This is a genomic window from Bradyrhizobium sp. 186, assembly GCF_023101685.1.
Lineage (GTDB): Bacteria > Pseudomonadota > Alphaproteobacteria > Rhizobiales > Xanthobacteraceae > Bradyrhizobium.
In genome coordinates this window covers 2342254-3257441 of the sequence record NZ_CP082164.1, presented here as the reverse complement: position 1 = coordinate 3257441, position 915188 = coordinate 2342254, and the positions used below count along the sequence as shown (strand labels likewise).

Sequence of the window (915188 nt, the reverse complement as noted above, 5' to 3'; positions counted from 1 at the left end):
CGTTCGCCGTTTTGGCTGTAGACCAGCATGGCATCCTCGAGGCATTTCTCGATCGGAATGCTGCGCGTCATTGCCGCGGCGTCGGCGCCTTCGGCCACCACCCATTTGGCCTCCGGCTTCAGCCCGGCCTCCTGGAGCACCAGCTTCAGGCTCACGCCCGTCCATTCGGCACAACTCACCAGACCCACGAGGTCCGATGCCGTCCTGCCGTAGGGCTTGCTGTAGCCGGGATTGCCGGAGCATTCGAGGAAGTGGATGCGCGACTCCGACGGGAAGCGCCGCAAATCATCCATGGTGACGCTCAGGGGACGCTCGACCAGGCCGTGAAGCATCAGCCGGTGCTGCGCCGGATCGATGCTCGGAACGCCGCCATGATGTCGCTCGTAGAACAGCCCGTTCGGCGTGATGATGCCATCGAGCTCCTGCAATGGCGTCCGGCTGGACGCCGAGATGTACTGCTTGAGCGTCTTCGAGATGTTCTTGACGACGCCCTTCTCGAACGGCGACGGCGTTCCATAGGGCTGGCTTCCGACCGGCGCGCCCGGCGCCTTCATCCATTCGGGAATGTTGGGCGGAAGGTTGTTCGTCTCCGCGGCCGCGAGGGTATCAGCGCCGAGAACGGCGCCTCCCACCGCTGCGGTGCCGCCTAGTAGAAAGCGACGTCGTGTCGCCCTTGCGGATTTGTCATCGGCATCGATCGTGCTGCTCATTGCGGACCCTCGGCTGAATCTCGGCCCACATGAAACCTTCTGACGGCTGCATTTGCAATTCGCAGCTATTTCAAAGGTAGGCGATTTCGATCAGGCCTGACCTAAATCCGCTGGTCGCGACAGCAGTTCCTTTCCTTGCAGCGCACAAATGTCGCCGCGTGCCTGCCTTACTCACCAGGTGCGATCGCATTGCTGGGCGTAGGCCGGTCGGCGATCTGCTGGCCGAACAGGCTGCCGATCAGCTCGACCGCGGTGCGCGCGGTCCGACCGCGCTCGTCCAGGAACGGATTGAGTTCGACAATGTCGACCGATCCCACCAACCCGGAATCGTGCAAGAGCTCCATGATCAGGTGCGCCTCGCGATAGGTCGCTCCGCCCGGCACAGTGGTGCCGACGCCCGGCGCGACGCAGGGGTCGAGGAAATCGACGTCGAAGCTGACATGCAGTACCCCATCGCTCGCCCTGACGCGCTCGATCACGCGCCGGATCAGCACGGCGACGCCGAACTCGTCGATCTGGCGCATGTCGGCAACCCTGATCCTGCGCGCGCGCATCAATTCCTTTTCGAGCTTATCGATCGAGCGCGTCCCGAACAAATCGAGCCGGTCGGGATCGATCGAGGAACGGGGATCATCACCCAGCAAGCCGTCCAGGCCAGGCTCTCCGCACAGGAACGCCGCCGACATGCCGTGCATGTTGGCGGTGATCGTCGTCTCCGGCGTGTTGTAGTCGGCATGTGCGTCCAGCCAGAGCACGAAAAGCTCGCGACCGCGCTCCTGCCAATGGCGCGCCATCGCGTTGACCGAGCCCATTGACAGCGTGTGATCGCCACCAAGGAAGATCGGGATCGCGCCGGTCTTGGCGATCTCAGAGCCGCGACGGCTCAGCACGCGCGTCCAGCGCTGGATTTCTCGGTAGTGATTGGCTTTGTCGGGCGGCCTGTCGAAGAGATCCCTGACCTCGGCGATGGAGAGATCGCCGTAGTCGACGACCTCGAAGTCCAGGCTCTCGAGCAGTGTCGCAAGGCCGGCGGTGCGCAGCGCCGCCGGGCCCATCAGGGTGCCGCGCTGCGAGGCTCCCATGTCGATGGGCGCTCCGAGCAACGCGATGCACCGGGCTCGATCCAGCATGGTCCGATCGGTCACGGCAGTCTCCTGACATCAGCAAGGTTGCGCCAGCCTAACAGAGATTCGCGTCCGCCGTTTCACGGGGTAGTTCGACGAAAGAACGTCGCGTGAGGATGCATCCGGGAACAAAATCCCGCACCCCGAATTGCCAATCCAAGGCCGGCACCCGCCGTACACCACGGCGCCAGTCGCGGATAGCCAAAGGTCGTTCGACCCGCTGTTCAAAACGAGCGCTCGCGAGGATAGCCAAAGGTGCCGGCCTCATTCACCGCATCAGGAGCGGAGTTCACGAACTTGAGCACGGAAATTCCGCAGTCCACGACCCAGCCCGGCATGGCCGAGCGCACCATTGACGCAGCGACCGATGTCTCCCACACGATAGGTGAGGTCGCGGGAGGCCTGCATGCCGCTGTCGACCGCTTGACGTCGGTCATCGACGAAGCTCGAAAGCCGGGTAAACCGCTCTCGACGCTCGCAGCGATCACGCGCGAAGCGCCCCTGGCGAGTCTGTTCGTCGCTTTCCTCTTTGGTGTAGCGGTGGCGCGCCGGCGCTAGAGCCGAAACGAGCCCGTCAAGCAGCGCTGATGGCCTCGCGTGCAGCCGCGAGAAATTGCCGCTTAAACATCTCGGCAGGCATCGGACGGCCGAAGAAATAGCCCTGCCCTTCCTCGCATCCCATGCTGACCAGGAAGTCAGCCGTGGCGCGGTTCTCGATACCTTCGGCCACAACCGTGAGCCCGAGCTGCTTGCTAAGTCCGATGGTCGAGCCGACGATCGCTGCGTCGTCGGAATCTGCGAGCAAGTCGAGCACGAACGACCGATCGATCTTGAGTCCGTCGAGCGGAAATTTCTTCAGATAGCTCAGGCTTGCATAGCCAGTGCCGAAATCGTCGAACAGGACGCGGACACCGAGCTCCTGGAGCCGCTTGAACATGTCGAGCACGCGGCCTTCGTCGTGCAGCAGGATATCCTCGGTGACCTCGAGCTCGAGCAGCGACGGCGCGAGCCCCGTCGCATCAAGTAGCACCGCAACTGCATGCGCGAGATCGCCGGAGTGGAGCTGCGACGGCGACAGGTTGATCGCGACGCGCACGCTATTGCCCGACAACTCCCACGCACGCGCCTGCCGACAGGCGGTCTCCATCACCCAATTCGCGATCCGCTCGGACAGCGCTGAGGTGTTGACCACCGGCATGAACTCTCCGGGCGACACATAGCCACGCACGGGATGTTTCCAGCGGATGAGCGCCTCGGCCCCGATCAGACTGCCGTCAATCAGGCGAACCTGGGGCTGATAGAACAGCTCGAACTCGTCGCGATCCGCGGCAAGCGCAAGCTCGCTCTCCAGCGTCAGCCTGTTCTCCAGCTCCTGTCTGATGTTGCTTTCGAAAATCACATGGCCGCCGCGGCGTGTCGCCTTTGCCCTGGAGAGCGCGAGATGACCGTTGCTGAGGAGATCGTCCGCGCCGCGCCCTCCTTCCGGATAGACCGCGACGCCGATACTGATCCTGACGCGGTGCTGGCGCGTGCCCGTTGCGAGCGGCGCTTCGAATGCACGCGCGATGCGCCCGGCGAACTCGGCAATCGGCTCGCTGCCCCCTGCGCAATCAAGCGCGATGGCGAATTCGTCGCCGCTCAGTCGGGCGACGATCGCCGTTATTCCCGCCTCGGTCTCCAGGCGTGCAGCAACCGCCCGCAGCACGAGATCGCCGGCCGAATGCCCGAGCATGTCGTTGATCTGCTGGAAACCGTCGAGCCCGAGTACCAGCAGCGCGACCTCGGAAGACCGCCGCTCCGCCGCGGCGATCAGACTGGCGAGCCCTGCATGCAGGGTGCTGCGGTTGGCAAGACCTGTCAGCGCATCATGTTCGGCGAGATATCTGACGCGCTCCGCCTCCCGCTTGCGCACGGAGATGTCGCGCAGGATCGCGCCATATTGAAAGCCATCCGTTCCTTGCCAGCCCGAGAAACTCGCTTCGACGGGAAAGGTTTCTCCGTTCTTACACCGGCCTTCGAACTCGACGACGACGGCCCCGCCGGGGACCAGGAGCGCTTGACGGGCTGCGTCGCGCATGGCGAAGGGCCTCGCGGCGCCATCGGCCGGGCTCGCGCAGAGGATTTCGAACGGACGCCCGATCATCTCGGCCGGCATGTAGCCGAAGATCGCGCTGGCGCCGGGATTCCACACCGTGATGCGGTGATCCTCGTCGGTGCAGACGAGGCCGTCGCCGAGCGACATCGCAATGCGATGAAATCGGCTCTCGGCGATACGCCCCAGGAGGCTGCGAAAATCGATTTCGTGGAGCGCAATCGCCGTCAGGTAGGCGACGATGGCAATGTGGAATAGCGATGTGTCGATGACGAGTGGCCACCTTGCCTGAACCAGTGCTGCGACAAGTTCGACGCTTGCCCCGGCGGCGAGGAGGATCGCAACGCGGAGACCCGGCGCGAGGCGGCGCCATGAATACATCATCAGCAGGCAGATCAGGCCGAGACCGAACATCATGCCGACATCGGATGTCCAGCGGAGCGTCCGATGCTGCAGAATCGATTCCGCCGCGAGCGCCTGCAGGACCGGCCCCGAGACGATGCCGCCATTTGGGACGCTGAACCTGTCGCCGAGCTCAAGCGCGGTGGCCCCGACGATGATCTTCTTGCCCTTCAGCGTGGCCAGAACCCCGGCATCGCCGCGCCGCACGTCGACATAGGAGACACGCGGAATGGAGGCCGCACGAATGCTGAAGTCGATCAGGAAAGGAGGCCGCTGATTGGCGTCTTGTCCGGCCAGCACGACGGCCATCGACGGCATCAAGGCGTCGCCGAGTTTCTCGCCGAACGGATAGCGGCGAACGAGCCCATCGGATTCGACCGCGACATTGACGACGGCCGGCCACGACTGGTTGCTGAACGGCTTCAGGGGGCGATTGATATGAGCCGCGCCGCCATTCGGCACCGGCTGCTTGAATGACGGCAGGACCGTCGAGCCGCCAACGTCCCGAAGCGCCTTGATGAATGCCTCGTCGGATGCTGGATCCGATGGCGTGCTGAAATCGACGTCGAAGGCCACCTCCTGGGCGCCGGCGCCCTCGAGCCTGCGCAACAGCTCTGCGTGCAGCCTGCGTGGCCACGGCCAAACCCCGATCTGGTCGATCGAAGGCGCGTCTATGGCCACCACGACAATGTCGCCGCTGGCCGCACGCGATTGCCAGGCGAACCGCAGGTCGGTGAGCGCATTGCGCAGCGAAGCATGCCATCCCGTCGACAGCACGACCGCCAGCGCGATCACAACCAGAATATGCGGCCGATAGCGTTTCACGTTGCTCCCCCTGCACTGACGGCGGATGCCGCGGAGTGCTCCCCCTATGTCGACAGCACGGTTCTAGCGATGGCCCCTGCCCGAATACCCACCGTAGTGGTGGCCGTTGTTGCCGTTATTCCCGTTCCCGTTATTGCCATTATTGCCCGTGCCGCCGCTTCCGTTGCCGGTCGCACCAGTCCCGCTGCTTCCGCTCGCCGAACTTCCGCCCGACACGTCGCTGGTCGACCCGGCGGTGGTCGCAACGGTCGTTGTCGCACTTGATGAAGCTGAGGAGGCGCTCGCCGCGGACGCGCTGCTGCTCACGGTGACCGCTGTCACGGCGGAGCTGTTGGCAGTCGTTGTCGTGGTACTCGTCTTCGTATCGCTCCACACCGTGTCGGTGCCGGCATTGGCGGCACTGCGCACCCGCCCGGGCGCGACGGCGCCATGGGCGAGACCCTGCGTGACCTTGTGGAAGTTGAGTTTGACCTCGCCGAGCGAACTCGAGATGCGCACTGTGCCAGACTTCGGCTGCGGGATACCGGCCGCCTGATGCGAATGCGCTGGCGCACCCGCCGCCTTGGTCCCCTTATCGATCGCGCCGAGCGCATGTATCGCATGGCCGTTCGCCGCATTGCGCGGTGCCGACAGTCCCGATTTCGGCACGGGAATCCGCTCGATCGCAGAGGCGCGCGGCTTGCCCTGCTCGATCGGATTGAAGGTCCCGGCGCCGCTCAGGCTGAGACCGGGCTTGCCATGCTCGAAAGCGGTGGCCGCTTGTCCCGGCATGACTTGTGCGATCTGCCCCGTCTTGAAGTCGGAGACTTCGACCTGGCCGCGGAGCACGCCGACCTTGGTGCTGCCGGCGCCCACCGTGACGCTGAACTGCGTTCCCTTGACCACGGCGGCGAGGTAGGGCGTCTCGACCTCGAAATGCTTGACGTTGCGCTTCTCGACCTCGAGCAGGATCGAACCTGCCTGCTGAATGATGGTGGTCGAGAGCCCCTCCTTCTTCTCGGCCGGCAAACCGACCACCGAGTTGGGAGAGATCAAAATCGTTTCCTCGCCGTGGACCAGTAGTACCCGCCCGTTGCGTCCAGTGCGGATGGTGTCGCCGGCCTTGAGCGTCCCCTCCTCAGTCAACGACACCTGCTGCGCGCCGTTGGCCGCAACCCAGACCTCGCCGGAGGACTTGCTGACCGACCAGACGCCATCCTCCGCAGCGGATGCAACGGAAGCCATTCCCAGGATCAGCGCTGCCATCAAGGCGCGCCGCAGTCCAACTCTGCCCAACATGACGATCCTCGTCTTCGCTACAGCGGGACCTGAGGCGTACCTGTAATGACTCAAGATAGAATTAGCCGGAAACGGTAAGTCCAGCTGTCGCATTAACCTTTCATTGACCATAAAAAACTATGAAAAATCATGCGGCTAACGAACCTTTACCGGCTCGAGCGGAATTCTCCGTCGAACTACGCAGAACGGCCTGCGCAAGGCTTGGCCGGATGGTATTTAGTTGCCGCCTTCGCGCTGCTGGTGCCGACTTTTGCGGGAATTCCGCAGGCACTCGCGCAGCAGGCGAACCAGCCGGGGTTCGATCCGCGTCAGGCCGAAAAATATTTTGAGAACCAATCCGAGCAAGAATCGCTGAACCGGCCTCCGGTCAAGCTCCCCGCGGTCGGCCAACCCAACACCGCCGGTGACACCAAGCCGCAATTCGTGCTGCGCGGCGTCAACGTCAGCGGCGCCCACGCCGTGTCCCGCGATCGCATCGCCGCGGCCTATCAGACCTATCTCGGCAAGAACGTCTCGCAGGCCGACCTCGCCGCGATCGCCGGCGCGATCAGCGAGCTCTACCGCGCCGAGGGATTCCATCTGAGCCGGGCGATCGTGCCGCCGCAAGACATCGCCGACGGCCGCGTGCAGATCCGTGTGGTCGAAGGCGCCATCGTGCAGGCCGAGCTGAAAGGCGACGGTGCCGAGCAGTTCGGCGTCCGGCCGATGCTCGGGCCTGTTCTGGCCGAGCACCCGTCGCGCCTGGCAACGCTCGAACGCCAATTGTTTCTGATCAACGGCAGGCCGGGCGTCCGGATCACCGATACCGCGCTGGAGGAGATCGGCGGCCCGACCGGCCGCTTCCGCCTCACCGTCTACGTGAAGACCTGGCACATCTTCACATCGTTCGGTCTGGACAATCTCGGCTCATCGTCGGTCGGCCCGTGGCAGACCTACGCGACCGGTGCGTTCAACTCCTACCTCGCTCCCGGCGACACGCTGGCGGTCAATCTGTCAACTATTGCCAACGATCCGCGCGAGCTCGGATTCACCCGGCTTTCTTATGACGCGCCTGTCGGCGTCGACGGCGTGCGTCTCGGTGCTTCCGTCCTTTACAGCGCGGTCCGGCCGGGCGACGCCCGGCGCCTCGACAGCGACATCACCACGACCGAGGCTTTCGAGGTGCGGGCAAGCACCGTGCCGTTCATGTCGCAATGGTCGGCGCTCACGTTCACGCTGGCCGCGACCGCCAGCAATGTGTCGGAACACGATCTGTTCGGCCCCTGGTACAACGACCACATCAGGACCGCGAGCCTGACCGCCGACTACCGGCTCCAGGATCGCTTCGGCGGCACCAATTTCGCGACACTGACCTTTCGTCAGGGCCTCGACATCTTCGGCGCCTCGCATTTCGACGACGATCTCCTGTCGCGCGACGGTGCCTCCTCCAACTTCTCCGTGTTGAACTTCTGGTTCACGCGCTACCAGACGCTCAGCGACGCCTTGTCGATCAAGATTTCCGCAGTGAGCCAGACCGCATCGCGGCCGCTGTTCACCTCGCAGCAATTCTATCTGGGCGGCGCAGCCTTCGGCCGGGGTTACGGCGCGGCCGAGATCAGCGGCGACAACGGTCTTGCCGGCTCGCTCGAGCTGCGCTTCGACCAGAAGCTCAATTTCCGCTACTGGAGCGGCTATCAACTCTACGCCTTCAGCGACGCCGGCGCGGTCTGGAACGACGGCTACCGTCTCAGCGATGGCCTGTCGCTGACATCGGCCGGAGCCGGCGCGCGGTTCTTCCTTTGGGACGATATCCAGGCCGATTTCGGCGTCGCCGTTCCCTTGAGCTATCGGGCGCCGGACAACGAGCGCCGCAGCCCGCGCTTCCTGTTTACGCTTTCGAGCGCCTTCCGGCTCTGCCCCGAGCGCGGCAAGACCGGCTGTCTCTAGCCGCGCAGCTTTTCCCTGCGGGACATCCCTGTGCAGCTCCTTTGGGACTCTTCTCACAGACTTGCCGAAATTTAATCCCTTATCCTGTTCACGATCGCTCGATCTACGGGGCGCAATATCTATTTTCAGTGGAAAGTGATCGGGACGGAACCATGAAGAGGGTGTTTGCAATTCTGGCTTTTCTCTGTGTCCTTGGGGTGGGCCAGTATTTCGTCGTCAGCAAGTTCGCGATCCGCCACGAGACGCAGACGTGGTTTGACGCCTCGCGCCAGCGGCCGATCTCGGTCGAGGTTGCGGTGCGGCGCGACTACGAGACCAAGGCCAATCTCGGCCTCTGGAAGCTTCCGCTCGCCATCATCAGCAACGGCAACACCGTCAAGGCCACCGAGTATTCGTTCCTCGCCAACGTGCTTGCCGCACGCGGCTATCTCGTTGCCAGCATCCAGCAGGACTTGCCGAGCGATCCGCCGCTGATGACCCAGGCCGGTCAGCAATATGTCGGCCGGCGCGAGGTCTATATCCGCTGCGAGGCCAACATCCTGTTCGTGCTGGGAGAACTGAAGAAGCGGCACGAGAACGCCGATTACGACCACGTCACCCTCGTCGGTCATTCCAACGGCGGCGACGTCTCCATGTATGTCGCCCATCAGCATCCCGAACTGGTCTCGAAAGTGATCACGCTCGACAATCTGCGGGTGCCTTTCGTGCTCAGCGACAGCATGAGGATCCTCTCGTTCCGCTCGAAGGATCCGCATTTCGTCACCGATCCCGGGGTGCTGCCGTCGCCGGAAGAAGCCAAGGCGCGCGGCATCGACATCGTCCATACCGGCGCGCAGCATTCGGAGATGAGCGATCGCGGTCCCGACTCGGTCAAGCAGAAGATCCAAGAGACGCTCGACCACTTCCTGCGCGACAGCGCCAGCAGCACGCTCGCGCCAGCCGATACGAGAAGCCCGATGATCATGAACCCCGGGGACTACTGACCGGCTGCCTTGCGCCAGATCAAGGCGCGTCCCGTCCGCGCGCGATACGAAATCCGACCAATGTCGGAGAGGCACGTGTCGCACTATATCGAAAGCCTTGCCCCGCCCGCAGTGAGGACGCCAGGGTTCATGCGTCACCTCTATCGCTTGGCCCGCAGGCTACTGCGGTCGATCATCGTGCGTATCGACCTCTCACAATTTCCGCCATCGTGCTGCGGTTGAGCTCGGCGTTTTTGCCACGTGCAAAAAATGCAAATCCCTGCCGGTTGAACCGACAGGGACCAGCAGAAAGGATGATGGACGGCGAATGGGACTCATCCGGTGGCCCATCATGGACCTGCACCGGAATTGAAACGCGCATCTCGCCGCCCCGCAAGATCAATTTGTGAGCAGGCGACAGCTGCGCGCTGATCAGGACTTGTCTTTGCCGGGCTGCATGAAGTTGCCGGTCATCTGGCGCATATGGTCCCCGGCATTGGTGAACTGGCTGCGCAGGAATTCCGACTGGATCCGCATGGCTTCCTGAAGGTCGGTGGCATGAACGAGCTTGCGGGCGTGCTCGAACGCCGCCTTCATGTTCTGCTCGGTGAAAGCGAGCGCCTGTTTCGACACGTCCGTGCCCGCTCCGGGAACCGACGTCATCGATTTGGTGGCGGCGTCGAAAAACATGCCGAAGGCCTTTTCAGCCTGGTCGATCGTCTTCTCGGCCAAGTCGCGCAATTCGGCCGGAACTTCGAGCTTCGGTTCGATCATGGTCATACTCCTCCCTTTTTTCCCTGATTATCACATTTGTCGCCCCTCGTTCCAGCGGCCGAGTTCGGGCAACGCCCGCGCGGGGCATCCGCCTTCGGTTGGGAAAAGGGGGACAAAGTGTAATGCCGGCGCGACGCTTGGCTCAGGACAGCGGGTGTTCGGGAAGGGGTTCGTCGGTGGCGAGGTCTTCGACGAGCTTGATGACCTCGAAACGCTGCCGGGGCGCGAGCTTGAGAAACGCACGCAGCAGGCGCAGGCTTTCGACGGTGCTGGTTGCGGGCGCGCCGAGCTTGAGGTGCAGTTCAGCCGCGAAATTCATGTTTTTCATCGCGTCCCTATGACAAGGATCGGCCTTTCTGACGTAGAGGCCTTACTCGAGAACCGACCGCCGTAACCGAGCGCCATGGCAACGACGAGCTCTCGGCCAGGTCACCCCGGCAGGTTAGCACGCTGAACTGCACATCCGATCGGACGGCTCAACCCGGCAGGTTGCAATTATGACAAGGAACAACCCCTTCGGCAAGCCCAACCGACAGCGTAGCGATGCTTCATCTGCATCGCAGCGCGGCAATTCCGGATAACAGGAATATGGAGCGCCGTCACCCACCTGCGTCAAGAAGCGGCATCAATCCCCCACGCAAACCTCGATCGCTGTCAATCGGCCCAGCGTTTCGCCTTGTGTCCCTTGTGAACGGAGATTGGGCAGACCCGGGCTAGTGTTTCTTCAGTGTATACACGTAATTGTTGAGTGCGACCTCGGCGGTTGTATCATCGACATAATGAATGTCGATCTCGCAACCGGTTTCCAGCGTCTTGATCCGGGCACCGTTGAAGCCGAGCGAAGCGGCGAGGGCCGTAGGATCGACCTTCTTGTCCGCCCTCTGCATCTCGTCCAATGCGCCCTGGAAGATCATGTCCGGACCATAGTCCTTCACCTTGTGCTGCGGCTTTGCACAGGCAAAGGGGCGCGGGCCTGATATCTCTCGCGCTTTCAGGACAATCGCCTTGCCCATCAGCTGTGTCCGCTCAGTATCGTCAGGCTCGCGCTGAGGATCAGCCCAAGGCGCGACCACCACGGTCGTGACTGTCCAGCTTCCGACGTAGAAGGGATCGGCGGCCACGGCGGTGTCTGCCGTCCCCAGAGACACGAGAAGGCAAACGGTGCCAGTGAATTTCATCTGATGAGCCCCCCTTCGGCTCTCGGCTTGGACTCGCCTTTCGCATCAAGGTTCATCCTTCCGATATATTTCGGCCCATGAACCGTTGTTCAAGATCGAGCGACCAAGCGGGTGCGAACAGCCACGCAGACCACGGGCGCCATGGCTGACGAACTCCTCGATTCGGGCGCGCGACAGCACCAAAGGACGACGGCATGCTTTCTCGCTGTGATCTCATCAAGGGCGCCGCGGTCGCGCTTCTCACCCTCTCGATACAAGGCGCATGGGCGCAGGAGACGAAGATGAATCTGTTCAAGATCGTCACTATCAAGGACGAGATCGTCATCGGATTATCGGCGGAGGAGCTTCAGACGTTCGGCGGCAATGATGCGAGCGCCGTTGCGCACGCGCTGGCACAGAAGGGCGATCTCACCGTCTGGCAGTACAACGTGCATCGCGGCCCGAACGGCGAATTGCAGCAGGCGCCGACCGCCAGGATCGGGCTTCTCGCCAACGCCTCGCTCCGTGTCGAACCCTATACGACGCCCTATCAGATCTTGCCGCATCCGTGAGGGGCGGCGGCGCGCCGGCGATGAAAGCTGCCGGCGCGCTCCTGATCATCGACGAGACTCGGGGCGCTGTGCCGTGGCTTCCGTTGCAAAACCGTAGAGCAGCGCCAGCCGGTCGAGGCACTCACGAAAGCGCCGCGCAAAATAGTCGTTCCAGCGCTGGGTGCGGACGGCGCGGCGCTGTCCGATCTGGTCCATGGTCAGGCCCAGCACCAGCACGTCGTGCACCAGCGCCGCGCCGTCGGTGCCGAGCTCGCGCTCGACCCGATTCAGCCGCAGCACCGCCTGGCGCTGGCTCTCCGTGACAGGCTCGCGGGTCCGCGCGCCATCGACATATTCGCGGGTCGGATCCACCGCCTGAGGGCCCCGCTCCGCTCTCTCCCAATCGCTCTGGAACGCACGGCCGCCGCGATATTGCGTCTCGTCGATCTGGTGATGCGCGTGCAGCCGGCCGAGCGGATCGCTGCGGATCGACCGTAGAGCCAGGATCTTCTCGCCCGGATCGAGCGCCAGGGGATTGTCGATCTCGATCTCCGCCACCTCGGCATTGAACGGCAGTTCGCGTGACCGCCGGTCGTGGAGATTTGCCAATCGGTAGGATTTGTTGCGTCGGGCACGTGCCACTCGGATACTCCTTGCGAAATAGACGATTGAACGGGTGACAGCGCCGTCAGGCGGCGGAGACGAGCTTCAGCACGACACGACCCGCGTTGCGCGCGGAGGCGCTTCCGGGTCGGCGCGTCAGGCGGAGATGGGGCGCGCAATAGCTCGAGCCTGGCTGGCGCGGATGACCGCAGAAGGTGATCTCCTCCCCATCCCTGTCGCCGCCATAGGGATAGCGGCAGTCGACCGGTCCAAGTTCGACCAGAGGAACCAGGCGCGGTTGGACGCCAACACAGTGCAACCTGACCGGCGCCGCCGGCTTCAGCGCGGATTTCGGCGGCAGGTTTAAATACGGCAACGCTGCATGGCGCGGCGAGAGCAGACAGGACTCGCCGTGCAAGGACGGCACGATCGACGGACTTGTCACCCGTGTGGGCGCTGCAAGTCCGAGCCGCTTGGCGCGGCCGACTACCGCATTGCGTGTGTAAGCCGTTCCAAATCTTGCGTTAATCTCCCTTCCGATTTCCGCATAGGACATCCCTTTGAGAAAATAGTCGCGAAGCGCGTCGGAGTGCTCCGACGGCCAATAGCTCGGTTCCATGCTGCTGTCCTGTGATGCGCTTCTCTGATCGCACGATCTGGAGGCGAAACGTACATTCCGGTATTCCGAAACATAAGTCAAGCAACAATTCTGATATTCATAATTGCATCAATTCCGAATTTCGGATTACAAGAGGCAAGACCATGGGCAATCGAGGGAATCACCATGTTGGACGTTGCAATGATCGAGCGGGGCCTGGAGAAGACGGGCAAGAGCAAGGGCGGCCTGGCCGCGGCCATGGGCGTGCGGCCGGGCGCGGTGTCGGAGATCCTCGGCGGCGAGCGCCTGGTGAAGGCGTCGGAAATTATTCCAATCATGGAATATCTCGAGCTCAATCTTGCGCCGATCATGGGCCGGGTCGGCGCCGGCGCGGTGATCGAGCCGGACTATGAACAGGTTCCTCCCGAGGGGCTTGGCGATATTGCGCTGCCCTTCCCGATCATGGAAGAGACCGTAGCCTTCGAGATCGTCGGCGATTCGATGCTGCCCAAATACGAGAGCGGCGACGTGATCGTGGTCTACAAGGACCAGCGCCACCCGCTGTCGAGCTTTTATGGCGAGGAGGCCGCGGTCCGGCTCAAGACCGGCGAGCGCTACCTGAAGACCATCGAACGGGGGAAAACCCCCTCCGTCGTCAATCTCACCAGCTTCAACGCCAAGCCGATTGTCGGCGTGAAGCTGGACTGGGTCGGGGAGATATGCATCTCCATGCCCAAGGGCCAGCTCGAGCGGCTGCGCGCGAAGTCAGCGCGCCCCCGCAAGAAGGGCAAGTAGGCGCCCGTCGGGCGATTTCCGATTTTTAGAAATTGAACTTCACTTGTTTCCGTTTTTCGGAAATACTCTATGCCGTGCTCCCGACCATGGAGCACGGCAGGATCATTCCATGCAGTATTTCGTCGTGATGATCGACGATGGGCGGCGCGGCCGCGAAGCGGTCGTCGATCCCGAGATCACCCGGCGGGAGGTCATCTCCCGCATCGCCTCAGGGGAATACCGCAACATCTCGTTCATCCACGAGGTCGTGGAGAGTTCGGTCGAGGACGTGACCGAGGCCATCCTGACTGAGGCCGCCCTCCCCCAAATCCAGCCTGACGATATCGATCTCCAGGCGATCCGGCTCGATCACGCCCGCGACTTGCGCAAGCACGAACGGACGTAACGCAGGCACTGACGGCCTGCGTCACGAGCCGGCTGGACATTACACCAGGAGCACAGTTGATCCCGTGGTCTTGCGCGCGGCGAGATCGGCATGCGCCTTGGCGGCGTCCTTCAGCGGATAGGTCTGGCGCACCTCGATCTTGACCGCACCGGACCTGACGACGTCAAACAGCTCGCCGGCCATCGCGACCAAGCTGTCGCGCTTGGCGGCGTAAGTGAACAGCGTCGGCCGCGTGACGTAGAGCGAGCCCTTCTGCGCGAGCAGGCCGAGATTGAGCGGCTCGACGGCGCCGGAAGATGCGCCGAACAGCGCGGCGACGCCGAGCGGCGCGAGGCAGTCCAGCGATTTCAGGAACGTATCCTTGCCGACGGAGTCATAAACGACCGGCACCTTCTTGCCGCCGGTGATCTCGTCGACCCGCTTCACGAAGTCTTCGCGGGTATAGATGATGACGTGGTCGCAGCCATGCGCCTTGGCCAGCTTCGCCTTCTCGTCGTTGCTGACCGTGCCGATCACGGTCGCGCCGAGATGCTTGGCCCACTGGCTGAGGATCAGGCCGACGCCGCCGGCGGCCGCATGGAGCAGGATAGTGTCGCCCGCCTTCACCCGATAGGTCTGCCGGATCAGATATTGCGTCGTCAGTCCCTTCAACATCATCGCAGCCGCGGTCTTGTCGTCGACACCGTCAGGCAGCTTCAGCAGCCGGTCGGCGGGGATCAGTCGCGCCTCGGAATAGGCGCCGAGCGGCGAGGCGCCATAGGCGACACGATCGCCGGACTTTAGATCGGTGACGCCGGGCCCGACCTCCTCGACCACGCCGGCCCCCTCGCTGCCGAGGCCGCTTGGCAATTGCACCGGATACACACCCGAGCGGTTGTAGATGTCGACGAAGTTGAGACCGACGGCGGTGTGGCGGATACGCGCCTCGCCCGGTCCGGGCTTGCCGACACTGACTTCCTCCCAGACCAGAACTTCAGGACCGCCGGTCTTGTGAAAGCGAATGGCATGCGTCATGGGGTTGCTCCCTTATCGTTGCAGTGAAGGTCCGTGGAAAGCGGATCGGTCTGTGAAATAGGCATTTGGTCCGCCCGTTACAGTAGAGAGCCGTAACAAGAATGTCACAGCGCACGGCAAACGTCCGCCGTTCCTCCTCTGTTCGAAAGAGTTGATGACGGCGTCGGCGCCACCGGCAGTAGATTCTGCGCGGGGTTTGGTGGTCGCCTGCGAAGGAGAACCGAGATGCCAGCTTATGTACAGCATCATCAGGACATCGATATCGCGCCTGTGAATTGCCCCTCCTGCATGGGGTTCCTGCCGATGTATGTACGCGAGGTCGAGCCGCATTGGAGCCTTGCCAAGATCGACTTCGTCTATGAATGTGCCGATTGCGGCGCCGAGGTGAGACAGACGATCCGCAAGCCGGAGTTGCTGCAGCACTGATTGCGCGATCGGCCAATCGCTCTAGTATTTTGCGCTAAGCGGAAAAAGCGGCCGTTCGCGCGGGTCTGGCCCCTCCCAAACGAGGCTTGTTCTTTGCCGGGAACGCAGGCAGAACGAGCCTCAAGCAAGACCTTTGGGAGCGCCCATTCGTGGCTGAACAGAAGCCCTCGACTGCGATCGAGGCAGTGGAAAGCGGCCTCGCTGCGCAAGGCTACATCGCGAGCCGGCAGATCGCGACTGCAGTCCATCTATCGCAACAGATCGAGAAGCCGATCCTGGTCGAAGGCCCCGCGGGCGTCGGCAAGACCGAGCTTGCCAAAGCGATTGCCGCCTGGCGCGGCATGAAGATGATCCGCCTGCAATGCTACGAGGGCCTCGACGAAGCCAAGGCGCTCTACGAGTGGAAATACGCCAAGCAGCTTCTCTATACCCAGATCCTCAAGGACAAGCTCGGCGAAGTCCTTGGCGGCGCGCAGACACTGCGCGCCGCGCTCGAGCAGCTCCACGATTTCGGCGACGTGTTCTTCTCCAAGGAGTTCGTCGAGCCGAGGCCGCTGCTTCAGGCGCTCGAGCAGCCGGGCGGCTGCGTGCTCCTGATCGACGAGATCGACAAGTCGGATGCGGAATTTGAATCGCTGCTGCTGGAGATCCTGTCCGACTTCCAGGTCACGATCCCCGAGCTCGGCACCGTCTCCGCGATCACGCCGCCGACCGTGATCCTCACCTCCAACAGCGAACGCGATCTCGGCGACGCCCTGAAGCGGCGCTGCCTGCATCTGCATATCGGCTTCCCCGAGCAGCGGCTGGAGGAGCGCATCGTCGAGAGCCGCGTACCCAGCATCTCGCAGACGCTGCGACGGCAGATGGTCGGCTTCATCCACGAGATCCGCTCGCTCGACCTGAAGAAGCTGCCCTCGGTCAGCGAGACCATCGACTGGGCGCGCGTGCTCGTGCTGCTCCAGGCCGCCGAACTCGACACCGAGATCGTCAAGGACACGCTCAATGTGCTCCTGAAATACGAGGCCGACATCGAGGCGGCTCAGCCCCAAATCACGACCTTCATTGCCAAGGCAGCACGATCCAACGTCTTCGGTTGACGCCGATGCGCGAGAATATCCATCGTTTCTTTCGGGCGGCGCGCGGTGCCGGCGTCCATGTCTCGCCTGCTGAAAGTATTGATGCGATGCGCGCGGTCGCGCAGGTCGGCTTGTCCGACCGTGCCATCCTGCGCGACACGCTGCTTCTGACGCTCGCCAAGTCGCAGGATGAGAAGCTCGCGCTCGGCGACTGTTTTGATCTGTTCTTCAGCCAGCCGGAGCCGCGGCAAGAACAGCCTGAGGCCAACAGCAACGACACTTCGCAAGACGCGGATCAGTCTTCCTCATCCGGCCCCGCCAGCGATGCGGGCGGCGGTTCGCCTCCCGCAGAATTGGGCCCCCTCGCCCAGATGCTGCTGTCGCAAGATCGCAATTCGATCGCAGCCGCCATCGCCAGCGCCGCCGGCGCAGCCTCTCTGTCCGACATCCGCTACTCCACGCAGCGCGGCATCTTCTCCAGCCGCATCCTCGACGCCATGGGCCTCCAACGCCTGCGCGACGATCTCGACGAGCTGACCGCGACCAACCCGGCACTGGCCGAGCGGCTTCGGGCCGCGCTCGATGCCTTGCGCGAAGCCGTGCGCGACACCGTTGCGCAGGGGCTTGCGCTCTATGCCCGCGAGGAGGCCGAAAACCTCCGCAACGAGATCCTGCGCAACGCGCCGCTCGCGCGCATCGAACGGCGTCAGGTCGCGGAGATGCGCGCGCTCATCCGCCAGATCGCGCGGCGCCTGCGCGAGCGCTATTCGAAACCGCGCAAGCGTCAGCGCCGCGGCCATCTCGACGTCCGCCGCACACTGCGTCGCAACGCGGCCTGGGGCGGCGTCCCCTTCCTCACTGCGTGGAAGCGCAAGCACCGTGATCGGCCGAAGATCGTCGCGCTCTGCGACGTTTCCGGCTCGGTCGCGCAGGTCTCCGATTTCTTCCTGCTCCTGATACACTCGCTGCATGAAGTGGTCGACGACGTCCACTCTTTCGCCTTCTCCTCGCATCTGATCGAGGTCAGCGACATCCTGGAGTCGAAGTCGCCGGAAGAGGCGATGGCCGAGATCATGTCCAAGGTCGGCTTCGGCTCGTCCGACTATGGCTCGTCGCTGGTCGATTTCGAGAAAGATTTCATGAGCACGCTGACACCGCAGACCACGGTGATCGTGCTCGGCGATGCCCGCAGCAACAACCTCGACCCGCGCGCCGACATCCTGCGCCGCATCTCCGAACGCTCGAAACGGCTGGTCTGGCTCAATCCCGAGGGACGTCTCGCTTGGGGCTTTGGCGACTCGGAAATGCCGCGCTACGCGACCTTTTGCAGCATCGTGCGCCAATGCGCCACCGCCCAGCAGCTCGAGCGCGCGGTGTCCGATATCGTGGCGACTTATCAGTAAGCCGCGATCGGCTCGCCTCTGCCGTCAGGCGGCCGTCAGTTCGACCCGGACGAGATTGCACTCCCGAAAGTGATACGCGATTTCGTCGAGCGCGCGCTGCTCCCACTCTTCCGCCTGCGCAAGCCAGAAAACCCGGCGCTCCGAATCCAGCGCGGCGCGCTCCCGGCACAGGAATTCCTGACTGCGAATTTCCGCCAGCCTGTTCATGCACTCACACTCCTGTCGTGTGAAGCCCAATCACCACGAATCAGCGTAACAGAGTCCCCAACCTCTCGTCTTATGATTTTCTGTGCATATCGCAACGCAGAATGGGACAGCGGTTCTTCCCGTGCACTGCGGTAGCTGCCGTCGCACGATCAAGAACAAATCATCAATAAGTGATCGGAGATCGGGACGATATTCGTCTGCAAACGATCTTAAACTCTTGTGACGCAACGCGGCAATTCGTGAAGAGACGTTCTAAACAGCTCAACGAATTCCGGACTCATTGTCGTCGCATGGTCTTCATGCAGCGCCGCTAACAGGGGGCGCGTGAACGTTACTATCGTTTGAGGCAACATGAGCAACGACGTCGACTTCGATCTCTCGCCGGACCAATGGGAGGCGTTGCGCGCGCTTCGCAACCCGCTGCCGAACGGTCGCCTCTTGAAGGCCTATGTTGTCGAAGGGCTCGTCAAGCTTGGACTTGTCGTCGTTAACGACGGTGTACCTGCGATGACGCCGACCGGGCGTAAGGTGCTGGTGCGCGGATCGTGTCGGCTCTTGGATCTGGTGGCCTAGGCTTTCGCGACGTCCGGGCATCTCAAAAGATCTGTGCGATCACGACCGCATAAGCGATGAACACCACGCCGAGGCCCCAGACCATTGCAGGAATCCGCGATCGCCGGCCCATCGCAACCTCCAATGCGATATAGCTCAGCGTCCCCAGCGCCATTCCGTTGATGAGATTGTTGGTCAGCACGGTGACCAGCAGCGTAAGCACGATGGGCACGGCGTTGACGAGATCGGTCATGTCGATGCGGGCGAGGCCCTGCATCATCAGCACGCCGACGAGCACCAGCGCGGGCGCGGTTGCTTGCGGTGGAATGATGACGAAGACCGGCCAGAAGAACAAGGCGAGGCAGAAGAACGCCGCGACCGTCAGCGAGGTCAGGCCGGTGCGTCCCCCGGCCTGCACGCCGGTGATCGACTCGATATAGGCCGTCACCACAGACGTGCCGAGCAGCGGGCCGACGATGGACGCCGTCGCATCGGTGGCGAAGGCGGCGGTGGCATTCGGGATCGAGCCATCCGGGCGGCGCAGATTGGCGGCACCGGTCACGCCGATCAGCGTTCCCAGAGTCGAGAAGAATTCGGCGCACAGGAAGTAGAACAGCAGCGGCAGCGCCACGACGAAGTGACTGACGAGGTACCCGACGTCGAGTGCCATGAAGGTGCTGGTGGGCCAGCGCGGCCATGAAACAATCGCCGACGGCACCGAGGTCACCATCTTGCCGTTTGCGCCGGGAACGAAGAAGCCGATCAGGGTCAGCACGGCGATCGACAGGATGAGCCCCCCTGGAACACGTCGCGCCACCAGCACCGGCGTGAGCAGCAGACCTGCGAGCGTCAAGAGCACCGGCGGGCTGCGCAGCGATCCCATGGCGATATAGGTCGAGGGGTTCTGCACCACGAAGCCCGCGCCGCGCAGCGCAATGAACACGATCAAGGTGCCGACCGCGGCCTGGATGCCGACCTTCAACGCTTCGGGAACGTCGCGTGCGACGCGCTCGCGCAGCTTCGACAGGCTGAGGATCAGGAACAGCACGCCCGTAAAAGCGACCATGGCGAGCGCGCCTTGCCAGGGCATGCCCATCTGCTTGACGATCACATAGGTGAAGATGACGTTGGAGCCCATCGCCGGCGCAACGGCGAGCGGCAGGTTGGCCCAGAGTCCCATCATCGCCGAACCGAAGATGGCGGCGAGTGCGGTGGCGCTGACGAGATCGGCGCGATCCATTCCGGCATTGGACATGATCGCGGGGTTCACCGCGATGATATAGGCCATCGCCGCGAACGTGGTCGCGCCCGCCATCACTTCCCGGCTCACGCTGGTGTCGCGCTCGGTGAGGCGGAAGATGCGGTCGAGCAGGCCTGTGGCCGAGTTCGACGTCGGCTCTGCGGAAGCCGATTGCGGCGGCGTCATCTCGTTCATCGCGGTCGCTCCTACCAGACCACCGGGTGCGCTTCGCCGGTCTGCACGTTGATGAACCCGAGCGGCGCCTGCTCGCAGGGCGCGACCAGCACCCAGCTCCAGGGCGCGCAGGTCAGCGTCGCGAACATCAGGCGTTCCGGAAATCCGGGATACCAGCGCGGCCGGAAGGTGGGCTCATACATCCAGTCCACCTTGCGGCCCTCCGCATAGAGCGCCTGCATGTCGGCATCGAGCACCTGCGCCGAGCGACAGCTCATCAATCCGCCAACCTCGAACCGCACGGTGGCAACGAGCTCGCCTTCGCGCACCAGCGCCCATCCGCCTTGACGTTCCACCAGCGCGTTCACGGCCTTGGCCATCGCGGCGTCGGACGAGCCGACCACCCAGATGTTGTGCTTGTCGTGCGCGACCGAGCAGGCAAGCGCGGTGTCCGGCGTGCGCGGTCCGCAGCCACGCCAGAACATTTTTGCAACCCGGCCGTCGCCGGAGAAGCGATCGACGATGGCAAACTTTGTGATGGCCTCGCTCTCATCGCGCTGCACGGCGCCGCCACGCACCGGCAGCTCGAGGGTGTAGAACTCCGGATGCCAATGGAACGGGCGGATCACGGCGGCTTTCATCGTGGTGCGACCGGGTGCGCCCGGCAGCTCGAAGTCCTCCGGCTGGATCTCGCGCTTGATATTCACCGTTCTGGTTGCCCAATCGGGCCAGGAGATTTCGGGAACCTTGCCCAGGTAGCGTTTGCCTTCGGACACCTGCGCGCCGTCGGCCCAGACCTCGGCAATGGTCAGCTTGGCGACATCCGAGAGCAGCACGACATCGCCAAAACGCCCCGGGGCGAGACTGCCGACGAACGGCGTGATGCGCATGTGCCGCGCAGGATTGATGGTCAGACACTGGATCGCGACTTCCGGCGCGAGACCCGCTTCGATCGCGACCCGCGCGTTGTGATCGCTCGCGCCGAGCTCGAGCGTATGGCTGGCGCTGCGGTCGTCGGTGGTGAAGGCGATCTGCGACCAGTCCTGCAAACCCTTGGCGAGCAGCCAGGCGACGATCTCGGGCATGGCGTAGACGCGCAACTCGATGAAGAGACCGCGGGTGAGCTTGTCCCAGGTCTCCTCCGGCGTCTGCACTTCATGGTCGGAGGCGAGCCCCGCCGCGGCAAAGGCGTTGATGGATGGCAGGTCCCGCAGACCGGAGGCATGCCCTTCGACGACGCCGCGGGCCGCGAACGTGGCCTCGATCATGCCCCATAGCCGCTTGTAGGACGGATTGTCGGGATTCCAGACCGCCGGCCAGTCCATCACCTCGTCGAGCCCGGTGACCATCAGGCTCTCGCTCATGAAGCTCGCCTGCTCCTCGCGACCATACCAGCCGCCGCCCCACTCATAGGCCGTGGGCGGCACCGCCGATCCGGGTTGCGGAAAGATTTTTAGCGGCGATCCGCGACGACGTGCCTCGAACCAGAATTCGAGATTGCGTGCGCCGTTGACATTGGAGAATTCGTGGCTCGCCTCGCACGTCCAGGTATTGCCATGCGGCAGCACCAGCGCGGCCTCCCATTCCGGCGTCAGATGCGAGCTTTCGATATGCTTGTGCACCTCACCGAAGCCGGGAACGGCCGCCAGATCGGGCCGATGCACGCGTTCGCGGACTTCGCCGGGATAGCTTCCGGCCGGCCCGACCCATGCGATCCGTCGGCCCTTGAACACGATCTCCTGATCTTCGCTCCAGGTGCGACTGTGCACGTCGAGCAGCCGGCCGACCCGCAAGCTCCGATCGGCCGGGCGGCGGCCGAGCGCCGTCAGCACCAGATCCTGCCGGATGCGAACCTCATCGGCCGCGTTGATCAAGAGGTCGTCCGGCATCTCGTTCGAGGTTGTCATGATCTGTTGCACCCTATGACGGCTCTCTCGCGGCGGCTCGTTTCCGCGGCGACTTGCCAGCCTTGTCGGAATGCAGCCGTGCCGCGGCAGCGTCGCGCTGCCGGATTTCCTTCAGGAGCGTCGTGAGCGCCCAGTCGATCGTGTCGGCAATCTCGGCACTCGACATGCCGAAGTCTTCGCGCAACGCGCTCCAGGCGAGCACATTGTTGAGATAGGCTGCCAGCGCCTCGGCCTGGCGAACCTCCTTCGGCTTGAGGTGCCGCACCAGAGGTGCCATCGCCTTGCTGTGCTGGTCGATCAGGTGCCGCCGGAAGCCAGCCCGCACGCTGCGGCCGACCCGGGTCATGGCAATCGCGCGCGCCAGATTCGGATGGCGATCGAAGCTCTTGCAAAGCTTGCGAAAAATATCCGGCAGTTCGTCCGGTGAGGAAAAGGGAACGTAGCCGAAGACATTGTCTTCGATCCACTCACCGGCCGCGGCAAACAGCTCCGCGCGGGTCTTGAAGTGCCGATAGATGGTGCGCTCGGCAACCTTTGCACGCCTGGCGACGGCAGCCATCGAGACCTCGTCGGCAGCATCATCCTCAAGCGTCTCGACGAAGGCCGCAACGATGCGCTGCCGCGTCAGCTCGGCATATTCGTCGCGAAGATTTGGGCTGTGTCGCTTTACTGCACTCATGTCATAACTCTGACATCGGCCGTCGCGGCGGGTCAAGACGACATTCGAGGCACCTCGCGCCTCAATAATATGCGGGGTACGCCCGCGTGCGGCGCGATGGCTGTGCAAGACGCCCACAGGGCTCCCAGAGATCGGGACCAGCAGACACGACCGCCTGAGAAATGGCCTTTTGCTGTCCGTAAAAATCGGATTTGCTTGGCTCCCGATAGATCACGCGGGCGCGTCGCCAGCGGTTGCATCCAGCAAAGGAGCTGATCATGAACGAACTTCAATCATGAACGGGCTTGGCGGGTTGAACAAATCGCCTGAGGGCGTCGTCATCGGGCTCGTGCAGTTGCAACTACCGAACGTCGTGACCCGGGCCGATCTGGCAAGGCAGACCGAGCGCATCGTCTGGATGGTCGGCAAGGCTCGCCGCAATCTCTCCACCATGGACCTGGTGGTGTTCCCCGAATATTCGCTGCACGGCCTCTCGATGGACACCAATCCCGAGATCATGTGCCGGCTCGACGGGCCTGAGGTCGCGGCTTTCAAGCAGGCCTGCATCGACAATGGGATCTGGGGCTGCTTCTCCATCATGGAGTTCAACCCGCACGGCAATCCCTACAACTCCGGCCTGATCATCGACGACCACGGCGAGATCAGGCTCTACTACCGGAAACTCCACCCCTGGATTCCGGTCGAACCGTGGGAGCCGGGCGACCTTGGCATTCCCGTGATCGAGGGGCCGAAGGGCGCTAAGATCGCGCTGATCATCTGCCATGACGGCATGTTCCCGGAGATGGCGCGGGAGTGCGCCTACAAGGGCGCGGAGATCATGATCCGCACCGCCGGCTACACCGCGCCGATCCGTGACGCCTGGCGCTTCACCAACCAGGCCAACTCGTTCCAGAACCTGATGGTCACAGCCAATGTCTGCATGTGCGGGTCCGACGGCTCGTTCGATTCCATGGGCGAAGGCATGATCGTCAATTTCGACGGCAGTGTGCTGGCACACGGCACCACCGGCCGCGCCGACGAGATCATCACCGCCGAGGTGCGGCCCGACCTGGTGCGCGAGGCGCGCATCAATTGGGGCGTCGAGAACAACATCTACCAGCTCTGGCACCGCGGCTACGTCGCGGTGAAGGGCGGCGCAATGGACTGCCCCTACACGTTCATGCAGGACATGGTTGCGGGCACCTTCCGCCTGCCATGGGAGGATCAGGTCAAGGTCACCGACGGCACGTCGTGCGGCTTTTCGGCACCGACGCGGATGTTTGGCAAGACGGCGAAGGCGGCGGAATAGGCCGTTTTCGGCGAAACCCGCGACCTTCTGGCACGGTTGTTGCTCCTTTTGAGGACCAAGACGTCGTCAAAACGGGGGAGTCATCATGTCGACCATTGCAGCGGCCCCAGCGGCCGAGCGCAAGCCGCTCTACACATCACTGTTCGTCCAGGTTCTGGCGGCGCTGATCTTCGGCATTATCCTCGGCGTGGCTGTCCCGGACTTCGCCATCAGCCTCAAGATCCTCAGCGACGCCTTCCTGAAGCTGATCTCGATGATCGTGGCGCCCATCGTGTTCTGCGTCGTCGTCCACGGCATTGCCGGCGCCGGTGACCTCAAGAAGGTCGGCCGGGTCGGCGTCAAGGCGTTGCTTTATTTCGAGGTGATGACGACGGTCGCGCTTGTGGTCGGCCTTGTGCTCGCCTACCTCTTCGGTCCCGGCCATGGCATGAACATCGATCCCTCGACGCTCGACGCCAAGGCCCTCAACACCTATGCCGACAACGCCCACAAGCTGCAGGGCGGCGGCATCGGCTCCTTCCTGCTCAATGTGATCCCGAGCACCTCGTTCGACGCCCTGTCGCGCAATGACGTGCTCCAGGTCCTGTTCTTCGCAGTGCTGTTCGGCGTCGGGCTCGCGCTGGTGGGCGGCGAGAAGGGCAAGCTCGTGACTTCCATTATCGATGCCGCCTCGACCGTGCTGTTCCGCGTCATGGGACTGATCGTTCGGGTCGCTCCGCTCGGCGTGCTCGGCGCGGTCGCCTATACCGTCGGCAAATACGGCGTCGGCTCGCTGAAGCAGCTCGTCTCGCTGGTGATGCTGTTCTATGTCTCGGTCGGCATCTTCGTGCTCGGCGTGCTCGGCAGCGTGATGGCGCTCGCCGGAATCAATATCCTCAAGTTCCTCTCCTATCTGCGCGAAGAGCTGACCATCGTGCTCGCCACCGCGTCCTCCGACGCCGTGCTGCCCCAGATCATGAAGAAGCTGGAGCGCATGGGGGTGAAGGACTCCGTCGTCGGGCTCGTCATCCCGACCGGCTATTCCTTCAACCTCGACGCCTTCTCGATCTATCTGACGCTGGCCGTCGTCTTCATCGCGCAGGCGACCAACACGCCGTTGTCGTTCGGCGATCTCCTGCTGGTTCTCGGCGTCTCCCTGATCACGTCGAAGGGCGCCCACGGCGTGCCGGGCTCGGCGATCGTGATCTTGGCCGCGACGCTGAACGCCGTGCCGAGCATTCCAGCGATCGGACTCGTGCTGGTGCTCTCGGTCGACTGGTTCATCGGCATGGCGCGTGCGGTCGGCAACCTCACCGGCAATTGCGTTGCGACAGTGGTGGTCGCCGCCTGGGAAGGCGACCTCGACCGCGCCAAGGCAGCCAAGGTTCTCGATGGTGGGGAGCTGGTGGATGTGACCGCGGGGTAACGTCCGCGGATCAATCATTCCAATGGAGCAAGGGCGTTCCGAACGCCCTGCTCCAGACGGAAAGGAAACGCGGAAACCAGGAATGCGCCACGGCGCCCTTGTAGGCCCAGGTGCGATACTTCAGGCCCTGTTCCGACAACAGCTCCTGATATCCGCCGTGGACTTCAGTCGCGGTCCGAATGTCCCTCAATATCCCTTGAGCGCAGGACCGGTAGATGTCGCGACCCGAAAATTGATCGTAGTCCAGCATGCGATCGGCAAATTCGACGTTGAACGTCGGCCAGGAGGAACGTCCCTGGTAGGCGGGAGCCGCAATCTTGTGGATCATCTTGTTCCGCGGATTATCCGCGGACACCAGGAAGTGGGATGTCCCGGGTATGCGAAACCGCGGTTCGGCGATGACTAGGTCCGTCGTGGCCGCAAACAGCGCGCGTTCGCTCGCCTCGTTCAGGTCCCAAAATCCGCGATGCACGCTGACGAAATCCAGAGCAATCGAGGACACCGGAGAACTCGCCGGGCCATCCAGGGAATGCCTGATATAGCCGCTCTTGCCGAACAGACGGAGAAGGTCCCCTTTGTACTGCGAGAGCTCGCGCCCGAGCAGCGGCTTGAGCTCATTCTCGTCGACGACTCCGAGCCGCACGCCCCACACGAACGTCGTGTAGACGCAGGCATTGGTGACGAAGCGCCTGCGTTCGGCGCGGGTGTCCGTCGCCGCGGAACGAGGCGCGCTGACGTCGCAAAGCAAATACCGGATGCCGTCGTCATGGAACGGCTCCAGCTCGCTTGCGAGCTGCAAGATCGCCCGTTTCAGGTCGACGCCGTATTCGGCCAGCAACAGGCGGCCGGCATGAGCGCAATGTGACATCGCCAGATAGGACGACGCTTTCTGGTCAGCAGCTATCATCTGTTGCAGACCGGCGAGAATTCCGAGCAGCGTATCTGAAGGGCGCGAGAAATAATTCACGCCGAGATACCGGGCGCGTCCCGCCGGGACGATTGTCGTCGTGACGACGTTGGCGCGAACCGCCTCCAGCATCAGGCGAACGCTCTTTTCAATTAAGCGAACTCGCCGGATCGCATCCTGCGAATCCATGACGGTTTCGGGATCGAGAACGTCGGGATAGAACCAGGCGAAGTCGCGCGGGTAATAGGCCGATGCATGCGGCGCCCCGGTGACGAGAAAGGCCTCGGTCACCGAAAAGGCACTGTCCATCGAGTGCCGGTAAAGGTCCTCGATGGCTGATGACAGATGATGCGGCTTTCTCAGGAACCGATCGCCAAGAAAATTGACCGCCTGAAGCGCGTTGGCCACAAAGGTAGCGGCCGCGCCCTGGTAAAACCGGTTTTCACGATGTGACGGAAAGGAAATATCACTGTTCATATGCGTCGTCGAATGATGTCTCGTGATCCTGGAGCTGGCCGTCACTATTCTAAACGTGCCTGATTCGTGTCTCTACCCCGTGACTTACGGGCTCGCCTTACCCTTCCCGCGGCCTGAAATTCTCGATCACCCTGAGCAGAACCCGCGCGCCGGCGTCGGCGTCGGCGAGCTCGACATGCTCATCCGGATGATGGCTGATGCCGCCGCGGCAGCGGACGAAGATCATGCCGACATCGGCGATGTCAATCATCGCCATGCCGTCGTGCCCGGCCCCGCTCGGCAACTCGAACACGGGAAAACCTTCCCCAGCAATCGCCTGCGCGATCTGCTCCTTCAGCCAGGGCGCGCAAGGCGCGGTGCGATTCTCGTGGGTGACGTCGAGCTGAAGCGACAGCTGCCGACGTTTTGCGATGGCCTCGATCTGCCTGACGACATCGGCCACCGCGCGCTTGCGATGCATGTCGGTCGGTGCGCGCATGTCGATGGTGAACGACACCTCGCCCGGAATGACGTTGGTCGCGCCGGGCTTGGCGTGGATATAGCCGACGGTGCCGACCAGCCCGCTCTCGTCGGTCCGGCAGAACTGCTCGATCGCACCGATGCATTCGGCCGCGCCGGCGAGCGCGTCGCGTCGCAGCGCCATCGGCACCGTGCCGGCGTGGCCGGCCATGCCGGATAGCCGTGCGGCTAGCCGCGTCGCGCCCGCGATCGCGGTGACTACGCCGACGGGCAGGTTCTGTGCTTCCAGCACCGGTCCCTGCTCGATGTGCAGCTCGAGATAGGCAAGCAGCTCGCGCCGCGCCCGGGCGGCCGCGCCGATATGATCGGGGTCGAGACCGAATTGCACGAGCGCATCGCGCATCGAGACGCCGTCCCGGTCGCGCGTAGCCAGGACGCTCTCATCAAACGTTCCCGCCACCGCGCGGCTGCCGAGCAGTGTCGAGGCGAAGCGCACCCCCTCCTCGTCGGCAAAGCCGATCACCTCGATCGCGAACGGCAGGCGCTTGCCGCGGCGGTTGAGGTCGGCGACGCAGGCGATCGCCGTGATCACACCCAGCGGCCCGTCCCATTTGCCGGCATCGCGCACGGTGTCGTAGTGCGAGCCGAGCATCAGGCAGGGCGCCCCCGGCCGCTCGCCTTCGTAACGGCCGCAGACGTTACCGATCGCATCGAGATGCGCGCTCATGCCGGCCTCGCGCATCCAACCCTGGATGAGGTCCGCTGCCGTGCGCAGCTCCTTGCTGAGATAGATGCGGGTCAGCTTGTCGGTCTCTTCCGAGATCGCACCAAGCTCATTGATCCGACGCACGATCTCTTCGCCGAGCGATGCATTCTGAACGGCGTTACCAGCACCCATCTCGGCGAGCTTCCATCCTCTAGGCCGCGGCAGCGGCGGCCACAGCGACTATCGATACAAGTTCGGTGCCAGCAAAAATCACGTGGCCGGCACCGTCCCAATCAGCGCGTGGTTAGCATGGATGCGGGTAGCCGACAGACCGTCCAGTGCCGTCATGCACGCGGAGGATAGCCGGTTAAGACTGCTTAACTCCATTGCATACAACCCAGAAATATTGCTCACAAATTAATCTGCCGCTTTCCTCGTCAGGATTCATGTTCGTATATATAGACAGCAATTTCAGTAAGTTACATCAAAATGCACGCTTCATAGTCTCTGGCACGAAGCTTGCGACATCTTGTTCCGGGCTCCGCCAGACCGGTGTAGCCGCGAGACTAAGGCGGTCCGTCCGCCAAGGGAGCATCCAATGGATTTTGGCAGGATTTCACGACGGCATTTGTTGCAAGGCGGCGCGGCCCTCACCCTCGGCGCGGCGGCCGGCGTCCGCCCAGCCTTCGCGGCCGAGACGACCATCGGCTTCATCTATGTCGGCTCGCGCGACGACTACGGCTACAACCAGGCGCATGCGCAAGGCGCCGCGGCGCTGAAGAAGATTCCCGGACTGAAAGTCGTCGAGGAAGAGAAGGTGCCGGAGACCGACGCAGTCGAGAAGACGATCGAGTCCATGATCAATCTCGACGGCGCCTCCCTGCTCTTCCCGACCTCGTTCGGCTACTACAATCCGCACATGATCAAGCTGGCCAACAAGTTCCCGAAGCTGCGCTTCGAGCACTGCGGCGGCCTCTGGTCGGACAAGGATCCGAAGAACGCCGGCAGCTATTTCGGCTATATCGACGAAGCTCAGTACATCTCAGGCATCGTCGCCGGCTACACCTCCAAGAGCGGCAAGCTCGGCTTCGTCGCCGCAAAACCGATCCCGCAGGTGTTGCGCAACATCAATGCCTTCGCGCTCGGCGCCAAGCTCGCCAACCCGAAGGCCACGACGCAGGTGATCTTCACCGGCGACTGGTCGATGCCGGTCAAGGAAGCCGAAGCAACCAACAGCCTGATCGACCAGGGCGTGGATGTGCTCACCTGTCACGTCGACGGTCCGAAGACGATGGTCGAGAACGCCGCGCGCCGTGGCGCCATGGTGTGCGGCTATCACGTCAACCAGTCGCCGCTCGCGCCGAAGGCTTATCTCACCGGTGCGGAGTGGAACTGGGAAGCGCTATACCCGAAATTCGTCAAGATGATCGCCGCAGGCGAGAGCATCCCGAACTTCTATCGCGGCGGCCTCAAGGAAGAAATCGTCAAGACCTCGCCCTACGGCGAAGCGGTCTCCGCCGAAGCGCGCAAGCATGCCGACGACGTCAAGGCAAAATTCCTGTCCGCGGACGGCTACGCCATCTTCAAGGGGGGACTGCTCGACAACAAGGGTAAGACGGTGATCGCGGCTGGAACCGATCGCAGCCAGAAGGATCCCGAACTCGAGAAGATGGACTATCTCGTCGAAGGCGTGATCGGAGCGACTTCGTGACAACGGAATCGGTGGATCCCGCTGCAGCGGTCGGGACAATTGCCCCGGCCGCCGATGCGGGATTTCTCCAGCGCCACGGCGCGACAATTGAATACATCATGATCCCGGGCGCGGCGCTGGCCGGCGCGCTCGTGATCTTCGGCATCTTCGTCGCAATGTTCGGCAAGAACCCGCTCGATCTCTATTTCTACATGTACTACGGCGCCTTCGGCACCTGGTTCTCCTGGCAGAATACGCTGACGCGCGCAGCACCCTTGATCCTCACTGCGCTCTGCACTGCGCTGCCGGCACAACTCGGCATGGTTATCATCGGCGGCGAAGGTGCGCTTCTGATCGGTGCACTGACGGCGACGAGCGCAGCTATCGCGCTCCAGGGCATGCCGTCGTTGGCCGTGCAGATCGCCATGGTCTGTGCCGGCGTCATCGGGGGCGGTCTGTGGATCATGCTCTCCGGCGCGCTCCGCCAATACCGCGGGGTCAACGAGACGATCTCGAGCCTACTGCTCGTCTACATCGCGCTCGCGATCCTCAACCATCTCGTCGAAGGCGTGATGCGCGATCCCGCCAGCCTCAACAAGCCGTCAACGCGCGAGATCGGCGCCGCCAACATGATCGGCTCCATTCCCGGCACCGACGTGCATTGGGGCCTCGTGTTCGGCCTGATCGCCGCGATCGCCGCCTACATCCTGATCTATCACACCGTGTTCGGCTTTGCCGCGCGCGTCGCCGGCGGCAACATTCGCGCAGCGAAGATCGTCGGCCTCGGCGTCAGCAAGCTCATCCTGACCATCTGCTTCCTCGCCGGCGGCGCCGCAGGCCTCGCAGGCATGGTGGAGGTCGCAGCGGTGCAGGGCCGCACCAACGCCAATCTCGCGGCGGGCTACGGCTTCACCGGCATCCTGGTCGCCTTCCTCGCGCGGCAAAATCCGCTGGCCATCATCCCCGTCGCCATCCTGCTCGGCGGCATCAGTGCCAGCGGTGGCCTGTTGCAGCGTCGCCTGGGATTGCCCGATGCATCCGTGCTGGTGCTTCAGGGCATCATCTTCGTCTTCGTGCTGGCAAGCGATGCGCTCTACGGCCGCATCGGATTCCTGAAAGGCAAGTCCTGATGGCAGACGGATCGATCGGGCTCTGGACCGTCCCGCTCGCCGTGCTGGGCGGCGCCGTTCGCGTCTCGACGCCGTTCCTGTTCGTGAGCCTGGGCGAATGCATCACCGAGCGTTCGGGGCGCATCAATCTCGGCCTCGAAGGCACGCTGGTGATGGGCGCGATGAGTGCCTACGGCATCTCCTATCTCACCGGCTCGCCCTGGCTGGGCGTGCTCGCCGCCGGCATCACTGGCGCACTTCTGGGCGCACTGCATGCCGGAATCTGCTCGCTGCCGCGCGTCAACGATATCGCGGTCGGCATCGCGCTGATGCTGTTCGGCACCGGGCTCGCATTCTATCTCGGCAAGCCGCTGATCGAGCCTACCGCACCACGACTGCCCGCGATTGATTTTGGCTGGTGGAGCGACATGCCGCAGGTACGCGCGGCGCTACGCGTCAACGTGCTCTTCCTGATCGGTGTCGCCCTTGCGCCGATCCTGTACTGGGCCTTCCGCACCACGCGCTGGGGCCTGCTGATCCGCACCGCCGGCGAAAGTTCCGATGCTGCGCGCGCCATGGGCTACTCCGTGCTCCTGATCCGACTGCGCGCGACCATGGTCGGCGGCTTCCTCGCCGGCATCGGCGGCTCGTTCCTGTCGCTGTTCTATCCCGGGAGCTGGAACGAGGGCCTGTCATCGGGCCAGGGCATCACGGCCGTGGCGCTCGTGATCTTCGCGCGCTGGGATCCAATGCTGTGCCTGTGGGCCTCGCTCGCCTTCGGCGGCGCCGCAGCACTGGGCCCGGCGCTGCAATCGGTCGGCGTTACCTCCGGCTATCACCTCTTCAACGCCGCGCCCTACATCCTGACACTGGCCATCATGATCATCACCTGCTCGCCGAAGCGGACGCTGACCGGCGCCCCCGCTGAACTCTCGATCACACGGTAACACGCGGCACGCAACGAGGTCGTCCATGCCCGAGCGCTACATCAAGTCCGAACCTTATGCCTGGCCTTACAACGGTGATCTCCGGCCTGAGAACACGGCGCTCATCATCATCGACATGCAGACCGACTTCTGCGGCGTCGGCGGCTATGTCGACAAGATGGGTTATGATCTCTCGCTGACACGGGCACCGATCGAGCCGATCAAGAAGCTGCTCACCGTCATGCGCAGCCAAGGTTTTCACATCATCCATACGCGCGAGGGCCACCGCCGCGATCTCTCCGATCTTCCCGCCAACAAGCGCTGGCGCTCGCGGCAGATCGGCGCCGGCATCGGCGATCCCGGCCCATGCGGACGCATCCTGGTGCGTGGCGAGCCCGGCTGGGACATCATCCCGGAGCTTGCGCCCCTGCCCGGCGAGCCCATCATCGACAAGCCCGGCAAGGGCTCGTTCTGCGCGACCGACCTGGAGCTGATCCTGCGCGTGCGTGGCATCGAGAACATCGTGCTGTCAGGCATCACCACCGACGTCTGCGTCCACACCACCATGCGCGAGGCGAACGACCGCGGCTTCGAATGCGTACTGCTGCACGATTGCTGCGGCGCGACCGACAAGAGCAACCACGAGCATGCGCTGAAGATGATCAAGATGCAGGGCGGCGTGTTCGGCGCGGTCTCGACCTCGGATGCATTCATCGGAGCGATTTCGTGATCATCGGCGAAACGCCACCACCCAGCGGCGCCTTCGGCGTCGACGCCATCGCCATGACCATGCGTTTCGGCGATTTTCTTGCGTTGGACAATGTCGAGCTGAAAGTGCGGCCGGGCTCGTTCCACGCCCTCCTTGGCGAGAACGGCGCCGGCAAATCGACGCTCGTCAAATGCATCATGGGCTACTACCACGCCACCGAAGGCGACATCCTCCTCGGCGGTCGCGAGCAGGCGATCGGCAATCCGAAGGACGCCCACGCGCTCGGCCTCGGCATGGTCTATCAGCACTTCACGCTGGTGCCGGCCATGACGGTCGCGGAAAACCTCGTGCTCGCGCGCGACGACGTGCCGGCCGTGGTGGACTGGTCCAAGGAAATGAAGGAGCTCCAGGCGTTCCTGGCACGCATGCCCTTCAAAGTGCCGCTCGGCGCCAAGGTCTCCGACATCTCCGCCGGCGAGCGGCAGAAATGCGAGATCCTCAAGCAGCTCTATTTGAAACGCCGCTTCCTGATCCTGGACGAGCCGACCTCGGTGCTGACACCGGCGGAAGCCGACGAGGTGCTCGGCATGCTCCGCGACATGGTCGTCAAGGGCGAGTTGACCATCCTGATGATCACACACAAATTCCGCGAGGTCATGGCCTTCGCCGACGAGGTCACGATCCTGCGCCGCGGCAAGCTTGCCGGTCAAGGCAAGGTGGCCGAGCTCACGCCCGATGCTATGGCACGCACCATGATCGGCGCCGAGGAGCTGACGGTGCAGCCGCCGCGCACCGGCGAAGCCGGCCAGGCCAGGCTCGAATTGGAAAAGGTCCGCGCTCTCGACGATGCTGGCGCTATGGCCGTCCATGACGTCTCGCTCACGGTCCGTGCCGGCGAGATCGTCGGCATTGCCGGCGTCTCCGGCAACGGTCAGCGCCAGCTCGTCGAGGTGCTGGCGGGCCAGCGCGCCGCAGAGAGCGGCGAAATCCGCGTCGCGGGCGATCCTTATCGCGCCAGCCGCGAGCAGATGCGTCGCCACAAGATGTCGCTGTTGCCGGAGGAGCCGCTGAAGAACGCCTGCGTCGGCGGCATGAGCGTCGCCGACAACATCGCCTTCCGCGAGTTCGATCGCGCGCCCTTCGCCAGCGGCGGCTGGTGGCTCAATCGCAGCGCCTTCCGCGACGACGCCAAGAAGAAGATCGGGCAGTACAAAATCAAGACCCGGACGCCGGATACGCCGATCTCGGCGCTGTCGGGCGGCAATGTGCAGCGCGCCGTGCTGGCCCGTGAGCTCGGCGACGATGTCGAAGTGCTGATCGCGGCCAATCCTTGCTTCGGCCTCGACTTTGCGGCAGTAGCGCAGATCCACGCCGAGATCATGGCCGCGCGCAATCGCGGCGCCGCCGTGCTGCTGGTCAGCGAGGATCTCGACGAACTGCTTGAACTCTCCGACCGCCTCGTGGTCATGTTCCACGGCGAGTTCGTATACGAGGCCCGCACCAGCGAGGCCGACCTGACCGTGGTCGGCCGGCACATGGCGGGGCACTGACCGCGGAGCATCAATGGACGGCCAAACCGAACGCGACGAACAGCTTTTGCGCCTGTCCTTCGCGGTCGCCCGCCGCTCGCTCAGCCATGGCAACCACCCCTTCGGCTGCATCGTCGTCGATGGGGACGGCAAGGTGCTGATCGAGGCCGAGAACGGCTACATGCCGGATCACGACGGCACCGCCCATGCCGAGCGCCTGGCGGCAACGCAGGCCTGCCGCACGCTCGGCCGCGAAGTGCTGGCGAAAGCCACGCTCTATTCCTCCGCCGAGCCCTGCGCGATGTGCGCCGGTGCGATCTACTGGGCCGGCATCGGCCGCGTCGTCTATGGCCTCAGCGAGCACCGTCTGCGCGGCGTCACCGGCAACCACCCGGAGAACCCGACGCTCGACCTGCCCTGCCGCGAGGTCTTTGCCAGCGGCCAGCGACCGACGGAGATCGTCGGGCCTATGCTCGAGGACGAGGCCGAAGCACTGCACGACGGCGTGTGGACGAAGTAGACGGCCCAAGCGAGCTGCACCGCCTCGCCCCGCTCTTGCGGGGAGAGGATTGTGGTGAGGGGCTGCTTCCGCAAACACGATGCGATCCGGCCTCTCCCCGCAAGCGGGGCGAGGTGAAGAAAGAAAGCAGAATGGCGCCGCGCGGGACATGCGCGGCGCCATCGTTGTAGCTTGGAGACCTTCAGTCGATCAGAACTTCACAGTGACGCCACCGTAGACCGTCGACTCGGTGCAGCTCTTGGTGCTCTGGCCGGTCGGGGCGATCGTGCAGACGCCAGCCATGGCGTTGTGGTCGAGGCCGAACTTGTTCTGCCAGTAGCGGTAGGCAACCCAGAGATCGACGAAGTGCGAGTACTTGTCACCCCACACCGCCTTCGAAGCATCGAAAGTCAGGCGGATCGGTTCGCTGTTGAGTTCGGTCTTGGACTTGGTGCTGAAGATGCCAGTGCCCGAGAGCGCAGGAAGGCCGTTCGAGTCGCCCTTCGGGCCATACCAGCCGGCGCGGCCGCTGATCGACCAGAACTGCATGTTCGGCGGCAGGAAGCCGAGGTCCATGTAGTAGTTGATTTCGACGGCCCAGGTCGGCTTGTAACTGACGTTTCCGTCCGAATTACAGGTCACGCCCGCCACGCCCGGTCCGAACAGGCCGCACTGGGTGAAGGAGTTGTGATTCAGGAACTCATAGTACATCAAGGGCGCGACGTTGAAGTAGCCCTTGTAGGGAAGGTCGAAGGCGAACTGCAGACCGGCGACGACGTCGCGCTTGGCGGGCGCGAGGAAGTTGTTCTCGGTGTTGGCATCCATACCGACTTCGAACGAGATGTTGTGCAGCGGGCCCATGGTGAAGGTCTTGGTGTTGAACAGCTCGTTCCAGCCGAAGGTCGAGCGGAACAGGCCGTAGATCTCGGTTGCGCCGGCGCAATCGCCGACGCCGCCGGTGATGGTCACGCCGGGCGCGACGCAAGGCGAAGCCGGGTCGTTATGACCGGACTTGAACATCGAGATGGTGAAGAAGTTGGTGCCGTAGGCCCACAGATCGAAGTGCGTGAACGAATAGACCTGCTTGGCGGTGGTGCCGTTGATGCTGCCATCCGGACGGACGCTCCACATGCCAGGATCCGTGCCCTTGGGCATCCAGGAGAACGACACGCGGTTGTCAATCACGAGGAAGAACGGGAGATCAGGCACTTTCTTGGCGGCCTTGACCGGCAAATCTGCTGCCTGAGCCAAGCCACCGGTGGCGAGCGTAGCAAGTGACAGCGCCGCTGCTGCAATTGCCCTGAAACGAAACGACATCCTGAATACCCCCAAGTTTGGACACGTAAAAATGAACGTCCCTTGGGTGCGACACTTGCGCTGATCTCCCGGAGTGAGAAGCCTCAACTTTTTTCAAGGCATGCCGCTTGTTTCGGCAGCAGGCGGCGCTTCATCGCGAGATCTCGAGGTTTTTTCGCGCTGTCCTCACCTGCGAGCGACAAGGCGATGCCGGCCATTGCCGAACATTCCCGTTTGATTTCGTTTGTCTTTTGCGTCGGGAGAACGACACGGACACGATCGTTGCCGATGACTGTGATTGCAGTCCGTCATTGCATACGCGTGGTGGCGCGACCTTGCTCAACTTCACGTCAAGCCTGCATAGCGGGTTCCGATTTGGCTTGAATCGTCACAAATTTGCAACAGGCCTTGCTCGCACGGCGCGGCCGCGACGACTGTCCGGAGAGCGGTTGGCAGCGATCGACACCCGGCGAGAGGAGCTACTCGCGAGGCCTGCCCACCTGCCGAAGCGTTGAGCAAGGGATGACGCTTTTTCGCACCTTACGCCGCGGTTCAAACTGGCCCACAATTGAGGCACTTCATCCCATGCAAGCGCATCAGCGAATGTTAGATCCGACGCCTAACGGCCTGCATTCCGGCGAGTCCCCGCTGCTTCAAACGCTCGGGCTCACCAAACGCTATGGTGATTTCCTCGCCAACGATTCCATCGACATCGACATTTGGCCGACGCAAATCCACGCGCTGCTTGGCGAAAACGGCGCCGGCAAGTCGACGCTGGTCAAGGCGGTCTACGGGCTGATCCAGCCCAGTGCCGGCGAGATTCGCTGGCGCGGCGAGCCGATCGTGCTGTCCGGTCCGTCGGAAGCGCGCAGCCGCGGCATCGGCATGGTGTTCCAGCACTTCTCGCTGTTCGACAACCTCACCGTCGCCGAGAACGTCGCGCTCGGCCTCGACGGCAAGGAGTCCTTCAAGGACATGTCGGCGCGGCTGGAGCAGGTGTCGAGGACTTATGGTCTGCCGCTCGATCCCAGGCGCGAGGTCTGGCAGTTGTCAGTCGGCGAGCGCCAACGCATCGAGATCGTCCGCGCGCTGATGCAGGACCCGAAATTCCTGATCCTGGACGAGCCCACCGCGGTATTGACCCCGCAGGAGGCTGATCAGCTCTTCATCGTGCTGGGGCGGCTCAAGGCCGAAGGCCGCGCCATCCTCTATATCAGCCACAAGCTCGACGAGGTGAAACGCCTCTGCGACACCGCGACGATCTTGCGCGGCGGCAAGAAGGTGCAGACCTGCAATCCCAGGCTCGAGACCGCGGCTTCGCTCGCGCGCATGATGGTGGGCGGCGAGATCAAGGAGGTGAAGGCCGCTGCTGGCCGGCAGACCACCGTGCCGCGGCTTGTCGTCAACGATCTCTCACTTGCGCCAGACGAAGCGCATGGCGTGCGGCTCGAGCACATCTCGTTCGAGCTGAAGGGCGGCGAAATTCTGGGCATCGCCGGCGTCGCCGGCAATGGCCAGGACGAGCTGTTCGCTGCGCTGTCCGGCGAGCGGCTGTCGAGGGACCCCGGCACAATTGTGATCGAAGGCATCGCCGCTGGCCACCTCTCGATCACCCGGCGGCGCAAGCTGGGCGCGGCTTTCGTGCCTGAAGAGCGGCTCGGCCACGGCACCGCGCCGCGCATGAAGCTGTCGGAGAATGCGCTGCTCACCGGGCACGCGGCCAGCGGCATGGTTCATCGCGGTTTCATCGACACGGCGGCCACGCTGAAGACCGTGGACCGCGCGACCGAAACCTTCGACGTCCGCAAGGCCAAGCGCGATCCGGAAGCCGCGAGCCTCTCCGGCGGCAATTTGCAGAAATTCATCGTGGGCCGCGAAATCCTGCGCAACCCGGCGGTGCTGGTGGTGAGCCAGCCGACCTGGGGCGTCGATGCCGGCGCCGCCGCCGTGATCCGCCAGGCGCTGCTCGATCTGGCAGTCGCGGGCGCCGCTGTGCTGGTGACCAGCCAGGATCTCGACGAGCTCGCCGAGATTGCCGACCGCATCGCCGTGATGTTCCACGGCCGGCTGTCGGAACCGCTAGCTACCAGCGAAGCGACGCGCGAGAAGCTCGGCCTGTTGATGGGCGGAAGCAGCCTGGAGCCGAAGGAGGCCGCGCATGCAGTTGGTGCTTGAGAAGCGCGCCGAGCGCTCCAACACGATCGCGCTGGTCTCTCCGCTGATCGCGATCGGCTTGACGATCGTGACCATGACCATCCTGTTCGCGATCCTCGGCAAGAACCCGCTTCTGGCGCTGCATGCCTATTTCATCGCGCCCTTGACCGACAGCTATTCGCTTCAGGAGATCGCGGTGAAGGCGACGCCGCTGGTGATGATCGCGATCGGGCTATCGCTCTGCTACCTCGCCAATGCCTGGAACATCGGAGCCGAGGGGCAATTCCTGATCGGCGCGGTAGCCGGAAGCTGGATCGCGGTGAAGACCCAAGGCACCGACGCCGGCGCCTGGGTCCTGCCGGCGATGTTCGTTCTCGCAGCGGCCGCGGGTGCGCTCTACGCGCTGATCCCGGCGATCTGCAAGGTGAAGTTCGGCGCCAGCGAAATCCTGACCAGCCTGATGCTGGTCTATGTCGCCGATCTCTTTCTTGATTACCTCGTGCGCGGGCCCTGGCGCGACCCGCACGGCTTCAACTTCCCGACCACGGCCGAGTTCGATCCGGTCGCAACGGTTCCGCTGCTGATCGAAGGCGGCCGGCTGCATCTCGGCTCGATCATCGCGCTGCTCGTCGTCGCGGCGGCGGCGATCCTGCTCGGGCGAACCATCAAGGGATTTGAGATCCGCGTGGTCGGTGCCGCGCCCCGCGCCGCACGGTTCGGCGGCTTCAACGCCAACCAGCTGATCATCCTGACCTTCGCCGTCTCCGGCGCGTTAGCGGGCCTCGCGGGCATCGTCGAGGTTGCGGGCCCCGTCGGCCACCTCCAGCCCGGCATCTCGCCCGGCTACGGCTTTACCGCGATCATCGTTGCTTTTCTCGGGCGATTGAACCCGCTTGGAATACTAATTGCAGGTCTTTTTCTCGCATTGACCTTTATCGGCGGCGAGCAAGCGCAGATCGCGATGAAGATCCCGTTGGACGTCACCAAGGTTTTTCAGGGCATTCTGCTGTTCTACGTGCTCGCCTGCGATTCCCTCATCCTCTACCGCTTCAAACTGGTCTTCCCGAACCGTCAGGTGGCCCGTGGAACTGGTTGAGGCCATCATCCTGGCAGTGCTCGCCGCCTCGACGCCGCTCCTGATCGCGGCGACCGGCGAACTCGTGACCGAACGCGCCGGCGTGCTCAACCTCGGCGTCGAGGGCATGATGATCGTCGGCGCGGCCTGCGGCTTCGCCGGAGCGTGGTTGACCGGCTCGATCTTCATCGGCGCGCTGTTCGGCATCGTCGCGGGCATGTTGATGTCGCTGATCTTTGCGCTGATGGCGCTCGGTCTTGCCGTCAACCAGGTCGCAACGGGTCTCGCGCTGACCATCCTGGGCGTCGGCCTGTCGGGCCTGATCGGTGCCGGCTTCGTCGGCGAGCGCATCACGCCGGCGGTACATCTCTATATTCCCGGCCTCACCGACATCCCGCTGATCGGCCGCGTGCTGTTCGGCGAGGACGCCTTCGTCTATTTCTCGCTGGCGCTGATCGTCGGCGTCTGGTGGTTCCTGTACCGCACGCGACCGGGTTTGATCCTTCGCGCCTGTGGCGACAACCACGTCTCAGCGCATGCGCTCGGCTATCCCGTGCTGCGCATCCGCACCTTCGCCGTGATGTTCGGCGGCGCCTGCGCAGGCCTTGCCGGCGCCTATCTGCCGCTCGCCTACACCCCGTTCTTCATTCCCGGCATGACCGCGGGCCGCGGCTGGATCGCACTGGCACTGGTCGTGTTCTCGTCCTGGCGGCCGGGCCGGCTCGTGGTCGGCGCCTACCTGTTCGGCGCGGTGACGATCCTGCAACTGCACGCGCAGGGCTGGGGCGTCGGCATTCCTTCGCAGTTCATGTCTGCGTTGCCTTATCTCGCGACCGTCATCGTTCTGGTCCTGCTGTCCCGCGCGCGCACCGGCGGCTCGACCGCACCGGCCGCGCTCGGCACCGTGTTTGTGCCTGACCGCTGAGTTTGATTTCCGCGGCGTGCGCGATGGGGCGCGCACGTTGCGGATTGTGGCTTTCCCCGACTGTTTGGAGATTGATGATGAGGAAAACACTTCTTGCGCTGGCTGCCTGGCTTTTGCTTGCCGGGAGCGTCAGTGCAGCCTCCGCCGCCGACAAGCTGAAAGTCGGCTTCATCTATTTGGGTCCGATCGGCGACCTGGGGTGGACCTACCAGCACGACCTCGCGCGCCAGGCGCTGGTGAAGGAATTGGGCGACAAGATCGAGACCACCTATCTCGAGAACGTCCCCGAAGGCCCCGATGCAGAGCGTGCGATCGAGCAGCTCGTCCGCGCCGGCAACAAGCTGATCTTCACCACGTCGTTCGGCTACATGGATCCGACACTGAAGGTCGCGAAGAAATATCCCAACGTGCATTTCGAGCATTCGACCGGCTACAAGCGCGACAAGAACATGTCGACGTACTCGGCCAAGTGGTACCAGGGCCGCTACATCCAGGGCCTGATCGCAGCCAAGATGTCGAAGTCCGGCGTGCTCGGCTATATCGGCTCGTTCCCGATTCCCGAGGTCGTCTCCGGCATTAACGCGACGATCGTCGCGGCGCAAACCATCAACCCGAACATCAAGGTCAAGATCATCTGGGCCAACACCTGGTTCGATCCGGGCAAGGAAGCCGATGCCGCAAAGGCGCTGATCGACCAGGGCGCCGACGTCATCATGCAGCACACGGATTCGCCGGCGGCGATGCAGATCGCCAGCGAACGCGGCAAGCTCGCCTTCGGCCAGGACTCCGAGATGATCAAATTCGGGCCAAAGACCCAGCTGACCTCGATCCTCGACACTTGGGGCCCCTACTACATCGCGCGCGTCAAGGCCGAGCTCGACGGCACCTGGAAGTCCGAGGATACCTGGGGCGGCCTCGACAGCCACATGTTCGCGATGGCGCCCTACACCAACATGCCTGACGACGTGAAGAAGCTCGCCGAGGATGCCCAGGCGGCGATCACCGCCGGCAAGCTGCATCCGTTCAAGTGCCCGGTCGTTGGGCAGGACGGCAAGCCGGTCGAGTGCAAAGGCGGCGATCACCTCGACGACGGCCAGATCCTCGGCATGAATTTCTACGTCAAGGGCATCGACGACAAGCTGCCGGGCAAGTAGCACGCTTCTTGCATCGCAAAAATCACCTGCTCCTCCCGGAGGAGGTTTGGAGGGGGTGGCCAGAAGCACCCGGCACTTGTGGTCGCCCCCTCTTTCTATTCCGTCGCTATCCCGCCTGCATCGCCCGAGCCGCGGAACTGTGGCGGCGGACAAGGTCAGGGACGTCCAGTCCCGGGATCGCGCCGTCGATCACCGCCCATTTTCCCGCCACCATCACACGATCGGCCCGATGCGCCCCGCACAGCACCAGTGCGGCCAGCGGATCGCCGTGGCCGGAAAAGCGCAGCTCGTCGAGCTTGAACAGCGCAAGGTCGGCCGCCTTGCCGGCGGCGATCGCGCCGAGTTCCGGCCGGCCCACGCACGCTGCCGAGCCCTGGGTGGCCCAGCGCAGCGCATCCTTGTGGCTGACCTTCGTCACCCCGTAGCGCGCCCGTTGCAGCAGGAACGCGGCGCGCACCTCCTGCATCAGGTTCGATCCGTCGTTCGAGGCCGAGCCATCGACACCGATGCCGATCCCGACGCCGGCCTCTTCCATCTCGCACACCGGACAGCAGCCGGAGGCCAGGAGCTGGTTGCTACAGGCGCAATGGCTGATGGTCGTCTTGGCCTTGCCGAGCCGCTTCATCTCCTCGGCGTTGAAGAAGATGCCGTGGGCAAGCCAGGTCCGCGCGTTGAGCCAGCCGCACTGCTCGAGATAGTCGAGCGGACGGCAGCCATACATCTGCTGGCAGAACTTGTTCTCGTCCTCGGTCTCCGCGAGATGAGTGTGCAGGCGAGCGTCGAGCTTGTCGGCGAGATCTGCGGTGGCGCGCATCAGCGATGTCGTCACCGAAAAGGGCGAGCATGGCGCGAGCGCAATCTGTACCATCGCGTCAGCACCGCGCTGGTGATGCCTGGCGACCACGCGCGCGCTGTCCGCGAGGATCGTATCCTCGTCCTGCACGACGCTGTCCGGCGGCAGGCCGCCGTCACGCTGCGACAGGTTCATGGAGCCGCGCGTGAGCAGCACGCGGACACCAAGCCGTTTTGCAACTGCAACCTCGATATCGACGGACTCCTCGAGCCCTGCCGGAAACACATAGTGATGATCCGTCGTCGTGGTGCAGCCCGAGAGGAGCAGCTCGGACATTGCCACGGTGACGCCGAGCTCCAGCGATTCCGGCGTCATCTTCGCCCACACCGGATAGAGCGCCTGGAGCCAGGGAAACAGCTCGCGGTCCATCGCCGCCGGCAGCGCCCGCGTCAGCGTCTGGTAGAAATGATGATGCGTGTTGATGAGGCCCGGCAGCACGACATGCTCGCCCGCATTAAACACCGCGATATCTGGAGTCGCAGGCGTGCCGCCGGCCGGCACCAGCTCGATGATCCGGCCGTCTTTCACCACGATCCCGCGCTCGGCGCCGTCGGCGAGGATGGCCAGGGGATCCCTGATCCAGGTCGGCTTTGCGTCGCTCATGATCCTGCTTCTCCTCACATCCGCCGACGGCGGGCCTGCAAGGCAGAGGCCAGCCCGATCGCGTTATTGCTGCAACTTGTTGTTGCGACTTGGCGTCCGACTTGCAAGACTTTGCCGTGGAGCAAATCATCCGCTGGAAGCGCTGGCCTCGCCATGGACTTGAATACCATCACGACAGTGGCCCATCCGCAAACGCGCACGCAACTGCCCGTTTGGACGCCAGGTGATGCTTGGCTGGCGGGCGGCACCTGGCTGTTCTCGGAACCGCAAATCCACCTGACACGGTTGATTGATCTCACCGATCTGAAATGGCCGGCGTTGACGATCACGGACAGCCACCTCATCATCGCCGCGACATGCACCGTCGCGCAGCTCGATGGCCTCGCCTGCCCCGCCGACTGGCTCGTGGCACCACTGATCAGCCAGTGCTGCCGCGCCTTCCTCGCTTCCTTCAAAGTCTGGAAGACGGCGACGGTGGGCGGCAATATCTGCATGTCGCTGCCGGCGGGACCGATGATCTCGCTCACCTCCGCGCTCGACGGCGTCTGCACCATCTGGAAGGCCGGCGGCGGCGAACAGAAGATTCCCGTCGCCGGCTTCGTCACCGGCAACCAGCGCAATCGCCTGGCTCCGGGCGACCTGCTGCGGCAGATCGATATCCCGCTCGCCGCTCTGAAGCGCCGTCCGGCATTTCGCCAGATCTCGCTGGCGCCGGTCGGGCGTTCCGCAGTGCTTCTAATCGGCAGCCTCGATGCCGATGGCACGCTGACGCTGTCGGTGACCGCATCGACGGTGCGCCCGATTCAATTGTCGTTTTCAACGCCACCCGATGCCAGCGCCCTTCGCGCCGCGATCGAGCAGCAGATCGCTGACGAGTTGTACCACACCGACATTCACGGCAAATCGCTCTGGCGCAAGCACATGACGCTGCGGCTCGCCGAGGAGATCCGCGGCGAACTGCTGGATACCACGCGGCCATGAGCTTCGAGATCAACGGCAAGCCGTTTTCGCAAGAGCCGCGCGCGGGCCAGTGCCTGCGCACGTTCTTGCGCGAGCTTGGACATTTCGGCGTGAAGAAAGGCTGCGACGCCGGTGATTGCGGCGCCTGCACCGTGCTGCTCGACGGCGAGCCCGTGCATAGCTGCCTGATCCCCGCCTTCCGCGCCGAAGGCCGTGCCGTCACCACGATCGAAGGGCTCGGGGGCGACAGCGGCACGCATCCGATGCAGCAGGCCTTCCTCGACGCGCAAGGGTTCCAGTGCGGCTTCTGCACCGCCGGCATGATCCTGACCTGCGCCTCGCTGAACCAGGCCCAGCGCACGGATCTCGGCGTCGCGCTAAAAGGCAACATCTGCCGCTGCACCGGCTATCGTTCGATCGAGGATGCGCTCCTTGGCAAGACCAATGTCGAAGAGAGCGTGGAAGCCGGTGCCGCATTCGGCCGCAGCCTGCCGGCGCCTGCAGGCCCTGACGTCGTGCGCGGCCAGGCGCGCTATACTTTCGACACCGAAATCGACGGCCTGCTGCACATCAAGCTGCTCCGCTCGCCGCACGCGCATGCGAAAATCGTCGCGATCGACAAATCGGCGGCGCTGGCTGTCCCCGACGTGCACGCGGTGCTGACCCATGAAGACGCGCCGTCGATGCTGTTCTCCACCGCGCGGCACGAAAACGACTGGATGGACCCCGAGGACACCCTCATCCTCGACAACGTCGTCCGCTTCATCGGGCAGAAGGTTGCCGCGGTCGTTGCCGAGAGCGAAGCCGCCGCCGAAGAAGCCTGTCGGCGGCTGAAGGTCGAGTACGAGATCCTGCCCGCGCTGATCGATCCCGAGCAGGCGATGGCGCCGGGCGCGCCAGTCATTCATCCCGACCGGACCACTGCGAACCGCGTCGCCGACGCCCAGCGCAACCTCGTCGCGGAGACGCATGGTGAGTTCGGCGATGTCGCAACGGCACTCGCTACCTCTGCCGTCACCTTCGAGGGCACCTTCCACAGCCATCGTGTGCAGCATGCGGCGCTGGAGACCCATGGCGGCCTCGCCTGGCTCGATGATTCCGGCGTGCTCAACGTCCGCTGCTCGACCCAGGTGCCGTTCCTGACGCGGCGCGCGCTATCCGACATCTTCACGCTTCCCATGGACAAGGTCCGTGTGTTCTGCGAGCGCGTCGGCGGCGGTTTTGGCGGCAAGCAGGAGATGTTCGTCGAGGACATTTTGGCGCTCGCGGCGCTGAAGACCGGACGGCCGGTGAAGCTCGAGCTCACCCGCGAGGAGCAGTTCATCGCGACCTCGACGCGACACCCGATGCGGGTTCACATCAAGGCCGGCGCCGATGCAAACGGCAAGCTCACCGCGCTCCAGCTCGACGTGCTCTCCAACACCGGCGCTTATGGCAATCACGCCGGCCCCGTGATGTTTCACGCAGTGTCCGAATCCATCAGCGTCTACAACTGCCCGAACAAGAAGGTTGACGGCGTCGCCGTCTACACCAACACGGTGCCTGCCGGCGCGTTTCGCGGCTATGGCCTGCCGCAGACGCTGATCGCGGTGGAAGCTGCGATCGACGAGCTGGCGAAGCAGCTCGGCATCAGTCCCTACGACATGCGCCGCCGCAACATCGTCAAGCCCGGCGACCCGATGCTGGCGCCGCCCCCGTCCGAATATCACGACGTGCTCTACGGCTCCTACGGGCTCGACCAGTGCCTCGACCTCGTCGAACGTGCGATGCAGGCGGATAACCCGCAGCCTGACCCATCGCCGGAGTGGCTGATCGGCGAAGGTATTGCGCTGACCATGATCGACACGGTACCCCCGGCGGGTCACATCGCTGACGCGATGATCGCGCTGCGCGATGATGGAGGCTTCGATCTCACCATCGGCACCGCCGAATTCGGAAACGGCACCAGCACCGTGCATCGGCAGATCGCCGCGACAACGCTTGCGACTACCGTCGACAGGATCTTCCTGCGCCAGTCCGACACCGCCCATGGCGGCCACGACACCGGCGCCTATGGCAGCGCAGGCATCTTCGTTGCCGGCAAGGCGACCCACGCAGCGGCCCTGCGGCTTGCGACCGAACTGAAGGCTGCCGCCGCAGCCGCCTGGCTTTGCGACGCTGGGACTTGCGTGCTCGAGGGCGAAGCCGTCGTCAGCGGCGTGCGACGGATGTCGTTTGCGGAACTGGCGAAACTCGCGCGCGAACGCGGACAGCCGCTTGCGGCGGCCGGCAATTCCGGCGGCACGCCGCGCTCGGTCGGCTTCAACGTCCACGGCTTTCGCGTCGCCGTGAACAAGGGCACCGGCGAGCTCAGGATTCTCAAGAGCGTACAGGCGGCGGATGCGGGCGTCGTCGCCAACCCCATGCAGTGCCGCGGTCAGGTCGAGGGCGGCGTGGCCCAGGCGCTCGGTGCTGCGCTCTACGAGGAGATGGTGATCGACGCGGACGGCCGCGTCACCAACCCGAAATTCCGCGACTACCACCTGCCGTCCTTGGGCGACGTGCCGCGCACTGAAGTCTTCTTCGCCGACACGTCCGACACGATTGGACCGCTGGGCGCGAAGTCGATGAGCGAGAGCCCCTACAATCCGGTCGCCGCCGCACTCGGCAACGCGATCGCGGACGCTACCGGCATTCGTTTCACTGCGCCGCCCTTCAAGCCGGACCGGCTGTTTCCGGCGCTATACGAGAAGTTCGGATGCTAGCTGCCGCGATAGGTCGAGTAGCTCCACGGCGTGACCAAGAGCGGGACGTGGTAGTGGCTTTCCGGCTCGCTGATCGCAAAGCGTAACGGGATCTCGTCGAGAAACGGCGGGTCGGACAGCGGTACGTTGCGCTCGGCGTAATATTTGGCAACGCTGAATTTGAGCTCATAGCGGCCGATCGGCAGCGGACGGCCGCCGATCAGCGGCTGGTCGGTGCGACCATCGGCATTGGTGACGGCGCGCGCAATCACGCGGTTCTCGCCGAGGCTCGCGAGCTCGACCAGCTCGATCGCGATGCCGGGCGCAGGCCTGCCGGCATGATTGTCGAGCACATGCGTCGACAGCCGGCCATGCACCTTCAGTCTGTCGTCGGCGACGACGAGCTGATCGAGCCGCAGCGCTGAGATCCGCCCGATCTCCTCGATCGCGCGTCGCGTCTCGGTTTTGGTGATGTTGAACAACCGCGTCTCGAAGTCCCGCAGGACGGAATCCTTGGTGTGACGGCGCACGCAGACGATATAGGGGAAGCCAAATTTCGCGCGATAAGCATTGTTGACGCGCTCGAACGCGGCGTATTCGGCCTCCGACAGCCGATCGAGGCCGGCGCTGTTCTGCTCGTCGGTCGATTCCGCGGTAAGGCCCGCCGCGCGCTGGGTCTTGTTGGCGAGATCGGGATGCGCCCGGATCAGCGCCAACTGCACCTCGGGTTCAGCGCTCTGGATCGCCGCCATCAGCGCGGTGTGCAGCTGAACAACGCCGGCAAACGGCCGCTGTTCGGCAAGCTGCTCGGCGATCCACGGCGAATATTCGACGACGTTGGCGAGCGCGGTGACGAAATCGGCCTTGCTTGCGGCATTGAGATCGGAGAGCGAGATCTGCGACATTGTCCCCTCACCCGATCTCGAACGCGTCGGCGGCAAGATCCGCGTGCTTGTCGTGCCAATGCTGGGCAATCTGGAGCCGCGTCGGCACCCAGACGCGTTCGTGCTTGCCGATATAATCGAGGAAGCGGATCAGGCCTGCGGCGCGGCCGGGCCGGCCGGCGAGACGGCAGTGCAGCCCCACCGACATCATCTTCGGCGCGGTCTCGCCCTCGGCATAGAGCACGTCGAACGCGTCTTTCAGATAGGTGAAGAACTGCTCGCCTTCCGCAAAGCCTTGCGGATTGATGAAGCGCATGTCGTTGGCATCAAGCGTGTATGGAATGATGACCTGCTTGCCCTTCGCGCCCTTGACCCAATAGGGCAGATCGTCGGCATAGGAATCGCAGAGATAGAGGAAGCCGCCCTCCTCCATCAGCAGACGGTTGGTGTTGATCGAGGATCGTCCGGTGTACCAGCCGAGCGGCCGCGCGCCGGTGGCCTCGGTGTGGACGCGGATAGCCTCCGCGATCTCGGCGCGCTCCTGCGCCTCGGTCATGTCCTTGTGCTCGATCCACTTCAGGCTGTGGCTCGCGATATCCCAGCCACCCTCCTTCATCGCGGCGACGATTTCGGGATTACGCTTCAGCGCGGTGGCGACGCCGAACACCGTGGTTGGCCAGTTGCGCGCGGTGAACATCCGCCACAGCCGCCAGAAGCCGGCGCGCGAACCATACTCGAACATCGACTCGATATTGGCATGGCGCTGGCCGACCCAAGGCTGCGCGCCCAGCACGTCGGACAGGAATGCCTCCGAAGCGCGGTCGCCGTGCAAAATGTTGTTCTCGCCGCCTTCCTCGAAATTGACGACGAACTGCACCGCGACCCGCGCATGACCCGGCCATTGCGGATGCGGCGGGTTACGGCCGTAACCGCGGAGATCGCGCGGGTAGCGGGGCTCCGTCACTCAGGCTTCCTCGAAGCGGATCGGGAGGGCGCCCTTCCACAGCACGCTCTTGCCGAGGGTCGCGAGATTCTCCAGGCCCGAGGTCAGCGTGATGAAATGGTTGCCGGCGAGCTGGCCCATCTTGCTGGCGAAATGCACCCCGCCATAGGCCAGCAGGATCTCGGTCTCGCTGATGCCGCCGGGATAGAGGATGATCTGGCCGGGCGCGGGATAGCTCGTATGGTTCTCGTAGCCGACGCCGAAATCGAGGTCGCCGAGCGGCATCCACACGCCCTCGCCGCTCCACCGCACATGGATGATGTGGCTTTCGAACGGCAGCGCTTTGCGGAACGCAGCAACGGTTTTGGGCGCAAGCTGCTCCTCGAAGCGGGCATCGAAGCGGAAATCACCGGCGCGGATAACGAGTTTGCTCATCTCATCTCTCTGGATCGGGGGCGGTGGCCCCACGGGGAACTTTCAAGCAAAGAGCATTCCGGAGGGCTTGGCGCAAGTAGCGCGGCCCCTCACCTGCGGTCGTAGGACCAGCCGAAAAGGCCGCTCCGCCGAACCTCCGGCTCCGGCTCGGCGGCCGGCGCGGGCGCCTCCTTCAGTTCCGCCTGCGGCGGGGGCGAAGGCGGTGCCGGGAGGTTCTCGCATTTCATGGAGTAGACCAGCTTGCCGTCCGCGGTCCGCCCGATCGGGGCGCAGGGGTCGGGATGCGCCGCCGTGGCCTTGGGCGTCAACTTGACTTGCGCCGCGGCCGGCGAGGCGATCAGCAGAAGGACCAGCAGATATTTCGACATCGTTGTCGCTCAAAAACTCGATTTACCCCATTCAACCGGATTGCCGGGGGCAAGTCCATCGGCCGCGCAGGCGCGATTGCCGAATATTTAGCCGAGACCAAAAAATTTGCTCGCCCCATCGTGATGCCAACGCTGCTGATATTTAGCAGGACGCATCGCCATGTCACCAGCGACGACGAATACACCAGATACCTCTCACAGCCGGAGCGTCGTCACGGGAGAAACAACGATGCGAACGACCTTCACCATTCTCGGCGCCACGCTGATTGCCGCCGTCACCATCCAGACCGCCTCGGCGAACGACCGCCATCACGTCCGCAAGGCGCAACCCGCGCCGATCACCCAATCGGTGCGCGACTCCAACGCCGCCATCTGGCCGTCGCAGCCGACCGCGCCGGACTGGTCGCGCTACGCCAACGGCGCCATGTCGGCGCCGGCGGGACGGTGATGTGAGAGGCGGGGTGCTCTGCGTGTAACGAGCACTCCGCCATGTCGCCATCGTCGCCCTGACCATCGCCGGGATGACGGTGAGAAACATTTGAGGGCAATTCAATCCCCTCGAGATCACGGGCGCAGGCCCCTGAAAAATCGACTCGGGCGGCAGTCGTTTACCTCGCTTTCGAGGCGCCTCGTCCGGTCGAACGACAATCAGTAGGGTCGATAATAGTTGCCTGGACCACCATAATAGCCATAGCCCCGATCGTAGTAGGTGCGTGGGCCGCCGTAGTAATAGTTGTTCTCGTAATACTCGCGACGCTGGCTCTCAGCGATTGCGCCGGCGATCAAACCTGTTGCCGCGCCCATGAAAGCAAGGCCTGCTGCACTTGGTCCCCGACGATAATAGCGGTGACGCCGGGCAGCGCTGAAGTCGGTCACCGCGGACGCGTTCGAGCTTCCGGCAACCGCATTCGCAGGTGTAGTCGATGCTGCGCGGGATGGCGATGCGGAAGCTGCGAGGGCGAGGCTCGCAACCGCAGCCAGAACGATGTTGCGGCCGCCTGCTGAAATCATGGGTCCAATACTCATTTTGACCTTCCTCTGTTCTCGCCCGAAAGACATATGCAAACGCTAAATAATACGCAAACCACTGAAATGGTTTCATAATCGCGGCAATCTGCCACGCTTTGAACGATTGTAAACCGAACAACCAGATCCAGCTTGCCCGATCCAACCTGAGCGGATAATGAACAGCCGCGCCGTTTTTCGGTCGCCGTAAGCGTTTTACGTGAACCAACGCATCAACCGACGCCGTCGGGATCGATGCCATTTTTCCGGTTCAACGTGACTGACGCGTCCTTTTCCTCAAGAGAAATCAGATGATTGCGGTTCGCAAACTGCCGGCGCGCTATGCGCCGATCGTCATGCCTTTGGTGCTTTCCATCGTCATGACGGCCGTGGTGTCGATCATTTCGACACTCAGGAGCCTCGGCGCAACGCCGGCGTTCCTCGCGACATGGCCGGGCGCCTGGGGGCTGTCATGGCTCGTCGCCTTTCCGACGCTGCTCGTGGTCCTGCCGATGGTCCGCCGGGTCGTGGCCCGCCTCGTCGCTTCCCCATCTCAACCAGGCCAATAGCCGGCGCGGACGGCGGTGCATGGAGCCCGCCGTCCCGCTTCCAGATTGCTCACCACCTTGGATCAAGCTTCCACACTTCTCGCTTCACCCGTCGCGCTGTCGCGACATCTTCCGCTGCTGCTCTACATCGCCTCGCGAAGCCTGTCGGAATTCTCCTATCAGGTCGCGACCGTGGCGGTGGGCTGGCAGATCTATGCACTGACCGGCAGCGTCTTCTATCTCGGCCTTGCGGGTCTCGTGCAGTTCATTCCGAGCGCCCTCCTCGTCTTCGTCGCCGGACACGCGGCCGACCGTTATGACCGCAAGCGCATCGCCCAGCTCTGCGAGCTCGTGCAGGGCCTCGCGGCGGGCTATGTTGGCGCGCGGCTGCTCGCCGATGCGCTCACCGCGCCTGACCTCTTCATCGTGCTCGGCGTGTTCGGGCTGGCCGGCGCCTTCGAGAGCCCGGCGTCGTCTGCGCTTCTGCCGGCCGTCGCGCCGGAAGCCATGCTGCAACGGGCGACCGCGTTGGCGACCGGCGCCTGGCAGGTCGCCGCCATCGGCGGCCCGGCCGTCGGCGGGCTCGCTTATGCAATCTCGCCCGGCGCGCCATTCGTGCTGATGGCGGCGCTGTCGCTGATCGCAAGTGCCTTGAGCGGCATGATTCGAGCCGAACGTGTTGCGACTTCCGAGCACGAAAGTCTGGACGGATTGTTCGCCGGCCTGCACTTCGTGCGCAGCAATCCCGCGATCCTCGGCACGATCTCGCTCGACCTGTTCGCGGTCCTGCTCGGCGGCGCCACCGCGCTGCTGCCGATCTATGCCAAGGACATCCTGCAGGCGGGACCCTGGGCGCTCGGGGCGATGCGGGCCGCGCCCGCGATCGGCGCGCTGCTGATGACCGCGGTGATCGCGCGACATCCGATCGCACGGCGCGCGGGACTTCGGATGTTCCAGGCGGTGATCGCCTTCGGGCTCGCGACCATTGTGTTCGCGCTATCGCAGACCGTGTGGCTTTCGATCGCCGCACTGGTGGCGATGGGCGCGGCCGACACCATCAGCGTCGTGGTCCGCGTCGCGCTGGTGCAGCTCGCGACGCCGGATGCGATGCGCGGCCGCGTCGGTGCCGTCAACTTCCTCTTCATCAACGCCTCCAACCAGCTCGGCGAATTCGAAAGCGGCATGGCCGCCGCCCTGCTCGGCGCGATGCCTGCGGCAGCGCTCGGCGGGATCGGTACGATCGCGATCGCACTGCTGTGGATAAGGCTGCTCCCGGCATTGCGCGAGGTGGACCAGTTGGAATGAGCGAGGATCGCGCGACCTCTAGGCCCGGTAGTTCCAGTATTTCTGGAGCGCATCGCCCACTGTGCGCGATTACGACAACGCGCCCAGCACGCCGCGCGTGGCCTTGTCGATCTCCTCGACATAGCGGCGGCGGGCGAAGGTCTCGGTGAGGAAGCCGACCACCTTGCGGCTGTCGGTGGAATCGACCACCGCCAGCATTTCGGCTTCCGCCTCGTCGAACACCGCCATCGCCGACTTCACGTTCATTTCCGGGATCAGCACGATGTCGGTCAGGCGCGCGAGCTCGATCACCTGGATGTCATCGGCGATGGTATCGAGGTCGCTGGAGAACAGGTCTGGCAGCAGGACGAGGCCGACATATTCGTCGGCGTTGTTGACGATGACGATTCCGGGCCGCGATCCCAGCGCGAATTCGCGCCGAACGGCGGCGATCGTCGTGGTCGACGGCACCTTGCCGACATCGGAGCGCATCAGACGCTCGACGGTGAGGTTGCGCAGCCAGCCGACGTCGTTGGCACTGCGGATGGTCTCGCCACGCAGATGCAGGCGCCAGGTCGAGAAAGAATGGCCGAACATGAAGCGCACGCAGATCGAGGTGACGATGCAACCGGCGAGCACCACGGCGGTGACGTCGACATTGCGGGTCATTTCGAGCACGAGGAACGACATGGTCAAGGGGCCGCCGACGATGGCGACGCCGAGCGTCGCCATGCCCGTCAGCATCGCGACCAGCGGATCGATCACGAATTCCGGGCTGATGAGCAAAAGGACCGCGGCGAAGAATTTTCCGATCAGGCTGCCGACGAACAGCGAGGCGAAGAACAGACCGCCGCGGAAACCCGAGGCGAGCGAGATCAGGCAGGCCGTCAACTTCAGGGCGATGATGATCGCGATCAGGCCGATCGTCATGTCGTGAAACAGATCGAGCACCATGGCGCCGTGGCCGGCTGCGAGGACCTGCGGTGTGACGATGGCAAAGCCGCCGACGATGAGACCGCCGATCACCGGGCGCAGCCAGATCGGCAGCCAGGCGAACAGGCGCTCGAACGTCGAAGACGACCGCATCACCGCGATGCCGACGCCGCTGGTGACCAGTGCAAGCCCGATCAACGCGAGATATTGCTCGACGCCGACAGCACTGACCTTCGGTATTTCGAGGGAATATGGCGCGCCGCCGAGCCATTGCGCAGTCAGTGCGCCGGCGAGCGAGGCCGCCAGGATTGGCGCCGCGCTGCCGACCGAATAGACGCCGACGATCAGTTCGCAGGCGTAGAAGGCGCCGGTGATCGGCGCGCCGAACGCCGCCGCGATCGCCGCAGCGGCGCCGCAGCCGACGATCAGGCGAAGATCGGTGCGGCGGAGATTGAAGAACTTGCCGAGCAGCGAGGCGATGCCCGAGCCGATCTGGGTATAGCCGGCCTCGAGGCCGACCGAGGCGCCGCAGCCGTTGGAGATCAGCGTCTGGCTCGACACCACCACGCTGTCGCGCATCGACAGATTGCCGCCGCGCAGTGCATTGGCCTCGATCGGGTCGACCGCACTCGATAGTTTCAGTCGCCGCCGCGACCATTCCATGATGCCGAGCGCCAACCCGCCGAGCGCAGGCGCGATCAGCGCCGCCCAGGGACTGATCCGCGCATTGGCAGACAGGCGGACGTCGATGGGAATGCCGTAAATCACGACGTGAGCGATCTGCGCGATCTCGGCCATCAGCGTTACGATCGCACCGGCCAGCGTGCCGATCACGAGCGCGAGCGGGATCAGGTAGAACTCGTTGCTGCGCAAGAGCGCGCGCAGGCGAGCCATGACGCGGTTCGATCCCTTGCGATCGACGATATGTCTGATCCGCACCAACACCGACTGCCTGCCCTATCCTTCCGACAAGCCGTAGCCGGACATGCGCTGGCGGACCCGCTCGATCTCGGCGCTCGAAAGCAACGGAGGTTTTCCGATCTGGAGGCAGCCGTGATATTGCCGCGCCAGCGTCTCGACCTCGACGGCGAGCCACATCGCCTTGTCCAGCGTCTTGCCGACCGCGATCATGCCGTGATGGTCGAGCAGGCAGGCGAGCCGCCCCTCCAGCGCCCGCACCGCATGCTCGGACAGCTCCGCTGTTCCAAAGGTGGCATAGGGTGCGCAGCGGATGCTGTCGCCGCCGGCTGCCGCGATCATGTAATGCACCGGCGGGATGTCCATGCCCATGATCGCCAGAATGGTCGAATAGGTCGGATGGGCGTGCACGACGGCATTGACGTCGTCGCGCGACTTCAGGATGTCGCGGTGGAAGCGCCACTCGCTCGACGGTTTCCGATTGGACGCATGCGAGCCGTCCATCGCCATGAACACGATCTGCGCGGGCGTCATGGCGTCATAGGGCACGCTGGTCGGCGTGATCAGGAGCCCGTCCTTGTGCCGAACGCTGATATTGCCCGAGGTGCCCTGGTTGATGCCGAGCGCATTCATGCGGCGGCAAGCGTCGATGATGGCCTGTCCCTTGTCGAGCTCGTCCGCTGTCATCGACATCTCGATTTCCCGGCGATGGGCGTTTGTTAGACGGGAAGTACGTCAAAGCAATATAGCAGTGCAAGAGAAACCGGATCGGACCGTGCATCGCCTTGCCCGTGTCCCGATTGACCACGAAATATACGGTAAAATCAATAAATTAACAGATTGACGCAGCCCTACGACAGGCTCGCCCGGACGGCAGCGATGCCGTTGATCACGAACTGCACCGAATAGGCCGCGAGCAGCATGCCGAGAACGCGCGAAAGCACGGCATTGCCGGTGCGCCCGAGGGTACGCGCGATCAGGCTCGCGGAGGCAAAGCAGAGCATGCACAGCAGGCAGACGGCGAGAACGACGGCGATGATGATCGCCAGCCTTGCCCCATAGCCGGCATCGCCCGTCAGCAGCAGTGTGGTCGCGATCGCGCCGGGACCGGCCATCATCGGGATCGCCAGCGGAAACACCGCCACGTCGGAGGCATGCTCGGAGGTCGCCTTGTCGGCCTCCCGCGCCTCGCGGTGCGGACGGTCGCCGAAGATCATCTGGTAGGACACGCCGAACAGGAGAAGCCCGCCGGCGATCTGGAAGGCGGGGATGCCGATCCCGAGCTGGCGCAACAGCCAGTTTCCGATCATCGCGATCACCACCAGGATCGAAGCTGCGATGAGCGGCGCGCGCAGCGCTATCGTCCGCTTGACCTTGTCGGGCATGCCCCCGGTCGCGGCGAGGAAAGCCGGCGCAAGGCCGACGGGATCGACCACCAGCAGCAGCGTCACGAAGGCGGATAGGGCAAAGTCGATCATGTCTCGGTGTGCTCCTTAGACGCAGGAACGATGGCTGCCGGACTGGCTTAGCCCGGGAGAACCGCTTTGCAAATCACCCGGAGACGAACAATGAGCGATAGCGGAATCGGAATGCTCCTCGGCCACCTCTCGGCCAACCTGCTCTGGCTCTGGTTCATCGGCGCGTTCCTGCTCGGCGCCGTGCTCGCCTATGGGGTGGCGAAGGCGGGCCGCCTCCGGCGCAGCGAGCGCGCACGGCTCGACCGCGACACCGAGGCGCTGCAACGGCAGGAAGACCCCTACAAGCGTCCGAGCTGACCGGTCGCGGCTCGCACGTCGTGTCGCTTGGAACCATCGCTTCCTCAAAGTCTTTATCGGCTGAGGATTGAGGAAGCGCATGCCTTCCCGTGTCGCCTCAAGAGGAGGATTTATGGCCAAACGAGCGAAGAAACGCACAACCAAAAAATCGTCGGCGCGCCGCGCGCGTCAGGCACCGAAGATGCTGAGCGACCTGTTTCTGGCAACGCTGAAGGACATCTATTTCGCCGAGAACAAGATCATCAGGATCCTGCCGAAGATGGCCAAGGCCGCACATTCGAAAGACCTTGCCGCCGCCTTCAACAAGCATCTGCGCGAGACGCAGGGCCATGTCAAACGGCTGGACCAGGTCTTCAAGATGCTGGGCAAGCCGGCGCGCGGCAAGCCGTGCGAAGCGATCAACGGCATTACTGACGAAGGCGCCGAGATCATGAAGGAGTTCAAGAACGCCCCTGCCCTCGACGCCGGCCTGCTCGCTGCGGCGCAAGCCGTCGAGCACTACGAGATCTCCCGCTACGGCACGTTGCGCACCTGGGCAGAGGAGCTCGGCATGCAGGACGCAGCAAGGCTGCTGCAAGCGACGCTGGACGAGGAAGAGGCGACCGACCACACCCTGACCGAGCTCGCCACCTCCGTGATCAACCTCGAAGCGGAAGAGGAATACCGCGCCGCGGCCTAAGCCGCGCCGGCCAATTGTTGCCGACGGCGCCACGGAACACATCCGTGGCGCCGAGACGGCTGACTACAAGGCCACCCTCCGATCAGAGGGCCAGGCATGCTCCGAACGCGCGCTGCTGGATTTCCGGGGAACCATCCCCATATGCTGAATTTCCAATTGCAGCGCCTTCCCCCGAGTTTGCCATGCAACGCAAAAATCCCCTCGACTGGATGCTGTCCGAAGCCCTGGACTCGCTGACCCGCGCCGAACGGATGCGCCAGCAGTTCGGCCGCCAGGAAGCCTGCTGGGAACCCCCGATCGACGTGCTCGAAACCGAGCATGAGCTGTTGATCCTGGTCGCGCTTCCCGGCGTCAATCCCGACAATGTCGAGACGGTGATCCATGACGGCGTGCTCGTCATCTCCGGCCAGCGCACGCTGCCGCCGGAGCTTCGCAACGCCCGCATTCACCGGCTCGAGCTGCCGCAGGGCCGCTTCGAGCGGCGCATTCAGATCCCCCTTGGCCGCTACGCCATCAGCCGCTTCGTGATGGACGGCTGCGTCGCACTGCGCCTCGCCAAATCCTGAGGTCGATCATGGCCACCGAACAGATGAATACCGCCCAGACCAATTCCGACGTGAAGATCCCCGACGACGCGCTGATCATCATCCCCGTCCGCGACATGGTGCTGTTTCCCGGCGCGATTGCGCCGATCGCGATCGTGCGGCCGAAGTCGGTCGCCGCCGCGCAGCAGGCGCTGCGCGAGCAGCGGCCGATCGGCATCGTCTTGCAACGCAATCCGGAGACCGAAGAGCCGGGTCCGGACGACCTCTACCGGGTCGCGACCATCGCCAACATCGTGCGCTACATCACCGCGCCCGACGGCACCCATCATATCGTCTGCCAGGGCGTGCAGCGCGCCCGCGTTCTCGACTTCCTGCCGGGCACGCCGTTCCCGGTCGCGCGGGTGCAGCAGATCCCGGAGCCGACCACGAGCTCGCCGGAGATCGAGGCGCGCGCCTTGAATCTGCAGCGCCAGGCGATCGAGGCGATCGAGCTGCTGCCGCAGGCGCCGCCCGAATTGGTCGCGATGTTCCAGAGCACCACAGCGCCCGGCGTGCTGGCGGATCTGGCGACCTCGTTCATGGACATCAAGCCGCAGGACAAGCAGGAGGTGCTGGAGACCATCGACCTCGCCTTGCGCGTCGAGAAGGTGTCGAAGCGTCTGGCCGAACGGCTGGAGGTGCTGCGTATCAGCAACGAAATCGGCCAGCAGACCCGCGCCAGCTTCGACGAGCGGCAGCGCGAGGCGATCCTGCGCGAGCAGTTGGCGACCATCCAGCGCCAGCTCGGCGAAGGCGACGGCAAGGCGGCCGAGGTCGCCGAGCTGACGGCTGCCATCGCCAAGGCCAAGATGCCCCCGGAGGCGGACGCGCACGCCAAGAAGGAGCTGCGCCGGTACGAGCGCATGCCAGAAGCCGCCGGCGAAGCCGGGATGGTCCGCACCTATCTCGACTGGCTGATCGAGCTGCCCTGGGCGCTGCCCGAGGAGAAGCCGATCGACATCAAGGAGGCGCGTCGCATTCTCGACGCCGATCACTTCGGCCTGGAGAAGATCAAGAGCCGGATCATCGAATATCTGGCGGTGCGCAAGCTAGCCCCGCAGGGCAAGGCGCCAATCCTCTGCTTCGTCGGCCCGCCCGGCGTGGGCAAGACCTCGCTCGGCCAATCCATCGCACGCGCGATGGATCGCCCCTTCGTGCGCGTCAGCCTCGGCGGCGTGCATGACGAGGCCGAGATCCGCGGCCACCGGCGCACTTATATCGGCGCGCTGCCGGGCAACATCATCCAAGGCATCAAGAAGGCAGGTGCGCGGAACTGCGTCATGATGCTGGACGAGATCGACAAGATGGGCCGCGGCGTGCAGGGCGATCCGTCGGCTGCGATGCTGGAGGTGCTCGACCCCGAGCAGAACGGAACGTTTCGGGACAACTATCTCAGCGTGCCCTTCGACCTGTCGCGCGTGGCGTTCATCGCGACCGCCAACATGCTGGACCAGATTCCGGGTCCGCTCTTGGACCGCATGGAGCTGATCAGCCTCGCCGGCTATACCGAGGAGGAGAAGATCGAGATCGCGCGGCGCTATCTGGTGCGGCGGCAGCTCGAGGCCAACGGATTGACGGCCGAGCAGGCCGAGATCGAGCCGGAGGCGCTGAAGCTGATCGTCAAGGGCTACACGCGGGAGGCCGGCGTGCGCTCGTTGGAGCGCGAGATCGGCAGGGTGTTTCGGCATGCCGCGGTGCAGGTCGCCGAGGGCACGGCTACGAAGGTCGTGGTTGGCCCAAAGGACATCGCCACCGTGCTCGGCCAGCCGCGCTTCGAGGGCGAGATCGCGCTGCGCACCAGCGTTCCCGGCGTGGCCACCGGCCTTGCCTGGACGCCGGTCGGCGGCGACATCCTGTTCATCGAGGCGACGCGCGTGCCCGGACGGGGCAATTTGATCCTGACCGGCCAGCTCGGCGACGTCATGCGCGAGAGCGTGCAGGCCGCGCTGACGCTGGTGAAGAGCCGCGCCACGCAGATTGGCATCGATCCGTCGCTGTTCGAGAAGAGCGACATCCACGTTCACGTCCCGGCCGGCGCGACCCCGAAGGACGGGCCGAGCGCGGGAGTCGCGATGTTCACGGCACTGACGTCGCTGCTCACCAACCGCACGGTACGCAGCGACACCGCGATGACCGGCGAGATCTCGCTACGCGGCCTGGTGCTGCCGGTCGGCGGCATCAAGGAGAAGGTGGTGGCGGCAGCGGCCGCCGGATTGAAGCGGGTGATGCTGCCGGCGCGCAACAAGCGGGACTACGACGACATCCCGCAGAGCGCGCGGGACAACCTCGAATTCATCTGGCTCGAGCGCGTCGACGAGGCCATCGCCGCGGCGCTCGAACCAGCCGAGGCCAAGGTCGAGGCGGCGGAGTAAAAGCAATGAAAGAATTGTTGGAAAGAGCGAAGAAATCGCGGAAAGCGCAGCGGCTGCGCCGATTGCTCGATCGCGCGATCGACCGGGTTCGCGATGCGCTGGCGACACCGGAGCCGCGGCTTCAGCCGGTCCCGGTGCGAGTGAAGCGCCGCAAGGGCTGATCCCCTCCGTCTCAACCCTCGCGGTCGTTCAAGATAAAAGGCCCCCTCCTGGGAGGGGGCCTTTGCGTTCTTAGCCCACAGCGTCCTTGGCGGCCTTGACCGGGCGGGCGCGGACGATCTTCCGGGCCGGCTTGGCCTTGAACATCATCTCTTCACCCGTGAACGGGTTGGTGCCCTTGCGCGCCTTGGTCGCGGGCTTCTTGATGACCACGAACTTGGCGAAGCCCGGCACCAGGAACAGGCCGTTCTTCTTCAGCTCCTTGTGGCCGACATCGGTCAGAGTCTCCATGACGCTCTTGACGTCGCGCTTGGAAAGCTCGGTGGTGGTCGCAATCTTTTCGATCAGCTGCGATTTGGACATTTGGGTTGGCATCGTGTCTCCTCTGATTCGTTGGCGGTTGCATATTAGACCAACCGTTGAAGGCCTATAGCCTTCTGCACAGTTTTGTCGCGGTTTTACGGGCTTTTTTGGCCCCCTGTGGCAAAAAACCCTGCTTTTTAGCCACTTCCTGAGCGGAAGGAGCCTAGGCAGTGGATTTTGCCTTGTTTCAAAGGCCCGCAAGCCGCCTTGCTAAAGCTGATTCGATGCTTTCGACAAGCGACGACCGGCCTCTTTATGCGAGGCCGGTCGCGATTCACCCTAGAAAATAAGGCTAGATGCGCTCGATGATGACCGCGGGCGCCATGCCGCCGGCGGCGCACATGGTGACGAGGCCGCGCTTGAGGCCGCGGCGTTCGAGCTCGTCGAGCACGGTGCCGATCAGGATCGAGCCGGTCGCGCCGATGGGGTGGCCGAGTGCGATCGAGCCGCCATTGACGTTGACCCTGGCGCGATCGAGCTTGAGATCGCGGATGTATTTTTCCGCCACCACCGCAAAGGCCTCGTTGATCTCGAACAGATCGATGTCGTCGATGGTCAGCCCCGCCTTCGCCACCACCTTGCGCGTGGCCGGCACCGGCGCATTCAGCATCAGCGTCGGGGAGTCGCCCATGTTCGCCATCGCAACCACGCGGGCGCGCGGCTTCAGGCCATGCGCCTTGGCATAAGCGGGCGAGGCCAGCAGGATCGCGGCCGCACCGTCGACGACGCCCGACGAATTGCCGGCATGGTGCACGAAGTCGATCTTGAGGTCCGGATATTGCTGGAGGATGAGACCACGATAGGTCGTGCCCTTGTCGTCGAGCGCATAGTCGGCAATCGCGGGGAATGCGGGCTTGAGGCTGCTGAGCCCTTCCATCGTGGTCTGCGGCCGCGGATACTCTTCGCGGTCGAGTGCGAGGCTGCCGTCCTCGCGATGGACGGGCACGAGGCTCTTCTTGAAATGGCCGTGCTCGATCGCATGCGCCGCGCGCTTCTGGCTTTCGAGCCCGAGCGCATCGACGTCCTGCCGCGTGATGCCTTCCATGGTCGCGATCGCATCGGCGCAGACACCCTGATGCGACTGCGGATGCCTTGCGCGCAGCCGCAGATTGCCGCTGTCCATCATCATCGGGCCGCCGCGGCGTCCCTCCATCGACATCATCTCGCAGCCGCCGGCGATGACGAGGTCTTCCGTACCCGACATGATCGAGGCCGCCGCCATGTTCACGCTGGTGATGCCGGAGCCGCAGAAGCGGTCGAGCGTCACAGCGCTGGCGCGCACGTCATAGCCGGCATCGAGCGCCGACATCCGCCCGAGATCGCCGCTCTGGGTCGCGACCTGCGCGCTGCAGCCCCAGACGATGTCGTCGACGTCGGCGGTGTTGATGCCGGTGCGGTCGGCGAGCGCGCGCAGCACGGTCGCCCCCAATTGCTGCGGATGAATGCCGGACAGCGCCCCCTTGCCGGCCTTGCCGACGCCCCGCGGGGTCCGGCAGGCATCGATGATGAGTGCATCGGTCATTGGCGTTATCCTCTTTTTGAATGATTGGGGTCGTTTTGAATCAGGGGGAGAACGGAGTCAATGCGCGCCGGCGCGCTCCTTCTTTGCAAAAAAGTGAAAAACAACCCCATGCAAAGTAGAAACGCGGTTGCCGGACGAGGCGCGGTGACGCCCGCGAACCAATTGATAGGTCGGGCAAAACAACGGCAATCGCGCAATTTCGCTTTAGTTCGCTCCGCTTGCGGCGAAAGGCGAAGATCACACCCCCGCCGCGTTGTTCGCGATCACGTTGCGATAGAAGCTGGCGCTGAGCTTTGGCGTGCGGACCTGCGTGTCGAAATTGACGTGATAGAGGCCAAAGCGCTTGTTGAGCCCGAACACCCATTCGAAATTGTCCATCAGGCTCCAGAGGAAATAGCCGCGCACCGGCACGCCCTCGGCGGTGGCGCGCTGGAGCTGCGATAGATAGTTGCGCAGGTACATGATCCGGTCGGTGTCGTAGATCTTGCCGTCGGGCATGACCTGGTCCTCACCGGAGGTACCGTTCTCGCTGATATAGATCGCGTCCGTCTTCCAGATTTTTGCAGCTAACTTCGGCACCCAGTAGAGCGTCTCGGGGCCGACGCGAAGCCAGTCCGAATTCATGTGCGGAAACGATTTTGGAATCGGCAGCGGCATGAAGCCCGTGCCCTCATCGGAAGCCACCACGTAGTTCTGCGGCGCGTAGATGTTGAGGCCGAGGAAATCGACCGGCGAAGAGATGATCTTCAATTCCGCGTCGGTGAATTTCGGCGCGTTCGCGCCCGCGAATTTGAGGAAGGCGTCGGTATACCGTCCCTCCATGATGACGTTGAGATAGCCGGCATTCATCTCGCGCAGCGCGATCTCGGCAGCGCGGACGTTCTCGGGCGTGTCGATCGCGGGCGCGCAGGCATCGATGTTCTCGGCCGGACCGACACGCGTGCCGCGGCGGCCATGGGCGCGCACCGCCTGCACCGCGAGCCCATGCGCGAGCGCGCTGTTGTGCCTGATCTGGTTGACCTCGGCTTGCGGCAGCGTCACGCCCGGCGCGTCGATGCCGATGCCATAGCCGAAATGGACGAAGCGGCCGCTCTCGTTCAGAGTGAACACGTTCTTGACGCGATCGGTCAGATGCTCGGCGACATAGGCCGCGTAGTCGCCAAAAATCTTGCAGGTCTCCGTCGAGCGCCAGCCTCCGAAGCGGTCCTGGAGCGATTGCGGCAGGTCCCAATGATAGAGCGTCAGCCACGGCTCGATGTCGTTCTTCAGGAGCTCGTCGACAAGGCGATTGTAGAAGTCGAGCCCCTTCGGGTTCGGCTTGCCGTCGCCGTTCGGAAACACACGTGGCCAGGCGACCGAGAAGCGGTAGGCCTTGCAGCCGAGCTCCTTGATGAGCGCGATATCCTCCTTGTAGCGGTGATAGTGCTCGTTGGCGCGGTCGCCAGTGGAGCCGTCCTCGATCTTGCCGGGGATACGGGCGAACCTGTCCCAGATCGAGGCCCCTCGCCCGTCCTCGTTGACGGCGCCCTCCACCTGATAGGACGAGGTCGCCGTGCCCCAGACGAAGCCCGCCGGGAAGTCGCTGCCGCCACGCGGCGCCGAGTCCGGTCTGGCCTCGGCGACCTCGAGGGGGCTGGCTATCCCGGCTGCGGACAATCCCGCGATCTTCGCGAACTGGCGACGCGAGAGCTTGTCCGACATTGTTGCTGCTCCGCTTCCATCGTTTCGGGCCGGCACAATGAACAGTTCCGACCGATTTGAGAAGCGACGTCCCTGGTTGTCTCGACTGCAACCGACGCTCACATCTGTCGTCTCCGACGTGGAGCGCCGAAAAGGCATTATCGGACCAAACCATGGTTTAGCTTGATAGAACCCGGTTCCTAAGGTCTCATCCGGACGGCTTGCACCGAAGCGAATCGGACGCGCCCGTGTGGATACCGGGACTTTCTGTGTCCAAGGCATGAAACTCGCATGACAAGGCACCGGGAGATCCGTAACTTTTCGCTTTGAAGGCGCACGAGGGGACAGGGGTGATTCACGCTGGCGTAAGCCCGATGGCGTTACGTGGTGATCGGCACGGCCAAGATGTCGTTGCCGGCCTTACGCCAGGCATTTCGTTCGCTCTGGTGCGACATGCGCCGCGAGAGATGCTGCGTGTTTTACGGTGCGGCCCTACCGTCACCGCGGAGATCCACTGGCCGTCGGGAGAGGCAGGCCTCTTCCTGCGATGCCGTATCGAGCTGAGCTCGAGAGACCAGTGGCGGTTCCGGCATCGGCGGCACGCCCATCAGGCTGCGAACCATCAATCATCTCAATTGGCGATCCTTGCCATGACATTGCTGCTCGCCGTCTGCGGCTGGAGCGTCGGCGGAGCCGAGGGCATGCGGCGGGCGCTGTTGGGAAGCACGCCGCGTCCCGACGAAGCGATCATCTCGCGCGAGAACGTGTATCGCTGGTTCGGTGCCCGCCTGCTGTCCCCTGCCGAGGTGCCGGCCCTGTTCGCCATTCTGACAAAAGTTTGCAGCCGGGCCGGGCTGGTGCAACTGCCGGATCTCTATTGTCTGCCGGCACCGCGCGACATGAATGCCTATGCACTCGGCGGACCGGAACGCAGTGCCATCGTGTTGACCGAAGGCCTGCTACGCGGCATGACGCGCGACGAAATTGCCGGGATATTAGCCCATGAAGTCGCTCATATCCGCAACAATGACGCCTGGACGATGGGCTGGGCGACAGCGTTGCGACGCGCGATCGATTGGACCTCGCTCGCTGGTCTCGCGCTGCTGCGAACCAGCCATCATCACGGTGGCATGACATCAAGCCGGCCATTGGCGATGCTGCTGAGCGCAGCACCAACTCTCGGCCAGCTCCTCGGACTTGCTCTGTCGCGCGTTCGCGAACTGGATGCAGATGCAACGGCGCTCGAACTGACTGGCGACTCGCGAGCGCTCATCGCCGCACTCGACAAGCTGGAGCGCCATCACACCGGCTCTGCACCAAGCCGCACGTCCGCATTCGTGCATGATCCGGTGCGCTTGCTTCGCAGCCATCCCGCCACCTCCGAGCGCGTCGGCACATTGCTCAACCTCGCCTATTAGCATTCGCTGACGTTGACACCGATGCACATCGGAAGGCTCGCTGACCAGGCAAAGAGTGCTGACGAAAATCCGCGCGGCTTGAAATTTTTGCGGAGTTCGATCGCCGCCAAAATATCGCCGCGCTTTCGCGAAACTATTTCGACGTAAGAACGTTTTTCGCGTCTCTGCTCATTGCAGAACTGGGGAGTAACCAGCATAATTGCCAAGCGTTCGAGCGGACGTAAGACATAAATGATAAATGGCTGGCCACCGTGCCAGCGAGGAAAATCCGCTCCCACCTTTTTCGACGGCTATCATTTTGCCGCTCTAAAACATCTTACCGTCGGCTTGTCACCTTGAGGGGACGCAACTCGCGCCTTCCAGGCGGGTGATATTGCTTGCGGCTGAGACTTCCGTGCCAAGCATTTGAACTTGAAGGTCCAACGCCGTCGCACCGGCGTGACGAACCGTTATTGCCCGCGAAGGGGTCGCGCATGCGACCGGCCTTGGCAGGATTTCGGGCTGAGGGCACCAACCATCGCAAGGAGGCCAAGCGATGACGTATTATGACACCCTGCAACAGAACCTCGCGCATGGTTCGCCATTCGGACAGTTCGGTCCGCAACAATGGGGATCGGGAGCATTCGGTTCGCAAGGCGGCCAACAGTATGGAGGTGGCGGTCTTGGATTAGGCCAGGCGGCCTATGGACAGCAATACGGGCAGTTCGGCGGTCAGCCGACCTTTGGCGCGTTTGGATATGGCCCCGGCTGGGGCGGCGGGCAAATGGGCGGGGGTCAACAGCCCTGGGGCGGACAACAGCGCCAGCTTTCGCAGCAGGACGTGAATGAGGTCGTGCGGCAATTGGTACCGGCGCTGCCTCAAATTCTCGCGCAAGCTCAAACTCCATTCGCAGGAATGGGCTATGCGGCTTACGGCCAGGCGCCGCGGCAGCTAAGTCCGCAAGACGTGAGCGAGGTCGTGCGGCAGATCCTACCCATCGTGCCGCAGATCGTGGGAATGCTGCAAAGCCAGCCCCAAATGCAGCATTCGGCCATGCACGGCGGTCCCGGTCAGGGTCAATTCGGTCTCGGCTATCCCACGCAGACTCAGCCAGCGCAGATGTGGGGTACGCAGTTCGGCGCGCCGCAGTTCCAGGCGGCATTCGGCGGTCCGACGGGCCTTGGCCAGCAGCGACAACTGACGCAGCAAGACGTCGCCGACATCACCCGCCAGCTGATCGGCGTCATACCCCAGGTCATCGGCAACCTTCAGGCCTACGGCCAGCAGCGGATGATCTGACCGCGCGGTAAGGCGCGACCGCCGCCCAAAGCGGCGGTCGCGCCTGCCGTTGCGCACGCTTCCTCCGAAGGAGAACCCTCATGTCGGATTCTAATCCCTCCGCCGCATCCGCGTCACAGCGCCACTACCCAGACATTCAGCAGCTCGTGGGCCTGCTCAGCAATTTGATGCCGCTGCTCTTGCGCCTGCAGTCGCAAACGTTCGAGCAGCCGTTCCGAACCGTGCCCGGCAACTTCCCGATGCCGAACCCGGTGCTCGAACATCAGGCGGCGGAAAACATGATCGGAGACATGATCGCAGAATCACTGCGCTCGCTCTCTGCCTATCTCGAGGCCAACGCGGCACAGCATGCCGGCCTCGAAAACTGCATCTCGATCGTCACCCAGGCAGCCAACAAGTTTACCGAGCGGGATTTTGCGCAGGCCTTCAACTTGATCTATTTCGCCTATCGCGCGATCGAAGCCGCCCGCGCGGCCGATCCCCGCCTTCCGTTGCTGCGACAGGCCTCGATCGATCGCACGCAATCTTCTATCCACTGAAATCAAAGGAGGCGACGCCATGGCAACAAGTCCAGATGATGCGCGACCGACCTCGAGCGACAATCGACGTAAACCAGCGCGCAGCACTCAATACATGATCGCGCCAGCGGGCCCCGGCGTCAGCGCTCAAACGCTGGCCGAACAACTCAACCAGTTCGGCAACATCCTGTGGACCCATGACCAGCGCGGCGTCAGTGGCCCGCCAATTGCGATCGTGCGCATGCCTGACGAAACCGCCGCCGCGTTGCGCCGCTCCACGGCCGGCAGCTTGATCATCGAGCCGGACAGCCATCTGCGAGCTGCGTCCTTTGCCCGCCCGGCCTCCTCTTTCATGCCGGCGGCCACGACGATGACCGCGCTCGGGCCGGACTTCAAGGTGACGATCCGGGTCCTCAGCGAAGCAGGTGCGCCTGTGGAACAAGCAACTGTGCAGCTCGTCGGCGAGCAGGCGTCAGTTCAGGGACGGACGGACCGTGATGGCAACGTCGATCTGACTCTGCGGGACGAAATGCCGGAAACAATCGCCGCCATTTTCGTCAGCGCACGCTCCGGCCATTGGGGTTTGTGGCAACAACAGCCCAATATCGAGGCCGATGCGGTGAACACCCTCACCCTGAAACCGTTGCCGCTACCTGGCCGGCTGGATTGGGGCGGCGAAGCGATGCGCTTCGATCAGATTCCCGGCCACTGCCGTGGAGCTGACGTCAAGATCGCGCTCATCGACAGCGGCGTGGCGACCAGCCACAAGCAATTGGTTGACATCAAGCACGGTATCGATGCCCGAAGTGGCGAAGATCGCTCATGGTCGAAGGACGTCACTGGCCACGGCTCGCCTTGCGCAGGCATCATCAATGCGGCTGCGCAGGCAGATCACGGCATCCGCGGCTACACCCCGGACAGCGAGCTGCATGTTTGCAAGCTTCCCCTAGATGCCCGTTGCAGCGACCTGATCGCGGCGCTCGATGATTGCCTGCAAAACGGCATCGACGTGGCGTACGTCGGAGTCGGTTGCGAGCGCGGCTCCGTGCTGGTTGAGCAGCACATTGCCATGGCCAAGCAGCAAGGCGTCAGCATCATTGCCGCTGCCGGCAACTCCGGAGAGGACGTACTGTTTCCGGCCTGTTCCCCGCATGTCATGGCAGTCGGTGCGGTCGGACGGATGGGAAGCTTCCCGGAAGACAGTCCGCAGGCGGCGCAGGCCGCAGCCGCCACTGCGGCGGCGGGCGGGTTGTTTGTACCGCCGTTTTCCTGCCGCGGGTCCGAACTCGACCTGTGCGCGCCCGGCGTTGCGGTCATTGCCTGCCAGTCACCGGACGGCTACGCCGTCTGCGACGGCACCTCGCTCGCAGCGGCTCACGTTGCCGCGCTTGCAGCCTTGATCCTCGCCGACCACGCCGACTTCAAGGGCACCTTCATCGCCAAGGATGCCCACCGGGTCGAACGGCTGTTCCAAATTCTGAAGGATACGGCGCAGCCCATCGGCCATCCATGGCAGACCGGAGCCGGGTTGCCGGACGCAGCCCGCGCGCTTGGCGTCTGGTCTGATCAGCGGCCCCTTGCCATGCCTCTGAATGCGGGATTGCGCGAGATGCGCAGCGCCATTCGGCAGCTCGATCGGATTCCATTCGGCGCAAGCCAGGCGATGATATTCGAGCCGCCACGCGGCCCGGCCAACGTGACGCGGCTTCCGCTGAATCCGGCCCCTCTGGCGTTCCAGGCTGCCGGCGGGGGAACAGCGACGGTGCATGAACTCAGAGCAGCGATGGCGCTCGCGGGTCTAGCGGAAGGACCGTAGAGGATGATCGGGCCCCCGCACGCAGTCCTAGAACGTCACCCTCATCCCCGCATAGAACGCGCGCGGCCTGGCCGGGCTCAGTGAACGCGGGTCGCTGAAGTCGGCGCCGCCGCTGGTGAAATTAGGCAAGGCGGTCCTGTCAAAGAACTGTCCGTACGTCGCATACCGATTGTCGAAGACGTTATCGACCTTGCCGTAAAGCTGAACGTCCTTCGTCACCTGATAGGAGGTGTGGAGATTGAACACGGTGTAGGACGGCAGCTTCGCATACTGGTTGGACTCGTCGCCGACCACATATTGGCTGGAGACGTAGAGCGCGTTGCCGCCGACCTTCCAGGCGTCGGTCACGGCATAGTCGATGCCGAGCTTGACGCGATGGCGCGGGACCGCGGGGATCTGGTTGCCGGGCATGACCTGGATGTTGCCGTCGGCGTCGGCAAACGGACTGTTCGAGCCGAGGGTCAATGCGTCGAGGAAGCGGGCATCGACGAACGCGTAGCTCGCCTGGAACTGAAGCGTCGGGGATTTGATGTTGACCTCGGCCTCGAGCCCCTGCCGCCGTGTCCTGCCGACGTTGGAGAAATAGCCAAAGCCGGTGCGTCCGGGAACGGGAATGGCGAGAATGTCGTCGTAATTGGTGGCGCGGAAGCCGCCGATCTTCCATCCGAGCGAGCCGATGTTCAACTCCTTGGTGCCGCGGAAGCCGGCTTCCACGGTCTTCGACACCACCTGCTTCAACGGCGGGTCGGAGACCAGAAACGCCGCAATGAGACAGGGATTGTTCGGATCGGAGCAGCCGAGCTCCAGCGGTGTCGGCACACGGTTGGCCTCGGAATAGCCGGCATAGGCCGTCAGCTCGGACGTGATCTTGTAGGTGCCGCCGATCACCGGATTGAAGCGGGTGAAGATGTGATCGCCGTTGAGCGCGGTCCCGAGCTGATCCTCCAGCGAGATGCGCGCCACGTTGAAGCGTCCGCCGCCCGTGATGGCGAACGCGTTCGTGACGTTGAATGTGTCCATCGCGTACAGACCGTTATATCGGTTGACGGTCCGCAGCGAGACAGGACCGGCAAGGCCGGTGTCTGGCGTGCCGGTAGGCCCTAAGAAGACGCCGCTGCCGCTGACGACATAGTTCTCTCCGATCGAACCGATCTCGGCGGTGGCATTGTAGCGCGTCACGCTGGCGTCATAGGTCGACCCAACCACGAAGCGGTTGTCGTGCCCGAACAGTTGATCGACATTCGTGGCCTGCCCCGATACGCCGAAGCTGGTCGAACGTATCGAGCCCCGGTCGATCTCGCCGAGGATCGTTCCAGACGCAAAGGGATTGGCGAGCTGCGCGCCGTTCCCGCCATTCGTAGGCGTGGTGTCATTGCCGAAGCACAGCAGCCCCGCAGCTGCGCACTCCTGCACGTCGGTCGGATTGCCGTCGACGTGCTTCTGCTCGAACCTGCGCACATGCGCCGTGCCTTCGAGCGTCCAGGTCGGCGTCGCGTCAGCCTTTGCGGTCAGGTTGAGGTAGCCGACGCGATTGCTGGTGGTCTGCGGTGTCGTGTAGGTCGCGCCCCAATATTTATCCAGCAGCTCGGCCGGAACGGTGGCGCTGGCGCCGAAATCGTTCTTGGCGAGCCCCATGTTGACGTGGAATTCGCTGTCGCCGGCCTTGTAGCCGACATCGCCGTAGAAGCGCCGCACGTCCGACTGTGAGAAGTTGCGGAAGCCGTTGTCGTGCAGGCCTTCGAGCGCGGCATAGACGGCGTAGTTCTTCTCGACCTGCTTGCCCCACTGCGCCGAGCCCTGGATGCGGCCGAACGAGCCGCCCATGGTGTCGATCTCGGCGCCCTGATAGGTGAACCCATCCTTCATTTGCAGGTTGATCGCGCCGCCCAGTGCATTGAGGCCGAAGGCGGGATTGTTGGTCACCAAAGTGACCGACCTGATCGCGGCCGTGGGGATCAAGTCCCAGTTGACGGCGTCGGAGAAGGCTTCATTGATGCGGACACCGTTCTGGTACACGGCAAGGCCTTGCGGCGTCCCGGTCACGGGCGAGGCCACAAAGCCGCGGAATTCGACATCCGGCTGAAACGGATTGCCGGTGACCTCGCTGATGTTGACGCCGGCGATGTTGTCGCGCAGCGCGTCGGTGACGTTCAGCGAGCCCGTGCGCTTGATCTGGTTGGCGTCGACGGCGTTGATCGCCGACGGAACCTTGTCGACCTCGAGACCTCTGCCGGTGCCCGGCGACGTCGGGTAGACGTAAAGCCTGTTGTTGGGCTTCGCGGAGCTCGCGGAACGGGCCGGCGTTCGCGGCGCGCTACGCCGCGGGGTGGGCTGTGGCGCCACCACCTCGATTGCGGGCAGGTTTTGAACGTTGGTCTCTTCGTCCTGCGCGGCCCCGGCGCCCGTCCCGAGGACGACGCCAGACACCAGCCCCGTCGATACCCAGGCAATCAACAGCCTTCGCACGCCCATCCCTGCCGTCCCATCCGCAAATACACAAGTTTGTCTTTTGCGGCTGCTTTGAATTTCGCCGTTTGGTTGAGACGAGTGTAGTCGGCCGTCACACGCGCGCCAGCCACAAAAGGTCGGGCGATATCGGCGCCCATTTTCCCGAAGAATTCGGGAATTATTCCCGATCGCCTTCAATGCGATCAGGCCGGCGCCGTCGGAACCAGCGCCTCCACGGTCACGCCGCTCTCGCCGGAGGCGACGCTGAGCGTCCCGCCCAGCGCCAGAATCCGCTCGCGCATGCCGACGAGGCCGAAGCCGAGCTTCTGGCCCGGCTCCATGCCCCGGCCGTTGTCGCTGACCCGCACCCGGGCGCAGCCGCGGCCGTCGCGATTCGGCGGCTCAACCGGCTCGATGACGACATTGACCGAGGTCGCGCCGGCGTGACGGAACACGTTGGTGAGCGCCTCCTGCACGATGCGGTAGATCGTGAGGTCGGCGGTCTCGCCGGTCGGGCCGAGCGCTGACGAGATCGTGGTCTCGATCGTGACCTCGGGATGCGATTCCCGCCACAGCCGCGACAGCGATTCGAGCGCCTGCCGCAGGCCAAGCTCGGCGAGGCCGACCGGCCTCAAGCGCTCCAGCACGCGTCGGGTGAATTGCTGAAGCGCGTTGATCTGCTCCAGCAAGGCGCTGCCGTGCTTGCGCACGGCTTCCGCGCTCGGCGCACGCCCGTCCGCAAGCTTCGCCAGCGCGCTCGCATGCGCGCGCAGCGAGAACAGATACGGCCCGAATTCGTCATGCAGCTCGCGCGCGATTTCCTTGCGCTCCACGTCCTGGAGCGACACCGTACGCTCGGCCAGACGCCGCTTGTCCTCGACCGCCTCCCCGAGCGTCGCCGCCAGATGATTGAGCTTGGTGCAGATCGCGGCCAGCTCGGGCGCGCCGCCCGGCATGACGCGCGCGTCGTAACGACCTCCTTCAAGCTCGGCCATCGTTTGCGCCAATGACCGAAGCGGCGCGAGCGCCCGGCCGACCACCATCATCATCACCAGGAACAGCGCGAGCGCGATGACCGAACCGACCTCGAGCTGCGTGACGATAGCGTCCCAGATCTCGGCGATCTCGTCGTTGGGGTGCGAGGTGATCACGAGCGAGCCCGGCTTGCCGTAGACCCTGACGGGCACGCTGACCGCGGTCTGCTCGGGATGGACCAGGCTGACGAACCAAGCCGGCGGGCCGCGGGTGTCGTCGTCTTCCTCGGCCCGCGGCGGCGTCAGCGGGGTCCCGGCGCCGTCCCTGAGCGCGATGCTGACATGGCGCAGGCGGCTAAGATCGCGCGTGATCTGGTTCAGCCTGGCGTCCGGATCAGGCGCCTCGTTGAGGTCCGCAACGATCATCTCGATGAACTCGCGCGCGAGCCGGATCACGCTCTGGTCCTCGGCCTGCACGCGCGGGCCCGCCTCCGCGACCTGGCGGCCGATGTTGACGGCGAGCCCCAGCGCCAGCAGCAGCGCCAGCAGGAGGTTGATGCGCCCGCGCAAGGATAGGTTTTGCCACATTGGTATCGCCCGTGCCCCGCGAAGGTTTGCCCGCCCTGCCCGATAACGTTGACAGACCCGAAGCGCCCGATATCTAATCGAAAGCGTACAGCAATCCTGGCCGGGTTGCATGACCCGACATGAGACGCGCTCACATGCGTCTCGTTGGATCACGCAGCGCGAAGCAGGCCGGGACGCTGTCGCGGGGAACGCCTATGCGAATTCTGATCGTCGACGATCATCCTATCGTCGCCTCCGGCTGCCGCGCCGTGCTGGCTGACGAAGGCGAGATCGAGATCCTGGAGGCTGCCGACGCCGAAGACGGCGAATGCGTGTTCATCGTCGAGCGCCCCGACCTCTGCGTGATCGACATCAACCTGCCAACCGTCTCCGGCTTCGAGCTGGCGCGCCGCATCCTCGACCGCGCGCCCGAGGCCCGCATCATCATGTTCAGCATGAACGACGATGCCGCCTTCGCCGCGCGCGCGATCGAGTGCGGGGCGAAGGGCTATGTCTCCAAGACCGGCGACCCCGACGATCTTGTCGAAGCGATCCGCACCGTCGGCAACGGCGGCACATATCTCCCGAGCGCGATCGCGCGCAGCATCGCCTTCGCCGGGCCTACGCTGGCGCAAAACCCGCTGTCGAAGCTGAACGCGCGCGAGATGGAGATTTTGCGGCTGCTTAGCGCCGGAAAGAGCCTGTCCGAGATCGCCTGGCTGGTGCAGTCGTCCTACAAGACGGTCGCCAACACCTCCTCGATCATGCGACAGAAGCTCGGGGTCAAGACCTCGGTCGAGCTGGTGCGGCTGGCGATCGACAGCGGCGTGGCCTGACTTAGCGTCCGACTTGGCGCGACAGCCGCCACAAATTCGGTCACACAAGCGTTGCAATGTTGATGTGGTTAGATGCCACGGAGCCCAAGGCATGACGATTCAGACTGTCTCGACCAACACATCCCATGGCGGCATGCAGGGCGTGTACCGCCATGCCAGCCAGGCGACCGGAACCGACATGGTGTTCTCGGTCTATGTTCCCCCGCATGCGGACGGCGCGAAGCTGCCCGTGGTCTGGTATCTCTCCGGGCTCACCTGCACGCATGCCAATGTCACCGAGAAAGGCGAATTCCGCCGCGCCTGCGCCGAGCTCGGCCTGATCTTCGTCGCGCCCGACACCAGCCCACGCGGGCCCGACGTGCCCGGCGATGCCAACAACGCCTATGATTTCGGCCTCGGCGCCGGCTTCTATGTCGACGCCACGCAAGAACCTTTTGCACGCAATTATCGCATGTGGAGCTATGTCACCGACGAGCTGCCGAAACTCGTGGCGAAGACTTTTCCGGTCGACGCGAAGCGGCAATCGGTGATGGGCCATTCGATGGGCGGTCACGGCGCGCTGACGGTGGCGCTGCGCAACCCGCACCGCTATCGCGCGGCGAGTGCGTTTTCCCCGATCGTGGCGCCGTCGCAGGTGCCCTGGGGCATCAAGGCGCTGACCGGCTATCTCGGTCCCAACAAGGATTCCTGGCGCAGCCATGACACCGTAGCGCTGATCGAGGACGGCGCGAAGTTTTCGGGCTTTCTCATCGACGTCGGCGATGCCGACAATTTCCTGAAGGAGCAGCTTCGCCCCGAGCTGCTGGAAGCCGCCTGCACCAAGGCCAACATCCCGCTGACGCTGCGGCGGCAGGCGGGGTATGACCACAGCTACTACTTCATCTCGACCTTCATAAGCGACCACCTGCACTGGCACGCGGAGAGATTGAAGGGGTGAGGTCGCTCTCTCTTCTGCCTCTCCCCGTTCTTACGGGGAGAGGGTTGGGGTGAGGGGCTGCGTCCGCAAAGACGGTGAAAGTTCGATTCGCGGAGAGTCCCCCTCACCCGGAATTTGCTCACGCAAATTCCGGCCTCTCCCCGCAAGCGCGGAGAGGCGAAGAAGCTACTCCGGCTTCCCGTAATTCGGCGCCAGCAATCGATTGCGGATGAGATAGCTCATCGTGCGGGACCAGGACTCGTCGGTGTTGCCGCGCATGTCGGCGCTGGCGACCGTGATCATGTTGCCGGTCTTCACGTCGCGCAGGTAGATGTTGAGATTGATGATCAGGTTCGAAACCTTCTGCACCATGCCGGTGATCTCGAGGTCCGCGCCCAATTGCCCGGCGAGCTTGAGATCGCAGTTGCCGCAGACCTACAAATTGCTGTGACGGGCGGCATCCCTGACAGGCCCGATGTCGAGCATCTGGAACCTGCCTGAATCCGCCAAGGCCTTGCGGAGCTGCTCGCTGATGCGGTCGAGGCGCTCCAGCTCCGGCTTCGAGCCGTAGAACTCACCGGGAAGGCTGGTGTCGATCAGCTCGAAGTCGAACACCGCAAGCTTCGGCGGATCGGCGAACGCGACTGACGCCGTCAACAGCAAAACGATAATCGAGAGCAGCGCTCGCATGAACGTGATTCCAGCCATCGCGCGCGCGAGGACGAGGACGAAATGCGGGGTTGCAAGCCGGGCCAAATCGGTCATGCTTTAGGAGAAACAATTCTCCACCTGCGGTCAAGCCGGGGAGACGTACGGAGGAAGCATGATCCGATGGTTGCCTGGCCTGATCGTCTTGAGTCTGGCCGCGCCGCAAGCGCTCGCGGCGGACCCGGTCCAGATCGGCGTCGGCTATCTCGGCGTCGCCGGCACCAGATCGACGCTGTCGCTGATCGAGCAGCCCGCGGAGAATGACGGCGTCGCCGGTGCGCGGCTCGCGATCGAGGACAACAACACCACCGGAAAATTCCTCAACCAGCGTTTTGCGCTGGAGGAGCGCCGCATCAGGGAAGGCGAGGATGTGGTGCAGGCCGCGACCGACCTCGCCGCGCGCAACAGCCTCATCGTCGCCGATCTGCCGGCGGACGCGCTCCTGAAGGTCGCCGATGCCTTGCGCGACCGCGGCACGCTGCTGTTCAACGCCGGCGCGATCGACGAGCGGCTGCGCGAGGCCGACTGCCGCGCCAACGTCATCCACACCGCGCCGACGCGATCGATGCTGGCGGATGCGCTCGGCCAGTATCTGGTGTGGAAGCAATGGAAGCGCTGGCTGCTCGTGGTCGGCTCGCATGACGAGGACAAGCTGTTCGCCGATGCGCTCCGCCGCGCCGCGACGCGGTTCGGCGCCAAGATCGTGCAGGAGCGCCACTTCGAGGACGCCGGCGGCGCGCGCCGCACCGATAGCGGCGTGACCCTGATCCAGCGCCAGATGCCGGTGTTTACGCAAGCTGCGCCGGCCTATGACGTGCTGGTCGCCGCCGACGAGAGCGAGGTATTCGCAGCCTACCTGCCCTACCGCACCTGGGATCCGCGGCCTGTGGCAGGCTCGGCCGGCCTTGTGCCGCGGAGCTGGGACGCGGCGCAGGACCAGTGGGGCGCGATCCAGATGCAGAACCGCTTCATCAAGCTGAATTCGCGCCGCATGACCGCGCTCGACATGCAGGCCTGGACGGCGGTGCGCATGATCGGTGAAGCCACCTCGCGCACCAATTCGGGCGACGTCAAGAAGGTCACCGATTTCATCAGGGGACCGGACTTTTCCGTGGCAGCCTTCAAGGGCACAAAGCTGACCCTGCGCGACTGGAACCTGCAGCTTCGCCAGCCGATCCTCCTGGTCGACGGCCGCATGGTGGTGTCGGTATCGCCGCAGGAAGGATTCCTGCACCAGGTCTCGGAGCTCGATACGCTCGGTTACGACCGCCCGGAGAGCAAATGCAAGCTGAAATGAGGATGCGGATGTTGCGCATGTGGCGTGTTGGGTTGCTGGCCGGACTGGCGCTCGCGGCGGCGCCGGCGCATGCATTCATCGCCTATGTCTCGAACGAGAAGAGCAACACAGTGTCGGTGATCGACACCGAGAGCTGGACGGTGACCAAGACCATCAAGGTCGGCCAGCGCCCGCGCGGCATCGAGTTCACGCGCGACGGCAAGTTCGTGATGGTCGCGGTCGGCGACGACGACACCATCCAGGTGATCGACGCCAAGACGCAAGCGATCGTGGACAGCCTGCCCTCCGGCCCCGACCCCGAGCTGTTCGCCCAGGACGCCGCCGGCAAGATCCTCTATGTCGCCAACGAGAACGATAACACGGTGACCGTGATCGACCTGGAGAAGCGCGCGCGCCTTGGCGATATCCAGGTCGGCGTCGAGCCCGAGGGCATGACGATCAGCCCCGACGGCAAGACGCTGATCAACACCTCGGAAACCACCAACATGGCGCATTTCATCGACACGGGCTCGCGCCAGATCGTCGCCAACGTGCTGGTCGATGCGCGGCCGCGCTTTGCCGAGTTCAGGCATGACAGCTCGGAGCTGTGGGTGTCCTCCGAGATCGGCGGCACCGTCTCGATCATCGATCCCAAAAAGCATGAGGTGATCGGCAAGGTCACCTTCGAGATCCCGGGGCTGCGGCGCGAGGCGATCCAGCCGGTCGGCATCGGCATGACCAAGGACGACAAGACCGCCTTCGTCGCGCTCGGCCCAGCCAACCGCGTCGCCGTGGTCGACACCGCCACGCGCAAGGTGACGAAATATCTGCTGGTGGGACAACGCGTCTGGCACATGGCGTTCACGCCGGATGAAAAATACCTGCTCACCACCAACGGCGTGTCCAACGATGTCTCCGTCATCGACGTTGCCGCGCAGAAGGTGATCAAGACCATTCAGGTGGGCGAACTGCCCTGGGGCATCACGATCGCGCCATGACAAGCCCTGCTCCCATCGCCGAACCACACGAGACTGCGCCAAAGGCCGATCCGGCCGCGGTGCCGGCGCTGTCGATCGACGGCGTCAGCCATGCCTATGGCCCGCGCCGGGCACTGATCGACGTCTCCTTCAACGTCGCGCCGGCGAGTTTCACGGCGCTGCTCGGGCTTAATGGCGCGGGCAAGAGCACGCTGTTCTCGCTTGTGACGCGGCTGTTCGGCATCCAGTCCGGCCGTGTCGGCATTTTCGGGCACGATGTCAGCAGCACGCCCGGCGAGGCGCTGCGGCTACTCGGCGTCGTATTCCAGCCGCGCACCCTCGATCTCGATCTCTCGCTGACGCAGAACCTGCTCTATCACGCAGCGCTGCACGGGATCAGCCGGCGCGAGGCTGGCGCGCGAGCCGCCGAACTGCTCGATCGCATTGGCCTTGCCGATCGCGCCGGCAGCAAGGTGCGCGATCTCTCCGGCGGGCAGATGCGCCGGCTCGAGATCGCACGGGCGCTGTTGCACCGGCCGCGGCTGTTGCTGCTGGACGAGCCGACCGTCGGCCTCGACGTCAAGGCGCGCGCCGACATCATCAGCCATGTCCGCCAATTGGTGACGGAGCAAGGCATCGGCGTGCTCTGGGCCACGCATCTGTTCGACGAGATCACGGCCGGCGACGACCTCGTGGTGCTGCATCAGGGCAAGGTGCTGGCGCAAGGACCGGTCGGCCACGTGATTGCAGAAGCCGGCGCGCAGGACGTCAACACCGCCTTCATGCGCCTGACCGGCGCGCAAGTGATGCCGGGAGGCGGCGCATGAGCAGCATCACCGCCCGCGACACGCCACGCGGTTTCTCGTTTGCCGAGTACATGACCTGCCTCACCGGCATTGTCTGGCGCGAGGGCCTGCGCTTCCTGCATCAGCGCGAGCGCTTCGTCTCCGCGCTGGTGCGGCCCCTGGTGTGGCTGTTCATCTTTGCCGCAGGCTTTCGCCAGGTGCTCGGCATCTCCATCATCCCGCCCTACGAGACCTACATCCTCTACGAGGTCTTTATCGCACCCGGGCTAATGGCGATGATCCAGCTCTTCAACGGCATGCAGTCCTCGCTGTCGATGGTCTATGACCGCGAGATGGGCAATATGCGCACGCTGCTCGTGAGCCCGCTGCCGCGCGAGTTCCTGCTGTTCTGCAAGCTGCTCGCGGGCACCGCAGTGTCGCTGCTCCAGGTCTATGCATTCCTGCTGATCGCCTGGTTCTGGGACATCACCCCTCCGCCATCAGGCTATCTCACCGTGCTACCGGCGCTGATCCTGTCCGGATTGATGCTGGGCTCGCTCGGGATGCTGATCTCCTCGGGCATCAAGCAGCTCGAAAACTTTGCCGGCGTGATGAATTTCGTGATCTTCCCGATGTTCTTCGCCTCCTCCGCGCTCTACCCGCTGTGGCGGGTGCAGGAGGGCAGCCCCTATCTCTATTATGTCTGTGAGGCCAATCCGTTCACCCATGCAGTCGAGCTGATCCGCTTCGCGCTGTATGGACAGATCAACTGGATCTCGCTGGCCGTGGTCACCACCTGCACAATCGTCTTCATGATCGGGGCGATCTATGCCTATGATCCCTCGCGCGGGCTGGCGCGACGTGGCCCTGCGGGAGGTGAAGGATGATGGTCCGGATCGTAACCATGACCGCCGTGGCGCTCGCAGTCGCGAGTACAGCCGCGCGCGCGGCCGATCCGCGCTATCCCGACTGGCCGTGCACGCAGGCAAAAGTTCCGGACATCTCGCTCGCGGCCGTATGGGCTGGCCCTGCGCTCGACGACGTCCAGAACAAGTGGAAGGACGACGAGAAGGTCAGCGCGCTGGTCTCAAAGCTGTCGGCGCGGAAGACGCCGCTGGACGAGGCCGAAAAGTCGGTCAAGGAATTCTTGACGGGCTCGGCTAGCGACAAGACTACAAATGCAAAACTGCTGTTCGCGGGCCTGTTCGACACCCTCAACGCCCAGCGCTCCCAGGTCATGAACGGGCTCGAACGGGTCAGCCGCAAGCAACGCGAAGCCGCCGACAAGATCCGCGACGAGACGATTCAGCTCCAGTCGCTCCAGAGCGCGACGCCGCGCGACGAAACCAAGGTCGATGCGCTCAGCAACCAGTTGGTCTGGGAGACCCGCATTTTTGAGGACCGTCGCAATGTGGTGCGATTCGTCTGCGAGGTTCCGACCGCGATCGACCAGCGGCTGTTTGCGCTCGGCCGCCTGATCCAGCAGGAAATGGAATAGCGTCAGTTTCGCTGACGGCTCTCAACAGGTTCCCGCTATCTCCGCGCAATCGTTAATCTTTGCCGCGCTATCTGCCGGAACCAAATCGATCTTGGATGTCTTGTCGAAGTGAAGCTCGAATGCCGGGAGGCCTTGATGGGAACAACAAGATTTATCCTCGCGGGCGCTGCGATCATCACCATGCTCGCATCCAGCGCCTTTGCTGACGACATGACCGGAATGGTCACCAGGATCGACCGGCTCAACGGCACGATCTCGATCCAGCAAACGCAGAAGGGAACCGTCGGCGGCAGCGCAGGCGGCGCCGGCGCGCTTCAGGAGTACAAGGCCAAGGACGCCGCGATGCTCGACACCGTCCATGCCGGCGACAGGGTGAGCTACTCTGCGACCGACACCAACGGCACCGGAACGCTGACGAAGCTCCAGAAGCAGTAGCGCTGATCGGGCGATGACTACTGATCGGGGCGCGGCTCGGGCTGCGCCTCTTCGGTGGGCAGCTTCGCGCGCTCCCAGCCGTCGGTGCCGTCTGGATACCAGGCGATATTGGAATAGCCGTCAGCCAGCGCGCGCTTGGCGGCATTCCACGACATCCAGCAGTCGGCCAGGCAATAGATCACGAGCAGCGCAGCCTTGTCGCCGTGCGACGCTTGCGCCAGGCTGCGGCGAAAATAGCCGTCCATGGCCGAGGGGAGCGCGCCGTACCCAGTATCCGGCAGCCAGATACTGCCCGGGATGTTCTTGCGCGGCGCCTCACGCCAGACTGTGCCCTCTGGAAGGTTCTTCGGTTTCGGCGGGCGGGGCATCACATCGATGAAGGCACCGCCCTTCGCCCTCCAGATCGTCTCCGCCTCCCCCGTCGTGAGCACGCGCGCGCCTTCGAGCGTCGCCGGCACCGGCGCGCGGTAATTGTCGGTGCGAAAACCCTCGGGCTCGAACGGCTGCTGCTGCTGCGCCAATGCCGGCACCGCCAACGCGGCAACGACGAGCGCAGCGGCAAGAGGCCGCCTCATGGCGTCTTCTTGGCCGTCTCCGCGCCGAGCGGCCGGTCGCTCTCGTCCAGCAGCGGCACACCGAAGTCGAGCAGGATCTTGTTGATCTCGCCCTGGTTCTCCTGGATCAGCTTGTTGAGCTGCCGTTTCCAGTTCTGGTCTGCGGCCCGCACGCCCATACCGATGCGGTAGACCAGCTTCGGCCCGGTGGTTTCCTTGACCAGAGGCGTGACGTGAAGCGCGCCGGCCTTCTTCGCATAGAAGCCGGCCATCGGTCCCCACAGCACGCCGGCGTCGATCTTGCCGGCGGCGAGATCATCAATCATCGCCTGCGCCGAATTGTCGAAGCGCGTGTCGATCATCAACGGATAGGGCTTTGCGTCGCTCATCAGACCGGCAATCGCCATATTCGTCGCTGGCGGCGTGCCGGCGACGATGCCGACATGCTTGCCCTTCAGCCTGGAGTCCTCGAGCGTATCGACGTTCTCCAGCCCGCTGCCCGTCTTCGCGACCAGCGCATAGCTCGTGCGGTAATAAGGATTGGTGCCCTGCACGAGGTCATCGCCCTGCGGAAAGCCCATGATGACGTCGCAGCGGTGCGCGCCCAGCGTCATCTTCACGAAACCGGTGGCTTGCGGGAAGAAGACATAGTCGAGTTTTTTCTGGAGCTTGTTCGCGAACAACTCGGCGAGCTTGTTCTCGAGCCCCTCACCCTTTTCATTGGAGAACGGCAGGTTGCGCGGATCGGCACAGACGCGCAGCACGTTCGGGTCGACCAGCTCGAACGAGAGGTCGGCACTTTCCCTCGTTTGCGCGAGGGCAACGTCGCCGATCGCGCAAGACGCCGCCATCACACACAGCGAAAATAACCAGCGACGATGTCGTCCGGCCTCCTTCATCGCGCTTCCTCCATGTTTTGTCCGAATGCTATCCATGCAACGCACGGACGCATCATGTTTCGCCAACTTTGTGCTGGCTTGACTTGTTGCAGTGCAATGCGGCAAACCCCTTGGACTGAGGCGGAAAAGTGTCTCACGTCGCTTCAATGATTGCAGCCTTGTCCCTGCTGGGACTGACGACGCTAGCACGAGCCGGGCCGGCCGAATTGCCTGTAAGTGAAGTCGCGCCGGGAATCTTCGTCCATATCGGCGCCATCGCACTGATGACGCGGGAGAACGAGGGCACCATCGCCAATGTCGGTTTCATTATCGGCGAGGACGCGGTGGCCGTGATCGATACGGGGGGCAGCGTGCGCGAAGGCGAGGCGCTGCTCGCCTCGGTACGGGCCCGCACCAGCAAGCCTGTCCGCTACGTCATCAACACCCATGGCCATCCCGACCATGTGTTCGGCAATGCGGCCTTTGTCACTGAGGGAACCAGCTTCGTCGGCCATAGCAAGCTGCCGCAGGCGCTCGCGACACGCGGGCCGTATTATCTCGACAATTTTAGACGCATCATGGGCGACGAATTGATCTCCCCGGTCAAGATCGTGCCGCCCACGCTGCTCGTCACGGACACGCTAACGCTCGATCTCGGATCGCGCCGCCTGACGTTGCGGGCTTGGCCGGCTGCGCACAGCGACAACGACCTCACCGTGTTCGACGAGACGACGAAAACCCTGTTCGCGGGTGATCTCGTCTTTCTCCGCCACATTCCGGTGATGGACGGCAGCCTCCGCGGCTGGCTCTCCCTCCTCAAGGAGCTGGAGACCGCTCCGGCGGTCCGGGTCATTCCCGGTCACGGACCCGTGAGCGACTGGCCTGCCGCGTTGGCCGATGAACGGCGTTATCTCTCGACGCTGCTGTCCGACGTCCGCGCGCTCAACAAGAAGGGCGAGCCGATCCGGGCGGCCGCGGACAAGGCGGCCGCGTCGGAACGGCCGCATTGGGAGCTGTTCGACGACTACAACGCCCGCAACGCAACCGCAGCATTTTCGGAAATTGAATGGGAGTAGCGGGCGCGCTACGATGCCCCATGGGATCAGCTATCCTGACCCAGGGATCAGCTACGCTGACCCAGGGATTACTGCTTCGTCCGCGCGGGACCACGACCATGATGGCACACAATCTCCGCCGGACCTTGATCGCCGCGCTGCTCGGCATCGCCTTCGCCACGCCAACGCGCGCTGAGGAGGCCTATGATCCCTGGCCGGGCCTGGTACAGGACATCTTCAGCAATCGTCCGATGCAGGACGGCGCCGACGTCATCGGCATCGAAATGCCGTATCGTGCCGAGGATGCGGCCATCGTGCCCGTGACCCTGCGCAGCAAGTTGTCACCGGGCGACAGCCGCCGCATCCGCGCGATCACACTGGTGATCGACCGCAACCCCGCGCCGATGGCGGCGAAGTTCGAGCTCGGGCCCGACGCCAACGTCACGGAAATCTCCACCCGCGTGCGCGTCAACAATTATACCGACGTGCATGCGGTCGCCGAGCTCAGTGACGGCCAGCTCTATGTCTCGAAGACCTATGTAAAGGCGTCCGGCGGCTGCTCCGCGCCGGCGGGGAAGAACGCCGAGGAAGCCAGCAACCGGCTCGGCCAGATGCGCTACCGGCAATTCGCGCGGGAAGAAGCGCCAGCCAGCCGCATCCGGGAAGCGCAGATCATGATCGGCCATCCCAACAATTCCGGCCTCCAGATGGACCAGGTCACACAGCTCTATATCCCGGCCTTCTTCGTCGACCAGTTGAAGCTCACGCAGAACGACAGCCTCGTGCTTTCGATGGAAGGCGGCATCTCGATCTCGGAAGATCCCAATCTGCGCTTCACCTACGTCTCCAACGGCGCCAAGCGTTTTCGCGCGGAAGCCAAGGACACGGACGGACATTTGTTCCGCAATGAGTGGGATGTGGAGAAGCCGGGGACGTGAGGGGCGCCGCGCACGCTGAATTGCCCTCTCCCCTTGTTGCGGGAGAGGGTGGATCGCCGCGTAGCGGCGGGACGGGTGAGGGGTTCACGCACATCTCGCGACCGAATATGCTGACAGGCCCCCTCATCCGGCGCTTCGCGCCACCTTCTCCCGCAAGGGGAGAAGGGAAAGCACCGTCTACGCGGCCACAGCTAGAAACACCTCACCTCAGCCTCGGCCTGCGCACGCCTTAGATCATTCACCGCCGAATTCGCCTGCTCCGAGGTGCGGAACTGGACGCCGAGATTGCCGCGGACCTGGGACATGCTGAGCGCGGTCTCCGCAGTGACGTAGCGCTCGTAGGTCACGATCGAGGCGACCACGTCGATCGAGCAGGAACATTGCTCGATCGCCTGCCGGCTCTCACCATTGGCTTTCATGCAGCCATAGACATATTCGGCACGCGCCGAGGTGGGATAATCATTGGCTTCCTCGGCTCGCGCCACGCACGCGGTCGCCGCCAGCACCGCCAATGCGGCGACAATCGGTCGTAGCTGTCCCGCCAGATTCATGAGCGTCCTCCCGCTGGTTGCGACGAAAGCTATGCTATGCGTATTGTCTTGAAAAGAACTCCCTTCGAGGAAGCGGCTCACAAGGTGACGAGATTTCTTGGTCGAACTTTTGCGCTCGCGGTGACGCTGGCGCTGACACAGGTCGCAACCAGCCGCGCCGCGGACACGATCCGTCTTGCGGTGCAGAAAACCGGAACGTTCTCCTGGGAGCTGGCGACGATCCGCGCCAGCGGTCTCGACAAGGAGGCCGACCTGTCGTTGGAGGTCACCGAGCTTGCGAGCCCCGAAGCCGGAAAGATCGCGCTCCGCGCCGGCAACGCCGACATCATGCTGTCGGACTGGCTGTGGGTGTCGCGCGAACGCGCGCTCGGCGCCAAGCTGACCTTCTATCCCTATTCCAGCGCGCTCGGCGCGGTGATGGTGCCGGCCGCCTCGCCGATCAAGTCGCTCGCCGACCTCAGGGGACGCAAGCTCGCCGTCGGCGGCGGTCCGATCGACAAGAGCTGGCTGCTGCTGCAAGCGCGGATGAAGCAGGACGGCATCGACCTGAAATCGGAGGCGACCATCGCCTATGGCGCGCCACCTCTGATCGCCGCCAAGACGCTCGACGGCGAGATGGATGCGAGCCTTAATTTCTGGAATTTCTGCGCCCAGCTGGAGGCCAAGGGCTTTCGGCGCCTCGCCGGCATCGAGGACATTCTGCCGAATCTCGGCGCCAAGGGAGCGGTCTCCGCGGTCGGCTATGTCTTCGACGAGAGCTGGGCTGCGAGCCATCGCGATGCGGTAGCACGCTTCATCGCCATGACCCGCAAGGCCAAGCAGCTGCTGGTGACATCGGACGCGGCCTGGGAGAAGATCGCGCCGCTCACCGGCACGACCGACGCCACCATGCTCAAGACCTACCGCGACCGCTATCGCGACGGCATTCCGCGCCGGAGCATTACGGACGAGGAGGCAGACGCGCGCGTGCTCTACCGCGTGCTGGCCGAGACCGGCGGCCGCGATCTGGTCGGGCCGGCGGCCGAGCTCGATCCCGGTACCTTCTATCACGCAGTCCCTGGAGACTGAGGTGCTGCGTCTCATCTCGTTTACCCTGTTTCTCGCGATCTGGTGGACCGCCGCGCTGTTCGTCGGGGGCCCAAAGCTGCCCTCCCCGCCGGCCGTGCTCGACGTCATGATCGCCCAAGCATCGAGCGGCGCGCTGTTCCTGCATCTCGGCGCCACGCTCGCGCGCGTCGCGCTCGCCTTCGTGCTGGCGATGTCGCTCGGCAGCGCCATCGGCTATCTGATGGGGCGGGTGAAGCTCGCCGACCGGCTCGGCGATCCCTGGCTGATCCTGCTCTTGAACCTGCCGGCGCTGGTCGTGATCGTGCTCGCCTATATCTGGGCCGGGCTGACCGAAGCGGCCGCGATCACGGCAATCGCCATCAACAAGCTGCCGACCGCCGTCGTCACCTTGCGCGAAGGCACCCGCGCGCTCGACCGCTCGCTCGACGAGATGGCGACCGTGTTCGCGATGCCGCGCTGGCGTGCGTTCCGCCACGTCGTGCTGCCGCAGCTTGCGCCCTATGTCGCTGCCTCTGCACGTTCGGGACTGTCGCTGGTGTGGAAGATTGTGCTCGTTGCAGAACTGTTGGGGCGGCCGAACGGCGTCGGCTTCGAGATCGGGGTCGCGTTCCAGCTGTTCGACACGCCGCGGCTGCTGGCCTATTCGCTGACGTTTGCTGCTGTCGTGCTCGTCATCGAGACGGTGCTGGTGCAGCCGTTTGAGGCACGCGCAAGTAGGTGGCGCCCCCGTGCGGCTTGAGATCAATATCTCCGGTAAAACGTTCAGGAGTGCCGCGGGCGAAACGCACGAGGTGCTCGCGCCGGTCAAATTCGCGCTTGGTTCCGGCGAGGTCGGCGTGCTGGTCGGACCGTCCGGCTGCGGCAAGAGCACGATGCTGCGGATCATCCTCGGCCTCGATCGCGACTTTCAAGGGGCCATCTCGCGCCCGCCGGACGCCCGCATCGGCATGGTGTTCCAGGAGCCGCGGCTGTTGCCGTGGCGCTCGGTCGAGCAGAATGTGCGGCTGGCGGCGCCCGGGATCAGCGACGCAAAACTGTCCGAGCTGTTCAGGATCCTCGAACTGGAGCAGCATCGCAGCCACTTCCCCGGCGAATTGTCACTGGGGCTGGCCCGCCGCGTCGCACTCGCCCGCGCCTTTGCGGTCGAGCCGGACATTCTGGTGCTCGACGAGCCCCTGGCCTCGCTCGACGACGCGCTGGCCGGCCGATTGCGCGACGAGATCGCGACGCTGGTCGCCAGCCGGCCCGTCACGACGCTACTCGTGACGCACAGCCTGGACGATGCGGTGCGCCTCGGCGATCGCCTGTTCTTCCTGTCGCCGCGCCCGGCGCGCATTCTGGCCGAGGTACCCATCGGCATCCCGCGCGAGGCACGCGGCGACGCCGCGATTGCCGCGATCAAGGCCGGGCTTGCGCGGCGAGCCCAGGGTGAACAGGGCGGCGAACGCGCCGGGCGAGATGTCTCATAGGCAGCCGCGCGGCGCGTGTGCTAAACAGGCCGGCAGCGGAGCCTGACGATGAGACGAACCGTTGCTCTGACGACGCTTGGCTTCGCGCTCGTCGCGACCATGGCGAGCGCCCAGGACATGATGCGTGACGTCGACCTCACCTCGCCAGCCATGGTCTCTGCTGAAATGAGCCGGCAGGAGGTCGAGGCCGTACTGGCCAAAGCGAGCGCCGGCGCGCCCGCCGACTTCACCGGCACGCGCTTGTCGGGGCTCGATCTCTCGGGGCTCGATCTTTCCAGGGCGGTGCTTCGCACGGCACGGCTCAACAAGACAAAACTCGGCGGCGCCCGTCTTGATCGAGCGATCCTCGATCAGGCGTGGCTTCTCGACGCGGATCTCACGGGCGCGAGCCTGAAGGGCGCCAACCTGTTCGCCGCTCAGATGGCGCGCGCTCACCTCGACGGCGCTGATCTGACCGGCGCGCGCATCGCAGCCGATCTCAGCGGCGCGAGCCTGGTCGGCGCCTCGATCGCCGATGCGCATCTCGGCGCCGACATGCGCAACCAGTCGATGGGGTTGATGCGCGCCGTGCTGCGATCGGCCAATCTGGAACGGTTGAACGCGCGCAACGCCGACCTGTCGCGCGTCGATCTCGAGTTTGCCTCCCTCAGGGGAGCCGACCTGACCGGTGCGTCGCTCCGGAACGCCCAGCTCGGCGGCGCCGACCTGACCGGGGCGACCGTCATCGACACCGATTTCGAGGGCGCCGATCTCACCTCCGCCAGGCTGATTGCACCGATCGGCCTTGACCGCGCCAAAAATTTCGACAAGGCAAAGAACCGCGAGCGCCTGATCAGGCAATAGCGGCGTCGCCTTGGGAGGACGATTTGATGCGTTGGGGTCTGGTGTTGATCGCGTTGCTGGCGTTTGCCGGCGAAGCCGCCGCGCAAAGCAAGGGCAAAGGCATCCGGCTCTGGAATCTGACGACGGAGACGATTTCCGGCTTCCAGCTCTCACCGGCCGGCAAAACCGACTGGGGTGCGAACCAGACCTTGAACGACAAGGACAAGGAGGTCGACCACGACGAGCGGCTGCCTATCACCGGCGTCGAGCCCGGCCGCTACGACGCCAAGGTCAGCTATCCCAATGCGCGGCAATGCATCGTCCGCGACATCGAGATCAGGGCGGACGCGGTGTTCTCGATCGCCGACAAGGATCTGAAGGACTGCACCAAGTAACGCGGGCGCGTCACGCCTTGTCGTTCGGGTGCGGATATTCGCAGCGCCAGCGCACCGCCTGCCACTTCGGATGGTCGCCGATCCACTGCGCGATGTAGGGCGGCGCGGCCATCGCGCATTGCGTCGGCGATCCCGCATAGGAAAACACCAGATGCTGCTCCTCGCAGGTCGCAGGCGAGAGTAGCGCGCACACTGTCAACACAAGATCTATCGGATTCATGCCGGGATCCTCGCGCAAGGGCGATCAAAGTTTAGCACAAAAGGCTACGCTCCAAGGAGCGGGAAGTTTCAATCCGGCGTGAGAAAAGGGCTGGGCACCGGGCGTTCGCCTCAGTGTCCTAGAAATTCACCCCGAACACCAGACGAGCCTGGTGGCGCTCGAAATTGACGAGGTCGAGATTGGCGGCTGATCCGGCCGGACGTCCCCAGGCCTGCATGCTCCAGCTCAAGGTGAGACGGGAACGCTCGGAGAGCTGGAAATAGGCGGTGGGACCAACGAACAGAGCCTGGCCCGCGAACTCGCCAAGACCAATGCCTTCATACCGCCGGAAGTAGCGCACTTCACCACCGAGCAGCATGTTTGGGCGGACGCGCATCAGGCCGGCAAAGGCGGCGCCGATCGTGGAGCTCTTCTCGGACAGCCCCGCCATCTCGAAGCGCGCCCATTCCGGCTGATAGATCAGGTTGAGCGCGCCGATGGCGAAGTTCGGAATGAGTTCGCGATCGAAGGCGAGCGTGAAGTCGGTGCCGTACATCCGCCCTTTCGCGCCGCTGGTCTCGTCGATGCGGTCGCCGTGGAGCTCGACGGCAACGGTCAGCCCGAACGGCGCGCGCTCGCGATCGAGCAGGCGATAACGCAGGTCGAGCGAGGCGCCCTGGAAGTTGAGCTGGCGGCGGTCGTCTATATCGGGGACGCCGGTGATGTCGTGCAGCGTGGCGGTGCCACCGACCTCAACGCGGAAGTTCGGCAGCGGCACAACCTCGATCTCGACCTCCTGCGACAGCGCGCGATAGGTTCCACCGCCCTTGCCGAACCGGCCCGTCGTCTGGCTCTGGAGTTCACGCTCGCCGGGATTGCCGATATCGGTGCCGATCATGAACCCGAAGATGTGCTCGGTATCAAAGCCCTCTTCCGCTTCGGCGCGCGCCGGTGCAAGCGCGACGCTGCACGCAACCGCCGTCCAAAATCTCAAAGCTGCGACGCGCATCCCGTTTCCCGAAGGCGCGCGCCGCTGTGATGCGGCAGCAGCGCTGACCAGCGTCAGCGTAACATACTGAGGAACGAGCACGGGTGAGATTTTGGAGGAAGAGTGCGCGAGCCCGATCAAGTGTGAGACTTTGCATCGACGCCAAAGCGACGGCCCAAGTCGATGTCGAGCGAAAGCGACCCGAACACTGCCGCGGCTTCGACGGCGTTTGCCTTCGAAGCCGCGGCAGGTCGTCAGGTAGTCCTACTTGCGCGAAGCGCAGGCGTACATGTTGATTTCCATGCCGACCGGCACTTCCACGATCTTCGGAGCTTTCCAAGCCATTCGGGGTCTCCCAAGGGATTGAGCGCGACATCGCGCCGACCAAAACCTAGGGCTGCGTCAGGTGCAGCGCAAGTCTGGATTCGAGGACGGAATACATCTGCCGCGATTCTCCACGCCGACACTTCTCTCTCGGACAAGAGATGTTCACTCTCGGGCAAAAGCCGCACCTTGTGCGATGCACCGCCGCCCCTTTTCGACTCGCGGGCAACGGCGGTCTTAAACGGCAGTCTTAACAGTCCTTGTCGGCCACTTGCGGACTGGACTTCGCGCCTTCCGCCCGCTCAGCCGCGGTCGGCTGGCCCTGCATCTGCCGCTGCGCATCTTCAGACGACGCTGCTGCTTCGCCGCTTGCACGATTCATCGTGCTGGTCGGCGGATGCTGGCTGGTCTCACTCGTCGAACTCTGCGACTGCGCCGCGCCGACGGTGACGGGACCGGAACCAGCATCCTTATCGGTGCTGGCGCTGCCGGTGTTGCAGGGACCCGCGATGGCGACACCGGCGCTCAGTGTCAGGATCGCGCACGCAGCGAGAACGGATCGTTTCGTGTTCATCTGCATCACTCCTCTTCTCCCGCCGCGCTACCCCGGCGCCGAGCGGGACCTTGCGGAAAGAACAGGCCGGGCAGCTCGAGGTTCCGAACTTCCAGACGGAATTACGCCCGGTCCGGGTGACGGGCACTCATCGCAGCAGCCGCAGCAGGCTGCGGCCGGCGCGCGAGTTCAATTCCTTCGCATCCAGCGTTCCGTCCTTGTCCGGATTGGCCGCGTTGAAGCGCTGCTCCACCACCGACAGATATTCATCCAGCGTGAGCGTCCCGTCGCGATCGGGATCGGCCGCAGCGAGCTCCTTCGCCGTCAGCCGTCCGCGCAATTCGCGCGTGTCGAGCGTGCCGTCGTGATCGGAATCGAGCTTTGCGAACAGCGCGGCCGCAGCCTTCTTCACCTCGGCAAGATCGAGCGTGCCGTCGTTGTCGGTATCGAACATCTTGACGGCGTTGCCGGAGGCCGACCAGGCCGGACCGGACAGCAGTGCAACCGTCAACGCAAGCGCAACAGAGCGACGCGATATCATCAAAACCTCCCGTAACAGTGCTTCCCGATTCGAGCGGGACCGAGATAACATAAGTCCCCAAGCGGCCGCCGGTTCAAGTCTGGAATTGCAACCGGCGCGCTCTACAACTTTCGGAACCCGACCACGTGAGCCCGGCGCTTCACGCCGCGGAATTTCGCCAGCGCCTCCGCGCAAGCCAACAATCGATAGCCGTAAGGTTTCTGTAAGGTAACTTGCATCTGGCGTCCAACATATCGGCACGGCGCTTACGACTTTCGTATTGACGCGTTTTGCTTTCCGACCGACTGTTGCAATCGCAGCGTCAAGAGGCGCGCATATTGGGAGGAACGGATGAAACGCTTTGCGATGGCCGCGAGCCTCGTCATGCTTGCATCGACGTGTGCAAACGCCCAGACCACCGAGCAACTGGTCAAGGGGGCGACCGATACATCGAACGTTCTCAACTACGGGATGGGCTACAATCTCCAGCGCTTCTCGACGCTGAACCAGATCAACAAGGACACCGTCAAGAATCTCGTCCCGGTCTGGAATTACAGCTTCAACGACGATCGCAGCGAGGAATCGCAGCCGTTGGTCTACCAGGGCGTGATCTACGTGACCTCTCACAACGCGACCATGGCGGTCGACGCCAAGACCGGCAAGCAGATCTGGAAGAGCAAGATCGAATATCCGGCCGAGACGCCGCGCATCGTCTGCTGTGGCATTATCAATCGCGGTGCGGCGCTCTATGACGGCAAGCTATTCCGTACCACGCTCGACGCCAACGTGATCGCGCTCGATGTCAAGGACGGCAAGGAGCTATGGCGGCAGAAGGCCGCCGACATCAAGGAAGGCTATTCGATGACGGTGGCGCCGCTGGTCGCCGACGGCGTGGTCATCACTGGTATCTCCGGCGCCGAGTTCGGCACCCGCGGCTTCATCGACGGCTGGGATCCGGCAACGGGCAAGCATCTCTGGCGCACCCATTCGATCCCCTCGCCGGACGAGCCCGGCGGCGAAACCTGGAAGGGCGACACCTGGAAGCTCGGCGGCGGTTCGACCTGGATCACGGGTTCTTATGATCCCGAGCTGAACACGGTCTATTGGGGCATCGGCAATCCCGGCCCGTTCAATTCGGCGGTGCGTCCCGGCGACAATCTCTACACCTGCTCCGTGCTGGCGATGGATCCCAAGACCGGCAAGATCAAGTGGCACTACCAGTTCTCGCCGAACAATCCGTTCGACTACGATTCCGTCGCCGAAATGGTGCTCGCCGACATGAATGTCGAGGGCAAGCCGACCAAGGTGCTGATGGATGCCAACCGCAACGGCTTCTTCTACGTGCTCGATCGCACCAACGGCAAGCTGCTCGCGGCCAATCCTTACGTGAAGGTCAATTGGGCAACCGGCGTCGACATGAAGACCGGACGCCCCGTTGAGACCGACGTCAGCAAGGACGCGCGCGAGGGCAAGAAGGTCACGGTCTATCCGTCGATCCTCGGCGGCAAGAACTGGGAGCCGATGTCGTTCAATCCGCAGACCGGGCTGGCCTACGCCAACACGCTCGCCTTCGGTGGCAGGTACAAGACCGAGCCCGTCACCTTCAAGCAGGGTGAATGGTATCTCGGCATGGACCTCACCGATCTCTGGGAATGGGGTGACGGTCCGCGCGGTCATCTGAAAGCGATCGATCCCATGACGGGCAAGGCGAAGTGGGAAGCACCAAGCGACATCCCGCGCTTCTCCGGCGTGCTGTCGACCGCGGGCGGCGTCGTGTTCTCGGGCGCACTGACGGGCGAGTTCGAGGCCTTCGACGCCGACACCGGCAAGAAGCTCTGGCAGTTCCAGACCGGCTCCGGCATCGAGGGGCAACCGGTGACCTGGCAGCAGGACGGCGTGCAGTATGTCGCCGTGACGAGCGGCTATGGCGGCGTCTACTCGCTGTTCTCCGGCGACGAGCGGCTGGCGAAGGTGCCGCCCGGCGGCTCGCTGTGGGTCTTTGCGGTCAAGCAGTAACGGCAAGACGTGCTGAGAGAGGTGTCTCACAAGACGGCGGCGGTTCTCGCCGCCGTCGCGGTGCTGACGGTCGCGCTTGCGGCGACCGTTCGTGCCGCCAACGAATCCGATGGCAATCCCGTGCAAGTGCAGATCGACCACGGCAAGTCGACCTATGCCTCAAAATGCTCGCACTGCCACGGCCCCAACATGATGAATTCCGGCACCATCACGCCGGACTTGCGCGCATTTCCCGACGACAGGACACGCTTCATCACCACGGTGAAGAACGGCAAGAACAACAAGATGCCGCCCTGGGCTGACATTCTCAGCGACGACGAGATCGGGGATCTCTGGGCCTTCATCTCGAGCCGGAGGAAGCCATGAAGGGCTGGCGCGTGGCATGGAGCATTGCCGCGATCCTCGTAGCGGCGGCAACGGTCGCTCACGCCGCCGACGATCCGCTGAGAATTTGTCTCGACGAGGATCGGCCGCCGCTCTCGGTGCACCACCGTGGCAAGCCGGACTCCGGTTTCGACGTGCTGCTGGCCGAGGCGATCGCGGAGCGGATGGGACGGCCGGTGGCCATCCAATGGTTCGAGAACAAGCTGGATGAGGATTCGAGCCCGCAGCTCGAGGCCAATGCGCTATTGTCCGACGGGCGCTGCTCACTCGTCGGCGGCTACGCGCTGACGCAGGATTCGCTGGTGGTCCCGGGCATGAAGACGGCCCGGCTTCCGGATTTCGCCGGCGCCACGCGCGAGGACCGGCGCCGCCGCGTCGCGCTCGGCGTGCTCGCGCCGAGCCAGCCTTACGTCTATTCGCCGATGACGGTCGTGCTCGGGCCAAAGGCGCGCGGCCGCAAGATCGGCGAGATCGGCGATCTTGCCGGCCTTCGCCTCGCGATCGAGAGCGGATCACTGGGCGATGCCATCCTGATGACCTTCGACAAGGGGCGCCTGATCGATGGCATCACGCATCTCGTGCCCGGCCGCGGCGACCTGCTCGGGGCGCTCAACCGCGGCGACTATGACGCAACGCTGATCGACCTCGGCCGCTTCGACGCCCATCGCGCCGCCCATCCCGACACCGCGATCACCGCCTCCGGCTATTATTATCCGATCGGCGCCAATCGCGGTTATGTCGGGCTCGCGCGCGACCCTGCCCTGATCGACGCCGTCAACAAGGCGCTGACCGGGCTCGCTGCCGAAGGCAGGATCGCCGAATTCGGCAGGCAGGCGGGGCTGACTTATCTGCCACCGCGGGAGCCCGCGATCCTCGGCGACGTCTGGACGAAGATCATTCAGCGGTGATCTCTCGGCCTCGACCGGCAAGCTGAAGCAGCGGGCCACCGGAGCGTTCGTCGGCGTCCCGCTCGGCTTCCTCGCCGGCATCGCGCTGCCGGAAAGCCGGATCGGCTATGCGCTCGCGGTTCTCGCTGCCACCCTCACGCTGATTTCGTTCTCCCGCTATATCGTCGTTTTCGGCTTGCGGTGCTTCTTCATTGCTCTGGCCGCGTCCTTTGCCGGCGGCGCCAGCGGGATCGCGGAGGAGCGCGTGGCCAACGTGATCACGGGTGGCGCGTTCGGCCTCATCGCGGTGGCGCTGACGGAGATTGTCTGGCTACGCGTCTTGCGGAAAGCCAGATCGCCCGAATGACGCGCGAATGAGCGCAGCGGTGTCATTCGAATGCGCCAATCTGTCTCGCCTCTCGCCCATGGCGGACGCCGCATGATGCAGTACCCTCGACAAAAATTCAGGAGGGAATCATGTCCGCAAAACTCGATCGCCGTCACTTCATCGCCGCCGGCAGCACCGCCATCGCGATGCCTTTGCTCTCCCGCCGCGCCTCGGCGCAAAGCCCGTGGCCGTCGCGGCAGATTCGCATGATCTGCAGCTATCCTGCCGGCGGGCAGACCGACCTGCTCGCGCGCGCATTCGGCGAATTCATCTCGAAGCAGGTGGGAAAGACCGTCGTCGTCGAAAACAAGCCCGGCGCCTCGGGCGCGATCGGCACGGCAGAGGTCGCCCGCGCGGAGCCCGACGGCCACACCGTGCTGTGCTCGATCTCGACCACCTACGTCATGAACCGGGTGGTGATGAAGAATCCGGGCTACGACATGGACAAGGATTTGACGCTCGCCAGCGTCATTCCGGGCGCGGGGCTGCTGCTGGTGGCGAACCCGAAAACCGGCATCAAGACGCTGGAGGACTTCGTCGCCTTCGCGCGCAAGAGCGGCAAGGTGAACTTCGGCACCTATAGCGCGGGCTCGGCCCCGCATATGACGATCCACGAGCTCAATAAGCAGTACGGCCTTGCCATCGAGCCGATCCACTATCGCGGCGAAGCCCCGATGTGGACGGGAATGCTGGAAGGCACGCTCGATGCCGCGATGGGCAGCTACACGGCAGCGCAATCCGTCTTGCAGAGCGACCGTGGCACCGTGTTCGCGGTGCATTCCAAGAAGGTCGCCGCGATCCCTGATATTAAGACCCTGCCCGAGCAGGGCGCGACGTCAAAATTCTTCACCGTGAGCGGCTTCACCGGCTGGGCCGTACCGAAGGCGACGCCGCAGCCGATCGTCGACCGGCTGGCCGAGCTCTGCGTGGCCGCCAACAGCGATTCCAAGGTGAAGCAGGTTCTCAACACATTCGTGCTCGAACCCGCGCTCGGCTTCAAGGAGACGAACGCCCTGTATCAGCGCGAGCTGCCGATCTGGCTCGAAAGCGCGCGGTCTCTTGGCCTGGAGCCGGCCTGAGCCCGCGAGGGATCGCGCAAGACGCCGGCTCCGCCCTCGCAGCCGGCATCCGACCAAAGCCTAGTGTCGGAAACGCCTTTGCGCGCTATGATTGTACGCCGCTGGAAGACGCTCACCGGTGCGGACAAGAAAGGCCGATCGCATGAGACCTAATGCCGCTGCCGTAGCCGCCATGGTCATCCTGCTCTTCCCGATGGGCTATTTCTTGCTGGCCTCGCCGGCCTTCCTGCTGGTGAAGCTCGACATCCAGCCTGTCACCCAGCTGTTGCGCGGGATGTTCAACGCCCATTTCCGGATGATGAGCGTTGCCGGCGTCGTCGGGGCGATGGCTTTCATCGTGGCCGGTCATCCGCTTTTCGCGGCAGGCGTCGGCCTGATTGCGGCCTTCGCGATCTGGGGACGCCGCTGGTTCATGCGACAGATGGATGACCAGCTCAGCGCCAGGGATGCGGGCGATGCCGATGCGCTGTACCGGCTGCGCCGGCTGCATTGGGGCGGAATGCTGTGCAACGCGGTCCTGATCGCCGCTCTCTTGGCCAGCATTCCCTACGTTGCCACAACGACGTGAGGGAATCGCGCGCCGACCACAAGCGATCCATGATGAGCCGCAGCGCGACTCTCGCCTAGATCGTGATCCGGAAAAGTGCGTAGCAGTTTTCTCTCGCGACAAACGCGGAACGCGTTTGCGCGGAGACCATGCTCAAACCATCACCTGAAGCGCGATGACGTTTCATCCCAATCTCATCGCGCTTTAGTGCTTGTCCACGGCAGCGGCGCCCTGCTGCCCCTTGTGGATCGAGGACGGCACCACGCCGAAATATTTCCGGAACACCCGGCTGAAATGCGATGAGCTGGAGAAGCCCCAGGAGAACGCGACATCGGTGATGGTCTTGCCGGCGTGGGCCTCGAGCTCCTGGCGGCAGTTCTGAAGGCGCGCTTGCCAGATGTAATCGCTCACCGTGGTGCCGCGCTCGGAGAACAGCATGTGTAGATAGCGCTTGGAGCAGCCGAGCTCGGTGGAAATCTCGTCGATGCACAGATCCGGATCGCGCAGGTGCTCGCGGATGAAAAATTGGGCACGCACATACATCGCCTCCGGCCCGACGCGATCGAGCATCGTGTCGGCCTCGCGCAGCGGCAACAGCAGCAGATCGATCAGCGAATCGGCGACACCGACCGCGCTGTTCGCCGACAGCTTTGCCGCTTCGTCGAACGTGGCATGGACGAAATCATGAGCGATCCGCCCCGTCCCCGTGCGCGACGACAGCTTGCAGGCGGGCATCCGTTGCGACGGGAATCCGCGGTCGCGCAGCAGCGCCTTCGGCACGATCACCACGTCGTGGCGCGTGAAGGCGGGGCTGATGATCGAATGCGGACAGGAGACGTCGTAGGCGATGATGTCGCCCGGGTTCAGCTCGATGTGGCGGCCCTCCTGCTCGAAATAGGACACGCCGTAGGTCTGGAAGTGGATCTTGATGTAGGGATGCTCGTTGGCCTTCGCGCGCGCCAGCGTGTGCGCGATGCGATGTTGGCTGACCTCGATCTGGCAGAGCTTGAGGCGCGAAACGGTAGTGTAGTCGATGCGGCCTTCCAGCGAGGACGCCTCCAGCGGATCGACGTCGAAATGTCCACACAGGCTCGTCAGCCCGTCGATCCAGCTCTGGATCTGACGCTTCGGCGTCATTCCGGTCGTCGAGAGCGTGTGAATTGTGTCGGACATTAATCCAGCCACTGCCTTGATCCGGAGATTCGACGCGAATCGCGACCAGCGCTGCCGGAGCCCTCAGCCATGATTGCGTGACGTTTACCTCAAATTTGGGCGGTCTTTTGGAACGTGCGCCATCGTTCCATTGCCACCCTTGAAACTTAATCCTCCGCCTTAGTTGCACCGCCGTCAAGGGGAACCTGACCCATTGAGTGCGGCGCCAAGCGATGTGGAAGCCGCTGAATTCGCTACTGCAAAATCAAAAACTTCACGTCCGTGCGCTGTCGAGCAAACCGCCTTCTCTCTTGGGCAAGTTTCCCGATGGCGAAGTCGTTAGGAATTACGGCAGGAACAATAAGAACGGGCCGCTCCTGCACGCGGACCTGTAGCTCTCATCCGGAGGAGGAAACAGCACAGCATCGTTTCTGGTCCCAATCGTGACCGCCCTGCACGAGCAGACGCTGGACGCAAAGCCCGGCGATTAAGCAATGCTTCGGAAACAATAAAACGAGATCAACGGAGGAATGACTATGCGCAAGGTGCTACTGGCGACCTTTCTTGGCTCCGCGGCGGCTCTCGCTGTCGGCAGCGCTTCAGCCAATGACGAGCTGAGCAAGATGGCGCAGAACCCGAAAGACTGGGTGATGCCGGCGGGCGATTATGCCAATACCCGCTTTTCCAAGCTGAACCAGATCAACGCACAAAATGTCGGCAAGCTCCAGGTCGCCTGGACCTTCTCGACCGGCGTGCTGCGCGGCCACGAAGGCGGACCGCTGATCGTCGGCAACATCATGTACGTGCACACGCCTTTCCCGAACAAGGTCTACGCTATTGACCTTTCGCAGGAGAACAAGATCGTCTGGAGGTATGAACCCAAGCAGGATCCGAACGTCATTCCGGTGATGTGCTGCGACACCGTCAATCGCGGCGTCGCCTATGGCGACGGCAAGATCTTCCTGCATCAGGCCGACACGACCCTCGTCGCCCTCGACGCCAAGACCGGTCAGGTTGCATGGACCGCGAAGAATGGCGATCCCGGCAAGGGCGAGACCGGCACTTCGGCGCCGCTGGTCGTCAAGGACAAAGTGCTGATCGGCATTTCCGGCGGCGAGTTCGGCGTTCAAGCTCATATGTCGGCCTACGACATCAAGACCGGCAAGCTGGCCTGGCGCGGGTATTCGGAAGGGCCGGATGACCAGCTTCTGGTCGACGGCGAGAAGACCACCGCGCTCGGCAAGCCGATAGGCAAGGACTCCAGCCTCAAGACCTGGCAAGGCGATCAGTGGAAGATCGGTGGCGGCGCCACATGGGGCTGGATCTCCTACGATCCCGAACTGAACCTAGTCTACTACGGATCGGGCAACCCCTCGACCTGGAACCCGAAGCAGCGTCCGGGCGACAACAAATGGTCGATGACGATCTGGGCGCGCAATCCGGACACCGGCGCGGCCAAGTGGGTCTATCAGATGACGCCCCATGACGAATGGGATTACGACGGCGTCAACGAGATGATCCTCAGCGATCAAACGATCGGCGGCGCGCCGCGCAAGCTGTTGACGCATTTCGATCGCAACGGCCTTGGCTATACGCTCGATCGCGTTACCGGCGAGTTGCTGGTCGCCGAGAAGTACGATCCGAAGGTGAACTGGACCTCCGGCGTCGACATGGACAAGAGCTCGCCGACCTACGGCCGTCCGAAGGTGCTCGACGCAGCTTCGACCGACAAGGCGGGCGAGGACCACAACGTGAAGGGCATCTGCCCGGCCGCGCTCGGCACCAAGGACGAGCAGCCGGCGGCCTACTCGCCGGACACGCAGCTGTTCTACGTTCCGACCAACCACGTCTGCATGGACTACGAGCCGTTCAAGGTGAGCTACACCGCGGGCCAGCCTTATGTGGGTGCGACGCTCTCGATGTATCCCCCGCAGGGTGAAAGCCACATGGGCAATTTCATCGCCTGGGACGGCAAGACCGGCAAGATCGTCTGGTCGAACAAGGAGCAGTTCTCGGTCTGGTCGGGCGCGCTCGCAACCGGTGGCGGCGTGGTGTTCTACGGCACGCTCGAAGGCTACCTGAAGGCGGTCGACGCCAAGACCGGCAAGGAGCTCTACAAGTTCAAGACTCCTTCCGGCATCATCGGCAACGTCACGACCTATGAGAACGGCGGCAAGCAGTATGTCGCAGTGCTCTCCGGCGTGGGCGGCTGGGCCGGCATCGGTCTGGCGGCAGGCCTGACCGATCCGACCGCCGGTCTCGGCGCAGTCGGTGGCTATGCAGCGCTGAGCAACTACACGGCTCTCGGCGGCACGCTGACCGTGTTCTCGCTGCCGGCGAACTAGCCTCAGCCCGTATCGTCCCGGCGCGTGGATCAGCTCCACGCGCCGGCTCGTCTCCACCGAACGCCCCGAGGAAAATCTCTTGCGTAAAATCTGCTCTGTCATTGCTGCGATGGTCTTCGTTGCGTCTGGAGGAATTGCTGTCGCGGACGGCTCGGGCGACCCGACTGCCGTCAAGCAGAACGAAAGCGGCGAATGGGTCGATAAGGAGGGCAACCCGACCTACAAGGTCTCGGCCGACGGAAACGTGGACTGGTACTCCTATTCCGGATACCGCCGCTATCACTCAGACTGCCATGTGTGCCATGGCCCGGATGGAATGGGCTCCACCTACGCACCGGCGCTGAAGGACTCGCTCAAGACCATGAGCTATGCCGATTTTCTCGGCGTCGTCGCCTCGGGCCGCAAGAACATCTCCACCGCCGCGGAGAACGTGATGCCGGCGTTCGGCGACAATCCGAATGTCGCCTGCTACATGGACGATCTCTACGTCTATCTGCGTGCCCGCGCCAACGAGGCCTGGGGCCGCGCACGCCCCGGCAAGCACGAAGACAAGACGAAGGCCTATACGGAAACGGAAGATTCCTGCATGGGCAAGAAGTGAACGTCCGGAGTTACGGCCAGATTTAGTTCTTGGCGTCTCCAGGAGAATATGAGGAGTCTACGATGAAGACACGTGCCGCCGTCGCCTTCGAGGCGAAAAAACCGCTCGAGATCGTCGAAGTCGATCTGGAAGGACCGAAGGCCGGCGAAGTCCTGGTCGAAATCAAGGCGACGGGCATCTGCCATACCGACGCCTACACGCTCGACGGCTTCGACAGCGAGGGAATCTTCCCGTCGATCCTGGGACATGAGGGCGCCGGCATCATCCGCGAGATCGGCGCGGGCGTGACCTCGGTGAAGCCGGGCGACCACGTCATTCCGCTCTACACGCCGGAATGCCGGCAGTGCAAAAGCTGCCTGAGCCAGAAGACCAATCTCTGCACCGCGATCCGTGCGACGCAGGGCAAGGGCGTGATGCCCGACGGCACCAGCCGCTTCTCCTACAAGGGCAAGCCGATCTATCACTACATGGGCTGCTCGACCTTCTCGAACTTCACGGTGCTGCCGGAGATCGCGGTGGCGAAGATCCGCGAGGACGCGCCGTTCGACAAGAGCTGCTACATCGGCTGCGGCGTCACCACGGGCGTCGGTGCCGTCGTCAATACCGCCAAGGTCACGCCAGGCTCAAACGTGGTCGTGTTCGGGCTTGGCGGCATCGGGCTCAACGTGATCCAGGGCGCCAAGATGGCCGGCGCCGATAAGATCATCGGCGTCGACATCAACGACTCCAAGGAGGAATGGGGGCGCAGGTTCGGCATGACCGATTTCGTCAATCCCAAGAAGATCACCGGCGACATCGTCCCGCACCTTGTCAACCTCACCGACGGCGGCGCCGATTACACTTTCGACTGCACCGGCAACACCACGGTGATGCGCCAGGCGCTGGAAGCCTGCCATCGCGGCTGGGGCACTTCCATCATCATCGGCGTTGCGGAATCCGGCAAGGAGATCGCCACCCGCCCGTTCCAGCTCGTCACGGGACGCAACTGGCGCGGTACTGCCTTCGGCGGTGCGCGCGGCCGCACCGACGTGCCGAAGATCGTCGACTGGTACATGAACGGAAAGATCCAGATCGATCCGATGATCACCCACACGCTCAAGCTCGAAGACATCAACAAAGGCTTCGACCTGATGCACGAGGGCAAATCCATCCGTTCAGTCGTCGTGTTCTAGCTTAACCGTCACACCCAAGGAGGATCGACCCATGACTGTTGCACTCCACCCCTCGATCGACAACGGCATCAAACAGGGCAGCGGCAGTTTTGCCGGCGGCACGCTGGCCTGCAAATGCAAGGACCATCAGGTCAAGGTCGGCATCAAGGGCGACGTCGCCCACAATCACGCGTGCGGCTGCACCAAGTGCTGGAAACCGCAGGGCGCGATTTTCTCGGTCGTGGCCGTGGTGCCACGCCAGAACGTCACCGTGCTCGAGAACGGCGACAAGCTTCAGATCGTCGATGCCTCGGCAGTGATCCAGCGCCACGCCTGCAAGGCCTGCGGCACGCACATGTACGGCCGCATCGAGAACAAGAACCATCCGTTCTACGGCCTCGACTTCATCCACGCCGAACTGTTCCAGGAGCAGGGCTCAGCGGCGCCGCAATTCGCCGCCTTCGTCTCCTCGGTGATCGAATCGGGTGTGAAGCCGGAGCAGATGGCGGGAATACGATCCCGGTTCAAGGAGCTCGGGCTCGAGCCCTATGACTGCCTGTCGCCGGCGTTGATGGACGCAATCGCGACCCACGTGGCGAAAGCCAAGGCCGCTTGAGCATCAAGGCTGCCTGACAAGGCCGCTAGACCTTCGCCCCGTCCGCTCGCTGGCCCCGACATCGCCAGCGAGCTGGATGGGCGCGGCTTCCGGATGATGGCGACGATACCGGCCCCTCGCTCCTGATGGACTTGCGAGAATCGTCGGCTCCCTCAGTCCTGGTCTCTGAATGACTGCGCAGTGTCGCCAACTTCCGCTTTGAAGCGCGCGCCCTGCGTTTCTCCCTCCCTCGACTGAGGCATCCTGCTTCGTCCGCACAGTCTCTGGCGGACGAAGCTTTTTTTCGTCAGGACGCCGTTGCGGTCGTGCAAAGTACGCGACGTCTCGGCGCGCCCTGCTTTTGACAAACCCCAGATGCAATCTGTTCACGTCAAGAACACCCGGCTGTGAACGCCGGGCCGCCTCGATCCCTGATACGATCGGGGGCGTCACGATACCGCGCGCAGTTCAATTAATTAAGAACAAAAGGGGAGGTATCGAGCACATCCGAACATCGCGCTTTGCATCATCGCCCTCCGCCGGGATCTGCCCGCGCGGGACGAGTGGCGAGATACGGGACCGAGATACGGGACAACGAGACGCACGGACTACGGCGCCGACCGACGTCGGCGAATCCTGAATCGACATGCTTATGAAGAGCGAGGGACGATCATGATCAAGGTGAAGATCAACGGCCAGGAACAGAGCTGGGACGGCGACCCGGATCTCCCGCTACTCTGGTTCCTGCGTGACGAGGCCGGGCTGACCGGCACCAAGTTTGGCTGTGGCCAGGCGCTATGCGGCGCCTGCACGGTCATCGTCGACAAGGAGGCCGTGCGCGCCTGCATCACGTCGATCAACGACGTCGCCGGGCGCGAGGTCACGACGATCGAGGGGCTGCATCCGAGCGGGGATCACCCAGTCCAGAAGGCCTGGCGTCAGGTCAACGTTCCCCAATGCGGCTTCTGCCAGGCCGGCCAGATCATGCAGGCGGCCGCGCTGCTGATGGACAATCCAAAGCCGTCGCACGACCAGATTCGCGAGGCGATGTCGGGCAACATCTGCCGCTGCGGCTGCTACCAGCGCATCGAGAACGCGGTCCATCTCGCATCGACGGGGGTGTGACATGAATTTCATCGACAATCCCGGCAAGCTCCGTGGCTTCGAAAAGAACGTCAAGGTCGAGAAGGTCTCGCGCCGCAGCATCCTGAAGGGACTCGGCATCACCGGCGGATTCGTGCTCGCCGCACCCGTGATGTCGCGGCAGGCTTTTGCCTATGAAACCGGCGCCGGCAAGATGCCGCATGGGGTCGTGGTCGATCCGCGCGTCTTCGTCGCGGTCGCGCCCGACGGCACCGTCACCATCCTCGCCCACCGTGCCGAGATGGGCACCGGCGTGCGTACCAGCCTGCCGCTGATCGTGGCCGAGGAGATGGAAGCCGACTGGTCCAAAGTGAAGGTACAGCAGGCCCATGGCGACGAGGTCAAATTCGGCAACCAGGACACCGACGGCTCGCGCAGCACGCGGCACTATCTGATCCCGATGCGCCAGATCGGCGCTTCAGCCCGCACCATGCTGGAGCAGGCCGCCGCAAAGCGCTGGGGCGTGCCGGCGACCGAGGTCAAGGCCGTGAACCACGAGGTCGTCCACAGCGCGAGCGGACGCAAGCTCGGCTTCGGCGAGCTCGCTGCGGACGCCGCCAAGGAATCGGTGCCGAGCATCGAGGGTCTCAAGCTGAAGGCCCCCAAGGACTTCCGCTATCTGATCAAGGGCCAGATCGGCATCGTCGACCTCCACGACATCACCACCGGCAAGGCGGGTTACGGCGCCGACGTGCGGCTGCCCGGCATGAAATACGCGGTGATCGCGCGGCCGCCAGTGACCGGCGGCAAGCTGGTCTCGTTCGACCCGGCTGAGGCGATGAAGGTCTCCGGCGTCGAGAAGGTGATGCAGGTCCGCGGCTGGCCGTGGCCGTCGAAATTCCAGCCGCTTGGCGGCGTCGCCGTGATCGCACGCAACACCGGCGCAGCGATCAAGGGCCGCGACGCGCTGAAGCTGGCGTGGGACGACGGCGCAAACGGCAAATACGACTCGGTCGCCTACCGCAAGGAGCTCGAGGAGGCCTCGCGCAAGCCCGGCCTCGTCCTGCGCAAGGAGGGCGACGCCGACGCCGCGCTGAAGGGCGCCGACAAGATCATCGTCGGCGAATATTATCTGCCGCATCTCGCCCATGTCAGCATGGAGCCGCCGGTCGCAGTGGCCGACGTCAAGGGCGACAAGGCGGAGATCTGGGCACCGGTGCAGAGCCCGGGCGGCACCCGCGAGGACGTCGCCAAGACGCTCGGCATTCCCGAGGGTAACGTCACCGTCAACGTCACGTTGCTCGGCGGCGGTTTCGGCCGCAAGTCGAAATGCGACTTCGCACTGGAGGCGGCGCTACTGTCGAAAGAGCTCGGCGCGCCGGTGAAGGTGCAGTGGACGCGTGAGGACGACGTCCGCCACGACTTCCTGCACACCGTCTCGGTCGAGCGGATCGAGGCGGGACTCGACAAGAGCGGCAAGGTGATCGCCTGGCGCCACCGCAGCGTGGCCCCGAGCATCGCCTCGACCTTCGCCGCGGGTGCAAAGCACCAGGCGCCTTTCGAGCTCGGCATGGGGCTCGTCGACATGCCGTTCGAGATCGCCAACATCTCCTGCGAAAACCCGGAAGCCGCAGCGTTTACCCGCATCGGCTGGTTCCGCTCGGTCTCGAACATCCCACGCGCTTTTGCAGTGCAGTCGATGGTCGGCGAAATCGCGCATGCGACCGGCCGCGACCAGAAGGAGACGCTGCTCGCACTGATCGGAAACCCGCGGATCGTCAAGCCTGCGGTCAAGGACATGTGGAACTATGGCGAGCCCTATGACAGCTACCCGATCGACACCGCACGCTTGCGCAAGGTGGTCGAGCTGGTCGCAGAGAAGGGCGAATGGGGCCGCCAAGTGCCCAAGGGCCACGGCCTCGGCATCGCCGTGCACCGCAGCTTCGTCAGCTACATCGCGACCATCGTCGAGGTGGCCGTCGACGACAAGGGCAAGCTGACGGTACCGCGGGTCGACACCGCGATCGACTGCGGCACCTATGTCAACCCCGAGCGCATCGAGTCTCAGATCGAGGGCGCGGCAATCATGGGCTTGAGCCTCGCCAAATATGGCGAGATCAGCTTCAAGGACGGCAAGGTGGAGCAGAAGAACTTTGACGACTTCCAGGTCATCAGGATGGACGAATCCCCGCTGGTGACCAACGTCTACATCGTGCCGCCCGGGCCCGACACGCCGCCGAGCGGCGTCGGCGAGCCCGGCGTGCCGCCGTTCGCGCCGGCGCTAATGAACGCCATCTTCGCCGCGACCGGAAAGCGTATCCGCAACCTTCCGCTCGGCAAGCAATTGGAGGCCTAAAGCGCCATCAGCGCTTAGGTTATCGTAAGGAGCATGATCTTTTCGGAAAACCGCTGCACACTTTTCCGGATCATGCTCTGAAGGGGACCACAAGGTGGCCTCGCGCCGTTTCCATCGATCTCACAGGAGCAGATCGATGACCAACATCTCAGGGGCGCTCGCAGTCTCGCTGCTGTCGGGCGCCTTTTCTTTGTCTACCGCGGCCACGTTCGCCCAGAGCAACACCACGCCGCCGGCCACGGCCACGCGTCCGGCCACGCCGGACCAGAACTCGATTCCCAACGCCAACGCAGCCCGTTTCAACCACCCAGACCACCGGACAGACCAACCCGGATCCCAAGGTTCGGGAGATGAACCGGAAGGAGAAGGACAAGGTCGAGCGCCACGGTAAATGAACGGCGGTTGATCGCCCATGCAAAATGCGGCGGACGTTTGGTCCGCCGCATTCGCTCGCCCCCTCGTCGCTCCGCCTTCTTCGATCCGCCGCGGAGCTACTTCTTCAGTGCGAACACCCAGATGGCGCCGCCCTGCGGCACATTGGATTCGATGCCGATATTGTTGGTCGCGAGCGCGTCCTGGATGCGCTGCGCGTCGACGCCCCAGCCCGACTGGATCGCGATATACTGGGTGCCGTCGATCTCATAGGACACCGGCATGCCCATGATGCCGGAGTTGGTCTTCTGCTCCCACAATAGCTCGCCGGTCTTGGCGTTGAAGGCGCGGAAGTTACGGTCGTTGGTGCCGCCGACGAAGACGAGATCGCCTGCCGTCGCCGTGACGGAGCCGAACAGCTGCGATTTAGGGAAGTTGTGCTGCCACACCTTCTTTCCTGTCGTGGGATCCCAGGCCTGAAGCTCGCCAAAATGGTCCGCGCCCGGCTTCGCGATCAGGCCGATGTCCTCCGGCTTGGTGCCGAGCCAGAGCTCGCCCGGCTTGAGCGGGAGCTTCTCGCCGGTAAAGCCGCCGCAGAAATTCTCGTTGGCGGGCACGTAGACGAGGCCGGTCCTCTGGCTGTAGGCCGCCGACGGCCAGTCCTTGCCGCCCCACAGCGACGGGCAGAACTCGACGCGCTTGCCGACGACGGGCTTGTGAGCGGGATCGGCGATAGGCCGGCCGCTCTCTGCATCGATGCCCTTCCAGACATCGGTGGAGACGAACGGCCAGCCGGCGACGTAGTTGATCTTGGTCGGCGTGCGCTCGAGCACCCAGAAGATCGCGTCGCGGCCCGGATGGACCAGGCTCTTGATGTTGCGCCCGTCGCGTTGCAGGTCGATCAGCATCGGCGCCTCGACCTCGTCCCAGTCCCAGGAATCGTTCTGGTGATACTGGTGATGGGTCTTGATCTTGCCGTTGTTGGGATCGAGCGCGAGCACCGATGAGGTGTAGAGATTGTCGCCGGGATGCATCTCCCCGGGCCAGGGTGCCGCGTTGCCGACACCCCAGTAGATCGTCTTGGTCTCCTTGTCGTAATTGCCGGTCATCCAGGCCGAGCCGCCGCCGTTCTTCCAGTCCTCGCCCTGCCAGGTGTCGTGACCGGGCTCGCCCTCACCGGGGATGGTGTAGGTCCGCCACAATTCCTTGCCGTCCTTGGCGTCATAGGCGGCGACATAGCCCCGTATACCGAACTCGCCGCCGGAGCCGCCGACGATGACCTTGCCGTCGACGATCAGCGGCATCAGGGTCATGTACTGACCCTTCTTGTAGTCCTGCACCTTGGTGTCCCACACCACCTTGCCGGTCTTGGCGTCGAGCGCGACGACATGGTCGTCGGTGGTGGCGAGGTAGAGCTTGTCCTCCCAGAGGCCAACGCCGCGGCTGGTTGGATGCAGCTGGAACAGATCATCGGGGAGCTGCCGCTTGTAGCGCCAGTACTCGTCGCCGGTCCTGGCGTTCACCGCGATCACCTGCCCCATCGGCGTTGCCACGAACATCACGCCGTTGTTGACGATCGGCGGTGCCTCATGGCCCTCGACCACGCCGGTGGCGAAGGTCCACACCGGCGTGAGATTTTTCACGTTCGAGGAGTTGATCTGGTCGAGCGGGCTGTAGCCCTGCCCGTCATAGGTGCGCCGATAGAGCATCCAGTTGCTTGGCTCTGGATTCTCCAGGCGCTGCGCGGTGACCGGAGAGTAGTTCTCGATCGGGCCCGCGACGGCGGCGGTGGAGGCGAGGCAGGTGAAGGCGACGAAGCCGGACAGTAACCATTGCTTCCTGGTCATGGACGTTCCCCTTTTTCATCCGTTTTGAATTCGTTTGGTGAATTCTTGTCGTTGTTCTCGTCACCCGCGCGTTAGCGGATGCGGCCTCTCGTGACGCGGGCACAACCCGCACCGTCCATCATCCTGGCTGCGCGCCACCTACCTTTCCGACGAAGTTGCCGGCGACGCTGAGCGAGCCGTCAGCGAGCGTCAGCGGCAGCGCGGCGAGCCGCCGCGGCGCCGGCCCGAACACCACCTGCGCGCCCGCGCGGGGATCGTATTCGGAGTTGTGGCACATGCATTTGAACACCTCCTTGTCGCCGACATCGCTCTTGACCCAGGCGGTGACGGGACAGCCGGCATGGGAACAGATCGCCGAATAGGCGATGATGCCGTCGATGGCGCGCGCGCGCGTCTGCTCATCGAGCTCGGCGGGATCGAGCCGGATGATCAGGATCTCGTTGAGCCGCGAGGCACTGCGCACCACTGAAGTCTTGGGATCCTTCGGCCAGGCATGTACCGGCGGCGAGCCTGGCGGCACATCCGCAGCGGTGACGACCTTTCCTTCTTGATCGCCTTCGGAGAAGACGAGCAGGTCACCCTTTTTGGGCCGCTCGTCGGAGCCCGGCGGATCTTCACCCGCGCGCGCTTGCGCGGAACAACCGAGGCAGGCGGTTGTGGCGAGCGCACCGAGCAGGAGCGTCCGCCGCGTTTGCTCCGCACACGCGCCGGCTTCAGGTTCCGCAGCACTTTCGGATGACGGAGATGACGTGATGATGTTTGACGATGAACTCGGCATGCATGCTAGCAGGCGCTGGAACTCTGCCGAAAAGAAGGCAGAGAATTTGCGCCGCAGTGCATCATTGTGGCTTTGCTCGCATTGATTGAATGCAAATCGGTGCATTCAGGCGCAATTTTCAATTGCAACGTCTCGCCGCGCGATCGGCATGACGATTTTGCAGATCAGACCGATGATGTGGGAATTGGTGCAACGCGCCAACGTGGGCCGCGATGTCAACGGACATCAACGGCTGCGCGTTTCTCAGGCAGGCATCTGGTATTTCAAGATCGGAGCACGTGACGCGGCGAGGCGATGCGGCCTGCCACGGTTGCCGATGCCATTTCAAAACTGTCGGCGATGCGCCGTGCCTTGTCGATGAACAGCGGAGCCGCCGCCGGCGGACAGACCTCGCGCGCGGTCTGCTCGAACAGATCGAGCCAGCGATCGAAATGATGACCGATCAGGGTGAGCGGAAGATGCGCCCGCATCGGCGAACCGTGATAGCGGCCGGTCATCAGCACGACCGAGGACCAGAAGCCTTTGAGTTTGGCGAGGTGCTCGTCCCAATCCTGCACTTTCGCAAACACCGGGCCCAGCAACGCATCCTCGCGCACGCGGCCATAGAAGCGGGTGACGAGTTCCCCGATCATCTCTTCGGTAATCCCGGTACGTTCGATGGCGTCCTGGACCAGCAGGTTCCGCCGCCCGGCCGCAGCTTCCCGCTCGGCCTTCAGTCGATCCGACATATTCTTTTTATCCGTTTGTTGTTCCCGCAGCCGCCCGTGCAACATTGTCGGGCCAATCGCGCGCGTCGTCTTTGTCGCAGCGCAAATTTGGTCGCAGCGCAAATTTGCGGGACCAGGCGGCGGGAGCGCCGAACGCCCCGCCGCCTGCGCCATCGTCAGGCGCCGTAGGTGTAAAAGCCCTGCCCGGTCTTGCGGCCGAGATGGCCGGCATCGACCATTTCCTTGAGCAAGGGGGCCGGACGATATTTGGGGTCGTTGAAGCCCTTATAAAAGACCTCCATGACCGAAAGCATGGTGTCGAGCCCGACGAGATCGGCGAGCGCCAGCGGCCCGATCGGATGGTTGCAACCAAGCTTCATGCCCGCATCGATCTCCTCAGCCGATGCGATCCCCTCCTGTAGCGCGAAGATTGCTTCGTTGATCATCGGGCAGAGGATACGGTTGACGGCGAAGCCCGGACTGTTCTTGGCCGTGATCGCCACCTTGCCGACGCGCTTGGCGAAGTCGAGCGCCTTGGCGTGGGTGTCGTCGGAGGTCTGCAAGCCGCGGATGAGCTCGAGCAGCGCCATCACCGGCACCGGATTGAAGAAGTGCATGCCGATGAAACGGTCGGGACGATCGGTCGCGGCGGCGAGCTTCGTGATCGAGATCGACGAGGTGTTGGTCGCAACCAGCGTGCGCGGCGATAGCGAGGCGCAGAGATCTTTCAGGATCTTGACCTTGAGCTCCTCGTTTTCGGTCGCGGCCTCGATGACCAGGTCGCAATCGGCAAGCTTCGCCCGATCGGTCGTGCCGGTGATGCGTTTCAGCGTCGCCTCGCGATCCGCCGCCGACATCTTCTCCTTCTTGACCAGCCGCTCGAGGCTGCCGCCGACGGTGGCGACGCCGCGGCTCACCGCCGCATCGGAGATGTCGACCATCACGACCGAAAGACCGGCCGCGGCGCTGATCTGCGCGATGCCGTTCCCCATAGTCCCTGCCCCGATGATGCCAACGGTTTGGATCATTTGCTTCATATCCTTCTCATCCTGCGGCCCGTGCCAGCACCGGCTAGGCCCTTGTTCCTGTATCAGGACCTACCACCGCCGCCGGGCGGGTGCGACCTGATCCTGCCCCTTCCTTAAAGCATCCATCGCGGGAATAAAGCCGCCGTTCCGTCGCGAAAGGGCACAATGGCGTTCTCGCGGCCTGTTTGGCCGATTTCGTCTCTCGATTGACATGCGGCCATTATTTCGATATTCGTTGAATTATGGAAAAGACAGACGCTGTTGCAGCGCTCGCCGCGCTCGCCCAGGACAACCGTCTCGACGTCTTCCGCATGCTGGTCCAGGCCGGGCGCGACGGCATGAGCGCCGGTGCGGTCGCCGAGGCGCTGGATCTCGCCCCCAACACGCTGACGTTTCACTTCGACCGGCTGCGGACGGCCGGCCTTGCCACCGTCCGGCGCGAGGGTCGCTCGATGATCTATGCGGCGCGGTTCGAGACCATGAACGCGCTCGTCGGCTTCTTGACCGAAAATTGTTGTGGCGGCGCTTCATGCGCTCCCGCCACGGCCTCCAAATCCGCGCGAAAACGCAGCAAAGTGCCCGCCTGAAAGGACAGACCATGAAGCGTTTGCATGTTCACGTATCGGTCGATGATCTTCCCCACTCCATCGGGTTCTACTCGGCCTTGTTCGCAAGCGAGCCCGCGGTCGTGAAATCCGACTACGCCAAATGGATGCTCGAAGACCCCCGCGTGAATTTCGCGATTTCGACGCGCGGGCGGGCGCCCGGCCTCGATCATCTCGGCATCCAGGTCGAGACCGGCGATGAGCTCCAGGAGGTCTACGCGCGGCTGCGCCAGGCTGGCGGCAACGTCATCGAACAGGGGCAGACGACCTGCTGCTATGCGAAGTCGGAAAAATCCTGGATCGACGATCCGGCCGGCATCGCCTGGGAAACCTTCCACACCAAGGGCGAGAGCACCGACTATGGCGACGGCAGCGGCGAGAACGGTGCTCGGGTCGCCCATGAAAAGCAAGAGAAGCAGTCGGCTTGTTGCGCGCCGCAGGCGGCGAAGCCATCGCAAGCCTGCTGCTGAAGGTCTTCCCCATGGATGCGATCATCTACCACAATCCCGACTGCGGCACGTCGCGCAACACGCTCGCCATGATCCGCAACGCCGGCATCGAGCCGCACGTGATCGAGTATCTGAAGACGCCGCCGTCGCGGACGCTGTTGCGGCAGCTCGTCGCGCGTATGGGGCTCTCGGTCCGCGAACTTCTTCGCGAGAAGGGCACGCCCTATGCGGAGCTCGGGCTCGGCAACGCGGCGCTGACCGACGATCAGCTGCTCGATGCGATGATGGCGCATCCAATTCTGATCAACAGGCCGATCGTGGTCACGCCGAAAGGCGTGAGACTTTGCCGCCCCTCCGAACTGGTGCTGGATCTTCTGCCGGCGCAGCACGGCGAGTTCGTCAAGGAAGACGGCGAGCGCGTCCGCCTGGATCGCAGCACCTGATGCCAAGCCTCGCGCAACGCGCCTTCGCGGAATGGCTCGGGACGGCATTCCTGCTCGCCGCGGTCGTCGGCTCCGGGATCATGGCCCAAACGCTCTCGGGCGGAAACGTCGCGCTGGCGCTGCTGTGCAACACGATCGCCACCGGCGCCATCCTCGTCGTGCTGATCCTGATGTTTGCTCCCGTATCGGGCGCCCATTTCAATCCAGCGGTGACGCTGGCACTCGCCTTGCGCGGCGAAACGGCGTGGACGGACGCCGCGATCTACATTGCCGTACAGATCGCGGGCGCGATCGCCGGCGTCTGGATCGCACACCTGATGTTCGAACTCCCCGTCCTGCAGCTTTCGCTGGCGGACCGCACCGGAGCCGGACAATGGCTCGCCGAGGCGGTAGCGACCTTCGGTCTGCTCATGGCGATCTTCGGCGTCGCGTCGCGAGCACCCGGCTCCGTTCCCTACGCCGTCGGCCTCTACATCACGTCGGCGTACTGGTTCACGGCATCGACGTCATTTGCCAATCCGGCGGTCACCATCGCCCGATCGCTGTCCGACACGTTCGCAGGCATCGCCCCGCAGGGCGTACCGGCGTTCATCGCCGCTCAAATTGCCGGGGCCATCCTTGCCATTCCGCTCGCACGGTGGCTTTGGGGCGGCCCCTCCGTGAAGCAAGGTGCCCCGCCGCTGGCGTCCTGAAGCCGGCATCACGCCGTGCGCCCTTCATTTCCGGACAAATCGGGTTTCCAAACGGATTCCCCTGAGTATTCTGTGAATCGCCTGTCGCGGGAAGGACCGACTCTGCGGCGGTCGGGGCTGGCGCCTGCCTACGGAATGCGACCGGTCCACTGTTTGCTCCAGACAACGACACCGCAGGGACCAGTCCGTGACGCGCCTCCGCAGCTCTGACATCGACGATCCGGGGGCGCGTGGCCGGACAGCGAAGTTCATGCGCGGATGAACGATTTCGCGCGCTCCATCGCCGCCGCCCTCTCGCTTATCGGCGAGGTCGACGCCGAGCTCATCGGCATCGTCGCATTGTCGTTGCGCGTCAGCCTGACGGCGAGCATCGTCGCGCTCCTGATCGGCGCACCCTTCGGGGCCTTTCTTGCCATCGCCCGCTTCCGCGGGCGGCAGGTCATCATCGTGCTGACCAATGCGCTGCTCGGCCTTCCGCCCGTCGTGGTCGGGCTTGGCCTCTATCTGCTGCTGTCGCGGTCCGGTCCGCTCGGGGCGGCCGGCCTGCTGTTCACGCCGACCGCCATGGTGATCGCGCAGACGCTGCTCGCCACGCCGATCGTGGTGGCGCTGGTACACAGGCCGGCGAGCCTGCTATGGGCGGAATATGGCGATCTGGCGCGGATCGACGGGCTGTCGGTCCTGCGCAGCATCGGCCTGCTGTTCGCGCTTGGCCGGACGTCACTGCTGACGGCCTTTCTCGCGGCCTTCGGGCGCGCGATCGCGGAGGTCGGCGCCATCATCGTCGTCGGCGGCAACATCCGCGACTTCACGCGCACGATGACAACCGCCATCGCGCTGGAGACCAGCAAGGGCGACCTGCCGCTGGCGCTCGGGCTCGGGCTGATCCTGCTCGCGCTCAGCGTGGCAGTGTCGACCGTCGCCTTCCTGCTAGTGGGACGCGTTGGGGAAAAATAGCTGCTCGCCACCGACCTTGTAGCCGGCGATCGCGTCCTGTCCCTTCGGCGAGATTAGCCAGTCGATGAAGGCCTGCCCGTCCTGCGCCTTCACGTTCGGATGCTTGGCCGGATTCACCAGCACGACGCCGTACTGGTTGAAGAGCCGCTTGTCGCCCTCGGTCAGGATCGCAAGATCGCCGCGGTTCTTGAACGACAGCCAGGTGCCGCGGTCCGACAGAACATAGGCGTTCGACGACGAGGCCATGTTCAACGCCGGGCCCATGCCCTGACCGATCTCGCGATACCAGTTGTCCTTGCCGGCGGCGACGTCGACGCCTGCCTCCTTCCACAGCCTCAGCTCGGCCGCATGGGTGCCGGACTTGTCGCCCCGCGAGATGAAAGGCGCTTTCGCGGCCGCGATCTTGCGCAGCGCCTCGGCGACGTCCTTGCCGCCGGTGATCTGCGCCGGATCGCTCTTCGGTCCGACGATAACGAAATCGTTGTACATGACGTCGAAGCGTTTCACGCCCTGCCCTTCGGACATGAACTTGTCTTCGGCGGGCCTGTCATGGACGAACACCACGTCGGCATCGCCCCGCCGCCCGATGTCGAGCGCCTGGCCGGTACCGACGGCAACGACCTTCACATTGATGCCATCGGCTTTCGAGAACAGCGGCAGCAGATAGCCGAACAGGCCGGACTGTTCCGTCGACGTCGTCGAGGCGACGGTGATCGCGCGATCCTGCGCGAACGCGAGTGTCGACCAGAACAGGACCGCTCCGATGGCGGCAATTCTTCTCATGCGGCGTCCTCTCCCGATGTCGGGCGTTCCAGATTGCGCTCGGGAGAATGCCATAGGGAACCCCGACGTTCGGCGCAACGAACTTGAAGCGATCCCGACTGGACCCCGATGAGGAACGTGCTCTCCGCACGCAGGTAACCTGCAACGAACTCCAGGAGTGCCTCATGAGGAAGATCATTTTAACATCCGCATGCATCATGGCGTTGGCCACCGGTGGCGCCTTCGCGCAGACACAACCTGCCCCGGGCGCGTCCGGTCAGGGCGAGGTCGGCCCCTCGTCGCGAGGTCCGGCGACCAAGGGAATGACCACGGGCCGGTCATCGAACATGCAGAATGAGGCTGGCAGCAGCAAGGCACGCAGCCGCCCAAAGCAGGCAGCAGCGATACCAACAACATGGGCAGCCAGGCCGGCGGCGGCGCGGGCTCCGGGAAGTAGACCGGATTCGAAAAAGCCAGAGAGGGGGCGTTGCCCCCTCTGCTCGCAGAGCTTGCCTATTGAAGGAAATCTGCGCGCGGAGTGACGATCATGCGCCGCATCCCGGTTCCCAAAGTGGTTTGCAGCGCATCACGCGCGGAGCATTGCACTCGCGGGCGGACGTATTCGGAAGGCAAGATAGAAGTCACCGCTCGCGCGCGATGGATGCGTGGATGTTCTGCAATTGGTCCCACCTACATTGACATCGGTGTGACCGCCGGGGCAGTTTTTTGGATTGCTGGCGAATCAGCGATTGCCTCACGTCGAGTATCTCTTGGACAACTCCCAGTGCTTTCGAGACTGATATCGCTGCTGCGCCGCATCCCCGCGGTGAAATGGGCATTCACCCGGCTTCGGCCGTCGCCGCACGGCGACGTCGCGCCGGTCGCCGCAACCAATGCTTCTGCCATCATTGCCGATATCGACAAAGCCGCTCCGGCTATGAGCATCAGCACCGCACCGGTGCGCGATGACGCAGACACTGCGGTCGCGGGACATGACACGGCTGTTTCTGTCCTCGCGGAGAGCCCATCGGCCGCGCCGTCCGATATCAACATCAGCGATGATTCATCTCGAGCCGCGCTCTCCGAAGTTGAGGTGGTCACCATAGAGGAGGCTTCGGTCCCTTCTGTCGATGTCGAGAGCGAACCGGCTGAAGTCTCTAATCTCTTCGTCAGCAGCGATACATCCTCTGGCGTCCCGGCGGAAGTTGAGCCCGTCGTCGCCGACGAAACGCCTGTCTTCCTCGTCGACGCCGAAGTCTCTTCAGCTGACCCCAGCGTCGCGATAGAGATCGAGCCGATCCCTGCAAACGATCCTCCAGTCGTCGCCGCGGAGCCCGTAAGCACCGAGCCGTCTCCGGCTCTTGCGTCTCCCTCACCGGAGATCTGCAGCGCACCGAAGGCCCCTGCAAGAGTCGCCGAACCGATCGATCGCGCCTCGCTGATCCGGCGCCGCTGGGCGGAAACCGGCATCAGGATGTGGAATCCGCGGCTTCACGGCACCGGCGATGCCACGCTGAACATCCAGGGACGCGTCGAGCTGCTGCCGCCCGCGCCCGGCGAGACCATGCCGCAATACGACAAGCTGGAATTCAAGATGCTCGGCGGTCAGATTGTCTGCGAGGGTGTCATCGTCGAGGCGCCCGCGCATGCGAGCCAGCGCAGCTTTACCCGGCTCACCGAGCCGCGGAACCCCGACCGGCTCCGCGAGCCGATGCGGGAACGGCAGGCCGCTCTCGCCTGAGCCTTTTTCGCTGCGACGATGCTCCCCATATGGTAGGCTGACGTCTTCGACATGGGAGATCGCATGCCCGCAAAATCGTTGCGATTGATCGTGATCGCCGCCCTCTGCTTCTCGCAGGCAACTTTTGCGGCCTCGGGCAAACGCCCGCGCCATGTGCCGGCAACCGCTCCCGCCACCGATCAGGCTGCGCCCTACAAGGCCGACCGGCTGTCGTCTTCGCGCGGCGAGACCATCCTCAACACGCCCGGACAGACCACTGTGCTCACACGACAAGTCCTCGATGACAAGAACGCGACGAGCCTCAGGGACGCCATGCGCTCAACCGCCGGCGTGACGATCGGGCGCTAGGCGCTTAGATCATGATCCGGAAAAGTGCGAAGCGGTTTTCCGAAAAGATGATGCTCAAGCAACAACCTAAAGCGCGATGATGATTCATCCTCATCTCATCGCGCTTTAGGCCGAACTTCCCCTTGAGTAGCGACGTAAGCATTTGAGCTGGCGTGTAATTCCAGCGGGCGTGACGGCGCGTCTGCCTACATTATGGGGCGATAGGAATGCCGAGCCGATTGAAGACGTCTTGTTGTAGTGGGGTTGGACTTGTGAGCATAGCGGCCGGGGCGTCCTGACCGATGCGAACGATGTTGCGTGTGAGCGTGGCGAGATCCTGCAACAGCGTTCGAAAGCTGTGCACGGGCCGGCCATCGTGGGTGTGCTTGCGATTAGCCTTGGTTCTGGCCGCGGCCGAGACTCTGGCCTTGGCGACGGGCGAGACGCGCGCGGCGTCGGCGGCCTCGCGGTCGTGATCGTCGAACAGGATCGGGGCCAGCGCGCGGCGCATGTGCCAGACGATGTAATAAGCGAGCATGCAGAGGAAGACGTGGGCGCGCACGCGGCCAGCGAGGCGATGGTGGATCGGGCGCACCTCCAGTTCGACGGTCTTGATGGTGCGGAAGGCGCGTTCGACCTGGGCCAGGCTCTTGTAGGCACGCACCGTGGCGGCGGTGTCGAGGTTCTCGGCCGGCACGTTGGTCCGTAGCACATAGAAGCCGTCGAGCGACGCTTCGTTGGCGATGGCATCCTCGATCCGACTGAAGTCGAACGAAGTGTCGGTGATGGCGAGGTGGAAGTGCTTGGCCATCTTACGCTTGCCCAGCACGGCGCCGACCTTCAGACCGATCTCATCCTCGCCGCGCAAGGGGTTGCGCTGACGCTGCACGGCGGCCTTGACGCGGGCGAGATCCTTCTCGGTCGCCGCCAGCAACTCGCCGCGCTTGCGCCGACGCTCGTCGGCCAGATCCGGGTTGCGGCACACGATCAGGCGCTCGCCGGGGAAGTCGGGGGACGTGATCTCGGCCATATCGCGATCGTCGAACAGCGACAATTGCAGCGGGCCGCCGTCCTCGGCGAGCTTGCGGATCGCCGGCGCCCGCAGAGCGGTGATCCAATCGAGCCCGGCCGGCATCAGATCGGCTTCGATACGGGCGCTGGTGATCATGCCGCGATCGCCGACCAGTACCACACGCGACAGCTTGAAGCGGGCCTTCAGTTTGTCGACTTGCGCGGCCAGCGTGCTCGGGTCGGCGGTGTTACCTTCGAACACCTCCACCGCCACCGGGCAGCCGTCGGCGGCGCACAGCAAGCCGAACACGATCTGCAGCTTGTCGGAACGACCGTCGCGGCTGTAACCATGCCGCGCCAATTCGCAATGTCGCCCCTCCAGATAGCTGGAGGTGAGATCGTAGAGCACCAGCGAGCCGTCATGCAGATGGCGCTTGGCGAGCGTCGCCTCGATCCCCGGTTGGGCCGTGCCGAGCAGGTCGAGCGCTTCGTAAAGCTCGTCCTCGTCGACGGCGCTGAGATCGAGCAGTTCGCCCAGCGAATGCGCCGCCGTCGCCTCGCTGAGCTGGCGCGCCGTGGCCAGCTTGGCGGCCGGTTCGATCACCCGTGCCACGATCAAGGCCAAAGCCAGCCTGGCCAACCGTCTGGGCTTGTCCGGGACAAGGCGATGCAGTCCGAGCTGGCGCGCCATGCCGAGCACCGCGGCCACGTGGCCGTGCGGCAGCGAGCGCTCGATCCGCAGTTGCTCGGCCGGCGAGACCAGCTCCTCGCCTTTCAGGACGCGGCGCAGCGCATCGATCTTCTCATCCGGCCAATGCGACAGGTTGGCCAGCGTGCGCGACTTGATCTTGTCGCCCTCGCGATAGCTCTCGCGCAACAGGATCGCGGGCGGTGAGTTGCGGTTGGGAATGCGGGCGACGAACATGCCGGAATCGAATCACGGAAACCTGCCATTCGCAAGCCAAAAATCATCATTTACATGCCTACAAAATCAGCCCGATCCAAACTTCTCAAATCCTCTCAACGCTCTAACAAAAATCCCGAGGGGAAGTTCGGTTTAGGGAATCGGATAGCCCTTCCAGACCCACTCCAGCGCCGACGGCAGCGTTTGCGCGATCGTCGGCCGATCGACATGCTTGGCGTTGCGCACGAACAGGAACTGATAGTGGTAGCCCTTCTCCGCCAGCACTTTCGCCATCAGCGCGTTCGACAAGGTCCAGTCGTGCATGCCGTCGGGAATGGTGGGATTTGGATAGAACAGATCCTGGTCGCCGCCGAAGAACCAGAAGCGGATCGGCCTGGCCGGTGAGCTCAGGATCAGCGGCACGCCGGGCGGCTCGGCCGGTGTGAGTACGCCCGCCTTCGCGATGAGGTTGGGAGTGGCCGGCCCCGGCCATGCGCTGTGATATTCCCACGCGCCGCCGCGCAGCGAAGGATCGTGCGGCCATTGCTGGTTGACCATGGTCGGCGAGAAGGCCAGCACGCGGTGATAGAGATCGGGATAGAACCATGCCATGGTGAAGGCTGCCACGCCGCTCGAGCTCAGCCCCATGGTCGCCCGCCCGTCGGGATTCCTGGTGAGCTTGACGTCGGCGTTCTTCTCGACCAGCGGTAGCACCTCGCGTTCGACGAACTGCGCATAGGTGCCCGACACAGCATCATATTCGCGCCCGCGCTGGCTGCCCTGCGCATCCTGTCCGCCATTGCCGATCTGGATCGCAATCATCGGCGGCACGCGGCGCTGCGCGATCAGATTGTCGAGCGTCGTGGCGAGATCCTTGTAGGCATTGGAGCCGCCGTCGCCGACCACGATGAACGGCGCCTCGGTGCCGCGGACATATTGCGCCGGCACGTAGACGTCGATGGCGCGCGACCAGACGCCGGGATGACTGGTGGTGACGATCATGTGCGACTTGTCGTCCGGCGCGGTGACGGTCGTCATGATCGAGGAGTTGGTGCAACCGGCGACGTCGTCGCGGATCAGGCCGGGATCATAGATCGTGCTGCCTTTCGACGAGAGCGTGAACGACTTCGTCGCCCCACGCGGCACGCCCTCTTTCGCGATGGTCTCCGGCGCGGGATTGTGAGTCGGACCGATGATGAAATTGCCCTCGGCGCCCTGGGGCGGCAGCATGCCGTCAGGCAGCTCGGTCGCGCGCGGATAATTGGGGTTCGAGGGATCGCGGGTCGGCGGCGACGTCTTGAAGTCGAGTCCCGTCGTGTCGATGAAGAAAGCAGCTGCCTTGTCAGTGGTGTTGGCGCCGGGCGGGACGGCCATGTTCTGGGTCACGCAGGCTGGCTGTGCCAGCGCGATCGAGGTGAAGGAGACGACGGAAATCAGCGACCCTGCGAGGACGCACAATGAATTGGCCATTTCAGCTCCCGGTACTGACGAGTCTTGCTGGCTCGCCTTGAGACAAAGTATGCCGGGCCGGCCGCGCGCGGTCAAACAACAGCAGGCCGTGTTGCAGCGATAGCCGCCATGCTCAAATCAGACAGAGATCGTTATTCCGCGCATGCCCTGGAATATTTATGGGCATGAGGCGGTTGCTGCCGCACCTCGCGCGACGTAGCTTGCGCACCGGTCGAACCGCGCAAAAGTCGCGGCCGATCGAAACGACAAGAACACTTTGGGAGGCAAACTATGAGAAAGCTCACGGCCGCGCTGTGTGCGTTGGCACTATCCGCACCGGCTGCGCAGGCGCAGACCGTCAAGGATTTCCTGGCGGCGGTCACCAAGAAATGGACCACGCCGTTCGAGCCGTTCCAGCTCATCGGCAACATCTACTATGTCGGCACCGACGGCATCGCCGTCTACGTGATCAAGACCTCGCAAGGCCTGATCCTGATGGATACGGCGCTTCCGGAGTCGATCGGCATGATCAAGGACAATATCGCAAAGCTCGGCTTCAAGGTCGCCGACATCAAGTACATCCTCAACACGCACGCGCATTTCGACCACACCGGCGGCTTCGCCGAAGTCAAGAAGGAAACCGGCGCACAGCTCGTGGCCGGCGAGCGCGACAAGCCGCTGCTCGAAGGCGGCTATTATCCAGGCGACGAGAAGAACGAGGACCTAGCCTTCCCGGCGGTCAAGGTCGACCGCGCCGTCAAGGAAGGCGACAAGGTCACGCTCGGCGACACCACGCTGACGGCGCACGCAACGCCCGGCCACTCGCCGGGTTGCACGAGCTGGGAGATGACCGTCAAGGACGGCAATCAGGACCGCCAGGTGCTGTTCTTCTGTAGCGGCACGGTGGCGCTGAACCGGCTGGTCGGGCAGCCGACCCATGCCGGCATCGTCGACGACTACCGCGCGACCTACGCCAAGGTGAAGGCGATGAAGATCGACGTGCTGCTCGGGCCGCATCCGGAGGTCTATGGCATGCAGGCCAAGCGCGCGCAGATGAAGGACGGCGCGCCGAATCCGTTCGTCAAGCCAGACGAGCTTGCAACCTACGCGACCGGCCTGTCGGAGGACTTTGACAAGCAGCTCGCCAAGCAGACGGCGGCGCTCGAGGAAAAATGACGGCCATCATACTCCTCTTGACCTCTCCCCAGCGGGGAGAGGTCAATCGGGTGCGCCGGCTGACCGCGAGACAATATGCTGCACCGTGCGGTCGGCGACGCGCATGGTTAGCGGCTCGTAGCTGCGGTGATTGCGGATAATTACGCCTCGGACGCCCACTTCTTCCGCCGCATATCCTTAACGCGTCCTCACCAATACACGCGGCCGGAAACTTCTGCGGTAGCGCGCAACCTGCGTGGCTTTCTTGCGCCGAGCCCGTCTAACCTGCCCTTTACCCAAGCGGTGCAAGATCGCCCGCGTTTTCAGGGTATCCGGGGCGCGTATTGCAATGCCTGTTGCCGATTTGAAGTCTTACCTCGCAGCCGCGATGCGGCTGTTTCGCGTGCCGGCTAACAATCCGGACCTGACGCGTGCGCAGTACGACGCCTTCTCCAAGCAGATCCCGCTGCTCTACTTCATCCTAATCAGCAACACGATCGCGGTCGCCTACACCTATGTGAACGTGGCGCCGGACTGGCTGACGATGATCGTACCCGCCGTGCTGTCGGTGCTCGCCGCCCTGCGCACCTTCTGGTGGCTGCGCCAACGCCATCTCGTGCGCAGCGACGCCGACATCCTGCGTAATTTGCGGGCCACCAACTGGATGACTTTGCCGATCGGCGCCGGCTTCACCGCCTGGTCCTTCGCGCTCTACCCTTACGGCGATCCGTTCGCCAAGAGCCAGGTCGCCTTCTACATGGCCGTGACCGTGATCGGCTGCATCTTCTCGCTGATGCATCTGCGCTCTGCGGCGCTGATCGTGACGCTGGTCGTCGACGTGCCCTATGTGCTGTTCTTCTTTGCCACGGGCGAGCCGACGCTGAAGGCGATCGCGGTCAACAATTCGCTGGTGTCAGCCGCGATGGTGACGGTGCTGTTCATCTATTATCGCGACTTCGCCGATCTCGTCGCCAGCCGCAAATCGCTGCTGTCGCAGCAGGCGGCGACGCAAGCGCTCTCGGACGAGAATTTCCGTCTCGCCAATCTCGACTCCCTCACCGAGCTGCCGAATCGCCGCCGCTTCTTCGCCGAGCTGTCCAGCGCCTTCGGCGATGCCGAGCGCCGCGGCATTCGCCTCGCGGTCGGGATCATCGACCTCGACGGCTTCAAGCCGATCAACGACAATTACGGCCACTCGGTCGGCGACCGCGTCCTGATCGAGGCCGGACGCCGCGTCCGCGAGGTCTGCGAGGGTTTTGGCCCGCACAGCGTCGAGTTCGCGCGGCTCGGCGGCGACGAATTCGGCCTCGTGGTGTGCGGCGATCCCGACGATGACGATCTGATGCGGCTCGGCCAGCGGATCGGGGACCAGATCAAGCTGCCCTATCAGCTCGACACCGCCCATACCGGACTATCGTGCTCGATCGGCTTTGCGCTATTCCCGCACTCCGCGACGACGGCGGAAGCGCTCTATGAATGCGCCGACTATTCGCTCTATCACGCCAAGCGCCATCTGCGCGGTCGCACCGTGATCTTCTCGAGTGAGCTCGAGGCCGAGATCCGCAGCCGGGGCGTCATCGAGAATCTCTTGCGCACGTCCGACTTCAGCGCCGAGATGGAGCTGGTATTCCAACCGATCGTCGACGCCGTGAGCGAGCACACCGCAGGCTTCGAGGCCCTTGCGCGCTGGCACAGCCCTCGCCTCGGCCAGGTCTCACCGGCGGATTTCATCCCCGCCGCCGAGCGCATCGGCCTGATCCGGCCGCTGACGCAGGCGCTGCTCGTGCGCGCGCTTGCGACTGCGAAGACCTGGCCCGACGACATCCGCCTGTCGTTCAATCTCTCCGCTCACGATGTCTGCGCGGCCGAGGGCATTTTACCGCTGATTTCCATCATAGAGAAGAGCGGGCTTCCGCCGCGCCGGATCGATTTCGAGATCACCGAGACCGCCGTCACCTTCGACTTCGTGCGCGCGCAGCAGTCGATCGCCGCGCTGAAGGCGATGGGTTGCGGTATTTCACTCGACGATTTCGGCACCGGCTATTCGTCGCTGAGCCACGTGCACCGGCTGCCGCTCGACAAGATCAAGGTCGACCGCAGCTTCGTCGCCGACATCAACGACAATCCGGTCAGCCACAAGATCGTCAAGTCGCTCACCGGCCTGTGCGACGACATGGAAATCGCCTGCGTCGTCGAGGGCGTCGAAACCCGCGCCCAGCTGGACGGCCTGCGCCGGCTCGGCTGCGACTTCATCCAGGGCTACTATTTCGCAAAGCCCATGCCGCGCGATGCCATCGCGGACTACCTTGCGAAGGAACGCAAGCGCCTGGACGACGGCGCGGCGCGCGCGGCCAAGGTTGTGGCCTGAGTCACACCGCGCAGTAACGCTCCTGGATGTCCTTGTCCGCGAGCAGCGCGTTGATCCGCGATCCCGTCCGATCTCGACGCGATCGTACGCGACGCCGTCCAGACCTTCCTGGATGGCGCGAAGACGACGATGCCGAAGCTGTTGGGGCGCGACTAGACGCCTATTTCGCCAGGCTCGGCAGGTCGAGTCCGTTGGCGCGGGCACATTCGACCGCGGTCTCGTAGCCCGCATCTGCATGACGCATGACGCCGCTGGCGGGATCGTTCCACAGCACGCGCTCGATCCGCCTCGCAGCTTCCGGCGTGCCGTCGGCGACGATGACCATGCCGGCATGCTGGGAATAGCCGATGCCGACGCCGCCGCCGTGGTGCAGCGAGACCCAGGTCGCGCCGCTGGCGCAGTTGAGCAGCGCATTGAGCAGAGGCCAGTCGGACACCGCGTCCGAACCATCTCGCATCGCCTCGGTCTCACGGTTCGGGCTCGCCACCGAGCCGCTGTCGAGATGGTCGCGGCCGATCACGACCGGCGCCTTGAGCTCGCCGCGCGCCACCATCTCGTTGAAGGCGAGACCGAGCCGGTGACGGTCGCCGAGGCCGACCCAGCAGATTCGCGCCGGCAGGCCCTGGAACTTGATCCGCGCCTTGGCCATGTCGAGCCAGTTGTGCAGATGCCTGTCGTTGGGCATCAGCTCCTTCACCTTGGCATCGGTCTTGAAGATGTCCTCGGGATCTCCGGACAGCGCCGCCCAGCGGAATGGCCCTACGCCGCGGCAGAACAGCGGACGGATATAGGCGGGCACGAAGCCGGGGAAATCGAAGGCATTCTTCAGGCCCATGTCCTTCGCCATCTGGCGAATGTTGTTGCCATAGTCGAGCGTGGGAATGCCCTGCGCGTGGAAATCCAGCATGGCTTGGACGTGGTCGACCATGGACGTCTTTGACGCGCGCTCAACCGCCTTCGGGTCGGAGGCGCGCTTCGCCTCCCATTCGGCGAGCGTCCAGCCTTTCGGCAAATAGCCGTTGATCGGATCGTGCGCGCTGGTCTGGTCGGTGACGATGTCGGGCCTGACGCCACGGCGCACCAGCTCGGGAAAGATCTCCGCCGCATTGCCGAGCAAACCGACCGACACCGGCTTCAGTGTCTTCGCCGCGTCCGCCATCATCGCGAGCGCTTCGTCGAGCGTCGCAGCCTGCCGATCGAGATAGCCGGTGCGCAGCCGCATCTCGATCCGGCTCGGCTGGCATTCGACCGCGAGCATGGAGGCGCCGGCCATGGTCGCGGCCAGCGGCTGCGCGCCGCCCATGCCGCCGAGGCCGGCGGTGAGAATCCATTTGCCGGCGAGGCTGCCGCCATAATGGCGGCGGCCGACCTCGACGAAGGTTTCGTAAGTGCCCTGCACGATGCCCTGGCTGCCGATGTAAATCCACGAGCCCGCAGTCATCTGACCGAACATCATCAGACCCAAGCGATCGAGCTCGTTGAAATGATCCAGCGTCGCCCAATGCGGCACCAGGTTCGAGTTCGCGATCAGCACGCGCGGTGCGTCCGCATGGGTACGGAACACCCCGACCGGCTTGCCGGACTGAACCAGCAACGTCTGGTCGCTCTCGAGCTTCCTCAAGGAAGCTACGATCCGGTCAAAGCTCTCCCAGTCGCGCGCGGCGCGGCCGATGCCGCCATAGACGACGAGCTCGCTCGGGCGCTCCGCGACATCGGGATCGAGATTGTTCATGAGCATGCGGAGCGGCGCTTCCGTCAGCCAGCTCTTGGCGCTGATGTCGCTACCGCGGGGGGCGCGGATGGTGCGGTCGTTGTCCAGACGGCGGTTCATGCGGAAGGCCTCTTCAAGCAAGTAGAGGAAATGGATCGGTCGGAAGCGCAGCGATCGCGATGGCCGGCAACGAGTCGGCTTCGACGAGCGTAGCTGCTCTGGCGAGATCGTCCGCCATGTAGCGGTCGGCACCGAGCGCGGGCACCTGTTCACGCAGGGCGGCAATGACGGCAACAAGCGGCTTGCTCGTCGCATGCGGCGCACGCAGCGTGATGCCTTGCGCCGCGACCAGAAGCTCGATGCCGAGGATTGCGGCGAGATTGTCGGCCATGTCGGAGAGCCGGCGGGCAGCGTGCGCAGCCATCGAGACGTGATCTTCCTGGTTGGCGCTGGTCGGCGTCGAATCGATCGAGCAGGCGAGCGCGCGCTGCTTGTTCTCGGCATAGAGCGCGGCCGCCGTCACCTCGGCGATCATGAAGCCCGAATTGAGGCCGGGATCGGGCGTGAGGAATGGCGGCAGCCCGAAGTTCAGCGCCGGATCGACCAGCGTCGCGATCCGCCGCTCGCTGATTGCACCGATCTCCGACAGCGCAAGCGCAATTGCGTCGGCGGCAAACGCGACCGGCTCGGCGTGGAAATTGCCGCCCGAGACGATCTCGCCGGTCTCGACCAGAACCAGCGGATTGTCGGTGACCGCATTGGCCTCGACGATCAGCGTGCGCGCCGCCTGCATGATCAGGTCGATCGCGGCGCCGGCGACCTGCGGCTGGCAGCGCAGGCAATAGGGATCCTGCACGCGCTCGTCGCCTTCCAGATGCGACTGCCTGATGTCGCTGCCATCGAGCAGCGCCATCAGTGTTGCCGCCGCGGCGATCTGCCCGGCATGGCCGCGCAGCGCTTGAATCTCGGGACGGAACGGCGCCGTCGACGCCATGGCGGCATCGACCGACAGGGCGCCCGTCACAAGCGCGGCGCAAGCGAGGCGAAACGCGCGCAGCACGCCGGAGATGGCGTAGGCAGTCGAGAACTGCGTGCCGTTGATCAGCGCGAGTCCTTCCTTGGGTCCGAGCGTCAGCGACGTGAGCCCTGCGGCGGCGAGCGCCTCTCCGCCAGGCACTGTCTTGCCGTCGACGATCGCCTGCCCTTCGCCGATCATGACGGCAGTCATGTGCGCGAGCGGCGCGAGATCGCCGGAGGCGCCGACCGAGCCCTGCTGCGGCACCAGCGGATAGACGCGCCGCGCCAGCATTGCCTGCAACTGCTCGATCACCTCGCGGCGCACGCCGGAGGCACCGCGCCCGAGCGAAACGATCTTCAGCGCCATCATCAGCCGCACGATCGGCTCGGGCGTTACTGGCCCGATGCCGCAGCAATGCGAGACGATGAGGTTGCGCTGAAGCAGCGCGGTCTGGTCGGGAGGAATGCGCTTTGAGGCGAGCTTTCCGAAGCCAGTGTTGATGCCGTAGACCGGTGCGTGGGCCTGCGCGGCCTTCGCGACGATCTCCGCGGCCGCCTCGACGCGCGGCCAGAACGAGGGATTAAGCACGACTGGAGCGCCTGCCAGCACACACGCGAGATCGTCGAGACTGACCGTACCCGGTTTGACGACGATCGGTGCGCCCTGCTCCGTCACTGTCCCCTCCATACCCGGCGGTGCAGCGGGTTGAAGCCGATGCGGTAGACCAGCTCGGCGGGGCGCTCGATATCCCAGATAGCGAGATCGCACCATTTGCCGGCTTCGAGCGTGCCCGTTTCATGGAGCACGCCAAGCGCTCGCGCGCCTTCACGGGTAACGCCGGCAAGGCATTCGGCGACCGTCATCCGGAACAGCGTCGCGCCCATGTTCATGGCGAGCAGTAGCGAGGTCAATGGCGAGCTGCCGGGATTGCTGTCGGTCGCGAGCGCCAAGTGGACGCCGTGCTTGCGGAAAGTCTCGACCGGCGGCTTCTGCGTCTCACGTATGAAATAGAAGGCTCCGGGCAGCAACACCGCCACGGTTCCGGCCTTCGCCATCGCAGCCGCGCCGGCCTCATCCGTTTGCTCGAGATGATCGGCCGACAGCGCGGAGAATTTTGCGGCGAGCGCAGCACCACCGAGATTCGACAACTGGTCGGCATGGAGCTTGACCGGCAACCCGAACCCTCTCGCTGCCTCAAAGACCCGCGCCGTCTGCTCGCCGGAAAACGCAATGCCTTCCATGAAGGCATCGACGGCATCGGCAAGGCCGGCCTTTGCAACTGCCGGCAGCATCTCCTCGCACACCAGGTCGATGTAGCGGTCCTTGTCACCGTCCGCTTCCGACGGCAGCGCATGCGCGCCGAGAAAGGAGGTACGGATCGCAACCGGCCGCAGGCGGCCGAGGCTGCGCGCAGCCGAGAGTTGCCGCATCTCGGTATCGGTATCGAGACCGTAGCCAGACTTGATCTCGACCGTCGTTGCGCCCTCGCCGATCAGCGCATCGAGCCGCGGCAGTGCGCTTGCAACCAGGTCAGCCTCGCTTGCTTTGCGCGTCGCGGCCACGGTCGAGACGATACCGCCGCCGGCGCGCGCGATCTCCTCGTAGCTTGCGCCCTTCAGGCGGAGCTCGAACTCATGCGCGCGGTTGCCGCCATAGACGAGATGGGTGTGGCAGTCGACGAGGCCCGGCGTGATCCAGCGTCCTTCGCAATCGATCCGCTTGATTGCATCTGCATCCGCACGGAAGTCCGCCTCCGCGCCCACAAAGACGATATGGCCGCCGCGCGCTGCGATCAGGCCCTGTTCGATCTCGCCGAGATCGGGGCTGTCGCCGCGCATCGTGGCGAGCTGGGCGTTATGCCAGATCCAGTCGAAGCGCTCTGCCATGCGGATGTCCCTTCGCGGATGTCCCTACGCCCTGGGATGCTTGACTTATATGTCTAGACATATAATCGTGTCGTCGTTCTGTCCAGCCGGCATGGAAACATGACACGACTGCATTTTGCCTCCGCGCTCTTGCCTTTCGGCTGGGCCAATGACGTGCAGGTGGTCATCACTGCCGGCGCGATCGCTGCGGTGACGCCCGATGTGGCGCCAGCCGCCGGCGACGAGCGCCACGGAATCGCACTTCCGGGATTGGCGAGCCTGCACAGTCACGCGTTCCAGCGCGGCATGGCGGGACTGGCCGAGCTGCGCGGCGACAGCACCGATACGTTCTGGACCTGGCGCGAGACGATGTATCGCTTTGCGCTCGCGATGACACCGGACGACGTCGCCGCCGTTGCGACGCTGCTTTATGTCGAGATGCTGGAGCAGGGATTTACCCGCGTCGGCGAATTTCACTATCTCCACCATGATCGCGACGGCTCGGCCTATGCCGACCTCGCCGAGATGGCCGCGCGTATTGCGCAGGCTTCCGAGGCATCCGGCATCGCCCTCACCTTGCTGCCGAGTTTTTATGCGCATGGCTCATTTGGAGGCGCGGCGCCGCATGCGGGACAGCGCCGCTTCATCTGCTCGGTCGACCGGTTCGCCGCGCTGATGGCTGCCTCGCGCAAGGCGATCGCACAATTGCCGGGCGCCGGTATCGGCATCGCGCCGCACAGTTTGCGCGCGGTGACGCCGGACGAACTCGCCGCGATCATCCCGCTCGCGGATGGCGGGCCGGTGCATATTCATGCGGCCGAACAGGTCAAGGAAGTTGAGGATTGCCTGGCGTGGTCGGGGCGGCGGCCGGTGCAATGGCTGCTGGAGCACGCGCCCGTTGATCAACGCTGGTGCCTCATTCACGCGACCCACACAACGAATGAGGAAGTAGTCGCATTCGCCGGGACCGGCGCGGTCGCCGGGCTCTGCCCCGTCACCGAAGCGAGCCTCGGCGACGGCATTTTTCCGGCCCGCGAATTTCTCGACGCAGGCGGACGGTTTGGCATCGGCACCGACTCCAACGTGCTGATCGGCGTCGCCGACGAACTGCGCCAACTCGAATATGGCCAACGGCTTAAGCATCGCGAGCGCAACGTGCTCTCCGGCGGCGCCGGCGCATCGACCGGCCGCGCGCTGTTCGATCATGCGCTCGCAGGCGGCGCCCAAGCCCTCGCGCAGGCGACGGCCGGCCTTACGCCAGGCGCACGCGCCGATATCGTCACGCTCGACACCACGCATCCCTCGCTGGCGGGACGCTCGGGCGACGCCGTCATCGACGGCTGGATCTTTGCGGCCGGCAGCGGCGCGATCGATTGCGTCTGGGCCGGCGGCAACAAGGTCGTCGAAGGTGGGCGGCACAGGTTGCGCCAGGCCGCGCGCGAACGTTTCAACGCATCGGTGCGGAGGCTTGTCGCATGAGCCTGGCTACCGACGCGGCCGACCAGCCGACGCTCTACAAGCGCATTCGCGCCGACATCGAAAAGCGCATACTGACCGGCGAATGGCCGCCGGGCCACCGCATTCCGTTCGAGCACGAATTGGTGGCGCGCTATGGTTGCTCGCGCATGACGGTGAACAAGGCGCTGTCGGAGCTCGCCCAGGCCGACCTGATCGAGCGGCGGCGACGCGCCGGATCCTTCGTGCGCCGGCCGCAGCATCTGTCGGCGGTACTCAAGATCGCCGACATCGGTGCCGAGATCATTGCGCTTGGCCGCAGCTATGGTTACGAGCTGATCCATCGCAAGCTGCGCGCGGCGACTGCCGCCGATCGCGCGCGTCTCGGGGTTAAGAAGGCCTGCAAGGTGATCGCGATCGCCTGCCGGCACAGCGCCGACAATGTGCCCTTTGCCGTCGAGGACAGGCTGATCGATCTGTCGTCCGTGCCGGAAGCCGCGACCGCGGATTTTGTGCGCGAACCACCCGGCTCGTGGCTGCTTCATCATGTCCCATGGACGGAGGCCGAGCATACGATCAGCGCCGTCGTTGCGGACGATCGCGCGGCGGAAGGGCTCGACATTGCCGTCGGCGCGCCCTGCCTCGTCATCGACCGCTATACCTGGCGCAGCGCGCGCACGATCACCGCCGTGCGACTGCTTTATCCCGGTGACTCTCACCGCCTTGTGGCCCGATTCAAGGGAGGTTGAGAGCTGAATGTCGGCACAATTCGTGCAACGGTTCGGGCAAACGATCCAAGCATTCTGGATCAGCACGACGAGAACAACAGGACGTCAATCCATCGATCGGCAAGAGGACGACAATCATGCGTAATTCGAAAATACTCGCGACAATCATTGCCCTCGCCGCCTCCACTCCGGTGCTCGCCGACGACGTCAAGGTCGGCGTCGGTATCTCCGGATGGACCGGCTTCGCGCCGCTGACGCTCGCCAAGGAGGCTGGCATCTTCAAGAAGAACGGCCTCGACGTGACGATCAAGAAGATTCCACAGAAGGACCGGCATCTCGCCATCGCCTCGGGCGACGTTCAATGCGCAGCGACGACCGTCGAAACCTGGATCTCCTGGAATGCGAACGGCGTTGCCACCAAGCAGATCTTCCAGCTCGACAAGAGCTACGGCGCGGACGGCATGGCCGTGCGCAACGACGTCACCGCGATCAAGGAGTTGAAGGGCAAGACCGTCGCGGCCTCCGCGCCCGGCACTTCGCCTTATTTCGCGCTGGCCTGGATGCTCAAGAAGAACGGTCTTACCGTGAAGGACGTCACCGTCGTGAACCTCGAGCCGGCCGCCGCCGCACAGGCCTTCGTCTCCGGCCAGAACGACGCCGCGATGACCTATGAGCCGTATCTGTCGACGGTGCGCGCCGCACCCGACAAGGGCAAGATCATCGCCACCACGCTCGACTATCCGATGGTCATGGACACCTTCGGCTGCACGCCGAAATTCTTGACCGAGAACCCGAAGGCCGCGCAGGCGCTGGCCGACAGCTATTTCGAGGCGCTCGACATGATCGCCAAGGATCAGGCCAAGGCCTACGAGATCATGGGCGCCGACGTGAAGCAGTCCGGCGAGCAGTTCGGCAACTCGGCAAAATATCTTCGCTGGCAGGACAAGGCCGCCAACCAGAAATTCTTTGCCGGCGATTTCCTGACCTTCAACAAGGATGCCGCAGAGCTGCTGCTCGAGATCGGTATCATCAAGGCCGCGCCGAAGGTCGAGGACCTCTTCGACGCGAGCTTCATCAAGTAACCGTTTAAGAGCTGCCGGCCTCGCCTCGCGGCGGGGCCGGCGCATGGCTCGCCCACCACTCGGATGAATTGTTTGATGCGCCCTCTGGATCCCGTGACATCGAGGCAGCGCGCTGCCTATGGTCTTGCGTTCTTCGTGCTGTTCGTTGCCCTCTGGTCGTGGGCGACGTTCGGCGGCCATGTGTCAAAAACCTTCCTCGCCAACCCGCTGACGATGGTGCAGGAAGGCCTTGAGCTGCTCACCAAGCACGGCTTCTTGTTCGACATCGGCATGACCGTCTGGCGCGTTCTCGGCGGTTTTGTGCTGGCCGCGATCATCGCGGTGCCGCTCGGCGTGCTGATGGGCGCCTACAAGCCGGTCGAGGCCTTCCTCGAACCTTTCGTCTCCTTTGCCCGCTACCTGCCCGCCTCCGCCTTCATTCCGCTATTGATCCTGTGGGCTGGCATCGGCGAACTGCAAAAGCTGCTCGTCATCTTCATCGGCTCGGTGTTCCAGGTGATCCTGATGATTGCCGTGACCGTCGGCAGCACACGGCGCGATCTGGTGGAAGCGGCCTACACGCTCGGCGCCAGCGACCGCGGCATCATCCGCCGGGTGCTGCTGCCCTCCTCCGCGCCCGATATCGCGGAGATCCTTCGGCTGGTGCTGGGATGGGCCTGGACCTACGTCATCGTGGCCGAGCTGATCGGGTCGTCCTCTGGTATCGGTCACATGATCACCGATAGCCAGGCGCTGCTCAACACCGGCCAGATTATCTTCGGGATCATCGTTATCGGCTTGATCGGCCTCGTCTCCGACTTCCTGTTCAAGGCGTTCAATGCCTGGCTGTTCCCGTGGAAGCTCGCATGACGACGCTCGAGATCGAACAAGTTTCGCGAACCTTCCCCGCGCGCCACGGCAATGCGCCGACCAGGGCGCTGGAGCCGACCAATCTTACGATCGGCAACAACGACTTCGTGACCATCCTCGGTCCTTCCGGCTGCGGCAAGTCTACGTTGCTTCGCATCGTCGCCGGCCTCGACCGCCCGACCAGCGGACGTGTCGTGCTCGACGGGCGCGAGGTGACCGGTCCTGGCGCCGATCGCGGCATGGTGTTTCAGTCCTACACGCTGTTTCCCTGGCTGACCGTGCGCGAGAACATCGCCTTCGGGCTGCGCGAGCGCGGCGTGCCGCAGGCCGAACGCCAAAAGATTGCGGATGCCTTCATCCGCCAGGTCGGACTGTCCGGCTTCGAAAACCACTGGCCAAAACAGCTCTCCGGCGGCATGCAGCAACGCACGGCGATCGCCCGCGCGCTCGCCAACGATCCAAAGATCCTGCTGCTCGACGAGCCCTTCGGTGCGCTCGACAATCAGACCCGCGCGCTGATGCAGGAGATGCTGCTCGGGATCTGGGAACGCGACCAGAAGACCGTGCTGTTCGTGACTCACGACATCGAGGAGGCGATCTTCCTCGGCAGCCGCGTCGTCGTCATGAGCGCGCGCCCCGGCCGGATCAAGGCCGAGATCGCGGTGGACCTGCCGCATCCGCGCTCCTACAAGATCAAGACCACGCCCGAATTCGTCCAGCTGAAGGAACGGCTGGTCGAGGAGATCCGTACCGAGGCGCTGAAGGTTGCCGAACATGCCTGACAATCGTCCTCTCGCCAACGGCGAGCGAGTTCTCGCCGATCTCAATGCGCTGCGCGCCATCGGCGCCCACAAGACCGGCGTGCACAAGCCGACCTTCTCCGAGCCGCACAAGCAGTCGCTGGAGTGGCTGGTGCAGAAATTGCCCGAAGCGGGCTTGAGCGCCACAATCGACGGCATCGGCAATGTCTTCGGCACCACCACGACGCCCGGACGGAAGCTTCTGGCGGGGTCGCATCTCGAAAGCCAGAACTATGCCGGCTGGCTCGATGGACCGCTGGGCGTTGTCTACGCGCTCGAAGCCGCACGCGTGCTCAATGCCGATCCCTCGCTGCAAGGTGCGGTCGAGGTCGCCGCCTGGTGCGACGAGGAAGGACATTTCGGTCACTTCCTCGGCTCCCGCTCCTATGTCGGGCAAGTGACCGAGGCCGATATCGACGCCGCGCGCAACCGCACCGGCGGCCGGACCATGCGGGATGCGCTCGCTGACATGGGGCTCGCCGGACGCTCCCGCGTCTCCGCCGAGCCGGGACGGCACGTCGGATATCTGGAGGCGCATATCGAGCAAGGCGACGCGCTCGAAAGCGGCCGTCTCGCGATCGGTGTCGTGACCTCCATCGTCGGCATCTGGCAGTACCAGATCAATTTTGGCGGCGAGCAGAATCACGCCGGCACCACCCGCATGGCCGCGCGAAAAGATGCGGGGTTGGCACTGGCAAAGTTCTGCGTCGCGATCGACGAGCGCTTCCCCACGGCATGCGGCCCGCGCACGGTCTGGACCACCGGCTGCATCACGCTCGATCCAGGCGCGCCGAGCATCATTCCGGGGGCGGCCGAGATGCTGTTCCAGATCCGCGATGACGATCCAGCCGTCATTGCGCGGCTGGAGGAGTTGCTGCGGACGATGGCGGATGAGGTCAATGCTCAGGGCCGCTGCACCGTGACCGTCGAGCGGATTCGCACCGGCGCCCCAGCCATGATGAATTCCGGCTTCCAGGACGCGATCGAAGCTGCGAGCAAGGCCTTGGCGGGCGGACGATCCATCCGCATGCCCAGCGGCGCCGGCCACGACGCGCAGATGCTCGCCACGATCATGCCCGCCGGCATGCTGTTCGTGCCGTCGATCGGCGGCATCAGCCACCATTGGACCGAGAACACCGCCGACGCCGATATCGTCACGGGCGCGCAGGTGTTCGTCAACGCCTGCCGGCGCATCCTCGGCGGCTAGTCTAGAACGACGTTCCGCCGCCGAACCTGAACTCCTGGACGGTGTCGTATTTGCCCTTCGTCAGCGGCACGGCGTAGTCGAAGCGAAGCGGGCCGAACGGCGAGGCCCAGATCAGGCCGACGCCGACCGACGACCGCACCACGTTGCCGTCGTCATATTGCAGTCCGCAGGTCGGGCAGGCCGCCGTGCTGACTTCGCCAGTGGCCGACCAGGATGTCGGTCCCTGGTAGCCCCAGAGCGAGCCGGCATCGGCGTAGACCGCGCCCTTCAGGCCGACCTCCTTGGGCAGGAACCAGAACGGCATCTGCAGCTCCATGGACGCGCCCCAGTATTTCGTGCCGCCGAGGGCATCGCCGCTGGCGCCCAAGCTTGCATAGGTGATGTCGCGCGGACCGATACCGTTGGAGGCGAAGCCGCGCACGAGGTTCGGACCCATCTGGAAATGATCCAGCATGCGCAGATCCTGGTCGCCGATCTTGTTGAGAATGCCGCCCTGAAGATGGATCACACTGACGATCTCGGAGACCAGCGACGTGTAGTACTTGGTGTCCACCGCGGTCTTCAGATAGGTCACGTTGCCGCCGACGCCCGCGAAATCCTGCCTGAAGTCGATCAGTAGACCGTCGGTCGGGTTCTTGGTGTTGTCGAGCGTGTTGTAGTTCAGCGTGTAGCCCAGCGCCGAAGTCCATGTCGCGCCGTTCGCCAGCTCCTTCCGAACCGGCAGGCTCGACTCGCCGTCGCCGTAGCAACCGTATCCATAAACCCCCGAATCCGTGGAATTGGTCGGATCCACCCCACCCAGGATGCTCTTGATGTAAGCCGGCGTCGGATTGTAGGCCAGCGACGTATTGGACGCGTTGTTGTTGCAATTGTTATAGGCGCTGGCGAGCGTGATGCTCTGCTGATAGAGCGAGTAGCGGAGCTGGAGCGAGAGATCTTCGCGCAGCGCAAAGCCCAGCCGAGGCGAGAATCCCAGCGTGGTCACGCCGTAACTGGTGTAGCTGTTCGCCAATTGCTGGCGATAGGAGACGTCCAAGCCGAGGGCGAGGCGGTAATCGAGCAGATACGGCTCGACGAATGACAGCGATATTCCGCGTGAGTACTGACCATAGCTGACGGACGCCTTGCCGTAGAGCCCACGGCCGAGCAGGTTGCGCTCGGAGACCGAGACTTCGGCGAGCGCGCCGTCACTGGTGGAGTAGCCGCCCGAAATCGAGAAGTCGCCGGTCGACTTCTCCTCGAGATCGACGATCAGGATCACGCGGTCGCTGGAGGAGCCGGGCTCCGTGACGATCTTGACGCTCTTGAAGTAATCCAGGTTCTTCAGCCGCCGCTCGGCGCGGTCGACCAGCGCGCGGTTGTAGGCGTCGCCCTCCGAGATGTCGAATTCGCGCCGGATCACGTAGTCGCGCGTGCGGGTGTTGCCGCGGAGGTTGATACGCTCGATATAGGTGCGCGGGCCTTCGTCGATATTGAAGACCACAGCCACGGTATGCGCTTCGAAGTTGCGGTCACCGCCCGGGCGGACCACGGCGAAGGCAAAGCCGCGGCGCGACGCCTCGATCTGCATCTCCTCGACCGACTTCTCGACCGATTCGACGTTGTAGAGCGAACCGACGTTGACGCGCGAATAGGCGCGCATCGAAGTGGGGTCGAAGTTCGGAATGCTGGAGCGGAAGTTGACCGATCCGACACGATATTGCTGGCCTTCGTCGATCTTGAAGGTGACAAGAAAACCCTTCTTCTCGGCATCATATTCGGTCAGCGCCGCCACGACCTGCGCATCGGCGAAGCCATTCTTGAGATAGAAGCGACGGATCAGGTCGCGGTCGGCTTCGACCCGATCCGGATCGTAGATGTCGTTGTTGCCGAGAAAGCTGAGAAGATTGCTCTCGTGCGTCTTGATCACGTCGCGCAAGCGCGCCGCCGAGAAGGCACTATTGCCGATGAACTCGATCGACTTGACGCCGGTCTTGGAGCCTTCCGCGACCGTGAAGATGAGGTCGACGCGGTTGCTCGGTTGCTCGATGATCTCCGGCGTGACGCGCACGTCGTAGCGGCCGGAACGGCGATAGATCTCGGCAATTCGCAGCGTGTCGGACTGCACCATCGCCCGCGAGAAGGTCCCGCGCGGCTTGGACTGGATTTCGGCCGAGAGCTGCTCGTCCTTGATCTTCTTGTTGCCCTCGAACGCGACACGCCCGATCACGGCATTTTCCACCACCGACACCACGATGCCGCCGGGGCCGCGATTGACCTTCACGTCCTGGAACAGGCCGGTCGCAATCAGCGCCTTCAGACCGTCGTCGATGGCCGGCTGATCGAAGTGCCCGCCCGGGCCGGGCCTGAAGTAGGAGCGGACCGTATCGGCCTCCACGCGGCGATTGCCTTCGATCATGATCGCCTCCGCGGTCTGCGCCACTGCCGGCTGCGGCCACAGCACAAGGGGAAGCGAACTCGCAATCGATACGCCACTCATCACCACCGCGATCAGCCAGGCTCGCAAAACCGACATTCCACACCTCAAGAGCACCTACCTGCTCTGAAACGAAACGGCTGTGGCCGCGGTGTGGCTTTGAGATTGCTGTACTGTTTCCGGTCGTTGAATTTGATTGGCCCACTGCCGCACGAGCGCAGCGGCGACGACGATCACAACCTCCGTTCTGCGGCGAATGACCAGATATTGCAGCCGTTGCGCATGCATCCGCCCGCGCAGGCGCTCAGCAACATCGCGCAAAGAGTGAATTCTTTACAGGCCCTGAGGCCGATGCGAGAGGCGTCGGCATCAGGAAACTCACATGGAAAGTTTTTCGATGAACGCGATTGTCATGACCAGACTGGTGCTGGTCGCCGTCCTCGCCTCGACCGCCAGCTCTCATGCCGCCGCCGCCAGCAAGCGCGGCCGCCAACAGACGGCGCAGAGTACCGTGTACGAGTATGGTCCAGGCGGCCCCAACCGCTCATACCCGTCCGGCGCGCATACCCGCATCCATGTGAGCAAGCGGTCGTGGCTGGACGGAGGGACTGAGGTGCTGCCCGGCGAGCGCAAGTTCAGCGACTATGCTTTTCCACCCGGCACCTCGTTCGCCCGCGAGAACAACAACCGGCCGCTCGATCGCCAACCCCTCAGCCCTGCCTCGGATCTGGGCGGATTCGCACAAAGAATCCCGATCTCCTGGTGACGGGCTTGCAGCAGCCTTGGCAGCCCCTGCCGGCCCCGGGATACGGGGCAACATCTGTTTACATTCAGCAACATTCAGCCTGCCGAAACGCCACGATCGACCGGCTAGTGACCCCAGCCTCGCCCTCGGCGCGACCGGTCCCTCGGAGGGCCACGAGCGCTGCCACCCTTCTCTGGGGCCAGGCCAATGGATTTCAGCCGATTTGATGCCGTCACACTTGTTCGTCGTAGTCCCCGTGTCATCCGCAAAGGAGAATCATCATCCGACGCCCAGCCTGTTGCGCACCGCCCTTTCGCGCGCCGGATCAGTCTGCGTCGCGTTGATGCTGAGCGGCTCATTGGCCGGCTGTGCGGTCGGTCCGAACTATGCCGGCCCGCCCAGGCTGGAGCTTCCTTCGCACTGGAGCATCAAATCCGCCTCTCGACGGGAGAGCGGCAGGCTGGATCGCTGGTGGCTGCGTCTGCGCGATCCCTTGCTCAACCGGCTCATCGAGCAAGCCGCCGAAGCCAATCCGAGCGTCGCAAAGGCGAAGGCGGTCGTGCGCGAGGCGCGCGCAACGGTCCAGCAGACCACCGCAGGCCTGTTTCCTTCCGTGAGCGGCACGGGCTCGGTGACGGACAACAAGTCCAGCGCCGGGTCTGCCTCCGTCCTCGTCGACAGCGCACCCTATGCGCTTCACCAGGCGAGCTTCGATTCGAGCTGGGAGCTCGATCTATTCGGAGGCACGCAGCGGGGCATCGAAGCGGCGCTGCGCGGGGAGCAATCTGCCGAGAAAGATTTGCGCGACAGCCTCGTCACCCTGATCGGCGACGTCGCCGTCTACTATGTGGAGGCGCGGGGCTATCAGGCCCGAATCGCGCTGGCGCAACGCACCGCGGTGTCGCAGCGCGACACCGAGAAGCTCACCCGCAGCAAATACGACGCCGGGAGCGGTAACGCCGTCGATCTCGCCAAGGCAACCGCTCAAGCCGCCAGCACCGAAGCGAACGTTCCGACCTATCAGGCAGCGCTCGCGGCCGACGTTCATCGGCTGGGAATCCTGCTCGGGCGGCCGCCTGACGGCGTCGCTTCGCTGCTGGCGCAGTCCGCGCCCGTTCCTGCACCGCGCATGCCGCTGCCCGCAGGACTCCCAGCCGATCTCCTCTTGAGCCGTCCCGACGTGGTGAGCGCCGAACGCAAGCTTGCACAGGCCACCGCCAAGATCGGCCAGGCTGAAGCCGATCGATACCCGGCCGTGTCGTTGACCGGCTCGGTCGGCACCTCCGCGCTACGCGCCGGCGATCTCGCCAAATATTCCAGCGTCAGCTGGTCGGTCGGGCCCTCGGTCACGGTGCCGGTCTTTGATGCGGGGAAGCGCCAGGCAACGGCCAGGATTGCGGAAGCGCAACGCGACCAGGCGTTCGCCACGTTCCATTCGACCCTGCTCACCGCGCTTGAGGACGTCGAGAACGCCCTGGTTTCGCTGTCGCGCGAACGCGTGCGCGCTGCCAAGCTGACGGAGGCGGCGAAGAACTACCGCGAGGCGGCGCGACTGTCGCGATCGCTGTTCGAAACCGGCAGCGCGAGCTTCATCGACGTGCTCGACGCCGAGCGTTCGCTTTATTCAGCCGAAGATTCGCTGATCCAAAGCAAGGTCTCGGCCGCCAAGGACTACATTTCTCTCGCGAAGGCGCTCGGCGGCGGCTGGGTCGATCCGGTCGATATCTCGACGCCGATCATCGTAGACACGAACACGGGACCTCACTTGCGGGAGACGGTCAAGTGACTGACATCATCACCGCCAAGCGACTGAAGATCACCGCCGCCATGGTTGCCATCGTAGCAACGGGCGTTGTCGCGGCGACGCGCTTCCCGGGAGCATCGAGCAAGGCGCAATCCTATATCACCGCGCCGGTCACCGTCAGCGACCTCCGCGAGGAAGTGCTCGCGAGCGGCACGCTCAAGCCGGCGCGACTGACCGCGGTCGGCGCACAAGTGTCGGGCCGGATCACCGCGCTCAACGTTCGCGTCGGCGACGGCGTCAAGGCCGGCGACGTCATTGCCCAGATCGACCCCGTCACCAAGCAGAACGATCTGCGCACTTCGGAAGCGTCCCTGAAAAACTACCGGGCACAGAAGCTCGAAAAGGAAGCCGCGCTGGTGCTGGCCGAGGCCAATCTGGCGCGTCAGCAGGCGACATTGGCGCAGCGTGCCACGTCGCGCAGTGATTTCGACAGCGCGGATTCGACCGTGCGCCAGACCCGCGCCCAGATCATCGCCCTCGAGGCTTTGATCGTGGGCGCCGAAGCCAGCGTCGAGACGGCCAAGGTGAACCTCGACTACACCCGCATCACTGCACCGATCGACGGTACGGTCCTGGCCGTCGTGGTGCAGGAAGGGCAGACGGTCAACGCGGTGCAGTCCGCGCCCACCATCGTCGTGCTCGGCCAACTCGAGACGATGACCGTTCGCGCGGAGATTTCCGAGGCCGACATCGTCAAGGTCAAGCCGGGGCAGCCGCTCTACTTCACCATCCTGGGCGATCAGGATCATCGCTACGAGGCCCGGCTGGACCAGATCGAGCCAGCCCCCGAATCGATCAAGAGCGATGCGAGCTTCTCCTCGACGACCACGACATCGAGTTCGAGCTCGAGCTCGAGCTCATCAAGCTCGACCAGCACGGCGATCTACTACATCGGCGTCTTCAACGTCCCGAACAAGGATTTTTCGCTGCGGACCTACATGACCGCCGAGGTGCACATCGTCACCGGCGAGGCCAGGCGCGTGAAGGTCGTCCCCGCGCTCGCCTTGATGAGGAAGTCCGACGGCCGCAGCACCGTCCGCACTCTGAGCTCGTCGGGAGACATTCGCGAGCGCGAGGTCAAGACCGGCCTCAATGATCGCACCACTGTCGAGATCAAATCCGGCCTCGACGAGGGCGAGCGGGTCGTTACCGGCGAGGCGAACGAGACCCAGGCGGCATCGCGCGGAATGGCGGGCGGCCCGCCAGGGGGGCCCTGACGTGGCCGATCCGATCATTGCGCTCGAAAACGTCCATCGGGAGTTCGCGGCTGGCGACACTAAAGTGATCGCGCTCGACGACCTTTCGTTGAGCATCCAGCCCGGCGAGATGGTCGCGATCATCGGCTCGTCCGGTTCAGGCAAATCGACGCTCCTCAACATCCTCGGCGGCCTCGACCGTCCGACATCCGGAGCTTATCGCGTTGCCGGCAAGAACGTCTCCGAGCTTGACGCGGATGAACTGGCGGCGCTGCGCCGCGAGCATTTTGGCTTCATCTTTCAGCGCTATAACCTCTTGGGTGACCTGTCGGCCGCCGAGAACGTCGAGATCCCCACAATCTATGCCGGCACGAAGGCCCGGGAGCGCCGCGCGCGTGCCGAGCAGCTTCTCGCGAGGCTCGGCGTGAACGATCGTCGCGGCCATCGCCCGAACCAGCTCTCGGGCGGCCAGCAGCAGCGTGTCTCGATCGCGCGGGCGCTGATCAACGGCGCCGAGGTCATCCTGGCGGATGAGCCCACCGGCGCGCTCGACCGGCGCAGCGGCGAAGAGGTCCTGAAGATCCTGAAGGAGCTGCACCGCGAGGGGCGGACGATCATCATCGTCACCCACGATTCCGATGTCGCCGCCAGGGCTGAGCGCGTCATCGAGCTGCGGGACGGCAAGATCGTCGATGATCGCCGAACAGAGGCCGCAGACATATCGGAGCCGTCTCATCCGGCATCCCGGACCTCATGGGACAGCAGTCCAGGCTGGTCCGGTGTATTGCGGCGCCTGCGCGAGGCGTCGCGGATGGCTCTGGTGTCGATGGCCGCACACCGGTTGCGCGCTTTCCTGACGATGCTCGGCATCATCATCGGCATCGCCGCGGTGTCGTCCGTCGTCGCGCTCGGCAACGCTTCCCAACGCAAGGTTCTGTCGGACATCGCAAGCCTCGGCACCAACACGATCGAGGTGTTTCCGGGCAAGGATTTTGGCGACGCGCGCGCCGGCAAGATCAAGACGCTCGTCCTCGACGACGCCCGCGCGCTCGACCGGCAGAGCTTCATCGCCGGCGTCACGCCCACGGTCTCGACCAGTACGACGGTTCGATACCGCGGCAACGAGTCCAATGTGCTGGTCAATGGAGTCGGCGAGAGCTATTTCCAGGTCAAGGGCGCCAAGCTGGCGCAGGGTCGTCTGTTCGATACCGACGCGGTCCGCAACATCGAACGGCAGGCCGTCATCGACGACAACACCCGCAGGACCTTCTTCGCCGATGACCAGACCGCAGGCATCGGCCGCGTGATCTGGCTCGGCAAGGTCCCCTGCCGCATCGTCGGCGTCATCGCCCAGCAGCAGGGCGGCTTCGGCTCGAACCAGAACCTGTCGGTCTACCTCCCCTATACCACCGTGCAGGCCCAGTTCACGGGTGACCGCGCGCTTCGCAGCATCCTGCTCCGGATCAGCGACGAGATTTCGACCGCGCTGGCACAGGACGCCGTGACCACGCTGCTAACGCAGCGGCACAACACCAGGGATTTTGTCATCCTCAATACCGACGACATCCGCCGCACCATCACGAGCACGACGCAGACCCTGGCCTTTCTGGTAGCAGCGATTGCGGTCATCTCGCTGGTGGTCGGCGGCATCGGTGTGATGAACATCATGCTGGTGTTTGTCTCCGAACGGATCAGCGAGATCGGCGTCCGCATGGCAGTCGGCGCCAGGCGCAGCGACATTCTCCAGCAGTTCCTGGTAGAGGCGACCCTGATCTCATCCATCGGCGGCATCGCCGGCATTTTCATCGCGATCCTGCTCGGCGTCGCCATCAACATCGCGATGCCGGGATTCGGGGTCAGCTATTCGCTGTTCTCGATCGGAGTGGCCTTCCTGACCTCGACCGGGATCGGCGTCGCCTTCGGCTTCTTCCCCGCCCGACGCGCCGCCTTCCTCGACCCCGTTGTGGCGTTAAGCCGTGACTGACCGTAGGATTGCACCATGACCATAACTCTTCGGACGAGACAATCGTCCGCAAATCGATCAACGATCGGCACGCCCCATGCGATCTCATTCATGACCAACAGCACACAGACCGTTTTGATCGTCGAGGACGATCAGCAGACCCGCGAACTCATCTCGCGCTATCTGCGTGAGCATTCGTTCTCGGTCGCCGCGGTCACGAATGGCAAGGAGATGGACCGTTATCTGTCGCAGAACCGGGTCGACCTGATCGTGCTCGACCTGATGCTACCGGGAGAGGACGGCCTCAGCCTCTGCCGGCGTCTGCGCGTGGACTCCTCGACGCCGGTCATCATCCTCACCGCGAAAGGCGAGGATCTCGACCGGATCCTCGGACTCGAGATGGGAGCCGACGACTATCTGCCGAAGCCGTTCAACCCGCGCGAACTTCTCGCCAGGATTAACGCGATCCTGCGCCGGCAATCGAACGGGTTCGCGGCGGGACCTGCCGCAACGCGCCTCAAGTTCCAGGGCTGGTCGATCGATCTTCGATTGCGGGAATTGCGCGACCCCGAAGGCGCGCAGGTGCCGCTGACCAGCGCCGAGTTCGATCTGCTGCAGGCCTTCTGCGAACGGTCCGGCCGCATTCTTGCTCGCGACAGCCTTCTCAACATGACGCGCGGCCGTGCCGGAAGCGGCTTTGGCCGCAGCATCGACGTGCTGGTCAGCCGGCTGCGCCGCAAGCTCGACAGGACGGAAGGAACGTCCGTGATCAGAACCGTCCGCACCGGCGGCTACATCTTCACGCCGGTGGTGGAGGAAGCATGAGCCGGACCGCTGACTTCGTCGCGCTGTTCAGCTTCAGGCGGATCAGCGGGCAGATCGCCGCCTTGGTCCTGGTGTCGCTGATCCTGATCCATGTCCTGATTACCGGATATTTTCTGCTCAACCGGCCGAAGCTGCGGGCGGACAGGCCGCTGGAGCAATTCGAGCTGATCGCGAGGATCATGGCCAATACGCCGCGGCCGGCGCGCGGTCCCGTCCTGGAAAGCATCAGCCGAACCTTTCCGGCGCTGAGGCTCCAATTGAAAGAAGGCGTGTCCGCCTCCACCGCGCCATTGCTCGAGCGGACGCCCCTGAACATCCCGTCATCGCTGGATGGCCGGGCCGATCTCATTCGAGGCGCCGCGCCGGAAGACAATCGCATCTGGTTCTATTTGGCGAATGACGACGTGCTCGAGGCCACGATCGGATCGCCCAAGATGCCGCCGTTCGTCAGCGGCCTCTGGACGAGCACGCTGCTGTTCCTGGTGGCAAGCGTTACACTGCTCGGCGTCTGGGCCGGCCGCGCACTGAGTTCGCCCCTGTCGGCCTTCGCGCGCGCGGCGGAGGACTTCAGCTTGAACCGGTTGTCCGCGCCACTGCCCGAAAACGGTCCGGAGGAAATCAGATCCGCGGCAAGAGCGCTCAACCGGATGCGCGAACGCATCACCATGCTGATGAACGACAGAACCCGAATGCTCGCGGCCATCAGCCACGACCTGCGTACCCCGATCACGCGCCTGCGGCTACGCTCGGAATATATCGAGGATCCGGCACAGCGCACCCAAACGGTGCGCGACCTCGATCAGATGCAGTCGATGCTCGAATCGGTGCTCTCACTGCTGCGCAGTGAAAGCGCCGCCAAGCCGACATTGGTGGACGTTGCCGCGCTGCTCCAGATGGTCTGCGACCAGTTTTCAGATTGCGGCCACGCGGTGACCTATCTGGGCCCCGCCAGGGCCGCGTCCATCATGCGACCGGACGAAATCATCCGCGCAGTCACCAACCTGGTTGAGAACGCAACGCGATTCGGGACCGAAGTGGGGGTCGAACTGTTGATCGCCGGAAATCGGGTCGTCATCGACGTCTCCGACGATGGCCCTGGAATTCCCGACGAGAGGAAGGCGGCGATGCTGGAACCCTTCGTGCGAGGAGAGGAAGCCCGTACCATGGACGAGACGGCCGGATTTGGTCTCGGCCTCTCGATCGCGCAGGCGATTGTGACCGCGCATGGCGGAACGCTCCTGCTGCTCGACAACGAACCCAGGGGACTTCGCGTCCGCCTGCTGCTTTCTGACGCAGGCTGGAACGGCGCGGGCACTCCTCGGACATAAAGGCGCAGCAATCCTGGGGCATGTCGACCGCGCTCCTCTCCTGCTCCCCCGGAATTCTCATGCTCTCTGACGATAGGCCGGCGACACGCCTTGCGACCCGGCTCGCCTTCCTGGTTGCGGGCTTCGGCATCGCGTGCTGGGCGCCGCTCGTGCCGTTCGCGAAGGCGCGGCTTGCCGTCGACGACGGCGTCCTCGGATTGCTCCTGCTCAGCCTCGGTATCGGCTCGGTCGTCGCGATGCTTCTGACCGGCGTCATGAGCGCACGCTACGGCAGCAAACCCATCATCATCGCGGGCGGGCTCGGTCTGGCGCTGGTCCTGCCCCTGCTGGCGATCGCGAGCGCGCCTGCGACGCTGGCGCTGGTGCTGTTCGCATTCGGTGCCGCGCTTGGCTCCATCGACGTTGCCATGAACATCCACGCGGTGGAAGTGGAGCGCGCTGCGGGACGTCCGCTGATGTCCGGCTTCCACGCGCTCTTCAGCATCGGCGGCTTCGCCGGATCTACCCTGATGACATTATTGCTCTCGCTGCAGCTCGACGTGCTCACTTGCACGCTGATCTGCTCCGTCCTGATGCTGATCGCGATGCTGATAGCCTGGCCGCGCCTGCTTCGTTCGGCTCAGGTCCAGGAAGGGCCGTTGTTCGTGCTACCGCACGGATCCGTGCTCCTGCTCGCGCTGCTCGGTGCGATCACTTTTCTCGTCGAAGGTGCCATGCTCGATTGGGGCGCACTGCTCGTCATAGGCATCGGTCTCCTCTCCGAGGCGCAGGGCGGGGCTGGTTACATCGTGTTCTCGATCGCGATGACCGCCGGGCGGCTCGGGGGTGACGCCATCGTGGCCCGCGTCGGGGATCACGCGATATTATTCTGGGGGAGCCTGCTTGCGATCGCGGGCTTCGCTGTCCTGCTCACGGCCTCCGTTGCGGCTGTCGCCATGGGCGGCTTCCTCCTCATCGGATTAGGTGCATCGAACCTCGTGCCGGTGCTGTTTCGCCGGGCAGCCACACAGACGGTGATGCCCACAGGTCTCGCCGTCGCGGCCATCACGACCGCCGGCTATGCGGGCATCCTCATCGGGCCCGCCGGCGTCGGCTTCGTGGCTCGTGCTGGCGGGCTGCCGGCAGCGTTCTGGCTCCTGGCGGCACTGATGGGTCTCGTCACGCTTTCAGCGCGCATCGTCGTGGACCCGCGCCAAGCGGTGCAGCCCTTCTCGTCGTGACGAGGAGACTGACCTAAACTGCTCATTTAAAAGCACTATTTCCGTGCGGCGGGACCCATGTATCAGGCGACCCGATCGGAAAGCTGCCCGCCCCCACTGCTTTCGGCCAGTTTACTCGACGCCTCGATCTGATAGACCAGAAGAAACAATTTTCGACTCCCGTCGAGCGGGCAATGGCGCGTGCCAGATCGTACTGACGAAAACTCGGCCATTTCATTTGGGCCATTTCGGCTGTTTCCAAGGTCCCGGCTCCTGGAGAAGGATGGCGCGTCGCTTCATGTCGGCGGCCGCGCGCTCGATATCCTCATCTTCCTCGCCGAGCGCCCCGGTGAAGTCGTCGACAAGAGAGTGTTGGTCAAGCGTATCTGGGCCAACGTCAATGTCGACGAGGGCAGTCTGCGCTTTCACGTCGCAGCACTGCGCAAGGTGTTAGGCGATACCGGAAAATCTGCCCGTTATGTCGTCAATGTGCCTGGGCGCGGCTATTGCTTCGTCGCCTCTCTCGCTCAAGCTCCCCCGTCGGCCATTTCGCCCGTCGCCGAAGTCGCGCGGCCACGCTCCCTCCCGACGCCGCTCGCAAAAATGGTCGGGCGAGAGGAGGTCATCGAGAAGATCTCGAACGGGCTTTCGCTCCATCGCTTCATGACAGTGGTCGGCCCGGGCGGCATCGGCAAGACCGCGGTCGCGGTGGCCGTCGGACATCGCCGGTCGACGGACTTCGGTGGGCGCGTTTTCTTTGTCGACTTCGGTCCCCTGAGGGATGCTAACCTCGTTGCAACCACCATTGCCTCGGCGCTCGGACTGACCGCCAGCTCCGAGGATCCGATGCCGGGCCTGCTGGCATTCCTGAAGGCAAGCCCGGTCCTCCTGATCTTCGACGGTTGCGAACATGTGCTGGATACGTTGGCACCGCTGGTCGAGCGCATCGTTCGCGATGCGCCGCGGCTTCACGTTCTCGCAACCAGCCGGGAGTCGTTCCGGAGCGAAGGGGAGCGGATCTTCCGGCTGTTCCCACTGGATTGTCCGCCCGAGCGCGACGGCCTGAACGTCGCCGAAGTCCTCGCCTACCCTGCGGCCCAACTCTTCGTCGAGCGCGTCGCCCAGAGCTCAGGTCCGTTCCAGCTTACCGCAGAAGAGGCGCCCCTCGTCGCCAACATCTGTCGGCGCCTCGATGGCATCGCGCTTGCGATCGAGCTTGCGGCAGGCCGCGTCAATGCGTACGGCATCGCAGGCACGGCATCCCTGCTCGACAGTCGCTTTTCGCTGCAATGGCGAGGGCGGCGCACGGCTGTTCCGCGACACCAGACGCTGAGCGCTGCGCTCGACTGGAGCTACGACCTCCTGCCTGCGGCCGAGAGCGCCACCTTGCGACGACTGTCGGTCTTCGTCGGGCCCTTCGCACCGGAGGCGGCTGCCGCGGTCGCGTCCGGCGATGGCCTTAGTGCATCGGAAACGCTTGAGGCGATCGACAGCCTGGTCACCAAATCGCTGATCTCGCCGTCCGGCTCACGGGCGTTGCGCTATCGCCTGCTCGACACCACGCGCACCTATGCGCTCGGGAAGCTGAACGAGCTCGGCGAAACAAGGCAGTTCGCGCGACGCCATGCCGAGCATTTTCGCGACTTCTTCGAGCACGCGGAATCCGACACATCAACTCCGCTGCCGGAATGGCTGAGCATCTATGGCGCCGAGCTCTACAACGTACGCGCGGCGCTGGACTGGGCCTTCGCGCCCGACGGCGACTCTGCGCTGGGTATCGCACTGACGGCGGCCGCGGTCACCCTGTGGGTACGTCTTTCATCGTTCGCCGAATGCCGCGAGCGCGCCAGAACGGCGCTCGCGGCGCTCGGAGACACCGGCGGCGATGACCGTATCCGCATGCAGCTCCTGTCGGCGCTCGGCTGGTCGCTGATGTATGGCGAGGGGCGCGCGCGCGACGCGCGCCCGATCCTCGAGACGACCCTCGAATTGGCCGACCGGCTGGACGACAAGGATTTCCGACTGCGGGCGCTCTGGGGATTGTGTATCGACCAGTTCAACAACGGACAATTCGGCAAGGCGCGCGCGCTCGCCGATCGTTTTGCCAACGCGGCAGCGAACTCGTCCGACAAGACCGATCTCATGCTGGCGGATCGGCTGATGGCGGTGGCACTGCATTATCTCGGAGACCAGATCGACGCGCGGCTACGTATCGATCGGGTGAACGCCTCGCTGCATGTGCTGGTGGAGAAGCCCAAGATCTTCCCGCTCGATCTCAGGATATCGACGCAATACTTCCGGGCCCGCATTCTGTGGCTTCAAGGTCTGGCCGATCAGGCTCAGGCGCTCGCCGCCAGAAACATCGAGGAGGGCCGCGCCAACGGCCACGCGCTCACCTTTTGTAGCGTGCTGGGACAAGCCGCCTGCCCGATCGCGTTCCTGGCCGGCGATTTCGACGCCGCGGAACGCCACGGCACCGAGCTACTTGAACACACCGAGCGCCACGCAATCCGGCTGTGGGGCTTGTGGGCCCGAGCCTTCAACGCGGCGGTCATTGCGAAGCGTGGCGACGTCGCGACGGGCCTGTCGCTGCTGCGCGAAGAGCTCAATCGCGCCGGCGATGCGCGCTTCCTGCCACGCTTTCTTCCTCTCCTTGGCGAGCTTGCGGCGTGTTTCGGAGAGGCCGATCAGGCCGATCGCGGCCTTGATGTGATCGAGGACGTCTTGGCACGTTGCAACGACCGGCAGGAGCGATGGTATTTGCCGGAGCTGATCCGCATCAAGGGAGAGCTGATGCTCAAGCAGGCGAAGAATTTATCAGCTGCCGAAGGGTGTTTTGGCGAGGCCATGGAGATCGCGACGCAACAGGGCGCGCGCTTCTGGGAGCTGAGATGCGCGATCAGCATCGCGCGGTTCAGAATTGGACAGGGACGCAATGCGGACGCGTTGGAAATTCTGGACAGCGTTTGCGGATCTCTGACCGAGGGATCTCGCACCGCAGATCTGCGCAACGCACGCGGTCTGATCGAGCAACTCCGGCTCTGACCAGGCGCAGAGCCGGAGAGGCTTCAGTCTTCGCGTTCCGCATCATCCCGGAGCGGGCACTCAGTTCATCGGGCCCGAGGAATAAATCCGGGCACGCCAGTCTCCACCACTGCGTTGAACCTGACGTTGGTCGTGATCTGCTCCCGCATCTCGCGCATGGCCTCTTCAGGCAGGGCCGAGATGTCGAAGTTTTCCTGGATGCGCCGGGGATTGGTCGAAGTCGTCAGGAAAGCGGTGCCACGCTGGACAGCCCAGGCTAAAGCAACTTGAGCCGGCGTCTTGTGAACGCGCTCCGCGATGGCGGTGATCGCCGGGTCGGCGAGGACGTTTGGCTCCATGGCATGTCCCAACGCTGCAAACGCCTGCAGGACAATTCCATGCTCTCGACAGAAGTCGAGCATGCCCCATTCGGGAAGATACGGATGCGCTTCGACCTGCACCATGGCAGGCCTGATCCGCGCAACCGCAACGATCTCGCGCAGCTTCTCCAAGGTAATGTCCGACAGGCCGATCGACTTGCAGTGCCCCTCGTCGACGAGGCGCTCCAGCGCCCGCCATGTCTCCACCAACGTGACGCCTGAATCATAGATGACCCGACCGTGCTCGTCCCTCGGGTCCTGCTCGTCGCCCGGTTGAAAGGCAAATGGCGTATGGATGATGTAGCAGTCGATATCGTCGAGTTGCAGGCGCCGGCGACTGGCGTCGAAGGCAGGCTTGACCCGCTCCGGCCGATGATTGGTGTTCCATAGCTTGGTCGTAACGAACAGGTCCTGGCGCTGAAGCGTCCCCGCCTTGAACGCCTCTTGCAATGCATCGCCAACCGCCTCTTCGTTGCGATAGCGCTCCGCACAATCGAGATGTCGAAATCCCGCCTCCAATGCAGTCTTGGTAGCCTGCTTCGTCACGAGCGGATCCGGAATCAGCGTGCCAAACCCGACAGCGGGAATCGTCCCGGACCCGTGGGTGGGAATCCTCGTATAACGAAGCGTATCGGATAGTGTCATGCCTATACTCCCTGGTTCAGCCGGCCGCCCGCCCATGCGGCGCCGTCGAGTTCGACCGTTCGAAATTGGTAGATGCGACGTCATTTCAGGGCTCCACGGTCATCAACCGGCCGGCCGCGGCTTACGGAGGAAAAGCACGAGCGGGCTCACGACGAGCATGGCAAACATCAGGATCGCGAACTGGTCGATGACGGCGACGGTGGCCGCCTGGCGCGTGACCATGCCGTTGAGTGCAGCAAGGCCCGGCCTTCCGATCGAGCCTGCGACATGAGCAGCGACACGGTAGGGCGTGAGGTTCTTTGCGAGTGCGAGGTGCACGGCCTGCGTGTTGGCGTAGAAGAAGATCTGGACCACCGCGATGCCGATCGTGCTGCCATAGAGGCGCGACAGGTTGATCAGCGCGCTGCCCTCCGGACGCAGCTTCGGATCGAGCGTGCCGAACGCCGCCCTGGCGAGCGCCGGAATCAACATGCCAAGGCCGGCACCCTGGAGCAGGCCGGTCTCGACCACTGGCCGCCAATCCATCGCCGGAGAATAGCCAAGCATCAGCCAGTTGGCGTAGACCACCAGCGCCATTCCACCCATCAGGAACGGCCGGTAGTCGATTTGCGCCGGAACCAGGCTCGTCAGCACCAGCGCACCAACGAGCGCCACGCCGCGCGGAATGGTTATGTAGCCGGTGGTGTCGACGGGGTAATCGAGCAATTCCTCCAGCATCGGCGACGTCAAAGCCAAGGTCGGCAGCAGGACGAAGCCGAGAGCGAAGGAGATGACGGTCGAGAGGACGAGGTTGCGATCCCTGAACAGCGCAGTGCGGAGAAAATGCTCCTTGGTGGTCATGACGTGCACGATGAAGAGATAGAAGCCGAGGACCGAGGCTATTGCTTCGACGCTGATTTCCGTCGAGGCGAACCATTCCAGGCGCTCGCCGCGGTCGAGCAGCATTTGCAGCCCGATCATGCCGGAGGAGAACGTCGCCAGGCCGAAGAAGTCGAAGGGCTGGCTTCGCTCCGCCTTCTTCTCCCGGAGTGACAGCGCCATCGCCAGGAAGACGAAGCCCGCCATCGGCAGGCTGAAATAGAAGATCGACGGCCAGCCGTGGTATTCGCTGAGCCAGCCGCCAATGCTGGGACCGGTGCTGATGCCGAGCAACGAGCAGACCGTCCACGCCAGGCTTATCCGCGCCTGTCGCGCCGGCGGCGTCACCTCAAGCAGGATCGCCAGCGACAGCGGCGCGAGCGGACCGCTCGCCGCTCCCTGGAGGATCCGGGCCAGCACGAACTGGATCGATGTCGTCGCCAGCGTGTCGAGAACAAGGCCGAGCGCGAAGACGGCGACGGCGACTTGGTAAACCGCCTTCCGGCCATAGCGCCCCGCGAGCCACTGCGTGATCGACATGGCCACAGCGCTCGCCGCGATATACGAGGAGAAAATCCAGCCGACCTCGTCATTGCCCATCGAGAGTGTCGCCTGGATGTGCGGCAGAGCAGCATTCGGCACGGAGATATTGACGGCCTGCATGTAGGTCGCCATCAAGGCGGCCGCGGAGATTGCGCGACGGCCGCCGGCCGCCGCGGTCGATGCAAGAGCGGTACTCATTTGCCCTCCCTCGCGTGCGCGGGCTGGAGCAGATTCGGCCAAGTGCGGCGATAGCCGGTATCGACCCGCGCGGTCACACTGATGCCGGAGAACAGCGGCCAGTTCGGATCGAGATCATCGAGCTCGAGACGCACCGGCAGACGTTGGACGACCTTGACCCAGTTTCCCGTGGCATTCTCCGGAGGCAGGACCGAGAAGTCCGACCCGGTCCCGGGACTCATGCTGACGATATGCGCCTTAAACGTCCGATCCGGATAGACATCGACGTCGATCGTTGCTTCCTGACCTGGACGCATGTGGGTCAGGCCGGTTTCGCGAAAATTCGCCTCGATCCAGACCTGTCGGCTCGACAGCAGCGTGAACGCCGGCGCTCCGGCAGTGACGAAGCCGCCGATTTGCAGTTCGTCGACTTTCGTCACGATACCATCATCGGGCGAGGTCACGGTGGCATAGGAGAGATCGAGCCGCGCACGGTCGAGCTGGGCCTTGGCTGCCCGGACTGTCGGATGGCGATCGACATCGATATCCGGATCGCCGTTCAGCGCAACGATCGTGTTGGCGATCTGCTGTTCGATCGACGCGATGCGCTGGCGGGCTACCTTGAGGTCCCTGTCGGCTCGTTCATAGACCGCGCGCGGCGTGAAGTCGGAGGCGACCAGCATTTTCTTGCGGTCGAACTCGCGCTCGTCGAAAGCAGCCGATTCCTTCGCCGACTGCAGTTCCGCCTGTTGCTGGCGGTAGGTCGCCTTGAGGGCGTCGATCTGGAGGCGTGCACTGCCAAGCCGGGCGTCCGCCTGATCGACGCTGATCTGGTAGGGCTCCGGATCGATTCGGAACAGCACTTGGCCCTGCCGAACGCGCTCATTGTCCCGCACGGCGATTTCGACCGCCTGGCCGGAAACGCGGGCGTTAATCGTCACCTTCGCCGCGCGAACGAACGCGTCGTCGGTCGTGACGTATTGCTCCCGGGCGAGATAAATGGATGCGCCGAAGACCGCCACGACGATCGGCAGCGCGAGCATCAGGGGCCGCCGTAGCCGCTTCGCGAGCTCCGGTCCGAATAATTGCGCAGCAGCCTCGCTCCCACGGAAGCTCTTGCGACCGCCCACCCAGCCGGCGATTGGCGCAAAATCGAAACGCATCGAAAGCCTCATCTCTATTCATTTTTATAACGCTCGTTACAAATACTGTCCCATGGAACGGCAATCAAGTCCCCTCTATTGATTTTTATAACGATCCATACAAATATACGTAACGACGTAAGGCAGCCGAGGTTTTGACGATATGGCGGGAAAAAAGAGCGAAACGGGCCCTGCGCGGCGAGGGCGGCCGCCTGCCTACGACGCACAGTCAGCCCTCAAACGTGCAACCGAGACCTTCTGGAAGACCGGTTACTCCGGCACTTCGCTGGACAAGGTCGCAGCCGCCACCGGCATGAGTCCGCCGAGCCTCTATGCGGTATTCGGCAACAAGCACGCCCTCTATCTCGAGGCACTCGCGCGCTATTGGGACATCAGCCTGGCCGCGACCCGCGAGGCTCTCGCGGGGGACCATCCCTTGGATGAAGCGCTGATGCTTGCCTACGACGCGGCGCTGTCGATTTATTTTTCGGGCAAGGGACCCGCGCGCGGCTGCTTTGTGGTCGGGACCGCAGTAACCGAGGTCGCGGAAGATGCTGCGATCCGCAAAAGTGTTGCGACGGGACTTCGCGCGATTGACGCCGATTTCGAGGCACGTTTCCGCCTCGCGCAGGACAAGGGCGAATTGAAGCGCGAGGCCGATCCCGCGGCGCTCGCGATCCTCGCGTCGGCCACGATGCATACGATCGCGATCCGCGCCCGAGCCGGCGCTTCCCGAACCAAACTGAGGGAGGTCGCCCGGAAGGCGGTGACTGTGATCTGCGGATGACGACAATCTCGTACGCGTCGGTCATTGCGCCAATCCGGGAGACGGCTCTTTGGACCGACGCGGCAGCTTCCAGCCGGGACGCACAAAGTGACACGTATAGCCGTCCGGATAACGCTCGAGGTAATCCTGATGCTCGGGCTCAGCCTCCCAGAACTCGCCGACGGGCGTGACCTCGGTCACGACCTTGCCGGGCCACAGATGCGACGCCTCGACATCGGCGATGGTGTCTTCGGCGATCCTCTTCTGCTCGTCCGTCGTGGTGAAGATCGCCGAGCGATAGCTCGTGCCCCAGTCATTGCCCTGGCGATTAAGCGTGGTGGGATCGTGGATCTGGAAAAAGAACTCCAGCATGGTCCGAAAGCTCGTCTTCGCGGGATCGAAGATGATTTCAATCGCTTCCGCGTGGCCATCGTGATTACGATAGGTCGCGTTCTTCATCTCGCCGCCGGTGTAGCCGACGCGGGTTGAGATCACGCCGGGCTGCTTGCGGATGAGATCCTGCATGCCCCAGAAGCAACCTCCGGCCAAAACTGCGCGCTCTGTCGTCATGTGATGTGCTCCATTTAGTCAGCCCGGATGCCGCCGCCTTGCTGTGCCACTGCATGCAAGCGCGGATCATCATCGTCGTCATGATATTCGAGACCAAGCGGCCCGATCGCGGAAACTTGCGTGACGTATTCGCCGGCCTTCGCCCAGTGGAAATGCCAGGTCTCGCCGGGCAGGACGATGACGCTTCCGGGCGGATAGGCATTCACCTTGTCGCCGTCGAAGGTTTCGCCGAGCCCTATGTAGAAGACGCCTGACATGACCGTGTAGATGCGATCTTCCGGATGCTTGTGCGGCATCAGCCTGGTGCCGCCGGGCACCTTCACCCGGACCACATAAGGACCGGGTTCGGCGGGATGGCCGACCATGACGGCCAGCCGCGCGCCGGGCGGGAACGCCGGAAACGGCTTCCATGCAATATCCTCGGGCAGGATCGCCCGGAACCTATCTTCATCCGGCTGATGTTGGCGGGGCATGGCGCCGTTTCCTGTGTTCGGCTAGGTCAGCTTGGCGTCAAGCGTGATCGCGGCGTTGAGAACCTTCGAGACCGGGCAGTTCTTCTCGGCCTCGCCGGCGATGCGGGCAAAGCCGGCGTCGTCGAGGTTCGGCACCTTGGCGCGCAAGGTCAGTGCCGACTTGCTGATCTTGAAGCCCTTGCCCTCGGGCTCGAGCGTCACCGCGGCTTCCGTCGAGAGCTCGGTCGGTGTGAAGCCGGCGAGCTGCAGGCCGAAAGCCAGTGCCATCGTGAAGCAGCCGGCGTGGGCCGCGGCGATCAACTCCTCCGGATTGGTCCCCTTCTCGTTCTCGAAGCGGGTTTTGAACGAATAGGGCGTGTCGGCCAGGACGCCGGATTCGGCCGACAGATGGCCGTTGCCATCGCGACCGGTGCCTTGCCAAACTGCTTTTGCCTTACGGATCATCTCACTTCTCCTTGATTGTTTGCGGATCGTTCCAGCGCCGCACCGGCGCTCCGCACCGGTGGAAGGCGACTTCGGTGTCGCCGCCTGTCGCCCTTCCAACAGATCGAGCGCCGCAGCGGTTCCGTCAATTGCCGATCTGTCCGACGTGGAAGCCAAGCCGATTCTCGACGTCGCCGGCGCGGTGGAAGCCGCGCCCCATCAGCGCCTTGATCCTGCTCTGGCTCGCCGGACGACCGAGCGAGGCCAGGAACGCGTCCCATTCGGGCTTGATCTCGACATCAGGCGGCAGGCTAGCGACATCGACGAGGCGCTTGGTTTCGGCGATGGCGTCTTTGTCGAAGGATGCAATGCGCATCGCGAGCGCCTCGACGAAGCCATCGAGCTCCGCATCCGGCATCGACCGGTTCACATAACCGTAGCGTTCCGCGAGATCGCCGCCGATGTCATCGGCGCCGAGCAGCACTTCGAGCGCACGGCCGCGGCCCATCAGGCGCGGCAGCCGCGCCATCGGCCCGCCGCCGGGCACCAGACCCGCGCCGACTTCCCATTGCGACAGGATCGCCTTTTCGCGGCTGGCGAAGCGCATGTCACTTGCAAGGGCGAGTTCGCTGCCGACCCCAGTCGCACGGCCGCGGATCGAGGCAATGGACACGACCGGCGCGCGGCTGAGGCGCACGAGCATGTCAGGGAGCGCCTGAAGCCCCGTCGGCCCTGGCGGGATGCTCAGGGAGTCCTCCAGCGGTGCGAGGAAATCGTAATGCGTGATGAAGAAGCCGTCGACGGCACTGTCGAACACGACGACCTTCACCTCCGGGTCGGTCTCGATCGTGGTGATGACGTCGTTGAGCAGCGGAAGCTGCTTCGGGCCGAAGATGTTCACCGGCGGCATGTCGAAGGTGACACGCCAGTATGACGGCAGGCGCCGCTCAAGCCGTATCTCATCGGTCGTGAAGGTGCGTTCGGGGCGGTTCATGATGTGTACTCCTGACGTGTGTTCGAAGGGAGGGACGCGTGCATCCGCGCGTCCCGCTGATCTCAGATCGACTGGCGCAGCGGCCGGAACGCGGTGCGCATTTCCGCGCAGAACAGCCCGGGCTGCTCCCAAGCGGCGAAGTGTCCGCCTTTATCGAGGCGGTTGTAGTGGATCAGCTTCGGATAGGCCTTCTCGGCCCAGCTGCGCGGCGCGGCGTAGATCTCGTCCGGGAAGACGCTGACGGCGACCGGGATCTTGATGTGCTTGGGTTCGAAGAACACCAGCTTGTTTTCCCAGTACAGGCGCGCCGACGACACCGCGGTGTTGGTGAGCCAATAGAGGGTGATGTTGTCGATGACATCATCCCGCGACAGGCCTTCGGTCTTCCCGTCGAACACCCGCGCAATCATGGCAGCGCTGTGCGCGTCATGGTCGAGCATCCAGGAGGCGAGACCCGCCGGTGAGTCCACCAAGCCATAGAGCGTCTGCGGCCGGTTCGACATCTCGATCGCATAGCCGAGCCCGTGCTTGTAGAAATCGTCGAGTTGGTCGTAGGCGCAGCGCTCGTCGGACGAGAGACCTGCCGGCCGCGACCCGCCGGGCTGAAGCGCCTTGGCGATGTCGTCGGGAACGGTGGCGGGCATGTTGGTGTGAATGCCGAGCAATTCCGGCGGCGCCAGCAGCGCCATCTGCTCGGTGACGGCATTGCCCCAGTCGCCGCCTTGCGCGACATAGCGGCCGTATCCGAGCCGCTGCATCAGCACGACCCAGGCTCGCGCGACGCGCTGAGGATCCCAGCCGAGTGCTGTCGGCTTGCCGGAGAAGCCATGGCCCGGGAGTGACGGGATCACCAGATCGAACGCGTCCGCCGCTTTTGCACCGTGCGCAGTGGGATCGGTGAGCGGGCCGACGATCTTCATCTGCTCGATGATCGACCCGGGCCAGCCATGCGTGACGATCATCGGTAGCGCATTCTCGTGGCGAGAGCGGACATGGATAAAGTGGATGTCGACGCCGTCGATCTCGGTGACGAATTGCGGCAACGCGTTCAGCCGCGCCTCCATCTTGCGCCAGTCGTAGTCGTTCTGCCAGTAGCCCACGAGCTGCTGGACCGTCGTCAACTGCACGCCCTGCGATTGATCGGCAACGATCTCACGATCCGGCCACCGGGTCGCCGCCAGACGGCGGCGCAGTTCGTCCAGATCCTCCTCGGGTACGTTGACGTGGAATGGACGGATCGCGCCGCTTGCGGCTGCCTTTGCCGGATGCAGCGGCAGCAGGCTCGCGACGCTGGCGGCAACAGCTCCCATCGCGGCCTGGCTCAACAGTTGGCGGCGGTCAGGGTTGAGAATGTCGGTACGTACTTGCGTCGTCATGTTGGATCTCCCTGGCTTGGTCGGTGACGTCGACCGAATTCGAGATCGTCAGGTCGGTTCGTCTGAAACGACATTGGCGCAGGCACCCGCAATTTGCTCGTTATGGATTGTTAGACTGCGTTAGCCGTTGCGAGTCCGCGCGACGCAGAGGAAAAGCGATCGATGATGGGCGATGCGCGCAATGCACATGCAAATACGGCGCGATGAACAATGTCATCGCGCCGTGTTGGCTAACGTCAGGAGAAGCGTACGTATTGCGAGGGTTATACCGCCGCGATCAGAGACGCCCTGGCGCGATCGAGCGAATCCGCCTCAAGCTCGCTGGTCAGAAATTGCGCGCGTCGATTTCCGAACGACCAATCCTCATCGCTCGTCGTGACCATCGAGACAACCACATCGGTCGGCGCGATACCGCACTCTTTCGCCAAGCTCTCGCAGAGCGATCTCTGCAACTCACGATGGCAACGGCTGACCGGCTTGCTCGCGTACGATGTAGTCGGCGTACCAATCCGCCCAGTTCTCGTCATGCGAGCCAGTGCGCTTCTCGTGTTGGCCATGCGCCACCGCCGCGCGACGCAGCGCCCCTGCCAGTTCGCTCTGCGAGGTGAACGTCGTATCGCTCGCAGCGATACGCCCGGGCAGTCGTGCGGTAACCTCCTGGAACAGCCAGCCGTTGCCGTCGGGATCGCTAAACGATGCAAACGAGCTATAGCTGCCGCGCGTCGGGTCAGCGCCGTTGACCCGAACGCTACCGAACAGATAGGGCTCGTCCGGCCCGGCGTGAACATCGCCGCCACCGTGGAATGGTTCGCTCACCTCGATGCCGCGGCCGAGAATATCCTTCCGTGCCGCCTCCAGATCGGAGACGATCAGATACAATCCTCGCGCCGAGCCGGGCGCTGCGGCCGTGACGTTCTTGCCGAAGATCACAGAACAGGCCGAGCCGGGCGGCGTGAACTGGATCACGCGCCAAACGTCGCCCGAGGCAAAATCGGCGTCCAGCCTCCAGCCAAGGCGGGCGTAGAACGCCTTGGCACGATCGACATCCGACACGGGAATGACGACGATCTCGAGCTTCAAATCAACCCCACGAACCTTCGATGGCTTGGCATCGATTTCGCGATCTGTTCCGACGACTGTCATGTCGAACTCCTTGTTTGAAAGCGCGGGTTCGGTGTCGAAGCCCCCTCTGGGCACAACGTCTTTGGGGTCGACGGGAGAATATTGCTCGTTATGGGGGTGTGAGGGCCCGTTAGCTGTTGCAAGTGGCGGCAGAGCAAAACTCGGCCACCTTCAAGCAGCGGCCGGCATCACGATGGTCACCCGTGTCCCGCCCTGCCCCGCCTCGCCGTGCATCCGGGCGCGGATGCTGCGTGCGAGCCCTTCGAGGATCCGGCTGCCGGTGCCCTGAAGCGGACCGGTCGCGCCGATCCCGTTGTCGGCCACCGTGCAAGACCATGCGCCGTCGCGATTGGCCACGTCGATACGGATCAGTGCATCATTCTTGTTCGGAAACGCATGCTTTGCCGCGTTCGTGACCAGTTCCGTCAGCATCAGCGCGAGCCGATGACATTGCGATGCCGACAGCGCTCCGCTTTCGATCGCGGCCTCGCAGCGGATGCCCGCCGGCTCCAGCACGGCTCCCGAAAGCGCTTCGCACAGGCTTCCGAAGAAGGCCTCGACGGAGACTGTCAACAGGTCGTCGTTGTCAGACAGAAGTTGATAGAGCCTGCCGAACGCGACGATACGCCGCTCGAACCGGTCCACTGCGACCGACACATCCCTGGTACCGGCGCGTGTGAAATCGCGGCGGACTGACGCACCCAGCAGTGTCAGCGTATTCTTCATCCGATGGTGGGACTCCCGCAGCACGAGTTCCCAATCACGCGACTGATCGTCAAGATTGGCGACGTATTGAGATCGAGTGACGTTGTCGTTCGGCCGAGAGCCGATAGCGGGCATGATACCCTCCCCGTTGGAAGTACGACCTAACTCGACGGGGATACTGGCGGAGAGCTGCGGCTTACGCTCGTTAGACGTTGCAAGATTCTGTTATGATCGATGGCGTGGGAGGTTGTACGGCGTGAATGCCGCCTCGGCGGCCAAATGCTCTTCCGGATTTCCCGATAGCCGCATAAGCCGTTCGCGTTTAAACGAAATTTGCGACGTATCGTCATAGGACTTTTGGCTAGTCTTGGTCCCGTTGCGCGATTTCGCCGTTTTCGGCCGGTTTACTCAAGGCCTCGTTTTGGTAGATCAGACAAGTAGACAGCATCACTTCCCTTTCGCTGGAAGCATGGCCCGTGCCAGACACTAACGATCAGGACTCGGCCATTTGCTTTGGGGCCTTTCGGCTGTTTCCAAAGTCGCGGCTGTTGGAGAAGGATGGCGCTCCGCTTCACCTCGGCGGTCGCGCGCTCGACATCCTGATCTTTCTCGCCGAACGGGCCGGCGAGGTCGTGGACAAGCGGGAGTTGATGAAGCGCGTCTGGGCCGAGGTGAATGTTGACGAAGGCAGCCTGCGCTTCCACATCGCGACGCTGCGCAAGGTCCTGGGCGATGCCGGCGATGCCTCGCGCTACGTCGTCAATGTACCCGGACGGGGCTATTGTTTCACGGCACCGCTGCTCCGGGCTGCAACTTCGGAGAGCCGCGCGAACCTGCCGGTCTCCTCGCCTCGCTCGCTACCCTCACCGCTTGCGAAGATGATCGGGCGAGACGATGCCGTCGAGAAGATTTCCGCCGAACTTGCCCTGCATCGCTTCGTCACCATTGTCGGCCCCGGAGGGATCGGCAAGACCTCGGTCGCGCTCGCCGTCGCGCACGGCGAGCTTCCGGCCTTCGACGGTCAGGTGTGCTTCGTCGATTTTGGCGCGCTGACGGAGCCCAGGCTCGTTCCCGGCACGATCGCTGCAGCGCTTGGCTTGACCGTCAATTCCGAGGACCCGATACCAAGCCTGCTGACGTTCCTTCGCAGCCGGCGGATGCTGCTGGTCTTCGACAGTTGCGAGCACATCCTCGATGAGCTCGCGCCCCTGGCCGAGCGCATCGTGCGGGAGGCGCCCGGGCTGCATGTGCTCGCCACCAGCCGCGAGTCCTTTCGCACCGAGGGTGAGCGCGTCCATCGGCTGTTTCCGCTGGATTGCCCGCCCGAGCGCGACGGACTCAGCTTGGCTGACATCCTCGCCTATCCCGCAAGCCAGCTCTTCGTCGAACGCATTGCCGAGAGTCTGAGCGAATTCGAACTGAGCGAGGACGACGCGCCGCTCGTTGCCGATATCTGCCGACGACTGGACGGAATTGCGCTTGCGATCGAGCTCGCGGCCGGACGGGTGAACGCTTATGGAATTGCCGGCACCGCCTCGCTGCTCGACAGCCGCTTCTCGCTGCTATGGCGGGGGCGGCGGACCGCGATCCCGCGGCACCAGACCCTGAGCGCGGCGCTTGCCTGGAGCTACGACCTGCTGCCGGCAGCCGAAAGCGCGACGCTGCGCGGATTGTCGGTGTTCGTCGGGCCGTTCACGCTGGAGGCCGCTCTTGCCGTCGCATCCTGCCAGGGCATCAGCGAGCCCGAGGCGGTCGAAGCGATCTCGAACCTGCTCTCCAAATCCCTGATCGCGACCTCGCCTGCGGAACGGCGGCTGCGATATCGCCTGCTCGATACGACCGGCGCCTTCGTGGCGGACAAGCTTGTCGAGAACGGAGAAGCGGCCCGCGTCGCGCGCGCCCACGCCGAATATTACCGCGACTTCCTGCGCGACATCGCGCTGAAATCCATGGGCATGCAGAGCGCGGGCGGCTTCCTTCCCTACGCCGACCACCTGCCCAATGTCCGCGCCGCGCTGACCTGGAGTTTTTCGGAAGGCGGCGACCGCGCAGTCGGCGTGGATCTGTCGGCGTCGGCGGCTCAGTTCTTCCTCGAGCTGACCTTGCTGACGGAGTGCTACCGTTGGACCCAGCAGGCGCTGGCATCTCTCGATACGGCCTCGGTTGACAGCCGCCAAGAGATGACGTTGCAGGCCGCGCTCGGCGTCTCCGTGATGTTCACGCAGGGAAACACTGACGCGGTCCGCTCGGCGTTCACGCGAAGCCTTCAGCTTTCCCGGGAGCTCGAGAACCTGCACTGGCAGCTATGGTTGCTGCGCGGATTGCACATCTACCTGACCAGGGTCGGAGATTTTCACGGCGCGCTCGGAACCGGCGAGCAGGGCGAAGGCGTTGCGCGGAAGCTGAACGACCCCGCCAGCATGCTGAACGTGGAATGGATGCTGGGCGTGGCGCATCACCTGATCGGCAACCAGGACAAGGCCGTGCAGTTCTGCGAGAGCGCGATGGTGCACACTCCCGGCTCGCAGCGGCTGAATATCGGGCATCTCGGTTATGACGACCGTATCGTTGCATTGGTGGCGCTGGCGCGCGGGCTCTGGCTCACCGGCCGGCCCGATCGTGCGATCGAGGCGGCCAGATACACCGTTCGCGAGGCCGAGCAACTCGAGCAGCCGCTCACGCTCGGCATTGCCCTGATCTGGACGATCTACGTCTTTCTGTGGGTCGGCGACTGGGCCAATGCCGAAATCATGATCGAGCGGCTGATCAATCATGCAGAGCGGCACTTCCTCGGTCCCTATCACGCGGTCGGCATCGGCCAGAAGGGCGAGCTTCTGCTGCGCCGCGGCGACGTCGCCGGCGGCATCGAGCATCTTCGCCGCAGCCAGGCGACGCTGTACGCGACGCGGCACAGGATCATGACGACGGTGTTTGCGACCGCGCTCGCGGAGGGTCTCGCGTCCCAGAACGAGCCCGACGAGGCCCTGCGCACCATCGACGAAGTCATCGCCCAGATCGGCGACCACGGCGAATCCTTCGACATGCCGGAGATGCTCCGGGTCAAGGGGGATATCCTCGCGGGGGCAGGCAATGCCGCGGAGGCCGAGGGCTATCTTCAGAAATCGCTTGTCCTGTCGCGCCGGCAGTGTGCGCTCGGCTGGGAATTGCGCGGAGCCGTCAGCCTTGCCCGCGTCTGGCATCAGGCCGGGAAGGCCGGCGACGCACGCGCCCTGCTCGCGCCGCTCGTGGCGCAATATCAGGAAGGCATCTCGACCCGTGATCTGGTCGCCGCCAAGGGACTCCTGGGCTCTCTGAATTGAGAGCATCTTCAACGGGATACCGATAAATCGGGCACTTGCAACTCCTAACAACTTCTAACGCGCCAAGCCGCGCACGCCCCGCCATGGTGGTCACACTTCACGGTGGATTCGGCGAAACATGGCACTTCTTGACGATGCGATCGATGCCAGCGGCGGTTTAGCCCGCTGGAACAGTTTAAACCGGTTCACGCTGCATCTTTCTGTTGGGGGGACACTGTTCTCCAGCGCCGGACATGCCCGTGAATTCAAGGATGTCACCGCGGAGGGATCGACGCGGACGCAATCGGTCCGCTTCACCGGCATTACCGGGGGAGAACAGTCCGGCTCGTTTCAGCCGGACACGATCACGATCGAAAGCCTGGACGGCGAGGTGTTGCGGTCCTGGCGCAACCCGAACCTCGGATTCCTCGAGGTCGGCGCACACACGCTGGCGGACGAATTGCACCTCGTCTTCTTCTGCGGCGTGGCCATCTGGAGCTATCTGACTAGCCCATTCCTCCTCGCTCATCCCGATGTCGTGGTGGAGGAGCTGTCGCCCTGGCGTGAAAACGCCGAAACCTGGCGGCGCTTGCGGGCCCAATTCCCCCCACACCTCATCACGCTCGCGCCCGAGCAGATCTTCTTTTTCGACGAGAACGCCCTGCAGCGGCGGACGGATCACGATCTCTTTGGAATGAAGGTCGCACACTCATCCTGGGCCCATGACAGTTTCGGCGGCATCGTTGTGCCGACGCTTCGTCGTGCGCAGACACTCCGGCCTGACGGAACCGTGATCGCCAAGCCCGTGCTGATCGACGTCGAGATCTTCGACGCCGTCTTCGAGTAGCCGGCAGCGGCTCGCGGGCGCTCGCAACGTCTAACACTACATAACGAGCCAACGGCCCAACTTGGGTGCAGATTACGCTTGCGCGCGGCGAACCAATGCACGCTCGACGAAGACCTGCACCCCGGCGCGCATCTACCACGACGGAACGCATCATCCAGCAAGCGCAATCTAGGGAAAATGTGTCATGAAGGTATTGATGGTCATCACCTCGCACGACCAGTTGGGCAACACCGGCCGCAAGACCGGCTTCTGGCTCGAAGAACTCGCCGCCCCCTATTTCGTCTTCAAGGATTCCGGGGCCGAGATCACGCTCGCATCCCCCAAGGGCGGCCGCCCGCCGCTCGACCCCAAGAGCAACGAGCCCGAGTTCCGTACCGACCTCACGCTGCGCTTCGAGAAAGACGCGGTCGCCGAGGCCCAGCTCGACAAGACCGTTCGCCTCAACAGCGTCCGGCAGGAAGATTTCGACACTGTCTTCTACCCCGGCGGTCACGGCGCGATGTGGGACCTCGCGGAAGACAAGGACTCGGTCAAGCTGATCGAGTCGTTTCTCGCCGCCGGCAAGACAATCGCCGTCGTGTGCCATTCGACCGGTGCGCTGCGTCATGTCAAGACACCCGAGGGCAAGCCACTGGTGCAAGGCAGGGAGGTGACCGGCTTTACCAACGGTGAGGAAGAGGATGTCGGCCTCACCAAGGTGGTGCCCTTCCTTGTCGAAGACGAGATGCTGAAGCTCGGCGCCGTCTTCTCGAAAACAGCAAACTGGGGAATCCACGTCGTCAGCGACGGCCTGCTGATCACGGGGCAAAATCCCCATTCGTCGGGCCCGGCCGCGCAGACGCTGCTCGCCGCCCTGAAGCAAAAGGGCAAGTCGGCGGCGTAGACCGCGCATCGGGCGGCCGACCAGACTTTTTGGGTGCGGTTGCCCGCTTCTCTTGGAGCGGCCGCTATCCTTCCCCACACCAACTCTCAAGATGTCGATGGGCCTAGCGATATGAATATGCTGACCTTGCTGACTGTTTCGGCCACCATGGCCTGCATGGCACTTCCGGCATCGGCCCTCAATTCCAGCCGGCGCACGATCAGCTATCACACCGTCGAGATCCAGGGCCTCAAGATCTTCTACCGAGAGGCCGGGCCGGCCGATGCTCCGATCGTGCTGCTGCTTCACGGCTTTCCGTCCTCGTCGCGGATGTGGGAGCCGTTGCTGAGGAGCGACCGCGTGGCGAGCTGCCACGCGTCGTACAATGCAACGACCACAGGAGACACGCATGTCCGACAATATCAACCGTGAACGACGCCGCTTCTTCGGCAGCGCGGCCATGACACTTGCAGCAGCCCAGCTTTCGCTGAGCGCAACGGCCGCGGCGGAGACGGCGAAGCCGGTGAGATCTGCGAGCGCCATCAAGCCGAGAACCAATACGTCGTTCGCGTCCCTGAAGCAGATCGATGCCGGATTGCTCAACGTCGGCTACGCCGAGGTGGGTCCCGCGGACGGTTCGCCCGTGATCCTGCTCCACGGCTGGCCCTACGATATCTACAGTTTCGTCGATGTCGCGCCGCTGCTCGCCGCGGTCGGCCATCGCGTGATCGTGCCTTACTTGCGCGGTTACGGCACCACACGCTTCCTGTCCGACGCGACGATGCGGAACGGGCAACCATCGGCAATCGCGGCTGACGTCGTCGCGCTGATGGACGCGCTCAAGATCAACAAGGCCACGATCGCCGGCTTCGACTGGGGCGCGCGGACCACCAACATCATGGCTGCGCTTTGGCCGGAGCGCGTCAAGGCGATGGTCTCGGTGAGCGGCTATCTGATCGGCAGCCAGCAGGCCGGCAGGATGCCGCTGCCGCCAAAGGCAGAGCTTCAATGGTGGTATCAGTTCTACTTCGCGACCGAACGCGGCCGTGACGGCTACGACAAATATCGTCGGGATTTCTCGAAGCTGATCTGGCAGCTCGCTTCGCCGCAATGGCACTTCGACGACACCACATTTGAGCGCAGCGCCAGGGCTTTCGACAATCCGGACCATGTCGCGATCGTGATCCACAATTACCGCTGGCGGCTCGGACTCGCCGAGGGCGAAGCGAAATACGACGATGAAGAGAGGCGGCTGGCGCAGGCTCCCGTGATCACCGTGCCCGCCATCACGATGGAGGGTGACGCCAACGGCGCGCCGCATCCGGAGCCGTCAGCCTACGCCAAAAAGTTCTCCGGCCGATATTCGCACCGGACCATCAAAGGCGGTGTCGGACACAATTTGCCGCAGGAAGCGCCGGTCGCGTTTGCGGAATCGATTATCGCCGTGGCTGCGGACGCCTGATCGGCGTAGCGCCAGGGACCCCGATGACGCCGACTAACAGCGAGGTGTACGCATATGCCTGACCAATACCGCGACGACTGTCCTACGGCATTCAATCTCGCTCGCCGCGACGTGTTGCTAGGCGGGCTCTTGATCGGTGGGTTTGCCGCATTGCCAACGCTGGCCGCTATTGCGGCTCCGACTTCGTGGTCGGATCAATCCGCGGCGCGATTCATGGAAATTTCGTCTCTGCTGGTCCCCCATCGCCTCAAAGACGAGATCGGGAAGCGCATGGGTGCGGCGATGGGCACGTTGAATCCGTCGCTGTCGGAGCAAATTGACGGGCTGCTTTCCATCGCACGACAAAAGAACGCGGGGGTCGTCGAGGATTTCTTCGCCGACGTGCCGGAAGGCCCGCTCAAAGAGACTGCGCTTGCGATCATTTCCGCCTGGTATCTCGGCGTCGTAACCGACGCGCCCGATGCCGAGGTGTTCGCCTACGAGTATGCGCTGATGTACCAGCCGACTAGGGACGTCATGACCATTCCCTCCTACGCGATCTCCGGGCCGAACCGTTGGACCGCCGAGGCGCCCCCGCTGAGCAGCATGCCTGAATTTTGAACGCGGTTCTCTCGAACAAACGGGAATTGTCCAGATGGCCAGCGATTACAGTGCAGACGTCGTCATCGTGGGAACCGGCGTGGTCGGTTGCCTGATCGCGCAACAGGCTCTGGACGCCGGCTTGTCCGTGCTGATGCTCGAAGCCGGTCCTCGCGTCGATCGTTGGCGGATCGTCGAGAATTACCGGAACCTGCCGCCGAGCCTGCGGCTGTTTCACTGGAATGCGCCCTATCCGCCGAAACCGTGGGCGCCGCACCTCGAAACGCGCACGGCCAAAGAGCAGGAGCAATATCTTCAACTGGAAGGGCCGAATGCCCGCGCTTATCTCCAGGGCTATGTCCGCTATGCAGGTGGCGCAACGTGGCATTGGGCCGGAATCTGCTGGCGCGTGACGCCCGAGGACATGCGCCTGAAGAGCCTTTATGGGGTCGGCCGGGACTGGCCATTCAGCCACGAAATTATCGAGCCCTATTACACCCGCGCGGAATACGCGATCGGCGTAAGCGGTCCATCCGACCCGGCGCATCAATGGCCGGCGAATGGAAAACGCTCAAAACCCTACCCCATGGGACCAATTCCCTTCGGTCCCGGTGAGCATCGTTTCACGGAGGCCGCCGCGAGAATCGGGATGATCAACTTGCCAGCGCCTCAGGCACGCAATAGCGGCGTGTCCTACGACGGCCGGCCGGCGTGCTGCGGCAACAACAACTGTTTTCCCGTCTGCCCGATCGCCGCCAAATACGATGCGGCGACGGCCTTGCCGAAGATCGAGGCCAAGGGCGGCAGGATTCTCGCCAACGCGGTCGTCTATCGAATCGAGACGGGCGAGAAGAATGCGATCGACGCGGTTCACTTCTTCGATCCGGACAAGCGCTCGCACAAGGTCACTGCCAGACTCTTCGCGATTGCCTGCAACGGCATCGAAACGCCAAAGCTGCTGTTGCTGTCCAAGGACGAGCGCAATCCCAACGGCGTGGCGAACAGCTCCGATCAGGTTGGGCGCAACATGATGGACCAGCCCAAGCTCACCGCGGAGCTGGAGCTCAGAGAACCGCTATGGACAGGCGTCGGGCCGGTTCAGAGCAGCAGCATACTCAATACCACCCAGGGTGAATTCCGCAGCCGCTATGCCGGAGCGATGTTCCGTATGGAAAATTTCGCCCGCAGCCCGCTCGGCGCAGCCGCCGCGTTGAAAAAAGGCCTGGTCGGCAAGGCCCTGGATGCCGAGATCCGGCGGCTCTCCGCTTGCACGGCGAGATTGACCGTGGAGCACGAGATCCTGCCTTCAGCGAATAACCGATTGACGCTGTCCAGCCAGAAAGACTGGCTCGGCATCAACAAGCCCAACATCTATTACGACGTCGGCGACTATGTGCGTCAAAGCGCCGGAGAATACACCGTGCCGCGACTACAGCAGTTGGCAGCCGAACTCGGCGCCACCAAATTCCAGCTGTCCCCCGAGTTTCTCAACAGCGACCACATCATGGGCGGCTGCGTCATGGGGACCGAACCGGCGACGGCGGTGGTGGATGCCGACTGTCGCGCGCACGATCACCCCAATTTGTTCTTGCCTGGCGGCGGTGCGATGCCGAGCGCAACGGCTTCGAACAGCACTCTCACCATGGCGGCGCTGGCTCTGAAGGCGGCGGACGCGATCACCGACCAACTCAGGCACGGCTGATCATGGGCAACTCAAGTCACCACCTCAGCGTACTGCTCATCTGCTTCGCTGCAACCGCGGCCAGCACTTGTCAGGCCGCAGAGCCGCCGAATCAAACGGCTGCCATGATCAAGCGCGGGGAATATCTCGCAACGGCCGCCGACTGCGGCGCCTGCCACACCGCGCCAGGCGGCAAAGCCTTCGCCGGCGGACTCCCCATCCCGACGCCGCTCGGCACCATCTATTCGACCAATATCACGCCATCGGCTGATCTCGGGATCGGGCGCTACACGGAGCAAGATTTCTCGCGAGCGCTCCGTCGCGGCGTTCGGCGCGATGGCGCCAACCTCTATCCTGCGATGCCGTACACGTCCTATGCGAAGTTCACGGAGGAGGACGCACATGCGCTCTATCTGTACTTCACGCAGGCGGTAACGGCGGTCGAACAGCGTCCGCCGCCGACCCGGCTTCCGTTTCCGATGAACATCCGCGCGTCGATGATCGCCTGGAACCTGCTGTTCCTGGACTCGGCAACCTTTGTGCCAGACCCGCGTCAATCGCCGGAATGGAATCGGGGCGCCTATCTCGTGCAGGGAGCGGCGCATTGTGGCACCTGTCACACGCCACGCGGCTTTCTGATGCAGGAAGAGAGCAGCCGAGCGTTGTCAGGCGCACAGGTCGGGCCCTGGTACGCGCCGAACATCACGTCGGATCCGGTAAGTGGCATTGGGAGCTGGACCAAGGACGAGCTCGTCGCATACCTGCGCACGGGACATCTGTCAGGAAGGGCGCAGGCGGCCGGAAGCATGGGCGAAGCTGTCGAGGACAGTTTCCAGCACCTTGCCGCCGCGGACCTCGACGCCATCGCGACGTATGTCAGGACTGTTCCGGCCGTCCGCGATCCAGCCGACGGCATTTCCCGATTCTCGGCCGGAGAGATGTTCTCCGAACTCGCAGAGCTGCGCGGACGCGACGGCATCAGGTCCGATAGCGATTCCGATCCAAGCGGCGCAATGCTGTTTCAAGGCAATTGCGCCTCCTGCCATTCGGCTGAAGGACAAGGCAGCAAGGACGGTTACTATCCAAGCCTGTTCTCGAACTCGGCCACTGGCGCCAACAATGCGGCCAATCTCATTGCTACCATCCTGTACGGCGTGAATCGTACGACATCGGACGGACAGGCCTTCATGCCCGGCTTCGGCGGTCGCTCGACCGATGCCAATGCACTCAGCGATCGCCACATCGTGGCGCTGGGCAACTATGTGCTCACCCACTATGGGTCTGCCGGCACCGCCATCACCGAACAACAGGTCGCCGAGGGACGCCAAGGCGGCCCCTCCTCGCCACTGCTCGCGATCGTCCGCGGGAGCATGGCAGCCGGAGCGGTCGTCGTATTCTTGGGCATTGCCTTTTTCATCGCCCGCAGACGAAAGGTTTCCACCTGATGTCCAGTTCGGTCCGGCATGACTTTTCGGATAGGCGGGGATTTATCGACGTCGCGGGCTTTCGCTTCGACCCGATCAGGCAGCCCGCTCATTCAGCATAAGCCGTGCGGCCTTCAAATCGGCGGTCTCGAACCCCTCCGAGAACCGGTCATAGGTTTTGGCAAGTTCTTCGGTCGGATTTTGGACGCCCTGCCGGCCCCGAAGCCGCACGAGCGACATTTCCGTCCGCAGCCGCCAGGACAATGCGCCCTGTCGTTCGGCCAGTGCGGCCGACAAGGCAAGGCTTGCGTCTGCCGCTTCGAGATTTCCGCTGTGCGCTTCAAGCTCTCCCCGCAGACGCAACAGCTCGGGCATGTCGAACCCTCCGCCCTCCTGTTCGACCCGCGCAATGGTGTCGTGCAAGACCTCGAGCGCTTCTGGCAGCTGTCCAAGCCCCGCCAGACCCTGCGACAGCTCCACCACGAACGCAGACGCATAAAGCTCGTAGTGATCGGCATGCAGGCGCCGCAGCGCCGTCCGCAACCCTTCGATTCCGGGCTCCAGCTCGCCGCGGGCGATCATGGTCTGCGCGCGAAAGGCGGCGGTGATCGCCTCGAAGGGCGTCAGCCCATGAAGGCTGACATGAGCCGCCAGACGGCCGGTCATCGCCTCCACGGCGTCCCAGTCGCCGATCCATGTAAACAGTGTCGCGGACCAGCCGAGGGCAATGCAGTGCATGACGACGTCGCGCGGCCTGGCGTCGTCGATCAGCGGGCGAACGCATGCGACCGCCCGATCGGGAAACCCGCGCAACCACAAGACACGCGCAAGCGGAATCTGCGGCCGAAGTAATCCGGCTGGAGTCCGCGCAGCGCCACTTCGTCTCGCACGCCTTCCTCGAGATGAAACTGCGCCTCGATCTGATTGCCGACGAGATAGTGGGACACACCGAGGATGGCCTTTGCGCCGGCAACGCCCGCGGCGTCTCCGATCAGGCGCGCGTTCCTCTCAGGCTCGAGGGCGATCGGCAGTAACTGCCGGTATTTGCCGGTCCGGCGATAGAACATGTTGAGGCGCGCCAGTAGCCTGAACGTGTCGGCGCGATCGCCGCGCGCCTGCGCGATCTCCAGCCCGCGACGGAGCGCGTCCTCGGCCTGCTCGCTGTTGCGCTCCGTGAACATGGAGGCGTGGCCGAGCGCCGACTGGAGCTCGAGCTCCCATCGGCCGCCGCGGCCGGTGTCGTCGAGCATCGCAAGCGCGCGGCCGGACCAGATTCGCGCCTCATTGAGCAGGTTGAGCTCGACGAACATCCTCGCGCAGGCGCCTGCGAGCGGCACGCGCAGCTCGGCGCCATCGTCATTGGCATAAACCCATTGCAGCGCCGCGCGGGCATCGGCGAGCGGGCTCGCGCGCTCCTGCCGGCGGGAGGACTGATCGCCGCCGCCCTGTTCCGTCATACCGGCTTCGAGTACGTGCTGAACGTATTTTGCGTGCCGGCGCGCGGTCGCCTGCACCTCACCGCCGGCGCTGAGCCTCTGCATGGCATAGGCGCGCGTGGCATCCAGCAGCCGATAGCGCCGCGATGTGCCGTCCGGCCGCGACGATATCAGCGACTTGGCCACGAGCTGCTCCAGCGCATCGACGACGCCATCGATCGGCGCACCCTCATCGGCCGCGATCGCTATCGCGCCCTGGAGCGTGAAGGGACCTGCGAAGACGGCGAGCCGCTGAAGCGCGCTCCGCTCTCCTTCGCCGATCAGGCCGAAACTCCAGTCGAGCGTGGCGCCGAGCGTCTGCTGCCGCGGCGGCGCCGTTCGCCGCCCGCGCCACTCGAGCTGCAAGCGGCTATCGAGCAGCGCGGCCGTTTCTCGTAATCCATAGAGGCTGACGCGCGCGGCAGCGAGCTCGATCGCGAGCGCGATGCCGTCGAGCTTGCCGCAGATCTCCGCGAGAACGTCCGCATCCTCCTCCGTGATGTCGGCCGGATGCCCCGCCGCGGCGGCGCGATCGACGAAGAGGCGCGCAGCGGGATAGCTCAGCACTTCGCCAGCGCTGAGGCGGGCGCCCTGCGGCGGGCCCGGCAGCGCAGCAAGCTCGAAAATCTGTTCGCCTTCCACCGATAGCTGCTCGCGACTGGTTGCGAGGATGGCGATGCCGGGCGCCTCGCGAAAAATACTCTCTGCGAGACGCGCGACCCCGTCGATGACGTGCTCGCAACTGTCGAGGATGAGAAGAAGACGGCGGTTGCCGAGGAAGCTGACGATGCTGTCGGTCGGATCGGCGTCGTGAACGACGAGGCCGAGCACGGCTGCAACCGTACTCGCGACCAGCGCCACGTCCGTCAGCGGACCGAGATCGAGGAAATGAACGTTACCCTCGAAAGCCTCCCACATGTCGTGCGCCAGCGCAATCGCGACGGTGGTCTTGCCGATACCGCCGGGGCCTCGTAGCGTGACGAAGCGTTCGCTCAGCAGGTGCGCGGACAGTTTTGGCAGGACGTCGTCCCGGCCGATCATCCGATCCAGGCGATGCGGCAATGACGCAGCCGGTCTCTCCGGCCGCACAGGCACCAGTGCCGGCGCTGCCGCTCGCGCACTCCGTTGCACCGGGGCGGTGAAGCAGTAACCCCGGCTCGGAACGTTCGTGATGTAGCGCGCGCCGTCCTTGCCGTCGCCGAGCGCCTTGCGCAATTCGGCGATGTGAACCCGCAGGCTGATCTCCTCGACCGCGAGGCCCGACCACGCATAGCTGAGAATCTCGTCCTTCGGGATCACTTCGCCGGCGCGGCTGACGAGCAGGCGCAAAATGTCGATCGCGCGGCTGCCGAGCCTCACCCGCACGCCGTCCTTCTCGAGCAGCCGCGATCTCAGGGAAAATGTGGTGCACGACATAACGTCGAGCTGGGAGCGGCTTGGCAGAAGACCGCGAAGGACACCGAGCGCGATTACCTGTCGGTCAAGCTGGACGATCCGAGCTTCCCCACGCTCCGATCTACGCCACCCTCATCGAGGTGGAAGGCCAGGAAGGTCTCCAGCTCATCTGGTCCCGCCCCAGCCGAGATTGAGGCGCCGAGCCAGCGGCCCCGCCGAAAGGCGGGCCGTTTTGCCGCTGTGATCCCCGGTCACGGGGCTGTGACGTCTCTGGCGCATGTCATTCAAATGCATTACATTAGCCGCGAATAAAGGAGGTCGCTATGGCTTCGAATGCCCTTGTCCAAACCCGAATCGATGCGGACGTAAAGGAAAAGGCTACCGCGGTTCTGGAAAACATGGGTCTCACGGTATCCGACGCTGTGCGGATCCTGCTGACACGCACGGCTAACGAAGGGATGCTTCCGCTGGAGCTCGTGAGCAACAGCCAAGCTTACGATAGCTGGTTTCGTGAGAAGGTGCGCCAGGCGCTGGCGGATACCCGGCCCAATCTCGATGATTCCGAGGTCGAAGCGCATTTCGCGCAACGCCGTGCCGCTGCGCTTCGAAAAGCGGCGGAGCATGAACGGTGAAACTCGTCTGGTCGCGCTTCGCGTTGTCCGATCGCGACGGGCATTTTCAGCTACATCGAAGCCGAGAATCCCCGTGCCGCGGTTCATGTTGATGAACAGATTGCCGATGCCGCGCGGCGCCTGCTCGACTTTCCCGACAGTGGCCGGCCCGGGCGTGTCGCTGGCGCGCGCGAGTTGGTCATCCCGCGCACACCTTATGTCGCGGCCTACCTGGTCGACGGTGATACTGTTCGCATCTTGCGCGTGCTTCACGGCGCGCAGATGTGGCCCGACGAACTTACCAATGACGATTGATGCCGGCTAAGTACAGTAGTGTCCTGCGACCGGAGCTGGATCCCTTTTTGCGGCTATTCTTCTTAATGCTCCGGGTTCGGCGGAAGGGGTGTCCTGTCAACCTCATTAAAATCGCGTGCCTTTTCCGTCTGCGTCGCAAGTAATCTACGGTCCTACCCACGGTCAGTTTCGCAACCTCGCGACCGTAGTTTGCGGCCATTTCCCGCAGCGCAGCGGCCTCGCCAGGCGGGCTGCTCTCCGCCGCCAGATCAAGGCAGATGCGCTCCATGCGTGCGAGATCGTGATGTCGTGCTGATGTCCTCCCACGAGGCCGATCAGAGTCGCACCGCGGTTAGGCGTGAAGATGGATCCTAGAGGCGCCGCGACGGAGACGCGGCACCTCCTGTCGACCAATGGAGAATGGCGATAAACACGCTCGGCACATCGAAGGCAGACGATTTCGCGACCAAGCTCACATCGCCGGAGAATCTATCTGTGCTCGTGAGAAGCGGGACTGTTCGCAATGCGGCTGACAACATAAGCTTTGGCACGATGGCGTCGTTAGCCAACTTCGATGCTTCAAATGTGTTCGCTGTTATCGGACGGATCACTCCGGTCAAGCCTGGCGAATTTTCGCTCACACTGGGCCCGGGCGAAAATGCCGGCAGCATCAGCATGCATTTTGAGGGGACAGCCTGGAAGCTGTCGGGCATCACGCCGCCGCCCCGGGTCATTGCCGCCATGGTCGATCGGCTGCCGGCGCGTTGACCCCTTGCGTTCGCCCGCAGCTGCGGTTGGATCACGGCTTTTAGGATTGTAAATCCAAATGGCCATCCAATTGATTGTGGCGAAAGTTCTTAGAGACGAGCTTGCGTTGCGGGGCATTCAATCCCTGACCGCCGAAGCGTTAGAGGAAATCGTTGCTCACATCTTCGAACGTATTAGCGATCTCGAGCTGGAGCTTGCCGCGCGGGATTTCGGCATCTCCACGAGCGGCGACGACAGATCAACCGTACGCATACGACGAGGACCGCCTGATTGACGCATGCGCGCGGGCACGGCGAGCTCTATGATGGCGTTGCGTGAAGGTCAGGCGGCCTGCTGACCGGCGGGCTTGTCGGCTTGGCGCAGGAGCTTCCATTCCCAGGGCAGCAGTTCGTGCAGACGCGACGCGGGAAGATCGGCGATACGGGCGAGGACGTCGGCGAGCCAGGCCTTGGGATCGACGTCGTTGAGGCGACAGGTCGTGATCATCGTCAGCATGATGGCGGCACGGTCGGCGCCACGCTGGCTGCCGGCGAAGGTCCAGTTGCGCCTTCCCAATGCGATGCCCCTCAATGCGCGCTCAGCGCAATTGTTGGTCAAGCAGATCCTGCCATCGTCGAGGAAGCGGGCGAAGTCGTCCCAGCGCCTGAGCATGTAGTTCATAGGCTTCAGGACCTCGGAGGAGCGCGAGAGGGTTTCGCGCTCACGCAGCAACCAGGCGTGCATGTCCTCGAGAAGCGGCTTGCTCTTTTCCTGGCGCACGGCGCGCCGCTCGTCGGCGCCGCAGCCATTGATGGCGCGCTCGATCTCGAACAACGCATCGAGGCGTCTGACCGCCTCCAGCGCGATCGGAGAGACCGGTTTGCCCTTCTTACCTTCCCGAGCATTTTTCTCGATGTCAGCCAGCTCGAAGAAGCCCCGCCGCGCATGGGCCAGGCAAAACGCCGGTGTGATCGGCATCGCTTTCTTTTGCGGGTCGAACAGCGGCTCGAAGCCGTTGTAGCAATCGGCTTGCAGGATACCGGCGAAGGCGGCCAGATGCTTCTGGGGGTGCTCGCCTCGTCGGTCGCTCGAGGCGTAATAGACCGCCGCCGGCGGCGCAGGCCCGGCGAAGGGCCGGTCATCCCGCACATAAGTCCAGATCCGCCCGGTCGTGCACTTGCCCTTCGCCAGGATACGGATGGTGGTGTCGTCGCCATGCAGGCGCTCGGCCGCGAGTACATGGCGTTCGATCAAGTGGAAGAGCGGCATGACGGCAAAGGTCCCGTGGCCGACCTGGTCGGCCAGGGTCGACAACGGCAGGTCGATCCCCTCGGCCTTAAAGCGCGCGCTCTGGCGGTTGAGCGGGATATGCATGCCGAACTTGTCGAACAGGATCGTCGCCAGCAATTGTGGGCCGATGAAGCCGCGCGGCGTGGCATGGAACGGCGCGGGCGGCTGGCTGATCTTCTCGCAATCGCGGCAGGTGAACTTCTCGCGTACCGTCTCGATCAGCTTGAAGCGGCGCGGGATCTCCTCCAGCGTCTTGGTCACATCCTCACCGATCTTCGCCAGCCGCGATCCACCGCAGCAGGCGCAGCTCGTTGGAGCCTCAATGACGACGCGCTCGCGTTCGATGTCATCCGGCCATGGCTTGCGCACCGGCCGCTTGCGCGTGAAGGCGCGTACGCTCTGCGCCTTTGCCGCCGCGGCCTGCGCGGCGAGCTCATCCTCGCTCGCCGTGGTGACGAGTTCTTCAAGTTCCAATTCCAACTGCTCGATCAGCCGCGCCGTGCGCTCGGAACGCGGCCCGTACAGTTCGCGTTTGAGCTTCTCGATCCGCAGCTCGAGATGCGCGATCAGCGCCTCATTGTCCGACAGCTTCGCCCGCGCGTTGGCCGCTTCGGCTTGCCAATTGATGGCTTCGGCCTGTATCCGGCTGACCTTCGCCGCGGCCGCATCGCGTTCGACCTCGACCCTCAGCCGCGCGTCGCGTTCAGCCCGCAACGCCTCACGTTCGATCAACAGCGCCGCCTGGGCGCTGGCGAGATCCGAAGGAAGGTCATCCGGCTTCAAACTCATGAAGCCAGTGAATCAGATTTCCCGGTAGGTTCAATCGCAGAATGCTATCCAACTCGCGTTGGACGCAAAGTTTCTTGAGGATTCCGCCAGTCGATCCCAGATAGCAGGTAAGAAAGCTGCGCCGGAGAGATCGTCACGGCTTCACCGGCAGCCGAAGGCCAGATGAATCTTCCTCTTTCGAGTCTTTTTGTAAACAGGCACGCTCCCTGAGAATCGTGCCAGATGATTTTTATCAGATCTGAACGGCGCCCCCTGAAGCAAAACAAATGACCCCCCAGTGGGTCATGCTTCAAGACCTCCTGCACCTGCAAAGCCAGGCTCGGAAAGCCGCGCCGCATATCGGTATGGCCCGTCGCCAGCCATACCCGCACGCCAGAGGGGATCGGAATCATCGCAGCGCCTTCAACACCGCCGACACCAGCAAGGGCGGCGCCGACCCGCAAATCCTGATCCGTCCGCTCCCCGTCAATTCCACCACGATCACTTCACCGGACGGTGCCGCTTCCTTGATCGGCTCCGCTTCCATCGCCGCTTCCACAAAGCCCTGGTCAGCAAGGTCCTGGCGAAGCCGACGCCGCCAGGTGTAAATCAGCCCCGTTGAAATATCGTGATCCCGCGCAACCTGCGCCACACACGATCCCGGCGCAAAGGCCTCCGCAACGATCCGGCACCGCTCATCCTCGCTCCAACGCCGCCGGCGTTCCGGCCCCGTCAGCACCGAAATCTGACCCATCAATCGCTCTTAAGCTCGCTCTTAAACACGTGCTTATGAGTGCTCAATCCGCCTCTCAGAACAAGGCGGCCTTCATCGTGGGCGTACGATCAACCTGACGACCGGGTATTATGTCCGTTTGCGATCCACTGCGAGCGAAGCGGTGGTGGTTCGTATCACCGATCGCGGACCATGGGTCCGTGGCCGCGTCCTCGACCTCTCGCTCGCCGCCACGCGCAGCTGGGGGATTACGGATCGTGGCATGGCTCAGGTTCGTGCTGAGGTGTTGTAGCGGACGTCCATGGCCCTGCGAAAACACGCAACCGCCGCCCGCGCGCCCTTGCGTCAATGGTCCGGCTTTTGGCCTGAAACGAATCTGCCGTGCCTCTAAAGAACCCTGACGCTATCGCGGCCCTCGTATCGGCCCTCAGGCTCGTCTACGGAGACGAAGTCGCGCGAACCATGCTCCTTGAAGGTATGAGCCTTGCCACGCTGCTGGACGCGATGTTCTCCGCGCCGATAGCACATCGCGATGCCGTTCGATACGTCGCGACTGCCTTAGATGACTTCGCCGTTACACCAGAACTTGGCCCGGTCTGGCACCTTCGCTACCTGTATGATGACGAGCCCGGCTCATTTCGCGTCCTCGATATGGAGATAGCCACGCCGGCCGGTACGCTGTCCAGCAACGACCTTTGGCTTCGGCTGCCCGTCTAACGAGCTCGCAACCTCTGCAATGTGGCCCGTGCTGTCGACGATTAGCGAGCGCCCCGTGCGGTCCTTGACGGCCTTGTAGGTCTTGATCTTACCGGCCGGTAGTTCGTGGATCTGCGAGGAGCTCGCGGCGCGTAGCTTAGCGATAACGTCGTCCGACGTCAGGTTGCCGGAGAATTTCCCGGACAAGGACGACGTCGTCAGCGCCATCTTCCCCCCGAGCAAATCTTCCAGGCTATCGGGAGACTCCGCAAGGAGGCCAGAGACGAGATTGCCCGGCTTATCCGGTTTCTGGACGCGACCGAAAACCATATGGAACTGGAGCCCGACGACGAAGGCGACGACAGCGAGCTTGAGGACGACGACCCGGCAGAGGATGATCCAGCTTCTCGCCGTAACCATGCGCCTCAGGCTGGCAAGCTAGGCGTTGAGGGCCAGCATGTGCCTCGCAATGCTCGGCAAGCGTCTGTATCGGCTTTGAGCCTGTAGCCGAATGAATACGCCGCCGGGATCCAAATGCATTGTCCCGGCGGCGATCAGTCCAGCCCCGAGAGGGAACTAACAAAATCCCGGATATCCATCTTGCTAGCAAGGACCGTGCCAGGTTCATTTTGATGTCCGGATGATCGATGCCCCTTGTTCCCCGGCGCCCCTTCTTTGGGAACAATTGGCAATCGAGCTCATTGAAGGATGGCTCCGGCGCCGTTCCCCATGTAGTGGACGGCCTCAGCCTGCCTTGCCCACGGCTGCGGTCGTTTCCCTGCACCATCGGGAGCCCGATAAGAATTGCGGCAGACGCGCTCATCAAGAAGCTCCGCAGGAAGATGAACTAAAGGCCGCCTCCCATGGCGGCCTATTTCGTTTAGGCGGTTCACGCTGGCGGGCCCCCTGCACGCGGGTGTGATGATCGTTGAGGAAGCCGTGTGACGTAGTTCACAAGCGGCTTGTGTCACCAAGCGTAGCATGTGCGCCTCAACTGGAGGGAAGCGCCATGAAGATTAATTGGACGACCTCTCGATTGTTCGCACTGACATCCGCTGTTCTGGTAGCGGCTGGTGCCACTATGGCAATCGGCACTCCTCGCGGAGTCTTTGAACCAATGTTGGGCCAAGATTGGCAATGCAGCCGAACCATGCTTCTCGTGACCACCTGTTCTCACAGCCAAAGATCAGAATAAACGCCGACCAAAAGGCCCAGCTTGTGCGGTTGGAACACGATCGTCAATGTGCTGAAGCGAACAGAACATCGGTTTGAGGCTAGTATGCTCACAGTCGCTTGGCTCTAGACCCCAAGCACCTCCAGCGGCCCCGGCCTCCACACCCCAAAAGCCCCCCGGCCGGGGCCGTCTTTGCTCCGGCTATCGATATCCCATGGCGGCGATCGGCAGTCCGGCCCAATTGAAATCCGGCCGCACGTCAGCGCCGCGCCGGCCGCAGTCTCCGCAGACGAACCGTGGCTCGAGGTCGGACAGCCGCACATCGTCCGGCTGATCTTTTGAGCCTGCATGCCGTATCAAAGCGACATCCGAAGCACGTCGCAAATTATCAATCCCTTGGGCCTGAGAGCGACAGGCTGCGTGTCGTGGCTAGGGAGAAGTTGTGTTGGCGGGCCTTTCCGTCGTTTCCACCACGCCCACAGCTCGCGGCGGGCGATGCCCAGCAAGTCCGTATTTGCCCTACTTCGCTATTTCTCGGAGTGAGAGCCGCACTGTCTGCAATAGGTTGAACGCCAGGGATTGGGTCGTGCCGGCGCCGTGGGTGACCTCTTGCGGCAGCACACTGAAGTTTTTCTCCGGGTACAACAGCAGATCGACAAGAGCCTTCGCTTCGGTCGCATGAGCGATCAGGCGGTTTTACCCCGCTACCTGCATCTCGGCAAAAACTCCGCGGTACCTTCAGCATAGGAACGTTTCGGTCCACCCCGAATCCTGCTTGTGCAATCGATCCTTTGTTTTGTGGATCGACAGATGGAAAAAGCAGTCGCCTACGCCATCTCAGCGGTGCTCGTGGGTATGGGTATCACGATACTAGTCATTGGCCTGTCCTCCAGCTCGCCCGCTTTGTGGACAGTCGTCGCGCTCGTCCCCATCACGGTCGGGATCGTGAGCGCTTTTGGCCCCGTATAAGGATGGGGAAAACGGCCACTAGGTCAGCGTTTCCATGGTTCGAATCATATCAGGCTGCATCGACAAGCTTATAGGACCAGGTGTGGATGACGGGATGGCGATTGACGTCGTCGATGCCGGCCATGATGCGTCCCTTGAGTTCGTGCTTTGATGTCACTCGGATGTGACGCAGGACAGAGCGGGCAAACTTGGAGAAGAAGCCCTCGATGAGGTTGAGCCAGGAGCCGTGCTTTGGCGTGAACGTGAAGCCGAAGCGGCCTGCCGGTCGGGTGTCGAGCCAGGCTCTGGTTTCCCTCGAGATGTGTGCCGAATGATTGTCGAGGATCAGCTTGATCGCGGTGCTGGCCGGATAGGCGGCATCGAGAAGCTTGAGGAATTCGATGAACTCGCGGCTGCGGTGGCGATCTCTGACGAGCGCGTGGACCTTTCCGGTGAGCAGATCTATCCCGGCCAACAGGCTGAGCGTGCCATGGCGTTTGTACTCATGATCCCGCGCAAAGGTGGCGTGGATGCCGGGCTCAGGCGGCAAATCCGGCGCCGTGGTCGCGATGGCCTGAATTCCCGGCTTCTCGTCGCAAGAGACGATCGCCACCGGTTTTCCCCGCTTCTTGGATCTGGCAGGGGCTTTTTTCAGGACATCGACTTCACGATAGACGCACAGAACCTCCGCCATCTTCTGTTCGAACGCGGCGTCGCGATTTTCAAGATAGTAGCGCACCTTGTGCGGCTTGATTGCCTCTTGGCCGAGAAGCTTGCACACCGTGCCTTGAACCAGACGGGCGAGACATTCGTGCCCCGCCGCCGGTCCGTGCTCGCGCGCATGACGGGCCAAAAGCCGCGTCGTCCACAGCTCGTGTGGATAGCCGTGCTCCTTGGCCTTGTCGCACGCCAAAGACACCAACCAGGCCTTGGCCTCAGGCGTGATCACCGGCTCCCTGCCCGGTCGCGGTCGGTCGTCGAGTGCCGCCAGTGCGCCGTACGCCACGGCTCGCTCGACGCAGCGTTGGACCGTCTGATGGTGCACGCGAAGCCGTTGTCCCACGGCAAAGAACGATGGCTGTTCGAGGTAGGCGAGCAGCATCGCTGCCCGCGACACCCGGCTCGCCGGTTCCGTCCTCGACCGCGAAAGAGCCGTCAACACTTCAGCCTCCTCATCGGTCAGCGCCAACTCGACCGCTTGCCGCCACTTCGCCATGACGCCACTCCTCGTTCAGCCAAATACAAACGAGGAATCCCGCAACAAACCATCCGTTCCATCAGTGCCAATTTCATGGAATCGGTCGTCTAGGTCAGAATCATCTGCATTCTTCGAATCGGCCACTGTGCTCGCTCTCGCTGCTAATTTCAGAATTTGCGGGTACACGCGCGTGAGCCATTTCGTCTCTATGCTTCTGCTTGCCCTCGCCCTGACCTGACCTTGTGCTACGGGGTGGCAGCCTGGCGCCTGTCGGCCGGCAACGACGTCGATATCACTGCAACGATTCCGCATCAGGAATCGCACGCAGAGTATTTTTCCGCTTCCATTACGATCGCGACGTCAGACGAATTCAACAGGTGCGGAATTCCTGGGTCATACGGGAACGTGGGGATGCACCTCGCTTCTATGACGCCGCCGAATTTGAACAAGCCCAAAAGCGCTTAGGAGGCATTAAGAATTGGATCGATGATCAATTTCAAAACACCAGCGTCACGGCCGTTCTGGCACCGAGACTTGGAACCGGTCGTGGGTGAAGTATGAGATCGAACAAAGCCATAAGCGGGGAAAGCCGAAAAGCACTGGCAAAGGTCAGCTAATGGGATGGTCCGGCCGTGCTCCTGCCCCGCCAGCAAGCGAAGCTGGCAAGGGGCGCCACAGACAAGGAGCACGCCATGTCTCAGACACCCAATACCGCGATGGCCGTGATCGGCATCGATATCGGCAAGAACTCGTTCCACGTCGTGGGCCACGATGCGCGCGGCGCCATCGTGCTGCGGCAAAAGTGGTCGCGTGGCCAAGTGGAAGCGCGGCTCGCCAATATACCGCCTTGCCTGATCGGCTTGGAAGCCTGCGTCGGCGCACATCACCTGAGCCGCAAACTCGCATCGCTTGGTCACGATGCCAGGTTGATGCCGGCCAAATATGTCCGCCCCTATAGCAAGGGACAGAAGAACGACTTCAATGATGCCGAAGCGATTGCCGAAGCCGTGCAGCGCCCGACGATGAAGTTTGTGGCGACCAAGACCGCGGAGCAACTGGATCTGCAGGCGCTGCATCGGGTGCGCGAGCGGCTGGTGTCGCAACGCACCGGCATCATCAACCAGATTCGCGCCTTCATGCTGGAACGCGGGATCGCCGTGCGCCAGGGTATCGGCTTCCTGCGCACGGAACTGCCCACCATCCTTGCGACGCGCACCGATGCCCTGTCGCCACGCATGTTGCGTGTCATCGAGGAGTTGGCAGGCGACTGGCGCCGGCTGGATCAGCGCATCGACGGCCTATCCGGCGAGATCGAAGCACTGGCCCGTCAAGATCAGGCATGTTCGCGCCTGATGACGGTGCCTGGCATCGGGCCGATCATTTCGAGCGCCATGGTGGCCGCGATCGGCACTGGAGACACATTCTCCAAAGGCCGCGACTTCGGCGCCTGGCTCGGACTGGTGCCCAAGCAGATCTCGACGGGAGACCGCACGATCCTCGGCAAAATCTCGAGGCGCGGCAATCGCTACCTGCGCGTTCTGTTTGTGCAGGCGGCATGGGTTGTGCTGGTCAGGATCAAGACCTGGGAACGTTACGGGCTCAAATCCTGGATCGAAGCCGCCAAGAGGCGGTTGCACCACAACGTGCTGGCGATCGCGCTCGCCAACAAGCTTGCCCGCATCGCCTGGGCGGTGCTGGCTAAAGGACGCGCCTTCGAGCTGACGAGGACCGACGATGCAGGCGTCCGACCCGCTTGATCCTCGCGCCGTGCTCGGCGCGGTCAAGGCGCAGCCTGGCAACGCCGGAGCCCGCCGCAAGCCAAGCGCGACGGCCGGCCTTGACCGCCCCTGCGCGCGACGCGATCGACGCTCTGCGGGCCGGGACGAAGGAACGGCCCTTGGCTCGAACAAAGGAACTGCGCGATATGAGGAGCAGGCGATGACGTAACCCTATCAACAGTTTCCAGCCGAGGTCTGCGAGAGGATGAGACGAGATGGAGGTTCGGTCTTCCCGGCGCATGCGAACACTGGTGACCCAAATGGTCCAATCGAGGCCTGTCCGCTAATGAGAACGCACGCGCGCTGATATCCATGATGGCCCAGAGCAAATGCTCCAATCAAAGGCCGGATACATTGATGCAAGACCGCCCACCGCCAGCTCGGCGAAACCACTTGCAACGCACGGCCGGACCATACATGGGGTCAACAGCAGACCAAACAGGCCGCCAAGTGGCACCACCAACGATAGGTCAGCAGCTCTCACCTGAAGAACGTCCTCGGAGATGGCCGATTGGCATCACCAAGGCGGAAGCGTACGGTGGCCTCGCGCTTCAAAAATATCGAATTGATCGCTCCGTTCTTGCGAATAGTTGCGAGGAGTAGTCTCATGAAGCTTCGCGCGACGTTCATTATCGCAGCAGGACTTTCAATCCTCATTTCGATCGCCGCTCCAGCCAGAGCCGCTGCACCCAACTCCGAAGGTCAGATAAGAGGGTACGCGGGAACGGGGCAGTGATAGCGACGCCGGCATACTTCATGACGGCGGGCCCCTTTCCCGAGTGCCCCCGGCGAGGAGCTCCGCAGCTCTTGCGCGAGGGATCGAAGCCGGATGGGGTCGTGTATTCCCTTACAACCACCGCTCCGTGAGCGCAGCCTTCACGCGAGCCTGCGACGAGTTGAAGATCGAGGATCTGCATTTTCATGACCTGCGACACGAGGGAACTAGCCGTCTTTTTGAAGCAGGGCTCACAATCGAGAAGGTCACGCTTGTGACCGGCCACAAGGATTGGCGCACGCTGCGGCGTTACACCAAGCTGAAGCCGGAAGAACTCCACAAACTACAAGCCGCGCCACAACCATCTTTGGAAGATTTCATCCAAACGCTCTCGACCAGCGAGCCTGCGACGGCGACGGTCCGACAACGAGCCTAGACACCCTAGAGATCCAAGGCCCGAGAGTTGCGATCTTATGGCGCGCTCGGGGGCGGAGAAGATCTAAGAAATTTCAATGGCTTGCCGGGATGGCAAAACGGCGAAGTGCATGTCCGGCCTACAGGTACCTTTCAGACTCAATCACACCGTCGAGGGTTGGACGAGAGGTGGAGGTCGCGGCGGCGCTCAGGCAGGGCGGATTCAACGTCGCGGATTGAAGCGGCGGCGCCGAAAATGCCGAACCGGTTCGCCGAGGACCGCGTCAGTTCGCGACGCGCTCCTCCTCCTTCTTGGTCACGTGCCAGATCACGAAATGGTAGTGCGGGACGTCGACTCCGGGATGTCCCGGGTTGAAGTAGATGTTGACGTGGTCGGTCGCGCCGGCGAACGCCGGCGCCTCGAACGCCTTGTGATCGTCGATGTCCTTGATTGAAACCATGTATACGGTCGCTATCAGGCGGTCCTTACGGTCGAAGCACAGGAACGGTCCGAGCGGCAAGGTTTCGGGCTTCACGAACAGGATGCCGAGACTCGGAAAGAACTTCGGGAAGTTCACCAGATCGCTTACGCGCTTGTATCCCTCTCCTTCGGCGATCTTCCGTTGATTCTGCGTCGGACGAACGACGTGGTGTTTCGTATGCGCGGGACGGGCTCGGCGAACAGTCCTTCGAGGAGCCTCGGTCCTCCGAGGAGGCTCGGTCCTCGCCGCCGGCCGCGATATGGCTGGGGCGAAGGGATCCGGCATCCTCTGCGGCGCGGGCTGTTGGAACGGATCCGGCATGGTCCCCTGCGGCGCGGGCCCCCACCCTTGCAGGATCGGCTGCGCGCCGGGCGACACGGGCCCGACGGTTAAGGCGAGCAATGCAGCCAATCCCGAGGCGGCCAACCGATGGCGCATCTCGCAATCTCCCTTCGTTCACTTCGCCTTGTTGCGCTCCCGCCACCGCAGGAAGTCCCGGAACAGCGCTTCGCGGTCCGACTGATCGTTCGTTGGATGCTGCTCGAGAAAGCGGTCGAACGCTCCCTGCAACGCCTGACGCTGGATCCAGCGATCCGCAGGGCGAAAGCGCTGCCATCCGGGGAGCGGTTCCGCCAGGTTCACCTCGCGCCATCTCGGGTGATGGCCGTCCCCGAGAAATTCGGAGAAGCGCGAGAAGAAAGTCTGCACGAATGACTCGAGCAGCTGGTAGCGCTGGTTGCGGCTCGGCCAATTGTAGGCGAACAGGGCCGATTTGATCGCGATCGTGTCGACGCTTTCGTCGACCCCGAGGACCGACGGATAGTCCTCGTGATGCAGGGTCGAAGGCAGGTAGTCGCGCCGCAGCGGCGAGGAATAAGGAATCGGCAGGAAGCGAACCGCATTGAACTGGGCGTAGCTCGCCAGCGAGGCGACCGGCTTCGCCGAAACCAGCAGGGTGGCCGAGAGCCGCCCCTTGCGCATCTCGTCGAGCGCCGTTTCGAGGCTCAGGTTCGCTTCGTCGAATTTCACGCCCAGACTGTTGAGCACCTCGCGACCCAAGACAGCGCCGGCACTGCCTTCTTCGCCCAGATTGATTCTCTTTCCCGCAAGGTCGGCCAGCGTTTTGATTTCGGGCCGCGCGATCAGATGGAATTCTTCGCCAAACAGAACGGTGATGTAGACTAGCTTATCGCGGATGTCGCCAAGGGCCCTGGCGTCCCGGAGGCGATCGACCAGAACGACAGGCGCGATCGCCATGTCGGCGCCCGCCAAGGTAAGGACGTCGACGACGTTGCGGACGCCGCCGTTTCCAACTAGTGGCAGCACCCGCAACGCCATTTCGCCGTGTGGTCCGGTCTCCTGACCGGTGGCCAGCGTGGTCGCTATTTCCTGGGCTATGGTGAATTCGGTGCTTTGCGGCATGCCGGTAACCAATCCGGCCGTGTAGCGGCTCTCCGATACCGTCACCCCCTTATCGCCGCCGGCGCTCTGCTTGCGCGGAGGCGCCTTCGCGGGCTCGGCCAGAGACGTCTGCGCCGCGCATCGATCGACCAGTTCGCCGATCCCAGCCGTTGCGATCAATGCGGTAAACAGGCCGATCCGAATCGCTCTGCAGACGCTCATTGCTGTAAAACCTGTTCGGTCCGGATCGCCCCCTTCTCCGCCGGGGCGGCGCCGTGCCGTCACCTCGATCAACAGGCAATTCCGCCAGAGCATGACGGACGGAATGGATTCGTCTTGTCCCTCCAACGCATCCAAACCAGGGCAGTTCCTGCACTCGCAGGCGGCGTGCGCAAGGCGCGGGCCGAGAGGCCTGCCGCTGCGCCTCGCGATGCGGAAGCACCCCAAGTCGCACCCGAATAGGAGCGCATGACGGCAGACCGGCTGCAAGGTTTGAGGGGGCCGGATCTGGAAGAAATAGATCGTGTCCCGTGGCGTGGTGTAGCTGGCGGCGGGTCACCGCGTTCGCCGGCAAGGGCCGGGCCGGTCAGCTGGCGATAGCCGGAAGGCTGACGATCGGATCATCGCTCAATGGCGCGATGGTTTCCAGCGTCATGTAGCGGGCACGCTGGACGGCCCACTCATCGTTTTGCTCGAGCAGGATCGCGCCTATGAGGCGAACGATCGCATCCTCGTTGGGGAAGATGCCGACCACTTCGGTGCGCCGCTTGATCTCGCCGTTGAGGCGCTCGATCGGGTTGGTGGAGTGCAGCTTGGTCCGATGCTGCGGCGGGAAGGTCATGTAGGCGAGCACGTCGGTCTCGGCCTCGTCGAGGAAGCCGGCAAGCTTCGGCAGCTTGGGACGGAGCTGATCCGCGACCTTGCGCCACTGCGTTCGCGCGGCCAACGCTAAGATCGCCACCATCCACCACCAGCTGTCGCACATAAGGAATTGAACTTGTCACTTCCATTGCAAACTGGGTCTGAGTGCCTAAGTGCTCTTTCAGTTCCTCGACAGTTGCAAATAGATAATCCTCGGTCGATATGTGAACGTCTTTCGCGTTTTTCTTTAAAGTCGAGACGATCTCCGCTAGGTCCTCTAACCAAATTACTACCGGTCGATATGAGCGACCGAAGCTCTTTTGCTTTTTGAGCTTCTCCATATCGGCTACTGGCGCGCCGGGTTGAAATTATTGTCGACAAGCGCGCTCCGTTCACGATCCCCAAGGGTGTCGTCGGTGTTGAACATTGCCGCCACCTCGGCCGCTGATCCTGCCATTTTTCGATTTTCCATGTGTCCGCGTTAAGCGGGTATCATACCGGGATTGCAACTCGACGATATAGACGGCGGGGATGCTGTCCCCAGACTTCGCTTTTTGGATGGGAAGACCCGGCACCGTGCCGGGTCGCGCTTTGGCCTTGGCCGTCGCCTGCCGCTGCCCCTTGCTTCGCCTGTCCGCGCCGTGGTGCAAAAGTGGGGGCGCCCCTACTTCTTCGTGAAGTCGCCGAGCGAGTTGGCGGTGTGCGCGTGGTCCTGGCGCGCTGCCGCTGGTCGTCCGTGTCGCGGTGATGACGTGACGCGGTGACGGTGCAACCGTTGCACTGTTGCCGCCGGTTCGCGCTGCCTGCTGCTTGGAGAAACCGTCCCGTTTCAGGACCGTTTGCCCTGCCTGCCGCCGTCGTGATGCTGCCGCTGTTGTCGTCGTCGGTCGTGGTCGACGTGATGCGCGAGCGCTGGCGGGACCGTCGAAGGATGGTGACCCTCCGCAATCGTACCCTCTCAGCGAACCTTTCAATTACCCACAATTTCTGCACCGACTATGGCCCCCAGCGCGATGTCGGTCAGGCGCGATAGCCCGCGCCACATGACCGTGTTGCCGGGCGGAGGATCGTGGGCGCGGGCGAGATAGCCGCCGAGCCTGGCGATCTTGGCCAGGTAATGTGAGAGGGTTTTCCGTCGAGCTTGCGGTTTGTCATTCACGAGTCGATCGAGCAGGGCGATTTCAGTTGCGGTCAACGCAAGAGTCGGTAGCGCCCCTGGAGCTGCGCGATTGAGCATCGTCATCCAGAAGACCCGCCAACTGAGGATGCAAAAGACAGAGATCAGGTTGGTCAGACGCTGGGCGGTCCGGAGCTTCGATTCCTCAGCTTTGCAGCCCGATTTGAGGATCTTGTGGAAGACTTCGATTTTCCATCTTAAGGCATACCATTCGAGTTTCTCGATTGCGTCGGCGCGTGAGCCCACAGGCAGATCTGTAATCAGCTTCCACTCGATCTTCTTTCTGTTCTTCGGCGTTACGCGCTCTTCGGCATGGATCACCGTCAAGATCAGCGCAGGATAGCGCTTCTGCTTCCCAATTGGCGGCAGGACGCGAATCTTGCGATATCTGATCTCAAGGACGGCTTCATCGGGATCGCCGTTGTTGTTTCTGACGTCGATGCGATGCAGTCCTTTGACGGCGACCTCGTCCATTTCGTCGGCGATCGTGTGATCCCCATCCCCAGCCAAGCGATTAACGCAAGTCCTGATCACGAAATGCGTTCCAGCTTCGCGAGCCGCGCAGAACAGCTCATAGATGTCGCTCTCGCGATCACCGATATGGATGCATCGTCCCGGATCGCGCAGCAGCTCTGTGGATTGCCGGACATTATCCAGCCATCGGACGCTCTCCTTCTTCTCGATGGGAACGCGCGTCGGGTTGATCTTCTTTTTAAGCGCGGCAGTCCCCTTGAATTTCTTTCGGGTCCAGAATTTGACGGCCGTCAGTCCAAGCGGCAGCCCCTCGGTCGTTACCGCCAGGCTCGAGTGCATCAGGATGCCGCAAACCGTGTGCGATCTCAGGCGGCCGGCCTTGTCCCGGCCGCTGTTTATGCTCTTGGTGATCCCGATCGCGTCTGAGTCCTCCCTTCGATAGCTGAACTCGGTTGTATCATGGAGCACCAGAACAGCACCGCCTGTGGCAATCGTGCGCTCACGCGTCGATTGAAAGTGGCCTGCCAGAATGTCCGCCTCACTGACCCGGTCGTTGGAGAAAAAACGATAGGCAGCCTTTGTGTTGGCCCAATCCTGGCAAACCAGCGGAATGCTTTCTCCCATGGCGCTCCCGATCTGCGCCACCAGTTTGCGGAGCCGCTTGTTCAGGCGCTCGTCGGCAAGGCTGCAGCCCGCGAGCTCACGATCAAACCATGCGCCTGCTTCTCCGTCCATTGGCACCGCCCCCGCGAATCGGTGCCAGACAAGGAATCACGGTCGATTCCTGCGATGCAACAGTTTATGCGCTCCCTCAGCCCACTCGGCTAAATGTGGGTAATTGAAAGTCAGCGAACAGCGTTGCGGATAGAGGCCACGACAAGTATCAATGGAAGGACGGCAAACCACCAGATGAACACCGCCACGATGAACGTCCACAAGGTCGATACGCTGGCGACGATCACACCAGTTCGGTCGCCAGTCGGGTTCGGCTTACGCATGGACTTCCAATGCCCGATTGGAGCCAGAATGGGCGCGACCAGAAATTTCGCCCAGCCTACGCAAAGCCTCGTGACGAAGCCCGGCACCTTGGGAAGCCAACTGTTCGCGTTCTCAAGTGCGAGCACTAACATCGACGCGATCAACAAACCACCGGCCACCCAAGTGTAAGGCTCTCCGACCTTGCCTCCTTGAAGCCACTCAACGAACGCAATCGCAAAAAGTCCTATCATCGCTGGCAGCCCGACGATGAGATACAACCATGGCCGCTGCTCGCTGCGTTCTGTAGCGATCCCGTCATGCAGGCCGCCAATGAGCTTCGCGCTGCCAACAATCCCCAGTACGACGACCAACAAGCCAGCACTGATGAGGCTAACCATCCAAGCCCACTAAGGACAGCTCCCGCCCCGAAAAGAAGAACACATAAAATAAGAAATAGAAGGAAAGCTATCATTGCGTGTAGTCCCCGCCCGAGACGCTATCTTTAGTTGGCATGTGAGCCGCGCAGCAAGCCAGCGCAAATAGAGATCGAAGCCGGGACGCGAGCTGGCGCAAACTGTGAATGCGGCGGAGCGGAGTTGTCCGGGTCCTGTGGAGGCCGGAGGAACCCGCGGGGACCGCGCGACGGCCCGGTGCGAGGATATTTGCAATCGCGCATTCCCGACTTAATTTTATGCCGATCGGTACACAAAGGGCGGTGCACGATATGGCGTATGTCGAATACGGAAGCAGTGATCTTCATGGATTGGAACGCCGGGACCGGCACGAGGTTAGATGGATCACGCACCATCGCGGCGGCGTTGACCGCGCGCTGGATTGGAGGCAGCACATGATCATCGTGGACGAAGACGGCGAGATCATCGCCACAGCATCCGATGACCATACTCTAATCGGCGGCCACCACCGCCTCGCGGTGGCGGCCAGCCTTGGTAAAAAACTGTTCTGGCGAGATACCGGCGAACCAGTGAAGCTTGATAACTTCTTCAAGCATTATGGAAGTTCTCTTCGACATACAGCCTAAGCCGCTCGCCGAGCGTATCGTTGTTCGGATCAGCAGCAGACAAACGCTGCCGAGCCCATGTGCGTCTGGTGCCACTACCGGAGGTGACCCGCTTCCGATCATCAGTGCTGTCGTTAAAGGAGGGCCTTGGCAGGACGACGGGCGATAATGTCTCGCTCACTTGCCCTGCTGCTTGATCGCCCACAGCCGGTAGGCTTCGTCCTCGTAGGGATCATCACTGGTCGGCGGCGGGATCAGCTTGGCGCCCTAGCACTGTCCTAATTCGGACACTCGCAATTTGAAACTAGGACAGTGGCGCTGGTTGGTTTTGCTAGGTCCTCGGGCTAAATGACTTTCGTTTCCTCTCCACTTGCGCCCTCTAAGGGGGGACGACGGCCCTGCGGCGGCGGGGCCGTTTTTCTGACCACACTTGCGGAGGGATTAGGACAGTCGCAGGCGCTCGTTATGCACGCCTTCTACGTCGGCTCATAGGCCGGACCGGACGTTCACGGCCTGCCCCGCTGCTTGATCGCCCACAGCCGATACGCTTCCTCGATGTACGGGTCCGGCGCGGTCGGCGGCGGCACCAGCCTCGCACCTTCCTCGCGGAAGTGATCGAGACCACGACCCATCGTCTTGCCCTTCATCGTGTGCATGTCGAGAGCAAAGTCCGGTATCTCCGGCGCGAAGCCTTCGAGTTGGGCGCGAAGCCCTATCGCTGCACCGAAATGACAGCCGGCACGCGACTTCGGCGATCGGCACATCATGCGGATCGCATTCCCGGATTATCCGACGCCCGTCGTGCGCAACACGGACAACGGGCGCGAGTTGAACATGATGCGGTGGGGCATGCCGCCGCCGCCGTGCACAGGCGGCCCGCCAGTCACCAACATCCGCAACACATCGTCTCCGCACTGCCGCATACGGCCGAAGCCAGCGAACCGCTGTCTCGTGCCATTCAACAGACTGCGCACCCCAAAGCCGATTAAGGGAGGAACTTCGGGGCGACGGCCGCCATTTGATCCTGCATTCTGCGTGTCCTGCGTCCCGCTCTCTCATTGCGCGGCGGCGGTCGCGTCGGCACGTCGCGGTCACCAACGACGGACTCGTCTGCGAGTAGGTTATCTCGAATTGAAAAGTTCCAGAATTAACTTCCGGTCAGGACATCAAGCTTAACGCGCGACGTTTGTTGCGCTGCTATCGTATCGCGGATAACGGTTGATCAACCGCGAACTTTTTTTCTGATCTTTTGTCGCGACTGCCTTAAACCAAAGGCGTCAATTTATGATCAGGTATTCATCGTACAGCAGCACCAACTATCGCGATAAATCTCGCGAGAAGATCGAATGGCTCGACCCGCTCGAACGACAATATCGCGAATTGCTAGAGCTACGCAGGCGCGTGGAAGAGGCTGAGGCCGCGAGAGCGCCAAAATCGCGCGACACGCGACAATCAAAGAAACGGTGATGGCCACGCGTCTCGGAGACCTCGTGCCGATCTCCGGGCATGTGATGACCTCGCTTTTGCGCTCCAATAGACCAAGCAAATCTGGCGCGGCTGCCGACCAGAGTGACGGCCTTCGCTGGCATCTGGACTGAGTTCAACGGCGACCGTAGCACAAAGGCCGAGCCGATCCCCGGACCACACCTTGTCTATGGCTTCCTGACGACCACGCAAAGGCGATGCCGGTGATCCTGACGACCGACGAAGAGCGCGACGTATGGATGCGCGCGCCGTGGGATGAGGCGAAGGCGCTGCAACGGCCGTTGCCGGGTGATGCGCTTAAGATCCTGATGCGGGGCAAGGAAAAGGAGGACAGGGCTGCCGCATGAAGATCGTTCCAAAAGCGGGCCGCCTTTTGTCACATTCCGAGTACCTTCACACCACCCTGTTGCTGTGCAGAATGGAACAGAAACCATTGAGCTTCGGTTAGGAGCTGAGTGGAGGAGTAACGCCATGAGTAAGACTATTCGCGAGGCAGTCTTTCATCCCCGGATCATCACCGTAGGCGACCTTATCGACGAACTCTGCCGCTTGCCAGATACAGCTGCGGTTAACCTGCGCTGCCCCATGCTCGAACAAGAGTTTCGGTTTTTTCGTCTTCGAAAGCGGTCAAAGGACATCGTCGAAATCGAAATCAATGCATATCCGGAAAGTCCGTCGGTTGTGCCATCGGCCCGCTTGATCAGCTCACGGCGCTAGAGCGCCGGGCCCTCATCTGGGATGATCCCCCGATCGCTCGCGTCCGGTTCGGTTTGGTCGATGGCGACATCCTGTTCGTCTACGCCAAGGACGAGGACACCGCAGTGAAGATCGAGGACGGGTTCGCTCTGCACATTTCGATTATCGCCTCGAAGATACTTGAGCGCGAGATCAACATCGTGATGGTGTTGCCGAGACAGCTTGTGAACTGACAGTGGGCACACGACCCCGGTTGCCAGTCACGTCCGCTATAGGTCTGAGAACGTACAGCGGTATGGTTTCGGCTTTGGTCAGCTATGGGCCAGGGGACACTCGCCCAGGCTCGGTGCTCTACCTCTTTCGCGTGCGATGTTCAGCCAACCGGACCGGGGATCCAATAGTCCCCTGAAAGGGGCCTAACTCTTACGTCATTAATTACTCCGAGCTGGAGGCTTGGATCGAAATGGCGCATCGTCCGCTCATTGAGGTCAATGATGCGGCCAGGCAGTAGCGGCCCCACGTCATTTATCTTGACGATGACCTTCTTGCCTACAGCCTCAACGAGGGCATACTTCGGCCTCGCGCCAAATTGGACCCCACCAAATTTCTGACGCAAAGTTGTCCTGATGGCAGCCGCCCAGACAGAGGGATCATAGCGCTCGCCGGAGGCTGTGTTCGAGCCGCCCTCCCGCCATCCGGGCCGGAGCGGATTGTACATGGATGCTGCGCCAACGATCGCATCTCCAGAAGCGGCAGTGACGACGGCGCTCGAATGAACCGCAACGATTTCACTTCGAGCAACGGTAACAGAAATGGCAAGCGCAATCACGGCGCCGCAAATTGCGGCGCTCGAGCGGAACAGCATTCTAACTCCTTGACTGATTTTTTTGATCGTTTCGGTTCCTGATGTCGCAAACCTGGCGACGGAACCTGTGGGAGCCGGAGAGGTCCTCACACAGTCTTTTTAGTTCTCACCGACTAAGACAGAGATTGCGTCAGCAGCATGACTGACTAGAGCTTCTTCGACAGCGCGTGGCCCTGAGCGCCGACCGCTGGCCGGATGAGCTGAGGCTGTCGGACATTCGAGCCGCGCTCCGTCTGCTCGGTTTGCGGCGAGCGAGGTGCTGACGTGCGGCCGGCTTCAAATGGAATACTCCGCGCACGCTGACTATGGGTTTTCGGAATACGGCGAGATGAAAGGCGCACAGCGGACCGCCAAGCGCCGTGGCCATGGCGATTGCTAGACGTCCGATGGATTGCCGGCAGAGACCACCCGTAAATCCCCCAAGGCGCACTGGTTAAGTGGCGGCAGGTTGAGCGCCGCACCATGAAAATACAAAAACCAAAGCAATGGGCCGAGCGCGAGGTCCAGCAATTGTTCAAGCTGGCCCGGGCAGGCGCTGGCGTATCGAAGATAGCAGCCGAGCTGGGCCGTCACGCCGGATCAGTGAGGCGAATGGCGCGAACGATAGGGATACTGTTGAAGAAGTAGCCGTCGAGGGACCTCGTATGCCCCGCCAGAATGAGCGCAGCGCGGCTGACCTACAGCCCAAAACCGCGGCTAATCTCCCGCACAAGCCTGAACGCCGCGTCAGTATTTCGGCCGTAAAAGAACGCCTGATCGAACTGGGAGAGAATGCTCATCCCAAATAGCGCGATAGCAATGCCTCTGAACATGGTTGTGGACCGGGTTGAACGATGCAGCGCAAGTTCAAACGGCCCCAGCCGCAGGTTGGGAGGACAGCCGGGGCCGGCATTCCCATTCCATGTGCCGCAATCGGCGGTAATCGGCACGCTCCCAGCTAGCCACATGAAAGCTAACGAACTGTTTCGAAGGACCCGAATTCGGATCGAAGCGCTTCGATGTCGAATACGCGTGCTTCGTAGCGCAACATAGCCAGCGTCGCCCGTAATTGTACGGAGCCCGAAGTGAAGCCATTGCCGTTGCGTGTCGCCCATCTTTAGCATCTACTTCAGATTGATTTTATAACGATCCAATTTTCGGACGAGGTCCCCATGAGCGTTAAAGCCATGATGGCGACGATCCTCCAGAACCAACTGACGTTGCGCGGCGTGCATTCACTGACGCCGTCTGACTACGATGAGATTGTAGAACTGCTGATCGAGCAGCTCAGAGAGCTGGAGCTTAGCTTGGCTGCGCGAGAAGTAGGCGACAAGCACGAGCCGCAATAGCCTAATGAACGACCGAGGCTGGCAGCGGACTTTCGACGATCCGATCCTACTGCCAGATGGCCGCAAGCTGATCACGCTGCACGACGCCGCCACCTTTATCACGAAGCTGCCGAAGCGCGAGCATGGTGTGCCGGAATGGCAGGCCGCCATCGAAGCGCTGATGTTGGTAGTCAATCTCGGAGGCCCGACGATGTTCGCCCGCATCGGTGTTGTGCGTGCGCTCAACCGACATCATGAGCCGGTCATCAAGCCGCGCAAGAAGCGCGTGAGAGCATACACGATCGTCAGATGAAGAAGCGGCCCTGGATTGTAACGTCAACCGCGCCCTATTCGCAGCGCAAGCGCTTGTGCTGCGTGGGGCGCGGAGGTTGACGCTCGCTTTCTCTGGCCGCCAGGACGCTGGCACTGTTGGCGCTGACCCCGTCGGGCACTGGCACTATCGGCTCGGTCCTGTGGCGCTCGTGGTGCGAGAGGCCGTCTCGATCAACCCGACCTTGATGTAGACCCGCGCAGGCACCAGTCCCAACTCACGACTTGGTGAAAATCGGGTTAGGGCCTGATCAGCGAATAGGCGCAACGGAATTTCGCTTTGATGGGATGCGGCCCAGCCCATACACAACCGGTCGGCATGTAGCTCGTCCGCAGGACGCAATCCTAGAGAGAGTACGCGTCATAAGGTGGAGTGACGATTACATAAAGTGATTGATCGCCAACTTCGGCGTGATACTACGCGGCCTTCAAACAACTCTGGAGATCACGATAGTGGCAAAGAAGACTACCAAGCGCAAAGACTATACCAAGGACGACGTAAAGTTGCTCAAGGCACATTCCAAAGCCCGCACGCCCGTCGCCAAAGTTTCGAAACTAATGAAGAGGTCCGAAGGTGCGCTGAGACAGAAGGCTCTCGCTCTCGGTATCGGTCTGGGTCATCAGCGGTAAGCAAGCCGGAGAACGTGAAACGGCCCCGACGATAAAGCGCGCCGGGGCCGTTCGGATCATCAGGCACGGGTACATCCGCCGGCCTTCTGATCGTCGAGATCGCCGATTACCGCATCCGATCTGGCGCAGACTGTGACGAGGCTGCGGCATCAGTGTGATCACATTCGGCGCGAAAACGCTCGGCCGCCAGCTCGGCCTTACGCCACTCAGCGCGACGCCGATGCTCAATCGCCAACGCCTTGCGCGCCTCAAAGTCCCAGATGATCTTGTCGATCTCGGTACCGTCCAGCGTGCGCCTCATCCTCAGCAGAATGGACAAAGCCATCAGGAGATCGCGATGCGGCAACAACAGATCACGGGCGGCGACATCGCAATGCGCGATGAATGTTTCGATCGCCTGCTCGCTCTTGCAGAACAGCAGGGCCAGCTCACGCGCTTGCCGCAGATCATCGGCCGGCGGCTCAGGATCGCGGTCGCTCAGCAGCATTGCTTCGGCAGCCCGGCCGGCCATCAGCTCGACGCACTGGCTATAAACGCTCGCATAGACATCAGAGACCGACCTGCGATCTTCGCCCGGCTCGGGCATCACCGGAGCAAGCGCTTCTCGAACGTCCGACGCATCGCCGCCACCTTTCTCGAACGCCTCCGTATGGCTGACACCCCAACAGAGGCCCTCGTAACCGCGGGTCGCGTCTGGGTTCACGGTGACGCCACCAACCTCGTGCCCGAGCAGGCGCGCGCAAACCGCGTGCCCCGATTCATGAACCGCGATTCTTACATCCTCGTCGTAAGTGCGGCCGAGCGAAGCGAGGAGTTCGTCGTATTCATCGATCTCCTCATCGAGGCCGCCGCCGTTGTCGGTCGTGCCTCCGACGCCGGCAGCGGCCTCCGAACCGCCGAGAAAAGTCGCAGTCTGCGCGATGCCATCCTCGGCCGGGTTCCCTTTAGACATTGCCCAACACCTTCCTGTGCCTCACGACCATGCGCGCGTAGATCGCAGCGACGGTGTCACCGCCGGGTTGCGGCATCGCCCGGGCGATCATCTCGGCCACCGCGGCGGGAATGCGACCTTCGTCGTCGGGATCGATGATCCAGCCGTCTACTCTGTTGGTGATCCGGTGCGGCTCCCAGCCCGGCGGTGCGGCTTGCTTGGTCAAGGCGCGGCTCCTCGATGAGGGCTGCTTCGACGCCGCGGTCGAGCACGGTGCTCGGCGCCAGCTCGCGCGGGATCGCCTGCCGGCCCTGCCTGACCGCATCGGGCATGCTCTCAGCTCTGCCAGCGCGAAGTTCGCGGCAATTTCGATCTGGCCCATGGTGTTCTGGAGGAAGCCGGCCATCTGATGGGACTCAAAATGGAAGTGGCTGATCTCGGACAGCGCGTCCGCAAGCGCGCGCGACTGCGCGAGATAGTCCGGCAGCGCCGTCTCAATCGCAGCGACCTGCTTATGCAGCCTGTCCGCCGCCGCAGCACGCTCGATGCCCTCGCGTTCGGCGGCGAGCTGGCGCTCGGCTTCCGCCTTCTGTTGCGCCAGGACGGCGAGCACATCGTCGATGCCCGCTAACGCGGATGCTGCCGTGTCCACCGCGCCCTGCAACTTGTCGAGAGTGCGCTGATCGTCGAGATCGCCCGACAGAAGCGTCTGCTGGCGGGCGGTGGTCGCCTTCTCCAAGGCGTCCTGCGCGGCGGCGCGCTTGGCGGCGAGCTGTTCGCCGCGCGTGGTGAGCGAGACGACGGTGGTTTCGAGTTGCGTCATCGGAGATTTTCGGAAAGGATTTTTCATGCGGCAAGTGTATGCCGCCGCAATGTGATTTGCGTAGAGCCGGAGCGTGGTGCGCTCCACGCCCAGAGCTGTTTGCTGTGGCGCCCTCCACATTTTCGCATTTTCGGAGCGCGGGCTCGGCGGATTATTGGGCTCTAAAGCTGTCGCTTCAGCTTCACACAGGCGGTGTCCGCTTTGTCCTTGGAAGCTGGCATTGCAGCCGACACTCACAGCGCTTTGCACTGAGGCAGAAGTGGTGTAGCTTCTCTCGCGAGCTGCCATTAGGACGCGCCGACGTCCCATGTTTTTAGCGGCAGTGATGATGCCGTCGGCAGGCAAATTCCTAGACCTGTAATCTCTGGTCTGCTCAATCGCAGTCGAAAAACGAGACAACCCTCACATCGCGTGAGGACGCGTGAAGCGACATTCCGAAATCTCATATCAGGAGGTTACGATGGATCGGAAAACGTTTCTCGTCGCCAGTTTGGCCGCCGCATGCCTTGTTGCAACGTCCACACTAGTGCCAAGCACGGGGCACGCCCAAGCGGATGATCCGAGAGTGACGAAATCGATGGAAACATTAAGGGCCATGACGGCGAAATTGGGAGCTCCCAAGCTCGAAGGGAGAGAAGCCGTTGGGGGTAAAGACGCCCCCGCCTTGTATTTCGGCACGACTAAGATCAATAATAACTTTGACATCGTCGACGCGATTGGAAAAGAAGACGGCAAAGGGATGACCGCCACGCTGTTCGCCAAAGATGGAGGCGAATACGTCCGAGTATCCACAAGCGTGCCCAAACCCGACGGAAGCGGCCGAGCAGTTGGCACCGTTCTAGCCGGGCCGGCGCTTGAAGCGATGAAGGCGGGGAAAAGCTATTACGGCGAGGTGCCTATACTGGGGACGCCCTACATGACCGGGTATGAACCGATCAAGGACAGTTCGGGCGCCGAAATCGGCATCTACTACGTCGGCTACAAGAAATAGTTGAGCCGCCATTAGAGGCATTTTGGTACCCGATTGCACAGGCTCTCTCAGCCAGCCCGCACGCTGTTTCACATCCGGCGCAGCTTCTGCGGCCGCGACCAAATCGGCCAGAATTCCTTCAGTCGGTTCTCCGCTTTGACGCGCGCGGGCAAGCCGCCGCGATGCCTCTCGACGTAAGCGAGCAGCCGCGCCGTATCGATGATCCACACCCTCGCGCGTTTCTCGGCGATCGGACGGCGCGTCCGAGCCGCAAGATCAATCCAGTTGTAGATCGCCTGATCGGCGACCGTGCAAACGGTCGCGGCCTGCTCGACTGTCAAGAAGAGGCCCTCGCGCAGATCATCGATCGGATCGCCAGACCTGCCGAGCCGTCGCACGCAGTCTGCAAGACGAGCCGCGTCGCAGCTCGTCCTCACGACGGGCGTGCGCATCGGCGCGCATGGCCGTGTCCAACTCAACCAGCACCGCCATCAGCCGGCGTGCCTCACGGCGCCGGGCTTCCAGGTCCGGCAAGCGGAATAGGCTCTTGCAGCCGTTGTCGAACTGCTCAAAGAGAGCATCCAAGGCGGCTTCAGAAGGCGAGCGGGCACCGTTGTTGCGCCCCAGGTGCCGATCGATCGCGTCCATGATCGTTTTCATCCGCCATCGCGGTTGCTTCTTCTCGTATCCATCCGGCGCCACATGACGCAAGGCGCGGCGGACAGTTTGCCGGTCGAGTTCCAGCATGTCCGCCGCGCCGAATGCAGATACCAGTTTCACATTGAACTCCATCCGTTGTCGTTGTTGCTCTTGGAGTTTTCTATCCCTAGCCATACCGGGCGCGGCCGCGCCACCCGCATGGCCCTCCGGTCCGCAGAGGGACCCCGCGCTTGTACGGATGGCCGAACTTTCTCTTGGCGCCCTGTCGCCGGTCGAAGCCTGGTCCGCCGACATCGGCGTCGCCTGCGTGGTGGGGCGCCACGCCGCCGATGCCGGCTCCTGCCGGAGTTTGTCAACCCAGCGCCGCAGCACCGAGTCGCGCAGACCGAGCTCCTTGGCAACCGACGTGACCGAGCGACGGCTCGACACCACCAGTTCGACGGCCTGGCGCTTGTACTCTTCGGTAAACGACCGACGTTGACGTTCCATTCGACACCTCCGGGCTCAACGAGCTTACTACAGGTGTCCACTCATTCGGAGGAGGCTCAGACCCCTCCCGGCGCGGTGGCAAAGTGCCTGGGTGGGCGGGCGGCGCGCACCTCAATGATCTTACCGCCCGACCTCTCTGACAGTGGTCCAGTCCTCCGGACAGACGGACACCCCTATAGGGGTGTGTCCGTGTCCGTCCGGAAACGGACAAGCAGACAAGACCGGACATTGTCCGCTTTTGTCCGCTGTCCGCGCTCTGCTCAGCCATCATCGCGCACCAGCCAGACCAATCCATCGAGGCAGGCCGTCCGGTTGAACGTTTGCAGGTCGTCCTTGGCGCGCCGGAAAGCCCGATCGCGGTCCTCCTTCTTCTCGGCCGATGACAGCCCGCCGCGCTCACACGCGGTGTGCCACTCCTCCAGCGCCACGACGCGGACGTTCCGCGGGAATTCCTGCGATGCCGGCGGCGGCCGCCCATTGTCATTGATGCAGCGGGTCAGCAGTTCCATGGCGCGGCGTTGGGTACCGCTCAGCCCCTTCTTGCTCTTGGCCTCCTGCGTTGCCTCGGCCGCATCGTCCGAGATGATGGCGGTCGTGATGGCATCGCCGTCCTCGTCGGTGCCGAGCAGCGCGCTTTCGATTTTGTAGTGCGTGAGCGGGCCTTCCATGCCGTCGTTGATCTTGATGACGGTGGCAGTCTTGACCGCGCCTTCGCCGCCGCTGATCTGGACCATCAAGTCAACGTCGCCCGGGTTCGCGTTGGAGCCGCGGTGTCCCCGATCTTCGTCCTTGCCGGTGTGGCCGACGCACGCGATGTGGACGTTCGTCAGCTCCTCCACGCGCCGCAGGTTGGCGAGCACGACGTTCATATCTCTCGCCTTGTCCTCGTCACCGCCGCCGACAGCGATGCCCTTGCTGATCGTGTCGATGACGATCAGGCCAACCTTGCAGCAGAAGCGGGCCTCGGCCTCGCGGATCGTATCAACGATCAGCTTGATGCAGCTCTTGTTCTTCAGATCGATGACGTTGGAGGCGACGGCGATCGGCAGATCGGGCGCATCATACTTTCGCATATAGGCCGACAGGCGACGCTTGACCAACGCGCCGCGCTCCAGCGCGATGTAGACGACGCCGCAACGCTCTTTCGAGCGGTAGCCGCGCCAATCGCGGCCCAATGCCACGTAGAACGCCAGATCGGTCATCAGCACCGACTTGCCGACGCCGGGCGGGCCGAACCAATTCGAGGTCTCGCCGCGGGCCAGCACGAACTTCATGATCCAGAACTTCGGCGGCAGCTCGTTCAGCTCGTTGTAGTAGGCCAGCGCCAGTGCGCTCGACACCTTGGCCTTTGCCACGCGTTCTTCGGCTTCGCTGCGCTCCGCCTCCCGCCTCCCGCCTCGAACTCGTCCCACCTTTTGGTGCTTGTCAAGCAGGGCCTGCATATCGGTATCGGTCAGGCGGCCAGCCTCCCGCATCTGCGCGTCGGCATAGCTTCCAAATGAACTGAGATCGTCGCATCCCGCAGCAGCGGAGCTGTAGTTGCTGGGAGCGCCAGAGCCCGCCAACTTCGGCTTCGCCGGTCGCAAGTCGCACAACGTCTCGACCGAATAGGAAGGCGCATCGTTCTTGATCTGCACCGTCGTGAGTTCGGGGACATAGCCTTTCGCCCGTTTGTTCGCCGGGGGAAAGCTGATCGAGCCGCCGACGCGCACCAGGCGGTCGCAATTCTGCACTGCGTCACCCTCGAAACGCTCACACAATGCGGTGTTGGCGTCCTCGACATCTTTGGGCTCGGTGAGGGGCTCCCGGTTCAGGAAATGCACCTGAGCGCGAGTATGCGGGATGGTGCCGGTGGTCACCACGACGCCGGGCTGGAGTCCCTCACGCTGACAGATTTCGACGGCACGCTCGTAGTCGCCGGGCTCGTCGAGGTCGGTCCAGGAATAACGAGCGGCGCGAAAATGGACCTTACCCGCTCGCCCGGATTTCGGCTTGTCACCGTGACGCAGGGCGGCACCGACGTAGCAATTGCGGCCGCGCTCGTTCATCTTCAGGATGTACTCGATGATCGGCTCCAGATTGTGCGCCGAGAAGAAGCGCCACTTGATCGGGCCGTCCGGCTCGAGAACGCGGTGATCGCCGCGATGTTCGGCTTCAGGATTTGCGCGTGCGCGTTCATGGGCGCACCCCGCGCGTTTCGCCGAGGCTGCGGATGTGCTCCCTACAGGCTCCGATCAGGATGTTAGCTTGAGCCTCGGTGAGACCATATTCACCCCTGTGCTGCTGCTCCTCGTTCCACCAAGTCCGGAGATCATCCGCACTCTCGACGAGCGGAATGACCTTCAGCGCCAAGGCCACGTAGGCGGCTGCCTGGCGCTGTTGCTTCGATGGTTGTGTGTGCGCAGGCGCGATGGTATTCATCACAGACATTCTAAAAAATTCCGTGAGAGGATGATGGAGAGGCGGCTGGCGGGCCGCCTTTTCTGCGACTAGGCGACGCTGTCGACCACGACCTGCGCTGCAACGAAGAGCGACCGCCGTGCAATCGCGGCACTGACCCAAGACTCAATTTCGTTGGTGACCCAACCCACGCGCTTGGCGCCGATCAAAACGCGTTTCGGGAACTTGCCTTCCGCTTCGAGACGATCGATCTGCCGGCGACCAAGCAGAACGCCGCGATCGCGCAGTTCGGGAAATGACAGCAGCTTGCGAGCTGACATTGGTCGTACTCCTGCTTTCTAGAGTAAGCACGCCAATGCATTTCGACGTGCGCCCCAATGCGTCAGGGCGCATCTTAACTAGTACCCACTTTTCTTGGATCGTGAGTCGTGATTCAAGATATGGATGATCCCCGAAGCAAGAGAAGTCCACCTTTCGCGGAAAGATCGCAAGGTGCTTGAGGCGTGTTGTAGCTCGCCGGTGACGTTGCAGCGCGATTTGAAGCGAGCGCGGATCGTTCTGTTGGCGGCGGATGGGCGCAGCACCCGCTCGATCGCCAAAGAAGTCGGAGTCCAGCCGCGGATTGTCAGCCTTTGGCGGCACCGCTATGCCGATCATGGCCTTGAAGGGCTGCAAGACAAGCCGCGGCCCGGCAAGCAGCCGATCTATACGAAGGTCACCGACAAGCGGATTCTGAAGCTGCTGGATAAGCCGGCCCCGCAAGGGTTTGCGCGCTGGACCGGCCCTCTGCTGGCCGAGGCGCTCGGCGATGTTGACGTCCAATATGTTTGGCGGTTCCTGCGCAGCCACAAGATTGACCTCGCGGCTCGCAAGTCTTGGTGCGAGAGCAACGACCCGAACTTTACGGCCAAAGCCGCCGATGTTGTCGGCCTCTACGTCGCCCCGCCCGCGAAGGCCATTGTGCTATGCGTGGACGAGAAGCCCTCGATCCAGGCCTTGGAGCGAGCGCAGGGTTACCTGAAGTTGCCCAATGGCCGCGCCTTGACCGGCCAGAGCCACGATTACAAGCGGCATGGCACGACAACGCTGTTTGCGGCGCTTGAAGTCGCCACCGGAAAGATCATCGCGACGCATTCAAAACGCCGTCGCCGCGTCGAGTTTCTCGACTTCATGAACAGTGTCGCCGCGGCCTTTCCGGGCCGAAAGCTTCACGTCATCCTCGACAACCTCAACACCCACAAGAAGAACGAGCCCTGGCTCAAGGCCCACCCCAACGTGCAATTTCACTTCACGCCGACAAGCGCGTCCTGGCTCAATCAGGTCGAGGTCTGGTTCTCGATCTTGCAGGGGCAGTCACTTAGCGGCACCTCCTTCACAAGCCTCAACCAGCTTCAGGAACACATCGATGCCTACGTCAACGCCTACAACGACAAAGCCGAGCCCTTCATCTGGACCAAGAAAAAGGTCTGTCAACGCCGTTTCAAAGGCCGCCGTATCACTCAGCTCTGATTCCGAGTACTAGACCTAATTCGCGATTTGAGAAGTGAGTTATGAACGCCGAGCGCAAGCGGCTCAAGAAAGAGGCGAGCACCGAACGCTCCCGGCTGGAACGGCGGCTCGGCGAGATCGAGCGCGAGATGAAGCGGATCGTTGACTCTATCGTTGTCACCGGCATGCCGCCTGAACAGTTCGTCGCCCGGATGCAGGAGCTTGAGGCCGAGAAGGCCAAGGTCATCGCGGGGCTCGATGCCGCCAAAGCGACAACGTCATCGCCCTGCACCCCAAGGCGCTCGATCGTTACAAGCGCGCTGTTGTGGAATTAGCCGATCATTTGAAGCAAGGCACGCCGATGGAGTTCGCGACCGTCCGAGAGCTGGTGATGGCGATCATCGTGCATGCCAGCCCGAGCCGACCGGGCGGTGCTGGAACCAAAGCCAACGCTGAGGATGACCGGAGTGTGCGGATCGACATCAAGGGGCGCCTCGCCGCCCTTTGCGGCAATTCGGTCCTCTTTCCGAACATGGCTATGTCGGGGGGAACGTTGGTAGCGGGAGAGCGACTCGAACCCCCGACAGGGCGAGTTATTCACCATCACAGCCAAACCACGGTAGCCGGCACCGATCGCCTCGTCGCCGCCAGACTGATAAGCTTTCGCGTGAAAGCTTATCAGTCGATGAACTGACACCATTTTGCTCGAAACCTTATCAGTTTAAGATCTGCCTCCGCTCCGTATAATTTCCTATCAGGACTCCCGTTCGATTTCGTATCCGGTGGCTATCAAGACCGACCTGTGTCGTCGGGGGTTAGAGTCGGGAGAGTGCTACCTACATCACGGCTCACCGGCACGCAGCTAACCGGCCGACGTGCTAGGTCGATACCCATAGGCGAACGCGCGTGGCGTCGATTTCGAGCGTCTCGCCGCTGACGACCGATAGCATTTTGGGACCTGCTTCGATAACTGGTTTCTCAATCTCTTAGTGCCAATTAGACTTCGCTGAACTGAATACTGTCTCTTTCGCAGTCCGCCCTGAATGAGGCCCTCGCGTTTGCGTGCTCAAAGCAAAATGTTTTTCCTTTCTCAGTTGTCTCCACCCACCAATCTGATTTCTGATCGCGCGCAATATGCGCAGCATGTGTCCGCAAGCGATCTAGCTCTCGTCCAGATGCTCTGACGACTATACAATATGTCATTAAGCCCCCTATCATGTTGCACACAATCCACCCAACGCCCTAATAGAATGAGGCTGGACGCTGCCCTAATCGGGGATGATCCCACGTTCGCGCTTATCCATTAGCGTCCGCTCGATGCGCTCGGCTTGTTCCTTGGTCAAATTGACCGCCAGACTGATCCCCACCACCGCTGGCCCCCTACGTTGCCGATCGTAAACCATCCAGCCCTTGAACCCCTGGCGAACCAAAAACCTGGAGGCAGGAGACCCCTTGTCGCGCTCTGTCATCGCCGATCCGCTTGTTTGATCATCGGATCATCACCTCAATCCTTCAATGAGCGTCCTCCAGCCAAGCGCATCGTTCGCCGTTAGCAGCGAAGCGCCAAGGGTTGCCAAGTAATGTGGCAATTCGCAATCGGGATGCGTGTTCATATTGCCGACCAACGAGACGACCGAGTTCTTAAGATCGCCTCGATCGAGATAATCGAAGGCCCGTTGCTTGCACCGCTCGACATGCTTGTCGCGCGTCATGTCAATTCTCAGGGAACGTTGCATTTTCGCCTCCCCAACCGATGACTGCTTCCAATAGTGGAGTTGGAACGGAGCGGATTTGGCCTGTCTGTTTGTCGCAAGTGTGGGAATTAGGATACAGACGCATGTCGCGATTGCACCTGTCGGCGCCCCGGGCGACCGTGGAACCAAATCCAAGCCGATCCCCGGCCCGCACCTTGTCTATGGCTTCTTGACGACTACGACGAATGCGGCGGTCGAGCCGATCCATCCCAAGGCCATGCCGGTGATCCTGACGACGGATGATGAGCGCTATGTAGATGCACGCGCCCTGGGATGAGGCGAAGGCGCAACAGAGATCGCTGCCGGATGAAGTGCTCAAGATCGTGATGCGTGGTGCGGACAAAGAGGATAGAGCGGCACAACTTTGGTCGGTTAGCTTGTCATTGGGCCATCCAAACGCGCCAGCCCAGCCTCAATCACGACGATGTCTTCCTCGATCTGCTGGATAGTACTCGTGCAGTCGATCCCGGTGCACGCGTTGAGGTCTGCAATCAGTTTCCGGCGCTGCATCCGAAGCTCACCGAGAGACTTCTGGTCCTTGAGCGAAACGTAACCCTCCACGATCAGCCCAATAGCCCCTGACATCTCCAACACCTCCCGAGCCTCATTCATACCTTGCAGCAATCCCGCGTCCCGAGTTCGCCTAAAACGACGCCCCTCCGCAGACCGTGTGCGGCAGCCGTCAAATGGGAGCCCACGATCAGGCCGAGCCGCCTTAAGGTCAGGAGTGCAACGGGGTCACACAGCTCGATAGAAAGTCCGGCTCCCAATATCGCAATGGCGCGTTGCTCATCCGCGTCAAGATCAGCCCATGCGATGCCTTCCATCACGCGCCTCAAAGTTATCCCCGAGCGACATCTCAAAACCCAAACGCATGCCTGATTTGCCGCAGCATAGCCATGGCCGCGTCGGTGTACCGACCGTTGGTTAGGTATTGATCCAGTTGCGCTATACTAATCAGCGCCACAACTGCCACCGTGAAGCCCTTAAACATTGGGTCCCTCCTGCAAGAGACCGCCAACCGGGCGTATCGAAGTATTAGACTGTTCTCAGAATGCGCTGGCCGCTTATGGCCACCTATTTCTAAATCGTGACAGTGACCAGTAACCAATTCCTTAACCGGCGCGACGTTTGGATGGCGCGTGCCCTGGGGACGAGGCGAAGGCGTTGCTGCGAACGTTGCCCGATTGCGTGCTGAGCATCGCGATGCGTGAACCGATAAGCGGACATGCGCGGTCACGTCCGATGTCGGCCGGAGAACAGACATAGCAGTGGCTCGTACGCCGTTCTGCTAAGGGCCCAGGCCGTGTGAAAATCGCGCAGCTTGGGGCGCCGCGGCGCATTTCGCGACCGTCGAGCTTCTAATTCGGTGGAATCGACCTCCGGTCATCTCCGTGGCAACCAGGAGCTCCGTGTAGGCGCTGATTTGGTCGCGCAGCGACCGGCCTCACGCCTGCATCGCCTCCAGCAATCCACCTACGCCCACGATCATCATCACGCGCTTCATGTTGTAGGCGAGCACGTTGAGCGCCATCTCGGTGGCCACCTTTGGTAGCTTTTTCGTGAGCCCGTGCAATTCATCCAGCCAAACGTTCTCGAATCAAAGGTCATGACGGAAGATGGCCGGTCTCATATCGTGCAGTTCCTTTGTTCGAGCCAAGGGCCGTTCCTTCGTCCCGGCCCGCAGAACGTCGATCGCGTCGCGCGCAGGGGCGGTCAAGGCCGGCCGTCGCGTTTGGCTTACGGCTGGCTCCGGCGTTGCCAGGTTGCGCCTTGACAGCGCCGAGCACGGCGCGAGGATCAAGCGGGTCGGACGCCTGCATTGGATCGACCTCGCCGAGATTCGCGTCAGCACAACGGAATCACGCTTCGCGGCATGTCTCAACCGACTTTTGCAACAAAATCTGCCAGCAGCGATGCGTCGTGGTGTGGTCGGCCGCCCATTGGTTGACGAGCCGCTTGTCGCGCGGTGAGTACGCGAGGATCACCCAACCCGAACCACCGCCTTCCGCCTTGCCCATCGCTGCGAACTCGGATCGCCAGCGCTCCATACTGTCCGAAATCACGCGCGATGGCGTCGGCAAGAGGTCCACTGGACCTTGCGCCACCACCAAGCCCATCAAAATCGATTTCGTGGAGGATCATCGAATTTGAGGCGACTAGTTCTTCACGCTTCAATCCGTTGATGGCGAAATTCGGAGCCTTGGCGAAATCAAGCTCTGCCAGTTGGGTGCCAATCGCATTGAGGCGCTTCACCGCGCCGACATAGTTGTTCTCATAGTGGCTAACGAGCACCTTTTCCGAGATGCCCGTAATGGATTTCGGATCGAAGGACATCGGCTTGGCTTGATAGGGCATCGCTTTAGCTGCGGCCTGCAGGTTGCCCTGGGCAAGCGCCGGTGTTCCGGCAAGCACAGCCGTCGATGCTGCGGCTGCACTTACGGCCTTGAGAAAGTTTCGGCGTTCGGTGGTCATGGTCATCGGACTCTCCACGTGTTGATTGCCCCCGCATGGTAGAAGCCGCCCGTGCAGGTTCATGGCACGACGGCGCGGGTCTCCGCAGGTGCGGAGAACCGGATGCTCGCGGAAAAACGCACAGCAGTAGTGAAAAGTGCCAAAAGCGGCCGATCGCGAATTTCCATTTAAGCCAGATCCCGATCGCTTCGGGGCAAGACCTGCAACCAGGAGAGATGACCTCAGCGCTTTCTCGCGCCGAGGTCATCTTGTGGCCGGATGCTCAATCTGTCAGATGCCCGATCGCGATCAACATCGATCTACGACAGTCCATCAACCGCACACCTGACGGGGTTGCAGGTGCCAGCCATGCTTAGTGTGCACGCGTCGCTGGACCACGTAGCAACTGCCGTCGTCACCGTATGAATCGCTGTAGGCATACGGATAATAGCCACGCGGATAGTCGTAAGCGTAGTCGTCATAGTAGTCGTACGGGTAGAAGCCGAAGCCGAAACGCCGCCCGAAGCCGCGATCATGAAATCCACGGCCGTGGAATCCACCAGCACGAAATCCACCTCCGTGGAAACCACCGCCATCATGGAATCCGCCCGCCATGCCGCCACCATGGAATCCGCCTCCTCCGAAGCCACCACCATGGAAACCGCCACCGCCGCCGCCCATGCCGCCTCCGTGGCCGCCGCCACCGCCACGGGCCAACGCCATCGTTGGCGAAACCAGGCCAATGGACGCAACTGCCAATAACGCGATCACTGTCTTACGTAACATGACCATTCTCCGTCAGAGATATTTCGCTCCCAAGCAGGACCGGGCTTTCGACGTGGGAATCATCTTGGAGAATCGCTACCAGCTTCGACGAGTTCGTTACTCAACTCTCCGCGAGCCACGCCTGATTAAATTTAAATTTAGTGAAGGAGTTGTTCGCGGCGCGCGCGGCGCGGCCGAAGCGCGCGCCCACGGTTGCAGATGTAGCCTGATTTGGAATTTCGTAGCGAACATCTGCTGAAATTGAATCCGAATTGACCTTCCTGAATGGCGACTACGATCGCAACAATTGGCAGAACGGCAACGCGTCCATGGAACATCGTTGGCACCGTCACCATCGGATGCACCGCGACGCGATTAATGTATGCTGTTTTCAAAGCACCAATTCTCTGTCTGAGATAGGGTGCTGTCGCCGCGATGGGTGAGTCACCGCGCGACAGAGAACACCCCGCCGCCTTTCGCAGGGAAGCGGCGGGTGTGTTTCTTGCTTTTTTAGCTTGCTCGTCGCGAAGCCATCGGAACCCCACCCCTCTGTCGTCCGGCGGCTGACGTTTCGGGCATGGCCTTCACGCCGCGCGCTTGTCGCGAAGTGTGCTTAACGTGCCATTCCAAAGCTCGACCCGGGCCTTGATGCTGTTGCACGCGGCGCGCAGAGCCCGCTCGTCCCTTTGCGGCGAGCCCGCGACCAAAGCTTCGAGCAACTCTCGCCCCATTGGACCGTGACTGTCGCCATCGAGCTCGATGTGCCGCTCGATGTAGTAGATGAAATGACGCAAGGGATCGTTGTCGTTGCTCGCGGCAGGGAGCTTCGTTCTAAGCCTGCTGAACATCTCCGGGATGATGTCCTCGCGGCCGTAAAAGAATGCCGCTAGGACCTCTTCTGTCGACCCCGACTGGGCCAGCGCCATCGTATGCGCGACAAATACTTGCACATGAGGCGGCACACCGGTCCGCATCATAGCTGCTTCGACCGGAGTACCGACCCGCGCCAGCGAGCGAAACGTGTCGAATTGACGGGTGCTGGCGCCGACGTCCGCCATGGCGCGGAGGTAGAGATCGAGGTGGCTAACATAGGAGCCGTCCGGATCGACATCCGTTTCCTCGCCGATCACGATGTCGTTGATCAAGCGCGCAGCCTTAGTGTTTTCCGCCGGGAACCACGGCACTTTTGTGCACGTCAGGTCTTGCTGCAGCCGCTTAAGGAGCGACATGAAATCCCAGACGGCGAAGACATGATCTTCCATGAATCGCCGCAGATCCTCGACGGAAGCGACCTCCGCGTAAACGGGGTGATCCAGCAGCTGCGTGCGAAGGGTGTTGAGGCAGTAACGGTCCTGTTTCGGCATGTTTGACCTCTATTTCAGCATGTTTGACCTGAGCTCTGGTTGAAGTGTGAGCCCGGCTTCGGCGACCTAATCCCGTGCAGCTAACGTGCAAGTATCTCAGAGCCGTTCGTGCGCGCCGGTACTCATCAAAGTGCGTAATCGTTCTGTCCAGAATTATTCCACGCTGCGATTGGTGCTGTAACAACGACGTCAACTGCAAAAGTCCGCAGCGCGACGCCTGGGTTTGAAGCCGACGGGGTTTGTCGGCTGATGATCAATTTGATCAGACGTGATCGCTTACGTCCTCATTTTGGCTCACGTGCATGCGAGTCCCTTTGCGTCAGCGGACGGCTGCAGATAGCTCGACGTCTGCAAAGCAGTACGGTGCCGACACCGTTTGCAAGTCTACTCATGCATGCCGTTTCGGTCGCCAACCAATCGGGTTTTCGAGGATGGATGGTCCCATGCCACGAAATGCGGGCGAGAATGTCGCGCTGCCAACTCTGGATTATGAGACGTGGAAAGAACTCGTGCGCGCGATGGGCGGCCGGTTCAATCCGGAAGGTATCGATCCGAAGGCATTTATCGGCTGGCTGCGGCCCATGAGCGTCTTTGGGCTAACGGCAGCCGAGGTTAGTTCTAATGCTCAGCGAGTCGAGCGGACGCAGCGGGATGTTCGCCTCGATGGCGCGGACCACTACATCGCGATCTTTCAGGTCGCCGGCCAGTCCGCGATGACCCACAACGAACAGGCCTTGCGATGCGATGTAGGCGATGTCGTGCTGGTCGACGTGGCTCGGCCCGCGACGTTCTTTGCGAGCGTGGGGGCCGAGTTGTGGAAGTCCGTAGCCCTTGTTTTGCCGCGGCGGTCGCTCGTTTCCCACCTCGGATTCGAGCCACGCGGCGGGCTTTACCGGCGCGGCGGAACGGCTGCCGGGCGCCTCCTCCTTGATCTCATCCGGAATCCCGGCGAAGACGGAGGATCAGCCCACTCCTGTGCCAATTCCCACATGCGAATAGCTGTCTATGATCTTGTCGGCGCCCTCTTTGCACCGGTTGATCCGGCGCCGTCGCGTCATGCGGACAAGCTCTTCATGCGTGTCCGCAGCATCATCAAGGACGGTTTCGCGGATCCGGATTTTTGTCCGGACGAAGCCGCGGCGAGAGCGGGGATATCATTGCGCTATCTGCAGAAACTGTTCACGCAGCGCGGTTCGACCTGCAGTGAATTCATCTATTCGTTCCGTCTAGATCAGGCCGCACGTCTTCTGCATCGCCGGGCGGAGCTGGCCGGAAATCAACACCTCAGCGAGATTGCTTACGCTTGCGGCTTTCGCGGCTACGCACATTTCGCGAGAAAGTTTCGACACCGGTTCGGTCACGCACCAGCTGCACGTCCCGCAGGGTTTGTTCACGCCCGGCAGCAGCCCGAATGAGCGTGTGCCATCGGCTCACGACGACAGGTGAGCGATTAGCAGTCTTGGATAGTCCGTCAGATTCGCGTTGGCTTCCGGGGATGGAATAGCTCCTCGACGGATTGTTTCGGGTCCTTGATCCCGGAGCGATCGTTGCGATCGTTCTTCTGTGCCTCGAGCTTCTCCAGGAAGCGAAAACGGGGCGATCGGGTCGCGTGCCCCGATCGGCCTTGCTTTGTCATGCCGAAACCCTTTTGGCCGCCGTGCGTCATTTGATCACTAAGGAAAGCTGTGCGCCTAATCTCTCGCAACCGGGTAGCCGCCACGGGCCAAGCTAAAGGCGTGAGGTGGAGACGGTCACTTTGCAAGAACAGAATGCGGCAGCCGGCGCGCCTGCTACCCAGGAGCCGTTGTGAGCCGTCGGGAGTTCCAGTCAGGGGAGCGCGCGCTACCGCCTTTCCCCACACCCGATAAACTTGCGCTACCTCCTTCAATCATCCGCATGCAGTTCACACGACACTGAGCCAGCTCTTGAATTTCTTACGTGCGGCACCGACGGGGCGGTTCCGTCGCGTCGTTCTGACTGCGCGCCAATCACTTCCGGTTTACCCAGATAAGCAAACAATTTCAGAGCCGATCGGTACTTCGCGGGCCGACTTCGGACGCGCGCACCGGATTTCTTCATCAGCAAAATCCGAAGTCACTCGAATCAACGCACAGAATGAATCGCCGTTGAGGCATCTTTGCAGTAGCGCGACCGTGGTCTGCCCTCCATCTACCTATTATCTCGAGGAGACCCGAAATGAACAGATTGCTCACCCTTGCCCTGCTTGCCCTGCTGGTCGGCGCTACGGCCACCCCGGCCCCGGCGGCGAATGTTACGGAAACGGAATTGATGCAGGCGGCGACCGCGCTGGCTCAGCAATATGACGCCAATTACGCCGCCAAGAATCCCGCTGGCATGGCCGCGCTCTACGCCTCGGACGGCGTGCTGGTCGCACCGTCCGGCTCGATCGTGCGTGGCCGACAGGCCCTCACGACCTATTATGCCAGCCGCTTCGCCTCCGGTGCCCGGGGCCACGCGATCAAAGTCGTCGAAGCGCATGTCCAGGGCAATGGCGGGTACGGCCTTACCCAATTCACCGTCACGGTGCCGGGCGCGAATGGCAATCTTCGCGAAGAGCACGGCAGCATCGTCGTGGTCTATCGACGCGACGCCGATGGATGGCACATGCGCCTCGTCGAACCGAGCGTGCCGGAGTCGGCCGACCAATAGACGGCAGTGACAGCGCCCCGCAAGCGTTACGGCCGAGCGCGACCGCGCCTGAGGATGGATGCTTCCTGATGCGGTCAACACACCAGACCGTCACTGCATAAATATTTCGCATTCAGTCTCCATGCCGTGATGCTAGGAGTTCTCCCGGACCATCTGCGGCTGAACCGCCGTTCTCAGTGGCGGGATGCCCTTGGTGCTTGCCACCACCGGCGTCTCCTCCGATAGGCCCGCAGTCACCTCGATGCGACCGTTATCGGTGAGCCCCGTCTTGACGGCGAGGCGTGTGATGCGATTGTCAGTGATGGTGTAGACAAAGTTGCCGTCGCCATCCGAACCTACAGCCCCGGTGGGTACGGTAAGTGCATCGGGACGCCGGTTCATCTCCAGTGAGACCTCCGCATACGTGCCGGGATATAGCCGTTCCTCCGAGTTGGGAAGGTCGATCTCGGTGCGCATGTTGCGGGTCTCAGGGTCGAGATGCTGCGAGAAGCGAGTTACCTTGCCGATGAATGGCTTACCGTCGAAACCAGACGGCTTGACGATGGCCGGATCGCCGACGTGAAGGTGAGGTACGTCGTTCTCAGGAACGTCGCAAAACACCCGTATCGTATCGATCCGCTGCGTTGTGAAAAGTGACCCTGCGGACGGCGTCGTCCGCGTGGCCGTGGCGGCCTGGACCAAATCGCCCCGGTTCACCTGGCGCCGAGACACCACACCATCGAAGGGCGCCAAAATCTGCGTATAGGCGAGCAGAGTCTTGATCTTCTCCACGGTCGCGGTGGCAACGTCGACCTGGTTGGCCGCGAGGTCGCGGTTCGCTTCCGCAACCCCGAGATCTGCCTTGGCGATATCCGCATTGGCGTGGACCTGATCGAGTGTCCGGTCGCTGATGAACTGCCTTCCCTCGCCCAGTTGCTCCCGGTCTTTCGCCAAGGCGTTCTGAAGCGCTACGTCCGCCTTGTTGTGGTCCAGTTGGCGGCGCGCGCTCTCTAGCGAGCTTTTCTTGGATTCGAGCTCGGCCTTTGCTTCGGCAAGCTCCTGCTTCATTTCGGGAACGTCGATAACCGCGAGCACTTGACCTGCCTTGACGTGATCGCCGATATCGACGCGAACATCGGACAGGTATCCCGAGACCTTGGCGAAGAGATCCGCTTCCTCAAAGGCTTCGAGGGTGGCGTTAGTTTGGAGACGCTGTGCCACCGTAGCGCGGTGCGGACGCACAACCTCGACCCGCGGAGGACTTTCTGCTCTCTTTGAATTCACCGGCGATGGCGATGCCGCCAGATGCCAATCGGCAACGATGCTCGCCGCGCCGACGCCGACCACCACCACCAAGACCTTTATGCCCGTTCGACCTGTGAAATTCATGACGTTCCGCCTTTAAACTCGGGTTGTGGCTGTTCCGCTTATTCCGCCGCCCGAGCATGGTGTTCGGCGCGTCCGTCGTGACGATCCCACGCCGGCCCGAGCCGCTGCTCCGGCTCAAAATAGTGGCTATGCGGGTCGTCAGGATCGAGCGACGCGGAAACCGGAGCATGCCGTGACTGGAGCATGGCCAGGATCGCAGGCAGGATGACGAGCGTAGCGCATGTCGCGCCGAGAAGACCGCCGATCACCGCCCGCCCAAGCGGCGCACTTTGCTCTCCGCCCTCTCCCAGACCCAGCGCCATCGGCACCATGCCGGCCAGCATCGCGAAACTGGTCATCAGGATCGGACGCAGACGGCTCCGTGCGCCTTCTATCGCCGCCTCCCATGGTTCACGACCCTCGACCCGGCTGCGCTCGGCGAAAGTCACGAGCAGGATGGCGTTTGCCACGGCCACGCCAATCGCCATGATCGCGCCCATGAAGGATTGAATGTTCAGCGTGGTCCGGGTGAGCCATAGCATGAGCACAACCCCGGTGAGGACGGCGGGTATCGTCAACCCCACCGCCAGGGAAAGCCGGAACGACTGGAAGTTGGCGGTCAGCAGCAGGAGGATGACACCCACCGCCATCAAGAGTCCCAGACGCAGGCCTCCGAACATCTCCGCCATCGGCTGGACTTGCCCGCGCACGGTCACGTTCACGCGATCTGACGGCTTTCCCGTATCGCTGATCGCCTGCTGCACGCGGGCTGCCGCGCGACCCAGATCCTCGCCGTAGATATTGGCGCTGAGTGTCAGCATGCGCTGCATGTTGTAGCGATCGTATTCGCCGAGCGCCGTGCCGTCGGTCACGCCGGCCACATTGCGGAGGTCGATTTGTTGGCCCGACCGGCGAGCAATGGGAAGGTTCTTGACCTCCTCCAGGGAATTCATCTGGTGCTCGGGAATTTCGACCTGCACCTGATAGCCAATGCCGGACTTGGGATCGGGCCAATAATTCGCGGATGTGTAGCGACTGGATGATGTGCCCGCGACAACCGACTTCGCCACGTCATCCGCCGTCACGCCCAGAACGCCCGCACGCTCGCGGTCTACGGCGACCTTTACGGTCGGGTAATCGAGCTCCTGCTCGAATCCCAGGTCTCGCAGCGTCGGCACCTGTGACAATTTCGCTCGCAGCTTGTCGGCATATTGGCGGCTATCGGCGAGGTTCGGCCCACTCACTGCTACTTCGATCGGGGTCGGCGCGCCGAAGCTCATCACCTGGCTGACGATATCGCTTGGCTCGAATGAGAAGCGCACACCTGCCAGTTCCTGGGGCAATTTCTGACGCAGCCGCTCCTTCAATTCCTCGATGCCGATCCCGGCGCCGCGCTTGAGCTGCACTTGCAGCACCGCTTCCTCGGAGCCGGAACTCCAGAGATAAATGGTATTGATCGGGTAATTGGGCGGCTGCGTGCCGACAAAACCGAGACTGATGTCCACGTTATCCGGCCCGACCTCGCGCTTGATAACGTCGAGTGTCTGCAGCGCGATCTGCTCGGTACGCTCGATGCGCGTTCCCGCCGGAGCCCGGAGATGCAATTGGAACTGGCCGGTATCGACGATCGGAAAAATCTCGGTGCCAAGAGAGCCGCCGATCAGGAAAATGGTTGCGCCGCAGATCACGAGATAGGAGAGCACGATGGTGCGCCGTCGTTTCATGACCGCGCGCGCGAACTGATCGTACCTAGCCCGCAGCCGATCGAAAAACGTCTCTTGCGGCCCGTGGTGCGTGCTCGGATTGCGCAGCATCCAAACCGACAACACCGGCACAAAGGTACTGGAAAGCAGATACGACCCCACCATCGAGAAGCCGACTGCCAACGCCAGCGGCACGAACAGATTGTGCGCAGCGCCGGTCATGAAAAAGGCGGGAATGAACACCGCCAGAATGCAGAGCATGGCCACGAACCGGGGCAGCGTCGTCTCGGCGGTGGCCTCGCTCGCGGCACGGGCAAGGCTACGGCCGTCAGCAAGACGGGTGTGGATGTTCTCGATGGTAACTGTCGCCTCGTCGACCAGGATGCCGACAGCCAACGCCAACCCGCCCAGGGTCATGATGTTGATCGTCTGACCCGATACCCAGAGCGCCGTCACCGACGCGAGGATCGCGAGCGGAATGTTCAAGACCACGACGAGCGAACTGCGCCAATCCCGCAGAAACAGCAGCACCATGAGGCCCGTGAGCACCGCGCCGAGAGCGCCTTCGACGAACAGGCCCTGGATGGCGCGCGTCACATAGGGAGACTGGTCGAACTGGTAACTGACCTCAACATCATCGGGCAGGACGGATTGGAAGCGTGGCAAATTGCCTTTGACGGCCTGGACGACCGCGAGTGTCGAAGCGTCCGCTCGCTTGGTCACGGGGATATAGACTGTGCGGCGCCCATTCACCAACGCGTAGCCGGTCTGGATGTCGGCGCCGTCTTCGACCGATCCGACATCGCGGATGAAGATCGTTTGCGTTCCGTGCGAGCGGATGGGAATGTTGTTCAGACCCTTGAAATCCCCCACAACGGAGTTGACCGGCACCATTGGCATGAGGTTGCCGATCCGGACGTTACCGGATGGGCTGACCGTGTTACCGGCACTCAGCGCCTGCACCACCTCGTCCGGCGACATGTTGTAGGAACGCAGCTTCTCCGGATCCAGGCGAACGAGGATGGTGCGCTGGCTCGAACCAAACGGCGGCGGGGCCGACACGCCTGGCAAGGTCGCGAACAACGGGCGCACTTTGAAGAGCGCCGCATCCTGGAGCTCGGCGACTGTTTTCGTCTTGCTGGAGAAGACGAGGTCGCCGACCGGGACGCTCCCACCGTCGAACCGCATCACGAACGGCGGCACGGTTCCCGTGGGCATGAAAGCGCGGGCGCGGTCGACGTAACCAACCGTCTCGGCCGTAGCCTGCGCCATGTTCGTGCCGGGATGGAATTGGAGCTTGATCAGCCCGACGCCCTGAATCGATTTGCTTTCCACATGTTCGATGCCGGTGATGTAGAGGAAGTGGTACTCATAATAATTGACGATGAACCCTTCCATCTGCGCCGGGTCCATGCCGCCGTAAGGCTGCGCCACATACAGCACGGGCACCCCGATATCAGGGAAGATGTCCCGAGACATGCGATCGACCGCCAGAAAACCCACCAACGCGACGGCTATGACCATCGTCAAAAGCGAGATCGGACGTCGCAATGCAAACGACACCAAGCTCATCGTGACGCCTCAGCCGATTTCACCGCGCGGAGCGCGCCTCGACGGCACCAACGGAAACGAGCGGGACATTTCGGAGAAATACGGCTCATTTTTCTGCCCAAAAGCTCACCCCTCAAGGTTCAACGACCTCGAGCGGCGAGCAGAACTTGGACGGCGAGCCGTCTTAGAATGCCGGGAGTCTGCGGGCCCCGACGGTAGATGACTATCCAAGATGGCAATCAAATGCGGTCGTCTCAAGTAAACTTACTTTCACGTTCCTGAAATCCAATTTGTGGTGCAGACAAATCGTGGACCTATGTCTTGTAGAATGACGCGGCCGAGCGCCGAAAACGCAGTCATGCAACGAGTTGAGGAGATATTCCTCGCGCTGGCCGCCACTGCATTTCTGTAGACGTAGCGGCGTCGCATGACAGGTCCGCGTTCCGCTGGGTGATTGCACCTCTGTCCATGGTGTCAAGCCAAACCGCAGAAATTGTGATGGTCAGGCGCGACAGTCTTTTGAGTGACCGGTTTAGGTGCGGAATGACCTGCTCAAGATGAAGGCTAGAGATGCGCCAGATAGTGCGCGAGCGCGGTGATTTCCTCTTCGCTCAGGGGATAGGCGACATCCGCCATCGCCGCCACGCCACCACCGACTCGCAAGCTTGACTTGTAGTCATGTAGCGCTTTGACCAGGTAGTCCTCGCGCTGGCCGGCGAGACGCGCAACCGCTTTCGTTCCGGCAAATGTATCGCCGTGGCATGACGCACAGCGCCGTCCTGCGGCCGCCTCCGCACCTTTCCTAGACAAGTCGGGATTGTCATCGGGTGCGGAAGCTTTCGGCGGCGTCAGCGAGGCAAAATAGGCGCCGAGATTGCGAACGTCCTCATTGTTGAGTTGCTCGGCCATCGGCTGCATGACTTCGCTTTTCCGTGAGCCGCTGCGGAAGAACACTAGTTGCCACTGCAAGAAGGCATCGGGTTGCCCGGCTAGCGACGGAGTGTTTTCCGTGCCGGATATACCCGCTTCACCATGACAGGGGGTGCATACCGCCGCCTTTTCCTTGATCGTCTCGTCGGCTGCATTGGCAATTCCAGCCACCCCAACCATCATCGCGGAGGTCAGTAGCAAGGCGCAAAAGGGCATCTCCGCGACAATTCCATAAACCGTTTTCATGCCTGCCTCCAGTTCGGCCGCGCCCTTGAGTGAGTTTGTTGCCTCGGCAATAGAGTTCCGAGCAAGCAGCCGCTCTAAGTCGCCTCGGGCCGTGAAGGTTCCGAACCGCTCACAACAAGTTTCCCACGAACGTAGTGGCCGAACTCCCGCACGAATTTGTGATGCTCCCGTTCGAACGTCTATCAGTACGCGAGTCTGTTGCTGAAACTAACCACGAGCGACCCGAGCCCGATCGGTCGTCGGTAGTCCTTGCTCTTGCTTTTGCCTCGTGGCCAAATTATTAGATGCGAAGGGGAAATGCAGTCTCCCCTTGAGACCACGGTCCAAGCGCTGCGCAACACTCGACTTGTCGAGGAGACTTGCGCATGGACGACCGTAAACACTCCATTTCACCAGCAATCCTGTACGCACGGCACGGCTCCGAAGCGGCGCCAATCATCGTCGACGTGCGCCGCGACGCTGACTTTGCCGGCGCCGGAACGCTCGTGGCCGATGCGTTTCATCGCTCGCCGGACAACGTCGAAGAATGCCGAACTGATCTACCGAGCGGGCGCCAGATCGTCACCTACTGCATTCACGGATGTGAAGTCAGCCAGGGCGTGGCCGATGCATTGCGCCTCATGGGCATGGAGGCGGATTTTTTGGAAGGCGGTATCGCCGATTGGACTGAGCAGGGATTGCCGACCCGCCGCAACATCGGCCCTACCCCGAGCAAGTGGGTCACGCGAGAACACCCGAAGATCGACCGCATTGCCTGCCCTTGGTTGATCCGCCGCTTCATCGATCCGAATGCAGAGTTCATCTACGTTCCGAAGGATCAGGTCGTTGCGGTTGCCCAACAAACGGGTGGGATCACCTACGACATCGACGGCGTGGAATTCACGCATGAGGGCGAGCGCTGCTCGTTCGATACCATCCTGCGCATCTACGAGATCAATGATCCGGCGCTCGATCATCTAGCAACCATCGTTCGGGGTGCCGACACCTCGCGGCACGATCTGAGCCCTCAATGCGGCGGCCTGTTCGCGATCTCGCTCGGCCTCTCCGCGAACTTCCCGGATGACCACGAAATGCTGAATCACGGCATGGTCATCTACGACGCGCTCTACACCTGGTGCCGCTCTCTGCAAGCCGAGACGCACAACTGGCCGGCGCGCGCCGCGGGAGCCTGACGGTGCTACCGAAAAGCGACCTTATGAGGAGGCAAGCACGCTTCCTTGGCGTGCTGTTCGCGATCGCGTCTGCGACCTGCGACGTCGCACCCTTGCCATGAGTCCACAACGAACCAGTCATCCGCCCCCGCGCACCTTTCGGGGAGACGTCAACCCAAGGAGATTCCCATGACCATCAAAACCGAACGCCGAAGCTTCATTCAGGGAGCGGGACTCGTTGCTGCCGCCGCATCAGCAGCAACGCTGGCGGCGAGCCCTGCATTCGCCCAAACTAACCAACCGAACGGAGCCAGAACGATGCCATATCAAGCAAAACCCCTGTCACTCGACCCGAAGTCGATCAAGGGCATCTCGGAGAAGGTTCTCGTAAGCCATTATGAGAATAACTACGTTGGCGCCGTAAAGCGCCTCAACGCGATCGGCGCGCAGCTGGCCGAGCTCGATTTCACCAAGGCGCCGAATTTCATAGTCAACGGCCTGAAGCGCGAAGAGTTGATCGCCGCGAACTCGATGATCCTGCACGAGATATATTTCGACGGACTCGGTGGTGGTGCCGGCGCAAGCGGCGCGCTGGCGGAGGCTATCACCCGTGATTTCGGTAGCCTCGAGCGCTGGCGCGCGGAATTTGTCGCGATGGGCAAGGCAGAAGGCGGCGGTTCTGGCTGGGTGATCCTGTCCTACTCGCCACGCGACAAGCGCCTTGTGAACCAATGGGCGGCGGACCACACCACGACACTGGCCGGCGGTCGTCCGGTGCTGGTGCTCGACATGTACGAGCACGCCTATCACATGGACTATGGTGCGGCGGCGGCGCGCTATGTCGACATCTATATGGAGGCAATCCGCTGGGACAACGCTGCCAAGCTGTACGATCAGTACAGCCATGAAGGCTAGTGGTTGGGTGCGAGATATCTTGCGTAGAGGTGCACAATTTGCCGGCGATGCGGCGCGCTTACGACGGAGCTCGGTCATGAGCTGCCGCACGTCACAAATCCTAGCGCAACCAGAACAACATGCTCTGCATGTCGCAGTCGAAACCTGGGAAGTCGTAGCGCCATTCAAGTTTTAGTGACCTGTCCGGCTAGATCATTTCTTGCAAGCGTCGAAATATTTGCACCGCGCCGATGTTTCTTATGCTGATGACAGAAGCGCGAAGATCCTCGATGCCCAAGGCTGCCCTGGTCTCCCTTGCAACGTCGGTGCCTCCCCACGTGCTTTTGCAAAAGGACGTTCTGACGGCAGCCTGGGATGTCTTCGGCGCCCGCTTTCCTGAATTCGAACGGTTCTCAAGCATCTTTTCGAATACCGGAATCGTTAAGCGTCACGGCGTCAAGCCATTCGACTGGTATCTCGAACGACGAGGCTGGCCGGAACGCACCGAGGCCTTTCTCGAAGGAGCTGAAGCGCTATTTGTCGACGTCGCCGAGAAGGCGCTTGTGAGCGCACAACTTACTGGCGGCGATATCGAATCTGTCGTGACCGTCTCTTCAACGGGAATCGCAACACCAAGTCTCGAAGCGCGCGTCGCCCGCCGGATGGGTTTCCGGTCCGACGTAATGCGTGTACCGGTGTTTGGTCTCGGCTGTGCGGGCGGGGTTTCGGGTCTATCGATTGCGTCGCGCCTCGCCCAGGCTCGGCCAGGCGCCAACGTGCTGCTGGTCACGATCGAGCTCTGCTCTCTTGCACTTCGCCTGGACGAACTTACCAAGGCTAACATTGTGGCCGTGAGCCTGTTCGGCGACGGCGCTGCTGCAATCGTGCTGCGCGCGGGCGATGGCGGCGCGACGCAGATCGAGGCTGCCGGCGAACACCTTTGGCCGAATACGCTTGGCATCATGGGATGGAATGTCGACCCGGAAGGATTCGGCGTCATCTTTCGCCGCACTATACCTGACTTCGTCACGACGCATCTCAACTCCGCCGTGACGGAAATTCTCTCCAGCATGCGCCTTTCGATGGAAGACATTGACCGGTTCATCTGCCATCCCGGCGGCGCGAAGGTTATAGATGCATTGGAAGGCGCGCTCGCGCTCGACCAAGGAACGCTTTCCCATGAACGGCAGACTATCGCCGACTTTGGCAACATGTCGTCACCCACGGTATTGTTTGTGCTTGAGCTGGCTCGCGCGAAGGGGCTGCCGGCGCGGTCGCTGTTGACGGCGCTCGGACCCGGCTTCACCGCGAGCTGTGTCACGCTACGGCACGCTGCGTGACGTTTTCTGAACTCATCCTCGGCGTAGTCACGCTGCAGCGCGCCGGCGAACTCGTCCATTCACACTCTAACACTCGAAAGCTCCTGGCCGGCGGCGCCGTTGAGGCGGCACCCCGGCATTATCCGCTGATCGTCGCGGTTCATGCAGCCTGGCTGTTGTCGCTGTGGGTGTTCGGACACGATCAACCGGTGAATGTCGTTGCCCTGGCCGGCTACCTTATCCTTCAGTGCCTTCGCTTCTGGGTAATCCGGACGCTCGGCTCACGATGGACGACGCGGATTATTGTTCTGCCCGGACAGCCGCTCGTGTCGGCGGGACCCTATCGATTTCTGTCGCATCCTAACTATGCCGTGGTCGCTGGCGAGATCGCCGTGCTTCCGTTGGTTCTAGGTCTGCCGCTGCTGGCCGTCGTCTTCACCATCCTCAACGCTGCGGTTCTCGCGATCCGCATACGGGCCGAAAACCGCGCCCTCGCCGCATCCCGTGAGACATTGTGCGTGGCGCATCATGACTGAGCGGGTTACCGAGCCGAGTGCGGCTACGTGGCTTGGCTTCGTCCTGATGTGCCTTGGCATGTTCATGGCGATCCTCGACATTCAGGTCGTCGCCACTTCGCTGCCCACGATCCAGAGTACACTCGCCATATCGCGAGAGGCGATGAGCTGGATTCAAACCGCGTATCTGATCGCCGAGATCATCGCCATTCCACTGACCGGGTGGCTTACGCGCGCTCTGACGCTGCGATGGCTGTTCGTTATTGCGATCAGCCTCTTTACCCTCGCCTCCATCGGTTGCGCGTTCAGCGGCGGTTTTACGATACTTGTCTGCTTCCGCGCGCTTCAGGGCTTTGCTGGCGGCGTGTTGATTCCGGCAGTTTTTTCCGCTGTCTTCCTGCTGTTTCCGATCCGTTTGCATCCCGTTGCCACCACAATGGCCGGCATCATGGCCGTGCTGGCGCCCACGATCGGGCCGGTGGTCGGTGGCTGGATTACCGAAGCTTGGTCCTGGCATTGGCTGTTTCTGATCAATGTCGCCCCCGGCGTGATCGCCGCACTCGCCGCGCCAATGCTGCTCCCGAGCGAGCGGCCTCGGCTTTCTGATCTGACTACACTCGACGTGCCTTCTCTCGCACTTCTGGCGGTTTCGCTTGCAAGCCTGGAGATCGGACTGAAGGAAGGCCCGCAACATGGGTGGCTTTCTCCATTCTGCTCTATCCTGATCGTCCTGAGTGCTGCCGCGGCAACTGTCTTCGCCGTCCGAACACTCGGGGCCGCGTATCCGGTGGTCGAGCTATCGACATTCAGATCGCGCTCGTTTGCGATCGGTTGCGCATTGAGTTTCTTTCTCGGAGTTGGATTGTTTGGCTCGGTCTATCTCATGCCGGTCTTCCTTGCCTATGTTCGACATCATGACGCATTTGAAATAGGCACGATTATGCTCGTCACCGGCGTTTCGCAGCTGGTGACCGCGCCGATTGCCGGCACGCTGGAAAGCAGATTTGATCCCCGCTGGTTATCGGCGGTGGGGTTTGGTCTGCTCGCGATCGGACTGGGTTGCAGTGCATTCGAGAGCCGTGTCGCCGACTTCAAGGAAATGTTCTGGCCGCAAGTTTTGCGCGGCGTTGCGATCATGTTTTGCCTGCTGCCTCCGACCAGGCTGGCGTTGGGTTCGCTGACCGCATCACAGGTACCCGACGCAAGCAGCCTGTTCAATCTGATGCGAAACGTTGGGGGCGCAATCGGTATCGCGCTGATCGATACGATCCTTTATGGCCGCACCGGCGAGCACGCCGAAGCTCTGCGCGAGCGTCTGATTGCGGGCGATGTGACTGCGGCTCAGGCGATCGGGCTTGACCTGATGTTGTTTACCCACCGCCCTCCGGAGGTATCGGATGCCACGATTGAAGCCTATCTGCGTCCCATGGTCGAAAAGGCCGCGTTCGCGCTCAGTGCCAACGAAGCCTGGGCCCTCCTCGCTTGCGTGGCATTGCTCGGACTATTGCTCATTCCGTTCGCGGGTGGTTCATCGGAAGGCACTGATACGGGCACGGACCAACTTGGAACAACGAACCCATATTCGGAGAGGCCGCCTCCAACGCTGTAAGTATCAAAATGATAAGATGTGATCGCTGGCGCCGTCATTTTGGCTCATGCGCATCAAGGCCCCCCGGGAGGGCGTACTTGGTGTCGTGCGCATGGTCCGGCCGAAGTAAATCCGATTGGTTGCACTCTTACGCAGCTATTGCCCATGTCTGATCAGCACGTCTCGGCAAGCCGGGTGTAGCCTGGCGCGATTTTCCTTCAGGCAGGCCAGAATGGTAAAATCACCTTGATCCATCCACTTGCGACACAGTCGCTCAACGTCGTGGATGCAAGCCTTCTCGTCCTGGTCGGTACCAGCGTGCTGAGCAACGGTTTCGGTCGATAGGCTCGCGAGCAACGCCAGCGCCAGAAGAACTCTATTCATATGCGTACCTCCTCATTAACAGTCGTTGTGTTCAATGGTCGTGGAGCGCCGCAATGCAGCTTCATTCCATGACCATCGCATGGTCGCTACCTGCCTCCGACGCAGCACGCCGCAGCAACAGCACCAGCGGGATGGCGCCCAGCGAGAGAACCATCATCAGTTTGAAGTCGTCAATGTAGCTGATGATGGAAGCCTGGTTCTGGATGACCTGATCGAGGGCGGCCCGTCCTGAGGCGGTCCATGGGCTCCACGCGTGCGCGATGACGCTGTTCCTGAATCCGGGATTAACCGCCATGACATGGCTTCCGATGATGGCGTGGTTGATTTGGCCATTCCTGGTCAAAAGATAGGAAACGACGGAGATTCCCACGCTGGAGCCGACGTTTCGTGAGAGGTTGTACAGACCGGTTGCGTCGGGCCGCTGCTCTGGGGCAAGCGTGGCAAAGGTCACAGTGGTTAGCGGGACAAAAAGAAATCCAAGTCCCGCGCCCTGAATGAAACCGGTCACCGCGATCGTCCATTGCGAGACGTCGGGGGTCCAATCGGTCATGTCGAAGAGGGCCCACGCCGTCAGCAGCAGACCAATCACGAGGAGTATCCTGGTGTCGATCCGCCCCATCAGCCTACCGGCCGCGAACATGCAGACCATGGTCCCAATACCGCGTGGGCCCATGACGAGCCCGGCCGTGACGACGGGGTAGCCGGCGACTGCCGCCATCAGGACCTGCCGGCGCCCGAACTTGTTGACGAGAAAGCCGGATGGCGGAGTCATGATCGCGGCGGCCACAATGTAGGATGTCAGTACCCAATTGATCTGATCGGCGCTGGCCGAAACGCTCCCCTGTATGTAGGGAGGCGCGACGTTGGCGATTGTGGTATCCAACGCCTGCATGATCACGGCCAGGATCACGCAGGCCGTGATGGCCGGCCGGTTGATCGGCCGAGCCTCGACGGCGGTGGAATCAGTCATTTTCGCTTTCCGAGGACGAGGAGCTGAACAGGTCAGTGATGAAGCTGGGCAGTCCGCGCTCGTGTCCGGTGTCGACGTTCAATTCCACGCTCATACCGACGCGCAATGACGGCTTGTCAGGCGCATTGTTGACCCGGATGCGCATCGGAATGCGCTGGACAACCTTGACCCAGTTGCCGCTGGTATTTTCGGCCGGAAGCAATGAAAAGCTCGATGCCGACGCCGGGCTTATGCTTTCGACCGTGCCAACCCATCGCTTGCCAGGATAGCTATCGACGTCGACCGTCACCTTCTGTCCGGGCTTGACATAAGTCAGTTCCGTTTCCTTCGGACTGGCTTGAACCCAGACATGATCGGTTGACACGATGTTGAATGCTGTTGCTGCGGCGGCGAGATATTGGCCAGGCTGCAACGACGGCACGTTGGTCACGATTCCTGCGAAGGGTGCTTTGACAACGGTATGGGAAAGCTGGCGCGCGGCCTCGTTGCGCGCGGCCAGCGCATCCTTGTAGCGCGGATGATCCTCAATCGGCGCATCCGGATCGTTATTCAGGTTTGCGGCGATTCCGGCAAGTTGCGCTTCCAGCGAGGCCAGCTTCTGCTGCGATGCTTGCAGCGTATTGCGGGCCGCGTCAAACGTCGCCCGCGGGGTGAAGTCGTTGGTGATCAACTGCTGCTGGCGCTTGAAGTTGACATTGTTGAAATCGACATCAGTCTTGGCCTGTTCGACCTGACTCTGCATGTTGCGGTAGCTGGCCTGCAGCGCGACGAGATCGTTCCGGGTGTTTCCGATCTGAGCTTCAGCGCGATCCAGCGCCAGCCGGAATGGCAGGTCGTCCAGCTTGAACAGCACGTCGCCCTTCGCAACCTTCTGGTTGTCGTGAACGAACACGTCGGTGACAATCCCGGAAACGTCGGTGGACAATCCGACCATGTCGGCCTGGACGTAGGCGTTGTCAGTCGACATGACAGCGCCCCCCGTCACATAGAGATAGCCGCCGACCATCAGCGCCACCGGCAACAGGGCAAACATCAAAATCCGCTTTCGCGATTTTTTCGGTGCTCCCGGGGCGGCCGACGGAGGCAGGTGCTGCGGTTCGCCAGACGATTTGCGACGATCCGGCCGCTCTTTCGCTGTCGGCTCGGCGGCTGCATCAGTGTCTGGAGCATCCCTCGCCTCCGGCGGATGGCGCGTCAAACGATAGACCTTGTCCTCAGCGCCCGGTGGATCACTATGGAGGATGGCCTTTTCGACGTCGGCACCGTGCCGTTTGGGATTTACTTCGCCGGTACTACCCATGGCTTGCTCGCTTCTGTTTTTCCACCGAAGTCGCACGCTTCGGTGAGGTTGAATTTCAGAACTTTGAGGGTCTCCAGCAGGCGCAAACCGTCCGCCTCGGATAGACCAGTCAACGCCTCGCGGCGGGTGATGTCGCCGAGCTTGCGCGCCTGCGTCAGCTTTGGCCGGGCTGCCGGAGCAAGCCGGAGGATCCGGACCCGCCGGTCGGACGAATCCGGATGTCGTTCGATCAGTACGCAGGCCTCTAGCTTGTCCAAGATGCGCGAAAGGGTGATCGGCTCTATGTCGAGGAGTTCTGCCAATCCGCTTTGGTTGATGCCTTCGTTCTGGGCCAGGTAGGCCAGTGCCTGCCATTGCGATCGCGTCAACCCGGATTCGCGGGAAATCTGCTCAAACCTTTTCCTGAGCAACCGCGCGACTTCGTGCAGCAGAAAACCAAGGGTGGGGGATTCGACCTCCATGGTTCTTCTCCTACGTAAGCTTATGATAAGCTTGCTTATCTTTTTGATAAGCTTGCTTATGAAAATGGCAAGCGCGCGCCCCTTGCAAACACGTCATCGTGAAGGGGAAGGATCATCCGTCGCATATGAGCGCATGCTCAAAGAAGTTGCGACTGCCCTGCGTCGGCCGCTTGCGCCGCTTCTCCTTGAAAGGATCACAATGCGCTCCGATACGTCCTTCGGACGAATGCAGCTCTTACGACCGGCTCACGGGGCTGTGGTCCGAATTTCTCACGCGAAGAGCAGCGAGAGCCGAATCGATGACTGTGGAAGAGCGAGAGCAGCTCTGGGCAGAGGCCATGCGCGCCGAGCGGCGCGGCGAAGCCGTCGTATATGAGCGCATGCTCAAGGAAGTTGCGACTGGCCTGCGTCGATCGCTTACCCCGCGTCTCATTCGCGTGGGCTTCGGTGCGCATGAGACTGAAGATCTGGTGCAGGAGATACTCATAGGCCTGCACGGCAAGCGGCACACCTGGGATCCGGCTCGCCCGTTCCTGCCATGGTTACACACGATCGCTCGCTACAAGCTCATCGATTTCGTGCGCCACCGCCGAAATGACACGCGGCGACGTGTCGATCTGCCTCTTGACGGTTGGCTCGAAATGGTTGCCCCGCCGGACGAGACCAATCGCTCAATATGGGAGCTGGATCGCCACCTTGCGGTGCTGCCGGTTGGCCAACGCAAGGTCGTCCGGGCGATTGCGGTCGAAGGCGCATCCGTCCGCAACGTCGCCCAGGAGCTTGCGACCAGCGAGGGCGTGGTCCGGATGACGCTACACCGCGCGATCAACCGTCTTCTGCAGGCTGCGGACACTACTCCGATGAACACACGACGCTCAAGGAGCGGGCATGACGAGCACCGATGACCTCATTCATTCCCTTGCGAGCACGGCCGGCACGCCGCGGCGGGGCGCTTCCCTCCAGGCCGTCTTCGCGGTCACCGGTGCCGCGTCGTTGGCCTTCGCGCTCCTTCTCCTCTTTTCGATCATCGGCATCCGCCAGGACTTCGCCGATATGGCGGTCCGCATGCCGTTCGCGTTCAAGGTTGTCTTCGCAGGCGCCCTGGCGGTGGGGACGTCGGTCGTGGCGCTCTACGCCGCGACGCCCGGCGCATCCGCCACCGCACTATGCGCCCTATTGCCAGCGGTCATTCTTCTGGCTTGTGGTGTCATATTCGATCCAACCGGGTTTCCGATCATGGGGAGAACCGACACTGCCGTTGCCATCTGCGTGGGCCACATTCTTTTTCTTTCGCTGCCAGATATGATCCTGACCTTCGTCTTCATGCGGAAAGCCGCGCCGACGCAGCCCCTTTTCGCGGGAGCAGTCCTTGGAATGCATTCCGGATCTATCGGGGCTTTGGCCTATACCCTGGCATGCAGGAATGACGGCACGGCTTTTGTCGCGATCTGGTACGCAGTGGCTTGTGCCATCATGGCGGCCGTTGGCGCCATCGTTGGGCATCGTGTCCTGCGCTGGTGAGATAAAGCGCTGTGTCTGTGCCGATGCAGTCCGGTTCGGAGGATGCCGGCCCCCGGCCTATGCCACCTCTTTTAGCATCGACCGTGCTCCGCATTATCGCGGCAATGTCACGCTCCGGCCACTCAATCTTATGAAAGGTGGATTTCTCAGCACCGCGCCTGCATGCTCATCCATTTCGGAGTATCCAGTAGTTAATTCACGATTCGCAAACGCGATCAGGCGCTTGAATTGCTGGATCGCCTCTCTCTCACCAAGTGGGCTGTTCGCGCCATGTCCTGAGCCAGGCGCCGCTCCGTGCGGTCTCGCTGACGATGCGAAGCATCTCTGTCCGGGTGTCGAGCCTTGCGAACTCGGCGGCCATCGCGGTCGCATGCGCGCGAAAGGTAGGCTTTGCCAGAACGGTGCGGACAGCCTCGCCAAGAGCGCGCGGCGCAGGCTCGTTGGTGGCGAGATTGATGCCGACACCGGACCACGCAATGCGCGCGTTGACATCGGCCTTGTCTTCCGTCAGCCCGGCGGTGACGATCGGGATCCCGAAGCTCAACGCCTGGTTCACGCTGCCATAGCCGCCATTGGTGACGAAGACGTCGGTCTTGGGCAAAATCCATTCAAAGGGCAGATAGCTTGCCACTCGCGCATTATCGGGAATGGGACCCGGGATCGCATCGACTGGACGACCGCCTGCCGTCGCAACGACGAGCAGGTCGGGCTCCGTCGCGAGTGCCGCCAGGGTGGGGCGGACCAGAAGGCCAAAATCATGATTTGCCACCGTTCCCTGGGTGACCAGCACCACCTTGCGCGAGCCATCCAGATCGCGCGCCCAGGACGGTAGCGGCACCTGGTTCGGCATGATCGGCGGCGTGCCGACGAAATGCACCGTGGCCGGAACGTCACGCGGATACTCGAAGCCCGGAACCGAGAGCTGCATATAGGCATCGGCGAGCTCCACGACGGATTCGAACATGCCCGTCGACAACGGTCCGACACCAAGCTCTTTCAGGATCTTGTTCAGGCGAAGCGCGATTGGTTGGTTGACGATCCGGTCATAATCGCGCGCGATCGCCGCATATTCGTCGCGCTGCGCTTGGTTGCTCGCCGGCGGCAGGCCCAGGAAAAGTGGCGCGCCGTCATCGCGTCGCCAGTGCAGGATCGAGGTGCCGCAAAGAACGATCGGCGGTCGTTCCGAGCGCGGCCCAAGCAGCATCGGGACGACGCCGAACATCATGTCATCGCCAACGATGATATCTGCCGGAACATCGCGCAGGACCCGCCGCATCCCGGCATACTGCGCGGGAATGGTGTCGACAAAGATGCGCTCCAGGGCAACACGCAGCCATTCCGGGCCTGGGGCGATCTCCTTCAGCTCAGGGACGACCGCATGGTGGTCGCGAAGATCGAGATCAGCCTCCGGTGGAAAGGCCAAGAACTTTGCGCCAGTGCCCTCGATGCGCTGACGCAGCGCGCTTCCGGTCAAGAACACGACCTCGTGATGCTCTTCCATCAGGCTGCGGCCGATCGGTAGCAACGGATTGAGATGACCCGTCGCGGGCGTCGAAACGATGAGAACTTTCATGTACTTCTCCTGCTGTGAATCTCGGTGTGGAACGCGATCCGGCATTGCCGGAAGTCAATCCGACTTGGGTGTCTCAGTTTGGGGTGGGTTGGGCGCGGAAGAGCGTGACGACGTCCGCCCTTGCGCTTCAGCTTCGAAGTCGCGGAATGAGGCGGGTGGCATTCCCGCTGCCGATGGACTCCAACTCGACGGCGGACAGACCAGCGTCTTCCAACGTCTTGAACTGGCCCAGGCCGAAATAGGGATAGTCGGTGCCGTAGGTGATTTGAGACGCGGGCACGAGCTTGGTCAGAGCGGCCATCGTCGGCGCGCTGGTCGCGTTGGCGGTGTCGTAGTTAAGCCGCCGCAGTTCACCGAGAATCCCCTCGGGCGCGAACTCCTTCAAGTTCGGACGTTTCCCATAGAAGGCGTCGATACGACCGGCCATCATCGGGATCGTTCCCCCGGCGTGTGAGAACAGCCACCGGATCTCGCGCCATCGTGCAAAACCGCCCGAGAGCAGGAGACTGGTGACGCATCGCGTGGTGTCGTGTGGAACTGCAATGACCGCAGGAAACGTGCCGACGCTGAGGGTGCCGTAACAGTCGGCAACGAGGGGATGAACGTATACGACAGCGCCCCGCCGATTGAGCTCGTCGAACACCGGTTTGTATTTGCTATTGCCCAGCCACTTGTCCCCGTAGCTCGACTGGAGACCGACGCCGTCCGCCTTCAAGGTGTCGAATGCATATTCAATTTCCTTGAGCGTTCGCTCGATGTCGATCATCGACAGCGTCGCGAACAGGTCAAAGCGGCCGGGCTTCTCGCGCATCCATTCGGCCGCATAATCATTGCAGTCACGGGCCATTTGGCTGGCCCTCTCGGCATCGAGATCGAACCAGACCCCGGGGGTCGACGCGATCGACAACACCGCGGTTCGGATGCCCGCCTCGTCCATCGCTTCGATCGCCTTGCCTTTGGACCAGGCCACCTGAGAGGGAAAGTGCGGCACTTGGCGCGCCTCTTCCAATTCGAGCCACGCCTTCTGGTAGGCCGGTGGAAAGAAGTGGTGATGGGTGTCGATCAGCATCGTGCTCGGTGCCGCCGCTGATGGCTTCGCGAACAAGGCAGCAGCCACGCCAAGGGCAGCGGCGCCCTCGATGAAGCCGCGGCGCGACGAATGGCAATAAGTGCAAGTACCAGACTGGTGACGGCCGAATACGTTTGGCATGTAGCCTCGTTCAGGCACTGCTATGCCCATGTTGACCAGGTACGACCCAGATTGCCTTCAGGGCCGAGGCGACGATATCGTGTGAAGGTTGTCGAACAGCGCAGGGCCCGTGATCCGAGTGCCGAATTTAGCGGCCAGGGCGACCATGTCGGTAGGCTCAGTTCCGGCATTTCTTCGGAACAGTTCTTCGAGTCCTCCCGGGGTGAAGAGCACCAGCATCCGGAGGGGATTATCTTCGGAAGGATTGCACCAGGCATGCGCTACGCCTCTTCCGATGGTGACGGACGAACCGGCACCGACCTCCGCTCGACTGTCTCCATTTGCGATGAGCGCTTTTCCCTCCAGAATAATGAAGTGCTCTTCCTCACTATCGTGAGCGTGCATGGGCACACCGTTTCGCGGATCCGCGACAACCTCCAGCATCGAATAGGCACCGTTCACTTCTTCTGAAGTCGTTCGGATGACATAGCGTTCTCCGAGGGTGACCTCCGACCACCTGTCCTCGCGTTCTTGATCGTTCAAGGGTTCCTTGGAAGAGTTTTTCGGATTCATCACGCTTGCCGTTCTCGTTGTGAAGCCAAAAGCACCGAAATCGCATCAGGTTTCTCGTGGTATTTTCTCGTTACGAGTTCAACCAACTCCGGCGACCTCGATGGCCGGAATCGCCGCAACGTGCTCAAGCTCGACGGCATTACCAGGCCCGAATATCGGATGTGGACCACGCTCATGCTCGGCGGTGATCGGCGTGCGGCCTGCCGGCCACGGGTAGATGCGCTTTGCGGCAATCAGGGCAGCCTCAACGGAAAATGCCGTGCTCGGATGCATCGAAGCTGCATATGCGGCAAAGGCTTCCACGAAGAACGTAAACGCCGACCGCCAAAGCGCAACACCACGGCGATCGGCGCCCTCGTCCTCGCGACCGTTCCGAAGCTCTTTGGGAGGTTTTGTCTGAGCCGCGGGTATTGATGCGAGGCCGCTCGCGGTTAACGCCACGACTATCCTCGTACTCTTCATCGATCACACTCCGTGACTGGCCACGCCGGAAAAATTGCGTTGCCTTGAGCAGTTCGACCGAAGAGAACGCAACGCAACACGGTCACCGACACGTGACGAATGGCCTCGTGTTGAAAACATTCCCGTGAACTTGTTACGACCGCGCCAATGGCGACGAACTGGATGATGTGAACTCGCAACTGTTGGGCTGAAAGGAAGGGGCCATGGACTTCGCAACTTCACCGACCGTCAGCTTTGGCATTTTTGATCATCTGGATCATGCGGGCGGGAGCCTTCGCCAGCAGTACAACGACCGACTGGAAATCGCCGCGGCGTGCGACGAGGCTGGCTTTCGCGCCTATCACGTCGCAGAGCATCATGGCACACCACATGGTCTGGCGGCTTCACCCAACTTGTTCTTGTCCGCCGTCGCGCAACGCACCAGAACACTGCGACTCGGACCGTTGGTGATGCTGTTGAATCTCTATCACCCACTACGCGCTTTCGAAGAGATCTGCATGCTGGATCAGCTGAGCGGGGGCAGACTTGATCTTGGCATTGGCCGCGGCGCCGTCCCACTTGAACTTTCGTTTTTCGGTGTTTCGCCCGCAGACGCACAACATCGCTACAATGAAGCGGCTGAGATTGTTCTCAAGGCCATGGAAACCGATACGCTTACCTACACGGGCCGCCATTTCAGCATCTCCGACGTGCCGATTACGCTCTCACCCTTCCAAAAGCCCTATCCACCGCTGTGGTACGGGGCGATGAAGCCGGAAACAGCCCGATGGGCTGCGGAGAACTCGATCAACATCGCTTGTGTCGGAGAGAGCAGCGCGATCCGGGCAATTACGGATGCGTACCGGGCAAACTGGGTGGCTCGGCCGCCGCACTTGATGCCGCTGCTTGGTATGGTTCGCATTGTCGTGATCGCCGGGTCCGACGCTGAGGCGCGTGCTCTGGCCGCTCCCGCCTACGCGCGCTGGTTCAAGACATTCACCTTTCTGTCGCGCGTTGGCAATTTGCCCGTTCCGTCGAATCTGCCGAACTCGTTCGAGCAAGCCCTGGATGACGGTTTCTGCCTGGTCGGATCACCTTCCACGGTGCGAGAAACGCTCAAAAGCCAGATCGTTGAGGCTGGTGTTACATACGTCATGCGCCAACTCGCTTTCGGTGACCTGCCGCTCGCTGCATCGCTCCAGACAATCTCGGCCATGCGCTCGACCATCATCCCGGACTTCACTGGATGGACCAGTCAGACCGTATGAGGGCTGGCCCCAATAGCGAGGCTCGCGCCGGCACTACGATCAATCGCGATCCCCAAAGCGGGGGTTGAACAGGTATCACCCTCCACCCGCCAAAGAAGGTCATTCATGCCCAACACCACTCCAAAGCTACTTGCCGCCACAGTCCTGTGCGCTCTGCTGAACGTGTTCCCCGTGGCCGCGCAGCAAGGACCATCACGGATCCGCGGAACCATCGACAACGTCGACGGCAACAAACTCACAGTTACGGCGCGCGACGGTACAACGCAGAAGATCGGCCTGGCGAGCGACGTGGTCGTCACAGGTCTCGTCAAGACCACGCTCGCTGACGTGAAGCCCGGCTCCTACGTCGGCGTCACCGGAATGCCCCTACCCGACGGCAGCCAGAAGGCGATCGCGATCCATATTTTTCCTGAGTCAGCGCGTGGCACCGCAGAAGGCTTTCGCCAGTATGACTTGCGCCCGAACAGCACGATGACCAACGCGACCGTCGCACAGGAAGTCGATGGCAATGACGGCAAATCCCTCTCGATCAAGTACAAGGACGGCGAGAAGAAAGTCATCGTTTCCCCGGATACGCCGATCGTCAACTTTGTGGATGGCGCAAAGAGCGAACTGACGGCTGGCGCCAAGATCATTGCATTCGTCGCGAAACAGAGCGACGGCACACTATCATCGAAGCGCGTGCTGGTCGGTCGTGACGGCATCACGCCGCCGATGTGAGCCGCATTCGACAACAATCAAGAGTTCGACAGATCGGCGCCGCGACCGGACGCGACGGCGGCATCGTCTCTGCAAAAAGGCGCAGGCATCGGACGGTTGTCGTTGCCGACGCGAACAAGATCGGCGACGACAACATCTCAGCCCGCATGATTGTAAACTTTGCGAGGACAACTTCATGCTCACCCGCTTTCTGTTCAGCTTTGCTGCTCTTTCGCTTTTCGCGATTCCCGCGATCGCTCAGAATATTCCGGCCAAACTTGCGCCTCCGCAGGACGCACCGCTGGTCGGCAAGTACACCGCGAAAGGCGTTCAGATATATGTCTGCACCGTCAAAGGGGGCGGTAGCGAATGGAGCTTCAAGGCCCCCGAGGCCGAACTTATCGACGCGCAGGGCAAACCATTCGCCAAGCACTACGCCGGCCCGACCTGGGAAGCTTCCGATGGCTCGAAGATCGTTGGCAAGATTTTAGCGAGTGAGCCCGCTCCACAGACGGGCGCGATTCCTTGGCTGCTGTTGTCGGCAGCATCCTCTGGATCGGGGGTACTTGGAGGCGCGCGTTTCGTCCAACGGGTCAATACCTCCGGCGGAGTCGGCCCAACCGGCGCGTGTCCCACGGCCGGAACAGAGCGGCGTGCCGATTACACAGCTGACTACATCTTCTACAAGTGATTGGGTTCGCTGGCATCGGCTTGTAGCCAAAAACACAGAGCTCACACTCGCGGGATCCATCTTGCGGGGCTCCGTCAAATTTCTGCCTTCTTTAATTTCGAGCGATCCTTGATCTCTGGCACTCAGCGGAAATGGCCCGTTTGCCGAACGTCCGCTTCGCGCCAAAAGCGGCCGGCTCCGCGAGGCCCCATTTTGACCCCAAGCCGATTCTTACGCCGTTAGCAGTGCAGGGGTGCAGATGACCAAGACGGTGTGGCGGCAATGCTCGATCTCTTTGGGGCGGCCCTAGCCCGATCCTACTACAAACTTTCAAAGCATTGATTTGGAGCATACCCTGAGAGAGATCGCTCGTGGTTCAAGCGTTTTAGGGGCATTCCCATGGCTTGGCTCTTCCTGCTCGTTGCTGGCCTGTGTGAAATCGCCTGGGCGATCGGGCTCAAATTCACGGAAGGCTTCGCACGCCTTTTACCGACAATCGGCACAGTCGTCGCTATGGCGGCCAGTATTGGGTTCCTCGGAATCGCGCTTAAGTCGCTGCCGGTCGGTACGGCCTATGCGGTGTGGACGGGCATTGGCACTGTTGGCACCACGGCGCTCGGCATCTATCTATTTAACGAGCCCCTGACGTTGCTTAGGCTTACCTGTATCGGCTTTATTCTATTGGGCATAATCGGACTGAAAATCACCACTTAGGCGGAACGGTGCGACGAGACGTATTGGAAGTCGGCTCAAAAATAGCTCTTCAACGTGCCGCGCCGTCGGACGTCGAGCGTGGCGCAATGGAAGCCGCCACCAAATGCCGCATAGTGTAAGAACCCACAGAGAATCGGCTCGAATCCCCAATTCTCCAACGCACGCGTCATTGCAGTATGATGTGGATCTACGATGACGCGCTTCTCGTCGACCATCAGTACGTTCATGTTGAGCCATTTCCCGCATAGCGAAGTGATCCTGAGCATAGGATCGGTTATTGGGTCGGGCTCGGGGGCCACGAGGATGTCCCATCCTTTCAGGATGGCCGGAAGGTGGTTGACGTCTATGTATTCGGGATTGATCAGAATCTTGCCGGGCCCAAGCGGCAATATGGTGGTGTCGATGTGCATTGGATTGGGACAGCGGCTCTCAATCTCATGGATGCGATAACCGTCGCCAAGGTGGCGACGCAGCCATTCAATACCAGACGCATTGGTGACGTTGCTGCGGGTCACGAACAGGTCGCGCCCGCAGCGAAAGAAGTCGGCGGCGTCAAAGACCGGCTCGAATTCGGTGAGGATGTATGAGATCGGCTCGCCTTTCTTGGGGACGCGAAATTCTGGGTCGAACAGTTCGTCCGTCAGTTGAGGTCTGGGCGCGCTCGTCCACCGCGCGCCACGTTGGAAATAGTCCTTCAGAATCGGACGATAGGAATGCGTCTCGAAGTACCGACAGGGCCAAACCATTGGGGTTTCAATGATCTCGTCGCCGATCACGAGCATGCTGTCGCGCGGGCAGGAATTGCAGAAGCCGCGCGAGGACCATTCCGGCGTGCTGAAGCGCTTCCTGTGGTCGACGGCGTCCGGCCGCCTTACGATGATACCCAGCGACTGTAGCAGCGCAACCAAGCCATCAAGCTCACGCTGAGCCGGTTCGATCATGATCTTTGGGTAACGGAAGCCTGCGAACAGCGATTGGGCACGCGCCGCCATGCCCGGAATGTTGCAGGTGACAACCGGATGATCGGACGGGATAACCGCACCCTCAAGCCTTCCGACTATCACTTCCTCCAGCGTGCCCCACTCGTTGTGTGAGCTCACCGGAGAAACTTGGCCCGACGGGACGGCATCCGAACCGCGAACGCGTGTGACCATGTCCATGCATGAGGCCCTCTGTGCGCTACAACCGCCGCAGGTCCAGGGAGTTCCAGAGGTCCGACCGCGGTCGCCGGGTCGAGTCGCAAATCCTTGGTGTCGCCTGTTGGCTCTTAGGCGACCTCGTCATCAACTCGAATGTCCCGCTTTGCGCCAATAGCTGCCGATTTTGCGACTCCCGCAGGACCGGAGGAGCCGTTCTGAAATTCTTCGTTTCGCGTGCTCCACGGCGCGAAGGGATAGCCGCCCTCCATGCGTCCCGACCAAGCATTGGTGTTGAACTCGGCGCGCAGATGATCGGTGGCTGAGATGGTCACGGTGCGATCTATGGCGATGGAAATTCAGTGTAGTCCCGCTATCTTCGTTCTGGCCCGCCGTACTGTGGCGGCGATCTCAAAGCGAGGTTCACCATGATCTCCGACGCCATGACTTCGAAGTTCTGGATCTGGCGGCTTGGCGCGCCGCTCATCGCTCTTGCCTTGGCCGTCGTGCTGTCAGTTTCGACAGTGCACACCACCGAGGATGTCCACAAGGTCGGCGTGGTGTCCTTTGGCCTTTTCGGCGATCAAAGCGTGTTCCGAAGCGAGGCGACCGGTGCAGCCCAGGTCGTCGCGGATCGTTTCGAAACTGGCCCGATCGAGGTGCAGTACAATTCGAAAAAAGGTGGCAGCGCTACGACCGAAGCGCTGGCCAAGTCGTTGCAGGTTGCAGCCGGCCGCCTGGACGCCGAGAAAGACGTGTTGTTCTTGATTCTCACCTCGCATGGCTCGCCAGACGGCCTTGCAATCAAGGCGGGGCGGCTTACGCAAATACTCACACCGTCCCGTCTCGCAGAGATGCTTGGAGCGACCGGCGTGCGCCACAAGGTGGTGATTATCTCGGCCTGTTACTCTGGAGTCTTCATCCCTCGTCTCGCGAATCCCGACGTCTTGGTCATCACGGCTGCCGACTCCGATCATCCGTCGTTCGGTTGCGAGGACAAGGCGAAGTGGACTTATTTCGGTGACGCCTTCTTCAACGTCGCACTCCGGCGAGCCGAAAGCCTGACGGGTGCATTTGCCGGTGCGCGCGCGCTCGTCAGGAAGCGAGAGCTGCATAAGCATTTCGAGCCGTCGAATCCCCTGATGGCAGGTGGCGCAAACGTGCAGCCATTGCTGGTTGTGCGCCCTTGAACGATCGGCCACGCTCGTCGCCACCACCCCGGCTCGAAGGTGGTGACACCGAATACACGGTCCACCCGCGACGGCGGGATCTCGCCGGTGCGCACGGTCTCGAATACTGGCCTAAGCCCCGAGGTGGCATCTTTCAACCGTGAGCCAGGAGAAAGCCATGTCGCGCCGCGGCTCTGCGGTTGCTGACTGAGCGGCATCGACCAAATCCACAGGTCGCTCTGTCTCAAGAACCGCCGCCCTGCGATGTCGCCTTGCGGCCGCATCGCCGACAATAGCGTTCCAACGAACGTCGTTTTGCGCCAAGAACGGATGTACCGGGGCGACCTGACCCGACTTGTTGCCCGTCCGCTTTGCGACACGAGCGGTCGTTCCATAACCGTGCACTGCGGCTCAAGATTATGCAGCCAAGCGGCGCTCCTCCTCGGCCGCCTCTTGATCACTACCTGAAACCCTCTTCAGGAATCGGGCAAGAGCGGCTTCCCGTGAATCGCGGTCCAACGCGTAGGCAGTCTGCTTGAACTCAATGCGGTCAAGGAGCCTTTGAATGTAGCCTGAGATAGTGTCCGCGGCCATGACGGTGGGCTCCGTGCTTATCGGCCGTCTCTAAAGCACTCTTATCGACGCCGATAAGCTGCAACCGATACAAATCCTTGCCGTCAACCATGGTCAGGAACGACCAAGTGCCCTCCGGACCGACGAACACATAGCGGAAAGCCGGCTCGGTCCGGTGCAGGTACTTGAAGTTCGGAATCCTCAGATAGACATTCAAGGACCAATCAAGATGCCGCTGTCCGCGAACCTGGATTCCAAGCAGACTGCGCACCAAGCTGTCTGAGCCGTCGCAGCCGACGAGGTATTTGGCCTGAATTTGCTGAGATCTGCCGGTAACCTGATCGACCAAATCGACGGTCACGCCATCGGTATCCTGAATGAAGTTTTGCAACTCCGTCTGATAGCGAAGCTGGATCTGGGGAAAGGATCGCGCCCGGTCTTTCAAAATAGGGTCAAACCAAGTCTGCGGACACGGAATTGGACGCTCCGGGCTAAACGGAGACGATCGGTGTGTATTGAAGCTTGGCGCCAGGATGACTCGCCCGATGGGCTGGCCGCGATCTTACTTTTTGCGGTAGTCGCTCACGGCGTCCATTCCGCCGCGTTCTCAGCATCCTAGCCCCGCCGACGCGACCCGATGCCACCAGCCAGCACCATCACCCCGACTGCGCTGATCTTGCGTCACGCGCCGATCGCCGACTGTGCCCGTTACGACAACCTCAGGAGAACCAACTAATGGAGCGTACCCATATGCACGCCTCCGACGACGACATCGAACTTTTTCTTTTTGTACCCTCGCGCGACCGTGGGGCTAGCACGACAGCGGCTGGTGCCGGGTGGCGAACGGCGGCGGTCTGACCGCCGTTCGCGCGCAAGCGGATCCGGGGAATGACAGCGAGCCTACAAGGCCATATTGATGATGGTGCGCTGGGTGAACTCCTCGAGCCCCTCTTGCCCCATTTCGGTACCAATGCCTGATTGTTTGGATCCCCCCATGGGCACATCGGGTTGCACATCGAGATGCTTATTGATCCAGATCGTACCGGAATTGATCTTCGCCGCTACTTTCGCAGCACGGTCGAGGTCTGCCGACCAGACGCTGCCGCCCAATCCGTAGGGTGAATCGTTGGCTCGCGCGATCGCATCATCGACATCGGCATAGCGCAGAACCGGCAGGACCGGGCCGAACTGCTCCTCCTTGACCAGCCTTGCATCGTCGCCGATATCGCGCACGATGGTCGGTTGAACGAAATAGCCCTTGCCAGGCAACACCTCACCACCAGCCACGATCTTGCCGTTCTGCTTAGCCTCCTCCAGGAAACCCCGCACCCTCTCGAATTGCGCTTTGTTCTGCAGAGGCCCCATTTGGGTTCCTTGCTTTGTGCCGTCATCGACCACTATATCGCGGGCCAGTCGGCCAAGTTCGTCGCACATCTCGTCATATTGTGAGTCATGGACATAGACTCGCTTGATGGCGATACAGCCCTGCCCCGCAAATATGGTCGCGCTAGCAAAAAGTTTCGGTGCCACTTCTTTGGGATCGACATCGTCGAGGACAATTGCCGCATCGTTGCCGCCGAGTTCCAGCGTCAGCCGCTTCAGCGAGCCGGCAGCAGATTGCATGACCTTCTTTCCGGTCGCCGTCGAGCCGGTGAAGGTGACTGCGGCGATGTCGGGATGTTTGGTCAGCACGTCGCCTAGATCGTTGTTGTCGACGATGATATTGACCACTCCCGGCGGCAGTATCTCGGCGCACAGCTCGCCGAATCTCAGCGTCGTCAGTGGTGTTGTGGGCGCCGGCTTTATCACCATCGTATTACCGGTCAACAGAGCCGGCGCGGTCTTTACGATGAGAAGCAAGACCGGTACGTTCCAGGGGGTAATCGCCGCGACGATACCCAGCGGCGCGTGCTGCTGAATGACCCTTTGCGTCGCGTCTTCCTTTAGCACTTTGAGCGGCAGGTCCATAGTCGCGACATGACGCATGTGGTGGATCGCGCGGTTTACCTCCCATCCTGATTCCGGCAAGGGCTTGCCCTGCTCTCTCGTGAGAAGCCTAATGAATTCGTCTTTGCGCGCCTCCATTGCATCGGCCAGTTTGACGAGCAACGCTCCACGCTGGCGAATTGGCATCTTCGACCAGGTCGGGAAGGCGGCCTTGGCGGATGCGACGGCTTGATCCAATTGCGCCCGATCTGCCCGTGGGGCCATCGCAAGTACGTCCTCGGTCGCCGGATTGGTCACGGCCAGTTCGGCCGCGCCAGGGACCAGCTTGCCGTCGATAAGTAACCTGAACTCACTCATAGTACCTCCAGTTTGCAGCATCGATGGAGCGCCAGATGCTTTGCCTGAACAGCCCGAACGTGGAACCTTATTCGGACGTGACGCTTGGCGTAACTGTAGGCTATCAGCGATACTCAAGCTTTCACTGTCAGCTCAATCTGGCACAAAAGTGCTATTCGGTTCTGCGAAATGAACCGGGCGTTATGCCAAAGCGCCGGCGAAACTGCCGTGTAAGGTGGGAGTGGCTGGCGAATCCGGTCGCGAGCGCTATTTCCAGAATCGACGCCGAGCCAGTCTGAAGTTGCTCGCGGGCGCGCTCAAGCCTAACGTCACGCAGATACTGATGTGGTGTCTTGCCCGTCGCCGCGCGAAACATTCGAAGGAAATGAGCACGGCTGTATCCACTCTCATCAGCAAGCTCGGTGAGACTTAAATCGCGAGCGAATTCGGCTTTGATTTTATCCAATATACGGCGCAAGCGTGGCGCGGGTAGTGGATGTTCTGCCAACTTTATGGCTCCTTCGAAACAAGCGATGTGAAGAAATCTGCTGATTATTGCGTATGTGAGAGAATCTCCGTAGAGGCGCCCATTAGTCCCGCCTTCGTCAACCTCATACGCTGCGAGGTCTATGAGAGTTGCCAGCGCTCTGTCAGCCGTTCCCATATGCTCATAAAGCTTGCCTGACGCGCCTTCATCTGACTCATTGATCACGCGCTTAGCAGCCGCTGGATCAATCACACACGCAACAGCATTAAGGGAACCCCGCCCCCGGAGTGCGGGCATTCGCCCGGCCAATCCCAAGGAAAGAGTGCCGGGTCGTTTGACGAGGCGAGTGAACCTGCCAGGCCGGTATTCTCGTTCGGTTACTAGTGGTTCTCCTCGCCAGAGTACGGCGTGGTGATGGTCGAGAACGCCCTCTGCTTGGTCCACCGGTGGCGCGGTGCGCTTTTCAACGATAAGCCCATCCCAATTCAGCTCCAGACTTGAGCGACCTTGGATTGTAGAACCTCGAAACAGCCTGTCGATGGGTTCTGCCTGCGCTCTACTGCCACCCAGATCATCTATCCCAGGGGCAGGCAAATGATGAAGATTGCGCATCAGTTGAGCATCCTTCGATTACATGACCGGCAAATCCTATGATCGGTTCTGGGCTCATGCGGATTGCGTCCTGTCTGTGAAGTGGCCAGCTTAGAGTTCGGCAGCGGCACGACATTGATCAAGTTGCTGCCGATATCGACGTAGTCGCCCGGCTGCACCTGCCGCTCGCCGGTAACACCATCAAACGGCGCCACGATCTTGGTGTAGCCGAGCCTGAGCTTGGCTGCAGCCAGCGTTGCCTGACTGCGGCTTCGGCACGGCAGACCGGACGCGCGTCGTATTCAGCGAGCGTCTGGGTGTCACACCCGCCGATTATTGCGCAAACTTTCGAAGATCCGAACCACGCGGCAGCGGTTAACCCGGCGAGCATTGCGACATCGAGAGCGCTCATGCCTCCACCCGCCTAGGCCTTGCTCTTAGGCCGGCTGTATCGGCAGCCTTCTGATGCGGCGCCCCGTCGCCGCGAAAATGGCATTCGTGACCGCGGGGGCCACAGCGGCTGTAGCCGCTTCGCCCAAGCCGCCAGGATCAGCCGTGCTCGCCACTATATGGGTCTCGATTGGTGGCGTTTCATCGATGCGCAGCGGCGGATAAGAGTCAAAATTGCCTTGTTCGACTCGGCCGTCCTTGATCGTTATCGCGCCGCGCAGCGCAGCCGTGAGTCCGAAGATCGTTCCGCTCTGCATTTGGGCGTCGATCATCTTCGGATTGACCGGCAATCCACAATCCACCGCGCAGACGATACGTTCCACCCTCACATTTCCTTTCTCGTCGACGGCCACCTCCGCCACTTGCGAAAGGTAGCTTCCAAATGCGAACTGAAGTGAGACGCCCCTGCCCTTTCCGGGAGGCATCGGCTTACCCCAGCCGGCCTTCTGCACGGCAAGATTCAGGACCGCCAAAGCTCGGGGATTGTGAGCTAGAAGATTCCTGCGGAATTCGACGGGATCCTGCCTGGCCGCGGTCGCCAGCTCATCCATGAAGCTCTCGACGATGAAGACGTTGTGTACCGGTCCTACACCTCGCCAAAACCCGGTCGTAATGCCGGGCGGCTCGGCCCGAACGTATTCGACGAGAATGTTGGGAATTGCGTAGGGCGGCTCGGCAGCCCCTTCGATTGCATCGAAATCCAAACCGTTTTTGAACAGGGGCGGAGCAAACCGGGCCACGACCGAAGAGCCGCATACCCGATGGTGCCACGCGATAGGTCTTCCCGCCTCGTCGAGACCCGCCGATATCCGATCGTAGTAGTAGGGTCGGTATAGATCGTGCTGGATGTCCTCCTCGCGGCTCCAGATCACCTTGACGGGACCGTCGATCTGCTTGGCAATTTTGACCGCGAGAAGGGTACCATCTGGCTCAAGCCGACGGCCGAAGCCTCCACCCAAATACTGATTGTGGATCACAATGGCTTCCTTCGGCATTCCAGTGAGCGTCGCGACCGCCGCCTGCGTGACGGTGGGCTGCTGCGTGCCGACCCAGATTTCGCAGATGTCCTTCCGATAGTGCACCGTGCAATTCATCGGCTCCATGGCTGCGTGAGCCAGAAACGGCAACTCATAGACCGCGTCCAAACGCCGAGCCGCGCCGGAGAACGCCTGCTCGAAGTGGCCCTCGTTTCTCGCCACGACCCCCGGGCTTTCGGATGCCTTCTTCAGCTGCTCGACGAGCTTCTTACTATCTATCGAGGCGTTAGGACCGTCGTCCCACTGTATCGCGGCGGCTTCCAAACCCTTCTTAGCAGCGCCCATATGGTCAGCAACGACGGCTACCGCCTCATCGACCGCGACCACCTGATGCACACCCTTGATCGCGAGTGCCGCGCGCTGGTTCACGGCCTTAGGTCTTCCTCCAAGCACCGGAGATATTGCTATAGCCGCGACCTTCAGGCCCGGCAGCATCACGTCGATTCCGAACTGCGTTCGTCCACTGATCTTGTCGGGAGCCTCAAGTCTCTTCGGGGATGTTCCAATGAGACGGAACTGTCCTTGCTCCTTCAGCTTGATGCGATCGAGAGCGGGAGGTCCCGATTCGGCCGCGGATCGCAGCAAGTCTCGATAGGGCAGCGACCTAGCGCCCGACGGATGCAAAACCACTCCATCCTTGACGGTGCAGGCCGCCGGGTCGACTTTCCAACGCCCGGCCGCCGCCGCGATCAACATGAGGCGCGCCGCGGCGCCAGCTTGCCGAAGGGGTAACCAGAAACCCCGGATCGAGGCTGACAATCCTGTCGCCTGTAAATGTAGGAACGGATTGGCGTAGAGGGCGTCATTCGGAGGCGCGTGTTCGACCTCGATCTGGTCGAGCTTGACTTCGAGCTCCTCCGCCAAGAGCATAGAGAGCGAGGTATAGACCCCCTGCCCCATCTCGACTGACGGTATGGTCAAGCGTACGCGGCCATCGGGCTCAATTCTCACGAACGCATTCAAGACCGCGCCGCTATCGCTTCCATCAGCCATGGACCAGGACGGCAGGGCAACCGCCAGGGCGAGTCCCCCCGCCGCGGTCGCACCGACCTTCAGGAGCGCTCTGCGAGAGACTCTGGCTTCGTCTGCGCCCGATACTGGCCGCGTGAGCGTGTCGGTGGTTTGCCGCATTGTTAACGCCCTCCCTCGCTCGCGTATTTTATGGCAGCTCGAATGCGATTGTAGGTGCCGCATCGGCATACATTGCCGGACATCGCGTCGTTTATCTCCGAGTCCGTCGGGCGTGGATTGCTCGCTAGCAGCGCAGCTGCCGCCATGATCTGCCCCGACTGACAATATCCGCACTGAACGACGTCATGATCGAGCCAAGCCCGCTGCACCTTCCGGCCAGCAGGAGTCTCGCCGATGGCTTCGATAGTAGTCACTGCGGCCTCCCCGACACTGTCGACCGTGGTGATGCAAGATCGTGTCGCCGCGCCGTCTATGTGAACCGTACAAGCGCCGCAAAGCGCCATACCGCATCCAAACTTCGTTCCTGTCATCTTGAGAACGTCCCGCAGCACCCATAGCAGGGGCGTCTCGCCGTCCACGTCCACCTTATGCGACTTCCCATTTATCTTGAGAACGTATGTCATCCTGCACCAATAGCGTGTTGAGGAACGAGATCTATATTGCAGCCCGAAGGGACCGTCGCTCGCGGGATTGCTTTGATGCCCGCGTTATTGCCCCCAGTTTCGTCGATCCTGCTATGGATCTATCGGCGATAGGAGCTCGGCGTCACCCCCACCACCCGCCGAAAGGCTGTCGCAAAATGCGATGGATTCTCATATCCACATCTGGCGGCAATGGTCGGAATCGTTTCGTTCCGGCCCTTCAAGAGGCTCTTCGCCTCTTCCATGCGAAGGAAGGTCAGACGCTGTAGGGGAGTCTGCCCATACAGATTCTTGTACAATCTCAGCAGGTGGAACCGACTGACTCCTGCCTCGCGCGCCAGATCCTCCAGACTCACTGCGGACGCGAGATTCTCGCGCATGAAGTCTTCGACGTCGCGCAGCCGGCTGTCGCTCGTATTGCGGTAGTGTAGCTCCCCGTAGCCGCCGTGTCTGACCAAGAGATGGGCGGCCAACATCTCTCCCGCAGTCTGAGCATAAAGGTCTGGCGCGGATTCTTGAAACGCAGCGCTCAGGCTCAGCATCAGCCGGCTAACCAAGGGATCGCTGCTTCCGATGCCGCTCGGCAAGATCGGGGCCGCGGGACCTTTACGCCTGAGTTCTCGTGCGACGCGTTCGATGGTCGCGGCCGGAAGATGGAGTTGCAGGTTGCTGTGTGTCGTATTACCCCGCCATCGCAGTGTAGCGGCTTGTCCCGGAGCCGTCATACCAATGTGACCCGGCTCGGAATGAGCGTGCTGCCAACCGTTGCGATAGCGGACCTCCACGTCGCAGGAGCCACCGGTAACGAGAACGATCAAATGATCGCGAGTAGCGGGAGTTACGAATTCCTCGGCCTCTGCCGGATCCTCGTAGGCCCGGATCAGCAGCGAGCGCCAACCGGCTCGCCAGCTGCAGGCCGTCATTGTGGCGCGCAAGTGCTTGTGCGCATCGAAGCTAGAAATTATCGTCTCCAAGTCGGGTCTCCGCACAAATCATCCGCAATCTCGACTGGGTCGCGGTCATCGATTCGATCTTTGGCTCAATAGGCTAACAGCGGTACTAAATCTTTCACTGCCAGCTCAACCTCGCCCCGCATCCGAAGTGCTGGCAGCCGCCCTGCCGAAGATCGCTTTGCGGAGCAAGCGCGTAGCCGGGAGCCTGCCGCGGCAGAGTGGCGCGCTAGTCTTCGAGACGACTTGTTGAACGCCTCCCATGCCGAAGTGGCATCAGCTGCCCACGAGGTGATGCGGGGCATCAATTTCCATCGCGAAGACGGCGACGCCGGCATGGGCCATCGCCTTCGGCTCCGGCATTGTTGCCATGGGGATCCATGACCGCGGTCACGAGCGCCCGACTTCGCTTTGGCGCACTTCCTAATCATTCACTTTGGCACGTCATCCCGCCGCGCGTTCTGCCCGAACGCAACGACGCCGCCGCGATCGAAATGGCTGCATCGTTCGGCGAACTTGACGATCTCCGCACGAGCCTTGCGATCGCGCACCTTCATGAACGTCGCGAGGAGCACCGAGCATTCGTCGGTAAGAACTCTTCCCTCTCATTCATCAACTTGTCCACGATCATTAAACGAGGCTCCCCTCTACCGGTATGCAACTAGTCCAATTGTCCCGAGAAGGCAACGCCGGCGCCGTTGGCACTCTCGGCAAGATGTTCAGTTGTGAAAGATCCACTGGAGATGCCAAAGCGAAATAACGGGCGCCACAAGAATGCATGGATTGACCGACCGCCTCGGTCACGCACTATTCGTATTCTGCGATCGCGCAGTTGAACCAAAACGCGGTTGCTTCAGAGAATTATCGACATAAAAGGAGCTAGTCTCTTCGGACGACGTGTAAGCTGCTGCCACGACTGCATAACAACTACAGCATTCAGGCTCGATGGCCTTGCGATCGTCAACATGCAGCACGCCCCGCGTCTTTCGAATTAATCGTCTCTCTTCAAATCGAATAAGCGCTCCGGTCACACTTGCACGGCGTAATCCCAATACCGTCGAGAGATAGTCGTGCGTGACGGGGAGCACAGAATTACCAATGGCATCGCATGTCAGACATAGCCAAGTCGCAACCCTCGGCTCGCAGCTATGTCGTACACCACAGAATCCGGTCTGCGTACTGTGCACCGCGAACGCCTGGAGGTAGCGTCCGATCGCCTCTCGAACCTGAACACGCTCGTCCATCAATCGACGCAATTCATCGACCCGTATCCTGAGGGCTCTTCCGGGAAACAGTACGACGGATTGATGGACCGGAGGATATCCACCCAACAAAAATGCAGCGCCGATTACGCCCCGATATCCGACGATCGCAGCTTCAAGCAAACTTCCTCCAGAGCCGATTCTGTGCGAGATGAGGCCGGATTCGATAAAGTAAACATGGTCAACGCGCTTCCTCTGCTCTTGAATTATCATGCGCTCCTTCAACACAATCGGTTCAAGGTATTCACCCACGGCAGCGAGATCCGGCAGCGGAAGAGAAGCAAGGATTGCGTTTCGGACGATTGATCGCCCGCTCGATTGCTGAAGCATTTTCCCTCTCCGCGTTTCTTCAATCGTTTTTGGTGCTGTGCATTTGCTTCTCGAAGACTGGCAATTTGCCAGCCACAGCATGCCTTACGTTACCCGGCGCGGTCTCCGTACGCGGTACGACGCACCTTAAATTGTCATTGCCTTCGCTGCTTCACCACTCGGTCAGCTTACTCTTCGCGCTAAAGCGAATAGTCAACGCTCGGAGTGGCAATGAACGTCCTTCCTCAGATCACCGCGATCTGAGCGCCTAGTCGAAGATTTCGAAGAACCCGAGCTTCCGTTGCATCGGCGCATCATCGACTTGGAAGAGGAACGCGGCCTTCTTAGACGATTTGTTTGTCAGCTTTACCATCGCGTGCGTTGGCACGGCCAACGTGTCGCTAGCGGTTGCTGACAGCGTGACCGCATCGATCTCGGCGTCAACTTCGCCGTCGACAACATGCAATACCGCTGAAGAGGAACGTCGCCGCGGTTGCGCGATTTCGCCAGGCCGTAGCATAATCGCAGAAATTCCTAGCACCGGTAAGCATTCAAGGCCCGTCTGCGGATTGACATAAGCAAGTTGCACCATTTCGGCTCGATCAGTAACCGAAGCCATGGACTGAAGCGCTTCGCGGACTTCCTTCCATGGATAGCGCAACAGCGGATAGGCCGCACGTATTCCTTGAAGCGCTTGATACGGCACGAGGCCGGCCCGGCGGTAGTGTGTCTGTGATTGATCTGGCTGATTGCGTATCTTCTGAGGCGCACCTTCCAAGGCATAAGACGCCTCTTGCGCCAGCACGGTCGGCAGATCGAGCACATCGAGCCATATCACGGGACCTGAGCCTTCATGACAATGTTCATGCCAAAGCAGCGCAGGCGTTAGAATTAGATCGCCGCGCTCCATTGGCAACTTTTCGCCGTCGACGATCGTGAAGCCCCCGTCGCCTTCCACCACGAAACGAACGGCGCTCGGTGTGTGCCGGTGATTGGGGGCCGTCTCCCGCGGCAGGATCAGCTGAAGACCAATATAGATCGACGCCGTCGCCTGCATGTTTTCAAGGCCGAGACCCGGATTGGCCAGTACCAGCACCCGCCGCTCCGCCTTTTCAATTGGAGTGAGATCTCCTGCCTGCAACAAGCGCGTACGGACATCGGAATAATGCCAGATGATAGGCTTGGTCCGGCGATGCGGCGTACCTTGAGGCAACGCTCGCCGCAAGCTCGGCCAGAGCGGCACGAGATTGTGAGCCGTCAGACCCTCGACATACTCCCGCGGCAGTTCATCTAGCGTTCCAAGTGTCGTCATCGATCTCTCCCTTGCAGTGTCTATGCGTTACGCGAGTTACGGACTAACCGTGCCAGAGCCGTGCAATTCCTGACTCTCTCTCTCTCTCTCTCTCTCTCTCCAGAGTGACCTCATTGAAGTCGAAGGCCGAAAGAAATTCGGTGGTCGCAGTTTCATTTCTTCACAGCCGCGGACCAATCTTGGAGACAATTTTTCCAAGTCCGTGGATGCTAACCAAGCAGGTGTCACCCTCAACAAGCGGCCCGACCCCAGCCGGGGTACCTGTCATGATCAAGTCACCTGGCGCGAGTTCGACGTAACGGGACAGAATCGAGATAATCTCGGGAGTCGACCAAATCAGCTCGCCGAGATCGCCACTCTGCTTCAACTCTCCATTTACAGTGAGCGTGATCGCGCCTCGCTCCAGGTGGCCTACCTTGCTCACGGGATGGACCGGGCCGATTACGGCCGAGCGGTCGAACGCTTTGCCCAGGTCCCATGGACGACCTTTGTCGCGAGCCTCGAGTTGCAGGTCTCGCCGCGTCAAATCGTTCCCAACCGCATATCCCCAGACCAACGACAGCGCTTCGCTCTCAGGAACATTGCGGCCTCGCTTACCGATGACGGCAACCAGTTCAGCTTCGTGGTGAAAATTCTGGGTCTCGGTCGGATAAGGTATCGTCTCGTCGCTGTCGACGACCGCATCCGCAGGTTTCGTAAAGAAGAACGGGGGCTCACGATTTGGATCCTTACCCATCTCGCGCGCATGCGCAGCATAATTGCGGCCAACACAGAATATCCGCCGAACTGGAAGCCGGGCCTCCTCCTCTGCGACAGCGACGCTAGGCATAATTTGTGGATCAAAGACAAAGGGCATCATGTTTCTCACGGCTTATCGGGTTTAGGAGCGCTAGGGCGTGTACTCATAAATCGGGATGGTGCGGATCAGAGCGCGTTTGATGTCTGCTTTGCCCTTAACAGCAGTGCGAAGCGAACATCGCCGGAGGCCTGGGTCGGGCAAAAGGCGACGTTGCTCCGGCCGCCTCGGTGCTTTCGGCTCAAGGATCAAGAGCGTCATCCTGCTGTGGGGTCCTTTTCATCGGCGCTCGAAGTCGAACGACAATTTCGCCTGCTCGCTTACCGTCGTTAGCGATCGTATTGAGAGTTCGCCGGACTTCTTCCATATCTGGCGGTTGAGCGCTCAGCCAGTTTAACCCGGCCTCTGCATTGAGGATCGTCGCTGTGAGCGCGTCGACGACAGCACTTTAGGTGCGCACAAAATCCGCTGAGGTCTGCAATGGCGCTTCGCCCTTCGCGTCGCCTGGATTTCCCTTTGGTTCGCTGAAACAGGTGCGATGCACTTTGCGCCGCCTTAGACGCTGAACGACGTTTGCAGCCTTGCGGATCACATCGAGTACGAGGTCGGGCTGGGCCAGCTTGGGGACGCGGCTGCCGTCGGTCTCAAGGACAGTCGCGCCCATGCGTTTTGCGACAAAACGTTGAAGCTCCGGTTGCACGGCGCTGTCCTTGTCGGCCACGATGTACCAACTCTGCTTCGACTTCCAGGACATATCGCGCTCCTCTAGTGGGTTATGAGAACGCTTCGGCGCTGTCGGCCGGAGAGTCGCTCCAACGCCGACGCAACGAGTCAACTCCGCCCGGCCAGTTCTTCATATGCTCAGGCATCTGCGTCCTTATGAGTACACGCCCTAGTACGATGAGGGCGTGCTGCCGGTCATCACACTAGACGTTGGTGGCCCGCCACCGAGGCCATCCGTTCACTTCTAGAACCTGCTGCCAAAGTATCAGAGAGCCAGGTATTTCGTTTGAAGTTCGACATTAGCTAAAAGGTCGGCGCTGGATCCCGTCCAGGTAACCATGCCCTTTTCGATGAGGTGGTGCTTCTCCGCCAGCTTGCAGAGTTCCTCGACCTCTTTGTCGACGACCAGTATCGAGATGCCCGCTGACTTCAATTCCGACAATGTCCTCCAGATCTCGTCACGGATCACGGGCGCAATACCCTCTGTAGCTTCATCCAAAAGCAGAAGCTTGGGATTGAGCATCAATGCACGGCCAATCGCTAGCATTTGCTGCTCGCCGCCCGATAGCTGAAAGCCTGGCCGCGCGAGCCGTTCGCCGAGGCGAGGAAACAGCTTCAAGACAGTCTGGATCGTCCACTGCGAGCGTTGATCGCCACGCGCAGCCATTTCGAGGTTCTCTCGAACGCTAAGATTGGGGAAAATCTTTCGTCCCTCGGGAACGTAACCAATGCCAAGCCTCGCAATTTTGTGCGACGGTAGTTGCGTGATATCGACCCCATTGAAGACAATCCGCCCGGCCGAAGCATGGAGCGACCCCATGATCGTGCGCAACGTAGTCGTCTTCCCCATTCCGTTTCGCCCCATAAGCGTCGCGACTTGACCGCGATCCAGCGACAGCGAAATCCCGAATAGAACTTCGCTGTTGCTATACCCACCATGAACGCCGTCGAGCTCTAACATTCGATCACCCGCGTCGCCCGAGATATGCAGCCCGAACAGTTGGGTCCGACCGAATCACGCTCGGCAGGTCGGTTGCAACGATGCGACCATTGACGAGAACACTGATCCGGTCGGCCAAAGCAAATACGGCCGTCATATCGTGCTCGACGAGCAGTATCGTAAAGCGACGCTTGAGGCCTCGGAGAATTTCGGTTATGCGTGCGGTCTCCTGGCGCCCCAGGCCTGCCATCGGCTCATCGAGCAAGAGCAGCCGGGGCTGCATTGCGAGCGCCATCGCCAATTCGAGTTGCCTTCTTTCCCCATAAGACAGAGCCGATGCGAGCGCCCGTGCCCGGGAACGCAGTCCGATCGTATCCAGAGCCTCCAGCGCCGGCTCCGTCAGCTCGCTCTGCGATTCGGCTTCCTTCCAGAAGTGGTAGGAATGACCAAGCCGCGACCCAACCGCGACCATGACGTTTGCCAAAACGGAGAGCTCTGAAAACACCGAAATCACCTGAAACGAGCGCGCCAAACCTAATCTGGCCCGGTCGTATTCAGGAACACGTGTGACATCGCCTCCACCAAATTCGATGATGCCGCCATCTGGCTTTCGCTCACCCTGCAGCAAAGAGATCAACGTCGTCTTGCCGGCACCGTTCGGCCCTATCAAGGCATGGGTCTCTTCGTGGGCAACCCGCAAATTGACATTGTCCGTCGCTACAATGCCGCCGTAGCGCTTGCTAAGATTATGCGTCTGCAGAAGGCATTCACTCATGACTTGGCCTGCCGACTCGGGAGAAAATTTAAAATGGCTCCGACCAAGCCATCGTGAAGGAACACGACCACTCCAACGATGAACAAGCCCAGTGGAATCTGCCAATAAGTCGTCCATGACGACAATACGAGCTCAAGCATGAGATACGCGATGGCGCCCACCACCGGACCCCACGTGTGGCGGGTGCCGCCCAACACGATCATGACGATGAAATCTCCGGATCGGATCCAGGACATGTCGGCAGGACTGACGAACTGCTGACTGTTTGCCCACAAGCCTCCGGCGAGCCCAGCAAGCGCCGAGGAGATGACGAACGCCGCCAGCTTGTACCGGTTCGAGGCCAGCCCCAGGGCGACCACGCGTCGCTCGTTCTGAGCCATCGCGCGCAAAACGAGCCCGAACTTGCTTTCGCGGAGCTTGGCCGTGAATATCAAACAGGCGGCGAGCGCCCCGAGGCTGATGTAGTAAAATGGAATTCGATCCGTACTGCTGAATCCAGCAATGGTCGTCGTCGACAAAATCTGTAAGCCGTCATCGCCGCCGTAGTGTTGAAACGAAACGAAGAAGTAGTAGAGCATCTGGTTGAACGCGAGCGTGATCATGATGAAATAAGTGCCGCTCGTTCGGACTGCGACTGAGCCAAATAGCGCGGCAAACGACGCCGTCGCCAACGCCGCGCAGGGCAGAGAAATCAGAAGCTCAGAGGTACCCGGCAAGAAGCCAAGAAAGCTCTCTTGTGAGACGTCGTGATAAGCGAGGATCGCGACGGTATAGGCGCCGATGCCGAATAGTCCTGCATGCATCATGCTGATCAGACCACCCAAGCCAAGAATGATGTTCAAGGCGACGGCAACCATCGCGAAGATGATGACCCGGGTAAATGCCCGGATGATAAATATGTCGCCAGTCGCTTTCGAGATAAGCGGCACCAGAGCCAGTAGCACGACGATCGTGATGATGGGGCTGAAACGGCGAACTGCCGGCGCCACGAGGTCGTTCTGTGAGATCGCTAGGTCAGCCATGAGCGTGAACCAATCCTGCTGGCCGGAACGCAAGAATACCCGCCATCAAAATAAAGATGATCATGCTGCTGATCGAGGCGGGCAACAGCACTCGTCCGAAAGTATCGACGATGCCTATGAGAATCGCCCCGAATAGTGCGCCTTGCACCGAACCGATCCCGCCGATAACCGTGACCACCAGAGCGAGAATCAAGACTGGCTCGCCCATGCCGACCTGTACGGCCGTTACCGGCCCGGTCATGAGACCCGCTAATCCGGCCAGGGCCGCGCCCAACGCGAATACCGCTGAAAACAAGGCCTGCACATTGACGCCGAGCGCCTGTGCGGTGTCGCGATCGCTTGCACCCGCACGAACCCACATACCCGCCTTGGTCTTGACGACCAGGACGTAAAGGGCCGAAGCCATCAGAAGTCCGACCGCAATGATCGCAAGGCGATAAGCCGGGTAATCGACGCCGGGAAAGATCTTTACGAAGCCAGAAAAGAGAGAGGGGGCCTGCATGGGTAGGGCCATCGGACCCCAGATCATGCGGAATAGATCGCCGAACACCAGAACAAGCCCGAAAGTCACCAATACCTGATCCAGGTGGCTGCGAGAATAAAACTTCCGAAGCAACCCCAGTTCAACGAGCGCGCCAAGTGCTGCCGCGCCGGCCACGCCCCCAATTAGGCCCAGCACGAAGCTCCCGCTCAGCTTAACTATCGTGGCGGCAACAAAGGCACCGGCCATGTAAAACGTGCCGTGCATCAGATTGATCATGTTCATGATGCCGAACACCAACGTGAGACCGGCGGACATCAGGAACAACATGATACCCAGCTGTAGGCCGTTCATCAGCTGCTCTATGAGGAGTGCGGTTGTCATTTGCTGTCACCACTCACTTTGCCGCCTTCATGACGCATTGATCGGCGTACGCGTCTTTAACGTCAGACGCGATGAGGTCGTGAAGAACGGGCACGACTTCGCCTTGATCGTTCTTCGCGATCTTCATCAAGTAAAAGTTCTGGATCGGAAAATGATTCGTATTGAACTTGAATTCGCCTCGTACAGACTTAAACGGGATGCTTTCCAGAGCACCCTGGAATGCGGCCTTGTCCTCGATCTTGCCGCCAATTGCTGTCAAAGCGCCATCAATAAGGCGGCCGACATCATACGCTATCGCCGCATTCGGTGACGGCATCCGCCTGTACTCCTGCCGGAAGGCCGAGACGAACTCCTTCGATGCGGCGTTATCGAGCTGATCGCTCCAGACTGAGGGGGTCTTGACGCCGATGGCCGCATCGCCGATCGCTGGGAGGGTCGTCTGATCGAGCGTTGCCCCGCTTGCATAGAGGGGGATTCGCCCCCGCAATCCCGCTTCGGCATACTGCTTGAAAAAGTTGACGCCCATCCCCCCGGGATAAAAGGCGATAGCGGATTTCGGGTCCTTCGCGCGCAGAGCCGCGATTTCTGCCGAATAGTCTAGCTGGTTGAATGCTGTGAAGGTTTCGGTGATCGTGCCTTTGAAGTAGCGCTTGAAGCCGGCGAATTGGTCCCGACCACCTGGGTAGTTAGGCGCCATGAAATAAGCTTCCGACAAGCCCTCCTTCTGCATCTGAATAGCGATGCTCTCAGTGAGCGTGTCGTTCTGCCAGGAAACCGAAAAGAAATGGGGGTGACACTGGCGTCCAGCCAGCTGCGATGGTCCCGCAATCGGACTCAAGATAAATACGCCAGCGTCCAACGCCGGTTTGGCGACAGCCAATAGCACGTTCGAATAGTTGATGCCGGTGATGATTTGGACGCCATTGCTCTCGATCATCTTGTCGGCAAGCTGCCTTCCTTGGTCAGGCGCCGCCTTGTCGTCGGCGTAGAGGACCTCGACCTGTCGCCCCCCCAGTTGATTATTCGAGCTCTTCAAGGCCAGCTTGAAGCCATCGGCCAGTTCCTGACCAAGCACACCACTCGGACCCGAGAACGTTGTGATAAAGCCGATCTTGATCGGATCTTGTGCATGTGCGGCGGAAGGCATCAATACGGCGAGAGCCGCCGCCGAAAGAGCTCGTATCATCAATCGATCCCTGTAGATTCTGGTGAAAGCACTTCTCCCGAATTCCCGGCCCCACTTCACGGGGTATGAGGACCTACTCGATCGCGTTCCGCTTGATTCCTCGAACGAAGGTTTCGAAGGCATGAAGCTGCTGCTTGATCAAATCGCGCGTGGACCCATCGGTGAGCTCGCCGTGGCTGGCATCCGCCTTATTCTGCACGCCAGAGATGAAGACTTCAGGCTTGTTCAAAACGAGCCCTTCGACGAAGACGAGAATTTGGCGCAGATGGTATTGTGCCCTCACCCCGCCGAGCACTCCCTGGGAAGCGGATTGCAGAGCGATTGGCTTGTTCTTGAAGGGCTGATCGGGGAGCCGCGATACCCAGTCGATGGCATTCTTCAAAATACCTGGTATCGAGTAATTGTACTCCGGCGTTACAATTATTACGCCATCGGCCTTATGAATGGCGTCCCCGATCTGCAACACCACGTTGGAGAATCCATTGGCCTGCAGATCAGCATTGTAAGTCGGAACGGACTCAATCGAGGGCGCGGCCACGATCTTCATGCCCGCCGGAGCGAGCAATGGCAGCGTCCGAACCACCATTGCATTGAAGGATCCCGCACGCACGCTTCCACAAATTGCCAGAATTTCCATCAGAGTTGCTCCAAGATCTAGGTTCTGTTAGAGGTCAGCTTGCGGCACGCGCCGGGTATTTCAGCACGTTGTCTGAAACGCCCGCGCCGCTATCGTCCGACCGGGCTGTAGAGGCCAGCAAAAGATCCTCGTTTCGACGGGCTGCGACTCGACGACCTGCGCCACGCACGATGTCGATCAGGGCAAGGCAGTCTTCCGGCAGGACATCGTCGCGCCACGCGACGTGACCATCAGGACGAACCAGAACAAGCCGCCGCTCGTACAGAGCACAAGCGTGTGGATTTCGGATGCGGTGAACAGTCAGCGGGACATTACGTGCCGCTGCCGCACGCCGCAGCTCATCAACTGGAACATCTTCAAACTGAAGCAGAGTGAAGCCAGGTCCGAAGAGATCAATGATCGATTCTTGCGGCGACAACCACACGTGGGGAGCACGCGCTCCAGGAAATGAGGTTGGCTGATAGCCGTAAGTATCCTCCTGAGGCTGGACACTTCCGTCAGGTATGACGATGGGGGACGGATTGTAGATGTAGCCCAAGTGAACTCCCGGCGGATTCCACGCTTTGACATTCTCTCGCACCAAGTGCTCACCGATGGTCTTGCGAACTAGGGCGCCCTCCTCGGAAGGCTCATCGATCAGTTGATCGGCAGAGCCGTCCGAAAGCCGACGGTAGTTGGCCAGCGATGTTTCATTGCCTCGACTCGAGGCCGGACGTCGCTCGTAATCATAGCTGTCGAGCAGCTCTGGCCCGCCCCAGCCCTTGAGCACGGCCTCCAGCTTCCAGCCAAGGTCAAACGCGTCCTGGATCCCGGTATTCATCCCCAAACCACCATTCGGCGGATGAGCGTGCGCAGCATCGCCGGCAAGAAACACGCGACCATCCATGTATCGGTCGGCGATCGTCATTTTGCGAACCCAAAGAACTTTTTCTTCCACCGTGTACGGAATGTCACGACCGAAGCAACGCCGCACGTACGCAGGAATATCGGCCGTCTCCAGAGCAGTCTTATCGACACCGATAAGCTGCAACCGATACAAATCCTTGCCATCGACCATGGTCAGGAAGGACCAAGTGCCCTCCGGACCAATGAACACATACCGGAAAGCCGGCGCCGTCCGGTGCAGGTATTTGAAGTTCGGAATCTTGAGATAGACATTCAATGACCAATCAAGATGCCGTTGCCCGCGAATCTGAATTCCGAGCATACTGCGCACCAAGCTGTCAGAGCCGTCGCAACCGATCAGATATTTTGCGCGAACTTGCTGGGATCGACCAGTCATACGGTCGACCAGATCGACCGTCACGCCATCGGCGTCCTGAACGAAGTTTTGTAACTCCGTCTGATAGCGGAGCTGAATGTGGGGAAACGATCGCGCCCGCTCTTTCAGAATGGGATCAAACCAAGTCTGCGGACACGGAATTGCACGCTCCGGGCTGAACGGAGAGGATCGGTGTGTATTGAAGCTTGGCGCCTTCACGCGACCGAGTTCGTAGCCGTCCAGGTGGGTAACGAAGACATTGTCCAGCGGCTGATCGTGGGGGAAGCCCCAGTTCCAGATCTCATCCGTCACGCCGAGCTGTCGGCAAATTTCCATTGTGCGCACACCGACCTCGATCATGCGTGCGGCACCCAGCTTCTCAGCCCTGCGCTCTATTAGAATTGCTTCAAGGCCGCGTCGACCAAGGTCAGCGGCTAACGCGAGTCCGATTGGACCTCCGCCGACGATCAGAACAGGTGTTTCGATTGGCATGACGATACTCCAGTACATGTGCCGAAGCATGCACAGGGGTCTTGAAACTGTCAACAAAATCGAACAAAATGTTCGATATGCGAACAGGTGTCGAAAGCTCATGCCTAATACGGAGAAAAAGCACATGCCTAATAAGGATCGCGAACTTATCGCAGGCCTCGCAAAGGGACTCGCCATCATCGAGGCGTTCGAAACGTCGCGTGCGTCGATAACGGTCAGTGAAGCTGCCGAATTAGCCGGCCTGTCTCGCGCCGCAGCGCGACGGTGCCTTCGAACATTGGAGCTGCTCGGCCACGTCGAGGCCGAGAGCAACAAGTTCAGGCTGACGCCTCGCGTGCTTCGCCTCGCTCGGGCCTATGTTTCCTCGACGCCCCTACCAAGAGTCGTTCAACCGATCGTTGAAGCCATGAGCCAGCAACTCCATCACTCGATGACGGTCGCAGTTCTCGACGATATCTATGTCACGCTCATCGCTCGCACACTCGTGCACAGCACACTGTCGGGCGGCATGGCCCTCGGTACTCGTCTGCCGACCTATTGCTCTGCCAACGGTCGAGCTCTGATCTCCGAGCTCCCTGAACCGAAGGCCAAGGCGTTCTTGCAAAAGATCGACCTGCAAAAGCTTACGCCATATACAAAGACGAGTGTCGCAGAGATCGTTAAGGAGCTTAAGACGGTGCGGTCTGAAGGTTATGCCATAAACGATCAAGAGGTAGAGTTAGGATTGCGCAGCATTGCGCTACCGGTCCGGAATCGCCATGGTGTCATCATCTGTTCAGTGAGCATGTCGGCACGCGCAGAGAGTTCAGATCGAACTTTCCTGCTGAAAATGCTGCCGGAGCTTGAGGCTGCTCGCCGGCGCATAACTGCAGCTCTGTGACAGGCCACACCAATCGCCATCGTACGGAGCCACCACTGTCATGCGACCACGGCAAAGTCGGATGCAGCTCCTGCCAAGTCGATAGCCATCGCCGATCGGCCGACCGATGTCGCTCTCCGTGCTGAATGCTGGCGTATTTCGCCGCAAAACCGTTAGGCCGGTCTGACCAAATTTCGTGAACTCCATAACTGCACCAAATAATGCTGATCATCATCATTATTAATGATTACACTGTCATCGTGTCAAGGGATTCTAGAAGGAGCTTGACGGATGCGCTTAACTAAGGAACAGGCCGAACAAAATCGGCATCTCATTGTCGAAACTGCATCGCGGATGTTTAGATTGCATGGCGTGGAAAATGTCACCGTCGCCGACATCATGAAGGAAGCCGGCTTCACACATGGCGGCTTCTACAACCACTTTGAATCCAAAGATGAGCTGGCGGCTGAGGCTATTGCTTCTGCATTCGACGTTGTCGCAAACGATTTATGGGAAAAGCTTGCCTCCCGGAGGCGTTCACAGGATTCGCTTTCATCGTTCGTCGCGCGATACCTCAGTCCTCAGCATCGCGATACAAAATCTGGAGGATGCCCAGCATCGGCCTTGCCCGTCGATGCCGCGCGAAATGGAAAAACCGTTCAAACTGCTTTCGTCAAAGGCATTGAAACTTATCTCGATTTAATCGCCGCGCAAATGAATGGAGACGAGCAACAAGCAAGGCAACAAGCTATCGCGTTGTTTAGTCGCTTAGTAGGCGCAATGATGCTCTCCCGTGCCGTGAAAAAAAGTGACCCGACACTTTCCGACGAACTGCTCAGTTCAACGCGGAAGACCTTAAAGCTGAGAAACTGAGATATGCCGACGGCATGCTATAACGGTGTGTATTTCTTCGCGGCGTTTGCGGCGCCCCACCCATAGACCAGCGGCGATAGCCCGAGATCCGCGTTCATCGTCAGCGCGGCGAAACTGATATTGACCCGATCGAGCACACAGAAAAAATAGGCAAGGACGAGGAATGGAATCAGCCGGTATGAAATGCGAGAGACGGTTGATTGCTCGATATCGCCGCTCTCGGATGAAACCGGCGCATAGGTCGTAATGGCTTGGCTCAAGCGTTCCCCCTATTGGTTTTTCGAATTTTATCGGCCGTTCACGATCGGGGCGGAAGTCCTGTGCCGGACTCCCGTTACAACCGCGTCAATCCCGGAAATTCTGGCGCGAGACGTCGAGCTGCCGGACAAGCGCGGCATAGGTGTCCTCGCCAAAGCCGTGGTCTTTGTCGAAGCCCTTCGCGACCGCGGTCTGCGATTGTTGAACCGTCCTGTTGAGCACCGCCTCGTCGAGCGTTCGCAATTCCTGGCCCATCTTCATGGTGTTCACCTGCACCTCGCACGCCCGCTGCAGCTGATACATCCGAAAGAACGCAGCCGCAGCGGTTTCACCACAGGTCAGGAGGCCGTGGTGACGCAAGATCATGTAGCTCCTGTCGCCGAGCGATCTGACCAGCCGCTCGCGTTCGCTGAGGTCGATCGAGATGCCCTCGAAATCGTGATACGCAACCTGGCCGTGGAGCTGCGCGCCGTAGAAATTGTGCGGGGACAATCCATGCTCCGAGCAGGCGACCGTCACGCCTTCGGTGGTATGGGTATGCACGATGTAATGCGCATCCTGGCGCGCCGCATGAATCGCCGAATGAATCGTGAAGCCTGGTGCGTTCACCGGAGCAAAGCTGCCGTCGACGACACGACCCTCGACATCGATCTTGACGAGATTGGACGCGGTGATCTCGCTGTACATCAGGCCGAATTGATTGATCAGGAAATGGCGCTCCGGTCCCGGAACGCGCGCGGTGATGTGATTGTAGATCAGCTCGGTCCAGCCGAACATGTGGCAGATGCGATAGAATGCCGCCAGGTTTTCGCGCGCGACGCGCTCCTCCAGGCTAACATGGCCCGACTGGTTCTGTCCCAGCGGCGCCACATTGTGCTTGTCCATTGTAACGTCCTCCCTTTTGTTGCCAGATCATTCGAGGAAATCCGGCTGTTCTTTCAGGATGCGCGCGTAGAGCGACTGGAATTGAAACCAGCCGCTGAGCGGCGAACCGATGATGTGATGGGCTTGCTCCGCCGCTTTTTCAGATATTATCTTCAGCGGTTCGTTGGTTCTTGCCGCCGCGGCCTCCGCCAGCAACTGAACCTGGCACGAGCGATCCATGGTGATGAACCACCAGGCGCCCGAGGGATTGCTCCACTTGCTGGTTTAGCAGCGCGAATCTGACATGACCCGGTCGCGCGCATCAGGCCCTAACTGCGCCCAAGGCCGTGCTTTGGCCTTCCATGGCTAATACCATCCGCTCGAATTACAATCGAATGTCCTCGGACTCGCGAAACGCAGCAGCAAATGGCTCGGTTGAGCGCGCGCTCCTGGTCGCTCAAAAATACGTCGCGATGATCTATTTCGCCATCAAGTTCATCGACTTCTACCTTACATAGACCGCACTCGCCACGTCGACAGCCGTACATGACTTCTTGTTTCGCCACGATCAAAGCGTCAAGCATACTCATCTCTTCAGGCACCAACACCCGCGCCCCTGTCTCGCGCACAACGACTTCAAACTTGCCTGTTGGCAGCCGGCCAGAGCTTCCGAAGGTCTCGAACCGCAAGTGATGCTTCGGGAGACCTCGGCGATGCCAAGCATGAATGAGTTCGTCCATAAATCCGATAGGCCCACAGACATAGCAGATTGTATTACTATCTACCTGCTCGATAAGACGATCGGCCTGCGTACGTTGCCCGCCGGCACTCGCGTGAACAATTATTGCTCCTCCCAACAATCGTTCCAACTCGGCAATAAATGGCGCCCCGGAGGTCCGCCGGACGCAGTAGTGCATCCCGACCGATTTACCTGCTTCGTGCAGCGCTCGAGCCGCCGCGATGATGGGTGTTACTCCAATGCCCGCAGCGATGAGAAGATAGCGGTTAGCGCTATAATCCATTGGGAGGGAATTTCTCGCCCGCCGCACTCCTAGTCTCGCTCCGGCTTTCTGAGACCACATGTAGGCAGAGCCACCATGTCCGTGTGGGGCATGTTTGACAGCAATCGCAAAGCCGGGCTCATCGTCAAGCCGAAACATTGAGTAGGATCTCGTTTGTACCTGCCCCCCAACGAGCACCTCTACATCGAGGTGTCCGCCTGGCTCAAATGGAATGTTTTTTTCATCTTCCAGCACAAGCCTGAACGCCTTCACATCGGCTGCCACCTCTTCTACCGAGGCGACTAAGGCGGTTGCACGGTCCATCGAACTCTCCTTTATTCTGCCGGGGCAACTTGTAGGGTACCCTTGCTGAGGCCGCGCGCCGAATCTTGCTCAACTCTAGCCGCAAGAATTCGTCGGACCCACATCGCTCCCGCATCTATGTTCAGATTATAGAACTCTTTGTCCGGGTTCTCATCGATAGCCTTTTGCTGGGCAGTCAACACCACTTCGTCTTGGCGAAAGATCGCTGAAACATTCTGGTGCTGCGACTTCGTCAAGCGCTCGTCTTGAATGCGGTAGTTGCGGGGAAAGGACCAGAAGTATAGACAGCTGCTCTCACTTTCGGGAGTGACGGTGTTTACAACCATATGATTGATTCCCTGTGATCGATCTCCTTCTGGAGCGCCAGTGCCGGCCAGAGCGACGCCGCCGTCAATTACGATACTCGATGGGACTTGGAACGTGATGATCTGCCAACGATCGACGTTGCCTGGCTTGCCAAGTTGTTTCTTGAGGAATGGTGGTGGGTCAACGTTGAGCATCCACCGCGTCACGGTAACCGTGTCATTGGAGTGCGTAACCGAAAAGGGGGTTTCTGCGACAGAAGCGTCCCCAATCGAACCAGCATGCACGAATGTTTCGTGCGTAAGATCCATCAGGTTATCGAGGACGAGGCGGTAGTTGCAGGGAAGGCGGAGTGTTTCAATATCCCCGACCCAGTTCGAATCGTCCTGCCAGTGTAAGTCGGGAACTTTGCTCGCATCAGCAAGCGCCGGATCCCCCGTCCAAATCCACACCAATCGATGCCGCACGACGACGGGATAGGATCGAACACACGCAGAAGGGTTTATCATCTCTTGAGATGGCATGTGAATGCATCGGCCACCTGGTTCGAAGACCAGCCCGTGATAACCGCAGATCACATTGTCACCATCCAGTTTACCTTGAGAGAGCGGTACAAGACGATGCCAGCAAGCGTCATCGAGTGCTACCGGATGGCCATCAAGCCGCCGATATAGGACAATCTTCTTGCCGCATATCGTCCGGCTGAGAAGGTTGCGCGTTGCCTCGGCGTCCCAGCAAGCCGCGTACCACGCATTCAACGGAAAGGACTGAGTCATTGCTAGTCTCCATGTTCCTTCTATTTGCAACTATGCTTTGGGATCGACACTACCATGGCCCCTGCGTTCATCGCCCGCCTTGGGGAAACACTGAAGGCATCGAAGTGGCGGCGCCGGCTACACCGAGCGCCCGCTAGTTGATGCCGCAACAGTTGATGCCGCAACTCGGCCAACCCACTCACGTCGGATCATCAGATCCACGCCTTTGTCTGCTACCGCCATTGCAGTTGCATTGGTGTTGGAACTGATGATTTTGGGCATCATCGAAGCATCCAAAACGCGGACGCCGTCTACCCCCTTTACCCGCAGGTCCGGACCGACCACGGTGGACGGGTCGTCGACCCTTCCCATCCGGCAAGTACCTACCGGATGATAATTGCTCTCTGTCGATCGTTTCATGTATTCAACAAGATCATCATCGGAGACAACCGCAGATCCGGGCGACAATTCTTCTTGGATGATCGATGCAAGCGGCTCGGTGGCAAGGATTTTGCGACTGTACTTAAGGGCATTGAGCAGCCGCCTTGTATCCTCCGGATGACTAAACCAGTTCGGGTCGATCTCAGCATCCTCGTCCGGATTCGAAGAACGAAGCCTTACCGAGCCTCGTGATAGCGGCTTCACTAAATTGATCATCAGCGTGACGGCATCGCGCGGCTTCATCGGCAGTGTCGGCCACATGATGGCAAGCATATAGATTTGGATGTCCGCCTCGGCTTTTGGGTCGTCAAGATTGACGAACGCCATCGTTTCTCCGCCATTCGAAGAGATCGGTCCTCCTTTGAAAGCGATGTAGTTCATCAGATTCCGAAAGGCTTTGAAGCCCTTGTCTTCACCAAAATAGCCGAATGGGCCCTTTGTCGAGGAACATAAGAATACCTCATTATGGTCTTGCAGGTTGGAACCTACCCCCGGCAGATCAACCCTCACTTCAATGCCGTGCTGTTTCAGATGCTCGCCTGGTCCAATTCCAGAGAGCATAAGAATCTTCGGAGTGACGAAAGCTCCCGCAGTCAGCACGATTTCCCGCGAGGCAACGGCGAATTTGATTTTTCCACCCTCTTTGTACTCGACACCAGTGGCTCGCTTCCCATCAAAAAGGAGACGTCTGGCTTGGGCCTTGGTAACCAGAGTAAGGTTCTGGTTTCTAAGAGCAGGCTTCAGAAAGGCATCAGACGAACTACAGCGGACACCGCGGTAGGTGGTCGATTGGATGTAGCCTACACCGTTGAGCGTTCCCGCCGTAAAATCAGACGTGTACGGCACGCCCATTCTCTGCATAGTGCGCAAATACAGATTCGCCGCATCCACAATGTAAGGCGGATCTGAAACCCTCAGCGGTCCGTCACCACTGTGAGCGGCGTCCTCAAGGCGGACGTTCCCTTCTTGCTTCCGAAAATGGGGCACCATGTCATCCCAGCCCCAGCCGGCCATGCCGGACGCCTCGTTCCATAGGTCGTAGTCCTGTCGAGAGCCCCGGGTGTAAGCCATGACATTGACTGAACTTCCACCTCCCACCACGTTACCCTGAGGGATTGTGACCGAGCGCCCATTCAGATTCTGCTGAGATTTGGATCTATAGCGCTTCAAGAACGGCGATTTGCCGAACATTATCTTGAACGTGCCAGCGGGCATCCTGATTAAGGGACTGTCATCAGGCGGGCCCGCTTCCAAGAGCAAAACACGGAACCCATGCTCTGCTGCGAGGCGACTGGCCGCTACACAACCGGCACTTCCAGCACCGACAACAATGTAGTCAAAGGTCTGAAGCATTAGAATTAGAGCTCCGCAAAGTAGCCTTCTGGACGGAGAGATGGTTCTCTACGTTAGGCTGGGCACCATCTTGCGGCGAGTCTTCGCCGGAAGATGCCGCGCAGCGTCCGTCATTGCTTTTTGATGCTGAGGATGCGCAGGTGACAGAACTGTTTCAGCCCTTCCGATCCGAATTGGACGCCTACTCCGGAGTCCTTGTGGCCCCCGAACGGCACCGCCGATTCAACGCGCGCGCCATCAATGATATTCGGAAAGCCGTCCGAAATGCGGGCCTTAGACAAGGCGGCCGCACGCCGCGCTGCAGTCGAATTTGATCTTACAGCTTCGTTCATAAACTCGATCTCCTTTCATAGGAGCGCTCACACGGTAGATGCCGCACACCTTCGTTCTTAGTCATTTGCGCCCGAAAGAATCTCGCGGAGCGCTCACGCAGTTGGTTGTCTGTCGAGGTTAGCAGCAGCGGAATCCTTGGCCCGGCTTACGCAAGGCCCGCAGTTCGCCGAGCGCGGGTCTATCCATCGATAGGCCTCAAATGCAGCCGCTGCCTTTATCGAGTGAGCGCCTGCCTCTCCGTGAGTTCGTCATAGCTCCCGCCTCTCTTTTGTTATTCGCACTTTGCGGGACGATTTCCGGCTTGTTCGAAGCGAGCCCGTCGTGTGAGCGACAGCTCTGGACATATGAACAGAGCATGCATAGGGGTCTTGAAGCTGTCAACAATACCGAACAAAATGTTCGCTAAGCGAACACGAAAAGACATGCTTGCCTTGCAAAGGGATTGGCCATCATCGAGACGTTCGAAACTTCGCACGTTTCACTAACCGTCAGCGAGGCTGCCGAGCTAACTGGCCTTTCTCGCGCAGTGACGCGACGATGCCTGCTCGCATTGCAACTACTTGGTCATGTCGAGGCGGAGAGCAACAAGTTCAAACTGACGCCTCGCGTTCTCCGCCTCGCCTCGGCCTATGTTTCCTCGACGCCTTTGCCAAGAGTCGTTCAACCAATCGTTGAAGCTATCCGGACATCAACGTCCAGATCATCGTCGATTACGGTCTCGCCGACGTTGGCGCCGACCGGAACGATGCCGGCGTGCGTTTGGGCGAGCAAGTGGCAAAGGACGTGATAGCGGTTCGCATCGCGCCCGATATCGAGATCGTCGGGTCTCCGAACTACTTCAAGCGGCACCCTGCACCTCGGAAGCCGCAGCAGCCATCGCGCTTCGATGCATCGATCTAAGGCTTCCGACCTCAGGAACGCTGAACGGCTGGCGACTACTTCAGAATGGCAGCGAAATCAGGGTGCAAGTTGACGGCTCTCTCATCTTCAACACCATCGACATCATCCTCGACACTGCGCTCGATGGATTAGGAATCGCCTACCTCCCGCTGGATCAGGTCGACCGCCACATCGGCGCCGGGCGGCTCAAAAGAGTGCTCGACGAGTGGACGCCGCCGTTGCCGGGATATCACCTCTGCTATCCGAGTCGGCATCATAATTCCCCGGCGTTCAAGCGTTCAAGCTGCTCGTCGTCACGTTGCGATATCGTCCGCCGGAATCAAAATCGGGGTCGAAGCACCGTGTTCGCTCATGAGCGGTCTACGACGGCGTGAGAGTTGATTGGGCCTTTACCTGCAAAACTCTATGTAAGCTGCGTCGATCGGCAGGTCTCTGTTCTCGGCCGAAACCTCTCTAGCAAGACCCCACCTGACGCCGCGCGGGATTTGCCACCAGACCGCTTGCGAGGATCAGATGCGAAGCACCCTTCACGATTGCGGCAAGCGGCAACACCCGATCTCTGCGAAATGGTTTCCAAAACGCAAAAGGCGACCCTTCCGGGTCGGCTGCGCCGATATCGCAGGAATCGGTGGTCGCGGGGGAAGTGCAACATCCCCCACAAACTCGCTCCGCTTTTGATTTCCATCTTTTCCTAATAAGGTAGGGCTGGTGTTTGGACCGATCTGCTTTCGCAGGAAGACCTCGACAACCACGAATGCAACGGACCATTGGTCGCAACCAGCTAAGAGGCAACCTGCCCGTACGGTGGTGCTGGAAGCCTGGCTTTCATGGCCTCCGCATTTGGGATGCTTGTATCTTGTTCGACGAGCCCGACCGAGCTACGTCAACAGTAGGTATCGCAGCGTCGTCAACGACTATGACGCCGAGCAAAAGTTGGCATCCTCGTCGCTGCAAACAAGTGCAGTTTCTGTGACGCTGTCGAGTCGCGCCGCACCCCGCATGCTCGCGAGAGTCGCACGACAGTTCGGCTAATGCCAGATGGCGAACGGCGGTGATCTGACCGCCGTTCGGAAAAGCGGATGCGGGCAGCAACGAGGCTACAAGGCCATATTGATGATGGTGCGCTGGGTGAACTCCTCGAGCCCTTCTTGCCCCATTTCGGTACCAAAGCCCGATTGTTTGGATCCCCCCATGGGCACATCGGGTTGCACATCGAACTGCTTATTGATCCAGATCGTGCCGGAATTGATCTTCGCCGCTACTTTCGTAGCACGGTCGAGGTCTGTCGACCAGACGCTGCCGCCCAATCCGTAGGGTGAATCGTTGGCTCGCGCGATCGCGTCATCGACATCAACATAGCGCAGAACCGGCAGGACCGGGCCGAACTGCTCCTCCTTGACTAGCCTTGCATCGTCGCCGATATCACGCACGATGGTCGGTTGAACGAAATAACCCTTGCGAAGCAGTACCTCGCCACCAGCCACGATCTTGCCGTTCTGCTTAGCTTCCTCCAGGAAACCTCGCACCCTCTCGAACTGCGCCTTGTTCTGCAGAGGCCCCATTTGTGTCCCTTGCTTTGTGCCTTCATCGACCACGATATCGCGGGCCAGTCGGCCAAATTCATCGCACATCTCGTCATATTGCGAGTCATGGAATAGACTCGCTTGATGGCGACACAGCCCTGCCCGCAAATTTGGTCGCGCTGGCAAAAATTTTCGCCGCCACTTCTTTGGGATCGACATCGTCGAGGACAATTGCCGCGTCGTTGCCGCCGAGTTCCAGCGTCAGCCGCTTCAGCGAGCCGGCAGCAGATTGCATGACCTTCTTTCCAGTCGCCGTCGACCCGGTGAAGGTGACTGCGGCGATGTCGGGATGCTTGGTCAGCACGTCGCCTAGATCGTTGTTGTCGACGATGATATTAACCACTCCCGGCGGCAGTATCTCGGCGCACAGTTCGCCGAATTTCAGCGTCGTCAGTGGTGTTGTGGGCGCCGGGCTTTATCACCATCGTATTGCCGGTCAACAGAGCCGGCGCAGTCTTTACGATGAGAAGCAAGACCGGTAGTTCCAGGGGGTAATCGCCGCGACGATACCCAGCGGCGCGTGCTGCTGAATGACCCTTTGCGTCGCGTCTTCAGCACTCTGGGCGGCAGGTCCATGTTCGTGACATGGCGCAAGTGATGAATAGCGCCGTTTACCTCCCATCTTGATTTCCGCAAGGGCTTGCCCTGCTCGCTCGTGAGAAGCCTTATGAATTCGTCTTTGCGCGCCTCCATTGCATCGGCCAGTTTGACGAGCAACGCTCCGCGTTGGCGAATTGGTATCTTCGACCAGGCCGGGAAGGCGGCCTTGGCGGATGCGATGGCTTGATCCAACTGTGCCCGATCTGCCCGTGGGGCTACCACGAATACCTCCTCGGTCGCCGGATTGATCACGGCCAGTTCGGCCGCGCCAGGGACCTGCTTGCCGTCGATAAGTAATCTGAACTCACTCATAGGACCTCCAGTTTGCAGCATCCCGATGGAGCGCCAGATGCTTTGCCTGAACAGCCCGAACGTGGAACCTTATTCGGACGTGACGCTTGGCGTAACTGTAGGCCATCAGCGATCGGTCAGCTTTCACTGTCAGCTCAATCTGGCACAAAAAGTGCTATTCGGTTCTGCGAAATGAACCGGGCGTTATGCCCAAAGCGCTGACGAAACTGACGTGTAAGGTGGGAGTGGCTGGCGAATCCGGTCGCAAGCGCTATTTCCAGAATCGACGCCAAACCAGTCTGAAATTGCTCGCGGGCGCGCTCAAGCCTAACGTGAAGCAGATATTGATGTGGTGTCTTGCCCGTAGCCGCGCGAAACATTCGAAGGAAATGAGCTCGGCTGTATCCACTTTCATTTGCAAGCTCGGCGAGACTTAAATTCGCGAGCGTATTCGGCTTCGATTTTCTCCAGTATCCGGCGCAAGCGTGGCGTGGGCAGTGGATTTTCTGCTAACTTTATGCCTCCTTCGAAACAAGCGATGTGAAGAAATCTGGTGACTATTGCATATGTGAGAGAATGTGCGTAGAGGCGCCCGTTAGGCCCCCCTTCGTCGACCTCATACGCCGCGAAGTCTATGAGAGTTGCCAGCGCTCTATCAGCCATTCCCCCCACATGCTCATAAAGCTTTCCTGATGCGTCTTCACCTGCCTCGTCGATCACGCGCTTAGCTACGGCTGGATCTATCACACCCACCACAGCATTAGCGGAGCCCCGCCTCCGAAGTGCAGGCAGCCGCCCGGCCAATCCCAGGGGAAAGAGTGCCCGGTCGTTTGAGGAGACGGGTGACTCTGCCAGGCCGGTATTCTCGTTCGGTCACTAGCGGTTCTCCTCGCCAGAGTATGACGTGGTGATGGTCAAGAAACACCGTCTGCTTGATCCAAGGGTGGCGCAGCGCGCTTCTCAACGATAAGCCCGTCCCAATTGAGCTCCAGGCTTGAGCGACCTTGGATCGTGGACCCTCGTAGTATCGTGTCGATGGGACCTGCCTGCGCCCTACTGTCACGCAGATCAACTCTGCCAGGGGGGAAAATGATGAAGATTGCGCATCAGTTGAGCATCCTCTGATACATGACGAGTCCCGTGCTACAATCATGCTGGTACGGGGCCAGATGAAGCGAGCCTCCGGCGATGTGCGGGTGTTATCGCGGCGTAAACTGGACGGCGTCTCTCGCCAAGTTTAGGACCTTCGCGCAGCCATCCATCAAGGTATTGTGATGATCTGGTTTTGCAAGTCCTTGATCCGTTTCCTCAAATCGTAGCTCTCACGCCAAATATCAATTCCCAGCAAGCATTTGGCGGCACAACAAGTATCGAAAAGTGACGCCCGCGCCTTTCGCTATCGAGCGTTGGCTCCTGCGAGGAACGAGCGACTTTCTCAAACCGCGTTGCGGTCGATTCTCTATGCTGATCATCGCTAGAGTAACGAATGACCGACGATCTTGCCGCGCAGCACCTAGGCGGCGTTATGTACCCCTAATATGTTGGAACGAAAATCTGCGTCACACCACGCGAATTGCGCCGCCCGTAATGCGATGACTGTCACGGCGATGATGCGTTAGACCATCGCCGCATGCGGTTTGAGCTGCGTCTGGACCTTAGCTCCGCCCCGGAATCGACAGCCAAGCAGCGCGTCGCTTTTAGTATGTGCCAACTCGTGCCGTTGCTTTCTTCCAAGGTCACAACCGTCATATTCGCAGCAACAAGCAACATCGCGTCGACTGCATTTCGATCGCGGTCGAGACATTGTCGTGCTTGGAACCGCTTGCTTCACCGCGCATACCAAAAGGCCCCTGGCGGGCACGCCAGAGGCCTCCTTGGATTTTTAACTCAAGATTGGTGAGAGCCAGTTTCCTCCCGTGGTTTCATCGAGGGCTTACCAGTTGCGCTGAGCACGAAGGAGAAGGACGACGGAGTCCTGATCCTTCATCTCATACGCAGCTACCGGTTTTGCGGGCACTGCGATCAACGCGGCTGGGGTCACCGTACCGGAGTACTTCTGGTCAAGATGCGTCCAGAGCACGTCGGCTGAGAACGTCAGGTTCTTCACCGGAGTCCAGCGAGTGATCAAGCCGAGTTGAGAGATATTAAAGTCCGGATTGCAGCCCGCGAGGCCAGCCGAAGGAGCCAAGGTGCCGAAGAAACCAGCGCTGCAAATTGTCGACTTTGCAAGAGAGCCATATTGAACGCCAGCATATGCGCCGTAGATGGCCGTGTTCCAGTATGGGTCCCAATTGTGAGTGAATGCACCACGAAGGCCCCACGTCCTAACAGTTTCCTGCTGAGACCCGGTTACAAAGACCGTATCGTAAGCTTGGCCGATGCCAAGGCTCTGATAGACAACGCCGGAGCTGCCGTACATCGCAAAGGTGCTGCCCGCAAGATTCTGGAAGTTGTAGCGGGTCGCACCATCCGTATAGACTGCCTGGACGTTGATCGTGTCGCCGGTGCCCGTCGGGACGTTTTTGATCGACAATGCCAGCTGCGCTGCCCAACCCCACTTATCGTCGGGATGACCGGTCGGTTCTGACGCGCCGTAGTAACCTACGTGATTGTCTTTGGCAGCCACGGAGGCTTGGAACAGGCCCCAAGCCTGGTCCATCCGCACCATAGCGACGAGGTTCGGAGAGCGAGTACCGCCCGTGCTACCGGTGTTGCCATAGGATCCACTAAACAATCCGTAACCACCGGCACCACCCGGAGTGATATTGACGTTGCCCGCCTGATAATACTGGGTCACGTCTTCCGCGGAGAACGACGCTGTCACGCCTTGTCCGAAATCAGCAGTGTATGTGAACTGATTGACGCCGGTAACCGTACCGCCACCACCGACGAGACCATCGAAGTTGTTGCCCGGATAGCTGCTCCATGGAGCGTCGAACTGCGATAGCGCCTTACCCATAGTAAGGCCGGCGAACTGGATGAAGGCATAATATACACCGAGCGCGCCGCCGCCGGCATTTCCATCGGTGCCGTTGACCGATCCCGACCCCGAGCCGTACGGCGTTGCCGCGCCAGTGACCGGGTTAGTTCCAGCCCCGAGCGTTCCGGAGTACTGGGTTTGGCCGGTGCCGCTGTTAGAGCCCACGTAATTGCCAGTCGTCCAGCTGAACGCTCCGTCGAAGAACGTACGAACGACACCGTACTCCGTCGCAGTACGCGTATCGATGTTAAAGTCTTCTCGGGCGCGAGTGCTATAGTAGTTCGTAAGCCGGTTGCGCGCGCCGTTGGCCCCTTGAGAGGACACGTTGAAATTACCAAGGTAATCTGCGTTGGTTCCCAGCGCGGCATCGACGCGCAGGTATCCACCCAGCTTAATGCAGGTATCAGCGGCCGGGATATAGTAGAATCCAGCACCGTACAGAGAGCAGATCTTTACATATTCGACCGCCTTGGCCTTTACGGGAAGGTCGGCCGCTTGCGCACCACTAAAGATGGCGAGGCCTGCCACCGTGCCAAGAATTGCTCGCCTAAGGCTAATCATTCGGATCTCCAGTTTTCATGCGCGATCACGCCGCTTCGTCATTGCGCGTCGCAAGATGACTTCCACAATTCACGCTCGATCGATAAGGGATGCAAAGCGCGTGCTTTGACACTCCTTCTCAAGCGCGACGAATTGGCGTTACCCTCCTCGTGACGCAAGTGTCACAAATTTGATCGGTCATACTCGCGGGAAGTTGGTACGTAACGTACACTCCACCGCCGTCCACCTATCCACTGTGCTTTCGCGTCATCACGTTTGTACTAATCGTACGAACTAGTCGCGACCGAAGCTGTACGATTCATTGCAAGTTGGCCCAACCCACAACCCACACTTGCGCGGCCCAACGTGTTATTGTTGAAATAAGCCGAGACGAACCACACACTCCCTCTTCTTTGGAAGCGGATTCGAGGATGCGATGCTCTGATAAGCAGCCGTGCTTTGGAAATCCAGTGAACGCGACCCGTTCAAGCCTGTCGCATGCGGACACGCAGGCCGTCGATCACAAACAAGATCATCTTATCTGATGACGACCTACTCACGCGATACAAGAGCCTCGCTCCAGGTATCGCGCCGTCGGTCGCTGTGATCTAGATAGCCCCTCCGCAGCCGGTGCGGGCGCCCCAATCACATTTGCAATTGGCGATGTCCATGGCTGCTTCGACAAGCTGGCTATGCCTCATAGAAGCCTGCGATTCGATTAGAGCAGGACGATATGCCCGGTTCGTATTTGTAGGCGACTATGTCGATCGAGGGCCAGACACTAGGAGGGTCGTTGACTTCCTAATCGAAAGGCAGCCGCGCGGCAAAGATCAATTCATGTGCCTGCGCGGCAATCACGATGACCTGCTGATCCGAGCCGCCAAAAAGGAGCGGACGGATGCCGATCTCATTAATTGGTGGGGCAATGGCGGCGAACGGACGCTGGAGAGCTATGGTGTCGACGATCCCAGCGAGCTCCCTAAGGAACATCTTGCCTGGATCGATGCGCTTCCCATCAAATTTACTGATCATCGCAGGCTTTTTGTGCATGCGGGAATTCGACCCGGTATCTCAATCTCGGATCAGGACGAACAAGAGTAATGTGGATACGGGAGCCGTTTCTGTCCTCTCAGGCCTAATCACGGCACCTTCATTGTTCACGGGCATACCCCCACCAATTCGGGGTTACCTGAGCTGCGTCCGAATCGCCTCAACCTCGACATGAGCTGCACCCGGTTCGGTTGACACCCGCTTAAGCTAATCCAGCCTGCCGCTCGAACTCCATAGGGCTCAAATATCCGATCGTCGAATGCCGGCGTTTCGGATTGTAGAAGCGCTCAATATAATCGAAGACGTCGGCCTTGGCGTCGTCCCTCGTCCGGTACATTTTGCGCGCAGTCCGCTCGGTCTTCAATGACGAGAAGAAGCTCTCCATCGCCGCGTTGTCCCAGACGTTGCCTGACCGGCATCGAGCAGACGACGCCGTGATCGGCCATCAACCGCTGGAACTGCTCGCTGGTGTATTAGCTGCCACGATCGGAATGATGCAGCAACGCGTCCGGCTTGCCCCGTCGCCAGATCGCCATCACCAGGGCGTCGGTGACGAGCTGGGCCGTCATCGCTGCCTTCATCGACCAGCCAACCACACGGCGGGAGAAGAGATCGACGACGGCGGCCACATAGAGCCAGCCCTCCGCCGTCCACACATAGGTGAAGTCAGCGATCCATTTGCGGTTGGGAGCGGGAACTTCGAAGCTGCGATCGAGCACGTTGGGAGCGACGGCGGCAACCTGCGGCTCACCCAGATCCGGCGGCAGTCGACGCCGGCGCGGGCGCGCTTTAAGAGCTTGCTGCCGCATCAATCGTTCGATCCGGTGCAGCCCACACCTCATGGCACCGTACCTGGGCTCACGACGTTTACGCGGATCTTTCTATCTCTCAGATCGACGCTCCAGCCGCGAGCAAACGACCTGATCGCTGCCTTGGTCGCTCCGTATACGCTGAATGCCGGAATGCCCTTTATTGCGGCGATCGAAGCGTTCAGCACGATTGACGCTCCCTCGTCCATGAGCGGCAGCGCTTTCTGGACTGTGAACAGGGTTCCACGCACGTTGACGCCAAAGGTCTTGTCGAAGTGGGCCTCAGTTATCGAACCCAAAGGAGCGAATTCGCCGAGGCCAGCATTTGCGAAGAGAATATCCAAGCGACCTTTGGCTTTCTTGATCGTACGCATACGACGAAGACCGCCTGATTGAGACATGCGCGCGGGCACGGCGAGCTCTATGATGGCGTTGCGTGAAGGTCAGGCGGCCTGCTGATCGGCGGGCTTGTCGGCTTGGCGCAGGAGCTTCCATTCCCAGGGCAGCAGTTCGTGCAGACGCGACGCGGGAAGATCGGCGATACGGGCGAGGACGTCGGCGAGCCAGGCCTTGGGATCGACGTCGTTGAGGCGACAGGTCGTGATCATCGTCAGCATGATGGCGGCACGGTCGGCACCGCGCTGGCTGCCGGCGAAGGTCCAGTTGCGCCTTCCCAATGCGATGCCCCTCAATGCGCGCTCAGCACAATTGTTGGTCAAGCAGATCCTGCCATCGTCGAGGAAGCGGGCGAAGTCGTCCCAGCGCCTGAGCATGTAGTTCATAGGCTTCAGGACCTCGGAGGAGCGCGAGAGGGTTTCGCGCTCGCGGAGCAACCAGGCGTGCATGTCGTCGAGAAGTGGTTTGCTCCTCTCCTGGCGCACGGCACGCCGCTCGTCGGCGCTGCGGCCATTGATGGCGCGTTCGATCTCGAACAACGCATCGAGGCGTCTGACCGCCTCCAGTGCGATCGGGGAGATGGGTTTGCCCTTCTGGCCTTCCCGGGCGTTTTTCTCGATGTCGGCCAGCTCGAAGAAGCCCCGCCGCGCATGGGCCAGGCAAAACGCCGGTGTGATCGGCATCGCTTTCTTTTGCGGATCGAACAACGGCTCGAAGCCGCTGTAGCAATCCGCTTGCAGGATGCCGGCGAAGGCGGCCAGATGCTTCTGCGGGTGCTCACCTCGCCGGTCGCTCGAGGCGTAATAGACCGCCGCCGGCGGCGCAGGCCCGGCGAAGGGCCGGTCATCGCGCACATAAGTCCAGATCCGCCCGGTTGTGCACTTGCTCTTGGCCAGGATGCGGATGGTGGTGTCGTCGCCATGCAGGCGCTCGGCCGCGAGTACATGGCGCTCGATCAGGTGGAAGAGCGGCATCACGGCGAAGGTCCCGTGACCGACCTGATCGGCCAGGGTCGACAACGGCAAGTCGATCCCCTCGCACTTAAAGCGCGCACTCTGGCGATTGAGCGGGATATGCATACCGAACTTGTCGAACAGGATCGTCGCCAGCAATTGCGGGCCGATGAAGCCGCGCGGCGTGGCATGGAACGGCGCCGGCGGCTGGCTGATCTTCTCGCAATCGCGGCAGGTGAACTTCTCGCGTACCGTCTCGATGACCTTGAAGCAGCGCGGGATCTCCTCCAGCGTCTTGGTCACATCCTCACCGATCTTCGCCAGCCGCGATCCACCGCAGCAGGCGCAGCTCGTTGGAGCCTCAATGACGACGCGCTCGCGTTCGATGTCATCCGGCCATGGCTTGCGCACCGGCCGCTTGCGCGTGAAGGCGCGTACGCTCTGCGCCTTTGCCGCCGCGGCCTGCGCGGCGAGCTCATCCTCGCTCGCCGTGGTGACGAGTTCTTCAAGTTCCAATTCCAACTGCTCGATCAGCCGCGCCGTGCGCTCGGAACGCGGCCCGTACAGTTCGCGTTTGAGCTTCTCGATCCGCAGCTCGAGATGCGCGATCAGCGCCTCATTGTCCGACAGCTTCGCCCGCGCGTTGGCCGCTTCGGCTTGCCAATTGATGGCTTCGGCCTGTATCCGGCTGACCTTCGCCGCGGCCGCATCGCGTTCGACCTCGACCCTCAGCCGCGCGTCGCGTTCAGCCCGCAACGCCTCACGTTCGATCAACAGCGCCGCCTGGGCGCTGGCGAGATCCGAAGGAAGGTCATCCGGCTTCAAACTCATGAAGCCAGTGAATCAGATTTCCCGGTAGGTTCAATCGCAGAATGCTATCCAACTCGCGTTGGACGCAAAGTTTCTTGAGGATTCCGCCAGTCGATCCCAGATAGCAGGTAAGAAAGCTGCGCCGGAGAGATCGTCACGGCTTCACCGGCAGCCGAAGGCCAGATGAATCTTCCTCTTTCGAGTCTTTTTGTAAACAGGCACGCTCCCTGAGAATCGTGCCAGATGATTTTTATCAGATCTGAACGGCGCCCCCTGAAGCAAAACAAATGACCCCCCAGTGGGTCATGCTTCAAGACCTCCTGCACCTGCAAAGCCAGGCTCGGAAAGCCGCGCCGCATATCGGTATGGCCCGTCGCCAGCCATACCCGCACGCCAGAGGGGATCGGAATCATCGCAGCGCCTTCAACACCGCCGACACCAGCAAGGGCGGCGCCGACCCGCAAATCCTGATCCGTCCGCTCCCCGTCAATTCCACCACGATCACTTCACCGGACGGTGCCGCTTCCTTGATCGGCTCCGCTTCCATCGCCGCTTCCACAAAGCCCTGGTCAGCAAGGTCCTGGCGAAGCCGACGCCGCCAGGTGTAAATCAGCCCCGTTGAAATATCGTGATCCCGCGCAACCTGCGCCACACACGATCCCGGCGCAAAGGCCTCCGCAACGATCCGGCACCGCTCATCCTCGCTCCAACGCCGCCGGCGTTCCGGCCCCGTCAGCACCGAAATCTGACCCATCAATCGCTCTTAAGCTCGCTCTTAAACACGTGCTTATGAGTGCTCAATCCGCCTCTCAGAACAAGGCGGCCTTCATCGTGGGCGTACTCTTGATCTCCTCGAAGAGACGATCGAGATCGCCAACGTTAGCGATGTCACCTCTAATGCCCTTGGCGCTCGGCCCAATCGCGGCCACGGCCCTCTCGAGTTCGGCCTGTCGTCTTCCCGTGATGAAGACAAAGGCACCCTCCTCCGCGAACAGTTTTGCGGTCGCCAATCCTATTCACGCTAGTGCCGCCGGTTATTAGCGCGATCTTCCCTGACAATCGGTCCATGTGTTCCCCTCAACCATTCAACCCGCCAGCGGCCTCTGCAATGCATGCGTGAAGCTAAGGGAACATGTCCGAGGCTGATTGGACCTTTCTGAGAATTTTTTCTCAATTCACCGGTTTCCGTGTCATCCGATAAGGATAACGTTGAAGGAAACAGCCTGAGTATGGCCTCCCAACTTGGGAGGCGTCTGCTTTAAGGCGGTCATCGAACAACTGATAAGGTTTCGCGTATTACCTTATCAGTCGACCAACTGACTCCATTTCTGCGATTTGCTTATCAGTCCGCGACATCGGCTCCGCTTCCCTGAAAGCTTGTCAGCAGCGCCTGAAGGCAGAACGTTTCTCAATATCGGAAGCAATCTATTGCGGCGGAAGTGGCGGGCTATTCGAATCGCCTCTTCGGCGTTCGCAAAGCCGGCACGAGGAAGGCCCTTCCTCAATAATGACGCCGACGTAGGTTCGTCGAAGAGCATGACCTTAGGTTTCGTGCAGAGTGCCCGCGATCGCGACGCGCGGGATCAGCCCAGGGCACTTTGAACGTCGCGCGCCCGTCTGAGGTCAGCCGTTTCGGCTCCTTCGTCGAACCAACGGAAGATTGGTTCTAGCAGAGCGCGCGCCTCATCAGGCCTCCCTTGCGTCCGCCAGAGCTCTGCAAGGCTTGTGACGGCGCGTAGTTCCAAGGATTTGGCGCTTTGACCACGCGCCACTTCGATAGATTTCTTAAGATGAGATTCAGCCTCTCTTGTCTTCGATGGGTTGAGTACTAGAAGAAGTTGCGCGTTTTGCCGATGCAACTCTGATTCCCATGACCTGCCTGTCATGTCACTAATATCGACCAGGATTCCTTCGACAATCGATAGCGCGCTTTGGATTTCGCCCGCCTTGGCGTACAGGTCCGCCAGCCAGCTGACCATCATTGGAAGCATGAAGCCGACGCCATTCCGTCGCGCTTCGCCGAGTCCCAATGCCATTTCTTCCTGGGCCTCTCCAAGTCGGCCTAGTTCGCCGGCTGCTCGGCCTCGTGAAATTCTCGACAAAATTGCGTATAGCGAAAACCGCTGCTCCTGCGACATTTGAAAGCTTTTTTCGGCGCTTTCGAAGGCGAGGGCGGCCTCGCCGCGCAGGAGGTGCACAACAGACGTCATGTAATGAGCGAACGCCACGGTGTAGGGGTGGCCAAGGTCTTGACCCAAGGCAAGCGCTTCCGAAACGCGGGAAAGGGATTGATCCGGATAGCCCAGAAACCACAAGTCCCAGGACAGGAGCAGAAGTGAAGCCGCTTGGGGTTCCACCATGTAAAGATTGGATAAGGGCTGTTTTCCTTTGCCAATTGAGAGCTTGATCGACTCCGTGAAATGGTTCGCTGACGATCGGAAGTCCCCCATCGTCAATAACGTACTGCCCATCACTCTATGAGCCACCATCAGCGGCACGGGTTGGGACAATGCTCGTGACCGTGATAGGAACTCACCAGCCAAGCGGAGCGCATCGTCATTCTTTCCGCCCATCCAGGAGTGCCCCCACAACCCAAACAGGGCTTGGAAATACTCAGGGATATCGCCCAGTTGCAGGCATAAGGCATGGGCTCGCGAAAACGCTTCGCGGGTTTCCGCTGAGGCATACCCTTGAACGGCGATAAGCGGTATTCCCAATGCCAATTGAATGTCGATCTCTTGTTTGATCCGTTCAGGCGTTTCCTGCAAAGCACCCAGAAGCTGAAGGGCCTTTCGAAAGCTAGCAATCGCTTCGACGTTGGCGGAATGCGCGAGCGCGCCCTGCCCAGACTCGAACCAGCAACGAATGGCCGATTGGTGATTGCCTGCTTCTTGATGGTGATAGGCCAGGACTTGGGGTTGATTTTCGGCGAGCTCCGAAAAATCGTGCTGTAAGACTGCCGCGATGTCCGCGTGTATCTGCTGCCTCTTACTCCGAAGCAAGGAGTCATAGATTGCGTCACACAACAGCGCATGCTTGAAGGCGAAACGAAGGGAAGGTGAAATTCCCACTCGATAGATGATGTCGGCCTGTTCGAGCAACGAGAGGGCCGACAGCATATCGTCATCGCCCATTCGTGATGCGGCCGACAAGAGATCATAGGAGAACTCGCGCCCAATCACAGCCGCAATCTGTACAAGTCTGCGACTCGGCGCAACGCGGTCTAGCCGCTCCATCAATGCATCACTCAGCGTGTCCGGAACCCTGAGCGATGCTAGCTGTGGTACGCGCTCGAAAGTGCCTCGGGTTCGTAAGGGCGCGCTCATCATACTGCTCGTCAGTTCCTCTATGAATAGCGGGACGCCATCGGCCTTTGCAATAATTCGGTCGAGCACCGGCTGGGGCATGCTTCCTCCCTTCAAGATATCTCGGATCATCGCCTTAACTTCGGTGAGCGACAATCGAGTGAGCGAGTGCATGGTGGCGTTCGCACGCGTCATCCATGTGGGACGGAACTCGGGCCGGCACGACACAATCAGTAGCACGCGGGCGTGATCGATGCCGCTAATGATCGATTCAAGCAGCTCAAGTGTCGATGGATCTAGCCAGTGCGCATCCTCGAAGATGCAGAGCGTGGGGCGTTGGACAGAAAACGCCAAGATCATTTCGACAAGCGTGCTTATCGTCCTGTTCTTTATTTGCTGCGGCGTAAGACCGGATAGTTCCAGGTTATTTTCCAAAGGGATTGATAACAGTTTGGCAATGAGCAAGACCGGCTCTTTGGAATTATTGATTGATCGCGGAAGGTAAGTTGTAAGTTTGGCAAGTTTATCTGTCTCGGCACCGCGAGCTGTTAGTTGGGCTGCTTGTTCGATCTGACCGATCACCGGATAGAATGGGCTTTGACTATGATAGGGCGAGGACTGATGGTGCAACAAAACGTGTGGCTCCTGCTGAACATGCGATTTCAATTCGTGGAGGAGCCTTGATTTGCCGACCCCGGGAATACCCGAGAGCAATATGACCTGGCCCTCACCTTCTTTGACTTTCCGCCATCTATCGAGCAGCAAGCTCAGTTCGGTTGAACGTCCAATGAGCGGGGTAAGAGAGCCCGTATGCGCAGCCTCGAAGCGGCTAGCGGAATGTTTTGCCGAGAGCACGCGATACACGTGAAGAGGTTCACTTAGGCCTTTAAGTTCGTGGAGACCGACGTCCTGAAAATCAAACGCTGTCCATACGAGGCGCCTCGTCGATTCCGAGATGAGTACCGTGTTGGCAGCGGAAAGGGTCTGTAGACGTGCGGCGATATTGGGCGTCTCCCCCACAGCGTCCATCGACCATGTACCACTATCCCCAATCTCACCGACAACGACCGGACCCGAGCAAACACCCACTCGACAATTTAGGGTAACTGGCCCTGAAATCTTCGTAACTCCGAACACAATTTCCAGACTAGCGTGAACAGCGCGAACGGCGTCATCCTCGTGTGCGCGAGGCCAGCCGAAAAATGCCATCACTCCATCGCCGAAATAGCGGGCGACCTCGCCTCCATAGCGCGCAATTGCCGCGCTGCATTCTACCCGATACGCGTCAATGAGCTTTTGGAGATCCTCAGGATCCAACTTCTCCGATAGCTGTGTAGAGCCCACCAGGTCACAGAACATCACTGTGATCTGGCGGAATTCAGCTTCGCGATGTTTCTCAGAAGAGGGTGATACCACAGTGGCGCTTGCAACCGGCGTTGGTGTGCCGGTGGGCTGGCGCGCGGCCGTCAATGCCTTAATGGCCGTCAACAGCTTCTTGCGGTGGCCTAGAGAAGATACTCCCAGCTTTTCGAGATCATTTTCCGTCAAATCCAGCAGGACCGAGAAGTCGATATGGTTTTCAGCGAAGGTTTTGGCGTACTGGCTTAGACCGTGTCTACCCAGCCACTCGGCTAAGTCGGTGGTTGTTGTCCTCGTCATTGCAGAGGTCCTTGCCTACTGCCGTGGTCCATCAAGGAGCTGGGCCTCAGGCCGCCGTGTGTGGCCTTTGTCACCTAAACGCAGGAAACCTTCTCCGGCGCACGATATCATTTCCCGCACACAATATTACATCAGCGTTCAATTAACGCTGAAATTTCCTTATTCGGCGTCGAGGCACAACCGCAGCTCGGCGCGAGGACGCCACCCGCCGGTGCCCTACCCAGCTACCCACGGCGCAGTCGCGGCGCCTGATCGCTTTGAATCGCATCGTCCTATCACCCTATCGGGGGACCGGGCTCCATTCTCGTGCTTCTCGCCATGCCAAACTGGCGATGAACTGTTGCGCTGTTCCGCTCACGCTGCGGGCCGACGAGCGCCGCGCTTTTCACCCTACAAAGGATGTGAGCTGTGACGACACGGGAGCGCCTCTCCGAGCGCCTGCTCAAGCTCGTCAAGCATCTCCGCTTCGGATTTGAGAAGCTCGTGATTATATCCCTCCGCTAGAATCAGTGCCGATTCATACGTCTCCTGAACGACTCTGATACGATCATTCGCGGGAAGGGAGGCTACGAACTTGATGGTTTCTTCGACGTGAGTGGCCTCGCTTCCAAGGGAGCTGTGACTTCTGAGGAAGCGGCTGGCATCAATGTCACCCGGACAGATCGCCTGCACCTTCTCTATATCGCTTTCCTGCTTCAGCGCCGCGATGCGCTCCAGGCAGTAGGAATAGCCGATGCAGCCGATTGGATAGTCATGGACGCAGAGATCATCGAAGCGCTTACAGAGCGGCTTGATACCCTCCGGAATAAAGTTAGCGACGAGTCGCTCGCCGGGCACACCCAAGGCACGCAAATCCTTGAGCGCGAGCCGGTCGTGACCGGTCTCCTCCCGCGCACGCTCTTCCAAGTAGTCGGCGACCTCGGGCCTCCCCAGTTCGTTGAAGCGCCCGGCGGCGCGCCGGAGATTTCGAGGCGTGTCGACAGACGTGTGATACGCGCCCACCAAGGCTACGATATAGCCGACGAGCGTCGGGTCAGGGCGCGCGAGCTGCTTTTCGATTCGGGCAAATCCGAGATTTATCGCGCCGTCAAGCAGCCCGACCGTGCTGCCCGCTGAGCCGACACCTGTCATCTGTGCCGCGAAGGGATCTATGTTTTCTTCTGTGCCTCCGGGGGAATGAAACCAAACCTCTCCCGACTGGCGAGCGATGATCGAAATATCGCCCGTGACGTTGACCCACTCCGTGAGCAGCCGTGCCATTCGAACCTCCACTTTGGAGTGAACGCCCGTGTATTTTCGCTGGGATGCGACAAAAACTCACGCCGAGCCAGAGACACCCTGTCGCATCCGAGACGGATTGCAATACCGCTAAATTCCGTTCGGCGTGATGGCCATCAGCATCTTGGCCGTCTCAAGCAGAGGCGGCCCAGCAAGAGTCGGACGTGTGGGTCTCGGCAGCACAAAAACGACTCCGACAGTTCTGTCTAGGCCTGTGTCTGCCAAACTGAACCCAGCATCGTACTCGTCTTCCGTGATTACGATGGGTTTCTCCAAATAGATGCCCCGAGCCGCGAGGGCTGTTTTTGCTGCAGCCGAGCGCGCTAGGTACTGCGTCATGGATATCGTACCCGTACTAGGTGTGATCAGGGGATTGTTGGCGGGACCTGTCCATATATCGACGATCCATTGTGCGAGGACATCACTTTGGTACGAGAAATCAGCCACCTTATCTTCTAAATCGTCCTTCGCAGTGCCCGCCTCGTCCGCATAAATACCGCGTTTTTGCTTTTTATTTGAACCGGCCGCGTGCGCTGCTACGGGAAGCATTGCGCCGCCGGCGGCTCCTGCAAGGAACCAACGCCGATTGAAATTCGGTTGTGACTTGGTGTGCGAGGCCATGATCAATCCCTCCCTGCTAAAATCAGTTCGGTGTCTTACCGCCGCACCTCGTATTCTAGTTGTAAGTTTTCGTTCTGACAAGGCTGCTGCTACACTGCCCAATGCCCCCAGACCGTGGTTATATGAGCGAACAATTATGAGTACGTCCTAACTCGACTTTGCCCCATCGAAGCCTCCGTGCTGACGCTCGCCGCCGTGCCGCTGTTTGGAGACATGATGGCGAATTACCGCATTCTGCCCGTGGTAAGCTCTTACGAGTACACGTAAAGCGGTTGAAGGATTATCCCGCCTCTGATCTCGATGATTTGCATCATTAAGACGGCGGCGCACTCATGGGATGATCTTGATTCTTAATCTTGCGCCGGGGTGCGCTTCTCAGAATGCTAGAGACGACGCCCTCAAAATTTACCTGGGTCCATGACTTGGCCAGGATTTCATTCGTATGGCGACGATTGGTTTTTCAAACGGCACGGCATCAACAACCTGTGTCACACGGTCGATGTTGAGGACTTCTACGGTTATTCGCGTCAGTCGTGATGTAGCGAGTATGTCGGAATATAATCCGCAGGCTTGTTTCCGGCCAATTCGACGCCATGGTGATTAGGCCATTATCCTGCATTTGCAAACCGCTGACCTGCCTCAGGAAAAAAGGCAGCACATTTATCGCCTTTTTGGCGCTATGAATTTGCTCATCGCCCCGATGGTCGCGAGCGTCTCTTTCGCTCTCGAGTCAAACGGGAGACAAAACTCTGGTGATTCCGCAAACTGATAAGCTTTGCGACCAAACCTTATCAGTTCCGGGACTGGACGCGGTAAGTAGTACTCCGAGCGGTGCAGCGCCAAGATCTTTCAGACAGCGCGTGAACGATATAGGGCGGATAGGATATCGCCCGAGCAGTTTCCTTGATCAACTGCGTGCGCCGGCCGAATCGCAATGCCTGGCTGTTCCCGCCGAACTACCTGCACGACAGCGTGCTGGACTACTCTCTACTAGGATACGGAGCTTGATGCGCGCGTTGGCTCTTTGTCGTGGGACTCATAAGAGTGTCAAAACACACATATGATTGTCACGTTTTGCGGTGTGATCTCACCTTAACCACACCATCGGACCGAACGTCCTGGCTGGCGGACGTCTTGGCCCGCATCCGGCAGGTACGTCCTAGTCTAGGTTAGGACAGGGCTTCGACAAATCCGGCAGAGTGAAGTTCTCTTACTCGCCGTCAGTCATGTCCCCTTACATGTCGCGATGCTCTTGGCTCACCCGTAGGAGACGGACTCGGATGTTGGAGGTCGGCAATCGGATCGTCATGGTCTCGGGGGCTTCGCGCGGCATCGGACGCGGCGTCGTCGACCGGCTGCTGTCGGCGGGCTTCCGCGTATCGGCGGGGCTGCGCGACCCGAGCCGCCTCGCGGAGAGCGAGAGACTCATGACGCATCGCTATGACGCCAAAGACGCCAAGAGCCCGATTTCCTGGGTCAACGCAACGGTCGCACGGTGGGGCGGCGTCGACGCCATCGTCAACGCCGCCGGAATCAATCCGAAGGTCCGCGTCTCCGACGAGGGCGAGAGCGAACTCGATGAAATGTGGCGCGTGAACGTCAAGGGTCCTCTGCGCCTCATCAGAGCCAGCCTGCCTCATCTGGCCGTCTGCGGTCATGGGCGGGTCATCAATCTGGGGTCCCTCGCCGGAGAACGCGTGGGAAGCAATGTCGGCTACGCGATGACCAAGTTCGCCGTGGTCGCACTCACCCACGGCATTCGCCGAGAAGTCGCGCGGCCGGCATTCGGGCGACGGTGATCTGCCCGGGCTACGTTGCCACGGATATGACGGTGAATGACGACGAGATTCCTCGCCATGAAATGAGCCAGCCGGGCGATATCGCCCGCCTGGTAGAAACCGCGCTGATGCAGCATTTGATTGCGGCGGCAGCTCAAAAAGCCCGTGCTACGTGAAGGTGATCGAACTGGAGTGTGGTGGCGGTCTGATGGTCTGCCCCGTTCGCATCGAGAAGTGAACCGCGTCGGTCGAAGAACCGTTTATGCCATGCTGGCGATCGTAACCGCCGTGCTGATTGCTCGGGCCTTCGGGCTGCTGTGAAGGTCCGCCAGCGTGAACCGGCGGATGTTGTGGGCAATTGAAAGCTATCAAATGCGCCCGCCTGCTACTTGCTGAGCACCGCAGGGCGAGCCGCATCACAGATCAACAGGTGGCGTACCAGCCATCAGGAAACGGTAGCAGAGGCCAGGCGCCCGCGTTGTCGTTCGCGACCTCTGGCATGACGTTGATGGTTCCCGGCCCACTCAGACCCCTCTCAGTAGGAGTCGAAGAGGGGCACGCAGGAGGCGCACGCCCGCGATCAGGGGAGCGTTGTTCGGAAGGCTCTGCGCTGAAGTGCGTAGACTTTATCGAGGGCATAAAATGCACCCCGCGCGTTCTAGAATATAAATCCAAATATAAATAATTATATATATTAAATCTTTTGCTAGATCAATCTAAATGGTTAAATGGTTTAGAAGGCAGCTGCGTAGCTTTGACGCGCGTGCGTTTTGACTTTTGCTCGTGCCGCGGACTCAACAATGGCATTGTGGGAATCGTTGATGATCGCAGGAGCCCTGCCGGTAGGGTGCCGGCTCTATTGGTCTCCTCGTCAGCCGAAGGAAGGCGGACCGGGTCGATCGACCTCTAGACGAGCCGATCGATCTGCCGGCCTTGCCGCTCCTCAACTCCAGCCCAAAGAACAACGCATAGTCACCTACCTTCAAGCAGTAGCTCGCGCCGCTGCGCTGAGCTTCAGGAACGTATCGCGTCTATCGCGTGCGCAATCAGGATTGCAACGCTGACAGCGACGAGGATGACTAGCAGCCAAGTGATCACGTTCGTCTCCAGCCATGGAGTTGAACGCGCTCAACCGCGCACAGTCAAAAACAACCAGCCAAAAACCTTAATTCGGCGCAGGGCTGAGGTTTCAACGCAACTGTTGCGTCCGCTGTCGGCCCTATAGGCGGAATGCGAGGAGGAGAAGAACGCCAACAACGCACGCCGCGAGAAAGAGTAAGAAAATACCCACGGCACCCCCTGCTCATTAGGGATTTGCAAGTGAACTTATATGATCCGCGGGGGCAAGCCCAAGTTCCTCAGGCGCCCTCAACCAACCAAAGGAGCGGAAGCGCTGGCGGACTACGTCCGTATGTGGCGCCTCCATGAAGCGATAGTGTGGGGATTGGTCTGACAGAGCGCGTTGGCGCTTCCGCGAGCGTATTCGCACTGTCGTTTCTTGTGTTCGTGAGCGCGGCCCACCGACGCGTCAGCTGCGAATTCCCGGTGTTCCTCATTGGCTCAGATCATGCCCATAACAATGAAGAGCGCCATCTCGACCAGCATAATTGCTCCCGTCAGCGCAGAGATAAGAAAGAAGTCACCCAGGGACAGGAACTTCATGGTTCGCTCCCCATATGCCGAAGAAACGGCCCCCGCATCCGAGGGTAAGCAGGGGGCAGGACGGACGCTGGAGCCGCTTCTCGGAGAGCTTGACGCGTTCGTCCGGCGCCAAGGTACTTCCAAAATTAAATCCACATTTTGATTTTGTCTACATTTAATTCTGTTTCATTTTCGATTTTGTCTTTACTCCTCGCATTAAATAGTAACGTTATCGAGGGAATCGCAGGTTCTCGTGGAGTTTCTGGCATGCGCCGCTCCCCATCCATCGTGCCTCATGTGGCGGCGGACCAAGATGTCTACCTTGTGCTTGAGGACTTTGGCGACCGGCTCGGACGCGCTTGGTGCGAGACGGCGGAAGAGGACGGCAATCGTGCGACGCTCATACGGCACCTGATCGAAGGCCAATACATGCATCCCGCTCGCATCGTGGCCTTCAACACGACACAGGGATGGTCGCGCGATGTGACCGCGGATATCGCGGATGAGTTGCGCCGTCGTTTCGTCGAGCTTGAGGAAGTGGCCCCCTCCATGCTGGAATTCCTGGAGAGAGCGGCAAGGCGCGCAGGGACAGGTTCGTAAAATCCAGCCGAAGTGCTTATCTCCGGCTTATGCGCATGACGTACGGGGTTTGCTTGGCGACCGCCGGCAAGCAGGTCCCATCGGGACCGGACTGGATCCATGAAGTGAAGCACGACGGCTACCGGATAGTAGTCATCCGGGAGAACGACCGCGTGCGCCTGCTCTCCCGGAACGGCACCGATTGGACGAGGCGGTATCCCTGGAATCGCCGAGGCCGCACTTAAGAACGGGCAGAAGCACTTCGCCATCGATGGCGAGGCCGTTATTCTCGGCGTCGACGGCATCTCCGATTTCAACGCCCTGCACTCGCGCAAGCACGACCACGAAGTGCAGCTCTCCGCGCAACTGGTCTAGCAGCCTTCCGGAGGCATGTACTACGATCACGCGGTTTTCCATTTGAACGCTCATCGGGCCATTGAACGATCGGATACTGGAATACCAACTCGGCCGCCGTCTGTTCGCAACCTTCGTAAGATGGACATGGCGTCCAGGCTTCGCAGGCGAGCCGATCGGCAGCCTTCCGGGCTTCTGCTGCACGCTCTGCCTTCGCCCGAGCGGACGCTCCATAAGAACCCGTGCAGCGCAGGTTGCATTTGCCCCGCTTTCGACAACCGGCGCAGAAACGGCCTCAGCATCGGGGCAGCCACCCGTCAGATGCTGGGGCCGGTATGTTCACAAGCGAACAGTGCGATTTCTCCGGTTTATGGTAGGAGACCCGGGCGCTTGAAAGCGCACCCGTGTGCGCCTTGGCCCACGCACCCCCCTGCCGGCCCACATCCTCTCCTCGTCGCGGTCGGCTGGCCCGAGGCACAGAGAACGGCGCCAAGTATCCCGGCACGTCGCCGTTGAAAGAATCGCCAAGCACGACGGTCCCGGCGCGAACGCCAAGAAAAAGCCCCTAGCGATTTGGGAAGCAGATTGGGTGGAATCATGTACAGAGAGCAATTTGAGAACATATCCATCGATGAGCTGTGGGCTCTCCACACAGAGGTCGATGAGATTCTCGCTGCAAGGATAGTTGCCAAAAAGCAAGAGCTCGCGCGGCGGCTTGAGCAACTCCATCACACGATGGGCGACTCGATCAGCCGACGCTCATCAGCATCGGCTCGGAACCACCCCTGAGAATGGCACCGCCCCTGCCGCAACACCATGCAGCAAGACAAACGCCTCAGCATCTGCGGTGGTGTCGTCCTTCCGTCCAATGCCGCCGGTGGTCGCCAGCCAGAGGCTCATTAAGCCATACGCATCAACGGAATGATACGAACTCGGGACGCATTTTTGCGAATCGGGAACTCCGCCCCCGTTCACCGGATCACCGCCTAACGAGTGGTTAAGGAAGAGCGGATAGGGTGTTCGAGCGTTTTGCCAAAGCCGTTTAGGACCTGAGCGATGAAGGACCTAGGGGACAGATTAGACAAGTTACGTGCCAACGCCTCAGATTTCGCCCTCATGAGCAGGCGGACGAGCGACCCAGAAAAACGCGAATTGTTCAGGCGCTTGGCAGATGAGCTCGCAATTGAAGCTCTCGAGCTTGAGCAGGTGGTAAAGAGGCAGCGCGAGCGGTCAAGTCCCAGCGAACCGGGCAACGTGGTGATCCTGAGGCTGCCTGAGGGGGACTGACCACGGCTTCCCGAGGATCGATGGCCGGCGGCGAGGCGCCCGCCGTCTATTACCCGGAAGTTGCGCTTCACCCGAACCGGCTTGTTCGGCTCCAACGGCAGCACGGCATCAATCAAATCGCCAATGGTCCAGACACGGTCTGTGATGCCCAGCGCAACCGCTGGCGTGGCCCGCAGCGCCTCATGGACCCGGCAAACCCGCAAGAACCGTCAGACATCAGACGCAGCCGTCCAGCGCTCGATCAGGCGTAAAGCGATACTGGCGAGCAAAATCCCGAGCAACCCGCCAACGACCTTTTCGGACGCATCCAGCAATCTAGCATGGCGATCTGGCGTCAGCTTTTGCAACAATTCCAGCACCACTGCGCTACCAAGCACGACGCTGCACACCAGCGTCATCCGGTCCCGGTACGCGGCACAAAATGCGAAACCTAGGAACGCAAAGGCCGCGATGTGTTCGATGTTGGCCGAACTGCTCAGTTGAGGCCTGTCGTGGAATGGAGAGAGACTTGCGTAGGTGATGAAGGCAAGAGAAGCCCACGCCACGGCAACCGAAATTCTATACAGCATGCTAGTCCCGAGTTGTTGCCGCAATATACTTCAGCGCCAACCGGCTCAGGGTGGCTGCGGTTCTTCACCTTACCCCAGAACTTCTGCCGTCTGCGCGGGTGGAGGCCGGGTACAACTGGTAGGAGCACAAGAACGTTACTTTTCGTGATTGAACCAATTAATAGGTTTTAATTTATTTAATCTGATTTAATTTTAAACTGTCGCAATCGAGCCCAGGGGGACCTGATGCCCACAACAGAAGACGACGAAGACCGCCGGGAGTTCTTGAAGATTTGTGGCACGTTTGCTGCCGTAACCTCGCCAGCGATGACTTTGCTCTTGTCGACCTCGTTGACGTCAACAGCCATCGCACGTTCCGGCGCCCAAGACGGAGCAGGATATAGCGGCGGCGGCAGCAATCATTCAGTCTTCGACAATGATCCACACAGCTCGACCAAGGAGCCCTCGACCAAGGAAAACGCGACAGGGGAGCATTCATCAGCCGGCGGCGGTGGTGGGGGCTCAAGCGGGGTGGCGGCGAGAACGCGGGTGGCGCAAAGGGGTCCAAGGTCGCGCATTCCGGAGAGGAAGGCTCCCGATCTGGAGGTGGCGGCGGTAACAAGGCCTCCTCGGGGTTTGGCGGCCAGGATGGAGATGACAAGAAGAAAAAGAATGAGCGCGATTGAAAAGGACAAGTCGAGCGCCGCTTAGCTGTCTGGTGCGGGGAACATGCGCCATCTCAAGGTGCCAATCCTGGTTTTGGCATATGCGGTGATATCGCCCGCGTCTGCGCAAACCTGTTGCCCCACCGGCTGCGCGCCAGACGCCAATCGGTGCGTGAGCAGCGGTCCGCTGTGGACCAGATGCCTTCCTATCGCCTGCGCCGAAGATTCTCGAGGGCCGTCACGTGGGTCCGCGGTGCGCAAGCACCGAGCCGCCGTGCTCGCCCGCCGGCCAGCGCGTACCTACGTGGCCCCAGTTCAGATTCCCCCAGAGTGCGCATTGGTGAATCCGACCAAAGCGCAGGTCGGCGACGCGACCGCTCAATGCGTGAACGTGTTAACCGGAAATGCGCAGTTGCGGGATTGTTTTTTTGAGGACGACGCCGGTAAGGCCGAAGACAAAAGAACCGGTCTGAACTGCCCCGATCGCCAAGCTGCGCTGGCGAGGCAGTGTCTAAAGCGCTGCGTCAACTATGCATCCGATACGACACATTTGGTGTGTGCCGGCAGCTATCCCAACACGGTCTGGCGTGTGTCTTTTGGAGATATCTCAGGCCGCGCTCTCGGTTCCGAGCGTGTAGACCTCTGCGGCCCTCGGCTAAGAACGCTGCGGCAAGCTCCAACGCGCTGAGGTGCGCTGGATTCAGCCCTTCGCTGCCATCGGCTGGACAGACCGCCAACTGGAGGCGGCCCTGCTGGAAGTGACGTCGCGAGATCCGAGCGCACCATCGGGATGAACAAAGGCTCTCTTTGTGCGTCCCTGCCGTGGAGCTAGCTAGATGGCGCCAATCTTCACGCAGAGTGCATGGGCGACCATGAATACCGGGAGGGCGATCAAGAACCATACAATGGCGTCCGCGTCGCGATCTGGCGCGAACTCACGGTTCGCATCTGTCTCGCGGCTATGAGGAACTACAGAAAAGGCTTGGCTTGGTCGGGTGCGCTTGGCTGCGCGACGCAATAGCTGTTTGACGGTTGCTTCGCGCTTTTGCGTGATCTCCGCGCGTTCTTCTACGTCAGACATCAGCTTCACCTTCAACCCGATCTCTACTAGGAGCCTGTCCGAGTAATCGGATTTTTCTCGACGAAGCACAAGCGTCGTGATTCAAACGGCGGATGAGCAAGACATTTCGTCCTTGGGACGTTGATCAGGTTTGGCTGCTGCCGCCGTCGGTCCAGGATTTGGTGCCTCCCGGGCACGTGGCCCACTTTGTTCGCGACACGGTTCGCACGGGTTTGGACCTGTCGGCGATCATGGATGCCTACGACGAGGAGCGCGGCTTTCCGCCCTATCATCCTGGCATGATGGTGGCGCTGCTGCTTTATGCTTACAGCCAGGGGATCTACTCGTCGCGCAGGATCGCTCGGGGCTGCGAGGAGCGGCTGGATTTTGCGGCAGTAACGGGGATGCAGCGTCCGGACTTCCGCACGATCAGCGAGTTCCGCAAGCGCCATCTGGCCGCGCTATCGGGCCTGTTCCGGCAGGTCTTGAAGCTGTGCCGCGAGGCCGGCCTTGTGAAGCTTGGCCATGTGGCGCTCGATGGCACCAAGATCAAGGCCAATGCCGGGATCAACAAGGCGATGAGCTATGGCCGGATGAAAGAGGCCGAACCGAGGCTTGCTGCCGAAGTCCAACGCTGGTTCGCCGAAGCCGCTCAGACCGACAAGGCCGAGGACCGCCAGTTCGGAGCCTTGAAGCGCGGCGACGAGATGCCGGACTGGATGGCCAATAAAGAGAAGCGGCTCGAGAAGATCCGGGCCGCCAAGGCCGCGCTGGAAGCCGAAGCCAAGGCTGCTGCCGAAACCAAAGCCGCCTCGAAGCCGGACGACGACGGCTCCGGCGACGGCGGCAGGGGCCGGCCGGGACGCAAGTCCAAGCCTGTCACGGCAGAGCCGAGCGACAAGGCGCAACGCAACTTCACCGATCCCGACAGCCGCGTGATGCCGACCAAAAACGGCTTCATCCAGGGCTACAACGCACAGGCCGCCGTCGATGGCGCCCATCAGATCATCGTGGCGCACACGCTGACCAACTCGCCGAGCGATCAGGCGCAGCTCGCACCCTTGCTCGATGCCATCAAAGCCAATCTCGGGACGAACCCGGATGAAGCATCGGCCGATGCGGGCTATTGCTCGCAAGCCAATCTTCGCACGCTCGTTCGACGCCGGATCGAGGGCTACGTCGCCACTGGACGGCAAAAGCACGGCACCAAGGCGGCCACGGCAAAAAGGAAGCTCAAATCCGGCACGCTGATCGCCAGAATGAGCACAAAGCTCAAGCGCGCAGGCTATCGAAGCCGGTATCGATTGCGAAAACAGATCGTCGAGCCCGTCTTCGGCCAGATCAAGCAGGCAAGAGGCTTCCGCCAGTTCCTCCTGCGCGGCATCGACAAGGTCAAAGCCGAATGGGCCATGATCTGCACCGCCCACAACCTCACAAAACTCGCAGCAGCACGCTAAGGAGAAACTTGTCTCCAAAAAAACGCTCAGAACTCGATTCGCTTGATCCCAAGTCCATTACCGGGACAGGCTCCTAGCCGGCGAAATCGCTTCTGGCGGGCGGCAGCTGGCGGGCTGCAAACGATATGCCCGCCACTGGGCATTTAGTTCCCAACTACTTAACACATATGGAGAATTCCGGCCACCTTTGATAGCGAGTGTTGCGAGCCAGCTACAGCAACGTACAGAAGCGCGACGTACTATTCTTCGGGCAGGTGGGCGAGCACGCCAATTCATTGAACTCGTTATCTCTGGGGAGACTCGAATGAAGAAACTGATTGCGGCTGCGGCCGGAACACTAGTTTTAGGTCTGGCGGCTCCAGCCAGCGCGGCCGATCTCGCGGCCCGGCCGTACACCAAGGCTCCGCCGCCGATGGTCGCCGCCATCTACGACTGGAGCGGCTTCTACATCGGCATCAACGGCGGTGGCGGCTCAAGCCACAAGTGCTGGGACTTCGTCGACACTTTGGGCGGTGTGACGGGCGTTCCGGGTAGTCTTGTCGGTGAAGGCTGTCACAATGCGACCGGGGGCACGGTCGGTGGTCAGATCGGTTATCGCTGGCAGTCAGCGAACTGGGTGTTCGGTGTCGAAGGCCAGGGCAACTGGGCAGATTTCAAGGGCGACAATATCAGCGCGATCGCGGGATTCGGCCTTCGCAATCAGTCGAAAATTGACGCCTTCGGTCTGATCACGGGCCAAATCGGTTACGCCTGGAACAACGCCCTGTTCTACGTCAAAGGTGGCGCCGCCGTCGTCGGCGATCGCTACAGGACCTTTGACGTTGCAACCGGCCTTGAATTCGATCGGGCGAACGATCAAACCCGCTGGGGCGGGACGGTCGGCGCCGGCTTCGAATATGGCTTTGCGCCGAATTGGTCGGTTGGCATCGAGTACAATCACATCTTTCTCGAACGTCGTAACGTCGATTTCACCGGCTCCGGCAACTTCGCCGGCGCGGGACTTGGTGTCTTTACGCGCACCGAGCGTATCGATCAGAACGTCGACATGGGCCTCGTCCGCTTGAACTACCGCTGGGGTGGCCCGGCGATCGCGAGGTACTGAGTCGCTTCAGTCAAAAGAACAAGGGGCCGGCTCAAAGAGCCGGCCTTTTTCTTTGGGAGGCTCGAAATGACAAAAACCTACAGGCCAGTCATCCCGTCGCAGGTCGCCGCTGAGCTGAACCAAGCATTCGCTTCGGCTGAACCTCACACGATTTGCAAAGCCATCGGGAAAGCACTTGGCGACTTCAACGTCGCCGAAATGGCAAGGCAGACGGGTTTACAGCGGCAGAGTATCTATCGAGCCTTCCGAACCAACACACAGCTTCCAAACTTGTCAACCGTCCTTGCTGTGCTCACGGCCATGGGCTTGCAGCTCAAGGTAGTTCCACGCGTGGGCGCCGAAACCAAGCGCCACCGCGAAGCATCCGACGGCCATTGAAACACATTATTGCGGAGCCAACGGCGAATTGGACCGTCGTCGGCTTCATGGTTCTTCCCCCCTCGGAGTGTAGAAAGGCGCTTATTTCCCCTTCGCCTTCAGCCCCAACGCAACAAGCCGACGGATGGCGTGCGCCCGGGTAATCGTTTTGTCGGATGACGATGCTATCCAAGCATCAATCGCGGCAAGCTCGGCGGGGTGCCAGCGCTCGCCGACCTGGGTGCCGCGTCCCGTCGTGGCGGGCCTTCCCCTTTTCTTTTTAGTGGTAACCTGAATTGACTTAGCCATGAAATCGGGTTACCACAAAAGCAAGCCGAGGGGAAGCTGACACTTCCGCCTCGGCTCTAACCCACAACACGGGAGTGATCCATGATGCAGGCTAATCAAACACCTACTACACGGCGGCAATTTTCCAAATGGCTGGCGGCGGCTACGGCCGGCGCCGGAGCTGCTGCGGTGGTTGCGCCCGTGACCACGCTTGCCGCGGCGCCCCACGACGACAGCCCGTTGCTGCGGCTCCAGGAGCAGATATTCGAGGCGTGGTGGGCTGCCAATGAGCACAACGACGAGCTCCATCGACTGATTAAGGCTCGGGATGCGAAATACGAGCAGCTTCTCCAGGAAGAAAAGGCGGCGCACCAATTTCGGAGCGCGGATGACCGCTGGGCGTTCGTCTGGTCAATGCCGGAAGGCCGAGAGCTGGATCGGCTGATCACGTTGAGCGAGGAGCACCATGATCGAATGGCTGGCCTGATTGATCAGATGTGGGCCATCCCAGCGCTCACCGAGGCGGGCCGATCCGCGAAGGTGTCCGTGGTTCTGTCGTGCATTCTAGACTGGCGTAAGCCGGATGAGGAAATGGATTGGCGCGAGCTTATGGCGCGCCGGCTGTTAGTTGATCTCGTCGGCGGAGAAGAGGCGCAATCGTTCCGGGAGATCTACGCCTAGCACTGCTCGTTCCTCAGCAGCGCGTGAGTGGGCTCAGCGTCAACTGAACAGCCGATCTACGATAGCCCGCCGAGCGTAAATTCCCGGCGGGCTTTATTGGCGAGGGGTTCGCCAATGCAACGCTTCGAGACGCTTCGTTAGTCCTTATTCCCGATGCATCGTCAATGGTTCGGACCGTCCGAATGCTGCCTATGCTCTGAATACTGCCTCGGTGAATAACTGGCACCCAAAGGATTGAGACTACTGACCCTGGGGCGCATATCTATGGAAGTTCGCTCAGGTTGATTTGGGAGCGATATCCCCACTTTCAGGTCGCGGAGTTCAAAGACAATGAACGAGTCAGGAGTCGTCAAGACCTTGTTGGTTCGCCTCCCCTGCGATGTGAAGGCGTGGCTGTAGGATCGTCGGGCAGTCGGATGCGTGGTCCCTTGCCTAGCCGGAAAGATAGGTAGGTAGGCGCCAAAGTTGGAGGGATGGCCTTATGGATGGCGACGGCCTTGAGCCCTAGATCGTGGGCCCGCTGGAATATAGGAAAGGCGATTTCCGGATCATCCATATGCCATCCGACGACACCGTCCGCCGTGTAGCTGTTCGGATAAAGCTTGATGCCGACCGGCTTCAACTCTTCGACCTGCTGCTCGAGCGAGTCGAGCGCCTGCTCTGGAAATACGGGATCCACTCCAGCATAAACCTGAAACCGCTCAGGCCATCTTTCGCGGGCCTCCCGGGCTTTCTCTATGCTGCACCCGCCGTCCTTGAAAGCGTTTATCGGGGTGACATGATGACAGGCGAAATCGTAATCGCTTTCGACGAACAGCACCTTTGCGGTTTCCGCGAGCGTCCAGTTGCGCGCGAATTGCTCACGGGGAAGCCTATATCCCACTGGGGACAGGCCATAGTGGGCGCCATAGAAGGCGTCGACAACGCCCCGCGAATACCGGCCTGCAGCATAGTTGTCCTCTCGAAGATTTTAGCTGTGCGCCGATGCATCGGCGACGAATACGTCTTTAATCATCTATCTCTTCCTCCGCTGTCATCCGTCTCGAGAAACGCCTCGCGCCGATCGCCTCGCTTACTCTCGTGCGGTTTGAACACGATCCGCCTCATGCACTTATGCTGGTCCTGGCCGAAACCCCCTCGTACCAACGTGTCACGCTCGGCCGTAGTTGATATGGCGAATGCCTTTGCGGCGAAGTCGATTGTCACCAGCGCAGTGGCGTGTGGCCCGAGCCACCAAAGCCAGGCCGCCGGCGTCGGTAAGCTGATCGCGTCGACACGGTCGGGGTAGAAGGCGACGTAATCCTTGATCTGCGCCATCGCTTCAAACGGGGTCTCATAAGTCCACACCGCATTGAGCGAACGATCACCGCCAGCGGCAATGCTGTAATACGAAGCGTCGCCCTTGTAGGGGCAATACGTGCTGTGTTCGCTACGCGTGAGCGCGGCCATATCGACATCCCGACGGGGGATATACTGAACGGCCGGATAGGAGGCCTCGCGAAGGGTCAACGCATCGCTTGTGTCGGCGATAATTTTTCCGCCGATTGTGATCACGACGCGCGACGGGTTCGCTTCGATCGAAATGGGTGGCCGGGCCCCGGAATCTTCATCGGCTTGTCAGCCATGATCTGTGTCCTTCCGAGTTGGAAACGGTACCACGGCATCCAAAAACCGCGTCACGTCAGCGACGAACAAAGCGGGATATTGGTACTGCGACCCGTGATTGGAATCCGGATAGAGGATAAGCTGCGCGTTGGGCAGGTTCTGCTGAAGAATAAACGAATTCACGGTATAGATGATCACGTCATTGCTTCCGTTGATCACCAGCGCCGGTTGGGTAATCTCTCGGAGATAGTCAAACATGCCCGCGCGCGGAGCACCCCACTTGCTGATCGCCTCGATCTGCGCCGGCGCAACCTTCTCGTTGACGTCCGGGTCGCGATCCTGTTGGCGCAGGCGAAACCGCTCTAGAAATGCCCGGCCAGCAGCTTGGCTCTTCTCGGTCGGTGTGAAGAACACCCCAAGCCACACATCGTCCGGGTGTGCATATGTCGCGCCGAACACGGCCTCGGCCTCAGGCGTCAGGGTCGCCATGCCCTCGCCGCCCCGCGGCCCCGTCCCCACCAAGACCAGGCGGCGGACCAGACCAGGCTCGGCGAGCGTCAACGCCTGCGCGACGAGGCCGCCAAGCGAAAAGCCGAGGACGTCGACCTTGGCAAGGCCAAGCGCCCTGATGAACGCCGCCGCGCTGACCGCCATTTCTTCGACCGATCCCGGCACCTCCCCGCTCGAAGTGGAAATGCCCGCGTTGTTGAACAGGATCACTTCCCGCGTCATCGCGAGCCCATCAGTCACCGCCGGATCCCAATGGTCCATCGTACCGGTGAAGTGCTGATTGAAGACCAGCGGCACGCCGCCCGATTTACCGAAGCGACGATAGGCGAAGCGGTTGCCGTTGGCCTCTACGAACTGGGTCGGCGCGGTCTGGTGGGTATGAACCATTTCTGGACGGCTATGAATCATCATGGTCGCGCCCTCTTTACTCAGCCGGCACCGCGTCGGGTACGAGCGCCAGGGCTGCTCTCGCGCAATCGACGTCGTTCTGCACTGTGGGTGCCCCGCTGACCCCGATCGCCCCGACAATTTCGCCGTCCACCTTGATGGGAAACCCTCCACCGTAGGCCGCCACACGCGCAAGCGTGGGGATGCCGGCCAAAAGCGACGGGTCGTCCTGGATAAAGTTGAAAAAGTCCTGTGTGGAGACGCCGAACAGAGCTGTGTACGCCTTGTTCTGCGCAATCTCGATGGAAAGGATCGGGGCCCCATCCATCCGGCTGAAGGCTTTGAGATTGCCACCGTCATCGAGAATCGCCACGTTCTCGGCAACGCCAATTTTCCTCGCTTTCGCCACCGCTTGATCCACCATTTTCTGTGCTAGTTCAGAAGAAATGCTGTTTTTCTTCACCACGTTAGCCATTGGACTCCTCCACTTGATAAGTATTGCGCGTTGATCGGGTGTGGGTCGTAATAGTTGCGCCCGGACAGAATCAGTTGGCGGTGTGACCGCCGTCGACGTTGAGGACGTGACCCGTGATGAACCTGGCTTCGTCCGAGCCGAGGAACACGATGCCATCGGCGACCTCCTCCGAGAGGCCGAGCCGAGCGAACGGAACCTGTGTCGCCAGGGCCGCCTTGTTCTCTGCCGTGCCGGTGAAGCGGGTCAGCATGCCGGTGTCCGTGGGGCCTGGCCCGACAGCGTTGACGCGAATTCCCGACTTGGCGATTTCGAGCGCCACCGACTTGGTGATGCCTTCGACGGCGTGCTTGGCGCCGACATACATCGAGGCATAGGCCGCGCCCCTGTGCCCATAGGTCGAGGAGATGTTGATGATGCTGCCGCTCGCCTGGGCCTGCATGGCGCGCACTTCGTGCTTCATGCTCAGGACCACGCCGAGAACGTTGGTCTCGAACGTCGCGGCAAAGCTTTCCGCGGTCTGGTCCGTGATCGGACCGACCTGGCCTTCGGTGGCGGCATTGTTCACCGCGACATCGAGACGGCCAAACCGTGCGACGGTCTTGTCGACCATCGCGCGGACGTTATCCTCCTTGCGGACGTCGGCGTTGATGAACTCGGCCTCGGAACCGAACGAGCGCAGCTCCTTAACGAGCGCCTGGCCGGCCTCATCACGCCGGCCGGCAACGACCACCTTCGCGCCCTTCTTGGCGAAGGCGACGGCGGCGGCGCGACCGATGCCGGTAAGTCCACCCGTGATCAAGACAACTTGATTGCTCATATTAGAATCCTTTCTTGTCTTGGGCCGCCGGAAACCGGCGGCGTTGCCGGCCGGACGCGGCGGTAGTTCAGAGCCTTCCGCCAGCATGAGTTACGGGCGCCTTGAGCCTGCGGGCTTATCGGGCCGGACGCGAGTGAAGAGTTGTAAAAGCGGTGTTAATTTGCAGCGAGAAGCAGCTCAGCCGCTCGGCTGCCAAACGGCAGTGTCATGCGAGCTCGTCGATGACGCTTTTCGCCGTCCTCAAATCCGCGGTCGCGAACCCTTCGCTGAAGCGACCGTACACGGGCGCCAACAGATCACGCGCCTGCGCAATGCGGCGTCTCTCTCTCCACAATCGCGCGAGACTCGTGGCAGTACGCAGTTCCCAGGAATGGGCCCCCTGCTGCCGCGCGATGTCGAGCGATCGCAGCAGCGGGACCTCCGCTGCTTCGGCGGCGTTCGGGCCGCCATCTTTCAGAATTTGCATCCCCTTGGCGCGCAGGATCTCTGCAGCGCACCAGCCCGCTTCACCTGCCTCGGCGCGGGCGATTGTTTCCGGTCCAGTCAGTTCCTCGCGCAACGTGCTGAGCAAATCTGAATAAATTGGGCCGATTGCGGATGCGCGCAGAGAATCCAGGCGCTGCTTGAATTCGAACGTACCATCGTCGTCCCCGAGAGCCGCCACCTGTTCGTAGCAATATCTCCAGGACTGCCAATAGCCGAAGGAAAGATTCGCCGACTGCTTGAGTAACAGCTGCACATTACTTGTCGCCATCGCCATATCGCCATTCCAGAATGCGATCGGACAGGCCGCATATGCCAGCACGTAGCAAAGCGGCGGCGGGTATTCGAGCGAGAGGCCGTATGCGACACCCTCTTGGGCTATCGCAGCCGCCTGATCCGGGAAGCCCTGGACCCAAAGTATGCGCGCGAGATGGGAGCGTGCCGCCACCCGGTTGTCATATTCGTGGAAGCTCTTGTGTGCCGTTCGGATTACCGCGGCCGGATGGTTGAGCGTGCGGTCGGCATACAGACGCGCCTCCGCCTGTCTGCCCACGAGATGGAGCGCGAGCGCCATCATTCGATCATGTACGAGATCGGCCGCTTGGTCGCCCGATGTCTTAGCCACCTGGCCGAACCTCTCACAGAAGCTGAGGGCCGCACGATAGTCGCCTTGGACATAGCGTTCTCTCGCGAGTCCCCACAGTGCGCGCAGCGCGTACGTTGACGCGCCGAGGTGCTCGGCAATTTCGAGTGCCCTCGCATAGGCCGTGGCTATCTCCGGAACGATGCCCTGAGTATTGAAGATCGCCGCCCCAAGGGCAACGTTGATCTTCATCTCCAGTTCTGGCTTCGCAATCGAGGCAGTGGGGATAGCTTCCAGCGCCCGCTGCGCACGCTCCCGGTACTCTCTAACGAACGACAGCGCGAACCAGACAGGTGTTGAAGCGGCGGTCAGGGCAATTCCTAAAGACGCATCGCCAGCAGACGAGAAGGCCCAGTCCAGTGCGGCACGTACATCATCGATCCACCTAGCATAGTTCCTGAGCCATTCAGTTTTTGATTGTCTCTCCCAATCACGTTCCGCATTGTCGAGAACCGCGCAGCAATGCACCGCACGCCGCCTGGACATCGCTGCGTATTCGCCGCTTTGCTCGAGCTTCTCGGTGACGTAGGCGCGGGTGTTGTCGAGCAAGCGATAGTGAACTATCTCTCCGCTGACATCGGCCGTGATCAGCGACTTGGCAACCAGATTGGCAATGGGGTCGAACACATCCTGCGCACGGAGCTTCTCACAGGTGGCAACCGCGGTGGCCGAGGTGAGCGTAAAAGTTCCCCGAAAGATTGCCAAACGACAGAGTAGCACCTGTTCGGCCGTCGGCAGGAACTGATAGCTCCAGTCCAATGTCGCGCGCATAGTCTGGTGACGCGGCAATGCCGCACGGCGGCCCTTGGTCAAGACAGAGAGCTGATCACCGAGCCGATCAGCCAGTTCCTGAATGCCGAAGGAGTCAACCCGCCCCGCGGCGAGCTCGATGGCCAGCGGAATGCCATCGACCCGACGACAGATGTCGGCCACGATCGGCGCATTCGCATCGGTCAGCCTGAACGATTCCAGGCTCGCCATAGCGCGCTGAGTAAAGAGCTGGATGGCGGAGAAGGAGAGCGCCTCCGTGGCGGAGGGCGCGGGCGACACCGGAGGAATCTCCAAAGACGAAAGGCGGTGCACCCACTCGCCTGCAGCGCGCACGGGCTCGCGGCTGGTCGCAAGTATATGAACGCCGGGTGCCTCCGCGAAGATTCTTTCCGTCAGAACTGCGACGGCCTCAATCAAATGCTCGCAGTTGTCGAGCACGAGCAGGGCCTGCTTATCCTTAAGCAAGACAACCAGCTCAGCAAGCGGATCCTGGGAGAGGGTCTGGAATTCGAATGTCGAGGCTACCGCGGTGGGGACCAATTGAGGATTTGCGAGCGAGGCCAGATCGACGAAATGGGCACGATCCTTGTAGGAGTCGTCTAATTTTTGCGCCAACTCCAGCGCAACTGTGGTCTTACCGATGCCGCCAGCGCCGACTAGGGTCAGAAAGCGCTCGCGCGGCATGTGGTCCGCCAGCTCACTGACCACCCGGGCACGGCCGATCATCCGCGTCAGCGTTGGCGGCAGATTGTAAAGCCGCTCCCGTGCCGTGCCGTGGGCTGCAGGGGGGCCCTCACGCGTAACTGGCGCGACGAAGCTGTAGCCTCGACCAGGAACATTCGCGACATACCCGCCGACGGACTGGCCGTGTCCCAGCACCTTCCGAAGCGCACCGACATGCACCCGGAGATTTGTCTCCTCGACGAAAATGTTCGGCCACGCCCGGGTGACGAGTTCCTCCTTGCTGACTACCTCGCCGGGGCGTTCGACCAGAGCGATCAGAATGTCGAGTGCCCGACTGCCGAGCCGAACGGGTGCATTGCCTTCCAGCAGCATGCGCTGCGCCGGAAGGAGCCGGAACGGCCCGAAAGCGAGGACCTGAGTGCTGGCGTCCGCCGGATCGCCCATTCTGGTCCCTTTACACCGATTTACGCCGCTGTACCGATTTACGTCGGATCGTGGATCTAGGCTACCCCGGCCCCCGGTTGCTGTCTAACCGAGCCTGACGGCAAGCCGTGTTTGGTAGGTGAGTCCTCGGAGACCCGCCGGTTCCAGGTTCTGAGGCCACCGGCGCAACAACGCTTCACAACACTTTACTCGATCCGGCGAGGTGTAGAGCGCAATATTATCGGCGATCTATAGCTATGGAGCGATGTACATGAGCACCCCTGTTGTGCTGATCACCGGCGCCCTGACGGGCATCGGCCGTGCGACCGCCCTGGCCTTTGCGCGCGAAGGCGGCCGCATGGTCGTCTCCGGCCGGCGCCACGAAGCGGGCCAGGCCCTGGCCGCTGAATTGCGCAATTTGGGTGCGGAGGCGGAATTCGTTCGTGTCGACGTGCGTCACGACGACGAAGTGCGCAATCTGGTCGATCAAACGGTCGCACGTTTTGGTCGCCTCGACGTCGCCGTCAACAACGCCGGCACTGAAGGCAAGCCAGGTCCGGTGACGGAACAATCCGAAGAAAGCTACGCTGCCACGTTCGATACCAACGTGCTGGGGACGCTTCTGAGCATGAAGCACGAATTGCGCGTAATGCAGCCCCAAGGCAGCGGCAGCATCGTCAATCTGTCATCAACCATGGGCCAGAGAGGCGCGCCGGGCGCTTCCATGTATACTGCCAGCAAGCACGCGGTCGAAGGATTGACGAAGGCTGCGGCCCTCGAAGGGGCAGAGTTCGGTGTCCGCGTCAACGCGGTCGCGCCGGGTCCAGTCGAAACCGAGATGCTGAACCGGTTCACCGGCGGCGCCGACAGAAAAGCTGGCTTGATTGCGGGCGTGCCACTCAAGCGCGCAGGCAAGCCCGAGGAGATTGCCCGGGCCATCGTCTATCTCGCATCCGACAATGCTTCGTTCGTCACGGGCCAGATACTAGGCGTCAACGGCGGCAAAACAGCTTCGTGAAGCCCATGGATCACAAGGCCATCATTTTCCAACGCGCCCTCTATCTCGTAAACAGTATTGAGCGCACCTTCAGCGGATGAGGAACTTGAAGCCCGCAAGGTCGGCATCGCATGCCCAAGGTGCGTGCGTTTCTCGACTTTCTCGTCGAGCGATTCAGCGACGCTGGCGTAAACCTTGTGCTCTCCAATCAACGCATGTGAGTTGGCTCCCGGGCGCGCCGTTTGCGGGGAGCGCGTCCTCTCGGCAACCGAGCAATATCTCTTGTTGGCGTTTTTCGGACGTCAGCTTTTCGGTGAACGTCCGCTTTGCGTAGCTGCCAGGTTCATGATCGAGGAAGGGCGGCACTCGATCAAAGTGGTCGCGCAGGAAACCGGTTTTGCGGACCGCGAACGCATGCGTCGCGCGTTCATGCGGACCTTCGGCGTGCCCGCGGAGGCGCTGCGGAGGAACTCTCGACAGGCGGCGGTGGTGGCTGCCTGACTTTGGATCTAGCCACGGACGTCTGTCAGGATTGGCATCTGCGGAACACTTTGGGGATAAGCTGCCGGCAACCCCATTTGCGCCGTGTGTTGAAAAACTCGAAAATCGCGGGGCTCCGAAAATCTAGCAAATGTAGCGCATTGGCGATTTCTGCCGCTGCAAGGCACGGTAGAATCGATACGAGGGCAAGCGATCGCTTTTGCGGTAAATCGCCTATCGGCGCGGGGATGTCGCCTCCGATTTGGAACAAGCTGATCGTTCGCGTGGTAGTCACGTGGATGAAGGTGGAGCGGCGGAACGGGACGTGCTCGATGGCGTCGTCGTGGCGAGTACAAGCGTGGCGACATTCATCAAGATGATCGCCGCCGCGCCGAGATTGACGGCAAAACCAAGCCCCCGCATTGTCGCGATGCTGCCTAGCACGAGAGCCAGCGCGCCCATCGACAGGTAACCAAGCAGATAAAGCGCCGAGAGAATACCGCCGCGGTGATGCACCGGCGCCGCCGCGCTGATCACTTGCAGACCGCCGACAAACAGCAGGCTGTACGCGCCTCCGGCGGCGGCGGTCGCCAGCAGGTAGATCACCAGATCACGGAAGTTGACCGCCACAATGAGCAGCACCATGGCCAGTCCGGAGACCAGCGCGCCGACGATTAGCGCCGCTCGCGGCGAGAGAGACCGGGCGATGATTCCGATCGCTCCCATCATGATGGGAAATAGTGAAAGGACGGCGCCGTTGAGAAAGGCGTTGGGTGAGCCGATCAGGTCATGCTCAACTTGACCGCCGAGCGAGAGGACCAACACGCCGAACGTATAGGCCGCTACCATGGCGGTCGATGACACCGCGAAAGCCCGACGTACAGCCCTTGGAACGGATGGCATCCGTGAGCGCCAGTCGCCGCCCGCACTGCCAGATGTATGACGCGGCAAAAGCCACGTCCCAATCAGAAGGACGATGAGGAAAAAAGCAAGTACCCAGAAGCAAAGGCGCATCGGCCATGGCCCGTATTCCGTTAGGGCGCCGCCGAGCAGCAAAGCGGCCGCGAAGCCGATTGCCTGCGCGCCCATCGTGACCACGGCTGCACTCTTCGCACGTTCCGCGCTCGTGAACTCCAAAATCGCGGCGGTCGACGGGCTCGCCGCCAGGCCGACGCCGATGCCCATCAGCGCACGTCCGGCGAATACCCACCACACGTTAGGCGCGACCGCAAACAACAGTGCGCCGGCCAAGGAAGCAAAGAGGCCGGCCAACATCGTCGCGCGGCGACCAATTTGATCCGAAATTCCGCCGAAGCTGACCAACATGACAACGACGAAAATCGGATAGACAGCGAAGATTGCCGCCGTCACCGTATGGGTGAGATGCCATTCCTGGGCATAAAGCCCGTATGTCAGTGCAGGCGCTGCACTGGTCCAAAGCGTATGACTGACCACGCCTGCCGAAACCAACAGACTCGCATGGCGCCCGAGGACGAACGGTCCGTCCGCCGGAGGCTGTTTCCGGTCCGCCACGTTACGGCGGTCGGACGCAGGCGCCACCTTGATCATCGCTGTTGTCCTTGTGAGTTATGCAAAGTCTCTGGGATTCGGACCAGCATTGGTGAGGTGTGTCAGGTCAATCGTTTCCGGGCGCAGCCGTACGATGCGCCGGCCAGGTGCGTCGTCGCTATCTCCTGACTTGGTGATGGGCCAGATTACGAAGCGGTCCTGCCGCCGTTGACGCTGATGACCTGGCCGGTGATGAACGACGCCTTGCGGGAAGCGACGAACACGATGGCATCTGCGATCTCCGCGGGGGTGCCCACACGCTTGAGAGGTACTCCCGCGACCAGTCCGGCCTTTCTCTCGGCGGTGTCGGTGAACCGGTTCAGCAATTCGGTTTCGACGGGACCGGGCGCGATCGCATTGACACGAATGCCCGACGCCGCACCTTCGAGCGCCGCGGATTTCGTCAATCCCTCGACCGCGTGCTTGCTGGCGGTGTAGAGCGACGCACCCGGAGCGCCCCGGTGTCCCATGGTCGACGACAGGTTCACAATACTGCCGCTGCCCCGCGCCTGCATTACGCGCATCTCATGCTTCATGCTTAGCAGCACGCCGAGCACGTTGGTATCGAAGGTGGCCGCGTAGCTCTCCGCTGTCTGCTCCGTCACCGGACCGGGCTTACCTTCGGTACCGGCGTTGTTGACGGCCACATCGAGCTGGCCAAAGCGGGCCACGGTCTTGTCGATCACGTTGCGGACATCATCTTCGTGGCGCACGTCAGCGCGGATGAATTCGGCTTCCACGCCCAGGCTGCGGAGTTCCTGGGTCAGGGCATGGCCCGCCTCGTCGCGACGGCCGGACACGACAATCCGGGCGCCTTCTTGAGCGAAGGCTAGCGCCGTGGCGCGGCCGATACCGGTCAAGGCGCCGGTGATCAGAACAACGGTTGCAGTCATAAATGTTCTCCTGTGAGAAGCCGGCTGTGTTGGGGGAAGGATCTGCGGAAAGCATCGCGTCCAAGGCCAGGGCGACCCGCCATTACCTTGATCGCCTCCGAGGTGTTGGGGTGGCTCTGGCGCACGCTCGCTGTGTTATGGAATGATCCGCTCACGCCGAAAATCCGAAAACATCCGAAGGAACATCTCCTCGGTGTCCACTAGGTCGTGGAATCCGAAATGGCGGGCCTTGCTGGTATCGGAGACGATATCGTAATCCGATGCGAATACGCCGTCCGGGTAGCCCCACGCCGCAATCTCATCAAAGCGGAATTTCTGCAATCCGTTCTTTTCGACGATCTTTTCCCAGATCGGACCCTTGTCGGCCATGGACCGCGCAAGGTTGATATGTCGCGGCGGCGCCAGCTCCATCCCGAAGAAATTGGCGAACTTGGGCCACAGGTTCTGCCACCTGATGAGATCACTGTTGGTGATGTTAAAGGCCTGGTTGGCGCATTTCGGATCGGTTGCCATCCACTCGACGGCCTTTGCCAGAAGAGCGGCGTCCGTACATTGGTAAAGTGCAGTGTAAGCTCCCGCCTTGCCCGGAAAGCTGAGAGGCAGCCCCAGTGCCTTGCAGATGTTCGCATAGACCGCGATCGCCAGGGTCAGGTTCATCGGTCCTCCCGTGGAGAAACCGCAGACCGCGTGCGGACGCCCGACCGACCACGTCCAGCGCTTTCCTTTCTGGAATTCTTCGAGAAAGTCCTGCTGGTCGTAATAGAAATTCGGCGGCATGTGCCGCGGGTCGTCCTCCCTGGTCGGAGTCTTGTAGGGACCAAGGTGATTTCCATACCACCTGGTGCCCTGCGAGAGATGGACATGCTCGAGCGCAGGTGAGGCAGCCTCGACGGTCTTGATGAGGTTGAAGAACATGTTGGCGTTCGCCGATACCGTCTCGCCAGCATCCGGGCGCTCCGTGATTGCCAGATAGAACAGGTGCGAGATATTCGTGAGCGGCCCGAGCTTTGTCCGGCAATCAGCGGGGTCGAGAAGATCCACGGCGATGTGCCTGTAGTCACCGGGAATCCGCGGCTTGCGGCGCGACACCGCAACGACATCCCAGCCACCCTGCTCAAGCAGGTGAGCCAGCATGTAGCCGCCGGCCAGGCCGGAAGCACCTGTGACAAGTGCGGTACGCTTCGCCTTCGACATCTGTTCTCTCCTTTAGGTCACCCGGCCAAGACCGGGGGCCGAAATTTCACTTCTGCTGCTTCCATTTCGGTCTCGGCCGGTCAAACCTGACCTCGGCCGCCGTCGACGAATAGTTCGATGCCCGTGACAAAGCTGGAATCGTCCGAGGCCAGGAACACTGCTGCCTTGGCGACTTCGTCCGGCTCTCCTATGCGCCCCATCGGAATGGTGGCGACGATCCTTGCAATAAAGTCCGGGGACTGGAGATCCATCAGGGGCGTTTTGATCGGACCGGGGCTCAGGACATTCGAGCGAATGCGACGGTCCTTCAACTCTACGGTCCAGGTTCGCACCAGATTGCGAACCGCCGCCTTGGTAGCGCCGTAGGTACCGAAGGAAGCTGTGCCTTTGACGCTTGCGACGGAGCCGATGAGAATGATCGACCCTCCGTCGTTTATCAGTGGCAAGGCCTTTTGCACCGTAAACAGCGTGCCCTTCACGTTGAGATCGAAAAGCTTGTCGAAATGCGCCTCCGTGACGCTTTCCAAGGGAGCGATTTCGCCGATGCCCGCATTGGCGACCAGGATATCGATGTGTCCCTTCGCCTTCACGGTTTCGTAGAGTCGATCGAGGTCCTGCAGTTTAGAGACGTCTCCCTGAACTCCGGAAATGTTGCGGCCGATCACCTTCATGGCCTCTTCGAGTTCCTTCTGCCGGCGACCTGTTATGAAGACGTAGGCGCCTTCATCGACAAATCGCTTGGCCGTCGCGAAACCTATTCCTGCGGTGCCGCCGGTAATCACGGCCACCTTGCCCTGTAACTTGCTCATGATCGTCCGTCCTGCGTATCGCTTAGCTGATCTCGTCGACACGATCCGGGTAGAAGGCGACGTAATCTTTGATCTGCGCAATCGCCTCAAACGGGGTCTCATACGTCCACGCCGCATTGAGCGAGCGATCACCGCCCGCCGGAATGCTGTAGTAGGAAGCGTCGCCCTTGTAGGGGCAATACGTCGTGTGTTCGCTGTGCGTGAGCGCGGCCATATCGACATCCCGACGGGGGATATACTGAACGGGCGGATAGGACGCCTCGCGAAGCGTCAACGCATCGCTTGTATCGGCGATAATTTTTCCGCCGACTTTGACCACGACACGAAACCGGTTCGGTTCGATCGAAATGGGGTGGTCGGGCCCCGGAATCTTCATCAGCTTGTCGGCCATGATCTGCATCTTTCCAAATTGGAAGCGGTACCTGGGCATCCAGAAACCGTCGTTAGGTATTTCCGCGATCAATCGGCGAAGCTATCGCCGAACATTGGCAGACCGCTTTTCGACTCCGCGCGAGTCGCCTCGTCCTGAAGGACGTCCCAATGTTCGGCCAACACCCCGTCGGCGATGCGCACGACGTCGGCGGCGATCCAGTTTCTCGGGAGTCCAGTGCCAGAAAATCGTCCGTGGACGATGACAAAGTCGCCTTCGGCCACGATCACGCCCGGCTCATATTTGAGGGACGCGGGACTACCCTTGATGAGGTTGAACAGACCCTCGCGGCCCGGCTCGATGTGGGCGCTGTGCTGGACGTAGTTCGGCGACCAGAAGCGTTCAGCGGCCACGTAGTCTCGCTTGTTGAACAAGGTGTCGAATGCCTCAAGGACGAGCGCCTTGTTCCTTGATTCCGTTGACTGACTCATTTCATTCTCCTGATGACACCTGTTTGGGCACCACAGCGGATTACGCAGCCATGCTGGATCGGCTTGAAATGACGTCGTACCAGCGCTTCAGTGAACGGTGCTCGCTTGGAACAGGGGAGTTGATTGCCTTGGCGGCGAAATCCACCGTCACCAGCGCGGTGATGTCGGCGACGGAGAAGCGTTGGCCGGCCACGAAAGGGACCTCGCGCAATCGAGCGTCGAAATCGGCGAAGAAATTCTTCACCCGGAGCTTACTACGCTCCGCCAATTCGGGAATCTGCTCGTAGTCATGAGGTCCGGCGATCGCGCGGCCTTTGAGACCGGGCGCGGAATTGCGAATGGCTTCCATGACCGCGGCAAAACCTTCCAGTTCTGCACGCCGCTCCCACATCACGACCAGAGCTTTTTCCTCCGCCGTCTCGCCAAGCAACGGCGGCGTCGGATGGGTGTCTTCAATGTACCTGCAGATCGCCGGCACCTCGCCTATGGCGGTGCCATCTTCCAGCACGAGGGTAGGCACGACGCGGCGCGGGTTGATCGCGCGGTAGGCGTCGGAATGTTGCTCGCCTTTGCCAAGATCGACTGTGACGAGGGAGATCGAGAGTCCCTTTTCGGCGAGAAATATGCGCACGCGCCGCGAATTCGGTGAAGAGGCAGAATGGTGGAGTATCATCGCGCTTCCTCTTCGGACAGGAACAGGGAGACGTGCCGGACGAACCGCTCGGGATACTGATACTGCGAACCGTGATTGGCGTCGGGATAGAGGATAAGCTGGGCATCAGGCAGGTGCTGCTGAAGGATGAACGAGTTGACGGAGTAGACGATCACGTCGTTACCGCCGTTCACCACCAGCACCGCCTGGCGGATCGACTTGAGGTAGTCGTGCGCCCCACCGAAACGAATGCCCCATTTGCCCAAGGCTTCGAGTTGGGCGGGTGCCACCTTTCCGTTGACCTCGGGGTCTCGGTTCTCCTTGCGCAAGCGGAACCGCTTGAGGAAGTCGCGACCGGCCGCCTGGCTTGCTTCAGACCCGGTGAAATGGACGGCGAGCCAGAGGTGGTCGGGTTCTTCGTAGGTTGCACCGAAAATCTGCTGCGCTTCGGGCGTCAGGGTGGCCATACCCTCCCCCCCGCGTGGCCCGGTGCCGACAAGGATCAATTTGCGAACAAGGTCCGGCGCCTGGCCGGCGATCTCCTGCGCGACGAAGCCTCCGATGGAGAAACCCAGCACATCGACCTTCGAAGGGCCCAGCGCTCCGATGAAAGCGATGGCGTTGGCGGCCATACCCTCGATGGAAGTTGGCACTTCCCCTGAACTGCTGGAGACGCCGGCATTATTGAACAGAATAACTTCGCGCTCCTTCGACAGTCCGTCGATTACCGCCGGATCCCAATGGTCCATGGTGCCGGTGAAGTGCTGGTTGAAGACGAGCGGCGTGCCGGCTGCATTGCCAAAGCGGCGATAGGCAAAGCGGATGCCGTTAGCTTCGACGAACCGCGTCGGCGCGGTCTGGTGAGTGTGAATCATTTGGTCGGGCCTTTTTACTCAGTGGGTACCGCACCCGGTAAGAGCGCGAGGGCTGCTGTCGCGCAATCAACGTCGTTCTGCACCGTGGGCGCCCCGCTCACCCCGATCGCCCCGACAATCTCTCCGTCGACCTTGATGGGAAACCCTCCTCCGTACGCCGCCACACGCCTAAGCGTGGGGATGCCGGCCAAAAGCGACGGGTCGCCTTGGATAAAGTTAAAAAAGTCCTGGGTGGGGAAGCCGAACAGAGCTGTGTAGGCCTTGTTCTGCGCAATCTCGATGGAAAGGATCGGGGCGCCATCCATGCGGCCAAAGGCCTTGAGATTGCCGCCGTCATCGAGAATCGCTACGTTCTCGGTAACGCTAAGTTCTCTGGCTTTCGCCACCGCTGCAGCCACCATTTTCTGTGCTAGCTCAGAAGAGATGCTGTGTTTCTTCACCACGTTAGCCATTGGATTCACTCCTCACTTGATATGCACTGCGCGTTGATCGGGCGTTGGTCGTAATCAATCGACTCCCTTGCGCATCCCGGTCGATGAAGCGTGAACGGGAGTTGCCTTCAGTTAGCGCTGTGTCCGCCGTCGACATTGAGGACATGACCCGTGATGAACTTGGCTTCGTCCGAACCGAGGAACACGATGCCGTCGGCGACCTCCTCGGAGAGTCCGAGCCGACCGAGCGGAACCTGGGTCGCCAGCGCCGCCTTGTTTTCCGCAGTGCCAGTGAAGCGGGTCAGCATGCCGGTGTCCGTGGGGCCAGGCCCGATGGCGTTCACCCGGATTCCCGACTTAGCGAGTTCGAGCGCCACCGACTTGGTGATGCCTTCAACAGCGTGCTTGGCCCCGACGTAGATCGAGGCGAAAGCCGCGCCCCGGTGTCCGTACGTCGAGGAGATGTTGATGATGCTGCCGCTCTTCTGGGCCTGCATGACGCGCACTTCGTGCTTCATGCTCAGCACCACGCCGAGAACGTTGGTCTCGAATGTCGCGGCAAAGCTTTCAGCGGTCTGATCAGTGATCGGACCGACCTGCCCTTCGGTCGCGGCATTGTTTACCGCGACATCGATGCGGCCAAACCGAGCAACGGTCTTGTCGACCATGGCGCGGACGTCATCTTCCTTGCGGACGTCGGCTTTAATGAACTCAGCGTCGGCGCCCAGAGAGCGCAGTTCCTTGACCAGTTCCTTGCCGGCCTCATCCCGTCGGCCGGCAACGGCCACCTTCGCGCCCTTTTTTGCAAAAGCGATGGCCGCGGCGCGCCCGATGCCGGTCAAGGCTCCGGTAATCAATACGACTGGGTTGCTCATTATCCGGTTCCTTATGATTTCGCGTTTCCTGCCGACGGAGCATGGATTGTCCCGCCGGGAAGCCGATAAAAGGCCCTGCAGGTGCACCCAAGGGCACTTCCGTGACTGAGCAAGTAGGAACCGCTAGCGTCTTCGCCCAAGACTTTATAAGTTGGTTGGCATGCCTGAGAGATATGGAAGCCGAGATGGAACTACGGCACCTTCGTTATTTCGTCGCGGTCGCCGAAGAGGGCAGCCTGACGCTCGCAGCCGAAAAACGGTTGCACACCGCGCAGCCTTCGCTGAGCCGGCAAATTCGCGATCTCGAATACGAGGTCGGCGTTCAGCTGATGATACGCAGCGTGCATGGCATCGAATTGACTCCCGCCGGTCGGGCCTTTCTCGACCATGCACGGCTGGCGCTCACTCAGGCGGAGGCAGCTACGGAGGCGGCGCGGCGAGCTGCGCAACCGCCGCGAACATTGTTTGCGATCGGCTTCCTCACCGGCTATGAGATGGATTGGTTGCCGGCCGTGATGGAAATCCTGCGCGCCAAATTACCGAGCACTGAAGTCATCATCCATAGCCAGGACTCGCCGGATCTCGCAGCAGGTCTCACTCACGGAAAGATCGACCTCGCCTTCATGCGTCCGGAAAAACAGGCGTCCGGTCTGAAATTTAGGTTGTTGCGAAAGGACCCGCTGATCGTCCTGATGCCGCGCGATCACGTTTTGGCTGCTCGGAGCTCCATTCGCCCGCAGGACATCGTGGGCCAGACATTTATCGGAGTGTCCCCGGTCCGGGCACCGACCACGTGGGCTGCTATCAACGATTACCTCAAGCCTATCGGCGTGAAACCCGACCATCAGGCCGAGAACCTGGCGATGGGGATTTCGCTGGTGGCGTCCACCGGAGGTATCGGCCTGCTTCCGCTCTATTCTCAAAATCTGTTGCCGAAAACCGTCGTCAGCCGACCGATACGCGGTGCATCGCCAACGGTCGACCTGGTCATCGGCTATAACGAGGCGAACACGTCACCGCTTTTAAAATTCATTCTATCGAAAGTAGATGATTTGAAGTCTCGAGTACAAGGAGCGGCAGCCAATAAATCCTAGCTCCCGCGCAATGGTCGGACAGTTCGGAAACGATCCTGCAGTGATCCGGACGACCTTTTCATGTTCGCTCTTCTACTGGTCGAGAACAATTGCGGTTCGACCGGGCCAACGCGGCAGAGACATGGGTGATAAACCTCTACACCCATTCCGAGCGGGGCGCGCTCACTTCGACTGCGTACCAACGTTATACGAACGCGGCTTTTGATTCGAACCTCAATTCTACGCCCGCCGTGGGTTCCAGGAACTCCGACGGGTGACGATTGCACCATGCAGCGTGACCGTTCGCATGAGGAAGTGAATCAACTGATCCCTTGTCGGGCCCCGGACGACATCACTGATTTGCCGATTGTCCGCTTCGAGCAGAGGTGGTCATTCGGAAATTGTGAGGGAGCCAGACTGTTTGGTCGTTATAGGTGATACGCTCGCGATAGAGTGGCGCGCAGGGCGGCTGCCGCCGCGTGACAGTCTCCGGGAGAGCGACTGCACAACCGTGTAGAAGGTGGGTGTGAACAGCAAACCGAACACAGTGACACCGAGCATCCCGAAGAATACGGCCGTTCCCAGCGATTGGCGCATTTCCGCGCCGGCGCCGGTTGCGATTGCGAGCGGCACCACACCGAGGATAAAGGCCAGGGACGTCATCAGGATCGGGCGTAGACGGGTCCGGGCGGCGCGTACCGCCGCGTCTTCAACGGAGGCGCCTTCTTCCTGTGCCTGCTTGGCGAATTCCACGATCAGGATCGCATTCTTCGAAGCCAGCGCCACCAGAACGACGAATCCGATTTGAGCCAGGACGTCGACGCTCATGCCACGCAGCAGCAGTCCTGACACGGCCGCCAGCAGACACATCGGCACGATCAGGATCACCGAAAGCGGCTGACTCCAGCTCTCGTATTGCGCCGCCAGCACTATGAAGACAAAGAGCACGGAGGCGCCGAAGATAAGGATGGTCGAGTTTCCCGCCTGTTTCCGTTCATAGGCAAGGTCGGTCCATTCAAATCCGACGCCTTGAGGCGGCCGCGCGCAAGCTCGTCGAGCTGGCGGCGAGCATTCAGGCCATCAACGGCCGCATCCACATCGAGAAGATCAACGCCCTTCCTCTACACGCTCAAGGCCAGCGGGCCAGAGTTCGGTGCCGGCATCAGGTACGCCGTTGAGAACGGCTGGTTCGATCTGCATGAGAGCGGCACACATGTGCGGCTGCTTCCGCCGGGCGAAGATCAGTTGGCTACTCCGTAGGAACCGCACCGAGGCAAGCGCGCTTTGAAGATACCGCGGCTCTCGCAAAATTCCTCATTTTGCGCGAATTCTTTCGTCGGCCAAGGCGTGCCAATACTCTTTCCGACTATTTTCGTTCCGCGGAACATTCCGCTCAGCAGCAGCCGAGACGACTGCGGAGATACGAACAGGAGTTCAAGTCCGGCAGCATTAACGTTCTGAACTGCTCAACAACCATGGAAATTGGCGTCGATATTGGCTCGGTGTCGCATGTCATGATGACTAACGTGCCGCCGTCGATTGCAAATTACCGGCAGCGTGTAGGGCGAGCTGGTCGTCGAGGGCAAGATTGGTCGTTAGCGTTTACGTTTTGCAAAGATAGGCCCCTCGACAGAGATGTGTTTCGTGATCCCATCGGTTTTCTTCATCGAAGCGTCGTCGCTCCTAAGGTGGCTCTTGATAGCCGAGTGATCGTCCAGCGGCATGTTAATGCGCTACTCTTTTCACGTTTCGTCCTTAGCCTGCGAGCAGATGCGATAAAGATGAGGGCTGGCCCGTTTTTTGGTCTTCTCGCGGCGGCCGGCGCGGTCGAGGAAGTAGAAAATAGTGCCTCTCTCTTTTCGTCATTTGCTCGATCAATGATGGATAATCCGGAATTGGTCCAGGCTATTGAGAGGCTGACCGCAGGATCGATCCTTGAACGTGATCAAAGCGTGTTCGATGTCGCAGCCGAAAAAATGACCCGGGTGCGAGACGCGTTTGCGTCAGAATGGCGTTCTCTACAAGAATTGCGAACCGGAAGAGGCCCGGCTGATGAAGCGGCTACGCGCGGTATCACGATTCAGTTGCAGCGCCTTTGCGAAGATTACCTGCTCGGCGCTCTGGCGGCGCGCGGCTTTTTGCCCGGGCATGGCTTTCCGACGGGGGTCGTTTCCTTTGTGAGCCGTTCGACGGACCCAGAGGGAGAAACAGATCGCTCTCGATTCCGAGGATAGCGGAAAAGAAGACCCTCTGACCTTTGCGAGTCGGCAGGAGTTTGACCGAGATAGTATTTGGCGATGGGCGGGCGCCAAACGCTGCTTAGCACATCCGATTCTCCGCATGAACTCGCCGACGGCGCTCCCCCGGCGTCCAAGGAGGAGTCATGCCACCTCCGGAAAGCGGCGCGTAGGCTTCGGATCGTGACTACTAAGCAGTCCTCCATTTCCGCCTTCCGCGTCACTGCGCGCTGAAGGCGGCGCCTGAGCCGCGGCACGTCGTTGCAACCTTGGGGAAAACTCACCATTGGTCAGCCGCGCTGCGTTTTCCGAATCGACGCTCCGTGCTCGCTCATGAAGGCTTAGGAGTTCGGGGTGCTGACGTGAGCCAGTTTCTCTCCGTGCTGCTGCTACTGACGACGGTGTTTCTTACCGTCTGTTTTGGCGTGGCGGCTTGGCGCATCTCCGACGAGGGGGGCGTGGAAATTACCGGCCAAATCCCGCGCCAGTCCTACGGCTCGCGGCCGACGGGACATTAGGAACGTTTCGATCTCCCGGGCGTCGGATGGCAACAAATCCGCGCGTCGACCGATGGACAAAGCGGCTGCCTATGCGATCCCGGTATTCATCGTCATCTTCGGCGTCGCTATCCTTGTTGCGGGCATCAGCTCCAACTCGCCCGCCCTATGGACCTGTGTCGCGATCATTCTCATTGCGATCGGGGTCGTTAGCGCCTTCGGCGACTGCTAAGGATGCGTCCCACTTGTGGATCAGAATTTGGAACAAAGCTTCGAAGGATCGATTGCCGTTCCATGAAATGGATCGTCGGCATCCTTGCGGCCGTCCTGGTCTGCGTCGTGGTCTATATCGGGTCGGCTTTCGTCTCCGTACTAGCTCTCGTTTCGGCCGTTCGGAACGGCGACGCTAATCAGATCATGACTCGGACGGATATTCCCCGTGTCCGCCATTCCCTCGTTGATCAGCTAATCAGTGCCTACCTCGATCGGCTTGGGCAAAAACGCCCGGTGCGACCAATTGAGCGAATGGCGATAAACACGCTCGGCACATCGATCGCAGACGATTTCGCGACCAAGCTCACAACGCCGGAGAATCTATCTGTGCTCCTGAGAAGCGGGACTGTTCGCAATGCAGCTGACAACATAAGCTTTGGCACGATGGCGTCGTTAGCAAACTTCGATGCTGCAAATATCTTCGCTGTTATCGGACGGATCACTCCGGTCAAGCCTGTCGAATTTTCGCTCACACTAGGGCCGGGCGAAAATGCCGGCAGCATCAGCATGCATTTTGAGGGGACAGCCTGGAAGCTGTCGGGCATCACGCTGCCGCCCCGGGTCATTGCCGCCATGGTCGATCGGCTGCCGGCGCGTTGACCCTTGCATTCGCCCGCAGCTGCGGTTGGATCACGGCTTTTAGGATTGTAAATCCAAATGGCCATCCAATTAATTGTGGCGAAAGTTCTTGGAGACGAGCTTGCGTTGCGGGGCATTCAATCCCTGACCACCGAAGAGTTAGAGGAAATCGCTGCTCATATCTTCGAACGTATTAGCGATCCGAGCTGGAGCTTGCCGCGCGGGATTTCGGCATCTCCACGAGCGGCGACGACAGATCAACCTGACGACCAGGTATTATGTCCGTTTGCGATCCACTGCGAGCGAAGCGGTGGTGGTTCGTATCACCGATCGCGGACCATGGGTCCGTGGCCGCGTCCTCGACCTCTCGCTCGCCGCCACGCGCAGCTGGGGGATTACGGATCGTGGCATGGCTCAGGTTCGTGCTGAGGTGTTGTAGCGGACGTCCATGGCCCTGCGAAAACACGCAACCGCCGCCCGCGCGCCCTTGCGTCAATGGTCCGGCTTTTGGCCTGAAACGAATCTGCCGTGCCTCTAAAGAACCCTAACGCTATCGCGGCCCTCGTATCGGCCCTCAGGCTCGTCTACGGAGACGAAGTCGCGCGAACCATGCTCCTTGAAGGTATGAGCCTTGCCACGCTGCTGGACGCGATGTTCTCCGCGCCGATAGCACATCGCGATGCCGTTCGATACGTCGCGACTGCCTTAGATGACTTCGCCGTTACACCAGAACTTGGCCCGGTCTGGCACCTTCGCTACCTGTATGATGACGAGCCCGGCTCATTTCGCGTCCTCGATATGGAGATAGCCACGCCGGCCGGTACGCTGTCCAGCAACGACCTTTGGCTTCGGCTGCCCGTCTAACGAGCTCGCAACCTCTGCAATGTGGCCCGTGCTGTCGACGATTAGCCCGAACTTCCCCTTGAGTAGCGACGTAAGCATTTGAGCTGGCGTGTAATTCCAGCGGGCGTGACGGCGCGTCTGCCTACATTATGGGGCGATAGGAATGCCGAGCCGATTGAAGACGTCTTGTTGTAGTGGGGTTGGACTTGTGAGCATAGCGGCCGGGGCGTCCTGACCGATGCGAACGATGTTGCGTGTGAGCGTGGCGAGATCCTGCAACAGCGTTCGAAAGCTGTGCACGGGCCGGCCATCGTGGGTGTGCTTGCGATTAGCCTTGGTTCTGGCCGCGGCCGAGACTCTGGCCTTGGCGACGGGCGAGACGCGCGCGGCGTCGGCGGCCTCGCGGTCGTGATCGTCGAACAGGATCGGGGCCAGCGCGCGGCGCATGTGCCAGACGATGTAATAAGCGAGCATGCAGAGGAAGACGTGGGCGCGCACGCGGCCAGCGAGGCGATGGTGGATCGGGCGCACCTCCAGTTCGACGGTCTTGATGGTGCGGAAGGCGCGTTCGACCTGGGCCAGGCTCTTGTAGGCACGCACCGTGGCGGCGGTGTCGAGGTTCTCGGCCGGCACGTTGGTCCGTAGCACATAGAAGCCGTCGAGCGACGCTTCGTTGGCGATGGCATCCTCGATCCGACTGAAGTCGAACGAAGTGTCGGTGATGGCGAGGTGGAAGTGCTTGGCCATCTTACGCTTGCCCAGCACGGCGCCGACCTTCAGACCGATCTCATCCTCGCCGCGCAAGGGGTTGCGCTGACGCTGCACGGCGGCCTTGACGCGGGCGAGATCCTTCTCGGTCGCCGCCAGCAACTCGCCGCGCTTGCGCCGACGCTCGTCGGCCAGATCCGGGTTGCGGCACACGATCAGGCGCTCGCCGGGGAAGTCGGGGGACGTGATCTCGGCCATATCGCGATCGTCGAACAGCGACAATTGCAGCGGGCCGCCGTCCTCGGCGAGCTTGCGGATCGCCGGCGCCCGCAGAGCGGTGATCCAATCGAGCCCGGCCGGCATCAGATCGGCTTCGATACGGGCGCTGGTGATCATGCCGCGATCGCCGACCAGTACCACACGCGACAGCTTGAAGCGGGCCTTCAGTTTGTCGACTTGCGCGGCCAGCGTGCTCGGGTCGGCGGTGTTACCTTCGAACACCTCCACCGCCACCGGGCAGCCGTCGGCGGCGCACAGCAAGCCGAACACGATCTGCAGCTTGTCGGAACGACCGTCGCGGCTGTAACCATGCCGCGCCAATTCGCAATGTCGCCCCTCCAGATAGCTGGAGGTGAGATCGTAGAGCACCAGCGAGCCGTCATGCAGATGGCGCTTGGCGAGCGTCGCCTCGATCCCCGGTTGGGCCGTGCCGAGCAGGTCGAGCGCTTCGTAAAGCTCGTCCTCGTCGACGGCGCTGAGATCGAGCAGTTCGCCCAGCGAATGCGCCGCCGTCGCCTCGCTGAGCTGGCGCGCCGTGGCCAGCTTGGCGGCCGGTTCGATCACCCGTGCCACGATCAAGGCCAAAGCCAGCCTGGCCAACCGTCTGGGCTTGTCCGGGACAAGGCGATGCAGTCCGAGCTGGCGCGCCATGCCGAGCACCGCGGCCACGTGGCCGTGCGGCAGCGAGCGCTCGATCCGCAGTTGCTCGGCCGGCGAGACCAGCTCCTCGCCTTTCAGGACGCGGCGCAGCGCATCGATCTTCTCATCCGGCCAATGCGACAGGTTGGCCAGCGTGCGCGACTTGATCTTGTCGCCCTCGCGATAGCTCTCGCGCAACAGGATCGCGGGCGGTGAGTTGCGGTTGGGAATGCGGGCGACGAACATGCCGGAATCGAATCACGGAAACCTGCCATTCGCAAGCCAAAAATCATCATTTACATGCCTACAAAATCAGCCCGATCCAAACTTCTCAAATCCTCTCAACGCTCTAACAAAAATCCCGAGGGGAAGTTCGGATTAGCGAGCGCCCCGTGCGGTCCTTGACGGCCTTGTAGGTCTTGATCTTACCGGCCGGTAGTTCCTGGATCTGCGAGGAGCTCGCGGCGCGTAGCTTAGCGATAATGTCGTCCGACGTCAGGTTGCCGGAGAATTTCCCGGACAAGGACGACATCGTCAGCGCCATCTCCCCCCGAGCAAATCTTCCAGGCTATCGGGAGACTCCGCAAGGAGGCCAGAGACGAGATTGCCCGGCTTATCCGGTTTCTGGACGCGACCGAAAACCATATGGAACTGGAGCCCGACGACGAAGGCGACGACAGCGAGCTTGAGGACGACGACCCGGCAGAGGATGATCCAGCTTCTCGCCGTAACCATGCGCCTCAGGCTGGCAAGCTAGGCGTTGAGGGCCAGCATGTGCCTCGCAATGCTCGGCAAGCGTCTGTATCGGCTTTGAGCCTGTAGCCGAATGAATACGCCGCCGGGATCCAAATGCATTGTCCCGGCGGCGATCAGTCCAGCCCCGAGAGGGAACTAACAAAATCCCGGATATCCATCTTGCTAGCAAGGACCGTGCCAGGTTCATTTTGATGTCCGGATGATCGATGCCCCTTGTTCCCCGGCGCCCCTTCTTTGGGAACAATTGGCAATCGAGCTCATTGAAGGATGGCTCCGGCGCCGTTCCCCATGTAGTGGACGGCCTCAGCCTGCCTTGCCCACGGCTGCGGTCGTTTCCCTGCACCATCGGGAGCCCGATAAGAATTGCGGCAGACGCGCTCATCAAGAAGCTCCGCAGGAAGATGAACTAAAGGCCGCCTCCCATGGCGGCCTATTTCGTTTAGGCGGTTCACGCTGGCGGGCCCCCTGCACGCGGGTGTGATGATCGTTGAGGAAGCCGTGTGACGTAGTTCACAAGCGGCTTGTGTCACCAAGCGTAGCATGTGCGCCTCAACTGGAGGGAAGCGCCATGAAGATTAATTGGACGACCTCTCGATTGTTCGCACTGACATCCGCTGTTCTGGTAGCGGCTGGTGCCACTATGGCAATCGGCACTCCTCGCGGAGTCTTTGAACCAATGTTGGGCCAAGATTGGCAATGCAGCCGAACCATGCTTCTCGTGACCACCTGTTCTCACAGCCAAAGATCAGAATAAACGCCGACCAAAAGGCCCAGCTTGTGCGGTTGGAACACGATCGTCAATGTGCTGAAGCGAACAGAACATCGGTTTGAGGCTAGTATGCTCACAGTCGCTTGGCTCTAGACCCCAAGCACCTCCAGCGGCCCCGGCCTCCACACCCCAAAAGCCCCCGGCCCGCGGATCGCGCCTGTTACCTTCAGCACCTTGCCGGATGGGCAGGAGGCGTCCTTGACGAAGGCCACCTCATAGGGTGCCAGCCCGCACCCGCCGTCGCCGCAGCAACGCGATCCGCGCCCGCCGTCCGAAATTTTTGATGCGCCGCCGCGCCGGCGCCAGTATGCGCCGTTCGGTGATCGCGCCATAGAGCAAACCCAACGGCGCGGCAGCGTCAGCTCGATCCGAAATTCGAGAAACAGCTTATTGACTATAGCGGCAAGGAAAGCGCCGGCACTCTGGTGGTCGATACGCCGAACAAATTCCTGTATCTCGTCGAGGGCAACGGCCGGGCGATGCGCTACGGCATCGGTCCCGGCTTCACCTGGTCCGGCGTGAAGTCGATCACGGCCAAGCGCGAATGGCCGGATTGGACGCCGCCGGCGGAAATGATCGCCCGCCGCCCCGACCTGCCGCGGCACATGGAAGGTGGCCCGGAAAATCCGCTCGGCGCGCGCGCGATGTATCTGGGCTCGACGCTCTACCGCATCCACGGCTCCAACGAGCCCTGGACCATCGGCACCAACGTCTCCCCCGGCTGCATCCGCGTGAAGGACGATGTCATCGACCTCTACGGCCGCGTCAATGTCGGCACCAAGGTCGTGGTGATGTGAAGCGTCATGCTCTCGATGTGAGCCGTCAACTCCGCGTGCCGCGCCGGCTCGCGATGCGCGGCATCGAAGGCGTTGCGTGCCGCCGGCGTACACCTTCCAGCTATGGTCTATGCTCGCTGGCGGTGCCGCGTCGACCCGAGACGAGGGTCAACGGAGCAGCGACGACGAGTTGATGAATGGGAATGCGGTGCACGAGCGGAGCGGTTCAACCGCCGCGCCGACAGCTCCGCCTTCCTGACGCGCTCGTGCAGTCCCTCCAACTCATACAATTCGGTGATGAGATGTGTTGTCGCGTCGGTCAAGGTTGCAATGCGCTGCTGAAGTGGACTCATTTTTAAAACCCCGACTATAGCCAAGAGAGGCAGCCACATCGATGTGTGGCACGAGCAACGTGTTCTTCAAGTTGAACACCCATGTCCGAATTTGGAAATCCGGGAGTCTACGGCCGCGCGTGTCAGAGGGCGATTTCGTTTCTCATGGTGAACTCAGGCGCGTCCGGCAACGTTCAGCTCCGTGCAATCCAATAACCGTGCGCATTTGTCATATTATATCGAACGGCTTCTCTGCGTGCAGTGACACCGAAGGCGCTTGAGCTATGCCGATCGGGTAGGAGGAAGCCTCGCGGCTTCCTCCTACCACACCACCGTACGTACGGTTCCGTATACGGCGGTTCGTCAAGCACGATTGAGATGGCGGTGCAGTCCGATGAGGGACGGCAGGCCGAGTTGCGTGAAGAAGGCGGCGCGATAGGCCTCGTTCATGTGGCTGGCCCCGGCATTCCACCAAGGGCCCCGGCCGTTGGAGGCCGACCGCCATGCCCGCTCCGGATCGAGCCCGCGTTGCATCAAGCGCTTGAGGCGTGTCCGCGGTCGCTTCCACTGACGCCAGAGGACGCAGCGCAATTTGCGCCGCATCCAGCCGTCGAGTTCCTCGAACACCCCTTTGGCCTCCGCCAGCCGGAAGTATTGCAGCCAGCCGCGCAGGATGGGGGTTAGAGTTCTGGCGGTCGATGTCAGGGTTCGTCCACGCCCTTGGCGCAACGTCGTCCTCAGTTTGCTCCGCAACCGCTGCACACTCTTGGCCGCGACCCGCAGGCGCGGTTGTTTGTGGGCGGTCATGGTGTAACCGAGGAAGGTCCGCACCCAGGGACGGTCAACAGCACTCTTCGCTGCGTTGACCTTGAGCCGTAGCCGCTCGGTCAGGAAGCGCGCGATCGACGCCATCACGCGCTCGCCAGCCCGCCGCGTCCGCACGTAGATGTTGCAGTCGTCAGCGTAGCGTAGCGGCAGAAGGCGTGGCCTCGTCGCTCCTGAGTTTGCCGTTGGACTTCGGAATGAACACTCTCCTGATGGGGTCCGGTCGGTAGGTCTTTTCCCGGAGCGCAAGCGCCAGTTCGCCAAGCCACCGCTCCACGCCGTACGTCTCAATATCCGCGAAGTCCTGCCCATCTACTCCCGGTGCGCCCTTGTTGGAGCGACACTGCGCGTAGGCGTGTGCCAGAATGTCCTCACGGCTGATCTTGTCGTACAGCGCGTAAAAGCGACACCCGGCTTCTGCCTTCGCTTTCGCGTGCAACGCCTTCTGCAGTTTCTGAACAGTTTTCGGAGTTGATAGGTTGCCCAATCTCCAAATCCCTCACCACTTGTTGCGTCTGTCTTGAACTGAGGTCCCTTCCCTCCACCGGCGTTACCCGGCTTCCGCGGTAATACGAACCCCTCCGCCACCCCATGGCGCCCGACCTGTCCCTCGCGGGCGTTCGGTTGGTCATCGCTGACCACGCCACGGGGCCTCCCGTGTTGCGTACGCTTTCCTTGTGTACATGCCGCCGCCACTACCCCGGCGCAGCGTCTGAACGTATCCTTCGCTCATTTCGTCCAGACGTATCAGTCTTCCCCGAAAGGGTTGTCGGGTCGACCTGCGCATTGTCCTTTTCGAGGCTTGCTCGGCGTTCACTCGCGTTGCGGCCTGCACACTCGCGCTGTCACCAATTCGTGACACGCTAATCGAAGGCTTCAGCCACTTCGTTACCTCCATGACTGCTCCGATGCTTCCGGCTGGAGCGGTTGCCGGGTGGGGTTTGCACCCACTGGAAAACGCCGCCTTTGCACGGCGCACACCCAAGGCAGACATTGGCCCGGTCCGCGTAGCGAACGGCCTAGGCGGGATAGTCCCTTATCCTCTAGAAGCCGCCACATGGCGCATTCCGACACAGCGACCTTTGATTTTGCTACAATGCCCGCGCCACATGACCGCCGGTGGTTGGAGAAGAACTAAAGATGCCTTCCCTTGACGCCGCTTTGATCGTTGTTGCCGGGATCGCTTTGTTTGCGGCCTTTGTAAATGGTGCCCTTGGCTACGGGTTTTCGTCGCTCACCGTTCCGCTTGCGCTCATTTTTTATACAAATCGCATCCTCAATCCCGCAGTCGTTGTGATCGAAGTCATCCTGAACTGGTACGTTCTATTCATCAATCTGAGCGGCGTCCCATCCGTATGGAAAAGGGTGTTTCCTATTCTCGTCGGGATGTTGCCCGGTATCGCCATCGGGGCATTTGTTCTTTCTTCGCTTCAACCTAGTTGGATCAAACTAGGGACCTACGCGGTAATTCTGCCCCTCATCCTATTCCAGGCAGCCGGTTGGCGGAGGCCGATCCGGCTCGGCTGGTTGACAGGTCTCCCATTTGGAACGGGGCTGGGTATCCTGTATTCGGTAACGACCATCTCGGGACCTCCTTTAGCGATTTTGTTCAATAATCAAGGCCTGGTCAAAAATGAGTTTCGGGCCGGTCTCGCATTGGTTCGCGTGGCCGAGTCGAGCGTGACCGCCATCGTGTATTACCAGCTTGGCCTGTTTATAGCCGAAAGCGAGAGCCTCTTTTTGGTGTTCGTTCCCGCCGTTGTGGTTGGAATTCCGCTCGGCGCCTATGTCATCCGGCGGGTGGATTCCGAGACGTTTCGTCGGATATGCATGAGCTTTGATGCCTGGGTCGTCGGATTCGGTCTCTCCAGGGTGTTGATCGAACTGAATTTTATGCAAAGCCCGTGGGCCTACAGCGTCCTGGCCGTCACCATTTTGATAGACAGCTATTTGTTGTACATCTTTTTCACACTACGCAAAACGGCCTCAAGCGGATCACAAGCCCTGTGCGCTCCGCTGACACTCCGCGACCGGGGTGGCCCGGAGGATCGCATTCCTTCAGACATGACAGAACTTCCCCACGACCCGTTCGGTCTCCTTAACCGCTTGCTCGGTTACGTCATTGCGATCCTCGCCGTTGCGATGCTGCTATACACAATTCGCCTGCTGCCATAGAGCGGGGCAGCACCGATACAAACATCGCTGCTAATATGCGTGATGTCCCATGGCCCGTTCGAGACATGCCGGTCCGATCTGACCACGTCCGCTTGTCCGGTCAGACCGGAAGTCATCGCCTCAGGGGCAAGCCAACGCGATTGACCCACAGCCGACCTCAGTTGAGCGAAGCCGTCACCACGAAAGATTGCTGCGGGAATGTCAGCCGGCCGTTCGCCAGCATAGCGGGATCGAGGCGAGCCGCCGCGTCGTCGGCGATGGCGGCAATCTTGCGTTCACGCCCGGGACCATCCTCGCCCTTCAAAAGCGCAGCCATCGGGGTCGCCGTGAGTTGGAAGCGGACGTAATCCAGCGCTGAGGGAAAGCTAATTTGCTTGGATACGATCGCAACATTGACGTCCTCAAAGCCAGCCTGCCGCACCCAGTTGCCGAGCTCTTCGGCAGTGCAGGAAAGATGCTCGGAGCGTTTCGTCCGTGAGGACTGAGCTCCGAGAAAACTGTCGAGTGCCTGCACGAAAGCGTGCGCGGCTGGCGTTTGCTCAATGGCGCTGTAGACGCTGAGCCCGACGCGACCTCGCGGCTTGAGAACCCGGGCCATCTCTCTGAGAGCCAGCGGCCGATCAGGGAAAAATTGCAGTCCGAGTTGGCAGAGCACGACATCGAAACTATGCGCCTCGAATGGCAAGTTCAGCGCACTCCCTTCAATCCACTCGATCTTGGTCGATTTCGTCCGAGCCACAGTCAACATCGCCGAGTTGAGGTCTATGCCAACCAACCTCCCGACGTGCCCCCGTTCATCCAATAGCCGCGCCACGACGCCGGTTCCGCAGGCGACATCGAGTACGCTTTCCCCTTTGTCGTTCTGGTACGGTCGAGCAGATCCTTGGCCCAAATCGACGTGATGGCGGGGACGAGATAGCGCTCATAGAGCTCAGGGGCGCTGGCATTCCATCTGCCAAGTTTCACACGCTGCCATGACAACTTCCGAAAATGCCAGGGTGAAAACGCCAGAAAAGTAATGCCAGAAAAGGAATGAAAAAGTTATACCTGTGCTGGCCGATATGGCCAACCGGCACAAGGTCTCCGAAAACTCTGCTTGTGGCCCTTTACCGACATTCGAACTGCATCGCTCGAGCCAGGTGGTGGCAAGCTTTTCAAAAAGATGCAGTGGTACTGTCCCTTTGACCCCCAAATTCATGGTGATAGTGTCGTAACTCTGTCCGGGAGGACACAATGGGATGGTTTGACCGGCTGTTTGGAAGGACGTCGGCGCCTGCTACCCGACTCTTTGCGAGATTTAGGCGGAAATCACGGGCACCGACAGATCCTGATCTTCTGAAGATTGCCAAAGACCGAAAAAGGCATATTTCGCGAAGAGCCGTGAGAGATGAATATAATCGGCTGCTTTTGGAGAAGTACGCGCACGACAAGTCCTGATTTCTAATTCCATCCGGTGGTCCCACTACGTGCCAGCGAAGCTCTTCATCTCCGGCCGCTTCTTTCTCGCCTCGCTTATTGGCCGTCAGCGGGACAGGCTGACTGCCGCCATCGTGGTGTTTCGTCCATTACCCACCCGTTGAACTGTGCCTCAACGTTAAGTCGCGGGGAATGGTGCTGGATGGAAGGACGGGCGCGGGCAAAACCTGCCATTTTGAAGTATGTGAAATCGAAGGTGGCGCACTCAGTTGAGATTGACCCAACTGAACTGGCAATGAGCTACGTGTCCAATTCAGACGTTTTGCGTTTCCTGCAAGCCATCGGCGCGGACCTTGAGTTGACGTTCCAGGTTCTTTGGAAGCACGTCATTTGCATAGAGTTCATTCGGCTTCGCTTCAACGTCGAAAACGAAAGCGCCTCTCAGTCCGTTTTTGCGAAGATCGCGGAGCGCTTTCGGCGTGACGATCGAAAACAGAGGTCACTGAACGTAGACCCCTTCGAATATATGGTCGAGCGCACGTTGATGCGGCCGAGGGATATAATCGCGTTTGTGAATGAATGCCTCCGTCCCGCCCAAGGCAAATACGAGGTCCCGGCGACCATCATCAAACAAGCTGAAATCGAGTTCTCGCGCATTCGAAGGGAGGCGCTGGAGCAGGAGTGGCAAAGCGCCTTTCCCTCAATAAAGAAGCTTTTGGATTTTCTTGGTACGCGCAGATCAAGGATATTCCGCCGGCCATTGCCGCGAACCATGTGAACAACGGCTTGGTATGGGCGCTCGCCTTTGCGCCAATCGCATATGTGTTCGTTGATGTCGGCCTGCTTAACTACCAGAACAGCCATCCGGCAGACGACACATTTTTCGATGCCTTTCTATCACCGCTCAGTTGGCTCGTTCCGGTGTTGACGAATGCGGTGCTGTGCCTCGTCGATACAGAACAACTCAAGCGCGCCGGCTACAGCTCCGGTTGGCTGACGTTGTTCGCCCTGCTGCTGGCTCCCGTCTATCTCTTCGTGCGCGCGCAACGTTTGCGCCAGACGCCGGCCTACGGATTCGTCTGGATAGCATCGTTCATCGTCTCGATCATTCTGTGGGCAGCGTGACATGCATCCAGGCTCCCTCCATCGGACGACACCGCTCTCATAATCTTCCCAGGAATAGGCTTTCTGATTGCCGGCATCATCTACATCATGCCGAGCATCGTGGCATTCCGCCGCAACCACCCGAACCGCTGGATCATCCTCGTCATCAATGTCGCCTTCGGCGGCACGATCATCGGATGGGGGGTCGCGATGGTTTGGGCGATGCGGGCGGCCCATCGGGTGGACTCCGCAAGTAGCGGCGGGGAGTCAGGCCTCAACCTCTTCATCAACGACGTGAGGAAGATTCAGGTCGTTGACCCACCGCCTCTACCTCAAACATCCCTTTCGCATGAATTGGAGCGCCTTCACGATCTCCTTGTCAGAGGCGCGATATCCCGGACGGAATTCGATGGCCTGAAGGCCAAGCTGCCGGGTGGAGCTCCATCGCTCTGAGATGGAGCACCTGATCGAAGCTGCACTCTCAGGATGAGGCATTTGACATGACAGGCTGGACCATAGCCGCCTTTACCCATCGCCGTCGCCTGCGTCCCGCGAATGAGGACGCCGTCGCCGTCGATGCCCGTGTCCTGACCGGCGATATGAACGCGCCCATCGTCATGGCGACACCGGCCGATGGCTGCCTCCTGATGGTCGCGGACGGCATGGGGGCCACGCGCAGGGCGCGATAGCCAGCCGTGCGGTGCTCGACCATCTGGTTGCTGCCGCCGACCGGATTTCAAATCCGGAATCGTGCGCCGAGGCGATCAAGGACACTAATCGACATCTGTACGCGCTGATGCAGCAGCACGAAGCTAAGCGGAGATTCAAAACGCCTGATCTCGGACCGACGCCATTCAAGCTGAATGGCAAATTCAGCGGCGCGAGAAACCTCAACTGGGTGCGCGCTCTACGGCGTGACGCAGCCAGACCATTCCGCCTTCAAGCGTCTCGCAGTGCGTGAGCCGGAGCGCCTGTCCAGCACCAGGCCGATCACCTTCCGGACCGTGGTAGTCGATAATGCTCTGTGTTCCGGCGACGCCGTCCACGGCCGAAAAAATGAGCGTGCTGAATTCGTCGATCAGCCCGTGTTTGAGGAAGGCGCCATTGATGCTGCCGCCACCTTCCAGAAGCAGCTTCTTCACGCCGAAGGTCGAGCCGATGCGTTCCATCGCGCCGGGCAGATCATCGCCCTTGGGACCCGCAAACACATAGGACACGCCGTCCGCGCGCAGTTCTGATAGATGGACGTCGGAGACGTGCTCGCCGAGAACCGCCACGGCATGATCGCCACCCACATTGTCTTTACCGAACTGTACGCGCCCCGACGGGTCTATCCCGATGGCGAGCTTGCGGCCGTTGCGATTTCCGACATGCGCCTCGCGCGCCAGCTTTGGCGAGCTGGGGGCGCCCCGTGCAGATCCCTTTGCCATTTCGCTCATCGTCTTGCGGCCGACGATCCACCCATCGGCCTCAAAGCTTTCGTGAATCCTTTCATAGTGGCCGCGCAGGACATCGGACGACACGCCCGCTGCGGCGGATGTAAATCGGCTGGGATGAAGACGGCCGTCGATCGACGTACCCATATGGCAGATGATGTAGGGTCGCATAAGAGGAGACTCGCTCGGTTGCTCGACTAGGCGCAGATCGGGATCAGCCATGTGTTTGTGTCGGCCGCAAGGTTCTCAACGATAAGTGCACGCTGCGGTCCTATCTTTAGTTTACCAGCTTCACGGACCGACCACCGCACTAGCTACGATGCGCCTTACGATCACGCCTCCGTTTCACAGGGTGAGCATCGTCTTGATCGCGCGCCGTTCATCCATTGCGCGATAGCCTTCTGCGACCTCTGCAAGCGGCAGCGTGAGGTCGAAAACCTTGCCTGGCTTGATCCTGCCCATCAGAACACGGTCCATCAGGTCGGGCAGAAACGTCTGACCGGGGCCGGGCCGCCCAGCATGCGCCGTTGCGAAATGAACATCGCCTGGCCATCGAAGGTCACGCCGTGGGGCACGCCGACATAGCCGATGGAGCCGCCGGGTCGCGTCGAATCGATGGCCTGCGTCATGGACTCCTGCGTGCCGACACATTCCAGAACGGAATCCGCGCCGACGCCACCTGTCAACTCCTTCACGCGCTCGATACCGGCCGCCCCGCGCTCGGCCACGATGTCCGTCGCGCCGAACTCCCGCGCCAATTCCTGGCGGCTCTTGTGCCGGCTCATCGCGATGATGCGCTCCGCGCCCATCTCCTTCGCGGCCAGGACGCCCATCAGCCCCACGGCCCCGTCCCCGACGACCGCGACCGTGGATCCTCGCCGGACGTTCGCGGCATCGGCGGCGTACCAGCCGGTGCCGAGAACATCCGAAGCGGCCAGAAGATGAGGGACGAGATCGTTTCCGGGCATCTCGGCCGTGGCGACGAGCGTTCCATCGGCCAGCGGCACACGCGCGTAAGGCGCCTGAGCTCCCGTCATGAACTCCCGCTGCACACATGAGGAATGAAAGCCGAATTTGCAGTGCGGGCAGGTGTTGTCGGAGAGGCAGAACGAGCCGACGACGAACTGCCTGGGACGAACGGTTTTGACCGCGCTGCCTACTTCGACGACGACGCCGCAATATTCGTGTCCCATATGGGCGGGCGCATCCGTCGGCTGCAAACCGCGATAGGGCCAGAGGTCGGACCCACAGATGCATGTCGCCGATAGCTTGATGATGGCGTCCGTGGGCTTGACGATCTTGGGGTCGTCGACCTGTTCAAAACGGACATCGCCGGGGCCGTACATGACTGTCGCAAACATGGCTACTCCTCGTCTGTTAACCGGGTGAAAAATGCTCGATGCGCAGCGGAAACTTGCCTCGCTTGAGCAGCGGCCGCGGACCGTCATCGACACGGCCGAGCCGGATCAAGCCGCTCGAATATCTGTAGCCGCCATGAAAGAAGGCGAGATTGCCCCACGGCGCGTAGTAGCAGAGATCGCCGGCGGCCTCGTTCGAGAAAGGTCCGCTGCCTTCTTCCGTGAGCTTGCGCGGCAGATAAGCGATCTTCTCGTTGCTCGAATAATCGTCGATGCCGAGATCAAGCGGCAGCATCGTTGCGAAATCGCGAGCTGACGGGTTGTCCAGCAGCGTTACCGTGAAACCCTCTTCTTCGAAGCGGCAACGAATACGCATGGGCGCCGTCCCTCCTTGTCCTGTATTATCTGCCGTCATCTGGGCAAAGACTGACCGCGGCATGAAGACGCCCGCCGCCAGAGCGGCGGCAAATCGACGACGGGAGAGCCCATCGTGTGTGTCCGAGTTCATGTGCCCCCTCCTTCTGAATCGTCGGGTGCGCGCTGTCAGCCGGCGACCTTTTACTTCCGGTATTGCTCGTCGCTCACCTTCTCCATCCAGTCGACCGCCTTCCCGTCCAACGACTCCTGAATTGCGATGTGGCTCATCGCCGTCGTCGGGGACGCACCGTGCCAATGCTTCAGGCCAGGCGGAAACCAGACGACGTCGCCCGGCCGGATCTCCTCGATCGGACCGCCCTCCCGCTGCACCCAACCGAGCCCGGCGGTGACGATCAGCGTCTGCCCGAGCGGATGCGTGTGCCAGGCGGTCCGGGCGCCGGGCTCGAACGTGACCTGGCCGGCTCCTACGCGAGCGGGATCGGGCGCCTGGAACAAGGGGTCGATGCGGACCGTGCCGGTGAACCAATCTTCCGGGCCTTTCTGGGATGGGCGAGATCCATTTCTTTTGATGTCGATGTCCATTTGAGGCTCCTTCTGTGCTTCGGACGCGAATGCCCGCGCTCGGTAAACTCCGATCGCAGCGGCTGCGCCGCCGCAGATGAGCACGCCTCTGCGTGTGATCATCGCGTTCCTCCGCTTAGCGCAGCTCATATCCGGGCTTCTTGTAGATGGTGTCCCGCTTGCCGATGATGTCCGGCCTGTAGACGCTCTCTGTCCAGTCCCTTCGGCTCCACGTCTTCGATTCCAACCGAGACGGACTCTTCCCCATAGTTGAGCGTGCTTGTCACCGCATCGGCGACCGCTAGCGCGAGGGCTTGCTTCTGGCGCTCGGATTTGCCCGAGTAGAGCTTGACGATCACGTGCGGCATGAAAACTCACTCCTCTAGCGCTGGCGTTTTTCGAGCACGTCCTTGACGACGGGCGCTGCGGAGAACGCATTGGGCCAACCGGCATAGAACGCGAGATGGCCGAGCACCTCGCCGGCCTCCTCCCGCGTCAACCCGTTGTCCATCGCCCGGTTCAAATGGTAGGTGATCTGCGCGACCTGCCCGGTCGCGACGAGAGCGCTCACGGTAATCAGGCTGCGGTCACGGGGAGCGAGATCCGGTCTCAACCAGAGATCCCGAAAGAGCACGTCTGTCGTGTATTGGACGAGACTTGGCGTGATCTGGCCGAACTGCTCTCCGACACGTGTCGCCCGCTGCTTCTCCGCAGCCTCGTCGAGCGGAAGCTGCGGTCCTGAGGTCGGCGGGAGCTGGTCGTCCCCGATGCCTCGGCTCTTGAAGACGTCCCTTGCCGCGGGGATCGCATGCATCGCGTTCGCCCAGCCGGTGTAAAAAGCCAGGTGCGTGATGATCTCGGATATTTCGGTCGGCTTGACGCCGTTGCCGAGCGCGAGACCGAGATAATACGGCAGCTCGATGATTTGGTCACGAGCGATGAGAGCCGCGACGGTGACGATGCTCCGGTCTCGCGGCGAAAGACCTGGTCGCTTCCAGAGATCGCCCATGAGGACTTCCTGCGCATATTTCTGCAGAGCGGGGGCGACGGTGCGGACATCTTCCGATTTCGACATAGGATTCACTCCCTCTATGGGCGCCTGTTCCGCGGCGGCGGCGCCCCCGACTGCCAGACAGATCGAACATAAGGTCACTGCGAGCATTCTCATTTCGGTTCTCCTTCCGTCGTTGCCGGATGCGCCATCAGCCACGAGGCGACGACTGCGGCGCATAGGACGGTCGCCGCGCTGGCGAGGAATACGACGTTCAGCCTCGCCCCGGTCGCGATCAGTCCAAGCGCGGGACTCGCGAGACCCTGAGCAAGGTCGAGAAAGGCGGTGTAGGCGCCCATTGCGAGGCCGCGACTTTGCTCGGGCACGCGGCGCACGGCTTCGACGCCGAAGCCGGGGTAGACCAGCGAGAACCCGAAGCCAGTGAGCGCGGCACCCACCAAGGCCATTTCGGGTCGAACCGCCAGCCAGATCAGCGCCTGGCCGAGCGCTTCGACGAGCGCGCAGACAAGCGCGACTTTTGCCCCGCCGATCGCGTCTGCCAGATGGCTGAAGAATGCCCGCGCGAGAATGAAAGCGACTGCGTAAGCCGAGTAGGCGAGCCATCCGTTGGACCAACCTCGGCTTGCGAACAGCAACGCAACGAAGGTCGTGACTGCACCGAAACCCACGCTTCCGAGCGCCGACCCCAGGCCCGGCACCCATACGGCACCGACCACTTCGGCGAACGAGAAGCGGGCGTGCCGCATGGGAGCGATCGCTGGAAGGCGAACGACGAGAAGCAGGGTCGCGAGGGGAGCCGCGGCAGTAGCGAATGCAATCGCCGCAAAGCCGTAGGCGGCGTAGAGGGCGGCTCCGGCCGGTGCGCCGATCGCAAACGCGGCGAACATCGCCGAACCGACCCACGCGATGACCTTGCCCGTACTCCGAGAATCGACGAGCGCCAGACCCCAGCTCACGGCCGCCGTGATGATGAAGCTCTCCGCCCCGCCGAGCACGCCACGCCCCAGCAAGAGAATGGCAACCGACACTGATGGCGCGGCGCCGAAACCGAGCGACAGCAAATAGAGCAGTCCGGAGGCCGCGGCTGCGACCAGGCCGGCGATCACCCCACGCTTGGCTCCGCGGGCGTCCGCGTAGTGGCCTGCCCAGGGGCGTGAGACCAACGAGGCGGCGAACTGGCTGCCGGCGACGAGGCCGACCATGAACGTGCTCTGCCCCAAGCCATCGTGCACATGGACCGGAAGAACGGGCATGGCAATGCCGATGACGAGAAAGGCGACGAAGACCACCACCATGATCGGCAGCAGCATCGGGGCCACGTCCGACTTCGCGTTCTTCGCGGCCGTGGGCATCGATGGGTGTCCGGCTCTACCAGGCATAGGCGACCGGTGCCTCTCCACCGGGCCCCGGCCAGATCTCGTCCAACTTCGCCATCGTCTCGCGTGAAAGAATCAGCGACGGCGCCTTCAGGTTCTGGTGCAGTTGCTCGACGGTGCGAGGCCCGCTGATCGCGGCGGTGACGACCAGATTGTGGAGCAACCAAGCGAGCGCGACGTCGGAGGGCGCTTCGCCCAACTGGTCGCACAGCGCTTCGTAGGCCTGCAGTTGCGGACGCAGCCTATCGATCTGCACCTGAAGCTGCGGCGTCGCCCGGCGTCCTTCGGCGATCTTCCGCAGCACGCCTCCGAGCAGGCCCATGCCGATCGGGCTCCACGGAATGAGGCCGACGCCGAAGTGACGCAGCGCCGGTATCACTTCCAGCTCGATCGTGCGCTGTGTCAGGTTATAAAGGCTCTGTTCCGATGCCAGCCCGAGCAGGTTGCGTGAGGCGGCCGTGCATTGCGCGGTGGCGATGTCCCAGGCAGCGAAGTTGCTGCTGCCGACATAAGTGATCTTTCCTTCTCGGATCAGTTGCTCCATCGCCTGCCGGACCTCCGCCCAGGGCGTCGAGCGATCGACGTGGTGCCTTTGATAGAGGTCGATATGGTCGGTCTTGAGCCGACGCAGGCTGGCCTCGCAGGCGCGACGTATATGATAGGCGGATAGCCTGCGATCGTTGGGTCCGGTCTCCATCGGCTGGTACACTTTGGTCGCCAGGACGATTCGGTCGCGACGTCCGCCCTGCGCCAACCAGTTGCCGATAATCTCCTCGGATTTGCCGAACCCCTTCTCCATGTCGAGCGATTGCGGACCGCCATAGACGTCGGCCGCATCGAAGAAGTTGATGCCGCCGTCCAAGGCCTCGTCCATGATCGAGAAGCTGGTTTTCTCGTCGGTCAGCTCCCCGAAGTTCATGGTGCCTAGCGCCAGACGGCTGACCTTCAGGCCGGTTCGGCCAAGATGCGTATAGTCCATCGAAATGTCTCCTTTGATTCCAACCGATCGGGGCGTTTGGGTAGCTCCCTTCAGGGAAGTGCCACGCCGGTGAGTTCTTGAAGGCGGGCGACCAGCTTGTCCTGAAAGGACGCGTCCATCGCTTCGGCCGCGGGCTGCTGCGGCCTCAGGTGGTGCCAATAGCGGCCGCTGACCGTGGCTGCGGCGTCCGTACTGACGGTCAGCCAGCTCTGCGTGCGCTGTCCCGTATCGACGTCGACCGGAGCGCTCGCACCTCCCATCCGGGTGCGCACCCAGCCGGGATCGACCGCGTGGCTGAGGACTTGTGGCCAGCGCCGGGCAAGGAAGAAGGCCAGTGCCACGACGTGCAGCTTGCTTTCGGCATAGGCTCGCGCCGGATCCCAGGTGCGCTGCGTCCAGTCGAGATCGTGGAGGGAGCCTTCGCCACCACGGTGAAGACCGCTGTTGAGATAAACCAGACGGTCGGGGCGCTCGATCAAAGCCGTCAGCATAAACGGCGCCAGCGTGTTCACCGCCAAGATGCCCGCATGCCCTTCGGGCGTCGTGCCGCGGTCGGGCGCCGTGTAGATGCCGGCATTGTGGATGACCGCATCCATGCGGCCGATCGTGTTGACCTGATCGGCGACGTGGCGAGTCTCGGCAGCACTGCGCAGATCGCCAACCGCGATCCCGGCGACTTGGGGCACAAAGTCCGCAAGAGCCGCCGCGCGTTCGTTCGATCGAGCATGCAGGACGATCTCGTGGCCGCCGTCTAGAAGCGACCTTGCCGCCGCCCGACCGAGGCCGTCGCTGCTGCCGGTGATGAAGATGCGCGCCATCGATCCCGCCTGTTCGTCGTTCGGTTCCTACGACTGGGCGGCACCGCCATTGCCCTGCTCTTTCCGCGCAGCACTTTCCGCGCGGGCGTCGAATGCGCCGAACAGTGCGGAGGCGCCGAGAAGGCCTGCGCTGGCGAGGAACGTCGTTCGATACCCAGCGGCGTCGAACAAGAAACCGCCGCCTGCGGCTCCAAGCGTGATCGCCATTTGAACAACCGCGACCAAGAGCCCTCCGGCAGCCTCGGCGTCGTTCGGGAACCGATGAGCAACCCAGGTCCACCAGGCGACCGGCGCGCCCGTTCCGATCATGCCCCAGAGAGTGACCAAGAACGCCGTCGGCGCAGCGAGCGTTCCTACTGCGACCAGCCCACATGCGAGAGCCGCGAGCACCAGCGGCGCGAGTATCAACGTCATCGAGAGGCTGCTCGCGACCATCCGGCCGATCAGCCAAGTTCCGACTACGCCGGCGACGCCCATGCCGAGCAGCACCAGCGAGAGCACGGACACTTCAAGACGAGTGACGCTCTCCAAGAAGGGGCGCAGGTACGTGAACAACGCGAATTGCCCCGCGAACAGCAGCGCGACTGCGATCATGCCCAGGCGGGAACTCGGACGGCGTAGGACACCCAACGCGCTGGGCTGACGCTTGGCGCGATCGGACTGCATGGAGGGCAGCGTCAGCCATTGCCACGCGAAGGTGATCGCGGCAAGCGGCACAACCAAAAAGAACGCGCCGCGCCAGCCGATGTACTGGCCAAGGAAGCTGCCCAGCGGCGCGGCAATGGTGGTCGCAAGCGCGTTGCCGCCGTTCAGCATGGCGAGCGCGCGGGGCACCTGCTTTTCCGGGACCAGCCGCATCACGGTTGCCGCCGACATCGACCAAAAGCCGCCGATGACAACGCCGAGCAGGGCGCGGCCCGCCATGAGCGCGACGAAATTGGGCGCGAAGGCGACCAGCAGGCCTGACAACAGCATGAGAAGGGTCAGTCCAAGCAGCACTGAGCGGCGATCGATCCCACGGGTGATCGTTGCGATAAATAGGCTGGTCAGCACAGCAAACAAGCCGGAAACCGAGATCGCCTGGCCCGCAGCACCTTCGGTCAGATGGAGGTCGGAAGCGATCGGGGTCAGGATGCTGACCGGCATGAATTCCGACGCGATCAGCGTCGAGACGCATAGGCTTAGCGCAAGTACGGCGCTCCAGCCGGATTGCGCTGCGCCGCGCTCGAGCGCGGGGACGGGATGTTCAAAGATCGTTTGCTCTGCCACGCGGCCGCTCCGTTGAAAGCTCGCTCTCCAATTGCAGTCCCCTCTCGATCACTGCCTACCCCTGATCGAGGCCCTCAACCCCCACCGTGGTCCTGATTTAACGCGCGCATCTGCAGCGACTAGCCGCTATAATCGGCATGGACTTATAAATAGGTTTGATAAATGCAGAGCGGAAAGCTTGACGACCTCCTGGCCTTCGTGGCGGTCGCGCGGGAGCGCAGTTTCACGGGCGCAGCGGCCAAGCTCGGCGTGTCACAGTCGGCGCTGAGCTACACGATCCGCGAGCTCGAGGCGCGTCTCGGCGTACGGCTGCTGACGCGCACAACGCGCAGCGTCGCGCCGACGGAGGCCGGCCAACGGCTGCTTCGGATCGCAGCACCACGGCTCGAGGAGATCGAATCCGAGCTTGCGGCCATACGGGAGCTTCGCGACAAGCCGGCCGGCACGATCCGGATCACAGCCACCGAATATGCCGCAGATGCGATTCTGCTGCCGAAGCTTGCAAAGCTGCTGCCGAACTATCCCGACATCAAGGTCGAGATCGTCATCGATTACGCGCTGACAGATATCGTCGCTCAAGGCTTTGACGCCGGCGTGAGAAGCGGTGAACAGGTGGAAAAGGACATGATCGCGGTGCGCATTGCGCCGGACATGCGCATCGCCGTTGTCGGGGCTCCCTCCTACTTCAAGAATCGGCAGGCACCAAAGAGACCGCAAGACTTGATCGGCCACAATTGCATTACGCTGCGCCTGCCAACCCATGGCGGGCTCTATGCCTGGGAGTTTGAGAAAGGCGGTCGCGAACTGAAGGTGCGCGTCGAAGGCCAGCTCACCTACAATACAACGTCGCAAATCTTGAATGCTGCGCTCGCGGGAATGGGCCTTGCCTATGTCCCTGAAGGGTGGGCGCAGCCTTATCTGGCTAAGGGCCGCCTCAAGCGGGTTCTCGAGGATTGGTGCCTGCCCTACTCGGGCTATCATCTCTACTACCCGAGCCGCCGACAACAGTCGGCAGCATTTGCCTTAATGGTGGATGCGCTGCGCTACCGCGGCTGATAGCAGCTCGGCCGATTGATCAAACCGGCTCATAAGTTCATGCGAACCCGGCCATCTAATTCGGGGCTGACGCTCGGGTTAGATGTTGCTCCTCATCGCACGCCTAGTCCTGCGCTACAGGCCCGCAAGCGTCGCGACCTCAAGGGACAATCTGAGGAGCAGTTTCATGGAAGTGACCATCAACGGCAAAACCCACCAGGTCAAGATGGAGGCCGATACGCCACTCTTGTGGGTGATCCGCGACGAGCTTGGCATGACTGGCACGAAATATGGCTGCGGCATTGCCCAGTGCGGCGCCTGCACGGTGCTGATCGATGGTCAGGCCATCCGGTCCTGCGTCACGCCCGTCGGCAGCGCTGCGGGCCAATCCATCACCACGATCGAGGCCATCGCTGACGATGCGGTCGGCCGCCGCGTGGTGGACGCGTGGGTTGCCAACCAGGTACCGCAATGCGGCTATTGCCAATCCGGCCAGGTGATGGCTGCCACCGCTCTCCTGAAGCAGAACCCCAAACCCAACGACCAGGACGTCGCGGCCGCCATGGTCAATCTGTGCCGCTGCGGCACCTACAACGCCATCTCCGCCGCGGTCCGGCAGGTTGCACAGGGTTAAGGGGCCGCCATGAACAGTATGAATCATGATTTCCCTCCCGTCGCCGATTTGCCTGAAGGCCGACCAGTGAACCTGTCACGGCGCGGCTTTCTCGGTGCTTCCTTCGGCGCGCTGGTGCTTGGCGTGACGCTGCACGGCACCAAGGCGCTTGGGCAGAACGGTGCTGCGGCGGTAAAGGGGGCTCCGCGTGTGTCCGCCTTCCTGGAGATCCGCGCCGACAGCACCGTGTTGCTGCGCAGTCCCTTCGTCGAGGGCGGCCAGGGTGTCTCGACGGCGTTGGCGCAAATCGTCGGCGAGGAGCTCGATGCCGATCCGGTCCGCTTCACCGTGGAATGCGCGCCGCCCGGCGCCGATTATCTGCTGGTGAACGGCAACCGCTTCACCGGCGGAAGTTACTCGGTGCGATCGAGCTATGAGGTGATGCGCCGCGTCGGCGCCTCGGCGCGCCAAATGCTGCTGCAGGCTGCCGCCGCGCGTCTCCGCGTGCCACTCGCGAGCCTCTCCACCGAGCCGGGACGCGTGCGCCACACCGCTTCGAACCGCACAATCGAATACGGCGCGCTCGCTGCGGAAGCCGCCAAATTGCCCGTGCCGGAAAATGTGACGCTTCGAGCGGACAAGGATTTCCGCTGGATCGGCAAGCCAGTCGCTCGCCTCGACGTGCGCGATAAGTCGACCGGCAAGTCCACCTACGGCATCGACCTGAAGGTCGACGGCATGATGCAAGCGGCGGTTCAGCACGCGCCGCGCCTCGGTCTTGAACCCGCGACCTTCGCCAATGAAGCCGAGGTGAAGGCGATGCCGGGGGTGCACTCCATTCATCGCTTGCCCGGTGCGGTCGCCGTGGTCGCCGAGCGCTGGTGGCATGCCCGGCGCGCCGTCGAGACACTCCAGGTGACCTGGAAGGAGGCGACGTCGAGCACTCAGCGGTCGATGCCCGCGGACTTCTCGTCAGAGGGACGAAAGGCCCTGCTCGCGGCGACTCCAGGGCCCGGTATTTCCGCGGAGACGGCAGGGGATGCGTCCGCGGCACTTGGCAGCGCCGCGCGGGTGGTCTCGGCCACTTACGACGCGCCTTATCTGGCGCACGGCCAATTGGAGCCGCCCTCGGCGCTCGCACGCTGGAACGACGACGGCACGCTCGATCTCTGGTTACCCAACCAGGCACCCGAGATGTTCCAGACTGCCGCCGCGAAGGTTGCCGGTATCGCGCCCGAGAAGGTCAAGATCCATTCGCCGGTGCTCGGCGGCTTCTTCGGCCGGCATTTCCTGTACGAGACGGCCAATCCATTCCCGCAGGCCATTCTGCTGTCGAAGGCTATTGGGCGACCGGTCAAGCTGATTTGGAGCCGTGAGGAGGAGTTTTTGCGCGACGCGCTGCGTCCAATGGGCTTTGTGCGTTTCCGAGGCGCCCTTGATGCGAACGGGCTGCCGGCAGCCCTCGAAGCAGAGGCAGTCGGCGAAGGGCCGGTCGGCCGCTGGTTCGGTCGCAAGCCCGACACGGCGGATCGTTCGGCGGTCGAGGGCATCGCCGGCAAGCCCTATGCGATACCAAACCGCCGCATCGCTCAAGTCGTCGTCGATGACCCAGCCGTTCTCGGTTTCTGGCGCTCGGTCGGCCACTCCATGAACGACTTCTTCTACGAGACGTTCTTCGACGAGCTGGCCGATGCAGGTCAGCAGGACCCGTATCAGATGCGACTGCGCCTGCTCGCGGAGAAGCCGCGCCACAAGCGGCTACTTGAAGCCGTCGGCGAACTCTCGGGCGGCTGGAAGCGCGGTCCCTTCACGGCGACCGATGGCAGCAAACGCGCGCGGGGCGTCGCCATGGCGTCGCCCTTCGGCAGCGAGGTCGCGACCATCGCCGAGGTTTCGCTCAAGAACGGCGCGATCACCGTGCATGATGTCTGGGTGGCCATCGATCCCGGCCGGATCGTCAATCCCGCGATCATCGAGGCGCAGGTCAATTCCGCCGTCGCGCTCGGCCTGTCATCGGCACTCCTGGAGCAGGTGGTCTATGACAAAGGTGTCCCGCAGGCGCGCAACTTCGATGGCTATCCCATTCTTCCGCCGGAGCGGATGCCGCGTGTGCATGTGCGTATCGTCGAGAGCGGCGCTCCGATGGGCGGCATCGGCGAACCCGGTTTGCCCGGCGTGCCGCCTGCGGTGGCGAATGCGATCGCCGCACTGACCGGCCAGCGCGTGCGAAACCTGCCGCTGTCCAAACTCAAGTTCGGCGACATGGGGTAATAAGCGAAGGGGCCCGCGCTGGCCTTCCCGATCCAAACCCGCGCAGAATCACCAGAAGAGACGGCAGATGGAGCGAGGCTACCTGGACGATCTCAGAGCCTTCAAGGCGGTCGGCCGCGAACGCAGTTTCACGAAAGCTGCGGCGAAGCTCGGCGTCTCGCAGTCCGCGCTCAGTCACACGATCCGCGAGCTCGAAGGGCGCTTGGGGGTTCGGCTGCTTACCCGCAACACGAGGGGCGTCAGTCCCACGGAGGCCGGCGCGCGCCTGCTTCGAACTGTCGCTCCCCGGCTCGATGAGTTAGAAGCGGAGCTTGCGACCTTGGGCGAGTTCCAGAATAGACCAGCCGGGACCATCCGGATCACGGCGGGCGACTACCCGGTTCGGTGGATCCTCTGGCCAAAGCTGGCAAAGCTTCTTGCGAAGTATCCGGACATTAAGGTTGAGATCGCGCTGGAAAACAGAAACGTCGACATCGTCGACGAGCGCTACGACGCCGGCGTGCGTCTCGGCGAACAGGTCGCGAAGGATATGATCGCAGTCCGCATCAGCCCCGACGTTCGCTTTGCGGTCGTCGGCTCACCGTCGTACTTCGACAGTCGCTCCGCACCGGTGGTCCCTGGTGATCTGGTCGACCACAAATGCATAAATCTGCGGCTTCCCACCTATGGCGGGCTGTACGCCTGGGAGCTCGAAAAGGAGGGGCACGAAGTGAAGGTGCGCGTGCAAGGCCAACTCGTCTTCAATGGCATCTTCGAGGTGCTCGATGCTGCGGTTGCTGGCTTCGGCCTCGCCTACGTGCCTGAGGACCTCGCGCTGCCTCACATCGCGAAAGGAAATCTCACGAGAGTGCTTGAAGATTGGTGCGTCCCTTGGTCGGGGTATCATCTCTACTACCCGATCAGCCGACAATCATCGGCTGCATTCGACCTGTTGGTCGATGCGCTGCGTCACCGGGCGTAGTCCGGGCGCTTTTCAAAAAGCCGACCCTGTCTCTGCGTGCGCATGAGGCCTCGAATGATCGCACTCGTAAGCGCGATCACCCTCGACCCGGTATTATTGGGTCCACCAGGACCACATCTATTCGGTGAAGAAACTCTCTCCCTACTCAAAGCGGTTGGGCTTGAGGAAGAAAAGGAGAGAAAAACGGCTCCGTTCAGAGCATACGCGATGTTCTTGCGTCCTCCCGATCGCCACACATGGGTTCCGGGGGGTGACTTCGCCTTCGTCGTCCTTCAAGCTTCCGGAAAGGACGTCGAGAGCAGTATGCTCAAGCAGAGGGACGACAGCTCCAGGCGCAAAGCGGAACATGATCGTGGATGCGCTCGAAACCCGATCGGCATATAGCACATTCATCTCTATGCCCGTCTCGCGCAGCCCTAAGCCAGGCATCCTCTCGCCTTTGCGCGAGAGGATGCCTATGTTGCGGAGTACCTGCAGCGCCCCCAAAGCGACAATGGGAGGTATGCTCATGGATGCGCCTAGCAAGGAATTTGCGCTGGCGGGCAGCCTTGAGGAGCTGAAGCTCAAGGGGCGGCTCGTTGTGCACGGTGGCCATCGTCCGATCCTCGTCATCTACGACCGCGGGCGCGTCTTCGCCCTCGACAATCGGTGCCCGCACATGGGCTTCCCGCTCGAGCGCGGCAGCGTCGAGGACGGCATCTTGACCTGTCACTGGCACCACGCTCGCTTCGATCTCGAAAGCGGCTGCACCTTCGACCTGTGGGCGGACGACGTGCCGATCTGTCCGGTCGAGGTGCGCAATGGTGACGTCTGGGTAAAGACCACGTTCACGCATGCCGATTTCGCCGCGCACTGCCATCAGCGGCTTGCGATCGGCCTCGCCCACGACCTCGGCCTCGTCATTGCCAAGGCCCTGCATGGTCAGCTCGCGGCCGGCGTACCGCAGGCCGAAATCGTACGGGAGGTGGCTCTGTTCGGGGCGCAAAATCGAGACGGCTGGGGCGTGGGCCTTACGATCCTTACGGCACTCGCCAATATCCTGCCTGTGCTGCCGGAGGAGGACGCCTATCTCGCTCTATTCCACGGCGCACGCCGCGTGGCGGCGGACTGCGACGGCGAGGCACCGCGGCGGGAACGCGCGCCGCTTGGCAGCCGACCGGATCCGGCCGCGCTCAAACGCTGGCTGCGGCGTTGGACCAACGTGCGCCATCGCGAGGCGGCCGAGCGCACCCTGCTCACGGCGATTGCGGCCGGCTTCTCCCCGGCCGAACTCGCTGATGCCCTGTTCGCCGCCGAGACCGAGCGGGCTTTCGCCGACACCGGGCACTCGCTCGACTTCATCAACAAGGCGTTCGAGTGCCTCGATCTGATCGGCTGGCAACACGCGGCGGCTCTGCTGCCGACTGTCGTCGGTCAGATGGTAGCGGCCCGTGGCGCCGAGGAATCGACGGCCTGGCGCCAGCCCATTGATCTTGTTGTGCTGTGTGAGGAATCAACCAGCGAACTCGCGGACTTGTTCGCTGCCAGACGCGGAGTGCGTGACTGGTCGGCCCACGCCGCACTTGCTCAAGAGCTGCTCGGTGACGATCCGGCCAGGATCGTTGACGCGCTCAAGGAGGCGATCCGCGCCGGTGCCGCTCCAGCTGACCTTGGCCAATCCCTCGCGTACGCGGCCGCGCTCCGGGTGGCGCGCTTCGGCAATGCCAACGAGCATGCCGACTGGGAGACGGCGCATCACGTCTTCACCTACGCCAACGCAGTCCACCAGATGCTGACGCGCATCGGGACGGCCAACCTCGACGCTCACGTCACGGCCGTCCGCGGCGTCTTGCACGGAGCGATGGCGCTCTACCTTGCTCGCTATCTCAATGTGCCGCCGGCGCGCATCCCAGGCGACGGCGGCGAGCAGTTCGATGACCTGCCTGCGGATCCCGAGACGATCGGCGCCGCCTTGCTCGACGCCTTCGACCGGCAGAGACAGGTCGATCTCGCCGCAAGCCTGGTGGCACGGCATCTCACGCTCGGCCATTCGCCGCAGGCGCTGATCGTCACGCTCGCCCATGCGGTGCTGCGCGAAGATGCAGGCTTCCATGCCTATCAGATGCTGGAGGCGGGAGTCCGGCAGTTCGGCGCGTGGGGCGCCACGGACGAGGGCCGGCACATCCTCATCGCGGTTGCCCGCTATCTGGCGGCCCATTCACCGACCGAACGCGCGTCATTGCAGACAGCCGACATCGCCCGCCGCTTGATGCGGGGTGGCGAGTTGCATCAAGAGGTCGGATCGTCCTGACATGAACCTGCGCCGGCGAACCGAGACGCGCTTCCAGGTCAAGGCGCGATGCTTTATCGCCAATCGGACTCATGCAGCAATGAAATCTGTTGTGAAACAGTCGCTAGTCCCCCGTTCACATGCGCGAAGACCCACCGCGTGTACCGATCGCATGGCAAAGAGCCGGGAGAAAACAACCGCTGTTGATTTTGCTGCGCTTCTCTGAGTTTGGCGGAGAAGAAGGGATTGCCGCACAACTTTCAGAAACCCAACAAAATCAGGCACTTGCTGTTCGCCCGAGGACACCGTGTGTACCAATCCTGTGCCCCGAAGTCGACTGGATTTTCACTCCACCCACCGCTTTAGAATGCGTGCAGATTCGACGCGGTGATCTGATGACCCTCTCGCTATATCAGTTTGAGGCAGTGTTCCCTCCGTCTGCCCATCCACCCAACCCACCCGCCCTCCATCCACCGATCCCTCCCTTCGTCACCCTACCCATCCCTAGAACTGATCACCCTCTGCGCTTTGGGCAGAGAACCATTTCAAGCAGCAGTTGGTAATGGATTGGATTAAGATGGCGATAAACTGAGGCTGACGGCGAAGGTCGGTGCGACGCCCTAAAGTGACATCCGCACCGAGTCCGTTTCGTTCTCCTCAACGGACATGCGTTTGGACCGCCGGCACGTCAGTTCGGTGCCAAAAGCAGGTATCCACTAACGGCAATGCGCTTGGTTTCGCTCGAGGCGATGACCCTCGGGTTTCCCCTAGCCACACGATGACTTTGCGACCAGCTTCGCCTTCAGCAGCCGGCTTTCCGCATGGCGCGCTCTTGCACGGCGTGTTAGATTATCAGTTAGAGGAGTCCCCCGTCACCACCGTGGAGGTGGGACATGGACCTCGAGAAGTGGCTGCGCGGCTTAGGACTGCAGCAGTACATTGTGGCGTTTCGCGACAATGGCATCGATGCGGAGGTCCTGCCCGAGCTCACGGACGCCGACCTTGAGAAGCTTGGGGTCGTGCTTGGACATCGCAAGCGACTGCTGAAGGGGATTGCTGCGCTCGTGCAAGCTGCGACAATCGCTCGGACACCGTCGCACGTCGATGGCGCCGAGCGTCGTCAACTGACGGTGATGTTTTGTGATCTGGTCGGCTCGACGGCACTCTCAGCCCGGCTTGATCCGGAGGACATGCGCGAGGTGATCGGGACGTACCAGACGTGCGTCGCCGAGCTGGTAGGGCAACACGAGGGCTTCGTGGCCAAGTATATGGGCGACGGGGTGCTGGTCTACTTCGGCTACCCGCAGGCGCTTGAGAATGACGCCGAGCGCGCCGTGCGGGCTGGTCTCGCGCTGGTCGACGCCGTCGGAAGGCTGCAAACATCCGAGCGGCTGCGGCTCCGCGTCGGTATTGCCACGGGTTTAGTTGTCGTCGGCGATCTCATCGGTTCAGGGGCCGCACAGGAACGCGGGGTCGTTGGGGAAACGCCCAACCTTGCGGCCCGCCTGCAAGGGTTGGCTGAGCCGAATATGGTCCTGATCTCTGCCAGCACGCGCCGGCTTACGGCCGGACTTTTCCACTATGAAGATCTCGGTGCAGTGGAGGCCAAAGGCTTTGCCGAGCCGGTCAGGGCTTGGCGGGTACTGGGCGAGAGTGCCGTTGAAAGCCGCTTCGAGGCACTCCGGTCGGGTGAGGCGCCGCTCATTGGACGCGAGGCGGAGGTCGACTTGCTCTTGCAGCGCTGGGCGCGGGCCAAGGCAGGCCAGGGCCAAGTCGTCCTGCTCTCAGGCGACCCCGGCATCGGGAAGTCTCGCGTCTCGAAGGCGGTGCAAGAGCGGATCGAAAACGAGCCACACGTCCGCTTGCGCTACTTCTGCTCGCCCTATTATCGGGACAGTGCGTTGTACCCTCACGTCGCGCAGCTCGAACGCGCGGCTGGCTTTGAGCGAGAGGACCCGCCGGAGGCAAAGCTCGACAAACTTGAGGCGCTGCTCGCCCCGACGGCATCATCGAACAATGACGTGGCACTGTTCGCCGAACTGCTGTCCCTGCCTTCCGCTGACCGCTACCCGCTGCTGAACTTTAGCCCACAAAGAAAGAGGGAGGAGACGTTCGCCGCACTCCTGCGTCAGCTCGAGTTGCTCTCGCGGCAACAGCCGATATTGATGGTCTATGAGGACGTGCATTGGATCGATCCGACCTCCAGCGAGTTGCTCGACGCTGCGTTGGAGCGGGTCGAACGCTTGCCAGTGCTGCTCCTCGTCACGTGCCGTCCCGAATTCACGCCGTCATGGGCTCAGTACGTCACTGTGATTTCCCTCAGTCGGCTCAATCGTAATGATGGCGCGGCCCTTGTGGCGCAAATTGCGGGTAACAATCCGTTGCCGAGTGACATTTTGGCCGAAATCGTCGAACGGGCGGATGGCGTGCCGCTCTTCGTAGAGGAATTGACAAAGGCGGTGCTGGAGGCAGGCGGTGGCGAGGGTGACTCTCGCTCGTTCCTTGCGAGAACCCATTCAAGTGTTATCGCTGTTCCAGCAACGCTCCATGCCTCTTTGATGGCGCGGCTTGATAATGTCGGCACTGCTGCCAAGGAGATAGCACAGATCGGTGCTGTCATCGGCCGCGAGTTTTCCCAAAAGATTTTGAGCACGGCGGCGCGGTTGGATGCAGCCGAGCTGCACCGCGCGATAAACCGACTTTCCGAGGCGGGGCTGGTATTTCGGCGCGGCACATCGCAAGATCTCGTTTACACATTCAAACATGCGCTCGTCCAGGAGACAGCTTATGGCACACTGTTGCGCGGCAAGCGCCGTGAGCTGCACGCGCGCATCGCGCGGGCGTTGAAAGAGCAGCTTCCAGAGGTAGCGAACGCTCAGCCGGAGCGTCTCGCTCAGCATTGCACGGAAGCGGGTCTCACCGCCGAGGCGGTGCAATATTGGGCGGCGGCGGGACTTCGCGCCCTGGCGCGTTCGGCAAACGCTGAAGCAATCGCGCAGCTGAGCAAGGGCCTCGAACTGCTAGCGAGCCTACCTAATGGTGCCGAGCAGCACCGCCAGGAAGTCGAGTTGCAAGTCGCCCTGGGCGAGGCCCTGATTGCGCGGCACGGCTACTCGGCGCCGGCGACTGGCCGGGCCTATGCGCGCGCACGCGAGCTCAGCCGCGTAGCCGGCGATGACAAGCGGATGCTGCTGATCGGGTACGGGCAATTGGCCTTCCACCTCATACGGAGCGAATTGGGCATGGCCCGCGTGAACGCCGAGGAAATGCTCGCCTTGGCCCGGAGGTTGAACGACCCAGGCAGCTTGGCGATGGGGCATCACATGGTGGGCATGGTGGGCTTCTTTTGCGGCGAGGTGAGCACAGCGCGACCCCATCTGGAACGGGCTGTTGCCTTGAGTCACGACGCTGAGGAGTGCGCTTCCGTCTTCCTGTCCCCAAGGTTTAACCGCGCCTCCGCGTTGAGCTGGCTGTCCCTGGTCCTTTTTATTCTGGGCTACCCGGATCAAGCGCTGGTGCGCAGTAGCGAGGCCGTGGCGGAAGCACGGGGAATGCAACACCTTTCAACACTGGCCTACATTCTAGCAGCCGCGTGCCGGCTCCTGTTCACGTGTAGAAACCCCCACCTCGGTGATCGCGTCGATGAGCTAATGGCCCTGACCGCTGCGCAAGGATTTCCATTCTTCCATGCTATGGGGACCATTTACCGTGGCGGTGTTCGGGCTGACGAAGGCGATGGAGAGGGCGGGACTGAATGCGTGCGCCAAGGCTTGGCGGCCCTAAGCGCTACCGGAGCGAATTATACCCAACCGTTCTTTCGATCGGTGCTGGCCACTGCTCTCTGGAAGGCAAATCGAACACAAGAGGCGCTAATTACTCTGGATGAGGCGCTAGAGCGAGGGAAGACAACCGGCGATCGCTGGTTCGAGGCAGAGCTACATCGGCTCCAGGGCGACCTGTTGGCACGTTGCTCGGATCAATGCCACGCCGAAATCAGTTTTAGTCGAGCCCTCGCGGTTGCGCACGAGCAGGCAGCTAAGATGTGGGAGCTGCGCGCCGCCACCAGCCTAGCGAAGCTCCGGCGCGACCAGGGCAAGTCCAGCGAGTCTCGCCGTCTCCTCGCACCGGTCTACGGCTGGTTCAGCGAAGGGTTCGGGACGTCCGATTTGATCGAAGCTAAGATGCTGCTCGAGGAACTGCGCTGAGCGCGAAATCGGTGGAGGGACAGTTGGGGCGGCTCGACGGTAAGGTTGCGCTGGTCACTGGAGCCGGTCGCGGGATTGGCGCTGCGACGGCCAAGCGGCTGGCTGCGGAAGGGGCGAACGTTATTGTCTCCAACAGGAGACTCGAAACCGCGATTTCCGTGGCAGACTCCATCCGAGCGGCGGGACATGAAGCAACGCCCGTCCGCCACGACGTAACCGCTGAAGACGATTGGCAGGCCGCCGTAGGTCTAGCTGCCACCCGATATGGCGGCCTTGATGTGCTAGTCAACAATGCGGCGATGATGCTGGTGAAACGCACCGAGGACACGACGCTCGAGGAATGGCATGCCATATGCCGGGTCAACCTTGACGGCGTGTTTCTCGGCACGCGGACCGCCCTTCCGGTGATGCGGGAGCGCGCGAAGTATACGCTTCACGGAGGCTCGATCATTAATGTCTCGTCGGTGGGTGGGATTGTGAGCGCAGGAATTGCCTCAGCTTATTCAATGACAAAGGGCGGCGTTCGGCTCTTCACGAAGGGGACGGCCGTTGAGTTCAGTCGCCTCGGCTATCGCCTTAGGGTGAACTCTGTACACCCCGGTGTAATCGAGACCGAGATGGCGCACGAGCTGATCACGGGGGCCGGTCGCGTGCGGCCAGATCTCGATTCGAACAAGGTGGAGGGCCTGCTGATTGCAGCTCATCCGATTGGCCGGTTCGGAACCGTGGAGGAGGTTGCGGCGGCGATCCTGTTTCTCGCGTCAGATGATGCGGCCTTCATCACGGGCTCAGAGTTGATAGTCGATGGAGGTTACACCGCAATTTAATGCCTTTCGGTTTCTCTCAACCTAGCTCCTGGCCGCCTCGCCATATCTGAGCACTCTCGCGCGGCCCGTGAGCCGCCGGTATGCTACCGGTATCCACCCGCACAAAGCACGAAACGCGCCCCCGGTCTCATTTCGACCGACATGGGTGATCATTCGAAAGGGGCGACTGGAAAATTGTCAGCCACTACGTGTCGCCCAAGGTCGCTCCAAAGTAAGCATGTGGCCATGCCCAGAACGTCCGTTCAGGATCAATCTGCGACCAGCGGCATGTCCGCAACGGGTCCGCTTACCGATCAATAGCGAACATTACACTCGCGACTGTGGCGGCGCGGCCTTTTTCTTCTTCTCGGCAGACGCGCTGGTCGCCGCTACCATGGGAACGCTAAGAAATGCTGCAATGCAAACGCCGAGCGGAATCATGATCGTAGCTCCCCGCTCGCCCGCCAGCCTCAACGTGCGAGCACAGAATCGTTCGCCTTCGCATTGATTGTCACTACGACTTTGCGATGCGCTGTGACGGATGCCACCAGAGCTTGCGCTTAAGGGCCGCGGTTTCAGTATTTCTCTTCTTCGACCGTCAGTGGTTTCCAGTGCGTCGGCGGCTCTGGACTGATTACGCGGTTTTCGATGCCCGGGACGCGCGTGTTGGCAGACCAGGACTGACTGCCTTTGTGCCAAAATCCTTCCACATCGATCGACCAGTGGTCATTGTGCAGCAAGACGAACACCCCGTCTCTAGGTGCGGTGCTGATGTCCCGCCATTCGCTCATTGTGTGGGTCCTTCGCTTGATTCCCTTTTAGCTAATGCCTCAAAGCACGGCTTCAAGTCTATCGCGCTCCTCACTTGTGAGCAGTGCCGGCGGCGCCGTCGAATGCCCCACCTCATAAGGCTTGCAACAGGGACAGGACGTTGCTCCTTCACTCCGCCGCATCGATCACGCAGCCCTCGAGCGGCAAGGCGACGCGGCGCCAGACATCTGTAAGCGCCTCGGCCAGTTGATCGATCAAAATATCATCATGATGCGAGCGTCCCCTCAATCACGTCGATGCGCTGCATCACGCCCTCACGCGCCGCAATCCCGGCTCCGGCAGGGCCGTACATGCCGAGGCCGGTGTCGTTCGGGACCACATTCGACACTCCGGGCACGCGGACAGAAATGTCGCTCGATGATCTTACGGATCATCTTGAGCCTCCTATTTGAGCACCGAAAGAATATAATCGGGCCGCAATTTGGTTTGCTCCCGTCGAGCGATGGAGCCAATACCCGCGGCGAGACATGCACCATGAAAAAGCCGAGCAAGACAGCCGCTGAACTTGAAGCCGCTATAAAGGTGGAAATGGAGGATATCTGTGACCGGCCGACCGATATAATGATCTCCGTTCAGGCTGATGGCGATAGTTGGACGGCGAGAGTAGTGCAAGAAGGATCAGTAGACGACGCCGATCGTCGCCAAATGATCGAACAGATCGCTGCGCGGCTCAGAGCTGAATATGATTTGAAGGACTGAGGCTAACTCAGGACCTGGAACATGATCACCGACCCGGTCAGGTGCAACAGTTCCGCAGATACGGCGCGTCACTCTGGCACGTCTGCCTTGATAGCATTCGCGCTGCTGAATGGGCGACGCGGCGGGACCAACTGGCACCCCCGCCTGCACTGACTCGATCAGTCTCACACGGTCGCTCTCCGGCAATGCCGTAATCATCCCGGTGATCGGATTGAAGATTGGCGTCTGCGCCCGCCAGAAATCGTCGAAATTCGAAAAGGTCCGCGTAACGTCGATCGTCGTGGGTCGTGATCTCCTCCAAGCCTTCCCGAGCGAATAACGAATTAAGCGCTTCGAGGCTCGAGTCCCCGGTACCCGGTACTCGTGGCCCCCCGCCGATCTTGCGCATTTGCAGGGCTCAAAAAGGGGCGCCGGGCCGCGGTCTCGTGCGCTTGAGAATTTGATCAGCGCCGGAAGCGAGCGGGACCGATCCTGTCTGGATCGAGTCTGGCCATCACTGCGACTTGGGGCCGCGTTCTCTGCGCGCTGAACCTGAAATGTTCAGGCGCACTTTTGCTCCAATTGCCGCGCTAAATGCCCGTCGTTCTGTCTGAGTAACATTTGTTGTGGAGTGAGGGGCAACGTTTATTGTGGGCCGTCGCAAGGCCGTACGGAAAGATTACTAGCCCAGATCACCCTGGGGCCCAGCTCGGCAGCCGCATACCGGCGGGGAGGGCGCGTGCATCTACCGAAAGCGGAATCGCGGGACGAAACCGGCCGAAGAGTCCGATTCTATGTGGCTCTTGGCTTGGTAACGGCAGCGACGCTGATGCTGCAGATCATCGAGACCAGAATCATTTCCGTTATCTCATGGTACCATCTGGCCTTCTTCGTCATCAGTATTGCCATGTTCGGCCTGACCGCTGGCGCGGTTTTTGTCTATTTGCGCAGGGAGAAGTTCAGACCGGAGCAACTGTCCTACGACCTAGCCGTGGTGGCGCTGGCCTTCGCCTTAACGGCCGATCTTGCCATGCTCGTGCAATTGACGTTGGTGACAGGTGCTTCGCCGTCGCTCACCTCCCTGGTGGCTTGGGCAGAATTCGCGCTCTGTCTCGCCGTTCCATTTTTCTTTTCGGGCGTTGTCGTGAGCCTTGCCCTGACGCGCAGCCCCTATGCAATCGAAAAGGTCTACGGAGCGGATCTGATCGGTGCGGCCGCTGGGTGTATCGGTGTCCTCGTGCTCCTGAATGTGATGAGCGGGCCATCAGCGGTGTTGTGGGTCGGTGCGCTCATCGGGCTCGCGGCACTCGGCTTCGCCGGCTCCGGACTCGGCACCCTGCCCGAAGCCACTTCGCTCGGTCCAAGCTCTTTCGCTACCGCCGAAGCATTGTCACAGGCTGCCTACTCTTTGCGATTGCGAACACGCTCACGACCTATAGCGTTCGACCGACGATCATCAAGAATCACTTGGAAATGCCGGCCGATCTTGCGTACGATCGCTGGGATTCGTTTTCCCGCATCACCGTCAGTCGGAGCGAAACCGTCCCGCCGGCGATGTTCGGCGCCTCGCCGCGCTTGCCGCATTCGACCATTGAGCAGCGGGCGCTGAATATCGACGGCGGCGCCGGCACCGCCCTGTACCGCTTCGATGGAATCCTCGCGAACTTGGGGTTCCTGCGCTATGACGTGACCAACCTTGCCTATGCCATTCCGGACCTGAAAACGGGTGCCGTGATCGGCGTGGGCGGCGGTCGGGACGTCCTGTCGCAACGCCTCTTCGGTCTGAGTGACGTGACGGGCGTCGAGATCAATCCGATCATCATCGACGTCCTGGAGCGCCACTTTTCCGGCTATACGGCGATTGCCACATTGGATGGGGTGAAGTTCGAGGTCGACGAGGCGCGCAGCTGGTTTGCACGCACACCGCGGTCCTTCGATGTCATTCAGATGAGCCTGATCGATACCTGGGCGGCGACGGGCGCCGGCGCCTTCACCCTCACAGAAAATGGTCTCTACACAGTCGAGGCCTGGCAACGCTTTCTCAATCGGCTTAACCCAGGTGGCCTGTTCACGGTGAGCCGCTGGTACGCGCCCGGCGAAGTGAACGAGACCGGGCGATTGGTCAGCCTTGCCGTCGCAACCCTTCTTGCAAGCGGCGCCGCCGAGCCCCGCCGCCACCTGTTCCTCGCCGCAGCGGGGAAGGTAGCGACACTGATCGTGACGAAGTCGCCGCTCTCGCCGGCGGCGCGCAGGGCGCTCGAGGACGCCGCCAATGTCAATGAATTCACGGTGCTGTTAAGCCCGGACACGTCCGCGCCATCGGTCGTGCTCGAGAAGATCATCAGTGCTACGGACCGTCGCATGCTCGACCGGGCGACGACCGGCTTCTATCTCGACCTCACGCCGCCAACCGATGCACGCCCTTTCTTCTTCAACCAGTTACGGTTCGCCACGCTGTTTGACGCGGACGTGTTCTCGCACTTCACTCACACCGGCGTTTTCGCGGGCAACCTGATCGCGACGCTGACCCTTGCCATGCTCGTTTTGATTTCGGTCGCGCTGGTCGCCGCTACGATCATCGTCCCGCTGCAGCCGACGGTCAGAGAAGCCGGCTGGCAGCTGGCCGTGGGCGGCACCGTTTATTTCGTTCTGATCGGGAGCGGGTTCATGATGGTCGAGATCGCTCTCCTGCAGCGAATGAGCGTCTTCCTCGGTCATCCCGTCTACGCGTTGAGTGTCGTTCTGTTCAGCCTGATCCTCTGGGCAGGCTTCGGCAGCCTGGCATCCGAGCGCATGCGCCTTGCCGGAACAGGCAAGCTCTTAGCCTGGAGCGTGGCGAGTGCCGCTTACTTGTTTGCGTTGCCGTTCTGGCTGCCTCCGCTCTTGGTCGATCTTGATGGAGCGGGCCTTCTCGTTCGCGCCGGCCTCTGTGTTCTTGTCCTGGCGCCGGCAGGCTTCCTGATGGGCTTTGGATTTCCCACCGGCATGCGACTGGTCTCTGCAATCAGCGCGGGCCCCACGCCATGGTCCTGGGGCATCAACGGTGCCGCAGGCGTGCTCGCCGCAAGCGTCGCCGTTGCCACCAGCATTGTCTTCAGTATCGATACGACGCTCAGGGTCGGAGCCGCCTGCTACCTCCTGGTCGCCGCTCCCGCAATATTGATGTCCACCGGCGCCCGATCCAGCCACACCGCTCTCCGATCCCCGCACCCGAGCGAGCCCACGAATGTGTAGGATATCGGGCGGCGCGGCGCGACGCTGCAGCTTATGTCGCTGCGCGACGATTCCACGTTCGTCGAAGTGCTTTTCATGAACCGCGCTGCGTGCCTTTGGGGCGACCGCATCGATGTAGATGCGAGTGGCACCATCACGGTACCCCAAGGGCCGGGGCTCGGCTACGAGCCGGACGTTACCGGGTTTCGTGACCGGCCATATTTGGGCTTCTTCAGTAGCAACGTCGTCTTGCGAATTGCCGCGAGTTACGTCGCACGCGACGCGAGGACACGTCCCCGTGGCACACCATGATCTGACTGGGCATGCACTCGATCGCTCGGTCGAGGCAAGGCGGCGTTCAACTCTTTGCAAAGGTGACTCTGCGCGATCGCCTGGTCCTTGCGCGGCAGGGCAAGTCGGTCCCAGACATCGATCAGTGCCTTGGCGAGCGCGTCGATCAGGCCGTCGTCGTGATAGGGCGAAGGCGTGATGCGCAGCCGCTCCATGCCGCGCGGCACGGTCGGGTAGTTGATCGGCTGGATGTAGATTCCGTGCTCGGTGAGCAGAAGGTCGCTCGCCGCCTTGCAGTTCTCCGGATCGCCGACAAGGACCGGCACGATGTGTGTCTCGCTCGGCATGACCGGGAGGCCGGCCGCCGTAAGCACCGCCTTCGTGCGCGCCGCGCGGTCCTGATGCTGCTCACGCTCCCGGCTGGAGGTCTTGAGGTGGCGGATCGCCGCGGTCGCGGCGGCGCAGATCGCCGGCGGAAGGGCTGTGGTGAAAATGAAGCCGGCCGCGTAGGATCGCACAGCATCAACCACTGCGGCTTTGCCCGCAATGTATCCGCCGAGACAGCCGAACGCCTTGGCAAGCGTCCCCTCGATCACGTCGACGCGGTGCGCCGCGTCGTCGCGTTCCGTGATGCCGCCGCCACGTGGGCCGTACATGCCGACCGCATGCACCTCGTCGCAATAGGTCATCGCGCCGTAGCGCTGGGCAAGATCGCAAATGCCGTTGATGGGCGCGACGTCGCCGTCCATCGAATAAAGACTCTCGAACACGATCAGCTTCGGCCGTTCGGGCTCGGCCTGTTTGAGCAGCTCTTCGAGGTGGCCGAGATCGTTATGGCGCCAGATGTGTTTCTCTGACCCCGATTGGCGCACGCCCTCGATCATCGAGTTGTGGTTGAGCGCGTCGGACAGGATCAGGCAGCTCGGCATCAGCTTGCAGATGGTCGAAATTCCGGTCTGGTTCGACACGTAGCCGGAGGTGAACAGGAGCGCCGCGTCTTTGCCGTGGAGGTCGGCCAACTCGCGCTCAAGCTCGACCAGCGGATGATTGGTGCCGGCGATGTTACGGGTGCCGCCCGCCCCAGTACCCATGCGGGTTGCAGTTTCGACCATGGCGCCGATCACCTTCGGGTGTTGTCCCATGCCGAGGTAGTCGTTGGAACACCAAATCACGACGCTGCGCGGGCCGGCAGGCGAGTGCCAGACGGCATGGGGATAGCTTCCGGCGATGCGCTCAAGGTCGGCAAAGACGCGGTAACGCCGTTCGTCCCGTAACCGCGCGAGGGCGTGAAGGAAATAGCCGTCGTAATTCATGAGAGCCCTCCCCGCTGCGACGCTATCAAACGTCCGCGCAACACCCCTTGATCAGGACGCACTCTCATTGCGTCGACCGTCCCTGATGACTTGCATTCTCGCGCGTCTTTGCCATGGCGCTGCGCACGGCCTCGGCGATGCGGTCGCCTGGCGTGTTGGCGTCAAAACCGCGCACGAATCTGCCTTTAGGGTCCATTAGGTAAAGATAGGCGCCGTGGTCCATGACGTAGTCTTCAGCGCCCGGCCCACTCCTACGAGGTGCGTAGTAGACTCCATATTCCTGGGCAACGGCAGCGATCTGCTGCGCCGTGCCTGTGAGCCCGACGATCCTCGGATCAAATGACTGAGTGTAGTTCCCCATGACCGCCGGCGTGTCGCGCAACGGGTCGACTGTGATGAACAGCGGTTGCAGCTTGTCGGCGTCGGGGCCGAGCTTCCCGAGAGCGGCGGCAATCTCGAGGAGCGCCGTCGGGCAGGTATCGGGGCACGAGGTGAAGCCGAAATAAACCAGAAGCCATTTCCCAAGGTAGGCCTGCTCGGTGACCGTCGTGCCCTCAGGTGAGGTGAGCGTAAACGGGCCGCCGATCGTCACGGGCGAATTGGCAGCGCGTACGAGCGGTTGGCTCGACATCAACGAGATCACGAGAGCGATGCCGGAAAGGATCGGCAGCCCGGGAACCGACAGGGATATGAGGCGCCGACACATCGCGTGCCTCCGGATGCGCAAAACGCAGCGATCAATTGCTCCTACGGCCTGCCACAAACGTCCTTTTGTCGCACCATCGCGGGGTGCGGCTGTGGCGTGCAGATATCTCTTCTAAACGATTTTGCCCGCAACGTTTCATAAGCATTGCTTAAAGTCTCGCGAAGGAATTCTGATTTCCTAATCCGTGTAAAATGGCGGTTACATTCCTTTCGAAGAGGTTTCGTGCGGACATCGCAGACATCAACGAGAGCGCCATCATGACCAGCTTAGCCATCAAAAAATCGCCCATCGGGCTGTCGGTGATGGTCATTGCGGCGATGACGACGCCGGCGTACGCGTACGACGCTGGCACGGTCACGGGCGGCGGATCGATCACCGGCAAGGTCGTCTTCAACGGAACCCCCGGCACCCGCAAGGTCATTCCGACCAAGGACATCGAGGTGTGCGGCGGTCCTTACGAGGAGACGCTCATTCAGGTCGGGCCGGACAAGAGCGTGCAGAATGCCGTCGTGTATCTGACCGATATCGCGAAGGGAAAAGCCTGGCCGACGGAAGCCAAGAAGCCGGAAATCAACAACAACAAATGCAAATTCGAACCCAACATTCAGGTGATACGCGTGGGCGGCCTGGACGTCGTCAATAGCGATCCGATGCTCCACAACACGCACGGCTATTACGGTAAGCGCACCGTGTTCAACCTCGCTCTCCCCAATCAGGGTCAGAGAATTCCCGTCGAGTTGCCGCGGCCGGGCGAGGTGCGGATCGATTGTGACGCACATGGCTGGATGGAAGGGTGGGTCTATGTCGTCGACAATCCCTACTATGCCGTCACCGGCGCCGACGGCAAATTCACCATCTCCGACGTTCCGGCCGGAACCTACAAGCTGGTGGCGTACCAACCCCTCACCGGCCCGAACGAGCAGACGGTGCCCGTTGCGGCGGGGAAGTCGAGCGATCTGAATATCGAACTGAAGAAGGGCGCCTCTTCGGCTCAAGGCGGCTCCGGCGCGCGGTAACGGGCTTCTGCGGCTCGACCGGCGACAACCGAGCCGAAGAAAGAAGAAACAAGAATCCGGCGAGGTGGCAAACAGCCGTTCGCCTGAGCGAATGCCTTGTAACGACTAACGACGACACATCCCAAGGAGGAACCCCCCATGTCTGAACTCGACAAAGTTCGACGTGAGATGGCTACGGTACTCCAACAGGTCGGAGTGCGTCCTGACCCTTCGCTGCGGATTACCCGGCGCACCTTCGTTCACAAATCATGTCTGGTCGGGGCGGCGACCGTGGCTGAAACCTTCGCCTGGTGGCCGCTGCTCAACACCCTCGACGTCGCTTATGCCGCCGAGGCGCCCTTCAAGTTTGCCTGGATTTCCGACACCCATCTTTATCCGAAGTCGCTCAATACCCGCTTCGTCGACAAAGTGGTGCGTGCCGCCAAGGAGGTCCAGGCCATGAGTCCGCCGGCCGACTTCCTGATCTTCGGCGGCGACTTGGCCCAGCTTGGCAAGGTCGAGGAACTCGAGCTCGGTGTAGAGATCCTGAAAGAAATTAACATCCGCAAGGTCTTCATTCCGGGCGAGCACGATTGGTACCTCGACATGGGCAAGAAATGGGGCGAGCTGTTCGGTCAGCCCAACTGGACCTTCGATCACAAGGGCGTTCGCTTTGTCGGACTCGACACCGTCAGTCGCGGCCCGGACTATTGGACGGCGAAGAAGATGAGCCCCGAGGAGCGCATGGGTCACATGGCCACGCTTGACGGCACCGTCGCCGGTCCGTGGGCGGGTGTCGGCCGCGACCAGCTCGACTGGCTGGCAGCGACCCTCGCCAACTGGGATCGCAACCGGCCGGTCGTCATCTTCAGCCACAATCCGCTCTACGAGTACTATCCGCCGTGGAACTTCTGGGTGCGTGACTGGCGCGAGGTGAACGAGGTGCTCAAACCCTACACCAAGGTCACCAACATCCACGGTCATGTGCATCAGGTGCTCTACAACGAAATCGGCACCATGCGCTCGATCGGCATGCTGGCGACCTCATGGCCTTGGCCATACGCGCCGGAGGGGGTGCCGAAGCTGACGAAGCCGATGATCCGGGTCGACCCCGGAGATCACTTTGACGGGGTCGGTTGGGAGAAGATCGACGTCAGCGCCCAGGACAAAGTCGACGTCGAATACGTGATGTGGCGCAAGCAGGTGCTTGCGCAGTCTCCAGATGACTATGCGAAGAGCATTCCCGAGGTTTTGCGGCCCCGGGTCGCTGACAGTATGTGGCCATATTAGGAGGGATGGGCATGACCGCGTCGATAACATGCCGTTTCATTCTGTTCCGCGCTGCCCCGGCGGTAGCGCTTGCCGTCCTGGTCGGCCCTGCGGGTGCGCACAAGGATCCGGTGACGCCGCAGCTGCTGAACTCCTACCAGCAAGTGTTCATGGAGCAGGTCCGCAAGGGCGACCTGCTGTTCCACGGTGATGCCGCAACCGAGGAGGCGATGGGTGTCGTGTTGTCCAAGACGGGAATGGCCTGCGCTATGTGCCATCCCATGACGGCCGACACCCACCCCGCCACGTTCCCGAAGTACCAAGCGCAGATGGCCAAGTTCGCGACGCTGCGCGACATGATCAATTGGTGCATCGAGAAGCCCAACCAGGGAGAAAAGATCGCCGATGACTCGGACGCGATGAAGGCCCTGGAAGCGTACATCTATTGGTCGCAGAGCGGCTCGGTGTTGAACCCGGGCAAGTTCTGATTTCGATCCTGCGAAGCGGAGGCTTCGGGCGCGGGTCATTGCTGTCGAAGCTGCGTCTATCCGAGAACAGGAGAGAACGCATTAACAGACAAGCAAGGGGGAATGCTCCATGGCGGAGGTGTTTCCTGTAGAGAGACTGCGCGGCGGGTTCAGCGGCATCAACCTGGATGATCTGGTCGATTGGCGCGTGGTCCGAACTTGGCTCTATTGGGGCATGTTCTGGCTTCTCGTCACGCCATCGGTCGGCGTGGCGATTTCGGGTCTCTTCAATTATCCGGATTACCTTGGGACCAATAATCTAGGGCTGACCTTTGGCCGGCTGCGGCCGGTCCATGTCAATGGCGTCATCTTCGGCGCCTTTTCCACCCTCTTCATCGGCGAATGCCATTATCTGGTCCCGCGCCTCTGCGGGGTGCGAGTGCCATGGCCACAATGGGGCGTACCGCTGGCCTGGCTATATAACATCAGCTTGGCGGCGGGGCTTATCTCGCTGCCTTTCGCCCAGAATCACGGCCTGGAGGCGGGCGAACTCCCGCTCTTCGTCGAAATTCCCATCTTCATCGTCATCGCGGCGACGACGGCACAATTCCTCCTCACCATCGGGCAACGCCTCGAGTCGCCGCTCTATGTCGCGCTGTGGTATCTGATCGGGGCCTTCGTGTGGACGACGATGAATCTCGTGTTGGGCAGCTTCATCCTCCCCTACACAATCTCAGGCATTAACAGCGCCGCGTTCCACGGCCTCTACATCCACTACATTGTCGGACTGTGGATCACGCCCGCAGGTTACGTGCTCATCTACTATTTCCTGCCGGTCAGTGTGCGCAATCCGCTTTACGCACACCAGCTGTCGCTGGTCGGCTTCTGGTCGCTCGCGCTCTTCTATCCCTTCGTTGGCATCCACCATTATTTGTACAGCCCGATCGCCGACTGGGCCGAGACGCTCGCGATCGTGACCTCGATGTTGCTGATCATTCCCGTGTGGACCGTGCTGGTGAACTTCTTCGGCACCGTGAAGGGGCGTTGGGATGGATTCGGGAAGAATCTTCCCGCGAAGTTCCTGATCATGGGCTCGCTGATGTACCTGGCGGGTTGCTTCCAGGGCTCGACAGAGGCGCTGCGCTCGATCCAGCAGCCCACCCATTTCACCGACTTTGTCATCTCACACTCGCACCTCACGGTTTTCGGCACGTTCGTGGTCTGGGCGATGGGCGGTCTGGTTTACGTGTGGCCGCGCGCGTTCAACCGCGAGCTTTGGTCATGGACGCTCGGCAACTGGTCGTTCTGGCTGATCACCGTCGGTATTTCCACCATGGGTCTGGTGCTGACCGCAGGCGGTCTGCAGCAAGGGTTCGAATGGATGAATGGCACCGAGTGGGTCGACACCATGACCCGGATGAAGGCCTATTGGCTGGTACGTACCCTCAGCGGCATCACCATGGACATCGGGATGTCCTTGCTGGTCTTCAACCTCATGATGACGGCACTCACGAGGCCGAGCGCGGAGACGAGACCAGTTCCGTTGCCCGGCGTGGCTCCGGTTCCAGCTGGGGGAGCTGCGGAATGAGCGCGCGCTTCGTCGCCCTGGTGGCCGGCATCTTCTTCTTCTTCCTCGCTGTCGTCACCCAAGGCATCCTACCTTTTATCGAGCCATCAGCGCGGACCACCAACGTGACCGCCGTGGTCCGGACCGACTTCGGCCAGCTCAAATGGCTGTTGACAGATGCCACCGATTACACGCCGCAGCAGAAGCTCGGTCGGCAAGTCTATCTGCGCGAGGGGTGCTGGTACTGCCATTCGCAATACGTGCGTCCGGTGACCGGCGAGACACGCCGTTGGGGCCCGGTCTCCGAGGCCGGTGAATATGCCTACGATGTGCCGCACCTGTGGGGCACCCGGCGCATCGGGCCGGATCTGACGCGGGTCGGGCTCAAATACAGCGACGAATGGCATCTCGCGCATTTCTGGAATCCCCGGATGCTCTCGCCGGATTCGATCATGGCGCCTTTTCGGGGCCTGTTCGACACGCCCGCAGAGCCCGTCAAGATCGTCGATGACGCAGCCGGCAGTCGCAGCCTGGGAAAAACGCCCGTTACCGAGAAGCTGTTCGACTTCGCGAGCAAGGAACAGATCAGGCTCACGCCGAACGCCGACGGGCTCCTGTTTGTGCCGATGGAGGCGCGCGGCAAGGCTCCGATCATTGTGATCCCGAACAAGGAATATACCGGCGACACCGTCAACATCGCCGCCGAGACGGAAGCCCTGCAGGGTCTCATCGCTTATCTCCAAAAACTCGGCATGAATCGTGGCAAGTGGCGGGACCTGTTTGAGCCGCAGAAGCTCGAAGTCATGGATGCGACGCTGCCACGATCAAGCGAATGGATCGCCTACGGCAAGGAGGTCTATCAGCGGCGATGCCTCGGCTGCCACGGGGTGAACGGCGACGGTAATGGACAGGCTGCAACCTTTTTGTACAGGCAGCGTCCGCGGAGCTTCGCGGCGGCGGTTTTCAAGTTCAGGCTGACCAAGGAGCCGTTACCGACTGACGGCGACCTTCTGCGCACCATTACACGCGGCGTGCGGGGCACCGCGATGCCGGCCTGGCACGAACTGCATATAATCGACCGCCTCGCCGTCATTCAGTACATCAAGTACGAGCTGGCGGTCGACCGCGCCGATCCGGCAAAGCCCTATGCCTTCTTCACGGAGGAACCGCCTGGCCCGCCCTTGTACATCGGGCGGCCGCCCGCTCCGTCTGAGCAGATGCTCACTCACGCCAGGGATGTGTGGCGGAATGCGAAGTGCTGGGAGTGCCACGGCCAGACGGGGAAGGGTGATGGCGAGAAGGCTCCCGGGCTGAAGGACGACCTTGGCTTCCCGGCTAAGCCCGCGGACCTCACTGCCGGACAGTTCAAATCAGGTCCGGCGGTCGAGGACATCTTCCGCACCATGACGACCGGCTTGAGCGGCACGCCGATGCCGTCCTACCGGGACTCGTTGTCGGCGGAGGACCGCTGGGCGCTCTCCTACTATGTGCTGGCGCTGTCCGCCTACAAGGATCCGCTGACGGGCGAACCGCTGCCGATCGCCCCCAGCGATCGTACGGCGCTCAACGATCCCAAGCTCGAGGCCGGCACGCCGGACAAAGCCTACGTTCCAAGCGGACGCGCCGCAGCGAGCCGCGGCGGCGCTCACGCCCTCGCTGGTCCCAGCGGGAACGGCGTGGCCAAGCAACGGGCCGCGAAGGAGGAATGAGCGATGGTCATCTACTTCGAAATCGTCGGACCCTATATTGCCGCCTTGATGATGAGCCTCGGTGCGCTCTGCATCTTCATCTGGGCGGTGCTCTCCGGCGCGTTGACGGGAGGCGACGACGCGGCGATGCGATTCTATCAGAGAGAGGTGGGCGATGACAGAAATTCGGAACAGCGGCCCAGATAACCCGTCACGCCCCGAAGCGGAGGTGCGTGAGAACCCGCATCCTGAAATGGAGGAGTATGCCGGCGGCACCATTCAATCAATCCACGGCTACATCCCTGTGTGGCTGCTGGTTGTCTACATCGTCCTGTTCATCTGGGCGCTGTATTATCTCGTCGTCTATTGGGGTGGGCTGGGACCGGGACGGGTCTAGCGATCGCAGCCCACGCGCAAGCCGGTGACTGACTAATACCGGTTCGAACCAAAGGAGCAGGAATTGCTGGTTCAGAAGGAGCAGAAGGTGCTGGTAGCCAGGATCATTCTCGCCCTCGTGGCCTTGAATCTGCTGTTCCTGTTCACCGAGTTGGCCATGAACGTGGTCCGTGTCTATTTCGGCTGACCAGGAGGGCGCATGATAGAGAATCCGGTTTTTTCTCTCGCCGATGCGAGTGCGATCCAGATCATCGCGTTTGTCGGTTTCGCTATAGTCACCATCGCCTTCTTCGTTTGGGTCGCCTACCTCGCGCGGGGGTAGCGGTGCGAAGCGGTGCCGTCGCAGCATAAGCGTTGGTTGGGCAAGGCAATCTGCCAATGGCCGCCTATCTGGTGATCTTCGTCGCAGGGTTCGCAGGCAGCTTTCACTGCATCGGTATGTGCGGCGGCTTCGCCTGCGCGCTGGGCCACGATCCGCAGGGAGGCGGCACAACCGTTCTGCGCCATCTGCTGTACAACACGGGTCGATTGACAACGTACTGCTTTCTCGGCGGACTCGCGGGCGCCCTCGGTCAGGTCATATGCACGCCGCAGGGAACGACAGTCCCGCTGCTGACCGGTCCGCTTGACACCAGTCAGCGGATTCTCGCGATCCTCGCCGGACTGTTGATGATCGCCATGGCACTGCAGTTCTTTGGCCTGCTGCCACGTCTGCATCGCGTCACCGCTGACTCCGGTGCCAGTACGCTCGCGGCATCCCTGCGCAACCTGTTGACGGTGCCGGGACATGCCGCCCCGCTCGCGTTTGGCGTGTTCAACGGTTTCCTCCCTTGTCCGCTGGTCTATGCCTTTGCTGCCCAGGCGGCGAGCACGGCCGGAGCGCTGCCCGGCTTTCTTACCATGGCCGCTTTTGGGCTTGGGACCTTCCCCGCGATGCTGCTGATGGGCGGCGTCGGTCGCATGCTGGCGCCGGCGTGGCGGCAGCGTGGGGTGTGGCTGGCCGGCAGCTGCATCCTGCTGCTCGGTCTCGCCACCGTCGGCCGCGGCATTCTGCCCTTCGCCGCGCACATCGCCCATGGTTGGCCGGGAGGATATCCGGCATGACGGGACAGGACCACGCCCTGTGCAGCCATTGCCTGTTGCCGGTCGGGCGGCGGGCGATGCGACGCACGGTGAACGGCGAGGCTTGTGCATTCTGCTGCTACGGCTGCTGTATCGCCTACCAGGTCAAGAACGGCAAAAACGAGGAGTGGGAGGCCGCTTGGCTGTTGATCCGGCTCGGTGTTGGCGGTTTTCTCTCCATGAATATCATGCTGTTCAGCCTGCTCCTGTATACCGACGCCTTCGGCGGCGCAGATGCCGAGATGCTTCCCTGGATTCATCTCCTGCTCTGGCTATTCGCCACACCCGCGGTGATCATTCTCGGCGGACCGCTTCTGCGCGAGACGTGGCTCAACGGCAAGGAAGGGCGCCTGACCTCTTCGGCGCTGATCGTCATCGGCGTCGGCGCCGCCTATCTCTATTCTGCCTTCGCCGTCATCGAGCACAGCCCCAATGTCTATTTCGACACCGCGAGCATGGTACTGATGCTGTTCACCGTGGGCTATTATCTCGACGCCGTCGCGCGCGCGCGGGCGGCGCGTGACCTGCAACCGCTGTTGGCGGCGGAAAGCGAGTGGGCCACCGTGGTCAACGGCGACGGAGAGTGCCGCCGGCCGGTGCGCGAGGTTGGCCCCGGTATGTTGGTGCGGGTTCGGCCGGGAGAGCGCATTCCCGTCGACGGCGAGATCAAAGAGGGCGAATCGCACACCGACGAGGCCGTGGTCACCGGCGAAAGCCGGCAGATCGCCAAGGGCGTCGGCTCGGATGTGATCGCCGGCAGCATCAATCTCGACGGCCCGCTCCTGATCCAAAGCAGCGGCGTGGCAAGCGCGACCCGGTGGGCGCTGATCTGTCGATCGGTGCGGGACGCATTGAGCCGACGCAGCCCGAACCAGCGCCTTGCCGACACCATTGTCGGCGTCTTCGTGCCGATCATCCTCGTGCTGGGCGTCGGAACGTCGGTGTACTGGGCGCAGCACCTGCCGTTCGACCGCGCGCTGTTGATCGGCCTTACGGTGCTGGTGGTGGCCTGTCCCTGCGCGGTGGGGCTGGCGGCACCGATGGCCACCTCGCTTGGTATCGGACGGCTGGCCCGGCACGGCTGCCTCGTGCGCGACCCCGCCACGCTCGAGGCGCTCGCGCGCATGCGACTGATCGCCTTCGACAAGACCGGCACGCTCACCTCGGGTCAGGCGCGCGTTGTCGCCATTGACAGCGACGGCACCAGTGCCGACGAGGTGCTCGCGCGCGCCGCCGGGCTGGAACGCCACTCCGAACACGGCTTGGCACGCGCCGTCACTGCAGCGGCCGCTGCGCGCGGACTCGAGCCCGTCGCCATTCGCGACGTTCGGGTCGTGGCGGGCCGCGGCATCCGTGGCAGCTCAGACGGTCAGACGGTAGCGGCCGGCAGCGCCGCCTTGATGCACGAGTTGGGCTGGTCGCTGGTGCCAGATCTGGCCGAGCGCGGGCGATCGCGCGAAGCGAGCGGCCATTCGGTGATCTATGTCGGCTGGGGCGAGCGGGTGCATGCCGTGCTGTCGCTTGACGATACGCCGCTGCCAGAGGCCCGCGCGACCGTCGAGGCGTTACGCCACCGCGGGGTGCACGTGACGCTATTGACCGGCGACCTTCCGGCAGCCGCGCAGCGGATTGCCGCTGCGGTCGGGATCGAGAGCGGCGATATCGAGGCGGGCCTCGCGCCCGGGGCCAAACGCGCGGCGCTGGACCGGCGACGGCATGACCATGGCATGGTCGCGATGGTCGGCGACGGCCTCAATGACGCGCCGGCGCTGGCCGGAGCCGATGTCGGGATCGCCGTCGGTTCGGCAACCGACCTCGCCCGCGAGACCGCATCGGTCGTGCTCCCCCTCGGGGGGCTGCGGACGCTGCCGTGGGTGATCGACGTCGCCCGCGCCGTTCGCGCGATCATTCTCACCAACCTGGCGTGGGCGTTCGGCTATAATCTCATCGCCGTGGGTCTGGCGATGGCCGGAGTACTCTCGCCGGTGCTGGCGGCGGCAGTGATGGCCGGATCAAGCATCGTCGTGGTGCTGAATTCGCTGCGACTGGAGCGGCTGCCCGACCCATCGCCGATTTCCGAGCAACAATCAGCGGCCGAGGCGGAGAGCGCTCCTGCACCTCGCAGCGCCGCCGTTCCGGTCACTGCTGACCAAGTCATCCAAACGGGTTGACCACCCTCTAGCCGAACGTGTCATGCGTAAAAGTATCGTACCAGCCTTCCGCCTCGTGCGCGGCCCGGCGGCGGGTCTCGGCGCTTTCCTGCACCTGGCTGACGAAGCTATGGTCGATCTTGATCGTCCCGGCGGCGGGCTCGAAGCTGATGGCGTTGCTCACTGCATCGTCGGGGGCGAGAAAAGTGTAGCACATGTTGAACAAGTGAGGCGGAAGGCGCTCGGACCCGGTAAGTGCCCCGGCGATGGCAAAGGCACAGGCCTTGGCTTGGCTATTGGCAACAAAGGCCGACTTCGGCATATCGCCGGCGCTGGTCGCATCGCCCACCACATGGATTCCGGGCTGCAGCTTCGACTCGAACGTCACGGGATCGATTGGGCACCAGCCAGATTGATCCGCCAGGCCGATCTGCTGCGCGAACTGGCCGGCCATTTGCGGGGGTATGACGTTGGCGACCGCGGCCTTGAACGTCTCAGTCGCAGTCTTGATCGATCGCTCCCTCACATCGATTGCCTTTATCCCGCCAGTGAACTGGGCGGGTAGCCATTCGATCATGCCCCGATAGTGGCGTTCCCAGGCATCCAGAAATAGATCCTGCGAGTTGAAGCTATCTTTCGCATCGAGTATCAGGATCCTCGAGTGCGGTTTGTACTGTTTGAAATAACAAGCAACCAGAGAGGCGCGTTCGTAGGGGGCAGGCGGGCAGCGAAACGGGTTGGGGGGCGCGACGAGCACAAAGACGCCGCCGTCCTCCATGCTTTCGAGTTGCTGGCGCAGCAGCTTCGTCTGGGGGCCCGCGTTCCAGGCGTGCGGGATGACCTGCGTTGCCGCCTCGTCATACCCCGCGAGGGCGTCGTATTTGAAAGCGATGCCAGGGGCAACGGCGACGCGGTCGTAAGGCAGTTTTCGGCCACTCTTGAGCCCGACGGTTTTCGCTACCGGATCAATCGCTGCTACGGAGTCATGAATGACATTGATGCCGTATCGTTGCGCGAGTGTCTCGTAGCCATGCGAAAGCGACTCGAACGAGCGTAGCCCGACGAGATAAAGGTTGCTGAAAAAGCACGTCGTATAATGCGGCTTTGGCTCAACCAGCGTCACCTTAATCGTTGGCGCGGTGGCGGCCAAGTACTTGGCGACCGTGGCACCGCCGATGCCGCCACCGACGACGACAACCCTCGCCTTGGCCTCGCTTGCTGCCAATCGAGGGCCGAAGGCCGCGAGGGCCATTGCTCCCGTCAAGCAGCCGAACTCTCGACGCGTCCGGGGCTTCATGGCCTGACTCTACTTGTTCAGCGCAGCAAGATAGCGCGCCACGGTCGCGATTTCTTCATCACTGAGCGACAGGGCGACGGCGCGCATGATGTGGCTCGGGCGCTCACGCGATCTGTACGCAAGCATCGCGCGGGTGAGCATCTCCGGATCCATGCCGAGGATCGTCGGAATACCCCGGTCGCCGCCATCCGGACGATGGCAGGACGCGCACATCGCGGCGAGCTGAGCTCCGCCATCGCGGTCCGCTGCCTGGCTGCTATCCGCGAGAATAATCAACGAACCTGCAGCAATCGAAACGGCGATAATTTGGCGCATGCTGAGGCTGGCTCCATGGTATTTGCGATCGGCGATTCCTTTGCTCGTGGCGCGAAGCGGCATGGCGACATCAATACGACATCGTTAAGCGACAGTGAGGTGGTGCTCCAATGCGTAGGTGCCGCCGCCATCCTCTTCCCAGACGAACGCTAGTCGGCCGCTCTCGGTCGCGCGCAGGTAGAATTCTATAAAAGGATTCGCCGCAACGGCCTCGTGGAGATCGACGCTGAACACCACCACGTCATTGTAGCGGCAGGTAAACTTGTTGATGATCTTGCGCGGGATGACGTTGCCTTGGTCATCACGGCGCAAGCCGGTCTCCATCTGATGGCTGATCAGGGTCTTGACCGGAAATACCTCACCCTTCGCAGCGGCGCTTGGCACTTGCACACGGGGTGCCGGAGTGAACATTCTCCACCTCCTCACGGGATGTCACTTGCATCCGTTGGTGGCGACCTCGACCCAGGTCTCGGTCATCAGTAGCGCACCGTCGTTCATCTCCGCGACCGCCAGGACATATTGCGGTTGGGCGAGGCGAATGCGCATCGATATGCGAGGTTCGCTGCGTTGTGCGACAAAATGAAACGTGACAACCTCGACGAGCGGGTTTCGCGGCGCCAGCACAGAGACATGGTTGACGTGATCGGATTCGGTCATGGGACTGTCGATCGCGAGCGTGAGGGGCACGGTGTAGCCATTCGGAAAGACCCGCGGCATCACCAAATGAAGGCGCTCCGACGCGATCGGGGTTTTTCCGGTCAATTGTTTGACAAGTTCCGTCGCATCATCGCTCGGGGGCAGCGGTGCGGCGAGGGTGGCGCTCGCAAGTCCGGCGCTCCCCGCAACCGCGGCGGTCAAGACGGTTCGGCGCGTAAAACCGAGTGGCCTGGTTTTCTCCAACGCGAAATCTTCCTCCATCGTGTTAGCGTCGATCGGCTCAGAACTCCATCTCGCAGTGATGGTGGTCATGGTCATGCCCCGGCAAAGGTGGAGGCGGTGGCGTCGGCAGCTCGGCGACAATGGCCTCGGTAGTGATCAGGAGGCCGGCGACCGAGGAAGCATCCTGCAGCGCGGTGCGCACGACCTTGGCCGGGTCGACGATGCCCTTCGACACCATGTTGACGTACTCGCCCGACTGTGCGTCGAAGCCGTAGGCATACTGCTCCTTCTCGAGGATCTTGCCAACGATGATGGAGCCGTCTTCGCCTGCGTTGATGGCAATCTGGCGGGCCGGCGCGGAGAGCGCCTTGCGCACGATCTCGACGCCGGTCTTCTGGTCGTCGTTCTGGGTCTTGATGCGCTTGAGCTGCTCGGAGGCGCGGAGCAGGGCGACGCCGCCGCCCGGCACGATGCCTTCTTCAACCGCCGCACGGGTCGCATGCATCGCGTCATCCACGCGATCCTTGCGCTCCTTCACCTCGACTTCGGTCGCGCCGCCGACGCGGATCACCGCGACGCCGCCCGCGAGCTTGGCCAGACGCTCCTGCAGCTTCTCACGGTCGTAGTCCGAGGTGGTTTCCTCGATCTGCGCCTTGATCTGGGTAACGCGGGCCTCGATGTCGGCCTTCTTGCCGGCGCCGTTGACGATGGTGGTGTTCTCCTTGTCGATCATCACCTTCTTGGCGCGACCGAGCATGGCGAGCGAGACGTTCTCGAGCTTGATGCCGAGATCTTCCGAGATCGCCTGACCACCGGTCAGAACGGCGATGTCCTGCAGCATGGCCTTGCGGCGATCGCCGAAGCCCGGAGCCTTGACGGCGGCGACCTTCAGACCACCGCGCAGACGGTTGACGACCAGGGTGGCGAGCGCTTCGCCTTCGACGTCTTCCGCGATGATGACGAGCGGCTTGCCGGTCTGCACCACGGCTTCGAGCAGCGGCAGCAGCTCGTTCAGCGAGGAGAGCTTCTTCTCGTTGATCAGGATGTAGGCGTCGTCCATCTCAACGTGCATCTTGTCGGCGTTGGTGACGAAGTAGGGCGAGATGTAGCCGCGGTCGAACTGCATGCCTTCGACGACTTCGAGTTCGGTCTCAAGCGACTTGGCTTCTTCAACCGTGATGACGCCCTCATTGCCGACCTTCTTCATGGCATCGGCGAGGAACTTGCCGATTTCGGCGTCGCCGTTGGCGGAGATGGTGCCGACCTGGGCGATCTCCTCGTTCGAGGTGATTTTCCTGGAATTGGACTTGAGGTGCTCGACGACCGCATCGACGGCGAGATCGATACCGCGCTTCAGATCCATCGGATTTATGCCGGCGGCAACTGCCTTGACACCTTCGCGAACGAGGGAAGCCGCCAGCACGATCGCAGTGGTGGTGCCGTCACCGGCGACATAGGAAGTCCTCTTTGCGACCTCGCGCACCAGCTGCGCCCCCATGTTCTCGAACTTGTTCTCGAGCTCGATCTCCTTGGCGACGGTGACGCCGTCCTTGGTCATGCGGGGTGCGCCGAACGACCTGTCGAGCACGACGTTGCGGCCCTTGGGCCCGAGCGTAACCGTCACCGCGTTGGCGAGGATGTCGACTCCGTGCAGCATCTTTTCACGCGCCTTGACGGAAAATTTGACCTGCTTGGCTACCATGGATGTTCACCCATTCAATCGGTATGACTTCGTGGAAGTCTCGAGCATCCAAGTCCGGTGATGAATGTGCGCCTCTCCTTTTGTTTGTCCGCATAGCGCCCGTCGTTGGCAGAGTTCGCGCTTGCGGCGTCTTGCAGCGCGCTGACATAGACCCCTTGTCTCTCTCTCTGTTCGGAAGCTCCCGCTTCCCCTCAACGCGAACCTCTCCCGCTTGTTGGGTTGTTTACCCTGCGTAACAGGATCCTGCCCTGCGTAACAGGATCCTGCGCAGGATCGAGCCTCGATCGACAAGCAATAACTTTCGCATGGGAGCAGCCCATGCGTTCCGAGGGGATAAGACGCGCAAAAGCATTTTTTCATGCTGACGTTAAAAAGCCAATCAAGTTGCTTTGGCGCAGCATTAAGAATATCTTATCGGCGTGGTTACGATCCGGCAGCTACATTATCTCGATGCACTGGCTCGTCAGGAACACTTCGGGCGAGCCGCGAAGGAATGTTCTGTCAGTCAACCCGCCCTTTCGATGCAGATCCACGAACTGGAAGGAACTCTCGGTGTCGAATTGATCGAGCGGCGTCCGGGCGCGCCAATGTTCACCGAACTTGGCATCGATATCGCGGAACGTGCCAGAGCGATCCTCGGTGCAGTGCGCGACCTGACAGACTTGGCTCAACATAGAGCCAAAGTATTGAGCGGAACGTTGCGCCTTGGCCTGATCCCCACCCTGGCGCCGTACATCTTGCCGCGTTTGCTCCCGCAACTGGAACGCGACTATCCCGATCTGCGTCTCGATTTGGTAGAAGCACAAACCAAGGTGCTGCTCGCCGATCTCGAGCGTGGCACTCTCGAAGTGTTGTTGTTGGCGTTGCCGCTCAAGATGGCCGAGTTTGAAGTCGTCAATCTCGTGAGAGATCGCTTCCTCTTTGCGGTGCCCGCCGACGACCCCCTCCCGGAAACGGCGCGCGTGACGCCCAACGACGTGAAGAAGCGCAAACTCATTCTGCTGGAGGAAGGCCACTGTCTGCGGGATCATGCGCTCGACTATTGTGTCAAGGGGCGCTGGAACGTGGCCTCGAGCCTCAGTGCGACCAGTCTTGCAACGGTCATGCAAATGGTGGCGAGCGGATATGGCGCCACACTGGTTCCGGAAGTCGCGGTCGATGTCGAGTTGCGCGACGACCGAGTGAAGCTCCTTCGTTTTGTCGAGCCGCAGCCTGGCCGCAGCATCGGGCTGGCATGGCGCCGGACGTCACCACGCAAGGTCGACTTCCTGACCCTCGGTGAGACGGTGAAGAGCGCGCTAAATGCAGCCGTGCGGCCGCCCTGCGCCCGCCCCGCGCCTCGGTCTGCGAACGGGATCTAAGTAGGGCCGCTACCAAAAGGACAGAAGCTCGCGACCGGGGGCCTTTTCTTCACTCGTGCTTGCTGGCCCCGGGGCATCCTCGAGGGCGCCGGCCTGCCACCGGCGCCTTTTCCTTGTCGAGGGCAGCATACAGGCGTCGACCATCATGTCTCGCAAGGCGAGGGAGCCGGGAGCACGCCGTGCCCTCCGATGGTCTTGTAGATCGCTTTGGTCTAGCATGAAGCTGGGCGGCATTCGAACTTCATCCCGTGTGGATGGCGATCGTGCGGTCCGACCGCGAAGCTCCAGCGCGTACAACGGGCGGAGCCGCCTCCCGGGGCGGCGTCGGGTCCCCGTGGCCATGGGCCGTGCTGGCGTGGGCCGCGCTGCTGGTGGAGATCGTCGTGTCGTTCAGGCCGGCGGTCCCAGTCATCTGGGGCGACACGCCGTCCTTCGTGGAATCTGCGCTTCGCACGCTGGAGGCTGGAAGGCCGACCGTGGCGGGTGGGCGCGATCCGGGCTACCCGGCGTTCCTGGCCGTGACGTTCGCGTTCGGAGGCGACCTCGGAGCGGTGGTGCGCCTGCAGCAGGTGGCGTGGGCCGTCCTGATGCTGGCGCTTGCAGCAACCGCCCAGGCGGCGACGCGCAGCGCCGGTGGACTCGTGCCGATCATCCTCGTGGCGACGTATCCGGGCCTGCTGCTGTTCACGAACGTCCTCACCGCAGAGCTTCTCTTTGCGGTCTTCCTCAATCTGGCAATGGCTGGATTGCTCGTTGCCACCTGCGTCGGCAAAACTGCGCGGTCGCTGCCTCCATCCTGTGCGCGGCGCTCTGCGGCGAGCCATCGAACCGTTCTTTTCGACGAAGGTGCCCGGGCGCGGATCCGGTCTCGGCTTGCCCATCGTGCGGGCGATCGTCAAGCAGTCGGGTGGTCACTTCTCTATTCAGAGCAAGCCAGGCTGCGGAACAACCGTCGATATGTGGCTCCCGGTGGCGGAAGAAGTAGGAGCGATCGGCGTCGCGGCTTGACGGCGGAGCGCCGTTCGATCTGGCTAACCCGCCGGGCGCGAGCAGTGTTGCCGAACGAATGGCGTTACGCGTTGTGTGTCGACGGCGACTGGAGGCGATTCGCACCTGCTTCGTGTCTTCGCCATGCTCCTGGACTTGTTCCCACAAGCTGACTGAAGCTGCGAGTGAAGTGGCTTTGATCGCTGAATCCACATGACGTCGCGATCTCGGAGATTTGTAGATCGAAATCACCGAGCAAATGCTTGGCCCGTTCGATACGTCGCATCAGGAGCCATTTGTGCGGAGGCATTCCAGTACTTTGTCTGAATGCACGGGTCAGATGGCGCGTGGAGAGCCGACACTCCCGCGCGAGATCTTCGAGCGACAGGCCCCCGTCCAGATTGGTATCCAGGAGCTCCTTGATACGCCGTTCCTGCCAGCCTAGCCGAGATCACGTCGATCCGCGGCCCGCTCGGCTTGCCGCCGGGATGTGCGAGGCTTTCTACAAGCCCAGCACCTACAGGATCAACGGCATGAACACACGCATTCACTGCGACGGACAAAAGCTACCCTGATCTACCGGCGGACTGGCAATCTCTGGTCATACTAAGATCGAAAGCACGGTCCGGTATCTCGGCATTGAGGTCGATGACGCCTTGGCAATAGCGGAACAAGTTGATGTCTGAAATCTCCGGGCAGAGCGGACATGCTCTGCCCGTCCCGATATCACCACGTCCCATCTGGAGGTAATCTGTCGGCAATATTGACCGGCAACCACGCAGGAACTTTCTCCTCTGGGTGCCAACACGGGAGTGATAACCGAGAGAGGCTTACCTAACGCGATCAAAAGCTGAATTTTCGCGTTTCAGCAATCGTACAGACGCACGCCGACAACGGAATGACCCTGAATTTTGTCCAGTATCTGTACCGTAGCGCGTTCGAATGCAGCTTCACGCAACGTCGACGGAAGGTTTCCAGCATTCTTGTTCCTGAATGCGACGCCCCGCGATCAGCGAACTGATCCCAACTATTCCCGCCTTGCTCGCTTTCATCTCGGCGCTATCAGCTTGCAACGCCAGTTTCGCGGGAGTTAGGTCCAGCAGTGCTAGTGTGCCATCGGGCAGCACCTCTTGAACCGAGAACGCTGAGTTTTTTGTCCAGCCAACAATTGTGTCGCCTTCAACAACTGCGGACAGGTATGCGGAAATCACCGCACCGCCCGGTGAACAACGATCTTTGGCTCCAAGCGCTTTGTTCACGCTTATGGGCATCCAGCGGTTACCTCGCAGCAACAAGTGGCAACCAGCAATGCGCCGGCCCTGACTGGTCATGAGATACTCGCACTGAGTTTCGACGTGGGTTTGTTCGAGTCGGTGGGCCACACTGTTCGCGCAGCGTGATTGGAAACCTAGCACGAAAGTTATTTCCCGCTGACACTCGGGACGGTTGCGGCGCTGGTAGCCTTGGGGCAACTCTCAAGGGCTGCGTGAAGGCCGAACTGCGTACTGGGTCAAAAACCCCGATTTGACGCTCCGCCGACCGCTTCCGGTCTACCCCAATCAACGGACATCATCAGACCGGCCCGGTTGGTTCGGTTGTGCCAAGAGCCGACATATACGACAGCCATTGCGATTATTCGACCAGGCCCGCACTCGAGCGGCCCTTCCCCAAGGGTCGACGAGGCGCCAGCCTTGGCCAGCTGTAACATGGCGCTGACGATCGCCCGGGGATCCTTTTGTCGGTGGGCCTGACGTGTATCGGCAGAAGTGGCTCCCAGCAGGCCCACTCTTGGTCGGTCAGATCGTGACATCGCATGGCGCGCTCCTGCAATGGGCGTGGTAGAGCCTCTGCTCGGTGCTGGTCCAGAGCGACATCATGGAGATGGCGAGGTTCACAGGAACCTCGGAGGCTGACATTGCAAAAATAAAAGAAGAAGCCCCGAAGAGGGGCCTGCCCCTGACGAAAGAGTACGTCGTCAACTACACCGTACAGCCGATGGCATCGGGACAGAACTATGTGACGGTGCTGCCATGACATCCTTCCTTAAGACCGTTGGAACGATTCTGGCTTCTGGCCTGAGTTTCGCGTGCTCACTTGGTCTTTCGGTGGCACTCGCCAACGATCGACCAAACCGAGGTGTCGCCAGTGACCTATGGAAGACAAAAACCAACCTCAAGATCTTCCACGAAGGTCGCGTCCGACCTTTAGCCGATAAGAAGATTTTCGAAAGCCACTATCCGGCGGATACGTGCAGACTTTCGATCGAAGACGATGACCACCGCACGCAGCGCCTTCGCTACGACTGCCCCGCCTACTACCAAGGCAGGCCGATGTCGTTCACTTTCACTACGAATTACAGCTCAAATGATCTAATTCTCACTCGCGTCGAATCCAATGGGAAGCCGCTTGACGCCACCGCCATGTCCCTCTTTTCGGAAGACATGTCCCTTGATGGCTTCGGGTCCTTCCAAAAGCTTTTCGATGACGCACAGTTTTGGGACGTTTCGGTCCACACCAAAAATGGCCTCGCAATAAAGGGCAAATTCTACACGATCATCAACCATCTCAAGGACACCAGCTACGATTGCGTCTTAGACGCGCAGAAATTTCCCGAGTTCATCGTCCGCTGCAACACCAAAAATAGACAGCTTAGCGAGAGCGACCGGTGGTCCTTCAAATTCAACAAGATCAACGAAAAAGAGATCGAGTTGACGAATGCCCATGCCGAATTAACCGGCATGGAAATATCAGGTCCGAAAATCGAGGGGTTCGCCGATATCCTCTTCCGGCCTGAAGATAATCAGTCGCTGGCAGATGGCCTAAAGACGACCGCCACACCGGCATCCGGCTCAGCCGCGCCAAACCTTCCAATCGAACTCGCCACAAGAATCCGAGAGATCACCATTTCTTGTAAAGAGGACGGAATTCAAGTTTCGGCAGAACGAGAGCCAGGCGTCGCAAGAGTCGACTTAAACGGTGACGGGTCGCAGGACTTCCTTTTCGATTCCCAGCAAGTGTGTGGATCGTCACCAGGACACGGATGCTCGAACCGCGGATGCTACCTCGTCGCTTATAAGCAATTCGGACCCCGCGCCTATCGCAAGGTCCTGGAAGAACTCTATGACCGAGAACGCTTCATAAGCATTTCGAAAAACGGTCGCCTGAACCTAATCGTCTACTCGTCTCCTGGTGAGTTTGGCCGCTGCAAAAAAAGCCGCCACGAATCCTGCGACTACCGTTTATTTTGGAGAAATGGCGGCTGGGTCTGGCAGACTGTCGAGTGATCAAACACGCGATGTTGCCGCTTGTCGGGAGCCTTATTGAGGCCAGAACATCGCGAGTAAACGCACCGCTCCCGATTGAAGGCGCGACCAAGGAGCTCGTTTTCCGTCCCTTCGGAAGTATGGGCCGGCAAATAGCCGACTTCGGGAAGCACTGAAAAATAAGGACTTTTTGGCGAGTGAGAGGGGGATTGCCGCGCCAGCGACATAAGTTCAATAAAATCAGGCACTTCTCGCAAGCCCGACGACGTCGTGTGTCCCAAAGTCGACTGATTTCGCTCCACCCAGCGCGCGGGCAGCATGAACGGGATGCCTGCCTGGATGGTCATGCTAGTCCACCTTCGAGGCGCCAGCCCCGGAGATATAGCCTGTCTGCTAATTCAGCTTGCCCTTTTGGATATCGGGTGACGGATGTGTGGCCTTTGCCAAATTGCGCGCCTCCATCCGGTCAGCCATCATCCGAAGCTCATCCGCAAGAACGGTTCCTTTCGGAACCGGATAATCGTGGGAAATGCGATCATTCATATAGACGCGGAAAAATACTTCTTCCGCGGTCTCAACGATCTGCACGCGTTCGATGCCGGGAAGGCCCATGCTGTTTGCGGCCGAACTTCCAATCGCTTCCTCTAGCGAGGTCCTCAACGCGCCGATAAGGTCGGCCGTCTCTATTGTGCTTAGGGCGATTTCGTGTTCTCCGCGCTCATCGGTGAACCCAATAAGCACCATTCCATCGTCTGAATCCGTGTAGGTTATTTTCATAATCTTGGCCCTCATTGGGGTTACGACCCTGCTGCGATACGTGCCGCTGCCAACAGCCGGTGAAGTCCACGGGCTTCCTGAGCCTCAGCGCATTCACGTTCCCCCTCTTGGAATTCGGCACTCCCCGTGGGCGCCAACCACTCCTGCTGAACGTTACCTTGGCCTGACTGAGAAAATCCTGGAGGCGGCAAACGGCATCGCGAAAGACCTCATCAATCGATCTCGCAAATCAGCATCACGGGGCCGTCTACCCGCAATCACACCACTCTTGAACATCATTTCGAGTAGATCGAACGCCGCGAGCGCGGATAGTTCGTCAGGTCTCATGTTGCTCTCCGGGGATGGAAGAGCTCCTCGACGGACTGTTTCGGGTCCTTGATCCGAGAGCGGTCCTTCCGATCATTCTTTTTCGCTTCGAGCTTCTGCAGGAAGCGGAAGCGCGGCGATCGGGTCGCGTGCCCGGATCGGCCGTGCTTGGTCATGCCGAAACCCTTTTGGCCGCCGTGCGTCATTTGATCACCAACGCAAACGGTGCGGCTCATTTCTTGCCTCCGGGATGCCGCCACCGGACCAAGCTTCATGGCGGAGAAAGGATAGCCCTAATCAGCAAACGGCGCGAGGCTTCGAAGGCGGCCAGTGGCGACCAGGCATGTGGGAAATTCCTTCATTCCCGGGACGTGCTCAGGACGGCGACAGAGCCCATGACGGCCAAAGAGATTACGTCGGGCGTGCTGGCTGTGACGACTTCAACCTGCGGCCATTGCGACTGCCGCCTTCAAATCCCAGGAGCGCGAGCGAGGTGCGAGCAACCCGTTCGGACTGTATGTCTATGCTTTCGCCTGCACTTCGAACCGCGTAACTGGTAGGGCTCTATGACAAGGGCTCGGTTTTATGCATCCTTCCATTTGATCGAGCAGCCAATGGACGGCTTTTGATCAGCCGGCGCCACACCGGTGCTCGCAATCGCGCGCATGGCCTCGACAAGCTCTCGGGGCGCCCCAGCGCGGGGCGGAGTTGTGCGGCCTTCGTCGAGCCGGCCGCGGTACTTGAGCTTGCGGTCGGCGCTGTAACCGAAGAAGTCCGGCGTACACACCGCCCCATACGCCCGCGCGACTGTCTGGGTCTCGTCGTGCAGATAAGGAAACGGGAAACCATGAGCCTTCGCGAAATGCGTCATATTCTCAAATGAATCTTCGGGATAGCTCGCCGCATCGTTCGAACAAATCGCCACAAAGCCTACGCCCTCCAACATCAGCACCCGGGCGTCCGCAACCATGCGGTCGATCACCGCTTTGACATAGGGGCAATGGTTGCAGATGAAGACGACGACGGTGCCCTTTTCGCCCGCAAGGTCGTCCAGTGCGTAAGTCTTGCCGTCGGTCGCCGGAAGCCGAAACTCCGCCGCCGGCGTATCGAGAGTGACCTGGGTGGCTGTCATCGCCATCTCGCACCTCCTTGTGTCCGAAATATATGTGAATCGGTTCCAAAGTTTGACCCCTTCTGCTTCCAAACGGTGACCCGGTCTCGGGAGCAAAATCCTCTAGCCGTCGCGACTACTTGCACCGCGAATACTGGGGTCGAGGTTTGGCGCCGATCGGGTCAAAATGTCGTGCCGATTCACAGTATAGCTAACGCGAGTCGCCTTTGTTTCCGGTCGATCCGGTCGTCTCGCCCCGGCCGGCGTAGGAAATCCGCCAGATCGTTCCGCCGGTATCGTCGGCCACGAGTAGTGAGCCATCCTTCGCTACAGCGAGCGCCGCGGGACGGCCCCAGACCTCAGCTCGTTGTTTGCCCGACGCCCAGAATCCTGTCGCGAAGTTCTCGTAGTAACCCTCGGGCTGACCATTTCGGAACGGCACGCGCACCACTTTGTAGCCGGTCGGCTCCGAGCGATTCCACGAACCCTTGAGGGCGACGAATGCGCTGCCCTTATATTCAGGCGGGAATTGATCGCCGGTGTAGAAGACGAGATCGAGCACCGAAGAGTGAGGTTCGAACAGCAGGTCGGGCGTGATCGTCGCGTCCACCTTATCGGGGGCGAGTTTGGCGAAGCCCGGCTGCGGATGCTTGCCGATATAAGCGTAGGGCCAGCCATAGAATCCGCCTTGCTGCACGTGGGTCATATAATCGGGAGGGAGGCGATCGCCGAGACCGTCTCGCTCTTGCACGACAGCGTAGAGGTCGCCGGTATCGGGATGGAAAGCGAGTGCTGTCGGATTGCGGGTTCCTGACGCGAACGTGGTTTGATTGGTTCCGTCCTTGTCGAAGCGCTGGATGGTCGCTTTCGGCTCGGGCTCAACCCCGAGATTTCCCGAAGAGCCTACCCCCACAAAAAACGCACCGGTCTTTGGATCGATCGCGAGATGGCGGTTCTGATGACCCTGCGCGATGCCGAACACGCCCTTCTTGGTAATCAGCTCGGCGCCGTACGCGCCGCGTACAGGCTTGCGTGCTTCTGGCGGCACTTCGTCTGCGCGCTGCTGCACCGATCGACCGGCGCGGAGTGCACCGAGAACGTGCGGTACGCGCCAGATGCCGTCTTGATCAGCGACGAGAACATTGCCGTCCTGCCAAGCTAGGCCGTACGGTTTGTTGAGATCATCCACATGTCGATCGATCCATTTCGCGGGTCCGTCGCCTTCACTGCGCAGCAGAGTAAGATAGCCTGCGCTCTGCTCGGCAACCAGGACGTCGCCGTTGGGCAGCACGAGCAAACGCCGCGGATTGGTGAGACCTGCGGCGAAAGCCGTCACGGTGAACCCCGGTGGCACCTGTAGGCTTTGACCATTGAAGGGGACGGTCAATGGGCGATTGGTGACGACCGGCCCGGTCTTTGGCGGCGGCAGGTCAGACGGAGTAACCTGGAAGTGCCGCCCGACTTCGTGCTCGGCGAGGAAACTCTGCTGCAGCCGGTCATTATTAGATGAGTTTGCCTGCCGTTGCCCCGCCCCGGCGGCCAAGGCAAGCCCCGCGGCTATTGTCCCGACCAGTGCGAACAGAGAAGTTTTGGCTGACCTGATCATGGCTGGCCCATCCGTGAGAGTGACCCGTATCCAATAACGAACGGGAACGATCCGGGTTCGGGCCGAGGAGACCGTGTATACCAGTGTTGATTTGGCCCCTACCACCGCGCCATGATGCACCTAAATTGGTGCAGCGATCTGATGACCCTCTCGCCCCCCTCCATCCACCGATCTACCCAACCACCCACCTCTCGATCCGCTCGGCCAGCCTCCCCGCAATCCGCCTATCACCCACCCAGACTGCCTCTACAGATCCCTCTGCGCCTTGATCGAGGAAACATCCTTCGGACGGCAGGAGGATGAGCGATGAGTGGTCCTGACCTGACAGCGACCTCAACATTCGCGATGATGACGACCCGCGGAGCAAAGAAAGTTTCAGATGCGCTTAGCGCACCACCGCCACGCAAACGCGCGGCTGTATGGAATAAAGATCTGACACCCGCCCTGTGAATTGGAAACAACTAACGTTTTCCGAGAGCATCGCCCTTCATCTTCCAACTGTTCGCTTTGCCCCTCCAATTCGTCTCCCGAACTTAGAAGAACTCGCCGGGCCAACGACGCGGCTAGGCTGGAGGAGATCGAGAGGCAACCAAAAGAAGGCCTGTGCACAGTGCGCCGGAACACGTGGACAACCGGCGCGCCCGGCAATTTGCCCGAACGTTAGGCTGGCCATCGGGATTCGTCCGGCAGGAGCGATCTCAATGTTGATGTTCAAGGAACGGCGGCCTGCAATCCGGACGCTGCGGGGCTAGGCAATCTCCGTCCTCCAGGAGGCCGGCGCCATCCGCGAATGCGAGCAACACGGCTGGATGCAAGACCGCGCCGACCCGCATGCCCGCGAGGCGCCCTCGCCGCCGCCCATCAGGACCCGCCGCCCGGCGTCTCTTCTGAAGAGGCCGTCGCCGCCGTTCACGATGTGCTGGATTCGATCGGTGACGTCTGCCCGGAGTGCTCGCCCGACATGAGTTAGGCCATCAAGCGTTATGAATCCATGTGATACGCGCGCGACACAGGATTTGTTCCTCCATCAGGAACAAGAGTTTTGACTCCACAGTTTCAACCATGCGCATAGGCTCGGATTAACCGGGGCTGAGCTTTTTCATTGCCATCCAATTTTGAGCCCGGTGGGGCCGCTGGTCATATTCCCGGCGGCCCTTTTTGCTGAGCTGAAGCTTAGGCCGACTTGCGCTGTGGCCTGGCTGCCGGTTTCTTGGCGGCCGCTTCCTTGGGCTTCTTGCCTTCGATCGGCATCAGCATTTCCTTCTGCCCGGCTGCCGCCTTGCGCGGCTTCTTGGCGGTCTTGCCTGCCTTCGCCGGCGCGGCGCCGCCGACGCTCCGGCGCAGCGCCTCCATCAGGTCGACGACGTTGCCGGCGGCGGGGCGCTCCTTCGGCGTGATCGGATTGCCGGCGCGCTTCTGGTTGATGAGGTCGACGAGCGCCGTTTCGTACTGATCCTCGAACTTGTCGGGCTCGAACCGGTCCGACTTCTGGTTCACGATGTGCCTGGCGAGATCGAGCATGTCCTTGGTGACTTTGACGTCCTGGATCTCATCGAAATACTCCTCCTCGGATCGGACCTCGTAGCCCATCAGCCCCTTGTCGAGCGGCTTGAGTGCGATGATGTGCTCGCGGTTGGTCAGCACCACGCGCCCGATCGCGACCTTGTTCATCTCGCGGATGGTCTCGCGGATGACGGCGAAGGCGTCGTGACCGACCTTGCCGTCGGGCCTTAGGTAGTAGGGGCGGATCAGGTAGCGTGGGTCGATCTCGCTACGGTCGACGAACTCGTCGATCTCGATGGTACGCGTGGATTCCAGCGCGACGTTCTCGAGCTCTTCCTTCGTCACCTCGATGAAGGTGTCGGTGTCTACCTTGTAGCCCTTGACGATGTCCTCGTTGGCGACCTCCTCGCCGGTGTCGGCGTCCACCTTGGCGTATTTGATGCGGTGGCCGGTCTTTCGGTTGAGCTGATTGAACGAGATCTTCTCGCTCTCCGACGTGGCCGGGTAGAGCGCGACCGGGCAGGTGACGAGCGAGAGGCGAAGGAAACCTTTCCAATTGGCGCGGGGGGCCATTTACGCAGAACTCCGTTGTGGGCGGCTCGGACTCAAGACGATCAGGTCGGGCTAGTTCCGACACCGCAGCCGTTTGTCCCCGCGATCCATCCTTAACCAGGGTGCGGCGGCAGCGGAATCCGTGATCGGTCGCTTGACTCTCCGTGAACAAAAACGGAACATGGCATCCATGTCCGCCGCACCCGAGCCCTCCGTATCTCCCGCCGTCGACCTAGAGCTCGCGGCCGACCAGGCCATTGCGGCTTGCGGCGGCGATGCCAGGGAGACGGTCAAGGCGCTGATGGTGGCGATCGATTTCCTGGAGGCCCAGGTCGACGAACTTCGGGCGGGCGGTCTCGACGGGATATTCGCGCCGCCGCTACGACGTGCAGCGCGAGCGCAAGGAATGACTGCGATGGATGTCACCTACTATGTCGCGCTGCCTTCATGGCCGCCGACGACGGCGTCGCCGCGGGCGAGGCGGTCGAGTGTTTCAACCCGAACGCGGCCGTGATGAAGGCCGAGGCGTTTTCCCGGAAGCCCGGCATCGTCGGTGCGGTCGCCTTCAGCCGCTCCGGAGACCCGGCCACCGGCGATTTCGGCGACGTCCAGGTCATCCGCAAGTTCGGCAACGTTCCGGACGATCTGAGCGCGCTGTGAAACCGTCGCATCGGGTTCAGCTTTTCAAGTCGAACTGGGCGCGCAGCCTGTCCGCGATCGCATCGATCATCTCGGAGCGCCCCGCATCTTGCGGTCCGTCCGTCATGATCGCGATCTTCCAGGTGTCCTCGTGGGGCACGACCGAGATGGCGAGGTCCGTCGGCAACTCGCTGATGTCTTCCATCTCCAGTCGGATCGCGGCCTCGAGTTCTTCGCGCGTCTTCGCGGGTTTCTTCAAGCGTCCATCGCTGGTTGCGAGGGGTAACGGGACCGCCGCCTTTGGCTATCGGTGCGAGCTCATATCTGAACAGCGGGCGTGAGCCTTTGGCTCTCCGCTACAGGCGCGGTACTCAAACGGCGGGCGACGCTCCCTGGAGTCAAAGGCTTTGCCTGAATTGCGTTCCAACGGCCTCGATTACTTCGCTGGAGGCCTCAACGGGCTGTCGGTCCACTTGCGGACGGCGGGATCGTGCAACGGGTCGTCTTCGCAAGCGGTGCACACGTAGCGCTCCCGCCCCGTCTGGTTCTCGGGCTCGACCTTCATAGGCTTGCCGCACACCGGGCACGCTTTCCGGAATGGAAACGGCGCCTTCATCGGAATTTTCCCCTGCTGCCGCAGCTTAGCTGCCGGGCGCGGCGCGGATTCAAGCCGTCTGCGAAAACTTGCCCCGTGCCGGTGCGCTCTCGCCGCTTGTTGCGACGGTGGCGAACAGCCGGCCGGTCTAGTCCGGAAGCGAATGCTCAAGGAAGAAGCGCAGCATTTCCCTCGTCGCGTCCGGCCCTCGCGGATCGGTGTAGGAGCCGGCGGGACTGCCGCCCGACCATGCGTGGCCGGCACCGTGAATGCTCCAGTGCTCGGAGATCGTCCGCCCGCCCGCGTCGGTAAGGATGGTGCGGGTATGGGCATGCCCGTAGGGCACCTGTCCGCGAAACACCTTCGTTGTCGGACTCGTCACTTCGGCGGACTGCTCGAAAATTCGGTCGCCGTTGTTCGGATGCACCGTGGTGTCGCGATCGCCATGGAAAACGATGGTCGGCACGGGCGATGCGCCGTCCGCAATTGCTCCGGACCCGCCACCCCGCCGCATGGCGACGAAGGCGGAGGGAAGATCGCTCGCGGCCCCGCAGGCGAGGCCGGAATGAATGCCGACAGCCGCATACAGGTCGGGATACGTCGCTCCCATGATGGCGGCAGCGGCCCCGCCGGCCGACAGGCCTCCGACGTAGACGCGCTTCGGATCGATTGTATGGTCCCGCATGATCTGGCGGGTGATGCCGGCGATCAGCGAGGGTTCGCCCCCACCCCGCTGCTGATCGCCCGTGCGAAACCAGTTCCAGCACTTCGCCTGGTTGGCTCCGCTGGGCTGTTCGGGATAGACCACGAAGCAATTCTGCTCTTCGGCCAGGAAGTTCATCCGGGTGCCGGCGGCGAAATCATCAGGCGATTGGGTGCAGCCGTGAAGCATGACCACCAGGGGGAGCGATTGTCCCTGAGAGCGGCTTGGGATGAATAGCTTGTAGGTTCGCCTTCCCGCTGCGTTGCTGAAGGTGCATTCGATGAACCGTGTGCCCTCGGGCATCATATCGGACGTGGACGGCGGAGCCCGCCTGATCGGCCCTCGCATGCCGAGCCCGGACAGCTCTCTCACGCCGTCGAGCGGCGCGGGGCGTTTGCGTCGCGGAGGAGCGGAGGAAGCTTGCGTGGGCTGCCGGCTTTCCCTCTCCTCGACGACGTCGGCCTTCACGTCGATGGTTGGCGGCTCGAGCCTCGCGGGCGCGGTTCGGGCAGTGCTGCCGGACGTCGGTCCCGGGGCGCACTCGCCGTGGAGCATGCGTTGCAGGAGCGCGGTGGCCTCGACCAGCTGGCCGGCGCGTGTCAGGCGAGTGGCTTCGCGAACTACGTCCTGATTCAGCATCGCATCACCTCGTTCTGTCGGCGAGTGCGGTCTTGACCGCGGACGTGGCATGCAAGGCGCCAAGCACCGAGACCGAGGCGATGGTGGCGCGGGCAAGCTCGGGCGTGACGTCCTGGGCGATGGTCGCCAGGCCAAGAACATTGATATGCAGCATCTCGCCGGCGCGCCGCGCCGCTTCGAGATCCTCGCGGCTGTAATTCCGCAGCCCGAGGTCCAGGCTCTTCCGGGCTGTCGACTGCTTGACGACGTCTGCGTGGCGTTCGAGCTGATTGCGGATGGCCGTCCGAATGAAATCGGTCCGGTTTGAGTAGAACCCTTCCTGCACCATGAGATCGACGTGACCGAGGTCGACGTAGCCGAGGTTGACCGTGATCTTCTCCGTATCCGGGGTCCTGGGTCGCAGCTCGCGTACATTATCGGTCATCATAGCACCCATTTTTTGCCAGCCAGTGGGATGGTATATGGAGGTCATTTGGATGTTCAACGGGGACGTTCAAGGGGCCGGCAGAAACTCTGGGAGCTACATGGGAGAGCGGACAGAACCTTCCAGCGAGCGAAGGCGCTCTACCACGTCGCCATCAATCTCCTCGTGCACGCGCACCATCATCCCGAGAGCACCATCGCCTACGCACTCGACGGCATCCTCCCGCCCGGCATGCGCAAGCACGCCGGCAACGATGCGGCGCTTGTCGACTGGGCGGTCGTCGGCGACGACGTCGCCTCATCCATCGCCGCGGTCTCCCTCCCGGACGACGACACGCCCGACGAGACCGCCTTTCCCCTACGGGCTGTAGGGACGGAGCGATGATCGAGCCTCAAGAATGACGCCTCCTCACGCGCATGGAAGCCGCGCAAGCAGAGACGCAGCGCCGTCTCGGCGTCATCGAGCGCCAGATCGCGTCACGCGCCGAACGGCTGACGATCACCGACCGGGCGAAGCGCCGGCAGCGCGGCTGGAACGCATCGAGCTGGACGAGCGCGGACGAGCGGCTGTTTCAGCAGCATGTCGCTGAGCTCGCCTTGGCGCGTCAAGGCGAGATCGACGCTCTCACGCGCAAGCTCGATCGGCAGGAGACGGCGATCGCCGAGTTTCGGACGCGCCAGCGCGCCTTCGCCGCGTTGCGGTGAGTCAGGACGGACGTGATCATCCCAGCGCATGCGGCGCACGCGAACGCTCGCTGGCGACGTGGTGCTTTCGGCGGGTATGGCCCGACCTCTCACGGTTTTCGGCCCCCCGCTGACCCTTGGCCGTCACTCCCTCGGTTTGTGCTGCGGTCTGAACCGGCCGCGGTCCGCTTCAAGGGCAAGTCGCAAAGCGATCGACGGCCGCCGTCTCGCGTTGGGGGGCCGCGTTCTTCGCAGGCCTGAGGGCCCGCTCGCCCGCGACCCACCCATGCTCTCCTTGGCAGCCACCGCCCCCTGAAGCGGGCCGCTGAAGCCGGTTCTGGTCGACCGCACCCGAGGGAGCGACGACCAAGGTCCGATCGCTTCCCAAGGCGAAACCGAGAAAGGATCTCATCATGACCAAGACCGTCCGCTCCCCCCGCTCCTCCGCCCGTGTCATCCCGCTCCGCCGCGGCACGACGCTCGAAATGGTCCGCCTCGTCTGCCCCGACTCCGCACAGACACTGCGCATCTCCGAGAGCTTCGGTCTTGCGGTCCTGGACAGCGACGGCATCCGCGACTTGCACGAGCGGCTCGTCATCGAGACCGCCGACGCACTCAAGGATGGGCTGAGTGAACGCGCCATGCAGATCCACCTGCAACGGATCGTCGGTGCTTATGTCGGGTCGGCCCACGGCGCCGGCCAGTTCTACACCCGAGCAGTCACTGAAGCGCGAGATGCGACCGCCAACCAACGCCCTAAAATGGCCCTATCGTTGTTATGATCGGCCGTGCATAGCTCCGCAATGGACCGCCTCATAACGAGGCAAGCGGCTTCTGCGTCCTCAATCTTGGCATCCCGAATTTCCATCCGGCTATTATGTACAGAATCCCTCGCGTTACAACCGCAAGATGTGATCTCGGCTCGTCTGCTTCTCGCCCTTAGCTGCCTCTCTGTTTCTACCCCTGACATCGGCTTGCGGGGTGCGAACGGACCAAGCTCGAAGATGGCCGCTACGCCCGCAAGTGACCCAATGTATGGTCCGGCCGCGCGTTGCAAGAGGTTTCGTCAACCTGGCAGATGCGGTCTTGCATCAATGTATCCGGCCTCTGATTGGAGCGTGTTGTGCTCCGGGCCATCATGGATATCAGCGCGCATTCGAGCTAATTAGCGGACAGGCCTCGAAGGGGCCATTCGGGTCACCAGTGTTCGCATGCGCCGGGAAGACCGATTCTCCATCGTCGTCTCATCCTCTCGCAGACCTCGGCGGGTAAGGGATGTTGGTTACGTCATCGATAGCTCCTCACTTCGCACTGTTCCTTTGTTCGTGCCTGGCGGTCGTTCCTTCGTCCCGGCCTGCGCGCGCAGACGCGCCGCGCGCAAGGGCCGTCAAGGCCGGCCGTCGTGCTGTCCTGACGGCTTGCTCGACCGCTGCCAGGCTGCGCCTTGACGGCCCCGAGCACGGCGCGAGGATCAAGCAGGTCGGGACGCCACCTCATCTGTCTTGACGCACTCGAAGGCGCGCCCCTTGTTGAGAACCGCCCAGGCGATGCGGGCGAGCTTGTTGGCGAGCGCAATCGCCAGCACGTTGTGGTGCAATCGTTTCTTGGCGGCTTCGATCCAAGATTTGAGGCCATAGCGCTCCCAACACTTGACCTTGACCAGCACAACCCACGCGGCTTGCACGAACAGAACGCGCAGGTAGCGATTGCCGCGCCTTGATATCTTGCCGAGGATCGTGCGGTCGCCTGTCGATATCTGCTTCGGCACCAGTCCAAGCCAGGCGCCGAAGTCGCGGCCTTTCGAGAACACGTCTCCAGTGCCGATCGCGGCTACCATCGCGCTCGAGATGATCGGGCCGATGCCCGGGACCGTCATCAGTCGCTCGCAGCCTTTGTCTTGACGAGCCAATGCTTCGATCTCGCTGGAGAGGTCCTCAATGCGCGCGTCCAGTCGGCGCCAGTCTCCTGCCAGGTCCTCGATGATGCGCAACATGCGAGGCGCGAGGACATCGGTGCGCGTCGCGAGAATACCCGGCAACTCGGACCGCAGCGAACGCAGGCCTTGCCGCACGGCGATGCCCCGCTCCAGCAGGAACGCACGGATCTGATTGATGACGCCGGTACGCTGACCGACCAATCGCTCGCGCACGCGGTGCAGCCCCTGCAGGTCGAGCTGGTCGGCGGTCTTGGTCGCGACGAACTTCATGGTCGGGCGTTGGACAGCCTCGGCGATGGCTTCCGCATCACGGAAGTCATTCTTCTGTCCCTTCGAATAGGGGCGCACGTATTTCGCGGGCATCAGTCGGGCGTCATGGCCGAGCATTTGGAGCTTGCGACTGAGATGATGCGCGCCGACGCAGGCCTCCATACCGATTAAGCACGCTGGCAGGTTGGCGAGCCGTGCTTCTACCTGGCCGCGTGACCACTTCTGCCGCAGCACGATTGCGCCGCGCTGATCGTGGCCCACGATGTGGAACGAGTTCTTGCCGATATCGATGCCTATCACGGCGATCGCTGAGCTGAGTTTCTGAGACATGGCGTGCTCCTTGTCTTGGGCGCCCCTTGCCAGCTTGTCGTGCTGGCAGGGCCGGAGCACGGCCGGACCATTCCATTAGCGGAAGTGCTTCCTATGTGGGGGCCGAAACAGACGCAGGCCACCAAGCAGCGGTATGTCATGTCATATCGACGCTACCTTCATGATATCCAATGTTCCGCGAAAGATCATCTCGACTGCAACGTAGAGAATGACGGCCAGGCCGACGTAAGCAATCCATCGATGATTTTGCAGAAGGCGCGCAATAAGAGAAGCGGCCACGCCCATCATCGCAATGGAAAGCCCCAACCCGAAAATCATGACCACTGGATGCTCGCGCGCCGCCCCTGCGACGGCCAGGACATTGTCAAGCGACATGGAAACGTCGGCCGCAATAATCTGCCAACTCGCTTGGACGAGTGTCTTGCGGGGCTTGCTTCCTGCGATTGCTTCAGCAGTCTCCTTCGCACCTATAGGATTTGTGGAGGACGCGCGCAACTCTCGCCACATTTTCCAACACACCCACAACAGCAGGATCCCGCCAGCGAGCAGGAGGCCGACGATCTGGAGGATTTGCGTCGCTAACCCGGCGAACAGCATGCGCAGTATCGTCGCGGCAACGATCCCGATCACAATCGCCTTGACTCGTTGCGCCTGAGGAAGTCCCGCTGCGGCAAGACCGATGACGATGGCGTTATCGCCAGCGAGCACAAGGTCGATCAGAACGACCTGCAATAATACGTTCAAGACATCTGTAGTGAGAAATTCAAACACGCGTCGCACACCCCGGTGCCGGGAGAAATGGCCCGCTCTCAGCGCGGATTTTTGGTGGTTTGTATGTGTCTAATCGGTTCACCGATGCGTGTCGCAGTCCCGTGCCGCAGACAAACCGGGGCCGCTCTAACTCAACTCTAGTCCGACGTCGCCGGCTGTCAGGGGGCGTGGTGACTGTCTCCCATAGCCGGCGTGCCCGGATGTTGTTCGACCGGTTGCTCGAAAAACAGGGCCACTTGATCCGGTTCGCCAAGAATCGCCGCAGCGCAGCCCATCATGGTGAATGCACCGGCAATATCCCATAGCGTTACATTTTCTAACGCTATATTTTCTGACTTTGCCAGGGCCAAGAGGGCCGTGATCATCGCGTCTGAGAAAAGCAGAATGCTGAGCGCAGGCAAGACGAGTTGGGGATCCAGCAAGAGTATCATCAAGAATGCGGGAGCCGCGACAAGGATGCTCAACAGCGCGAATGTACAGAATGTGTCCCGCCAGGGCGCATTCCTGTTTGTCCAGCTTGCATGAGAAGCAATCATTTTGTCCTCCTGGATAGGAGCGCCTTATAGCGCCGCTAATTACTGAACTACTCCGGTCTGGATGACCGTTTGCCGACGTCTCCCCATTCAATGTTTTGTCCTATGCCGCCGACTCTCAATTAGCGTAATAACGCCAGCCGTCACCACGGCAATAACGACGACGGCTGCGAGCGCCTCGACCGAAGCCAAGGTCCCGTACCATTTGTTCCAGAGCTCAATCATGTGCTGGCCTCTCCCGAGAGCGCACCCCACGATCGATAAAATCCACTCTCTAGACGAACCTTTGCGATCAGAAAAACAATGGTACGCATCGTCGCGCGCGTTTTGACCGCGCGGCAACATGACTTATGCGGCGCTGATACGCAGGCGCCACCTCGGACGCGGTTCCAAGCTCCTCGGGCCAAAGTCGCAGGACGATCTAAAGCCCTCAGAACATTCACCCACTGGCGTCATAATTCGCGCCATGGATCAGCACGTCCCCGATATCGCCGCTATCCGCCTGCGCTGTAGGCCCTGGCCCAACTACGTGACCCAGGCTGCAATCGCGCAAGCGCTGGCATTCCTGTGAAGGCACTACGCAATTGAGAGCAAGGCCGACGTAGGTCAAGTGGACCCGCACTCGTTCTGCTCCGCCTGCTTGAGCTCGATAGCCCCTAAGTAGAGCGGATTTCGATCCTGACGCCGAAACGGCTGCAATGACGGAACCTGGACTACAAGCCCGGAGTAAGGCCGCCTCAGTTGGCGGTCTGTTCAAATTCGAATGTCGCCTGTTGTGCCGATTTTGTTGCAAAAGTCTTTTTTGGGGTGGCGCACGAAAATTCTTAGGGCCGCTGATGCGGTTTGCGCGCGGCGATGTGAGGGAACCATATCGTTTGATCCAAAATCGATCACGGACCTCCGTAGTGGCGCTGAAAAGCGGCGCAGCAGCAGAGAGGTCTCAAGATCGACTTTGGCGAGATTTTTGGGGTCGTTCGATTTTCGACTTTTGCAACAATATCGGCCCTTCGCGGACATGCCCCGATGTCCGGCTTAGGTCTGCAATGGGTTGAGAGCGGACAGCCTGATACTTTCCCAGCGCATCTTCCCGGCGAACATCTTCTCCGGTGGCGGCACGACATCGAACTGGAGCACCGGTCGGAGCAGCATCCCGGGACATGATCCGTACAATTATAGATTGTGAGCTAAGCCGACGTGAAGGGGAAGTATGTCTTTGCTGGGAATGGCGAGGGCGTCTGGATGGATTTCATTGAGCGTTGTTTTTGTGCGTTGCGATGACCGGGTTCATCGTTCTCGTCACCAACGTCGGATTGCTGTGCCTGCGTTGAGCGCGACGGTCTGTTCTATGTTGCCTTACCTGCTCTCCATCCCGGAACAAGTGGCGATCTGAAACGTTGCAACAACCGCTCTGACGGCCCCCGTCGGAGCTGTTAGACCCCCATCACGGCCTCAGCATTACCCTCGCTGAGGCCGTTTTTTTGTGCCGCGCTTGGATCGCCCGTCGAAATAAGAGAAGGCCGCCAGCGTGACTGCTAGCATGAACAATCCCAAGCCGCCCGTGATCGCCACCATCATTGCCACGGCGACGAACATGCGACCTAACTTTCAGCGGATCGGCGACTTGGTTGGCGGGAGGGATCGCTTGGTCTTCGCCACTTCGGCCTTCTCGAAAAACTCCAGAGCCAAGATATGCATGGCCTGTGCTTTTTCTGGATCAGACTCGGCGAGAGCGAACCGGGAGGCAACTTCGGCTTGCCTTAAATAGTAATCGACAGATTGCACCCGCCATTCTCCCGCGTGAAGGTGGCGGCTAACGCAACTTCAGAGCATTTGTTCCCGGCTGAGACGATCGAGCGCGAGGAGCAAACGAGGCCCGTTCGGGCCGGAACCAATTCGCCCCCTGTGCATTCTGGTAACGATCTACAAAGATCAGTAGCGCTGAAACGCAAAGGCCCCAGTCCTGGGGCCTTTTCGTACGTCCGGAAACACACCGCCGCCCGCTTTGAAATAATTGCAGGCGGCGCTGTCCAGCCCCGGGAGGAGATAGCCTCGCACCTCCGAACAACTCGTGGATCGGCGTATTCTTCGGCCGCCGCACGACGATCGAGCGCGACGGCCTGATGCGTCTCGCAGTCGAGGCATTTAACTTCGAGATATAAGTACATAGGTGCCCCGCATTGAGAGCGTCACCGAGCTGGGGCTGGCTGGGCAGGCCCTTTGAAGGCGAGCATACGCTTCGAAGTAAATAACGTACCGCAGTGATGCAGGCTTATCGGCGGGCCTTCTTGTGGATCGGTGCCGGGGATGGACTTCGCTCGGATGATCTCGTAGGGGGCGTGGCCTGCGCGAGGGCACGACAACCAAAACAAAGAGAACGTTGATCAGCAGCCACAACCCGAAAATGAGAAGGACAGTACGCACAAGGCCACGACCCTAGTAGTTTAATTTAAAATGTGTCGGTCACAGCCTAGCATTACAGTTGTCTTTTTGATTTGACGTGAGCGCGTTGAGCGGCAGCCTGATGAGCTCTGCGCCAGAATGACCATGCGATGACATGCGCGGGTTGGATCCGCTTTCGAGCAAGCCTGATGGCGATGCGGCGGATTTCCTGGATTGACCAACGGATCAGCGGCGGCGTGGGTGTGCTTTGGCTTTTGCCGGGGGGCGGCGTTTGGTTTTTTTGGCGGTGGCGGATTGGCGCGATGGCGGATCGCCGCCATCATGGCGAAGGCGAGCATCACCAGGGACACGTGGCGATGCCAGCCATGCCAGGACCTGCTCTCGTTATGATCGAGCCCGAACTCGTTTTTCGCGGTTTCAAAGCTGTCCTCGATCGCCCATCGATGGCCTTCGACCGCGACCAGCGTTTCAATTGATGTTCCCGCTGGGCACCAGGTGGTGAAGAAGGCGAGATCGCCATCGGCGATATGGCGACGGATCAGCAGACCGCGCGTCCATAAACCATCATTTGCGCTGTTGAACTGCTCGACCTCGAGATCGGCCAGTTCGAGATAACACCAGTCATGCAGCCTCGGTCCTTTGGTTCCGGCTCCCGCCGACAAGCGCTTCCAGTCGGACGGGCGCCGCGTCCGGGCGATGTCTTCGGCCTTGCCGGCGACCGGCTGTCGCTTGCCCCAGGATCGGAAGACATGAGAGCTGCTGACCCCGAGCACATAGCCTTTGCCTGCCCGCCGTAGCTGCTGTTCGATATCGCCAACACCGTAGACCGTGTCACCGGCAACCCACTTGAATGGTACAGACGCGGCTATCGCACGTGCGATCATTCTCGTCGCAAGCTTTGGTTTGGTCGCAAAGCCGACATCGGCAGGCACATATGCGGCTTCCAGACGATCTGGATCGTCAGTCCATTCCTTCGGAAGATACAACGCGCGATCGATGAACGCATGACCATGACGCGAAACGTAGGTAGCGAAGACGCCGATCTGGCAGTTCGTAATCTTCCCTGCCGAACCAGTGTATTGCCGTGCCACTCCGCATGACGCTTTGCCCTGCTTGAGAAAGCCGGTCTCGTCGATCACCAGCACCGCATCGTCATCCGCCAAATGCTCGATGACATAGTCGCGCACGATATCGCGCAGGGCATCAGCGTCCCAATCTCCACGACCCAGAATTGCCTGCTGACGCCATGGGCCAGGATCGCCAGCCGCCTCCGCGCGCATCCAGCCGGTCTTGCGCTGCTCATCTCCGAGCAGACCTTCCAGGAACAAGCCTGCATTCGTCGCCACACGCTCTTGCGTGAACAACGGACGTATCCGTTGCTTGATCTCTCGAAGCGACGCCGCCCACAACGCAAGCGTCTCCTCAACCGACGCGGCCCGCGTCCACGACATTCGAATCATGGTTGCCCATGGATTCAGACGCCCGCAAAAAAGGCAACTGTAATGCTAGACCGACGCAAAACCCAGGTCTGTCCGAACATTCATGCTGCCTGGGACCTGCTAAATCGGAACCCAAGGTTCTTTTTCAGCCAGCCGCGGCGATGACGTGTTGCGGATAGCGACGGCGGGCCGCCCGTGCGCAGCGGTGGTGGTGTGCCCAGCTCATCAGTGTCATCTCGGTCCCGGCTTCCGTGTTGCGGCTAATGTTCCAGTTCAGGAACGAGTAAGAAAAAGCGGCCTGCCTTTTGAAACTGTGGGCATGAGTCTCGCAACTGCCCTCATTACCGCTAGCATCCTCGTCGTTCTTGCGATCTACTTTTCGGCGGGTTTCTGCAGGGAGGGAGCGATGTCCTACACGATCGGATTTGTACGTAAGAACGAACGAGATGTTTGGGCGACCGAAACGCCGACAGCTCATCAAGCGGTCGCTATGATTGCGACACTTCAGGAGAGCGCAGAAGAGATCAGGTTCATCAGTTCGCCCCAAGAAGGTGAGATGGGCATCGAGATGCTCCTGCTGTTGGCGAAGGAAGAAGCTGAAGAATTGCCGAGGGGACGCTGACGCCAAAGAAGATCGGCTCGAAGCGAGGAGGAACGCCCGATCGATTGGGCTGCAATCTCTGGCAGTGTGGCAAGATACTCCATGGCCCGTCCGCATTTCGCGCAAATAAAGATGGGTGGATTGTCCTTGTCGTGGCCGCACGTCATGCCAAAGCCCGTCTGGAAGCGCGGTAAGATAGTTTGACCGGCTACGAGGCGCACCTCCGGTGGAGTACCGAGAGCTATCGGAATTTGGACGATCCCAAAATCAACGTAGGATCAGGTGCCGCCGCTCAGCTTCTTCAGCGCGGGGGCGACGTGTTGCCGGCGTTGGTGACCGGCGGTCCGCCTGTGCGCGGCGGTGGCAGCGTGCCCCAGCGCATCAGCACCATCTCGGCCGCGGCTTCCGTGTTGCGGATCACCCGGAGCTGGATTATCGGGGAAGACGCCGGGCATGGGCTATAGGTTGCCAACGTAGCGGTTGACCACGCGGAAGAGCGCGAGGATGGCGGCTCGGGTGGTGGTGACGGAATAAAGATTACAGATCATCCGTGTTTAGCGCTCCCCGGAAGCGGTCTGCCGGCTTGCGCGCCTCTGCCGCGCGCTCAGCGGCTGCTTCAATCAATGCTTCATAGAAGCTCAGGCGTTGCACCGGGAAAAACGTCAATGGTGAACGCTCTTTGTTAGGTCTCTTACGCTATTGTGCCAATTTTATCAGAACCCATCAGTTCGTGTGGCGACAAGGAGTAGTAGCTCCAGCTTGGCAGATAAAGCCCAGTGCCTTTGCCGAAATTATCAAGCAGTGCCGCCATATCGGCTGGGCTTGGCAAGGCAAGCATCGGTGCGATCCGCTTGAAATAACTTGCGGACCGTGCACGTGCAAAGATTTCAAATCGTGCTGACCGGCTGCCGACATAAACCAGTGTCACCGGAGACCATCGATTGTATGTCTTCCGCGCGACTGCCTCGGCCGCATCGCGGATAGCCACATGATCATAGTTGGCAAGCTCGGTCCCGCGCGAGCTGAACCAGCTCTTCGATAGTGGTAATCTGTTTTTCGAGGCCGGCACGGACGGCAGGGCCGCGTAAGCGGATTGTCACTTGATGAGCAGAGGTGAGAGCGAGTTCAACCAGAAAGATCACGCGACACAATTCATCCTTTGCTTTCGTTTCCAGTGCGACTGCCTCCATCCGATCGAAATGATTGATGCTCCGCCTCCTCCGGAGTCCCTGTACTATAGTTCGATGATCGAAGCGGGAATTTGAGGACGTTGCGCATCTTTGAGTTCCAATCCTTGAAACTGGCAATTCTCAGCGATCGAGGGCGACAGGCTTGAATGCCCTTACAAGTGCCCTTTCGAGCTTACCGTTCATCCCGCACAGGATATTGTAAGCCTCTTGTCTTGGCATAGTTGGCTTATATTGCCGGTGCTCGATCAACGCGGCGAAGATGTCGGATATTGTCAGAATGCGGACGATATCCGCGATACTTCCGCCGGAGAGTTGATCTGGATAGCCGCTGCCGTCGAGGTACTCATGGTGGTGTCGGACAGCATCAAGTATTTCGGCTGAGATTCCTTTTTGCGCCTTCAGAGCTTCATATCCGGCTGTAGGATGGGTCTCGATGAGCGCTCGTTCTCCCGCATCGAGTCGCGCAGGCTTGTCGAGAATCGCGAGCGGGATCTTGGCTTTTCCAACGTCATGGAACAGCGCGGCTTCGTGCAGGCGTTCGAGATCGGCCCTTCCTACTCCGAGGCTGAGTCCGAAATCGATGGCGATGCCCGTGACAAGCAGGCAGTGTTGATACGTACCTTCATGATGGCGGCGCACCGTTGCGAGCCAGTGAGTTAGACCATGTTCAGCGATATGGTCTGCGAGACTAGTGCCGGATTGTTTGGCACCTACCAGATCGACTGGCATCCCGCTCGTCATCGCCGCAAACAACGAAGCGATGGCACCTGCGGCAGTAGTGACAGCCTCCGATTCGCGACCAACCTCTGTTTGGCCGCTCGCTGCCCTGCGGCCCTGAGAAAGGGCCTGCAACAGCTTAGCGGCGTTCAGATTGCCTGACAGCACCAGCGTAGCCCCCAAGGCATATGCCTGTGACACACACACGTGAGCAGGACTCTCGATCAAGAAAATGCGCTTTCGGGTTTGCTGAGCCCCATCCAGCATGTTTTTCAGGGCAGGGATATTTTCGGTCGTACGCAAATCTACCCGTACGACTAAAGCTTCCGGATTTTTCGCCTTCAACGCGGCGTCACAGAGCAGGTTTGAGCTCACCGTGTGGTGATCACGTTCGAGAAAGGAGCGAACGCTCGATAGTTGCTTCGGATCGTCGGCGACTATATGGACCAACATAAGAAAGCACCACTCGGTCAAAAAAGCCGGGCCAAGGCGGCATCAGCTAACCCCAAAACGATCCTTGATCGTGCGGAGCCTCGTTCAGCCAGACGAGCGCCTCACGTGTCGCCAGCCGGACGAGTCTTTCTTCCGTCGGCGCCGATGAGACCTCTTTGGAGAGGTAGAGAAGGAAACCATGCGGGTCGCGAAAGAGCGCCTCTTTCGCTTCACAAGGCAGCAGCGACTCTGTATCGATGGCCGGAATGGTTCGTAAGCAGATCAATTCCATTGCGGGCGCACCAACGATTTCGGTTGCGGCTATTTCTTTTCACCAGTCATCGAGGATGGACGAGAACCATCTGGACTCAAAAAATGTATACCAACCTCCGATCCGTCTAGCCGGACCAACTCGCATCGACGGAAAACCAAGCCATTCGGTGACAGTAACAGGAAGAACTCTCGGGCTCCGAGCACGTCTGGTGATCCGTCTATCCGGAGTCTTGCACCCGATTCCGAAACATCGACGAGTATGCACTCGCGCCGCCATGTGCCGTCGGTTGCCAACAGAGCCGCTCGGCGTTCATGATCGAAGTGAACGCGCTTCGCTTCGCGCTTATCCCAGCCCATCGGCTTTAGTGCCTTTCACGCGGGACCCACTAAATGGTTTTCAACTAACTAGGAGCGACCGTGAGCAAAAAGCGCTGCTCACCGCGGCAATCGCATCCCCTGCACGACCTAAAATAACGGACGAGTACTTGGCGATAGTCTCTCGCGATAGTTGTTAAGGAGGGCTAAATCCCAACACCCGTGTGAATCCGGTGCAGGTCAAGCGAGGTGATTCCAAATGGTATTTGCAGCCGAACGGGGTTGAACCGCATGAAGTCGGCACGAGAGGACTCATTCAAAGCGGATCGAAACTCGGAATGGTCGAATGCAAGTTCTGAGGCTCAGCAAAATAGGTCCGACCGCGGCCGTACGACTACGGTATTTCGATGGAGAACATTGAATCCTTTCGCCGTCGTTCGCCGAATTTGCTCGGCTGGGATTTGAGGGGCCCAGCGACTAACCAACGTTGCCCTCAGGCGTTGGTCCGACGACGAAGCATGATGGGTTTCGCAAGCGCTCTACCCAGCCCCCCTACACCGGATCAAACGCCCGGATCGGCGGCAGATTGCCCGTAAACTTCTCCACCTCCACCGTCGTCAGCTGCCCCGTGCAGCCTTGCGCGAAGGATGAGGTGCCGATGTCGCGGGTGAGTACGTTTGGATTGCCGTGAACGCAGAGCGGCGCTTCGTCCTCGGGGTCCATCGGGTCGTACCAGGCGCCGGTCGGCAGTTGCACCACGCCGGGCGCGATGCCGTCGGTGACATGGACCGCGGCAAGGCAGGCGCCGCGGTCGTTGAAGAGGCGGATGATGTCGCCGTCCTTGATGCCCCGAGCATCCGCGTCACGCGGGTTCATGCGCGCGACCTCACGGCCGCGATGTTTTGCGGCAACCGAATGTCCGCCGAAGTCGAGCTGGCTGTGCAGGCGCGTCACCGGCTGGTTGGCAACGAGGAAGCACGGCGAGCCCGGCTTCGGCATGTCGGTCTTGTCGAGCCAGACCGGATGGCCCGGACAATCGGCATCGCCATGGCCCGCGATCTTCGCCGAGAAGATCTCGATGCGTCCGCTCGGCGTCGGCAGGGCATGAGCGACCGGATCCTCGCGGAAGCGGCGCAGCCGGCCGCCGTCGTCGGGCTGTTGCGGCACGACCAGGCTACCGCGCTGCCAGAACTCCTCGAAGCTCGGGGCCTCCAAGCCGCGCGCTTCGAGCGAGGCGCGGGTCGGCTCGTAGAGATGTTCCAGCCACTCTCTTGACGTGCGGCCTTCGGTGAAGGGTTCGCGCGCGCCGAGACGTTCGGCGAGATCGGCAAAGATCTCGTAGTCGTCGCGTGCCAGCCCAAACGGCTCGGCGATGCGGTGCATGGCGACCATCAGCGGATCGTTGCTGGAATAGCCGATGTCCTCGCGCTCGAGCGTCATCGTGGAAGGCAGCACGATGTCGGCGTGCCGGGCGGTCGCGGTCCAGGCAAGCTCATGCACGACCAGCGTGTCAACTTTCGCGAAGGCCTTGCGCAGGCGGTTGATGTCCTGGTGGTGATGGAAGGGATTGCCGCCGGCCCAGTAGACCAGCCGGATATCCGGATAGGTGCGCGTCTCACCATTGTAGCGATAGGTGCTGCCGGGATTGAGCAGCATGTCGGCGATGCGCGCGACCGGAATGAAATCCCTGACACCGTTGCGGCCCTGCCCCAGCGTCGGCCCCGGCACGTCGTTGACGCGGCGGCCGTAATAGCCGATCGCCCCTAACGAATAGCCGTAGCCGCCGCCGGCGAGACCAATCTGGCCGAGAGCCGCCGCCAGCACCATGCCCATCCACACCGGCTGCTCGCCGTGTTCGGCGCGCTGGAGCGAATGGGAGACGGTGATCAGCGCGCGCTTTCCGGCAAGGCGACGCGCGAGCTTGCGGATCGTGTTCGCGTCGACGCCGCAGATCGCGGCGGCCCATTCGGCGTGCTTGACCTGCCCATCGCTCTCGCCGATAAGATAGCGCAGGAAGACCGGCCAGCCTTCGGTGTAGCGATCGAGGAAGGCCTGATCGTGCAGGCCTTCGGCGACCAGCGTGTGGACGATGCCGAGCATCAGGGCGGTATCGGTGCCTGGCGTGCACGTCATCCATTCGGCACCGGCCTCGACAGGCAGATCGTCACGCAGCGGGCTGACCAGGATGAACTCGCAGCCGCGCCGGCGCGCCTCCTCCATGGCGCCGCGCTCGACATGCTTGCTGATCGAGCCGCCGGCCACCATCGAGTTCTTCAGCGCCATGCCGCCGAACGCCAGCACGATCTCGCTCTCGGTCGCGATCTGCTCCCAGGTCACGTTGCGCTTGGTGATGTCTTCATAGCCCGCCAAGATCTGCGGCAGCAGCACCGAGGACGCGCCCGAGGAATAGGAATTCACCGAACGCACATAGCCGCCCATCGCGATGTTGAGGAAGCGATGCACCTGGCTCTGGGCATGGTGGAGGCGGCCCGCGCTCGACCAGCCATAGGAACCGCCGAAGACAGCGCCGGGGCCGCGCGTGTCGCGGATGCGCGACAGCTCGTCCCCCAAGAGGTCGAGCGCTTTCTCCCAGCTGACGGAGACGAACTCGTCGCGGCCGCGGCGGTCGTCGGGACCGGGGCCACGCTCCAGCCAACCCCGGCGGATCGCCGGCTGGGCGACGCGCGCCTGGTGGCGCAGAGCACCGGGAAAATTGTCGATGATGCCGTTCGGATCTGGATCCCCCGCATACGCCCTGACCTCCAGCCCCGCCTCACTGTTCCGCGCCGAGAACACGCCCCAATGCGAGGTGTGCGGCTTGAAGCCGTCGGACAGGTCGAGGCCGGGGTCGGGAAAGCCAATCGTCTCGCTCATCATCTCGTCCTTATTCCAGGCCGGAGCCGTTCCCGCCGCATTTCGGGCGGCAGTATACCGATCCGCGCTCAGATGTCGCCGCGATCAGGGTTGACGGAAACGCAGGGCTCCAGCGCCAGGCGTCAGGACAAGCCTGCCACCAGCGGTCGTTGAAGGTGCTTGGCCATCAGTTCGGCGGCGTCGCTATAGCGCCGCGCATCAAGATGATCGAGCAGGCGCAAATGCTCGCGAATGTGTCGCCGCATCCCGTCACGATCAGCGAAACTGCGATAGGCGAATAGGCGTCGGATTGAGTTCACGCGCTTCAGCGCTTCGACGAAGAAGGGATTGCCGGCTCCGCGGATAATCTCCTCGTGAAACTCGCAGCCGGACTGATAGATTTCGCCGATGGTCATCTTTTCGAGTTCGCCATCCAGGAGGCGGCACTGGCGCTCGCGCAATCGTGAGATCACTCCCTGCGACAGCGCGTAGCGGGGCTGCGCGATCGCAGCCGGCTCGATCGCGGCGCGAAAGGCGAGCGCCTGGGCTTGCGCGGCGGGGCTGGCGACGGTCTCAGCAAAGCGCCAGCCATAGCCCGGCAGGCGCGCGATCCAGCCCTCGGCCGCGATGCGGTCAAGCAACCGCTGCAGCTCGGCCCGGCTCAGATCATAGCGGCGCATCAGCTCCGCCTCGGTGACGTCAGCCGGCAGCCGGCTCGCGAGCACGTCGCCCGCGATGGTCGCATAGACCTGCTCGCTGCGCCTGACTGCCGCGAGCGCCGGTTGGGCTGCGCCGCTCGTCGGATTCTTGGCCAGCACGAAGCCGCGATGCGGTTCGCCGCGCGCCAGCCCCGCCGCCTCGAGAGCCTTGAGGCCGAGCCGGATCGGCGCCCGTGAGAGATCCAGCGCATCCGCAAGCCGTTGTTCGACCAAACGATCGCCGGCCTTCATGCCTTCGCGTCGGGCGAGCGCCATGATCAGGCCGCCGAGGTGATCGGCACGCTCAGAACCACTGTTTCTGGCGGCGCGCTGTCGGGAACTGTCGGATGCCGTCATTGCAGTGCACGCAAAGTTTAGGGCTTGACAGACTGTCTCATGGATTGTTCTTTTATGCAACAATATACAATCGAGTAGGGGAGAGCTCCGATGGCACGCGCGCCGGATGTCCATATTTGCGAGGCCGCCCCCCGCGATGGCCTGCAGAACCTGGATATCTTCGTTCCCACCGAAGCCAAATGCGCGCTGATCGACACGATCGTCGCCGCCGGCGTGCGCGAGATCGACGCCGGATCCTTCGTGCCGCCAAAGGTCGTGCCGCAATTCGCCGACGTCGACGCGGTGATGGCGCATGCGCTCGAACACAAGACGGTGACGATCGGCGCGCTTGTGCCGAATCCGAAGGGCGCCGAGCGCGCCATCGCCGCCGGTGTCAAAGCCGTCTATTTCGTCATCTCGGCAAGTGAGACGCACAACCGCGCCAATGTGCGCCGCTCGGTCGAAGAGCAGATCGACGCGTTTCGCGCGGTTCGCGCCGCGATCGACGCTCGTCCAGTGGACCAGCGGCCGCAACTGATGGGCGCAATCTCCACCTCCTTCGGCTGCTCGATGGAGGGCGAGGTCAGCGAAGCGGCCGTGTGCCGGGTTGCGCGCGCCTTTGCCGAAGCCCGCGCCGACGAGATCGGGCTTGCCGACACCGTCGGCTATGCAACCCCAAGACTGATCGGCCAGATCGTGCAAGCGGTGCGGCGTGAGGTCGGATCGCAGATGACGCTGCGGCTGCATCTGCATGACACGCTCGGCGCCGGCCTCGCCAATGCGGTCGCCGGCCTCGAGGCGGGGATCCGCCGTTTCGATGCCGCGGTGTCCGGGCTGGGTGGCTGCCCCTTTGCCCCGGGTGCGCGCGGCAACATCGTCACCGAGGATCTCGTGTTCATGCTGGAGCGGATGGGCCTTTCCACCGGCATCGACCTCGATCGCCTGATGCAAACGCGCGAGATTCTCGCCCGCCACATCCCAGCAAAACATCTGACGGGGCATCTGCACGAGGCCGGCATTCCCAAGGTCCTGCGGAGGACGGCATGACGGCGGCTGCGCGCGAGACGGCGTCGGAGCTTCGTCCGCTGGCCGGCGTTCGTGTCATCGAGTTCAGCCAGATGGTGATGGGGCCGAGCTGCGGGCTGATCCTCGCCGATCTCGGCGCCGAAGTGATCAAGGTCGAGCCGCCCAAGGGCGACCGCACCCGCTATTTCAAGGGGCCCGCCGCCGGCTTCTTCGCCACCTACAGCCGCAACAAGCGCAGCATCGCGCTGGATACGTCGACCGCGGAAGGCCAGAACATCGCGCGCAGGCTGATCGAGAACAGCGACGTCCTGATCGAGAATTTTCGGCCGGGCCTGTTGAAGCGGATCGGCCTCGACTACGAGACCGTCGCTGCCTTTGCGCCACGCCTGATCTATTGCTCGCTGAAGGGCTACCTGCCCGGCCCTTACGAGAATCGCCTCGCGCTCGACGAGGTCGTGCAGATGATGGGCGGCCTCGCCTACATGACCGGCTTGCCCGACCGCCCGATGCGCGCTGGCGCCTCGGTCAACGATGTCATGGGCGGCATGTTCGGCGTGATCGCGATCCAGGCTGCGCTGGCCGAGCGGCAGCGCACCGGCCGAGGTCGCTACATCCAGAGCGCGCTTTACGAGAACAACGTGTTCCTGATGGCGCAGGCCATGATGTGCGAGGTGGTCAGCGGCCAGCCCTCAATCCCCTACTCGATTAAGGACAGCCCCTGGCCTGTCTACGACCTCTTCGACACCAAGGACGGCTCAAAGCTGTTCGTCACCATTGTCGGTGAAGAGCAATGGGAGGCGTTCTGCCGCGCCTTCGATCGCGAAACCTGGCTTCGGGATCCGCGCCTTGCGACGAGCAACGACCGCGTCGACCATCGCAGTTGGCTGATCCCCGAAATCGCGACGATCTTCAAGCAATGGACCAAGGCCGATCTCGCCGCGCGTCTGGAGCAGCTCGATCTTCCCTACGCGCCGGTGAACAAGCCCGGCGATCTCTTCGATGATCCGCATCTCAACCAGTCGGGTGGGCTGATCGACATTCGCCTGCCTGATGGCCGCGAGGCAAAGACGCCGCTGTTGCCGATCTCCATGGACGGCCGGCGCCTGCCCAACCGCTACGATCCGCCGCAGATCGGCGAGCACACTGACGAGATTCTGAGCGAGATCGGCATTTCCCCGGATGAGATCGAAACGCTGCGAAAAGCAGGGACAATCCGGCTCGCGCCATCCTGACGATTGGCGATCAGAACAGAACAACGGGAGGAGCACATGAGTATCACCAGGCGCCAGGTGCTGATCGCGGGCTCCGCATTGGCCGGCGCATCGCTGCTGCCAGGACGATTGCACGCGGAGGGCAAGCAGGTCTCGCTTGCGTTCGGACCGGTGTCACCGGTCTACGCCATCGGCATGATCGCGGAGCTGAAGGGGTACTTTAGGGACGAAGGACTCGATCCGAAGCTCATCACCGGCAATGCGGGCACGTTCGGCCGCCAGACGCTGGCGGCGGGACAGGCACTGTTCGCGCATGGCGACGCCAGCCATCCGCTCCAGCTCGGCGCGCGCGGCAAGCCCTGCAAGATTCTGCTCGCCACCGAGATGGTGTGTTCCTACGCCAACATCATGGTCCGGCAGGACCTCTACGAGAGCGGCGTCACCACGGTCGAGAAGCTCGCGGACTACAAGCGAGGAGACGGTGCCAAGCCGATCGTCGCCGCCACCGCCATAGGCTCGGGCACCTGGGTGTTCGGCACCTATGTATTCGAGGTGCGCGGGCTCGGCGGCAAGGTGAACTGGGTCGCCGGCGGCGGGCCCAACACGATGTTCCCCTCGCTCCAGACCAAGCAGTTCGACGCCATCATGGCGCCGCCGAGCTGGATCGTCGAAGTCGAGAAGAAGGGGTTTGGCAAGACGATCTACGACACGTCCAAGTCCGGCGTGTTCGAGAATGATTTCGGCGGCACGCTGCCCGTGCTCGTGATCTACGCGCTTCAGGACACGGTCGAGCAGGACAAGGCGATGGTGCAGGCCTACGTGAACGCGATCTACCGTGCGATGGCCTTCGTGAAGACGACGCCGCTCGCGGAGGTGCAGGCGCTGGTCACGCCGAAATATTTCTCCGGCATCGACCCGGATGCGGTCAGCGCCGAGCTCGGTTTCGACAAGTCGACCTGGGCCTATGACGGCGTCATCGACAAGTCCTCGTTCGAACGCGGTGCGAAGCCCTGGTACCGCAAGGGCACCGACATTCCCGAAACCCGATACGAGGATGTCGTCGACATGAGCTTCCTGCAGGCCGCCAGGGCGAAATACAAATGATGGCCGCACCCTGCCCGGGCCTCGCGCGCGAGAGAGACGACAACGACAGGGCGGCGACGCGCACGCGCATCGCCGTGAAAGGTCTCGCCAAACGCTTCAGCGCGTCCGGCCGCGAGTTCGTGGCGGTCGATGATGTGTCCTTCGAGGTCAAGCAGGGCGAATTCGTCGCGCTGCTCGGGCCATCCGGTTGCGGCAAGAGCACCATCCTCAACATGGTCGCGGGGCTGCTGCCGCGTTCGGGCGGACGCATCCTGATCGATGACGACACCGTCGAGACCGGCAAGGTCAACCCCATGGTGGGCTATGTCTTTCAGCGCGACACGCTGTTTCCCTGGCGCACCGTGGAGCAGAACATCGGCTATGGGCTGGAGATCGCCGGGCTGCCGAAGATCGAGCGCGCCCGGCGCGTCGCTTTGGCCGTCGAGAAGGCCGGGCTCGCCGGGTTTGCGCAGAGCTTTCCGCGCATGCTGTCCGGCGGCATGCGCCAGCGCGTCGCCTTGATGCGCACGCTGATCCTGGAGCCCGAAATCCTGCTGATGGACGAACCCTTCGGCGCGCTCGACACCCACACCAAGCTCGAGATGCACAAGACGCTGCTGGAGATCTGGGAGCGCGAGCGGCAGACCGTGTTGTTCGTGACGCACGATCTCGGCGAAGCATTGACGCTTGCGAGCCGCATCATCCTGCTCTCGGCCCGGCCCGGGCGGCTCAAGGAAGATTTTGACGTCGCGATCCCGCGACCGCGCGATCCGGTGGCCGTGCGCGAGACTGCCGAATTCGGCCGCCTCTATTCCCACATCTGGCATTCCCTCGGCGAAGAATTCCGCCGCACCAGGGCTGACTGACCATGCCCAAAAGCCGCACCGTCATCCTGTTCTGGCAACTGGCCATTCTCGTTTTTGTTCTCGTCATCTGGCAGTGGGGCTTTGAATGGAGCAAGGCGCTGCTGCCGAAGGCTTATGTGCCAAAGATCCTCGATCCCTATTTCGTCGCCAAGCCATCGCTGATCTGGCAGAGCTTCCTGCGGCTTGGCTGCTTTGCCGACGCCGGCGGCTTTGCCGCCTGCATCAAGGGCAATGACAATAACCTATGGATTGCCACGCTGGTGACGCTGAAGAACACCTGGTGGGGATTTTTGTTCGGATCAGCGAGCGGAATTGCGGCCGGCCTGATCCTCGGCCGCTCCGATTTCCTTGCCCGCGTATTCGGCCCCTACATCGTGGCGCTCAACTCGATCCCGCGCATTGCGCTGGTGCCGCTCGTCATCCTGATCTTCGGCCTCGGCGATCTCTCGAAAATCGCGACCGCTTGGCTGGTCGTGTTCTTCGTGGTGTTCTTCAACACGTTCGAGGGAACGCGCGCGGTTGATCGCGACCAGATCGCCGCCGCCCGTCTGCTGGGCGCCAGCGAGTTCACCGTGCTGCGCACCGTCGTGATCCCCTCTGCGCTCGCCTGGGTATTCGCTTCGCTCCTGCCGGCGGTGTCTTTTGCGCTGATCGGCGTCATCGTCGGTGAGTTCATCGGCGCCGAACGCGGGCTCGGCAAGCTCATCATCGAAGCCGAGGCGCGCGCCAACGCGAGTGAGATGATGGTCTCCATCTTCGTCATGATGTTCGTCGGGATTTTGCTGGCGGTCGCCGTCCGCTCGCTTCAATCCTACCTGCTGCGGTGGCAACCGCAATTCGAGCCTTCGGCATAAGGCCGACGCCAGCGGCATCGGGTCTGTGCTCGTGGCCAGCGATGTTTGCGAAGGCGCGGCGTAGTCCTTCCAATATCTGCGGCGGATATTCCAACCTTTGTGGCACACTCTGCCGAGGATGGCATGGTCGACGCCCATCATCGTCATTTGTCAGAGGGGCCATCGATGCAAAATCGTTGTAAGTGATTGATTTTGCCCGGTGGGCGCACCAGGGCTCGAACCTGGGACCCGCTGATTAAGAGTTCAAGACTATCCCGACTATCCCCCTTCTCTACGGCTTCTAAACGTACGCCGCGCTACGACGACAACTCGAGAAGCTCATTGTTTGTAGAGGGGCTTCTCGCATAGTTTGGCATCGCTCCAGCTTCCAGCGATTGCTGTTTCGCGCCCTTATTCGTGTTCCGAAGATGAACAGCCCAGGCAAAGGTTCTGTGAATTAGGACACGACGCAGAACGACAGCAGGAGCTCCGAACCATTGTTGACTGGCCACATGCGGGCGCTCCGCTTCCGTCAAACGTCTTCGCATCATTTGCGCGCATTTGCTGGCGTCCGATAAGCGCTTTTGATGGGCTCTAGGAGGGACGGAAGCCCGGCGGCATCGATCGCCAGACTCTGTCTTTGAGGCAATAGGCACGAGTTCCCTCGGGAATGTCTTCGGCGGCGCCACCCTCATATTGCTCGTAAAGGAGGGCCGGGACCAGCTTCCCTTTGACGATTTTAACCATATCGCCGCGTCGAATGTCTGCGCCGGCCGTTCTTGTCAAGACGGGCATGATCCCTCGCGAAGCGAACCTAGGATGCCAAACGAGCTTGTCGACTGGATTGGTTCGGTCCGAGGCTATCTCGAAGCGGGAAAGTGTTCCAATACCCGAAAGGGCTACTCCCCTGATCGGGCTGACTTCGCGGCCCTGATGTGGATGAGTTTCCGAGGAACCTGACCCGCGAGATCGATCAATCAGATGGAAGCGAGCCGCACAGGCGCTGGCCGCCTCCTTGCGATTCGATTTCTCGTTCATCCGTGCGAATACTACTCGACGCTGCCGCGGTCCATGGCATCCCCGTCACCATGGAAAGCGTTCAGTAGGCCAGAGCTGCGCGAAACGCTTCGATTCGGTAGGAAAGCCAAACGAGGGCGATCGCTCGACGCACACGAACTGATCGAATTGGTTGCGTATGCTGAGTCGAGGCTACCGCTCGCCGGGCAGCAGCGGCCCCGCCAACGCGCTTACAAAATGGCGAGGCCGCCTACTCTGCGGGCTCCGGTGCCTGAGCCTGGGCCCGAAGGCCGTCAGATTCTACGCCGACCGGGTGAGAATGATGATTGCTCGAAAGAGGCACCTACTTCGGAGCGTTCTAGTCTGTCAGACCGGCATCCTAATTCGGACAGCACCTCTTTCTGAAGCGGAAGCCCTGCGGAAGCGGCGCAGCCGGACGGACTATTCGACGGTCACGGATTTAGCGAGATTGCGCGGCTGGTCTACGTCAGTCCCCAGAATTGCCGCGCTGTGATAGGCCAGGAGCTGTAGCGGCACCGCAAGAGCCAGCGGCGCCACGCTCTGCGGCATATCCGGCAACTCCAGCACCGAGCAAGCACTGGATGCGGCGAGTGAAGCACCTTTCTGGTCGGTTAACAGGATAATGGGCCCTCCACGAGCGATCACCTCCTGCGTGTTCGACATGGCCTTCTCAAATGTCCTGTCGCTCGGCGCTATCACGATGACTGGCAGGTTCTTGTCGATCAGCGCGATCGGTCCATGTTTAAGCTCACCGGCCGCGTAGCCCTCTGCGTGAATGTAGGTTACCTCCTTGAGCTTGAGTGCTCCTTCCAGTGCCAGCGGATAATTGGTGCCCCGACCTATGAACAGAGCGTCGCTGGCCGTGGAGATCTTGCGCGCGAGCTCATGGACCTTCGGCTCCAGCTCGAGCGCGCGGGCCATATAGCTTGGAATCTCGGCAAGGCCTCGGACGAGTGAGCTCTCGTCTTCGGCCGAGAGCACGCCGCGACTGCGGCCGGCCGCGATTGCAATGCAGATCAACGTCGCCAGCTGACAGGTGAACGCCTTTGTTGATGCCACCCCTATTTCCGGGCCCGCCAACGTGGGCAATACGATATTGCTAGCACGCGCCATCGTCGAGGTTTGCACGTTGACGACAGAGAGAACACGCTGACCATGGGTCTTGGCGAATTCCAACGAGGCGAGCGTGTCGGCCGTTTCGCCAGACTGCGACACAAAAATCGCCAGATTGCCCGCGCCAAACGGAACGTCGCGATAGCGGAACTCCGATGCAATATCGATCTCGACCGGAAGCTTGGCGTACCGCTCAAACCAGTACTTCGCGATCAGACCGGCGTAGAACGCTGTGCCGCAGGCCACGATCGAGACGCGATCAATCGTCCCGAAGTCTACATCCACGCTCGGCAGCCGGATTGTACGGTTGCGATCGATATATTGTGCAAGCGTCTGCCCGACCACCTTCGGCTGTTCGTGAATCTCCTTGGCCATGAAGTGACGATGCTCGCCCTTGTGAACTGCCAGAGCCGAGAAAGCGATTTTGGCCGACGCACGGTGCAGACGCTCGCCGTTCACGTCGAGAAACTCGATTTGCTCTCGCGTAAGGACGGCGAGATCGCCGTCCTCCAGGTAAGCGACAACGTCCGTCAGAGGCGCAAGCGAGATCGCGTCCGAGCCCAGGAACATTTCGCCCCGCCCGTAACCGACGGCAAGGGGTGAGCCCTTTCGGGCACCGATCAGGAGATTCTCGTGCCCTTCGAACAGGAACGCGAGCGCGAACGTTCCGTTCAAGCGCGGGAGCACCTTACGCACCGCAGCGACCGGTTCGCATCCGTTCTTCCGCTCGCGGCTAACGAGATGCGCGACCACCTCAGAATCTGTTTCGCTCGTGAAGTGTGCACCAGCCGCTTTGAGCTCATTGCGCAATTCTCGATGATTTTCGATGATTCCATTGTGCACAAGCGCGACACCGCCAACCATGTGAGGATGCGCATTGTTCTCGTCGGGCCGGCCGTGCGTCGCCCAGCGCGTGTGACCGATACCAATGCGTCCGGAAAGCGGCTCCGAGTCGAGCCGACTCTTGAGGTTAGCGAGCTTTCCGACAGCACGACGCCGAGTCAACGAACCGGCCTCGAGAGTCGCAATGCCCGCGGAGTCATATCCGCGATATTCAAGCCGCCTCAGCGCATCCAAAAGGGGAGCAGAGGCTGGGCCCCGCCCGACGACACCAACAATTCCGCACATGGTCTGTCTCCGAGCATCTACCAACGGCCACACGAAGCGCAACCGCAATTGCGGGCAACTTCCCTAACTCGACGACAGCGCGCGACGCGCTGACCCTTGCCCTGCCCTGACGGGCATGCTTCAGCCTGCCCCTCAAGGCCAACTTTCTCTCGGCCGCCCGCGCGCTTGTCGAACATCGTTGACAACAGTGACGGACAGTATCGTGGGGCTGCCAATTCTAGCACACGCAGCCGCTGATTGTATGATCATGACGGAGTAGACCTCATGCCCATATTCACGCGCTGCACCTGGCCGCTCCACCGGCACGCTTGTGAGCCAGTTCGGACGGCACACGCCGTCCGAGCCGCCGCCGATCAGCATCTATCCACGCGCCGACTATTCGAGGCGCCGATCATCCGGTCGGTTTTGCCGCAGTTCGTTCGAGATTTCGACGGAAATGCGATTCAGCTGATGAAGCGCCGGAAGTCGCGTTAACCGGCGCAGGTTGAACCCAAGATGGTCTTTCCGAAACATCGAAAACAGTGTGACTCCCGCCGAATTCGTTGCCAGCGCATAATCCACGACAAATGCGGCAGCGATCTCGGTGAGGTCGCCCCGGTACCCCATCTCGTAAAGGCCATTCAGTATTTCTTTCTTCGCACCTATGCTCGCGACAAGCGGACCGAGGGTCGAAAATGATCCATAGGTAACAAACGTCACACTCCGCGCAGACTTCTTTGATCTCTGAAGATTCGGCTCGAGCGGATTATTGGCGATCTGCAGCAGCCGATATGGCAATGATTCATCGAGGCCATCAATTCCGACGTCGATATTGCCCGCAATCGAAATCGCGCGGGCCTTCCCATCCTGGACGATGCGCTCAAGCGCCCGAATGATGTCTTCACGGACCACTTCTTTGCGGGTTGGACGGTGGAGAGCAAGCACGTCAATATAATCCGTGCGAAGCCGTCTCAAGCTGTCGTCGATGCTTGTCTTGATCAACTCGGCTGATAACGGCACTTTGAATGGCTCTGGCCTCATGCCAGAAAGGCGCGGTTGAATTCCGGGAAACACCGCAAGAGAGGCGCGCGCTAACGGCTTCAGGAGTCGCATGGCCGCGGAGGTGTCGGATGGGCGCATCCCAACCTTTGTGCAGACGTAGACACTGCCGCGCTTCTTGGACGCGAATTGGCCCCAAATCGATTCGGCCATCCCGTCGCCGTACGAAGGCGCCACGTCGTACCAGGTTATTCCGGCGTGGTAAGCGCGTTCAAGCGCCTCGGTCCCCCTGCGAGCCCCAACGCGGCCTCCGAGCGACGCACAGCCGAAACCGATGCTCGATACGCTCTCGCCGAGAGCATCAACACAGACCGTCTTCAGCGCAAACACCCTTGACCATGCCGTTTGCGCTCAACTCGCTGATCTCATTCGTTCGACAGCGCGCACGTCCAAGCCGACCGCCACGTCGGTCACGCCCGCCGCTGAACCACTCTGCAGGTTTGCGCGGCTTCATCTTCATGCAAATGGAGGATGACGGGGTTCGTTTGGACATTGTACGTTGCGCTCTAAGTTGTCGCGGTGGCGAGGACGCGCGGAATATTCCGCTCGAGTGGTCACCTGCAGCCCAGCTCCGCGCTATCGTCGGATGCGCCCATTTGCGTAACAGCGAGGCGGCTCGGTTGAGAGTTAACTTGCTGCGATCAATTGCGTCTTACCCGCCGCTCGAAATCGATCCAACATGGACAGCGAATGTCATTGCGCTCAGAAGCAGTTGCCGACGACGTTCTGGTGACGGGAGTGGCGGGCTTCATCGGCTTTCATGTTGCGCGTCGGCTGCTCGATCAGGGGCGCCAGGTCGTCGGATTGGACAACATCAACTGCTACTACGACCCCGCCTTGAAGCGCGCTCGTCTCGGCATTTTGCGCGGCGATCCGCGCTTCTCCTTCGTGCAGATCGACCTCGGAGACCGGTCCGCGACTGCCGACTTGTTCGCAAAGCACCGATTTGCGAGGGTGATCCATCTTGCTGCGCAGGCCGGCGGTCATTTGATCTACGCGTCATCGTCGTCCGTCTACGGCGCCAATACCGAGTCGCCATTCTCGACGCGGCATAGGACCGACGACCACCCCATCAGCTTCTATGCCGCGACCAAGAAAGCCAACGAGCTAATGGCCCACTCTTATAGCCACCTTTACCGGCTTCCGGTCACAGGCTTGCGGTTCTTTACGGTCTACGGCCCGTGGGGCTGGCCAGACATGGCAATGTTCCTGTTCACGGATGCGATCGTAAAGGGCAAGCCAATCAAGCTCTTCAACCACGGCAGGATGCGGCGCGACTTCACCTATATCGATGACGTTACTCGCGTCATCTCTCGGCTGATCAATCGCGCTCCCGAGGACAGTGCGGATGCGGCGAATGCACCGGCCAAGCTCTATAATGTCGGCAATAACCGACCAGAAGCGCTGATGCACGTCCTCGATTCGCTCGAGAAAGAGCTCGGACGACCCGCCGCCAGGGAGATGCTGCCGATGCAGCCAGGAGATGTTCCGGAAACATTTGCCGACGTTGGCGATCTAATGCGCGATACCGGTTTTTCGCCGTCCACACCGATCGAAACCGGTGTGCGCAATTTCGTTCGGTGGTATTACGACTACTACAAGATATGACACTTCGGAGTTGACGTCTCTCCGAAAGCATCATCATTCGCAGCTTCCCGTTGTCACCGACTGATCGGAGTATCGGGATTGCACCATCTGCGCGGCGGTCCGTGATGGACGCCAGGCGAGACGTGCGAAAAAATCGCGGCCCCAGCGGGGGACTGGGGATTCGCAGGGCCGGGGCCGCAACACTGCACCGAAGTGGGCTCCGTCGGCGCAACCTGCACCGTAGTCCTCGAGGAGCCACTGTTCATTCTGAATTCGTGATCATGAAGGTCAATGTCGAGGTACCCATCAATGATGACGGGCCCTCCTAGAATGGCGGCTTGCTGTACGCCCCACTGTGGTGCGATGACCCCATCGTGATGCCTAGAGCTCGCTGCAGTCATCGGAATGTTCGCGTTCTCCGGAGACACCAATGCCGCGGTATTTCTTCCATATCCACGACGGCGATCCAGTGCTCGACGATGTCGGGTTGGATCTGCCCGACATTTTCGCTGCGCAGACCACGGCGATTGAACTGAGCGGCGAGATCCTCAAGCACGACGTGATGGATCCACTCCTGCGCCATATTTGCTGGCAAGTACAAGTCAGCGACAGCCCCGAACTTGGCGGCCGGTCGCTATTCGTCCTTCAGTTCTCCGTGGCCCGATAAGCGACAGAAACGCGGGTTTGCCGGCATCTGCGAACCTCAGTAGTTGTTCAGCTGCGCTTCGGCAAAATGCTCGCATATCGCGCTGCAACAGCGCGAGATGATGTCTTTAGCGGTCCCCAGTTGTCGGATCCGATCCAGCATGCGCTGCTTTGTCCTGCGCTGAATTGGCGCGGTCATCCTGCGAGATGACGAGGGCAGCAAGCGCCGTGCGATTACCTATTTCAAGCTTCTGGAAAATGTGGTGGAGGTGCACCTTGATGGTGCCGTCTGCAATGTTGAGCCGGCGACCAATTTCCTTGTTGGACAGACCACGAGAGACCAGGCGCATGATCTGCCGCTCGCGCTCGGTGAGCACCGCGAGCGCATTTTCCGGATTCGCACTCTGCTCGGGAGGCGCGGCCTGATCCGTGGGTGGTGACGGAATTACGTTTTGACCGTCGATAATTTCTCGCAAGCATTGCACCAAGGCTTGGCCCGTCATCTCCTTCAGAAGGACACTGTGCTCCGCGGCGGCGCCCGACAAAACAAGATCGCAATCCTCGCTGGCTGCGAAGAACACCAAGCGCGTCGATCGATTGTCCGAACGGTCGAGCGAGTTGTTCATCAGCGGGGTCAGCTCCGGCATTGATGCATCCATGATCGCAATGTCGGGTGCAAGATTCAGAATAGCCGCGATGCAGCTCGCAGCGTCGCCGCAGGACGCAACGATTTCAAAATCGGGTTCTGATCCGAGTACATTTTCCATACCATGCAAAACCACCGGATATCGGTCCGCAATAACTACAGTCGCACGACGCATCGGGCGCTCCTTGGTCTGCCGCCCCCAATTTCGGCGATTGAAGCTACAGCTCCCCGCCCTTGCCGCTCCAACATTGAATGATCAGACAAACTTTCAACAATTCTCAAAAACAATCCTCAAAAGTGTCATTCGGCGGAGCGAAATCTATGAGGCAAATGACTGCACGAGTCTGAGAGTGCATATACAACAAGTTTGTCGGGTCGAAGGGCCGTATGAATCCGGAGGTCAAGACCGTAGCCGCGGTCGAGCAATCTATCCAATTGGCCGTTTCGAAGCATCAACATGGACCAAGGCGTTCGCGAAGAGTCTACCAGCCCGAGCTCACGACGAACGTTCGGAGGTTGAATGAGTATTCTTGCTCGCTCTCAAGTCATTGTCCGACTACGGCAGCGCTGCTTCATTGTGGTCAACTAGCCTATAACGAAGGATATATAGGAAAAAGTGGAAAAAAGGATCTAACCTCTAGTAAATATTAACGAAACGCCGCACTTCGGCGATCGGAAGCTTGCTTTGCTTTGTTCCTTTCCTACGCGTTGTTCATTCATTGTGTCGTTGCGTTGGTTGCGGAGGGTAGTATGAGGAGGCGTCATTCCAGCAAAGTCGTTTTGATCGGACGAAACATTCTACTGCGAGAGGGAATTTCACGAATACTGCATGCGGCAGATTTCCATATCGCACTATCGGCCTCGAGTACCGATGAACTGCCGAGCACATTCCAAGCACACCAGCTCCTGTTTGTGATTGTCCACAACACCGACGAATTCGATCTAGCCCTGAAGCACATCGGATTTGTAAGGGAGCACTATCCAGACGCCCGCGTGGCAATTGTTTCGGACCACTACCGGCCGGACGAGCTGATTTCGGCCTATAAGGCCGGCGCCGGTGGCTATTTCGTCGACGTCAATTCATGCGACGCCTTCATCAAGTCCATCGAGCTCGTGACGATGGGCGAGACCGTGTTTCCCCCGGCATTTCTGTCATTCGTGCTTGATAGCGGTCCCCACTGCAAGCCTCAGCTGCAGCCAACGAGTGAGGAGCGATCAGATCTCCTCGTTGCGGCTGAGGAACGGATTGCGCCTCATCTATCACCGCGAGAGCGGGCGATTCTCTCCTATCTGATCGAGGGCAATTCCAACAAGTGCATTGCGCGAAAGATCGATATTGCCGAAGCTACAGTGAAGGTTCATGTCAAAGCTATCCTGCGAAAGATACGGGTCCAGAATAGGACGCAGGCCGCAATTTGGGGAATGAACAACGGATCACTGATACGGGTCTCGAATGGGCACGCGCTGGCGTTGTCAATCGATCGGGAAGCTGCTCCCAGCCTCGCGCCACGCGACCGCGGACCTCACGAAGCCGGCCTGTCCCAGTCGGATTAGCCTGGCTGACCGGTTCTGATGCGCATCAAGCCTGTCGGAAGTACCGGGCGGTGCCCGTACTCGCCCCGGAACGAACCGCGCCGGAATGATCTGTCGATCGAGAGGACCAGAATCTATTCGAGGATCACCAACGTTCCGCGAGGCGTTTCCTGCATTCACATGATGCGCGTTGAGAGTTAGCAGCTAGAAGCATTGTCGAACAATATCCCCGGTCGCCGCAGGAGTGTGGTGACCAGCAGGGCTCGAACATCATGTCCGCCGCTTGCCGACTTGGATGATCCAGGACCCCTTGCTTGTTATGGAGCATGATACAGATGTCTCCGTCCCCCTACACTCGAATTGGCTTGGCTAGCGCTGCGGTCGTCGTGCTCGCGTTGGCAGGCATTGCCGCCGCACAGACGCTGACAAAAGCGAAGCTTGCTGCGGCCAGCAGCCTGAACTTGCCCGACGATCTCGTTCCGGTCACCGACCCGGACACCGGCACCACGATCGTCCGGATAACGACCCCAGGACCCCTGGGCGCCGGCTTGGCCTGTCAACGAACCTATTGCACCCACCGATATTCGAGTGCACAGGCCTGGAACGCCGACCAAACTCTGCTTCTGATCGCCAACGGCTGTAACGGATTCTGCTTTCTTGACGGGCGGACATACGCTCCATTGTTCCGTCGGCAGCGCGAAGATGAGTGCGAATGGCACCCGCAGGACACTGAGCGCATGATATGCGTGATCGGGCGCAAGATCTCGCTCTGGACGCCGCGAACCAATGCCGAAGAGATCATGTTGATGGCCGAGGGTTATTGCGGCCTTCAGTTCGGACCAGGGAAGGGGAATCCTTCTCAGGACGGCCGGCGCGTCGCCGTGCGGGGCACACGTGCAGACGGCGTCGTCGTCGCATTCGCTTATGATCTCGTGAACCGACAGAAGTTTCCGGACATCGAAGTGGGAAAACTGCCCGGGCGAGAGGGCGTTTGCGAGATATCTTCCCTGGGCAGCTACATCAGATGCAGCCGATGGGTCGACGGAAAGGATGAGGCATTCATCTTTACAGTCGCGGGCGATCTGGTGCAGAGCTGGACCGAACATCATCGGCCGAGCCATGGCGACATGACCGTGGACACCGATGGACGCGAGGTATACGTCGGGATCAGCAAATCTGATCCCGACATATACCAGGTGATCAAGCGTCGGCTGGACGACGGCATGGTCACCGCCCTTGCTCCGCGTGGAGAGGCCTCACATGCGTCCACACGCGCAATCCACTGGCCCGGCTGGGTGATTCTAAGCTATGGCGGCGATCCATCCGAGATCGCCCAGCTACCAACGTTTGCGCCCTTCGCTCGGGAAGTCATCGCTCTACGAATCGACGGCAGTGGCGAATTCCGACGCACTTGCTGGTCGCAGCCCTGGGCTTAACCGGCCGAGAATGGGCATTCGTCGCACGATCATCGTAATTCCTTGCACTGCCTGTTAGCCGGGTGTTGGAATATTTATTCCGGGGGCACAAGGTGCGGTCGCATCGTCGAAATCCAGAAGATCAATGCTGTGCGGCTGTACGGGCCGCGGGCGGCCCGGACGGACCCGTTGCCCGATCGCGGACCCCACGGTTCGAGAAGTAGCGCGGCTCCGCTACGTTGCGATACCCACTATTTCGGAAGCCCCGTTCTCTTACCGGAGAGCAGCCCAACTCGACACTTCGCATCTTGACAGCTTGCCAAAGGCGCCGTTCGTAGGACCGAGCTCGAAGCTGCCGAGCAATAGAATTCGCTCGGCAGACGCGGAATCAACCGGTCCACTCGGTCGCGGATCCGAAACCGCCGCCGCCAGGCGTTTCCAGCGTTAGCCGCGAACCCGGCGCTGCCACGAGCGTTTCTCGCGGGTCTAGCGGCTCCCCGTTGAGCAACACACGGCCGGTGGCGCCCGGTTCGCCACCAAGCATGCCCGGTGCAGCTGTGCGCAGGCGATCAGCCATGAACGACATCGCCACCGGCTCATCAGCCAGTAGGTCGAGTTCGAAGACTTGTCCGTCGCCGCCTCGCGTCTTGCCTGCCCCGCCAGTCCCGCGCCGTAGCGCACGCCGTACGATCCGGATGGGCGCTTGGGATTCGATGACCTCGATCGGCGTATTGGCGAGGTTGCTGGGGAAGCTCAGCGCGGGCAACCCGTCCCCTTTCGCGCCGGCCCCCTGACCGCCGTTGAGGAACAGCGTCGCAGCAAAGCGCCGGCCTTCGTGCGCGCCGGCGAGCTGCACACACCACAACGGCGATCCCGCCGCGGCGCGAACACGGTCCGGAACCACATTGGCGAGCGCACCCATCACGGCGGTCGGCAGCAGATGGCCGGTCATGGCACGCGCACTCACTGCCGCAGGGAATTTCGGATTGAGGATCGACCCCAACGGCGCGGTGGTGGTGATGGGCCGGAACGAGCCGTCATTGTTCGGGACGGTGGGCGCAAGCACGCATTTGAGCGCATAGGCCGTGTAGGCAAAGGTGTAGATCGGTACGACATTGATGGCGCGCGGCAACTGCGGGGATGAGCCGGCGTAATCGACGACTAGCGCATCGCCCTTGACTGTGATCCGGCACCTGATCGTGACGGGCTCGATGAAGCCGTCCACCCCTGCCTCATATTCGTAGTCACCGTCCGGCAACGTCTGAATGGCGCTACGCATGGCGGATTCGGATCGCGCATACATTTCCTTACCGACCTCGACGAGATCGCATTCGGTCTCGTCGAGCATCTCGAGCAGGCGCTGCGCCAGCATACGATTAGCTGAAACCTGCGCCCACAGGTCTCCTAAGACCTGATCGGGGATGCGCACATTGTTGCGGATCATCTCGAGCAGTGTTTCGTTGATGGTTCCAGCGGCGATCAGCATCATCGGCGGGATACGCAGACCCTCCTCATAGAGGTCGCGGTTGCCGGGCGAGCGAAGGCGGCCGCCGATATCGGGCGAATGCGCGACACTGCCGGCAAATCCCACCACTATTCCGTCCCGAAACACCGGCATCGCGATGCTGATGTCGGGAAGGTGGCCCGTGCCGAGCCACGGGTCATTGGTGATCATGATGTCCCCGGGCTTCAGCGTGTCGCGCGGAAAACGTTTGAGAAAATGCCGCACGGTCTCGGGCAGTGTGCAGATGAACGAGGGAATGCTCTGACTCGATTGCGCCAGCAGCCGGGCATCGCGATCGAGCAGCACGACGGCGTAGTCGTTCGATTCGCGCACGATCGTCGAAAATGACGTGCGCACCAATGTTGCGGCAGCCTCGTCGACGAGGCTGACCAGCCTGGTCCAGAGGATCTCGAGCGAAATGGGATCAATCATCATTCGCCTCCCAGATGGATCAGCACACTGAGGTCGCCCAGCACTTCGACATCGGCCTCGACCGGAACGACGATGGTCGATTCCGACTCTTCGAGGATCAAGGGGCCGCGCAACCGCGTCCCGCTGCCGAGCGCGTAGCGGTCGTAGACCGGCACGTCCGTCATGTTGTTGGCTTGCGTGCAGAAGATAGCGCGATGGGCCTTGGGCCTCGCCGCAGACGGGGCGTTACCCGTGGGCCAGACGAAGCGCTTGATGTCCTGCCGCGTCGCACCGACAATGCGCCAGGTCACGACCTCCAGCGATCCTGCCGGCAGCACGCCGCCGTAACTGGCTTCATAAGCCTTGCGGAAGGCCGCATCGAGCTCGGCCTCGAAGGCAGGGGTGATGCTGCGCCAGGGGAAGGACACCGTGAGGTTCGCCCCCTGCCCGACATAGCGCATCTCGAGGGAAATCTGCCACACGACGTCGGCAGGACTCGTCAGTGCGGAATTGAGCTCCTGCTCGGCTTCGCGCTTGAGGTCCGCGAGTGTCGTCGCGATTTGCTGCCAATCGACCGTTTCCAGGCCTTGCGGCTTGGACCAGGAGCGGTCGACGCGGATCGGCGCCGCGAGGAATCCGAGACACGAGCCGGTCCCGGCCGCAATCGGGAACAGGACACGGGGCAAGCGCAGCTTGCGCGCAATCTCGACCGCGTGAACGGGCCCGGCGCCGCCCGTCGCGACCATGGTGAAGCGACGCGGATCCTGCGCCTTCTCCGCGATATGCACACGCGCCGCAGCCGCCATCGCTTCGTTGACGACGTTGAAAATGCCCTTGGCGACCTCCAGCAGCTTCAACGACAGACGATCGCCGAGCCGCTGTAGCGCGGCCTGGGTGGCGGACGCATCGAGCGTCATCCGGCCACCGAGGAAGAAGCCTGCGTTGAGATAGCCGAGCGTCAGGTCGGCGTCGGTCACCGTCGCACTTCTGCCGCCTCGTCCATAGCAGGCAGGTCCGGGATCGGCGGCGGCGCTGTCGGGCCCCACCGTCAAGAGACCGAGATCGCTGATGCGCGCGATGCTGCCACCGCCGGCTCCGATTTCGATGAGATCGATGCTGGCGATCAGAAGCGGCAGGCCGCTGCCCTTCTTGAAGCGGCGGACCCGGGCGGCCTCGAACGCGTGCACGATCGAGGGTGCACCAGCCACCACTGTGCAGATCTTTGCGGTGGTGCCGCCCATGTCGAAGGCGAGAACATCGTCAAACCCCGCGGCGCGCCCGGCATTGGCCGCGCTCAATACGCCACCGGCCGGCCCCGACTCCAGCGTCGTGATGGGCACCTCGGCTGCGATGCCGGCCGACGTCGAGCCACCACTCGACACCATGATGCGCAACGGCGCATCGATGCCGGCCTGCCGGAGCCGTGCCGACAGCTCGTTCAGGTATTTTGCGACGATCGGCTGAACAAACGCATTTGCCGTGGCCGTCGTCGTCCGTTCGTACTCGCGGATTTCGCGGGCAACCCGGGACGACAGCGAGATCGCGATATCCGGCAGAGCGGCCCTGAGCGCATCGCCCACGCGGATCTCGTTCTCCGGATTGACACAGGAATGCAGGAACGAGACCGCGACGGATTGAGCGCCGGATCGTCTCAGCTTCTCGACCACGGCGTCGATCTCCGCCTGGCCCGGCGCGGCAAGGACGGCGCCATCAGCGGCGATCCGCTCGGCAAGCTCGAACCGGTGCTCGCGCTCGACCAGCGGCTTCGGCATCTGGATGTCGAGATCGTAGAGATCGTAGCGCACCTCGCGGCCGATATCGATGACATCGGCGGTGCCCGCGGTCGCGACTAGCGCCGTCCTGGCGCCCTTGCGCTCGATCAGCGCATTGGTCACCAGGGTGCTGCCGTGAACGACTTCGGTCACGGCGCCCGACGGGCTGCCGCTTCCGTTGAACGGACGGACAGCGGCAAGCAGGTCGTCGACCACATCGGCAAGCGCCTCCCCCGGATCGGCCTGGGTCGTCAAGCGCTTGGCCAGCCGCACCTCGCCTGTGGCTGCATTTTCAATGACGCCGTCCGTGAACGTGCCGCCAATATCGATCGCAATCCGGTAGCTCATGAATATCGTCCACAATCCCTTGATTCGTCACGCAGGTCCCGGCGAGGTCCATCAACGCCCTTCAAATCTCGGCTTGCGCTTGGCCGCGAAAGCGGCCCGGCCTTCAGAGTAATCATGGCTGGCATAGACCTCGTCGGCCAACTTCTGACAGAGCGCGAGGTCCGCGGCCGCATCGCGTCGCAGCGCCTCGTTGATGGTCAGTTTCGCCGCAGCGAGGCTAAGCGGCGCCGCCATGGCAAGCTCACCCGCCAGGTCGGCGACCTCGCGGACAAGCGCCTCACGCGAAGCGGCGAGCCGATGCACGAGACCGATGTCCGCGGCTCTCGCGCCGTCAATCTGGCGCCCGCCCAGGACCATCTCCCGCGTGCGCGACGGCCCGATCACATCGAGTACCTTGACGATATCCTCGTAGCGATACGGCAGTCCCAGCTTGACGGCCGGCACCGCGAACCGGGAAGCCGGCGTGCAATAGCGGAAGTCGCACAGAAGAGCGAACTCCAGTCCGGCACCGAGGCAATGGCCGTCGATCATGGCGATGGTTGGCTTCGACAGTTTCGCAAGGCGTTCGCAGACGGTTCGTTGAAGCCCGTTGTAGCGCTCGATCTGCGCCGGCGTGCTGCGTACGTGGTCGAATTCGGAGACATCATTGCCGGAGCAAAAGGCGCGATCGCCGGCGCCGGTCAGAATCAGGACCCGTGCGGTCTGGTCCGCCGCAACCTTCTGCAACAGGTCCGGCAGCGCCTGCCACATCGCGAAATTAATCGCGTTGTGCTTCGCCGGATTGTTCAGGGTCAGCGTTGACACCCCGTCGCTTGTCGTGAGCTGCAAAGACTGCAAGATCATTTCACCGGTCCGGTAAGCCTAGATGACGTTCTGCGCGCGCAAGGAGGCGATTTGTTCGAATGTCACGCCGAATTCCTTCAACACGGCATCCGTGTGCTCTCCACGCTCCGGCGTCGCTTCGACCCGCCTCGTTCCGCGGCTGAGCGAAACGGGGCTGCGAATCAGATCAAGAGCGCCAAGCCTCTTGTGCTGCACCCGCAGACGCATATCGAGTGCTTCGACCTGGGGATCGGAGAACATCTCGTCGATGCCATAGACCGGACCACAGGGCACCCCGGCCTGGTTGAGGAGGCGGACCCAATGGCCGACCGGCTCCTGAATGAAACGCTCCTGAAGGATCGCGTTCAGCGCGTCACGGTTCTTCGATCGCAGCTCTTCCGACGAAAATTCCGGCCGGTCCACCACATCGCCCAGCTCCAATGCGGAGCATATCCGGCGCCACATGGATTCGCCGCCGCCCGCGAGGTTGAGCACGCCATCACGCGCACGAAACAGGCCTGTTGGAATGCTGGTCGGATGGTTGTTGCCGGCCTGTCCCGGGCGCTCTTTGTCGATCAGCCATCGCGTCGCCTGGAAATCCATCATCGCGATCTGCGCCTCCAGGAGGGAGGTGTGCACCCATTGACCTTCACCGGAAGCCTCGCGTTCCAGCAACGCAATCAGAATGCCGATGGCTGCGTAAAGGCCCGTCGACAGGTCCGCGACTGGAATGCCGGCCCGCACCGGCCCCTGCCCCGGCAACCCCGTCACGGACATCAGCCCGCCCATCCCTTGCGCGATCTGATCAAAGCCAGGACGGCGCGCATAGGGTCCGAACTGCCCGAAGCCCGATATGCTGGCGAGCACGATGCGCCTGTTCACGGCTCTGAGGCGCTCGTAGTCAATGCCGAGACGCTCCTTCACGTCGGGGCGGTAATTCTCGACGACCACGTCCGCCTTCGCAACGAGCGAATAGAAGAGCTCACGCCCTTCCGGCCGTTTGAGATTGAGGGTGATGCTGCGCTTGTTCCGGTGCGTATTCTGGAAATCGGAGCCGTCGCGTTCGCCGCCCATGCCCTTCGAGCTGTCGACGACCTCGGGTGCTTCGATCTTGATGACATTGGCACCCCAGTCGGCGAGCTGGCGGACCGCAAGAGGGCCCGAACGAACCCGCGTGAGATCAAGGACAGTGAAGCGCGAGAGGGGCATGGACACGGCGTATTCCTGGCGGTGCGCGCTCAATCGATCTTGATCTGCGCGGTTTCAATGACGTTATTCCACTTCGCGGTTTCGCCGGCGACGAACGCCTTGGCGTCCGCCACGCTGTTGCCGACGATGGCTGCGCCGAGCTTCTTGAAGCGCTCGACCACCTCCGGCTCAGCGAGGACCTTGCAAATGTCCGCGTTGAGCTTCCCGACCGTTGCGGGTGAAACACCGCCGGCAACCGCGATAGTGAACCAGGCCGTCGCATCGTATCCGGGAACGCCAGCTTCGGCGATCGTCGGCAGGGACGGCAGGCTCGCAGACCGGGCTGCACTGGTGACGCCCAGCGCGCGGACCGTGCCGCTCTCGATGAACGGCAATGCCGTCGGCAAATTCTCGAACATGAGCTGGATCTGCCCCGCGACAAGGTCGTTCAATGCCGGAGCGCTTCCCCGGTAAGGGACGTGCGTCAGATCCACTTTGGCTTTCAGCTTGAACAATTCCGCGATCATGTGCGTCGACGAACCATTGCCGGCCGATCCAAAATTGAGCGCGCCGGGCTTCTCCTTGGCCAGCGCCAAGAACTCCCTGACATCCTTCGCCGCAACGGACGGATGCACGATGAGCACGTTCGGAACCTCGGCAAGAATCGTGACCGGCTGAAGATCCCTGTTCGGATCGTATGGCAGGGTTCGGTAGATCTTGCTTGCGGCATGAATCCCGATCGTGCCGAGCAACAGGACCGAACCGTCGGCCGGCCCGCGCGCCACCGAATCCGCGCCGATATTGCCGCCGCTGCCTGGGCGGTTTTCGACCACTACCTGGTTGCCGGTGAGCGCACCAAGCTCTTGCGCGACGATGCGTCCGAGAACATCGGCCGTGCCGCCGGCCGCGAACGGAACGATCATGCGCATCTGATTGGCGCGAGCCGTTGAGAGATAGAAGGGGCTGCACAGGACGAAGGATAGAACGACCGAAATCAACCTCACCGTTGAGGCTCCTCTTGAAAGAGTAACGTCTATCCCGGCACAACCCGCGCACCTTGCGGGCCCGGAGCGATACTTGGCATAGCGCGGTTATCACGACCAATAGATTTGCGAGCCTGTACTATGCAGGAATGATATACATGCTTCAGAGCGGCCGGCGCTCCGGCCGGGTGAGGAGATCGCAAGCCCCGGCGTCCCCGGTCGAACGTTCAGCGTTTTCCGCTCCGGGATGGTCGCGGGTCGTTCCTGAACTGATCGCTGATCTGCGTGATGAACTCGGAAGCGAGGGCCGACATCGCGACGTGCCGGGGATAGGCTACGAATATCTTGACGCCAATCGTCGGCTTGACCGGGACCACGCGCAGCCGGTCCGAGAACACGGACGCAATGTATGGATTCACCACGCCGATTCCGGCGCCGACCTCGGCGAGACGGCAGATGGTTGCCGAATAGGTCGTTTCGATCATCGAGCTTGGCACCACCTTCGCCAGCGCAAGCGCCCGCCGCCACTCGTCACTCAGATCGTCCTGCCGGTCCAGTGTCAACAACGTCTCGGACTGGAAATGGCGCGGCCCGACATGCGCATGCGTCGCCAGCCGGTGCGAGCGGCTCATCACGCAGACCGCGGCCACCTGATCGACGACCTTGGTCTGGAGCTGCGCACCCTCGAGCTGAAGCGAATTGGTCGTGACACCGAGGTCGTACAGCCCGTTCAACAATCCCTCGCGGACGTCGTAGGAGCTGATCGTCCTGAGGGTGATGTGAACGTCAGGCTGACGAACCTTGAATCTCGCCATGACGGCGGGCATAACGCTCATGCCGAGCGCCGGCGTACAGGCCACGCGCAGCCGGCCGATGCCCGAGCGTCGCAGCAACGCCACCGTCTCTTCGATGGCCTCCAGGCCGAGAAAATTCCGCTGCACGGCCTCAAACAGCATGACAGCTTCTGGCGTCGGACGCAGTCGGCCACGATCGAGTTCGAACAGCTTGAGTTTCGCCGCCGACTGAATCTGTGCAAGCGAGCGACTGATTGAGGGCTGCGTCGTGTTGAGCATATTGGCAGCCGCGATCGTCGTGCCGGTGAGCATGACCGCGCGGAAAGCCTCGATCTGACGAAAATTCAGGCGCGGCGACACACCCTAGCCCCGGTTATGACGATGCGCCAATATATCCACAGCACGGGACGATATGGCAACCGGACGCAGCGCCGGCGCAGGGCAGCCGTCGGAACACGTTGGGATGATTAGATTTCTGCCGGCCGCGCCCGGCCTGCCGTCGGGGTTCGCCTTTAGCGAGGAACGTCCGCTACGCGCTCCAGCTTCTGCAAGCAACGCGTTGTGCGGACCACGGCCGGCATGTCCTCGTCCGGAAAATTGGTCTTCCAGTCGGTGACGCCGACCTCGCCGACATACATGTCGCCCCTGGAGTCCAGTGCGATGCCATGCGGCGCGAGGAATTTGCCGCTCGCAAGACCGGGGCCATCCTCGCCGCCGAGCCGCGCGATGCGGTTGCCCTTTGCGTCCACGATCGACAGCCGCGGGCCGAGATTGGGCACCTTGCGGTTGACGGCCATGGCGGGCCCGAGCTCGCCGATCACGAAGGTCGGGCTCTTGCCGCCACCGCAACAGCACAGCGCGCAGGGCCGGTGCAGGTTATTCCACTGCGTCTCGTATTTGCCGTTGCCATCGAACACCTGCACGCGGTGGTTCTCGCGGTCGGCAACGTAGATCCAGCCGTCGGCGTCGGTGACGATATTATGCACGATGTTGAACTGGCCGGGGTCGGTGCCCGGCTCACCCCAGCTCTTGATCAGCTTGCCGTCCGGCGTGAACTTGTGCACGCGGGCATTGCCATAGCCGTCGGAGACGTAGATCTCGCCCTTCGGCGACAGCGCCGTATGGGTGCAGCGATGGAAGGGATCGCCGCTCATGAATGGCGCCGGTTTCTCGGGGATGCCGATTGTCAGCAGCACCTTGCCGTCGGGCGAGCATTTGCGCACGGTGTGGTCACCGTCATCGGTGCAATAGAGATGGTCGTCCGCATCGATGTGCAGGCCATGGGCACGCGAGAACAGGCCTTCACCCCAGCTGCGCAAGAAGTTGCCCTCACGGTCGAGCACCACCATCGGATGGGCGCCGCGGTTGAACACGTAGATGCGGTCGCGGCTGTCGACCGCGACGGAGGCGACATCGGTGAGCTGCCAGCCATCGGGCAGTTTCGCCCAATAGTCGACGACGCGGTAGCGATGCTCCCCCGAGCCGAGAATGGCTGACACCTGATCTCCCATCATTGCGCGCTTGCGGCGCGTAATCGCTCAGGCAAAGGTGCAGCCCTTGCCCTCCAGCACCTTGCCGATGCCGGACAGCTCGAGAATATCTCCGCCGGCCTTGAGCGCCTTCATCACGCCGGCTTCCTTCTCCTCGCGTGCCGCCGACTTGACGCAAACGTCCGCAATATTCTCCTTGGGCACGATCACGACGCCGTCATCATCGGCACTCACGATATCGCCGGGACGGACGGCAATCCCGCCGATGACGATCGGCTGATTGATGTAGCCGAGGGTCTCCTTGACGGTGCCCTTCATGCAGAGGCCGTAGGAGAAGACGTTGAAGCCGGTGTCGCGCACCGCCGGTCCGTCGCGAACGCCGGCATCCGTGACCAGGCCGACAATACCCTTGGCGACGCAGGCCGTCGCCAACACCTCGCCGAAGCCGCCCTGCTCGGGATGATCGCCTGCGCTCACCACAAGCACGTCGCCCGGCTTGGCCAGCGAAATCGCCGTGATCAGCATCATGTTGTCGCCCGGATGGCAGCTCACCGTCAGCGCCGGCCCACAGGCGCGTATCCCGGGATAGATCGGCTTGATGCGGGAGCTCAGCGCGCCCGATCGCCCCTGCGCCTCGTGCAGGGTGGACGGAGGAAACTGCTTGATGCGCTCGACAAGTTCGGCGGCTGGCCGATCGAATGTCCTGATCACATGCACCATGGTAACCTCCTTGCGCCCACGATCTCCGTTACACCTCCATACCCAACCGCCTTGAGGCGGCAAATTCATATTTCAGGATTGCCGCATTGCGTTTCGTTATAGGTCGCGCGCATTGTCGCGACGTTTCACCCGTCGCCGACAGGTGGACGGCGGCCCCATCCCGATCGAAATGAATGTCCTTGCTAAGGTGTCGAGGCAAGCGGCTTCTGGAAGAGCCCTCCGGGCGAGGTGCCCCACCTTTCGCCGATGATCTCCAACAGAACCTTGTAGACGGCGAAAGCAGAGTCGGACAAAGCCGCATTGTCCGAGATACAGAGCGACATCCGAAGCGAGGCCGCAGGCGCATCGATCCTGCGAATGCAGAGCTCGTCCTGGTTCGGCAGCGCGTTCGCGATGGAGAGGGGCAGCACGGTGGCGCCCATTCCGGCCGCAATCGCGGAGCAGAGGGTCGATTGCGAATGGATTTCGGCGACAATGCGCGGCCGGAGCCCAACCTCGGCGCAGACCCGCTCGACCGCCTGCCGCAGAAAGGATTCACGATACGGAAGAATGAGGTCGAACTGCGCGACCTCCGCCGCGGAAACGCTGTCCGACTGCGGCTGCTCCGGAAGCATGCCGCGCGGCGCGACGAAAAAGAAGGGCTCCTGCATCAGCGGCTTGTAATCGAGACCGGTCACCGGACGATCGCCGTAAAGGACGGCCATGTCCAGGCCGCCTTTCAGCATCATTTCGCTGAGCACGATCCCGAAGCTGTCGTAGATGTGCAGCACGATGCCGGGAAAGCGTTCGCGGACCTGCGCCAGTAGCGGCGCCGCAAGTAATGTCGCCGAGCTGAGCGGGGCCAGACCGATCGTGACGTTGCCGGTCAACTCCGGCTTGTTGTCCAGAATAGCGCGCCGGGCCTCTTCGATCTGCCGCTGAATCGACTTGGCATAGCGATAGAGGATTCGCCCGGCCTCGGTAGGCTTGACTCCGCGGGCGCTGCGATCGAGCAGCTTGCACTTGAAATCCGCCTCCAGGCTCGCAATGTGCTGGCTCAAGGCCGGCTGCGCAACATTCAACACCTTTGCCGCGCTCGTCATGCTGCCAAGATCCACGACCTTGATGAATGCCTCCAAACGTTTCGTATCCAATACGGCGCCTCCGGATATCCAGACAGGGAGCAATGCAGCAGCAATAGGCTGAAGCTATGGGATCAGAAGGAAATGTTCTTACCACCTGGAACCTGAGGGGCCTATAGGTAGTGCTGCACTCGTCCGCCGCTCGCGTTGCAGCCGACGCCATTGGGGGTTGGACGGTAGCAGAGGAGCCCTGTGGATGGGATTTTCGGACTATCGAACGGCCCTGGTGACGGGCGCGTCCTCGGGGATCGGCGCTGCGACGGTTCGCCGCCTGAGTGCGGAAGGGCTCGAAGTTTACGCCGTGGCACGCGATGCCGCTCGCCTGAACGCCCTGTCCACGGAGACCGGATGCCGCCCCTGCGCCGTGGACATCAGCGACCTCGACGCGCTTGCGGCACTGGCGAAGTCAACCGAGTTCGACGTCCTGGTCAACAACGCCGGCCAGTCCCGGCGCGGCAATATCCTGGACACGACGCCGGAGGATGTCGATGCGCTCATCGACGTCAATCTGCGCGCGGTGCTGCATCTGACGCGGCTCGTCGTGCCGGGCATGGCGCGCCGCGACCGCGGCCATGTCGTCAACATCTCCTCCATCGCCGGCCACTACGCATTTGGCGGTGGAAACACCGTGTATCATGCCACGAAAGCGGGCATTCACTCGCTGTCGCAGCAATTGCGCGTTGACCTCTTCGGAACCAGGGTTCGCGTCACCGAGATTTCGCCGGCCCGGGTCGAGACTGAAGTTTTCGGACGGCTGCTGGGTGATCTGGCCGAAGCCAAGCGCCGCTTCTTCGACGATTATGATGCACTCCAGCCCGAGGACATCGCCAATTCGATCGCGTTCGCGGTTGGATCGCCGGCGCGCATGAATGTCGCCTTCATGGAAGTCCTGCCGACCCAGCAAGTCGTCGGCGGCCTCAATTTCGCGCAGAAGAGCCGGCCTCCGGCAGAGTAACGCATGAACGCCCCGAACTCGACCTGCCGTCAACGCGGAGCGTGACTGTGGACCTCCCCAAAATCGAACAACTCGTGGCTCTGGTTGCACGCTCCTCCATCGCGGAGCTGGACCTTACGCAGGACGGAACCCGCATTCGCATCCTCAAGCGCGCGTCTGCGGGAGCGCCCCCGGTCCCGGCACCGGCTCCCGCCCTCAATCGCCAAGAGAGCCCTCCTCCCGAAGCTCCCGCCTCGGCCACAGCCGACGTTGTCGTGCCCGCGCCGATGCATGGCGTCTTCTACCGGGCTGCGGCGCCGGATGAGCCACCGCTGGTCGAGGTCGGCGCGAGGATCGAGGCCGGGCAGAAGATATGCATCATCGAGGCGATGAAGACCTTCATCGACATCGCCGCCCAGGCCCCCGGTGTCGTGCTTGCCATCCTTGCGGAGAACGGTGACGAGATCGAAGCGGGGCAGGCTCTATTTCGGATCGACCCTGCGGGTTCCTCCTGATGTTCGACAAGGTCCTGATCGCCAACCGCGGTGAGATCGCACTTCGCATCCAGCGCGCCTGTCGGGCCATGGGTCTCAAGACGGTCGTCATTCACTCGGAGGCGGACAGCGACGCGCGCTATGTCGCGCTCGCCGACCAGGCGCTCTGCATCGGGCCGGCGCCTGCGAGCAGCACCTATTTGAATGCCGCGGCGATCCTGCTCGCCGCTGAAGTCAGCGGTGCCCAGGCGATTCACCCGGGCTACGGATTCCTCTCGGAGAGTGCAGAGTTCGCCGATCGGGTTGCGCGCGCCGGTCTCACCTTCATCGGCCCTCCTGCGGATTGCATCCGGACCATGGGCGACAAGGTCGCGGCCAAGCGCGCAATGCGGACGGCCGGCGTCCCTTGCGTGCCCGGGCCGGATAGCGCCCTGCCGGATGATCCGGCGGAAGTGCGCGCGATCGCGCGAGAAATCGGATACCCCGTGATCATCAAGGCCGCCGGTGGCGGCGGCGGCCGCGGCATGCGGGTCGTGCGCAACGAAGGCGGACTGGACGAGGCGCTCGCGCTGACGCGCGCGGAGGCGAGCAAAGCCTTCAAGAACGCTGCGGTCTACATCGAGAAATTCCTCGAAAAGCCCCGCCATATCGAGATCCAGGTGCTGTGCGATCAGCACGGCAATCATCTCTGGCTCGGTGACCGCGATTGCTCCCTACAGCGCAGGAACCAGAAGGTCGTCGAGGAAGCTCCCGCGCCCGGCATCGACCGCGCGCTGGTCGAACGAGTGGGCTTAACTTGCGTCGAAGCCTGCCGGCGGATCGGCTATCGCGGCGCCGGCACCTTCGAATTCCTCTACGAGGACGGGCAGTTCTTCTTCATCGAGATGAACACGCGCGTCCAGGTGGAGCATCCCGTCACCGAGATGACGACGGGGATCGACATCGTCAAGGAGCAGATCCGGATCGCGCGAGGCGAGCCGCTGGGGATCTCGCAAGACGACATCGCGCGTGTGGGTCATGCGATCGAATTTCGCATCAATGCCGAAGACCCCGCCACCTTCGCGCCCTCGCCTGGCACAGTGACGCGCTGGGACGTTCCCGGCGGCATCGGCATCCGCGTCGATTCCCATATCACCGCGGGCGCCACCGTTCCGCGTCACTATGACTCGCTGATCGGCAAGCTGATCGCCCATGGCGGCACCCGCGATGAAGCCTTGGCGCGTGCGCGCGTTGCCTTGTCTGAACTGCGCGTCAACGGCATCCGGACCAATGTGCCGTTGCATCAGGCGATCCTCTCGGATACGACGTTCTGCCGCGGCGGCTACGACATTCATCATCTTGAGTACTGGATGAATGCGCGGGTGGCCGCGCAATGACGACGCCCAACCGACCGCGGTTCAGCCTGCTCGGGACCTCGGCCCTCCTGTTCGAGGCGCCTGGGGCGTTCGACCTGCCGCATCAGCGGCGCATCTGGTCGCTGGCAGCGACGGCGTCGAAATGGCCGGGGATCCGCGAGGCGATTCCCGGCATCACCAACCTGATGCTGACCTTCGAGACGCCGCCCCGCGAGCTAGATACCTTGATCGCCGCCCTCAACGACGGCTGGGACGAAACGGATGGCCTCGCGATCGACGGTCGCGAGATCAGGCTGCCGGTCACCTATGGCGGTGAGATCGGATCGTCGCTTCAGGCGGTCGCCAATCATTGCGGCCTGTCGGTCGACGACGTGGTGTCGATCCATGCCGCGCCGCTCTACACGGTGTTCGCACTCGGCAGCCATCCCGGCTACTGCTATCTCGGCGGCATGGATCCGCGCATCACTATGCCGCGGCGTGAGACGCCGCTACAGCGTTCCGCGGGCGGCTCGGTGTCCATCGGCGGATCGCAGACCGGCGTCTCCGCATCGCCCGGCCCCAGCGGTTGGCACGCCATCGGGCACACCACCTGGACGTTCTTCGATCCGTCCTGGCCGACACCGGCCGCGCTCGCGCCGGGCGATACCATTCGCTTCGAGATTGAACGGGTGATCCGTTGATCGAGATCCTGTCAGTCGTCGGTCCGGCCAGCGTGCAGGACCTGGGCCGCTTCGACCAATACCGCTTTGGAGTCGGCACGTCGGGCGCGATGGACGACGTCGCCCTGCGCGCCGGCAACGTCCTTCTCGGCAACGACGAGAACGCCGCCGGCATCGAAATCCCGATGCTGCCGTTCAGGCTCCGCTTCGGCCGGGACATGACCTTCGCGCTCACGGGCGCCGGGGTCGAGGCCGAGATCGCAGGACGCACAATCCCGCCATGGTGGCGGTCGCACGCCCGCGCCGGAGACATTCTGAGCATCAAGGCGATGCCCCGCGGCGCGCGAAGCTATCTGACCGTCGTCGGCGGCATCGACGTGCCTGTGGTGCTGGGATCGCGCAGCACGCAGTTTCGTGGCGAGTTCGGCGGCTTTCACGGACGGCCGCTGCAGCCCCGCGATATCCTGCCTTGCGCCGTGTCCACCGCGACCGTCGGCGAGCTCGGAGTCGAGCCGGCCGATATCACGCTTGCACGGTCGAACGCATCCGCGAAAGAGACCATCGTCAGGGTCGTGATCGCCGGCGAATATGACGCGTTCGACGCCGCCACGCAGCAGCGCTTCTGGTCGAGCAGCTGGAAGATCACGCCGCAGAGCAACCGTTACGGCTACCGTCTGCAAGGTCCCGCCGTGAAGCCGAAGGCGCCGATCGAGAAACGCTCTCACGGCATCGTCCCCGGCGTCATCCAGATTCCGCCAAACGGACAGCCCATCATCCAGATGCGCGACGCGCAGACGTCCGGCGGCTATCCGAAGATCGCGACCGTGATCAGGGCGGACCTGTGGCGCGTCGGGCAGGCGAGGCTCGGCGCGAAATTGCGGTTCGAGCAGACCGCCTATGCCGACGCACTGGCGGCCGAGGCCGAGATGTCCGCCTATCTCGATCGGCTCAGGGCCAGCGTGCGTCTTGTCGAGGAGATCCGAACATGCCGATAGAGATGACCGACATCGAGCGTCTGGCGCAGATCCTCGAGAGGTCCGGTGTCGAGGCGATCGAGATCGAGGAGCCGGGACAGTCCTTGAAGCTTGTCATGGACACGGCCGCTCGGAGGGCTGCGTCTCCGAGGCTTGCCGCCGCGGCCGATCCCACCGGAGACAACCCCATCATTGCGAAGGCCGATGTCGCAGGACATTTCCTCGCGGCTCATCCCTGGCGGGACAAGCCGTTCGTCGCGCCTGGCCAGCGCATCGAGGCCGGTGCGATCATCGGCCTGGTCAAGATCGGATTGCTGTATGCACCCGTCGTTGCCCCGGCCGCCGGCACCGTCGATGCCGTGATCGCCGAGACCGGCGCAATGGTCGGCTACGGCACACCGATTGCGCGCATCCGCCCGCTCGCCGAGAGCAGCCCGATCAATTAAGCAATACGGTTGCGGGCGTGACTTCGCCGCCGCCCTGCTCGATCACGCGGCGCACCGTGCCGGCGAGATTGACCGATCCGGGGGTGTCGCTGTGGATCAGGATCGAGCGCGCCTCGACCTTGATCGATTTACCTTCGATCGTCTTCACCGTTCCGCTGTCAAGGAACCGCTGAACCCGCTCGGCCACGGCCTCGGGCGAGGTGATGACGGAATTGGGAAGCTTGCGGGACACCAGATGAGCGTTCTCGTCATAGGCGCGATCGGCCAGAAACAGCGTCAGAACACGCAGGCCGACCTTGCGCGCGGCGCGCACGATCCCGGCGTCAGGCTGGGAAAAAACGATGAAATCACGATCGATGGTGGCGATGGCGCGGGCGACGACGGCGGCCATGTCCGGATCCGCATTCACCATGTTGCCCATCGCGGCATGGAAGCTGACGTGGGTCACGCGGTGGCCGGCATTGGTCGCAATCGCCTGCAGCGCGCCGATCTGATAGACCATGTGCTTCTCGAGTTCGGCGGCGTCCATCTGGATCACGCGGCGGCCAAACCCGAGCAGATCGGGCAGCCCCGGATGAGCGCCGACCTCAACCCTCTTCTGCTTCGCCAGGCGGACCATCCGATCCATGATGATGGGATCGCCGGCGTGGAAACCGCACGCCACGTTGGCAGACGAGATGATGCCCATCAGCGCCTCGTCGTCGCAGATGCGATAGTTGCCGAAGCCTTCGCCCATGTCTGAATTGATGCCGATCTTCATGTTCGCAACCCGCTCTTGTTCTTGTTGACGTCCACTTAAAGCGCTCGATAGAGATCCGCGGTCGCTCGCAACCTGGCGAGGTAATCATTGACGGGAGCCATGGCCGCGACCGCGTCCTGGTAGCTGACCTCGCTGAAGGCGATGAACGACCCTGGCGCCGCCTGGCCGAGGCGCCAGAGATCGGCCTGGATCACGGCGGCCATCTTCGGATAGCCGCCTGCCGTGTTGGCGTCGCTCATCTGGATGATCGGCTCGCCGGCCGGCGGCACTTGCACGACGCCAGCCACCACGCCATGCGAGCGCATCTCGACCGGAACGTCCAATGTCAGCTTGCCTCCGGTGAGACGGTATCCGCCCCGATCGCTCCGCGCGCTGATCTTCCATGTCGTGGACCAGAACGTCGCCCGCATCGCCTCCGAAAATAGATCGTGCTCGCCAGCTCGCATGACACGCACCCGCAGCACGCGCTCCTTCGGCAGACCACTGCCTGCGGTCGCCACATCGGGCGGTTCGACGCCAAAATCGACGCGGCCGTCGTCCGCGCGCTGTGTCGCACCCACCGGCACGATGTCGCCGGCTTGCAAGGCGCGTCCTTCCATCCCCCCGAATCCGGCGCGCAAATGGGTGCTGCGCGAGCCCAGCACGCGCGGCAAGTCGATGCCCCCTCCAAACGTCACGTAGACGCGTGCGCCACGCCTGGGCGCGCTGATCGAGAGGATATCGCCCGCCTTGGCCCGCCTGCACCACCATGATGGAACAGTAACGCCTGCCAATGTGGCGTCATGATCGGCACCGGTGAGCGCAAACGTGGTGTCGCGCGAAAATCGCAGCCGGAAAGGGAACGTCTGGATCTCGATGCCGGCGGCATCGCGATCGTTGCCGAGCAGCGCGTTGCCGGCCTCGAGCGCGACGGGATCCATGGCTCCTGACGTGCTCACGCCGAGGCTGCGCGCGCCATGGCGGCCCCGATCCTGGATGGTGTTGAACGCATGGCTGGTCAATATCTCGATCACAGTTCGATCCGATCGATCCTGAACCTAACGCGGTCACCCGGCAGCATGAGAGACGGCTGGGTCCGCTCTGGATCGAACATCGCAACCGAGGCCCAGCCGATCGCATTCCACCCGTTTGGACTGGTCAGGACTGCGACGCCGGTCTGCATCCCGCCGATGGTTACCGAGCCCGCGCTCATGTTCAGCGAAGGTACGGACTTCCGTGACATGTAGATGCGCGGATCAAGGCCATGAAGGTAACCGAACCCCGGCGAACTCGCGACCGCGCAGACCGTATATTCGCCGTCGCTATGGATCCTGATGACTTCCCGTTCGGACAATCCCGCGCGCATGGCGACCGCAGGCAGGTCGAATCCGTACTCACTGCCATAGACGACAGGAATCTCGATGAGCTTTCCGTCCGCCATGCGGCTTGGCAGACGGTGCCACAGCTCGACTACTGAAGCGCTGAGCACGCCGATATCGTCAGGCGGCTGCTCAAATACCAGCAACACATTGGTGACGCCAATGACAGCCTCCTGGACGTTCGGCCAGGACGATAGCGCATCAGCCAGGGCCCAGACGCGTCCTTGCTGAGTCATGTCAAAATCACCCGGCGCCTCAATCAGCATCGCCAGTGTGCCGATCAGGCTGATCTTCGGGCTTTTCTCGATCGCGCCCACAAAGGGAGCGCCGGGTTGATTAATCGACAAGAACGCCTCGCCAGTCCAACGCCCACCGCGCTGCCACTTTTTGAGTCTAGCCAAGCAGCGGATGCCGATCCAACACGATGTTCATCTGCGGGTATAAGCGATGTCGATTGCCCGCAGGACGACTGGTTGGCCCCGTTCTTCCACCACACGTCCGCACGGATACCGATCGTAGCGGTCCGCGGCGGTACATTCGGCGCTCGCCCCGAGCTTCAGTGGCGCGCAATAACGTGATTGCTCGGAGTTTCCCACCGCGCAACAACCTCTTCGCCCACCGCGTATCGAAGTCCCGCCTGTTGCGACTGATTCTGCTCGAACACGATGATCTGCTCGCCACTCTCTGTTTTAAGATAATAATGACTGACGAAGCCTCGATAGATGGCTTGGTCGACACGCGCCGTCACGCTGTTTGCACGTTGCATCGCCGTCCCCTGAACGGCCTTCTCGACCACAATTGCTTCAGGCCTGATCGAAATCATGACGTCGGTCGCCGATGGTGGAATCTGGTCAACCTGAAGGCTCAATTCGGGCGACACCCGAATGACCGCTCCGCTCCCGTTTCGCTGCTCAACAAGGCCTTCAAACAGATTTGAAGCACCGATGAACTTCGCGACGAATTTCGAGGTCGGGCGCTGGTAGATCTCAGTGGCTGAGCCGACCTGCTCGAGCTTGCCATCGCGCATCACCACGATCTTGTCTGCCATCGTCAGGGCTTCGTCCTGGTCGTGGGTCACCATGATGGTGGTCAGGCCGAGCCTGCGCTGAAGGGCACGCAACTCGACCTGCATGCTCTCGCGAAGTCCCTTGTCGAGCGCCCCCAGCGGCTCGTCGAGCAGCAGCATCGCCGGCTCGATCACCAGGGCGCGCCCCAGCGCGACGCGCTGTTGCTGACCGCCTGAGAGTTGCGCCGGATAGCGCTTCCCGAAGCTGGATAACTGGACGAGATTGAGGGCTTCACTGACCTTCCTTGCGGCATCCGCCTTTGTGATCCCGCGCATCTCGAGGCCGAATGCGATGTTCTCCTCGACGGTCAGATGAGGAAACAGCGCGTAGTTTTGGAACAGCATCCCGACGTTGCGGCGGTGCACCGGAACGTTGGTCATCCTCTTGTCGTTCACGAAGACGTCGCCGGATGTCGGACGGATCAGCCCCGCGATCATGCGAAGGCAGGTCGTCTTGCCGCACCCGCTCGGACCAAGCAGCGCGACCATGTGGCCGGGCTCGATCGCGAGCGACACGTCGTCGACCGCAACGGTGCGGTTGTATTCCTTGCTGAGGCGGTGAAGCCTGACTTCGGAAGACCTCATGGCAGCCTGCCTAGCTCGTGAACACCTGATTATAGCGCTCCAGCCAGGGACCGCGGCGCGGAACGATGAACTTCCAGTCCGGCGTGAACAGCCCGAGATCGGTTGCCTTGGTGTCGGGATAGGCAAGGAACTTGGCCGTCTCCGGCTTAAAGTCGATGCCGCCTACCGACGGCGCGCTGAGAGTCTGCTCGGACAGCATCTTGGCGATCGAGGGCTCGAGAATGCGGTTGATCAGGGCACGAGCGAGCTCGGGCTCGGGCGCATTCTTGACCAACGTCATGCTGTTGATGCCGGTGAACGCACCTTCCTTGGGGAAGGTCATGTCGAGCGGCATGCCCTTGGCCGTGTGTGGATAGATCGCCTTCGAGTATTCGATGCCGCCGATCGTCGCCTGGCCCTGGGCCACCTGCAGCACCTGCGCCTCGCTGTCGTAGATGGTCAGGACGTTGGGCTTGAGAGTCGCGAGCTTGTCCCAGCCGCTATCGACCAGGTATTGCGCCTCCTTCAGCGCCTTTCCCGTCGTGAGCGCCGTCGCCACGATGAGCATCAGCACGCTCTGGGTGTTCTTGGGCGTATTCAGCAGGATCTGCTTGCGATACTTTGCGTCGAAGATCTGCTCATAGCTCTCGAGCGGCTTCGTCACTTGCGGATTTATGAACATGGCCGCGCTGGAGATCGAGAAGCCGACGCCGTAGCCGTCCTCGAAGAGATAGCGCGGATAGACCTTCTCGAGGTTGGGGATTTTGCTGGCGTCGAGCTTGTCGATCAGTCCTTCCTGCTTGGCCTGGGGGATGCCGACGTCATCCATCATCATCATGCTGAAGCGCGGCGTATCACGGGTCGCGCGAAGGGCGGCGATGTTGGAGAGCGTGGCGCCTTCGATCGTGAAGACGCGGCACTTGAATTCAGCCTCGAACTTGGGAATGACCTCCTTCTGGATCAGCTTGCCGAGCGCGGAATTGTAGACGCCGACATGCAGTTGCTTGGCGTCCTGCGCCCACGACCGGCTGATGATCGTCGGGAAGGCAACCGCGGATGCACCGGCTTTAATGAGAGTCCTACGTGTCAGGTTCATGATTTCAATCTCCATCTACCAATGTACATCAGGCAGCCAGCGCGCGGCGAAGGCCGACCAGCTTCTCCAGCAGCAGGACGCCGACCATCGCCATGAGGATGATGATCGTCGACATCGCCGGCACGGAAGGGTCAAAGACGTTGACCAGTTGCCGCATCAAGACGAGCGGCACGGGCGAGTATTCAGAATTCGCCAGCCACATCGTGACCGGGTAATTGTCGAAGGACACCATGAAGGCGAACAGCCCGCCGGCGGCGACGCCGGAGGCGATCTGCGGCAGCGTCACGCGCCAGAAGGTTCGCAGCCGGTTCGCGCCAAGCGTGCGTGCGGCGTCCTCCAGATTTTCGTCCACCAGCTGAAGGCTGGTGACGACCGTGCGGATGACATAGGGCGACGTCACGACCACGTGCCCGATCAGAAGATTGAGCCGGGCATCCTGGGAGCCGAGCTTTGTGAGGATCTGAAGTAGCGCCAGGCCTGTCACCAGCGCCGGGAAAATCAGCGGCGACAGCAGAAACCCCTTGATCGCCGCCAGACCGAAGAAGTTGCCGCGCACCAGCGCAAAGGCCGCCGGCACGCCGAGCAGGAGCGACCCCGCCGTCGTGCCGAGCGCGAGCAGGATGCTCAGCCTCATCGCCTCAAGGAAGTCGCGATCCTGGAGGACCTTGGCATACCATTTCAGCGTGAAGCCTTGCGGAGGAAAGGTCACGAAATAGGAATCGGAGACCGACACCGCCATGACGAGGACAAGCGGTGCCAGGATGAACAGCATCATGCCGGCGGTAATTGTGTAGAGGATGAAGGCGCCGAAGCCGGAAAATCGTTCGTCCATCAGTCGGGCCTCCTGAGACGCCGGCCTTCCAGAAGCCACATCGAGACACCGTTGACCGCGAGGACGAGGCCGACGAGAACGACGGCAATCGCAGCGCCGAATGGCCAATCGTAGACGACGAAGATCTGCTGCTCGATCAAATTGCCAAGCATGATCGCCGAGGCGCCACCCAGGATCGCGGGAATGACGAAGGAGCCGGCGGTGAGCGAAAACACCAGGGTAAAGCCCGCCACGAAACCGGGCATGCTCAACGGGAGCGTCACCCGGAGGAACACCTTCCACCACGGCGCGCCGAGCATGCGGGCCGCATCTTCGAGGTTGGGATCGATCTTACCGAGCGCCGATGCCAGCGGCAGAACCATCATCGGGAAGAACACGTGCAGCGACCCGATGACGACGGCCGCTTCGGTGTACAGAACCGACAAGGGCGCGTCGATGACATGCAATGTCATCAGGACCCAGTTCAACATCCCTTTCGGACCGTTCTGAAGCACCAACTGCCATCCGTAGCCACGAACGACCACGCTGACGATCAAGGGCGCAATGACGATCAGCGTAATGATCCGCGTAATCATCGGCCGGCTCTTGACCATCACCAGCGCGACCGGATAGGCGAGCACCGTCGCGAGCGCCGAGGTGATGATGCTGATCCGCAGCGTCGTCCAAAGCACGCGTGCATAAAGCTCCACATTGATCAGACGTGCGTAGTGCGCAAGCGTGAACGGGCGTCCGATAATGCCGCGGCTATCCTGCGTCTGGATGCTCGAGAGCAGCAGCCCCAACGCCGGATAGAAGAAGAAGTACGCGAGAAATGCCAACATCGGGACGGCAAGAAGCCCGACCGGCAAAGCCAGACGCCACCGCGATCCCCGCCAGGCTGCCGGTGGAGCTTCAGCACCCAAAACCGCCACCGCATCGTCGCTGGTGGTCATCGCTGGCCGTCCTCGACTGCGCGATACCAAGGCCTACCCCTCTTTCCACGAAGCTTATGCGTCGGCATCCTACAGGACCAAGAACATCTTCGTTTAGGGGCATTACGAACGATTATGACAATTGGTTCGGCATATTGCTCCGATATTGATCGACGAGTGCTGCTGGCAGCATCTTTCGCCCTTCGCCGGGGGCGAAGCCCTCTCACATCGCGACGTCCGGTCAGCGCAGGCCTTCGCAGAAGCTCGCGATGCGCCGGCAACCTTCCTTGAGCGCTTCGGTATTGGTCGCGTAGGAAATGCGGAAATACGGGCTCATGCCATAGGCGCCGCCCGGCACGGCCGCGACATGCTGCTCTTCCAGCAGCGCTGAGATGAAGTCGGCATCGGTTTCCAGCCGTCGCCCGGCTTTCGTGGTCTTGCCGATGCACCCGGCGATGTTCGGAAACACATAGAATGCCCCTTGGGGCTTGTGACAGGTGATGCCGGGGATCTGATTGAGGAGCCTGACCACCAGATCGCGCCGGTCGCGATAGATATCCGCGCGCTCCTTCAGGAAATCCTGCGGACCGTCCAGGACCGCGACCGCTGCAGCCTGGCTCAGGGTGCAGATTCCGCCGGTCGCCTGACCGTGGACATTGTTCATCGCCGCGATAAGGTCCTTGGGGCCACCGCAATAGCCGACCCGCCAGCCCGTCATGGCGTAGGCCTTGGACGCGCCATTGACGGTCACGACGCGATTCTTCAGCCTGGGCTCAACCTCGGCGATGGTGCAGAACTTGAAACCATCGTAAGTGAGATGTTCATAGATGTCATCGGTGAGGATCCAGACGTCGGGATATTTCAGCATGACGTCGGCGATCGCGCGCATCTCTTCGCGCGTGCATGCCGCGCCGGTCGGATTGTTGGGAAAATTCAGGATCAGCCACTTCGTCCGGGGTGTAATTGCCGCGTCCAGGTCCGCCGGCCGGAGCTTGAACTGGTTGTTCTCCGGACAGGGCACGGCGACGGGCGACGCCTCGGCGAGGAGCACGATGTCCGCGTAGGTGATCCAGCCCGGCGACGGAATGACGACCTCGTCGCCGGGATTGCAGGTGGCGAACAGCGCGTTGAAGATGATCTGCTTGCCGCCATTCGCGATCAGGATCTCGTCGAGGGCGTAGTCGAGATTGTTCTCGCGCTTGAACTTTCGCTGGACAGCGGTCCTCAGCGCGACGGTCCCAGGCTGCGCGGGATACTTGGTATCGCCCGCCAGCGCGGCCCGATGCGCGGCCTCGATCGCATGCAGCGGCGTTGGAAAGTCGGGCTCCCCGGACGACAGGCCGACGATCTTGATGCCTGCGTCGCGGAGTTCACGCGCCTTGTCCGTCATCGCCGCCGAGGCCGATATCTTCACGGTCTTGAGACGGTTTGCGAGTTCAGGCATCGTCAGCTCCACTTTTCATTTCTTTCAATCGCACGCTTTCGGATCGGCTCGCGAATCGCAGTTCGCCGACGACCTGGAACGTGGGTACAATCTCGATCATCGCGACATTCATCCGCGCCGGCGACCCCACCGCGAACGCAATGGCTTCCGCGATGTCCTCTGACTCGAGCGTCTCGAACGCCCCGACGAAGCGGGCATCCGGGTCGTCGGCAGCGCTTTGACTTTGGAAGATGCTGGTCGCGACCCGGCCCGGCGATATTTCGGTGACGCGAACACGGGTGCCGTAGAGATCGACCCGCAACTGCTGCGACAGCGAATGAACGCCCGCCTTCGTCGCGTGATAGGCCACGGATGAATTGAATGTCGTCGCGTTCTCACCGAAGGCGTAGTGGCCGGCGACCGACGAGACGTTGACCACATGGCCGCGGTTGCGCCTCGCCATGCCGGGTACGATCAGCCGCGTCAGGTGCAGGACCGCGCGCAGATTGACGTCAACCAGCGTGTCGACATCGTCCGGTGCGGTATCCAGGATATTGCCGCGCCGCGACTGGCCGGCGTTGTTGATGAGGACATCGAACTCGGCCGAACTCGCAAGCCGCGTCAAGGCATCGAGATCGTTCACATCGATCGCAGACACGCGGCATGCGGTCTCGGCCGACAGGCCGGCCAGCCGGCGAGCGTCGCGCCCCAGCGCATGAACCTCGAGCCCCTCGGCGCAGAGGCACCGAACCGTCGCAGCCCCGATACCTGAGGACGCGCCCGTCACCAACGCCGTTCGATAGTTCAAAAATCCCATCCGCAGGGCTCTTTTGCAATCAAGAAGAGCGGCGGAAAACTACGTGCGGAGGCCGACGCACGCATAGATCGGATTTGTTCTGCCCTCATAAGGACATCCAATATCCCGGTCGGAGTCGTCGCCTCGCGAGCCATAAGCACACCCGATACCGGCAGAGTGAATTTCTCTTACTCGCCGTCAGTCATGTCCCCTTACATTTCGCGATGCTCTTTGCTCACCCGTAGGAGACGGACTCGGATGTTGGAGGTTGGCAATCGAATCGTCATGGTCTCGGGAGCTTCGCGCGGCATCGGACGCAGCGTCGTCGATCGGCTCCTGTCGGCGGGCTTCCGCGTATCGGCGGGGCTGCGCGATCCGAGCCGCCTCGCTGAGAGCGAGAGACTCATGACGCATCGCTATGACGCCGAAGACGCCAAGAGCCCGATCTCCTGGGTCAACGCAACGGTCGCACGGTGGGGTGGCGTCGACGCCATCGTCAACGCCGCCGGAATCAATCCGAAGGTCCGCGTCTCCGACGAGGGCGAAAGCGAACTCGATGAAATGTGGCGCGTGAACGTCAAGGGTCCTCTGCGCCTCGTCAGAGCCACCCTGCCTCATTTGACCGTCTGCGGCCACGGGCGGGTCATTAATCTGGGGTCCCTCGCCGGAAAACGTGTGGGAAGCAACGTCGGCTACGCGATGACCAAGTTCGCCGTGGTCGCACTCACCCACGGCATTCGCCGGGAGGGACGCGCGGCCGGCATTCGGGCGACGGTGATCTGCCCGGGCTATGTTGCCACGGACATGACACTCAATGACGACGAGATTCCCCGCCATGAGATGAGCCAGCCGAGCGATATCGCCCGTCTGGCAGAAACCGCGCTGATGCTACCAAACAACGCCTCAGTCTCCGAGATGCTCGTGCACTGCCAGTTCGAGCCCATGCTCTGAAGCCCCGGGGAAGACGACCAAATTCGTAGCGGGAGAGCGCTACCTACGTTACCCCCGACCGTTTTCGGCCGAGTTCTTGGTCTCCGTGGCCTAACGGTTGCGGTAGCTGGTGTGCCCCTCCTTCTCCCCTTGTGGGCAGAGGACCGCCGTAGTTCGTTATATTATTCAAATAGTTGGGGCTTCTGTGCCCCTATAGTGTCCCGAGCAGCGCTGGCGAGGCGATGCGAAGCCGCAGCCACCGAGCCCCCACCTCCGCGACTACCTCATCCCTCGCGGCAGGAGGCGACGCAACCTTGACGACCGGCGGTTTTAGAACCGGCGTCACCGCTGGCGCGATTTCACCAGAGTGGCCGACGGTGGTTCGCCGAAGTGAAGGCGATAGCTCCTGGCGAAATCACCTAGGTGCCAAAACCCCAAGGCGAGCGCACACGACTTTACGCTATCCGCTCCGGCCAGCAGTCGTTGCCGTACGAGCCAAAGACGCCTCAGGCGCAAATATCGATGTAGGCTCATTCCTTGGTACCGCTGGACCGCAGCGTGCACGCTGCGCACGGAGACACCAACCTGCCGCGCAAGTTCTTCGCTGTAGATCGGACGTCCAATGTTGCCAGACAATGCAGCTTCAATATTCCGATAAATCTCGAAATGCCGAACGGAGTTCCCACGAGAGGCCCAGCTTGCGTCAACTAAATGGGCGAATGCGGCATCGACGCCGGCAAGCAAGGACTCCCTGATCGCAAAAGAAATATCGCCTGTGTCGTGGGCATCGAACATGGGGGAAACCGACAGGATCTGTCGCACTAGCTCGCGCAACCGATGGTGCGCAGCGGCGCTTGTTTCAAACACGTTCCAATTGGGACCTACTTTGGGCCAGCCACGATCCCGTATCTCCTGCGTAAAAATAATCGACGTGAATTGCCGCTCAGCCCGTTCGACCATGGTGTATGCGGCGCCGTTGCTTCCAATCACGACAGCCGACTGATCTCTTTCCACTCCGTTGAAGCGAATGGGGACGCCGTCGTCCATAGAAAAGCCGACAGCCGTGCAATTTTGGGCAAGCCGACCATTCGCGATCCGTGGAAAGGACTTGGCGAAATTGATGTCCCATCCTGGCAGATTGAGGATGGTTTGCTCAGCAGAAATCCTCCGCACGAGGGGTGTAAATTCCACCTCCAGATTTCGGACGGCAGTTCGATACTGATCGAGATCGGTAAAGCGAAATATCTTTGGCGCCAGTCGTGGGAGAGCTTCGCTATTTGTGCGCGTCAGGTGACATCTCTCTCATCTGGACACCCCGGAATAGTACGGATCGGGCAATCGGCCCTCGAAACGACGGCGCGCCAAAGTTTGCCGAATTTCGATCGCGTATCTATTGCAACCTCAATACTACGATACCGCCGCCCGCAACTCCATAAATGTCTGTTAACCAATTGAGCGCGAAACTTCGATCATTAAACGCGGATACCCACAGCGAATTGGCGCAGCCCTTTGAGCTCCGAAGTTCGCCATCCGAGCGGCACTCGTGTGTGGTCCGTCGAGTGACCTATATTTTTCATCTTCTCCTCTCGCTTTCGAAAAAGCGGAGCTGGAACGGCAGTGATTGCGACACGCAGGAGAACATTGCGACAATGTCTAAGGTCCTAAAATTTCGGCCCGACCAACGCAAATCTGGACCAAGCCTCTTGCGCCCAAGATCATCTGACATTTTGGCCAACATCGCTGCTCTAGTGGCGCAAGTTGAAGCTCTGGAAATTCAAACAATAGAGGACCTGCGCCAAGCCGTCTTCCTTCTTGATCTCGCAAATAGCTCCATCCGATTGATCATCAGGCAAATCAATATGGATGAGATAGCCAGAATGACGTTAGTAGCTCAGTCTGGCAGGATCGAGCAGCTTATTGAGGCAGTACGCACGGAGGCGCCGTATTTATTTGAGTAGGATGGATTAGTTTAGTTAGCCACTGGATATTTGCACATGATGGGAAACAAGCGAAGGGCCGACCGTGTTCGGTTTGAACACAAGCATACCGTCAGCATCATGGGGGTCGATGGAACCTGGCGGCGAAGCTGTATTCTTCTCGATGCCTCTGAAAGCGGTGCCAAACTTGAGGTCGAGGGCTCAACCGACCCCCTGAAAGCACAGGAATTTTTCCTGGTGTTATCCTCCACTGGTCTGGCATTTCGGCGGTGCGAGCTGATTTGGGTCGATGGATCTCAGGTCGGAGTTCAGTACGTCACCGCAAAGAAAAAGGGCAAGGCGAGCGCAGAGAAATGTCTCGCCCGTTCGCAATCGGACGAGCTTCTACGTACAGCTGATTTCCTCGCGAATTATTCCGTTCCTCGATGCGTAATCTCTCTCAGAGAGCCACGCCAGAGAAGCGCTACTGCACGACAATCACGGGGGCTTCATTCTTTATCTTTCCAGCGGTGAGCTTCAATCGGGTAAGGAAGAGCGCGTCTTGTTTCTAGAACCGCGAGAGGCTCTGATATGGCTCAACGAGCCACCGGAGGATCGAGGATCGTTCTGGGAGTAACGACGTGAGGCCGATCACCCCCGACCAAGCCCGAAATCCTCGCGCTGTTTCATGTCGTCAATCGCTATCTTGGCTACCTGCGCCTATGCCGGATTCATTTCCAGATTGTCCATCGCCGGTGATTCGCAAGAGCAACGACGAGCGCACTCGTGCAACACTTTCTTGCTGCTTAAATCCGGCAGCTCGGTACGTGCCCGGAAAACCAGCGGGGTCGATCCGAGCGTCGGATTGTTCGATCCAAGCGAAGGACGTACTGGCTCTTGCACTTTGATAACCCGCGTCCCTCCTTGGCGTGATAACCTCCGGGCTTTCGGAGTTTGCCATGTTCGATGTTTATTTGAGCGACAAACGTGATCTGCTCGTCGTGAGGAAAGGATCTCCGGTACCGCTCGTCGGCACATCAGGCGGATGGCGCAAGAGGAAGAAAAAGGTAAGCTCAGTGACGAGATCAAGTCAACGGTTCAGAGGCAAGGCTATTCCATGCGTAAGCTGCGTGAGATTGGGACACATTAGAGGCCGATAAACGGGTCAGGCCGGCTTAATGTGCAACCTCTACAGCATCACCACCAACCAAGCCGCCATCCTCGCGCTCTTCCGCGTCGCCAACCGCTATGTGGGCAACCTTGCGCCAATGCCCCGGCGTCATGCCCGACTACCCCGCGCCCGTGATCCGCAACACGGAAGCCGCGACCGAGATGACGCTGATGCGCTGCGCATACCACTACCGCCGCGCACCCGGCGGCCCGCCGGTCACCAATATCCGCAACACGTCATCGCCGCATTGGCTGAGGTAATCGGCTAGGGCACCAAATCTGCCGATATCCGGCGCTTGACATCAGTTCGTTCCCGATCCGGAACGTGATGAAGCAGAAAGCGGCGAGCGTTGCACATTTACAACCCGCAAAGCCATTCGAGACAGTAAGCTGGTCGAGACAACTGAAACATATTTCGTGTTTACTTCCATATGATCAGCGGGGGCGAAGGTGTTTGATGTCTATCGCAATGACAAGCGCGACTTGCTCGTTCTAAGTACTGGCTCTGCCGTACCCGTGCTTTACTCTGCACATAAGTGGCGCAAGAGCAGAAAAAGAGTTCTCAAGGTCAGCGATGAAATCAAGTCAGCCGTTCAGGCACAAGGCTATTACCTCCGCAGCCTGCGGGCCAACAAGGAGCGGATGATCGAGGTCGAGTAGGTCGGCGGCCGGTGTTCTCCATTTGCCAGCATCGCCACAAGCCAAGTCACCATGCTCGCGCTCAACCGAGTCGCGCCTCTTGCGTCGCAACCTTCACTTAGTGTCTGTCCGGGAACATCTTGAATCATCGGAATCATTTGTGATTCAAGGGTGGCGGTCCGATTCGAAGGGGCGCCCATGTGGACGAAGGAGAACCGCGGTCGTTACGACCGAAGCCGGCTACGCTATCCAAGCGATTTGACTGATGAGGAATGGGCGTTGGTGGAGCCGCTGATTGCGCCAGCCAAGCGAGGCGGCAACAAGCGCACGGTCGATGTGCGCGAGGTGATCAATGGCCTGATGTATGTGCTGAGCACCGGTTGCCAATGGCGAGCGATCCCGAAGGACCTGCCGCCACGCAGCACGGTGCACGACTATTTTGACTTGTGGGCTTGGAACGGCACGCTCGATCGCATCCATCACGCGCTCTATGTACAATGTCGAGAATTGGCTAACCGAGAACCCAGCCCGAGCGCCGCCATCATCGACAGTCAAAGCGTCAAGAGCGCGGAAAAAGGGGGGCGTGGATCGACCCGCATGGCTACGATGCGGGCAAGAAGATCAAGGGCAAGAAGCGCCACATCCTAGTCGATACTCAAGGCTTGCTGCTCCACGCCCTCGTGCATTCGGCGGACATCCAGGATCGTGACGGTGGGGTGCTGGTGATGGCCACGCTGTTTGGCCTGCATCCATTCCTGCTGAAGCTCTATGCTGACGGCGGCTATCAGGGGCCGATCTTTCAGTCCGCCGTTCGCAAAATCCTCCGGCAAATCGACGTCGAGATCGTCAAGCGCTCCGATACAGCAAAGAGTTTTGCGATCTTGCCCAAGCGATGGATCGTCGAACGCACCATCGCCTGGCTCAACCGCTGCCGCCGTTTGGCCAAGGATTGGGAGTGCCTCAACCGAAAGGCATTGGCGTTCTTGCGCCTCGCCTCAATCCGCCTCATGCTGCGAAAGCTCTGCCAAAAAACAGCATGATCCCGGACAGACTCTTAGTGTCTGTCCGGGAACATCTTGAATCATCGGAATCATTTGTGATTCAAGGGTGGCGGTCCGATTCGAAGGGGCGCCCATGTGGACGAAGGAGAACCGCGGTCGTTACGACCGAAGCCGGCTACGCTATCCAAGCGATTTGACTGATGAGGAATGGGCGTTGGTGGAGCCGCTGATTGCGCCAGCCAAGCGAGGCGGCAACAAGCGCACGGTCGATGTGCGCGAGGTGATCAATGGCCTGATGTATGTGCTGAGCACCGGTTGCCAATGGCGAGCGATCCCGAAGGACCTGCCGCCACGCAGCACGGTGCACGACTATTTTGACTTGTGGGCTTGGAACGGCACGCTCGATCGCATCCATCACGCGCTCTATGTACAATGTCGAGAATTGGCTAACCGAGAACCCAGCCCGAGCGCCGCCATCATCGACAGTCAAAGCGTCAAGAGCGCGGAAAAAGGGGGGCGTGGATCGACCCGCATGGCTACGATGCGGGCAAGAAGATCAAGGGCAAGAAGCGCCACATCCTAGTCGATACTCAAGGCTTGCTGCTCCACGCCCTCGTGCATTCGGCGGACATCCAGGATCGTGACGGTGGGGTGCTGGTGATGGCCACGCTGTTTGGCCTGCATCCATTCCTGCTGAAGCTCTATGCTGACGGCGGCTATCAGGGGCCGATCTTTCAGTCCGCCGTTCGCAAAATCCTCCGGCAAATCGACGTCGAGATCGTCAAGCGCTCCGATACAGCAAAGAGTTTTGCGATCTTGCCCAAGCGATGGATCGTCGAACGCACCATCGCCTGGCTCAACCGCTGCCGCCGTTTGGCCAAGGATTGGGAGTGCCTCAACCGAAAGGCATTGGCGTTCTTGCGCCTCGCCTCAATCCGCCTCATGCTGCGAAAGCTCTGCCAAAAAACAGCATGATCCCGGACAGACTCTTAGACTTCATTGCAGGGGGCTGCGCCCGCTGAACGCTTCCCTGTCCTGCCGCCTGCGAGGTTCGGGTTATGCCGGCCTCAAACACCGCAATACGGCGATCAAGTTGCCATAGCTCGATGTCGTTGACATCCACTAGCTGCTGAGCACGTTCGCGTGCTTCCTGCTCGTCAGCACACTGCAAGTTGGCCACGCTTATAACGTGGCGGTGCTGATCCAAAAGGTAAGCTCGGTAGCGCGCCATCCCCACGCCCCCAAGGCAGAGAAAAACAGTACTGTATTGAGGCAAAGGGAAAACACTGGAATTTGAGCTCGGGAGTTCACGCTTGATGTCTATCCCTTTCAGTTGCCTTGAGCAGACTGAACACGCCGGAACATCGCAATTAGTCGTCCTGGTACTAAAGTTCTGGTCAATCGCCACGTCGGCAAGCTGTCGCCTATGCCCGGCGTCTTACGCGATTACCAGCTCCCGCGATCCGCAACACGGAAGCCGGGACCGAGATGACGCTGCTGGGACATCAGTTATCACGGCGCGGTAGCTTCGCGATGGCTCGACGGAGCTTGATTTCGATGCACCGAGCGCAGATCAACTCGCCGTCCCCGGCCGGTGGTGCAAGAACCATCAGCTCTTCTGGCATGAGCTCTTCTTCGCAGTGATCGCAGCGGGGGACAGAGCATCCGCGCATTTGCCCACGCACTCGTGGCGGAAATTCGGTAAGGCTCTTCAACTCGACCGCCCACAAGTGCCCCGATCCTTTGGTCAAACCCATGTACAACCTCTACAGCATCACCACCAATCAAGCCGCCATCCTCGCGCTCTTCCGTGTCGTCCAACCGCTACGTCGGCAACTTGAAGCCGATGCCTGGCGCCTTCCCAGACTATCCCGCGCCCGTGATCCGCAACACGGAAGCCGGGACCGAGATGACGCTGATGCGTTGGGGCATACCACCACCGCCGCGCACGGGCGGGCCGCCAATCACCAGCGCCGGCAACACGTCGCCCCCGCGCTGAAGAAGCTGAGCGGCGGCACCTGATCCTACGTTGATTTTGGGATCGTCCAAATTCCGATAGCTCTCGGTACTCCACCGGAGGTGCGCCTCGTAGCCGTTCAAACTATCTTGCCGCGCTTCCAGACGGGCTTTGGCATGACGGGCTTTGGCATGACGTGCGGCCACGACAAGGACAATCCACCCATCTTTATTTGCGCAAAATGCGGACGGCCCATGGAGTATCTTGCCACACTGCCAGAGATTGCGAACCTGCCTGCAGCTTACAGGTGTTTCCCGTGTCGTCGGGTTGATACTTTCGCTCTAGACTAAGGCCGCCTCACACTTGGCGGCCTCTTTCAGTCGCGCGCCAGGTCACCTGAATGCGTTCCCCGTCTCCGCCGGGGGTTATCCCGATCGGGCCTGCCCCCCGGTTCAACGCCCGCATGATCCCGAGCCGAGCGCTCGTCGCCATCGTCGCGCTCTTTCGCGTGATCAACGGCTGCAATCTGCAGCCCAATGGAGAGCGCTGCTTCATCCTCGCTTCCGGCTGATCTTCCTTTTGCGTCAGCGTCCCCTCGGCAATTCTTCAGCTTCCTCCTTGGCCAACAGCAGGAGCATCTCGATGCCCATCTCACCTTCTTGAGGCGAACTGATGAACCTGATCTCTTCTGTACTCTCCTGAAGTGTCGCAATCATAGCAACCGCTTGATGAGCTGTAGGCGTTTCGGTCGCCCAAACATCTCGTTCGTTCTTACGTACAAATCCGATCGTATAGGACATCGCTCCCTCCCTGCAGAAAGCCGTCGAAAAGCAGATCGCAAAAACGACTAGGATGCTAGGGCAATGAGGGCAGTGGCGAGCAAGTTATGTGTGGAAGACGTAACAAGTCGGTGAAGAAACGCCGGATATACCGCGGCGCCACCCTCGCTACGCGGTGACCTGCTGATCTAACGCGAGCCGCACCTAGTGCAGCAACCCGTGCCGCCCGCTTCTGTAGCCTATGACTCAGTCGGGCGCTGACGAGCTCTAATCTCTGCTCTAGCGGCTCATTGACAAGCATCAGTGCGCCGCGCAGGTCATCGTCACAGGCGGGGATGATCAGGCGAGTCCCTGCAACCCGTGCGATCCCGCAGGACATGCTCATCGTTGAGAATGTGCTGCGATGCCTTCGATGGGTAACTCAAGAGAGATTTCGTCGAGAACCTAACACCGGCAGAATTTTCACACCGTCTCGATTAGCAGTCACTATCTGCTGACCTGTCGCGCGCCGTCGGCTACCTGTTAAAGGAGGAGCAACATGAAAATGAGCAATGTAGTTCCCAATGCATTCTCTGTGGCAAAATACACTTATGTCGCGGCTACCATATGGGTGGCTCCGTCTGCTCTCATCAAATCGGCGCATCTCCTTGAAAGGATTGGACTCGCTGCGGTTGGAGGGGCGTGCGGCCTGTACGTGGCCGCAGCATTGATGCGCCTAGGAAACGAAATGTTTGGAAGCGGCTGGTTCATCTTGTTGATGATGCTCTACGGAGCTTTCAGCTTCTACATCGGCATCGATATGCCTAGCCGTCCTGCTCAGGGATCGACTTCGAGACTCCCGGAAGAGCGGAACCGCGGCACCGATGCGGCTGAGATTTTCAGTGCGGTAGGCACATTCGTTGCCGCGATTGCGGCGTTTCTGTCGGTCAGCATGATTGTCGTTGATCAGGTCCTGTCTGAAGGTTCGATCATTCTGATCGCATGCTGTTGGGCGATTGGTTCTTCGCTTCAAATTGCGGCTGGCTCCATCGCTCGCAACGGCGTGCTCGAAGATGGTGGCGAGTAACTTCCGCTGCAATTGCACTGACGCCACTGGTCTCTTTTTGAGCGGCGCGACAGTGAGAGGCACACGGACAAGACGGAGAAAATAAAGAAAGTCATTAGAATAAGTAGTCAACGCATTGCCTGTTCTCCAGAAGAGCTTGCCAGCTTCAGAACAAGTTTTGAGGATGCGATAGGGTCATTCTCACCTGTGATGCTCACGATCTCTAAGTGTCTGTCCGGGAACATCTTGAATCATCGGAATCATTTGTGATTCAAGGGTGGCGGTCCGATTCGAAGGGGCGCCCATGTGGACGAAGGAGAACCGCGGTCGTTACGACCGAAGCCGGCTACGCTATCCAAGCGATTTGACTGATGAGGAATGGGCGTTGGTGGAGCCGCTGATTGCGCCAGCCAAGCGAGGCGGCAACAAGCGCACGGTCGATGTGCGCGAGGTGATCAATGGCCTGATGTATGTGCTGAGCACCGGTTGCCAATGGCGAGCGATCCCGAAGGACCTGCCGCCACGCAGCACGGTGCACGACTATTTTGACTTGTGGGCTTGGAACGGCACGCTCGATCGCATCCATCACGCGCTCTATGTACAATGTCGAGAATTGGCTAACCGAGAACCCAGCCCGAGCGCCGCCATCATCGACAGTCAAAGCGTCAAGAGCGCGGAAAAAGGGGGGCGTGGATCGACCCGCATGGCTACGATGCGGGCAAGAAGATCAAGGGCAAGAAGCGCCACATCCTAGTCGATACTCAAGGCTTGCTGCTCCACGCCCTCGTGCATTCGGCGGACATCCAGGATCGTGACGGTGGGGTGCTGGTGATGGCCACGCTGTTTGGCCTGCATCCATTCCTGCTGAAGCTCTATGCTGACGGCGGCTATCAGGGGCCGATCTTTCAGTCCGCCGTTCGCAAAATCCTCCGGCAAATCGACGTCGAGATCGTCAAGCGCTCCGATACAGCAAAGAGTTTTGCGATCTTGCCCAAGCGATGGATCGTCGAACGCACCATCGCCTGGCTCAACCGCTGCCGCCGTTTGGCCAAGGATTGGGAGTGCCTCAACCGAAAGGCATTGGCGTTCTTGCGCCTCGCCTCAATCCGCCTCATGCTGCGAAAGCTCTGCCAAAAAACAGCATGATCCCGGACAGACTCTAACATTACAGTTGCCGTTTTGCTTTGAGATGCGCGCGCTGAGCGGCAGCCTGGTGAGCTCTGCGCCAGAATGACCATGCGATGACATGCGCGGGTTGGATCCGCTTTCGAGCAAGCCTGATGGCGATGCGGCGGATTTCCTGGATTGACCAACGGATCAGCGGCGGCGTGGGTGTGCTTTGGCTTTTGCCGGGGGGCGGCGTTTGGTTTTTTTGGGCGGTGGCGGATTGGCGCGATGGCGGATCGCCGCCATCATGGCGAAGGCGAGCATCACCAGGGACACGTGGCGATGCCAGCCATGCCAGGACCTGCTCTCGTTGTGATCGAGCCCGAACTCGTTTTTCGCGGTTTCAAAGCTGTCCTCGATCGCCCATCGATGGCCTTCGACCGCGACCAGCGTTTCAATTGATGTTCCCGCTGGGCACCAGGTGGTGAAGAAGGCGAGATCGCCATCGGCGATATGGCGACGGATCAGCAGACCGCGCGTCCATAAACCATCATTTGCGCTGTTGAACTGCTCGACCTCGAGATCGGCCAGTTCGAGATAACACCAGTCATGCAGCCTCGGTCCTTTGGTTCCGGCTCCCGCCGACAAGCGCTTCCAGTCGGACGGGCGCCGCGTCCGGGCGATGTCTTCGGCCTTGCCGGCGACCGGCTGTCGCTTGCCCCAGGATCGGAAGACATGAGAGCTGCTGACCCCGAGCACATAGCCTTTGCCTGCCCGCCGTAGCTGCTGTTCGATATCGCCAACACCGTAGACCGTGTCACCGGCAACCCACTTGAATGGTACAGACGCGGCTATCGCACGTGCGATCATTCTCGTCGCAAGCTTTGGTTTGGTCGCAAAGCCGACATCGGCAGGCACATATGCGGCTTCCAGACGATCTGGATCGTCAGTCCATTCCTTCGGAAGATACAACGCGCGATCGATGAACGCATGACCATGACGCGAAACGTAGGTAGCGAAGACGCCGATCTGGCAGTTCGTAATCTTCCCTGCCGAACCAGTGTATTGCCGTGCCACTCCGCATGAGGCCTTACCCTGCTTGAGAAAGCCGGTCTCGTCGATCACCAGCACCGCATCGTCATCCGCCAAATGCTCGATGACATAGTCGCGGACGATATCGCGCAGGGCATCAGCGTCCCAATCTCCACGACCCAGAATTGCCTGCTGACGCCATGGGCCAGGATCGCCAGCCGCCTCCGCGCGCATCCAGCCGGTCTTGCGCTGCTCATCTCCGAGCAGACCTTCCAGGAACAAGCCTGCATTCGTCGCCACACGCTCTTGCGTGAACAACGGACGTATCCGTTGCTTGATCTCTCGAAGCGACGCCGCCCACAACGCAAGCGTCTCCTCAACCGACGCGGCCCGCGTCCACGACATTCGAATCATGGTTGCCCATGGATTCAGAAGCCCGCAAACAAAGCAACTGTAATGCTAACCTTTGCAGGTTGTACAGAACATCCTCGCTCGTGTTGCGACCGGTGAGCGCGATCAAAGCGAACTGCGGCTTGCGGCATTAGCAAGCGTCAACGAACGTGGCCGCTATGGCGGCGGCGTGCCGTAACCAATGTGCGAGAATGACGATGACAGCGGTCCGATCGCGACGTGAAACAGTAGTTTTCAAGTATCCATTCCGGATCGCGAGTATCGAGCGGTTGTTACCGGCGGGCTCGTATGAAGTCATTACCGGCGAAGAGTTGATGGAAGGCCCGTCAATGCCGCCCTATCGGTGCGTCACCACCAGCAGCTAATCAGCGCCTACCTCGATCGGCTTGGGCAAAACCGCCCGCCGCGACCAATTGAGCGAATGGCGATAAACACGCTCGGCACATCGATCGCAGACGATTTCGCACCAAGCTCACATCGCCGGAGAATCTATCTGTGCTCGTGAGAAGCGGGACTGTGCGCAATGTGGCTGACAACATAAGCTTTGGCACGATGGCGTCGTTAGCCAACTTCGATGCTGCAAATATCTTCGCTGTTATCGGACGGATCACTCCGGTCAAGCCTGGCGAATTTTCGCTCACACTGGGCCCGGGCGAAAATGCCGGCAGCATCAGCATGCATTTTGAGGGGACAGCCTGGAAGCTGTCGGGCATCACGCCGCCGCCCCGGGTCGTTGCCGCCATGGTCGATCGGCTGCCGGCGCGTTGACCCCTTGCATTCGCCCGCAGCTGCGGTTGGATCACGGCTTTTAGGATTGTAAATCCAAATGGCCATCCAATTGATTGTGGCGAAAGTTCGTAGAGACGAGCTTGCGTTGCGGGGCATTCAATCCCTGACCGCCGAAGCGTTAGAGGAAATCGCTGCTCACATCTTCGAACGTATTAGCGATCTCGAGCTGGAGCTTGCCGCGCGGAATTTCAACATCCCCACGAGCGGGGGCGACAGACCAACGCGAGCCGGGTGTATGTCCGTTTGCGATCCACTGCGAGCGAAGCGGGATAACGTACGGGGCCATTCGCCGCTTCCGCGATTTTTCATCGCGATCGTCTTACGTGGCCCGCGCGGCATCTCGCCCCGCTAAATTGCCGCGGTCCGTTCAATGTCCTCTTCGTCTTTACAATCAGGCGAAGACATCCACGCCACTGATTGCATCGCCTGTACGCACACGCGGTGTTGGCCCCAGGACTGCTCGCCGATTAACGTGGTGCGTTGCAGCGGGCTATCTGCCTGCTGCACTGCGTCTACGTGCCTGCAACACATTCCAGAAATATCGGTATGAAATCACCTCTCAGCATATCAATCCCGAACGTGCCGGAACGTGCCTTATGAGTTTGCATTGTTCTTTTGTTTTGTGATTTGTAGTGAGGTCGATCATGCGTCTGCTTTCTGGAATGATCGTGATTGCAACAGTCTCCGCTTGGACGGGGCTTCAGGCGACCCCTGCTGTCGGCCAAACATTCAATGACAGGTGGTCCATCATTCCAAAGGCTCACGCGGAGCCCGCTCCTGAAGGACTCGATCAGACAAAGAAGGATGAGCCGCAACCGCAACCTCCGAACGGACAAGAGCCCTTGAAAGATCGTTCAGGCGCTCAATCTTTCAATCGAATCTTTTCCGGAAAAGCCTCCTACTACTCGTATTCGAAAAGGAAGACAGCGAGCGGTTCATCGTTTGATCGGAATCTACTAACCGCGGCGCACCGCCGTCTGCCGTTCGGCACGAGAGTCCGCGTCATTGATCTTGAGACGAGTAAGTCGGTGGTGGTTCGTATCACCGACCGCGGACCATGGGTCCGTGGCCGCGTCCTCGACCTCTCGCTCGCCGCCGCGCGCAGCTTGGGGATTACGGATCGTGGCGTGGCTCAGGTTCGTGCTGAGGTGTTGTAGCGGACGTCCATGGCCCTGCGAAAACACGCAACCGCCGCCCGCGCGCCCTTGCGTCAATGGTCCGGCTTTTGGCCTGAAACGAATCTGCCGTGCCTCTAAAGAACCCTGACGCTATCGCGGCCCTCGTATCGGCCCTCAGGCTCGTCTACGGAGACGAAGTCGCGCGAACCATGCTCCTTGAAGGTATGAGCCTTGCCACGCTGCTGGACGCGATGTTCTCCGCGCCGATAGCACATCGCGATGCCGTTCGATACGTCGCGAGTGCCTTAGATGACTTCGCCGTTACACCAGAACTTGGCCCGGTCTGGCACCTTCGCTACCTGTATGATGACGAGCCCGGCTCATTTCGCGTCCTCGATATGGAGATAGCCACGCCGGCCGGTACGCTGTCCAGCAACGACCTTTGGCTTCGGCTGCCCGTCTAACGAGCTCGCAACCTCTGCAATGTGGCCCGTGCTGTCGACGATTTCGGCTCAGACAGAGGCGTCATTAGATCGACCCACATCTTGAGGACCTTTCGGCTTTTGCATGACTTACCCTTTTGAAATGCGACCGTCCCCTCCGGAAGTGGGAACGTAGCGCATGGGACAAGCGGGTCGTGCAGCGGGTCCTCGTCATAGGAGCGGCAGACGTAGTGCTCGCCCCTTCCCGAGTCATCGGGCACAGGCTGCATCGGTTGCCCGCACGCCGGGCATGCCTTTCGGATCGGACGCTGCATCGTGATGATATCCCTGCCGCCAACAAGCTTATACCCGCGCTCAACCGCCTCCAGCGGATCGCGGAAAGTTGTCTAACTGCCTACCGCCCATTCGCCGCCATCTTGATGGCGGCCTCGCCCCGGTCCTGAATTGCCCGACGCGGTTGCCGGGAGTGCGTGATGGAGCAGGTTCTTACAAGGGCTTGGCGCAGCGCGTGTGCGACATTGCCGAATAGCGGATCCTTTCACTAGGCGGCGCCTGCTCAGGCGGCCGAGAGCTACCGCATCAAGGCCGAGGCCTCGCGCGGGCGCCGGGGCCCGCCGCGACTTTGAGGACCACTCAACTGAGTCCGGCATCGGCGATCGTGACGGGTTGCTGCAGGTTAGGGCTGAGGATTGGACGCGAACGGTGCCGCCTGATGCGCCTGATCCGCCTCAACCTTGGTCTGCTAAGCTCAGCATGTGCCTCGCCATCGCCGGCAAGAAGATTTCCGGCATATGAGACGAGAGGCCCGCCGGTTCACACTGGCGGGTTTTTCTTGCCCTGCCCTAGGTGCTAGATTTAGGCTCTTGTCATTGCTCAAGCAGGAGGCGGACGTGGCAACTGGTATTGTGAAGTGGTTTAATTCGACCAAGGGCTATGAATTCATTCAACCCGATAACGGCGGCAGGGACGTATTTGTCCATATCTCGGCCGTTGAGAAGGCCGGCCTGAGCAGCCTCAACGAGGGCGCTAAGGTCAGCTATGAAGTAGTCACGGACCGCGGCAAGGAATCCGCCGGAAATCTACGGGTAGGTTAGAATTTCGCGAGGGCCCGCCGGTTCACGCTGGCGGGCCTATCACGTCGTACTCGAATGCGACGCCCTCGGGGTCGTGCTCCTCGAACCACATTTCCGCAGCCTCGACCGTGGCGAAGACCTTGTGATCGATGTCACCGACCTGTTTGGCGGTATTCACGTAGACGAAGACGGTCATTGATCCCTCTTCAGCTTGCGCCGCCCCCAATGCGGTTGTTTCCCCTAATGGGATGGTCCGGCCGTGCTCCGGCCCTGCCAGCACGACAAGCTGGCAAGGGGCGCCCAAGACAGGAGCACGCCATGTCTCAGAAACTCAGCTCAGCGATCGCCGTGATAGGCATCGATATCGGCAAGAACTCGTTCCACATCGTGGGCCACGATCAGCGCGGCGCAATCGTGCTGCGGCAGAAGTGGTCACGCGGCCAGGTAGAAGCACGGCTCGCCAACCTGCCAGCGTGCTTAATCGGTATGGAGGCCTGCGTCGGCGCGCATCATCTCAGTCGCAAGCTCCAAATGCTCGGCCACGACGCCCGACTGATGCCCGCGAAATACGTGCGCCCCTATTCGAAGGGACAGAAGAATGACTTCCGTGATGCGGAAGCCATCGCCGAGGCTGTCCAACGCCCGACCATGAAGTTCGTCGCGACCAAGACCGCCGACCAGCTCGACCTGCAGGCGCTGCACCGCGTGCGCGAGCGATTGGTCGGTCAGCGTACCGGCGTCATCAATCAGATCCGTGCGTTCCTGCTGGAGCGGGGCATCGCCGTGCGGCAAGGCCTGCGTTCGCTGCGGTCCGAGTTGCCGGGTATTCTCGCGACGCGCACCGATGTCCTCGCGCCTCGCATGTTGCGCATCATCGAGGACCTGGCAGGAGACTGGCGCCGACTGGACGCGCGCATTGAGGACCTCTCCAGCGAGATCGAAGCATTGGCTCGTCAAGACAAAGGCTGCGAGCGACTGATGACGGTCCCGGGCATCGGCCCGATCATCTCGAGCGCGATGGTAGCCGCGATCGGCACTGGAGACGTGTTCTCGAAAGGCCGCGACTTCGGCGCCTGGCTTGGACTGGTGCCGAAGCAGATATCGACAGGCGACCGCACGATCCTCGGCAAGATATCAAGGCGCGGCAATCGCTACCTGCGCGTTCTGTTCGTGCAAGCCGCGTGGGTTGTGCTGGTCAAGGTCAAGTGTTGGGAGCGCTATGGCCTCAAATCTTGGATCGAAGCCGCCAAGAAACGATTGCACCACAACGTGCTGGCGATTGCGCTCGCCAACAAGCTCGCCCGCATCGCCTGGGCGGTTCTCAACAAGGGGCGCGCCTTCGAGTGCGTCAAGACAGATGAGGTGGCGTCCCGACCTGCTTGATCCTCGCGCCGTGCTCGGGGCCGTCAAGGCGCAGCCTGGCAGCGGTCGAGCAAGCCGTCAGGACAGCACGACGGCCGGCCTTGACGGCCCTTGCGCGCGGCGCGTCTGCGCGCGCAGGCCGGGACGAAGGAACGACCGCCAGGCACGAACAAAGGAACAGTGCGAAGTGAGGAGCTATCGATGACGTAACCAACATCCCTTACCCGCCGAGGTCTGCGAGAGGATGAGACGACGATGGAGAATCGGTCTTCCCGGCGCATGCGAACACTGGTGACCCGAATGGCCCCTTCGAGGCCTGTCCGCTAATTAGCTCGAATGCGCGCTGATATCCATGATGGCCCGGAGCACAACACGCTCCAATCAGAGGCCGGATACATTGATGCAAGACCGCATCTGCCAGGTTGACGAAACCTCTTGCAACGCGCGGCCGGACCATACATTCGGGTTAAACGCCGGGACATAGTGTCGGTTCAATGCCCGCACGATGCCGATATGGGCAAACATCGTCGGGCCGCCGAGCTCGACGACGAGCATCAGGGCCTCCATCGCGGCTTGCCACTCCGGCGCGGCGTGCTCTTTGTTCGGCAGCGCGGCGATATACTGGCCGGCATCCAACAGGGTCACCAAGCTCAGGCCGGCTACTTCTATCGGTTCTTCGAAAGGCCGTCCCCAGCCCTTGGTCATGTCGTGTTTCGATACCCCATGGCCGACCTTGGCGCCTTGTCCCAATTGAAATCGGGCCGCACGTTGGAGCCCCGCTTGCCGCAAGCACCGCAGACGAAGCGAGGCTCGATATCAGAAAGCCGGACGCCATCAGGCCATCGATCAGCGCTTAGGGCAACGTTATGGCTGCATCGGTAGTCCGCGCAATAGACCAGGACGCCGCGCACGCCGGCATTGCGCATTTCGCCGAAGGTGATCTTCACCGGCTGGCCGTCGGCGCGCGTTTGCGTATGACGCCACGCAAATTATCGATTCCTAGCGGCTTGGAACGGCGGCGAGATACTGATTGTCGTGGGTGTGGAGAACTGCCGCGCGGTAGTTCTTGGCCATCTCCAGCAAAGATGCTGCGGTAAGGTCGTCGGCCCACCCTCGCCCACTCCCGACAGACAAACTCCATTCTGACGTACCTTCACGTAGGTGGCGTCGATCCACAAATACAGCCAGTCGCCCGCGATCGGATGGCCGAGGAACGCCTTCACCTTGTCGTCGATCTCGCCGCAGAGCCGGGTCACCTGGCTCTTGGAGATGCCGGTCATGCCCGGGGCCTGCACCAAATCACACCGTACGGATCGAGACGCCCTGCACGTAGACCTCCTGCACCACGGCGGTGAGCGCCTTCTCGGCCATGCGTGGTCGCGGCTCCAGGAAACCCGGGAAGTGGGAGCCTTCGCAGCTTCGGGATGCGAAGTTCGACCGCCGGCGCAGGTCTCCCAGATCCGGTCGCGGTAGCCAGTACGCTGGGCCAGACGTTCGGGGCGCTTCTCGCCGTATGCCGGCCCTGTCTGGCTTTCGACCTCCAGCTCCATCGGCCTTTAGGCCGCAAAGCCGATCATCTCGCGCAACGGATCGGCATCAAGGGCCTTCTTCGCCATTGCCGCGACTTCCTATGATCGCTTGAAGTGTCCCCGCCCGCAGGGAGGGGCGCGGACAGCACGAGGGCTATCGCGACGGTGACCGTAGCCTGGGAGAGATCGAACTCGCGCATTCCCAATTGAAAAGCCCATTGAAATGTCGGGCAATTTTTCCCTCTTTTCCGCGGAATTTGAGTTTGGAGACTTTTGTAGCCAGGGAGCTGCAAGTTTTGAATGCGCATCCGTCTCCGAAACTAGTTTGGTTTGTCGAATGCGCCTTCTCCAGCCCTTTCTCACCTGGCAGGCCTTCGGATGAGTCCTGGTTAATCAAGCCTTAAAAGTATTCTCGCGAAGGGCCTATTCGGATTGGAATAAGGTAAAAAAACAGTTAATCTACAAACATACCGATTGTAACTCGGATGTTGTGGAATGAACCTCTCTCGACGAAACTTTGTGCAAGGAGTCGTTCTGGGGGGCGCCGCGCTGGGCGCGGTTGGCGTATCTCAAGGCCGGCGCCCGATGCCGCCGCTGCCCCAGATGGCGGACGTTTCAAACTTCACGCCACCCTCAGCGATCTTGAACTCGCAATCTTTGGCTCTCGGGAAGATCTTTCCCGCCCTGCTGGATCCCGATGCCATCGAGGGTCCTTTCATCGCCAACACGCTTTCCCGTGAAGATTCGTCTGCCGGCTTCATTCGCCTGGGCGAGCCCGGGAATTCCGTCTTCCTGAGGCAGGCTGATACCCGGGCCACTATTCCCTGGGCACCGATATTCTTACGGGAAAACAACCTTTTGCAGTTGCCACCGTCCGTGACATGTCAGATCGACTGCTCGGATCTTTTGGTGATGAACGAGAGCAGTACGCGCTATCCCGTCTTCGGCAACAAGGCGCGCAAATATGAGTTCCTGCTTCCAAACCTGAAGTGGTCTGGATCCAAGCGACTGGGAACAATAGGCGCGGTGTCCAGCAACCATGCGCTGCAATTCGCGCTGGCTAATCGCGCGTCCGATTTGACAGGCGATGGACAGCCGCTGAATTGTGCCTTGGACATGGTGCTTTTTGAAGTTCCGGGAACCGAGACGGACCTGGCACGCCTGGCAATTTTACGGAGCCTGGTTGAGCACATTTCTCTCGCCAGTAACGACGTCGAATTGGCGGGCCAGGCTGCGTATGCATATGGGGCGCACTGGCTGCATCCAGATACGGATTCGCTCGTTCCGCCGGGCGGCTCGAACGAAGTGAGCGCCCTGGGACACATGAATGCGATCGCTGAGCTGGCGCAGTTGCTCGATACCGCTCAGGCGTGGAAAGCGCCACCGGATGTCATTTTTGTCGCCATGGGGAGCGGTTCGACGGTTTTGGGCCTGCTCCTGGGCGTCCACCTAATGGGATGGAATACCAAGGTGGTGGGGGTGGCCGATCAGGACAAATCCCGTCTGACGCGATGGGTGGTCAATCGGCAGCCCTCCGTGCCTTTTGTGGAAGGGAATGTTGCCCAGCTCGCGCAGAGCACGGTGGAATGGCTGCACAAGATCCGCTTCCCGGGCATTTCGCCAGACGCGCTTCGCGTGATGCAACACGAGACTTTCTTGCCGGACTCCACCAGCTGGGCGCCTGGCTACGGCTTGATCGAACCTGCCGACGATGAACGGGCGAAAGAGTTGAAAGAGGCGGGCCTAAGCCTTGATCCAGTCTTTACTTTGAAAGCCTGGCGATCGTTGCTCACCATGTCGCAAGCCGGCGCGCTAAAAAATAAGAAGGTACTTTTTTGGAACACCTACAACAGCTTTGACTACATGCCGCCTCTTCTATCCAGTTTGGGATAGCTGATGCGTAGTTATAAGCCATTGATTTTCTATATGTCGGCCGTCCTGCTTCTATCGTTGGCGTATCTTGCATCGCCTATCTCGAGAGAAGCTGTTTGGCAGCTGTTTCCGGGCTTTGAAGCAATGGCCCACGCAAACCCACTCGTCACCGCGCTGATGTTTTTGGTCACATCCGCCGTCCTTACGTTTCTGGCCTTTCCCTCGATGCCAATGGTTTGCATGGCGGCGGGTTTTTACATGGATGGGTTTGAAGGAGGAGCCGCTGTGCTGCTCGGCAGCGCCTTTGGCGGTTTGAGCGCGTTTCTATTTTATCGAAAGCACATTCAACGTCCCAGTGCTCAATTAAGTGAACAATCCGCCGTGAAGATTTGGCTGACGTTGCTCGGATTGCGCCTCTCGCCGCTCGTGCCCGCGCCACTGGTGAATTTCTTTGCCGCAATCTTCGATGTCTCCCCCCTTCAGTACGTGACGACCAGTTTGTTGGGCAGTGCGCCACTCGTCCTGTTTTATGCACAAATAGGACAGCAAGGGCACCACTTCTTGTCCGGCGAAACCCCGCACTGGCGGCAATTTTCAGGATACTTGATCATATTAACCTTAAGCTCGCTGCTGAGCGCGATGGGCCCCTGGAGGTCGGTGTTGAACGAGCTCAAGCTGCTGAAAGGTTCATCCGGATCGAGTACACTTCCGCTACACTCAGCATCTGGTATGTAATCTTTTACCCTTAACAGGGATTTTCCGAAAATTCGATTCTGCTTTATTGTATTCCGCTATCCTTTCTTAAGTTCCGACTTGTAGGTTGCAGGCGCTACCGACATAAACGCAAGGTGCGCCTCCATGCTCTGGAAACGTATCGCCCTTGGGTCGCTCAGCGGCGCCATGGCCATTCTGTTCATGACCTCAAGCTGGGCAGCTGATCTTGCAGAGATCAAGCAGCGCGGCGAAATCCGCCATATCGGCATCCGCTACGCCAATTTCGTCACCGGCGCGGGCGACGGTTTAGACGTCGAACTGATGCAGGGTTTCGCCAAACGAATTGGCGTCTCCTACGAGCTTGTCTACTCCGATTTTTATTCGGTGATCCGTGACCTGCTCGGCAAAGATGTAGTGCGTAAAGACGGCGAAGTCACGCTGACAGGCGACTATCCAGTCAAGGGTGATGTGATATCGACCGGATTTACCATGCTGCCGTGGCGCGAGGCGATCCTTCTGTATTCAGATCCGGTTCTTCCGTCCCAAGTTCTGCTGGTGGCACCGGCCGAGTCCGAACTCCAGCCGATTGAGGACGGCGCCGATCTCGCGACGGATATCGCCAATACCCGGAAGGCCATAGGATCAAGAAGCGTGCTTGTCATGGAGCGCACCTGTCTCGATCCGACCAATTACGGCCTGGTCAATGTCGGTCTTGACTTGAAGTCCTACAACAAGAGCGCCAACCTAAATGAGATGGTTCCGGCCATGCTCAACAAGGAAGCCGAACTCACGCTGCTTGACGTGCCGGACGCCATTCTCGATTTGCGCAAATGGGCCGGCAGGATCAAGATTCTGGGACCGATTTCCGGCCGGCAGATGTTGGCAACCGCCTTTCCCAAGGACGCGCCGGCCCTGCGCGACGAGTTCAACGCCTATTTGAGCGACATCAAGGCCTCTGGTGTCTATGACCGGCTCGTAGACAAATACTATCCCGGCATCCGCCGATTTTTCCCAGAATTTTTCACGAAGACAGATTGATGCAGTCTTCGCTGATCAGATTTACTCGATCTCTAGCTCCGCATTGGCTCTCGATCGCAGCGGGGGCCTTTCTGCTGTCGATGTTCTTCCTGATCGGCAATCTTTATTCGTCGCAGATGGAATTGCGGCAAAACGCCAATGCGCGTCTGGTTTCAGTCGGTGAAGCACGCGCCGCCGAGATCAGTGATTTTTTAAGCGAGCGCCGGCAAGCCGCCGTACGGCTTGCCGGCAGCGAGGACATCGCCAATTATTTCACCAATCTCGATCTCGGAATGTCCGTCAGATATGGGCTTTTTGCCAATCTGGCCGCAATCGAGCGCCGCTTTCAGGCGACCCTGGACGAGGAGAAATATCAGGGGCAACTCGCCTATGTGCGGTTGGCTTTTTTCGACCGAAACGGCATAGCTCAAGTTGATGTCGGCGCCTCCAGCGCGCCAACACTTTCACTGACGGTAAACCGGGCCGAGCCGAGCATTCAGATCGATGAGAAGCGCCGCCTGATTGTGGCGAGTGCGCCGGTGCTGCGGAAGGGCACGATGAGGGGAGCGGTGGACACCGTGAGTAGCCTTAATCTGCTTGCATCGCTGGTTTCTACCAACGACCTCGGACAGCCAAACGAATTCCTGCTGGGAGACGAGGGCGACGTGCTGCTGCCTGTCGAACGGGAGCGCTCACCCATTGTCGCCCACGGCCGCGCGCTGACTGCCCTTCAATCCGGCCGCATCCAGCCCCTGTCAAATCTCGAGGCTCCCGAACTGAAGGGATATCTCGCTCTGCGCACGCCGATTGGAGGCACACGGCTTTCCGTCCTGCGGCTAGCGAGCGAGGATGATCTTTACGGCAACACGCTCTCGCCCGTCTCCGTCTTTTATATTGGTCTTTTCGCCATCATACTCTTCGGATTGGCCATCGGCTTCGAGCGAATGCGTCAGAATGCGGCGCGGCTGCAAATCAAGTTCACCGAATCCAATCGCCATAGAGCGGAGCTGGCCGAACATAACCTCTCACTCTCGCAAGAAATCGAGCGTCGCGAAGCTATTGAGAACGATCTGCAGCGGCAGAGCGAAGCGCTGGACAAGACGAATGCTGAACTGCGCATAGCTGCCGCCGCGTTTAATGCTCAGGAAGGGATGATCGTCACCGATACCAAAGGGGTGATCCTGAGTGCCAACCGCGCCTTCGTCAGCTTGACCGGCTATACGATGGAAGAATTGATTGGACAAACAGCGCGCCTGTTCCGGGCGCATCGCCGCAATGCCGAGTTCTACCAGAGCATGTGGAATTCTGTAAAAAATGCCGGCGGCTGGCAAGGCGACATGAGCCTCAGGACCAAGAGCGGAGAACATTGCGCGCGCTGGCTCACCATATCCGCCGTAAAAAACGAGGCGGGCGAAGTTACCAATTACATCGGCTCTTATTATGATGTTTCCAAACTCAAGCACGCCGAGGAAAAGATCCTGGAACTGGCCTTTTTCGACCAGCTCACAGGTCTGCCCAACCGCGTCCTGCTGATCGACCGAGTGCGTCAGGCACTCAACGCCAATACTCGCAACAAGTCCTTCGGCGCTCTGCTCTTTATCGATCTCGACAATTTCAAGACGCTGAATGACTCGCTTGGGCACGACGTGGGCGATCAGTTGCTGAAAAAGGTGGCTCAGCGCATCTCCCGTTGTGTTCGGGCGGACGATACGGTTGCCCGCTTCGGGGGCGATGAATTCGTCGTTCTTCTCGCCAATCTCGGTACGCAGAAGGCAAAAGCCGCTGCGTTGCAAGCCGAGGCGATAGGAGAACAAATTCTCTCTGCCTTCGTTGAGACTTTTCAGCTCGATCCGTATGAATATCCCTGTACACCCAGCATCGGCGTGACTTTGTTTTCGCCCGAGGACCGCAACGTCGATGAATTGCTAAAGCGGGCAGATCTGGCGATGTATGACGCAAAAACCGCAGGCCGAAATAGCCTCCGGTTCTTCGACCCTGTCATGCAGATTATGATTTCAGCGCGCGCTTCCCTCGAGGCCGATCTGCGAGAAGATCTCAAAAAGGAAAGACTCCTGCTGCACTATCAGCCGCAGGTCGATCACGAAGGAAGGTTGCTGGGAGCGGAGGCGCTGGCGCGCTGGCCGCATGCGGAGAGAGGCGTGGTTTCTCCGAGCGAATTTATTCCGGTCGCAGAAAGCGCAGGTCTAATTCTCCCGCTCGGCGCCTCGATGCTGAAAATCGCCTGCCGTCAACTCGCCCGCTGGTCTGCCGATCCAGCAACCGAGCATCTGACCGTCGCGATCAACGTCAGCGCCCTGCAGATGCGCCAGAAGAATTTTGTCGAAGAGGTCCGCGCGATCATCGAGCAAACCGGCGCCGATCCCCATCTTCTCAAAATCGAACTCACGGAAAGCACATTGGTCAGCAATGTCGATGACGTGATCGCCAAGATGGACAAATTGAAGGCGATCGGGGTCGGCTTCAGCCTCGACGATTTCGGAACCGGCTATTCATCCCTTTCATACCTGAAGCGGCTACCGCTCGATCAGCTCAAGATTGATCGTAGTTTCGTCAAGGATATTCTTGTCGATCCAAACGACGCCGCCATAGCACAAATGATCATCGCGCTTAGCAAGAGCCTGGGCCTTTCCGTCATCGCCGAAGGTGTCGAAACGGATGAGCAATATGCCTTCCTGGCGAGCCAAGGACGGCTCAATTACCAAGGCTATTTGTTCGGTCGCCCCCTGCCGCCGGAAGATTTCGAGAGGTTCGCCCGAGCTTTCTCGCCGCGTCGCAGTTCGAGGCAGGAACGCCTTTTTATCGATCGAGATCTGCGCATAAAGCGTCTTTAGAAGTGCTCCACTAGCTGGAGTCTCTAGCAGGGCGAAATCTTCCACTTAAATCGGCTTCACAGAATTCAAGTGTGTCCTGAACAAGCGTTTGCTTGTGCCATCAGCGCGGCGTTGGCTGGTCGGTTGAAGGGCGCGTCCGGATTCCCACCCGCGCGCACTTCAAGCAAAAGGATCCAGCAAACGCCGCCAAAGCCGCCATTGGGGCCGGAGACGCGATTGAAGTGATCGACGCGACGGTTGGCCGGCGAACACGACATGATAGGCCCGCCAGCGTGGTTCGCCCCTCGCAGACGCAAAAACCCCCGCGCACGAACGCTGGGGTGTTTTCGAAGCAATCATTTGATCTAAGCAATGGGTGACAGACGATGCTCGTTGCGCTTGTGAAGTAGTTCACAGATCGCAACAGAAAAGCCAACTAGTTTGAACGACAGCGCTGCGTGCACCTATCTATCATCTAAGTCCGTCAGAATTAGATGGCCGCGATTTTATGCTCCGGTCAGGGGAATGCCGGCGTCCCGGAGCGAAGATACTCCGCTCCAGCGACGTCTTGGAATGTTGCCTCGGGGCCGCGTCACCCCGTGAAGCAAAAAAGGAATGAAATAGTACCCGTCAAAGGAAGACGATGATGATTGACGACCAATTAGCGCGTGCACATCGCAACAATATTCAACGCTATCGCCACTTATTGCAAACCAGCCTGACAGAGTTTGAGCGCCTGTTTGTCGAAAGGCGGCTCGATCTCGTACCGCTGGCGCTCCGCAAGCGGTCGCCGACAGTGACGGAAGTTGGCGAGGGATATTACAGCTACAATCGGTAAGCGCCGGGGCTACAACCTGACATGCTGGAAAGCGGACAGCCTCGTTACCCTGCACTGGCAAGGGAAGTTTCGCAGACCGGACTTCGCGCCACTCTCGTCCCAGCTCGAGACTGTGACTTCAACCCAGCTCAGAGACAGCAAGGGACGGCAAATCCCCAGCGTGATTGCGCGGGCTCTATCGGAGATCGAAAAGAGCAAGGCAGACGCCAACTCGCGGGAAGACGAAGACGCCATGTTGCTCGCCATCGCCGACCATCCCCCGCGCGTCCTATGCCGGCCTGGCTGTGGCGCTTGGGTGGGTATCGCTGCATAAATGAGTGAGCTTTAATGACTGTTTTTCGGTTGAAGTTTCACTGGCTTTTGATTGAGCAGAGATCCAGACTTCCTCAATTGATTTCTGTGATTTGTTTTAGGGGACATTGCGATGGTGAAATCAGCTGTTTCCCGTGAAGCTTTTCGTGGGTTGTTTGCTCTCTATGCCGCAAAGGCTCACCATGATCACCATGATGATGGTGAAAACCGCTTACTGAAGTTGTTCGTGTCGACCAAAGACATTCCTGATTATTTGCTTGAGTTATGGTCAGATCGCACTCAGCTGCTCGACCCCAAAATCGTTGGTAGCATGCTGGGCCGGCGCACACGTCAGATCGCCGACGGCAGCGCACATTATGACCATGCCAGCGACTTTCTCCATGCGCTCCTTAGAGACATGGACCGAAAAGCGCACTGATGGTTTCGTCGTTTCCTCTTTTTAGGCGGGGCCGCTTTTTGGTCCTTGCGCCGCCCGACCGGCAAGCGCTTCAACCCCGCACGCCGACTATTGCGCGTTCGGTCGTTTGGGCACACACCCGCCCCTTGTGCACCATAGGCTCGCCTGTTCGTTTCCACGATCAGCACCAGTTGATCGCACGGCTGTGAGGGCCTTGGCGGGCTTAGTCGGATCGAAGTACCTTTCTTGCTGAGGCATCGCAGGGCTCTTGCCCAGAGTGACACGATATCGAGCGGCGCCGGCGCCCTCACCGTCGGCGCCTTTGCGAATTCCGCGAGGCTCTGGCTTTGGGGGCTCGCATCATTTTGGGCCTCCCCTTCATGCCACATCATTCTGATAGCACTTGCGTTCATCCTCCAGTTGCGGTTGGATTGCGGCTTTAGGATTATAAATCCAGATGGCCATCCAATTGATTGTGGCGAAAGTTCTCAGAGACGAACTTGCATCGCTTGGCATCCGGTCATTGACCGCCGAAGAATCGGAGGCGATCGCTGCTCGTATCTTCGAACGGATCACCGATCTCGAGCTAGAGCTTGCCGCGCGCAACTTCAACATCGCCACGAGCCGCGACAGCCGAACGTGACGAGTACTATGTCTGTTTATGATCCATGCGGCGAAAGCTGGAGAGCATGCGCAGGCAAGCTGTTCGGCTGACATTTCCCGAAATCGAAGACATTCTTGGAAGGCCGTTACCTGCCTCCGCGTATAAGTTTAGCGCGTGGTGGGGAAATGAAAGCCCGCGCAAAGCTGGTCACACGCAAGCTTTGGCGTGGCTGGACGCTGGGTTCACGGCGAGGGTATCGCTGAAGCAGCGAGCCGTTGAATTTCATCGAGCCTGTTAAGGGTCGTCGATAGGCAGAGGTCGTGATGATGGAGATTATCACGGCGTGAAAGCGAAACGATTGTGCGGCTAGAAGATTTGAACTTCGCTCTATTGCTGTCGGGGGACTCCTGCCGAATGGATCATATGCGGAACTAAGTGCAAATGAGGTGCTTGCTAGACATGGTGCGGCCAATCGTTACAGCCGAGAGATGATAGTGCGGGCCATGCGGTGTCCAAGGCGCCTTGAGCGGCACAGCGCGGTGTCGAGGGCGGGACGATGAACTCGCGGCCGTTCTTGGTGCGGGGCACCGGGCAAGCCGGATCAGTCGGGCCTCTCGGCTACCTACCCTCGCTACAATCTATGCGCGCCCCGCCCCTTGCCCCGCGATCGGCCCCGAAAGCGTCTGCAGCCCCGCCTCGATGACCGAGATGTCCTGCTCGACCTGAGCGATCGACGACCGGAAATCGAAGCCGCTCCGGGCCTTCAGGTCGACCGCCAATCGCCAGCGGTGCATCCTCAGATCCTCAAGTGACTGGCGGTCCTTCAAGCGGGGCATAGCCGTCAACGATCAATTCCATCGCACTCAACATAACTGCCCCACAATACGAATTCGGATTTCCAACGCGATTCAGCATAAAGCCGGTGGTCTGCGAAGTAAATTGGTGTCGTCCCGAGCCTGCGCACCGGCCAGTCTGCAAACCTAAGGCGAGGTCATAGCCCCTCGCCCATTGTACGTTCGTTTGCACGTCGGCGGCGGCGGCTTATTTCGACCATGCGCCGGCCGCAGCGGTCCTCTGCTGCGGCCCCTTTTTAAGCCGACAGATCAAGCCTGTATTACCGGGAGCAACGACCTTCGGCAAACTTCAAGCTTGTTTTATTGCGCTGCACGAATTGGGTTGCTAGGTGAGCGGTCGAGCAACCACTGCCCGGGTAGGTTGAAGGCCATGGCGCTCGACCGCCTGGACGCGGACGGCCGCGACCAGGCACCACAATAATGCGAGTCCGCTCTACAATTTCGTCTTCGCCTTATATCCAAATATTAAATTTGCCAGTTAACTGCATGCCGCCAGCCTGAATCGGCGGGCAGTCAGGACCAACGCTTGTCCGCCGGGTGCCCGCTCGTGGTGACCACCCGTTGACCGGCGCTCAGGTCACGCGACCACAAACCTTAAGAAACAACAGATACTCATAGTTGTTTGATTTTCCTTCTGAGGTGTTTCCATGTTGAAAACCAATTGTTTGATTGTACGAGCCTACGGCAGGCAACTGGATCAACTGCGTGCAGAAAGCGTCCCGCATTGCACGGGGAAGCAAGATTGACTGGTGGATCGAGCAAGCTGACAAGGGCACCCGCTTTTGCTTTGAGGATGCCGAAGCGAAAAGGACCTTTGCCTCGATCTGCGAAAACTTCGCCGCCATGCCTTGATGCCTAGCGAAACAAAGGCCCGCCATCGTGAACCGGCGGCCTTTGATTTAAGAGCAATCACGGCCCAGCACGCCTCAGTCCGGTGAGGCGCGCCGGGCCTAACCATTCCCCGCTTCCCCCGTGAGGTTTGGCTGAGCCAGCATAAGCGATTCTAGGGACGCCTTGTACGTGTCTGTGCAAGCTCCAGAAGGCGATCAGCCGAAGGCCACGGCCTCGATCAACAGCAACATGAGAACGGCTTCCACTGGGCGCTTCGGCGTACCCAAGGATTACTTTTGCAACTCCTTGCGGCCACCGCTCAGTTGGAGAACACTGTCTTCATTTCAGAAAGGTATTCAAAGGTGGGAACGTCCAGGATATCGGAAGTCCTCGTGTGGTGGGCCGCGCTCGCGCGCCTGCTTCATGGAGCCGGCGGATGTTTGTTGAAAGCGATTTGAAGCGGTCGCCATCCGAAGAGAAGCACGTGGGTATCGGACTAAAGGCGAACAATAACCGGGACAGAAACGCCCGCAATGACTGAGACGGAAGTTCGAAAGGCTGTTACGTCGCACAACCCGCAGCGCAGCAAATGTTGTTCCCTCCCCTTCCCCCCGAGAGACGAACTCGAACCGCGAGTTTGCTCGGCTGGAGAGCGAGCTGCCTGCCATGTGGTTCTTCGGGACATTGTCGATTTTCATGATCATCTATGCGATCTGGGTGAAGTTCGTGACGATCTAAAAGCGCGTACCTTTAGCGTCTCGACGCGCCTCCTAGTCCCGACGAAACAATCCAAGCCCTCAAAATGGGAAGCGTATCGCAACCCGGGCGGGCGGAAAAGCTCCTCCGGTGGGGGCGGCCTGTTGTGCCAACCCGCCGGCCGAGGCGAGCAGCCTAGCCTAGACCTGAAGACGCTCATTTTTTATTGGGCCTGTGAAGTGGCTCACAATTGGCAGGCGTAAGCCGGGCATAACGTCCGCGCATCGAAACCGGAGCACACCCATGAGATTTGCAAATTCAGGGACGCTCGCGCTTACAGCTGCAGCATTTGTGGCTGCTATCGTAATGCTGTCGGTTACCCACGAGTCTCTGAGCCCAGCTTGGGAGCGGATCGGCAATGCAGCCGGGTCGCGTTTTTCCTGACGAGTTGTTCGCAAATCGAGCGCAACGCCGAAATGGCTTCGCGCGCAACAATTGCCGAGGCGTCAGTGGGCGCGACTGTCGCTCATCCCGGCGACCGCCATTAGACCGGGACCGTCGGTCCGCACCATTCTGGTCGGGCTCGCCGCTCCCCTAAATGGCGCCCCAAGAGCGTGCTACCAGCGACGTCGAATGCTGGAAACCGAGGGGCGGGCTCGAATGTCGCTGGGACCACGCGTCACAAAACATTGACTGACGAGTGCCAATCTCCCCGCTCGGATCTCAGGACCCGGAGTGGAATGCGTGGCGGGCGCCGCCGAGCGAGCAGATACCGCTCGCGTGGCGCCTAGCATAGTCTCCAACCGGAGCAGAACGCATGTTCGACGCCGAAACGACTGCGCTACTCAGAGCAGTGCTTGAGGAAGTATGCGAGAACATTTCCGTGTATGAGACCGGCGCCAGAGCGCACGTTGCCTCCAAGATCCTCGAAGCCGCGGCAAACGGTCAACTCTCAATACATGACTTGAAGGCAGCGGGTCACAACGCCCTGAACGCGCCTACGATGTGACGCTGATTGCCCTTCCGAGCACTAGCCGTCGCTGGCAGGCGCCCTTTCTCGCACGAGCTCTGAAAGTAGGAGCTTGGCGACCATTAGGGCGAAAACCGACGAATAGAATGAGCCGCTGGGTATTCAGACCTACGAGAATCATGCATTTAATTGGTCTGATTTTTCATGACCCATTTCAATGCAAGCGGAGGCCCCACATGGACAGGCCTGCGGTAGTTAAAACCCTGACCGTGACAATCTACGGCGTCGCGTACCACGGGACATACTTTGTCCAGAACTCGATCGTGTATGTTCAATCGACGTTCGGAAGCAAGGCAACTCAGCTGGGAAAGTTGCCGCCGGAAAAGGTAAGCTCGGTAGTGCACCATCCCCCCCAAAAGCCTTCATCCATCAGCGTCCGCTCGATGTCAAAATTGAAACCAGACCTGGCGGGCTTGATCATCGGACCGTCCGGGCGCTATCGCCGCTGCAACCGCTGCCGCCAAGGAAGCCGGAGAACGGCGGAATCAGGTGCGCGATGCTCTCAGTCGCGACCTCGAGGCGGCGCGCTATGCCGCCGACCGGGCTTTCCGGCAATACGATGCCGCTGACCCCGCGAACCGGTTGGTGGCGAGCGAGCTTGAAGCGCGCTGGAACAAGGCGCTTGCCCATGCCGCGGAGGTCGAGGGCAAGATCGCTATGCATGATGCGACGACGCCCGCCCCCCTTCGGACGCGTTCAAGGCGAGCCTAATCGGTACATGCGAACGGCTCGATCCTACGGAGGTTGTTTCGAGTGTCGTGTTGGTTTCGGACGGCGCATACTTTAGTTTAGGTGCGGGAGAATTCGTGCGAACATCGTGATGGCGTGCGAACAGCCTGCGCGGGTGTGATAACGCGCCGACATTGATCGCTGCACCTGGCCCGCTCGGCCCCGATGCTCAAGTCGGGGCGGTTTTGACGCAGTTTATCAGATCCGGCGCGGCGAAGGGTTTGGCCAGGAAGCAAATGGCTCCGGCCTGCAGCGCTCTGGCGCGGACGCTCTCATCGAGGAACGCCGTGATAAAAATAAACGGCACGATGTAACCGCGACTACGCATGTGCGTCAGAAGGTCCAATCCGTTCATGCCAGGCATCTGCACATCCGCAACAACACACGACGCTTCATCAAAGTGGGGCGACTGCAAGAATTCCTCGGCTGAAGCAAACGTATGGACCAAGTATCCATGCGAGCTTAGAAGATTGTCAATCGCAGCGCGAACCGATGCATCATCGTCAATGACTGAAATCTCCGAAAGCATCGACAAGGCGACCTTCCTGACGCGGGCAAGGCGCTTGCCTCAGCACTCGCCCAAGCCAACAATGAGCCGCCAATCAGGATTCTGAAATCATACTTAGGTTTGTGCGTGCGAGGACCTGAGGCCGAATTGTAAGCGTTTGGGCCTTCGAATTTAAGACCCCCGCGTCCATTTCGCAGGGAGGGCCGCATCTGGAAGTGGCTTCGGCCCTTAGGCCGGGTGCTAGGGCTTGATGCGGTGAATTCCGAGCGTTTCGGCCTTTCTCACCAGATCGGCCAACGACTTCACATCCATCTTCCTCATGATATGCCCGCGATGGATCTTCACGGTAATCTCGGCAAGTCCGAGCTCGGCTGCTATTTGTTTGTTCATGAGGCCAGACGACACCAAAGCCAATATCTCTCGCTCGCGAGGCGTCAGGGCCTCAACAAGCGCCTGCAAATTTGCGACGATCCTGTCATCTTCGCGCCGCTTCCGATCGCGTTTAATCGCCATCATCACCGCGTCCAGCATCTCCTGGTCGCGAAACGGTTTGGTCAGGAAATCCACGGCCCCACCCTTCATGGCCCGGACGCTCATCGGAATATCGCCATGGCCACTCATGAAGATGATTGGAATATGAATGTTTGCCCTGGCCAGCTCGGCCTGAATGTCCAGCCCGCTCAATCCCGGCAATCTAACGTCAAGGACCAGGCAGCTCGCGACATCGGGAAGCTTCGTCGGCAGCATCTCGGACGCCGAACCAAATAGCTCAACCTCCAGGCCTACCGATTGAAAAAGATTGCTGAGCGCTCTGCGCATCGAACGTCGTCTTCGACGACGAAGACGACCGGCTCTTTGGCGACTGCAGGCGCATGCGATGGTTTTCGAGGCTCGGTCACAACGCCTCCTCCTGATGCGAGGGCAGGACAAATTGAACAGTCGCACCCGGCCCCTCATTGCGGCCAGCCGACAACCGTCCGCCGTGGGCCTCCACGATCGAACGGCAGATCGAGAGACCCATCCCCAGGCCGCTGGACTTGGTGGTGAAGAAGGCGTTGAAGAGCCGATTTGCATTCTCGGCGGAGATCCCGACGCCGCAATCCGTCACACTTACGAGCGGTTGGTGCCTGTCGTCTTTACCCGATCGGATCACCAGTTCGCGCGGCCGATCCGTGACTGTCTGCATTGCTTCGATGCCGTTCATCACCAGGTTTATGATCACCTGCTGCAGCTGGACCCGATCACCAAGGATCATTGGTAGAGCCGGCGCCAACTCCGTTCGCAGTGATACGCGGTGGCTAGTTAACTCACGTTGCACCAGCGCAATGACCTCCCTGATCACGTTATTGACGTCGAGCGGCACCCTCTCAATGTCGGCCTTGTTAGCGAGCGCCCGGACCCGACGGATCACCTCACTCGCGCGGCAACTGTCGTTGATAACCCATTCCACCGAGCGACGCGCTGCAGCCAGGTCGGGAGTTTCGCGGTCGAGCCAGCGCAGACAGGCTTCGGCGTTGGCGACCACGGCGGCGAGCGGCTGGTTCACTTCATGGGCGATGGAGGCCGTCAGTTCGCCAAGCGTCGTCACGCGCGTCACGTGTGCGAGCTCCCCCTGCGCCTTGCGCAGCGCCTGTTCGGCATGATCTGCGCGGATCGTCGCGGTGATGTCGGTCCCGGTGCCCCGATAGCCCACGAAATTGCCGGTCGCGTCGAAAATTGGCTTGCCGCTTGACCGAACATATACCGGAGACCCACTCTCGCTTATGGTGCTATACACGAAATCGCGAAAGGGCAGATGTGCCTCGTGCATCGTCCGATGCAGTCGCCATTTTTCGGGTTCCGATTCAACATCGGTTGCAATATCCCAGCGAGCCACGCCGGTCAGGCGCGCGGGCGCGATGCCGACGGCGCTGAGGTGGTCCGATGCGCGCATGACGCGGTGATCCGGCCCGGTCTCCCAAAGCCAATCCGAGGCCGTTTCGGCATAATCGCGAAAGCGCTGCTCGCTCTCACGAAGCGCGACCTCGGTCTGCTTGCGGTCCTCGATATCGGTCGCTGACCCATACCATTTGACAATGTTGCCGGCCTCGTCGCGCATCGGCACGGCTTCGAACAAAAACCAGCGATATTCGCCATCGAAGCGCCGGAGCCGCGCTTCAAGCCCGCCTCGCATGCCGGACTGCTGTATTGCGCTCCACTTCTGCAACATGCCCTTCCTGTCGTCAGGATGAAAAGCGCGAGGCCAGCCGGTTTCCGTCTGGTCCAATGAGAGGCCGGTATAGTCTAGAGCCGGTTGGCTAAGAAAGTCGGGGATCCCTTCTGGTCCGGCGCGCCAGACCAGCGTCGGGATTGTGTCGATGACCAGTCGAAGGCGATCTTCGGATCTCTTGATTTCGTCGAAAGCCTTTTGCAATTTTTGCTTTGCTTCATATTGCTCGGTGACATCCAAATGCGTACCGATCAATTCGACCACATCGCCCTCGCTGTTGACGACAGGGTGCCCCACCGAATGGATGCGTTTTATCGATCCGTCCGGAAGAACTATCCGGAAATCAACTTCGAACTCTGTTTTCTCTCGGATCGCTCGGGACGCCGCTTCGACATTGCGGATCCTGTCTTCCGGATGAATGCGATCCCGTAAGGCTTGCAGCGGCACTTCGCCCTTTTCCAGATCGAAGCCAAAAATGTGGTAAACTCCGGGGGACTGATACGCCCAGCCGCGACGGCGCACATCCCAGGCCCAGCTGCTGGTACGGCTCACCTGCTGCGCTTCGGCCAAATAGGCCTCGCTCCGTCGCAGCTTACGCTCCGCCTCCCTCGCGACCGTGACATCCGTCACTGCTCCGAGGAACTCGACGCCGCCTGTCGCATCTTTCGCAGCACGAGCTACGGCATGGACATATTTCACTGAGCCATCCGGCATCAGCAATCGATATTCATGGTCGAAATTCTTGCCGTCGCTGGACGCGCAATCGATGGTCTTTTGCACGGCGGCGCGGTCTTCCGGATGGGTGCGCTGGACAATGCATTCCAGCGTCGGTTTCGTCGCTTGGTCGCATCCAAAGATTCGGAAGGTTTCGTCTGACCAGAAGATTTCCTGGCTGGAGACATTCCATCCAAAGCTCCCCGTGCCGCTCAATCTCTGCGCTTCGGTCAAATACATCTCGCTCTGCAGCAGAGCGGCTTCAATGCGCTTTTGACCCGCAATCGCTGCTTTCAGGTCGTCGCTGGAACGCTGGAGAGCCTTCGTGGCTGTTCGCTGCGCCGAAATCACAAACGCAACAAAGAGGGATATAATGGAAAACAGGACCAGACGCGGCAGCTCCGAAATACCCACAACGAATAGATTATGCTTCCAAGTAAATGAGTTGATTGGCGGCACAAGGTAATAATGGAAAGCGAAAAGGGCGATTATGATCGCCAACAGCGCCGGGCCGAACCCGCCAAGCCAGGCAGAAAAAATGACGGCACAAAGCATCAACAATGCGATGGGCTCGGCGTGCAGCAGACGCGTTATAAGATCGGCAGCAACTATCGCAACGGCGACCGACAAGACTGCCATTGCGTAGAAGGAAAGCCCTCGCGCAGCGCTGTCAGGGAGAAACCGCGCGGCTGAATTCCGCAGATTGCTGGTTTGGTTACGCATCATTTTCGCAGAGCGTCCCGGTCCCGACGGGAGGATTAGAGCACTTTGCAGGGAGGCCAGCAATTCGTTCCAGCTCCCGCCGGACCGCGCTTACGGTTCCGGGCCATCCGCGTTCCTATTTGAAGCGACTTTGTCGATCGATTTGGGCCAACATTGCCCGCGGCAGTGCAGGAACATGGCGCCCAACGGAAGTCCTCGCCGGCGTCAGCAGAGGAGACGGTCGATCTGCACGTGCCGGGCGGTCCGAGCACGCGGTTAATCACCACATCCTATCCGCAAAAAGGCCGAATGATCCTGCAGCGGTCGAGCCCGCCATGGCTCGAAACTCCCTTTGAAGTCTTCGACAGGGGCGTGTTCACCCCAAACGACCAGCATTATGTCAGCTGGCACTGGGCGACTTTTCCCGGCGACGTCGATGTGGATAGCTTTCGTCTGGCGGTTCGCGGCCAGGTCGATCAGACCCTTTCGCTGTCGCTCAAGGATATTCTGCAGGGTTTGCCGAGATTCGAAATCGCCGCGGTCAACCAATGCGCTGGCGCTTCGCGGATTTACGCCGAACCACGCGTTGCGGGCGCTCAATGGGCAAATGGTTCGATGAGCAACGCGATCTGGACCGGCGTGCGTCTCAAGGATGTGCTTGACCGTGCCGGTGTAAAGTCTGGCACCATTCAGGTCCGCTTCGGCGGCCTCGACGAGCCGGTGATGCAGGACGCGCCGAAATTCCTGAAGTCGCTCACCATCGATCACGCTCGGGACGGCGAAGTGATGATCGCTTTCGCCATGAACGGCGAGCAGCTTCCATTACTGAATGGATTTCCGCTGCGACTCGTCGTACCCGCTGGTGCGGGGTCTACTGGATCAAGATGTTGAACGACATCGAAGTGCTCGATCAGCCCGACACCAATTACTGGACGGCGACTGGCTATCGCGTGCCCGATACGCCGCACAACAACGTCAAGCCTGGCGAGACCGGTTTCAACTTGGTGCCGGTGACCCGCAATGTTCCGCGGTCGTTCATCACCAACATCCGTAACGGCGATAGCCTGCCGGCGGGGGCGCCGGTTTCGGCGCGGGGTATCGCCTTCGGCGGCGATTGCGGCGTTGCCCGCGTCGACTTCTCGATCGATGGCGGCACGAGCTGGCAGCCCACCCAACTCGGTGCCGACCTGGGGAAATACGGCTTTCGGCAATGGCAGACGCAATTTACGCTGCCTGCTCGCGGCGCGCACACCCTGATGGTTCGTTGCAGCAACATCAAAAACGAGGCGCAGCCCGATTTCAAGATCTGGAATCCGGCCGGCTACATGTACAATACTGTTGAAACGACCCATGTGGTCGCGGCCTGAGGAGGAATCAGGAATGCTCCGTGCTGTTCTGGCGATGGCCACTGGTCTCGGTCTCGTTCTGTTGTCACATCCCGGCCACGCTGCAACGATCACCACGTTGAAGTCGCTCAAGCTGGATGTCCCCACCAGCGACGCGATGTTTCGCGCTGGTCCTGGATCTGATGCGATCAACAACAACTGTCTCGCCTGCCATTCGGCCGATCATGTATTGAACCAGCCTTCGTTGTCGAGGGAGGCCTGGCAAGAGGTCGTCAACAAGATGATTGCGGCCTACAAGGCTCCTGTCAGCCCTGACGACGCCAAGGCGATCGTGGACTATCTGGTTCGCGCCAAAGGCGCTTCCTAGGCCCGGTAACATAGACCTCGGCGATAGCATCCCTCGCACCCCTAAGCTTTAACGAATCGAAATGGGCTCGCTATGAACAAACTCGCAATCAGCGTCGGAGTGGTGACGACGGTTTTCTGCTTCTCGGTCGAGGCTCAGACCATCAACGTAATGACCCTCGACCAAGTCGGAGCCCAGCAAGTTCTGCGAGCAGCCAAGGAGAGCGCGGAGCAGCGGAATGCGCTCTCGGCGGTCGCGGTGGTTGATCCCGCCGGCGATCTGCTTGCTTTCCAGCGTATGGATAATGTCCGCCCGGCAAGCGCACACCTCGCCATCGAGAAGGCGCGAACGGCAGCGCGGCTGCAACGGCCAACGGAGGAGATCGAGGACAACATCCCGAACGGCATTCGTCACTGCCGGCATCGCAGCACTGCGCGGCGGCGTTCCGATACGCGTAAACGGCAAAGTCGTGGGCGCAGTTCGTGTTGCCGGCTTGAGCAAGGAGACGGACACCGGAATTGCGAACACCGCAGCGGCGGCACTGAGCTCCGGACCGAAGACAGATCAGGGTAGATGACGGATTTACAGTTCGCTCCTTGCACGTACGTCGCGTCTTCATCAGTCTTGCGCGCGCGTCCCATCTAGATTCGAGGCTCAGGCCATAGCAAGCGCCCACCATCTCGCTATGGGCGGTGCTGATGGCCTACCTGTCTCTGCCACACCCCTGGGCGTCGCGGCCACCGGTCCTTCGCGCGCAGACCTGTGCCGCTTCACCGGACGGTAGGAAATTACATTGGGATGGTGTAGGCGTCAGGACACACTTCGGCGGACATCTTGCTCAATTCGTTGAAGCCGGAGGTCGGTGACCGAACTCCTGAAGAATCCTGGTTGAAAGAAAGTCATGACCTCTCGTCGTTCCAGCCTGCGCGGACCAACTAATCAACCTGACCAGGGCGCGAATCTGGCTACGGCCTATTACCCCGATGCGACGTGGCAGCACAGGACGCCTTCAGAGTCGGGCGTCCGTCCCGACCTCCTGAAGCAGGCGATCGATTTTGCAGTCGCCGGGGAGACGAAGGCACCCCGCGACCTGGTGATGAACCATTATCAAACCTTCGGCCGCGAACCGTTCGGCTACGCGATCGGGCCGATCCAGGAACGCGGTGATCCGACTGGAATGATCATTCGCAAGGGCTACATCGTCGCTGAATGGGGATATCCGCTCAGGGTCGATATGACGCACAGCGTAACCAAGAGCTTCCTCTCCAGCGTCGTCGGAATTGCCGTCGAGCGAGGCATGATCAAGAGCGTCGACGACGCAGTAAGGGACTATGTCGCACCGGTGCAGCTCTACACCCCGTCTTCGACCACCAACAAATCGGATCGGCTCAACGCGTCCGATCTGCTGTTCCCGTTTGAATCGCCGCACAACCGCACGATCACCTGGGACGATCTGTTGCGACAGACCAGCGACTGGGAAGGCACGCTATGGGGCAAGCCGGACTGGGCGGATCGGCCTGGCGACAATCCGGCGGAATGGGGGACGTTGCCGCGCAACAAGCCGGGCACATTTTATAAATACAACGACACCCGCACGAATGTGATGGCGCTCGCAGCCCTCAACGTCTGGCGGCGCCCGCTGCCACAGGTTCTGAAGGAAAACATCATGGACCCGATCGGCGCCTCCAGCACCTGGCGCTGGTTCGGCTACGAGAATTCCTGGGTCGTTCTGGATGGCACCGTAATGCAGTCGGTGACCGGCGGCGGGCACTGGGGCGGTGGCATGTTTATCAATGCCTACGACATGGCCCGCTTCGGCTATCTCACGCTGCGTCGCGGCAAGTGGAAAGATCGTCAATTGCTCTCGGAGCAATGGATCGATCAGGCACGCACGCCTACCAAGCCAGAGCCGATCTACGGGTATATGAACTGGTTTCTTAACACTGACCGGAAGCGCTGGCCGAGTGCTCCGGCCACCGCTTTTGCCCACGTCGGCAACGGCACCAACATGGTCTATGTCGATCAGGAGCACGATCTCGTGGCGGTGGTTCGCTGGATCGATCCTGAGGCCGTCGACGGTTTCCTGAAGCGGTTGGTGGCGGCCGTCGACCAAGGATAGATGGGCCCCATCGCTTGGCGAAGACCGCCGTGGTAGCAGTAGCCGCAGCCAGGATGGTGGCATGCGGGTTGCTTCTGTTCCGCGACGCCGTATGTTTCTGCGTCGTCTGCTTTTTTCGGAGTTGAGAGGACAATAAATGCGATCCGATACCTGGCTCCGCGGCCTGCCGCTGGCCGCCTGCATGACACTGGCAATGGCGGCCCCGGCGCTGGCGCAAAAATCGGCTGACACGCTGCGCATCACATGGCGCGATGCGATTCCTGATGTCGACCCCTACCACAATTCGCAGCGCACCGGCATGGTGGTGGCGTTCCAGGCTTTCGACTGCCTGCTGTATCGCGATCCCGCAACCATGGAAATCAAGCCGGCTTTGGCCACGTCCTGGAAGCAGGTCGATGCCACCACGATCGACTTCACCCTGCGCGAGGGCGTGACGTTCCAGAACGGCGACCCGTTTTCCGCCGATGACGTGGTGTACACGATCAACACCGTCATCCAGGACAAGCGAGTGGCAATCCCGGCCTATTACACGTCGTACGCTGGCGCCGAGAAGATCGACGACTTCCACGTACGCCTCAAACTGACCGGAGTGTCGCCGGCCGTGATGGAATACCTGTCGATGGTGACGCCGATCTGGCCAAAGGCCTATCGCGAAAAAATCGGTGTCGACGCCTACGCCCGTGCCCCGATTGGCACTGGCCCTTACAAGATCACCAAGGTCGACGGCACCACCCAGATCGACATGGAACGGTATGACGGCTACTACGCGGGTAGCCCCAAGGGCCGCCCTGCCATCCGCTATATCAAGATCCACGAGGTGCCCGACGCCACAACCGAGTTGACCGAGCTACTCGGCGGAAAAGCAGATTGGATCTGGGGCTACAACGCCGATCAATTCGCAAATATCGCCCGGATGCCAAATTTGGAGGCGCTGCGGTTCGGCACCATGCGGGTCCATTTCATGACCGTCGACGCCGCTGGCCGTTCAGGCGCCGACAATCCGCTGACCAAACTGAAGGTGCGGCAGGCGATCATCTCCGCAATCGACCGCGCCACGATGGCCAAGCAGCTGATCCAGGGCGATTCGCAGGTCATCGACGCGCCGTGTTTCCCCACCCAGTTCGGCTGTGACGTATCTGCGGCCGTGAAATATCCATTCGATCCGGCCAAGGCCAAGCAGCTTCTGACCGAGGCCGGTTATCCCAATGGCTTCGATACAGAGCTCGTCACATATTCCGCACCGGCGATCGCCGCGACCATGCAGAACTATCTCAAGGCCGTCGGCATCAACCTGCGCATCCAGCAGCTGCAGATTGGCGCTGCCATCCAGTTGGCGGAAGCAGGCAAGGCGCCGTTATATTCGGGGAGTTGGGGCAGCAATTCCGTCAACGATGCCTCGGCGTTCATGCCCTATTGGCTCGGCGGTGGATTGAACGACTACGCGCGCGATGCCGAGGTGCAAGACCTGTTGAAGCAGGCTGGGGCCAGTATCGATCCGGAGCTGCGCCGCAAGGCCTATAGTGAGGCGATCCATCTGGCCACGGAGCGGGTTGATTTCGTGCCGCTGTTCAGCGACGTCCGCTACGTCGCATTTTCAAAGCAGCTGAATTTCCAGGGCTTCCCGGACGACGTGCCGCGTTTCTATCTGTCGACCTGGAAATAGCGACGGGCGCCTGCCCTATGACGGGATTGCCAGCAGACATTCGACCAGACGGCCATCCTTGCGGATGTTGTCCGGCATGGTAGCGGCGCATTTCGCCAATGCGCTCGGGCAACGCGGGTGGAAACGGCAGCCCGGCGGGATATTGGTGGGATCCGGGTAGGCATCGCCCAGGCCGACATCGGGAATGCCGAGAGCCGGATCCGGTGTCAGCACGGAGGCCAGCAGCGCCTGTGTGTAGGGATGCGTGGGGGTGCCGAACAGCTCCTGCGCCGGCGCCTGCTCGACGATCCGGCCGAGGTACATCACCGCCACTTCGGTGGCGATGTACTCCACCACCGCCAGGTTGTGGCTGATGAAGAGATAGGTCAGTCCGAGCTCCCGCCGCAATTCCGCCAGCAGATTGAGAATCTGCGCCTGCACGGAGACATCCAGCGCGCTGGTGGGCTCGTCGCACACCACGATGCGCGGATGCAGCACGAGGGCACGCGCGATGGCCACACGCTGCCGCTGGCCGCCGGAGAGCTGGCCCGGCATGCGCTCGGCCATCTCGCTGGAAATCCCAACGCGCGCCAGCATCTCCATGACGCGATCGACCTGCTGCGCCTTCGGCAGATTGCCCTGGGAGGCCAGCGGCAGGCCAACGATGTCGCGAATGCGCTGGCGCGGGTTGAGCGAGGAGTACGGGTCCTGGAACACGGGCTGGATCAGTCGGGCACGTTCGCGCCGATCCATGCCGATCAGGCTGCGTCCATCCACCAGAATCTCGCCCGAAGTTGGCGGCAACAGACCCATGATGAGCCGGGCAAGCGTTGACTTGCCGCAGCCTGACTCGCCCACCACCCCCAGCACATCGCCCGCTGGGAGCGAGAACGTCACCCCATCGACCGCGCGCACCGGACGACGGGCAGCGGCCATGCCGCTGCGCTGCTGGAATTCGCGGTACACGTTCCGAACTTCGATCGCATGAGTCATGCCGCAGCAGCCCGCTTCCAATCCGGCGGCAGCCGGCAGCGATAGCAATGATCACCGCCGGCGTCGCGCAGCGGCACGCTCTCGGCGCACTCCGGCGCAGCCAACGTACAGCGGTCACGAAATCCGCAACCCACGAAGCCCGCCGCTATGCGAGGTACCACGCCTGGGATGTTGCCCAGCGGCTCGCCCGTCCGCGTCATGCCGGGCACGGGAATGCAGTCCAATAGCCCGCGTGTGTAGGGGTGCGTGGGCGCGGCGAACACCTCGGCCACCGTACCGGTTTCGACCACCTCGCCCGCATACATCACCGAGACTCGCTGCGCCATCCGCGCCACCACGCCGAGATCGTGCGTAATCAGCAGCAATGCCAGCCCCAACTCCTGCTGCAGCTTCTGCAGCAGCCGCAGGATCTGCGCCTGTACCGTCACATCGAGAGCCGTTGTCGGTTCGTCGGCGATCAGCAACTCCGGATCGCACATCAGCGCCATGGCGATCATCACCCGCTGGCGCAGGCCGCCGGAGAGCTGGTGGGGATATTGCCCGAGGCGCATCCCCGGAGCGGTAATGCCTACGCGCGCCAGCAACTCGGCCGCCCTGTCCATGGCCTGCCGCCGTGTCGCCCCACGATGGCGTTCGAACACCTCGGACATCTGCGATCCGATCGTATAGGCCGGGTTCAGGCTCGTCATCGGTTCCTGGAAGATCATCGCCATCTTGTCGCCGCGCAGCCGTGCAGTCTGCCGCTCGGACATGCCCAACAGATCCTGCCCCTGAAAGCGGAGGTGATCGGCCGAGCGGGCGATCCCGCGCGGCAGCACGTTCATCACCGATAGCGCGGTAACGGATTTGCCGCAGCCGGACTCGCCGACAAGGCAATGCGTTTCGCCGCGCGCCACCACCAGCGTCACGCCCCGCACGGCTTCGGTCTGCCCGAAGGAGACGCGCAGATTGACGACGCTGAGAACCGGGTCCGGTACGACGGGTGTCATTGCCGCATATCCGCCCCGAGCAAGTCGCGCAGTCCGTCGCCCAGCAGGTTGATGCCGAGCACGAGCACGAACAGCGTGACCCCGGGGGTCATGATCACCCACGGGCTGAAGAACATGTATTCCTTGGCTTCGGCGATCATCAGCCCCCAGCTCGGCAAGGGCGGCGGCACGCCGAGACCGAGAAATGACAGGGCCGCCTCAAGCAGGATCGCCAACGCCATTTCCAGCGTTGCCACCACCACCAGATGATTGGCGATATTGGGAAGCACCTCGCGCAACAGAATATGCAGGCGCGATGCACCGGCAGCCTGGGCGGCGGCGATGTAATCGAGGTTGCGCACCTGCGTTGCGGTGGTACGTGCCACCACGGCGAACCGGTCCCACAGCAACAGCCCGAGCGTCAGAATCACCACCGCAAGCGAACTGCCAACCAGCGCCACCACCGTCAACGCCACCAGGATCAGCGGGATCGACAGGCGGCAGGTGATCAGGAACATCACGACGTCGTCGGTCCGCCCGCCATAAAACCCACCGATGATTCCCAGCGTGATGCCGATCAGGCCGGATGTGATGACGGTCAGTACGCCGATCAGCATGGAAATGCGCGCGCCATAGATCAGGCGCGACAGGTAATCGCGCCCGATCTGATCCGTGCCCAATAGATGCTCCGGTAGGCTTCCGTCCATCCACACCGGGGGGATGAGGCGCAGGTTGAGGTTTTGGGCGAACGGATCATGCGGCGTCAGATATGGTGCGAAAATCGCGACCAGCACCGCAGTGCCCACGATCACCGCGCCCAGGAGCGTGGCGAGGTGACGAAAGGCAGGTAACCGTCGGCGGCCCGGCCGGGCTTGTGCGATCAAAACACTCATCCGCGCAGTCTTGGGTCGAGCAGCGCATTCATCATGTCCGCCAGCAAGGTCAGCACGATGTAGATGACCGCCAGGAACAGCACGACGGCCTGCACCACCGGGAAATCATTTTTGGTGATGGATTCCCAGGCCAGATAGCCGACGCCCGGCAGCGCGAACACCGACTCAATCACCACGGACCCTCCCAACATGAAGCCAAGCTGCACGGCCGCGATCGAGACCACCGGCATCGCCGCATTGCGCAAGGCGTGCTTGAGGATGATCTTGGGCCGGCTTAACCCCTTCGCGCGCGCGGTGCGAATATAATCCGCTGCCAATGCGTCGATCATTCCTGAGCGGGTCAGGCGCATCAGCGCCGGGATCGCCGAAAATGCCAACACGATCCCCGGCATGATGTAGCCCTGCCATGTCTCGACGCCGGAAATAGGCAGCCATTGCAACTCCAGTCCCAGCAGGACGATCATGACCAGTCCGAACCAGAAGCCCGGCATCGCCTGCCCCAGCAGGGCCACCAACATGATGCCTCGGTCCATCGCCGAGCCCTCTCGCACCGCCGCCAGAATGCCGAGCGGCAGGGCGACCAACAGCGCGATAGAAAGGCCGGTCAGGCCAAGCGTCAGAGTGACTGGCAATCGGTCGCGGATCAGTCCCCATACCGGGACGTGGTAGAGGAAGGATCGGCCGAGATCGCCCTCGGCAGCGTGGCCGGCCCAATCGAGAAACTGCACCACTAAGGGCCGGTCGAGGCCATAATTCCGGGTAATGATCGCGATGTCGGCTGCACTGGCGTTCGGACCTGCGATAGACGCGGCCAAGTCGCCGGAAAGGCGAGTCAAGATGAAGCTGACGACCAGAACGGTGAGACACACCAAGGCGGCCAGCCACAGTCTGCGGACGATAAGCAAGATCATAGTGGAGGACTACGATAGCGTGCGGGTCGCTGCAAGTTCTGATATAGAATCCTTAGCAACGGCGACATCCGCATCTGCCAATTGTTTTCTGCTTATCCACGCAACGTGCTCGCCAATTTGCCCAAAGCAGCAACGACCACCGCTTTCGCTGTGTACGAGCTAAGAAGTTCATTGCGTTTGAATTGAAGCAGATCTCTAACTGGAGGTACGCCATAACTATTGCCTGCCGCGAATTGGGACTGAACTCTTTAGCGGAGGAAAACGCCTTAACGATACTGCTGCCGCAGCGGGTTGGCTTTAGCTGGCTGCAGCCGCAGCCGCGTGATCCGACTCGGATTGCTTTCGGCGAGAAGGATATCGCCGTCGGGCGTCCCGGAGATGCCGTGCGCGCCATTGAGAATCGGCCGACAGCGGCCGAGCCGCTCGCCTTTGGGGCCGACCTTCTGCAGGCTCGGCACCATGTCGCTGACGTAGGCGCAGCCCTCATCATCGCCCCAGATTGCGACGGGCTGGTAGAACCCACCCCAGGTTTCGAGGTGCTTGCCCTCGCGATCGAAGACCTGCACGCGGTTCGAGCTGCGGTCGACCACGACGACACGGCCGTCCGCAAAGGTCCAGATCGCATGCGGCCAGCCGAACTGACCATCGCCCGACCCGTGGCTGCCCCAGCTTGCGATCAGAGCGCCGGCGGCATCGAAGCGATGGACCCGGCTCGCAGCGTAGCCGTCCGAGATATAGATCTCGCCCCAAGCCGAGACATGCGCGTCAGTCGGATGGTTGAAGGGCGCAAGCGGTACACCGCGTTGGCCTAATCCGCCGAGCCGTTCGCCCGCTGGCGAGCATATGATCACCTCATGCATGTCGCGGTCGACCGCGAGGATGCGCCCCGTGGCGTCGGCCGTCAGCATGTGGGAATCGGCGATCAGATCGCCGCCCCAACCCCTGAGATAGGCGCCGTCGGGCGCCAGCTCGATCACGCGCGGGTCGTTGGGATGCACCAACGGATCGTGCCGCAGCATCACGAAGACATGCCCGCGCGGATCGACGGCGACGTCGGTAACAAAGCCCGTGTTCAGCGGCCAGGAGCCGAAGGGACGCTCGACGCGATAGAGCCTGTCTCCGAGTTCAACGATCAGTTCATGTATGGCCAAGACTTTTCCTTCAGGCGAGTCTGCCGGCGAAAGGATGCGTTGCTGCCCAGTGCCGGGCAATGTCTAGCCGCCGCGTCACCCATACCCCTTGATGGCCCTGGACATAGTCGAGGAAGCGCGCGAGGCCGGCCGCGCGCGCCGGATGGCCGATCAGGCGCATATGCAAGCCGACCGACATCATCTTCGGCTGCGTTGCGCCTTCCGCGTAAAGCATGTCGAAGGCGTCCTTATGCCACGCGAAATAATCGGCCGACGTGCCAAAGAAGCCGGAGCCGAACTTGCCATCATTGTTGACGAGCGAATAGGGAACGACCAGATGCGGCTTGCCGTCGACGACCTTCCAATAGGGCAATTCGTCGTCGTACGCGTCGGAATCATAGAGAAAGCCGCCCTCCTCTACCACCAGCCGGCGCGTGTTCACGCTCGGCCCATAGCGGCAATACCAGCCGAGCGGTCGCTCCCCGACCGTCGCCTTGAGCGAGGCGATCGCCTTGGCGATGTGCTCGCGCTCGTCCTCCTCGCTCAATTCATAATGCTTGATCCAGCGCCAGCCATGGCTGCAGACGTCGAAGCCCGAGGCTCTGATCGACGCCGCTGCCTCGGGATTGCGTTCGATCGCGAGCGCGCAGCCGAACACAGTCAGCGGCAGGCCGCGCTGCTGGAAAAGTCGTATCAGCCTCCAGAAACCGACGCGGCTGCCATAGGCGAACATGCCTTCGCCGGCGAGATCGCGCCCTTTGACGCCTGCCGGCAAGCCGGACGACTCGGTCAGGCCGATCTCGGTATAGCCTTCGCCGTCCTGCACGGAAGGCTCCGAGCCCTCCTCGTAATTCATCACGAAATTGATCGCCACGCGCGCGCCGCCCGGCCATTTGGGATCGGGCGGGTTCGCGCCGTAGCCGATCAAGTCGCGGTCATAGGTCATGGCCAGTCTCCGGGTCTTGGAAGGTCGTGAGGTTCGGGATTTTATACGCTCATACGTTTCGTCAGCCCGATCAGCCAGTCCATGACGATGACCAGCACCAGCGTCGTCAGGATATCGTCTGTCCCCAGGTCGTCTACGCGAAGCGGCCAAGCCAGCCTAGCGCCATGATGCCGGCCAGCACGCTGAACAGCTGCGCCAGCGAGACCACAGACCACCATCGACTGCTGCCAGATCAGCGCCGGCAGCGGTCTGTGACGGCATCGGCCGCTCCTATTCTGCTGCAGCGAACAATGAGCGGCAGTCGATGGCAAGCTTTTCTGGCGGGGCCTTGATCAAGCGCCCCTCGATCGCGCTTAAGTGATGGTTCGTGGCGGCGACAGCGCCGGTCACATTGCCTTTCTCGATCATGTCGATCAAGGCTGCACGCCACGGCGTTCGCGATCGAGTAGAGCGCTTTCAAGCGCCCCTTGGATCCGGGAGTGAAAACCAGTTCTCGTCTGCACCACGCGCGTTGTGGTGCGGCGACGCAATCGAAGCGCGGCGAACCGCCGCTACGCTGGATCGTGCTCGCGACGATGTGGACGCGGCCTTCGGGTGGAACAACCATTGTCGACGGGTCGATTGTCTGCCTAGAAAATCGTCAACGAATTGCTGCGTGCGAACAAATCTTCAGCAACGACAGGTCGGCTCGCGACCGGCCATAGCCCAAGGCTTGCGGGAATCAACAGCTTATCCGGCTGGCACACATCGTGCTTCGCTCAATGGCAGCGCAGCATCGTTCCGGCGATCGCTCCAGGTTGGCGTGCCACGCACTGTAAAGTTCATGCGATGATCGCATCCCGCTACCGGCTTGGCGTGCGCGCGCCGAGCCACCACAAAACTTCATATCAGAGGCGGCTTGGGCGCATTGCGCACAAGCATCTCCACACGATTGGAAGTCTCGCGCGCGCAGAGTTCCACTGCGGCTTCGCCCCATTTCCGATGCAACAACCGTCACAACGGAGGGAGTAATCCATGTGCGATCGAACCGGCTGCATGCACCCACCGAACTTCCGAACGATGGACTTCAGCCGCCGCAAGGTGCTCAAAGCTGCGGCGGCGACCACGCTGACGATGGCCGTCGGTGGCGGCTTGATGGGCGCGGCTCACGCGGCGGCGAATACCTGAAGTCCACCCATGGCACCGGCTTCTGCAATCTCAATATCTTCCTGTCTCACGCCTTGCAGACTGCGAAGGATGACGGCGTCGAGATACAATTCATCAACACGCCGACATTTGCCGAACAGGTCACGTTCCTCGGCATCGGTCAGGTCGATGTCGGCCTGATGCCATACACGAGCTTCATGGCGCTGTTCGATGCCGGCGCTCCGGTCAAGATCGTCGCTGGAGGCGGCATCGAGGGCTGCGTGATCGTTTCGCAACCCGGACTGGACAGCCCAGAGAAGCTGAAGGGCAAGACGCTCGGCACCTTCCAGCTCGATACGCTAGAGGTCATGCCTTACGACTTCCTCAAGAAGCACGGCGTCAGTTTCAAGGACATCAAAGTCCGTTATATGGGAACCACCCCGGAGGCGGTCGAGGCATTCAAGGCGGGCGCGCTCGACTGGATCTGCACCATCGAGCCCTATGGCACCGCGCTGCTAAACCGAACTTCCCCTCGGGATTTTTGTTAGAGCGTTGAGAGGATTTGAGAAGTTTGGATCGGGCTGATTTTGTAGGCATGTAAATGATGATTTTTGGCTTGCGAATGGCAGGTTTCCGTGATTCGATTCCGGCATGTTCGTCGCCCGCATTCCCAACCGCAACTCACCGCCCGCGATCCTGTTGCGCGAGAGCTATCGCGAGGGCGACAAGATCAAGTCGCGCACGCTGGCCAACCTGTCGCATTGGCCGGATGAGAAGATCGATGCGCTGCGCCGCGTCCTGAAAGGCGAGGAGCTGGTCTCGCCGGCCGAGCAACTGCGGATCGAGCGCTCGCTGCCGCACGGCCACGTGGCCGCGGTGCTCGGCATGGCGCGCCAGCTCGGACTGCATCGCCTTGTCCCGGACAAGCCCAGACGGTTGGCCAGGCTGGCTTTGGCCTTGATCGTGGCACGGGTGATCGAACCGGCCGCCAAGCTGGCCACGGCGCGCCAGCTCAGCGAGGCGACGGCGGCGCATTCGCTGGGCGAACTGCTCGATCTCAGCGCCGTCGACGAGGACGAGCTTTACGAAGCGCTCGACCTGCTCGGCACGGCCCAACCGGGGATCGAGGCGACGCTCGCCAAGCGCCATCTGCATGACGGCTCGCTGGTGCTCTACGATCTCACCTCCAGCTATCTGGAGGGGCGACATTGCGAATTGGCGCGGCATGGTTACAGCCGCGACGGTCGTTCCGACAAGCTGCAGATCGTGTTCGGCTTGCTGTGCGCCGCCGACGGCTGCCCGGTGGCGGTGGAGGTGTTCGAAGGTAACACCGCCGACCCGAGCACGCTGGCCGCGCAAGTCGACAAACTGAAGGCCCGCTTCAAGCTGTCGCGTGTGGTACTGGTCGGCGATCGCGGCATGATCACCAGCGCCCGTATCGAAGCCGATCTGATGCCGGCCGGGCTCGATTGGATCACCGCTCTGCGGGCGCCGGCGATCCGCAAGCTCGCCGAGGACGGCGGCCCGCTGCAATTGTCGCTGTTCGACGATCGCGATATGGCCGAGATCACGTCCCCCGACTTCCCCGGCGAGCGCCTGATCGTGTGCCGCAACCCGGATCTGGCCGACGAGCGTCGGCGCAAGCGCGGCGAGTTGCTGGCGGCGACCGAGAAGGATCTCGCCCGCGTCAAGGCCGCCGTGCAGCGTCAGCGCAACCCCTTGCGCGGCGAGGATGAGATCGGTCTGAAGGTCGGCGCCGTGCTGGGCAAGCGTAAGATGGCCAAGCACTTCCACCTCGCCATCACCGACACTTCGTTCGACTTCAGTCGGATCGAGGATGCCATCGCCAACGAAGCGTCGCTCGACGGCTTCTATGTGCTACGGACCAACGTGCCGGCCGAGAACCTCGACACCGCCGCCACGGTGCGTGCCTACAAGAGCCTGGCCCAGGTCGAACGCGCCTTCCGCACCATCAAGACCGTCGAACTGGAGGTGCGCCCGATCCACCATCGCCTCGCTGGCCGCGTGCGCGCCCACGTCTTCCTCTGCATGCTCGCTTATTACATCGTCTGGCACATGCGCCGCGCGCTGGCCCCGATCCTGTTCGACGATCACGACCGCGAGGCCGCCGACGCCGCGCGCGTCTCGCCCGTCGCCAAGGCCAGAGTCTCGGCCGCGGCCAGAACCAAGGCTAATCGCAAGCACACCCACGATGGCCGGCCCGTGCACAGCTTTCGAACGCTGTTGCAGGATCTCGCCACGCTCACACGCAACATCGTTCGCATCGGTCAGGACGCCCCGGCCGCTATGCTCACAAGTCCAACCCCACTACAACAAGACGTCTTCAATCGGCTCGGCATTCCTATCGCCCCATAATGTAGGCAGACGCGCCGTCACGCCCGCTGGAATTACACGCCAGCTCAAATGCTTACGTCGCTACTCAAGGGGAAGTTCGGACTAAACGACGTCAAGGGCTCGCACAAGCTCACCGACGGCACCGACATCTATGGCAAGGGCTATACCGACTGCGTGCTGGCGTGCCGCTCCGACCTGATCAAGCAGAATCCCGCCGGACTCAAGGCCCTCATCAAAGGCATGATGAAGGCGCAGGCGATGGCCGAAACGAAACCGGAGGAAACTCTCACCCAATTGGTCGGCGCCTATTACAAGACCTCGATGGAGAACGCCAGAATCGCGATGGGCAAACAGCCGGCGGTGGTCGACGCACGCAGCCAGACCCAGTTCATCCTCGACCGCACCGACTCGCTGGTGGAGATGGGTTACATCAAGAATAAGCCCGGCCGTGACGCGATCGACTGGACCCTGCTCGAACAGGTCATCGCCGAGAACAAGGAACTCTACGCTAGTCTCAAATGCAAGTCGGGATGAGCGGACCGGTGACCGACGTCGCTCACCCACCGGAAGGAGTAGCTGGCATAGCCGGCGCCAATGCGTCGCAGCGGCCTCGCCGATTCGTGCTGCCGGAGGCGGTCATCCGCGCCGCCCCGCGCATCGGCTGGGCGCTGATGTCGGTCGGCCTGTTCGCCGGGATCTGGGAACTGCTCTGGCTGTGCGGGGTCACGGACCCGAAACTGCTGCCGCCGCCTCATATCTTTCTCGGCAACTTCCCCGAGCAGGCCAAGTTCTTCAATACGGCGCAACGCTGGCAGATCGGAGTCGGCCTCAACACCGGTCCATCCGCCGGCATGGCGCTCGTGATCACCGTGCTGGCGTCGGCGGCGCGGGTGTTCGCGGGATTGCTGATTGCGTCGGCCCTGTCGATCAGCATCGGCGTGGCGGTGCGGTATTTTCTCGTGGTGGAGAAGCTCGCCCTGCCGACCATCACGCTGCTGTCGCCGGTGTCGCCGATCGCTTGGCTTCCGGTCGCGATCTTCGTGTTCGGCATCGGCAACGCGCCGGCCATCTTCATGGTCGTGGTCGCGCTGTTCTTCCACATGGTGCTGGCCACCGTCAGCCAGATCGACGGCGTCAATCGCAACCTGATCAATGTCGCGCGCACCATGGGCGCGTCAAAATGGCAGATCTACAGCCGGGTCATCGTGCCGGCGATCCTGCCGGGCCTGCTGATGGTCCTGCGTCTCAATATGTTCGGTGCCTGGATGGTGGTGCTGGTCGCCGAATCCACGGGCGTCGGATATGGCCTCGGGCAGGTGATCATGCTGGCGCGCAACACCTTCAATCCCTCGCTGGTGTTCTTCACCATCGCGCTCATCGGTCTGCTCGGTTTCTGTTCCGACTCGCTGATGCGGCTGCTGCAACGAAAGATCCTGTATTGGGTGCCCGAGACGACGGGGGTGCTGCGTGGTCTCTAAGCCGTTCAAGCCGATCTCATCCCAGGACGCCGTGGTCTGCCGCAACGTCAGCAAGGTGTGGGCGGAAGGCACCAAGCGGGCGCATGTCGCATTGCGCGACGTGGACCTCGACGTGACGCCCGGCGAGTTCATCGTCCTGCTGGGTCCCTCCGGCTGCGGCAAGAGCACTCTGCTCTATCTGATCGCCGGCCTGGAACGGGAATCCGGCGGCGAGGTCTGGTCGTTCGGGGATCGCGTCGCCGGTCCGTCGCCCGAGCGCAGCCTGATTTTCCAGGAGACCTCGCTGTTTCCATGGCTCACCGTGGGGCAGAATGCGAGCTTCGGCCTCTCTATCCGCGGCGACAGCGCTGGGGCCCGCAGGACCGCGGCGCGCGAGGTGCTCGCCCGCGTCGGCCTGACCGAGGCGATCGATAAGCGGCCCGACGAACTGTCCGGCGGCATGCGCCAGCGCGTGGCCGTCGCTCGCGCGCTGGCGATGCGGCCCAAGGTGCTCTTGATGGATGAGCCGTTTGCGGCGCTCGACGTGCAGACGCGGGCCAAGATGCAGGATTTCCTGCTCGACGTCTGGCGCGACAGCGGCGCGTCGGTTCTGTTCGTCACCCATCACATCGATGAGGCAGTGGCGCTCGCAGATCGGGTCGTAGTGTTCACGTCACGTCCAGGTCGCATCAAGACGATCGTGCCGGTCGATATTCCGCGCCCGCGGGATCCGTTTTCCTCCGAAGCCGAACGGCTGCGCCGGCAACTGACCGAGCTGATGCGTGACGAGGTCGATCGCGCCTTCGCTGAGCAGGAAGCGCTTGCCGCCACCGCCTGACCAAGACGACCTGACCAAGACGACCTGACCAAGCCCCATCCCGCACGTCGCCCGCGTCAAATCCGGAGCACCGCCATGTCCACCTCCCTCATTCGCAGCCGTGCCATCATCGCGCAGGCGCTGGATCGCCAGACTTGGCAACAGATCGACGACGGCGCCGTGCTGCAGGAGGACGGCGTCATCGCCGCCGTCGGCACCTACGCGGACCTGCGCAAGCGCTATCCGAACACGGCCGTGATTGGCAGCGGCGACGAGATCATGCTGCCGGGCTTCGTCAACGGTCACCATCACGTCGGACTGACCCCGGTGCAGCTGGGCTCGCCCGACATGCCGCTGGAATTGTGGTTCATCACCCGCATGGTGACGCGCAATCTCAACATCTATCTCGACACGCTCTATTCGGCGTTCGAGATGATCGCGTCCGGCATCACCACGGTGCAGCACATCCACGGCTGGATGCCGGGCACGCTCAGTGAGGTGGAAGCCAAGGCCGAACAGGTCGTCCGCGCCTACGAGGATATCGGCATGCGGGTGTCCTACTGCTACGCGGTGCGCGATCAGAACCGACTGGTTTATCAGGCCGACGATGCGTTTGTCGCGAGCCTGCCGAAGGAGCTGCAGGGACCGATGAAGCGCTGGTTCGAGCGTTTCAAGCTCGGTCTCGACGACGCGATCGGCATGTTCGAATCAATGTACGCCCGCCACAACAACAAGCCGCGGGTGAAGATCCAGCTTGCGCCCGCGAACCTGCACTGGTGCTCCGACAAGGCGCTGACCGTGCTGTCGCAGACCTCAAAGAAATACCAGGTGCCGATGCACATGCACCTGCTCGAGACCTCGATGCAGAAGGAATATGCCTGGTCGCGCGGTGGCTGCACCGCAGTCGAATACATCGACCGCTTCGATATGCTCGGCCCGCACATGACGCTGGGCCACGGCGTCTGGCTCAGCGAAAGGGACATCGCGCGCATAGCGGAGGCCGGCGCTTGTGTGTGTCACAACTGCTCCTCCAATTTCCGGCTTCGCTCCGGCATCGCGGCGCTCAACCACTTCGAGGCCGAAGGGATCAACACCGCGATCGGTCTCGACGAAGCCGGCATTAACGACGACCGCGACATGCTTCAGGAGATGCGGCTGGTGCTGCGCGCCCATCGTGTGCCCGGCATCGGCGACGAGGTTCCCACCATGGCGCAGGTGTTCCGGATGGCGAGCATCGGCGGCGCAAGGACCACTGGATTTGGCGAACAGATCGGGACGATCGCGGAAGGCAAAGCCGCCGATCTCTCCCTGATCGACTGGAAGCAGATTTCCTATCCGTATCTCGATGAGGAGATGCCGATGCTCGACGCGGTGATTCAGCGCGCCAAGACCGACGGCGTGCGCACCGTCATGTGCAACGGCGAAGTGATCTACGACAATGGCCGCTTCACGCGGGTCGATCGCGAGAACGCGCTCAAGACACTGCATGACGAGCTGCAGCACGCGCTGAGCGATGATGAGGTCGAAAGGCGCAATCTCTCCAAGGCGCTGCTGCCGCATGTGAAGAACTTCTACACCGGCTATGTCGATCCCGCGAAACACGAGCCGTTCTACCGGCAGAGCTCGCGACTCTGACGCGGGACTCAACAGGCGTTTGCCCAAGCTGCCATGGCTCATGAAACTGCTGACGTTGGTTGTGGCAGTCCGGGACTCCATTGTATGATTGCTTATAACAAACGAACCGATGTCAGCTTTGCGCCATGTTGCGCGAGAACTTCGGCGCGGTCGCCGCAGATCAGCCGCCGCCAAACTTGGATGGATCGTCATAGGCAGGAGGGTCGTCGTGGTCGGTGCGCAGACCACCAGGAACGGAGTCGTCGCGATAGATCCGCACCCGACCCGGAGTGATGTAGCTTGGGATCACAGCCTGGCTGCGACGAACGATGACATGTCGCGATTTGGCACGATGCCCTCCTGCTGCGGCGTTCGCCGAAGCACAGAGAGCGATCAAAAGGCATAATGCCAAGACAGAACGCATTGCAATTTATCCGACTAATTATCCCTGTTGTTACGTGGTGCGCTGGCCGCACTGTCCTTTATTGTCTGACCGAAAAGATAGAGGCCTTGGTGAGCGGCCGTTTCTGCGCAAAGGGGCTATTCGCGCCGCGTGGTATCAGGATCTTCAGTCAACGTGATTGCTAAACCCGGCAGGGTCGCTCCGATGCTGACGCTTATCCCGCATGTGCCCACGAACATCAGCATAACGGCATCTGGAGCTGGGCTATAGTTGATCAAGGTTGTGATGCCCAACGTAGTGATGTGAGTTAAGAGAAACGCGAAGGCGAGACCGACGGCAACGCCCATTGCCGTGTGGCTGGAAGCCTCCAGCAGCAGCGAAGGCTTGATCAATGCAGACCACTTCTTTGGCGCACAGGCATTGACCTCCGGCATATCGTGTTTGCTGGTAACTGCAGTCAAAGTGTGAATTGTCTGGCTAGATCAGTTCGACCGTTGCGATAGTATCGAGCGCCTGGGCCTCATCGCAGCGAGGATTTTCGTTCCAGTTTAAGCATGCCCCAGTGCGAATAGCTGATCCATTTATCACGATCGCTCATGTCATCAGCTCCTCGTGTATCACTCATGATCTGCACAGCGGTCAGACAATATTTAGATAAGGGAGAACCGAACCGTCGCCATTTGGCCCCTCCCATGGCCAATGCGGCGCGGTGAAATGCAGACTCAGCAGAAACGGATCCTTCGCCTTGGCGTATCCGCGATCATGATTGTCCAGCGCTCGGCTGAGCGAAGCCGACAGACGCGGAGCCAGGCGAGCGCGGGTGATCTGATCGGTGGTATTAGGCGCGGCCTTGAAGCGCCAGCTTTCGCTGCCGGTTTATGATTTCGCAATGGTAGGTCAAGGTTGGAGGTAATGATGATCGAGGTGCGCTCGTAGAGGCGACTGACAAGCTAGAACAGCAGCTGACCGCCGGCTTGGCAAACGGCAGGCAACCAAGCTCGTCTAGAACGATGAAGCCGAGACGGGCCGGATAATCGGCGAGGCGCTGGCGGGATTCGCTTTCAAACCGATTGACGAGATCCACAACGTTGAAGAACCTTCCGCGTGCCGTTTCGGATGCAGGCCCGCGCGATCGCGATGGCAAGGTGGCTCTTGCCGGTCCCGGTACCGTCGATGACCAAAACGTTGCGCTGCTTCGCAACGAACGCCCCTCCGGCCAGATCTCGAATGAGCGTTCCATTGACTGGCGTGCCGGTGAAGTCGAAGTCGTTGAGGTCTTTGGCGAGCGGCAGCTTTGCAGTCGTGAGCTGGTATTTGATCGAGCGCGCCTGCTTCTCGGGCTAAGATAGAGAAAGTAAAGCGAGCTCTCGATGAGTTCGCCCCAAGTTGGATATTTGTTGCCGGTCGGCCCGTTAAAGGCCGCAAGCGAAAATCTCGTCGGTAGGGAATTTGTCGGAGATTAGCTCCGGACCATCGGCGCGAATCACGAACATGTCCTGGATGTGCCAGTGGTTCACATGGGGCTCCATGGCGATCACCATGCCCTCCTCCAGCACGCGCGGATTGCCGCGCGCGATCACCGGCTCCTGCTGGTGCCACCACGCGCCGACGCTGTGCCCCGCCAGCATTGACTTGTAGGCCATGCCGGCCGCCTCGAACTTCTCCACCACGAATTGATAGATCTCGGCGGCGGTCTTGCCCGGGAGCAACCGGTCGTTGGCGGCGCGGTAGATGTCACGGATCACTGTGTACTGGCGGGTCTGTTCGGCCGAGGGCTTGCCCACCACGGCGCAGCGCGACTGGTGTCCGGCATAGCCCTGCATGTAGGCCACGTAGTCAGTGCGGATTGCATCGCCCGCGGCAAACGCAAAATCACTCTCGCCGGCATACTGGATGGTGTTGCGCTCGGAGTTGAGAATGCCGTGGGTGAATTCCGAGCCGTGCGACAAGCAATAACCCACCAGCGCCGCATGCAGGTCGCGCTCGCGCATGCCCGGCCGCACCAGCGGGAAGCAGGCGAGAAACGCATCGTCCAGCATGTCGGCGCCGCGCTTCAGATAGGCCAGCTCGCTGGGCGTCTTCACCGCGCGCACCACATCCATCATTTCGGTGGAATTGGTCATCTGCATCTTCGGCAGGCGCGTGTGCAGCGTCTCCCAGTCGGCAGCGCTGATGAAATTGGTCTCGAAGCCGACATTCGACTCGGCAAGCCCCATCGCGGCGATGACCGACGCCAGCTTCTCGATCGGCGGCTCGGTGTAGCCTTCGTAGACATCGAAGTGCTCGACGAAGGAGTCGCGGCGCGCCAATCCCTCGGCGATGGCATTGACGACGATGCGCGGTTCACCGATTCGCGGCCAGATGAGGTAAACGCCGCGCGGCGAATCTGCGAGGTCGAGGTGGCGCGCCAGCGTGCCGGGATAGGCGAAGCCGGCGAGATACGTGAAGTTGATGCCGGCCCGCGCCACGATGGCGTTGAGGCCGCGGGCATCCATCTGTTGCGCCAGCCTTTCGAGCTGGACGAAATCCTTGACTGCAGCCTTCATGTTTCCGTTTCCGTTTGTTCGACCATTCTGAGGAATCGCTGGGTGCGTTCGTTTTTCGGGTGATCTAGAATTTCTTCGGGCGGGCCCTGCTCGATGACGCGGCCTTCGTCCATGAACACCACACGGTCCGCGACGTCGCGGGCGAAGCGGACCTCGTGGGTCACCACGATCATGGTCATGCCGGCTTCGGCGAGGCGGCGTATCACCGCAAGAACCTCGCCAACCAGTTCGGGATCGAGCGCCGAGGTCGGCTCATCGAACAGCATCAGGCGCGGCGAGATCGCCAGCGCGCGCGCAATCGCCACGCGCTGCTGCTGGCCGCCAGACAGACGGTGCGGAAAGTGATCGGCATGGGTCGACAGGCCTACGGCGTTGAGCAGGCTCATGCCCAGCGCGCGCATCTTGTCGGGATCCTCGCCGTAGACGCGGATCGGCGCCTCGATGATGTTCTCCAGCGCCGTCAGGTGATCGAACAGGTTGAAGTGCTGAAACACCATGCCGATGCGCGCATCGGCGCGGGCCTTGGCGAGATTGCGGGTCGGCACCAGGCGATCGCCGACGCCCTTGGCATAGCCGACATAGTTGCCGTCGACGGTGATCTCGCCCCAGTCGAGCGCTTCGAGATGGTTGACCAGGCGCAGCAGCGTGCTCTTGCCGGAGCCGCTCGGCCCCATCAGCACCACCACCTCGCCGCGTTTCACAGTGAGATCGAGGCCGCCAAGGATCTCCCGACTGCCGTAGGATTTCTGCACGTTGCGGCAGACCACGAACGGCGCATCGGCTGCCGCGCCCACCGCCTGGCTGGCATTGAGGGTGTCCATCCACGCCGTCGGCGACACCGGCGCCGCGCCGCGGGTCGGGGGGGCGACAATAATCTTTGGCTTGCGCTCGGCATCGGCGCTATAATTCTTTTCGAGAAAATACTGCGCCGCCGCCACCGCGCTGGTCATGATGAGGTAGATGATTCCGGCCGCGGCGAACACCGTGAAGAACTTAAAATTCTGGCCGACGATCTGCTGCGAGCGGAAGGTTAGCTCATTGACGAAGATCACCGAGGCGATCGAGGTGCCCTTGATCATGGAGATGGTCTGGTTGGCCATGCCCGGCAGGATCGCGCGCATGGCCTGCGGCAGGATGATGCGGCGGAGCGTCAGGAACGGCCCCATGCCGAACGAGGCAGCGGCGAGGTTCTGCTTGCGGTCCACCGAAAGGATGCCGCCGCGGATGATCTCGGCGCAGAACGCGGCCTCGTTGAGCATGAAGCCGACCACTGCGGTGGTGAAGCTGTCGAGCCGGATGCCGACGACCGGCAGGGCGTCGTAGAGAAACACCAGTTGGAGGATGATGGGCGTGCCACGGATGAACCAGATGTAGCACCACGCCGCGCCGCGTACCGGCGCCAGCGTGGACAGCCGCATCAGCGCCAGCAGCAGGCCGAGGACGATGCCGCCGAGCATCGCGAGCGCCGCGATCTCGATCGCCGTCAGCGCGCCGTCGAGCAGGAATGACGACGTGACGTAGGACAGCATCTCCATTACCGGCTCGGGCACCAGGCTGGAGCGCCAACCGAGCGCGACGGCAATGACCAGAACCAGCGCCGCGGCGCCGGCCCAGATCACGTTGCGGGACGGACGTGTCCTGGCTGTCGCTACCATCTCAGTCATCGGCCCGCCTTCCGGTTCGCGGCTTCTCCGCCATTTCGGATCATCCGCACACGGTGACCGTGGCATGGGCGACGGCCTGCGCCGCCGTCACCAACTGCGACAGCAGCACGCGCTCGTCGGCGGTCGGCCATTCCTTGTAGATGCGGATGTCGCCGGGACCGTATTGCACCGTCGGGATGCCCAGCGCGGCGATGATGTTGCCGTCGCCGACATTGCCGAGCCGGCCCCAGCCGCCGACCTCGGCCGGCGCGCCAGAAGCGCGCTCCTGCCCCACCGCCAGCGCCGTCACCAGCGCGTGATCGCGCGGGCATTCCATCGGCTCCTGGCACCAGCCAGTCCCGGTGCCCTTTGCGGGCAGCTCGAAACTGCAGTTGAATGCCGGATGATCGCGCTTGATGCCTTCCAGCAGCGCCGCGAGATCTGCGGTCACGCTATGCAGCGTCTGGCTGGGCACGGTGCGAAACTGAAGCAGCAGTTCGGCCTGCTTGCTGTGCAGCCCGGTGAAATTCTTCTGGTAGTAGTGCTCCTTGTGGAAGGTATCAAACGTGTGGGTCGGGAAGCCCGGCAGGTCGGCGTGCGGCGTGAAATTCATCCAGCTGCCTTCCGCAATCGGATCGAGGCTCGGGCCGATGCGGCGGATCACTTCGCAGAGCTGTTCGATAGGATTCCAGTATTGCGCCTTGGCTTCGGCGCTGTAGCGGAAGAACAGCTCCGGCGCCTCGACACGGATGCGCACCATGACGATGCCAACGCACACCGTGGCGATGGTGTTGTTGGAGTGCTCCATGTTGATGCACAGGTCGGCGCGCACGCCGCTGTTGAGCAGCGCGCGGGTGCCGGCGCCGCCGAGCTTGTGGGCGATCACCGGGCACAGCAGCACGTCGCCCTTGAGACGCGTGCCGGACTTGATCACCGCCTCGACGCCGCAGAACGCTGCAGCAAGGCCGCCCTTGTCATCATGGGCGCCCATGCCCCAGACCCAGCCGTCCTCGAATTTTGCGCCATAGGGATCCACCGACCAGCCGGGCATCTCGACGCCTGGATCCATGTGCCCGTTCAGCATCAGGCTCGGGCCGCCGCCGTCGCCGCGCAAAATGCCCATCGGCTGCCGGCTGGTGATGGTCGGATCGAACGGATGCACCACGTCCATCATGGTGACGTCGAGGCCGATCTCCGTCATGCGCTCGGCGAGGTGATCGGCGATCTGGTGCTCCTGAAAGGCCGAGCTCGGGATGCGCAGCAGGCCCTGCTCGATCTCAAGCACGCGCGCGGCATCGACGTGCTGCTGCACGGCGGACAGTCCGGTGGTCATGGATGTCTCCTGGATCGCGATCCATTGAAAGAGAAGTGCGCTGCGCTTCACAATCCCCTGCGGGGAGAAGTGAAATCGTGTGCGCTGCGCTCACTCGGTAAGAACGCTGGGCTCGGTGGTGAGGCTGTAATCGACCTTGTAGCGCTCGTAGATCGCCTTCTCGGTGCCGTTGGCGCGGATCGCCGCCATGGCGTCGCGGATCGCCTTGATCAGGTCCGGATTGCCCTTGGCGGTACCGACCGCGATCTTGGCGCCGGTCACCACGTCAAATGCGCTTTCGATGGTGGTCGGATTCGCCGCTACCAGGCTCTCGCCGACGAACTTGTTGATCGCCACCAGATCCGCGCGGCCGTTCTGGATCAGACGCACGCCGCTCGGCATGTCCGACGACGTGATGATGTTGACCGCCGGCTTGCCGGCGGCGACGCATTTGATGCTGGCCTCGCGCAGCATGGCTTCCTGGGTAGTGCCCAGCGTCGTGGTCGCGGTGATGCTGCAGATGTCGCCGAGGGCATGGACGTTCTTCGGGTTGCCCTTGGCCACCAGCATGCCGGTGGCGGCGTTCATGTAGACCACGAAGTCCATCTTCTTCGCGCGCTCGGGGGTGTACAGTAGGGTGTCCCACATGATGTCGATCTGGCCCGCCATGGTGGCCGGGATCAGGCCAGCCCAGGTGCCGATGGAGAAATCCATGGGCACGCCGACGCAGGCAAAGGCGGCGCGGGCGAGATCGGCGTCGAGGCCGATCAGCTTGTTGAAGTCCTTGGGGTCGCGCATGCTGAACGGCACGCTCTCGCCGTCCTGACCGATCTTGATGGTCTTGCCGGCCAGACCGGGATATTTCGCCACCGCCTTGGCCGGCTCGCACGTCACCTCATCGGCCTTTGCAGCGCCGAGGGTGGCAAGCACCAGACCGGCCATCAGGGCTGTCCGCTGCAGATACAAGGATGCTGACATATAAAGATTGCGCATGATATCCCAATTCCTCTTTTCCAAAACATGATGCGGATGGGCCTTGGAGAAAGATTATTCGGGCTATCGCACCGCAATACAAATGAAATGTAGACATTGAACTCATGCGCATATTTTATATGTCCATGGACTCCAGGCATCTCGAAACACTGGTGTGGGTGGCCCGGCTCGGCGGCATCGGCGCCGCCGCGCAACACCTCAACCTGACCCAGCCGGCCATCACCCGGCGCATCCAGGAACTGGAGCGCGAGCTCGGCGCCAAGGTGCTGCGCCGGCAGGGCCGCAACGTGGTGCCCACTCCGCTCGGCCATCTCTGCCTCGGCAATGCCGAGCGCATCCTCTCCGAGGTCGCCACCATGCGGGTGGCGGCCAGCGGCAAAGCCGCCAGCGGCACCATCCGGGTAGGGCTGGTGGAAAGCATCGCATTGACCTGGTTCCAGAACCTGCTGACCCGGATCGAGGAGCGCTATCCTCGGGTGCAGCTCGAAATCGATGTCGACCTCTCGAGCCGGCTGGCCAATAAGCTGGGTCGCCGCCAGATCGACATCGCGCTGCTGCCGGGGCCGATCCAGTTGCCCAGCGTCGTCAAGGTACCGCTCGGCAGTTGCGCCATGAAATGGCTCGGCCACCCCAAGCTCAGCCCGAAGGATCGCGAGATGACTGCGGCGGATCTCGCCGAACTGCCGATCATCAGCATGCCGCAGGACGCCAATGCCTATTATTCCATCGTCAACTGGTTCGAGGACGCCGGCGTCACGCCCTCGCTCGTGCATCGCTGCAACAGTTCGAGCGTGGTGGCGGCGCTGGTGCGACGCGGCGTCGGCGTCAGCCTGCTGGCGCCTGATCTGTTTGCGGATGATCTAGACTCCGGCCGGCTCAAAATCCTGATCGAAGAAACTAAGGTGTTCAAGGTGGAATACACCGCCGCCTACTTGCCCGGAGTCGATGTGTCCATCCTGCCGGAGGTCGCGGCATTGGCGAAAGAAGAGAGTTGGTTCCTGGGTTCGCCGCAGGTTCGCGCCAAGAGTTTTGGCTCAGAAACCATCATGCCGCCGCCGCGTCGGCCGTAATATCGCCTTTTCCTATTTACGTAAGTGGATCATGGGTATCGAGATCCTCGAAGATCGAGCCATCACTGCAATATGCCCGTGTGGCAGAAGCGCCAGGATTTGTCGAAGCAGCCAGGCTCAACGATGAGAGGTCTGGCTTTGACGTCGATGGCTGCTTCTGGCGAATTGTGATGAAGAAGTCGGCGACTAGAATATTCGCGACGGCAAGAGGAGCCAGGGGCGTCTCATCAGAGTGTCGGATATAGCGGGTGGATGAGGGGGTGAACGGGACCGGCGCCTTCCGAAGCCGCTATAGGGGTCACGCGGGGCTGCCGTGTGGAGGGCGTCCTCTACGCCTGGGTGCGGGTCACGCGACGGGAACCGGTCCTGGTCGGTGCGGCAAAGCCGGCATCCAGCGTATCGCGATCACGGCGGCTGAATGAGAACCGTACTCCGAAAAGGCGGCTCAAATCGGGACGATCCGCCAAGCTGAACAGCGATGGTCCTTGGTGAACGCTGTTGTCCCGCCAGGCACGCTGATTTACGCGGAGAAGGTTCGACCCCAACTCCTCTCCCTCCGCCAGCGGCGCCGCAGTCGTCAATTCTCCGCGCAACTTTGTTGGCCATTAAGCCCAATATTATCAGTGATTTCTGATTTGAGCTCTGGATTACTAATCGGCAAAGTCAGCTCGTTCTTCTCCAAATGGCATGCTCCCCTGACGCCGAAAGGTCGAGAGGCCATGATGCGGCAGTCTGCTGCCCGCCAAAGGGTTCTTCTAGCGGAGGATCCAAATCCAGTCGCGGCAAGCGCGACGCGAGGAAAGACAGATGGGAAAGTCGGACATTCATCTGGTCAGCGGCGGCAACGAAATCGAGCACCAGTTTCGTGCCGTGATGCGTCGTCTTGCGGGTGGCGTCAGCATCATCACCGCGGGCCGCGACCAGGACATCACGGGCATGACGGTGACGTCGCTGACTTCACTGAGCGCGAGCCCACCCCGCGTGCTGGTCAGCGTCAATCGGCAAGCTTCCTCCTTTGCCCCGATCGATCGTCATCGGGTGTTTGGAGTCAACATCCTCGGATCCGACCAGCAGGAGCTGGCAAGCCGGTTCAGCAACAGCAGGCTCAAAGGTGCGGAGCGCTTCGAAGATATATCCTGGACCACCGGCACATCGGGCGTCCCTCTGCTCGGCCATTCGCTGGCAAAGGATCGAATGCCAGGTGGAGGAGATCATCGAGAGGTATTCGCACGGGATCATCGTCGGCAGCATCTTGAGCTTCGAGCTGTCACCCCAGGTCTCTGGACTGGTCTACTGGAACGGCCAGTACATCGAGATCAACCACGACTGAAGAACCCCGGCGGCATCAAGCTCGTTCCACTCGAAGCCGCGCAGGCGCCGCGGGTGCTCGACGACGTCGATTTTGCTGCCATCCAGGGCAATTTCGCGATCTTCAGCGGACTGAAGCTGACCAATGCCTTCGCGCTGGAGAAGATGACGACGCCCTACATCAACGTGCTCGCTGTAAAGAAGGCCAACGCGAACGCCGAATGGGCCCAGGACATCGTCGCCGGCTACAAATCGGTGACGTTCAAGACGGCGATCCAGGCAACCGGTTCTACGACGGGTTCACCTTGCCCGACTACATGAAGTGAGGGGCTCGCGGAGCAACAGCGAGACACGGCGCCAGCATGTTTGAATTTACCCTGGAATGGACCGGCCTTCGTTCTCCCACTGAGCGGGCGATCGGGGCGAGAGCGGTGACTGATCGCATCGGCAGGCATGAGGCATTGATCCTGCCGCTGGTCCTGCTGATCGCGTTCCTGTTCGTGCTCGGCATCATGACGGGGGCGCACCTGCATGAGCGCGCCGACCGGAGCCTGCTCTATGCATCGTTCAGCGCATGGGCATGCCCATGCTTGTCGTGCTGCCGGACTCCTGCCGCAAACCGCTGAACGTCGTTTCCACACCGCGCCTGCGGCACGCCGACGTGCTCGCGCTGCTCGTGAACGACTGATCCAACGCCCTGCGCCCGATGATCCCCATCAAAATCGTCCCTTGCGAAACGGCGCCATGGAATTTTCTGCTCGGACCAATGACAGCTTCAGTACGATCCAACAAAACTGATCGTTGCCAACGCCTGGCGATGTTCGACGTCTTGTCGCCCGTGATAGCGTTGCCGGGTTCTCGCCCCACAATGTTGTCCGGAGTGAACATGAGCTACGTCATCTCGCTGGATTCAAGCTTCGCCAGCTGGCTCGAACAGGCACGCGGATGGTTCCGGCGCTCGCTGCGGCCACAGACAGGCGGTGAGAGCGGCGATCAGGACGACCTTTACGAGATTTTCCTGTTCGGGCCCCACGGCTAACAATTCTGCGTAAGTGCCGCCCCCGCGCCCCCCGCGCCTCCCCTGACACAAAGGTAATCCGACATGACCGACGCTGCGCTGCAGCTCGCCGAGACTAGACTAGCCTCCGCCTCGATGCCATCGACCGCAAGATCCTGACGGTGCTCCAGGAGGACGCCTCGCTCTCGGTGGCCGAGATCGGCGACCGGGTCGGTCTGTCTTCGACGCCGTGCTGGAAGCGCATCCAGCGGCTGGAGGCCGACGGCGTGATCCAGAAGCGCGTTGCGCTGGTCGACCAGAACAAGATCGGCCTCGGCCTATCCGTGTTCGTCTCCGTGGAAGGCTCCGATCACTCGGATTCGTGGCTGAAGCGCTTCGCCGCGGCGGTCAGCGCCATGCCGAGGTGATGGAATTCTACCGAATGGCCGGCGACGTCGACTACATGCTGCGCGTCGTCATTCCGGACATGCAGAGCTACGACGTGTTCTACAAGAAGCTGATCCACGCCGTCCCGCTCAAGAACGTCACCTCGCGCTTCGCGATGGAGAAGATCAAGTCGATTACTGCGCTGCCGGTCCCGGCCGTGACGACGGAGTAAACACCGCGCTGTCGCTGAACGGCCGATGGGCCGCGATGCGACTATGCCCACCGCCCCCGCGTTAGCGACCGCCAGGCTCGCGCCTTGGACCTGCACGGAGCGATCTACGCCTGAGCTACGAGCGAGCGCGCGAAATCGCGGAGATCGTTGGCTTTCGTTATCGCCCTAGCGAAACGTCTTCCTGACCCAAGCAGCCCTGTTCTGGTTCTGCAGCAAGCAGCACCCCGCGGCGACCGGCAAAACAGATTGTCCGTTTTGCTCGCCCGAATATCCTATTCTACGACGAGCACGCAATCGACCTGTACCATCGGATCTGCGCGCTCTATCGAGTGGGGTGAAGATAAACAAAGGAAAGGTCACACCTAATCTGCGCCGTGCGACGTCCGCCATGAAAAAGGCGTCGCACGAGACCCGTTCTAGGCTCGGCCACCTCCCCGGATGATACTGGGAAACAAAGGACCTTCAAATGGTGGGCGCACCAGGGCTCGAACCTTGGACCCGCTGTTTAAGAGTCTACTCTTTCATCAGCAAATTCAGAGCCTTACGTGTAAAATGCACTCGAAGCGAGCCTCTATAGATCAATAGGTTGCAGCGGGAATGTAAATTAGCCCAATGCATTTTCTAACACCTCCAACCCCAAGCCGGGCTCCCGGCGCAAACTGTCCGTTGATGATGGCGTTGCGCAAATTTCCGACCACCTGGTCGCGCAAGGCGGCGGGTCGTTCCACAAGCATATCGTTCATAGCCATACTGGTATGCCGTCGGACAATCTTCGGACAGCTCGGACATAGCCGCTTCGTGGTCCAATGAAAAGGATCTTCCCTCTCCCGCCTGGCGTCTGTCTGTTGGCGAAACCGAAGTCGGCAATATCGATGAACGAGGATTTGGCGATGTCAGACTTGAGGCTCTCGGCGCGGCGACCGCGCGCTTGGTTCAGATACTTCCGGCCACGCCCGAGTGACGCCCGCGAGGTTCGGCGTGCTCGCGCGCCAAGCACCAGTGCGCTCACCCACTCGCTAGCAAGTCTCTACTGCCAACTTGGGCGTCCAGCCGTTGCGACAGGAAAGCTCCAAGCAAATCATCGAACACGAAACTTAGCCACGCTGAAGGACCACATGAAAATAGATTGCTCGTCGAGACCGCGACGAGACCCCTGCGCGAAGTCGACCTGCCCGCGGGCGCCTCGCCTGCCAGCTTCGTCTTCGATCATCTCGCCCGCGGCGAAACCTTGCAAATTCAGGCAAATGAGGCCCTGTGGGCCACGCACATCGCTATACTCGCTCAGGAGAGTGCGGCAATGGTGGCAAACCCATGCGATGGAGTTGAGCTTCCTCGCGATCAGACCGGCCGACACTATCATTTTGAGGTCGATAGCTCATCGCAGTCCGGCACCGGTCATAGCATAGAGTGGCAGCGGCGCCATCAGCGCGGCAGCTCGCGCCTTGATGTCGGCTTCGCGCGCGGCGACCTCCGGTGATCCGGCTGCATGGCTGGCGACGAGCTCGGCGATCCATCCCGCCACCTCGCGCACGCTGTCGATGCTGAGGCCTCGCGTCGTGCCGGCGGACAGCCCAAAGCGCAGACCCGAGGAAAGGGCGGGGTCGGTATCGTCGAACGGTATCTCGCAGCGGTTGCAGGTGATACCGGCGCGATCGAGGCTCTCGACTATCGGCTGTCCGAGAAGGCCGAGTGGCTTCAGGTCAGCCACCACCAGCGGCGTATCCGTACCGGAGGTCAGCACCCGGACACCTCGTGCCATCAGCTCCGCGGCGAAGACGCGGGCATTCGCGAGCACGGCATGGCCATAGGCCGTGAATTCCGGCCGCAGGACCTCGCCCAGGCAGATCGCCTTCGCGGCAACCGCATGCAGCAGCGGGCTGCCCTGCACGCCGGGAGACGTGGCCTTTTCGAGGCGCTCCACGAGAGAGCCGTCGTTGGTCAGGATCAGACCGCCCCGCGCACCCCGTAGCGACTTGTAGGTGGTCGTGGTGACGATGTCCGCAAAGGGAAAGGGATGGGGATGCGCGCCCGCGACCACGAGCCCAGCGAAATGCGCGATGTCGACCAGCAGCTTTGCCCCTATGCCGTCGGCGATCGCACGCAGTGCCGCGAAGTCGATCGCCCGCGGATAGGCGGCCCCTCCCGCGACGATGAGCTTCGGGCAGTGCGTTTCGGCGAGCCTGCGAAGCTCGTCGTAGTCGATCAGCTCGCTGTCGCGCTCGACGCCGTAGAAGACGGCCCGCGCCATGGCCCCGCTGAGGTTGGATACGCCGCCATGGCTGAAGTGGCCGCCGGTCTCGCCGGACATCGACAGCACCACGTCCTCCGGGGAAAGCAGCGCGCGGAACACCGCCAGGTTGGCTTGAATGCCGGAGTGCGGCTGCACATTGGCGAAGCCGCAGCCGAAGGCGGCGCAAGCGCGCTCGATGGCGAGGCGCTCCAGCGCGTCGGCCCATTCTGCGCCAGCATGGAAGCGCCGGCCAGGATAGCCGACGACCGTCTTGTTGGTGAAGACCGAGCCCTGCGCGGCAAGGACCGCACGGCTGACGAAATTCTCCGAAGCGACCAGCTCAACCGCTTCGCGCTGGCGCTTCTGCTCCAGCGCGATCAAGCCCGCGACATCCGGGTCGACCTGTTCCGGGTCGCCGGTGAAATAGCCCGTGTGAAGCCAGGCGACGCCGGTGTCGTCGGCAGTCTGCGAGGCAGCATCAGAGCGAGTAGAAGCGAATCCGACCATCACAGCCTCACCACGGCCTTGTCGGCATGCTCGCCGAAGGGCAGCGATGCCATTTCCGCGACCGTGACGGGCTTGATCGGCGTCCTGAGCCGGTAGTGGCCGATCGCGGCAGGAGAGATCCCGCGCCTCGCCGCGAACATCTCGGTCACGGTCAGTCCGCACAGACGGCCCTGACAGGGCCCCATGCCACAACGCATGAAGAACTTGAGCTGGTTCGGCCCGAGCACGCCCTGCGCAATCAGTGCTTCTATCCGATCAGCCGGGACCTCCTCGCAGCGGCAGACGATGATGTCGCCGGTCGGCACGCGAAACCGCTCCGGCGGTTCGTAGAGCGCATCAAGGAAGCGCCGCGCCGCGAGGTCTCGCTTCAGCGCTGCGAGATCGCGCGCCGCCAGCCGGTCTCGCTGCGGCCGGTTGATCCGCCCGAGGCGGCGGGCGGCATCCAATGCCGCAAGACGACCGCGCAGGGCAGCCGCCTGAGCCCCGCCGATGCCCGCGCCGTCTCCTGCCACGGCAACATGATCGACGCAGGTCGCACCCCAGCAATCCGCTTCAGGCTGGAAGGCACGTTGCTCCTCGTTCCAGACGATCCTGCAGCCGAGCGTGTCGGGTAGATGCAGGCTCGGCACGACGCCCTGATGCAGCAACAGGGTCTCTGCCTCGATCGTGGTCTCTCTGCCGGCGGCCCGGTAGGCGACGGCCCGGAGTTGCCCTTCTCCCACGGCCCGCAGATGCGAGACACCGGAAATCACCTTCACCGAGCGGCGCACGTGCGCGAGCAGGGCCAGCCCCTTGACGGCATAGGGCGAAGCGAGGAAGCGCGGCAGATGGCGCAGCACTGCGCGCCAATTGCGCTTGGGCGTCGTTTCCAGGATGAGCGCGATCGTTCCACCCGCTCTGAGGATCTGCGCCGCGAGCAGCCAGAGCAGTGGCCCTGTGCCCGCGAGCACGACCTTGCCGGAGGGCACGAGATCGGCCTGCTTCAGCAGGATTTGAGCGGCGCCGCCAGTCATCACACCGGGCAGCGTCCAGCCTTCAATCGGAAAGGGGCGTTCCTGCCCACCCGTCGCCGCGAGGATGCGGCGCGCCGACAGCAGACGGGCCCGGCCATCCAAGAGAAACGCGATCTCTCCCGCGGGCGAGACGTTGAAGACCGTGCTGCCGGGGCGGTAGGTTGCGCCACTCGCCGCCAGCGCATCGACCAATTCGCGGCCTCGCCCGTAATCGGCACCGAGCACGGTGCGTGTGGCAGCGGCCGTTTCTGTGATGCCGCGATAGATCTGGCCGCCCGGCGCCGGCTGCTCGTCGAGCACGACAGTGGAAAGCCCGAGGCTCGCCGCAGTCGTTGCGGCCGCCATGCCGGCCGGACCGGCGCCGATCACAGCAAGATCGCAGATATCGGGCAGGCACTGTTCCGTCATCGCCCGATCTCCCGCCTGCCCTTCTGGGATTCGACGACCATGCCATCACGCACACGCGTCATGCAGCCCTGCCGGCTCCCGACGCCGTCGACAACGACAAGGCAGTCGAAACAGACACCCATCATGCAGTAGGGGCCGCGCGCGCGCCCATCGACCACGGTCGTCCGGCATGCCGCGATGCCGGCCGCGAACATAGCGGCTGCGACCGAATCCGTCGCCTTCGCCGAGATCTCACGCCCATCGACCGTGATGGTTACGGCCTGTTCTGGGCGTTCAGTGATCCGTCGAAACATCGAACCTCCCGGTGCCGAAGGCCGGCAGCTCCGCTGTCACGCGCGAGGACGCGATCAAGGGCGCCAGCGTCTGCGCGTGGCGCGGCGCAAGGGTGACGCCGCTGTGGCAATTGGCGACGAAAGCGCCGGGATGCTGCCGGGACTCGTCATAGATCGGGCAACCGTCCTTGGTCATGACCCGCTGGGCGGCCCAAGTCCGCACGATGTTGACCCTCGAGAGGCCGGGAAACATGCGCCTCGCGCGATCCGCCATCTTGGCAAGCACGTCGGTGCCGACCGTGAGGCTCGGGTTTTCCTCTTCGACGGCATCGCCGAGCATCACCGAGCCTTCATCTGCCTGCCGCACCGTGATGGTCGGATAGTGGAGGAAGGGCTTCATGCGCTCGGTCACGAGCACCTGCCCGCGCTGGGGCCTGAGCTGGGCGTCGATGCCGACCATGGCCCCAAGCCTGCGGCTATCGTTGCCGGCGGCAATTACCACCTTGCCCGCGGCGACGGAGCCGACAGCCCTCGAGGCGACGAAGCCGCCCCCGTTGGCGGTGAGACTCTCGACGTGATGGTTGCTCCGATAATGCCCTCCCGAGCGCGCAAAGGCCGTGTGCAGGCCCCAGAAGAGGCGCATCGAATTGCACTGGCCGTCGAGCGGGCAATAGCTGGCGCCGACCACTTCGGGGCCGATATCCGGCAACATCTGACGCACGGCGTTGTGGCCCAGGATCTCGTAGGGCAGCGGCGACATGCCAACCTGTGCGTTGATCCGCGCGAGTTGCAAGGCACGCGCATCGACCTCGGCCTCCGACAGGCAAAGATGAAAACCGCCCGGCTGCGAGAAGGCGAGGTCGATGTCGGTCAGGGCGGCGATCTCGTCCCGGAAGTCCGGCCAGAGCTCGGCGGCGCCACGGGACCAGTCGGAATATTCCAGCATGCCGAGGCCCTTGGTCTGCACCCAGATGAGCGAGAAATTCGCGACCGAGGCGCGCCGGGCGCGGTCGTCCTCATCCAGCAGCGCAACACGCTGGCCGGCCTTCGCCAGGCCGTAGGCGATGGCGGTGCCGACGAGGCCGCCTCCGATCACCGCGATGTCGTAGTCATGCGTCACGAAAACAGCTCCCGGCGCGCCGGCTTGGCAGCACCAATAGCAATGAACGGCGCTGGCCGGCTCAAGGGCCGGCGCGGGGCGGCGTGAAGTTCTAGCGTTCGATCTCGCGGACCCAACGCTTGTTCCAGTCGTCGCGCTGGCGGTTGATCTCGACCCAGTCGATCGTCTTGAGCTGCGCGACCTGCTCGGAACCATAAGGCATTCCCGCACGGTTCTCTGGCGGCAGCTCGGCCTTCTTGTTTACGGGCGCGAGGCCGGACGCCTTCGACATGGCGACCTGCATGTCGGGCGAGAGCAGATGGGCGATGAACTGCTGCGCGAGCGGGCTCTCCTTGCCGCCGGCTACCGGGCAAATGCCGACACCGATGACAACGCCACCCTCCTTCGGGTAAACGAAGTCTGAGGCGAAGCCGCTGTCTGCAAGAGCCTTGGCGCGGCTCGAACCCCAGACCGCAAGCGCCGCCTGTCCGCTTTGAAGCAACTCCGTCATCTTGCCGGGCGACGGCTCGTAGGCGAGGACGTTCGAACCGATCTTGTCCTTGAAGGCGATGAAACCCGGCTCGATGTTCTTCTCGCTGCCGCCATTCGCTTTGGCGACCTGCACCAGCGAGATCACCCCATACGTGTTGTTCAGTGGCGGTATCACGATCTTGCCCTTGAACTTCGGATCGGCGAGGTCATTCCAGGAGGTTGGCGCCGGCCAATTGTTCTTGGCGAAAGCCTCCTTGCTGTAGACGAAGCCGGAACCGAGCAGAGCGAAGGCCAGCGACTTGCCGTCCGGGAAGCGGGCGATGTCGTAGAGGTCGTTGACAACCGGCCCCACATCGAGCGGTCGACAGAAGCCCAGCGCCACCGCCTGCGCCATCGGGCCGTCGTCGATGATGGCGACGTCGATCTGCTGGCTCCCTTTCTGCGCCTGGAGCTTGGCCAGAACGTCGGTGGAGTTGCCAGCGACGTATTCGAGCTTGTCTCTGTGTTTGCTCGCGAAAGACGGAAACACCTCGCTGCGGATCGCCTTCTCCATCGATCCGCCCGAGCCCGCGACATAAAGCGTCGTACCCTCAGCCAATGCAGGAATGGCATGGGTAACGCACGCGGCAACAGCCGCGAGAAGCAAGCTTCTCAGCATGAATTTATCCCCACGTTGTTGAATTTTCGAATAATTTCTATGATGGTCGCAGTCGGCCCATAGCTGGTCAAATACAATTCAGGCTTCGGCCTAGAATCTCATGTTATGGGTCGTCGATGATCAATCAGAGGCAGATCGAGGCCTTCCGAGCCGTGATAGTCTCCGGCGGCATCACCACTGCGGCCGCCGCCCTGCGGATATCGCAGCCAGCGGTCAGCCGGCTCATCCGTGATCTCGAAGCGCGCATAGGCGTGACACTGTTCGAACGACGCACCGGCGGGCGCCTGCGCCCGACCGCCGATGCGACCGCCCTGTTTCGAGACGTGGAGCGCTATTTCGTCGGCCTCGAGCAGATCGATCAATCCGCAGCCGGCCTCAGACGCCACAGCCGTGGGAGCCTGAGGGTTGCTTCCCTTCCCGCTCTCTACGTGGACTTGCTGCCGCGCTTTATCGGCCGCTTGCTGGCCCAGCGCCCCGATCTGGATATCGAGCTGATCGGAAACTCGTCGGAGGCCATCATCGAATTGATATCGAGTGGCCGTTGCGACATCGGTTTCGTCGATTCTCCGTTCGACCACCCCCGTATACGTCGGGACGAACTGGCTGGCGTCGCAGCCGTCGCAGCCATACCCACGTCACACATGTTGGCCGCAAAGCCCGTGCTGGTTCCCGCCGATTTCAGCGCCGAACCGTTCATTTCGATCGCCCGAGCAACCCAACTGCGGACGAGAATCGATTCCTTCTTCCTCTCTCAGGGAATCCGTCGCCAGCTCGGTCCGGAAACACCCTCTTCGCTCATCGCCTGTTCGCTGGTCGCCGCCGGCGGTGGGCTCGCCATTGTCGACCCGTTCAGCGCCGAGGCAATCAAGGAGCCAGAAATCTGTTTCAAACGGCTCGAACCGCGCATCGAGGTGCGCTTCAGCCTAGTCGCGCTGATGAACAAGCAGCCATCCGGCCTGGCCCGAGACTTCGTCGCCGGAATCCAGCAGGAATTCGCGAGATTTCACGAATAGGAGCGTTGATCAAGCGCCGATACCGCAGGAAAAATCGTCGAACAATGTGAAAATTCAGACCCTGAGCCTCGGCAATGATTGCGAGAGTGGCCGATCATACAGTCGCGCAATCACCAGCCATACGCGGCGCTCGTTCGAGCGCTGGCGGTAGGCTGGACCAACGAAAATGACCCAATAGTGTATCCTTCAGATCGACGACGACCTTCTCATACAGGAGATAGCTACACCATCACTGGGGATACGACTGTCATGCGCGGCGCAACGTGTGCGGGCCGACGACGCCTGACGTCTCAAATTTTGGCAATGATGGCGGTTTTGCTGTCTGGGTTCGCGGTTCAAATCAGGGCCCCGGACCCAACGCTATCGACATTCGTTGATGGCGACCATTTGAAGCGCGATTGTTCGCTGTTCGACGATCTTTCACGCCCACGAGGAGGCGGCAAAGCATTGGCACGCTTGTCCCTTGTCGTAACGGCGCTTCGGGAAACCATCGTAGGCAACTCGGCCTGCTCAAGCTAATTGTTCCTAATTTTCTTTGATCTCTCGGTGCACACACAGCCTTCCAACTAATTGAGAAACCTAAACTCTCGGTCCAATCCATCACGGGCCTATTTGAGCTGGCGAGGTCCAACGCGAGGCCAACACCGATACGTTTTCCTACAGCTGCACCCCAAGCGTGAGCGCGCCCTCGACGACGAGATTTGTGCCCGCGATGAAGCTAGCGGCGCTAGCCCGAGAATTGCCGTGAGGAAGGCGTCGTCGCGCGCGAATATAACCGCTGGGCGGACAACGATGGCGCCGGAAAACGCGGCTTGCACCGCCGCCTCGCCCTCGCCGCGGGTGCGAATATAGGGCGAAGGCGAAAGCGTGTCGGCGCCAATGCCTGACACGTGCACAAACCGTTTGACCCCGGCCTGCCGAGCCACTCTGGCGATTCTCGCGGCCGCCTTCACATGCACCGAATGAAATGTGTCGGCGCCATGCTCGACATACAGGCTGATCGCGTTGACGACGCCGTCCGCACCCGCAACAGCGGCCTCGACGGAGCGCTCGTCATGGGCATCGGCGACGACCTGTTCCAAGTTGTCGCCCCCGTCCTGCGCGGGATGACGTGAGGCTACGGGCACTGTAGCGCCGGCATCGCTCAAACGGCGCACGATGCGACGACCAACAAAGCCGGTGCCCCCAAAGACGATCACGCGGTCTATGACCCGGTGCATCCCTTGATCCTGAGCGGTATTCTTGATTGAGCCGCCGAGCGCAGCGCGAACCGCCTCAGTGGCCTCCGTCGGCGAACGACCCTTGTCGAGGTGATGCGAGATCAAGTCCATCAGGATTTGCGCTGCAGGACCGACCGTTTGCCACTCTTTCCTGGCCTCATCGATCAGCGGCTCCGCTTCGATGTAGAGCTTCTGCGCCTCCCCGCACCATGCTGGGACCTCCGAAGAAGCTGTTGATGAGCGGCGCCTGTTGACCGCCCCAGCCGGTGATGTAGCCGCCTTGCGCGCGAACCATGCCGACGAGGTCACCGCCGAGAGACTGATAGTAGCGCAAATCCTCCGGACGTGCGCAGGAAACGGACATCACCACCGAGGCCGGCGAGGTCCTGCCTGAGTTGCGAGTTGACCCCACCTGTCGGCTCTTTGGGTTGTCTAGGGTACTGAACGTCGTCGTGCTGCCGATCCCCGAGACCCAGGCAGGCCCGGCTGCGGCGGCCTGCTGGATCGGCAGCGACACGATGGCGCCAGACGAGGTCGGCGCGAGGGTAACGCTCTGGTTCGAAATCGAATAGCGCCACTGCACGCTGGTCTCTTCCGTCATCGGCGTTGTGATCGTGAAATTGGCGCCGTAGCTGTCGGTCCCGTAGGACTGATAGCTGCTTGCAAAGGTCTGCCTGCCGAACAGCTCGGCGCCCGCAGCGGCGCGGCTGTCGAAGATATCCGGTACGTACAGCGAGACATTGGCTCCGCGCGCATATTGGCCGTAGCTGACGCTCGCCTGCAGCGCCGCGGCCGTACCAAGGAAATTGCGATCGCCGACCTTGACCTCGCCGAGCCATCTGTCGGTCGTCGAGTACCCGCCGGAGAAGTTGAAATCGCCGGTCGGCTGGTCGACTGTTTCGACGTCGAGCACGACGCGATCGGTCGTCGAGCCGGGCTGCTTTGTGATCTTGACTTCCTTGAAATAGTTCAGGCTCTTCAAGCGCCGCTCGGCACGATCGACCAGCGTCTGGTTGTACGCATCCCCTTCCGCGAGGTCGAATTCGCGGCGGATGACGTATTCGCGCGTCCTCGTGTTGCCGTGGATGTCGACGCTCGATGTAGTTGCGCGGTCCCTCCTCGATCACGAACATCACGTCGATCCGCCGCGCCTCCGCGCGACGACTCGCGCGAAGGGTTGCGTGGGCGAAGGGAAAACCGAGCCTTTCCATCTCCAGCGCCAGCGCTTCGCAACTTTTGTCGAGCAAGCTGGTATCGAAGGGCGCACCGGAACGCGCTGTAGTCCAGGCACGCAGCCGCTCAGGATCAATCCCAGCAACATGGGACTCCAGATCGATATTGCCGAAGCGATAGGATTCGCCCTCGTCGATGACGAAGGTCAGCTCAAAGCCCCGGTTGACCGGATCATATTCGGCGCGCGCCTCGGCCACGCCGGCGTCGGCATAGCCATGGTTGCGGTAGTACTTCCGAAGCAACTCGCGGTCGTGCTCAACCCGGCCAGGGTCGTAGATGTCCGCATGGGTGAGAAAGCTCAATACATTCGTCGCGGACGTATTGATGACAGCGGCCAACTGGCGTCGGCCGAACGCGTGATTGCCGACGAAATTGATCTGCCGCACCGTGGTTTTATTGCATTCAGTGATCGTGAAGACAAGGTCAACCGTATCGTCACCGCGCGCGATCGTCTCCGGCACAACCTTGACGTCGCCGCGACCAACGTGCCTGTAAAGCTCCATGATGCGGCCTGCGTCTGCCTGCACCGTCGCGCGTTGGAGCGGCTCGCGCGATTTCGACTGGACGAGGTTGGTTAGATCCTGATCCTTGACCTTCTTGTTGCCCTCGAACGCGACGCGGCCAATCAGCCTCGCTTCGGTCAAGCGCACGACAATGCCGTCGCCGGCGCGATCGATCCTCACGTGGTCGAAGAATCCTGTGCCTATCAACCCTTTCAGCGCGGCGTCGAGCGAGGCGGCGTCGTAGCGACCATCGGCAGCGGAATGGAAATAGGATTGCACCGTCGCTGCGTCGACGCGCCGGTTACCTTCGACGATGATCCCGGTCGGAGCATTTGCAGCAAGAGCCCGCGCGATAGACCACAAGCACAATAGGGACCAGCGCTGCCGCACTGCGTCGCCGGCCCTCTCCACTAACAATTTCTCTCACACCTGCCTCGCAGCTCGGAAGCAGCATCGAATACCCGCGCTGGGCAAAAACATGTCGCAGACGAGGTCAGTTGCGGACGAAAATGACAGTCGTCACAATTTCGACGCCTCGAGGGCGCGCTTTCCCAAGATTCGTCCTATCGCTGCTTCAAATGCCCCGTAGCCACAAGCGCGGAACCTCTTGCGAGGCACGCCGTCGCGAGTGCGATGGAGCATCGGATGCGTCTTGCAACTCTTATCTTCACACTGCTCGCTCTGATTGGGTCGGCACGCGCCGCCGCGGTCGCTCCCCGCGCGTCGCTCGGGGTCGTGCAGCAATGGATTTACAACTACCGCGCCAGGCCGGACTACGCCCATGTTCCAGCCGCCGTTCGCGTCCTCTTTCACACGCAAACCTTCAAGGAGCCCGAAACCGCAGGGATCTATCTCGGCTTTCTTTGCAGGTGCGATCGCGTCGAATCCTCAGAAGGCTGAGCAACTGGTGAATAGCCTCTATCCGGTGCCGCCAGAGGACGAATGGGTCATCGTGCGGGCGATCGCCTATTCGGGACTGCCCGACTGGCGCGAGCTGCTGCGGCGGGTGCAGCCGAAAATGCCGCAACAGCGGGTTATGATCGATGGCTATCTCAATGGCACGCTGCCGACGCTGTCGGAGATTCCACTCGAGGTGCCAAAGCCGGGCATGCTCGACAAGCTACGCAGTTCCTTCGGCCGCAATCCATTCAAGAAAGAAGACCCGAAGCTCGACACAAAGGTAACCTTCGCCACCAATCAGGACTTGCTCGATACCCTCTGGGGCTATTATTTCGCGACCGGCTCTCACGTACCGATCATGAGGATCGTGCAAATGCTGCCGTGGGCGAAAAGCCGCGACACGCTCGACAAGCTGACGGTCGGCAGCATGGCGCGCTACACGCTCGCAAGCTATGCCGTGCGCGACAACGGCTTGCGGGACTTCCTTCGTGGCGAACTGGCGCTGCGGCCTGAACCGGTGAAGGGCCCACTAACGGAGGTCGTCCAGGCAGCAGACACTGTTCAGCTCAGCGCCTTGCGACGGGATGCCATGGCCGCAGTCGAGGAGCTGAAGACGAAGGGCTCGGATGCTCGCCGCAACCTCGATTTCTGGGGCCAGGTCGGGGTCGGCGCGCTGGCCCTTGGCTGCGTGTCCGCCGCCGCACTCGGACAAGTCGCGGTCGGCGTTCCCTGCGTGATCGGCGGCGCCACGTCCCAAGGCTTGCTGTCGTTTTGGGAGAAGCAGCAGTAGCCTCGCGCGACCGTCGACAGGCTTACGCTCGGCCGTCGACACCTACGCCGAGGGCCGCCCGCCTCGGGGTCTCGCTGGCGGATCGGTGCGTTGTTGCTCGCCAGCCGCTTGATGCCCGTTTCGCTCTGGGGCGACGAACCACATCTCGGATCGGCTGCGCAGGAGCATGTTCGCGCGGCAGGACACGCGGTCGATTGGCTCGAAAGGCTTGAGCCGTCGGAGCACGCTGTGCGCACAGTATCGTATGACGCGCTGCTGCTTGATTTGCATCTGCCCGATGGTCGCGGCCTCGATTTCTTGCACAAACTTCGTCGCCGCGGTGATGCGCTGCCGGTCGTCATCCTCACCGCGCGCGATTTGGTCAGCGACCGGATCGAGGGGCTTAAGACGGGCGCCGACGATTACATCGTCAAGCCTTGCGACCTCGACGAAGTGAATGCACGTTTGGAGGCCGTCAGCCGCCGATATTTCGGCAAGGCAGTGTCGGTCGTTCAGGTCGGTCCGGTAGAGCTGGAGTGGGAATCGAAGGTGGCGCAGCTGGACGGGCGACCGATCGAACTAAGCGCAGGAGTGGGCCGTGACTGAAGTGCTGGGGCGACGACGGCAATCGACGGTGTCGAAAGAGCAGATCGAGGATGCGCTGTACGCGTTCGGCGAGGAAATCGAGAGCAACACCATCGAGGTTTATGTCAGCCGCATTCGCCGCAAGCTCGCGCGGGATTTCATCCGCACGATACGCGGTCTAGGTTATCGCTTGATAGACTGGGACGTGGCAGGCAGGAATCTGGTTTCACGGCTGATTTGGCTCTTATGCACGTCGACGGCGGGACTGTGGCTGCTGGGCAGCGTCACCGCAGGCATGCTCACGATATTCGAGATCAATGAAAAGCTCGATAATGCGATCGAGGAAGTGGCACAGCGGCTGCAACCGGCCACTTATGATGCCGTACAGCAGCCGCAAGCCGTGCAGCAGATCAATCGGCAACTCGTCGCGACGACGGATCCCAAGGCTCTAGCCTATCAGATTATGGTCCGACCGACGAGATCGCCATGCGCTCCGACAACGCGCCAGAGACACCGTTTGATCGGCGTCCACACTTTTGCAGACCGAATGACCGTAACGTCTTTCGAAAGTGCGAACTCTGTGTTGAAAAGCACCACGCCACGCTGAAGCCGAGAGCGACAGCGGTCAACCGCCGCTGATCGTGAGGCAAAAGTTGTCCTATCCCGCGTGCAACGATCGCTCTTACAACGAACGACAATGCAAATGACCGGACAGACTAACGCCGGTGATCGAGCTTTAACCTGGGGTCCGCAGGAACGACCACGCCGCCCAAGGGGGGCGGCGGGTCTGCTTCTTGCGTTCCTAGCTTGCGCCTCCCAATCCTCGGACTCCGTCGGTCGTTCGGCGGCTTACATTTCGGACGAAGCCTTTACGCGGCGCGAAGTGTGCTTAACGTGCCGTTCCAAAGTTCGATCCGGGCTTGGATGCTGTTGCATGCAGCGCGCAGAGCGCTTTCGTTCTTTTGCGGAGAGTCCGCGACCAGCTTGTCAAGCAGTTCCCTTCCCATTGGGCCATGACTGTCACCATCAAGCTCGATATGCCGCTCGATGTAGTAGATAAAATGACGCAAGCGAGCCTTGTCGTGCTTCATACCAGGGAGCGTTTTCTGCAGCCTGCTGAACATCTCGGGGATGATGTCCTCGCGGCCATAGAAAAACGCCGCGACGACCTCTTCCGTCGACCCCGACTGAGCCAGTGTCATCGTATGCGCGACAAAGGATCGGACATGAGGTGGCACACCGGTCCGCACCAATCCGCCTTCGACCGACGTGCCGACTCGCGCCAGTGAGCGGAATGCTTCGAATTGGTGGGTGCTGGCACCGACGTCCGCCATGGCGCGGAGATAGAGATCGAGGTGACTGACATAGGAGCCGTCCGGATCGATATCTGTCTCCTCGCCAATCACGATGTCATTGATCAAGCGCGCAGCTCGTGCATTGTCCGCAGGGAACCACGGTACTTTCGTGCACGTCAGGTCTTGCTGCAGCCGCTTCAGCAGCGACATGAAATCCCAGACGGCGAAAACATGATCTTCCATGAATCGCCTCAGATCCTCGACGGAAGCGACTTCCGCGTAGATGGGGTGGTCCAGCAGCCCTGCGCGAAGGGTGGCTAGGTGGTCACGAACCTGTTTCGACATGTTTGACCTCTATTTGGCATGTTTGACCTTGGCACTGGGTTGAGGAGTGAGCCCGGCTTAGACGCCCTATTTCTTTTTGTGTGGTGCGAGAAACAAGTGCTTCACGAGTCAGTCGTGCGTGACACGGATTTCACTATCAGTGCTGCGTGATGCGGATTCACGATGAGTGAGTTAGCGTGCGCCGCCCTTCCGGTGTAGAGAGATCAGAACAACTGTCTAGGCGCATCACCGCTTCTCAGTTTTGTTCAGGTTCGAAAGGTGTTTTGAGCAGCTGCTTTCTGCAAGGACACTCCGAATCAAGTTACATCTGCAACGGTGGAATCGTTTGAACGCGCCGCGTGCAGCCCCGCACAACTCCTTCCTAACTTTAGATTTAATGATGCGTGGGTCGCGCAGAGTTGAGCGACGGGACTCGCTAGGTCAGTGGCGATTTTGCAGAACGAGTGTCACCTGCAAGGGGCGTCGTGGTTGGGAGCGACATCTCTGACGGAGAATGGTTATGATGCGCAGGAAAGTTATAGCGTTATTGGCGGTCGCGTCCGTTGGCCTGGCTATGCCGACCATGGCGTTGGCGCGTGGCGGTGCCGGCGGTGGTGGCGGTGGTGGCGGCCACGGAGGTGGCGGCATGAGCGGTGGCCACGGTGGCTTTGGTGGTGGCGGCTTTGCCGGCGGCTTCCGCGGTGGCGGCTTCGAGGGCGGCGGCTTCCGTACCGGGATTGCCGGTGGCTTCCGGGATGGTGGTTTCCGTGGCGGCGGATTCCACGATCGTGATGGTCGTGGAATCCGCGATCGCGACTTCGAGCGCCGCTTTCGATTCGGCTTCTTCCCATACGGTTACTATGACGACTACGCTTACGATGACCCGTATGGCTCTTATCCGTATGCCTACAACGATGGGTACTATGACAACGGCAGCTGCCATGTGGTTCAACGACGTCTCCATACCACACATGGTTGGCGCCTGCGCCCCGTCCAAGTGTGCGGTTGAACCGTCGCACGCCGATGGTGATTGCATTTAGGGCGATCGACTAAGAAAGTCGGTATCGATGACAGTGCGATCGTCTGCGGGCTTGGGCGCTCTCGCGCGGAAGCCCGCAGGCCTGTGCGGTCGATCTACCTGTCGCGGCCCGATTGTGGCCCCTAACGTTCTTCAGTGCGATGAGGCGGCGGTGGGCCACATACAGCACGGGCGAGATGTCCCGAGACATACGGTGATGGTCTCGTCGGCCCTGATTTGAGTTTGTTCCGGCGGTTATAGTGTTCCGAGCAAAGCAGCCGCTCTAAGTCGCCTGGGGCCGTGAATGTTCCGGACCGCTCACAACAAGTTTCCGCACGAACGTACCGCCTAATACCCGCACGAATCTGTGATGCCCCCATCCGAATGCCTTTGAGTACGCGAGTTTGTTGCTGAAAATAGCCACGAGCGCCCCGAATCCAATCGGTTGTCGGTGGTCGTTGCTCTTGCTTTTGCCTCGTCGCCAAATTACTAAATGCGAAGGGGAAAATGCAGTCTCCCCTTGAGACTACGGTCCAAGCGCTGCGCAACACTCGACTTGTCGAGGAGATTTGCGCATGGACGACCGTAAAACTTCCATTTCACCAGATGTGCTCTACGCGGGACTCGGCTCCGAAGCGGCGCCGATCATCGTCGACGTGCGCCGCGACGCAGACTTTGCCAGTCCCGAAACGCTTGTGGCCGATGCGTTTCATCGCTCGCCGGATCACGTCGAACAATGGCGCGAACCGTCGACGGGATTTGGGCGTTCACCGGGTTCGATAAGACTCTATCCCAGGCGAGACGCATCGCACTCTGGACCAAAGACCACAGCGTCACTCATTTTGACCAGATCGAGATCGCACCCTTGCCATGAGTCCGCAATGAACTAGCCAACCGCGCGCACCTTTCGGGGGCCGTCAACCCAAGGAAAATCCCATGACCATCACAACTGAACGCCGAAGCTTCATTCAGGGAGCGGGACTCGTTGCTGCCGCCGCATCAGCAGCAACGCTGGCGGCGAGCCCTGCATTCGCCCAAACTAACCAACCGAACGGAGCCAGAACGATGCCATATCAAGCAAAACCCCTGTCACTCGACCCGAAGTCGATCAAGGGCATCTCGGAGAAGGTTCTCGTAAGCCATTATGAGAATAACTACGTTGGCGCCGTAAAGCGCCTCAACGCGATCGGCGCGCAGCTGGCCGAGCTCGATTTCACCAAGGCGCCGAATTTCATAGTCAACGGCCTGAAGCGCGAAGAGTTGATCGCCGCGAACTCGATGATCCTGCACGAGATATATTTCGACGGACTCGGTGGTGGTGCCGGCGCAAGCGGCGCGCTGGCGGAGGCTATCACCCGTGATTTCGGTAGCCTCGAGCGCTGGCGCGCGGAATTTGTCGCGATGGGCAAGGCAGAAGGCGGCGGTTCTGGCTGGGTGATCCTGTCCTACTCGCCACGCGACAAGCGCCTTGTGAACCAATGGGCGGCGGACCACACCACGACACTGGCCGGCGGTCGTCCGGTGCTGGTGCTCGACATGTACGAGCACGCCTATCACATGGACTATGGTGCGGCGGCGGCGCGCTATGTCGACATCTATATGGAGGCAATCCGCTGGGACAACGCTGCCAAGCTGTACGATCAGTACAGCCATGAAGGCTAGTGGTTGGGTGCGAGATATCTTGCGTAGAGGTGCACAATTTGCCGGCGATGCGGCGCGCTTACGACGGAGCTCGGTCATGAGCTGCCGCACGTCACAAATCCTAGCGCAACCAGAACAACATGCTCTGCATGTCGCAGTCGAAACCTGGGAAGTCGTAGCGCCATTCAAGTTTTAGTGACCTGTCCGGCTAGATCATTTCTTGCAAGCGTCGAAATATTTGCACCGCGCCGATGTTTCTTATGCTGATGACAGAAGCGCGAAGATCCTCGATGCCCAAGGCTGCCCTGGTCTCCCTTGCAACGTCGGTGCCTCCCCACGTGCTTTTGCAAAAGGACGTTCTGACGGCAGCCTGGGATGTCTTCGGCGCCCGCTTTCCTGAATTCGAACGGTTCTCAAGCATCTTTTCGAATACCGGAATCGTTAAGCGTCACGGCGTCAAGCCATTCGACTGGTATCTCGAACGACGAGGCTGGCCGGAACGCACCGAGGCCTTTCTCGAAGGAGCTGAAGCGCTATTTGTCGACGTCGCCGAGAAGGCGCTTGTGAGCGCACAACTTACTGGCGGCGATATCGAATCTGTCGTGACCGTCTCTTCAACGGGAATCGCAACACCAAGTCTCGAAGCGCGCGTCGCCCGCCGGATGGGTTTCCGGTCCGACGTAATGCGTGTACCGGTGTTTGGTCTCGGCTGTGCGGGCGGGGTTTCGGGTCTATCGATTGCGTCGCGCCTCGCCCAGGCTCGGCCAGGCGCCAACGTGCTGCTGGTCACGATCGAGCTCTGCTCTCTTGCACTTCGCCTGGACGAACTTACCAAGGCTAACATTGTGGCCGTGAGCCTGTTCGGCGACGGCGCTGCTGCAATCGTGCTGCGCGCGGGCGATGGCGGCGCGACGCAGATCGAGGCTGCCGGCGAACACCTTTGGCCGAATACGCTTGGCATCATGGGATGGAATGTCGACCCGGAAGGATTCGGCGTCATCTTTCGCCGCACTATACCTGACTTCGTCACGACGCATCTCAACTCCGCCGTGACGGAAATTCTCTCCAGCATGCGCCTTTCGATGGAAGACATTGACCGGTTCATCTGCCATCCCGGCGGCGCGAAGGTTATAGATGCATTGGAAGGCGCGCTCGCGCTCGACCAAGGAACGCTTTCCCATGAACGGCAGACTATCGCCGACTTTGGCAACATGTCGTCACCCACGGTATTGTTTGTGCTTGAGCTGGCTCGCGCGAAGGGGCTGCCGGCGCGGTCGCTGTTGACGGCGCTCGGACCCGGCTTCACCGCGAGCTGTGTCACGCTACGGCACGCTGCGTGACGTTTTCTGAACTCATCCTCGGCGTAGTCACGCTGCAGCGCGCCGGCGAACTCGTCCATTCACACTCTAACACTCGAAAGCTCCTGGCCGGCGGCGCCGTTGAGGCGGCACCCCGGCATTATCCGCTGATCGTCGCGGTTCATGCAGCCTGGCTGTTGTCGCTGTGGGTGTTCGGACACGATCAACCGGTGAATGTCGTTGCCCTGGCCGGCTACCTTATCCTTCAGTGCCTTCGCTTCTGGGTAATCCGGACGCTCGGCTCACGATGGACGACGCGGATTATTGTTCTGCCCGGACAGCCGCTCGTGTCGGCGGGACCCTATCGATTTCTGTCGCATCCTAACTATGCCGTGGTCGCTGGCGAGATCGCCGTGCTTCCGTTGGTTCTAGGTCTGCCGCTGCTGGCCGTCGTCTTCACCATCCTCAACGCTGCGGTTCTCGCGATCCGCATACGGGCCGAAAACCGCGCCCTCGCCGCATCCCGTGAGACATTGTGCGTGGCGCATCATGACTGAGCGGGTTACCGAGCCGAGTGCGGCTACGTGGCTTGGCTTCGTCCTGATGTGCCTTGGCATGTTCATGGCGATCCTCGACATTCAGGTCGTCGCCACTTCGCTGCCCACGATCCAGAGTACACTCGCCATATCGCGAGAGGCGATGAGCTGGATTCAAACCGCGTATCTGATCGCCGAGATCATCGCCATTCCACTGACCGGGTGGCTTACGCGCGCTCTGACGCTGCGATGGCTGTTCGTTATTGCGATCAGCCTCTTTACCCTCGCCTCCATCGGTTGCGCGTTCAGCGGCGGTTTTACGATACTTGTCTGCTTCCGCGCGCTTCAGGGCTTTGCTGGCGGCGTGTTGATTCCGGCAGTTTTTTCCGCTGTCTTCCTGCTGTTTCCGATCCGTTTGCATCCCGTTGCCACCACAATGGCCGGCATCATGGCCGTGCTGGCGCCCACGATCGGGCCGGTGGTCGGTGGCTGGATTACCGAAGCTTGGTCCTGGCATTGGCTGTTTCTGATCAATGTCGCCCCCGGCGTGATCGCCGCACTCGCCGCGCCAATGCTGCTCCCGAGCGAGCGGCCTCGGCTTTCTGATCTGACTACACTCGACGTGCCTTCTCTCGCACTTCTGGCGGTTTCGCTTGCAAGCCTGGAGATCGGACTGAAGGAAGGCCCGCAACATGGGTGGCTTTCTCCATTCTGCTCTATCCTGATCGTCCTGAGTGCTGCCGCGGCAACTGTCTTCGCCGTCCGAACACTCGGGGCCGCGTATCCGGTGGTCGAGCTATCGACATTCAGATCGCGCTCGTTTGCGATCGGTTGCGCATTGAGTTTCTTTCTCGGAGTTGGATTGTTTGGCTCGGTCTATCTCATGCCGGTCTTCCTTGCCTATGTTCGACATCATGACGCATTTGAAATAGGCACGATTATGCTCGTCACCGGCGTTTCGCAGCTGGTGACCGCGCCGATTGCCGGCACGCTGGAAAGCAGATTTGATCCCCGCTGGTTATCGGCGGTGGGGTTTGGTCTGCTCGCGATCGGACTGGGTTGCAGTGCATTCGAGAGCCGTGTCGCCGACTTCAAGGAAATGTTCTGGCCGCAAGTTTTGCGCGGCGTTGCGATCATGTTTTGCCTGCTGCCTCCGACCAGGCTGGCGTTGGGTTCGCTGACCGCATCACAGGTACCCGACGCAAGCAGCCTGTTCAATCTGATGCGAAACGTTGGGGGCGCAATCGGTATCGCGCTGATCGATACGATCCTTTATGGCCGCACCGGCGAGCACGCCGAAGCTCTGCGCGAGCGTCTGATTGCGGGCGATGTGACTGCGGCTCAGGCGATCGGGCTTGACCTGATGTTGTTTACCCACCGCCCTCCGGAGGTATCGGATGCCACGATTGAAGCCTATCTGCGTCCCATGGTCGAAAAGGCCGCGTTCGCGCTCAGTGCCAACGAAGCCTGGGCCCTCCTCGCTTGCGTGGCATTGCTCGGACTATTGCTCATTCCGTTCGCGGGTGGTTCATCGGAAGGCACTGATACGGGCACGGACCAACTTGGAACAACGAACCCATATTCGGAGAGGCCGCCTCCAACGCTGTAAGTATCAAAATGATAAGATGTGATCGCTGGCGCCGTCATTTTGGCTCATGCGCATCAAGGCCCCCCGGGAGGGCGTACTTGGTGTCGTGCGCATGGTCCGGCCGAAGTAAATCCGATTGGTTGCACTCTTACGCAGCTATTGCCCATGTCTGATCAGCACGTCTCGGCAAGCCGGGTGTAGCCTGGTGCGGCGAGATATTGGCCAGGCTGCAACGACGGCACGTTGGTCACGATTCCTGCGAAGGGTGCTTTGACAACGGTATGGGAAAGCTGGCGCGCGGCCTCGTTGCGCGCGGCCAGCGCATCCTTGTAGCGCGGATGATCCTCAATCGGCGCATCCGGATCGTTATTCAGGTTTGCGGCGATTCCGGCAAGTTGCGCTTCCAGCGAGGCCAGCTTCTGCTGCGATGCTTGCAGCGTATTGCGGGCCGCGTCAAACGTCGCCCGCGGGGTGAAGTCGTTGGTGATCAACTGCTGCTGGCGCTTGAAGTTGACATTGTTGAAATCGACATCAGTCTTGGCCTGTTCGACCTGACTCTGCATGTTGCGGTAGCTGGCCTGCAGCGCGACGAGATCGTTCCGGGTGTTTCCGATCTGAGCTTCAGCGCGATCCAGCGCCAGCCGGAATGGCAGGTCGTCCAGCTTGAACAGCACGTCGCCCTTCGCAACCTTCTGGTTGTCGTGAACGAACACGTCGGTGACAATCCCGGAAACGTCGGTGGACAATCCGACCATGTCGGCCTGGACGTAGGCGTTGTCAGTCGACATGACAGCGCCCCCCGTCACATAGAGATAGCCGCCGACCATCAGCGCCACCGGCAACAGGGCAAACATCAAAATCCGCTTTCGCGATTTTTTCGGTGCTCCCGGGGCGGCCGACGGAGGCAGGTGCTGCGGTTCGCCAGACGATTTGCGACGATCCGGCCGCTCTTTCGCTGTCGGCTCGGCGGCTGCATCAGTGTCTGGAGCATCCCTCGCCTCCGGCGGATGGCGCGTCAAACGATAGACCTTGTCCTCAGCGCCCGGTGGATCACTATGGAGGATGGCCTTTTCGACGTCGGCACCGTGCCGTTTGGGATTTACTTCGCCGGTACTACCCATGGCTTGCTCGCTTCTGTTTTTCCACCGAAGTCGCACGCTTCGGTGAGGTTGAATTTCAGAACTTTGAGGGTCTCCAGCAGGCGCAAACCGTCCGCCTCGGATAGACCAGTCAACGCCTCGCGGCGGGTGATGTCGCCGAGCTTGCGCGCCTGCGTCAGCTTTGGCCGGGCTGCCGGAGCAAGCCGGAGGATCCGGACCCGCCGGTCGGACGAATCCGGATGTCGTTCGATCAGTACGCAGGCCTCTAGCTTGTCCAAGATGCGCGAAAGGGTGATCGGCTCTATGTCGAGGAGTTCTGCCAATCCGCTTTGGTTGATGCCTTCGTTCTGGGCCAGGTAGGCCAGTGCCTGCCATTGCGATCGCGTCAACCCGGATTCGCGGGAAATCTGCTCAAACCTTTTCCTGAGCAACCGCGCGACTTCGTGCAGCAGAAAACCAAGGGTGGGGGATTCGACCTCCATGGTTCTTCTCCTACGTAAGCTTATGATAAGCTTGCTTATCTTTTTGATAAGCTTGCTTATGAAAATGGCAAGCGCGCGCCCCTTGCAAACACGTCATCGTGAAGGGGAAGGATCATCCGTCGCATATGAGCGCATGCTCAAAGAAGTTGCGACTGCCCTGCGTCGGCCGCTTGCGCCGCTTCTCCTTGAAAGGATCACAATGCGCTCCGATACGTCCTTCGGACGAATGCAGCTCTTACGACCGGCTCACGGGGCTGTGGTCCGAATTTCTCACGCGAAGAGCAGCGAGAGCCGAATCGATGACTGTGGAAGAGCGAGAGCAGCTCTGGGCAGAGGCCATGCGCGCCGAGCGGCGCGGCGAAGCCGTCGTATATGAGCGCATGCTCAAGGAAGTTGCGACTGGCCTGCGTCGATCGCTTACCCCGCGTCTCATTCGCGTGGGCTTCGGTGCGCATGAGACTGAAGATCTGGTGCAGGAGATACTCATAGGCCTGCACGGCAAGCGGCACACCTGGGATCCGGCTCGCCCGTTCCTGCCATGGTTACACACGATCGCTCGCTACAAGCTCATCGATTTCGTGCGCCACCGCCGAAATGACACGCGGCGGCGTGTCGATCTGCCTCTTGACGGTTGGCTCGAAATGGTTGCCCCGCCGGCCGACGAGACCAATCGCTCAATATGGGAGCTGGATCGCCACTTTGCGGTGCTGCCGGTTGGCCAACGCAAGGTCGTCCGGGCGATTGCGGTCGAAGGCGCGTCCGTCCGCAACGTCGCCCAGGAGCTTGCGACCAGCGAGGGCGTGGTCCGGATGACGCTACACCGCGCGATCAACCGTCTTCTGCAGGCTGCGGACACTACTCCGACGAACACACGACGCTCAAGGAGCGGGCATGACGAGCACCGATGACCTCATTCATTCCCTTGCGAGCACGGCCGGCACGCCGCGGCGGGGCGCTTCCCTCCAGGCCGTCTTCGCGGTCACCGGTGCCGCGTCGTTGGCCTTCGCGCTCCTTCTCCTCTTTTCGATCATCGGCATCCGCCAGGACTTCGCCGATATGGCGGTCCGCATGCCGTTCGCGTTCAAGGTTGTCTACGCAGGCGCCCTGGTGGTGGGGACGTCGGTCGTGGCGCTCTACGCCGCGACGCCCGGCGCATCCGCCACCGCAATATGCGCCCTATTGCCAGCAGTCATTCTTCTGACTTGTGGTGTCATATTCGATCCAACCGGGTTTCCGATCATGGGGATAACCAGGACTGCCGTTGCTATCTGCGTGGGCCGCATTCTTTTTCTTTCGCTGCCAGATATGATCCTGACCTTCGTCTTCATGCGGAAAGCCGCGCCGACGCAGCCCCTTTTCGCGGGAGCAGTCCTTGGAATGCATTCCGGATCTATCGGGGCTTTGGCCTATACCCTGGCATGCAGGAATGACGGCACGGCTTTTGTCGCGATCTGGTACGCAGTGGCCTGCGCCATCATGGCGGCCGTTGGCGCCATCGTTGGGCATCGTGTCCTGCGCTGGTGAGATAGCGGCGCTGTGTCTGTGGATCGAAGCGGTCCGGATCGGAAGTTGCGTGCCTCTGGCCCATTCCACCTCTGCAGCATCGACCGTGTCCCGCTCTATCGCGCCCTTTCTCAGCCACCGTGCTGTCGTCTATCTTGAGCTCCCCCGAAATGCACGCTTCGCAAGCGCGAATAGGCGCTTGAATTTGCTGGATCGCCTCTTTCACCAGGCGGGCTGTTTATGCCACGTCCTGAGCCAGGTGCCGGTCCGTGCGGTCTCGCTGACGATGCGAAGCATCTCTGTCCGAGTGTCGAGCCTTGCGAACTCGGCGGCCATCGCGGTCGCATGCGCGCGAAAGGTAGGCTTTGCCAGAACGGTGCGGACAGCCTCGCCAAGAGCGCGCGGTGCAGGCTCGTTGGTGGCGAGATTGATGCCGACACCGGACCACGCAATACGCGCGTTGACATCGGCCTTGTCTTCCGTCAGCCCGGCGGTGACGATCGGGATCCCGAAGCTCAACGCCTGGTTCACGCTGCCATAGCCGCCATTGGTGACGAAGACGTCGGTCTTGGGCAAAATCCATTCAAAGGGCAGATAGCTTGCCACTCGCGCGTTATCGGGAATGGGACCCGGGATCGCATCGACTGGACGACCGCCTGCCGTCGCAACGACGAGCAGGTCGGGCTCCGTCGCGAGTGCCGCCAGGGTGGGGCGGACCAGAAGGCCAAAATCATGATTTGCTACCGTTCCCTGGGTGACCAGGACCACCTTGCGCGAGCCATCCAGATCGCGCGCCCAGGACGGCAGCGGTACCTGGTTCGGCACGATCGGCGGCGTACCGACGAAATGCACCGTGGCCGGAACGTCACGCGGATACTCGAAGCCCGGAACCGAGAGCTGCATATAGGCATCGGCAAGCTCCACGACGGATTCGTACATGTCCGTCGACAACGGTCCGACACCAAGCTCTTTCAGGATCTTGTTCAGGCGAAGCGCGATCGGCTGGTTGACGATCCGGTCATAATCGCGCGCGATCGCCGCATATTCGTCGCGCTGCGCTTGGTTGCTCGCGGGCGGCAGGCCCAGGAAAAGTGGCGCGCCGTCGTCGCGTCGCCAGTGCAGGATCGAGGTGCCGCAAAGAACGATGGGCGGTCGTTCCGAGCGCGGCTTAAGCAGCATCGGGACAACGCCGAACATCATGTCATCGCCAACGATGATATCTGCCGGGACATCGCGCAGGGCCCGCCGCATCCCGGCATACTGCGCGGGAATGGTGTCGACAAAGATGCGCTCCAGGGCAACACGCAGCCATTCCGGCCCCGGGGCGATCTCCTTCAGCTCGGGGACGACCGCATGGTGGTCGCGAAGATCAAGATCTGCCTGCGGTGGAAAGGCCAAAAACCTTGCGCCAGTGCCCTCGATGCGCTGACGCAATGCGCTTCCGGTCAAGAACACGACCTCGTGATGCTCTTCCATCAGGCTGCGGCCGATCGGAAGCAACGGATTGAGATGCCCCGTCGCGGGCGTCGACACGATGAGGACTTTCATGTGACTCTCCTGCTGTGAATCTTGGCGCAGAACGCGATCCGGCATTGCCGGGCTTCTGTCCGACGTAGGTGTGTCAGTTGGGGCTGGGGTGGGCGAACCTAACGACGTCCGCCCTTGCGCTTCAGCTTCGAAGTCGCGGAATGAGGCGGGCGGCATTCCCGCTGCCAATGGACGCCAATTCGGCGGCGGACAGACCGGCGTCTTCCAGGGTCTCGAACTGACCCAGGCCGAAATAGGGATAGTCACTGCCGTAGGTGATTTGAGACGCGGGCACGAGCTTGGTCAGAGCGGCGATCGTCGGCGCGCTGGTCGCGTTGGCGGTATCGTAGTTGAGCCGCCGCAGTTCACCAAGAATCCCCTCGGGCGCGAACTCCTTCAAGTTCGGACGTTTCCCGTAGAAGGCGTCGATACGACCGGCCATCATCGGGATTGTTCCGCCGGCGTGTGAGAACAGCCACCGGATCTCGCGCCATCGTGCAAAACCGCCCGAGAGCAGGAGGCTGGTGACGCATCGCGTGGTGTCGTGTGGAACTGCAATGACCGCAGGAAACGTGCCGACGCTGAGGGTGCCGCAACAGTCGGCAACGAGGGGATGAACGTATACGACGGCGCCGCGCCGATTGAGCTCGTCGAACACCGGCTTGTATTTGCTATCGCCCAGCCACTTGTCCCCGTAACTCGACTGGAGGCCGACGCCGTCCGCCCTCAGAGTGTCGAACGCATATTCAATTTCCTTGAGCGTTCGCTCGATGTCGATCATCGACAGCGTCGCGAACAGGCCAAAGCGGCCGGGTTTCTCGCGCATCCATTCGGCGGCATAATCGTTGCAGTCACGGGCCATCTGGCTGGCCTTCTCGGCATCGAGATCGAACCAGACCCCGGGGGTCGATGCGATCGACAACACCGCGGCTCGGATGCCTGCCTCGTCCATCGCTTCGATCGCCTTGGTTTTGGACCAGGCCACCTGAGAGGGAAAGTGCGGCACTTGGCGTGCCTCTTCCCATTCGAGCCACGCCTTCTGATAGGCCGGTGGAAAAAAAAGGTGATGGGTGTCGATCAACGTCGCGATCGGTGCCGCTACTGACGGTTTCGCGAACAAGGCAGCAGCCACGCCAAGGGCAGCGGCGCCCCCGATGAAGCTGCGGCGCGACGAATGGCAATAAGTGCAGGTACCAGACTGGTGACGGCCAAATATGTTTGTCATGTAACCTCGTTCAGGCACTGCTATGCCCATGTTGACCAGGTACGACCCAGGCATCCCCTACCGGAATTTAGCATCGCCGTCAGGGCCGCGGCGACGATATCGTGTGAAGGTCGTCGAACAGCGCCGGGCCCGTAATCCGAGTGCCGAATTTAGCGGCCAGGGCGATCATATCGGCAGGTTCGGTCCCAGCATTTCTTCGGAACAGCTCTTCGAGCCCTCCGGGGGTGAAGAGCACCAGCATGCGGAGGCGAGCGTCTTCGGAAGGATTGCACCAGGCATGAGGTACGCCTCTGCTGATGGTGACGGACGAGCCGGCACCGGCTTCCGCTCGACAGTCTCCATTCGCGATGAGGGCCTTACCCTCCAGAATAATGAAGTGCTCCTCCTCATTATCGTGAACGTGCAGGGGCACACCGTTTCGAGGGTCCGCGACAACCTCCAGCATCGAATAGGCACCGTTCGCTTCTTCTGAAGTTGTGCGGATGATATAGCGCTCTCCGCGCGTGACCTCCGACCACTCGCGCTCTCGTTCACTCAAAGACTTTTTGGACAATTCTTTCGAATTCATTGCGCTTACCTTCTGTGTCGTTGCGAAACCAAAAGCACTCGAATGCGGTGTGACTGGAACGTTGCGTTGCCTAGAACAATTCGATCGAAGAGGCCCCTTGCGCAACATGGTCACTGACTCGTGACAAATGGCTTCGTGCAGAAAAAGTCCCCGTGAACCTGTTACGAACGTGCCAATGGCAACGAACTGGATGACATGAACTCGCGAGCGCCCGTCTGGCCGGAACTCACGCACGGCGAGCGTCAAGGAAACGCGGCGGTCGGTGCGCGACTGCCCAAGGAATTTGCCGACCTACTGCTTAAGATGATCAGGCATCGTCTGGGCTATGAAACTTTGAGAGATGCAATGCTGACCCAACAAATGCTACTCCTCCGCGAACTGGTGCTTGCGGGCAAATCTCGAAAAACGGACGGGTTGGCGATCGTCGTCGCTAAAGCAGCGGCGAAGCTGTTAGGTTGAAGGGAGCGGCCATGAATTGTGAAGCTGTGCCGGCCCTCAGCTTTGGGATTTTTGATCATTTGGATCACGCGGGTGGAAGCCTTCGCGAGCAGTACAACGATCGATTAGAAATCGCCGCGGCTTGCGATGAAGCTGGCTTCCGCGCTTATCACGTCGCTGAACATCACGGCACGCCACACGGTCTGGCGGCTTCACCCAATTTGTTCTTGTCCGCCGTGGCGCAACGCACCAGAAAAATGAGACTCGGACCATTGGTGATGTTGTTGAATCTTTATCACCCGCTGCGCGCTTTCGAGGAAATCTGCATGTTGGATCAGCTGAGTGGGGGCAGACTCGATCTTGGCATTGGCCGCGGCGCAGTTCCACTCGAACTTTCGTTTTTCGGCGTTTCGCCGGCGGAGGCGCAAGACCGCTACAGCGAGGCGGCCGAGATCGTTCTCAAGGCCATGGATACCAATACGCTTACGTACAGCGGTCGCCATTTCAGCTTCTGCGACGTGCCGATTGCGCTCTCAACGATCCAGAAACCCTATCCACCTCTGTGGTACGGGGCGATGAAGCCGGAGACGGCCCGATGGGCTGCCGAGAGTTCGATCAACATCGCTTGTGTCGGAAAGAGCGGCGCGATCCGGGCAATTACCGACGCGTATCGCGCCCACTGGTCAACCCGGCCAACGCAAGTCATGCCGCTGCTTGGTATGGTTCGCATTGTCGTGATTGCCGGGTCCGACGTTGAGGCGCGCGCTCTGGCCGCTCCAGCCTATGCGCGCTGGTTCAAGACATTCACCTTCCTGTCGCGCACCCGTAATTTGCCGATTCCGCCGAATCTGCCGAAGTCGTTCGAGCAAGCCCTGGACGACGGCTTCTGCCTGGTCGGATCACCTTCAACGGTGCGAGAATCGCTCAAGAACCAGGTCGTTGAGGCAGGTGTGACATACCTCATGTGCCAACTCGCTTTCGGAGATCTGCCGCTCGCTGCATCGCTCCAAACAATCTCGGCCATGCGCTCGACTATCATCCCGGACTTCGCTGGATGGGTCGGTCTGACCTGATGAGAGCTTTCCGTCCGATCCAGGCGTAGGCAGACGGCGCCAATTGGTGGTTAGCCCTCGTCTTCAGGCGAACGGCCATCGTCGTCAACGCAAACAGGATCGGTGGCGATGATGTCTCAGCCCCATATGATCGGACACTTTGCATTTGTAATAAGGACCACTCCATGCTCACCCGCTTGCTATTCACCTTCGCGGCTCTTCCGCTTTTGGCGGCTTCCGCGATCGCTCAGGACATTCCGGCCAAACTTGCGCCTCCGCATAAAGAACCGCTGGTCGGCAAATACGCCGCGAAAGGCGTTCAGATATATGTCTGCACCGTCAAGGGGGGCGGAAGTGAATGGGACTTTAAGGCCCCTGAGGCCAAGCTTATCGACGCGCAAGGCAGGCCGTTCGCCAAGCACTATGCCGGCCCAACCTGGGAAGCTCCTGATGGCTCGAAGATCGTCGGCAGTATCTTAGCGAGCGAGCCCGCTCCGAAGACGGGCGCAATTCCCTGGCTGCTATTGTCGGCAGCATCCTCTGGATCGGGAGTACTTGCCGGCGCGCGTTTCGTTCAACGGGTCAATACCTCCGGCGGAGTCGGCCCAAGCGGCACGTGTCCGACCGCCGGCGCGGAGCGGCGTGTCGAGTACACGGCTGACTACATCTTCTACAAGTGATTGGGTTCGCTGACATCGGCCTGTCGCTGAAAGCGCAGCCCGCACACTCGCAGGGTCATCTCACAAAACCCCGTCAGTTGCCCGCCTTCTTTCATTTCGCGCGATCCTTGATTCCTGCAGCGCTTGACACACAACCGACTCTCGAAGATTGAAGTGCCGGTTCATCTCAAATCGCCGGGCGTGATGGCCCCTGGGCGAGGGTCAGCAGAACCGCAGCCAGTGCCGCGGCGGCCTTGTCGGGCCGGGCCTTCTCGTAGATCGCGAACTCAAGGTCAGGAAGCCGCGGCAGCCCCTCTTCCACACCGAGTATGCGCAAGCCCGCGATCAGCGCGCTTGCGGGAAGTGGGGTGACGGCAAGGCCCGCGAGCGCCGCCGCGCGTACGCCTGTCAAGCTGGGGCTGGTATAGATGATCTCCCAGGTCAGTTCGTTGTTGTTGAGCGCGGCGAGCGCAGCCTCGCGAGAGACCGATCGCTCGCGGTACAGGGCCAGCGGCAACGCCGCACCCGGAACAAGATCGAACGTGTCGGCCGCGGCCCAGACCAGCGGCTCACGCCACACCAGGCGCCCTTTCGAGGTTCCGAGCGGACGCTTTGCGAACACGACGTCAAGCCGCCCCGCATTGAGTTGCTCGATCAATTCCGCGCTGACGCCGATCTGCACCTCGAGCTTCACGCCCGCATGGAGCTTGGCAAAGCGCCCGAGCGCCGAAGGCAGCGAGCCGCCGGCAACCTCCTCGACCACGCCGAGACGCACCATGCCGGACAGCCGCGGCGCCGCCAGGCGATGACGCGCCGCTTCCTCAAGTTGCAACAGGCGACGCGCGTCGCTGAGCAGCATCTCGCCATCGTCGGTCAGTGCGACACTGCGCGTTGTCCGCCGGAACAAGGGCCGTTTGATCTCGAGCTCGAGCCGCTTGATCTGCTGGCTCACGGTCGATTGCGTCAGATTGAGCCGCTCGGCAGCGCGGTGGAAACCGTTGCAATCAGCCACGGCGACAAAGGCACGCAGCAACTCGAAATCTAGCATAATTGATCCCATTGTGCGATCAATCATATTATAAAATATCGTTTCTATAATCAATGATGGCCTCCTACCTTTTGCTTCAAGGACAGCGAAGGAGATCCATCATGTTAGACACGATACGACGCGGAGCAGATCGCGCCTCCCGTCTCGCACGGGCTGCCGCGCTCAGCGGCACCAGCGGAAAAGTCTTCCCGGCCAATCTTGCCACGCAGCTGCTCGAAGCAATTATCGAGCCCGGCGACCGCGTGACGATCGAAGGCGACAATCAGAAGCAGGCGGATTTTCTCGCCTCCGCCCTGGCCAAGGTGGATCCGGCGCGGGTGCACGATCTGCACATGGTGCAGTCTGTGCTGGCGCTGCCCGACCATCTCGCCGTGTTCGAGCGTGGTATCGCTAACCGGCTGGATTTCGCCTTCGCGGGGCCGCAAAGCCGCAAGCTCGCCGAACTGGTCGCGAACGGGACGGTGAAGATCGGGGCGATCCATACCTATCTCGAACTCTACGCCCGCATGCTGGTCGACCTGACGCCGCGCGTGGCGCTGATCGTCGCCGACAAGGCGGATCGCAACGGCAACCTCTACACTGGCCCCAATACCGAAGACACGCCGACCATCGCCGAGGCGGCGGCTTTCCGCGGCGGCATCGTGATCGCACAGGTCAACGAGATCGTCGATCGGCTGCCGCGCGTCGACGTGCCCGGCGACTGGATCGATGTCGTGGTGCCGAGCCCGAAGCCCTATCTGATCGATCCGCTGTTCACGCGCGATCCCGCCAAGATCAGGAACGAGAACGTGCTGATGGCGATGATGGCGATCGCTGCAGTCTACGAGCCCTACCAGGTGCGGCGGCTCAATCACGGCATCGGCTATGCGACCGCGGCGATCGAACTGATCCTGCCAACCTACGCCGCCCAGCGTGGGCTGAAGGGAAAGATCGCCAGCCATTTTGTGCTGAACCCGCACCCGACCCTGATCCCCGCGATCGAAGCCGGTTTCGTCGACAGCGTCTATTGCTTCGGCTCCGAGTTGGGGATGGAACGCTACGTCTCGAACCACGCCGATATCTTCCCGGTCGGCGCCGACGGGAATCTGCGGTCCAACCGCGCGCTCGCACAGGTCGCCGGACAATATGCCTGCGACCTCTTCATCGGCGGCACGTTGCAGATCGATGCGCAGGGCAACAGCTCGACGGCCACCAAGGGCCGGATCACAGGCTTCGGCGGCGCACCGAACATGGGCGCCGACCCACGTGGCCGCCGCCACGACAGTCCGACCTGGCTGCGCGCAGGTCAGGAAGTCGGCGAGAACCTGCGCGGACGCAAGCTTGTGGTGCAGATGGTGCAGACCCATCAGCCGAATGGCGCACCGAGCTTTGTCGAACGGCTGGACGCGTTCGATCTCGCAGCCTCTGCCGGTTTTGCGCTACCGCCGGTGATGATCTATGGCGACGACGTCACTCATGTCGTCACCGAACGTGGCGTGGCCAACCTTTTGCGCTGCCGATCACCGCAGGAACGCGAAGCGGCATTGCGCGCCGTCGCTGGCGATACTGAATTCGGCAGGCAACAGTTGACCGAAATCAGCGACAGCCTGCGCCGCCGCGGCACCGTGATGTCCCCCTCCGACCTCGGCATCGATGTTAACACCGCAACCCGCGACTGGCTCGCGGCCCAAACCATCGACGACCTCGTGACGGCGTCAGGCGGACTCTACGTGCCGCCAGCGAAATTCCGACCGACCACGATCCCCCACGGTTAAACACAAGAGGTAACGATGACCCCGAACACGCAAACCTCGAATGACCTGTCCAGCGCGAAGCCCGCGCCGGTCGATCGCGTGAAACAACTCGCAGCGACATTGCTGTCGCAGCGCGGCGAGGCGTCCGGCGCGCAGGTCGCGCGCGAACTGCACGACGTGCTGCGCGTCCTCGATACGGACGGCCGGCACAGCTTCCAGCGCTACCTTGCAACGGAGTTTCAGCCCGACAAAGCGGCGCTGTGCACGGCAGCGGAGCGCTATCTCGCCGACGGCACGGCGGAAGCAGCGGCCGCGCTCGCGCGAGCCAGCGATCCACCGCGGCAGGAGCTGCTGCGGCGCATGAACATGGCGCCCGGGGGCACCAGCGCGCTGATCGCGATGCGCAGCGAACTCACTGCGCATCTGCGCGACGAGCCGGAGTTGAAGCTGCTCGACGCCGACCTCAAGCATCTCTTCGCCTCCTGGTTCAACCGCGGTTTTCTCGAGCTGCGGCGGATCGACTGGCAGTCTCCGGCGGCGGTGCTGGAAAAGCTGATCGCCTATGAGGCGGTCCATGAGATCAAGGGCTGGGACGATCTGCGGCGGCGCCTTGCGCCCGACGGCCGCTGCTTTGCATTCTTCCATCCCGCCCTTCCCGGCGAGCCGCTGATCTTCGTCGAAGTCGCGCTGGTGCAGGGGTTGGCCACAGCGATGCCGCCGCTGCTAGCACGGGTGACGGATGAACGGACCGCACGGGCGCAAGCCATGCGCGCTGACACGGCGATTTTCTATTCGATTTCCAACTGCCAGGACGGCCTGCGCGGCATATCGTTCGGCAATTTCCTGATCAAGCAAGTGGTCGAGGAGCTCAAGGGGGAGTTTCCGCAACTGAAGCGTTTTTCCACCCTGTCGCCGGTACCGGGGTTTCGGCGCTGGCTCGGTCAACGGCTTGCGAATGGAAGCGATCCCGATGCCGCGCTGTTGCCACAACTCGAGAGCGGCAGCTGGTGGGATGACCCGGCGCAGAGCGAGAAGCTGCGCGCCCCCTTGTTGCGGCTTTGCGCCCGCTATCTGACGCGGCCACCCTCGATACGCATCGACCCGGTAGCGCGCTTTCACCTCGGCAACGGCGCACGGCTCGAACGGATCAATTGGCTCGGCAACGCCACACCCCGCGCGATCCAGGAATCCTTCGGCGTCATGGTCAACTATCTCTACGACCACGACAGCATCGAGAACAACCATGAGGCTTTTGTGCGTGACAGAACCATCGTGCATTCGCCCGATGTCGACGCACTGCTCGAAGCTTGAACCCATGCAAGGCGCTCGCATCAGGGCGACAGAAAGGCGGTGAACGGCAACACGACATCGAAAAACTCTCAGGCGGCCGGCGCCGCTCTGCGCCGCCCACACCAAGCAACCAGACATTCCCAGCCACCCTCGAAGGAACAAATATCATGATGATGAACAGACGCTCTTTTTCCGCCGCCCTCGTGACCGGTGCCGCAGCTTCGCTGATGTCCACAAGTGGCATGGCCGCAAATTCAACTCCAGTGAAGGCGCGCAATGTCGTGCTCGTGCACGGACTGTTTGCCGATGGCTCTTGCTGGTCGGAGGTGATCGCGCGATTGCAGGCCGCGGGGCTCAACGCCACGGCCGTGCAAAATCCACTAACCACGCTGCCTGAGGCGGTGGCTTCGGCCGAACGTGTGCTGGCGCGGCAGGATGGCCCAACAGTGCTGGTGGGTCATTCCTTCTCCGGCATGATCGTCACGGAGGCCGGTGTGCATCCGAACGTCTCGGCGCTTGTCTACGTGGCGGCGCGCGCGCCAGATGCGGGCGAGGACTATGCGGCCCTCGCGAAGACATATCCGACGCCGCCGGCGACGGCCGGGATCGTGTTCGATGGCGACGAAGGACGGCTTTCCGAGGAGGCCTTCCTTCGCGATTTCGCCGGCGACTTGCCGCAAGCGAAGGCCAGGGTGCTCTACGCCGTGCAGGAGCCGTTCCATAAGGCGCTGCTGTCAGGCAAGACCACCCATGCGGCCTGGCGATCAAAACCGAGCTACTACGCGGTTTCATCGGAAGACCGCACGATCAATCCAGACCTTGAGCGCTTCATGGCCAAGCGGATGGGCGCCAGGACCATCGAGGTTAAAGCGAGTCACCTGGCCCTCATCTCTCAACCTGATGAAATCACGCAACTGATCCTGGAGGCTGCCGGCCAACGTGCGTGAGGTGAGAGAAAGACGCATCGGACATGTTCCCGCTCCTACGTGAAAGGCCAACGAAAATGAATATCCCGAACATAGTGACCTCGCCGCGAAAGGAAAAATCTGCGTCCATCGCTGTCGTCAATGCATTCCTCTCCGAATATAGAGAGCGCGATCGCGACGTTAGAATCGACACGTTGGATATTTGGCAAGAGCAACTTCCCGAGTTCAACGCGGAGGCGATCGACGCCAAATACAAGGGCGTCTCCGGCGAATCGATGACGCCAGCCGAGGCGGCAACATGGGAAAAAATCGGAGAGTTGGCTTCACGCTTCCAACGGGCGGACCGCATCGTCCTGGGCGTACCCATGTGGAATTTCTCTGTCCCTTACAAACTCAAGCAGCTGATTGATCTGTCTTGTCAGCGAAACATGCTGTTTACGTTCGACGGACAGTTCTATGGGCCCTCATTGAGCATTGATAAGGCTTTCGTTGCGTATGTCAGGGGACAAAGCGACGCGGCCGGCTTCAAAATTGTCTCTCAGCCAGGCTTCGAATATCTCAGCGGCTACGTTGAATTTTGGCTGCGGTTTATAGGCGTCCGCCGTGTCGTAACTCTTACCGTCGAACACAGCTAGGACGGCCGCGCGCTCGACATGATCGACGCCGGAAAGAGACAAGCGACGGAGCTGGCGAAGCAATTTTGATGCTGTCCAGTACCTCAAAGCAAAGGCGCCGAAAGACGCATGGAAGGCAAAGCGAGGCGGTTGCGGTTCGGCCCGGCGGCGCTGACACGCCGGCAAGCTGCGGCACATGTACGACACGAATGGAGCACGAGCCATGAAACGATTCGGATCTGCCGCCTGGAACGGCGACCTGCGCGAAGGCAAGGGCTCGGTCTCGACCGAGAGCCGTGCGCTGGAAAGCCATCCCTACACGTTCTTCAGCCGCTACGGCGAGAAGCCGGGCACGAACCCGGAGGAACTGCTAGGCGCCGCTCACGCCGCCTGTTTCACCATGTCGTTCGTAAGACTACTCGGCATGGCGAAATTCGTGCCGGAGCAGGTCGACAGCAAATCGGAAGTCGTCATCGACAAAGACGGCGATGGCTTTTCCATCACCTCGATCCATCTTACCGTCACCGCGAAGATACCGGGTATCGACCAGGCCGCGTTCCAGTCAATCGCTGCAAAAGCAAAGGCCGGTTGCCCGGTCTCCAAACTGATGAAGGTCGAAATTGGTTTCGAAGCCATTCTCCTCTCGTGATTCCGCGCTGAAGGGGTGCACAGGTGGATCACCGCGCTGCGCCTCTTAATAGAGTGGGATGAGATTAGGCTTGGGCTAAGGCGTGCGCGCACTGAGCGCATCAACGCAATTGGTACATCCTGAACCGTGGAGACTGGAGATGCCGTTTGTAACCTTCACCGTCCGGCGCGGCCTCAGCGCCGCCGACAAGTCCCGCTTATCGGAGGCAATGCTGGAAGCCCAGGTGGCCGCCGGCTATCACCGAGCCGACCGCTTTCACCGTTTTCTCGAGGTCGACCAGGGCGACCTCCTGGTAAATCCCCGCTTCCCCGACTACGCAACGGACAGAACCGATCGGTTCATGGTCGTTGAGGTCATCATCTCCAGCGGGAGACCGGCGGGAACCGCCACCGCCATTGCGGACGAAGCGGTCAGACTGTTCGGCGAGCGCCTGCACCTCGCGCCTCAGGATATCCTATTCGTCGTCCACGCGGTGGAGCCCAACCTCCCCCGCTTTCCGGCTGCGTCGATCAGGCGAGAGGCCGCATTGTGAGGCGACGGCGAGTGCGCGATAGGTAGAGCAGGGCTGGATCGTTTCTTAACGCGGATCGCTGGCGCCCACCATTTGAGCTACGGCCGAAAACTGGGGAATAAGTGACGTCAGCTCATTTCAAGGACAGCGCAGGAGATTCGGAGCAGATCCCGCCTCCCGTCTAGCACGGGCTGCCGAAGATCGCCGCTGCGTTCCCAAGTGGATGCGCGCCATGACGGCGATAGCATCTGCGTAGCTCGAAGCCCGCACGACAGAGAGGACAGGCCCGAAGAGTTCGTCGGAATGCAACGCCATGCCCGGACGAACATTGTCGACAAGGCTCGGACCAAGAAACCAGCCCCCCTCATCCCTCGAACGTTCCGGCCGTTCGGCTCGCAATATGTGCTTCGTCGAAACCGCCGGGCCGGTCGGTTGAAAAGGCCACGACGTGCCGCTTCCCGAGCGTGTGTACATCGGCCACGCCACGTAGTCTGTCAGACTCTTCGATTATAGACGCGATGCCTGCGGCCCAGCTACCCCAAGCTTACGATTATTTGGTCGATTTTGCGGGCGAAAGACGCTGAAGGGCTAATTTAAGAACGATCATGGTTCATGAGCAGGCCGCTCTCCTTTGCTTCTGCCGAAGCGCTGTTTCGCGTTCTCGCGCCAACGCTGGAAGGTGACGTAGAGCATCGGTACCAGAAAGATGCCGATCGAGCTTGCGGCAAGCATGCCGCCAAACACCGCCGTGCCGACGGCCCGTCGACTGATCTCGGCCGCGCCGGTCGCGACCACCAGCGGCACCAGCCCGAGGATGAAGGCGATCGAGGTCATCATGACCGCACGGAAGCGCATCCGCGCTCCCATCAGCGCCGCATCCAGGATCGGCTTGCCGGCCTCGCGCTGCTCCTTGGCGAATTCGACGATCAGGATGCCGTTCTTTGCGGCAAGCGCGATCAGCACCACCAGCCCAATCTGGCCACGGCGGACAGCGACCCTTCGCAGGAGGCGGCCGTCATGGAAGCTCGCCAGGCACCGGGCCTTGTCGTCGAAGGCCCGCCAGGAACAGGCAAGAGCCAGACGATCGTCAACATGGTCGCCGATGCGATCGGTATGGGCAAATCTTTGTTGGTGATCTGCCAGAAACAAGCTGCGCTCGAGGTGGTCAGGAAGCGTTTGGATAAGGAACGACTCGGAAACCGTTTCGTGATGATCACCGACGTCAACAGCGATCGCGGGGCCATCATCGCATCGGTACGGGAGCAGGTTGAGCGGTTGCATAGCCAGCCTGTCGGCGGAGCTCCGGCCTGGAAGCGGGATCGCGAACGGTTGGCGGCGCGCATCGAATTGCTGGAAGCGGATCTCGATCGGCAACAGACGGCGCTACATGCGGTGGACCCAAATACGGGACTGACCTATCGCACGCTGCTCGGCGAGCTCCTGGCCATCGAAGCAGCGCAACCCAAGCCGATGGATCTTCCCTCGATCCGCCCGTTGCTCACGGATCTTCACCCCGCAGATGTCGTCGCGCTCGAAGAAAATTGCGGACCGTTGGCACGATTTTGGTTACCGGCCAAATTCGAAGGCAGCTCACTCTCGGTACTCAAGCTTTTCAATCCCGATCGGGGCACCGCGGACACCCTGGTGCAGTCTCTGCGTACGTTCGCGGAAATCGATGCAAGGCGCGAGGAGGTCGATGCCGAGACATCGGACTCGTTTGACGTCGCCGACGCCGACCGCCTGCGAACGTGGATGGCAGGCGCCGGCAATTTGCGCTCCATCGGTGACGCCCTATGCACCAATTTGGGTCGTTGGCTTCCACTGTTCCGAAGTCCGGAGGGCAACGGTTCTCGGGGCACCAATATGCTTGTCGGTCTTATCCAGGTCGAAGCGGGACTGTCCGCGCTCAACGCCTCCCAACACCAGCCCGGGATTTCTGAAAAGCTTATTTCGATTCGATCGGACGAACTGCGCAAGCTTGACGCTCTCGCCAAGGGGGTCCTCAGCCCCGCCAGCGGATTGGGGCACATCAATCCCATGCGCTGGATACGGAAGCGAAATCTGCGAAATCTGATGGTTGCAAAGGAAATTGCTTCAGACGATGAGGGCGTCCAGGCGCTCGCTAATGCGATCGACCTGGAGATGGGTCTGCGGCCGTTAAGGCTCAAGCTTGCCGACTACGTAATGGCGCTCCTCAATCGCGCTCCGGACTCGAAGCTTCCACCGGGCCCCCTGGCTGCTCTCGCCGGCAATCTTCATTCCATCGTCACGCGCATTCATGACTTCGTGTCGCTTATCGACGAGTGCCCTCAGAAAGCCGAGTTGGATCAGGCTGCCATGACAGGCGCGATGAAGGACTTGGATACCTTCTTCGATCGCGCAGATCGTTCGCTTCGACGCCACGACGCGCGGGCGGCAAGCTCCCAGGCTCTAGAGCAGCTAAAACCATATCTCGATGAGCTTTGGACCGGGTTGCGGCGTTCAGCAATCCATGGCGGACGCTCAAACGGGACAGCCATCAGTCTCATTCTCGAAGCTGCCCCGACACTCGCGAGCTTTCAGGAATTTCGGCTTCGGTCGGTGCGTCTTGGAGAGGCGGAACGCACGATCTTCCGGACCCTCAGGGCGAAGGAGACAGATCTGCTGCGGCTGCCAACCGCCGATCTCGACGCGTGCGTTCGCGGCACGACCGCGCGCGAGGCCAGGATTGCATGGAAGGCCGCAATGGAAGCCTCCAATCCGGAGGTCCTTTTCGACGCTGATGCAAGCGACGTGAAGGTCAAGTCGCTTGCGGAAGCCGATAGGAAAATCCGGAACTGCAACAGGGAATTGCTCATCAACGACATTGATCCCGGTCGCGTCCGGCCGGCGTCAGATTGGGTACCAATAACGAGACTAAGCGGCCACAGGGCGCTGCGGCTGCGCGAATTCATCGATCGCGGAAGCGCACTAGGCCTGCTCGCATTGAGGCCCGTTTGGCTCATGACGCCCGACGTGGCGAGTCGCGTACTCCAGCCGAAGCCCGGCCTCTTCGATACCGTCATCTTCGACGAAGCCTCCCAGATGCCCGTCGAATACGCCCTGCCCACTCTGTTTCGGAGCAAGATCGTCGTCGTCAGCGGGGACGAACCGCTCAGCTCTTTGTGGCCATCTTCGAGAGTTCGGCTTCCACGCCGGCCGCGCAGGCCCTCGCGAATGAATAGTCCATGCTCGTGGCGGCAACGGTCTTGACGTATTCGCTGATGACGTTGTCCTTTGAATAGGAGCCCGCCGCCTTGAACTTGGCGACGGCGCCGTCGGCCGCCGTGAACTGCGCGACGCATATCGGGACCAGGACAGACATCCGGCCGTTGCTCTCTGCCATTGCGGTCATGGTTTTGGCAGTGCCGCCGGTGACCCAGCCGCCCCACATGAATCCGATCGCCATCGCCGCAACAGCGCCGAAAGCGATACCCTGGAGAAAGCGTGTCCGCGCCTCACCCTGCAAAATTTCGGGCATTCTCATGATGGTTTCCTTTTTTGTTTGCGCGCACGAGCGCGTTCGCAGCCGCGGACGCCGCTTGCATCCGCTTGGCAAAAACATTCAGCCTATTGAGATTGCGCCTTCCGATGGCACGTTAGCTGCCGCTACGAGGATGAGCAGCGACTTCGGAAGTCACCGCTTCATGGACAGCTTCAAGGCGAACAACTGCCACCCTGTCGTTAAACGGTAGACCTTTGTCCTGATGCTGTACAGCACGTTCTGGGTCTCTAGTCAGAAGGTCGCAGCGCCAACGTCTTTGGAGAGCGGTCTCAGGCCGTGATCGCAGCTATCAGCGGCTTTCAAACTTCGGAACCGTCCACTGCTGACACAAATGAAAAAAGCTTCACCGAGAGCGATTTCCTACATTTAGGGATCTTTGTGCGCTACAGCAGCAAGCCGGGGGATTGCTCTTTCCGGATGTCCCGCAACGCCACCAAGCAATTATTCAGCTTGGCGGCGTTGTGCGTTTTGTTCGCGACGAACGAGCACCTGCGCCCGGTCTGGCCACGTCGTCTCGCTGATCAGATCAAAAGTGTTTCGCTTCAAAAATTTGCGGCGATCAGATCGTAAGAGCCCCGGCTTCCACGGACGTAAACCTTCGCAGCCGCCGCGCATATCACATCACGGTTGCAATCGAACGCGTTCAGGAAACCGGCCTCGTCGGGGCGGGTACCTGGTTGAATTCGCCTCAATGCGCCCTCGTATATGAAGAATGTCGTTTCCAGCGCGCTGTCGTGCCCCCAAAACCGCACCGCTCGCCGGGTTTGGTCATATGAACGGCTATGATTTGGAAACTCGATCATGGGTTGCCGCCGATCAGTATTCGCCGACGAACCACGCGTCTCACCGGCTTTCTCACGACCTGTGTCGAGACCTGGTTCAATGGCCTCGGGACCCGCCCATCGAAGCGATGTGCATTTGGTCAATGTCGTTGACGATAGTTTGGCGTGGCCAAGCTTCGCGCTGCCGTAAGGGCGATGCTGAAGCAATATGATGGCGCTGGGATTTAGATGGCTACTCAATGCCGCATTACAAGCCTTGCCAGCCGGCCCCCGAAAGCAAACTGCGATTCTCCTCGCTATTCGGCAAATCGTCCCTATATCCAAGACATCACCGCGCGCGCTGGGCTACTATCGGTGACTGAGAGCGTTGCGCTCCCGCCTCAACCTAAAGGGCGGTCATATGCCAAAACTCCCCACATTCAATCTTCATGAGTGGCTGGTACCCCCGGTATTGATGCCGATCTTTTTTGTGCTGCTGGTCGCCGCTGCGATGGTTATTCAGTGGTGATCCCGCGTAGCGCGGTTAATACCGCAGAACGGGCCGTCTCCGACTAGACCGAAGTTTGCGCTTGGTTTGACCTGAAAGACGAATCCTTTCGGGCGGATGGGCGGAGAGTAGTTTGCAGTTTGTATCCATGTAACGGGGATTCCCAAATCAGTCGAGATGTGATTCGATTTGGGAATGTTCATCGAGACGATTCCCAATCGAGGCTCGCCGCCTGCGGTGCTGTTGCGGGAGGCGTATCGCGACGAGCATGGCCGCGCGCAGAAGCGGACCTTGGCCAATCTGAGCAAGCTGCCGGTGGATTTGATTGGCGGACTGAAGGCTCTGCTCAAGGGCGGCACGGTGATTGGCACCGGACCGGACGAGATTCAAATCGAGCGCTCACTGCCTCACGGCCATGTTGCAGCGGCGCTCGGGACGATCCGCAGAATTGCACTGGATCGGCTGATTTTAAGCACGACGAAGGATGAGGCATCGCGACGCCATTACGATCTGGTGGTAGCCATGATCGTTGATCGGTTGATTGCGCCACGCTCGAAGCTTGGCTTTGTACGGGCGGTGGATCAGGAGACGGCAATCTCCAGCCTCGGATCGGTTCTGCGCCTGGGCAAGGTGAAGGAGCGCGAGGCCTATGAGGCGCTCGATTGGCTGGTCGAGCGCCAGGCGCGGATCGAGACCGGCTTGGCGCGGCGACATCTCCAGGACGGCGTGCTGGTGCTCTACGACGTCAGCTCGTCCTACTTTGAGGGCCGCTGCTGTCCGCTGGCGCGCTATGGCCATAGCCGCGATCACCGGGGCGACCGGCCGCAGATTGTCTACGGGCTGCTCTGTACGCGTGAGGGGCTGCCGATTGCGGTTGAAGTCTTCGACGGCAACACGGCCGATCCGAAGACGCTGAGTTCTCAAGTCCAAAAGATCAAGGATCGCTTCGGGATCAGCCGTATGGTGTTGGTCGGGGATCGGGGAATGATCACCTCGGCACGCATCCGCGATGATCTCAAGCCGGCGGGCGTCGATTGGATCACCTGCCTGCGCGCGCCGGCGATCCAGGCTTTGGCGGCGGAGAACGGGCCGCTGCAGCTGTCGCTGTTCGATGACCGCGATCTCGCCGAAATCAGCGCCCCTGACCTGTTCCCAGGCGAGCGGCTGATCGTCTGTCGCAATCGCGATCTGGCAGCCGAACGAGCGCGCAAACGCGAGGATCTGCTGGCCGCGACCGAGCACGAACTTGCCCGCGTTCAAGCGCAGGTCCAGCGCAAACACTCTGCGTTGCGCAGTTCCGCCCAGATCGGCATCGCGGTTGGTGCGGTTTTGGACCGCAAGAAGATGGCCAAGCACTTCGACGTCGAAGTGGCCGATGGCTATCTCTCATGGCAGCGACGGATCGAGCAGATCGAGGAAGAGGCTCGCCTCGACGGCATCTACGTCATCCGAACCAGCATACCCGCTGGGCATCTCGACGCTGCAGAGGCGGTTCAGGCCTACAAGGACCTGTCGCGAGTCGAACGCAGCTTCCGGTCCATGAAAACCATCGATCTCGAAATACGGCCGATCCGCCACTGGACGGCACAGCACGTGCGGGCCCATGTCTTCCTGTGCATGCTGGCCTATCACGTCGAATGGCACCTGCGAGAAGCCTTGGCGCCGCTGTTGTTCCACGACACCGACCTTGAGGCCGCCCGGGGAGAACGGACCTCTCCCGTCGCCAAGACCGAACCATCTGAGGCGGCGAAGGCCAAGAAGGCAACAAAGCGATCAGCCGACGGCCATCACGTCATGAGCTTCGATGCGCTCATCGCCCATCTCGGCACGCTGGTCCGAAACACGATGCGCGTGCCCCTTCACACCAAGCATCGCTTCATGCTCCATTCCACACCAACCTCCGTCCAGGAAGCCGCGTTCAAGCTGCTCGATCTTGACCCGCTGCGTGTCCAGTAATTGAAAACACCGACCGTCAACTTATCGAGTCGGATCAATCCCTTGCACACTTCCCAAGCGAAAACTTCGGACTAGACGAACCCAATCGACGCTTGCCCGCGGTCTGGAGGCCAGGGCGGTTGTCGCCCTCGACGAGGCTCGCGAGATGGCGCCGGGGGATGAACGCACCGAGGCGACTCACGATGCATTAGTCCCTTCGCAATGCCGTCGAGCTTCACGAATTTCTCTCCGGCAAGCGCGACGCACCGGCCGCGTGACGGCAGCGTTGGCGCGAAGCCCATCACGTGAGCAACCTACCGTTGGCGGCGACTTTATTGCTCCATTGTTGAGCCAACGGGGGATCCTATAGGCAGCGAGATGCTTGTCCTAAATCGAACGCCTGTTCCAGTCGATGGCGATCCCCGCGAGAGCCCTATGATGACGCCTGATCATCCATGCATTCCTGCAGTAGTTCTCGTTGTCGAGGACGAGATGGTGCTCCGGATGCGCGCGATCGACATCGTCGAAGACGCGGGATACATGCCACTCGAGGCGATGGATGCCGCCGAAGCCGTCGCCATCCTGGAATCCCGATCCGACGTCGCGCTGATCTGCACCGATATCCAGATGCCTGGCCAAATGGACGGCGTCGGACTTGCGCATGCCGTGCATGCGCGTTGGCCGGTGATCAAAATCATCGTGGTATCGGGACAATTGAAGCTGCAGGACCTCGATCTTCCGCCCCGCAGCAGGTTTCTCGGCAAGCCGCTCAATGCCGGGGAAGTGATAGCCGAAATGCGCGACATGATCGGCCACGCCTGAGACAGCAGTGCTTTTCACACCGAACACAGCCTAAATCGCGTGATTGAAGCAGAAACTCAGCCACCGAAGATCAGTGCGGTACCCAGCTCATGAGGATATAATCGGCGATGTCTGAAGCCGATCTCCGTGCGGACCCGCGGCCCGCAAGCAGCGCAACACCATACCAGGACGACCTGGCGGCAGAAAATGTCAGCTTGCGGCTTCTGCTCGCGCAGGCCGAGATTGATGCACTGAGTTTGCTTACCACGGCCGGCATCGACGCCAGGGAGCGCGAGGCGTCCGAGAAGCTGCAGAAGCTGATCCTCGAGGAACTGCACCACCGTATCAAGAATACGCTCGCGACCGTCGGCGCCATCGTCTCGCAGAGTCTGCGCGGCCTGCCAGGCGCCGAGCACGCACAGCACGCCATCGAGGGCCGGCTGCTCGCGCTTGGGCGCGCGCACGACCTCCTTTTGCAGGCAAGATGGAGCAGCGCGAACCTTGGCACGATCGTCCGCAGCGCGACCGAAGCCTTCGATAATCCCGACGAGCCTAAATTTTCGATTTGGGGACCCGATATCCGGATGATGTCGGGCGCCGTCATCGCCATCGCGATGACGCTGAACGAGCTTTGCACCAACACCACGAAGTTTGGCGCCCTGTCGGTCCCGCAAGGGCGCGTCGACATCAACTGGACGCTGGATCAACAGGCGCAGCGCCTGCACCTTACATGGACCGAGAGAAATGGCGCAGCAGTCCGCCTGCCCGAAAAGCGCAGCTTCGGGACACGGCTGATCGAGACGCTCGGCAGGCAACTCCGGGGTGACGTGAGGCTTACCTATGAGCCGACCGGGTTCGTCTACACATTCGACGTGCCGATGTCTTCTCTGACTTCGGCGGCGGCATAAGCCCGTATTCGGGCATTGCGGAAGCCAAATCGCAACCTGCATTCGCTCGGACTGCTACAATCTCGCAGGAACGGCTTTTGCCCACGATTAATGACGTCGTGATTTGTCACCGAAGCTCGTTATTCGGCCCTGTGATCCCCATATATAGCTCCATCCTCGTCAACCATCGGGATCGGTCGGAACGCGCGGAGACTTCCAACGAAAGGACGCGGCATGTTTAGATCTCAGCAGCACCGCGAAAAGGCCGCCGCATACGGCGAACTGATCAAGCATTCGAGCGGTCAGGGCGAAAGCGACGAACTTCAGAAACAAAGGGATCGCCACTCAGCGCTCGCCGATAACGAGCAGGGATTGGCTGATGACTACGACAGCGCCGTAAACGCAGCGGAACAGGATCGCGCCCGCGGCCTCGCCCTGGCGGCCGAGGAGGAGCACGTCTTGCGATGTCTCGGCGCGGCCGTCATCATGCAATGGAACGCACTTCCGAAGACGCTGCAACGCGAGATCTTCGACACCGCCGGATCGGTCGGAGAGTTATTGGAGACGGCGGCGCTTCGCGGGCAGATCGCCCGCTTTCTGCACAAGCATAAGAATGATGCCGGCCGCAAAAAGGCTTCGACGGAGGATGCGCATCGCGACGCGAAATCGCGCGCCGCGGCTCTGTCGCGATGGGACGATGAGGGAGGCGCAGTCCCCGACGGACTGCCGAGGTGAACCAACGTCGGCAACAGGAGGATTCCCCATGTCACGTAAAAACATGTCACTGACAAAATTCGGCATCGATGACGGCCCGCACAACATGGACGGGCTGCGGCTTCTCGCGCGGGACGGAACTGAACCGGTCGAAGCGTTCATAGGCCGCAAGGTGATGGACGTCTGGGTCGAATCCATCGAGCACCGCGGAGGACGGCAGAGCCTGTTCCGCGATCAGTACAACGCGTTGGGCAAGCGCAATCTTGCGGCGATCGAGCGGATCGTGAACGCGAAATACCAGCGCGGCGCCGCGATCAACCGCCAGCATCCCTATGTCGAGGTTCTGGTCTCGGACATCACGGAAAGCGGCGAGGTTCTAAATCTAAGTGAACTCGTGCGCGAGCCTTTGCCGCCGGCATTTCATAGGCTGGCTTGAGATCTGCGCCGCGAACAGATGGCGGATGTTTCGTAAGAAGAAGATCTTGTGACATGCCGCTCACGCGAGGAGGATTTCGGCACTACGACTATGACCGGATGGTGGTTTGGAAGTGGCATGCGCTATTCAGCTCCGCTGCGACGACCTGGATGGATCAACTGGAAGGTATCCATCACCACATCGCCGGCGTACCTTTTGCGGTACGCTCAAGAGCGATCTTGAAGAGGGACAACGGCCGTCTGTCGAACGGCGAGAAAGTCAACCGCCTCGCAGGCTTTGTCTTTGAAGCGTGGCGAGTCAGTTGATTTTGGTCGCTATTGGCAGCGGCAACCGAAAGATGTTCATGCCTAAGCAAAAGCTTCATACCCAAGAAGAAGTCTTTAAAGATCATGTCTCCGGTCAGTATGACGAAACCATATTTCGTTTCAGAGTGCCGGGTGGCTGGATTTATACGCACACTATTATTCGGTTTGGTTCGGTCGATAAAAGCTATGTAGCCGATACTTTCGTTCCTGACTCTACAGTGGACTTGGATCTTCCAATTCATCCCACGGATGATCCGCGACGCAATCTGTGACTTGGTCGCGCGCAACCGCTATCGCTGGTTCGGCCGTCGTGACGCTTGCATCCTGCCCGAATTCGGATCGTTTCTTGGCCCTCGTGAGCCGCCCCGAAACCGCGGGACGATGGCACCTGGCGCCGGCCGACACGAAGGAAGCAGCGTTACTGCAATTCGACTCAGTCCCAGACGCAGGCAAGCAGTTAAAGGCACTTGGACGATTACCCGAACGTGGGCAATCTGATTGGCTATTCCTATCGCAAGCCCGGCGACTACAAATTCTCGCACGCGCGCTGAAAGCCGATCCGAACTATGTATTGACGTCAGTATTACGGCCTGAGGCAAATTGAGCAGGGCAACCGCGATCAAAGGCACGAGAATGCAGAAAGGCCGGCATCGCTGCCGGGCCTTTCTTTTTCTTTGAGCGCTGAACGGTTGGACTTAGAAATCCATACCACCCATGCCACCCATGCCGCCGCCCGGAGGCATGCCGCCAGCGCCGGCGTTCTTCTTCGGCACTTCGGCCACCATGGCTTCCGTGGTGATCAGGAGAGCCGCGACGGACGCTGCGTTCTGGATCGCCACACGAACCACCTTGGTCGGGTCGATGATGCCCTTGGAGATCAGGTTGACGTATTCGCCGGTCTGCGAGTCAAAGCCGTAGGAATATTGATCCTTCTCGAGGATCTTGCCGACGATCACCGAACCGTCTTCGCCAGCATTGATGGCGATTTGGCGGGCTGGATACGACAACGCCTTGCGGACGATTTCGACGCCGGTCTTCTGGTCGTCGTTCTTGGTGCGAAGTCCCTTGAGATGCTGGGAGGCGCGCAGCAGGGCGACGCCGCCGCCCGGCACGATGCCTTCCTCAACCGCCGCACGGGTCGCATGCATCGCGTCATCCACGCGATCCTTGCGCTCCTTCACCTCGACTTCGGTCGCGCCGCCGACGCGGATCACCGCGACGCCGCCCGCGAGTTTGGCCAGACGCTCCTGCAGCTTCTCACGGTCGTAGTCCGAGGTGGTTTCCTCGATCTGCGCCTTGATCTGCTGAACGCGCGCCTCGATGTCGGCCCTCTTGCCGGCGCCGCTGACGATTGTTGTGTTTTCCTTGTCGATCATCACCTTCTTGGCGCGACCGAGCATGGCGAGCGTGACGTTCTCCAGCTTGATGCCGAGATCTTCCGAGATCGCCTGACCACCGGTCAGAACCGCGATGTCCTGCAGCATGGCCTTGCGGCGATCGCCGAAACCCGGAGCCTTCACGGCAGCAACCTTCAGGCCACCACGCAGACGGTTGACGACGAGGGTGGCGAGAGCTTCGCCTTCGACGTCTTCCGCTATAATTACAAGCGGCTTGCCGCTCTGCACCACGGCTTCGAGCAAGGGAAGCAATTCATTCAACTGAGATAGCTTCTTTTCGTTGATGAGGACGTAGGCATCTTCCATTTCAACGCGCATCTTGTCGGCGTTGGTGACGAAGTAGGGCGAGATGTAGCCGCGGTCGAACTGCATGCCCTCGACGACTTCGAGTTCGGTCTCGAGCGACTTGGCTTCTTCAACCGTGATGACGCCCTCGTTGCCGACCTTCTTCATGGCGTCGGAGAGGAACTTGCCGATTTCGGAGTCGCCGTTGGCAGAGATGGTGCCGACCTGTGCGATCTCCTCGTTCGAGGTGACCTTCTTGGAGTTCTTGACGAGGTCGGCGACCACGGCGTCCACTGCCAAGTCGATACCGCGCTTCAGATCCATCGGGTTCATGCCGGCGGCAACCGCCTTGGCGCCTTCGCGGACGATCGCAGCCGCCAGCACGGTCGCGGTGGTGGTGCCGTCGCCGGCAGCGTCGGCCGCCTTGGAGGCGACTTCGCGCACCATCTGTGCGCCCATGTTCTCGAACTTGTCGTCGAGCTCGATTTCCTTGGCGACGGTGACGCCGTCCTTGGTGATGCGGGGAGCGCCGAACGATTTGTCGAGCACGACGTTGCGGCCCTTCGGACCGAGCGTGACCTTCACCGCGTTGTTGAGAATTTCGACGCCGCGCAGCATCCTGTCGCGGGCGTCGACGCCGAATTTGACTTCCTTGGCTGACATAATGATCTCCGTATTCTCAGATCCCAAGGTCCGCGCGACTGGGCGGATTCCTGAGGGATGAGATTTCGATTGCAGGTCTCTTCCTTCGAGACGCCGGCTGCGCCGGCTCCTCAGGACGAGGGAACGGGCTAAAGCGCTTAAGCGGCCTTCTTTTTGGCGGCGGGAACGTCAGTGAGAACGCCCATGATGTCGCTTTCCTTCATGATCAGAAGCTCCTGACCATCGAGCTTGACCTCGGTGCCCGACCACTTGCCGAATAACACGCGATCACCCACTTTGAGGTCGATCGGGATCAGCTTGCCGGATTCGTCACGGCTGCCCGGACCAACGGCGATGATCTCGCCCTGCGAGGGCTTTTCCTTGGCACTGTCCGGAATGAGGATGCCGCCTGCGGTTTTGTCTTCGGCATCGATGCGTTTGACCACGACGCGATCGTGGAGCGGACGGAACTTCATGCGATCCTCCATGGCTTTTGTGATTATTTCTGGATTGGCAGTCGAAAGGAGCGAGTGCTAGCCGCTCTTCACATAAGCCTGTGACGCGGGGGCGCAAGGGCTTTGGCCCACGAGGTTGCTAATTCAATTCCGATAGTGACCCCGGAGCGGACAGCAGGGCTCGGAAGCCGTCGTGTGCCATCTAACGTGTTCAGGAAATGTCCTAGATTTCGGACCTGTTCTTATAGCCCGGCGGTACTGTCCGTATTTAAGCCCCGGTGTCCTAAGTTGAATTTGGAAGTGTCTTAATTCCGATTTGCGGCGCATAATGAGCAAATGGAAGAGACCCCTCCCAGAGCCTGTATTTGCGGAGCGGTCTACAACCGCGCCGAGTCTATGGCTCCCGAACGCCAGATCAGCAGCTTCGAGTGTTCGGTCTGCGACCAGACCATGGAAAGCTGGAACACCTGGGTGCCGTCCTACCGCCTAATCGCGGGTCCTGTTAGGCCGCCCCAGATCAGCTAGGAACGCTTTTGGTTTCCTGACGTTCGACGTTGTTATGAAGCGATACTTTTTCGATTTGCGAGACGGTGACGAACTGACCCCCGACGATGAGGGTCTGGAACTCTCTACCATGGAGGCTGTGCAAGAAGAGGCCGCGCGTTCGCTGGCAGACATGGCGAGGGACGCGTCCTGTAGGCCCCGCAATGGAGCGGGACACCGGATGGCTATCGAAGTCAGGGATGACACCGGACCGGTGTTACAAGCCAAATTCACGTTCCAGATAGAACGGCTCAAGCACTAAGGCGCCCTGGTTAAAGGATGCTGAGAAGGTAAGCCAGTTCGCGCTGATACCGCTCTGCTGATGAGTTCACCTGCAACCGCTTGCCCTCCACTCATGTGGAAACTGCCGATCTTGAGCCGAAAAATCGGAATGCTTTTCGCGCCGCTGATACGGCCAGATGACACAAAGTCGTCAGTAATTACGAACGAGTCCGCCGGATTATCGCGATCGAAAAGCTGCCGAATATTTTTCACAACGCGCGCTCAACATAGATTCGAGAAGCGCGGTCAGGGGAAGCGCGAAGCTTCGAACCCACCATCATCTTAACGATTCTGCCCCAAAACAAATTGCGATTCTCCTCGCTATTCGGCAGATAGTCACTATATTTAACGGATCACCGCGCGCCCCCGGCTATTATCGGTGACTGAGAGCGTTGCGCTCCCGCCTTAACCAAAAAAGGCGGTCACATGTCTGATACCCTCAAATTCGATCTTCGTGATTGGCTGGTGCCTCCGGTGCTGTTGCCGATCTTTTTTGCGTCGCTGATCACTGCCACCGTGATTATTCAGTGGTAGTCCGCCTCAAGTGACATGCCGGCAACGGGAATCCGAGTGCTTAACAGAAAGCAGGAGTCGGAATGGCAAATACGGCGATCATCAGAGACGCATACGGCGTTCCAGCAATGTTCGTTGATTCGAAAACCGGCAAGGATGATGCCGCCTTTGTCTTTATCAGGGTCGGCGATGAGGAACGCCGGATGCGGTGGGCCGAATGGGATGCGCTTCCCGCCTGGACTGGCGTTCGTCCGTCCTGGGCGACCAAACGCTAATGGACCCAGCAAGGTTGCTATCTGACGCCGGAGTACCCATCTGATCAGTTAGCCCAGCGGGATCGCGACAAACGCGAACATCCCGTCGCGACGCCTTAGCCACGCCAAATCACATAAACGGTATCGACCAACGGCATATCGCTGCGATATGCGCGTTTCGGGTCAGGAAATCTATGGCCATCGAGCATGCCGCCGTGCAGTTTGCGCGCAAACCGTGGGGAGTAGGCGATCTCCATCCATGGAGCAGCATCGACGTTGCCGGTGACCCGGTTGGAGAGTTGTGGTTCCAGCGCACGCACAAGCATGCAGCCATCCCGGCCCTGCTGCTCAAATTACTATTCACCAGCGAGCCCCTCTCGATTCAGGTTCATCCGGGCGATGAATTTGCCCGCTCAATCGGCCTGCCGAACGGCAAGACTGAAGCCTGGTACATTCTCGCAGCGGCCCCAGGCGCGCGGGTTGCGCTGGGACTGAAGCGGCGACTCACGCCACAGGCATTGCGCGCAGCGATCAGGGACGGCTCGATTGCCCACCTCGCGCAATGGCGTCCCGTCGCGAAAGGCGACATCATCTTCGTCCCCGCCGGCACGATCCACGCCATTGGCGCCGGTATCGTACTCGCCGAGATTCAGCAGCGCAACGACACGACATTCCGCCTGTTTGACTACGGCAGGCAGCGCGAACTGCATGAAGAATGCGCCGTCGCTGTTTCCGACGCCGGGCCGGTTCAGGCCCAATCCGGTCCACGACGCCTCACCGCGGCTCGAACAGCCCTGATCACAAGCCAGCATTTCGTCATTGAGCGGATCGACCTGCCGGCGAATTCGAATTGGGCACTCAATGCCGCGGGAAACCTGGATCCTTGCGATCGAGGGCCGGGCGCGGATCGGGTCGACGAACATGTCGGTCGGTGATGCCGTCTTTATCGAGGGCGATCGAACCGACATCGAGGTCGGCGCGGGCGGCATGCGCGGCCTGATGGCTTATCCGGGACCTGATCCCGTTGCCGCCCTGCTGCAGGACGCTGGAGAGCTGACCAAATCTGCCGGCATGTCCGCCGGCCATTCGCCGAAATCAAGCGAGACTGTCGAGGTACAAGCATGACGCCGCTCCGTCGCATCGCCGTTATCGGCAATTCGCTGCCCCGCCGCTGCGGGATCGCAACCTTCACGACCGACCTGCAGCAGGCGATCTCGACGTCACGCCCGACTGTCGAGACCTGCATCGTGGCGATGACCGATCATGGCCAAACCTATGATTATCCCAAGGCGGTCGCTTTTCAGATCCAGGATAACAAGATCGAAGAATACATCCATGCAGCAGACCTCCTGAATGCCGGCCGGTTCGACATCGTATGCCTGCAGCACGAATTCGGAATTTTCGGTGGCGAAGCCGGCGGCCACATCCTCGAACTGCTGTCGCGCCTCACCATGCCTGTCGTGACGACGTTCCACACCGTGCTGGCAAATCCGACCGCCGCGCAACGCGCGGTCATGGAGCGCATCGTCGATGCCTCGTCGAAGGTCGTTGTGATGGCCAACAAGGGCCGCGAACTGCTGCGCAGCGTCTATCAGGTGCCGGACGACAAGATCGAGGTCATAGCCCACGGCATTCCCGACGTCGCGCTTGTCGCGCCCGATGCGGCGAAGGCAAGGCTCGGATTTGACGGAAAGTCGATCATTCTGACATTCGGCCTGCTGTCCCCCAACAAGGGCATCGAAGTCATGATCGACGCCATGCCGTCGATTCTGAAGCGTCGCGCCGATGCGGTGTATGTCGTCCTTGGCGCAACGCATCCGAATCTGGTTCGAGACCAGGGCGAGGCGTATCGCAACAGACTGATGAGGCGGGTCCGCGAACTTGGCGTCGAGGACCACGTTGTGTTCCTCGACCGCTTCGTTGATCTGCCCACGCTGCTCGAATTCATCTCGATGTGCGACGTCTATGTCACGCCCTATCTCAACGAGCCGCAAATGACGTCGGGAACGTTGGCCTACAGCTTCGGACTTGGGAAACCCGTCGTCTCGACGCCTTACTGGCATGCCCGCGAACTGTTGGCCAATGGACGCGGCGTCCTGGTGCCATTCGGCGACGCGGCCGCGATCGCCAGCAAGATCGCGGAATTACTCACCGATGACGTTCGCCGGCAGGCGATGTGCCGGCGCGCCTATGCGGTCAGCAGAACCATGACGTGGGAACGCACCGCCGAGTACTACATGTCGGTTTTTGAGAGCGCGTCTCAGGGTCACTGGCTCAAGGTCATTGCGCCCTCCAACACGGGCGTTCCGGAGCCACGCGGCCCTGCGGCGCCGGACATGCAAATCGGCTATTTCCTGTCGATGTGCGACGATACCGGCCTGTTCCAGCACGCCGTGTATTCGGTGCCCGATCGCTCGCACGGCTATTGCGTCGATGACAACGCCCGCGCGATGCTTTTGGCCTGCGCCCTCAACAGTCCGGGCGAACAGCCGCTGTCGGAAGTCTTGACGGCTCGCTTCGCCGCTTTCGTGCAGCACGCATGGAATCCCGACACCGGGCGGTTTCGCAACTTCATGGGCTTCAATCGAACCTGGCTCGAAGCCAGCGGGTCCGAAGACAGTCACGCGCGGACGCTTTGGGCGCTCGGCGAAACCGCGCGCAGCGACGCAACTCCGTCGCGGCGCCAGTGGGCGGCTGCCTTGTTCGCCGAGGCTCTGTCGACTGTAGAGACCTTTCGCTCTCCGCGGGCGTGGGCGTTCACCCTGCTGGGTTTGGGCGCTTATTGCGCCGTGGCTCCGGATGATCTTCACGGCCAGGAGATCCGGCATTCTCTTGCCGACAGGTTGATGTCCTGTCTGGCGTCGGTCGAAACGCCGGACTGGGTGTGGTTCGAGGAAGGGTTGGCTTACGACAACGCCCGCCTGCCGCAGGCGCTGATGATGACAGGCGCGGCGACGCAAACGCCTGAATACGTGCAGGCCGGATTGAGGTCTCTGCGCTGGCTGATGACGCGACAAACGACGCCGGCAGGGCATTTCCGGCCGGTCGGCACCGCCGGCTTCGGCGAATTGCGGCAACTTCCCCGCGCCTTTGATCAGCAGCCCGTGGAAGCGACGGCGACGATCGCTGCCTGCCTTACGGCATGGCGGGCGGATGGCGATGCCGAGTGGAAAGCGCTTGCGACCCGGGCCTTCACCTGGTTTCTCGGTAGCAACGACCTGTCGGTGGCGCTGGTCGATCCGCACACTGGCAGTTGCCGCGATGGACTGCACCCCGATCGTGCCAATGAAAATCGCGGCGGCGAGTCGGTGGTGTGCTATCTGCTTGGGCTTGCGGAGATTCGCCAGCTTGCGCGCGTCAACGCCGGCCTGACCAAACCCGCGGCACTGCGCGCCATGGGCGCCTGAATGTTGCCTCCTGCTCAAGCGATCGAGGACACCAGTGTCACAGGCCACCTTCCTGAACCGGCAGGCGCTTTATTTGCGTCCCGATCCCGCGCGGGTGATCGTGCGCCCGTTCAAGCCGGCGACTGAACCCCGCGATCTCAACCCGACCGACAAGACGCGTGCAAATCATATCGTCGACCGGGTTCTCGCCCTCGACTCCGAAGCCGTTGCTTCCCAGCTCGCGGACGTTCTTGAAAATTTCCTCGGCCGGCATCGGAACCTGCTGGAGAAGTTCGAGGCCCGCGCGAACGAAATGGAGGAGGCTTTCGCAGCCCATGGCAGCTTTTCAAAGATCCAGCGCCAGTTGATTGGAGCCTATTTTCTCAATGAGTATTCGTTCGAAGCCTCTGCCTTGTTCAATCCCAGCATCGTGCCGCACCCCGACCAATCGAACGCGCCGAAGGGCGGCCTGCGCTTCATTCTCAGCCTCCGTGCGATCGGCGAAGGGCATGTGTCGTCACTGACGTTTCGGGCCGGCACATTCGCAGCCGACGGCAGCGTGACCGTTGATTCGACGGCAAGGCTTGCCTCAAGTCCCCGGATTTGCCATCGCGCATCCGGACCGGACGGCGATCATGTCGAACTGGTCTTCAAGCCCGAGGAAGAACTCAGCGAGCGCGTCATCTTTCCGGTCACCGAATCCCAATCGAACGGCATCGAGGACGCCCGCTTTTTCGAGTTCAGCGATGGCGGCCGAAAAACCTACTACGCCACCTATACCGCCTATAGCGGACGGGCGATCCGCTCCGAGTTGATTGAGACCCACGATTTCATGTCGTTCCGGTTGGCGCCGTTGAAAGGCGCCGCGGCACGCAACAAGGGCATGGCGCTGTTCCCGCGCAAGATCGGCGGCAAATACGCCGTGATCGCGCGACAGGACAATGAGAACCTGTACCTGATCTATTCAGACGACCTGTACACTTGGGGCGACGGCCAGGCCATTCTGAAGCCGGAATTTCCCTGGGAGTTCGTTCAGATCGGCAATTGCGGATCGCCTATCGAGCTCGATGAAGGCTGGCTGCTGCTGACGCATGGCGTCGGCCCGGTGCGCAAATACTCGATCGGGGCGGCGTTGCTCGACAAGAACGACCCCTCGAAGGTGCTAGCCCGCTCCCGCGAGCCGTTGCTGCGGCCCGAGCCGTCGGAGCGCGAGGGATACGTCCCCAACGTCGTCTATACCTGCGGGGCAATGCGGCACAACGACCACATCATTCTGCCATACGCGGTGTCGGATACCTTCTCCAATTTCGCGACCATCAAGATTTCGGCGCTGATGCAGGCGATGAAAAGTTGACTGCCGCTTGAGCAGCGCCAATTCGTCCATTGAAAAGTCAGGGAGCCTGAATGAGCGAGCGACTTGAAACGCTGAAGAAAGCCCGTGCACGCATGATCGAGGAAAGGGACGTGCATGCGAAGGTGCTGGCCGCTCCGTTTGACCGGGACAAGGCCGAGCGGGCACGCAACAAGTTCATCGAGATTCAGATGCTGGTCGACGCACTGGATCGCGCCCTCAGTGGAGAGGAAGTCATTTTGCCGAAAGGCTGAACCGCGGCGGCAGGGAGGCGCAGCATCAACTAATGCATGGCTATTCGGGGGCAAAGGGCGCACAGTTGCACAATGCGAGTCTTCAGATTGCGCCGAACGAACTCCCTGGTTCAAGCCCTGGATCCCACGGCAGGAGATGAATGCAGGCTTGGCGCCATGTCCTTTCGGGCGTCGGCTGGACTTGAAAGGGCGCGGTGATGCCTACGCTATCGAAACTCCTGCTTGAGAATGGGTTGCCCGATCTTCCGGTGTTGTTGATCGAGCCGCATCGCAACCACAGGGGCATCTGGCGCATCAAATTCAGCTATGAAACGGGCGAGCCGTTCTCCATGGCTGCGACCCAGGCATCGATCATGGTTTCCCGTCTGCATGAGATCGGGGAAGTCGAACTGGCCGACGAGATCGACGGCGCGATGAGAATTGCGACGCGCTACGCGACAATGTGAAACTCGGCGTGCAATGACGGCGTCATCATAACCCAAAGGAGATCGACATGGCCAAGGGCGAGCAAAAAGGAAATCGCGAAGCCAAGAAGCCCAAGAAAGAGAAGATCAAGACAATAGCTGCGGCGCCAAGCCAAAAGGCCGCCGGATGGCAACCGGGTTTCGCGTCCGGCAAGAAGAAATAGCAGCGCAAGCGTCGACGTAAAGCGATCCGCTGAACTGACGCGTTCGAGCGCGCGCAAAAGCGCGTTCTCGCAGGGCTGCGTGATCGAAAAGCGCTGATTGGCCTATTGCTTCGTGGGGGCGGCCTGCGCTCGTGGACGCGGCCTGTTCTAATGGTGATACCACTCGCAAAGGAAATCGGATGAAAACTACGCTCGCCGTATTGATGCTCTGCGCCTGCGCGCAAGGCGCTCTCGCCGCTGGACCGGAATGCCGCACGATCGAAAGCACGAGCGGGCGACTTGCCTGCTACGATGCGGCGTCTCCTCCAAGAATACAAAAGCCTGCAGCGGTCGAGAGCGACGCGTCGCGGCCGTCCTACAAGGACCCCTTGATCGCGGAAGACGCCCGAACCACCGCCAAGCTAAAGGGTATCTGCCGCGGCTGTTGAAGATTAATTCTCTCCGGTCATGCCCGGGCGTTGCAGCAGGCCCGCTACCAAGGGACTGAACGGGTAGCGGGGCTTCTTGGTGCCTCTGCCGGAACGAGCCCGGTAGCCCTTGCAGAACCCGATTTGGAGTCGCGTGCATCTACCGATCCGCCACGGGCCGTGCTTCCGTCCACTAACGACCCGAATCTATGGTCCGGCCGTGCGCTGCAAAGCGTGTTGAACTCGAAATGAAGATCATGAGGTATCGCCAATTGGTGGACCGGACCGCGGACGAGGAGTTTCTAAGGCGCATCAGGAATCAGATCGCGGAACTTGAGCAGAAGCTCCGAGAGATCGACGAGTAAGGCCGCCTCGATTGCCGCTGGCCGTTGAACCTTATTGCGCCTCCGCAGACAGATAAGTGCCGGGGGATTGCACTGTCCGGATTCAATACAGCGCCACCAAGCATTATTCGGCTTGGGGGCGCTGTTTGCATTAGTGGCTACTTTGATCCAGCGGGTGGCCTATTCGGCCGGGAGCTGTCGCCGAAAGTTGGTGACGGCGGGAATCGGGAAGGCGGCATATCGTGGGGGTGCTTGACGCCTCCACTTCTCCACCGAAGGAGCGATATGCCGTGTCCAACGATAACGTCATCCAACTGATTCAGCCAGGAATCTTCGACGATCAACTCACAGAAGTCTTGCGCAACGGGGCACGTGCCCTTCTCGCCAAAGCGGTCGAGGCTGAGGTCGCGGACTTTCTCGGCCAGCATGCCGATTTGAAGACCCGGGACGGCCACCAGCGCGTCGTCCGCCACGGTCACCTGCCGGAGCGCGAGGTGATGACCGGCATCGGTCCGGTCGCCGTCCGCCAGCCACGTGTACGCGATCGTGAGGTGGCCGCTGCCGATCCTGGCCGCATCCGGTTCTCGCCGTCGATCCTGTCGCCCTACATGCGCCGCTCGAAGTCGATCAAAACGCTGTTGCCGATCCTATATCTGAAGGGTATTTCGACTGGCGACTTCTCCGAAGCGCTGGCGGCGCTGCTTGGCAAGGATGCTGCCGGGTTGTCGGCATCCGCCATCGGCCGACTGAAGGACGGCTGGCTCGACGAGCACGGCGCGTGGCAGAAGCGCGATCTGTCGGCCAAGCGCTACGTCTACATCTGGGCTGATGGCATCCATCTCGAAGCCCGCCTCGAAGACGAAAAGCAGTGCATCCTCGTGCTGATCGGCGCGACGCCGGAGGGCCGCAAGGAACTGGTCGGCTTCACCGATGGCGCCCGTGAGAGCGCGCACGACTGGCGCGATCTGCTGCTCGACCTGAAGCGGCGCGGGCTCGACGTGCCCCCGCAGCTCGTCATCGCCGATGGCGCACTCGGGTTCTGGAAGGCGGCCGGTGAGGTCTGGCCGAAAACGCGCGAGCAGCGCTGCTGGGTGCACAAGACCGCCAACGTACTTGCCAAGCTGCCGAAGAGCCAGCAGCCGAAAGCCAAACGCGCGTTGCAGGAGATATGGATGGCCGAAACCAAGGCCACAGCCGAGCTGGCGTTCGACGCCTTCATCGAGAGCTACGCGCTGAAATACGAGAAGGCCGCCGATTGCCTGCGCAAGGATCGAGACACGCTGCTGGCTTTCTACGACTTCCCGGCAGAGCATTGGAAACACCTGCGCACGACCAACCCCATCGAAAGCACCTTCGCCACCGTGCGTCATCGCACGATCCGATCGAAGGGCTGTCTATCCAACAAGACCGCGCTCGCGATGGTCTTCAAACTGGTCGAGGGCGCCCAGAAAAATTGGCGTCGTCTCGATGGCCACAACCAGTTGCCAAAACTCGTTCTCGGTGTGACATTCAACAACGGGATCGAGGTCATCGCCAAGCCGACCGACCGTCAGCCCGCAACCGCCGCCGCCTGACCGGCTCCGGCCGTCACCAAAAATTGGCGATAGCTCTCGGCCGGCACCGGTCGTCGGGTACTGTCCGTATTTGACATGAAATTGTCCCAAGCAGCGGGCAGTGTCCTAATCCGTTTTGGACAAGGGTTCGGGGCGTCAAAGTTTCTTAAGTTGGCAACCGAACATAAAGGGAATCTACTGGTTCCATCACCGCCCCGCCTTCGGCTTCTATCGGTGACTGAGAGTGTTGTGCTCCCGCCCGTTTAGGAGAGCCACCATGCCCCGCATCCAACGCAACCAACCCAAAGCACCGTTACAAGACCGTCTAGTGCTGGAGGCCATGCGCCTCAAGGACGAGGCGAATGAACTCCCGCCGGGTCCGTTGCGCGACGCCACGATCAGAAGAGCCCGCCAAGCTGTAACCGCTTCCCATGTGAATGAGTGGCTTTCGTCTCCCGGCCTGCAAGCGCCGCGGTAAGGCCGCCTCAGTTGGCGGCCTCTTTCGGAGCTCTCTGGTGGCAGACGGGTGTGATCTACCAGATCTATCCGCGCTCCTTTCAAGATACGAACGCCGACGGCATCGGCGACCTCAAGGGGATCGAGCGGCGGCTGGACTATCTGGCCAGCCTTGGCGTCGACGCTATCTGGATCTCACCCATCTACCCCTCACCGATGGCTGATTTCGGCTATGACGTCGCCGATTATTGCGACGTCGATTCGCGCTTCGGCGTGCTCGCCGATTTTGACAGTCTGCTTGCACAAGCCCATGCGCGCGGGCTCAAGATTCTGCTCGACTTCGTGCCCAACCACACATCCGACCGGCATCCCTGGTTCGTCGAGAGCCGCGCCACGCGCGACAATCCGAAACGGGACTGGTACATCTGGCGCGATCGCGCGCCGGATGGCGGGCCGCCCAACAACTGGATCAGTGATTTCGGTGGCTCGGCATGGCAGTGGGACAAAGCGACCAGCCAATATTACTACCACGCCTTCCTGAAGGAGCAGGCGGACCTCAACTGGCGTAATCCGGCTGTGCAGACCGCGATGTACGACGTGATGCGCTTCTGGTTCGACCGGGGCGTGGACGGCCTCCGCATCGACGTGCTGTGGCACTTAGCGAAGGCGGCAGACTTCCCCGACAATCCGCCCAACCCGACCTATCAGCCGGCGATGGGCGATATGCACCGCGTGCTTCAGCTCCATTCGACCGACCAGCCCGAGGTGCACGAGATCGCCGCCGACATGCGCGCCATCGCCGACAATTATGGCGCCGGTGGACGGGGCGAACGCGTGCTGATCGGCGAGATCTACCTGCCGGTCGATCGGCTGCTGCACTACTACGGCCGGGAGCGGGCAGAGGTGCACCTGCCCTTCAACTTCCAGCTCATCGATGCACCGTGGGAGGCGCGCTCGCTGGCAACGCTGATCGCCCACTATGAGGCGGCGCTTCCGCCAGGCGCTTGGCCGAATTGGGTGCTCGGCAACCATGACCGGCCACGCGTCGCAGCCAAGCGTGGGCAGGCCCAGGCGCGCATCGCAGCGATGCTGCTGCTGACGCTCCGCGGCACGCCCACCCTCTACTACGGAGACGAGTTGGGCTTGAGCGATGTCGCGATCCCGTCCGCCCAGGTTCAGGATCCGCGCGGGCTGCGCGAGCCCGCCCTCGCCTTGGGCCGCGATCCGGTCCGCACGCCGATGCCGTGGGACGGAAGCGAGAATGCCGGCTTCACGACGGCGAAGCCGTGGCTGCCGCTCAATGCCGACTGGCCTATCCGCAACGTGGCGCGGATGGCGCAGGAGCCTCATTCAATCCTGGCGCTTTATCGCCGATTGCTGGTCGCCAGGCGTGCACATCCGGCGTTGGCGATCGGCGACTTCACGCTGCTGGACACGGAGGGCGATGTAGTCGCCTATGAGCGTCGGCACGGCGCCGAGCGATTGATCGTAGCACTCAATCTCGGGGAACATTCGCAGCGCCTGGAGTTACCGGACTGGGCGCGCGATTGCCGGATGCTCTTGTCCACTGTCGCCGACGCAGCGCTGGCCGGAGACGGTGCCGTGCTGCTACGGGCGAACGAGGGCATGATTCTGACGGCCGATTAACGAAAGCAACGAAGGACAATCGCGTGCGTATTGCCATGCTAGCTCCGATCTCCTGGCGCACGCCGCCGCGCCATTATGGTCCATGGGAGCTGGTGACGAGCCTGTTGACCGAGGCGCTGGTGGCGCGCGGCATCGACGTCACCTTGTTCGCCACGAAGGATAGCCGGACGGCGGGCAGACTGGCCGGCGTCTGCCCAGCGGCCTATTCCGAGGACCCCACCATCGACGCCAAGGTATGGGAGATGCTCCACGTCGCCCATGTATTCGAGCGCGTCGGTGAGTTCGACCTCATTCACAACCAGGCCGATTTCGTGCCGCTCGCATTCTCGCGGTTGGTGGAGACACCGGTGGTGACGACGATCCACGGCTTCTCCTCGGAACGCATCCTGCCCGCCTTCAAGGCATACGAGGATCGCGTCCACTATGTCGCGATCAGCAATGCCGATCGCCATCCGGACCTGCGCTATGCAGCAACAATCCACCACGGTATTCGGCTGGAGGACTTTCCCTTCGACCCGCACGGCAGCGAAGACCTGCTCTTCTTCGGCCGCATCCACCCGGACAAGGGGGCGGCCGAGGCGATTGCGGCGGCAGGTCGAGCGGGGCGGCGGCTGATCATGGCCGGTATCGTCCAGGATCAGGAGTATTATAACGAGCAGGTCGTGCCCGCGCTGGACGAGCGCTCCGTGATCTATCGCGGCGCAGTGGGCGGCGCGGCCCGCACCAACGCCCTGGGTTCCGCGCGCGCGCTGCTCCACCTTATCAATTTCGACGAGCCGTTCGGACTATCGGTCGTGGAGGCGCTCGCCTGCGGCACGCCGGTGATCGCCTGCAACCGCGGATCGATGCCCGAGCTGATCGACGATGGCGTGACTGGCTTCCTGGTCAACAACGTCGATGAAGCCGTAAATGCGATCAGCCGTATCGGCGAAATTGATCGCGCCGTATGCCGAGCAGCGGTGTTTGAGCGTTTTACGGTCGACCGGATGGCTGATCGATATCTGGACTTGTACCGATCGCTCCTTGGCTGAGGACCTTCTCGGCTTCATCGCCTAGCTTCGTCTGCTTGTGGGGCACAAAGCGGACATGCCTGATGTCTGAGTTGAGTCCGTTATGCGAGGGGTAAAGCGGACATCACGGTCCCTTCCTAGGTCTGCTTTTCTGATGCGCGCAACTGTCCCCTAGGATCCCCGCAGCAACTTAAACGGCCCTTGAACTTTGAATCACTTCTGCCCGAGCTTAACCTTGAGAGGGTCAGGGTATCGAGCCCCGAGTCTGTGAGGTCCTGTGTACCACTGGCGTCTTGACCGCAGCGGCGGAGAGTATGGGTTGCGCAAGCCGCTGCAAGTATTGACATTTGATTTGGCTCGGAGCGCAGGGAGGGATTGCCGCGCAGCTTCAACGAATGCAACAAAATCAGAGGCTTATCGTTCGCCCGAACGAGTCGTGTGTACCAGTCTTGTGTCCCGAAGTCGACCCGTTTCGCCTACCCACCGCGCCAAAATGCATCCAGATTCGATGCACGGATCTGATGACCCCTGCTATATCAGTTTGAGGGGTTATGTATGGCGCCGGCGGCGGATTGCGGTCGATCGTCTGAGAACACTTCCAATCACAATCCATGACCCGCCCACCCGACCATCCGCCACCGATACGGGTCCCAATCCAACGCCGATTGCCACTCGCTGCATGGCGGTCGCAATCACGCTGCATACGCAGATCAGTTACACGAACGAGCACACCTCGTTGATATCCGGGCGCGGCAGACGCTCAAACAACCCCGCCGGATCGCCATAGCCGATGGCACAGATAAAGTTCGATTTGATCTGGCCACCGGGGAAGAATTCCCGATCGACAGCCTCATTGTCGAACCCGGACATCGGTCCGCAATCGAGCCCGATGGCCCGCGCCGCCAGGATAAAGTAGGCGCCTTGCAGGCTGCTGTTGCGGAAGGCTGTTGTTTCGGCAAAGCCGGGCTTGTCAATAAACCAGGATCTGGCATCAGCGTGCGGAAACAGGCGCGGCAGCCAGTCGTAGAACCTCGTGTCATAACCGATGATCGCCGTCACCGGCGCGTCTGTCACCTTTGGCCGGTTGCCCTCAAGGACGAGGGGCTTTAGTCGCTCCTTCGCCGCCGGCGTTGTCACGAACACGATGCGCACGGGGAAGCAGTTCGCACTGGTCGGGCCCCAGCGCATCAGATCGTACAGGGCGGCGAGTTGCTCACGCGAAACCGGCTTATCGAACCACTTGTTTTGGGTGCGCGCTTTGCGAAAGATTGTATCAAGCGCGGATTCATCCAGCGGCGTCACCATAAAGATGCCTCCTCACTCTTTGAAGCTATCCTTTTAATTCAAGTTGCAGCTCGCTACCTCATCGAGGCGTCACGCGCCGCGATACACGCCAAAGTACGGGACTTCGCTGGGCGGCGGCGTGTATCCTGCGTCCTTGGCCTTCTTGAGAGCCTCAAGCCCTTCGTCGAAGGTCACGAGCGGCGTGGTCTTGACGCTCTTGACCGCCCCACCGGCTGAGATCGCCATGGACAGCGCCGTGGCGCTCACATTGTCCGGCAGCTGACAGATCACCAGCACGTCGTAATCGCCAAATGTCAGCCAGCCGTTGACGACACTGCCGCCGAGCCGTTGAACAACGGGTTTGACGGCCTCCATGCGGTTCTGAGGATCTTTGAGCAAGGCTGCCCACCCGACAGGGGCGTAAGCTGTCTGCAAGGCATAAAGAGCCATGGAGGGTCTCCCTTCAGAGTTTGCCGCCCCTCGCTCAAAATAATGTAGCACTTCGCGCGATTCCCGTGAAGGTGCGTCTCCGCTCGCGCTAGTTGCTTGGCTAAACGGCCTCAACGCCATCCGGTGGCGCTGGGAAGCCAAGATCGTCGTCGCGACCAACATCTGCGGTCGCGCAGGGGGCGGCATGTGCCGTCGCGGTGTCGCAGGGTAGGTGAATGACGGAACTCATTCCGAACAGACCCGACGGCGGAACAGACCGCGCAGCAGAACTGGAAGATCCGAGGCCGACAGAAGGGCATTCTTTGAGATCTAGATGAATGCAGGACGGCTTGTGATCCAGCAAATGACCGAACTGGGCCTGTGCGCAAGGAACTCTGCTTGATCTAGCAAGGACAGGGCAGGTCTGAAAATTGGGTCAGCTCAACCGAGGTGGGCTACGGCGAGCCTCTTATTCACACGCGATTTAAGAAAGGTGCTTCGGTAAAGCGCGCGGGTGGCCGCGCGGCCCGACAAAAGCCGAGCAATGAAGCTCAAGCTGGAAGAAATCTACCGACCGATCAGAGTACAGTCTGAATGTGAGAGCGGGCATCCAGGCGCTGCAATCGCCGACTGCGCGTTCGCGAAGACGAACAGCAAGACCACTCAACGTTGACCGGACGAGCTCCGGGCCAAGCCGCGCGCAATCGACATGGTCAGTCGGGCCAATCATTCGAGATCAGTGCGTCGCCGCGGGCTCGAAACCCGACGCCAGCGCCTCTCCGGGGCGAAGTGTCAATTGCGCGGCCGGGGAGAACACTCGCGGGCGCATGAGAACGGTCGCGACGAGCCCGGCGATACCTGAGGCAGCCAAGATCATGGCAACGATGATGAATTGGTAGATGCCCGCGTAAACCGGACTAGCGCCCGAAACCATCATGCCGGCCATCACTCCCGGGATCCACACCAGTCCGAGAGACTTCAGCATGTCAAGCCTAGGCAGAAGGCTCGCGTAGACGGCGCTCTGAAGATAAGGCGCAACCGTGACCTCAGGCTCGGCGCCCAGCGAGAGTCCTGCTTCGATCTGACCGACATGGGCGACGATTTCGGCCCGGAAGCGCTCCACGGCCTGCGCACACGCATTCATGGCATTGGCAATGATCATGCTGCCTACCGGCACGAGCATCGAAATGTCCGGCCGGAGGGCCCGGGTCGCAAGCATCACGGCGATGACGGTTCCAGCGCCCGCGGCGATCGCCCAGAAACACAGCAATAGCGCGCCATCCATTCCCTTGAGGCGGCGGGCGGCCGTGACCGCTGCAGCGACCGTCATCATCAGGAGAATGAGAGAACCGATCAGCAGGCTGCCGTGCAGCAGCAGCGCCAGAACCATCCCGACCAGAACCATCTGGACGAGGCCGCGTGCCATCGACACTGCCGCCTCGCGCTCCACTCGGACAGCATGCCGTCGGCACAGCACCACCACGGCCGCGCACAGCCCGACGGCACCGACCGCCTGCGCGAGGCCCGTCAACACATCGTTGCCGATGTAGCTCTGCAGCTCAGCCGTCATGCAGCACCTCCCTGGTCGTGCCGATCGCAACAAGCCTGCCCGCTTCCATGACCATCGTCCTTCCCGCCAGACGGGCTGTCTGGGCACGATTATGTGTGACGATCACGCACGCCATTCGTCGCTCTCGAACAATGCCGAGAACGAGCTCCTCGATTCCGCGCACAGACACCTCATCGAGTGCGGAGGTCGGCTCGTCGAGCAGTAGTACCTCAGGGGCATTCGCCAGCGTTCGCGCCAATGCGACACGCTGGGCTTCGCCGCCGGACAGGTTGCCGACGTCGCGATTCTCGAATCCGGGCAAGCCGACGCGCTCGAGCAGCGATGCGATCTGTGCGGGCGCCAGGGCTTCCCTACGCTGGCTCGGTCCGAACGCGATGTTTGCGGAGACTGTGCCGGGAAACAGATAAGCCGTCTGCATGACCATGCCGATCCGCCGCCGCAACTCCTGCGGGGCGATTGACCGGTGATCTTTGCCTTTGAGCAGAACCGCGCCGGCAGTCGGTTCGTCCAACCGATTGAGCAGCCGGAGGAACGACGACTTTCCGGCCCCGCTCGGCCCGACGACGGCGAGAATATCACCCGCCGCGACCCGAACGCTGACGTTTTGGACAAGAGTTCGCTGTCCCACTCTCCGGGACAGATGCCTGGTTTCCAGCATCACGGCCGCTTGGTGCTGGCGGTTCTCGACCTGGTCCGATGAATGCGCGCACATAACGCCGTCAAGATCGTTGAACATAGCAGTACTTGATGTCACAGGACTTCTTTCGACAGATGCGTTCCTGCATCGGCAGTCCTGACTGGACGAACTGGTGCAGCGACCAGCTCATGGTCGTTCACGAAAGGGCATCCCTTGCATTCCGTCCGGAGCAGAGCCATTAAAAAGCTTTTCAGAAATTTAAATTCGATTTCGAAGGGGATCGGGGAACCTTTAACAGCCTCACGCTTGTGCCGCGGCTCAACTCAGATCGCAGAGTTTCCGGGAATCTCAACGAACAATCAAAACGGAGGCGGCTTTGGCTGCGATGGCTTCGGTCCGAACGCCCGCGCGGTGTCCCGCTGTGGGCGGTTCACTTTAGATATAGCAAGTTGCCGTGCATACTCCTGGTCACCGACTTGCTTGTATTGCGGGCTTGTCAGTGAGGCAAGAAACGCCACCACGTCGTCGATCTCGGGCTCCGTCAGCGCCAACGGCTGCATGTCCTCGTCGAGCCACGGGTCAGTGATGCCGTCACCCTTGTTGTAATGATCTACGACATCCCACAGGGATTGCATCGATCCGTCGTGGAAGTAAGGCCCCGTCACGAGGACATTTCGCAGGTCCGGCGTCTTGAACGACGCGATATCACTCTGCTTCTTCGTAATGAGGAAGCGCCCGAGGACCGACATCTCGCTCGTGATCGCCGCAGCATCGACAACCTCCAGATGTCCTTGCGCCAGCTCATGCTCTGCCTGCTGCGCCAAGGGGCCGACACGATGCCGGAGGATTCCGATGCCAATGTTGTGAAAATCGTTGTCGGTGAAGACGGTTACATCCCGCTGACTGTCCGTCAAAGCATGGCAGAGGTTGCAGCGGGCCTTGGTATTGAACAATTCCCAGCCGCGTTTGGCCGAGTCGCTTATGGCGTTGGCGTCTCCAGCCATGAATTGGTCGAAGGGAGAATCGAATGAAACTAGCGTCCGTTCGTAAGTGGCAATGGCGCGCAACATATCCTGTTTGTTCACGCCCCGGCCGAAGGCCTGCATAAATTGGCTCTGATAGTCCTTATCGCCAGCGATTCTCGACACAGCATCGTCGATAGTGGCCGAGCCCATCTCGAAGGGATTCGTGATCGGCAGTGCCGCCTGCTGCTCCAGCGTATTGACCCGGCCATCCCAAAACTGCGTTTTGTTATAGAGCGCATTCAACACGGTTGGTGCGTTGCGTTGACCGACGCGGCCGTGGATGCCGACTGACGCGGGCCTGCCGTCGGTGAAGGCGCGAGCCGGATCGTGGCACGTGGCGCAGGCGACAGTGCCGTCACCTGAGAGCCGACCGTCGAAGAACAGCTTCTCACCCAACGCAACTATGGCAGGCGTAAGCGGGCTGGCCGGCGGGACAACCGACGCGGTCAGAGCCGCGGGAAAGCCGACCTGATTTGATGAGCGCGGCTCGGCCAGCAGTCCTTGCTTGGGCAACGGTGGTGCCTGCCCTGGCGCCAGCGCGGGCGGTGGACCGACGGCTGTGTCTTCATTAACCGCCGGCGCAGCAAGCACCGCGAAAATACACGATAGGAGCAATAGGACCGAGAGGGATGTGGCGCGCATCCAATATGCCTTTGCTCTTGAACTGAAAAACTCTACGACAAAAACTCTCAAGCGCTCTGCCTGAATTACTGTAAGTGATTTGAGATTGCTTCAAAGCTGCACGTCGTCTCTCCAACAGGCGCATCCGAGGTTCGTCACTAGTCTCTAAAGTTGACTACGCAGCGCCAACGGCTGCCTTCCTGGCGAGGCGCTCGTTGAACGGACCAAGATCGATCACGATTCGCTGGTGGGTTCCGCTGCCGATCTCTTCCATGCCGTCGCTTGCCGACACCCTGAAGTCAACTCGTTTTCCTTCGACGTTGACTACCTCGGCCGTCGCGCACACGTCGAGGTCTACGGGCGTAGCAGCGAAATGTTGTACATCTACTGCAGTGCCGACCGCGCTTTCACCTGCATCCAGAAACGGCCTGATGGCATTGAGCGCGGCGTTTTCCATGATCAGAATCATCACGGGCGTCGCCAACACTCGCGGCAATATGGCGTCCTTGAATCGGTTGGCAAGATGTTCGGGTTGCACACGCAATGTAAACGTTCCTTTGGTTCCCAACGGAATCTGGCGCATACATTCATCCTCAATCTGCGGCGTTGTTCTCGGTCAGGCGGTCGTGCAACTAGTGCGGTGGGGTGTTCCCAGCGTGATGAAACGCGCCCAATCTAGTTCACTGCGAAACGACGAGTCCGACCTGAGCGCCTTAGAGTCTGTCCGGGATCATGCTGTTTTTTGGCAGAGCTTTCGCAGCATGAGGCGGATTGAGGCGAGGCGCAAGAACGCCAATGCCTTTCGGTTGAGGCACTCCCAATCCTTGGCCAAACGGCGGCAGCGGTTGAGCCAGGCGATGGTGCGTTCGACGATCCATTGGGCAAGATCGCAAAACTCTTTGCTGTATCGGAGCGCTTGACGATCTCGACGTCGATTTGCCGGAGGATTTTGCGAACGGCGGACTGAAAGATCGGCCCCTGATAGCCGCCGTCAGCATAGAGCTTCAGCAGGAATGGATGCAGGCCAAACAGCGTGGCCATCACCAGCACCCCACCGTCACGATCCTGGATGTCCGCCGAATGCACGAGGGCGTGGAGCAGCAAGCCTTGAGTATCGACTAGGATGTGGCGCTTCTTGCCCTTGATCTTCTTGCCCGCATCGTAGCCATGCGGGTCGATCCACGCCCCCCTTTTTCCGCGCTCTTGACGCTTTGACTGTCGATGATGGCGGCGCTCGGGCTGGGTTCTCGGTTAGCCAATTCTCGACATTGTACATAGAGCGCGTGATGGATGCGATCGAGCGTGCCGTTCCAAGCCCACAAGTCAAAATAGTCGTGCACCGTGCTGCGTGGCGGCAGGTCCTTCGGGATCGCTCGCCATTGGCAACCGGTGCTCAGCACATACATCAGGCCATTGATCACCTCGCGCACATCGACCGTGCGCTTGTTGCCGCCTCGCTTGGCTGGCGCAATCAGCGGCTCCACCAACGCCCATTCCTCATCAGTCAAATCGCTTGGATAGCGTAGCCGGCTTCGGTCGTAACGACCGCGGTTCTCCTTCGTCCACATGGGCGCCCCTTCGAATCGGACCGCCACCCTTGAATCACAAATGATTCCGATGATTCAAGATGTTCCCGGACAGACACTAACATTACAGTTGCCGTTTTGCTTTGAGATGCGCGCGCTGAGCGGCAGCCTGGTGAGCTCTGCGCCAGAATGACCATGCGATGACATGCGCGGGTTGGATCCGCTTTCGAGCAAGCCTGATGGCGATGCGGCGGATTTCCTGGATTGACCAACGGATCAGCGGCGGCGTGGGTGTGCTTTGGCTTTTGCCGGGGGGCGGCGTTTGGTTTTTTTGGGCGGTGGCGGATTGGCGCGATGGCGGATCGCCGCCATCATGGCGAAGGCGAGCATCACCAGGGACACGTGGCGATGCCAGCCATGCCAGGACCTGCTCTCGTTGTGATCGAGCCCGAACTCGTTTTTCGCGGTTTCAAAGCTGTCCTCGATCGCCCATCGATGGCCTTCGACCGCGACCAGCGTTTCAATTGATGTTCCCGCTGGGCACCAGGTGGTGAAGAAGGCGAGATCGCCATCGGCGATATGGCGACGGATCAGCAGACCGCGCGTCCATAAACCATCATTTGCGCTGTTGAACTGCTCGACCTCGAGATCGGCCAGTTCGAGATAACACCAGTCATGCAGCCTCGGTCCTTTGGTTCCGGCTCCCGCCGACAAGCGCTTCCAGTCGGACGGGCGCCGCGTCCGGGCGATGTCTTCGGCCTTGCCGGCGACCGGCTGTCGCTTGCCCCAGGATCGGAAGACATGAGAGCTGCTGACCCCGAGCACATAGCCTTTGCCTGCCCGCCGTAGCTGCTGTTCGATATCGCCAACACCGTAGACCGTGTCACCGGCAACCCACTTGAATGGTACAGACGCGGCTATCGCACGTGCGATCATTCTCGTCGCAAGCTTTGGTTTGGTCGCAAAGCCGACATCGGCAGGCACATATGCGGCTTCCAGACGATCTGGATCGTCAGTCCATTCCTTCGGAAGATACAACGCGCGATCGATGAACGCATGACCATGACGCGAAACGTAGGTAGCGAAGACGCCGATCTGGCAGTTCGTAATCTTCCCTGCCGAACCAGTGTATTGCCGTGCCACTCCGCATGAGGCCTTACCCTGCTTGAGAAAGCCGGTCTCGTCGATCACCAGCACCGCATCGTCATCCGCCAAATGCTCGATGACATAGTCGCGGACGATATCGCGCAGGGCATCAGCGTCCCAATCTCCACGACCCAGAATTGCCTGCTGACGCCATGGGCCAGGATCGCCAGCCGCCTCCGCGCGCATCCAGCCGGTCTTGCGCTGCTCATCTCCGAGCAGACCTTCCAGGAACAAGCCTGCATTCGTCGCCACACGCTCTTGCGTGAACAACGGACGTATCCGTTGCTTGATCTCTCGAAGCGACGCCGCCCACAACGCAAGCGTCTCCTCAACCGACGCGGCCCGCGTCCACGACATTCGAATCATGGTTGCCCATGGATTCAGAAGCCCGCAAACAAAGCAACTGTAATGCTAGCCTGCGGTAATCGTCCAGCCATCATTAGCTCGAAATGCCTTCCCGGTTCGCTCCAGGAGAAGCGCCGATGTGCGTTGAGTTGTTGACGTATGCCGATCTGGGTGCCCGCCTCCATATCTCCCGAGAGGCCGCGCGTTCGCTTGCGAGACGCCGCCGGTTGCCGCGCTCGCGGTCGGAGGACGGCAAGGCCCTGTTGAGCGTTGATGTCTCCGAGGTCCGGTCCACACCCCGCCCACGACGCGGCCGCCGGGCAGACCCGATCGATGCCTCCCTGGCACAGATCGAAGCAGTCAAGATCGAGGCATTCAAGGCGGAGGTCGCGCGGCTCGAGGCCGTCGCAACCGCCTACAGGGCGGTGTTCGAGCGCGAGCGCGCCGATCGCCTCGCCGTCGAGCTGACGCAGGCGGCCGCCGAGACGACGGCCGCCAATGCGTGGGCGGCACTACTGGAAGACGAAGTGGCGGTTCTGCGGAACGGTCGCCACGCCGGCGGCGCGGTCGCGGGACAAGCCGCGCGTCGATTGGGACATCTGGCCGCTGCGATCGTGGAAGCAGACCGCGAGACTCGCAGGTAGCACTCGAACCTTTCTCCATCCCCGGCCTGCCGGAGCAACCGCGAGGACAGAATGACTGGCATCACCGATATTCGCGAGATGAAGGCGCGCATTGTCGTGTTCGGGGTCGGCGGCGCCGGCGGCAATGCCGTCAACAACATGATCACGGCCGGGCTGCAGGGGGTCGACTTCGTTGTCGCCAATACCGACGCGCAGGCGCTTGCCATGTCGAAGGCGACGCGCCTCATCCAGCTGGGCACAACGGTGACTGCAGGCCTTGGCGCCGGCTCGCAGCCCGAATTGGGACGCGCCGCAGCCGAGGAGGCAATCGATACGATCCGCGATCATTTGACCGGCGCGCACATGGTGTTCGTGACGGCCGGCATGGGCGGCGGCACCGGCACCGGGGCTGCCCCCATCGTCGCCAGGATCGCGCGCGAGCTCGGCATTCTCACGATCGGCGTGGTCACCAAGCCATTCTACTTCGAGGGAAAGCGCCGCATGCGCTTTGCCGAAGCCGGCATCGAGGAGTTGCTGAAGACGGTCGACACCCTGCTGATCATCCCGAACCAGAACCTGTTCCGGGTGGCCAGCGAGAAGACCACGTTCGCCGATGCCTTTGCCCTTGCCGACCAGGTGCTTTATTCCGGCGTGGCCTGCATCAGCGACCTCATCGTCAAGGAAGGCCTGATCAATCTCGATTTTGCCGACGTCCTCTCCGTCATGAAGGAGAAGGGCAAGGCCATGATGGGACGGGGCGAGGCCTCCGGCGAGAAGCGCGTGCTTGCCGCTGCTGTGGCCCGCGATTTCCAATCCATTGATCGAGAATCCCTCGATCAAGCGCGCCAGTGGCCTCATCATCTCCATCACCGGCGGCAAGGATCTCATGCTGTACGAAGTCGACGAAGCTGCGACCCGCATTCGCGACGAGGCCGACCCGGACGCCAACATCATCGTCGGCGCGTCGTTTGACGATAGCCTCGACGGTATCGTCCGCGTCTCGGTGGTGGCGACCGGAATCGATAATCTCGACCCGGCGTCTCAGGCGCAACCGGTGGAGACCGCCATCGCCCAGCTCGCGGGCAGGCTGCGCAACGACGGCCGCCGCATCGCCGATCGCATCGAGCGCAGTGCACCCCTTCCGCAAGTGGAAAGCCCGCCGCTCCGCTCCGAAGCGCGACAGCCCGTGGGGCAACTGGCAAGGGCGGCTCCGGAATATGCGCGCCACGCGGCCGACCGGCCGCTCGATCCTTACGGCCGCACCGCTGCGCGCAATGCGCTCGATGAGGCTATTCTCGATATCCCGGCCTTCCTGCGCCGCGCCGCCAACTGAACGGTCGCAGGAGGGGAGTTACGGTCGTCATCCCGGAGCGCGACGAAGTCGCGAGCCCGGGATCCATTGTGAACAGGCGTTCAAGATTGACCCCTTCGCCGCTTGCTGGATCAATGCTTTAGCTCGCCGATCGGCGTCGGGACCCCACGCCGATTTACAAACTGGCAAAGCAGTCTGGATAGAGGGGCTCGCGCACTCACAGCTCACGATGCACGGCTCCAAATGCTTCGGGCTCTTGACCGCTATCGGTCCGTTCACGACCCGTGAGATAGCGCTGGTAGCGATCCTTTTGGAGACAACGCCCTTCGGGACTGTGCCGCAGGCGAGGACGGCGGAGCGTCCTAATGTTCAGGATTGCCGATGTCGAACGCACCCAGACGGTAGTCTTCACCCACCGATTGCTCGTCCGCCATTTGCGTGATCAAGGTGAACGTCGCGTCGGGATAGCGCATCCACACTTCGATGTCGTCTGACGTGACGGTTAGATATCCGAAAAAGCACTTATATCGACCCGGCTCCGTTACCCGGCCGATTTTGTCCCAATTCATCTTGTTAACGCGCATCGCTAGCTCCACTCGTCCTCAGGCAGCGAACCAGGGGGAGGTTTAAGTTCTTCGAGGCCGGCTTCGATCACCCCCAGTTCATCGTGGATCGCTCTGACCGCGTTTTCGGGCTTGATGCCTGATACGGCTTGCAGCTCAGCGAGCACCTTAAGCCGATGCGCCAGCAAGTCCGTCAGCGCGCGTCGGTCCCGCACTTTGACGTAACCAGCGACGATCAATTCCATGGCCTTTTCGGCCGATCCAGCCTTTCGGTCGCTCAACCGGCTGGCGGTTCGCGCCAAGGCCGTCCTACAGACCAAAACGGCTGTCCTACGGAGCAAAGCCATGTTCGGAAAGGACGATTTAGTGGACAATCTCAGCCGCGATCTTGATCGCGCGCGCGGAAGACGCGATGCACTCGCATCCGAAGCCACGACCCTGACGGCCCAGATCGCCGAAATTGAAGCCCGCCTTTCGGAGGAGAAGACCAGGCGGGAGCGTGATCGCGTTTTGGGCGAAATCGAAGCGATAAAAACCCGAATCAGGCAAGCTGCCGGCGCGTTTGCACCCGTCGTCGATGGTCTCTCCAAGGCGATCGAGTCGGCTGCTGCAGTTGTGCCCGAGGCTCGCGAGCTCAATAGTTTCCTAGTGTCGGTGGCGACCGAAATCGACAGCGTGCTCGATCCCCTGCTGCGCGAACTGGATCAGCGCGCGGATGCGGTGCGCGTCGGCCGCGTAGCGCTGGACCTCCCGAGTTCGTCCAATGAAGCTCCTATCGAGCTGCCGAAAGACGGCAACGAACGCCTGCTTCGCTTTCCAGCATGGCTGTCTCGCGACAAGGAGACGGACAAGAAGGAAACAGCGGAGAGCCCGCGCAGCACGGCAGCGTGAACCTGGCGGGTGGCGTCCTTGCGGCGCAGCCTTCGAGACGCCCGCCCCAAAACTCACCGCTGCCCGACCGGGTCGCATCGTGCGAGGCAGATGCTGGGTCCATTGCCTAGGGTTGGTGCTACCGGCCCCAGCGTCGAGTTTACTAGTATGCTCTTGGCAAGCTCTGATTGGTTAGGACCAGCCGCTCACACTGGTCCGTTCCCAGGTTCGAGTCCGTGCGGATCATTGTGCGGCGTTCGTTGTGCCGCTGAGGCGGTTGCCGAGGTCTGTGACGTTCTGGACTCGATCGGGGATGCGTGCCCGGAGTGTCACTCAGAGCTCGGGTAGGCCATCTACTCATAGGTCGAGTGCTGCCAGTCAAGGCGCGCTTGACGTCTGCTACGCCATATGGCCGGAGGTCCGAGTCGGGCCACAAACGGACTTCACTCAGTCATCGGCCGGCACGGCGGAGCGAACCCGGGCTCCTTGGCGGTCCTGATAATTGATCTAGCGCCGTTATTCGTAGCTCTCTCGCCGCGACAGGTTCTGCGCTCAGCCCGCCTTTCGGCTTCGCACGTGCGAGAAACAGGAACATCGCAATGCTGGTCCGCGTTGGGGACCACCAGAATACGTCGTTGGAGGCCGCCCCATGAACAAAGCAATGCTGAACAGACCAATCGCATGCGCCGCCCTGGTGCTCGCCCTGGCCATTGTTCCTGCTACGGCTCAGCAGGCTGGGCGAACGCAGGTCGGCACGCTCACCTGCAATATATCGCCGGGCGTTGGCATGATTGTCGCGGGACAGCGGCAACTGAGCTGCATCTATGCATCGGCGAGAGGCAGGGCGCGCGAGGCTTATGAAGGCACCGTCAGTACGCTTGGGCTCGACATCGGCGCCACGTCCGGTGGCAAGCTGACTTGGGCCGTTTTTGCACCGACCACACTGCGCCGGGCGGCATTGGCGGGAACCTATGCGGGTGCGACCGCCGGTGGTACGGTCGGCGCCGGAGTGGGTGCCAACCTCCTGATCGGCGGCTCGGAGCGCACGGTCGCTTTGCAGCCACTGTCCGTGCAGGGTCAGACGGGCGTGAACATTACAGCGGGCGTGTCCAGCATGGAGTTGCGGCCGGCCAGTGCGTCTGCGCCTCGCAGGTCCCAGCGATAACATCAGTCCGCGCCAGCGGACTCTCCGTTGATGCATATCAAGGGTTGGCCACCCTTGGGGGCTTCGTGGGCGGACAGGATGGCGCAGCGGACAGTTGTGGTCGTAGTCGACGACGATGCGAGCCTTTTGAAGAGCGTGGCGCGGCTGTTGGCGTGCCATGGCATCGAGAGCCGTACTTTCGCCTCGGCCGAGGCATTGCTTGAGAGCGACAGCGCGAAGTACAGCTCCTCCGGGTCAGCGTCGAAGTCCCACAAATCAGGGGCGATATCGGTGCGGACCGTGATATCAGGACGCAACGCCTGGTCCAGCGTGTCCGCCAGCGCTGCGAGGCGGTTGCCTGCGACGATCCCGCCGACCGATTCGGGGAATGGGCGCGCAGCGTCGAGGAGCTGATGGCTGAGCAACGCTCCTCGCGTGATCGCGTGCTGCATCTTGCTGAGGATGGCCTTTCGGCATGCGGCGTCGCTCCGGGATTCGAGTAGCTGCAGGCCGGTGCCGATCACAGCGAGAAGGTTGTTGATGTCGTGGACCACGAACCGCGCTACGTCCCCGATCGCCCTCACCCTCTCCGGCCCGCGGGAGGAGAATACGCCGCGCGTGTCGGACCGTGGGGCGGTCCGGCACAGTACCCCGGAGATCTCGCCGTCGCGCCCGACAAGCGGAATCTCCACGCACTTGGACGCGTTGAGACCGCTGCCGTCATCGCGGACGCTCCGCACCCTCGCACTGAATGCGCGCTGTACTCCAAGCGCGACGCCGGCGTTGTCCGCGAGCACGACGGCATCCTCCAGCGGAAAGCTCTCGACCACACGGGGGAAGGAAACGTCGGGTGTCTCTTTGATCTGCATGTCGGACCTCCTGGCTTGCGATCGTTCAACGGAACGTCGACCCTGGCCCTTACACGAGGGCGAACGACGACAGCTCGAAGATTGACTTTATGATCGTCTAAAGGAAAATCACCTCTCGCCATGGAGTCGATAGCCGGCCGTTATCGGAATGGCTAAACACGCTTGGCGCCCCGCGGCAGGAGTGCGGCGCTTCCATCTGCTGTCTCGGGCTGCACGAGGAAAACGCGCATAGGCCTATCAAGTGCGCCAGTGAAAACGGAATGATGTCACGTTTTCCGCCGCGCCAGCTTCGCGGCTCCAGATTTTGTTGGAGGGGCTCATCGTCTCCATGACGCAGCTCAAATCTCCATCCGGCCTATCCTCGACTACTGGCCTTCCCACACTCGTCTACTCAAGTGCCCCGTGCCCATCCGATCCAGCGCCGTCGCCCAACGGCCCTGAGCGGGGCGGCCGGTCCCCGGGGGAAGGGCCGGCCGCGGGAGGGGGATCGCCGCGCGCCAGGCACTTGGGAAGCTGTCCGCCTCCGTGAGGCAAGGTATCCGACGAGGAACGTCGGTGCGAGTGAAGCAATCCAAATCTCAGAAAATCGCGCCGAATGCGTATGCCGATCGACCACCTTCGCTATGAGAGGTTGCCTGCGAGCAGCCTAACAGAAGGTGACCTCGCTGATGTCGATCGAGACCGGCAGCCTTAGGCCGCGGCGCGCCAATGGTCGCGGACATGGCCTGCCTGTCACCGCGCGACAACTTCAAGATCTTTGGCGATGTCGGTCTGTACGCGACGCTCGCGCTGATCTCAATTGCCGCAGTGCGGGCGCGTCGGAGTCAGCGGCCACAAAGCAGATCGGCAGGACGGAAGATGAGAGCAGTTCAAGGGTCGACCATATAGAGCGCACCCGCCAGCAAAAAGACGAACCCGAGCGACCATCTTCCAACAATCGACGCCATGATACTTTGCGTTCTGAGCTGGCGAGCTGGCCGATATTTTACCTAAGCTCCCCTGTTATCCTTTTTACCGAACACGCAGCGCCATGCCGCAAGGCGCTCGGTCGGATGCTGATTCATCCAGTCGGCGAGCTGCGGTGCACCGATCAGGCAGGACTGCATCGAGACATCCGCGAAGTCCGAGGTGGTGACGGTCTGCTCGTGGCAATTTGCCGGTGAAGACAAACTGCAGAGCACAGCGATGATCGCGATCATGATAGGTCCCCCTCGCCGCGATGGACGTCTGCGCCGATACGCATATGGCTGGCGGATGCCTTGTCCCGCTGCTCGCGGGCGGGATCAGACGGCGGAAAGACGCTGTCGTATATCGCTCGGGCTTCTCGAATGAGGCGAGTTCGCGCGCGCTCGAACTTTGGGACAAATCGAATAACCTCACACATGTTTTCACTTCCATTCCATCTGATCACTGGAGGTCGTATGAGCGGGAAGCTGATCATTTGCGGATCTAGCTCGCCAGCTTTATGGACTTGCATTTCCATCATTCTCATTGCGATCGGTCTCGTGAGCGCCTTCGGTGACTGCTAACGATCATCCAGCCCGCGCCGGCTTGGAATAAAGCCCCTCTGACTCCATGCAATTCATGAAATGGCTCGTCGGCATCCTCGTAACCGTCCTGGCCCGTGTGGCGTCTATGCCGGGTCGGCCTTCGTTCCGCTGCTAGGTTTGGTTACCGCGGTGCGGGGTGCCGACGTTGTGCAAATGATGGTCCGGGTGGATACGGTCACCGCGGGCGTTTGTGCACGAGCCTCGGTCGTGCGATCGATCACCGCGGCCGCCGATGGCCAGTGCTGCGGGCCTCTCCAACGACAGGCAGGCTCTCCTGACCAGGTCCGGGAGCGGCACGACAGCTTTCAAGCTCTCGAGGGTGTGCCTGCCCGCGACTCCTACTCCGGTCCGCCGTCCTTGAGAACGCTTCCGCGCGGTTGGGGCCCCGCTCCTGTCCGCTCACCCGCTCCGACAGCGTCTGAAGACCCGCCTCAATGGCCGCGATGTCCTCCTCGACCTGAGCGATCAACCACCGAAAACCCCTCCTGGCATTCAGATCGACGGCAAGGCGCCGATGTATCTTTAGATCTCATTCCATCGCGATAAGGAGCGGTCAGCAGCAACTGGAACATGGCTCGAGCAGCCATGTATTGCGCTGCGGGCCGGCTTCTTTCGCCTCCGACCAGCAGAAGATTTCCTGACCGATCTATAATGGACCACCGCCAGCCGCGGCCGCGCCGATGAATCCAAAGATCAAAGAGAGCAAAATCGCCAACGGTCATGGCGCGAGCACCCTGAAGAGCACCTGGAATTAGACAGGATACGTTACAAATCCGACAGACCAACTTTCGGCTACTGTCAGAATTCCGAGCCCCGGTACCACTTGAAAATAGTAGAAGCTTAAAGCATTCGTTCTCCTCGACGATCTCCGGTAGCTATCTATATAGAATGCGACCGACAAATCCCCGTCGCGGATCCGGGATGCTTCCAGCTCAATCCGAACTCGCTCCACCGAAAAGCGTGAACTGAATGTCGCCTTCCTCTTCCGACAAGATCGCGCTCTTCATCGATGGGGCCAATCTCTACGCGACAGCGAAAACTCTCGGCTTCGACATCGACTACAAGCGCCTGCTAAACGAGTTTAAGAGCCGCGGGACGCTGTTGCGGGCGTTCTACTACACCGCGATCATCGAGGATCAGGAATACTCCTCGATCCGGCCGCTGATCGACTGGCTCGACTACAACGGCTACACCGTCGTCACCAAGGCGACCAAGGCGACCAAGGAGTTCATCGACGCCTCCGGCCGGCGCAAGGTCAAGGGCAATATGGACATCGAGCTCGCCGTGGACGCCATGGAGCTCGCCGGGCACATCGACCAGATGGTGCTGTTCTCGGGCGACGGCGACTTCCGCTCGCTGGTCGAGGCTGTCCAGCGCCGCGGCGTGCGGGTCACGGTGATCTCCACCATCGCGAGCCAGCCGCCGATGATCGCCGACGAGCTACGCCGCCAGGCCGACGTCTTCACCGATCTCGTCGAGCTGCAATCCAAGCTCGGCCGCGATCCGTCAGAACGCCCCGCCCCGCGTGACCGTGAAACGCGTGGACACATGCCGAAGTTCTTGCGAGAGCCGAAGGGAAACGATCCTCACGATTGAACTGGCCGCTAACGGCCCGATTGGCCTTCGGCTACTGCGACGATGCCTACCACTTGCCGCCACATCCTGCCGCTCTTGCGCACGTCTTACTCGTCGGCAAGTCGATCGACCATGCGAGCCGCCCGCTGAGACCGCCACACCAAGGCTGGCTGATGAGTGTGGCCGGCGTCTCTTTGGCCAGGCGCGCAACGCTGGACAGGTGCACGCCAAGTGCTCTGCCGATCGATGCGGGGCAAGCGTGGCGCGAAGAATGCGCGCCCCTTGCAAGGCTGTTCCGCTCATACCATCGGGCCGTCAAGGATAGCAGAAACCGGCAGTCGGGCGCCCCACGACCTGCGGCAACAAGGAGGAACGATGCTCCCCTAAGTCACGCACGATGCGCGCTTTGCACGCCTGATCGCCTAGCTTCAACCCGAACAGTTACTACCGATCGCGAGGGGCGGCTGTCGGTCATCATGCGTGGTCTCCGCCTATACGACGCCGCGCAAGGCAGTTCGTTTCACTTAAATTCTGGAAGATGCAGACGACACCGGCCGAATTCGCCGCCGACGGCGTGGGCGAAGCTGCCTCGCTTCCCGCGAGGTGTATACGGCCGCTGTCGGGCTTCACCACACCGGCAATGATCTTCATCAGGGTCGACTTGCCGGCGCCGTTCTCGCCCAGCACTGCGTGGATCTTGCCGCGCCTCGCAGGCGAGGACGACGCTTTCCAGCGCGCGAACATCGGCGTAGCACTTGGAGATGCCGGCAAGCTTTAGAAAGGCGTATTGCGTCGGGTCGGCAGCCGGCATGGCCGGGCCTTCACGCAACGATGGCCCGGCGAATGCCGGGCTGAAGCCGTCATTGGGTGTTCTCTGCGACAAGATCTCCGGAGCAGTGAAGTTCACACCGCACGGTGTGAACTGGTTCGGCGCAAAAAAGTTGGCATTGAGCTCAGGCCACAATTCGTGCCCGGCTTGAGATCCTTGTACGTCGCTACTGGTATCGGGATCGAGATCAGCTGTGGCATGACGTTGCCCGACAGTGCCGAGATCTCCGCCTTGGTAGCGATCGCCACCAGCGCCGGCGACTGGCCGTAGGACATGCCCTTCAGTCTGTCCTTGGCGTGATCGGCGATCTGCTCGCGCTACTCATTTTCGCCCTCGCCCGACCTCGGCACAAAGGGATGTTTGGCCGCCATCAGCGCCTGCACGGTGCCATCGGAACCGCCTTGGGTGCATACTCCGTCGTAATGGCCATGGACGGCCAGCGCGTCCGCATTCACCTTCTGCGAGTCGCCGGTGTCCGAACTACCAACTATCTTGGTGATTTTGAAGCCGTTGCCTTGGCGATTCCACGACTCGCGAAAACCGAGATGACGGTCGCGGTCGACAGAGTTTGTGGGCAAGCCGCGGACTTCGAGAATGTCGCCGGATTTCTTGTCGCTCTCGTCGATCAGCCATTTGGCCGACATGCGGCCCTTTTCCTTCTAAGTCCTCATTACCATCATCACCTTGTCGGTGTCGAGGACGTTGCGGCACCACCACGACGTTGTTCTTGTCGACCAGACGGATGATGCGATCAAAACCGTCGGGCGCGACCGCTATGGTGACGATTGCGTCGAAGCTTGGTTGATGAAATCCTCCGTCGCGCCGAGTTGTGCTGCCACGTCGGTCCCGATGGAAACAACCTTGAACTCCTTGATACCCGGCTGGTCGGCGAAAGCCAGGGCAGTCTTCACCATCTGGATCCGCCAGGATTGCCGACGAAACCGTTGACCAGCGCGATCCTGTAGGGGCCTGCCTTCTTGGGCCACTGAAAGAATTTGGTCTCGGACGACCACGGCTTGAAGCAGGCGGGTCGGCGCCGAGACGACCTTGGGACCTGCCAGAGCCCTCACCGACGACAGCAGCAAACCGGCGCAAGCCAGCCCCGCCAGGCGAAGCGTCCACGTTTCTCCCTGAAAGTTTGTGTGCCCACCCTAACGCGGCGCATAGCCATGCCGGGAATTGACCTCCCCGTGCGCGTGCCGGGCTAGGATGGCATACGACCTGCGATGCTGACAAGCCGAGGGCGGGCGCCCGGGCGCGAGACATGATGTGAACGCACGGCCGGACGATGACAACTGCGGGAAGCGGAAAACGTAACAATGACAGTCAGATGTTCATGCCCGGCAAGGGATCGTGCAACGGCGAAGCTGGCCATAACCGGCCTTTCATGGTCGCACCCACGCGCGTGACGGAAAAAATGACACTCAGGGAAAAGTGTGAATCGCTGTGCGAAGCCGACCGAAGCCCGCTTGCTGAAGCTAAGTTTTGAAGCCAGAGGCTGGGACTACTTACTTTCTACCGGCGGATGGCGTGGCGTTCCTTCGCAGACATGATGGCTGTAGGAACGCCGATCGCTCGCAGGTCCTCACTCAGCAGCTCGAAGGCGAGATCAGGTATCGCACTGCGATGGTGGTTGGCGAACATGTCACTTGCTTGACACCTTCTGGAGCGCCGGTCTCTAATCTGCCTCGAGGTCCTGCGGTTGGACAGGCAATACTTTCTGCCCCAAGCAAGAACAGGATCGACTGCCCCCACCCAGCGATTGGTCAAGGGTGCAGAATCCAAAATAGTTTCCTGGGAGGGAACAATGGACAGACGCCAGACACTCAAGCTGATCGGTGCTACGTCCGCGTTGGCCGGTGCCGGCTTTCCGGGCTTTGCCTTTGCGCAAGCCCAAAAGGAAATGGTCACGGTCGTGAAGATCGCGGGAATTCCGTGGTTCAACGCACTTGAAAAGGGAATCCAGAAGGGTGCGAAGGATTTCAGCATCAATGCCACCATGGTTGGCCCGGCGAACGTCGATCCGGCACAGCAAGTAAAGCTCCTTGAGGATCTGATTGCCAAGAAGGTCAACGTGATCGGCCTGGTGCCGCTTGATGTAAAAGTCTGCGAGCCCGTGCTGAAGCGCGCCCAGGCCGCCGGAATCAAGGTCATCACGCATGAGGGTCCGGAACAGGAAGGCCGTGACTGGAATGTGGAATTGATCGACTCCGTTCGCTTCGGCGAGGTGCAGATGGAACGTCTCGCCAAGGACATGGGCGGCGAAGGTGATTATGTTGTCTATGTCGGGACTCTTACGACGCCGCTTCACAACAAATGGGCCGACGCCGCGATTGCCTACCAGCAGAAGAATTTTCCGAAAATGAAGCTGGTCGCCGACCGCTTCCCCGGCGCCGACGAGATCGACACCAGCCAACGCACGACGCTCGACGTGATCAAGGCCTATCCGAACCTGCGTGGTATTCTCGGCTTCGGTTCGAACGGACCAATCGGGGCCGGAAATGCTGTGCGTCAGCAACGCCTTGGCAAGAAGATCGCCGTGGTCGGCACCGTGCTGCCGAGCCAGGCGAAGTCGCTTATCGCGGATGATACGATCCGCGAAGGTTTCCTGTGGAATCCCACAGATGCGGGTTACGCTATGGTCGCGGTGGCCAAACTCGTGCTCGATGGCAAGCCAATGACGGATGGCGTCGATGTACCCGGCCTTGGCAAGGCAGCCGTCGACGTCGCAGGAAAGCAGATCAAGGTGGACAAGATCATGCGCATCAACAAGGAAACGATCGACGGGCTAATCGCCGGAGGGCTCTAGCCCGACCCCGGTTTAGCCGCCTCATCGCACTGCATCCCGGCTCTCCCGGCCGGGATGCCTACCACTCGAGTGATCGCACGATCGAACGGTCCATTGCAGGCGAACCTTTGGCGACTTTCCTGGAGATGTCCGGCATATCGAAGCGCTTCGGCGGCGTGCACGCGCTCCGTGACGTCGATCTAACTCTGGAAGTCGGCGAGGTGCATTGCCTGGTCGGTGAAAACGGCTCCGGCAAGTCCACCCTGATCAAGATCATTTCGGGCGTCGAGGCAGCAGAGCCTGGCGGCCGGATCGCAATTTCCGGGAAGGAATATCCCAAACTAAACCCGGTCTACTCCACGCATTGCGGCATTCAGGTCATCTATCAGGATCTTTCGCTATTCCCCAACCTCACCGTCGCCGAGAATATAGCGATGGCGCACCATCTTGGCGGCATCCATTCGGTGAACTGGGCCTCAATGCGCGCCACCGCAAAGGCCACAATGGCAAAGATCGGCGTTGAATTCGACCCGGACGCGAAGCTCTCAGAGCTCAGCATTGCCCGACGCCAGTTGGTCGCGATCTGCCGGGCCTTGGCTGCAGATGCCAAACTCCTGATTATGGATGAGCCGACGGCATCGTTGACCCGCCACGAGGTGAACGCCCTAATTGAGCTCGTGAGCGAGCTGAAGCGTGCTGGCATTTGCGTCGTTTTTGTCAGCCACCGTCTCGACGAGGTACTTGAAATCGCCGAACGCGTAACGGTACTGCGAGATGGCGCCAAAGTCGGTACCTTTGCCGCAAACACAATCGATGGGCGGAAACTGAGCCACCTGATGACCGGTAAGTCCTTCGAGTATCAGGTACAGGCGCCTGAGCTTGCCGCTGGCCCGGTCGTGCTGGATGTTAAGGGTCTGGGGCGCGAGGGTGAGTATGAGGATGTAAGCTTGCAGTTGCGCGCGGGGGAAGTGGTGGGTCTCACCGGTCTGCTCGGCTCGGGTCGAACCGAACTCGCGCTGTCGCTGTTCGGCATGAAGCCGCCCGATCGCGGCACCATCGTGCTTGACGGGCGGTCGATCGCGCTCCGCACCAATGCAGAGGCGATCCATCGAGGGATCGCCTATGTATCCGAGGATAGGCTTACGCTTGGTCTCATCCTGAATCAGTCCGTCACGGCGAACGTCACGCTCACGGTGCTGGACCAACTGGCTGGCGCATTCGGCCTGATTGCTGCACGCGCGCGACAGAGCCATGTTGCTCGGTGGGTTGCTGAACTCGGGATCAAGGTCTCCAACCCGGCCAACGCGGTGAAGACCCTCTCGGGGGGCAATCAGCAGCGGGTCGTGCTCGCCAAATGGATGGCGACCAACCCACGGGTGCTTATCCTCGATAGTCCCACCGTGGGCGTCGACATTAGCGCCAAGGACGGGATTTATGAAATCATCCGGCGGTTGGCGCACGACGGCGTCGCGGTGCTGATGATATCAGACGAAATCCCCGAGGTCCTTTATCATAGTCATCGCGTGCTGGTGATGCGGGAAGGGCGTTTGACAACCGACGTGGCTACCGCAGCCACTTCCGAAGATGCGCTTCGGCAGGCCGTCAATGCCTGAATCGCACATTGCATCATTCGGCAGGTTTCGTCGCAGCCATGAGTTCTGGCTGCTGATGGTAATCCTCGGGCTCTGCGCTAGCTTGGGCTTCGCGAATGCCCAATTCTTGACCATGCAGAATCTGTTTGATCTGCTGACCTCCTACGCCTTCGTCGGCATCCTGGCGCTCGGACTACTGGTCGTGCTGATCGCTGGCGGAATCGACATCTCATTCACCGCGACCGCGTCGGTGGCGCAATATGTCACACTCTCGCTTGCCAATGCTTACGGCGCGAACTGGATGAGCGTCTTCGCCATCGCGATTGGGATCGGCGGTGCGCTCGGTGCCCTCAACGCGATCTTCATCCAGAAACTTCGAATACCATCGATCATCGTTTCGGTCGCAACGCTGAACATTTTCTATGGGCTTCTGATCTTCTTCACCGGCGGCAAATACATCTATTCGTTGCCCGACTGGTTTGCGACCGGAATATTCTGGTTCGAATTCGAATGGGGCAAGGATAGCTCGTATGGTGTCAACCTGCAGATCCTCGCGCTCGCGCTGGCGTTTCTCGTCACCTGGCTCCTGCTCAACCGAACCAATATCGGCCGGCAAATCTATGCCATGGGAGGCAATGCCGATGCCGCGCAGCGGCTCGGCTTCCACATTTTCGGCCTCAACATACTGGTCTATTGCTACATGGGTGTCATGGCCGGAATCGCCTCCCTGATCCAGGCACAACTCGCGCAGTCCGTTGCCCCGACGGTGCTGGTCGGCAAGGAACTCGATGTGGTTGCCGCCGTCGTGCTCGGCGGCGCCAGCCTGATGGGCGGCGTCGGCACCGTCCTTGGCACGTTTTTAGGCCTGACACTGCTCGCGGTGCTCCAAAATGGAATCATTTTGCTGGGCGTGTCGTCATACTGGTCGCCGTTTTTCGTCGGTTTGTTTATTCTCATTTCGGTCTCAGCGACCGCCTGGTCGCAGCGAGAGCGGCGAAGCCGGAGCGCGCGCCGATGAGCAATGCGCCCGCCCTCTCACTTCGCCGGCGTATGGTCGGCCTCGCCGGCAGCGGCACGGTCGCAACCCTCATCCTGCTGTTGCTCGCGCTCTGGGTGGTGTTCGCGGTCACGATCGGCGACCGGTTCTTCTCGGTCAGTACGCTGCAATCCATGGCTTTCCAGATGCCAGAACTCGGCATCCTCTCGCTTGCGATGATGCTGGCCTTGCTATCCGGCGGACTCAATCTTTCCATCATCGCGACCGCCAATCTGTCCGGACTGACCATCGCCTTCCTGCTGACGCGCTACATCCCGGGGAGTCAGGGCCTTGCCTGGGTCGGCATTCAGGTGCTGGCGATCGCCGCGGGATTCGCAGTGGCCGCATTGGTCGGCCTCCTCAATGGTTTTGTCATTGCCTATCTCGGCGTTTCGCCGATCCTGGCCACGCTCGGCACGATGACGCTCTGCAAGGGCATCGCGATCGGCCTGTCGCGCGGCAACGTCATCTCCGGATTTCCGGAGCCCATTGTATTCATCGGCAATGGAACGGTTTTCGGGGTACCCTTTGCTCTGATCGTACTTGCGTTCTGCGCCCTGCCCGTCGCGCTCATGCTGAACGCGACGCCGTTCGGGGCAAAGGTTTACATGATCGGCTCGAACGAGAAGGCGACCCGCTACTCCGGCGTCGATACCCGCGCCGTCCTCCTCAAACTCTATGTGTTTTCCAGCTTGCTTGCGGGCGTGGCTGCGGTGGTCATGTTGGCACGTTTCAATTCGGCCAACGCGGCATACGGAGAGAGCTATCTGCTGGTCACCATTCTCGCGGGCGTCCTCGGCGGCATCGATCCGTTTGGTGGCTTCGGCAAAGTCGGCGGGCTATTGCTTGCGCTGATCATCCTTCAGGTGATCTCCTCGGCATTCAACCTTCTGAACCTCAGCCAATTCCTCACGCTGGCGATCTGGGGTGGAATCTTGATTGCCGTCGCGGCGGTTCCTCATTTTGCCGGCAAAGCGCCGCGGTAGCCAGCGATGATGCGCTCGATCGTCTCGCCCCCTATCGCGGTTCTCGACATTGGCAAGACCAATCTCAAACTGCTAGTGGCGAGCGAGGACGGCTGGCCACTCGAAACATATGCGATTCCGAATGTGTCGATGACTCAGGGTTCGTACCTCGCCTATGATCTTGGCGGGTTAGAAGAATGGTTTCTCGATACCCTTGCCGTCGTGTCTCAACGCCATGCCATTGGCGCCGTGATCGTGGCTGCGCATGGGTGCGGCGCGGTTCTCGTCGACGGTGACATGCCAGTGCTGCCGATGATGGACTATGATGCCGTCTCTCCGCCGGCAATCGATGAAGCCTATGCCCGGATCGCGCCCGGCTACGATGAGGTGTTTTGTGGAATCGGAGGCGCGATGCGGCTCGGAAAGCAGCTGCTGTGGCAGGAAAGCGCGTATCCCGTCGAATTCGCCCGCGCAAAAACCTATCTGACCACCGCGCAGTTTTTCGCCATGCGGCTTGGCGGACGTGCGGCCAGTGAAATCTCGCAGCTCGCGGCTCAGAGCCATATCTGGAACCTCATCCAGCATCAGCCTTCTTCTCTTATGCGCAACCGCGGCTGGAGCCATCTGCTGCCCGAATGCGTACCCGCCGGTGCGGTGCTAGGGACGGTTTCGGAGTCCGTAGCCAGGCGCACCGGCTTGGCTCACTCGACCGAAACCCTCTGTGGCGTGCATGATTCCAACGCCAACCTGTTTCGTTACAAGGCCGCCGGCATGGCCGATGCCTCGATCCTATCGACCGGTACTTGGATGATTGGCTTTCAGCGCGGCCTCTCCCTGGACAAACTCGATTGCGCGCGCGCGATGGTTCTCAATATCGATGTCGATGGTGAGAATGCGCCCTCGACATTGATCGCGACCGGCCGCGAATACGACCTGATCCGCGGGGAAAATCGTGCTTCTGATGCAGCCGTCCTTGCCGCATTACCAACCCTGCTGTCGAGGGGGACCCTGGCGGTCCCCTCATTCATGGGCGATGATGGATTGTTTCCAGGCGCTGCTCGCCGCGGACGGGTCATCGGGCCGCCCCCCGAAACGCCTGCCGAATGGCAGGCATTGGCTGTGCTCTACGCAGCATTCAGCGCAAACCGCTGTCTTGATACGCTCGAGAGCTCAAAACGCATAGTCATCGATGGTGGCTTTGCCGCAAACCTGCCCTTCGCCCGCTGCCTTGCGACCTTGCGACCCTCGCAGAGCGTCTGGGTGAGTCAGTCCCCGGACGGAACGGCGCTGGGCGCCGCGCTGCTGTGGCGGCGCTTCTCGCGTACGCTGCCGGTTTCGAGCGTGGTACTTGAAGCCGTCACGTCACTCAGCAACGATGGGTTCGAACCGCGCGACGTTTTCGCCGCCTACCAGTCCTGGATCGCTTTCTCGGAGCCCGCTTCATGACAGACCACAATCATGCCGATCTCCGCCAAGGCATTCTCGATACCTGCAGGGAGATGAATCGAAACGGTCTCAATCAGGGCACATCCGGCAATCTTTCGCACCGGCTTCCAAACGGCATGCTGATCACGCCTACCAGCCTGCCCTATGATCGGATGCGGCCAGAGGACATTGTTGCGATGGATTTTGCCGCGAACTACCAGGGCAACCATCGGCCTTCATCCGAATGGCGCTTTCACCGCGATATTCTGCGAGCACGCGAAGACGTCAACGTCGTGCTCCATACGCATTCCACCTTCAGCACAACTCTCGCCGTTCACGAGCGTGGCATTCCGTGCTTTCACTATATGGTCGCAGTTGCGGGTGGCAACGATGTCCGTTGTGCGCCCTATGCTTGTTTCGGCACGCAGGCGCTATCAAACTACGCCCTCAAGGCACTCGAAGATCGCAACGCCTGCCTGCTTGGCCACCACGGCTTGATCGTGACGGCCCAGACGTTTGAAAAGGCCCTTTGGCTCGCCGTGGAAGTGGAGACGCTGGCGAAGATGTATGTCCATGCGTTGGCTATCGGCGAGCCGCCGCGCCTCAGCGACGCTGAAATGGCGCGGGTACATGAGCAGATTAAACGCATGGGATACGGCCAGGCGCCTGACCTTGACGATGTCGCCGATGTTCCGCGCGCCGTACCGGAGTGAAAGCCGACAACACATTGATGGTGGACGGTTTCCCGACATCGTCAGCGCCGCCGTACTTGCTGAGGACGAGAAAAGCCTCACGCTTTTCTGCGTCAACCGCAATTTCGACTAGACTATAGGTCTAGCAGTCGACCAGCGCGGTTTCGAACTTGTCGAATTGTTCGAAAGTCACATCATGCAGTCGGACGATTTGAGCGTAACGAATACCGCCAAAGCCAGTGAAAGGGCCTGCCGCAACTCGTCGCTGGCCTTATCTCATTTCGAAGCCAAACTTGCTGCGACCGTGAAGCCGCGTGCAGCACCTTCATGACGATCGTGCGCCCTCTAACCGCGCTCAACTGACGCGGTTTGAGGGGAGGCCACGATTTCTGTACATCGAGCCAGTCAGCACGTTCGCAAGAAGCTTCTTCCTCACTCAGCCGCATCATTCAGCGGTGTGCCAATTCCAACCGTTTTGCTCTCCACCAGCGCCCGGGTTTGCTGGGGGCTATATCCAAGTTCGTGCAGGATTTCCTGACTCTGCGCGCCCAGCGGTTGCGGCGCCAGTCGTACGCCGGGCCGTTCGCCGTCATATTTGATCGGGTGAGCCGTCAGCTTGATCGGTCGGCCGCTCGCGGCTGACGGAATGGTCGTGATGTGGCCGGCCGCCACGACCTGGGGGTCGCACGCCATTTGTCCGTAGTCGTTGATGGCGGCGAACCAGAAATCACGACTTGTGAGCCGCGCCTCGAGTTCAGCCACGCTGAACCTGATCGTGTGTTTTGCTACTAGCCGCGAGATCTCGCCCTTGCGCGAAAACAGCTCATGCTCGCCGATCTCCGCGAGTTCCGGGCATTCCAGCACTTCGGCCAGCCCGACCAACGTCACCCTCGAGAGGGCGATATGCCCGTCGGCGGTCGGGTAGATCCCATAAGGTGCCTGCATCAGCCAGCCCGATACATATTCCTCCTGCCGGATCGATTTCGGCGGGTGTTGGCTATTCAAATATGCGACGATGGCTTCGGTCTGAATGTCGATCGCCGCGCCAAGCAAGGTCGCCTCGACCCGGCATCCCTGGCCGGTGCGCCCATGCCGAACAAGTGCGGCCAAAATGCCATTGGCCAGCAATGCTGCGCCGTGATGGTCTACAGCTGAACAGCCGACGGCGCGCGCATCACCCTCACCTTTTCCGGTGACCGCTGCCAATCCGGAAATCGCTTGCAGCAACAGGTCCTGCCCGGCACGTTCCTTGTAAGGTCCATCGACGCCATAACCCGTCGCCGACGCATAGATAATGTCCGGGCGCAGCTTCTTAGCGTCTTCAAATCCGAGACCCAAACGGTCCATCACGCCGGGCCGGAAGTTCTCGATCACGACATGCGATTGCGCGACCAGCCGATGGGCGATCTCGCGGCCTTCGTCGGATCGCAGATTGAGCGCGATGTTTCGCTTGTTGCGGTTGGCGCAGGCAAACAGCATCGACTCACCTTCGACGAAACTCTCGCCTCCGCTCCAATGCCGTTGGAAAGCGCCATCCGTCTGTTCGACCGCCACCACATCGGCGCCGAGGTCGGCCAGGAATTGCCCGCCCAGCGGGCCCATAAGGAAGTGGTGAAAGGCGACGATCTTTATTCCATCAAGCATCGGAGTCATTTTGCGATATTCCCTTCCATCGTCATCCGGCCGATGGCCGAATGACGCCCGCGATCTGCTTCAGCCACGCGGTACCCATTTCAGAATGTGCTGACCCACAGCGACGACCTTGCCATCGTCATTGGTGATCGTGACATCGGAGACCGCCCTGCGCTTCCCGAGATCGATGCTGGCGACCTCATACCTGACGGTGATGGTGTCGCCGATGAATACAGGCGCAATGAACCGGACCCGGTCGTAGCCAAGCGATACCGGGCTTTCGGAAATACTGTCCCGTGCCGCCCGTTCGGCGACCATCGTCGACGTCGTCGACATGAAGCCGATCAGCATCGCGCCATGCGCCATGCGCTTCCCATAGGCGGTCTTGCGCATCTCGGCCTCGTTGATGTGGTTGGGCGAAAAGTCCCCCGTCAAACCCGCATACAAATAGATGTCGGATTCGCTGATGGTCTTGCTGAACTCGGCAAAATCCCCGAGCTTGACGTAGAACTTCTCGGCCTCGGCACTGATATCCGCCATCACGCAACCTTGGCGTAGGCGTTTTCGGCACGGAGACCGGCCAGATCGATGAAGTGCCTGATTTTCTCGATCTCTTCTTGGGTGAGCTTGACCAGCGGCGGGCGAACCACGGCCCGCTCGAGGCGGCCGAGCATGACCAGCGCTTCCTTCATACGATTGTGCTGGTCGAACAGTGGCGAGTCGTAGAAGGCTCTGACGGTCGGGAAAATCCGATCGTTGACTTCGCGCGCCTTGTCCATATTGCCAGCTTGGACCGCTTGAAACAGCGCGACCTGCAGATTGGCGATGACGCTGCCGGCACCGGAGAGAATGCCCTGGCAGCCCAACGCAAGCGATCCCAAAAGCCAGGTACTGTGGGTGGTCAGAACATTCACCGGCTTGTCCAGAACCGCCAACTCGCGGATGTGACGCTCGTGCACTTTGCCGTCGCCGTACTGGTCCTTGATCGCGCGGATTTGCGGATAGCGGTGGCACAGTTCGAGCAACGTCTCGAGCGGATAGCTCAGGCGCGACAGGAACGGATATTGAAACGCGATAATGGGCAGGTCGCTCGCAGCGCAGATATACTTGAAGTGCTCGATGATGCTCGCAGGCCGCATGTGACCTTCGAGGCCAAGAATATCGGGCGGGAACACCAACAGCGCGTCGGCGCCTTCGTCCTGGGCCATGCGCGCCAGCCTTGCGGCCTGCATGCTCGAATTCGTAAAAACGCCGATCACCGTGGGGACGCGATCACCAAGAACTTCCTTTGTGACTGCGGCCACTCGGCGCTGCTCGTCGAAAGTCAGCGACGACACCTCGCCGGCGTGACCGTTAGCGCAGACTGCGCTGATTCCCGCGACGGAGGCGATATCCTTCAGATGGCCGCGAAACGCTGCCTCATCGATCGAGAGATCCTCCTTGAATGGTGTCAGGCATGCGGGGATGACGCCCGTGGCGATGAATTTCGAAGTGCGAGACATGAGTTTCTCCTTCTCGGTTCTAGCGTCTGACGCCGGCCATCGAAATTCCGGCAATAACCTGTCGTTTCAGGATGAGAAAGACGATGAGGGCCGGAATGGTCGCCAAGAAAGATCCAGCCATCAACAGGTCGTATTGAATGTCGGACGCCGCAACGAGCGTCTTTAGCCCGATCGGCAGCGTGCGCACGCCCGAGCGCTGCAGCGCGACAAGCGACCAAAAAAATTCATTCCAGGAAAAAATGAAGATGAAGATCGCGAGCGCGCCATAGGCAGGCAGCGAGACGGGAATGATGATGTGCCAGAGAATTCGCAAATGACCGCAACCGTCGATCTTGGCGGCCTCTTCGAGATCGGTCGGAATATTGATGAAGAACTGACGAAGCAGGAACAAGCTCACCGGCAGCGCCGACAACGGCAGTGCCACGGCCAGGAACGTGTTGAGAATCCCCATGTCCTTGACCAGGAAGAACAGCGGAATGGAATTGATTTCCCACGGAATGAACATAGCGCAGAGCAGGATCGCAAACACCACATCGCGTCCAACCCACTTTAATCTGGCCAGCGAATAGGCGGCGAATGTCGTCACCACGATGGTGATGACGGTCGCCAGCAAGGCGACCTGCAGCGAGTTCGCGAGCCAGAGAAAGAACGGGCGCCGGTCCAGGAGGGCCCAGAAATGTTCGAACGTGATCTGCGACGGCACCCAGTTCGGGGTGAAGCTCATGACCTCGGATGTCGGTTTTACCGAAGTAATCGCCATCCAAATGATCGGGATGATCCAGACAACCGCCAGCGCATAATAGGCGGTGCATTTCAGGGCAGAAATAGGATACGCTTTCATCATCAGTTGAGCTCCGACCGCAGCCCGAGCCAGCGGATCATCGTCATGCTGATCGAGAACACAATGGCGAACAGGATAAAGCCTACGGCCGCTGCCTGACCGAAATTGAACGACTCAAATGCCGTTCGGTACATGTAGAGCGCCAGGACTTCCGACGACGTTCCGGGACCGCCGTTCGTCATCACGAGCACCTGGCCCAGCATGCAAAGCCCCGAGACCAGGGTAAGAATGCCCGCGAACAGGATGGAAGGCTTCATCAGAGGAAGCGTGATGAGATGGAACTGTTGCCAGGGCGTTGCGCCGTCCAGTGTCGAACTCTCGTAAAGCTCCTCTGGAATGGCGTTTAGCCCTGCCCGGAAGATGATCATGCGATATCCCGAGAGCCACCATGAAGAGACAAAAGCGATGGTGGGAATCACGAGGTAGGGATTGTTGAGGAATTCGGGCGAAGTCAGTCCGATCGCACGGATGAAGTACGGGATGATCCCGACATTCGGATCGAGCAGAAAATTCCAGACGATGCCGACGACGGAAACGTTCAGCAGATATGGAAAGAACAGCGAACCTTCGACAAAGCCGGCGCCGCGAAATTTGACGTGCTTGAGGAACAGCGCGAACGCCATTCCCAAAATCAGAGTCAGCGGGATCGCCCAGGCCGCATAGACGAACGTGTTCTTCAGGGCGTTCAGGAATCGTCCATTGCCAAACAGCTCAACGTAATTGCCAAAACCGATGAAACGAGAACTGCCAAGCGGATCCCATTTATGCAAGCTGATGTAGAAGCCGTAGCCCACGGGCAGGACGGCAAACGTCACCCACAGCGCAAGATAGGGCAGAAGGAAAAGGATGCCGGCAACCAGATCCCGCCTGTCGGCATCATTTGTTGAATTTCGCATCGCTCGACGCCGGGCTCGGCGCCCTCTGTTTTCAGGAGGCGGCCAAGACCTTGTTCACTTCGACTTCGGCTTTATCCAAGGCATCCTTGACGCTCATCGTGCCATTAAAAGCCTGTTGCGTGAACGGCTCGACGGCCAGATCGACATCTGTGATTTTCGGATGACGCGGTTCGGCCTGGATGATCCCCCTGGCGGCTGCATCAGAGAACGTCTTGAGCTGCTTGGCCCACACCTTGCTCTCATGAAGCTTCGGGTCGGCAATCGCAGCGTTGAGTAGCGGCACCGCGCCACCGAGCTGGCCCCAAGTAGAGTAGAAGGGCAGAAAGGCTTTGAGGAATTTGGCGCTCGCCTGAAGTTTCGAGGCGGTCTCTTTTCCTTCGGGCTGCTTCGGCAGCACGATGAGGTGATAGCCGCCCCAAGAGACCTGCTTTTCGAAGAACCTGGGCGGCATGAAGCAGCCATAGTTGACTTTCGACTTTTCGAGCGTCAGATAGAACCAGGTGCCATTTTGCAGCATCCCTAGCTCGCCCGCGAGGAACTGGTTGATGCCGTTGGTGCCCGGCTTGTTCCAGCCACGCTTGCCAACCACGTCGACAAGATATTGCAGTGCTTCGCGCCCTTTGTCGGTGTTGAAGGTGGCCTTCCCATTATCGATGTAGGTGCCGTTTGCGCTCCATAGCAGCGCAAGCCAGGCTCGGCGAATGAAGCGCGTCTCGCCGCTCAAGGCCGGATGATAGGCGATTTTGCCGCTCTTCTTGATTGCCTCGCAGGCTGCCTCGAATTCCTCACGCGTTTGCGGAGCATGCTCGGGATCGAGCCCGGCTTTCTTGAAAATTTCCTTGTTGTAGTAGATGCCGAAACCGTTTTGATCGAGCGGCAGTCCGAGCGGTTTTCCGCCTACCAGCGAAATATTCCACTGCGCGAAGTCGTCCGGCTTGCCGATTTGATCGACCAGATTGCCGCCAGGAGTGTCCGTCAGGTCGTAAAGGACCTTGGCGACCGACTCGTAGCGAAAGTCGTCGACGATGCCGAGTTGAGGCGCCTCGCCCGCGACGACAGAATTGTAAAGTTGGGCGTAATATTCGGTCCAGCCGCCTTGGGTCAGGTCGATCGTAAGATCGGGATTGCTGTCTCGTATGCTCTTGACGATCGTCTCCATGGCATCGGCATCACCGCCATGAAAAAGGGTGTTGAACCAGATTTTGCTGGAGGCAGCGGCGGCCGTTCGCGGCACGCTCAACGCCCCGAGCCCTCCCAAGCCAAGCAGACCCGCCGTCTTCAGAAAGCCTCGCCTGTCCATAGCGCATCCCTCCGTTTTTCAATGTTTTTCAATCTTATGATGTAATGGATTACATTATTTGGAGATCCCGTCAAGCTTTGTGATAAACGTCTTTAATTGGCTTCGAGATTCGTCCGATGAGGGAACGGTTGGTTGAAAAAAGGCGGCGGCGGGCCGTTAAATTGCCGGGCAGCTTGAACAGCGCCACGACCAGCGATGTCGCGCGGCTGGCCGAAGTTTCGACCGCGACGGTTTCGCGAACGCTGAACACGCCCAGCCTCGTCCGGCCGGAAGTGAGAGAGCGGGTAGAGGCCGCGATTGAAAAGCTCGGCTTCATTCCGAACGATTCCGCGCGCGCCTTGCGGCAAAACCAGACGCGCTTGATCGGTGTGGTCGTCCCTACTCTCAGCTACGCGCTATATGCGGAGTTCTACGGGAGGCTTCAGGAAGCTCTGGCCAAGCATGGATTTTTCGCTCTGCTCGCCACCAGCGAATACGACCTCGATGTCGAGGCGGAGCAGGCCATTCGGCTCATCCGTCAGGGCGCGCAGGGTTTGGTGCTGGTTGGAAAGGTCCGCGACAAGCGTCTGTCGAATTTTCTGGCGGCCTCGCGCGTTCCCACCGTCAATACCTATGTCGTCGATCCAACCGATAACACCAACAATGTCGGGTTCGATAACGTCAAAGCGATCGAGAGTGCTGTGGATCACCTGATTGCACTCGGGCATCACCGAATAGCTATGCTTTCGGGCATTACAACGCGACGTAACGACCGCGCCCTGGCGCGGCGTCGGGGCTATGAAGCCATCATGCAGAGAAATGGACTTGAGACGGAAGGTTGGGTCGAGGAGGCGCCCTACACCATTGCGGGCGGCAGGTCCGCGCTGCGCAGCATGCTTGATCGTGCGCTCGGACCCACGGCGCTCGTGTGCGGCAGCGACATGCTCGCCATCGGCGCCTTGCAGGAATGCAAGTCCCGATCGATCAGCGTCCCAAGTGATCTGTCCATCATGGGGTTCGACGATTTGGAAATTGCGGAGCATCTCGATCCGCCACTGAGCACGGTGGAAGTGCCCTCAAAGGAGATGGGCATTACGGCAGCCGAATGCATCGTCGGTCTTTGCCTAGGCACGGAGCTGCCGTCCAGAACCGTTTTCGAAACCGGCCTCGTGATCCGCAGCACGACAGCACCGCCCCGCGCGCCGTCGCGGTAGCGCCGTCTATGATCGTCAGTTCATCCAAAGACCACCGGTCACGTTTATCGCCTGTCCGGTCATGTAGGCCGCATCATCCGACAACAGGAACAGGATGACGCCGGCGACATCGTCCGGCACGGCCATACGGCCCATCGGAATCAAATGCAGGCGGTCCTTGGCGGTTGAAAGCCCTCGCGCCAGCGATTGCGTATCCGCCTCTGCTCTCATTTGCGTATGCTCGACCGGACCGGGACAAACCGAATTCACGGTGATCCCGAGATCGGCAACCTCCTTCGCCAGGCTTTGGGTTAGACCCACGATCCCGAATTTCGAAGCCGCGTAAGGCCCGTGCCCGGCCATTCCGGCCTTCGCCAGCCAGGACGCGACGTTGACGATGCGACCGCTTCGTTGCGCGATCATCTTGCGGACGACCGCTTGGCACATCAGGAACGTGCCGTCGAGATTCACCGACAGGATCCTTCGCCAGTCGGAAAAACTACATTCCGCAATCCGGTCGAGATGATCTATTCCGGCCGAATTAATCAGATAGTCAATTCGCGATGTGACCTTGCTGATCTGCTCGATCGACGAACGAACGCTTTCCTCGCTCCCGATATCCACGACAACAGTATGAAGCGGCTTGCCTTCGCTTGCCGCCTTCAAACGTGCCAACGCCACTTCGTCGCGGTCAAGCGCGAAAACTTCCACTCCTTGCGATAGCAGCCGTTCAAGACAGGCCTTTCCGATCCCCGATGCCGAACCGGTTATGACGGCCACCTTGCGGTCCATCGATGTCATCGAAAACCCCCGATCTGTAATGCATTACATGCACGGCAGATAGCATAATGTAGACAGGCGGGATATCTGAAACTTTCAGGCGTCTCGAAACCGAAAAGAAGGCGCGCGAACGTTTGCCGACGGGGCAAGGCCCACCGAGGTCTGGAATAGGCCGGCCCTCTCTGCCTCTGAAGACCAAGCTCGCTTTGACCCCGACAAAATCGCGCCAAGGCCGAGGTGCTGAGCCTCACTGATAGGTTTTTTGTCGGACTGATCAAGCTTTGTAGAATTTCCTTATCAGTCGGCCAACTGGCTCCATTTTGCTCGAAACCTGATCAGTCGGCTAACTGGTCCATTTCGACCAACCCTAATCAGTGAGGCAGCAGATTCCATTCTTTGAATCGGCGATAATGTCGGCTTAAGACTGCCGGCTCAACCGGTCGACGCAACACAGGCGTTAAATCTCTCTGCCGGTGTTTCAAAATGCAAGGTCTCACGTGGTCGCTCGTTGAGCTGGCGAGCCACTTTGTTCAGATGGGCTTGCGAGTGCACCGACAAATCGGTGCCCTTCGGGAAGTATTGTCGGAGCAGGCCGTTGGTGTTCTCATTCGACCCCCGCTGCCACGGGTGACCTTGCCCCCCGGGCTTAATCCAGTTTGAAGTTCGCTCTGGCCCAAGACGAGGACCAGAGCATGAAGCGCAGTCGTTTTACGGAAGAGCAGATCATCGGGATCTTGAAGGAGCACGAGGCCGGGGTTTCGGTGGCCGATCTGTGCCGCAAGCACGGCGTCAGCGACGCCAGCGTCTACAAATGGAAGGCCAAGTTTGGCGGGATGGACGTCTCGGAGGCCAAGCGGCTGAGGACGCTGGAGGACGAGAACGCGAAGCTGAAGCGGCTCCTGGCCGACGCCATGCTGGACAATGCGGCGTTGAAGGACCTCTTGGGAAAGAAGTGGTGACGCCCGCGGGGAAGCGGAAAGCTGTCGTCCATCTGCGAGAGGCATTCGGGATGAGCGAACGGCGGGCGTGTAAAGCCATCGGCTGCTGCCGCATGACCATGAGATATCGGACGACCCGGGCTGACGATGCCAGCCTTCGCCAGCGCATGAGGGCGATCGCCCAGGAGCGCCGCCGCTTCGGCTATCGGCGGCTGCATATTCTGCTCAGGCGGGAGGGGTATCTGATCAACCACAAAAAGCTGTTCCGGCTCTATCGGGAAGAAAAGCTGACGGTGCGCCGCCGTGGTGGCCGCAAGCGGGCGATCGGGACCAGGGCGCCGATGCTGGTTCCGATGACGCCGAACGACCGGTGGTCGCTGGACTTTGTGTCGGACCAACTGACCTGCGGCCGCCGCTTCCGCATCTTGACTGTCGTCGACGATTGTACCCGCGAGTGCCTGGCGCTGGTGGCCGACACCTCGCTCTCCGGCATCCGCGTGGCGCGAGAACTGGACCGGCTGATGATTGAGCGCGGCAAGCCCGGGATGGTGGTCAGCGACAACGGCAGCGAACTCACCAGCAACGCCATTCTTGCATGGGCGGATCACAGCCGTATCGAATGGCATTACATTGCGCCGGGCAAGCCTACGCAGAACGCCTTCATTGAAAGCTTCAACGGCCGGCTGCGAGACGAATTGTTGAACGAGACGCTGTTCACGTCACTGGCCCAGGCTCGCGTCGCTCCTCGGGTGTTGGCGGGCCGACTACAACCACACACGACCACACTCGCAGCTCGGGTGGAGAACTCCGTCCGAGTTTTGCCATGACCTGCTATCCGCGCCGGGATCTGGCGCTGCGCTATGCCGAAGGCTCCGCGCCAGCTCCCGTCGCTGCCACCGCCCAACCGGGCAAATCCAACGGCAAGAGCGAACTCAGAACTGGATAAAACTTGGGGGCAAGGTCACGGGCTTTGCGGATCGCAGAAGTAAACATCGATGCTGGTCGTCAGCGTAAATCGTCGATGATCCGTGAGTTCCTTGCCCCGATCCCAGGTCAGCGATTTATACAGTTCACTCGGTAGCTTCTTTGCCTGCTTGATGAGTGCGGATACGACCGTCTGGGTGTCCTTGTTGGCCACCTTTGCCAGCATCACGTAACGGGTATGACGCTCGACCAGGGTCGCGATATAGCTGTTCTTCGACCCGGACAGGAGATCGCCCTCCCAATGGCCAGGCACCGCCCGATCTTCAACCGTTGCCGGTCGCTGACGGATCGAGACGAGATCCTTGATTTGCCCCCGTCCATCGCTGATGAGACCCGCCTGTTTCGATCGACGGATCGTGCGCTTCGACCGAAGATGGCAAAGCAGCTCTTTCTTAAGCACCCCGCGGGCTTGAACAAATAGACTGCGATAGATCGTCTCGTGGGACACGTGATAACGCTCGTCTTCAGGATGGGCTCTTTTAATTAAGCCAGCCGGCTATCTGCTCGGGCGCCCAATTTAATCTCAGCTTGCTGGCCACCGCCTGTCGCAACCAGGCATTGGTCGCCAGCTTGCAGCGTTTCGGGCGACGGGTTCGGGCCCAGGCCTTGTCATCCGCCAAAGCCGCTCGGTAGCCATCATAGCCGCCATTCCGGTTGATTTCCCGGCTCACCGTCGAAGGCGAGCGGCCCAGCAACCCAGCCATCGAGCGGGCCGATCGATGTAGCGCAATGCCTCGCGATATCTCCTCGCGTTCCGAGAGCGTCAGCGCCAATCGCGAGCGACGTCGAGGAGCTGGACGAATTCCACCGTATGGCGACACCTGGAAATATATCGACGATGAAGGCTTACCAAACGCCCGCCCGATCGCCTTGAGCGACTCCCCGCGCTGCCATCGGTCCCATAACTCCGTCTTCTCGGCCGCCGTAAACCTTCGACGAAAGCCTTGATCCATCGTCACACTCCATCTTTCCCTTTTAAGATAAAGTGTTGCGTCGATCGGTTGAGGCCACCCACCGAAATCGGACATTGACGAAGACGGAAGGTACGTCTGCTAAGGGACCAAAAGCCGCCATCCCCGCCGAATGCAGTTTGCCCCTTTTCGGCTCCGGGCGATGTCCCCGAGACAATCGCGTCGTGTCAGCGCCGATATCCTGATGCTAGATTTCACGACGGCAGGGAGCACCTGCTTCCTGCTTCATACCGAACAGGAGGACGACATGCCTGATAGCGTCTACAAGGTCATTGAACTGATCGGTACCAGCAACGACTCATGGGAAAAGGCGGCCGCCAATGCGGTCGAGCAAGCTGCACAATCTCTCCGGGATCTTCGCATTGCGGAGGTCGTCAAACTCGATATGCAACTGGATGCCAAGGGAAAAGTAGAGGCCTATCGCGTCAAGCTCAACGTATCGTTCAAGTTCGAGGGCTCCTGAGCCTCAGCACCTCGCCCCGCTTGCGGGGCGAGGATGGCTCATTGGAGCAAGGCGTGTCGCGCGGCCCGCCAACCGGCGTTTTTGACCCATCTCGGAAGTAGGCCCTAGTCCAACTGGGACCCGATATGCTTTGATGCGTGGGGGCGGGAACTGTGACGCGTGGTGGCCTCATGTACATGGTCATTCGCAAGTACACCAAAGTTCGTTCGGTTGCGGACGCTGCCCGCCGCGCCAAGAGCGGCATCGGTCAGATCCTAAGTCAATCGCGCGGATTCAGATCTTACTATGTGCTGGATGGGGGCAACGGCGTTGGTGTCGCTGTGATGATATTCGAGGACCGCGAAAGCGCCAATGCAGCGAACGCCAAGATACTGGAGTTTGTTCAAGCAAGTCTGCATGACCTCGATCTTGGAGATCCCGAAATCACTGCCGGCGAAGTTTTGGTGAACATAGAACGTGATGCGTCCTTGGGCACAAAGTATTCGTAAACGCCGCCGGTTGTGTGGGGTGCCGCCCCTTGCCGCTGCTGTCGATCTGATCGCCGTCACTTTGGAGCGATCGCGCTCTGGACATCCGGATGTCGTCCGTCAGGAATATTCGACTGCGCATGCTTTTCGAGGAGTACCAACAACATGAAGCAACACACCTCCGAAACATTTTTCATCACAGCGATCGACTGGACGTCGCTTGTGCTTATGGGCGCCGTGATGCCGCCCCGAGATCCAGATGAAGACGAGGAGGACGAAGAGGACGACGAAGAGGAGGATGACGCCGACGAACCGGCAGTCGTACGCGAGCCGGACGAAGACTAGACTAGCCGGTGTCTGGCAGTCAGCGCTATAATATCTGCCATGGACTGGGGTGCGAAAGACGTAGCGCTGCTTAAAAGGCTCTGGGGAGCTGTCGCCGAAAGTTGGTGACGGCGGGAATCGGGAAGGCGGCATATCGTGGGGGTGCTTGACGCCTCCACTTCTCCACCGAAGGAGCGATATGCCGTGTCCAACGATAACGTCATCCAACTGATTCAGCCAGGAATCTTCGACGATCAACTCACAGAAGTCTTGCGCAACGGGGCACGTGCCCTTCTCGCCAAAGCGGTCGAGGCTGAGGTCGCGGACTTTCTCGGCCAGCATGCCGATTTGAAGACCCGGGACGGCCACCAGCGCGTCGTCCGCCACGGTCACCTGCCGGAGCGCGAGGTGATGACCGGCATCGGTCCGGTCGCCGTCCGCCAGCCACGTGTACGCGATCGTGAGGTGGCCGCTGCCGATCCTGGCCGCATCCGGTTCTCGCCGTCGATCCTGTCGCCCTACATGCGCCGCTCGAAGTCGATCGAAACGCTGTTGCCGATCCTATATCTGAAGGGTATTTCGACTGGCGACTTCTCCGAAGCGCTGGCGGCGCTGCTTGGCAAGGATGCTGCCGGGTTGTCGGCATCCGCCATCGGCCGACTGAAGGACGGCTGGCTCGACGAGCACGGCGCGTGGCAGAAGCGCGATCTGTCGGCCAAGCGCTACGTCTACATCTGGGCTGATGGCATCCATCTCGAAGCCCGCCTCGAAGACGAAAAGCAGTGCATCCTCGTGCTGATCGGCGCGACGCCGGAGGGCCGCAAGGAACTGGTCGGCTTCACCGATGGCGCCCGTGAGAGCGCGCACGACTGGCGCGATCTGCTGCTCGACCTGAAGCGGCGCGGGCTCGACGTGCCCCCGCAGCTCGTCATCGCCGATGGCGCACTCGGGTTCTGGAAGGCGGCCGGTGAGGTCTGGCCGAAAACGCGCGAGCAGCGCTGCTGGGTGCACAAGACCGCCAACGTACTTGCCAAGCTGCCGAAGAGCCAGCAGCCGAAAGCCAAACGCGCGTTGCAGGAGATCTGGATGGCCGAAACCAAGGCCACAGCCGAGCTGGCGTTCGACGCCTTCATCGAGAGCTACGCGCTGAAATACGAGAAGGCCGCCGATTGCCTGCGCAAGGATCGAGACACGCTGCTGGCTTTCTACGACTTCCCGGCAGAGCATTGGAAACACCTGCGCACGACCAACCCCATCGAAAGCACCTTCGCCACCGTGCGTCATCGCACGATCCGATCGAAGGGCTGTCTATCCAACAAGACCGCGCTCGCGATGGTCTTCAAACTGGTCGAGGGCGCCCAGAAAAATTGGCGTCGTCTCGATGGCCACAACCAGTTGCCAAAACTCGTTCTCGGTGTGACATTCAACAACGGGATCGAGGTCATCGCCAAGCCGACCGACCGTCAGCCCGCAACCGCCGCCGCCTGACCGGCTCCGGCCGTCACCAAAAATTGGCGATAGCTCGCGACCTTTTGGATGCGCGTGCACTGAGGCGAAGGCGTTACAGCGGCCGTTGCCGCATGATGCGCTTAAGATCATAATGCGCAGTCAGGATAAGGAAGATCGGGCGGTGGCCTAGAACTTACTTGTTCGCCGCTGTCTCTCCGCTCGCCATGCGCGTTCGCGTGGCTATCGCGAAGACGGATTGAGGCGACACAGCGGCAACGCCATAGGCCAACCGCAAGTCTGAAACAAAAATTGATAAAAAGAGGGGGGATATTCCCCAAAGCTGACTTGATTTCTCTCTTCGCTCGCTTCTTCGGCGCATTTGATCGATGAGTAAGCAGCAATGACTGATCAACAATTCGCCCTGCAAGCGATAAGCGAAGCGCAACTCATACTGGAAGAATACCTTCAGCCTCGTCCCAAGGACAATGCGCTTATCCTTGAGAGGTTAGTGGTTCTCGAATGCCCCACTTTGGTCGTTGCTGTAAGTCGATTGCAGCAACGAGGCAATTGAGTGCGCCCATGAGCAAACCGCTTCAATCATTTGCTTTGACCGTCTGCATTGCTGCGCTCTCATCGCTCGAAATAGAAAATGTGCATGCTAAGCAACAATGCGGCGCTGCAATACCGCCAAATCCGCAAGGGCAGTGGTGGTCCTATCGTCTCATCGACGGACGAAAATGCTGGTACGCGGGCAAGCCCATGCTTTCGAAATCATTGCTGGAGTGGCCTACGGAGGTATCCCCCGAACCCGGTTCTAGCGGAGAAGCGAGAGGCGTTGTGATAGCGAAGCCTGGCAATCCACTAGATGCTCGAGCTTTGGCACTGAAAGACTTTGACACCTTCGAGGCGCAATGGCGCGCCAGGATCTCCCATCTCCGAATTGAGCGACTGACCGATACTCGTGATTAAGTGATCCTGCTTCGCGCTCATCGTTCGGCGCAAAGACCTTTGACTGCCTGTTTGCAGGTGTACGGTTCGATGAAGTCGATGGCGACATCCTGTTTCTATACGCCAAGGACGCAGACACCGCGGCGAATATCGAGGCAGGTTCGCTCTGCACATTTCGATTGTCGCCTCAAGGATACGAGCGAGGGGCCAACATAGTGATGGTGTTGCCAAGGCAGCTCGTCGGTTGACGCTACGAGCGCGGCCTACGCTCGCAACAGCTCTGACCGATGTCCCGTTCTCTTCGCAGATCAGCTTCAAGTTCTTCGACAATGGCGTGAAGCAGGCTCGCGGCAAGTGGATCAGTTACTTCCCGCTCCAAACGCTGATAACGCGCGATCTGGACTTCTTGCTCGCTGAACCGACGCTCTGACATGGGCGATGCCCTCCGACAAACCGACGCGGAGGCGGCCGAGTTGTTTCGTTAAAATTATCGGATCATTTTCTATGGTTTCTAGTAGGTAAACGACGACGCGCGACGTGCGGCCAGCCCCCGTGCGATGTCACCCTAACAACAGACATCAGTGCGATTTGGGCGATGTTCGGCTTAGGGCCCAGAAGCGGTCATTCCGATTACCACGTCTGCGTGAGCGACTCATAGGTCATCGGTGTCGACTGGCCGCCCGCCGGAAGCCGATCCTCCCACAGGAATCTCTGGTTGCGCCAAAATTAGCTAAACCGTAGAGACCGCATCAAGCTTCATAAGCGCGTGCCAACCCGGTTTCCCAGCCATTTTCCAGCCCTCGGATGGCTCCGCTATCCGCGGATCGCCGCGTTGGCCTTCTCGGCGGCGGCGGTCATTGCATCCTTCGCCGATTTGGTTCCAGAGACCACCTCATTGACGCCGATCATGAAGGCGTCCTGGATGGGTCTCGATTGCGGATGGAAAAGGATCGCCTTGGCACGGTCGACATCGGCGTTTTGCAAGTTGGTCAGCGCCGCCACGGCGGCCTGCGGGCCGAACGCCTGCCTGAAGGCCTCGCTCGACCACGCCGACAGGCGTGTCGTCGCCAGTCCCGCCGCGGCGATCCGCAGCGAGGTCGGCCTGCTTGTCGCCCACAGCAGGAACAAGAAAGCTGCGCGCTTATTTCGCGATTTGGCATTGATGCACGCCTGCCAGTGCGACATGAACGGGATGCCGGCGCGACCGTCGAGGTGGGGAAAAGCAGCAAAGCCAGCCCGGTTGACGACGCGGCTCTTCGCCGGATCGGAAATATCCCTGGCAAGGACGCTGCTGTCGATTGCCATCGCTGTCCTGCCCTGAAGGAAGTCGTTCAACACGTGGTACCATTCATAGCTGCGGACGCCGACAGGCCCGGCTTGGTTAAGGGTCTCTCCGTACATCGCAACGGCCGCGATCGCCTCGGGGCTCGCGAAAGCGGCCTTGTTGTCCTTGACCATGTGCCCGGCATAGGAGAACACGTAGCTCATGGCTGCCGGCGACGAATTGCCGCCGGCTTGCGCCCGCATGGCGATTCCCGACATCTCATTGGTCTTCACCGCCTTCGCAGTGGCAAGCAGTTCTTCGAAAGTCTCGGGAACTGGTAGGTTCTTGGCTGCCAGCGCATCGCTGTTGACGAACAAAGTCACAGCCTCGGAGGTAATTGGAAAGGCGTAGCGTTCGCCGTCCGTCCACACCGGAAAGGCTCGGGCGGTCTTGAGAAGGTCGCTCTCGTCATACCAGCGGAGATCGGTCAGCGACCTGTCGGAATAGTGGGCGTTCAGCGGCTCGAGCCATCCTTCCGAGATGCCCTGGCCATAAGTCAGGAACATGAAGACGTCGGGCATGTTGCTGCCACGTGCGAGTTTGATCGGCAGGGCGCCCAGGAACGTGGATTCCAATTGGAAGTCGGTGCCGACGTTGACGCCGGTGAGTTTGGTGAAATCCGGCAACAGCGGCGTGATCGCATTCGACCACGGATGGACCGCACCCGCGAGCGTGATCGTCTGCCCGGCAAACTGTTTCCAATCGATCGAAGCGCTGGCATAGGTCGCGGCGGCATCCTCGGCAAAGCTCCACCGCGGCAGCACGGCCAGGGCCGGCAAGGCTGCTCCCGCCACGCCCAATCCCTTGACGAAGGTGCGCCGGCTAGTCGGCGCTCGACCGCTCAGTGAGTTTCCGCCTGTCGCCATGTTCGCGCTCCCAACTATGGGCAGTCATTCACAACACGCTTCCCGTGACGTTGTGGCCCTCGCAGCCAACTGACCGACTCCGAAGCGGGTGCAACATGCGCGATCGAGAATGTCGGATTCCCGCCTCACCTGCGCGGACCCGTCCATGCTATTATCATAGCAGTGCTTTGGCGTCGGCACCAGAAGATGCACCGGTCAGGCGGGCATCGAAGAACCACGGCCATGTCAGTTCCGGCCCATTCTTTGCGGTGGTTTGCTCGTCCGCAAGTTTCGGCGGTTGGGGCGCTTCTGACGCTGTTTGCCCTGACCGGGGTTCTCACCCTCCGATATTGGCACGAGCGGCAAGCGGCAAATCTCTCGCTCGAGCATAGCCGGCAGGTGCTCGATACGCTTGATCGGCTGCGGACGATCATCGCCGACCTCGAGGCCGAAAGGCGCGGGTATTTGCTGACCTTCGACCCGGCATATGTCAAGGCCTACGGCGTCTCTGACGAAAGTGTGCGACGGGAGACCCAGACGCTCCAGGCTCTGGTAGCCAACGATCCATTGCAGAGCCTTCGCGCCGAACATCTGGCGCTGATCGTTTCGGCAAAGCTGCGCGAGATCGACGACATGCTCAAGACGGCCCGCACGTCCGGGCTGGCGGCAATGGCGATGATGCGCGGCATGGACGAGATCCACTCACAAATCGACCAGATGGTGGACAATGAGCGTTTCCTGCTCGTGGATCGGGAAAGGCGCGCCGAGGCGCTAGAACAGCGCAAGACCTGGCTGATCGCGGCGGCCGTCGTCATCGTCGCCCTCTTTGCAGGGACGGCGCTCGCGCGGCGCGAAGCGAAACGGCGGCGAAAAGCCACTGAGGAGAACGTCCAGCTCTACAGCGATCTCGAAGCGCGCGACAAGAAGATCCGGCGTCTTTTCGACCCCAACATTATCGGGATCATCATCTGGGATATCGAAGGTCGCATTTTTGAAGCCAATGACGCGTTTCTCCGGATCGTAGGATATGACCGAGAGGATCACCGCGACTGCTTCTATTCCCGCCCGACGCCATGCGCCTGGACTTACGCCGACGATCCGGTTGAACATGCGCGTGAAATGACTTTGATCGGTGAAGCCGCACTGTGCGGCCACATCGGATAGCGACAGACCGCCATCGCGCAGCTTTTCCTTGGATAGCGCGATGCGCTGCTCAGTTAGCCACCTGTGCGGCGCCACCCCTATCGTGCAACGGAAGGCGCGCGAGAAATGCCCCACTGACAGATCGCACTCTTGCGCTACCTTCTTGAGCGGCACACTGCGCTTGAGGTTGGCGCGAAGAAACTCCTTCGCGCTTCGCTCCTGCCGTGGCGTGAGCCCACCCCGGACCGGTCGCGACACTGGCCGCATGCCTCCATAGGTCTGAGCGGTATGCGCCCCGACCGCCCACAGGACGTGGTCGATAAACAACTGGATAGCTTGGTCGGGATGGCTAAGGGCAGGCAGCAGCAAGCTCCCGAGTCCGGACATCGCGACGTCGTTGACGCCCGCTCCAGGCTTGTAGCTCAGATCGCGAATTCTGCGCGCGTTGGCCTCGTCAGCGATCGCATCCAGCGCGGCACGCGGCAGATAAAAAACCAAAGAGTGATAGGGCTTGTCGAGGAGGACGGTGGGATCTCGCTTCAGGTCCTGGAGACAAGTCTCGCCAGCCCGCAAGTCGCACACCGGTGCTCGTCGGCCACCCTCCCAATATTCGTGATTGGGACGATCGCGGAGGTGCAAAGTGATGACAAACGCATCTTCCCGCTGAAAAGCACCGGTCATTTTCCAACGGCGGATTATCACATCGAATCTCTGTGACGGCTATATCAGCGTTACGCAATGCCCGAGTAACTATCGCGGGGGCGTTTTCGACTTGCAATCGCTCGCCAAACCGCTGTCCATAACCCTCAGTCATCACTCCATCCATCGGAGGTTCATCCAGCTCCGCACCGCCATTGCGCGCGCTGTAACGTTTCCCCGCTGCGCACGCTAGTTTGAGGCAGGCACAATTCGCAAATAATGGAGCCGTTTTCTTCAAAGTTCAGCATTTGCATGCTCTTCCCGCTGCCGACGCCCATATGATGGTGGCGGTAACGCCCATTGGCCGACAGACCTTTGAATGACGCGCGGCTCGTTCAACGGCTTGTCCAGCGATGACGGCGATCGCAGATTTGCGATAGTCCGCTTTGCACACAGCCGTTCTAGTCCGGCTGCTTCCGAGTTTCGCTCCAAGGCGGACCTTGCGATTAGGAACAGCTTTGCCGAGTTCCTGCGAGCAGCTCGCTCCGCTCGGTCGTGGGTCCGCCCCGCTGCGTCAGGCGTCGCCCTTCCGCATTGACTGCTTCCTCTTTCGCGCACAGGGCGTTGCGCGAAGCACGCGAGCAGGAAACCGAGGAACGCCGCGCACTTTCGCTGGCGGCAAGTGACGTGGAGGGTGGTAGGCATAAAGCGGAAGGCGCTCCTCAGCCCAGTGGGGTAACACCTGCACAAGCGCGCCGCGCGCGAGCAGCGGGCTCGACGCCGAACTCAATGGTTTGCGCGATGCCGAGACCTGACGCGTACGCCGCAAGCTTAGTGGCAAGCTCGCTGAACATGATGCGTCCTTTGACAGCAACCGTCACGACCTTGCCACGTCGATGGAATTCCATCCAATGCGGCCGGCCAGGCCCGGCACAAGGCATTGCCCCGAATGATCTTGTCGCGGTCCGCCACCATCGTTGCGGATAATCCTCGAATCGCCCGAGGCTCAGCCAGAATTTGGCGCCTGTCAGGCGGACTCCCACGACCTATGCGAGCGCGGATTGAGGGCGTGAACAATTTTCGTTCGCGCCGTCAACTGCAACAGGCGATCAATCAAGCGCCGCGTCAATTCACAGGCGCCGCCAGCAGCTTGTTCAGATTGGAATCAAGCTGCGCGAGCAACTCCGGGTCCACGCCGAACAGGCCGAGATGTCCGCAGATGCTCTTCAGGGGACGGAACTGGCTTCCCGGGATCAGACGCTGCTCGAGCTCGCAGTCGCTCGGCGGGAAGAACATGTCGTGACTGATCGGCATCACGTAGGTCTTCGCCTTGATACGGCCGAGCGCCGACGCGAGATCCCCGCCGGTGTTGCGGCTTACGTCGCCTCGTTGCCACTTCCACGCCATCGCCAGCAGATCGTTTGGATCCATCGGCGCGAAATATCCCGTCATGAAGGTATCGATGAAGGCCTGCATCGAGTCGAAGCCGAGCGCCTTGTGTCGGCCTTCGCGGAAGAAGTCGGTACTCCACCCCATCACCGTCCACAGCTTGGCGTGGCGCTTGAGGCCGGCGGCGACATCGGCCGGCGAACCGTACTTGCCGCCGTTGAACCCCGGATCGGATGTAATTGCTTCGCAGAGTGTCTCGGTGAAGACGAAATCGTGCTCGGTGTTCTTGGCGGTGCCGGCGATCGGAGCAGCGCGCTTGACGAAATCGGGATAGCGCACAGCCCACTCATAGGTCTGCTGCGCGCCCATCGAGCCGCCGACGACCAGCGCGAGGCTCTTCAGACCGTATTTCTCGGTCAGAAGCTTGTGTTGGGCGCGAACGTCGTCGCCAATGCGCACTTTCGGGAAGGTCGGTCCGGCCTGCGCTCCACCGCTGTTGTTCGGTGAGGTGGAAAGGCCATTTCCGATCTGATTGACGACGATGATAAAATACTTCGCCGGATCGAGCGCACGGCCGTTGCCGATGTAGACCTGCTCCATGATCTTGCTCGTTCCAGAATACCAAGTCGTAACGAGGATCGCGTTGTCCTTCGCCGCGTTCAGCGTTCCGTGAGTCGCCACCGCAAGCTGGCAGTCCGGAATATGGCCACCCTCCTCAAGCTCGAAGTTGCCGATTCCGATCACCTCGTAGGGGCCGTGGCTATCCTGGCCGTAGTAGGGATTTGTGCTCATTGGATGTTTCCTCCCGTTGTTGTTATCATCAGGTCATCGCAAAGCCTTGGTAGCCATTGGCCGCAAGTTCGTCGCACTGCCGGTTGTAGTTGCCGACGCCGCCGATGTAGGCCAGCAGACGCCGCGGCTTTCCGTCGACGTTCGAGCCCATGTACCAGGAGTCAGTTTTAACAACGAGGGTCGCGGCCGCGGTCTCGTCGTGATGCTTCACCCAGTTATCCTCGAACTCCTTGGTCGCTTCGACGACGTGCTTGCCGTTCTCCCGCGCGTAGGCGATGCAATCGGCGATCCAATCGACCTGCTGTTGCAGGCAAGTCGTCATGTTGCAGAGCGCTGCGGACGGAGCGAGCGGCGCGCCAGTGGTAAACAGGTTGGGATAGCCGTGCACCTGCAGCCCCATCGCGGTGCGGATATCGTCGTGCCACCGGTCCTTCAGCGAACGGCCCTCGCGGCCGCGGATGTCGATGCGGCTGAGAGCGCCTGAGCCGGCGTCGAATCCGACGGCCAGGATGATGATGTCGACCTCATGGACCTTGCCGTCGGAGGTCTGGATGCCTTCGAGCACGATGCGCTCGATCGGCGTCTTGCGGCAGTTCACGCCTTCAACATTGTCCTGCAGGTAGACCTCGAGATACTTGGTCTCGAGAGGTACGCGGTGCGTGCCGAATCCGTAGTCGGCTTCGGATGGAATCAGCAGATCGCACAGCTTCGGATCATGCCGCAGCCGCTTGCGCATCTTGTCCCGCACGAAATCGGACACGACCGCGCTCACCGCCTCGTCAAAGAACATTTCCGGGAACGTCGCGAGCCACATCGAGAGCGATCCATCGTTCCAGTATTTTTCCAGAACCTCGGTGCGCTCATCGGCGGTCAGTTCGGCCCAGGGACGGTTCTCGAAGTCATAGTCGAAGCCCGCGAAGGTGGTGCGCACGCGGGTCTTGAGCTCATTGAACCGCCCGCTCCAGCGATCCCAGTCCGCTTGCGAGTACTTCGGATTCCTCATGGGCACGATGTACTGCGGCGTGCGCACAAAAACCTTCATCGACCCAACTTCGGGCGCGATAGTCTGGATGACCTGGATGCCGGTAGCTCCGGTGCCCACCACGGCGACGCGCTTGCCCTTGAGATCGACGCCGCCTTTCGGCCATAGACCGGTATGGGTGATCACGCCCTTGAAGGTGGACTGGCCCGGGAAGCGCTCGTTCAGCGGGGCCGACAGCATGCCGCAGCAGGCCAGCAAATACTGCGTATCAATGTGTTCGCCGTCGGAGGTGACCACATCCCAGCGGCCATCTTTCTCCCGATAGGTGGCGGACTCGATCCGGGTGCTGAACTGGATGTCCTTCTTGAGATCGAAGCGATCAGCGACGAAGTTCAGCCACTGCTCGGTCTCGGGCTGCGCGGGAAACCGCTCGCTCGGCTTCCACGCCTTGTACAAATCCTCGGAAAACCAATACTGGTACACCTCGACCTGAGAATCGAAGCGCGCACCGGGGTAACGATTCCAGTACCAGGTTCCGCCGACGCCGGAACCCGCCTCGAAGGCGCGGACCTTCAGCCCCAGTTGCCGCATGCGGTGCAGCTGGTACAGACCCGCGATGCCAGCCCCGATAACGACCGCGTCGAGGGTCGTCTTATTTGTTTCGTTCGATTCCCTGGACTTGATTTCAGCCTGATCCATTTCCCTCTCCTGCTGTTTTTTAGCTATGCACCGTGCCACTCGACCTAATGGGCGGAGCTGCGTCTCCTTGGCGATCCAACGAAACTGCTGGGCTGACCTTTCTTTGGACGAATTGTGTGTGCGGCGCAGCGAACGCCCCGGACGGACTAATACATTTGGCCAAATCCAAAAAAGCGCCGTATCCTGCGCTACCGATGCCAGATCATCGGAAAGAAGCGCCGGCGAACGGCCGCCAACCGTGCGGAGGCTGCGCCATAAGCAAGTTCATTGCGGTCGAGGAGCTTCCGCGATACGCACCAGGTGAACTGAAGCTGGACAGTTCGGCGGTCGGCCGGCCTGATTTCCGCATGCGGGTATTTCGCTATGCGCCGTCCGATATTTGGGTCCCCCCGACGGAAGATTTCCTAATCGTCGTCTACCGGCAAGGAGCCACCGCGATGCACCGCCGCGTGACCGGCGCATGGAAGCAGGAGCGCGTCGGCCGCGGCATTACCACGCTGCTAACCCGCGCCGAGCCTTCGCATTGGCGATGGGCAAACGATATAGAGGTCAGCCACTTTTACATTTCACCGGCTTACATGACGAAAACCGCAAGCGAGGCTTTCGATCGCGACGTCAGCGCCATTGAACTTCATGACTTGCTCGGAATCGATGACCCTGTCTTGGGCTGGATCAACGAACAAATGGCTAACGAGGTCGCCGCCGGCGGTCCCGGCGGAAGACTCTGCTACGACGCGCTGTCGCTCCAGGCCAGCGTCCACATCATGCGGAAATACGCCGCGGTGAAGTTCAAGATGCCTTCCGCGCAGGGACGTTTCAGGCCGGCCCATGCCCGGCTGATCGAGGACTATATCCAGCAGAATATTTCCCGAAACATCACGCTCGACGAACTAGCAGCCATCTGCAACTGCACGCCGATTCAATTCGCCCGCAAATTCCACGCTCACTACGGGACACGCCCTCATGCCTTTGTTCAGAAACAGAAAGTCGAATGGGCGTGCCGGCATCTGCGACGGGACAATCTGGCGCTCAAGGAGATCGCACTCCTTAGCGGCTTCGCCGACCAGAGTCATCTGAACCGGGTCTTTCGCCGGCACCTCAATTGTACGCCAGCTGAATATCGCAAGGGTGCCTCGGGAAGCTGAAGCCGTGCCGGTCCTGGCGGCGGCGACCAACCTTCGTCAAAGACGATAACGCTGCCCCTTACCCGATCAACGAGCTTGATGCACGGGATCAAAAGAATATGGTGGCGGGCCGTGCGGCAAAGCGACTCCCATGGATGTCGATGAGGGAACGTTAGGAGCCGCTCCCAATGGCCGCCCCATATTTATAAAATCGGAGCGGTTGAGCTTCACACGTCCGGCCGATACCACCCTCTCGACACAGAGTGGTACGGCACCTCATCTCGTGGGAGGCACGACAACGCTGGTCGGTACAGTCTATCAAGTTGAGGGTTGGACTTAGTGGCTCATCACAGTGATTTTGACTCTTTGGCGGTGGCTGGATAGGCGCGGCCGAGTTTGGCGCGGGCCTTGTCGGTTGTGAACATCCATTTGATGCGGGCTCGGGTTTTATTCCGCCGCTTTTGCCATGCTGCGATCTCGTTTCGGAGCCTTTTGGGGTCGTCGATGCGGCGGCCGAGGCACTGGCGCTGGAGCACGCTGATCTCGCACTCGACCATATTGAGCCAACTGGCGTGTTTCGGGGTGAAGTGGAATTCGAGGCGGCGCAGGATGCGACGGGCCTCGGCAGGCGCAAATGCTTGATACAACGCGCCGGCGGTATGGATCGACAGATTGTCCTGCACGAGGCGGATGCAGTCGGCGTCGGGATAATGGACGTCGACGAGTTCGCGCATGCAGTAGGCGTAGTCCACGGCGGCGCGGTGCTCGGTGACCTTGACGTTGCGCCAGCCACGATGCGGGTCGAAGGTAACGAAGAGATTGACGGTGCCGTTGCGGCGGTACTCGTAATCGTAACGCTCGCGCTGTCCCGGCTCGGCTGGAATCGGCTGACGGACCTCGCCGATGAGCTGGACGGGGGTCTCGTCGAAGCAGACCAGCGGCCGGACGGGATCCGGCGCCTCGGCGTAGAGGTCGAGCACGTCCTCCATGCGGGCGACGTATTCGCCGTCGACATAGGGGATGCACCACATGTCCCTGCGCCATGGCTTGAGGTCGTTCTCGGCCAGCCGGCGACGCACGGTCTCGCCCGACAGGCTGTCATGATCGGTGAGCTTGACCATCGTGTCCGCCAGCAGCGTCAGCGTCCAACGTTTGCGGCCGGCGGGCGGCTTGGCGCACGCCGTCGCCACCAGCAGGGCCTCCTCCTTGCCGGTCAATTTGCGCTCTGCGCCCGGACGCGGTTCCTCGCTCAAGGCCCGCTCCAGATTGCCTTCCACGAAGCGGCGCTTGGTCCGGCCGATGCTGGACAGGCTGACCCGGACAGACCGGGCAATCTCCGCGTCGCAACTGCCGGCATCGGCCGCCAGCAAAATCTGCGCCCGCTTGAGCTTGCGGGCAGCATGCTTCCCGCCGCCCAGCATCGCCGTCAGTTCGTCCCGCTCGATTTGGCTCAATTCGACCCGATAACGTACATTCATGCTTCGCCTCCTTGTCGGAGGCCGGGACGAATCCAGCGATGAGTCAAAAATCAGGCACGCACTTCACGGAGAAGCAGGGACACTACCTGGCCTTTATCTACACCTACGCGCACATGTTCGGACGCCCACCCGCCGAAACCGACATGCAGCGCCATTTCCGCGTCAGCCCGCCTTCGGTCCACCAGATGATCGTCACCCTCGAACGAAACGGTTTCATTCGCCGTCAACCTGGCGTCCCCAGAAGCATCGAAATCCTCGTGCCGCCGGAAAGCTTGCCGATCCTCGAATGGCTCGGTATCAAAACGTCAAAATCACTGTGATGAACCACTAGGTCCAGATAGCGGGGAGCCAGCGATATCTAACATCGACACCTCAACGACAGCTTTGCGCCGATTGTGTTGAAAAAATCGAAAATCGCGGGGCTCCAAAAGTCTCGCAAATGTAACGCATTGGCAACTTCAGCCGCTGCAAGGCTCTGTAGAATCGATACGAGCGCCAGCGATCGTTTTTGCTGTAGTTGATGTGGTCCCTCACCTCGCAGCGAGAGAGAGACGCACCAGCCGCCCTGAGAATTTTCAGTCATCAGCGAAAAGGACTTTTTCAACACAATCTGCCAGAAGGCGGTCATTCGCCGTTCGAGCGTTATGGAATTCTGTTCACTGATAAGCTTTGCGACCAAAACTTATCAGCCGACTGTTTGACTCCATTCTTGCTGGCTATTCAGCGCCTCGAACGGTCAGGAAGTAGAACTCAAGGGGCAGCGAACTTTCTGAAAACATCAGGAAAATTGCGACCGAAGACCGTCTCTATTTTCAAATTTTGCGCAAACTGCAGACGTCCGTTGGATCCCTCGAATGGCAGCTTCGCGCCAGAAGCAGTCATTCGAGCTTTGGCTAAGTTCTATTATCGGAGTCACGGCGTATTCGCAAAAACACGCGCCGACTATCAATCCTCGCATGAAACTCATCTCGTTATCGAAAAGCAATTTATGCCCGAGGCCGCATCCCTGCCGAACCCCGCACAGCGCTGTCGTCTTCGGCGGGCGGCCCCCTCGACCTGGTGGAACAACCACGACATCCTTCGCCACGACCTGCCCATCGCCTGATCCGTCGCAATTCATTCAAGACCGTCATGGAGTCTACGACCAGCACGAGTGAGGAAGGGAGAGCCGCCTGCCTGTGCGATGGATACGAAGCAGTGACGGCGTCTACCGCCCAGCCCCGATGGCCTGCGCGAGTCCCGCCGCCGTCGTGATAGTGGCCTGCCGCGGAAAGACCTTCTCCAGCAGCACCCGATGCGCTTCCTCGTCGCCGTCCGAGCAGCAATCGCCGGCGACCAGCAGTCTGTAGTCCGCGTCGGCGGCATGGCGCAGAGTCGAGAGTACGAGACGCCGCTGGTGGCGACCCCCGTCAGGATCAGGGTCTCGATGCCGTTGGCGCGCAGCATCAGGTCAAGATCGGTCCCGGCGAAGGCGCTTAACCGATGCTTGGTGACGACGATTTCCTCCGCCAGCGGCGTGACGGCGGGATGGACCTTCGCATTTTCGGCACCCGCGGCGAATACGCCCGAGGCCTTGAGCCCGTTGAACGTTGCATTTCGGTCGCTGACCTCCGGATAGCCGGGGCGGAAGCCGACGACCACATAGATCACCCGCATCCCGGCTGTGCGCGCCACGGCGATCAGCTTCGCCGTCCGATCGAGCAGCGCCTCCGCACCGGCGGTATAGTTGTCGACGATCAGCGTCTGGAAATCCATGACGAGCAGCGCGCTCGTCCGGCGATCGATCGAAAGATTGTCTGCCATTGCTGGTCCTGCTCCTATGTCGCTCGCGGCGTGATGGGCCGCACCGATAACAAAAATCTGCCAAAGTAGTGCTAGTCAGAACGCGCTTTCCCTCGAGCAGATGTTCCGACGTCCATTGACCTCCCGTCACTACAATTTACTAACCTCGCTTCTCATCTGGGCAATAAGGTCCTTATCCTGAAGATGATGCTCTTCGGTATCGAGGATCGCCCGAAATGCGTCTCGCTTCAGCATCCTGATGTCGGTTTTACCCAATGCGCCTTCCATGGCGGCCGCGTCGGAAACGATATCGATCAGGCGCTCAGCTGCATCAAGACGGCCCCAAAGATAATCGTGCTCCCGGCGAGAACGGCTCAAGAAGCCCGCGAAATGCCTAAACTCCGCTCCCTTGAGCCGCGTGGCGTGTACCCCGTTCCGAAGAAGAACCGTGTCGACCGGACTGATGCGATCGACGCGGATCTCACGGTGCTCTTCGACGGCACGCCATTCCGATATCGGATACGTCCAGACGTCCCAGAATGGAAAGCCGATGTAGTAGATGAGCACCTCATGGTGAAGTACATTCGGCATTTCGTCAGCCATCGATAAGGCGACGATGGCGTCGACGGCCCCATCGACGTTCGCAAGGTCGAGTTCCTGATGAAGCTGCTCCATGACGTCGTCCATCTCTCGGTCCAAATCTTTCCGCGCCGTGACTGTTGTCTCGGCTTTGCTGTAAGCGATAACACTCAACCTGCTTGTCAGCGCTACGACGCGGTTTCGCAGGGCCACGCTGGCGGAATCGCCAGCTTGCAGCCTGCGCAATCGCCCCAGGGGGGCTTGAAAGCGACTCTTCAGATCATCGATTTGACCCGGCGTTACTTCCTTGAAGCTTGCCTCCTCCAGTCTTGAATAGAGAAGGTTCAAACCCCGCATGACAAAAGACAGCCTGCGGCGGCGGAATTCGACATCGAAATGCAGCAAGAAATCGATCCACGGCTGCACCTGTGATCCGCCCGCCAGCGAGAGCGATCCTTCCGGCTGGATTGCCCCGCGCCGATTGGCCCACGTCAGGATCTCGTCGGCAAGTCTTGTGCGAAGTGGCGAAGCTTGATCGATCTCGCCGAGATCACAGATCTGGCCAACGAGTGTATCAATTATCGAAAACGTCTTAAAACGCGCATAGACTTGATAGGCATAGCTTGCCTCTTTTGCGGCCAGCACATTTGCCGTTTCGCGCCAAAGCCCTACAGTGCGGCTGGCATCTCCCGTTGAGGGGACGCGCTCCGTCACCGTCGTTACGAAGCCGGCGAGTTCGGGATAAGCCGCCTTTAAAACCGTGCGCATCCGCTCGGTCGTCTCATTGAACTGCTGGACTCGGGCAAGCTCGTGATAGATCGGGGCACGCAACGGGATCTCAAAAATCGCGCCTTCCAGAGTCCGTATGAAGCTGGGGACTCCGCCCGGTGGAGGCGATGATCGTTCCGGGTCCGGTTCGACAAAGACGAGGCGCCGGTCGACGTCGCGATAGGCCGGGCGTTCTCGCACCATGTTCAGGACAACAGAAAACGGTTTGTTGTTGACAATGCCGCCGTCCAGAAACGACGTGATTTCGGGATTAACGCCCGCGCGGATATGATCCCTGAAATTAGCGGCGATAAATTTCTGCCGATCCGGCCAGTCCACCCCCCGCTTCGCAAGCAACCTTTCGAGGTCTGAGAGCTGGACCGGCGGAAATGCACCTGGAAAGCTCGATGTCGCGCGAGCAGCGAGTGCCAGACCAGGCACATTGCTGTCGGCCAGGCCGGAGGTTTCGCTTTCATCCAACCAATTGCGGTACTTGAAGGTCCAGAACAGCCCGTGCTCCCGCTCCGCGATCAGGGACGGCGTGTTGATCTTCACATCGCGCGGATATCCAAAAAAATCCGTGATCGAGACGGCCAGATCAAGCTCATGGCGCGGAGGAAGAAGAGACGACGGCTTGTCGCCGTGGCCGCGCATGGCGCTCAGCCCGTCGAACAGCAATTCAAGAAACCTTTCCCCGTCAAAGGGCGGCTCGAACCAGCGCGAGCGAAAGAACATCGACAGATTTTTCTGGATTTCCCGATCAACCGCCGGCCCAAGGCGACGCAAGCGGAACAATATCCAAAGGACCGGGCGAAGGAACCATTTGCTCCATGGCCGCGCTCGCTGCGATGAACCGAGCAAGCGAAGAAGGTCTGCTTCATCTAGCCACAAATCGCGCAGATGATCGATAGAGAGGTCATGCGCGAGTGCGCGCGCCAGAACAATGCCGCTGATGCCGCCGGCCGAGGCGCCGGCTATGCTGTCGACGATGACCCGAAGAGCAAGGGTTCGCCCTATCGACTGCAAGAGTGTAAAATAGACATCCTCGGTATCATGAGGTCTCCCGTCATCGCCATTTGCGGCTTCATAACTTTGGTGTACTCGTTGCTCCGATTGTGGGACCGAATGATATGCCTTGGACGCTCGCGAAAGCTTCAGGATTTCTTTGATTACGCCATGCATATAGAGCACGAGCGACACGCCGCCATAGCAGACCAAAGCGAGCCTCAGTTCCTTTTCCTTCATGCGGCGACTCCATGGAGCAGTCGTGAATCGGCCCCGAACTCGGAGACCTGGTAGCTTCGCCGATATGGTTCTTCTGCATTCAGATTAAGGCATGACCGCCGTTGTTATATCGATCGTTCCCTATTGCCCGTGGCTGACCAGAACGTCGCGGCACGCGGGGGAAAGCTTTGGACGATTTTCCTTGAGGCAAGCCAGAATGGTAAAATCGCCCTGATCCATCAGCTTGCGGCAAAAACGCTCGACGTCGCGCGTGCATGCCTGTTGCTCCTGGTCTGTGCCAGAACGAGCAAGGGCACCGGTCGAAGCTGGGACGCACAGCAGGGTGAGCGCCACAAAGAATTTGTGCATGGTGTTACCTCCTTCAGACTTGGACGGCTCCAGCGACCCCTGGAGGGCAAACGCCTTTCATTCCATCACCATTGCATGGTCGTCGCCTTCCGCGGACGGCGCGCTACGCAGCAGCAGGACAAGAGGGATCGCGGCAAGCGAGAGGATCATCATCAACTTGAAATCGTTGATGTAGCTGATGATGGAAGCCTGCGTTTGGATGACTTGATCGAGCGCCGCGCGTCCGCTTGCGGTCCAGGGACTCATGGCTTGCCGCACAATGCCGTTGTCGAAGGCGTGATTGAAGGCCGTGACATGGCCTGCGATGGTCGCGTGATTGACCTGATTGTTTCTGGTCAGCAGATAGGAGACCACCGATATTCCGACGCTGGAACCTACATTGCGCGACAGGTTGTAGAGACCCGTACCGTCGGCGCGCTGCTCGGCCGGGAGCGTGGCGAACGTAACGGTCGTTAACGGGACAAAAAGGAAGCCAAGTCCTGCCCCCTGGATGAATCCGGTCACTGCGATCGTCCACTGCGAGACGTTCGGATTCCATCCGGTCATGTCGTACATGGCCCAGGCCGTCAGCAGCAGTCCGGTCATGAGCAGCAACCTAATATCGATCCGGCCGATCAGGCGGCCGACCAGGAACATGCAAGCCATCGTGCCGATACCGCGCGGGCCCATGACGATCCCTGCGGTCACCACGGGATAACCCATCAGCGTCTGCAAATAGGGTGTCAACAACGCCAGGGAAGCGAGATAGGTTATCCCAACGATGAAGATGAACAGCACGCCGACCGAGAAATTTCGATCGAGAAACAGCTTCGGATTCACGAAGGAGTTTTTCGCCGTAAAGGTGTGGACAAGGAAGATGTAAAGCGCCGATGCGCAGACGACCGCCTCGATCAAAATTTCAAAGGAAGAGAACCAGTCGAGTTGCGCGCCCCGGTCCAGAAACACCTGCATGGCGGCAATGGCGAGGCTCAAGCTGCCAAATCCGAGCCAGTCAAGCTTCGCTGCCGCGCTGGTCTTGGTCTCCCTCAGAAAGAACGATATGCCAGCGAACGCGAGCACGCCCAACGGCACGTTGATGTAGAATACCCATCGCCAGCTATAATGGTCGGTCAACCAGCCGCCGATCACCGGCCCCAGCACCGGCCCCACCATCACCGACACTCCGAACACGGCCATGGCAGACCCGCGTTCTTCGACCGTATAAATGTCAAGCAGAACGGACTGGCCGAGCGGAACGAGCGCCGCGCCGAAGAACCCCTGCAGCAACCGGAACGCCACGATTTCGACCAGCGATTGCGCAATTCCGCACAGCACGGATGCAACCACGAAACCGACGACGGCCGCCATCAGCACCCGCTTGCGGCCGAACCTGTTGGCAAGAAACCCCGATGGCGGGGTCATGATGGCCGCGGCCACGATATAGGAGGTCAGCACCCAGTTGATCTGATCCGCGCTCGCCGACACGCTGCCCTGCATATAGGGCAGCGCGACGTTGGCGATCGTCGTATCCAGCGCCTGCATGATGACGGCGAGGATGACACACAACGTAACCGCGGCCCGGTTGATCGGCTGCGGAGTAATTGCTGCGGCATCAGCCATTTCAGCCCCCCGATCCAAAGAGATCGGTTATGAAACCGGGAAATCCGCGGGCGCGTCCGGTGTCGACATTCACCTCCACGCTCATGCCGACGCGCAGCGGTGGCTTCCCGGGCGCATTGGTGACGCTGACACGCATCGGTATCCGCTGCACGACCTTGACCCAGTTACCGCTGGTATTCTCCGCCGGCAGCAACGAAAAGCTCGATGCCGATGCTGGGCTGATGCTGTCGACGGTGCCGGTCCATTGCTGGCCCGGATAGCTGTCAACCTCGACCAACGCCTTCTGCCCAGCCTTGACGTAGGTCAGTTCGGTTTCCTTCGGGCTGGCCTGAACCCAGACGCGATCGGCCGAGACAATGTTGAACGCGGTCGCGGCGGCGGCTAGGTATTGGCCGGGCTGTAACGATGGCACGTTGGTCACAATGCCCGCAAAAGGCGCGTGGACCACTGTGTGCGCAAGCTGGCGCGCCGCCTCGTCTCGCGCCGCCACCGCATCCCTGTATTTGGGATGGCTTTCGATCGGCGCATCGGGGTCGCCATTCAGGTTGGCGGCGATGCCGGTCAGCTGTTGTTGCAGCGAGGCGAGCTTTTGCTGCGACCCTTGCAGGGTGTTGCGCGCGGCATCGTAGGTTGCCTTTGGAGTAAAGTTGTTGGCGATCAATTGCTCCTGGCGCTGGAAGTTGACCATGTTGAAGTCGACATCTTTCTGCGCCTGCTCGACCTGGGCCTGCATGTTGCGGTAGCTGGACTGAAGCGCGACGAGATCGTTGCGGGTATTTCCGATCTGAGCCTCGGCGCGGTCTAGCGCCAGTTGAAACTGCAAAGGGTCCAGCTTGAACAGGATGTCGCCCTTGGCAACCTTTTGATTGTCGTGAGCCAAAACTTGCGTGACGATGCCGGCCACGTCGGTCGACAACCCGACCATGTCGGCCTGGACGTACGCATTATCCGTCGACATTACGGCGCCGCCGGTCACATAAAAGTAGCCGCCCACGACAAGCGCCACCGGCAGCAGCGCAAACATCAGCGGGCGCCGCATTGATTTCCTGGGCGCCGGGGCGGGCGCCGCGACCTGGCGGCCGTGCGGTTCTCCGGGCGGCATGGCTTCGGGCTTGCGAGCTTCCGGGCGCGGCATCTCTGCTTCCGCCGTGCCAGGCCGTTCGTTTGCAATCGACGGATTGCGGTCGAGCCGATGAACGTTCGCCTCGACGGCGCGCGCGTTTGCATCCCCGGCATTGGCGGGATTGATCCCTTTCAGATTAGCCATGGTTTACTCTCTTTGATTCCGCAACCTGCGCATCGCAAGCGTCCGTCAGATTTGCTTTCAGAGTCTGCAGTGTCTTCAACAAGCGCTCGGTGTCGGCTTCCGGAACTTCGGCCAGCGCTTCCCCGCGGGTGACCTCGCCGAGCCTGCGTAGCTGCGACAGTTTCGGACGGGCGGCGGACGTCAGGTGAAGCAGCCAGGCCCGCCGGTCGGACGGATCCGGACGCCGCTCGATCAAACCCCGCGTCTGAAGCTTGTCGATGATGCGGCCAAGCGTGATCGGTTCGATTTCCAACAGGTCAGCCAAGCCGCATTGGTTGATGCCCTCGTTGTTCGCCAGATAGGCCAGCACCTGCCACTGCGACCGCGTCAAGCCGGAGTCTCGCGCGTTCTGCTCAAAGCGTCTCCGCAGCAATCGCGCGACCTCGTGGAGCAGAAATCCAAGTGTCGGCGCATTCGATTCCACGGCGGTTCCATTCGTAAGCTTGCTTATGATAAGCTTGACATCGTATCTTTCCAGCGCTGCAAGCTCCTCATCACGCATTTGGGAAGTCTGTAATTTTTGGGGCGGGATGATCCGGTTCCAGTGCTGCTCAGAATGTTGACGAATGCTGCAAATGAAAATCCCATATTTACTGCATTCGGTGTTGAGAGGAATTCAGCAATGGATCGCGGCAATCTGGTCGATCTGACAGCGTTCGTCGCTGTCGCCGACCGCCTAAGCTTTCGAGCCGCGGCATCGCAGCTCGGTGTTACGCCATCGGCGCTCAGTCATTCGATGCGGCAGCTGGAGGACCGTCTCGGGGTGCGGTTACTCAATCGCACGACGCGCAGCGTATCGGTGACCGATGCCGGCTTGCGGCTGCTCGAGCAACTGCGGCCGGCGATCGATCAGATCGCCGGTGCGATCGAAGGATTGAACGAGACGCGGCAGCGCCCCATGGGGCGGCTGCGGATCTATGCGCTGCACCTGGCCGCGGCGGCGGTCATCGCACCGATCTGGGAACGCTTCCTGTCGACGTACCCGGAAGTCCATCTGGAACTCGCGGTGGGCGAGGCGCCGATCGACCTCGTAGCGAAGGGATTCGACGCCGGGATTGGGCCGCGCGAGCGGGCGCCGGCCGATATGATTGCGGTTCGGGTGATGGGGCCAATGAAGGTGGCGATCGTTGGTGCGCCGGCTTACTTTACGCGTCGGCGGCCGCCACGCGCGCCCGACGATCTCGCCCAGCACAGCTGCATTCAATTTCGCAGGGCGGGTGACGGCACCGTTTTCGTATGGCCGTTCGAGCGCAATCGCCAGTCGCGCCGGCTTTCCGTGGACGGGCGGGTGATGGTCGACGACCCCGGCCTCGCAGTTCGTGCAGCGGTTGACGGGCTGGGCATCGCATACACCATCGAAGCGCTCGCCGAGCCGTTTCTGCGCTCGGGGCAGCTGGTCCGGGTGCTGGAGGACTGGTCGCCGACCGTTGAAGGACTGTTCCTGTATTATCCCGGGCACCGCCAGGTTCCGGCCACGCTGCGCGCCCTCATTGACATGATCCGCTGCGCCCGCTCGAAGCCGGGCAAGAGCTTGCTCAAGAATCCATTTACGAAGCTCTGAGCGCTTCGAGGGCGTGGAAAGTTCGGCCAGGAACGCCGTTACAGCGTTGTGAATGCCCGCAACTCCTCGCGCGCGACTTCGCTGAAGTCCTTGAGCAGATCGATTCCAGATCCCCTCTGCGCCGATTCATGCAATTCGCGAATCGTCTTGCCAGGTGCAAAGTAAGTGTCGATTGTTGCGCGCATGACCTTCTCGGCGCACGCGACGGTTGGCGGCGGCGACTGGAGCCGCATCCTGCTGATCATGGCGTAGAGGGCTACGAATTCCTGAACGTTCGGCTCGTTGCTCACAATGGCTTCACCGTATGCCTTCGATGCCGCGGCGATGAATTCCTTGTAGAGATCGTCTCGCCGCGCCATCTCGCGGGCCGGCTTTCCCTTGCTTGCGCACGTTGGCTCAGCCAGGTCGCGAGTGAGCCGGCCATAGGAAGTAGTGACCATGCTTCACGGCCATCATCAGCAAGATCGGGGGCGGAGACACCTTCGCGGACGCGGCCTGAAGCCTATCCACGGCTGTTGGTGAGAGCCGCCGAGGGGGTGCTCGGCGGCTCGATCGTCGGCGCTGGCTATGAAGGGTTGAAAGGCGTTGGCCGCACATTCCCGGTATCTGGAACGGATACTTGAAGGGCTTCCAGCCCTGCCATCAGTTGATCGCGACGACGGCGAGAAGCAGCGCGAGGCATAAGCTCATTCGGTATTCTCCCCTGCTTCATGGACGCGACGCTCCAACCCCGGGCCCAGAGTTATGCCGGCGGGTTCAAACAACAATCGAGTGTCTGTTGCATGCCTAGCTGAGCGGAATTCAGGAATGGATGACACCGATCGGGCGGACGCTGCGGTGACGAGGATTGGTGCCAGCTCCAGTAGCGGAGCAGCCGTTTAAGACAATCATTCCCCCGCCAGAACTTGCTTTTGCGCGAACTTGATCATCGAAACCGGCCAGCTCCCGGGATGGCCGCGGATGGATATTCGCAGGCCGTGGTCCTCGTCGAGCGGGACAGTTTCCGCCGTCCCCGCCCTTCTGTCGCTGAGGATCGGGGCCTTGGCGACAAGTTCGGCCTCGGCCTCCTTTTGGCGAATGACCGCTTCGCGCCAAGAGCGGTCGGTCGACAAACTTTCAATCTGAGAACAAGCAGTAGCAAGCCTTCCCTGCCGAACATGGTTTCTGCGAGGTCCCTTTCAACATTGGACATTGGTCGAAAAACTCTTCGTGTCCTGTCATCGGACCGCGAGCTAGGATGAGAGCGCGGAATATGATCGTTCCCCTTTGTTCCGGAAGTGTCCGGACGACAAGGAGGGCACATATGTCCGAGCCTATGTTTCTGACGTCCCGTGAAGTTATCGAACGTTATCGCGGCCAGATCAGCGAGGGCACCCTGCGCAACTGGCGTTCGATGAGAGTTGGACCTTCGTTTCTAAAAAACTATGCGCGGCGCTGCGCTCCCCCTGTGGGATAGAAACGGCCGGCGCTAGATTGCCGACCGGAAGGGAGCGGCCGATACGATTTTGGTGGCACGTGACCCCGTTAAAAAACCTGGTCCATGGGTTGTTGCGCACTTGAGAGTGGTGACGCCATCCGGCGATCCCGTTTAGGAATCTGACCAATAGCGCAGCCCAGCCCTTCCGCCGCCGTCAGCAGGAGGATTGGAGATGAGCCCCAAAAGATCGAAGTCGAGGAACGGTGGTAAGATGCCAATGGTGTACTCGAACGCGGCTGCCATCGACGTCGGAGCGACTATGCACATGGCTGCCGTGAGCGCAGATCGCGCACCGGAGCCAGTCCGCAGCTTCGGTACCTTCACGGCCGATCTGCATCGGCTGGTCGACTGGTTTACTGAATGCGGCGTCGAGACCGTCGTCATGGAATCGACCAGCGTGTACTGGATTCCGATTTTCGAGCTTCTCGATGCCCTGGGATTTACCGTGGTTCTTGTCAACGCGCGCGATGCCAAGCACGTACCGGGGCGCAAGACCGATGTCAGCGATGCGCAATGGCTGCAGCGGCTCCATTCGTTCGGGTTGCTGCGGGCCAGCTTTCGGCCCAAAGGGCAGATTGCCGAGCTGCGAGCCTACGTGCGTCAGCGCGAGCGCCTGCTGGAGTACGCGGCCTCACACATCCAGCATATGCAGAAGGCCTTGACGGAGATGAATCTTCAGCTGCACCACGTCGTCGCCGACATCACCGGTGCGACTGGCCTGCGTATCATACGCGCGATCCTTGCTGGCCAGCGCGATCCTGAGGCGCTGGCATGCTTGCGCCATTACAGCTGCCACTCCAGCGCCGAGACGATCGCGAAGGCGCTCACCGGAAGCTACCGCGCCGAGCATCTGTTTGCGCTCGAGCAGGCACTTGCGCTTTATGACGCCTACCACGAGAAGGCATCTGCTTGCGACGCCAAGATCGAAGCCGTGTTGAAGGAACTCATTATCCATAGGGGTCATGATCATGGATCAGCGCCGCCGGTCTCGCGGCGTCGGAACCGAACCGATCAAGCGAATGCTCTAGCTTTCGACGTCCGCGCGTCGTTGTTTGGGCTGCTCGGAAAGGACGTCACCACCATCGACGGCCTCGGTCCTTACCTCTCGCTGAAGCTGATCGCGGAATGCGGTGACGACCTTACCTCATGGCCAAGTGCAAAGCATTTTACTTCCTGGCTGGGGTTGGCGCCGAGCAATAAGGTCTCCGGGGGCAAAATGCTCTCGTCACGAACGCGCCGGTCCGGCGGTCGGGCCGCAGCTCTTCTGCGCCTTGCTGCCGTAACCGTCGGACGCGCTCGGCGCCTTCTATAGAAGACTGTCGTCCCGCATCGGCAAGGCCAAGGCAGTCACCGCGACGGCCCGCAAGATCGCAGTCCTGTTCTACAACGCTGTCCGTCACGGAATGGACTACGTCGATCCCGGCGCCTCGTCCTACGAGACGCGCTACCGTACGCGAGTGGTCAACAATTTGCACAGACGTGCCAAGGCATTCGGCTTTGTTCTCCAGCCCTTGGAGCCGAAAGTAGGTGCTGCCGTTTCTTAGGAATCGGCAAGGCCGTTCTCTACCCGCTTGAGGAACTCGATCGGTGGGACCGCCGAAACCTCATCGTCTGCCGGCCCTTCAGACCGATCCTGATCGATGAGGTCAGTGCTGAGCGGGCGCCATCATCGACCACACAAACGAACGCAACGGTCCTAACTTGCAGCCTCAACGGATGCGACAGGTAGAAGCTATCCGCGGTGTTCGCAGCGCCTGAGCAAATCAAACTTTTGCTCTTGCCTATCATGATTTGGTCGGGGTCACCCGCTCGGATACGCCCTTGCACGCCGCATCGACGACGCGGCCGACTCTTGTCGAGAAATCTCCGACCGCCGATTTCGCTCCCTCTACGGTGAGGCCCTGTTTGCGGGCTTCCTCAGTGACGTTGCCCATCACGCTTTCTGAAAGCGTCGTCGCGCGAGCGGTTTGTTCAGTGGCGAACTCGGCGGCCTTCGCTTTAACGGTCTCGCTGGTATCGCCGAGGTAAACGACTTCAACTTCACTCGAAGGCAGGGCGGCTGCAATGCCCGCGCCGATCGCGAGCCCGATCGCGCCCAGCGCCAATGGCCGGGTCCTGATTAGCTCAGTCAAGTTGGAGCGGGCCGTGTCGAACATCTCTGCCCCGGCACCAGGAATAGATCTGGCATAATCGGAAGCAGCGTCGGAATAATCCCGTCCGAAGCGAGTTGCACTATCGAGAGCGTCCGCGCCATCGTCTCGCAGAGCGTCCTTTGCTGACGTGACGTGCTCGCCGATCGAACCGGCGCCGGACCTAAAGGTCGAACGGGCGGCTTCAAAAGCATTGCCGGCCGCATCTGGAATGCGGTCAAAGCCGGTGCGTCGGACAAAATCCGCGGCCCGTTCAACAGGTCGGCTGCCGGTGAAGAGCCAGAATACACCCAGTCCGATCAGCGCAGCGGATAAGGGATTCTTGCGCGCGGCACTGCCCAGATCCCGAAAGAAGTCCGATCCTTTTTCCGAAATATCACTCATCGTACCATCTCCTTCGCCGCGGCCTTGTCGCGTTGCACCTGATCAAGAGTGACCGAAGGCTTGAGAGCATCACCGGAAAGCCGGCTCAATCCGATTCCTATCAACGTTCCCGAAACTAGCGCCGCGCCTGCTCCTGTGAACAGATAGGCGACGGGCTCAGAAAACCCGCCCCGTATCAATGCCGCCGAAAGCGCGAACAACAGCAGCACCAGCGCCGGTATCAGGATTACCGCGCCCGCGCCGATCATGGCGGCAGCCCGGCCGACCTGGTTTACCTTTTCCGAGAGCTCCACCCGAGCGAGTTCGAACTCGTTGCCAACGAGTTTGGCAAGCTGTCCGACGGCGTCGCTGAAAAGCTCCGGTATCGACCGGCTACTTTGTGAACTCATCGCGATACCCGTTGTTATCTGCATTCGATTGCCTCGCACTGTTCCGCGCAACGGTGTTTCCGTCGCTAAAGTCAGATCCACCGCCTTCGGAAGTCTCCGCTGAACTCCTTAAAAACCGGACGACGCCAAAGCCGGCCAGCACAGCCATTCCTAGGAACGCCGCCGGCTGCCGACGCGCAAACGACTGTGCGCCTCGCAGCAGGTCGTTAAAGTTGCCCGTCCTGATCGAGTCGGAAACCCCTTCGACTTGCGATGCCGCCTTCCCAAACATTCAGGAGCACGGATCAAACGGGATCGGGCACGGCATCTCATGGCTTCGAAAAAGCCGCCACCGCGGCAAAGACCGTGACCGACCAAGCACTTTCCGCCGGGCGCGACTTGAAGGACAAGGCGATCGATATGGCCGGGTCTTCCTCGGAAGCGATCAAGGGCCACACCTCGGACTTCGTCGATGCCGCGAAAGACGTCGCATCGCAGGCAACCGGCAAGCTCAAGCAGACGGTCGACGTCTTCGCCGCGGATGCTGACTCTTCAACTTGATTTCCGAAATCATGGGCCCGACGGCCGACCTCATCCGAAAGGTCGGACACTACTTCGGATACCTTCTGCTTTGCAGTCTGCCCGGTCTTGGAGCCGGCGAAGAACAGGCCCGCGCCCACCATCAGCACCGGCAAGGGTATAGTTCGCGCCAGCCGCAGCAGTGGATATGCGACGCTTGCTCCGACCGCCACGGCCTGCATCGGATTCCTGCGGGCGGCGGCAGTAACGTCGTTTAGCAGCCGCTCACCCCTACTTTTGATGTAGTCGGACACCTCGGCCTTGATGGCGTCGGGACTGATGCGCTGGCGGATGTCGCTCGCGGTCTCCGCCACGCTAGTACGGAGCTGCTCGACGATATCGGTCAGGCCGGCCCGCGTTTGCTCTGTTTCGCGTTTGATCTGCTGCAGCGAGCGGGTGTCGGTCTGTGGCATGACGCAATCCTCTTACGAACTGTTTGAATTGAAGCCTGAACTCCATGATGGCATTAGTTCCCGACGCTTCCGGAGCGACACTTGCCGCGGCCTAATCGTCCTCCATCGCCGTGGTAGGTCGGCTACGCGGGCATTGATGCTTCGCGCTTAAGTGCGTCCGCGACGACAAGGCCCCCACAATCGTCTAGCCGGCCCAATCCGGGAACGGAAAAGACCGGCTTTCCGAAATCAATACGCCTGAGGTAAGGACGGGCCCCGCAATTCCACAAGTTGAGAAAATACTAGAAGAATTGGTGCTTTGAGACTGCCTCACTTCTCGCGTCGTTTCCTTTTGACGACTCTATTGCGCCTAAACGTTGGCTCGGTCTTTGCCAAACACCTCGACGTACCGTTAAGGTGGACGGCATGGCCTGAGATTGACTCGCTTTGCTGAGGGCAAACTAGACGACCGATTCCATGAAATTGGCACTGATGGAACGGATGGTTTGTTGCGGGATTCCTCGTTTGTGTTTGGCTGAACGAGGAGTGGCGTCATGGCGAAGTGGCGGCAAGCGGTCGAGTTGGCGCTGACCGATGAGGAGGCTGAAGTGTTGACGGCTCTTTCGCGGTCGAGGACGGAACCGGCGAGCCGGGTGTCGCGGGCAGCGATGCTGCTCGCCTACCTCGAACAGCCATCGTTCTTTGCCGTGGGACAACGGCTTCGCGTGCACCATCAGACGGTCCAACGCTGCGTCGAGCGAGCCGTGGCGTACGGCGCACTGGCGGCACTCGACGACCGACCGCGACCGGGCAGGGAGCCGGTGATCACGCCTGAGGCCAAGGCCTGGTTGGTGTCTTTGGCGTGCGACAAGGCCAAGGAGCACGGCTATCCACACGAGCTGTGGACGACGCGGCTTTTGGCCCGTCATGCGCGCAAGCACGGACCGGCGGCGGGGCACGAATGTCTCGCCCGTCTGGTTCAAGGCACGGTGTGCAAGCTTCTCGGCCAAGAGGCAATCAAGCCGCACAAGGTGCGCTACTATCTTGAAAATCGCGACGCCGCGTTCGAACAGAAGATGGCGGAGGTTCTGTGCGTCTATCGTGAAGTCGATGTCCTGAAAAAAGCCCCTGCCAGATCCAAGAAGCGGGGAAAACCGGTGGCGATCGTCTCTTGCGACGAGAAGCCGGGAATTCAGGCCATCGCGACCACGGCGCCGGATTTGCCGCCTGAGCCCGGCATCCACGCCACCTTTGCGCGGGATCATGAGTACAAACGCCATGGCACGCTCAGCCTGTTGGCCGGGATAGATCTGCTCACCGGAAAGGTCCACGCGCTCGTCAGAGATCGCCACCGCAGCCGCGAGTTCATCGAATTCCTCAAGCTTCTCGATGCCGCCTATCCGGCCAGCACCGCGATCAAGCTGATCCTCGACAATCATTCGGCACACATCTCGAGGGAAACCAGAGCCTGGCTCGACACCCGACCGGCAGGCCGCTTCGGCTTCACGTTCACGCCAAAGCACGGCTCCTGGCTCAACCTCATCGAGGGCTTCTTCTCCAAGTTTGCCCGCTCTGTCCTGCGTCACATCCGAGTGACATCAAAGCACGCACTCAAGGGACGCATCATGGCCGGCATCGACGACGTCAATCGCCATCCCGTCATCCACACCTGGTCCTATAAGCTTGCCGATGCAGCCTGATATGATTCGAACCATGGAAACGCTGACCTAGTATCAACGCCGATTGTCCAAGACGTTGAATGCCTCGTCATCTGACGGGCCGGCCGGCTTATCGGCGGCGATCTATTTGGTTCGCTACTGTCGAAAATTAGCGTGGTGGAAAGTGGCGGCAGTCGCTGCTTCCCTCATTCCCGAAAGCCAAAGCTATCCAGGATTTGCGGAAGGTATTGGGGGCGAGACACGTTGCGGGTTTTGCAGACACCGGCCGAAACATATGGTGTATCGATCGGCCATCGTCGCGTGTACTAACTGAATCTGACACGTCACAGCTTACAAATCGATATCCGTTGGTGTGCACAGTTGATCCAATTGCGGCGCGGAAAGACACCGGCGAGGAGAAACGCGAAGTGAAACAGCTAAACCCTGGAAGCATCGTCAGACTTAGCGCGGTAGGAATACGCTTTAGTGAATTCAGCGCCGAGCAAAAAAATCTGAGCTGAGTAATACACCCAGAGCAACATGACGATCAGCGCCCCTGCGGCACCATAAGCAGAAGCCACCGCGCTGCTGCCGATATACCAGCCAATTAGCGACTTTCCAGCGGTGAACAAGAACGACGTCACGATGGCTCCAACGATCACGTCACGCCAGTCGATATGTTTGTCCGGCAGAACTTTGTAGATTGTTGCGAACAAGATCGAAATTAGCAGAAGAGATATCACCGCGTTCACAATCGTAAGGATGACCTGGCCAAACGGAAAAACAGAGTTCAGGTAATCGCCAAATGCGGACAGCCCCGCACTTATCACCAACGATACCATCAAGAGAAATCCCAACGAGACCACAAGCCCTAAGCCGGCCGCGCGCGCCCTAATCAAACGGGATATCGGTGTTCCCGTCGGGTCTGCTTTCCAGATGACGTTAAGCGCCGCTTGCATTTCACCGAATACGCCTGAAGCGGTAACGATAACCATGACCACCCCTACAACGGTGGCGATCTTGCCGGAGGTCTTACTCTGCGCGCTCGCGAGAGCGGTCTGTAGAATTTCGGCACTTTGTTGGCCGATCAGGCCACTTAGCTGAGCAATAATTCCGTTTTGCGCAGCCTCCCGCCCGAAAACCACGCCTGCGATCGCGACGACGATCAGCAGAACCGGAGCAATTGACGTCACCGTGTAAAAGGCTATTGCCGCGCCCCTTCCAAGCGCCTCGTCATTGATGAATGCAGTAACCGTGGTCTTCAACAGACGCCAGGCTTTTTGCACGAGTTATACCCACCCGGTCATTTTTCGATGGTTACCAACGCTTGTCGGCAACGTTCAGCACGCATTCTCCATTCAACGATCGATTTCCTCAGCTCAATTTTCGTAATCCGGCATCCAAGGGCGATTGTTGCGCATCATACGTCCTCGATGAAAGCAAAAACGTGCTGCTTTTAATATGCGATACTTTCCTATCATGATGGCAATTCTGCCCATGGCGATGCCACTATTTCTCGAGCTCTTTCTTCACGGCCGCAGCCGAATTGCCGACCTTGTCGACGGCGCGCTGCAGCTCTTCCTTCGAAACTCCAAGATGTTTGATCCAGTGACGGACCTCAAAAGCCTCATTCATCGCAATCTTCGATCGGTCCGGCTGGCCTTTCTTTGAGAGATTGTCCGGCATCGCATTTCTCCTGTTCCACGCCTTTGACGGCTTTTTCGTTTGGTACCATCGATCTTCGTGGTCATAATCAAAGCGATTTCTTTCTAGTTCGCGGAACCCAAGATCAAGCTCGGCGATGCGTTTTCGAAGCTGGGCGGGTGTTTGGTCAGCATTGAAACTACCGGAGCGATTCTTGGATAGGTTCTTCTCCGGCCCTTCAACTCCCCTTTGATAGGACCACGCGGATTCTTCGCGCGCGCTTCCTTCGGATCCAGGGGTGGTCGTTTTTCGTGCGCTCGGACTCCTTTTCCTCATGCCCATCAACAACGTTCCCAGCAATCCGATGCGCGCGAACACCATCGATGGCTCGCCATCCTCGGCTGCGCGGCGAGCAACAGCGGATCAGAGACTGCGGTGCGAGCTGCCGTAATAATCGTCGATCTGACGCACATAACTGTGATCGGCCCAGCTCGGCTCCTGTCCTTGCACAAAGATGGGCGCCTTCTCCAGCATCTCCTTGTTAACATCGACGACGTACCCGCTTTGGGATTCGTCGTAGTCGAGCATGCTCCAGGGAACCGGATGGTAACTATTTCCAATGCCCAGGAACCCGCCGAATGACATCACCGCATACGCAACATCGCCCGAACGCTTGTCGATCATCACGTCATAGACGGAGCCGAGAGCTTCGCCTTGACGGTTATAGACCGCTGTCCCCTCGACCTTGCTGGCTGCGATAAGAGTTCGTGTCTCACTCCGAGAAGCGTCGCCTTCGCGTCCGCGATTTGAACTTTGCAAAACTGCCTCCTCTTGATCCCTAAGTGTGGAGGACGAAAATGAGTTCGTCGTCCTGATTAAGGCTATTTAGATGCCGGCACCCTGGATGTCACTGGCAAGAAAGGACTAAGCTAAGTAGTAAAAACAACCCTTTCCCTAAGGAGCCCGGCGGCGATGCTTCGTCCCTAACGAGCAAACGTGAACCGTGGAGCTTGCAGATGCGCCCAGTCAGCCCGCGTCGTGACCGCAGCCAGTTGCAGCAGATCGTATCTGGAGTGAGCGAAGGGATAATCATCATAGATCCGGATCGGACCATCGTCTGGGCTAATGATGCGGCACTTGCCATGCATGGTGCCGATAAGCTGGCAGATCTCGGCAAGAACGTTGAAACGTACCGAAAACGGTTCCGGCTACGGTACCGTAACAATCATCCTCTCAGCCGTGGCGAGTACCCCATCGAGCGTGTGATCGCCGGCGAGCGCTTCGACGATGTCACCGTCCAAGTGACCCGCGTTCGAAACCAAGATCAAGCATGGGTCCACCAAATTCGAAGCCTTGTCATCACAGAAAGGTCAGGTGAACCGGACTGCTTTATTCTGATCACCCGTGATGTCACGGAGCAGTATGAGGCGGAGAAGAGGTTCGAAGCAGCGTTCAACGCGAACCCTGCTCCCGCGATCATTTGCCGTCTTGCCGACCTTCGGTACGTGAAAGTCAATCAAGGCTTCACCGAGATGACAGGGTACCCGAGTGAAAAGATCATTGGCCGTTCAATTAGCGATATCGATGTTTTGGCCGACGCGGAGCAAAGACAGTTAGCGCTCGAGCGCCTCAAGGAAGGCCGAACGATTCCCCAAATGGAGGCTCACATTCCGCTACCTGGAAGGACTCAAAAATTCGTCATCGTCGCCGGCCAGCCGATCGAGATGGACGACGAGAACTGCATGCTCTTTACCTTTGCGGATATCGATTCGCGCAAGAAGGCAGAGACCGCGCTGCGCCAAAGCGAAGAGCGTTTCGCGACATCCTTTCGGCTCGCGCCCGTGCCGGCCACAATCGCCAACCTTGCAGGATTCAAGATTCTTGAAGTGAACGAGGCGTTTCGACAGATCACCGGTTATACGGAGGAGGAGGTTATCGGTCGTGGTGCGACTGAGATACACCTGTGGGTTGACAGGGTTGCACAGCAGCAATTCGAGAAAGCCCTGGAAGAGACGGGAAGCATTCGCAACCTAGACCTTCAAATGAAAGCCAAGGATGGAACGATCTTGGATTGTCTTGTCTCATCCGAAATCGTGAGGATCAATGATTGGCGGTGCGTTCTTTGCGTGATGCTTGACATCACAGAACGCAAGCGATCCGAGGAAGAGCTGATCGAAGCGATTGAGGCGGTCATGCAAGATACTTCGTGGCTCAGTCGAACCATTGTCGAAAAGCTTGCCGCGCTTCGTCAATCGTCACGTGCTTCACGTTCCACCGCAGATCTGGACGACCTGACCGATCGTGAGCGTGAGATCTTAGGGTTGATTTGTGAGGGTATGACGGACGCGCAAATGAGCGCAACGTTGAGCCTCTCGAAAAACACGGTTCGAAATCACGTTGCCTCGCTTTACCGTAAGCTCGGAGTCAATCGGCGCGGCGCGGCTATTATTTGGGGACGCGAACGCGGAATTACGCGCAATAGAGTCGTCAAAAGGAAACGACGCGAGAAGTGAGGCAGTCTCAAAGCATCAACTCTTCTAGTATTTTCTAAACTTGTGGAATTGCATTGCCCGTCGTTATCTCGGGGCAAGCCCGGACAGGCGCAGAGCCGGCCGCGGAGAGATAGGCGAACCGCTTACGTCACCGCCTCCGAGAGGGTGGCTTACCAGCCAATGGGGTTGCGTGTTTCGGGCCAGCGTTGCACCGCGGACTTTCGGCTGTCGACAGGATGACTCGGGTTAGCACAAAGGAGTGAGCAATGGCTGCCAGACCAAAGACTCAGAAGACGCTCGAAGATCTATTTTACGAAACACTCAAGGATATCCATTTCGCCGAAAAGCAGATCCTGCGGGCCTTGCCGAAGATGGCGAAAGCTGCTGATTCTGAAGATCTGAGGAAGGCGTTTGAAACGCACCGCGATGAAACAGAAGGACACATAGAGCGTCTAGTCCAGATTTTCGAATTGATCGAAAAGCCCGCGCGGACGAAGACCTGTGATGCTGTCCTCGGCATTGTCGAGGAAGGCAAAGAGGTAATGGAGGATTTCGAAGGGTCGGAGGCTCTGGATGCCGGCCTTCTGGCTGGTGCTCAGGCCGTCGAGCATTACGAGATCTCGCGCTATGGAACACTTAAAACCTGGGCCTCGCAGCTTGGGCTGCGGGATGTTGCAGAGCTGCTCGATAAAACGCTGCAAGAAGAAAAGAAGACGGATGATCTGCTCAGCCAGCTTGCAAAACAAGCGATCAATCGGAAAGCCGCCTGAGCCATCTCAGAAACCCCGCTGCCCGTTTCGGGGCTCCACCCAGGAGGATCATCATGGGCCGTAGCGTACTTCTTTGGCTAATCGGAGTTCCCATCCCGGTGATTATCCTGCTGTGGTTCTTGATGCGCTGAGGCGTCAAAATCCTCGGAGCCTGCTGCAGTACGGAGGGTGGACAACAAGCTCCTCGCGGCACTACCACACGAACGGATCGCGCATGACCTGCCCCTTACAACTCGCCGGCAAAAGGGCTTCTGTATCATCGAATAGCCGGGACGAACTTCCCTACCGCCTGCGTCAGCAATCTCTTCTCGGCGAGTTTGGCCGCTCTGCTTTGCAGACGCGTGATTTCCGACAAATTCTGCAGCGCGCGACCGAACTCTCTGCTCAAGGACTTGAGGCGCCTTTTGCCAAGGTCTTGGAATATCTACCGGATGAAAACCGTCTTCTCGTGCGCTCAGGCGTCGGCTGGGCCCCGGGCGCAACTGATAATACCGCACTTGGAGCCGACGTCGAATCGCCGGCTGGCTTCGCGTACCATACTGGTAAAGCGGTCATCTCGAACCATCTACATGAAGAAACGCGGTTTCGCACGCCTCAGCTCCTAGCCGACCATGGCGTCAGGCGCGCGATCAACGTCCTTATCGAACGAGGCGGTGAAGGTAACCGCCCGTTCGGTGTGCTGGAGGTCGACAGTCCGGACCCCGGTCAGTTCGACCGAGCGGACGCCGACTTCCTTGCGGGCTTCGCAGGACTTCTCGGCATCGCTATCGAGCGTCAGCAGGCCGATGCCCGGCTTCAAGAGGCGCTTGACTATCAGGCCCTGCTAACGCGGGAGATGAGTCACCGTGTCAAGAACAGTCTTGCTGTTGTCGTTGGGCTACTTCGCGTTCAGGCGCTCAGCGCGCAGTCAGAGGACGCGCAAAGTGCACTAGCGGACGCCGGCTCGCGAGTCGCAACCATAGCCCAAGTTCATGACCACCTATGGCGCGGCACGCAAATCGGTTTCGTCGAGCTTGCCGACTTTATGGGCGAGCTTTGCAACAAACTCCAGGAAACAACACCTGGACACACCGTACTCTGCCATGCTGACCGGACGGGGCTTTCGGCCGACCAGGCCATTCCGTTGGGGCTTCTGGTCAATGAACTCGTGACCAACGCGGTCAAGTACGCCTACCCTGATCGCGCCGGCACAATCCAAGTATCCGCCCGCGAGATTGGGGGGCGCCTCCTGGTCGAAGTTTCCGACCAAGGCATCGGTCTCCCGGAAGGTTTCGACATCGATCAGCCCCGCAAGAGCCTGGGCCTCAGGCTGATCAATGGCCTACTCAGGCAACTCAACGGCCAACTGAAGATAGCATCGAATGAGCCGAAAGGCTCACGCTTCACGCTCGACATGCCACTCCTAGTCGGCACGCCACATACGGGAGGTTGATCCTCGTCTCAGTCAGGGCAAGAGAACCCGCTTCTGGACAAATGATCTGTCCGCCTCGCCCCGGAGAATCAGCGTAAGCTATTTGACCGGCCCCACTGAGTGATCCGATTGGACCCCCAACCCATACCCCAGTCATTTCCGCCAGCTGCCTAACTCCATATTCTCTTACGATATTTCTATCTGAGTTTGTTGGTGCACAAAGATGCCACTCGATACCCCACTTGCGCGTTTGGTCACAGCTGATCACGCAATCGAAATGATCAAGCATGATCTAATGCTTCTGCACAAGTCGGAGCGGTTGAGCCCTCAAGCCCGGCTGATGCCGCCACCTCGCAGTACGTACGGCACCTCATTAGCGGTGGAAGGCGCCACAATATCATTCATGATGAGTAAGTTTCGGGTCGCACCAGCAAATATGGTCAAACTGATCCGCCTGGAGCTCAATGTCCGCTTTGCGCCACAAGCAGTCGTTCGTGCTTCGGCTACGTACTGTTTTGTTGGAGAGGCGTGTCGACATCGCCTCCGATTGGACAAGCGAAACGCCCGCAGAAGGGCCGGCCCGCCTAGTCATCAGGCTGGTTTCACGTCTCGTTGACGGAGCCGCGAGCGTTCGCGCCGCCGAATCCTTCTCCCGCTTCCGGCGTGGCTACGCTGCCGATCCGAGGATCTCAGCCGTGATCCCGCGATCGCGCTGGAGGAATTCCACGGTGTTGCAGTCGGGATCCTCGATGAAAATGGTTCCAATTCCGAAATCAAGCGGTTGATCGGCCGAAGTGATGTCGCGCCGGCGCGCTTGATCGACGGTGAGTTGATACGGGCGCAGGCCGTGCGTCAAAAGCAAATCGGCGATGTCTTCGAGCCGGGCGACTTCCAGGGTGAAGTGCCTCCCCGGGTTGACTCGCTCCAGGTCGGGGCGGGACGGCATCAGGTGAACCGAAAAATGGTCCCCTGCGAAAAGCCAGTTTGGCTTTTTTTCGCAGGGCGTGAGGCCTAGAATTCCGACATAGAACGCTACTGCGCGGTCCATATTTTGGACGGGAACGCCGACGTGGTGCAGCCCTTTGACAAGCAATTTGTTGCTCCCTCGGCGACATCAACCAAGACGAATTTCCCTAATAGGGGATGCTTTGGAAAAATGGAAGCCAGTTCTGCTAACAATCTCTTGAGACAAGAGACAGGTCGCAACCATGACTTGCGATCCCATCGCAATTCAGCCCCAGTCGGGCCGCGCGGGCACGATCGAGGCCCTATGCGCCGACTTTCGATATCTTGAACAAGCGACTGGCGTTGCCGAAGGTGACCTTCTCTCGATCGGCCTCCGAAAACCGCGCGCTGTTCACTAGGCCCACCGGATCGTCATCGCCCATGTCGAAAGGAAAGTCGGAGCCCAACATCAGCCGCTCGGTGCCAACAATCGCTGCCAGCGCCTCGATCAGGTCAGTGCGAAACACGCAAGTATCGAACCATAACCGCTTCAGATAACTGGATGGAGCCTCTGCCGCCAGGCGCTTCACCTCGGGACGTACCTTCCAGGCGTGATCCATGCGACCGGCATAGAACGGATAGAAGCCGCCGCCATGTGCTATCACCAGGTCGAGCTCGGGATGGCGGTCGAGCACGCCGCCGAGAATGAAATGCGAAATGGCGATCGTCTCCTCGATCGGCTGACCGACGCTGTTGACCATGAAGAATTCGCCAAGCCTCTGGCCATGCGAGAAGCCCAGCGGATGCACGAAGAGTGGCACGCCCAGCTTCGCCAGACGCGCATAGAGCGGGTCGAAGACCGCATTCGACAGTTCGAGCTTTTCGACACGGCTGTCGATCTGGAAGCCGCGCAGGCCGAGCGTCTCGACCCCATGCACGGCTTCCTCGACAGCGCGCGCGGGAAACCGCATCGGCAGCGTACCCATGCCGGCGAAACGCGCGGGATCTTCGGCAACCAATGCAGCGACATCCTCGTTCTGCACCCGCGACAAGGCCACCTGCAATTCTTCACCGGCCCAGTAGTGCTGCTGCGCCGGTGCTGGCGCGATGATCTGAAAATCGACGCCCATCCGCTGCATCACCTCGCGGCGCGCTGCGACGTCGAGCATCAGCCTCGGCAACAGCTTGCCTTGTTCGGCGTCGGTAACCCGGCTTTCCGGAGACATGTCGCGGCGATAGGGATTGTCCATCGGATCGTGATGGCCGGCGACCAGCGGATCGACGCGCTTGCTGATGGAATGGGTGTGCATATCGATAACGGGCATGCGATCACTACTCAATTCAGTTCCGCGGCCGGCGCCGGCCGGTCTTCGTTCATGACGTTTCTCACTGCACGCCGAGGCGTTGGAATAGCAGATCGGTATGCTGACTCAGTTCCTTCGCATCACCTTGATGCACGATCTGCCCGGTCTCGAGGATGTATACCCGGTCGGCGACGGCCAATGCGCTGTAGAGATTCTGTTCGACCAGCAGGATGGACAGCCCCTCGCGCTTCAGATCAAGAATGATTCCTTCGAGATGCTGCACCATCACTGGCGCCAGGCCTTCGGACGGCTCATCCATCAGGATAAGTTGCGGATCGATCATCAGCGCGCGACCGACCGCGAGCATGCCGCGCTCGCCACCGGACAATTGTCCGCCGCGGTGGTGTCGCCGCTCCGCAAGACGCGGAAAAATCCCGAACACACGATCGACCGTCCAGCCGTACCTGGCGCGCACGCTCTTCAGCATGGTAAGATGTTCGGTCACCGTCAGCGACGAAAACAGCCGCCTGCCCTGCGGCACGATCGCGATCTTGCGGTCGGCGATGTCGTGCGGGCGCAGGCCGACCAGATTTTCGCCGCGCCAGGTGATTGAGCCTGAGCGGATCTGAGGCGGCGTCAGCCCCATGATCGAGCGGATAAAGGTGGTCTTGCCCATGCCGTTGCGGCCGAGCAGCGCGACGATCTCGCCCGCGCCGACGTCGAGCGAAACGCCGCGAATCACGACCGCCTGGCCGTAGCCGCTATGCAGATCGCGGACCTCAAGCATGACGCGGCTTCCCGAGATACACTTCCTGAACACTCTTGTTGCGACGGATATCCTCCGGCGCTTCCTCCACCAGAACGCGTCCTTCAAACATGCAGGTCACGAAGTCGACGAGACCAAGCGCGAGGTCCATATCATGCTCGATCAGCACCACGGTGATATCGCGATCCAGCGAGCGGATGATCTGCGCTACCATTGAACGCTCCGACGGCGACAGACCGGCAGCCGGCTCGTCGAGCAGCAGCATCGTCGGTGTCGTGACAAGCGAGAGCGCTATCTCGAGTTGGCGTTGTTCACCATAGGACAATTCCCTAACTGCGACATCGGAACGTTCCGCAATGCGGGCTGCGACGAGAGCCGCGGCGATCCGCGGCGCTTCGACGGAATCCGTGTCGGGCCTCCCGAACAGTGAAAATTTGCGCGGCGACAACCCGCGCAAGGCCAGGATCATGTTGTCCTGCACGCTCAGCGTCGGAAACAGATTGGTAATCTGGAAGGTTCGGGAGATGCCGAGCTGCGCGCGGCGATGCGGCGGCAGCTTCGTGATGTCGTGACCATCGAACATGATCCGGCCACTGGTCGGTGGCACAATCCCGGCGATGGCGTTGAACAGCGTAGTCTTGCCGGCACCGTTGGGGCCGATGATGGCGCGGCGCTGGCCGCGCGGCACGGACAGGCTGACGCCGTCGACCGCACGCAGCGCGTCGAAGGCAACTACAGCATCTGTCAGCGTCAGGATCGGCTCGGGCACGAATGCAATTCCCAGCGGAGCATTATCGGGCGAAGTGGACACCGGTTCGCCATTCGGCAAAGCGATCAATTATAGTCAAGACGCGGCTATTGGGCCGCGTCCCGAAATCGGTGATGGATCAGGCCTTCTTGATGCCCTGGAAGGTGCGCGAATAGGGCGGCTGCTTCAGGTAGGTCTCCGGATCGTATTTCCAGAACTGCGAGACGTTCGGATAGGTGGTGACCGGCACGTTCCAGAATTTGCCGTCGGCGCGTTTCACGACCTTGCGGATATAGACGTCGTAGATTGGGTTGCCGTAGGCATCGAGCTTGACGGCCTTGCCGAGCGGCGAGCCATCGAGTTCGGTCTTCAATACGGTGTCGATGAAGGCCTCGCGGTCTTCGACCTTGCCACCCATCTTCCTCAACGCTGCGTCGATCCACATCACGCCGGAATACATCGAGAAACCGTAGAGCGACGGGATCTTGCCGTACTTTGCCTCATACTCCCTGGCGAACTTCTGCGTCACCGGATTGTCAGAACCCTCCCCAAAATGCGCTGGCGACATGATGCCTTCGCATTCCTCGCCAAGCGTCCGGATCACCGACTGGTCGGTGCCGTTCATCGCGGCGAGCAGCGGTGTCTTCGCCTTCAGGCCGAAGCTGGAATACTGCTGGATGAAGCGGGTAGCATCCGCACCGGTCTCCATCGCGAAGATCGCATCGACCTTGAGGTCGGCAATCTGACCCAGATAGGGGCTGAAGTCCGCCGTATTGAGCGGATGCCAGAACTGCTGCACGATTTCGCCACCGCCTTCGGTGAACACCTGGGCGAGCCCGCCGCACTGCTCGTGGCCGAAGGTATAGTCCTGGCTGATGGTAGCGATCTTCTTGTAACCCTGCTTCAGCGCCCAATCGCCGAGCGGATGGGTGAATTCACTGGCGCTGTACCCGGCGACGCGGATGACGTTCTTGATACGCTGGCGCTGCGTCAGGTCGTCGGCAGCAATAATCGGAATAAAGTATGGCGTGCCAGTACCCTTGACGTAGTTGGCGACCGCCAGGCCGGTGTTGGCGAGCAGATTACCGATCAGCATGTCGCAATTGCCCTGCTCGACCAGGCGGCGTGCCTTCTGCAAGGCGGTATCGGGGTTGGAGGCGTCGTCCTCAATCACCAATTCGACCTTTCGGCCAGCCATCTCGCCCTTGACCTGATCAAGATAGAACTGCACGCCCTCGACCATCTCCTTGCCGCCCGACGCGACAACGCCGGTGAGCGGCGCGAGCAGACCGATCTTGATCGGGCCTGCCTGCGCTTGGGCACTGCGCCATGGTCCGGCGCCTACGCCTGCCACGGTTAATGCGGCCGTTGTACTTTTCAGAAATTGCCTGCGGTCCATTTCGATATCCTTCGTAAAAGCATTCGATTAACGCACCTTGCGCGTCAGAGTGGCGCGCAGCCTGCCGATGATGCCCTCAGGGGCAAAGATCATGATGAGAATGAAGGTGATGCCGAGTACCATTTGCCAGCGCTCGGTATAGGCGCTGACCACGTTTTCCAGCGCGATGATCGCGGCGGCGCCAACAAACGCGCCAAACAGCGTGCCTACACCGCCGGCGATCATCATCAACACGCCCTCGACTGACTGCGCCAACGCCACGGTCGACGGGCTGACGAAGTTGTTGAACATTGCATACAGTGCGCCTGCGACTCCGGCAAAGAATCCGGACACCGCGAATCCTATGAATAAATGTAGCGGCACGTTGTAGCCGAGGCTGCGCATGCGGCTTTCGCTGTCGCGGATGCCGCGCAGCGTCAGGCCGAACGGCGAGCGCACGAACCGCCACATCGCAAATGCCACCACTGCGGCGCTGGCAAGCACGGCCCAATAAAACGCGCTGTTGGTCAACAGCACCGCTGGACGAACGTCGCCGCGCATACCGTTTTCGCCACCGGTCACCTGGGTCCAACGCAAGCAGATACCCCAGACGATCATGCCAAGCGCCAATGTCAGCAGCAGGAAGTAGACACCAGAGGTGCGCACCGCAAGCAATCCGAAGATCGCCGCAACCGCTGTGGCGGCCAACACGCCGGCGGCGAAGGCGATTGCCGGCGGCAGTCCGGCATGGGTCGTGGCGTAGACGACGACATAGGTGGAGACGCCGAAGATCGCGCCATGGCCAAGCGAGGTACGCCCGGCAAAGCCGGCAAGGATATCGATCGACATCGCGAGAATACCGAAGATCAGCACTTCGGTGGCGAGTCCGACCTGATAATTCGACAGCGCCAGTGGCAACGCCGCGGCAGCGACAACAACGATGGCGGCGATCAGCGCTGCGCGACCAGTCATCCCGGCGACACGCAGAGGCGTCGGTGTGAGCGGCATCGTCATGCGGTCCGTCCGAACAGACCGAGTGGACGGAATGCCAGCAGCACCGCCATGGGACCGAAAATCACGAAATATGCCAGTTCCGGAAACATCACCTGGCCCAACGTGTTGAGCAGGCCGACCAGCAGGCTGCCGACACCAACACCGACCAGGCTGCCGCGCCCGCCGATGATCACCACCGCGAGGCTGAATACCAGGATCTCGGCATCGGCCGACGGATACAGCGAGAGAAAGGCGCCGCCCATCAAGCCGCCCAGGCCGGCCAATGCCGAACCTAGCAAAAAGGTGACAAGAAACACGCGGCGGATGTTGACCCCTGACGCTTCTACCATCTCGGCATCATCGACGCCGGCGCGAATCAAGGCACCGAGACGCGTATGATTCAGCAGCAGCCAAAGCGCTGCGAACACCACGATGCCGGTGACCAACACAAACAAACGATAGGTCGGATAAAACACGCCCAACACATGCAGGCCGCCGCGCAGCGCCTGCGGGATCGGCACCGTAAAACTGTCGCCGCCCCAGATCACCAGGGCAAGATCGTTAAGTACGAACGCAAAGCCGAGCGTCAGCAGCACCTGACGCAGCTCGTTGCCACGTACAAAACGCAGCAAACCCTGGTCGAGCACGAAGCCGATCGCTGCAATGGCAGCCATGGCGCCAATGCCGCCGAACGCAAAGCTGCCGGTCTTTACTGCGACGGTGAAGCCGATGTAACCGCCGAACAGATACAGCGCGCCATGGGCCAGATTGACGATGCGCAGCAACCCGAATATCAACGTGAAGCCGCTCGCCACCACAAACAGCAGGGCGGCGAAGGTCAATCCATTGAGCAGTTGAAAGATACTCATCCCTGATCCGTGACTACGGCGGTTTCGGTCCCACGGAGAGATACCAGTCGAGGATCTGTTCTCCGGTCATGAACGCGACATCCGGCTTCTTCCGGATGGTTTCGAAGATACGGCGGAAATATTTCAGGCGATGCGGCGCACCCATGATGTAGGGGTGCAAAACCAGCGCCATGACCCGGGCGGAATCCGCTGCATCGTCGTAGATTTGTTCGAACTGGTCGATGGCGCGGTCGTAATACTCCGAGGCCTTGTGATGCTGTATCAGCATCATCGCGACGTCATTGCATTCCTGGGTATAGGGCACATTGACGATAGGCTTGGTGGTGGTCTTGAGCCAGACGGGCTGGTCGTCCAGCACCCAGTCGGCGACATAATCGTACCCCTCCTCCTTGAGCAGGTCAGGAGTCTCCCAGGTCTCGGTGAGACCAGGGCCAAGCCAGCCACGTGGCCGCTTGCCGGTCGCCTTGGCTATCACGTCGGCGGTCTTGCGTATGTCCTCGCTCTCGTTCTCCACCTTCTGCATGTTACGCTGGGTGAAGCCGTGGCCCATGAACTCCCAATTCCGCGCCATCGCCGCCTCGACGATCGGCGGATAGGCCGCGAGCGCCGAACCGTTGATGGCGAGTACGCCAGGGATCTTGAATTCGTCGAACACCTTGAGGATGCGCCAGAACCCGACGCGGTTGCCGTATTCGTGCCAGGCCCAGTTCGGAATGTCGGGGGTTGGTGAGCCGCCGGCCGGCGGCGTCAGCACGGTGCGTGGCATCGTCTGCTTGGCGTCCCACTCCTCGATATTGACGATCACCCACACTGCCATCCGCGCGCCATTCGGCAGCTTCAGCGGCGGACGGGTCGCAATCGGCGAATAGGCGATGCGTTCGGTGGGCAGCATGGTCATGCCTCGAGTGCAGCGATGGTGATGGTAAGCGAAGGCAACCCGTCGATATGGGCGGCAATCAGATCGCCCGGCACAACGGGACCGACTCCCGCCGGGGTGCCAGTATAAATCAGATCGCCTGCGCCGAGCGTGACTTGCTTCGACAGTTGCGCGATCACCTCGGGCACGCTCCAGATCATCTGCCCGATATCGCCACGCTGACGCTCGGTGCCGTTCACCGAAAGCGTGATGATGCTGCCCTTGAAATGCCGCGCATCGCGCGCCGGCGCGATGGTGCCGCACGGCGCAGAGGCGTCGAAGCTCTTGCCGACTTCCCACGGCAGACGCTGATCACGCGCGTCACGCTGACGATCGCGCCGCGTCAAATCGATGCCGACGGCATAGCCCCAGATATGATCGCGCCCGTCGGCAACGGCAATGTCACGCCCGCCGCGGCCGATCGCGATCACCAGTTCCACCTCGAACTGAAAATCGGAGGTGAACGGCGGATAGGGCACCTGCGCGCCATCGGGCACCACGGCATCGCGCGGCTTCTGGAAGAAGAACGGCGGATCGCGTTCGTCGGCTTCCTTCATCTCGCGAATGTGGTCGACATAGTTGCGGCCGACGCAATAGACCCGGCGAACGGGAAAGAAGCCGCTGCCGACGACCGGCACCTCGGTGGCCGGGATCGCAGGCAGCACGCGCTGAACCCCCGCGCTCATGCCCTCGATCCCGGCTGCACGGCGATCTGCCCGTTGTACCAATCGAGAATCTGCTCGCCATTCCAGTGCACGACGCACTCGAACTTGTTCACGTAGTCGTAGATCGCCTCAAGATACTTGATCCTGAACGGCTGTCCGCTGATGTAAGGGTGGATCGCGAGCGATAGGATTTTCGGTCGATCCGTGCTCTCCTCATACAGCCGGTCGAAGCTGTCGATAGCGCGCTTGAGCATATGATCGCTCTCGTGATGTTGCACCATCATCATCGGAATGTCGTTCAACTCTGCCGTATAGGGCAGCGTCACCAGCGGCCCTTTGGCGGTACGGATCACGGTCGGCTCGTCGTCATAGACCCAGTCGCCGATATATTTGACGCCGGCTTCAGCGAGATATTCGGGGGTCTCCAGCGTCTGGGTCAGGCCGGGTCCGAGCCAGCCAAACGGCCGCTTGCCGGTGAATTTTTCGATCACGCCCATCGAGCGATCGATCATTGCCTTCTGGTCCGGCTCCTTGTGGATCGGCCCCTGCTCATAGGCGTGGCCCATGAATTCCCAACCGGCGTCTTTGGCCTGTTGAGCAACGCGCGGATAATCCTCGCAGACTCGCGCATTAATCGAGAGGGTCGGCGCGATTCCAAGTTTCTTGTAGAGATCGAAGAAACGCCACACGCCGACGCGCATGCCGTATTCATGCCAGCTCCAGTTCGGCACATCCGGCAGCAGCGGAATGCCGGTTGGCGCCGGCAGTACCTGTCGTGCCATCGGCTTACCGATGTCCCAGACCTCGAGATTGACAATGGTCCAGATCACGATGCGGGCGCCGCCCGGCAGCTTCAGCGCCGGACGGTCGACAATGGCGGAATAGTCGCAGCGGTCGCGCGGGATCATGGGGCCGGTCATAGAAAGTTACTCTTCAGTCGGTTGAGAATCTGAGCGGTCATGCAGCGCTGGTCCGTCGCGGGACAAGCCCGTCGAGCGCGATCACCGCGTCGGTGTCCATCACGAAGCCGAAGGCTGTCTTGATGCAGTCGAGACCGGCTGCGTGCAAGTCAGGGCCATCCATGCTGTCGATGCAGTCCTCGACCACTATCACCGCATAATCGCGGACATTGGCCGCGGTCGTAGTGGCCAACACACAGGAATTGGTATTCACGCCGGTGATCAGAAGGGTGTTAATGCCGTGCGAGCGCAGCAGGAAATCGAGATCGGTGCCGAGGAAACAGTCGTACCGTTTCTTGGTGTCGACGATGAAATCACGGGAATCTAGCAGCTGCGGCATCACCGTGCAGCCGGGTCCATCGATGATGTTGTGACGCATCACGTTCTTGCGGGTGGCGATCGGGTCCTCGGCCCGGGTGCGCCAGAACGGATTGGCGCGGATTTCGTCGGCGTCGCGATAGGACGTCACCTGATGGACGATCGGAATATCGACGCTGCGGCACCAGTCGAACAGCCGCTTGTTGGCGGCGATGATGCGGGTCGCGACCTCGGGCGCGGTCGGCATGGTCGCCACCGCCATATCGAGATGACCGCGATGCAGGTCGATCGCGACCACAGCGGCCCTGGGATGATCGACTCCGAGATTCATTGCGCGCCTCATATCAAGGGATTGATGGATGTTCTCAACAAAGCACGCTGATCGATTCCAAAACGATCGGCGAGCCAATCGGCCAGCACTTCCTGGCCGATGGTTGGATTGTCATGCTGGCAGTGCTCGGCGCCGGTTTCCTCGGGGTCGAGCACCCGCATCGTCGCGTCAACGCCGTGCGCCCTGGCATAATCGTAGGTGCTGCGCGCCGCGGTCACCGTCAGCACATCGTGGCCGCCGTGCAGTTCCAGATAGGGACAAGCCATGTGTTCGAGATGCCCCTTCAGCGTGAACGGCTTCATCAGCGCGTGTGCTTCGGCCATCGTTTTCGCGCCGAACACCCAGCGGATATGCATGGCAAGACCGAAGTCGTCGCCCTTGGTGCCCCACATGTCGTATACCGACCAAATCGCGCCATGCGAAATAGCTGCCGCCAAGCGTGGCTCGTAACACGCGGCGCGCGCCGCGTAATAGCCTCCGAGGCTCGATCCGCACACGGCGATGCGCGACTCATCAACGTCGGGACGCTGTTCGAGCCAGTCGATGTATTTGCCGATTGGTACTTCGCTATCCGCGCGGGTGACGATCTTGTGGCGACGCAGCGTGCCGCCCTGTCCAGGCCCGTCGATCATCAGCACCGAGATGCCGCGCTGCAGGCAGCCATGGGCCTGCATGAACCACATCTCGTCCTTGATGGAATCGAGCCCGCCCATGCAGATCAGCACCGGCAGTTTATCGCCGGGAAACGGCGCGCGAATGAAATAGCCGCAGATCGGCTTGCCCGGCTCGTAAGGAATCTCGACCACCTCGCCGGGCGGATTGAGGTGACCGATGAACTTGTGCGAGCAGGCTTCCATCTTTTCGAAAGTGGGAAGCCGGCGCGGATCGTCGGGCTCAAGATGGAATTCGGCCTGTCGGTAATAGTCTGCCGCGCGCAGGAAGCAGTTCATCGCGGTGCGGACGTGGCCTGACTTCTCTTCGGCGAGCCCGCGCCCCCAGTTGCGGTCGGCAATCCGCGTCCACTCGGCGTGCCAGCTTTCCAGATCGCCCGGAATCATCCGCGATCCCGCCTGCATCACCTCGCTGACGCTGCCGCCCCCTTCCTGGGTCTCACCGAGCGCCCGGCGAAATTGGTAGGCGAGCCAGGGATACTCCGGCCAATGATGCCAGCCGAACGGCTCGTAGTGCGGACCGCGATCAGCGGTGATCTGCTCGATGGCGCTTTCGCTGATGCTGGGATTCGCTGTCGCCATCGGACCTAGGCCATTTTTGCCATTACTGGACGCCCCATGGTTCGTTGAAGTCAGTGCTGAGTCAACCAAAATTACATACACTTTGGTCGCTGCATATCATTTCCGCGCCACGCCCGTTATATAGGCATGTAAATTACACAGCAAAATATGGATTTCTGAGGGGACATGTGGTGGAATGCTCCTGGGTAGACTTTCAAGTGTACTCACTCTGAGCAACGCGGGCGTTCCATGACCGACCATTCGGAGCAAGCTATTTTGGAGCCAACCGGTGGATCGCGCGCTGGCAATCGAGCCCTCTCGGTGATGGACCAGATCCGAGAAGCCGTCCTGAGCGGCTCGGTCGCCGCCGGAGAGCGGCTCAATGAGGTCAGGCTCAGCCGGACGCTGGCGGTTTCGCGCACGCCGGTGCGCGCCGCATTGCAAGCGCTCGCCGGCGAAGGACTGCTGGATTACGCACCCAATCGAGGCTTCACCGTACGCGAATTTCCGCTCGATGCCATTGTCGACGCCTACGAGATCCGCGCATCGCTCGAAGGGGTTGCGGCGCGGTTTGCTGCCGAACGCGGCCTCAGTCCGGACGAAAAGGCAACGATCGAGCGCAGCCTCCGTGCCGGCGACAGATTGCTGGAGCGCGGCTCGTTCGAAGCCGGCGATCTCACGATCTATCGCGATATCAATGGTGACTTCCACGACACTTTGCTCGCCGCCGCGCGCAACCGGATGCTCGCCGAGATGATCCGGATCTGCCACCATGTGCCGGTGTCGTCGAGCCGAAACATCGTTGCCTTCGAGCATCGCGACGTCCGTCGCCGCCACGACGATCATCATCGGATCTATGAGGCAATCACGGCCCGCGAGCCTTGGCGGGCAGAAATGTTGATGCGCGAGCACGTATCGAGTGTGAAGGCATCGTTGGTCAAATCCATCACCGAGCGCAGCAGGGACAATGACGCCGACGCTACATCTGCCGGTCGGCTTCTGGCCAAATAGGCAAAAGGCGAAAGGTCAAAGGTGGCACTTTGGTTGCATACAAATCATGACCGATCAGAGAAAGAGATGCAGATGCTTCAAAATTCATTCAAGAGCGCGATCGTCGGCGCGGCGGTTATCTGCCTGTCCGCGGGCGTGGCACGTGAATCGAAGGCCGACGCCGCGAGTTGCGCATCACCGATCCCGTTTGGTCTGACCACCGCCCTCACCGGCAATCTGGCGTTGCTCGGCACGCAGGCCCGCAACGGCGTCGAATTCGCTGTCGATGAAATCAATGCCAATGGGGGGATCGCCGGCAAGAAACTCGCCCTGACGACGGAAGACACCGGTGCATCCAGCACCGACGCACTCAATGCGATGAATCGTATACTCGAAGGCAAGCCGCTGATTATCTTTGGATCGATGATCAGCCCGCATATTTTCGCGCAGACCGAGGGTGTCACCAAATCGGAGACGCCGTTTCTTGTCGGCGCCACAAATGCCAAGGTCACTGCGCAAGGCAGCAAGTGGCTGTTCCGGACCCATGTCCATGACGGCCAGCTCGCCGATCTCATTCCTGAATATCTGGTGAAATCGCTCGGCAAAACCAAGCCCGGTATCATGGCCGTGGCAGACGATTACGGCCTTGGTGCTTCCAGGGGCATTCAGGCCGCGCTCGCCAAATTCAACGCGACGCCGGCGGCGGTGACATCATATGCCCCGTCCGACAAGGACATGAGCGCGCAGCTTCTGGAAATCAAGGACAAGGGAGCTGACAGCCTGATCCTGTTCGGCCGGCCCGCCGACGTGACGCTCGTGATCAAGCAGATGAACGATCTCGGCATCAAGCTGACGACGATCGGAAACGCCAGCATGGTTGCGCAGACAACGCTCAATAATCTGTCGGCGGCAGAGGCCGACGGCGGCTACGCCATCGGCGGCATGATTCCGCAGACATCGACCGACACCAAAATCCTGGATTGGGCGAAACGCGTGCAGGAAAAATACAAGATACCGGCAGACAATTTTACCGTCTCGTACTACGACACCGTCTATCTGCTGAAATCGATCGTCGAAAAAGTCGGCTGCGACAAGCCGGCGATACGTGATGCATTGGCGGCCACCAAAGACTGGAAAGGCATGTTGATCGACTACCAGGCGGACGCGCGGGGCGATCTCGCACACACGCTCGGCATCTACCGCAACAAGGGCAAGACACCGGAGCTTGCCGGGCCGATTAAGGAAAGCGGATTCTAGATCCTTCATGGGCCAGCTCGTCATCAACGGTCTTGCACTCGGGAGCATCTACGCTCTCGTCGCCCTAGGCCTGCTGCTGATCTTCAACACCGTTCAGATCGTCAATTTTGCCCAGGGACAGCTCCTGATGCTGGGGGCGTTCATTGGGATCAGCAGCGCCGTGACGCATGAATTGCCGGTCGCGATGGCATGGATCATCACCATGGTGGCGATGGCCTTTGTCGGCATCGTCTTCATGGTTCTGGTTTATTTTCCGCTCCGCGGACGACCGCCCTTTTTGGTGATCCTGACGACGATCGCCATGGGGATCGTTCTGGAGAACCTCGCGCTGATCATCTGGGGACCATTGCCGGTGTCGATGCCTTCCCCGGTCCACGGCGCCCCGCTACGATTTTCCGGCGTCGTAATTTCCATGCATCAGATGTTCATCTTCGTAACACTGGCGGTAATCCTGCTGCTGCAATTCCTGCTGCTTACAAAGACGCGGTTCGGCATCTTGATGCAGGCTACCGCGCAGGACCTGAACACGGCCCGCCTGGTCGGAATTCCCGTCAACCGGACCATTGCAGTGGCTTTCGCGCTCGGTGCGATGCTTTCCGGCGTTGCCGGTCTGCTGGTGGCACCGATATTCCTCGCCGAACCCACCATGGGAGGCAGCTTAGGCCTGAAGGGATTTGTCGTAAGCGTCATCGGCGGCTTCGGCAACCTGCCAGGGGCCGTCATCGGCGGGCTCTTTCTCGGATTGATCGAGACTTTCGGCGCTCGCTACATCTCGTCAAACTTTCGCGACGCGTATGCCTTCATCGTCATGATCGCCGTACTGGTCGCATGGCCGCGAGGCCTGTTCGGCGAAAAGAGCAGCGAGAAGGTGTAAGTTGAAGACCTCGAACCTGAAGACTTGGATCGCGCTCGGGCTGTTCGCCATTGCCGTGCTGACGATTCCGTTGGCGGCTCGTGATGGCTACATCATTCAACTGCTCAACATCGCCATGCTCAACGCGATCGTAGTGCTCGGTCTGAATTTCGCGACCGGCTGGACTGGCCAGATCAACTTCGGCCAGGCCGCATTTTATGGGCTCGGCGCCTACACCACTGCCATTGCCACCAAGGCCGGTCTGCCCTGGATCTCAACGCCGTTCCTTTCGGTGGCGGTCGTGATCGCCTCAAGCCTCGTACTCGGCCTGCCGACGCTGCGTCTGCGAACCTACTATCTCGCCATGACCACGATCGGCTTCGGCGAAATAGTACGGCTGATCATCGTGCATTGGGAGCCGGTCACGGGTGGCACCTCAGGCTTGCGAGCGATACCTGGCATCAGCTTGTTCGGCTTCGGTCCGCAAGGACAGATTCAACATTATTACCTGTTGATCGCCGTACTGGCGGTCGCTGTGCTGGTTGCGGGCCGGATCAGGCATTCGGCGCTCGGCCGCGCCATGATTGCGACAAAGGATTCCGAGATTGCCGCCGAACAGAGCGGCGTCGACACCACAAGAACCAAGCTGCTCGCCTTCATCATAGGCGCGATCTACGCCGGCCTGGCCGGCTGCCTGTATGCCTCCTCCATCCGTTTCATCAGCCCCGACAGCTTCTCCGGAATCCAGGCCGTCCTGCTCATGACGATGCTGATCGTTGGCGGCATGGGCTCGATTGCCGGCTGTATCATCGGCGCGGTGGCGCTGACGCTTTTGCCGGAGGCTCTGCGATTTCTTGGACAATGGTACCTGGTGCTCTATGGTCTCGGCGTCATCGTCGTTATCGTCCTGGCTCCCGGCGGTCTCGCATCCATCGCCTCCACGATGCGGCTTCGGCTCGCGGGGGCGCGATGAGCGACCGCCCGATCCTCGCCGCGCGTGGCGTGACCAGACGGTTCGGCGGCCTCGTCGCGCTGGATGGCGTCGATCTCGACATTCCGCGCGGCGTTGTCCAGGCGATTATCGGACCGAACGGCTCCGGCAAGACCACACTGCTCAATGCACTCAGCGGCGCCTCGCATGCCGATGCCGGTTCGATTCAAATCGACGGTCAGGAGCTGTTCGGGCTTAAGCCACATCGAATTGCACGGCTTGGACTTGCCCGTACATTTCAGACCATCCGGATTTTCAATAACCTGAGCGTGATTGAAAACGTCAAGGTTTCCGGCGCGTGCAACACGTCAATATCCCTGTTTGACATCGTCACAGAGAATGCCCGTCAAAAGCAAAGAGAAGCGGAGATCGAGCATCGTGCGCGCGAGGCACTGGAGGTCGTTGGCCTCGGCGGCCGTGCCAATGATCGGGCTGCACAGCTGCCTTACGCCCAGCAACGATTACTGGAGATTGCGCGAGCGCTCGCGTCGAAACCTGACGTGTTGCTGCTCGATGAACCGGCGGCCGGCATGAACATGACCGAAAGCATGAAACTGCTTGGTACGATCGCGGACTTGAAAACCAGCGGCATAACGATCCTGCTGGTCGAGCACAATGTGCGCCTAGTGATGGGCATCAGCGACCTCGTGGTGGTGCTGGATTTCGGCAAGAAGATTGCAGAAGGCACGCCAGAGGAGGTGCGGCGTAATCCGAAGGTTATCGAGGCCTATTTGGGCAGGCGGCACCAGCATGCTTAAGGTCGAAAACCTCAGGGTTTCCTATGGCCATATCGAAGTGCTGAAGGGCATTTCCTTTGATGTCGATCCGGGCGAAATCGTGGCCCTGATCGGCAGCAACGGTGCCGGCAAGACCACGACGCTGAGTACGATTTCCGGTCTGCTCCGACCGACCTCGGGCAAAATTAACTGGAAAGGCGAGACGATTGATAGCGCGGCCGTGGAGAACATCGTCAGCGCCGGCGTCGCCCATTGCCCTGAAGGCCGTCGTATCTTTCCCGGCCTCACGGTGCGCGAGAATCTGATCACAGGCACGGCATCGCGCTCTTATAGAAAATCTGAAATCGAGGCCGATCTGGCGCTGGTGCTCGACCTGTTTCCGCGCCTGAAGGAGCGTTTGACGCAGGGCGGTTGGTCGCTTTCCGGCGGCGAACAGCAGATGCTGGCCATCGGCCGCGCGCTGATGAGCCGCCCCAACCTGCTGATGCTGGACGAACCATCGCTCGGATTGGCACCCATTGTGATTGAGCAGGTATTTGACAAGATCCTGGAACTCAACAGGCGTACCGGCCTCAGCGTCCTTCTGGTAGAGCAAAATTCGGCGATGGCGCTCGATATTTCCGCGCGCGCCTTCGTGATGGAAACCGGCACGATCACACTGTCCGGGCTATCAGCGACCCTTGCCGACGATCCGCGGATTCGCGAGGCATATCTTGGAGGCTAGGGCCGAGCATCCGTCTTGATGTCCAATTTTTGTCTAATCAGCAGACCATTCGGGACCTCCAACGATAGCTCTACGCTAATAGCGTCGGTTGAAAACGTCCGCTTCGCGCGCACCTCAATCATGGCCTTGCGATGTGGCTCGACATATTCGACGCACTGTCTCTTCGCCACTTGAACCAAATAGCCGTCGCTATGCTTCACTTTGCCGTGGCCCGGTTGCCGCAGCGGCAAAAGTGGCATGCCAATTGCTAGATTGCGAACAACATAGTGGAGCTCGCATTTGAACAAAATATCACGCCGTACCGCTCTGGCTTTACCGCTCGGGTTAGCCGCATCGTCCAGCACCATCTTCAACGGTTTGGCCAAGGCCGATCAGCCGGTGCGTGGTGGCACGATGGTGATGATCGTGCAGCCCGAGCCCTCGACGCTCGCTCACTATGCCGTAACCGCCGGCAACATCCCGCCCATCGCCACGCAAATTTATGAAGGTCTTGTGACATACGACTGGGATCAGAATCCTCAGCCCAATCTCGCGACCTCTTGGGAGACCGCGCCCGACGGAAAGTCCATCACCTTCAAGCTGCGCGAAGGCGTTGTATTTCACAACGGCAAGCCTTTCACGAGCGCCGACGTCCAATTCTCCTTCATGGAGATTTTGAAGAAATACCACCCTTTCGCGCCGCTCCTGCTCGCCGAGCTGACGGGCGTCGACACGCCTGACGAAAAGACTGCGGTTCTGCTTCTCGCCAATCCCGCGCCCTATCTCATGAAGGCGCTCGCTGGGCGCGATCTGCCGATCATGTGCAAATCGGTTTTCGAGGGAACGCAGATCCTGCAGAATCCGTCGGCCAACAAGCCGATCGGCACGGGGCCGTTCAAATTCGGGCAATGGGACCGTGGACAGTTCGTGCGGCTCGACCGCAACGACAAATACTGGAAGCCGGGGCTGCCCTATCTCGACCATATCATCGCGCGTTTCATCCCCGATGCCGCGACGCGCTCTGCCGCGCTCGAGACCGGCGAGGCGCATTTCGCCGGCTACAGCGCCGTGAATTACGCCGATCTCGCACGGATGAAGACCAACCCGATGCTCGATACGACGATGAAAGGCTATGAGATGACGCCCGCCTTGAGCGTGCTCGAACTCAATGCCAAACACCCGCCGCTCGACAAGAAAGAAGTGCGCCAGGCCATCGCCTATGCGATCGATCGCAAGGTGATCCTGCGCGACGTCATGTATGGCTACGGCAAGCCCGCTACAGGCCCGCTCAGCAGTCTGTTCAAGACCGTCGGGTTCTATACCGACGATGTGCGAAAATACGACGTGCCCGACCGTCTCGACATTGCCAACAAGCTGCTCGACGGCGCGGGCCTGCCGCGCGGCGCGAATGGCATGCGCTTCGGCATGCATCTCGAGGTCAATTCATTCGGCGAGCAATGGCTGCGCCAGGCCGAATATCTGAAACAGGCGCTCGCGATCGTCGGGATCGATCTGACGCTGCGTTCGGAAGACACCGCCACTTGGTTGCGGCGCGTCTATACCGATTACGATTACGACATTAACGAGCCCTTCCTGAGCCAGGGCGTCGATCCGGTCTACGGTCTCAACAAGCAATATCTCACGTCGCAGATTCGCAAGGGTGTGACCTTCGTCAACGACAGCTTTTACGCCAATCCGGAATTCGACAGCATTCTCAACGAGGCCATGCGCGAGCCGGACCACGACAAGCGTGCCGCACTGTACAAAAAGGCGCAGCAGATCCTTGCCGAGGATTGCCCGCTGGTCTGGCTCATCGACGTGCAATATGTCTCGGTCTTCAATCGAAAGCTTCACGATCACACGACCGGGCCGCTCGGCACGCAGCAAGCTTTCGAACGGGCCTGGCTGGAAACGTAGACCGTGCGATTCGCCCGCTATATGGGATACCGACTCGTCACCGCGCTGCCGGTGATCTTCGGCATCATTGTGCTCAACTTCCTGTTGATCCATCTCGCGCCGGGCGACGCGGCTTCCGTGCTCGCCGGCGAGAGTGGCGCTGCGACGCCCGAATATATGGACGCGCTGCGCCATAAATTCGGCCTCGACCAATCGCTCGGCATGCAGTTCGTGACCTATATCTCGAACATGGCGCATTTCAACCTTGGCTATTCCTACCGCAACGATGCCGATGTCAGCAGCCTGATTCTCGAACGGCTCGGGCCAACCAGCCTGCTGATGTTGACGGCGTTCGGCACCGCTGTGGCGCTCGGCATCATCCTCGGTCTGGTTGCCGCGACCGGGCGCAATTCCTGGCGCGACAACATCATTTCACTGATCAGCCTCGTCGCCTATGCGACGCCCGGATTCTGGCTCGGGTTGATGATGATCGTGATTTTTTCGATCGGCCTCGGCTGGCTGCCGACAAGCGGATTCGACACGGTCGGCGCCGGTCACGAGGGCTGGGCCGAGGTTTGGGACGTCGGTCGCCATCTCGTGATGCCCGCCGTCTCGCTCGCGCTGTTTTACCTCGCGCTTTATGCGCGCCTCATGCGATCGTCCGTCCTGGAGCAGACCGGCATGGACTACGTCACGACGGCGCGCGCCAAGGGCCAGACCGAGCGTCGCATCATGACGGGTCACGTCCTACGCAATGCGCTTTTGCCTATCGTGACGATCGCCGGCGTTCAGGCCGGCAATCTGATCGGCGGCTCCATCGTCGTGGAAACCGTCTTCGGCTGGCCAGGCATCGGCACGCTTGCCTTCAACGCGCTGCAATCGCGCGACCTCAATTTGCTTCTCGCAATCTTCTTCATGTCAGCCTGCCTGATCGTGATCATCAACCTCGCCGTCGACGTGATCTACGTCATGCTCGACCCGCGCATGGAGATTTGACATGTGGGCGGGCTTCGCGCGGTTCGCGCGCAACCGGATGGCACTGTTCGGCGCAGCCGTGCTGCTGTGCCTGCTCCTGCTCGTCGTGTTCACACCGGTGATCTACCCCGATGATCCGTTCAAGCTCGTTGGACCCGCCTTGCAGCCGCCGGGCGGGCGCTTTCTGCTCGGCACCGACACGCTCGGCCGCGACGTCGCGTCGGAAATCGCTTACGGCGCGCGCACCTCGCTCATCATCGGTGTCGGTGCGACCCTCGCCGCAATTGTCTTCGGCGCGGTGGCCGGAGGGGTCGCCGGATATTATCGGGGGCGCACCGAGACCGTGCTAATGCGCATCACGGAATTCTTCCAAACCATCCCGGCCTTCATCTTCGCTCTGTTGATCGTCGCTATCCTCTCACCCTCGGTCTCTAGCGAGATCATCGCAATCGCCGCCGTCTCCTGGCCAAGCATCGCGCGACTCGTGCGCGGGGAATTCGTGTCGCTCGGCGGCCGCGAATTCGTGCAGGCCTGCGCGGGCCTCGGCGCGAGCGATGCGCGCATCATCTTCAATCACATGCTGCCGAACTGCGCCTCCTCCATCATCGCGGTCGGTTCGCTGCTGATCGGCACCGCTATACTGCTCGAAGCCGGATTGGCGTTTCTGGGCCTCGGCGATCCCAATGTCATGAGCTGGGGGTTAATCATCAGCGCGGGGCGCGCGGTGCTGCGCTCGGCCTGGTGGATCTGCACCTTTCCGGGCATCGCCATCCTGCTCACGGTGCTCGGCATCAATCTCATTGGCGACGGGCTCAACGAAGCCCTCAATCCGAGGCTGCGTGAGCGATGAGCCAGACCGTCCTCGAACTTGAAAAGCTCACGATTTCTTTGCCGCCCGGCGCCGACCGGGCCAATGCGGTCAGCGATGTCGATTTGGTGCTGCGCGCCGGCAAGGTGACATGCCTGATCGGCGAGAGCGGATCGGGCAAATCGCTCGTCGCGCGTTCGATCCTTGGCCTGCTGCCCCGCCCGCATGTCCGCGTCGGGAGCGGCCGTATCCTGTTCGAAGGCCAGGATCTCGCCGTCGCGCCGCAAGACAAGATGCGCGCCATTCGTGGCGCAAAAATCGGCATGATCTTCCAGGAGCCGATGACGGCGCTGAACCCGCTGCACACGATCGGCCGCCAGCTCGATGAAGTGCTGCGCATCCATGCGCCGCTTGGAAAAGCTGCACGCCGCGCCCGCGTGCTCGAGCTGATCGACAGAGTTCATCTGCCGGAACCCGGCCGCATCATCCGTTCGTTTCCCCACCAATTGAGCGGCGGTCAGCGCCAGCGCGCGATGATCGCCATGGCTTTGCTGCTCAATCCGCGCCTGTTGATCGCCGACGAGCCGACGACGGCGCTCGACGTCACGACCCAAGCGCAGATCCTTTATTTGATCCGCGAGCTCCAGCGCGAGCACGGCACATCTGTTCTCTTCATCACGCACGATTTCGGCGTCGTCGCCGACATTGCCGATGAGGTCGCGGTGCTGCAGCGTGGTAATTTGGTCGAACGCGGCACCGCTGGCGCCGTGCTCGGCGCGCCGAGCCATCCCTATACCAAGGCCTTGATCGCCGCGGTGCCAAAGCTCGGGCCGCCAGCGGCGCGGCCGGCGAATACGCAACCGTTCATCGTCGAGGCGCGCGATATCACCAAGACCTATGGCACGCGAGGCCTGTTTGGCGGACGTGTCACGCGGGCGCTGGCCGGCGTAACGATGGAACTGCGCCGCGGCGAGACGCTCGGCCTCGTCGGGGAAAGCGGCTCCGGCAAGAGCACGATGGCGCGCGCGATCACGCGGCTGCTACCGATCGACGGCGGCGAAATTCTGCTTGGCGGCGCAGATATCGCCAAGCTCTCGCGGCGCCAGCTCCGCCCGGTCCGCAAGCGTGTGCAAATGGTGTTTCAGGATCCCTACGCTTCGCTCGATCCGCGCCAGCGCATCATCGACATTATCGCGGAGGGTCCCATCATCCACGGCACCCTGCCCGCCAAAGCTTGCGAAGAAGCGCAAGCGCTGCTTGGCCTCGTCGGGCTCGACGCTTCCGCCGCACAACGTTTTCCGCACGAGTTCAGCGGCGGCCAGCGCCAGCGGATCGGCATTGCCCGCGCGCTCGCGTTGCATCCGGAAGTGCTGGTCGCCGACGAGCCGGTCTCGGCGCTCGACGTGTCGGTGCAAGCGCAGGTGCTGGCTCTGCTCGCCGATATCAAGGCGCGGCTGCATCTCAGCATGCTGTTCGTGACGCATGATTTGCGCGTCGCGCTGCAAGTCTGCGACCGCATCGCCGTGATGAAACAAGGCGAGGTGGTCGAGATGGCGCCGACCGCCGAGATCTTTTTCAACCCGAAGCATTCCTATACCAAGGCATTGTTCGCCGCCGTGCCCGGGGGCACCTGGCAAGACCGGAAAGCGTCATGACCTCGACCGCAGCTTTTGTGCCGGGTTCGCGCACGCAGGTGCCGGGTGCGGCGGCGGGGCCACTCGCCGGCCTCAGTTTCGCGGTCAAGGATCTGATCGATGTCGCCGACGTGCCGACCGGCGGCGGCAATCCCGACTGGCCCCGCTTCGCCGCAACGCCGGCCCGTCACGCATGGGTCGTGCAGACCCTGCTCGATGCCGGCGCTTCAGTCGTGGGCAAGACGATCACCGACGAAGTATCGCTCGGCATTCTCGGTGAAAACGCGCATGACGGCACGCCGTTGAACTCGGCGGCGCCCGGCCGCGTGCCGGGTGGCTCGTCGAGCGGATCGGCCTCGGCCGTCGCCGCCAAGGCCTGCGATTTCGCGCTGGGCACCGATACGGGCGGTTCGGTGCGCGTGCCTTCGAGCTTTTGCGGCCTTTACGGCATCCGGCCGACGCATGGGCGGATCGATTTCACCGGCATTGCCGTGCAGGCACCGGGCAGCGATACCTGTGGTTGGTTCGCGCGCGATGCCGCGACGTTCGCGCGGGTTGGCGAGGTTTTGTTCGGAAGTGCCCTGCCCGCCACGCTACCGACGACGCTGTTGGTGGCCGCGGATGCCTTTGGCTTCGCGGATGAAAATGTGCAGCAGGCGCTCGCGCCTTCCGTCGGCCGTCTCGCGGCGCTGATCGGCCAACGGCGCGATGTCACCTTGGCGCCGCAAGGCCTTTCGGTCTGGCAGCGGGCGCAACGCGTGCTGCAAGCAAGCGAGGCCTGGCGCACGTTCCAACCCTGGCTCGATGGCCAGAATCCGCGGCTTGCTTTCAGCGTGGCGCGGGGCTTGTTGCAGGGCTCTGTCATGACCGATGCGGAGCGTAACGCCGCGAGCCTGATGCGGATGGAAGCCCGCGCCCGGCTCCGCATGCTGCTGCCATCAGGCACGATCCTCTGCCTGCCGACGACGCCGTTTCCGGCGCCGCAGAAAGGTCTGCCGCTTCACCAACTGGACCCCATGCGCGAACGCATCAGCTGCCTGACCAGCCAGGGCGGCCTCACCGGCGTGCCGCAGGTCAATCTTCCGAGTGCCACGGCCGATGGCGCGCCGGTGGGGCTTTCGATCATCGGCGCTCGCGGGTCGGACCTCGACCTTCTGCGTGTTGCTGTTGCTTTCGAAGCGCAGGCCGCCGAGAAGGCGTAGACGGATCCCCTGGAGAAAAGCGATGAGTTTGGAGAATGAGACGGACAGCTTTGCACTCGGCGATTTTGCCGTGGAAAAAGGCGGTGTGATACGCGAGGCCCGGCTCGCCTGGCAACGCTTTGGTACGCTCAACGACAAGCGCGACAATCTCATTCTCTACCCCAGCAGCTATTCCGCGCGTCTTGCGGATATGTCCTGGCTGATCGGACCGGAAGGCGTTCTGGATCCCACGCGCTGGTGCATCATCGCCGTGGGCATGTTCTCGAACGGGGAATCGTCCGGCGCGGCGGAGACGTCGGATTATCCCGCGCTTGTCACCGTCGCCGACAATGTGCGGGCGCAACACCGTCTCGTCACGGAAATGGTCGGCGTGGACAAACTCGCCGCCGTCTATGGATTTTCGATGGGCGGTATGCAGGCCTATCATTGGGCGGCGCTCTACCCCGAAATGGTGGAACGCGCCTTCGTCGTCTGCGGTAGTGCCCGGACGGCCGATCACAACAAGGTTTTTCTGTCCGGCCTATTGCGCACGCTCGAAGCCGCGCCCGAGCATACCGGCAATGGTCGCTTTTCAAGCGAGCCAGTGCTGGCACTTCGAGCTTTTGGCCACATTTACGCCGGCTGGGGTCTGAGTCAGGATTTCTACCGTGCCGGCCTCTACAAAAGCGCGCTTGGCGCACCAGATCTCGAAACCTTCGTCCGCACCAATTGGGCCGAGCGGTTTTCGCAATGCCGCGCGGCGAACCTCTATGCGCAGGCACTCGCTTGGTTTCACTGTGATATCAGCGACAACACTCTTTACAACGGCGATCTCACGCAAGCGCTCCAGTCCATAAAGGCACAAATGCTCCTAATGCCGAGCGAGACGGATCTCTATTTCCGCGTTGCGGATAATGCGGCCGAGCTTCCCCATCTTGCAACCGGAACCCTGCGCTCGATCCCGAGTGTGTGGGGTCATCGCGCGGGCAATCCGAGCGCCAATCCGGCAGATGCCACCTTTCTCAAGGCGTGGGTCGCGAACTTGCTACTGGGGTAAAGCCTGGCTCTTGGGCAAGCAGCGAAACGCGCGGGCCACAAACGCAGCCTGCTTTGGCTTTGGTTTGAACCCCAATAAAGCTCCCACATGCGCCTTGGCCCGGCGCTCGGCGTCCCGCGCCCAGCTTTCCGGCGGGGAGAGCCGCCGGTCGATCAGCGCCTGCCCTAGTGACCAAATTCGGTTTGGCCAACACGGCCCCCTCAGTGATTGTCACGTTTCGGAGCCAATATGTCGATCAGCGTATCAGGCCAAAGCGCAAGGCCGTGATCAGAATGAGGCTATTGGCACGAGTGTCAAGGATGTACATCAGCGCGCTTGGCCAGAAGATTCTGCCAACCAAATATTCAAGAGCATCTTAGATGCCTATGAAGGTAAGACGCCCTGCCGTAGCCGATCTTGGTCCCGAAAGGGATGCCCGTTCATCTGTTCGCGTGTTTTCCTTTTGTTAAACGTGTGCGCCAAAATTGCTTCCATCGAAAACGTAGGAGCTGCACATACAGGATCTGGAGCAGTCCATTCGAGAACGTGCGTACCATTTGTGGATCGCTGATGGTTGTCGCGATGGACGGGCCGACACACACAGGCTGGCTGCACAGCGCGAAGTCTTGGCGAGATCTCTTGGAGGTATCGCCCGTGTGACGATTGCGGAGACACCCGCCGTATCCACCCCATCCGACAAAAAGCCGCGGGAGGCTAAAGCTGTTTCAAAGGCAAAAGGAAAATGACGCGCGGCTTAAAGGAAAGGTCCAGCCCGCTGCCGCAGAAGGTGTGCTCGACTAACGCGTCAGCGCCGTCTCAAACCTGTCGATCGGGGTGAGTGACCGCTTCGCGCCAGAAGCGGCCCTTCAGCTTCCTAAGTACGATGGGCCTCTTCGATCAGCCAGTCCCGGAAAGCTACCAAGGCTGGATTGGACTCTGAAGCTATCGGGTAAACCGCATAGTGGCAGTAAGCAACGCGCAAGCTGTGTTCGGACAGGCGAACCAGCTTTCCCGCCAGAATATCCGATCGTGTGACCGACAGGCGCCCGAGCGCAATCCCCTGTCCTGTCAAGGCGGCCTCCATCAGCGCGTTCGTATCGGTAAATGAGGTGCCTGCGATATCGCGATCAAGCTTCAAACCAGCAGACCTGAACCAGGCGCGCCACGACAAGTTGCGGTCGATCAGCAGCGGCTGCGATAACATCGATGCGGGATCTTTTGGCAGACGGCCCTCGTTCAGGCTGGGGCTGCACACCGGAAAAAATTCTTCATTGAGAAGCTTGATTGCCCGCAACCCTTTCCAATCGCCCGTCCCGAACCGGATCGCGATGTCGACGCCGTCCGATTTGAAATTGGCCAGCGACTGACCGCTCTTGATGTGCAGATTGATGCGCGGGAACCGGGCCTTGAAACGTGGAAGGCGCGGAACCAGCCAGCGCGCTGCCATGACCGGCAGCAGGCTTACAGTAATTTCTGCGTCGGTCCGGTGTGTCTTGATGCTGCCGAGCGCTGCACCCAATTCCGAGAAGGCGTTCTTGACGCCTGCCTGCAGTCTAAGTCCGCTCGACGTGGGCACCATTCGGTTGCCCCGCCGCTCGAAAAGCGTGAGGCCCAGCTCTTCTTCCAAATGCCTTATGCGCTGGCTGACGGCGCTGTGCGTCACGTGCAACTCGCGCGCCGCTTCGGAGTAGCTGCTGTGGCGGCAAGCAACCTCGAAAACCCGCAATGTTTCCAACGGCGGTAATGGTGCCATTCGCAGGTTGTTAGAAGCGCTAACAGGCGCTGTCAAATCTTATCGTTCGATCTGCGGCCTTGTCAGAAGTAGTCGTCAGGCTCTGAATGGAGCACTGCCATGCAAGCTTCCCGCGACATGTCATGTCGAACTGACGACCTTTCGCTATCGGACAAGTGCAGCCGGGAATCGCGCGATGCTGCCGTCGGATTTTCTGCAATCGCCGCGCGGGCCATCGAGGGCTGCCAGCACAAGGAAGCGAACCGGCAGCCTGGCACCCAACCCGCTGATCTTGACGCCCGCTCCCGCATGCTGCTGGAGAAACCGATCGTGCCCACGATCATGCGGCTTGCAATCCCCAATGCCACCGTCATGGCCGTTTATGTCCTGATCGGATTGCTCGAAGTCTATTTTGTATCGCGACTGGGACTAGATGCTCTTGCCGGTGTCGCGCCGGTTTTTCCGCTCGTTTCGCTGGTCGCGTCCATCGCCCAGGGCGCGATCGGCGGTGGCATCGTCACGACCGTCGCACGCGCCCTTGGGACCGGCCGGATCGGCGACGCAAGTGAATACGCGTGGTACGCTGTAGCCCTGAGTATTCCGTTGGGCCTCGCCACGACGGCCGCCATGGTTGTCCTGGGTCCAAGCCTCTACGGTTATATGGGCATCTCTGGAAACGCTGTCGCGATCGCCGTCTCCTATTCATCCACCATTTTCGCGGGCGCCACGCTGATCTGGATGTTCAACTTCTTGATGGCGGTGGTTCGTGGCACTGGCAACTTGCGAGTCCCGGTGATCGTGGTCTGTGGCGGAGCTCTCATTCTTGTCCCGCTTTCGCCGGCACTGATCTTTGGCGCCTTTGGTTACCCAGGGCTTGGTCCGTCGGGCGGCGCCGTGGCGATGCTTGTGTATTATGCCTTGGGAACGCTTGCCTACGCAGCCTATCTTTGGGGCCGGCTCGGCATCCTTAAGCCGTCATTTCATGTGCCAAAACTCTCCCTCGGGCCAACGCTGGCGATTCTCCGCATCGGCGGAATGTCGGCCATCGTCTCAGCCAGCACCAATCTGACGCTCGCGATCGTGACGGTCTATGTGGGAATGAGTGGGATCGAGGCTTTAGCCGGCTATGCCGCGGGCTCGCGGCTCGAGTTTCTTTTGGTCCCGCTTTGCTACGGCATCGGCGGTCCGGTCGGAATCGTGATAAGCGCAAACCTTGGCGCCGGTCAGATCGAACGAGCCATAAAGGCGGCTTGGGTTGGTGTGCTGATGGCCTTCACGCTGGCCGAATTGATCGGACTAGCCGTGGCTGCTTTTCCGCAACAATGGATCGGAATATTTAGTCAGGACCCGTTAGTGCTGCAAGTCGGCGCAGAGTACCTGCACCGCGTCGGGCCCTTTTTCGGATTTTTTGGGCTCGGCTATGTTCTTTATTGCGCGGGACAAGCGACCAGGCGGATGGAAGCCTCCGTCCTCGCCGCTCTGCTCAGGGCCGCCATCGCGGTGCTCGGAGGCTATGTGGTGGTCCGGTTAGAGGCCGACGTTACCTGGAATTTCGTTGCCGTGGGGTTGGGAATGGTCGCTTTCGGCCTGTTCGCATTGCCACCCCTGATCAGACGCTCCGGCTATGAGTAACACGCCATTCTATGGAGGTCTGATTTGGCAGCGAGCCGAGATGACACTCCAACCAATGACCACGGCAGCAACTCTCAATGCTCTACGGCATCGACCAATCCGGCGACGACATCGCGTGAGCATTCTTCGAGGTCCTGTATCACACGCCGACGATCAGCTCGGCGTCTCACAAGAGCGGTACCTACGGGAGGAACGCCAATCTCGATAAATTTGATGCGGGGGTTGGAATAGTAGTGCTCTGCTCGCGCACCCACGATGACGACGGCCTCGCCGGATTCAACCACCGCAAGCCGTCGTTAGGTCGCGGCCGAACATAAGAATATCCGCGCTTCGCGTCATTCAGGCACACATTGATCGTGAAAGACACGAACTGCCGACCTACGGTTTAGGAAACCATTCTCTTGTCAGTGTCGTCAATGCCTTAGGGGGCTCGTGTTGCATATGTGTTGCATGGCGAAGTAAAAACAACGAGCGGTGAACCGAAGCCTATACCCTGAGATAGGGCGGAGAGAGATCCGGAAGACGTTTCGGACCATCCCAAGTACGAACGAAACCAGCAATTCCTTAGAATGGTCGACGGCAGGCCAGCTAAACATCCACCCCACGCTCGCGCATTCGAACACATTCTTTGGCGTCTGGCTTTGGGCGGACTGCACCAAGGTGTCCGGATTTGATTTGCGTCATGCACAACTGTCTGCGAGGTGCCGACGGCGACGACAAAATGTAAACATCCATCAGGCTCCCGCCCGCCGTCGCCTCGTCAGGCCACGACCGCGGCAATCTCCTCGAGCAGAATCGCATGTTGTTCCCAAGGGATTCTGTCAACGGTCATTTGTGGCCGTCCTGGACTATCTACCCGGCTGTCATCCACCGCCTGCCCAATCTCGACGGCTGCCGACAGCAGGCGATGATCCATATCGCGATTAAAATGACGCAGCAGCGCGGAGGCTTTCTCCGGTTGCAGGCAGGCCATGGCCGCGAGAAGCCCATAGCCCCCCCAATTCGATACCCCGGCCACGATAAGGTAATCGGCTGGCGTCGTTGCAGCGATGACTCGGCCGTTGGGTATTTCCGTCTCGACGACGTCCGCGGGCAAAGACCCCATGCCGATCTCATTGCCACCATCGCCAATCCCGATGGTGGTCCAGCGCCGCTGCCAGGTCAGATCGTCAAAAAGGAGATGCAGCGGAGCGGTCTCACCGGACATATCCCATCCATGTTCACGATGGGGTTTACCATCGGCCGCAGGCGAGACGCGCTCGATAGCAATGAGATGAGTGATCGGTCGATCAGCACTTTCAAGAGATTTCCGCAAACGGTATACTGATCTCTCGTTCGTTGCCGCCACCTCGAGGTCAATCTGTTCCGGAACGGCGTCGACCACGGCCCATACCGCCTTTGCGCAGGGAGCGTCGGTGATAACCGTAACCGGTATGCCCGCGCTTGCGAGCCCGGCAGCGAGATGCCCCATTCCTATCAGACCATCCGTCTCCGGCGACGGCGGGGTTGCATGCTGAATAAAAAAGCCGGTTACGATACCGACGTGGGCGTCGGGCGTGTTCAGGATAGATTCCGCCGCCTTTTGAAGATTCCCCTTCATCAATTGCGTCATTCGAGTGATGTCGCGCTTGACCCTGCGCCCAACGATAGCCTCGATCCGACTGACATTCTCGTTCATCTTGACAGCATTGCCCTCTTAGAGTTGTTCCGCGACCAGAGCGAACGTGTTTTGACGAAGTGGCGGCTGGTTGCACAAGCGTAGGGATGCCCGGCTCTTCTTTCAGAGCGGAGGTTGTAATATTTGCATTCCGGCCGCCTATCGACCTAGAGAACTTCGCTGGCATACTTGTCGAAGAGCCGCTGAACTTCGCCGTTCGCCGCAATGAAACCGCACCACGTATCGAGAAAGTTCTTCCAGGCAACATCGCCGTGACGGATCATCCATGTGTTTGGACGCTTATCGAAGGGATTTTTAGAGTCAACGATCACAGCCCATTCCGAATTCCGCTTGGCAAGAGCAAGTGCTTCGGTGTCTCCAACGATGCACGCGTTGACACGGCCCGCACGCACGGGTTCGGCGGCCATGGAGTATTGGCCGGCCACGGCCATGAACTTTGCCTTGGGAAAAAGGGGCGGCATCCGCTGCTCATCGCTTGATCCCCCGTTGACGGCGATCGTCACATCCGGGCTGTTGAGATCCGCTGCGGTCTGGTATTTGCCCGCGTCCGCCTTGCGAATGACCGCCAAGCTCCCCTTTGACCACAGAGGACCGACGTAGTTGCACACGGTAGCGCGCGGCACCGTGTACGTCGCAGATGAACCGAACAGGTCATAGTCACCTGAACGCAGGCCGATCGTGGAATTGGCGAAAGTTACCTCATGCCAATTCACGGCCATCTCGAGGTCCTTTGCCAGAAGCTCGACAAGATCCTTGTAGACGCCTTTCAGCTCACCGCTTTTAGCATCCTTGTAGAACCATAGGGGGAGTTGGGCATAGCCCACCTCAAGAGCTCCGCCTTTTTTGATCTTGGCCAGCACCGACTTTGAATCGATACCGGATTCGAGAAGCTGCGCGTGCGCATCTCGGATCATGCTTCCGAGCGCGGCCGCGCCTGTGCCGACCGCAAGCGCACCGGTCAACAACGAGCGCTTTGTGACATCTAATCGATCTTGCATCATCATGCTCCTTGAGCTTTTGAGACGGAACCGAACCTGAGAGTTGGGATGTTGTTCTATCGGCTGCTCGCAATTCCGAATTTGGTTTGGAAGTAAACGTAGGCGCAATTCGCTATTCTGGAGATCGCAAAGAGAAGCGCGAAATACGTCAGAGCAATTGTGGTGAGAACCTCGATTGGCTCGTACCACTGATTGACGATCTTCAACCCCTGATACATCAGGTCAGGAATCGCGATGATGGAGACCAGCGTTGATGATTTCACGACAACAGCGAGTTGATTCACCACCAACGGGGCAACCACGAGCCCGACCTGCGGCGCTTCGATCCGGGACACGATACGCCAACGGCTCATCCCGACGGCCAGCGCAGCCTCACGCTGGCCTTTCGGCAACCCTTCAAATCCAGATCGAAATGTCTCCGCAAGATAACCGCTCGACTGCAACGCGAGCGCGATGACGCCCGCGCCGGTCACTGTTTGCGGAAATCCGAAAACTTCCGGCCACACATAATTGACCCATAACAGTTGCACCAGGATCGGAGTCGCGCGACAAAATTCGATATACCCGATCGCAACAACTCTCGCATATGGCAATCGCATTCGAATCAGGCACGCAATCAGACCCAGCACGATCGCCAGCAAGAACGCCCAAAAGCAGACATATGCCGTGACCCAGAGCCCATCGAGCAGGGTGCCGGCGTTGGCCAGCACGAAGCGATTGAAGTTTTCAATCACGGCAGCCCCTCATGCCCAGCCCCGGCGGCGCCAGCGCTCCGTCAGCCGCTGGAACAATTGGGTCGCAAGAATAATGACGATACAGTACAGCAGCGCAGCACCGGTATAGAGAGGGACAGGCCTCATCTCCGCGACGCTGATCATCGAGACCTGGTACATGATGTCCTGCACCGCTATCAACGAGACGATCGTTGTTGATTTGAACAACGAGACCAGTTGATTGACAGCCTCGGGAAGCATCCTGCGCACGGCCTGCGGCAATACGATCCGGCGTAGCGCCGTAAACCCCGACATTCCGAGCGAGAGAGCGGATTCTGTCTGGCCGTAGGAGACTGAGCGTAATCCGGCACGCACCGTCTCGGACAGGAACCCGCTGTAGGCAACACCGAGGCCCATGACTGCCGCGACATGAGGACTGAGATTGACCTTCGTTCCCAGTGCCGTACCGATTATCAGGGGAAGGACGAAGTAGACCCACACCAGAAGCACGTATTCCGGCGTGTTCCTGTAGAACTCGGCGTAAGCGATGGCCGTCCAGCGAACGGCGCCGTAACGACTGAGGCTTGCGATTCCGACCGCGAACGCGAGGAGAATTGCGAGAACCGCACTTTCAACGAAGATGATGATGTTCTGCAGAAGTCCCGTCAAGAGAACGGCGCGATATTCCCAGAACAGCGCGGGATCAAATACATTTTGCAAGGCGACAAACACGGCGACTAACTGAGCGCTGACGATATAAATCGTTGACAGCGCTCGCTGGAAGGAGCGCTGAATACCTGTGCGGCGGTGCCATCCTCCTCGACCTTGCCATCATGGAGAAAAATGATCCGGTCGGAAGCGTCGCGCGCGAAGCCCATTTCGTGCGTCACGACCAGCATCGTCATTCCCTCTCGTGCCAGATCGCGCATCACTTCCAACACTTCGCCCGTCAGCTCCGGATCGAGCGATGACGTCGCCTCGTCAAACAGCATCACCTTCGGCTGCATGGAGAGCGCACGCGCGATCGCAACTCTCTGTTGCTGGCCGCCCGACAATTTCGCGGGGTATTCGTCTTTCTTGTTCAGCAAATTGACCTTGGCTAGAAAGTGCTGCCCGATATCGACCGCCTCCCTGCGCCGCATATGCTTGACCTGAATCAGCGCCTCAATCACGTTTCCCAAAACCGTCATGTGCGGCCACAGGTTGAATTGCTGAAATACCATGCCGAGCTTCGATCGCATTCGCGCGATATCCCTCGGAGACGCTCCCGATTTCCGCTGGCCGTTGGGCGCGATCGAAGGACCGATAGCTTCTCCATCGACAAAAATATCGCCGGATGTCGGACGCTCCAGATAATTCAGGCAGCGCAGAAAGGTACTCTTTCCAGATCCGCTTGCTCCGATGATGCTGAGCACGGATCCCGGCGACACATCAATCGTGATGCCCCGCAGCACCTCCACGGACCCGAATGACTTGCGCAAGTCCTTCACCCGGATAATTGGCCGATCTCCATCCACGACTTACTCTCCAACTCCTTCAGGGATCCAACACGCGAGGGTCCGCCGGACTTGCATTCACCGAAGACGGCAATATAACCTAGGCTTTTCAAAGTATATGTCGCATATATTTCTGTCAACGATGATAAAAGTGCGGATGCTGCTCAATTTCCTTGCACGATCGGCTGCGGTAAGGGCATCGGGGCAAACCCAACCGGAAATGCGGAAGGTCACCGATGAACGATCGAGCCAAACCCGTGCGTATCGCCCCTTTTGAGGTTGTTAGTTTCTTGTTTTCGTTGAACCCCACGTATCGCGAACACTTCCTTCTGACCCCGCGGATGTCCGCTTGACCGGAAGATTAGACATGAGCCCTTCAACCGCTGCGCCTCAACACAGCGCTTTCAAAACTCCGCGGAGAGCAAGCAATGAGCCTTTTGAGACTGAATATCTGCCGCGCTGGTATTGCTTGGTCCGGTAGCAGCGTGTTGAGCGCGGGCGAGATAGGAAGCTGGAGCAGCTCGTTGGCAAAGGAGCGCGCATGAAAAATTCAAAGACTGCCCATTCCTCGACCAGTCCGCAGGCCAGGAGAGGTGCGGCGCGCGGCTCCGCAAAGGGCACCTCGCGCGAGACGGTGAAAAAGCGCCGCGGTGCTTCGCAAACGGAGGCGGCGGTCGACCTCATACGATTGAAAATTATTGATATGAGCCTGGAACCAGGAAGCAAGCTCGACGAGCCGCTCCTCCGCAATCATTTCAAACTCGGCCGGACCCCCGCGCGGGAAGCCATCAGTCGCCTCGTTGCCGAGGGTCTCGTAACCATTTTCCCAAATCGGGGCGGTATGTTCGTTCGCGGACTGGACCTTATCGAAATTGGTGAAGTCATGATGGCTTACCAATTGGTCGAATCCGTCCTTGCCCAACTCTGCCGTTTTGCGGATCAAAACCTTGTCGCGGACCTCGAGGAAATCCAGGCGCGATACACGCATGAGGTTCGAAGAAAATCGTTCCTTGGCATCACGTCCGTGAACGAAGAGTTTCATCTCAGGATGCATCGTTCGATAGGCAACGCATTGTTTTATGAATTTGCGCTTTCAACCCATCGCCACGTCAGACGGTTGCTGGTCTTGATTTATAAAATCGAGAACACTGAGAGGAATGTCCTCGAATCGCAAATGGAGATCAACATCGGCGAGCATGTGGGGATCATAGATGCGATTCGACATGGCGACCGCGCCAAATTGAATCAGCTTCTTCCGGCCCATGCACAACAGGCTCAGATGCGACTCACACGCATCCTTAGCGAAAAACGGGTTCCTCCACTCACCGTGGACCGATTAACGAACGAATTTTTTGGCAAGAAGCGCGACTTTCAGGCCGACCGAGGCTGAACGTTTTGGGCTCATCGGAAGGTCCCTGCCGAATCTGTCGTATTGGAGAAGATTGCGTGCGCGCGGTCTCAATCGACGAGCACGACTGCTCCGACTTCGACCGACATACCGTTCGGCAGGGAGCCCATGCCGACGGCAGATCGGGCGTGGCGGCCCGCCTCACCGAGGGCTTCCGAGAACAAATCGGAGCAGCCATTGATGACCTGCGGATGCGCTGCAAAATCCGGCTCTGCGTTGACCATGCCGAATAGCTTCACTACCGCCGAAATGCGACTGAGTTCCCCGACCGCCATTTTAGCGGCGCCGAGCAGGTTGAGCCCGGCCAGTCTCGCGTGCTCATAAGCCCTGCTCGGTCGTAAGGTTTCGGCCGACGCGGCCGATGTGGAACGTGCCGTCGGCCTTCTTGGGACCTTGTCCGGACAGGAATAGAAGATTGCCGGCCCCAGCGAAACGGAACGTAGTTGGCCGAGGGAACGATCGTCGGCGGCAGGACGAGCCCCATCGAGGTGAGTTTTTCTTCCGGCGTCATTGCGCTCATCTCCATTGCGGCACGTCGTTCGGGGGTGTGACCTTTTCCATAGGTCGAGGTGGAATTGCCTATCTGGCGCTTCCCATCTGGGGGCGGCGTTCCCAGCGCCCGTCAATCGTCTTCACCAGGGCACTGTCGTAGAGATAGGCCGTGGTGCAGGCGTGCTGCGGGATCAGGAGAACCCGGTCGCCTACCGACAAATTGTCTCCCTCCACAACGGTGTGCTCCTCGTTCATGAGCAGGACGCGGCCATTCCATCGGAAGCGATCGGCCAGCGGCTTGTCCGGGGTGATCGCTTTACAGCCGGCATCCAGCGTAAGGGTACCGGAACGGGCCGAGACGACACTCGCCAGTACGAAGGCAGCGGGCTGCCAGCCGATATGCGCCAGCTCGACATCATGCTGCGCGCTGGAATAGGTCCAGCTGCCGGGGGACACATAGGCAGCCACGTCCGCCGGCCAGATGTCGAAGGTGTAGCTGCCGCCCGCGACGACATCGGTCTCGATCCCCTCGGATCGCAGCACATCTCCGAGCCTGCATACCTTCGCGCACAGTTCCCGGACCTGGGCTCTGCGCTCGGCATAGGTGCCCTTCACGTGGCCGTCGTAAACGTGCCAGCCAGCGAGGAGCCTGCACGCGTGGACGGCGCGCGCCAGGGGCAGCGCTACTTCCGACATCGGCATCCCGGTGCGGCCAAGCCCGGGATCGAGATCAATGCGCAGACTTATGTTGCTATCCCCGCCGGTCAGCAGGGTTTCCCAAATTTCGAGAGCGGCGAAGGAATCGACGACGCCGACAAATGTGGTGCTCCGGTGTTTGCGGGCGAACAACACGAAACGCGCGATATTGGCTCTGCTGGCGGTCGGATAGGCCCAGGTGACATTCGGCGCACCCGCGCCGACGGCCATTTCGACCTCTGCGACCGTCGCCGCCTTGAAGGCGCGGACACCCTGCGACAGCAGTAACTCGACAATCCACGACGCACGATGCGTCTTGAGGTGCGGCATCAGCCGATCCATGCCGCCGCAGGCTTCCGCCGTCTTCCGCAGATTGTGTCGGACACGCTCCTCGAAGATGACAAAGGATGGCGTTTCGGTGCTGTCGGGCGGCAGTTCGGGCCCTGTGCCCGTCGTTACGGGCTCGATGAGATCGTGCTCCACGTGTGATTTCCTCTGTAGGCCGAGCCGCTCGCGGTGGGCGTCGGATGGCATTGTCAGGCGGCGACCGAGCGCTTGCGGATATCGATGGCAAGCATCGATTGCAGGTTCCCACCAAGGACCGCGTCCTTCTCGCTGGAGCTCAGGAAGCTGCAGTGACGGCGGACGTAGTCCAGGCTCTGGGTGTACGTGCAGAAGCGTTCGACATTCGGCATGTCGGAGCCCCAGATCAGCTTGGACGCACCGAACAGATCGCGCATGCCGCGCACCAGTTCCTGCGCCTGCGGGTAGGGATATTCCCACGCGCCGCCCCAGGTGATGGGGAACATGATCTCGATCAGCAGACTGTCGTGCCGCATGGCGGCGAGCACTTCGTCTGGGAAATGCCATGCGCCCGATTTGCCAAAGAAGCCGACGGGAGGGCCCATGACCAGCACCCAGCGAATGTTGATGTAACGGTTCATCAGGCCGTGCAGCCGCACAAGATTCCTGATGTAGCTCACCGCGTCGTAATCGGGGATCGCGGTGATCTCGAAGAACACTGGCAGGCCGGCGGAGTCGATCTTCGACCAGAATGCATCATAACGGGCATCGTCGAACGTGACGTCGAACCCGTAGCGGGCGAACGCGTCAAGCGCAAAGTACACGCCTTTCAGTCCGAGATCGCGATGGGCGCGGTCGAACTCCGCAAGTGCCGCATCGGTGAAGGCACGCGGCTCATCGACGTTCAGCAGGGCCGTGAATTTGTCAGGATACTGGTTCTGGGCGAACGCGTTGTAGTCGTTCATCGCGCCATAACCCCACCCGGTTTGCAGGATGCAGTGGTCGACGCCCGCATAGCTCATCTGGGCCAACATCAGCTCCGGCGGCGCCACGATCTGCTGCATCCCGACCGGCATATATTGGGAATGATAGTCCTCGCCGTCGATCGTGAAATCGAGACGCCCATAATTGCCCACCCTGAAGTCGACGTCCTTGAGCCCCACCCACGAATTGTCGCCTTCCCGGAACAGCATCGCCCCCGAGACCTCCTTGCCGTCGCGCGCCCTGAAAACCCGGGCCGAGGTCCGGGTCTGAACCTTCTGGATATATTTGCGGTGGATCTCGCTCGATGGATGACCGCAGGCTCCAGCCCAGTGCTGGAAGACATGCGCGTGGCAATCGATAATCATCATTTCCTCATGCAATGCAGGTAAGCGGCACGCTCCCCGTGGCGAGGGCCGCGGTCTTGATCCGAGGGACTCAGGCGAGCTCCGCCAGATACTTGTCGTAGAGACGCTTTACTTCGCCGTTGGCGATGACGTAGGAGGCCCAGAAATCCAGGAAGTTCTTCCACGCGACATCACCGTGGCGGATCAGCCAGGTGTTGGGACGCTTGTCGAAGGGATGTTCCTGGTCAACGATATGAGCCCAGGCGCCATTGCGCTTTACGAGCGCTATGGCGTCGCTGTCACCCACGACGTAAGCCGTGGCACGCTTCGCGCGCACCGGCTCCGCAGCCATGACCTGCTGACCGGCGATGGCCATGAACTTGGCCTTGGAGAACATCAGCGGCAGACGCTGTTCCTCGCTCGAGCCTGCGCTCACGGAAAAGGTCACATCCGGACTGTTGAGATCCTCGATCGTCTTGAACTTCTCAGCATCGTCATTGTGCACGATGGCGTGGCTGCCCTTCACCCAAAGAGGTCCGACGAAGTTGCAGGCGAGGCCGCGCGGGATCGTGTAGACGGCGGACGATCCGAACAGATCGAAATCGCCCTTTCGTAGGCCCACGGTGGCATTGGCAAAGGTAACCTCCTGCCAGGCCACCGTCATTTCCAGGTCACGAGCGAGCATGTCGACAAGTTCCTTGTAGATGCCTCGCAGTTCGCCACTCTTGGCGTCCTTGAAGAACCACAAGGGCGTCTGCGCGAACCCGACCTTCAGGGAACCGCCCTTCTTGATCTTTGCGAGCACCGAGTCCGGGGGAATTCCACTCTCGAGCAACTGCGCCTCGGCTTCCTGCGGGGGCGCGACGATAAGGGCCACACCCGCGCCCACGACGGCCGCGCCGGTGAGCAACGACCTTCTGCTGAGGTCGGAGGCTTCCAGTCTGTCCTTGATGTCCTTCGTCATCGCCCATTCTCCTAGTTCAGGCAGCACAGGAACGTGCTCTTCCCCGACCCGCTCGAGCCGGGAAGCGTCGTCACCCTGCCCTGCTCGACATCGCGTGAAATGTCTTTCAGGACTTGCAGGACTTGCGAATGTCACGGCGACTTGCAGAAACGCTTATCGTCGGAGCTGAGGGTGCGATGTCTCTCTTGTCGGGGCTGACAATCAAACCTGCGCAACATTAGAGATTTCAATTTTATCGGCAAGGGCGTCGAGCGGCTGGTTCACGCCGTCTCGATCCCAAAAACACTGATCATATGCTATTGGCGCCGCTTCCACCCACCCTCTAAGTATCAGCCAACGCTATATCTTTCTTGGAATAATTCGCGTCATCCCCGCGTGATATAGGCTGACTGCCTTATCGAGGCGCAAGTTGAGAATAGCCAATTTTTGTACTAAGCATTCTCTTTTCTTATGATGCTGCGTTAGATAGACGGCGGTGCCGTCATGGCCGAGCCACATGAAACCATTTTCTGGATACGACTTACGGACGCTCGAAATCTTCACGCAGGTTTGCGAACTCCGCAGCATGACGTTAGCGGCCCAGAGGCTGGGCATGACCCAGCCCGCCGTCTCCCAAGCTATCCGACATCTGGAGGATGTATTGGGCGTCCCCCTGGTCGACAGGCGATCTCGCCCATTGATCCTGACCGCCGCCGGCGAATGGCTGACGCGCACCGCAGGTCAGGTTCTGCAGGATGCCAAGCAGATCGCTCTGACCATCCGCCAGTTCGGAGAGGGCCGCGCTCTGCGGCTCAGGATCGGCCTCGTCGACTCTCTGTCAGACCCATTCGTGCCGGCGATGATGAGACGGCTGACACCAACGGTCCATTATCTGTCGATATCGTCCGGGCTCGCACGCACGCTACGCGCCGGCCTGATCGACCGCAGCCTTGACCTCATCATCACGAATGACCCGTTGGATGACGTCAGCGAGATCCGCAAAATCCCAATTCTGACGGAGCCTTATCTGCTGGTCGTGCCAGCATCGATCAACGCCCAGGACGTCAGCCTCGCCCATCTCGCGTCCGCGATGCCGCTTATTCGTTGGAACGCCCGGTCCCAAACGGGCGCGGACATCGAACGGCAACTTGGGCGTCTCAGGATCGACCTCAGCCGGCAGTTCGAATTCGATTCCGCTCGCACCATTCTGGGAATGGTGGCAGCGGAGCTTGGCTGGGCGATCATGACGCCCCTGTCGATTTTCGAGATGACCCCCGTTCTGAACAAAGTAAAGTTACTACCGTTTCCGGGGCCGTCGTTTTCGCGAACTGTCGCAGTCGCCGTTCCGCTAGGCGAAAACGAAACTATTGCCGAACAAATTGGGCGGGTGTCCGTGAAGTTATTGCAAGATCTTTATGTCCCGGAGATGTTGGACGCCCTTCCATGGCTGGCGTTCGACAAGGCCAAGGACGGGAAATCAATTCGTATCGGGAGCAGAAATGATCTGGCTACCCATTAGATCCTCGTTGAAACTCCTTTCCTTCAGGGCAGAACGAAATCGGAACATCTGCGCGCCTCGCCTTATCGGTCATGACCGGGATGGATGGCCCGCTACCACGCGCGACCGATTGCGAGATCGACGACCCCCACCAGCGGGTGTCGGCTAAAATAGCGGCTGCTCCGACGACAAGCAGGGCTATGATCAGGACTAAGCGGCGCATTTCTGCTCCCATTGATCGTCTCGCCGATCGCGGAGAGCACCGTCAGCGAGACAAGAATGGCAAGCGGAATCGAAATGCTGATGATTAGCGTCGAGCGCCAGTTGCCCAGGAACAGCAGGATCATCAGCCCGGTCAGCGCAGCCGCGATGACGGCTTCGCGCACCATGCTCGAAACGGCGCTGGTCACGAATACCGACTGATCGCCGACCGCCGTCAGATTCAAGCCCGACGGCAGCGTCTTGGTGACGCTGGGAAGCAATTGTTTGATGCCGGAAATGATCGACAAGGTCGAGACAGCACCGGCCTTGATCACCGCCAGAAGAACGGCGTTCTTTCCGTCCACGTGGACGACGTTGGTCTGCGGCGGACTTCCATCATGCACGTCGGCGACGTCCCGCATGTAGATGACAGTGCCGTTGACGGTCTTGATCGGCAGATCGTTGAAGGCGGCGATGTCGGAGGGCGATGCGTTCAGATTGATCGTGTACTCGAAGGTGCCGATCTTCTGGGTGCCCACCGGGGTGATGAGGTTCTGGATCGACAGGGCGTTGACGACGTCGTTCGCAGAAATGCCGTAGGTGTGGAGCGCCTGCTGGTTGAGGTCGGCTTGAACCTGGCGGACTTTGCCACCATAAGGCAGGGGAATCGCGGCGCCCGCGACCGAGGCCAGTTGCGGACGGATGAAGCTGGTCGCCTGGTCGAACAGGATCGTCTCGGAGAGCTGCTGGCTTGAGAGGGCGAGCTGCAGGATCGGCACGCTGGAGGCGTTGAAGCTTAGGATTGTCGGCGGCGTGACGCCCGCCGGCATCTGCTTCAGAACCGTCTGCGACATCGCGGAGACCTCGGCGAGCGCCGCATTAATGTTCACGGTCGGCTGGAAGAAGATCTTGATGATCCCGTAATCGGGAATCGACTGCGATTCGATGTGCTCGATGTCGTTCACGCTGGTGGTGAGCGCGCGTTCGTAAAAGGTGACGATTCGCCCCGCCATGTCGTCGGGCGGCAGGCCGGTGTAACTGAAGACGACGCTGACGACCGGAATGTTTATATCAGGGAAGATGTCGGTCGGCGTGCGGAAAGCGGACGCCACCCCGAAGATCATGATCAGCAGCGCCATCACGATGAAGGTATAAGGACGTCGGAGCGCGAGCCTGACAAGGCCTACCACAATTGCCTCCCACGCTGGAGAGTCGGGCTAGAACAAGATGAGACGTCAAAACGGCTGGACCGATCCAACCATTACTGGCGAGCACCGCGGGACGTTATGGTTCCATAGACCGGAAATTAATAGCAACTCCGGAAACGTAGTGATAAGTCCATTTCCCTCCCGCGCGTCGAAGTTCCCACCGCGACGTCTCACGACGTGGCTCGCAAGCCAGGTCTCATTCGCACGCGGCCCCTACACCCGATCGAAAGCAAATGGCCACACGCATCTCACCCGCTGACGATAGGTGAAGCACCGCGGACGAAAAAATTCACCTGCGGCGCATCAAATGAGCACGGGCGCTGAACCCGGCGACGATCAACGCCAACACCGCCGACAGGATCAACTCGGCGCGGACGCTGCCGGAAGGATGCGTTGCCTTGTCATCGAGCGGCCATAACGGATACCTCCGGGAAATACACCCTCTCCTACCGTATCGCGATTGCCAAAGCGGATAGCGCCACCGGCAATGACCAAGTCCAATCTCCAAGCACGGAGACAGCGGAGGCACTCACGACACAGCCGAGCAGAAAGCCCAAGAGAAGATGCCAGGATCTCCTTAAGCGGCCGGCATCGACTGGCAGCAAGGCACGGTGCTTCGACAGCAAATCCATCAGCGACAGGACGGTATTGGTCAAATTGCCGGTCATGACCGCTGTCGAAATGGCACCCGGTATCGCCAGGCGAAGCAGTGCGTACTGGCAGGCCATTGCGGCGACCGCGATCATCACGGCAATGCCGGCCGCCAGTCCCTGCGGATCGGCGGACGGCCTGGTGACGATGCTGAAAATCAGCACCGCGGCGAGCAGCAGAAATTGAACCAGGAGTAACAGCCGCGCCAGGCTCGGTCCGCGTCGGTTTGAGGCCTGGGCGATCAGCCAAACGGTCGCCACAGCCACCATAAAGACGGGAATAGCCAGGATTTGCGCCGGGTTGAACGGACCGCCATGCACCGCCGCAGCGGCAGCGACCACTAGATTGCCGGTGACATGGGCGGTGAAAATATGGCCCAGGGTAAAAAAGCCCGTGAGGTCGACCATTCCCGCGATGACACTGAGCAAAGCGGGCAGCCGCGCTTCCAGGCGCGACAGCTCTGTCGTCTCGTCCGCCGGAGCGGCCCAGTTTCGAAGTGCGGCGGAACTTCTAGCGAGCGTTGACATGTTCGGCCGCTCCCATGACTTTCGCTTGCGTCGACCGGTTGCCTAGATGATCGACAATCATCTTGGGAATGATGAGGCCCAAGCTCATCGCCAAAATGATAATTGATGCAGTCATGCCGTCCGCGATCGTGGCGCTGATCAGTTGCAACGTCGGCTCTGAGCCACCGGCCAATTGCACAAGCCCGAAGACGCTGTCGCCGGCGTGCTCGGGCGAATGCCTCAATGGGTTATCAATACGCACTGGCATTTCGATCATACCGATGGCAACGCCGCCTTTGCCGCGGCCGGTGCGACGATCCTCGCCCATGCCAATGGCCGTGCGCGCCCGTCGACCAGCCAGTATGTACCCTCGCTGTCGTGGCGCATTTCGGCTTCGCCACGCAAGGCCTGGCCGTCGCTGACCTTCGCAATGCCGCGGCTGTCTCGCCGCGGCCCGCCCCAGCCGCAACGAAGAGGAGATCGCGGCCTTACCTTCCCTGGAAGATCTCAATGAGAATAGCCCAGATTGCCCCCTTGGCTGAGAGCGTTCCGCCGAAACTCTATGGCGGCACGGAAAGGGTCGTCGCTTGGCTCGTCGATGCACTCGTCGAGCTTGGGCACGAAGTCACGCTATTTGCGAGCGGCGACTCGAAGACACGCGCTGCGCTTCATCCAGTTTGGCCACGTGCGCTTCGCCTTGGGCGACCGCGGACAGACCCGAATGCAGCTATGGCTGTTCTGTTAGAGGCAATAGCGCGTCGCGCTCATGAATTCGAGGTGATTCACGCCCACATCGACTGGCTACATCTGCCATTGCTCAGCCGGTTGGGCATTCCCTTCGTGACGACGATGCACGGTCGGTTGGATCTACCAGGCTTGCCGGCTCTGCTCGACGCATTTCCGGGCACCTGTCTTGTCTCGATTTCCGACAACCAACGCATTCCGCTGGCGAACGCGAACTGGTGCGGGACGGTATATCACGGCTTACCTATCCAGCAGTTTCGTGCTTCATTTACCTCCGGATCGTACTTGGCCTTTCTTGGGCGGCTGAGCGCCGATAAAGGCCCCGAAGACGCAATTCGTATTGCTCGCGCAGCAGGGATCCCGCTGCGCATTGCCGCGAAAATCCCGCGGGCCGAGACAGGCTATTTCAAGGAGCGCATCGAACCTCACATCGACGGCAAGCAAGTCCAGATCGTCGGGGAAGTGAATGACGAGACGAAACAGCCGTTCCTCGCGGATGCAGCGGCGTTGCTATTCCCGATCAGATGGCCCGAGCCCTTCGGATTGGTGATGATCGAAGCCATGGCCTGCGGAACGCCGGTCATAGCCTATCGGTCTGGGTCGGTGCCGGAGGTCATTGATGAAGGCGTGACCGGCTTCATCGTCGAAAATGAAGGCCAAGCCGTTGAAGCCGTGGCAAGGCTCGCAAGCCTAGATCGGCGGCGTGTCCGCGCACAATTCGAAGAGCGTTTCATTGCGCGGCGGATGGCACAGGATTACGTGCGACATTACGAACGGATGTTGTGCGCACACTAGCGTCTTCTGCGCGAAGTCCATTGATCTGATCGGCGCTTGGATCGCTTGGCTTCTACTTGCCCGACCCATAGACCTGGATTACGCCGACCTTTGCTGCTGTCTGCCTTCTTCGCCGCCGACTCCCTCGCCGGTTTCTTGCTCGCGATCGGCATCAGCACCTCCTTCAGGTCGGTCGCTGCCTTGCCCAATTATTGTCTCTGATTCTCTCAACCCGCGCGTGTCCAATTTATGGTTACAAGTATCCTTTGAGTCGGACGGGCCACATTCAGCTTCGCGTTGAACTCCATTGGACGAAAAAACGGCAAGAGGAGCGCGGGGAAGGCAGAGGACGCTACTTCGATAAGACTGGGATAGGTCCACATTGATCGCGCTCCGCCTCCTTGAAACCGAAGAAGAGTTTCTCCGTTGCCATACGCCGCGAGGCCGCGGCAACCGGCGCTCAATGGGCCCGGCGAGCGGAGGTCGGACAGGTGTCCAGTGCTGCAAGTCATCCGCGTTAATGGACCGATCGCCTATATTATTCTTTACGTCGCCTTATACGCCGCGTTTGGCGTGGCGTCGCCTTATTGGCCACAATTTTTCGAAACGAAAGCTCTATCCCCGCAGCAAATCGGCGTGATCCTGGCTGCTGCAATGTCAATGCGCCTTGTCGCCGGCCCATTAATTGGAGCGCTCGCCGATCTCTTGGGATCATTGCGCCTTGTGCTCGCAACTTGTACCGCCGTGGCGGCCGGCGCGGCCGTTGCATTGTTGTCGTCCGATAGCTTCTCGCAAGTGCTTTTGCTGGCCCTGGTTCAAGCTGCAGCGCTTGCTCCCACGACGTCGATTGCCGACGCTTTGACAGTCAATGCAGCAAAGCCTCAGATAGGGACGATACCCTTTGAATACGGCTGGATACGCGGTTCGGCCTCGATGGCTTTCGTATTGGGTACGTTGGCCGTCGGACAACTGATCAGCCGCACTGATCTCACGCCGATCATCTGGCTGAATGCATTCCTTCTTGTGGTGGCGGCTGGCGTAACCGCATTAATGCCCAAGATCACTAGTCGAACTGCACCGTGCGCCAGCGCATCGCCTATCTTCGTTCGAGTGCTTGGACTTCTTGCCATGCCGCACTTTCGGATTCTGATCTTGGTTTCAGCCTTGGTCTATGGGAGCCACGCTATGCAGGACGCATTTGCAGTGATTCGGTGGAGCGAGGCTGGATTAGCCCCATCGGCCATAAGCCTGCTGTGGTCAGAAGCGGTAGCTGCGGAAGTCATCGTGTTTTTTCTAATCGGCCCCGGATTAATCAGGCGGATGGACGCGCGTGGTGCGGCTGCCCTGGCAGCTGCGGCTGGGATCATACGTTGGTCTATTTCGGGCGTGACTACCTCCGTTTTGATCCTCTCGGTCCTGCAGCCACTACACGGATTGACGTTCGCGCTGCTCCACCTTGCTTGCATGCGCATGATGGGGACCTTTATTCCAGTCCGACTAGCCGCAACCGCCCAAGCTGTTTATGCCTTTGGTTCAGGTCTGGTAACTGCCGCACTGACTCTGTTATCAGGAATGCTCTATGCCACGTATGGAGGGGCAGCATTCTTTCCGATGGCAATTTTGTGCGGCGTCGCAGTCCCGTTTGCCTGGTTCGGCTTCACTAATTTACCGACGCGCTTCGTGGCTGCATAGCGGGCGTCCCGGCGTCGTTGACCTTTCCGCGACGACTTGCGCGCAATATCAAAGGTCGTACTGGCTATGCTCGGCGCGCTCAAGCTCGGGCGCTCGGTGCGGCTGATGCCGCGCCGGCGTTACCCGCGCCGACGCGCAATAGCCCATGGGACTACTTGGGAGGCTCGACAGTGGTCTTTGTCGATCCGTCCGGCGCCGGCTGCATCCGTGGTGGGCTTTGCCCTTGGGGACTTTCCGGAGGAGCACCACCTGGACCGGTGGTGATAGGCCCGGTCCAGCCCTGCGGCTGCAATTGACCTTTGTCTTCGGGCGCCGAACGCCCGGTCGGCGCATCGTCCGCTGGCCTAGCAGGCTGCGCGATCGCCAATCCACCGGACAGCACAAGACATATCGAAGCTAGTTGGACGCGCACTGAAACCTCCGTTGACCTCTAGTCAACGAAGAACTTCCCGTCGATCCTGCCGTTCCTGCGCATCAGAACCGAATTGCTGTATCCTTCGTTAAAAAACGACGACAGGAGGATTTTAATGGCAAGTGCAGCATGGAAGCGGCCCGGCTCGCCGATCGGCAAGAAGGGCCCGCGCAAGGCAAATCCCTCATACAAGCGTCGTACGCGTGAACCGTGGTCGAGCGCAGATGTGAAAATGCTCAAACAGCTCGCGAAGGGTAACACGCCGACCGGAGTCATGAGCGTCAAACTTCAACGTCCCGTCGCGGCTATCCGCAGCAAGGCGCAGCGCGAAGGGATTTCACTGAAGCCCATCAACCGTTCGCCCTACAACCGGCGCGCAACGAAGAGGAGTTCGCGTCGCTAAGGGGCAGGCTCGCCTCTCGATGTCGTGCTCCCCGTGGGGATGCTGGCTGCGATCGGCGGTAATGAACAAGAGCATAGCCGCAACCGGGCGCTTCAGCTCTCAGCATTTCGGTTACGGAGCTAAAACCGGCGCGCCCGGCGCTTACCCTTGAGCGCGGCTTTCGACCCCGAACGGGTGCAATGCAGGAAAAGCTCCGAAGTCACCCGTTGAACTGGCAATGGCTAAATCGTCAGGTGCTCGAAAGCAGCTTCGAGCATCTATTTCAAGCACTAAGGCCCCAGTTCGCGGCCTCTTGCATGTCAGATCAAGCCGGGAATGCCGCCTCCTACCGTGGCGACGTTCCATCTCAACTGCAGACCAGACGAAGGATTTCGCTAACATCAAACCGCCGCTCCCGTAAGGCGGACCTCACGACACAGTCACGCTATCACCAGTGTACGTAGCGCCACCAAACCTCGGCCACTTTGGGACTCGTCATGTCATAGGCCGCGCCGCTTCCTTGACAGCCTGGCCCGTGGTCGCCATTCCGGCGGCGTAGGCCGCTCCTGCGCCAAGAAGAAGGGCGCAGAAGCTTGCAAACATCGCATATGCGAAGTGCGTCCGGGCTGCATCAATTTGAGCGGGCGTTGCAGCTCTCGTTGTCGCGCCGACGGTTTCCCGTCCCGTATTGTTCGACCAGTACGTGACGCGCGTGCTGGCGGAATATGACGGGCCAACGAGGTTGCTGGCGATGCTGGTCGCCGAAGCGGGCAACATCGCCGCCGCACCGACCACCACAACGGTTGCTACCGCCCAGGCGGCCATCGCATGCCCGGCCCGACCGAGGCCGGTCTGATCCGGCGAATTGGCTGCCGCAACGGCGCCACCTAGAAATGCGGCGATTATGCCTGAGACCGCCCACCACACGAATGCAGCCCAGCCTGCGCCGGCAGGCGCCGATGAGGCGGTGGGAATGTCGATCGCGAGCAGACCGATGCCGAACCCCAACATGGTCAGCAGGATCTGGACCACCAACGAAGTGAACACGCCGGCCAGTACGGCCGACCATGTCCAGCCAAAAAACACATTGGGAACGGAGCGACGTATAACCATGGCGAACTCCTCCAGTCACTTATGTTCCGTCCCAACGCGCGGTTAAATCGTCCGTTCCTGTTGCAGGAACCCGGGGCGGCTTCCGGACTTGGTTTACCGGAGAAACAACAGGAGGATCGGCGCCATGACACTTGGCAGAGGCGCCTTATTGTGGTTGCTGGGCATTCCTCTTCCGGTAATCCTGCTGCTTGCACTGTTCTGGCGTTAGCCAGCAATCGACCGGAGACGATTTCCAAAACTCGGCGCTCAAAAGCTGCCGGGCAGGTTGTGAGCCGATCAACACCACGTGAGGGTTGCCAGTTTCAATGGCTGGGTTCGTTCTCTGCGACCGGCAAACCTGAGAAGAAACAAGCAGGACGAGAACCGCAAGCATTAGCAATGGTGTGCGCTGGGCGCTACGCCACACTAAGCTTCCGCCTCGTCGCTCTCGCGATCAGATGAAAGGTTTTCCGCCCGTTACAGCGAGTGTCGCACCGGACGTATAGCTCGAGAGCGGATCGGCCAGCATGACATAGGCGGTTGCGAGCTCAGCTGGCTGCCCGGCTCGTTTCATCGGCACCTGCTTGCCGAAGTTCTTTACCGTATCCGACGGCATGGTTGACGGGATCAGCGGCGTCCAGATCGGGCCCGGCGCGACGGCGTTAACGCGTATGCCCTTTTCGGCAAGCATCTCAAGACCGCCCGTGAAGTTCTGGATCGCACCCTTGGTGGTCGCATACGCCAGCAGGATGGGGTTTGGCATGTCGGCATTCACGGAAGCGGTGTTAATGATGGCGGACCCCGACTTCATATGCGCAACGACCGCCTTGGAGAGATAGAACATCGCATGGATGTTGACCTCGAAGGTGCTCTGCCATTCGTCATCACTGATATCCGCGATATCCTTGAACGCGGCCTGGTGGGCCGCATTGTTGACGAGGATATCGATCCCGCCGAGCTCATCGACGGCACGTTTAATGACGGCGCGGCAGTAATCTGGCTTTCGCAGGTCTCCGGGAAACAAGACAGCTTTGTGGCCTTCCTTCTCGACGAGAGCCTTCACCTCCTCGGCATCTTGATGTTCGTCGAGATAAGAAATGAGCAGATCGGCCCCCTCACGGGCATATGCAATTGCCACCGCTCGCCCGATCCCGCTGTCTCCTCCGGTAATGACGGCCTTCTTGCCTGCAAGACGGCCCGATCCCTTGTAGCTTTCCTCGCCATGGTCCGGACGTGGCTTCATCGCCGACGTCGAACCAGGCATCGGTTGCTGTTGGTTGGGATAAGGCGGGCGCGGATAATCGAGCATGGCATTCTCCCTACGATCATCGGTTAAACGGCATCCGCGGCGAAAACTCGTTGGCCACCGCGAGCGCGGCATTCTCGTTGGTTTCCAGAGCAATCTTCTGCGTGAGCATCACGTCGCCGGGCACCAGGCGCGCTGAAGGCACGAAGCACCAACCCACCCTCGGCGTTCCCGCCCTGTCGAGCTCGTGGACGTTCGCAGCCGTCCCATAGTTGATGCGGTACCGCTTGGCCGTATCGCAACCGACCACGTCGAAGTACCGATGTTCATCGAACTGGGCGAGTTGTACCGGTGACAGCCACGCGCGCAACAGATGGCGGCCGCGGGCCTCTGGCGAGTTTTCTCCGATGAAGCCGGCATAGAGCTCGCGGAGCGTTTGCAGCCGCGAACCCGCCCGGCGTCGAGCTCCGAACAGAAGCATGGCCCAGCACTCACCTAGCCGCCGACGAGGGGCGGGTGGAATATCGTTTCCTGGGCCGTCGGGTCGAACGCCCGCACTACGGCGACTTCGCGGGACCCCGTCCGTATTGCCGCAGTCAATCCCTTGCCGGTCAATTTCTTGAAGCGCTGCTCCGCCTTGGCCAATGCTTCCAGGTCTGCCGCGTCAAATTCGTGCCGCGTATCCCCGCTATGGTCCGACAGGATCTGCGTAGCCATGGACGCTCCTCCTATGCTCCGCGATGATTGAGCAAACAGTTGGCGGGGCGCGACGTTCCTCCCTTCCCGATATTCTTGAGTGTCGGCCTGTATAGGGTTGGGCTCAGCCTTCGCTTTTGCCGTTACGGTTGGTGAAGCGGGCGTTGCCGAGGCCGGTGCCGATCGTCAGCACGCCCCAACATTTCACGTCCTGCATGAATGGGATCTCGGACAGACCCTGCACCACGCCGTCGTTATGCATGACGATCGCCGTGTCATGTTCTCCGATCTGAGGGATGGCTTCGACCAGAGTTGCCGCCAAATTGAACTTGCTGCTCTCCCAATTGCCGGGCAGGTTCTGCGCGCCCTTCGCGATCGAGCCGTCGCTCTCGATGACGCCAGGACACGCGATGCCGATGATCGGCGCGAGCTTGAATCCTTCGTTCTCCGCTTTCGCGATCAGGTCCTTGAGCATTTTGACGAGACGCTTAACTGCTTCCTCGCGGCTGGGTTCGTCGTCGGCATGACGCCATAGTTCGGACTTCCACACGCATGCCTTGGTGAGGTCCGGAGCCTTTTTGCGACGCGTTTCCACGACGCCACAGCGGATGTTCGTGCCTCCGATGTCGACGGCAAGGATGGAATCGTGAGCTTCGAAGATCCAGGAGGGAGCAAGATAGAGAGCGCCGATAAGGCCTGCGTCGTCCGGGTGGCGATGGATCGGTAGCATCTCGATCTTGAAGTTCTCGGCCTTCAGGATGATTTCGGCGCGCGCTATGGCGAGTTCGCCGAGCCGGCTATTGCTAATGCCGCCGCCCACGACGATGCGCTCGGTCTTATCCCAGGCCTTGGTCTTGAGGAAGCGTCGCGTAACGTGGGCGAGCTCCTGTGCGAAGTCCTCAATCGCGCTCTGCACGACCGCCCAGGCGTCGGTGTCGTCGCCGACCAGGCTGGCGTCGAGTTCCTTCTTGCTGATGTCTTCGGAAAGCTCCTTGCCGAACGGGTCTTCGCCGGACTTACGCAGTGGCTTGCGCCACTTTTCGAGAGTTTCCCGAAAGGCGCCCTTGCTGGCACGATCCCCAAGAAATCCTTCCTCATCCTTCAGTTCAAGGTTGAAGCTGTCGACCTCGACTGAGGGGAGGCGGGAGGCGCCGTGAGCGGCAATACCGGTAGCCGTGATCGTTTCGTCAGCCATCTTGAACCCTAGACAAGTCGCAAGCAAAATGTGCGGCTTGTATCAACGACGGTTAGGTTTATCCCGTTCCTCACCCGGTCTGGCCGAAGACTGGGGCGGTCGAGAAGCAGGCGCGCGGCTTCTCGCGTTCCCCATCGTGCCCCTCCACCGCAGAACAGCCGCATGGCTGTCGCGGCATATCGTCCCATTGTCCTCGCCCTGAGGGTCGCGACGCATCCATCTCGATCATCCGAGTGCACGCTTATGGAGAGGAACAGCAGCTGGTCAGCGGCGTTCCATTGCATCAATGCCAAAGGAGGCGGCGAAATGGGAATCTTCACCAAGGACATAAAATCGATGGAAGACCTGTTGATTCATGGTCTTCACGATATGTATTACGCCGAGCAGCAGATCATCAAATCGCTGCCCGACATGATCGAAAAAGCGACCAACCGCGACCTTGTCGCCGGGCTGAAAGGTCATCTCGAAGAGACCAACAAGCAGGTCGAGCGGCTTCAGAAGGTGTTCGAGAAACTCGGCAAGCAGCCCAGCGGGACACAGTGTCCGGCGATCGACGGCATCATCAAGGAGGCCGACGAGATCGCCAGCGAGATCGAGGACAAGGCCGTACTCGATGCCGCCATCGTCGCTGCCGCTCAGGCCGTAGAGCACTATGAGATCTGTCGCTATGGCACACTGATCGCCTGGGCCGAGCAGCTCGGCCACGATGACATCGTGCGCTTCCTCACGACCAATTTGAACGAGGAAAAGGCGGCCAACACCAAACTCAACACGGTGGCGCTGCGTAAGGGTGTCAATGCAAAGGCGTCGACCGCGGCCTGATACGCGTCGTACGACCACCCTCAGCGGCTTCGCGGAATCGCGGAGCCGCCGCCTTTTTGTTCGGTCCGCCCTCTCCACATCGACCGCATCTTGCGGCGCACGTACCAGGCTGCCACGGAAATGATCAACCAGGCGAGCGACGCGCCCATGAAGGCGGCTGCGATGCTGCTTTCCGCCATCAAGGAAAAGACGATCGCAAAGGCCAGCATGCCGAGTGCCCCAAGTGCGGTGCCGGCGGAGTCGACCGCGGCCGCCATTTGCCCGCGGCGCTCGCCGGCGAGGCCTGCCTCTCGCTTGCGGCGGATTTCGTGCTTCTCGATCAACGTGGCGCTGGCGCAGAAGATCGCCGGAAGGGCAAGGAAAAGGCCGCCGATCGAGGCTCCATAACGGCTGCTGACGAGACCGGTGAAGACGGTCGCGGCGCCGCCGAGCGCGAACCGGATTAGATATTCGTACCAGCGGCCCTCCTTGAGAGATGACGGCGAGAAGCGGACCGGCGTCATGACTGCCCCCGGGCGAGGGTCAGCACGCCGAAGGCCACGATCAGCCAGACGACGAGGGATAGCAAAGTGGCGGGCAACGCTCTCAGCCGCGCGCGAGCGAGGATTTGACAAACGACGACGCTGTAGACGGCGAGCCCGCTCCCGCAATCATGGCGTGGGTTTGCAGGGCCGCGTAGTGGGCCCCGTGCTGGTACAGTGCTATTCCGAGGGTTGCGAGCGCAACTGACGGTGCTGCTGCGAAAAGACCGGCGAAGCTCTTGGGACGCAGAAGGTCTCCCAGCATCGCGAAGGCCGATACCACGGCGCCCCCGACGAGGAACCGGATGACGTACTCGGTCATTTCGCTTTTTTCCAGAGTTTTAAGAGCGGCCCGCCGGCGCCGTAGACTGGATCTTTGCGCGGCGGCGGCGTCTTCGGAATGCTCTTGAGGGCGCGTGGACGGTCCTCCACCGTCGTGCATTCGTCGTAGGTGCCCACTGGCGGATAGGCGCCGACGACGAGGAAGTCATCGTCTGCCCCCAGACACTGGTGCCCCGTACCGGCCGGCAGAACAGCGATGTCGCCAGCCTTCAACGTGAAGATCCTTCCCTTCTTGCCGCCAAAGCGAACGCGCCCCTTTCCGCGTGCAATGCCGAGCACCTCATGGATCCGGGAATGGTAGTGCACGTAGTCGTAGATGCCGTCGCGCCAAGCGTCGCCCCAACCGTTTGCCTCAAACAGATCCTCGATCACCGCGGCCGCGTCGTGTCGCGCGTCGAGATTGACTGCGCTGCGATAGAGGACCAGCGGCCATCGCGGATGATTGGGGACGAGACCGTCATCCTTGAAGCGGACAGTGTGGGGCTTTCGCACCTGCGCGAGATCCATGGCTTTGCGCTTGCCCGGGCGCCGCAGACCGGTCGCACGCTCCGCATATCCCTTCAGGTCCTCAAGGGTCGGCATGATCGTTCTCCATTGAAGTATCGCCGGGATAGCCGGTCCAAACTCGGAGGCTCCGTTCGAGAACCGCCCCCAAGGCAAAACCCGCAACGACATCGCTCGCCCAGTGCGCCAGAACCACTATGCGCGTCAGCGCGAGCCCAACCGCAAGCGCGCGGATCGCCTGGCGGCGGCCGGCCGGCAACGCGCCGGCCGCCGATGCCAAGGCCCCCATGTGCAGCGCGTGGCCGGAAGGAAAGGCATCCTCACGTTTCCCGGAAAACGGGACGCCATGGAGGTGCCCGACCACAGTTCTGCGGTCCGGGCGGGTCTGGTCGAAGAGACGCTTCAAACCGTGAGGCAGCAGCGATGCCGCGACCGTGACCAGCAGCGTATGGTTGCCGGCGCGCCGCAGCGGCTCGCCCCGCCCGCGCGACGCAAGCCAACCAGCCGCCGCCAGGACCAGAAGCACCTTCTCGTCGGCGCCCCAAGTCAGGGCGCGGGCTACCATCTCCGGAGCCGGCGCAGTGTTGCGGGCGATGAAGCGTGCGGCCACGACATCCGCTCTGGTCGGCCGGATGGTGACCGGAAAGCTTGGCCCTTTACGTTGACCTGCTGATAATCTAGTTGTTTTGAACATGATTCAAAGGATGGTAAGTACCTTTCCAACGCGCCGCCTGCCAACAAGGTCCTCCATGTCGCGCCGCCGGCATCGCCCTCGTCGCTGATCCGACCACCAAATAACAGGGTTAGTTGCGTGGCCTGCTGGCTCCGAAATGGAGAGCATCGGGCCCACGCGGCGATAAGCCCATCGCGGCGATAAGTCCATCAAGCACGCGCCCGCAGCGAGCTTCTCGCGAGTTCCGACATGAGGAACGTTCGTGCGGACACCGATTTATCCGTCCAGGCGTTGCAAAGGAGCCTGATATGGGGCCCGACGAGGTCCTGCGGGGAATGTTGATGTATTTCGTGCTGCCGCTTTGGCTGGCTGCCGGCTTTGCCGATTATCTCTGCCATTGCGCCGCACATATCGAAAAGACAAGCGGCTGGAAGGAGTCGATCCTGCACCTTCTTCAGTTTGCCGAAATGGCCGTTCCGGTGCTGGCTGCGCTCTTCTTCGAAATTACCTCCGGCGTGATTCTGGTCATGATCGCGTTTCTGATACTTCATGAAGCGACTGCAATTTGGGACGTTCGCTACGCATCGGCCATGCGCGAGATCTTGCCGGCCGAACAGCACGTCCACAGTGTTCTCGAAATGCTTCCGCTGACAGGATTGCTGCTGGTCATTGCACTTCACTGGTCGGCTTTCACAGCATTGTTCGGCTTTGGCACGCCGGCTTTTTCATTCACGCTGAAGCAGCATCCGCTACCCGTTCCTTACATCGTAACCATGCTGGTCCTGACTGCGCTCCTCGAAATTTTGCCGTACGTGGAGGAGTTGATCCGCGGTCTGCGCCACCGGACCGTCCAGCGGGAATAGTCGATGCGGATCCTGATTGTTGGTGGCACGGGTTATATTGGATCTGCTATCAACGCACGGCTTACCGTTGAAGGGCACGAATGTGTATCGGTGTCCCGCTCCTCCACAGGGCTACAGGGCGACCACCACGTGCCCCTAGACCTCGCGCAGACGACGCACGCCGAAAACTGGAAGCCAATTCTCAAAGGCATAGACGCAGTCATCAATGCAGCGGGAGCCCTGCAGGGACAGGATATGCGGGGCGTTCATATCTCGGGCAGCGGTGCACTTTACGCCGCTTGTGAAGCGGAAGGTATTCGGCGGGTGATCCTTCTTTCCGCCATTGGCGCAAATCGGGATGCTGTCAGTATCTTTTCACGCACGAAGCGGGACGGAGAAATCGCTCTCACCTCACGTGACCTCGATTGGGTTGTTCTTCGACCATCGGTGGTGATGGGAAGGGCCGCCTACGGTGGCAGCGCTTTGTTACGTGGCCTTGCGTCATTGCCTGTTTTGCCCGTCATGCCTGACACCGCGCCCATCCAGCCGGTGCACATTGATGATGTTGTCGAAACCGTTGTCTTTTTCTTGAGGCCCGACGCACCTTCCCGCGTCGCACTCGATTTGGCAGGGCCACGGCAGATGATTTTCAGTGATGCCGTCGCGCTCTTGCGCCGCTGGCTGCGGTGGCAGCCCGTCCACCGTTTGAACTTGCCTTCGTGGGTTGCTTCGACGTTTTACCTGATGGGAGACCTCGCTCAACTACTAGGCTGGCGAACCCCTATCAACACGACTGCCCAAACTGAAATGCGACGCGGGGCCACTGGCGACCCTGAGCCGTGGTATCGCGCGACGGGAATCCGACCGCGCGATATCGAAGCCGCGCTCGCGAGCGAACCCGCGTCAGTGCAGGACCGATGGTTCGCAAGGCTCTACGCGCTAAAGCCACTGATATTTGGTATCTTTGGCCTATTCTGGATCGTTACTGGTATCATTTCGCTCGGTCCGGGCTGGGACATTGGCATGTCCCTGCTCCGAGAAGGCGGGTTGGAAGGAAACGTCGCGGTCCTCACTGTTGTCGCAGGAGCCCTTGCGGACATCGTGATCGGCCTCGCCATCCTGTTTCGGCCATTTAGCCGCTATGGCTTGTGGGCCGCACTTATCATCTCTCTCGTTTACATCGTAATAGGAACAACACTGGTGCCGCGCCTGTGGAGCGACCCGCTCGGCCCCATGCTCAAGATCTGGCCGGTGCTGATGCTCAATTTGGTCGCGATGGCGATCCGTGAGGACCGTTGATGTTCTACCTTCTCCTCAAGACGGTCCACGTCATCGGGGCATCCGTTCTGCTTGGTACCGGTGCCGGCATCGCCTTTTTCATGCTTGTCGCGCACCTTCGCAACGAGCCCCAGGAGGTGGCCGGCGTCGCGCGGACTGTCGTACTGGCCGACTTCCTTTTTACCGCAACCGCCATTGCACTTCAGCCGATTACAGGGATTTGGCTCGCGTGGTCGAGCGGATATTCTCTCGCAGATGGTTGGATTGCAGTTTCCATTGTGCTCTATCTCGTCACAGGCGCTTTTTGGCTACCTGTGGTGTGGATGCAAATACGCATGCGGGATCTTGCCGTACTTGCCGTCGAAACAAACTCACCGTTGCCCGATCAGTATACGCGTCTATTCCGATGGTGGTTTGCTTTCGGCTTTCCCGCCTTCGCTGCGGTACTGATTATCTTCTGGCTGATGATCGCGCGTCCCGCCGTTCCATATTGGGATTAGGCTGACTACCTGTGAATAGAGCATCCGAACACGGAAGGCAGAAGTGTCCCCCGCGCCTCCTCGGCATGAGCGCGCTTGTCGATTTCTGCTCGCTCGGCTTCGATGGCATCTGCCAGCCTGGCGCAGCTGACGCACAGACCAGCCGGCTCTCCATCGAGCTCGTGCAGACTAGGACCTTCCTCCCCGGCGTTTGGCCCGAACGGCGTGAAAGCGCGCGTTCGTCTGCGGCTTGATGAACAGGGCTGCGACGCTCGGATGATGCCTGCGGATTTCTCTTTCGAGCGATATCACGCATTGCTCGATATCGTCGGCGCGCTTCTCGTCGGCGAATTCGACGCTGAGCGCGGCGACAACCTCGTCCGGGGATAATTGCACCGTCAGGAGGCCGTTCGCCTGGAGCACACCGGGTGAGCGCCGGGCGATCTCGAGGATCGGTTGCGCAAGCTCCGGGTGCGCCGGCTCGCTGATCAGCAGACTCTTGCTCTCGCGGGCGAGCCCGACGGACGTGATGCCGAGGAGAATCCCGATCAGGATCGAGCCGACGCCATCCCACACCGGTTGCGACAGCCATACCGCCGCCGACGTGGCGGCGGCCGCAATGACGATGCCAACCAACGCCGCGCTGTCCTCGAGCAGCACCATGAATGCGGGCGGGTCTTTGCTGCGAACAAAGGCCTGATAGTAACCAAACCGCGCGGCGTCCGACCGGAAACGACGCAGGGCAACCAGCCACGAGCCGCCCTCGAACAGGAACGACAGCCCGAGCACGATGAAGCTGACGATGGGATCCTCGATCGGCTCGGGCGCGGCGACGTGAACGATACCCTGATAGAGCGAGATGCCCGAGCCCAGCGCGAAAATCAGCAGCGCGACGATGAAGCTCCAGAAATACAATTCGCGCCCGTAGCCAAGTGGATGGGATTCGTCCGCCGGGCGGCTCGCACGACGGTAGCCGTAGAGCAGCAGCACCTCGTTGGAGGTATCGACGATCGAGTGTACGGCCTCGCTCGTCATCGCCGAGCTTCCCGTCCAGATGGCGGCACCAATCTTGATGACCGCGACGAGGACATTGCCGGCGAGCGCGGCATACACGGCGGTCCTCGACGATGATGCGGCGGCCATGTTCACCATGGCCAGTCCTCCCTCTGCAATCGGCGGACCGCAGCCCGCTACGCACAGATGTTCGGCGCTTCCGTTTGCACAGCGGGGACGGGACAGACCGTCTGCGGTGCGCCGCGAGTTCCTGCACGCTCGCGTTACGACTTTGCCGTGCCTGGCTCGGCCACTTTGCGGTGCTGCTTGGCCAGCATCTCGTTCGGTGTGATGTTGGCGACCGTCGCCTGGATCTTATTCTTCAGCCCAGTGACGATGTCGGCGTCACCGCGCAGCATTGCATCGAAGCCGGCCTTGGCGACCTCGTAGGCACCATCCTTCGGCTCGGTGCCGACCTTAGTGTCCATCATGTCGGCTCGGCGGAAGAATTCGGTGTCGGTGGCGCCGGGCATCAGGCAAGTGACGGTGATGCCGCTGTCGCGCAGCTCTTCGCGCAGAGCGAAGGAGAATGAGTCAAGAAAAGCCTTGGAGGCGTTGTACACGGCCTGGAAGCTCCCGGGCGTGAACCCGGCGATTGAGCCCGTGATCAGAATGCGCCCCGAGTTGCGCCGCAGCATCTCGTTGCCGGCGCGATGGATCAGGTAGAGCGTGCCGGTGATGTTGGTGTCGACGATACGTCTGATCCGGCCAAAGTCCTGATCTAGAAACGCCTTGCCGAGGCCGACGCCGGCGTTGGCGAGCAACGCATCGATCGGCCGGTCCCCGACTGCAGCACAGAGCTCGTCCACGCCCTCGGTCGTGGCGAGATCGGCCTCGACCGGCTCCACGCTGACGCCAAGCCTGCGGAGATCGACGGCCACCATCTCGATCGCGGGCTCGTCTGCCGCGATGACGAGATTGAAACCTGCTTGAGCGCAGCACCGGGCGAGTTCCAGGCCGATACCGGTGGAGGCGCCGGTGACGACGGCGAATTGATTCGCGGGCATAGGGCATATCCTTGCGGATTGGGATGATGACGCCTAATCGCCCGGCCGGCCAGCCGTTCCTATTTCCGCACGAGGCCCGTGCAGTGCGAAGAATTTGCGCGTCGCGTAGCAACCATCGTTCATTCCTGGACTTAGATGCCACGTGGTTGAGCCGGGAGGACGGAGATGAAGGCGCTGGTTTGGCATGGCAAGGAGGACATCCGGTGCGACACCGTCACCGATCCTGAGATTCAGGACCCGCGCGACGCCATCATCAAGGTCACGAGCTGCGCCATTTGCGGCTCCGACCTGCACCTCTTCCACAACTTTATCCCCGGCATGCTGCCGGGTGACATCATGGGCCACGAGACCATGGGCGAAGTGGTCGAGGTCGGCTCCGGGGTCAACGGCAAGCTGAAGAAAGGCGATCGCATCGTCGTACCGTTCACGATCATTTGCGGTGAATGCGACCAGTGCAAGCGCGGCAATTTCTCGGTTTGCGAGACGACGAACCGCAAGCGGCATCTCGCGGACAAGGTGTTCGGGCACACCACCGCTGGCCTCTTCGGCTACACGCATCTCACCGGCGGCTATCCCGGCGGCCAAGCCGAGTATCTGCGCGTGCCCTATGCCGATGCCACGCACATCAAGGTTCCCCCTGGCATTCCCGACGACCAGCTGTTGTTTCTCAGCGACATCTTCCCGACCGGCTGGCAGGCCGCCGTGCAATGCGACATCGAGCCGACCGATACGGTCGCGATCTGGGGCTGCGGGCCCGTGGGGCAGATGGCGATCCGCAGCGCCATCCTGCTCGGCGCCAATCAGGTGATCGCGATCGACTGCCTGCCCGAGCGGCTCAGCATGGCGGAAGCCGGAGGCGCCACCACGATCAATTTCGAGACCGAGAGCGTCCTTGAGCGCCTGAAGGAGCTCACCGACGGCAAGGGACCCGAAAAGTGCATCGATTGCGTCGGCATGGAATCGCACGTGATGGCGTCCCTGCCCGACACCCTGCTCGACCGCGCCAAGCAGATGGTCATGCTGGAGAACGATCGGCCGCACGTGCTGCGCGAAATGATCTATGTTTGTCGGCCCGGTGGCATCATCTCCGTGCCCGGGGTCTATAGCGGCCTTTCCGACATGCTCCCGATGGGCGCGTTCATGAACAAGGGGCTGACGATGCGCACCGGCCAGACCCACGTCAATCGCTGGACCGACGACCTGCTCCGCCGCATCGAGGACGGCGAGATCGATCCGTCCTTCGTCATCACCCATACCGTGCCACTCAGCCAAGGCCCCGAAATGTACCAGGTGTTCCGTGACAAGCAGGACTCCTGCGTCAAGGTCGTGCTGAAGCCTTGAGGGAGCGAGTCTGACATGTTTCACTTCTCCAACATCGTGCGCACCAAGGGCGATCCAAAGATCCTCGAGGGCGGGCCGAGCCTGAAACGACCGGAAGACCAGCTCACCCGCGCGCTGGGCTGGTTCAGCATCGGTCTCGGCGCCGTGGAATTCCTTGCCCCAAGGCGCGTCACCGAAATGCTGGGCATGGAAGGCCGCGAGACGCTGGTCCGTGCGTTCGGCGTGCGGGAGATCCTTGCCGGGATCATGTCGCTTTCGGTCGACAAGAACGCCGGCCTCTGGGCTCGTGTCGGCGGCGACGGCCTCGATGCCGCCGCGCTGCTCTCCGGACTGACATCGGACAATCCGAAGAAAGGCAATATCGCGCTGGCGCTCCTGATGGTCGGAGGCATCGCCATGCTCGACTATCGCGCCGCGCAGGACACCAAACCGCGGCGGCCGCCGCGCGAGGCAAGACGCAAGCTTTATCCAAACCGCAGCGGCTTCCCCAAAGGGCTGGCGAACGCCAGAAGCGGTGCGAAGCAGATCGCAGCGCACGCCACGGCGGAGCGATCCTGAGCCGGCCCGAGAGGCAAACTGCAACGAGGTGAATCCAGGCAATGACCGCCGAATCCCGTGACGAACGTGCGTGGTGGCAATCCGCAGTCATCTATGAAATCGCGCTGATCTCGTTTCAGGATTCTAATGGCGACGGCAAGGGTGACCTCGCCGGCCTGATGGCGCGAATCGACTATCTCAAATGGCTCGGCGTCGATGCGGTGTGGCTCACGCCGATCTACCGCAGTCCCTTCCGCGATCTCGGCTATGATATCTCGGACTATTGTTCGATCGACCGGGGCTTCGGCACGCTCGACGATTTCGATCGTCTCGTTGACGCCCTGCACGAGGCGCGAATCCGGGTCGTTCTCGACCTCGTCCCCAATCACACCGCCGACGACCACGCCTGGTTCGTCGAGAGCAGCAGCTCCCACAATAGCGCAAAGTCCGATTGGTTCATCTGGGCCGATCCGGCCGAGAACGGCAGGCCGCCAAACAACTGGCTGAGCCGCTTCGGCGGCAGCGCCTGGGAGTGGTGCGAAGCGCGGCGACAATATTATTACCACTCCTTCCTGGTTGAGCAGCCCGACCTGAACTGGCGCAATCCGGATGTGCGGGCAGCGATCGCGGACGTTATGCGCTTCTGGCTCGACCGCGGCGTCGACGGCTTTCGCGTCGATGCCAGCGCCGTGCTGATCAAGGATGATCTGTTGCGCGACAATCCATCAAACCCGCAAGCCAAGAGCAAGCCGCCGCCGCAACGCCACACACCGGTCTTTACCGATGATCGACCGGAGACGATGGCGTGCATCGAATTCATCCGAGAGGTGATCGACGGCTATCCGGACCGGCTGTTGTGCGGCGAGGTTCAGGGCAAGACCGACCGGATCGGACACTTCTACGGCAACGATCGACCACGCCTGCATCTGCCGCTCAATTTCGCGTTGCTGGACTCGCAATGGGACGCGCTGTCGCTCCAGGCGACCATCGACGCCTATCTCAACGCCATTCCCGAGGACGCATGGCCGGTGTGGGTGATCGGCGGACATGACAAGCAGCGGATCGCAAGCAAGATCGATGCGGCGCAGATGCGCGTGCTCGCGATGCTGTTGATGATGCTGCGGGGCACGCCGTTCTTCTACATGGGCGACGAGATCGGTCGCAAACGCGTTCCCATTCCAGCCGATCGCGTTCGCGATCCCTTCGAGAAGCTCGTGCCGGGATATGGACTTTGCCGCGACCCCGAGCGCGCTCCGATGCGCTGGGACGATAGCGACAGCGGCGGATTCACCACGGGCAGCCCGTGGCTGCCACTGGAGCCCGGCGATGCGCCCAACGTCGCGCAGCAGAGGCGGGACGAACATTCCATCCTAGCGTTGTTTCGTGCGCTGATCGCGCTCCGACGCGAGCATGCCTGTCTTCGCCAGGGCGGCCACGCGCCGTTGCGATCGCAAGACGACGTCCTCGCCTTCAAGCGTGTGGCGGGCACGAGCGACGTGCTGGTCGCGCTCAACATGGCCGCCGAGCCGCGGAAATGGCACTGGCAGGGCCGTGGACGTCTGCTGATGTCGACGCATTTGGACCGGCCGCGCGAGCCATTGCCGGAGGCATCGATCCTGCTTCGGGGCAATGAAGGCGTGATCATCGAACTCGCACGGCGATGATCGGAGGAACCATCGGCGCGCCAACGAGTCTGACCAACGCCTCCGGCATCTCCCCCTGCTGCCGGATGCCATCTGGACGAAACCCCAAACTCCGGCGCTCATTCCCCCTTCGGCGCCGGGGCAGCGGCATGAGCTTGGAGGTGCCATGGGCAAGGCGAAAGGTCTTAAGCAGCGGATCGCCGGCAAGGCGAAACAGGCCATCGGCGAGATCGTCGGGGATCAGGAGCTCCATGAGGACAGCAAGGCCCAGCCGGAGCACGGGCGCGAAGAACACGACCAGCCGAGCGAACTCAATCCGCTGAAGAAGCTCCAGCAGCTGACGTGAACGCGCCGTCTGGCGCTTTTCGCCCCCAGGGGGCGACGACGTTCGCGGTGGGCACGCGGCGATCGAGCTCGGCCTGAGCAGCAGCACCTTCTCGACCATCGTCAGCCAGCTCTTCGCCACCCGGATCGGCCGCGATGCGCCGGTCGACTGGATGACTGTCGCCGCCATTCCGGCGCGCGACTGGGCGATCAATGCGGAGCCATCAGGGAGCGCGATCCACCGGGCGGCCGAGATGCGTCAGATCAAGACCGCCGCGCCCCGACGGGTTCGACGCCATCTTCATCGAGATGATGACATTGCATCACTTCTGAGAGCCGGCTCACTTTGGCTGTCGCAAGATCTTCTTGATCTCCCGGTGCACACGTCGCGCATACGCTGCCCTCTAACCTATTGAAAAAATTTATCTCTCGCTCCAATCCCTCATTGGACAGGCCAACCGAATCCCCCATGCCGTTGCTTAGTCTCGGCAACGAGCCCGCGTTTCCTTCTAGTGACGCTTGTAGGCAATCGGTTCGCGCCGTCGGGCGATATCGTCCAGTCGCGCTCTTCTCTCGCCCGATAATTGATGCAGGTCGTTCTGGATCGCGTGATGCGTCGGCTCTCCCCTTGCCGCTGCAACGAACTCTTGAAAGTCTGCGAGTTCGGCCGGATACTCAATTGAGGTCCTTGGTCACCAGCAATCCGAGGAGGACGATCATGGCAATCCAGATCGTGATGGACCGAAGCGGCGACAGCCGACACCATTTCAATGCTGACGACGCACAAGAACTGGCCAGAGCGGAGCAGCGGTTCTACGAACTCACCGATGCCGGCTTCACTGCGGCGGTCCGGACGGGTTCAGGTCAGGTCTCGCAAATCCGATCGTTCGACCCGACTGCGAGGGAAACCGTCTTCTTCCCCAGATTGGTCGGCGGGTAGCCGCGACGGTCATGTTCGGCTTTCGACCCCCACGGGGCGGCCGCTCCCGAATGAAAGCGGCGAGAGCGCTCTTCATCCGGCACGGCGCCGAGGGCACGCCGGAGGGCCGGTCGCTGCGGGTCTTGCGGCAATGGCTGTCGCCGGAGCAGCGTGAGCAGTTCACCAGGAAAGGCTACTTCGAGGTGATCGGGAGCGACAGCGGAATTCGATACAGGATCCACGCCGGGGCCTCAGTTAACGTGTGCGAGATCGACGAGAGAGGTCGCCTACAGGTGGGGTTGTGTTTCATGCCGATTGGCGCTCTGCCGATCGGAGATGTCATGCTCGCCCAGAAGATCGCCTTGGAGACATCCGAGAGCGAGGTGCGCAGTGTGGCCCGGAGGTTCGCGCCCAACCGTTTCCATTTCAGACAAGCACGGCCTCTCGGCTAAGCGCCCTAGCTAGACCGCAGCAAAACCGCTCCAGGCTGATTTCGCGGCAGTTCGGCTGTTGCTTCTCTGCTGTCTTTTGGTCTTGCTCATGCCGCTCCTGGCATCCAGTTCATGGAGCTGGGATGCCGCCATAGTAGTCATCACCGAGCGGGCCATCGCAGGATCCGACCAGTTCCAACTGCTCTCGCTGCTGTACTTTGGCACGCCTCGCAGTTGGTCCTCGGTAGCGCCTGTGACGTAGCCGCCGAGATTCGTGTCGTACTTCAGTGACTGCCACGGAAGCGGATAGTGATCGTCTCCGATGCCCAGAAAGCCGCCAAATCCCAGGACGGCATAGGCGGTCCTGCCGCTGATTTTATCGATCATCACCCGGTCAATTGAACCGATGCGCTGATCGTCGGCGCCATAGACCGCAGTACCTTCGACCTTGTCGCTGCCAATCAGATTTCTTGTCTCGCGCTCTTCGTAGGCCATGTAATTTCCTCCTTCTAAATGCGAATTCAACCAACAGCCCATTCGCGCGTTCCTAGTCCGCCGAAATCTTGCGCGAGGGTGCTCCACTTCGGAGACCGTACGGCAGGATCGGCTCATCCGACGTTGTGCATGACTGGCAGCTTGCGGCGCGGACTGCCGCGGGCATCAACGCGGCAGAATTTAAGTGCCACGCATGTCGCGCGTGCGCCACTTGGCGCGCTGCGGGACGGCATTACTGCCGGCGGCAGATCCAACATGAACTGCGGTTCACCAATATTCGTGCCCGGCTGATGGAAAGCGCAGCGGGACCCGATGGCCGTCTGGGTTACATCCGCGGGCTCGACCGGGCTGCGCTCGAACCTCTGCTTGCAAAGCACCTCTGCGAGATCGCGATCAGGAATCCCGACCTTCTTTTCGTGACCGGAGGCGTGGAGCGGGATGTTATCGCGCTCTGCGACGAGGCCGCTGGAGCGCGCACGGGCCTTCTCGCCATCAAAATCGCGTCGCATACGACAAGGCTCGCGAAGGCCTGCAAACCTCTGCAGCAGGCGCTCGATACAAGCAGGGACGCGGCCGTCGCACGCCAGCGCGTCTTACTTGCCGGCGGTGACGGCGAACGCATCTTCTCGGTCGCCGGCGCCACGGCGAAACTGGCAAACCAGGTCGCCCGTCCCATCGATTGGGCGGCAACCCTGGACGCGCTTATAGAGCTGGGCGTCACCGAGGTGCTGCACCTCGGGCCCGGACATGCGCTGGCTGAGATGATGCGAGCATCTCAGCCGTCCACACGCTGCTACGCCGCCGATGGCTTTCGCACGATCGAGGGCCTGCGGAACTGGGTTGCTTCCGAGTAGCAGGAGACCCGGACGCGAACCGCGCTCGATCCCGCACTCGATGGCGACGGTTATTCTGCAGCGACCTGAACGCTTTGAAGGTCGGCCAACCACATTTGCGAGGCTGGCCGCATTCGCAAACAGCAATTATAGCGTATTTTATCTTGAGGGCGGAGATTAGCAGCTGCCTTCACGGCCCCGCAGTTGATACCGGGGTTGCGGAAATAGCGACCCGGCAACCATGTCGCGTTCGAGCCGCGGGATACGACGACTCTCGAAGCCGCGCTCAAATCCACCGGAGCGGACCTTGCCGATGTAGTTCGAACGGTCGTCTACACATCAACGATTCGCATAAAGTTGCAAGAGCTCATCTCGAAGCTTGCGATGCAGTGAGGCCCGCGTCAACGCTTGTGCGGGTCACCTCCATACGTCGCGTCTGGCAACTCGTCGAACTCGAGGCTTAGGCAGTGGTCGATTGAGTAGAAAGTAGATCCGCTGTGGCAGGAGGGCTGGTGCGAAGAGCGAATTAGGCGTCTACGGCGCAGCATAGGCAAGCTGACATCGAGTGGGCCGATGATGACAAATGTGTCCGAACCGATAGCGAAGGCACCGATGGTCCGAGCGGTCAAAATGAGCTTCGTACGCGCGATGGGAACAGGTGAGACGATGGTTTGGGTTGTTCATGGCGCCACGTCGTGCGGCTTAGGAGGAAGGCTCGAGCATGATGTCCAAAAATCGCAAAGCCCCGCGAATATCGAGATTATCTGAGGCCCAAGGTTCTGCAATCTGGCCTATGTTCGTACCATTTCCATAAGGATAATTTCGATCGGCTCTCCGCCAACCCCATGAGAGAAGTATCCCTTCTGGATGGCCCTGAAGCCATGACGTTCATAGAACCGCTGCGCGTTTAAGGTTGACTCGATCTTGATTGGTCCCGAGTATTCCTTCGCCGCAGCTTCAATACCAACTTTGAGCAATCGCTCACCAAGTCCGCGGCCTGCTGCCTTCGGCAAAACGAAAAGGCGGGTCACCTCGCCAGGAGCTGAGTCGACGAACCCAAATACCTCGCCCTTCTCCTCGGCTATGACCGCACGGCCCGCAGCGATGACATCCTCATAATATTTGGCAGTACGTTCTCCCATCCAACCCGCCAGTTGCTCGCGCTTGTAATGAGTTTTTGCGAGTCCTTGAACGGATTGTGCCGTCACGTCATACAGCGCCTGGCCATCGCCAGCACGAGCCGCGCGCAAAACTATTTCGCCGTCGACCGTCGTGCCGTTCATGGGTGGTTCCTTCGCAACCATTCACCACAAGTTATCTCAGATTGTGCTCGCAGCATTCCCGCAAAATTGAAGCAGTAAGAGCCAAATCGTGATTTTTGGAGGTCGCATGCACCGAATTGCTGCATTTGGCAGGCTGCGATCGGCACAAATGGCTAAAGTGTTTACAACCGATCTTGGATGCCACCGTTGCGCAGAAACGAGAAACATATCGGTCGTTCGAACTCTTCCGAGAAACATGTCGGTCGTTCGAACTCTTCCGCCACCTCTGGCGTTTGCGCGATCTGCTGGGGAGCCAAGCAGCCCATGAAACCATTTTACCAGCTCGGAGAAGACGTCCCGAAACAGATTGAGACCTAACATCCGACCAGGACCTAACAATGCGGTTTGGTCATGTGGGCAATCATCAACCTTCTGTACCGCAGATACTGCCGCATTCGTCTGCTCTGCACGAAATGCGCAAGTTCCGTCGCCGCGAGGTGCTGTGATGAAACGGCAGCAGGGTGCTCTCCATTTTGAAGACCTAGCTGAGACAATGCGAGCCGCCCAATTTCGGCGCACAGATGATCTCGGCAAGTGGCTTCGGCGAATGTTTCGGTCATCAACTCGCAGGAGGGCGATCGAGAAACGAAACGTATTCTCGCTTTTTTCAACTCATCGACACGCTTAACGATCGAACAGATTATTTGAGCACGTCTCCCCTACGCTACAATTATTGAAGTGACAGAGTTCGACGCTATGACGCGATCAGAGCGTTGAGACTTTGCGGTCTCGGTACACGAACTAGCAGCGTGACTCGACGCTACCTCTCACGAGCGGTGGGCCGGATGAAAAGGCGCTGTCGCGGCCCATGGAAAGGACTTCCATCCGCACGCGACGGAGAGCGCAGATCGTATATCTCGCGCCTGCGGCATCGAGGGCAGCGAAATTCTCATCTCGCTTCGATCGCCCAACCTAGACATTGGACCAGTTACCACCATGGGCCATGCATTGCACTGCGGGCACGCAACCAGAAGGTCGGCTAAGGCTATTGGCGAGTCAGTCCGTCATTCGCATCCTTGCCGTTGACTGAACGACAAAGCTGCACCAGGAGTTCCAGTAGCCATCTAACCTGAGACCGTGAGTGCTTTGCAGTTAGATTGACCCGACCCATTCGGTTTTGATCTATCCGGAAGACCGGCGCCTCACGGCTGCGGACTTCAAGACGCCATGCGCCGCCAGCAGTGAGCACGTCCTCAACATCCCACGCTGCCCTCAATATGGTGCGCCAACCGGACTAATCTAATTGTCGGGCAGGTCCTCGCCTACCTCGTCTCGATGTAGTCGACCTGTCGAAGTCAAAACAATACCGCGGGATGCGAGCCAAACGCTCGCGCCGCTCGGCCGTTCGTACATCGAATGATTGTGGCTGAGAGGCCGAAACGAAAATCATTCGCAGCAAGCGCGCCATCGACTCGCCTATCGGCAGCCAAAAAACCGAAAACTAGTTTTGAGTCATAATCATGATGACTCTGACGCAAAAACAAAAAATAGAGTTGGAAAAACTACGGGAGGCTGGAATGGAAACCGTACAGCGTTTGCGCAGAAGCTGGAAGCTGCTCGCCGAGGCGGAGTACTGGGAGCAGTTGGCGTCCGCTGCGCCCTCAAAGCACCTCACGGATGCTCCGCCACCGGGGTGCATGACCTAGCTGTTACTTAATGCTCGTCCTACGTCGGTATATCAGTTCAAAGTCATGTTATTGGGCAGGATAAATGAGTATTCGCGATCAGACTTACGGTTATGCTGTTTTGCACAAACGGTACAGAACTGCAGGTGCTTCGAATGCGGCTGCAAGCGGCCGAGGCGAGGACCTTTGGCAGAGGGCGGCTTGCGGCCAAATGCGACCGATGGCCTGCTCGCGATAACAGTTGCCTGACCACGAGCGCTTGGGCGCATCCATCCCTATGGCGTAAGCTGGATGATCTCTGTGCCTCCGAGATGCGCTACGCGTACGCGATGTCGGCACCCGCCCGCGACCCCGACTGGCAGCAGGGCAAGGGGAATTCGGAATGTCAGATCTTGCAGCCTCCCGCTCTGGAAAGCGCATGGTCGGGTTCCGGATCAAAAGATGACTGAGTATCTCAACGAGCGGCCGACGTGTCCGATATGTAAGCACCGGATGGCATTGGCACGAATCTCTCCCGGCAAACGCGGATTCGAGGAGCACACCTTCGAATGCTCGACCTGCGAACGCGCTGACGTGGTTTCCTTCGTGGATCCAATGAAGACGGACGCGGTAGGCTGGTTGGCTGGCGAGTTGAAGCCGCCTAAATAAAGTTCGGTTGCAGCTTTGCTTGAGTGAGGGGGCGTAATGGACGAGGACTTCTGCAGAGAACAGGCGCAGCGCATTCGTACCCTGGCTGAGCGAGCGGATCCGTTCACCAGGCGGCGTTTGCTGGCATTAGTCGGCCGATATGACGCAAAAGTGAGCGGTCTGTCGCGGGCCTCGAACATCGAGCGGCCGCTGCCGGTGCGCACTGCGCCGCCGGCGTCGATCTTGTCGGGGGCAGGCGAAGCATAACGAATCGGGGGATGTTGACCAGAGCGCCCGCCAGCGTGATCGCGTTCGCTGCGATCGGCAGTGCCTCGCGATGCAATGTTCTTCTCTTGAAAATCCCTGAGGTCGGTCGGATACTGTATCGGGTCCTTGGCTATCACAGCAATCCGAGGAGGCGATCATGGCAGTTCAGATCGTGATGGACCGCACCGGCGATACCCGTCATCTCTTCAACCCCCACGACACACAAGAACTGGCGAAGGCGGAGCAGCGGTTCTACGAGCTCACCAACGCCGGCTTCACGGCTGCGGTCCGGACAGGGCCGGGTCAGACCTCGCATCTCCGATCGTTCGACTCCACTGCGGAAGAAACCGTCTTCTTCCCCAGGCTGGTCGGCGGGTAAGCGGCCCGGCCATGGTCGGCTTTCGCCCATTGCCGCCGGGCGGCCGCTCCCGCATGAGAGCGACGCGAGCCCTCTTCATCAGGCACGGCGCCGAGGCCACGCCGGAGGGGCGCTCGTTGCGGCTCTTGCGAGAGTGGCTGTCGCCGGCGCAGCGGGAGCAGTTCGCCAGGAAGGGCTATTTCGAGGTCGTCGGGAGCGACAGCGGAAAGCGATACAGGATTCACGCCGGAGCCTCCGTGAACGTGTGCGAGATCGACGAAAGAGGTCGCCTGCAGGACGGGCTGTGTTTCATGCCGATCTTCGCTCTACCAATCGGAGACGTCATGCTTGCCCAGAAGATCGCGCTGGAAACCTGCGAGGCCGAGGTGCGCGCCGTGGCCAGGAGGTTCACTCCGAACGGTTTCCATTTCAGACAAACCCGACCTCTCGGCTGACTGCTTGGATCGAGTGGTTGCTGCGCGGAATCGCACTTATGCCGACTTGCGGTGGGGTTTGGCGGCGGGTCTTTTCGCGCTCGCTTCCTTGGCCGGCTTCTTGCCGGCAATCGGCAGCAGCATCCCCTTCTGTCCGGTGGCCTTCTTCGGCTTCTTGGGACCTGATTTCAACGTCCGCTCCTGGCCAACGCTCCTGCGCAGCGCCTCCATCAGATCGATGACGTTGCCGGCGGCAGGTTTCTCCTTTGGCGTGATCGGGGCTTATCAGCACGTGAAGGCAATCATCGTCGCGATTGATCAACATGCGGAGGCCGCTCTCGGCAATCGCGAATTCTTCCTCAATCGTTCCTACAGCATTGGAGGGCGGAGGGACGATAATATCCCGTAGCATTGGAAATGTTGGCTGGCCCTGCTCAGCAGGGTCATCCTAATTGATGCCGTGTTCGCGCTCGTACCGCCTCGTTACGACCGCCCACCCAAAGATACAGTAGTCCAATGACAAATGTGGCCGATACCCGCGGCGACGCGTGAAAATGTGTCCCTACTCACAGACGACACCGACGACTCGCACCGACGCTATTCGTCTTTGAAGCGCTCACAATTGGAAGGCGTTTTGTCGTTGCGTCCGTCGTTGCGCTCGATCATTCTTAATGCGAACCGTCCAGAGTGGCGTCGAAAGCAAGCTCTGGAAGCGTTTTAAACGGCGTCGACAAATGCCTCAGGGGTGTGTCGGGAGCTATTCGATTTGCTTTCTCTTGAGACAGCCTCGGCGCCCCGGGAGGCGCTTCGTGCGGAGTTGGCAAGTCAATTCGCAGCGGGTTCTCACCCCTCCCGCGAAGCCTCTTTCAACGCGCGAATGGATGGCTGGGGTGGTAGATATCGGACTGGTAAACTTCCGATTACAAGACTTCAGTTTTGCAGTCCTGATCTTCTCGGTTGAGCGAGAGAGATTCAAACCGCCCCACCCAAAGGCGCTTCGTTCGCCGGAAAATACCGTACAGTACCGATCCCCGGGTACTAAGATTCGGAGAAAAATCCGTTCTCCGGGCACGTGGGGGCCTGCTTTAGACCTGCGGCGGAGGTTCTCCAGCGCGAGAAATCCCGGGAAAAACGGCCGGATTTTTACGCCTGTCTCCACGCCGCAGTACGAAATGAGTTGGCTGAGTGGCGGAGGGAGAGAATCTAGAAAAAAACCTGCTCCACCGCTGCGTCTCAGGTGCTCTCGCTAGGCGGGAGGAAGCCACTTTTGCGGGCTTCTCTTGGAGGGTGAATGCCTGAACCTCTTCGAGGCAGCCGTTGGTCGACGCCCCGTCCTATCCTGCTCCTCATACTGCAGCTCTGGCCTTCTGTGCCGGGCCCAGAAGAGTCGAGACAGTGCGTGGCTGCCGGCAGCTCCGCCTGACAAGGGCTTATAGACGCTCGAACAGGTGCTCGCCAAATACAGAGAGATTTTGGAGATGCTTCAAATGAAAGAGGCCGCCAACTAAGGCGGCCTCCAGCTTGTTACGAGCAAGCTGCCCCAGACATCTTTTGACGCGGCGTGCAGGTAGTCATCATCGGCTTTTTCTTCCCGGCCATACCTTTGTCGGGTTGCTGCGTCGTAGCGGGGGCCTTTGTCGCCCCGCTAGAAGGTTGCGTCGATTGCGCCATTACCCCTGACGAAAGCGAGTTGGCGAGAGCTGCAATAGCAATGATGGTAGGTAAGTTGTACGCATACGACGAAGACCGCCTGATTGAGACATGCGCGCGGGCACGGCGAGCTCTATGATGGCGTTGCGTGAAGGTCAGGCGGCCTGCTGATCGGCGGGCTTGTCGGCTTGGCGCAGGAGCTTCCATTCCCAGGGCAGCAGTTCGTGCAGACGCGACGCGGGAAGATCGGCGATACGGGCGAGGACGTCGGCGAGCCAGGCCTTGGGATCGACGTCGTTGAGGCGACAGGTCGTGATCATCGTCAGCATGATGGCGGCACGGTCGGCACCGCGCTGGCTGCCGGCGAAGGTCCAGTTGCGCCTTCCCAATGCGATGCCCCTCAATGCGCGCTCAGCACAATTGTTGGTCAAGCAGATCCTGCCATCGTCGAGGAAGCGGGCGAAGTCGTCCCAGCGCCTGAGCATGTAGTTCATAGGCTTCAGGACCTCGGAGGAGCGCGAGAGGGTTTCGCGCTCGCGGAGCAACCAGGCGTGCATGTCGTCGAGAAGTGGTTTGCTCCTCTCCTGGCGCACGGCACGCCGCTCGTCGGCGCTGCGGCCATTGATGGCGCGTTCGATCTCGAACAACGCATCGAGGCGTCTGACCGCCTCCAGTGCGATCGGGGAGATGGGTTTGCCCTTCTGGCCTTCCCGGGCGTTTTTCTCGATGTCGGCCAGCTCGAAGAAGCCCCGCCGCGCATGGGCCAGGCAAAACGCCGGTGTGATCGGCATCGCTTTCTTTTGCGGATCGAACAACGGCTCGAAGCCGCTGTAGCAATCCGCTTGCAGGATGCCGGCGAAGGCGGCCAGATGCTTCTGCGGGTGCTCACCTCGCCGGTCGCTCGAGGCGTAATAGACCGCCGCCGGCGGCGCAGGCCCGGCGAAGGGCCGGTCATCGCGCACATAAGTCCAGATCCGCCCGGTTGTGCACTTGCTCTTGGCCAGGATGCGGATGGTGGTGTCGTCGCCATGCAGGCGCTCGGCCGCGAGTACATGGCGCTCGATCAGGTGGAAGAGCGGCATCACGGCGAAGGTCCCGTGACCGACCTGATCGGCCAGGGTCGACAACGGCAAGTCGATCCCCTCGCACTTAAAGCGCGCACTCTGGCGATTGAGCGGGATATGCATACCGAACTTGTCGAACAGGATCGTCGCCAGCAATTGCGGGCCGATGAAGCCGCGCGGCGTGGCATGGAACGGCGCCGGCGGCTGGCTGATCTTCTCGCAATCGCGGCAGGTGAACTTCTCGCGTACCGTCTCGATGACCTTGAAGCAGCGCGGGATCTCCTCCAGCGTCTTGGTCACATCCTCACCGATCTTCGCCAGCCGCGATCCACCGCAGCAGGCGCAGCTCGTTGGAGCCTCAATGACGACGCGCTCGCGTTCGATGTCATCCGGCCATGGCTTGCGCACCGGCCGCTTGCGCGTGAAGGCGCGTACGCTCTGCGCCTTTGCCGCCGCGGCCTGCGCGGCGAGCTCATCCTCGCTCGCCGTGGTGACGAGTTCTTCAAGTTCCAATTCCAACTGCTCGATCAGCCGCGCCGTGCGCTCGGAACGCGGCCCGTACAGTTCGCGTTTGAGCTTCTCGATCCGCAGCTCGAGATGCGCGATCAGCGCCTCATTGTCCGACAGCTTCGCCCGCGCGTTGGCCGCTTCGGCTTGCCAATTGATGGCTTCGGCCTGTATCCGGCTGACCTTCGCCGCGGCCGCATCGCGTTCGACCTCGACCCTCAGCCGCGCGTCGCGTTCAGCCCGCAACGCCTCACGTTCGATCAACAGCGCCGCCTGGGCGCTGGCGAGATCCGAAGGAAGGTCATCCGGCTTCAAACTCATGAAGCCAGTGAATCAGATTTCCCGGTAGGTTCAATCGCAGAATGCTATCCAACTCGCGTTGGACGCAAAGTTTCTTGAGGATTCCGCCAGTCGATCCCAGATAGCAGGTAAGAAAGCTGCGCCGGAGAGATCGTCACGGCTTCACCGGCAGCCGAAGGCCAGATGAATCTTCCTCTTTCGAGTCTTTTTGTAAACAGGCACGCTCCCTGAGAATCGTGCCAGATGATTTTTATCAGATCTGAACGGCGCCCCCTGAAGCAAAACAAATGACCCCCCAGTGGGTCATGCTTCAAGACCTCCTGCACCTGCAAAGCCAGGCTCGGAAAGCCGCGCCGCATATCGGTATGGCCCGTCGCCAGCCATACCCGCACGCCAGAGGGGATCGGAATCATCGCAGCGCCTTCAACACCGCCGACACCAGCAAGGGCGGCGCCGACCCGCAAATCCTGATCCGTCCGCTCCCCGTCAATTCCACCACGATCACTTCACCGGACGGTGCCGCTTCCTTGATCGGCTCCGCTTCCATCGCCGCTTCCACAAAGCCCTGGTCAGCAAGGTCCTGGCGAAGCCGACGCCGCCAGGTGTAAATCAGCCCCGTTGAAATATCGTGATCCCGCGCAACCTGCGCCACACACGATCCCGGCGCAAAGGCCTCCGCAACGATCCGGCACCGCTCATCCTCGCTCCAACGCCGCCGGCGTTCCGGCCCCGTCAGCACCGAAATCTGACCCATCAATCGCTCTTAAGCTCGCTCTTAAACACGTGCTTATGAGTGCTCAATCCGCCTCTCAGAACAAGGCGGCCTTCATCGTGGGCGTACGGTAAGTTCCTCATTGTATACTCCCTATGTTGCAACGAGCGCATACAACCACAGGCCATGTCAGCCCGCACTGTATTAAATCAGTGTGTGCCCGCTGAGAACAGGCCGGGTGGTAACCACAGCCTCTTTGAGGAGTTGCGCCCGCTTGAAGAACATCTGCCTGCAGCCACTGGCCTATGACCTCTACGCTTCGATGACCGAGACCCATCGAAAAACCTAGGTTTCTCGGAGCGCCGCGTGAAACGCTTTGCGGATTCGCTCACTTTGGCTGTGATCGCGCACCTCCTCCAAGTGATAAATGCGGCATAACAGACCGTTGATACGCCTTACCACAATGCGGTTATCAAGATGCCGATTGCGCGCGTCTACCAATCGACGGCGCACCTCGAAGAGGTCCAAGCGACGGGACCTTCTCGGTTGCTCCATAGTCGGTACTCCCAAATAGTGCCTGCGCCTGGACTTGAATTGCACAGTACGATGGGCGCTCATATGGCCCCGGGGTCCCAATTCTAGGCTGGCCGAACAATCGACAGGCTTCAACAAGTCCTATCTCGGGCTTTGGCTGCAAAAAAGCGCTCTTCAATTTAATTGTTTGAGTATTAGTAATGCTCAAACAAATTAATTTCAAATGTCTAGTGGGGGTCCAATTTGAATACCCCATTGAATCTTGGATTCGATGTCGCGGCGTCTGAGGTGGCGTGGGGCTCCTTTGGTTTCCCTGCGCCAGGCCCAGCTAACGCACTCATCATTCCGGACGCGCACCTGCTATTTTCAGGAGAATATGCGCGTTCGGGCTCTGATCTCATCATTTCTGACCCGAACCATCGCGTTACAATTCGCGATTACTTTCTCGGTGAAAAGCGCTCACCGCTGATGTCGCGGGACGGTGCATTACTCGATTCGAGAGTCGTTGAAGCACTAACCGGCCATCAAGCCTTTGCTCAAGCCGGAGGAAATGATCCGGCCGGCAAGGTGATCGGTCACGTCGCCACCATAACGGGAAGCGCCAGCATCGTTCGCAATGGCGTTACGATCGAGGCGAATAACGGGGACGTCGTCTTTCAGAACGATGTCGTGCAGACTGGAAGCGGCTCAACCCTCGGTTTGGTTCTGATCGACGGCACAACGTTCAACTTAAGTGCCAACGCTCGCTTCATGTTGAACGAATTGGGGTATGAAGAGCAGAGTAATGCGAATGGTACTTTAGTCAGTCTGACGAGCGGTTCGAACCATTCGCTGTTCACTCTTGTCCAGGGTGCGGCCAGTTTTGTCGCTGGCCAGGTTGCCAAGACGGGCGAGATGCAGGTCGCGACGCCTACTGCCGTGATCGGAATTCGCGGGACAGCAGTCATTCTCAATGTCGATTCAGTGGATGGGCAGGTCTCGGTCTCAGTTGCCGATCAGCATGATGGTCAGGTTCATTCAGTACAGGTCTTTAAATGCGTCCCAACGAACTTGCTTCAAGGCGTTTGTATCGCCGGGGATCCAATCGGGATAGTTACCAGCGATGGTCCATCGCTGACCATAACGCCAGCCGCCAATCTCGAGGTGATCACGCAAGCGATCAGTAAGAGCCCAAGCCAAGTTGCGCAGGAATTCAGCGCTTTCCAGCAGGTGTTGACGACCTACGATATCGGGAAACAGCTCGCTCCAGACACGCCGCCACCGAGCGACGGCAAGCGAGGGGATGTCAATACAAAGTCGCTGCAGAAGTTTGCTGGGAGTCCTCCACCATCACCGACCGAGGCTCCGACTACCGTCGTTGCAAACGACGTGACAGGCCAGGCTAGTGGCGGATCGAACACTCCAAATACTGCGATACTGGCCGTCAATACAGCAAATTCTGCTACCTCTGCAACGAAGTCCCTCATACCCACTTTGGATACAGCACAAGCTGTTGTCATGGTTTCGTTCGCCCCTGTAACTATCAGCAACGCAGGTGGTCCAGTCAACGAAGCGAGTCAGACGATCAGCGGAACCGTTGATGCGGCCTTCGTTGGAACGACAGTAACTTTGTACGACACTTACAACGGTGTCACCACGCAGATTGGAACGATTACCGTTGGCTCTGGAGGCGTTTGGAGCAAAACCGTTACTCTGACGGGAGATGGCAACCACAGCATCGTGGCCTTGGACGCTGGAGCGAACATCACCACGAGCGCGCCCGTTGTTTTTACGCTGGACACGGCGGCGCCGACGGTTGCGATCACCAGCGCGGGCGGGTCGACCAACCAGGCGAGCCAGACCATCACCGGCACGGTCGACATGGCCGATGCCGGCGCCACCGTCACCATTCTCGACGGTACCACCGCGATCGGCACCGCCATCGTGCAGGGCAACGGGACTTGGACCACCACGGTCACGCTCAACCAGGGCAGCAACTTCCTGACGGCACGGGTGAGCGATGCGGCCGGCAACACCGCCACCAGCGGCGCAGTGGTCTATACGCTCAGCACCACCGGTCCGACCGTGACCGAAGGCCTGGTCTCCGACACCGGCAGTTCGGCCACCGACCACGTTACCTCCAACCCGGCCGTGAACGGCACCGGGCTTGCCAACACGGTGGTGCACTTCACGATCGACGGCAGTGCGGTGGCCGCGACCGCCACCACCGATGCGCAAGGGGCGTGGTCGTTCACGCCGGGCGGGCTGGCCGACGGGTCGCACACCATCGTGGCGAGCCAGACGGACAGCTTTGGCAACACCGGCAGCGCATCGCTGATCTTTACGCTGGACACGAGCGCGCCGACGGTTGCGATCACCAGCGCGGGCGGGTCGACCAACCAGGCGAGCCAGACCATCACCGGCACGGTCGACGTGGCCGATGCCGGCGCCACCGTCACCATTCTCGACGGTACCACCGCGATCGGCACCGCCATCGTGCAGGGCAACGGGACTTGGACCACCACGGTCACGCTCAACCAGGGCAGCAACTCCCTGACGGCACGGGTGAGCGATGCGGCCGGCAACACCGCCACCAGCGGCGCAGTGGTCTATACGCTCAGCACCACCGGTCCGACCGTGACCGAAGGCCTGGTCTCCGACACCGGCAGTTCGGCCACCGACCACGTTACCTCCAACCCGGCCGTGAACGGCACCGGGCTTGCCAACACGGTGGTGCACTTCACGATCGACGGCAGTGCGGTGGCCGCGACCGCCACCACCGATGCGCAAGGGGCGTGGTCGTTCACGCCGGGCGGGCTGGCCGACGGGTCGCACACCATCGTGGCGAGCCAGACGGACAGCTTTGGCAACACCGGCAGCGCATCGCTGATCTTTACGCTGGACACGGCGGCGCCGACGGTTGCGATCACCAGCGCGGGCGGGTCGACCAACCAGGCGAGCCAGACCATCACCGGCACGGTCGACATGGCCGATGCCGGCGCCACCGTCACCATTCTCGACGGTACCACCGCGATCGGCACCGCCATCGTGCAGGGCAACGGGACTTGGACCACCACGGTCACGCTCAACCAGGGCAGCAACTCCCTGACGGCACGGGTGAGCGATGCGGCCGGCAACACCGCCACCAGCGGCGCAGTGGTCTATACGCTCAGCACCACCGGTCCGACCGTGACCGAAGGCCTGGTCTCCGACACCGGCAGTTCGGCCACCGACCACGTTACCTCCAACCCGGCCGTGAACGGCACCGGGCTTGCCAACACGGTGGTGCACTTCACGATCGACGGCAGTGCGGTGGCCGCGACCGCCACCACCGATGCGCAAGGGGCGTGGTCGTTCACGCCGGGCGGGCTGGCCGACGGGTCGCACACCATCGTGGCGAGCCAGACGGACAGCTTTGGCAACACCGGCAGCGCATCGCTGATCTTTACGCTGGACACGGCGGCGCCGACGGTTGCGATCACCAGCGCGGGCGGGTCGACCAACCAGGCGAGCCAGACCATCACCGGCACGGTCGACATGGCCGATGCCGGCGCCACCGTCACCATTCTCGACGGTACCACCGCGATCGGCACCGCCATCGTGCAGGGCAACGGGACTTGGACCACCACGGTCACGCTCAACCAGGGCAGCAACTCCCTGACGGCACGGGTGAGCGATGCGGCCGGCAACACCGCCACCAGCGGCGCAGTGGTCTATACGCTCAGCACCACCGGTCCGACCGTGACCGAAGGCCTGGTCTCCGACACCGGCAGTTCGGCCACCGACCACGTTACCTCCAACCCGGCCGTGAACGGCACCGGGCTTGCCAACACGGTGGTGCACTTCACGATCGACGGCAGTGCGGTGGCCGCGACCGCCACCACCGATGCGCAAGGGGCGTGGTCGTTCACGCCGGGCGGGCTGGCCGACGGGTCGCACACCATCGTGGCGAGCCAGACGGACAGCTTTGGCAACACCGGCAGCGCATCGCTGATCTTTACGCTGGACACGAGCGCGCCGACGGTTGCGATCACCAGCGCGGGCGGGTCGACCAACCAGGCGAGCCAGACCATCACCGGCACGGTCGACGTGGCCGATGCCGGCGCCACCGTCACCATTCTCGACGGTACCACCGCGATCGGCACCGCCATCGTGCAGGGCAACGGGACTTGGACCACCACGGTCACGCTCAACCAGGGCAGCAACTCCCTGACGGCACGGGTGAGCGATGCGGCCGGCAACACCGCCACCAGCGGCGCAGTGGTCTATACGCTCAGCACCACCGGTCCGACCGTGACCGAAGGCCTGGTCTCCGACACCGGCAGTTCGGCCACCGACCACGTTACCTCCAACCCGGCCGTGAACGGCACCGGGCTTGCCAACACGGTGGTGCACTTCACGATCGACGGCAGTGCGGTGGCCGCGACCGCCACCACCGATGCGCAAGGGGCGTGGTCGTTCACGCCGGGCGGGCTGGCCGACGGGTCGCACACCATCGTGGCGAGCCAGACGGACAGCTTTGGCAACACCGGCAGCGCATCGCTGATCTTTACGCTGGACACGGCGGCGCCGACGGTTGCGATCACCAGCGCGGGCGGGTCGACCAACCAGGCGAGCCAGACCATCACCGGCACGGTCGACGTGGCCGATGCCGGCGCCACCGTCACCATTCTCGACGGTACCACCGCGATCGGCACCGCCATCGTGCAGGGCAACGGGACTTGGACCACCACGGTCACGCTCAACCAGGGCAGCAACTCCCTGACGGCACGGGTGAGCGATGCGGCCGGCAACACCGCCACCAGCGGCGCAGTGGTCTATACGCTCAGCACCACCGGTCCGACCGTGACCGAAGGCCTGGTCTCCGACACCGGCAGTTCGGCCACCGACCACGTTACCTCCAACCCGGCCGTGAACGGCACCGGGCTTGCCAACACGGTGGTGCACTTCACGATCGACGGCAGTGCGGTGGCCGCGACCGCCACCACCGATGCGCAAGGGGCGTGGTCGTTCACGCCGGGCGGGCTGGCCGACGGGTCGCACACCATCGTGGCGAGCCAGACGGACAGCTTTGGCAACACCGGCAGCGCATCGCTGATCTTTACGCTGGACACGAGCGCGCCGACGGTTGCGATCACCAGCGCGGGCGGGTCGACCAACCAGGCGAGCCAGACCATCACCGGCACGGTCGACATGGCCGATGCCGGCGCCACCGTCACCATTCTCGACGGTACCACCGCGATCGGCACCGCCATCGTGCAGGGCAACGGGACTTGGACCACCACGGTCACGCTCAACCAGGGCAGCAACTCCCTGACGGCACGGGTGAGCGATGCGGCCGGCAACACCGCCACCAGCGGCGCAGTGGTCTATACGCTCAGCACCACCGGTCCGACCGTGACCGAAGGCCTGGTCTCCGACACCGGCAGTTCGGCCACCGACCACGTTACCTCCAACCCGGCCGTGAACGGCACCGGGCTTGCCAACACGGTGGTGCACTTCACGATCGACGGCAGTGCGGTGGCCGCGACCGCCACCACCGATGCGCAAGGGGCGTGGTCGTTCACGCCGGGCGGGCTGGCCGACGGGTCGCACACCATCGTGGCGAGCCAGACGGACAGCTTTGGCAACACCGGCAGCGCATCGCTGATCTTTACGCTGGACACGAGCGCGCCGACGGTTGCGATCACCAGCGCGGGCGGGTCGACCAACCAGGCGAGCCAGACCATCACCGGCACGGTCGACGTGGCCGATGCCGGCGCCACCGTCACCATTCTCGACGGTACCACCGCGATCGGCACCGCCATCGTGCAGGGCAACGGGACTTGGACCACCACGGTCACGCTCAACCAGGGCAGCAACTCCCTGACGGCACGGGTGAGCGATGCGGCCGGCAACACCGCCACCAGCGGCGCAGTGGTCTATACGCTCAGCACCACCGGTCCGACCGTGACCGAAGGCCTGGTCTCCGACACCGGCAGTTCGGCCACCGACCACGTTACCTCCAACCCGGCCGTGAACGGCACCGGGCTTGCCAACACGGTGGTGCACTTCACGATCGACGGCAGTGCGGTGGCCGCGACCGCCACCACCGATGCGCAAGGGGCGTGGTCGTTCACGCCGGGCGGGCTGGCCGACGGGTCGCACACCATCGTGGCGAGCCAGACGGACAGCTTTGGCAACACCGGCAGCGCATCGCTGATCTTTACGCTGGACACGGCGGCGCCGACGGTTGCGATCACCAGCGCGGGCGGGTCGACCAACCAGGCGAGCCAGACCATCACCGGCACGGTCGACATGGCCGATGCCGGCGCCACCGTCACCATTCTCGACGGTACCACCGCGATCGGCACCGCCATCGTGCAGGGCAACGGGACTTGGACCACCACGGTCACGCTCAACCAGGGCAGCAACTCCCTGACGGCACGGGTGAGCGATGCGGCCGGCAACACCGCCACCAGCGGCGCAGTGGTCTATACGCTCAGCACCACCGGTCCGACCGTGACCGAAGGCCTGGTCTCCGACACCGGCAGTTCGGCCACCGACCACGTTACCTCCAACCCGGCCGTGAACGGCACCGGGCTTGCCAACACGGTGGTGCACTTCACGATCGACGGCAGTGCGGTGGCCGCGACCGCCACCACCGATGCGCAAGGGGCGTGGTCGTTCACGCCGGGCGGGCTGGCCGACGGGTCGCACACCATCGTGGCGAGCCAGACGGACAGCTTTGGCAACACCGGCAGCGCATCGCTGATCTTTACGCTGGACACGGCGGCGCCGACGGTTGCGATCACCAGCGCGGGCGGGTCGACCAACCAGGCGAGCCAGACCATCACCGGCACGGTCGACGTGGCCGATGCCGGCGCCACCGTCACCATTCTCGACGGCACCACCGCGATCGGCAGTGCGGTCGTGCAGGGCAACGGGACTTGGACCACCACGGTCACGCTCAACCAGGGCAGCAACTCCCTGACGGCACGGGTGAGCGATGCGGCCGGCAACACCGCCACCAGCGGCGCAGTGGTCTATACGCTCAGCACCACCGGTCCGACCGTGACCGAAGGCCTGGTCTCCGACACCGGCAGTTCGGCCACCGACCACGTTACCTCCAACCCGGCCGTGAACGGCACCGGGCTTGCCAACACGGTGGTGCACTTCACGATCGACGGCAGTGCGGTGGCCGCGACCGCCACCACCGATGCGCAAGGGGCGTGGTCGTTCACGCCGGGCGGGCTGGCCGACGGGTCGCACACCATCGTGGCGAGCCAGACGGACAGCTTTGGCAACACCGGCAGCGCATCGCTGATCTTTACGCTGGACACGAGCGCGCCGACGGTTGCGATCACCAGCGCGGGCGGGTCGACCAACCAGGCGAGCCAGACCATCACCGGCACGGTCGACGTGGCCGATGCCGGCGCCACCGTCACCATTCTCGACGGTACCACCGCGATCGGCACCGCCATCGTGCAGGGCAACGGGACTTGGACCACCACGGTCACGCTCAACCAGGGCAGCAACTCCCTGACGGCACGGGTGAGCGATGCGGCCGGCAACACCGCCACCAGCGGCGCAGTGGTCTATACGCTCAGCACCACCGGTCCGACCGTGACCGAAGGCCTGGTCTCCGACACCGGCAGTTCGGCCACCGACCACGTTACCTCCAACCCGGCCGTGAACGGCACCGGGCTTGCCAACACGGTGGTGCACTTCACGATCGACGGCAGTGCGGTGGCCGCGACCGCCACCACCGATGCGCAAGGGGCGTGGTCGTTCACGCCGGGCGGGCTGGCCGACGGGTCGCACACCATCGTGGCGAGCCAGACGGACAGCTTTGGCAACACCGGCAGCGCATCGCTGATCTTTACGCTGGACACGGCGGCGCCGACGGTTGCGATCACCAGCGCGGGCGGGTCGACCAACCAGGCGAGCCAGACCATCACCGGCACGGTCGACGTGGCCGATGCCGGCGCCACCGTCACCATTCTCGACGGCACCACCGCGATCGGCAGTGCGGTCGTGCAGGGCAACGGGACTTGGACCACCACGGTCACGCTCAACCAGGGCAGCAACTCCCTGACGGCACGGGTGAGCGATGCGGCCGGCAACACCGCCACCAGCGGCGCAGTGGTCTATACGCTCAGCACCACCGGTCCGACCGTGACCGAAGGCCTGGTCTCCGACACCGGCAGTTCGGCCACCGACCACGTTACCTCCAACCCGGCCGTGAACGGCACCGGGCTTGCCAACACGGTGGTGCACTTCACGATCGACGGCAGTGCGGTGGCCGCGACCGCCACCACCGATGCGCAAGGGGCGTGGTCGTTCACGCCGGGCGGGCTGGCCGACGGGTCGCACACCATCGTGGCGAGCCAGACGGACAGCTTTGGCAACACCGGCAGCGCATCGCTGATCTTTACGCTGGACACGGCGGCGCCGACGGTTGCGATCACCAGCGCGGGCGGGTCGACCAACCAGGCGAGCCAGACCATCACCGGCACGGTCGACGTGGCCGATGCCGGCGCCACCGTCACCATTCTCGACGGCACCACCGCGATCGGCAGTGCGGTCGTGCAGGGCAACGGGACTTGGACCACCACGGTCACGCTCAACCAGGGCAGCAACTCCCTGACGGCACGGGTGAGCGATGCGGCCGGCAACACCGCCACCAGCGGCGCAGTGGTCTATCTGGTGGGCGTGCCCGGCGCCATTTTCGGCGACGCTGGCGACAATGCCCTGACAGGGACCGCTGGGAACGATGCATTCGAGGGCTTCGGCGGTAATGACATATTCAACGGCTTGTCGGGTGTTGATCGAGCGGTCTATGTCGACGCAACCGGGGGCATCACCGCCGATCTGGCGGCCGGGACCGTGACGGGTCCAGGTGTCGGCACCGACACTCTGATCGGTATCGAAGCCATTCAGGGCAGCAACTTTGCCGACCGCTACTCGGCGGTCGGCTTCACCGGCAATTCCGGGATACCCGGCACGCCAATTGGCTTCAACAGCTTCGAAGGCATGGGGGGAGACGATATCATCGTCGGCACGGTCAATCCTTCCGGACAGATCCTGACCCGTATTTCCTATGCCAGTGCGACAGCGGCAGTCACCGTTGATTTGGCGGGTACGGCGAGCGGCGATGCGTCGGTCGGCAACGACACCTTCACAAACGTCAATTCTGTCATTGGGTCAGCATTTGCCGACGCGCTGCGGGGCAGCGACAATCCCAACGGTACTTTCGAGCAATATGACGGTCGTGCCGGCAACGATCTGATCGATGGCCGCGGCGGCTACGATTTCGCTGTCTATAACAACGATGTCACCACAACCACGGGCATAGCCGTCAATCTTGCAGCGGGAACCGTAACTGGCGATGCTACGATCGGCACTGACACGCTGCGCTCAGTGGAAGCCGTCCGCGGCACCAACTTTGCTGATATTTTCGATTCCACCGGTTTCAGCGGCACCAGCACCAATGCGGGATCGAGCGGCATCTTCAACAATTTTGAAGGCATGGGCGGCAACGATACTATTATCGGCAACGGGAACACCCGACTCCAATATACGCAATCGAGCGCCGGCGTAACGGTCGATTTCCTCGCGGGCACGGCGATTGGCGATGCCTCGGTGGGCACCGATACATTCAGCGGCGTCAACGCCGTCATGGGGTCGATGTTTGCCGATACCTTTTCGGGAAGCGGCGCCAACGAAAACTTCATGGGCCTTGCCGGCGATGATCTTATCGATGGAAAAGGTGGCTTCGACACGGCGCAGTATGCCAATCTAACGTTCACGACGGGTGGGATCAGTGTTCATCTTGCAGCTGGAACGGTGACCGGCGATGTCTCAAGCGGCACCGACACCTTGCGCTCAATCGAAGCCATTCAAGGTACTAATTTTAGCGACACCTATGATGCGACTAATTTCGGCGTCACCGGGGCTATCGATCCTGCTACCGGCGTTCCTTATGCCAACGTGGGCAACAACGGCACCTTCAATCAATTTGAGGGAATGGGCGGTAACGACGTCATCGTCGGCAATGGCAACACCCGTCTGACCTACGTCAATGCAACCGGTCCCGTGACGATCACTTTCAGTCTCAATAGCTGGACCAGCACCACAAGCGGCGCGTCTGGCACCGTAACCGGTGATGGGTCGGTGGGCACCGATACCTTCTCGGATGTCGGCTCGGTGTCGGGGTCGTCATTTGCCGACACCATCACCGGCTCGAATAATCCTAATGGTACAGCGGAAGATTTTGCCGGCCGCGCCGGCAATGACTTTATCGACGGTAAAACTGGTTTCGACAGAGCTTTCTACAATAACGATGGCTCGGCCTCAGGTATTCAAGTCGATATGGCCTCGGGTGTGGTGACCGGCGATGCTGCCATCGGGACAGACACCCTCCGATCGGTTGAAGCGATCCGCGGGACCAGCTTTGCCGACGCTTACGTGGCGACCAATTTCGGCGTCTCCGGCGCAAATGCCGGCGATTTCGGTACCTTCAACGAGTTCGAGGGCATGGCGGGCGATGACGCCATCACTGGCAACGGTAACACCCGCATCGCTTTCTACAATGCTCTGGATGGAATAACGGTCGATCTCGCCGCCGGCACGTCCCACGGCACGGCCGCTGGCGACGTCGCAAGTGTCGGCACGGATACGTTCACCGGCGTGAATGCCGTCCGCGGTTCATCTTTCGCCGACCTCATTCTCGGCGACGCCAATGCCAACACCCTTGAGGGGCGGGACGGAAACGATCGGCTCGACGGCCGCGCCGGTGCCGATACCCTGACCGGGGGCAACGGTGCGGACACGTTCGTCTACGCCAACGGCGACGGAGCGGACACCATCACGGACTTCGACCGCACCCAGGGCGACACGATCGATCTAACAGGCATGTCGAACATCTTCACGTTTGCAGATGTTCAATCGAAAGCAACGGTGAGCGGCGGCAATACCATCATTGATTTCGGCAGCGGCAATACCCTGACGCTGATTGGTGTGACGAGCCTCCAGCAGAGCGACTTCGTCCTGCCCACCGCCACAAACGGCACCTCGGGTTCGGATGTTCTGCTCGGAACGAGCCAAGCGGATGCCATTTCCGGACTTGCCGGAAATGATCGGCTTCAGGGATTCGGCGGCAACGATCTGCTCGATGGTGGGACCAATTTCGATCGCGCGGTTTATACCGATGCAACGGGTGGGATCACCGTCAACCTCGCGGCCGGCACGGCATCCGGTCCCGGCGTCGGCACCGATACACTCGTTGGCATCGAAGGCGCAGTTGGCAGCGATTTTGCGGACACATTCAATGCAGCCGGCTTTACGGGCGCCACCGGCACGCCGGGTACCCCCGTTGGTTTCAACGAATTCGAAGGCAGGGGCGGCAACGACACGATCACAGGTGCCGTGAACGCATTGGGCGCAGCCTTGACGCGCGTTTCCTATGTGAGCGCGACCGCAGGAGTTATCGTTGACATCGCGGCGGGAACCGCGAATGGCAACGCATCAGTCGGTCAGGACACTTTTGTTGGCCCGGGGATCCTTTCAGCCTGGGGCTCCTCCTTCGCGGATACTCTTTCCGGAAGCAACAATGCATTCGGCACGGTCGAGGTATTTGCCGGATTTGCCGGCAATGACCTGATCGATGGTCGCGGCGGCTTCGACCGCGTCGACTACAACAACGATCCGACCACCACATCGGGCACTATCGTCAATCTGGCGGCGGGCAGCGTGACGGGCGACGCCACGGTCGGTACCGATACATTTGTGTCGGTCGAAGCTGTCCGGGGCACCAATTTTGCCGATACCTACAATGCAGTTGGGTTCAGCGACAGCAGCACGAACGCCGGTTCGCTTGGAACCTTCAACGAGTTCACAGGCGAAGGCGGCAACGACACCATCGTCGGCAACGGCAACACGCGCATCGGATTCAACAATGCGACCGCCGGCGTCGTGGTTGACCTGGCCGCCGGCACTGCCACAGGAGATTCCTCGGTCGGAAGCGATACGATCACGGGTATCAATGCCATCATGGGCTCGATGTTCACCGATTCCCTGTCAGGAAGCGGAATCAACGAGACATTTACGGGGCTTGGTGGCAACGACACCATCGACGGTCGCGGCGGCTTTGATACCGCAAGCTACAACAACATCTATCTTTCGACCGGCAGCGTCACCATTGACATGGCGAGCGGCACAGCCACCGGTGACTCCTCTATCGGCACTGATACGCTGCGTTCGATCGAAGCTGTCCAGGGGACCATCCTTGCCGACACCTATGTGGCGACGGGATACGGCCTCGCAGGCGCTCTCAACGTCGGCAACAACGGCACCTTCAACCAGTTCGAGGGCCTTGGCGGTGACGACACCATCACCGGCAACGGCAACACGCGTCTGATGTACACCAACGCAACAGGCCCCGTGACGATCACCTTCAGTGGCTGGACCTCCACCACCAGCGGCGGGTCAGGCACCGTGACCGGGGATACCTCCGTGGGCACCGACACCTTCTCGGGTGTTGAATCGGTGTCGGGCTCGGCATTCGCCGACACCATCACCGGCTCCGCCAATCCTAACGGTACGGCGGAAGATTTTGCCGGCCGTGCCGGCAACGACTCCATCGACGGTAAAGGCGGCTTCGACAGGGCTTTCTACAATAACGATGGCTCGGCTTCAGGTATTCAAGTCGATATGGCCTCGGGCGTGGTGAGCGGCGACGCTGCCATCGGGACAGACACCCTCCGATCGGTTGAAGCCATCCGCGGGACCAACTTTGCAGACACCTATGTCACGACCAATTTCGGCGTCTCCGGGCCGAACGTCGGCGATTTCACCACCTTCAACGAGTTTGAGGGAATGGGCGGCAATGACACGATTACCGGCAACGGCAACACCCGCATCGCTTTCTACAATGCTCTGGATGGGGTGACCGTCGATCTCGCCGCTAACAACTCCCACGGGACCGCGTCTGGCGATATCGCGGGCGTCGGCACTGATGCCTTTACGGGTGTGAATGCTATCCGCGGCTCAGCTTTTGCCGACGTCATTTCCGGCGATGCCGGCAACAACACATTGGATGGTCAAGCAGGAAATGACGTGATCCAGGGGCGAGGAGGCGCCGACACGTTGATCGGAGGGGCTGGAGCCGACCACTTTGTCTTCGCTGCCGTTTCCGAGTCGACCGTCGTAAGCCATGACACCATCAGTGATTTCGTTCATGGGACAGACCTCATCGACATTTCGGGTATCGCTGGAGCCACGACAGTCCAGGGCTTGATAGCCGGAAGCACGCAGGTCGCTGCGCATAGTATCGCGTGGATTCAGAGCGGCGCGGACACATTTGTCTACGTTAATAGCTCAGCCGTAGCTCAGAACCAGGGTTCGGCGGATATGGAAGTCGTCTTGACAGCGGTAACAGCAGGTAATTTGACCAATCTGGACTTCTTTCACGTCTAGCAACGCGAATCCTTCGCTCTCTTCCGCCCAGATACTCGGCCCGCGCGCTCCGTGTCATGTCACGCGTCACTAACGCCGCCGGTTCGTTGAACAAGCCATTGTGGGGGAGATGTTAGTTCCTCCCATTTCAGACGTCGGCAGTAACGTCGTCACCGCCGAGGCCATTCGCTGTTCGAGCGTTATGGAATTCTGTTCACTGATAAGCTTTGCGACCAAAGCTTATCAGTCTTCGAATACATTCACCGAATAATGTAGACTTGGGGTTGAGCTTCGATCCGCTTCGCTCAGACGTCATCTGGTCCGTCCTTCGCCGTTTTGTGTCCGAAGGTCAACCACTTCGATATCGGCTCTGCCGTCCCCCGCAAGCGCAGCACCCGCGTGATCGGCAAACAGTCGATGATACTTGTCGACAAGACCTTTCTGCCCTCTCCAACCTCCATCACGCTGCTTGTCTGCGAGAGGCCGATCGATGAGTGCGTACTTCTTCTGCACGTCGGCCGGGGCTATCGCCAACTGCCGCAGGCGATCGTCCGGTTCGATGTGCATCGCGTCGACGATAACCGAGCGCCCGTTGCCCAGGACTTTCGCGCTTCGCATGCGCACTTCGTGGAAGATCTCGGACTGCGTGCCTCGTATCTCGCCGTTCGGACTTCGTTCCCTTCTGATCTCGTCCGACGAGACGACGTCGATGCCCTGCGCGGCCGACCAGGTGGATTTCCCGGCTCCGGAAGGACCGACCGTGAGGGTCATGTTCTGCCCGCAGCGCGGCCAGTTCCAGCCCGGAATGTCGAAGTCCACGTCGCCGATCGTTGCTTCGTAGTAGTCGGAGAAGCGCGCGATGTCGTCGGGTTCGATCAGATCGAAGTGCGCTACCTGGTTGCGCGTCCAGCCCGCCAGGCTCAACAGACTGGCCTCGTTCGGCGACAGAAGATCTTTCGTGAACTCCCGGAAGTCGTAGAACTCGAGCTTCCAGAAATTCGTCGTCGTCTTCGAGCGCCCGTTGAAGGTTCGGATGTACGGTTGCTCCGGAGACACCTGTTTGGCCAGGAAGTGCTGATATCTGGCGATGAGCGATCTCAGGACGCGATGGGTGAACGGCAACAGAATGCTCGCCTGCGCGCTCCAGACCCGCCGCCGGATGTGGTCGACGTATCCGTGTTTCAGCGCAGCCACGGCGTGCGCGGCCGGCTCGTCGTCCCAATAGTCGACCAGGCCGTTCTCCCAGCAGGGAAACTGATACTGCCCTTGCGCCGCGAGGCGGTCGAGCAAGGGAAAGGGTGCGATCTGATCCGCCGCATCCCAACCTACCATTTCCTCCAGGAGTTCACGCGACCACGCCGCCACTTCGATCGCCGCCGCGTGCCCGACGCGAGACGTCAGTCCCTGCGCTGGACGGGCGCCGATCGCGGCCGCATAACTCGCGCTGTCGTAGCGGTCGCACATGCCCTGGGTCGAAATGAGGGTTGCGGGCCACAGAGCGCCGACCGATCGTCTCGACCGAGCCCCGTCGGCAGCAGGACGAGGAGGACTGGCCCGACGACCGTCTCCTCCGCCGGCTCGGCCATCAGCTGGCGCAGGAACAAGCTCCAGCGGCGCAGTTGGGTACGTTCGAGGCCGTCGACGATCAGTACCCGGTCGATGAGTCTCGGATGCCCGGCAAAATCGGCAACCGTTCCGATCTCTACCGCCGAGACGTCGAGGAAGCCTGCCAGCAGATGGGCGATAGGTTGGGATTGATCATCGGTCGTCAGATCGATCGGCACACAATCGAGCGAAAGTTCGGTCCTGAGCCGGCGATCGATCGCCGCAGTCAGTCCCGATAACCGGATCGACCACTGGCTCGCCCCCAAGAAGGTGATGCCGATCAAGGGAGGCGCGCAGGGCTGAGTCACCTATCATCAGGCTGGTTAAGGTTGCCCAATTCAATCCGTAGCAAGCTCATGTGATAGTCGTCGACGCTTGTGCATCTCGTGCTGGAAGCGGATCGATTTTTTGCGGATCTCGACGAGCGCGCTCCCACGTTTCAGTGGGCATGATGGTCGTCCTGCCCGGTCCGGTGGAGGACCACATCCCCGAGACCAAGGCGTCGCTCGCCTTGATGTACATGGCCTGCGGCACCCCCGGGCTTTTCTTGTAGTTTCAACTTCCGGTCGTCCTCCTTTCGTGCATAATTGACCTGATCGTCTTTTCGGCCTCGGCCTTGGTGGATTTACATAATGGCAAATTCGAGCGCGGATTATTCAGTTCTGGAGCTTCAACTAGGTCAAGCACTTGTCGAGGCGGTAGCGCCCGAGGAGATGGAATTTTTTGACGCTATTGCCGCCGCACCGAAGCCATCGGGAAAGAAGCGCGATCATGCTCTGGGCTTCGGGGTACCAACCGGCGAGGATCTGGGATCAATCTCGGCTGCACTCTTGGTCCTTTGCAAGCCGCTTCTTACCTTCCTCTGGGAAAATGCGAAGGACGCTTCTGGGCTACTTATCAAGGATCTGAGTGAACAAGCTCGGCTGGCACTGGAAAAGCATTTGGGCGAGTGGTTTGTGCGCCGCTTCAAGAAGCCCGACCCGTTACAATTTCGTCGGATAAGGTCGACGAACTCGTTGCTAAACTCCGGAACGATGCCGCCTCACTTAACTTGGACGAGGCTGCACTCTCACGTCTGACAAATACATTGCGTGATGGTCTTCAACCGTAGCCGGCCGCTATGTCGTGCAGAGTCAACCCAAATAATCTGCCAAGTGGAACAAACGTCTACTTCCTAATCCTGCTCATAACCTCAATGATGATCGCTTTCTGGACCGGCCAGTTCTTGCCGGGCCTCGATTACTTCACGACCCCTTTTGTCGCTCAATTTCAGCCTGGTCTATATTCCGTAGGTAACGGCGTTTACGGCCTCGCTATTCTGAGCGCTCTTACGACCGTTTTCTTCATCTACCATTCGCGCAGACAACGAATTGTCTTCGGAGCTTACCAAGAACTTGGCATGCACAGTCGAGCTCGCGATGCCATCCAGGACTTGTCCGACCGAGCCGACGTAAAGATCGATCTCCTACTTCACGACAGAGACATTCACAATACTGACGCGGTCGCATTTGGCTTTCGCGGATCGCGAACTATCCTGATGGGACAGGGCGTGCTGCTATTAGGTCTGCGACGGCCATCCAACTTTATGGCGCGGATTGCTCACGAGCTTGCGCACTTCAAGAACGGGGACGTCAAGTACGCCTTTATTTCACGCTCCTTGCTTCAAGCCAATCTTGTGCTGATGGGGATCGTCATCCTTTGGCTTTTGATCCGCCCCGCCCGAGTCGTGTTGATGCAATACGACCTGTTCACGTCGCCAATGGGCGTGCCGGGGGCGACACTCAAGCTGTTCCTTAGCATGCACGGCCTGAGGTGGGCTCGTTACTGGAGTGATCAGACGATCGGTGCGCTCGTCATAACCCTCCCAGTCTTTGCTTTTTGGACTCTCTTGTTGTTTTTGGAGTATCGGTCGCTTCTTCGTACCCGCGAAATCCTGGCGGACGCGCGAGCTGCGCGATGGGTGGGTGAGGATGCCTTGATGGAAGCCCTCAGCGGCGGAAAACCGCCGCCAGCACCTTCATTACGGGATCGCTTATACGAGATGCTCAGCGCTCATCCATTGGTGTCACGACGCATGAACGCGACGCTACGCCCTGAGGAGGTGCTTGACCCGAGCTTTCTGCGCTTTCTGTTTCTCGGATATGTCTTCTGCCTGGCTAACTACCTGATCTCAAACGTCGCCGACGTCATGGCGATTCTAAGTCCTGTCTATAGAGATCTGGTAAAGCAGGGCGATGGCATGCGCGCGGCGCTGTCGGTCCTATTGTTCGAGCAGCCGATTGCATCGATCATCTATCTGGTCGTGATTTTCGCTTTTTCGACGAGCTACATGATTATCGTTGCGACCCTGCTGAGGTCAGGTCTGACCCAGAAGATTGCGGGCCGCCCCCATTGGAAATGGTTCCTGACCACCGTTATTCAAATTTCTCTTGTAGCGGTGGGCAACGTTGCGGGCGACGCGTTCCATCCGTACGGCCAGACGGCCCAGTTGCAATTGGCAAGCAACGTTATGCTCGGCCAATCTGTCGGCAAACTGTTCTTCAATCCCATCAATGTGCAAGACATCCTGAATCAGGCTCAGATGTGCGGTATACTTTTTGGAACTGCGACACTATTCTGGTTGGAGGCAGGCTTCGTTCTGAGAGGTTCGCGCTCGAAGGCCCATCAAAGCCTGGCAATGGGGTACTCTGATGGTCTTCACGTTCCTGTCTGTTTTTCAGCCCGCGGCAATACTTTGGTCAGTTCGTAACTATCCAGACTTTGCCAATCCGATGTTTTTCATTATGGGCTCCGTGCAAACTGTTCTCTACCTTGCGATTACTCTGACAATTGCGCGGATCATGCGAGGTCGCCGACGCACCGAGGAGCAAAACCCAAGTTGGCTCCTCGCGGCCTAGTCACGCGGGCACGGCGCTGGAGCGCTACCGGCCCTCGCCTACGCGCTGATAGCCGTCCTCGACCCCCAGAGCGCCCCATCGTCCCGAACGCAGTGCATATCCTCTAAGTTGTTGATTTTTCTGGCTGTGGCACGTGTTTCCGCCCCGTTTTGTTCACGGTCGTTTCACCCAATTCGTTGCGATTTCGTTGCGGTGTTTTCCTGGAGAACGGCGTTCGTGCGCGATCGGACTCTCGACGACCGGAGCTGCCGGCCGCCCCGCTCTCAGGCATCGGATCCGCGGATCGGGTCTGTTCGTCAGGCGGATAGCCCAAGCGGATCGACAGGAGCTCGGCGTGGGTCATCACCGCCCGGGCGAGCTCCGGCACCCGCTCGAGCGTAACGCGCCGGCTCGGGCCGCTCGCGCTGATCGCCGCGAAGACGCGGCCTGCGCCGTTGCGGATCGGAGCGCCGACGCAGCGCAGCTCCGGCTCGTGCTCGCAATCGTCCACCGAGTAACCGCGGGCCCTGATCGCAGCGAGTTCAGCCTTCAGCCGCTTCGGCTCGACAATCGTGTTAGGCGTGAAGCGCGGCAGGCCGCTGCGTATAACACGGTCGATCACGGCCTCGCTCTGGAAGGCAAGAGCAGCCTTTCCCACTCCGGTTGAGTGACAGGGCGAAGCTTCCATAGTGATCACGGTATTATGCGGGCGCCCCGAGATGTGACTGCGGCGATTGACGAAGACCATCTGCGCACCGTCGAAGATGCAGAGATGGACGTCCTCGCCACTAAGCTTGGCGAGCGTATCGACGAAGGGCGGCGCCTCCCGATAGAGGGGCAAATTCATCAGCGCGCTCCCGCCGAGCTCGAACAGCTTCAATCCGAGACGGTAGCGATCGCGGCTCGCCTCCTGCTCCAGGAAGCCGACGCTGCGCAGGCTGTCGACGATACGATGCACGGTGGTGCGCGGCAGGCCGGTGCGCCGCGCGATCTCAACCACGCTCAGCTCGGGGTCCGTCGAGGAAAATGCCTCCAGAACCTCGAGCATCTTGAAGAGCGACTTAACGCTCTGTCGACTGCTGTCGACGCTAGTCATGTCGGACCTTTCGGGTGGCGCCGCGATGCAGTACCCAGGAGGCGAACCATATCCGACTTAGACGGAATCGGGCGCGGCGGCAATGCAGCGGCGCCCGTAGCCTGACGTTACTCAGCCGCGACCAGCCTCTCGCCACCCTCGACCTCGAGGAGGTGACGGAGAGCCGTGGCAATCGCCTCTTTCTGGCGGCTGGTGGGAACCGGCATCGGCTGGCGCGGAAGGCCGCTCGCGCATCCCTGCAAGGTGAGCGCATGCTTCACGCAGGCCGGGAGATTGTCGCCGACGATCGTGTTCCAGAACCGCAACAGGCGCTTGTGGATTTCCAGCGCCGTGGCGTGGTCGCCGCGCTGCACCGCATTCCACAGTGCCACGCAGGCGCCGGGGACTGCGGCCGGGTTCGCCGCGATCGTCCCGTGCGCGCCAAGCGCGAAGGACGGATACAGCAGCGCATCGACCGCGGTCAGGACGACCTTGCCTGCCGGCACGTCGAGCAACAAATCGGCCATCAGCTTGAGGTCGCCGGCACTCTGCTTGACTCCGATCACACCCGGCTGCTCGTTCATGATGCGCACGAGCAGTGCAGGACTGAGGTAGTTCCAGGGCACGACGTTGTAAATGATGACCGGCTGCTTGACCGACTCGGACAGCGTCTTGAAGTGGCCCAATGTCGCCTCCTCGTCCGGCTTGAAGAGATAGTGCACCGGCGTGATCTGCAGCGCGGCGACATCGACCGACTCGATGGCGCGGGCGCGGGCAATCGCTTCGCGGGTCGAGTTGGCGATGATGCCCGCAACAAGCGGCACCTTGCCGTTCAGCTCCTCCGCGCAGGCCTCGATCAAACGTCGAAACTCGTCGGTCGTGAGCGTATGGCCCTCGCCGGTGCTGCCGCCGACGCAGACGCCATGCACGCCCTTCTCGAGCAGGAATTTCACCTGGCGTCGGAAAGCCTTCTCGTCGATGTCGCCGTTCTGGTCGAACGGTGTGGTGAGGGGCGGAATGATCCCGGTGATTTTTGCTGACATGTTATCCTCCTTTGATTGTCCGGATTGTGAACAATCGGATACGACAAACGAGCGTATCACGTCAAGCATTGCCAGCTATGCAGTGGATTTATAGCGCTCTAACCAGAGTGAAAACGGCACTCCAGTCGAAAATCCACTTGACACGTGAGTTAAGTCGCTGCTCATGATGTCCGTAATACGGACAAAAGTCCGAGCGGGGGCATTTCCCTGCCGAAGCCGGAGGTGACGTCATGAGCGAAATGGTTGGGTCGATCAGGTCCGGCAGGGTTGCGGATCAGGCAGCCGTCTCGATCAAGGAACGGGAGTCGAGCGACATCCGCAAGGTTGCGGTGGCGAGCGCCATCGGCAACATGATCGAGTATTACGACTTCACGCTCTACGCGACCGCGACCGCGCTCGTATTCAACAAGATCTTCTTCCCGAGCACCGATCCCCTGGTCGGCTCGCTGCTCGCTTTCGCCACCTTCTTCGTCGGCTATTGCGCGCGCCCGCTCGGCGGCGTGCTGTTCGGACATTTCGGCGATCGCGTCGGTCGCAAGACCGCGCTGCTTCTCACCATCCTGATCATGGGTTTGGGCACGTTCCTGATCGGCTTCATGCCGACCTATGAGCAGGTCGGCGTCCTCGCTCCGATCTGCCTGATCGGACTGCGCCTGCTTCAGGGCATCGGCATCGGCGGCGAGTACGGTGGCGGCATGACGATGACCGTCGAGCACGCGCCCGCCGACCGCCGCGGCTTCTTCTCCTCGCTCGTCCATGTCGGCGTGCCCGCCGGCTTCCTGATTCCGATCGCGCTGCTCGGACTCCTGTCGACCTCGATGAGCGAAACCGACTTCCTGGCCTGGGGCTGGCGGATTCCGTTCCTGTTCTCGATCGTGCTCGTTGGCATCGGAATCTTCATCCGCTTCCGCATCTCCGAGACGCCCGCGTTCAAGCGCGTGCTGAACGAGGAGGGCGCCGCCAGCGTGCCGGTGGTCGAGGCGGTGCGCAACCATACGGGCAACATCCTGTTCGGCATCGGCGCCAAGATCGCCGAGAGCGGGCTGTTCAACATCTACGCCGTGTTCGCGATCACCTATTGCAAGACCAAGCTCGGTCTCCCCAGCCAGACCATCCTCAACGGTGTTCTCGTCGGCTGTGCGCTCGAATGCCTGACGTTGCCCTTCTTCGGCGCGCTGTCGGACCGGATCGGACGGCGCGCGGTCTATGTCGGCGGCATGCTGTTCCAGGTCGCGCTCGCGCTCGTGTTCTTCCAGATGTTGAACACCGGGCACACCGGAATGATCTGGCTCGCGATCGCGTTTGGTCTCGCGCTCGGCCATGGCTCGGTCTACGGCGCGCAAGGAGCCTATTTCTCGGAGCTGTTCCCGGCACGCATCCGCTACAGCGGCCTGTCGCTGGTGCAGCAGCTCGGTCCGATTCTGGGCGGCGGTCTGTCGCCGCTGATCGCGACCGCGCTCCTTGCCGCATACGGCTCGCCCTCCTGGGTCGCCGGCTACATGGCCGCGATGGCGTTGTTCTCGGCCGGCTGCACCTTCGGTCTCCGCCCGCTTCGCGCGGGCGGCTGACACCGATCCCGCGTTCGAAATCACCCGCCCGATCGAGGCGGGGCCGCGACAATATCGGAGGAAATTCCATGGTCTCTCCCGTGCACGTCTCTCGACGCAGTTTGATCAAGGCGATCGCGCTTGCGCCGCTTGCTACGCCAGCCATTCTCGGCCGCGCGTATGCCGCCGAGCCCATCCGGATCGGCATCTCCGGCCCGATGACGGGCCAGTTCGCCCAGAACGGCCAATGGATGAAGAACGGTGTCGCCATCGCGGTGAAGCAGGTCAACGACAAGGGCGGCATCAAGGGCCGCTTGATCGAGCTGCGGATCGCCGACGACCTCGGCCCGAACCCGACCGCAGCGGCGAATGCCGTCACCAAGCTCGCGACGCAGGACGAGGTGGTGGCGCTGGTCGGGCCGCACTACACGCCCGGCATTCTGCCGAATGTGCCACTACTGGGAAAATACAAGATCCCGGCCCTGACTGGCGCGACCGGTCCGGTCGTCACCCAGCAGGGCAGCCCCTGGGTGTTTCGCGTGCGCCTCAACGATGCGATCGGCGCCGATCTGCTGGTCAAATACGTCACCGAAGATCTGCAATGGAAGAAGATCGGGCTCGGCTACGTCAATACCGCGTTCGGTCAGTCCGGCATCGCCGTGGTGAAGGCGTCGCTCGCCAAGCGCAATGTCGAGCCGGTGCTGGTGCAGGCTCATACCGATGCGACCAAGGATTTCACGTCGCAGATCCTCGCCTTCCAGCAAGCCAATGTCGACGGCATCATCGTCTGGACCGACGACCAGCCGGCCGGGCTGATCGCCAAGCAGAGCAAGACGCTCGGCGTCAAATTCGGCATCGCCGGCAACACCGCATTCTCGCAGCCGATCTTCCTCGGTCTCGCCGGTAAAGGCGCCGACGGCTGCATGGCGATCGGCGAGTTCGTCAAGGACAATCCCGACGAGCGCGTGCAGAACTGGAAAAAGCTCTATGCCGCCGCCTATCCGGGCGACGAGCCGGAGCTCTACGCCACCGTCTACCACGATGCGGCAAAGCTGATCATCGCGGCGATGGAGCGCGCCGAGACCATCTCGGGTGAAGCGATCCAGCAGGCGCTCACGGGAGTCCGTGACTTCCAGGGCATCGTCACCCGCTACGGCTGGACCGACAACGGCGACATGACCCATTCCGGCATCATCACCAGGGTCGCCGGCGGCAAGCCGGAGATCGTCAAGGTCATCACCAGCTGACGCGCGTGCCGGGCCGCCGGATATCCGGCGGCCGACGCCCGCGATGGGATCATGCAATGTTGCAGACTTTCATTCAAATCGTGCTGGTGGGTTTGGCGGTCGGCGCGGCCTATGCGCTGGTGGCGCTCGGCTACACGCTGATCTGGAACGCGGTCTCCCTGGTCAATTTCGCCCAGGGCGATCTCGTGATGCTCGGCGCCTTCGTCTCGGTCGGCTGGCTTGCCAACCGGCTCGGCATGCCGCTGTGGCTCAACCTCGTGACCATGCTGGTGATCCTCGGCCTCTTCGGCACCGGGCTGGCCTGGGGCATCTATCATCCCTTGCGCAACGCACCGCAATTGTCGGCGATCGTCGCAACGCTCGGCCTGTCGATGGCATTGCAGAACATCGCCGTGATCATCTGGGGGCCGCAGCCGCTCAATTTCGCAGGGCCCCTCGGCACGACCTCGGTGCATTTGTTCGGCTCGACGATCTACGCGCAATATCTCGTCATCCTGGCGGCGCTTGCGGCGATGATGGCAATCCAGCATGGGCTGTTCCAGTACACCGCGCTCGGCCGCGCGATGCGCGCTACCGCGCAGGACGCTGAAGCCGCGCGGCTGATGGGTATTCCGACCGCGCGCATCATCGCCTTCATCTTCGCCTATGCCACGATGCTCGCGGCGCTGGCGGGCTGGCTGATCGCGCCGCTCTCCTATGTCTCGTCCGACATGGGCGTCAACCTCTCGCTCCGCGCCTTCGCCGCGACCATTCTCGGCGGCTTCGGCTCGATCCCCGGCGCGCTCGTCGGCGGACTGGCTTTCGGCGTGATCGAGTCGGCCGGATCATTCTACATCTCCTCGGAATATATCGACGTCATCGCGTTCGGCGTGCTGATCGCGGTGCTGATGTTCCGCCCGCAGGGCATCTTTGGCGAACTCGAACTGGAGCGTCCCTGATGTCGTCCGACGCCAGCACATTGACGATGCGCACGCTCGCCGTCCTGGTGATCGCAACCGCTATCCTCTGCGGCTTGCTGCTGCCGCGCTTCCTGTCGGTGTACTATCTCCAGATCGCCGACGTGACCCTGATCAACATCCTGCTGGTGCTCGGGCTCAACTTCATTCTCGGCTTCGGCGGACAGATGTCGCTGGCGCAATGCGCGTTCTTCGGCATCGGCGCTTACGCCTTCACGTTGTTCCAGGCCGCCGGAATGCCGGTGCCGATTGCGGCGATCGGCGCGATCGCGCTCTCCGCCGCGGTGGGGATGGCGCTGGGTTGGCCGACCTTGCGCCTGAAGGGCCACTATCTCGCGCTGTGCACGCTCGCCTTCGCGCTGATCGTCGAACGGTTGCTGGTGAACTGGGAAGGCCTCACCAACGGCGCCAACGGCATCACCGCGATCCCGGGCATCGGGCTTGCCGGCGAGAACGACAAGATGCTGTGGGTGCTGCTGGCGGTCGTCGCCTGCGCCTATCTGCTCCAGGTCTGGATCGCCAACGGTCCGCTGGGCCTGCGCATCCGCGCGCTGCGCGACGATCCGCTCGCCGCACAAGCCGTCGGCGTCGACGTCTCGCGGCTGAAGATCATGCTGTTCGTGATCTCGGCGGCCTATGGCGGGCTCGCCGGCATCTGCTATGTGCTGCTGCGCGGCTATATCAGCCCCGACGTCTTCTCCTGGCAGTCGACCTTCTCCTACCTCGCCATGGCCGTGGTCGGCGGCCTCGGCAGCCCGCTCGGTGCCGTGCTCGGTGCGATCCTCTACACCTTCGTGCCGGAGCTCCTGCGCTTCATGCAGGAATATTACTTCGCCGTGTTCGGCGTGATGGTGATCCTCGTCATCACCTTCTTCCCCGCAGGCCTCTCCGGGATGGTCCTCTCTGTCATCCGCAGCCTGCGCCGGCGCGAGAATCCCTTTGCTCGATCGGACGTGACGCATCATGAACGCGCTGCTTGAACTCACAGGCGTCACAAAACGCTTCGGTGGCCTGACTGCGCTCGAGGGCGTCTCGCTCTCGGTCGCGCAAGGCATGATCCATGCCGTCATCGGGCCGAACGGCTCCGGCAAGACCACGCTGTTCAACATCATCAGCGGCATCTACACCCCGACCGAAGGCGAGGTGCGCTTCGCCGGCGCGGCGGTGACGTCAATGCCATTGCATCAGTTCGCGGCGATGGGGCTCGCACGCACGTTCCAGAACACCCGCCTGTTCGCCTCGATGACCGTCCGCCAGAACGTGCTCGCTGCGCGGCACGGGCGGGCGCATCCGTGGCGCTTCGACCAGGAGAATGCGCGCCGGGTCGAGGAGATCATTCAGTTCGTCGGCTTGGGCGATGTTGCAGATACCAATGCGGCGTCGCTCCCGCAGGGACAGCGGCGCCTGCTCGAAATCGCCAAGGCGCTGGCACTGGAGCCGCGCCTCGTGCTGCTCGACGAGCCGCATGGCGGCCTCAACCACGCCGAGACCGCGCGCCTGATCGAGGTGATCCGCCAGATGCACGCGCGGGGAATGACGATCCTCTTGATCGAGCACGAGATGGAAGTGGTGATGACGCTCGCCGATCGCATCACCGTGCTCAATTTCGGCGAGGTTCTGGCCGAAGGATCGCCGGCGGAGATTCAACGCAACGAGGCCGTCATCGAGGCCTATCTCGGCCGCGCCGACAGTGAGGCGGAGCTTCATACACAAGTTGGTCGCGCCGCCGAGGGCACCGGCGCGCCGCTGCTCGAAATCGCCGATCTCACCGTCCGCTACGGCGACATCGAGGCCGTGCGGAAGGTTTCGCTCAACGTCGGCACGGGTGAGTTCGTGGCGCTGCTCGGCAACAACGGCGCCGGAAAATCCTCGACATTGAAGGCGATCGCGCGTCTGGCGCAGGCGTCCGGCTCGGTGCGTTCGCCGGCCACGAATTGACGCGGGAGCCGACCGAGCGTCTCGTCGGTATGGGCCTGGCGCTCGTGCCCGAACGACGTCGTCTATTCGGCGGTCTGACCGTGATCGAAAATCTCAAGATCGGCGCCTATGGCCGGCCGCATGCCGAGCTCGCCCGGCTGATCGAGGAAATGCTCGAACTGTTCCCCAACCTCAGGCGGCTGTCGGCATCACTCGCCTTCTCGCTCTCCGGCGGCGAGCAGCAGATGCTGGCGATCGCGCGGGCGCTGATGAGCCGCCCCCGCCTGTTGCTTCTCGACGAGCCGTCGCTGGGACTGGCTCCGCTGCTGGTCGAACAGGTCTTCGGCAAGCTCGTGGAGGTCAACCGGCAGGGGACGGCCATCCTGCTGGTGGAGCAGAACGCGCGCATGGCGCTGTCGGTCGCGCATCGCGGCTACGTGCTGAGCTCCGGCCGCATCGTCGCGGAGGGAAGCGCTGCCGAGGTCGCGCGCGATCCCCGCCTGATGGGCGCCTATCTCGGCCACGGCGAGGCCGCGGAATAGGCGGGTTGAAATCAGTGCTCACGGGAGCGCACCATCGGGTTCGACGATCCCGGCATGCTGGCCTTTTCGCGCCTGCTTGTGGCCGTCGCGGCTTGAAAGGCGCTTGGCCGTCGTGCAGGTGGAGGCCGGGAAGACAAAGGAGGCCGACATGAACGCCGATGCCCTGCCGCGCCCGGCGCCTGAAATCATCGCCGATGTCCGCACGCGGCTCGCCGAGCGCCTGGGGGATCGGGTGACGGCCGCGCAGGCGGTGCTCAAGCAGCACAGTCACGGCGAGGGTCTGCCGGCGGTCGGCGTGCCCGATCTCGTGGTCTTTCCCGAGACCAATGAAGAGGTCGCGTTCGTCCTCGCCCTGTGCAACGAACATCGGGTGCCGGTGACGCCCTTCGGTGCGGGGTCCTCGCTCGAGGGCCAGCTTGCCGCGCTTGCCGGCGGCGTGTCGCTGGACATGAACCGCTTCGGCAAAATCCTGGACGTCTCGCCCGACTCCCTCGACTGCCGCGTTCAGGCCGGCGTCACGCGCGAGGCCTTGAACGCCGAGATCCGCGATACCGGACTGTTCTTCCCGGTCGATCCCGGCGCCAACGCCTCGATCGGCGGCATGGCCTCGACGCGTGCCTCCGGCACCAATGCGGTGCGCTACGGGACGATGCGCGAGAACATTCTCGGCCTTACCGTCGTCACGCCCGACGGCCGCATCGTGCGTACCGGTAGCCGTGCGCGGAAGTCCTCAGCCGGTCTCGATCTCACTCATCTCTATGTCGGCAGCGAAGGCACGCTCGGCGTCATCACGGAGATACAGCTCAAGCTCTACGGCCTGCCGGAGACGATCGTCGCCGCCGTCTGCCAGTTTGCCTCGCTCGAGGGAGCCGTCGCGGCGGTCGTGACCGCGCTCCAGTCCAACCTGAAGATGGCGCGCATCGAGCTGCTCGACGAGGTGCAGATGCGCGCCGCGATCCGCTACTCGAAGCTCGACTACGTGGAGACGCCGACGCTGTTCCTCGAATTCCACGGCACGACGAATGGAACGCGCGAGGAGGTCGAGCTGATGCAGGCGATAACCGCAGATTACGGCGGTCGCGAATTTCAGTTCGCGGAGCGCCCAGAAGACCGAAGCCGATTGTGGAAGGCGCGGTACAATTCCTATCAGGCGGTGATGGCACTGAGTCCCGGCAAGAACAATATGGGGACCGATGCCTGCGTGCCGATTTCGGCGTTGCCCGTCTGCCTGCTGGACACCAAGGCGGATATCGTCGCATCCGGCTTGACCGCTCCCATCGTCGGCCATGTCGGGGACGGAAATTTCCATCTCGGGATCCTGTTCGATCCGAATGACGCCGAGGAGACCGAGCGCGCGGAGGCGCTCGCTTTCCGCACCGCGCGCCGGGCCATTGCCATGGGCGGCACCTGCTCGGGCGAGCACGGCGTCGGGCTGCACAAGATCGTGCATATGGAGACCGAGCACGGTGAAGGTATTGCACTGATGAAGGCTGTGAAGCAGGCGCTCGATCCGCACGGGATCATGAACCCAGGCAAGGTCTACCCCTGATGTATTCTCAGGAGCGAATGCAGTTAAGACTGGAGCCGTCGGGGGTTCGAGTCAGGAGAGCGCTACCTACGTTACCCCCGACCGTTTTCGGCCGAGTTTTTGGTCTCTGTGGCCTAACGGTTGTTGGTAGCTGGTATGCCCTTCCTTCTCCCCTTGTGGGAGAGTTGGTTGCGAGCCTTAATAACACAACAATATCAATGCGTCGGCGTATTGGTGTCAAGCGGGTGTAAAAAACAGATTCTTTTGCAAAAGCGCGTTAGATCGCGGGCCAAGTCTTGCCCGACAGGTAGCTCTCGTGCGCTTGGTCCACCGACTCGATGCGTGCGCCGAGGTCGCCCAATTGTTGGCGCAACTGATCGAACGCGGCCTCACCTCCAATAAAGATCAGAAACTCTGCCACTGCGGAAAGCGCGAGATGTCCGAGCGCGAAGAGCGGCTGCGGGCGCGGCCGACCCCACTCGAAATTCGGAGTAAACGCACCGGCTTCATCCGATACCAAGTGGAATTGATACAGGTCGTGCCAAGAGCCGTGCACGTTGTGGGACATGCCTCCGAAGACGGCCAGATACGGCTGCTGCAGCCCGACAGCCGCCGCCTTCTGACGCAGGTCTTTGCCGCCCCAAGGTGCTCGGTCCTTAAGATCAACGCTGTCGAGCATGACACCGGCCATCCGCGCGGCCCGATCAATAGAATTGAGCATGCGCTGCTCGATGTGAAGGACTTCTCCGCCGCGCTCTCGGATGTTGGCTTGGATTGTGTCGTGCAGCCTGCGCTCGTGCTTCAGCGAATGACGGACGAAGGAGCTAACCAGTTCTGGGGAGAAGTCCGCGATCAGATAGCGGACATTGACGATGGTCTCGAACGCCAGTCGGCTCAGGATCGTGCTGGTCTCCATCCTTTTCTGTACGGTCTGGTCGAGGAACGCAGAGAGCAACTTGGAAAGCCGCACCATGTTGCCGCCGACCGCAGCCTGATCGCGTGTCCATGCCGGTGCCGGTCCGAGAACACATGCCGCCACGCTGACGTAGGATGTCACCTCTCGCAACAGCTCCGAGGCGAGGACCATGAAGTCCCATTCGCGTGTGAAGGCGGCAATTGCGACCGGGTCTACGGTCGCCCGCTCGACAGCGGGGAATGGTCCTTTTGCTTCGGTCATGATGTCGGGGCCAAGGCTCAGCGCGTCATTCGATGATGCTGCGTTAAGATCGCAGCCCGGACACGCCACGCGAGATTCCGCAGGCCTCCAGCACGTTCCAAGCCGCGTCATTTTCGTCCGGCAGCGCGACGGCCGCGCGGGTCAATTCGCGGACGGCCTCGACAGGCGGCAACCATGAGTGCCACAGGCGATCTCTGATCGCATCGAATTTGGTCTGCTCTTCCTTATTCAGCGGACTAGCTTGCGGGTATTCATAGTGCCGCTTGTTCAGTGCCTGATAGCTTTCGATCTCGGCATCGGAAAGCACGCCGAAATAGCGATCATCGGCGATGCGTCCGCCCTTATCGATCAGCTATCGGTGCGGAAGGATGTTGAAGAGGCGACCGTCTTCGACGATGCAAACCACGAAGCGATGTTCGCCAGCGGTCACGTAGGGCAGCGACGCAAAATCAGCGTTCAGCGCGCGAAAGCTCATCCAGTCTTGCCAAGCGATGCGATGCCACGCGCCGTCGCGCCAGTGCAGCACCTGTTGTCCCTCATCAAGCGAAATCATTGGCCTTGTCCTAACTTCGGACGGTACGCTTCTAGCAGCTCCTCGAACGTCATGTCGTTCGGTTCTAGAGATCGTCCGATCAGCGCCTTCGTTAACGCACGGCACATGGGGTAACTGTTTGAACCAAGCGCCCTGAATTCTTCTACCTCTGAGAATTCCCGAAGCACCGCGCTCAGATCAACGCCCTGCGTCGCCAGATCGATGGCGGTCTCAAGCATCAGGTGGACGCGCTGGCTGTCGTTCATTTCCTGCCACTGTAGGTACGACGCGCCGATAGGGTCGCCCCAAGCGCCACCTCTGGTGTCCGGCCGATGTTCTCCCTTCGCTGCGACACGCACTTCATGCGTCGAACTATTGGTCCAAACGACAGCGTCCTTGGCTTTTGTCATACCCCGATGGCCTTCGCTTGCAAGAATGAGGTGAGTGACTCGGACTGGGCGGAATTCCTCGCGAATCACGGAGTGCAACGATGGCACAATGCTGGGTAGCAATGCGAGGATTGAGCCCATTGTCCCAGCAATTCACAGGCCTCGACCCCGAAGATGCGGGCACGCCAATCGTCCCGCGCCCTGCTAAAGTCGCGTCTCTGGCTGGAGCGAAATCCATGCAGTCGGACGATATGTTCGATTGCTTGGTCATACAGGAAGATGACATCGTTCATCGTCGTCAATCGTTCGGCTTTTCGTAAAGGTCTATATCGCCGATTGCTTCCTCGATGAGATCGCGCAAGGCAATCAACGTGTCGCTGAGAGCCATGGCACTGAGTGAAGGAGAGATAGCGACCGCAAAGGGAATGCTGCTTCGCGGAGATCGACAGCACGACATCGCCTCTTATTTCAAAGGAGCTGATGTAATGAATGTGTCTCGCCGGATTCCACAAAGTAGGGCGGCTGTGGGGGGGCCAACAGTTTGCAGGTGGAAACCCTCAATTGCCGCATGTCCTGCACCGCCTTGCAGCCGGATCATCCATTCCCATACGCTTTCTATTCTCCGCTCGTCTTATGATTTTTACACTCTCGCCGCCAGAACAGACGAAGAGTTATTCTCCATCCCGTCGCAACCGATTGTCGAAGCAGAAACCCTTCTGCTGGTGCAAACTGAGCAAGACCCTCTGACAGTCGTAGAGCTGCGCGCCCTGATCCACGCCGCGTGCTCTTTTCTCGGACCCGTATCGGAAAGGCTGCACATTATTCAGCGAGATGACCGCTGAAACGCCCCGGCAATCGCCTCCAACGGCGTCGGCTCGTACCGCGACAAACCAAGTGCCAGCATCCGCTGCAGCAGCCGTGCCGCGTCTCGGGTGCGGCGGGCGTCGTCGGGTGCCTGCAGCGCGGCCTCGATGTCGCGGATGTTGAGCGGCGCCAATTCGAACGGCTGCAGACGCAGCGACGTGACCTGACAATTGTACGCGGCGAAGCGGCCGACGCGCGCCCATGGCCGCTCGCTCAGCATGTCGAAGATTTGTCGGGCGCGGCCCTTGCTCTCGGCGCGCGTGATCGCGATCTCGCGGCTGAGCGCGTCGATGTCGGCGTCGCTGAGCGGGTCAGCGTCAGTTAGTCGGCTCGTCATCGGAGCGGCCCTCCAACAAACGCTGGCGCGTGTAGTACGAGACCGGCGCATCCGGCTCGCTCGGCTTGGTGGCGACGCGGCCGGCGGGATTGATATTCAACCGTCGCGCCAATGTTGTGCAGGCCCGGAGCTGCCCCAGCCAGATCGGAAGCCATGGGCTCGGCTTGTCGCCGGTCGGAGTGCTGACGACAGGCGCGGCGTCCAGCTCACCGGCCGCGCGTCGTTCGGCGACCACGGCCCTCGCATAGGCGGCAAGGGTCGCGATGTCGGCGGGGAGGAAGTGATTCGGCGGCGAGCCCAGCACGACCGCGACGAATTCGGCAACCTGCAACCCATGCCCCGGCATCCAGCTCCCTTGATCCGCAAGCCGAAGCTGCGCGATGACGCTAATGCGAAAAGTCGGGGGCGTTGCCGATTTACAACCCGCGAAGACATCCGAGACACTAAGCTGGTCGATTGAGACGGCGAAACATACTTCATATTTACTTAAACATGATCAGCGGGGGCGAAAGATGTTTGATGTCTATCGCAATGACAAGCGCGACTTCCTCGTTCTAAGTACAGGCTCTGCCGTACCCGTGCTTTACTCTGCACATAAGTGGCGCAAGAGCAGAAAAAGAGTTCTCAAGGTCAGCGATGAAATCAAGTCAGCCGTCCAGGCACAAGGCTATTATCTCCGCAGCCTGCGGGCCAACAGGGAGCGAATGATCGAGGTCGAGTAGGTCGTCGGCCGGTGTTCTCCATTTGCAATCTCTACAGCATCGCTAGAAGCCAAGCCGCTATCCTCGCGCTCTTCCGCGTGGTCAATCGCTGGGTCGGCAAGCTGCCGCCAATGCCGGCGTCTTTCTAGACTACCTGCGCCCGTGATCCGTAACACCGGCCCGGGACCGAGATGACGATGACGCATTGGGGGCATCAGTTATCACCGCGCGGTCGCGTCCCGATGGTTCGACGGAACACGATCTCAATGCACCGGACGCAGGCCAGGCATAGATGATCTACGGAGGAGTTTAGCTCTGCACGATGTGACGCGAAGGAACCACCCCAGTCTGCGCTATGGTTGCCTCATTTGGCCGCCCCATCGCAACTGACCTGCCATGCAGTCGCGCCGCTCGCTTCTTCCTTATCCGCCGCGCACCGAGCAGTCGCTTCCGGCCGGGAAGAAATGCTCTGAAGTTGCGTTAGCCGCCACCTTCACGCGGGAGAATGGCGGGTGCAATCTGTCGATTACTATTTGAGGCAGGCCGAGGTTGCCTCCCGGTTCGCTCTCGCCGAGTCTGATCCAGAAAAAGCACAGGCCATGCATATCTTGGCTCTGGAGTTTTTCGAGAAGGCCGAAGTGGCGAAGACCAAGCGATCCCTCCCGCCAAACCAAATCGCCATCCGCTGAAAGTTAGGTCGCATGTTCGTCGCCGTGGCAATGATGGTGGCGATCACGGGCGGCTTGGGATTGCTCATGCTAGCAGTCACGCTGGCGGCCTTCTCTTATTTCGACGGGCGATCCAACGCGGCACAAAAAACGGCCTCAGCGAGGGTAATGCTGAGGCCGTGATGGGGTCTAACAAGCTCCGACGGGGGGCCGTCAGAGCGGTTGTTGAAACGTTTCAGATCGCCACTTGTTCCGGGAGGGCGACAGACCATCGCGCTCAACGGAGGCACAGCAATCCGACGTTGGTGACGAGAACGATGAACCCCGTCATCGCAGCGCACAAAAAACAACGCTCAATGAAATCCATCCAGACGCCCTCGCCATTCCCAGCAAAGACATACTTCCCCTTCACGTCGGCTTAGCTCACAATCTATAATTGTACGGATCATGCCCGGGGATGCTGCTCCGACCGGTGCTCCAGTTCGATGTCGTGCCGCCACCGGAGAAGATGTCGCCTGGAAGACGCGCTGGAGTATGAGGGTGTCCGCTCAACCCCATTGCAGACCTAAGCCGGGAACGGGGCATGTCCACGAAGGGCCAACGAGCAGAAGTCGGAGTAAAGAGACCGCCAACTGAGGCGGCCTCCCAAATTCGTGAAGGAACATGAGTTATTTAATTTGATTTAATTCCTGCGGCGGCTATTTAATATTCCGGCCGCAGCGGGAGGAACAACGATGCCCTCGGACCAAGATGATCGCCGTGAATTTCTAAAAAACTGTGGGAGATTCGCGGTCGTGACGCCGCCCGCCATTACGGCGCTACTCTCGACCTCTCTTACCAGCACGGCAATTGCGCATTCCGGCGGTGGGTTAGTGCATCATGGCAATAACGGCTGGGGTAATGGCGGCGGTGACGGCAGCCCCAACGGCAAACCTGACAAGGATCGCTGATAGTCCTAGGGCGCGAGACGGCAGGCGCGGGGAACGCATTGCCGATTGCCAAGTTTTCTCAATGCCCTTCTCCAAGGGCGACCCCGTCGGCCCCAGCTCCACCACCCCATTGCCCCGGAGCTGGGGCCATTTTTGTTGGGCCTCGATCCAACAGGCAAAGTAGGCCACGCCTAAATCAATGTCCTTCGGGGTCATTCGCGTCGGCTCGCCTCTTGGAGTCGTAACTTCCGCTCTACAGCCGACTCCGGACATCTCGCCGCAACGCACTACTGACGTGATGTGCCCTACAGGCCGAACCCGCAAGCTGATCTCGCGCACAAGCCTGAGCGCCGCGTCAGTATTTCGGCTAGAAGAACGCCTGATCGAACTGGGGAGAGAATGCTCATCCCAAATAGCGCGATAGCAATTCATCTACTCATGGTTGTGGACCGGGAACGATGCTGCGCAAGTTCAAGAAAACGGCCCCAGCCGCAGGTTGGGAGGACAGCCGGGGCCGGCATTCCCATTCCATGTGCCGCAATCGGCGGTAATCGGCACGCCCCAAGTTTCACACGCACAAGCTAACAAACTACTTCGCGGTCCAGCGCCGGACCAGCCCACGAGCTGCCGCTCACGCTCCGCGACATGAACGAAGGTTAAGGCGGCGTACCGGCAGGTTCCACTCCCAAACCAGCCGCGAATGCCTATTTTTCCCGCATGCGTTCATTTGAGTTTTGCCTGCCGACCAAGGGCACAACAGTCCCGGACGGCCCCGATTGGCTTCACGAAGTAAAATACGACGGGTATCGCCTCCGCTTGGAGCGCGACGGCGACCGCGTGCGCCTGATCACGCGCGGCGGTTACGATTGGGCCAGCCACTATCCATGGATCATCGAGGCCGCGCGCAAGATCAAGCAGAGACAATTCGTGCTCGATGGCGAAGCGGTTGTGCTCGGCGTCGATGGCATCTCAGATTTTAACGCGCTTCACTCGCGCAAGCACGATCACGAAGTGCAGTTTTGCGCCTTCGATATTCTCGCCGAAGGCGGTGATGACCTCCGCACGCTCCCCTTATCGCTGCGGAAGGCGAACTTGGAGCGCTTGTTGGCGCGGCGTCCTGAAGGTGTGTTCGTCAATCCGTTTGAGCGCGGCGAGATTGGGCCTGATCTGTTTGGAGCTGCCTGCAAATTGGGGCTAGAAGGGTTAGTGTCCAAGCGGCGCGACCGGCCCTATCAGGGTGGGCGTTGTCGCTACTGGATCAAAGTGAAAAACCGCAAGCATCCAGCGATGGAGCGCGAGCTATAAGAGATTTGGATCGGTCGCGAGATCACGGATTAGGGCGGCTTTTCCAATTGGGCCTGCATGCCCCTCATGGCTACCTTATCGCTGTTCCGTTTCAGGAACATTACAAATACATCTACGTGACCGGACGTGGCCAGAAATGAATACATGGCGTCGCCTGATCCGCGTTAGTTTCGGGGTGCGGGGCGTGTCCCCTGCGCCTCGTCCATCGGACAGCCGGTCTCACCCTCTCGAACCGCCGGAGGACCGGCTGGCCCGAGGGCTGGCGAAGAGCGCCCGCGCCAAAAATGCTTCGGTTTTTCCGGGGCGTGCCCGAAAACTGCTTTGTCGAGATGCGCCAACTTAGAGAGGAGGACATCATGCGCATAGCTCCAGCATTACTTTTTTGTCTACTCACCGCTACTCCCTCGGTATCGTTCGCCGCAGACGCCAAGACCGACGTCGAGAAAGCCTACGCCACCTTTGATGCCGCATTCAACAAACAGGACGCGAAGGCCGTCGCTGCCAACTATGTCCCGACCGCCAAGGTGCTGCCGCCGACGCACGAAGTCGCGTCAGGCCCAGCGGAGATCGAAAAGTTCTTTGCCGGGTTTTTCGCGAATGGTGTGACCGGCCACAAGCTGGAGGTTATCGACGCGGGCGGAGACGACAAGGTCGTCGTCGGCACAGCCAAGTGGAGCGCTACGGGCAAGGACAAGGACGGCAAACCGGCTCCCTTTAGTGGACTTGCCATGCACGTCTTCGAACGCCAAGCGGATGGTTCGTTAAAGCTGAGGTTTCATACCTTCAATTGAGTTGGTCGTCTGATCAAAGCCCCAAGGATGGCAAGTAGGCCAGCGATCAGTCGTCGCGCTGCAAGTCTCAGTTGGAGCTTGATGGCCCCGGGCACGTCAATGGCCCCGACGTATTCCACGCCGGGGCCATTCAAGATCATCCGGCCGGTTACATCCGCCGTGCCTTACGATCCTTGATCTCGTCGATTACCGCACGCGATCTGGTGCAGAACGTGGCACCGTTGCGGCACCGATATGAACACATTGCGCCCGAAAGCGCTCGGCCTCCACCTCGGCCTTGCGCCAGTCTGCGCGCCGCCGGTGCTCAACCGCCAACGCCTTACGCGTCTCAACATCGATGATGATCTTGTCGATCTCGGCGCCGTCCAGCGTACGACGAATGCGGCCGCAAGTGCACCGAGAACATCCCTGTGAGGCCGCAACAGATCATCGGCCATGGTCTCGCAGAGACGGATAAACCGCTCGACCGCTTCTGCCGACCGACAAATCATCGGCGCGTACTTGATCGTATGTTCGATGTCACTGACGGAAGGCACAGGTTCGCCGTCAAGCAGGACCGCTGCGGTGAGCTGCTTGGTGCTTCTTATCCCCTTAGCCGTATGTCCGGTATGCGGCCGAGAGCAGCCCAACGCGGGGACGGCGCGAAGGTCAGAGATGGGCCAGGGTTTCTTCATTGGAACAATTCGGTACGAAAGCGTGGCTCCCTGCAACAGTGCGGGCGGCCGGCTCGAGCAAACGGACGAGTTCGACACGACCCGCTGCGCGGGCGCGCAATGACCTGCTCGTGGCGAGCTTTGAGTGGCGCGATACTATGATTAAGAAGCGATATCGTCATGCAACCACCACCTGAACGTCACAATAGATCATCAAAGCGTCATTCTCAGGGCGGGCAATGAGCGGGAGCTGGGGCCATACACCTAAAGGGAGGGTGAGCCATGGCAGTTCGATTCCATACCCTCGACTTCCGAACCATCGACGGCTCCAACAACAATCTTGCCGATCCCACCTTGAACCAGGCCAACACCGACTTTGGCCGAGTGGGTGCGGCGAATTTCGCCGATGGGTTCAATGAAATGACACCAGGGCCGAATCCCCGCGAGATAAGTAACATCGTTGTGGCGCAGGAGGACACCGGAGGGGACGGCCCGCATTTGATGGACGACAACGGCGTCGCGCTATCAGGCATGATGTATGCGTGGGGACAGTTCATCGATCATGACCTTGACCTGGAACGACAAGGCACGACGACGGATGCTTCAATAGTGGTCCCTGCCAACGATCAATTTCTTGAGCCCGGCAGTTTAATTCCCTTTACGCGAGTGGCAATTGATCCGGCTACTGGCGTGGAGGGAAGTCCAGCTACTGCGATTAATACGGTTACCGGTTGGCTGGATGGATCACAAATCTATGGATCGGATGCCGTTACAGCAGCCAGCCTCCGCACTGCTGATGGTCATATGAAAGTATCGGAGGGAAATAATCTACCGATTGTTGATGGCAGCTTTTTGGCAGGAGATGTGCGGGCATCGGAGAATCCAGACTTGACTGCGTTGCAAACTTTGTTTGTTCGCGAGCATAATTATCAAGTGGACAAGCTGCACGCGGAGCACCCAAACTGGTCTGGTGACAGATTATACGAGACCGCGAAAGCCATCACGACAGCCGAGATGGTCAACATAACATATAACGAATTTCTTCCGCACCTCCTGGGTGACAATGCCATAGCGGCCTACCAAGGCTATGATCCTAATGTTGACGCCAGAATCAGTGAAGAGTTCGAAGGTGCTGCTTACCGTTTTGGTCACTCAATTGTCTCTGACGAGATCAGTGCCATCGATAATTATGGTGCGTTCACCTCGGAACAAACTCTGGCAGAATCATTCTTTGAGCCGACTGGAGTGTTCGCTGAGACCGGGGCTGATGGATTATTACGCCATCTCACTGGTGATCTTGCCAACCCGCTCGATAGCCATATCGTCGATGGCCTTCGCAATTTGTTGTTCGATCCACCTGCCGGGATTGATCTAGCTGCGATCAATATTCAGCGCGCTCATGACTTAGGCTTGGGCACGTTGAACCAAACCAGAGAAGCATTAGGGCTGGAAGCTTATACCAGCTTTGATCAACTGACGTCTGACCCGGAGACAGCAGCTGCCTTTGCGCAGGCTTATCAAGGCGACATCAACGCTGTTGATCTTTGGGCAGGAGGTCTGGCGGAGGACCACTTGGCCGGGTCAGTCATTGGTGAAACCTTCGGCAAGATCATTGCTGATCAGTTCACAGCATTACGTGACGGTGATCGTTACTATTTCGAAAACCAAGGCTTTGATCAAAAGACGTTGAGTGAGATCAAGGCAACCACCCTCTCTGACTTGATCTTGCGGAATACCGATACGACGGCAATGCAGGATGACGCCTTTATAGCGACTGAGCGTCACAGCGGCACATTGGCTGGTGTCGATCCAAACGGTGATGACGCAGCAGACGGTATGGCTCAACTGGTAATCGGATCAGATGGTCAAGATACCCTAACCGGTGGCGATCTAAACGACACGCTTGTCGCGGCGAGCGGTCATATGACGATGACCGGTGGTGAAGGTGCCGATACCTTTGTGTTCGACTTTAATCTCATCAACGGTCAGCACAATACTGCCACCATCACCGACTTCGATCCGAAGGTGGACAAGCTGCAGCTTTTAAACGACCAATACGTCAAAATATCCTCCGACCACCACGGCGGAACACTGCTGCAAGTCGGCAACGACACCATCGACTTGCCGGACGTAAAGCCGAATGAGTTGAACGATCGAGGCTGGGCATAAGATCAATGCTGCGTCGTTCTAAGTGAACGGCGCAGCACCTCTCAATTGGCGAGATGACGCCGTTTTCAAAACCAGATGGTCCGGCCGTGCTCCTGCCCCGCCAGCAAGCGAAGCTGGCAAGGGGCGCCAAAGACAAGGAGCACGCCATGTCTCAGACACCCAATACTGCGATCGCCGTGATCGGCATCGATATCGGCAAGAACTCGTTCCACGTCGTGGGCCACGATGCGCGCGGCGCCATCGTGCTGCGGCAAAAGTGGTCGCGTGGGGTCAGACTCGGAACTCGAACTACGCAATCGCGACTTCCGCTTTTCCCACAACAGCAGACTAACGGCGCTACGAACTCCTTGATGCACTTAGAGCCATTGCACATGATCGGCCAGTTAGTGCAGCGTCGCGGACGGCCGCTCCGTCATCGCCTCGACAAATTGCCGCAAGCCATCCATAGCTTTGCTGCGCCACGCCTCCAGCTCGCCGGCGTATTTCGACAAGTCCGCACGAAACTCTTCTCCGTCAATGTCGGCACCGCGAGCAAGCAGACGGCGCGCATAGGCCGTGAGCGCAAGATCGCGATGGCGGCACAACTCGGCGTTTGCTTCGTCTAATATTTTCATTTTGTGCCACGCTTCACAGCCAGTCGCCAAAAATTTCCGCCTTCACCCGGCCGAACGCCGGTGTTTTCCGCGTCGGTATGCCAAATCGAACCCGCATGGGTGACGAAGGACCCCGGCGGATACGTCCGCGATGCATCCCAAATGCCCAAGTAACGCAGTGTCGGGCGCGACTCGAGTTCCTTGAGCCGCTCTTTCAACGGCGCGGTTGCTTTCAGCACGAAATCGCCGATCACTGGGGCGAGCGATTTGACGAGGCCTTCGATCTCGGCTCGCCGCTGGGGCGACACTTTGGCTTCCACTGCGCGACGTTCTTCGGGAGTTGGACCGTTCATGGCATGTGCTTCGTGTTCGCTGGCTTGCCATGCCGCCTTTCGTAGGCAAGCTGCAACCGCGACTGTTCTCGAACCAGTATGCGCGCAGCCGAAACGTTATCGGGGTTGTCGCGATGCCACAGCAGTTCGCGGATGCGTTTTTCCAGCCGAGCGATGGGAATTAGATCGTCAATTTCGGGCGGAAGCCGAACAACAAGGCGCGCTGCTTTTGCTGCGGCCGACCGCCGCCCATATTCCAGTTCGCTCGCTGTCAACCGGACGACCATGTGTCTGCCCTCAACCTGGTTTGAAGTTGATCTCCTCAATAGCAAATCGCGATCCGGATTCTGTTACGCTGTAACCTTCCGACGCAGTTTCTGCAGTGCCAGCTTCAAAGCTTGCGCGAGCGCTCGTCCATCTTGCTCATCCCATTCCGTCAATGTGCCCTGGCCGCGAAGCCAGTCCTTGTCGTCCCCGTCGAGATCAATGGCAATTCGCGTAGCGCCGATCGCTTGGCGCGCGCGGTGTTCCCGCATGCGCTGGGCGGCGGCCATCGGTGCAAGGTGCGCCTTCGCCTTGGTTTTCACGGTGGACCTCCCGGGCTAAATGCCGTCAAAATGGGCAACCCCCTTCTAGGAATTTGATCCCATCGCATAAGGACCAGCCGGTGCGGTTCTCGGGGCTTTGCTGGGCCATTTCTAAACCTCCCCCCGGTGTCACCGGCTTTTCAATCCCTCGACCACGCCCTCGCGCGCGGGCTCCCGTGGTGTTCTGATAGATCATCGTGCCGGGCGCGCAGAATCATGATTGCCCCGTGCCGACGTCCCGAGCGCGCGGCGTCTACAGTGTTTTCGACACGACGATCTGTCGCCAATGTCCCTTGCGCGCGCGGCGCAAAAGGGAGAATGGACGAGAGAAATAAGAAGGGTCGAACTTTGTATTTATATCTCACGCCCGCAAGGGACATTGGTGACAACTCGGGCGCGTTGCGGTCGGTCGGCGCGTCACCGCCTGAACAGTTGTCGCCATTGTCCCTTGTGTGCGCGCACGGGCGCGACACACTTCGCTCCCTCGATTGCCCAGCCGCGCGCGGCTCCCGTCCGCTCACGGCTCCACTCCCCCACCGACAGCGTCGGCAATCGTCTGGCGAACTTCTGCACGGCGAGCGGCTTCGACCTTCGCCCTCTCGGCAAATTTTTGATGCACCGCCGGATTGACCAACCAATGCGTGGGAGCGCCGCGCAATCGCGAGGGGGTGCGCTCAAGCCAGCCAAACGCCTCCAGTTGCTCGAACACCGCCAGTCCAGCCTCTGGCGAGAGGCGACGCATGACACGGTCACCCCGCTTGAGGTCGCGATTGGTGATCTTCTTCAGGCCGTGAGACAGGATGTATCCCGCGACTGCTGTGACGCAATCGTGGTCGTTTGATAGCCCGAGCACGGTCGTATAGAACGCCATGGCGTGCGGCAGCAGGAAACCGTGCAGAAAGGCACCAACCCGCCGGGCCGCTGCCTCGCTGATCACGGCGGGAATATCGCCGAAGCCCACCATATTCTCGGCGCAGTGCCAGATGACGCACAGCCGCGCAAAGATGCCGTCGTACTTGCCGATATGCGCAGCAAGTTTGCGGTGGACGAACTCAAGAGACTGCAAGTTCAGGTGCTTGAGTTCCAACTCCTGTCGATAAGCCTGCGCGCCATCATCAAAGCGGAGTGTCGCGTTGCCGAGGCAGTGCAGATGGCGGATCAGAGCGGTGTACTCCGCCACGACCGGAGACGCAGCTTCATCCCGGCCAGCCTTGGCGGGTGACACCATGATCGGCAACAGGCGCTGCAACAAACCGTCGTCCACTGCTTCGTCTGCAATCTGGCGGATGGGCTCCGGCTGGATGCCGCCAATGAGCGAGATTGACAGATTGTCGATGTAGACCAGGCCACGTCCGACCCGCTGCACCGAATAGGTGCTACCGTTAAATGCTTCCAGCCAGAACGAACGATCTTTGGCCGAGCCCCGACCGGCGGAATATTTGTCCATGGAACCGAACCAGCCAGACAATTCGTCCTGATAGCAAAGCAGGCCATCTGGGCTGTCCTTGGCGACATCCTGCGCAGCCTCAATCGTGGTATCCTGAAGAATGCTGCGCACTTGCTTCGGCGGATTGGTCTTGAGCTTTTCCTCCTTCGGCAGCTTGTCATAGACGGCGCGCTGGTCGGCATAGTCGCGCGCCTGATCGGCGTCGATCTTGCGCAGCGGGCGGGCTGCTGCGATCATGATCGGGCTCTTCTTCGAGCTGGGCGGGCCGACGAGCGCTACCCACAGCCGAGCAGCTTCAAACCAACCGGTGTTGTGGCGCTTGACCTGAAGACGAACGCTGTCGGGAATGGCTCCCGCGCAGACGGCCAGCGCCGACACGGCGATAGCCGACATATCGGCACCCATGTCCATTCCTTGGTCGTGCGCAAAGCGTTCGATGACATCCGGCAGCAACCCGCGCAGCAACGACGGCGGCTCGAACTTGCCCCACAGATCGACCGGATCAACCGCAGCCTTCGGACCAGCGTTGGTTGCGTCGCCGCCCTCGGCTTCATCCGGCTCTGGCTTTCCGAACTTCTTGCGCGTGTAATCGATCAGCTCCTGAATATCGCGGTCATCGATGCCGCCGTCACTGTATGGCGCACACGCCAACTTGATCTGGAGGTCGGACCAACCTTTGCCGACGGTGCTGCCAACGAACAACAACATGGGCTCGCGCCAGCCCTTGCCGGGCGTGGCGCGGCTCTGCTTGAGCAGCGCCAGCAACTCTTCTTCGCTTTTGCCGCGCTTCGCGCCGTAACGGTCGGAGTAATCAGAAAACGGATCACCCGGTTCGGCAGATGTCTGGTCAGCCGCCTTTGCGCCAGTGACCTCGGATTGAGCAAGGTCGTCGCGCAGATCAATGAAGTCCCCGTCGATCACTTCGGCGCGATGGTCAAGGCCCGGCTTGTTCATCACCCAGCCGTAAAAGAACGCCTGACTCAGCGCGAAGCTCTCGTTGGCAGCAATCTTCTGCGCGCCGAGCTTGGTTTTCATGGCGCCATTGAGGCGAGCCACCAGCTTGGCGCGCGTCTCAGGCGGGAGCGGCTGCGAGGTCGGAGCGAGGATGCGCCAGCGCTCTGCGCCAGGGCTGTGCGAAGGCGACGTGTAGACGAGCGCGGAGATGCCCAGTTCGCTAACGGCCTTCAAGGCGTCATCAAAGGCGATGTTCTGGTCGTCATGTTCCAACTCGATGCCGGTGATGTGCGTCAGGTTGGCGTCATGGCGCAGACTGCCATTGGCGCTACGCTTCGTGCCGAACACCGCCAGCTTCAACAACGGCAGCTTGCCCTTCTCTCGCGCGGCAGCGTTCAAGACACGCTCGCGCAATTCCATCAAGGTCAGGTTGTCGGTGGTGCAGGTATTGGCTGCAAGGTCCTTGAAGAAGCTGATGTGCACCTTGGCACTGGCGACACCATCATCGATAGCCATCGGCTCGCCGCCCGGCGAATTGGGATCGTGCGCGTTCACGGGCGCACCCCACGCGTTTCGCTGAGGCTCCGGATGTGCTCCCTACAGGCTCCGATCAGGATGTTAGCTTGAGCCTCGGTGAGACCATATTCGCTCCTGCGCCGCTGCTCCTCGTTCCGCCAAGCCCGGAGATCGTCCACGCTCTTGGCGAGCGGAATGACTTTCTGCGCCAACGCGACGTAGGCGGCCGCCTGACGCTGCTGCTTCAGGATTTGGGCGAGCATGTTCATGGCCGCGCCTCCGACTGCTGCTGCGGCCCGCTATCCCGCCACAGCTCCGGCTGACGCAAGAGCCAACAGCGGGTTTCGGTGATCAGCTTGGTGTTACTATTGAAGCCGAGAGTGACGCAAGTGAGCTCGATCTGCATGGCGAGCCAGTTCTTGTCGAGCTGGCGCCAACCGCCATCGCCAAAGAGCCACGCGCCATTCGGGCTGTTGATCAGCTTGTGACCGTTCGCGCGCAATCGCGCCAACACACGCAGACCGGCAGCGATGTGGCGCTCGCTCTTCTTGAGCGGCTTGCGCGGATTGAAACCGAATTCGATCGCGAAGGCGAGAGACGGGTCGTTGGTATCGACTTGCGTATCGCTATCCGCGCGGTTATCGTCATCGTACATCTGAATATTCCTGATCCGTGGTGATGATTAGGCGGCCTGTGGCGGGCCGCCTTTTCCGCGACTTAGTCGACGCGCTCAGCTAGGGCCTGCGCGGCAACGTTGCGCGAGCGCCGTGCAATCGCGGCACTGACCCAACCCTCAATCTCTGTGGCAATCCAACCCACGCGCTTGGCGCCGATCGGAACGCGCCTCGGAAATTTTCCCTCAGCTTCGAGACGATCGATGTACCGGCGACCGAAGGGAACGCCGTGGTCGCTCAGTTCAGGAAATAACAACAGCTTGCGAACTGACATGGTCGTGCTCCTGTTTCTAGAGTAAGCACGCCAATTCATTTGGACGTGCGCCCTGTTACGTCAGGACGCATCCTAACTAGGCCTAATTCGCGATTTGAGAAGTGAGTTATGAACAAGCACGTCGTCATGAGGCGACGTGCTTGTTCATAAGTCATCTTCGGCTGAACGGCAGGATCATCGCGTCGGCCCGAAAGGTGTGTTTTGAACAGGCAGCAGCGGCGAGCAGCAGGTTCTCGTTCATAAGTGGATTGTGCGAAGCAGTGCACTTTGCTTGATGCTTCCTGGTGGAGCGCAATCATCAGGATGATGAGTCGTTGACGCTGGACCGCCCGTTGCGGGCGCCGGCCGCGATTGCGTCTGACGGCAGCATGGCTCCTATGATACCGCTGGATCGGCCAGACGAGGCTATTCTCCGCTATGTGCGGGAGCTTGCCAAACGGCTGGCACGAGAGGATCATCAGGTCGAGATCGCGACCCGCCAAGCATCCAACCTGTGACGAGCGAAGACGATGATCCGCGCCGCCATTTACGCCCGCTTCTCCTCCGACCTGCAAAGCGACAAGTCGATCGACGATCAAGTTGCATCGTGCCGCGACCTTTGCAGTCGCGAGGGCATGGCGGTGATCTCGACGTTTGAGGATAGGGCCATCTCAGGCACCGGCGCGATCAACCGTCCCGGCTTCCAAGCCCTGATGCGCGCCGCCGAGGCACGGCTATTCGACGTCATTGTCGCCGAGGATTTGGATCGCGTTTTTCGCGATCAGGCCGACTATCACACTGCCCGCAAGCATCTCGATCACCTTGGCGTGTCACTGCACACCGTGTCCGGCAAGGTCGGCAAGCTCGACGGCGCGTTGCGTGCGCTGATGAGCGAGATGTTCATCGAAAATCTCGTGATCCACACGCGGCGCGGACTTGAGGGGGTGATCCGCGATGGCCGGCACGCCGGCGGCCGAGCCTATGGCTATCGCGCGGTGCGGGGCAAGCCGGGCGAGTTGGAGATCGTCGAAGCCGAGGCCGAGATCGTGCGCGAGATTTTCGCCGATTACATCTCGGGCAAGACGCCGCGCATGATCGCGAACGATCTCAACAAGCGCGGTGTGCGGCCGCCGCGTGGGCGCCAATGGAACGCATCAACGATTAACGGCAACGTGTCGCGCGGCGGCGGGCTGGTCCTGAACGGTCTGTATGCCGGCCGGATCATCTGGAACAAGGTCCGCATGATCAAAGACCCGGTGACGCGCAAGCGTCTCTCGCGTCCCAATCCAAAGGATCAATACAAGATCGTCGAGGCGCCGCATCTGCGCATCGTTGATGATGCGACATTCAGGGGTGCGCAAGCTGTCAAGGCCGAGCGCCGCCGTGACGCCACGCCGGCGACCGCGCAAAAGGCCCGCGCGCCGAAGCGGGTCTTTTCCGGGTTGATCAGGTGCGGTTCGTGCGGCGGCGGCATGGCGTCAATCGGCAGCGACGCGAAAGGTCTTCGCTTGCAATGCTCGACGCATAGGGAAAGCGGATCGTGCGGAAATGGCCGCCGCGTTTATCTCGACGACATCGAGGCGCTCGCGATCAAGGGGCTCCGCCAGCACCTCGCGCATCCCGAGGTGATCACCGAATTTGTCGATGCCTATAACGCCGAGCGCAAGCGGCTCAAGAAAGAGGCGAGCACCGAACGCTCCCGGCTGGAACGGCGGCTCGGGGAGATCGGGCGCGAGATGAAGCGTATCGTTGACTCCATCGTGATCACGGGCATGCCGCCAGAACAGTTCGTCGCCCGGATGCAGGAGCTTGAGGCCGAGAAGGCCAAGGTCATCGCGGGGCTCGATGCCGCCAAGGAAAGCGACAACGTCATCGCCCTGCACCCCAAGGCGCTCGACCGCTACAAGCGCGCTGTTGTGGAACTAGCCGACGAGTTCAAGCGCGGCACGCCGACCGAGTTTGCGACCATCCGCGAGCTGGTGACGGCGATTATCGTGCATGCCAGCCCGAGCCGGCCGGGCGGCATCGGGACCAAAGCCAACGCCGAAGATGACCGGAGCGTTCGGATCGACATCAAGGGCCGCCTCGCCGCGTTGTGCGGCAATCCGGCCCTGTTTCCGAACATGGCTATGTCGGGGGGAACGTTGGTAGCGGGAGACCGTTTCCACCAAAGCCCCCCCGGCAAATCCCTCCCATTTTCGGTGTTCGCGGCAAAGAAATCTTACGGGGCCTCCTCTCAGAATAGCGCATAGGGCGCACTGAGAGGGCCGTACACACGATTAGATCCAAGGGGCTGCTGTTACAGCCCGACACGTTCAAAGGCGGCCCCTTCCGGGCCGCCTTTTCTTTTCGCCAAGAACAAGAGCAGCAAAGATGGACAGGACAGAGAACGGTGGCCTCCCTGAGGCCGCCGCCAAACCCGTTCGCGCTGAAGGTCGCGGACAGGACTTTAACGACGCGCTGGCCAGGACGCCGGCCGAGGTGATCGCCGATTGGATTGAGTCTAGGGACATGCCGCCCATGAGCGAATCCTCGCGATCGTCGAATCTGACGATGACGAGCCAGCTCCCTCCGGGGAGGGGGAGCAAAGCGCTAGGGGCGCCGTCCATACTCCCAACACCTCGCCACGCTCCTGGGGGTTCGATGTCGAGGAAGTCAACCGTAGCTACGCGCTGGCGATTTGGGGTGGTAAGGCGCTAGTAGTGAATGAGCAGCCGCACGGGCCGGTTAACGACCGAGTGCGACTGATGACCTTTGAATCCATGAATTCGTGGTTTGCAAATCGGCCGACTGAAGTGGTGGGAACCGATGGCAAAATCAAGTCGGTAACCTGGGCGAAGGCTTGGCACCAGCATCCGGATCGCCGGCAATATGACGGAGTCGAGTTTTTCCCGAACCCGGACGGCGTCCCCAGTACACCGAACTATCTCAACCTCTGGCGCGGCTTTAGCGTCACGCCGTCGTCGGTCGGGAGTTGCGCCCGGTTCAAGGACCATCTGCGTGTGAACGTCTGCCGGGAGAATGAAGAATATTACTCCTATCTGTTTGGCTGGATGGCCCACCTCGTGCAAAAGCCGCGGGAGCGGCCAGGTATCGCGTTGGTGATGCGTGGTCAGAAGGGCACCGGCAAAACCGTTGTTGGCGAAGTCTTGGGTTCCCTATTCGCGCCGCATTATTTTCCGGTGGACGATGCGAGGTATCTCACAGGACAATTCAATGCCCACATGGCGACTTGTTTGCTGCTGCAGGCCGACGAAGCGATGTGGGCCGGTGACAAGGCTGCCGAAGGCCGGCTTAAGGGATTGCTCACTTCGCGGATCCAGATGATCGAATCCAAGGGTGTTGATCCGATCCGAATGGAAAACCGTGTCCGGGTTATCATGACTTCCAATGAGGATTGGGTCGTTCCTGCTACGGGCGACGAGCGTCGGTTTTTCGTGCTCGACGTTGGCTCATACGCTCAGCAGAACAACGAATATTTCGCAGAACTTTTCGAAGAATTGGATCGGGGGGGACGAGAGCGCCTCTTGCACGAGCTTCTGTCGTTCGATCTCAGCCAATTCAACATCTGGCGCATTCCGCAGACGAAGGCGCTGCTCGATCAAAAGTTGAGATCGCTGGATCCGATCGATGATTTTATCTTCAATCGGCTTTGGGCGGGGGCGTTGCTCAGCGGCGATGATGTATGGCGCAGCGTCGTCGTCAGGGATGATCTGTATGAGGAGTATTTGAAAGAAGCCAGTCGTATGGGAATCGGACGCAAGCGTAGCAAAGCCGACTTTGGAAAACGACTCAACAAACTTATCTCCGGGATCGGAGAGACCAAGGTTACAATTGAGAAGGAGCACGGTGTTGCGGGACGAGCTTATGCTCACGTGATGCCATCTCTTGACGAATGCCGCGCAGCATTCGATAGATACGTCGGTCAACCAATCGATTGGCCCGCGCTCCTGTTGGGGGAGAGCGAGCGAGGGCATTGCGCCATGCCGGACGACGTTCCGGTCTAGGCTGTCCAGGCTAGGCGAGCATGCCTAGACGCCTACTTCTCAATGAAATCAAACGCCGGTCTAGGATGTCTAGGCAGTCTAGGTCGCGCGCGTGTAGGCAAATTCAGACGCCGGTCTGGGATTGAGCCGGCTGTTTTGTTTTTGACCTTCTTTTTTTCCTAGACTGCCTAGACATCCTAGACAAACCCCGCACTTTTAGCGGCATCTCGCGTCCGGGCACCGTGCCGGCGCCTAGACATCCTAGACATCAACTCGAAAACCAACGGGCTGTGTCCGCCGATGCGTCATGACGACGCTTCGCGCGAACAGGGCTGTTTCTTTTGGAAGGACCAACATGACACGACCGACTAGAACTCAGATCGACTTTGCCAAGGTTATGACGATCAAACAGCGAGGAGTGCTGGCTTCTCTCGTCATGTTCGACTGTTACATGAGCGCCAGTGAGATCGCTGACGAAGAATTGAGAGAACTCGTCCGCCATCAACTTGCTCAATATACCGTGCAGCCAGGCGTCGACGGGCGGCTGTCATGGGGCGCAACGGATGCCGGCCGCGCAATCTCGCGGCAAATCAAGCGAGGTGCGCTGTAGGTGAGGCGGGTCCCTCCCTGGCCCCTCCCCCATACGGCACAAACGCGCCCCGAAATTTCGCCAGCTAGTTCGGGCTATTCTTGGGTTGACACGGTTGACAGGTTGACACGCAAATCTGCAGCGAGAACCTCGCTGGATTGCGGGTTGCGGCATCAATATCCCGCAGTCCCACTGCGACCCTCGAAGTCGCGCACATTATCAAGCCGTCGCCAGCCAGGAGCTATCAATCCATGAAGAATTTCTGAAACCTGTCGCCAATTCGATCACGCTTCTCCTGAGCGCATGATGGATTGAGTCTGGAAAAAGCTTTCGAGAATAGTTGATGCGCTAGCGAACTCCCACGCGAGGGACAACTGTGGCGAACGCGATGCAAACGGGCCAAGACGTAACCTCATTTTGGCGCCGGCTTTCGCTTTCCGAGTTCTCTGTAGAGCGCTTCGGGTGTTACACCGATCTCAGACGCCACCTCACGCCAGCGACCTTTCGGTGGAAGTACACCGTCGTTGAGTGCGAGCCAGGTATCGACGCGCTCCTTCACCGTCTTCAGCATTAAGATCTCGGCGATTGTTCGGGTTCGCTGGACCTCCAAGGCCAGATGATTCGCCCAGGCACGGGCCAGGTCTCGATTGTCCGCAAGTGCTGCTTCGATCTGTGGCCGCGGGACGATGCGCAGCAACGAGCGCTCAATGGCAACCGCCTCGCAATGATAGGTCTCGGCGAATATCGACGCCTCGGCGAGAATGTCGTCGGCGCTGGCCCGCTGCAGCGTCAGCTGCGACCCATGCGGTAACGATCGGACAAGCCGCAGGACGCCTTTGGCGACCAAGAACATCGATTGGACCGCGTCACCAGGGCGGAACAGGACCTCGCCGGGCGCGAGTTCCTGTTCACGTGCCGCCAGTCTCGACAACTGCTCGATCAGGGATTGGGACATGATCGTGATCATGTCATTGGTACGCGATCGATGCCAGTAAGGCTTGAACGGATCATTCTCGGGAGATGAACATGCGACCATGCGTCATTGCCTTATCTGCGGCTGCTCTTCTGTTGGGAGCTGTAGCCGCCGCTGCTCAGCAGCAGCATGGTCCGGCCACACCGGATCGTCCGGAAAGCGCAGCGGCCGTGGTCGAATCGCCCTATGCCGGAATGGAGCGGCGGACCGTGAAGGGGCTTTCGGAGCAGCAGATCACAGATCTCAAGACCGGCCGTGGCATGGGCCTCGCGCTTGCGGCCGAACTCAACGACTATCCAGGCCCATCGCACGTACTCGAACTCGCCGACTCGCTTCAGCTAAGCGACGAGCAGCGAACGAAGACTAAGGCACTGCTCGACGCCATGAAGGCCGAGACTATACCGGTCGGCGAGCAGCTCGTCGCGGAGGAATCTACGCTGGACCGCTTGTTCGCCAACAAGACGATAACACGCGCATCGTTGGATGCGATGACGACAAGGATCGGAGCTACGCAGGGCACCTTACGGGCGGCACACCTGCGCTCTCACCTCGCAATGCGTGAGGTTCTGAGCCTCACCCAGATCGGCCGCTACGCGGAATTGCGGGGGTATGCGGCCGACAAGATCCATCACGGCCAAACCGACTGACGTCATCGGCGGCGACCCTCACTGGTAGGCATCAATCGGCATTGTTCTCTTTATGATGCGTATCCACATTTGGGGTTGGTAGCTTGCAGCGTGACCACTATCAGTTCCGGGACAGTTGGCGGGCCATTCCCTACTATCGCTCAGGTCCCTTACTGAGGCGGCAAGGACGAATGAGCAGTGCGATGGACAGTTGTTCAGCGCGCGTCAAAACTGGCGCGAAGCGTATTTTTTGTATCAGCAGCTTGACGAACGCCACCGAAGCGCTTCGCGCGTGAAACAGACGCCGTGCGTGCGCTATTGCAGGGCGCAACAATGGCGGCAAGATCACGACCTCGCAGGTACATCATCTTTGGGGTCAACCCACCGCGCCGTGCGATCCAGGCGCGCACGGAAGCTGGATAGGTCTGCATTAGATCTTGTGTCCCTGATGCGCTGGCGACGCGTTTGCCGGAATTATCGAACATCCATGCGGCATGGAAACCAAACACCGCATTTTGGGTGGCGCAGATTCGGTCGCTCGGCACTAATCCGAGTACCATCGTGCAGGCCGAAACGCATGTCCCGGCAATGACGACTGGCTCGCCGGAATCGCGCACCTGTCGGAAGTGCGTCGTGTAGTCCTGCATCTTACCGCCGACGTCGTCGCTGATAATTACGGTCGCGGAAGCCGATGTAACGGTTAGCGCCGTCGATACAACGGCAGCAATCAGGCACGCTCGCATGTCCATTTTCCCGGCGTTATCGGATCAATCCTGCGCCAGCGTCGCAAATCGCGTGCCATCAGCCGACGCCCTTACGACGGTCAGCTAAGGGGCTGTGTTGATGGGAAGTTTTCTTTGAAGACGACGTGGTTCCGGGGCTCTGGCCCGTGCAGCAGGTGAGACGATCTCGCCAACGCCTAAAAAAACGGCAATGTCACGCCTCTTTGATGAACATCGGTGCGACAAGACCTGTAACGTGCCAGTAGCACTTTCGAGTAAATGCGGGAGGACATCATGACTATCAAATACATCCTTGCCGTCGCACTCATCACGCCATTCCTGACGGTGTCCAGCATGGCTCAGCAGTATGTGGGTGGCCCTAAATCGGGTATTGCCCCCACGACGCAGCAAATCAGCAGCGAAGGCGATATCTACGCGCAGGGAGTCGATGTTTACGCCCACGGAATTAGAACCAACAAACCCCACGCCTATCGCGGTGGCCCGAAGACTGTGGTCCCGCGTCGTTATTGAGAGGACGTCCGCGTCGGATCTCGCGACCGAAACGGGCTGATAGCATCGTGTCGGTTTACCTCTATTAGCGACCGGATAAGCGGCACACGTCTTGGCAGGGGCCTGCTGCGACGAGAGAACCAGCCGTGCCGCGGGCTGGAATTGTGGATGTCCGTTCCGGGGTCATCCATGTCGGTTAAGAGTCCGGGTTCAAGCACGTCCATCGTACCTCACACAACATACCGATCCCATGAACCATAGTGCTCTTTGCTTGTCCGTCCCCGCGGCAGGCTGAGGCCGATCACGACAAGTCCGGCAATGGCATCGTTCAGCGCGGCCCCAGTTGTCGCGCCGGCAAGTAGCCAGGGTGCGACCAGCAGGCACACGCCGAACGGCAAGTTGAGGAACCGCAACGGCCGCGCCACCTCGGCCATGGCACATACCGAAATCGTAATGATCAGCGCACCGACAAGATGATCGCTGTTTGCAACCGCGCTTTGCGTGCCGAAGATGAGCCGCGAAAACATCAGCCAGGCGCCGACGACGCAGCACGCAATCAGGGTCCACGGAACCGTCACGCCTCGGACGGCAGCGGCGGATTGGGTGGCAAGTGGACCGGAGAAGCCAGGATCCTTGTCGTCGGTACCTCCGATCGGCTCGGGCCCGCCCTGAAAGAAGGTGCGCCAGAACGGCTGACCGCCGCGGACGCTGCGCAGCATGTACTGTCCCATTGCCACCACCTCGTCGAGCGTCAGCGGGATCATGATCAACATCGCGACCGCCGCGATCAGGCATAGCGTAAAATAGGTGCCGATCACGATCGGCTGGATGACGATGAAGAAGATCGAGACCCCTCCGAGCGGCACCACCAGGATGAAGAAGAACGTCACCATCCACGGCATCGTGCGCCAACGCGAGGCTATGCCCATCGCGCCCATCAAGGTTTCGATCATGTAAGCGGCGGCGCCAAGTCCCGCGTCGGGGATCGGCCAGGCCCGGGAAACGTCGGACGTAATGATGAACTCCGTGCCGTTCTTGCCCGCTCCGCCCGAGAAGAATGGCTCCCAAATGGCACTGACGTGACCAAGCTGGTAGGCGGTGAGGTAGCGCGCGATGAGAAAGCCGAAGAAACCAAGCGCAATGATCGGCAGGCGCTGCAGCCACGACGACGGTGAGTAGGTCCAGCCGGGCGGGACGGTGCTCTCGTCCATCATCCCTTCGTGGCTCATGCCCGGCATCATCGGGACAAGCACCGAAAACGTGATCGCGAGCGCGCCGACCAGTGTATCGTTCGTGAAGGCGGCGGCACTCGGCGTCCAGAAGAACAAGGAAGCAAACAGGAGCCACAGGCCAACAAGCGTCGTTCCCCACTGTGCCCACGAGAAACGCAGCGAGAGCGAGAGCGTGCCGAAGAGCATCAGCAGCAGGCCGGAGCCGATGTCACTCCAGCCCGTAAGCGCATTGCGCAAGGGAGGCTCCCATAAGCCGCGCTCCTGCGTGACGTCGCGCACCGTGCCCGCCGCGGCTGGATCGAAAAGCGCGAATAGAAGGGGGCTGGTCAGGAGCCAGATGCCGAGGGTGATGACCAAAAAATGGGCCCAGAGCATTTGCTGGCCCATTTGAGCCATATCGGCCATGTGTACGGGCCGTGTCTTTTCATGCTCCGCACGGACCATTTCAGCACGCTCATGCGCCTTCACTCCCCGGTCCACCACCTTGGCCGCATTCAGCTTGTTTGCCCGATACCAGCCGGCCGGATCTACTTTGAGCTGGTCGATCATCCGCGGCAACGTCTTGCGCAACGAATGCTTCGGCACCCAGCGCAGAAGCTTGCGGGCGCGGGTAATGTCGACCGCGTAGTGGTCGCTCGCGATATCCACCATCCAGGAGCGGATGAAAGAATCTTCGCCGAGGACGTCCTGTTGGACCCAGGCGCCCGCCTTGGCGAGAGCCTTGGGGATCTCCCGTGTCTCCCAGCTCTTGCCGTGAATCAGCCGACCGATCTCGGCTTGCAGTTCGCCGTAGCCGATCGCCTCAGGTTCACCCAGTAGCAGGGCGAATTCAGAGGGAAGTTCCTTTCGGCGCTCGATCAGATGCAGAACGGCATCGGCGAGGTCTTCCAGATGAAGAAAGGATTGCCCGGTGCGCACGTCACCCGGATACACATGAGCTGTCGGATCCTCTTCGTAAATCCGCACGATCTGGTTGGCGAGAAAAGCGTTGCGGCAGATGTCGTCGTAGATACCTGCCGGACGAAGATAGACGACAGGGATCGGCCCGTGCTGTTCATGTATCAGGCGCTCGGCCTCGATTTTCGAAGCGCGGTACGGCAGGTTCGATTCAAGGGGCGATTCTTCATTTATCACATCGCCCGGTCTGCCTGCCTTGTGCGCCAGCATTGAACTGGCAAACACGAATTGTTCGACATCGAACGACTGAAGAGCGTGCAGAAGTTTCTCGGTGCCGCGAACAGTAATCTGTTGGTAGAGCGGGTTCGGTTCGCCGGTCAGATCGAAATAAGCCGCAAGATGGACGACCGAGGCGATGCGCGAGCCGTAGGCTGTCCGCACGCGCCGCAGACCGGCTGCGACGGCTTCTTCCGAAGTCAGATCGATACAGACGCACTCCGCAGCCGGCGGGGGTTGACGTGTCGCCGCCCGGTCAAGGCCGATGAGGCGGAATTGATCAGCGAATCTATTGATGAGCGCCGAGCCGATGAACCCGGTGCTGCCGGTGACGATGACCGCATCTTTGTGTTGCGCCATGGGTACGCCCCTACCCTCATCCAAACCGCCAGAAAGCCGATTTGTTTCAAGTCGCTAGAATTTGCGCGCCCCGAAGAAACCTCATCGGCTTGGACTGTGAGCTGGATTAACCTGACCGTGCGCTACCTTCGTACATGAATGTCATCGGCTTCGGTCCCGGCATATAGCCCGTCTCGATCCGGTCGATGCGGAATCCCGCCGCTTCGATCATGGAGCGGATGGGGCGATTAAGGTGACAGCCACCGCTGACATACCGCCAGGCTGGCGTCAGCCGATTCTGCCACCAACGCACGCCCTCGTCTGGCGCGAGGCCGTGCTCAACAAACAGGAGCTTGCCGCCCGGCCGCAGCACGCGCCGCATCTCTGCGAGAGCCGTGGCGGCCTGCGGGATAGAGCACAAGGTCCAGGTCGTGACAACGCTATCGACGCTATGTTTGTCGAGCGGAATGGCTTCGGCCGACGCTTCGACAAAGCTGATTGGCATGCTTGTGCCCCGTGAGGCGCTTCTAGCCATGGTCACGAGCCGTGGTGCTGGTTCGAGCGCCAGGACCTCCCGCACCGGTTGGCGATAGAACGGCAAGTTCATTCCCGAGCCGACGCCGATCTCGAGGACCCTGCCCTCCGCGGCGCCGATCACACGTTCGCGAAAAGGCACGAGTTGTTTGTTGCGCATCGCAAGATCGCAAAGTCTCGGCAAAATGATGTCGTTATAGAAGCCCATCGAGCAGTCCTGAAGGTCGTTCTAGCTGCGGTGAGAGTTCGCAGACGTCCCCGGCGGTCGTAGTGCCGGATGGGTTCGGGTCTCTCGGGCGCCGCGGGTTCGTCCTAGGCAATGCCCACCAAACATTCAGCAACGAACGCGCGCTTCAGCATCGAGCTACGATGATCCTGGTGATTTCCTCCGGCGCGGCGAAAATTACCGAAGCTCTGTCGCCCATCATTCCGGCCGGCAAGATTGCCGGTGCACCCTTTTCCGGTCCATCCTTGCTGGAGTCGGTTTTGAACCGCAGATTGCGCTCCCAAAAGGCGCGCGATCTGCCGTCGCCGGTCGTGACCCGATATGTATCATGGCAATAGGTAATGGCCTTGACCTGAATGCCGGGTTCTAGTTTTTTTAGATTTTGGTCCTGGCCTCCACCCATCATTCCTCCCATCCCGCCCATCATGCCTCCCATACCACCTTGTTGCGCAGTCTGCTGCGTTGCTCCCGGTTTGGAAGCGTCTTTGAGAAAAGCCAGCAGGTCCGCGCGAACAGCTGCGTCCTTGATGCCTGCGAACGGCATTTCGTTCTCCGGCACCATGCGCTGCGGCTCGGTCAGCCAACCGTCGAGCGAACGGTCGTCCCAGATAATTCCCGACGATTTGAGCGCGTCCGAGTAACGTTCAAAGCTGGGCAGCGACCCAGCCTTTCGTCCCCAAAGATTAGCCAGACTTGGCCCCGTCATGTTGCGGTCGGGTTCGAGCGAATGACATGGCGCGCAAGCCCTGAAGTCCCGCTGACCTCGGGTAGCATCGACATGTTGGGCGAGCGCGGGGGAGAACAGTGCAATCGACAGCAGTACAGTCAGGCCGAACCGTTTCATTCTCAGTCTCCATCGCTTCAGGAGCGGAGATATTTAGCGGAGATATTTGATGAGCGCCGCGGCTGTCAGTATCAAGACAATGACGACCAGCAGCCAGAACACTCCCATGCCCCACATCATTCCAGACGTCATGCCATCCATCATCATGAAATATCTCCCTTGGCTGGCTTCGGGAAACGTTATGATTTTTCGGAGCGGAAGGCCCCGTTACGCTACAGCGATCAAGACGCGGCGAGAGCTACCACCGTGGATCTGACGATGTTGGGACCGAGGCGGTAACGCCCTATGCTGCCACGTCGTTTCTTTATCCAAACCTACCTACGAGTGCCATGCCTCATGCACATCAACATCATCAACATGCAGGGAAGAAATATCAGGACAGGCAGCAACCCGGCAGCCGTCCGCCAATTCCAGCTCAGGGCAACACCTGAAACAACGACGGCTCCTGAAAAAGATACAGCGCCAAGCGGTGGCGAACCAAATAACCTTTCAAGGTGTTGCGCGGGGGATTCCCATCGCTGTCGGTCGTTGTGTTGTGATTACTTAAGGCCATGAATGCTCCTCCGTTTTGGCGACACAAGCGTGAAGGGTTGCGAAGGCCGATGCTTATCTCAACTCTTTAAGCCCAGGCGAAGCCGCCCCATCACCACAACTATTGAGATCCAATTCCTGCACATACTGATCTCAGCCGAGTGACAACGCGCTGGACGTCGCTTATCGACAGGCCCACAAGCTGGGTTTCGGTCCCCCTTGATAAGTGCACGCCTTCCGCGAATTGCGCGGTTGCAGCGACGGGCGTCCTTGCAACGCCGTATTGGGCGCATCCGGCGGAGGACCGGCTTGATTAAACGCGGCATATCCGGCGGGCTGGTTCGGCCGATGTTGATAGTTGTGGTCTGCGTGGACGGCGCTCGATATCGCCATCGAACGGCAGAAGGGTCGAAATCGTGAGAAGGTGTTTCGCTAACATGGTCCGGCTCCATCATTGTTGGAAGCGCGTCCTGTGTGCTTCTAATGATGAGTTCGGAGCAAATCGTGCGGCGGTTACAGGCTCACACTGACGTGAAGCCGCAGTGCCATTGCCGCCATCGGATCAAATGCTGCATCTGCGAAGGCGCAACACAACGCGCGGTCACGCCCGGCACTTCCCGCACCCATCGAGCGCGTTCCGCAACGCTATAAAATTTTTTTCGATAGATCGCCAACAAATGCAAATTTCGACGATCGCATAGAGGTCACTATTTGATCGTGAAGGGTATGATGAGGTCGCTGGCAAAGGTCCATTGCGAGCTCTTCGTTCCGCCACCGAATGGCGTGGTGTTGTTCAAGGATGCGTCGTAGCGAATCTCCGGCCTGATAACGAGGCCTTCGATTTGTTTCGGAACGGGAGGCTTGATGGCAAGTCCGACGGTCAGCGCACCGTAGGTCGTCGGTCCGCCGCTGATCGCTATACCCAATGGATTGCCATGTTCAATCCGCACGAAATCCAGATTGCCGGGGAATGAAGCAACGAAGAACCCGTTATTGTCGCGCCAGATCTCTCCGCGTCCGGTGATCTTAAGCCAATCGTTGATCGCGTAGGTCGCATATTGCGCCACACCGTAGCCCGTCGCGTTGAATCCATCATCGCGAATGTAGTTCATGTCGGTGGTCAGGGTGAGCTTGTCGGTTGGCTTCCAGATGACGGTGACGTCATTGAGATAACGGAGAGCGGAATTGGGATCGACGCCCGCAAGTACAACAGGCGTCACATTCGGATTTTCCGGGCCGATATGAGTGGTTGCCGAAACGGTTAGCTTGCCATCCAACAAATTCAGGCCAAAACCGCCATGGAACGCCGCGGCCCTGTTGTTGTCGCCGCAATTGAAGCAATCAAGGTGATTGCCGAAGGTCGTGTTCACACCCGTGTCTACGCCTAAGTAAATATCGAGCATTGGATTTACGTGCGTCGTCGTCAATATACCGGTGTGCTTGAACGGAATGCCGAAATTGAAAATATAGGAATGCGTGTACAGCGCATTGTCAGGTGCGTAGATGACTTCCGCGCCTTCCAGGGTCACGTACTGTCCGACCTTTACGTCTACGCCGCCGGAAGTAAGCCATGGCAGATGGAACAGAGCGTGCGCTTCGACGATGTCGAACTGATTGCGGTCGCTGATCGATTGGTCGAACTCACCCAAGAAGTGCGTGTAGCGCGCGTCCGAGCCATACATCGCCTGGAACTTGAAGCCGAAATCATATCCGGTTGCTTTCGGATCGAGAGGCCGCTGCACCGTCAGCAAGGCCTGGTTCAAGAAAAAAGAATTGGATTTGTCGGTAAAGAGCTGGCCAAAATTCCCGCCAGCGGGATCATTCCCGTTGAGCGAACCGCCCACTTCCACGTGGCCGGTTATGGTCAATGTATCCCACCAAGACGGCATGGGCGGCGGCGCTTTGACAGCCTTCAACGGCATATCCGCCGCGTTGGCGGCGGTCACAGTGGCGAATGCCATTGCCGCAGATATGATGATCTTCTTCATTGTGAGCCCCGCCATGAACGAGCCCTCGCCATTGAGTGAGCCCTTCGTCACTGATCGTTTGAACGCCCCAACTTTTTGCAGGCAAAAAAAGACACGATCACACCCGCGCCAAATTTATTGCGCCGCACATCAAGGGTGCAAGGCGAAGGTTCGACACTTTTTCAGCAAATGCAGATTTATTGTACATGGCGAAGAGGAATTATTACGATCTTTGCAGCCTGTTGCATTCGAGACACGCCTATCCAACGCTGCGGCATTGAGAAGCCGCCCAGACGCTTGAGCAAATAGCTAAGATCCTCAGCAGGGAAGCCGAGGAGAATCCCGGTGGATCGGGTCAGAGTGTCTGACGTTTTTCGCTAGGCTGATGGTGGAGCTTTTGCGATGGACGGTTTTCCGCCGACGGTCGCGTCTTTCCGGGCATCGATCTCGCGCAGCAGTTCTGCTCCGGACCAAACAACATTGCCGTCCTCTTCCACGATGAATGCGACAACGAGGTTCGCGGTCTCTCTAGCTCGAGCGGCTCGTCTCAAGGCACTTTCGTTGTTTGGATGTCGCTCCGACTGCATGAGGAGGCTCCCGGCGGCCGACGACGCTTCCAGGGCGTTCGGATCGCCGGCATAGATCAATATCACTGGCCCGAACTCCGGTCGCTGCTTCCAGATATGCAACAACTCCTGACAGGCAAGCTCCACGGCAACCGGCACCGGTCTGATCTCGCTTTCCCAATATTGAACCGCGCCGCGACTGAGCCCGAGCTTTTCTCCCGCGACAGACTGCGTGTATCCTAGTTTCCGTCGCCACTTCTTGAAGCCCCAAAGGTCCGTCGCGTTGTCCCACGACCGCGGCAGCGGAAGATGCTCGTCTTGGCGGGCACCAATGTGAGGGGGTTGCGGAGGTCGATGCTCACCCGCAACCCTGTGCGCTATGGCGATGGCAAGCCCATCGCGCGGCGGGCGTTAGCGGGATTTCGGGCCGCCCTGATAACGCCAGGCGGATCCAGCCCCGCTCGGGGTCATCGCGGGCTGCAAACGTGACCGTGCCGGCTCGTACGCGAAAATATCGCTTGGCGAACCAACAGTTCTGTATTGCGCACTCCTCCTGGCCTCACTCGGCCAGTAGCTCTTGTCCGTGATCGTTGAGCCCGCGTAGGCCGTTGCAGGTATCGCCACCAGCGGCAGCATGAGTGAAATCGCGAATAGGTGTTTCGTTGACATGGTCCGGCTCCATCATTGATGGAAGCGCGCATCGTGTGCGCTTCTGATAATGAGTTCGGAGCAAATCGTCTGGCGGTTACAAGCTCACGCTGACGTGAGAACCACCTGATGGGTCCCTTACCAACGCAAGAGCCGTGGTCCCAATGCTGCACCAGCTAAGGTGCACAGCACAATTGTGGCGCCATACCAGACCGCAACGAACGGCAAGGAATCATCGGTGCAATGAAGAGCGTAGGCCACCGCGCTCACGCCGCCCGCGATGAGACCGGCAACCGCGCCGGTCCGAACGAGGTTGGTAGGCGCAGCCCTTCGCACCGCGAAAATGATGACAGCAAAAGGCACGATGGCGATGATCGGGATCGAGAGCAGGCACTCAAGCCATTCGTCGCCGAGTATCATCCTGTCCCAGTGTGAGTTTGGCGCGAAACCGAGGCTGATGGCGCCGAGTAGCGCGATGGCCGCAAACGGCAACGCGATGCTGAGCGGCGATATCCCGCGTTCGGCGCCGGGACGCGCCAGCCTCAAGAGATAGCGCATCGCGACGCCGATCACCGCAAGCGCGAACGCAACCTTCAACAACAGGAAAATCGTGGCGCGGGTCGTCGTGAGGTCGGCGCGAAGGCCCAGAATGGCGAACACGAGGCCAAGCGCGACGACTGCGCCGGCGGCAACGGCGACGGAGATCGTTCGGGCGACCAGTCCGCGGCGGACAGGTTCAACGTTTGTGCTGAGCACGGCGACGAGATCATCCGTCTTCATTTTTGCTCTCCTGCGCGGATGAGGGTCGCCAGCACCCGCAACCCGCGGTGAATGTTGATCTTGACGCCCGATTCCGAGATGCCGCACCGCACCGCCGCCTCGGCGACGCTGCGCCCCTCAAGTTTCACGGACTCAATGGAGCATCGCACCTTTTCCGGTAGCCGCTCCAGAAGCTTTCTGATGTCGTGGGAGCTCTCGGCATCCGCATTGTCGTCCTGCGCCATGACCGCCGTACCCTCATCAAGCGGGACGCTGGCGGACGATCGCGTCCGGCGCAGATAATCGATCAGCTTGTACCGGGCAATTGTATGCACCCAGGGCGTAAATGGCTCCCTGACATCGTAGGTGTGACGCTTGAGATGAATGGCCAACAACACCTCCTGCACCAGATCTTCAGCTTCCGTTGCGCCGCGTCCAACGCGGGCGAGTTTGCCCTTGTAATAGCCTCGCAACCGGCTGCTTAGCCGGTCGAGCAGCAACCGGTATGACGCTGCTTCGCCATCAAGGCTGGCAAGCATCAGCGCCTTGAGTTCCGCTTCGCTGGTCGTCACCGGGCGTCATTCCTATTATTCGTCGCCGAAGCGGTTTCGGTTACACCGGCGATTCTTATTGGTAAAAAAATTTCATCGTCCCTATTAGGGGCGATGTCCCCTCCGAGAACGTCCGCCAGTGCTGATCGGTGCCTCAATTTCCGTTCGCCGGCTGTACCCCCTTTCCCTCGCATCGCATTCTTGCAGCAATTCGGGACATGACCAAATGACCGTTCCATCGTCTTCCGCGATGAATGCCATATGCAAATTCAAGCTTTCTCTCAGTCGAGCGACGCGACTAACTGCGCTTTCGTTGTCCGGATGGGGTTCGCACCGAAGGACCAGATCGCTATGGGGAATAGTATCCGCCTGCAAAACCGGACCATCGGCATAAAGCAGCGTCACGGGCCCAAACTCCGGCCGCTGCTTCCAACGTCGCAACAATTCCAGGCAGGCAAGCTCGACGGAACGCGGCACCGGTCGGATTTCGTTCTCCCAATTTTGAACCGCGCCGCGACTGAGCCCGAGCATTTCTCCTGCCGCAACTTGATTGATGCCTAGCTTTTTTCGCCACTTCTTGAAGTCCCACTGATCCATAACATTGCCCTGGTGCCGAGGATCTTTGCGCCTTCATTCATTCCGCCGCTTGCGAACGGTGCACGGCACTTGATGCACTCTGTTCCTGACTGCCCTTTTCCACTGCAACTGCCGCATTCGGTTTGCGCGGCAACCCAAGTCCCTTGATCAACGCGTAGACCGCCGGGATCACGACCAGCGTCAAAATGGTCGACGAGATCATGCCGCCGATCATCGGCACCGCAATCCGCTGCATGACTTCCGAGCCGGTGCCGGTGCTCCACATGATCGGAATGAGGCCGGCCATGATGGCGACGACCGTCATCATCTTCGGCCTGACACGCTCGACCGCGCCGAGCATGATAGCCTCGTTCAAGTCCGCTCGCGTGAACGGCCTACCTTCCGCGGCCCTCTCGGCGTGAAGCTCCTTCATGGCCTGATCGAGATAGATCAGCATGACGACGCCGGTCTCCGCGGCGACGCCTGCGAGCGCAATGAAGCCCACGGCCACCGCGACCGACATGTTGAAGCTGAGCCACCACATCAGCCAGAGGCCGCCGACCAGCGCGAACGGAAGCGAGAGCATCACGATCAGCGTTTCGGTCAGCCGCCGGAAATTGAGGTAGAGCAACAAGAAGATGATCAGCAGCGTCACGGGCACTACGATCTTCAATCGCGCGGTGGCGCGCTCCAGGTACTCGAACTGGCCGCTCCAGACGACATAATTTCCCGGCGGAAACTGCACGCTGGCGGCCACGGCCGCCTTGGCGTCGGCCACGTAGCTACCGAGATCGCGGTCGCGGATGTCCACGAAAATGTACACTGCGAGCTGGCCGTTCTCGGTGCGGATCGTGGTTGGCCCGCGCGTCAGCTTGATGGCGGCGACCTCACCCAGCGGCACCGTCCCGCCGCCCGGCATGGCCACCAACACGTCTCGGGCGATCGATTGGGGATCGCTACGGAGATCGCGCGGATAGCGCAGATTGACGCCATAACGCTCTCGACCTTCTACAGTCGTCGTGATCGTTTCGCCACCAAGGGCGGACGAAACCGTGTCTTGTACGTCGCTGACCATCAGACCGTAGCGTGCAAGCGCTTCCCGGTCCGGTGTGATGTCCAGATAATAGCCGCCGATGACACGTTCCGCGTAAGCGCTCGAGGTGCCCGGCACCGCCTTGACCGCGCTTTCGATTTGCCGTGCCAGCTTCTCCATCTCCGTGAGGTCTTTACCGATGACCTTGATGCCGACCGGGGTGCGGATTCCAGTCGCGAGCATGTCGGTGCGCGCCTTGATCGGCATGGTCCAGGCATTGGAGACGCCGGGAAACTGTAGCGCTTTATCAAGCTCGGCGATCAGGCCGTCGACCGTCAGGCCCGGACGCCACTGCTGCTTCGGTTTGAGATTGACCACGGTCTCAAACATCTCGGTGGGGGCCGGATCGGTCGCGGTCTCGGCCCGTCCGGCCTTTCCATAGACCGACTCGACTTCGGGAACGGTCTTGATGATCTTGTTCTGCGTCTGCAGAATCTCTGCAGCCTTGGTCACTGACAAGCCCGGGAGCGTCGTCGGCATGTACATCAACGTGCCTTCATTCAGGCTCGGCATGAACTCGGTCCCGAGTTGCCGGGCCGGCCAGAGGCTGACCGCCAGGGCGACAAGCGCAAGAAAGATGGTCAGCGTCTTGGCTTTCAACACGCCCTGGATCAGCGGCCGATACACCCAGATCAGGAACCGATTGATGGGGTTCTTGTGCTCCGGAATGATCTTGCCGCGGATGAACAACACCATCAGGACCGGAACCAGGGTGATCGACAGAATCGCCGCCGCTGCCATCGAGAACGTCTTTGTATAGGCAAGCGGGCTGAAGAGGCGTCCCTCCTGCGATTCCATGGTGAAGATCGGCAGGAACGACACGGTGATGATCAGCAGGCTGAAAAACAGCGCCGGACCGACCTCGCTCGCCGCCTCGATCAGGACTTCGAGGCGCGGCTTGTCGGTCGGCGCACGTTCAAGGTGTTTGTGCGCGTTCTCGATCATGACGATGGCGCCGTCGATCATGGCGCCGATCGCAATCGCGATACCGCCAAGGCTCATGATGTTCGAACCGATGCCGAGTGCTTTCATGGCGGCGAACGCCATCAGGATTCCAACCGGTAGCATCACGATCGCGACAAGAGCACTGCGCACATGCAGCAGGAACACGATACAGACCAGCGCAACGATGATGCTCTCTTCCGTAAGGGTCCGCTTCAGGGTCTCGATCGCGTTGTAGATGAGGTTCGAGCGGTCATAGACCGGGATGATTTCGACGCCCTTAGGCAGGGCCGATGCCATATCAGCGAGCCGGGCCTTCACATTGTCGATGACATTGAGCGCATTCTGGCCAAAACGTTGCAGTGCAATGCCGCTGGCGACCTCGCCCTCCCCGTTGAGCTCGGTGATGCCCCGGCGCTCGTCCGGTCCGAGCTCGATGCGCGCGACGTCCTTGAGCAACACCGGGGTGCCCTTTTCGACTTTCAGCACGACATTCGATAGGTCCGAAACGCTTTTGACGTAGCCACGGCCGCGTACGACAAATTCAAATTCCGACAACTCTACAGTTCGTCCGCCAACATCCATGTTGCTGCCGCGGACGGCATCGCGCACTTTCGCAAGCGGAATGCCGAGCGAGCGCAACCGGTTCGGGTCCAGGATGATGTTGTATTGCCTGACGAAGCCGCCGACGCTTGCCACCTCGGCGACGCCTTCCGCCTTGGCAATGCCGTAGCGGATGGTCCAGTCCTGCAGGGACCTGAGGTCGGCCAGCGATTTGTCCTTGGACTGCAGCGCATACTGATAGACCCAGCCGACGCCGGTGGCATCCGGCCCCAGGGTCGGCGTCACACCCGCCGGGAGTCTTCGCGCAGCCGCATTGAGATATTCGAGAACACGCGAGCGGGCCCAGTAGATATCGGTGCCATCCTCGAAGATGATGTAGACGAATGAGACGCCGAAGAAGGAAAACCCGCGCACCACCTTCGATTTTGGCACGGTGAGCATGGCGGTCGTCAGCGGATAGGTCACCTGATCCTCGATGACCTGAGGTGCCTGGCCCTTGTAGTCGGTGTAGATGATGACCTGGGTGTCGGAGAGATCGGGTATCGCGTCTAGGGCCGAGTTTTTCAGAGCGTAAACGCCGGCGGCCACAGCGAACACGACGCCGATCAGGACCAGCATCACGTTGCGAGCCGACCAGTCGATGAGCCGCGCGATCATTGCGGTTTCTCCCCGGAATCCAGGCCCTTGAGCGCCGCTTTGAGATTGCTTTCGGCGTCAATCAGGAAGTTCGCGGAGACGACGACCTTGTCGTTCTCGGCGATCCCTTCCTTGATCTCGACGAAACCAGCGCCGCGCCGGCCGAGCTTCACCGCGCGCGGCTCGAAACGCCCTTCGCCTTTATCGATCAGGACAATCTGCCGCTCGCCACTGTCGATGACCGCGCTGCTGGAGACGGTCACGACCGGAGCCTCTGCACCAGTTGAGATCTCAACGTCGGCGTACATGTCGGGCCGCAGCACTTCGTCCGGGTTAGGCAATTCGATCCTGACGCGTCCGGTTCGTGTCTCCGCCATCAGGTGTGGGTAAATCAACGCGACCTTCCCAGTGAAAACACGGTCGGGATAGGCGCGAAGCCGGACGCTCGCCTTTTGTCCGACCTCGACCAGGGAGAGGTCGCGTTCCGCTATGTCGACCAACACCCATACGACCTGGTGATCCGCGATCCGGAACAGAACATCGCCGGGCGCCGCGCGCATGCCGTTTACTGCCGTACGCTCGATGATCTCGCCGTCCTGAGGGGCTGGCCAGTTCACATATGTCGGTATTTCGCGGGTGCGCTCGAGGTCGGCAATAAACGTTTCCGGCGCATCGAGGTTTTCAAGACGACGCCGCGCCCCTTTTAATGCTTGATTGCTGATGCCCGCGTCGGGGCGGGCATTGAGCGCCGAAAGATATTCGGCGGCGGCGCTCGATAGGTTCGGGCCGTAGACGCGCATCAGCCGCTCGCCCTTGTGGACGTGCGAGCCGGTGGTAACGTTTTCGACGCGGTCAATGAAAGCTTCGAACCGCAGCGACACAACCGCTTTGCGGCGCTCGTCCTCCTGAACGGTGCCCGGCGCGCGAACAACCGTATTCAGGGTACGGCGCTCGGCGATCTCGGTCTGAACACCAGCTTTTTGCAATTTGCCGGCGCTGACCTTGACCGACGAATCGTCCTCCTCCCCCTCGTAGACGGGCAGATAGTCCATCCCCATCGAATCCTTCTTCGGAGTCGGCGAGGTGTCAGGCAAGCCCATCGGATTACGGTAGTAGCGGATTTTGCCTGGATTCCCGCCCTTCGCGGTCATCGTTTCGGGTGTCTTTTCCTCGAAACTCACGTCTTCGCTGGCGCGAACTGCGAGATAGTCCTTGCCCGCCGAAGTCCTCTTCGGCGTCGGCGAATACTCTGGCCGGCCATCCGGATCACGGTAGTAGATGACGGGCCCCGTAGGTTCCGGCTGAGCTGGTCCCTGTTTTGCGGTCGGCAGAACAGCATCAAGCCAGCCGGGAAGCGGACCGTTCGAGCGACCGACGACCAATCCCGCCGCTCCGGCGGCCAGAATCACGAACACAATCAGGAAAGCGGCTACTAGCCGTCTCATAGCAAATCTCCCGCCAAGCGTTCCATCTCAGCGCGTTTGAATCTGGCAGGCGCTTGCGCACGAGACGTGCATCATTTGGCGCTTCCTGAATGAGTTCGGAACAAAGCGGCGACCGGTTACGCGCTCACGCCGACGTGAAGACGCCCCATGGGTTCGTTTCATAGGGCGCCCCCTGCCAAACGTTCCATCTCCGCGTATTTCGTCTGCAGCTCCACCTTGAGCTTCAGCAAATCGAGTTGTATGGCGCGAAGCCTTCGCTCCGATTCGAAAACGGAAGAAAGGTCGGACGTACCCGCCTGAAAGCCGTTCCGCGCGTTGTCGACCGAAGAGCGGGCCGGTGGCAGTTGGCGCGATGCATAGATCTGCACGACCTTGCGCAGCGCATCGACGCCGAACCAGGCGTCGGCGACCTGTCCATCGACCCGCAGCCGCAGCGCCTCGTTGCGGGCTTGCGCAGCGCCAAGCCGCGCACCTGCCGCACGTTGCTCGGCATCCTTGACCTCATAGTGGAGCGGCAGCTTGACGCCCAGCATGAACTCGCCGGTATCTTCCGTGCCGGGCCGTTGCACGTATTTGGCGCCGAGCGTCACGTCGGGATAGTAGTTGAGATCGGTTAGCGATTTGGTTTGGGCCGCGGAATTGCTCTGCGCTCCGGCCAGCGCCAGCATCGGGTTCGCGGAGCGTGCGAGCGCCTGCACCTGCGCGAGGCTGGTTGCTTTGACGGCCCGAAAGCCGGTTGGCGCCGCCAAGGAAGCTAGGGAAGGACGACCGATCAGAGCATTCAGCCGGGCCGCCGCAGCTTTCTGTTCGCCTTGCCGGCGGATGACATCGCCCTCGGCGGTGGCCGCTTCGATCTCGGCCTTGATGACGTCCTGCTGATCGACCGACGTTGTGCCGTATCGCGACCGCAACAGGCTGAGTAGCTCGTCATAGCGCCGCTTGATTTCAACGGCGATTGTGACGGCTTCATAGGCAGCGTTGTATTCGCCATGCGCGGCGACGACTTGCGCAATCAGATCGATAACTGTTGCGCGGCCCTGGAATTTTGCAGCGTCGGCTTCAGCCTGCGCGACATTGCGCTCGAGGCCGTATTTGCCCCACAGCTTGATTTCTTGTTCAAGGCCGATGCGACGCTGCCCCACGCCTTGCCGGTTGACGTCCCACGCCTCGAGAATGAGGGTCGGATCGGCCAACACGCCGGCCGTTCCAATCTTGTGGACCGCCGCATCGAATTCGAGCGAGGCTGCCGCCACCGTGGGATTGAGGCGCTTGGCAATTGCGACAACGCTTTCCACCGTCGCCCCGGGCATGGTCTGCTCACTAGCCGCCGCCAGGGAGAGCCACAGCATGGCTATCGTTGCTCCGACTGCGGCGAGCCGGGTGATTTCGACAGAGCGGATCACGGCGTCGCCTTGATAACGAGTTTATTCTCGACCGTGCCGGTTTCGCCCTGGACTTTGGCGGCCAGGGACAACCGCCAGCCGCCCTCCATCGTCACCTCAGCCTTGAACTTATAGATTCCAGGTTCGGTGCTGGGCATGGGCTCGATCGTTGTCTTCATCGTCTCCATGCCGTCCGGCGCCATATCGAGTCTCTTGGCGAAGATCACCGCATCGGGGACCGGCTTGCCGTCGGGCTTGTGGACAAGACGGACCGAGATGACGGCGTCGCCCTTCTTGACGGACTTATCAACCAGCTGGAACTCATAGTCTTTGATGTCAGCGCGTGCGAGCGTCGCCGACCCGGTCACGGCAATGCCGATCAGCGCAACCTGGAGGGCGCGCGCATAAGTGTAACTATTCATATGCAATCCTCGACGTCCTGACGTGCCGCGACGGCGGCATGCATTTGTCTGCGCGGCCCAGGACCGCAGCAGGCGACGGCATGATAATGCCGATCAGGTCAGGATTCGAGGAGGATGATCCGGAGGGGCGCCAGTAAGGCCGTCGGCGGTCAAGTGGATGAGGGCGAAGGACAGCCTACGGGCCTGGAAGAAAACCTGGATACTGTTTGTCGGGAACGGGTCAACCTGAGCGATCGCCAACATGCAGGTCGCGATAAGCGGGCAGTCCTGGCAGCCCTTACTTTTCTGACTGTCCGGACAGCACGGCATGTCCTCGCTCATGGCGGCCATATCGCTCATCTCGCCGACAGACAGCCGCTTTGTCGCAGCCGATGTTATCAGCGGTGCCACTACCAACCCAACGATCACAAAGACCGCGAGCAGACGACCGATGAGTCGGCGAAGATTCATGACTCAACATCACACAAGGCGGGAAACTTTGGAAGGCGCATTTATCTCACTTGTTCGCCAACCGGCAACCCGCACCCGAAAAAGCACTGAAAGCGCATACAGTTAACTGGAAGCCGAGTGCCTTATCCGACAGTTTCCGCGCCGAAAAAGCGCATAAAGGATTGTCGGCCGTTCGCACCGAAGAGGACGACGTCGTACTGCTGAGGTGTCCCTCCCTCCATTCCCGGCGAACCGGCGGGCATGCCGGGGACGGCTAACCCAACGGCGGTCGGTCGCTGTTCCAGGAGTCGTCGCACAGCCACCGCCGGGACATGCCCCTCCAGCACGTATCCATCGACCTCAGCTGTGTGGCAAGCCGCGAGGTCGGCTGGCACACCCAGTCGTTTCCTGATGGGTTGAAGATTTGTGGTCTCCTCAACCCTAACAGCGAAACCAGCGTCCTTGAGATGCCGCACCCAACCGGCGCAGCAACTGCAATTTGGATCTTTATGAACCAGGATCGCCGGGGATTCGGCTTCGGCGGGAGACCGTTGCAAAACGAGAAAAGCGGCCACTAAAGCCAGCGCATTCCGGCGCGTCACTGTGTGCAGTTTGTCCGACATGCGAATTCTCCGTTCGTGGACTGACCGGCCTATCTGATCTTCACTTTAGCTGAAGCTCTCGGGTACTGCGCCCAAATCTCCGTGAAATGGGCGGCGTCGAAGCTTGGTAGGTCGGTAATGGTCGCTAGGAGGCTTTGCTATTCATTGCCCTCAAATTTGGTAATCGCGGAAAACACTTCCCCAATCGTTCCGATCGGGCAAGAACATCGGCACTCGCTGTTGGTAGACCCGATATTTGTCGCCGAACTTTTTCATCATCTGCTGCTCTTCCTTTCGAGCCAGGAGCGAGTATGCAATGACGATGATCGGAAATGCCGTCAGTGAAAAGAGCGTCGGCCAGTGCACCACACCTTCGCCAAACAGCGCGAGGAAAATGGCGGTGTATTGTGGATGGCGCATCAGGGCGTAAGGACCTCGGGTGGCAATGCGCCGTTTTGCGCTCGCTCGGTGTACCTCACGCCACCCGGCGATCAGCAACAGAGCTCCAAAGACGACAAGAGTGTACCCGACGGTCATCGAGGCTGGCATCGCCCATCGGCTGCCTGTCAGATAGACCCAGAGATTGCCGTCCCAAACATCGCCCGCAACATCGAGGTTGAAGATGCGGGCGAGCAGGTAAATCGTGACAGGAAATCCATACATCTCGGCATAAAACGCAATAAAGAAGGCTTGCACTATTCCTGCCCGAGTCCATTCCCGCCAGCCTTTCGGCACGACGAGAAGGTAGAAACCCCACGACACCAAGACGATTGAAATTGCGGCGCCTCCGAAGAGCATGTTTACGCTCATTTGTCAGCCTCCCGGTCGATACCTGACGGGTTCAAAAACCGTCGCGGATTACCTTGAAATTTGGCCTCCGGCTCCGCGAACGAGCACGACCCTATGTTAAACTGTCGATGTTTGTGCAGACGCACAACGGCGCTCATAGGCCTCGCCTACGACGGTGCGGCGACACACCCGTCCCTTCCTCGGAAGTGGCCTCCCGATCTTTTGCGGCCAGCCTGCTCTTCTATTTTAGTTCGGAAGGAACGACCGCCCGGTTACATCAAGGACGAGAAAAATACGGGGTGCGGGGGAGGAGGAAATCGCTGGAATACCCTCAACAAACGGGATTATGATTTCCGTTGAAACTGCATTGCGTGGTCCTCGTCAAAGGAGATCACAATGTTCAACCTAAACAGAAGAACCGAAGCGTTCATCGATATCAGCAATCTCGCCTTGGGCGTGTTCCTGTTTTTGTCGCCTTGGATATTCGGATTTACGTCCGACCTCGGATGGCATACATCGTGGATTGCAGGTACTGCGATCAGTGTCATCGCGATCTTCTCAATTGGCGACCTTTTCGCCTCGGTTACTATTCCGAGCTTCATCGAAACCGAGGAATGGCTCAATCTCGCTATCGGCTTGTGGTTGGCGGCGTGTCCGTGGATCCTCCGCTTCCACGGCGACACGGAGGCTATGCAAGTCCACCTGGCGGTGGGGCTGGTCATCGCGGCAATCGCGGTTGTCGAACTCTGGGTGATGCACCACGCTCCTCCGCATGAAAGGGCATAATGCAGTCCAATACATTCCAATTTGCTCGGACTTTCCGCGGAGCGTCGCGCCCATGACTTCCCGCCGCTCGCACCACATCCTGGCCGGCACCAGATCCAGACTTTGCAGGTCACGTTGCGGATGTCTTCACGAACCCGTGAGCTTGTAACCGGGCGGGCTCACCTTGCGAATTAAGTAGTCATGGCGGCTCGCCATCAGAACCCAGAGGAGAATATCTATGCTTGTTGACCACCCCAATCGCATCCTGCGCGCCAGCGTACTCGCCTCAACGTTGGTAGGCGCAGTATTGACGTTGCAGATGAGCGGGGCTCTGGCTCAGGGCGGCATGTCCGACACGAAGAAGATGCCGGGCATGAATGATATGATGAACGATACGAAAAAGGCGACAACCGCGAACGGAACCGGCACCGTCACCGCCCTGAACGCCGCGAACCACAAGGTTACATTCGATCATGGTCCGATCCCCGCCATCAAATGGCCGGCAATGACGATGGAATTCGCAGTCGCTCCTTCTATCGATCTTGCGAAGCTCAAGACAGGTGACAAGGTCAACTTCACCCTGAGCGGATCCGGTAACACCTATACGGTACAGTCGATCAGTCCGGCCCCCTGATGGCCAGCGGGAAGATCGCGATATAGCGAAATACGGGGAACGGTGAGCATGCCTCTTTAAAGACGCTGCTTACCGTTCCACTGCAATACAGTCGCGCTAGAGTTAGCTCACTCCGCCGCCGACGATGAATCCACAGCGAATGATCAGATCGCCACTCTTACTGAACCATGCGAGGCCGGGCACCCCTCCAAAAGTCTAGCCTCAAGCCGGGAAGTGTCCGGCATCCGCCGACCAGCGGACGCCATGGCCGATGCCGTCGCCCACCCTTGGTCTACGATCGAGCTGCACGTTTCCGCATACCGTTTGCAGGCCTGCACGCAATCGTCCATGCCGCCCAGCCGCTCGCCATCCGTGGCGCGTTCGGCGCAAATCTCGGGTCACGCCATCATCAGCCTGAAGCGCGCCGGTTCGACATGCTTGCCGCGGTCTCGAGGCAGTGAGTCATCGCGTCCCCTGGAGCAAAAGGAACATGTTCCAGTCCTCGCGTTCTTGCCTTGGTGTTCGAACCCAAGGACGATCGATTGCGACTCTTTCTGACATGGGCCAGGAAACATTCTGCGGGCGGATACCAGAAACGAATGGGCGCGCAATTCATACGAATGCCAGCGGCGAAGATCGGCAAACTCAAAACAAGCCGTCGTTGAACTACCCGTTCGGCCTGGGTTCATATCGAGCCGGTTAGGTTCTCCCCCTTAGGAAGTTAACGTTGGCGAGCCCGCGCAACTATGGGCAACGCAACAAACGGAGGAAACCATGACCTTAGGAAAAGTGTTTCTAGCGGCTGCCGTGGTGTTGAGCCTGCCCGTGCTGCCGGCTCTGGCTCACGACGACGAAAACTACGGCTACAACTCTCACGATCGGTTCCACGACCAACTGTCGGGCGCGCACGAACGCGCTCACGAATACGGTTTTTACAGTCGTGGCGAGCATCGTGCCTATCATCGCGCCCTTCGGGATCTCCATGACGATGGCCATGGATATCCGCGATCCTACTATTCGCGGCCTCAGTATTACGGCTCCGGCTACAATTATCGGGGTTGGTAGCCTGCGCCCCGACAACAGAGCGGTTGAAATCCTACTCACCGATCTATTTACAGGAAGGGAACTAAAATGTCGCGGAATACGATAGCGATAGCTGCGCTCGCAGCTGTGGCGATTGGCGCGCTTGCCACTTCGGCTGATGCTCATCCCAAACTGACGTACATCAGCCCTGCAACGGATGTTCCTAGCAAGGCCTCCCCCACGGAGATCAAGCTGAATTTCAGCGAGGGCGTGATCGCGAAGTTCTCCGGCCTCGAACTCAAGGACGAGGCCGGGAAGTCTGTCGCCATTGGGGTGCCGGTGAATGATCCTGCGGATCAACGGCAACTCGTCGTTCCGCTACCGCGGCCGCTGACGGCGGGACGTTATACGGTCATGTGGCATGCGGTTTCCCAAGATACCCACCACGTGAAGGGCGAGTATTCGTTCGAGGTAGCGCACTGAGGGCAAGCTCTGATCGCGCCGTCTGGAATAGAAGCCCAGAGCCGTATCCTTAGCTTCGCAGCATGCGGCCGTCGGAAATCCCGACGCATCATTGGCCTACCGCCGGCCGCATGGTCCCCAAAACAGAGACTGCAAGAAGAACCAGCAGGCCCAAGGATTGCTCGCCAACCACATGGTAACGCAACCTTCCGAGCCACCCAGCCGGCTCGCCGGAATCTTCTCGCGTCTTGATCAACCGCGGGACGAGCCAGAAGCGGTTCGCGGCGGCGAGCGCAAGCATTGCAGCAAACAGCGCCAGCTTCCCGAGAAGGATCTGCCCGTACGGAGTCCTGAGCAGACTAGAGACCGAGCCGACAAGAAACCAGCTGTTGACGAGGCCCGAAACGATGAGCGTGGCCACCGCGACGTAGCCCATACTTGAGAACCGCATCAGAACCTGCTCCACGTCGACTATCGGCTCCTTGTCCCCCCTCGAATAGTCGAGGAGGATGAAGCCGAGTGGAACTAGCCCACCGAGCCATGCGCCGGCGGCTAGAAGGTGCACTGCGTCGGACGCGATGTGGACAACCTTCGTCCACCCTTCCTCGATTTGGGCGTGACCCGTACCGGCCAACGACGCCAACAGCGCCGCCGCAAGAAATGCCGTTACCAGATCTCGCCCGGCGATGCCCGTCCGGAACGGACGGACGGCCGTTACGCCGATAATGAGAACAGAGAGAAGCATTCGCCCCATCCAAACACCGCCGAAGTTCGTTTCGTTCAAGACCGTCCACAGAACCTCTTGATCGGCAACATCGGTCAAAGTCCCGCTCATGTTTGCGACCGAGAACACGAACCAAAGCAGGCCGCTGAGCAACGCAGCAGCGCCGACGAAGAGAAGAACCGCTTGCCGGCGGCGGGATAGCTCCTTCGGTTCGGCAAACACATAGGCGTACAGAGGAAAGAACGACACGCCGGCAAGCGTTGTCACCGCCACGTAGTGCAGAAGCCGGGCGGCGACGAGTCCGAGATCGATCATCAGTGCGCCACGCTGAACGAAAAACTGCCTTTGACTCTGTGGGTGTCGTCGGAAACCGCGTGCCATTCGACCTTGTAGTCGCCTGGCGATAATTGTTCGCTGACTGGTACGATCAGCAGCTTTTTATTGGCCGGGTCGGACATCGCCTTCCCGGTCGCAATGATTTTGCCGGTTTGGTCCTTCACCTCCACACCGGACATCTTCGTGATCACGTCTTCGTTGAACGTGATCCGTATCTGCTTGGGCGACGTCGTCGTGGCCGCTCCCGGAGCGGGATCGGCCGATTGGAGTTCAGGATGGGCATATGCGGCACCGCTCAACAAGCTTGCCGCCAACATGGTAATCGCCGCTAGGGTGGTCATCATCTTGGACACGTAGTTTCTCCTTTAGGATTGCAGATCGTTTGGCTGATAAGTTTCAACGAACGTCGAATGCTCGACGTAATTGTTCACTGCCGGGCATGAACATCCCTACAGGCAAGGCACGAACACCACGATCGGGAGTAGTCCGTCGCCGGTTAGCCAGCTCCAGCTCAGGGCGAGGCCAAAAGCACTGATTGCTCCCGACAAAAAGTACAACGCCGAGCGGCGACGAGCCAAATAACCTCGCAGGAGCTTGCGCAGTGGATTCTTACCGCTGTCGGTGATTGCATCAGGATGAGTCAAGGCCATGGACACTCGCCTATAAGGTGGACACAAGGGATTGCGAGGGTTGCGGAAAGAGGCTTATCCGCAACCCTTTGCGAGCCGGGTCCGTAGACGACGGCTATGACGCGCGCACAGCGCAACCTGCATAGCTAGGCAGGTAAGCCGGGCGCCCGCTCAGGACCTATTTGCTCTTTTCGATCTTGGTGATGGTGATGCCGGAGTTACCGCGCTCGGCGGCGAATTGGACCTTTTCACCTACCTTGACCTGCTTGAGCATCGCCGGGTCCTGCACGCGGAACACCATCGTCATGTTCTCGTCGGTCATGTCCAGATTCTTGATCGGGCCGTGGTTGAGCGTGATCTTGCCGGCTGTCTGATCGATCTTCTTCACCTCGCCCTTGACCATCGCGTCCTGTGCGGATGCCGCGAGCGAAGCGAACAGCGAGAGTGCCAGGGTTGTTGCTGCAAGTTTGGTATTCTTCATGTTTCTTTCCTTTCGGGGTTTGACTTACCGATCGTGCCGGTCATTCCCGCTTCCCGGTGACCGGGGATCAGGCAGGAATATTCGAAATCGCCGACTTTGCTGAATTTCCACACGATCTGATCGGTCTGCTTAGGAGCAAGACGCTTACCGTTCGCATCATCATGTTCCATGTCCGGGGTCTTCCTCATCATTTCCGCATGTTTGAGATTCTCCTTCGTGGTGCCGAGGACGAATTCGTGGTCGAGTTCACCGCTGTTGCGCAGGATGAACTTGACCTGTTCGTCCTTCTTGACGTCGATCCTGTTCGGCAAGAACAGCATCTTGCCGTCGGATTCGATCATCGTGACCTGAACGATCCTGGACGGCCTCGTGGCATCGCCCGGTTGGCCGGCCGAAAACGAGGCGCCGTGATGCTGATCCGGCGGTCCCTCGCTGGCGAGGGCCGTGACCGAGAGCAGCAGCGTCGCGACCAGCGCGACGCCGGTCCGGTTTAGCGTCTTCATAGTTCGTCTCCTTTCTTAGTACGTGTGGCTACATGCCCTTCATGCCTTTCATCCCTTTCATTCCCTTCATCTCGGCAGGTTTCGTCGCCTCCTTCGGTTTGCCCTGCCGCGGCGGTTCGGCTTGGGGCGCATCGATTTCATAGGCAACAGTGCCGGGGGGATTCTTGTAGGGCCCGGGATCGCTGTAGTCGTCACGCGCCATGCCTTCGCGGATCTTCATCACCGAGAACATGCCTCCCATTTCGATCGGCCCGAATTGGCCAGAGCCCGTCATCATCATGAGAGTGTTGTCGGGCATCGGCATTTCCATCTCGCCCATGGCCATGCCTGTCGAGCCCATGACCATCGCGTCGGGCGCGAGCTTGCCGACCGCCTTCGCGAGATCCTTCTTGGAAACTCCGATCATGTTCCGCATGTCGTGGCCCATCGCGTTCATGGTGTGATGGGCCTTGTGGCAGTGGAACGCCCAGTCGCCGGGGTTGTCGGCGAGGACGTCGAATGTGCGGATCGCGCCGACCGGCACGTCAATCGTGACCTCTGGCCATTGCGCGCTCTCGGGCACCCAGCCTCCGTCCGTGCAACTGACCGCAAAGCTGTGGCCGTGCAGATGGATCGGATGATTGGTCATGGTGAGATTGCCCATTCTCACGCGCACCTTGTCGCCGAGGCGGACCGGCAGCGGATCGATGCCCGGGAATACGCGGCTGTTCCAGGTCCACATGTTGAAATCGGTCATCTCGTTGACCTTCGGCAGGTAGGTGCCGGGATCGATCAGATACGTGCTCATGATGAAGACGAAGTCGCGGTCGACCGGCCGGAAGGTCTGGTCGCGCGGATGCACAATGAACATGCCCATCATGCCCATCGCCATCTGCACCATCTCGTCGGAATGCGGGTGGTACATGAAGGTCCCGCTCTTCTTCAGCTCGAATTCGTAGACGAAGGTCTTGCCGGGCGGGATGTGCGGCTGATTGAGGCCGCCGACACCGTCCATGCCGTTCGGCAGGATCATGCCGTGCCAGTGGACTGTCGTGTGCTCGGGCAGCCTGTTGGTGACGAAGATGCGTACCTTGTCGCCCTCGACCGCTTCGATCGTCGGTCCCGGCGCTTGGCCGTTGTAGCCCCATAGGTTCGCCTTCATCCCTTCGGCGAATTCGCGCACCACGGGTTCGGCGACGAGATGGAATTCCTTCCAGTCACCGTTCTTCCGCCACGGCAACGTCCAGCCGTTCAAGGTGACGACGGGCCGGTAATCAGGACCGCTCGTCGGATGGAGCGGCGGCTGCATCGTCACCTTGTCCATGGTCGGCGCTTCCGGAATGTTGGCCGCCTGCACCCGGCCGCTCACGGCGGTAGCGCTTACCAGCGCCGCCGTACCAAGGAATCCTCTTCGCGATAGCATGCTCATCTCCTTCAATGTCCGCCGCCGCCACTCGCTTGAACGTTCGTCGACGGGCGGGTTCGTTGTTGAGTCTCGCTGCCACCGCCCCCGTTGATGGCAGTCTGCAATTCCGATTGCGCCAGCCAGAAATCGCGTTTGGCCTCGATGGCTGCGCGCAGCGCCGCGATCCGCTGCCGCGCTTCCGTCAGCAGGGCGAAAACGTCGACCTGCATGCTCGAGAAGCGAAGCTGCATCTCGTCGGAGATGATCTTGCGCAGCGGCAGCACCTCGCGCTGGTAGTGGCCCGCGATGTCGTAGGTCGAGCGGTAGACCCTGTAGGCGTCGCGCGCCTCCGAGCGGACGTTGACAGCCTTTTCCGTCAACCGATTGAAGGCCTGGTTGTAGGTCTCGGCCGCCTGCCGTACGCGGACCTCGCCGCCATCGAAGATCGGAATCTGGAATTGAACGTCGAAGCCGCGTTCGCGGAACGGTGGCGTATCCGGATCGCGAGTCTTGCGGTCGATGCCCGCGACGTCGAGCAGGGTGACGAAGCGGGTAGCCTCGGTGAGATTGAGTGACTTCGCCAAGGCGCCGAGCTCAATGCGGGCCATCTGCAGGTCGATGCGGTGCTCGACGGCGTCGACCTCGATGCGTGGCAGCGCTCGGGGCCGCTGCGGAAGCACCGGCAGTTTTAGAGGCAATCGGATTCCCGTATCCCCGTCCCAGAGTCCGAGCAGACGGATGAGACGCTCCCGCGCGCTCGTCGCATCCTGCCGCAGCGTCGCGAGCTCGGCTGTCGTCTCGGCGTAGAAGACCTGCTCCCGGGCCTGGTCGAGCTTGTTCAGTGATCCGGTCTGCCCGAGCTTTTCGGCGAGCTGCGCAGTGGATTCCGCGGTCGACTTGGCGTCGGTCAGCAGCCCAACGAGTTCGTTGGTGGCGATCGCCCGGTAGTAGGCGCGCCGCACGTCGGCGGCGAGCCGCAGCGTCTCCTCAGCGGCGCGAAGCTGCGCTTTCTGGAATCGTTGCCGCGCTATCTCCGAGCGGAACGGCAAGGTCGCGAGCGCCAGGATGTCGCCGACCACCTGCCGCTCGATCTCGAGCGCGCCGTTTCCGGAAATGCGCGAGATCGAGAACGTCGGGTTCGGCGGCAGGCTCTCTCCGATCAGATCGGCTTCGGCGAGGGCGAGCTCGTTGTAGGCGGCCTGCAGGCCGCGATTGCTGAGCAGCGCGATCTGGACGGCCGAGTCCACCGTAAGCGTCTGCCGCAGGAGCCGACGAACGATCTCTTGGGCGCGTTCGGCGTCGTCCGCGGTTCGGATGGAGATCACGTCCTTTCTGATCGTTTCACCGGCGACGTCGGCGACGACCGTCATCCCGCCGTCCTGAGAGAAGATCGCGCATCCGGACAAAAAGAGACCCGCGAGAACGGCCGCGACATGCCTCGACGTGATCTGGAGGCGGTTCGTTGGACCGGGATTGATTTCGGGCGCTGCCTGCATCTGTCGCTCCTACCGGTCCGATTTCGGTGTCGGAGCAACGCGATCATTCTGCTCCCGCCAGGGCGCCGGAGCCGCGGGGCGGAGACTGCTGTAGGGAGCGATGGTCGAGCGGTAGCCGACGCCCGCGACTTTGGCGCCGGGATCGGCGGGATCGGCCCCAACCAATGGCACTGTCGTCGGCAGGCAGCCTCCCAGAGTTAGGGCGGCGGCCGCAACGGCGGCAGGTACTGCGTGGCGTCTTCTGAATAGCCTGGCGGCCACCGTGCGGACGGCGGCGATTTTCGCCCCAAACTGCGCAAGCATAATTCGTTTCCCGAACTGACGATGAACCACAGGTGCGCGTGCCCTCAGCGGGCACCGCGTCGTGTCGATCAGATCAGGAAATGGGGGGACGGTAGAGAGTCGGAGGGGCCTTGCCCTCAACGCTCCGATAGGTCTCCGGGGCGCAACGGGAAATCAGTACGGACGGGTTGACGAATTCAGTCGATGTCGCTGGCAGCGCGCTGATGCAGACCATGCCGCAGCATTGCGCGCCGGGAGCCTTGTGACCGTCGTGGGCAGGAGGCGACGGAACCTGAATAGCTGCTGTCACGTCCGAATGAGGAGCAGCCGCTACGTCTGCGTGTTGGGCGGCATGCGAGCGATCGGAATGGTCGTGGACGCGGCCGTCGTCATGCACATGCCGGACAGAGTTCGCGTTGTGGACATGCATGATGCCCAAGGCATGGTCGTCGTCGGTGAGACACGGCGCGGCCAGCGCTCCGTCGGCGAGCGCGAAGCTCAACGACGGCGCGAGGACGCAAAGCGCGTAGACCAGCGCAAGGAATTTCCCTGCCCTCACCCGTCCAGCTCTCGTCAAACGCACTAGCATCAAGATCCGGTTCTCGCCGTCCAGGGGATTCCCGGATGTAAGCTTAGGCTCAAACTTCACGCAGGCCAAGACGTACACACTAAATTGGGTCCATTATCGGTCCGCACGACCCACGACCGCCATGAGTTCCGCGATTTTCTTGCGCTGGTCCGACCTATCGCCGCTCGCGATGGCATGCTCCACGCAATGCGCGACGTGATCCTTCAGGATCTCCTCCTCCACCTTGCGCAGCGCGGCACGCACAGCCGATATCTGCGTGACGATATCAATGCAATACCGATCCTCATCGACCATTTTTGAGAGGCCGCGAACCTGGCCCTCGATGCGGCTCAGGCGTTTTTGACAGGATGCCTTGATGTCTTTTCTCATGCCGCCTACATACCCCTACCAGGTATCGGTTGCAAGTGCGATGGAGAATGCGATGACGGAAGCCGGAGACGCAAATGTAAACGGCGCTGCAAAGAGTTCCGGCTGCTGCGGCGGAAGCCACGATCACTCCGGTCACGCTCACCTTGAGCGTCACACTGACGCCAAGGCAACCGTGCGCGATCCCGTCTGCGGGATGAGCGTCGATCCCGCAAGCAGCCAACACCGGTTCGATTACCGCGGCGACACCTTTCATTTCTGTTCGGCCGGCTGCCGAACCAAATTCGCTGCCAACCCGCAAGCATATCTGAACAAAAGCGAGCCGAAGACCGCTGTGCCGGAAGGCGCGATCTACACCTGCCCGATGCATCCGCAGATCCGTCAGGTCGGTCCCGGAACCTGCCCGATCTGCGGCATGGCGCTGGAGCCCGAGGTGGCCAGTTTGGATACGCCGCCTAACCCCGAACTCGCTGATATGACGCGGCGCTTTTGGGTCGGCGGGGTGCTTGCCCTTCCAGCGGTCATTCTGGAAATGGGCGGCCATCTCGTCGGCGGTCACGGCTGGCTCGATCAGCCCCTGTCGAACTGGATTCAGCTGGTTTTCGAGACGCCGGTTGTCCTTTGGGCCGGTTGGCCGTTCTTCGTGCGCGGCTGGCAATCATTGGTGACGCGCAATCTCAACATGTTCACCTTGATCGCGATGGGCACCGGCGTGGCCTACGTCTACAGTGTCATCGGCACCGTCGCGCCCGATGTTTTCCCGGCAACCTTCCGTGGGCTTGGCGGCGCGGTTGCGGTCTATTTTGAGGCTGCCGCGGTCATCACGGTCCTCGTGCTGCTTGGTCAAGTTCTGGAGCTGCGTGCCCGCGAAGCAACCTCTGGAGCGATCAAGGCGCTGCTCGAACTGGCGCCGAAGACCGCCCGTCGTATCGGCAACGATGGCGCCGATCATGAGGTGCAGATCGATAGCTTGGTGGTCGGCGACAAACTGCGCGTCCGCCCGGGCGAAAAAGTGCCGGTGGACGGCGTCATCCTTGACGGCCGTTCCTCGCTCGACGAGTCCCTTGTGACCGGCGAATCCATGCCGGTCACCAGGGAAGTCGGCGGCAAAGTGATCGCAGGCACGCTCAATCAATCCGGCGGCTTCGTGATGCGCGCCGACAAGGTAGGACGCGACACGCTGCTTTCGCAGATCGTCAAGATGGTCGCGGATGCGCAGCGCTCGCGCGCACCGATCCAGCGGCTCGCCGATCAGGTTTCCGGCTGGTTCGTGCCGATCGTGATCGTCGCTGCACTGATCGCTTTCGGCGCCTGGGCTTGGTTTGGACCGGAACCGCGCATGGCGTTCGGCCTGGTCGCGGCCGTCAGCGTATTGATCATCGCCTGTCCGTGCGCGCTCGGGCTTGCAACGCCGATGTCGATCATGGTTGGCGTCGGACGCGGCGCGCAGGCGGGTGTCCTGATCAAGAATGCCGAAGCGTTGGAGCGCATGGAAAAGGTCAATACGCTCGTGGTTGACAAGACGGGCACATTGACCGAAGGCAAGCCGAAGGTTGTTGCCATCGTTGCCGCCGCTGGGTTTGAGGAAAACGAAATCCTGCGGCTCGCGGCGAGCGTCGAACGCGCCAGTGAACATCCGCTTGCCGACGCCATCGTTCGCGCCGCCAAGGAGCGCAACCTGGATTTGGGCAAAGTGAAAGAATTCGATTCGCCGACCGGCAAAGGCGCAATCGGCGCCGTCGACGGCAAAATCGTGCTCCTCGGCAATTCGAATTTCCTAAAATCTCTCGATGTCGAGACCGAGTCGCTGCGTGAACAAGCCGAGCGTCTGCGTGAGGAAGGCGCCACCGTCATCAACATCGCGATCGACGGGAAGCTGGCCGGGCTGTTCGCTATCGCCGATCCGGTCAAGCCATCGACGCCGGATGCGCTAAAGGCACTCGCTGCGGAAGGCATCATGGTGATCATGCTGACCGGAGACAACCGGACCACGGCCAATGCCGTGGCGCGGAAGCTCGGTATCACCGATGTCGAGGCGGAGGTCCTCCCCGATCAGAAAAGTGCCGTGGTCGCCAAGTTGCAGAAGGCCGGGCGAATCGTCGCGATGGCCGGCGACGGCGTCAATGACGCGCCAGCGCTCGCCGCCGCCGAAGTCGGTATCGCCATGGGAACCGGCACCGATGTTGCAATGGAGAGTGCCGGCATCACGCTACTGAAAGGCGATCTCGGCGGCATCATTCGCGCCCGTCGGCTGTCGCAGGCGACGATGAGCAACATTCGGCAGAATCTCTTCTTCGCGTTCATCTATAACGCTGCCGGTATTCCGATCGCCGCAGGGATCCTCTATCCCCATTTCGGCATCCTGCTCTCGCCGATCATTGCCGCCGCCGCGATGGCGCTGTCGTCGGTGAGCGTGGTAGGCAATGCGTTACGACTGCGCGTGACGCGGCTCTGAGCTGGACCCATCGAAACTCCGCCCCCTTCAAGAATACGACGGCACCACGCCCTCGGTCGCCAAACGCCGAAACATCGCATCCATCCGATGGGGCGGCAGCTTGGCGCCACTGTCAAGCCACCAGGTCATCACGGCCATGAAAGCGCCAACGACGTACTGGACGGCAAATTCGCGCGGGATAACGTCGGCCGACTTCTTGTCAGCAGTCGCGGCAAGCTCGTTGCGCACCAGATCGGAGAGTATCTGGCGAATGGTGCCAAGAGCGATGACGCCGCCGCGGCCGCCAACCAGCGTCCGGTAGAGGTCAATATGGTCGCGGGCATGTTCGAACATAGCCAGGCTGAAGCCCAAGCTTCGGTCTCTGGTCTCCCTTGGTTTTGCCAAAGCATTCTTCTGCCGATCCACGAGCAGGCTCCGCAAATTCTCAAGGCCGTTCCGTCTTAAATCATCCTTGCTCGTGTAGTGGGCGTAGAACGTCGATCGACCGACATTGGCCGCCTCGCAAATGTCATCGACGGTGATCGCCTCGTAGCCCTTTTCGAGGATCAAGGAGATATGAGCCTTTTGCAGCATCGCCCTGGTGCGGGCGACGCGGCGGTCGATCGGTCTTTTCGCCATCGCCATATTATTCCCGGTCAAATCGAGCAGATTGTCCCGTAACGAACATTCGCATCGGCCTGTTCGTTGACAAGATTCTGGACATATTGTCTCGTTTCGCACCTCGCGTCCATTTTTACACCTACGCAACAACAAGGAGACGCACATGGCCGACCCACGTTCCTACCCGGGCGCGCCGCGTTGGGTGAAGGTGTCCGGAATCGTGGTCGGCCTTGTGGCCTTGCTGTTGGTCGTCCTGATTCACGTAAGCGGCGGCCACAGCATACCCACCGCCGGTGGCCTCAGCGGCCACTCGGCGGCGGAGCGTAGCCACTGATGACCATGGCACCGCGCCTGCGCAAGTTTGCACTCACTGCGCATGTCGTCTCTTCGGTCGGCTTGCTCGGCGCGATCGCTGGCTTCCTGGCTCTCGCGGTTGCCGGCCTGACCAGCCAGAATGATCCGATGGTGCGTGCCGCCTATCTGGCGATGGACTTGATCGCCAGGCTCGTCATCCTCGCGTTCGCGTTCGCTTCTCTACTAACGGGTGTTATTCAGTCGGTGGGCACCCCGTGGGGCTTGTTCCGGCACTACTGGGTCTTGATAAAACTATTGCTAAACGTCTTTGCCACCATCGTCCTACTGGTCAAGATGGAGCTAATTGCCGCACGCCTTTCGGCAGAGGCGACGTTGTCCCGCGCCGATCTTCGCGCGGCTGGGATCCAACTCGTGCTCCACGCTTCTGGCGGTCTGCTGGTGTTGCTCGTGCCTGCGGTACTCTCGGTGTACAAGCCGCCGGGCATGACCCGGTACGGCTGGCGAAAGCAACATGAGCAGCGCGCGCTGTCACAACCATAGTTGCAGCGCTGCCGCGTAACCCGACTTGCGCGAACCAGATCCAACTCAGCCGACGAAGCATGGATGCGAGTTGGATGGCATCCATTGAATCTCAAGCAGCGGCGTCTTGCCCGAGCGTCCGAAAGGCCGCCTACTCGCTCGCGGCAGCAATGCCGCGGGCCTTGATTATAACATAGGGGGGTATACTATAAGCCAAAGGAAGGCCGCATGTCGCACACCACCCGGGAAAAAGCAAAGCTGCTCAATCGCGTGCGCCGCATCCGCGGCCAGATGGAGGCCATTGAGCGAGCCCTGGAAGATGAAAAGGGCTGCGCCGACGTGCTGCAACTGATCGCCGGTGTCCGCGGCGCCATCAACGGCCTGATGGCTGAGGTGGTCGAGGATCACATCCTGCTGCACGTCGCCGACCACACGCTGGCCAAGGATCAGCGCAACGAAGGCGCCGCCGAGCTCATCGATGTCGTGCGCGCCTACCTGAAATAACAGCGGAGTTTGCCATCATGGCCGTCCAGGACGTCGCGCATCGCCGAACGCTGGCTGATACCGCCGAAGCACATACCATCGCACCGGCCGCCGCGCCCCATCATCACGATCATGATGATCATGACGATCATGAACACGAGCATGATCATGACCATTCCTTTGAATGGCCGGAGGCCGTGCGCATCGGCCTCGTCGCGATCGCTGCCGCGGCGGTGTGGTTCCGGGTCTGGGAGCCATTCCCGGCGGTCAGTGTCATCGGTGTCGTCGGCCTTCTGATCGGCGGTTGGCCGATCCTCAAGGAAGCGCTCGAGAACGTTCTCGAGCGCCGCATGACCATGGAGCTGTCGATGACGATCGCGATCATCGCGGCAGCCGCCATCGGCGAGTTCTTCACGGCGCTCGTCATCACCTTGTTCGTTCTCGTCGCCGAGGTGCTGGAAGGCCTGACCGTGGGCCGTGGCCGCAAGGCGATCCGCGACCTGCTCGAATTCTTGCCGCGTGAGGTCTCGGTCCGCCGTGCCGGTTCGATCCGATCCCTCTCGGCGGAGGAATTGTCGGTTGGCGACGCCATCCTGGTCGCGCCCGGTGGCCGGATTTCTGTCGACGGCGCCGTACTCTCGGGTCATTCCTTCGTCGACGAATCCCGCATCACGGGTGAGTCCATGCCGGTCGAGAAGACGGCGGGCACTCAGGTCTTCGCCGGCTCCATCAACCAATCCGGCGCGCTGGAGATTGCCGCCGAGCGCATCGGCCGTGACACGAGCTACGGCAAGATCATCGAGGCGGTTGAGCGGGCTGAGAAGTCCCGTGCGCCGGTTCAGCGTCTCGCCGATCGCCTAGCCGGCTATCTCGTCTACTTTGCACTCGGCGCCGCCGTCCTGACGTTCCTGATTACGCACAACATCTATTCAACGATCTCGGTGATCATTGTCGCCGGCGCCTGCGGCATCGCCGCCGGCACGCCGCTCGCCATTCTGGGCGGCATCGGCCGCTCAGCCCGGCTTGGCGCCATCGTCAAGGGCGGCGTACATCTGGAGACCTTGGGTCATGTCGACACGGTGGTGCTCGACAAGACTGGTACGCTGACTTTCGGGCGGCCCGAAGTGCAGCAAGTTGTACCCGTTGCCGGCACGACCGGTGATGAGCTTCTCGACGCTGCTGCCACGGCCGAGCTGCGCTCCGAGCACCCGCTCGGCAAGGCGATTGTCGCCCACGCCCGCAGCCGGGGCCGTAACGTGATCGAGCCGACGAGCTTCGCCTACACACCGGGCCGTGGCATCATGACCAAGGTCGCTGAGACCGCCATTCTCGTCGGCAACCGCGCCTGGATGGCGGACAATGGGATCGGCGTGCCGGCCGCCCCCGGTGGCGGCGACGTGGGTTCCGAAGTCTTCGTCGCCCGTGACGGCCGCCTACTCGGCTCTATCGCGGTCGCGGATACCGTCCGACCCGAAGCCAAGCGCGCTATCGAAGCCTTGCACCGAATGGGTATCCGAACGGTCCTGCTCACGGGTGATGCGCAGCGCGTGGCATTCGCTGTCGGCGCTGCGCTCGGCATCAAGGACATCGAGGCGGAACTGCTCCCCGAGGACAAACTGGCGCGCGTCCAGGCCCTCGTCGAGCAGAAGCGGAAGGTCGCCATGGTCGGCGATGGCGTCAATGACGCGCCCGCGCTTACCGAAGCCGATGTCGGCGTCGCCATGGGGTCCGGCACCGACGTCGCTCAGGAGAGCGCCGATGTGGTGCTGCTCGGCAACGATCTCGAGCGCTTCACCGAAACGCTCGCCGTCGCCAGAAGGACAAGGGGCATCATCTGGCAGAACTTCGCCGGCACCATCGGCGTCGACACCCTCGGCATCGTGCTTGCCGCCTTCGGATTCCTCAATCCGTTGCTGGCTGCCGGCATCCATGTCGTCTCGGAGCTGGTGTTCATCCTCAACTCGGCCCGCCTTCTGCCGACGCCCGAGAAAACAGTCACCGCGGCATCGTCCGACCTCAAGCCCGAACCGGCGAAAGGATAAGTCATGGCTGTTGCATCGCCGTGTCTCGACACGTGCTACAGCGCGCCGGCATGTGACCAAGCTACGCTTGTCTCATCCCCCCGGGGGGATACACTTCCCCAATGGCGCATGATCACGTTCACGAAACCCATCCGAATATCGTCAAGCGATTGAAGCGCGCCGAAGGGCATCTTCGCCGTGTCATTGAGATGTTCGATGAAGGACGTTCTTGCCTCGATCTCGCCCAGCAGCTTCATGCCGTCGAGAAAGCCGTTGGAGAGGCCAAGCGCGCGCTGATCCACGATCACGTTGACCATTGCCTTGATATCGCAGCGAACGGAACCGGGAAATCCACGGTGGCCGTCGTCGACGAGTTCAAGGCCATTTCCAAATATCTGTGACGATGGGCCGGCGTTCGCGCCGGGCCCGCGTCGGAAGGCGCTATGGCAAGCCGTTCAACCATTAATGTTTTCTCGTTTCTGGCAGGAGCGGCGATTTTTGCGCTCGCGCCCGGCCTATCGACGACCGTTCAACGTGCAATTGGCATAGGCCAGCAGCACAACACGGCGAACTCCGCCATGCAGGCAACGCCCGAGCCTGTCGCGGGAGCGCTACCGATGAGCGACGAGCAGATCAAGCTCGCGCAGATCGAATTGGCGCAGGTTGGCCCAGCAACGATCGCCCGGCGCCTTGTCGTCCCCGGTTCTATCGTTCCTAACGCCGACCTGATTGCGCACGTCTCGGTCAAGCTGTCCGGGACCGTAGCAGAGTTGCGCAAGAATATCGGTGACGACGTCTTTAAGGACGAGGTGATCGCGGTCCTTGAGAGCCGAGAGGTTGCCGATGCCAAGAGCGAATATCTGGCGGCGCGCCTTACGCACGATCTCGCGCAGGAACTGGCCAACCGCGACAAGACCCTTTGGGACGGCAGAGCTATCCCCGAGCAACAATTCCTTCGCTCGCGCAACGCCGCCGCACAGTCCGGCATGAAGGTCAATATCGCGCGCCAGAAGCTGATGGCGCTCGGACTTGCCGACAACGAGATCGCTGCGCTTCCCGATGCCTCGGAAGCCCGTCTGCGCCGGCAGGATGTTCGGGCGCCGATCTCGGGGCGCGTGGTGGAGCGCAAGGTCGAACTTGGAGCCGCCGTCGGCCGCGACAATCTCGAGACGGAACTGTTCGTCATCGTCGATCTGAGCCGTGTCTGGGTAGATTTGTCCGTCGCCTCCTCCGACCTTCCTTTGATTAGGGAAGGTCAACCGGTGAAAATTTCCGCCAGGGGTCTTTCGGAATCAACCACAGGCAAGATCATCTTCGTCAGCCCTCTGGTCGACAAGGATACGCGGACCACGCGCGTCGTGACCGAAATCCAGAATGCCGACCGGACATGGCGTCCAGGCTCGTTCGTCACAGCGGCGATCGCCCTCAGCGAAAGGAACGTGCCCGTCGTCGTCCCGACGACCGCGATCCAAAAGCTGGAAGGCCGCCCCGTCGTGTTCGTCCGCACCAAAGACGGGTTCGAAAAGCGCGACGTGGTGCTCGGGCAGAAGGAAGATCAGGCGCTCGAAATCCTCTCCGGCCTGACGCCGGGCGAAACCGTTGCTGTGACAAATACGTTCTCGCTCAAAGCTGAACTCTCGAAACCGAAAGATGAGGACTAGGCGATGATCGAGCGCATCATCGATTTTTCGGTCCGGCGTCGATGGCTGATCCTGCTGATCACGCTGGCGGCTGCGGTCTCCGGTTTATGGTCGCTGACAAAACTTCCGATCGATGCCGTTCCCGACGTCACCAATGTTCAGGTCCAGGTCAACGCCGTTGCGCCGGCGCTGACGCCGGTCGAAATCGAGAAACAGGTCACGGTCGCACTGGAGACGGTGCTGGCGGGTACACCCGGCCTGGAATCGACGCGATCTTTCTCACGAAACGGTTTTGCCCAGATCACGGCTGTCTTCGCCGATCGTACCAATATCTATTTCGCACGCCAGCAGGTCTCAGAACGCATCAACGAGGCCAAGACCAGTCTTCCGCCCGGCGTGGAGGTCAAGCTCGGGCCGATCTCAACCGGACTCGGCGAGATCTACTGGTGGGCGGTCGAATACGCCAAGCCAGGTGAGATCGCGCCGGTCCACGACGGAAAGCCCGGATGGCAGTCCGACGCGACTTACCTGACGCCCGAAGGCGAACGCCTGACGGATGATTTTCAACGCACCGTCTACCTCCGCACCGTGCAGGACTGGATTGTCCGCCCGCAGATGAAGACGGTCCCAGGGGTTGCCGGGGCTGACGCAATCGGCGGATTCGTCAAGCAATTTCAGGTCCAGCCCGACCCGTCGCGGTTGATCAGCTATGGGCTGTCACTCGATCAGATGATTGCCGCGATCGAGGCCAACAATGTCAGCCGCGGTGCCAACTACATCGAACAAAACGGCGAGGGCTATGTGGTCCGGGCCAGTGGCCGGGTGGAGAACGCCGAGGACATCTCGCAGATCGTCGTGGCCACCCGCGCCGGCGTGCCCGTCCGGGTCAAGGACGTCGCCGAAGTCACGATCGGCAAGGAATTGCGGACCGGCAGCGCCAGCGTCAACGGCCGGGAGGTCGTTCTGGGCACGGCGCTGATGCTGATCGGCGGCAACAGCCGCACGGTCGCGGCGGCAGCGGATGCGAAGATCAAGGAGATCAGCCGCACGCTTCCCCCTGGCATCTACGCCCACACCGTACTGAACCGGACCCAATTGGTGGACGCCACCATCGAGACCGTGGCTACCAATCTGACCGAAGGTGCGCTCCTCGTCATCGCTGTGCTGTTCGTGCTGCTGGGCAATCTGCGCGCCGCCCTGGTAACCGCCTGCGTCATTCCGGTCACCATGCTGGTGACCGCAACCGGCATGCTGCAGGGCAAGATCAGCGCGAACTTGATGAGCCTGGGTGCTTTGGACTTCGGGCTGATCGTCGACGGCGCCGTGATCATCGCTGAAAACACTCTTCGACATCTCGCGGAGCGTCAGCGTGAGTTTGGTCGCCCGCTGTCCCTCGATGAACGGCTTCGGACGGTCACGGAATCCGCCACCGAGATGATCCGGCCGACGGTCTACGGCCAGCTCACCATCATCCTTGTCTATGTTCCCTTGCTGACGTTCACAGGCGTCGAGGGCAAGACCTTCGAGCCGATGGCGCTCACCGTCATCATCGCGCTCGGCGCGGCCTTCGTCGTGTCCTTGACGTTCGTCCCGGCCATGATCGCCCTAACGGTGTCCAAGCCCGTGACGGAACAAGAGAACGTCATCATCCGCAAGCTGAAGGCGTACTACGCGCCGTTGCTGACACGGGCGATCGCTTCACCCCTACCGGCCATCGGCGCTGCTGCGCTTTTGTTCGTTGCAGCCGCTCTGCTGTTTGCCCGGCTGGGGCAGGAGTTCACGCCGACCCTCGATGAAAAGAACATTGTCATGGAGGTCAAGCGCGTACCAAGTACGTCGTTGTCTCAGGTGCAGGCGATGCAACTCCTCCTTGAAAAGGAGATCAGCAAGTTTCCGCAGGTGGCGTTTGTGTTCTCCCGGACCGGAACGCCGGACCTTGCCGCCGACCCAATGCCGCCGAGTTCGTCCGACACCTACATTATCGTCAGGCCACAGAGCGAATGGCCAGACCCCAGTCTGTCGAAGGACGGTCTGATCAAGCAGATCGAGGCGGACGCTGGGAAACTTCCAGGCAACAAGGTCGGCTTCTCACAGCCGATCGAGATGCGGTTCAATGAATTGATCGCCGGCGTGCGCCAGGACCTCGCCGTCAAGGTCTTTGGCGACGATTTTGAGGAGATGCAACGAACCGCGGGCAGTATCGCTAACGCGCTGCGGCGCGTCAGGGGCACACAAGACGTGAAGGTAGAGGAAACGACTGGGCTTCCATTTCTGGAAATCAAGATCGACAAGGCGGAGATCGCTCGTCGGGGCCTTAGCCTGCTCGCGGTCCAGAACGTAATTGAGGCCGCGATTGGCGGTCGTGTCGCAGGCCTGGTCTTTGAGGGGGACCGCCGCTTCCAGATCATCGTGCGGCTGAACGACACGCTCCGCAATGATATCTCGGCACTGGAGAACCTGCCGGTGCAATTGCCGCGGTTGAACGAAAATGCCGCGGCTGCTTCGATCCCTCTCAGGGCAGTGGCGACATTCGAGCAGACAGAAGGCGCCAACCAGATCAGCCGCGAGAACGGTAAGCGACGTGTCGTCGCAACAGCCGACGTCCGCGGGCGGGACATCGGCTCGTTGGTGGCGGAGGCGCAGGCCGTAGTCGATCAGAGAGTCAAGCTGGCGCCGGGAACCTGGCTCTTCTGGGGCGGTCAATTCGAGAATTTCTCGGTAGCTCGGGAACGGCTGATGTTCGTCGTACCCGGCTGTTTCCTGTTGATCTTCTTATTATTGTTCGCCGCGCTTGGGTCCGCGCGAGACGCCCTTCTGGTCTTCAGTGCGGTCCCGCTGGCGCTCACCGGCGGCATCGCGGCGCTGTGGTTGCGAAGCATGCCATTCTCGATCTCGGCGGCCGTCGGCTTCATCGCGCTTTCCGGCGTCGCCGTCCTGAACGGACTGGTGATGCTGAGCCAAATCCGGAAGCTGATCGACGACGGCATCCCCTCAGGCGCGGCCATCAGCCAAGGTGCCCTCACTCGGTTTCGCCCCGTGATCGTGACGGCGCTGGTCGCCTCGCTGGGCTTCGTCCCGATGGCTCTCGCAACCGGTACGGGCGCGGAGGTACAGAAGCCATTGGCGACCGTGGTGATTGGTGGTCTGTTGAGCGCGACGTTGCTGACGCTGCTGGTTTTGCCAGCTCTATACTCATATTTTGCGCCCGAGGAACGCGAAGCGAAGCCCGATCGGATCTTCATGCCGGACCGCGCAGCGGAATAGCAACCCGAAGGGATGCTCAAAGAGCGGGACAGCCTCTCTCGCTACCGAACAGGCCGTAATCGCGAATGACCGCTTTGCGCCACAAGTTGCCAGTCGCTAACGATCGTTCTGCACACAACGAACCACGTTAGCCTTTCGCTCGCGAGCATTGCCGCCATTCCGGTCTGACAATCACGCGCCTCGATAGCAATCACAGGGGAATTTCATCCATACCTTCAATCCGCTGCCTTGCTTTTATCAGGCGTAGCTGTCTTAACCATCGCCATTACTGAGAGTTTCGACGTCGTGGCCGGGAAGCTCTCGGAAGGCGTTTACGAGGCGCGCAAGCACCGCAAGCGCATCCCGCGTGCCGTCGGCCTCGCCCTTCTCAAAATCGTCGCCGGCCTGTCCCATAGTATTGGTGACATGGGCAAGGCAGAGCACTTGGGCCTTGGCCGAAGCCGCGAACGCATAAAGCGCGGCGGCCTCCATCTCGACGGCCAGCACACCTTTCGATTTCGCCAGATCGATCGCGTCGGCCGTTTCCCGAAACGGCGCATCCGTCGTCCACGTCGCTCCGACAAGCACGTGTGGTGCTGTGCCATCGAGCGCATCGGCAGCTATCTTCACCAGCCGTGGCTGGGCTTCAGCGTATTCGGCGGGCGCCGCATAGTGATAGCTTGTTCCCTCATCCCTCAACGCACGGTCGATGATGACAAAATAAGGCGGCGATGTGCTCGCCGTGATCTGTCCGGCAGATGTAACGCTGATCAACAAGCGACAACCGCTGGCGAAAAGCTGCTCGGCGACAAGCACGGCAAACGGTGCGCCGACTGCGCACCCGACAAGGCCTATCGCCTGTCCGGCAAGGGTGAACGTATCGAGTTGTGTATGGTAACAGGCCCAAGGCTTGAAAGGCTGGGCCTCGCCGCTCTCCCGCAACCGTCGAACCATGTCGCCATCGGGATCGAGAACGCAGATCGCGGGGACATCGACCGTCGGCAATCCCTTTTGCCGGCGCGCCTCGCGCAACAAGGCTGCGGGGAGAAAAACCGATGGCGCCGCCGTGTTTTTATTGTCCAGGATGGATGGCATGACTGTTCTCAGACCGGTTGTTCTTGCGCGCGTGTTCTACTTATGAAACTCAACTGCAAGGCGCCGCGCGTATGCCGGCGCAGTTCGACGGTTTCGAAGCCGGCGTCCACTACCAATTTGGCGACGTCAGCTTCGGGCCTAATATGGTAGATATCACTGGGAAAGATCGCGCCGAATCCGGCGTCTTCGGCCGGACGAAATCCAAGAACGAAACGACCGCCCGGTTTCAACACCCGGTGTGCTTCGGCGAGATGATCGAGCGGTGTTTTCTAGAAATAGACGGTATGGACGGCGAAGACCTTGTCGAACGACTGGTCAGCGGACGGCAGCCGGTCGCTGCTTCCGAGATGAAATTCTAATCGATTCTCCGGCCACCAACCGCCGGTGTCGACGCGCCGCATGACGGTGCATCACCGGCGAGAAGTCTATTCCAGACAAAGAACCGCGCGAGACGAATTTGGCCGCCTTTGCCAGGTTTCATCGTGGCCGCATCCAATCTCCAACACGGCGTCCTCGGGCCGAAGCTGCAACAGCTCCAGCGCAAACTCATTTTCGCCGGCTGTTTCCTTTGCCATGACGCGCGCAACGATCCGACCCAGCAGGCCAGACGGCTTGCGTCCTTGTTCGGCTATGAATCGCGGCTTGCGCATTGGTACTCCCGACCTTGATCAGAGGACAGCACCAAGGCGCTTCCCTACCGAGACAATTTCCTCATGCGTCGTTCCGCGCCCGAGACTGAAGCGGATGGCCCCCATTCCCACCTCGGGCACGACGCCCATCGCCTCAAGGACGGGCGACAGTTCGATGCGCCCCGCATGACACGCCGAGCCGGTCGAGGCGGCAACGCCGTCGAGCCGCTCCAGGAGTTCGGCGCCGACGCAGCCGATGAAGGAAACATTGAACGTATTCGGCAGCCGATGCGCAGGATGTCCATTGAGCGCGATGCGATTGCCGAACCGATCCTGAAGCTCGTGCCAGAAGCGGTCACGCAAGGTGCGCACCCGATCCATCGACGGGAGATCACGCGCCAGCTCGCAGGCCTTGCCGAGACCTACTGTCAGCAATGCGCTCTCGGTGCCCGCACGCCGCCCACCCTCGTGTCCGGCCCCGTGCAGGAACGGCTCGAGCCTGACACCGCGTCGCACGAACAGGGCACCGACGCCCTTGGGCGCATAGAGCTTGTGTCCGGCTATCGATAACAGATCGACGCCGAGTTCGTTGACGTCGGTTGCAATCTTGCCGACCGATTGAGCGGCGTCGGTATGCACGAGCACACCACGTTCACGGGCGATGTGTGCGCATTCCTCAATCGGCTGGATGGTTCCGACTTCATTGTTGGCGTGCATGATACTGACGAGAACGGTCCGCGGCGTGATGGCCTTGACCAGATCATCGGGATCGACACGCCCGAACCTGTCGACGGGCAGGTAGGTTATCCGCGCGCCCAGGCGTTCAAGAAACCGGCACGGCTCAATGATCGCCGGATGTTCGACCCGCGTGGTGATGATGTGATCGCCGCTGTCGCGTCGCGCAAAATAAACGCCTTTGAGCGCCAGATTGTTGGCCTCGCTTCCGCCGCTGGTGAATATGACCTCATCTTCATGACAGCCGAGTAGAGCCGCGATTTTGCTGCGTGCCCCTTCGATAGCGGCTTTCGCCGGCGCAGCAGCCCAATGCCCGCTCGACGGATTACCAAAACTCTCGGAAAGAAATGGTGCCATAGCGGCGGCGACCGCCGGATCGATTGGCGTACTCGCGTTGTAGTCGAGATAGATGCGCTGCATCGTCATCATACGGCTTTCTCTCGCATTGCCAGCGCGACCACGGCTCCCGAGAGAAAGGTCAAGGCAGCAATCGACCCGATCGCCCAAGCCATTCCGAAAATATCGGCAATGATGCCCGCAGAGAGCGCGCCGATCGCGTAACCGAGATCGCGCCAGAAGCGATAGACGCTGAGCGAGCGCGCGCGCGAGGCCGGATGCGAGGCGTCGGAGACCGCGGCAATAAGGCTCGGGTAGACCATTGCCGTGCCGAGGCCAAGCAGAAGGCTGCCCATGAGCCACCATTCGAACTGGCGTGTCGCAGCGGTGAGGAAAAGGCCGGCCGACTGGACCCACATGCCGGCGATGATCAGGCCCTTACGGCCCCAGCGATCGCTCAATGGGCCGGTGGCGATCTGGAGGATTCCCCATGTCGCAGGATAGATCGCCTTCAGAATACCGATACGCTCGACGCCGAGGCCAAAGCCGGCGAAGAACAACGGGAAAATACCCCAGCTCATGCCGTCGTTGAGGTTGTTGACGAGGCCGGCCTGCGACGCGGCGAAGAGGTTGCGGTTTCCGAACGAGGTGAGAACAAAGATTTCTCGAAAGCTCATTGGCGTGGATTGTTTCGAAGCCCCGGCGGCTTCGAGCCGAACGTGGTCGCGGGTGTCGCGGACAAGCACGATCGACAACAAGAAGCCCAGAACCGCATATCCGATACCGAGATAGATCGGCACGGGTCGGAGGCCGTATCGAGAGGCGAGATAGCCGGTCAGGAATGCCGTGACGCCAACGGCGAGGTAGCCGGCGAATTCGTTGAGGCCGACGGCAAGGCCGCGTGACTTCGGTCCGACCAGATCGACCTTCATGATCACCGTCATCGACCAGGCAAGCCCCTGATTGATGCCGAGCAGCGCGTTGGCCGCAATGATCCATCCCCAACTCGGGGCCCATACGATCATGAAGGGGACCGGTAGCCCGACCAGCCAGCCGAGGACAAGAACACGCTTGCGGCCCCAGCTATCGGCGAGTTGCCCCGAAACCAGATTGGCAAGCGCCTTGACGACGCCGAAGCCGACGATGAAGGACACCACGATCGTCGTCGAGGCAATGCCGAACTCTTCCGCGCCAATCAGCGGCACCACGGTTCGCTCGATTCCGACCATGCCTCCGACAAAGGCATTGATCAGAATCAGCAGCGCGAACTGTTGCCAGTTTTCCTTGAGCCCGAGCCTGACGCGCGGGCCTTTCTCCATTGAAGCCGTTGGCGCTTCACTCATGGGTCAGGCGGCTGCGGCCGTCGCGCCGGCATTCGCAGCCCTCAATGCGGCGGCCTCGGGTGGAGCCGGTGGAATTTCGGCGAGCATGAAGCGGATGAACTCGGCTTGCGCGTCGATCCTGAACGCCTCATTGTGGCGCTTCTCGAAGCCAATGGTCGACCAGGGCTTGCCGCTCAGGCGACGGCCGCATACTGAGCCGGCATAGGCACCGGGCAGAACCTCGACATGGTCCGGCAGCGCTTTCAGGCGGCGGACGCTTTGGAACAGGTCTTTCGCGCCCTGCTCCGCGCTGACCGCGAGTTCGGTGCGGCCGAGGTCGCCGACCATCAACGTATGACCGGTCAGCACGAACCAGGGCTCGTCGCCCCGGGTACGATCGGTCACTAGAATACAGATGTGTTCCGGCGTGTGGCCGGGCGTGTGCAGCACCTTCGCAGCGACGTTGCCGAGGGCAAGCACCTCTTCGTCGCGAACGCCCCTGAAAGGAAACGAAACTTCTGCGCGCGACCCGAGCACATATTCCGCGCCGGAAGCCTCGGCGAGTTGCCGGCCGGCCGAGCGATGGTCGGCATGAACATGGGTATCGATGACGAAATGGATGCGCATGCCGGCGGCTTCTGCCGCGCGCAGATAGGGCTCGATATCGCCGATGGGATCGACGACCGCGACGGTCGCGCGCCCGCCACAGCCGAACAAGTAAGAGATGCCGACGGGTTCAGTGTGCAGGAATTGGCGGATAATCATGGCTTGCGTTCCCGAATTCCTTAGGGTAATTTGATTCAATCATTCTGCTGAATGTTTCACTGAGAGGGGACCGTGTCAAGCACCGGACCAAAGCAGACGATTTTCGCCGGCCTGGCTGAAGTGGCCCAGGCGCTTGGCCACGCCCACAGGCTGGAACTGCTGGAGCACATCGCCCAGGGATCGCGGAGCGTCGAAGATCTATCCGCGAGGGCCAAATTGAGCTTTGCCAACACCTCGCGTCACCTGCAGATCCTGCGGCGCGCGCGCCTTGTCGATACCGAGCGTCGCGGCAAGCACGTGCTGTACCGGCTGGCCGGCGATAGTGAGGTGGTCGAGCTGATGCGCGCGCTCGGGCGCGTGGGCGAGCGCAATGTGGCCGAGGTCAATCGCATCATGACCGACTACTTCCACGCGCGCGATGCGCTGGAGGCTGTGTCGAGAAAGGATCTGGTCTGCCGGCTGCGTGATGGCCTTGTCACGGTTCTCGACGTGCGGCCCGAAGATGAGTTTGCGCTCGGACATCTTCCCGGCGCCCTCAACATCCCACTTGGCAAGCTGGAACATCGCCTGGCCGAACTTCCGGCGGACCGCGAAATCATCGCCTATTGCCGTGGCCCTTATTGTGTTCTCTCGTTCGAGGCGGTCGCGGCGCTTCGAACGCGAGGCTATCACGTCCGTCGGCTTGAGGATGGTTATCCCGAATGGAAGGCTGCGGGCTTGCCGATCGAAGCTACGGCCTGAACACCTCCTTGGCTAGGCAAGGGATTAGTGCAGCATGCTAGACGAACAGACCCTCGAAAGACGCTCGCTCGCTCGAAATGAGATGCTGTTCAGGCAGGGCGAGAAAGTCACCGCTATCTATTTTGTCGAAGCGGGACGCCTGCGGTTGGAGCGACAGACATTTGACGGTCGGTCATTGGTCCTTGGCACGACATTGTCCGGCAAGTTCTTCGTTGAAGCGGCGCTTTTTGCGGACATCTTCCATTGTGACGCTGTGGCAACGGAGCCATCACGAGTGTGCATATATCCCACGGCCGCGGTGCTAAACGCGCTTCGTGCGGACCCGGCAAACGCCATGTCCTTCCTTTCCCTCGTGGCGCATCAAGTCATAGACCTGCGGCACCGTCTCGAGATTATGAAGGTTCGTTCCGCCAAAGAGCGCGTCATGCTCTACCTCGATCTCAACGCCGGGCCTGACGGCCGGACAGTCGATCTGCGAAGTCAACTTCAAGACATCGCCAGCGAGCTTGGCTTGACCCGCGAGGTTCTCTATCGGACGCTCGCCAGCCTTGAGCAAGCAGGGGCGATCGAACGCGCGGGTGCCCGCATCTTGCTCAAGAGATCGCTTGGCTCATGATCGTGGATCTCTAGGGCGGTACGCGAGCTACCTTGGTTCCCTGAAAATAGGAGTCGCCTGGTGAGACACCACGAGCCCTGACCGTCACGGTTCTCAAACACGTTCGTCACGAAAGCATCGAAGCTCAGCGTATCGCGATTCTTCCGTAGCAACTGCACCTTCTCGATTCCGACGGCCCATGCGGCGTTCCCATTGGTGCGAACATGGGATTCTGCCACCGAGATTGTCACGCGCGGTCAAACTGGCTGAAGCGCATCTCCCAAGCCTTCCTGATGCCGTCCCAACCAACCACAATTGTTGTGCTGAGGGGACCCACGAATGTTGCGTAGGGTTCGTGCGCCCAAACTTTGTCCATTGCGCTGATGTCACGTGCCGATATCGCCGCAATGAAGACTTGGTTCGCAGCGTTGACGCCCTCGACTTCCGGAGTCTGTTGAGCATTTTGTTGGCCGACCGCACTCGCTACAGTTAGCGGAATTCCCAGAATTAGCGATGCTGTCGTGACAGCAATGATACTTAGTCGGTTCATTGTGCCTCTCCTAACCATCTTTGATGGCGGAAATTATTCCAGAGCACCGAGGAGACATATGATTGAAATCATGTCCCCGATGCCGTCGCGATGGCAAGAATGTGCGACTTAGCCAATAAGCGACAGAGGCATGATGCTGACCCGACGACACCTTCTATTGACCGGCTGCGCCACGTGTGCAGCTCTTGCAAGCTTTCGGTCCACAGGCATGGCGACTGCCTTCGCAGCAACGGGTGAAATCCGCGGAGCGGGTTATGTTCTCCGCTACGCTGGCTCTATTCGCGAGGCGATCATGATGGGCAAACGTGATGCAGTCCTCGACCTTCGGATGCTGAAAGGAACCTCACATCTCTGGGGTCTGGGAGCGCTTGGAGGATTAACCGGCGAAATCACCATTGCCGACGGCCTGTCGCTGCTCGCCCGTGTTGGAACCGATCGTTCCATCCAAGTGACCGAAGGCTATGATGGCGACGCGAAGATTTGCGTCTGGGCTGAAGTTCCTTCCTGGCAGATTACGCCGGTGCCGCCGGATATCAGGACCTATTCAGAACTTGAGACATTTGTCGGCGACGCTGGGAAAAAGGCCGGGTTGAGCCAAGCCTTCCCCTTCGTCGTGACGGGAAGACCGAAACAGATCGCTTTCCATGTCGTCGATGCCAAGCCCGACGCCCTCCCCGGCACGGATGCTCATCAAGCGATCCAGATCCCGTTTGAGGTTCATCGATCAGAGGCAACGCCGGTCGGCTTCTGGTCGAGCCAGCACGAGGGAATCTTCACACCGAAAGGGTCGAAGATACATGTCCATTTTCAGTCGAGGGACAACAAAGCTTCAGGTCATGTTCAAGCTCTTGATTTGACGCAGAGCTAAGTGACTTTGCGATTGCCAAAAGCGTAATTCGCGAAAATGAACACCCCTGGCGCTGTGCGCGACTTCGCGCTCGGCCGATTACAACGGCGACACCCGTGTCACATAGGCTTTGACCGGCTCCGAATAGCCCTTGAGTTCAAGGCGGCCCATGAGACGCATTGCCGGTGCAGTGAAACCGTCGAATCCCGCGAAGCACGGGCGGCAGCGATCGCCGGCAGCAGGCGATAGCAATCGTAACATTCTGCGGCCGCGCCGCAGCGCGGGATGTTCGCCCGAGAGCATCGCATGCCAGAACGCGTTGAAATCCGGTCGTCGGTGGAATCCGCCATCGACGGACCGGCTCACGTCGTCCGTAGCTGGACTGCTCCACCGCCCTGCCCCGCTGCGTTCTTCAGAAAAGCTAAATCCGTTCCGGCGATTAAACCGGGACGGCGAGTGAGTTATACTGAAAGTGGTTGCGGGGAGGCGCAACCACCGATCCGAACGTCACTTGGGCTAGCGAACAGACACCAAGTCGCGAGGCGACCACGAGCGGACGGAGGGGAGCGTTTCCGCAATCTTTGATGATGTAGAGTGAATACTTCTCTACCCAAGTTCAGCTTCAGCCTGCGAGCATCAGTACTCGCCAAACCTGATGGATCTTGCGGTCTGCTGCAGCATCTCGAATGCTCTGAATCGCCTCTCGTGCGGTTCAGCCGAGGCTGGGTCGGGCCGATAGAGTGTGCTGATTGCCGACATGGCCGACATCGCGTCGATGATATCAGGATAGTGCCTTGACGCCACGGCGCCCAGCATGGCGGACCCGAGAAGCACAGGCTCGGGTGAGGCTGTCGCCGCCACGATTTGTCCCGTCGTGTCTGCCAGAAGCTGACGCGCCAGCGCGCTCTGGCCCGCACCACCGCTGACGACGATCGTGTCGATCGGCACGCTCTTCTCGCGGAGCGACCGCACGATCTGTCGCGCCCCGTAGCCGAGCCCGCACATGCCGGCGAGATACAACGCGACAAGGCTCTCGAGGCCGTTGTCCATCCCGAGACCGGCGATCAATCCACGGGCGTCGGGATCGGCAAACGGCGAACGGTTGCCGATGAATTCAGGCACGACATGCAAATCGCCGATGAGATCGACCGCGGCCGAAGCCCTGCCTTGTCGCTCCGCCTCAAGCGACAGCCAATTGCTAAGGCCGATCCCATCGGCCTGCGCCAGTTTCGAAGCCTCCTCTGCGGCGGGATGCATGCGGACCAAATGATCGATCGCGGCGCCGGCCGCGGACTGACCGCCTTCGTTCAACCACAGGCCCGGCACCATCGCGGAGAAATACGGCCCCCACACCCCCGGTACGAAGGCTCCTTCATTGGTCGACGACATCGTGCAGGCCGACGTGCCGAATACATAGGCCATGCGCGTCAGCAGGTTTCCCGGCTCGCCACGCGCGCCCACCGTTCCGACACCGCCGGCATGGGCGTCGATCAGCCCCGCGGCGACCGGTGTTCCCGGTATCAAGCCAAGTTGCGCGGCCGCGGCGGCGGTCAGACCGCTGCCGAGAGGCGTGCCTCCGTCCGCGATCTCGGTCCCGATCCGACGAAAAGCCTCGTCGGCCAGCGCACCGAGACCAACCCTTCTGAAATAAGTCTCGTCCCAGCGCCGTTCATGGGCGAGATAAGTCCACTTGCATGTCACCGTGCAGACCGATCGCGTCAGGCTCCCTGTGGCCTTGTAGGTCAGGAAGTCGGCCAGATCCATGAACTGCCACGCCGATTGAAAAGTCCGTGGCAGGTTTTCAGCGAGCCACAATAACTTCGGCGTTTCCATCTCCGGCGAGATGGCGCCACCAACATATTTGAGGACCACCTCTCCTGCCGCGTTGATCCTGCGCGCCTGTGCGACAGCACGATGGTCCATCCAGACGATGATGTTGCGCTCGGGGTCGCCAGAGGGGCCTACAGGCAGCGGCTCGCCCCCCGGCCCCAGCACCACAAGCGAGCACGTCGCGTCGAAGCCGATGCCCGCAATCGATTGCGTTGGAATGCCGGCCTGACGCACCGCATCCTGCACGCAGGCGCACACGGCCCGCCAGATGTCGTTGCTGGACTGCTCGACGATCTGGCCTGCCTCGTGCCACAGCGCAATGTCCGCTTTGGCGGAACCGAGCAACGTGCCGATCTCATCGAACACGGCGGCGCGCGCACTGCCCGTGCCGACGTCGATGCCGACGAAATGCTTTTCGGGCATGCTCAGTGATTCCTACCATGTTTGGCGATGACGCGTGTTACAAGTCGTTGCTCTGCGGCAGGATGACGAGATCGCGGATGGTGACGTTCCTCGGCCGTGTCAGCATGAACAGCACGGCCTCGGCCACTTCCGCCGGCTGCATCAAGCCTCCAGCCGCCAACTCGCCATCGAGCTTTTCCTTGGGCCAGTCCTTGATCAGGGCCGTGACCACGGGGCCCGGAGCTACGGCGCCGACGCGCAGCCCATGCTTGGCGACCTGCCGCCTGACCGTATGCACGAAGGCTTGAACCGCGTGCTTGGAAGCGGTGTAGATCGGCTCCCAGACCACCGGCACCAGGCCGGCAATCGAGCTCGTCACGATGATGTCGCCCGTCCCGCGCGCGACCATGTGCGGCAGGACGGCGTGTACCGAGCGGAAGGCGGCGTTGACGTTGAGGTTCAGCACGCGGTCCCAGACATCGGGATCGCCGTCCAGGATATCGCCGCCGACATAGGTTCCCGCATTGGCGTGGAAGATGTCGAGCTGGCCTGCGAGGTCCAGTATCCGGGGCATCATATGGCTGACGCTTTCAGGCTTGGTGAGGTCGATCGTCAACGGCATCGCCTCCGGGCCGAGGATTGCGCAGGCCGACTTCAAGGCATCCTCGTCACGGTCGACCAGCACGACGCGCGCGCCCTCGCGCAGCAGAATCCTGGAGCATTCCAGACCGATCCCTGAAGCCGCTCCCGTGATGGCGGCCACTTTTCCGGACAGCGTGAGAGTCATGGCATTCCCGTTGCTTGGGGTGATTTCAGGCCCGGCCATGCGACATGCGCGAGCGGCGGGCCAGCGAGTCGACGATGACGGCGACGGCCAGCACGGCGCCGGTGATCATGTACCGGAGCGAAGATGACAGATCGAGCAGCGTCAGACCGCTGGCGATCGACTGGATTACGATGATGCCAAGCAGCGCGGAATAAGCACTGCCGCGACCGCCGAACAGGCTGGTTCCGCCGATCACGGCGGCTGCGATGGCGTTGAGATTGACATCGCCGGTGCCGGCCTGCTGGCTCGCGGACGCCAGACGCGCCGCCGAAAGGATGCCGCCAGCGGCCGCGAAGGTCGCGCATAGCACGAAGGCCGTCATGTAGGTCTGACGCACGTTGATGCCTGCGCGGCGCGCCGCCTCCCGGTTGCCCCCGACGGCATTCATCGAGCGTCCCCACTTGGTCCGCGTCAACGCATAGTTCATCGCGACGACAAGGGCGACGAACAGACCGAACATCCAGGGCACGCCGCGATCCCGGTTGAGATAATAGACGATGAGCTCGAGGATGATCGTGATCACGATGGCGCGGAGCAACAGGCTGCCCAGCGATCTCGCCGACAGACCAGCCTGCTTGCGGCGGGCGGCCGTTCGAAAGGCCGTTGCGAAGATCACCGCGCCGGTCACCGCAGCCAGCGTGTAGGCGACCGCAGGCGGCATGACCAGCGTCTGGCCGAAATTCACCAGCGGCGAGCCGTACGGCAGATTGATCGATCCGGTCGAGCCCAGAAGATAAAGCTGCAGGCCCAGAACCGCGAGCAGGCCCGCCAGTGTCGAGACGAAGCTCGGCATCCCGAAGCGGTTGAACAACACCGCGTAGAGCGCGCCAATGGCTCCTCCGACGACGAGCGCCGCGAGGATCGCGAGCCAGGCCGGCCATTCCATGTTGACCCAGAGCACGCCGACCATGGCCGAAGCGAAACCGCTGACCGAGCCGACCGACAGATCGATTTCGCCGACCATCAGGACGCAGACGATTCCGAGCGCGATCACCCCCACCGTCGAACAGTCGAACAACAGGTTGACGAGATTGTTGCTCGACAGGAAAACCGGATTGAGGCTCTGGAACGCCGTGCAGATGATCACGAGTCCGATCACGACCGGAAGCGCGCCGAGATCGCCGGAGCGGACCCGGTCCAGGAAGGCGCGCATGGCGCCGGCAAGACCCGCATCGTGGCGAACCCGCTCGTCGGCGCGATCGAGCGGCGCCGACGTTGCGCGACGTTCCTTGTCGCCGTTCACGGCCGCGGCTCCCCTGAGTGTTCACGTGAGGCCTGTCGCCGCTCTGCGCGGCGGGACACGGCGTTGTTCGAGGCGCCGGTGATGGCGCTCACGAGTTCTTGGTTGGATGCATCGGGATGGAAGATGCCGTTGTTGCGTCCGAGCCGCAGCACCACGATCCGGTCCGCGACCGCGCGGACGTCTTCCATGTTGTGACTGATCATCACGACGGCGAGACCACGATCCCGAACGCGTTCGATCAGATCGAGCACCTCGGCGGTCTGCGCCACGCCAAGCGCAGCCGTTGGTTCGTCGAGCAGGATCAGCTTCGGCTCGAGCAGCAGCGAACGGGCGATGGCAACCGTCTGGCGCTGGCCCCCGGAAAGCGAGGCCACCGGCTCGCGAACACTGGGGATGCGCGCCGACAGCTCGTTGAGCAGGGTCCAGGCCCGAATTTCCATCGCCACCTCGTCGAGGCGCCATGGATCGAGCTCTCGTCCGAGGAAAATGTTGGCGACGACGTCGAGATTCTCGCACAGCGCCAGGTCCTGGAATACGGTCGCGATACCGAGCCGCAGCGACGCGGCCGGATCGTCGAGGACGACGATGTCGCCGCAGAAGGTGATCGTTCCCGAATCCGGCAGATGAACGCCGGCGAGGATCTTCACCAGGGTCGACTTGCCGGCGCCGTTGTCGCCGACCAGGGCGACGACCTCGCCGGCGTGCACATCCAGATCGATATTGGTCAGGGCGGAGACGGCGCCGAAATTTTTCGAAATGCCGCGCAAGCTGAGCACCAGGCCGTTTTGCGAATTGGTTTGGGACGCCAGGTCGGTCATGCGTGCTGTTCCGTGATCGTCCCGGCGATGCGGCAAACCGAACCGCGTCGCCGGGCCAAATGATACCTTAACGAAATTCTACTTGGTGATGCCGAGTTTCTTGCAGCCTTCTGCATAGCGGCCCGCGCAGAGCACCTCGGGGGTCTGGATCGGCTTGCCGTTGATCCGCTTGTCGACGATCTCGGCCTTGAGGTTGTCGGCCGTGACCAGGGTCGGCGTGAACAGCTGCGAGGGCGTGTTGAACAGCGTGGTTTCAGATTTTGGCTTCTCCCCCGCGAGCAATTGGACGGCCACATTGGCTGCCGCGGCGGCGACGACCTCGCTTGGCTTGTTGATGGTGTTGTATTGGTCGCCGGCGATAATGAGTTGAAGGCCGGCGATCGTGGCGTCGTTGCCGGTGACCGGCGGCACTGGATTGACGCCGGCGGCCTTGAGCGCGGCGATCGCGGCGCCGCCGGTGCCGTCGTTGGCGGCCACGACGCCCACAATCTTCTTTCCGAAACGGGTGATCTGGCCGCTGGCCCACTGCTGCGCCTTCGGCGGCGCCCAATCCGGCGTGTCGTACTCGGCGAGCGTCTTGTACCCACTGCCAGCCAGACCGTCATGGATGCCGTCCCTGATCAGCCCGGCCGCGGCATCGGTCGGTGAGCCGTTGATCTCCAGTACGCCGACATCGTCGGTCGGCACGTTGGTCGTCTTCAGATGCTCGACCAGCGATTTGGCGATCGCCTTGCCGATCGCCTTGTTGTCGAAAGACACGTAGAAGTCCGCCGGCGTGGACGGGATCGGCCGGTCATAGGCGATGACCTTCACGCCCTGGCCCTGGGCCTGCTTCACCAGCGACGCCGCGGCGGTGGAATCGACGGGGTCGATGACGATCACCTTGGCGCCCTGCGAAATGACGGAATTGAACTGCTGCTGCTGGCGCGACGCATTGGCGTCGGCATTCTGGTAGAGCACCTTACAGGTCGGGCACAGCTTGCTCATCTCAGCTACGAAACCGGGGCGATCGTGTTCTTCGTAGCGCGTCGAAGCCTGGTCCGGCATCAGAAAAGCGACCGTGGCCCCCGACACTTTGGCGTTCTGAGCGAAAGCGGAGCCGCCAGCCAGGGCGCACAAGGCCAGCGCCGTCATCCCGACTCCGTTCAATGATGGTCGTGTCATATGGTCTTCTCCCTAGGGTAAGAGCAACCGTTCCGGTTGCCTTGAATGCGTAGGATTGGCGCCGGCGATCCCGGCCAATCCCCTTCTTTTTGTCGATGGCCGAACACAACAGTCTTCCTTCGCCGAACCGGTGCAAGCCGGTCGGCGCCGTGACTTTTCGATGATACGTTGTCTCCCGCGCTTCCAGCTACGCGGCCATGCCGTAGAGCCTTCTCATGCAGCTTTGGGCGCGTTGATGTTGTCGAGCAGCAGCCGCCGAAACTCTGATGGCGTCATTCCCTTTTCGGCGAGGAATTGTCGGTTGAAATTCGACAGATTGTTGTAGCCGACCTCGTAGCAGATGCTTGCGATCGAGGCCTGCTCATCGCTCATCAGAATCTGGCAAGCAAGATTGATGCGCAGCCGTTTGATATATTGCATCAGCGACATGCCGGTGTGCTGGCGGAACGCACGCGAGAAGGTGCTTGTGGTCTGGCCTGCGATTTCGGCGAGATCCATCTCGCTGAACGGCTTGGTCAGATGCTTGCGGAGATAGGCGAGCGCTTTGTTGATGCCCGCGGACATATAGCCGGACGGATCGGGCAGATAGCTGGCGCTGGCCAGCATGCGCGATCCCCGTGCGCGGCTCAACACGCCGGCGATCAGCATGAACAACTCGATGCGGCGCACGCCGTTGGCATGCATGGTCTCTTCGAGCAGCGGCGACAGCTGCCGGCTGGTTTCGCTGCTGAACAGCACGCCGCGCCGGGACGATTCCAGTACCGGCTGCAGCGCGGCCAGTTCCGGCAGAGCTTTGATGGCGCCGTCGACGAACTCCTCGCTGAACTGGATGATGCGGCAGCGCAGCGGAATGCTGGTTCCCGGCGGAATGTCGCTGACCCAATTGTGCGGCAGATTGGGCCCGGTCAGCACCAGGTTGCCGGGCGCGAAATCGCCGATGAAGTCGCCGACGAAATAGCGACCGGTGGTCGCCGCCACCATATGCAGCTCATACTCAGGGTGAAAATGCCATCGTACGGTGCGGAAAGGATAACCGTGGGACCAGGCGGCAAACGACTCCCCCGGCCTTATCTGGACCAGTTCAAGATCCGGCTCCATGTCCTTCCTCCCGGTCGCATGCAGGCATCTGCAACGACCTCGTTCCCAGCCGGCCGATTTTCTTGATATCGGCTCTTGCTTGACCGCCACGGTAGGTGACGAAGTGGATCCATGCCACCACATTTGATGGCCAATCATGATACTTTTTTGACCCGACTGGGACCCTAGATGCAAAAAGCGAGTTCACGCCTTGGGAATCTCTGTTCCGGATCTAACGGGTCCTGGCTTGCACCCCAAACGAAGTCAGTCCGAGTGCGCCCAGCGTCAATAAGAACGATCTTCTCAACATGAGGGAAACTCCAAGATTGCGTGGATAGGGCAGCAAGCGCGGCTCTGCGTCCGGTCTACCAGCGACAGCCGACATCACGATGGCTTAAGCGCTCTTTGGCTTTGGGCCAGGAAGAGACTTATGGACTGGACAAATTGCGAGTTGAATGCAGCGCCCACGTTCATCGCGCTCTCGTGCCGGTGGAGGAGCCGTTCACAGGATCAAAACCTGACATCGGCCTATGACTTGTTCGATCACTTCGTTTCGAAAACGGGTTCAGAGTGGGAAAGCAGGAAAGACTTCGAAACGAAATGTCAGGCAGCACGTTGCCATTCTCCCCGTCACCGGTGCCATAGGGCCGGTTTAGAAGGAAGTCTCGGTTGCCGAGAGCTGCCTCGGGTGTTGGAGTATTTTTCGTCGGCGAGCTACTTCTCTCCCGCCTTTTGTTTCAGGCTCATGCACGTGATGAACCGTATTGGGTCAGCGTCAGCCGCGGCGTAAATGGTGCAAGGTAATTTCCGGCGGGCAATTGAGGCGCACGGGAACGACGCTCGAGCCGGCACCAACGGAAGTATAGCCGGTCATATCTCTGTACTGCCAAGGCCCAGCCCCCATCCGTCTTGGCAGTACCGCCTCAAGCTTGATGGGAATGGATCTGGGGAGACAAATCTGACCGCCGTGGGTGTGTCCGCTCAGCATCAGATCAAAGTTGGCATGGGCAGCCTGATGATAGACCTCCGGTGTGTGAGACAACAAGATCGAGAACTCACCGCGGGGTATCGAGAGAGCGGCTTTTTCGATGTTGTCCACTCTGAAGAAATGTGCATCGTCGATTCCCGCCAGATAGATCCGTTGGTCCTTGCGAACGATTGTTTCGCATTCATTGAGCAGCACGCGAATGCCCATGGCTTCGAGCCCGGGAACCATCTGAATCGTATCGTGGTTGCCGAGCACGGCATAGATTGGCTGTTTCAGATGAGTTGCCACTCGCGCGACACCATCCAGCGCGGGCTGGAACGGCCCAACAGTCCGACCCCGATAATCGCCAGTTAGGACACACACATCGTACTGCATGCTGCCAACCAGCTCGATGAGTCTGTTCATGGCAACTTCATTCATATCCACGTGAAGGTCGCTAACGTGGAGAATGGTGAAGCCCTCAAAGAGGGGCGGTAATGTCTTGAACCTCATTTCGTTTCGTTTGACGAGAATGCGTTCTGCATTCTGTCGTGCACGCCAGTAGAGCCCTGTTGCCTTCAGAACATTTCGAATGATCCACTCGGCCCAAGATGAGTTTTCAAGGTGAAAAAATGTGAGGCCCTGGCCAAATACCTGAGCTTCGTGATCTCTCTCAACCCCCAATCGCTGCCGGGCATGGAGCGGCCCGAGACGGATCTCGAGTTTGCGCAGAATGTCTTCGTCCACCAGCTAGTCCTTTTGAACGGCCTTCGGGTAGATATAGCGTATTCTCATGAGGCCAAGGTCAACCCGACAGTGGCTAATTCCCAGGCTTCCCCTGAATGTCGCCTTGGGTCATTTGGCTCGCGCACTGCAACAAACTGCATCGCTATTCGATCACGTCGGCGCAGCCGAACAGCGACAGCGACTTCAGGTTGATGGATGAGCTCGACCGTGGTGCTTTGGATGACCGGCGCAAGGCGTTCCACTGAAAGGCGCTCACAATAGTCAATAGACGATCGAACTAACGTCGGATGCAACTATAAGCTAAGCTGAAGAAATGCAACTTCTGCATATTCTGCAATTATTGGTTTTAATGACGTTGGCGAACGGCACACCGATCGTTGCGAAGAAGATTTTTGGCCCACGTTTTTCCTTTCCGCTGGATGCCGGCACCGTATTTTTTGATGGGCGGCCGTTGTTTGGGCCATCGAAAACCATCCGCGGTATTTTGATTTCAGTCCTCATCACGACAGCAAGCGCCCCGCTTATCGGTCTGGATCTGACGATCGGTGTAATCGTAGCGGGCGCGGCTATGGCGGGCGATTTGTTCTCCAGTTTCGTGAAGCGCCGCCTAAACTCTCTGCCGAGCAGCCAGGCACTCGGGCTCGATCAGGTTCCCGAATCCCTATTTCCGATGCTGGCATGCCGCGACGCACTTTCATTGACGATCGCAGACATAGCGCTTGGCGTCGGGATCTTTTTTATTGGCGCGCTAATTCTATCTCGTTTTCTATTCCGGGCCCACCTGCGCGACGAACCATATTAGCTCGCCGTTAGCCCGAACGAAGGCAGTGCAGGGTGATTTCTGGTGGACAGTTGAGACGAACAGGAACGACGCTCGATCCAGCACCCACGGAGGTGTAGCCAGCCATGTCGTGATACTGCCAAGCTCCTGCCCCCATCCGTCGAGGCAATACTGCATCAAGTATGATCGGAATAGATCCTGGCAGACAGATCTGCCCACCGTGCGTATGCCCGCTCAGCAACAAATTAAAATCGGCATGAGCCGCCTGACGATAGATCTCCGGTGTGTGTGACAATAAAATGGAGAACTCGCCATACGGGATCTGCAACGCAGCCTTTTCGATATCGTCGGCCTTGAAGCAGTGGGCGTCATCGATTCCGGCTAGATAGATTTGCTGATCGCCGCGCACAATCACCTCACTCTCGTTGAGCAGCATACGTATTCCCATGGCTTCCAGCCCCGGAACCATTTGGATGGTATCGTGGTCGCCCAGAACCCCATAAACGGGCTCCTTTAGATGAGCTCGCACTCGTGCGACGCCGTTCAAGGTTGCCTCGAACGGTCCAAAATTCTTCCCCCGATAGTCGCCGGTTAGAACACATAGATCGTAGCGCATGTCGCCGACGAGTTCGATCAGGCGCTGCATGGCAGCTTCATTCATGTCCACATGCATGTCGCTAAGGTGGAGTATGGTGAAGCCGTCGAAAAGCGGTGGCAACTCCTTGAACATAACATCATTGCGCTTGACGAGAATGCTTCCTGTATTTCGGCGACCGCGCCAGTAGAGACCGGTCAGCTTAAGTGCATTTCGAATGACAGAATGGACTGGATACCAGTTCCTTATGTGAAAGGAGAGGAGGCCTTGGCCGAAGATTTGTGCCTCGTGGTCCGTCTCGATACCCAATCGCTGTCTCGCATGGAACGGTCCGAGACGCTCCTCCATTTTGCGCACGATATCTTCGTCCATGGAACAACTTCCTCCGAAATCGGCTCGACCCTCCATGGAAGCACCGGGCCCTGCCAGACTGGTCAGAGTATTCCTTTCGGCCGACTGCCTGGGAGCACGAAGTCCTGGAAGATTTTTCGGCTTTTCTCATCAACCTATTGGACGTAGTGGATGTCGCATTTGGGTCAAAACCGGGAATGCTCTGATCGAGCGCAACATTTCGGCTTAGCCCTCAAACCGGACATCTGCGCGTTAATGAGTACACGCCCTAGCACTACTTTGGCAGATTTTGGCGATTGATTGGCGAAACTGGATTCCCGAATCAGATTTTCAATGATTCGTGGGTGGTCGGCTTTTGGAGGGCCGACCATGGTGGACACGAAGTCGAATTGGGAAGACGAGCTTGGGCGCTGGCTCAAGCCATTCCCGGATCGTTTAGGGCACAAGGCGCGGCGGCGGATGTGTCCGCTTTATATCTCGGGATTGATTGGACCGGGCGATCGCAAGAGCGTCCAGCCAATGGCGGAGCGGCTGGCACCGGGCGAGTATGACCAGTTGCACCATTTCATCGCTGATGGCCTCTGGGATGCGGCGCCATTGGAGGCGGAATTGCTCGTTCAGGCCGATCGCCTGGTCGGCGGCAAAGATGTGGTGCTGGTCATCGACGACACGGCGATGCCGAAGAAGGGCGATCGTTCGGTTGGTGTTGCTCCATAATATGCCTCGTCTCTCGGCAAGACGGCTAATTGCCAAACATTGGTGTCGCTGACGCTTGCGCGGGGTGAAGTGCCGGTCAGAGCTGTCGCCGAAAGTTGGTGACGGCGGGAATCGGGAAGGCGGCATATCGTGGGGGTGCTTGACGCCTCCACTTCTCCACCGAAGGAGCGATATGCCGTGTCCAACGATAACGTCATCCAACTGATTCAGCCAGGAATCTTCGACGATCAACTCACAGAAGTCTTGCGCAACGGGGCACGTGCCCTTCTCGCCAAAGCGGTCGAGGCTGAGGTCGCGGACTTTCTCGGCCAGCATGCCGATTTGAAGACCCGGGACGGCCACCAGCGCGTCGTCCGCCACGGTCACCTGCCGGAGCGCGAGGTGATGACCGGCATCGGTCCGGTCGCCGTCCGCCAGCCACGTGTACGCGATCGTGAGGTGGCCGCTGCCGATCCTGGCCGCATCCGGTTCTCGCCGTCGATCCTGTCGCCCTACATGCGCCGCTCGAAGTCGATCAAAACGCTGTTGCCGATCCTATATCTGAAGGGTATTTCGACTGGCGACTTCTCCGAAGCGCTGGCGGCGCTGCTTGGCAAGGATGCTGCCGGGTTGTCGGCATCCGCCATCGGCCGACTGAAGGACGGCTGGCTCGACGAGCACGGCGCGTGGCAGAAGCGCGATCTGTCGGCCAAGCGCTACGTCTACATCTGGGCTGATGGCATCCATCTCGAAGCCCGCCTCGAAGACGAAAAGCAGTGCATCCTCGTGCTGATCGGCGCGACGCCGGAGGGCCGCAAGGAACTGGTCGGCTTCACCGATGGCGCCCGTGAGAGCGCGCACGACTGGCGCGATCTGCTGCTCGACCTGAAGCGGCGCGGGCTCGACGTGCCCCCGCAGCTCGTCATCGCCGATGGCGCACTCGGGTTCTGGAAGGCGGCCGGTGAGGTCTGGCCGAAAACGCGCGAGCAGCGCTGCTGGGTGCACAAGACCGCCAACGTACTTGCCAAGCTGCCGAAGAGCCAGCAGCCGAAAGCCAAACGCGCGTTGCAGGAGATATGGATGGCCGAAACCAAGGCCACAGCCGAGCTGGCGTTCGACGCCTTCATCGAGAGCTACGCGCTGAAATACGAGAAGGCCGCCGATTGCCTGCGCAAGGATCGAGACACGCTGCTGGCTTTCTACGACTTCCCGGCAGAGCATTGGAAACACCTGCGCACGACCAACCCCATCGAAAGCACCTTCGCCACCGTGCGTCATCGCACGATCCGATCGAAGGGCTGTCTATCCAACAAGACCGCGCTCGCGATGGTCTTCAAACTGGTCGAGGGCGCCCAGAAAAATTGGCGTCGTCTCGATGGCCACAACCAGTTGCCAAAACTCGTTCTCGGTGTGACATTCAACAACGGGATCGAGGTCATCGCCAAGCCGACCGACCGTCAGCCCGCAACCGCCGCCGCCTGACCGGCTCCGGCCGTCACCAAAAATTGGCGATAGCTCTGTCAGAACTGCCGCGACTGAAAACAATGCGACGTTTGCGTGAAAAATGGCCATCGTTCCCTCCCGTTTAGGTGGCGCAGAGAACTAAGTGCAAGCAGAGCAGGCTATGCCTTGAGGAACACCGGGGCAAGAAAATAGAAATTCAACACTGAGCTGAGCTGTGTTGCGGCGCGCAGTCGAGCCAGCGAAGGAGCGTCAGCAGAACTGATCCATTTTCAGACTGCTTAGGCGGTAAACGTGTGCGCTCGCTGCGGGAAGGACATCCGCTAATGGGATGGTCCGTGCTCCTGCCCCGCCAGCAAGCGAAGCTGGCAAGGGGCGCCACAGACAAGGAGCACGCCATGTCTCAGACACCCAATACCGCGATGGCTCGGTGCTTTGCCTTGTTTGTCGGATTACGCTTAGTCATTTGACACCTAAGGCTTGATTGGGTCTACCGCAGATCATTCGTAGGGGATCAATACCCCTGCGGGGTAACGTTCCTGACAGTCAAAATGACCTATTGGGATACAACCTGTGTTCCCATTCCAAATATCGGGCTAATTGCCCCCACTGCCCTACGGCACCTTCACGGCGAGGAACATACCGGGCCAAGACCGAGGTCGCCCTGAGCAGTACGACGTAGCACTCGCTAGCTTTGACTGCTATTTCATCCAAGATAAAAGCGACTAGCAAATAGGAGGAGAGCATGAAATTCCGTCCACTTCACGACCGCCTCGTGGTCAAGCGTATCGACGCAGAAGAGAAGACGGCTGGCGGCATCATCATTCCCGACACGGCCAAGGAAAAGCCCTCCCAGGGTGAAGTCATCGCTGTCGGCCCGGGCGGCCGCGACGAGAGCGGCAAGCTGATCCCGATAGACGTCCACGTCGGCGACCGCGTGCTGTTCGGCAAGTGGTCGGGCACCGAGGTCAAGATCGACGGCCAGGAGCTGCTGATCATGAAGGAGAGCGACATCATGGGCGTTCTCACCGACGTGGCTTCCAAGAAGAAGGCCGCCTGATCCACCGCTCGCACCGCTCACCCCTGAAGAGCGCCTGCCGGGCGCCTCGCCAAGGGTGAGATGAGAACAAGTCAATTCAGGGAAACCAATATGTCAGCCAAAGAAGTCAAATTCGGCGTAGACGCTCGCGACCGCATGCTCCGCGGTGTCGACATCCTCCACAATGCGGTGAAAGTGACGCTCGGCCCAAAGGGCCGCAACGTCGTCCTCGACAAGTCGTTCGGCGCTCCCCGCATCACCAAGGACGGCGTCACCGTCGCCAAGGAGATCGAGCTCGACGACAAGTTCGAGAACATGGGCGCCCAGATGGTGCGCGAAGTCGCCTCCAAGTCCGCCGACGCGGCCGGCGACGGCACCACCACCGCGACCGTGCTCGCCGCTGCGATCGTCCGTGAAGGCGCCAAGTCGGTTGCCGCCGGCATGAACCCGATGGATCTGAAGCGCGGTATCGACATGGCTGTGGAAGCCGTGGTTGCCGACCTCGTCAAGAACTCCAAGAAGGTCACCTCGAACGAGGAGATCGCTCAGGTCGGCACAATTTCGGCCAACGGCGATGCGGAGATCGGCAAGTTCATCTCCGACGCCATGAAGAAGGTCGGCAACGAGGGTGTCATCACCGTTGAGGAAGCCAAGTCGCTCGAGACCGAACTCGAAGTTGTCGAGGGCATGCAGTTCGACCGCGGCTATATCTCGCCCTACTTCGTCACCAACGCCGATAAGATGCGCGTTGAAATGGATGATGCCTACGTCCTGATTAATGAGAAAAAGCTATCTCAGTTGAATGAACTGCTTCCCTTGTTAGAAGCGGTGGTGCAGAGCGGCAAGCCGCTTGTGATTATTGCCGAAGACGTCGAAGGCGAAGCGCTCGCCACCCTCGTGGTCAACCGCCTCCGTGGCGGCCTGAAGGTCGCGGCCGTCAAGGCTCCGGGCTTCGGCGATCGCCGCAAGGCCATGCTCCAGGACATCGCGATCTTGACCGGCGGCCAGGCCATCTCGGAAGATCTCGGCATCAAGCTCGAGAACGTCACGCTCAACATGCTCGGTCGCGCCAAAAAGGTGATGATCGACAAGGAGAACACCACAATCGTCAGCGGCGCCGGCAAGAAGGCCGACATCGAGGCGCGCGTGGCGCAAATCAAGGCGCAGATCGAGGAGACCACCTCGGACTACGACCGTGAGAAGCTGCAGGAGCGTCTCGCCAAGCTCGCGGGCGGCGTCGCGGTGATCCGCGTCGGCGGCGCGACCGAGGTCGAGGTCAGGGAGCGCAAGGATCGCGTGGACGATGCGATGCATGCGACCCGTGCGGCCGTCGAGGAAGGCATCCTGCCGGGCGGCGGCGTTGCGCTGCTGCGTGCCTCCGAGCACCTCAAGGGGATTCGCACCAAAAATGACGACCAGAAGACCGGGGTCGAGATCGTGCGCAAGGCGTTGTCTTACCCGGCCCGCCAGATCGCAATCAACGCGGGCGAGGACGGTTCGGTCATCGTCGGCAAGATCCTCGAAAAGGATCAGTACTCGTACGGCTTCGACTCCCAGACCGGCGAATACGGCAACCTGGTTTCCAAGGGCATCATCGATCCGACCAAGGTGGTTCGAGTGGCGATCCAGAACGCGGCGTCCGTCGCAGCGCTCCTGATCACCACCGAAGCTATGGTGGCCGAAGTGCCGAAGAAGAACACCGGTGCGGGCGGCATGCCTCCGGGCGGCGGCGGCATGGGTGGCATGGGGGGTATGGACTTCTAAGTCCGACCTTCAGAGCTCAACAAGAAGAAGGCTCGGCAGCGATGCCGAGCCTTTTCTGATTTCCTGGCGGTCAGCCGGGATCCACTGGCGCACCGTATTGCGCGAGCGCGTCGAAGCCCGCGCCGCCGACAAATATCAGGCGGCCGAGTTCGAGGGGACACCGCCCCGAATCATCCTGAGGAGCCTCCATTCCCCGAAACAGCGATAGCAGCTTCCTGGCCGACGCACGCCGCCCAATAGAAACAGATTGCCAATCAGAACCTTACAAGGACGACGCGCCTCCGCTAAGAGTCCAATCGCGGCGGTCGCGCGCTGGGCGAGCCGCATCAAATCTGCCCCTACAACCAGACCACCTGTGAGCCGGTCTGGACTTCGCATACAGGCCAAAACGGAAAGTCCGCCCCCGGTACGCAGCGCGAGTAACTGATCGTTAATGCAACGAGAGCGCTCCCGCTCATTTCGATCTTTCGCGTTTTTACACAGCTAGGGTCAATCGCATCACTTTGGCCGTATGCCGGCCGCTTCTGCTCTATCCCCAACTCCGGACATGTCGCTGTACTGCGGCAAATGTCGTGATGGCACAACAACAGAAGTGCAGGTCGGTTTGCTGGCAACCTGTTTCCTCGCGTCGGGCTAGGAACTTTGAATTTGAACTCGTTTTGTCAGCTTTTGTAGCGACCGCCTTGCAATGCAACCTCATCCGTCTCCCGCCGCGATGATTTCGCGCGGCTGCCCTTGGTCGCGCACCAGCCAATAGACGGCGCCCAGCGCGAGGATGGCTGCGGCGAGCGCCAGCAGATGGAAGGCATCCGTGCTCGACAGATCGAGAATGATCAATTTGCGTACCACCGCCAGCAACGCAATCAGGATGACAGAGCGTACTTGCACAACACTGTGGCGCCGCTCCGCCACCACCAGCAGGGAGCGCTTGAACTCGAGTGCAATGATGACGGTAAAGATCATGCCAAACACCGTCTGGAACACACCATAATCGGTCGGATCGAAATTGGTTGCCCAGATGCTGAGCAGGATTTTCAGCGTCAGATTCCACAGCGCGAGGGCAATGATGATGGCGATCAGCGTGGTCAGCATCAGGACGCAGACTTGCTCGAATTTCTGGTAGAGCGTCAGCGGCTCGAACGACAGGCGCAGATCAGAAAAGTCCTTTTTCAAAGGCATCGTCGGCTCCATCAGCCAGCGGGCTTTAGGCATAGCATGATTTTCACCATGATAGTGCCGTACGGTCGTGTCTATTCGGCAGCGGCTTGTGGCGATCGAGGCTCCGGATGATTGGCCAGTTGAGTTAGCTCTGCCTCCTCCAGCGTTTCCTTTTCAAGGAGACGTTGGGCCGTGCGATCGAGAACGGCGCGCCGTTCCTTGAGGAGATCGAGGGCGCGCTGGAATGCTTTCTCCACAATGGCCCGTACCTCTTCATCAACGGTCGCTGCCGTTTTCTCGGCATAATCCCGTTCATGCGGAGGCGATGGAAGATCGGGGCCGGTCAGGAATGTGCGCGGATCACGATCATAGGCGACGTTGCCGAGTTTGTCGGACATTCCGTAGCGTGTAACCATGCTGCGAGCGATATCGGTGACACGCCGCAGGTCGTCTGCAGCACCTGTCGAAAGATGACCGAATACAATTAGCTCGGCGGCGCGACCGCCGAGCGACACGGCCATCTTGTTCTCCAGTTCCTCGCGCGTCATCAAGAAGCGGTCCTCTGTCGGACGCTGAATCGTATAGCCGAGCGAGCCGATGCCGCGCGGGATGATCGACACCTTGTGAACGGGGTCGACACCCGGCAGCGCAAGTGCCACCAGCGCATGGCCCATCTCGTGATAGGCGACGATCTCCCGCTCCTTCGGGTTGAGCAGCCTGTTTCGCTTTTCCAGACCCGCCACGATCCGTTCGACAGCGTTGCCGAAGTCCGCCAGCGACGTTGCATCTGCGCCTCGCCTCGTCGCCAGCAGCGCCGCTTCGTTGACGAGATTGGCGAGGTCGGCGCCGGTAAAACCTGGTGTGAGTGCAGCCACCTTGTCGGCATCGACATCGGGTGCGACTTTCACCTTCTTCATGTGAACCTGCAGGATCTGCACGCGGCCCTTCTTGTCGGGCCGGTCCACCAGCACCTGGCGGTCGAACCGGCCGGCCCGCAACAGCGCGGGATCGAGAATCTCGGGCCGGTTGGTGGCTGCCAGAATCACGAGCCCGGAGCGCGAATCGAAGCCGTCGAGCTCAACCAGAAGCTGATTGAGCGTTTGCTCCTTTTCGTCGTGGCCTCCGGCATAGGGACCGATGCCGCGCGCCCGGCCGAGCGCGTCGAGTTCGTCGATAAAGATGATGGCGGGCGCCTTCTGGTGGGCCTGCAGGAACAGGTCGCGCACCCGCGCCGCACCTACACCGACGAACATTTCGACGAATTCCGAGCCCGAGATCGAAAAGAACGGTACCTTCGCTTCACCGGCGACCGCCTTGGCCAACAGCGTCTTGCCGGTGCCGGGCGGCCCCACCAGCAACACGCCCTTCGGCATGCGGCCGCCGAGCCGGCCGTAGTCTGCCGGACTTTTCAGGAAGTCCACGACTTCGCGCAGTTCGTCCTTGGCTTCGTCGACGCCCGCGACGTCGTCGAATGTGACACCGGTATCGGCTTCGACGTAAATCTTGGCCTTGCTTTTGCCGATCGACATCAGGCCGCCGCCGAGGCCTTGCGCGTCCGCAAACCTTTTGCCGAGATACCACCAGAGCCCCACGAACAAGAGAACGGGCATCACCCACGACAACAGGTCGCGCAAGAACGTACTCTCGATTTGGCCGGTGTAGCGGACCCCATACTTGTCGAGCTCGCCTGCGAATTGCGGATCGACCCTGGTCGTGACGAAATGCTTTTGCCCGCCGGGTAGCGGTTCTTTCAGGGATCCCTGAATGAAGCGGTCCGATACGCCGACCGTGGCTATCTTGCCTTCGTGCAACAAACGTTGAAAGTCGCTGTAGGGGATCGGCGCGATCTGGTTGGCAACCGAGACCGCGTACTGAATCATAAACACCAGAAAGATGGCAGCAATCGCGTATCCGACATTGAAGCGGGTTTGATTCGTCATGGTCAGGCCTCCGGGTCTCATGCCCACAATTGCCTCATGCTGCGCGGTCTTCACAATCTGGCCCCGTCGCTCGCGTCCGGCGCGCTGACGTGCTGGCCTGCGTCTCGTCCAGATCGAACAGTGCGTCGATCACCTCGTCCAAACGTGAGGGCTCGGATTGCGGTTCGCCCTTGAAGAGAGCCAGTTCGCTCAGGTACGCATCCAGCGCCCACCGACGGAGAACGTCCCGCTTCTGCGCCGGCGAAAGATCGTGGTCATCAAGCACGTCCTGGGGACTCGCGTAATACGCGGCAGGACCGAGTACTGATCCCGACTTGTTTTGAACGCCCCTCAGCCCGAGCGTCCGTTCGACCCATTCCAGTCGCCAAGGCCACACGTCCGACGACCGTATGTCTGGCGACGAGGAATTCGTGTTGGCGACCTTCGCGTTTGAACCCGGCCGTGTGTCGGGATCGTCCGCACCTTGCAGTAGGTAACGCAAACCCTGGCGCCGAGCGTAGGCGACGGCTGCGGCTGCCGACGGGAATGTCAACTCGATCTGCGATAACGTGTCATCGCAACCTGTCCATCCCATGAGCGGCTCGATCAGAGGACGAGAACGAGGCTCGAAGCGCAGCTTCCAATCGCGGGTGCGCGCGTTCCCCGAGGTCATGGCCGAGCGCGCCGGCTTGTAAATCACGGCCAACGCATCATCTGGAAATACAGACCGGGTTAGCGCCCTGCGAGGTGCATCGTGCCGTTCCGCCCAGCATTCATGTGTGCTCTTCGTCTCCTGCAGCATCGTCGCCTCCCGATCGAAAGGCGGGGCGGAAGCCGCGTGGCTCCCGCCCTTGACCTTACCTTGGCCTTACTTGCCGTTGATCGCGATACGCTTCACCTTCTCCTGCGCCCTGGCCGACTTCGGCAAGGTCACGGTCAGCACTCCGCTCTTGAACGAGGCATCGACATTGTCCGCCTCGATATCGTCGACCGGGATGCGCCGCTCGAACCGGCCATAGTAGCGCTCGCTGAAGAGCCGATCCTTGTCCTCAGTCTCGGCCCTTTTCTCGCCTTTGATGACGAGAACGCCGTTCGCGAGTTCGACGCCGACATCTTTCTCCTCAAGGCCGGGCAATTCCGCCGTGACCTTGACCTCCTTGTCGGTCTCACTGACCTCGATGTCCGGCCACCCGAACGTGCGATCGAACAAGCGGTTGGAGCCGAACGGCGCCACGTCGAAACCGCGGAAGGCGTCATCGAATACGCGGTTCATTTCACGGTGCAGCGTCAGCAAGGGATTTGCATTTTCGCCGCGGTGTACCGCAACGTCGCGGCTACGATTCCACGGAATGAGATCCCTGATAGTCATGGTGATTTCTCCTTTCTGGTTAGATTTGGCAAAGGCCAGCCCCCGGCGCGGCCGGGCCGCGCACGGGAAACCCATAGTCGACCGATCGGATTGCGGCCGGGCCGCTCCGATCAGGCCGCCTGGCTGTGCTCGATTTGCTGGTGGTCGTTGCCAGCGCCGGCGTCGATCGCAATCCGGCGCGGCTTCATGGCCTCCGGCAACTTGCGCATCAGCTCGATCTGCAGGAGCCCGTTTTCCAACGACGCGCCTGTGACCTCGACATAGTCGGCGAGGTTGAACTGACGCCGGAACGGACGTCCCGAGATGCCCTGGAACAGGTACTCGTGATCACCGTTCTCTACCTTGCGGCCTTCCACGGTCAGCATGTTCTGCTCTGCCGTGACGGTGATCTCCTCCGGCTTGAAACCGGCCAGAGCGAGCGAGATGCGATAGTGGTCCTCACCGACGCGTGCGATGTTGTAGGGCGGATAGTTGTCCTGGCCCTGCAACCGGAACGAATCGTCGATGAGGTCGAACAGGCGATCGAAACCGATGGTCGACCGCCAGACGGGGGTGAGATCGAAGTCTCTCATAGCCATATCCTCCATTTGAGCAACATGGATACAAGGGGCGCCCAAAGAGCGGCCGCCCCGTTGGACTGTGCCGATCCCCGGATGGGCGATCGGCGAGCACGATTTAGGTGGGCTGCTTTTGCCGTCAAGAGGGGAAACGATGATCGCGACGGCTCAGTACCAATAGCCGCTTCCCGTCGGCCCCTCCTCGGGATTACCGCCGCGGTCCGGGCCACGGCGCCTGCGTTGCGGCTTCTCCATCCCGCCGATGTCGTCGGCCTTGCCGTCAAGTTCTTGCAAGGCGTCGATCACTTCATCAAACTTGACGACGTGACCGGAACCGCGGATCTGCCGCAGCGCAGGCATCGATTCGACGGCAGAGGCGTCGGATGCCCATGACGACAGGATGGCCCGCTTTTCGGCGGAGGTCAGGGTATCGTCCCGGACGACGTCACGGGGGTGCTGGAAATAGCGGGTTGGTTGAAGGAGTCGCTCGAACTCGACCCCGAGTGGCTCGGCGGTCGAAGCTGAAACGATCTTTTTCTGGTCGTTCGACATAGCAATGGCCTCGCCTTTTCTCCATCTCCTTTCCGAAGAGCGATAGGACCCGGAAGCTGTCTCGAACCGACTTTTGCTCTCCGTAAATGACCACGATTTAGTTCGGCGTCGCCCGCACGCAAGCCGTACTCGGAACCACGTTGCCTGGGTCGGTCTTCAGCAATCAATGTCCGTTAATGGGATGGTCCGGCCGTGCTCCTGCCCCGCCAGCAAGCGAAGCTGGCAAGGGGCGCCACAGACAAGGAGCACGCCATGTCTCAGACACCCAATACCGCGATGGCCGTGATCGGCATCGATATCGGCAAGAACTCGTTCCACGTCGTGGGCCACGATGCGCGCGGCGCCATCGCGCTGCGGCAAAAGTGGTCGCGTGGCCAAGTGGAAGCGCGGCTCGCCAATATACCGCCTTGCCTGATCGGCATGGAAGCCTGCGTCGGCGCACATCACCTGAGCCGCAAACTCGCATCGCTTGGTCACGATGCCAGGTTGATGCCGGCCAAATATGTCCGCCCCTATAGCAAAGGACAGAAGAACGACTTCAATGATGCCGAAGCGATTGCCGAAGCCGTGCAGCGCCCGACGATGAAGTTCGTGGCGACCAAGACCGTGGAGCAACTGGATCTGCAGGCGCTGCATCGGGTGCGCGAGCGGCTGGTGTCGCAACGCACCGGCATCATCAACCAGATTCGCGCCTTCATGCTGGAACGCGGGATCGCCGTGCGCCAGGGTATCGGCTTCCTGCGCACGGAACTGCCCACCATCCTTGCGACGCGCACCGATGCCCTGTCGCCACGCATGTTGCGTGTCATCGAGGAGTTGGCAGGCGACTGGCGCCGGCTGGATCAGCGCATCGACGGCCTATCCGGCGAGATCGAAGCACTGGCCCGTCAAGATCAGGCATGTTCGCGCCTGATGACGGTGCCTGGCATCGGGCCGATCATTTCGAGCGCCATGGTGGCCGCGATCGGCACTGGAGACGTATTCTCCAAAGGCCGTGACTTCGGCACCTGGCTCGGACTGGTGCCCAAGCAGATCTCGACGGGAGACCGCACGATCCTCGGCAAAATCTCGAGGCGCGGCAATCGCTACCTGCGCGTTCTGTTTGTGCAGGCGGCATGGGTTGTGCTGGTCAGGATCAAGAACTGGGAACGTTACGGGCTCAAATCCTGGATCGAAGCCGCCAAGAGGCGGTTGCACCACAACGTGCTGGCGATCGCGCTCGCCAACAAGCTTGCCCGCATCGCCTGGGCGGTGCTGGCTAAAGGACGCGCCTTCGAGCTGACGAGGACCGACGATGCAGGCGTCCGACCTGCTTGATCCTCGCGCCGTGCTCGGCGCGGTCAAGGCGCGGCCTGGCAACGCCGGAGCCCGCCGCAAGCCAAGCGCGACGGCCGGCCTTGACCGCCCCTGCGCGCGACGCGATCGACGTTCTGCAGGGCCGGGACGAAGGAACGGCCCTTGCCTCGAACAAAGGAACTGCGCGGTATGAGGAGCAGGCGATGACGTAACCCTATCAACAGTTTCCAGCCGAGGTCTGCGAGAGGATAAGACGAGATGGAGGATCGGTCTTCCGAGCGCATGCGAACACTGGTGACCCGGATGGCCCGTCGAGGCCTGTCCGTTAATGAGGTCGCACGCGCGCTGATATCCATGATGGTCCGGAGCAAAACAGCTCCAACTAGAGACCGGATACATTGATGCAAGACCGCTTACCACCAGATCGACGAACCTCTTGCAACGCACGGCCGGACCATACATCAGGGTCATTTGCGGCCATTGATCCAATTGACCTGAGCGCCCGCTCCCCATCTAAAAGCGGACATCGGTCGAAGCATAGCTGTTCTTCAGCCACCATAGCGGGTAGAAGCGCCGCTCAGAATGAGGAGCGGCAATGGCTAAGAAAATGAAGAAGATCGTCCGTCGTGAGTTCACAAAATCGGACGTGAAGGAGATTCGCGCTCATTCGAAGGCGAAGACTCCCGTCGTGAAGATCGCCAAGACAATGAAGCGAAGCGTTGGCTCGCCTCGTCAAAAGGCGCTGAAGCTTGGCATTCCGCTGGGACACATGCGCTAGCCACTAACGCCCGATACGTGGCCCCGTTAAGAAGCCGCGGCCCGTATCGTGCGTTGATCCCCGTTCCGATTTAGTTTGATGTACGCGCGCAATAATACAGCGCACGCGTCGGCATTTGTTGCCGCAAAGACGCGAAAGTTGGAACAATAGGTCGGAACGTTTCTGCATGCCGGCATTTGCTCCTTCTAGACGAATCGGTTTCGCGACGGCTGAAACATGAACCGCCAAGCTCCAATTGAGGGCTGCCGTGTCCTCATCGTTGAGGATGAGTATCTTCTCGGAGACGACCTCGCGAACGCGCTTCGGTCGTTGGGTGCTTATGTGATTGGGCCAATTTCCGAAGTCGCCCAGGCGATGTCTATGACGCACGATAGCTTTGACGTGGCCGTGCTCGATATCAATTTGCGGGGCGCCTCAATCTATCCGTTCGTGGACGAACTCAGGCGCATGAAAAAGCCCTTCATATTCGCGACCGGCTATGGCGCCGACATGATTCCTGACCGCTTTCAAGATGTGCGACGATGGGAGAAGCCGTATCCGCTTGACAACGTCATAGCGGACGTAGCCGAGATGTGCGGTCCGCTTAATCCCCCCATAGTAGCCTAGCGCTCACGTCCTCGAGTGCGCGCATTCTCTTGGCGCAAACAGGCCGCTCGCTTTTCGCCCGGCTCCTCGCGCGCCACCGGCAGGCAATACCGGCTTTCCCAAACCATATTCTCGTGGTCGCCATACTGCGCCCAAAGGGCTGCCAGTTCGTCTTGAGGCTTGTGTGCGACGTCCGCTTTCCCCCGATAGCGACCCAAATAGCGGACATCGTGCACTTCGCATTTGGGCACAATAGGCGACATTGGGAGACGGTTTGATCCGTTACGTCGCGATCGGTAGCGCAGCGCGTCCACGACTGCGGTCGCACAGCTTTAGCGCCTCGTCGCCCCAAACGGCACCTCATGCGAAGGCTGTGAGCGCATCGCCAACTTCGTCATGTGGAGCCTCCGTCCATCCATGCCTCTCCTATCTTCGTTGAATAGCCAGAATTTGCGCAAGGGCCTATTATCAGACTAGCGCCCGGAGAGACAATCGGCAGACAACCAGGAGGAGATAATCATGCCAAAGACGTTGCGACATTCTTTGCAATTCGCACTTGCACTCGTCGCCTCGGGTTTCGCCATGAGTCAGGCGCTGCCGCAGGCTAAAGCTCAGGAAGCGGGCTGGATCACGCTGTTCGACGGCAAAGACCTCGAACAATGGGATCAGGTCGGGAAATCCAATTGGCATCTGGCGGACGGCACAGTAATTGCCGACAAGATGGAAGACAAAGAGGCCGGTTATCTCGTCAGCAAGAAGCCGTACAAGGACTTCGTGCTGCGCGTCGAATTCTGGCCGAGCGATGATGCAAACAGCGGCATTTATTTCCGCTGCCTCGACGCCAAGAAGATCACCGACCGTACCTGCTACGAAGCCAATATCTTTGACCAGCGGCCCGATCCGAGTTACGGCACTGGCGCGATCACACGTTACGTCGAGATCAATCCGATGCCGAAAGCCGGCGGCAAATGGAATACGTTCGAGATTACGGCGAAGGGGCGCGACATCACGGTCGTGCTCAATGGACAGAAAACGGCCGAGCTGCGGAACGGAATGTTCGATGAAGGCTCGATCGCCCTGCAACACGGCGCGGGAGCGATTAAGTTCCGCAAGGTGGAGATCAAGCCCTTGTAAGGCGGGTGTACGCTACGGCACGAGACTGCTACGCCGCGAAATTTCGATTAGGCGAATGTCGCCTATGGGTCAATCGCGACGGTTTTCGTCTGACTTCGCGGATGTCCGGTCTACCCCCAATTGCCGCCGTGATGCTGATCACTGCGTTGTTTCGCGGCGAGCCAAAATCAAACATACACAGCGCCAAATCCCCGCCGATGACACGCTGTAAGCGAGTGGGACTACACCTATAGGCCGTTCTTGCGGGAACGTCGGCCCAGAGAGGCAGAACCTCGTATGCGCTCAGGCCGCGATCACGGCGATTGGCCGGATAGACGAGATGGCGTGTCAGCGTGCGGTACCGGCGCACGGTTGCACGCTGCCTTGAGCAGGTCCCGGTTGATATAATCAACGATACTGCAAAAACCTGGCTCTCCTTTCCGCGCGATAGACATCGCGAATTCATAAACCATCAGCTCCGGTCCGCTTTGGTTTACCAGACCCCTTAAGCTTTCTCGTCCGCGAGCATGCAATGGTGGCTGCAGATCGGGGACAAATCCCGACAGGGAAGCGTCAGGGTCAGGCCGCATGGCGGCCTGGCCCGCCATCTCGGGAATGCAATGCCTACAAAAACAACGCCACAAAGGCCAAAACGCAAGAAATCAAAAGCGCACTCGTTGCCGTCCTCCTCGGCATCGATGCTATCGGTGGCCACGCGAAACCTGATTAATATGGTCGCAGTATCCGCCGCCTCGTGCACAGTCCTGCTCGGGCTTCTTGCTGCCAAGCATTTTTGACGAGCAGCATTCGCGTATGCGTTGTTATGGAAGCAATCGGTCAGCGGCCTAGCATTCCGGCGGTTCGCGCAGGGACCCCCGGCCGGCCCCATTGGCATAACCTTCTTACAGATCAATCACCTCGATCAATCGCTCGTTAATCGACCGCGCGAGATCGACTACGTAGCGATGATGAGTGAACAAGATGATCTGTTGCTGCTGTCCAGCAGCCACTAGAAGCCGAAGCATGGCTGACGAACGGCTCTCGTCGAAACTTGAAAATAGATCGTCGCCAATGAACGGGATCGGCTCGGAGCTACGGCGCTCGAGAAGTGCGCGCCGCGCAATCCAAAGGCCGGAGCACCGTCGAGGTCTGGCCGAAATCTCGATCGCCGATTGGCAGATTTTATTGCCTCCCATTCAGCGGTGCTAGAGGAGGACGACCCTCCGCTCGTGTACGCGCGATTTGCAGGTAGAAAGACTTACCGCACCTTCGCGCGAGCATTAGCGAGGGGCAATAGTTCGCGCGCAGGAGACCAGCTATTTGCCATACTAAGCCGTTTTTATTGCCGGTTGATGGACAGCAGCGCGAATAAGGCAGAATCACCCTGAGCTTGAGCGGCTTCCCGCGTAGTTTCAAACCCCGACGCGATCTCTGTTGCACCGTCGGAAACGTTCCACTTCCAACGTCCCTGACCGGATTGCGACACGGCTACGTCAAGCAGGCGAACTGGGGATTTGGCCATATCAACAATATGAGCCTGAGTTCCGCAGTTACAAGTGCGCCGTGCGCCGAGATCGCATAGTCTGCCTCGAACTGCTTGTAAGCGTGGAATATTGGAGCTCCTGTTGGTTGCGCTTCGAATTCAACATAAAAAACTATCTATCGTTTCCGTGAATCGGTGAGGCTTGCACCACACCGCTTGATGCTTCGTCCACGCGAAAGTCGCGACCTTCGTCTCGCATCGCAGAACTTGACGATAACGCCGGTAGCGGTGCAGACGTGGGCATATGACGTCTTCGGTAATGCAGTCGCTGTGGCCACGTTCACGGCCATGACCGATATGCTCGTTATCGATAGCGTGGCGAATATCTCGCTTAACACGGCTGATTGTCCGGTTTTTGCCATCGCCGCTTCGGCTATCTCCTACCCATTTCGCTATTCCACTGACGAATGGACCGACCTCGGAGCACTGGCTATCGCGCAATATCCTGATCCAGCAGAGCGGCTGCAAAACTGGGCGAGAGGTTTCGTCCGCAGCAGTCCGACCGATACCCTTTCCCTGCTCAAGGACCTGAATGCCGGTGTCGCGCAACGCATCCAGTATCAGAGCCCGCGAAGCCGAGGGCACCCAATCGCCCAACGAGACGCTCGACTGTGGCTGGGGCTCGTGCCGCGACTTCGCGGTTTTGCTCGCAGAAGCAGCACGCAAGCTCGGCTTCGGTACGCGCGTCGTGTCGGGTTATCTGCACGATTCGAACCACGACCGGCTGGGCTCGGCCGAAGCGGGCTCGACCCACGCTTGGGCCGAGGTTTTTGTCCCCGGCGCGGGCTGGATTACCTTCGACCCGACCAACCGCAGCGTCGGAGGCAGCAATCTGATCCCCGTTGCGGTCGCTCGCGATATCAGCCAGTGCACGCCGGTGTCAGGGAACTTCTTTGGCAGCAGTGATAGCTTTCTGAACATGGATGTGGAGGTATCGGTCACCTCATAGTCAGAACGTGTCGAACTGTCGATTGCGGCATGACCGAAGATAGTCATATCTATCTAGGAAGAAAGAGCGCACAGTCGGTGACGATTTCGTCGCCCGTCGAACGATGGTGCCAGTCCGGGCGTCATCCTTCGCAGAATTGGCTTGCGGAACTGAGCTGCCATCAGGGTCGCCGTAAAACGATGCTGGCAGCGAACGCCATTCAGCGCAACCACATCACCGAAGCCAGGCCCACGCCGCTCTCTTCTCGAAGAGAAAGCGTCGCCTGATCGCGAGTGGTACGGCTTGCGTCGCAGAGGCCAGGGAGACCGAGTGTCGATCGAGCGCGCCATTGTCGAGGCCAGACGCAAGCCGTGGGGAAGCCGCAATTTGCTTCCCTGGAGCGACATTGCCGCCAGTGACGATCCGATCGGCGAATTATGGTTTCGGCGCGCGGACGCGACTTTCCCGGCGAGTGTGCTGCTGCTCAAACTGCTCTTCACGACCGAGCCGCTGTCCATTCAGGTTCACCCCGACGATACGTTCGCCCGATCAATCGGTCTGGCCAATGGCAAGACCGAGGCGTGGTACATTCTTTCGGCCGCGCCTGATGCCCGGGTTGCCATCGGATTGAAGCGTTCGCTCTCATCGACGGAGCTGCGAACCGCTATTTCCGATGGCTCGATCGGTGGCCTCGTGCAGTGGCGTCCGGTTCGCAGCGGTGATGCTATTTTTGTTCCCGCCGGCACCATTCATTCGATCGGCGCGGGCATCGTTCTTGCCGAAATCCAGCAGCAAAGCGACGCCACGTTCCGCCTTTTCGACTACGGGCGGCAGCGTGAGCTGCATCCCGACAATGCCGTTGCGGCTACAAGGGCAGGGCCAGCACCGCGTCAACTGCCTTCGCAGAAACTGAATGAGACGCGAACAGCCCTCGTCACTAGCGCCCATTTTTTTCTTGAGCAAATCGATCTTGCCGCCGGTTCGGTCTGGACGCTCGACGCCCAGGATGAGGCCTGGGTTGTCTTGATTGAGGGACAAGGCCAGATGGCAGCAGCGACAATGTCCGTCGGTCAAGCCGTCTTTCTCGAGGCAGATCAGCTTAAGATCGAGGCCGGCCCCGAAGGCTTGAGGGCACTCCTCGCCTATCCCGGCCCACATGCAGATTCAGTTGCACTCGTTGAGCAGCGCCGAACCACGCCCGGGCATCCCCGTCCGAAAACAGAGGAGGTGCAAACGTGGTCACGCTAAATCGGGTCGCATTCATCGGCAATTCGCTGCCTCGCCGGTGTGGCATAGCGACCTTCACTACCGATCTTCAGCACGCTGTCGCTGCCTCGCGGCCTGATCTGGAGACGGTCGTCGTCGCGATGACCGATCACGGCCAGGCCTATGACTATCCTTCCACGGTTGGATTTCAGGTCAACGACGATCAGCCGGAGGACTATATTCGTGCGGCGGAGTTCTTGAACCACGGCCGGTTCGAGGTTGTTTCTCTTCAGCATGAATTTGGCATTTTCGGCGGCGACGCCGGCGGTCACATCCTGGCCCTGCTGTCGCGCCTGAATATGCCAGTCGTGACCACGCTCCATACCGTGCTTGCCGAGCCGACGAAGGTGCAACGCGAAGTCATCGTCCGGATTTCCGATATATCGTCCAAGATCGTGGTCATGGCCGAAAAGGGCCGCGAATTGCTGCGAACCGTTTATCAAGTGGTCGACGAGAAGATCGAGGTCATCGCGCACGGAATTCCGGAATTTGCATTCGTTGAACCGGACGAGGCCAAAGCCAAGCGAGGTTTCAGCGGCCGGGCAGTCATTCTTACTTTCGGCCTTCTGTCGCACAACAAGGGAATCGAAGTCATGATCGACGCCATGCCTGCGATCCTGAGAAGCCGTCCGGATGCGGTCTATGTCGTGCTCGGCGCTACCCATCCTAACCTGATACGCGACCAGGGCGAAGCCTATCGCGAGAGCCTCGTGGCGCGTGTTCGTGAGCTCGGTATCGACAAGCATGTCGTGTTTCTTGACCAGTTCGTCGATCAGCCGACGCTACTCGATTTCATTTCGATGTGCGATGTCTATGTTACGCCGTATCTAAACGAAGCCCAGATGACGTCGGGCACGCTGGCTTACAGTTTTGGCTTGGGAAAGGCGGTCGTCTCCACGCCATACTGGCATGCGCGCGAGTTGCTGGCCGATGGCCGTGGTATCCTGGTTCCGTTTGGGGACGCCGCCGCCATCGGCAACGAAATCGCGAAGCTACTCACCAACGCGGTGTTGCGGCAAGCCATGCGGAAGCGCGCCTATTCGAGCAGCCGTCCCATGACATGGGAGCGGACGGCAGAACGCTATGTGTCAACGTTCGAGGGCGCCGGCCGCAGGCATCGTCTCAAGACGATTGCGCGCTCAGACACAAGCACGCTGCTGCGCGACAGCCGCGCGCCACCGGAAATGCGCATCGATCATTTGCTATCGATGTGCGACGACACCGGATTGTTCCAGCACGCCGTACATTGCGTGCCGGATCGCTCCCACGGCTATTGTGTCGACGATAACGCCCGCGCGCTGCTACTGGCGTGCGCGCTCAACATTCCCGGCGAGGAGCGATTGCCGGAGGTATTGACGGCGCGGTTTGCCGGCTTTGTCCAGCATGCCTGGAATCCCAACACCCGGCGGTTTCGCAATTTCATGGGCTTTAACCGCAGCTGGCTTGAGGATAGGGGGTCGGAAGACAGCCATGGCCGGACGTTGTGGGCGCTCGGCGCATGCTCGTTGACCGATGCGAACCTGTCGCGGCGGACATGGGCTGCGGCGCTTTTCGCCGAGGCTGTGGGGAGCGTAGACGCCTTTCACTCGCCGCGCGCCTGGGCTTTCGTCCTGCTGGGACTCGACGGTTATTGCACCGCCGTTCCCGGCGACTTGGGCGCCGCCGATCTCCGGCTTCGGTTGGCGGATAGATTAATCGCGATCTTCGATGCGGTCGAGACGCAGGACTGGGTTTGGTTCGAAGAAGGGCTTGCCTACGACAACGCCCGTTTGTCGCAAGCCCTCATCCTGACCGGCATGGCCACCAAGAGGGCCGTCTATCTGGATGGCGGCCTGAAATCGCTGCGTTGGTTGGTGAAGCGGCAGACATCTGCGAGCGGTCAGTTCCGCCCGGTCGGCACCGAAGGCTTTGGCGAGACACGCCTGACGCCGCGGGCGTTCGATCAACAACCGCTAGAGGCCGCGGCCACCATCGCCGCCTGTCTCGCGGCATGGCGCGCCGACCATGACGTCGAGTGGAAAGCCGAAGCCGCGCGTGTGTTCGCGTGGTTCCTTGGCAGCAACGACCTTTCGGTTTCCCTGGTCGATCTGGAAACCGGGAGTTGCCGGGACGGCCTGCATCCCGACCGTCCGAATGAGAACCGCGGCGGGGAATCGGTCGTGTCGTACTTGCTCGGCCTCTGCGAGATCAGACAACTCGCCCGCCTGAGTGAAAGCCGCGTACAGCCCGCGCCGCTGGTTGCCTGACGGCCTGTCATTATTTTCCCTCTCGTTGAATCCGAGGATGCTTTGTCGCAATCTCCATTCCTGAACCGTCAGGCGCTTTATCTGCGGCCCGATCCAACACGGGTCATCGTGCGCCCCTTCAAGCCGGCTACCGAGCCGCGCGATCTCAACCCCACGGACAAGACCCGCGCGAACCACATCGTCGATCGGGTTCTAGCACTCGGTGCCGATGCGGCAGCCCGCCAACTCGCCGATGTTCTTGAGAATTTCCTCGGCCGCCACCGCAATTTGCTGCGAGCGTTCGAGGCCCGCGCCGACGAAATGGAAGGTGCGTTGGCCGTCCACGCCTCGTTCACGCAAACGCAACGCCAATTGGTCGGTGCCTATTTTCTCAACGAATATTCGTTCGAAGCATCTGCCTTATTCAACCCGAGTATCGTAGCGCATCCCGATCAGTCCGGCGCGCCTCCCGACGCGTTACGTTTCGTCTTGAGCCTTCGTGCCGTCGGAGAAGGCCACATTTCGTCGCTGACCTTTCGGTCCGGAATGATCGCGGCAGACGGAGCGGTCAGCGTCGATCCAACGACGCGCCTGGCCTCGAGTCCTGCCATTCTCGCGCAGACGCAGGGGCCAGCCGGGGAGGATGTCGAGATCGCTTTCCAAAGCGGCGAAGATATCAGCGAGCGGGTCATCTTTCCCATTACCTCATCTCAGTCGAATGGCATTGAGGACGCACGCTTCGTGCAGTTCAGCGATGGCGAACGACAGATCTACTACGCGACCTACACTGCCTATAGCGGCAGGGCGATCAGGTCGGAGCTGATTGAGACGTCCGATTTCGTATCGTTCAGGCTGTCCACTCTGAAGGGCAGCGCCGCGCGCAACAAGGGTATGGCGCTCTTCCCGAAGAGGATCGGCGGCCGATATGCCATGATCGCCCGGCAAGACAATGAAAATCTCTATCTCATCTATTCCGACGACCTCTATACATGGGACGATTGCGGCCACGCGTTTCTGAAACCCGAATTCCCGTGGGAGTTCGTGCAGATCGGCAATTGCGGGTCGCCGATCGAACTGGATGAGGGCTGGCTGCTGCTAACCCACGGTGTCGGGCCGGTTCGAAAATATTCGATCGGGGCAGCGTTGCTGGACAAGAACGATCCCTCGAAAGTGCTTGCGCGCCTGAGTGAACCCTTGCTTCGGCCCGATCCGTCCGAACGCGAGGGATATGTCCCAAACGTCGTGTACACCTGCGGCGCGTTGCGACATCACGACAAGATCATTTTCCCCTACGCCGTCTCGGATACATTCTCCAACTTCGCGACGATCAACATCGCCAGCCTGATGAACGCCATGGAATGAACGATAATTGGTTCGTTTACCTAGTTCCGTAAAAGCAAGACGAATGCCTGCAAACGGCCGATTTTGATGCTCTCTACGCAACTTTACGCTACGCAACACAGAGCGCCTGAGTGGGTGGGCGGGCGCGCAACCAGCGATGCGAGCCGCCGCAGGTTCTGGGCAATTGCGCCGACTTGCTCAATCTCTCACGAGCCTAAGCTGGAGGGCAATAGGATGCATTGCATCACAGCGCGGTCCACGCTAGAGCAGCGGCAAATTTAGAGGTGGACACATGTCATTTGCCTATAAGCTGAATGAAGACGTTCGCCATCAGCCCCAAGGTCCACAAGGACGTGCCGCAAATGATCCACCAATGATTTACACCATTGTTCAACATATGCCCGTCGAGGCAGATGGACGTCTTAGATACCGCATCAAGTGCAAGTCGGAGAATATCGAGCGAGTCGTTACGGAAGATCAGCTTTCGTATTCTCAGTGATCTGGCGCGCTTGGTGACCTTAGGAGTCTAGTCGTGCTGAATGATCGAGAAAATATCCTGAGCGCGCTCCGCGAAAAGCCACTCAAAGTCTACGAAGTCATGAAACGCGCCAATGTCGTGAATGAAGAAGCATGCCAATCCCTTCTATTGAAAATGCGAGACGAAGGCTTGGTGAAGTTCGATATCCACAAAGGGCGATGGCTCATCGGATGATTCGTGAAATTCGGCGCCCGTCCAGCGTTGATCACGGAAGGCTCGCTGCGGCGCTTAGGGACACGCTCAGACTTAGAGGATCAAGCCTTTCGTAGCGCCCGATCGACCTTGAGCGGTTGCCTAAATTTTTTTGGCAATAGCGCCGAGTGGCCGCGATGTAGCCTAAGGTCAGAGACGGAAGTGCTCGGGGTCGGGCGAAGCAGGTCAGCTGTTCCTCCAGTATCCGACCTGGGCTCCGGCTATGATCAGCAGCTGGCAGGCGTCGGCCGCCGTTCGCACATCCGATGTTATGGAATGATTCAGACGAGGTCCGCTCCGGTGCACTCAGCGGACAAACAAAGTTGTAAATCTGACGTCAGCGTTGGGCACAATATCGGAAGTAACGGACACGAAGTTGCGGCGTAGGCAGAGGCAGCGTTCAATCCGACAGACGAGGAATGCGACGTATGGATGCGAGCGCGATGGGATGTGAGGCAAAGGCGTTACAGCCTTGCTTGCCGAACGGGCGCGATGCCCCATGACTTAAGGCAGCGCCGCCAATGCATTTCTGAGTTACACCGGCCGTTTTAGCCACCAGACCGTATCAAATACGGATCCACGGACCCAGCTAATCGGTCCGCCACTTGTATGGCGGCCAGCGTGGACTGCTTTTCGCGATGAAGCGAGCCGACGGAATTCACGACCAGCCCACTACAAGCAAGAACAGCTATCGCAATCGCAGCGAGATATTTGGTCCTCATGACGATGGTCCCCTTTATCGCCCCATGAACTAACCGGATGGCCCCATGAACTAACCGGATCGCCCCATGAACTAACCGGATCGCCCCATGAACTAACCGGATCGCCCCATGAACTAACCGGATCGCCCCATGAACTAACCGGATCGCCCCATGAACTAACCGGGCACTCTCAGAAATGGTTCCCGAACGCATGCGGCCCAATGTTTTCGGCCGCATCGGAAGTTGCTTCCATGGCGCCAGCGAGTAGCCGCTGGGGCAGGTTCCTCCTTCGGAATGGAACATCGCGGTCGCGATCAGAAAATCAAGGAACGAAAGCGTCCGCCAGGCTTTAGAAAAACTGAGGCCGTCGCTCGCCGGTAGTAACACGGCGCATGTCGCGGATAGCCAAAGGTCGTGGCGAACGACCCGCTGTTCTCAATACAAGCGCTCGCGCAGATAGCCAAAAGCGACGGTCTCCGGTTCTATTCAAAATCGCCAGCAGTGCCCCGATCGGTTGCGGGGGGAGTGCACGGCGTGCTGGCGGAACCGAAGGCTCCGTCATGCGCAACCGAATTGACATTGACCACATACACAGTCGGGCCATCGTTCGAGAGATCGGCGAGAGACTACGTGCGTCGCTGAAACCAGAGCCGGAACTACCGGCGAGCCTGAGAGCGCAAATCGATCGGCTCCGCGAATTCGAAGCGGCCGAGCACTGGAAGTCGCGCGGTTGAGCCGCAGTCGGCTCGGCGGAACATGGATGAACGATGCCGCCGGTGAAGCTTCGTGCATCGACGATCTTGAATGAGTACGGTAAGGCGCAATCCGAATTGATCGGCAAAACCGTCGTCCTTACCGACGGAAAGGCAGGCACGGTCGAGAACGTTTGGCTGGATGAATTGCACGGGCTTCGGATTTCAATCAAAGGTCATGACGGAAGATGGCCGGTCTCAACCATCAAGTTCGAGGAGAACTAGACCTTCGCACCCGCTGCGCACCACCCATAGCGCGCTATTTCAGAACATTCCGATCAGGATGAAAAACCCGATCTCAATCAGGAACGTCGTGCTCATAACCGCGACCGTAAGGAACACGTCGCTCGCCGAAAGAGGGTTCATGAATGCCTCGCATCTTGCGAAGCCCCGGGAGCAAATCATTCAGGCTAGAAAATGTTTCAGTTCCAAACGCAGACGGCGCGAGATGCGAGCGGGGCGGACATCCGAGGCGGCCTAAGGCAAGGCCCGCTAATGGGATGGTCCGGCCGTGCTCCGGCCCTGCCAGCACGACAAGCTGGCAAGGGGCGGCCAAGACAGGAGCACGCCATGTCTCAGAAACTCAGCTCAGCGATCGCCGTGATAGGCATCGATATCGGCAAGAACTCGTTCCACATCGTGGGCCACGATCAGCGCGGCGCAATCGTGCTGCGGCAGAAGTGGTCACGCGGCCAGGTAGAAGCACGGCTCGCCAACCTGCCAGCGTGCTTAATCGGTATGGAGGCCTGCGTCGGCGCGCATCATCTCAGTCGCAAGCTCCAAATGCTCGGCCACGACGCCCGACTGATGCCCGCGAAATACGTGCGCCCCTATTCGAAGGGACAGAAGAATGACTTCCGTGATGCGGAAGCCATCGCCGAGGCTGACCGAATCTCTTGCCGCTCCTCTTCTTGCGGAGACCCGCCGGCAGTTTCAGGAACAGCTTGCCAGCAAGGATGCCGAAGTTTCGCGCAAGACCGAGGCGTTACGCCAGGAGCGCGAGCAAGTCCTCAAGGACCGCGAGGCGATCAACGATCAAGTCATGCAGCGTTTGGCGGCCGAACGCGCCCAACTGATCGAGGCCGAAGCCAGGAAGGCGCGTGATGCTTCAGCAGCAGACCTGGAGGCACGGACCAACGAGATTGCAGAGTTGCAGCGGACGTTACAGAGCAACAACGCCAAGCTGGCGGAGGCGCAGCAGGCGCAAGCGGAGCTCATCCGCAAGCAGAGGGCGCTGGACGAAGAGAAGCGCGAGCTCGACCTGACGATCGAGCGGCGCGTGCAGGCCTCCATCGAACAAATTCACGCCAAAGCCAGGCAGGAGGCGGACGAAGCTGCCCGGCTGCGGGTTGCGGAGAAGGACCAGACTATCGAGTCGATGACTCGAACGATCGAGGAATTGAAGAGGAAAGCTGAGCAGGGATCGCAGCAGTCGCAAGGCGAGGTTTTCGAGCTCGAACTTGAGGAACTTTTGCGAGGTCGTTTCCCCACGGATTCGATTGAACCGGTCGGTAAGGGTGAGCTGGGCGCAGACGTTATGCAGCAGGTGAACAGCCAGATCGGTCAGCCCGCTGGTATTATCCTGTGGGAAACGAAACGCACGAAGGCCTGGAGCGATGGGTGGCTGGGCAAGTTGCGTGACGATCAACGTCGCTCGGGCGCAGATGTGGCTCTGATCATTTCCCAGGCCCTGCCCAAACACGTCGAGCAGTTCGATCGGATCGACGGCGTGTGGGTGGCGCACCCCCGGTGCGCGCTACCCGTAGCCGTAGCTCTTCGCCAGGCGCTGATCGACGTGAGCAGCTCTCGCCTTGTGCAGCAGGGACAGCACACCAAAATGGAGCAGGTCTACCACTACCTGAGCGGCAACAAGTTTCGGCAGCGTGTGGAGGCGGTCGTCGAGAAATTCAATGACATGCGCGAAGACCTGGACAAGGAACGCAAGTTCCTCGTCAGACAGTGGGCCAAGCGAGAAGCACAGATACTGGCCGTCCTCGATTCCACGGTTGGCATGGTCGGAGACCTTCAGGCTATCGCGGGCAAGGCGATGCCGGAAATCCCCAGCTTGGAAATGCCGCTGCTGGAGAATGAGGCCGACCCGGCTCGCAAAGCCGGTTAGAGCCACAAAATTCTGGGGTGCCCCGCCACCTCCTGAGAAATTGTCGATCGGAACCCAAGTGAGTTGATCGAGCCACTACCCCGGCTGACGAACGCGATCGACTTCGATACGAAAACGCTTTTCAATGCGACAAGCTTAGACAGGTCTTACGACAAGATCGTCGTGGCCTGGCGGAGAGAGTGGGACGGACGGTGCGGCGTTGCATTTGCCGTGGCGACTCGGTGGCGATTCCAGACAAACAAAAAGCCGCTCCGAAGGGCGGCTTTTTGATTTCGTGCTGCAAATACAGCATCTTATTTGGTTGCGGGGATAGGATTTGAACCTATGACCTTCAGGTTATGAGCCTCACGATTGCCGAAATGACTATTCAACACGCTGGCCCGCGCGCCAGCCCATCTCCCAGAAGTCGGCCTCGAGTCGGGTGGCTTCCTTGAATACCGCGATCAGCTCTACCTCGCGGGCTGGCGTGGAGTAGCGGTCGGCGAGATGCTCCAGGTGCGCCCGTGCTTTCGCCGCGACCTCCTGGTATGGCATGCCAGCATACTCGGCGATCCAAACGCGATATGGGTTCGTCGCAGCGTCCGCGTCGGGTCGCGAGGCGAGCCGCATTGCGATCTCCGCGTAGCCGATCACGCAGGGGGCAAGCGCCACCTTGAGTGCCAGCAGATCACCGCGCATTCCGGCGTCGAGCACGTAGCGTGTATAGGCCAGCATCTCGACCGCCGGAGGGGTTTGTTCGAGGTCGCTCGGGGACAGGCCCCAACCGGCGCAGAGCTTCACATGCAGGTTCATCTCGACGTCGAGGATGGCCGCGAGGCCGGCCGCCCCTTCATGCATGTCGGCAAGCTTGGGCGACTTGTAGACCGAGAGCGCGTAGGCGCGAGCAAACTCGATGAGGAACAGGTAGTCCTGAGCGAGGTAGTGACGAAACGCCGCTTCGGGGAGCGAGCCGTCAGCCAACCGGTCCGTGAAGGGATGCTCGGTATAAGCCCGCCACTCGAGAGATGCTTCTGTCTTTAGACGCTGGAAGAAACTCACGATTTTTTCTCCGGGCCTGCTTTCCCAAGAAAGTCTTTGGCTCGCTTCCGAGAGCGCGTTGCAAGCCGGGTGAACGTTGACCTTGACAGGCAGCCGAGATCAACCGGCACGATGACACACAATTCGCTGGTCGTCGGGGCCGTTAGGATTGACATGCGTTCTCACGTCGTTACCAACAGCAGGCACACGCTCCAAGTCCAAGTTTCGATTGCGAACGAACCGCACCAGTTTCGTACCAGAACAACCCGCACGAAGCGAAATGAACGCAGCCGGTTTCCTGCAAAAGCGCAGGAAAATCAACGACGGCGACGATTATCCAGCCGCAAATACGGTCTGGCTGCAGGATCGAGCCCCGCTGGCCGGCTGGGATGTTAAACAGCTGGCGTTGCCCGGCGGGCGCACGGCCCCTGTGATGGGGACGAACCATCCGAGCTATTTCTTTTATGCCGCCAACATGTATACGACCGGCCCGGACAAGGACGAGAAGAACTTCGCCCTTGGGATGGAAGTAATGAAGCAGGACATCGTCGCGGCCTGCTGGCGGGGGCGCCAAAAAGATTGCAAGTCGCTAGTTGACTTCTCCACGCGCACGATCGCATGCGAACGGCTCGACATGACTTGAATGGTCTCGGACCAGGTCTAAGTCGCGGGGCACAAGAACCACTGCCCGGCGGGGTTACAGGTCCCGTTCGACGAATTTGCGAAACTCGTCTGACACGGAACGAGCAATACTCAGCGCTGCCGAGCCGTATCCGATCGCATCCCAACCGAAGCGATCGCGGACCGCCACGGTTCGACCGGGCCTGCACTTCGCCCGGAGCCGCGTTGCGATGCGGTCCGCGAGGCGAAGCAGGGCGGGTCGAATAACTCGCGCTTCGGCCGGCTTCCTGCCAATCGCCGATTGCGCTCCTGCCGATCGGGCAGGTCGCTGAACTTCACAGCCTTGCGCTGGCGAGGACGCCGCGCTTCGATGCCGTGCACTGCTAGTTTTCGGTAACGCGCAGCCGCGCCTGGCTTCCGTCGGCGCAACGGGTAGCCTCGCCGGCGGGTTGACGACGCGAGCATTGGGCTTTGGCCTATGCGCTCGGACCAGTGGCGCACGCGGGGAGTTATTTCGGCGGCCCAGTCCCCTAAGCCGGTCGTTCTCTACAACTTGACCGTGGTCAGATTCACCGCCGCCCCATCCACGTAAACTACCCTTATGCGGGCTTGGAGAACCAACGCTATTCACATTTGTCAGCGTAACGCTAGTCAACCCTCTTCCTGCGATCAGAGCCGATGGGAGCGGAGCAGCGCGTAGCGCATTGCTCAATGGGGATCGATTGCCATGCCGCTTCAGCCAGATCCTTCTGGAGAAATTGTAGTTGACCAACATTCGGGCATCCTTCTGTTCGCCATGTTTGACGGCAGCAGACCAGTGCTCTGCGAAATCGAATGGGGGGCGCTGGCCGATCGTGCAACAGTGGACGGCACCGATCAGAAAGACGTTCGCGCGACCTATCATAGGCACCGCGAAACTATCCAAGCCATAGCCAGCCAGGACTATGATGCGGGGGAAGAGCGACCGATCGTTACGACTTACCAGCTCACGCCGCTTCCTTAGCCTCGGCGATATTTTCAACTTGGTTAACCGCGTCAGAGGGAGTGCGACATTGACATTGCTAACACTGCCAACTCCAAAGCGTCCCACTGCTCCACCATGGAGCAATGAGGAAATCGACCAGCTACGGTCTCTCATCCTGGAAGGCAAGAGCGTGCACGCCGTCTCAAGACACCTCGGCAGAACACCACAGGCCATAAGGAAGATCGCCAGCAGACTAAAACTCCCGCTCCGGATTGTCTGATCTCCTGAAGGGAGCGCCCGCGCCGAGAGAGCAAGTCGCTCTCTTTAACTTGACCTTCGTCAAATTGGCCATCGCTAGGCTTGCGTAAATTTCATTGATGTGGGCGTGAAAACTCACGCTATTCAGGTTTGTCAGCGTAGCGTAGCGTCAGTGGGCCCTCTCCCTGCGCTCGGAGACGATGGGAGCGGAGCAGCGTGCAGGATCAAGCTCTTCGCAATGCTGAACTGGTCACGCGCCTAATGGTCTTCCGATCGGCACTGTCGGCTCAGGACCTGGCTCCCCCGAACAACTCGTATGCTCAGCCAACTGCCACTATGTGCCGTTCTCTTATTCCAAGCCACATCGGCGCCACCGTCGCCGGTCGGCGCGACGCGAGCGCGGTTTTGCGCCCGAAGATCGGCTTTTGACGGCGCCCCTAACAAACACTCGGTTGGAGATAAGACGTGCTCGGTCTCCTGCTACTTCTCGCAATAGTTTCGATCTCGTTCGCAGCCGGGTATGGGACGCGTGAGGTTATCTCCCGCAGACGCCGTGCGGAGTATCTGAGATTCAAGCCAAATCGGCGTCCGCCAACGAGACCAACCAACCGCCCGCCTTTCTGATCCGTTCGGCGAACAACTCGCCTGCCCGTCCATACGTTGGACGCCGCAAACATCGCCGGTTAGAGCTTTGATAGCTCCCCACTTCCCGAGCGTCGTCTGGCACTCAGTCTGATAAGCAATGTCCAAGACGACCTTTTGATACCTGCACGCCATGTGGAGGGTGTCATTGAACGTATTACCGTGTTGAACATACTACCGTATTAGGTGCTGGCCGTGAGCATCTGGTACGGCGAGCCAACATTTGCACCCGCAAACAACGAGACGATCCGGCCGACGCTAGGTGCGAGAGACTCATCTTGAGATCCAATCTCCACCAGATGGAACGCCTGTTTGCGAGGCGCCTTGTCGTTTAAGCAACATCCAGCGCTGATTGTGTACTTGTGCAGCGCGATTCCGGGCACAGATGCTGTCGGCAATCAAGCTGGATTGTCTGCGCAACTGCCCAGGGAGAGGAGAAGGAACCTAGATAGAGCGATGCGGATTAACTGCAAGAGACCGGGTTCTCAAGTTCAACAACCCCGTATCTGCGCCCGATTTCAGCTCCTCATCACGGCGTTCGCTCCGGAAGGACCAAGAAATTGCCTGGAGGTACTGTGCCGACCGGATTTGTAGTTTGGTTTAACAAGTTTAAGGGTTACGGGTTCATTAGACCCGACGGCGGAGGCAAGGACATATTCGTTCATATGTCGGCGGTCGAACAAGCTGGCCTTTCCACGTTGCTCGAGGGGCAACGGGTAGGCTACGAGCTTGTGTCAGTCTCTGGCAAGATGACCGCCAGTCAACTGCGAATTGGCACTCCTCCAACCGAGGGATAAGCTCAGTTCGCCGGTGCAATCTAATTGCTGACCTGCTCCCGTGCGCGGACATCGTTGGTCCTCACCGCGCGGACCCTTCATATCATATCTCTGTCATGCCGCATTCGGTAGTTCCTGACCATGTCGTTGTACCGTCCAATCAGGTCTATAAGTTCGTCGCCATGATCCGACAGAAAACCGGCAATGCCCGAAGCGACTGCCTGCATCTTTGCGTCAATCTGCCCCAATAGCGCGCTTCGGGCTGCACCGTAGTGATCAGCGAAAGGATGAGCGACATCGGACCATTCGCTTGCCACCCTCATGGTATCAAAGATTGGCAGTCCCGACTTTGGCGCAACGTCATACCAGCGATCCACGAGCGCACCCCGATCGATAGCCTCGGTTGGCAGGGCCCCGCCGCCAGCCGACCAACTATCCGCTCGCTCGACATCGACAGAAAGCAGCTCCAGCGTCTCGCCATGAAGGCAATCAATCTCCTTCATGGATTCATTGAACATGTCGCTCAGCCGCGCGAACTGCGACCACGCAAGTCTCAAATGCTGGTAGTGCGACAATTCGCCTCGCGCCCACGGATATTCGCCGGCGACAACCCGGCAGGCGATCATGTCGCCATACACCGTGCGCAGTTGCAGAAGCGCCCTCAGCTCCGCTTTCAAGCGCTGATGAATGGCCGAGATTCCTCCTCTCGTTCTATCCGGTACGAACTCAAATGAGGGATCGGACAGGCACATCAGGTTTTCGCCGGCCAACTCGACGATCGGTGCGATCAGCCGGTCAATTTCGCTTACCGTTGCCTTGTCCACCCTGGTCACTCTCACAACATCCAGCAACACTTAGCCGTTTCAGCGTCTGACCCGATGCTTCGTTGGCTTGCGAATCCCCTGTCCTGAGCCTCTCAGGGTTCAGTCGCTTTCGGAAGCCTAATTTGTGCTCAGAATCAAGCCGGCGGTGCGATATCAAGCCTACGCCCGCCGGCAGCCGGGGCGATGTGCATAACCCGACCGCGAAATGCCCGCTGTTGCAGAGGCTTACGTCGATGCGTTGAGGATGTCCGGCCTCAAGGCCGCGGGCTGAGGTAACCGGCCTTTAAGGCGCGGGCGACCGCAAAGACCGCACAGAAAGGAGCACTATGGACCCGTGCCAACGAACGATGTCGACCGCCCGCGGAAGAGCTCAACCCCAGAAGGGCTCGGCGTACGCGTCCTCGGCTTCCGATTAGCGCCGCGACTATTTCAATTTGACTTTTGCCGACGGCACACCCGTGAGCGGTTTCGTCAAATTGTCGTTGACACTGCGAGCGAGGCCGTAACGAGCAGCCACCGGCCTGCCCAATTCCAATTGTTGCACTCTATTTCCGGCCCCGCCCGAACGCGCGATGTTGCCTTGTGGCCGTCTCCGGCCAAGCAGTTCGTCGTATACTTCCAGCGTCCTGTGCGCGATGTCGGACCAATCGTATCGCTGAGCACTCTCGCGGCGGACGGTTTCGCGCTCCTCCGCATTCAGGCTCGCGAGCGTCAGCGCCGAAAGCTTCGCGCGCATCTCCTCGCAATCTCCAACATGGAAAATGCGGGCGGGATCGTCCACGACTTCGAGGTTGGGAGCAATATCACTCACCAGCACCGGCAATCCATAGCTAAGCGCTTCGAGCAACACAATGGGTAGGCCCTCATGTGACGAGGGCAACACGAACAGCGCGGCGTGAGCATAGAGTTGTCGCAACGCATCGCCGGTCTGAAAGCCCGCCATGACGACGTTTTGCCGGCCGGCCGCCTCTCTGACCAGTTGATCTGCGTATTCGTTCTGGTGATCGATCTTGCCAACGATCGCCAACTTCCATCCAGGCAGTGCCGCGGCCGAAAACGCACGCAGGAGATCGAGCTGGCGTTTCTCGGGCACCAGCCGACCGACCGTGAGTACGTATCGTCCCGGCTCCAATCCCAATTCGACGACCTTGTCGCTCTGTTGCGGCATCTCCGAGAACACGACCCCATTCGGTATCACCTCGCACGGCTGGCCATATTTGGACGCAATAAGGTCGCCGATACTACGGCTGACAGCGATGCGTTTGTTGGCGTAGCGCATCCCCATCGCTTCACCGGTCCGCAGCACCGCCCGCGCCGCCCAGCCCCATTTCTCCCGGTTGTAGTCCTCGCCGTGATGGGTGACGACGACCCGCAGACCGATGGCTCGCAGCAATGGCGTTACGATTGCGGGTCCGATGCCGTGAATGTGCACCAGACCCGGCCTCCGAACCGCAGCAACAATCGCACAAATCACGGAATGCAGCAGTGTTTCGAAGTACTTGTTTGGCGCGGTCCACAGCCGCAATATGCGGACGCCCTTCCATACTTTGGCGAGGCTGGGCTCGACATAGGGGGATCGCATGCACACGGTGACTCGTCTGCCGAGTTCGACCACCCGTGGCGCAAGATTCTCTGCGTGCGTTTCGATGCCACCCTGGACCTGCGGGAAACCACGGAAACCGAACATGTAGATCTCACGCCTGCTCATCAGGATTTCCTCCACTAATTTAATTGTTCATGAAAGTTCGCAACGGGTAATGTTCGTCGGGGGTAACGCGCCCTTTGACCAACCGGGCCTTGACGTTCTTGTTCAGGAAGGACGTTCGTTCGACGTGCGGGGACGGCCTCACGTCGGAATAATTGATGTAGCTGTCAAAGCAGATGCTCTTGCCGATCGATACCTTCAGCTTGTTCTTGAGGACCCAGAGCAGAGGCTCGGATTTCGGCAACTGAGGGACCAGGTTGGACCGCATGGCGGTCCGCGCGGTTGTCACCATCCAGCAATTCTGACCGCAGCCAGCGACCTTCTTCCGCGTCTGCTGCGCGACCTCGCTGTTCATGATCTCGTCCCATGACTGGCGCGCAAGATTGCCCATGGGAAGATCGGACCGGACGTTGCAAGCCCATACGTCCGACCAAGGATCGATGAACGCGAAATCCTTGCCTGCGCTGCAGGGTATCAGCCGATCGTGACCAAGGATCTTCTCGATCAGACCGAGATTCAGGTAAGCCCGAAACCAGTTCTTTGGCTTCGGACTGCGCAACATCGCCGAAATCAGTCCTTCGACCTTTCGCGCGACCGCCATCCGGTCATAGAAGTAGTTGTCGTTCTTGTAGAACTGCCACGCGTTGTGGAGCGTGGAGGTCGCCAGTTCGAAGCCTTCCGTCCGGGCAAATTCGTAGACATTGACGAGCTGATCGACGTTCTCATCCTGAATGACCATCGCAAAACCGAGGTCGGTGCCACCCGCCTCACGAAGCATACGCAGTCCTGCGATCTTGGTGCTATAACCGTCCTTCTCGCCGCGAATCCTGTCGTTCGTTTCCTCATCGCCCTCCAGCGAAAACCGCACCTTGATATTCGGGTATTTCTTGATGATTGGAACCAGGCGCTCAGTGTGAAGGCCGTTCGACGATATCTCCGTCACCCTTGCCTTGGGATAGAGAAGGTCGATCACTTCCGAGAGGTCTTTCCGAAGCGTCGGTTCTCCGCCTGACACATTCAGGTTGTCAAATCCGGCAGGAAGTTTTGACAGCGTGTCGAGCGACACCTCTTCCTTCGGCTCGGTCGGGTTTTGCCAGATGTAACACATCTGGCACTTCGAATTGCAGCGGAACGTTGAAATGACAGTGAGGTCCATTTTATGATCCAACTTTCTTGTGTAAGCCGGCCGCTCCAATCAGGCTCTCATACAGCGAGAACAACGCGGCTCCATGCGCCTGAAGTGAATACTCAACCTCGACGATCCTTCGCGCACTGCAGCCGAGTGCGTCTCGACGATTGCGATCGGCAAGAAGCTTTCTGATACTTTCCGACAGCTGAGAAACGTCGCCGGGCTCAAACAACAGACCCGTCGATTCGTCTCTCACGAGTTCGGGAATGCCGCCGATGCGCGACGCGACGATCGGCTTCCCGTGTGCCATCGCTTCAAGAATTGAGAGAGGACTGTTCTCGTGCCATCCGGAGGGGACAGCTATCAACGCCGCTCGCTTGATCGTTCGTTCCAGGTCTATGCCCGTGAGGTGCCCCTTGAACTCCGCCATCGGATACTTCCGCTGAAGCTCCTCCAGCAGCGGACCTGTGCCGGCGATCACCAACCGCCAGGCTCCTTGATCCGCCGCATGGGCTTGGAGAAGGGTTTCGACGCCCTTTTCAGGCGACAAGCGCCCAAAGTACAACACGTAGCCCTCGTCGTCGGTAGACACCTCGATACGCGACGCGTCTATTCCGTTCGGAATATGAACCACCTTCTCTGTACCAAACCGGCGGACGATGGCCTCGTACATGAATTTGCTCGGCGCAACGAATTTGGCGACCCGATGGTAGCTTCCTGCCAACGCGTGATAGCGCGCCTCCGCCCAGAGTAAGGCGCTGCGGCCCAATGCCCCATCCGCGCAGCGTCGAGTGAGAATGGCCTCGAAGCCACCGTCTGCGCATCTCGTGCATACCTTTCCGTTGCTGAGCCGCGTGTAGACAGGACAGACCGGTTTGTAGTCATGAAGCGTGAGAACGACAGGAACCCCCAATCTTGCCGCGGCGGAGATGATGGATGGGGTGAGCTGATGGTAGATGTTGTGGCAATGGAGGATATTCGGTCTCTCGTCCCGAATGAGATCAGTAATCTTCGAAACGGCTTCCGGGGAGTGAATAAGGGAAAGTGCAGACTTCAGCTTGTCGCTCCGCGATGGAGCCCGATATGATTTTTGTGATACGAAGTATGGCTGAAAGCGCGATGGGGCATTTCGGTCATCATTCATGGAGAATTCAATGACATCGGCGTTTCGGCTCCGCATCAGCTCCATCTCGTCGAACATGACGACCTCGGAGCCGCCGTTGCGGAAAAAGAATTTGTTCGCGAACAGGACTTTCAGGTTGCGCCGATCCGGATCGTTGAGCTGATCCCGTCCGGTGTGTTGAGCATCTCGTTCAGGACGCGCTCTCGAACGCTCGGTCGAAAACGTCGCTACTGGTTCCTCACCGAACTCGAACGAAGATTCAGTCATTTCGCGTTCCTGACCGAGAGGTCGGAACAAGCCGAGATCCGATGCCAACACCAATTCCTGTTGCCTGGCGTTCGGCCAGGCGGCGCACGGCTGTTCTCGTTACAATTCCAACCATCTGAGGGATGATATGCGACCGCCTCCCCCCGATATTGACAGCCGTCAACTCGCTTTCGGAGCGGCTCCTAAAATGGGTTGATGGCCTGCTGCCTCGCCGGATTTCTTCCCTAATCGGCCGATATCGGGTTGCGTCCTGAGCCACGCGCAGCATCGGGCGACATACCATCATGGTCGATATTCACTGCCACAGGCATTACCGGGCCAAACTGCGTGATGCGGCGCGGAGTGCCAATGCACGAGCAACTTGAGCCAACTGGCGCAATCCCCGATCAAGGATTGATCGCGTTGGTCATGATGCTCCGATTTCACGGGGTCGCAGTTGATCCTGAACGGATCCGTCATCAGTTCGGAGGAGTTGTCAGGATCGCCGAGATGCTCCGCTGCGCCAAGGAGCTGGGGCTGAGGGCACGCGTCGTCAGAACGAATTGGTCTAGGCTTTCCGGTCTACCCATGCCGGCACTCGCCATCCTGCGCGAGGACAAGTTCCTGATCTTCGGAAAGGCCAGTGAGGACAAGGTCATCGCTCTCGAGCCTGGTCGCCCTCAGCCGGTCATAATGTCGCGAATGGAGATCGAGGCCGCCTGGGACGGATCGGTGATCCTGATGACGCGCCGCGCGTCCCTCTCCGATCTCGCCCGCCGTTTCGACATCACCTGGTTTCTCGGCGCAATTCACAAGTACCGGCGGCTGCTGACCGAAGTTCTGGCTGCATCATTCTGCCTGCAGCTTTTTGCGCTTGTATCGCCCCTCTTCTTTCAGGTCGTAATCGACAAGGTCCTGGTTCACCAGAGCATGGGCACTCTGGACGTGCTCGCCGTTGGCCTTGTCGCAATCGCGTTGTTTGAAACGATACTTGGCATCCTTCGCACCTATCTGTTTTCCCACACCACAAATCGGATCGACGTGGAACTGGGCGCCCGGCTGTTTCGTCACCTATTGGCTCTGCCAATTGGCTATTTTCAGGCACGGCGCGTTGGCGACTCCGTTGCGAGGGTGCGGGAACTGGAGAATATCCGCAATTTCCTGACCAGCTCGGCCTTGACGCTGATCATCGATTTGTTCTTTGCGACCATCTTCATCGCGATGCTGTTCTTCTACTCACCGGCGCTGACATGGATCGTTCTCTTCTCGCTTCCAATCTATGTCGGAATTTCCGCCGCCGCCACGCCGCTGTTTCGGCGACGGCTCGATGAGAAGTTTCAGCGTGGCGCGGAAAATCAGGCCTTTCTTGTGGAAAGTGTGACTGGAATCGAGACACTCAAGGCAATGGCCGTCGAGCCCCAGATGCAGCGCCGATGGGAGCAGCAGCTCGCCGGATATGTCGCCGCGAGTTTTCGAGTCATCAGCCTGGCCAACGTGGCTAGTCAATCGGTGCAATTTGTCAGCAAACTGGTCAGCGCGGCTATCCTCTATTTCGGCGCGAGACTTGTCATAAGTGGCGATCTTACCGTTGGCGAACTTGTTGCTTTCAATTTGCTCGCCGGCCGCGTAAGCGCTCCAGTGCTTCGATTGGCTCAGACTTGGCAAGACTTTCATCAGGCCAGGCTTTCGATCGCACGCCTTGGCGATATTCTGAATACGGAGACCGAGCCGGTCTACAATCCCGGCAAGATGGCACTGGCTGCGATCCGAGGCCATATCACTTTCGAGCACGTGACCTTTCGCTACCGCATTGACGGACCCGAGATCCTGCGGGATGTGCACTTCCATGTTCCCGCGAACCAGGTCATTGGAATAGTAGGCGCCTCGGGGTCGGGAAAGAGCACGTTGGCCAAGCTGGTGCAACGACTCTACATACCTGAGCGCGGCCGAGTCCTGGTCGACGGCATCGACGTTGCGCAGGTGGATCCCGCCTGGTTGCGTCGCCAGATTGGCGTGGTTCTTCAGGACAGCATACTTTTCAACTGCTCGATCAGGGATAATATTGCGTTCGCCGATCCCGCGACATCGACGGAACGCGTGATCGAGGCGGCGACAATGGCTGGTGCACATAACTTTATTCTGCAGCTACCGCAGGGCTATGACACCACCGTAGGGGAACGGGGGAATAGTCTGTCAGGTGGACAGCGTCAGCGCATTGCAATCGCGCGCGCACTTGTAACCGATCCTCGAATCCTGATTCTTGACGAGGCCACCAGCGCACTCGACTATGAGAGCGAGCACATTGTTCAACAGAATATGGCGAAGATCTCACAGGGCCGGACTGTACTGATCATTGCGCATCGGTTGTCGGCCCTGCGAATGGCCGACCGCATCATCACGATTGAGGATGGCCGCCTGATCGAGGACGGCTCCCATCAAGAACTGATCAATCGCGGCGGGCGGTATTCCAAGCTCTATCGCCTGCAGACAGGTTTCCATGAGCTTCCATAGCACGTTCCTCTCTCACGACCGCGCAAGGAGACGATGCGGCCCGGCCTATCCGTCTCGCACTCCGTATTGGAATCGCTGAGGGCCGATGGAGCGGACCGTGACACAGGCTATCGAAGACCCCGGGCTTTTTGTCCTGGACGTCCTCCTACGCCTGCGCGGTATTGAGAGCAATCTCGATCACATTCGCCGACGGTCAGGCTACGCTCCGATCGGCGTTCCGGAAATGCTCGCTTATGCAAGAGAGGTCAACCTTTCTGCACGTTGTGCACTGACCGATTGGGATGAGCTGTCAGAGCATCCTCTGCCGGGAATTGTTCCGCTTCGCAGCCAAAGCTTCCTGTTGCTTGGAAAAGTGCACGGCAACGAAGCGGTGATCCTTGCTCCCGGCGCCGAAAGGCCGGCTATCATCTCCAGATCTGAACTCGAAGCTATCTGGGATGGACGGCTGATTTTGATTATCCGACGCCGCGCCATCGCCGCTGGGCTCCTGCGCCTCTCTCAAAATTGCCTGGGCCTATTGCAGGATTTGAAGGCGCGTTCACTGGTAATGACGTCTCGACTGACCGACCTGTTTTCCGGCCGAGCGCCTTTAGCGGCACAGCGGCGGTCCGCGGGGCCGGTGCAGAGCGGCTCTGGGAATGCCGTCATTGTCTTCGCAGATCACGCCCGCAAGCTCGGTCGCGCGGTCGCAAGGCTCGGGCCCACCGATGAGGCCCGCCCGAGCCACGAGCTCGCCTTTCTGCCCGCAGCACTAGAGATCGTCGAGACGCCTCCGTCTCCGGTGGGACGCGCCATCGTCGTCAGCATTATGGCCGGGCTCGCTGTCGCATTGACCTGGGCCTGCATTGGAACGGTCGACATTGTTGCCATTGCTCCGGGCAAGATCATTCCAAGCGGCCGGACCAAGACCATTCAACCCTTCGAAACCAGCGTTGTCCGCGCGATCTACGTCCGCGACGGGCAGATTGTCGCAGCCGGCGAACGCCTGATCGATCTGGATGCTACCGTTTCCGCGGCCGAACTGAGCCACTTGAAGGGCGATCTGATGAGCGCACAGCTCGACGTCGCGCGTTTGAAGTCCTTGCTCTCAAACAAGACCGATCCCGCCTCAACATTCGAAGCCCCGCCCGGCGCGTCACCTGCGCTGGTCGAGATGCACCGTCGCTTTCTTATCAGCCAGACCACCGAGCAGAATGCGAAGCTCGCCACAATTGATCGTCAAATCGCGCAGAAAGAAGCAGAGCGAGCGACCTCCAAAGCGTCAATTGAGAAGCTGAAGGCAACCATCGGTCCACTTCAGCAGCGCGTTGAAATACGTGAGCAGCTGTATCAGAAAGAACTGGGCTCGAAGCTGTTGTACTTGACTGAACTCCAGGAACTGGTCGGCCAACGCCAGGAGATACTTGTTCAGCAAAGCCGTTTCGGCGAGGCGGACGGCGCCATTGGCGTTCTCATGGAGACCCGCAACAAGGCAATCGCCGAGTATGAGCGTACCTTGTTCGAGGAACTCGCCAAAGCGGAACAGAAGGCTGCCGGGTTAACCCAGGACGTCATCAAGGCGGAGCGACACACGGGTTTGCAGAGCCTGACAGCTCCCATCGACGGTGTCGTGCAGCAGCTCGCTGTCCATACAGTCGGCGGTGTCGTCACGCCGGCGCAACAGCTTATGCTGATTGTTCCGACCGACAGTAATCTCGAGGTCGAAGCCATGATATCGAACCAGGACATCGGCTTCATCGAAGCAGGCCAGGAAGCCGCCATCAAGATCGACACTTTCAATTTCACCCGCTACGGACTGCTGCATGGCACGATTGTCAGCATCTCCCAGGACGCCATTCCCCGCAACAAACCGCCAGAGAACGGCAACACAAGGTCGTCGGGTGCCGAGACAACCAGCAGCGAACCGAAGGGTCAGGAGCTTGTGTACGCCGCGCGGGTATCGCTCGACCGCAATCACATGGACATCGACAACAGACGTGTCAGCCTTTCTCCAGGCATGGCTGCAACGGTTGAAGTCAAATCCGGCTCACGTAGCATCATCAGCTACGTCCTCTCACCGATCATGAGGTACAAGCACGAGAGTCTACGCGAGAGATAATCGGCCCGCCGCGGACGTTAGGCGTCACGACCGCCGCAACTCCTGTTCGATTCTGTGTCGCGAATTGGTTCGTTATGCCGATGTACCGGGTCGTTGGGACTTCAGGGTGTTCTTGATCCGATCGACCCGCGCCCACCAGACCTGCGTTCCCACGCGGCCGACGCCGACGCCGCAGACTCCCCCAGCCGCCTTCACGAATGCATCTAGTACTCGACCATGCCGGTCCGGTGTCAGCAATTGCAAACTTTCGAGAGCGACGGCACTGGCGATCATCATGGTAGCGATGAGCAACGTGCGGCGCGGCGCGCCCAAGGCAAAGGCGAGCCCCATGACGGCAAAGGCAGCGAAGTGCTCAAGTTGCAGCCCCGCCAGCGTCGGGCGGTCCCGGATCGGAGAAAGTGTTGCAAAGGCGATGAAAGCTAGTGCCACCCAGCCAGTCACTAACGACAGCCGTTGGATCATGACGTCGTGCCAACCCACATTCTCTTCAATCTGACGTTCGGCCCACCCGCTTCTCGACCGGCTTGCCGCGGCTGGCCGCTACCTGGAGATGGCAACCCATCATGTCACAGAGAGTTGCATTCGCGTTCTCTGGCCCGCCGCGGTCTGACGCCGAGCCAGCTCCATCGCGCTACTTCGCCGGGTCCGGGACAATCGATTTTATGAGCCCTGCTCCGCTCAGCGCCGCCGCTGCCTGTTTGATCGTTTCCCAAGGCAGTCGAGCCCGTTCGGCGATATCAAGAAGTGAGTTTTCTCCGTCCGACATGTTCAAAATCCATAACAGGCCCATCTGGTAGTCTCCGGCCGCAAGACCGCCCAGCCCGCTGTAGAGGCCGTAATTGCCAAGTTTTGGCTCGCAGAACGGCTTCTCGCTCCGGTAGCAAGCATTGTTCTCGATGATGTCGATGGTCGAAATTGCTTTCGACAGCGTGTCACGCAGCGCAGCTGGACGAACAAGGTCCAAATTGTCGGCTGAGCTGTGGTACTCCGCGAACTTGCCGTAGGGTGTTCGCATCACGGTTCCAATCGGAAGATTGAAGCCAGGCGAACAGTACTGCCGTTCGTCGTAGCCATAGGGAGAAAACTCCTCGATCTCGTACGGATCGCCACTCTGCTTGAGGACGTAGGACCAAGCCCTGTCGATCTCGGCGTTGCCGCGGCGGCTTCTTTTGTAAGTCATCGGCCCCGGATCTCCCGCACAGGTTACGACGAATCCATGCTTAACTCGCCCGACATGTGCCTCGTTCAGCGCCAACCACGTGATCGAGCCGATCGTGCCCGGGGCAAAAACGAAACGATAGGTATATCTATGGTCCATCTTCCGAAGGTACTGGGCAAGTGCCGTGGCAACCCCGATTCCCGACAAATTGTCATTGCACAGCGACGGATGACAAATATGGCAAGAGATCAACACCTCGTCTGAAGTACGGCCAAGCAACCTCAAATCGCCGTATGTCAAATGGCCCGGTTCGAGCCTGGAGTCGATACAGACCTCATAGTCGTCCTCCAGCATTGCCAGCAGTTGATTGTGCGGCAAACAGAAGCCCCAGGTCGTCTGGTAATAGCTCGTGCGATAGGGCGTCCAATCAGGTCTTTCTGGATCCGAGTAAAGATGGGGCTTGAGCTCGTCGAGTGTCATGCGCGCCCGCACCGGCATGCTGTAGCTGAGGAGATGCAGGTTCGACTTCTTAAAATCGACCACACGTTCGCCGGCGCTGTTCTTTATGTATGCGTCCCGAACGTTCCACTCCGGGGGCACAGTCCAATCGAACACCTGCAGACCTGAAGGTACCTCACAAGTTGTGAGCGGGATGTAGTTTCGGATTAAGTCAATTGTTCTTCGAACCCCGTCTCCCGTGATGCTACGGCAGATCGGATACATGTCTGCGATAAAGTCGTAAATCGCCTGCCCGCTTTCATCAGCCGACAGATCGACCGCCATCTCACTTTCCCTGAGGTTCGCAAGATCTACATGCCGCGCAATGTCGTCCATCCCTCGCCTCGCTAACGAACTCAACCAGGATCAATCTACGAGTCTAGGCTCCGGGATCGGCACCACGAATTGCGCTCCCCAGCTGCGGGCAAACGACAGCTGGTTGACGATCTCTCGTTTCAAGTTCCAGGGCAGGATGAGTATGTAATCCGGCTTTGTCACGCTGATCCGCTCAGGCTCGAAGATCGGAATATGGGTGCCCGGCAACAGACAGCCCTGCTTGTGTGGACTTCGATCAACCGTATATTCGATATGATCGGTGGTAATACCGCAATAGTTCAGGAGGGTGTTTCCCTTCGCCGGGGCGCCGTACCCGACCACCCGCTTGCCCTGGCGTTTCGCCTCCTCGAGAAACGCGAGCAGCTTGCGTTTGGTTTGCATAGCGCGTTCTTCAAACGCATCGTAGTGATCAAGATCGGCGTATCCAGCGCTGATCTCGCGCGTCCGGAGATCGTCGACCCGGTGCGAGATTGGATGCCATCCTTTGCTGTGCTGGGCATAGATCCGCAGCGACCCGCCATGCGTAGGCAGTTCCTCCACGTCAAACAACGTCAGCCCATGCGCCGCAAAAATCTTCTCGACGGAGATGAAGGAAAAGTAGGAAAAGTGCTCGTGATAAATCGTGTCGATCTGACATTCATCGAACAACCGCATCAAATGCGGGAATTCCATTGTAATGACGCCTCGATCCTCGAGGAGGATGCTCATGCCTTTGACGAAGTCGTTCAGGTTCGGCACGTGGGCGAGGACGTTGTTTCCAATCAACAGATTGGCGCGCAACCCCTCACGCCTCAGGGTGCGGGCGGTGCGTTCGCCAAAGAACTCCACGCGGGTCGGAATCCCCCTCGCGCGCGCCACAGCGGCGACGTTTTGAGCTGGCTCGATTCCTAGAACCGGAACGTCCTTCTCGACAAAGTATTGCAACAAGTATCCATCGTTGCTTGCAATCTCCACGACCTTACTCTGAGGACCGATTCCGAACCTTTCCATAGCCCGCGCGACGTAGGACTTGGCGTGTTGCAGCCATGACTCGCTATAGGACGAAAAGTAGGCGTAGTCCCCGAAGATATTCTCCGGTGCTTCCCATTCCTCCAGTTGAACAAGGAAGCATTCTCCGCAAACGTACGCGCGCAACGGAAAGAACCGCTCGTCCCGCTTGGCTTTTTCATCTCGCAGATAGGAATTGGCCAGCGGCGACAGTCCGAGATCGATGAACACGCGTTCGAGGGGCGTATTGCAGAAGCGGCAGCAACTCGGCTCCGCTGCCCGTACAGATGGCGCCATGGCGTTGAGGGGGCGAGTAGCTTCTTCTTCCAACATTCTGTGGCTCCTGCCGAGCAAGCGACGATAGTTTCCGACACGCTAGCTCTCGTCGGCGTGGAGCTATTGACGGTCGTCAAGTCACGCTTGGGTTTCTGGCGCCGTTCTCGGGATGCATATGGCGAGACTTCGTGTTGACGAGGTCGCGCCGCCGCTTGATCTAAGTGCCTGCCCGCACAGCGGATCTCATCCGCGCCTTCAATTCAGCACCGATCTCGCTGTAGGGCTTCCATGCCGTGTCGCGTTCCGAGATCACGCGTACGTCTGTCGGCCAGGCGATTGCAAGCGCCGGATCATCATGCGACAGCCCGCCTTCGGCGCCCGGTACGTGGTAGTTGCTGATGAGGTAGATCAGCTCGGTGTCGTCGGTGAGCGTGATGAAGCCGTGTGCGAAGCGCTCGGGTATGTAGAGGCCGCGGCCGTTTTCCGCAGACAGGTTGACCGTGACAGAGCGCAAATAGGTCGGCGATTCCGGCCTTAAGTCGACGATCACGTCGGCCACCGCACCCTTGGAGCATCGCACATACTTGGCCTCCGCCGCCGGCGGATATTGAAAATGCATCCCGCGCAACGTGCCGCGTTTCGCGTTGTAGCTGATACTCCCCTGCGCGACGACGGGTTTGAGACCGTGCGCCAGAAACGTATCGGCGCAGAATATCCGGGCAAAGTACCCGCGGTTATCCTGGTGCCTGTCGACGTCCACCGTATAGGCTCCGGTGAGGATCGTTTCTGAGAATATCATGCTGCAGGAGAGACCGTTAGGTTACCGATTTCTAGAGGAACACGATTCGGCAAAGTTGAAAGGCAAGCCACAGCAGAGCGAGGTCCCATGCGACGACGCAAACCAGCGCCAAAGCGACACCGAGAACAGGCCAGTCGATGCCTCGCCTCGCCGTTTTCGCGACGCTGATTTCGGATACGTATCTTGCGGTTCTGAGTTGTTCAGCTTCAGACATACTTGGCACTCAACCCTGAAACACAACGGCCTTCAGCCTAGCTGACGCCGCATTCATCAATCTGACGAAGCTCAATAACGATGGGATGGGAGGCGATGACTTCAGTTGAGGAACGGCGCAGGGGCAGAGCCTGCGGTCTGGGAGCTCTCCGCTTCCATCTCGTTGCAGAGAGCGACCAACTCGAAATGACTGCTGAAACGTTTGCGACGAACGGTGCCGAATTGAGAACTCTCAAGTATGCGGCATTTTGGCCATATCGAATGGGTCGACAGGCAAGGGATTGGCGAGAGGAAAGCTGGTCCTTCGAAAATTACGCGCGGTAGCGGGGTCGGTTATGAAGATGAGTTCTTCCTGCTGGTCAGGAACGGCGACGAGGGAAAATCTAGGCAGGTTCACGGCGTCTGGCGAACTACGACTTCGAGCCCGCGCAGCGATCCCTGGTGGAGCACACACCTACGCGAAGGGCGATGATCAATATCCGCTGCTGGCGCCGGGCTTCATCTTGAAGGGCTTCGGCTGCCACGTCTGGGACGCTGACGGCAACGAGTTCATCGAATACGGAATGGGGTTGCGCGCCGTGTCACTCGGCCATGGCTTTGCCGCTGTAGTCAGGGCCGCCACAGAGCAGCTGTCGCAAGGAACAAATTTTACGCGGCCATCGACGCTGGAGGTCGAGTGCGCGGAGCGTCTGATCGAGCTGGTCCCCGGCGCCGAAATGGCAAAGTTCACGAAGGACGGGTCGACGGCCACGACTGCCGCGATCCGCCTTGCCCGAGCCTACACCGGCCGGAATATGGTCGCCATGTGCTCCGACCACCCCTTCTTCTCCTACGACGATTGGGCGATCTGCACGACGGCGATGGACGCCGGCATCCCCCTCGATGTGACACGGCTGACGCTCGGATTCCGGTACAATGACCTGTCCTCGGCGGAAGCGCTTTTTGCTCAGTACCCGGGCCAGATCGCAGCGCTGATCCTCGAAGCCGAAAAGGAGGTGCCGCCTGCCGCCGGATATCTGACCGGGTTGCGCGAACTCTGTGATCGGAACGGCGCCATCTTGATTCTCGACGAGATGATCACGGGCTTTCGGTGGCCGAAATGCTCTGCTCAGAGGTATCACGAGGTCGAGGCCGATCTATCGACGTTCGGCAAGGCGCTGGGCAACGGCATTGCGATCTCCGCGCTGGTTGGCAAGAGCGATATCATGAAACTCGGCGGCCTCGATCATGATCGAGACCGTGTCTTCTTGCTGTCAACCACGCACGGTGCCGAAACCCACGCGTTGGCCGCGGCATTGGCCGTCATGGACACCTATCGCGACCGGCCTGTCATCGAGACGCTCCACCGCCAGGGAGACCGCCTGAAGGCCGGGGTCGAAGCTTGCGCACGCCGTCGCGGACTAGCCAACCATTTCAAGCTCGCCGGCCGGACGTCCAACTTGATCTATACCTGCCTCGATGACGACGGAGCGCCATCACAGATCTTTCGCGCGCTGTTTTTGCAGGAGACAATCCGCCGCGGCTTGCTAGCTCCGTCACTGGTCGTGAGCTATTCGCACTCTGATGATGATATCGACCAGACCATCGAGGCCATCGATGGAGCACTCGACGTGTACCGGAAGGCGCTGGAAGACGGACCCGAAGCCCATCTGATCGGTCGACCGGTTCAACCCGTATTCCGTCGGCGAGCCAATCCAGCTCTGCAGCCGACATGCCAAATGTTAAGCGACGCAAAAGCAAATGAATCGCTCAAGGCCTGACGCTCCGTAGGTCGGCTTCTAACATACTTCAGCAGACGGTGGGCCACTCCAACCGTTGGCCCGCGGTAAGCAAGGGAAACAGTCACGGCGAAAGTGCGAACGCTCAGCCCAGTCCGAACCGAACCTGCCGCCGCCGCCGCGTGGAAGGAACCAAATGAACTTTCTCATTCGCAAATCGAAATCAAATCAATCGAAGGCCGGCCCGTTGGAGATCCTCGCCAAACCTTCCAAGTTGACGAACCTGATGGTCTTGCGGTTGGGCAGGTCAATTAGTTTTTTCGCTTTGAACTCTGCGAGCGTGCGGCAAACCGTTTCAAGCGATGTTCCGACGTGGTCGGCAAGATCGGCCCGGGGCAACTGAAGCCGGAGTGCTTCCGGGCGTTTGAGATCGGCGGGCAAGTGCGGCCGAATGCGCAACAACAGCCACGCGATGCGCGCCACGCAATTTTTTTGGCTCATGGTCAGCACCAACGAGAGCGTATCCGCCAAGACCTGGTGTGCACCACAGGGCTCATCGCTCCGACACACTCCAGAGACTTTCGATCGAACTACACGACAATCTGTCACAGCCTCTGCGGTATACTGCTGGTTGGTTGAATGAGTTGGCATGACCACATCGCCGGGCCAATAGAAGGCGAGGATTTGGCGGTTTCCGTTCTCAAGTAGCCGGACCGCCCGGACGACGCCCTCAACAATTTCGATCTTTTGAGCCTCTTCTTCTCCCTCCCAGAATAGGGCCCGGCCACGGGGTATGAAGGATGTGGAGGGCCGTCGGAACTCAGGAGCGTCGTTACGGGTCGATCTGAAGATTGGCGTAGATAATTTTCCGTCGTCGAGCGAAGCCGATTCCGTAAGCATGTCTATCACCTCAGCACCTAATCCGGCGCATTGAAGTGTAGGCCCTCTTGATCCGAAGGATATTCAGGCTAATGCGTTAGGATTTTGCCGGTTCCGAATAAGCCGGTCGATCTAGTCCGTCAGGCGAGAAAACTATTCGCTGCTCACGCAGCACTCAATCGAGCGAAAAATTCGTGCAAACGATTGGCAAGATGCGCGTCTCTGCGGCAGTCGCGCCGATTTCCGCGCCTACCTTCGTTCTCACCGATTTGCGACAGCGGAGCAACCGACGCGAAGCATGCACAAGGCGCGCTCCCCCAGTAACTCTTAACGGTCTGAGTTTCCAGAGGCGTCCCGGGATTATCCACTTTGGTGGAACTCCGAGTGCGATGCCGGTATATTGAAATGTCCCAGGAAGATGGAGAAGACGCAACCTGAAGACCCGCGCGCAATTCGGCGGCGACGATACACTTGCCTTCCTGGAGGCTCTGGCGCTGGCCGAGAAGTGTGGCGAACCAAGGCTCGTCGGCGCGCCGCGTCGACCGCTTCGTTTGCTAACTCCTGGATGCGGGCAGCGCGCCGGATCCCGCCCGGAGACGTGACAAGATGATGCCGCCGCTCATTTGAGAAGGCGGCGATCGCTCCGCCGGTCTTCGAAAGAACGGCCGGTCCACCGGGTGCCGGAGATCTGATCGGAACCTGAGCCATTGCTCCTGTTGATCACGAACCTCTGGCTCTTCATTTTTGTGGTTAACCGGTCTCTGGGCCCGACCAGCTTCGCGGCCATAAACGCGGCCTCCGTGCGATTGCGAGCGCCAAGCGCGCGCAGAAGAGCCGCTGTATGAATCTTGCTGGTCCCTTCCGCAATACTCAGTTCGCGCGCAATCTCCTTGTTCGACATTCCCTGAGCCAGGAGCGGAAGAATTTCGTTCTGCCGGCGCGTCAATCGCAGGGCCTCTAGATCGAAGTTGACCGTCTGAGTAGTTTCTGGCCGGCGAACGTCATCATCAGCCAGCCACCGGGGTACATAGATGCGTCCCGACAACAAATCATCGATCGCGGACAGCAATTCCTCATCCGACTGAAGCTTGGGCACGAAACCGTGGAAGCCGGCCGAAAGACACCTCAACACATCCTCACGCGTAGTCGACGTTGACATCACGGCAATACGCGTCGCGGGCCTTATGTCGAATACTTCAGCAAGAACACCGAGCGAACGCGGGGTGAGGCAGCCGAGGTCGATCAAAATCAGATCGAAACTGGTCTCCAGATCGAAGCCTTCGAGCCCCGAGGTATCAACAACGCGAGATTTCTTGAACCGGGTCCCAATCACGTCCCGGAGGCCGCTACGATAAACACTGTGCGCATCGACTACTAATATAACAGACACCGCTCAATCCTCGAGCAATCCCGTACTCTTACCCGGAATGCTCACATCGTTGGCAGCTCGACTGACAAAAGTGCGAGCAAAAAATCGCCCCGTCTAACTATCGACTTGCATCCTAGCCGCTCTTGGCAACCGGACCGTGACCAAAATGCGGCACTGCAAAAACAATATGATAGCTTGAGAGAAAGTCAACAGATTGTAAGGCTCCGCTTTTTGCCGCGGCACGTGCGTCGACGGCCGAGAGCTATCGCACCTGTGGCCCATCCACCGGCGCTCAGCCGCCGACCAATGATAACGCGTTCGCCCCCGGAACGAATTCGGGAATCGGCGTCCACCGCAAATGGGAATCCAACTGCTCCGTGTGTTGCAAGTGGCGAAGCTCGGAAAGGCGAGTAAAGGGCGCCGCATTGAACGTGGCTTCGTCCAACTGAATATGTTCGAACACGCTTCTCAATTGCCGCGCACCGCGCTGCGCATTCCATCCGCAGCGGAAGCTTGGCATGTGAGCCTTAATCTTTGCAAAAGATACACGATAGCTGCGGTTGTCTGGGCCGCTCGGACCGAATGATAGCTCGCAACCGGGAAAAGTCTCGTTCACGATCTCTGCAATCTCGCGCACCGTATAGTTCTGGGTTTCGTCGCCAACATTGAATGCCTCGGCGCAGACTGCCCCGCGTGGCGCTTCGAGAGCACACAGGATTGCCTGGCAGATGTCCTCGATATGGACCAGAGGACGGCAAGGCGTGCCGTCGCTCATGACGCGTATCTTTCCCGTCGTGAACGCCCAGCCGGCAAGATTGTTCAAGACCAGGTCGAAGCGCTGTCGGGGGGATGCTCCAAACGCTGTCGCGTTGCGCAGAAACACCGGCGTGAAGCGGGAATCTGTCAACGCGACGAGATCACGTTCAACCAGTACCTTGCATCGCGCGTAGGCCGTTTGAGGATCGCAGGTTGACGTCTCGGATTTCAGGTCGCCCCCTGCCGCACCATAGATACTGCAAGACGACGCATAGACGAATCGTTCGATGCCCGCTTCCTTGCATTTGAGCGCAAACTCCACCGATCCACGATGGTTGATCTCCATCGTTATAGCGGGATTGTTCTCCCCGAGCGGATCATTGGACAGTTCCGCCAAGTGAACCACAGCGTCGAAGTTTACCAAATCGGACCGCGACAATTGCCGCGTATCACGTGACATCACCATCGGCCGTGTCCTGCCGTCATCGAATAGCCAACCACGACGGTACAGACCCGTGTCAATACCGGTCGCGTGGTGACCGCGTTCAAGCAATTTTGGACCGAGCACCGCACCGATATATCCGTCGGCTCCCGTGAAGAGAATGCGCATGTGATCATCTCCTCAGAGCGTGACTTGATGGGCAATGGCCGGCTTCGGCGTCGGCGTGTTCGCACTCGCCGCGACGCCACCCTTGCCCCACACGCACCAAGGCGGATTGCCTGCATCCCATAGCCCTTGCAGCACGGTCTTGTCGCGCAAGGTGTCCATGTTCTGCCAGTAACCACGGTGCCTATAGACCGCGAGTTGGTCCTGTTCGATCAACCGCGTCAGCGGTTCACTCTCCCAGCTTGTGCTATCACTGTCGACAAGATCGAGAGCCTGCGGCTCCACGACGAAGAAGCCTCCGTTGATGACCTGGCCGTCGCCCGCGTCCTTTTCGCGGAACTGCGCCGCGCGCGGGCGGTCCGAAGAGAGATTGATCGCGCCGAAGCGGCCAGGCAACTGTACCGCAGTGACCGTCGCCAGCGCGCCTTGCTGATGATGAAACTTGATCAATTCGCGTATGTTGACGTCGCAGACACCATCGCCATACGTCATGCAAAACGTCGAATCCCCGAGATGATCGCGCACCCGCTTAAGCCGGCCACCGGTCATCGTCTTCTCGCCGGTATCGACCAGCGTCACCTTCCAGGGTTCGCAGCCATTTCGATGCATTTCAATGCGATTGGACTGGAGGTCGAGCGTGAAATCTCCCTGATGAGACAGGTAGCTCATGAAATAGTCTTTGATCACCGTGCTCTTGTAACCACAGCAGATGACGAATTCATTCAGGCCGTGATGAGAATAGAGCTTCATGATGTGCCACAGGATCGGACGACCACCGATCTCAACCAATGGCTTTGGAACCACCGAGGTATGCTCGCTCAATCTCGTACCATAGCCGCCGGCGAGAATGACAACCTTCATCGGGATCTCCTGTCTCAGGGACACCGCCCGACTCATCCGGATGAACAATCGCGGATGGGGCGACGAGATCGAACCCTAGGTCGCAGCCGCAAGACCAAGTTGATAACCGTCAACTCGACTAAGTCGCATTGAACTGAGTGGCAGAGCGCTGCCCTTGGTCATCTGCACGATTAGGGACCAACTTCCATTTCGTTGCCGGTCGCGCACCAACGCTCGAAACGTCTGCCCGCAGCACACGCGCTGCGAATAAGCCTACCGCGCCGTCACAACGCTCACGTCGACGATTTGACGCTTGTCAACTTCCCGATCCCAACCGCTCATAATCAAGGATCAGAGCGACCTCGTACTACACTCGGCAGGACCGAGCGATGGCATCGATTGAAGACAAATGGGAAGCGACGAAGGGGAGGCCCGCGGGCTTCGACGTCCTACGCATCACATTGGCGATCGCAGTAATCCTCTGGCATACCGTCGCAGTGTGCTACGGCCTGGCCGCCGAGCAGTGGTTCTATGGCGGCCCTCTCAAACCACTGGTCTGGCTTGTCATTCCGGCCTTCTTTGCGCTGAGCGGCTTCCTCGTCGCAGGAAGCCTCGAGCGCAACAATCTTCCGTTATTCGTCGTGTTGCGGATTATACGAATATTTCCCGCTCTGACCGCGGAAGTCATGATCTCGGCGATATTGATCGGTTCAATCTTTACGACTCTCCCACTATCGCAGTATTTCACCGATCCGGACTTCTTCCGTTACTTGCTTAATACGATCGGCGATATTCACTTCTACCTGCCGAGCGTTTTTTCTGATTTGCCCGTACCAAACATGGTGAACAGCCAGCTCTGGACCATCCCACACGAGCTCGAATGCTATCTGGCGATCAGCGCGGCGGCATTGATCGGCCTAACCAAGCGCCACCGGCTGTTCCTCTTCGCCGTGCTGTTCATCATTATCGCATTGGCGCTGCGCGACGTGCTTGGCGGCAAGCCGGGTTCGCCGGCCGCGCCCCCAGGCCGAATGTTGGTCCTCGCTTTTCTGTGCGGGGTCGCGCTATTCCTGAACCGAAGCAGGATCGCGTATTCCCCCTGGCTCTTTCTGGCCAGCGCCGCCGGTTTCGTTGTTTCCGTGCTCACCTCGACCCGAGCCGGCGAGGATCTCGCCGCCATCTTCGTTGCCTACCTCACGGTCTATCTCGGACTGCTCAATTTCAGCACAGGACCGATTGCCAAGGTCGCCGACTATTCGTACGGCGTGTATCTCTATGGATTTCCGGTGCAGCAGACAGTGGCTCAGCTGTTGCCCGATCACCGCGTGTGGTACGTCAATTTCGGGCTCAGCCTCGCCGCGACGCTCGTCTTCGCGATGGCATCGTGGCATCTGCTTGAATCCAAGGTGATGGCGAGGAAGAAGATCATTCTCGCGTTCGTCTCGACGCTCGTAGACCGTACACGAAATCACCTTGTACTCGCTCGGGGCTTTCTGGTTCGTCGCTCCGCGGAACCCGCACACGCGACGTCACCCAAGCAAACGGTCCACACGAGCTGGGATGATGATCTGAGCCGGTAGAGTGGACGTTTGTTCAGCGTTCATCAGCCGCGCAAGACCGACTTCGCATCCACCGCCGCGGACGCGCGCCAATCAGGTCGTCAAGAAGCGTCGGGTCAGCCGGCGCAGGATGCGCATTTGCCCATACGCTGCTGGATCGGGGCCGATCCGTCCATCGGGCCGGTCCAGCCCCGCAATTACAGCATGGTCGTTGCTGGTCAGCCCAAAGCCGAATAGATCGATGTTTTCAGCCATGCGGGCCGCGTTTGCCGATTTCGGAATCGCGATAGAGCCGGTCTCGAGGTGCCAGCGAAGAATGACCTGCGCGACGGTACGGCTGCTGCGCTCAGCGATGGCCCGGATCCTCGGATCGTCAAGAGCCCTGCCCTGGCCGAGCGGGCTCCAGGCCTGGGTCACGATGCCGTAGCGTTCATGGATATTCCGCAGCATTTGCTGCTGAAACGCGGGATGCAATTCGATCTGATTCACCGCCGGTGTGACGCCGGTCTCATGGATGATGCGCTCCAAATGATCGGCCGTGAAGTTGGACACCCCGATCGACCGAACACGTCCCTGCTTCTGGAGTTCAATGAGCGCACGCCAGGTTTCGACGTAGGCCGCGCGTTGAGGACATGGCCAATGAATCAAGTACAGATCGATCACGTCGAGTTGCAACCTCGCAGCGCTGGCGTCGAAGGCGCGCATTGTCCGATCGTATCCCTGATCTTCGTTACGGAGCTTCGTCGTGACATACAACTGGCTTCTCGGCAGATTCATCCGCCTCAAGGCCACGCCGACACTGGCTTCGTTTCCGTAGTTCGCCGCAGTGTCGATCAAGCGATAGCCGGCATTCATCGCGGTGGCGATGACCTCAGGTGCGCGCGCATTGTCGATCTGCCAGACACCGAAGCCGAGTTGAGGCAGTGCATGGCCGTCATTCAGCAGCACCATCGGAACGTTCGCCGCGGGCGCCCCATATCGCACTTGCGGAGAGGCGATCTGCACCAGCGAAGCGTCGGTGCCGGACGATTGCAAGGGCGGCTTTGCCACCGCACTAGGTATCATCATCGCACGATCTGCTGCGAGCGCGCTCGGCGAACTAACGGTGTCAGCTATCGCTGTCGGACGGAATATACGACCACGGCCCACTGTGCCGTGAAGCATAATGCCCTTCAACCAGTCTCGGATCGCAGGCGTGCGACTTTCGAACATGAAATAGACGATGCCTGCGGCGAGCAGGCAAGTCAGGATGAAGCTCGCGTCAAGCCCGACTGATGCGAGAGTGAAATCCTGACGACTACTTGCAACCGTGACGTTCAGCAGCAAGAGGATCGGGTAGTGAATCGCGTACAATGAAAAGCTGAATTTTGCGAGTTCTCTGCCGCGTCGCAGCAATGAGGGTAGTGGTATCTTTAGATAGTCGAGGCCGATAATGAATGCGGCTGCGCCCAACCCCACGGCCAGGCTGAATGCGGCCCATTGCGGGAAAAGGCCTTTGGATGTGAGAAGGTACAGGCCACCCATACTCACGAGGAAGCCGCAACACCATGCCCAGATCGGTGCAGTCACGGCATAGGCAATCACACCGAGGCACCAAATGGAAAAGAAGAAGATGAGTTTAAGGCCAATATGCGTGCCATGGCCATCGACGTGCTCCGCCACCACGAACAATCCGAAAACCGCGATGATGAGCAGACCGTAGGCCGGTGTCTTGCGGACCGAAATCAGCGCAAAAAACAGCACGTAATACCAAAACTCGTTCGACAAGCTCCACAGGGCCGCGTTTCCGGCGAATTCCGAACAAGCTATCGTCTGGAGAAACAAGCCATTGCAGATTGCGGTCGCGACACCGACAGGCGCGTGGAAGATTGCCGCACTGTTGTAGACGTCTTGATGAGAGGAAACATAGGCCTGCCAGCCCGCGGATTGCTGCGCTGAAATATAGACGCAGAAGGAGATGGTCAGCGCAGGCAGAAGTACGACATAGAGCCGTGCAAAGCGCGCGGAGAAATAGTCGACTACATGCAATCGTCCGCGCAGACTTCTGACCAGCGCAGGCCCACCCACCAGGTAGCCGCTTAAGACAAAGAACACCAGAACGGCAGCAGGGCCATATGCGCTCAGGGTCCAGAGAACGGAATAGACCAATCTGATCGCCGGGTCATAACTCTCACTCGGCAGCTTCTCCATGAACATCAACTGATAGGAATGGAATGCCACGACCTCGACGGCAGCAAGTCCGCGGGCGAGGTCGAGCCAGTCCGACAGAACAGGAGACACTCCGGTCTCCGCGCGAAAACCGATCACGTCATGCCTTCCGTCTCGAGCAACCCGGCGAATCAGGGAAGCGATGCAAGCTTTCCGAGTGCTTAGCCGCGATTTTCCGGGGTCGAATTGACGCTTCTCAATAATGCGCGGCGCGGAACGATCCCGACTGGCCTCTGCCTAGCTGCCGAACAATGCGCGAATCGAGTCAACGCGATGCCTAGGACGCCCGAATTCGAGAAGCCGTGCACGCGCCCAACTGACGCGAGACAATTCGACGCAAGTCCGCTGAAAGCGCGTTTACTGCACAACGGGTGAAGGCGAAAAACAGCTTATAACTCTTTACTGTAGCACGATGAGCGCTCAAGCGCCTTTCGCTCTTCGAAGAGACAAACACCACCCTCATCGTCTCTCTTTGATCGAAGAACGCCGCACTAACACCCCATTCGGGAACAGCTCAATCACATTGGCGACAAATTCTGTTGCGAGCGTCAAAATTGAAAATGGGGTCGGCTTGCATTGCGTCGACCGCCCAATTTGGCGGCCGGTGCATAAAATCCGTGCAAGTCTCAGGCGAGATGCAACGAGTTCGATACGCGCGTCGATTGAACTTTGCTGTGGCTTGGTTCATCTTTTGGAGAAGGACTCGATGTGATTCGGCAAGGCCGATTTCAGTGACGCTTGAAAGTTGGGCCGTGCGGGCGTGCGGCCGTTCTTTGTGACTATCGCGTCTCAGCAGAAATTGCGTTCGGATAGCGTGAGCGGCGCGAGGCGATCATGCTTTAGGGCCGCAGGCGGTGCTCGCCCGGTCAACGCTGATTGCTGCTCTCATAATACCGACACCTCCAAACGAGCGGGACATTGAAATGGCGATTTCGTTATCGGAGCTGATCAAACAGAACACGCTTGGTCGGAGCGAGGGGTTTCCTACCGGCGTGCCGCACAGCTACAGCTGGTACAAGGGCTGGAACCCTGGTGGTCAGCTGACCCCGCCTCCAGGCTTTTCCGCCGTCGAGGGTTGGGGGCAAGTTTATACCGAGGAAGGGGCCGCCGCCTCCGCGAACGCAGATGTCGAAGTCGCGAACGCGAAAACCTATGTGCATATCGAGGAAACCGGCCAATGGGTGCTGGTGCAGGACCAGTCAAAGCTTGGTCTGGGGGGGGGGCATTTCGTCGCCGATTTCGCCGGCAACTCAGCCTATCCGATGCAGGTGACTCGCCTGCCAGGTGGCGCCGCGAGCTTTGATGCCCCTGCGGCCGGCTACAATGATCATTTCTGGTATGGATCGCGAGGGACATACGCGGCTGGAACGGTCGACGGCGTCTATGTCCAAATGGATATGAGGACGACCGATCCGAACGCGAAACTGGTGGCCATGGTAGGCGTCGATTGGTGGCGCAACGCGACGGCTCCGTTTCTTTCCGACCACAGCAACAATCCGGGCGTTGGTGGCAGCAACTGGGTTGAGCTGTCGACCCAATGGAGGACGGTTGGCTACTATTCCATGAGCACTGCGGCATTCCAGGCAGACTTGCCTCCGCCGCTGCTCGGATCTTCACAAACGCCTCCGGTCGTGCCGCCGGACACGCTGGCACCGGCAGCACCCAAGATCGCGGCGTTTACGCCCGATACGGGTACAGTCGGAGACAAGACCACGGACGCCAAACAATTGACGCTGAGTGGTACGGCGGAAGCCGGCAGCACTGTAAAGGTGTTTGAAGGGACGACCGTCATTGGCACGACGAAAGCCAATGCGAGCGGCGCCTGGAGCCTCACCACGGCGCAATTGTCGGACGGGACCCACACGTTCATCGCGAACGCCACAGACGCTGCGGGCAACGTCAGTTCGAAATCCGCTGCCCTGAATGTGATAGTGAGTGCGACTCCTCCCGTCACCTCGCCGCCGGCAGCCGGCCAGAACCTGCTGGTTAATGGATCGTTCGAGGCAACTACCTTGGCGCCCTTCGCCGGCGGCCGTTGGGGAGCCTACCAGTCCGTTTCCGGCTGGACCGCGATCGCCGGTGGCACGATCGAGCTCTGGAACAATCTCGACAGGGTCAAGGCCAGCGACGGAGGCAATTTCGGCGAACTCGACTATGCCGGCGCTCGAGATGGCTTCTACCAGGACGTAAAGACCGTTGCCGGGCAGGCCTACAACCTGTCCTTCGACGCGCGCTCACGATCTGGCTTCACCGGTTCGACCTGCTCGATCGAGGTGTTGTGGAATGGCTCACTCATTGCCACTGTCCCTCCAGGCACCGACTGGCAAACCTACGACTTCAAGGTGGTAGGGACCGGTGCCAAGGATCGCCTCACTTTCCGTGAGGTGGCGGGCCAAGGCAGTGACGGACTCGGTGCGCTCTATGACAATATTGAACTAACCACCGCCACGTCCCCGCCAGTCACGTCATCGCCGGCAGCGGGTACGAATCTCCTTGTGAACGGATCCTTCGAGTCGTCATCACTGGCGCCCTTGCAGGACGGTCGGTGGGGAGCCTCCAATTCCATTCAGGGCTGGCACGCCATCAGTGGCGGCACCATCGAGCTCTGGAACAATCTCAACGGCGTGAAGGCCAGCAACGGAGGCAATTACGGCGAGTTGGACTTTGCCGGAGCTCTTGATGGCTTGTACCAGGATGTAAAGACCGTCGCTGGACAAGAGTACGCTCTTTCCTTTGACGCGCGCTCTCGGCCGGGGTTCACAAGCTCTACCTGCTCAATTGCGGTGTTGTGGAACGGCTCGGTCATTGACGTAGTTCCACCCGGTAGCACCTGGCAAAGCTATGATTTCACGGTGACCGGCACCGGCGGACAGGACCGCCTGACATTCCGCGAGCTGGCAGGCCAGTCAGGTGACGGACTAGGTGCGCTCTATGACAACGTTTCGTTGGTTGCCAAGCCGCCAAGCGCCGCTTCGTCGTCCCTGCTGAGTGATGCAAGTCATGCAATGGCGCTGATGAATCAATATGCGGCGACTGCTGTCATCAGCTCCGGCGCCGAGACCAGCAGGGTCTTAGCCAGTGAGGCCAACGCTTCTCCCACGCAGACACTTTCCCTTCCCTGGCAGCACTAGTTCGCTGGCGATTGAGCGAAGGCAGCCCAAAGGGTGTCGCGCAACGGCACCTTTTTGGGACGTCGCCCACGTGGACTTGTAGCCCACGCGAGGCAAATCCCGATCGAGCACGCGAACGCAGGCTGGGCAACGCGGAATGAGCACGCCTGAGGTACGCCGCCGCAGTTCGAGAGCAACGAGGCGGAATTGATCGCCGTCAACTCGGGTCAGCCCACTCTGCACTAGTTGACACTGGGCGTGCCCTGAATGATGCCGTTCGCCGTCCATGCGCGCTATGTATGATCGAGTGTGGGAGACGGTCGTGCACGCCACCAGGTTCACTTCTGATCAGAAACCGGCGCATATTTGGTCGGACACATGGCACCCGCGCGCATTGCTGATGCGCCACGTTCGGCAATCCTGATCCATGGTACCTTCTGTAAACATCACGAAGGGCGCATCCTTAGATTCCGTGCAAACGGTCGCGAACCACAACTTTCGGGCCGGCCGGGACTACCCGTTCGTGACGATCGCCATTCCTACATATAATCGGGCCGCGCTCCTAAAGGGATGCATTGCGTCAGCGCTGTCACAGACCTACCCCCATTTCGAGGTCCTCGTCTCGAATAACGCCTCGCCGGACGATACCGTCCGCGTTCTGGAAAGCTTTAGCGACACAAGATTGCGAGTCATCAACCAGGAAATGAATATCGGCCTGCTCCCAAACTGGAATGCGTGTCTCGAGAATGCCAAGGGCGATTACATAGTCTTCGTTTCTGATGATGACAGGGTCATGCCGTGGCTGCTCGAGCGGTCAGCGGCCCTCATCAAGCAACAGCCGCAGCTTTCGAGCGTGATTACGCTAAGCAACCTTCATGCTGCATCGCTCGGACAGACGAGGCCCCCGCGTACCAGTCGTCTCTACGATACAGGCATTCGGGACGGCGCCGCGATTCTGAAGGCCTTCTTGACCGATCAGATCACTGTAAATATGTGCGGCGTGGTGATGCGGACCGAACTCCTGCGCGAACGAGGAGGCATCCCGCTTGATCTGCCGCACACCGCCGACGTCGCCGCTTGGGCGCCGCTCCTGCTGCTGGGCAGAGCTGGGTTGATCAACGAGGCCTGCGCGACCTACACCTATCACGACGATTCCGAGACGGCTCGATTGGGCGTCGAAAAGCTTCTGCACGACGGGCGCAAGGTAGCCGATCTGATCGCACAGACCGCGGAGGTTCATGTCCAGGACCCGCGGATGCGCAAGACCATCCAAATCCAGGCCAGGCGCTGCTTCGCGCGCCGCGGGCTGATCACGCTATCCGATTACCGCAAGAGCGGCGGCAGCATTCAGGAGACCTTGAACGTCGCCTGGCAATTTCGTCGCGACCTTTACGGTATCAGCCTGAAGGCCGTTCTTCGCTTCGTTGCTGTGACCCTTTGTCCACAACGGCTTGCTGCCCGGCTGCGCCGGCTGAGGCACAGCACACCGGAGCAACTAGCCTGACGGCGCCCACCACGGCGTCGTCGCGCTACTCAACATGCGCCGCCTCGCTCGGCAATCGCGCAGTCACGCACATCTTCTCAGCCACGCGGTTATTGATGCCCCTCAAATCCTGGGGACTCGACATATGTAGGCTTCCTTGCGGAAGCGAGTTCATGGTCATCAGTTCACATAACGAGCCACTATCCATTCGATCCAACGGGCGGCGTCCGGGGACGTCGTGGCAGGTCGGGTACAAAACATACTGGTGGTTCGCTGTGCCTGATTCACCGTCTACATTATGAGCGCCGCAGCCGTGCCCACTTCACACAAGCGGCTCCTCGTCGATCTTGTAGTCATGGCCATGCGGGCCAGCGTCATGGGCTGCAAATTCGGCCTCGCCCTGTTCATTGCCCGTTATCTCGATCTGTCGTCACTGGGTCTGTATGGACTTGCCGCCGGCGCCATTGCGGCCGTTCCGATCGTCGTCAATCTTGGAATGAACCATCTGCTGATGCGCGACGCGGTCACCGCTCCCGCAGGCGAAATGATCGACAGCATGCGCCATTACTGGTCTTTCGTGATCTCGGCCTACATGGTTCTCTTGACGATCGCCATTCTGGTTACCATCGTCCTTGGAACTTCCGCTTTATGGGTCCTGATCGTTGCCGTGATCCTGTTCGAACATGTCGGTAACGACATCTTCTATCTTCTTTCAAGCCTGCAGCACCACTTCTCGGCAAACGCCATCGGCTTCATTCGCGGTGCGGCCTGGATTCTCGTCTATGTTCCGCTCGCTATTTGGGACCCGAGCTTTGGGGCGCTTCCGTACCTGTTCGGTTTTTGGCTGGCGGGAAGCGTCGTCTCGATAGGGCTTTTCGTTTTCCTGAGCTGGTCCTGGCCATGGCGAGCATCCTTTTCCCGCCCGTTTAGACCTTCGGTGATTACCGGAGCGATCCGGAAGTCCTTCCTCATGCTGGTAAGCGATCTCGGCTTTGTTGCGAGCCAGTACATCGACCGCTATCTCATCACATTGTTCCTGGGCTTGAAGGTCGCCGGCATCTACTTCCTCTTCTGGACGGTCGGGAGTTCCGCAACCACCTTTCTCGCATTGGTCCTCCAGCAAAAGCAGCGCCCTCTGCTGATCAGCGCATATCGGACCGGAGGCTCGTCCGCGCACTGCCTGCTGGCCTGGCGCTTCATGCAGACGACAGCGCTCGCCACCGTGGCGCTTAGCATTGCGGTCGGATTTGCTTTCCAGATCCTTTTGCCGTGGCTGGATCAGCCCGCTCTCGCTGTCCAGTGGTCGGCCTTCTGGCTGATCGTTGCAGGGCTCGCCGTACGCTACATGGCGGATTTCGGAGCCCTCAGCCTGTTTACGGCACATCGCGATCGGATGACGACGGTCACAAACGTGGCATCGGTATGTGTCTCGGTGATTGCGCAGATGTCACTCCTGCCGTTCGCCGGTCTCCACGGGGCTGGCGCAGCAATCCTGTTCACGTCTCTCGTCATTGCGTTTTGGCGCTACCGGCTCCTGTTCGGTTTCTCACTCGCGAACGTCGACTCCGGTCGGGTGGGGGCCTAACCCCGACCAGATGCGCCTCCAAGCTACACGCTGAAGGACCGTATGTCCCAGATGTCAGTGGTAGCTGACACCGTCGGTGTAGTCAGCCCGTCTGAATATGCAATCCACCTCGAGCAGGGACGCAGGATCCTGAGAATAGTAAGTCACAGGGCGCATCTGGCTCAACGTGAAGCCGGCCTCCCGCATGAAGTGGAGCGCCTCATCAAACTTCCAGGTGCCTTCATAGAGGTGGACGAGGGGCAATTCCAGCTGGACGCCAAGAAGACGATGAAGCGAACTCTTGCCGCCTCGCAATACATTCTGCTCGAACCCCTGCGTGTCGACCTTCAGGAACACACGATCGTCGGCGAATTCCGAATACATCGAGTCGAGCGTCGTGATCGGCACCTTGTCGACGCGGACCACATCAGCCTCATAGATGCTGTTGCGGCCGACCTCCGTTTGGCTGACAATCGAGCTCATCGCCGTATTCCTGCTGACGTTGATCTCGATGGTGCCCATGGTCTCGCCGAGAGCCAGGTTTCGGCAATCCCACTTCTCGTCAGCTGAGCAGTTCGTCTTGAGCCGTTCGAACACATCGACGACAGGCTCGAAAGAGACAACCCTGCCCGTGTAACCTCGCAACCTGAGTTCTTGCGCAAACTGGCCTTCGTTAGCCCCGACGTCCAGAACAAGGTTGACAGACCGTGAGTGGAGAAACTCCACCAAATCCGGGTGATGACGCCGAATTTCATAACCCGCTGATCTGACGATCGATTTCAGTCGGTCCTTCACTATCATGTCTCTGCTTCCCTGATTTCTAGTCCACTGACGAATCCGTCGATGCTTGCGTGTGTCATGGAGACGAAATGTTCACCGCCAACCGAACTGGCTCCGACGCCACCTGAGAATTGGTGACAAAATTGCCCGTCCCACATGACTGCGCCGCAAGCCAACTTTGACCAGGTCCACGGCCGGCGACGGAAGCGGAGGCATCAGGTCGTTTCGCGTGGTGAAAATTCCATCTCCCCGATCGACGTCGCATTCGACAGCCTTTCGCACGCGATCCCGCCAGGAGGCTGTCTCGTGCATCGGCGCCAGGCCTTCGTCTGTCCAATCGGGCTGCAAGCCCGTTGCAAGCGTTCGGTTGGCTTCGTGTTTGAATAGCGCCGGTTGCCCTTGACGTATTTCCAGCCGGCTCGATATCTGCGCAGGCGAGCGGTACGGAAAGTGCTTCAAGCGAATCCGCGACGGAAATGTCCGGCCCCGGTTATGCGGCCAGACCAACCCGCCCCAGCGGAGATCGTTGCGGTGGCGGACAAATCGGGGTTCACCCCAATTGTTCTGATAACATTTGAGCCTGTCTTGCACCGGACGATCCAGCCAGTCCGAAGGACTCTGTTCGTAATTCCGAAGATCTACGTCGGTGAAGTAGAAATTGAACGTAGCAGAGAGGACGAAGCCGTAGCTGTTCGGGACGCGCGCGAGGAAGCGGGCCGGATCGTCAATGTAGATTTCGTCTGAGTCTAGCCTGCACCACCAATCTCCCGGAGATGCTACACCGCGACGCATTTCGAATATTTCTCCGCGGATTTCGTCAGTGAAAATGCGATTGTCATGACCAACGATTTCGATCTTCGAGTTCCTGCTCGCGATGGCCTGTACCGTTTCCCACGTTCCATCGACACTGCCATTGTCAAAAACGAATATCCTGTCACTCCAGCTTAGAGCGGCCTCCAGAGCCTCGCTGACAATGTCGTTCTCGTCTCGAACGCAGCAAATGCTGAAAATCTTCATGCTGAAGGTCTCCTCACTTGGCGCCGATCAGGAGCCACCGACGCACCACGTAAAAATTGCAGCGATTCGTTTGTATGTTAATCCCTAGAGCGGAGGCATCCTGGTCGATCGAGGAACAGGGCCGACAACCGCTTCTTCTTTGAGGTCTGCCCGTCCGGTAGAATGAAGGTCCTTCAGTCCTTCCGTTCTTTGCCGGGCCACCAACAGCAGATTCCTTACCGGATCGTCATCCCCGACGGCCCCTCCGAGACTTGGGTGGGCATGCATTGTGCTTCTCGCGAGTTCCGGCCCGAAGACGCCTCCAAGACCGAGCAGAACGCCGCCGGCAAGCGCCAAGGCTACGAGTTGAGAGACTTGAGGAAATACAGGCGCCGTTGGAGTTATCGCTTTCTGCACTACTCTGAGGCTGGAAAGCTGGCTCTTTTTGGCGACCTCGGTGCTTATCTGCTCCTCCTGAATGCGGGCTGCATACTGCGCCGCAGCTGATGACGCGGTCGTGAGAACGCGCTTCAACCTTCCGTACTCGGCCTCTTTTGCAGAGAGCGATGCAAGTTCCTTACTCACTTTCTCGAGCTCGGCACCCAATTGATTCAGCAGCTCTATCTGCCCGTTGAGGTCGGCATTTATCTTCATCAGCGTCGACATGTTGTCCTGGTAGACCTTGATCAGAAGCAAGGGAGGCTGCTCCTCAAACTGGTCCGGCGGCTTAGCGGAGGAATCGAGGGGCCTTCGAGAGTCCGGCCCTGCCAGCGTGCTCACCATTCGGCTCACGGTCTTGGACTGCGTGACCGGCCGCAGGACGGCCAACTGGTCCGCGATCGCAAGTTTCTGCCCTTTCTTGTCCTCGATTGCACCCCGCGTCGTGGAGATCAGCGCGGCCAAATCACTGGCGCGCTTGAGCAGGAGTTGCCGCTGATCGTCGACGGCATAAATCGATGCCTCAACGGAGAAACGCTTCAGATCGGCAGCCGCGACCTCTGCCTCTTCCTCGAGGCGCTTCGTTTGCTGCTGAAAGAACTCCTGCGCGCCCGGCATTTGAACATCGAGACTTTGAACGGTTACCAATGCGTTCGCGAGCTCGTTCAGATAACTAGCGGCGATCGACGGATCCTTGTGACGGAACGTTATTCTCAACAGGTCGGATCGGCCCTCCTGCTTGGCATTGATGCGGTCTCGCAGACTGAGAATTCCAGACTGGTTACGCTCTATGTCTTCCTCTGCTTCCGCTCGCGCCTGTGGCTGCGGCCGCGGCTCTGCCGGCTCCTTGGCGAACACATCCCGAAGATCGATTTCCTTCCCCCATGCCATAAACCTGGCAAGGAGCGTCGGGTTAGAATCAGATGATAGCCTGTCGTAGCCAACGTTCTTCGCGGCTTCCAAAATGACCTGGTCGATCTTGGCGATGCGCGACAGTGATTCCATCCGGCTTTGAAGGTCAACGCCCTCCCCGAAAGGCGAGGTCGCGTTGCCGGAACGTTCCTTGATCCCCTGCCCGGCGCGCAACAGCACATACGCCTCGAACCGGTCCCCGACCGTCGCGTAGTAAAGAAAGGCTACCCCGGACGTCAGCAAAACGGCCAGGTAAATGATCCACTGTCGCCGCCATAACAGACCAAAGGCGCCGGCGAATATTGTGCTTCTACGTTCCACCGACGACTCCACTTCTTCTGATTGCCGCAGCCTCCACCGAAGCGCGCGGACCGATATTGACGACCGTCAAATCGGATTCAGCGATCGCCGACATGTTGAGCGCTGAGATTGGCCCAGTTCGAGCAGGCTAAGGCTGCTAACAGGGCACCGCGGGAACTGTACGGCCAGGGAAGTGGAGTAAGTTGGTTGTGAACGATCTGGCTCTGGGAAGAGAGACATCACACCGCGCTTCCGCCTCGATGGCCGTCCACGGCCGGTTCTTCGTGGTAACCTGCCTCGGCCTCGTGTTCCTGAACTGCTTGACGTTTCTCTACCACCTCACCGGATCGAGTGTATTCAACGTCCTGAGCAACTCGACAAGCCTGCTGCTTATTTCATGGTCCGCCTACCACGTACTGGTAACGAGAGAGGGCAGTGCCTTTTACAAGATCTTGCTGATGCTCGCCTGTATCTTCACAGGTACGAGCTATCTGGTGAATTTTGGCGCTTTCGAGCTATCGGACGGCTTGAAGCTCCTATCCATCTATTCATTCTACGTCGCAGGCCGCACTACGCCGGAGCGGTTGCACCGATCCGAGAAGCGGTGCATCTACGCACTCGCGGCTCTGCCACTACTTTTCAAGGTGGTCGGCCAGACGAAAGTCTATACCGGCATCGAATATCCTGACGTGTTCTCCTATTTTCCGAACACAAACACCGCAGCGCTTTACTTTTCGGCTCTATTCTTTGCCGTTTCTCCCTGGTTCGGAAACAAGGTCCTGATAGCGCAGTTCGTAAATGCTGCGATCATGAACCGAGTTGGCCCCGCATTGGCAACCATCGTCGCCATTGGTCTCTGGTCTTTCTTCCCGTTGAGACCACAGGTATTCGTCGCGCTCTTCTTGTTGGCAATAGCCAGCCTCGCCGCCTACGCGCTTGGCGCGCTGGATCGACTGATAACGGGTCTGAGCGCAATAGCGCTTATCTGGAGCCTCGACCCGAGCACCATCGCGCGAATGTCAACCAAGCAGTTGATCGATTTGACGGGTACGACGGACATGTCCGCGTTCTTCCGCATCACCCACTGGACGAACATATGGCAGATTTATTCGTCGCTAGGGCTCGGCGGAATATTGTTCGGTTACGGTGCAAGTCAGACCGGCGTCTTGACCGTGTTGCCGCTGCCGCCGCACAACGATTACCTGCGCGTGCTGGCGGAATACGGACTGTTGAACTGCGTGCTCTTTGTCGTTTTCGTGTTCAGCATAATGTTTTCGCTGAAGGAGCGGGCGGCGAAAACCATGTACACCGTGCTTCTCATCTATTTTTTGTCCGAGAACCTGATCGACAATTTTACGTCGATGACGCTGTTCTTCTCCTATGCGGGCCGGTTCACGTCGCCGAAATGGTCTCCAGCCGAGTGACGCGCAACTCTCGCACAGCGTAAAGACGGAACGGCCGATGGACTTCTCAATGTCCGATCTCATCAGACAGAACACGCGTGGGAATAGCGAAGGTTTTCCCGCAGGAGTGCCTCCGAGCTACAACTGGTACCAAGGCTGGAACGACGGGGGGCTATGGTCGCCGCCCGCGGATTTCAGCGCGGTTGAGGGTTGGGGGCAAGTCTACCCCAAGGTCGGAGCACCGCCCTATTCGAATCCAAATGCGGCGATCGAGGTCGCAAACGCGAAGACCTATGTTCGTATAAAGCAATCGGGTGAATGGGCGTTGGTACAGGACCAGTCTAAGACCCAGCTGACCGGAGGGCATTTCGTCCCGGACTTCGTGGGGAATGTGGCCATTCCTATGAAAGCAATCCCTCTGGCCGGCGCGACCATTTCCTTCGACGCTCCTCCAGCCGGCTATAACAACCATTTTTGGTACAAAGCTCGAGGGACCTACCCAGCCGGAACCGTGGATGCCGTCTATGTTCAAATGGACATGAGGACCACCGATCCGAACTTGCATCTCGTGGCCATGGTGGGCGCAGACTGGTGGCGGCATACGAAGGCCCCCTATCTTGATGATCACAGTAACAATCCAGGCATCGGCGGCAGCAACTGGATTGAGCTCTCGACCCAATGGAAGACGATCGGCTTCTATTCGATGAGCGCGGAAGAATTTCGCGCAGGTCCAGCCCCGCCGCTCCATGGATCAGCGATCGAAATGCCGCCCGCGGAAGCGCCCCCGCCCTCCCCGATGCCGAGGCGGGGCGGCGAGAAACTCATGGACGGCGGGTCGTTTGAGCCGACGGCTGGTTCGGGCGAGCGGAAGATTGCCAACGTCAATGACGGTTCTCATCAGGCCCCGCAAAGCTATCACCAGTTTATGGAGGCCGGTTCGCGCCTCACCTTCGCCGGCTCGATCAAAACGACCGATGCCTTGTCGAACGACTCCCTTCTGGTGCTCGCCTTGGCCTTGGGAGCATTGGTCAAAGTCCGTCGGGGCGGCTCGCCGGGCCGAGCAAGAAGGCGCTGGAGCAACGTGCCATGACTGCAAAATCGTGGAGACTGCCAGCTCTTCGCGCCGCATCCAACGAGATGCTGCACCTGGATCTGCTAAGATTCGTCGCCTCCGTCGGTATCGTCGTTCGCCATTCTTTTGAATTCTTTTTTCCAGCGGCCGTCCGGCCCACGCTGCCGAGCGGCCTCGCTTTGTTCGTCGACCTGTTTTTCGTGATCTCCGGATTCGTGATCGCGCACGTGTATCAAGGAAAGGTCGATACCCTCTCCGGTTATGGCTCATTTCTTCAGAGACGAGTCGGACGGCTCATGCCGCTCCACTGGTTGACGCTACTAATTTCTATCATTGTCTGGTTCGGATTTGTCGCGCTCGGCAAGGCGGGGACTCACGAACCGGCTTTCGAGCTTCGCTGCATCGCAGAGACTGCACTTCTCCTGAACGCAATGGCGATCTGCGGCAATGGAATTTCGTTTAGCAGCGTGTCTTGGTCGATAGGCGCCGAGATGGTGATGTATCTGATGTTCCCGCTTTTCGCCTGGGCGGGCCTTAGATCAAGGCTGGGACTTCTCGTGGCAGCTGTCCTCACCCTTGTTGCTGCTATTGTCGTCGACTTGGCCCAGAACGCAGTCGATCGCTCGTGGGTAGATGTGTGGCCGCCCTTCAGGGCGCTCCCCTCCTTCATGATTGGAGTCTCCCTATTCCACTTTCGAGACAAAATCAGCGTGATTCCTGCGCCCGGGCGCTTCTTGCTATTGTCCTTCGTGCTGCTGCTGGCCTCGATGATTACGTATGTTCACCACCTGGTTGCACTCGGGCTCGTCTATGTCGTATCGATCGCGGCGGTCGCAGCCGACACGCAGCGGATCGTGCCAACATTTGTGAACCGCCTCGCCCCTCTTGGGCAACTCACCTACTCACTTTACATGTGGCATTCTCTCATCGTTTTGATTGTCATGAATGCGGTTGCCGACAAGCTGGTTCACGCTTCCACCAGCTTGATGTCCGCATTCTGCGCGATGTGCTACGCGATCATCTTCGCAATTGCGTATCTCTCGTACTTTTTTATCGAGACTCCAGCACGGCGCTATATCGACAATCTTGGCTCGAAACGGGCGCGCACGACGCCGTCGGCGTCTTGGTATTCAGCTACAAACGGTCTAAATATCGGACAAGCCGAGCGTAACGACACGCGCCTGAGCAATAAGCTGTAGTTGCTGGGTGCCAGAACGCTCGCGCCAGTGCGTGCGAACAGTGAGCAACGCCTGACCGTCATGGCCTGCAACACGTTGCCACGTGGCCCTGCCAAATAACTGAACGCACGACGTCCCAGCCTTGCAGCTCCGATTAACGGCCCTGCGTCGTCGCTGACATCAGTTCCAATCGTTCAGCCAATTGATGTTCGTCAAGTCGGCCACGTATTCGATGCCTACGGTATAGGCGGAGAAGTTTAACTGATTATGGGTCGGTCCTATGTCTGACGCTCATCATTTTTCCGCTATGCACTTGCTGCTCACAACACCTGGATGTGCGGTCCGCACCCTTCGGCGGCTCCAGACTTGGCTCTTGCCAATCGGATTGGCTGCGTTTTTTGTCGCCACTCCAGAAGGCGCCGTTTCGTCAAGCGGAGCCGTCGCGGCCGGACTCTCGTTGAACGTCATCGAGCAGAATACTCCCGGTTACAGCGAGGCATTTCCCGCCGGCGCTCCCAAAACGTCATCATGGTGCAACGGCACCTCCAAACCTGATGACGGTGGCCCCCCTTCGGACTTCACGGCCGTCACAGGACTAGCTTCGGTCTTTCCAGAATTTGGCGCGCCCCAACCCGCCAATTCGGACGGAAAGATCCTCGTGGCAAATGGAAAGACGTATGTACGCCTCCGCGCCACAAAGGAATGGGCCCTCGTGCAAGACCAGAATGAAAACGAGATCGTTGGAGCCCATTTTGACGCTATGGCTCCCAAGAATCTGGCCATCCAAATGAAGGTCGAGGTGCAAGCCGATGGAGGCACCCTTGTCGGCGGTCCTCCGCCTGGCCGCAACGACCTGATGTGGATGGTGAGACGGGGCAGCTTCGCTGCCGGAAGCGTGGATGCAGTGTACATGCAGATGGACATGAAGACGTCGGATCCGAACATGAAGGTTGTCGCCAACATTGGAGCCGACTGGTGGCGAGCCCCGGATTCGCCGCATAGTGGCGTTAACAATCGAGGGGCTGGCAACAGCAACTGGGTCGAACTGTCAGCAGACTAGTCTACCCTCTATTTCTTCTCCGGGAGCACCTCGCAATTTACTGCGGACGCCCCTCCACCGTTGACCGAGTCGCCACTTCCGACACAACCCGCGAGCACGCGGCGCGCCCCAAATTCCTCATCGCCGTGCCTGCGCGTCCTGGCACCTCGATAACACCTTGTGTGAAGCACCCGATGTCGGTGAGCTTGCGAATTAAGCCGCTCTGAATATGGACCAAGGGTCGGCCGTCGACGTCGCGTCCTCATGACATATCTCTGCGCTCACGAACCTTCTTTCTGCTGTCTCATCATGAAGCACCGGATCTCGCGGTTGAGATTCGTCAAGTTCATGAGACGCATGGAGCAATATCCTTCCGCTGATCTACGGGCGCGAGGGACGAATGATCGCTAAGGGTAATGCATTGCTGCGGCTAGTCTTTTCGAAAGAGGCTCTCGATGTCCTCAGCCACATACGGTTCCAAGCATTTATCTTCTACAGTCACCGGTCGTAGCCCTTCGCTGCAAAGACCGTTTCAAATCGTCATCATGGCAGGCGATTTCCTGCTGGTTCTGCTCAGCTACATCTGCGCTAACCTCGCTCATCGTGAACTCATGGGAATTCCGGCCGACCAGGAGCTTTCAGTGGGCGCCGGCTTGATCGTGGCCATGCTATTTGTCACGATTGCTTTCGTTCAAGGCGGCTACGACCGTCACAATCTGCTAAATGCGAGCTGGCAATCGCGCAAGATCCTCCTTGTTTGGGTCTTGTCACTGACAATTCTGGCGGTTGCTGCATTCCTGTTGAAATCAACGGCCGTTCTATCCCGCTTCACCATCATTTTGTTCGCGGTAATGGGCCTCATTGGCCTGGGCGCACACCGCGCGGTCTGGCGCCTCGTCTTGACTTCATCCTTTGCCAAGGGCCACTCCTTCAAGCGGCGGGTCGTGTTGCTCAGCCCAAGACCACTCGATTTCACCTCCAGCCGTTTCAAGGATTTGCGCAAGAACGGTTTTGAGGTCGTGCATCACGTCGTGCTGAATTTGACGTTGCAGCACGACGATGCAGCGTGGGACCGGGATGTTCTCCAGATCGTTCGAGGGTCTCGTGCGGCGGAAGCAGATGAATTTCTCCTCGCTTTCGACTGGAACGAACTTCCAACATTACAAAAGCTGAGCCAACGGTTGCGCCAGGTACCAAATGCCGTTCGCTTGCTGCCTGATTTTGCGATCGCGGACCTCGTGTCACGGCCTTTCGTGCCCTTCAGCGGCACGATGGCGATCGAAATCCAGCGGCCCCCTCTTTCAATCGCCGAACGTGCCCTGAAACGCGGCCTCGATGTCAGCTTGGCCTCTCTAGGGCTGTTGTGCATGGGCCCGCTACTGATCATAATAGCGATTCTGATCAAGCTGGACTCCCCGGGCAGCGTCATTTTTCGTCAAACACGACGCGGTTTCAACGGCACGCCGTTCGATATCTGGAAATTTCGCAGCATGACGGTTTCGGATAATGGCCCCGAGATTAGGCAGGCAAGCAAACGGGATGCGAGAGTTACCAGGATCGGGCGTCTCTTGCGCAGGACGAGCATCGATGAATTGCCTCAACTCTGGAATGTCCTGCGCGGAGAAATGTCGTTAGTTGGCCCGCGCCCGCACGCGCTTGCGCACGACAACTACTACAATCAGATGATCAGTAACTACGCTTATCGCCACCACGTGAAGCCTGGCCTAACTGGCTGGGCCCAAGTCAACGGCTTCCGTGGTGAAACACCAACCATCGACTTGATGAAAAAGCGCGTCGAATACGACGTCTGGTATGTTACCAATTGGAGCATCTGGCTGGATCTTCGCATTTTAATGCGTACAGCGATTGTGCTTTCGAGCCTAGATGCTTACTGAGATCGCGATTCCACAGGTGTTCATTTCGCGATGGCGTTGTGCTGGCGGGTAGAAGAAGCTTTCGCTGCTGAACCGTGGCAGTGAAGGACAATCAAGCCGCAACGGCAGCATCAAGCTCATTTTAGAAGCGTGGGTTGTAACTATCTCGCCGAGGGCTGGGCTTGCGCGCCCATGACCCTCGGATAAGGATGACTCTAGGCGAAATGCGCGCTAGTGGCGCGCAGGCCATGTTCGGCTTTTGCCAAGCCTAAAGGCGGGGCCACAACATTTATTTGGCTCGTGAGCGGATCCCGGCGAATGTTATGGCGCCGCCAGCTTAGGGAAGTAAGAGCACGCAGATAGCTTACAGAGGCGGATCATGGGGAAGGCGGCCAACAACGAGATTCGGAGAATCCGAGCAAGGTTCTTTAGCAATCTGAGCGCCGGGACTGCGATCGTTGCGATAACGATGATGTTCGCGCCATTTTTCTTTCAGTCCATGCGGGAGCTGCATTTGAAAGCAATAGTTTTGACCGCCTGCCCGGTCATTTTGCTTTTGATCCTCTCGTGGAGCTGGAACCTCAAGGCGATGGATATTGCGGCCGAGATCGAGGACTAGACGTAATCCCCCGCGGATCACCATGGGGAACCGAAGTCACTTGACAGGTCGGAAGGTATCCCTTCGAGATGAGGTGATAGTCCCGGCTGATAGGAAGACGCGCACCTCGCGGGCGACAATTTGTCACCGAGTCGGTTTTGACATCCATCAAATTTAGGAGATCCAAACTTCGTACGAACGGCCGGCAATTAACCGCGGCGTTTGAAATTGAGTTGGGCGGCATACACTCTCAATTGGACCCTTCAAACTGGCGCCTTGGTCTGGTTGACGAGCAGCACCAGGCAGCAAGGCCTTCCGCCAGTAGGCATCGATTTGCCTATCCTTTTGGGGCATGCCACGATCATATACGGCACTGTGCTTGCCTCATCACCCTCTGCCGTTGTTATCGAAGTGGACAGCGGCCATCTCCGGCGGCTCACTCCAGCGACTTTCCCTTTCCCCACACCTCGATTCGTGGGCTCAGAATGGATTGTGCAGCGGAGCGTCTAAAGCCCGCGTCAGCTGAGCAGCCCGCCAGCGTGCGCCGCTACGCTGCTGAAGGCCATTTTCAGAAATGCAACCAGTTGAACGTCGCGCCCGTCCATATTGTGCGCCCCGGCATATTCAGCCGTGAGCTCTACGACAAGCGAGGAGACGCGAACCAAGTCGATGCGGACCTGCGGCGCAACAGTCCCATTCGGCATCACGTGGGTAGTGGGTCAAACACGCCGTCGAACGCTCACCCCTGCCTGCTCTAGCACGGACCGTTTGACCACGACCTTCGCCCTCTTATTGATCAATCAACTGGAACCATCTCTCAAGGCCCCCAAGTGAAGCAAACAGTGACGACATGACCGACCAACCGATTGTCCTTGTCACCGGAGGCGCCGGCTATATCGGCTCGCATTGCTGCAGGGCGCTGGCCGCGGCGGGTTATCAGCCCATCGTCTATGACAACCTCTCCACCGGACATCGCAGCTTTGCCACGGGTGCGCTCGTCACCGGTGATCTGCTGGACGAGGCAGCACTGGCGCACACCTTTGCCGAGCACAAGGTTTCGGCTGTGATACATTTCGCGGCGGCCAGCCTGGTCGGAGAGTCGGTCGCGGACCCGCAGAAATACTACATCAACAACGTGCAAGGCACGCTGTCGCTGCTCAAGGCCATGCGCGATGCCGGATACAATCGCATTGTGTTCTCCTCGACCGGCGCGGTCTATGGCAACGCCGACTCCAAGGCACTGCCGGAGGACTTTCCCTGCACGCCCATCAACCCCTACGGCGCATCGAAATGGATGATCGAGCGCATGCTCTCCGACTATCGCTCGGCCTACGGCTTCGGTGTCTTCTGCCTGCGCTATTTCAACGCGGCCGGCGCCGATCCGGCCGGCGGCATCGGCGAGTTGCGCGACAACGAGACGCATCTCATTCCGCGCGCCATGATGGCGTTACAGGGGCATGTCGGCGATTTCGCCGTGTTCAGCGACGACTACGATACGCCGGATGGCACCGCGATCCGCGACTACATCCACGTCACTGATCTCGCCGCAGCTCATATTGCCGCGCTCAAGCTGCTGCTCGAAGGACATGCGGGCGGCAGTTTCAATCTCGGCACCGGCTCGGGCTTCTCCGTGCGCGAAATTCTATCCGCGATTAAGCAGGAGACCGGGCGCGAGGTGCCTCATGTTGTCAAGCTGCGACGGCCGGGCGATCCGACCTTCCTGGTCGCCAATCCCTCGGCAGCGCGCCATGTGCTGAACTTCGTCCCTCGTCATTCCGACCTGCCGACCATCATCCGGACGGCATGGGCTTGGCATCAGAATGCGCATCCTTTAAAGCGGGCCTGACCGTCGAGGCATCCGTCATCGATACCTGACGGGGCCCTCAAGGAGAGGGGCGTTGGTTCCTCATTGTGGGCATCCTGGCAAGGGACGGGTTCGCCCATTGAGGCCTATCCCAGGCGCGTTCTCGCCCCAGCCATGGCCCGGCCCGCTTGTGTAACGTCCATCGATGTCGGTGCCGAATGCGCACAAGCGCATCATTCGATTGGTTGTCCGATTTGCTCGTCGTAATACCCTATTCTACGATGAAGACCTGACGGACCTGCCCCAACTTACCCCCGCGGTATATCTTGAGATGAAAGCAGTGGAGATGGTCGATATCGTCACATAACGCGCGATGCCTAGTTCGATTTTCGAGATTCAGAAATGGAATCCCATTCCAAACGCGCTCAAAAATTTGGCAAGAATAGAGCTGCTTATATAACGAACTTAGTGCTTTGAGGGCTGGCTGGGGCGAACTGGGTATCCGTCGCACGATCATAGTCGTTCGTTGCACTGTGGTGATCGAAGTGATCGGATCATCCCGAGTGGTCTGCGTATGCAGACACAGATCCCGTGGTCAGGGCGTGTGGCCCGGACCTGATCTTGGGGTCTGGATTGCGGGACGAATCGTTACCCGGCAGTGACCATGCGCCACAACGTCTCAGCCAGCACGGCATAGCCCTTGTCGAGAGCTTCAGGTGCCGTGAATTCATGCGGATTGTGGCTGAGCCCACCCTGGCTCGGCACGAATATGAGCGACGCCGGGATGCGTTTCTGGATCGCCAACGCGTCATGCCCCGTGATGGTCTTGAGTGTCATGGCCTTGCAGCCGAGATCGCTCGCAACGGCCAGGATCAACTCGACGCCAGCCGGGTCGAGCAAGGGGGCCGCCCGCCTGTCGTCGGCGGCGATCGAAATGTCGACTCCGATCTCGCGAGCCTCGCGTTCGATCCGCTTCAGAAAACGGTCACTGATGGCGGCAACCACGGCTTCTTCTTCGTGTCGGATCTCGAACCAGACTCTAGCTCGGCCTGCTACCACATTCGGCGAATTCGGGTAAACGCTGATGCGCGCCGCGGAGGCGTGCGCACCCGCGTTTTCGCGTGCGACTTCGACGTAGAGGGCTTCGATCGCACGAGCCGCCGCGCGCAAGGCGTCGCGACGCAGGGCCATCGGCATCGGGCCCGTGTGCGAATAATCACCGTCGAAGACGACCGACAGTTTTCGCGTCATCCAGGCGCCGGAAACCGCGGCAATGTCCCGTGAAACCTGCTCGAGCCGATCGCCCTGCTCGACGTGAAGTTCCACATAACGTACGGGGCGATACTCGAGCGGCGTGACACCACAGTAGCCGATCGCGGCCAGCGCCGCGCCGAGCGTAACGCCGTCGCCGTCCGCACAGGCATAGGCATCCTGCAAGCTCAAGCTGCCGGCGAAAGCGGAGCTGCCGGTCAGGCTCGGCTGAAACCGCGCTCCTTCCTCGTTGGTCCAGTTCGCGACGGCTAGGTTGCGTCGTGCGGCGCCGGGGTTGGCAAGACAGCGCTCCGCGACCGCATCAACCGCAAGGAGCCCTGCCAGCACGCCATAAGCACCATCGTATCGTCCGCCCGTCGGCTGGGAATCGAGGTGCGAACCGGCGATCACGACGTCGTCCGATGCAGGTTCGAGAATTGCGACGCCGAACATGTTACCGATCGCGTCGATCCTCGGGACAAGGCCGCGGCTGCTGATCTCGCGCAGGAAAAGGTCGCGAGCCCGCTTGTCGAGCGCCGTTGCCGCAAGCCTGCAAACGCCGCCGTCGTCGGTCGCGCCAATCGCCGCGAAACTTGCGATGAGATCGTGCAAGGCGGTCATGTTCCGAGATCGCCGCGAATCGCTGCAAGCGTCAATTGCTCGAACTCTGGTTCGGCCAACCGCCGGGGATTGGCGCCCGCAGTCGGATCCTTGACGGCATCGGCCGCAATTGCCCTCGCATCGGCCTCCTTCACACCGAGCTCCGCGAGCGTGTGCGGCACGCCAAGCTTCTTCCGAAGGGCCAGGATCCAGGACAGAACAGCATCGAAATCCCGTCCCGGCAGATTCAGCGTCCGGGCAATGTGCGGGATCTTGTCGGCGATCGCACGCCTGTTGCAGACGAGAACATAGGGAAAGACCACGCCGTTGGTAAGCCCATGATGGGTATCGTATCGCGCACCGATCGGATGGGACACCGAGTGGATGGCGCCCAGTCCCTTCTGGAATGCGGTGGCCCCCATCGACGCCGCGGCGAACATGTAGGATCGAGCCGCGAGATCGCGACCATTCTCGACCGCGCGCGGCAGGTAGGTGTCGACGATCTTCATCCCCTCAAGGGCAATGCCGTCGGCGAGCGGATGAAACGCATTGACGCAATAGGCCTCAAAGCAGTGAGACAGCGCGTCCATGCCCGTCGCCATCGTGAGAAATGGCGGGAGGCCGACCGCAAGCTCGGGGTCCTCGATCGCGATCTTCGGCATCATCGCGGGATGGAAGATGATCTTCTTCTCATGGGTGTCTTCACGCGTGATCACACCGGCACGGCCCACCTCGGAACCCGTGCCGGCCGTGGTCGGCACGGCGATGATCGGCACGATGCCGTCCGTGTTGGCGCGGGTCCACCAGTCGCCGATGTCCTCGAAGTCCCATACCGGCCGCGACTGCGCCACCATGAACGCCACGCATTTTCCGACGTCCAGCGCCGAACCTCCGCCGACCGCGATCACGCCGTCATGACTACCGGCCTTGAATGCGCCCACCCCGGCGATCAGGTTCGCTTCGGTCGGATTTGTCTTCACATCGGAAAATATGCCGAGCGGTATGCCCGCCTCGCGAACGCGGCTGACAACGCCGGTGATGAGATCGGTCTTGGCAAGACCGTGGTCGGTGACCAGCAATGGCCTGGCCAGGCCGTATGTCCGGCAGGCCTCGGGAAGTTCGGCGATCCGGCCCGGACCGGCGGTGACGCGCGTCGGAAAATTCCAGGCCCCGGTGATATGAACGTCCATATGCGGCTCTCAGTGCTCGATGCGAAGGTGGAATGATTTCGATCGGGTCAGCGCCTCAAAGCCGAGGCGCGACATGCCGAGGCCGCGCCCGGAGTCCTTGACGCCGGTCCATGCGAGTGAGGGATCGACATAATCACAGCGATTCATGAACACGGTGCCTGTGGCGGTAGCGTCGCCGACGCGTTCGGCCGCGGCAGCATCTTCGGTCCAGACCGACGCCGTCAGTCCGTAGGGGCTGTCGTTCATGAGTACGACGGCCTCCTGGTCGGACGAGACCTTCATGATACCGACCACGGGACCGAAGCTCTCTTCCATCATCACCCACATGGAATGATCGACGTCGACGAGAACCTGGGGCATCAGATATGCCGTGCCCCCGCTGTCGGCGGAGAATTGTTTCGGATCGATCAGCGGACGGGCGTTCCTGGCGAGAGCTTCGTCGACGTGCGCACGGACCGTGTCGGCGAAACGTGTCGCCGCCATCGGACCCAAGGTCGTATCCTGCAACAACGGATTGCCGAGCCGGTAGCGAGAGGTCAGATCGGCAAATGCGCCGACGAAGCGATCGTAGATCTGTTCGTGCACATAGACGCGCTCGATCCCACAACAGCATTGGCCGTAATTGTAGAACGCGCCATCCACGAGTTGCTCGACCGCAAAATCAAAGTCGGCATCGGGCCGCACATAGGCCGGATCCTTCCCGCCCAATTCCAGCCCGAGACTGATGAAGGTCCCGGCCGCCGCCCGTTCGACCGCGCGAACGCCGGCAACCGATCCCGTGAAATTCACATGATCGACCGAACGAGATGAGATCAGTTTTTCGGTCGCGGAATGGTCGAGCGTCAGCGTCCTGAACAGCCCCTTCGGTAAGCCGACGAGGTCCATCGCGGACTGGAGGCGGTCACCGACGAGCAAGGTCTGCGCGGCATGTTTCAAGATCACGGCGTTGCCGGCCAGCCGCGCCGGGACAATCGCGTTGACAGCCGTCAGGTAAGGATAGTTCCAGGGCGCGATCACCGGCACAACGCCTGCGGGAACCCGCTTGATCATGCGCCGAAAGCCGGCGCGCTCGTGCGCGACGGGGGCCAGCGCCTCATCGCTGAGCTCTACCAGCCCGCGAACGCGCTCCTCGAGACTGCGCAGTTCGCCGCCGTAGCGCACAGGTCGCCCCATCTGCATGGCAAGTTCCGGAACGACCTCGTCGTTCTGCGTCCGCATCACATCAAGGAAGGCAAGCATCCTCCCCTTACGCTCTGCGAGCGGGACCGTCGACCACTGCTGCTGGGCCTGTCGCGCCAGCGCAAGGATAGTCGCGATCTCCGCGTCAGTTGCAATTGGGCGCCGGGCCACCTCGCTGCCATCGATCGGTGAAATGCAGATAATATCGCTCACGGTAGGTCACTCGTTCGAGGGAAGGAGGAACGGGATCAGGTGATCTCGAAGTAGCGCGCAAGCTCCCAATCGGTGATGGCTTTGCGGAATTCGCGTTCCTCCCACTGCCGTGTCATGGCGTAGTGATCGACGAAGACGTCTCCAAACAGATTGCGGGCCGCCTGCGAAGCCATCAATCGCTCGGCGGCTTCCGACAGCGTGCGCGGAAACGCACGCTCGGGCGGGTGCGTACGCACATAGGCATTACCGGCGACTGGCTCGCTCGGTTCGATTTTGTGCTCGATCCCCCAGAGCCCCGATCCCAGTGCCGCGGCGATCGCAAGGTACGGATTGATATCGGCGGCAGCGACCCGGTATTCCACACGCTGGCTCGCCGGCTTGCCGGGAATGACCCGCAGCGCACAGGTGCGATTCTCGATTCCCCAGGTCGCATCCGTCGGCGCCCAGAAGCCCGGCACCAGACGGGAATAGCTGTTCACGGTCGATGCGACCATCGCAAGCAGTTCCGGCAGCAGTGCCTGCTGGCCGCCGACAAACCAGCGCATGGTGTCGGACATGTTGCCGTGGCGTCCGCTCTGGTAAAATACCGGATCGCCGTCCTTGTCGCGCAGCGAAAGATGCAGGTGCCCGGATTGTCCAGGATACGCGTTCGACCATTTGGCCATGAAGGTGAGCATCTTGCCCTGACGCTCGGCCCATATCTTGGAGAAGGTCTTGAACAGCACCGCTCGATCGGCAGCCGCGAGCGCATCGGTGTACTGGATCGCGGCTTCCAGGACACCGGGCCCGGTCTCGGTGTGCAGGCCCTCGATCGGCATGTCCATCTCGTCACACAGCTTGAGGAGCGAGCGATGGAGTTCCGACTCCACAGAGGCACGCAGCATGGAATAGCCGAACCAGCCCGGCGTGAGATTCTTCAGCCCTCGAAAGCCCTTTTCCCGCACGCTGTGGGGGGTTTCATCGAACACGAAGAACTCGAACTCGGCGGCCACTGACGGGGCAAGTCCCATGCTTTCGGCACGATCGACGACCCGGCGAAGCAGCCGGCGCGGGCACAGCTTTTCCGCCTCGCCCTCGAACTCGCCGAGGAAGAACAGCATGTTCTCTTCCATCGGGATATCGCGGCAGGTCGCGGGATCGATGCGGGCAGTGGCGTCTGGAAAAGCCGTGTGCCACCCGGTAAACTTGCCGGCGTCGTACATCTGGTCGTTGGAATCCCAACCGAAGATGATGTCGCAGAAGCTGAGGCCGCTCTCCAGTGCGCCAAAGAACTTGTCACGCGCGAGATATTTTCCACGAATGATTCCATCGAGATCGACGACCCCAAGTTTGACGTGGGACAGACCCCGTTCCTCGACAAGAGCCTTAGCATCGGCAGCGGTTTTTACGTTTCTTGCACCCATGAACTTTGAACGAGCCCCTTAAGCCGGCGCAATCGCCTGCAACTCTTCGTCGCAAGCGGTGATGAACATATCCGCGTGATCCGTGCCGAAACACAGCGGCGGACGAATCTTGAGCGTACTGCCGAATGGTCCTGTAGCGCCGATCAGGAAGCCGCGCTGGCGCAGGCGGTTGATCAGCATGATGGCGAGCTCCGGCGCCGGCTCCTTGCTCTCACGATCAAGTACGAGCTCGAGACCGATGAACAGACCGGCGCCGCGAACATCGCCGATCTGGATGTGGCGATTGCCGATCTCGCGCAATCCGTCCATCAGATGACGTCCGACCTCGCGCGCATTCTGCAACAGGCCCTCATCTTTGATCACGTCGAGCACCGCAAGCCCAGCCGCTGCGGCCACCGGATTGCCGCCGAACGTGTTGAAGTACTTCACTTCCGCCGCAAAACGATCGAGCAGCGGTGCACGCAGAGCGACGCCTCCCATGGGAAAGCCATTGCCCATGGGCTTGCCCATGGTCACGATGTCGGGGACAACACCATGGCGAGCGAAGCCCCACATGGCTGCGCCGGTGCGTCCGAAACCGGGCTGCACCTCGTCGGCGATGAACAACCCCCGGCGTTCGTGGACGAGCTTTATGGTCGGTGCCAGGAAGCCGGCCGGTTCGGCGTAGACACCGTCGCTCGAAAAGATCGTGTCCACCAGCAGCCCTGCAAACCCGACACCGCTTCGCTCGAGATCGGTAATTGCCGCCGCAACACTGTCGGCGAAACGCCTACCGGGATCGCCGACGGGATTGCGGAACATCTCAGGCGCTGGCACCACACGCACATGGGACGGCAATGGTTGGCCGGGACGTGAGGACGGCGATACGTCGGTCACGGCTGTGGTGTTGCCGTGATACGCCGTCTCCGTGACGATGAAGCCGGCCCGGCCGGTTGCGACCTTCGCGATCCGCAGCGCGAGATCGTTAGCCTCGCTACCAGTGCACGTCAGCACCAGATGATCGATTTCGGATGGGAATGTCGCCAACAAGCGCTCCGCATAGGCATCGACCACGTCGTTGAGATAGCGCGTGTGGGTGTTGAGCACGCCGACCTGGCGGCGAATGGCCTCGACGACGCGGGGGTGCGAATGCCCGACCGATGGGACGTTGTTATAGAGATCGAGATATCGGCGGCCGTCGACGTCGAACATGTAGACGCCCTCGGCGCGCTCCATTCGGATCGGCTCCTGGTAAAACAGGACCGAAGCCTTGCCGAAGGACCGCAGGCGTCGTTGCACAGCCTCCCCGAGTTCGGCGCCCATCACGGACGCACGGCTCTGGTCGAAGGCGTTCAACGCCAGAATTTCTCTTTCCTGCTGCACCACACGCCTCCTCTGACCGCGCCTTGCGCAAGTCAAAGCGATCGCCGCGGCGACCGCGCCGCGACCATTCCACGATCAGCTTGGAGAAATGTGTGAATTCCCACAATGACAAAGCGGATCAGAGGCAAAAGACATCAGAGCGTCAGACACACAACTCCACGCAACCAAAGATACGCCTTACATCTCAACCTGTTGCATGCAAGAGGACGACACGTTGCGAAGATTGTAGGCAGTCGACTGCACAAAATTTGCGGGACTTGCCACAAACTTAGTGTGGCCTCCCAACCCGCCCTGAGAAAGGATCACTCATGCCGACGACCGGCTGCGTTCGGGACGGCGAGGACAGCTGAATGACGAGCGAGCGGTTGCAAACCAGCGACGCCCCACTGGCCGACAAACGGCCGCGAAAGACCGATGGCGATCGCCTCTCGAAGCTGGCGCGACACAAGCACATCATCGCCCAACTCACCGCCGCTCCTACTCTGCGAGCCTCCGAGATTGCCGCGGTGCTTGGTGTATCCGGCGAAACCATACGCCGAGACCTCGTGGAGCTTCAGGAACAGAAGCTCATCAACCGAACCTATGGCGGCGCTTCCCGCCCGTTTGCGCTCGAACCGGCTCTCACCGATCGCAAGGCGCTCATGATCGCCGAACGCGAAGCGATCGCCGCCGTGATCGCCGACCTCGTTCTACCAAACGAAGTCCTGATGCTGGCCGCGGGCGCCACGACGTTTCATATCGCGAGACGATTGGCTTCGCGCGCGCGCGACATCACGGTTATCACGCACGACTATGCGATTGCGGGCGCGCTCGCGGTCAATTCATCCATCCGGGTGCTGTGCTGCCCAGGCCGCTATCACCCGACCGAAGGCTACGTGTTCGGTACACAGACGATCGCCAACATCAACAGCTACGAGGCCAACCGTGCCATCGTGAGTGCGACAGGCATCAGCGCCCGGGGCGCGAACGATGCGGATGATGAGGCCGGCGCGATCTATGGCGCGATGGTGAAGCGCGCTGCGGAAGCGATCCTTGTCGCCGATCACAGCAAGTTCGACCAGCGCGCTCTGACCGTGTTTGCGCATTGGACCGATATCGACCGTCTGGTTACCGACCGGCAACCGGAAGGAGCTCTGGCAACGGCACTCCGTGAAGCCGGAACGGAGTTGATAGTTGCCCAACCCTGAGAAAGACCAAACCATGGCAAGCCTCACATCTCTTGCTTCTCGCGAGGAGTATACTGGCCTTGATGATGGTGGCGGAGACAAGGGTCCTGCACCGCATCAGCGAACCAGGATCGGACGCCTGGATCTTGAACTCGTCGCGCCGCACCAAGCCTTCACCTGCAGTTGGAAGCGCATCTCCAGCATCCACGATGCTTCCTATGTGCTTGTATTTCCTCTGACAGGATGTGTGGCATTCAGTCAGGACGGCCGCGTCGGTATTGCCCGAACTGGCGAATATGTCCTGCTCAGCGAACTCGCCTTCTACGAATTGTCGTCCGACAAGACCGCACGCTTTCTGGTGCTTCGGATCCCGGCCGCGGAGCTGCGCGGACGTCTCATCTCGATCGAGGATCACATCAGCCGACGCTTCAAGCCGAACCAACAGATGACCCGCCTTATGGCCGGAATGATCGGAAACGTGGCCGAGCTGTTCATCGAGTTTCCGGCGCCGAATCCACAGGCGCTTGCGACCGAAGTTATCAGCTTCGTAGCGCTCACGATCGGCTCGGAGGACCGGGGCGCCGCCACAGACGTCCGCAATGCGCGCTATCATCTGCGCCGCAGGATCGTTGATTTCATTGAAAGCCATCTCGGCGACCAGTCGCTGTCACCGAAGAAAATTGCGGCCAGCAGCCGAATCTCGCTGAGCTATCTCTACAGTCTATTCACGGACAACGAAACCACAGTCAGCCAGTTCGTGCAGACCAAGCGGCTGCAGCGAGCCTACGAAATCCTGGTTGCCGATCCCAAGGGCCACCGTACCGTGTCAGAGGTCGCCTACGAAGTGGGCTTCAAGAACGTCTCGCACTTCTCGCGCTGCTTCAGCCGTCATTTCAAGGTGGCCCCGCGAGACGTTCGCCAGGCACCGGAGGCCGCGCCGCAGCCGGGCCCAGGTACGCGCGCTGCCGAACCGAACGGATCGTCTTCGCCACGAATGGCCTCTTCACGCAGGGCTTTCGGGTCCCCGTATTGGGACGTCCACAAGCAAGAGCTTCACGAGACGGTTTAGAGCCGAATTCCCAAGGCCAGCCGTTGCGCCGCTCATGCGCGACGTGCTTTCCCCTGGAGCAAGCATTGGACGACATTCAAGACAAGGTTTCTGCGAACGAACTCGCTTCGTTCTTCCATGAGCTCGCCGACATGGCCGGCCGGATAGCGTTGACCCACTTTCGTTCCAGCGTCGATTTCGAACGCAAGCAGGATCTGACGCCGGTGACGATCGCCGATCGCGCGATCGAAGTGGAATTGCGGCGCTTGATCAGCGCGCGCTTCCCAGATCACGGCATCCTCGGCGAGGAGATGGGATCAACCCTGGGCGATCGCTACACCTGGTATCTCGATCCGATCGACGGAACGAAGAGCTTTATCTCTGGCATGCCGCTGTTCGGCACGCTTGTCGCTCTCGCCGACGAGCGCAAGGGCGCGGTCGTCGCCGGCATGATCGACATGCCGGCGCTGGCCGAACGGTGGTACGGCACGCCGCGTGGGGTCACGTTCAACGGCAAGCCCGCCAAGGTGAGCCGCACGGCAAGATTGGAAGACGCACAGATCTATACATCCTCGCCGGACTTCTTTACGCCGCAGGATTGGGCTCGCTATGACTTGCTGAGCAAGAAGGCTATGTTCCGACGATTTGGCGGCGACTGCTATCAGTATGGGCTACTGGCGTCCGGCCATTGCGATCTCGTCGTAGAGACGTCGCTCAAGTCGTTCGACTTCATGGCATTGATTCCCGTGGTCGAGGGCGCCGGCGGAATCATACGCGACTGGGATGGGCGGCCACTCACGCCGGTCTCCGACGGACGCGTGATCGCCGCGGCGAACGACAGTCTGCTCAAACAGGCCCTGGCCGTCCTGAAGCAATAGTCGCAAGAGGCGGACGACGCCGGCTCACACCAACCGCAACCAACTGTCCCAGCGCGGGTCATACATCACGTCGTGGGCGCGCATGTATTTCCAGACGCCGTACTTCTGGTAATCGAAATCCCACGTGTTGAGCTTGCGGTTGACGACCGCCCATGAGGCCCATTTCATGTCCGCGAGCGCACGGTTGAGAATGACGCGCGCAATCATCTGCGGACGAACCTCGCCCAGATATTGCTCGATGAGGGCTTCCGTCAGCTTCTCATCAAAGAACATTTCGGCAAACAGCACGCCGAGCTCGTAGCTGCGCTCATTGTTGGAGGAAAATTCGTAGTCAATCAGCTTCATCGGCCTGGGCGCGCCGGTTTCGGCCGAAATGAGGAAATTCCCCGGCATGGGGTCGTTGAAGCACGGTACGAGGTCGAGGCCCGACGCCAGGAAGGCTGACTTGGCCTGATTGTAGCGGTGCATCAGCCAGGGCATGTCCTGCGGGAAATGCGACCCCAGTTCCTTGCCCTGCTCGATATGTTCCTCAATCATGTCGAAGATCGTCTTGGTCTGGCCGAGCTTGGGGCCGCCATGCAAACGGCGATAGAGATCTAGAACGTCGGACTGGATGGCGGAATCGCCGAAATCCGCATTGGTGCAGGCGCGATAGCCCTCGAGAAATTCGCTGATCTCCAGCCCGTCCGCCGCATCGAAGAAGATGACCTCCGGCCCGACACCCATGGCATGGGCATTACGCGCGGCCTCGTTGGCGGTGACGCGATTGATGAACATTTCCGAGCCCTCGCCCGGCACCTTGACGAAATAGCGGCGCCCGTCGCCGGAAATCTCGACCAGCCAGTTCTGGTTCGACAGGCCGCCGAGCAGCGGCGCATAGGCGCCCTCCTTGCCGCGCCATTGCGGGACGCGAGCGATTGCGGCTTCGACGTTGCGTTCGTGAACCGTGGTCCCCTCACCAACTTTTCTGCGAACAGTCATGCGATCCTCCGAAGCATCTCGCCAAAGCGGGGCTCCCGAACCACCATGCGGCAACGCACGAAGCGCCAACTGGCGAATTTGTAGAACTCCAGCGTATTGCGCGTCGATTTGACGGCGAGCAGCGCGCCGATCAATCCCCAGCGCAGATCATCAGCCACGCCATAAATCCGCGCACGGTTGAATGCACCCTCCTCGAACGTCCCGGTGCTGCGGGTGAAGACGTCGCGCGCCTCAGGCTCCTGTGCGAAGGCCTCGACGAGGAAGCTGCCAATATCCTCCAACGGGTCGGTCGTTGTCGCGCGATCCCAGTCGATCAGACGAACCTCGCCTGCGTCGTTGATCAGGATATTCGAAACATTGCCGTCGCCGTGGATCGGCACCGCTGTGATATCGAGCGTCCGGAAGGCGTCGGCCGCAAACCGCAACTCCTTGACCAGCCATTCGGCATCCGACGGCAACTGGGCTTTGGCGGCCGCCGCCGCAGCATAGAAATGCTCGATCTCGTCAAAGACAGTCTTGCGGCGTGGCAGCGGCGGTCCAGACTGAAACAGGCGCATCGCCGTAATCACGGCGTCGACGATGTCGGGCTCGAGCATCCGTTCCAATGTACCGACCCGCCAGCCCCGGTTGAGATCCTCCATCACCAGCAGGCCTGCTTCCGAATCGGCCATGAGCACCTTAGGGCCAATGCCGAGATCGGATGCACGCTGCGCCGCCTCGAAGGCGCACGCCACGTCGATATAGAGCTCCGCATCACGATCCATGCTCTTGATAAAGATGCTTTCGTCGCTGCCCTTCTTGGTGGCGCGCCAGGGAAAACCGTCGACACCGCGCCAGCTTGGCGAAGCCAGAATCGGGATGGCAGGTTCGATCACGATGTCTCCGGACCCCCATCCGGGGAGCCTGGCAATGTAATTCCGGATGGTGGCCAGTTCCGTTCCAGATTGACTCATGGCGACTTCTGATCTCTTGCGATTGCCGTTCGGCCGACCTTCATGTCCGCCAACTTTTATCAAGACAGATGCAAAAGGGATGCCTCGCGCTCCACCAAATCATGCCGTTGAAGCAGCGGCTCTACCCCAACGCAGGCTATTTTCGCTATCCGGACAGTGATCCGGAACGGTACCCATTGAGGCCTACATGTCTGCTGCAGAACTGATCGGGATGAGCCTTGCCGAGCTGACAGAGGCTTACGCCTCGCGCGCGTTATCGCCGGTGGACGTGCTGCGAGCCACCCTCAGCCATTCCGAGAACATCAATACCGCGATCAACGCTCTGTTCTGCTTCCGTCCGGAGCAGGCCATGGCCAGCGCGCAACTCTCGGAAGCGCGATGGAGGGCCGGTGCTGCGCTGGGTCCGCTCGATGGCGTTCCGATGACCGTCAAGGACAGCGTCGCGATGGTCGGCTGGCCCTACTTTCATGGTATCGGGGCCAACCGCTCCCTGCCGCCCTCAAACTACGATTCACCACCGGCGATCGCATTGCGCGAAGCCGGCGCAGTGATCTTTGCAAAAACCACGATGCCGGATTGCGGCCTGATGGCGTCAGGCATCAGTTCGCTGCACGGCATCACCCGCAACCCCTGGGGGCTTGCCTGGAACACCGGCGGCTCATCGGCCGGCGCTGGCGCTTCGGTCGCGGCCGGCGCCGGATATGTCTCCGTCGGCACGGATATCGCGGGCTCCGTCCGCCTTCCGGCCGCACATTGCGGCCTCGCTGGACTGAAGCCCACCCACGGACGTGTGCCGCATCTGCCGGCCGATACCATGCGCATGGCCGGTCCCATGGGCCGCAGCGTCGACGATATCGCCCGTCTGCTGACCGTGCTGACGCGACAGGACGAGCGCGACACCTGGAGCCTCCCGGCCGACGGCGTGTGCTATCACGAGCGCCTCGCCCGCGATGTGAAGGGATTGAAGATCGGCGTCCTCACCGACATGGGTTTTGGCATGAAGCCCGAAGCGGTCGTGCGCGAGACCGTCGAGGCCGCCGGAAAGCTGCTGGCCGGCGCGGGCGCCAGCGTCGAACCGTTCGTCTCGCCGCTCGATTATGACGCCTACGAAGCCATCGACCTGTTCCTTCAGGTCCGCGGCTATCTCGAATACACGTCCCTGCCCCCACACAGCGACGCTCCAAGCGACATCAATCCCTATGTTCGCGCGTGGAGCCTGGGCGGATCGAAGCACTCAGGCACGGACCTTTACCGGGCGCTGGGCCGGATCGCCAAGATGAAGGCGGCGCTGCTGGGGACCTTCGAAGGCTGGGACTATGTCATCTCACCGACGCTGCCGGTGGTGAATTTTCCGGCGGAGGAGCCGGGCGTCTCCCGCGAGATGCCGCTCGAGCACACGCTGTTCACCGCCATGTTCAACCAGACCTGCCAGCCCGCCTCTACGGTCTGCATGGCTTTTGATTCCCGGCATCTGCCGATCGGTGTGCAGGTGATAGGCCACCGCTTCGATGACCTCGGCGTATTGCAGCTGACAAAGGCGCTGGAAGATCTGCGGCCGATCAAGATGGACTGGCCGTTCAAGCCACGGCCCTGACCGTCAGGCCGCCGCCTGCGCCTGATCACCATCTAGAAGATGGCAGGCGGCAAAGCGCCCGGGCGAATGCTCGACGAGCGCCGGCGTCTCCACCCGGCAACGGCCGAACGCCTTCGGACAGCGCGACGCAAAGCTGCAACCCGCCGGGATGTCGATCGGGCTGGGCGGCTCGCCCTCCAGCAGGAAATCGGAGGGATCAAACGGCTTCTGCTCCAGCGTCGGGGCCGCCGACAGCAACGCCTTGGTATAGGGATGCTGCGGATCGAAGAACAGATCGTGGTTGTCGGCAATCTCGACCATCTCGCCGAGATACATCACTGCGATCCGCGTGCAGACCTTCCGCACCATCGCCAGATCGTGCGAGATGAAAACATAGGTGAGGTCGTTCTTTTCCTGCAATTTCGAGAACAGCTCGATCAGCCTGCCCTGCTCGCGCTGGTCCAGCGCCGACAAGGTCTCGTCGAGGATCAGGAGCTTGGGATCGAGAACCAGGGCTCGTGCGATCGAAATGCGCTGGCGCTCGCCGGTAGAGAGCGCATTCGGCAGCTGATCGTACAGCTCGGCGGCGAGACCGACTTCGGCCATTGCCGCGATCACCCGCTTTCGCAAATCGGCGCGCGGGATCCGGCCCCGGATCAGGAGACTCTCCTCGATCATTCGGCCAACCGTGGTACGCGGCGGCAAGGCATTGTAGGGATCTTGCAAGAGAAGCTGGAACTCGTTGCGCTTGCGGATCAGATCCCGCGATGACAGCGCGCCGAGCGAGGTCCCGTTCAAGACGATGCTGCCGCTGTCGGGCGTCTCCAGCCAGGCCAGCAGGCGGGTCAGGGTCGACTTGCCGCAGCCGGATTCACCGACAATGCCGAAATTCTCGCGCGGCATGATGTCGAGCGTGACACCGCGCACCGCCTGCACGTTGCTGTAGCTGTTGAACGTGCCGCGCTTACGGGCGCGATAGGTGCGATGGACATTCTCCACCTTCATCAACGGGGCCTCGCCTTGAGCTTGACGGCGAGCAAGCGGGCCCTCCGCCGTCTCCCACATCCGCGGCACACTCGCGATGGCCTTGCGCGTGTAGTCGGATTGCGGCGAAGCCAGCAATTCGGCGAACGCCTGTTGCTCGACGAACCGGCCCTGGTACAGCACGGCCGTTCGATCGCCGAATTGCCCGAGTGTCGGCAAGGAGGAGGACAGATAGATCGTCGCCATCTTGTGCCGCGTGCAGAGATCATGGAGCAAAGCCACGATCTGCGCGGCAATGGTGACGTCCAGCGGCTGGGTCACGTTGTCGGCGATGAGCACGGCGGGTTCGGCGCAAATGGCGTCCACGATCATCGCGCGCTGCATCATGCCGCCGGAGAATTTCGACGGGTAGTCCCAGTAGCGTTCCTTCGGCGACGGGATTCGGACCTCGCCGAGGAGCTGCATGACCCGGTCACGACACTCGCGCCCGTTCCATTCAGGCCTGACGCTGTGCAGCTTCTCCGCGATCTGGACGCCAACCGGCACGGTCGGATCGAGCGAACTCTGCGGCTTGGATCCGATATAGGCGATGTCACGCCCGATCCGGACCTCGCGCGCTCCGGCGCCAAGGATGTCGTGTCCGGCGAAGGCGACCCGTCCGGCGCGATATTCCAGGCTCTCCGGCAACCAGTTCGCCAGAGCGCGGCTGAGTACCGTCTTGCCCGCGCCGCTCTCCCCGTAGATGCCGAAAATCTCCGACGTGCTGAGGCGGAAGCTGATGTGATCGAGAATTGGAGCCGCGCCCGGCGTCGTCGCACCGACCGTCAGATCGTCGATTTCGAGAATGAGCGAGAGATCCATCTCAGAGACCTCCATAGATGCGGTTGCGCGCCTTTTCCAGCGCCGAGCCCATGAGGTTGATCGAGGTGAGCGCGACGGCAAGGAAGATGCCCGGGATGGTCCCGATCCACCAGGCATTGAGCAGATATTTGCGGGAATCGGCGATGATGCTGCCAAAGCTCGGGGTCGGCGGCTGAATGCCAAGCCCAAGGAAGCCCAGGATCGCTTCGAAGATCATCATGCGGGCAACATCGAGCACTGCGACGAACGCGATCGGCGGCAGGATGTTGGGCGCCGCAAACAGCAGCAGAATCCGCCAATCCCCGGCCCCAAGCACGCGCAAGCCGCGCACATATTCCTTGCCGCGCTCGGCGACCGCGGCACTGCGGGCCACTCGCGCGTAGAGCGGCCAGCCGGACAGCGCCAGCACGATGATGATAGTCGGGACAGTCGGCCGCGACACGCCGAGAATCGTGATCGCCAGGATGATCATCGGAATCGAGAGTTGAGCGTCCGTGATCCGCATGATGATGGTGTCCCACCACTTGCCCTTGAAGCCCGCGAACAGGCCAAGGCCGCAGCCGATGATGAAGATCAGGAGCACCGTGACGATGCCGACCAGCAGCGAATAGCGAAGCCCAATCAGGCTGCGCATCAGGATGTCGCGGCCGAGCTGATCCGTGCCCAGCACGTGATCCCAGGTCCATTTGTCACCGAGGTAGACCGGCGCCAGGAATTTGTCCTTCACCACCATCTTGGTGGCGCTGACCGAGGACACCTCGGGATAGATCGCGGACGCGAGCAGCAGCGCGATGAAGACGAAGAAACCGATCTTGAAGCTCGACATGCCCCAGGCTGCAGCCACGATCCGCCGATTGACGGACCGGATGCGGGCCAATCGGGGCTCGGGCTCCGCAGCAATGACCGTGGTGGCCGTCATGGTCAGATCTCCACGCGAGGATCGATGAGATAAGCGACCAAGTCCACGATGATATTGATGAAGACGAACACCGCGCTGGTCGTAATGGCGATGCCCTGGATGACCGGGAAATCACGCCCGACGACGGAGACGACGGTCAAATTGCCGAGGCCTGGATAGTCAAAGATGTATTCGATCACCAGCACGCCGCCGATCAGTGTCGAAAGCTGGATGCCGAGCAGGTTGACCAGCGGCACCGCCGCATTGCGCAGAGCATGGGAATAGACGATGCGGCGGCGCGACAGGCCGCGAACCCGGGCTTCATCGATGAACGGCGCCTGCATCACCTCGCCGAGCGACGTCGTCAACGTCCGGATGATGAAGGGCGCGATCTCCACCGCCAGCACCAAGGCCGGCAGAATGACATAGGAGAAGCCCTGGTAGCCAAGCGCCGGAAGCAGCTTCAGCTTGACCGATAGAAACAGGATCAGGACGATCGCGAGCCAGAAATTCGGGATCGACACGAATAGCGACTGCATGCCGAACGCCAGGGCATTCTGCCATCGATGCTGATGCAGGCCACCGGCTATTCCGACCGGAAACGACATCAACAGCGCGAACAACAAGGCCATGCCGCCCAATTGCAGCGTGAACGGCAGGCGTTCGAGAATGAGACCGGTCACCGGCGCCATGTCCGATTTGGTCGGATCGATATATTGTCCGCCGGTCGCGATCATGCCGCTGCGCGGGCGCAAATAGGACTGTCCGAGGTCGCCCTGGAGCAGACCGTGCATATAGCGGCCGTATTGCACGATGATGGGATCGCGCAGCCCCATCTTGGTCGCCACCTTCTCGACCACATCGGGAGGCGCCATGCCGCCGACGATCAGGCGGACGGGATCGCCGGGAACCACACGCAGCAAAGTGAAGATGATCAACGAGGTGATGAAGACGATCAGGAGACCCTGCGCGATCCGCTTGACCAGGAATTCCAGGATCAACATCGAAGAGGGCTACCCTTGCATTCGTCAGCGAGTTCCGGCAGGCCGGGTTGTCCAGCCTGCCGGAGCAATCATCATGCCAGTGTGGCCTTGGTCATGTCCTGCATACCATTCGGGTAGATATAGAGCCCGTCGAGCTTCTTGCTGTAGGCGTGGATGAAGACCGACGTGAACAACGCGAGCGCCGGCGCCTTCTTGGCAATGGTCGGCAGCGTCTCGGTCTGCAGGATCTTCTTGCGCTCCTCGATGGAGGTCGCGTTGCGCTCCTTGTCGAGCACCGCGTCGATGTCCTTGTCGACGATGCCGGTGATGCGCTTGGACGAGGAATGGAAGTGAGTGCGCAGCACCAGATCGGGCTCGGGCGACCCCGTGCACCAGCCGCAGTCGATCATATTGCCTTCGCCGCCGCCGGGCTTGTCGTAAAGAAGGTTGCCCCAGGCCGCGACTTCGAGGGTCTGGAGGTTGACCTTGAAACCCTGTTCCTGAAGCATGCCGGTGATCAGCTCGGCATATTCCTTGGTCTTGGGATAGAAGCCGACCGATGTGTAGTAGGTGAGCTCGGGCAGGCCCTGCCCTTTCGGGAAGCCGGCCTCTGCGAGCAGCTTCTGCACCTTGCCCGGATCGAACTCGGGATAGTCGGCCACGTCGGTGTAACCGAACTTCACCGGCGAGATGTGCGCCTTCGAGTAAGTTCCAGATACGCCGAGAATATCGAGGATCTGCTTGCGGTCGATCGAATGGCACGCCGCGAGACGAACGCGGGGATCGTCGAACGGCTTCTTCGAGCAGCGAAAGAACAGATACTTGTTTTCGACCGACACCGCCTTGTGGATGTTGAAGCGCGCATCCTTTGCGATGGTCTCGACCTGCTCCTGCTCCAGCCGCTCGATGATGTCGGCTTCGCCGTTCAGGAGCGAAAGCGTGCGCGTCGTGGTGTCGCCGACGAAGTGATATTCGACCCCGGGGATCTTCGGTGCACCGAGGAAGAAATCGGCATTCGCGGCAAGAACGGTGGTATCGCCCTTCTGCTCGACATATTTGTACGGTCCGGTGCCGTTCATGCGAGCCGACAGCTTGGCCTTGTTCGCAACGTCCTTCGCCGACATGATCGGCAGGAACGAGGAGAGATAGTAGTAGAGCGTTGCCGGATAGCCCTGCGCCTTGGTGTTGATGCGACAGGTGAAATCGTCGACGACGTCGACGGAGACGAGGCCCGGATACCACTGCGCCGGCCGATCGGGTAGGCAGCCATATTCATAGGTCGCCTTGACATCAGCCGCCGTAAGCGGCGTGCCGTCATGAAACTTGATGCCCTTCCGGAGCGTGACTTCCATCGTGTAGGTGTCAATGGGCTTCATCGACTCAGCGAGCTCGAAGATCAGCTCATCCGGCTTGTCCGGTTTCATCGGCGCCCGCGTCAGATAGCCGAACACAAACCCTTCGACGATGAGCTGGCCAAGATTGGTGTGCGTGGTCGGATCCCAATTGCCGGTCAGCGCTTCCGCGCCGAGAAATCGCAGCGCCTTGCCTTCGGCGGCAAAGGCGGAATTCACCAGAAAATCGGGGTTGACCCGTCCGAAGCCTAACGCTGCGGCACCGGCAAGCCCCCCTAACATCGCGTCTCTACGGTTGATCATGTCCTATCCCTCGATGATTTTGGCAACGCTGAAACTGCTGCCGAGGGCGCGGGGCACTCAGCCGTTTCGATCGTCTCGCGCAACTTGCAAAGCGTAGACCAAAGGCCGCGCTTGCCCGATTCCTGCTGCTCCACGATTCCGTTGCTGACACTCCCGGATGCGAGGATTGCGCGCGGCGGCTCCTGATCACCCCAGAGCGCACCGCCCAACTCCGAGGCAGCCGCGCCTCTCCGCTGTGCAGGACAGGAATGATGGACGCTCGGAACAGCAGTTCGGAGACGGTGAACCTATAATTCCCGTGTTTCGAAACGAGCGGAATGTCGGCCTTGAAAACACAGGAGTCCCTGACCATTCGCGGCATCATCTCGGACCTCGACGGCGTGGCCTATCGAGGAGACACCGCGATCCCGAGTTCGGTAAGAGCGTTTCGCGCCTGGCATGAGCGGGGCGTGCCATATGCGTTCGTCACCAACAATTCGACGAAATCTGCCGCGCAGTTTGCGGCGAAGCTGACAAGCATCGGCATTCCGGCAGAACCACGGCAGGTCTTCAACACCATCTCGGCGGCAACGGCCCTGCTCGCAAGGCGCTGGCCGCAAGACACTCCGGTCTTTGCGATCGGCGAACAGCCGTTGCTCGCGGCCATTGAGGCAGCCGGCTATGATCTGACCGCGGCGGACCCAGAGGTCGTGGTGCTCGGCTTCGATTCGGCGCTCAACTACGCCAAACTGCGAACGGCTATACGGGCCGCCTTGGCCGGAGCAGCGATCATTGCAACCAATCCCGACGTCCTCACGCCCGTGCACGATGGATATGACCCTTGCGTCGGCGTGCTGACCGCGGCGGTCGTTGCTGCGGTGCCAAGCGTGAAGCCGATCGTCGTCGGCAAGCCACATCCGTTCCTGATCGAACAAGCGCTTGAGTATCTCGGCACCGCAAAGCACGAAACAATCATGGTCGGCGATCAGGTCGCGACCGATATCGCGGCCGGCAACGCCGCCGGCCTGCGCTCTATCCTGCTCGCCAGCGACGTCCCGTTCAATGCGGCCACAGGTGTCGTCCCTGATCGCATCGTGTCGAGCCTTCTTGATCTTCTCGACGCCACTTCCGAGACGGCCGGCCCACTCTAATGATGACTCCGGGCTTGATCGAGAGCATGCAGACCGAGCTCGGCGCAGCCTTGCCGCTCTGGGACCTCTCTTCACTATCGACGCTCTCCTTCCTCAGCCATTCCGAGAACACGACGTTTCTGGCGCGGGATCCGGCATCTGGACGGAGGCTGGTGCTGCGCGTGCAGCGGATCGGCTACCATACATCCGCCGAGATCCGGTCCGAGCTCGCCTGGATCGATGCGCTGATAGGGGAGGACGTTGTCGTCACGCCTCGCCCGGTCGCCGACGGTGAGGGCCGGTCGCTATGTCCGATCGTCCTGAACGGCTCGCCACGACAGATTGCGGCCTTCGAATTTCTCAGCGGCAAGGAGCCCGATCCGTCAGGCGATCTCGTCGCCTGGTTCGGCAAACTCGGCACGATCAGCGCCAGGCTTCACACGCACAGCCGCCGATGGAACAAGCCGCCGGACTTTCAGCGCAAGGTCTGGGACTTTGATGCAATGTTGGGCAACCGGCCGTTGTGGGGCGATTGGCATGCCGGGCTTGGTCTTCGCGAAGATGGCCGAAAACTGCTGCAGAGGGTCGCCGACACACTCAGGCAGCGTCTCGATACCTACGGAAACACAAACGACCGGTTCGGCCTCGTCCACGCCGATCTGCGGCTGGCCAATCTTCTCGTCGATGGCGCGCGTCTCGGTGTGATCGACTTCGACGATTGCGGCTTCTCCTGGTTCTTCTATGACTTTGCCGCCGCCGTCAGCTTCATGGAGCATGAGCCCATGGTGGCTGAGCTCCAGGCTTCATGGCTCGACGGGTATCGCGCGATCGCGCCGGTTTCGCACGAAGACGAACTCATGCTGCCCATTTTCGTGATGCTCCGGCGCATGCTGCTGACCGCATGGATCGCGTCGCATTCGGACACCGAGACCGCACGACGGTTGGGAACGGATTACACCGATGGAACCGTCGCGATGGGAGAGCAATTCCTGCAAACGCTCTGATGGTCGCCTGTGACGAGACCGGTCGCTTGTTTCCCTCACTTCAGCCTTTGCTTCGCCCCCGTCTTGCCTTCGCTCCAGTCTTGCTGTTCCGCGACTCCGGAGCACCTCGACGGGCGGTGCCCGGCCACGGGGCATTCCCGGAACGCGTCATCACAATTTCCGATATCAGCGAACGATATTTCGAATTTTACAAGCGTGTCCCGCAACGCAAAACTCCGTTTGTGATTGGCAGCGAGTGAGAAGGCGTTGAGATGACTTCCGGTGGCTTGGAGTTGGGCGCTCGCGACGTCAGCGTCCAATTCGAAGGCTTGAAAGCGCTGTCCAAAGTTAGGCTCACGGTTCCGCGGGGACGCATCACCGGACTGATCGGCCCCAACGGCGCCGGGAAGACGACACTTATCAACGTGCTAACGGGGTTTCAGCCGGTCGGCACAGGGACCGTCGAACTGGAAGGCGAGGTGCTCAACGGCATCGCGGCCCACAAGCTTCGACGCAAGGGCGTCGCGCGCACGTTTCAGTCTGGTCGACTTTTCCGCGACCTGCCGGTCGTGGACAATCTTGAGGTCACGGGCGTGGGTCTGGGCCAGACGCGGCGCGAGGCGATCACGGAGGCCGAGCGCGTGATGACCTGGCTCGGCATATCGCACCTTGGCAGCACGATCGCGGGCGCCCTGCCCTACACCGACGAGCGCCGCGTCGCCATCGGCCGCGCCATCATGTGCACGCCCCGTTATCTGCTGCTGGACGAACCCGCGGCCGGCATGTCCGAGCATGAAAGCCACGATCTGGCCGTCATCATCAGGCGGATCGCCGGTGAGCTCGGAGTTGGCGTGCTGCTGATCGAGCACAATATCGGCCTCGTGCTCGAACTCTGTGAGCGCATCTCCGTGCTCGATTCCGGCGAGATCATCGAAGTCGGGATTCCTGCGCAGATCCGCGACAGCGACGCGGTCCGGCATGCCTATATGGGCACGCAGCGCGACGAAGTGATTCCGGCGCTCGCGACCGAGATGGGCGCCGCATCATGACGCTGCTCGCCGTCGACGACATCACCGTAAGCTACGGACGCCTGACGGCCTTGCGCGGCGTCACACTAGAGATCGCCGAGGGTGAGGTTCTGTTCGTGACCGGCCCCAACGGCGCAGGCAAGTCGACCCTGCTGAATGCCATTGCCGGCGTCGTGCCTGTGGGATCGGGCTCCATCACCATGGACGGTACGAAAGTGACGGGGGCCTCGCCGGAGGACATCGCCCGGCGGAGATTTTCGCTGGTGCCGGAAGGACGCAACGTCTTCGGCGCACTGAGCATCGAGGAAAATCTGAAGGTCGGCACCGGCATGCGAACCGACAGGAACAAGATCGCCGGCGACCTGGAGTCCGTCTACGCCGAATTCCCGATGCTGGCCGATCGCCGTCACACCGCGGCCGGCATGCTCTCCGGCGGCCAGCAGCAGATGCTCGTCATCGGTCGCGCGTTGATGACGGCTCCGCGCATCATGGCCATCGACGAGCCGTCGCTGGGACTTGCACCCAAGATCATCGATCAGGTCTACGAGATCCTCGCGCGGCTACGGGCGCAGCGCAAGCTGACGCTGTTGATCGTCGAGCAGAGCTCGACGCGCGCCATGATGACCGGCGGACGCATGATCCTGATCCGCGGCGGGCGCATCGTCCTCGAGGGCGCGGCCGCTGACATGATCAAGGACGAGCGGTTGAAGCAGGCCTATTTCGGCTTTGGAGACCACTGAGCATGACGGCGGTCCTGCAGATCATCTTCGACGCACTGAGCCTCGGCAGTCTCTATGCCCTGGGCGCGCTGGGCATCGCGCTGATCTTCGGCGTCATGCGGCTCGTCAACTTCGCCCATGGCGACTTCATAGCCTTCTGCGTGTTCGCGATGCTATGGCCGTCGATCGACGCCACCGCCGTCGTTTTCGTCGGCATGCTGCCGTTCTTTCTCTTGATCCCGCTGTTGCTGCTCATCGGAGCCGGCGTTTCGATAGTGTCGGAGATCATCGTCTTTCGCCGCTTCCGCAACGCCAATCCGGCGACGATGATGATCGCCTCCTTCGCCCTCGGATTCGTCATCCGCCACATCCTGCTGATGTTCTATTCGAGCCGTCCGAAATCGATCACGCTGTGGCCGAGCCTCAGCCTGCCGGTGGAATTTCTCGGCGCCCACATTCCGATGCTGCAAGTCGTGACCATCGTCATCACGCTGGCCGCGCTCGTCGTGCTCGTACTGTTCCTCAAGCGCACGCGCTACGGTCTGGAGATGCGCGCCGCCGCCGAGAACTTCACCATGGCGCGCATGCTCGGAGTCCGTGCCAACGGCGTCATCCTGCTGGCCTTTGCCATCAGCGGCATGCTGGCCGCCGCGATCGGATTGATCCTGGCCACCATCTCCGGCACCGCCGACATCAACATGGGCGCCAACGTCATGCTGATCGCTTTCATCGCCACCGTGATCGGCGGTCTCGGCAGTGTGCCCGGCGCCGTTGCCGGCGGCTTCATCATTGGCGCCGCCAGCGTCGTCTTCCAGGCAACATTGCCGCACGACGCGCGCGTCTTCCGCGATGCCTTCGTCTATGGCGCGGTGATCGTCGTCCTTCTGGTGCGGCCGCAAGGCCTGTTTGCACCGAAATCCGCCAAGCAGAGGGTCTGATCGATGCCAAAGCGGCCGTCTGTCATCCGGCAAACGATCCTGACACCGATCGTCCTGATCGTCGTGCTGCTCGTCATGGCCGCCATGAGCTACCAATTCGGCAGCCGCGCGTTCAACCGAACTGTCGTCGAGATGTTGATCAACATCATGGTGGTCGTCGGCCTCTACGTCTTTGTCGGAAATTCAGGCCTGCTGTCGTTCGGGCACATCAGTTTCATGTGCCTCGGCGCCTACATGACCGCCTGGCTCGCGATTCCGCCCGTGATGAAGTCGATCACGCTCAAGGGACTGCCGGCATGGCTGTTGCACACGCAATTGCCGATGTGGGTGGCCACACCGATTTCGGGTGTATTCGCCGCCTTGTTCGCGCTCGTCGTCGGACGCGTCATCATGCGCCTTTCGGGGATTGCAGCCTCGATCGCGACCTTCGGACTGCTCGGCGTCGTCAACAACGTCTATTCGAACTGGGATTCGGTCACGGGCGGACAAGGTTCGATCGTCGGCATACCGCCGACCATGAACGTATGGATTGGCTGGCTGGGT

The 915188-nt window shown here is 60.9% G+C and carries 847 protein-coding genes and 68 pseudogenes (2 of these 915 only partly in view); 443 read left to right on the top strand and 472 right to left on the bottom strand.

Going from position 1 to position 915188, the window contains the following annotated elements; all coding sequences use genetic code 11:
* Positions 1-710: the 5' portion of a sulfite dehydrogenase gene (soxC, locus tag IVB18_RS15490; protein ID WP_247989911.1), read on the bottom strand. Its footprint begins 562 nt before the window's first position; only the first 710 of its 1272 coding nucleotides appear in the window; it begins with the start codon at positions 708-710; the stop codon falls past the left edge of the window.
* Positions 711-877: 167 nt separating this feature from the next.
* Complete coding sequence (gene rocF / locus IVB18_RS15485; RefSeq protein WP_247989910.1) at positions 878-1855, bottom strand: arginase; 978 nt, start codon at positions 1853-1855, stop codon at positions 878-880.
* Positions 1856-2131: 276 nt separating this feature from the next.
* On the opposite strand from rocF, the gene IVB18_RS15480 reads away from it, so the two are divergent.
* Positions 2132-2392, top strand: coding sequence for a hypothetical protein (locus IVB18_RS15480; protein ID WP_247989909.1), 261 nt, complete (start codon positions 2132-2134; stop codon positions 2390-2392).
* A gap of 16 nt (positions 2393-2408) precedes the next feature.
* On the opposite strand, the gene IVB18_RS15475 is transcribed toward IVB18_RS15480, so the two are convergent.
* On the bottom strand, positions 2409-5153 hold the full coding sequence (locus IVB18_RS15475) for an EAL domain-containing protein (protein ID WP_247989908.1): 2745 nt from the start codon (positions 5151-5153) through the stop codon (positions 2409-2411).
* 63 nt (positions 5154-5216) lie between these two features.
* Positions 5217-6431: a FecR family protein gene (locus tag IVB18_RS15470; RefSeq protein WP_247989907.1), complete on the bottom strand. Its 1215-nt coding sequence runs from the start codon at positions 6429-6431 to the stop codon at positions 5217-5219.
* 129 nt (positions 6432-6560) lie between these two features.
* Between IVB18_RS15470 and IVB18_RS15465 the strand changes: the two genes are divergently transcribed.
* Positions 6561-8357 (top strand): POTRA domain-containing protein, encoded by a 1797-nt coding sequence (locus tag IVB18_RS15465; RefSeq protein WP_247989906.1) that lies wholly within the window; start codon positions 6561-6563, stop codon positions 8355-8357.
* Between the two features lie 152 nt (positions 8358-8509).
* Positions 8510-9340: an alpha/beta fold hydrolase gene (locus IVB18_RS15460; protein WP_247989905.1), complete on the top strand. Its 831-nt coding sequence runs from the start codon at positions 8510-8512 to the stop codon at positions 9338-9340.
* Positions 9341-9751: 411 nt separating this feature from the next.
* Here the strand turns inward: IVB18_RS15460 and IVB18_RS15455 are convergent, their stop codons facing one another.
* The 3 genes from IVB18_RS15455 to IVB18_RS15445 form a co-directional block, all read right to left on the bottom strand.
* A complete protein-coding gene (locus IVB18_RS15455; protein ID WP_247989904.1) occupies positions 9752-10093 on the bottom strand; it encodes a phasin in 342 nt (113 codons plus the stop codon).
* A 142-nt stretch (positions 10094-10235) separates the two neighbouring features.
* A complete protein-coding gene (locus tag IVB18_RS15450) occupies positions 10236-10421 on the bottom strand; it encodes a hypothetical protein (RefSeq protein WP_247989903.1) in 186 nt (61 codons plus the stop codon).
* 385 nt (positions 10422-10806) lie between these two features.
* Positions 10807-11271: a hypothetical protein gene (locus tag IVB18_RS15445; RefSeq protein WP_247989902.1), complete on the bottom strand. Its 465-nt coding sequence runs from the start codon at positions 11269-11271 to the stop codon at positions 10807-10809.
* 194 nt (positions 11272-11465) lie between these two features.
* Between IVB18_RS15445 and IVB18_RS15440 the strand changes: the two genes are divergently transcribed.
* Entirely contained in the window at positions 11466-11822 is a 357-nt protein-coding gene (locus IVB18_RS15440; protein ID WP_247989901.1) for a hypothetical protein, read from the top strand.
* Between the two features lie 45 nt (positions 11823-11867).
* On the opposite strand, the gene IVB18_RS15435 is transcribed toward IVB18_RS15440, so the two are convergent.
* Both IVB18_RS15435 and IVB18_RS15430 read right to left on the bottom strand, forming a co-directional pair.
* On the bottom strand, positions 11868-12443 hold the full coding sequence (locus IVB18_RS15435) for a hypothetical protein (protein ID WP_247989900.1): 576 nt from the start codon (positions 12441-12443) through the stop codon (positions 11868-11870).
* 46 nt (positions 12444-12489) lie between these two features.
* Positions 12490-13023 (bottom strand): GcrA family cell cycle regulator, encoded by a 534-nt coding sequence (locus IVB18_RS15430; protein ID WP_247989899.1) that lies wholly within the window; start codon positions 13021-13023, stop codon positions 12490-12492.
* A 165-nt stretch (positions 13024-13188) separates the two neighbouring features.
* On the opposite strand from IVB18_RS15430, the gene IVB18_RS15425 reads away from it, so the two are divergent.
* Positions 13189-13797, top strand: a complete 609-nt coding sequence (locus IVB18_RS15425; RefSeq protein WP_247989898.1) for a S24 family peptidase — start codon at positions 13189-13191, stop codon at positions 13795-13797.
* Between the two features lie 109 nt (positions 13798-13906).
* The gene (locus IVB18_RS15420; RefSeq protein WP_247989897.1) at positions 13907-14182 is read left to right on the top strand and encodes a hypothetical protein; all 276 of its coding nucleotides are present in this window, start codon (positions 13907-13909) and stop codon (positions 14180-14182) included.
* 39 nt (positions 14183-14221) lie between these two features.
* Here IVB18_RS15420 and IVB18_RS15415 read toward each other — a convergent pair whose 3' ends face one another.
* Positions 14222-15196 (bottom strand): quinone oxidoreductase, encoded by a 975-nt coding sequence (locus IVB18_RS15415; RefSeq protein WP_247989896.1) that lies wholly within the window; start codon positions 15194-15196, stop codon positions 14222-14224.
* A gap of 225 nt (positions 15197-15421) precedes the next feature.
* On the opposite strand from IVB18_RS15415, the gene IVB18_RS15410 reads away from it, so the two are divergent.
* From IVB18_RS15410 to IVB18_RS15400, 3 genes are all read left to right on the top strand, one after another.
* Positions 15422-15622, top strand: coding sequence for a hypothetical protein (locus tag IVB18_RS15410; protein ID WP_247989895.1), 201 nt, complete (start codon positions 15422-15424; stop codon positions 15620-15622).
* Positions 15623-15771: 149 nt separating this feature from the next.
* Positions 15772-16719 carry a MoxR family ATPase gene (locus IVB18_RS15405; RefSeq protein ID WP_247989894.1) on the top strand — a complete coding sequence of 316 codons (948 nt, stop codon included), beginning with the start codon at positions 15772-15774 and terminating at the stop codon, positions 16717-16719.
* A gap of 5 nt (positions 16720-16724) precedes the next feature.
* Entirely contained in the window at positions 16725-18101 is a 1377-nt protein-coding gene (locus tag IVB18_RS15400; protein ID WP_247989893.1) for a VWA domain-containing protein, read from the top strand.
* A 24-nt stretch (positions 18102-18125) separates the two neighbouring features.
* Here IVB18_RS15400 and IVB18_RS15395 read toward each other — a convergent pair whose 3' ends face one another.
* Positions 18126-18308, bottom strand: coding sequence for a hypothetical protein (locus tag IVB18_RS15395; protein WP_247989892.1), 183 nt, complete (start codon positions 18306-18308; stop codon positions 18126-18128).
* 351 nt (positions 18309-18659) lie between these two features.
* Here IVB18_RS15395 and IVB18_RS15390 point away from each other — a divergent pair, with 351 nt between their 5' ends.
* The gene (locus tag IVB18_RS15390) at positions 18660-18881 is read left to right on the top strand and encodes a hypothetical protein (RefSeq protein WP_247989891.1); all 222 of its coding nucleotides are present in this window, start codon (positions 18660-18662) and stop codon (positions 18879-18881) included.
* A 22-nt stretch (positions 18882-18903) separates the two neighbouring features.
* Here IVB18_RS15390 and IVB18_RS15385 read toward each other — a convergent pair whose 3' ends face one another.
* Genes IVB18_RS15385 through IVB18_RS15375 form a run of 3 tightly spaced genes read right to left on the bottom strand, consistent with a single transcriptional unit; the run spans position 18904 to position 22860 of the window.
* Positions 18904-20295 carry an NCS2 family permease gene (locus IVB18_RS15385; protein WP_247989890.1) on the bottom strand — a complete coding sequence of 464 codons (1392 nt, stop codon included), beginning with the start codon at positions 20293-20295 and terminating at the stop codon, positions 18904-18906.
* 11 nt (positions 20296-20306) lie between these two features.
* Positions 20307-22181 carry an adenine deaminase C-terminal domain-containing protein gene (locus IVB18_RS15380; protein WP_247989889.1) on the bottom strand — a complete coding sequence of 625 codons (1875 nt, stop codon included), beginning with the start codon at positions 22179-22181 and terminating at the stop codon, positions 20307-20309.
* Positions 22182-22194: 13 nt separating this feature from the next.
* On the bottom strand, positions 22195-22860 hold the full coding sequence (locus IVB18_RS15375) for a TetR family transcriptional regulator (protein ID WP_247989888.1): 666 nt from the start codon (positions 22858-22860) through the stop codon (positions 22195-22197).
* Between the two features lie 274 nt (positions 22861-23134).
* Here IVB18_RS15375 and IVB18_RS15370 point away from each other — a divergent pair, with 274 nt between their 5' ends.
* Together IVB18_RS15370 and IVB18_RS15365 are read left to right on the top strand one after the other, a co-directional pair.
* Positions 23135-24148, top strand: coding sequence for a formamidase (locus IVB18_RS15370; protein WP_247989887.1), 1014 nt, complete (start codon positions 23135-23137; stop codon positions 24146-24148).
* An 85-nt stretch (positions 24149-24233) separates the two neighbouring features.
* The gene (locus tag IVB18_RS15365; RefSeq protein ID WP_247989886.1) at positions 24234-25553 is read left to right on the top strand and encodes a dicarboxylate/amino acid:cation symporter; all 1320 of its coding nucleotides are present in this window, start codon (positions 24234-24236) and stop codon (positions 25551-25553) included.
* Between the two features lie 10 nt (positions 25554-25563).
* Here the strand turns inward: IVB18_RS15365 and IVB18_RS15360 are convergent, their stop codons facing one another.
* A complete protein-coding gene (locus tag IVB18_RS15360; protein WP_247989885.1) occupies positions 25564-26937 on the bottom strand; it encodes a hypothetical protein in 1374 nt (457 codons plus the stop codon).
* Positions 26938-27034: 97 nt separating this feature from the next.
* Entirely contained in the window at positions 27035-28294 is a 1260-nt protein-coding gene (locus IVB18_RS15355) for an allantoate amidohydrolase (RefSeq protein ID WP_247989884.1), read from the bottom strand.
* A 406-nt stretch (positions 28295-28700) separates the two neighbouring features.
* Between IVB18_RS15355 and IVB18_RS15350 the strand changes: the two genes are divergently transcribed.
* From IVB18_RS15350 to IVB18_RS15325, 6 genes are read left to right on the top strand one after another with little or no spacing between them, the layout of a single operon-like run.
* Positions 28701-29813, top strand: coding sequence for a BMP family ABC transporter substrate-binding protein (locus IVB18_RS15350; protein WP_247989883.1), 1113 nt, complete (start codon positions 28701-28703; stop codon positions 29811-29813).
* Positions 29810-30922: an ABC transporter permease gene (locus IVB18_RS15345; RefSeq protein ID WP_247989882.1), complete on the top strand. Its 1113-nt coding sequence runs from the start codon at positions 29810-29812 to the stop codon at positions 30920-30922. Before IVB18_RS15350 ends, IVB18_RS15345 begins: the two co-directional genes overlap by 4 nt.
* The gene (locus tag IVB18_RS15340; RefSeq protein WP_247989881.1) at positions 30922-31848 is read left to right on the top strand and encodes an ABC transporter permease; all 927 of its coding nucleotides are present in this window, start codon (positions 30922-30924) and stop codon (positions 31846-31848) included. Before IVB18_RS15345 ends, IVB18_RS15340 begins: the two co-directional genes overlap by 1 nt.
* Positions 31849-31873: 25 nt before the next feature.
* Positions 31874-32557, top strand: a complete 684-nt coding sequence (locus tag IVB18_RS15335; protein WP_247989880.1) for an isochorismatase family cysteine hydrolase — start codon at positions 31874-31876, stop codon at positions 32555-32557.
* Positions 32554-34086: an ABC transporter ATP-binding protein gene (locus IVB18_RS15330; protein ID WP_247989879.1), complete on the top strand. Its 1533-nt coding sequence runs from the start codon at positions 32554-32556 to the stop codon at positions 34084-34086. The genes IVB18_RS15335 and IVB18_RS15330 overlap by 4 nt, the downstream gene beginning before the upstream one ends.
* 13 nt (positions 34087-34099) lie before the next feature.
* The gene (locus IVB18_RS15325) at positions 34100-34585 is read left to right on the top strand and encodes a nucleoside deaminase (RefSeq protein ID WP_247989878.1); all 486 of its coding nucleotides are present in this window, start codon (positions 34100-34102) and stop codon (positions 34583-34585) included.
* A gap of 189 nt (positions 34586-34774) precedes the next feature.
* Here IVB18_RS15325 and IVB18_RS15320 read toward each other — a convergent pair whose 3' ends face one another.
* Positions 34775-35881 carry a hypothetical protein gene (locus IVB18_RS15320; protein WP_247989877.1) on the bottom strand — a complete coding sequence of 369 codons (1107 nt, stop codon included), beginning with the start codon at positions 35879-35881 and terminating at the stop codon, positions 34775-34777.
* Positions 35882-36463: 582 nt separating this feature from the next.
* Between IVB18_RS15320 and IVB18_RS15315 the strand changes: the two genes are divergently transcribed.
* The 4 genes from IVB18_RS15315 to IVB18_RS15300 all read left to right on the top strand — a co-directional run bounded on the left by IVB18_RS15315 (position 36464) and on the right by IVB18_RS15300 (position 41168).
* Positions 36464-38035, top strand: coding sequence for an ABC transporter ATP-binding protein (locus IVB18_RS15315; protein WP_247989876.1), 1572 nt, complete (start codon positions 36464-36466; stop codon positions 38033-38035).
* Complete coding sequence (locus tag IVB18_RS15310) at positions 38019-39110, top strand: ABC transporter permease (RefSeq protein WP_247989875.1); 1092 nt, start codon at positions 38019-38021, stop codon at positions 39108-39110. Before IVB18_RS15315 ends, IVB18_RS15310 begins: the two co-directional genes overlap by 17 nt.
* Positions 39097-40014, top strand: coding sequence for an ABC transporter permease (locus IVB18_RS15305; protein WP_247989874.1), 918 nt, complete (start codon positions 39097-39099; stop codon positions 40012-40014). Before IVB18_RS15310 ends, IVB18_RS15305 begins: the two co-directional genes overlap by 14 nt.
* A gap of 77 nt (positions 40015-40091) precedes the next feature.
* Positions 40092-41168: a BMP family ABC transporter substrate-binding protein gene (locus IVB18_RS15300; protein ID WP_247989873.1), complete on the top strand. Its 1077-nt coding sequence runs from the start codon at positions 40092-40094 to the stop codon at positions 41166-41168.
* Positions 41169-41274: 106 nt separating this feature from the next.
* On the opposite strand, the gene IVB18_RS15295 is transcribed toward IVB18_RS15300, so the two are convergent.
* Positions 41275-42624, bottom strand: a complete 1350-nt coding sequence (locus IVB18_RS15295; RefSeq protein ID WP_247989872.1) for an 8-oxoguanine deaminase — start codon at positions 42622-42624, stop codon at positions 41275-41277.
* A 153-nt stretch (positions 42625-42777) separates the two neighbouring features.
* Between IVB18_RS15295 and IVB18_RS15290 the strand changes: the two genes are divergently transcribed.
* Both IVB18_RS15290 and IVB18_RS15285 read left to right on the top strand, forming a co-directional pair.
* Positions 42778-43605, top strand: coding sequence for an FAD binding domain-containing protein (locus tag IVB18_RS15290; protein ID WP_247989871.1), 828 nt, complete (start codon positions 42778-42780; stop codon positions 43603-43605).
* A complete protein-coding gene (locus IVB18_RS15285; protein ID WP_247989870.1) occupies positions 43602-46328 on the top strand; it encodes a molybdopterin cofactor-binding domain-containing protein in 2727 nt (908 codons plus the stop codon). Before IVB18_RS15290 ends, IVB18_RS15285 begins: the two co-directional genes overlap by 4 nt.
* Here the strand turns inward: IVB18_RS15285 and uraD are convergent.
* The 4 genes from uraD to IVB18_RS15265 all read right to left on the bottom strand — a co-directional run bounded on the left by uraD (position 46325) and on the right by IVB18_RS15265 (position 48937).
* Positions 46325-47212 (bottom strand): 2-oxo-4-hydroxy-4-carboxy-5-ureidoimidazoline decarboxylase, encoded by an 888-nt coding sequence (uraD, locus tag IVB18_RS15280; protein ID WP_247989869.1) that lies wholly within the window; start codon positions 47210-47212, stop codon positions 46325-46327. The two genes, IVB18_RS15285 and uraD, sit on opposite strands and share 4 nt — an antisense overlap.
* Positions 47213-47219: 7 nt before the next feature.
* Positions 47220-48155, bottom strand: a complete 936-nt coding sequence (puuE, locus tag IVB18_RS15275) for an allantoinase PuuE (RefSeq protein WP_247989868.1) — start codon at positions 48153-48155, stop codon at positions 47220-47222.
* The gene (locus IVB18_RS15270) at positions 48156-48569 is read right to left on the bottom strand and encodes a DUF3830 family protein (protein WP_247989867.1); all 414 of its coding nucleotides are present in this window, start codon (positions 48567-48569) and stop codon (positions 48156-48158) included. It abuts the gene before it with no gap.
* A gap of 89 nt (positions 48570-48658) precedes the next feature.
* Positions 48659-48937: a hypothetical protein gene (locus IVB18_RS15265; RefSeq protein ID WP_247989866.1), complete on the bottom strand. Its 279-nt coding sequence runs from the start codon at positions 48935-48937 to the stop codon at positions 48659-48661.
* 229 nt (positions 48938-49166) lie between these two features.
* Between IVB18_RS15265 and IVB18_RS15260 the strand changes: the two genes are divergently transcribed.
* The gene (locus IVB18_RS15260) at positions 49167-49385 is read left to right on the top strand and encodes a hypothetical protein (RefSeq protein ID WP_247989865.1); all 219 of its coding nucleotides are present in this window, start codon (positions 49167-49169) and stop codon (positions 49383-49385) included.
* Positions 49386-49585: 200 nt separating this feature from the next.
* On the opposite strand, the gene IVB18_RS15255 is transcribed toward IVB18_RS15260, so the two are convergent.
* Positions 49586-49963 (bottom strand): hypothetical protein, encoded by a 378-nt coding sequence (locus IVB18_RS15255; protein ID WP_247989864.1) that lies wholly within the window; start codon positions 49961-49963, stop codon positions 49586-49588.
* Positions 49964-50253: 290 nt separating this feature from the next.
* On the opposite strand from IVB18_RS15255, the gene IVB18_RS15250 reads away from it, so the two are divergent.
* Together IVB18_RS15250 and IVB18_RS15245 are read left to right on the top strand one after the other, a co-directional pair.
* A complete protein-coding gene (locus IVB18_RS15250; protein ID WP_247989863.1) occupies positions 50254-50511 on the top strand; it encodes a DUF2798 domain-containing protein in 258 nt (85 codons plus the stop codon).
* A gap of 57 nt (positions 50512-50568) precedes the next feature.
* The gene (locus IVB18_RS15245; RefSeq protein WP_247989862.1) at positions 50569-51795 is read left to right on the top strand and encodes an MFS transporter; all 1227 of its coding nucleotides are present in this window, start codon (positions 50569-50571) and stop codon (positions 51793-51795) included.
* Between the two features lie 69 nt (positions 51796-51864).
* On the opposite strand, the gene IVB18_RS15240 is transcribed toward IVB18_RS15245, so the two are convergent.
* The 3 genes from IVB18_RS15240 to IVB18_RS15230 form a co-directional block, all read right to left on the bottom strand.
* Positions 51865-53652 (bottom strand): chloride channel protein, encoded by a 1788-nt coding sequence (locus IVB18_RS15240; protein ID WP_247989861.1) that lies wholly within the window; start codon positions 53650-53652, stop codon positions 51865-51867.
* Positions 53653-53664: 12 nt separating this feature from the next.
* Positions 53665-54318 carry an L-fuculose-phosphate aldolase gene (locus tag IVB18_RS15235; protein ID WP_247989860.1) on the bottom strand — a complete coding sequence of 218 codons (654 nt, stop codon included), beginning with the start codon at positions 54316-54318 and terminating at the stop codon, positions 53665-53667.
* A 158-nt stretch (positions 54319-54476) separates the two neighbouring features.
* Positions 54477-55103, bottom strand: a complete 627-nt coding sequence (locus tag IVB18_RS15230; RefSeq protein WP_247989859.1) for a MarC family protein — start codon at positions 55101-55103, stop codon at positions 54477-54479.
* A gap of 90 nt (positions 55104-55193) precedes the next feature.
* Here IVB18_RS15230 and IVB18_RS15225 point away from each other — a divergent pair, with 90 nt between their 5' ends.
* From IVB18_RS15225 to IVB18_RS15205, 5 genes are all read left to right on the top strand, one after another.
* Positions 55194-55400: a hypothetical protein gene (locus IVB18_RS15225; protein WP_247989858.1), complete on the top strand. Its 207-nt coding sequence runs from the start codon at positions 55194-55196 to the stop codon at positions 55398-55400.
* 112 nt (positions 55401-55512) lie between these two features.
* The gene (locus IVB18_RS15220; RefSeq protein WP_247989857.1) at positions 55513-56079 is read left to right on the top strand and encodes a DUF892 family protein; all 567 of its coding nucleotides are present in this window, start codon (positions 55513-55515) and stop codon (positions 56077-56079) included.
* A gap of 182 nt (positions 56080-56261) precedes the next feature.
* On the top strand, positions 56262-56645 hold the full coding sequence (locus IVB18_RS15215; RefSeq protein WP_247989856.1) for an Hsp20/alpha crystallin family protein: 384 nt from the start codon (positions 56262-56264) through the stop codon (positions 56643-56645).
* A gap of 8 nt (positions 56646-56653) precedes the next feature.
* Positions 56654-59035 carry an endopeptidase La gene (gene lon / locus IVB18_RS15210; protein WP_247989855.1) on the top strand — a complete coding sequence of 794 codons (2382 nt, stop codon included), beginning with the start codon at positions 56654-56656 and terminating at the stop codon, positions 59033-59035.
* 5 nt (positions 59036-59040) lie between these two features.
* Complete coding sequence (locus IVB18_RS15205; RefSeq protein WP_247989854.1) at positions 59041-59196, top strand: hypothetical protein; 156 nt, start codon at positions 59041-59043, stop codon at positions 59194-59196.
* A gap of 70 nt (positions 59197-59266) precedes the next feature.
* Here the strand turns inward: IVB18_RS15205 and IVB18_RS15200 are convergent, their stop codons facing one another.
* The 3 genes from IVB18_RS15200 to IVB18_RS15190 form a co-directional block, all read right to left on the bottom strand.
* Positions 59267-59569: an HU family DNA-binding protein gene (locus tag IVB18_RS15200; protein WP_247989853.1), complete on the bottom strand. Its 303-nt coding sequence runs from the start codon at positions 59567-59569 to the stop codon at positions 59267-59269.
* A gap of 280 nt (positions 59570-59849) precedes the next feature.
* Positions 59850-61079: an acetyl-CoA C-acetyltransferase gene (locus IVB18_RS15195; RefSeq protein ID WP_247989852.1), complete on the bottom strand. Its 1230-nt coding sequence runs from the start codon at positions 61077-61079 to the stop codon at positions 59850-59852.
* Between the two features lie 237 nt (positions 61080-61316).
* Entirely contained in the window at positions 61317-62780 is a 1464-nt protein-coding gene (locus IVB18_RS15190) for a GH1 family beta-glucosidase (RefSeq protein ID WP_247989851.1), read from the bottom strand.
* A gap of 629 nt (positions 62781-63409) precedes the next feature.
* Between IVB18_RS15190 and IVB18_RS15185 the strand changes: the two genes are divergently transcribed.
* The 3 genes from IVB18_RS15185 to IVB18_RS15175 all read left to right on the top strand — a co-directional run bounded on the left by IVB18_RS15185 (position 63410) and on the right by IVB18_RS15175 (position 65995).
* Positions 63410-64177, top strand: a complete 768-nt coding sequence (locus IVB18_RS15185; protein ID WP_247989850.1) for a zinc metalloprotease HtpX — start codon at positions 63410-63412, stop codon at positions 64175-64177.
* A gap of 535 nt (positions 64178-64712) precedes the next feature.
* Positions 64713-65456, top strand: coding sequence for a hypothetical protein (locus tag IVB18_RS15180; protein ID WP_247989849.1), 744 nt, complete (start codon positions 64713-64715; stop codon positions 65454-65456).
* An 80-nt stretch (positions 65457-65536) separates the two neighbouring features.
* A complete protein-coding gene (locus tag IVB18_RS15175; protein ID WP_247989848.1) occupies positions 65537-65995 on the top strand; it encodes a hypothetical protein in 459 nt (152 codons plus the stop codon).
* On the opposite strand, the gene IVB18_RS15170 is transcribed toward IVB18_RS15175, so the two are convergent.
* A complete protein-coding gene (locus IVB18_RS15170; protein ID WP_247989847.1) occupies positions 65985-66287 on the bottom strand; it encodes a hypothetical protein in 303 nt (100 codons plus the stop codon). The two genes, IVB18_RS15175 and IVB18_RS15170, sit on opposite strands and share 11 nt — an antisense overlap.
* Here IVB18_RS15170 and IVB18_RS15165 point away from each other — a divergent pair.
* Positions 66264-67790 carry a S8 family serine peptidase gene (locus IVB18_RS15165; protein WP_247989846.1) on the top strand — a complete coding sequence of 509 codons (1527 nt, stop codon included), beginning with the start codon at positions 66264-66266 and terminating at the stop codon, positions 67788-67790. The genes IVB18_RS15170 and IVB18_RS15165 overlap by 24 nt on opposite strands.
* Positions 67791-67817: 27 nt before the next feature.
* Here the strand turns inward: IVB18_RS15165 and IVB18_RS15160 are convergent, their stop codons facing one another.
* Positions 67818-70262 carry a TonB-dependent receptor gene (locus IVB18_RS15160; RefSeq protein ID WP_247989845.1) on the bottom strand — a complete coding sequence of 815 codons (2445 nt, stop codon included), beginning with the start codon at positions 70260-70262 and terminating at the stop codon, positions 67818-67820.
* A gap of 179 nt (positions 70263-70441) precedes the next feature.
* Positions 70442-71800 (bottom strand): histidine kinase, encoded by a 1359-nt coding sequence (locus IVB18_RS15155; RefSeq protein ID WP_247989844.1) that lies wholly within the window; start codon positions 71798-71800, stop codon positions 70442-70444.
* 194 nt (positions 71801-71994) lie between these two features.
* Here IVB18_RS15155 and IVB18_RS15150 point away from each other — a divergent pair, with 194 nt between their 5' ends.
* Entirely contained in the window at positions 71995-72615 is a 621-nt protein-coding gene (locus tag IVB18_RS15150; RefSeq protein ID WP_247991649.1) for a response regulator transcription factor, read from the top strand.
* Between the two features lie 91 nt (positions 72616-72706).
* Positions 72707-73552: an S-formylglutathione hydrolase gene (fghA, locus tag IVB18_RS15145; RefSeq protein ID WP_247989843.1), complete on the top strand. Its 846-nt coding sequence runs from the start codon at positions 72707-72709 to the stop codon at positions 73550-73552.
* 165 nt (positions 73553-73717) lie between these two features.
* Here fghA and IVB18_RS15140 read toward each other — a convergent pair.
* Positions 73718-74296: pseudogene (locus tag IVB18_RS15140) on the bottom strand (DUF3280 domain-containing protein).
* Positions 74297-74354: 58 nt separating this feature from the next.
* Here IVB18_RS15140 and IVB18_RS15135 point away from each other — a divergent pair.
* The 6 genes from IVB18_RS15135 (at position 74355) to IVB18_RS15110 (ending at position 79210) form a co-directional block, all read left to right on the top strand.
* Positions 74355-75536 carry an ABC transporter substrate-binding protein gene (locus tag IVB18_RS15135; protein ID WP_247989842.1) on the top strand — a complete coding sequence of 394 codons (1182 nt, stop codon included), beginning with the start codon at positions 74355-74357 and terminating at the stop codon, positions 75534-75536.
* Positions 75537-75544: 8 nt separating this feature from the next.
* Complete coding sequence (locus IVB18_RS15130; protein WP_247989841.1) at positions 75545-76513, top strand: YVTN family beta-propeller repeat protein; 969 nt, start codon at positions 75545-75547, stop codon at positions 76511-76513.
* Positions 76510-77319 (top strand): ABC transporter ATP-binding protein, encoded by an 810-nt coding sequence (locus IVB18_RS15125; protein ID WP_247989840.1) that lies wholly within the window; start codon positions 76510-76512, stop codon positions 77317-77319. The genes IVB18_RS15130 and IVB18_RS15125 overlap by 4 nt, the downstream gene beginning before the upstream one ends.
* Entirely contained in the window at positions 77316-78164 is an 849-nt protein-coding gene (locus tag IVB18_RS15120; protein WP_247989839.1) for an ABC transporter permease, read from the top strand. Before IVB18_RS15125 ends, IVB18_RS15120 begins: the two co-directional genes overlap by 4 nt.
* The gene (locus IVB18_RS15115; protein ID WP_247989838.1) at positions 78161-78775 is read left to right on the top strand and encodes a hypothetical protein; all 615 of its coding nucleotides are present in this window, start codon (positions 78161-78163) and stop codon (positions 78773-78775) included. Before IVB18_RS15120 ends, IVB18_RS15115 begins: the two co-directional genes overlap by 4 nt.
* A 135-nt stretch (positions 78776-78910) precedes the next feature.
* Positions 78911-79210, top strand: coding sequence for a copper-binding protein (locus tag IVB18_RS15110; RefSeq protein WP_247989837.1), 300 nt, complete (start codon positions 78911-78913; stop codon positions 79208-79210).
* A 17-nt stretch (positions 79211-79227) separates the two neighbouring features.
* Here the strand turns inward: IVB18_RS15110 and IVB18_RS15105 are convergent, their stop codons facing one another.
* Complete coding sequence (locus IVB18_RS15105; protein WP_247989836.1) at positions 79228-79785, bottom strand: PQQ-dependent catabolism-associated CXXCW motif protein; 558 nt, start codon at positions 79783-79785, stop codon at positions 79228-79230.
* Positions 79782-80663, bottom strand: a complete 882-nt coding sequence (locus tag IVB18_RS15100) for a substrate-binding domain-containing protein (protein WP_247989835.1) — start codon at positions 80661-80663, stop codon at positions 79782-79784. Before IVB18_RS15100 ends, IVB18_RS15105 begins: the two co-directional genes overlap by 4 nt.
* 128 nt (positions 80664-80791) lie before the next feature.
* Here IVB18_RS15100 and IVB18_RS15095 point away from each other — a divergent pair, with 128 nt between their 5' ends.
* Positions 80792-81718, top strand: coding sequence for a quinoprotein relay system zinc metallohydrolase 2 (locus IVB18_RS15095; RefSeq protein ID WP_247989834.1), 927 nt, complete (start codon positions 80792-80794; stop codon positions 81716-81718).
* Positions 81719-81816: 98 nt separating this feature from the next.
* Positions 81817-82635, top strand: a complete 819-nt coding sequence (locus tag IVB18_RS15090; RefSeq protein WP_247991648.1) for a quinoprotein dehydrogenase-associated SoxYZ-like carrier — start codon at positions 81817-81819, stop codon at positions 82633-82635.
* A gap of 191 nt (positions 82636-82826) precedes the next feature.
* On the opposite strand, the gene IVB18_RS15085 is transcribed toward IVB18_RS15090, so the two are convergent.
* Entirely contained in the window at positions 82827-83186 is a 360-nt protein-coding gene (locus IVB18_RS15085) for a hypothetical protein (RefSeq protein WP_247989833.1), read from the bottom strand.
* An 84-nt stretch (positions 83187-83270) separates the two neighbouring features.
* Between IVB18_RS15085 and IVB18_RS15080 the strand changes: the two genes are divergently transcribed.
* The 5 genes from IVB18_RS15080 to IVB18_RS15060 are packed head-to-tail and all read left to right on the top strand — an operon-like array spanning position 83271 to position 86940.
* A complete protein-coding gene (locus IVB18_RS15080; protein ID WP_247989832.1) occupies positions 83271-84254 on the top strand; it encodes an ABC transporter substrate-binding protein in 984 nt (327 codons plus the stop codon).
* 1 nt (position 84255) lies between these two features.
* Positions 84256-84993 (top strand): ABC transporter permease subunit, encoded by a 738-nt coding sequence (locus IVB18_RS15075; protein WP_247989831.1) that lies wholly within the window; start codon positions 84256-84258, stop codon positions 84991-84993.
* Positions 84983-85723 (top strand): ATP-binding cassette domain-containing protein, encoded by a 741-nt coding sequence (locus IVB18_RS15070; RefSeq protein ID WP_247989830.1) that lies wholly within the window; start codon positions 84983-84985, stop codon positions 85721-85723. Before IVB18_RS15075 ends, IVB18_RS15070 begins: the two co-directional genes overlap by 11 nt.
* A 48-nt stretch (positions 85724-85771) precedes the next feature.
* Positions 85772-86566, top strand: coding sequence for a pentapeptide repeat-containing protein (locus IVB18_RS15065; RefSeq protein WP_247989829.1), 795 nt, complete (start codon positions 85772-85774; stop codon positions 86564-86566).
* A gap of 26 nt (positions 86567-86592) precedes the next feature.
* A complete protein-coding gene (locus IVB18_RS15060; RefSeq protein WP_247989828.1) occupies positions 86593-86940 on the top strand; it encodes a hypothetical protein in 348 nt (115 codons plus the stop codon).
* 10 nt (positions 86941-86950) lie between these two features.
* On the opposite strand, the gene IVB18_RS15055 is transcribed toward IVB18_RS15060, so the two are convergent.
* The 5 genes from IVB18_RS15055 to IVB18_RS15035 form a co-directional block, all read right to left on the bottom strand.
* A complete protein-coding gene (locus IVB18_RS15055; protein ID WP_247989827.1) occupies positions 86951-87160 on the bottom strand; it encodes a hypothetical protein in 210 nt (69 codons plus the stop codon).
* Between the two features lie 118 nt (positions 87161-87278).
* Complete coding sequence (locus IVB18_RS15050; RefSeq protein WP_247989826.1) at positions 87279-88148, bottom strand: hypothetical protein; 870 nt, start codon at positions 88146-88148, stop codon at positions 87279-87281.
* A gap of 243 nt (positions 88149-88391) precedes the next feature.
* Positions 88392-88472, bottom strand: coding sequence for a pyrroloquinoline quinone precursor peptide PqqA (gene pqqA / locus IVB18_RS15045; protein WP_008562446.1), 81 nt, complete (start codon positions 88470-88472; stop codon positions 88392-88394).
* Between the two features lie 229 nt (positions 88473-88701).
* Complete coding sequence (locus IVB18_RS15040) at positions 88702-89025, bottom strand: hypothetical protein (RefSeq protein ID WP_247989825.1); 324 nt, start codon at positions 89023-89025, stop codon at positions 88702-88704.
* A 127-nt stretch (positions 89026-89152) separates the two neighbouring features.
* Positions 89153-89545 carry a calcium-binding protein gene (locus tag IVB18_RS15035; protein ID WP_247989824.1) on the bottom strand — a complete coding sequence of 131 codons (393 nt, stop codon included), beginning with the start codon at positions 89543-89545 and terminating at the stop codon, positions 89153-89155.
* Positions 89546-89875: 330 nt separating this feature from the next.
* Here IVB18_RS15035 and IVB18_RS15030 point away from each other — a divergent pair, with 330 nt between their 5' ends.
* The 6 genes from IVB18_RS15030 to IVB18_RS15005 all read left to right on the top strand — a co-directional run bounded on the left by IVB18_RS15030 (position 89876) and on the right by IVB18_RS15005 (position 94846).
* Complete coding sequence (locus IVB18_RS15030) at positions 89876-91540, top strand: methanol/ethanol family PQQ-dependent dehydrogenase (protein WP_247989823.1); 1665 nt, start codon at positions 89876-89878, stop codon at positions 91538-91540.
* 9 nt (positions 91541-91549) lie between these two features.
* Positions 91550-91906, top strand: a complete 357-nt coding sequence (locus tag IVB18_RS15025; RefSeq protein ID WP_247989822.1) for a cytochrome c — start codon at positions 91550-91552, stop codon at positions 91904-91906.
* Positions 91903-92832, top strand: a complete 930-nt coding sequence (locus IVB18_RS15020) for a transporter substrate-binding domain-containing protein (RefSeq protein WP_247989821.1) — start codon at positions 91903-91905, stop codon at positions 92830-92832. Before IVB18_RS15025 ends, IVB18_RS15020 begins: the two co-directional genes overlap by 4 nt.
* Complete coding sequence (locus IVB18_RS15015) at positions 92771-93178, top strand: FUSC family protein (protein WP_346732667.1); 408 nt, start codon at positions 92771-92773, stop codon at positions 93176-93178. The genes IVB18_RS15020 and IVB18_RS15015 overlap by 62 nt, the downstream gene beginning before the upstream one ends.
* Positions 93179-93288: 110 nt before the next feature.
* The gene (locus IVB18_RS15010; protein WP_247989820.1) at positions 93289-94278 is read left to right on the top strand and encodes a tripartite tricarboxylate transporter substrate binding protein; all 990 of its coding nucleotides are present in this window, start codon (positions 93289-93291) and stop codon (positions 94276-94278) included.
* Between the two features lie 142 nt (positions 94279-94420).
* Complete coding sequence (locus tag IVB18_RS15005) at positions 94421-94846, top strand: hypothetical protein (protein WP_247989819.1); 426 nt, start codon at positions 94421-94423, stop codon at positions 94844-94846.
* 183 nt (positions 94847-95029) lie between these two features.
* On the opposite strand, the gene IVB18_RS15000 is transcribed toward IVB18_RS15005, so the two are convergent.
* Complete coding sequence (locus IVB18_RS15000; protein WP_247989818.1) at positions 95030-95998, bottom strand: helix-turn-helix domain-containing protein; 969 nt, start codon at positions 95996-95998, stop codon at positions 95030-95032.
* Between the two features lie 515 nt (positions 95999-96513).
* Between IVB18_RS15000 and xoxF5 the strand changes: the two genes are divergently transcribed.
* The 6 genes from xoxF5 to IVB18_RS14970 all read left to right on the top strand — a co-directional run bounded on the left by xoxF5 (position 96514) and on the right by IVB18_RS14970 (position 104108).
* Complete coding sequence (xoxF5, locus tag IVB18_RS14995) at positions 96514-98322, top strand: lanthanide-dependent methanol dehydrogenase XoxF5 (protein WP_247989817.1); 1809 nt, start codon at positions 96514-96516, stop codon at positions 98320-98322.
* A gap of 109 nt (positions 98323-98431) precedes the next feature.
* Complete coding sequence (locus tag IVB18_RS14990; protein WP_247991646.1) at positions 98432-98923, top strand: c-type cytochrome, methanol metabolism-related; 492 nt, start codon at positions 98432-98434, stop codon at positions 98921-98923.
* Positions 98924-98985: 62 nt separating this feature from the next.
* Entirely contained in the window at positions 98986-100095 is a 1110-nt protein-coding gene (locus IVB18_RS14985) for an S-(hydroxymethyl)glutathione dehydrogenase/class III alcohol dehydrogenase (RefSeq protein WP_247989816.1), read from the top strand.
* A 31-nt stretch (positions 100096-100126) separates the two neighbouring features.
* Positions 100127-100690 carry an S-(hydroxymethyl)glutathione synthase gene (gene gfa, locus IVB18_RS14980; protein WP_247989815.1) on the top strand — a complete coding sequence of 188 codons (564 nt, stop codon included), beginning with the start codon at positions 100127-100129 and terminating at the stop codon, positions 100688-100690.
* Positions 100691-101341: 651 nt separating this feature from the next.
* A complete protein-coding gene (locus tag IVB18_RS14975) occupies positions 101342-101794 on the top strand; it encodes a (2Fe-2S)-binding protein (protein WP_247989814.1) in 453 nt (150 codons plus the stop codon).
* A gap of 1 nt (position 101795) precedes the next feature.
* A complete protein-coding gene (locus IVB18_RS14970) occupies positions 101796-104108 on the top strand; it encodes a molybdopterin cofactor-binding domain-containing protein (protein ID WP_247989813.1) in 2313 nt (770 codons plus the stop codon).
* A 120-nt stretch (positions 104109-104228) separates the two neighbouring features.
* On the opposite strand, the gene IVB18_RS14965 is transcribed toward IVB18_RS14970, so the two are convergent.
* The 5 genes from IVB18_RS14965 to IVB18_RS14945 all read right to left on the bottom strand — a co-directional run bounded on the left by IVB18_RS14965 (position 104229) and on the right by IVB18_RS14945 (position 108840).
* The gene (locus tag IVB18_RS14965; protein WP_247989812.1) at positions 104229-104396 is read right to left on the bottom strand and encodes a hypothetical protein; all 168 of its coding nucleotides are present in this window, start codon (positions 104394-104396) and stop codon (positions 104229-104231) included.
* A 203-nt stretch (positions 104397-104599) separates the two neighbouring features.
* Positions 104600-106327, bottom strand: coding sequence for a methanol/ethanol family PQQ-dependent dehydrogenase (locus tag IVB18_RS14960; RefSeq protein ID WP_247989811.1), 1728 nt, complete (start codon positions 106325-106327; stop codon positions 104600-104602).
* 118 nt (positions 106328-106445) lie between these two features.
* Complete coding sequence (locus tag IVB18_RS14955; RefSeq protein WP_247989810.1) at positions 106446-107105, bottom strand: Rieske 2Fe-2S domain-containing protein; 660 nt, start codon at positions 107103-107105, stop codon at positions 106446-106448.
* Positions 107106-107368: 263 nt separating this feature from the next.
* Positions 107369-107833 (bottom strand): group III truncated hemoglobin, encoded by a 465-nt coding sequence (locus IVB18_RS14950; protein WP_247989809.1) that lies wholly within the window; start codon positions 107831-107833, stop codon positions 107369-107371.
* Between the two features lie 155 nt (positions 107834-107988).
* Positions 107989-108840 (bottom strand): 3-hydroxybutyryl-CoA dehydrogenase, encoded by an 852-nt coding sequence (locus tag IVB18_RS14945; protein ID WP_247989808.1) that lies wholly within the window; start codon positions 108838-108840, stop codon positions 107989-107991.
* 242 nt (positions 108841-109082) lie between these two features.
* On the opposite strand from IVB18_RS14945, the gene IVB18_RS14940 reads away from it, so the two are divergent.
* The 5 genes from IVB18_RS14940 (at position 109083) to IVB18_RS14920 (ending at position 111986) form a co-directional block, all read left to right on the top strand.
* Positions 109083-109427, top strand: coding sequence for a helix-turn-helix domain-containing protein (locus IVB18_RS14940; RefSeq protein ID WP_247989807.1), 345 nt, complete (start codon positions 109083-109085; stop codon positions 109425-109427).
* Between the two features lie 11 nt (positions 109428-109438).
* Positions 109439-109915 carry an ArsI/CadI family heavy metal resistance metalloenzyme gene (locus tag IVB18_RS14935; RefSeq protein WP_247989806.1) on the top strand — a complete coding sequence of 159 codons (477 nt, stop codon included), beginning with the start codon at positions 109439-109441 and terminating at the stop codon, positions 109913-109915.
* Between the two features lie 11 nt (positions 109916-109926).
* A complete protein-coding gene (gene arsC, locus IVB18_RS14930; protein WP_247991645.1) occupies positions 109927-110337 on the top strand; it encodes an arsenate reductase (glutaredoxin) in 411 nt (136 codons plus the stop codon).
* Positions 110337-111029, top strand: a complete 693-nt coding sequence (locus IVB18_RS14925) for an MIP/aquaporin family protein (protein ID WP_247989805.1) — start codon at positions 110337-110339, stop codon at positions 111027-111029. The genes arsC and IVB18_RS14925 overlap by 1 nt, the downstream gene beginning before the upstream one ends.
* A gap of 258 nt (positions 111030-111287) precedes the next feature.
* Positions 111288-111986 (top strand): ABC transporter permease, encoded by a 699-nt coding sequence (locus tag IVB18_RS14920; protein ID WP_247989804.1) that lies wholly within the window; start codon positions 111288-111290, stop codon positions 111984-111986.
* Here IVB18_RS14920 and IVB18_RS14915 read toward each other — a convergent pair.
* Positions 111960-112769: an extracellular solute-binding protein gene (locus IVB18_RS14915; RefSeq protein ID WP_247989803.1), complete on the bottom strand. Its 810-nt coding sequence runs from the start codon at positions 112767-112769 to the stop codon at positions 111960-111962. The two genes, IVB18_RS14920 and IVB18_RS14915, sit on opposite strands and share 27 nt — an antisense overlap.
* A 526-nt stretch (positions 112770-113295) precedes the next feature.
* Between IVB18_RS14915 and IVB18_RS14910 the strand changes: the two genes are divergently transcribed.
* On the top strand, positions 113296-114489 hold the full coding sequence (locus IVB18_RS14910; RefSeq protein WP_346732637.1) for a hypothetical protein: 1194 nt from the start codon (positions 113296-113298) through the stop codon (positions 114487-114489).
* Between the two features lie 63 nt (positions 114490-114552).
* Entirely contained in the window at positions 114553-114837 is a 285-nt protein-coding gene (locus tag IVB18_RS14905; protein ID WP_247989802.1) for a TonB-dependent receptor plug domain-containing protein, read from the top strand.
* A 190-nt stretch (positions 114838-115027) separates the two neighbouring features.
* On the opposite strand, the gene IVB18_RS14900 is transcribed toward IVB18_RS14905, so the two are convergent.
* Positions 115028-116752, bottom strand: a complete 1725-nt coding sequence (locus IVB18_RS14900; protein ID WP_247983724.1) for an IS1634 family transposase — start codon at positions 116750-116752, stop codon at positions 115028-115030.
* Between the two features lie 132 nt (positions 116753-116884).
* Entirely contained in the window at positions 116885-118201 is a 1317-nt protein-coding gene (locus IVB18_RS14895) for an alpha/beta hydrolase-fold protein (protein ID WP_247989801.1), read from the bottom strand.
* A 270-nt stretch (positions 118202-118471) separates the two neighbouring features.
* Here IVB18_RS14895 and blaBJP point away from each other — a divergent pair, with 270 nt between their 5' ends.
* Together blaBJP and IVB18_RS14885 are read left to right on the top strand one after the other, a co-directional pair.
* Positions 118472-119356, top strand: a complete 885-nt coding sequence (gene blaBJP / locus IVB18_RS14890; protein WP_247989800.1) for a BJP family subclass B3 metallo-beta-lactamase — start codon at positions 118472-118474, stop codon at positions 119354-119356.
* 328 nt (positions 119357-119684) lie between these two features.
* Entirely contained in the window at positions 119685-121703 is a 2019-nt protein-coding gene (locus IVB18_RS14885) for an EAL domain-containing protein (protein WP_247989799.1), read from the top strand.
* A gap of 160 nt (positions 121704-121863) precedes the next feature.
* Here the strand turns inward: IVB18_RS14885 and hutU are convergent, their stop codons facing one another.
* From hutU to hutI, 3 genes are read right to left on the bottom strand one after another with little or no spacing between them, the layout of a single operon-like run.
* Complete coding sequence (gene hutU, locus IVB18_RS14880; RefSeq protein WP_247989798.1) at positions 121864-123534, bottom strand: urocanate hydratase; 1671 nt, start codon at positions 123532-123534, stop codon at positions 121864-121866.
* Between the two features lie 13 nt (positions 123535-123547).
* Entirely contained in the window at positions 123548-125107 is a 1560-nt protein-coding gene (gene hutH / locus IVB18_RS14875; protein ID WP_247989797.1) for a histidine ammonia-lyase, read from the bottom strand.
* A complete protein-coding gene (hutI, locus tag IVB18_RS14870; RefSeq protein WP_247989796.1) occupies positions 125104-126318 on the bottom strand; it encodes an imidazolonepropionase in 1215 nt (404 codons plus the stop codon). Before hutI ends, hutH begins: the two co-directional genes overlap by 4 nt.
* A gap of 99 nt (positions 126319-126417) precedes the next feature.
* On the opposite strand from hutI, the gene IVB18_RS14865 reads away from it, so the two are divergent.
* The 6 genes from IVB18_RS14865 to IVB18_RS14840 all read left to right on the top strand — a co-directional run bounded on the left by IVB18_RS14865 (position 126418) and on the right by IVB18_RS14840 (position 132418).
* Entirely contained in the window at positions 126418-127776 is a 1359-nt protein-coding gene (locus tag IVB18_RS14865; RefSeq protein WP_247989795.1) for a formimidoylglutamate deiminase, read from the top strand.
* The gene (gene hutC / locus IVB18_RS14860; RefSeq protein ID WP_247989794.1) at positions 127773-128501 is read left to right on the top strand and encodes a histidine utilization repressor; all 729 of its coding nucleotides are present in this window, start codon (positions 127773-127775) and stop codon (positions 128499-128501) included. Before IVB18_RS14865 ends, hutC begins: the two co-directional genes overlap by 4 nt.
* Before the next feature lie 116 nt (positions 128502-128617).
* Positions 128618-129562: an ABC transporter substrate-binding protein gene (locus IVB18_RS14855; RefSeq protein ID WP_247989793.1), complete on the top strand. Its 945-nt coding sequence runs from the start codon at positions 128618-128620 to the stop codon at positions 129560-129562.
* A 75-nt stretch (positions 129563-129637) separates the two neighbouring features.
* The gene (locus IVB18_RS14850) at positions 129638-130411 is read left to right on the top strand and encodes an ABC transporter permease (protein WP_247989792.1); all 774 of its coding nucleotides are present in this window, start codon (positions 129638-129640) and stop codon (positions 130409-130411) included.
* Positions 130408-131193, top strand: a complete 786-nt coding sequence (locus tag IVB18_RS14845; protein WP_247989791.1) for an ABC transporter ATP-binding protein — start codon at positions 130408-130410, stop codon at positions 131191-131193. Before IVB18_RS14850 ends, IVB18_RS14845 begins: the two co-directional genes overlap by 4 nt.
* Positions 131186-132418: a Zn-dependent hydrolase gene (locus IVB18_RS14840; RefSeq protein WP_247989790.1), complete on the top strand. Its 1233-nt coding sequence runs from the start codon at positions 131186-131188 to the stop codon at positions 132416-132418. The genes IVB18_RS14845 and IVB18_RS14840 overlap by 8 nt, the downstream gene beginning before the upstream one ends.
* Before the next feature lies 1 nt (position 132419).
* Here the strand turns inward: IVB18_RS14840 and bamA are convergent, their stop codons facing one another.
* Together bamA and IVB18_RS14830 are read right to left on the bottom strand one after the other, a co-directional pair.
* A complete protein-coding gene (gene bamA, locus IVB18_RS14835) occupies positions 132420-134933 on the bottom strand; it encodes an outer membrane protein assembly factor BamA (RefSeq protein ID WP_247989789.1) in 2514 nt (837 codons plus the stop codon).
* 18 nt (positions 134934-134951) lie between these two features.
* Positions 134952-135155, bottom strand: coding sequence for a hypothetical protein (locus tag IVB18_RS14830; RefSeq protein ID WP_247989788.1), 204 nt, complete (start codon positions 135153-135155; stop codon positions 134952-134954).
* A 61-nt stretch (positions 135156-135216) separates the two neighbouring features.
* Here IVB18_RS14830 and IVB18_RS14825 point away from each other — a divergent pair, with 61 nt between their 5' ends.
* The 8 genes from IVB18_RS14825 (at position 135217) to IVB18_RS14790 (ending at position 146939) form a co-directional block, all read left to right on the top strand.
* Positions 135217-135600 carry a hypothetical protein gene (locus tag IVB18_RS14825; protein ID WP_247989787.1) on the top strand — a complete coding sequence of 128 codons (384 nt, stop codon included), beginning with the start codon at positions 135217-135219 and terminating at the stop codon, positions 135598-135600.
* A gap of 235 nt (positions 135601-135835) precedes the next feature.
* A complete protein-coding gene (locus IVB18_RS14820; protein WP_247989786.1) occupies positions 135836-137365 on the top strand; it encodes an efflux transporter outer membrane subunit in 1530 nt (509 codons plus the stop codon).
* Positions 137362-138600, top strand: coding sequence for an efflux RND transporter periplasmic adaptor subunit (locus IVB18_RS14815; RefSeq protein ID WP_247989785.1), 1239 nt, complete (start codon positions 137362-137364; stop codon positions 138598-138600). The genes IVB18_RS14820 and IVB18_RS14815 overlap by 4 nt, the downstream gene beginning before the upstream one ends.
* A 1-nt stretch (position 138601) precedes the next feature.
* Positions 138602-140563 carry a MacB family efflux pump subunit gene (locus tag IVB18_RS14810; RefSeq protein WP_247989784.1) on the top strand — a complete coding sequence of 654 codons (1962 nt, stop codon included), beginning with the start codon at positions 138602-138604 and terminating at the stop codon, positions 140561-140563.
* A gap of 90 nt (positions 140564-140653) precedes the next feature.
* Positions 140654-141367 carry a response regulator gene (locus IVB18_RS14805; RefSeq protein WP_247989783.1) on the top strand — a complete coding sequence of 238 codons (714 nt, stop codon included), beginning with the start codon at positions 140654-140656 and terminating at the stop codon, positions 141365-141367.
* On the top strand, positions 141364-142695 hold the full coding sequence (locus IVB18_RS14800) for an ATP-binding protein (protein ID WP_247989782.1): 1332 nt from the start codon (positions 141364-141366) through the stop codon (positions 142693-142695). Before IVB18_RS14805 ends, IVB18_RS14800 begins: the two co-directional genes overlap by 4 nt.
* Positions 142696-142754: 59 nt before the next feature.
* Entirely contained in the window at positions 142755-143915 is a 1161-nt protein-coding gene (locus tag IVB18_RS14795) for an MFS transporter (RefSeq protein WP_247989781.1), read from the top strand.
* A gap of 180 nt (positions 143916-144095) precedes the next feature.
* Positions 144096-146939 (top strand): winged helix-turn-helix domain-containing protein, encoded by a 2844-nt coding sequence (locus IVB18_RS14790; protein WP_247989780.1) that lies wholly within the window; start codon positions 144096-144098, stop codon positions 146937-146939.
* A 65-nt stretch (positions 146940-147004) separates the two neighbouring features.
* Here IVB18_RS14790 and IVB18_RS14785 read toward each other — a convergent pair whose 3' ends face one another.
* The 3 genes from IVB18_RS14785 to IVB18_RS14775 all read right to left on the bottom strand — a co-directional run bounded on the left by IVB18_RS14785 (position 147005) and on the right by IVB18_RS14775 (position 150684).
* Complete coding sequence (locus IVB18_RS14785; protein WP_247991643.1) at positions 147005-147943, bottom strand: aldo/keto reductase; 939 nt, start codon at positions 147941-147943, stop codon at positions 147005-147007.
* Positions 147944-148045: 102 nt separating this feature from the next.
* Positions 148046-149542 (bottom strand): MDR family MFS transporter, encoded by a 1497-nt coding sequence (locus IVB18_RS14780; RefSeq protein ID WP_247989779.1) that lies wholly within the window; start codon positions 149540-149542, stop codon positions 148046-148048.
* The gene (locus IVB18_RS14775; RefSeq protein ID WP_247989778.1) at positions 149539-150684 is read right to left on the bottom strand and encodes an HlyD family secretion protein; all 1146 of its coding nucleotides are present in this window, start codon (positions 150682-150684) and stop codon (positions 149539-149541) included. The genes IVB18_RS14780 and IVB18_RS14775 overlap by 4 nt, the downstream gene beginning before the upstream one ends.
* A gap of 142 nt (positions 150685-150826) precedes the next feature.
* Between IVB18_RS14775 and IVB18_RS14770 the strand changes: the two genes are divergently transcribed.
* Entirely contained in the window at positions 150827-151450 is a 624-nt protein-coding gene (locus IVB18_RS14770; RefSeq protein WP_247989777.1) for a TetR/AcrR family transcriptional regulator, read from the top strand.
* Positions 151451-151471: 21 nt separating this feature from the next.
* On the opposite strand, the gene msrA is transcribed toward IVB18_RS14770, so the two are convergent.
* From msrA to IVB18_RS14730, 8 genes and pseudogenes are all read right to left on the bottom strand, one after another.
* On the bottom strand, positions 151472-151999 hold the full coding sequence (gene msrA, locus IVB18_RS14765; RefSeq protein WP_247989776.1) for a peptide-methionine (S)-S-oxide reductase MsrA: 528 nt from the start codon (positions 151997-151999) through the stop codon (positions 151472-151474).
* A gap of 14 nt (positions 152000-152013) precedes the next feature.
* A complete protein-coding gene (locus IVB18_RS14760; RefSeq protein WP_247989775.1) occupies positions 152014-152472 on the bottom strand; it encodes a cupin domain-containing protein in 459 nt (152 codons plus the stop codon).
* Positions 152473-152493: 21 nt separating this feature from the next.
* Positions 152494-152916: an OsmC family protein gene (locus tag IVB18_RS14755; RefSeq protein WP_247989774.1), complete on the bottom strand. Its 423-nt coding sequence runs from the start codon at positions 152914-152916 to the stop codon at positions 152494-152496.
* Between the two features lie 124 nt (positions 152917-153040).
* Entirely contained in the window at positions 153041-153889 is an 849-nt protein-coding gene (locus tag IVB18_RS14750) for an enoyl-CoA hydratase/isomerase family protein (RefSeq protein ID WP_247989773.1), read from the bottom strand.
* A 62-nt stretch (positions 153890-153951) separates the two neighbouring features.
* Positions 153952-155265 (bottom strand): epoxide hydrolase family protein, encoded by a 1314-nt coding sequence (locus IVB18_RS14745; RefSeq protein ID WP_247989772.1) that lies wholly within the window; start codon positions 155263-155265, stop codon positions 153952-153954.
* A gap of 263 nt (positions 155266-155528) precedes the next feature.
* Positions 155529-155681, bottom strand: a pseudogene (locus IVB18_RS14740) (hypothetical protein); the annotation flags it as partial.
* A gap of 37 nt (positions 155682-155718) precedes the next feature.
* On the bottom strand, positions 155719-156408 hold the full coding sequence (locus tag IVB18_RS14735) for a VOC family protein (RefSeq protein ID WP_247989771.1): 690 nt from the start codon (positions 156406-156408) through the stop codon (positions 155719-155721).
* Between the two features lie 150 nt (positions 156409-156558).
* Positions 156559-157227 (bottom strand): sensor histidine kinase, encoded by a 669-nt coding sequence (locus IVB18_RS14730; protein WP_247989770.1) that lies wholly within the window; start codon positions 157225-157227, stop codon positions 156559-156561.
* A 341-nt stretch (positions 157228-157568) separates the two neighbouring features.
* Here IVB18_RS14730 and IVB18_RS14725 point away from each other — a divergent pair, with 341 nt between their 5' ends.
* The 8 genes and pseudogenes from IVB18_RS14725 (at position 157569) to IVB18_RS14690 (ending at position 167267) form a co-directional block, all read left to right on the top strand.
* On the top strand, positions 157569-160412 hold the full coding sequence (locus tag IVB18_RS14725; RefSeq protein ID WP_247989769.1) for a winged helix-turn-helix domain-containing protein: 2844 nt from the start codon (positions 157569-157571) through the stop codon (positions 160410-160412).
* Between the two features lie 118 nt (positions 160413-160530).
* The gene (locus IVB18_RS14720) at positions 160531-161238 is read left to right on the top strand and encodes a hypothetical protein (RefSeq protein ID WP_247989768.1); all 708 of its coding nucleotides are present in this window, start codon (positions 160531-160533) and stop codon (positions 161236-161238) included.
* A 184-nt stretch (positions 161239-161422) separates the two neighbouring features.
* Positions 161423-162121 (top strand): type 1 glutamine amidotransferase domain-containing protein, encoded by a 699-nt coding sequence (locus IVB18_RS14715; RefSeq protein ID WP_247989767.1) that lies wholly within the window; start codon positions 161423-161425, stop codon positions 162119-162121.
* A 147-nt stretch (positions 162122-162268) separates the two neighbouring features.
* Positions 162269-162445: pseudogene (locus IVB18_RS14710) on the top strand (alpha/beta hydrolase); the annotation flags it as partial.
* A 64-nt stretch (positions 162446-162509) separates the two neighbouring features.
* Complete coding sequence (locus IVB18_RS14705; protein WP_247989766.1) at positions 162510-163562, top strand: alpha/beta hydrolase; 1053 nt, start codon at positions 162510-162512, stop codon at positions 163560-163562.
* Positions 163563-163616: 54 nt separating this feature from the next.
* A complete protein-coding gene (locus tag IVB18_RS14700; RefSeq protein ID WP_256476768.1) occupies positions 163617-164162 on the top strand; it encodes a sorbitol dehydrogenase family protein in 546 nt (181 codons plus the stop codon).
* Between the two features lie 34 nt (positions 164163-164196).
* Positions 164197-165843 carry a GMC family oxidoreductase gene (locus IVB18_RS14695; RefSeq protein WP_247989764.1) on the top strand — a complete coding sequence of 549 codons (1647 nt, stop codon included), beginning with the start codon at positions 164197-164199 and terminating at the stop codon, positions 165841-165843.
* Positions 165844-165947: 104 nt separating this feature from the next.
* Positions 165948-167267, top strand: a complete 1320-nt coding sequence (locus tag IVB18_RS14690; RefSeq protein WP_247989763.1) for a cytochrome c — start codon at positions 165948-165950, stop codon at positions 167265-167267.
* Positions 167268-167342: 75 nt separating this feature from the next.
* On the opposite strand, the gene IVB18_RS14685 is transcribed toward IVB18_RS14690, so the two are convergent.
* Both IVB18_RS14685 and IVB18_RS14680 read right to left on the bottom strand, forming a co-directional pair.
* A complete protein-coding gene (locus IVB18_RS14685; RefSeq protein WP_247989762.1) occupies positions 167343-167921 on the bottom strand; it encodes a hypothetical protein in 579 nt (192 codons plus the stop codon).
* A 92-nt stretch (positions 167922-168013) separates the two neighbouring features.
* On the bottom strand, positions 168014-170137 hold the full coding sequence (locus tag IVB18_RS14680) for a winged helix-turn-helix domain-containing protein (protein ID WP_247989761.1): 2124 nt from the start codon (positions 170135-170137) through the stop codon (positions 168014-168016).
* Between IVB18_RS14680 and IVB18_RS14675 the strand changes: the two are divergent.
* From IVB18_RS14675 to IVB18_RS14655, 5 genes and pseudogenes are all read left to right on the top strand, one after another.
* Positions 170138-170310: pseudogene (locus IVB18_RS14675) on the top strand (DUF736 family protein); the annotation flags it as partial.
* Between the two features lie 129 nt (positions 170311-170439).
* Positions 170440-170748, top strand: coding sequence for a type II toxin-antitoxin system RelB/DinJ family antitoxin (locus tag IVB18_RS14670; protein WP_247989760.1), 309 nt, complete (start codon positions 170440-170442; stop codon positions 170746-170748).
* Positions 170745-171042 (top strand): annotated as a pseudogene (locus IVB18_RS14665) (type II toxin-antitoxin system RelE/ParE family toxin). Before IVB18_RS14670 ends, IVB18_RS14665 begins: the two are co-directional and overlap by 4 nt.
* 399 nt (positions 171043-171441) lie before the next feature.
* A complete protein-coding gene (locus IVB18_RS14660) occupies positions 171442-171789 on the top strand; it encodes a hypothetical protein (RefSeq protein WP_247989759.1) in 348 nt (115 codons plus the stop codon).
* A 58-nt stretch (positions 171790-171847) separates the two neighbouring features.
* Positions 171848-172063: a hypothetical protein gene (locus IVB18_RS14655; RefSeq protein WP_247989758.1), complete on the top strand. Its 216-nt coding sequence runs from the start codon at positions 171848-171850 to the stop codon at positions 172061-172063.
* Between the two features lie 47 nt (positions 172064-172110).
* On the opposite strand, the gene IVB18_RS14650 is transcribed toward IVB18_RS14655, so the two are convergent.
* From IVB18_RS14650 to IVB18_RS14640, 3 genes are read right to left on the bottom strand one after another with little or no spacing between them, the layout of a single operon-like run.
* Entirely contained in the window at positions 172111-173847 is a 1737-nt protein-coding gene (locus IVB18_RS14650; RefSeq protein WP_247989757.1) for an IS66 family transposase, read from the bottom strand.
* 44 nt (positions 173848-173891) lie between these two features.
* Complete coding sequence (gene tnpB, locus IVB18_RS14645; RefSeq protein WP_082758020.1) at positions 173892-174239, bottom strand: IS66 family insertion sequence element accessory protein TnpB; 348 nt, start codon at positions 174237-174239, stop codon at positions 173892-173894.
* Entirely contained in the window at positions 174236-174580 is a 345-nt protein-coding gene (locus tag IVB18_RS14640; RefSeq protein WP_188106852.1) for a transposase, read from the bottom strand. The genes tnpB (IVB18_RS14645) and IVB18_RS14640 overlap by 4 nt, the downstream gene beginning before the upstream one ends.
* 46 nt (positions 174581-174626) lie before the next feature.
* On the opposite strand from IVB18_RS14640, the gene IVB18_RS14635 reads away from it, so the two are divergent.
* Positions 174627-174851 (top strand): RlpA-like double-psi beta-barrel domain-containing protein, encoded by a 225-nt coding sequence (locus tag IVB18_RS14635; protein WP_346732666.1) that lies wholly within the window; start codon positions 174627-174629, stop codon positions 174849-174851.
* A 341-nt stretch (positions 174852-175192) separates the two neighbouring features.
* Here IVB18_RS14635 and IVB18_RS14630 read toward each other — a convergent pair whose 3' ends face one another.
* Together IVB18_RS14630 and IVB18_RS14625 are read right to left on the bottom strand one after the other, a co-directional pair.
* The gene (locus tag IVB18_RS14630) at positions 175193-175675 is read right to left on the bottom strand and encodes a hypothetical protein (protein ID WP_247989756.1); all 483 of its coding nucleotides are present in this window, start codon (positions 175673-175675) and stop codon (positions 175193-175195) included.
* Positions 175676-177447: 1772 nt separating this feature from the next.
* A complete protein-coding gene (locus IVB18_RS14625; RefSeq protein ID WP_247989755.1) occupies positions 177448-178593 on the bottom strand; it encodes an IS630 family transposase in 1146 nt (381 codons plus the stop codon).
* A gap of 224 nt (positions 178594-178817) precedes the next feature.
* Between IVB18_RS14625 and IVB18_RS51945 the strand changes: the two genes are divergently transcribed.
* The 3 genes and pseudogenes from IVB18_RS51945 to IVB18_RS14610 form a co-directional block, all read left to right on the top strand.
* A complete protein-coding gene (locus IVB18_RS51945) occupies positions 178818-179129 on the top strand; it encodes a TIR domain-containing protein (protein ID WP_346732636.1) in 312 nt (103 codons plus the stop codon).
* Between the two features lie 138 nt (positions 179130-179267).
* The gene (locus tag IVB18_RS14615; protein WP_247987070.1) at positions 179268-180332 is read left to right on the top strand and encodes an IS110 family transposase; all 1065 of its coding nucleotides are present in this window, start codon (positions 179268-179270) and stop codon (positions 180330-180332) included.
* Positions 180333-181189: 857 nt separating this feature from the next.
* Positions 181190-181504, top strand: a pseudogene (locus tag IVB18_RS14610) (tyrosine-type recombinase/integrase); the annotation flags it as partial.
* 262 nt (positions 181505-181766) lie between these two features.
* Here the strand turns inward: IVB18_RS14610 and IVB18_RS14605 are convergent.
* From IVB18_RS14605 to IVB18_RS14585, 5 genes and pseudogenes are all read right to left on the bottom strand, one after another.
* Positions 181767-182060: a hypothetical protein gene (locus tag IVB18_RS14605; protein WP_247384043.1), complete on the bottom strand. Its 294-nt coding sequence runs from the start codon at positions 182058-182060 to the stop codon at positions 181767-181769.
* A 360-nt stretch (positions 182061-182420) separates the two neighbouring features.
* Positions 182421-183650, bottom strand: coding sequence for a TAXI family TRAP transporter solute-binding subunit (locus tag IVB18_RS14600; RefSeq protein ID WP_247991642.1), 1230 nt, complete (start codon positions 183648-183650; stop codon positions 182421-182423).
* Positions 183651-183951: 301 nt separating this feature from the next.
* Positions 183952-184308: pseudogene (locus IVB18_RS14595) on the bottom strand (transposase); the annotation flags it as partial.
* 888 nt (positions 184309-185196) lie between these two features.
* On the bottom strand, positions 185197-186612 hold the full coding sequence (locus IVB18_RS14590; RefSeq protein WP_247983252.1) for an IS4 family transposase: 1416 nt from the start codon (positions 186610-186612) through the stop codon (positions 185197-185199).
* A gap of 110 nt (positions 186613-186722) precedes the next feature.
* Positions 186723-187253, bottom strand: a complete 531-nt coding sequence (locus tag IVB18_RS14585; protein ID WP_247989753.1) for a hypothetical protein — start codon at positions 187251-187253, stop codon at positions 186723-186725.
* Positions 187254-187702: 449 nt separating this feature from the next.
* Between IVB18_RS14585 and IVB18_RS14580 the strand changes: the two genes are divergently transcribed.
* Positions 187703-187894, top strand: coding sequence for a hypothetical protein (locus IVB18_RS14580; protein WP_247989752.1), 192 nt, complete (start codon positions 187703-187705; stop codon positions 187892-187894).
* Positions 187895-188379: 485 nt separating this feature from the next.
* Here the strand turns inward: IVB18_RS14580 and IVB18_RS14575 are convergent, their stop codons facing one another.
* On the bottom strand, positions 188380-188640 hold the full coding sequence (locus tag IVB18_RS14575) for a hypothetical protein (protein ID WP_247989751.1): 261 nt from the start codon (positions 188638-188640) through the stop codon (positions 188380-188382).
* Between IVB18_RS14575 and IVB18_RS14570 the strand changes: the two are divergent.
* From IVB18_RS14570 to IVB18_RS14555, 4 genes and pseudogenes are all read left to right on the top strand, one after another.
* A pseudogene (locus IVB18_RS14570) lies at positions 188639-188836 on the top strand (SOS response-associated peptidase); the annotation flags it as partial. The gene IVB18_RS14575 and the pseudogene IVB18_RS14570 overlap by 2 nt on opposite strands.
* 606 nt (positions 188837-189442) lie before the next feature.
* Positions 189443-189705, top strand: a pseudogene (locus IVB18_RS14565) (SOS response-associated peptidase); the annotation flags it as partial.
* A gap of 124 nt (positions 189706-189829) precedes the next feature.
* Entirely contained in the window at positions 189830-190075 is a 246-nt protein-coding gene (locus tag IVB18_RS14560) for a hypothetical protein (protein WP_247989750.1), read from the top strand.
* Between the two features lie 53 nt (positions 190076-190128).
* Positions 190129-190287, top strand: a complete 159-nt coding sequence (locus tag IVB18_RS14555) for a hypothetical protein (RefSeq protein WP_247989749.1) — start codon at positions 190129-190131, stop codon at positions 190285-190287.
* 140 nt (positions 190288-190427) lie between these two features.
* Here IVB18_RS14555 and IVB18_RS14550 read toward each other — a convergent pair whose 3' ends face one another.
* Together IVB18_RS14550 and IVB18_RS14545 are read right to left on the bottom strand one after the other, a co-directional pair.
* Positions 190428-190919 carry a septal ring lytic transglycosylase RlpA family protein gene (locus IVB18_RS14550; protein WP_247989748.1) on the bottom strand — a complete coding sequence of 164 codons (492 nt, stop codon included), beginning with the start codon at positions 190917-190919 and terminating at the stop codon, positions 190428-190430.
* A gap of 375 nt (positions 190920-191294) precedes the next feature.
* Positions 191295-191492: a hypothetical protein gene (locus tag IVB18_RS14545; RefSeq protein WP_247989747.1), complete on the bottom strand. Its 198-nt coding sequence runs from the start codon at positions 191490-191492 to the stop codon at positions 191295-191297.
* A gap of 578 nt (positions 191493-192070) precedes the next feature.
* On the opposite strand from IVB18_RS14545, the gene IVB18_RS14540 reads away from it, so the two are divergent.
* The 3 genes from IVB18_RS14540 to IVB18_RS14530 all read left to right on the top strand — a co-directional run bounded on the left by IVB18_RS14540 (position 192071) and on the right by IVB18_RS14530 (position 193186).
* Positions 192071-192247, top strand: a complete 177-nt coding sequence (locus IVB18_RS14540) for a hypothetical protein (RefSeq protein ID WP_247989746.1) — start codon at positions 192071-192073, stop codon at positions 192245-192247.
* A 4-nt stretch (positions 192248-192251) separates the two neighbouring features.
* Positions 192252-192539, top strand: a complete 288-nt coding sequence (locus tag IVB18_RS14535; RefSeq protein ID WP_247989745.1) for a hypothetical protein — start codon at positions 192252-192254, stop codon at positions 192537-192539.
* Between the two features lie 461 nt (positions 192540-193000).
* Positions 193001-193186 carry a hypothetical protein gene (locus IVB18_RS14530; protein ID WP_247991641.1) on the top strand — a complete coding sequence of 62 codons (186 nt, stop codon included), beginning with the start codon at positions 193001-193003 and terminating at the stop codon, positions 193184-193186.
* Between the two features lie 106 nt (positions 193187-193292).
* Here IVB18_RS14530 and IVB18_RS14525 read toward each other — a convergent pair whose 3' ends face one another.
* On the bottom strand, positions 193293-194138 hold the full coding sequence (locus IVB18_RS14525) for a hypothetical protein (protein WP_247989744.1): 846 nt from the start codon (positions 194136-194138) through the stop codon (positions 193293-193295).
* The gene (locus IVB18_RS14520) at positions 194131-194940 is read right to left on the bottom strand and encodes a hypothetical protein (protein ID WP_247989743.1); all 810 of its coding nucleotides are present in this window, start codon (positions 194938-194940) and stop codon (positions 194131-194133) included. Before IVB18_RS14520 ends, IVB18_RS14525 begins: the two co-directional genes overlap by 8 nt.
* Before the next feature lie 460 nt (positions 194941-195400).
* Between IVB18_RS14520 and IVB18_RS14515 the strand changes: the two genes are divergently transcribed.
* A complete protein-coding gene (locus IVB18_RS14515; protein ID WP_247989742.1) occupies positions 195401-195931 on the top strand; it encodes a Cache 3/Cache 2 fusion domain-containing protein in 531 nt (176 codons plus the stop codon).
* A gap of 68 nt (positions 195932-195999) precedes the next feature.
* On the opposite strand, the gene IVB18_RS14510 is transcribed toward IVB18_RS14515, so the two are convergent.
* The 5 genes from IVB18_RS14510 to IVB18_RS14490 form a co-directional block, all read right to left on the bottom strand.
* On the bottom strand, positions 196000-196251 hold the full coding sequence (locus IVB18_RS14510; RefSeq protein WP_247989741.1) for a hypothetical protein: 252 nt from the start codon (positions 196249-196251) through the stop codon (positions 196000-196002).
* Positions 196252-196270: 19 nt separating this feature from the next.
* A complete protein-coding gene (locus tag IVB18_RS14505) occupies positions 196271-197059 on the bottom strand; it encodes a transposase (RefSeq protein ID WP_247989740.1) in 789 nt (262 codons plus the stop codon).
* Positions 197060-197319: 260 nt separating this feature from the next.
* Positions 197320-199107, bottom strand: coding sequence for an AAA family ATPase (locus IVB18_RS14500; protein WP_247989739.1), 1788 nt, complete (start codon positions 199105-199107; stop codon positions 197320-197322).
* 127 nt (positions 199108-199234) lie between these two features.
* On the bottom strand, positions 199235-199489 hold the full coding sequence (locus IVB18_RS14495) for a hypothetical protein (protein WP_247989738.1): 255 nt from the start codon (positions 199487-199489) through the stop codon (positions 199235-199237).
* Positions 199490-199548: 59 nt separating this feature from the next.
* Positions 199549-199779, bottom strand: a complete 231-nt coding sequence (locus IVB18_RS14490) for an AlpA family phage regulatory protein (protein WP_247989737.1) — start codon at positions 199777-199779, stop codon at positions 199549-199551.
* Between the two features lie 124 nt (positions 199780-199903).
* Here IVB18_RS14490 and IVB18_RS14485 point away from each other — a divergent pair, with 124 nt between their 5' ends.
* The 3 genes from IVB18_RS14485 to IVB18_RS14475 are packed head-to-tail and all read left to right on the top strand — an operon-like array spanning position 199904 to position 201641.
* Complete coding sequence (locus IVB18_RS14485; protein ID WP_247989736.1) at positions 199904-200968, top strand: IS630 family transposase; 1065 nt, start codon at positions 199904-199906, stop codon at positions 200966-200968.
* 41 nt (positions 200969-201009) lie between these two features.
* Positions 201010-201282, top strand: coding sequence for a hypothetical protein (locus IVB18_RS14480; RefSeq protein ID WP_247989735.1), 273 nt, complete (start codon positions 201010-201012; stop codon positions 201280-201282).
* Positions 201273-201641 (top strand): hypothetical protein, encoded by a 369-nt coding sequence (locus tag IVB18_RS14475; RefSeq protein WP_247989734.1) that lies wholly within the window; start codon positions 201273-201275, stop codon positions 201639-201641. Before IVB18_RS14480 ends, IVB18_RS14475 begins: the two co-directional genes overlap by 10 nt.
* A 574-nt stretch (positions 201642-202215) precedes the next feature.
* Here IVB18_RS14475 and IVB18_RS14470 read toward each other — a convergent pair.
* Both IVB18_RS14470 and IVB18_RS14465 read right to left on the bottom strand, forming a co-directional pair.
* On the bottom strand, positions 202216-202416 hold the full coding sequence (locus IVB18_RS14470) for a hypothetical protein (RefSeq protein WP_247989733.1): 201 nt from the start codon (positions 202414-202416) through the stop codon (positions 202216-202218).
* A gap of 30 nt (positions 202417-202446) precedes the next feature.
* Positions 202447-202683 carry a hypothetical protein gene (locus IVB18_RS14465; protein WP_247989732.1) on the bottom strand — a complete coding sequence of 79 codons (237 nt, stop codon included), beginning with the start codon at positions 202681-202683 and terminating at the stop codon, positions 202447-202449.
* 130 nt (positions 202684-202813) lie between these two features.
* Between IVB18_RS14465 and IVB18_RS14460 the strand changes: the two are divergent.
* Positions 202814-203150, top strand: a pseudogene (locus IVB18_RS14460) (hypothetical protein); the annotation flags it as partial.
* Here IVB18_RS14460 and IVB18_RS14455 read toward each other — a convergent pair.
* From IVB18_RS14455 to IVB18_RS14440, 6 genes and pseudogenes are all read right to left on the bottom strand, one after another.
* Complete coding sequence (locus IVB18_RS14455; RefSeq protein ID WP_247991640.1) at positions 203074-203286, bottom strand: hypothetical protein; 213 nt, start codon at positions 203284-203286, stop codon at positions 203074-203076. The pseudogene IVB18_RS14460 and the gene IVB18_RS14455 sit on opposite strands and share 77 nt — an antisense overlap.
* Positions 203287-203560: 274 nt before the next feature.
* Entirely contained in the window at positions 203561-203695 is a 135-nt protein-coding gene (locus tag IVB18_RS51615) for a hypothetical protein (RefSeq protein WP_256476759.1), read from the bottom strand.
* A 453-nt stretch (positions 203696-204148) separates the two neighbouring features.
* Positions 204149-204277, bottom strand: a complete 129-nt coding sequence (locus IVB18_RS51610; protein ID WP_256477139.1) for a hypothetical protein — start codon at positions 204275-204277, stop codon at positions 204149-204151.
* A gap of 343 nt (positions 204278-204620) precedes the next feature.
* Positions 204621-205182 (bottom strand): annotated as a pseudogene (locus IVB18_RS14450) (Fe-Mn family superoxide dismutase); the annotation flags it as partial.
* 306 nt (positions 205183-205488) lie between these two features.
* The gene (locus tag IVB18_RS14445) at positions 205489-205941 is read right to left on the bottom strand and encodes a hypothetical protein (RefSeq protein WP_247989731.1); all 453 of its coding nucleotides are present in this window, start codon (positions 205939-205941) and stop codon (positions 205489-205491) included.
* A gap of 563 nt (positions 205942-206504) precedes the next feature.
* Positions 206505-207284, bottom strand: a complete 780-nt coding sequence (locus tag IVB18_RS14440) for a DUF3050 domain-containing protein (protein WP_247989730.1) — start codon at positions 207282-207284, stop codon at positions 206505-206507.
* Between the two features lie 443 nt (positions 207285-207727).
* Here IVB18_RS14440 and IVB18_RS14435 point away from each other — a divergent pair, with 443 nt between their 5' ends.
* The gene (locus IVB18_RS14435) at positions 207728-208699 is read left to right on the top strand and encodes a helix-turn-helix domain-containing protein (RefSeq protein WP_247989729.1); all 972 of its coding nucleotides are present in this window, start codon (positions 207728-207730) and stop codon (positions 208697-208699) included.
* A 781-nt stretch (positions 208700-209480) separates the two neighbouring features.
* Positions 209481-209954 carry a nuclear transport factor 2 family protein gene (locus IVB18_RS14430; protein WP_247989728.1) on the top strand — a complete coding sequence of 158 codons (474 nt, stop codon included), beginning with the start codon at positions 209481-209483 and terminating at the stop codon, positions 209952-209954.
* Between the two features lie 132 nt (positions 209955-210086).
* On the opposite strand, the gene IVB18_RS14425 is transcribed toward IVB18_RS14430, so the two are convergent.
* From IVB18_RS14425 to IVB18_RS14415, 3 genes are all read right to left on the bottom strand, one after another.
* Positions 210087-211322, bottom strand: coding sequence for an efflux RND transporter periplasmic adaptor subunit (locus tag IVB18_RS14425; protein WP_247989727.1), 1236 nt, complete (start codon positions 211320-211322; stop codon positions 210087-210089).
* A 38-nt stretch (positions 211323-211360) separates the two neighbouring features.
* Entirely contained in the window at positions 211361-214576 is a 3216-nt protein-coding gene (locus IVB18_RS14420) for an efflux RND transporter permease subunit (protein ID WP_247989726.1), read from the bottom strand.
* Between the two features lie 543 nt (positions 214577-215119).
* Positions 215120-215701 (bottom strand): c-type cytochrome, encoded by a 582-nt coding sequence (locus tag IVB18_RS14415; RefSeq protein ID WP_247991639.1) that lies wholly within the window; start codon positions 215699-215701, stop codon positions 215120-215122.
* A 395-nt stretch (positions 215702-216096) separates the two neighbouring features.
* On the opposite strand from IVB18_RS14415, the gene IVB18_RS14410 reads away from it, so the two are divergent.
* The 5 genes from IVB18_RS14410 (at position 216097) to IVB18_RS14390 (ending at position 221219) form a co-directional block, all read left to right on the top strand.
* Positions 216097-216903, top strand: a complete 807-nt coding sequence (locus IVB18_RS14410; RefSeq protein WP_247989725.1) for a sulfurtransferase/chromate resistance protein — start codon at positions 216097-216099, stop codon at positions 216901-216903.
* Positions 216904-217200: 297 nt separating this feature from the next.
* Positions 217201-217797, top strand: a complete 597-nt coding sequence (locus IVB18_RS14405; protein WP_247991623.1) for a Fe-Mn family superoxide dismutase — start codon at positions 217201-217203, stop codon at positions 217795-217797.
* 269 nt (positions 217798-218066) lie between these two features.
* Complete coding sequence (locus tag IVB18_RS14400; protein WP_247989489.1) at positions 218067-219116, top strand: 3-oxoacyl-[acyl-carrier-protein] synthase III C-terminal domain-containing protein; 1050 nt, start codon at positions 218067-218069, stop codon at positions 219114-219116.
* The gene (locus IVB18_RS14395) at positions 219113-219631 is read left to right on the top strand and encodes an isoprenylcysteine carboxylmethyltransferase family protein (RefSeq protein WP_247989488.1); all 519 of its coding nucleotides are present in this window, start codon (positions 219113-219115) and stop codon (positions 219629-219631) included. Before IVB18_RS14400 ends, IVB18_RS14395 begins: the two co-directional genes overlap by 4 nt.
* Positions 219624-221219, top strand: coding sequence for a DHA2 family efflux MFS transporter permease subunit (locus tag IVB18_RS14390; RefSeq protein ID WP_247989487.1), 1596 nt, complete (start codon positions 219624-219626; stop codon positions 221217-221219). The genes IVB18_RS14395 and IVB18_RS14390 overlap by 8 nt, the downstream gene beginning before the upstream one ends.
* A gap of 135 nt (positions 221220-221354) precedes the next feature.
* Here the strand turns inward: IVB18_RS14390 and IVB18_RS14385 are convergent, their stop codons facing one another.
* The 4 genes from IVB18_RS14385 to IVB18_RS14370 all read right to left on the bottom strand — a co-directional run bounded on the left by IVB18_RS14385 (position 221355) and on the right by IVB18_RS14370 (position 224313).
* Positions 221355-221582, bottom strand: coding sequence for a hypothetical protein (locus tag IVB18_RS14385; protein WP_247989724.1), 228 nt, complete (start codon positions 221580-221582; stop codon positions 221355-221357).
* A 61-nt stretch (positions 221583-221643) separates the two neighbouring features.
* Entirely contained in the window at positions 221644-222552 is a 909-nt protein-coding gene (locus IVB18_RS14380) for an MFS transporter (protein WP_247989723.1), read from the bottom strand.
* Positions 222545-223486, bottom strand: coding sequence for an HlyD family secretion protein (locus IVB18_RS14375; protein WP_247991638.1), 942 nt, complete (start codon positions 223484-223486; stop codon positions 222545-222547). Before IVB18_RS14375 ends, IVB18_RS14380 begins: the two co-directional genes overlap by 8 nt.
* Before the next feature lie 344 nt (positions 223487-223830).
* Complete coding sequence (locus IVB18_RS14370) at positions 223831-224313, bottom strand: MarR family winged helix-turn-helix transcriptional regulator (protein ID WP_247989485.1); 483 nt, start codon at positions 224311-224313, stop codon at positions 223831-223833.
* A gap of 338 nt (positions 224314-224651) precedes the next feature.
* Between IVB18_RS14370 and IVB18_RS14365 the strand changes: the two genes are divergently transcribed.
* Together IVB18_RS14365 and IVB18_RS14360 are read left to right on the top strand one after the other, a co-directional pair.
* Positions 224652-225218 (top strand): sigma-70 family RNA polymerase sigma factor, encoded by a 567-nt coding sequence (locus IVB18_RS14365; RefSeq protein WP_247989722.1) that lies wholly within the window; start codon positions 224652-224654, stop codon positions 225216-225218.
* Entirely contained in the window at positions 225202-225834 is a 633-nt protein-coding gene (locus IVB18_RS14360; RefSeq protein WP_247989721.1) for a DUF1109 domain-containing protein, read from the top strand. Before IVB18_RS14365 ends, IVB18_RS14360 begins: the two co-directional genes overlap by 17 nt.
* 247 nt (positions 225835-226081) lie before the next feature.
* Here IVB18_RS14360 and IVB18_RS14355 read toward each other — a convergent pair whose 3' ends face one another.
* The 5 genes and pseudogenes from IVB18_RS14355 to IVB18_RS14335 all read right to left on the bottom strand — a co-directional run bounded on the left by IVB18_RS14355 (position 226082) and on the right by IVB18_RS14335 (position 229472).
* On the bottom strand, positions 226082-227407 hold the full coding sequence (locus IVB18_RS14355; RefSeq protein WP_247989720.1) for a nucleotide disphospho-sugar-binding domain-containing protein: 1326 nt from the start codon (positions 227405-227407) through the stop codon (positions 226082-226084).
* 127 nt (positions 227408-227534) lie between these two features.
* The gene (locus tag IVB18_RS14350; RefSeq protein WP_247991637.1) at positions 227535-228476 is read right to left on the bottom strand and encodes an amidohydrolase family protein; all 942 of its coding nucleotides are present in this window, start codon (positions 228474-228476) and stop codon (positions 227535-227537) included.
* A gap of 25 nt (positions 228477-228501) precedes the next feature.
* Positions 228502-228617: pseudogene (locus IVB18_RS14345) on the bottom strand (twin-arginine translocation signal domain-containing protein); the annotation flags it as partial.
* Positions 228618-228674: 57 nt separating this feature from the next.
* On the bottom strand, positions 228675-229169 hold the full coding sequence (locus IVB18_RS14340) for a cupin domain-containing protein (RefSeq protein WP_247989719.1): 495 nt from the start codon (positions 229167-229169) through the stop codon (positions 228675-228677).
* A 78-nt stretch (positions 229170-229247) separates the two neighbouring features.
* A complete protein-coding gene (locus IVB18_RS14335) occupies positions 229248-229472 on the bottom strand; it encodes a hypothetical protein (RefSeq protein ID WP_247989718.1) in 225 nt (74 codons plus the stop codon).
* 362 nt (positions 229473-229834) lie between these two features.
* Here IVB18_RS14335 and IVB18_RS14330 point away from each other — a divergent pair, with 362 nt between their 5' ends.
* The 4 genes from IVB18_RS14330 (at position 229835) to IVB18_RS14315 (ending at position 232961) form a co-directional block, all read left to right on the top strand.
* Positions 229835-230878: an LLM class flavin-dependent oxidoreductase gene (locus IVB18_RS14330; RefSeq protein WP_247989717.1), complete on the top strand. Its 1044-nt coding sequence runs from the start codon at positions 229835-229837 to the stop codon at positions 230876-230878.
* A 105-nt stretch (positions 230879-230983) separates the two neighbouring features.
* Entirely contained in the window at positions 230984-231598 is a 615-nt protein-coding gene (locus tag IVB18_RS14325; protein ID WP_247989716.1) for a hypothetical protein, read from the top strand.
* 175 nt (positions 231599-231773) lie between these two features.
* On the top strand, positions 231774-232268 hold the full coding sequence (locus tag IVB18_RS14320; RefSeq protein ID WP_247989715.1) for a DUF3455 domain-containing protein: 495 nt from the start codon (positions 231774-231776) through the stop codon (positions 232266-232268).
* A gap of 378 nt (positions 232269-232646) precedes the next feature.
* A complete protein-coding gene (locus IVB18_RS14315; protein ID WP_247989714.1) occupies positions 232647-232961 on the top strand; it encodes a multidrug efflux SMR transporter in 315 nt (104 codons plus the stop codon).
* 35 nt (positions 232962-232996) lie between these two features.
* Here the strand turns inward: IVB18_RS14315 and IVB18_RS14310 are convergent, their stop codons facing one another.
* Together IVB18_RS14310 and IVB18_RS14305 are read right to left on the bottom strand one after the other, a co-directional pair.
* Positions 232997-234121, bottom strand: a complete 1125-nt coding sequence (locus IVB18_RS14310) for an amidinotransferase (protein WP_247989713.1) — start codon at positions 234119-234121, stop codon at positions 232997-232999.
* 107 nt (positions 234122-234228) lie between these two features.
* On the bottom strand, positions 234229-234432 hold the full coding sequence (locus IVB18_RS14305; protein WP_247989712.1) for a hypothetical protein: 204 nt from the start codon (positions 234430-234432) through the stop codon (positions 234229-234231).
* Between the two features lie 93 nt (positions 234433-234525).
* Between IVB18_RS14305 and IVB18_RS14300 the strand changes: the two genes are divergently transcribed.
* Positions 234526-235287, top strand: a complete 762-nt coding sequence (locus IVB18_RS14300) for a C13 family peptidase (RefSeq protein ID WP_247989711.1) — start codon at positions 234526-234528, stop codon at positions 235285-235287.
* A 26-nt stretch (positions 235288-235313) separates the two neighbouring features.
* On the opposite strand, the pseudogene IVB18_RS14295 reads toward IVB18_RS14300, so the two are convergent.
* The 6 genes and pseudogenes from IVB18_RS14295 to IVB18_RS14270 all read right to left on the bottom strand — a co-directional run.
* Positions 235314-235412, bottom strand: a pseudogene (locus IVB18_RS14295) (GNAT family N-acetyltransferase); the annotation flags it as partial.
* 271 nt (positions 235413-235683) lie between these two features.
* Positions 235684-235863, bottom strand: a pseudogene (locus IVB18_RS14290) (integrase); the annotation flags it as partial.
* Entirely contained in the window at positions 235817-236371 is a 555-nt protein-coding gene (locus IVB18_RS14285) for an FAD-dependent monooxygenase (protein WP_256477107.1), read from the bottom strand. The pseudogene IVB18_RS14290 and the gene IVB18_RS14285, both read right to left, overlap by 47 nt.
* Before the next feature lie 368 nt (positions 236372-236739).
* Positions 236740-238143, bottom strand: coding sequence for an aldehyde dehydrogenase family protein (locus tag IVB18_RS14280; protein ID WP_247989710.1), 1404 nt, complete (start codon positions 238141-238143; stop codon positions 236740-236742).
* Between the two features lie 151 nt (positions 238144-238294).
* Positions 238295-238630: a helix-turn-helix transcriptional regulator gene (locus IVB18_RS14275; RefSeq protein ID WP_247989709.1), complete on the bottom strand. Its 336-nt coding sequence runs from the start codon at positions 238628-238630 to the stop codon at positions 238295-238297.
* A gap of 689 nt (positions 238631-239319) precedes the next feature.
* Positions 239320-239466 (bottom strand): annotated as a pseudogene (locus IVB18_RS14270) (HlyD family secretion protein); the annotation flags it as partial.
* On the opposite strand from IVB18_RS14270, the pseudogene IVB18_RS14265 reads away from it, so the two are divergent.
* A pseudogene (locus IVB18_RS14265) lies at positions 239463-239579 on the top strand (AraC family transcriptional regulator); the annotation flags it as partial. The pseudogenes IVB18_RS14270 and IVB18_RS14265 sit on opposite strands and share 4 nt — an antisense overlap.
* A gap of 58 nt (positions 239580-239637) precedes the next feature.
* On the opposite strand, the gene IVB18_RS14260 reads toward IVB18_RS14265, so the two are convergent.
* The 15 genes from IVB18_RS14260 to IVB18_RS14190 all read right to left on the bottom strand — a co-directional run bounded on the left by IVB18_RS14260 (position 239638) and on the right by IVB18_RS14190 (position 254830).
* Positions 239638-241887: a molybdopterin cofactor-binding domain-containing protein gene (locus IVB18_RS14260; protein WP_247989708.1), complete on the bottom strand. Its 2250-nt coding sequence runs from the start codon at positions 241885-241887 to the stop codon at positions 239638-239640.
* Entirely contained in the window at positions 241821-242282 is a 462-nt protein-coding gene (locus IVB18_RS14255) for a (2Fe-2S)-binding protein (RefSeq protein WP_247989707.1), read from the bottom strand. The genes IVB18_RS14260 and IVB18_RS14255 overlap by 67 nt, the downstream gene beginning before the upstream one ends.
* 119 nt (positions 242283-242401) lie before the next feature.
* Positions 242402-243274 (bottom strand): AraC family transcriptional regulator, encoded by an 873-nt coding sequence (locus IVB18_RS14250; protein WP_247989706.1) that lies wholly within the window; start codon positions 243272-243274, stop codon positions 242402-242404.
* Between the two features lie 407 nt (positions 243275-243681).
* A complete protein-coding gene (locus tag IVB18_RS14245; RefSeq protein ID WP_247989705.1) occupies positions 243682-243825 on the bottom strand; it encodes a hypothetical protein in 144 nt (47 codons plus the stop codon).
* A gap of 225 nt (positions 243826-244050) precedes the next feature.
* Positions 244051-244842, bottom strand: coding sequence for a Crp/Fnr family transcriptional regulator (locus tag IVB18_RS14240; protein WP_247989704.1), 792 nt, complete (start codon positions 244840-244842; stop codon positions 244051-244053).
* Between the two features lie 247 nt (positions 244843-245089).
* Positions 245090-246133: a cupin domain-containing protein gene (locus IVB18_RS14235; RefSeq protein ID WP_247989703.1), complete on the bottom strand. Its 1044-nt coding sequence runs from the start codon at positions 246131-246133 to the stop codon at positions 245090-245092.
* A 160-nt stretch (positions 246134-246293) separates the two neighbouring features.
* Positions 246294-246989, bottom strand: coding sequence for a fumarylacetoacetate hydrolase family protein (locus IVB18_RS14230; protein ID WP_247989702.1), 696 nt, complete (start codon positions 246987-246989; stop codon positions 246294-246296).
* 388 nt (positions 246990-247377) lie between these two features.
* Complete coding sequence (locus IVB18_RS14225) at positions 247378-247683, bottom strand: hypothetical protein (protein ID WP_247989701.1); 306 nt, start codon at positions 247681-247683, stop codon at positions 247378-247380.
* A 234-nt stretch (positions 247684-247917) separates the two neighbouring features.
* On the bottom strand, positions 247918-248613 hold the full coding sequence (locus IVB18_RS14220; protein ID WP_247989700.1) for an ABC transporter ATP-binding protein: 696 nt from the start codon (positions 248611-248613) through the stop codon (positions 247918-247920).
* A gap of 4 nt (positions 248614-248617) precedes the next feature.
* The gene (locus tag IVB18_RS14215; RefSeq protein ID WP_247989699.1) at positions 248618-249367 is read right to left on the bottom strand and encodes an ABC transporter ATP-binding protein; all 750 of its coding nucleotides are present in this window, start codon (positions 249365-249367) and stop codon (positions 248618-248620) included.
* Positions 249364-250389, bottom strand: coding sequence for a branched-chain amino acid ABC transporter permease (locus tag IVB18_RS14210; protein WP_247989698.1), 1026 nt, complete (start codon positions 250387-250389; stop codon positions 249364-249366). Before IVB18_RS14210 ends, IVB18_RS14215 begins: the two co-directional genes overlap by 4 nt.
* Positions 250382-251254 (bottom strand): branched-chain amino acid ABC transporter permease, encoded by an 873-nt coding sequence (locus IVB18_RS14205; RefSeq protein WP_247989697.1) that lies wholly within the window; start codon positions 251252-251254, stop codon positions 250382-250384. Before IVB18_RS14205 ends, IVB18_RS14210 begins: the two co-directional genes overlap by 8 nt.
* Positions 251255-251267: 13 nt before the next feature.
* On the bottom strand, positions 251268-252440 hold the full coding sequence (locus tag IVB18_RS14200; RefSeq protein WP_247989696.1) for an ABC transporter substrate-binding protein: 1173 nt from the start codon (positions 252438-252440) through the stop codon (positions 251268-251270).
* Between the two features lie 73 nt (positions 252441-252513).
* The gene (locus IVB18_RS14195; RefSeq protein ID WP_247989695.1) at positions 252514-253077 is read right to left on the bottom strand and encodes an NADPH-dependent FMN reductase; all 564 of its coding nucleotides are present in this window, start codon (positions 253075-253077) and stop codon (positions 252514-252516) included.
* 34 nt (positions 253078-253111) lie between these two features.
* Positions 253112-254830, bottom strand: coding sequence for an FAD-dependent monooxygenase (locus tag IVB18_RS14190; RefSeq protein WP_247989694.1), 1719 nt, complete (start codon positions 254828-254830; stop codon positions 253112-253114).
* A 124-nt stretch (positions 254831-254954) separates the two neighbouring features.
* Here IVB18_RS14190 and IVB18_RS14185 point away from each other — a divergent pair, with 124 nt between their 5' ends.
* Both IVB18_RS14185 and IVB18_RS14180 read left to right on the top strand, forming a co-directional pair.
* Entirely contained in the window at positions 254955-255710 is a 756-nt protein-coding gene (locus tag IVB18_RS14185) for an IclR family transcriptional regulator C-terminal domain-containing protein (RefSeq protein ID WP_247989693.1), read from the top strand.
* 270 nt (positions 255711-255980) lie between these two features.
* The gene (locus tag IVB18_RS14180; RefSeq protein WP_247989692.1) at positions 255981-256562 is read left to right on the top strand and encodes a TetR/AcrR family transcriptional regulator; all 582 of its coding nucleotides are present in this window, start codon (positions 255981-255983) and stop codon (positions 256560-256562) included.
* A gap of 50 nt (positions 256563-256612) precedes the next feature.
* Here the strand turns inward: IVB18_RS14180 and IVB18_RS14175 are convergent.
* From IVB18_RS14175 to IVB18_RS14145, 7 genes and pseudogenes are all read right to left on the bottom strand, one after another.
* Positions 256613-256822, bottom strand: a pseudogene (locus IVB18_RS14175) (MFS transporter); the annotation flags it as partial.
* 85 nt (positions 256823-256907) lie between these two features.
* A complete protein-coding gene (locus IVB18_RS14170; RefSeq protein WP_247989691.1) occupies positions 256908-257705 on the bottom strand; it encodes a class II aldolase/adducin family protein in 798 nt (265 codons plus the stop codon).
* Between the two features lie 27 nt (positions 257706-257732).
* The gene (locus tag IVB18_RS14165) at positions 257733-257924 is read right to left on the bottom strand and encodes a hypothetical protein (protein ID WP_247989690.1); all 192 of its coding nucleotides are present in this window, start codon (positions 257922-257924) and stop codon (positions 257733-257735) included.
* An 89-nt stretch (positions 257925-258013) separates the two neighbouring features.
* Positions 258014-259009: a PDR/VanB family oxidoreductase gene (locus tag IVB18_RS14160; RefSeq protein WP_247989689.1), complete on the bottom strand. Its 996-nt coding sequence runs from the start codon at positions 259007-259009 to the stop codon at positions 258014-258016.
* An 11-nt stretch (positions 259010-259020) separates the two neighbouring features.
* The gene (locus IVB18_RS14155; protein ID WP_247989688.1) at positions 259021-260088 is read right to left on the bottom strand and encodes an aromatic ring-hydroxylating dioxygenase subunit alpha; all 1068 of its coding nucleotides are present in this window, start codon (positions 260086-260088) and stop codon (positions 259021-259023) included.
* Between the two features lie 117 nt (positions 260089-260205).
* A complete protein-coding gene (locus IVB18_RS14150; protein ID WP_247989687.1) occupies positions 260206-261861 on the bottom strand; it encodes a GMC family oxidoreductase N-terminal domain-containing protein in 1656 nt (551 codons plus the stop codon).
* A gap of 110 nt (positions 261862-261971) precedes the next feature.
* Complete coding sequence (locus IVB18_RS14145) at positions 261972-262193, bottom strand: hypothetical protein (RefSeq protein ID WP_247989686.1); 222 nt, start codon at positions 262191-262193, stop codon at positions 261972-261974.
* A 630-nt stretch (positions 262194-262823) separates the two neighbouring features.
* Between IVB18_RS14145 and IVB18_RS14140 the strand changes: the two genes are divergently transcribed.
* The gene (locus IVB18_RS14140) at positions 262824-263468 is read left to right on the top strand and encodes a LysR substrate-binding domain-containing protein (RefSeq protein WP_247989685.1); all 645 of its coding nucleotides are present in this window, start codon (positions 262824-262826) and stop codon (positions 263466-263468) included.
* 723 nt (positions 263469-264191) lie between these two features.
* Here the strand turns inward: IVB18_RS14140 and IVB18_RS51940 are convergent.
* From IVB18_RS51940 to IVB18_RS14125, 4 genes are all read right to left on the bottom strand, one after another.
* Positions 264192-264725, bottom strand: coding sequence for an aldehyde dehydrogenase family protein (locus IVB18_RS51940; RefSeq protein WP_346732635.1), 534 nt, complete (start codon positions 264723-264725; stop codon positions 264192-264194).
* 16 nt (positions 264726-264741) lie between these two features.
* Complete coding sequence (locus IVB18_RS51935; protein ID WP_346732665.1) at positions 264742-265032, bottom strand: aldehyde dehydrogenase family protein; 291 nt, start codon at positions 265030-265032, stop codon at positions 264742-264744.
* Between the two features lie 35 nt (positions 265033-265067).
* Positions 265068-265589 carry an aldehyde dehydrogenase family protein gene (locus tag IVB18_RS51930; protein ID WP_247989684.1) on the bottom strand — a complete coding sequence of 174 codons (522 nt, stop codon included), beginning with the start codon at positions 265587-265589 and terminating at the stop codon, positions 265068-265070.
* Between the two features lie 1912 nt (positions 265590-267501).
* Positions 267502-269109 (bottom strand): porin, encoded by a 1608-nt coding sequence (locus IVB18_RS14125; protein ID WP_247989683.1) that lies wholly within the window; start codon positions 269107-269109, stop codon positions 267502-267504.
* A 642-nt stretch (positions 269110-269751) separates the two neighbouring features.
* On the opposite strand from IVB18_RS14125, the gene IVB18_RS14120 reads away from it, so the two are divergent.
* The gene (locus IVB18_RS14120) at positions 269752-270189 is read left to right on the top strand and encodes a metallophosphoesterase (RefSeq protein ID WP_346732634.1); all 438 of its coding nucleotides are present in this window, start codon (positions 269752-269754) and stop codon (positions 270187-270189) included.
* A gap of 151 nt (positions 270190-270340) precedes the next feature.
* Here IVB18_RS14120 and IVB18_RS14115 read toward each other — a convergent pair.
* The 9 genes and pseudogenes from IVB18_RS14115 to IVB18_RS14075 form a co-directional block, all read right to left on the bottom strand.
* Positions 270341-270974: pseudogene (locus IVB18_RS14115) on the bottom strand (IS3 family transposase); the annotation flags it as partial.
* Between the two features lie 14 nt (positions 270975-270988).
* Positions 270989-271312: pseudogene (locus IVB18_RS14110) on the bottom strand (SDR family oxidoreductase); the annotation flags it as partial.
* A gap of 78 nt (positions 271313-271390) precedes the next feature.
* On the bottom strand, positions 271391-273127 hold the full coding sequence (locus IVB18_RS14105) for an IS66 family transposase (RefSeq protein ID WP_247983306.1): 1737 nt from the start codon (positions 273125-273127) through the stop codon (positions 271391-271393).
* A gap of 44 nt (positions 273128-273171) precedes the next feature.
* Complete coding sequence (gene tnpB / locus IVB18_RS14100) at positions 273172-273519, bottom strand: IS66 family insertion sequence element accessory protein TnpB (RefSeq protein ID WP_082758020.1); 348 nt, start codon at positions 273517-273519, stop codon at positions 273172-273174.
* Positions 273516-273860 carry a transposase gene (locus IVB18_RS14095; protein WP_188106852.1) on the bottom strand — a complete coding sequence of 115 codons (345 nt, stop codon included), beginning with the start codon at positions 273858-273860 and terminating at the stop codon, positions 273516-273518. The genes tnpB (IVB18_RS14100) and IVB18_RS14095 overlap by 4 nt, the downstream gene beginning before the upstream one ends.
* A 55-nt stretch (positions 273861-273915) precedes the next feature.
* Positions 273916-274116: a hypothetical protein gene (locus IVB18_RS14090; RefSeq protein WP_247989681.1), complete on the bottom strand. Its 201-nt coding sequence runs from the start codon at positions 274114-274116 to the stop codon at positions 273916-273918.
* Between the two features lie 573 nt (positions 274117-274689).
* Complete coding sequence (locus IVB18_RS14085; RefSeq protein WP_247989680.1) at positions 274690-278070, bottom strand: adenylate/guanylate cyclase domain-containing protein; 3381 nt, start codon at positions 278068-278070, stop codon at positions 274690-274692.
* Between the two features lie 390 nt (positions 278071-278460).
* Complete coding sequence (locus IVB18_RS14080; protein ID WP_247989679.1) at positions 278461-279330, bottom strand: hypothetical protein; 870 nt, start codon at positions 279328-279330, stop codon at positions 278461-278463.
* A 108-nt stretch (positions 279331-279438) separates the two neighbouring features.
* Entirely contained in the window at positions 279439-279969 is a 531-nt protein-coding gene (locus IVB18_RS14075) for a hypothetical protein (protein ID WP_247989678.1), read from the bottom strand.
* Between the two features lie 1280 nt (positions 279970-281249).
* Between IVB18_RS14075 and IVB18_RS14070 the strand changes: the two genes are divergently transcribed.
* The 3 genes from IVB18_RS14070 (at position 281250) to IVB18_RS14065 (ending at position 283988) form a co-directional block, all read left to right on the top strand.
* Complete coding sequence (locus IVB18_RS14070) at positions 281250-281768, top strand: SDR family NAD(P)-dependent oxidoreductase (RefSeq protein WP_247989677.1); 519 nt, start codon at positions 281250-281252, stop codon at positions 281766-281768.
* Between the two features lie 32 nt (positions 281769-281800).
* Complete coding sequence (locus IVB18_RS51605) at positions 281801-281923, top strand: hypothetical protein (RefSeq protein ID WP_256476729.1); 123 nt, start codon at positions 281801-281803, stop codon at positions 281921-281923.
* Between the two features lie 1732 nt (positions 281924-283655).
* Positions 283656-283988 (top strand): hypothetical protein, encoded by a 333-nt coding sequence (locus IVB18_RS14065; RefSeq protein WP_247989676.1) that lies wholly within the window; start codon positions 283656-283658, stop codon positions 283986-283988.
* Between the two features lie 1829 nt (positions 283989-285817).
* On the opposite strand, the gene IVB18_RS14055 is transcribed toward IVB18_RS14065, so the two are convergent.
* Positions 285818-286177, bottom strand: coding sequence for a VanZ family protein (locus IVB18_RS14055; RefSeq protein ID WP_247989675.1), 360 nt, complete (start codon positions 286175-286177; stop codon positions 285818-285820).
* Between the two features lie 1476 nt (positions 286178-287653).
* Positions 287654-287917: a hypothetical protein gene (locus IVB18_RS14050; protein WP_247989674.1), complete on the bottom strand. Its 264-nt coding sequence runs from the start codon at positions 287915-287917 to the stop codon at positions 287654-287656.
* 77 nt (positions 287918-287994) lie between these two features.
* Here IVB18_RS14050 and IVB18_RS14045 point away from each other — a divergent pair, with 77 nt between their 5' ends.
* The 4 genes from IVB18_RS14045 (at position 287995) to IVB18_RS14030 (ending at position 291766) form a co-directional block, all read left to right on the top strand.
* Complete coding sequence (locus IVB18_RS14045; RefSeq protein ID WP_247985020.1) at positions 287995-289338, top strand: IS1182 family transposase; 1344 nt, start codon at positions 287995-287997, stop codon at positions 289336-289338.
* Positions 289339-289642: 304 nt separating this feature from the next.
* Positions 289643-290440, top strand: coding sequence for an outer membrane beta-barrel protein (locus IVB18_RS14040; protein ID WP_247989673.1), 798 nt, complete (start codon positions 289643-289645; stop codon positions 290438-290440).
* Between the two features lie 66 nt (positions 290441-290506).
* Complete coding sequence (locus IVB18_RS14035) at positions 290507-290818, top strand: addiction module antidote protein (RefSeq protein ID WP_247989672.1); 312 nt, start codon at positions 290507-290509, stop codon at positions 290816-290818.
* Positions 290819-291187: 369 nt separating this feature from the next.
* Positions 291188-291766: a hypothetical protein gene (locus IVB18_RS14030; protein ID WP_247989671.1), complete on the top strand. Its 579-nt coding sequence runs from the start codon at positions 291188-291190 to the stop codon at positions 291764-291766.
* Positions 291767-292115: 349 nt separating this feature from the next.
* On the opposite strand, the gene IVB18_RS14025 is transcribed toward IVB18_RS14030, so the two are convergent.
* The 6 genes and pseudogenes from IVB18_RS14025 to IVB18_RS14000 all read right to left on the bottom strand — a co-directional run bounded on the left by IVB18_RS14025 (position 292116) and on the right by IVB18_RS14000 (position 298585).
* Positions 292116-292586: an amidohydrolase family protein gene (locus IVB18_RS14025; RefSeq protein ID WP_247989670.1), complete on the bottom strand. Its 471-nt coding sequence runs from the start codon at positions 292584-292586 to the stop codon at positions 292116-292118.
* A 413-nt stretch (positions 292587-292999) separates the two neighbouring features.
* Positions 293000-293391: pseudogene (locus tag IVB18_RS14020) on the bottom strand (DUF427 domain-containing protein); the annotation flags it as partial.
* A complete protein-coding gene (locus tag IVB18_RS14015) occupies positions 293384-294292 on the bottom strand; it encodes an alpha/beta hydrolase (protein WP_247989669.1) in 909 nt (302 codons plus the stop codon). The gene IVB18_RS14015 and the pseudogene IVB18_RS14020, both read right to left, overlap by 8 nt.
* A gap of 13 nt (positions 294293-294305) precedes the next feature.
* Entirely contained in the window at positions 294306-294743 is a 438-nt protein-coding gene (locus IVB18_RS14010) for a heme-binding protein (protein WP_247989668.1), read from the bottom strand.
* A gap of 70 nt (positions 294744-294813) precedes the next feature.
* Positions 294814-295560, bottom strand: coding sequence for a glucose 1-dehydrogenase (locus IVB18_RS14005; RefSeq protein WP_247989667.1), 747 nt, complete (start codon positions 295558-295560; stop codon positions 294814-294816).
* A gap of 205 nt (positions 295561-295765) precedes the next feature.
* Complete coding sequence (locus IVB18_RS14000) at positions 295766-298585, bottom strand: winged helix-turn-helix domain-containing protein (RefSeq protein ID WP_247989666.1); 2820 nt, start codon at positions 298583-298585, stop codon at positions 295766-295768.
* A gap of 244 nt (positions 298586-298829) precedes the next feature.
* On the opposite strand from IVB18_RS14000, the gene IVB18_RS13995 reads away from it, so the two are divergent.
* Both IVB18_RS13995 and IVB18_RS51925 read left to right on the top strand, forming a co-directional pair.
* Entirely contained in the window at positions 298830-299582 is a 753-nt protein-coding gene (locus tag IVB18_RS13995) for a glucose 1-dehydrogenase (RefSeq protein ID WP_247989665.1), read from the top strand.
* A 174-nt stretch (positions 299583-299756) separates the two neighbouring features.
* Positions 299757-300062, top strand: coding sequence for a helix-turn-helix domain-containing protein (locus IVB18_RS51925; RefSeq protein WP_346732633.1), 306 nt, complete (start codon positions 299757-299759; stop codon positions 300060-300062).
* 270 nt (positions 300063-300332) lie between these two features.
* On the opposite strand, the gene IVB18_RS13985 is transcribed toward IVB18_RS51925, so the two are convergent.
* From IVB18_RS13985 to IVB18_RS13940, 10 genes are all read right to left on the bottom strand, one after another.
* Positions 300333-301610, bottom strand: coding sequence for an MFS transporter (locus IVB18_RS13985; RefSeq protein WP_247989664.1), 1278 nt, complete (start codon positions 301608-301610; stop codon positions 300333-300335).
* Positions 301611-301756: 146 nt separating this feature from the next.
* Positions 301757-302503 (bottom strand): glucose 1-dehydrogenase, encoded by a 747-nt coding sequence (locus IVB18_RS13980; protein ID WP_247989663.1) that lies wholly within the window; start codon positions 302501-302503, stop codon positions 301757-301759.
* A gap of 135 nt (positions 302504-302638) precedes the next feature.
* A complete protein-coding gene (locus IVB18_RS13975) occupies positions 302639-303697 on the bottom strand; it encodes an SDR family oxidoreductase (protein WP_247989662.1) in 1059 nt (352 codons plus the stop codon).
* An 80-nt stretch (positions 303698-303777) separates the two neighbouring features.
* The gene (locus IVB18_RS13970; RefSeq protein ID WP_247989661.1) at positions 303778-304506 is read right to left on the bottom strand and encodes a glucose 1-dehydrogenase; all 729 of its coding nucleotides are present in this window, start codon (positions 304504-304506) and stop codon (positions 303778-303780) included.
* A 22-nt stretch (positions 304507-304528) separates the two neighbouring features.
* A complete protein-coding gene (locus tag IVB18_RS13965; RefSeq protein ID WP_247989660.1) occupies positions 304529-304897 on the bottom strand; it encodes a DUF427 domain-containing protein in 369 nt (122 codons plus the stop codon).
* 68 nt (positions 304898-304965) lie between these two features.
* On the bottom strand, positions 304966-305367 hold the full coding sequence (locus tag IVB18_RS13960) for a nuclear transport factor 2 family protein (RefSeq protein ID WP_247989659.1): 402 nt from the start codon (positions 305365-305367) through the stop codon (positions 304966-304968).
* A 40-nt stretch (positions 305368-305407) separates the two neighbouring features.
* Positions 305408-306040, bottom strand: a complete 633-nt coding sequence (locus tag IVB18_RS13955; protein ID WP_247989658.1) for a glutathione S-transferase — start codon at positions 306038-306040, stop codon at positions 305408-305410.
* Positions 306037-306894: an alpha/beta hydrolase gene (locus tag IVB18_RS13950; protein ID WP_247989657.1), complete on the bottom strand. Its 858-nt coding sequence runs from the start codon at positions 306892-306894 to the stop codon at positions 306037-306039. Before IVB18_RS13950 ends, IVB18_RS13955 begins: the two co-directional genes overlap by 4 nt.
* Positions 306895-306908: 14 nt before the next feature.
* Complete coding sequence (locus tag IVB18_RS13945) at positions 306909-307346, bottom strand: heme-binding protein (RefSeq protein ID WP_247989656.1); 438 nt, start codon at positions 307344-307346, stop codon at positions 306909-306911.
* Between the two features lie 107 nt (positions 307347-307453).
* Complete coding sequence (locus IVB18_RS13940; protein ID WP_256477106.1) at positions 307454-308200, bottom strand: glucose 1-dehydrogenase; 747 nt, start codon at positions 308198-308200, stop codon at positions 307454-307456.
* 185 nt (positions 308201-308385) lie between these two features.
* On the opposite strand from IVB18_RS13940, the gene IVB18_RS13935 reads away from it, so the two are divergent.
* On the top strand, positions 308386-309294 hold the full coding sequence (locus IVB18_RS13935; RefSeq protein WP_247989654.1) for a LysR family transcriptional regulator: 909 nt from the start codon (positions 308386-308388) through the stop codon (positions 309292-309294).
* A 369-nt stretch (positions 309295-309663) separates the two neighbouring features.
* On the opposite strand, the pseudogene IVB18_RS13930 reads toward IVB18_RS13935, so the two are convergent.
* Positions 309664-310308, bottom strand: a pseudogene (locus IVB18_RS13930) (efflux RND transporter permease subunit); the annotation flags it as partial.
* A 284-nt stretch (positions 310309-310592) separates the two neighbouring features.
* On the opposite strand from IVB18_RS13930, the gene IVB18_RS13920 reads away from it, so the two are divergent.
* From IVB18_RS13920 to IVB18_RS13895, 6 genes are all read left to right on the top strand, one after another.
* Positions 310593-311507, top strand: a complete 915-nt coding sequence (locus IVB18_RS13920) for a helicase-related protein (RefSeq protein ID WP_247989653.1) — start codon at positions 310593-310595, stop codon at positions 311505-311507.
* Between the two features lie 365 nt (positions 311508-311872).
* The gene (locus IVB18_RS13915) at positions 311873-312028 is read left to right on the top strand and encodes a hypothetical protein (RefSeq protein ID WP_247989652.1); all 156 of its coding nucleotides are present in this window, start codon (positions 311873-311875) and stop codon (positions 312026-312028) included.
* A gap of 52 nt (positions 312029-312080) precedes the next feature.
* Positions 312081-312239, top strand: coding sequence for a hypothetical protein (locus IVB18_RS13910; RefSeq protein WP_247989651.1), 159 nt, complete (start codon positions 312081-312083; stop codon positions 312237-312239).
* Positions 312240-312301: 62 nt separating this feature from the next.
* Positions 312302-312880, top strand: a complete 579-nt coding sequence (locus IVB18_RS13905; protein ID WP_247989650.1) for a DUF2939 domain-containing protein — start codon at positions 312302-312304, stop codon at positions 312878-312880.
* 289 nt (positions 312881-313169) lie between these two features.
* On the top strand, positions 313170-313298 hold the full coding sequence (locus tag IVB18_RS13900; protein ID WP_346732632.1) for an RlpA-like double-psi beta-barrel domain-containing protein: 129 nt from the start codon (positions 313170-313172) through the stop codon (positions 313296-313298).
* Between the two features lie 89 nt (positions 313299-313387).
* Positions 313388-313723 (top strand): hypothetical protein, encoded by a 336-nt coding sequence (locus IVB18_RS13895; protein WP_247989649.1) that lies wholly within the window; start codon positions 313388-313390, stop codon positions 313721-313723.
* A 126-nt stretch (positions 313724-313849) separates the two neighbouring features.
* Here the strand turns inward: IVB18_RS13895 and IVB18_RS13890 are convergent, their stop codons facing one another.
* Together IVB18_RS13890 and IVB18_RS13885 are read right to left on the bottom strand one after the other, a co-directional pair.
* Complete coding sequence (locus IVB18_RS13890; RefSeq protein WP_247983724.1) at positions 313850-315574, bottom strand: IS1634 family transposase; 1725 nt, start codon at positions 315572-315574, stop codon at positions 313850-313852.
* Between the two features lie 1368 nt (positions 315575-316942).
* On the bottom strand, positions 316943-317185 hold the full coding sequence (locus IVB18_RS13885; RefSeq protein ID WP_247989648.1) for a hypothetical protein: 243 nt from the start codon (positions 317183-317185) through the stop codon (positions 316943-316945).
* Positions 317186-317203: 18 nt separating this feature from the next.
* On the opposite strand from IVB18_RS13885, the pseudogene IVB18_RS13880 reads away from it, so the two are divergent.
* A pseudogene (locus tag IVB18_RS13880) lies at positions 317204-317650 on the top strand (L,D-transpeptidase); the annotation flags it as partial.
* A 674-nt stretch (positions 317651-318324) separates the two neighbouring features.
* Here IVB18_RS13880 and IVB18_RS13875 read toward each other — a convergent pair.
* Both IVB18_RS13875 and IVB18_RS13870 read right to left on the bottom strand, forming a co-directional pair.
* Positions 318325-318873, bottom strand: a complete 549-nt coding sequence (locus tag IVB18_RS13875) for a group II intron maturase-specific domain-containing protein (protein ID WP_247989647.1) — start codon at positions 318871-318873, stop codon at positions 318325-318327.
* Positions 318874-318919: 46 nt separating this feature from the next.
* Positions 318920-319273 carry a hypothetical protein gene (locus IVB18_RS13870; protein ID WP_247989646.1) on the bottom strand — a complete coding sequence of 118 codons (354 nt, stop codon included), beginning with the start codon at positions 319271-319273 and terminating at the stop codon, positions 318920-318922.
* Positions 319274-319926: 653 nt separating this feature from the next.
* On the opposite strand from IVB18_RS13870, the gene IVB18_RS13865 reads away from it, so the two are divergent.
* The gene (locus IVB18_RS13865; RefSeq protein WP_247989645.1) at positions 319927-320961 is read left to right on the top strand and encodes a sulfite exporter TauE/SafE family protein; all 1035 of its coding nucleotides are present in this window, start codon (positions 319927-319929) and stop codon (positions 320959-320961) included.
* A gap of 157 nt (positions 320962-321118) precedes the next feature.
* On the opposite strand, the gene IVB18_RS13860 is transcribed toward IVB18_RS13865, so the two are convergent.
* On the bottom strand, positions 321119-321853 hold the full coding sequence (locus IVB18_RS13860) for a methyltransferase domain-containing protein (RefSeq protein WP_256476728.1): 735 nt from the start codon (positions 321851-321853) through the stop codon (positions 321119-321121).
* A gap of 39 nt (positions 321854-321892) precedes the next feature.
* Positions 321893-322159 carry a hypothetical protein gene (locus IVB18_RS13855; RefSeq protein WP_247989643.1) on the bottom strand — a complete coding sequence of 89 codons (267 nt, stop codon included), beginning with the start codon at positions 322157-322159 and terminating at the stop codon, positions 321893-321895.
* 420 nt (positions 322160-322579) lie between these two features.
* Between IVB18_RS13855 and IVB18_RS13850 the strand changes: the two genes are divergently transcribed.
* The 4 genes from IVB18_RS13850 (at position 322580) to IVB18_RS13835 (ending at position 324170) form a co-directional block, all read left to right on the top strand.
* Positions 322580-323155: a hypothetical protein gene (locus IVB18_RS13850; protein ID WP_247989642.1), complete on the top strand. Its 576-nt coding sequence runs from the start codon at positions 322580-322582 to the stop codon at positions 323153-323155.
* Positions 323152-323502 (top strand): hypothetical protein, encoded by a 351-nt coding sequence (locus IVB18_RS13845; RefSeq protein ID WP_247989641.1) that lies wholly within the window; start codon positions 323152-323154, stop codon positions 323500-323502. The genes IVB18_RS13850 and IVB18_RS13845 overlap by 4 nt, the downstream gene beginning before the upstream one ends.
* An 87-nt stretch (positions 323503-323589) precedes the next feature.
* Positions 323590-323934, top strand: a complete 345-nt coding sequence (locus IVB18_RS13840) for a superinfection immunity protein (RefSeq protein ID WP_247989640.1) — start codon at positions 323590-323592, stop codon at positions 323932-323934.
* A gap of 47 nt (positions 323935-323981) precedes the next feature.
* Positions 323982-324170: a hypothetical protein gene (locus IVB18_RS13835; protein WP_247989639.1), complete on the top strand. Its 189-nt coding sequence runs from the start codon at positions 323982-323984 to the stop codon at positions 324168-324170.
* A gap of 201 nt (positions 324171-324371) precedes the next feature.
* On the opposite strand, the gene IVB18_RS13830 is transcribed toward IVB18_RS13835, so the two are convergent.
* From IVB18_RS13830 to IVB18_RS13785, 10 genes and pseudogenes are all read right to left on the bottom strand, one after another.
* A complete protein-coding gene (locus IVB18_RS13830) occupies positions 324372-325139 on the bottom strand; it encodes a dihydrofolate reductase family protein (protein WP_247989638.1) in 768 nt (255 codons plus the stop codon).
* 123 nt (positions 325140-325262) lie between these two features.
* Positions 325263-326278 (bottom strand): annotated as a pseudogene (locus IVB18_RS13825) (zinc-dependent alcohol dehydrogenase family protein).
* A 16-nt stretch (positions 326279-326294) separates the two neighbouring features.
* Positions 326295-326651: pseudogene (locus IVB18_RS13820) on the bottom strand (cyclophilin-like fold protein); the annotation flags it as partial.
* Between the two features lie 182 nt (positions 326652-326833).
* A complete protein-coding gene (locus IVB18_RS13815) occupies positions 326834-327229 on the bottom strand; it encodes a cupin domain-containing protein (RefSeq protein WP_247991634.1) in 396 nt (131 codons plus the stop codon).
* A 131-nt stretch (positions 327230-327360) separates the two neighbouring features.
* The gene (locus tag IVB18_RS13810) at positions 327361-327582 is read right to left on the bottom strand and encodes a tautomerase family protein (RefSeq protein WP_346732631.1); all 222 of its coding nucleotides are present in this window, start codon (positions 327580-327582) and stop codon (positions 327361-327363) included.
* Between the two features lie 14 nt (positions 327583-327596).
* Entirely contained in the window at positions 327597-328382 is a 786-nt protein-coding gene (locus IVB18_RS13805; protein ID WP_247989637.1) for a carboxymuconolactone decarboxylase family protein, read from the bottom strand.
* Complete coding sequence (locus IVB18_RS13800) at positions 328379-329578, bottom strand: arabinose transporter (protein ID WP_247989636.1); 1200 nt, start codon at positions 329576-329578, stop codon at positions 328379-328381. Before IVB18_RS13800 ends, IVB18_RS13805 begins: the two co-directional genes overlap by 4 nt.
* Positions 329579-329594: 16 nt before the next feature.
* Positions 329595-330581: an aldo/keto reductase gene (locus IVB18_RS13795; protein ID WP_247989635.1), complete on the bottom strand. Its 987-nt coding sequence runs from the start codon at positions 330579-330581 to the stop codon at positions 329595-329597.
* A gap of 50 nt (positions 330582-330631) precedes the next feature.
* Positions 330632-331399 carry an SDR family NAD(P)-dependent oxidoreductase gene (locus tag IVB18_RS13790; protein WP_247989634.1) on the bottom strand — a complete coding sequence of 256 codons (768 nt, stop codon included), beginning with the start codon at positions 331397-331399 and terminating at the stop codon, positions 330632-330634.
* 27 nt (positions 331400-331426) lie between these two features.
* Positions 331427-332653: an MFS transporter gene (locus IVB18_RS13785; protein WP_247991633.1), complete on the bottom strand. Its 1227-nt coding sequence runs from the start codon at positions 332651-332653 to the stop codon at positions 331427-331429.
* A gap of 177 nt (positions 332654-332830) precedes the next feature.
* Here IVB18_RS13785 and IVB18_RS13780 point away from each other — a divergent pair, with 177 nt between their 5' ends.
* The 7 genes from IVB18_RS13780 to IVB18_RS13750 all read left to right on the top strand — a co-directional run bounded on the left by IVB18_RS13780 (position 332831) and on the right by IVB18_RS13750 (position 344849).
* The gene (locus IVB18_RS13780) at positions 332831-333724 is read left to right on the top strand and encodes a LysR family transcriptional regulator (RefSeq protein ID WP_247989633.1); all 894 of its coding nucleotides are present in this window, start codon (positions 332831-332833) and stop codon (positions 333722-333724) included.
* Positions 333725-333890: 166 nt separating this feature from the next.
* Entirely contained in the window at positions 333891-334337 is a 447-nt protein-coding gene (locus IVB18_RS13775) for a (2Fe-2S)-binding protein (protein WP_247989632.1), read from the top strand.
* A gap of 9 nt (positions 334338-334346) precedes the next feature.
* Entirely contained in the window at positions 334347-336587 is a 2241-nt protein-coding gene (locus IVB18_RS13770; RefSeq protein WP_247989631.1) for a xanthine dehydrogenase family protein molybdopterin-binding subunit, read from the top strand.
* 67 nt (positions 336588-336654) lie between these two features.
* Positions 336655-337548, top strand: coding sequence for a LysR family transcriptional regulator (locus tag IVB18_RS13765; protein ID WP_247989630.1), 894 nt, complete (start codon positions 336655-336657; stop codon positions 337546-337548).
* 508 nt (positions 337549-338056) lie between these two features.
* Positions 338057-339838 (top strand): Rieske (2Fe-2S) protein, encoded by a 1782-nt coding sequence (locus tag IVB18_RS13760; RefSeq protein WP_247989629.1) that lies wholly within the window; start codon positions 338057-338059, stop codon positions 339836-339838.
* Between the two features lie 872 nt (positions 339839-340710).
* Positions 340711-344022, top strand: coding sequence for an adenylate/guanylate cyclase domain-containing protein (locus IVB18_RS13755; protein ID WP_247989628.1), 3312 nt, complete (start codon positions 340711-340713; stop codon positions 344020-344022).
* A 23-nt stretch (positions 344023-344045) separates the two neighbouring features.
* Positions 344046-344849: a glucose 1-dehydrogenase gene (locus IVB18_RS13750; RefSeq protein ID WP_247989627.1), complete on the top strand. Its 804-nt coding sequence runs from the start codon at positions 344046-344048 to the stop codon at positions 344847-344849.
* A 554-nt stretch (positions 344850-345403) separates the two neighbouring features.
* Here the strand turns inward: IVB18_RS13750 and IVB18_RS13745 are convergent.
* Positions 345404-345619, bottom strand: a complete 216-nt coding sequence (locus IVB18_RS13745) for a hypothetical protein (protein ID WP_247989626.1) — start codon at positions 345617-345619, stop codon at positions 345404-345406.
* A 514-nt stretch (positions 345620-346133) separates the two neighbouring features.
* Between IVB18_RS13745 and IVB18_RS13740 the strand changes: the two genes are divergently transcribed.
* Together IVB18_RS13740 and IVB18_RS13735 are read left to right on the top strand one after the other, a co-directional pair.
* A complete protein-coding gene (locus IVB18_RS13740) occupies positions 346134-346358 on the top strand; it encodes a hypothetical protein (RefSeq protein WP_247989625.1) in 225 nt (74 codons plus the stop codon).
* Positions 346359-347810: 1452 nt separating this feature from the next.
* Positions 347811-349571: a hypothetical protein gene (locus IVB18_RS13735; protein WP_247989624.1), complete on the top strand. Its 1761-nt coding sequence runs from the start codon at positions 347811-347813 to the stop codon at positions 349569-349571.
* 245 nt (positions 349572-349816) lie between these two features.
* On the opposite strand, the gene hemA is transcribed toward IVB18_RS13735, so the two are convergent.
* The gene (gene hemA / locus IVB18_RS13730) at positions 349817-351154 is read right to left on the bottom strand and encodes a 5-aminolevulinate synthase (protein WP_247989623.1); all 1338 of its coding nucleotides are present in this window, start codon (positions 351152-351154) and stop codon (positions 349817-349819) included.
* Positions 351155-351218: 64 nt separating this feature from the next.
* The gene (locus tag IVB18_RS13725) at positions 351219-351860 is read right to left on the bottom strand and encodes an SCO family protein (protein WP_247989622.1); all 642 of its coding nucleotides are present in this window, start codon (positions 351858-351860) and stop codon (positions 351219-351221) included.
* Positions 351861-352117: 257 nt separating this feature from the next.
* Between IVB18_RS13725 and IVB18_RS13720 the strand changes: the two genes are divergently transcribed.
* The 11 genes from IVB18_RS13720 (at position 352118) to IVB18_RS13680 (ending at position 361535) form a co-directional block, all read left to right on the top strand.
* Positions 352118-352876, top strand: a complete 759-nt coding sequence (locus tag IVB18_RS13720) for a carboxypeptidase regulatory-like domain-containing protein (protein WP_247989621.1) — start codon at positions 352118-352120, stop codon at positions 352874-352876.
* 138 nt (positions 352877-353014) lie between these two features.
* Positions 353015-354145, top strand: coding sequence for a metallophosphoesterase (locus tag IVB18_RS13715; protein ID WP_247989620.1), 1131 nt, complete (start codon positions 353015-353017; stop codon positions 354143-354145).
* A gap of 5 nt (positions 354146-354150) precedes the next feature.
* A complete protein-coding gene (locus tag IVB18_RS13710; RefSeq protein ID WP_247989619.1) occupies positions 354151-354612 on the top strand; it encodes a hypothetical protein in 462 nt (153 codons plus the stop codon).
* A 109-nt stretch (positions 354613-354721) separates the two neighbouring features.
* Entirely contained in the window at positions 354722-356179 is a 1458-nt protein-coding gene (locus tag IVB18_RS13705; protein WP_247989618.1) for a cbb3-type cytochrome c oxidase subunit I, read from the top strand.
* On the top strand, positions 356176-357867 hold the full coding sequence (locus IVB18_RS13700) for a cbb3-type cytochrome c oxidase subunit II (protein WP_247989617.1): 1692 nt from the start codon (positions 356176-356178) through the stop codon (positions 357865-357867). The genes IVB18_RS13705 and IVB18_RS13700 overlap by 4 nt, the downstream gene beginning before the upstream one ends.
* A 3-nt stretch (positions 357868-357870) precedes the next feature.
* The gene (locus IVB18_RS13695; protein ID WP_247989616.1) at positions 357871-358053 is read left to right on the top strand and encodes a hypothetical protein; all 183 of its coding nucleotides are present in this window, start codon (positions 357871-357873) and stop codon (positions 358051-358053) included.
* Positions 358022-358243, top strand: coding sequence for a hypothetical protein (locus IVB18_RS13690; protein ID WP_247989615.1), 222 nt, complete (start codon positions 358022-358024; stop codon positions 358241-358243). The genes IVB18_RS13695 and IVB18_RS13690 overlap by 32 nt, the downstream gene beginning before the upstream one ends.
* A 63-nt stretch (positions 358244-358306) precedes the next feature.
* Positions 358307-358429: a hypothetical protein gene (locus IVB18_RS51600; RefSeq protein WP_256476727.1), complete on the top strand. Its 123-nt coding sequence runs from the start codon at positions 358307-358309 to the stop codon at positions 358427-358429.
* Between the two features lie 12 nt (positions 358430-358441).
* Complete coding sequence (locus IVB18_RS51595; RefSeq protein ID WP_256476726.1) at positions 358442-358564, top strand: hypothetical protein; 123 nt, start codon at positions 358442-358444, stop codon at positions 358562-358564.
* A 56-nt stretch (positions 358565-358620) separates the two neighbouring features.
* Positions 358621-359346 carry a sulfite exporter TauE/SafE family protein gene (locus IVB18_RS13685; RefSeq protein WP_247989614.1) on the top strand — a complete coding sequence of 242 codons (726 nt, stop codon included), beginning with the start codon at positions 358621-358623 and terminating at the stop codon, positions 359344-359346.
* Entirely contained in the window at positions 359343-361535 is a 2193-nt protein-coding gene (locus tag IVB18_RS13680; RefSeq protein WP_247989613.1) for a heavy metal translocating P-type ATPase, read from the top strand. The genes IVB18_RS13685 and IVB18_RS13680 overlap by 4 nt, the downstream gene beginning before the upstream one ends.
* 7 nt (positions 361536-361542) lie before the next feature.
* Here the strand turns inward: IVB18_RS13680 and IVB18_RS13675 are convergent, their stop codons facing one another.
* Genes IVB18_RS13675 through groL (IVB18_RS13655) form a run of 5 tightly spaced genes read right to left on the bottom strand, consistent with a single transcriptional unit; the run spans position 361543 to position 365707 of the window.
* Positions 361543-362766: an NAD(P)/FAD-dependent oxidoreductase gene (locus IVB18_RS13675; protein WP_247989612.1), complete on the bottom strand. Its 1224-nt coding sequence runs from the start codon at positions 362764-362766 to the stop codon at positions 361543-361545.
* Between the two features lie 54 nt (positions 362767-362820).
* Complete coding sequence (locus IVB18_RS13670) at positions 362821-363189, bottom strand: c-type cytochrome (RefSeq protein ID WP_247989611.1); 369 nt, start codon at positions 363187-363189, stop codon at positions 362821-362823.
* A gap of 21 nt (positions 363190-363210) precedes the next feature.
* Positions 363211-363537 (bottom strand): thiosulfate oxidation carrier complex protein SoxZ, encoded by a 327-nt coding sequence (gene soxZ, locus IVB18_RS13665; RefSeq protein ID WP_247989610.1) that lies wholly within the window; start codon positions 363535-363537, stop codon positions 363211-363213.
* Positions 363538-363558: 21 nt separating this feature from the next.
* Positions 363559-364095, bottom strand: a complete 537-nt coding sequence (locus IVB18_RS13660; RefSeq protein ID WP_247989609.1) for a thiosulfate oxidation carrier protein SoxY — start codon at positions 364093-364095, stop codon at positions 363559-363561.
* On the bottom strand, positions 364064-365707 hold the full coding sequence (gene groL / locus IVB18_RS13655) for a chaperonin GroEL (RefSeq protein ID WP_247989608.1): 1644 nt from the start codon (positions 365705-365707) through the stop codon (positions 364064-364066). The genes IVB18_RS13660 and groL (IVB18_RS13655) overlap by 32 nt, the downstream gene beginning before the upstream one ends.
* Positions 365708-366126: 419 nt before the next feature.
* Here groL (IVB18_RS13655) and IVB18_RS13650 point away from each other — a divergent pair, with 419 nt between their 5' ends.
* Positions 366127-367068, top strand: a complete 942-nt coding sequence (locus IVB18_RS13650; protein ID WP_247989607.1) for a LysR substrate-binding domain-containing protein — start codon at positions 366127-366129, stop codon at positions 367066-367068.
* A 633-nt stretch (positions 367069-367701) separates the two neighbouring features.
* Positions 367702-368076, top strand: a complete 375-nt coding sequence (locus IVB18_RS51920) for an ATP-binding protein (protein ID WP_346732664.1) — start codon at positions 367702-367704, stop codon at positions 368074-368076.
* Positions 368077-368140: 64 nt separating this feature from the next.
* On the opposite strand, the gene IVB18_RS13640 is transcribed toward IVB18_RS51920, so the two are convergent.
* Positions 368141-368455 carry a helix-turn-helix transcriptional regulator gene (locus IVB18_RS13640; protein WP_256477104.1) on the bottom strand — a complete coding sequence of 105 codons (315 nt, stop codon included), beginning with the start codon at positions 368453-368455 and terminating at the stop codon, positions 368141-368143.
* A gap of 141 nt (positions 368456-368596) precedes the next feature.
* Here IVB18_RS13640 and IVB18_RS13635 point away from each other — a divergent pair.
* Positions 368597-368741, top strand: a pseudogene (locus IVB18_RS13635) (integrase); the annotation flags it as partial.
* Positions 368742-369005: 264 nt separating this feature from the next.
* On the opposite strand, the gene IVB18_RS13630 reads toward IVB18_RS13635, so the two are convergent.
* A complete protein-coding gene (locus IVB18_RS13630; RefSeq protein WP_247989606.1) occupies positions 369006-369386 on the bottom strand; it encodes a hypothetical protein in 381 nt (126 codons plus the stop codon).
* A 523-nt stretch (positions 369387-369909) separates the two neighbouring features.
* On the opposite strand from IVB18_RS13630, the gene IVB18_RS13625 reads away from it, so the two are divergent.
* On the top strand, positions 369910-370089 hold the full coding sequence (locus tag IVB18_RS13625) for a hypothetical protein (protein ID WP_247989605.1): 180 nt from the start codon (positions 369910-369912) through the stop codon (positions 370087-370089).
* Positions 370086-371339: a hypothetical protein gene (locus IVB18_RS13620; RefSeq protein ID WP_247989604.1), complete on the top strand. Its 1254-nt coding sequence runs from the start codon at positions 370086-370088 to the stop codon at positions 371337-371339. Before IVB18_RS13625 ends, IVB18_RS13620 begins: the two co-directional genes overlap by 4 nt.
* Here IVB18_RS13620 and IVB18_RS13615 read toward each other — a convergent pair.
* From IVB18_RS13615 to IVB18_RS13600, 4 genes are all read right to left on the bottom strand, one after another.
* Positions 371288-371665, bottom strand: coding sequence for a hypothetical protein (locus IVB18_RS13615; RefSeq protein WP_247989603.1), 378 nt, complete (start codon positions 371663-371665; stop codon positions 371288-371290). The two genes, IVB18_RS13620 and IVB18_RS13615, sit on opposite strands and share 52 nt — an antisense overlap.
* Positions 371666-371711: 46 nt before the next feature.
* Positions 371712-372095, bottom strand: coding sequence for a hypothetical protein (locus IVB18_RS13610; protein WP_247989602.1), 384 nt, complete (start codon positions 372093-372095; stop codon positions 371712-371714).
* A gap of 889 nt (positions 372096-372984) precedes the next feature.
* On the bottom strand, positions 372985-373539 hold the full coding sequence (locus IVB18_RS13605; protein ID WP_247989601.1) for a thioredoxin family protein: 555 nt from the start codon (positions 373537-373539) through the stop codon (positions 372985-372987).
* A 184-nt stretch (positions 373540-373723) separates the two neighbouring features.
* Complete coding sequence (locus tag IVB18_RS13600) at positions 373724-375118, bottom strand: PQQ-dependent sugar dehydrogenase (protein WP_247989600.1); 1395 nt, start codon at positions 375116-375118, stop codon at positions 373724-373726.
* 755 nt (positions 375119-375873) lie between these two features.
* Between IVB18_RS13600 and IVB18_RS13595 the strand changes: the two are divergent.
* Positions 375874-376088 (top strand): annotated as a pseudogene (locus tag IVB18_RS13595) (hypothetical protein).
* 203 nt (positions 376089-376291) lie between these two features.
* Here the strand turns inward: IVB18_RS13595 and IVB18_RS13590 are convergent.
* The gene (locus IVB18_RS13590) at positions 376292-377194 is read right to left on the bottom strand and encodes a Ku protein (protein ID WP_247989599.1); all 903 of its coding nucleotides are present in this window, start codon (positions 377192-377194) and stop codon (positions 376292-376294) included.
* A 394-nt stretch (positions 377195-377588) separates the two neighbouring features.
* On the opposite strand from IVB18_RS13590, the pseudogene IVB18_RS13580 reads away from it, so the two are divergent.
* Positions 377589-377833, top strand: a pseudogene (locus tag IVB18_RS13580) (hypothetical protein).
* A gap of 16 nt (positions 377834-377849) precedes the next feature.
* On the opposite strand, the gene IVB18_RS13575 reads toward IVB18_RS13580, so the two are convergent.
* The 3 genes from IVB18_RS13575 to IVB18_RS13565 all read right to left on the bottom strand — a co-directional run bounded on the left by IVB18_RS13575 (position 377850) and on the right by IVB18_RS13565 (position 380173).
* A complete protein-coding gene (locus IVB18_RS13575) occupies positions 377850-378071 on the bottom strand; it encodes a hypothetical protein (protein ID WP_247989598.1) in 222 nt (73 codons plus the stop codon).
* A gap of 484 nt (positions 378072-378555) precedes the next feature.
* Entirely contained in the window at positions 378556-379749 is a 1194-nt protein-coding gene (locus IVB18_RS13570; RefSeq protein ID WP_247989597.1) for a PHB depolymerase family esterase, read from the bottom strand.
* A 4-nt stretch (positions 379750-379753) separates the two neighbouring features.
* Positions 379754-380173: a CopG family transcriptional regulator gene (locus IVB18_RS13565; protein WP_247989596.1), complete on the bottom strand. Its 420-nt coding sequence runs from the start codon at positions 380171-380173 to the stop codon at positions 379754-379756.
* Positions 380174-380221: 48 nt separating this feature from the next.
* Here IVB18_RS13565 and IVB18_RS13560 point away from each other — a divergent pair, with 48 nt between their 5' ends.
* The 3 genes and pseudogenes from IVB18_RS13560 to IVB18_RS13550 form a co-directional block, all read left to right on the top strand.
* Positions 380222-380557, top strand: coding sequence for a hypothetical protein (locus IVB18_RS13560; RefSeq protein ID WP_247989595.1), 336 nt, complete (start codon positions 380222-380224; stop codon positions 380555-380557).
* A gap of 32 nt (positions 380558-380589) precedes the next feature.
* On the top strand, positions 380590-380877 hold the full coding sequence (locus IVB18_RS13555) for a hypothetical protein (protein WP_247989594.1): 288 nt from the start codon (positions 380590-380592) through the stop codon (positions 380875-380877).
* Between the two features lie 392 nt (positions 380878-381269).
* Positions 381270-381602: pseudogene (locus IVB18_RS13550) on the top strand (hypothetical protein); the annotation flags it as partial.
* Between the two features lie 725 nt (positions 381603-382327).
* On the opposite strand, the gene IVB18_RS13540 reads toward IVB18_RS13550, so the two are convergent.
* The 7 genes and pseudogenes from IVB18_RS13540 to IVB18_RS13510 all read right to left on the bottom strand — a co-directional run bounded on the left by IVB18_RS13540 (position 382328) and on the right by IVB18_RS13510 (position 388556).
* Entirely contained in the window at positions 382328-383392 is a 1065-nt protein-coding gene (locus tag IVB18_RS13540) for an IS110 family transposase (RefSeq protein ID WP_247989593.1), read from the bottom strand.
* A 141-nt stretch (positions 383393-383533) separates the two neighbouring features.
* Entirely contained in the window at positions 383534-384163 is a 630-nt protein-coding gene (locus tag IVB18_RS13535; RefSeq protein ID WP_247989592.1) for a TerC family protein, read from the bottom strand.
* A 158-nt stretch (positions 384164-384321) separates the two neighbouring features.
* Entirely contained in the window at positions 384322-384699 is a 378-nt protein-coding gene (locus IVB18_RS13530) for a hypothetical protein (RefSeq protein WP_247989591.1), read from the bottom strand.
* 750 nt (positions 384700-385449) lie between these two features.
* Positions 385450-385713 (bottom strand): hypothetical protein, encoded by a 264-nt coding sequence (locus IVB18_RS13525; RefSeq protein ID WP_247989590.1) that lies wholly within the window; start codon positions 385711-385713, stop codon positions 385450-385452.
* Positions 385714-386151: 438 nt separating this feature from the next.
* A complete protein-coding gene (locus IVB18_RS13520) occupies positions 386152-386289 on the bottom strand; it encodes a hypothetical protein (RefSeq protein ID WP_247984677.1) in 138 nt (45 codons plus the stop codon).
* 12 nt (positions 386290-386301) lie between these two features.
* Complete coding sequence (locus IVB18_RS13515; protein WP_247989589.1) at positions 386302-386478, bottom strand: hypothetical protein; 177 nt, start codon at positions 386476-386478, stop codon at positions 386302-386304.
* Positions 386479-387321: 843 nt separating this feature from the next.
* Positions 387322-388556: pseudogene (locus IVB18_RS13510) on the bottom strand (IS701 family transposase).
* Between the two features lie 385 nt (positions 388557-388941).
* On the opposite strand from IVB18_RS13510, the gene IVB18_RS13505 reads away from it, so the two are divergent.
* Positions 388942-389157, top strand: coding sequence for a hypothetical protein (locus IVB18_RS13505; RefSeq protein WP_247989588.1), 216 nt, complete (start codon positions 388942-388944; stop codon positions 389155-389157).
* A gap of 283 nt (positions 389158-389440) precedes the next feature.
* Here IVB18_RS13505 and IVB18_RS13500 read toward each other — a convergent pair.
* The 7 genes and pseudogenes from IVB18_RS13500 to IVB18_RS13470 all read right to left on the bottom strand — a co-directional run.
* A pseudogene (locus IVB18_RS13500) lies at positions 389441-389681 on the bottom strand (SOS response-associated peptidase); the annotation flags it as partial.
* A gap of 146 nt (positions 389682-389827) precedes the next feature.
* Entirely contained in the window at positions 389828-390064 is a 237-nt protein-coding gene (locus tag IVB18_RS13495; RefSeq protein WP_247989587.1) for a hypothetical protein, read from the bottom strand.
* Positions 390065-390446: 382 nt separating this feature from the next.
* A complete protein-coding gene (locus IVB18_RS13490; protein WP_247989586.1) occupies positions 390447-391496 on the bottom strand; it encodes an HD domain-containing phosphohydrolase in 1050 nt (349 codons plus the stop codon).
* Positions 391497-391542: 46 nt separating this feature from the next.
* Positions 391543-391767 (bottom strand): hypothetical protein, encoded by a 225-nt coding sequence (locus IVB18_RS13485; protein ID WP_247989585.1) that lies wholly within the window; start codon positions 391765-391767, stop codon positions 391543-391545.
* 29 nt (positions 391768-391796) lie between these two features.
* Positions 391797-392105 carry a PilZ domain-containing protein gene (locus IVB18_RS13480; protein ID WP_247989584.1) on the bottom strand — a complete coding sequence of 103 codons (309 nt, stop codon included), beginning with the start codon at positions 392103-392105 and terminating at the stop codon, positions 391797-391799.
* Positions 392106-392615: 510 nt separating this feature from the next.
* Positions 392616-394937, bottom strand: a complete 2322-nt coding sequence (locus tag IVB18_RS13475; protein ID WP_247989583.1) for a molybdopterin guanine dinucleotide-containing S/N-oxide reductase — start codon at positions 394935-394937, stop codon at positions 392616-392618.
* Positions 394938-395059: 122 nt separating this feature from the next.
* Complete coding sequence (locus IVB18_RS13470) at positions 395060-395971, bottom strand: GntR family transcriptional regulator (protein ID WP_247989582.1); 912 nt, start codon at positions 395969-395971, stop codon at positions 395060-395062.
* Positions 395972-396061: 90 nt separating this feature from the next.
* On the opposite strand from IVB18_RS13470, the gene IVB18_RS13465 reads away from it, so the two are divergent.
* The 5 genes from IVB18_RS13465 to IVB18_RS13445 are packed head-to-tail and all read left to right on the top strand — an operon-like array spanning position 396062 to position 400990.
* Positions 396062-396997 carry a hydroxymethylglutaryl-CoA lyase gene (locus IVB18_RS13465; protein ID WP_247989581.1) on the top strand — a complete coding sequence of 312 codons (936 nt, stop codon included), beginning with the start codon at positions 396062-396064 and terminating at the stop codon, positions 396995-396997.
* Positions 396994-398208, top strand: coding sequence for a CaiB/BaiF CoA-transferase family protein (locus IVB18_RS13460; RefSeq protein WP_247989580.1), 1215 nt, complete (start codon positions 396994-396996; stop codon positions 398206-398208). Before IVB18_RS13465 ends, IVB18_RS13460 begins: the two co-directional genes overlap by 4 nt.
* A gap of 36 nt (positions 398209-398244) precedes the next feature.
* Complete coding sequence (locus IVB18_RS13455; protein ID WP_247989579.1) at positions 398245-399291, top strand: ABC transporter substrate-binding protein; 1047 nt, start codon at positions 398245-398247, stop codon at positions 399289-399291.
* The gene (locus tag IVB18_RS13450; RefSeq protein WP_247989578.1) at positions 399288-400136 is read left to right on the top strand and encodes an ABC transporter ATP-binding protein; all 849 of its coding nucleotides are present in this window, start codon (positions 399288-399290) and stop codon (positions 400134-400136) included. The genes IVB18_RS13455 and IVB18_RS13450 overlap by 4 nt, the downstream gene beginning before the upstream one ends.
* A 2-nt stretch (positions 400137-400138) precedes the next feature.
* A complete protein-coding gene (locus IVB18_RS13445) occupies positions 400139-400990 on the top strand; it encodes an ABC transporter permease (RefSeq protein ID WP_247989577.1) in 852 nt (283 codons plus the stop codon).
* A 573-nt stretch (positions 400991-401563) separates the two neighbouring features.
* Here the strand turns inward: IVB18_RS13445 and IVB18_RS13440 are convergent.
* From IVB18_RS13440 to IVB18_RS13430, 3 genes are all read right to left on the bottom strand, one after another.
* Entirely contained in the window at positions 401564-402007 is a 444-nt protein-coding gene (locus tag IVB18_RS13440) for a hypothetical protein (RefSeq protein WP_247989576.1), read from the bottom strand.
* Between the two features lie 420 nt (positions 402008-402427).
* Positions 402428-404248, bottom strand: coding sequence for a glutamine--fructose-6-phosphate transaminase (isomerizing) (gene glmS, locus IVB18_RS13435; RefSeq protein ID WP_247989575.1), 1821 nt, complete (start codon positions 404246-404248; stop codon positions 402428-402430).
* Positions 404249-404623: 375 nt separating this feature from the next.
* A complete protein-coding gene (locus IVB18_RS13430; protein ID WP_247989574.1) occupies positions 404624-405616 on the bottom strand; it encodes an aldo/keto reductase in 993 nt (330 codons plus the stop codon).
* A 360-nt stretch (positions 405617-405976) separates the two neighbouring features.
* On the opposite strand from IVB18_RS13430, the gene IVB18_RS13425 reads away from it, so the two are divergent.
* Together IVB18_RS13425 and IVB18_RS13420 are read left to right on the top strand one after the other, a co-directional pair.
* Positions 405977-406894, top strand: coding sequence for an NAD-dependent epimerase/dehydratase family protein (locus IVB18_RS13425; RefSeq protein ID WP_247989573.1), 918 nt, complete (start codon positions 405977-405979; stop codon positions 406892-406894).
* A gap of 409 nt (positions 406895-407303) precedes the next feature.
* The gene (locus IVB18_RS13420; protein ID WP_247989572.1) at positions 407304-407540 is read left to right on the top strand and encodes a hypothetical protein; all 237 of its coding nucleotides are present in this window, start codon (positions 407304-407306) and stop codon (positions 407538-407540) included.
* A gap of 106 nt (positions 407541-407646) precedes the next feature.
* Here IVB18_RS13420 and IVB18_RS13415 read toward each other — a convergent pair whose 3' ends face one another.
* A complete protein-coding gene (locus IVB18_RS13415) occupies positions 407647-408339 on the bottom strand; it encodes a response regulator transcription factor (RefSeq protein ID WP_247989571.1) in 693 nt (230 codons plus the stop codon).
* Positions 408340-408914: 575 nt separating this feature from the next.
* Between IVB18_RS13415 and IVB18_RS13410 the strand changes: the two genes are divergently transcribed.
* Complete coding sequence (locus IVB18_RS13410) at positions 408915-409718, top strand: response regulator transcription factor (RefSeq protein WP_247989570.1); 804 nt, start codon at positions 408915-408917, stop codon at positions 409716-409718.
* Between the two features lie 344 nt (positions 409719-410062).
* Complete coding sequence (locus IVB18_RS13405) at positions 410063-411133, top strand: hypothetical protein (protein ID WP_346732630.1); 1071 nt, start codon at positions 410063-410065, stop codon at positions 411131-411133.
* A gap of 367 nt (positions 411134-411500) precedes the next feature.
* Here IVB18_RS13405 and IVB18_RS13400 read toward each other — a convergent pair whose 3' ends face one another.
* The 9 genes from IVB18_RS13400 to IVB18_RS13360 all read right to left on the bottom strand — a co-directional run bounded on the left by IVB18_RS13400 (position 411501) and on the right by IVB18_RS13360 (position 422277).
* Positions 411501-413048 carry a hydantoinase B/oxoprolinase family protein gene (locus IVB18_RS13400; RefSeq protein ID WP_247989568.1) on the bottom strand — a complete coding sequence of 516 codons (1548 nt, stop codon included), beginning with the start codon at positions 413046-413048 and terminating at the stop codon, positions 411501-411503.
* Complete coding sequence (locus IVB18_RS13395) at positions 413048-415147, bottom strand: hydantoinase/oxoprolinase family protein (RefSeq protein ID WP_247989567.1); 2100 nt, start codon at positions 415145-415147, stop codon at positions 413048-413050. The genes IVB18_RS13400 and IVB18_RS13395 overlap by 1 nt, the downstream gene beginning before the upstream one ends.
* 51 nt (positions 415148-415198) lie before the next feature.
* Entirely contained in the window at positions 415199-415990 is a 792-nt protein-coding gene (locus IVB18_RS13390) for an enoyl-CoA hydratase (protein WP_247989566.1), read from the bottom strand.
* Positions 415991-416008: 18 nt separating this feature from the next.
* Complete coding sequence (locus IVB18_RS13385; RefSeq protein ID WP_247991630.1) at positions 416009-417178, bottom strand: CaiB/BaiF CoA-transferase family protein; 1170 nt, start codon at positions 417176-417178, stop codon at positions 416009-416011.
* A 29-nt stretch (positions 417179-417207) separates the two neighbouring features.
* Entirely contained in the window at positions 417208-418161 is a 954-nt protein-coding gene (locus IVB18_RS13380) for a tripartite tricarboxylate transporter substrate binding protein (RefSeq protein ID WP_247989565.1), read from the bottom strand.
* 206 nt (positions 418162-418367) lie between these two features.
* Positions 418368-419294, bottom strand: coding sequence for a LysR substrate-binding domain-containing protein (locus IVB18_RS13375; protein ID WP_247989564.1), 927 nt, complete (start codon positions 419292-419294; stop codon positions 418368-418370).
* 152 nt (positions 419295-419446) lie between these two features.
* On the bottom strand, positions 419447-420433 hold the full coding sequence (locus tag IVB18_RS13370; RefSeq protein WP_247989563.1) for a peptidyl-alpha-hydroxyglycine alpha-amidating lyase family protein: 987 nt from the start codon (positions 420431-420433) through the stop codon (positions 419447-419449).
* Between the two features lie 39 nt (positions 420434-420472).
* On the bottom strand, positions 420473-421144 hold the full coding sequence (locus IVB18_RS13365; RefSeq protein WP_247989562.1) for a 4-carboxy-4-hydroxy-2-oxoadipate aldolase/oxaloacetate decarboxylase: 672 nt from the start codon (positions 421142-421144) through the stop codon (positions 420473-420475).
* 182 nt (positions 421145-421326) lie between these two features.
* Positions 421327-422277, bottom strand: a complete 951-nt coding sequence (locus IVB18_RS13360) for a LysR substrate-binding domain-containing protein (RefSeq protein ID WP_247989561.1) — start codon at positions 422275-422277, stop codon at positions 421327-421329.
* Positions 422278-422461: 184 nt separating this feature from the next.
* Between IVB18_RS13360 and IVB18_RS13355 the strand changes: the two genes are divergently transcribed.
* From IVB18_RS13355 to IVB18_RS13330, 6 genes are read left to right on the top strand one after another with little or no spacing between them, the layout of a single operon-like run.
* Positions 422462-423220 (top strand): SDR family oxidoreductase, encoded by a 759-nt coding sequence (locus IVB18_RS13355; RefSeq protein WP_247989560.1) that lies wholly within the window; start codon positions 422462-422464, stop codon positions 423218-423220.
* A 47-nt stretch (positions 423221-423267) separates the two neighbouring features.
* Positions 423268-423714 carry an acetyl-CoA carboxylase biotin carboxyl carrier protein subunit gene (locus IVB18_RS13350; RefSeq protein WP_247989559.1) on the top strand — a complete coding sequence of 149 codons (447 nt, stop codon included), beginning with the start codon at positions 423268-423270 and terminating at the stop codon, positions 423712-423714.
* Positions 423714-425069 carry an acetyl-CoA carboxylase biotin carboxylase subunit gene (gene accC, locus IVB18_RS13345; protein WP_247989558.1) on the top strand — a complete coding sequence of 452 codons (1356 nt, stop codon included), beginning with the start codon at positions 423714-423716 and terminating at the stop codon, positions 425067-425069. Before IVB18_RS13350 ends, accC begins: the two co-directional genes overlap by 1 nt.
* Positions 425066-425728, top strand: a complete 663-nt coding sequence (gene pxpB / locus IVB18_RS13340; protein WP_247989557.1) for a 5-oxoprolinase subunit PxpB — start codon at positions 425066-425068, stop codon at positions 425726-425728. The genes accC and pxpB (IVB18_RS13340) overlap by 4 nt, the downstream gene beginning before the upstream one ends.
* Complete coding sequence (locus tag IVB18_RS13335) at positions 425725-426702, top strand: biotin-dependent carboxyltransferase family protein (RefSeq protein WP_247989556.1); 978 nt, start codon at positions 425725-425727, stop codon at positions 426700-426702. The genes pxpB (IVB18_RS13340) and IVB18_RS13335 overlap by 4 nt, the downstream gene beginning before the upstream one ends.
* A complete protein-coding gene (locus IVB18_RS13330; RefSeq protein WP_247989555.1) occupies positions 426693-427127 on the top strand; it encodes an acetyl-CoA carboxylase biotin carboxyl carrier protein subunit in 435 nt (144 codons plus the stop codon). Before IVB18_RS13335 ends, IVB18_RS13330 begins: the two co-directional genes overlap by 10 nt.
* On the opposite strand, the gene IVB18_RS13325 is transcribed toward IVB18_RS13330, so the two are convergent.
* The 9 genes from IVB18_RS13325 to IVB18_RS13285 all read right to left on the bottom strand — a co-directional run bounded on the left by IVB18_RS13325 (position 427120) and on the right by IVB18_RS13285 (position 435954).
* Entirely contained in the window at positions 427120-427887 is a 768-nt protein-coding gene (locus IVB18_RS13325; protein ID WP_247989554.1) for a 5-oxoprolinase subunit PxpA, read from the bottom strand. The two genes, IVB18_RS13330 and IVB18_RS13325, sit on opposite strands and share 8 nt — an antisense overlap.
* 35 nt (positions 427888-427922) lie before the next feature.
* Positions 427923-428900, bottom strand: coding sequence for a biotin-dependent carboxyltransferase family protein (locus IVB18_RS13320; RefSeq protein WP_247989553.1), 978 nt, complete (start codon positions 428898-428900; stop codon positions 427923-427925).
* Positions 428897-429562: a 5-oxoprolinase subunit PxpB gene (gene pxpB, locus IVB18_RS13315; RefSeq protein ID WP_247989552.1), complete on the bottom strand. Its 666-nt coding sequence runs from the start codon at positions 429560-429562 to the stop codon at positions 428897-428899. Before pxpB (IVB18_RS13315) ends, IVB18_RS13320 begins: the two co-directional genes overlap by 4 nt.
* Before the next feature lie 239 nt (positions 429563-429801).
* A complete protein-coding gene (locus IVB18_RS13310) occupies positions 429802-430896 on the bottom strand; it encodes an ABC transporter ATP-binding protein (protein WP_247989551.1) in 1095 nt (364 codons plus the stop codon).
* 10 nt (positions 430897-430906) lie between these two features.
* On the bottom strand, positions 430907-431971 hold the full coding sequence (locus IVB18_RS13305; RefSeq protein ID WP_247989550.1) for an extracellular solute-binding protein: 1065 nt from the start codon (positions 431969-431971) through the stop codon (positions 430907-430909).
* 28 nt (positions 431972-431999) lie between these two features.
* Positions 432000-432803, bottom strand: coding sequence for an ABC transporter permease (locus tag IVB18_RS13300; protein ID WP_247989549.1), 804 nt, complete (start codon positions 432801-432803; stop codon positions 432000-432002).
* The gene (locus tag IVB18_RS13295; RefSeq protein ID WP_247989548.1) at positions 432803-433735 is read right to left on the bottom strand and encodes an ABC transporter permease; all 933 of its coding nucleotides are present in this window, start codon (positions 433733-433735) and stop codon (positions 432803-432805) included. Before IVB18_RS13295 ends, IVB18_RS13300 begins: the two co-directional genes overlap by 1 nt.
* Before the next feature lie 220 nt (positions 433736-433955).
* Positions 433956-435158, bottom strand: a complete 1203-nt coding sequence (locus IVB18_RS13290; protein ID WP_247989547.1) for a pyridoxal phosphate-dependent aminotransferase — start codon at positions 435156-435158, stop codon at positions 433956-433958.
* Complete coding sequence (locus tag IVB18_RS13285) at positions 435151-435954, bottom strand: SDR family oxidoreductase (RefSeq protein WP_247989546.1); 804 nt, start codon at positions 435952-435954, stop codon at positions 435151-435153. Before IVB18_RS13285 ends, IVB18_RS13290 begins: the two co-directional genes overlap by 8 nt.
* 237 nt (positions 435955-436191) lie before the next feature.
* On the opposite strand from IVB18_RS13285, the gene IVB18_RS13280 reads away from it, so the two are divergent.
* Positions 436192-436884: an SDR family NAD(P)-dependent oxidoreductase gene (locus IVB18_RS13280; RefSeq protein WP_346732629.1), complete on the top strand. Its 693-nt coding sequence runs from the start codon at positions 436192-436194 to the stop codon at positions 436882-436884.
* 321 nt (positions 436885-437205) lie between these two features.
* Here IVB18_RS13280 and IVB18_RS13275 read toward each other — a convergent pair whose 3' ends face one another.
* Positions 437206-438054 (bottom strand): AraC family transcriptional regulator, encoded by an 849-nt coding sequence (locus IVB18_RS13275; protein ID WP_247989545.1) that lies wholly within the window; start codon positions 438052-438054, stop codon positions 437206-437208.
* Positions 438055-438422: 368 nt separating this feature from the next.
* Here IVB18_RS13275 and IVB18_RS13270 point away from each other — a divergent pair, with 368 nt between their 5' ends.
* The 8 genes and pseudogenes from IVB18_RS13270 (at position 438423) to IVB18_RS13230 (ending at position 444117) form a co-directional block, all read left to right on the top strand.
* Positions 438423-438821, top strand: a complete 399-nt coding sequence (locus IVB18_RS13270; protein ID WP_247989544.1) for a hypothetical protein — start codon at positions 438423-438425, stop codon at positions 438819-438821.
* 36 nt (positions 438822-438857) lie between these two features.
* A pseudogene (locus IVB18_RS13265) lies at positions 438858-439148 on the top strand (PilZ domain-containing protein); the annotation flags it as partial.
* Positions 439149-439957: 809 nt separating this feature from the next.
* Positions 439958-440093, top strand: a pseudogene (locus IVB18_RS13255) (SOS response-associated peptidase); the annotation flags it as partial.
* Between the two features lie 306 nt (positions 440094-440399).
* Positions 440400-440609, top strand: a complete 210-nt coding sequence (locus IVB18_RS13250; RefSeq protein ID WP_247989543.1) for a hypothetical protein — start codon at positions 440400-440402, stop codon at positions 440607-440609.
* Positions 440610-440786: 177 nt separating this feature from the next.
* Positions 440787-441628, top strand: a protein-coding gene (locus tag IVB18_RS13245) for an IS5 family transposase (RefSeq protein WP_247801096.1) whose coding sequence is annotated in 2 segments (ribosomal slippage) — positions 440787-441159 and positions 441159-441628 — 843 coding nt in all. Because the reading frame shifts where the segments join, the coding sequence is not laid out codon by codon here.
* 94 nt (positions 441629-441722) lie between these two features.
* Positions 441723-442564 (top strand): IS5 family transposase gene (locus tag IVB18_RS13240; protein ID WP_247801096.1). Its coding sequence is split into 2 segments (ribosomal slippage): positions 441723-442095 and positions 442095-442564, totalling 843 coding nucleotides; the frame shifts between segments, so codons are not numbered across the junction.
* A gap of 780 nt (positions 442565-443344) precedes the next feature.
* Positions 443345-443582: pseudogene (locus IVB18_RS13235) on the top strand (SOS response-associated peptidase); the annotation flags it as partial.
* Positions 443583-443946: 364 nt separating this feature from the next.
* Positions 443947-444117 carry a hypothetical protein gene (locus IVB18_RS13230; protein WP_247989542.1) on the top strand — a complete coding sequence of 57 codons (171 nt, stop codon included), beginning with the start codon at positions 443947-443949 and terminating at the stop codon, positions 444115-444117.
* Between the two features lie 13 nt (positions 444118-444130).
* On the opposite strand, the gene IVB18_RS13225 is transcribed toward IVB18_RS13230, so the two are convergent.
* Positions 444131-444346 carry a hypothetical protein gene (locus tag IVB18_RS13225; RefSeq protein WP_247989541.1) on the bottom strand — a complete coding sequence of 72 codons (216 nt, stop codon included), beginning with the start codon at positions 444344-444346 and terminating at the stop codon, positions 444131-444133.
* Between the two features lie 517 nt (positions 444347-444863).
* On the opposite strand from IVB18_RS13225, the gene IVB18_RS13220 reads away from it, so the two are divergent.
* Together IVB18_RS13220 and IVB18_RS13215 are read left to right on the top strand one after the other, a co-directional pair.
* On the top strand, positions 444864-445391 hold the full coding sequence (locus IVB18_RS13220; protein ID WP_247989540.1) for a hypothetical protein: 528 nt from the start codon (positions 444864-444866) through the stop codon (positions 445389-445391).
* Between the two features lie 283 nt (positions 445392-445674).
* Positions 445675-446516 (top strand): IS5 family transposase gene (locus IVB18_RS13215; protein ID WP_247801096.1). Its coding sequence is split into 2 segments (ribosomal slippage): positions 445675-446047 and positions 446047-446516, totalling 843 coding nucleotides; the frame shifts between segments, so codons are not numbered across the junction.
* 171 nt (positions 446517-446687) lie between these two features.
* On the opposite strand, the gene IVB18_RS13210 is transcribed toward IVB18_RS13215, so the two are convergent.
* Positions 446688-447923 (bottom strand): IS701 family transposase, encoded by a 1236-nt coding sequence (locus IVB18_RS13210; protein WP_247983558.1) that lies wholly within the window; start codon positions 447921-447923, stop codon positions 446688-446690.
* Positions 447924-448436: 513 nt separating this feature from the next.
* Between IVB18_RS13210 and IVB18_RS13205 the strand changes: the two genes are divergently transcribed.
* The 5 genes from IVB18_RS13205 (at position 448437) to IVB18_RS13185 (ending at position 451364) form a co-directional block, all read left to right on the top strand.
* The gene (locus IVB18_RS13205) at positions 448437-448688 is read left to right on the top strand and encodes a hypothetical protein (RefSeq protein ID WP_247989539.1); all 252 of its coding nucleotides are present in this window, start codon (positions 448437-448439) and stop codon (positions 448686-448688) included.
* Positions 448689-448746: 58 nt separating this feature from the next.
* Positions 448747-449061, top strand: coding sequence for a hypothetical protein (locus tag IVB18_RS13200; protein WP_247989538.1), 315 nt, complete (start codon positions 448747-448749; stop codon positions 449059-449061).
* A 292-nt stretch (positions 449062-449353) separates the two neighbouring features.
* Entirely contained in the window at positions 449354-449866 is a 513-nt protein-coding gene (locus tag IVB18_RS13195; protein ID WP_247989537.1) for a septal ring lytic transglycosylase RlpA family protein, read from the top strand.
* Between the two features lie 89 nt (positions 449867-449955).
* The gene (locus IVB18_RS13190) at positions 449956-450291 is read left to right on the top strand and encodes a hypothetical protein (RefSeq protein ID WP_247989536.1); all 336 of its coding nucleotides are present in this window, start codon (positions 449956-449958) and stop codon (positions 450289-450291) included.
* An 869-nt stretch (positions 450292-451160) separates the two neighbouring features.
* Positions 451161-451364, top strand: a complete 204-nt coding sequence (locus IVB18_RS13185) for a cold-shock protein (protein WP_247989535.1) — start codon at positions 451161-451163, stop codon at positions 451362-451364.
* Positions 451365-451386: 22 nt separating this feature from the next.
* Here the strand turns inward: IVB18_RS13185 and IVB18_RS13180 are convergent, their stop codons facing one another.
* On the bottom strand, positions 451387-451539 hold the full coding sequence (locus tag IVB18_RS13180; protein ID WP_247989534.1) for a hypothetical protein: 153 nt from the start codon (positions 451537-451539) through the stop codon (positions 451387-451389).
* A 122-nt stretch (positions 451540-451661) separates the two neighbouring features.
* On the opposite strand from IVB18_RS13180, the gene IVB18_RS13175 reads away from it, so the two are divergent.
* Positions 451662-452726: an IS110 family transposase gene (locus IVB18_RS13175; RefSeq protein WP_247988806.1), complete on the top strand. Its 1065-nt coding sequence runs from the start codon at positions 451662-451664 to the stop codon at positions 452724-452726.
* Between the two features lie 360 nt (positions 452727-453086).
* Here IVB18_RS13175 and IVB18_RS13170 read toward each other — a convergent pair whose 3' ends face one another.
* On the bottom strand, positions 453087-453410 hold the full coding sequence (locus tag IVB18_RS13170; protein ID WP_247989533.1) for a hypothetical protein: 324 nt from the start codon (positions 453408-453410) through the stop codon (positions 453087-453089).
* A 419-nt stretch (positions 453411-453829) separates the two neighbouring features.
* A pseudogene (locus tag IVB18_RS13160) lies at positions 453830-454321 on the bottom strand (transposase); the annotation flags it as partial.
* Positions 454322-454729: 408 nt separating this feature from the next.
* Between IVB18_RS13160 and IVB18_RS13155 the strand changes: the two are divergent.
* From IVB18_RS13155 to IVB18_RS13125, 7 genes are all read left to right on the top strand, one after another.
* A complete protein-coding gene (locus IVB18_RS13155) occupies positions 454730-456127 on the top strand; it encodes a pyridoxal-phosphate dependent enzyme (protein ID WP_247989531.1) in 1398 nt (465 codons plus the stop codon).
* Positions 456128-456130: 3 nt separating this feature from the next.
* Positions 456131-456841 (top strand): VTT domain-containing protein, encoded by a 711-nt coding sequence (locus IVB18_RS13150; RefSeq protein WP_247989530.1) that lies wholly within the window; start codon positions 456131-456133, stop codon positions 456839-456841.
* A 123-nt stretch (positions 456842-456964) separates the two neighbouring features.
* Positions 456965-457858: a transporter substrate-binding domain-containing protein gene (locus tag IVB18_RS13145; protein WP_247989529.1), complete on the top strand. Its 894-nt coding sequence runs from the start codon at positions 456965-456967 to the stop codon at positions 457856-457858.
* Positions 457858-460689, top strand: a complete 2832-nt coding sequence (locus IVB18_RS13140; protein ID WP_247989528.1) for an EAL domain-containing protein — start codon at positions 457858-457860, stop codon at positions 460687-460689. Before IVB18_RS13145 ends, IVB18_RS13140 begins: the two co-directional genes overlap by 1 nt.
* A gap of 622 nt (positions 460690-461311) precedes the next feature.
* The gene (locus IVB18_RS13135; protein ID WP_247989527.1) at positions 461312-461506 is read left to right on the top strand and encodes a hypothetical protein; all 195 of its coding nucleotides are present in this window, start codon (positions 461312-461314) and stop codon (positions 461504-461506) included.
* A gap of 424 nt (positions 461507-461930) precedes the next feature.
* Complete coding sequence (locus IVB18_RS13130; RefSeq protein WP_247989526.1) at positions 461931-462236, top strand: hypothetical protein; 306 nt, start codon at positions 461931-461933, stop codon at positions 462234-462236.
* A 436-nt stretch (positions 462237-462672) separates the two neighbouring features.
* A complete protein-coding gene (locus tag IVB18_RS13125) occupies positions 462673-462858 on the top strand; it encodes a hypothetical protein (RefSeq protein ID WP_247989525.1) in 186 nt (61 codons plus the stop codon).
* 599 nt (positions 462859-463457) lie between these two features.
* Here IVB18_RS13125 and IVB18_RS13120 read toward each other — a convergent pair.
* Positions 463458-463689 (bottom strand): annotated as a pseudogene (locus IVB18_RS13120) (hypothetical protein).
* Between the two features lie 689 nt (positions 463690-464378).
* Here IVB18_RS13120 and IVB18_RS13115 point away from each other — a divergent pair.
* Positions 464379-464525 carry a hypothetical protein gene (locus IVB18_RS13115; RefSeq protein ID WP_247989524.1) on the top strand — a complete coding sequence of 49 codons (147 nt, stop codon included), beginning with the start codon at positions 464379-464381 and terminating at the stop codon, positions 464523-464525.
* A 1492-nt stretch (positions 464526-466017) separates the two neighbouring features.
* The gene (locus tag IVB18_RS13110) at positions 466018-466209 is read left to right on the top strand and encodes a hypothetical protein (RefSeq protein WP_247989523.1); all 192 of its coding nucleotides are present in this window, start codon (positions 466018-466020) and stop codon (positions 466207-466209) included.
* Between the two features lie 319 nt (positions 466210-466528).
* Here IVB18_RS13110 and IVB18_RS51590 read toward each other — a convergent pair whose 3' ends face one another.
* Positions 466529-466651, bottom strand: a complete 123-nt coding sequence (locus IVB18_RS51590; RefSeq protein ID WP_256476725.1) for a hypothetical protein — start codon at positions 466649-466651, stop codon at positions 466529-466531.
* 8 nt (positions 466652-466659) lie between these two features.
* On the opposite strand from IVB18_RS51590, the pseudogene IVB18_RS13105 reads away from it, so the two are divergent.
* Positions 466660-466893: pseudogene (locus IVB18_RS13105) on the top strand (recombinase family protein); the annotation flags it as partial.
* 235 nt (positions 466894-467128) lie between these two features.
* Here IVB18_RS13105 and IVB18_RS13100 read toward each other — a convergent pair.
* The 3 genes and pseudogenes from IVB18_RS13100 to IVB18_RS13090 form a co-directional block, all read right to left on the bottom strand.
* Positions 467129-467488, bottom strand: a complete 360-nt coding sequence (locus tag IVB18_RS13100) for a response regulator (protein ID WP_247991628.1) — start codon at positions 467486-467488, stop codon at positions 467129-467131.
* A gap of 219 nt (positions 467489-467707) precedes the next feature.
* Positions 467708-468366: pseudogene (locus IVB18_RS13095) on the bottom strand (response regulator).
* Positions 468363-471113, bottom strand: a complete 2751-nt coding sequence (locus IVB18_RS13090) for a PAS domain-containing protein (protein ID WP_247989522.1) — start codon at positions 471111-471113, stop codon at positions 468363-468365. The pseudogene IVB18_RS13095 and the gene IVB18_RS13090 overlap by 4 nt, the downstream one beginning before the upstream one ends.
* A 153-nt stretch (positions 471114-471266) precedes the next feature.
* Between IVB18_RS13090 and IVB18_RS51915 the strand changes: the two genes are divergently transcribed.
* Genes IVB18_RS51915 through IVB18_RS13080 form a run of 3 tightly spaced genes read left to right on the top strand, consistent with a single transcriptional unit; the run spans position 471267 to position 472805 of the window.
* Positions 471267-471983 carry a molybdopterin-dependent oxidoreductase gene (locus IVB18_RS51915; protein WP_346732628.1) on the top strand — a complete coding sequence of 239 codons (717 nt, stop codon included), beginning with the start codon at positions 471267-471269 and terminating at the stop codon, positions 471981-471983.
* Complete coding sequence (locus IVB18_RS51910) at positions 471980-472459, top strand: hypothetical protein (RefSeq protein ID WP_346732627.1); 480 nt, start codon at positions 471980-471982, stop codon at positions 472457-472459. The genes IVB18_RS51915 and IVB18_RS51910 overlap by 4 nt, the downstream gene beginning before the upstream one ends.
* A gap of 13 nt (positions 472460-472472) precedes the next feature.
* Positions 472473-472805 (top strand): cytochrome c, encoded by a 333-nt coding sequence (locus IVB18_RS13080; RefSeq protein WP_247989521.1) that lies wholly within the window; start codon positions 472473-472475, stop codon positions 472803-472805.
* A 48-nt stretch (positions 472806-472853) separates the two neighbouring features.
* Here IVB18_RS13080 and IVB18_RS13075 read toward each other — a convergent pair whose 3' ends face one another.
* Positions 472854-473207: a hypothetical protein gene (locus tag IVB18_RS13075; RefSeq protein ID WP_247989520.1), complete on the bottom strand. Its 354-nt coding sequence runs from the start codon at positions 473205-473207 to the stop codon at positions 472854-472856.
* Positions 473208-473685: 478 nt separating this feature from the next.
* Here IVB18_RS13075 and IVB18_RS13070 point away from each other — a divergent pair, with 478 nt between their 5' ends.
* Complete coding sequence (locus tag IVB18_RS13070) at positions 473686-474903, top strand: serine hydrolase (protein WP_247989519.1); 1218 nt, start codon at positions 473686-473688, stop codon at positions 474901-474903.
* A gap of 136 nt (positions 474904-475039) precedes the next feature.
* Positions 475040-476566 carry an ABC transporter substrate-binding protein gene (locus tag IVB18_RS13065; RefSeq protein ID WP_247989518.1) on the top strand — a complete coding sequence of 509 codons (1527 nt, stop codon included), beginning with the start codon at positions 475040-475042 and terminating at the stop codon, positions 476564-476566.
* A 15-nt stretch (positions 476567-476581) separates the two neighbouring features.
* Here the strand turns inward: IVB18_RS13065 and IVB18_RS13060 are convergent, their stop codons facing one another.
* The 7 genes from IVB18_RS13060 to IVB18_RS13030 form a co-directional block, all read right to left on the bottom strand.
* Positions 476582-477538, bottom strand: coding sequence for an oligopeptide/dipeptide ABC transporter ATP-binding protein (locus IVB18_RS13060; RefSeq protein ID WP_247989517.1), 957 nt, complete (start codon positions 477536-477538; stop codon positions 476582-476584).
* The gene (locus IVB18_RS13055; protein WP_247989516.1) at positions 477535-478527 is read right to left on the bottom strand and encodes an ABC transporter ATP-binding protein; all 993 of its coding nucleotides are present in this window, start codon (positions 478525-478527) and stop codon (positions 477535-477537) included. The genes IVB18_RS13060 and IVB18_RS13055 overlap by 4 nt, the downstream gene beginning before the upstream one ends.
* Complete coding sequence (locus IVB18_RS13050; protein WP_247989515.1) at positions 478524-479399, bottom strand: ABC transporter permease; 876 nt, start codon at positions 479397-479399, stop codon at positions 478524-478526. The genes IVB18_RS13055 and IVB18_RS13050 overlap by 4 nt, the downstream gene beginning before the upstream one ends.
* A complete protein-coding gene (locus IVB18_RS13045; protein ID WP_085403748.1) occupies positions 479396-480310 on the bottom strand; it encodes an ABC transporter permease in 915 nt (304 codons plus the stop codon). Before IVB18_RS13045 ends, IVB18_RS13050 begins: the two co-directional genes overlap by 4 nt.
* Before the next feature lie 266 nt (positions 480311-480576).
* Positions 480577-481461 (bottom strand): hypothetical protein, encoded by an 885-nt coding sequence (locus IVB18_RS13040; protein WP_247984243.1) that lies wholly within the window; start codon positions 481459-481461, stop codon positions 480577-480579.
* A gap of 10 nt (positions 481462-481471) precedes the next feature.
* On the bottom strand, positions 481472-482386 hold the full coding sequence (locus tag IVB18_RS13035; protein WP_247984244.1) for a polysaccharide deacetylase family protein: 915 nt from the start codon (positions 482384-482386) through the stop codon (positions 481472-481474).
* Positions 482387-482656: 270 nt separating this feature from the next.
* On the bottom strand, positions 482657-482803 hold the full coding sequence (locus tag IVB18_RS13030) for a hypothetical protein (RefSeq protein ID WP_247984245.1): 147 nt from the start codon (positions 482801-482803) through the stop codon (positions 482657-482659).
* 597 nt (positions 482804-483400) lie between these two features.
* Here IVB18_RS13030 and IVB18_RS13025 point away from each other — a divergent pair.
* The 7 genes from IVB18_RS13025 (at position 483401) to IVB18_RS12995 (ending at position 489775) form a co-directional block, all read left to right on the top strand.
* The gene (locus IVB18_RS13025) at positions 483401-483553 is read left to right on the top strand and encodes a twin-arginine translocation signal domain-containing protein (RefSeq protein ID WP_346732626.1); all 153 of its coding nucleotides are present in this window, start codon (positions 483401-483403) and stop codon (positions 483551-483553) included.
* Positions 483554-483606: 53 nt separating this feature from the next.
* Positions 483607-484059, top strand: a complete 453-nt coding sequence (locus IVB18_RS13020) for an ABC transporter substrate-binding protein (RefSeq protein ID WP_247989514.1) — start codon at positions 483607-483609, stop codon at positions 484057-484059.
* 103 nt (positions 484060-484162) lie between these two features.
* Complete coding sequence (locus IVB18_RS13015) at positions 484163-485887, top strand: IS1634 family transposase (protein WP_247983724.1); 1725 nt, start codon at positions 484163-484165, stop codon at positions 485885-485887.
* Positions 485888-485935: 48 nt separating this feature from the next.
* Positions 485936-486400, top strand: a complete 465-nt coding sequence (locus IVB18_RS13010) for a hypothetical protein (RefSeq protein ID WP_247989513.1) — start codon at positions 485936-485938, stop codon at positions 486398-486400.
* Between the two features lie 8 nt (positions 486401-486408).
* On the top strand, positions 486409-487344 hold the full coding sequence (locus tag IVB18_RS13005) for an ABC transporter permease (protein ID WP_247989512.1): 936 nt from the start codon (positions 486409-486411) through the stop codon (positions 487342-487344).
* Positions 487334-488161: an ABC transporter ATP-binding protein gene (locus IVB18_RS13000; RefSeq protein ID WP_247989511.1), complete on the top strand. Its 828-nt coding sequence runs from the start codon at positions 487334-487336 to the stop codon at positions 488159-488161. Before IVB18_RS13005 ends, IVB18_RS13000 begins: the two co-directional genes overlap by 11 nt.
* A gap of 75 nt (positions 488162-488236) precedes the next feature.
* A complete protein-coding gene (locus IVB18_RS12995) occupies positions 488237-489775 on the top strand; it encodes an amidohydrolase family protein (protein WP_247989510.1) in 1539 nt (512 codons plus the stop codon).
* Between the two features lie 160 nt (positions 489776-489935).
* Here IVB18_RS12995 and IVB18_RS12990 read toward each other — a convergent pair whose 3' ends face one another.
* The 7 genes and pseudogenes from IVB18_RS12990 to IVB18_RS12955 all read right to left on the bottom strand — a co-directional run bounded on the left by IVB18_RS12990 (position 489936) and on the right by IVB18_RS12955 (position 496600).
* Entirely contained in the window at positions 489936-490178 is a 243-nt protein-coding gene (locus IVB18_RS12990; protein WP_247989509.1) for a hypothetical protein, read from the bottom strand.
* Positions 490179-490294: 116 nt separating this feature from the next.
* The gene (locus IVB18_RS12985) at positions 490295-490591 is read right to left on the bottom strand and encodes a hypothetical protein (RefSeq protein ID WP_247989508.1); all 297 of its coding nucleotides are present in this window, start codon (positions 490589-490591) and stop codon (positions 490295-490297) included.
* Between the two features lie 415 nt (positions 490592-491006).
* Positions 491007-491494, bottom strand: a pseudogene (locus tag IVB18_RS12980) (ATP-binding protein); the annotation flags it as partial.
* A 75-nt stretch (positions 491495-491569) separates the two neighbouring features.
* Positions 491570-492703, bottom strand: coding sequence for a Xaa-Pro peptidase family protein (locus IVB18_RS12975; protein ID WP_247989507.1), 1134 nt, complete (start codon positions 492701-492703; stop codon positions 491570-491572).
* A complete protein-coding gene (locus IVB18_RS51830) occupies positions 492700-494367 on the bottom strand; it encodes an amino acid ABC transporter permease/ATP-binding protein (RefSeq protein ID WP_276581216.1) in 1668 nt (555 codons plus the stop codon). Before IVB18_RS51830 ends, IVB18_RS12975 begins: the two co-directional genes overlap by 4 nt.
* Positions 494368-494407: 40 nt before the next feature.
* Complete coding sequence (locus IVB18_RS12960; RefSeq protein ID WP_247989506.1) at positions 494408-495679, bottom strand: M20/M25/M40 family metallo-hydrolase; 1272 nt, start codon at positions 495677-495679, stop codon at positions 494408-494410.
* Between the two features lie 90 nt (positions 495680-495769).
* Entirely contained in the window at positions 495770-496600 is an 831-nt protein-coding gene (locus IVB18_RS12955) for a transporter substrate-binding domain-containing protein (RefSeq protein WP_247989505.1), read from the bottom strand.
* A gap of 155 nt (positions 496601-496755) precedes the next feature.
* On the opposite strand from IVB18_RS12955, the gene IVB18_RS12950 reads away from it, so the two are divergent.
* From IVB18_RS12950 to IVB18_RS12925, 6 genes and pseudogenes are all read left to right on the top strand, one after another.
* On the top strand, positions 496756-497721 hold the full coding sequence (locus IVB18_RS12950) for a LysR family transcriptional regulator (protein ID WP_247989504.1): 966 nt from the start codon (positions 496756-496758) through the stop codon (positions 497719-497721).
* 807 nt (positions 497722-498528) lie between these two features.
* A pseudogene (locus IVB18_RS12945) lies at positions 498529-499051 on the top strand (flavin reductase family protein).
* Positions 499048-499355: pseudogene (locus IVB18_RS12940) on the top strand (MetQ/NlpA family ABC transporter substrate-binding protein); the annotation flags it as partial. The pseudogenes IVB18_RS12945 and IVB18_RS12940, both read left to right, overlap by 4 nt.
* Positions 499356-499460: 105 nt before the next feature.
* A complete protein-coding gene (locus IVB18_RS12935) occupies positions 499461-499655 on the top strand; it encodes a hypothetical protein (protein ID WP_247989502.1) in 195 nt (64 codons plus the stop codon).
* A gap of 260 nt (positions 499656-499915) precedes the next feature.
* The gene (locus tag IVB18_RS12930) at positions 499916-500068 is read left to right on the top strand and encodes a hypothetical protein (RefSeq protein WP_247989501.1); all 153 of its coding nucleotides are present in this window, start codon (positions 499916-499918) and stop codon (positions 500066-500068) included.
* Between the two features lie 63 nt (positions 500069-500131).
* Positions 500132-500645 (top strand): annotated as a pseudogene (locus IVB18_RS12925) (Lrp/AsnC family transcriptional regulator).
* A gap of 1375 nt (positions 500646-502020) precedes the next feature.
* Here IVB18_RS12925 and glyA read toward each other — a convergent pair.
* The 5 genes from glyA to IVB18_RS12900 all read right to left on the bottom strand — a co-directional run bounded on the left by glyA (position 502021) and on the right by IVB18_RS12900 (position 507324).
* Positions 502021-503382, bottom strand: a complete 1362-nt coding sequence (gene glyA, locus IVB18_RS12920) for a serine hydroxymethyltransferase (protein ID WP_247989500.1) — start codon at positions 503380-503382, stop codon at positions 502021-502023.
* Entirely contained in the window at positions 503382-504803 is a 1422-nt protein-coding gene (locus tag IVB18_RS12915; protein WP_247989499.1) for an FAD-dependent oxidoreductase, read from the bottom strand. The genes glyA and IVB18_RS12915 overlap by 1 nt, the downstream gene beginning before the upstream one ends.
* The gene (locus IVB18_RS12910; protein ID WP_247989498.1) at positions 504800-505096 is read right to left on the bottom strand and encodes a (2Fe-2S)-binding protein; all 297 of its coding nucleotides are present in this window, start codon (positions 505094-505096) and stop codon (positions 504800-504802) included. Before IVB18_RS12910 ends, IVB18_RS12915 begins: the two co-directional genes overlap by 4 nt.
* A complete protein-coding gene (locus IVB18_RS12905; RefSeq protein ID WP_247989497.1) occupies positions 505077-506195 on the bottom strand; it encodes an FAD-dependent oxidoreductase in 1119 nt (372 codons plus the stop codon). The genes IVB18_RS12910 and IVB18_RS12905 overlap by 20 nt, the downstream gene beginning before the upstream one ends.
* Before the next feature lie 91 nt (positions 506196-506286).
* Entirely contained in the window at positions 506287-507324 is a 1038-nt protein-coding gene (locus tag IVB18_RS12900) for an ABC transporter substrate-binding protein (protein ID WP_247989496.1), read from the bottom strand.
* 116 nt (positions 507325-507440) lie between these two features.
* Here IVB18_RS12900 and IVB18_RS12895 point away from each other — a divergent pair, with 116 nt between their 5' ends.
* The gene (locus IVB18_RS12895) at positions 507441-508337 is read left to right on the top strand and encodes a LysR substrate-binding domain-containing protein (RefSeq protein WP_247989495.1); all 897 of its coding nucleotides are present in this window, start codon (positions 507441-507443) and stop codon (positions 508335-508337) included.
* 608 nt (positions 508338-508945) lie between these two features.
* On the opposite strand, the gene IVB18_RS12890 is transcribed toward IVB18_RS12895, so the two are convergent.
* The 3 genes and pseudogenes from IVB18_RS12890 to IVB18_RS12880 form a co-directional block, all read right to left on the bottom strand.
* A complete protein-coding gene (locus IVB18_RS12890) occupies positions 508946-509557 on the bottom strand; it encodes an NAD(P)H-binding protein (protein ID WP_247991625.1) in 612 nt (203 codons plus the stop codon).
* A gap of 157 nt (positions 509558-509714) precedes the next feature.
* Positions 509715-510611 (bottom strand): BamA/TamA family outer membrane protein, encoded by an 897-nt coding sequence (locus IVB18_RS12885; protein ID WP_247991624.1) that lies wholly within the window; start codon positions 510609-510611, stop codon positions 509715-509717.
* Positions 510612-510975: 364 nt separating this feature from the next.
* Positions 510976-511440: pseudogene (locus IVB18_RS12880) on the bottom strand (POTRA domain-containing protein); the annotation flags it as partial.
* Between the two features lie 498 nt (positions 511441-511938).
* Between IVB18_RS12880 and IVB18_RS12875 the strand changes: the two are divergent.
* The 3 genes and pseudogenes from IVB18_RS12875 to IVB18_RS12865 form a co-directional block, all read left to right on the top strand.
* Complete coding sequence (locus IVB18_RS12875; protein ID WP_247989494.1) at positions 511939-512193, top strand: hypothetical protein; 255 nt, start codon at positions 511939-511941, stop codon at positions 512191-512193.
* A 7-nt stretch (positions 512194-512200) separates the two neighbouring features.
* Positions 512201-512983, top strand: coding sequence for a hypothetical protein (locus tag IVB18_RS12870; RefSeq protein ID WP_247989493.1), 783 nt, complete (start codon positions 512201-512203; stop codon positions 512981-512983).
* Between the two features lie 111 nt (positions 512984-513094).
* Positions 513095-513740 (top strand): annotated as a pseudogene (locus tag IVB18_RS12865) (response regulator transcription factor); the annotation flags it as partial.
* A 676-nt stretch (positions 513741-514416) separates the two neighbouring features.
* Here the strand turns inward: IVB18_RS12865 and IVB18_RS12860 are convergent.
* The gene (locus tag IVB18_RS12860; RefSeq protein WP_247989492.1) at positions 514417-515187 is read right to left on the bottom strand and encodes a DUF3050 domain-containing protein; all 771 of its coding nucleotides are present in this window, start codon (positions 515185-515187) and stop codon (positions 514417-514419) included.
* Positions 515188-515710: 523 nt separating this feature from the next.
* Positions 515711-516118, bottom strand: coding sequence for a hypothetical protein (locus tag IVB18_RS51905; protein WP_346732625.1), 408 nt, complete (start codon positions 516116-516118; stop codon positions 515711-515713).
* Between the two features lie 641 nt (positions 516119-516759).
* Between IVB18_RS51905 and IVB18_RS12850 the strand changes: the two genes are divergently transcribed.
* From IVB18_RS12850 to IVB18_RS12830, 5 genes are all read left to right on the top strand, one after another.
* Complete coding sequence (locus IVB18_RS12850; protein WP_247989490.1) at positions 516760-517074, top strand: hypothetical protein; 315 nt, start codon at positions 516760-516762, stop codon at positions 517072-517074.
* Between the two features lie 175 nt (positions 517075-517249).
* On the top strand, positions 517250-517846 hold the full coding sequence (locus IVB18_RS12845; protein ID WP_247991623.1) for a Fe-Mn family superoxide dismutase: 597 nt from the start codon (positions 517250-517252) through the stop codon (positions 517844-517846).
* 269 nt (positions 517847-518115) lie between these two features.
* Positions 518116-519165, top strand: a complete 1050-nt coding sequence (locus IVB18_RS12840; RefSeq protein ID WP_247989489.1) for a 3-oxoacyl-[acyl-carrier-protein] synthase III C-terminal domain-containing protein — start codon at positions 518116-518118, stop codon at positions 519163-519165.
* Entirely contained in the window at positions 519162-519680 is a 519-nt protein-coding gene (locus IVB18_RS12835) for an isoprenylcysteine carboxylmethyltransferase family protein (protein ID WP_247989488.1), read from the top strand. The genes IVB18_RS12840 and IVB18_RS12835 overlap by 4 nt, the downstream gene beginning before the upstream one ends.
* Entirely contained in the window at positions 519673-521268 is a 1596-nt protein-coding gene (locus IVB18_RS12830; RefSeq protein WP_247989487.1) for a DHA2 family efflux MFS transporter permease subunit, read from the top strand. The genes IVB18_RS12835 and IVB18_RS12830 overlap by 8 nt, the downstream gene beginning before the upstream one ends.
* Before the next feature lie 152 nt (positions 521269-521420).
* Here the strand turns inward: IVB18_RS12830 and IVB18_RS12825 are convergent, their stop codons facing one another.
* Complete coding sequence (locus IVB18_RS12825; RefSeq protein WP_247989486.1) at positions 521421-522368, bottom strand: HlyD family secretion protein; 948 nt, start codon at positions 522366-522368, stop codon at positions 521421-521423.
* Positions 522347-522829 carry a MarR family winged helix-turn-helix transcriptional regulator gene (locus tag IVB18_RS12820; protein ID WP_247989485.1) on the bottom strand — a complete coding sequence of 161 codons (483 nt, stop codon included), beginning with the start codon at positions 522827-522829 and terminating at the stop codon, positions 522347-522349. Before IVB18_RS12820 ends, IVB18_RS12825 begins: the two co-directional genes overlap by 22 nt.
* Positions 522830-523167: 338 nt before the next feature.
* Between IVB18_RS12820 and IVB18_RS12815 the strand changes: the two genes are divergently transcribed.
* Entirely contained in the window at positions 523168-523737 is a 570-nt protein-coding gene (locus IVB18_RS12815) for a sigma-70 family RNA polymerase sigma factor (protein WP_247989484.1), read from the top strand.
* Positions 523721-524353: a DUF1109 domain-containing protein gene (locus tag IVB18_RS12810; protein ID WP_247989483.1), complete on the top strand. Its 633-nt coding sequence runs from the start codon at positions 523721-523723 to the stop codon at positions 524351-524353. Before IVB18_RS12815 ends, IVB18_RS12810 begins: the two co-directional genes overlap by 17 nt.
* Before the next feature lie 201 nt (positions 524354-524554).
* On the opposite strand, the gene IVB18_RS12805 is transcribed toward IVB18_RS12810, so the two are convergent.
* The 3 genes from IVB18_RS12805 to IVB18_RS12795 form a co-directional block, all read right to left on the bottom strand.
* Positions 524555-525880 (bottom strand): nucleotide disphospho-sugar-binding domain-containing protein, encoded by a 1326-nt coding sequence (locus tag IVB18_RS12805; RefSeq protein WP_247989482.1) that lies wholly within the window; start codon positions 525878-525880, stop codon positions 524555-524557.
* A 121-nt stretch (positions 525881-526001) separates the two neighbouring features.
* On the bottom strand, positions 526002-527084 hold the full coding sequence (locus IVB18_RS12800; protein WP_247989481.1) for an amidohydrolase family protein: 1083 nt from the start codon (positions 527082-527084) through the stop codon (positions 526002-526004).
* 79 nt (positions 527085-527163) lie between these two features.
* Positions 527164-527652 (bottom strand): cupin domain-containing protein, encoded by a 489-nt coding sequence (locus tag IVB18_RS12795; protein ID WP_247989480.1) that lies wholly within the window; start codon positions 527650-527652, stop codon positions 527164-527166.
* A gap of 195 nt (positions 527653-527847) precedes the next feature.
* Here IVB18_RS12795 and IVB18_RS12790 point away from each other — a divergent pair, with 195 nt between their 5' ends.
* From IVB18_RS12790 to IVB18_RS12780, 3 genes are all read left to right on the top strand, one after another.
* Entirely contained in the window at positions 527848-528111 is a 264-nt protein-coding gene (locus IVB18_RS12790) for a hypothetical protein (RefSeq protein ID WP_247989479.1), read from the top strand.
* A gap of 11 nt (positions 528112-528122) precedes the next feature.
* Positions 528123-529163, top strand: a complete 1041-nt coding sequence (locus IVB18_RS12785; protein WP_247989478.1) for an LLM class flavin-dependent oxidoreductase — start codon at positions 528123-528125, stop codon at positions 529161-529163.
* Between the two features lie 164 nt (positions 529164-529327).
* On the top strand, positions 529328-529822 hold the full coding sequence (locus IVB18_RS12780) for a DUF3455 domain-containing protein (RefSeq protein ID WP_247989477.1): 495 nt from the start codon (positions 529328-529330) through the stop codon (positions 529820-529822).
* 166 nt (positions 529823-529988) lie between these two features.
* On the opposite strand, the gene IVB18_RS12775 is transcribed toward IVB18_RS12780, so the two are convergent.
* On the bottom strand, positions 529989-530849 hold the full coding sequence (locus IVB18_RS12775) for a LysR substrate-binding domain-containing protein (RefSeq protein WP_247989476.1): 861 nt from the start codon (positions 530847-530849) through the stop codon (positions 529989-529991).
* Between the two features lie 101 nt (positions 530850-530950).
* Here IVB18_RS12775 and mdcA point away from each other — a divergent pair, with 101 nt between their 5' ends.
* From mdcA to IVB18_RS12745, 6 genes are all read left to right on the top strand, one after another.
* Positions 530951-532603, top strand: a complete 1653-nt coding sequence (mdcA, locus tag IVB18_RS12770) for a malonate decarboxylase subunit alpha (protein WP_247989475.1) — start codon at positions 530951-530953, stop codon at positions 532601-532603.
* Positions 532604-532618: 15 nt separating this feature from the next.
* Positions 532619-533893: a malonyl-CoA decarboxylase gene (locus IVB18_RS12765; protein WP_247989474.1), complete on the top strand. Its 1275-nt coding sequence runs from the start codon at positions 532619-532621 to the stop codon at positions 533891-533893.
* A 146-nt stretch (positions 533894-534039) separates the two neighbouring features.
* Positions 534040-534819 carry an alpha/beta hydrolase gene (locus IVB18_RS12760; protein ID WP_247989473.1) on the top strand — a complete coding sequence of 260 codons (780 nt, stop codon included), beginning with the start codon at positions 534040-534042 and terminating at the stop codon, positions 534817-534819.
* Between the two features lie 56 nt (positions 534820-534875).
* Complete coding sequence (locus IVB18_RS12755) at positions 534876-535433, top strand: NAD(P)H-dependent oxidoreductase (RefSeq protein ID WP_247989472.1); 558 nt, start codon at positions 534876-534878, stop codon at positions 535431-535433.
* A 175-nt stretch (positions 535434-535608) separates the two neighbouring features.
* Positions 535609-536061 (top strand): OsmC family protein, encoded by a 453-nt coding sequence (locus tag IVB18_RS12750; protein WP_247989471.1) that lies wholly within the window; start codon positions 535609-535611, stop codon positions 536059-536061.
* 139 nt (positions 536062-536200) lie between these two features.
* Entirely contained in the window at positions 536201-536593 is a 393-nt protein-coding gene (locus tag IVB18_RS12745; RefSeq protein WP_247989470.1) for a tautomerase family protein, read from the top strand.
* A gap of 117 nt (positions 536594-536710) precedes the next feature.
* Here IVB18_RS12745 and IVB18_RS12740 read toward each other — a convergent pair whose 3' ends face one another.
* Complete coding sequence (locus tag IVB18_RS12740; protein WP_247991622.1) at positions 536711-537046, bottom strand: aldehyde dehydrogenase family protein; 336 nt, start codon at positions 537044-537046, stop codon at positions 536711-536713.
* A gap of 129 nt (positions 537047-537175) precedes the next feature.
* Positions 537176-537553: pseudogene (locus IVB18_RS12735) on the bottom strand (efflux RND transporter permease subunit); the annotation flags it as partial.
* 36 nt (positions 537554-537589) lie between these two features.
* Between IVB18_RS12735 and IVB18_RS12730 the strand changes: the two are divergent.
* Positions 537590-539803, top strand: coding sequence for a hypothetical protein (locus IVB18_RS12730; RefSeq protein WP_247991978.1), 2214 nt, complete (start codon positions 537590-537592; stop codon positions 539801-539803).
* Here the strand turns inward: IVB18_RS12730 and IVB18_RS12725 are convergent.
* Positions 539706-540077 carry a hypothetical protein gene (locus IVB18_RS12725; protein ID WP_247989469.1) on the bottom strand — a complete coding sequence of 124 codons (372 nt, stop codon included), beginning with the start codon at positions 540075-540077 and terminating at the stop codon, positions 539706-539708. The genes IVB18_RS12730 and IVB18_RS12725 overlap by 98 nt on opposite strands.
* 294 nt (positions 540078-540371) lie before the next feature.
* Between IVB18_RS12725 and IVB18_RS12720 the strand changes: the two genes are divergently transcribed.
* The gene (locus IVB18_RS12720; RefSeq protein WP_247989468.1) at positions 540372-540665 is read left to right on the top strand and encodes a hypothetical protein; all 294 of its coding nucleotides are present in this window, start codon (positions 540372-540374) and stop codon (positions 540663-540665) included.
* On the opposite strand, the gene IVB18_RS12715 is transcribed toward IVB18_RS12720, so the two are convergent.
* Positions 540638-540898 carry a DUF1488 domain-containing protein gene (locus tag IVB18_RS12715; RefSeq protein WP_247989467.1) on the bottom strand — a complete coding sequence of 87 codons (261 nt, stop codon included), beginning with the start codon at positions 540896-540898 and terminating at the stop codon, positions 540638-540640. The genes IVB18_RS12720 and IVB18_RS12715 overlap by 28 nt on opposite strands.
* Positions 540899-541559: 661 nt before the next feature.
* Between IVB18_RS12715 and IVB18_RS12710 the strand changes: the two genes are divergently transcribed.
* The 7 genes from IVB18_RS12710 (at position 541560) to IVB18_RS12680 (ending at position 546714) form a co-directional block, all read left to right on the top strand.
* Positions 541560-543320: an IS1634 family transposase gene (locus IVB18_RS12710; RefSeq protein WP_247983291.1), complete on the top strand. Its 1761-nt coding sequence runs from the start codon at positions 541560-541562 to the stop codon at positions 543318-543320.
* Positions 543321-543737: 417 nt separating this feature from the next.
* Positions 543738-544121 (top strand): response regulator, encoded by a 384-nt coding sequence (locus IVB18_RS12705; RefSeq protein WP_247989466.1) that lies wholly within the window; start codon positions 543738-543740, stop codon positions 544119-544121.
* Positions 544122-544228: 107 nt separating this feature from the next.
* Positions 544229-545008, top strand: a complete 780-nt coding sequence (locus IVB18_RS12700) for a sensor histidine kinase (RefSeq protein ID WP_247989465.1) — start codon at positions 544229-544231, stop codon at positions 545006-545008.
* 213 nt (positions 545009-545221) lie between these two features.
* Entirely contained in the window at positions 545222-545722 is a 501-nt protein-coding gene (locus IVB18_RS12695) for a hypothetical protein (RefSeq protein WP_247989464.1), read from the top strand.
* A gap of 43 nt (positions 545723-545765) precedes the next feature.
* Positions 545766-546137: a signal transduction histidine kinase gene (locus IVB18_RS12690; RefSeq protein WP_247991621.1), complete on the top strand. Its 372-nt coding sequence runs from the start codon at positions 545766-545768 to the stop codon at positions 546135-546137.
* Positions 546138-546190: 53 nt separating this feature from the next.
* On the top strand, positions 546191-546442 hold the full coding sequence (locus tag IVB18_RS12685) for a hypothetical protein (RefSeq protein WP_247989463.1): 252 nt from the start codon (positions 546191-546193) through the stop codon (positions 546440-546442).
* Positions 546439-546714, top strand: coding sequence for a hypothetical protein (locus tag IVB18_RS12680; RefSeq protein WP_247989462.1), 276 nt, complete (start codon positions 546439-546441; stop codon positions 546712-546714). Before IVB18_RS12685 ends, IVB18_RS12680 begins: the two co-directional genes overlap by 4 nt.
* Positions 546715-547137: 423 nt before the next feature.
* Here IVB18_RS12680 and groL (IVB18_RS12675) read toward each other — a convergent pair whose 3' ends face one another.
* Together groL (IVB18_RS12675) and IVB18_RS12670 are read right to left on the bottom strand one after the other, a co-directional pair.
* On the bottom strand, positions 547138-548787 hold the full coding sequence (gene groL, locus IVB18_RS12675; protein ID WP_247989461.1) for a chaperonin GroEL: 1650 nt from the start codon (positions 548785-548787) through the stop codon (positions 547138-547140).
* A gap of 137 nt (positions 548788-548924) precedes the next feature.
* Entirely contained in the window at positions 548925-549242 is a 318-nt protein-coding gene (locus IVB18_RS12670) for a co-chaperone GroES (RefSeq protein ID WP_057857355.1), read from the bottom strand.
* Between the two features lie 1400 nt (positions 549243-550642).
* On the opposite strand from IVB18_RS12670, the gene IVB18_RS12660 reads away from it, so the two are divergent.
* The 11 genes from IVB18_RS12660 to IVB18_RS12615 all read left to right on the top strand — a co-directional run bounded on the left by IVB18_RS12660 (position 550643) and on the right by IVB18_RS12615 (position 561870).
* On the top strand, positions 550643-550834 hold the full coding sequence (locus IVB18_RS12660; RefSeq protein ID WP_057857267.1) for a hypothetical protein: 192 nt from the start codon (positions 550643-550645) through the stop codon (positions 550832-550834).
* 173 nt (positions 550835-551007) lie between these two features.
* Positions 551008-551748, top strand: coding sequence for a class I mannose-6-phosphate isomerase (locus IVB18_RS12655; protein ID WP_247989459.1), 741 nt, complete (start codon positions 551008-551010; stop codon positions 551746-551748).
* Positions 551735-551938 carry a hypothetical protein gene (locus IVB18_RS12650; RefSeq protein ID WP_247989458.1) on the top strand — a complete coding sequence of 68 codons (204 nt, stop codon included), beginning with the start codon at positions 551735-551737 and terminating at the stop codon, positions 551936-551938. Before IVB18_RS12655 ends, IVB18_RS12650 begins: the two co-directional genes overlap by 14 nt.
* Entirely contained in the window at positions 551935-554220 is a 2286-nt protein-coding gene (locus IVB18_RS12645) for a glycosyltransferase family 4 protein (protein WP_247989457.1), read from the top strand. Before IVB18_RS12650 ends, IVB18_RS12645 begins: the two co-directional genes overlap by 4 nt.
* A 34-nt stretch (positions 554221-554254) precedes the next feature.
* Entirely contained in the window at positions 554255-555553 is a 1299-nt protein-coding gene (locus IVB18_RS12640) for a glycoside hydrolase family 130 protein (protein WP_247989456.1), read from the top strand.
* 50 nt (positions 555554-555603) lie between these two features.
* Entirely contained in the window at positions 555604-555804 is a 201-nt protein-coding gene (locus IVB18_RS12635; RefSeq protein WP_247989455.1) for a hypothetical protein, read from the top strand.
* A gap of 233 nt (positions 555805-556037) precedes the next feature.
* Positions 556038-556250, top strand: coding sequence for a hypothetical protein (locus IVB18_RS12630; RefSeq protein WP_247989454.1), 213 nt, complete (start codon positions 556038-556040; stop codon positions 556248-556250).
* Between the two features lie 47 nt (positions 556251-556297).
* Positions 556298-556432 (top strand): hypothetical protein, encoded by a 135-nt coding sequence (locus IVB18_RS51585; protein WP_256476724.1) that lies wholly within the window; start codon positions 556298-556300, stop codon positions 556430-556432.
* Positions 556433-557473: 1041 nt separating this feature from the next.
* Positions 557474-558757 (top strand): IS256 family transposase, encoded by a 1284-nt coding sequence (locus tag IVB18_RS12625; RefSeq protein WP_247989239.1) that lies wholly within the window; start codon positions 557474-557476, stop codon positions 558755-558757.
* 507 nt (positions 558758-559264) lie between these two features.
* Positions 559265-560839 carry an alpha-amylase family glycosyl hydrolase gene (locus IVB18_RS12620; RefSeq protein WP_247989453.1) on the top strand — a complete coding sequence of 525 codons (1575 nt, stop codon included), beginning with the start codon at positions 559265-559267 and terminating at the stop codon, positions 560837-560839.
* 23 nt (positions 560840-560862) lie between these two features.
* Entirely contained in the window at positions 560863-561870 is a 1008-nt protein-coding gene (locus tag IVB18_RS12615) for a glycosyltransferase family 4 protein (protein ID WP_247989452.1), read from the top strand.
* Positions 561871-562563: 693 nt separating this feature from the next.
* Here the strand turns inward: IVB18_RS12615 and IVB18_RS12610 are convergent.
* The 8 genes and pseudogenes from IVB18_RS12610 to IVB18_RS12575 form a co-directional block, all read right to left on the bottom strand.
* A complete protein-coding gene (locus IVB18_RS12610; protein ID WP_247989451.1) occupies positions 562564-563154 on the bottom strand; it encodes a malonic semialdehyde reductase in 591 nt (196 codons plus the stop codon).
* Between the two features lie 69 nt (positions 563155-563223).
* Positions 563224-563583, bottom strand: coding sequence for a GYD domain-containing protein (locus IVB18_RS12605; RefSeq protein ID WP_247989450.1), 360 nt, complete (start codon positions 563581-563583; stop codon positions 563224-563226).
* 715 nt (positions 563584-564298) lie between these two features.
* Positions 564299-565132 (bottom strand): ABC transporter permease, encoded by an 834-nt coding sequence (locus IVB18_RS12600; protein WP_247989449.1) that lies wholly within the window; start codon positions 565130-565132, stop codon positions 564299-564301.
* Positions 565122-565868 carry a phosphate ABC transporter ATP-binding protein gene (locus IVB18_RS12595; RefSeq protein ID WP_247989448.1) on the bottom strand — a complete coding sequence of 249 codons (747 nt, stop codon included), beginning with the start codon at positions 565866-565868 and terminating at the stop codon, positions 565122-565124. The genes IVB18_RS12600 and IVB18_RS12595 overlap by 11 nt, the downstream gene beginning before the upstream one ends.
* Positions 565869-566128: 260 nt before the next feature.
* Positions 566129-567436 carry a cytochrome c peroxidase gene (locus tag IVB18_RS12590; RefSeq protein ID WP_247989447.1) on the bottom strand — a complete coding sequence of 436 codons (1308 nt, stop codon included), beginning with the start codon at positions 567434-567436 and terminating at the stop codon, positions 566129-566131.
* Between the two features lie 154 nt (positions 567437-567590).
* A complete protein-coding gene (locus IVB18_RS12585) occupies positions 567591-567998 on the bottom strand; it encodes a thioesterase family protein (RefSeq protein ID WP_247989446.1) in 408 nt (135 codons plus the stop codon).
* 147 nt (positions 567999-568145) lie between these two features.
* Positions 568146-568983 (bottom strand): annotated as a pseudogene (locus tag IVB18_RS12580) (IS5 family transposase).
* Between the two features lie 234 nt (positions 568984-569217).
* Positions 569218-570453: an IS701 family transposase gene (locus IVB18_RS12575; protein WP_247983558.1), complete on the bottom strand. Its 1236-nt coding sequence runs from the start codon at positions 570451-570453 to the stop codon at positions 569218-569220.
* Positions 570454-570569: 116 nt separating this feature from the next.
* Here IVB18_RS12575 and IVB18_RS12570 point away from each other — a divergent pair, with 116 nt between their 5' ends.
* The gene (locus IVB18_RS12570) at positions 570570-571076 is read left to right on the top strand and encodes a hypothetical protein (protein ID WP_247989445.1); all 507 of its coding nucleotides are present in this window, start codon (positions 570570-570572) and stop codon (positions 571074-571076) included.
* A 51-nt stretch (positions 571077-571127) separates the two neighbouring features.
* Positions 571128-572184: pseudogene (ftsZ, locus tag IVB18_RS12565) on the top strand (cell division protein FtsZ); the annotation flags it as partial.
* Between the two features lie 545 nt (positions 572185-572729).
* Here the strand turns inward: ftsZ and IVB18_RS12560 are convergent.
* On the bottom strand, positions 572730-572951 hold the full coding sequence (locus IVB18_RS12560; RefSeq protein ID WP_247989444.1) for a hypothetical protein: 222 nt from the start codon (positions 572949-572951) through the stop codon (positions 572730-572732).
* A 2-nt stretch (positions 572952-572953) separates the two neighbouring features.
* Complete coding sequence (locus IVB18_RS12555) at positions 572954-573175, bottom strand: hypothetical protein (protein ID WP_247989443.1); 222 nt, start codon at positions 573173-573175, stop codon at positions 572954-572956.
* Between the two features lie 100 nt (positions 573176-573275).
* Between IVB18_RS12555 and IVB18_RS12550 the strand changes: the two genes are divergently transcribed.
* Both IVB18_RS12550 and IVB18_RS12545 read left to right on the top strand, forming a co-directional pair.
* A complete protein-coding gene (locus IVB18_RS12550; RefSeq protein WP_247989442.1) occupies positions 573276-573821 on the top strand; it encodes a hypothetical protein in 546 nt (181 codons plus the stop codon).
* Between the two features lie 628 nt (positions 573822-574449).
* A complete protein-coding gene (locus IVB18_RS12545) occupies positions 574450-574965 on the top strand; it encodes a DUF992 domain-containing protein (RefSeq protein ID WP_247989441.1) in 516 nt (171 codons plus the stop codon).
* A gap of 2 nt (positions 574966-574967) precedes the next feature.
* On the opposite strand, the gene IVB18_RS12540 is transcribed toward IVB18_RS12545, so the two are convergent.
* The 3 genes from IVB18_RS12540 to IVB18_RS12530 all read right to left on the bottom strand — a co-directional run bounded on the left by IVB18_RS12540 (position 574968) and on the right by IVB18_RS12530 (position 577197).
* A complete protein-coding gene (locus IVB18_RS12540) occupies positions 574968-575813 on the bottom strand; it encodes a hypothetical protein (RefSeq protein ID WP_247989440.1) in 846 nt (281 codons plus the stop codon).
* A 989-nt stretch (positions 575814-576802) separates the two neighbouring features.
* On the bottom strand, positions 576803-577012 hold the full coding sequence (locus IVB18_RS12535) for a hypothetical protein (RefSeq protein WP_219683264.1): 210 nt from the start codon (positions 577010-577012) through the stop codon (positions 576803-576805).
* Positions 577009-577197 carry a hypothetical protein gene (locus IVB18_RS12530; protein WP_247991620.1) on the bottom strand — a complete coding sequence of 63 codons (189 nt, stop codon included), beginning with the start codon at positions 577195-577197 and terminating at the stop codon, positions 577009-577011. Before IVB18_RS12530 ends, IVB18_RS12535 begins: the two co-directional genes overlap by 4 nt.
* 1135 nt (positions 577198-578332) lie before the next feature.
* Between IVB18_RS12530 and IVB18_RS12525 the strand changes: the two genes are divergently transcribed.
* A complete protein-coding gene (locus IVB18_RS12525; protein ID WP_247989439.1) occupies positions 578333-578959 on the top strand; it encodes an NYN domain-containing protein in 627 nt (208 codons plus the stop codon).
* Between the two features lie 501 nt (positions 578960-579460).
* Here the strand turns inward: IVB18_RS12525 and IVB18_RS51825 are convergent.
* The 4 genes and pseudogenes from IVB18_RS51825 to IVB18_RS12505 all read right to left on the bottom strand — a co-directional run.
* Positions 579461-579749 (bottom strand): annotated as a pseudogene (locus IVB18_RS51825) (ATP-binding cassette domain-containing protein); the annotation flags it as partial.
* A gap of 92 nt (positions 579750-579841) precedes the next feature.
* Positions 579842-580042: a hypothetical protein gene (locus tag IVB18_RS12515; RefSeq protein WP_247989438.1), complete on the bottom strand. Its 201-nt coding sequence runs from the start codon at positions 580040-580042 to the stop codon at positions 579842-579844.
* Between the two features lie 42 nt (positions 580043-580084).
* The gene (locus tag IVB18_RS12510) at positions 580085-580411 is read right to left on the bottom strand and encodes a hypothetical protein (protein WP_247989437.1); all 327 of its coding nucleotides are present in this window, start codon (positions 580409-580411) and stop codon (positions 580085-580087) included.
* Between the two features lie 129 nt (positions 580412-580540).
* On the bottom strand, positions 580541-580681 hold the full coding sequence (locus tag IVB18_RS12505) for a hypothetical protein (RefSeq protein WP_247989436.1): 141 nt from the start codon (positions 580679-580681) through the stop codon (positions 580541-580543).
* Between the two features lie 893 nt (positions 580682-581574).
* Between IVB18_RS12505 and IVB18_RS12500 the strand changes: the two genes are divergently transcribed.
* The 6 genes from IVB18_RS12500 to IVB18_RS12475 all read left to right on the top strand — a co-directional run bounded on the left by IVB18_RS12500 (position 581575) and on the right by IVB18_RS12475 (position 588286).
* Complete coding sequence (locus IVB18_RS12500) at positions 581575-582576, top strand: autoinducer 2 ABC transporter substrate-binding protein (RefSeq protein ID WP_247991619.1); 1002 nt, start codon at positions 581575-581577, stop codon at positions 582574-582576.
* 107 nt (positions 582577-582683) lie between these two features.
* On the top strand, positions 582684-584168 hold the full coding sequence (locus tag IVB18_RS12495) for a sugar ABC transporter ATP-binding protein (protein WP_247989435.1): 1485 nt from the start codon (positions 582684-582686) through the stop codon (positions 584166-584168).
* Complete coding sequence (locus tag IVB18_RS12490) at positions 584161-585165, top strand: ABC transporter permease (RefSeq protein WP_247989434.1); 1005 nt, start codon at positions 584161-584163, stop codon at positions 585163-585165. The genes IVB18_RS12495 and IVB18_RS12490 overlap by 8 nt, the downstream gene beginning before the upstream one ends.
* Positions 585162-586169, top strand: coding sequence for an ABC transporter permease (locus tag IVB18_RS12485; RefSeq protein WP_247989433.1), 1008 nt, complete (start codon positions 585162-585164; stop codon positions 586167-586169). Before IVB18_RS12490 ends, IVB18_RS12485 begins: the two co-directional genes overlap by 4 nt.
* Before the next feature lie 6 nt (positions 586170-586175).
* Complete coding sequence (locus IVB18_RS12480; RefSeq protein ID WP_247989432.1) at positions 586176-587594, top strand: FGGY-family carbohydrate kinase; 1419 nt, start codon at positions 586176-586178, stop codon at positions 587592-587594.
* Positions 587591-588286, top strand: coding sequence for a class II aldolase/adducin family protein (locus tag IVB18_RS12475; protein ID WP_247989431.1), 696 nt, complete (start codon positions 587591-587593; stop codon positions 588284-588286). The genes IVB18_RS12480 and IVB18_RS12475 overlap by 4 nt, the downstream gene beginning before the upstream one ends.
* Positions 588287-588697: 411 nt before the next feature.
* Here IVB18_RS12475 and IVB18_RS12470 read toward each other — a convergent pair whose 3' ends face one another.
* The 7 genes from IVB18_RS12470 to IVB18_RS12440 form a co-directional block, all read right to left on the bottom strand.
* The gene (locus IVB18_RS12470) at positions 588698-589918 is read right to left on the bottom strand and encodes a CoA transferase (protein WP_247989430.1); all 1221 of its coding nucleotides are present in this window, start codon (positions 589916-589918) and stop codon (positions 588698-588700) included.
* Between the two features lie 60 nt (positions 589919-589978).
* Positions 589979-590437: a MaoC/PaaZ C-terminal domain-containing protein gene (locus tag IVB18_RS12465; RefSeq protein WP_247989429.1), complete on the bottom strand. Its 459-nt coding sequence runs from the start codon at positions 590435-590437 to the stop codon at positions 589979-589981.
* Entirely contained in the window at positions 590437-591399 is a 963-nt protein-coding gene (locus IVB18_RS12460) for a dihydrodipicolinate synthase family protein (protein WP_247989428.1), read from the bottom strand. Before IVB18_RS12460 ends, IVB18_RS12465 begins: the two co-directional genes overlap by 1 nt.
* A 19-nt stretch (positions 591400-591418) precedes the next feature.
* Positions 591419-592240, bottom strand: coding sequence for a carbohydrate ABC transporter permease (locus tag IVB18_RS12455; RefSeq protein ID WP_247989427.1), 822 nt, complete (start codon positions 592238-592240; stop codon positions 591419-591421).
* Positions 592241-592242: 2 nt separating this feature from the next.
* Complete coding sequence (locus tag IVB18_RS12450; protein ID WP_247989426.1) at positions 592243-593136, bottom strand: sugar ABC transporter permease; 894 nt, start codon at positions 593134-593136, stop codon at positions 592243-592245.
* Between the two features lie 31 nt (positions 593137-593167).
* A complete protein-coding gene (locus IVB18_RS12445; RefSeq protein ID WP_247989425.1) occupies positions 593168-594436 on the bottom strand; it encodes an extracellular solute-binding protein in 1269 nt (422 codons plus the stop codon).
* 70 nt (positions 594437-594506) lie between these two features.
* Positions 594507-594686 (bottom strand): hypothetical protein, encoded by a 180-nt coding sequence (locus IVB18_RS12440; RefSeq protein WP_247989424.1) that lies wholly within the window; start codon positions 594684-594686, stop codon positions 594507-594509.
* A 118-nt stretch (positions 594687-594804) separates the two neighbouring features.
* Between IVB18_RS12440 and IVB18_RS12435 the strand changes: the two genes are divergently transcribed.
* Positions 594805-595629 carry a substrate-binding domain-containing protein gene (locus tag IVB18_RS12435; protein ID WP_247991618.1) on the top strand — a complete coding sequence of 275 codons (825 nt, stop codon included), beginning with the start codon at positions 594805-594807 and terminating at the stop codon, positions 595627-595629.
* Positions 595630-595644: 15 nt separating this feature from the next.
* Here IVB18_RS12435 and IVB18_RS12430 read toward each other — a convergent pair whose 3' ends face one another.
* On the bottom strand, positions 595645-596400 hold the full coding sequence (locus tag IVB18_RS12430) for an SDR family NAD(P)-dependent oxidoreductase (RefSeq protein WP_247989423.1): 756 nt from the start codon (positions 596398-596400) through the stop codon (positions 595645-595647).
* Between the two features lie 420 nt (positions 596401-596820).
* Positions 596821-597015, bottom strand: a pseudogene (locus IVB18_RS12425) (IS30 family transposase); the annotation flags it as partial.
* 65 nt (positions 597016-597080) lie between these two features.
* Between IVB18_RS12425 and IVB18_RS12420 the strand changes: the two are divergent.
* Both IVB18_RS12420 and IVB18_RS51580 read left to right on the top strand, forming a co-directional pair.
* A pseudogene (locus IVB18_RS12420) lies at positions 597081-598135 on the top strand (IS3 family transposase); the annotation flags it as partial.
* Positions 598136-598149: 14 nt separating this feature from the next.
* Entirely contained in the window at positions 598150-598272 is a 123-nt protein-coding gene (locus tag IVB18_RS51580) for a hypothetical protein (protein ID WP_256476723.1), read from the top strand.
* A gap of 21 nt (positions 598273-598293) precedes the next feature.
* Here IVB18_RS51580 and IVB18_RS12415 read toward each other — a convergent pair.
* Positions 598294-599263: pseudogene (locus IVB18_RS12415) on the bottom strand (IS30 family transposase); the annotation flags it as partial.
* A gap of 265 nt (positions 599264-599528) precedes the next feature.
* Between IVB18_RS12415 and IVB18_RS12410 the strand changes: the two are divergent.
* The 5 genes from IVB18_RS12410 to IVB18_RS12390 all read left to right on the top strand — a co-directional run bounded on the left by IVB18_RS12410 (position 599529) and on the right by IVB18_RS12390 (position 602953).
* Positions 599529-599744 (top strand): dodecin family protein, encoded by a 216-nt coding sequence (locus IVB18_RS12410; RefSeq protein ID WP_247989422.1) that lies wholly within the window; start codon positions 599529-599531, stop codon positions 599742-599744.
* 170 nt (positions 599745-599914) lie between these two features.
* Positions 599915-600232: a hypothetical protein gene (locus IVB18_RS12405; RefSeq protein ID WP_247989421.1), complete on the top strand. Its 318-nt coding sequence runs from the start codon at positions 599915-599917 to the stop codon at positions 600230-600232.
* 144 nt (positions 600233-600376) lie between these two features.
* Complete coding sequence (locus IVB18_RS12400; RefSeq protein ID WP_247989420.1) at positions 600377-600556, top strand: hypothetical protein; 180 nt, start codon at positions 600377-600379, stop codon at positions 600554-600556.
* Positions 600557-600739: 183 nt separating this feature from the next.
* Entirely contained in the window at positions 600740-602023 is a 1284-nt protein-coding gene (locus tag IVB18_RS12395; protein ID WP_247989419.1) for an IS256 family transposase, read from the top strand.
* 540 nt (positions 602024-602563) lie between these two features.
* Positions 602564-602953 carry a hypothetical protein gene (locus tag IVB18_RS12390; protein WP_247989418.1) on the top strand — a complete coding sequence of 130 codons (390 nt, stop codon included), beginning with the start codon at positions 602564-602566 and terminating at the stop codon, positions 602951-602953.
* A gap of 792 nt (positions 602954-603745) precedes the next feature.
* On the opposite strand, the gene IVB18_RS12385 is transcribed toward IVB18_RS12390, so the two are convergent.
* Entirely contained in the window at positions 603746-605122 is a 1377-nt protein-coding gene (locus IVB18_RS12385; RefSeq protein WP_247989417.1) for an extracellular solute-binding protein, read from the bottom strand.
* 186 nt (positions 605123-605308) lie between these two features.
* Between IVB18_RS12385 and IVB18_RS12380 the strand changes: the two genes are divergently transcribed.
* Together IVB18_RS12380 and IVB18_RS12375 are read left to right on the top strand one after the other, a co-directional pair.
* Positions 605309-606265, top strand: coding sequence for a CHASE3 domain-containing protein (locus IVB18_RS12380; protein ID WP_346732624.1), 957 nt, complete (start codon positions 605309-605311; stop codon positions 606263-606265).
* Between the two features lie 267 nt (positions 606266-606532).
* Positions 606533-606961 carry a hypothetical protein gene (locus IVB18_RS12375; protein ID WP_247989415.1) on the top strand — a complete coding sequence of 143 codons (429 nt, stop codon included), beginning with the start codon at positions 606533-606535 and terminating at the stop codon, positions 606959-606961.
* 1047 nt (positions 606962-608008) lie between these two features.
* On the opposite strand, the gene IVB18_RS12370 is transcribed toward IVB18_RS12375, so the two are convergent.
* Both IVB18_RS12370 and IVB18_RS12365 read right to left on the bottom strand, forming a co-directional pair.
* Positions 608009-609064 (bottom strand): alpha/beta fold hydrolase, encoded by a 1056-nt coding sequence (locus IVB18_RS12370; RefSeq protein WP_247989414.1) that lies wholly within the window; start codon positions 609062-609064, stop codon positions 608009-608011.
* 28 nt (positions 609065-609092) lie between these two features.
* Positions 609093-610745, bottom strand: coding sequence for an NAD(P)/FAD-dependent oxidoreductase (locus IVB18_RS12365; protein WP_247989413.1), 1653 nt, complete (start codon positions 610743-610745; stop codon positions 609093-609095).
* A gap of 155 nt (positions 610746-610900) precedes the next feature.
* On the opposite strand from IVB18_RS12365, the gene IVB18_RS12360 reads away from it, so the two are divergent.
* Positions 610901-611890 (top strand): AraC family transcriptional regulator, encoded by a 990-nt coding sequence (locus tag IVB18_RS12360; RefSeq protein WP_247989412.1) that lies wholly within the window; start codon positions 610901-610903, stop codon positions 611888-611890.
* Positions 611891-612216: 326 nt separating this feature from the next.
* Here the strand turns inward: IVB18_RS12360 and IVB18_RS12355 are convergent, their stop codons facing one another.
* Positions 612217-613347, bottom strand: coding sequence for an IS630 family transposase (locus IVB18_RS12355; protein WP_247984173.1), 1131 nt, complete (start codon positions 613345-613347; stop codon positions 612217-612219).
* A gap of 38 nt (positions 613348-613385) precedes the next feature.
* Between IVB18_RS12355 and IVB18_RS12350 the strand changes: the two genes are divergently transcribed.
* Complete coding sequence (locus tag IVB18_RS12350; protein WP_247983521.1) at positions 613386-613667, top strand: helix-turn-helix domain-containing protein; 282 nt, start codon at positions 613386-613388, stop codon at positions 613665-613667.
* 200 nt (positions 613668-613867) lie between these two features.
* A complete protein-coding gene (locus IVB18_RS12345; RefSeq protein ID WP_247989411.1) occupies positions 613868-614452 on the top strand; it encodes a hypothetical protein in 585 nt (194 codons plus the stop codon).
* 11 nt (positions 614453-614463) lie between these two features.
* Here IVB18_RS12345 and IVB18_RS12340 read toward each other — a convergent pair whose 3' ends face one another.
* The 6 genes from IVB18_RS12340 to IVB18_RS12315 all read right to left on the bottom strand — a co-directional run bounded on the left by IVB18_RS12340 (position 614464) and on the right by IVB18_RS12315 (position 621398).
* Positions 614464-615150: an isochorismatase family cysteine hydrolase gene (locus IVB18_RS12340; RefSeq protein ID WP_247989410.1), complete on the bottom strand. Its 687-nt coding sequence runs from the start codon at positions 615148-615150 to the stop codon at positions 614464-614466.
* A gap of 129 nt (positions 615151-615279) precedes the next feature.
* Complete coding sequence (locus IVB18_RS12335) at positions 615280-617721, bottom strand: patatin-like protein (RefSeq protein WP_247989409.1); 2442 nt, start codon at positions 617719-617721, stop codon at positions 615280-615282.
* 120 nt (positions 617722-617841) lie between these two features.
* A complete protein-coding gene (locus IVB18_RS12330; protein ID WP_247989408.1) occupies positions 617842-618069 on the bottom strand; it encodes a hypothetical protein in 228 nt (75 codons plus the stop codon).
* Positions 618070-618126: 57 nt separating this feature from the next.
* The gene (locus tag IVB18_RS12325) at positions 618127-619668 is read right to left on the bottom strand and encodes a DHA2 family efflux MFS transporter permease subunit (RefSeq protein WP_247989407.1); all 1542 of its coding nucleotides are present in this window, start codon (positions 619666-619668) and stop codon (positions 618127-618129) included.
* A gap of 1 nt (position 619669) precedes the next feature.
* Positions 619670-620803 carry an HlyD family secretion protein gene (locus IVB18_RS12320; protein WP_247989406.1) on the bottom strand — a complete coding sequence of 378 codons (1134 nt, stop codon included), beginning with the start codon at positions 620801-620803 and terminating at the stop codon, positions 619670-619672.
* 124 nt (positions 620804-620927) lie between these two features.
* On the bottom strand, positions 620928-621398 hold the full coding sequence (locus IVB18_RS12315; protein WP_247991617.1) for a MarR family transcriptional regulator: 471 nt from the start codon (positions 621396-621398) through the stop codon (positions 620928-620930).
* Positions 621399-621596: 198 nt separating this feature from the next.
* Between IVB18_RS12315 and IVB18_RS12310 the strand changes: the two genes are divergently transcribed.
* Entirely contained in the window at positions 621597-622535 is a 939-nt protein-coding gene (locus IVB18_RS12310) for a LysR family transcriptional regulator (RefSeq protein WP_247989405.1), read from the top strand.
* 38 nt (positions 622536-622573) lie between these two features.
* Here the strand turns inward: IVB18_RS12310 and IVB18_RS12305 are convergent, their stop codons facing one another.
* Together IVB18_RS12305 and IVB18_RS12300 are read right to left on the bottom strand one after the other, a co-directional pair.
* Positions 622574-622894 (bottom strand): hypothetical protein, encoded by a 321-nt coding sequence (locus IVB18_RS12305; RefSeq protein WP_247989404.1) that lies wholly within the window; start codon positions 622892-622894, stop codon positions 622574-622576.
* 528 nt (positions 622895-623422) lie between these two features.
* A complete protein-coding gene (locus IVB18_RS12300; RefSeq protein WP_247989403.1) occupies positions 623423-623647 on the bottom strand; it encodes a PRC-barrel domain containing protein in 225 nt (74 codons plus the stop codon).
* A 191-nt stretch (positions 623648-623838) separates the two neighbouring features.
* Here IVB18_RS12300 and IVB18_RS12295 point away from each other — a divergent pair.
* Positions 623839-623955 (top strand): annotated as a pseudogene (locus IVB18_RS12295) (DNA-binding protein); the annotation flags it as partial.
* Positions 623956-624184: 229 nt separating this feature from the next.
* Positions 624185-625556 (top strand): annotated as a pseudogene (locus tag IVB18_RS12290) (IS110 family transposase).
* A gap of 240 nt (positions 625557-625796) precedes the next feature.
* Here IVB18_RS12290 and IVB18_RS12285 read toward each other — a convergent pair.
* From IVB18_RS12285 to IVB18_RS12270, 4 genes and pseudogenes are all read right to left on the bottom strand, one after another.
* Entirely contained in the window at positions 625797-626546 is a 750-nt protein-coding gene (locus tag IVB18_RS12285; RefSeq protein WP_247989402.1) for a hypothetical protein, read from the bottom strand.
* Entirely contained in the window at positions 626543-626959 is a 417-nt protein-coding gene (locus tag IVB18_RS12280; protein ID WP_346732623.1) for a phage holin family protein, read from the bottom strand. Before IVB18_RS12280 ends, IVB18_RS12285 begins: the two co-directional genes overlap by 4 nt.
* A pseudogene (locus tag IVB18_RS12275) lies at positions 626919-627197 on the bottom strand (YtxH domain-containing protein); the annotation flags it as partial. The gene IVB18_RS12280 and the pseudogene IVB18_RS12275, both read right to left, overlap by 41 nt.
* 46 nt (positions 627198-627243) lie before the next feature.
* Positions 627244-627906: a hypothetical protein gene (locus IVB18_RS12270; RefSeq protein ID WP_247989401.1), complete on the bottom strand. Its 663-nt coding sequence runs from the start codon at positions 627904-627906 to the stop codon at positions 627244-627246.
* Between the two features lie 533 nt (positions 627907-628439).
* Here IVB18_RS12270 and IVB18_RS12265 point away from each other — a divergent pair.
* On the top strand, positions 628440-629585 hold the full coding sequence (locus IVB18_RS12265) for an IS630 family transposase (protein WP_247989400.1): 1146 nt from the start codon (positions 628440-628442) through the stop codon (positions 629583-629585).
* A 395-nt stretch (positions 629586-629980) separates the two neighbouring features.
* Here the strand turns inward: IVB18_RS12265 and IVB18_RS12260 are convergent, their stop codons facing one another.
* The 3 genes from IVB18_RS12260 to IVB18_RS12250 all read right to left on the bottom strand — a co-directional run bounded on the left by IVB18_RS12260 (position 629981) and on the right by IVB18_RS12250 (position 632006).
* Positions 629981-630829, bottom strand: coding sequence for a YihY/virulence factor BrkB family protein (locus IVB18_RS12260; protein WP_247989399.1), 849 nt, complete (start codon positions 630827-630829; stop codon positions 629981-629983).
* A 223-nt stretch (positions 630830-631052) separates the two neighbouring features.
* A complete protein-coding gene (locus IVB18_RS12255) occupies positions 631053-631229 on the bottom strand; it encodes a DUF3606 domain-containing protein (RefSeq protein WP_247991615.1) in 177 nt (58 codons plus the stop codon).
* A 381-nt stretch (positions 631230-631610) separates the two neighbouring features.
* Complete coding sequence (locus tag IVB18_RS12250) at positions 631611-632006, bottom strand: PRC-barrel domain-containing protein (protein ID WP_247989398.1); 396 nt, start codon at positions 632004-632006, stop codon at positions 631611-631613.
* A 197-nt stretch (positions 632007-632203) separates the two neighbouring features.
* Between IVB18_RS12250 and IVB18_RS12245 the strand changes: the two genes are divergently transcribed.
* The 3 genes from IVB18_RS12245 to IVB18_RS12235 all read left to right on the top strand — a co-directional run bounded on the left by IVB18_RS12245 (position 632204) and on the right by IVB18_RS12235 (position 635881).
* Positions 632204-633700, top strand: a complete 1497-nt coding sequence (locus tag IVB18_RS12245; protein WP_247989397.1) for a PAS domain S-box protein — start codon at positions 632204-632206, stop codon at positions 633698-633700.
* A gap of 245 nt (positions 633701-633945) precedes the next feature.
* Entirely contained in the window at positions 633946-634449 is a 504-nt protein-coding gene (locus IVB18_RS12240; protein WP_247989396.1) for a ferritin-like domain-containing protein, read from the top strand.
* A gap of 214 nt (positions 634450-634663) precedes the next feature.
* Positions 634664-635881, top strand: a complete 1218-nt coding sequence (locus IVB18_RS12235) for a histidine kinase dimerization/phosphoacceptor domain -containing protein (protein ID WP_247989395.1) — start codon at positions 634664-634666, stop codon at positions 635879-635881.
* 646 nt (positions 635882-636527) lie between these two features.
* Here IVB18_RS12235 and IVB18_RS12230 read toward each other — a convergent pair.
* The 12 genes from IVB18_RS12230 to IVB18_RS12175 form a co-directional block, all read right to left on the bottom strand.
* Entirely contained in the window at positions 636528-636953 is a 426-nt protein-coding gene (locus IVB18_RS12230; protein WP_247989394.1) for a VOC family protein, read from the bottom strand.
* Positions 636954-637128: 175 nt separating this feature from the next.
* Entirely contained in the window at positions 637129-638130 is a 1002-nt protein-coding gene (locus IVB18_RS12225) for an amidohydrolase family protein (protein WP_247989393.1), read from the bottom strand.
* 61 nt (positions 638131-638191) lie between these two features.
* Positions 638192-638896 (bottom strand): ABC transporter ATP-binding protein, encoded by a 705-nt coding sequence (locus IVB18_RS12220; RefSeq protein WP_247989392.1) that lies wholly within the window; start codon positions 638894-638896, stop codon positions 638192-638194.
* Entirely contained in the window at positions 638889-639644 is a 756-nt protein-coding gene (locus IVB18_RS12215; RefSeq protein ID WP_247989391.1) for an ABC transporter ATP-binding protein, read from the bottom strand. The genes IVB18_RS12220 and IVB18_RS12215 overlap by 8 nt, the downstream gene beginning before the upstream one ends.
* A gap of 118 nt (positions 639645-639762) precedes the next feature.
* Entirely contained in the window at positions 639763-641022 is a 1260-nt protein-coding gene (locus tag IVB18_RS12210; protein ID WP_247989390.1) for an ABC transporter substrate-binding protein, read from the bottom strand.
* A gap of 27 nt (positions 641023-641049) precedes the next feature.
* Positions 641050-642015, bottom strand: a complete 966-nt coding sequence (locus IVB18_RS12205) for a branched-chain amino acid ABC transporter permease (RefSeq protein ID WP_247989389.1) — start codon at positions 642013-642015, stop codon at positions 641050-641052.
* Complete coding sequence (locus IVB18_RS12200) at positions 642012-642863, bottom strand: branched-chain amino acid ABC transporter permease (protein WP_247989388.1); 852 nt, start codon at positions 642861-642863, stop codon at positions 642012-642014. The genes IVB18_RS12205 and IVB18_RS12200 overlap by 4 nt, the downstream gene beginning before the upstream one ends.
* A gap of 13 nt (positions 642864-642876) precedes the next feature.
* Positions 642877-643755: a polysaccharide deacetylase family protein gene (locus IVB18_RS12195; RefSeq protein WP_247989387.1), complete on the bottom strand. Its 879-nt coding sequence runs from the start codon at positions 643753-643755 to the stop codon at positions 642877-642879.
* Between the two features lie 2 nt (positions 643756-643757).
* On the bottom strand, positions 643758-644465 hold the full coding sequence (locus tag IVB18_RS12190) for a fumarylacetoacetate hydrolase family protein (RefSeq protein WP_247989386.1): 708 nt from the start codon (positions 644463-644465) through the stop codon (positions 643758-643760).
* A complete protein-coding gene (locus tag IVB18_RS12185) occupies positions 644462-645364 on the bottom strand; it encodes a polysaccharide deacetylase family protein (RefSeq protein ID WP_247989385.1) in 903 nt (300 codons plus the stop codon). The genes IVB18_RS12190 and IVB18_RS12185 overlap by 4 nt, the downstream gene beginning before the upstream one ends.
* Before the next feature lie 37 nt (positions 645365-645401).
* Positions 645402-646052 carry a cysteine hydrolase gene (locus IVB18_RS12180; protein WP_247989384.1) on the bottom strand — a complete coding sequence of 217 codons (651 nt, stop codon included), beginning with the start codon at positions 646050-646052 and terminating at the stop codon, positions 645402-645404.
* 8 nt (positions 646053-646060) lie between these two features.
* The gene (locus tag IVB18_RS12175; protein WP_247989383.1) at positions 646061-647305 is read right to left on the bottom strand and encodes an alpha/beta hydrolase; all 1245 of its coding nucleotides are present in this window, start codon (positions 647303-647305) and stop codon (positions 646061-646063) included.
* A 303-nt stretch (positions 647306-647608) separates the two neighbouring features.
* Between IVB18_RS12175 and IVB18_RS12170 the strand changes: the two genes are divergently transcribed.
* The 13 genes from IVB18_RS12170 (at position 647609) to IVB18_RS51575 (ending at position 661091) form a co-directional block, all read left to right on the top strand.
* Positions 647609-648295: a GntR family transcriptional regulator gene (locus IVB18_RS12170; protein ID WP_247989382.1), complete on the top strand. Its 687-nt coding sequence runs from the start codon at positions 647609-647611 to the stop codon at positions 648293-648295.
* A gap of 72 nt (positions 648296-648367) precedes the next feature.
* Positions 648368-649531: an ABC transporter substrate-binding protein gene (locus IVB18_RS12165; protein ID WP_247989381.1), complete on the top strand. Its 1164-nt coding sequence runs from the start codon at positions 648368-648370 to the stop codon at positions 649529-649531.
* Between the two features lie 7 nt (positions 649532-649538).
* Positions 649539-650405 carry a branched-chain amino acid ABC transporter permease gene (locus IVB18_RS12160; protein WP_247989380.1) on the top strand — a complete coding sequence of 289 codons (867 nt, stop codon included), beginning with the start codon at positions 649539-649541 and terminating at the stop codon, positions 650403-650405.
* A gap of 1 nt (position 650406) precedes the next feature.
* Entirely contained in the window at positions 650407-651357 is a 951-nt protein-coding gene (locus IVB18_RS12155; protein ID WP_247989379.1) for a branched-chain amino acid ABC transporter permease, read from the top strand.
* Positions 651354-652133 carry an ABC transporter ATP-binding protein gene (locus IVB18_RS12150; RefSeq protein WP_247989378.1) on the top strand — a complete coding sequence of 260 codons (780 nt, stop codon included), beginning with the start codon at positions 651354-651356 and terminating at the stop codon, positions 652131-652133. The genes IVB18_RS12155 and IVB18_RS12150 overlap by 4 nt, the downstream gene beginning before the upstream one ends.
* Positions 652126-652836, top strand: coding sequence for an ABC transporter ATP-binding protein (locus IVB18_RS12145; RefSeq protein ID WP_247989377.1), 711 nt, complete (start codon positions 652126-652128; stop codon positions 652834-652836). The genes IVB18_RS12150 and IVB18_RS12145 overlap by 8 nt, the downstream gene beginning before the upstream one ends.
* 279 nt (positions 652837-653115) lie before the next feature.
* Positions 653116-654732 (top strand): ABC transporter substrate-binding protein, encoded by a 1617-nt coding sequence (locus IVB18_RS12140; RefSeq protein ID WP_247989376.1) that lies wholly within the window; start codon positions 653116-653118, stop codon positions 654730-654732.
* 3 nt (positions 654733-654735) lie between these two features.
* On the top strand, positions 654736-655707 hold the full coding sequence (locus tag IVB18_RS12135; RefSeq protein WP_247989375.1) for an ABC transporter permease: 972 nt from the start codon (positions 654736-654738) through the stop codon (positions 655705-655707).
* Between the two features lies 1 nt (position 655708).
* Entirely contained in the window at positions 655709-656536 is an 828-nt protein-coding gene (locus IVB18_RS12130) for an ABC transporter permease (RefSeq protein WP_247989374.1), read from the top strand.
* Complete coding sequence (locus IVB18_RS12125) at positions 656533-658149, top strand: ABC transporter ATP-binding protein (protein WP_247989373.1); 1617 nt, start codon at positions 656533-656535, stop codon at positions 658147-658149. Before IVB18_RS12130 ends, IVB18_RS12125 begins: the two co-directional genes overlap by 4 nt.
* A complete protein-coding gene (locus IVB18_RS12120; RefSeq protein ID WP_247989372.1) occupies positions 658146-659330 on the top strand; it encodes an amidase in 1185 nt (394 codons plus the stop codon). The genes IVB18_RS12125 and IVB18_RS12120 overlap by 4 nt, the downstream gene beginning before the upstream one ends.
* A 22-nt stretch (positions 659331-659352) precedes the next feature.
* Positions 659353-660366 carry an alpha/beta fold hydrolase gene (locus tag IVB18_RS12115; RefSeq protein ID WP_247989371.1) on the top strand — a complete coding sequence of 338 codons (1014 nt, stop codon included), beginning with the start codon at positions 659353-659355 and terminating at the stop codon, positions 660364-660366.
* 488 nt (positions 660367-660854) lie between these two features.
* Positions 660855-661091: a DUF2934 domain-containing protein gene (locus tag IVB18_RS51575; protein WP_346732663.1), complete on the top strand. Its 237-nt coding sequence runs from the start codon at positions 660855-660857 to the stop codon at positions 661089-661091.
* A 128-nt stretch (positions 661092-661219) separates the two neighbouring features.
* Here the strand turns inward: IVB18_RS51575 and gcvA are convergent, their stop codons facing one another.
* Positions 661220-662098 carry a transcriptional regulator GcvA gene (gene gcvA, locus IVB18_RS12110; protein WP_247989370.1) on the bottom strand — a complete coding sequence of 293 codons (879 nt, stop codon included), beginning with the start codon at positions 662096-662098 and terminating at the stop codon, positions 661220-661222.
* A 99-nt stretch (positions 662099-662197) separates the two neighbouring features.
* On the opposite strand from gcvA, the gene IVB18_RS12105 reads away from it, so the two are divergent.
* Positions 662198-663709: an MATE family efflux transporter gene (locus IVB18_RS12105; protein WP_247989369.1), complete on the top strand. Its 1512-nt coding sequence runs from the start codon at positions 662198-662200 to the stop codon at positions 663707-663709.
* A 760-nt stretch (positions 663710-664469) separates the two neighbouring features.
* Here the strand turns inward: IVB18_RS12105 and IVB18_RS12100 are convergent.
* The 5 genes from IVB18_RS12100 to IVB18_RS12080 form a co-directional block, all read right to left on the bottom strand.
* A complete protein-coding gene (locus tag IVB18_RS12100; RefSeq protein ID WP_247989368.1) occupies positions 664470-665387 on the bottom strand; it encodes a glutamate cyclase domain-containing protein in 918 nt (305 codons plus the stop codon).
* Positions 665388-665533: 146 nt separating this feature from the next.
* Positions 665534-666385, bottom strand: a complete 852-nt coding sequence (locus tag IVB18_RS12095; protein WP_247989367.1) for a transporter substrate-binding domain-containing protein — start codon at positions 666383-666385, stop codon at positions 665534-665536.
* Positions 666386-666441: 56 nt separating this feature from the next.
* Positions 666442-667119: an amino acid ABC transporter permease gene (locus tag IVB18_RS12090; RefSeq protein WP_247989366.1), complete on the bottom strand. Its 678-nt coding sequence runs from the start codon at positions 667117-667119 to the stop codon at positions 666442-666444.
* 9 nt (positions 667120-667128) lie between these two features.
* Positions 667129-667830: an amino acid ABC transporter permease gene (locus tag IVB18_RS12085; protein WP_247989365.1), complete on the bottom strand. Its 702-nt coding sequence runs from the start codon at positions 667828-667830 to the stop codon at positions 667129-667131.
* 5 nt (positions 667831-667835) lie between these two features.
* The gene (locus IVB18_RS12080) at positions 667836-668615 is read right to left on the bottom strand and encodes an amino acid ABC transporter ATP-binding protein (protein WP_276581215.1); all 780 of its coding nucleotides are present in this window, start codon (positions 668613-668615) and stop codon (positions 667836-667838) included.
* A 520-nt stretch (positions 668616-669135) separates the two neighbouring features.
* Here IVB18_RS12080 and IVB18_RS12075 point away from each other — a divergent pair.
* Positions 669136-669984 (top strand): GntR family transcriptional regulator, encoded by an 849-nt coding sequence (locus IVB18_RS12075; protein WP_247989364.1) that lies wholly within the window; start codon positions 669136-669138, stop codon positions 669982-669984.
* Between the two features lie 68 nt (positions 669985-670052).
* Here the strand turns inward: IVB18_RS12075 and IVB18_RS12070 are convergent.
* From IVB18_RS12070 to IVB18_RS12050, 5 genes and pseudogenes are all read right to left on the bottom strand, one after another.
* Positions 670053-670513: pseudogene (locus IVB18_RS12070) on the bottom strand (RidA family protein).
* Between the two features lie 68 nt (positions 670514-670581).
* Positions 670582-671673, bottom strand: a complete 1092-nt coding sequence (locus tag IVB18_RS12065) for an alanine racemase (protein WP_247989363.1) — start codon at positions 671671-671673, stop codon at positions 670582-670584.
* A 53-nt stretch (positions 671674-671726) separates the two neighbouring features.
* On the bottom strand, positions 671727-672842 hold the full coding sequence (locus IVB18_RS12060; protein ID WP_247989362.1) for an amidohydrolase family protein: 1116 nt from the start codon (positions 672840-672842) through the stop codon (positions 671727-671729).
* 70 nt (positions 672843-672912) lie between these two features.
* The gene (locus IVB18_RS12055; protein ID WP_247989361.1) at positions 672913-673785 is read right to left on the bottom strand and encodes a transporter substrate-binding domain-containing protein; all 873 of its coding nucleotides are present in this window, start codon (positions 673783-673785) and stop codon (positions 672913-672915) included.
* A 14-nt stretch (positions 673786-673799) separates the two neighbouring features.
* Positions 673800-673904 (bottom strand): annotated as a pseudogene (locus IVB18_RS12050) (ATP-binding cassette domain-containing protein); the annotation flags it as partial.
* A gap of 377 nt (positions 673905-674281) precedes the next feature.
* Here IVB18_RS12050 and IVB18_RS12045 point away from each other — a divergent pair.
* The gene (locus IVB18_RS12045) at positions 674282-675283 is read left to right on the top strand and encodes a LysR family transcriptional regulator (RefSeq protein ID WP_256476722.1); all 1002 of its coding nucleotides are present in this window, start codon (positions 674282-674284) and stop codon (positions 675281-675283) included.
* A 92-nt stretch (positions 675284-675375) separates the two neighbouring features.
* On the opposite strand, the gene IVB18_RS12040 is transcribed toward IVB18_RS12045, so the two are convergent.
* The 3 genes from IVB18_RS12040 to IVB18_RS12030 form a co-directional block, all read right to left on the bottom strand.
* Positions 675376-676653 (bottom strand): efflux RND transporter permease subunit, encoded by a 1278-nt coding sequence (locus IVB18_RS12040; protein WP_346732622.1) that lies wholly within the window; start codon positions 676651-676653, stop codon positions 675376-675378.
* A 464-nt stretch (positions 676654-677117) separates the two neighbouring features.
* Entirely contained in the window at positions 677118-677849 is a 732-nt protein-coding gene (locus IVB18_RS12035) for a DUF1275 family protein (RefSeq protein ID WP_247989360.1), read from the bottom strand.
* Positions 677833-678156, bottom strand: a complete 324-nt coding sequence (locus tag IVB18_RS12030) for a hypothetical protein (protein ID WP_247991977.1) — start codon at positions 678154-678156, stop codon at positions 677833-677835. Before IVB18_RS12030 ends, IVB18_RS12035 begins: the two co-directional genes overlap by 17 nt.
* Between IVB18_RS12030 and IVB18_RS12025 the strand changes: the two are divergent.
* The 4 genes and pseudogenes from IVB18_RS12025 to IVB18_RS12010 all read left to right on the top strand — a co-directional run.
* Positions 678037-678342: pseudogene (locus IVB18_RS12025) on the top strand (MBL fold metallo-hydrolase); the annotation flags it as partial. The gene IVB18_RS12030 and the pseudogene IVB18_RS12025 overlap by 120 nt on opposite strands.
* Positions 678339-679367 carry a glycosyltransferase family 4 protein gene (locus IVB18_RS12020; RefSeq protein ID WP_247989359.1) on the top strand — a complete coding sequence of 343 codons (1029 nt, stop codon included), beginning with the start codon at positions 678339-678341 and terminating at the stop codon, positions 679365-679367. The pseudogene IVB18_RS12025 and the gene IVB18_RS12020, both read left to right, overlap by 4 nt.
* 477 nt (positions 679368-679844) lie before the next feature.
* A complete protein-coding gene (locus IVB18_RS12015) occupies positions 679845-681038 on the top strand; it encodes an MFS transporter (protein WP_247989358.1) in 1194 nt (397 codons plus the stop codon).
* 485 nt (positions 681039-681523) lie between these two features.
* Positions 681524-681853 (top strand): hypothetical protein, encoded by a 330-nt coding sequence (locus IVB18_RS12010; RefSeq protein ID WP_247989357.1) that lies wholly within the window; start codon positions 681524-681526, stop codon positions 681851-681853.
* 474 nt (positions 681854-682327) lie between these two features.
* On the opposite strand, the gene IVB18_RS12005 is transcribed toward IVB18_RS12010, so the two are convergent.
* The 5 genes from IVB18_RS12005 to IVB18_RS11985 all read right to left on the bottom strand — a co-directional run bounded on the left by IVB18_RS12005 (position 682328) and on the right by IVB18_RS11985 (position 686061).
* On the bottom strand, positions 682328-682945 hold the full coding sequence (locus IVB18_RS12005) for a hypothetical protein (protein ID WP_247989356.1): 618 nt from the start codon (positions 682943-682945) through the stop codon (positions 682328-682330).
* Between the two features lie 433 nt (positions 682946-683378).
* Positions 683379-684233, bottom strand: coding sequence for an SDR family oxidoreductase (locus tag IVB18_RS12000; RefSeq protein ID WP_247989355.1), 855 nt, complete (start codon positions 684231-684233; stop codon positions 683379-683381).
* 16 nt (positions 684234-684249) lie between these two features.
* On the bottom strand, positions 684250-684651 hold the full coding sequence (locus IVB18_RS11995; RefSeq protein WP_247989354.1) for a hypothetical protein: 402 nt from the start codon (positions 684649-684651) through the stop codon (positions 684250-684252).
* A gap of 14 nt (positions 684652-684665) precedes the next feature.
* On the bottom strand, positions 684666-684887 hold the full coding sequence (locus tag IVB18_RS11990; protein ID WP_247989353.1) for a hypothetical protein: 222 nt from the start codon (positions 684885-684887) through the stop codon (positions 684666-684668).
* 103 nt (positions 684888-684990) lie between these two features.
* Positions 684991-686061 carry an ROK family protein gene (locus IVB18_RS11985; RefSeq protein WP_247989352.1) on the bottom strand — a complete coding sequence of 357 codons (1071 nt, stop codon included), beginning with the start codon at positions 686059-686061 and terminating at the stop codon, positions 684991-684993.
* A gap of 306 nt (positions 686062-686367) precedes the next feature.
* Between IVB18_RS11985 and IVB18_RS11980 the strand changes: the two genes are divergently transcribed.
* Entirely contained in the window at positions 686368-686883 is a 516-nt protein-coding gene (locus tag IVB18_RS11980) for a ferritin-like domain-containing protein (protein WP_247989351.1), read from the top strand.
* A 20-nt stretch (positions 686884-686903) separates the two neighbouring features.
* On the opposite strand, the gene IVB18_RS11975 is transcribed toward IVB18_RS11980, so the two are convergent.
* The 4 genes and pseudogenes from IVB18_RS11975 to IVB18_RS11960 form a co-directional block, all read right to left on the bottom strand.
* Positions 686904-687386: a DUF3147 family protein gene (locus IVB18_RS11975; RefSeq protein WP_247989350.1), complete on the bottom strand. Its 483-nt coding sequence runs from the start codon at positions 687384-687386 to the stop codon at positions 686904-686906.
* Positions 687383-687726 (bottom strand): annotated as a pseudogene (locus tag IVB18_RS11970) (DUF3147 family protein). Before IVB18_RS11970 ends, IVB18_RS11975 begins: the two are co-directional and overlap by 4 nt.
* The gene (locus IVB18_RS11965) at positions 687723-688328 is read right to left on the bottom strand and encodes a cupin domain-containing protein (protein WP_247989349.1); all 606 of its coding nucleotides are present in this window, start codon (positions 688326-688328) and stop codon (positions 687723-687725) included. The pseudogene IVB18_RS11970 and the gene IVB18_RS11965 overlap by 4 nt, the downstream one beginning before the upstream one ends.
* Positions 688315-688944: a phosphatase PAP2 family protein gene (locus tag IVB18_RS11960; RefSeq protein ID WP_247989348.1), complete on the bottom strand. Its 630-nt coding sequence runs from the start codon at positions 688942-688944 to the stop codon at positions 688315-688317. Before IVB18_RS11960 ends, IVB18_RS11965 begins: the two co-directional genes overlap by 14 nt.
* 287 nt (positions 688945-689231) lie before the next feature.
* Here IVB18_RS11960 and IVB18_RS11955 point away from each other — a divergent pair, with 287 nt between their 5' ends.
* Genes IVB18_RS11955 through IVB18_RS11945 form a run of 3 tightly spaced genes read left to right on the top strand, consistent with a single transcriptional unit; the run spans position 689232 to position 691543 of the window.
* Positions 689232-689786, top strand: coding sequence for a diguanylate cyclase (locus IVB18_RS11955; protein WP_247989347.1), 555 nt, complete (start codon positions 689232-689234; stop codon positions 689784-689786).
* Between the two features lie 3 nt (positions 689787-689789).
* Positions 689790-691064 carry an SDR family oxidoreductase gene (locus tag IVB18_RS11950; RefSeq protein WP_247989346.1) on the top strand — a complete coding sequence of 425 codons (1275 nt, stop codon included), beginning with the start codon at positions 689790-689792 and terminating at the stop codon, positions 691062-691064.
* Positions 691064-691543 carry a DUF2269 domain-containing protein gene (locus IVB18_RS11945; RefSeq protein WP_247989345.1) on the top strand — a complete coding sequence of 160 codons (480 nt, stop codon included), beginning with the start codon at positions 691064-691066 and terminating at the stop codon, positions 691541-691543. Before IVB18_RS11950 ends, IVB18_RS11945 begins: the two co-directional genes overlap by 1 nt.
* Positions 691544-691711: 168 nt before the next feature.
* Here the strand turns inward: IVB18_RS11945 and IVB18_RS11940 are convergent, their stop codons facing one another.
* Positions 691712-692665 carry a cation diffusion facilitator family transporter gene (locus tag IVB18_RS11940; protein WP_247991612.1) on the bottom strand — a complete coding sequence of 318 codons (954 nt, stop codon included), beginning with the start codon at positions 692663-692665 and terminating at the stop codon, positions 691712-691714.
* A gap of 134 nt (positions 692666-692799) precedes the next feature.
* Positions 692800-693582: an SDR family NAD(P)-dependent oxidoreductase gene (locus tag IVB18_RS11935; RefSeq protein WP_247989344.1), complete on the bottom strand. Its 783-nt coding sequence runs from the start codon at positions 693580-693582 to the stop codon at positions 692800-692802.
* 165 nt (positions 693583-693747) lie between these two features.
* On the opposite strand from IVB18_RS11935, the gene IVB18_RS11930 reads away from it, so the two are divergent.
* The 6 genes and pseudogenes from IVB18_RS11930 to IVB18_RS11905 all read left to right on the top strand — a co-directional run bounded on the left by IVB18_RS11930 (position 693748) and on the right by IVB18_RS11905 (position 698798).
* Positions 693748-694923, top strand: a complete 1176-nt coding sequence (locus IVB18_RS11930; protein WP_247989343.1) for a zinc-dependent alcohol dehydrogenase — start codon at positions 693748-693750, stop codon at positions 694921-694923.
* 15 nt (positions 694924-694938) lie between these two features.
* Positions 694939-695481 (top strand): hypothetical protein, encoded by a 543-nt coding sequence (locus IVB18_RS11925; protein WP_247989342.1) that lies wholly within the window; start codon positions 694939-694941, stop codon positions 695479-695481.
* Between the two features lie 41 nt (positions 695482-695522).
* Complete coding sequence (locus IVB18_RS11920; protein WP_247989341.1) at positions 695523-697124, top strand: alpha-amylase family glycosyl hydrolase; 1602 nt, start codon at positions 695523-695525, stop codon at positions 697122-697124.
* 386 nt (positions 697125-697510) lie between these two features.
* A pseudogene (locus IVB18_RS51900) lies at positions 697511-697666 on the top strand (DUF305 domain-containing protein); the annotation flags it as partial.
* Positions 697667-698145: 479 nt separating this feature from the next.
* Positions 698146-698367: a hypothetical protein gene (locus IVB18_RS11910; RefSeq protein WP_247989339.1), complete on the top strand. Its 222-nt coding sequence runs from the start codon at positions 698146-698148 to the stop codon at positions 698365-698367.
* A gap of 11 nt (positions 698368-698378) precedes the next feature.
* Positions 698379-698798: a hypothetical protein gene (locus IVB18_RS11905; protein WP_247989338.1), complete on the top strand. Its 420-nt coding sequence runs from the start codon at positions 698379-698381 to the stop codon at positions 698796-698798.
* Between the two features lie 109 nt (positions 698799-698907).
* Here the strand turns inward: IVB18_RS11905 and IVB18_RS11900 are convergent.
* A pseudogene (locus IVB18_RS11900) lies at positions 698908-699272 on the bottom strand (PRC-barrel domain-containing protein).
* A gap of 290 nt (positions 699273-699562) precedes the next feature.
* On the opposite strand from IVB18_RS11900, the gene IVB18_RS11895 reads away from it, so the two are divergent.
* Positions 699563-700126, top strand: a complete 564-nt coding sequence (locus IVB18_RS11895) for a hypothetical protein (RefSeq protein ID WP_247989337.1) — start codon at positions 699563-699565, stop codon at positions 700124-700126.
* Between the two features lie 770 nt (positions 700127-700896).
* On the opposite strand, the gene IVB18_RS11890 is transcribed toward IVB18_RS11895, so the two are convergent.
* A complete protein-coding gene (locus tag IVB18_RS11890) occupies positions 700897-701388 on the bottom strand; it encodes a GNAT family N-acetyltransferase (RefSeq protein WP_247989336.1) in 492 nt (163 codons plus the stop codon).
* A 1499-nt stretch (positions 701389-702887) separates the two neighbouring features.
* On the opposite strand from IVB18_RS11890, the gene IVB18_RS11885 reads away from it, so the two are divergent.
* The 4 genes from IVB18_RS11885 to IVB18_RS11870 all read left to right on the top strand — a co-directional run bounded on the left by IVB18_RS11885 (position 702888) and on the right by IVB18_RS11870 (position 704759).
* Positions 702888-703073, top strand: coding sequence for a hypothetical protein (locus tag IVB18_RS11885; RefSeq protein WP_247989335.1), 186 nt, complete (start codon positions 702888-702890; stop codon positions 703071-703073).
* Between the two features lie 663 nt (positions 703074-703736).
* Entirely contained in the window at positions 703737-703946 is a 210-nt protein-coding gene (locus IVB18_RS11880; RefSeq protein WP_247989334.1) for a hypothetical protein, read from the top strand.
* 157 nt (positions 703947-704103) lie between these two features.
* Positions 704104-704325 (top strand): hypothetical protein, encoded by a 222-nt coding sequence (locus IVB18_RS11875; protein ID WP_247989333.1) that lies wholly within the window; start codon positions 704104-704106, stop codon positions 704323-704325.
* Positions 704326-704378: 53 nt separating this feature from the next.
* On the top strand, positions 704379-704759 hold the full coding sequence (locus IVB18_RS11870; protein WP_247989332.1) for a hypothetical protein: 381 nt from the start codon (positions 704379-704381) through the stop codon (positions 704757-704759).
* Positions 704760-704795: 36 nt separating this feature from the next.
* On the opposite strand, the pseudogene IVB18_RS11865 reads toward IVB18_RS11870, so the two are convergent.
* Positions 704796-705017: pseudogene (locus IVB18_RS11865) on the bottom strand (Ku protein); the annotation flags it as partial.
* On the opposite strand from IVB18_RS11865, the gene IVB18_RS11860 reads away from it, so the two are divergent.
* Positions 704914-705147: a hypothetical protein gene (locus IVB18_RS11860; protein WP_247991611.1), complete on the top strand. Its 234-nt coding sequence runs from the start codon at positions 704914-704916 to the stop codon at positions 705145-705147. The pseudogene IVB18_RS11865 and the gene IVB18_RS11860 sit on opposite strands and share 104 nt — an antisense overlap.
* A gap of 1396 nt (positions 705148-706543) precedes the next feature.
* Here the strand turns inward: IVB18_RS11860 and IVB18_RS11855 are convergent.
* From IVB18_RS11855 to IVB18_RS11845, 3 genes are read right to left on the bottom strand one after another with little or no spacing between them, the layout of a single operon-like run.
* Positions 706544-708280: an IS66 family transposase gene (locus IVB18_RS11855; protein ID WP_247983306.1), complete on the bottom strand. Its 1737-nt coding sequence runs from the start codon at positions 708278-708280 to the stop codon at positions 706544-706546.
* 44 nt (positions 708281-708324) lie between these two features.
* The gene (tnpB, locus tag IVB18_RS11850; protein WP_082758020.1) at positions 708325-708672 is read right to left on the bottom strand and encodes an IS66 family insertion sequence element accessory protein TnpB; all 348 of its coding nucleotides are present in this window, start codon (positions 708670-708672) and stop codon (positions 708325-708327) included.
* A complete protein-coding gene (locus IVB18_RS11845) occupies positions 708669-709013 on the bottom strand; it encodes a transposase (protein ID WP_188106852.1) in 345 nt (114 codons plus the stop codon). Before IVB18_RS11845 ends, tnpB (IVB18_RS11850) begins: the two co-directional genes overlap by 4 nt.
* Positions 709014-711230: 2217 nt before the next feature.
* On the opposite strand from IVB18_RS11845, the gene IVB18_RS11840 reads away from it, so the two are divergent.
* Entirely contained in the window at positions 711231-722942 is an 11712-nt protein-coding gene (locus tag IVB18_RS11840; protein ID WP_247989331.1) for an Ig-like domain-containing protein, read from the top strand.
* 291 nt (positions 722943-723233) lie between these two features.
* On the opposite strand, the gene IVB18_RS11835 is transcribed toward IVB18_RS11840, so the two are convergent.
* Both IVB18_RS11835 and IVB18_RS11830 read right to left on the bottom strand, forming a co-directional pair.
* Entirely contained in the window at positions 723234-724385 is a 1152-nt protein-coding gene (locus IVB18_RS11835; protein ID WP_247989330.1) for an AAA family ATPase, read from the bottom strand.
* A complete protein-coding gene (locus tag IVB18_RS11830) occupies positions 724319-724810 on the bottom strand; it encodes a hypothetical protein (RefSeq protein WP_247989329.1) in 492 nt (163 codons plus the stop codon). The genes IVB18_RS11835 and IVB18_RS11830 overlap by 67 nt, the downstream gene beginning before the upstream one ends.
* A 348-nt stretch (positions 724811-725158) precedes the next feature.
* Here IVB18_RS11830 and IVB18_RS11825 point away from each other — a divergent pair, with 348 nt between their 5' ends.
* Entirely contained in the window at positions 725159-725605 is a 447-nt protein-coding gene (locus IVB18_RS11825) for a hypothetical protein (protein WP_247989328.1), read from the top strand.
* Positions 725606-725721: 116 nt separating this feature from the next.
* On the top strand, positions 725722-727275 hold the full coding sequence (locus tag IVB18_RS11820; RefSeq protein WP_247989327.1) for a M48 family metalloprotease: 1554 nt from the start codon (positions 725722-725724) through the stop codon (positions 727273-727275).
* Between the two features lie 251 nt (positions 727276-727526).
* Here the strand turns inward: IVB18_RS11820 and IVB18_RS11815 are convergent, their stop codons facing one another.
* Positions 727527-728498, bottom strand: a complete 972-nt coding sequence (locus IVB18_RS11815; protein WP_247989326.1) for an IclR family transcriptional regulator — start codon at positions 728496-728498, stop codon at positions 727527-727529.
* A 107-nt stretch (positions 728499-728605) separates the two neighbouring features.
* A complete protein-coding gene (locus tag IVB18_RS11810; RefSeq protein WP_247989325.1) occupies positions 728606-729520 on the bottom strand; it encodes a dihydrodipicolinate synthase family protein in 915 nt (304 codons plus the stop codon).
* Between the two features lie 230 nt (positions 729521-729750).
* Here IVB18_RS11810 and IVB18_RS11805 point away from each other — a divergent pair, with 230 nt between their 5' ends.
* The 7 genes from IVB18_RS11805 (at position 729751) to IVB18_RS11775 (ending at position 737278) form a co-directional block, all read left to right on the top strand.
* Entirely contained in the window at positions 729751-731088 is a 1338-nt protein-coding gene (locus tag IVB18_RS11805) for an MFS transporter (RefSeq protein WP_247989324.1), read from the top strand.
* Between the two features lie 68 nt (positions 731089-731156).
* A complete protein-coding gene (locus IVB18_RS11800; protein ID WP_247989323.1) occupies positions 731157-732314 on the top strand; it encodes an ABC transporter substrate-binding protein in 1158 nt (385 codons plus the stop codon).
* Positions 732315-732370: 56 nt separating this feature from the next.
* Entirely contained in the window at positions 732371-733252 is an 882-nt protein-coding gene (locus IVB18_RS11795) for a branched-chain amino acid ABC transporter permease (RefSeq protein ID WP_247989322.1), read from the top strand.
* Complete coding sequence (locus IVB18_RS11790; protein WP_247989321.1) at positions 733252-734250, top strand: branched-chain amino acid ABC transporter permease; 999 nt, start codon at positions 733252-733254, stop codon at positions 734248-734250. The genes IVB18_RS11795 and IVB18_RS11790 overlap by 1 nt, the downstream gene beginning before the upstream one ends.
* A complete protein-coding gene (locus IVB18_RS11785) occupies positions 734234-735208 on the top strand; it encodes an ATP-binding cassette domain-containing protein (RefSeq protein ID WP_346732621.1) in 975 nt (324 codons plus the stop codon). Before IVB18_RS11790 ends, IVB18_RS11785 begins: the two co-directional genes overlap by 17 nt.
* Positions 735205-735729 carry an ATP-binding cassette domain-containing protein gene (locus IVB18_RS11780; protein WP_253076233.1) on the top strand — a complete coding sequence of 175 codons (525 nt, stop codon included), beginning with the start codon at positions 735205-735207 and terminating at the stop codon, positions 735727-735729. Before IVB18_RS11785 ends, IVB18_RS11780 begins: the two co-directional genes overlap by 4 nt.
* Positions 735730-735877: 148 nt before the next feature.
* Positions 735878-737278 carry an FAD-linked oxidase C-terminal domain-containing protein gene (locus IVB18_RS11775; protein WP_247989320.1) on the top strand — a complete coding sequence of 467 codons (1401 nt, stop codon included), beginning with the start codon at positions 735878-735880 and terminating at the stop codon, positions 737276-737278.
* Positions 737279-737534: 256 nt separating this feature from the next.
* On the opposite strand, the gene IVB18_RS11770 is transcribed toward IVB18_RS11775, so the two are convergent.
* From IVB18_RS11770 to IVB18_RS11745, 6 genes are all read right to left on the bottom strand, one after another.
* The gene (locus IVB18_RS11770) at positions 737535-738434 is read right to left on the bottom strand and encodes a DUF5677 domain-containing protein (protein WP_247989319.1); all 900 of its coding nucleotides are present in this window, start codon (positions 738432-738434) and stop codon (positions 737535-737537) included.
* A gap of 43 nt (positions 738435-738477) precedes the next feature.
* Positions 738478-738741, bottom strand: a complete 264-nt coding sequence (locus tag IVB18_RS11765) for a hypothetical protein (protein WP_247989318.1) — start codon at positions 738739-738741, stop codon at positions 738478-738480.
* Positions 738742-738786: 45 nt separating this feature from the next.
* Positions 738787-738987 carry a hypothetical protein gene (locus IVB18_RS11760; RefSeq protein WP_247989317.1) on the bottom strand — a complete coding sequence of 67 codons (201 nt, stop codon included), beginning with the start codon at positions 738985-738987 and terminating at the stop codon, positions 738787-738789.
* The gene (locus tag IVB18_RS11755; RefSeq protein ID WP_247989316.1) at positions 738984-739376 is read right to left on the bottom strand and encodes a hypothetical protein; all 393 of its coding nucleotides are present in this window, start codon (positions 739374-739376) and stop codon (positions 738984-738986) included. The genes IVB18_RS11760 and IVB18_RS11755 overlap by 4 nt, the downstream gene beginning before the upstream one ends.
* Before the next feature lie 802 nt (positions 739377-740178).
* Positions 740179-740556 (bottom strand): hypothetical protein, encoded by a 378-nt coding sequence (locus tag IVB18_RS11750; RefSeq protein ID WP_247989315.1) that lies wholly within the window; start codon positions 740554-740556, stop codon positions 740179-740181.
* Entirely contained in the window at positions 740537-740902 is a 366-nt protein-coding gene (locus IVB18_RS11745) for a hypothetical protein (RefSeq protein ID WP_247989314.1), read from the bottom strand. Before IVB18_RS11745 ends, IVB18_RS11750 begins: the two co-directional genes overlap by 20 nt.
* Positions 740903-741068: 166 nt before the next feature.
* Between IVB18_RS11745 and IVB18_RS11740 the strand changes: the two genes are divergently transcribed.
* From IVB18_RS11740 to IVB18_RS11700, 9 genes and pseudogenes are all read left to right on the top strand, one after another.
* Positions 741069-741278, top strand: coding sequence for a hypothetical protein (locus IVB18_RS11740; RefSeq protein ID WP_247989313.1), 210 nt, complete (start codon positions 741069-741071; stop codon positions 741276-741278).
* Between the two features lie 20 nt (positions 741279-741298).
* Positions 741299-741394: pseudogene (locus tag IVB18_RS11735) on the top strand (SOS response-associated peptidase); the annotation flags it as partial.
* A gap of 375 nt (positions 741395-741769) precedes the next feature.
* On the top strand, positions 741770-741946 hold the full coding sequence (locus tag IVB18_RS11730; RefSeq protein ID WP_247989312.1) for a hypothetical protein: 177 nt from the start codon (positions 741770-741772) through the stop codon (positions 741944-741946).
* A gap of 12 nt (positions 741947-741958) precedes the next feature.
* Positions 741959-742108, top strand: a complete 150-nt coding sequence (locus IVB18_RS11725) for a hypothetical protein (RefSeq protein ID WP_247989311.1) — start codon at positions 741959-741961, stop codon at positions 742106-742108.
* 551 nt (positions 742109-742659) lie between these two features.
* Positions 742660-742875 carry a hypothetical protein gene (locus IVB18_RS11720; RefSeq protein WP_247989310.1) on the top strand — a complete coding sequence of 72 codons (216 nt, stop codon included), beginning with the start codon at positions 742660-742662 and terminating at the stop codon, positions 742873-742875.
* Between the two features lie 696 nt (positions 742876-743571).
* Positions 743572-744159: an RNA ligase family protein gene (locus IVB18_RS11715; RefSeq protein ID WP_247989309.1), complete on the top strand. Its 588-nt coding sequence runs from the start codon at positions 743572-743574 to the stop codon at positions 744157-744159.
* A 284-nt stretch (positions 744160-744443) separates the two neighbouring features.
* Positions 744444-744950, top strand: a complete 507-nt coding sequence (locus tag IVB18_RS11710; protein ID WP_247987073.1) for a nuclear transport factor 2 family protein — start codon at positions 744444-744446, stop codon at positions 744948-744950.
* 935 nt (positions 744951-745885) lie between these two features.
* A complete protein-coding gene (locus IVB18_RS11705) occupies positions 745886-747772 on the top strand; it encodes a peroxidase family protein (RefSeq protein WP_247989308.1) in 1887 nt (628 codons plus the stop codon).
* A 146-nt stretch (positions 747773-747918) separates the two neighbouring features.
* Positions 747919-748041, top strand: a pseudogene (locus IVB18_RS11700) (IS110 family transposase); the annotation flags it as partial.
* A 341-nt stretch (positions 748042-748382) separates the two neighbouring features.
* Here the strand turns inward: IVB18_RS11700 and IVB18_RS11695 are convergent.
* The 7 genes from IVB18_RS11695 to IVB18_RS11665 all read right to left on the bottom strand — a co-directional run bounded on the left by IVB18_RS11695 (position 748383) and on the right by IVB18_RS11665 (position 753149).
* Positions 748383-748718, bottom strand: a complete 336-nt coding sequence (locus IVB18_RS11695; protein ID WP_247989307.1) for a hypothetical protein — start codon at positions 748716-748718, stop codon at positions 748383-748385.
* Positions 748715-748984 (bottom strand): hypothetical protein, encoded by a 270-nt coding sequence (locus IVB18_RS11690; protein WP_247989306.1) that lies wholly within the window; start codon positions 748982-748984, stop codon positions 748715-748717. The genes IVB18_RS11695 and IVB18_RS11690 overlap by 4 nt, the downstream gene beginning before the upstream one ends.
* Positions 748985-749047: 63 nt before the next feature.
* Positions 749048-749284 carry a hypothetical protein gene (locus IVB18_RS11685; protein WP_247989305.1) on the bottom strand — a complete coding sequence of 79 codons (237 nt, stop codon included), beginning with the start codon at positions 749282-749284 and terminating at the stop codon, positions 749048-749050.
* A 517-nt stretch (positions 749285-749801) separates the two neighbouring features.
* Positions 749802-752240: a DUF3987 domain-containing protein gene (locus IVB18_RS11680; RefSeq protein ID WP_247989304.1), complete on the bottom strand. Its 2439-nt coding sequence runs from the start codon at positions 752238-752240 to the stop codon at positions 749802-749804.
* On the bottom strand, positions 752237-752470 hold the full coding sequence (locus tag IVB18_RS11675; protein WP_247989303.1) for a hypothetical protein: 234 nt from the start codon (positions 752468-752470) through the stop codon (positions 752237-752239). The genes IVB18_RS11680 and IVB18_RS11675 overlap by 4 nt, the downstream gene beginning before the upstream one ends.
* Positions 752467-752856, bottom strand: a complete 390-nt coding sequence (locus IVB18_RS11670; RefSeq protein WP_247989302.1) for a hypothetical protein — start codon at positions 752854-752856, stop codon at positions 752467-752469. Before IVB18_RS11670 ends, IVB18_RS11675 begins: the two co-directional genes overlap by 4 nt.
* A gap of 62 nt (positions 752857-752918) precedes the next feature.
* Complete coding sequence (locus IVB18_RS11665) at positions 752919-753149, bottom strand: AlpA family phage regulatory protein (RefSeq protein ID WP_247989301.1); 231 nt, start codon at positions 753147-753149, stop codon at positions 752919-752921.
* A 284-nt stretch (positions 753150-753433) separates the two neighbouring features.
* On the opposite strand from IVB18_RS11665, the gene IVB18_RS11660 reads away from it, so the two are divergent.
* The 4 genes from IVB18_RS11660 to IVB18_RS11645 all read left to right on the top strand — a co-directional run bounded on the left by IVB18_RS11660 (position 753434) and on the right by IVB18_RS11645 (position 757724).
* Entirely contained in the window at positions 753434-753646 is a 213-nt protein-coding gene (locus IVB18_RS11660; RefSeq protein ID WP_247989300.1) for a hypothetical protein, read from the top strand.
* 12 nt (positions 753647-753658) lie between these two features.
* A complete protein-coding gene (locus IVB18_RS11655) occupies positions 753659-755380 on the top strand; it encodes a recombinase family protein (protein WP_247989299.1) in 1722 nt (573 codons plus the stop codon).
* Between the two features lie 495 nt (positions 755381-755875).
* The gene (locus IVB18_RS11650) at positions 755876-757135 is read left to right on the top strand and encodes a primase-helicase family protein (protein ID WP_247989298.1); all 1260 of its coding nucleotides are present in this window, start codon (positions 755876-755878) and stop codon (positions 757133-757135) included.
* Positions 757136-757469: 334 nt separating this feature from the next.
* The gene (locus IVB18_RS11645) at positions 757470-757724 is read left to right on the top strand and encodes a hypothetical protein (protein WP_247989297.1); all 255 of its coding nucleotides are present in this window, start codon (positions 757470-757472) and stop codon (positions 757722-757724) included.
* 391 nt (positions 757725-758115) lie between these two features.
* On the opposite strand, the gene IVB18_RS11640 is transcribed toward IVB18_RS11645, so the two are convergent.
* On the bottom strand, positions 758116-758670 hold the full coding sequence (locus tag IVB18_RS11640; RefSeq protein WP_247989296.1) for a Crp/Fnr family transcriptional regulator: 555 nt from the start codon (positions 758668-758670) through the stop codon (positions 758116-758118).
* A 59-nt stretch (positions 758671-758729) separates the two neighbouring features.
* On the opposite strand from IVB18_RS11640, the gene IVB18_RS11635 reads away from it, so the two are divergent.
* Entirely contained in the window at positions 758730-759323 is a 594-nt protein-coding gene (locus tag IVB18_RS11635) for a periplasmic heavy metal sensor (protein WP_247989295.1), read from the top strand.
* Between the two features lie 194 nt (positions 759324-759517).
* Here the strand turns inward: IVB18_RS11635 and IVB18_RS11630 are convergent, their stop codons facing one another.
* Positions 759518-760045 (bottom strand): hypothetical protein, encoded by a 528-nt coding sequence (locus IVB18_RS11630; RefSeq protein WP_247989294.1) that lies wholly within the window; start codon positions 760043-760045, stop codon positions 759518-759520.
* Between the two features lie 273 nt (positions 760046-760318).
* On the opposite strand from IVB18_RS11630, the gene IVB18_RS11625 reads away from it, so the two are divergent.
* Positions 760319-760555 (top strand): hypothetical protein, encoded by a 237-nt coding sequence (locus tag IVB18_RS11625; protein ID WP_247989293.1) that lies wholly within the window; start codon positions 760319-760321, stop codon positions 760553-760555.
* A gap of 209 nt (positions 760556-760764) precedes the next feature.
* Here the strand turns inward: IVB18_RS11625 and IVB18_RS11620 are convergent, their stop codons facing one another.
* The 15 genes from IVB18_RS11620 to IVB18_RS11550 all read right to left on the bottom strand — a co-directional run bounded on the left by IVB18_RS11620 (position 760765) and on the right by IVB18_RS11550 (position 778805).
* Entirely contained in the window at positions 760765-763299 is a 2535-nt protein-coding gene (locus tag IVB18_RS11620) for an NAD-dependent epimerase/dehydratase family protein (RefSeq protein ID WP_247989292.1), read from the bottom strand.
* 106 nt (positions 763300-763405) lie between these two features.
* Entirely contained in the window at positions 763406-764020 is a 615-nt protein-coding gene (locus IVB18_RS11615) for a methyltransferase domain-containing protein (protein WP_247989291.1), read from the bottom strand.
* A 145-nt stretch (positions 764021-764165) separates the two neighbouring features.
* Positions 764166-764882, bottom strand: a complete 717-nt coding sequence (locus IVB18_RS11610; RefSeq protein ID WP_247989290.1) for a cytochrome c family protein — start codon at positions 764880-764882, stop codon at positions 764166-764168.
* A 1238-nt stretch (positions 764883-766120) separates the two neighbouring features.
* Positions 766121-767401: a porin gene (locus IVB18_RS11605; RefSeq protein ID WP_247989289.1), complete on the bottom strand. Its 1281-nt coding sequence runs from the start codon at positions 767399-767401 to the stop codon at positions 766121-766123.
* Positions 767402-767757: 356 nt separating this feature from the next.
* Positions 767758-768105 carry a hypothetical protein gene (locus IVB18_RS11600; protein WP_247989288.1) on the bottom strand — a complete coding sequence of 116 codons (348 nt, stop codon included), beginning with the start codon at positions 768103-768105 and terminating at the stop codon, positions 767758-767760.
* 627 nt (positions 768106-768732) lie between these two features.
* Positions 768733-769374 carry a DUF1109 domain-containing protein gene (locus tag IVB18_RS11595; protein ID WP_247989287.1) on the bottom strand — a complete coding sequence of 214 codons (642 nt, stop codon included), beginning with the start codon at positions 769372-769374 and terminating at the stop codon, positions 768733-768735.
* Positions 769371-769925, bottom strand: a complete 555-nt coding sequence (locus IVB18_RS11590) for a sigma-70 family RNA polymerase sigma factor (RefSeq protein WP_247989286.1) — start codon at positions 769923-769925, stop codon at positions 769371-769373. The genes IVB18_RS11595 and IVB18_RS11590 overlap by 4 nt, the downstream gene beginning before the upstream one ends.
* Positions 769926-770009: 84 nt before the next feature.
* Positions 770010-770501, bottom strand: coding sequence for a helix-turn-helix transcriptional regulator (locus IVB18_RS11585; protein ID WP_247989285.1), 492 nt, complete (start codon positions 770499-770501; stop codon positions 770010-770012).
* Between the two features lie 37 nt (positions 770502-770538).
* Positions 770539-773736 (bottom strand): CusA/CzcA family heavy metal efflux RND transporter, encoded by a 3198-nt coding sequence (locus IVB18_RS11580; protein WP_247989284.1) that lies wholly within the window; start codon positions 773734-773736, stop codon positions 770539-770541.
* Entirely contained in the window at positions 773733-775160 is a 1428-nt protein-coding gene (locus tag IVB18_RS11575) for an efflux RND transporter periplasmic adaptor subunit (RefSeq protein WP_247989283.1), read from the bottom strand. Before IVB18_RS11575 ends, IVB18_RS11580 begins: the two co-directional genes overlap by 4 nt.
* A gap of 158 nt (positions 775161-775318) precedes the next feature.
* Entirely contained in the window at positions 775319-776509 is a 1191-nt protein-coding gene (locus IVB18_RS11570) for a TolC family protein (RefSeq protein WP_247989282.1), read from the bottom strand.
* 50 nt (positions 776510-776559) lie between these two features.
* Entirely contained in the window at positions 776560-776964 is a 405-nt protein-coding gene (locus IVB18_RS11565) for a FixH family protein (protein ID WP_247989281.1), read from the bottom strand.
* Positions 776965-777057: 93 nt separating this feature from the next.
* Positions 777058-777414 carry a hypothetical protein gene (locus IVB18_RS11560; protein ID WP_247989280.1) on the bottom strand — a complete coding sequence of 119 codons (357 nt, stop codon included), beginning with the start codon at positions 777412-777414 and terminating at the stop codon, positions 777058-777060.
* Positions 777415-777536: 122 nt separating this feature from the next.
* Positions 777537-778016 carry a DUF411 domain-containing protein gene (locus IVB18_RS11555; RefSeq protein ID WP_247989279.1) on the bottom strand — a complete coding sequence of 160 codons (480 nt, stop codon included), beginning with the start codon at positions 778014-778016 and terminating at the stop codon, positions 777537-777539.
* A gap of 150 nt (positions 778017-778166) precedes the next feature.
* On the bottom strand, positions 778167-778805 hold the full coding sequence (locus IVB18_RS11550; protein WP_247989278.1) for an isoprenylcysteine carboxylmethyltransferase family protein: 639 nt from the start codon (positions 778803-778805) through the stop codon (positions 778167-778169).
* A 375-nt stretch (positions 778806-779180) separates the two neighbouring features.
* Here IVB18_RS11550 and IVB18_RS11545 point away from each other — a divergent pair, with 375 nt between their 5' ends.
* Both IVB18_RS11545 and IVB18_RS11540 read left to right on the top strand, forming a co-directional pair.
* Complete coding sequence (locus tag IVB18_RS11545; protein WP_247989277.1) at positions 779181-779570, top strand: SPW repeat protein; 390 nt, start codon at positions 779181-779183, stop codon at positions 779568-779570.
* Positions 779571-779787: 217 nt separating this feature from the next.
* The gene (locus IVB18_RS11540) at positions 779788-780183 is read left to right on the top strand and encodes a copper-binding protein (protein WP_247989276.1); all 396 of its coding nucleotides are present in this window, start codon (positions 779788-779790) and stop codon (positions 780181-780183) included.
* Between the two features lie 284 nt (positions 780184-780467).
* Here IVB18_RS11540 and IVB18_RS11535 read toward each other — a convergent pair.
* Positions 780468-780628: pseudogene (locus IVB18_RS11535) on the bottom strand (four-helix bundle copper-binding protein); the annotation flags it as partial.
* Between the two features lie 308 nt (positions 780629-780936).
* On the opposite strand from IVB18_RS11535, the gene IVB18_RS11530 reads away from it, so the two are divergent.
* Both IVB18_RS11530 and copC (IVB18_RS11525) read left to right on the top strand, forming a co-directional pair.
* Positions 780937-781227, top strand: a complete 291-nt coding sequence (locus tag IVB18_RS11530) for a hypothetical protein (protein ID WP_247989275.1) — start codon at positions 780937-780939, stop codon at positions 781225-781227.
* Positions 781228-781293: 66 nt separating this feature from the next.
* Positions 781294-781668 carry a copper homeostasis periplasmic binding protein CopC gene (gene copC, locus IVB18_RS11525; protein WP_247989274.1) on the top strand — a complete coding sequence of 125 codons (375 nt, stop codon included), beginning with the start codon at positions 781294-781296 and terminating at the stop codon, positions 781666-781668.
* Positions 781669-781756: 88 nt separating this feature from the next.
* On the opposite strand, the gene copD is transcribed toward copC (IVB18_RS11525), so the two are convergent.
* The 8 genes from copD to IVB18_RS11480 form a co-directional block, all read right to left on the bottom strand.
* Positions 781757-782686, bottom strand: coding sequence for a copper homeostasis membrane protein CopD (gene copD, locus IVB18_RS11520; protein WP_247989273.1), 930 nt, complete (start codon positions 782684-782686; stop codon positions 781757-781759).
* Positions 782686-783051 (bottom strand): copper homeostasis periplasmic binding protein CopC, encoded by a 366-nt coding sequence (gene copC / locus IVB18_RS11515; protein ID WP_247991610.1) that lies wholly within the window; start codon positions 783049-783051, stop codon positions 782686-782688. The genes copD and copC (IVB18_RS11515) overlap by 1 nt, the downstream gene beginning before the upstream one ends.
* 105 nt (positions 783052-783156) lie before the next feature.
* Positions 783157-783357, bottom strand: a complete 201-nt coding sequence (locus tag IVB18_RS11510; RefSeq protein ID WP_247989272.1) for a hypothetical protein — start codon at positions 783355-783357, stop codon at positions 783157-783159.
* A 157-nt stretch (positions 783358-783514) separates the two neighbouring features.
* On the bottom strand, positions 783515-783817 hold the full coding sequence (locus IVB18_RS11505; RefSeq protein WP_247989271.1) for a copper-binding protein: 303 nt from the start codon (positions 783815-783817) through the stop codon (positions 783515-783517).
* The gene (locus IVB18_RS11500; protein ID WP_247989270.1) at positions 783814-784320 is read right to left on the bottom strand and encodes a cupredoxin family protein; all 507 of its coding nucleotides are present in this window, start codon (positions 784318-784320) and stop codon (positions 783814-783816) included. Before IVB18_RS11500 ends, IVB18_RS11505 begins: the two co-directional genes overlap by 4 nt.
* Positions 784321-784348: 28 nt before the next feature.
* Positions 784349-785722: a copper oxidase gene (locus IVB18_RS11495; RefSeq protein WP_247989269.1), complete on the bottom strand. Its 1374-nt coding sequence runs from the start codon at positions 785720-785722 to the stop codon at positions 784349-784351.
* A gap of 11 nt (positions 785723-785733) precedes the next feature.
* A complete protein-coding gene (locus IVB18_RS11490; RefSeq protein ID WP_247989268.1) occupies positions 785734-787200 on the bottom strand; it encodes a TolC family protein in 1467 nt (488 codons plus the stop codon).
* Between the two features lie 964 nt (positions 787201-788164).
* Positions 788165-788440, bottom strand: a complete 276-nt coding sequence (locus IVB18_RS11480; protein WP_247989266.1) for a metal-sensitive transcriptional regulator — start codon at positions 788438-788440, stop codon at positions 788165-788167.
* A gap of 52 nt (positions 788441-788492) precedes the next feature.
* On the opposite strand from IVB18_RS11480, the gene IVB18_RS11475 reads away from it, so the two are divergent.
* Positions 788493-790892 (top strand): heavy metal translocating P-type ATPase, encoded by a 2400-nt coding sequence (locus IVB18_RS11475; RefSeq protein WP_276581214.1) that lies wholly within the window; start codon positions 788493-788495, stop codon positions 790890-790892.
* A 27-nt stretch (positions 790893-790919) separates the two neighbouring features.
* Here the strand turns inward: IVB18_RS11475 and IVB18_RS11470 are convergent, their stop codons facing one another.
* A complete protein-coding gene (locus IVB18_RS11470) occupies positions 790920-791441 on the bottom strand; it encodes a TetR/AcrR family transcriptional regulator (protein ID WP_247989265.1) in 522 nt (173 codons plus the stop codon).
* 214 nt (positions 791442-791655) lie between these two features.
* On the opposite strand from IVB18_RS11470, the gene IVB18_RS11465 reads away from it, so the two are divergent.
* The 7 genes from IVB18_RS11465 (at position 791656) to IVB18_RS11435 (ending at position 799734) form a co-directional block, all read left to right on the top strand.
* Positions 791656-791826, top strand: a complete 171-nt coding sequence (locus tag IVB18_RS11465; protein ID WP_247989264.1) for a hypothetical protein — start codon at positions 791656-791658, stop codon at positions 791824-791826.
* Complete coding sequence (locus IVB18_RS11460; RefSeq protein ID WP_247989263.1) at positions 791826-792347, top strand: hypothetical protein; 522 nt, start codon at positions 791826-791828, stop codon at positions 792345-792347. The genes IVB18_RS11465 and IVB18_RS11460 overlap by 1 nt, the downstream gene beginning before the upstream one ends.
* Before the next feature lie 207 nt (positions 792348-792554).
* On the top strand, positions 792555-792830 hold the full coding sequence (locus IVB18_RS11455) for a metal/formaldehyde-sensitive transcriptional repressor (RefSeq protein ID WP_247989262.1): 276 nt from the start codon (positions 792555-792557) through the stop codon (positions 792828-792830).
* A 17-nt stretch (positions 792831-792847) separates the two neighbouring features.
* The gene (locus IVB18_RS11450) at positions 792848-794851 is read left to right on the top strand and encodes a cation-translocating P-type ATPase (RefSeq protein ID WP_247989261.1); all 2004 of its coding nucleotides are present in this window, start codon (positions 792848-792850) and stop codon (positions 794849-794851) included.
* A 101-nt stretch (positions 794852-794952) separates the two neighbouring features.
* On the top strand, positions 794953-795231 hold the full coding sequence (locus IVB18_RS11445) for a metal-sensing transcriptional repressor (protein ID WP_247989260.1): 279 nt from the start codon (positions 794953-794955) through the stop codon (positions 795229-795231).
* A 216-nt stretch (positions 795232-795447) separates the two neighbouring features.
* Positions 795448-796491 (top strand): efflux RND transporter periplasmic adaptor subunit, encoded by a 1044-nt coding sequence (locus IVB18_RS11440; protein ID WP_247989259.1) that lies wholly within the window; start codon positions 795448-795450, stop codon positions 796489-796491.
* A gap of 3 nt (positions 796492-796494) precedes the next feature.
* Positions 796495-799734: a CusA/CzcA family heavy metal efflux RND transporter gene (locus IVB18_RS11435; RefSeq protein WP_247989258.1), complete on the top strand. Its 3240-nt coding sequence runs from the start codon at positions 796495-796497 to the stop codon at positions 799732-799734.
* 252 nt (positions 799735-799986) lie between these two features.
* On the opposite strand, the gene IVB18_RS11430 is transcribed toward IVB18_RS11435, so the two are convergent.
* Positions 799987-800808: a nucleoside phosphorylase gene (locus IVB18_RS11430; protein WP_247989257.1), complete on the bottom strand. Its 822-nt coding sequence runs from the start codon at positions 800806-800808 to the stop codon at positions 799987-799989.
* A gap of 71 nt (positions 800809-800879) precedes the next feature.
* Here IVB18_RS11430 and IVB18_RS11425 point away from each other — a divergent pair, with 71 nt between their 5' ends.
* On the top strand, positions 800880-801167 hold the full coding sequence (locus IVB18_RS11425; RefSeq protein ID WP_247989256.1) for a hypothetical protein: 288 nt from the start codon (positions 800880-800882) through the stop codon (positions 801165-801167).
* A gap of 66 nt (positions 801168-801233) precedes the next feature.
* On the opposite strand, the gene IVB18_RS11420 is transcribed toward IVB18_RS11425, so the two are convergent.
* The 4 genes from IVB18_RS11420 to IVB18_RS11405 are packed head-to-tail and all read right to left on the bottom strand — an operon-like array spanning position 801234 to position 804595.
* Positions 801234-801458 (bottom strand): hypothetical protein, encoded by a 225-nt coding sequence (locus IVB18_RS11420; protein WP_247989255.1) that lies wholly within the window; start codon positions 801456-801458, stop codon positions 801234-801236.
* A gap of 18 nt (positions 801459-801476) precedes the next feature.
* Complete coding sequence (locus IVB18_RS11415; protein ID WP_247989254.1) at positions 801477-802601, bottom strand: cysteine desulfurase family protein; 1125 nt, start codon at positions 802599-802601, stop codon at positions 801477-801479.
* Positions 802598-803851, bottom strand: a complete 1254-nt coding sequence (locus IVB18_RS11410; protein ID WP_247989253.1) for an MFS transporter — start codon at positions 803849-803851, stop codon at positions 802598-802600. Before IVB18_RS11410 ends, IVB18_RS11415 begins: the two co-directional genes overlap by 4 nt.
* Positions 803852-803854: 3 nt before the next feature.
* On the bottom strand, positions 803855-804595 hold the full coding sequence (locus tag IVB18_RS11405) for an MBL fold metallo-hydrolase (protein ID WP_247989252.1): 741 nt from the start codon (positions 804593-804595) through the stop codon (positions 803855-803857).
* Between the two features lie 72 nt (positions 804596-804667).
* Here IVB18_RS11405 and IVB18_RS11400 point away from each other — a divergent pair, with 72 nt between their 5' ends.
* Both IVB18_RS11400 and IVB18_RS11395 read left to right on the top strand, forming a co-directional pair.
* The gene (locus tag IVB18_RS11400; protein WP_247989251.1) at positions 804668-805336 is read left to right on the top strand and encodes a metalloregulator ArsR/SmtB family transcription factor; all 669 of its coding nucleotides are present in this window, start codon (positions 804668-804670) and stop codon (positions 805334-805336) included.
* A 34-nt stretch (positions 805337-805370) separates the two neighbouring features.
* Positions 805371-805952, top strand: coding sequence for a Crp/Fnr family transcriptional regulator (locus tag IVB18_RS11395; RefSeq protein WP_247989250.1), 582 nt, complete (start codon positions 805371-805373; stop codon positions 805950-805952).
* 226 nt (positions 805953-806178) lie between these two features.
* Here the strand turns inward: IVB18_RS11395 and IVB18_RS11390 are convergent, their stop codons facing one another.
* A complete protein-coding gene (locus IVB18_RS11390; protein WP_247989249.1) occupies positions 806179-806481 on the bottom strand; it encodes a nuclear transport factor 2 family protein in 303 nt (100 codons plus the stop codon).
* 208 nt (positions 806482-806689) lie between these two features.
* Between IVB18_RS11390 and IVB18_RS11385 the strand changes: the two genes are divergently transcribed.
* A complete protein-coding gene (locus IVB18_RS11385; RefSeq protein WP_247989248.1) occupies positions 806690-807349 on the top strand; it encodes an acetolactate decarboxylase in 660 nt (219 codons plus the stop codon).
* Positions 807350-807964: 615 nt separating this feature from the next.
* Here the strand turns inward: IVB18_RS11385 and IVB18_RS11380 are convergent.
* The 7 genes from IVB18_RS11380 to IVB18_RS11350 all read right to left on the bottom strand — a co-directional run bounded on the left by IVB18_RS11380 (position 807965) and on the right by IVB18_RS11350 (position 816402).
* Positions 807965-809581, bottom strand: coding sequence for an FGGY-family carbohydrate kinase (locus IVB18_RS11380; RefSeq protein ID WP_247989247.1), 1617 nt, complete (start codon positions 809579-809581; stop codon positions 807965-807967).
* A 37-nt stretch (positions 809582-809618) separates the two neighbouring features.
* Entirely contained in the window at positions 809619-810347 is a 729-nt protein-coding gene (locus IVB18_RS11375; protein WP_247989246.1) for an SDR family oxidoreductase, read from the bottom strand.
* A gap of 25 nt (positions 810348-810372) precedes the next feature.
* On the bottom strand, positions 810373-811629 hold the full coding sequence (locus tag IVB18_RS11370) for a sugar ABC transporter permease (RefSeq protein ID WP_247989245.1): 1257 nt from the start codon (positions 811627-811629) through the stop codon (positions 810373-810375).
* On the bottom strand, positions 811626-812447 hold the full coding sequence (locus IVB18_RS11365) for an ATP-binding cassette domain-containing protein (protein ID WP_247989244.1): 822 nt from the start codon (positions 812445-812447) through the stop codon (positions 811626-811628). Before IVB18_RS11365 ends, IVB18_RS11370 begins: the two co-directional genes overlap by 4 nt.
* Before the next feature lie 78 nt (positions 812448-812525).
* Entirely contained in the window at positions 812526-813611 is a 1086-nt protein-coding gene (locus IVB18_RS11360) for a sugar ABC transporter substrate-binding protein (RefSeq protein WP_247989243.1), read from the bottom strand.
* A gap of 213 nt (positions 813612-813824) precedes the next feature.
* Entirely contained in the window at positions 813825-814709 is an 885-nt protein-coding gene (locus IVB18_RS11355; RefSeq protein ID WP_247989242.1) for an AraC family transcriptional regulator, read from the bottom strand.
* Positions 814710-815463: 754 nt separating this feature from the next.
* Complete coding sequence (locus IVB18_RS11350) at positions 815464-816402, bottom strand: metallophosphoesterase (protein WP_247984674.1); 939 nt, start codon at positions 816400-816402, stop codon at positions 815464-815466.
* Positions 816403-816497: 95 nt separating this feature from the next.
* Between IVB18_RS11350 and IVB18_RS11345 the strand changes: the two genes are divergently transcribed.
* Both IVB18_RS11345 and IVB18_RS11340 read left to right on the top strand, forming a co-directional pair.
* A complete protein-coding gene (locus IVB18_RS11345) occupies positions 816498-816647 on the top strand; it encodes a hypothetical protein (protein WP_247984675.1) in 150 nt (49 codons plus the stop codon).
* Between the two features lie 68 nt (positions 816648-816715).
* Entirely contained in the window at positions 816716-817204 is a 489-nt protein-coding gene (locus IVB18_RS11340; RefSeq protein ID WP_247989241.1) for a CDP-archaeol synthase, read from the top strand.
* A 7-nt stretch (positions 817205-817211) separates the two neighbouring features.
* Here the strand turns inward: IVB18_RS11340 and IVB18_RS11335 are convergent, their stop codons facing one another.
* Positions 817212-818150: a metallophosphoesterase gene (locus IVB18_RS11335; protein WP_247989240.1), complete on the bottom strand. Its 939-nt coding sequence runs from the start codon at positions 818148-818150 to the stop codon at positions 817212-817214.
* A gap of 348 nt (positions 818151-818498) precedes the next feature.
* Here IVB18_RS11335 and IVB18_RS11330 point away from each other — a divergent pair.
* The 4 genes and pseudogenes from IVB18_RS11330 to groL (IVB18_RS11315) all read left to right on the top strand — a co-directional run.
* A pseudogene (locus tag IVB18_RS11330) lies at positions 818499-818924 on the top strand (transposase); the annotation flags it as partial.
* A 99-nt stretch (positions 818925-819023) separates the two neighbouring features.
* Positions 819024-820307, top strand: a complete 1284-nt coding sequence (locus IVB18_RS11325; RefSeq protein WP_247989239.1) for an IS256 family transposase — start codon at positions 819024-819026, stop codon at positions 820305-820307.
* A 724-nt stretch (positions 820308-821031) separates the two neighbouring features.
* Positions 821032-821346, top strand: coding sequence for a co-chaperone GroES (locus IVB18_RS11320; RefSeq protein WP_247989238.1), 315 nt, complete (start codon positions 821032-821034; stop codon positions 821344-821346).
* Positions 821347-821436: 90 nt separating this feature from the next.
* Entirely contained in the window at positions 821437-823089 is a 1653-nt protein-coding gene (groL, locus tag IVB18_RS11315; protein ID WP_247989237.1) for a chaperonin GroEL, read from the top strand.
* Positions 823090-823785: 696 nt separating this feature from the next.
* Here the strand turns inward: groL (IVB18_RS11315) and IVB18_RS11310 are convergent.
* The 6 genes from IVB18_RS11310 to IVB18_RS11285 all read right to left on the bottom strand — a co-directional run bounded on the left by IVB18_RS11310 (position 823786) and on the right by IVB18_RS11285 (position 828644).
* Entirely contained in the window at positions 823786-824280 is a 495-nt protein-coding gene (locus IVB18_RS11310; protein ID WP_247991608.1) for a phosphate-starvation-inducible PsiE family protein, read from the bottom strand.
* Positions 824281-824339: 59 nt separating this feature from the next.
* Positions 824340-826187, bottom strand: coding sequence for an ATP-dependent zinc metalloprotease FtsH (gene ftsH, locus IVB18_RS11305; protein WP_247991607.1), 1848 nt, complete (start codon positions 826185-826187; stop codon positions 824340-824342).
* Positions 826188-826221: 34 nt separating this feature from the next.
* A complete protein-coding gene (locus tag IVB18_RS11300; RefSeq protein ID WP_247989236.1) occupies positions 826222-826968 on the bottom strand; it encodes an NADH dehydrogenase ubiquinone Fe-S protein 4 in 747 nt (248 codons plus the stop codon).
* A 66-nt stretch (positions 826969-827034) separates the two neighbouring features.
* Entirely contained in the window at positions 827035-827535 is a 501-nt protein-coding gene (locus tag IVB18_RS11295) for an Hsp20/alpha crystallin family protein (RefSeq protein ID WP_247989235.1), read from the bottom strand.
* Between the two features lie 110 nt (positions 827536-827645).
* On the bottom strand, positions 827646-828107 hold the full coding sequence (locus IVB18_RS11290; RefSeq protein ID WP_247989234.1) for an Hsp20 family protein: 462 nt from the start codon (positions 828105-828107) through the stop codon (positions 827646-827648).
* 153 nt (positions 828108-828260) lie between these two features.
* A complete protein-coding gene (locus IVB18_RS11285; protein WP_247989233.1) occupies positions 828261-828644 on the bottom strand; it encodes a hypothetical protein in 384 nt (127 codons plus the stop codon).
* Between the two features lie 252 nt (positions 828645-828896).
* Between IVB18_RS11285 and IVB18_RS11280 the strand changes: the two genes are divergently transcribed.
* The 4 genes from IVB18_RS11280 to IVB18_RS11265 all read left to right on the top strand — a co-directional run bounded on the left by IVB18_RS11280 (position 828897) and on the right by IVB18_RS11265 (position 832437).
* A complete protein-coding gene (locus tag IVB18_RS11280; protein ID WP_247989232.1) occupies positions 828897-829961 on the top strand; it encodes an IS110 family transposase in 1065 nt (354 codons plus the stop codon).
* A gap of 574 nt (positions 829962-830535) precedes the next feature.
* On the top strand, positions 830536-830718 hold the full coding sequence (locus IVB18_RS11275; protein WP_247989231.1) for a hypothetical protein: 183 nt from the start codon (positions 830536-830538) through the stop codon (positions 830716-830718).
* Positions 830719-830934: 216 nt separating this feature from the next.
* Positions 830935-831324 (top strand): response regulator, encoded by a 390-nt coding sequence (locus IVB18_RS11270; protein WP_247989230.1) that lies wholly within the window; start codon positions 830935-830937, stop codon positions 831322-831324.
* A 561-nt stretch (positions 831325-831885) separates the two neighbouring features.
* Entirely contained in the window at positions 831886-832437 is a 552-nt protein-coding gene (locus IVB18_RS11265; protein ID WP_247989229.1) for a DUF1080 domain-containing protein, read from the top strand.
* Positions 832438-833318: 881 nt separating this feature from the next.
* Here IVB18_RS11265 and IVB18_RS11260 read toward each other — a convergent pair.
* Positions 833319-833612 carry a hypothetical protein gene (locus tag IVB18_RS11260; RefSeq protein ID WP_247989228.1) on the bottom strand — a complete coding sequence of 98 codons (294 nt, stop codon included), beginning with the start codon at positions 833610-833612 and terminating at the stop codon, positions 833319-833321.
* A gap of 429 nt (positions 833613-834041) precedes the next feature.
* Here IVB18_RS11260 and IVB18_RS11255 point away from each other — a divergent pair.
* The 9 genes and pseudogenes from IVB18_RS11255 to IVB18_RS11215 all read left to right on the top strand — a co-directional run bounded on the left by IVB18_RS11255 (position 834042) and on the right by IVB18_RS11215 (position 844021).
* Positions 834042-834908 (top strand): annotated as a pseudogene (locus IVB18_RS11255) (transglutaminase family protein).
* 29 nt (positions 834909-834937) lie between these two features.
* Positions 834938-835174 carry a hypothetical protein gene (locus tag IVB18_RS11250; RefSeq protein WP_247989227.1) on the top strand — a complete coding sequence of 79 codons (237 nt, stop codon included), beginning with the start codon at positions 834938-834940 and terminating at the stop codon, positions 835172-835174.
* A gap of 43 nt (positions 835175-835217) precedes the next feature.
* Entirely contained in the window at positions 835218-836135 is a 918-nt protein-coding gene (locus tag IVB18_RS11245; RefSeq protein WP_247989226.1) for a class I mannose-6-phosphate isomerase, read from the top strand.
* Complete coding sequence (locus tag IVB18_RS11240; RefSeq protein ID WP_247989225.1) at positions 836123-838399, top strand: glycosyltransferase family 4 protein; 2277 nt, start codon at positions 836123-836125, stop codon at positions 838397-838399. Before IVB18_RS11245 ends, IVB18_RS11240 begins: the two co-directional genes overlap by 13 nt.
* Before the next feature lie 42 nt (positions 838400-838441).
* Positions 838442-839740: a glycoside hydrolase family 130 protein gene (locus IVB18_RS11235; protein WP_247989224.1), complete on the top strand. Its 1299-nt coding sequence runs from the start codon at positions 838442-838444 to the stop codon at positions 839738-839740.
* A 511-nt stretch (positions 839741-840251) separates the two neighbouring features.
* Positions 840252-840431 (top strand): hypothetical protein, encoded by a 180-nt coding sequence (locus IVB18_RS11230; protein ID WP_247989223.1) that lies wholly within the window; start codon positions 840252-840254, stop codon positions 840429-840431.
* Positions 840432-841917: 1486 nt separating this feature from the next.
* Positions 841918-842127 (top strand): PRC-barrel domain-containing protein, encoded by a 210-nt coding sequence (locus IVB18_RS11225; RefSeq protein WP_135217292.1) that lies wholly within the window; start codon positions 841918-841920, stop codon positions 842125-842127.
* A 345-nt stretch (positions 842128-842472) separates the two neighbouring features.
* A pseudogene (locus tag IVB18_RS11220) lies at positions 842473-842787 on the top strand (transposase); the annotation flags it as partial.
* Positions 842753-844021 (top strand): DUF2130 domain-containing protein, encoded by a 1269-nt coding sequence (locus IVB18_RS11215; protein ID WP_247989222.1) that lies wholly within the window; start codon positions 842753-842755, stop codon positions 844019-844021. The pseudogene IVB18_RS11220 and the gene IVB18_RS11215, both read left to right, overlap by 35 nt.
* 363 nt (positions 844022-844384) lie before the next feature.
* Here IVB18_RS11215 and tenA read toward each other — a convergent pair whose 3' ends face one another.
* On the bottom strand, positions 844385-845059 hold the full coding sequence (gene tenA, locus IVB18_RS11210) for a thiaminase II (protein ID WP_247989221.1): 675 nt from the start codon (positions 845057-845059) through the stop codon (positions 844385-844387).
* 259 nt (positions 845060-845318) lie between these two features.
* On the opposite strand from tenA, the gene IVB18_RS11205 reads away from it, so the two are divergent.
* From IVB18_RS11205 to IVB18_RS11195, 3 genes are all read left to right on the top strand, one after another.
* Positions 845319-845681, top strand: a complete 363-nt coding sequence (locus IVB18_RS11205; protein ID WP_247989220.1) for a hypothetical protein — start codon at positions 845319-845321, stop codon at positions 845679-845681.
* 705 nt (positions 845682-846386) lie between these two features.
* Positions 846387-846662, top strand: coding sequence for a DUF1488 family protein (locus IVB18_RS11200; protein ID WP_247989219.1), 276 nt, complete (start codon positions 846387-846389; stop codon positions 846660-846662).
* 1436 nt (positions 846663-848098) lie between these two features.
* Complete coding sequence (locus IVB18_RS11195; protein ID WP_247989218.1) at positions 848099-848320, top strand: cold-shock protein; 222 nt, start codon at positions 848099-848101, stop codon at positions 848318-848320.
* 77 nt (positions 848321-848397) lie between these two features.
* Here IVB18_RS11195 and IVB18_RS11190 read toward each other — a convergent pair whose 3' ends face one another.
* The 4 genes from IVB18_RS11190 to IVB18_RS11175 form a co-directional block, all read right to left on the bottom strand.
* Positions 848398-849123, bottom strand: coding sequence for a hypothetical protein (locus tag IVB18_RS11190; protein ID WP_247989217.1), 726 nt, complete (start codon positions 849121-849123; stop codon positions 848398-848400).
* Between the two features lie 424 nt (positions 849124-849547).
* Positions 849548-850831: a glycosyltransferase family 4 protein gene (locus IVB18_RS11185; RefSeq protein ID WP_247989216.1), complete on the bottom strand. Its 1284-nt coding sequence runs from the start codon at positions 850829-850831 to the stop codon at positions 849548-849550.
* Between the two features lie 19 nt (positions 850832-850850).
* Positions 850851-851984 (bottom strand): radical SAM protein, encoded by a 1134-nt coding sequence (locus IVB18_RS11180; protein ID WP_247989215.1) that lies wholly within the window; start codon positions 851982-851984, stop codon positions 850851-850853.
* 1 nt (position 851985) lies between these two features.
* Positions 851986-853347: a glycosyltransferase family 4 protein gene (locus tag IVB18_RS11175; RefSeq protein ID WP_247989214.1), complete on the bottom strand. Its 1362-nt coding sequence runs from the start codon at positions 853345-853347 to the stop codon at positions 851986-851988.
* Between the two features lie 348 nt (positions 853348-853695).
* Between IVB18_RS11175 and IVB18_RS11170 the strand changes: the two genes are divergently transcribed.
* On the top strand, positions 853696-855837 hold the full coding sequence (locus IVB18_RS11170; protein ID WP_247989213.1) for a type I secretion system permease/ATPase: 2142 nt from the start codon (positions 853696-853698) through the stop codon (positions 855835-855837).
* Between the two features lie 97 nt (positions 855838-855934).
* The gene (locus tag IVB18_RS11165; protein ID WP_247989212.1) at positions 855935-857935 is read left to right on the top strand and encodes an HlyD family type I secretion periplasmic adaptor subunit; all 2001 of its coding nucleotides are present in this window, start codon (positions 855935-855937) and stop codon (positions 857933-857935) included.
* A 72-nt stretch (positions 857936-858007) separates the two neighbouring features.
* Here the strand turns inward: IVB18_RS11165 and IVB18_RS11160 are convergent, their stop codons facing one another.
* The 4 genes from IVB18_RS11160 to IVB18_RS11145 form a co-directional block, all read right to left on the bottom strand.
* A complete protein-coding gene (locus tag IVB18_RS11160; protein WP_247989211.1) occupies positions 858008-858397 on the bottom strand; it encodes a VanZ family protein in 390 nt (129 codons plus the stop codon).
* 169 nt (positions 858398-858566) lie between these two features.
* Complete coding sequence (locus tag IVB18_RS11155; RefSeq protein ID WP_247989210.1) at positions 858567-859928, bottom strand: DUF4910 domain-containing protein; 1362 nt, start codon at positions 859926-859928, stop codon at positions 858567-858569.
* A gap of 30 nt (positions 859929-859958) precedes the next feature.
* Positions 859959-861212 (bottom strand): class I SAM-dependent methyltransferase, encoded by a 1254-nt coding sequence (locus IVB18_RS11150; RefSeq protein ID WP_247991606.1) that lies wholly within the window; start codon positions 861210-861212, stop codon positions 859959-859961.
* Positions 861213-861408: 196 nt separating this feature from the next.
* Positions 861409-861990, bottom strand: a complete 582-nt coding sequence (locus tag IVB18_RS11145) for a dTDP-4-dehydrorhamnose 3,5-epimerase family protein (RefSeq protein ID WP_247989209.1) — start codon at positions 861988-861990, stop codon at positions 861409-861411.
* A 554-nt stretch (positions 861991-862544) separates the two neighbouring features.
* Here IVB18_RS11145 and IVB18_RS11140 point away from each other — a divergent pair.
* Positions 862545-863963, top strand: a complete 1419-nt coding sequence (locus IVB18_RS11140; RefSeq protein ID WP_247991605.1) for a glutamate-1-semialdehyde 2,1-aminomutase — start codon at positions 862545-862547, stop codon at positions 863961-863963.
* Between the two features lie 186 nt (positions 863964-864149).
* Here IVB18_RS11140 and IVB18_RS11135 read toward each other — a convergent pair whose 3' ends face one another.
* From IVB18_RS11135 to rfbF, 5 genes and pseudogenes are all read right to left on the bottom strand, one after another.
* A complete protein-coding gene (locus IVB18_RS11135) occupies positions 864150-864431 on the bottom strand; it encodes a helix-turn-helix domain-containing protein (protein WP_247991604.1) in 282 nt (93 codons plus the stop codon).
* 87 nt (positions 864432-864518) lie between these two features.
* A pseudogene (locus IVB18_RS11130) lies at positions 864519-864821 on the bottom strand (cyclic nucleotide-binding domain-containing protein); the annotation flags it as partial.
* A gap of 598 nt (positions 864822-865419) precedes the next feature.
* Entirely contained in the window at positions 865420-866190 is a 771-nt protein-coding gene (locus tag IVB18_RS11125; RefSeq protein WP_247989208.1) for a response regulator transcription factor, read from the bottom strand.
* 271 nt (positions 866191-866461) lie between these two features.
* Positions 866462-867535 carry an SDR family oxidoreductase gene (locus tag IVB18_RS11120; RefSeq protein WP_247989207.1) on the bottom strand — a complete coding sequence of 358 codons (1074 nt, stop codon included), beginning with the start codon at positions 867533-867535 and terminating at the stop codon, positions 866462-866464.
* A 12-nt stretch (positions 867536-867547) separates the two neighbouring features.
* Positions 867548-868393: a glucose-1-phosphate cytidylyltransferase gene (gene rfbF, locus IVB18_RS11115; protein ID WP_247989206.1), complete on the bottom strand. Its 846-nt coding sequence runs from the start codon at positions 868391-868393 to the stop codon at positions 867548-867550.
* Between the two features lie 368 nt (positions 868394-868761).
* Here rfbF and IVB18_RS11110 point away from each other — a divergent pair, with 368 nt between their 5' ends.
* Entirely contained in the window at positions 868762-869952 is a 1191-nt protein-coding gene (locus IVB18_RS11110; RefSeq protein ID WP_247989205.1) for an acyltransferase, read from the top strand.
* 72 nt (positions 869953-870024) lie between these two features.
* On the opposite strand, the gene IVB18_RS11105 is transcribed toward IVB18_RS11110, so the two are convergent.
* Positions 870025-870882, bottom strand: coding sequence for an aldo/keto reductase (locus tag IVB18_RS11105; RefSeq protein WP_247991603.1), 858 nt, complete (start codon positions 870880-870882; stop codon positions 870025-870027).
* A 294-nt stretch (positions 870883-871176) separates the two neighbouring features.
* A pseudogene (locus IVB18_RS11100) lies at positions 871177-872211 on the bottom strand (acyltransferase family protein); the annotation flags it as partial.
* 851 nt (positions 872212-873062) lie between these two features.
* Between IVB18_RS11100 and IVB18_RS51820 the strand changes: the two are divergent.
* The 3 genes from IVB18_RS51820 to IVB18_RS11080 all read left to right on the top strand — a co-directional run bounded on the left by IVB18_RS51820 (position 873063) and on the right by IVB18_RS11080 (position 878317).
* Entirely contained in the window at positions 873063-875270 is a 2208-nt protein-coding gene (locus IVB18_RS51820) for an Ig-like domain-containing protein (protein ID WP_276581213.1), read from the top strand.
* Positions 875271-875772: 502 nt separating this feature from the next.
* Positions 875773-876753 carry a glycosyltransferase family A protein gene (locus IVB18_RS11085; RefSeq protein WP_247989204.1) on the top strand — a complete coding sequence of 327 codons (981 nt, stop codon included), beginning with the start codon at positions 875773-875775 and terminating at the stop codon, positions 876751-876753.
* 334 nt (positions 876754-877087) lie between these two features.
* Entirely contained in the window at positions 877088-878317 is a 1230-nt protein-coding gene (locus IVB18_RS11080) for an oligosaccharide flippase family protein (protein ID WP_247989203.1), read from the top strand.
* A 54-nt stretch (positions 878318-878371) separates the two neighbouring features.
* On the opposite strand, the gene IVB18_RS11075 is transcribed toward IVB18_RS11080, so the two are convergent.
* The 3 genes from IVB18_RS11075 to IVB18_RS11065 all read right to left on the bottom strand — a co-directional run bounded on the left by IVB18_RS11075 (position 878372) and on the right by IVB18_RS11065 (position 881743).
* Positions 878372-879097, bottom strand: a complete 726-nt coding sequence (locus tag IVB18_RS11075; protein ID WP_247989202.1) for an FkbM family methyltransferase — start codon at positions 879095-879097, stop codon at positions 878372-878374.
* A 72-nt stretch (positions 879098-879169) separates the two neighbouring features.
* Positions 879170-880093, bottom strand: coding sequence for a glycosyltransferase family 2 protein (locus IVB18_RS11070; RefSeq protein WP_247989201.1), 924 nt, complete (start codon positions 880091-880093; stop codon positions 879170-879172).
* 84 nt (positions 880094-880177) lie between these two features.
* Positions 880178-881743, bottom strand: coding sequence for a hypothetical protein (locus IVB18_RS11065; protein ID WP_247989200.1), 1566 nt, complete (start codon positions 881741-881743; stop codon positions 880178-880180).
* 188 nt (positions 881744-881931) lie between these two features.
* Between IVB18_RS11065 and IVB18_RS11060 the strand changes: the two genes are divergently transcribed.
* From IVB18_RS11060 to galE, 7 genes are all read left to right on the top strand, one after another.
* Positions 881932-883146 carry an O-antigen ligase family protein gene (locus IVB18_RS11060; RefSeq protein ID WP_247989199.1) on the top strand — a complete coding sequence of 405 codons (1215 nt, stop codon included), beginning with the start codon at positions 881932-881934 and terminating at the stop codon, positions 883144-883146.
* A gap of 49 nt (positions 883147-883195) precedes the next feature.
* Positions 883196-884215: a hypothetical protein gene (locus tag IVB18_RS11055; protein ID WP_247989198.1), complete on the top strand. Its 1020-nt coding sequence runs from the start codon at positions 883196-883198 to the stop codon at positions 884213-884215.
* Positions 884212-885396: an acyltransferase gene (locus IVB18_RS11050; protein WP_247989197.1), complete on the top strand. Its 1185-nt coding sequence runs from the start codon at positions 884212-884214 to the stop codon at positions 885394-885396. The genes IVB18_RS11055 and IVB18_RS11050 overlap by 4 nt, the downstream gene beginning before the upstream one ends.
* A gap of 436 nt (positions 885397-885832) precedes the next feature.
* Positions 885833-886435 (top strand): hypothetical protein, encoded by a 603-nt coding sequence (locus IVB18_RS11045; RefSeq protein WP_247989196.1) that lies wholly within the window; start codon positions 885833-885835, stop codon positions 886433-886435.
* A gap of 434 nt (positions 886436-886869) precedes the next feature.
* Entirely contained in the window at positions 886870-888309 is a 1440-nt protein-coding gene (locus IVB18_RS11040; RefSeq protein ID WP_247989195.1) for an undecaprenyl-phosphate glucose phosphotransferase, read from the top strand.
* A 358-nt stretch (positions 888310-888667) separates the two neighbouring features.
* Entirely contained in the window at positions 888668-888907 is a 240-nt protein-coding gene (locus IVB18_RS11035) for a hypothetical protein (protein ID WP_247989194.1), read from the top strand.
* Positions 888908-889736: 829 nt separating this feature from the next.
* On the top strand, positions 889737-890732 hold the full coding sequence (gene galE / locus IVB18_RS11030) for a UDP-glucose 4-epimerase GalE (protein ID WP_247989193.1): 996 nt from the start codon (positions 889737-889739) through the stop codon (positions 890730-890732).
* 606 nt (positions 890733-891338) lie between these two features.
* Here the strand turns inward: galE and IVB18_RS11025 are convergent.
* The 5 genes from IVB18_RS11025 to IVB18_RS11005 are packed head-to-tail and all read right to left on the bottom strand — an operon-like array spanning position 891339 to position 897888.
* Complete coding sequence (locus IVB18_RS11025) at positions 891339-892562, bottom strand: allantoate amidohydrolase (protein WP_247989192.1); 1224 nt, start codon at positions 892560-892562, stop codon at positions 891339-891341.
* Positions 892559-893731 carry an iron-containing alcohol dehydrogenase gene (locus IVB18_RS11020; protein WP_247989191.1) on the bottom strand — a complete coding sequence of 391 codons (1173 nt, stop codon included), beginning with the start codon at positions 893729-893731 and terminating at the stop codon, positions 892559-892561. The genes IVB18_RS11025 and IVB18_RS11020 overlap by 4 nt, the downstream gene beginning before the upstream one ends.
* A 9-nt stretch (positions 893732-893740) precedes the next feature.
* A complete protein-coding gene (locus tag IVB18_RS11015; RefSeq protein WP_247989190.1) occupies positions 893741-895123 on the bottom strand; it encodes an aldehyde dehydrogenase family protein in 1383 nt (460 codons plus the stop codon).
* Positions 895124-895158: 35 nt separating this feature from the next.
* Entirely contained in the window at positions 895159-896526 is a 1368-nt protein-coding gene (locus tag IVB18_RS11010) for a glutamine synthetase (RefSeq protein ID WP_247989189.1), read from the bottom strand.
* An 18-nt stretch (positions 896527-896544) separates the two neighbouring features.
* Positions 896545-897888, bottom strand: a complete 1344-nt coding sequence (locus IVB18_RS11005; RefSeq protein ID WP_247989188.1) for an aspartate aminotransferase family protein — start codon at positions 897886-897888, stop codon at positions 896545-896547.
* A 350-nt stretch (positions 897889-898238) separates the two neighbouring features.
* On the opposite strand from IVB18_RS11005, the gene IVB18_RS11000 reads away from it, so the two are divergent.
* From IVB18_RS11000 to IVB18_RS10990, 3 genes are all read left to right on the top strand, one after another.
* Positions 898239-899075 (top strand): DeoR/GlpR family DNA-binding transcription regulator, encoded by an 837-nt coding sequence (locus tag IVB18_RS11000; protein WP_247989187.1) that lies wholly within the window; start codon positions 898239-898241, stop codon positions 899073-899075.
* Positions 899076-899088: 13 nt separating this feature from the next.
* A complete protein-coding gene (locus IVB18_RS10995; RefSeq protein WP_256476721.1) occupies positions 899089-900123 on the top strand; it encodes a helix-turn-helix domain-containing protein in 1035 nt (344 codons plus the stop codon).
* 65 nt (positions 900124-900188) lie between these two features.
* Positions 900189-900980, top strand: a complete 792-nt coding sequence (locus tag IVB18_RS10990) for an inositol monophosphatase family protein (RefSeq protein WP_256476720.1) — start codon at positions 900189-900191, stop codon at positions 900978-900980.
* A 24-nt stretch (positions 900981-901004) separates the two neighbouring features.
* Here IVB18_RS10990 and IVB18_RS10985 read toward each other — a convergent pair whose 3' ends face one another.
* Together IVB18_RS10985 and IVB18_RS10980 are read right to left on the bottom strand one after the other, a co-directional pair.
* Complete coding sequence (locus IVB18_RS10985) at positions 901005-901961, bottom strand: choline/ethanolamine kinase family protein (protein ID WP_247989185.1); 957 nt, start codon at positions 901959-901961, stop codon at positions 901005-901007.
* Positions 901958-902836 carry a phosphotransferase gene (locus tag IVB18_RS10980; RefSeq protein WP_247989184.1) on the bottom strand — a complete coding sequence of 293 codons (879 nt, stop codon included), beginning with the start codon at positions 902834-902836 and terminating at the stop codon, positions 901958-901960. Before IVB18_RS10980 ends, IVB18_RS10985 begins: the two co-directional genes overlap by 4 nt.
* A 265-nt stretch (positions 902837-903101) precedes the next feature.
* Here IVB18_RS10980 and IVB18_RS10975 point away from each other — a divergent pair, with 265 nt between their 5' ends.
* Entirely contained in the window at positions 903102-904508 is a 1407-nt protein-coding gene (locus IVB18_RS10975; protein WP_247989183.1) for an amidase, read from the top strand.
* A gap of 3 nt (positions 904509-904511) precedes the next feature.
* On the opposite strand, the gene IVB18_RS10970 is transcribed toward IVB18_RS10975, so the two are convergent.
* From IVB18_RS10970 to IVB18_RS10955, 4 genes are all read right to left on the bottom strand, one after another.
* Complete coding sequence (locus IVB18_RS10970; RefSeq protein WP_247989182.1) at positions 904512-906332, bottom strand: ABC transporter ATP-binding protein; 1821 nt, start codon at positions 906330-906332, stop codon at positions 904512-904514.
* Between the two features lies 1 nt (position 906333).
* Positions 906334-907251 (bottom strand): ABC transporter permease, encoded by a 918-nt coding sequence (locus tag IVB18_RS10965; RefSeq protein ID WP_247989181.1) that lies wholly within the window; start codon positions 907249-907251, stop codon positions 906334-906336.
* 2 nt (positions 907252-907253) lie between these two features.
* A complete protein-coding gene (locus IVB18_RS10960; RefSeq protein WP_247989180.1) occupies positions 907254-908234 on the bottom strand; it encodes an ABC transporter permease in 981 nt (326 codons plus the stop codon).
* 71 nt (positions 908235-908305) lie between these two features.
* Positions 908306-909868 carry an ABC transporter substrate-binding protein gene (locus IVB18_RS10955; RefSeq protein WP_247989179.1) on the bottom strand — a complete coding sequence of 521 codons (1563 nt, stop codon included), beginning with the start codon at positions 909866-909868 and terminating at the stop codon, positions 908306-908308.
* Positions 909869-910185: 317 nt separating this feature from the next.
* On the opposite strand from IVB18_RS10955, the gene IVB18_RS10950 reads away from it, so the two are divergent.
* From IVB18_RS10950 to IVB18_RS10925, 6 genes are all read left to right on the top strand, one after another.
* A complete protein-coding gene (locus IVB18_RS10950; RefSeq protein ID WP_247989178.1) occupies positions 910186-910998 on the top strand; it encodes an HAD-IIA family hydrolase in 813 nt (270 codons plus the stop codon).
* Positions 910999-911024: 26 nt separating this feature from the next.
* Positions 911025-911981 (top strand): phosphotransferase, encoded by a 957-nt coding sequence (locus tag IVB18_RS10945; RefSeq protein ID WP_247989177.1) that lies wholly within the window; start codon positions 911025-911027, stop codon positions 911979-911981.
* A 251-nt stretch (positions 911982-912232) separates the two neighbouring features.
* On the top strand, positions 912233-913009 hold the full coding sequence (locus IVB18_RS10940; RefSeq protein ID WP_247989176.1) for an ATP-binding cassette domain-containing protein: 777 nt from the start codon (positions 912233-912235) through the stop codon (positions 913007-913009).
* On the top strand, positions 913006-913728 hold the full coding sequence (locus tag IVB18_RS10935; RefSeq protein WP_247989175.1) for an ABC transporter ATP-binding protein: 723 nt from the start codon (positions 913006-913008) through the stop codon (positions 913726-913728). The genes IVB18_RS10940 and IVB18_RS10935 overlap by 4 nt, the downstream gene beginning before the upstream one ends.
* A 2-nt stretch (positions 913729-913730) precedes the next feature.
* Complete coding sequence (locus IVB18_RS10930; RefSeq protein ID WP_247989174.1) at positions 913731-914645, top strand: branched-chain amino acid ABC transporter permease; 915 nt, start codon at positions 913731-913733, stop codon at positions 914643-914645.
* A gap of 3 nt (positions 914646-914648) precedes the next feature.
* Positions 914649-915188, top strand: partial view of a branched-chain amino acid ABC transporter permease gene (locus IVB18_RS10925; protein ID WP_247989173.1) — the 5' portion only. 534 nt of this gene lie beyond the right edge of the window; only the first 540 of its 1074 coding nucleotides appear in the window; it begins with the start codon at positions 914649-914651; its stop codon lies beyond the right edge, outside the window.

What these genes read in the sequence shown, in the direction of transcription:
- IVB18_RS15470 (WP_247989907.1), bottom strand. Translation starts at nt 6,431, where the DNA reads ATGTTGGGCAGAGTTGGACTGCGGCGCGCCTTGATGGCAGCGCTGATC.
- IVB18_RS15465 (WP_247989906.1), top strand. Translation starts at nt 6,561, where the DNA reads ATGCGGCTAACGAACCTTTACCGGCTCGAGCGGAATTCTCCGTCGAAC.
- IVB18_RS15460 (WP_247989905.1), top strand. Translation starts at nt 8,510, where the DNA reads ATGAAGAGGGTGTTTGCAATTCTGGCTTTTCTCTGTGTCCTTGGGGTG.
- IVB18_RS15455 (WP_247989904.1), bottom strand. Translation starts at nt 10,093, where the DNA reads ATGATCGAACCGAAGCTCGAAGTTCCGGCCGAATTGCGCGACTTGGCC.
- IVB18_RS15450 (WP_247989903.1), bottom strand. Translation starts at nt 10,421, where the DNA reads ATGAAAAACATGAATTTCGCGGCTGAACTGCACCTCAAGCTCGGCGCG.
- IVB18_RS15445 (WP_247989902.1), bottom strand. Translation starts at nt 11,271, where the DNA reads ATGAAATTCACTGGCACCGTTTGCCTTCTCGTGTCTCTGGGGACGGCA.
- IVB18_RS15440 (WP_247989901.1), top strand. Translation starts at nt 11,466, where the DNA reads ATGCTTTCTCGCTGTGATCTCATCAAGGGCGCCGCGGTCGCGCTTCTC.
- IVB18_RS15430 (WP_247989899.1), bottom strand. Translation starts at nt 13,023, where the DNA reads ATGGAACCGAGCTATTGGCCGTCGGAGCACTCCGACGCGCTTCGCGAC.
- IVB18_RS15425 (WP_247989898.1), top strand. Translation starts at nt 13,189, where the DNA reads ATGTTGGACGTTGCAATGATCGAGCGGGGCCTGGAGAAGACGGGCAAG.
- IVB18_RS15420 (WP_247989897.1), top strand. Translation starts at nt 13,907, where the DNA reads ATGCAGTATTTCGTCGTGATGATCGACGATGGGCGGCGCGGCCGCGAA.
- IVB18_RS15415 (WP_247989896.1), bottom strand. Translation starts at nt 15,196, where the DNA reads ATGACGCATGCCATTCGCTTTCACAAGACCGGCGGTCCTGAAGTTCTG.
- IVB18_RS15410 (WP_247989895.1), top strand. Translation starts at nt 15,422, where the DNA reads ATGCCAGCTTATGTACAGCATCATCAGGACATCGATATCGCGCCTGTG.
- IVB18_RS15400 (WP_247989893.1), top strand. Translation starts at nt 16,725, where the DNA reads ATGCGCGAGAATATCCATCGTTTCTTTCGGGCGGCGCGCGGTGCCGGC.
- IVB18_RS15395 (WP_247989892.1), bottom strand. Translation starts at nt 18,308, where the DNA reads ATGAACAGGCTGGCGGAAATTCGCAGTCAGGAATTCCTGTGCCGGGAG.
- IVB18_RS15390 (WP_247989891.1), top strand. Translation starts at nt 18,660, where the DNA reads ATGAGCAACGACGTCGACTTCGATCTCTCGCCGGACCAATGGGAGGCG.
- IVB18_RS15385 (WP_247989890.1), bottom strand. Translation starts at nt 20,295, where the DNA reads ATGAACGAGATGACGCCGCCGCAATCGGCTTCCGCAGAGCCGACGTCG.
- IVB18_RS15380 (WP_247989889.1), bottom strand. Translation starts at nt 22,181, where the DNA reads ATGACAACCTCGAACGAGATGCCGGACGACCTCTTGATCAACGCGGCC.
- IVB18_RS15375 (WP_247989888.1), bottom strand. Translation starts at nt 22,860, where the DNA reads ATGAGTGCAGTAAAGCGACACAGCCCAAATCTTCGCGACGAATATGCC.
- IVB18_RS15370 (WP_247989887.1), top strand. Translation starts at nt 23,135, where the DNA reads ATGAACGGGCTTGGCGGGTTGAACAAATCGCCTGAGGGCGTCGTCATC.
- IVB18_RS15365 (WP_247989886.1), top strand. Translation starts at nt 24,234, where the DNA reads ATGTCGACCATTGCAGCGGCCCCAGCGGCCGAGCGCAAGCCGCTCTAC.
- IVB18_RS15360 (WP_247989885.1), bottom strand. Translation starts at nt 26,937, where the DNA reads ATGAACAGTGATATTTCCTTTCCGTCACATCGTGAAAACCGGTTTTAC.
- IVB18_RS15355 (WP_247989884.1), bottom strand. Translation starts at nt 28,294, where the DNA reads ATGGGTGCTGGTAACGCCGTTCAGAATGCATCGCTCGGCGAAGAGATC.
- IVB18_RS15350 (WP_247989883.1), top strand. Translation starts at nt 28,701, where the DNA reads ATGGATTTTGGCAGGATTTCACGACGGCATTTGTTGCAAGGCGGCGCG.
- IVB18_RS15340 (WP_247989881.1), top strand. Translation starts at nt 30,922, where the DNA reads ATGGCAGACGGATCGATCGGGCTCTGGACCGTCCCGCTCGCCGTGCTG.
- IVB18_RS15335 (WP_247989880.1), top strand. Translation starts at nt 31,874, where the DNA reads ATGCCCGAGCGCTACATCAAGTCCGAACCTTATGCCTGGCCTTACAAC.
- IVB18_RS15325 (WP_247989878.1), top strand. Translation starts at nt 34,100, where the DNA reads ATGGACGGCCAAACCGAACGCGACGAACAGCTTTTGCGCCTGTCCTTC.
- IVB18_RS15320 (WP_247989877.1), bottom strand. Translation starts at nt 35,881, where the DNA reads ATGTCGTTTCGTTTCAGGGCAATTGCAGCAGCGGCGCTGTCACTTGCT.
- IVB18_RS15315 (WP_247989876.1), top strand. Translation starts at nt 36,464, where the DNA reads ATGTTAGATCCGACGCCTAACGGCCTGCATTCCGGCGAGTCCCCGCTG.
- IVB18_RS15310 (WP_247989875.1), top strand. Translation starts at nt 38,019, where the DNA reads ATGCAGTTGGTGCTTGAGAAGCGCGCCGAGCGCTCCAACACGATCGCG.
- IVB18_RS15300 (WP_247989873.1), top strand. Translation starts at nt 40,092, where the DNA reads ATGAGGAAAACACTTCTTGCGCTGGCTGCCTGGCTTTTGCTTGCCGGG.
- IVB18_RS15295 (WP_247989872.1), bottom strand. Translation starts at nt 42,624, where the DNA reads ATGAGCGACGCAAAGCCGACCTGGATCAGGGATCCCCTGGCCATCCTC.
- IVB18_RS15290 (WP_247989871.1), top strand. Translation starts at nt 42,778, where the DNA reads ATGGACTTGAATACCATCACGACAGTGGCCCATCCGCAAACGCGCACG.
- IVB18_RS15285 (WP_247989870.1), top strand. Translation starts at nt 43,602, where the DNA reads ATGAGCTTCGAGATCAACGGCAAGCCGTTTTCGCAAGAGCCGCGCGCG.
- uraD (WP_247989869.1), bottom strand. Translation starts at nt 47,212, where the DNA reads ATGTCGCAGATCTCGCTCTCCGATCTCAATGCCGCAAGCAAGGCCGAT.
- IVB18_RS15270 (WP_247989867.1), bottom strand. Translation starts at nt 48,569, where the DNA reads ATGAGCAAACTCGTTATCCGCGCCGGTGATTTCCGCTTCGATGCCCGC.
- IVB18_RS15265 (WP_247989866.1), bottom strand. Translation starts at nt 48,937, where the DNA reads ATGTCGAAATATCTGCTGGTCCTTCTGCTGATCGCCTCGCCGGCCGCG.
- IVB18_RS15260 (WP_247989865.1), top strand. Translation starts at nt 49,167, where the DNA reads ATGCGAACGACCTTCACCATTCTCGGCGCCACGCTGATTGCCGCCGTC.
- IVB18_RS15255 (WP_247989864.1), bottom strand. Translation starts at nt 49,963, where the DNA reads ATGAGTATTGGACCCATGATTTCAGCAGGCGGCCGCAACATCGTTCTG.
- IVB18_RS15250 (WP_247989863.1), top strand. Translation starts at nt 50,254, where the DNA reads ATGATTGCGGTTCGCAAACTGCCGGCGCGCTATGCGCCGATCGTCATG.
- IVB18_RS15235 (WP_247989860.1), bottom strand. Translation starts at nt 54,318, where the DNA reads ATGTCGATGACAGCGGACGAGCTCGACAAGGGACAGGCCATCATCGAC.
- IVB18_RS15230 (WP_247989859.1), bottom strand. Translation starts at nt 55,103, where the DNA reads ATGATCGACTTTGCCCTATCCGCCTTCGTGACGCTGCTGCTGGTGGTC.
- IVB18_RS15225 (WP_247989858.1), top strand. Translation starts at nt 55,194, where the DNA reads ATGAGCGATAGCGGAATCGGAATGCTCCTCGGCCACCTCTCGGCCAAC.
- IVB18_RS15220 (WP_247989857.1), top strand. Translation starts at nt 55,513, where the DNA reads ATGGCCAAACGAGCGAAGAAACGCACAACCAAAAAATCGTCGGCGCGC.
- IVB18_RS15215 (WP_247989856.1), top strand. Translation starts at nt 56,262, where the DNA reads ATGCAACGCAAAAATCCCCTCGACTGGATGCTGTCCGAAGCCCTGGAC.
- lon (WP_247989855.1), top strand. Translation starts at nt 56,654, where the DNA reads ATGGCCACCGAACAGATGAATACCGCCCAGACCAATTCCGACGTGAAG.
- IVB18_RS15205 (WP_247989854.1), top strand. Translation starts at nt 59,041, where the DNA reads ATGAAAGAATTGTTGGAAAGAGCGAAGAAATCGCGGAAAGCGCAGCGG.
- IVB18_RS15200 (WP_247989853.1), bottom strand. Translation starts at nt 59,569, where the DNA reads ATGCCAACCCAAATGTCCAAATCGCAGCTGATCGAAAAGATTGCGACC.
- IVB18_RS15195 (WP_247989852.1), bottom strand. Translation starts at nt 61,079, where the DNA reads ATGACCGATGCACTCATCATCGATGCCTGCCGGACCCCGCGGGGCGTC.
- IVB18_RS15190 (WP_247989851.1), bottom strand. Translation starts at nt 62,780, where the DNA reads ATGTCGGACAAGCTCTCGCGTCGCCAGTTCGCGAAGATCGCGGGATTG.
- IVB18_RS15185 (WP_247989850.1), top strand. Translation starts at nt 63,410, where the DNA reads ATGACATTGCTGCTCGCCGTCTGCGGCTGGAGCGTCGGCGGAGCCGAG.
- IVB18_RS15180 (WP_247989849.1), top strand. Translation starts at nt 64,713, where the DNA reads ATGACGTATTATGACACCCTGCAACAGAACCTCGCGCATGGTTCGCCA.
- IVB18_RS15175 (WP_247989848.1), top strand. Translation starts at nt 65,537, where the DNA reads ATGTCGGATTCTAATCCCTCCGCCGCATCCGCGTCACAGCGCCACTAC.
- IVB18_RS15170 (WP_247989847.1), bottom strand. Translation starts at nt 66,287, where the DNA reads ATGGCTGTCCGGCTCGATGATCAAGCTGCCGGCCGTGGAGCGGCGCAA.
- IVB18_RS15160 (WP_247989845.1), bottom strand. Translation starts at nt 70,262, where the DNA reads ATGGGCGTGCGAAGGCTGTTGATTGCCTGGGTATCGACGGGGCTGGTG.
- IVB18_RS15155 (WP_247989844.1), bottom strand. Translation starts at nt 71,800, where the DNA reads ATGTGGCAAAACCTATCCTTGCGCGGGCGCATCAACCTCCTGCTGGCG.
- IVB18_RS15150 (WP_247991649.1), top strand. Translation starts at nt 71,995, where the DNA reads ATGCGAATTCTGATCGTCGACGATCATCCTATCGTCGCCTCCGGCTGC.
- fghA (WP_247989843.1), top strand. Translation starts at nt 72,707, where the DNA reads ATGACGATTCAGACTGTCTCGACCAACACATCCCATGGCGGCATGCAG.
- IVB18_RS15135 (WP_247989842.1), top strand. Translation starts at nt 74,355, where the DNA reads ATGATCCGATGGTTGCCTGGCCTGATCGTCTTGAGTCTGGCCGCGCCG.
- IVB18_RS15130 (WP_247989841.1), top strand. Translation starts at nt 75,545, where the DNA reads ATGTTGCGCATGTGGCGTGTTGGGTTGCTGGCCGGACTGGCGCTCGCG.
- IVB18_RS15125 (WP_247989840.1), top strand. Translation starts at nt 76,510, where the DNA reads ATGACAAGCCCTGCTCCCATCGCCGAACCACACGAGACTGCGCCAAAG.
- IVB18_RS15120 (WP_247989839.1), top strand. Translation starts at nt 77,316, where the DNA reads ATGAGCAGCATCACCGCCCGCGACACGCCACGCGGTTTCTCGTTTGCC.
- IVB18_RS15115 (WP_247989838.1), top strand. Translation starts at nt 78,161, where the DNA reads ATGATGGTCCGGATCGTAACCATGACCGCCGTGGCGCTCGCAGTCGCG.
- IVB18_RS15110 (WP_247989837.1), top strand. Translation starts at nt 78,911, where the DNA reads ATGGGAACAACAAGATTTATCCTCGCGGGCGCTGCGATCATCACCATG.
- IVB18_RS15105 (WP_247989836.1), bottom strand. Translation starts at nt 79,785, where the DNA reads ATGAGGCGGCCTCTTGCCGCTGCGCTCGTCGTTGCCGCGTTGGCGGTG.
- IVB18_RS15100 (WP_247989835.1), bottom strand. Translation starts at nt 80,663, where the DNA reads ATGAAGGAGGCCGGACGACATCGTCGCTGGTTATTTTCGCTGTGTGTG.
- IVB18_RS15090 (WP_247991648.1), top strand. Translation starts at nt 81,817, where the DNA reads ATGATGGCACACAATCTCCGCCGGACCTTGATCGCCGCGCTGCTCGGC.
- IVB18_RS15085 (WP_247989833.1), bottom strand. Translation starts at nt 83,186, where the DNA reads ATGAATCTGGCGGGACAGCTACGACCGATTGTCGCCGCATTGGCGGTG.
- IVB18_RS15065 (WP_247989829.1), top strand. Translation starts at nt 85,772, where the DNA reads ATGAGACGAACCGTTGCTCTGACGACGCTTGGCTTCGCGCTCGTCGCG.
- IVB18_RS15060 (WP_247989828.1), top strand. Translation starts at nt 86,593, where the DNA reads ATGCGTTGGGGTCTGGTGTTGATCGCGTTGCTGGCGTTTGCCGGCGAA.
- IVB18_RS15055 (WP_247989827.1), bottom strand. Translation starts at nt 87,160, where the DNA reads ATGAATCCGATAGATCTTGTGTTGACAGTGTGCGCGCTACTCTCGCCT.
- IVB18_RS15050 (WP_247989826.1), bottom strand. Translation starts at nt 88,148, where the DNA reads ATGCGCGTCGCAGCTTTGAGATTTTGGACGGCGGTTGCGTGCAGCGTC.
- pqqA (WP_008562446.1), bottom strand. Translation starts at nt 88,472, where the DNA reads ATGGCTTGGAAAGCTCCGAAGATCGTGGAAGTGCCGGTCGGCATGGAA.
- IVB18_RS15040 (WP_247989825.1), bottom strand. Translation starts at nt 89,025, where the DNA reads ATGAACACGAAACGATCCGTTCTCGCTGCGTGCGCGATCCTGACACTG.
- IVB18_RS15035 (WP_247989824.1), bottom strand. Translation starts at nt 89,545, where the DNA reads ATGATATCGCGTCGCTCTGTTGCGCTTGCGTTGACGGTTGCACTGCTG.
- IVB18_RS15030 (WP_247989823.1), top strand. Translation starts at nt 89,876, where the DNA reads ATGAAACGCTTTGCGATGGCCGCGAGCCTCGTCATGCTTGCATCGACG.
- IVB18_RS15020 (WP_247989821.1), top strand. Translation starts at nt 91,903, where the DNA reads ATGAAGGGCTGGCGCGTGGCATGGAGCATTGCCGCGATCCTCGTAGCG.
- IVB18_RS15010 (WP_247989820.1), top strand. Translation starts at nt 93,289, where the DNA reads ATGTCCGCAAAACTCGATCGCCGTCACTTCATCGCCGCCGGCAGCACC.
- IVB18_RS15005 (WP_247989819.1), top strand. Translation starts at nt 94,421, where the DNA reads ATGAGACCTAATGCCGCTGCCGTAGCCGCCATGGTCATCCTGCTCTTC.
- IVB18_RS15000 (WP_247989818.1), bottom strand. Translation starts at nt 95,998, where the DNA reads ATGTCCGACACAATTCACACGCTCTCGACGACCGGAATGACGCCGAAG.
- xoxF5 (WP_247989817.1), top strand. Translation starts at nt 96,514, where the DNA reads ATGCGCAAGGTGCTACTGGCGACCTTTCTTGGCTCCGCGGCGGCTCTC.
- IVB18_RS14990 (WP_247991646.1), top strand. Translation starts at nt 98,432, where the DNA reads ATGGTCTTCGTTGCGTCTGGAGGAATTGCTGTCGCGGACGGCTCGGGC.
- IVB18_RS14985 (WP_247989816.1), top strand. Translation starts at nt 98,986, where the DNA reads ATGAAGACACGTGCCGCCGTCGCCTTCGAGGCGAAAAAACCGCTCGAG.
- gfa (WP_247989815.1), top strand. Translation starts at nt 100,127, where the DNA reads ATGACTGTTGCACTCCACCCCTCGATCGACAACGGCATCAAACAGGGC.
- IVB18_RS14975 (WP_247989814.1), top strand. Translation starts at nt 101,342, where the DNA reads ATGATCAAGGTGAAGATCAACGGCCAGGAACAGAGCTGGGACGGCGAC.
- IVB18_RS14970 (WP_247989813.1), top strand. Translation starts at nt 101,796, where the DNA reads ATGAATTTCATCGACAATCCCGGCAAGCTCCGTGGCTTCGAAAAGAAC.
- IVB18_RS14960 (WP_247989811.1), bottom strand. Translation starts at nt 106,327, where the DNA reads ATGACCAGGAAGCAATGGTTACTGTCCGGCTTCGTCGCCTTCACCTGC.
- IVB18_RS14955 (WP_247989810.1), bottom strand. Translation starts at nt 107,105, where the DNA reads ATGCCGAGTTCATCGTCAAACATCATCACGTCATCTCCGTCATCCGAA.
- IVB18_RS14950 (WP_247989809.1), bottom strand. Translation starts at nt 107,833, where the DNA reads ATGTCGGATCGACTGAAGGCCGAGCGGGAAGCTGCGGCCGGGCGGCGG.
- IVB18_RS14945 (WP_247989808.1), bottom strand. Translation starts at nt 108,840, where the DNA reads ATGATCCAAACCGTTGGCATCATCGGGGCAGGGACTATGGGGAACGGC.
- IVB18_RS14940 (WP_247989807.1), top strand. Translation starts at nt 109,083, where the DNA reads ATGGAAAAGACAGACGCTGTTGCAGCGCTCGCCGCGCTCGCCCAGGAC.
- IVB18_RS14935 (WP_247989806.1), top strand. Translation starts at nt 109,439, where the DNA reads ATGAAGCGTTTGCATGTTCACGTATCGGTCGATGATCTTCCCCACTCC.
- arsC (WP_247991645.1), top strand. Translation starts at nt 109,927, where the DNA reads ATGGATGCGATCATCTACCACAATCCCGACTGCGGCACGTCGCGCAAC.
- IVB18_RS14925 (WP_247989805.1), top strand. Translation starts at nt 110,337, where the DNA reads ATGCCAAGCCTCGCGCAACGCGCCTTCGCGGAATGGCTCGGGACGGCA.
- IVB18_RS14920 (WP_247989804.1), top strand. Translation starts at nt 111,288, where the DNA reads ATGAACGATTTCGCGCGCTCCATCGCCGCCGCCCTCTCGCTTATCGGC.
- IVB18_RS14915 (WP_247989803.1), bottom strand. Translation starts at nt 112,769, where the DNA reads ATGAGAAGAATTGCCGCCATCGGAGCGGTCCTGTTCTGGTCGACACTC.
- IVB18_RS14910 (WP_346732637.1), top strand. Translation starts at nt 113,296, where the DNA reads ATGCGCCGCATCCCGGTTCCCAAAGTGGTTTGCAGCGCATCACGCGCG.
- IVB18_RS14905 (WP_247989802.1), top strand. Translation starts at nt 114,553, where the DNA reads ATGCCCGCAAAATCGTTGCGATTGATCGTGATCGCCGCCCTCTGCTTC.
- IVB18_RS14900 (WP_247983724.1), bottom strand. Translation starts at nt 116,752, where the DNA reads ATGTTCGTCGCCCGCATTCCCAACCGCAACTCACCGCCCGCGATCCTG.
- IVB18_RS14895 (WP_247989801.1), bottom strand. Translation starts at nt 118,201, where the DNA reads ATGGCCAATTCATTGTGCGTCCTCGCAGGGTCGCTGATTTCCGTCGTC.
- blaBJP (WP_247989800.1), top strand. Translation starts at nt 118,472, where the DNA reads ATGAGAAAGCTCACGGCCGCGCTGTGTGCGTTGGCACTATCCGCACCG.
- IVB18_RS14885 (WP_247989799.1), top strand. Translation starts at nt 119,685, where the DNA reads ATGCCTGTTGCCGATTTGAAGTCTTACCTCGCAGCCGCGATGCGGCTG.
- hutU (WP_247989798.1), bottom strand. Translation starts at nt 123,534, where the DNA reads ATGAACCGCCGTCTGGACAACGACCGCACCATCCGCGCCCCCCGCGGT.
- hutI (WP_247989796.1), bottom strand. Translation starts at nt 126,318, where the DNA reads ATGGCAGAGCGCTTCGACTGGATCTGGCATAACGCCCAGCTCGCCACG.
- IVB18_RS14865 (WP_247989795.1), top strand. Translation starts at nt 126,418, where the DNA reads ATGACACGACTGCATTTTGCCTCCGCGCTCTTGCCTTTCGGCTGGGCC.
- hutC (WP_247989794.1), top strand. Translation starts at nt 127,773, where the DNA reads ATGAGCCTGGCTACCGACGCGGCCGACCAGCCGACGCTCTACAAGCGC.
- IVB18_RS14855 (WP_247989793.1), top strand. Translation starts at nt 128,618, where the DNA reads ATGCGTAATTCGAAAATACTCGCGACAATCATTGCCCTCGCCGCCTCC.
- IVB18_RS14850 (WP_247989792.1), top strand. Translation starts at nt 129,638, where the DNA reads ATGCGCCCTCTGGATCCCGTGACATCGAGGCAGCGCGCTGCCTATGGT.
- IVB18_RS14845 (WP_247989791.1), top strand. Translation starts at nt 130,408, where the DNA reads ATGACGACGCTCGAGATCGAACAAGTTTCGCGAACCTTCCCCGCGCGC.
- IVB18_RS14840 (WP_247989790.1), top strand. Translation starts at nt 131,186, where the DNA reads ATGCCTGACAATCGTCCTCTCGCCAACGGCGAGCGAGTTCTCGCCGAT.
- bamA (WP_247989789.1), bottom strand. Translation starts at nt 134,933, where the DNA reads ATGTCGGTTTTGCGAGCCTGGCTGATCGCGGTGGTGATGAGTGGCGTA.
- IVB18_RS14825 (WP_247989787.1), top strand. Translation starts at nt 135,217, where the DNA reads ATGGAAAGTTTTTCGATGAACGCGATTGTCATGACCAGACTGGTGCTG.
- IVB18_RS14805 (WP_247989783.1), top strand. Translation starts at nt 140,654, where the DNA reads ATGACCAACAGCACACAGACCGTTTTGATCGTCGAGGACGATCAGCAG.
- IVB18_RS14800 (WP_247989782.1), top strand. Translation starts at nt 141,364, where the DNA reads ATGAGCCGGACCGCTGACTTCGTCGCGCTGTTCAGCTTCAGGCGGATC.
- IVB18_RS14795 (WP_247989781.1), top strand. Translation starts at nt 142,755, where the DNA reads ATGCTCTCTGACGATAGGCCGGCGACACGCCTTGCGACCCGGCTCGCC.
- IVB18_RS14785 (WP_247991643.1), bottom strand. Translation starts at nt 147,943, where the DNA reads ATGACACTATCCGATACGCTTCGTTATACGAGGATTCCCACCCACGGG.
- IVB18_RS14780 (WP_247989779.1), bottom strand. Translation starts at nt 149,542, where the DNA reads ATGAGTACCGCTCTTGCATCGACCGCGGCGGCCGGCGGCCGTCGCGCA.
- IVB18_RS14775 (WP_247989778.1), bottom strand. Translation starts at nt 150,684, where the DNA reads ATGCGTTTCGATTTTGCGCCAATCGCCGGCTGGGTGGGCGGTCGCAAG.
- IVB18_RS14770 (WP_247989777.1), top strand. Translation starts at nt 150,827, where the DNA reads ATGGCGGGAAAAAAGAGCGAAACGGGCCCTGCGCGGCGAGGGCGGCCG.
- msrA (WP_247989776.1), bottom strand. Translation starts at nt 151,999, where the DNA reads ATGACGACAGAGCGCGCAGTTTTGGCCGGAGGTTGCTTCTGGGGCATG.
- IVB18_RS14760 (WP_247989775.1), bottom strand. Translation starts at nt 152,472, where the DNA reads ATGCCCCGCCAACATCAGCCGGATGAAGATAGGTTCCGGGCGATCCTG.
- IVB18_RS14755 (WP_247989774.1), bottom strand. Translation starts at nt 152,916, where the DNA reads ATGATCCGTAAGGCAAAAGCAGTTTGGCAAGGCACCGGTCGCGATGGC.
- IVB18_RS14750 (WP_247989773.1), bottom strand. Translation starts at nt 153,889, where the DNA reads ATGAACCGCCCCGAACGCACCTTCACGACCGATGAGATACGGCTTGAG.
- IVB18_RS14745 (WP_247989772.1), bottom strand. Translation starts at nt 155,265, where the DNA reads ATGACGACGCAAGTACGTACCGACATTCTCAACCCTGACCGCCGCCAA.
- IVB18_RS14735 (WP_247989771.1), bottom strand. Translation starts at nt 156,408, where the DNA reads ATGACAGTCGTCGGAACAGATCGCGAAATCGATGCCAAGCCATCGAAG.
- IVB18_RS14730 (WP_247989770.1), bottom strand. Translation starts at nt 157,227, where the DNA reads ATGCCCGCTATCGGCTCTCGGCCGAACGACAACGTCACTCGATCTCAA.
- IVB18_RS14720 (WP_247989768.1), top strand. Translation starts at nt 160,531, where the DNA reads ATGGCACTTCTTGACGATGCGATCGATGCCAGCGGCGGTTTAGCCCGC.
- IVB18_RS14715 (WP_247989767.1), top strand. Translation starts at nt 161,423, where the DNA reads ATGAAGGTATTGATGGTCATCACCTCGCACGACCAGTTGGGCAACACC.
- IVB18_RS14705 (WP_247989766.1), top strand. Translation starts at nt 162,510, where the DNA reads ATGTCCGACAATATCAACCGTGAACGACGCCGCTTCTTCGGCAGCGCG.
- IVB18_RS14700 (WP_256476768.1), top strand. Translation starts at nt 163,617, where the DNA reads ATGCCTGACCAATACCGCGACGACTGTCCTACGGCATTCAATCTCGCT.
- IVB18_RS14695 (WP_247989764.1), top strand. Translation starts at nt 164,197, where the DNA reads ATGGCCAGCGATTACAGTGCAGACGTCGTCATCGTGGGAACCGGCGTG.
- IVB18_RS14690 (WP_247989763.1), top strand. Translation starts at nt 165,948, where the DNA reads ATGATCAAGCGCGGGGAATATCTCGCAACGGCCGCCGACTGCGGCGCC.
- IVB18_RS14680 (WP_247989761.1), bottom strand. Translation starts at nt 170,137, where the DNA reads ATGTCGTGCACCACATTTTCCCTGAGATCGCGGCTGCTCGAGAAGGAC.
- IVB18_RS14670 (WP_247989760.1), top strand. Translation starts at nt 170,440, where the DNA reads ATGGCTTCGAATGCCCTTGTCCAAACCCGAATCGATGCGGACGTAAAG.
- IVB18_RS14660 (WP_247989759.1), top strand. Translation starts at nt 171,442, where the DNA reads ATGGCGATAAACACGCTCGGCACATCGAAGGCAGACGATTTCGCGACC.
- IVB18_RS14655 (WP_247989758.1), top strand. Translation starts at nt 171,848, where the DNA reads ATGGCCATCCAATTGATTGTGGCGAAAGTTCTTAGAGACGAGCTTGCG.
- IVB18_RS14650 (WP_247989757.1), bottom strand. Translation starts at nt 173,847, where the DNA reads ATGAGTTTGAAGCCGGATGACCTTCCTTCGGATCTCGCCAGCGCCCAG.
- tnpB (WP_082758020.1), bottom strand. Translation starts at nt 174,239, where the DNA reads ATGATTCCGATCCCCTCTGGCGTGCGGGTATGGCTGGCGACGGGCCAT.
- IVB18_RS14640 (WP_188106852.1), bottom strand. Translation starts at nt 174,580, where the DNA reads ATGGGTCAGATTTCGGTGCTGACGGGGCCGGAACGCCGGCGGCGTTGG.
- IVB18_RS14630 (WP_247989756.1), bottom strand. Translation starts at nt 175,675, where the DNA reads ATGGTTACGGCGAGAAGCTGGATCATCCTCTGCCGGGTCGTCGTCCTC.
- IVB18_RS14625 (WP_247989755.1), bottom strand. Translation starts at nt 178,593, where the DNA reads ATGGCGAAGTGGCGGCAAGCGGTCGAGTTGGCGCTGACCGATGAGGAG.
- IVB18_RS14615 (WP_247987070.1), top strand. Translation starts at nt 179,268, where the DNA reads ATGTCTCAGACACCCAATACCGCGATGGCCGTGATCGGCATCGATATC.
- IVB18_RS14590 (WP_247983252.1), bottom strand. Translation starts at nt 186,612, where the DNA reads ATGGACGGAGAAGCAGGCGCATGGTTTGATCGTGAGCTCGCGGGCTGC.
- IVB18_RS14585 (WP_247989753.1), bottom strand. Translation starts at nt 187,253, where the DNA reads ATGGTTAGCCTCATCAGTGCTGGCTTGTTGGTCGTCGTACTGGGGATT.
- IVB18_RS14580 (WP_247989752.1), top strand. Translation starts at nt 187,703, where the DNA reads ATGATCATCGTGGACGAAGACGGCGAGATCATCGCCACAGCATCCGAT.
- IVB18_RS14575 (WP_247989751.1), bottom strand. Translation starts at nt 188,640, where the DNA reads ATGATGTGCCGATCGCCGAAGTCGCGTGCCGGCTGTCATTTCGGTGCA.
- IVB18_RS14560 (WP_247989750.1), top strand. Translation starts at nt 189,830, where the DNA reads ATGAGTAAGACTATTCGCGAGGCAGTCTTTCATCCCCGGATCATCACC.
- IVB18_RS14550 (WP_247989748.1), bottom strand. Translation starts at nt 190,919, where the DNA reads ATGCTGTTCCGCTCGAGCGCCGCAATTTGCGGCGCCGTGATTGCGCTT.
- IVB18_RS14540 (WP_247989746.1), top strand. Translation starts at nt 192,071, where the DNA reads ATGAGCGTTAAAGCCATGATGGCGACGATCCTCCAGAACCAACTGACG.
- IVB18_RS14535 (WP_247989745.1), top strand. Translation starts at nt 192,252, where the DNA reads ATGAACGACCGAGGCTGGCAGCGGACTTTCGACGATCCGATCCTACTG.
- IVB18_RS14525 (WP_247989744.1), bottom strand. Translation starts at nt 194,138, where the DNA reads ATGTCTAAAGGGAACCCGGCCGAGGATGGCATCGCGCAGACTGCGACT.
- IVB18_RS14520 (WP_247989743.1), bottom strand. Translation starts at nt 194,940, where the DNA reads ATGACGCAACTCGAAACCACCGTCGTCTCGCTCACCACGCGCGGCGAA.
- IVB18_RS14515 (WP_247989742.1), top strand. Translation starts at nt 195,401, where the DNA reads ATGGATCGGAAAACGTTTCTCGTCGCCAGTTTGGCCGCCGCATGCCTT.
- IVB18_RS14505 (WP_247989740.1), bottom strand. Translation starts at nt 197,059, where the DNA reads ATGGAACGTCAACGTCGGTCGTTTACCGAAGAGTACAAGCGCCAGGCC.
- IVB18_RS14500 (WP_247989739.1), bottom strand. Translation starts at nt 199,107, where the DNA reads ATGAACGAGCGCGGCCGCAATTGCTACGTCGGTGCCGCCCTGCGTCAC.
- IVB18_RS14495 (WP_247989738.1), bottom strand. Translation starts at nt 199,489, where the DNA reads ATGTCTGTGATGAATACCATCGCGCCTGCGCACACACAACCATCGAAG.
- IVB18_RS14490 (WP_247989737.1), bottom strand. Translation starts at nt 199,779, where the DNA reads ATGTCAGCTCGCAAGCTGCTGTCATTTCCCGAACTGCGCGATCGCGGC.
- IVB18_RS14485 (WP_247989736.1), top strand. Translation starts at nt 199,904, where the DNA reads ATGATCCCCGAAGCAAGAGAAGTCCACCTTTCGCGGAAAGATCGCAAG.
- IVB18_RS14480 (WP_247989735.1), top strand. Translation starts at nt 201,010, where the DNA reads ATGAACGCCGAGCGCAAGCGGCTCAAGAAAGAGGCGAGCACCGAACGC.
- IVB18_RS14470 (WP_247989733.1), bottom strand. Translation starts at nt 202,416, where the DNA reads ATGACAGAGCGCGACAAGGGGTCTCCTGCCTCCAGGTTTTTGGTTCGC.
- IVB18_RS14465 (WP_247989732.1), bottom strand. Translation starts at nt 202,683, where the DNA reads ATGCAACGTTCCCTGAGAATTGACATGACGCGCGACAAGCATGTCGAG.
- IVB18_RS14455 (WP_247991640.1), bottom strand. Translation starts at nt 203,286, where the DNA reads ATGTCAGGGGCTATTGGGCTGATCGTGGAGGGTTACGTTTCGCTCAAG.
- IVB18_RS51615 (WP_256476759.1), bottom strand. Translation starts at nt 203,695, where the DNA reads ATGTTTAAGGGCTTCACGGTGGCAGTTGTGGCGCTGATTAGTATAGCG.
- IVB18_RS14445 (WP_247989731.1), bottom strand. Translation starts at nt 205,941, where the DNA reads ATGTTACGTAAGACAGTGATCGCGTTATTGGCAGTTGCGTCCATTGGC.
- IVB18_RS14440 (WP_247989730.1), bottom strand. Translation starts at nt 207,284, where the DNA reads ATGCCGAAACAGGACCGTTACTGCCTCAACACCCTTCGCACGCAGCTG.
- IVB18_RS14435 (WP_247989729.1), top strand. Translation starts at nt 207,728, where the DNA reads ATGCCACGAAATGCGGGCGAGAATGTCGCGCTGCCAACTCTGGATTAT.
- IVB18_RS14430 (WP_247989728.1), top strand. Translation starts at nt 209,481, where the DNA reads ATGAACAGATTGCTCACCCTTGCCCTGCTTGCCCTGCTGGTCGGCGCT.
- IVB18_RS14425 (WP_247989727.1), bottom strand. Translation starts at nt 211,322, where the DNA reads ATGAATTTCACAGGTCGAACGGGCATAAAGGTCTTGGTGGTGGTGGTC.
- IVB18_RS14420 (WP_247989726.1), bottom strand. Translation starts at nt 214,576, where the DNA reads ATGAGCTTGGTGTCGTTTGCATTGCGACGTCCGATCTCGCTTTTGACG.
- IVB18_RS14415 (WP_247991639.1), bottom strand. Translation starts at nt 215,701, where the DNA reads ATGCCCTTTTGCGCCTTGCTACTGACCTCCGCGATGATGGTTGGGGTG.
- IVB18_RS14410 (WP_247989725.1), top strand. Translation starts at nt 216,097, where the DNA reads ATGGACGACCGTAAACACTCCATTTCACCAGCAATCCTGTACGCACGG.
- IVB18_RS14405 (WP_247991623.1), top strand. Translation starts at nt 217,201, where the DNA reads ATGCCATATCAAGCAAAACCCCTGTCACTCGACCCGAAGTCGATCAAG.
- IVB18_RS14400 (WP_247989489.1), top strand. Translation starts at nt 218,067, where the DNA reads ATGCCCAAGGCTGCCCTGGTCTCCCTTGCAACGTCGGTGCCTCCCCAC.
- IVB18_RS14390 (WP_247989487.1), top strand. Translation starts at nt 219,624, where the DNA reads ATGACTGAGCGGGTTACCGAGCCGAGTGCGGCTACGTGGCTTGGCTTC.
- IVB18_RS14385 (WP_247989724.1), bottom strand. Translation starts at nt 221,582, where the DNA reads ATGAATAGAGTTCTTCTGGCGCTGGCGTTGCTCGCGAGCCTATCGACC.
- IVB18_RS14380 (WP_247989723.1), bottom strand. Translation starts at nt 222,552, where the DNA reads ATGACTGATTCCACCGCCGTCGAGGCTCGGCCGATCAACCGGCCGGCC.
- IVB18_RS14375 (WP_247991638.1), bottom strand. Translation starts at nt 223,486, where the DNA reads ATGGTCGGATTGTCCACCGACGTTTCCGGGATTGTCACCGACGTGTTC.
- IVB18_RS14370 (WP_247989485.1), bottom strand. Translation starts at nt 224,313, where the DNA reads ATGGAGGTCGAATCCCCCACCCTTGGTTTTCTGCTGCACGAAGTCGCG.
- IVB18_RS14365 (WP_247989722.1), top strand. Translation starts at nt 224,652, where the DNA reads ATGCGCGCCGAGCGGCGCGGCGAAGCCGTCGTATATGAGCGCATGCTC.
- IVB18_RS14360 (WP_247989721.1), top strand. Translation starts at nt 225,202, where the DNA reads ATGACGAGCACCGATGACCTCATTCATTCCCTTGCGAGCACGGCCGGC.
- IVB18_RS14355 (WP_247989720.1), bottom strand. Translation starts at nt 227,407, where the DNA reads ATGAAAGTTCTCATCGTTTCGACGCCCGCGACGGGTCATCTCAATCCG.
- IVB18_RS14350 (WP_247991637.1), bottom strand. Translation starts at nt 228,476, where the DNA reads ATGCTGATCGACACCCATCACCACTTCTTTCCACCGGCCTACCAGAAG.
- IVB18_RS14340 (WP_247989719.1), bottom strand. Translation starts at nt 229,169, where the DNA reads ATGAATCCGAAAAACTCTTCCAAGGAACCCTTGAACGATCAAGAACGC.
- IVB18_RS14330 (WP_247989717.1), top strand. Translation starts at nt 229,835, where the DNA reads ATGGACTTCGCAACTTCACCGACCGTCAGCTTTGGCATTTTTGATCAT.
- IVB18_RS14325 (WP_247989716.1), top strand. Translation starts at nt 230,984, where the DNA reads ATGCCCAACACCACTCCAAAGCTACTTGCCGCCACAGTCCTGTGCGCT.
- IVB18_RS14320 (WP_247989715.1), top strand. Translation starts at nt 231,774, where the DNA reads ATGCTCACCCGCTTTCTGTTCAGCTTTGCTGCTCTTTCGCTTTTCGCG.
- IVB18_RS14315 (WP_247989714.1), top strand. Translation starts at nt 232,647, where the DNA reads ATGGCTTGGCTCTTCCTGCTCGTTGCTGGCCTGTGTGAAATCGCCTGG.
- IVB18_RS14310 (WP_247989713.1), bottom strand. Translation starts at nt 234,121, where the DNA reads ATGGACATGGTCACACGCGTTCGCGGTTCGGATGCCGTCCCGTCGGGC.
- IVB18_RS14300 (WP_247989711.1), top strand. Translation starts at nt 234,526, where the DNA reads ATGATCTCCGACGCCATGACTTCGAAGTTCTGGATCTGGCGGCTTGGC.
- IVB18_RS14280 (WP_247989710.1), bottom strand. Translation starts at nt 238,143, where the DNA reads ATGAGTGAGTTCAGGTTACTTATCGACGGCAAGCTGGTCCCTGGCGCG.
- IVB18_RS14260 (WP_247989708.1), bottom strand. Translation starts at nt 241,887, where the DNA reads ATGCCGATGCGGCACCTACAATCGCATTCGAGCTGCCATAAAATACGC.
- IVB18_RS14255 (WP_247989707.1), bottom strand. Translation starts at nt 242,282, where the DNA reads ATGACATACGTTCTCAAGATAAATGGGAAGTCGCATAAGGTGGACGTG.
- IVB18_RS14240 (WP_247989704.1), bottom strand. Translation starts at nt 244,842, where the DNA reads ATGCTTCAGCAATCGAGCGGGCGATCAATCGTCCGAAACGCAATCCTT.
- IVB18_RS14235 (WP_247989703.1), bottom strand. Translation starts at nt 246,133, where the DNA reads ATGACGACACTTGGAACGCTAGATGAACTGCCGCGGGAGTATGTCGAG.
- IVB18_RS14230 (WP_247989702.1), bottom strand. Translation starts at nt 246,989, where the DNA reads ATGCCCTTTGTCTTTGATCCACAAATTATGCCTAGCGTCGCTGTCGCA.
- IVB18_RS14225 (WP_247989701.1), bottom strand. Translation starts at nt 247,683, where the DNA reads ATGTCCTGGAAGTCGAAGCAGAGTTGGTACATCGTGGCCGACAAGGAC.
- IVB18_RS14220 (WP_247989700.1), bottom strand. Translation starts at nt 248,613, where the DNA reads ATGTTAGAGCTCGACGGCGTTCATGGTGGGTATAGCAACAGCGAAGTT.
- IVB18_RS14215 (WP_247989699.1), bottom strand. Translation starts at nt 249,367, where the DNA reads ATGAGTGAATGCCTTCTGCAGACGCATAATCTTAGCAAGCGCTACGGC.
- IVB18_RS14210 (WP_247989698.1), bottom strand. Translation starts at nt 250,389, where the DNA reads ATGGCTGACCTAGCGATCTCACAGAACGACCTCGTGGCGCCGGCAGTT.
- IVB18_RS14205 (WP_247989697.1), bottom strand. Translation starts at nt 251,254, where the DNA reads ATGACAACCGCACTCCTCATAGAGCAGCTGATGAACGGCCTACAGCTG.
- IVB18_RS14200 (WP_247989696.1), bottom strand. Translation starts at nt 252,440, where the DNA reads ATGATACGAGCTCTTTCGGCGGCGGCTCTCGCCGTATTGATGCCTTCC.
- IVB18_RS14195 (WP_247989695.1), bottom strand. Translation starts at nt 253,077, where the DNA reads ATGGAAATTCTGGCAATTTGTGGAAGCGTGCGTGCGGGATCCTTCAAT.
- IVB18_RS14190 (WP_247989694.1), bottom strand. Translation starts at nt 254,830, where the DNA reads ATGCCAATCGAAACACCTGTTCTGATCGTCGGCGGAGGTCCAATCGGA.
- IVB18_RS14185 (WP_247989693.1), top strand. Translation starts at nt 254,955, where the DNA reads ATGCCTAATAAGGATCGCGAACTTATCGCAGGCCTCGCAAAGGGACTC.
- IVB18_RS14180 (WP_247989692.1), top strand. Translation starts at nt 255,981, where the DNA reads ATGCGCTTAACTAAGGAACAGGCCGAACAAAATCGGCATCTCATTGTC.
- IVB18_RS14170 (WP_247989691.1), bottom strand. Translation starts at nt 257,705, where the DNA reads ATGGACAAGCACAATGTGGCGCCGCTGGGACAGAACCAGTCGGGCCAT.
- IVB18_RS14165 (WP_247989690.1), bottom strand. Translation starts at nt 257,924, where the DNA reads ATGGATCGCTCGTGCCAGGTTCAGTTGCTGGCGGAGGCCGCGGCGGCA.
- IVB18_RS14160 (WP_247989689.1), bottom strand. Translation starts at nt 259,009, where the DNA reads ATGGACCGTGCAACCGCCTTAGTCGCCTCGGTAGAAGAGGTGGCAGCC.
- IVB18_RS14155 (WP_247989688.1), bottom strand. Translation starts at nt 260,088, where the DNA reads ATGACTCAGTCCTTTCCGTTGAATGCGTGGTACGCGGCTTGCTGGGAC.
- IVB18_RS14150 (WP_247989687.1), bottom strand. Translation starts at nt 261,861, where the DNA reads ATGCTTCAGACCTTTGACTACATTGTTGTCGGTGCTGGAAGTGCCGGT.
- IVB18_RS14145 (WP_247989686.1), bottom strand. Translation starts at nt 262,193, where the DNA reads ATGAACGAAGCTGTAAGATCAAATTCGACTGCAGCGCGGCGTGCGGCC.
- IVB18_RS14140 (WP_247989685.1), top strand. Translation starts at nt 262,824, where the DNA reads ATGTTTCCTCGACGCCTTTGCCAAGAGTCGTTCAACCAATCGTTGAAG.
- IVB18_RS51940 (WP_346732635.1), bottom strand. Translation starts at nt 264,725, where the DNA reads ATGTGCGATGAATTTGGCCGACTGGCCCGCGATATCGTGGTCGATGAA.
- IVB18_RS51930 (WP_247989684.1), bottom strand. Translation starts at nt 265,589, where the DNA reads ATGAGTGAGTTCAGATTACTTATCGACGGCAAGCAGGTCCCTGGCGCG.
- IVB18_RS14125 (WP_247989683.1), bottom strand. Translation starts at nt 269,109, where the DNA reads ATGATTAGCCTTAGGCGAGCAATTCTTGGCACGGTGGCAGGCCTCGCC.
- IVB18_RS14120 (WP_346732634.1), top strand. Translation starts at nt 269,752, where the DNA reads ATGTCCATGGCTGCTTCGACAAGCTGGCTATGCCTCATAGAAGCCTGC.
- IVB18_RS14105 (WP_247983306.1), bottom strand. Translation starts at nt 273,127, where the DNA reads ATGAGTTTGAAGCCGGATGACCTTCCTTCGGATCTCGCCAGCGCCCAG.
- tnpB (WP_082758020.1), bottom strand. Translation starts at nt 273,519, where the DNA reads ATGATTCCGATCCCCTCTGGCGTGCGGGTATGGCTGGCGACGGGCCAT.
- IVB18_RS14095 (WP_188106852.1), bottom strand. Translation starts at nt 273,860, where the DNA reads ATGGGTCAGATTTCGGTGCTGACGGGGCCGGAACGCCGGCGGCGTTGG.
- IVB18_RS14085 (WP_247989680.1), bottom strand. Translation starts at nt 278,070, where the DNA reads ATGACGAGGACAACAACCACCGACTTAGCCGAGTGGCTGGGTAGACAC.
- IVB18_RS14080 (WP_247989679.1), bottom strand. Translation starts at nt 279,330, where the DNA reads ATGGCACGGCTGCTCACGGAGTGGGTCAACGTCACGGGCGATATTTCG.
- IVB18_RS14075 (WP_247989678.1), bottom strand. Translation starts at nt 279,969, where the DNA reads ATGGCCTCGCACACCAAGTCACAACCGAATTTCAATCGGCGTTGGTTC.
- IVB18_RS14070 (WP_247989677.1), top strand. Translation starts at nt 281,250, where the DNA reads ATGTTGGAGGTCGGCAATCGGATCGTCATGGTCTCGGGGGCTTCGCGC.
- IVB18_RS14065 (WP_247989676.1), top strand. Translation starts at nt 283,656, where the DNA reads ATGCGCCGCTCCCCATCCATCGTGCCTCATGTGGCGGCGGACCAAGAT.
- IVB18_RS14055 (WP_247989675.1), bottom strand. Translation starts at nt 286,177, where the DNA reads ATGCTGTATAGAATTTCGGTTGCCGTGGCGTGGGCTTCTCTTGCCTTC.
- IVB18_RS14045 (WP_247985020.1), top strand. Translation starts at nt 287,995, where the DNA reads ATGAGCAAGACATTTCGTCCTTGGGACGTTGATCAGGTTTGGCTGCTG.
- IVB18_RS14040 (WP_247989673.1), top strand. Translation starts at nt 289,643, where the DNA reads ATGAAGAAACTGATTGCGGCTGCGGCCGGAACACTAGTTTTAGGTCTG.
- IVB18_RS14035 (WP_247989672.1), top strand. Translation starts at nt 290,507, where the DNA reads ATGACAAAAACCTACAGGCCAGTCATCCCGTCGCAGGTCGCCGCTGAG.
- IVB18_RS14030 (WP_247989671.1), top strand. Translation starts at nt 291,188, where the DNA reads ATGATGCAGGCTAATCAAACACCTACTACACGGCGGCAATTTTCCAAA.
- IVB18_RS14015 (WP_247989669.1), bottom strand. Translation starts at nt 294,292, where the DNA reads ATGATGATTCATAGCCGTCCAGAAATGGTTCATACCCACCAGACCGCG.
- IVB18_RS14010 (WP_247989668.1), bottom strand. Translation starts at nt 294,743, where the DNA reads ATGGCTAACGTGGTGAAGAAAAACAGCATTTCTTCTGAACTAGCACAG.
- IVB18_RS14005 (WP_247989667.1), bottom strand. Translation starts at nt 295,560, where the DNA reads ATGAGCAATCAAGTTGTCTTGATCACGGGTGGACTTACCGGCATCGGT.
- IVB18_RS14000 (WP_247989666.1), bottom strand. Translation starts at nt 298,585, where the DNA reads ATGGGCGATCCGGCGGACGCCAGCACTCAGGTCCTCGCTTTCGGGCCG.
- IVB18_RS13995 (WP_247989665.1), top strand. Translation starts at nt 298,830, where the DNA reads ATGTACATGAGCACCCCTGTTGTGCTGATCACCGGCGCCCTGACGGGC.
- IVB18_RS13985 (WP_247989664.1), bottom strand. Translation starts at nt 301,610, where the DNA reads ATGATCAAGGTGGCGCCTGCGTCCGACCGCCGTAACGTGGCGGACCGG.
- IVB18_RS13980 (WP_247989663.1), bottom strand. Translation starts at nt 302,503, where the DNA reads ATGACTGCAACCGTTGTTCTGATCACCGGCGCCTTGACCGGTATCGGC.
- IVB18_RS13975 (WP_247989662.1), bottom strand. Translation starts at nt 303,697, where the DNA reads ATGTCGAAGGCGAAGCGTACCGCACTTGTCACAGGTGCTTCCGGCCTG.
- IVB18_RS13970 (WP_247989661.1), bottom strand. Translation starts at nt 304,506, where the DNA reads ATGAGCAAGTTACAGGGCAAGGTGGCCGTGATTACCGGCGGCACCGCA.
- IVB18_RS13965 (WP_247989660.1), bottom strand. Translation starts at nt 304,897, where the DNA reads ATGGCCGACAAGCTGATGAAGATTCCGGGGCCCGACCACCCCATTTCG.
- IVB18_RS13960 (WP_247989659.1), bottom strand. Translation starts at nt 305,367, where the DNA reads ATGAGTCAGTCAACGGAATCAAGGAACAAGGCGCTCGTCCTTGAGGCA.
- IVB18_RS13955 (WP_247989658.1), bottom strand. Translation starts at nt 306,040, where the DNA reads ATGATACTCCACCATTCTGCCTCTTCACCGAATTCGCGGCGCGTGCGC.
- IVB18_RS13950 (WP_247989657.1), bottom strand. Translation starts at nt 306,894, where the DNA reads ATGATTCACACTCACCAGACCGCGCCGACGCGGTTCGTCGAAGCTAAC.
- IVB18_RS13945 (WP_247989656.1), bottom strand. Translation starts at nt 307,346, where the DNA reads ATGGCTAACGTGGTGAAGAAACACAGCATCTCTTCTGAGCTAGCACAG.
- IVB18_RS13940 (WP_256477106.1), bottom strand. Translation starts at nt 308,200, where the DNA reads ATGAGCAACCCAGTCGTATTGATTACCGGAGCCTTGACCGGCATCGGG.
- IVB18_RS13935 (WP_247989654.1), top strand. Translation starts at nt 308,386, where the DNA reads ATGGAACTACGGCACCTTCGTTATTTCGTCGCGGTCGCCGAAGAGGGC.
- IVB18_RS13910 (WP_247989651.1), top strand. Translation starts at nt 312,081, where the DNA reads ATGGACAAAGCGGCTGCCTATGCGATCCCGGTATTCATCGTCATCTTC.
- IVB18_RS13905 (WP_247989650.1), top strand. Translation starts at nt 312,302, where the DNA reads ATGAAATGGATCGTCGGCATCCTTGCGGCCGTCCTGGTCTGCGTCGTG.
- IVB18_RS13890 (WP_247983724.1), bottom strand. Translation starts at nt 315,574, where the DNA reads ATGTTCGTCGCCCGCATTCCCAACCGCAACTCACCGCCCGCGATCCTG.
- IVB18_RS13885 (WP_247989648.1), bottom strand. Translation starts at nt 317,185, where the DNA reads ATGGCGCGATCACCGAACGGCGCATACTGGCGCCGGCGCGGCGGCGCA.
- IVB18_RS13875 (WP_247989647.1), bottom strand. Translation starts at nt 318,873, where the DNA reads ATGGCGTCGATCGCGCGCTTCCTGACCGAGCGGCTACGGCTCAAGGTC.
- IVB18_RS13865 (WP_247989645.1), top strand. Translation starts at nt 319,927, where the DNA reads ATGCCTTCCCTTGACGCCGCTTTGATCGTTGTTGCCGGGATCGCTTTG.
- IVB18_RS13855 (WP_247989643.1), bottom strand. Translation starts at nt 322,159, where the DNA reads ATGAATTTGGGGGTCAAAGGGACAGTACCACTGCATCTTTTTGAAAAG.
- IVB18_RS13850 (WP_247989642.1), top strand. Translation starts at nt 322,580, where the DNA reads ATGGAAGGACGGGCGCGGGCAAAACCTGCCATTTTGAAGTATGTGAAA.
- IVB18_RS13840 (WP_247989640.1), top strand. Translation starts at nt 323,590, where the DNA reads ATGCCGAGCATCGTGGCATTCCGCCGCAACCACCCGAACCGCTGGATC.
- IVB18_RS13835 (WP_247989639.1), top strand. Translation starts at nt 323,982, where the DNA reads ATGACAGGCTGGACCATAGCCGCCTTTACCCATCGCCGTCGCCTGCGT.
- IVB18_RS13830 (WP_247989638.1), bottom strand. Translation starts at nt 325,139, where the DNA reads ATGGCTGATCCCGATCTGCGCCTAGTCGAGCAACCGAGCGAGTCTCCT.
- IVB18_RS13810 (WP_346732631.1), bottom strand. Translation starts at nt 327,582, where the DNA reads ATGCCGCACGTGATCGTCAAGCTCTACTCGGGCAAATCCGAGCGCCAG.
- IVB18_RS13805 (WP_247989637.1), bottom strand. Translation starts at nt 328,382, where the DNA reads ATGAGAATGCTCGCAGTGACCTTATGTTCGATCTGTCTGGCAGTCGGG.
- IVB18_RS13800 (WP_247989636.1), bottom strand. Translation starts at nt 329,578, where the DNA reads ATGCCCACGGCCGCGAAGAACGCGAAGTCGGACGTGGCCCCGATGCTG.
- IVB18_RS13795 (WP_247989635.1), bottom strand. Translation starts at nt 330,581, where the DNA reads ATGGACTATACGCATCTTGGCCGAACCGGCCTGAAGGTCAGCCGTCTG.
- IVB18_RS13790 (WP_247989634.1), bottom strand. Translation starts at nt 331,399, where the DNA reads ATGGCGCGCATCTTCATCACCGGCAGCAGCGACGGCCTCGGTCGGGCG.
- IVB18_RS13780 (WP_247989633.1), top strand. Translation starts at nt 332,831, where the DNA reads ATGCAGAGCGGAAAGCTTGACGACCTCCTGGCCTTCGTGGCGGTCGCG.
- IVB18_RS13775 (WP_247989632.1), top strand. Translation starts at nt 333,891, where the DNA reads ATGGAAGTGACCATCAACGGCAAAACCCACCAGGTCAAGATGGAGGCC.
- IVB18_RS13770 (WP_247989631.1), top strand. Translation starts at nt 334,347, where the DNA reads ATGAACAGTATGAATCATGATTTCCCTCCCGTCGCCGATTTGCCTGAA.
- IVB18_RS13765 (WP_247989630.1), top strand. Translation starts at nt 336,655, where the DNA reads ATGGAGCGAGGCTACCTGGACGATCTCAGAGCCTTCAAGGCGGTCGGC.
- IVB18_RS13760 (WP_247989629.1), top strand. Translation starts at nt 338,057, where the DNA reads ATGGATGCGCCTAGCAAGGAATTTGCGCTGGCGGGCAGCCTTGAGGAG.
- IVB18_RS13755 (WP_247989628.1), top strand. Translation starts at nt 340,711, where the DNA reads ATGGACCTCGAGAAGTGGCTGCGCGGCTTAGGACTGCAGCAGTACATT.
- IVB18_RS13745 (WP_247989626.1), bottom strand. Translation starts at nt 345,619, where the DNA reads ATGAGCGAATGGCGGGACATCAGCACCGCACCTAGAGACGGGGTGTTC.
- IVB18_RS13740 (WP_247989625.1), top strand. Translation starts at nt 346,134, where the DNA reads ATGAAAAAGCCGAGCAAGACAGCCGCTGAACTTGAAGCCGCTATAAAG.
- IVB18_RS13735 (WP_247989624.1), top strand. Translation starts at nt 347,811, where the DNA reads ATGCCGGCCGATCTTGCGTACGATCGCTGGGATTCGTTTTCCCGCATC.
- hemA (WP_247989623.1), bottom strand. Translation starts at nt 351,154, where the DNA reads ATGAATTACGACGGCTATTTCCTTCACGCCCTCGCGCGGTTACGGGAC.
- IVB18_RS13725 (WP_247989622.1), bottom strand. Translation starts at nt 351,860, where the DNA reads ATGTGTCGGCGCCTCATATCCCTGTCGGTTCCCGGGCTGCCGATCCTT.
- IVB18_RS13720 (WP_247989621.1), top strand. Translation starts at nt 352,118, where the DNA reads ATGACCAGCTTAGCCATCAAAAAATCGCCCATCGGGCTGTCGGTGATG.
- IVB18_RS13715 (WP_247989620.1), top strand. Translation starts at nt 353,015, where the DNA reads ATGTCTGAACTCGACAAAGTTCGACGTGAGATGGCTACGGTACTCCAA.
- IVB18_RS13710 (WP_247989619.1), top strand. Translation starts at nt 354,151, where the DNA reads ATGGGCATGACCGCGTCGATAACATGCCGTTTCATTCTGTTCCGCGCT.
- IVB18_RS13705 (WP_247989618.1), top strand. Translation starts at nt 354,722, where the DNA reads ATGGCGGAGGTGTTTCCTGTAGAGAGACTGCGCGGCGGGTTCAGCGGC.
- IVB18_RS13700 (WP_247989617.1), top strand. Translation starts at nt 356,176, where the DNA reads ATGAGCGCGCGCTTCGTCGCCCTGGTGGCCGGCATCTTCTTCTTCTTC.
- IVB18_RS13695 (WP_247989616.1), top strand. Translation starts at nt 357,871, where the DNA reads ATGGTCATCTACTTCGAAATCGTCGGACCCTATATTGCCGCCTTGATG.
- IVB18_RS13690 (WP_247989615.1), top strand. Translation starts at nt 358,022, where the DNA reads ATGACAGAAATTCGGAACAGCGGCCCAGATAACCCGTCACGCCCCGAA.
- IVB18_RS51595 (WP_256476726.1), top strand. Translation starts at nt 358,442, where the DNA reads ATGATAGAGAATCCGGTTTTTTCTCTCGCCGATGCGAGTGCGATCCAG.
- IVB18_RS13685 (WP_247989614.1), top strand. Translation starts at nt 358,621, where the DNA reads ATGGCCGCCTATCTGGTGATCTTCGTCGCAGGGTTCGCAGGCAGCTTT.
- IVB18_RS13680 (WP_247989613.1), top strand. Translation starts at nt 359,343, where the DNA reads ATGACGGGACAGGACCACGCCCTGTGCAGCCATTGCCTGTTGCCGGTC.
- IVB18_RS13675 (WP_247989612.1), bottom strand. Translation starts at nt 362,766, where the DNA reads ATGGCCCTCGCGGCCTTCGGCCCTCGATTGGCAGCAAGCGAGGCCAAG.
- IVB18_RS13670 (WP_247989611.1), bottom strand. Translation starts at nt 363,189, where the DNA reads ATGCCGCTTCGCGCCACGAGCAAAGGAATCGCCGATCGCAAATACCAT.
- soxZ (WP_247989610.1), bottom strand. Translation starts at nt 363,537, where the DNA reads ATGTTCACTCCGGCACCCCGTGTGCAAGTGCCAAGCGCCGCTGCGAAG.
- IVB18_RS13660 (WP_247989609.1), bottom strand. Translation starts at nt 364,095, where the DNA reads ATGACCACCATCACTGCGAGATGGAGTTCTGAGCCGATCGACGCTAAC.
- groL (WP_247989608.1), bottom strand. Translation starts at nt 365,707, where the DNA reads ATGGTAGCCAAGCAGGTCAAATTTTCCGTCAAGGCGCGTGAAAAGATG.
- IVB18_RS13630 (WP_247989606.1), bottom strand. Translation starts at nt 369,386, where the DNA reads ATGACCAGTCAGGGCCGGCGCATTGCTGGTTGCCACTTGTTGCTGCGA.
- IVB18_RS13620 (WP_247989604.1), top strand. Translation starts at nt 370,086, where the DNA reads ATGACATCCTTCCTTAAGACCGTTGGAACGATTCTGGCTTCTGGCCTG.
- IVB18_RS13615 (WP_247989603.1), bottom strand. Translation starts at nt 371,665, where the DNA reads ATGACCATCCAGGCAGGCATCCCGTTCATGCTGCCCGCGCGCTGGGTG.
- IVB18_RS13610 (WP_247989602.1), bottom strand. Translation starts at nt 372,095, where the DNA reads ATGAAAATAACCTACACGGATTCAGACGATGGAATGGTGCTTATTGGG.
- IVB18_RS13605 (WP_247989601.1), bottom strand. Translation starts at nt 373,539, where the DNA reads ATGGCGATGACAGCCACCCAGGTCACTCTCGATACGCCGGCGGCGGAG.
- IVB18_RS13600 (WP_247989600.1), bottom strand. Translation starts at nt 375,118, where the DNA reads ATGATCAGGTCAGCCAAAACTTCTCTGTTCGCACTGGTCGGGACAATA.
- IVB18_RS13590 (WP_247989599.1), bottom strand. Translation starts at nt 377,194, where the DNA reads ATGGCCCCCCGCGCCAATTGGAAAGGTTTCCTTCGCCTCTCGCTCGTC.
- IVB18_RS13570 (WP_247989597.1), bottom strand. Translation starts at nt 379,749, where the DNA reads ATGCTGAATCAGGACGTAGTTCGCGAAGCCACTCGCCTGACACGCGCC.
- IVB18_RS13565 (WP_247989596.1), bottom strand. Translation starts at nt 380,173, where the DNA reads ATGACCGATAATGTACGCGAGCTGCGACCCAGGACCCCGGATACGGAG.
- IVB18_RS13555 (WP_247989594.1), top strand. Translation starts at nt 380,590, where the DNA reads ATGGAAGCCGCGCAAGCAGAGACGCAGCGCCGTCTCGGCGTCATCGAG.
- IVB18_RS13540 (WP_247989593.1), bottom strand. Translation starts at nt 383,392, where the DNA reads ATGTCTCAGAAACTCAGCTCAGCGATCGCCGTGATAGGCATCGATATC.
- IVB18_RS13530 (WP_247989591.1), bottom strand. Translation starts at nt 384,699, where the DNA reads ATGATTGCTTCTCATGCAAGCTGGACAAACAGGAATGCGCCCTGGCGG.
- IVB18_RS13525 (WP_247989590.1), bottom strand. Translation starts at nt 385,713, where the DNA reads ATGTCCGCGAAGGGCCGATATTGTTGCAAAAGTCGAAAATCGAACGAC.
- IVB18_RS13520 (WP_247984677.1), bottom strand. Translation starts at nt 386,289, where the DNA reads ATGTTCGTCGCCGTGGCAATGATGGTGGCGATCACGGGCGGCTTGGGA.
- IVB18_RS13505 (WP_247989588.1), top strand. Translation starts at nt 388,942, where the DNA reads ATGTCCTACACGATCGGATTTGTACGTAAGAACGAACGAGATGTTTGG.
- IVB18_RS13490 (WP_247989586.1), bottom strand. Translation starts at nt 391,496, where the DNA reads ATGTTGGTCCATATAGTCGCCGACGATCCGAAGCAACTATCGAGCGTT.
- IVB18_RS13485 (WP_247989585.1), bottom strand. Translation starts at nt 391,767, where the DNA reads ATGGAATTGATCTGCTTACGAACCATTCCGGCCATCGATACAGAGTCG.
- IVB18_RS13480 (WP_247989584.1), bottom strand. Translation starts at nt 392,105, where the DNA reads ATGGGCTGGGATAAGCGCGAAGCGAAGCGCGTTCACTTCGATCATGAA.
- IVB18_RS13475 (WP_247989583.1), bottom strand. Translation starts at nt 394,937, where the DNA reads ATGAGCGAGACGATTGGCTTTCCCGACCCCGGCCTCGACCTGTCCGAC.
- IVB18_RS13470 (WP_247989582.1), bottom strand. Translation starts at nt 395,971, where the DNA reads ATGACGGCATCCGACAGTTCCCGACAGCGCGCCGCCAGAAACAGTGGT.
- IVB18_RS13465 (WP_247989581.1), top strand. Translation starts at nt 396,062, where the DNA reads ATGGCACGCGCGCCGGATGTCCATATTTGCGAGGCCGCCCCCCGCGAT.
- IVB18_RS13460 (WP_247989580.1), top strand. Translation starts at nt 396,994, where the DNA reads ATGACGGCGGCTGCGCGCGAGACGGCGTCGGAGCTTCGTCCGCTGGCC.
- IVB18_RS13455 (WP_247989579.1), top strand. Translation starts at nt 398,245, where the DNA reads ATGAGTATCACCAGGCGCCAGGTGCTGATCGCGGGCTCCGCATTGGCC.
- IVB18_RS13450 (WP_247989578.1), top strand. Translation starts at nt 399,288, where the DNA reads ATGATGGCCGCACCCTGCCCGGGCCTCGCGCGCGAGAGAGACGACAAC.
- IVB18_RS13445 (WP_247989577.1), top strand. Translation starts at nt 400,139, where the DNA reads ATGCCCAAAAGCCGCACCGTCATCCTGTTCTGGCAACTGGCCATTCTC.
- IVB18_RS13440 (WP_247989576.1), bottom strand. Translation starts at nt 402,007, where the DNA reads ATGAACGAGAAATCGAATCGCAAGGAGGCGGCCAGCGCCTGTGCGGCT.
- glmS (WP_247989575.1), bottom strand. Translation starts at nt 404,248, where the DNA reads ATGTGCGGAATTGTTGGTGTCGTCGGGCGGGGCCCAGCCTCTGCTCCC.
- IVB18_RS13425 (WP_247989573.1), top strand. Translation starts at nt 405,977, where the DNA reads ATGTCATTGCGCTCAGAAGCAGTTGCCGACGACGTTCTGGTGACGGGA.
- IVB18_RS13420 (WP_247989572.1), top strand. Translation starts at nt 407,304, where the DNA reads ATGCCGCGGTATTTCTTCCATATCCACGACGGCGATCCAGTGCTCGAC.
- IVB18_RS13415 (WP_247989571.1), bottom strand. Translation starts at nt 408,339, where the DNA reads ATGCGTCGTGCGACTGTAGTTATTGCGGACCGATATCCGGTGGTTTTG.
- IVB18_RS13410 (WP_247989570.1), top strand. Translation starts at nt 408,915, where the DNA reads ATGAGGAGGCGTCATTCCAGCAAAGTCGTTTTGATCGGACGAAACATT.
- IVB18_RS13400 (WP_247989568.1), bottom strand. Translation starts at nt 413,048, where the DNA reads ATGATTGATCCCATTTCGCTCGAGATCCTCTGGACCAGGCTGGTCAGC.
- IVB18_RS13395 (WP_247989567.1), bottom strand. Translation starts at nt 415,147, where the DNA reads ATGAGCTACCGGATTGCGATCGATATTGGCGGCACGTTCACGGACGGC.
- IVB18_RS13390 (WP_247989566.1), bottom strand. Translation starts at nt 415,990, where the DNA reads ATGATCTTGCAGTCTTTGCAGCTCACGACAAGCGACGGGGTGTCAACG.
- IVB18_RS13385 (WP_247991630.1), bottom strand. Translation starts at nt 417,178, where the DNA reads ATGCCCCTCTCGCGCTTCACTGTCCTTGATCTCACGCGGGTTCGTTCG.
- IVB18_RS13365 (WP_247989562.1), bottom strand. Translation starts at nt 421,144, where the DNA reads ATGGTGCATGTGATCAGGACATTCGATCGGCCAGCCGCCGAACTTGTC.
- IVB18_RS13355 (WP_247989560.1), top strand. Translation starts at nt 422,462, where the DNA reads ATGGGATTTTCGGACTATCGAACGGCCCTGGTGACGGGCGCGTCCTCG.
- accC (WP_247989558.1), top strand. Translation starts at nt 423,714, where the DNA reads ATGTTCGACAAGGTCCTGATCGCCAACCGCGGTGAGATCGCACTTCGC.
- pxpB (WP_247989557.1), top strand. Translation starts at nt 425,066, where the DNA reads ATGACGACGCCCAACCGACCGCGGTTCAGCCTGCTCGGGACCTCGGCC.
- IVB18_RS13330 (WP_247989555.1), top strand. Translation starts at nt 426,693, where the DNA reads ATGCCGATAGAGATGACCGACATCGAGCGTCTGGCGCAGATCCTCGAG.
- IVB18_RS13325 (WP_247989554.1), bottom strand. Translation starts at nt 427,887, where the DNA reads ATGAAGATCGGCATCAATTCAGACATGGGCGAAGGCTTCGGCAACTAT.
- IVB18_RS13310 (WP_247989551.1), bottom strand. Translation starts at nt 430,896, where the DNA reads ATGAGGTCTTCCGAAGTCAGGCTTCACCGCCTCAGCAAGGAATACAAC.
- IVB18_RS13305 (WP_247989550.1), bottom strand. Translation starts at nt 431,971, where the DNA reads ATGAACCTGACACGTAGGACTCTCATTAAAGCCGGTGCATCCGCGGTT.
- IVB18_RS13300 (WP_247989549.1), bottom strand. Translation starts at nt 432,803, where the DNA reads ATGGACGAACGATTTTCCGGCTTCGGCGCCTTCATCCTCTACACAATT.
- IVB18_RS13295 (WP_247989548.1), bottom strand. Translation starts at nt 433,735, where the DNA reads ATGACCACCAGCGACGATGCGGTGGCGGTTTTGGGTGCTGAAGCTCCA.
- IVB18_RS13290 (WP_247989547.1), bottom strand. Translation starts at nt 435,158, where the DNA reads ATGCCTGAACTCGCAAACCGTCTCAAGACCGTGAAGATATCGGCCTCG.
- IVB18_RS13285 (WP_247989546.1), bottom strand. Translation starts at nt 435,954, where the DNA reads ATGGGATTTTTGAACTATCGAACGGCGTTGGTGACGGGCGCGTCCTCA.
- IVB18_RS13280 (WP_346732629.1), top strand. Translation starts at nt 436,192, where the DNA reads ATGTTGGAGGTTGGCAATCGAATCGTCATGGTCTCGGGAGCTTCGCGC.
- IVB18_RS13230 (WP_247989542.1), top strand. Translation starts at nt 443,947, where the DNA reads ATGCGTTCCCCGTCTCCGCCGGGGGTTATCCCGATCGGGCCTGCCCCC.
- IVB18_RS13225 (WP_247989541.1), bottom strand. Translation starts at nt 444,346, where the DNA reads ATGTCCTATACGATCGGATTTGTACGTAAGAACGAACGAGATGTTTGG.
- IVB18_RS13220 (WP_247989540.1), top strand. Translation starts at nt 444,864, where the DNA reads ATGAAAATGAGCAATGTAGTTCCCAATGCATTCTCTGTGGCAAAATAC.
- IVB18_RS13210 (WP_247983558.1), bottom strand. Translation starts at nt 447,923, where the DNA reads ATGATTCGAATGTCGTGGACGCGGGCCGCGTCGGTTGAGGAGACGCTT.
- IVB18_RS13200 (WP_247989538.1), top strand. Translation starts at nt 448,747, where the DNA reads ATGGCCATCCAATTGATTGTGGCGAAAGTTCGTAGAGACGAGCTTGCG.
- IVB18_RS13195 (WP_247989537.1), top strand. Translation starts at nt 449,354, where the DNA reads ATGCGTCTGCTTTCTGGAATGATCGTGATTGCAACAGTCTCCGCTTGG.
- IVB18_RS13180 (WP_247989534.1), bottom strand. Translation starts at nt 451,539, where the DNA reads ATGACCGTCTTCGTCTACGTGAATACCGCCAAACAGGTCGGTGACATC.
- IVB18_RS13175 (WP_247988806.1), top strand. Translation starts at nt 451,662, where the DNA reads ATGTCTCAGAAACTCAGCTCAGCGATCGCCGTGATAGGCATCGATATC.
- IVB18_RS13170 (WP_247989533.1), bottom strand. Translation starts at nt 453,410, where the DNA reads ATGACCAAGGGCTGGGGACGGCCTTTCGAAGAACCGATAGAAGTAGCC.
- IVB18_RS13155 (WP_247989531.1), top strand. Translation starts at nt 454,730, where the DNA reads ATGAACCTCTCTCGACGAAACTTTGTGCAAGGAGTCGTTCTGGGGGGC.
- IVB18_RS13150 (WP_247989530.1), top strand. Translation starts at nt 456,131, where the DNA reads ATGCGTAGTTATAAGCCATTGATTTTCTATATGTCGGCCGTCCTGCTT.
- IVB18_RS13145 (WP_247989529.1), top strand. Translation starts at nt 456,965, where the DNA reads ATGCTCTGGAAACGTATCGCCCTTGGGTCGCTCAGCGGCGCCATGGCC.
- IVB18_RS13140 (WP_247989528.1), top strand. Translation starts at nt 457,858, where the DNA reads ATGCAGTCTTCGCTGATCAGATTTACTCGATCTCTAGCTCCGCATTGG.
- IVB18_RS13135 (WP_247989527.1), top strand. Translation starts at nt 461,312, where the DNA reads ATGATGATTGACGACCAATTAGCGCGTGCACATCGCAACAATATTCAA.
- IVB18_RS13130 (WP_247989526.1), top strand. Translation starts at nt 461,931, where the DNA reads ATGGTGAAATCAGCTGTTTCCCGTGAAGCTTTTCGTGGGTTGTTTGCT.
- IVB18_RS13125 (WP_247989525.1), top strand. Translation starts at nt 462,673, where the DNA reads ATGGCCATCCAATTGATTGTGGCGAAAGTTCTCAGAGACGAACTTGCA.
- IVB18_RS13110 (WP_247989523.1), top strand. Translation starts at nt 466,018, where the DNA reads ATGTTCGACGCCGAAACGACTGCGCTACTCAGAGCAGTGCTTGAGGAA.
- IVB18_RS51590 (WP_256476725.1), bottom strand. Translation starts at nt 466,651, where the DNA reads ATGATCAAGCCCGCCAGGTCTGGTTTCAATTTTGACATCGAGCGGACG.
- IVB18_RS13100 (WP_247991628.1), bottom strand. Translation starts at nt 467,488, where the DNA reads ATGCTTTCGGAGATTTCAGTCATTGACGATGATGCATCGGTTCGCGCT.
- IVB18_RS13090 (WP_247989522.1), bottom strand. Translation starts at nt 471,113, where the DNA reads ATGCGTAACCAAACCAGCAATCTGCGGAATTCAGCCGCGCGGTTTCTC.
- IVB18_RS13080 (WP_247989521.1), top strand. Translation starts at nt 472,473, where the DNA reads ATGCTCCGTGCTGTTCTGGCGATGGCCACTGGTCTCGGTCTCGTTCTG.
- IVB18_RS13075 (WP_247989520.1), bottom strand. Translation starts at nt 473,207, where the DNA reads ATGCCGGCAGTGACGAATGCCGTTCGGGATGTTGTCCTCGATCTCCTC.
- IVB18_RS13070 (WP_247989519.1), top strand. Translation starts at nt 473,686, where the DNA reads ATGACCTCTCGTCGTTCCAGCCTGCGCGGACCAACTAATCAACCTGAC.
- IVB18_RS13065 (WP_247989518.1), top strand. Translation starts at nt 475,040, where the DNA reads ATGCGATCCGATACCTGGCTCCGCGGCCTGCCGCTGGCCGCCTGCATG.
- IVB18_RS13060 (WP_247989517.1), bottom strand. Translation starts at nt 477,538, where the DNA reads ATGACTCATGCGATCGAAGTTCGGAACGTGTACCGCGAATTCCAGCAG.
- IVB18_RS13055 (WP_247989516.1), bottom strand. Translation starts at nt 478,527, where the DNA reads ATGACACCCGTCGTACCGGACCCGGTTCTCAGCGTCGTCAATCTGCGC.
- IVB18_RS13050 (WP_247989515.1), bottom strand. Translation starts at nt 479,399, where the DNA reads ATGAGTGTTTTGATCGCACAAGCCCGGCCGGGCCGCCGACGGTTACCT.
- IVB18_RS13045 (WP_085403748.1), bottom strand. Translation starts at nt 480,310, where the DNA reads ATGATCTTGCTTATCGTCCGCAGACTGTGGCTGGCCGCCTTGGTGTGT.
- IVB18_RS13035 (WP_247984244.1), bottom strand. Translation starts at nt 482,386, where the DNA reads ATGACCTATGACCGCGACTTGATCGGCTACGGCGCGAACCCGCCCGAT.
- IVB18_RS13025 (WP_346732626.1), top strand. Translation starts at nt 483,401, where the DNA reads ATGTGCGATCGAACCGGCTGCATGCACCCACCGAACTTCCGAACGATG.
- IVB18_RS13015 (WP_247983724.1), top strand. Translation starts at nt 484,163, where the DNA reads ATGTTCGTCGCCCGCATTCCCAACCGCAACTCACCGCCCGCGATCCTG.
- IVB18_RS13010 (WP_247989513.1), top strand. Translation starts at nt 485,936, where the DNA reads ATGCTTACGTCGCTACTCAAGGGGAAGTTCGGACTAAACGACGTCAAG.
- IVB18_RS12995 (WP_247989510.1), top strand. Translation starts at nt 488,237, where the DNA reads ATGTCCACCTCCCTCATTCGCAGCCGTGCCATCATCGCGCAGGCGCTG.
- IVB18_RS12990 (WP_247989509.1), bottom strand. Translation starts at nt 490,178, where the DNA reads ATGCGTTCTGTCTTGGCATTATGCCTTTTGATCGCTCTCTGTGCTTCG.
- IVB18_RS12985 (WP_247989508.1), bottom strand. Translation starts at nt 490,591, where the DNA reads ATGCCGGAGGTCAATGCCTGTGCGCCAAAGAAGTGGTCTGCATTGATC.
- IVB18_RS12975 (WP_247989507.1), bottom strand. Translation starts at nt 492,703, where the DNA reads ATGAAGGCTGCAGTCAAGGATTTCGTCCAGCTCGAAAGGCTGGCGCAA.
- IVB18_RS51830 (WP_276581216.1), bottom strand. Translation starts at nt 494,367, where the DNA reads ATGACTGAGATGGTAGCGACAGCCAGGACACGTCCGTCCCGCAACGTG.
- IVB18_RS12960 (WP_247989506.1), bottom strand. Translation starts at nt 495,679, where the DNA reads ATGACCACCGGACTGTCCGCCGTGCAGCAGCACGTCGATGCCGCGCGC.
- IVB18_RS12955 (WP_247989505.1), bottom strand. Translation starts at nt 496,600, where the DNA reads ATGGCCGGTCTGGTGCTTGCCACCCTCGGCGCTGCAAAGGCCGATGAG.
- IVB18_RS12950 (WP_247989504.1), top strand. Translation starts at nt 496,756, where the DNA reads ATGCGCATATTTTATATGTCCATGGACTCCAGGCATCTCGAAACACTG.
- IVB18_RS12930 (WP_247989501.1), top strand. Translation starts at nt 499,916, where the DNA reads ATGAGCTACGTCATCTCGCTGGATTCAAGCTTCGCCAGCTGGCTCGAA.
- glyA (WP_247989500.1), bottom strand. Translation starts at nt 503,382, where the DNA reads ATGGTCGGATTCGCTTCTACTCGCTCTGATGCTGCCTCGCAGACTGCC.
- IVB18_RS12915 (WP_247989499.1), bottom strand. Translation starts at nt 504,803, where the DNA reads ATGACGGAACAGTGCCTGCCCGATATCTGCGATCTTGCTGTGATCGGC.
- IVB18_RS12910 (WP_247989498.1), bottom strand. Translation starts at nt 505,096, where the DNA reads ATGTTTCGACGGATCACTGAACGCCCAGAACAGGCCGTAACCATCACG.
- IVB18_RS12900 (WP_247989496.1), bottom strand. Translation starts at nt 507,324, where the DNA reads ATGCTGAGAAGCTTGCTTCTCGCGGCTGTTGCCGCGTGCGTTACCCAT.
- IVB18_RS12895 (WP_247989495.1), top strand. Translation starts at nt 507,441, where the DNA reads ATGATCAATCAGAGGCAGATCGAGGCCTTCCGAGCCGTGATAGTCTCC.
- IVB18_RS12890 (WP_247991625.1), bottom strand. Translation starts at nt 509,557, where the DNA reads ATGCACCGGGTCATAGACCGCGTGATCGTCTTTGGGGGCACCGGCTTT.
- IVB18_RS12875 (WP_247989494.1), top strand. Translation starts at nt 511,939, where the DNA reads ATGCGTCTTGCAACTCTTATCTTCACACTGCTCGCTCTGATTGGGTCG.
- IVB18_RS12860 (WP_247989492.1), bottom strand. Translation starts at nt 515,187, where the DNA reads ATGTCGAAACAGGTTCGTGACCACCTAGCCACCCTTCGCGCAGGGCTG.
- IVB18_RS12850 (WP_247989490.1), top strand. Translation starts at nt 516,760, where the DNA reads ATGGACGACCGTAAAACTTCCATTTCACCAGATGTGCTCTACGCGGGA.
- IVB18_RS12845 (WP_247991623.1), top strand. Translation starts at nt 517,250, where the DNA reads ATGCCATATCAAGCAAAACCCCTGTCACTCGACCCGAAGTCGATCAAG.
- IVB18_RS12840 (WP_247989489.1), top strand. Translation starts at nt 518,116, where the DNA reads ATGCCCAAGGCTGCCCTGGTCTCCCTTGCAACGTCGGTGCCTCCCCAC.
- IVB18_RS12830 (WP_247989487.1), top strand. Translation starts at nt 519,673, where the DNA reads ATGACTGAGCGGGTTACCGAGCCGAGTGCGGCTACGTGGCTTGGCTTC.
- IVB18_RS12825 (WP_247989486.1), bottom strand. Translation starts at nt 522,368, where the DNA reads ATGGGTAGTACCGGCGAAGTAAATCCCAAACGGCACGGTGCCGACGTC.
- IVB18_RS12820 (WP_247989485.1), bottom strand. Translation starts at nt 522,829, where the DNA reads ATGGAGGTCGAATCCCCCACCCTTGGTTTTCTGCTGCACGAAGTCGCG.
- IVB18_RS12815 (WP_247989484.1), top strand. Translation starts at nt 523,168, where the DNA reads ATGCGCGCCGAGCGGCGCGGCGAAGCCGTCGTATATGAGCGCATGCTC.
- IVB18_RS12810 (WP_247989483.1), top strand. Translation starts at nt 523,721, where the DNA reads ATGACGAGCACCGATGACCTCATTCATTCCCTTGCGAGCACGGCCGGC.
- IVB18_RS12805 (WP_247989482.1), bottom strand. Translation starts at nt 525,880, where the DNA reads ATGAAAGTCCTCATCGTGTCGACGCCCGCGACGGGGCATCTCAATCCG.
- IVB18_RS12800 (WP_247989481.1), bottom strand. Translation starts at nt 527,084, where the DNA reads ATGACAAACATATTTGGCCGTCACCAGTCTGGTACCTGCACTTATTGC.
- IVB18_RS12795 (WP_247989480.1), bottom strand. Translation starts at nt 527,652, where the DNA reads ATGAATTCGAAAGAATTGTCCAAAAAGTCTTTGAGTGAACGAGAGCGC.
- IVB18_RS12790 (WP_247989479.1), top strand. Translation starts at nt 527,848, where the DNA reads ATGAACTCGCGAGCGCCCGTCTGGCCGGAACTCACGCACGGCGAGCGT.
- IVB18_RS12785 (WP_247989478.1), top strand. Translation starts at nt 528,123, where the DNA reads ATGAATTGTGAAGCTGTGCCGGCCCTCAGCTTTGGGATTTTTGATCAT.
- IVB18_RS12780 (WP_247989477.1), top strand. Translation starts at nt 529,328, where the DNA reads ATGCTCACCCGCTTGCTATTCACCTTCGCGGCTCTTCCGCTTTTGGCG.
- IVB18_RS12775 (WP_247989476.1), bottom strand. Translation starts at nt 530,849, where the DNA reads ATGCTAGATTTCGAGTTGCTGCGTGCCTTTGTCGCCGTGGCTGATTGC.
- mdcA (WP_247989475.1), top strand. Translation starts at nt 530,951, where the DNA reads ATGTTAGACACGATACGACGCGGAGCAGATCGCGCCTCCCGTCTCGCA.
- IVB18_RS12765 (WP_247989474.1), top strand. Translation starts at nt 532,619, where the DNA reads ATGACCCCGAACACGCAAACCTCGAATGACCTGTCCAGCGCGAAGCCC.
- IVB18_RS12760 (WP_247989473.1), top strand. Translation starts at nt 534,040, where the DNA reads ATGATGATGAACAGACGCTCTTTTTCCGCCGCCCTCGTGACCGGTGCC.
- IVB18_RS12755 (WP_247989472.1), top strand. Translation starts at nt 534,876, where the DNA reads ATGAATATCCCGAACATAGTGACCTCGCCGCGAAAGGAAAAATCTGCG.
- IVB18_RS12750 (WP_247989471.1), top strand. Translation starts at nt 535,609, where the DNA reads ATGTACGACACGAATGGAGCACGAGCCATGAAACGATTCGGATCTGCC.
- IVB18_RS12745 (WP_247989470.1), top strand. Translation starts at nt 536,201, where the DNA reads ATGCCGTTTGTAACCTTCACCGTCCGGCGCGGCCTCAGCGCCGCCGAC.
- IVB18_RS12740 (WP_247991622.1), bottom strand. Translation starts at nt 537,046, where the DNA reads ATGTACACACGCTCGGGAAGCGGCACGTCGTGGCCTTTTCAACCGACC.
- IVB18_RS12730 (WP_247991978.1), top strand. Translation starts at nt 537,590, where the DNA reads ATGGAAGCTCGCCAGGCACCGGGCCTTGTCGTCGAAGGCCCGCCAGGA.
- IVB18_RS12725 (WP_247989469.1), bottom strand. Translation starts at nt 540,077, where the DNA reads ATGAGAATGCCCGAAATTTTGCAGGGTGAGGCGCGGACACGCTTTCTC.
- IVB18_RS12715 (WP_247989467.1), bottom strand. Translation starts at nt 540,898, where the DNA reads ATGATCGAGTTTCCAAATCATAGCCGTTCATATGACCAAACCCGGCGA.
- IVB18_RS12710 (WP_247983291.1), top strand. Translation starts at nt 541,560, where the DNA reads ATGTTCATCGAGACGATTCCCAATCGAGGCTCGCCGCCTGCGGTGCTG.
- IVB18_RS12705 (WP_247989466.1), top strand. Translation starts at nt 543,738, where the DNA reads ATGACGCCTGATCATCCATGCATTCCTGCAGTAGTTCTCGTTGTCGAG.
- IVB18_RS12700 (WP_247989465.1), top strand. Translation starts at nt 544,229, where the DNA reads ATGTCTGAAGCCGATCTCCGTGCGGACCCGCGGCCCGCAAGCAGCGCA.
- IVB18_RS12695 (WP_247989464.1), top strand. Translation starts at nt 545,222, where the DNA reads ATGTTTAGATCTCAGCAGCACCGCGAAAAGGCCGCCGCATACGGCGAA.
- IVB18_RS12690 (WP_247991621.1), top strand. Translation starts at nt 545,766, where the DNA reads ATGTCACTGACAAAATTCGGCATCGATGACGGCCCGCACAACATGGAC.
- IVB18_RS12685 (WP_247989463.1), top strand. Translation starts at nt 546,191, where the DNA reads ATGCCGCTCACGCGAGGAGGATTTCGGCACTACGACTATGACCGGATG.
- groL (WP_247989461.1), bottom strand. Translation starts at nt 548,787, where the DNA reads ATGTCAGCCAAGGAAGTCAAATTCGGCGTCGACGCCCGCGACAGGATG.
- IVB18_RS12670 (WP_057857355.1), bottom strand. Translation starts at nt 549,242, where the DNA reads ATGAAGTTCCGTCCGCTCCACGATCGCGTCGTGGTCAAACGCATCGAT.
- IVB18_RS12660 (WP_057857267.1), top strand. Translation starts at nt 550,643, where the DNA reads ATGGCAAATACGGCGATCATCAGAGACGCATACGGCGTTCCAGCAATG.
- IVB18_RS12655 (WP_247989459.1), top strand. Translation starts at nt 551,008, where the DNA reads ATGGCCATCGAGCATGCCGCCGTGCAGTTTGCGCGCAAACCGTGGGGA.
- IVB18_RS12650 (WP_247989458.1), top strand. Translation starts at nt 551,735, where the DNA reads ATGTCGGTCGGTGATGCCGTCTTTATCGAGGGCGATCGAACCGACATC.
- IVB18_RS12645 (WP_247989457.1), top strand. Translation starts at nt 551,935, where the DNA reads ATGACGCCGCTCCGTCGCATCGCCGTTATCGGCAATTCGCTGCCCCGC.
- IVB18_RS12635 (WP_247989455.1), top strand. Translation starts at nt 555,604, where the DNA reads ATGAGCGAGCGACTTGAAACGCTGAAGAAAGCCCGTGCACGCATGATC.
- IVB18_RS51585 (WP_256476724.1), top strand. Translation starts at nt 556,298, where the DNA reads ATGGCCAAGGGCGAGCAAAAAGGAAATCGCGAAGCCAAGAAGCCCAAG.
- IVB18_RS12610 (WP_247989451.1), bottom strand. Translation starts at nt 563,154, where the DNA reads ATGGTGACGCCGCTGGATGAATCCGCGCTTGATACAATCTTTCGCAAA.
- IVB18_RS12605 (WP_247989450.1), bottom strand. Translation starts at nt 563,583, where the DNA reads ATGGCTCTTTATGCCTTGCAGACAGCTTACGCCCCTGTCGGGTGGGCA.
- IVB18_RS12600 (WP_247989449.1), bottom strand. Translation starts at nt 565,132, where the DNA reads ATGACGGCTGAGCTGCAGAGCTACATCGGCAACGATGTGTTGACGGGC.
- IVB18_RS12595 (WP_247989448.1), bottom strand. Translation starts at nt 565,868, where the DNA reads ATGTTCAACGATCTTGACGGCGTTATGTGCGCGCATTCATCGGACCAG.
- IVB18_RS12590 (WP_247989447.1), bottom strand. Translation starts at nt 567,436, where the DNA reads ATGCGCGCCACATCCCTCTCGGTCCTATTGCTCCTATCGTGTATTTTC.
- IVB18_RS12585 (WP_247989446.1), bottom strand. Translation starts at nt 567,998, where the DNA reads ATGCGCCAGATTCCGTTGGGAACCAAAGGAACGTTTACATTGCGTGTG.
- IVB18_RS12575 (WP_247983558.1), bottom strand. Translation starts at nt 570,453, where the DNA reads ATGATTCGAATGTCGTGGACGCGGGCCGCGTCGGTTGAGGAGACGCTT.
- IVB18_RS12570 (WP_247989445.1), top strand. Translation starts at nt 570,570, where the DNA reads ATGTGCGTTGAGTTGTTGACGTATGCCGATCTGGGTGCCCGCCTCCAT.
- IVB18_RS12560 (WP_247989444.1), bottom strand. Translation starts at nt 572,951, where the DNA reads ATGCGCGTTAACAAGATGAATTGGGACAAAATCGGCCGGGTAACGGAG.
- IVB18_RS12555 (WP_247989443.1), bottom strand. Translation starts at nt 573,175, where the DNA reads ATGGAATTGATCGTCGCTGGTTACGTCAAAGTGCGGGACCGACGCGCG.
- IVB18_RS12550 (WP_247989442.1), top strand. Translation starts at nt 573,276, where the DNA reads ATGTTCGGAAAGGACGATTTAGTGGACAATCTCAGCCGCGATCTTGAT.
- IVB18_RS12545 (WP_247989441.1), top strand. Translation starts at nt 574,450, where the DNA reads ATGAACAAAGCAATGCTGAACAGACCAATCGCATGCGCCGCCCTGGTG.
- IVB18_RS12540 (WP_247989440.1), bottom strand. Translation starts at nt 575,813, where the DNA reads ATGCAGATCAAAGAGACACCCGACGTTTCCTTCCCCCGTGTGGTCGAG.
- IVB18_RS12535 (WP_219683264.1), bottom strand. Translation starts at nt 577,012, where the DNA reads ATGATCGCGATCATCGCTGTGCTCTGCAGTTTGTCTTCACCGGCAAAT.
- IVB18_RS12530 (WP_247991620.1), bottom strand. Translation starts at nt 577,197, where the DNA reads ATGTGTGAGGTTATTCGATTTGTCCCAAAGTTCGAGCGCGCGCGAACT.
- IVB18_RS12525 (WP_247989439.1), top strand. Translation starts at nt 578,333, where the DNA reads ATGTCGCCTTCCTCTTCCGACAAGATCGCGCTCTTCATCGATGGGGCC.
- IVB18_RS12515 (WP_247989438.1), bottom strand. Translation starts at nt 580,042, where the DNA reads ATGTCCTACGGCCAGTCGCCGGCGCTGGTGGCGATCGCTACCAAGGCG.
- IVB18_RS12510 (WP_247989437.1), bottom strand. Translation starts at nt 580,411, where the DNA reads ATGTCGGCCAAATGGCTGATCGACGAGAGCGACAAGAAATCCGGCGAC.
- IVB18_RS12505 (WP_247989436.1), bottom strand. Translation starts at nt 580,681, where the DNA reads ATGGTGAAGACTGCCCTGGCTTTCGCCGACCAGCCGGGTATCAAGGAG.
- IVB18_RS12500 (WP_247991619.1), top strand. Translation starts at nt 581,575, where the DNA reads ATGGACAGACGCCAGACACTCAAGCTGATCGGTGCTACGTCCGCGTTG.
- IVB18_RS12490 (WP_247989434.1), top strand. Translation starts at nt 584,161, where the DNA reads ATGCCTGAATCGCACATTGCATCATTCGGCAGGTTTCGTCGCAGCCAT.
- IVB18_RS12485 (WP_247989433.1), top strand. Translation starts at nt 585,162, where the DNA reads ATGAGCAATGCGCCCGCCCTCTCACTTCGCCGGCGTATGGTCGGCCTC.
- IVB18_RS12480 (WP_247989432.1), top strand. Translation starts at nt 586,176, where the DNA reads ATGATGCGCTCGATCGTCTCGCCCCCTATCGCGGTTCTCGACATTGGC.
- IVB18_RS12475 (WP_247989431.1), top strand. Translation starts at nt 587,591, where the DNA reads ATGACAGACCACAATCATGCCGATCTCCGCCAAGGCATTCTCGATACC.
- IVB18_RS12470 (WP_247989430.1), bottom strand. Translation starts at nt 589,918, where the DNA reads ATGACTCCGATGCTTGATGGAATAAAGATCGTCGCCTTTCACCACTTC.
- IVB18_RS12465 (WP_247989429.1), bottom strand. Translation starts at nt 590,437, where the DNA reads ATGGCGGATATCAGTGCCGAGGCCGAGAAGTTCTACGTCAAGCTCGGG.
- IVB18_RS12460 (WP_247989428.1), bottom strand. Translation starts at nt 591,399, where the DNA reads ATGTCTCGCACTTCGAAATTCATCGCCACGGGCGTCATCCCCGCATGC.
- IVB18_RS12455 (WP_247989427.1), bottom strand. Translation starts at nt 592,240, where the DNA reads ATGAAAGCGTATCCTATTTCTGCCCTGAAATGCACCGCCTATTATGCG.
- IVB18_RS12450 (WP_247989426.1), bottom strand. Translation starts at nt 593,136, where the DNA reads ATGCGAAATTCAACAAATGATGCCGACAGGCGGGATCTGGTTGCCGGC.
- IVB18_RS12445 (WP_247989425.1), bottom strand. Translation starts at nt 594,436, where the DNA reads ATGGACAGGCGAGGCTTTCTGAAGACGGCGGGTCTGCTTGGCTTGGGA.
- IVB18_RS12430 (WP_247989423.1), bottom strand. Translation starts at nt 596,400, where the DNA reads ATGGACCGCAAGGTGGCCGTCATAACCGGTTCGGCATCGGGGATCGGA.
- IVB18_RS51580 (WP_256476723.1), top strand. Translation starts at nt 598,150, where the DNA reads ATGACCTGCTATCCGCGCCGGGATCTGGCGCTGCGCTATGCCGAAGGC.
- IVB18_RS12410 (WP_247989422.1), top strand. Translation starts at nt 599,529, where the DNA reads ATGCCTGATAGCGTCTACAAGGTCATTGAACTGATCGGTACCAGCAAC.
- IVB18_RS12405 (WP_247989421.1), top strand. Translation starts at nt 599,915, where the DNA reads ATGTACATGGTCATTCGCAAGTACACCAAAGTTCGTTCGGTTGCGGAC.
- IVB18_RS12400 (WP_247989420.1), top strand. Translation starts at nt 600,377, where the DNA reads ATGAAGCAACACACCTCCGAAACATTTTTCATCACAGCGATCGACTGG.
- IVB18_RS12390 (WP_247989418.1), top strand. Translation starts at nt 602,564, where the DNA reads ATGAGCAAACCGCTTCAATCATTTGCTTTGACCGTCTGCATTGCTGCG.
- IVB18_RS12385 (WP_247989417.1), bottom strand. Translation starts at nt 605,122, where the DNA reads ATGGCGACAGGCGGAAACTCACTGAGCGGTCGAGCGCCGACTAGCCGG.
- IVB18_RS12380 (WP_346732624.1), top strand. Translation starts at nt 605,309, where the DNA reads ATGCACCGGTCAGGCGGGCATCGAAGAACCACGGCCATGTCAGTTCCG.
- IVB18_RS12375 (WP_247989415.1), top strand. Translation starts at nt 606,533, where the DNA reads ATGCGCCCCGACCGCCCACAGGACGTGGTCGATAAACAACTGGATAGC.
- IVB18_RS12370 (WP_247989414.1), bottom strand. Translation starts at nt 609,064, where the DNA reads ATGAGCACAAATCCCTACTACGGCCAGGATAGCCACGGCCCCTACGAG.
- IVB18_RS12365 (WP_247989413.1), bottom strand. Translation starts at nt 610,745, where the DNA reads ATGGATCAGGCTGAAATCAAGTCCAGGGAATCGAACGAAACAAATAAG.
- IVB18_RS12355 (WP_247984173.1), bottom strand. Translation starts at nt 613,347, where the DNA reads ATGAATGTACGTTATCGGGTCGAATTGAGCCAAATCGAGCGGGACGAA.
- IVB18_RS12350 (WP_247983521.1), top strand. Translation starts at nt 613,386, where the DNA reads ATGAGTCAAAAATCAGGCACGCACTTCACGGAGAAGCAGGGACACTAC.
- IVB18_RS12345 (WP_247989411.1), top strand. Translation starts at nt 613,868, where the DNA reads ATGTGGTCCCTCACCTCGCAGCGAGAGAGAGACGCACCAGCCGCCCTG.
- IVB18_RS12340 (WP_247989410.1), bottom strand. Translation starts at nt 615,150, where the DNA reads ATGGCAGACAATCTTTCGATCGATCGCCGGACGAGCGCGCTGCTCGTC.
- IVB18_RS12335 (WP_247989409.1), bottom strand. Translation starts at nt 617,721, where the DNA reads ATGAAGGAAAAGGAACTGAGGCTCGCTTTGGTCTGCTATGGCGGCGTG.
- IVB18_RS12330 (WP_247989408.1), bottom strand. Translation starts at nt 618,069, where the DNA reads ATGCACAAATTCTTTGTGGCGCTCACCCTGCTGTGCGTCCCAGCTTCG.
- IVB18_RS12325 (WP_247989407.1), bottom strand. Translation starts at nt 619,668, where the DNA reads ATGGCTGATGCCGCAGCAATTACTCCGCAGCCGATCAACCGGGCCGCG.
- IVB18_RS12320 (WP_247989406.1), bottom strand. Translation starts at nt 620,803, where the DNA reads ATGCCGCGCCCGGAAGCTCGCAAGCCCGAAGCCATGCCGCCCGGAGAA.
- IVB18_RS12310 (WP_247989405.1), top strand. Translation starts at nt 621,597, where the DNA reads ATGGATCGCGGCAATCTGGTCGATCTGACAGCGTTCGTCGCTGTCGCC.
- IVB18_RS12305 (WP_247989404.1), bottom strand. Translation starts at nt 622,894, where the DNA reads ATGGCGCGGCGAGACGATCTCTACAAGGAATTCATCGCCGCGGCATCG.
- IVB18_RS12285 (WP_247989402.1), bottom strand. Translation starts at nt 626,546, where the DNA reads ATGAGTGATATTTCGGAAAAAGGATCGGACTTCTTTCGGGATCTGGGC.
- IVB18_RS12280 (WP_346732623.1), bottom strand. Translation starts at nt 626,959, where the DNA reads ATGCAGATAACAACGGGTATCGCGATGAGTTCACAAAGTAGCCGGTCG.
- IVB18_RS12270 (WP_247989401.1), bottom strand. Translation starts at nt 627,906, where the DNA reads ATGCCACAGACCGACACCCGCTCGCTGCAGCAGATCAAACGCGAAACA.
- IVB18_RS12265 (WP_247989400.1), top strand. Translation starts at nt 628,440, where the DNA reads ATGGCGAAGTGGCGGCAAGCGGTCGAGTTGGCGCTGACCGATGAGGAG.
- IVB18_RS12255 (WP_247991615.1), bottom strand. Translation starts at nt 631,229, where the DNA reads ATGCCGGACAATCTCTCAAAGAAAGGCCAGCCGGACCGATCGAAGATT.
- IVB18_RS12245 (WP_247989397.1), top strand. Translation starts at nt 632,204, where the DNA reads ATGCGCCCAGTCAGCCCGCGTCGTGACCGCAGCCAGTTGCAGCAGATC.
- IVB18_RS12240 (WP_247989396.1), top strand. Translation starts at nt 633,946, where the DNA reads ATGGCTGCCAGACCAAAGACTCAGAAGACGCTCGAAGATCTATTTTAC.
- IVB18_RS12235 (WP_247989395.1), top strand. Translation starts at nt 634,664, where the DNA reads ATGACCTGCCCCTTACAACTCGCCGGCAAAAGGGCTTCTGTATCATCG.
- IVB18_RS12225 (WP_247989393.1), bottom strand. Translation starts at nt 638,130, where the DNA reads ATGCCCGTTATCGATATGCACACCCATTCCATCAGCAAGCGCGTCGAT.
- IVB18_RS12220 (WP_247989392.1), bottom strand. Translation starts at nt 638,896, where the DNA reads ATGCTTGAGGTCCGCGATCTGCATAGCGGCTACGGCCAGGCGGTCGTG.
- IVB18_RS12210 (WP_247989390.1), bottom strand. Translation starts at nt 641,022, where the DNA reads ATGGACCGCAGGCAATTTCTGAAAAGTACAACGGCCGCATTAACCGTG.
- IVB18_RS12205 (WP_247989389.1), bottom strand. Translation starts at nt 642,015, where the DNA reads ATGACGATGCCGCTCACACCGACGCCTCTGCGTGTCGCCGGGATGACT.
- IVB18_RS12200 (WP_247989388.1), bottom strand. Translation starts at nt 642,863, where the DNA reads ATGAGTATCTTTCAACTGCTCAATGGATTGACCTTCGCCGCCCTGCTG.
- IVB18_RS12195 (WP_247989387.1), bottom strand. Translation starts at nt 643,755, where the DNA reads ATGCTGCCCACCGAACGCATCGCCTATTCGCCGATTGCGACCCGTCCG.
- IVB18_RS12190 (WP_247989386.1), bottom strand. Translation starts at nt 644,465, where the DNA reads ATGAGCGCGGGGGTTCAGCGCGTGCTGCCTGCGATCCCGGCCACCGAG.
- IVB18_RS12185 (WP_247989385.1), bottom strand. Translation starts at nt 645,364, where the DNA reads ATGACCGGCCCCATGATCCCGCGCGACCGCTGCGACTATTCCGCCATT.
- IVB18_RS12180 (WP_247989384.1), bottom strand. Translation starts at nt 646,052, where the DNA reads ATGAATCTCGGAGTCGATCATCCCAGGGCCGCTGTGGTCGCGATCGAC.
- IVB18_RS12175 (WP_247989383.1), bottom strand. Translation starts at nt 647,305, where the DNA reads ATGGCGACAGCGAATCCCAGCATCAGCGAAAGCGCCATCGAGCAGATC.
- IVB18_RS12170 (WP_247989382.1), top strand. Translation starts at nt 647,609, where the DNA reads ATGGACCAGATCCGAGAAGCCGTCCTGAGCGGCTCGGTCGCCGCCGGA.
- IVB18_RS12165 (WP_247989381.1), top strand. Translation starts at nt 648,368, where the DNA reads ATGCTTCAAAATTCATTCAAGAGCGCGATCGTCGGCGCGGCGGTTATC.
- IVB18_RS12160 (WP_247989380.1), top strand. Translation starts at nt 649,539, where the DNA reads ATGGGCCAGCTCGTCATCAACGGTCTTGCACTCGGGAGCATCTACGCT.
- IVB18_RS12150 (WP_247989378.1), top strand. Translation starts at nt 651,354, where the DNA reads ATGAGCGACCGCCCGATCCTCGCCGCGCGTGGCGTGACCAGACGGTTC.
- IVB18_RS12145 (WP_247989377.1), top strand. Translation starts at nt 652,126, where the DNA reads ATGCTTAAGGTCGAAAACCTCAGGGTTTCCTATGGCCATATCGAAGTG.
- IVB18_RS12130 (WP_247989374.1), top strand. Translation starts at nt 655,709, where the DNA reads ATGTGGGCGGGCTTCGCGCGGTTCGCGCGCAACCGGATGGCACTGTTC.
- IVB18_RS12125 (WP_247989373.1), top strand. Translation starts at nt 656,533, where the DNA reads ATGAGCCAGACCGTCCTCGAACTTGAAAAGCTCACGATTTCTTTGCCG.
- IVB18_RS12120 (WP_247989372.1), top strand. Translation starts at nt 658,146, where the DNA reads ATGACCTCGACCGCAGCTTTTGTGCCGGGTTCGCGCACGCAGGTGCCG.
- IVB18_RS12115 (WP_247989371.1), top strand. Translation starts at nt 659,353, where the DNA reads ATGAGTTTGGAGAATGAGACGGACAGCTTTGCACTCGGCGATTTTGCC.
- gcvA (WP_247989370.1), bottom strand. Translation starts at nt 662,098, where the DNA reads ATGGCACCATTACCGCCGTTGGAAACATTGCGGGTTTTCGAGGTTGCT.
- IVB18_RS12105 (WP_247989369.1), top strand. Translation starts at nt 662,198, where the DNA reads ATGCAAGCTTCCCGCGACATGTCATGTCGAACTGACGACCTTTCGCTA.
- IVB18_RS12100 (WP_247989368.1), bottom strand. Translation starts at nt 665,387, where the DNA reads ATGAACGAGAATGTCAGTCGGATCGAGGCTATCGTTGGGCGCAGGGTC.
- IVB18_RS12095 (WP_247989367.1), bottom strand. Translation starts at nt 666,385, where the DNA reads ATGCAAGATCGATTAGATGTCACAAAGCGCTCGTTGTTGACCGGTGCG.
- IVB18_RS12075 (WP_247989364.1), top strand. Translation starts at nt 669,136, where the DNA reads ATGAAAAATTCAAAGACTGCCCATTCCTCGACCAGTCCGCAGGCCAGG.
- IVB18_RS12060 (WP_247989362.1), bottom strand. Translation starts at nt 672,842, where the DNA reads ATGATTATCGATTGCCACGCGCATGTCTTCCAGCACTGGGCTGGAGCC.
- IVB18_RS12055 (WP_247989361.1), bottom strand. Translation starts at nt 673,785, where the DNA reads ATGACGAAGGACATCAAGGACAGACTGGAAGCCTCCGACCTCAGCAGA.
- IVB18_RS12045 (WP_256476722.1), top strand. Translation starts at nt 674,282, where the DNA reads ATGAAACCATTTTCTGGATACGACTTACGGACGCTCGAAATCTTCACG.
- IVB18_RS12035 (WP_247989360.1), bottom strand. Translation starts at nt 677,849, where the DNA reads ATGTCAACGCTCGCTAGAAGTTCCGCCGCACTTCGAAACTGGGCCGCT.
- IVB18_RS12030 (WP_247991977.1), bottom strand. Translation starts at nt 678,156, where the DNA reads ATGGGCGAGGATCGTCGCACCGGCCGCGGCAAAGGCGGCGTTGCCATC.
- IVB18_RS12020 (WP_247989359.1), top strand. Translation starts at nt 678,339, where the DNA reads ATGAGAATAGCCCAGATTGCCCCCTTGGCTGAGAGCGTTCCGCCGAAA.
- IVB18_RS12005 (WP_247989356.1), bottom strand. Translation starts at nt 682,945, where the DNA reads ATGGTTATACGTCGCTCCGTTCCCAATGTGTTTTTTGGCTGGACATGG.
- IVB18_RS12000 (WP_247989355.1), bottom strand. Translation starts at nt 684,233, where the DNA reads ATGCTCGATTATCCGCGCCCGCCTTATCCCAACCAACAGCAACCGATG.
- IVB18_RS11995 (WP_247989354.1), bottom strand. Translation starts at nt 684,651, where the DNA reads ATGCTTCTGTTCGGAGCTCGACGCCGGGCGGGTTCGCGGCTGCAAACG.
- IVB18_RS11990 (WP_247989353.1), bottom strand. Translation starts at nt 684,887, where the DNA reads ATGGCTACGCAGATCCTGTCGGACCATAGCGGGGATACGCGGCACGAA.
- IVB18_RS11985 (WP_247989352.1), bottom strand. Translation starts at nt 686,061, where the DNA reads ATGGCTGACGAAACGATCACGGCTACCGGTATTGCCGCTCACGGCGCC.
- IVB18_RS11980 (WP_247989351.1), top strand. Translation starts at nt 686,368, where the DNA reads ATGGGAATCTTCACCAAGGACATAAAATCGATGGAAGACCTGTTGATT.
- IVB18_RS11975 (WP_247989350.1), bottom strand. Translation starts at nt 687,386, where the DNA reads ATGACGCCGGTCCGCTTCTCGCCGTCATCTCTCAAGGAGGGCCGCTGG.
- IVB18_RS11965 (WP_247989349.1), bottom strand. Translation starts at nt 688,328, where the DNA reads ATGCCGACCCTTGAGGACCTGAAGGGATATGCGGAGCGTGCGACCGGT.
- IVB18_RS11960 (WP_247989348.1), bottom strand. Translation starts at nt 688,944, where the DNA reads ATGTTCAAAACAACTAGATTATCAGCAGGTCAACGTAAAGGGCCAAGC.
- IVB18_RS11955 (WP_247989347.1), top strand. Translation starts at nt 689,232, where the DNA reads ATGGGGCCCGACGAGGTCCTGCGGGGAATGTTGATGTATTTCGTGCTG.
- IVB18_RS11950 (WP_247989346.1), top strand. Translation starts at nt 689,790, where the DNA reads ATGCGGATCCTGATTGTTGGTGGCACGGGTTATATTGGATCTGCTATC.
- IVB18_RS11945 (WP_247989345.1), top strand. Translation starts at nt 691,064, where the DNA reads ATGTTCTACCTTCTCCTCAAGACGGTCCACGTCATCGGGGCATCCGTT.
- IVB18_RS11940 (WP_247991612.1), bottom strand. Translation starts at nt 692,665, where the DNA reads ATGGCCGCCGCATCATCGTCGAGGACCGCCGTGTATGCCGCGCTCGCC.
- IVB18_RS11935 (WP_247989344.1), bottom strand. Translation starts at nt 693,582, where the DNA reads ATGCCCGCGAATCAATTCGCCGTCGTCACCGGCGCCTCCACCGGTATC.
- IVB18_RS11930 (WP_247989343.1), top strand. Translation starts at nt 693,748, where the DNA reads ATGAAGGCGCTGGTTTGGCATGGCAAGGAGGACATCCGGTGCGACACC.
- IVB18_RS11925 (WP_247989342.1), top strand. Translation starts at nt 694,939, where the DNA reads ATGTTTCACTTCTCCAACATCGTGCGCACCAAGGGCGATCCAAAGATC.
- IVB18_RS11920 (WP_247989341.1), top strand. Translation starts at nt 695,523, where the DNA reads ATGACCGCCGAATCCCGTGACGAACGTGCGTGGTGGCAATCCGCAGTC.
- IVB18_RS11910 (WP_247989339.1), top strand. Translation starts at nt 698,146, where the DNA reads ATGGCAATCCAGATCGTGATGGACCGAAGCGGCGACAGCCGACACCAT.
- IVB18_RS11905 (WP_247989338.1), top strand. Translation starts at nt 698,379, where the DNA reads ATGTTCGGCTTTCGACCCCCACGGGGCGGCCGCTCCCGAATGAAAGCG.
- IVB18_RS11895 (WP_247989337.1), top strand. Translation starts at nt 699,563, where the DNA reads ATGGAAAGCGCAGCGGGACCCGATGGCCGTCTGGGTTACATCCGCGGG.
- IVB18_RS11890 (WP_247989336.1), bottom strand. Translation starts at nt 701,388, where the DNA reads ATGAACGGCACGACGGTCGACGGCGAAATAGTTTTGCGCGCGGCTCGT.
- IVB18_RS11885 (WP_247989335.1), top strand. Translation starts at nt 702,888, where the DNA reads ATGATGACTCTGACGCAAAAACAAAAAATAGAGTTGGAAAAACTACGG.
- IVB18_RS11880 (WP_247989334.1), top strand. Translation starts at nt 703,737, where the DNA reads ATGGACGAGGACTTCTGCAGAGAACAGGCGCAGCGCATTCGTACCCTG.
- IVB18_RS11875 (WP_247989333.1), top strand. Translation starts at nt 704,104, where the DNA reads ATGGCAGTTCAGATCGTGATGGACCGCACCGGCGATACCCGTCATCTC.
- IVB18_RS11870 (WP_247989332.1), top strand. Translation starts at nt 704,379, where the DNA reads ATGAGAGCGACGCGAGCCCTCTTCATCAGGCACGGCGCCGAGGCCACG.
- IVB18_RS11855 (WP_247983306.1), bottom strand. Translation starts at nt 708,280, where the DNA reads ATGAGTTTGAAGCCGGATGACCTTCCTTCGGATCTCGCCAGCGCCCAG.
- tnpB (WP_082758020.1), bottom strand. Translation starts at nt 708,672, where the DNA reads ATGATTCCGATCCCCTCTGGCGTGCGGGTATGGCTGGCGACGGGCCAT.
- IVB18_RS11845 (WP_188106852.1), bottom strand. Translation starts at nt 709,013, where the DNA reads ATGGGTCAGATTTCGGTGCTGACGGGGCCGGAACGCCGGCGGCGTTGG.
- IVB18_RS11835 (WP_247989330.1), bottom strand. Translation starts at nt 724,385, where the DNA reads ATGTGCGACCGCTACGACAGCGCGAGTTATGCGGCCGCGATCGGCGCC.
- IVB18_RS11825 (WP_247989328.1), top strand. Translation starts at nt 725,159, where the DNA reads ATGGCAAATTCGAGCGCGGATTATTCAGTTCTGGAGCTTCAACTAGGT.
- IVB18_RS11820 (WP_247989327.1), top strand. Translation starts at nt 725,722, where the DNA reads ATGATGATCGCTTTCTGGACCGGCCAGTTCTTGCCGGGCCTCGATTAC.
- IVB18_RS11815 (WP_247989326.1), bottom strand. Translation starts at nt 728,498, where the DNA reads ATGACTAGCGTCGACAGCAGTCGACAGAGCGTTAAGTCGCTCTTCAAG.
- IVB18_RS11810 (WP_247989325.1), bottom strand. Translation starts at nt 729,520, where the DNA reads ATGTCAGCAAAAATCACCGGGATCATTCCGCCCCTCACCACACCGTTC.
- IVB18_RS11805 (WP_247989324.1), top strand. Translation starts at nt 729,751, where the DNA reads ATGAGCGAAATGGTTGGGTCGATCAGGTCCGGCAGGGTTGCGGATCAG.
- IVB18_RS11800 (WP_247989323.1), top strand. Translation starts at nt 731,157, where the DNA reads ATGGTCTCTCCCGTGCACGTCTCTCGACGCAGTTTGATCAAGGCGATC.
- IVB18_RS11795 (WP_247989322.1), top strand. Translation starts at nt 732,371, where the DNA reads ATGTTGCAGACTTTCATTCAAATCGTGCTGGTGGGTTTGGCGGTCGGC.
- IVB18_RS11790 (WP_247989321.1), top strand. Translation starts at nt 733,252, where the DNA reads ATGTCGTCCGACGCCAGCACATTGACGATGCGCACGCTCGCCGTCCTG.
- IVB18_RS11785 (WP_346732621.1), top strand. Translation starts at nt 734,234, where the DNA reads ATGAACGCGCTGCTTGAACTCACAGGCGTCACAAAACGCTTCGGTGGC.
- IVB18_RS11775 (WP_247989320.1), top strand. Translation starts at nt 735,878, where the DNA reads ATGAACGCCGATGCCCTGCCGCGCCCGGCGCCTGAAATCATCGCCGAT.
- IVB18_RS11770 (WP_247989319.1), bottom strand. Translation starts at nt 738,434, where the DNA reads ATGACCGAAGCAAAAGGACCATTCCCCGCTGTCGAGCGGGCGACCGTA.
- IVB18_RS11760 (WP_247989317.1), bottom strand. Translation starts at nt 738,987, where the DNA reads ATGATTTCGCTTGATGAGGGACAACAGGTGCTGCACTGGCGCGACGGC.
- IVB18_RS11755 (WP_247989316.1), bottom strand. Translation starts at nt 739,376, where the DNA reads ATGACAAAAGCCAAGGACGCTGTCGTTTGGACCAATAGTTCGACGCAT.
- IVB18_RS11750 (WP_247989315.1), bottom strand. Translation starts at nt 740,556, where the DNA reads ATGACGAGCCGACTAACTGACGCTGACCCGCTCAGCGACGCCGACATC.
- IVB18_RS11745 (WP_247989314.1), bottom strand. Translation starts at nt 740,902, where the DNA reads ATGCCGGGGCATGGGTTGCAGGTTGCCGAATTCGTCGCGGTCGTGCTG.
- IVB18_RS11740 (WP_247989313.1), top strand. Translation starts at nt 741,069, where the DNA reads ATGTTTGATGTCTATCGCAATGACAAGCGCGACTTCCTCGTTCTAAGT.
- IVB18_RS11725 (WP_247989311.1), top strand. Translation starts at nt 741,959, where the DNA reads ATGTTCGTCGCCGTGGCAATGATGGTGGCGATCACGGGCGGCTTGGGA.
- IVB18_RS11720 (WP_247989310.1), top strand. Translation starts at nt 742,660, where the DNA reads ATGCCCTCGGACCAAGATGATCGCCGTGAATTTCTAAAAAACTGTGGG.
- IVB18_RS11715 (WP_247989309.1), top strand. Translation starts at nt 743,572, where the DNA reads ATGCGTTCATTTGAGTTTTGCCTGCCGACCAAGGGCACAACAGTCCCG.
- IVB18_RS11710 (WP_247987073.1), top strand. Translation starts at nt 744,444, where the DNA reads ATGCTTCGGTTTTTCCGGGGCGTGCCCGAAAACTGCTTTGTCGAGATG.
- IVB18_RS11705 (WP_247989308.1), top strand. Translation starts at nt 745,886, where the DNA reads ATGGCAGTTCGATTCCATACCCTCGACTTCCGAACCATCGACGGCTCC.
- IVB18_RS11695 (WP_247989307.1), bottom strand. Translation starts at nt 748,718, where the DNA reads ATGAACGGTCCAACTCCCGAAGAACGTCGCGCAGTGGAAGCCAAAGTG.
- IVB18_RS11690 (WP_247989306.1), bottom strand. Translation starts at nt 748,984, where the DNA reads ATGGTCGTCCGGTTGACAGCGAGCGAACTGGAATATGGGCGGCGGTCG.
- IVB18_RS11675 (WP_247989303.1), bottom strand. Translation starts at nt 752,470, where the DNA reads ATGAACATGCTCGCCCAAATCCTGAAGCAGCAGCGTCAGGCGGCCGCC.
- IVB18_RS11670 (WP_247989302.1), bottom strand. Translation starts at nt 752,856, where the DNA reads ATGTACGATGACGATAACCGCGCGGATAGCGATACGCAAGTCGATACC.
- IVB18_RS11665 (WP_247989301.1), bottom strand. Translation starts at nt 753,149, where the DNA reads ATGTCAGTTCGCAAGCTGTTGTTATTTCCTGAACTGAGCGACCACGGC.
- IVB18_RS11655 (WP_247989299.1), top strand. Translation starts at nt 753,659, where the DNA reads ATGATCCGCGCCGCCATTTACGCCCGCTTCTCCTCCGACCTGCAAAGC.
- IVB18_RS11650 (WP_247989298.1), top strand. Translation starts at nt 755,876, where the DNA reads ATGACCTTTGAATCCATGAATTCGTGGTTTGCAAATCGGCCGACTGAA.
- IVB18_RS11645 (WP_247989297.1), top strand. Translation starts at nt 757,470, where the DNA reads ATGACACGACCGACTAGAACTCAGATCGACTTTGCCAAGGTTATGACG.
- IVB18_RS11640 (WP_247989296.1), bottom strand. Translation starts at nt 758,670, where the DNA reads ATGATCACGATCATGTCCCAATCCCTGATCGAGCAGTTGTCGAGACTG.
- IVB18_RS11635 (WP_247989295.1), top strand. Translation starts at nt 758,730, where the DNA reads ATGCGACCATGCGTCATTGCCTTATCTGCGGCTGCTCTTCTGTTGGGA.
- IVB18_RS11630 (WP_247989294.1), bottom strand. Translation starts at nt 760,045, where the DNA reads ATGCGAGCGTGCCTGATTGCTGCCGTTGTATCGACGGCGCTAACCGTT.
- IVB18_RS11625 (WP_247989293.1), top strand. Translation starts at nt 760,319, where the DNA reads ATGACTATCAAATACATCCTTGCCGTCGCACTCATCACGCCATTCCTG.
- IVB18_RS11620 (WP_247989292.1), bottom strand. Translation starts at nt 763,299, where the DNA reads ATGGCGCAACACAAAGATGCGGTCATCGTCACCGGCAGCACCGGGTTC.
- IVB18_RS11615 (WP_247989291.1), bottom strand. Translation starts at nt 764,020, where the DNA reads ATGGGCTTCTATAACGACATCATTTTGCCGAGACTTTGCGATCTTGCG.
- IVB18_RS11610 (WP_247989290.1), bottom strand. Translation starts at nt 764,882, where the DNA reads ATGAAACGGTTCGGCCTGACTGTACTGCTGTCGATTGCACTGTTCTCC.
- IVB18_RS11605 (WP_247989289.1), bottom strand. Translation starts at nt 767,401, where the DNA reads ATGAAGAAGATCATCATATCTGCGGCAATGGCATTCGCCACTGTGACC.
- IVB18_RS11595 (WP_247989287.1), bottom strand. Translation starts at nt 769,374, where the DNA reads ATGAAGACGGATGATCTCGTCGCCGTGCTCAGCACAAACGTTGAACCT.
- IVB18_RS11585 (WP_247989285.1), bottom strand. Translation starts at nt 770,501, where the DNA reads ATGGATCAGTGGGACTTCAAGAAGTGGCGAAAAAAGCTAGGCATCAAT.
- IVB18_RS11580 (WP_247989284.1), bottom strand. Translation starts at nt 773,736, where the DNA reads ATGATCGCGCGGCTCATCGACTGGTCGGCTCGCAACGTGATGCTGGTC.
- IVB18_RS11575 (WP_247989283.1), bottom strand. Translation starts at nt 775,160, where the DNA reads ATGAGACGGCTAGTAGCCGCTTTCCTGATTGTGTTCGTGATTCTGGCC.
- IVB18_RS11570 (WP_247989282.1), bottom strand. Translation starts at nt 776,509, where the DNA reads ATGCTGTGGCTCTCCCTGGCGGCGGCTAGTGAGCAGACCATGCCCGGG.
- IVB18_RS11565 (WP_247989281.1), bottom strand. Translation starts at nt 776,964, where the DNA reads ATGAATAGTTACACTTATGCGCGCGCCCTCCAGGTTGCGCTGATCGGC.
- IVB18_RS11560 (WP_247989280.1), bottom strand. Translation starts at nt 777,414, where the DNA reads ATGAATCTTCGCCGACTCATCGGTCGTCTGCTCGCGGTCTTTGTGATC.
- IVB18_RS11555 (WP_247989279.1), bottom strand. Translation starts at nt 778,016, where the DNA reads ATGTCGGACAAACTGCACACAGTGACGCGCCGGAATGCGCTGGCTTTA.
- IVB18_RS11550 (WP_247989278.1), bottom strand. Translation starts at nt 778,805, where the DNA reads ATGAGCGTAAACATGCTCTTCGGAGGCGCCGCAATTTCAATCGTCTTG.
- IVB18_RS11545 (WP_247989277.1), top strand. Translation starts at nt 779,181, where the DNA reads ATGTTCAACCTAAACAGAAGAACCGAAGCGTTCATCGATATCAGCAAT.
- IVB18_RS11540 (WP_247989276.1), top strand. Translation starts at nt 779,788, where the DNA reads ATGCTTGTTGACCACCCCAATCGCATCCTGCGCGCCAGCGTACTCGCC.
- IVB18_RS11530 (WP_247989275.1), top strand. Translation starts at nt 780,937, where the DNA reads ATGACCTTAGGAAAAGTGTTTCTAGCGGCTGCCGTGGTGTTGAGCCTG.
- copC (WP_247989274.1), top strand. Translation starts at nt 781,294, where the DNA reads ATGTCGCGGAATACGATAGCGATAGCTGCGCTCGCAGCTGTGGCGATT.
- copD (WP_247989273.1), bottom strand. Translation starts at nt 782,686, where the DNA reads ATGATCGATCTCGGACTCGTCGCCGCCCGGCTTCTGCACTACGTGGCG.
- copC (WP_247991610.1), bottom strand. Translation starts at nt 783,051, where the DNA reads ATGATGACCACCCTAGCGGCGATTACCATGTTGGCGGCAAGCTTGTTG.
- IVB18_RS11510 (WP_247989272.1), bottom strand. Translation starts at nt 783,357, where the DNA reads ATGGCCTTGACTCATCCTGATGCAATCACCGACAGCGGTAAGAATCCA.
- IVB18_RS11505 (WP_247989271.1), bottom strand. Translation starts at nt 783,817, where the DNA reads ATGAAGAATACCAAACTTGCAGCAACAACCCTGGCACTCTCGCTGTTC.
- IVB18_RS11500 (WP_247989270.1), bottom strand. Translation starts at nt 784,320, where the DNA reads ATGAAGACGCTAAACCGGACCGGCGTCGCGCTGGTCGCGACGCTGCTG.
- IVB18_RS11495 (WP_247989269.1), bottom strand. Translation starts at nt 785,722, where the DNA reads ATGCTATCGCGAAGAGGATTCCTTGGTACGGCGGCGCTGGTAAGCGCT.
- IVB18_RS11490 (WP_247989268.1), bottom strand. Translation starts at nt 787,200, where the DNA reads ATGCAGGCAGCGCCCGAAATCAATCCCGGTCCAACGAACCGCCTCCAG.
- IVB18_RS11480 (WP_247989266.1), bottom strand. Translation starts at nt 788,440, where the DNA reads ATGAGAAAAGACATCAAGGCATCCTGTCAAAAACGCCTGAGCCGCATC.
- IVB18_RS11475 (WP_276581214.1), top strand. Translation starts at nt 788,493, where the DNA reads ATGACGGAAGCCGGAGACGCAAATGTAAACGGCGCTGCAAAGAGTTCC.
- IVB18_RS11465 (WP_247989264.1), top strand. Translation starts at nt 791,656, where the DNA reads ATGGCCGACCCACGTTCCTACCCGGGCGCGCCGCGTTGGGTGAAGGTG.
- IVB18_RS11460 (WP_247989263.1), top strand. Translation starts at nt 791,826, where the DNA reads ATGACCATGGCACCGCGCCTGCGCAAGTTTGCACTCACTGCGCATGTC.
- IVB18_RS11455 (WP_247989262.1), top strand. Translation starts at nt 792,555, where the DNA reads ATGTCGCACACCACCCGGGAAAAAGCAAAGCTGCTCAATCGCGTGCGC.
- IVB18_RS11450 (WP_247989261.1), top strand. Translation starts at nt 792,848, where the DNA reads ATGGCCGTCCAGGACGTCGCGCATCGCCGAACGCTGGCTGATACCGCC.
- IVB18_RS11445 (WP_247989260.1), top strand. Translation starts at nt 794,953, where the DNA reads ATGGCGCATGATCACGTTCACGAAACCCATCCGAATATCGTCAAGCGA.
- IVB18_RS11440 (WP_247989259.1), top strand. Translation starts at nt 795,448, where the DNA reads ATGAGCGACGAGCAGATCAAGCTCGCGCAGATCGAATTGGCGCAGGTT.
- IVB18_RS11435 (WP_247989258.1), top strand. Translation starts at nt 796,495, where the DNA reads ATGATCGAGCGCATCATCGATTTTTCGGTCCGGCGTCGATGGCTGATC.
- IVB18_RS11430 (WP_247989257.1), bottom strand. Translation starts at nt 800,808, where the DNA reads ATGCCATCCATCCTGGACAATAAAAACACGGCGGCGCCATCGGTTTTT.
- IVB18_RS11425 (WP_247989256.1), top strand. Translation starts at nt 800,880, where the DNA reads ATGCCGGCGCAGTTCGACGGTTTCGAAGCCGGCGTCCACTACCAATTT.
- IVB18_RS11420 (WP_247989255.1), bottom strand. Translation starts at nt 801,458, where the DNA reads ATGCGCAAGCCGCGATTCATAGCCGAACAAGGACGCAAGCCGTCTGGC.
- IVB18_RS11415 (WP_247989254.1), bottom strand. Translation starts at nt 802,601, where the DNA reads ATGATGACGATGCAGCGCATCTATCTCGACTACAACGCGAGTACGCCA.
- IVB18_RS11410 (WP_247989253.1), bottom strand. Translation starts at nt 803,851, where the DNA reads ATGAGTGAAGCGCCAACGGCTTCAATGGAGAAAGGCCCGCGCGTCAGG.
- IVB18_RS11405 (WP_247989252.1), bottom strand. Translation starts at nt 804,595, where the DNA reads ATGATTATCCGCCAATTCCTGCACACTGAACCCGTCGGCATCTCTTAC.
- IVB18_RS11395 (WP_247989250.1), top strand. Translation starts at nt 805,371, where the DNA reads ATGCTAGACGAACAGACCCTCGAAAGACGCTCGCTCGCTCGAAATGAG.
- IVB18_RS11390 (WP_247989249.1), bottom strand. Translation starts at nt 806,481, where the DNA reads ATGAACCGACTAAGTATCATTGCTGTCACGACAGCATCGCTAATTCTG.
- IVB18_RS11385 (WP_247989248.1), top strand. Translation starts at nt 806,690, where the DNA reads ATGGCGACTGCCTTCGCAGCAACGGGTGAAATCCGCGGAGCGGGTTAT.
- IVB18_RS11380 (WP_247989247.1), bottom strand. Translation starts at nt 809,581, where the DNA reads ATGCCCGAAAAGCATTTCGTCGGCATCGACGTCGGCACGGGCAGTGCG.
- IVB18_RS11375 (WP_247989246.1), bottom strand. Translation starts at nt 810,347, where the DNA reads ATGACTCTCACGCTGTCCGGAAAAGTGGCCGCCATCACGGGAGCGGCT.
- IVB18_RS11365 (WP_247989244.1), bottom strand. Translation starts at nt 812,447, where the DNA reads ATGACCGACCTGGCGTCCCAAACCAATTCGCAAAACGGCCTGGTGCTC.
- IVB18_RS11360 (WP_247989243.1), bottom strand. Translation starts at nt 813,611, where the DNA reads ATGACACGACCATCATTGAACGGAGTCGGGATGACGGCGCTGGCCTTG.
- IVB18_RS11355 (WP_247989242.1), bottom strand. Translation starts at nt 814,709, where the DNA reads ATGGAGCCGGATCTTGAACTGGTCCAGATAAGGCCGGGGGAGTCGTTT.
- IVB18_RS11345 (WP_247984675.1), top strand. Translation starts at nt 816,498, where the DNA reads ATGTCGCCTTGGGTCATTTGGCTCGCGCACTGCAACAAACTGCATCGC.
- IVB18_RS11340 (WP_247989241.1), top strand. Translation starts at nt 816,716, where the DNA reads ATGCAACTTCTGCATATTCTGCAATTATTGGTTTTAATGACGTTGGCG.
- IVB18_RS11335 (WP_247989240.1), bottom strand. Translation starts at nt 818,150, where the DNA reads ATGGACGAAGATATCGTGCGCAAAATGGAGGAGCGTCTCGGACCGTTC.
- IVB18_RS11320 (WP_247989238.1), top strand. Translation starts at nt 821,032, where the DNA reads ATGAAATTCCGTCCACTTCACGACCGCCTCGTGGTCAAGCGTATCGAC.
- groL (WP_247989237.1), top strand. Translation starts at nt 821,437, where the DNA reads ATGTCAGCCAAAGAAGTCAAATTCGGCGTAGACGCTCGCGACCGCATG.
- IVB18_RS11310 (WP_247991608.1), bottom strand. Translation starts at nt 824,280, where the DNA reads ATGGAGCCGACGATGCCTTTGAAAAAGGACTTTTCTGATCTGCGCCTG.
- ftsH (WP_247991607.1), bottom strand. Translation starts at nt 826,187, where the DNA reads ATGACGAATCAAACCCGCTTCAATGTCGGATACGCGATTGCTGCCATC.
- IVB18_RS11300 (WP_247989236.1), bottom strand. Translation starts at nt 826,968, where the DNA reads ATGCTGCAGGAGACGAAGAGCACACATGAATGCTGGGCGGAACGGCAC.
- IVB18_RS11295 (WP_247989235.1), bottom strand. Translation starts at nt 827,535, where the DNA reads ATGACTATCAGGGATCTCATTCCGTGGAATCGTAGCCGCGACGTTGCG.
- IVB18_RS11290 (WP_247989234.1), bottom strand. Translation starts at nt 828,107, where the DNA reads ATGAGAGACTTCGATCTCACCCCCGTCTGGCGGTCGACCATCGGTTTC.
- IVB18_RS11285 (WP_247989233.1), bottom strand. Translation starts at nt 828,644, where the DNA reads ATGTCGAACGACCAGAAAAAGATCGTTTCAGCTTCGACCGCCGAGCCA.
- IVB18_RS11280 (WP_247989232.1), top strand. Translation starts at nt 828,897, where the DNA reads ATGTCTCAGACACCCAATACCGCGATGGCCGTGATCGGCATCGATATC.
- IVB18_RS11275 (WP_247989231.1), top strand. Translation starts at nt 830,536, where the DNA reads ATGGCTAAGAAAATGAAGAAGATCGTCCGTCGTGAGTTCACAAAATCG.
- IVB18_RS11270 (WP_247989230.1), top strand. Translation starts at nt 830,935, where the DNA reads ATGAACCGCCAAGCTCCAATTGAGGGCTGCCGTGTCCTCATCGTTGAG.
- IVB18_RS11265 (WP_247989229.1), top strand. Translation starts at nt 831,886, where the DNA reads ATGAGTCAGGCGCTGCCGCAGGCTAAAGCTCAGGAAGCGGGCTGGATC.
- IVB18_RS11260 (WP_247989228.1), bottom strand. Translation starts at nt 833,612, where the DNA reads ATGGGAGGCAATAAAATCTGCCAATCGGCGATCGAGATTTCGGCCAGA.
- IVB18_RS11250 (WP_247989227.1), top strand. Translation starts at nt 834,938, where the DNA reads ATGACCGAAGATAGTCATATCTATCTAGGAAGAAAGAGCGCACAGTCG.
- IVB18_RS11225 (WP_135217292.1), top strand. Translation starts at nt 841,918, where the DNA reads ATGCCGCCGGTGAAGCTTCGTGCATCGACGATCTTGAATGAGTACGGT.
- IVB18_RS11215 (WP_247989222.1), top strand. Translation starts at nt 842,753, where the DNA reads ATGACTTCCGTGATGCGGAAGCCATCGCCGAGGCTGACCGAATCTCTT.
- IVB18_RS11205 (WP_247989220.1), top strand. Translation starts at nt 845,319, where the DNA reads ATGAACGCAGCCGGTTTCCTGCAAAAGCGCAGGAAAATCAACGACGGC.
- IVB18_RS11200 (WP_247989219.1), top strand. Translation starts at nt 846,387, where the DNA reads ATGCCGCTTCAGCCAGATCCTTCTGGAGAAATTGTAGTTGACCAACAT.
- IVB18_RS11185 (WP_247989216.1), bottom strand. Translation starts at nt 850,831, where the DNA reads ATGAGCAGGCGTGAGATCTACATGTTCGGTTTCCGTGGTTTCCCGCAG.
- IVB18_RS11180 (WP_247989215.1), bottom strand. Translation starts at nt 851,984, where the DNA reads ATGGACCTCACTGTCATTTCAACGTTCCGCTGCAATTCGAAGTGCCAG.
- IVB18_RS11175 (WP_247989214.1), bottom strand. Translation starts at nt 853,347, where the DNA reads ATGACTGAATCTTCGTTCGAGTTCGGTGAGGAACCAGTAGCGACGTTT.
- IVB18_RS11170 (WP_247989213.1), top strand. Translation starts at nt 853,696, where the DNA reads ATGCACGAGCAACTTGAGCCAACTGGCGCAATCCCCGATCAAGGATTG.
- IVB18_RS11160 (WP_247989211.1), bottom strand. Translation starts at nt 858,397, where the DNA reads ATGATCCAACGGCTGTCGTTAGTGACTGGCTGGGTGGCACTAGCTTTC.
- IVB18_RS11155 (WP_247989210.1), bottom strand. Translation starts at nt 859,928, where the DNA reads ATGGACGACATTGCGCGGCATGTAGATCTTGCGAACCTCAGGGAAAGT.
- IVB18_RS11150 (WP_247991606.1), bottom strand. Translation starts at nt 861,212, where the DNA reads ATGGCGCCATCTGTACGGGCAGCGGAGCCGAGTTGCTGCCGCTTCTGC.
- IVB18_RS11145 (WP_247989209.1), bottom strand. Translation starts at nt 861,990, where the DNA reads ATGATATTCTCAGAAACGATCCTCACCGGAGCCTATACGGTGGACGTC.
- IVB18_RS11140 (WP_247991605.1), top strand. Translation starts at nt 862,545, where the DNA reads ATGAGTTCTTCCTGCTGGTCAGGAACGGCGACGAGGGAAAATCTAGGC.
- IVB18_RS11120 (WP_247989207.1), bottom strand. Translation starts at nt 867,535, where the DNA reads ATGCGCATTCTCTTCACGGGAGCCGACGGATATATCGGTGCGGTGCTC.
- rfbF (WP_247989206.1), bottom strand. Translation starts at nt 868,393, where the DNA reads ATGAAGGTTGTCATTCTCGCCGGCGGCTATGGTACGAGATTGAGCGAG.
- IVB18_RS11110 (WP_247989205.1), top strand. Translation starts at nt 868,762, where the DNA reads ATGGCATCGATTGAAGACAAATGGGAAGCGACGAAGGGGAGGCCCGCG.
- IVB18_RS11105 (WP_247991603.1), bottom strand. Translation starts at nt 870,882, where the DNA reads ATGGTGCTGCTGAATGACGGCCATGCACTGCCTCAACTCGGCTTCGGT.
- IVB18_RS51820 (WP_276581213.1), top strand. Translation starts at nt 873,063, where the DNA reads ATGGCGATTTCGTTATCGGAGCTGATCAAACAGAACACGCTTGGTCGG.
- IVB18_RS11080 (WP_247989203.1), top strand. Translation starts at nt 877,088, where the DNA reads ATGGCCATGCGGGCCAGCGTCATGGGCTGCAAATTCGGCCTCGCCCTG.
- IVB18_RS11075 (WP_247989202.1), bottom strand. Translation starts at nt 879,097, where the DNA reads ATGATAGTGAAGGACCGACTGAAATCGATCGTCAGATCAGCGGGTTAT.
- IVB18_RS11070 (WP_247989201.1), bottom strand. Translation starts at nt 880,093, where the DNA reads ATGAAGATTTTCAGCATTTGCTGCGTTCGAGACGAGAACGACATTGTC.
- IVB18_RS11055 (WP_247989198.1), top strand. Translation starts at nt 883,196, where the DNA reads ATGTCCGATCTCATCAGACAGAACACGCGTGGGAATAGCGAAGGTTTT.
- IVB18_RS11050 (WP_247989197.1), top strand. Translation starts at nt 884,212, where the DNA reads ATGACTGCAAAATCGTGGAGACTGCCAGCTCTTCGCGCCGCATCCAAC.
- IVB18_RS11040 (WP_247989195.1), top strand. Translation starts at nt 886,870, where the DNA reads ATGTCCTCAGCCACATACGGTTCCAAGCATTTATCTTCTACAGTCACC.
- IVB18_RS11035 (WP_247989194.1), top strand. Translation starts at nt 888,668, where the DNA reads ATGGGGAAGGCGGCCAACAACGAGATTCGGAGAATCCGAGCAAGGTTC.
- galE (WP_247989193.1), top strand. Translation starts at nt 889,737, where the DNA reads ATGACCGACCAACCGATTGTCCTTGTCACCGGAGGCGCCGGCTATATC.
- IVB18_RS11025 (WP_247989192.1), bottom strand. Translation starts at nt 892,562, where the DNA reads ATGACCGCCTTGCACGATCTCATCGCAAGTTTCGCGGCGATTGGCGCG.
- IVB18_RS11020 (WP_247989191.1), bottom strand. Translation starts at nt 893,731, where the DNA reads ATGGACGTTCATATCACCGGGGCCTGGAATTTTCCGACGCGCGTCACC.
- IVB18_RS11010 (WP_247989189.1), bottom strand. Translation starts at nt 896,526, where the DNA reads ATGGGTGCAAGAAACGTAAAAACCGCTGCCGATGCTAAGGCTCTTGTC.
- IVB18_RS11000 (WP_247989187.1), top strand. Translation starts at nt 898,239, where the DNA reads ATGACGAGCGAGCGGTTGCAAACCAGCGACGCCCCACTGGCCGACAAA.
- IVB18_RS10995 (WP_256476721.1), top strand. Translation starts at nt 899,089, where the DNA reads ATGGCAAGCCTCACATCTCTTGCTTCTCGCGAGGAGTATACTGGCCTT.
- IVB18_RS10985 (WP_247989185.1), bottom strand. Translation starts at nt 901,961, where the DNA reads ATGACTGTTCGCAGAAAAGTTGGTGAGGGGACCACGGTTCACGAACGC.
- IVB18_RS10975 (WP_247989183.1), top strand. Translation starts at nt 903,102, where the DNA reads ATGTCTGCTGCAGAACTGATCGGGATGAGCCTTGCCGAGCTGACAGAG.
- IVB18_RS10970 (WP_247989182.1), bottom strand. Translation starts at nt 906,332, where the DNA reads ATGGATCTCTCGCTCATTCTCGAAATCGACGATCTGACGGTCGGTGCG.
- IVB18_RS10965 (WP_247989181.1), bottom strand. Translation starts at nt 907,251, where the DNA reads ATGACGGCCACCACGGTCATTGCTGCGGAGCCCGAGCCCCGATTGGCC.
- IVB18_RS10960 (WP_247989180.1), bottom strand. Translation starts at nt 908,234, where the DNA reads ATGTTGATCCTGGAATTCCTGGTCAAGCGGATCGCGCAGGGTCTCCTG.
- IVB18_RS10955 (WP_247989179.1), bottom strand. Translation starts at nt 909,868, where the DNA reads ATGATCAACCGTAGAGACGCGATGTTAGGGGGGCTTGCCGGTGCCGCA.
- IVB18_RS10950 (WP_247989178.1), top strand. Translation starts at nt 910,186, where the DNA reads ATGTCGGCCTTGAAAACACAGGAGTCCCTGACCATTCGCGGCATCATC.
- IVB18_RS10945 (WP_247989177.1), top strand. Translation starts at nt 911,025, where the DNA reads ATGCAGACCGAGCTCGGCGCAGCCTTGCCGCTCTGGGACCTCTCTTCA.
- IVB18_RS10940 (WP_247989176.1), top strand. Translation starts at nt 912,233, where the DNA reads ATGACTTCCGGTGGCTTGGAGTTGGGCGCTCGCGACGTCAGCGTCCAA.
- IVB18_RS10935 (WP_247989175.1), top strand. Translation starts at nt 913,006, where the DNA reads ATGACGCTGCTCGCCGTCGACGACATCACCGTAAGCTACGGACGCCTG.
- IVB18_RS10930 (WP_247989174.1), top strand. Translation starts at nt 913,731, where the DNA reads ATGACGGCGGTCCTGCAGATCATCTTCGACGCACTGAGCCTCGGCAGT.